Genomic DNA, 922746 nt, shown 5'->3' on the forward strand with positions numbered 1-922746 from the left:
ACAAATGCTTTCAACAGTTAAAAGTATAAAGGCTTTATTAAACCGTTCGATAATGATCATTGCCTCTATCTTAACCATTATCTTAGTTTGTTGTGCATTATGGCAGGTGTTTAGCAGATATATATTAGGTTCTCCCAGCATTATTACAGAAGAACTCTCTCGATTTCTTCTAATATGGGCAGCCATGTTGGGAGGGGCTTATGCATTTGGTTCAAAAGAACAATTAGCAATTGTTTTCTTGAAATCTAAATTAAAAGGTTTAAAGAAAAAGTCTATTGAAATTTTCATTGATATGGTAACTATCATTTTTGCAGGATCAGTTTTGGTTAAGGGTGGAGTCGATCTTGTTTCTTATACATTAAGTCAAACTTCCCCTATTCTTGGTCTTCCAATGGGGTATGTTTATATGATTCTTCCAATCACAGGGGTATTAATAATAATTTATCAGCTAATAAACATATTGGAAAGACGGGGACAGGATGCGTATTCTGAACAACAGGAAAATATTTCTGTTCCTCCTCAAAACAGTGAAGGGTAGGAGGTATATTTAAATGGATGTAGCAGTATTATCAACATTATTACTATTTGGGACATTTTTTTTACTTCTTATTATAGGTGTTCCAATTTCAATCAGTATTGGCTTATCATCTATTGTGTCAGTTACGGTAGTGATGCCAATAGATGTTCTGCTTTTTACAGGTGCGCAGCGTTTATTTTCTGGTATGAACAGCTTTGCGCTATTAGCAGTTGTCTTTTTTATTATGTCAGGAAGTATTATGAACAATGGAGGAATAGCATTACGGTTAATTAACTTAGCCAAGTTAATTGCTGGAAGATTGCCTGGTTCTTTAGCACATACAAATGTAGTTGGAAATATGCTTTTTGGTTCGATATCGGGATCTGCCGTAGCTTCAGCTGCGGCAATAGGGAGTGTTATGTCTCCTTTGCAAGAAAAAGAAGGTTATAACAAAGCTTTCTCAGCTGCAGTAAATATTGCTTCTTCACCTGTAGGTATTCTTATTCCACCCAGTGGCGTATTAATTCTATATTCATTGGTGAGCGGGGGGACTTCTGTCTCTGCATTATTCATGGCGGGCTATTTGCCGGGAATCCTGATGGGCTTTGCGGTAATGATAGTTGCTTACATTATTGCTAAAAGGAATAATTATACGATTGCAGAAAAAGTGAGTTTAAAAGAAGCAGTCAGAGTTATTTTACAAGCAATTCCCAGTCTGATGTTAATTGTTGTTGTTATTGGTGGAATTGTAGCTGGAATATTCACTGCGACAGAAGGAGCAGCAATCGCGATTCTGTATTCTTTAGTTCTTTCATTAATCTATCGTTCTTTAACATGGGCACATATTCCGAAAATTTTTAAGGAAACGATTGTAATGACCGGAATTGTATTATTTTTAGTTGCTACATCTTCTATCATGTCTTGGGCAATGGCGGTAACAGGTATGCCGGCAGCTATCAGTAACGGATTGCTAAGTATTTCGGAAAATCCAAACATTATTTTATTAATTATGATGTTAATTTTATTGATAATTGGTACTTTCATGGATCTTACACCAGCAGTACTTATTTTTACACCAATTTTCTTACCGATTGCCGGGCAGATGGGTATTGACCCGGTTCATTTTGGAATTATGCTTGTGTTTAATCTCGCAATAGGATCTATGACTCCGCCAGTAGGCAGTGTTTTATTTGTGGGTTGTAGTGTAGGAAAAGTTTCGATTGAAGAAGTGATAAAGCCATTAAGCTTTTTCTTTGTTGCTCTTATTGCTGCACTATTTTTAGTCGTATATATTCCATCCATTAGTCTGATTATACCTGAGCTTTTAGACCTGCTATAGAAAAAATAGATATGAGATATTTTAATTATAAGGAAGGAAGATATAATGAGCTTTCTTGCAGAAAATTTTCTTTTAAATAATAAGCACGCTCAAGAATTATATGATAAATATGCAAAAGAGATGCCAATTTTTGATTACCATTGTCATTTAAGCCCAAAAGAGATATGGGAAAATAAACCTTTTGAGAATATTACCCAAGCATGGCTGGGTGGTGATCATTATAAATGGCGAGCAATGAGGTTAAACGGAGTTAAGGAAGAATATATTACAGGAAATGCGTCAGATGAGGAAAAATTTCTTGCATGGGCTGAAACGGTTCCTAAATCAATCGGAAATCCTTTGTATCATTGGACACATATGGAATTGAAAAATTATTTCAATATCGATCAGCCCTTAGACGAGACAAGTGGAAAGGAGATTTGGGAAGCATGTAACCGGCAATTACAACAAGAAGAGTTTACGCCACGGCAACTCATTAAACGATCCAATGTAAAAGCTTTAGGTACTACTGACGATCCAACAGATAATTTAATCTACCACAAAAAGTTAAAGGAAGATGCGTCTTTCACAGTAAAAGTGATTCCTACTTTTCGACCTGACGGAGCTATAAAAATAGAAGAAGATTCGTTTACTGATTGGGTAGATAACCTGGCAAGTGTGACAAACGGAAAGATTTCTACATTTGATGATTTTCTGGAAACTCTTAAGAAAAGAGTAGAATATTTTCATGAGCATGGTTGTCGAGCTTCTGACCATGACATGACAGAAGTGCCTTATGAGGAAACAGATGTTGCTGAAGTCGAAACGATCTTTAATAAGAGATTAAATAATATAGAGTTATCTAATCTGGAAATATTGAAGTATAAAACGTATTTGATGACATGGCTGGGAGAAGAATATGCAAGATTAGGATGGGTTATGCAATTGCATATTGGTGTTATGAGAAGTAATAACACCCAAATGCTTCAAAAAATTGGACCTAATACAGGGTTTGATTCCATTGGAGATCAAAAAATCGCTTATACAACATCTAAATTATTGGATGGATTAGATAAAAAATCTGCTCTGCCTAAGACTGTTTTGTACAGTGTGAATCCGAATGATAATTATATTTTGGCTTCTATGATTGGTAATTTTACAGAGAGCGGTATAAGGGGCAAGGTCCAATTTGGTTCAGCATGGTGGTTTAATGATCATATTGACGGTATGAGAAAACAACTTATAGATTTAGCCAGCGTAGGCTTATTAAGTAACTCTATAGGGATGTTAACAGACTCGAGAAGCTTTTTATCTTATCCAAGACATGATTATTTCAGAAGGATTTTGTGTAATATTATAGGGACATGGATAAATGAGGGACAGCTTCCTGAAGATATGGAACGATGGGGACAGATCGTGCAGGATATCTGTTATAACAATGTTGTGGAATATTTTGGACTTGAGGGTGTTATTTGATTTTGAGTATTAAAATGCCTTGAAAGCTAGTAATTTTAAATTGAAAATAAGAATATTATTTTTTGTGAATAGACTTTATAATAATTGCATACAAGGTAAAGATTGAAGCACTTCAATTATTGTAAATTACTTTTAACACTAATACCTATTCAAATAATTATTAACTATAATAAAACATCTCTACTAATTGGGAGTTTCTATTGATAATGAAACTAAATCCAAAAGGTAGAGATGTTTTATTGTATAGATCCATCTTTAACGCTATTAGAATATCTTGAAAGGCGAAAGTGATTTATTTCCAGCAAACATAATTTTCAAAAACTATTGACAAATAAAAACGCTTACAATAATATATATAACTAAGATCTATCTGAGATCTATGTGTGATTTTTGAAAGATTTTAGATAGATTAATTGTAGAAAATGAAGAGGGTGTATGCAAAGTAAAGGGGAGTAATTCATAAAAGTATTGAAAATTTTTAATACTAAATAATTTAAAGGAGTGAATAATTTGAAAAAGCTTATATTATTGTTAATTTTATTGAGTGGACTTCTGGTAGTTACCGCGTGTGGAAGTAATGATGGAGATGAAGCTGCTGCTGATAATTATCCTGAACAAAATATTGAATTAATTGTAGGTGCAGGTCCAGGTGGTGGAACAGATAACTTCGCTCGAGCAACAGAAAATCAACTTGCAGATATTTTAGACACCAATATTCAAATAACTAATTTAGAACAGGCATCAGGAGCTGTGGCAAACCAGACGACAGCGACCAATCCAGCTGATGGACATACAATTAATTATGTTTCGTCAACATACATCATTAGTAATGCAGCCGGCCAAAATGAAACAGGCTTAGATCAATTAACTCCTGTTGCTAGAATGCAATCTGATATATTAGCACTTATTGTAAATCCAGATAAATTTGCAGATTTCGATGAATTTGTAGAGCACGTAGAACAAAACGGGGCATCCGTTGGAGGGACTCATGCGTTAAGTCCAGATGAAATGGGATTCTTAGAGCTAGTGAATGAATCTGGTATCGAAAATATGAATTATGTTCCTTATGATGGCACAGGACAAGTACAAGCAGCAGTAATGGGGGACAATTTAGACGCATATGTAGGTGTTCTAAGTGCGGTACAAGAATATGCCGATAGTGGAGACCTTGAACCTATTTTGATTTTTACAGAGGAACGACTTGAAGAATTCCCGGATACACCAGTTACTGTAGAAGATTATGGGTGGGACGTAACAAACGGAAATGAGCGTGGGGTTTTAGTTCATGCGGATACGCCTCCGGAGATAATTGAAAAATTGGAAAGCACGTTAAAAGAAATATTCGATTCAGAAGAATATAAGGAATATGAAGAAGCTAGTAATTTACAATATAGAGATGGTTGGATGGGCTCCGAAGACTATCTTGAGAAATTAGAAGAAGATCATGAAAATTATCAAGAGTTAATAAGCAACTTAAAGTAAACAAGCTTTGTATCGGTATCGTAGCGGGAAGTTCAATCTCTCGACTTCCCGTAAATGATAAGACTACGTTATAAAATGAGTCATTGTCTTACAAAAATCGTGAATTCATGGATAGAGTGTTCATTATTATATTTAATTACTATTTAATAAAAGGAAGAATTAAGAGAGCTGGGTGAAATGTAAATGAAAAAAATGGTGATATTTATTGTTGCTACCTACGCAATAAGTTTACTCTTTCTTATATTAAGTTTTGATTTGCCACGAACAAATGAAGTCTCTGCCTTTACAGGTCCAGCTCAATGGCCGGTGGCACTTATTATTTTTATCTTAGTATTAAATACATTATTACTATTTAATACCATAAAGTCCAATAAAAAGAAAGAGAATATATTGCTAGATAATGAAGAAGAATCACTCCCGGATCATGTAGAAGAAATCTTGCCAGATGATGTAAAGGAATTAACAGATTCAGAAGCGGAAACAGGTACAGAACAGGAAGACCTTAGTTGGGTTAATAAGAATAAGCATTATCTTTTTATAGGGTTATTAATAGTATATATAGTTCTGTTACAATATACAGGTTTTATTATTGCTACAATCATCTTTTTCCCTATATGTAGTATTTTAATGGGAGCACGTAATAAAATATTGCTGGCTGTATCTTCGGTTCTTGCTACTTTTTTAGTTTATGGGATGTTTGAGTTATTACTTAATGTACCTCTGCCATAAACCTCATTCAATAATAGGTTAAATATATTTTTCAAACAATAGATTTAAAGTTAAAGGATGGGGATGGAATGTTAAATAATTTAATGGAAGGATTAGTAACAATTATAGACCCCTCAAACCTTCTTATATTGTTATTAGCTGTGGTGATAGGGTTTTTAGGTGGGGCTATACCAGGCATCAGTGGATTAATGCTTGTAGTTGTTCTGCTTCCAGTTACATATGGGATGGAAACAACTAGTGCATTTATGCTACTTACAGCCATTTATGCTGCAGCAGTTTTTTCTGGAATGATTACAGCAATATTATACCGAGCACCGGGAACACCAGAATCCGTTACTACTGTATATGATGGATATCCGATGACTCGACGAGGAGAGGCTGGAAAGGCACTTGGGATCGGAATTTTAAGTTCTACCATAGGTGGGATTATAGGTACGATTTTCTTGATTGCCCTTACACCAACGTTGGCTCAAATTGCGCTTCAATTTGCTTCTCCGGAGTATTTTGCTTTAGCAGTTGTAGCTCTAACGGTTGTAGCAGCATTAAGTGACGGGAAATTAGTATTAGGTTTTATTGGTGTAGCTTTTGGGCTGCTTTTAGCTACTGTGGGAATTGATGCGATGACAGGTGCATATAGATTTACATTTGGTTTTCCAGAGTTAGCAAGTGGGATAGATCTAGTTCCTGTGGTTATCGGACTCTTTGCCATATCTGAAACGATCAACCGCATGACGCAAAAAGAAGATGGAAACCTAGGTAAAACACAAAAATTTAAGATTAAAATCTTTGATTCTAAAATTTTTAAGAAAATCACTGGTACCTTATCAAGATCATCTTTGCTAGGTGTAGGGATTGGAATTTTACCTGGTATCGGACCAACTACTGCTGCTATTTTGGCATACAGTGAGAGTGTGAGATGGTCTAAAACACCTGAACAATTTGGGAAAGGTGCTCCTGAAGGAATAGCTGCACCAGAGTCTGCAAACAATGCTGCTGCAATGGGAGCATTAGTACCTTTATTTGCTCTTGGTATTCCGGGAAGTGCAACTGCTGCAGTTATGTTAGGAGCGTTTATCATGCACGGGCTCCAACCAGGACCGAACTTGATGTCCACAAATGGCCCTATGGTTTATGCTATTTTCGCGGGGTTATTAATTGTTAATATAGTAGTTTTAATTTTTTCAAAACCGTTTATTGTGATGTTTTCTAAGCTATTAACGATTCCTTATTCCATTATTGGACCTTTAATCGTTATATTTTGTACAGTAGGAACATTTGCTATAAGAAATTCTATGTTCGATGTCATTGTCATGCTTATATTTGGAATACTAGGCTTCCTTTTTGAAAAAATTCGATTCCCATTAATAACGATTGTCCTAGGGGTCGTATTAGGTTCATTAGCGGAGAGTGAATTCCGTCGATCATTGGAGTTATCAGGTGGAGATTTATCTATTTTTGCTACACGTCCAATTAGTGCTGTTTTATTAGGAATAGCAATATTGATGGTTATTTTTCCAATTACTAAACAGATTATTAACAAAAGGAAGAAAACAACAACCAATTAATTAGGGGGATTTAATATGATTTATCATCATTTATTTAGACAAGCTAATAAAAGTGAAGTAGTAGCTGCCGTGATTGGAACGGGGCACTTTGGGAAAGCAGTAGTTACCCAGCAGAAGTTTAATCAATTTGTGAATGTTCGAGTAGTCATGGATAAAGATATTGATTCTGCAAAGGATGCTTTAATAACTGCAGGAATTGATGAAGAACTTATTGAATATACAGAAGACTCGAAGGAAGCAATCAGGTTATTCGCTAGTGGGAAATATATTTATACTGACAATTTAGATGTCATTCTAGCTATTGATGAAATTGGGGTTGTATGTGAAGGCACAGGGGTTCCTGAAGCTGGAGCTGTTCATGCGCAAAAAGCAATCGAAAAAGGAAAGCATGTAGCCATGATTAACAAAGAAACAGATTCTGCTGTTGGTCCGATTTTGAAGCATCTAGCAAAAGAAGCTGGTGTTATTTATACGCCGGTTGATGGGGATCAGCATGGTTTATTAATGTCTATGTATGAATGGGCAAACGAAATTGGATTAACCGTTATTTCTGGTGGTAAAGCCCGGGATGGCGAATTCATTTTAGATGAAGATAAGCAGACGGTTTCTATTGAGGCTGATGGTATCACAGTTCATGAATCAAAAGAGATCTTGATTTCAGATGAGGATATAAAATATTTAAAAATGATACCTGAAGGAAAATCAGAAGAATATGTTCATAGAAGAGCAGAGATTTTAAGTGAATTACCTGGAGCAGGTGCATTTGATTTATGTGAATTAACGATTATGGCAAACTCTACAAAATTGAATCCTGCAAGTGAACGTTTACAGAAAGCTTCTTTAAGAATAACAGAATTGCCTGTGGCTTATTGCCATCATGATAATGGCGGGGGATTTACAGAAGAAAGTACAATTGACTTGATCACGTGCTTAAGAAGACAAGATGAATCTGGAATGGGTGGAGGTGTATATATCGTAGTACGTTGCGATAATGCATACTCAAACTATATTTTAACCACGAAAGGTCAGATTCCAAATTACGATAAATCAACGGCAGTAATTTATAGACCATATCATTTATGTGGAGTGGAAACCTCTACGTCGATTGCTAGTGCTGGCCTCTTAAACTTAGATACAGGTTCATTAGAATACAAGCCTCGTTATGATTTAGTTAAATATGCTGCAAGGGATATAAAAGCGGGAGAAACATTAGGTAATGATCATGATTTGTCTCTTGAAGCAGATATTGCACCTGCTAAAACAATGGAATCTAATCATGCTATTCCAGGACATTTAATTACAGGGAATAAAGCAAAAGTGGATATTAAAGCAGGAGAGCTGATTACCTACGATAAAATCGTGAGACCAGATCATTCTGCGCTTTGGGAGCTAAGAGAAAAACAAGATATAGAATTTTTGTCTAAATAAATAATAAATGGCGATTAAGGTAATTAACAAATTCGTTTTATTGGAGGCATAGTCATGAAAGAAAGATTACTCTTAGCGTTTTATGGAGATGATTTCACAGGCTCAACGGATGCGATGGAGGCCTTAACATTATATGGGTTGAATACGGTTTTATTTTTAGAGGTGCCTGATAAAGAAGTATTAACTGAGTTTGAAAATGTACAGTGCATCGGAGTAGCGGGGACCTCTAGAGCGAAATCTCCAGAGGGTATGCATAAAGAGTTGCAGCCAATATTTGAAAAAATAGCGGAAATCAATCCGCAGTTTTTTCATTATAAAGTGTGTTCTACGTTTGATTCATCTCCTGAAACAGGAAGTATTGGATATGCAGCAGATTTAGCAAGAAACTACTTTAAAAATCAACAGTATCATCTTTTGGTTGGAGTTCCGCAATTGGGGAGATATACTGTATTTGGAAACCATTTTGCAAAAAAAGACGATTCAATCTATCGATTGGATCGTCACCCAGTAGTTGCGAATCATCCTGTCACTCCAATGAATGAAGCTGATTTGAAAATGCATATGAGCCAACAGACAGATCAAAAGGTGGGTTTAATTGACATTTTAGAGGTGCAAGGTGGTCAAGAACGCATTAGAAAAAAGAATGAAGAATTAATGGACTGCGATATTCTATTATACGATGCCTTGGAGGAAAATCATTTAGATGCGGTTGCTAATCATATTCTTAGTGAGGATAATCCAAAGACTCAATTTCTGATAGGTTCTTCCGGAGTGGAGTATGCATTAGGAAACGCCTGGGGGAGTTTTAGCGCTGATCACGTCCGGGAAGAGAATAATAGTTTGAATGATGATAGAGTATTGGTCGTTTCTGGAAGTGTTTCCGCAATTACCAGCGAGCAAATGGCTTATGCTAAGAAGGAAGGATTTTATCTGGAACAAATACCGAGTCATTACTTTGGAGTGAATGAAATTCCGCATGAATTTCTAAAAAAAGTTGGTAAACTTATCGAAGCGCATCGTAAAGTCATTCTATATACTGCGGATGGGCCCCGTGATCCAGCTATTGCCGAAATGAAAGAACATCTGGCAAAACAAGGTAAAGAGCAGGAGGAATTTGGTAGTATTATCGGTCATAATCTTGGATTATGGACAAAAGAAATCTTGGAAGAAAATACGGTTGATAAACTTATCATTGCGGGTGGAGATACATCTGGATTTGTCATGAAGGAATTAGGGATTTATGCTTTAAAGGTTTTAAGTAGTATTTCTCCAGGAGCTCCACTCTGCACGGTTTATTCCAGAAATAACGTATTTCATAAAATGAAAGTAGCGTTAAAAGGAGGGCAATTAGGAGGTAAGGATTTTTATAATCGTATTGTTCACCATTAAAGGAGACGATTCATTTGGGAACGAAACCTGAATTATTATTAAAAGATATTGCGTATAAGCAGATAAAAAAAGGAATCTTGGAAGAAGCTCATCAACCAGGTACGATCCTGTCAGAAAAGCAACTGGTAGAAAGTCTAAGTATGAGTAAAACACCTATAAAATCAGCAGTTGAACGTCTGGAAGCGGAGGGGTTTGTTGTTGTCTCTTCCAAAAGAGGTATTATTATTCAAGATATTTCAATTGATCGAATCAATGATATATATAACCTTCGCATTGCTCTCGAAACATTTAATTGTGAACAGATCTATAATAAAATTTCAGAAGCCGAGATTAAATATCTGGATGATAACTTAAAAGCTGCAGAGGGTTATATTAAGGAATTGAATGTCAACAAGTTTGCTGAGCTTGATCATGAATTCCATCTTATTATTTGTGAAATTGCTGGAAATAAGGAAATTAAAAATATATTGCTGAACTACAATGAACATTTATACCGTATTACTTTAAAACATTTGAATAAAGAGCCTGAAAGAATGTATAAGTTTCATGATGACCATGTGAAGCTTTTAAATCAACTAAGAAATCATGATAGAGAATGTGTGACCAGTATGAAAATACACTTAGAAGATTCTAAGAAGATTCTATTTCAATGATTTTTCAGCAACAAGGAGTGGGTGAATGAAGGCAGTATATGTTGAACAAACGCATCGTTTATCGATAAGAAATCAAACAATTTCACAATTAGGAGAAAATGACGTATTAATTAAAGTAGCTATGGCAGGGATTTGCGGTTCTGACATTCATGTATATAACGGTAGACATCCTTTTAGAACCCCGCCGGTATCCATTGGTCACGAATTATCTGGCTATGTTGAAGAAGTTGGTTCAAATGTTAAAAATATACCAATAGGATCAAAAGTAACAGTAAATCCACAAGTAGGTTGTGGGGAATGCGCATATTGCAGGAGTAATCAGATCAACCTGTGTGAAAATAGACAGGCTCCCGGTGTTGGAAATTGGCTCGGGGCGATGTCTGAGTATTTTATCGCCTCCGCTAATACTGTATTTGTTCTTCCTAATGAATTAGATAACAGAGCTGCTGTATTAGTAGAGCCTTTTGCAGTTGCATTTCATGCTTTAGAAAAAGCTAATTTGACAAGTGGCCATAAACTGGCGATTTTAGGTGCAGGTCCAATTGGATTGATGATTTTGCTTGCCGCTATCTCTAAAGGAGTATCTCAGAATCTGATAACAGATATTCGTAATTATCCATTGGAAATTGGAGAAAAATTAGGAGCGGGACAGGTATTAAACATTGCCAGGCATGAAGATTGGCAAGCGCATGCAGAGGAATTGAATGGTGGAAAATTTGATCGGGTGATTGTATGTACAGACTCCCCAAATATTATTAAACAGGCACTTCAGATAACAAAAAAAGGCGGTAAAATTATTACAGTTGCAATGTTTGATGATGAACACTCTATTAACATGAGAGACTTCCAAGGATCGGAAAAAGAAATGATAGGTTGCATGACGTATAATGAGAATAACTTTGAAGAGGCAATCCAATTTTTAAATGAAACCAACAATTTAGAAGAAATCATAAGTAATTTAATTTCACATATTCTACCTTTTAATGAAGCCCAAAAAGGTTTTCAAATGGTTGCGAACAGCCAGGAAAAGGTGATTAAAGTTCTTCTTGAGTTTTAGATGTACAGAATAAATTGTAAAGGAGAGCCCCATTCATGACAAATGAAACAATTATTTCAGATTTGCAAAAAACGGGAAAAAAGTTAATGGATTTAAATCTAGCATGGGGAACAGCGGGGAATATTAGTGCTAGAAAAGATGAAGACCACTTTTTTATTACAGCAAGTGGTACCAACTTAGGAGAGCTAAATGATGATGATTTCGTTTTAGTACCTAATCATCACGAAACGAATAAAAAACCTTCCAAAGAATTTCCGATGCATCGAGCAATTTATGAAAATAGGCCGGAAATTAACGCTGTTCTTCATAGTGCTCCATTCTATAGCACACTGTTAGCCTGCAGTTCTTTAAATTTGCCCTCCAATTATTTTGTGGAGGCAATGTATTATCTTGAAAAAGTAGTACATATCCCATATAAGCACCCGGGAAGTAATGATTTAGCGAAAGCGGTAGAGGAAAAGGTAACGGAATCCAATGTATTTATATTAAAGAATCACGGCATCTTAGTATGTGATGTAAGCATAAAAGAAGCATTCATGGCATTAGAGACGTTAGAATTTGCATCAAAAATGCTTATTACATCGATTGAAAAAGGAATAAAAATAGAAGGATTACCGCAGGAGCAAGTGGACGACTTTTTGAATAATGCGGGATATAAGCCTAGGAGAAAGTGGTAGGCTGGTGGAAGTTAAAAGTAGAGACCCTTTAAAAATATGATAATTGCTATATTTAAGGGCTGTATTCTTGTGCCAGTGTATTAAGGAATTCTAGAATTATTATAAACGATAGTATTATATTGAAATAATCTAATAAAATAAAAGCCCGAGAATTTACAGTGAGATAAAACACTTACGGTAGATTCAGGGCTTTTTTATGATTTCACTGTTATCAATAATTAGGTAGTATTCTGTGATAATCAATCCTTATTACAAAAAAGAACAATAAATGTATTTACTCAATATACTGTTTGTTGATATATCATCAGCTAATTAGCTTTAAATAAGACAATCAGAAAGTTATATTACAATAAATGAAAGTTTATTATCATTTTTTAAGTTTATATTGACAACATAAAATCATAGTGATATAGTTTCATTTAATGAAAGCGCATTAATTTGAAATTGATACTAAACGAAGCTAAATAAGGTAGTTATTTTACTAGCTAGTAAGGAGATCAGAATGGATACATTGGAAAAAATAAATAAAAAGTTGATTGTTTCCTGTCAAGCGTTAGAAGATGAACCTTTGTACGATCCTTATATCATGGGAAGAATGGCTTTCGCGGCCAGTGTAGGTGGAGCTTCAGGTATTCGTGCAAATACAGTGAAGGATATAAAAGCAATAAAAAAAGAAGTAGATTTACCGATTATTGGTATTATAAAGAACAATTATCCTAATAGTAATGTGTTTATCACACCAACTATAAAGGAGGTTGATGCTCTTTATCAGGAAGGTGTTAATATTATTGCATTTGATGGGACATTACAAGAACGACCTGATGGAAAAAGATTTCAAGATTTTTTTTCTGATATCAAGTTAGCTTATCCGGATCAATTATTTATGGCGGATGTTTCTACGGTAGAGGAAGGAGTACAAGCGGAAAAGGCTGGTGTAGATATTGTTGCACCGACACTGGTAGGGTATACTTCTTATTCTAAAGACTCGATTCCTTTGGAAGTAGCGGCAGGGCTAGTGAAAAATACATCAATTCCAGTTATTGCTGAAGGAAACTTTGATACTCCTGAAAAAGCACAAAAAGCATTACAATTTGGTGTGCATGCTGTAGTTGTAGGAAGTGCAATTACTCGGCCGCAGCATATTACGAGAAAATTTGTTCAAGCGATCCAAAAGGTATAAAGACAAATTGAATAGGTTTTGGGATTGGAGATACTTTTTGATTAATTGAAATATAGAAAGAAGGTTGGATCTCATAGAAAAGAAAGAGAATTGCTTGAAAACATAATAAAAATATTTTTTATAAAAAAGATATTAGCTAAAAGTAGTTAATATAAGAAAGGATAAGTAAAAATGACGGAACATTTAGACAAATTTAAAGGGGTATTCCCTGCATTTTATGCTTGCTATGATGATAATCAAAAAATTTCTCAAGAAAGAAACGGTCAGTTGGTACAATTTTTAACGCAAAAAAATGTAGATGGTCTCTATGTAGGTGGAAGCTCAGGAGAATGTATTTATCAAAGTTTAGAAGAAAGAAAGCTGACTTTAAAATATGTTAAAGAATTTGCCAAAGACAATCTAACATTAATAGCTCATGTAGGTGCACCTTCTACGAAAGATAGTGTGGAATTAGCTCAATATGCTTCTAATTTAGGATATGATGCTTTATCATCTATTCCTCCTATATATTATGGGCTTCCTGAAAGTTCTATTTATAAATATTGGATGTCAATAATTAAGTCTACCAACTTACCGTTTATTATATACAACATTCCGCAGACGACTGGCTATAGCCTTTCAATGGAGTTGTTTTCTGAGCTTGTTATAAATAGACAAGTTATCGGAATAAAAAATTCTTCACTGCCATCCATAGATATAGAAAGATTTAAGGCCGCAGGAGGAAGTGATTTTATTGTTTTTAACGGACCTGATGAGCAATATATTTCTGGTAGATTAATGGGTGCCGATAGTGGTATAGGTGGAACATATGGTGTTATGCCCGAGTTATATGTGAAAGCAGAACAATATATTTCTGAAGAGAATATGGAAAAAGCGAAGAAGATTCAAACGGATATAAATGATATTATTATTAATTTAAACTCATTAAGCGGAAACATGTATGCAATTATTAAAGAAGTTTTAAGACGGAGAGGAGTAAACATTGGTGGCGTAAGAGAGCCATTGGAAAATATATCAGATTCAGATGTAGAAAGTACTCAAGAAATCAAAAATCAAATTGATAGAACCATTAAGAAATATAAATAAGAAAAGGACGAAATGTGTTATCAGGAAAAATTTAAGTGAAATGAGATTAATAGGAGGGCACATTTAATGAAAAGAATATTCTTTTATTTTATGTTAATTGCTTTAATGTTCTTCATGGTAGCTTGTTCAGGCGGAACTGAATCAGAAACAAATTCTTCGATAAATGAAGACGGAGAGTTAGAAGGGGATATTGTTTTCTGGCATTCATTTACTCAAGGGCCACGCTATGACTATATGCAGGATGCTGCAGATGCATTTATGGAAGAGCATCCAGGAGTGACGATAGAAATAGAATCATTTGCATGGCCAGAGTTTTATACAAAATGGACAACAGGTTTAACATCAGGGCAAGTACCAGATGTAAGTACTGCGTTACCTAGTCATGTTGTAGAAATGATTGATGTTGATGCAATTACTCCTTTAAATGATGTGATTGATGATATAGGTAGAGATCGCTTCAATGAAGCTTCTCTATTAGAAGGAACAGAGGATGGTAATAATTATTCTATTCCAATTTATTCTCATGCGCAGGTTATGTGGTATAGAAAGGATCTGTTGGATGAAGTGAACTTAGATGTGCCTGAAACCTGGGATGAATTATATGAGGCTGCAGTGAAAATTTCTGAATCTACAGACGCATATGGTTTATCGGTTCCAATGGGAGCTGGTGATATGGCAGCGACAAGATTCCTGAATTTTTATGTGCGATCTGCTGGAGAAACATTGATAACAGAAGACGGGAAAGCTAATTTAACTAGTCCGACAGCGATTGAGGGAATTAACTATTGGGTTAAGATGTATGAAGCTACGTCACCATCAAGTTCTGTAAACTATGATGTTTTAGATCAGGCAAATCTATTCTATCAAGGTGATACAGCTTTTGATTTTAATAGTGGTTTCCATATCGGTGGGGTAGAGACAAATAGTCCGGATCTGCTAGATGAGATTGATGCTGCACCGATACCTAAAATAAATGCCAATGATGAAAGCAATGGAATTGAAACCTCTAATATTCCATTAGTAGTTTGGGAAAATAGCGATCATCCTGACATAGCTAAGGCTTTTATTGAGAGTCTTTATGAAACGGAAGGATATATTGACTTTTTACATTCTGTTCCTGTAGGGATGCTTCCTGCTTTAACGGATATTTCTGAAGAAGAAGCTTATTTAGATAATGAAACAATAATGAAATTTAGTGATGCACTTGATGTAATAAGTGAAGAGGCTGAAGAAGGAACAGCCATTGGTATGGAAAATGGGCCAACAATTGAAGCTGGATTAATTACTAGTCAAGGGATAATAGAAAATATGTTTCAAGAGATAGTGGTTTCAGGAGTATCTGTGGAAGAAGCAGCAAAAAATGCAGAGGAAGAACTGAACAGAATTTTTGACTTATACTAAAAAAGAAAATGTGTAATAAGAATCTATTCTTGTTATGCATTTTCATGACAAGAGAGGAATCCAAATGTATTTATTACATCGATTTAAAAAAATGAAAAATAACGGCATCTTTTTTCTCCTTCCTGCACTTGTAATTGTGGTGGCATTGCTTGTTTATCCAGTATTATCGAGTATTTTTTATAGCTTAACATCCAAAAACTTAATTCGTTTGCAATTTGACATCGTTTGGCTAGATAATTTTATATTTGTTTTAACGAGTAAAGAATTTTATCAAGCTTTTCTTAACTCTTTTAAATGGACGATATTTTCAATTGGTGGTCAACTACTAGTAGGTCTTACAGCAGCCTTGGCGATCAACCGTTTACCTAAATTAAGTGGTATATATAAAACCATGCTAATAATACCCTGGGCTTTCCCTGCAATTCTAATTGGATTGGGATGGAAATGGATACTGGATGATGTAAATGGGTTTTTACCAAATTTTTTGATGGGAATTGGTCTCACAGAGAATGCAATTAGTTTTTTATCAGATCCGAATTTTGTATTTGCAACGGTGGTTCTTATAAATATTTGGTTTGGTGCACCGTTATTTATGGTCAATATTCTTTCCGCCTTAAAAACAATTCCATTAGAGCAGTATGAAGCAGCTCAAATAGATGGTGCGAATGTATTTCAATCATTTTGGAATATCACGTTAAGGCATATTCGGATAGTGATTGGTTCATTATTAATAGTGCGAACAATTTGGGTCTTTAATAACTTTGAAATTCTATTTCTGTTAACAGGTGGTGGACCTGCAAATATGACCACAACACTACCGATATTTGCATATCAAACAGGCTGGGGTTTGCAGCAATTAGGAATAGCCTCTGCAATAACTGTGATATTGCTTTTATTCTTGATAGTAATTTGCTTCTTGTTCTTTAAATTGCTTGATAGATGGGAAAGGGAGGATCATTAATGAAAAAAGTTGTAGGTAAACGTTTATCTTGGTCCGTGCTTATATCCTATATATATGTATCTATCTTGGCTATAGTTAGTGTTTTTCCTTTGCTATGGATGTTTATTACATCGATTAAAAGCCCAGGAGAGACTTCACGAAATCCAATCGCTTTTTTTCCAGAAACAATTACTTTTGATAACTATGTCAGAGTATTTACTGAATTAGGTTTTGGCACAAATTTGCTGAATAGTTTATTTATATCACTTTCGGCAACGGCAATAACGATCGTAGTTTCTTCTTTGGCTGCATATGGTATTGTCCGTTTCTTTCCAAAGTCAGGGAAAAGAATGACTAGAGTATTATTAATGACATATATGTTCCCACCGATTTTATTAGCAGTGCCATATACAATTATCATCTCTCAATTAGGCTTGGTTAATACTTGGACAGGGTTAATAATCGCTTATCTTTCATTCTCCATTCCATTTGCTACATGGATGTTAGTTGGCTTTTTCAGAACAGTACCATTAGAAATCGAGGAGTCGGCCAGTGTTGACGGTGCAGGGAAATTAAGAGTATTTATCCAAATAGTGATACCAATTGTAATGCCTGGTATTGTTGCAACTGCTATCTATACTTTCATTAATACATGGAATGAATTTTTATTTGCGCTTTTATTTATTAACAGTTCGGAAAAAATGCCTATTTCAGTAGCACTCTATTCTTTAACAGGAACAGAAATCTTAGATTGGGGAGCAATTATGGCAGCTTCCGTCATTGTAATATTACCAACAGTAATTTTCTTTACACTTATTCAAAACCATATTGCGGGTGGTTTATCTGAGGGATCAATCAAATAATTTATAAATATCTGAGGAGGTAATTTAGTTGAGTTTAATAAGGTATGGAATAGTGGGGACAGGTTATTTTGGAGCAGAATTAGGACGAATTCTTAATAATTTAGATCACGCAAAAGTTACTTCGGTTTATGATCCTTCTAATTCAGAGGATATTGCAGATGAGCTGGGCTGTGAAAGTTCATCAACTATTGAAGAACTTTGTAGTAGGGAGGATGTTGATACCGTTATTGTGGCTTCTCCCAATTCAACACATAAGGAACCAGTATTACTTGCTGCTAAATATGGCAAAAATGTATTCTGCGAAAAGCCAATTGCTTTAAACTTTCAAGACTGTGAAGAGATGATACAAAGGACAAAGGAAGAGAATGTAGTATTTATGGCAGGGCATATCATGAACTTTATGAATGGTGTCCGAAGAGCTAAACAAATAATAAATGAAGGGGTTATAGGTGATATCCTATTTTGTCATGCTGAGAGAAATGGGTGGGAGGAAGTTCAAGAAACAGTAAGCTGGAAAAAGCTAAGGGATATATCTGGGGGTCATTTATATCATCATATCCATGAGTTAGATTTTATTCAATTCTTGATGGGAGTTCCAGAAAGAGTAAGTATGTCAGGAGGAAACGTTGTGCATACGGGAGAACAATTTGGAGATGAAGATGACATGCTGTTTATTACCTTAGAGTTCTCTGGAAAAAGGTTTGCAACACTTCAATACGGATCAGCGTTTAGATGGAGTGATCACTTTGTAAAGATTCAAGGTACTTTAGGAGCAATATTAATTGATATGCAGAATGCAAAGATGATATTAAAAACAACAAATGAAGAAGAGTATATACTTCATGAAACGAAAGAGGAAGATGAAGATCGAGCTCAATTAAATAAAAACTCAGAAATGGATAGTGCAATTATGTATGGAAGACCAAATCAACGTCCACCGCAGTGGCTTCAGTCTATGATGATCAATGAAATGCGTTATTTACATTCTGTTCTTCAAGGAAAAGAGATTGAAGATGAATTTAAACCTTTACTAGATGGAACAGCTGCAAGAGATTCTATTGCTACAGCAGACGCCTTAACCCTTTCGTTACAAGAAGATAGAAAAGTAAGTGTAGTAGAAGTAATGAAATAGAATCATTAGCTATAAAGCGAATTGATTGAAAACTACTTCGTTCTTAATTTAATCGTTTTTTTAGTTTTTAATCTCTTTTGTATTATTATACGGGTAGGGTGAATTTTAAATTGTATCTGTTATCTATATTAATTTTGTGTTCTTGAATAATTAATAGAATGATAAAGAGGAATTCGTATTAAGTTTTTCTCTTTTAAGAAGGTGAAAGAAAAAATGCAAGTAGGAGCTATCGATATAGGAGGAACAGCAATAAAGTATGCTATAGTTAATATTAACGGAGATATTGTGTATGATGGTACAATTGCGACAAAAGCAAATTTAGGTGGTTTAGCTGTTGTAGAACAAGTACTAATGATTTGTAAGGAGTTAATGAGCTGTTTTGAAATAGAAGGCATATCTATTAGTTCTGCAGGTCAAATTGACAATGTAAATGGCCGGGTTTGCTATGCTACTGATAACATTCCTGGCTATACTGGGTTACCAATTGCTGAAATAATTCATAATAAGATCGATTTACCAGTTACTGTAGAAAACGATGTGAACTGTACAGCACTTGGTGAATATTGGAAGGGTGCTGCTAGAGGAGTTGATGATTTTCTCTGTGTCACTCTAGGTACAGGGATCGGTGGTTCTTTGTTTTTAAATGGCGAGCTGTATACCGGGGCGAATTTTTCAGCAGGGGAATTTGGTCATATGACACTTTATCCAGGTGGCTTACAGTGTACATGTGGCAGTTATGGATGTTATGAAAAATATGCATCAAGCTCTTCGTTAGAAAACCTTGTTTTAGATGCTTATGGTTATCCAATAGATCTAAGAGATTTTTTTATTATGACAAAACAACGAGATCTTAGATGCTTAAAAATATTTGATCGATGGCTAGATGATCTAACAACGGGATTAAAAACGATCGTGCATATATTTAATCCTAGCTTAATTATAATTGGTGGAGGCATATCTGCACAAGGTGAATATTTACGACAAGCAATAAAAACCTCACTAATGAAAAAAGTATTACCAAATCATCAACGGATATTGGATATAAAAATGGCGGAAAATAATAATAAAGCTAATCTGATAGGAGCAGCTAAACATTATTTTATGACGAAGCAAAAAGGTTAAAGACAAATTTTATGTAAAAATATTCACCAAAGTATTTTATTATCTAGTATATGAAGGGAGGAGTATCATGTTGGAAATCCAGGGGAAGGGAATTAGAACATCTATCCTTATGGAACAAAACAAACCGAATTTTACGAAGTCTGAGCATAAGATCTATAATTATATTGTATCTAATACAGATCAAGTACTATATCATTCTTTAACGGAATTATCAGAGTTAAGTGGAGTAGCAGAGGCCACCGTCTTACGTTTTTTTAGGAAATTAGGATTTAAAGGATTTCAAGATTTTAAATTTTCCCTTGCTCAAGAAGTTTCTGTTAACCCTACTAATGATGAGTCAGATGAAACATATATTAAAAAAATTAAAAATAATATGGTGCAAGCAATAGAAAGCTCTTATGAAATTCTTGAACTAAAATCATTACAGGCAGCCATTGATATAATTGATCATTCATATGATGTTGTTATCTTTGGGGTAGGTTCTTCAGGAATTGCAGGACAGGATATGGAGAATCGCTTAATGCGCATTGGTAAACATGCAAATGTTATTACGGATCCTCATGCACAGGTAATGCGTGCTACTACTATGAGTAAAGGGACTGTTGTTATTGCCATTAGTTTAACAGGAAGCACGAAAGATATAGTAGATTCAGTCAAGATAGCAAAGAAAAATAATGCAACCATCATCGCTTTAACAAATTATATTAAATCCCCATTAACAAAGTATTCAGATCATGTTTTACTTTCAGCAGCAAAAGAAAGTCCTCTAGACAGCGGATCATTAGTGTCTAAAATAACTCAATTATTTTTAATTGATTTAATCTGTACGGGTCTTACTCTGAAAAATTATAAGGATGCAGAAACAATAAAAATGAAAATATCAGAAAATACTGCTGGGAAGTTATATTAACGGGGGTATAGGTTATAGCAAACTATTTTTTGTGAATTATAGAGAATCTTTTAGAATGTTGGGGGTCCATCTTAAGCCAACATTCTAAAAGAGTAACCGATCTTTACTACGATCAATATGCTTCTTTTCTTCTTAAATCTCTCCCTTTTTCAGCTGCTCTATAGCATAACACTTAAATAAAAGTAATGGGTTTTAGACGCATGGTGTAGTACGTTTGGATTCTAGTGTATTCTATATACCAATTGATTCTAGCCCTCTGGAAAGCACTTTATTTACCTATCCACCATAATTTACAAAATACCAAAATAAGTTAAACCAATCGTAAGGACCATCATAATCACTATAATCATGGCAGCATGAGAGCCGTTTGTTTTCTTATATTGTTTCTACTAATTGAATGTGCACTCCTACTGATTGAAATAGCTATAAATAAATCATTCGGTTTTGTTATACTTGTTTGCATAAGCATTCATAAAGGATCGGAAAAACTTTTAGCAGATAAGCCCCTTCTTGTCGAACGAATACTAAAAAGATCAGCCTTAACAACAGAGCTGCTGATACTTATTATGTTAATATTTTGAACCTGTTTTATTAAGTATAAGAATTCTTTAATTTTGTTTACCTCAATTAATCATTGTGTATTTTTAATGATGTTTTGATATTATAAAAAGATTTCAATTAAGCAAACTATTAACCATTCAACCAAGAAAATACGGGTTTTGGTAAGCGGATATGTATCAGGTGTATACTTATTCTCAAAAATATAAAGTTTCGAAACATTGTTGCTTTATCTAGCAAATGAAGCTATGAAAGATATCGAATTTTGTTTTGATTTGTCTATAATGAGTAGTTGGGAACGAAAGTATAATAATTCTTAGTGGGAGTTCGTTATAATGAAGAGATCTTTAGCAGGTTGAGAGAAAACTAGGTCAAGAAAATAGAAAATGAGATATTGGTATGGGATATAAATTTAGGAGGGATTTTAGTGGATATTAATGTTGCAATTAATTTTGTTATTGACAAAGTAGAGAATCCTGCATTGAAACATCCGAACTTAGAAGATAATTATAAACATAAAGTAAAACATTCTAAGACTATCATTCAAAAAATGAAGAAGATAGGGGATTTACATCGTTATCTAAAAAGATTTGAGGATGTAGCTCCTATAGGTGATCCTAAAAGAAAGCTTTATGATCGCTTTAAAGAACTTGGTCTTAAAACATCTGAGGATATCTATCCAGAGTTTTTAGAAAAATTTAAGCAATATGTTGATGATGTAACAGTGCTTGAGGATTTCGTTATAGGAAAAGAGTATAGCTCCTGGGATATTTCTGTATTCGCACAAACTTATGATACACGAACAGGTATTTATTTGATTGGTGATAAGCCAAATTATCAAGCTATTTTTCTAAAGGCTACTTTTGAAGAAGGAAAGTACCCTAATGAGTGGATAGAGCCGGATCAGATACTAAAATATTATATGTATAGTTTGAAAAGTACTTTTAAAAAAGAATATAAATTTAATGCAGTTATATTAAATTCAAATCAAACCAATACACCTATTTACGTTTTTTAAAAAGAGGGAACAAGACTATTTTTGAAAGGAATATTTCAATACAAAAGTGACCATAATGACCCAAAAGATGGATCTAGATGGTTCATTCTTCAAAAGGTTAATACACTGGCTACGAATAGGGTTATGACAGAGAATGAATATAATAAAGAACTTCAAAAACAAGTAGATCGTGCAAAAAAGGATTCAGCCAAGAGTAGAGAAAAACGATTAAATAAAGCTGAGAAAAAACCTGATAAATTAATAGTAAATTCCACACAGTACAAAAGAAATCCAGATGTTATTACAGAAGTTTTAGAAAGAGCGGATGGTGTTTGTGAAAAATGCAAGAAGCCAGCTCCATTTATAAGGGCATATGACTTAACACCATATTTAGAAGTACATCATAAAAAGCCATTGGCTGAAGGAGGAGAGGATACTGTAGAGAATGCTATAGCATTATGCCCTAACTGTCATCGAGAGGATCATCATGCGGTAAAAGTAACTACGATAACAGTTGGGATAATTGTTGAAGAAGATAAAGTTTTAATTGTACAGAGAAAAGGAAATAACTCTTTACCTGGAAAGTGGTGTTTTCCAGGTGGAAAAGCGAGAAAAGGGGAAACGTTAGAAAGAGGGCTACGTAGGGAATTATACGAAAAATTTGGTATCTCAATAAGAATTGATAGTTATTTTGGGGAGAGTATTTATCGCACCAATTCAGGAATTATTCGTCTTATGTCTTACCTAGTAAAAAGGACTCCAGAAGACTTTAAAATAAATGTTCATAAAGGGATAGATTTTGTTAAGATCAAAGATTTACATAAATATGACTTCTTATCAGCAGAGAATTCGATTGTTGAAAAGTTAAAGGAGTATAGACATTCATCATTGAAAAACCAGGAGGAATCTCTATGAAAAACTATGGCTGGAAAGGAACATTTACCGAGTTTATCCATGCTGATAAAGACGACATAGTTCATAATCTATGTCTACAAATTTACGGGCAAACATTGCAGGAAGCACGCCATACACCAATAGAGCAAAGCGTCCATCCTCAGCTGAAATCTTGGTATGATTGCATCGAATATTTAATGGAGGAAGTACCGCATTTTCAACAGTTACCTGGCTTTTTAATCTTTGAATACGAACTCCCACGCAGCGGCAGAAAGCGACCGGATATCCTTTTATTTTTACCAGGAGAGGTATTAGTGTTGGAATTTAAGAGATATTCCGATGTGAAGGAACCAGAATATATACAAACATCCTATTACATACGAGATTTACAAAGTTATCATTCTGCCGTTCAAGCATTTGGTTTAAAAGTACGTGGTGCGCTTGTCTTGACTAGTGAAGATACATTATTAAACTCAATGTCTGCATACCAAATTTATGTATTGGGAAGAGAAAGTTTGCGAAAACTTGTGAAGGGGATCGAGAACAAGTCAAAAAAGACACAAATCATTTCAGATCAGGATTTCTTAAATGGAGCTTTTCAACCATTGCCGTCTATCATCGAATCAGCTAAGTCGATCATGAGAGATGAGCCTCTACCTCAAATTAAAACGCTGAAAAGTAGCAATTACGATCATGTGGTAGCAGAAGTGAAGTCCATCGTAGAGGCTGCCAAGCATCATCAAACGCATCATTTAGTATTAGTCTCTGGGGTACCAGGGGCTGGGAAAACCTTTGTGGGATTAACGCTTGCACACGAACTTGAAAAAGCTATTTATCTGTCTGGAAATGGGCCGCTGGTTGATGTGTTACAGGATAGTTTGCAAAATAAAACCTTTGTTCAACCATTGTTTGGTTATAAATCAGATTATATAGATCATGGAAGAATTCCAGAGGAACATGTCATGATATTTGACGAGGCCCAAAGAGCATGGGATGAGAAAAAGATGAAGATCAATAAAAGTGAACCAGATATCTTTATCGAAATGGCGCAACATAAGGAGTGGTCTGTCGTTATTGGATTGATTGGAGAAGGGCAGGAAATCCATACAGGAGAAGAGAGCGGTATAGGTCTTTGGAATAAGGCTATTCAAAACAAAGGCTTTATGGTACATGCTAGGCACCACCAGAGTATTTTTCCGAATGCGCTTCAATATCATGAAAATCCAGAGTTGCATTTGAAAACTTCTTTACGGACGCACAATGCGTTAATGTATTTTGAATGGGTAGAATCCATTATATCAGGAGATTTTAAACGAGCTGAAGAATTGCAGGAAAATCTAAAAAAGGAGCGATATACGGTAAAATGGGTGAATGATTTAGATTCTGCTAAAGACTTTGTTCGTAAGGTTTATGAAGGAACGGATCAAACATATGGGATTGTCATGTCATCTGGAGCGAAACCTCCAATAGGTGTGAAAACCATTCCGAAGAGTGGCAGATACGCTAATCCTAAAAACCATGTCGCTTATTTTAATTATCCGGAATCCCCTTATTACTGTAGGAATTTGGAATATGCGGCGACAGAATTTCAAATACAAGGTTTAGAGTTAGATATGGCTATTGTCTATTGGGGCAAAGACTTACAATGGACAAATAGTGGTTGGAAAATAAGTAACCGAAGAGCGGGAGCAAAAGACCCTGATAAAATGAAGTTAAATATATATAGGGTTTTATTAACCCGGGGAAGAGACGGTGTCATTATTTGTAGCGAGTAGTGAAGTGATGTGAGCTAATGATGAAGCATATTGTAGTTAAAAAAGATATGGTTTCTAGATAATGCTAGAGAACCATATCTTTTTAATAACTATAATATCCCTTATCAGATTCCAAACAACCGTATTGGTTCCCTAAAAATGATATAGTGGTTATAGTTACATTTGGAGGTGGCTATGTTGGATTTTAAACAATTAACCTATTTTAAAGAAGTGGCAAAACATAAAAGTGTTACGAAGGCTGCAGAAGAAATCCATATTTCCCAGCCGGCCCTTAGTAAGTCCATCAAATCCTTGGAAGAGGAATTGGGAACGCCTTTGATTATCCGGTCCAACAAGACAACGGACTTAACAGATGCCGGGAAAACAGTGCTGGAATATACCCGGGAAATAACCAACTTAGTGGATGAAATGAAATTGACAGTAAGTGATTTGACGAATTTATCGGTAGGACAGCTGAATATTGGTCTTCCTCCTTTTATAGGAAGCTTATTTTTCCCGGAAGTGATGAAGAAATTTCATCATAACTATCCCAATATCAAATTAGACATCACGGAATATGGGGGCGCCAGGGTTGTCAAAAGTGTTGAAGAGGGAGAGTTTGAGCTTGGTGTGGCAGTGCTTCCCTTAGATGAACGAGTTTTCAATGTTTACCCCATCGTGAAAGAGAAAATGAAATTGGTTGTTCACAAGAACCATCCGCTAGCTTCCCAGAACGAAGTCCATGTAAAGGATTTAAGAGATGAAGAATTTATTTTTTATCATGAGGATTTTGCCTTAAATCAAATTATACGAAATCATTTTTTTCATGTAGCTGGTTTTGAACCCAAAATTTTATTTAAGAGCATGCAATGGGATTTGATGTCTGAGCTGGTTGCTGCAAATTTAGGAGTAACCATATTACCGGAGTCTATCTGTAATCGTCTGTTTACGAAGGATATTAAAATCATCGATCTGGAGCCGACGATTATGTGGAAGCTTGCGGTCATTACAAAAAAAGGGAAGTATATTTCCAATGCGGGAAGAAAGTTTATTGATTTTATTTTAACGGATTCATTATAACTTTTAGTTATGAAAATAATAATTAATATGTATTTTACGAATGGTATGAAGGGGCGTAATATAGATAGCAGTTAATTCTATATTATGTATAAAAGAAGGGAAAGCCAGTGAAAGTCATCAAGGTTATTTTACAAATCTGTTTTTTACATGTATTTCTGCTCTTGGGAGCAGTGTTAAAATATTTCATTCCATTGCCAATTCCAGCTTCTATGTTTGGGTTGTTTTTATTGTTCGCGGCATTATGCTGCCGCCTCATCAAGTTAGAGTGGGTAGATCAGGGTGCGAAATGGTTAATGGCAGAGCTGTTGCTTTTCTTTATCCCTTCCGCAGTTGGAATAATTAATTATGAAGAGATTTTTAGTATACAGGGATTAGCAATTGTCGGCCTGATTGTGATTAGTACGATGATTGTAATGGGGCTGACTGCTTGGACGGCAGAAAGAGTATCGGTGAAGAAGGAGGGAGAATCACATTGATTATAGTGTTGTTTACGGCAATAACGTATTTGATTTATATTCTTTCTAAACGAATTTATAACAAGATAAACTTTGCTCTTTTTCACCCGCTGTTATTAGCGCCGATCCTATTAATTGCGATTATTTCTATGATGCATGTGTCGGCCAATGATTATATGCAGAGCTCCAAATTCTTATCACATATGCTGGCACCGGCTACGGTTGCTTTTGCGGTACCTATTTATAAGAACTTATCTGTTATAAAGAAATATATGAAAACGATTATTGTCAGTATTACTGCAGGAACGCTTATCGCAATGTTTTCAACCTTTGTATTATCTAAATTAATCCATCTCAGTGATGATTTTATCGTTTCTATTCTCCCTAGATCCATTACCACGCCAATTGCGATGGAAGTATCCAAAGAAATTGGAGGTCTGCCGACATTGACAACGGTTTTCGTCATTATCACAGGGATTGTCGGTGGAATCGTTGGACCAAACGTGCTGAAATGGCTCTCTATTAAAACACCGATTGCAAAAGGATTAGCTTTAGGAATGGGAGCACATGGTGTTGGTACGAATAAAGCATTAGAGTACGGCAAACAAGAATCTGTTTTTTCTTCCTTAGCAATGATTTTTGCAGCCCTGTTCACATTAGTTTGGGGTACGTTGATAACGACTTTTATTTAAAGAGGATGTTCAAAAGGCCCTCAAAAAGTAAGAAGAGAATCGTTACGTTGACATGTTTTTTAATTACTATTATTAAAAGCTATCAAGCCACTTATATATAAATCCATAGCCTGAGATAGTAGATTAGAGCTATTTCAAGCTATGGATTTTTTTAATATATAAAACTAAAACAAAGGTAATTTTTCCAAAAAGATAATATCCGTTCTTTCAGCAGCACTGCCTTCCGCTAAAAGTGCAGCCTTTGCTAATACGTTGGCACCTGTTTCTTCTAATAATTCCTCCAACGCGCGAATGGATTCGCCTGTACTAATGACATCGTCAATAATAGCAACACTTTTCCCTTTAAGTAATGCAGCATCTGTTCCATCAAGGCATAAAGTCTGCTCTTTTTGCGTTGTGATGGAGGTTACCTTTTTAACTAAGGGGTTCTGCATATAAGGTTTTATACTTTTGCGTGCGACAATGTATTTATCCATGTTTAAAACCTTTGACAGCTCATGGATAAGTGGTATTCCCTTTGCTTCAGCTGTGACAATGTAATCAATTTCTGGCAGCTTTTCTGCTAATAATGGTGCAAGATAAGTGACTAGTTCGGTATCTCCTAAAATATCAAAGCTGGCAATTTTTAAATTCTCCGCTACCTTAACGATCGGCAATACTCTTTTCAACCCTTTTATATCAATCTCAAATGTTTTCATTCTGTTCACCTCATTTTAAAATCCAAATAAATTAATAAAGAATTGCATGACAACGCCTGCTACCATCCCGATAAAGGGGTCAGTGATAGAGGTTACGACAATGGTTGTTGCTCCAACGACGCCACCGGAACTATCGGTTGTTAAAGATTCAATAGCATTTCCTGGCAATGTAACAATCGCTCCCAAAACAAATAAGAATCCTGCTATGGATGCGGTTGGAATATATTTTCCTATTTTCGGCAGAATACCGAAGAATAGAATAACGGCCATGATAACCATCATTAAAACACCTGACCAAACGGCATGCGGTGCACTCGCTGTCGCAGAAATAACAACCTCAACGGGGCCGCCGCCGAATAAAGCAGACGCCATAGAAGCCAGCCCGCTAATAACAGTCAAAACATCCAGATTGAGAGCTTTTTCAGCAATGGCACCATTTATATTACCAAAGGCAATATTAGCACCAATATTTAAGCAAGCTAGTGCTAATGCGCCGCGAATAACAGATGGATTAACGACAAATGGCTGCAACGCTATTTTTTCTTTCGGCAGAGGTTTAGCCGCGTCTGCTGCATCGTTTTTATGAACAAAATAATAAATGAAGCTGGAAAGAATCACAGAAACGGCAATGGTGTAAACCAGATCCTGCGTTGCAATATACGTAACTAAGGCAGCAGCAAAGGATATGATGCCAGCCAGCTTGTCTTTCTTAGCCATATCCCAGGCTACTTTGGTCAGCATGAGACCGACACCTGCCATCATCCCGGTTGTCACAACAGGTCCAATCCATTCCACGATGCGCTCCAGCAAACCGAAAGCACCAATGATAACCATCAAACAAGCTCCGAAGAAAAGCATCGACAATCTTTCCTTCATATTTTTTCCTAATGTACCGGCAACCGTAATAGATTCAGCTTGAAAGGAGATGACTGCTACGGTTCCAGTAAAGGCATTTCCAACAGCCCCGACAATAAATGCAAACGCGGTAGGGACAGAAGCAAAGCCGAACGCGATTGCCAGTAAACCTTGAGGCAAGCCATTTAGTACACCACTTAATGCTGCCAGAATATCTTTCAAAATATCCATGTATTTCCTCCATTTGCACCCGCATATCTGTATTCATTGAAATAGAGGTTAGTTAGATGAATGATTACAATAGAATCTGTTCTAGGCAAAGTAAAAGTTAGAAAATCAAAAAAGCCGCCTATATAGATAGACGACTAGATAACTGGAATCTGCAGCAAAAACAAGTACATTCTACGGGGTACATACTTTTAGCCTGTGGATTCTATTATAATTAACCGTCCATAGTAGAGTAATTATCGGTTACTCTGTAGAGACTCCCGGACCATATTACCAGGAATATACGGGGTGCTATTTATTTTTTTGATTATGAAAAAGAATTTAACACAATAAAGAGACAAAGGCAATAAGATTTCAGAATTATATCATCATCAGCTATTCTCTTTTTTAAGAAATGGGAGTATTTTTTCTTCTGAACCAAGCAATAATCGCTGCAATAATCAAAGCAAAGCCTAAATACCCCATTGTAGAATATACCTTGTCAACAAGCGTTGTAAATCCAGCAAAGCTTGCTACAAATCCAAGTAAACCGATGACTATTACGGAAGGTTTATAGGCTTTACTATCAGGTGCAATAAATCGTACGGTAAATGAATAAAACATACCAACCGCTGTATTATACATCATACCAAGCAGTGCAATAGCCATCAAAGTGCCAACAACAGGGTGAAGCTGTTCAGCTAGGGCGAGTGTTGGCATGTCCATTCCTGCAACAACATCCAGTTTCATGAACATTCCGATATGAATAAGGATAATCAGCCCGCCGAGCATTACTCCTCCTAAAATACCTCCAAGACCGGCAACTTTCCGATCTTTTTCACCGCCGCTCATGACGATGAGCAGCGCTGCTCCTGCTGCCAGATTATAAGATACATAGAGGAGAGCACCTAACAGCCAGTTTGGTGCTGCGGAAGCCTGCTCTTTCGCTAATACATCCGCTTCCGAAATGGATAAATCTGTTGTGAAAATGGAATAGATTAAAATGATAAAGATAATGGCAATCAGATAAGGGGTAACGGCAGCAATAATCCCAATAATCTTTTGTGTATTTAACAGCAGGGTCAAGATAGTCAGCGTGACCATGATGATGCTTCCTGTCATCGTACTGATGCCAAACATCTGCTCAAAAGTGGAACCGGAACCTGCAAACATAACAACGGCTACACCGAATAAGAAAAAGGTGATTAATATGTCTAATATAGCTCCGACATAGCGCCCGCCGATATGATAAATAACGCCTTTATGAGAAGCACCTTGTAAGTCTGTTCCAAGTTGGGCAAAGGTATAACCTAAAAAGATAAAAAGGAGGGTGGCGACGATCCCGCCAACTGTGCCCCAAATACCAAAGCTGGTGAAATATTGCATCACTTCCTGACCAGAAGCAAATCCAGCTCCGACAATCAGGCCAACAAAAGCACTCCCTATTTGAAAACTCTTTTTCATGGGACGATCCTCCTTATCTATAAACTTTCTTCGCGTAGGTATAAGCTTCAACAGCTTCCCGATCTACTTCATAACCGATTCCAGCTTTTGTTGGGACGGTGATATAACCATTTTCTGCAACAACTTCTGGGGTGATAATATCTTTTTCCCAATAGCGGCTGGATCCAGCAGTGTCACCAGGTAAAACAAAGTTGGATAAGGTTGTTAAAGCAATATTATGAGAGCGGCCGATACCCGACTCGAGCATGCCACCGCACCATACTGGGATATCATTTTCTACACAGTAATCATGAATTTTCTTCGCTTCAGTTAAGCCGCCGACACGTCCAATTTTGATATTAATAATTTTTGTGCTTCCAAGCTCAACTGCTTTTCGTGCATCTTCCAGGGAATGGATACTTTCATCTAAACAGATTGGTGTTTTGAGTTCTTTTTGCAATTGAGCATGATCAATAATATCGTCAGATGCCAAAGGCTGTTCAATCATAGTCAGGCCATATTCATCTAATTGTTTTAATAGCTCGATATCTTCTAAACGATAGGCGGAGTTAGCGTCTGCCATGATTGCTGTATCCGGGAATTTTTCGCGTAATGTACGTATTACATTGATGTCCCAGCCAGGCTTGATTTTTACTTTCATACGTTTATAGCCTTCTTCAATGTAACCCTCTACTAAAGCGGTGAGCTCAGCAATGGATTTTTGGATGCCAATACTGATGCCGACTTCAATCTTTTCTTTTTCACCGCCCAGTGCTTCTGCCAAAGACTGGTTGGTTTGTTGTGCGTAAATATCCCAAACAGCTCCTTCGAGTGTCGATTTTGCCATATTATTTTTTCGAATAGCAGCAAAGATTTCGTTTACTTCATCCGGATGTTTTAATTCTGTATTTAAGATAAGCGGGATTAAAAAATCCTCCAGTATATGCCAGTTGGTTTGCAATGTTTCTTCGTTATACCATGGGGCGTGGAATGCAACAGATTCTCCCCAGCCGACTGTACCATCTGCATCCTTGGCTTCCAGTAATAAAAAATCTCGGTTTGTAAAGGTCCCGAAGCTGGTTGTGAAAGGTGATTTTAACTTCATTTGCATATGACGGATGGTGACTTCTGTAATTTTCATGATTGTTTTCCTCCAAGGTCTAAGTTATCTTTTTTGACAAAAATATATTCGCCATCACTTTCATGAGGCTTTAACCGCACAGCTACGTAATCTGCTTCAAAGAGTTTTTGGAACAGTTCCCGTGTTTTCATTCTCCAATCCATAGCCAGTTCTTGACTTGCTGCTTTTAATCCCTGGAAATCCTTTGGCACATGGATAGAATAGGAATATTCAGTCAATTTGCGGAGTTCTTTCGCTTTTGTGAAAACGGGCAAACCTTCCTGGTTAAAGGTTAGTGTGTTTAGAGCTGTTGGGTTCTCTGTATTTACGGGTTGTTGCTCCACAACGTATGGACTTTTCAAATGCCAATGGATTTCAAAGCGGTCTGAAGGGAGCCCTTTATTAAAACCATCCTGCATGTTTCCGTAACAATTCTCGATATAGGTGTTACAAATGCCGTTTAGTTTTGTTAAATTAAGATAGGCGTTACGCGTTTCCAAAGGGTCATATGTCCATTTCATCATGTCATAGCCTTTACGGATGGCGATTTCCCGCTGCTTTTGTTTCAGCTTTTTTCCAATGCCCTGAGAACGATAAGCCTGTTCAATGCCAAGCATATGCGAGCAAAGATAACTTTTGCCGTTATCGAAGCCTGCAAACCCATAGCTGAAACCGACTAATTGATCGTCCACGTAAGCACCAACCATGATGCCACCGTTTTTTACGGCCGTAAGAGTCTGATGGGTGGGGATGGTAGTCATTCCCCAAATCCTTCCCTCCAGTTCCTGCATTTGTTCCATCTCGGCCATTGTTTTTAGTTCTTTACATTGAATCATTTTGTATCGCTTCTTTCTGTTTGTTGTAGTGCCAGGACAAGTGCCTTCGTGATAATTTCTGCACCGGTTGGCAGGTATGTTTGATTGAATGTCATTTCTGGATGATGCAGCCCGGGTGTGACGCCGCATCCAAGGCCAAGCATCGTTGTTTGCAGCTGAGGCTTGGAATACGTATAAAAATGAAAATCCTCCCCGCCTGGTGTGATCACTTCCGGTGCGCAATTTTCTTCTCCAGCCACTTGGATAATGGCCTGCTTTAAAATGGATTTTGCTGTATCATCTACTTGGGCTGCGGCAATATGAGCATCTACATTGTAATCAATGGAAACATCGTATAATGTGCTTACCGCATCTACTGTTTTTTTAAAGCCAGCTGTCAAAGCATCCATTGTTTCATTCGTTTGTGCACGGGCATCAATGCTAAATGAGGCATTGCCCGGAATGATATTTGTTGACGTACCGCCTGCCTGTATTTGTGTCATTTTAATCGAAGCTGATTCGGCGGGGCTGATCCAAATACGCTTGAGTCCATCAATCAGCGCTGCTGCTGCTTCAATTGCATTCGCCCCCTGCTCTGGTCGTGCTCCGTGTGCTTCTACACCATGAATTTCTCCCGTGAAAAGCTTCGCAGCTCCATGATGTAGTGCCGGTGCGTAGGTGCCTTCCTCTAATTCCATCAGTGGGCGGACATGTGCTCCAAATAGAAATTGAAGCGAGTCGACCACGCCTTGTTCTACAAACGCTTTTGCTCCCTGGGCTTTTTCCTCTGCCGGTTGAAAAAGGATACGGATCGCTCCCGGTAATGTTGGCTCCAGCTCTTTTAATAAGAGAATGACTCCAAGTGCTACGGTCATATGGCCATCATGTCCGCATGAATGGTTCGCTTGGAATGTGCCATCAATCTTTTGCCATAGTGCATCCATATCCGTTCTGAATCCAGCTGTAGGGGTGCCTTTTCCGATATCTACGTATAATCCAGTCATATCATTAAATGTTTGCGGCTCTAACCCTGCCTGACGTAGAAAATCAACAAGATATGCTGTTGTTTCTACTTCATTCCAGCTTATCTCAGGATTCTTATGCAAATGTTCAAAGATTGGCTGTAATTGTTCTGCTAGTTGCTGATTTGTCAATTTTCTCAACTCCATTTATCAGAAATAAAAGTCTTATTAAAGTCATCATAATTCACACGCTGCTTATCATAATAATCCGGGTCAAATGTCATCATTCCGGTTACTACTAAGTTAAGGAAGGAAATAAGAGACGGCATCAAATCAATGGTTGACTTTTCCGTTTGCTCTAAGACAAAAGCATGCGAGCAATGTTCTTGGATCGGTGCCAGCTTGGAATCGGTTATTGCAAGCACCGTTATTGCCCGTTTATGAAGAGCTTCTGCAATATGAATTGGTTCTTTAAAGTAACGGTGTAAGGAGATAGCGATGACGACATCATCTTCATCGATTTCCTGCATCGTGCGAATAAGCTCTGGTGTTTCTGTATGAATAATCGATACATTTGGTCGCAAAATATTTAATGTAAAATGTAGCCACTGTGCGGGAAACTGTGATGCACCAGCCCCGATAATATAGATGTTTTTTGCTTCATGTAATTGATGTGTTGCTTTATAAAATAATTCCTTATCCATTTGTTTAGCAATTCTGTCAATTTGGGCGATGTCTTTTTCCATTGCCTTTTCAATAAGATGCTGGTCATTAAAAAGCTTCTTTTTTGCAGAAAAATAATTTCCAAGTGTACTGACAGTGTTTTGATCAAAAACGTATAAAGTTATTTTCTTTTGCAACTCGGCATAGCCTTCGAGTCCAAGTGTATAACAGAAGCGGATAACGGTTGTTTCGCTTGTTTCGGCTTTGTTTCCAACTTCAGCTGCAGAATGTGTTCCAACAAAGGTTGGATTATTTAATACGAAGTTTGCTACCTTCTGTTGCTTCTTTGATAAAGCATTAAAATGGGTTTCAATCAAATCTTTAATTGGTTGGATTTCTTTCAAAAAGAAGTCCCTCCTTCATTTTTAAATGAAAAGAAGTTTAAACTTTTTAAAACCTTATCATAAATGTGGAAAGATAACAAGTAATTTTCAGAAAAAATAATATAGAGACATTATTTTGAATGTATACGTGACTAGTAAAGAAGTTTCGTTTTGGCAGGGAAGTGTTTAAACATGTCACTTTTCGGCTAAAAGAACATAGACATTTCTAAAATTGAGGTGAGTAAAATTTGAGTGAAACAACAAGTTACATCGGTCTAATTACTGCACCGGGCTATCCAAATGAAATAGGAGCCAGGCTAAATGAGGAGCTGCCTTCACTGCTGAGCTATTATGTAAAAGAAGAAATAGAATGGAAAATTGATTATATAGAAGATCCTTTACTTGGTGGTGCCGCAAATTCTAAAGAAGTACTGAAGGCCACGAAGAAAAAGAAAGAAGAAAAGGGTTGGGATTATGCTATTTGTATGACCGATATTCCTTTGTTTATCGAAAAACGTATGATTGTTGCAGAGGCAAACGAGGATGAAAATATAGCGCTGATCAGTATGCCTAGTTTCGGTTCGACCTTTATGATTAAACGTTTGCGAGAGTCCATCATGCAGCTGGTGAATGAAATGTATTATGGAAGTTCGGATGCAGCTCGGGAGAAGTCTGCAGAACGTATTGAGTCAAAGCGTAGTAAACACAAGGATATTGATATAAATGATTCCAAAAATTTGATGACGAGCAAATTTCTTGGTTGGCTGTCTCCATTGAAGCGTGAAGCACCAGCTGATGAGGAAGAGGAATATATGGATGTCCGTTTTACAGTGGGGCGTCGGGGAAGTATTTCTATTCGTTTGCTAGGGGGAATGATACGGGCAAATCGTCCGTGGAATATGTTTCCTGCATTTTTAAAAATTCTAACTATTGCTTTTGCGACAGGGTCCTATGCCCTTGTTTTCCCTACATTATGGCTATTAAGTGAGCATTATACTATTTTTAGAATGTGTTTACTTACCATTTTTTCGGTAATAGCAATGACATTGTGGATTATTTTAATTCACCGGTTATGGGAGAGAAAACGGGATCAGCATAATAATTACACGAGGAAGCTTTATAACGCAACGACGTTTTTAACTTTGTTGATTACCGTCTGTATTTACTATATCATGCTATTCTGTTTATTCCTGGTCGGCGTGTTTGTATTTATTCCGATGGGGATGCTTGAGGACCAGCTTTCGAGTGATCCAGGTTTAATTAATTATTTCTATATTGCCTGGATTGCTGCCAGTGTATCTACAGTAATAGGGGCGCTAGGTACGGCATTAGAGGATGAAGATGTTGTACTGAATGCTACTTATGGTTATCGTCAAAGACAGCGACATGAGAGGTTAAAAAAGAAAAGAGAAAACGAAGAGGATGAAAATAAAGAGGATTCATTTACGAAATAATAAGGAGAAAAAGGGCTGGCTTCAGTTTTGGGGTTGGTCTTTTTTTACGCGATAGCTTTTTCAATGGATAGCTACATAAATAATTTTCATGTTTATATAAAAACCTAATTACAGAACTATGAACATCCAATTTAAATCATTTAGGAGTAATTTTCAAAATTAATTTGCTATTAAAATTATTCTCATATACACTAAAGTATATAAATTTTACTAACATAAGGGGGAAAGAAATGATCTCATCGAAAAGGATTTTTAATATTTTATTTTTAATCGTAGTGAGTATACTTATTACAGCCTGTGCAAGTGAACCTGAAAATACCAGTGAAGGTAATGCGGAGGGCGACACTACAGGCGAAGAAGGAGGGGACTTGGTTATTGCAAAGGTCTCTGATGCAGTATCACTAGATCCTAATGGTTCTAACGATATTCCTTCTTATGACGTTCAAAGAAATATCTTTGAAACTTTAGTAAAGCAAGATGAAGAAATGGAGCTTGTTCCAGGTCTTGCGACAGAATGGGAAAATGTAGAAGATAACGTATGGGAGTTCAAACTGCGTGAAGGGATAACCTTCCATGACGGGTCTCCATTTAATGCAGAGGTAGCAAAAGCAAATATTGAACGTATTATCGACCCGGACGTTGGATCATCCCAAAGTGCGATGTTTGAAATGATTACGAACATTGAAGTAGTCGATGAATATACAATAGCTATTGAAACGGAGTATCCGTTTGCTCCACTGCCTGCTCATTTGGCTCACCCAGTCAGTGGAATGGTTTCTTTAGAGGTGGTTGAAGAAGACTATGAAGCAATGGAAAATGGTGAAGCACCCGGAAGTGTTATCAATTCCAATCCAATAGGAACAGGATATTTTTTATTTGACGAATGGAAGACTGGCGAATATGTACGTTTAGTGAAAAATGAAGACTATTGGGATGGAACCGCTTTACTAGATTCCGTGACATTCAAAGTCGTTTCTGAAGATTTGACGCGCATTGCTGAATTAAACACGGGAGATAGTCATATCTCCACGCCGCTTAGCCCTTCAGATGTTGCCCAGGTGGAGTCCACTGATGGCGTATCTGTAAATCAACAAAGCAGTGTGAGTTATGCCTATATTGGATTTAATATGGAAAAGGAACCATTTGATGACCAGCGCGTACGTCAGGCAGTTTCAATGGCGGTGGAAAAAGAGCAGATTATTGATGGCATTTATGATGGTTATGGAGCGTTGGCCAATGGACCAATCCCTCCAGATTTACAAGGGCATGATGAGAACGTCAAGGACTTGGAATATGATGTAGAAAAAGCGAAAGAATTATTAGCAGAAGCCGGATATGAAGATGGTTTTTCTACAACGATCTGGACAAATGATGATCGGGAGAGGGTAGATACCGCTACGAACGTTCAAGCACAACTGGCCGAAATAGGTGTTGATGCGGAAGTGGAGGTGTTGGAATGGGGAGCGTATCTTGAGAAAACAGCAAATGGAGAACATGATATGTTTGTACTTGGCTGGGTAACTGGTACAGGTGATGCCGATTATTCTGTATACCCGCTATTTCATTCCGATAGCGTTGGTTCTCCAGGGAATCGAACCTTTACAGAAGACGATGAATTGGACAACTTAATTGTGGAAGCCCGTCAAATGACAGACGAAAATAAACGAATGGACCTTTACAGTCAAATACAGGAAAAGTTAGTTGATATAGCTCCAACTATTAATATTAATTTTCAGGAATACTTAATGGCTGTCCGTGATGAAGTGAAAGGACTGTCACAGCTTCCTACCCAATATCTGCAATTGAAAGATGTGTATATAGAATAAATAAAAAGGACAACTTCTAAAAGCATCCCACTGTTGTAGTGGGATGCTTTGTAACATGGCGGGAAAGTATACAAAAATGATGGATTTAAAGGAACTTTCACCTGATTCCCTGCATCATGCGGAAACGGTGAAGTCAAACTGTATTTTTGCTGACAAAGAGCAAGCGGATACCAGTTTTTCTAACATAAATTGAATAATTCTACATAAGGGCATGGTGATAGCGTGAAAGATTTAAGAGACATGTGGGAAATCGGCGGTCTTATTGAAGATCAGAATAAAGATAAGGTAGCTGACCGGGTAAATATATGGTGTGATTTAAATGGGGAGATATATCCGGAGGGCTTCATCGACTTTTGTGCCAGACTTGGCTTTGAAACTGCCAGTCTTTCTTTTGATTTCCTACAGAAAAACAATCGTTATTCTAATCAATTATCTTTTGTAAAAGACGACGAGGATACTTCTGTGGAGTGGAATAGGAACCATTTGCTGGTTCATTATCAAAATGAAGAGGAGGTATCGACATTATTACGATTTTTGGCTGGGAGCTGGCATCGGAATTTTATAACTGGTGATACTCCGGTCCCAAAAATAAAGTTGAATGAAAATAAAATCATTATAGAATTGCAAGACGGCGGCATTCAAGTTGCTCCCGTTGAACCTGTGAACACTGCTGTTTCTGAAAAAACATATGGGGTAGGCAGTTTAACAGAAATCTGGAATGAGCTTGGATTCATGCATGACGGGAAAGCAAGTCCAACGAACAGCCATAACATTATATTTTTAACCGGGGATAGTCTGGAACATCATTCTTGGATTGAAATTTACTACGGGGCTTCCCGAATAGGGATGGAATCGACGGCATTGAGATTTCCAATTACCGGGATAGAGTTATCAAACGCATTGAAGTTCCATTTTCAACCCGACGAATCTAAAAATGCAAGCATACAATTGGACGGAAATGTTATTCAATTTACAGGAGAAAGTAAATCATTAACAAATGCCATTTCTTATTTTTTCCGGGAAAAGCATTGGGCGTTTGGTGGTCATTTTGGGTGCTGGGAAAGGCAATTTAAAAAGTCGGACAATCAGGATGAATCTCTTTTTCAGGTTACCTGGGAAGATGAAGGAGAGAGACAAGAGCTTTATAATAAAATTGCAGAATGGAACAGCAGTATGAAAGATAAAAAAGATCTGGATTTGAATATATTTATTTCAGAATCCAGTGTGATACGAAAAGGTATTAAAAAGGATATTGTAAATACATTTCCACAGGCAAGGGTATCGGTTCGTTCTGCATTTAAGCCGGGCTATTTCTGGTTGACGGAAGAAGTATTGCCAAATCTGTTGGAGATCCGGAAACAGATTGGATCAGTTACCATCAATTGCCTGAAAGAAGAGAGGGAAGATGGACTGGAATTGCCGATTCGATGGATTCAGGAGCTTTATCCAGTGGACGAAGTGATGGCGCAGGAGCTGCAAATCGATTCATCCTTCATCGATTTTAAACTGTGTGAAACCTTAGATTTAGATGCTACATATGAAGTGATTGTAAAAGACCTCCATGGTCATCCGCTTTATAAAGATCACATCGTTATCCCGGTATCTAAAGTACCGTATGTGGAGGAAGGAAAATATAGTTATCCTGTAACGGCCTCTCTGTCTGTTTATGAAGGCGGGAGCCAAACTTTCCAGCACTTTTTTCTGACAGACCGGGAACGATTCTATACATTTTATACAGAGGATATTTTATCGAAACTATGGGAAAAGGCAGATCGTTCTTCTGAAAACAGTGGATTCTTAAGACCTTTATTTGACCGGATTGAGATAAATGTTGAAATGAGTGAAGAAGAGTTAAAATTGCCAGTAAAGGAGGAAAGAATATCTTCACTGGAAGCATTACATGAAGATCTATATTTTAACACGTTGGATTATTTCCTTATCAAAGGAGAGCAAACTGTTGGAAAAGGATATACAGCGCCTGGGGGCATCTACCCTTTTATCAGAGTAAAAGAGGGCGTCAAACCGAAAGCTGAAATAACTGCGTATAAATGGTTAGATACAACCAGAGAACCCATTTTAACTGAGCAATTGCTTTTTACTAACGAGCAGAGAACACCTGCTGAAGTGAAATACCGGGTTGGGAAAGAGCGAGGTTTGATAAAGGAAGAAGTCTCCGGGCATGTGCATATGGAAGAAATACCAGAGGATCTTCCCCGTCCAATGAAAGCGAATTTTCACACATGGATTGCTGATTATTCGTATCGACATAAGCCAATCTATGTATATGAAATTTTTGCGAATACAAAGGAGAGTTATTATTCAGCTATTAAACTAACTGCTAATAAACCAACTGTACTGATAGAAACCGGACATCATGCTAATGAAGTATCCAGTATGCCTGCAGTTGCCGAATTAATGGATGAAATCACAGAACAATATTCCTCTATCTTAAAAAATGTAAACTTGGTAATCATTCCTCGTGCTAATCCTGACGGAACCGAATTACATAACCGGATGATTGCTGATAATCCGGAGTGGAAGCATCATGCTGCAAGGTATAATGCGGTGGGGCTTGAATATTCCGATGTTAGATATAAGGACACTATTTTTGGTGAGGGAAATGTGGTACCGAAAATTATGAATCGCTGGGCACCTGATGTAGTCATTGATAATCATGGGGTACCGAGTCACGAGTGGACGCAGCCGTTTGCGGGGTACCATATACCACCAAGGTTTCATATGTCGTATTGGATTCCCAACTCGATGATTTACGGGATCGCCCGTATGTTAAATGAAAAAAGGTATCCTGGACATGCTGTTGTGTTAGACAGGATTACACACGGTATTCAGCAAAAGGTTAAACAATCTTCTAATATACAGGATATGAATCACTATTGGAGGGAACGGTATAAAAAGTATGGAAATCAATTTATGCCAAAGCTATTTCCAATTGAATTGATGGAGGAGCTTATCTTCTATAAATGGACGACAGAAACAGATGCTTCAAGTACCAGTGCGATCAGCAGATTTCCAGAATGGGTAAGTGCGGATCTTATCTCAGAAGCGGCGGATGAAACAGTTTATGGTAATGCTTTAGAAATCTGCAAAGAAGGACAAAAACGGTTTAATCTGGGGGCGATAGAATGGATTAATAATGATCTGCAAGAAGTTCATCGAAACTATGATGCAGAGGGTATCCGCGTGGAGCGGTCAAGACCGTTAAAGGCTGCCGTTGATTCGAATTAATTTTCTTCATCTGTTTTTCATTATGAGCACGATGAGCCTGAACCTTATGCTGCCGGGGCGTTTGATGTTGAAATAACATTTGATAAGCTGAATGAACTTTGACGAAGAAATTGCGTGCGTTTTATTAACAAATGATCGTGCGCTGTTAACTCCGTTGTACCATTGCAATCTCTGCGTTTTTTAAAGCAGACGTATCTAGTTATAGATAAAATAGAAAAGGATTTTGTCTCGTCCAATGGATGATACAGAATCCTTTTTTTTAAATACAAAAATCAAAAATAGACCTATTTTGTCATTTTATACACCTGATAAATGGAAGGTAATACTAGTTATAATGAATTAATTATAGAAATAATTCATTCATTCATTGAGATTATAGTATAATAGTAGGAGGAAATTTGTTGTGATTTATTGTAGTTTAATTGGAAGTAAGATCTGCGTTATGAAGTCTCAATTTATCGTCTAAAGTAAACAATTCCCCCTTATGCTTTTAGAGGGAGAAAGGAGAGAAAATGGAGAGTGGACCATTGTTTTTGCTGGCAGCAGGATTAATTGTATTTATTCTTTATTTGTTAATAGTTGTTACGAGATTATTTTTTATAAAAAAACAGACGATTACATTTGGCACGGCAAGCTTATTATTCATTAGTTTTATTTTAGTAGCCAGCAGTTTTTATATTGTTTTAACAGAGAAAAACGGGATGGCTGCACTTAAACATATCATGCCTTCTAAAACAGAGCAGTTGGATGCTAAAGGAGAAATGATGCAAGAGCCTGAAGAGAGTATGGATGAAATGAAAGCGGATTCTAATGAGGTGTGCCAACAGAATGAAGATGGATATTTTGTTATTGGAGAATCGGGTTTCCAACTAATAGATGTTTCCCTGTTAGAAGAGGAATGGAACGACCGGGATGAAAAAATGAATGTAGCAGCCAGGTTTTCTTTGAGGGATACTGATTTTATTGTAGTAGAAAATGAGGTGGGCGAAAGTTCTGAAGTGTCTTCTGCAGCACAGTCTAAATTAGAGCTATTAGACAGGAATGCTCTTAAATCGTGTTTATCCAAGTTTGATGAAAGCGGAGAGTAATAGTAAAAGTTGTTTTTACTCTCAATAAAATAATGAATCACATAGTAGAATGAGTAGCCCATTCACCCTAGTATGTGATTCTAGCCTCCTTTTCGCAGAAACTACCCTTCAGAAACCAGCAGCTCCGTCCCTATCTCGTCAAACTGCTGTATGACCCCTTTAGTCACCTTTTTATCCGTCACAATATAATCAATTTCATCCAATCCTGCGATATTTACTGTCACATTCTTTCCAAATTTTGAACTGTCTGCAGCAATATATACCTCCTGAGAAAGGCCAATAATTTTTTTGCGAGCGAGAGCTTCTTCCACATTATAATCTGAAATTCCTTTTTCCATTGTAATTCCGCTTGCACAGATAAATGCTTTTTGTATATTCAATTGATTGAAGTTAAATAAGTAATCATAGGTTACGACAGACCGTTCATTTTTTCTGACTTTCCCACCGATAACGATAAGTTCAATATCACTGTTCATTAATTCAAGTATCACGGGGACGGAATTTGTGATAACGGTTAGGTTTCTTTTTTCCTTAATATATTTTGCAATTTGATAAGTAGTAGAGCCACTATCTAAATAAATACAGTCGCCATCTTCAATAGATGCATTACACTTTTTTGCAATAGCAGCTTTTTCATCTAAGTGACTGGTCATCCGTTCTTCCATGGACGCTTCACCAAACTTTAGCTCTACCAATTTAACACCGCCGTAGATCTTTTTTATTTTTCCTTCTTCAGCAAGGATATTTATATCTCTTCGCAGTGTATCTATAGAAATTCCCATCTCTTCTCGAAGCTCAGGCATTTTCATCACTTTCTTCATCATTAATAAATCAATTATTTTCTTTTGTCTCTCAACTGGAAGCATTTTATCCTCCTTATGTAACGTTTAGATTAGACGATTCTTTAAATATAGTTTACTGACAATTTGCGGGATAATCAATCTGTTTTTACAAAGCCCATCATAAAACATGCATAATATTAGAGTATATAGTTATGATTTATGCATGAATTATGCTAAATATATTCATAATTTACATATTCTTAACAAAACAACTGATTTATCTTAATACTCTTTTTATATGATGGGGGTAACTCAGAGGAGGTGGTCAGTTTGTTAGAGTTAAAAAATATTAGCAAACAATTCGACCAGAAAGTCGTTTTAGAAAATATTGATCTTAAAATCAATAGTGGTGAGATTGTATCATTGCTTGGACCTAGTGGAAGTGGAAAAACAACATTATTGAATATTATCTTGGGATTGACCAAGATCGATCAAGGAAACGTTATTTTTAATGAAGAAGATGTAAGTCATGTAGCGATGAAAAAACGTGGTTTTAATATTGTATTCCAGGACTATGCGCTTTTTCCACATTTAAACGCATATGAAAATATTGTATATGGTTTGCGGAATAAAAAAGATCAGGTATCGGTAGACGAAATCAAGGAATATATTGATTTCTTAGAGCTGACGCCACATCTAAAAAAGCGAATTGGTGAATTATCAGGTGGACAAAAACAACGAGTTGCATTAGCAAGAACGCTTGTTACAAAGCCAAGGCTTCTACTTTTGGACGAGCCGCTAAGTGCATTAGATGGTGTGATTAAGGAATCGATTAAAGAAAGAATTAAATCAATTGCCAAAGAATTTAATCTGACAACAATTATTGTAACGCATGATCCAGAGGAAGCTTTAACAATATCAGATAAGATTTTGATTATTAATCAAGGGAATATTTCGCAGTTTGGAACGCCGTTTGAAATTATTAATCAACCGAAAAATGATTTTGTAAAAGAATTTATTTTGAGACAACTACAAATTAAGCGACAAAATATATATAACTTATTTGGTGAAAAGTATGCATAATGCAAAACCAGAAATGCGAATAATTTTTATCATTATCTTATTACTATTCTTTGCTTTTCTGCTAGCTCCATTGATTATCTTATTTTTTCGATCCTTTATAACAGATGAGGGTGTAGGCTTTTCAAATTATGTTGCTTCTTTATCAAATAACACCTTAATTCATGCGATAGGTAATAGTATCAAAGTTTCAGGTGTTACAGCCATCATTACGACTATACTAGCATTTGCTTTAGCTTATGCAGTGAACTGTACAAAGATCTATCAGCCTTTAAAAGGTGCTGTGAAAGTTGGTATTCTCATTCCGATGTTAATCCCAACAATTACGTATGGATTTGCCCTGATGTATACCTTTGGAAATCAAGGATTATTAACAAAGCTTTTTGGCAGAAATTTATTTGAAATCTACGGTTTTAATGGGTTGCTGATTGGATATGTCATTTATACGTTACCAGCAGCTTTTCTGTTAATCCATAATTCCTTCAAGTATATTGATAAGAAGTTTATCATCGTGTCCAAGCTGATGGGAGATAGAACATTAAGGAGTTTTTTGAATACAGTTATCCGCCCATTACTTGGAGCTTTAGGTGGAGCATTTGTTTTATCTTTTATCCTTAGCTTCACAGACTTTGGGATACCTGCATCTGTTGGTGGGACATATGATGTTGTTGCAACACAGCTTTATCAAGCGATGCTTGGATCTATTCCTGACTTTAGCCAAGGAGCTGTGATTGCCGTACTGATGTTATTTCCAGCAGTAGTAGGTGTTATTCTACTGAACTATTTGGAGAGATTTAATTTTCATTATGATAAATTCAGTGAAACCGAATTAACAGCTAGTAAATTCAGAGACAGTTTTTTTGGCTCTGTATCCACTGTTATTTTACTGGCGATGCTTTCTGTATTCGCAGTAATGTTTATAGCGCCATTTGTAACTGCTTTTCCATACGATTTAAGCTTTACATGGGACCATATTACAGGTGTGTTTCAGTCGAATGATTTGGTTTCGGTTTACAGAAATTCTCTTATTGTTGCAGCATTAACAGCTCTTTTAGGAACTATTATTGCTTATGGAGCAGCGCTTCTTAATGCACGTACATCGTTAAAAGGAAAACAGACCGTAGATATTTTTTCAATGATTACAAATACTGTGCCTGGTATGGTTCTAGGTTTATCTTATCTATTACTTTTTAATGATAGTAGTTTAAAAGGAACCTTTATTATTATTGTTTTATGTAACATCATGCATTACTTTACTACGCCGTATTTAATGGCGAAGAATGCATTAACAAAGATGAACCCAGGTTGGGAAACATCAGGAGAATTGCTCGGTGATAATTGGATTAAAACAATATATCGTGTTATCTTGCCAAACTCTGTAGCTACTGTTTTAGAGATGTTTAGCTATTATTTTATCAATGCAATGGTCACCATCAGTGGTGTTATCTTCCTTGTATCCGCTCAGACAACCGTTGTAGCAAGTAAAATTAATGAACTGCAGCATTTTGCCCAGTTCAATGAAATATTTGTTTTATCTGTACTTATCTTTTTGACCAACTTAGTGGTTAGAGGTCTTTGTGAAGCTTTTCAAAAAAGAGCAGCAATCTATAAAAAGTGAGGGGAAAACATGTTGAAAACAATGAAGAAATCTATTGCTGGGGCAGGAATTGGTTTAGCGTTTATATTGGCAGGATGTGGTGCACAGGGTAATGATGATGTTGTCATTTATACAAATGCAGATGAGGAAGCAACATCAGCTATGGAATCAGCTTTGGACGCTGCAGGATATGAAGGAGAATATATTTTGCAATCGCAAGGAACATCTGAGTTGGGAGGTAAGCTACTAGCGGAAGGAGATCAAATAGAAGCCGATATTGTAACCATGAGCTCTTATTTTTTAGATAGTGCACAGGAACAGAATGAAATGTTTGCAGATTTAACATTTGAAACAGAAACATTAGAGGAGCATGCCGATTTTTATACCCCTATTTTAGGGAATACAGGAGCTATTTTTGTAAACACCGAAGTACTGAAACAGCATGGCCTAGAAGCTCCAGAAAGTATTGCCGATTTAGCAAAACCTGAATATGAGGGGCTGGTTTCCATTCCAAATATTGATGATTCGTCAACTGCGTGGTTAATGGTACAGGCCGTGATTAGTGAGTATGGGGAAGAAGAAGGAAAGGCTATTCTCGAAGCTCTCATTACAAATGTTGGGCCGCATTTAGAAAGCTCTGGTTCCGGACCAATTAGTAAGGTACAGGCAGGGGAAGTTGCTGCTGGATTTGGGCTGAGACATCAGGCAGTTGTAGCAAAAGAATCCGGAGCACCAATTGATTTTGTTGATCCGTTGGAAGGGAATTTCTCGCTTACAGAGGCAGTAGCTGTTGTGAATAAGGATGACGATGAAAAATCCCAGAAGGCAATGGAAATGGCAGAAGTTATCTCAACAGATGCTAGAGAAGAGCTGTTAACTTACTATCCTGTAGCGCTTTATGAAGGTGAAACAGTTGATGAGGCACATAAACCAACGCATTCAATGACATTCGATCAACCATTAAATGTAGAGTTATTGGAACAGCATCAAGAATTCTTTAATTCTGCTAAGTAGAAAGCTGAATATGGCTATTCCACAATTACGGGGGCTTTCTTATTTGGTAAACAAGGAGAGATCTATTTTGGAACAATATAAATTACTAACACCGGGTCCATTAACAACAACAAATACAGTGAAGGAAGAAATGCTGTTTGACCGTTGCACATGGGATCAGGATTACAAGAGTATTACTCAAAAAATACGCATGCAGCTGCTTGATCTTGCGAAGGCTTCAGCAGATGATTATACTACTGTACTGATGCAAGGAAGTGGGACATTTACAGTGGAATCTGTGATGACAACAGCAATGAAGCAGCAGGATAAAGCGTTAATTATAACGAATGGTACGTATGGGGAACGAATCGTGAAAATGGTTGATTATATTGGTTTACATTATCATCATTATAACGTTGCCTACAATGCGTATCCGAATGAGCAGGAATTAAAGTATATTTTAGAAAATGACCCTTCTATTACTCACTTAGTAATGGTACACTGTGAAACAACAACTGGAATATTGAATCCGATAGAAAAGGTTTCTGAACTTGCAAAAATGTATAATAAGACATTTATTGTTGACGCGATGAGCAGTTTTGGCGGTGTAGAAATGGATATTCCAGAGCTAGGGATAGACTTCTTAATCAGCAGTGCAAATAAATGTATTCAAGGCGTACCTGGGTTCGGATTTGTGATAGCGAAACGAGATGAATTGCAGGCTTGTGAAGGAAATGCAAACAGCTTATCCTTGGATTTATATGATCAGTGGAAGGAAATGGATAAGGAGGGGAAATGGCGTTATACCTCCCCAACGCATGCGGTAGCAGCATTTTCGAAGGCAATCGATGAATTGATTGCAGAGGGAGGTATTTCTGCAAGGTTTGAACGTTATCAGCATAATAATCGGCTGCTGCGAGATAGACTAGAAAAACTAGGGTTCCGGGCTTATATAACAGATAATCGGCAGTCACCAATTATTACGACATTCTTATTTCCCAATGATACATTTGAATTTACTGAATTTTATCATCATGTGAAGGAAAAAGGTTTTGTGCTTTACCCAGGAAAATTGACAGAAATCAATACATTCCGGATCGGCAACATTGGAGAAGTGTATGAAGCAGATATAGAAAGATTATGTAACGTTATTCAAGAATATATGGGAGTAGTGATAAAATGAAAAAAGTAGAAGGTGTTATTTTTGATTGGGCAGGAACAACGGTTGATTTTGGATGCTTTGCCCCAGTACACGCATTTGTCAATGTCTTTAAAAATGCTGGGATTGAAGTCACGATAGAAGAAGCAAGAGAACCAATGGGGCTGACAAAGATTGATCATATCCGGACGATGTTGTCTATGCCAAGAATTTCCGAGCTGTGGAGCAAGAAGTACGGACAAGCGTTCACGGAACAAGATGTTGAGAACTTATATGTTGGCTTTGAAGCTGCTCTCTTAGAAACGTTAGCAATGTATACAGATCCGAAGCCAGAAGTATTAACAACGATAGAACAGTTAAGAAATCAAGGTTTGAAAATTGGTTCAACCTCAGGCTACACGCAAAAGATGATGGATATAGTTGTTCCAGAAGCAGAGAAGAAAGGGTATCGACCTGATTTTTATATTACAGCTGATGGAACAAGTGACGTGGGAAGACCATATCCATATATGATTTATCGAAATATGGAAGCTTTAAAATTATCCGCAGCGTGCCATGTAGTTAAAGTAGGAGATACGATTCCGGATATTGATGAAGCTTTAAACGCAGGTGTTTGGTCTGTTGCTGTCATTATCGGCAGCTCTGAAATGGGATTAAGTGAAGAGGAATTTCATGCGTTATCAGAAATGGAGCAGGAGGATTTGATTGCTCGAGTAGAAAAGACATTTAAAGACCGTGGTGCTGATTTTACGATTCGATCTATGGGAGAGCTTCCTGGAATTATTGAGGAAATAAATCAGCTGCTTGTGAAATAAGGATGTTTTGTATTTTGCCAAACAGGGTATAGAGATTTAATGATAAAAATAGCTGTGTTCGTACTCCCCTCAAAGTATGAAACACGGCTATTTTTATTTTTTGCTAAATCAATGAAAAAGAGAAACATGGTAAAATAAAAGATATTATTATACGATTCAAAGGAGATTATTTGATGGGGACAGTAGAAGGAATTATTAACGCTATTGGCAGTGAGGTTTTTTCCGCTCTTGTTGGAGCTATTGTAGGGCTGGTGATTAGTGTTATATTTGATGATAGCTTACGAGCGCTAAAGAAAAAAATTAAAAGAAAATATAAGCGTATGTTTAGTGTGAAAAATGAACCTAAATCAGATTATTTTTCATTTGGAAATACGAAACTCAATTTCTTTGTTGTGGAAGGAGATGGACAATCAGAATTCAGTCCCGATAATGTAGAATGTAAGGTCACTAATGAAACATTTGCATTGCCGGAAGAACTCGCGGTACTAAAACAGGAAATTGAAGAAGACGAAGACAAGAAAAAAGCAAATGGACTACCGTCTAAATGGAATGGACCCTTATATGGAGTGGCTAGATATAGGCAAACGAGAACAGAGGATATGGAAGAAATGGGAGTTGTATTCAGCTTCTATCAAACGGATTATTTTACTTTTGCTGCGACCAATCTGCAGCTAGATAGAAAGTTAGATTCAGGACAGACCATAGGTGAAAAGTATATCCCACATGAGAGCTTAGAAGATGTACAACCGTTTCTAGCAAATGGCTTTGGAATCGTATTAGTTGTTATTACAGCAGATGAAAATATTATTTTAACGCAACGCATAAAGAGTAGTGGGGCAAGAGGCGGTGAAATGGATGTGAGTTTAGTAGAAGGGGTACATCCATCAATGGATAAACAAAAGAGTGGCAACAAAGGACCCAACTTGTATGAAACAGCAAGCCGGGGTGCGGAGGAAGAATTAGGTTTTTCTATTGATAAAAGTGACATCCACTTTTTAGGTTATGGTATTGATTTAGACTTCTACCAATGGAATATGATTGGTTATGCTCGTGTTCCTGAAACGGCCCAACAGATTAAAGATATTCGGAGCCGTGGAGCTTCTGGAAAATGGGAGAATTCTTCCCTTCTATTTAAGAATTTCAATGTAGAAAATATGACAGAACTAATTATGAACGAAGAGATGTGGTCCACAGCCAAAGTAGCGCTGTACTGGACAGCAATAGGAGAGTTTGGTAAGAAATTTGACAAAAAGTTAAGTCAGTTATCGCGAAAATAAATTTTTCGCAGTGTAACTGGCTGGGGCTGCGATTACTCGCCCCACCGAAGGAAGTTTCACTTTATACATATAGATAGCTGCAGTCAGTACTTTTTAGAATGGAAGTGCTGGCTTTTTTGTTTGGGTTTTGAACATTATAATTGTTTAAATACAAAAAATTCATCACAAAAGAAAATTCCTTTAAAAATAAGTTGTGATGAATGGACACGTATGCCGGTATATTCTGTCCTATAATAAAATTGTGCACAGATGGGAGGTGGCGGAATGAAGAAATCAGAGAAACAAATCATTAGTGATTTGTTGAAGGAACAGCATCTCAGCATTCAGAAAATATTAACTTCTTATGGCTTAACCAATGAAAAATTAGAGCAACTAAAAAATGAAGTAAATGAACGGTTCCATCAAGATATTATTTTCAGCAATGATGAAATTATCTATATTCCCCACAAATATAGTAAACGTATTGCTAGTCATTATCATATTCCCATTGATGAAATGACTCCAATATTTAAACCAGAGGTAAGGAGAGATGTAGCATTTTTAAAGATTGCACTGGATAACAGTGACTATTTATCTTTATTAGAGCTTTCAGACCACTGCCTAGCTAGCAAAAATACACTGACCAATGACATTAAAGTAGTTAATAATGAGATAAAAGATGATGGAATCTCTATTGAATACACGAGGAAAAACGGTTTTCATTTAGCAGGAGATGAAGTCCGAATAAGAGCTGAAATAATCAATATCGTAGACAGATTGTTTTTATATCCAAATGGTAGAAATTTATTAGAAGATAAAGTGATTAATACCAAGGAAGAACATTTTCTTCTTACAGAAAGAATTAGAAAGCTCGAACGAAAGATAAATATTACCTTTAGTGATGAATATCTTTCAAAGCTTCCCTATATTATTCTAATTATGATTAAACGGGCCAGCGTGATGAAAGATGAATGGACCCTACCTATTAAGTATCAAGAATTAAATCAGACTAGTGAATTTAAACAAATTCAAGAATTATTTTGGGAATATCCCGATTTATCAGTGCAGGATTTGGCCTATTTATCTTTAATTTTTCTGGGAGCTAATCGGATTGATTTGGATTCCAACTTAGCAAGCGAAAAGGAAGTAGAAGAATTTGTTTTATTTATTATTGAAAGGTTAGAAGATAAACTAGCATTCAATTTTGGAGATAATCAATTTAAGAAAAAATTAATACAACATTTAAGCCCTGCTTTAATCCGAAAAAGATTGGGATTGACACTTGAAAATCCAATACAAAGAGACTTTATAAATCGGTATTATCCTGTTTATGAAGTTATTAAAGAAATTGTAGATGAATATAAAAGAATAACTCTCAGTGAGGCAGAGGTTGTTTACCTTTCTATGATTGTACTTGGGCATATGTATCAAGTTAGCAATGATGCTTATCAAAATAATAAAGATGTTACGGCTATTGTCGTATGCCAGAGCGGCAACTCGATATCAGAATTAATGAATGTGCAGCTGAAGGACATGTTCCCTAATATTAATTTTCTAGGAACCTACAGCGAGCGGCAGTTTTATTACGAAGCGATCGATGTCGACATTGTTTTTACGACTGCCCCACTAGAGACGGATAAGAAAACGTTTGTTATGGTCAACCTTTTCGATGAAAAAAAACGAAAAGAATTTATTAAAAGGGTCGAAAATCACATTGTTGCCAATCCTAGTATTAAAACAAAACAGTTAATGAATTTTTTGCGCGATGTTATTCCTGAAGAAAAGTTTGAGGATATTAAGGAGAAAGCACATCGGTTCTTTCAGGATGACAAAGAAAGTACAGACATTACTGATTCAATTTTAAAAATCAATCAGATCAATTTTGTTCATACCAATAATATATTCGAAATGGCACAAATTGGATTGAATAAAATGTTGGAGCGAGAATCTATTACATCGGCGTATTCAGAAGAAGCTTTGAATATATTCAAAGAAAAATACGAATCAATGTTAATCGGCCCGGAAGTCTATTTACCTCATGCACATTATAACGATGGGGCATATTATGAGGACTTTCAGCTTGTTATCAGTCCCATAATAAAAACATGTGTTTTATGTTTATCTCCTAGTAAGGGTAATTCTCATGTGAAAAAATTATTGCAGTTTAATAGTCTTTTTATGGATGCTGAGTTTATGGATGAGTTATACAGCTCTGGCCAAGAAGACGTATTTAAGCTCGTTGAAAGGAGATATAAAGATGGAATTCAAGAGCTTATTTAACTCCCAATTAATGAAATTAAATCATTCTTCTCAAAACCAGGAAGAGCTCTTTGAAGAAGTTGCTCGAGAATTAGTATCACTTGAATATGTAAATGAATCTTATCAGGAAGCCCTTGTTCAAAGAGAGCAAAGTTTTCCTACAGGATTAAAAACAAATTATTGTAATATTGCTATTCCACATACAGATGCGGAGCATGTAAGAAAGCCTTTTATTTATCTAGTTCAACTTCAAGACGAAGTTGAATTCCATAATATGGGGGATTCTAGTGAGGAAATAAGCGTTAAATTGGTACTTTTCTTAGGGATTACAGACCCGAAAAATCAAACGATACTACTATCTACCTTAATGGAGCATTTTCAAACAGAAGAATTCTCAAAAACAATGTTCGAAGAGATCGATACTAAGCAGCTTGAGAAAAAGCTAAATATTTTTTTAACAGGAGGAAAATAAAATGAAAAATGTAATTGTAGCCTGCGGAAGTGGTGTAGCAACAAGTCAGACAGTGGCTTCAAAAGTAAAACGAATTTTAGATGAGAATAAAATCAAAGCGAATGTAGAAGCGGTGGATATTAAATCTTTAGATAGCTATATTAAATCTGCTGATGTTTATATTTCTATTACAAAGGGCGGTAAAGAATATGATATTCCAATGTTAAATGGGATTGCTTTTCTTACTGGTATGGGATTACAAGAAGAAACAGATAAGTTGATTCGAATCCTTAAAAATTAATTAGAAAACTTGGCTTATTGATAAGCTTTAGTTGAGGATGGGACTTTAATTACCCTTCTCAACAGAGACATTTGCGATTACTCGCCCCATTAAAAACTTTGTGCTTATACAGTAGAAAAGTTTTATGCTTTTTTATCTGCAGAGTAAAGAAAGGAGAAGACAAATGGATTTTTTGCAAAATATTGTTGAGTATATTTTAGACATGGGCGCTCCTGTATTTGTCCCTTTAATTATGTTAGTTATTGGGCTTATAGCCCGAATGAAATTTAAAGATGCACTAAGTGCAGCAATTATATTTGGGGTAGCCTTTTCCGGTATGTCATTGGTTGTTGATTTTATGCTAGCTTCCATCAGTCCGGCTGCACAATCATTTGCTGAAAATACGGGTATTAATTTAAATGCTGTTGATGGTGGGTGGACTACAGCTGCTGCAATTACATGGTCTTGGCCTTTAGCGTTTCTTATGTTCCCAATTACAGTCGGGATTAATGTTGTTATGCTGGCCTTCAAATGGACCAAAACACTGAATGTAGACATGTGGAATGTGTGGGGGAAAATATTTACTGCCATTTTGGTTATATTTCTTTCCGGTAGTGTAGTTTTAGGCTTCATTGTTGCTAGTATCCAGGTTGTTATTGAGCTGAAGATTGGTGACATTTGGGGAAAAGAAGTAGAAGATCTAACAGGAATACCCGGGGTTACTGTACCACACCATATGACAATTATCGCTTCATTGCTTTATCCGATTGATAAATTAATGGATAGAGTCCCTTTCTTAAATAAAAAGATGGATGCGGAGGCATTAAGAGATAAACTTGGTGTATTTGCAGAAAATCATATTATGGGTGGTCTTATTGGATTTTTATTAGGGCTAGCAGCAAACTATGGTTTACAAGATTCACTTGTTTTAGGGATTCAAGCAGCCACAGCTTTAACTTTATTTCCGATGGTATCTAAATTATTCATGCAAGCGCTTTCACCTATTTCTGATGCCATCTCTGAATTTATGAAAAAACGTTTTGGTGACAGAGAGATATTTATAGGTTTAGATTGGCCGATTCTAGCAGGTAGAAATGAAATTTGGGTATCTGCGATCGTTATTATTCCTGTATTACTATTGTTCTCCGTCGTACTACCAGGGAATGCAGTATTACCATTTGGAGGAATTGTCAACCTATCTGTTTGTGTCGCAGTAGTCTTACTAACGAGAGGAAATCTTGTACGATCCATTATATATGGTGTTATTACCGCACCTGTTTTCTTATATATATCCACATATTTTGCTCCTTATATAACAAGGCTGGCAAATGAAACAGGAGCAGTAAATGTAGAAGCTGGCAGTATGCTTACATGGAGCACGATTGAAAATGGTGAATTTAAATTAGTGTTTGCAAATGCCATGGCAGGAGAATGGTGGGGAATCTTAGGTGCTATCGTATGGATTGGATTGTTCATTCTATTCTACTTTGGAAGGAAGAAAGATAATGCAAAGTATTTTAGTGAAGTAGAAAAATAATATAAACATGAAAGAGTGAGATCATTGAACTTTATTTTAAAATCGAAGCTATTTTGGTCCTTTATGGTTGTATTAGCGTTTTTGCTAATGGTAATTGGCTTTTTCACAAAAGATTTAAGTATGTGGTTCATGGCTTTTATTATTAGTATTCTAGTTAAATTTTATGCAGAGGATGTTTTATTTTCTGCATATAAAAGCAGATTTGGAAAGATGAGAGAAAGATTATCAGAGAAGGAGGGATAATTCGTTGATTTACACGATTACACCCAATCCTGCGATAGACATAATTGTTTATCTTGAAGGTGATTTAACCCATGAAAAAAATAATATAACAAGGGAAAAATACGTTGATCTCGGAGGGAAACCAACGCATGTATCGGCTATTTTAGAACAACTTGGTGATACGGCTAATAAAGCAACTGGGTTTTCAGGAGAGTTAAATAAAGCAGAGTTAGTAGCCATCTTTGATAGATATCAGATGAATCATGAATTTATCGATATAGCTGAGCAACGGACACGAGAAAGTATTATTGTGGTTAATAATAGTGGTGGCAGTTATATGATAACGGAAAGAGGATTAAAAGTTTCAGATAATGATAAAGAAAAAATGTATGCATATGTCAAAGAAAACATTTGCCCAGACGATATTGCTGTTGTTGGAAAACCAGCACAAGGATTTTCCGTTGGAGATTTTAGATATCTTATTCGTCTATTGAAGGAACAAAAGGCTTATGTTGCATGTGATGTGGCAAGCGAATATTTAAATGTAGCTATCGAAGAAAATATAGATTTTGTGAAACCAAATAAGCATGAGATTAATGATTTATTTCCAGGAGATGAGCCTGTTCATCAAAAATTAAATCGTATTTGTGACAAAGTGCCAAACGCGGTATGCAGTTTAGGTTCTGAAGGCGCGCTATATAAGGTAGAGAACACGTTTTATCAAGCCATTCCTCCTAAAGTAGAAGTGAAGAGTGATACAGGAGCAGGAGATGCGTTTGTAACCGGTTATATTTATGGCGTTGCAAATGGATATGATGTATCCGATAGGGTCAAGTGGGGAGTTCTCTGTTCCGCGAGTAAAGTACAACATTACAGTAGCTGCCAAATAAATAAGGATAATTTTGAGTTTATTGAAAATAATTTAAAAATATATGAGGTGAGATAATGCTATATTCAGAAGAAAGAAAAACAATGTGTGAAATCGTAAAGTCAATGTTTGATAGATTTCAAACGAATGCAGCGGGAGGAAATCTTAGTCTAAAAGTTAGTGATGAGCATTTTATTATGACACCTACTTTAATGTCTCAAAACTATCGTTGTGATTTGAGTCCGTTTCAAATTTTGGTGGTCGATAAAGAGTTGAATATTATCGAGGGTGAAGGAAGGTTAACAAGAGAAATCAACATGCATATGGCTTGTTATGAAGAGAACCCGGCTATTAACTGTGTTATTCATGCACATGCCAAAGAATCTATGATTTGGGCAAGTATGGGAAAAGATATGCCAAATATTACGGAAGCTACTCAGAAAGTTGGTAATATCCCATGTCTAGATTATCGTCCAGCAACTACTCCAGAATTAGCAGCATTAGTAAGAGAAACCATTGTAGAACGTGATCCAGATAAAATACCTGCTGGATTATTATTAGAAAGACATGGTCTGTTAGTAGCGGATAAGTCACTTGAAAAAGCATATGATATGGTTGAGAGAATTGAATACAATGCTTATGTTGCTTACAAAATGTACCTTCTTTCAAAAGTTGGTGAGGATATCAATTTTCAGAAAGACTATAATTACAATTTAGATGAATAGAAGATGCTGTATTAGCTTATGTTTCTTCATAATTAGAGTAAAATCAGGTGATCTACCTGCTGGACTCTTTATTTTCCGTGGGAGGAGAGTAAATACCAATGTTGTCAGGTTAATAAATTTTTTAAATATTATATTGGTTACAGATAGATGGCAAAAAAACTATCTAGCGGAGGAAAAACACGTAGACTCCTGTGGGAAAGCGCAGTGGGAAGACCCCGGAGAAAAAAGTGAACTTCTTTTTTCGAGGAGGCTGAGCTCAAGCCCACGGAAAGCGTAGTGTTTTTCCGTAGCGGTCGATTAACCTGACAACATTGGAGTAAATACTCCCGCGGAGGGTATCTTTAATCTATAAATAATCATGTGTAAGGTGGGATAGCAGAGATGAAAAATTTTACATTTGAAAATAGGTAACGTTTCTATTTATCGTGAAGTTTTCAAAAAGCTAGCAAGATAAAAGAATTCTCTAGCTGTTGTACCAATCAAAAGATAACTCGTTTTAGAGATATTAATTAGAAGTCGTACATGATAGAAATGTCGTGAATAGTTTAAATAAAAACGAAGGAAGTGAGAGATAATGTCTATTCAAAGAGAAGTCGTAAAAATAGCAAAACAGTGTTATGAAACTGGACTAGTGGTAGGAACAGCAGGAAATGTAAGTGTCAGAGAAGGCAATATAATGTATATTACACCATCTGCGCTTCCTTATAATGAAATGACTGAAGAAGATGTGTTGGAAGTAGATCTTACAACAGGAGAAATTGTAAAGGGGCATCGTAAGCCGTCCTCGGAAACACCGATGCATACAAATATCTATTTACAAAAAGAAGAAATAAAAGCGATAGTCCACACGCACTCTACCTATGCTACCATGTTTGCTTGTGCTCATAAGCCTATTCCCCCTGTACATTATGTCATTGCAGATATTGGAAGAGAAGTTTCAGTTGCTCCGTATGCTAGATATGGATCTGAATCGCTTGCAAAATATGCTGTAGCAACACTCGGAGACGCAAATGGTGTATTATTAGCTAATCATGGAGTTGTAGCTGTTGGAGATACATTAGCTGATGCTTATAGAAGAGCTGAAGCAATTGAAGAAGTAGCTTTACTGGCTTATGGAAGTCATGCATTAAATAGTGTAAATCCATTGACCGAGGAAAATCTTGACGAAGCTTTAGAAGGTTTTAAAACGTACACAAGTAACTAGAAGAAAATATTGAATGCTTATCAAAGAAGAGAACATTAACCAGCAACCATTTTTATAATGATTTACTTTGTTAAAAATGGTTGCTTATTACATATATATAGAAATTTGACCTAAATCATTCTGAATCCTTTTCCTAAAAATATAATTTCCTTTTATTAAGAGATAAAATATTTAAAATAAGCTATGTAACTATTTCTGTTAAAGTAGAAAGTACATATATTTTAATGCCAACTAAAGCAATCTATATAGAACTATGTAAAAATTTTGATTTTTTCAATTCTATTCACGATTTATAAGTATTAAGATACACTGTGAAAGACATGTGATTTTTCTGTTTTTTCAAAAATTGGATAAAAAACGCTTATTTCGTATCAAAAGGTGACTTATGGATGACTATATCCATACTAATATATGAGTTCAAAATGATGTTTCGGAGCTAAAAGAATGTATTATTTATTATTGCGTTGATTAGTCTTATCGTGACGTATTGTTTTTAGTGTTACCTGGGATGGAAACTGCCGATTCTTTTGATATAAATGGAGACGCTATTAGATCAGGGACCTATCGTTGTCGATTTAAATGGTTCTCACACTGTCTATGCGGATGGTATTGAGAGCTTATTTTGACTCCGGAAGATACACATATTTCGAATGAATTAACGGCAGGTATTTCAGAAGTTGGAAAAGGTATAGAACCTGGAAGTTATTCAATTGCCCTTGAAGAAGGAGATGCAGCGGGGTATTTGGAAATTTTTGAAGAAGGGGAATCGCCAAAGGTTTTTGAAGTTCTGGTTAATCCGCTGGAGCCCGATATCGATGTTACATTGAGGGAAGGGCAAAAGATCAGGATTTCCGGGGTGTATCATGTTTTGTTTGAACCACAGTCATAGGGAAGCAGGAACTTTTTGATATGCAAATGGAATGAAATGGGGAATTCAGGTACTAAGGTCAAGTTCTGTGGTAAGAATTTGAGCGTATTTGGATTTCTTTTTTGATGTTTATAGGAAAATAAAAAAGAAGCTATTTTAATCCTTGTAGTAAAACAAGAAAAATCATGCAAAAAGTGCTTGATTTTTCTTGTTTTATATTATATTATATAAAAAATAATTATTTTCAATTATTTTAGCGCAAAAACATGCAAGTGAATTTTTTGAATAGAAGGGATGAGTTAAATGAGTAAGAAATGGATTAATCTTGAAAAGAAAGTAATTATAGTTACCGGTGGAAGTTCTGGAATTGGCGAGAGAATGGTAGAAAATTTATGTGATAATGGCGCACAAGTTGTTATAGCAGATTTACATGAAAACGATAAGTTTAAATTTAATAAAGATATTCTTTTCGTAGAATGTAATGTTGCTCAAAAAGAAAGCGTTAACAGAATGGTGCAAACAGTTGTTGATAAATATGGAAAAATAGATGGATTGGTAAATAATGCAGGAGTTAGCAGGCCTCGTTTACTTGTAGATTACCATGGAACAGAAGATGGATATGAACTTACAGAAGAAGATTTTGATTTTATGGTAAACGTCAATCAAAAAGGAGTATTCCTTTGCAGCCAAGCTGTTGCTAAACAAATGGCAACTCAAAATTCAGGAGTTATCGTTAACATGTCTTCAGAAGCTGGGATTGAAGGATCAAAAGGACAGAGCGTTTATTCTGCTACAAAGGCTGCAGTTCATGCGTTTACATTATCTTGGGCAAAAGAGCTTGGTCATTTAGGTATTCGAGTGGTGGGAGTTGCTCCAGGAATTAATGAACGAACGCCAATGAATAATGACGAGAATTTTAAAGCTTTAGCTTATGCAAGAGGTACGAAAGTTGAGGAGACCGTTTCCGATTATACAAAAATTATTCCTCTTGGAAGACCTGGAAAACTGGAGGAAGTAGCGGATCTTATTTCATACCTGGTCTCAGATCATTCCTCCTACATTACGGGAACAACAATTAATATTACTGGCGGGAAGTCTAGGGGATAAAAGTTTTCTTAAATCCTGCATTACTAAATAAGGTATATATGGTTTTAAATGAACTATGTACATTTTACCTGGCAGTCACGATAGAGTGAATATTTAAAAATGTTCTATGACTTCTTTTTGAGTGAAGCTGTTTCCTTTAATGTATGTAGATCAGAGTGGTATATCTCATTCAATAATGCAAGTTGAAATATATTTTTTAATCACTTTATCAAGAAGAATAGGTAGCCAAGTTTGAAAGATAAAAAGCGATATACCACCCTATTCCATGTAGTTCTTTGATTTAGCTTTGCATATAAACTTTAAGGAAGTTCATATCTGAAGTAACTAATCATACAAAAAACGAATTATGATTTCCTTATAAAATAAAAGGAGGCTTCAATGTGGCACAGGGAAAAGCAGTTAAAAACTCAAAAATATTAGAGAAAATCAGAAAATTTGGCGGGTATTTAAGTAATATGGTAATGCCTAACCTGGGAGCGTTTGTAGGTTGGGGTATTCTTGCAGCATTATTCATTCCGAATGGGTGGTTTCCAAATGAAAATCTAAGCCAAATGGTTGAACCTATACTTATATATTTATTACCTTTATTAGTTGGTTATACAGCTGGTTATAATATTCATGGTCAGCGTGGTGGAGTTATAGGGGCATTGTCGACGATGGGTGTTATTGTTGGAGCCGATGTTACGATGTTTATTGGGGCCATGATCATAGCTCCATTAGCTGCTTGGATATTGAAAAAAGTAGACGGTTTATTTGCTGGAAAAATTAAGCCTGGCTTTGAGATGCTAGTTGACAATTTCTCCTTAGGATTAATAGGAGCAGGTATCGCTTTGTTTGGTTTTATTTCCGTTGGCCCAGCGATGGGTGGCTTATTAAGTGTTATGGCTTCAGGAATTAACTGGATTGTGGAACAGAACGTATTTCCTTTGTTATCTATATTTATGGCACCTGCACAGGTCTTGTTTTTAAATAATGCAGTCAACCATGGGATTTTGGCACCTCTTGGATTTCAAGAAGCTGCAGAGCTTGGCAAATCGCTTATGTTTCTCGTGGACACAAACAACGGTCCATTATTAGGAACACTTTTAGCTATTGCTATTTTTGGGAAAGGGAAAGCAAAAAAGATGGCTCCAATGGCTATGTTAATTGCAGGAATTGGAGGAATTGGTGAAGTATACTTTCCGTTTGTATTAGCAAATCCAATATTATTGTTTGCTACCATGGGAGGACTTGGTGTTTCATTATTTATTTTAGAAATCCTAGGCGGAGGGCTGGTAGGTGTTGCATCTCCAGGAAGTTTAATTATGATAGGACTGATGACGCCGCCTGATGCTGTTGTTGCAAATATAGTTGGTATTGGTATCGGTTTCTTGGTGGCATTTGCCATAGGTGCGGGATTACTAAAAACATTTGGTTCTCCAAAAGAAGATATGACAGAAGAGGTCACTGTGAAAAAGAAAAGCAAAAAAGGATCTAATGATGTGGAGAGTGTAGATAGCATTGGTGCAGACGCTTATGCGCAGTCTAATTCTCCTATCCGTAAGATCATTGTAGCCTGTGATTCGGGAATGGGATCGAGTGCGATGGGAGCAGCGGTTTTAAGAAAAAGAGTAATAAAAGAAGGTTTTAAGGATATTGAGGTAGTTAACTCTTCTTTAAACAAGTTGACCTCAGATGCTGATATTATAGTTACTTTAGAATCGTTGCTTGAAAGAGCTAAATTAAGTGTAGATAATGCAAATATCGATTTCTTAACAGTAAATAATTTTCTAAAAGATACAGAGTATGACGATGTAATGGATGTTATTTATGCTAGAAAAAATGATAAAGTCTCATCAGAATAATTGAGGGATACGATGAAATGAATCCGAGTTAGGAAAAGGAGCTAATAGAATGGTTGAAATAGAAAGCATATTGAAAGAAGAAAATATTTTATTAAATACGGAACTGAAAACGAGAAACGATGCCATTGAATTAAGTGGGAAAATATTAGTAGAAAATGGTTACGTCACGGAGAAGTATATTGAATATATGAAAGCTAGAGAAGAATTGGTGACGACTTATATTGGTAATAATGTTGCAATTCCTCATGGAGTAGAGGATTCAGCAGATGAGATCTTAAAGCCAGGGATTTCATTAATCCAAGTGCCAGAGGGTGTACCATTTGGAGAAGAAATAGCCTACGTTATTATTGGTATTGCGGGTAAAGATGGAGAGCATTTAGAGATGTTAAGCCAAATTGCAATCTTATGCAGTGATGAGGCTAACGTGGAAAAGATACGCCACGCTAAAACCAAACTAGAAATACTAGAGATGTTAGGGGGTATCGCTTAAAATACTCCTCCAGATATAATATTATTTAAAGGTATTTAAACCAGGAGGGAATTTTATGAAAGTGGACCGACAAGAGGTCATTTTACAAATTTTAAATGAAGAGCAAAAGGTGATTGCTAGCGAATTAAGCACACGTTTAAATGTTTCAGAAGATACAATTCGGAGAGATTTGCGAGAGCTTAATCAAAAAGGGTTTCTGAAACGTGTTCATAGTGGAGCAGTGAAGATAGGTCCCCCTGTAACAGATTTTAATCAACGTATTGATGCCAACTTAGCAGAAAAAATTGCTTTAGCTAAACGAGGCGTTCAACTTATTAAACCTGGGACAGTATTACTTATTGATGGTGGTACAACAAATTATGAATTGGTTAAGCAAATACCTAAGGAACTTGATTGTACGATTATTACTAATAATGTTCCTTTACTAACGCTTCTTAAAGACTACCCCAAAATTAAAGTGATTGCGTTAGGTGGAGAGCTTTATAAGCCATCTCTAGTGATGATTGGGGCAAAAACGAATAATGAATTAAATGTATATCGCCCAGATCTTTACTTTATGGGTGTAGCAAATTTTGATGATGAAATAGGAATTAGTACAGCAATTGCTGACGAATGTACTACTAAGCAAAAAATGTTACATGTCTCAGCAGAGACTGTTTGCTTAGTTACGCAAGAAAAGTTGGGTACACACAGTAGTTATGTTGTTGCAGAAAAAGAGAAAGTAACAGCAATAATTACAAAAGATACAGATATGACTGATCTGAAAGTAAATTAATAGAATAGGTGATGATAAAATGAGTCAGGTTTTGATAGTAGGAGCGGGAAGATTAGGGAAAGGATTTTTGGGTGAAACCTTCTTTAACGCAGGATGGAAAATCGGTTTTTTAGATAATGATCCAAGAGTTACAGAAGAGTTACAGCGAACCGGTACTTTCACAGTAAAAGTACATAGCGCAGATGATATTATTAATAATACGATATCAGGCTACAATGTTTTTGACTGTGATGATAATCATTCTTGCATGGATTTCTTTTTAAATACGGATGTGGTATGTCTTCCTCTCTACCCAAGCGATTTTGAAGAAGCAGCTTCTTATTTAGCACCTTGTTTTGAAGAGCAAATGAAGAAAGATCCAACAAAAAAGATGACGCTTATTTGTTTAACTAATAAAAATCATATTATAGAAAAGATTAAAGGATATTTTCTAAATAATTTAAGTTCGGAGGCTGCAAAAGCATGGTTTAAAGAGAATGTAGCTTTTCGTGATTCTATTGTTCGTCGTTCTACAGATGCACCGACAAATTATTCAACAGATTTAGTAACTACTGCTGTAGCTTCTTTACTTATCCAGTCTCCTGTATATAACCCTATCGATGATGTGCAGTGGCTTGAATTACGAGATAATATAGAAATGTTGAAAGATATCAAAGTGTTTACGATTAATGGACCACATGCTGCAACAGCTTATATGGGTTATTTAAGAGGAATGAAAACTATTCCAGAAGCATCTGCAGATCCAATAGTAGGAAATAAAGTGAACGAGATTCATGATCTTATTGTTAAAGCAGTTATGGAGGAATATCCAATTACGAGAGAAGAATTAAAGGATTTGGAGTACCTTCCAAAAGCTAAAAATGAAATTCCTGATTCTATTCGTCGTGTTGCCTATGACCCTATCCGTAAACTTGGTAAACAAGATAGATTAATTGGGACAGCGCTTCTTTGCCAAAAACATGGGATTGATTTTGAGCCTCTCGCTTATGCAATTGCCTGTGCGTTTTCTTACGATGATCCAAGTGATCTAAATGCAGTAAAATTACAAAAAGAAATTCAAGAAAATGGATTAGCGTCGACCGTAACAAAGGTTACTGGTCTTCCACAAGATCACCCGATTGCTGCAACTATTCTTCGTTTTAGTAATAATTTGAAGCAAGAATTAAATGTCTGAAATGATGAAGAAATGCAAGCAATGAAAGAAATCACCAGATAATGAAGTAAGGAGGGTAGCTAGAATGGTCAAAGCAATTATCTTTGATATGGATGGAGTTCTAATTGATAGTGAACCTGTTCAACTGAAGCGATACGATGAATTTTTAAGATACAAAGGAGTATCCCTTCCCAGAAAGGAACTTAATAAAATTGTTGGAGCAAGCTCAAAATTAACATGGAAAATGCTTGAAGATAGATTTGAAGGCATTTTAACAAGAGATGCTTTTCATCAAGAGCTTACCGATTATCATAATGGAAATGATATGGACTTTAGTACATTGTTAAATGAAGGGGCTACAGAGATCTTGTCTTGGTTAAATAGTCAAAATTATTCTGTAGCATTAGCTTCATCTGCTAATATTAATAAAATCAATCAGGTAATAAACCAATGCGGTTTAGATGATTTTTTTGAAGTTGTACTAAGTGGAGATATGTTTAATGAATCAAAACCCAACCCGGAAATCTATTTAACAGCTGCTGAAAAGTTAAATATGGCTCCAGAGGAATGTCTTGTTATAGAAGACTCTGTTTATGGAATAACAGCAGCGAAAGCAGCAGGAATGTATACAGTTGCGAAAGAAGAATTACGTTTTGATTTCGATCAATCAAAAGCAGATCGGGTAGTCATTGATTTATTTGAAATTAAGCAGGTCGTTGAAAGTATCAAGTAAAATTGATGAGGATTGGGAAAAGAAGGATCGTGTGATGCATAGAAAAAATCAGAATGAGTTTAGGACGCATATTGAATTACATGTAAAAAGGATTTATATAGAAGATACCAGCATATAGTTCATCACAATTTGAAAAAGGGAGTAAAATCAGATGATTCTACTCCCTTTATTCTAAGATTTAGCTTTCTTTTGAATAACTTCTTCTATAAGTTCGTCAATAATAGGATCTTGGAGGTAGCTGTTTAACGATATAATTCGTGTATTTGGATGTGCCTGTTTTGTTCTTCCTACTAAGTCTTTATGAACAACAATTACTTCGCTGTCCTGAGGAGCATCTTCAATACGATAGTGTTTAACTTCTACATCAGTGATTCCGGCTTTTTGCAATTTACGCCTGAATGTTGTTGCTCCCATAGCACTGCTGCCCATACCAGCATCGCATGCAAACGATATTTTCTTGAATGGTAAATTGTTGTTTGCGTTTTCATTGTCAGATGCCAAAGAATCCTCTTTTTGAGTGGAAAGGTTTTTTCCTTCTGTTTTCATTGCTTTCGATTTCTCAATAGATGTTTGTAAATCATCATCGTCGTTATTTGCTTTGCCTGATTTTAAGATGAAAGAGGTTACTAAGAAAGATACAATGGTAGCAACCACTACACCGGCGATTACTCCGATGAAATTCCCCCTTGGCGTCAATGCCATGTAAGAAATAATGGAACCAGGACTTGGCCCTGCAACTAAACCGGCATCAAATAGTTGGAAAGTAATAATACCGGATACACCACCTAAAATCATTGCAATAATCGTTAATGGTCTCATAAGTACGTATGGAAAGTACATTTCATGAATACCACCTATAAAGTGAATGATGATTGCTCCAGGAGCAGTACGTCTCGCTGTTTTTGCACCGAATAATGTAAAAGCTAATAGCAAACCAAGACCAGGTCCAGGATTGGAAGCTACCATGAAGTAAATAGATTTACCAACTTCTAAACTTTGCTGCATTCCTAAAGGATAGTAGATACCTTGATCAATCACATTATTTAAGAATAAGACTTTTGCCGGTTCATTAATGATCGACAGTAATGGTAATAAGCCAGTAGATACTAAGGCTTCAACAGATACTGTTACTAGGTTATTCAGTACTTGAATAACTGGACCAATGAATAGATAACCTAGAATCATTAAAATGAAACCAACAATGCCAATGGAGAAATTATTAATCACCATTTCAAATCCTGCAGGCATTCTATTTTCAAGAAGCTTATCTATTTTCTTCATGAGCCAGCCACCTAAAGGACCAATTACCATAGCCCCTAAAAACATGGCGATATCTGAACCAATAATAACGCCCATTGTACCAATTGCACCTAATACACCGCCACGATGTCCGCCAATCATACGTCCACCGGTATAAGCTAATAGTAGTGGCAGCAAGTAAGTAATGGTTGGATCTACTAATTCATTTAAATTTTCATTGGGTAACCAGCCTGTTGGAATGAACAGTGCTGTAGCGAGTCCCCAAGCAATAAAAGCTCCAATATTAGGTAACACCATGTTTGTTAAAAAACCACCAAATGCTTGCACTTTAGCTCTTAGTGAAACTTTATTTTTGCTCTCTGTATTCTCCATATCAGCCATCCTCCTTAAATAGCATCCAAAATATTCAATACTTCTGAAGCAGTTTTTGCCTGCTTCAGTTCTTCTACTTTATCAGGGTCGCTTAACACTTCACCTAATTCTGCTAGAATATCTAAATGTCCATCGCTTGTTTCTGAAGCTAAGGCGAAAAATAGATAGACAGGGCTTTCTTCTGGAAATTGCACAGGTTCTTCTAATTTAAGGAAACTGATACCTGTTTTCATAGCTCCGTATTCATGTCTAGCATGAGGAATAGCCACTTCCGGAATAATAATGATGTAGTTCCCGTTGTCGATCACATTTTGGATCATTGCATCTACATATCTAGGCTCTACTGTCCCGTTTTCTAGTAAAGGCTGTGCAGATTCTCTAATGCCTTGTTTCCAATCGGAAACATTAGGTAAAAAATGAATATTATTTTCTAGATATTCTTTTAACATGTTATATCTCCTCCAAAAAAATATTTTCTCGATTATGATGGATAGCGTAATAAATCTCAGATAGTTCTTGAGCTTGAGCATCGGAAACTTGTGATACTTTTTTCACTGTATCGATAATTCCTTGTTCAGAAATCATGTTTTGAATTTCAATAGCTTCCTTGTCATTTTTGTCTTGGTAGCAGTAAGCGGCTGCGGCAATACGTTTTCCTTTATCATTTTCAAGGTTTAATTCATCTAACTTTTTAATAGGAAAAATCAGACGATCAAAAGGACCTAGCTTACGTTTAGGAGATCTTCCTACACGGTGTACATCATCAGATAAAGCTGTGTTACCTTGACGTGCAATCGTTTCATCTACAAAACTTTTTAGCTCACATTCATTCATCTGATATTCTGTAACAAAGTAAGCGATATTCTGATCTAAAAATTGCCTAACTAGACGGTTTATTCTTTGGTCCTTAACCGATTCTTGTACAGTATGATAATGAAAAAAAGATCCGAGATACGCAAAAGCTGCATGACAAGCGTTTACCAAAAATAGTTTTCTCTCAATATAGGGCTTCATATTAGAAACCATCTTTACATTTTTCAAAGAATAGTTTGCATTGGGATCAAGTTTGTTTTTCTCAATGATCCATTCGTAATAGGGCTCTACAATAGCGATTTGCTTCCCATTGGTTTCTTTAGAAAGAGCCTGCCGATCAATGGAAGTGTTTGCAAAATATGCAGTTTCCTCAATTACGTCCCATTCTAATGGATCACATATCTTTTTGATTTCTTCTCTAAGTAAATCACTGGCGTTAATCATATTTTCATTGGCTAAAATATTTATTGTTTTTTTCTTGCCTGCTCTTTTTATTAACCCTTTTTTGATAATTGGAGAAATATGAACGAGGTTATGTGCTCCGACAGAAGTAGTAATAATGTCTCCTTCATCAATTAATTCAATGACTTTGTCAGCCTCTTTTAAGCTATGCAAAGCAGATACATTGTCTATATAAATTTGTGTTTGATTACTATCTAATAACTCAATGTTATATCCTTTATCTTGATTTAATTGATCAATAATTGTGTTATTTGTATCAATAAATATCAGTTCAAAGTTATTGTCATGTAATACTTGTCCGATGAAACCTCTACCGATATTTCCTGCTCCAAAATGAATTGCTTTCATTATTTTTCACCTACTCTAAATTGGCATGATATTCCCATAGTTGACTCATGTCTATATCTTCATTTTCAATCAGTATTAACGCGATGGTATCTCCCAAAAGTAATAAACATTGTTCAAATAAGCTCGTCATCGGCTGAATAGAAGCGATTTCATTTGAGAAATTCAGTTTTGTCTGAACTGGTATACGAATAAAATAATCCGTTACTTCTTTCATAGAGCTGTTCGGATTAGAACCGATATGGGCAACTTTTGCATGGAAAGCTTTTGCTTTTTTTGCAATTGCAAGTGGGAAAGCACTTTCGCCGCTGCCGGAGCCAACAATTAATAAATCATTTTCTGTGATTGCCGGCTCTGTTATTTCTCCCACAACTACTGTGTCAATACCAAGGTGGGCTAATCGTTTCGCAATGGACTGGAGAGATAATAGCACGCGCCCTACACCTACAAAGAAAACTCTGTCTGCTTTTTTAATCTGCTCTATTAGTACCTCTGTTTCATCTGTTGATATAGAATCTAATGTCCTACTAATTTCATTGATTATTTTTTGTTCGGTTACCGTGAAATTCATGGTATTTTTTCCTCCTTATTTATGCCTGACCTTTTTTTATTGCATCTAACACAGACTGTTGATTTTGTTCTATAGAATTTCCTTTGATAAATAAACTGGTGCTGCCTAAGACTAGATCATCTGCTCCTGCTTTTACTAATTCAGGAATGGTCGTTAATGAAACACGGCCATCAACTTGAATAGATGTATGAAGGGATCGACCTGCAATCGTTTCTTTTAAATCCTTAATTTTTTTCATGGCGTAAGGCACTTGTTTTTCCCCTTTATTTGTAGCGAATCCAGGATTAATCAGCATTAAACAAACCATATCTAAAGATTCTAAAGTGTAATCTAGTACAGAAATAGACGTGGCGGGGTTTAATGCAACTGCTGCTTTTGCTCCAGACTCTTTAATTAAATTAATATAGCGGTCTGTATGAAGGCTGGTTTCGTAATGAAAAGTGATGCCTTGTACGCCAATGTTAATCATTTCTTCAATGAAATATTCATTGTTGGTCGACATAATATGAACGTCGAAATCCATATCCGTGACCTCTCTCATTCTTTTAATAGTTTCAATACCTAATGGCATACTCGGACTGAATTTTCCATCTATTACATCAATATGTACTTTTTCTAGCCCGTTTTGTTCTAATTCTTTTATACTTTGCTCTAAATTAACTAAATCGGCACACATAATAGACGGAGATAGAGTAATTTTTTTCATATATGCATCAAACTCCTTTCATCTTTAGCCCAATTTTATACGCTTGTTATTCGATAGTCAACACAAACATGCAAAAATAAATATATAATATGCAGTTTTATGCGTTTATATGTCGTTTTATTTATATATCGTCACTGATTTGTCAAAAAACTGCAGGAATGCTACTATCTTGATAGGAGGAGATAAATGATGTTGAAAGAAGAAAGAAAGCAAAGGATTTTAGATATATTAAGTGTAGAACAAAAGGTGATCGCAAGTGATTTAAGTCAGTTATTTAATGTATCTGAAGACACGGTAAGGCGTGATTTAAAAGAACTGGATACGCAGGGGCTTTTAAAAAGGGTGCATCGCGGAGCTTTACGAATTGGCCCGCCAGTTACCGACTTCACTTACCGGCAAACTGTTGAAAAAGATGCAAAGTCAGCTATTGCAGATAAAGCATTACCTTTTCTTAAAGAAGAATCAGTAATTATCATTGATGGAAGTACAACAAATTTAACTTTAGTAGAAATGATTCCTCAGGATTTTAGAGCAACAATTATTACAAACAGTCCCCCGATAGCAGTTGCCTTATCGCAACACCGGAATATTGAGGTAATTAATTTAGGAGGGATTTTTTATAAACGCTCAATGATTAATGTTGGTGTGGAAACATATCAATCGTTAAGTAAAATGCGAGCAGACCTATATATAATGGGAATTTATAATATCGATATTGAATCAGGCATAAGTGTGCCAACTATGCAGGAGGCAGAAATAAAAAACCGTATGATTGATGTTTCTACGGAAGTGTTATCGATGTTAACGAAAGATAAGTTTGGTACAGTCAGTAAGCATATTGTAAGCTCCATTGAAAATATTAGTTATCTTATCTCAGATCAGATTACAGAACAAATCCGTCGGGATTATAGTAAGGAAAAGGTGTTGTTAATTGATTGAACATGAATATTTTTAAGTATCGAAATGTGAGTCACCTTTTTCTATTTGAATTTAATTCTGTAGTGAAACAAAAAATTCTTGAAATAGCTTCTATCTTTTTAAAAGATTAGGGGGCTATTTTTTTATGGATTTGCTTAATACACTTCTATGAATAGTCTATGGTAGCTGATATTCAAGTATTTAATGAATTTCAATACAGTACAAGATTATTTATTCGAATGTGTCAAAAAAATAAAGAATCAAAAAATTAAATGAAAGGGTTTACAAAACTAAATGTAATACTTATAATAAATATACGTACATAGACGTACATAAAAGTACAAGGAGGTATACAAATTGGATGATCTGTTAAAAATGAGGTCAATAACAAAGTCTTTTGGACCAGTTGAAGTGTTAAAAGATGTTGATTTAACGTTAATGCGAGGCAGTGTTCATGCTTTATTAGGCTCCAATGGTGCTGGAAAATCCACTTTAATGAAAATTTTATCAGGTAATCATATGAGTGATTCTGGTGAAGTTTATCTGAAAGGTAAGAAAATAAGTATAGTTGACCCTAAATCTTCCAAAGAAAATGGAATAAGTATCATTCACCAAGAATTTAACTTGATACCAGACTTAACGGTATATGAGAATGTTTTTTTAGGAAAAGAAATTCGAAAAGGATTTTTGAATTTTATCAATTCAAAAAAAGAATCGTTAAAGCATACACAAAAATTGATAGATAAATATGGATTAGACATTGATGCAGAAAAGCCAATTAGAGAATTAAGTGTCGGGGAACAACAAGTAGTAGAAATACTAAAGGCAATTTCTGAGGATTCTTCTATATTAATAATGGATGAACCTACTGCGGCCTTGTCTATTAAAGAATCAGAAAGATTATTTGAAGTAGTAGAGTCCATAAAAGCTCAAGGTATAGGAATAATTTATATATCTCATAGGTTAGATGAAATTCAGAGAATTTGTGATTATGTGACAGTAATGAGAGACGGTAAAAATATAAAAGAAGGAGGTATAAGTGAATTTAGTAATGAAAAAATTATAGAATATATGGTTGGAACAAAAATGGAGAATATGTTTCCGGAAAAAAATAATATTATTGGGGAAGATCTATTGGCGCTTAATCATTTATCAAATGAATTTATAAATAATATTAATATTTCAGTCAAAAAAGGCGAAATATTAGGATTATTTGGTCTAATAGGTTCTGGGCATACAAAAGTATTAGATGCATTGTTTGGTGTAAACAAAATTATGGAAGGTGTTATTTTAATTAATGGAAAAGAAGAAAAAATATCATCTCCGAACGATGCAAAAAAACTGGGAATTGCTTATGTTACAGAAAACAGAAAAGAAGAGGGGCTAGTATTAGATTTGGGTGTTACCGATAACATCATTATCCCATCAATGAAATTGTATTCTTCTTACGGTGTGAAAAATCAAAAAAAGATAATGAATGCAGGAAAATATTATAAAGAAAAATTAAGTATAAAATTAAACCATTTATCAGATCCAGTTGTAAATTTAAGTGGAGGGAACCAGCAAAAAGTAGTTTTGTCTAAATGGTTAGCAACACAACCAGAAGTAATACTGCTTAGTGAACCAACAAGAGGAATTGATGTTGGAGCAAGATCGGAAATTTATAGAATATTAACAAATTTAACAACTGAAGAAGAAAAGGCGGTTTTAATGGCGTCTAGTGATTCTGAAGAGGTTTTGGGGTTAAGTGATAGAATACTAATATTTTTTGAAGGAGAAATAGTGGCAGAAATTAAAGCTGAAGAGGCTACTCCAGAAATTCTAATGGAATACGCTTCAGGTGCAAGGAATGCAGAGGGGGTGAAGATCGGTGGATGAAATGACAAAGAAAAAATTATTAAGCCTAAGTGCAATCCAAAAGTATGGAATGATGCTTATTTTGGTCTTAATCATCATCATATTTTCTGTTTTGTCACCTAATTTCTTCACATACTCTAATTTCATGAGTATGTTAAGGCAAATCTCGGTAATTGGTATTATTGCGGCAGGACAAACACTAGTCATTATTAAAGGTGGTATTGATCTATCTGTAGGGAGCATTGTTGCTTTTGCAGGAGTTGTATCAGCTTTAACGTTAGCTAGTACAGGGAATACAACTTTAGCAATCATTGCTGGATTATTGGTTGGTGCATTAGTTGGGTGCTTGAACGGAGTTTTAATATCTAAATTAAAATTATCGCCTTTAATAGTTACTCTAGCGTCAATGACATTGTATGGAGGGGTTGCTTTAGTCCTTTCAGACGGTAATCCTATTATTGTTTCAGAATCGGGTTTTAATTTTCTTGGACAAGGTTATGTTGGTCCTATTCCATTTCCTGTATTTTTATTAATAGCAGTTTATCTTGTTTTATTTTTTATTCTTAGAAAAACGATTCATGGTCAATATATCTATTCCATAGGAGGAAATGAAAAAGCTACAAAATTATCAGGAGTAAAAGTAGACATTCATAAAATTATTGTGTATACAACTTCTGGATTGTTAGCAGGGTTAGCAGCGGTTATTTTAACGGCTAGGTTATCATCTGCTAGTCCAGTGGCAGGCACAGGATATGAGTTAGATGCCATTGCTGCAGTTATTCTTGGTGGAACCAGTTTGTTTGGAGGCAGGGGAAGTGTTTTTGGGACACTAATAGGTGTAGCAATTCTTGGATTTTTAACAAGTGGCATGAATTTAATTAATGTTTCTCCTTTTTATCAAGATATTGCAAAGGGTCTTATCATATTATTTGCAGTTATTATTGACCGTTTTATTAATAGAGATAAGTAGTGTTTCAATAAATTCGTTATAAAATTTTTATTTTATAAAATATATTTCAAGGAGGAAAAACAATTGAAAAAGGCAGCTTTGTTATTCATGTTCTTAATTTCCGGTTTTATTCTTGCTGCATGTGGATCAAATGGTGCTGAGGGTCAAAATAATGAAGGGGGGGATGAAGGTTCCGAAGACATAACTATTGGGTACGCGATAAATACTTTGAATAATCCATTTTTTGTTGAAGTTAAGGAATCGGCAGAGGCAGCAGCAGAGGAGTTAGGGGTTAATATATCAGTTGTAAATGCAAATGGGGACTTATCGGAACAAATAAGCGGGGTCGAAGATTTAGTCCAGCAACAAGTAGATGTTTTGATTGTTGATCCAGTTGATAGTGAAGGGTCATTAACAGCAATTAATGGAGCAGTTGAAGCTGGTATCCCAGTGATAACTACTGGAAGAAGTATAGAGGGAGCAGATGTAGTAACGCACATGGGGTATGATGAGGTGAAAAACGGAGAGATAGCAGGGGAATTTTTGGCAGAACAGTTAGAAGGTCAAGGTAAAGTTATCGAATTACAAGGTACTCTAGGTACAGATGTTGCCAATAATCGAAGTGAAGGTTTCAATAATGCATTAAGCAATTATCCTGATATAGAGATTGTCTCATCACAATCAGCGGATTTTGATAGAACAGAAGGTATGAATGTAACCGAGAATATTCTACAATCTCACTCTGAAATTGATGGGTTATATGCGGCAAACGATGAGATGGGGTTAGGAGCATTACAAGCTTTAAATTCTAATAATTTGAGCGATGTTGCCGTTGTTTCAAATGATGGAACAGGAGAGGCTCTAAATTCAGTGAAAGATGAAGAATTGACGGGAACTATGGCTGTTTCACCTAAAGCATATGGTGAGGAAGCAGTGGTAGTTGCTATTGATGTTGTGAATGGAGAAGAACAGCCAGAATATATCGAATTACCTTCTGAATTTGTTTCTCTTGAGAATGTGGAAGAATTTTTAGCTGAGCAATAACAGGTTTAAATTTTAGAATAAAGCTATAAGGAGGAGTTTTACATGAAAAAAAGAGGGATTCTAAATAAGGAGTTGAATGATGTTATTGCTTCTATGGGACACACTGATCGTATTATTATCTCTGATGTAGGTTTTCCTATTCCCGAAGGTGTAAGAAGAGTGGACTTAGCATTAACAGATGAAATTCCAGATACAGAAACCGTATTAAAGTTAATTGAGAAAGAATTTATAGCTGAAGAAATATATGTGGCAGAAGATGTATTTGTTAATAATAAGCCTTTATATGAATCTATTCAGTCTATTTTTGAAGGTGTAAATATAAACGGCATTCCTCATGAAGATATATTGACAAAGGAAGCACACAAAGCAAAGGCAGTTATAAGAACAGGTTCATATAATCCTTGGGGTAATATTGTATTACAGTCTGGGGTGGATGTTAAAAAGTTTTTTAATAGATCAGGAGTTGTGACACCTGATTACTATAAAGATAAAATGTAGAAATTCAAAGTAATTATAGATATAATGGAGGAGAAAACAATGACAACATTTACTAAAGAAGAAATTGCCAAAAAAATTCAACATACAAATGTAAATCCAGATTTAAACAGGGAAGGGATTATCTCTCTTTGCAACGATTGCATTGAGTATAATTTTGATGGAGTTATGTTACAGCCTTGTTGGATTGAAGAAGCAAAAAAAATGTTTAATAATACTGATATTAAAGTGTGTACAGCACTTGGATTTCCAATGGGCGGCGCAACAACAGCTTCTAAAGTGAAAGAAACTGAAAATGTATTCAAATTAGGAGCAGACCAACTGGATTTTATGGCTAATGTTGGTTTCTTGAAAAGTAAAATGTATGATGAATATAAAAATGAAATAAAAGAGATTGTTCACGCTGCAAGCGGTAAAGTTACGAAGATTATGTTAGAATTCGGAATGTTGACACAAGATGAAAAAGAAATTGCTGCCGAACTAGCTCTTGAAGCAGGAGTAACTTATTTAAAAAATTCTAGTGGCTGGGGACGTGGAGGTAAAGCAACAGTTGACGATATTCTACTTTTGAAAAAAATAGCAGGAGATAAAGCATTAGTGAAGGCATCTGGTGGAATTAGATCTTATGAAGATTGTATTGAAATATTAAATGCCGGGGCAAGTTTAATAGGAACTAGTGCAGGTGTGAAAATTTTAACTGGTACAGGAGAACAGGTAAGTGATTATTAGAACATTATTCAACCGTTTTAGATAACTGGTGTTCATGGGAAGGAGTTGTAAATGTATGTTAAATTTAAATACTAAAATAGATAAAAAGTCTCCTTCCCCTTTATATACGCAAATTGCAGATATTATTCGAGATAAAGTTGTGGGAAATGAGTGGAGTGAGGGGTATAAATTACCTTCTGAAGAAATATTATGTGGAGTTTTCGAAGTAAGTAGAGGAACTATTCGTAAATCTATTTCTCTCCTTATTCAAGAGGGCGTTCTTATCCAAATACATGGGAAAGGAACATTTGTAAAAGAGAATAAAAGTGGTCATAGATTTGGCCAAGAACTTATTTCTTTTGCAGAATCTATGAATAGAAAGAATTTAGAATTTACTACGAAAGTAATAGATAAATATATGATAAAAGACGAGAATATAATTCAAACATCTGAATTTATTAAGAAAAACAACAACCCTGAGTTAATGTATTTAAAAAGGCTGCGTTACATCGAGGAAAAGCCTATTATATTGTTAGAAAATATAGTAGACACATCTTTATGTCCAGATATATTGAATGTAGATTTCGAGGAAGAAACTTTATTTAACAGTATTGAAAATCAGAGCGGAAAAAAAATCAATTATGGTACAAGAGAATTCAAGGCTATTAGACTTAATAGATCAGAAGCGTATTTATTAAACGAAACGGAAGGAGAGCCTATTCTTTTTATAAAACAAGTTTCTTACCTAGAGAATATGGAGCCTGTAGAGTCTTCTAACATCTATTTAAAGTCAGATCAATATCCAATTTCCTCTTATCTATATCGTAATTGAATTAAAGAGGTGAGCAAGTTGGGAAACAAAAAAATTTTGGTTATAGGAAGTTATAATGTTGGACTTGCGTGTAGAACGGAGCGAATTCCTGTATGGGGAGAAACATTATTGGCAAAAAATTTTTCGGAGAGTAATGGAGGAAAAGGTGCTAACCAAGCGGTAGCAGCTTCAAAGTTAGGAGGTGATGTTTCTTTTGTAGGATGTTTGGGGAATGATAAGTTTGGTAATGATGGTCTTAATATGTTAAAGGAGCAAAATGTTGATATTAGCACCATTTTTAGGTCGGATAAACATACAGGTGTAGGATTTATACTATTAAACAACGAAGGTGAAAATTGTATTCTAGTAGATAGTGGAGCGAATAATGATTTAGTATCTGAAGAAGTAGTAAATACTGGAAAAATTGAAAATTCGGATATTGTTGTTTTTCAATTGGAGAATAATTTAGCTTTAATAGAAGATTTAATGAAGCACGCTTATTATTTAGGAAAAGCAATAATATTAAATCCTGCTCCAGCTAATAAGGATGCAAAAAGATTATTGAAATATGCCAATATAGTTAATCCAAATGAAACAGAATTGTTGTTGTTGAATAATGAGGATCTTTATACAAAACTAGATGATAAAATGTGTGAAGAATTAGCAAGAAACCTATTAAAACAGGGTCCAGAATATATAATTATTACCCGAGGTGCTAAAGGAGCAATGATAGTAAGTTCAAATAAATGTGTAGAAATAAAAGGTATTAATGTCAGCCCAATAGATACAACTGGAGCAGGGGATTCTTTTACTGGAGGACTGGCTGTAGCTCTGTCAGAAGGAAAAACAGTAGAAGACTCAGTTAATTTTGCCAATTATGTTGGAGCCTATAGTGTTACAAAAAGAGATGTTATACCTTCTTTACCTACTAGAAATGAAGTAAATAACTTTAAATATAAAGTAAGCGTAAATAGTTAATAAGAAAAATATTTCGAATATTTAATAAAATTTCAATTTTATTAAATATCAAACAATGTTAGTATACAAGTTTAAAGAGTGTAAGTGAGAAACTTTAAAGTAAATCTGTAAGAGTTTCTCACTTACGCAGTATAGTTTACATTTTTTAGAAGTATTTGTAGTTTCAGAATATATGCTTATTAAATAAATATTTTGTAGATCAATTTCTATTTATTCACAATATCTTCTTGTTCATCAGGAAGCATAATCTCTTTCCCCTTCGTCTCCACAAACGTACCAATAATCAAAATAAGAAGCGTAATCGGTAATCCTAACAAAATTGGATCCACTGCCCAAACAAACACAACAGAACCTTCTTCTGCTCCAGCTTGGCTGCCGATAATAATAGCCGTTACTGTAGCTAAAGCCCCTGCTACCATTGCCCAAATTGTGCTGTGATATGCTCTTCTTGCTCTTGCCCAGAATACCAAGGCGATAAGAACAGGAGCTAGGGAAGCTGCCATAATTCTTCCTCCTGTTAATAGCAGTTCCAATATAAAAGGTAAAGAACGGGCAATTAAAGAGCCGATAATCGCAACTGCAACGACAGAGATTCTAGAGACAAGAACAACGCTTTTTTCATCAGCATCTGGCTTTATCCACTGTTTGTATATATCATTAGAGATATTAGAAGCAGTGGTTAGAATAGTAGAGCTTAATGTTGAAATACAGGATGATACAACAATAACTGCGAATAATATACTTCCTACACTGCCGAAGAGTGTACTTAGCCTTAAAAAGGCATCATCAGGTGTAATATCCGGGAAAATTACCAATGCCAGGATTCCAATTAAGAAAGGGACCATATACCAGACGACAGCAATACTTCCGGCATACAAAAAGGAATTTTTAGCCGTTTTATCTGAATTCGCTGACAATCCTCTTTGAATAAGTGTTTGATAGGCAACACATGTTAATGCCCCGGATATAATCCATCCAAAGGTTTGTATACCTCCAGCATTCCACATATCTGTATGTGTTTCTGGAATGAGGTTTAAAAGGGTATCCCAGCCGCCGATATACATAATAGCTAATGGAATCATAATGGTACTGCCAATAACTAAGAAGGCTGCCTGAATGGTATCGGTAAACATAACAGCCCACATACCGCCGGTTACAGTGAAGAAAAGTGTAATAAATAAAGTGATAATCAATGCTATATCAAAAGAAAGATCAAAAACAGAGCTTAATACTACGGCCATACCTACAGAAGCTCCAGCAGTAACCCCCATATCGCGGCACATAACTAAAATAACAGCCACGACTTTATGCTTCCAGCCAAACATTTTCGAAAACAACTCAGGTAGTGTCACAATATTCGTTTTACGAAGCCTTGGAATAAAGGTATAGCCCATCCACATTAAGATAGCAACAAAGCCTAAGCTGGCGAAATAAGCGGATATCCCTAAAGAATAACCACTTCCGCCATATCCTAGCAAAGTAGCAGAATTAATGAGCGTTGCTATAATTCCTCCAGTTACCAACCAAGTAGGAACAGATCGTCCGGCTAAAATATAATCACTGGAATCTTTTTTCTTCATCTTTTTTGCGGCAATTGGCCCAACAATTAAAAGGAAACCAAAATATATGATAAATATGGTTAAAGCCATTATATGCATCCCTCCTTTTTAAAAAGCTGTTAAAATAAGTTCCCAAATATATACATATAGAAAAACTACGCCGTGCAATAAAACTAACAATCCAAAATTTTTAAATGGTGGTGATTTTACTTGTTCCATCTCATCAAATGTCTCTCTTTCCTGCTTTTTAGACATCGAATCCCTCCCATTTGTTATGCATTTCTTAAATGAACTGTCTCTTCTTCGTTAACTGTAAAGTCCTTATTGATTACTACTTTGTAGTCTTTTTTTGCTTGTTCTGTACTGATAAACCCTAAAATGATGTCTTGAAGAACACTTTCTGCTTCTCTTTCCTCAGGTTTTCCGTATCCGCCTCCACCAGCTGTACGCAATGTCACCGTATCATTTTTCTCGATTTCTCTGGTCACTTTAGAAGAAAAATGAATGACTTCTCCATTCTCTTTTTGTAAAGTACAGCTGGAAGTTTTTCCTCCCAGACCACCAAATAGTCCCCATGGGCTATTTATTGCTCTATCTGCCATTAATGTCATGGTAAATCCATCTGTTAAAAGTTTTATCTCTCTTTGCAGACCAACTCCACCTCGATGTTTACCTGCACCGGCGCTACCATCCACATAACAGTAGTTATTTACTTGGAAAGGAAATGTTTGCTCAATGACCTCTACTGGTGTATTCAATGTGTTCGTCATATTGGTGTGCACACCATCCATGCCATCCATATCACTTAATGCACCTTGTCCACCTCCATATGTTTCAATATAGGATAAATATTTTCTATTGATGTGATCGAACCCGCCAATGGAGAAGCCTGTCATTGTACCCGAGCAAGCTGCCATGGACCGCTCAGGAAGTAAATCTGCTAAAGCTCCAAATATCGTATCTGTAATTCTTTGCGATGTATTTGCATTCGCATTAGAAACGGGAGCAGGGAAATTTGGATTTACAATGGTTCCTTTTGGTGCTATAAGATCAATACATTTATATGTCCCGGCATTTGGCGGTACATCGGGATCTAATAAGGATTTTAGAGCATAAAATACACATGCACTTGTCACCCCGTGTGTGGAGTTAACAGGACCTCTACTTTGTTTGTCAGAGCCATGAAAATCAACGGAAATCGAGTCATCCATGATTTCTATTTTTGTTTTGATTAAGATGTTATCTTCTGTGATCCCATCGCCTTCTAAATAATCTTCAAACGTATAGACACCATTTTTAATTTCTTTTATTGCTGAACGCATGCGTCTGTCAGAGTAATCGATCAGCTCATGCATGCTTTCCCAAACATGTTCGATTGAGTATTTTTCAATTAAGTCAATGATTCTTTTTTCGGCAACGGTATTTGCTGCAAGCTGTGCATAGATATCACCTAGCACTTCTTCACCTGTCCGTACATTTTTCTCCAAAAGCCTGATGACTTCTTCATCTAATTTGCCGTTTTTTCTTACACGAATAGCTGGCAGCCTCAGCCCTTCATGAAATATTTCTGTTGCTTTTACAGACATACTTCCCGGAGCCATGCCGCCGACGTCTACGTGGTGTGCAATATTGGAAGCTAAGGCGACGAGCTGACTTTTATAAAAGATAGGGCTAATCATAAAAATGTCTGGTAAATGAGAGCCGCTAATATAAGGATCGTTAATTAAAATTGCATCGCCGGGTGATAGTTTGTCCTCAGGGTACATTTTAAGAATTTCTTTCACAACGGAAGGCATTAACCCTAAATGCAAGGGAACATGCTCTGCTTGGGCAACGAGTTCTCCTTCTTTTGTGTAAATAGCGGTTGAACAATCAACACGGTCTTTAATATTCGTGGATAATGCCGTTTTGATTAAAGTAACTCCCATTTCTTCCGCGATTGTGTAAAAAGAGTTTTTCATAACTTCCAATGTGATGCCGTCAATCTTACTCATTGTATAACCTCCCAAAGTTAAGCTTTTTGAACATCCTCTTAAAGATTTTCGATAATCAGATTTTTAAATTCATCCGTAGATGCTTTTTGATTTGGATGTATGACGATGGTAGAGTCCAATTGTTCAATGATCGCTGGACCAACTAATTCGTTATTTTGTAAAAGGCTGTCTCTGTCTACAATTTTGGTATCCATATATTGTCCATCAAAATATACTTTTCTAGATTTAAAAGTTATATCGTATTGAGAAGAATCGGACGAATTTGACTTATTTTCAGGTTTATCAATGATGCCGAAAGAAGTAACTCTAGCATTAACCGTTTCTAACGGTTGATCTTCTCTATTAAATCCATAAATTTTTTCGTGTGTATGATGAAAATTTTTCATTGCTTGTTCAATTGTTTCTTGGTCAATGGCATTTCCGTTTAAAGAAATATTTAAGTCATAAGCTTGATTTTTATATTTCAAATCTAAGCTTAGGCGGAGTTGAATCTTTTCATCTGTAAAACCTTGTTTCTTGAGGTTTGCTTGTGCATTTTTTTGCAGTTTTTCAAAAACAGCATGAAGTTCAGCGACATTTAGTTGATCTGTACTGGAAATAAAGGACTGTACATCATCATGTCTAACATCCGCAATGAGCATACCTGATGCACAAGTAATACCTGGATTTGGCGGGATAATAATATTTTTACTGCCTAATTCTTTCGCAATATCACTGGCATGTAAAGGTCCTGCACCACCAAATGCAAGCAGGGAAAAATCTCTTGTATCGTGTCCTTTTTCCACCGAAATAACTCGAATTCCCCTTACCATATTCGCGTTTACAACTTTTAAAATACCTTCTGCCGCTTTTTCTACACTAATAGAGAGCGGATCTGCAATTTTTTCTTTCATAATTTTACGTGCGTTTTCAATGTCCATTTCCATGCGTCCGCCTAAAATAGCATCCGGATTAATCCGTCCTAAAATGGCGTTAGCATCACTGACAGTAGGTTCTGTCCCACCTTTCCCATAACATACAGGTCCTGGAACTGCACCAGCGCTGTGTGGGCCAACACGTAATGCGCCTCCGCTGTCAATCCAGGCAATACTTCCTCCTCCTGAACCAATGGTATGCATTTCCACCATAGGAACATTGATAGGGAAATCGTCAATTTTACTATTTGTCGTGTATTGCGGAATCCCGTTTTCGATTAATGCTGTATCTAAGCTGGTACCACCCATATCGATGGTGATTAAGTTTTGTAATCCAGTTTGTTTCGCTATATCGGTGCCGGCAATAACGCCTCCAGCAGGACCGGATAGTACGGTTCTTACAGGCATCTCAACTGCTGTATCTGTTGTGATAACACCACCATTGGATTGCATAATGTATAAATCACTGGAAATGTCTAACTCGGTCAGTGCATTTTCCAAGTCCCTTAAATATAATTTCATCTTAGGCATGACATAGCCGTTAACGGTTGCTGTACTTGTTCTTTCGTACTCTTTTATTTCTGGCAGTATATCTGATGATAAGGTAATTGCAAGATTTGGATACGCTTGTAAAATGCGTTCCTTTACTTTTTTCTCATTCTCCGCATTTAAAAAAGAATTGATAAAACAAATAACTAAGGAGTCAACTTGGTTATCTGTAATTTGTTGTAAGATGGATTGAATATCATTGTCTGTCACCTCTTTAACAATTTCTCCACTTGCATTTATTCTTTCATCAATCTCCCATCTTAAATTTCGTTGTATTAAAGGCTTTGATCTTCTCGCTCTAAATTCATACAGCTTGGGCCGAGTCTGTCTGCCTATTTCAATAACATCTTTAAATCCTTTGGTTGTGATAAGTGCTGTTTTTGCTCCTTTTTTCTCTAATAGGGTGTTTGTAGCAACAGTAGACCCATGAATAAAAAACGAAAGATCTTTACTATTAATTTTATTTTCAGAAATAATTTGCTTCACACCATTCATCACACCAATAGAACTATTATCTGGAGTTGAAGGAACTTTAGTTATAAAAGTTTCCCCAGTCTGTTCAGATACTAATGCGACATCTGTAAAAGTGCCTCCTGTATCAACACCAAGTCTATATTGCATAAAATACCCTCCCAATTATTGTAAACGTCATCAATTTTGAAAAAAGATAGCGTTTTCATATTTAAAAGAAAGTATAGCATTCATTTTGGATAAATCAAACCTTTTTTATTTAATTTTGGTATTAAAATTCCTAATCGAGCAAAAAGAATGGCATGAACATTGGTACATGCCATTAAAATTAATATAAAAAAGTTTTTAATAATTACGTTTTTGTTATATTTTGTTGAGCTAATAGTTGTCCAATTTCATCCAGTTTTGCAGCACTATCCTCGTTTATAGTTATTCCTAATAAAACCGTTATGGTCTCAACCAAGGAAATAGCGGGAACTAGTGTATAATGGTCTTCCGATCGGAATAGAAATACCGTTACACTTGCATAAGGAATCATTGAATTTTCCTCACTATCCGTAATCAATACAATTTTCATCTTTTTTTCGGCACAGTATTTTGCAACATCATACGTCAGTTGCGTATACGGAGATAATGCTACCAAAACAACGATCTCATCGTCGTTAAAATGATGCATTCGGTCAAAAATATAATGAGGTTCATAGCTTAGTTGATTGCATTTTGGATAAAATTGATTAATTGAGTTTTCTAGATATAATGCAACCGACCGGGCAGATCTTAACCCAAATATATTGATTCTAGATGCATTTATCATGAGATCCACTGTAGCTAAAACACTTTGTACAAAATCATCATTCATTGTATAGCTTTGTAAAAAATTAATTTTATCCCAAGTTGTTTTTATAATTTCACTGCTTGATTTTTTATTTTTTTTACTATCATTAAAATCCCACCACTTGGGTGTTTTTGAATCAATCACTGCTTTGTGTAAGTCTTTTTTGAAATCATTCAGCGTTTTATAGCCTAAGTTATTGATGGTTCGTAAAATAGTCGTCGTGCCGACATCTGCTTTAGAAGATAATTCGCCGATGGAGTCTAAACCAATCGTTCTGTAATGCTCAAGAACAAATTCACAAAACTTTTTCTGCTTTTTGGGCAGACTTTCTTTTTGGTTTATAATTTTTTTTAAAACACTTTGTTTATCCATTTAGAAGCCTCCTATGTAGTAATTGGTTTTTTTAAAAAAGGAATTATAGTTCCTTTTTAAATAAATAAAGGTTTACTTAAACCTTTTTGAGTGATATATTATTACCTAATATTACAAGTAAAAGTTATTTATTTTTATTGAAAGCGTTTTCTGTTTTGGTGTTGTAAGTTTATAAGGTTTATTATAACAAATATTGGGAGGGAATCTATATGTCTAGCAAGGTTGAATTATTATATCTTACAGAAGAAGAGATGATTGATGCGGGCGTACTGGATATGAAGGAATGTATTAACACCATTGAAAAGATGTTTAAGCTGATGGGAAAAGGAGACTATCTCTTAGGTGGTCCAAACCGGAATGATCATGGATTAATGCTGTGGTTTAACAAGGAAGAACCTTTTGAAAATATGCCTAAAGCAGGGCCTGATAGGCGTTTTATGTCATTGATTTCTTATTTAGGCGGGGAGTTTGATGTGGTAGGGAACAAGTGGTACGGTTCAAACATAGAAAATCTAAACAAAGGCCTACCTAGATCTATTCATACGTTTACCCTAAATGATAAAGATACAGGAGCACCTCTTTCTATAATGGCAGGTAATTTAGTAAGTTCTACCAGAACAGGCGCAGTCCCGGCAGTATTCAGTAAATATCTGGCACGAAAGGAAGCTAAAGTGCTTGGTGCTGTAGGCGGCGGGGCTATTAACCAATCCTGCATTACTGCTATTGCAACAACCATTGATTCCATTGATAAAATTGTTTTATATGATATCAATGTGGAAAAGGGAGAGCAAATTGCAAATCGTTTAAGTGAACAACTGCATGTAGATGTAGAAGTCGTAGATGATATAAATGCCTGCACAAATCAAGCGGATATTTTGACTGTTGCTACTTCCGGAAAAACAAAACCATTTATCAAAGAAGAACATATTAAAGAGGGAGCTCTCATTTTACTAACCGGTGCTGCTGAATTTGAAGAATCTACTTTAAGAAAGCATCGGATTGTATCGGATTTATGGTCGATGCATGAAAAATGGTTAGAGGATGGGTTAAGCCATCCAGAAGGCATATCCAGCATACTTGATTGGACCATGTCAGGTCAGCTGTTAAATCTTATTCATACCAAGCAATATGATAATAAAATAGATGATATTGGTGACATTATCATTGATAAGGAGAATGGTAGAACATCTGAAGACGAAACCATTATTTGTATGATGGGAGGGCTCCCGACCGAAGATCTAGCTTGGGGCTATCAAGTTTATCAGAACGCGCTTCAACGTAATATTGGAACGAAACTTCCTTTATGGAATGAATCTTATTTGACTCGTGAGAGCTAGGTTGTTTTATTATGAATTACTCTATTCAACTATAGTTGCAGAAATAAAAATGTATCAATACGTAAAAAAAAGTAAGTGATGACAATCTTCAAGCTGTCACCACTTACTTTTTTATAACCTGATTATATTTATTTTCAGCTAATGCTTAATGGTTCATATATAAATATACATTGACTTCAGGAATGAGATATTATATAATTCTGTCAACTAACTGGATAATCCAGTTTACCAAAAGGGGGTTGGATTGAAATTGGGGATTTCTATATGGGCACTGTTGGTTTACATTTTAATCATTATAGCTTGGGTAGTAATTGTTAAAAGAAACATAGGGGAAGCAATGATCTTAGGATATTTTGTTACCGCTTTATTTGGTGGAACAGACGCTTTCAAGTTATTATGGGATGGTTTTATTTTTGGAGCGACTCATGAAGTACTCTTTGCGGCGATGTTTTTTGTATTAATGGCCTATCTAATTGAAAAAACAAAGCTAATTAATAAGCTAATTAATATTTTAAATGCTATGGTGGGGAGGCTTCCGGGAGGGCCAGCTTATGTTGATACGATTGCATCAGCTATTTTCGGCATGATATCTGGTTCAGGGTCTGGTAATACAGCAACTGTAGGAGCTATTACAATACCTTGGATGAATAAAACTGGATGGAAGAAAGAAACATCAGCAACAATAGCAGCAGGAAATGCTGGGATGGGAATATCTTTTCCTCCAAATAGTTCCATGTTCATCTTACTTGGGGCTGCACCTGTTAGCGCCTTAGTTACGGAAGGGAATTTGTATGTCGCTTTGTTTGTAGCAGGTATTTACACGTTAATATATCGACTTATCATTGTTTGGTGGTTTACGAAACGAGACAAGGTAAAAGCAATTCCGAGTGAAAATTTGGATAGTTTTGTAATCGCATTCAAAAAAGGATGGCAGTCATTATTGATATTTATAGGGATTATCGTCCCAGTTCTTATTACAATTGGTCCACTTTCGGAATCTTTAGCACAACTAAATCGAATTGGTGAGGATGCTATTGGTTCTATTTCTATTATAATTTGGGTGCCGGTTTTAATCAGTATCATAACTATTCTTGTTAGCTGGGACACGATTCCCAAAACATTTGGAGAATGGTTTTCATTTCTTGAAGGATCTACCAAGAGTTTTAGTGTGATTGGGGTTATCTTGCTTTTTTCATTTTCTGCAAGCGAAATTTTAAAGCAGCTTCAATTACCAGAAGAACTAGGCGTTTTAATGAGTTCAATGGATTTAGGACCTTGGGTTGTGGCACTACTTGTAGGGATTTTAATCATTATTGTGGCGACTCCACTTACGGCTACTGCAACGGTGACAGCTATAGGTACAGTGGCATTTAGTACACTTGTAGCAGCCGGTATTGATCCAGTAGTTGCTGCGGTAGCAATTTTAATATTCTCTTCTACAGAAGGAGCGTCTCCGCCAGGGGGAGCACCTATTTTCATTGCGAGTGGAATAGCACGTGCAGATCCGATAAAAACGTTCGTTCCATTGATTTGCTATTATGTAATCCCGATAGGTTTACTGGGGTGGTTAGTTGCTACAGGATTGCTACCAATAATGCTATTTTAGGAGGAATATAATGCAGAGAATCATAAAAAAATTGTTTATACTTAGTATCATTGGGTTTGCTATAGTTGGTTTTTTATTAGTACTTGGACAAATAGCAGGTCTTGTTATTATGAATGGTACGATGATTATTAAAAGTAGTGAATACTTATCTACGATTGCTTATCTGTTAAGTGCAGTTGCAGCAATTTTAGGATTCATATTACATTATATGAAAGTTAAGGAAGAGTAACAAGTTCTTCTATAGTTTTGCTATAATTAAAGTATCTGATGCTTAGGGGGATACTTTAATTATGAAAATTGAATATAAAAGACTATATGAACAAGTTATTATGATCATAAAAAATAAAATAGATAATGGCGATTTTAACATTGGAGAAAAATTACCTTCTGAAAGAGAACTGGTAAAGGATCTGGGTGTATCTAGAGGAACCCTGCGAGATGCCTTTCGAGTGTTAGAATCACAAGGCATCATAGAGACAAAGCCAGGAGGGGGTAGAATTTTAAAGGAGCCTATTGAACAGCAATTAATTGTTGGTCAAAAGCTTGTCGACGAAATGAAAAGAGCTGCTATTCTTGAGTTAATTGAAGCTAGAGAAATTGTAGAAAAAGGAATCATTGATTTAGTTTGTAAAAATGCGAAAGATAGTGATCTAGAAGAATTGCAACAATTACTTGAAAAGTCGAAAGAAAATACTGTAGAAGCTGAACAAAATAATGATTTTATCTTCCATTATTCTTTAGCTAAATATAGTAATAATCAAGTGTTGATCCAATTTATGGAGTTAAATTTAAATATAATTAATGATGCTCGTGATTATAATTTTTCCAAGGATAATCATATTAAAGCTGCTCATCAGGAGCATATAGCTATCTTAACTGCTTTATTAAATCGGGATGCAGAAGGAGCAAAAAAAGCGATGGAGGACCATTTTATAAACATAAAGAAACGAATGGGTGATAATTAAAACATGAGTAATGAAAATATGATCGTACGTTCCAGGTTAGTAATTCCTATCAATGTGAATAAGTTTGTTCAGAAAGCGGATAAGAGAAATGCAGATGTCATTGTTTTAGATTTAGAAGATAGTATTCCATATGAAGAGAAAGAATATGCACGTACGTTAATTCCTGACGCAGTACAAACAATATCTTCATCAATCACACCAATTTATATACGTGTTAATTCCGAAGAGGACTTTCTTTATAAAGATATAGAGAAATCTGTTCGAGAAGGAGTAAGTGGCATTGTAGTTCCTAAAGTAGAATCTGGACATGAGATTGAAAAGATAGATCAATGGATTACAGAGCTTGAAAAAAAAGCAAATTTAGCAGTTGGACAATTTAAAATAAGCATTTTAATAGAAACAGCTAAAGGATTTTTAGATGTAGTTGATATTCTCAAAGCTTCGAAAAGAATAGATACGGTTTCAATTGGTATGGAAGACTTAGCATCTGATTTGGGTATTATATTGAACCAGCAAACGGTGGCTTCTTTAAATTATTTTAGGTTAAAATTAATTACAGTTGCAAGGGCCTACCATGTTATACCTCTAGGGTTAATGGGAAGTTTAGCAAATTACACAGATTTAGATAGCTATAGAAAATATGCAAGAGAGGCATTTGAATTAGGATTCCGAGGCTCAAGCTGCATACATCCTAGCCAAGTAGAAATATTAAATAAGTCATTTAAATACAATGAAGAAGAAATCAATCAGGCTAGAAAAATTGTAAATGTATTTAATAATGCATTGGATCAAGGCAGGGCTTCAGCTTCATATGATGGAAAAATGATTGATTACCCGCATTATAAGAAGTATCAGCAGATAATAGATGAGTATGAAAGAGTCGAAAAATATGAACGCTTAAAGGGAAATGAAGGAAGGTGTTAATGAAATGAATAATTCGCCATTAAAAGGAATTAGAGTTTTGGATATATCTACAATGTTGGCGGCTCCTTGGGCTGCTACCCACCTTGCTGATTTTGGAGCAGAGGTGATAAAAGTAGAGCATCCTATATATGGAGATCATGCTAGAAGATACGGAAAACAAAAGGGCAATGTTCCATTACTATGGAAATCATTAAGCAGAAATAAAAAAAGTATTACGCTAAATTTAAGTAATGAGATGGGACAGAAAATCATTAAAGATCAAATTAAACATTTTGATGTTATTATTGAGAATTTTCGACCTGGAACACTAGAAAGATGGGGAATTGATTATGATACGTTATCTGAAATTAATCCGAAGGTAATCATGTTGCGAACTTCTGGCTTTGGTCAAGATGGTCCTTATGCGAATCGAAGAGGGTTTGGTACGGTAGCAGAAGGGATGAGTGGATTTACATCAGTAAATGGTGACGAAACTGGTCCACCCACTTTACCAGGTATGCCTTTAGCTGATGGAGTAAGTGGTGTGTTTGGAGCGCTATCTATTATGATTGCACTTTATGAGCGCTCTCAAAACGAATCATTTCAAGGGCAATGTATTGATATATCGCTGTATGAACCATTGATGAGGTTTTTGGAACCGCAATTAATTGCATATGATCAATTAGGCGAAGTTGCTGAAAGAATGGGCAATGGTAGTTTACAGACTGCCCCTAGAAATGCATATGAAACAAAAGATAAAAAGTGGATAGCTCTTTCGGCAAGTGCCCAATCTATTGCTGAAAACCTTTTTAATGCAATTGGAAGACCAGATTTAATAAAAGATGCACGTTTTGCAACAAACAAGGATCGTCTAAAAAATGTAGATGAACTAGATCAAATTATTGGCGAATGGATTCGTGAAAGAAATATGGATGACGCGGTCAATACGCTTAATGAGAGTGGAGCAGTAGTTGGACCAATGTACGATGTAAAGCAAATATATGAAGACCCGCATTATATCGAACGTGAGTCGTTTGTTAATATTGTTGATGAAGATCTTGGAAATATGAAGCTTCCTAATGTTTTTGCAAAATTTTCGAGAACTCCTGGAGAGGTGAAGACTACAGGGCCACAAAAAGGTGAGCATAATGAGGAAATTTTCCAAAATCTATTTGGTTTTTCTGCTGAGGAACTGGCAGAGTTAAAAAAGAAAGAAATTATTTAATCATAGGATGGCATAAAAAATATAAATACTTTGAAAGTGTATATGTATCACATTAGCCCTATCTCGAATGATGAGTAGGGCAATTTTTGTGTTTCTTCTTTGCCATGAAGATCTACGTTTTTAATGTATTATAATACCTGACATCGATAAGATTTGTTATAATAAAAATAAGTGTTTAAATTCGCAACAGGTGGTGATGAAATGAAAGTTGTAGCAATAGCTCCGTATAATGGATTAAAAGAAGTCATTCAGTCTGTGAAAAATAAAGTAAATCATATAGATATGGATATAGAAATTGGAGATTTAGAAGAAGGTGTAAAACGGGCTAAAGAAGCAGAAGCGAAGGGAGCAGATATTATCATCAGTCGTGGTGGAACTGCTCGATTGATACAAAAAAATGTAAAGATACCTGTCATTGAAATAGAAGTGTCTGCTTATGATTTGCTACGCGTTTTCACATTAATCAAAGATAGTGCGGAAAAAAAGGCAATTGTAGGTTTTGGAAATGTTATTGAAAGTGCAAAAACCATATCCAATTTAATTGATATGGAAATCTCTGCTTATACAATTGAACAGGAAAAAGATGTTGTGCCTAAATTAAAGGAATTACAAAGAAATGGGTATCAAATTATTGTAGGAGATACCATTACAGTGCATTATGCGGAAGCTCTGGGGTTAAACGGACTGCTTCTGACATCTGGAAGAGAGAGTGTACATAAGGCGCTGGAAGATGCTGTTAAATTTGAAAAGATATATGTCCCTAAAAAAAATAAGCAACTTCTTCCTAAAGCGCTGCTGGACCAGCATAAGAAGGCTTTTCTTATAATAGATAGGGATAGAGAGGTCATTTACCGAAATAAACAAGCTCAACATATTAAAGATGCGATAAATGACAGTGATTTGAAAAGATGGATACATGAATTGACAACACATAAAGAGCTCAAGACGTTACTGGAATATAATGACGAGGTATTAGGATTAGAAGGTTATTTTCTATCTTTTGATCATTCGGAATTAATCTGTTTAGAAATTACAATAGAAGATAAGCAGGCATTCCCTCCAATAAATGGATTAAAGATCATCAACACAGCCAGCGATAACCCTTTACAAACGCTGAATTGGTTTACTGCTAATAATAATATAATGAAAGATGTTATCGCTAAAGCTAAGACCTTTACATTAAAAGATGAGAATGTCTTAATCCATGGAGAAGTTGGAACAGGAAAAGAGAGACTTGCCAGTTTAATGCATATCGGGAGTAATCGATCTTCTTATCCTTTACTTGTAGTAGACTGTGAAGTTATAGAATCCGATGGCTGGAATCAAATATTTGGTGATTCAGGAATTATTTTTAATCATTTAAGTGGAACCGTTTATCTGAAGAAAATAGATAAATTATCACCTGATAATCAAAAGCAGTTATTAGTATTTATGGAAAGAGATATCCCTAAGCCCCGCTTTATTTCTTCGTCAACCGAAACCATGGAACAACAAATTGAGACCGAAAAGTTTTTGTATGAATTGTATTTAGTATTAAGTCCATTAAAGATTCAAATTCCGCCGTTACGGGATAGGGAAGAGGATTTTGAGACATTGGTTAAGCTTTTTATTAATAAATTTAATTATGAATATGGAAGAGAAATAGCGGGAATTCGCCCTGCAGCATTGGAATTATTACAGAAGAAAGCATGGCTTCAGAATATAGACGAGCTGATACAATTTATGAAAGAAGTGATTTTAATTGCGAAAGGGCCGTTTATTAATGTGGAGGATGTTCAGAATATAGAAGAAAAACATGCGTTAAAGTTCCCTGTTATAACGGATTTCCCTATGGATAAATCTTTGAAAGAGATCGAATTAGCGATTATAAAAAAAGTTTTTAAAGAAGAAAATGAGAATCATTCACAAACCGCGAAAAGACTGGGTATTAATCGATCAACGTTATGGCGTAAATTGAAAGATAAATAGCTTCTTAAAAAGCATAAATGGACACAAAATAAATACTTTGAATGAAATGAGTATGGTGACGAGGAGAATCATGCTCATTTTTTGTGCTTGCAAAGGATAGAATCTCCTGTACAAGAATGCGAAACTTCGTGTAATAGAATCTCATCTTTATTATTTATGTTTAAAATTAAAACAATAAAATATTCGGTTGCAATTTAAAACTTATTATAATATAATCTCAATAAGAAAACGCTTTAACAATAAAATATGTTGCAAAAGTAAACAAAGGAGGTATTCGATGTTTTCAGGAGTAATACCAGCAATGGTAACGCCGTTAAACCATAAACAACAAGTAAATGAGGCTGTGATCCCGGCTTTAGTAGATAATTTAATTGCCGCAGGTGTAGATGGATTATTTATTTTAGGAACAAATGGTGAATTTCATTTACTTAGCCAGGATGAAAAAGTAAATGTTACTAAAAAAGTAGTTAGTGAAGTCAATCAAAGAGTCCCTGTCATTGTAGGGGTTGGAGGAAATAGTACAAAAGAAGTGATAGAACTTTCTAAAGAGGTAGAAAGTGTCGGAGCCGATGCGTTATCCGTAATTACGCCATTTTTTGTTATTCCTGATCAGGACGAGATGATTGACCATTATAGGTCGATTGCCCAAAATACAAATCTTCCGGTTATGTTATACAATATTCCGTCTAAAACAGGAGTTAATTTAGATAAAAAAGTTGTTACAGAGCTGGCAAAGGTAAAGAACATTGTTGGTATCAAGGACAGCAGTGGAGATTTGGAGAATATAAAAGGTTACATAGAGGCTTCAAAAAATGAGGAATTTCATGTTATTTGCGGTACAGATTCTCTTATTTTAGATGCTTTGGAAGCTGGAGCAACTGGAGCAGTAGCAGCAACAGCGAATGTGGTTCCGAAAATAGTGAATGCTATCTATGAAAATTGGAAAAATGGAAAAATAAATGAAGCAAGCGAACAACAAAACAGATTAAGTGAGCTAAGAGAATCGTTTCAATACGGAACGCTGCCATCCGTGTTAAAAAAGTTAGTAGAACTGTCAGGTGCACCGGTAGGACCACCAAGGTTGCCTGTAAAAGAAGTGTCCAGTGAAGTGGAAAACAAGCTTAAAAAAATAGTAGCTTCTTATAAGTAACTAGGAAAGGAGAGAAAAAACAAATAATGGGTAGTTTATATCAATTTCAAACCGCAAATCATATTATTTCTGGAAAAGATTCTATAAAACAAATAAGTGACCATTTAAACATACTAAATATTGAAATCAGAAATATTTTGATGATAGCTCAACCATCTATGATCAAGCATGGATTTGTTGATCATATACAACAACAATTAGAAAAAGAAAACATTAAAGCAGATATTAATACGGATATTCTTCCTGAACCGACTGCAAACAATATTAATGAGGTGTTCCAAAGTATCTCAGCGAATGAATACGATGCCCTTATAGGAATCGGTGGTGGGAGTGTCTTAGATGCTACAAAAATCTTATCGATTATGTTCACAAACGCAGGGTCGATAGAAGATAAACTGGGAACGGATTTGGTTAAGAATAAAGGTATTCCGACCGTGTTAATACCTTCCACCGCTGGAACAGGTTCTGAAGTAACTCCTAATGCTATCGTTACCTTGCCGGATGAAGAATTGAAAATTGGCATGGTAAGCAAATACTTACTGCCGAATCTTGTGATTTTAGATCCTGTATTAACGCTTAGTTTGCCTAAACATATTACAGCTGCCACAGGAATGGATGCATTTACACATGCTTTCGAATCTTTTATTTCCAATAAGGCAAATTTGATTAGTGATATGTTTGCGTTAGAATCCATCAGGTTGATTTCTGACAGTATTGTAGAAGCGTATGAAAATGGGTCGAATATCGAAGCGAGAGAAAAAATGCTTGTTGGATCTATGTATGGAGGAATGGCATTAACAAGTGCTGGTACAGCAGCTGTACATGCATTGGCATACCCTTTAGGCGGCAAATTTAATATTTCTCATGGTGTTGCCAATTCGATGTTACTTCCACATGTGACAGAATTTAATTTGGATTCAATAAGAAATAAAATGCATGCTGTAGCGGATGCAATGAAGATGGATACTGCTAATTTAAGTGAAGACGAAGTAGCTAGAGCTGTAATCGATAAAATCCGTGAATGGACAGAAGTATTAGAGATTCCTCAAAATTTAAAATCATATGGTGTTTCAGAGTCTCATTTAAAAGAAATATCAATTGCTGCTTCTAAAGTGACACGCCTGTTAAATAACAATCCTAAAGAAATGAGTTTACGTGATATCGAAGAAGTTTACAGAAAGTTATTAGAGGAGTAGAGATGGTCATTTGATGAAAATTGCCATTATAGCAGATGACTTAACAGGAGCATGTGACACAGGAGTTCAATTAGTGAACTTTGATTTAGAAGTAGCCGTTGCCATTCAAAGTAAGAAAAAATTACAAGCAGACGCCATTATTTATAATACAGATAGCAGATCTATGGAAAAGCAAGAAGCATATTTAAAAGTGAAAGAAATATCCCAAGAAATCAAAAAAGAATCATTTGATATCATCTATAAAAAAATAGATTCGACCATGCGGGGGAATATAGGCAGTGAATTAAATGCTTTATACGATGAATTTATGCCTGATTTTATATTTATCACTCCAGCTCATCCAGGCAATGGAAGAATTGTACAGGACGGGGTGCATTATCTGCACGGAAAAGAATTAAGTAAAACAGAAGCAGCTAAAGATCCTAAAACTCCTGTAAATGAGTCGAATATCGCTAATATTATTCAGCGTGATGCGGAAAAAACAGTAAAGCATTTAAATTATAAAGATTTAAGAAAAGGATATAAATCTCTTTTGAAATTATTAGAGGATTGGAAAAAACAAGGGATTCATTATATTACAATGGATGCCATTTTAGAAGAAGATTTTAAAACTATTATACAACTTTTTCAATCAGAATTTTCCGTTATATTATGTGGTTCTGCAGGGTTGATGAACTATATACCTGATAATTTGGGATACAAACTTAAAAAAAGAAAAAATGAACTATCCTATGATGATTCCCCGGCTTTATTCGTTGTAGGCAGTATAAGTGAAATGGGGAGAAAACAGTTAAATCATTTGATAGAGAATACAAATGTCCTAAAAGTTGAACTAGACGCAGTGGAAGTTATTAAAGGAGGCATAAAAAAGGATATTGAAATTGAAAAAATGTCTGCTGATATAAAAACAGCTGTCAAAGAAGGTAAAAGTGTTGTATGTTATTCATCTGATAATGTAGAGGAGACCAAAGCAATAGGAGAAGAGCAGGGCATTTCAGCCATTGATATTAGTAATATCATTTCAGAAGAGTTGGGAAATCTTTCTGTCTCAGCAATAAAGGAGAATAATATTAAAAATTTGTTTTTAACTGGTGGTGATACAGCACAACAGGTTTTCGCCAAATTAGGTGTGCAAAGCTATCAATTACTTGGTGAGTTAGAATTAGGAGTGCCTATAGGGAAAATAGATGATGTTTGTATGTTGAACACCATTACCAAAGCAGGAAATTTTGGCACAGTAGAGGTAATGACGAAAGCATTTCAACTTTTCCAAAGAGAGGAAAAGAAAGCAGAAAACAGGTAGAAAGGTGATGTGATGTGATGCTTCCATCTATTGGAATTACCATGGGAGATGCTACAGGAGTAGGTCCGGAAATTATTGTAAAGGCATTAGCAGATTCTGATTTATATAATATTTGTCGTCCGATGGTTATAGGTGATGCAAAGATCTTAGAAAGAGCAGTGAAAGTTACAGGTTCTGATGTAAAAGTGAATGCTGTGAAAGACGTGGATGAAGCGATATATGTACATGGTACAATTGATTGCTTAGATTTAGATTTATTGTCAAAAGATATCCCCTTTGGTGAAATTTCACCATCTGCTGGGAACGCAGCATTTCAATTTATTAAGAAAGCGGTCGACTTGGCAAAAGAAAATAAAATACAAGCTATCTGTACAGCTCCGTTGAATAAGGAAGCACTTGCTAAAGGAGGGCATTCTTATCCTGGACATACGGAGATATTAGCGGAATTAACGGAAACGCGTGATTACTCAATGATGCTGAGTGCGCCAAATTTAAAAGTGATGCATTTAACAACGCATGTTGGTTTAAAAGAAGCCATTAATACGATCACATCCGAGCGAACAAAGACCATTATTCACCTGGCGGATCAAACGTTAAAGCGGGCAGGATATAAAGAACCAAGAATCGCAGTTTGTGGTATTAACCCTCACGCAGGAGAAAATGGGATATTCGGTGAAGGGGAAGAGGAAGAAAAATTAGTCCCTGCTATTCAAAAAGCGCAGTTAGAAGAAATCAATGTGACAGGTCCCTATCCAGCTGATACCTTGTTTTTCCGCGCTTATCGAGGAGACTTTGATCTTGTAATCGCATGTTATCACGATCAGGGGCATATTCCGATTAAACTATTAGGGATCGACGAAGGAGTAAATATAACGGTAGGTTTAAATTATGGAGTTATTCGTACTTCGGTAGATCATGGTACAGCTTTTGATATAGCAGGAAAGAATTTGGCGGATAGCAGAAGTATGGTTGCAGCCTTAAAATCTGCAGTTGAACTGGCTCCAAAATAATACAAAAGGAGAAGGTATAAATGACGAAATTGAAAGCGTTTGATTTTGAAGCAGATATTCCAACCTTGCATCCTCATAATCATGCATCAAATCTGCATCAACTAGATAATGGAGATTTGCTATGTGTGTGGTTTAGCGGATCCAGGGAAGGGAAGCCAGATATTTCGATTGTATGTTCCAGACTGAAAAAAGGAGAACAAAATTGGAGTGTACCTGTTGTTTTATCTGATGATGCAGAACGATCGGAGCAGAATCCCATTCTCTTTAAAAATACCAATGGAGAATTGTGGTTAATCTATACTGCCCAAAACAATGTACATCAAGAATCATCGGTTGTTCGTTATAGAGTATCTAAGAATGAAGGGCATACATGGAGTGACATTAAAACATTATTTGACAAACCAGGGACATTTGTAAGAAATCAGCCCGTTATTTTAGAAGATAATGTGATCGTACTACCTGCTTATTATAGCTTAAAGTCCAGTAAAGGTTTTTTAGGAAATGATTTTAGTGTTGTGAAAATATCGAAGGACCATGGGAGAACATGGGAGGAATATGAAGTACAAGACAGTAAAGGTTTAGTTCATATGTCCATCGTTCAGGGTACGGACGGAAATTTAATAGGCTTTTTTAGAAGTAGAAAATCTGATTATATTTACAGGACAACATCTGCAGATGGCGGGAAAAGCTGGTCAACACCTGAGCCGACGGAGCTGATGAATAATAATGCTTCTGTTCAAGCTACGAAGTTACGTAATGGAAACCTGGCCATCGTGTTTGATGATGTAAACGCTGAGATTGCTCCTCCGGCTGAGAACAGGCCACCATGGTTTGATAAGAGTGATATGGATAAAGTAGGTGTTGATAAAAATATTGTAAAGCAGGAGTCTATCTGGGGAGTGGAAAGAAACCCATTATCTATCGCTATTTCTGAGGATGATGGACAAACATGGAAATATAAAAAGGACATCATGGTTCAAGAAGATGTGTCAGAGGAGAAACCGGAATTTTCTTATCCGTCTATTAAGCAGTTAAGTAACGGAGAAATTCATATTACATTTACCTTTTTAAGACAGAATATAAAGCATGTTGTGATTACAGAAGAAGCAGTTAAAAATTAATTTTTTAGGAGGAGAACATATGACTTTTCGGAAAAAAAGCATAGGTTTCATTTTTGGTTTATTCATTTTGTTAATAGTAACAACTGCTTGTGGAAACGGCAATGATTCAGAAGCAAATGGTGAAGGAGACACTGTAGAGTTAGTAGCAGCTACAATTAATCCCAGTGACTCCTTATTGGGAGAAGCGCTGATTGCATTTGCAGAAGAAATAGAAAATCAAAGTGATGGTGAAATAGAAGTAACCGTGCATACAGATGGGACTTTAGGAAATGCTTCTAGTTTATATCAATCTGTTATTTCAGGAGATATTGATTTTATTTACTCTGACAAAGGATGGTTTGCTGAGCATCAACCAGTGTTTAATGCATTAGATGGTTATTATTTATTTGAGGATCAAGAACAGTTTGAGTCGATTGTAAATTCTGAAGATGACTTAGCTTATTTTGAAGATTTATTAATAGAAAGTCCTGGACTAAAGAACTTAATGTATATTGGAGGGATAGAAAGAAATATCATGAGTACATTCCCGATTGAAACAGTTGAAGATTTACAAGGGAGAGAAATGCGAAGTGGAACAGGGGCTACAGAATTAGCATGGTGGGAACAATTAGGAGCTAGTCCAGTAAGTGTTGATTTAGACGAAGTGTACTCAGCATTACAAACAGGTGTTGCAGAAGGAACGCAAAATAGCTTGGATTCAATGATTCATAATCGGTTTGCAGAAGTTGGAGACTATGTTGCAAGAACACAACATGATTTAACACTGGGTTTCGTGGTAATGAATAATGATCGTTATGAGCAATTAAGTGACGAACATAAAGAAGCAATCGCAGATGCTGCTGACATTGTACAACCAGAATATATCGAAAAGGCATTTGAACAAGCTGAAGAGGATATGCGAGTGTTAGAAGAAGACTTTGGAATTACATTTACAGATGTAGAGGTGGATGAATTTATCGAATTATCCAGAGAACAACTTTTAGATTTAGCAAAGGAATATGATGCTGAGGAAGTTTTTGAAGATATTTTTGACTTATAAATAAAAATATACTTTTGAAGTTAGCAAATCTTTATGGTGTCACGAAACACTATTTTGCTGAAATCATAACTGAATTTCAGCAAAATAGTGTTTCAAATATAGAGATAAACGCTATCCATGTACTTGGTTTAGTTCCTAAGATTTAACACAAGATAACTCAGCTCGGATAAGGAAGAAGATTAGTGGAGGTGAATAGCGTGTTTTTGAAAAAAGTAATACAGGGCATGACACGTGCAGCAACTATTTTTAGTGTAATCATGATGATTTTATTAGCCCTTACGCTCTTTATTGGGGTATTAACAAGATACGTATTTTCTATTTCTATTCCAGAATTAGAAGTTATCAGAAATTTTTCTTTGATTTGGATGATTTTTATAGGATCTGCATTAGCAGTTAAAGAGAAAATGCATTTGGATATAGATATTTTTTCTGAATATATCAGTGAAAAGTTAAATAGATGGAGGATAAGACTGGTATATTTACTATCTTTATTTGGAATAGGAGTACTTATTTTTATAGGCATGGAAGCTTTTGAAGCTGGATTGAATAGAGTTGAGTTAGTTCCAGTTAGATTCTTATCTGAACAGCCATCCCTCATCTATTATTACTCATCTTTCTTGGTAGGTTCTGTATTCATGCTGTTGTTCCATTTGGTTAATGTAAAAGATTTGTTTGGTAGAAATGAGGGAGATAAAAAATGATTCTTTTTTGGATTCTACTCATATTTTTATTGTGCTTATTTATTGGGGTTCCAGTAGCTTTTAGTATTATTATAGCATCTGTGATACCTTTACTTTTTGAACCTTTAATTAGTTTGACACAAGCCAGCTCTATTATGATTGAATCATTTTCCAGTTTTACTTTATTAGCGATTCCACTTTTTATTCTTTGTGGTGGTTTACTGAATTTAACAAAAGTAACAGATGATTTGATTTATATATCTAAAGCTTTAGTAGGTAAACTAAAGGGTAGTTTAGCACATATGAATATTGTAACTAGTGTATTTTTCGGTGCTATTTCAGGGTCATCTGTTGCAGATGTAGCTTCTTTGGGAAGGATTTTAATTCCTGCCATGATTAAAGCTGGATATAGTAAAGAGTTTGCAGCTACTGTAACAGCAGCATCATCTACCATTGGATCTATTATTCCACCTAGTATTCTTTTGATTGTATATGGAGCTTTAGCACAAACATCAGTAGCATCATTATTTATTGCTGGAATTATTCCAGGAATTCTAATTGGTATAACACAAATGGTGTATGCTTATTACTATGCCAAAAAACATAATGTAGGGGATATTGAAAATGAATTAATTGGTTTGCCTAAGGACCAAAAACTATCCAAGGCAGTAGCGTTAAAGAAAAGTATCTTTCCAATTAGTTTATTTTTAATCGTCATTGTAGGGATCATGTCCGGGGTATTTACTGCGACGGAAGCAGCCGCTATTGCAGTTGCATATGTCTTTGTCGTAGCATTTTTTATTAAAAAGCAAAGAAGTTTCAAAGAGTATATACCAGTTATAAGAAGGGCCGTGATTGATTCAGCCTCTATCTATATTCTTATTGCAGCTGCTGCGCTTATGTCTTGGGTACTTTCTTATTATAGAGCATTGGACCCAGCGGTGAACTTTTTGATAGAAAATGATTTTAGCCCAATTATGTTTTTACTATTAATCATGGTTTTATATGTAATTTTAGGTACATTTATGGAGCCAAATTCTGCAATGTTAATTTTTGTACCTTTATCTGTACCTGTTATTCATGGTTTAGGCATTGATCCAGTTGTAGCAGGGATTGTTACTGTAATGTCTATTCGTCTGGGTACTGTGACACCGCCGTATGGCTTATCGGCATTATTGGCTTCTAAAATTGCTGGAACAAATATGTTGAAAATGATGAAGCAAATTACCATTTTTGTATTAATTTATATGGTATCTATTTTAATGATTATATTTATTCCTCAAATCGTAACATTTTTACCTAACCTTTTAATGAATTAATGTTTACGATAAAAAAGAATTTGTACAAATGGATATTAATGATGAGGTGGATGTATGCTATTACAAAACAAAGTAGCTATTATTTCTGGAGCCAGCCGGGGGATCGGCAGAAGTGCTGCATTAACTTTAGCCGAACATGGAGCTTCCGTTGTTATTATTGGGACGAAAGTAGATTTATTAGAAGAAGTAGCTAACGAAATAAAACAAATGAATAAAGAATGCGTAATCTATACTGGAGATGTTACGGATCAATCAACAGCGGAAGAGGTTGTCGCGAAAACAATCAATCGTTTTGGGAAAATTGATATTCTAGTTAACAATGCTGGAATAAACATGCGCTCCTCTACTTTGGATATGGAAATAGATGATTGGAAACGGGTATTGGATATTAATTTGAATGGGAATTTATTTTTTTCAAAAGCAGTCCTTCCAGTAATGATAAAACAAAAGTCAGGAAAGATTGTTAATGTGAGCTCCTCTACTGCTAAATCAGGTCATAGAAATGCGACACCGGCATATGGAGCTTCCAAGGCCGGAGTGGATTATTTGACGAAGCATTTAGCACTGGAAATGGCGAAACATCATATTTATGTGAATGGTGTCTCTCCTGGGCCAATCGAAACAGACATGATTCAGCAATGGTCTAGCGAGTACCATGAGAAAGTGCTTTCAAATATTCCATTAAAAAAATTGGGAACGCCAAGAAATATAGCGGATGTTATATTGTTTTTAAGCTCTTCAATGTCGGATTTTATTACAGGTGAAACAATTAATGTTAATGGAGGTACATATATAAATTGATAAATAAAATAATAAGAAGCTCATTGTCCGTGGACAATGAGCTTCTTATAAAATTTTTTCATCTCTTTCCTCCTTGTGACCGATCTTATAAATTATATGGAATCCGGTTTGGAATATGAAGTCACAGAAGAAACTCCCTCTTTCTCTATCCATTCATCCAAAGACCAAACCCGCTGATATGCATCCTTATATTGAATATGCGATGCATTGATAGCCGTCGGTGTCGTAACCCCGGCAGCAGCAGAAATACGGAACAGGCTTTCACGAAGGGTGACGAGATAATTCAAAGCGCGGTAAGCTTTTTCATCCACGACCAGTGCTTTTTGCAGCTTCGGATCAGTTGTTGCTACACCTACAGGACAACGGTTAGTATGACAAATTTGTGCCATAATGCAGCCGACTGTAATCATGAATGCACGGGCAATTTGAACAAGATCTGCTCCCATACCAAGAATGACAGCGATTCGATCTGCTGTAAAAAGCTTTCCTGAGGCAATCAGTTTGACGCGGTCGCGGACACCGTATTTTTTTAATGTCTGATCTGCGATGGTGACCGCAGACTTTATCGGGAGTCCAACGCTATCTGCAAGTTCTTGAAAAGTTGCCCCTGTACCTCCTTCTGAACCATCTACAGTAATAAAATCAGGTCCTGATTGCGTTTCCTTCATATAACTCGCAATTTCGTCCAATGCAGAAGTGCTGCCAATAACTAATTTAATCCCAACCGGAAGCCCTGTGTGATTTCGAATTTTTTCTATAAAGGTGAACATCGAAGGAACATCATCAAATTCGTGAAAACGGTTCGGGCTGTCAATTTCCTGATAAGGAGCTACATGACGAATCGCGGCGATTCTCTCCGTTACTTTTTCAGCATCGACGTGTCCTCCGCGTATTTTTGCTCCTTGTGCAAGTTTTAATTCAAAAGCTTTGACCTGTGGGATTTCGCTCTTTTCTTTTAATAAATCCCAATTAAAAGAACCTGATGCTGTACGAACGCCAAAAAGTCCAGGTCCAATTTGGGCAATGATATCTGTATCGCCGGCTAAATGATAGTCGGATAGCCCTCCTTCGCCAGTGTTCATCCAGGAACCGCCTGCCATGCCAATTCCTTTAGACAGGGCGGTAATCGCATTTTCTCCCAATGCCCCGTAACTCATTGCGGACATGCCGATTAATCCTTTCGCGTAGAAAGGCTCTCTGCAGGAAGGTCCGATAACAACTGCATTTTCATCGCTTAGAAGCCATGGTTGTATTTGTTTGTCCTCTACATTTTCTTTGCGGCTCAGTAAATTATCTTCTTTTACTTTATAGATTTTGGAATCAATTTGGCCTGTGTTATCAACCTCTAGCTCTCCCTGCTGCTTGGGAAACATCGCATTTTTTACATAAAAGTCTGCCTTCTCAAAATCACGGCGGGAGCCAAATCCAATCATATTTTTTTGATATTTAGCCGGCATGATAATGTCCCGGTAATCATCACGGGAGAATGGTTTTCCGGCAGTATCAGCATTAAATAAATATTGTCTGAGCTCCGGACCAGCCTTTTCCAGGATATATCGTATTTTGCCAAGCAGTGGGTAGTTACGTAAAATAGCATGCTGTGGCTGGCGCTGGTCTTTCCAGTATATGTAGCTAAACAATGCGATTGGGGTAATAATAATTGCTACTACTAGGATACTTAATGCAAATAAAATAAAGTTCAGTGCAGAAAATTCCATTTTTAGATGTCCCCTTTCCGGATAAAAAATAAAACGATGTATCCCATTTTTTAATGCATTACTTATAGAATATAAATACCCGTTTTGAAAAGGATTACACTTTAAGGGGAAATATCTTTATACGGAAAATATAGAATATGGATGCAATTTGGAGAGTAATTAGCGGTTCTTTATATTATCTTTTGAGTTGACTGGTATTGATTGGAGTAGGGCAGGCAGATGGAATAAGTAAGTTTTAAAAGAAAATAGGGAAACATAGAGCCGCCCTTTAACCACACTTCATTCAATCTCTGCTAAAATATACCTAAATAGATCCAAACAAACCAAGAGGTGTATGAAATGCGTATAAATAAAATAACAACTGCAATGGAAAGAATAGAAGAAGTGGATTTTCGTCTCGTTAATCAACTGCAGATTCTATTTGTTGTAAAAGGGTACTTAGAAATGATGCATAATGGTTCAAGTGTTTTCATTCGAACAGGGGAGATCTTTTTATTAAATAAAGGTGATATTATACACCTTGTTGGCAGTCGGGAAAATGCTACACTCATATTAAAGTTTGAAGAGAATACATATCAGGAAGAACTGCCTCTATTCCAATTAAGTCGACCGTTATCTCCAGTGTATCGAAAGGATGCTTATGAGCAAATTAAAAATTGTTTCGTCTCTTTATATATTGAAGCCAACTATCCCGCTGAAGGCTCAGAGTACATGATTGAAGGAAATATGAACCGGCTGATTGGATTGTTTTATCGTAATTTGAAGAAGAAAGTAGAGCTCGAATCGCATGTGATTTCCGATAAGGTAAAAGAAATGGTGTCCTATATTAATCATTATTATGAACAGGAATTGAGTCTGGATAAGCTTGCAGCGCATTTTTTTAGCAGTAAGTATTACTTAGCGCACGAGTTCAAAAATCAATTAGGGATTTCTATTGGGCAATATATTAAAGAAGTCAGGCTGTTTCATAGTGTTCGTATGCTGGTTAATAGTAATGAAAAGATTGTGACTATTGCTTTAGCTAATGGTTTTCCAAATGTTCGTTCTTTTAGTGAGGAATTTAAGAAAAGATATCATGTTACGCCTAAAAAATATAGGGAATTACAGCAGGAGGGAAAAGGTCATCATATGGATGATGATACGTTGTCTGAGGATGTTGTTTCGTTACTCTCTCCGTATATGTCTGTAGAGGAATTTTCTGGTGCAGGTCCGATTCAACCAACATCCTATGAAGTAGAGGTAGATGTAAATAAAGAAATTTATCGTCGAAATACGCTCCACTCTTTATTGAAGATTAAACCAGAGCATATGGGAAGACATTTGTCTGAGATACACCACCGGATAGGCATAGAATGGGTTGCTGTGACTAGTATAATAAAAAAGTTGGCTATAAAGCAGTCGGGGGGAGAATTACATGTCTTTTTTGATGAGCTGGATCGGGTCTTAAGGCAAATCTTATCGGCAGGGATGATTCCTTATATCCAGCTGCAAACAATTGATTTTGATGATTGGCAGCAAATAGAAGGTGTTTCTGTAAACGGTTTCCCAGAAGTACTGGTAAAGCTGAAATATCATCTGCAGCAAAATTATTTAAGTCATGACCGCTGGGGTTATGAGTTCCGTTGTTTTTATGAGTTTAAAAATCGTGGAGAGCTTTGCAGCCCATTGGTAAAAGTAATTTCTATCTTTCAAGACTACCCCAATTTAGTTATTCATTTTCCTAAGCATCCTGAAAGTGCAGCGCAGCCAAAGGAAAAAGATAATTTAAAAGTTTATTGTATCGACGATTTAACATCTATTAAGAAAATCTCATTCGATGAGGCATTGATTCATTTAACAGATTTAACGCATATTGAAACAATTAGTGGCAATAAGAATATCAAAGGACAACATTTTATTTTGGAGAATATGCTTGATTTTGAGAAGGATGATTATCTACAGAAATATGCTGATTTAGCACAAGCTAACGCTGGAGTTCTACAGTATATGAGACAAGCCAAGCAAGCGGAAAAAGAAGTGTTTTATTTTTCTCCCGTGTCTGCAGATGGAGAAAAACTGTTTGAGTATTTTCCCGAGGAATTAGCAAATAAGATTTCCCTATGTACTGCGGATGGAAGATATAAAGATAATTGGTATGCGAATGAATTTATGAAAAGCTTATTTGAAAATGTAGTCTTTCAAAATGAAGCATGTATTGTAACCAGGCAGCAGGAGAATTATCGAATTTTGGCTGCTTATCCAGAGGAAGAATATCAGATGTTTATGAATTGGGTTAATAAAGAATGGCAGCATACAAAATTAAAAAAGACCAAGAGCCCATCCATTTATATTAAATTGGATTTACTACCGATACAAGGGAAATACCGCTTGGTTAAGCAAGAATTAACGACAGATTTGATAGATCAACGAGTGGAACTGGAAGAATTAAAGAATAGTGAAAAGTTGTCATTTGAAGATATTCGCTACTGGAATGGAATAAATCGTCCGCGTCGTCATGTGGAAACTGTATCTATCAAGGGAAAGCATTCGTTGGAGGTAGAGGTTTCATTCTTAGGGATTGTGATGGTTAACTTAGAAAAAATACAAGATTAATGCAAAATATTGCTTTTTCATATCCTGCATATATATGAAAGAGAGCAATATTTTGCTTTTTTATTGGCAAGAAATCGGTAGTTTGTAATGAAAACGTTATCTTAAAATAAAGGTATAACACAACTTTTTTACCGAACATCATAGATTGTCAGAGGACAAATTAAGGGGGGGATTTACATGTTTGAAAGATGGAAAAACAGACGGTTAAGGAAGAGAGAAATTTCTCAAAAAGTTAGAGAGGATAAATTAGAACACAGAAGGAAGCAGGAAGAATTCTCCCGTATGCATGAATCAGAAAGACAGTCAGCGGAGAAACAGGAAAAGCAGGATCGTAAAGAAGCGAAATTAAAGCATAAAAAAGCAATCCAAACTTACAGCAAAGTTGAGAGGAAAGCTGCGAAAAAGGAAGCAAGAATGTATAAAAAGATTTGGAATCGTCCTCGACGTCTTGCTGGATGGTCAATTGTTGCCTTACTTCTTTTGATAGTTATTGCTCAAGTCGGTCCAACAGTTAAAAATATAGCTGATGCATTGAGTGGGAAGTATATTACGGCAGAAACAGATTCACCTGAAGCTGTGGAAGCAAGAGAATATGGAGATCAGTTATCAGAAGAAATCGCTAATGAAGGGATGGTTCTCTTAAAAAATGAGAATGATCACTTACCGTTGGGGGACAAAAAAGTGAATGTCTTCGGTGTGAGCGCTTTAGATATGCGCTATGGCGGTGGCGGATCTGGCGGGGCTGATACTTCCCGGGCAGTAGATTTATTTACTGGTTTAGAGAATGCGGGTATAGAGTATAACAGTGAGCTCCATGGCTTTTACCAGGAGGTTGGAGAAGAAGCGGGCATAAGCAGTGGAAGTGATACAGGGATGATTCAAGTTGTTCAAGGCATGCTTGGATCGAATGAAACAGATGAGCCAGAGATAAATTATTTAACAGATGATGTATTAGATCAGGCAAAGAGCTACTCTGATAATGCCTTGATAGTCATAACAAGTGAAGGTACAGAAGCAAGTGATATGAATCCAGAACATTTACGGCTGACAGAAAATAAACAAGCCTTGATTGAAAAGGTTACGGATAACTTTGATCATGTTACGGTTGTTATCAATGCTGGGAACGCTTATGAATTAGGATTCTTAGAGGAGTATGACGAAATTGAATCTGCGATATGGATTGGTACACCAGGTCCTTACGGGGCAAATGCATTAGGGAATATTTTAGCAGGAGAAACAAACCCGTCCGGACGTCTGACAGATACGTATGTGTATGATAATATGTCTGCACCTGCCAGTGAGAACTTTGGAGATTATTCCTATGATAATTTAGATTATTCATTTATCAATTATCAAGAAGGGATTTATGTAGGGTACCGCTTCTATGAAACATACTTTGCAGATGATGAAGAAGCTTATCAAGACACGGTATTGTATCCTTATGGTTATGGACTGAGCTATACAGACTTTGAATGGGATGTCGTTGGACAGAATTTTACAGATGACATCATTGAAGTAGAGGTGGAAGTAACTAACACTGGAAATATTGCCGGGAAAGAAGTTGTACAGCTGTATTATTCCGCACCATATATAGAGGACAGTGTAGAAAAGTCCGCGATTGAAATGGGAGCATTTCAGAAGACGGATTTGCTGGAACCAAATGAATCAGAATTGGTTACACTTACGTTTGAAACAGATCAAATGGCTTCTTATGATATGCACGATGAAGAAGCATATATTTTAGACCCGGGCACATATGAAATAAAAGTTGCCCACAACGTGCACGATATTGTTGAAAGCTTCGATTATACGATAGATGAAAAGATCGTATTACAAGAAGATAAAGATACAAATACACCTTATCAAAACCGATTTGGATTAGCAGAAGGAGAATTGAATTATTTATCCCGAACTGATTGGGAAGGAACATATCCGTCAGATGAAAATATAACGCATGAAGCACCAGATTATGTAGTAGATGCTTTTTCGGAAGAGACAGAGGACTCTAATTTAGAGATGCCAACGTTTGAAGCGGATAACGGAATTGTTTTGGAAGATTTGAAAGGATTAGATTTTGATGATCCGCTATGGGAAGATTATTTAGATCAATTTACATTGGAAGAAATGATGGATTTTGTTTCCTACGGTGCGTATCGAACCATGGAAATTGAAAGATTAGGTGTACCGCAATCATTGTTAATGGACGGCCCGGCTGGGTTTAGTTATTTCTTCAAACCCATTGAAGCAGCAGCTTACCCTTCAGAAGTTGTGCTCGCATCGACATGGAACCGAGATTTAGCATATGGGATGGGAGAAGCAGTTGGACAGGAAGCACGCGCTTATGGAATTCAAGGCTGGTATGCACCAGGAATGAATATCCACCGTACAGCATTAGGTGGTAGAAACTTTGAATATTTCTCAGAGGATCCTATTTTATCTGGAGAGATCGCTACTGCTTTAACAAGAGGAGCTCAAGATCAAGGGATTATCGTATTTATGAAACATTTTGCCTTGAATGATCAAGAAACCAACGCCCGTTCAGGAAATCTTGTTTGGGCCAATGAACAGGCAATTCGTGAGATTTATTTAAAACCTTTTGAAATGACTGTGAAAGAAGGAGAAGTGCTTGGTGCCATGTCCAGTTTTTCCATTATTGGAATGAAATGGGCAGGAGCGAATCCTGTATTGTTAAATGATGTGTTACGTGATGAGTGGGGATTTGAAGGCTTCGTATCTAGTGATGCCGTATTTGGATTTATGGAAGCACCAGATGCCGTTATTGCTGGGAATGATCTAATGTTAGATGTGATGACACCACACAAACAGGTAGACATGCTGGAGAAAGCTTATGAACAGGACCCTTCTGGAATTGCTAATGGTGTACGTACAAGCACCCACCATGTATTGTATACCATTCTACAGACGCATTTATTTGAAGATGAATGAAAATCAATGAAGCAAGGAATGAATAAAGATGAAATATAAAGCAATCATAGAGCAGATGTCTTTAGAAGAAAAGGCATCGCTCATGTCTGGAGAAAACTTTTGGAATACAAAAGCAATTGAACGCCTGGGTATCCCTGCTATTATGCTAACTGATGGACCACATGGATTGCGCAAACAAGGAGGGAAGGCGGACCACCTTGGATTGAATAAAAGTTTGCCTGCAACTTGTTTCCCCACTGCAGCCACGTTGGCAAATAGCTGGGATAAGAGTCTGATCTATCTGGTAGGAGAGCTTATTGGGAAAGAGGCAGCGAGCGAAAAGGTGAGTGTATTATTAGGGCCTGGACTAAATATAAAAAGAAATCCATTATGTGGAAGGAATTTTGAGTATTTCTCAGAAGACCCTTATTTAACGGGCGAATTAGCCAGTGAGATGGTCAAAGGGATTCAATCCAATGGTATTTCTGCCAGCCCTAAGCATTTTGCGGTAAATAGTCAAGAGCATATGCGTATGACTATTGATGAAATTGTAGATGAGCGTTCTCTGAGAGAAGTGTATTTAGAAGGATTTAGAAGAGTAGTAGAAAAAAGTAACCCCAAAACAATCATGACTTCTTACAATCAAGTCAATGGAATTTTTGCCAATGAGCATCCACATTTACTTCAAGACATTTTGTATGGTGAATGGGGATTTGATGGTGTCGTTGTTACAGATTGGGGAGGAAATAACGATCGGATAAAAGGATTGAAAGCTGGTAATCAATTAGAGATGCCAGCTACAAATGGAATTACCGATCAGGAAATTATCGAAGCTGTGAAGCAAAATGAATTAGGAGAGCATGTATTAGATACTGCTGTAGATCAGTTATTGCAGATTGTTTTCACAACTCATTTTGATCATAAGAATACGCCGCAGGTTGATTATGAGGGACATCATAAAGCTGCTGTGGAAACTGCGGCACAATCAATGGTATTACTGAAAAATGAACAATGTATTCTGCCATTAGATACAAACAAGAAAATCGGTGTGATTGGTGACTTTGCAAAAAATCCGCGATACCAAGGCGCTGGAAGCTCTCTCATTAATCCAACGAAGTTATCGAATGCTTTGGAGGAGTTAGAAAAAACAGAATTGGATATTGTTGGGTATGCGCAAGGCTTTAAACGGATGGGTAGCAAAAGCACCCGTCTATCCAGAGAAGCTGTAACGCTCGCGCAGCAAGTAGATACAGTTCTTTTATTTGTTGGTCTGGATGAAGGAAGTGAAGCGGAAGGTGTGGACCGAAAGCATCTTCGCTTGCAGGGTAACCAGCTGGAGCTGCTGGATAAAATAAAAGAAGCCAATAAAAATATTGTGTTGGTTATATCTGGAGGCGGGCCGATTGAGATGCCGTTTATCCATGATGTAAAAGCTATTGTGCATACGTATTTAGCTGGACAAGGAAGTGCAGAAGCGATAACGGGTATTTTAAATGGAATTTATAATCCAAGTGGCAAACTTAGCGAAACCTATCCAATAAAATATGAAGATGTACCTTCTGCGCCGTATTATCCCGGTGAAGAAGCTACAGCGGAGCATCGGGAAGGGATATTTATCGGCTATCGCTATTTTGATACAGTAGACTCAGAGGTATTATTCCCTTTTGGTTATGGCTTGTCCTATACGACGTTTGCTTATTCCAATTTAAAAGTTAATGAGAATAAAGTTACGTTTACATTGACAAATACAGGGGAGACCGCTGGAAAAGAAGTTGCACAGCTCTATATAGAGAAAAAGGATTCTGCCATTTTTCGAGCAAGACGAGAATTAAAAGGTTTTGAAAAAGTTTCATTACAGCCTGGAGAAACGAAGACAGTTGTAATAGAGCTCGATGAACATGATTTTATGTATTACGATGTAAAAATCGGGGATTGGGTCATGGAGCAAGGAGTGTATGAAATCCAAATTGGCAGCTCTATTCAGGAGATTCATTTAAAAGAAGAAATAATCAAGACAAACAATACAGCCTTAACAGCATATAATAAAGACATATTCCCCCATTATTTCGAGGGAGAAGTACATCAAGTAACAGATGAAGAGTTTCGGCAATTATTAGGATATGATCCGCCAGCTCCAAAATGGGACAGGCAGAAAGACTTAGGTTTAAATGATACGATTGCCCAAGCGAGGCATAAAAATTGGTTAGGAAAATCAATTTATGGACTCATCTACTTTGTTCATGTTGTTTTGAAGACAGCGAACAAGCCGTTATTAGCAAATAATGTATATTTTGTCATAAATATGCCGTTCCGACAAATAGACCGATTTACAGGTGGAAAGATAAGCCGTAAAAAAGTTTTAAGTGTATTGAGATGGATAAACCGGTAAGCTCTTTTATTTTAATAACAATCACCTAAAAAAATCTCCAGCTATTTTATAAGAAATAGCTGGAGATTTTTAGATGATTACCGGTCTTTATACAAGCATCCAATGCTCCGGACTCACTTCCTCGAGCCGGTTTTTTTCAAAATGGTAGTTTTCTGTCTTAATGTTATGCTCCCGAATCTTTTCGGCCTCGATGCTTGGGTCTGGAATAGGCACCGCATCCAGTAGAGACCTGGTGTATGGGTGAAGCGGGTTTTCGTAGAGTTCCTCGCTTTCTGCCACTTCAATTATTTTTCCAGAATACATCACAGCGATCCGGTCACATATATGTTTTACCATGGCGAGGTCATGAGCAATAAATAAGTAGGTGAGTCCTAATTTTTCCTGAAGCTCCTCTAATAAATCAACAATTTGCGATTGAATGGAAACATCGAGCGCAGATAGAGGCTCATCGCAAACGATGAATTTTGGTTTTACAGCTAACGCCCGGGCAATACCAATCCGTTGCTGCTGTCCTCCAGAAAATTCATGTGGATACCGGTTAGCGTGCTCTTTATGAAGTCCGACCAGCTCTAATAATTCCTCAACCCGAGCGCGTCTTTCTGCTTTTGTTTTGCATAATTTATGAATATCTAAAGGCTGACCAATAATATCAAGCACTTTCATCCTGGGATTTAAAGATGCTTGTGGATCTTGAAATATGATTTGAATATCTCGACGGAGCTTTTTGAGTTCTTTTCGCTTAAATTCATTGATTCCCATTCCTCCGAAAAGAATCTCTCCTTCTGTTGCTTGCTGTAATTGTAAAATCAGACGTCCTGTTGTTGATTTTCCAGACCCTGATTCTCCTACTAAACCTAAGGTCTCTCCAGGTTTGATATAAAAATCAATGTCATCCACTGCATGCACAAGTCCTCCTAATTTTAAAGGGAAGATCTTTTTCAAATCGCGTACATTGATCAGAGATTCTGTATCTTGGAATGACTTCGTATATTTGTTTACCTTTTTTTGATCAATTCGTGGTAAAGCACTAAGTAATCGCTGGGTATAAGGGTGCTCAGGCTTTGTGAAAATAGAAGCTGTATCATTTTGTTCGACGATTTGTCCGTCCTTCATGACGACAATCCGGTCGCACATGCCTGCAACAACGCCAAAATCATGTGTAATTAAGATGATGCTCATATCAAATTTTTCCTGCAAGCTTTTCATAAGTTGCAGAATTTGCGCCTGAATTCGTACATCCAGGGCGGTCGTTGGTTCATCCGCAATTAATAATTTTGGCCGGCAAATCAAAGCCATGGCAATCATTGCGCGTTGCAGCATACCTCCAGAAAATTCATGCGGGTATTGATGGTATCGCTCTTCCGGTGAAGTGATTCCTACCAGCTTCAGCATTTCAATGGTATCTGCCTTGGCTTTATGTGCAGAAAGTTTGCGATGTTTGATAACTACTTCGTCAATTTGTTTACCAATTTTCATTGTCGGGTTAAAGGAGCTCATTGGATCCTGGAATATCATACTGATCTCTTGCCCGCGAATTTTTTGCATATCGTGATCAGAATAGCTTACGAGATTATTCCCTTCATAATCAATTGTATCTGCTTGGATATGTGCGGACTGGCTGGGCAGTAATTGCATAATTGCTTTAGCGGTAACACTTTTTCCAGATCCGGACTCCCCAACAATTCCTAATGTTTCTCCTTTTTTGACGGAAAAGGAAATCTGATTTACAGATTGGACCTCCTGCTCCGTCGTTTGAAAATGAACAGATAAATTTTTAACGCTAAGTAAGTCTTTCATGATCATATCTCCATTTATTTTAAATTTGGCTTGTTATGTATGGTGTGCAATCAGGGTAGTAGAGCATTTAGAAAAAAGCCATGTAATTAGATGAAAATTCCTTTTTTATCGCAGTGTAACTGGCTGGGACTGGGGCTGCGGTTACTCGCCCCATCGGAAACCGTTGTCACAACGTCTGCACTAACACATCTTGTGCGTCGAAAAACCTCCACTGAAGGAAGTTTCACTTTATACAACCGTCCAATCTGTAAACTGCGATTATTCGTCCCATCAAATACTATTGTGATGGCCGGAACCGTTCAAAACGCTTGCAGGAACACCATAAGGTAAGGAAGGACAGTTGAATATGCGTTTTCTAATACACATATATATTCCAGTGTATAAAAAATGCGTGCAGGATTGTTTTAAAAGGAATAAACATTTGCTGAATATTTACATATATATAACTGCAAGTGTGATGTTATTCTGATTAATTTTATAGGATTTAAATAATGTAAACTCTAAAACTTTGAGATTCTTACAATAGCGCATCTCAAAGTCTATAAAATTAATTTGACAATTACATCATTCCTTTCTATAATTCCTAATATAAACATTCTATACTAAGAAGGTAGGAATTATCAAGATTTTAATGAAGGGAGTAAGGAACCTATTGTCAAATTCACCACGTGAAAATGTGTTTTCCCGAGGTTTTATGATTGTTCATCGGCAGTTTTTTCTAAGATGGATTCAATATTTAATCGGGTTTCCAATGCATATAATTGCTCTCTGTATCTATTTCAGTAAAAGAAAGTCTAATACATACGATGCTTTGTTTAAGGAAAAAATGCATACATTTATGCAATCAGAAGCATATGCAAAATTAAAAAAAGATTATGAAAAACAATATGATAACAAGCAGGCATATTTTCAGCGGCCAATAGATGAAGCAGAAAAAGAAAAATTTGTGCAACGGAAGCTGAAGAAGCGTTCGGAAACAATGATCGAAGAAGAACTGGGGTTAGAGGCAAGAAAACCAATGGATTATATGGAAGTTCTTCACCAACTTTTGCTGGATAAACGGTTTATCATCGTATCGTTTATTCCAGGGATTTTAGCTTATGGTATGTATTTTATTTACCATGGTGCCTTTAAGCGCTTTGTATTTGAACGGATTATTATGACCTTCTTTGTGATCATTTCCGTCATTGTGATTGTATTTACTATTCTTTATATTTCGCCATCCGATGCGGCGGCAAATATATTAGGTGAGGCGGCAACAGAAGCACAACGGGATGCATTTAATGCACAATACGGATTGGATCAGTCTTATTTTGTGCAGTTATGGCATGCGTTAAGCGGGATTTTAACGTTTGATTTAGGTCAATCCTATACGGGCAATGAAGTGATTATGAATAGTATTTCGAATCGATTTCCAGTTACCCTGCTTTTAGCCATTTCATCTCTTATTCTAGCAATTGCTATCGCTGTTCCGGTTGGAATGATTTCAGCAGCTCGTGTCAATTCATTCTGGGATTATACATTTATGTTTATTGCGTTAATTGGTTTGTCGATCCCAAGCTTTTGGCAAGGTCTCATTTTTATTCTTACCTTTTCCATTCAGGGAGATCTCTTGCCATCCAGTTATTCACCAGGGAACTTTTTATCATTGATTATGCCAGTTATTGTTCTCGGGACAGGATTAGCTGCAGCGATTGCCAGAATGACACGTTCTTCCATGTTAGAGGTCTTGAATGAGGATTATATGATTACGGCAAAAGCAAAAGGGCTGACAGGACGGGAAACGTTTGTTGGCCATGCGCTGAGAAATGCATGGATTCCGATTTTAACCGTTATCGGACTGCAATTTGGCGGGATGCTTGGCGGAGCTGCAGTAACGGAAAAAGTCTTTAATATTAGCGGTTTAGGAAGCTACATTGTGGATAAACAATTCATTCCTGACACACCAGCGATTCTGGCCGGGGTTGTCTATATTGCAATTACCATTTCCATTGTTAATTTAATTGTAGATCTGGTTTATGCAATGTTAAACCCGCGTATCCGTTCGCAAATGAAGAATAGTTAGGGGGTGGAATGATTACATGAATCATACTAATCTACAGTCATTAAAGCGATCTGATCTGTATAAACACGGTCACTTTGCATTTGTTATATCTTTAGGGCTAACATTCATTTTTTTATTTAATAGTTATGATTTTGGAAGTAATACATTTCACACCGTTTTTAGCATAGTTACAGTTATCTTTTTAATAAATAGCCTTTATCAACTTTTTATTGTGCTCTTATTACGTAAAGATTTATTGCAAACAGGAGAAATTCAAAATCGTACACGCAAGCTGGCTGCAGTACAGGTTCTATCGTTAGTTTGCGGAAATGTTTTTACAGCAACATTTGCTTTTCGGGTTTTAAAGAAGCGTTCATCCATTGAATATACATTCGCATACTATATGCTCATAACGGATTATTTTATTATTGCGGTGACTTTTTTAAATTTATTTAAGCCGTATGTATCCAATTATTTTATGTTATCCATGTCTATCTTGCTGGCGTTACTCCTTATTGATATTGCGTTGGTGATATTCTTCCACCGGCAGGATGATGCATCATTAGCCGGTAAAAAATCATTACGTATAGTTGCAATATTTTTATTTATTACTACTTTAACAGGAAATATATTCCGGTTTATTCTGGCTTATAGTATTCTATTAAAAACATCGAAAAAGGATCAATCCGTTATTGATAAATGGCAGTTCTTTTGGATAAAGCTAAGCAAGAGTTTTACGGCAATGATTGGTTTACTATTTGTTATTTTTACGTTTTCCATATCAATTACGAGCTTTGGTACGTTTGTCACGAGCTTTGCAACAGCCAATGATTACGGTTCTTTATTGGAAAGCCCGAGTCTCGTACATCCATTTGGAACGGATAACTTCGGCCGTGATGTATTTTCCAGGATCATTTTTGGAGCAAGAATTTCATTAGTGATCGGGCTGCTGACTACGATTATTCCAATGATTATTGGCGGGCTTTTAGGAGCGTTAGCTGGTTATTATTATAAAACAACGGATCAGGTGATTATGCGTGTTCTTGACGCGTTGTATGCCATTCCAGGAATTTTATTAGCAATTGCAATTATAGCTGCGTTTGGTTCAAGTACCGTCAATTTAATTATTGCTCTGAGTATCGGGTCAATTCCGATTTATGCAAGGACGATGCGTGCCAATATTTTAATGGTATCCAACCTGGAATATATTGAAGCAGCCAAGGCGCTGGGAGAGTCGGATTGGAAAATCCTGACGAAGCATGCGGTGCCGAATGCGTTTGCTCCAATGATTGTGAAAGCTACATTAACCATTGGCGGAGCGGTTATCGCAACAAGCAGTTTGAGCTTTTTAGGACTTGGTGTAGAACCACATGTTCCAGAATGGGGAAATGTTCTTCGCATTGGAAGTGCTTATTTAGAAACAGAACCATATTTAGCAGTCTTTCCGGGGATAGCAATTATTTTACTTGTACTATCCTTTAACTTTTTAGGAGATGGGCTGCGTGATGCGTTAGATCCAAAAATAAATTAATAAAATAAACTTACTTAAAGGGAGGCAACACACCAAATGAAGAAATTAGGCTTTGTTTTTCTAACGATATTCGCTTTACTGTTAGCTGGATGTGTAAGTACAGAATCCGATGTTGAGCAAGAGGATTCAGGTGGCGGCGAAGATACAGATCAACCGACGATTGAGATATTAGCAACAAGTACACAGGAAAATGATGTGAATATTCTGCGTGATCAACTAACAAATACAGGTTTTAACGTAGAATTAAATATTCAACCAGATTATGGTAGTTTTACAACCCAGCGTGATGCAGGGAATTATGATATTGCGCTTAACAGCTGGACAACAGTTACTGGAAACCCAGATTATTCTGTCCGGTCTCTTTTTACTTCTGATGGGGATAATACCTTGTTTGCAGATGAAAGAGCGGATGAGCTTGTTGATGAAGCGAGTACCGAATTGCCGGGAGAATACGAAGAAACCTATAGAGAATTAGAAGAACATATCGTTTTTGACCAGGCATATCTTGCGCCACTTTATATTTCATTAAAAGCGCAAGGTGTGAATCACGATATTATTGATGAAGAAACTGTCCGTCTGCCGAAATCACGTGCGGCCGTGTGGGAAAATGTAGATTATAATGACACATCTTTACGCGATAGTGAGCCTTTACTCGTTCACCAGGCGATTGGTGATTTAACTTCATTAGATCCAATTAAAGGAAATGATGGTTCTATCAATACACTGAATACAAACATGTATGTTCGTTTAGTGAATTTAACGGACGATGATGAGGTTGTTTCCGATGGTTCTCTTTCTTTAAACCATGTTATAGCTGATGGAAGTCAAGATTTTTATTTCTTACTTCGCGATGATATTAATTTTGCAGAAGTAGACGGAGATACAGCTGCTGATACAGGTGAACGTGTTGGCGCAGAGGATGTTCAATTTAGCTTAGAACGTGCGAAAGACCCAAATTCTGTTCCTGATCACCGTACGTATAGCTTACATGAAAGTATGGAATCCATTGAAATTGTGGATGACCTGTCTGAATTAGAAGATACTTCTTCTGTAGATGGCAACACCATTAAACAGGCGTTAGAAGATGGGATTGATACGGAGATTGACTCATTAACTACGGATAAAACAGAAGTAGATAATGATGAAGGAACCTATCAGGTTGTGAAAATTACTACAGAAGATCCGTTTCCACAAGTATTAAACTATCTTGCGCACCAGTCAGCTGGCATTGTATCCAAAGATCAAGTGGAAAGCATCAATACGTTTGACGTAGAAGACTACGATGTTAATGAAGATGTTGCCTATGGTGACCAGCGGACAGTGCTGGAAGATAGTAATGAAGAAAATACACTTTACGCAAGTGGACCTTATATTATGGTTTCAAAAAATGATTATGAAGCAGATTTTGTGAAGAATCCTGGATACATGACTGGATCGGAATATGAGCCCAATATCAATGAAGTAGTTGTGAAATTTATTCAAGATCCAGAAAGTGCACTATCTGCATTACGTAATGAGGAGATTCATATCTTAAACGGTGTCGCTGAAAATCGTTATGACACAGTGGAAGAGGATGAGAACCTAACTTTACAGCAAAATGAGAGTAATGGTGTTTCTTACCTAAGCTTTAATTTAGAAGATAGTATTCTTGCGGATAATGTTGCATTGCGTCAGGCTGTACTATACTCTATTAATCAAGAGGAGTTTATTTCCTTCTATGAAGGTAATAAATTACCAGCTGTTTCCACCCTCAGCTCATTAGTTGATACAGGACTGGAGTTAGAAGCGGATCCAGAGCAGGCGCAGAGCTTGCTACAAGAAGGTTTAACAGAGTAATGAACAACGAGGCACATTCGGATGAAGAAGTCCGAACCGTGTCTCGTTTTGATGTACGATTATTTAAAAAATCTTAGTGATTTTTATTTAAGAATTACCAGGAGGTTTCAAATTGTTATAATGGTTAGTAAAAGCATCTTAATAAATATCAAAAAGGATGGGGAAGACAGATGGGGAAAACCATAGAAAAAAGTGTGTTAGAAACTTTTCAACATTTACATACACACGCGGAAATTAGTTGGGAAGAAGTCGAGACTACGAAATATATCAAAGAAAAATTAGAAGAAGCGGGGTGTGAAACAATCACATTTCCAGACCACACTGGTGTGATAGGAAAGTTTGGTAACTTTGATAAAGGTCTGCCGGTAGTAGGGATACGTGCGGATATGGATGCGTTATGGCAAGAGGTGGACGGCAAATTTCAACCAAACCATTCTTGTGGCCATGATGCGCATATGTCGATGGTATTAGGTGTGCTATGGACAATACAACAAATGCCTGAAATCCAAGATAAGGTAGCAATCAAGTTTATTTATCAGCCTGCAGAGGAAGAAGGCGGCGGTGCATTGAAAATGGTAGAAGAAAATGTGGTAGAAGATGTTGATTACTTGTTTGGCGTTCACCTTAGACCAAAACAAGAAGTTGCTGCAGGGCAAGCTGCTCCTGTAATTGTCCACGGCGCAACCCAAACGTATGAAGCGGTTATTAAAGGGGAGGACGCACATGGCGCACGCCCGCATTTGAACGATAATGCAATCGAAATCGGCATGCAAATCGTTAATATGCTGGGTCAAATTCATATGGACCCGCGAGTCCCGCACTCAGCGAAAATGACAAAGTTCCAAGCAGGAGCAAAAAGTTCCAATATTATCCCAGGGAATGCTTCGTTCAGTTTAGATTTACGTGCACAATCAAATGAAGTCATGGATTTGCTAGTGAATAAAGTAGATGGTATTCTTGATTCTGTACGAAATCTTTATGATGTAGACATTGATGTGATCGGCTATCATGGTGTTCCGGCCGCAGAAACCAATGAGGAAGCTACAAACTTCATGCGTGCAGCAGTGGCAGAGGTGCTTGGGGAAGAAAATATTGTAGAACCTCTTCTTACACCAGGTGGAGATGATTTTCATTTTTATACGGTGAAGAAGCCGAATCTAAAAGCAACCATGCTGGGGTTAGGCTGTGATTTAGGGCCAGGATTACATCATCCTCATATGACTTTTGATAAAGATGCGCTTAGCACGGGAGTCAATATTTTAACGAAAGCTATACTGAATGTGTATCGGGATGTGTGATTGAAAGGTGAATGATTAGTTTTAGATACCAGCCTTTACTGTATTTGCAGCAAAGGCTTTTTAGATTGCACATTAATTAAGGTATAAAGTGAATAGGAGCTTAAATATACATTCAAATTATAGATGTAGTTCATATTTGTACGTACAAGAGGCAAGTTTATAATAATGCTTCTTATACTACTTATATACATTTTTGTCTTGTTTTTCGTCATTTTATATTAATGCATATTTATATAATCATTGTCATTAGGGTTTCAATGTTCATTGTCTTCAGGCAACATATTTTTTAATTTCGCAATAATTTCTTCAATAAATATAAAAAAAATAGTTCTCGTTTTTTCAAATGGATATAAATTATCATCTTGTTTAAATTTTGATAAATAAAGAATATAATCTGCTTTAGAAAAACGAGTGTCAGCATATTCTTCTAGTAGTAGCATTATATTTGCATTTTTCTTTTTGATTTCATGAAAAAGATTCTCAAAAGAAGCAAATTTTCCTGTAACTGATAATACAATAAGCAAAGTGTCTTCATCCGCGATAAGTGCTGCGTGATCTTCATGTTGTGTAACAGTAATATTATTATTAGTGACTGTAGCTAACTTATATCCGAAATATTCTGCACTTATAAAGGAAGGGCCTAATCCATATATAATAATTTTGTTGAATTTATTAAATACAGAAACAAAGTCATCAACTAATTTAGTATCAAAGTTTTCTAAATATATTTTTAGTCGTTCTATTTCATTTGAATTTTTTTGAGATGATAATTCTATAGGCCTCCCACTGAAATACAGCTTGTATTGTTTAAAATTATCAAAACCTAATTTACGTGCAAGTTTCGAAATTTTAGAAGGAGATACTTCACAAATCTCGGCAGCTTCAATTATTTTAAGGTTTTCACCTTCATCCATTTTTTTTGAGAGGATAGTATGTATTTTTTTTTCTAGTTGCGTAAGATGATTCGTATCTAATTTTAGCATTTTATATCTTCCTTCAGCATTAGATTTACAGAATTTAATAAAACAGAAGTGTTATGAAATGTTAGAGGATTAAAATAGACTATTATTTATGAATAAACATATATTATATCTCTTAAAAGATAACATAAACGAGGTTGAAATTCGAATGAAACTTATTTGCTATTGTCTTAATAAAAGCTAAAAAGACAATCCACTTCAGCTTAAGAAATGGATTGTCTTAGCCATAAACTAGGGTTAGCTAGAAGTATTATTATTTTGAATGTTATTTCTCTTTTTAACGTCCGTGTTAAAAATGAAGGTAACCACAATAGCTATGACACCAGCTATGGCACTAAAAATAAAGTATACATTATAGCCAGCTGCTTCTCCAAATGATGTCATCATCCAGCTAACCAAAATCGGCAATAGGATATCAGGTAAGTAACCAATAAATGATACTAATCCAATAGATAAACCAAGTTCGTTTTCTTTAATATCACAGTCGCCAAGTAATGACCAATAAAGTCCTCGTATAGAATAAGCAGCCAATCCAATTAAAATAACTAATATATTAAAATAGATGTATGGTATTCCAGACGGAAGTAGTGCCATAAAGATTAGTACGACGGTACCTATAAATAGAGATATAATTAATATATAACTTTTTCCAAATTTATCTCCTAAGTAACCTCCAAGAATACCGCCAATTGGCCGCATCCATAACATTATTACAGTAATAGTACCAACAGCGGAGGCGCTGACACCGACATTTGTCTGTAAAAATCCACCTACATAATAAATTGTCCAAGCAACTATATAAGCCGTAAAAATAATTACACCTAATAATAAAACAGATTTATTGGTTAGTACTTTCTTTACAGAATCTAGCCCTACTTTTTTACTTGCTGTATTATTCTGGCCGTTTTCGTCGGATGCTGTTTGTTGTTGAGAAACTTTATCTTCGTCTTTGACAAATATCATAATTAATATTGCGACGATGATTACTATAATAGAATACATATATACAACAGTTACAAGTGCAGCTTCTTGATTCTCTATAGCTGTACTTGTGCCTAATACAGCAGAAAATATAGAGATTGCAATACTTGCTAAAACAGCCTCTACGACCCCTTTACCACCATCTAATATTCCAAAGAAACGTCCCTCTTCTTCTTTTTTTGAAATCAGCTTAACTATTTTTAAATGGGCTGACCAGAAAGTTAATACAGTGAATATTCCCCAAATAACAAAGATAGTAATAATGAATGGGTAACTAGGTACTTGTGCAAACCATATACCAGCTGCCCCAACTCCTAAAAGTGAAATAGTAAGTAATTTTTTTGCTGAAAATCTATCAGCTATCCATCCACTTGGAAAATAACCAATAACGTACGCAATACCTAACGCTGATAGTATAGTATTAAGCTCTGATAGACTTAATCCATAGACTTGTAGAATTGTTTCTTGGTAGTTGGTTCTTAAGTAAAGTAAAGGAAATATAGCCCCACCAGCGAGAACAATTAAAGAAAATTGAAAATATCTTTTTAGGTTACTTGTTTGCACAAATATACCTCCTTTATCTAACCAAATATAGGAAAACTTAACTTTAAAATTTCATCTGTGTGTTGTCTGACTTTTTTTACAACATTATTGTTTAAATCATGATAAAAATTATGATTATCATCGTTTGGAATGAATGTCTTTTCTGTTTTCACGGTTTGATTTATCGCATCAGAAAAACTATTATAAACACCTAGAAATTTATAGACACTGATAGCGGCTCCTTTACTTGCGCTACTATTTCCGGTACGTCGATGGACAGGGAGATTGAACGTATCAGCTAATATTTGCAGCATTAAATCGCTTTTAGATCCTCCACCAATGGCTACAATTTCGTTAATATCTTCGTTGATCTCCTCCAACATATCTTCAATGTTATTTTTAATATTCAATGAAATCGCTTCCAGTATTGATCGATAAATGTGAAATTTTGTGTGTCTATTATCAAAGCCAATCATGATCCCTTTCCTGTATGGCTTATCAGGGTAGGGTAACCAGTCTAGAATGGTAATTAAACCGTCACTTCCAATAGGTACCTCTTGAGCTTTTTGATTTAAATACTCTTCTTCAGATACTCCCATTTCTGAAGCATTGGAAGTTAAATCTTCTCCAATCAGATTTTTGAACCAACTTACTGTCCACATGCCACGTCTGATAGCATTGGATTCATAAACATATTGAAAAGGTATCGCAGCTAAAGTAGGGAAGAAATTAACTGCATTTTCATAGTCTTTGTTTCTTAATATCATGGAGGAGATTAAGGTTCCCAAAGAAATCATGATTGTATTATGATCTTTTATACCAGAACCTAGTACTTCTACAGCTTTATCATTAGCTGTTGCAACTACTGGTATGCCTTCTTTTAATTCAAATTCTTGGGCGAGCTGGCTGCGAATATCTCCGAGCTTTTCACCAGGTTTCACCAGGTTGAAGAGCATATTTCTTTTTAATCCATGTTCAGCTATAATGTCATCATCTTCTACCCAATCTAAAGTTTGTCGATCTATAGGCCAGGAAACTTCACAATTACCTGCTGTATCATTGAATTCCCCTGTTAATCGAAATCCAAGATATCCAGACGTAGTTGTTACATACTTTACTTTGTCATCTTCATGGATATAAGGTTCAGAGAGACGGCGGTCCATCCAGCTTAAAACTGGATGAGCCAAAGAACCATCACCTTTTAATAGAGCTCTGCAACTTCGAATAGTACATAGCCCGATACCAACAATATTCATTCGATTCCCTTGGAAATTATTTAAACATTTTTTTAATGCATGATATACGCTATCCCATAAATCATCATTAGGATGAACTGCTTCGCCTGTTTTTTGACTTACTAATTCTGCTAACTTATGTGATCCATATGCAACATCATTACCTTCCATATCATAAATAATTACTTTCGTACTCTGTGAACCATTATCTATACCAATAACGAAATTTTCGCTCATCATCCTGCCTCCCTTAATCGCGGATGTATTTCTTAATTTCATTTTCTTTTGGAAAAATTGTTCCGTAGTTCATAATTTCATTAGGGTCAAAGGCTTCCTTTAACTTTTCTAACATGAAATATGCTGAACCATGCTCATCTTTTGTCCATTCGGAACGATATTTACCTATGCCGTGATGATGACACATAGAGCCACCTAATTTTAAGGTTTCTTCAATGATGATTTCATGAATAGGATGGTGATATATAAGCATTTCATCTTCAGGTTCACAATTTATTGTGTAATTATAAACAAAATACATATTTGTCCCGTTGAGATAACTATGGGAAGAATGTCCTCCCAGCATTGTTAATTCATCTGCTCTATCAAACTCATTTCTGATACGATGAATAACGTTATTATAAATTTTAATAATATTTTCCCAATCTGCAGATACTTCCGTAGTAAATCCATCATGAGAATTATGTTCTACCATTTCTTGTATTTCTTCATCGATTCTGCTTTGTTCCCAATTCAAGTTATTGAACCAGTTTTCTATTATGCTATTATCAACTTTTTCAATCACGCCTGATCGGAACTTCTCGATGGCTTGATTAATTCCTTCATTTGTAGCTTCCACAATTCCCTTAGGTCCTTCTGTCATAAATATCAAAACACATTTTTCTTTATAGAAATGGTTAAAATGTTGTTTTGCGTCTTCTTCTGAGTAGACACGAGCTACGGAAGGCTTAAATCCATTAACCATTACTTCTCTTAAAATACTAATGCCAGTTTCCATATCCTCTAATAAATAACCATGAAAGGTATTGTTTTCAGGGATATATTTGAAAATTTTTATAGTAACTTCGGTAATATAGCAGAGTGATCCTTCATTTCCAATTGCTATATGTCTTATATCTGGACCGCCAGAACGTCTCGGAACATTTTTAATTTTAGATACATGTCCTTCTGGAAAAACACATTCTAAACCTACAACCATATCTTCAATCGCTCCGTATAAAGTGGAGAACTGACCAATGCTTCGTGTGGATACTAGTCCACCCATTTGCGCCACTGGTTTTGATTGTGGAGAGTGTCCTGTGGTGTACCCTGATTTACGCAGTTCATCCTCTAATGTTTGAAGCTTCACCCCTGATTGTACGGTGGCTTGCATGTTATAGGTATCAATGTTTATTATTTGATTCATCTGTGAACCATCAATGACAACTGTAGATTCTTTCCAATTTTCCAGGCCACCTTCTGTAGCAGTTTTCCCGCTTCGTGGAATGACATTAATCCCGTTCTTATTGCAAAAAGTTAATAGAGTTTTTACTTCTTTCGTTGTGTGAGGATAAACAATGGCAATAGGTGCTGGTACATCTAATACACGTTTTGCCTTTGCGTATTTTTTATAACGATCAGCTGATGCATCATATAATTCCTCATCATTAGTAACAATTTGATCTTCTGAAATAATTGCTTGCAAATCTTTTAATAATTGTTTATTCATAAATTATTCTCCTTTATTTTTTGTTATCTAACTAGATAACCTCCATCTACAGTTACTAGGGTACCGTTTACATAATTTGAAGCTTCAGAGGATAAAAATACCATCGTCCCCATTAAATCAAGAATGTTTCCCCATCTATTAGCTGGAATATGACTTAATACTTTTTGATTTGTTTCTGGATTTTCTCTAGTAGCTTTAGTGACATCCGTCTTAAAATAACCGGGAGCAATTCCGTTAACTTGAATATTGAATTGCGCTAGTTCATCACAATATGCTTTAGTGAAGCCGGCTAAACCATGTTTTGTAGCTGCATAGGCTGGTGACCATTGTCCACCTAAAAAAGAGAATAGAGAACAAGTATTAATTATTTTCCCGCTATTTTGTTTAATCATATGTTTTGCGACTTCGCTAGCTAATTCAAATGGAGCAGTCAAATTTACAGAAACCATTTTGTCCCACTGTAGACGGGTGAATTTTGTTACGTCTGGTTCATTGATATTGATCCCGGCATTATTTAAGAGAATATCTATTTTACCGAATGTTTCTATACATTTATCAGCAACTTTTTTACACTCGCCATCTTGAGTGATATCAGCAATCATTAAATGATACTTTACTCCTTCATTTTCAATTAGCTTTTTTGTTTCATCATTGTCCTCGGCCATACTGACTGCAAATATATCTGCTCCTGCTTTGGCTAGAGCAAGGGCAAAGCCTTGTCCTAAACCGGAGTTTCCTCCGGTTACAACTGCAGTTTTCCCTTTTAAGCTAAAAAAGTTCATATTAAAGTCTGTAATTCTACTTTTTTCATGTGTCACTATTTATTCCACCTTTTCTGTAAATTTTGTTAATGAGTACATTCTAATATAAAAGCAAATGAAATGGAAGTATTTTTAAGAGAAATTTTTCTTTTTTAATAAATTATATCGATATAAAGGAAAATTTTCCTTTATATCGATCGTGAATTAAAAGTGAACTTCATTTAATAGATAAGTGATTTTGACGATAAAAATCTTAAGTGAATTTATGAATCATCATAAGTATTTGTAAAGAAATTAAGTGTAAAAGTATTTTGTATTAAAATAATTAACTCCAAATTGATTTGAAAGATGAGGAATCTAATTTCAAAATCTAAACATTATAACGTTATATTGACTAAATAAAAAATTAATGTTAATCTATTTCACACAGAGTTAAACAAGCACAAATATAATGAAATGTTTATCCTGTTATAATTTAAACAACGAAGGCTGACTAAAGGGATGATGGAAATGGCAGACAATGTAGTTCTGCGGAATCTAAAAATGTTAGATGGAACTTCTGTGGATATTGTTGTAGAGAATAGAAGAATTATTGACATAGCTTCATCAGGAACAGCAACTGGTGAGCATATAATTGATTATAAAAATAAAGTGTATGTTTCTAGCGGTTGGATTGATATGCATGTGCATGCCTTTCCAGAATTCGATCCGTATGGAGACGATATTGATGAGATTGGCTATAAAACAGGAGTAACAACAATTGTTGATGCGGGAAGTACTGGAGCTGACCGGATTCATGATTTAGCTGGAAATTCCAAAAAGTCTAAGACGAATGTATTCGCTTTCCTGAATATTTCACGTATTGGTTTGAAAAGAGTAGATGAATTATCGGACTTGTCACTGCTGAATAAAGAGGAATTAAAGCGCGCTGCTAAAGAGAACAATGATTTTATTGTTGGATTAAAAGCACGGATTAGCAACAGTGTAGTGGGAGGTAATGATATAGAGCCTTTAAAAATAGCACGTGAATTTTCCAAGGAGACAAATTTACCGCTAATGGTCCACATTGGATCAGGACCTCCAGATATTAACGATGTATTGGACTTACTAGAGAAGAAGGATGTTATTACACATTTCTTAAATGGAAAATCTAATAATTTATTTGATGAGGAAGGAAAACCGCTTCCTAAATTCTTAAAAGCAATGGAACGTGGTGTTCATTTAGATGTTGGTCATGGTAATGCCAGCTTTTCTTTTAAGACTGCTGAGCAAGCGAAGAAACACGGAATCCACTTTAACACGATCAGCACAGACATTTATCGGAAAAACCGATTGTATGGGCCGGTCTACAATATGGCAAGTGTGTTAAATAAGTTTCTATGTTTAGGATATTCCTTAAAAGAAGTCATTGATGCTGTCACTGTTCATGCTGCAGCATGGTTGAATAAACCAGAGCTGGGCCGTATTTCTAAAGGAGATATTGCAAATCTTACCCTATTTTCTATAGAAGAAGATGAAACAATCGATTTGGTGGATTCAGAAGGGGAGCACAGGAAAACAGACCAAAGAGTGGAAGTTAAAGGAGTGGTAATTAATGGCGAATACAATGAATGCTAAGTACGGTTTGAAGCGAGTGATTAATGCAAGTGGAAGAATGAGTATTTTGGGTGTTTCTGCTCCGACAGACTCCGTAATGGAAGCGATGAAATCCGGTGGACAGAATTATGTTGAGATTGCAGATCTAGTGGATAAAGCGGGAGCACATATTGCTGGGCTGCTTCAATCAGAAGCTGCTGTTGTTGTTAATTCTGCTTCTAGTGGGATCGCTCTTTCTGTTGCAGCGATGGTAACGGAAGGAAATCGCCGAAAGAGTGAGAAGCTACATCAGGAAGATATTCTCAAAAATGAAATTGTCATGTTAAAAGGACATAATGTGCAATATGGTGCACCGGTAGAAACCATGGTTGCGCTTGGTGGCGGAAAGCTTGTAGAAACAGGCTATGCGAATGAAGGAAGAAGAGAGCATATTGCAGATGCTATCAATAATTATACAGCGGCTGTTTTATTTGTAAAATCTCATCATGCTGTCCAAAAAAATATGATCTCAGTGGAAGAAGCCTGGGAAGTTGCACAGGAAAATAATGTACCGCTAATCGTTGATGCAGCAGCAGAGGAAGATTTGAAAAAATATGTACAGATTGCAGATTTAGCGATTTATAGTGGATCGAAAGCTATTGAAGGTCCAACATCTGGTATTGTAGCTGGAAAGAAAGACTATGTGGAGTGGGTAAAAACACAGCTGCATTATATTGGAAGAAGTATGAAGGTTGGGAAGGAAACGACATTTGGATTGTTACAGGCATTAGATGAGTATTTTGTGAAAAAAGATCATAGTGACGCTGAAAAGAGAAGCTTAGAAGTATTGCAATCACTAAATACCATTGATGGTGTAACCGTGACAGTTGTACAGGATGAAGCAGGACGCGCTATTTTCAGAGCACGGATTCAAATTGATTCCACTGTGACAGGAACTACTGCGAAAGAGGTAAATGACAAGCTTCGTCATGGGGATATAGCGATCTATACGCGTGATTATGGAATTCGTCAAGGCTTCTTTGATATTGATCCCCGTCCATTACAAGGGGATGACATTCACGTAATTGAATCGGAATTAAAATCTATTTTAGGAGGAAATAAATAATGCATATAAACGATCGCTTTTATAAAAATAGAGTCGCATTAAACGTGTTAGCCAATAGTATTGAAAATGCAAAGGAAGTCTTTGACGCAGCGGAGGGGCATGTACTGGTAGGTGTACTTTCTAAGGATTATCCAACAGTGGACGCAGCTGTTACTGCAATGAAGGAATACGGAGAAGCGATTGAGGATGCTGTTTCTATTGGCTTAGGTGCTGGTGATAACAGACAAGCAGCGGTTGTTGCTGATATTACCAAGGATTACGCGGGTTCTCATATTAATCAGGTCTTCCCTGCTGTAGGGGCAACCCGAGCTAATTTAGGAGAAAAGGATAGCTGGATTAACGCACTTGTATCGCCGACAGGTAAGGTGGGGTATGTAAATATTTCTACTGGCCCAGTTAGCGCAGAAGCTGATGAGACTGCTATTGTACCAGTTAAATCCGCTATTGCACTTGTCCGTGATATGGGCGGAAATGCATTGAAATACTTTCCAATGAAAGGATTGCAAACGGAAGAAGAATTTCGTGCAGTTGCTGCCGCTTGCGGCGAAGAAGGATTTGCATTAGAGCCAACAGGCGGTATTGATTTGGATAACTTCGCCCAAATTTTAGAGATTGCATTAGAAGCAAAAGTGCCTAAAGTAATTCCTCATGTTTATTCTTCTATTATTAACAAAGAAACCGGAAAAACCAATGTGGAAGATGTTAGAAAGCTTTTAGCTATCAGTAAAGAATTGGTTGATAAATATGTCTAAGAATATTGTTTCATTTGGCGAAGTAATGATGCGTTTGCAAGTACCTGGATACGAATTACTCACGCAGGCAAACAATTTACAGTATTCCTTTTCGGGCACAGGGGTAAATGTTGCTTCTGCTATGACAAAGCTTGGACACCGTGGATATCTTGTTACAAAATTGCCGGATAATCCTTTGGGAGATGCAGCAATATCCTTCCTGCAGCGCTTAGGAATAGAGCGTGATTTTATTGCAAGAAACGGCAAATATATTGGAATGTACTTTTTGGAAAATGGTTTTGGGCAGCGATCCAGCCGTGTCACCTATACTAATCGATTAGAGAGCACATTTAATACAGCGGATATTTCTGATTATGATCTCGATTCGATTGCAGCCAATACGGACGTTATCCATTTTTGTGGAATTAGCCTGGCAATGACAGATAAAGTTCGTACAAGTATGAAGACCTTGGCTAAATTGGTAAAAGAAAAAGGCGGAAAAGTTTGCTTTGACTGTAATTATCGTCCTTCTTTATGGGATGGGGGTTATGAGGAAGCAAAACCGCATTATGAGGATATGCTTTCCTTAGCGGATATCGTGATGATGAATGAAAAAGATGCAATGTATATATTAGGGATGGAAACGGAAAAGACAGAAAGAGAAGAGCAGCTGCAGGAATTAATTCCGAAAGTAGCAGAAAAGTATCATATTCAAACGATTGCAGGTACACACCGGGGAATTAATACCGATAATACACATTCCTTAAAAGGCTATATGTATACAGCAGAAGAATTTGTGTTTTCTAGAAATATTACCTTTTCTGTATATGATCGTATTGGCGCTGGGGATGCGTATACAAGTGGAATCCTGCATGGGGAATTATCTGATTATACACCAGAAAAAACAGTCGAATTTGCAGCAGCTGCAGGCATGCTTGCATGTACGATTGTCGGAGATACGCCAATGTCAACAGAAGCGGAGATATTAGCTGCTATGTCCGGAACAGTAGGAGACGTAAAACGTTAAGTGAAGGAGAGGGGAGGGAATGAATGTTATGAAGAGAAACGGACCGCTATATTTACAAATCAAAGAAATATTAAAGGACCGGATATTACATGGTGAATATGCTATTCATACCATTATTCCCTCGGAACCTCAATTAGAAAAAGAGTTTCGTGTAAGTAAGATTACGATAAGAAATGCGATCAAAGAGCTGGTTCAAGAAGGGTATCTTGAAAAAAGAAGTGGTGTCGGGACAAAAGTGATTGCAAATGTTGCAAATGCCAAACTTTCTAAAGGGAAGCGTTTTACAGAAATATTGGTGGAAGAAGGCTATCACATTACTAAAAAGATTATCAGCATAGATAGCATCAACTTGTCTTCTGAAATGCCATTATATTCCTATTTTGGAGAAAAATGCTTGAAAGTAGATCGCATTTATTTATTAAATCATGAGCCGTATATTTACTTTACCCATTATATTTTATTGGATCTTGCCGTGGATACAGTGGATATTCAAATTAATTCTTTATATCGCTTTTTAGAGGAAAATAATATTCGCTTGGAATCGTTTCGTGATGAATTCACGATATCTGCTGCGCCAGAACATGTCAGTGAAATATTGAATCTGGAAAAGGACGCCATGGTATTAAAAAGAATGCGGAAATCCAGTGATGCTAAGGGGAAGGTATTGGAATACAGTGAAGGATACTATCATACTTCCAAGCATAATTATACGGTTACTTATAATGATTTCAATCAATAAATGACGCGCTTCATACACTGGTAAGAGACGGGTGAATTCGCCTTTAAAAAAAGTTTTATTTTAGAGGTGTAGTTGTAAGCGATTGCTTAGGAGGAAAAAGAATGGAGTTATATTTATTAGGGATAACGGTTGTCTCTATCATTATAGTTATTTTAGGAGTGTCATGGTGGAAATGGCATGCATTTATTAGTTTAACAGTAGCCGGTCTGTTTCTGGCAATATTTTCAGGGCTGCAAATGGGAGAGATCGTCGACGCATATGAAGCAGGTGTAGGGGATGTGCTGGGACACCTCATTGGGATATTAGCTTTGGGAACGATTCTGGGAAAAATGATGTCTGACTCTGGCGCCGGGATGCAGGTAGCCGACTTCTTTACGAAAAGATTTGGTTCAAATAAGCTCCCGTGGGCTATGTTATTATCCGGTTTTATCATCGGGATTCCAGTATTTTTTGAAGTTGGTCTGGTTATTTTACTTCCATTGGCCATCTCAATACGTAAATCAACGAAACAGAACATTTTGTTAATTGGAATTCCGATTCTTGCAGGTTTATCCATTGTGCATGGTCTTGTTCCTCCTCACCCGGGAGCAATGACAGCGATTGGAATTTATGGAGCAGACATGGGACAGGTATTACTTTATTCCTTGCTGATCGCTTTTCCAACAGCCGTTATTGGCGGACCTGTTTTTGCAAAATGGATTCACAAACGTGTGGTTCCTGTTGGTGAACCGGAATTAATCCGTGTAGAAACAAAAACAAATAATGAACTGCCAAGCACTGGTATTTCCTTCTTTATTATTTTATTACCAGTTATACTGATGGGTTTAACTGTATTTGCACCATACCTGCCAATGACAGGATTGATAGAGCAGTTCTTCTTATTTATCGGCAGTCCCGTAATTGCATTGTTAATTTCTGTTTTCGCAGCATATTATTTCTTGGGATACCGCCAGGGAATGAATCGAAATCTGCTTAAAAAGTTAACAGACGAATGCCTGCTGCCGCTGGCTTCTATTATTCTTATTATCGGTGCTGGAGGCGGATTTAAGCAAATCCTCATTGATAGCGGTGTCGGCGAAGCAATTGCTTCCATGGCTGAACAGATTTCCTTATCGCCACTTGTCCTTGCCTTTTTGGTTGCAGGGTTAATCAGAGTAGCAACAGGTTCAGCGACGGTTGCTTTAACGACGTCAGCCGGAATTGTATCTCCTGTCGTTGCGAATATGACCGGAGTAAATCTGGAATTACTTGTTATTGTAACTGGCGCAGGTTCTTTAATGCTGTCACATGTAAATGATGCTGGATTCTGGCTCGTTAAAGAGTACATGGGATTAACGGTAAAGGAAACATTTAAAACATGGACAGTGATGGAAACCATCCTTGCCTTCGTTGCTTTTGGATTTGCGATGATATTAAATGTATTTATTTGATAAAGTCAAGTACTATATATATTTGATTAAGTAAAAGAGAAGCAGGGTTTCTGTATCAATTCCAAGATATAGATACCCTGTTTTTTTATTGCAAGCACAAAAAGAGAATTCTTAGCCTTATTTTTAAGAGATGAGAAAATGCAATGCTAAAAAAGAATAAAGTAACCAATATAAAACGGATATGGCGCTTATGCTGCTTAATCCGTTTTAATTTTATTTAAAAGAAGATTAATAATTGTTTACAATACCTTTATCTCTTATTAATAATTGAACGTTACAATCAGTAGTGAAAATGAAATAAACAATCTTTGCAGCCAGTTGTGTAGCCTAAAAACATATAGATAGAGTTATTAATAGTGTACATATAATACATTTTGATTCGTTTTTAATGGCTAAGTGTTAATTAAATGGCGGGCAAATGGAGGGGATTTCTTATTAATCTTTGTTAAAAATATGGTGCTTTAAGTCATATAAGAACTTATCTCTTTTGGAAGGAATACAAAACAAAATGAATGGAGGAAAATAAATGAAACGGTGGTTGCAAATAGCTATATTTATCATTCTTATATCTTTCCTTACTGCATGTAATAGTGAAGCTGCAGGAAATGAAAGTAACGAAGATGGAAAAACAGTTATTGAGTATTGGCATGTTAACGCGGAAACACAAGGAGGACAAACTGTTACAGAGCTTGTGGAAGAATTTAATGCCCAAAGTGATACCGTAGAGGTTGTCGCTAAATATAATCCGGATATGTATAAAGGCCTGATGCAGAATATGCAAGCTGAAGCTGCTGCGGGTAATTCGCCGGCTGTTGTACAAATCGGGTGGGCTTTTATGGATTATTTCTCTGAAAATTTTGAGTATACTCCTCCGCAACATGTAATTGATGAACATTTTCCAGATGATGCAACATTTTTGGAAGATCATTTCCTGCCAAATGTAATGGATCTTGCGAAGAATGCAGATGGAGAACAGGTAGGTATTCCTTATTCTCTCAGTACACCCGTTTTATATATTAATAAAGATATGTTAAGGGAAGCAGGACTGGATGAAGATGGACCACAGACATGGGAAGAGGTAAAGGAATTTTCTAAGGTGATTAAGGAGGAAACAGGAAATTACGGACTTTATTTTCAAGAACCTGCTGATAACTGGGCAACACAAGCTTTGCTTGAAAGTAATGGGGCATCGTTTATTGAAGATGGACAAGCAGCATTTGCATCCGAAGAAGGAATTGAAGCATATCAGTTCCTTACAGATATGATTGTAGAAGATGAGACGGCATTGCATATAGGCTGGGATCAAGGTGTGCAGAGCTTTATCGATGGGAGTGTAGCAATGACTTATACAACGATTGCGCAGCGCTCCAATATTCAGGATAATGCACAGTTTGATGTCGCAGCAGTAGAATCACCTGCATGGGAAGGAAAGGAAGTAAGGCTTCCTGCTGGAGGAGCGATGCTTGCTATTACTGCTCAAGAGGAAGAGGAACAAAAAGCTGCGTGGGAGTTTATGAGTTATCTATATAGCGTAGAAGCAATGGCTGAATGGACGAAAGGGACAGGCTATGTACCGCCACGCCATGATGTAGCGGAAGCAGAAAATGGGTTAAAAACTTATTTAGAAGAAAATGAAATGATGACTCCTGCAATCAATCAGATGGATGGGGTGGTTCCTTGGGCTTCTTTCCCTGGTAATGCTGGATTGCAAGCAGAGCAAATGTTGCTTGACTTACGGGAACAGCTATTAGAAGGGAGCATTTCTCCAGAAGAAGGATTGAAAACAACACAAGATGAAATCAATGCTTTACTGCCATAACTATGTAAAAAGGCTTCGGAAGAGGGACAACCTTCTTCCGATTTCTTTAAAAACTGAAGTAAGTGGAGGAACGATAAAATGAGTTCGTTAACTGCGGCAAAGGGAAAACTGCATATTAACAGAGAGAATGCGTTTGGTTACTTGTTGCTCATCCCTTCAATTATTATTTTTGCTGTTTTTACCTTTTGGCCATTTATCTACACCATATATTTAAGTTTTTTTGAATGGAATATGATTAGTCCCACTAAAGAGTTTGTTGGGTTAAAAAACTATACGGAAGTTCTTAGCGATCCAAGGACCTATCGTATCTTAGGAAATACGTTCCTCTATATTGTATTACTGTTAATCATTAATTGCGTCATTCCATATATTTTTGCATTTGTGATTGATCTTGTACTGCGTAAATATAAAAACTTTTATAAAGGAGCTTTGTTTTTACCAGCATTTATTTCGCTTGTAGTAGGCTCTATTTTATTCACTTGGATATTAAATCCGGTTTCAGGTCCTGTAGCTATTTTATTTAACTGGTTTGGCTTGGAAATTCCTAATTGGACAAAGGCAGAAGGCTGGATCATTGTTGTGTTGAGTTTGATTACATCCTGGAAGGTTTTTGGATACAATTTCATCCTTTTATATGCATCCATTAATGGGATATCCAGAGAAATCATTGAAGCAGCAAGGATGGATAACGTTTCGCTCGTACGTATATTCTTCCAAATTATTTTGCCGATGAGTAGTGCAACAGGGATATATGTATTTATTATCACCATTGTTCAGAGCTTGCAATATGTGTTTACCCCCGTAAAAGTTATTTCACAAGGCGGTCCGGATTACGCGAGTTCTAATTTGATTTATCATGCTTACCATGAAGCTTTTGTTGTTTATCGTACTGGACATTCAGCAGCTATATCCATTATTACCATGGCGTTATTTTTATTACTGCTGTTTCTTGAATTTAGATATGTAGAGCGGGGGGTTTATTATGAAAATTAATCGGCGTGTAGAAAATGTTTGGCATATTATTTTCATAATAACGATCCTGATTATGATTTTACCAGTTATCTATGCGATTGGGATGTCCTTTAAACCATTACAGGATGCGTATAATAACGTTCTAAATATCATTCCAATCCATGCCACTTTGGAAAATTATATAACGTTATTTGATACGTTGCCGATTTTTCAAATTACATGGAATACATTTGTAGTTGCTACAGTTGCTACCATTTTTAAATTAGTTACCGCCTTTTTAGCAGCGTATGCTTTTGTTTATTTTTCGTTTAGAGGAAAAGACATTCTGTATTTTCTACTAATTGGTACTATTTTTATACCTTTTACGGTAACGATGATACCAAACTATCTAATCATTTCAAATTTAGGAATGCTTGATAATGTTTGGGGGGTTATTCTTCCACAGTTGGCAGATGCCGTGGGGATTTTCCTGATTCGCCAATCGATGAAAAATATTCCCCTTTCTCTGATTGAAGTAGCGAGGCTGGATAATATGAGCCATGGAAGAATTATGAAAGATATTGTATTGCCGCTCGTGCGGCCAGCAGTCACTTCTGTTGGTATTTGGTTCTTTATTAGTACATGGAATGAGTTTGTATGGCCTGTGCTTATTTTAAAGACAACAGAGAATTTTACGTTACCTTTAGCATTGCAAATGTTCATTAGCTCTGAAGGTGGAACTAATTTCACCGTCGCAATGGCCGTATCCGTGATTACAATGATTATTCCACTTATTTTATATTTGTCATTCCAAAAGTATATTATTGGAACGTTTACGTCATCTGGTATTAAGTAATGGAGGGGAATGTAGTGAAGGAAATAAAATTTGAGAATGTAAGGAAGGTATATGGTGACACAGAAGTAGTAAAGGATTTGACTTTTACGGTGAGAGAAGGAGAACGATTAATCTTGCTCGGTCCTTCTGGATGCGGGAAGTCAACTATATTAAGAATGATTGCTGGGCTGGAAGAAATAACGTCAGGAAATTTATATATGAATGGACAAAGGGTAAACGATACGCCAAGTGGAAAACGAAATGTTTCAATGGTATTCCAAAATTACGCTTTATATCCGCATATGACCGTGAAACAGAATATTATGTATGCCTTGAAAGTCAAAAAGGTTGAAAAGAAAGAAATAAAACGGCGGCTTGATTTTGTACTGGAAATGCTCCAGCTGAAAGGGTATGAAAATCGTTTGCCAAAACAGCTTTCAGGTGGGCAACGACAACGGGTAGCGCTGGCTCGTGCAACGGTGAATAGAAGTGATTTTTTCCTTCTGGATGAACCATTATCTAATTTAGATGCGCAGCTTCGGGTTTCTGCACGTAAGGAGCTAATGAAAATTCATGAAATGTTTGGCCAGACCATTGTTTATGTAACACATGATCAGATAGAAGCAACCACATTTGCTGATCGGATTGTGCTGATGTACAACGGGGAATTACAAATGATCGATACACCTGATAATGTATATCATCGGCCTGCTAATGTATTTACTGCTAAATTTATTGGTTCTCCACCAGCAAATATTTTGAATATAGAATATGACCATGGCGCAGTCAATATAGGGAGTCAATCTTTCTTACTAAATGAGATGTGGAAACAGTATGTGAACCAGAAAGGAACGAATCAGCTACTATTCGGTATTCGACCAGAACATATTGAATTATCACCTGTATCTTCTCAAAAAGGAGTTCGGGGCCAAGTGAAATATATTGAAAATCAGGGGAATAACTATGGTGTATATATAAATGTGGAAGGACAGGAAATTATCGCAATGAGTGAGAGTAAGAATTGGACACATGGCCAGGATGTATATGTTTGTCCTGTTATGGAGAAAATTCATTTCTTTGATAAAGACACGGAAAGAAATATTGGTTATCCCCAAGGGTTAGAAATGGAAGATGATAACACATATTCTAATGAGAGAAAGGTGAATGTATAATGAATAATCAAATCACATATTCCGATTTAATTTTATTGAATGAGGATATTCTAACAAATACTCATCAATTGATTGATTGTGGGGCAGATAAGATTGAATTGATGATGGATGGACAAGCTTGGAATGATATGGAAGATATTTTTGAAGTACTGGCAGAAGAATTAAGAAAACTTCCTGTCGATTTTAGTGTTCATCCTCCAGCTTGGGATATTAATTTAACAAGTGAAAATAAAGCTGTTAGAAAGACGGCATTTGATGAATATAAAAAAGCAATTGAATTTGCCGGAATGATTGGTGCGAAACATGTAGTGATTCATCCAGGGTTTTGCTTTTCTCCAGTTTTTGATAAAAAGCAGGCACAACAACGATCTGCTGCATATATCAAACAATTATGCGATATTGCTAAACCTTTAGGTGTACAACTTGCTGTTGAAAATGTCGGTTACCAAGGGAGTGCTCTTTTTAGTGAAGAGGAATTTGTTCATTTTCTAGATGAGATAGATGAAACAGCTGGTTATTTAATTGATATTGGGCATGCGCAGTTAGATAACTGGAATATACCTAATGTTATCCATGCTGTAAAAGGTAGATTATTCGGGCTTCATATTCATGATAATTTTGGGGAAGCAGATGAACATCTCCCAATTGGAAAGGGAAAAATCAATTGGGATGACATTTTAGATGCTTTAAATGATATTCATCCGGACTGTGAATTGATTTTAGAATATGCGCCGGGAACCCCTTTGGAATATCTCCGTGACGGGAAAGCATTTTTGAAACAAAAACATATTGTAGGTTAAGAGGAAAAAAGCATAGAAGAATAATTAGAGCGAATAAAAACATGGATATTATGATAGAGTGAGAAGTAACTTGTTTTCGGAATGAACAAAATAACTCTAATCAGGTGATAGCCATGTATAAAGAACTTTCTCCACTGTTTGAAGAAATCCAGACCGTACGAGATAACTATTTTGATACGGAAATTTTCAACTCCTCAATTCATACCCGAGCAGTTCCGGACAAATGGAGTGTTGCAGAGTCGATTTATCATTGTTATTTACTATTGAAGCTCACACGGGTTACCACAGCTTATTACGTACCGGTAGCTCGTGTTTATATGAGGCTCCGCCGACCAAAGATAAAACGGTATATTGATGAGATGCCAAATATATACCGTGGGAAGACGATGAAAGCACCTTTTATTTTAAAGCCGAAGATGAAGCGGGATTATACGCTTATAGAACTTCGGGAGTTGCTGGAAGAAGAGACGGAAAAGATGAAGCATTCTGTAGACCACCTGACACAAAAAGAATGCTACTGGATAAAGTATCCAGATCCTGTTCCAAAGTACCCGAATATTGTGCAGGTGGTGAAGCTTTTGAGAATTCATGAAGAGCATCATTATATGGTGGTGATGGAGAGAGAGGGAAGGAATAGGAGGTAGAGAGAAATTAGTTATTTGGAGGGCTTTAAATAGTTTTCAGTGTTTTGATCTTATTTATCACGGAGAACTGCCCGTAAAACTCCCGCCTCAAAATAAAGAGCAAAAATAAATTTATTTAGGCGGGAGAGCATTTAAAGTTCATATGAGATTATACAGTACCTTTTTTAAAAAGAAATTATATATCGTTTGGGCCTTTTCAATCGAAAAGGCTCTTTTTATTGAAATAAAATAAAGGTATTTATCTTACTCACTGGTTATTCATTGGGTTTCCGTGAATTAAAAATAATTTGACAAATCTGCATACTTAATTTAATCTAATTAATAACATCACTGGAGAAAATAATTAGTTTTTTTGCTTAATTTTTTGGAAATTAATAAAATATGGTAATTATTAGGATTAATTAATACTATGATGTGAATAAGGTGTGTTATATGGAAATAAAAAATCAAGATTTTTTAAAAAAAGAAAACCTAAGACTCGTGCTTAAAATGATATCTGATGATGGACCGATATCTCGTGCAGAAATTGCTAAGAAAATGAAAATGAGCCCGACCTCTGCTTCGCGTATTGTAGCTTTATTAAACAGAATAAATTTAATTGAGGAGGTGTCTATTAATCAGCGTAATGTTGGCAGAAAAGCAAACTATTTTGCTTTAAACAAAAATGGTATCTATTTTATTGGAATAGAATTAGATGGCTCATACTTTAGATTAGGCTTAATGAATTTTAATGAAGAGCTTATTTATAAGAAAACCATAGACTTACAAAACTCACATCCTGATATCGTAGTCCAAAAAATAAAAGAAGAAGTAGACGAGTTAAAGCAGAAGTTTCATTTAACAAATAATCATATCTTAGGACTATGTGTAGGTATGCCAGGAATTATTGAACCAAACCAAGGAATTGTTAACTTTTCAGTCCAGTTACAATGGAAGGATTATCCACTGAAAGATGTACTTCAAGAACAACTGAATATAGCAATTCAAGTAGATAATGAATTAAAGATGAAAGCCCTTTCGGAATACAAGTTCTGTGAAGATAGTGTCAATCATTTAATCATACTAGGTTTTGGGAGCGGTGTTGGTTCAGCATTAATTAGTCATGGTGAAATTAGTAGAGGTACATCAAACTTCGCTGGTGAAATTGGACATACGATTGTAGACCCCAATGGTACATATTGTCCTTGTGGTAATTTTGGATGTTTACAGACATATATTGCGGAACCATTTCTATTGAATGAAGCAGCTAAAATAAAAAAGATAGATAGTGTGAAAGAATTGATTCGAGAAATGGAAAATGGAGCTGTTTGGGCGAAAGATCTTATTTCTAGAGCTATTAAATATGCATCTATAGCAATTAATAATACAGTATGCTCTTTTAATCCAGATATGGTTATTCTATCAGGAACACTTATAGAGAATTATCCTTACATTCAAGAAGAGTTGTTTAAAGAATATTCATCTGAAATTTGGGGCCCTGCGAAAGATTCTTTTGAAGTTAAAATCACAGAAACAAAAGATGAGGGTGTCATTTTGGGATCTGCAATACAAATGAAACGATATTTTATGGAAAATATGGAATTTTTAGAAGGTGAAAAAATATGAGTGAAATTATTGCTGAAGAATACAGGGGAGGGAGTTTGGAAAATAAGCATGAAGGCTATATTTGTATTTTGAATAAAGATAAAGAAATTATTTATTCAAAGGGAGAGGTCGAACAAACTCCAATATTCTATCGTTCTGCTATGAAACCGATTCAAGCAATACCTGTATTTGATACAGATATTCAAGAAAAATATCAAATTAGCAGTGCTGAAATGGCGTTATTCTGTGCATCACAACGAGGAGAAAACTATCATCAAGAAAGTTTGGAATCATTAATAAATAAAATGAAGTTTGAGGAAAAATCATTAATTTGTGGTGAAAGCTATCCATTAAATGAGAACCCCAAAATCAAATATATTTGTGAAGGTAAAAAGAAAAGAAGATTGATGCACAATTGTGCAGGTAAACATCTTGGATTCTTAGCTTATGCAAGAGAAAAGGGATTAAGTACAGAAGGATATGGCGATTTTGAGCATCCGCTTCAAGAGCGCATAAGAGAAGAATTGGAGATTTTAAGCGAGTATCCAAAAGAAAAAATGAGCCAGGGGAAAGATGGTTGCGGCGTACCGGTATACGGTGTTCCATTAAGAAATATGGCACTATCTTATCTGAAATTTGTAAGCCCGGAAATGGCTTTAAGTAAGGAAAAAGAGACTATTTTAAAACGTATTTTTAACACAATGCAGGCGAATCCGGAGATAATTGCATCTCATGATTTTGTATGCACTGTATTGTTAAAAGATAAAAATATCATTGCGAAAGGAGGGGCACAAGGAGTTTATTGCTTAGCTTTAAAAGAGGAAAAGATCAGTATTGCTTTAAAAGTAGCAAGTGGTACGGAATTACTTTGGCCTTTAATTATTGCTGAAATTCTTAAAAAAATAAATTATCAAAATAAAAAAACAATTAGTGATCTATATGATTTACGTTCTACTGAAATACTTAGTGATGCTGGAGAGACAGTAGGAGAGACTAAAATTATCTTATAGGGGGATTTACATTGAAGAAGATGAAATGGATATTGGGAATGTTAATGCTATCTATCGTATTAGTTGCGTGTAGTTCAGATGATAACGAATCTGAGGGAAGTAGTTCAGGTAACAGTGCAGATCCTGAAAATATTAATATAGCTATTGAACAGGATTTTATTTCTCTTGATCCTCACGATGTAGGAGATACGGTTTCCATTTTTGGAACTAGATCCATGTATGAAGGCTTACTGGGATTTAATGAAAATATGGAATTGGAACCTGTTCTTGCAGAAGACTATGAAGTGAATGAAGATTCTACTGAATTTATATTCCAGTTACGTGAAGATGTTACTTTTCACGATGGAGAACCATTTAATGCCGAAGCAGTAGAAGCAAACTTTGATCGAATCATGGATGAAGAATTAAGAGCGAGCAATAATGCTAGATATGTTGATGAAATTGAGATCTTAGGTGAGTATGAAATTAAATTTATATTATCAGAGCCATATAGCCCAATGTTAAATAAATTCGCGATGATTCTCATGGGAAGCCCTGCAGCATTTGAGGAAGATTCAGAGGGATTTGCCTCAAACCCTGTTGGGACAGGAGCATTTCAATTTGAAGAATGGAATCAAGGAAATTCCATGGTGGTTAGTAAGTATGAGGATTACTGGGGAGATTTAGATACAAATGTAGAGCAAGTTACTTTCAGGCCAGTACCAGAAAATGGTTCACGTGTAGCTATGTTGCAGACAGGAGAAGCTGATTTCATTTATCCAGTCCCTCACAATAATATGGAAGAATTAGAGAATGAGGATAGTATTATAATTGAAGAAACACCGTCTACTATTGCAAGATATGTTTCCATTAATACGCAAAAAGAACCGTTTGATGATGTTAGAGTACGTCAAGCAATGAACCATGCAATTGATCAAGAAGCTTTTTTAACAGTTGTTAGAAATGGCTATGGTGATCCTTTAAGTTCAGTTATGTCTTCTCAAACACAATATTATGCTGAACAAGATTTACATGCGACCGATCTTGAAGAAGCTCAAGCTTTGATGGCAGAAGCGGGCTATGAAGATGGCTTTTCTGCAGAAATATGGGGCAATACAGCTTCTGAAACAAGTACGGGAATGCAATTTATTGAACAACAATTAGCTCAAATTGGGATTGATTTAGAAGTTCGCTCTATGGAAGAAGCTACTTTAAATGATGCCATTTATACTCCAGAGACACCAGAGGAAACGGATTTACAAATGTGGTATGTAAGCTGGTCTCCTTCTTCAGGAGATGCTGATGGGGCGTTGCGTTCATTATTCCATAACGAATTCCAACCGCCAGCAGGTGCAAACACAGCATATTATGACAATCAGGAAGTATCCGATTGGATTGATGAAGCGGTTCAAACAAGTGATGCAGATCGTCAAGAAGAAATATATGCAGACATTCAAGAAACCGTTTATGAAGATGTCCCATGGATTTTTCTAGGAAGCGATACAATTTTATCAGGACATGTTTCTTCACTTGAAGGAGTATATGTGTTACCTGATGGTTCTGTAAGTATTCGAGATGCAAATGTACAATAAAAAATTGTGAGGCTGGAAACAGCCTCACCCTTTTATAGGTAGGTGCTTACCATGCTGCAATTCACAATTAAAAGGTTATTAACATTAATACCTTTATTATTAGTTATTTCTTTTTTTGTTTTCATGTTTATTCATTTTATTCCTGGAGATCCAGCCAGACTAATGGCGGGGCAAGATGCCAGTTTAGAAGAAATTGAACGGGCACGGGATGTATTAGGTTTAAATGATCCTATCATCACACAATATTTTACATATTTAACGTCTTTATTACAGTTGGATTTAGGAGAATCTTACCGTTCAGGGGTACCAGTAATTGATTTGATTTCAGATAGAATTGGTCCAACTCTTATTCTTACTTTTTTAAGTATTTTATGGGCATTAGTTATTGGAATACTACTCGGTATTATATCGGCTGTCTTTAGAGATCGCTTGCCAGATCGTTTAGGAATGTTAACAGCTGTTTCAGGAATATCATTACCTAACTTTTGGTTAGGACTTGTCTGTATTCAACTGTTTGCTGTTCAATTAGGATGGTTTCCAACAGGTGGTATAAATGATGGTTGGAAAAGCTATATTTTACCTTCGTTTGCACTTGGAGCCGGGATTATGGCGATGATTGCCAGATTTACTCGTTCTTCACTTGTTCATACATTGAAGCAGGATTATATCAGAACCGGACGTTCAAAAGGTTTAAGTAGTCAAAGTATTATATACGGTCATGCCCTAAAAAATTCATTGATTCCTGTTATTACCGTAGCAGGTTTACAATTTGGGTTCTTGTTGGGAGGATCTGTCGTAGTGGAAACGGTATTTAGTTTTCCAGGTCTGGGTCAACTGTTGATTGATTCGATAAGCTATAGAGATTATCCAGTGGTTCAATCGTTAATTTTATTTTTCTCTGTTCAGTTTATATTAGTCAACCTGTTGGTAGATATACTTTATAGCTTTTTTAATCCGAAAATTCGATATGAATAACTTGATGTGCGAGGGAGGTGTCTCAAATGGAAAGTAAACACTCTGAGATGCAGATGAATGATTTAGTTGACGTAAAAAAGTCTGATAACCGTTTTCGGGAGTTTTGGAAATTACTTAGAAGAAAAAAGCCAGCCCTATATTCTTTTTACTTTGTCATCTTACTTTTTATTTTGGTGGCAGTAGGACCGTATATTACTCCTTTTGATTACGCGGAGCCGGATTACGGTAATCTTTTAAATTCTCCGTCCTGGCCACATGTATTTGGTACGGATGAATATGGGAGAGATATTTTATCCAGAGTAATAGCAGGTACTCGTATTGCACTAACTGTTAGTGTCTCTGCGGTATTAATCGGAGCGGTGGTAGGAACAGTATTAGGTCTTGCAAGTGGTTTTTTTGGGAAATGGGTAGATAAGATAATAATGCGATTCTGTGATATTCTATTTGCTTTTCCGGATTTGATTCTAGCAATTGGGATTGTTGCTATTTTAGGTCCTGGTCTGCAAAATGTGATAATAGCAATTGCGTTTTTCAGTGTTCCCTCATTTGCTAGAATTGTACGAAGCTCGACACTTGAAGTAAAAGAAATGTTATTTGTTGAGTCGGCAAAATCGATGGGGTCCAGTAAAAGCAGAATTATTTTTAAACATATATTTCCAGAAACAATACCAGTTATTATTGTTTATTTTACAATGACTGTTGGAACAGCCATTCTTTCTGCTGCTAGTTTAAGTTTTCTTGGTCTTGGAGCGGAACTGGCATCACCAGATTGGGGAGCAATGCTAAGTATGGGACGAGATTATATAGGGAGTTCTTTTCATATTGTTTTCTTCCCTGGACTAATGATTTTCTTAACTGTTCTTGCCTTTAATATTCTGGGAGATGGCCTTCGAGATATATTAGATCCAAAAACAAGAGATTAGAAAGAAGGGATCATTATGGAGAAGCTTTTACAAGTTTCTAATTTACAAACAGGTTTTAGTAAGGAAGGAAAGGTTCAAAAAATCCTTCACGGAATTGACTTGGAGGTTAACGAAGGAGAAATAGTTGGTTTAGTTGGAGAATCAGGAAGTGGTAAAAGTGTCACTTCATTATCTATTATGCAGCTTTTACATGGCACACATGGGGAAGTAGTGGCTGGAGAAGTTAATTATAAAGGGACTGATCTTCTCTCACTAAAAGAAGGAGCAATGCGTAAATATCGTGGGAAAGAATTATCTATGATATTTCAGGAACCGATGACTTCCTTGAATCCAGTGGTTAAGATTGGAAAACAAATGGTAGAAATTATCATGCTGCATCTGAAATATTCGAAGAGTAAAGCAGAACAACATGCTATATCTATGTTAGAGTCTGTTGGGATTCCTCGAGCGGAAGACATCATGAAAGGATATCCACATGAACTATCAGGAGGGATGCTTCAGCGGGTTATGATAGCCATGCAAATTTCATGTCACCCTTCTCTATTGATTGCTGATGAACCAACGACAGCTTTAGACGTAACGATTCAAGCACAAATTCTAGACTTACTTAAAGATATTCAAAGATCATCAAACATGGGAATTTTGTTTATAACGCATGATCTAGGAGTAGTTTCCGAAATATGTGATCGAGTGATCGTCATGTATGCGGGAAGAATCGTTGAAGAACTTCCTGTAGAAAAACTTTTTGAAGAAGCATCCCATCCTTATACAAAAGGATTAGTTAAATCTATTCCTAAAATAGGAGCTAATAGGAAAAAATTATTTTCTATTTCTGGCACAGTGCCGAATCCTAGTAATATGCCTAAAGGTTGTAAATTCGCTCCGAGATGTGAATTTGCTATGGATATATGTTGGGAAAAAGAGCCGGACCTTCTTGAGACAACTAATGGGAAATCACGTTGCTGGTTGGAAGTTGAGAGGAAGGAGGAAGCTTATGAATAAGGGTTCTCTTATAGAAGTTAAGTCATTAACAAAACAATTTCCATTAGGGAAGCAATGGTTTAAAGAGAAAAAAGTGGTTCGAGCAGTAGATGATTTAAATTTCTCCATTCAAAAAGGAGAGACTTTTGGACTTGTAGGAGAGTCTGGTTGTGGAAAGTCTACAACAGGAAGATTAATAAATGGTTTGATCAAAGCGAATGAAGGAGAAATTATTTTTGATGGGGAGAATTTAGCAGATATCCCTGATAGAAAATGGAAAGATTATCGTAAAAGAATGCAGATGATTTTCCAAGATCCTTTCGCTTCATTGAGCCCAAGAATGAAAATAAAAGATATTGTGATGGAACCATTAGAAGTACACTACCCTAATATGTCTAAATCAGAAAAGCAAGAAAAAGCAAAGAAATTATTGGAAATATGCGGTATCAGCCATTATCACTGGAATAAGTACCCTCATGAATTTAGTGGGGGCCAACGACAGCGAATAAGTATTGCAAGATCTTTGATATTAAATCCGGAATTGATTATAGCTGATGAAGCAGTGTCAGCATTAGATGTTTCTATTCAATCACAAGTATTAAATCTTCTAGTAGATTTACAGGAAGAATTTAATCTAACTTATTTATTCATATCTCATGATTTAAGTGTCGTAGAACATATTAGTGACCGGATTGGGGTGATGTATCTCGGGAACCTAGTAGAAATAGCTACGAAAGAGCAATTGTTTAAAGATCCAAAGCATCCTTATACACAGTCGTTACTCTCTGCTGTACCTCAATTAGGTGAATCAAAAAAAGAAAGAATTACCCTTAAAGGGGAAATTCCAAGTGCATCAAATCCGCCAAAGGGATGTAAATTTCATACACGTTGCCCGTTTGCAATGGACATTTGTAAGCAAAAGGTTCCAGAGAATCGAAATATAGAAGAAGAGCATACGGTTGCTTGTCATTTATATGAATAAGTAGGAGGTAGGCATGAAAGCAAAATTAATATTCTATAAACATCAAAAAGAACTACCAATTCAACTGCAGAATCGAAGCATATGTAAGTTTGGCGAGATATTTCAAGATTATGCTGAACATATTGATTCCATTTATGTTTGTTACGCACAACCAGATGAATTGCAGGATGAACGGGAATGGGAAAAGCTTGGAAGCATGTGCTATACGTTCGTTGAGAAGAATCATATAGCTCATGTAGAAATCGACGGGAATAACTGTGAAAAAATAAATATGCCGGCTTTTTTGGAAGGTTTTTATAAAGCAGGTTACCATTTTGACCGTTATCTTTCTAGTAAGGATAGAAAAGAAGTGTCTTTAAAGCTGCCAAAACCATTTGAAAATATTTCGATAAATGCACAGAAAGCCGCAGCAGCTGTGCATGTTGCACGTGATATATGTAATGAACCGGCTAATAAGTTATATCCAACACGTTTTGCTGATTATTTAACGCAATTATTTGATCCAACCGATGTCGAAGTGGAAATTATTCAAAGCAAAGATTTAAAAGAAAAAGAATTTTATGCTATTGAAACAGTAGGAAAAGGGAGCGAATACGCCCCATGTGTAGCTATATTAACCCTAAAGAATTCTGGTGAGGATCCTGTTGCCTTAATTGGTAAAGGAATTACCTTCGATTCAGGAGGGGTAAATGTAAAGACGGGGAGCGTGATCGCAGAAATGAAAATGGATCTTGGCGGCGCTGCAGCGGTCATTGGAGCGATGAAGCTATTGGCAGATAGGAATACCGCATGTCATGTTAAAGCAATTTTACCGATGGCAGTCAATGTTAGTGGAGCCAACGCTTACTTGCCTTCTGATGTGATTCAATATAGAGATGGCACGACGGTAGAAGTAGGAAATACAGATGCGGAAGGCAGGCTGGTAATCGCTGATGCGATTTTGTATGCCCAGCAACTTGGAATAGATCGAATGATAGATATTGCGACGTTAACAGGTAATGTGGGACAAGCCTTAGGGCTGAAGACTGCAGCTATATATAGTAATGATATCAAGCTATCTACAAAATTATATAAGTATGGACAAAAAAGTGGAGATAGTGTTTGGCCAATGCCGCTGGAAAAAGATTATAAGCGTTATTTAAATAGTGAGGTTGCTGATATCTCGAATATGAGTAATCATCCATTTGCAGGTTCCATTACGGCAGCATTATTTATTGAGCATTTTGTAAAAGAAGGCACAAAATGGATTCATATTGATATGGCCAATACGTCAAAAATTTTCCCATCTACGAAGCTGGAGGCTTCTGGATTTGGGACGAAATTGCTTTATGAATTAATTGTTCAACGAGAGGAGCTTTGGGATGATTGAATGTATTGTTCAAAATGCAGGAGATGCAAAGGATGCTGAAAAACATGGGGTGACACGATTAGAATTGGTTTCAGCCATTCAATTAGGCGGTCTGACCCCTACGTATGGAACGGTTAAAACGGTGATCGACAGTGTTCAAATCCCTGTACAAGTAATGATTAGACCGCATAGTTATGGATTTGTTTATCGTTCAGAAGATAAAGAGGTAATGAAGAAGGATATTTCTTTATTAAATGAAATGGGACATCATCGAATTGTGATCGGAGCATTGAAGGAAAATAAAACAATCGATACGGATTTTCTGGATGAGTTATTTGAAGAATTTCCTTCATTAGATATTACTTTTCATCGCGCGTTTGATGAGGTGAGAGATCAAACAGAGGCCTATGAGGCTTTAACAGCTTATTCAAAGAATATAAAAAGAATCTTAACTTCAGGCGGTGCCAATACTTGTCTGGAAGGAAAGGAGTCTCTCGATAGACTCGTCCAGTTGCAGCATAAATTGCAAGGTCCTCGTATTTTACCTGGAAGCGGGTTAAAACCGGATAATATACAAACTTTACATGCAGCAGTTCAAGCAGGTGAATATCATTTTGGCAGTGGAGTTAGAAAGAACGAATCTTTTGAGGAAAGAATTGAAAAAAACAAAGTGGATGATATAAGAAATATCTTAATATAAAGGTGAATCAGGAGAAGAGAGGTAAGTAAAGTGGCGGTATTGGGTGTTGATCTGGGAGGAACAAGTATAAAGATCGGTGTATTTGAGCAAGCCGGAATAATCAAAGAGAAATTTGTCTTCCCAACAAAAGAGCCTGTTTATGAAAGCTTAGAAGCTGCAATTGAAACGGTAATGAGCAAGCATTCAGGGGTGAAAGCAATTGGGATAGGCACTCCAGGATTTGTGGACAGAGAAAAGGGAAGAATCATATTCGCTAGTGAAAATCTTCCTGGATGGAGCGGTACCGAGGTGAAAAAGCAATTAGAAAGTAAATTTCATTTATCCGTTATTGTTGAAAATGATGCAAACGTTGCTACCTTGGCAGAAGTTAATCATGGATCTGCAAAAAATTACAAGAGTGCGCTCATGCTGACGCTTGGAACTGGTGTAGGCGGCGGAGTTGTGATAGATAATAAAATTTTGTATGGCCCTCATGGTGCGGTTGGTGAATTTGGACATATGATTTTATATCCGGAAGGGCATGAATGTAATTGCGGCAGAAGAGGCTGTCAGGAGCAATATGTATCTGGTCATTCTATTGAAAGAAGAATACGGGAAGCTGGTTTAAGTGTTACTCCACTGGAACTGATGCAAATGAAAGAACAGAGTATGGCGGCACAAGAAATTATTAATGATTTTACATATGATTTAGCATTAAGCATCAGTTCTTTGCAAGCTGCTTTTGATATGGAAGTGCTTATACTAGGTGGCGGAGTTTCTCATTCTGCAGGATATTGGATGGATGACCTTAACAAGCATTTAAAAGATTTGTTGTTTCATCCTTTAGAAGTCGCCATTGCCGAATTGAAAAATGATGCAGGGATTGTGGGAGCGGCAGCTTTGGTTTTTATAGATGAGAGAAAAGAAACCGTCACCTTTAATAGATGAAGGAAAAAGCGCACCTGTGCAGGCTGCGCTTTTTTACATTCCCAATATTAAGCTGCTTAGCATATCAATGAAACATCATTTTTATTCGATAATTATTTCCATATAAATAGTAATGATATTTATGCTAATAAAAATAAGCTTAAGTAAGAATAACTATTAATAGTATTTTAAATGTATTCTTTTTCTAATACAATATTATTTAATTAAAAAGGTGCTTAAGAATGGGAAAAAAATGATTAAGGCGAAAATAATAAGATATGCAATGAAAAAAGGCAGCTGACCTTTAATAATTGATCCCATCTTTAATTTAGTTAAACTTGATGCTGAGAAAATATTAATTGCAACAGGTGGAGTCATTGTACCTAAAACAATGGAAATAGAAACGACAATTCCAAAATGAATAACGTCTACTCCTAGACTTTGAGCCATTGGCCATAATAAAGGTAATAGTAAAACGGCGACTCCAATGCCTTCGATAAACATACCAAAAAGTAGGAATATGATAGCTGTGAGTAAAATAAACATCGTAGCACTTAAATCCATACCTGAAATAAAATTGACGAGCTGTTGTGATACACCTGTATAAGAGATAATCCAAGAAAATAGGGTGGAAGCTGCTACAATAAAGAGAATCATAGCTGTACTTTTTCCAGATTCGATAATAATAGGAACTAAATCACGTAATTTTATTTTTTTATAAATAAATACACTTGCAATTACTCCCCAAACTACGGCCATTGCTGAAGATTCGGTAGGCGTCATGATTCCGAGATAAATTCCTCCTAAAATAATAATAGGAAGCATTAATGCTGGTATTGCTTTGATAAATACTTTGGGAAAGTTTTTAATGGGGACAGTAACTTTCGCTTTTGGCCAATTTTCTTTTTTCGCATATATAAATACGGTCACCATTAAAATTAAAACCATTAAGATACCTATGGCTATACCGGAAATAAATAAATCCCCAATAGATGCTCCTGTTAACGTCCCAATTACAACCATAATAATACTTGGTGGTATAATTGGTCCTAAACCTCCTGCTACGGACAGAAGCCCGGCTACTCTTTTAGGGGGATAACCATCTGCAACCATATCTTTATATAAGGTTGATCCGATAGCTAGTACGGTAGCAGGACCTGATCCTGAGAGAGACGCGAATAAAGCCGATGAAATAACAAGTGTTTGCGCTATACCACCACGAATTTTACCTACTACGGCATTAGCAAGTTCAACCAGGGACTTTGAAATTCCTCCCTGCGTCATAATATTTCCTGCTAAGACAAAGAAGGGAATTGCCATGATAGATGTTTGAGATAGACCACTAAAAAGTCTTTGTATAACAATGGAAAAAGAAACGGTAACTTCCGGACTTAAAATGATGGCTAAGACGGATGCCAAAGCTAAAGAAAATCCAATCGGAACACTAAGAATCAAAAGTATGATAAAACTACTTATGAGAATCAGAAGTGTCATATTCACTCACTCCTTTCAGCTGTAATTGTGGTTATTAAAGTTTATAATCATTTTAAATAGACTTGTTGTTTGAACAATGATAATAATCGCAAAACTAATGGCAAAAGCCGAGTAAGGAATTAACATCGGAAGATTCAATGCAGCAGATGTTTGCAACGTTTGAATTTGCATTCCTAATATATTGATAGAAGCGAAAAAAGTTAAGATTGCAAAGAAAACAACAAATAACTTTACAATAATATTAATTACGCTTTTTGCTTTATCTGAAAGCTTGTCTAAGATTAAGGTCATTCTAACTTGGGTGTCATCTCTTAAACCTAGTTCTGTTCCTAATAGAACCATGTAAACCATACAGTAGACAGCTAATTCTTCTAGCCATGAGAGTGGTAGGTACAGCCAGTTACGGTTAATGACCTGAATGAATATGGCGATAACCATTGTGATGAAAACAATAACTAATGTCCCTTTTTCTACTTTATCTAAAGTAGAAATAATCTTATTTTTCATAGCTTTTCCTCCTTACTCTATTCTGTTGAGTTTGTACTTCCAATGACTTCATCAACTGCTTCTTGCCATTTTGGATCAAATTCGAATCCTTTTTCAGCTTCTATACTTTGATATCTATCACGTAGTTCACTTTGATCTATTTCGTGAAAGGTTACACCTAAGTTTTCTAATTCTTCAACAGCTTCCTGATTCGCTTCAAGTAAATATTGCCTTTGTGCTTCATACCCTTTTTTCACACCTTCCAAAAAGGGTTCTTGAAGATGTTCTGGAATTTGTTCCCAAGATTCTTCGGACATGGTAACTAATATAAAAACGTAAGCATAATCAATAGTAGTGATGTCTTTAGCAATTTCGTAATAACCGCCAGCCAGTGCATTGGAAACAGCGTTTTCTAATGCATCTACAGTCCCTTGTTGGAGTGCTGTAAATTGTTCACTCGCTGCCAGTGATAAAGGAATTGCACCGAACGATTCAAAAGCAGCCATATGATATTGATTTTGCATTGTTCTAATTTTTAACCCTTGAAAATCTTCTACAGAGGTGATGGGTCGGTTAGCGAATATATTACGATATCCAGACTCCATATATCCTACGACTTTGAGGCCAATATTTTCCGCTTCCTCTTCAATCAAATCACCAACAGGCCCATCAACTGCTGTATGAGCTTGTTCCGCATTATCAAAAAGAAAAGCTCTGTCCAGGATGTTCATTTCTGGAATGAAATTGGAGAGAACGGAGTTGCTGACCATAGCCATATCTAAATCCCCCATTAGGGTTTGTTCCACGGTGTCTCTTTCTCCTCCTAAAGTACCTCCTGCATGGATATTGATCTGAATTTGATTATCTGTTGCCAGAGCTACCTCTTCCGCCATTTTTTTAGCTCCTTGATAATAGTTCGTGTTTTCCGCGTTTTCTAATGCAAGATTAAATTCAATGACGTCACTTTCGCTAGAATTATTATCTGAAATGGATGAGCAACCAGTTAAAATAATTAAAACCATGATGATGAGGGTAAATAACTTTCTCATTTTTAATCCTCCGTTCACGTGTAAAGGAATCGTTTTAATAGTATTTTCTTGAACATTTTCTATCTTCCTAACCAGCCTCCATCAACTGCAAGTAAATGACCATGAACATAATTTGCTGCATCAGAGGCGAGAAATACAGCTGCTCCTTTAAAATCCTCAGGTGTTCCCCAATATCCTGCGGGTATCCTTTCAAGAATTTGTCTGCTTCTTTCAGGGTCATCTATAATGGCTTCGTTCATATCAGTACTAATATATCCTGGTACGATAGCGTTTACATTTATGTGGTGTTGGGACCATTCATTGGCTAGCGACTTTGTTAACTGTCCGATTGCACCTTTGGAAGCTGCGTAAGCCGGTACATATAATCCTCCTTGATAAGTAGCTACGGAAGCAATATTAATAATCTTTCCACTTTTCTTAGGAATCATATGTTTCCCTGCTTGCTGACAAAGCAACCATACGGACTTTAAATTTACTTGAATGACATCATCCCAATCTTCTTCTAGGAAATCTACGGCTGGTGATCGACGTTGAATACCTCCACTGTTAACTAGAATATCGAGGGAACCCATCCGCTCAATTGTTAAAGGAATGGCTTCTTTCACTTGCTCTAACTGCATTAAGTCACAAGGAATGATTTCGCATGTAACACCAAGGCTCTCTATGATTTCTTTTGTTTCTGTATTTTTTGTGGAACGTTGAAGTAACGCAATATTTGCACCCTGCTCTGCTAAACCGATAGCTATTGATTGACCAATTCCTCTGGTTCCGCCTGTTACAGCAGCAACCTTATCTTGTAGGTTAAATAATTGACTCATAGAATAATAATCTCCTTTTTATTGTTTTAAATGTCAGCAATAGTTGATTCTCTTTTTTTGAAAAGAAATTCAATTTCACCCCCTAAAACCCCTATATTCCACCACGGGAACTTAAGAATTATCATTGTAGTATTTAAGGTTTGACCGCTGTCCCATCTGGAGTTCTAGCTAATGTCCAAGAAGGAATCCCTCCTCTTACTGGATATTTTTTAGCTTCTTCTTCATTAATGGTTATGCCTAACCCAGGTTTATCATTGAGATATGCAAATCCTTCTTCCACTGTTGGGGCACCAGGAAATACTTCTTTTAATGCATCATTCATTAAAGTCCATTCTTGAATTCCAAAATTAGGTGAACTTGTATCTAAATGAAGATTAGCAGCAACGCCTACAGGAGAAATATCACCAGGACCATGCCAAGCAGTTCTCACTCCGTAAAGTTCGCTGAAAACAGCTATTTTTTTTGCTGGTGTAATGCCACCAACGGTACTAACATGGCACCGAATGAAGTCAATTTGTTGGTTTGCAATGATGGGCTTCCACTCATTAATATTTGTAAATAATTCACCAACAGCAATGGGAGTCGTGACTTGTTCTCTGAACATTTTTAACCATTCAAGGTTTTCAGGAGCTACTGGGTCTTCCAGATAAAACAAGTGATACGGCTCAAGCTTCTTAGCCAGTCTCACAGCTTCAATGGGTGAAATACGCTCATGGACATCATGGATTAACTCAATATTTGGACCGAGCTTGTTACGTAAATGATCAAATAATCCTTCAATACTTTTGGCGTAAGCTTCCGGATCGAAGTATTGCCCCGGTTGCGTATTTTTTGGTGAACGTTTTGATGTTATTCGTTTTGATTTTTCATAGACCGTATTAATTAATCTAGTGTCTGTCGTTCCGCTGCCTCCATACATACCCATTTGGCAGCGCGCATATTGGTATCCTTCTTCCATTAATGCTAGTACACTTTCTTCAACAGCCAGTTCATCGGGACCATCAGCATGTCGATAAAGTGGGATGCCGTCTCTGCACTTCCCGCCTAATAGTTCATAGACTGGTAGATTGGCTAATTTTCCTTTGATATCCCAAAGTGCCATATCTATACCTGATAAGGCATTATTCATAATTGGACCATTTCTCCAATATCCACTAACGTTAGCGGATTGCCAAATGTCTTCAATCCGGCGGGGATCTTTTCCAATTAGAAACGGTTTCAAATAATCATCAATGGCACTTTTTACGGCATGTATTCTTTGGGTAAAGGTAGCACAGCCTAATCCATAGAGGTCAGGTTCGCTTGTTTCCACTTTTACGACTACTAAATCGATTCCAGATGGAGCTGTTAAGATAACTTTAATATCACGGATTATAAGTTCATTCATAAATAAGATCTCCTTAAAATGTATTCAACTTGTCAGTTGTCAAACAAGTTAGTGTAATAAATTAAGTCCTAATCTAAATAAGGACTTAATTTTCCCATGTACCTTCGTTGTTCAAAATATTAATATTGGTTTGCATTGCTTTAGATAATATTTGTTTTGCTGCATTTGCATCTTTATTTTCTAATGCTTGAAACAATTCAATATGTGCATCTACACTTTTAGGTGTGATCCCAATTACCCTGTTTAATTCTTCTAGATAGTAATAATAAAAATCCTTAATGGATTGGAAAACATCATAAAAAACTTTATTTTTTGAGGCTTTTGCAATAGCAAGATGAAATTGAAAATCTGCTGTTGTATATTCTTTATAATTATCTTTGTGCCTTATCATTTCATCTAACGCTTGTTTAATCTCTTGAATATCTTGTTCATTTGCATTTTCAGCAGCTAGTTCTATACATTTAAATTCAATTGTTTCACGAAAAACTAACATATCGAGAAATTCTTGTTTACTTAAATGCATATTCAAACCGAAATCATTGAGACTAAATTTACCGATATTTTCCGCTACAAATGAACCTTTACCTTGATAAGTTACGATTGCACCAATATCTCTTAATCTTTGGAGTGCACTTCTTATACTTACTCTGCTTACATTAAACATATCTTTGAGTTGAGGTTCGGAAGGGATCTTTGAGCCAGGTTCCCAATTGCCGTTCAATATTTGTTCTTTTAATTGATTGAATACATTGGTAACAATATCTTCTCTGTCAATTGAATTAAAATGCACTTTACTTCCCCTTCCAGTAACATGTCCTACAAGTTATGTTTTATAATAGCAAATAAAAATAATGTTGTAAACGCTTTTTTGAAGATTTAAAGAACATAGTTATCTATCATACTTAGTGTGGATATTGTAAAAATGAATAACATCCCTATGTGGCAGTAGGGGATTAGAAAGTAGTAGAATGGAATGATGTTTATATTGAAATTGGGTTATAAAATAAATATAACTAAATACTTTGAAAACAAAATCCTTTCATCATACATTCTAAAAAATGGATTGAAAATTTAAAATTAATATTGTAATATAAATATAAGCGCTTACATTAGATCGATCTAATTATGATTTTTTATTATAAAAGTCTATTAGAAGAGTAAGTGTTTCGAGCCTAATGGATAGTATATTGTATGGTGTAGCTTTGTTACATTCCAATAAACGTACAAAAATTAAACTATTTTATTAGATCGATCTAATAAAACGATCTTAAGATAAGCATAATAAATTTTTTCTAAAGGCTTTACTTTAATTGATCTATATGATTACAAGGAGGTATAGATGTGGAACAACAATTCTCATTAGCTTATTTATCAGTAATCAATACGCCGCCGCCAGAAATGACTTACATGGCAGCCAGAGCAGGTTATGATTTTGTAAGTCTCCGGCCGATAAATATGGGTTTGCCAAATGAGCCAGATTTTTCATTAGCATCTAATAAAACATTGCTGCGTGATACGAAAAGAGCGTTGCGGGAAACAGGTTTAGAGGTATTGGATATTGAACTTGCCCGGGTTGCTGATGGAATAGATCCAATGACATATGAACCTGAATTTGAAATAGCTGCAGAGCTGGGTGTCCGTCATGTGTTAAGCAGTATATGGTCAGATGACCGTTCTTATTCCATTGAACAGTTTGCAAAGATCTGCGATTTAGCGAAGCAGTATAATTTGACTGTTGAACTAGAGTATGTGCCTATTGCAAGTATATCCAATTTGGCGGATACACTAGATATATTAGACGCTGCACAGAAGGATAATGCTGGTCTAATGATTGATATTCACCACTTTCATCGGGCACAGGATACGATAGCAGATTTAAGCAAGGTTCCGAAAGAACTCTTTCGCTTTGTTCATCTTTGCGATGCGCCCGGGGAGATTCCGACAGATCATGATGAGTTAGTACGGATTATTCGTGAAGGCCGCTCTTATGTAGGGGAGGGCGGAATAGACGTAGCAGGGGTTATTAATAGTATTCCCACAGTTCCATATTCGATTGAGCTGCCAAATAAGGAACAGGCTGATTTATTAGGGTATGAAGAATTTGCCCGCCGTTGTTTAGTGAAAGCGAAGGAGTACTTTAAGAAAAATCCCCGTTCTAATCAGGAAATAAATATGAGATAGATGTGAAAATATCACTTTATAAAAACCAAGAAATGGAGTGAATAAACATGACAATAAAAAGCTTTGAAGGTAAAAAAGCGCCTTATATATGTACACCTTTGACTGGAAAAACAAAAGAGGATGTTCTTAAACAGGTGGAGAATGTTGTCCAGCAATCTCCGGATTTAATTGAATGGCGTGCGGACTTTTTTACGGATCTAGGTAGTACAGATGCTGTTGTAGAACTAATAGAAGAAATAAAACACAAAACAGATATCCCTCTTTTATTCACGATACGTTCTGTCAACGAAGGCGGAGAGGCTATTTCTTTAAATGAAGAAGCAAAAGTACAGCTCATCCAAGAGATTTGTAGAAAAACAACGGTAGAATTGGTTGATTATGAGACAGCGAATGAAGCGGTCTATGTAAAAGAAGTATGCAAGGCTGCTAAAGACAATAAGAAACAGATAATCCTGTCCTACCATAATTTTAGTAGGACCCCAGATAACGCAGAAATAGAAGAACGTGCAAAGAAGGCAGAAGCGTTGGGAGCAGATATTGTAAAGTTTGCTGTGATGCCTGAAGAAAAAGCAGACGTTCTTCGTTTGTTAGAAGTAACTAAAAAAATAGATAATGCTTTACAGGCGCCGGTTGTATCTATGTCCATGGGAGATATAGGCGGGCTAAGCAGAATTATTGGATGGGCGTATGGTTCTATTATTACGTTCGGTGTAGGAGTAGAATCGTCTGCGCCGGGACAGATCCCTGCTGGAAAGCTGCGGCAGGCGATTAAGCAAACACAGGAACTAATTCCAAGCTGGGAATAGAAAGTGATGAACTTTATTTTAGATTTAAAAGTAGTATTAAAGCGAGTACAAAAAACTTTATAACTAAAAAAACCGGGACAATGTATTTATCAAAAACACGTTGTCCCGGTTTGTCATTTTTAAAAAGCATCGCGTTTAATTAATTCTGGTTCTATAATGATGCGCTGCCTTTGTTCTTCTGGATGCTGCATCCGATTATGAAGCAGATTTGCTGCAGCAGTTCCTGTTTTTTGAGCAAAAGAGGACACGGTTGTAAGCGGGGGATAAGAGATTTCAGCTTCAGGAATATTATCAAACCCGACGATATCAATATCCTTTCCTGGTGTAATTCCCATTTTACGCAGACCAATAATGACCCCAAAAGCAATTAAATCACTGAAACAAAAAATAGCTTTAGGTAACCTATCCTGTTGGATCAGTTTTTGAATGGCTTCCATTCCACCTTCTCTAGTAGGGGCACTATCGAGAATTAATGAATAATCAATGGACAAACCTGCATCTTCGTGAGCGGCACGGTATCCTTCCATTCTTTCTGTCCAGGTTGTGGAATCAGAAATTCCTCCGATAAAGGCAATTTGTTGGTGTCCCTTTTGAATGAGATGATTTACAGCTAAATAAGCACCCGCTTGATAATTTAAGCCAACAAAATCACATGTAAGTTCATTTAATTCACGAATACCGACAACAACTGGAATATCAAGTGCTTTTAAGCGATCGACCGTTTCTGTTGAGCTGGTAGAGACAGGGCATAATAAAATCCCGCCGACTCTATTTTCAAGCATGGTGGAAATAAGACGTTCCTGATTTTTTAAAGAATCGAAAGTTGTTCCCAACAAAACGGTATATCCGTATTTTTCCAGTTCGTGATGCACACCAAGTAAAAACTGGGAGAAGAAAGTATTTCCAACATCCGTAATAATCGTTCCAATTGTTGAGGACTTTTGTGAACGTAGGTTAGCTGCCACACGATCATAAACATATCCTAGCTCATCGATACTTTTTAATACTTTTTCTCTCGTTTTCGCAGCAACTTTTGGACTGTTGCGAACGATCAATGATGCCGTAGCTCGAGAAACACCAGCGTGTTTTGCGACATCTTGTAAAGTTACACGCCGTGCCGGTTTCCTTGTCATAAATGTTCCCCCCGATTTTACTTGAAAAGTATGTTATTTATCACTTGTTCTATTCGATATTATTTATTATAAAGTTTTTTGACTAGACAAACAAACGAACTTATCATTTCTCATCTCATGTGAGATTAAGAGAATAAATGGAAAAGAATATGCAATAGATAGCCTGCCAGAATGGAAAGGAATATTAATAATAGAGAAAAAGGAATATTCCACAGGCTGAGTTTATATGAATTTTGTTTCAGCTCATTGGATAACACAGAGACCGATACATTAAAAGGGCTGTACATAATGGTACTTAAACTGGTTGTCACTAATACAAATGCTAAAGGAATTCCTGCGATATTTGGAAGTATTGGCTGTAAGATTTCTCCTAAAAGTGTTATCGATACAAGTGGATGAAAGCCAATAAAAGACGAAACAAAAAAATAGAGTCCAATCAAAATAAATAGAATAAATAATTGCTGAGAAAAGTGCATATACACTCTTTGTAAAATGGCAAGAATGTCCGTTTCTGCAAGCATATTTACGAAAAAACCTGCTGATAAGAACATGCAGAAAAAATTCGCCTGTCCCTTTGTTTTCATTTTCCAATGAGGTATCACATAGTGAAAATAGCGCTTCAGCTTATGTATTTTTCCTGCCCAAAGCAGCGATATAGGAAGAATTAACAGCACTAGGGAGAAAAGATACCCTTTTCCTAATATATAGTTAAGAATGGTTACGGACAGGACAAGCAGTAACAAGAATGTAAATAGTTCTTTAATTTTTTTAAGAACTGGTCTGATCGAAACAGCTTTTCGTGTTTGCTGAACCGCTAGCTCTGCGTATTTGAATTTTCCTAGTAAAGTATCCAAAAAGATCATAGAAATAGAAAATATAATTAAAAATGGAAAGATGAACAGGTAGTTTCCTCCAGTCATTTCCAGCGACTGAATAACCATGATTTCCATAGGGCTCCACATGAGACAGAGTGCATATGCCCGTAGTAAATTCTGCGTGTAAAACGTATCTCTTTTCGCTTTGGAAAAAGTTTTTAATGATTTATGTAGTGAGTTTAAAACGAGCGGTATGGTTGCAATATTAAGAAATAGCCCAAGGATATGTGTAACAAGACTGCTTCTTTTATATAAATCTCCGGCATTTTGAACCTTGTATTGAAGGAGAGAGCTTAAATGCTGATCGTATCTGCCGACAATAATAAGCGAATTAAGAAATGGCAGCATCATAAATAAAGATAGAATACCAAGCATGGATTGGAATTGAAAAAAGAAACTATTCCATGGAAGCCCGTTTGTGATAAAGATACTGCATCCAAGAAGATAAAATAAAATTCCTGAATACAAGTAAAGGCCACGTGCGTAAAAAAAAGAAATAAAGATAGCCAGATTAGCAACTATGCCGGTTACTTGTATTAAAACGGTATTTTCCCATAGCATAGTTATTATATGTAAGATGATTAAAGCAGAATAAATGAGTAAGCGAAACATAGAAATATCCCCCGAACAATCAGTGATTAATAGAAAGCAAAGATAATTGATGTAATATATAGTCGAAACAAAACTTTCAAAAAATTCGTTTGAAATTTTAGTAATCCTGTTGTATGATTGTGATAACGGTTACATTAGATCGATCTAATTTTTGTGTATACACTCATTATATCACTTTAGGTATATAGAAAATCAACAAAAAATTAGATCGATACAATTTAAAACAGAGGTGATGAAACAGTGATTTCAATTGCAAGTTCTTTTATAGAAGAAGCGTGGCTGGAAGCGGATCGAAGTCAGACGGATATTATGAACCCTTATAATGGAGAAAAAATTGGTGTGCAGTATACGGCAACACAGGCAGATGTTGAGCGGGCGCTGGAAGCATCCTATCAAAGTAAAAAAGAGATAAAGAAAATAACTTCCTATGAAAGAGCAAAAATATTAAAAAATGCAGCTGCTATTCTGGAAGAGAGAAAAGAAGCATTTGCCAAACTTATTTCCAGTGAGTTAGGAAAACCTTTGAAAAATACAATGGATGAAGTAGATCGATCTATTGAGACATTAGAACTTTCTGCAGAAGAAGCGAAACGCCTGCATGGTGAAACGATCCCTGGAGATGCATCTTCCCGGGGAATGAATGCGATGGCCTCAACCTATCGTGTACCCATTGGTGTGGTAGCTGCAATTACCCCGTTTAATGCACCGTTGAACTTAGTTTGTCACAAAATAGGACCGGCATTTGCGGGAGGGAATGTAACGATTTTAAAGCCGGCACCGCAGACAACTTTAATTGCAACTGCGTTATTGCAGCTGTTATTTGATGCAGGTATGCCTAAAAATGCAATTAATATGGTATTAGGTGGAGTAGAAGCTGGACAACAAATTGTCAGTGATCACAGAGTGAATGTTATTTCATTTACCGGAGGCATTGTTGCCAGTAAAAATATCGCCAGCCTGGCCGGAATAAAAAAACAATTATACGAACTGGGTGGAAATGCGGCAACGATCGTACATGAAGATGCAGATTTGGTACGTGCAGCAACACAGTGTGCCAAAACAGGCTATAGTAACTCCGGACAAAGCTGTATTTCTGTTCAGCGCATTTATGTACATGAAAAAGTAATTGATGCCTTCACTCATAAATTAGTAGAGGAAGTAGGGAAGCTTCAGGTTGGCAATCCTTTAGATCCCGCAACAGATGTTGGGACATTAGTTGATGAGCAGGCTGCAGATAGAGTGATGCTATGGATTGATGAAGCTGTGAAGCTGGGAGCAGAAGTTTTACACGGAGCAGAAAAAAATGGCGCATCGGTTGTACCGACTGTCCTAAAGAATCCTCCTCAAAAAGCAAAGGTTGTTTGTGAGGAAGTTTTTGGTCCGATTGTCAGCGTTATTCCTTATTCGGAATTAGATGAGGCGATAGAGGCAGCGGATAATTCCGAATTCGGACTGCAGGTTGGAATATTTACGAACCAGATTAATCTGGCTTATCAGCTTGCGCAAGAGATGGAAATTGGAGGCGTAATTATTAATGGAACATCTAATTTCCGTCTTGACCATTGGCCATACGGAGGCGTGAAAAATAGCGGCATTGGGAGAGAGGGTCCTCGTTACGCTGTCGAAGAACTAACTGAATCGAAAATGATTGTTTTACGGATGGATGGGTAATCTCGATTGTTTTTTAATTCAGGAAAAGAGCTAATCGTTGTTTTGAATGGAAGACCGGAGATTTAATTGTTCCACTTTCTTCTTAGTGATTTGAAAGGGAAGTTTAGCGCCCTTCATTTAAAAAGATATGGTGTCTGGTTAATCGATTTTATAAAACAAGGGAGGAAGAGAATGGTCAATGGACTACTTTTAAAAAAACCTGGTGAATTAACGTGGGGTACTGTACCTGCTCCAGAAGGTTTAAAAGAGGATGAAATAAAAATTCGAGTAATCTATGGAGGGATCTGTGGTTCAGATGTTGCTGTATACAAAGGAAAATTAACACACGCACATTATCCTGTTGTGGCCGGACATGAGATATTAGGAGAAGTTATCGAAACCGGTAATCAAGAAGTCATTCAAATTGGGAAGAGAGTAGTTATTCAGCCGAATTCCTATTGTGGAGAATGTGAACAGTGCCTTTCTGGAAAAACAAATATATGTAACGATAAAAAGTCATTAGGGATTAATAATCAGGGAGGCTTTTCGGAAGAATTTATTATCTCTTCTAAATATGTAATAGAAGTTCCAGATGAAGTAACGGACGAACGGGCTGTTTTTATTGAACCATTGGCAGTTATTGTACATGGATTTAAGAAAGTCCCCATAACAAAGAATACAAGGGTAGGAATTGTAGGCTGCGGAACAGAAGGGATGTTAGCAGTTGCAACAGCAAGTTATTATGGAGCAAAAGTGACAGCGATTGATGTTAATTCGGAAAAATTAAGTAAAGCGAAAGAGCATTATTCTGATATTGAAATTTGTCTTCCAGATGAAGTAGAAGAAAATCAATTTGATATTGTTTTTGAAGTGGCGGGGGTGAAATCTGCTTTTGAAAAAAGTATCGATATTGTAAAACCAGGGGGAGCGATCGTTGCCATTGGTCTTGCACCAATGGCAGAAATACCAGTCGTTAAGTTAGTGCGGAAAGAAATTTCTATTTATGGATCGATTATTTATAATGTACCGGATGATTTTCATAAAAGTATAGAGTTTTTATCAGACAAAGCTTTTCAAATTGAACCTATTATTTCAGATATTCTGCCTGTGCAACAGTTTGCGGAAGCATATGAAAAAGCAATTTCCGGGAAATGTCGAAAAATTCTCTTAGATTTCACAAGATGAAAGTGTACTACCAGTAACTTATAAAATTATTTATAAGCATTGGCAGACTTTAGTTAGGAAGTGCTTCTCACTAATCAGAAGCAGTTGAAATAGAAAAGTATTTCAGATTTTTCGAACATGTAAATTACAAGGAGGAAATGAAATGTCTAAAAATTTAGTTTCTAATTTACTGATTGATTATTTAGAAGATCGAGGAGTAGAGCATATCTTTGGACTTTGTGGACATACGAATATTGCTTTTCTTTCCCAAGTGGAGGAGAGCTCTATTAACTTTGTAAATGTAAGGCATGAACAAATTTCTGCACATATGGCGGATGGGTATGCCCGTGTGACGAAAAAGGCGTCCGTGCTTTTAAGCCATTTGGGTCCTGGTCTGACGAATGCTGCAACAGGAGTAGCCAACGCAGCACTCGATTCGATTCCAATGGTAGTTATTGCTGGGGATATTCCAAGCCATTATTACGGGAAGCATCCACATCAGGAAGTGAATTTGCATAGTGATGCAGCACAGTTTGAAATCTATCGTCCTTTTGTAAAGCGAGCATGGCGTGTAGACCGTCCGGATTTAATGCCGGAGATTATTGAAAAAGCCTTCCAGCTTGCAGAAACAGGAAGACCAGGCCCTGTTTTAATTTCTGTACCGATGGACATTTTTTCAAAAGAAATTGATCCGGCATTATTTAATCGTGTAAAACAGCATACACGCTCCATTACGAAGCCTTCTATGAGCGAAGAAAAGGCTAAAGAAATTATTGAAAAGCTAGTTAACTCCAATAATCCTGTTATCTATGCAGGCGGAGGTGTTATGCTGGCTGATGCGGCAGAGGAATTACGGGAATTTAATGAGCATTTTGATATTCCTGTGGCACACTCTCTTATGGGCAAAGGTGTTGTCTCAGATGATAGTGATTTGACACTTGGTATGACCGGATTTTGGGGGACAAAATTTATTAATGAAAAAACCCGTACAGCGGATACAATTTTTGCTTTGGGAACACAGTTTGCAGAAGCAGATAGCAGCTCGTGGGAATCAGAATACACCTTTGATATTCCGAATACAAAGCTTATTCATATTGATATTAATGCAGAGGAGATCGGACGAAATTATCCGGCAGAAATTGGAGTGATAGCCGATTTAAAAGAAGCCCTGACAGTATTGAACCGGGTAGCTAAAGAATTGTATCCAATGGGAATTTCAAATGAGCGTATTAAGAAAGAAATTGCGGAAAATCGGAAAGCTTTTCGATCAAGCAATGAAGAATTACGAAAAGATAATAGCTTTCCATTAATGCCACAACGGATTTTAGCTGATGTAGAAGTTGTTATTCCAAAAGATGCTTATATTACAACGGATGTAGGATGGAATAAAAATGGTGTTGGACAGCAGTTTCCAGTGTATCAGGCTGGCAGAATCCTGACACCTGGAGGGTTTGCAACGATGGGATTTGGCGCTCCTGCGGCAATGGGAGCAAAGATTGCTAGTCCGGACAGTGTTGTTGTTTCATTAGTAGGAGATGGTGGTTTTGGGCAAAACCCTGCGTTATTGGCAACAGCAGCAGAGGAAAATATTCCAGTCATTTGGATTATCATGAATAATTCAGCCTTTGGAACGATTTCCGGTTTACAAAAAGCGCATTTTGATACGACATATGGAACCGTATTTGAAAAATCTGCGGACTTCGCAGCAATTGCTCAAGCTTATGGGGTTGAAGGAATTAAAGTAAATGCTGCAGATGAATTTAAACCAGCTTTGGAAAAAGCAATCCGTCTAAATAAGCCGGTTGTGATTGATGTACCAATGATTAATAATCCTGTCCCTACAGACGGGCACTGGAACATTATGGATATATATTCACCAGGAAAAGAAGTTCATCATGTCAGTGTGAATTAGTATGATAAAGGAATGAGAGGAGGAAGATTTCATACGAATAAAAAGTAACGTATTTTTTTCTTCTCTAATCTTTTCAGCATAAGTAGATGATTCTAACAAAAGATATTCAAATCGAAAGCAGATTTGAATATCTTTTGTTTATTTCATTGCATTTCATGGGAGATGGTGATTTATCGTGCTTTAAGTGTGTGGAAGCAGAACGGGTGATTGTAATCTTCCACTAGTCTTTATACTTCGCTTGTGTTGTGAATTGCTTTCCTTTCCTGTTTTAAAGGAAGCTTAGTGTCCAGTTCTGATAGGAGCAGGTGTGGTTTGTTGTTTCTGGGAGTCCCCGGTTCCCATTAAAATAAATGAACTTCTATCAACTAATAATGGTTACTTTTTGTGATCAATATTGTTTCCAGGCTAGCTAGTCCAATCTACTTTTTTCTTTGGATTTTATATACATACTCTCGCAAATGAAAAAAGAAGGGGTTCGTATGAAATAATGTACGAAAACCCTTCTTTTAAACATCTTTTTTATAGCTTTATACATTTAACTGTTTATCTTTAACATTTACAATTCTTTTTTCCGCTGCCGAACGCTTTATTGCTAATACAACCTTTAGTGTTTCTAACGCATCTTCTCCCGTTACGAGAGGAGGAGTATCCTTTTGAATCATATCGATAAAATGACGCAGCTCCGAAGTCATTGGATCATTTTCTTCAACAGAAAATTCCTTCTTTTGTAAATTGTGGTCCCATCCATACTGTGATTCTTTATATGTATACATTGTCATACTTGGGAAAGAAATACTTCCCTTTGTACCGAAAAAGAAGTAACAGTCATTTGCATTCTGTGGATACTTAGGATTTTCTCCTGCTGTAAGTTCGTATGACCACGGAGAAGGAACGCCATCAGAAACAAAGTAAGTCATTGTTGGCCCTTCTACAGTCTCAAGAAGAATGGATGCAGCGTCCTCTACTTCATGCTGTCGAATGTGATTTTTGCTAGAAGCGTATACTTGATCAATTGTTAGGCCAGTCATATATCTTATATTATCAATATCATGCGCGGCATTAATGAGCAATGGGCCGCCACCCTCCTTAATCCTCCATGCTTCATGGAAGTATGCAGGATCCTTTGCTAAAGCAAACATCATATGAACAGAAACCAGGTCACCAATGAGTCCGGATTCAATAATTTCCTTCATTTTATTTACTTTAGCAGAAAAACGGCGATGATGCCCGACTAGTAAACGAATATTCGCTGCTTGAGCGTGATTTATCATTTCTTGTCCTTCTGAAATAGTTGATGCAATTGGTTTCTCAATAAGTACATCCAATCCTTTTGCTGCACAAAGCTGCACTGCTTCGGCGTGTAAATGATTAGGGAGCGTTATAATCACACCATCTAGATCACATTGCTCAATTAAATCTTTATAGTCTGTAAATAAAGGAACTTGCAGCTCTTTTGCACGCTCCCTCGCTAATGTGTCGCTGCCAGCTACTGCCACAAGAACTGCTTCGTCCATTTTTAATAAATCCTTGGCAAACTTATAACCGTGATTTAGCCCAATAACCGCAATTTTCATAGCTATGATGAATCCCCTTCCTAATAGTACGTGTGAACATCCTCTAAATAAGCAATTAACTTTTTTTCAATTTTGTTTTAATAGTAGCAAAGAGATTGGTTTGACCGAGCACAGTAAAAATAAATAAAATAGTCAAAATCAATGTAATAGGTGTATTAATAAACCCGTATAAAAAGCCTCCAAATCCTTCTGATCCCATGTATGCTCTACGGAAAGACGTATCAATTAAAGGCCCGAGTACAATTCCGAGTACCAGAGGAGCGACAGGAATTTTATTAATTTTCATGATAAAACCAACAATTCCGAAGCCAAGCATCCAATATACATCGGTCATACTATTGTTAATAGAATAAGAACCAATAACCGTAATAACCGCAATGATTGGTAATAAAATTTGTTTTGGTACTGTAACTATCCTCATGAAAAGACTTACAACGAGTAAACCAAAAATCAGTATAAAAATATTTGCTAAAAGGGATGAGCCAACCATTACCCAAAATAGATCTCCACTTTGTTCCATTAATAATGGTCCGGGTTGTAATCCGTGAATAAATAGTGCACCAATGAAAATCGCAGTAACTGCATCCCCGGGAATTCCTAAGGTTAATAACGGAATGAGTGCTCCGCCGACGGCTGCGCTATTTGCTGCTTCCGGGGCAATCACTCCCTCATGTGCCCCTTTACCGAATTCACGGTTTGGTTTCTTCACTGTCTGTTTTGCATGGTCATATGCCAGCAAAGCAGCAATTTCTCCACCGGCTCCAGGAAGTGCACCGACAAAAACCCCAATAACGGACACTCGTAAGGACATTGGTAAAAATTTCAGTATAAAACGGAGAGGAGGGAAGACAGCTTTTTTCAGAAAGGCTGCTGCTCCTTTTTGATTCAATTCTCTCATTTGAAATAAAATTTCTGACATACCGAATAGACCAAGTAAAGCTATGATGAAGTTCACACCACTCATTAACTCCAAAGAACCAAAGGTAAACCGGGTGCCTCCTCCAATCGTATCCATACCGATGAGGCCGACAAGAATACCGGCGCCGGCAGCAAAAATTCCTTTCGCTGTGGCCCCCTTACTAAGACTTCCTACCAATAACAAGCCAAGCAAAGCTAATAATAAATAATCTCGTTGGCTAAAATTTATCGCAAAGGATGCAACTAAAGGAGCAAGTGTCCCTAATACTATTACGCCAACGATTCCGCCAACAAAAGAGTAAATGGTTGAGAGCGTTAATGCCATTCGTGCCTCGCCTTTTTGTGCTAATGGATAGCCATCAAAGGATGTGGCAACATTGGAAGGACCTCCAGGCATATTGATTAAAATCGAAGCACGGGAGCCGCCGAATACTCCCCCGAAATAAACGCCGAGCATAAGCGCTAATGCATCCATTAACTCCCATGAGTAGGTAAGTGAAAGAATTAATGCTACAGTTAATGTTACAGAAAGACCTGGAATCGCACCGAGGATGATTCCACCGAAAGTTCCAGCTGCAACTAAAAATAATAAATTCATATTTAATAAAGGTGTAAGAATTTGCTGAATAGTTTCCATGAAAAACGCCCCTTACGGAAAAATAATATGGAATAATTTTGTGAAAACTAAGTAGATAATAACTACACTTCCTATAGAGACGAGAATATTTTTCTTCCAGGATATTCCTCTAAGGTAAAATATACTTATTGATAAAAAAAGAAAAGTTGATACATTAAAAGGTAAAAAGGATATGGATAGCACATACAATATAATTAGAAGGAAGTAGGTAAATACTAATGTATATTGTTTTAATGTCATTTGAATATCCTCTGTTCCCGTAGGATTTTGACCATCCTCTTCATCTGTGGTTTGATCTAACTTTGTTTCCATGGTAGATTTTTCATTTTTCTTTTTAGAGAGATCTTGGATGATAACGATGATTCCCGTTATTATCATGACAATTATAATTAAAGTTGGTAAAAAGCTTCCTCCTGCAGGATCAAGCAGTGAGGCTTTTTCCATGACAAACGTTTGACTTAAAAATATAAGACTAACGATAATCATTATGAAGCCCGGAGCTACTTTTTTGATTGTCTGCACGTTAACTACTCCTTTCAAGTGAAAAATCATAGATCAGGTTACATAGCAACATAGTTATACTAAGTAACCTGAATGATTTATTCGGTTAGTTGTTTCTAAGAACAACTTTCATTATTCAGGCCTTGGAATACCTAACTCTTCTGGTGAAACAGTTGTCTCTCCAGATTCATAAAGCATCCATGCAGATGTAGAACGATTTTGCTCAACATAGTCGATCGCTTCTTGACCGTTAATATTTAAGTATTCCATACCTAAATTTTCTAATGTTTCTTGAAATTCGTCAGTTTGAATCGCTACTTCAAAAGATTCCGTCAAATCATCCAAGACTTCTTCCGGTGTATCTTTATGAGCAAAAACAGCTTGAAAAGGTCCCCAAGGTAAATACTTTTCCATTTCTGGATAGGAGTCTGTGATAGCCGGAACGTCTGGAAGTGCTTCGATTGTTTCATCATGGACGACAGTTAACATCCGAAAATCGCCGGACTCTAAATAATCCTGAGCAGCAGAAACAGTTACCGTAGTTGCGTCTACTTCGCCACTTAATAGGGCGGTAGTAACCGGACCTTCACCGTCATACGGGACGGTTTTAAATTCTGTATTCAATTCATTTTGAAGCATAGCTAGTACAACACTTGGAAGACCGCCTTCCCCAGTTGTGCCGAAAATAATATCATTTGGATTTGCAACTGCATCATCAACAAGATCTTCCAATGTCTGATAAGGTGAATCTGCTTTTACAATAACTCCTGCAAACGAGTTGGCAATAACAGATACAGGAACAAAATCTTCTTGATAGCTGCGATCAGAGATATCTAATACCTGGTATAAATTCGGATTTTCAGCGCCGAATAATAAAGTGTATCCATCAGCTGGACTATCATAGACAAATTGGGTAGCAATGGCACCGGCAGCTCCTGCTCTATTCTGCATAACCAGTGAGGTACCAATTTCATCTTCTACAAGTGGCGATAAAGTTCTGGCAATAATATCTGTTGCTCCACCTTCTCCCCACATAATAATGCCATCAATATTTTTCTCAGGATATGCATTGTTTGCACCATCTGCTCCATTATCCGAACCACATCCAGCTAATAATAAAATAATGATTGAAAAAAATAGAGTGACGGTATATTTTATGTTTTTTCTCATGTCATTTCCTCCGCTATATTATTCTCCTACTTTAGGGATACCTAACTCTTCTGGTGAGATACTTGTTTCTCCTGCTTCATAAAGCATCCAAGCAGAAGTTGATTGATTTGCTTCAACGAATTCACTTGCTTCTTCTCCATGTAGATTTAAAGGATCGACACCCAGGTCAGTAAGCTGGTTAATGAATTCTTCATCATTCTGTGCTTCTTCAAACCCATCACTTAATTTTTGAACAATTTCTTCCGGTGTATCCTTATGAGCAAAAATTCCTTGGAAAGGTCCCCATGGCAGATAAACTTCAAACTCTGGGTAAATATCTGTAATTGGTGGAACATCCGGAATGGAATCTAATGAACTATCATTAAGTACTGCTAACATCTTAAAATCTCCTGAGTCAACATATTCTTGAGCAGCAGAGACAGCAAGTACCGTAACATCAATTTCATCACCAAGTAAGGCAACTGCTAATGGGCCGTCACCATCATAAGGGATTTGATTAAATTCAATACCTAATTCGTTCTTTAACATGGCACTCGCAACATGTGGTAAGCCGCCTTCACCTGACGTTCCCATCAATAAACCTTCTGAACTTTCCTCCGCATAGGCAACCAAATCTTCCAAAGTATCAAACTCAGAATCTGCATTGACGACAATTCCAGCGTAGCTTTGTCCAATAATAGATACAGGAACAAAATCATTCATATAATCTCTTTCTGAAATATCTAAGACTTGATAGAGATTAGGGTTTTCAGCGCCAAATAATAAGTTATAGCCGTCAGCTGCCTGATCGTAAACATACTGCGTTGCGATAGCACCTGAAGCTCCGGTTCGGTTCTCCATAACAAGAGAAGTGCCAATTTCATCTTCAGCCACAGAGGCTAGTGTTCTTGAAATAATATCTGTTGCCCCTCCTTCGCCCCACTGGATGATTCCATTAATATCATTTTGAGGGAAGTCCTCTGCACTATCAGCACTTCCAGAGCCTGTACCATTACCACAAGCAGAGAGGATTAAAGATAGTAGAGTAACCAATGCGATAAAGAACAGTCTATTATTTAATAATTTATTCATTTTAATCAACCTTTCTTTTAGTATTTATGAAATGAAAAATTTTCTACTAAATCCCTCCTCGATCAATAATTTTGTAAGCGTTTACCTTTTTGACAACGATTGAATTCCACCAGGAGAAACTTTGTTTCCTGAAATGGAATTTGATAATAAACGTATTCTATCATATATTTTTTTGAATGTCATTACCAATTGAATTAAATTTTCTTTTTTTTCTAAATTGATAAATATAGATGAATGAATTTTTAAATCTGCGTAGCCTGGATCTATGTTGTATGCATGCTACATAAGCTTTAAAATTATAATCAAAAGATAGAATAAGATTTTCTATAAAACGAGTAATGTTCTTTCGTTTAAGAGTAAAGAAAAGGAATTCATATATCTAAAAATTTAAAATTTTGATTTGTTTAAATGGATAAAAGGATTGAAAAACAAATACAAGTATTATAAACTAAAAATATAATTCTGTTCTATAGAAACTAGTTCCATTATACAGAAATGATAAAGGAGGGGTTTAATAGATGGAAAATAATCCACAAGTAATTCGTTCCGTTCAAAGAGCTATTGATATTCTTAAATGTTTTGATGAAAAGAATGATGAGCTGACACTGACTGAAATCGCAGATCAAACTGAACTGGCTAAATCGACAGCAACAAGATTACTCGGTACGTTGGAAGAAAATAATTTTGTTGAAAGAGAGGTTACTTCTGGAAAATACCGATTAGGCAAAGAGTTGTATTTCTTAGGGTATACTGCTGGACGTTCGATGGAAATAAAAGAAGTTGCTAAAGCAACCATGCTGCGTTTACGGGAACAGTTAAAAGAAACGATCAACCTTTATGTATTAGAAGGAGAGAATAGAGTTTGTATTCAGCAGTTTGAAAGTTTGCAATCTGTAAAACATATCGTTCAAATTGGGCAGAAGCTTCCATTAACAGTTGGCGCAAGCGGAAAAGTGTTACTTGCCTATCAACCTAAAGAATTTATCGAGGAAGTTATGTCGAAACAAGTTATGGTTAAGAGCAAACAGGATTTACTTACTGAGCTATACCGAATTGTAGAAGAAAGATATGTTGAAAGTATTGAAGAAAGAGAAGTTGGTACTTCAGCGGCGGCTGCACCAATATTCGATATTCACGGTAATATGGTTGCTGCCTTATCGGTATCGGGTCCTGCGCATCGGTTTAATCCAAGTAAAAAGGCAGATTTGAAAACAATCCTGATTGCTGCAGCGCTTGAGATATCTTCTAATATGGGGTACTCTCTGTAAACAAAAAATGAAAGGGTTTACAATTTTAGGGGGAAGTTATTTTGATATTGTGATAATGAATAGAAGGTCAGAATGGCTTATTCTTTGCTAGCATTTTTCATGATAGTTATTGATAATATTTTGGAGGGAACAAACATGGAGACCAAAAGTTTCGGACCATTAACTGGTATAAAAATTCTGGATATATCCACGATGATTGCAGCTCCATTCGGTGCAACATTACTTGCTGATTTTGGAGCAGAAGTTATTAAAATTGAATTACCAAATAAAGGAGATACACTGCGGACTGTCGGACCATGGAAGGATGGAGAAGCACTGCGCTGGCCGGGTCTGGCACGTAATAAGAAATCATTAACTTTAGATATTCGTACGACGGAAGGGAAAAAAATCTTTAAAAAGCTCATTGCATCCTCTGATATCCTTATAGAAAATTTTCGGCCGGGAACGTTAGAAAAATGGGATCTGGGTTATGAAACATTAAAAGAAGAGAATCCTGAACTGGTCATGGTTCGTGTTTCTGGTTATGGGCAAACAGGCCCTTACCGCAAGAAAGCAGGGTTCGGAACACCGGGTACTGCATTCAGCGGACATACTTCCATTCAGGGGTATCCTGACCGCCCTCCTGTAAGCCCGTCTTACTCTTTGCTAGATTATATTACCGGAATATATGTTGCTTTTGCAGCGGTAGCAGCTTTATACCACCGGGATACAGGTGAAAATAAAGAAGGACAAGTCGTGGAAATGGGCTTATATGAATCGATCTTTAGAATGCTGGAATTTTTGGTTGCGGAATATGACCAAAATAAAGTGGTGCGTGAAAGAAGCCCCGGGTTATCAGGCCACTCTAGTCCTGCCGGTACATATGAGACAAAGGATGGAAAATTTGTTGTGCTTGTATGCAGTACCGATTCGACTTTTGATCGATTGGCAAAGACGATGAACCGGGAAGATATGCTGAAAGATGAACGTTATTATACAAATGCAGTTCGTTTAAAAAATGATGCTGAAGTACAAGAGATTGTCTCCACCTGGATTAAGAAACATACGCAAAAAGAATTAACCGAGATTTTGGACGCAGAAGGAGTTCCGGTGAGTCCAATTTATACCATTGAAGATATTTTTAATGATCCGCAATTTAAGGAACGGGAAAATATCGTCGAGGTAGAGCATCCCCGATTAGGAAAGGTGAAAGTTCCAGGAATTGTTCCAAAGTTTTCTAAAACACCAGGAGCAATCCGTCACCGTGCGCCAGAGCTGGGTGAGCATAATAGTGAAATTCTAGAAGAGATGCTTGGTCTGTCAGAAGAGGAAATCAATGCTTTAGAAGAGCAAGGTATCATCTGAAGAAAACAGAAAAGAAAATGATATGACAAGTATGGAGGGATGGATGAAATGAAAAAGATAGTACTTCCAGAAAAAGTAACGGTTTGTGAAGTTGCTCCACGAGACGGTTTACAGACGATTCCTGAATGGATTGAGACCAAGGATAAAATTAAAATGGTGAAAAATTTAGTAGCAACAGGGATACCTTCCCTGGAAATTACTTCTTTTGTTCATCCAAAGGCTATCCCGCAGTTAAAGGATGCGGAAGAAGTCGTTACAGCAGTGATCGATGAGTTAGAGGATGTTGAGGTGCGTGCATTGGTTCCAAATTTACGTGGCGCACAGCGAGCGGCAGATGCGGGCGTCAGGAAGCTGAAAACCATGCTTTCGGCTACGGATTCACATAGTTTATCGAATGCAAATGACACTGTAGTAAATGCACAGGAAAAACTGATGCCTATCTTTGAATATGCAGATGAACGGAATATCAAAGTGATGGGGTCTATATCGGTTGCATTTGGATGTCCGTTTGAAGGTATTGTACCAGTCGAGAATTTAATAGAAATTATTGAGCGTTATGTTAAAGTGGGAGTTCGTGAAATTTCGCTGGCAGATTCTACTGGAATGGCTCAGCCAATACAAGTTTATGAAACGTTAGGTGTATTAAAAGAGGCATTTCCGGAACTTGCTTATTCCATGCATTTTCATAACACGCGTGGAGCCGCGCTTGCGAACACTTTTGCTGCACTTCAACAAGGCGTAACATTATATGATAGTTCGATTGGCGGCTTGGGAGGTTGTCCATACTTACCAAATGCGACGGGTAATGTTGCAACCGAAGATCTTGTTCATATGTTTGAAGAAATGGGAATTGATACAGGTATCAACTTGGAAAAAGTGATTGATGTTGCAAACGATACGCTTGATTTGCTGCATGCACAGGGTGATAGCTATATGCTGATGGCAGGGCCATCCTCTAAACTGCACGACAAGCCTAGTGGACAAACGAAATTGAACAGTTAAACAAAAAAGCACCTCGATGAAAGAAAAATCCGAATCGCAGTTCGGATTTTTTCTTTGCTTAAAATAACTGATACGACATTCCCTTTTAACTTCCCCATGCCAGACTGCCCAGCATATAAACAGAAGAAATAATGGTAATAATAGCGATAAAAATCTTCAGTTGTGCAACGGGAACTTTATTGGCAACTCGAGAACCGGTTAAAATACCAATAGTCGTACCAATCAAGCTAAAGAGAATAAATAAATGCATGTCGTCGATGCTCGCATATGTGAAATAACCAAAGATAGACGGAAGCGCAATGACAACAGAGTTTAACAGCCCAACACCGACTGCAGTGCGGATATTCACGCCAAGACTTGCAAGTAACGGCACAACTAAAATCGGACCGCCTGCCCCTGTTAAAGCGCAAATCGCTGCGGTCAGGATACCCAGTAATATAATCCATGCCGGCTGTTTTAATATAAATGATTTGTTATTTTCTGTTTCACTATCAGATCGTGCATTATTTTTCTTGAGTATAATCGAAAGTCCTGCAAACAGGACAAATAAGTAAAGCAGCAGTTTTGCCAGGGTTTCTGAAATAAGGACGTTAATTTGTACACCGAGAAAAGCCCCGGGCAGACTGCCGATGCTTAAATAAAGTGCTAATTTAAAATCCATATACTTCAGCTTCCAATAGGAGTACGCACCAATGATACCGGCAACGAGAAATGCTAAGAAGCTGAGAGCCAGGGAGTCATGAACAGGGAGCCCCAGAAAACCGACATAAATAATTGGCAACAGGAAACCGGAAACGCCGGATAATCCTACCAATATACCAATAATTAAATTTGCTATAAATACGATAAAAAACGTTAACATCTAACTGACCTCAACTCTCTAATTACTTTTCACAAGGAGAAGAGCGCTTCAACATGGTGTTAAACCGCTCCATATACATTATCTAAATTTTAGCACGAACGATGAGGTCGTCCATAGCTTTTTTACTTTCGTACTTAATTCTTTCTTCATCCAGTGTTAAAACTTCTCGATTTTTCATCAAAATACGTCCATTTACAATAACATCAGCAACATCATTACTATTTGCTGATTCAATTAATGTATTTGTCAGCTGATGAGTCGGCCCAATATGTGGCTGATCTATATTTATTAATATCATATCTGCTTTTTTGCCGACTTCAAGGCTTCCCAATTGTTTATCCTGCAGCATTGCCTTTGCACCGCCGAGTGTTGCCATCTCCAGGATGTTTTTCGAAGGCATCACAACCGGATCAAAAATGGGAACACCCCAGAAAGCGCGCATCAGGGATTTAAAAACCTTCATTTGATCAAATAAACTTAAGCCGGAGTGGGCAGAACCATCTGTTCCTAAACCAATGCTAACACCCTTTTGCATTAAACTAGGCGATTTTGTAACCCCTTTTCCAGCGTTGCTAATCGGACAGTGAACCACCTTGCTATCATATTTCTGAATAAGGTCCATTTCATTTTCAGATAAAAGAATACTGTGAGCCCCTAAGAAATTTTTATCCAGCACACCTAAGGACTCTAAATATTCGTACGGGCGCATTTGGAAGTTTTCCAGGCAATAGCTGATTTCATTCGTATACTCATTCATGTGGGTCTGCATACCTGTCCCCGATGCTATTGCTATTTCATAGACTTTCTGAATTAATTCAGGTGTACAAGTAATCAGTGATCGTAAGGAATACCACACATGGATCCGCCCATCTGCTTTCTCATGATAAGCGTCAAACAGGTCTTTATTTCTTTGAATATTATGTTCCATTGTTGTTTTCATCGATTCGGGGATGGCCGCGCCAGTATCCATTGTAGAACAAGTAAGCACACCCCGTAATCCGGAAGTTTCCACGGCTTCTGCTACTTTGTGCATATAGCTTCCACCAGCATCAATAAAACCAATTGTTCCAGCTTTTAGCATCTCTAAACAGCTTAATTCTGCACTAATCGCTACATCCTCTTCCCGGAGGTTACTTTCAAATGGGACCATAATACGTGTCCAAATCATTGGGTATTCATCTGAAATTCTTCCACGTAAGAGCTGCTGATTTGTATGTGTATGTGCATCAATTAAACCTGGCATGACCAGTTTGCCTTTTCCATCTAAGGTTTCTTTTGCAACATATATTTGCGTAAGTTCTTTTTCGATAGCTACGATCTTATGGTCTTTGATAACGATATTTTGCCCGTGATTTATTTCAAAATCAGAGGTTAATATAGAGCAGTTTTTAATCAGTAAATCTGCATTCATTTTATTTCTCCTTTAAAACACGTTGAAAAAGACTGCGTTATCAGTCTTTTTCAATATTGTTTTTTATTCCATTATAATTGAAGTGCTGCATAATTTGCTAAGTTTTTCTAAGGATTAAAAAGCATTTGTAACCGTTAAAAATACTTGTGCAAATACCGCTTGAAGCAAGAATGTCCCGGTAAATACAAATACGGCGATAATAACCATTTTCCAGCTTTGGCTCATAAATGCTTTGAAATCAAGTCCAATTCCTGCCAATGTTCCAACGACAGTAATTGGCGCAGTAAAAGAAATTAAAGAGGTATAGTAAATAATTGGATCCGAGATTGGTGAAATCGGACTGGCTAATAGTAAACCAGTTAAAGCCACATACACAACAGCAGGTATTTTTAAAGGGAGCAGTTTCGCAATGAATATCCCGATAAATGCAATACTGGATAAAATTAATACACCAGGAATGGACTCTAAAATCGAAATATCATTTTGAAAAAAGTTTGCAATGATTGTTGTTAGGACAGATGTAAATAAAAGAGAGATTGTCCAATCTTTCATGCTCATATTCATTGTGACATCCTGCTTTCTGCTGTTGTTTTAGGGCTGTGATTTTTATTTCTTCGTCTGAATTTAGGTTCTAACCAGCCATACATTTTATTGACAAGCGGTAACGAAATGAATAGTGTAAAGTAAATTCCAGTAATTGCTGATAACATATCACTCATCCCGGCCAGCATTACGATTTGATCTGCATAGGCTGGATAAATGGTTGCCAGCGTACTGGAGGCGGCTGCCATCATCACACCACTGCCGACGCCGCTCGCCATTGCCAGTGCTAATGGATGAAAGAAATCAAATGAGGCAACAATGCTTGCTAACAAACCAAGATACGTTGTTCCAATCAGAAACCCGATAATATAAATAGAAAGGGAACCGCGAGCTTCAGGAGAGTTTGCACCGTATTTGCTGCAAATCAAACCATAATCTTTATCGCGGTTGGTAGAGCTTGTTGCGCCGATGGATTCTCTTTTAAGACCAAGAAACAACGCAATAGGCAGAGCAAATAACATCGTTCCAATGGTTCCAAATTCCTGAAAAACAAGTGCCGGACCGACATTCACAAGTTCTGGAAGATTAGACCCTGCCATGACACCGATTTTTGCCATAAATGGGGAGATGGCAACAAGAACGAGCTGCGATGCTTTTTTTGATTCTTTCTTTTTAAGGAATTTGAGTACATCTTTTCCAAATATGATACTGATAACAATGGCGAATAACATTGGGTAAAGCACGATTAATGCAGAACCGACATTAAATTGAATTGTCCCGATAAGTTCGGCGATAAGGACAATACCAAATGCAATTGCATAGAGCCGGTAGTTTTCCTTGAGATGTCCAATAATAGTGGTTTTTTGAGGTGCTTTTTCCATAGTGTGTTTTTCCTCCTTAGATATAATGCCAAATCAATGCCGTTGCAAATAAAAAAACGCTAGTAAGTTTTTTCTACTGGCGTTTCAGTTTGGCATATGAAAAACACAAAAAAGACCAACGTAAACAGGTTATTAGGCGCACTTCAGCAGTTTTCCTTAGAAAGGAGCACACCATGAGCTGAAAATAAATGAAAAACATACATTGTTTTAACAGCAATAGGATACCTGTAAGATGAAAAAGGGAAATCTTATCCGATTGATCGTTTGTGATTTTCTATAGTCAAACCATTTACGGTAGTTTGGTAGAAACTTTTGGACCATATTTCCAACTTTATATAGATAATCAAAATACGAATATTAAATTGTTTTATTTGTTTAACGTTCGTGTATTAGTAACTTACAATAATTTAAGAAGAATGTCAAAGGTTTTTTAATGGGAATTATATAAAATTCCTTACACTTTACGAAAAAATATATAATAAGGTTAGCCATAGATAGTGAAGAAAAAATAAAAGATATTAAATAAGAGGAATTGGGAAAGCTTTGTGGTAGTATTTGAATATATTTCTTTTATTCTCAACTATCGCACCTAAGAATAAGCAAATATTTCTTGCTGTTTCAGGATTATCAAGTTCTTTTTTATTGTGCTTGCTTTTTAGTTAAATCAGCTTTTTTTGAATGAATAATAGTGTATAGCTTCCGCTCCGTCCAACCACTCCGCTTTCCGACGTACAGGACGTGCAAGTGCAGGCGTTGTGACAGGGCGAGTAATCGCAGTCCCAGGAGTCACGGGTTTAGCCTGCAAACCACTTAGGAGGAGTCTGCGGGGTTGGACTCCGCTTAATTAGGATTCTACAGCGAATGAATGAAATAACATCCTGTTGGAGTGGACGAAATAGTATCTCTATCGCTTGATGACACGATCATTCCGTTATTTCAAATGGATGGTTTAGCAGTTCGACTCAAAAAAGCATGGATAATTAACATGAGGAATAGCTTTCTTGCACAGAAAGAAATTATTGCTGAATATTTTTACCATGTACTAAGAAAAATCTCCTTTGCCTGATCTACTTTTATTTGTTCAGCTATTCCACATATAGAACACCTTACTAGCGGAGGCGGACCGTTTTGACTCCTGTGGGATCAGCACCATCTGAAGATCCACTTTTGCCAAGCGATCTTCTTGGCAAAAGTTAGCTGAAGAGCGTGCCCCTAGGAAAGCAAAACGGTCCGCCGCAGCGGTGATTTTACACCTCACCTTCTATTCTTTCTTTGTCAAGGAAGTTAACAAAAGAACAATCACTCCTGTTTCTATGGAAAGGAAGTTTCTTTTTAAGGTGCGAAAGTTGAGTTTTATTCATTATCATCGATGATAAAATGCTTCCATTTATCTGTCGTTTTCGAAAGAACAAACAGGTGTGGACAGAAAACGAACGTTTAAACAGACGGGATAATTAATATGGAGTGATAAGTCTTGCTTTTACTGCAGTATAATTAATGTAGAAGTAAAAAAAATCAAATGCCCATATCTTTTTGCAGTACGTAACCGTTTATATTATAGAGAAGCGTAAAGGAGTGAGTGACATGTGCGCTAGGCCTAGCACAAATCGAAATGAAGAAGATACGTTCTTTCACACGATGTATCGTCAACTTTCCCATTACTGCTTTTTCCTGTCTCAGAACAAATGGGATGGCGAAGAATTAGTACAGGAAACGTTAAAGAAAGCGCTGATAAGCTATGGAAATCCGGATTCTTGGAATGTTACTTTACTGAAAAAAATTGCTTATCATGCATGGATTGATAAAAATCGAAGAAAAACAGCTGAAACAGAGTATTTCGTGGAAGAGGAATCAGAACACAAAAATAATTATGAGGAAATAGAAGCATTGGTGACGAAGTTGCTTTCTTTCATGACGATGAAACAATGTATCGTGTTTCTGATGAAGGATGTATTCCGATATCAGATCAATGAAATTGCAGATAACTGTGGGATGTCTGATACAGCAGTGAAAGCAATGTTAAACAGGGCAAGAAAACATATACAAAACATGAAAGAAGAGGAAGCTTTGGTTCAAGATGATGAAATTCCTTATGAAAACAATGCGGAAAGTGTTGTTTCAGTTGTTGTCCAGGTAGTTAAAGCGAATGATCCAGCTAAATTGATTCAGCTGATTCCAGAAATCTTTATGACGAATCATCTGGAACTGAGATTGATTCATTCAACACATCGTCCTTCTTCTTACGCTCTCTCGCTGGCAGCATAAGCTGTCAGAATCATGCGAGTTACAAGGAGGATTTAGATGAATACGGTTCCTTATGTCATTGAACAGTCCGGTCGCGGAGAAAGGTCTTATGATATTTTTTCGCGGTTATTAAAAGATCGAATTATTATGGTCAGTGATGAAGTCAATGACCAGATGGCGAATAGTATTGTTGCACAGCTGTTATTTTTAGCTGCAGAGGATGCTGAAAAGGATATTTCTGTTTATATTAACAGTCCCGGGGGCTCCACTTCGGCGGGTTTTGCCATTTTTGATACAATGCAATTTATTAAACCTGATGTTCGTACCATATGCACGGGCTTGGCAGCTTCGATGGGAGCGTTGCTATTACTGTCTGGGGCAGAAGGGAAACGCTTTGCTCTTCCAAACAGCGAAATTATGCTTCATCAGCCTTTGGGAGGGGCGCGTGGTCAAGCAACAGAAATCGATATTTCAGCAAAACGAATTATTAAGCTTCGGGAAAAAATAAACCATATTATTGCAGAACATTCCGGACAGCCTATGGAGAAGGTAGCGGCTGATACAGAAAGAGATTATTTTTTAAGTGCAGAAGAAGCGAAAGAATATGGTTTAATTGATAAAATTATTTAATTTGAGAGCGGGCTGTCATAAGAGATTATGGCAGCCTGATATTGCTTTACTAGCGTGAAGCAATATGTTAGACATGGTGTTGCGAACCAGACGGTGCTGTGCTAGGATGAATGTAATTATAAGGAGGAGGGATTCTTTTGATCGATAACCAATCTTTGCGTTAATGCAGACGTTTCAGACACGATATGTGCCCAGATGAAGGATTGGTCTATCTTTTTTAAATCCCTATACGGTAACAAGCAGGAGTAGGGAGCGAAGTCTATTTGTCCCTGCTTTTTTAGCTTTAAGAGTATCCTTTGCTGGCTGCACGTATAAAAGCAGAATAAATAAAGAAGGATGTGGCAGATTTGGATAAACAAACTGTGTCAGGATTAGCTTCCAAATATGGATTAGATTTGAAAGAAAACTCTATCCGTTTTAATGAATCCGGATTGGATTTTCTCGTTGCTTATGCGGAGGATACAAATGGGATGGAATGGGTATTAAGAATACCGAGACGTGACGATGTGATGGAAAGGACAGTGGACGAACAGAAAGTGTTGGAGGTTGTCCATCAGCATGTGTCTTTTCAAGTTCCTCTCTGGTCGATTTATGAAAATGATTTAATTGCATACAAAAAGCTGAAGGGCGTTCCTGCCGGTACCATTGATCCATCGATTCAAAATTATGTCTGGGAAATGGATATTGAAAACATCCCCGAACAATTTCACCAGAGCCAAGGCAAGGTGTTAGCATCTTTGCATAATGTACCGAAAAAAGAAGCAGAAAAAGCGGGTATCCCTTCGCATTCAGCAAAAGAAGCACGAGCATTAATGAAAGAACGGATGGAGAAGGTAAAGGAACGTTTTGGCGTTTCGGATGAGCTTTGGAATCGTTGGCAGAACTGGTTGAATAATGAAGAGCTGTGGCCCAAAGAAACTGGTATGATGCATGGTGATCTGCATGCCGGTCATATGATGATTGATGGCGAGACAAGGGTGACTGGTTTAATCGATTGGACAGAAGCGAAAGTAACGGATGTTTCGAATGATTTTGTTTTCCAATATAAAGCTTTTGGTGAAGAAGCGCTTGAAAAACTCCTTCATTATTATAAAGAAGCTGGAGGGATTTTCTGGCCTAAAATGAAGGAGCATATTATAGAGTTGGATGCTGCTTATGCTGTAGCAATTGCCGAGTTTGCGATGATTTCTGGCATGGAGGAATATGAGCAAATGGCTAGGGGTGCATTGGGAGTTGGGGAATAATTACGAGAATAGATTTATAGTAAATGATTGGAATAAGAGTAGCCACCCTTAAGCGATAGGGGTGGCTATTTAAATGGGGAATATTTCATTACTTAGGTGTATTTTATTATATATCTAACTGCAATGTTTCTGTAGTTTTTGCAATAAATTGAATTTTAGGGCAGGATAAAATGAATTACTCATCTTTCATGCGCTCTTTTAATTCTTCTTTTGCCTTTTCAACAATTTCAGGGTTTTGAAAGAATTCCATAGAAGTTCTGGCCATTGCTTTACTGCTTACTTGTATACAACGTTTTCCTGCTGGTGAATTCGCTAAATCTCTGAATTGTTCTGTATGATTGGATATTTTATAATCTGGAAAAATCGTCACATAAGGGTTACAAATTGGGATGACCCTTGAGACATTTCCAAGGTCTTCGCCGCCGTAATCAAAAGGCATGCCTTCCATTACAGGTTCATCAATGTCTATAAGTTCTTTTCTACAAACTTCGGACAAGGTTTCATTTGGAACTCTGCCTAAATAACCAGGTTTAATGTTAAAATTTACCTCACACCCTGTAGCAAGTGCTGCTCCCTCAGCGCAATGACGGACTTTTTCTGTATAATCTTCTAAATCTTTTGCTTTAAAGCAACTTAATGATACTTTAATAGAAACAAAATCGGGAATTTGACCGGTACTTTTTCCGCCATTTTCAATGATACCAGATAAGCGGAGATCAGATTTACAATGTTGTCTCATTAATCCAGTTGCAACAAAATATAGATTGGCAGCATTTAAAGCATTGATACCTTTAGCAGGGTGGGAAGAAGCATGAGCTGACTTACCTTTAAACTCAATTCTTATAGAATTAGACGACATGCATTCTCCAGCTAGTCTGGTTGTATCACTAGTAGGGTGCATGAATACAATTGCATCAATTCCATCAAAGGCATTTTGCTCTAACAATTTTATTTTACCTCCGCCAGATTCTTCGGCAGGTGTACCCATAACGATAAATGTACCAGCAATTTCATTGTCTTCCATGAATTTTTTAGTTTCTAAAGCGGTACCTAAAGCAGAAGTACAAATTAAATTATGCCCACATGCATGTCCAATCTCTGGTAAGGCATCATATTCCGAAACAACAGCTAAGGTTAAATTGCCAGGTTTACATTGAAAAGTTGCTTTATATGCTGTTTCCAGACCACCCAGATTTCTTTCTACTTCAAAACCATTCTCCTCCAAAAATTCACATTGCACACGACAAGCTTCTTTTTCCTCAAATGCAAGCTCTGGGCGAGCATGTATATATTGAGCCATATCCCAAAGCTCTTCTAATCTGGAATCTAAATAATCGTCATACCTTGTTTTATTGATATCCATGTAAAAACTCCTTTAGATAATTATTTAGTATAGTTTAATTGGCAGTAGGATCCCTATTTTCAAGATCCACAAGATAATAGAAATTGAAAGTATGGACCTACTAATAATATAAGCTTGAGCTATACAACTAGCAGTAGCTCCAACGAGATAATTAATCTTAAACTCCGCTCTTTCTGTGGAAATAAGAACTTAAAGAGAATCAAGTTTCACTTTATGAACTTGATAATATTCCGAAGAACCCAGTAACCAATGAAATAAGAATCAGCATAATAATTAATTTATTGTAATTCTGTCCTTTGTACTTAAAGTAGAAGTAAATGGAGAATACAGCGCATAATGGCAATATTCCTACTAGAATTTGATCTAATATCTCCTGAAGTACAATGGGATCAGAGTCCATGATGGAAAATTGGATAGGGGTGGAAACATTTATATATGTTGATGATAATGCTCCCATCATAAATAGTCCCAGAATACTTGCGCTCGTAATAATATTGTTAATGAGACCTGTCTGCATCAGCTTCATTACAGATTCTTTACCTAGGTGGTAACCTGACTTCAGCATTCCAAATCCGATAAGAACAATAGCTAGTGGGAAAAGGAAAGGAATGACTGCTCCAACAAAAACGCCATTTAAAGCAAGTGAGCAAGCTAATGCTAGAATAATAGGCCTTAGTGTGCCCCAAATCAAAGTGTCTCCAATACCTGCAATTGGCCCCATCAATCCAGTCTTAAAACCTGTAACAACCTCTTCTGTAATTTCATTTCCTTTTGCTTTTTCTTCTTCCATGGATAGGGTAACACCGTGAATCATAGAACCAAAAGTTCCTTCCGAATTATAAAATTGAATATGTCTTTTTAAAGCTTCTCGATACCCCTCATCATCTCCTTTGTACAATTTTCGAAGACTTCCAGATAAAGCAAAGCAAAATGATAAAGCTTGTAATCGTTCATAAGAATTACTTACTTCAACACACGAATACCAGCGTGCAAAAGTTTTAAATAAATCTTTATTAGATAAAGCTCTTTTTTCGGCTTCCTCAATTGGGTCTGTAGGTTTTGAACTCATTCTAGCTCAACTCCTTTTTTTTATTTATTGAGTTAAAGAGAACAATAGCTGCGACACAAGCGCCGAATACAGCTGCTGCCATTGTATTTATTTCCAAATAAGCTACCGCAAAAAAACCAATAAAAAAGTAAGGCATAAGTTCTCTTTTTCCAATAATCAGAAGGATAATGGCGAAACCAAGTGCTGGCAAAATACCGCCTGCTACACTAAAGCCATCAATAATTCCTTGTGGCATAGCATCCATGATAAAGGTGACAGTGTCTGCACCTAATAATGTAATGAAAAAAACCGGTGTAAAAGTTATAACAAACAGCAAAATGGTTGGATAAGTAATCGCACAGTTGAAAATTCCTCTCTGATTTAAATTTTCCGCATGCTTTTCAGCTTTGGAAATCCAATAAGAGTTTGAAATTCTTCTTAATTGGTCTAAAAATACACCTAGCACTCCAAATGGAACAGCGAGCCCGACTGCAAGCTCGGTGGATAAATCAGTTTGTAATGCAATTGGAATCGCTATAATCCCTGCAAGTGACTGGTCAGCAGGCATATTCCCTCCTGTATTGATAATACCGATATAAATCAGCTGTATGGTAGCTCCGATAATTAATCCTTCTGTTAACTTTCCGTATACCAAGCCAAGAATTAAACCATAAAAAAGTGGGGATCCTGTTGCAGCGGATAGACCATATCCAATTCGACTAGTACCGAGAAAGTATAAAAAACCACATAATATAGAAATCAATAAATTCATTTGGATAGCTCCTTTCCTATAAGATTTCTATTTTTTCATGGATTGAAATTTTTCTAATGCTTTTTTTATTTCCATCTTTGGTTCATCAGGTACTTGATGTAAGTAAATGTTGCACCCATCCTCATCTAACTCTTTTAACATACTGGAGTCCTCTTCGTTTAATGTAATGGGTCCAAAAACTGTCACCCTGCCCGGTCCTGCTCCTAATCCTCCAATTTGAATATCTTTTATAGGTAGCCCTTTCTTGATAGATCGATAGACTGTTTCAACATCTTTAAATAGAATAAATAATTTACCACTTCCTAATTGATCCTTGTTCCAAGAATCAATTGCAGTATCCACAGAAAAGACATCTACATCAACACTTGGTGGGGCTGCCATTACATAAATATTTTTCATAAAATCATCTGCCGCTAAAACATCGTTGATAATTACAATTCGATTTGCAGAAGTTTGCCTAATCCATTTTGTAATTACTTGTCCATGAATTAACCTAAAATCAACACGTACCATTTGTATGTCTGCCATTTCTAATTCCCCCTAAATAATATTTTTCAATTGGTAATAAGTAAGTTATAACTTAAAAAATCATTTCGGTAAGCGTTTGCAAAAAAAGAGTACATCATTTAATTTTTAATTTCTGGAAGTTGCAAGTGTTGACAACTTAATAAAGCAGCTTCTCTTATTTGAGCTACACTTTCTTTTGTAAAAGGTTTATTTTGACGCATAACAGCTTCCATTAACATCATGGAGTTTAAACCGGATAAAATATTTATTTGGTAATCTTTACTAAATGTTAATGCGATATTAGAAGTAGTACCTCCAGCAATATCAGTGAGAATAAGTGAATTATCCGGCATTTTTGTTATTCTTTCTTTCACCTTTTGAAGAAACGTTTCTGTAGTATCAGAGGGCTCTAAAGCTATTTCACTAACACCATGTATTTCTCCGATAATCATGGTTAATTTTTCCTTTAGTGTCAGCCCCCATCCGCCGTGTGTTAATAATAAAATCTCATATTTGTTTGGCTTTTCTACCATTCATTTCACCTCCTTGTCTATTTACAAGCAAAAAATGTGCCAATAATCTGTCGTGTTTTAAATACCATGAAAAACGCTGCCAAACAAAAGTTGGCAGCGTTGATTTTACAGGACTAATAGAATAGAACTTCATAGATATATTTGATTTCTATAGAAGGAAATTTAATATCATATGACAATTCAATTGGTCTAAGTGACAGTTGAATGACACTAAGTTCTTTTTGGTTCTCAAAAGGAGTCATCTCAAAGTTATTTGTTTTATAATCTATATGATTATCTGAGACAAGCCTTTCTACTGTACAACAGCAATGAATTAAGAAGCGCAGCATAATGAGTATAGAAGGGTTGATATCCAACTGCCTGCAAATATGTTCGTACACAGATTTCATTTCTATTAGCAATTTTTGCGGATTGAGCACGTGGATATAGTTAACAATAGCTTCTAAAGATACATTTTGAATATAATTTGATGAAATTTCTTCTTTAATCGTTTTACTTGATTTACTATTCATATTATATCCAAGTACAATCATTAGATTTTCAATACCTTTTTCCGAAAAAAGAATATCTAATGGAATAAAAGGAACATCAATCAGCTCTGTTTTGAAAGTACCAATCATTGCCAGCGGGTACTCATGTTCTTCTAAATAGCTAGATAGTTTATCAATACTCTTCGTTTCTTCATAACTTAGTGTCAGTAATCGCAGGTTTGATGGTAAGTAATCTCCAAAGGTATCTTTTAATAAATTTTTAATTTTTATAGCCGCTCCAATTCCTGTCGCACAAGTTATGATAATTACGTGCCTGTCATAAGATAATTCCTTTTGATAGAGGACGACTTTTAAATCTCTTTTATGCATAGCGGAAAGAAGATAATTGAAATCAGTTGATTCATACATAATGACGTTCATCAATTCAATGATGGATAATAGGTTAATATCCTTAATCATTAATACATCGATTTGAAATTCTTTAGAGACGATGTTACCAAAATACATTGGAGAACCAACATCTACGAGAAGCACTAGCTTTTTAATATTTTGTTTATCGACTAACAGCTTGAGTAAATTTAGTGTTTCATTTACAGGCTGTTCAAATGGAATATCGATAGCTTGAATCGTATTTTTTTGGAAGAGCTTATTCGTATATCCAGCTAAACTGGATGCTGTTGATTCCCCATGGGCAATGATAACAACATCACAATTACAATTCTTTTTGTTGATATCATCCTCGTGTAACAACCTTTGTAAAAATAAAGACATAAATGACAATTCTACAAGGGGACAGGTTATTTGAAAAGTGTCCTCGACTTGTGTACAAATATTTTTTACTTCCTCAAAGTAGTCTAATTTATTAATAACTAATCCTTTATCAAATAGAAATAAATGATCTGCTGAATTATTTTTTATAAGCAATATCAGAGAATAAATATGGTTGATCAATATATTTTTCTTTTGCTTTGTAAGAGACAGCTGCATAGTTGTTTCAAGATAGAAAACAATACTTTCAATTTTATGATTGGTTTGCTTGTTATCTGGAATAATTTTAGATACATTTTTTTGTTCAAACGTATAGTCAAAATAAGATTGAATTTTTTCTCGTAAAAACGCTAAAATATCTTGATGAGATAGATTATTGTTTTGCAACTCTTTATATTCTTTGAGCAATAGTGAGTAGAATGGATCTAATTGTTTGATTGATTTTGGCAACTGTAATAGTGATTCGGCTGAAATGGATGGATCACCAGGTATAAAAAAGACATCTTCTGATTGTTTGGCAGGGTCTGCTAATATAGAGAGAAGTTTTTTATCTTCTATTAAATTATAGTCAATAGTAATCGCATTTAAATTTTGTGTCATACTTTGTAAGTAGCCCTCTGCGCACAGTAATTGAATATCACTTCTCATCTGTCCAACATTGCCTGGATAATTCTGATTAGCAATAGATTTTAAAATATTTTCAGAAACCTTCAATGATTTTTTTATTTGATTACTTTCCTGCTGGAAGAAAAATAATGCTAATTCTAATCGCTCTTTTTCGGTACGTTCATTAAGAGAAGGAATCTGTGCAACTACTTGAATTCTACGTAAGAAAGTTTGCAGTAGGGCAGATTGGATATCTTCTGTTGTTGCGCAAATGATTCGTACATTAACTGGATGATAGTGTGATTCCCCCATTCGTGAATAACTTCTACGATCTAAAACGGTAAATAATTTTTCCTGACCTTCAGATGTTAAACGATGTACTTCGTCTAAAAAGAGAAATCCATTATTTGCTTTTTCGATTAACCCTGTTTTATCGAAATCAGCTCCTGTAAAAGCTCCCTTAACGTGACCAAATAAATGAGAAGTAAGTAGCTCTGGATTGCTATGGTATTCTGAACAATTAAAATAGATGAAAGGAATAGACTGCTGTTGATAGTTTTCCATATATTTATGCACGGTTTCTGCTACTTTGTTTTTTCCTACACCAGCCTCACCAGTAAGTAATACATTTAACCCAAATGGAGGGTAGAGCATTGCTGCTTTTAATTTAGCAATTATCTTCTCCATACTTTCGTTGCTACCAATAATTTCATTGAAAATTTGATCACTATCATCACCTTGGGTAAATTTAATTGGTCCAGATTGATTTTCTGATGATGCAAAGTAATCTTTTATATGCGAATGTTGATCAGAAGGAATATCGATTTTCTTCCCGGATCGATATTCTAATATTTGAAGATCAAAAAAATAAACAGGACGACTCTTTATTTTGATGGCTCTACCTTTTTTGACCAACTCATTTAAATCTTCACTGACGGAATTCCTGGCAATCTGTAAGCGTTCGCTAAGGTGGTTCGCTGTGAACCCTAAAAAGGAGCCTTCTATCAATTCAGTTTTTGATATACTTTTTGATATTTTCTTAAGCTCTCTGGCTACTTTATCTATTCGATGCATATGCGATGACCATCCTCCTCAAGAGTTATTTTCTTTTTTCAAGAACGCTAAGAAATATTTATTCATAAGAAAGCGCTACTATTTAAACTTTAATTTATATAGTATCTAAAATACTTTGATTTTGATAGTGTTCTTATCAGAAATATAAAGGAAGCTTTAAAAATAGCTTTGTAGAGGGGATTCTAAGGAATATATTGTGTGAATGATTTAGTGTGCTTATGATGATTAAAAAAATAAAAAGAGCGATAAATTCATTTTTGCATCAAAAATTTGGATTTACCGCTCTTTTGTAAAATGGATATAATATTTATTCAACAGTTATAACTTCCACACCATTATCTTCTAAAATGTTTCTAAAACTTTTTGGCGTTTTACTGTCTGTAATGACTGTTTCGATATCTGAGAGGTTAGCATATTTAGCAATTGCTATAACATTCACTTTGGAATAGTCTAATAATGCATAACTGATATTAGAATGATGAATCATTAGCTTTCTAATTTCTGCTTCATCAACATAATAATCCGTATAACCTGCTTTTTCAGACACACCTCCTATTCCAATAAAGCTTTTATCAACGTAATAGTTTTCTAATATTTTTCTGGCAATATGTCCAGACAGGGATTTTTCAGAATTACGCATTTCTCCGCCACTGCATATTACTCTTATATTCTTATATTGGCTTAGATGGTAAGCAAAGTTAATGGAGTTGGTTATGATAGTTAAATTAGAAAATTTATTTAGATGTGGAATCATTTCCCCCACTGTAGTACCAATATCTAAATAAATCGTATCGCCATCTTCTATCATTTGTGCAGCTTGAGCAGCAATTGCTTTTTTCTCAGTAAGATTATTATTACTTCTTGTTTCAAAAGATGGTTCTATTGATTTTTTTTCTAAAATTGCCCCGCCGTGGACCTTCTTTAATTTTCCGATAGAATCTAGATACTCTAAATCATTGCGTATGGTTTGACGAGAAACATTTAATAAATTACAAATATCAATGGTCTTTATCGATTGTTCTTTTAAAATTTTTTCCATAATCATTTCATGTCTTTCTGTCTGCAGCATAAAATACTCCCCATTTCCATACTTTCAATACCTTTATATTATCATACACAAAACGATAAAAAGAAAGATACTAAAAATTCAATTGACTTTTACATTTTACTACATTATACTTTACATTAAAATTATTTGAAAGCGTTTTAATTAATTATGCAAAATAAATGAAAAATATGTAAAAGGGGAAATAATATGAATTATGATGTGGTTGTAATAGGTGGAGGGATTGTAGGCAGTGCTATTATTCATAAGCTGTCTATTTATGACATGAAGATTGCATTGCTTGAGAAAGAACCAGATTTATGCGAAGGCATTAGTAAAGCAAATAGTGCTATTATTCATACGGGATTTGATGCACCAGCAGGTTCACTGGAAGCAAAAGTTATAAGGCGTGCAAATGAATTATGGCCAAGTATTATCAAACATCATAAATTGGCTTTTGAAAAAAGAGGAGCTGTGATGGTTGCGACAAATGAAGAAGAAAAGAAAAAAATTCTTAATAAGTACCTTACAAATGCGAAGGAAAATAATGTAGATGTTAGATGGGTTAGCAAAGAAGAGATCTTAAAAGATAATCCTGCCGTTACTCAGGAAACAATTGGCGGACTATTTATTGAAGGTGAAAGTATTATTGATCCTTGGGACGCAGTATACAAATTTGCGGAAATTGCAGAACAGAATGGTGCCGATATTTTATTGAATAAGGAAGTAAAGCATATCACATCTACTGCAGAGAATTTTACATTAATGATGGAAAATGGCGAGGAAATTAAAACGAAATATGTTATTAACGCTGCTGGGCTTTATTCAGATGCAATTGCTTCTATGATTGGAGATGATAGTTTCAGCATTACACCAAGAAAAGGCCAATTTATTGTTACAAAGGATAAAGTAGATATAAAAAATATTATTTTGCCGGTACCTTCTGAGAAATCGAAAGGGAAGTTGATTACACCAGCAGTATTTAAAGGACATTTACTTGGCCCAACTGCTGAAGATATCCATGATAAGACTGATTGTTCTACAACGGAAGAAGGGTTTAAGGAAATAAGGGAAGAATGTGGAAAGCTGATTCCTGTTTCAAAAAATTATACTTCCGTGAAGCAATATGCTGGCCTACGGGCAGTTTGTAGCGAGAGCGATTATATTATCCGGAAATCAGTGGTTAACCCTAGGATGATACACGCAGCTGGTATTCGATCCACTGGTTTATCTGCTTCTCCTGGAATTGCTGAATATGTAGCTGATATTTTAATCGCAGATAATGTAAACATCAAGAAAAAAGAGCAGTGGAAACCGGGGGTAACTCGGCGCATACGCTCACAAGCTGATGATAATGAAATCATATGTCTGACAAGAAATATCACAAAAGGAGATGTCAGAAAAGTCATGCAAATGGCGGTGCGGCCCAATAATTTAGATGGCATTAAAAGACGCACAACTGCTTTATTAGGAGAATGTCAGGGAAGTTGTTGTATTCCTAAAATTTTAGATATTATGGAAGAATTTCATTTAGAAGGGGAACTAATGAAATCGGAACAGCACTCGTTTATTGGTTATAAAATTTAAGTGGGCAGGAGCGGTTAGATGAAGTTGAAAACAGTTATTATAGGTGCTGGTTATTATGGATTGAAGAAAGCCTATGAAAATATAAAACAAGGTGAGAATGATTTGCTTGTTATTGAATTTGATCAAATTGCTGGGGGTGAGCCATGGCAGCCAAATAGAAAATCTGCAGAATACCCATTTGAGATATGGTTTAAATCTACTGTAATCGATATGAGTCAGGATAATGAAGGGGGGTATATTCTAAAGGTCCAGCATAAAGATGGCATAACTGAGATAAGCACGCAATTTGTCATTATTACAACAGGGGCAGTTGAAAAACCTCGAAGTTTGAATATGATTCCTGGAGATCGGCCAGGCGGAGAAATGACACCTAAACTTGCATTGTCGTTGTTAGCAAAAAAATATATACCTGGCTATAAACCACTTGTTTTTATAGAGAATGAGGCTTCGCAAGAAATAACGAACCAATTAACTAAGATACAAGAATGTCATGTTAGAACACTCCCGCAGAATAAAGTAGATATTTTGAGTGTCCATGGCTCGCCGAGAGTGAATCAAGTACTTGTAAAATATAAAGAAACAAATGAAACAGAGGCTATTGAATGTGATGCATTTATATATAGTCATGGTATTGTTCCAAACACAAAATTTATACAGGAATTAAATCTGGAATTAACAGATGAAAGCTTTATATTGACGAATGCAGAAGGGGCAACCAATTTAAATGGGATATACGCATTCGGAGATTGTTCAGTAAGAAAAAAATAATTTTCATCAAAGGGGGGATGAAGATGACTAAAAAATATATTTTAGCCATTGATCAGGGAACAACAGGGACGAAAGTTTTGTTAGTAAATGAAAAAACACAAATTATAGACAGCGCATACCGGACGCATAAGCAATACTATCCGGAACCAAGCTGGATAGAGCATCATCCAGAAGAAATTTGGACGGCTTTATTAGAAGCAGTTCAAGAAGTAATGTCTAAAAATAATGTTCAATCAACTGAAATAAAAAGTGTAGGGATTGCTAACCAAGGGGAGACATGTTTAGCATGGCAAAACGATACAGGAGAGCCGCTTTACCCGGCGATTGTATGGTCTTGTCTGCGGACAGAAGATATTGTCAATGAATGGGAAAAGGAAGGTGCATGGAAGCAGCAGATTTATGAAAAGACAGGATTGCATATCGATTCCTATTTTTCTGCAACGAAATTTAAATGGCTGATAGATAATGTGAAAGATGTAAATGAACAGCTGGAAAAAGGAAATGCAACCCTTGCAACCCTTGACTCATGGTTAATCAATAAAATGACAGGTGGAAAATCATATGTGACAGATGCTTCCACGGCATCAAGAACATTGCTATATAACATTCATGATGAAAAGTGGGATAAGGAAATACTTGATTATTTGAATATAAAAGACGCTTATCTCCCTGAAATTTTAAATACAATCGATGATTTTGGGAGAACGGATCCAACTGTATTTTGTGGAATTGATGCACCCATCCAAGTCAGCCTAGTTGATCAACCTGCAGCATTATATGGTCATCTATGTTTGGAAAAGGGAGAGATAAAGACAACCTATGGCACGGGCTGCTTTGTTTACCTTAACGCAGGACAATCTCCGACATTAAATAAAGATTCCAGCTTACTGTCATCCGTGACATGGAAAAAAGATGGAGAAAGTACGTTTTCTCTAGATGGTTCCATTTATTCTGCAGGTGCTGCTGTTGAATGGGGGAAAAATAGTCTAGGTTTTTATGAATCTATTGATGAACTTCAAAAGTGGTCTATGGAATGGTTTGAACAAGAGGCATTTCATTCTGATGTGAAGTTTATACCTGCACTATCAGGTATTGGTACACCCTATTGGAATTCAGACGCTAGAGGGTTGTTTATAGGGATGAATACAAAAACAAATAAAAAAGACATGACAAAATCGATATTAGAGGGTATAGCACATAGGGTAGCAGATGTAATTGAAGAATTGCAAAAAGAGTCAGGGGAAAATGTCAAATTTATAAAAGTTGATGGAAAATTAACAGTGAATCCATATCTCATGCAATTTCAGGCTAATGTATTAAATATACCAGTAAAAGTAAGCCAAACTGTAGAAACAACGGGATTGGGAGTAGCTTATTTAGCCGGAGAGCGTTTAGGATGGTGGACACCGGAAGAGCTGGTGAATCTAAATAATACACAAGAGACAGTGTATAAGCCCAAGATAACATTGGAAGAAAAAGATCAAATAAGAAATGAATGGAAGAAAATTATTGCTACTATAGATCATTTATACAATTGAACGTATTAATTCATATAAAGGGGTATTTGAATATGACATTTGACGAAATAATCATATTTATTATGGCAATCGGAATTCTAATTGGAGCTTTTGACAGGATTATTGGTAATAAGTTTGGATTGGGAGATAAATTTGAAGAAGGATTTCATGCCATGGGTCCATTGGCATTGGGAATGGTAGGGATAGTTACTTTGGCGCCTGTCATAGCTTCGGTGCTTGGACCAGTCCTTATTCCAATTTTTGGTTTAATTGGGGCTGACCCTTCCGTGTTTGCATCTTTGTTGGCAATTGATATGGGCGGATATCAATTAGCAATGGAATTAACGACAAATGAAGAAGCAGCAAAGTTATCAGGTATTATCGTAGCATCGATGTTGGGATGTACGGTCGTATTTTCAATCCCTGTTGGTCTTGGACTTATTAATTATGCAGATAGACCTTTCTTTGCAAAGGGACTGCTAGGAGGATTAACAACTATTCCTATAGGTGGCCTTATTGGAGGAATTGTTGGAGGATTTAATATGATGGAGGTAATTATGAATTTAATACCTGTATTAATATTTTCTGTCATATTAATTATTGGATTAATTTTTTTCTCCAATATTATGATACAAATTTCCTTAATATTCGCAAGATTGTTAGTTATTGTTATTACCATTGGTCTTGCGGCATCTGCGTTTGAATTTTTGACAGGGATTGTAATTATTCCAGGCATGGCTCCAATTATGGAAGGAATAGAAATTGTTGGATCGATTGGAATTATTCTTTTAGGAGCATTTCCAATCGTGCATATCGTTGTCAGGATGTTTAAAAAACCATTGGTAGCTGTTGGGAAAAAAATTGGCATAAACGCATCCTCTTCTGCAGGAATTATTATTACGATTGCTAACAGTATTCCAGTATATAAAATGATTAAAGATATGGATAACCGCGGCAAAATTATAAATATAGCATTTTTAGTTCCTGCAACTGCAGCGTTAGGAGATCATTTAGGATTCGTGGGCGGAGTTAGCCCAGATATGATTACGCCATTAATTATCAGTAAAATCGTCGCTGGTATTTTAGCAATTATGGTTGCCTTCTTAATTAGTAGAGACATTTCTGATTTAGAAGCACAGAGTGAACAAATGGGGAGAAAGAAATTGAATGTAGCTAACAATGAATAAAGATTTGAAGTTAACATACAACAAAATAGATACTCGTTTAATACAGTTTATGAAGTTATGTATGTTCATAGAATGACTACAATAAACTGGCTTTCATTAAGTAAATTGGATAGTAGAAAAACAACCATTCATCTGCCTGTAACCGGAGATGGGTGGTTGTTTTTTTATGGAGAGAGAAATAGCTGAAATATACAGACAGTTTCAATAAAATCATAAAATATACAAGATTATAACATACCATAATATTTACAATAAGTAAATATTATGGAGCAATTCTTTACACTATCTTCATTTTCCTTTTACGTTCATTTGTTACGATTATTACTATAGAAAGCAGTTTTATAGGAGGAAGATGATGGATATTCGTTTAGAGCAATTAAGTATGCGGTTTGATAATATAACGGCTGTCGATAATATTACCACTACTATTAAGAATGGAGAGCTAGTCTCCTTGCTTGGGCCAAGCGGTTGTGGAAAAAGTACAACATTAATGCTTCTATCCGGTCTGTACAAGCCTACTGGCGGAGAAATTTATTTTGAAGACAAAAGAGTGACACAACTTGATGCTGAAAAACGTGGAATCGGAATGGTTTTTCAAAGTTACGCCCTGTATCCCCATTTATCCGTATTAAAAAATATTATGTTTCCGTTAAAAATGCAAAAGATTGCTAAAGCAGAGGCTAAGTCTCGAGCGATGGAAATGGCTAAACTTGTGAAGATTGATCATCTTGCTGACCGAAAGCCTGCACAGCTTTCAGGAGGTCAGCAGCAGCGTGTTGCCATTGCACGTGCCCTCGTGAAAAATCCAAAGCTATTACTCTTAGATGAACCTTTGTCAAATTTGGATGCAAGGTTACGTTTAAAAATGCGTGAAGAGATTAGAAGAATACAGCAAGAGATTGGAATAACAGCTGTATTTGTTACGCATGATCAAGAAGAAGCGTTAAGTATATCTGATCGTGTCATGCTGATGAGTCAGGGGAAATTGCAACAAGATAGTACTCCGCAAGATATGTATCGCTTGCCGGGGAATGTATTTGCTGCAAGCTTCTTAGGAAATCCGCCAATTAACTTCTTGGATTTAACAAAAGAAAAAGCAGGAACTTATACCGTTAAAGGAACGAATCAGCAAGTTAAGTTCGGTGAAGAAAATATAAAATCTTATGATGCACTTAAAATCGGATTACGGCCGGAACATTTAGAAGCTGTGGAAGAAAAAGCATTTATTGGGGGAGAAGTAATCCATATTGAAACAATTGGAAGGGACACGCTCATTCGAGTGCAGCAAGGAGATGTGACAGTGCGCGCTTTAATAGATCCAAAAATTGATTTACAAGTAGGTGACACTTGCAACCTGGCTATCGAAGAAAAGCAGATTCATTTCTTTGACCCTGCTACAAATGAACGAATTGGAGGTGGGGCGCCGTATGATGGAAAAGTCAACCTGGAAGAGTACATTTAAGGCTTTCTTGTATCTTATACCGGCATTGGTTATTTTAATCGTTTTTAATATTTATCCAATTATCAAGTCATTTTTAATGAGTTTTTATACGGATTATGATTATTTCAATAATGTCGTACATGCCCGGGGGATAGAGAATTTTATACTGCTTTTACAAGACCCTAATTTTATGAAAGCAATTCAAAATACTTTCATTTTTGTAATAGGGGTTGTGCCGATTTCTATCGCCTTAGCTTTAGCGATTGCTTTACTTCTTAATAGTAAGATTGCATTTTTAGGTATCTTTCGAACGGTTTATTTTCTGCCTTTTGTTACCTCCGTTGTTGCTGTGGCAATTGTCTGGAGCTGGATTTTTCATTCTGATTATGGTTTGTTGAATTATTTTCTTGGCTGGTTCGGAATAGATCCAATTGATTGGTTGACGCATCCAACGTACGCGATGCCGGCGTTAATTATTTTGAGCATATGGAAAGGACTGGGGTTTAATATCATTATTTTCCTGGCAGGATTGCAAAATATTAATCAACAGTATTATTTAGCTGCTCGTGTAGATGGAGCTTCAGCGTGGAGGCGTTTTACTGGTGTGACCTTGCCTTTATTATCACCTACTATGTTTTTTATTTCTATTATTTCCATTATTAATGGCTTTAAAGTATTTGATGAAATTTTTGCATTATTTAATGGAAAGCCAGGGCCGGCAAATAGTGCTCTGACTGTTGTGTACTATGTATATCAGAAATTTTATGAAGAATATGAATTCAGTTTGGCAGCTGCAGCAGCTTTTGTGCTGTTTATCATCGTTTTTATATTTACATTAGTTCAGTTGGTTATTGGGAAAAAATTTGTGCATTACGATTAAGGAGGATTTGATGATTAAATCAGCATTAACCAGGACAACCATATATATTTTACTTTCTATTGGCGCTATTTTAATGCTGTTGCCATTTGTTTGGATGATTAGTACATCCTTAAAGACACCGAATGAAGTAATGACTATGCCTCCAGTTTGGATTCCTTCTGAACTCAATTGGAGTAATTTCACTGATGCTTTAAGTGTTGCTCCTTTTGATAGGTATTTTGTAAATAGCTTGGTTGTTACAGTTTTAAGTACCATTGGCGAATTAATTACAACGATTTTAGCAGCTTACGCATTTGCGAGAATTAACTTTTACGGGAAGGAAATTGTATTTGCTGTTTTATTAGGAACCATGATGGTGCCGGGGGAAGTTCTTTTAATACCTAACTTTGTTACATTATCTAATTTAGGGTGGATCGATACATATCAAGCGTTGATTATTCCATGGATTGCTAGTGTGTTCGCAATTTTCTTATTAAGACAATTCTTTTTAGGAATACCGAAAGAGCTTTCCTATGCTGCTAAGGTTGATGGCTGTAGTGAATTTCGCTTTTTATGGTATGTCATGGTACCACTGGCAAAACCGGCACTTATCACAGTAGCTTTGTTAAAGGTGATCAACAGTTGGAATGCATTTTTATGGCCGTTAATTGTTACTAATTCACAAGAGTTACGTACCTTACCGGTTGGATTATCAGCATTTACCACGGAGGCAGGAGTTAAATATGAGCTTTTAATGGCTGCATCATCCATGGTAGTAATTCCGATGATCATCTTATTTTTCATCATGCAAAAATACATTATCGCTGGTGTTGCCAGAACAGGGTTAAAAGGGTAAGAGAGAGATTCAAGATTACTATTAGGAGGTGATCGGTTCGCGTATGTCATTTATGAAAGAGGAAACAAGCTTTACGGCTATATTCATTAATTATTAGGAGGAAATATATCATGAAAAAAGGGTTATTGCTTTCTTTATTAGGTGTGTGCTTTATATTGTTACTTGCTGCATGTGGAGGGGGTAATTCAGAAAACGGAGAAAATGCTTCAGCTGAAGGAGAAGCAGATGGACCGGTAGAAGTTGAATTCTGGCATGCTATGAGTGGTCCGCATGAAGAAGTAATCAATAGATTTGTAGAACAATTTAATAGTGAATATGAAAATATTACAGTGAAGCCAGTTAACCAAGGCAGCTATGATGATTTAGAGCAAAAAATAATGGCAGCTGCAAGAGCTGGTAATCTGCCTACACTCTCCCAAGCAGTAACAAATGTTATACCGGAATATATTAGTAATGATTTTATTACACCTTTAAATGATTTTATTGATGATAGTGAGATTGGTTTATCTGATGAAGAATTAAATGATTATGTAGAGGTATTTAGAGAATCTAGCCAGTGGGATGGCACATACTATAGCATGCCATTCAGCAAGAGCACAAGAGTTCTTTTCTACAACCAGGGATTACTGGATGAACACGGATTGAATGCTCCGGAAACTTGGGAAGACGTGCGGAACATTGCCGAAAACGTTACTGATGGGAATGTAGTGGGAATGGGTTTTGAAAATTCATATGAATCAGAATTTCAATCTATTTTGAAGCAAATGGGAGGAACATTTATTGATGAAGAGACGAATGAATCCCAATTTGCATCTGAAGAAGGAATAGAAGCGATGTCGCTTATTATGGATATGATGAATGAAGGAATCGCACGTACAGCTGGAGAAGATGATTATATGTCCAACCCATTTGGACGAGGTGACGTGGCAATGTATATCGGATCTTCTGCAGGTATTCCACACGTAGGAGCTGCTGCTGAAGGAAATATCGAGTGGGGCACAGCACCAATGCCGACATCAGATGGTAAGGCAGCAACTATATTTGCTGGTAACGATATGGTTATGTTTAATCAATCGGAAGCAGCGGAACAAGAGGCTGCTTGGGAGTTTATGAAATTTTTAACAAGTCCTGAAATAACAGCTGAATGGTCAATGGAATCTGGTTATCTGCCAGTACGCTATTCTGCACAAGAGTTGGGTGAATACCAGTCCTTTGTTGAAGAGAATCAAGTATATGAAGCAGGAACGCAACAATTTGATGCAGGTTTCTTCGATGCTCGTGTCCAGGGCAGTAACGCGGTACGAAATATTCTTTTAGAGGAATTTGATAATATTCAACTCGGAAATAAAACAATAGAAGAAGGTTTAACTGATGCAGAGAATCGCGCAAATGAAACATTACAATAACAGATAAAGAAAAAGACAGGACAACATACTGTCCTGCTTTTTCTAATAGACTAACGATTAAAACAGGAGGAAGGATACTATGCAGCAAACAACGATTACATTTTGGGGCGGTTTAAATACTATTGGAGGAAATATTGCAGAAGTCGCTTATGGAGATGCGCGCGTTATATTTGATTTTGGGTTAGTTTACGATCCAGGGACCTCTTTTATTCAAAACCGTCAGCGCAGGAAGAATGCATATGTTAGCGATTTGCTCAAGCTGGGATCGATACCGCCAATAGATGGGATTTACGCCTATTCTGATATTCATACAGATTATGATTATGCTAAACAGCCTTTACCTTATGAAGAAAGTGACAAGCAAACTGCTGTATGGATATCACACCTTCATTTAGATCATATGGGAGCGATGGATGCGATTGCGAGTGACATACCTATTTATATGTCTAAGCAAAGTAAGGAGCTGTTTGAACATTTACAGGAGATCGGGGAAGGCTTGAACAGGTCGCGCGAAATGGAAGGAATCGAATATCAAACTCCCGTTCAGGTTGGTGAAATAACAGTAATCCCCTATCAGACAGACCATGATGCTTACGGCTCTATGGCAATGCTTATTAAAACTCCTGATTTAACTATCTTATACTCCGGTGATATTCGTATGCATGGTCAACATCCTGAGTATAATCAAAAACTTATTCAATCTATGCAGGATATCCCCATCGATATTTTATTAATGGAAGGTACTGCTTTCCGTCCAGTTCAAACAGAAGAAGATGATGATAAGAGTCAAGCACCTGTCGAGTCGGAACAAGAGATTGCTGCATATATTAGTGAAAAACTTGGAAACCATACAGGTTTAGGTATATTTAATATTTATCACCGTAATATTGACCGTATTAACAATATGATTGAAGCGGGACAGAAGGCGAACCGCCAAGTAATCTTAGAGACGGCGACAGCATATATTGCAGATGGTCTGGCATCTCATCGCACATTTTCTATTTTGTTGCCAAAGAATAAAGAATTACATGCTTGGGAAAAAGAGTTGATGAAAAATTATTCGACAGTAACATCAGCTGAAATCAATCAGAATCCATCTTCGTATTTTATACAAAATAGTTTTGATAATTTAGTTGATTTATTAGATTTACGGGTTCAAAATGCGCTTTATTTTCACGCAAATGGAATGCCGTTAGGGACATTTGACCCGAAATTTCACTCTTTATTAAAATACCTGGAATTTTTTCATATTCATTATCAGCCTATAAATGTATCAGGACATGCTACGAAGGAGGATATCTTATCTATGATTGATGCGCTAAATCCGGCATTATTAATTCCATGGCATAGTCACTATCCAGAGCTTGTAAAGCCAAATGATCCGAACCAAGCTGTATTTCTCCCCAAAAAAACAAGCTATAAGTTGGAAAATGGCATGCTGCAAGAAATATACACAGGATAGTAAGATACGAGTAACTTATCCATCTGTAAAAACATGATGTGTTGGCTGCCCCGTAGTTCAGTCATAAAAACGTATTCTGGAAAATATAGATGCTCCATCGATAAAGCTGTTAAAGAAGAATTGCAACTGCGTGAAAAAGAATTTGCTGCGCCAAAACAGAAGATGCAGTTGAATACCATTTCGTCTTTAGACTTCTTAAAAATAAATGATTAAATTATTCACAATACACATTAGAAAAACCTTGCGAAAAGCTCTGCCAGTTGGTAGAGCTTTTTTCCATGTTAACCCTATTTTACTCTTGTTTATAAATGCCTGAAAAATGATGACTATAAGTGGAAGATTATTCAATTACTATGGAGAGAGACTTACTTCAAATGAAGGATTTATATGAAAGGTGAAACAGAGTTTTGAGCTGATTATGTGAAACTATCCAAGCATTTAGTTATAAAAAATAATTTTGTAATTACTTACCAGGTTTGTTTCTTGAAAAGGAATGTACCTTTTTAATAGATATGAAAATAAAAGTAAATCTGTCATAGTATTTCTTTCTACGGCATGCTTGTGTGTCTCGTTAATAAAACGGATAAATTTATACCTTGCATTACGATGTACATCGTATTACAATGTGGATAGAGGTGATACAACATGGACCGAGAAATCATGAAGGGCAGTATTGATATTTTATTGCTTAATTTACTATCTGGAAAAGATATGTATGGTTATGAAATGGTAAAGGTGCTGAAAGAAAAAAGTGATCAATTGTACAACATGGGGGAAGGAACGCTTTATCCTGCCCTAAAGCGAATGGAAAAAAAGCAGTGGCTTCAATCCTATTGGTCGGAAACACAACAAGGCAGAAGGAAGTACTACCAGATAACGAATGAAGGTAACGCCGTTTTAGAAAAGAAACTGGAAGAATGGAATAATATCCATCATTTAATAACGAAAACGTCTGGAGATTTATCATGAACCGGATTGAAAAGCATGTTGAAGATGTACTTAAACAAATGCAAAGTTCAGGAGATGAACGTGAAGAAATAAGGGAGGAACTGCTCAGTCATTTAAACGAAGCGAAAAGCAATTATATCAGCGAGGGTTTCTCTGAAAAACAAGCAGAGAAAAAAGTAATAGCCGCATTTGGGAATTCGCATCGGATTGGGCTGGATTTACAGGAATCGATGTATCCGTTTCAACGGGAGTTATTGTATCTAATTGGTATCATCACGCTCTTATTCGGCGTTATTTTTTATGTGAATCTTGCCTTCGTTATTCGTGAGCCTGAACCTGTCTGGCTGATCATTCAGCTACTGTTAGGCAGCATTGTTATGTTGGCAGCGATTAATATTTCCTTCGTCGGACGTTACTTTTATTTGCTGAATGTGCTGCTCATGTTCAATATTATTTGGAATGGCATTAATGTTGTGCTGATGCAAGGCTTGTCACAGTGGCAGGCTATATTTTTCAGTGGTTATTTGCTTATTTTGATCGGGTTAGGCCTTTTGTTTGTTTTTCGAAATTCCTATTATTATACCAATCAAATTGGCCGTAAACATCAGAAACAAGGATTCGTAAAATTTAGCTATATGATGAATCTGCTGTATGGAATTATTATTATCATATTGTGTTTGTTCTTCTTGTGGACGTTCATTGTATTTACGGGGCCAAGTATAGCTGTCTTTATTACGCTGCTTCCAATTCTTATTTGGATGATTTTTTATAAATATCAAATGAAATTCATTGCCAGAAAACCGGCGTTATCACTTGCGACAGGATTAGGGGTTTCTACATTAGCTGTCGTGATATCTTTTGTTATTCTCAGGTTTTCTTTTGGAGGGTAAAAAATGTCATTAAAATGGAAAAATATTAGCTTGATCACCGGAATAATTCTGTTATTCTTCCTTCTGTGGGGAGCTGGCTATTTAGCTGGAGGTTCTGAAGGTTACACCGGTTTTGGTGAGTCTACGGATATTTCACCGGATGATGAGGAAATGACCTTCATTTATGAACGTGAAGGCAAATCTGCCGTTTATACAGCGCCTGTTAACGGGGGAAATGCGGAATTGATAGCAGAAGCCGCTGAAGGGAATTCTCTCCTTAATCCGACATTCTCTCTTGATGGTGAAAAAATTGCCTATGTTGAACAATGGGAAGACGAGGAGGAACAGCCGCTTGGAAAGCTTATGCTTGTCGATCTTGCGAGTGGAGAGAAAAAAGAAATGACAGATGAGGAAGGTTTAGTGACGGAGGGTACCTTTTCGCCAGATAGTCAATCCTTATATTATCTGGAAGCTGGCGTATATACGAATTATTCTCCAATTGCATCAGAGCAGCCTCATGGTTTCGATATTTACCGGGTTGATTTGGATACTGGGGAAACGGATCAGATAACGGCTCAGGAGGCTTATGATATGTCTGACTTAGATGTGACCCCTGATGGAGAAGCATTGATGTATAGAAGTTTTGATGAAGGAGACCAATTAATGTTTCATGAACTGGAAGATGGAAGTGAAACAACGGTTATCCCTAAAGGAAATTTCGCTGCCGATGCACCAATCATATCTTCACCTGCATTGTCATCGGATGGAAAGCATATTGCTTTCGCTGATGTAGCTAGAATAGGAGATGACGGCAATTATATTTACGAAGGATTCCGAATGGATGTTGAAACGAAACAGGCGGAGCAGATAACATCATTTGGTGAACATGTTGCCAAACCAGTCTTCTTTAATCATCAAGATAAATTAATTGTTACGGTGGATAAAGCATTTGCCACCTCTGAATCGGACTACAGTTATTGGGTGGTTCATGCGAATGATGAAGGCCGGGAACGTATTCAGATAGAAATTCCTTAAACAAAGGTTTTATTAGATGGTTATATGCAAATGCTCCAGATTATCGTTTGCCTACATTGTAACAAGGGAATAATAAAGTGAAATAATCGTGAAAAGAGGTGCTGTGTAATGGTTCAATTAGGAAAAAAAGACTTATTTCCAATTGGTATGGGAACCTGGCATATGGGAGATTATCCGGAAAAACGAAATCAAGAAATTGAAGCACTAAGATACGGGTTGGAAAATGGCATCGAAGTGATTGATACTGCCGAAATGTATGGAGAAGGTAATTCAGAAAACCTTATTGGCGAGGCAATCCAAGATGTAAAAAGAGAAGATATTTATCTGATTTCTAAATTCTACCCGTTTCATGCACAGGAGCCGGACTTGGAGCGTTCACTTGAGAATTCTCTAAAACGGTTAGGAACGGATTACTTGGATCTCTATTTACTGCATTGGAAAAGCAGTACACCACTGGAGAAAACAATCGAATCACTTGAAAAGTATGTGAAGGACGGACGCATTGGTGCTTGGGGTGTTTCAAACTTTGATGCTAAAGATGTAGAAGGTATGTGGAAAATAGATGGCGGGGAGCGCTGTACTGCGAATCAGGTTTTATATAATATAGCCAGCAGGGGCATTGAATATGATTTATTACCTCTACAGAGGGAAAAATCTCTGCCAACTATTGCCTATTCTCCTACTGCTCAAGGAGACACAAGAGGAGATAAAATAACGACGAATAAAGTACTGCAAGAGATAGCAAATAAGCATCATGCGACAGTTTTTCAAGTAATGCTGGCGTGGACGATTCGCCATAATGATGTATTAGCAATCCCACAGTCAAGTAATAAAAAGCATATACAGGAAAATATTGATGCGGCATCGATTAACCTTTCGGAAGAGGATCTGCAGCTGATTGACAAAGAATTTCCTGCTCCGAAGCGGAAGATGCCACTAGATATTATTTAAGATTTTGAAATAAATCTATTTAGGTGGAAGAGCAAGTGAGTTAATGGGATAAGCAAAGTACTAGAAACAAACATCATGGACAAGATCGGTACGATAAACTTTTGTTCACAAACAGTTTTCTAGTATTTTGATCTTTTGAACTAAGATGTAAACGGTAATATAGGAGGATAAAGAAGTCTAACAGTTTCAGAGGATGAAAATCATGAAACCTACGATAAAATCGCTAAAAAAGTATATAATAAGAACTATTATAATTTTTACAGTCTTAACAATAGTATACTTTATTAATTATCAAAGTAATAATTCCTCAATATTCGCTATTGAAAATGTTACTCTAGTTATCGGAATTACTGTATTGGTTGTTTTAACAATTGCATATATTGCAGTAAAAATATACGAAAAAAACGTAGTGAAAATAAAGTAATAAAAAAAGCGAGCAAAATCGACTATTAATCACTGATTAGTCGGTTTCGTTCGCTTTTTGATATTTAATTTTTATATTCTAATTTACATGTTTGGTATCATAATTACCTGAATCCTTCAATTTAAATTTAGAAGCAAGTGAAAAATTTCTACTAAATGTAGTTTGGTTTTATGTGAGCCGGGAAAATAATTAATGTAACATTTTTAAGGAGGTAATAAGATATGACATTCGTAAAATCTTATACAAACGATGAAATGTTAGAAAGAGATGTTAGCAAATTAAAAGATAATAACATTAGCTCAAACGATATTTTCGTCCTCTCTCATGATGATGATCGAACTGCGCGTATTGTAAATAATACAGAAGTAGAAGGTATTGATTATAATAAGCAGGACATTGGAGGAGATTTTGAAAAACCAGGCGATGAGCTAAGAGAAAAACTCCGTGAACTGGGAATTGATAATGAAGATGCCCATGAATATGAAGAAGATATGGATGAAGGAAAAGTATTTCTGATTGTGAAAGATAATGCAGCAAAAAGTGTATTAGGCTAATACGATTGCAAATGGCGATAAGAAAATAGTGATATAAGACAAGCCGAACTCCCTTACTTTCTTAATTGAAAGGAGGGAGTTCGGCTTTTGTAGTTGATTACCTGGATTTCTGAGTTTAAAAATTTATCACGGAGAACCGTCCGTAAAACTCCCACTGAGTGAAGTTTCGTTTTATTCCATCTGATTGGAAAAGATTAATTAATTATTTTCCCTTTTTCATAAAACTGCACAAAACTACAAATTAATTTTGAAAGCGGTTAGAACTATAATGGAAATAGCAGAAAAATAAAGGAGACATCTTTATGACAAATAATTGGTTGGATATAGAAAATAAAGTAGTCATTGTAACAGGCGGCTCATCTGGTATTGGCAGACAAATTGTTCAGAATCTTTTAGATAACAAAGCAGTTGTATATAATGCAGATTTACGTGACAGTCGAATAAATCATCCGCATTATCATTTTAAAGAAACAAATGTGGCGGATGAAGCGGCTGTTCGCAGCACAGTTGCTTCTATCCTGGAAGAGCAGTCTCAAGTTGATGTATTGGTGAATAATGCAGGTATCAATTTGCCAAGATTATTAGTAGATGCAAAAGGAGAGAAGCCGGAATATGAAATGAATATGAAAGATCTTGATTTAATGTTTGGTGTTAACCTAAAAGGGCCCGTTCTATTTAGTCAAGAGGTGTCCCGTTATTTTATTAAAGCCAAAAAAGGTGTTATTATCAATGTCTCTAGTGAGGCTGGGCAGGAAGGCTCTGAGGGACAAAGTATTTATTCCGCTACTAAAGCAGCTCTTATCGGTTTTACAAGAAGCTGGGCAAAGGAACTGGGGAAGCACAATATTCGTGTGGTGGCGATTGCACCGGGGATTTTGGAAGAAACAGGATTACGCACGAAAGAGTATGAAGAAGCACTTGCTTATACAAGGAACACCACAGTGGACCAATTAAATGGTGATTATTCTAAATCTATTCCTATTCGCCGTGTTGGCCAGTTAACAGAAGTTGCTGATTTGGTATGTTACTTAAGCTCTGACAAGTCCAGCTATATCACTGGAACAACAATCAATATCTCTGGGGGTAAATCAAGAGGTTAAACACTAGCCGGCATAACTTGAGAAAAATACAGATAGTCCGAAGTTATGGTTCATTTAAAAGCGCTCTTCCAATGGTGAAAGAGCATCCTATTCGATCATTGATTTAATTGAAAAAGACATGGAGGAGGAATTTAGTATGTTGTATTTAGACACTGCAAATTTGGAACAAATAAAAAAAGCATCTCAGGTAGGTATTATTCAAGGAGTTACAACAAACCCTACCATTCTTTTGAAAGAAAACGTGCAACGTGAAACTATTGTGAAAGAAATTCTGAAGTTAACGGATGGAACAGTGTTTGTTCAGACAGAAGGAGAGACTGTCCAAGAGTTAATAACAGATGCGGAAGAGATTCTTTCTGCATTTAAAGACCCGCGTATTGCGTTGAAAATCCCTGCTCATTTAGAAGGGATAGAAGCTATGAAACAAATAAAAACACAAAAAGCAGAAGCGGTTATTCTGGCAACTGCCATTTATTCCACGGAGCAGAATGTATTGGCTGCTTTGGCAGGAGCTGATTTTGTTGCACCTTATATAAATAGAATGCAAAACAACCGAATTGATGCTTATAAGGTAATAAAAGAAACGAGAAAAATATATGATGATCAGCAGTTGAAAACGAAAATATTGGCAGCCAGCTTTAAAAATACGGGGCAGATTATTGAAACCTTATGTGCGGGTTCACACACTGTAACCATTCCATTTGATCTGTTTCAGAATATGGCAGACAAAGATTTAGCAATAGGAGCTATTAAACAATTTAACGGAGATGCTTCGACGTTAAAAGAAAATGGTAATAGTCATGTATGAGTGAACTGCTTCGGTTCCACACACTGACTAGCTGCATTTAAATAAGGAATGCAATCAGCTGGAAGAAGCGGAATAAAGAGAAGCAGTGGTATATGCACAAAATATAGAGAACGATTCATTAAATAGGGAATATCTGAAAGCCGTCCCAAATCGTTGCGGCAGTCCATTTAAGGAAGGTGTTAACTTCGTGTGTTACCTAGGCTCTGAGAAATCAAATTATATTGCTGGAAATACGTTTAATATCTCTGGAGGGAACAAATCGAGAGATGGAACCTCCTTAGAATAGGAGAGGGGTTATGGAGCTTAATAAAAAGCATTTGAAAATGGTAGAAGTGCTTATGTCGGAAAATATGTCAGCTGAAAAACTTTCCCATTTCATGGAGATATCACAAAGAACATTATCCAATTATGTAGCACAAATCAATGATTATTTTGAAGGCGCTTCTAAAATCATGAAGGACTATCAAATTTTGTCTATCCTTATCTATGATGAAGAACAATTTTTAGATAGATTAGAAATTTTACGACAAGAAATGAATAGTAACGAGGAAGCTTTGAATGATCGGATCGATGCCGTCTTTCATCATCTATTGGAACGAAAGCAGCTCACGATTGATGATATTGCAGAAGCACTCTTTTTAAGCAAAAGTGTTGTAAATAATGTTGTAGCGGATTTGAAGGACCGATTACAGCCTTACCCATTGAAAATTAAAGGGACACAAAATGTAGGCTTGCGTTTGGAAGGAAATGAATTCACTATTCGCAAAGCGCTGATTGAGCAGTTTCCTACACGTTATCAGGAAATAGCTATTCCAGAGCCAATTGAACAGCATTTATTACATTTAAGAAAGAAGTTTACTTTAGATGAGTCTTCTTTTTCAAGGCTTAAATTAGCTGTTCAAGTAAGCCTTTCCAGGTTAAATGATGGAAATCTCATAGAGGAAAAATTGGATATTGAAAGCCAAGTATTTGAATCAGAGGATTTTAAAAGTTTTCAACCGTTGAAGGAAGAAATAGCGCATATGTATTCTCTTGAAAATCCAAATCAGGAAATCTTTCTCATTGTTCTTCAGTTACTTGGCCGAAGAGCGTCTATAATCGATGAAATATTAAATGAACGTGAGCATTCTATGTTGGAACGGATTATTAAACAAACCATTGAGGACATCAATTACTATTATACGATTAAGATTGATGAGGCAATGTTTAGTAAAGATATCCAGTTGCATATCAAATATTTAATTAATCGGTTGCTCTTTGACGTCAAAGTAAATAATAACTTGATTGATAATGTACAGCAACGTTTTCCATTCGCTTATGAGTTATCTAATGTATTGGCAGAAAATATAAAAAAAGAAATTAATATGGACGTTCCGATCAGTGAGTTAGGTTTTCTATCATTATATTTCAGTGTTTATTTGGAGCAGTTAGAACAGCAAATACAAGAAATTCATTCAGTAGCGATTATTACTAATGAAGGATTAAGTACATCAAAGATACTAAAGATTAATTTACAGAAAATTTTCGGCAGCCATATTGAGATTGTTTTTTTAAATGAAGATGCGTTTGAGAATGAGGAAGTGAAGACATTTGATTTAATTGTCTCTACCATTTGGACAAATAGATTATTTAATAAGGTAGTCTATATTGAGGATATCTTGGATACACAATTGTTGAAATTAAAAATTGAGCAATTCTTGGTTTATAAAGATGTCAGGAATAAGAAATTATTCAATCAAAGTGTCATTGTTGATTTTATTGAGGAAAAAGATTTCTATCATATAAACCAGATAGATGATTATCAGGGAGTCATTCGCTTTCTTTCGGAAGAATTGGTTCGTGAGGAAAAAGTAGATCAGGCATTTACAGAAAGAATTATTACCCGGGAACAAACGAAATCGACTGTGACCGGAAGTTTAGGATTTCCGCATGTGACTCACAATCAACATGGCATATTTGTCAAGGTTGCTTTAATTGATATTCCATTACGGGATTATCCAGATGTTGATATCGTTGTCTTATTAGCTACACCTGATGAGGCAGGGAATGAAGCAGTCTTAATCAGGCTCTATGAAGAAGTGTTAGCGATTACGGCGAATAGTTATATTCTTAATAAAATAACCAAGGAAACGAGTTATACAGCTTTTGCACATATTTTAAATCAAGAAATGAGGAAATAGCTTATGTTTTTTATTATGCTGATTATTATTTTGGCAGTTGGGTTTGTTGTCCAATATTTGTTTGGTTTTATACAAATTAAACATTTCACAAAGCATTATACAGAGCTTAGGGAAAATGGAAAGGTAGCGATTGGAAGACGTACTGCAATTATTCGATCAGGGACACTTGTTTTATTTCAATTAAATAATAAGAATGTCATTGAAGAAGCACGCTATATGCAAGGAGTGACGGTGTTCACCAAGTTTAAGAATTTTCATGGGCTGGAAGGAAAGAAGATAAACAAGATTCAAAAAGAAGATTTGGCAAACTACAATAAATTGCTGAAAAGAGCAATTATTGATGCACAGCATACGTTTAATGTTGTACAAGCAGGAGGAGAGATTGAAAAAATCCCTTCTCCCATGATGAAAGCAGTGAAGAAAGTAAATCATATGTTCACAAAGAAAGGAGTTAAAAAACATGGACTTCATAGTTAAATTTGCAGAAGGATTTATTAACCTATTTCAAACAGGTGCAGATACATTTATTGATTGGATGGGGTCGATTGTTCCATTGGTTTTGATGCTACTTATCGCGATGAATACGATCATTCAATTAATCGGAGAAAATCGAATTAATAAGATTGCTCAAAAATCTGCAGGGAACCCATTGCTAAGATATTTGGTCCTGCCATTCTTAGGCAGCTTTATGCTGGCGAACCCGATGGTGTTTTCGCTAGGCAGATTTTTACCAGAAAAGTACAAACCTAGTTTTTTTGCATCAGCAGCACAATTTTGTCATACAAGTAACGGTATTTTCCCACATATTAATCCAGCGGAATTATTTATTTTCCTAGGTATTGCTAATGGTGTTCAACAGCTTGGGTTACCTATGACGGACTTAGCTATCCGTTATTTACTGGTAGGATTAGTATTGAACTTTATCGGTGGCTGGATAACAGACCTTACAACAAGCTACGTGGAAAAACAACAAAAAGTAAAATTAAGTAAAAAAGTGCATATAGAAGGGTAGGTGTACACCGTGAGTAAAAAAGTGAAAATAGTAAAAGGTCCTGGCGGATATGGCGGACCATTAGAAATTGGCGTAAATGGTAAAAAGGATAAAGTAATGTATGTAACAGGTGGTCATAAGCCGGCTATTGTAGATAAAATTGCTGAAATTACAGGTGCTACTCCGGTAAATGGGTTTGAAACGTCTGTACCCGAAGATGAAATTATGGCTGCAATTATTGATTGCGGAGGTACATTGCGCTGTGGCATCTATCCTCAAAAAAGAATTCCAACAATTAATATCATGTCTACAGGTAAAAGTGGTCCATTAAGACAATATATTACAGAAGATATCTATGTATCAGCGGTAGATGTGGACCAAGTAAGTGAAGCGGGCGACGTTGAGGAATCAGAAGAGGCTTCTAATACTGTTCAGCAAGCTTCTACCGAGGAAAACGAGAAAAAAGAAGATACAGTAGAAAAAGAAGAACAAGGACCAACGTATTCCAAAGATAAAAAGATTATGGAAACGAAAGCAGAACAAGGAAACAAAAGCTTACTTACTAAAATTGGCTTAGGAGCTGGGAAAGTTATTAACACTTTCTATCAGGCTGCCCGTGATGCAGTAGAAACCATGCTGCAAACGATTATTCCATTTATGGGATTTGTAGCCTTATTAATTGGTATTATCCAAGGCTCTGGTATTGGTGATTTATTTGCAGATATTATGTCCCCGCTGGCAGGTAACATTTGGGGTCTGATGGCTATAGGATTTATTTGTTCCTTGCCGTTTTTAAGTCCATTGCTTGGACCTGGAGCGGTTATCGGACAAATACTGGGGACGTTAATCGGTGTTGAAATCAGTAGAGGAAATATCCCGCCAAACTTAGCGTTGCCTGCATTATTTGCAATTAATACACAAAACGCTGCTGATTTTATCCCTGTTGGTTTAGGGTTATCAGAAGCAGAACCAAAAACGATTGAAATTGGTGTGCCATCTGTCTTGTATTCCAGATTTTTGAATGGTGTACCAAGGGTGTTTGTCGCCTGGCTGGCAAGCTTTGGCCTATATAAATAATAAAATAAAAATAGGAAATTAATAGATTTAGGAGTGTTCCATCATGTATCAAACAACTATCAAAAGTATTGGAAATGACGCAAAAGCATTTGAAGCAGAAAAAATGATGATTTTATTCGGGGATAATGCGCCCAGTGAATTAGCAGATTTCTGCTATGTGATTGATTTAGTATCTGTTGAGGAAGAGATTGCCGCAGGAGATACGTTAAAGTTGGATGATGTTTCTTATCAGATTACTAGTGTTGGCGAGGCAGTAAGGAAAAACTTAAATGATTTAGGACATATCACATTAAAATTTGATGGTAGTACGGAGCCAGGGCAGTCTGGATCACTTTATTTAGAAGATAAAGAGATTGTAGATGTGAAGCCTGGAAGTACGATTGTGATTGAGAAGCAATAGTTAATTGAAAAAGTAATCATCAAATAATGAATTTTAACATACCCGTAAAGTCTTCTTTATAAAGACTTTACGGGTATTGTATATTAAAATAACTGTACATTTCCACCTTGTACTTGTACAACTTTAGAAGCGGCATTATTGCCCCACATACATGCCGTTTCAATCGATTGTTCATCGAGTAAAGCTGCGATAAAAGCACCAGTATGCGTATCGCCAGCCCCTATCGTATCTACTAAGGGAACTTCTTGCCCGTGACATATTTTAATTTTATTATCTTCTACAAACAAAGTTCCTTCACTGCCAAGCGTGACAGCCACGGGACGCTGTGTTTTTTGATGGATTATTTTTGCTCCAGCTTCAATATCTGTTTGTTCACTAAGGGATAAAAGTTCATCTCGATTACAATGTATTATTGTATTCATTTTTAATAACTTTTTTAAATCTTCCTGGTTCATTTCGCTAACACGTGGTGAAGGATCAAAAATAATCGTTGTTTCTTTCTTTTTATTCTGCAACTGTTTGAGTAATACTTTAGCAGAGTTTCCTTCAAAAGAATAACCAGATAAGTAAATATAATCATAATGATGAAGATTTATTTTATCAAACCACTCTTCTTGCCAATCGTTTTCAACTCCAGGAACTGTAAGGAATGTACGCTCTCCACTAGGTTCTACCATAGATAAGCACCAACCATTGTCTCCATCTAGATCCTTTAAAACTTGAGAATGTCCATCTGCATTCATTTGTTTATTAATTTGAGCAGCATTAGGGCCGTTTCCGATTGGAATCATTAAATCATAGGATGCGTTTAACTGTTGTAAAACATTTCCAACATTATATGCGCAACCTCCAACAATGATTTCTTGAGCGCTAGAGAATACATCTTCTCCGCTCACAGGTAATTTTGGAATCGTAACAATAACATCAACGACAGCGCTTCCAATAACTAGAGCTTTTTTATTACTTCTTATTTTTTTATAGTTTGTTTCTTGTTTATTCATAGTCCAATCCTCCTGAAGTTATTGCTTTTTGTTAAGAACATTGGTAATAAAGTATAATCCTCCACTGATAATAAAGGTTACTAACATATCAAAACTAGTATCTGTATAGATGGTGAACAGGAGACCAACCACAACCCCTGCAATCCAACTTATTACTCCACCAATGTTAACAGAATTATATTGAGCATCTTCTAATAATTTAGCATCATAACCTTGTTTACGACGAAGGAAAACATAATCAACAATAAAAATAGAAACCCAAGCAGCTAAACCAATACCTAAAATTCCTAGAAACGCCTCAAAGTAACCAAGAAAATCTCGGGAAACAATCAGCACATACAGTGGAATTAAAGTAATGATGACAGCATGTACTGTAATCGCAGTTGATTCTTTCATTGCTATATTAAATGTACTCATAATCAGTCTGGAAGATTTTAAACCTATAAAACACATTGGAGTAAGACCCCCGAGCGCAGCAAAGAGATAAATAATTGTCATCCATCCAGGTAATATTTCGCTTATAAGTAAAATAGGATTTTCAGCATGAGCTAGTTCTGGCGCTGCTGTTGCAAGCAAAATCCCTGTACTAATAATGACAAATAGAGGAATAAAAGCACCCAGTGTGACGCTACCGATAATTGCTGAAGATTTATTACTTCTTTTTTGGAAACGACTATAATCCGCTGAAGCATTTGTCCAAGTTAAGCCAGTACCAACAATAACAAATGCCAGAGCAGGAAAGAATCCTGTTAACCAGGGACCGGAACTCATGGAAAAAAGCGCATTCCAATCTGTTTCAGGTATTAACATAAGAATAACCAGTAAAGTTAGTGCACCAAATACATAAGTGAAGAAGGTTTGAATAGCTACAAGTGTGTCATGAGAAAAGAAGCTTGAAGTTATAATCAACCCTGCAAAAATCACTAAACTGATTAATATGAGTAAATTATTCGTACTGATTCCAAATGCACTAAATAAAGCCAGCAAAGTCAATGTTCCGGTAGAAACATTGACAGATAGCCAGCCAACTTGTCCAGCCCAGCCAATGAGGGCAGGGATATGATTCCCTTTAAAACCATATGCAGCTCTAGATAGTATAAAAGTTATGGCGCCAGTATCCCTTCCAGCGAGACTAGCATAGCCAACTAGGAGGAAAGATAATGGACCGAGTATAGCTATTAAGATGGATTGTGTGAAACTCAATCCATACCCAATAATAAGTGCCCCATAAACAATGCCTAAAATGCCCATATTTGCTGCAAACCAGATGAAAAACAAATCTTTGGGTTTACCAGTTTTCTCTTCTTCACTTAGAAAAATCTTCTCTTTATTCTTCATATGTATCCCCCTTATCGATTAATGCTCTACCTTTTACTAGTTTGCCAGCATAAATTGATAATTGCGTATCATTATTTTGATCGATGATATCCGTCCATGTACGATGAAGTGCATTATATCCGGATTTTGCCCCACATATTGCGGTAGCCATCGCCCCAATTGTATCGGTATCTCCCCCGATATTTGCACAAAATAAAGCGCATTGATGCGGATCTTTACAATAATAAGCAATAGCTAATGCGGCAGGTACAGACTCGCTGGTTGCCGTTCCACAGCCAATAACATCATAGATTCGCTGAGCAAACATTTCTTCATCGTCCTGATATTTTTCCGCAAACTCCAGACCTAACTTTAATCGTTCTGAAATCGAAGCGGAAAAGGTTTCTTCCCCTTCTTGCATAGCCAGCTCATATAAATTAATCGTTTCATTCATAATTTCATTCCAGCTTTTATCTTCAATTGCTAGACTAACTGCATAAGCAATCATACTAGCTCCTGCAATTGCGATGTCGCTGGCATGTGTCGGCTGGCTGACTTTGCGAACGTATTTAATTAAACTGTTTTTTTGTGTGCTAGTAAAAAGCGTGCCTATCGGAGCGATCCTCATAGCAGCTCCATTTGTCAACGCTTTCTTTGTGTATATAGAAGGATCTTCTCCAGCTTTAATCGCATTTAAAGCTGCTTTAGAACTTGGCCCCAATATATTATTTTCAAATGCATTTGTTTCATTAGCCCAGTTAATTAATTCTTCTGCAATTCGTTTATTTGAAGGCACAAAATCGTTTTTATTTAACGCATCAATGATAAGTAAAGCTTGGGATGTATCGTCTGTAAATTGTCCTTTTGTAAAATTACAAGCTACATCATTTTCTGCCGGACCATCCAGAAAAGTAGTGATGTTGCCAAAAAATTCTTTTACTTTTCGCCGGCTCCATAATTCAGAAGGCATACCTAGAGCGTCTCCAATAGCTAAACCATACAAAGTTCCTAAAATTTTATCATCCATTTGACCATCTCCTTAACTTGTTCACTCATACGTATGAGTTGGGTATATTATAAAATGCGCTTTCATGATTGTCAAATAAAGAATTTAGAGAAAATGTTCCATTTAATTTAAGATGTCTTAAAAAATGACATAGAAAAAACCGAACTGTTCATTCTTGTACTAGAATTTAAAACAGTTCGGAAGTTATGTTTTATATAATTGTTTCGGAAACTATGATGTCATTTAAACAAGCAAGCTTATTGGGCTCTAGTTCTATTTTAAATTAAAACTAGGGAGGCGTAACTATATTACCTTCAAAAGCTTTTCTGAACAAAGAGGGTAGTTAATAATTGATATATTGCGAGAATTTGAATTTAAAATGTGGACTGTATATAATCTCGAGATGTTCAATTTCAATATTACTTTCTGTTGAAACCACCCCAAAACTTCTTAATAAAGGTTTTTTTTCTTCAAGTTCTAATCGATCATACATAAGTGGTGTGCCTAAAATAGGCTCTATGTTTAAGTTAGCATGGTGCGGATAAGTATTATAAGTCTCTCGCAATAGCTTATAAAGAGAGGTATTGGAAAAGTCATAAGTATCTAAGTCAGGGAATCGGTTCAAAGGTAAATGAGAAGTATCAATTGTCATCCAAGTAGTTATATTATCTGATTGTAGCCCTCTTAAACGAACTAGTTTTAAAAAGGACGAACCATCTTTTTGATATATTTCTTTTTCTAAAACTTTTGTTATAGGCTTTTGATTCTGTAAGTGAGCTAAATCAGAGAAGCCCTGAAAATTCCAAACAGTATCCTTTGTTTCACGTAATCTAACATACGTTCCCTTTCCATGAACTTGTTGAACGAGCCCTTCTTGTTTAAGTTCAGCTATTGCCTTTCGGATGGTTGTCCGTGTAATTTGATATTGCTTCATTAATTGTGTTTCTGAAGGAAGAAGATCCATCTCTTTGAATTCTCCATTTAAAATTTGGGAACGAAGTAAACGTTTGAGTTGAACATATAATGGGATAACATCATCTTTATTTAACATTTTTATCTCCTATAAGTTAGTTTAGTAAAGGTATGTAGTCAGATTTCTAAATAAGAAATCGTTGCTTCATACGTATATGTTACATCTATTATTCTATATGCTCAAGTGAATCTGTATTACACAGAGTATATGAAGGACGTTTTGTGCTGAGAATAATTGATAAAAGTATATCATCAAGACAATATGTATTGGTATAATCTACACACGTATCTACAATATCTTCCTGCATTTTTGGTGATGTATAATTATTTTCGTATTGCCATACTGCCTGCTCCGTTATATCTAACATATCAGAGAGCTGTTTGCGTGAATATCCATGCATCATGCGTAAATTGGTTAGATTTTCACCCTGAAATATCTGTTGCCCTCCTTATCGTAAAATTATTCTTGATCCTCTTCTAAGATGCCAATATCAAATGCTGTTGGGTCGATTATATCATTATCTTGTTCTGGAACAACATGTCTCTTTTTTTATCGGTTAATTCAGAACTAAATATATTTAGAAAGATCTTCAATTAGATAAGCTCTGTTATTATTAAGACAAGGGTTTGTTTATCTCAATGTTCTTGTGAGGGCGTGAGGATCTTAGTCCATGTTTGTTTAAATCGATCTTTTTCTGACCTGACCCATTTCTATCGCATAAAAATACTATTAGACTATTTAAAAGCCCCTTATTTAATACTATATTAACCTCCCGCATCCCCTACCCTATTTGTTTTTTCACTTCAAATCATCTAAAATAATAACCTGGAATCAACATTTCTAAAACCAAACTCAACAGAAATAACAAGAAGTTTAGATAATAAAGGAGTAATTATAGATGAGCCAGTTAAAAAATAGAGGCTATGCGCGGTATGATTTGATGCAGCAATTAGACTATGAAGGAATAGAGGAAGATTACCAAGCTTTGTTGGATTATTTTGAGGACCTTCCAATCGATGAATATGCTAAAGGGTTAAATCGTTATAGAAGGTATTCACGTGCACTCGTGTTGCCAACTTCTGGTCAGGTTGAATGGCTGCCAACGCTAACAAAAGATGGAGAGGAATATTCTGCGTATTTCCAAGGAAAATTTAATCCAGAGTATCCAGGATCTTATCGTGAATTTCCTTGCATAGATGAAGCAATACAGAATAATAAGCTATTGGAAAAAATTATTCTGTTTGATTATCAACAAACATTTTGGAAGGAAGAAGACCGGATTATGCCAATTCATGCTGGTGTGCACTTTGTAAAACTGTATGTAGAAAATGATTCAGACAAAGCTGTTTCTTCACCAAACTGTTTTCATCAGGATGGAGAGCCATTTACTTTTGCCCATTTAATTAAAAGAGAAAATGTTAAAGGTGGTACGAATGCCATTGGTATTCCTAAAGCGGCTGGAGAAACGTTTGATACAGTCAATCAGGATGATGTGATAGAGGTTTTTGAGATTACAAAACCTTTGGAATCATATGGTGTAGAGGACTCAACAGTATCTCATTATGTCAGTCCAATTGAAAAAGGAGATGCGGAAGAAGCTGGAGTACGTTCTGTTATCTTAATTGATTATCAGCAAACCGTGGTGGCTGATGTAGACGAATAATGATTGGAGAAAATGAAGGGTAGCCTATTTGAGGATGTCAGATAGGCTACCCTTTTTAATGTGTTTCAAATGCTATTCAATCAATATGATTATGTAGTTAATATTACATTTGAAACCATTTAGGTAGTAAAACTACAAAGAAATCGGTTTATTTTCATAAAAATGCTTGTTTTCATCTGATTTATGTAGTAATATTACTAACAGATTCGATGAGGGGGGAGGAAATGAAAAGTTTTAATCAACGAATTCAGGAGAAAAAGAAAACGTTAACAGATACAGAATTAAAAATTATAGATCAGTTAGAGGTTCATGAAAAGCCATTTTTATTATCAATGAATGAGCTTGCCGGGTTAAGTGCGGTTAGTGAGCCAAGTGTAGTCCGCCTTTACCGGAAGCTGGGTTATAACAGCTATCAGGAATTAAAAGTAGCTTTAGCACAGGAGCAAGCGGATTATCAGCAAGCAAGCCCAGAACAGGTGAATATTTTACCTGAAGATGAAATCGGTACCATGTTTGAAAAGATTGGGCAGCAGTATTTTCAGGCAATTAAACTGACAAAAGCGAAAATGATGGAAGAAAAGCTTCATGAATCCATTGAAAAATTGATTTCTGCAAACCAAATCTATTTCATTGGACAAGGCTTATCCGGAACAGTTGCAGAGGATGGGGCTCATAAATTTATGCGGCTTGGCGGAAAAACAGTTGCAGTCAAAGATCCACATTATCAGGCGATCTACGCTAGTCATATGTCAGAGGGCGATGTGGTAGTAGCTATTTCGCATTCGGGAGAAACCATTGATACCATTCATGTTAGTGAAATGGCTAAAAATAATGGCGCATTTTTAATCGTTATCACTTCGAATGAAAACGTTTCATTAGCGAGGATGGCAGACTGTTTGCTGCTAACACAGGCAAGTGAAACGAATAGGCAATCTGATGCGATGGTGTCCAGGCTCATTCAGTTAACGATGATGGATACGCTGTATACAAAGATGGCTGCAGAGCTTGGAGAAGAAGGAAAAAGACAAATTAACTTATCTCGTCTGGCAGTGACGCGGATGAAGAAATAAGAGATAAACAACGGGGGAAGTAAGATATGTTAACGGGGAATGGATTAATTATTGGTTTTATCGTTGCTTTAGCTATTCTTTTTGTACTTATTATTCGTTTTAAATGGGATGCTTTTATTGCGTTATTAGTTGTAGCGATTGGTCTTGGTTTAGTTTCAGCTATTCCAGCGCATGAGGTACCAGAAGTTATTGCGACGGGTTTTGGTGACACATTAGCAGGAGTGGGGATTCTAATTGGTCTGGGAATTATTTTTGGACAATTTTTAGCTGCTTCGGGCGGAATCGAAAAAATTGCAAGTTCTATGTTAAAGGCATTTGGAGTAAAAAATTCACCTTATGCAATGGCTGCTACATCAACAACAGTAGCTATTCCCGTATTTTTTGATGCGGCTTTTATCATTTTACATAAATTGATTTACAGCTTATCGATACGGACGAAAATTTCTTTAGCAACATTTGTAGCTATTTTAGCGATCGGGTTGATTGTTTCGCACAGCTTGATTATTCCAACACCAGGTCCGCTGGTTGTTGCAGATCAAATGGGAGTAGATATTGGAGTATTCTTTATATACGGATTAATCGTAGCTATTCCTGCGACACTTGTTGGAGGCGTGCTTTATGGAAAGTTAATTGGTAAACGTGTGACGAACGGAACACGCTTAGATGATGTAAAAGAAGAGATAGAAGCCAATGAACAAGTGGAAAATGACCCGAATCAAAAAAGAATTCCGACATGGCTGGCGTATGCAATGCTTGCATTGCCAATCGTGTTAATTCTATCAAATACAGTTGTTAATAACCTTATATTTCAGGATAATCCTGAGGCAATGCTAGGAAAGGTTTTTGCTGTCATCGGGGATAAAAATAGTGCACTGCTTATTAGTGTTATCGTTGCTACATTTGTATTAACACCGTATATTAAAGAAAAAACGAGTACCGTTATGAAAGAAGCCTTTGATTCTTCGGGAATGGTTCTATTAATTACGGGTGCTGGTGGAGCCTTTGGACAAGTTGTGCAACAGACTGGTTTAGGGGAATTACTTGTAGATTTGATGACAGGCTTTAATATGCCAGCATTGATTTTAGGATTTGTTTTTGCGCAAATTTTAAGAGCATCTTTGGGAAGTGCAACCGTAGCATTAGTTACAACTTCTACAATTTTAGGACCGCTGGCAGTAGATTTAGGAGTATCGCCTGTTTTATTAGGACTTGCCATTGCTGCAGGTGGTATTGGACTGTCCTTGCCAAATGATTCCGGTTTTTGGGTTGTCAATAAATTCGGGCGTCTGTCTGTTACGGAAACAATTCGTGTTTGGAGCTTAGGTGGTTTTGTAGCAGGTGTAACAGCATTAGTGATGGTTCATCTGTTGAGTGCTATGTCTGGTTTCCTACCGGGACTTTAATAATAAAAAAAGGGGAAGGTTGTTGATACGGTGCTTTCAATAACCCCCTTACATATTTTAAATACATGATAAAGGTGGAGAAATAAAATGAAACAAAGTGTTGGATTTATTGGATTAGGAATTATGGGGATGCCAATGACAAGAAATCTATTAAAAGCTGGTTTCCGCGTGATGGCTTTTGATTTGAATCCGGAAGCTGTAAAAGCAATTACCGCAGAAGGCGCCACACCGGCAGCATCTGGAAAAGAAGTAGCAGAAAATAGTGACATTGTTATTACGATGCTGCCAAAAGGTGTCCATGTCCGCGCAGCTATTTTTGGTCCGAATGGTGTTATCGAAGGTGCTCATCAAGATACGGTTATCGTGGATATGAGCTCTGTCTTACCAACAGAGTCCAAGCAGCTGGCTCTTGATGCAAAAGAACAAGGTGTGTCCTTCTTAGATGCTCCAGTAAGTGGCGGGGAGCCGGGAGCAATTGATGGTACACTCGCTATTATGGTTGGCGGTAATTCTGTTGATTTTGAAAATGTAAAATCTGTTCTAAACGCAATGGGAAATAATGTCGTTTTAGTTGGCGATTCCGGTTGTGGATCTACAGCGAAATTATCTAACCAGATCATTGTTAATCTAAATATTGCTGCTGTTTCGGAGGCAGTTACGTTAGCGGCAAAAGCGGGTATTGATATAGAGAAAATGTATCAGGCGATCCGCGGTGGTTTGGCTGGAAGTAATGTACTCGATGCCAAAGTTCCAATGATGCTTGATCGTAATTTTGTAGCCGGCGGACGGGTAGATATTAATCTGAAGGATATTACAAATGTGATGGACACAGCACATGATTTGCATGTACCGCTACCACTATCCAGCCAGCTGTTAGAGACGTTTCATGCTTTAGCAAGTGATGGAAAAGAAGCATTAGATCATGCAAGTATTGTGCAGCATTATGAAAAATTAGCAAATGTAACGGTGAAAAGAGAAGGAGTGGAGTAAAATGGCAGAAACGCTAAATGCAAAAGAGACGTTGGATAACATCAAAGCAGTTGACAGGCAGCAAACACTATCCGCTCTGCAAGCAGAATTAGCGGATTCTCCTTATAAAATTGTTGTTCTTGATGACGATCCAACAGGAATCCAGACGGTACATGGTGTATCGGTGTATACAAATTGGGATAAAGCATCGATTGACGCCGGTTTTGAAGAAGAAGAAAGTATGTTTTTTATTTTGACGAATTCGCGCGGGTTTACAGAACAGGAAACGATTCGTTGTCATACTGACATTGCCGAACGTGTGCAGGCCGTGTCGGAAGAGAAAAACATACCTTTTATTTTAATCAGCCGTTCTGATTCTACTATGCGCGGACATTATCCATTAGAAACAGAGGTTTTAAAGGAAACGATAGAAGAAAAAGGTGTAGCTTCTTTTGATGGGGAAGTGATCATTCCATTCTTTAAAGAAGGTGGCCGATTCACTATCCATAATATTCACTATGTACAAGATGGGGACGTTTTAGTTCCAGCTGGGCAAACAGAATTTGCAAAGGATAGAACTTTTGGTTTTTCTGCTTCGGACCTTGGGGAATGGGTAGAGGAAAAAACAAATGGACGCTATACGAAGGAAAATACGATCTCGATTTCCTTAGAAGATTTACGCAACCAGGAAGTAGATAAAATACAAAAGCAGCTGCTTGCAGCAAAGGATTTTCAAAAGATTGTTGTCAATGCAGTTGGCTATGAGGATGTAGAAGTTTTTGCTACGGCGTTTATTAAAGCGGTTCGTACGGGTAAACATTTTATTTGCCGAAGTGCTGCCGCCTTAACGAAAGTGCTTGGCGGAGTGAGTGATAAACCTTTATTAACGAGAGAAGAAATGCTTATCTCGAAAAGCAGAGAAAACGGTGGTTTAGTAGCGGTTGGTTCGCATGTGAAAAAGACAACGGAACAATTACAGCATTTATTAGATAGTGGTTTAGTAAAGGGAATTAAATTTGATGTACATCTTGTTCAAGATGAAGAGAAATTTAAAAAAGAAACAGAGCGAGTTCGGCTTGCTTGTGAGGAAGCCATTAAAAGCGGGCAATCTGTTGTTTACTATACACGCAGAGAGCGCCTCGATCTAGGCGAAGGTAAAAAGGAAGAAGAATTGAAGCAATCTGTTAAAATCTCTGATGCGGTAACAAGTATTGTGAAGGATCTGGAGGTACAGCCAAGCTATATTGTTGCCAAAGGCGGGATTACCTCAAGCAGTATTGGTACGGAAGGTTTATCTGTAAAAAGAGCAGAAGTTGCTGGACAGATAAAACCGGGGATTCCAGTCTGGAAAACGGGACCAGAGAGTAAGTTTCCAAATTCTGCGTATATTATTTTTCCTGGAAATGTCGGGCAGCCGGAAACATTAAAAGATGTTGTTGCTGTTTTAGAAGGGAAAGAATAAGTAAAAAAGCGTAATGGGACGCAGAGAAATCTGCTTTCCATTACGTTTTTTTATATGAATTATAAGCGCTCTATAGCAGGTTCATAAATTGATTTTAATGTTTCAACACTGTGAGCAAATTTTTCTTGTTCCTCTTCATTCATTGGCACTTCAATAATCTCACGGATTCCAGAACGGTTAATAATAGACGGAACCCCAATACATACGTCTTCTGCCCCATATTGTCCTTGCAAATAACTGCTTGTTGTTAAAACGACATTTTCATTTTTTAGAATGGCTTCTGTAATTCGTGCTAAACTCATTGCAATACCATAGAAGGTTGCGCCTTTTTTCTCAATAATGTGATAAGCTGCATCCCGGACATCGGCAAAGATTTGGTCAAGGTCCTCTGCTTTATAGTTTTCATGATTTTCCAAATAAGTTTGAAGGGGTACTGGGCCAATGGTTGCTCTACTCCATAGAGGGAGCTCTGTATCTCCATGTTCACCAACGATATAAGCATGTACAGCCTTTGGAGAAATTTGAAAGTACTCTCCAAGTTTATAACGAAGACGGGCAGAGTCTAAAGTTGTCCCGCTTCCGATAACACGGTTGGCAGGAAGACCGCTAAATTGAATAACTGCCTGTGTTAAGACATCTACAGGATTTGTTGCAATAAGGAAGATACCATCAAAGCCACTGTCCATGACATCATTAACAATCCCTTTAAATATTTTCATATTCTTTTCAACGAGATCTAAACGGGTTTCACCTGGTTTTTGATTTGCACCTGCACAGATACAAACAATATCTGCATCTTTACAATCCTGATATTCTCCCAGCCAAACATTGGTTGGAGAAGGGGCAAAGGCTTTTCCATGATTTAGATCCCACACATCGCCAAGTGCTTTATCAGCGGATAAATCAATAATAGCCAGCTCTTCTGTAATACCTTGGTTTATAAGTGAAAAGGCATAGCTAACGCCTACAGATCCGGCGCCGATTAATACGACACGGTTTACTTTTTCATAGTTTGTTTTCATTCTACAACACATCCTTAAAGAATATTATACGATTCATTCATAATTATATTGTGATTTATTTCACAAAATAAGTCAACTGTTTTATAAATTTTTTGAAATGATAATTCAGGTATTTAAAAATTAAATGAAATTTTATTTAAATTATCTATTTTATTAATTGTTTTATTTCGATTATGATAAAAGCAAGTTAAAAAATGAAAAGGAGAGAAAAATATGACGGAATATACACTTGGTGTTTTAAAAGGGGACGGCATTGGCCCGGAAATCGTTAATGCCACAATAAGTGTAATAGAAGCTGCCGCAAGAGAAGTGGATTTAAATCTAAAATTGAAAGAGCTTTCAATTGGATGGGAAGCTATTGAAAAATATGAAGATCCTATTCCTCAAGTAACAAAAGATAGCTTGGAAGAAACACATGGATGGATATTAGGGCCACATGATTCTGCAGCATACCCAGATAGATTTAAGCAAAAAAGAAATCCCAGCGGGGAATTAAGACATTATTTTGACCTTTACGCAAATATCCGCCCGGCTAAAACAATGCCAGCTACGAAGAGTGTCGTCGGGGAAGCAGATTTAGTGATTTACCGTGAAAATACAGAAGGATTTTATACAGACAGAAATATGTACGCTGGTATCGGAGAATTTCAAATTACATCAGATGTAGCTGTGTCAACAGGAGTGTTTACCAGAAAAGCAATTGAAAGAATTGCTCACGCTGCTTTTCAAGGAGCTTTAGAGAGAAAAAAGAAAGTGACTATCGTGCATAAAGCAAATGTTATCAAACTCGGTACAGGACTATTTTTGAATACATGCTTAGAAGTAGCGAAGCAATACCCTGATGTAGAGGTGGATGATTATCATATTGATGCTATGACAGCGCACTTGGTAAGAAGAGCAGGAGATTTTGATGTGATTGTAACAGAAAATATGTTTGGTGATATCCTATCCGATTTAACAGGAGAATTAGTAGGGAGCTTAGGTATTGCTCCATCTATTAATTCTAATGATACACAAGCAATGGCTCAGGCAGCTCATGGATCTGCTCCAGATATTGCCGGGAAAAATATTGCTAATCCGGTCGGCATTCTTGATTCTACTATTATGCTGTTCAAATGGCTGTATACACAGCACGAAGATGTGAAATGGAAAGATGCCAGTCAGTTGATGGAAAAGGCACTAATAGAAACATTAGCTGCGGGTATATCAACACGAGACTTAGGAGGCCAATCCTCTACAGAAGAATTTGCTCAAGCAGTAAAAGAAAGAATCGTTAAATCGGAGAAATAGGTGAGGTTTTATGTTAAATACAATTGGTGTTGTAGCTGATGATACAACCGGTGCAAATGATATGGGAATTATGTTTAAGAAAAGCGGTTACTCTGTCAAAGTACTTAGTCTAAAGGAAAATGATGCTATTAATATAGATACAAATGTTGTGGTTGTGGATACAGATAGCCGGCTTGATACTCCTGAGGAGAGCTATAAAAAGGTGTATATGGCCACGAAGCAGCTGCAAGAGGCTGGATGTAAAATGTACTACAATAAAACATGTTCTGTTTTTAGAGGGAATATTGGTGCAGAGTTTGATGCGATGTTAGACGCATTACAGCAAAATTTTGCTGTAATCGTTCTTGGTTTTCCTAAGAATGGTAGAGTAACGAAAAATGGTATTCATATGGTTAATGGTGAAAAATTAGAAAATTCTCCATTTTATAATGACCCTGTTCATCCAATGAAGGATTCTAACTTAAAAAGAATTTTGGAAGGTCAAACGAATCGGTTAGTCACATCAATCAGTTTAGATGAGGTTAGAAAAGGTGCAGGAATACTAAAAGAAAAAATTCAAGATGTAAAAGAAAACGGATTTCATTATTGTATTATCGATACGGAAACCCAAGAAGATTTATCAATTATTGCAGAAGCTGCTATTCAAATGCCGGTACTATGCGGAAGTTCTGCGATAGGGGAAGAACTTCCTAAGTTCTTTAATGAAAATCCAATAAAACAAGAAACACATCGGACATATAGTAATGAAAATCAAGGTGTTTTAGTAGTGTCGGGAAGCTTAACACCACAAACGAAAGAGCAAACGGCTTTTTTAAAAGAAAAAGGAATAATAGCTTTAGAAATAGATACAAGTAATATCTTTGAAGAAGAAACATTTGCAAAAGAAAAAGCAAAGTTGATAGAAGTAGCGGGTTCTAGAATTAGTGAAGGAAATGATTTATTACTGATGGCTCACGATAATAAAAGCATTGTAGAAAAAACAAAAGAGATCGGAAGGACCCAAGGTTTAACAGAATTAGAAACAAGTAAAAGAGTATCTTCAGTTTTGGCACAGATAACTCGTAAAATCGCTGATAATGTAAACCTGCAACGTTTAATTGTAGCTGGCGGAGATACTTCAGGTACAGTTTGCAAGGAGCTGGGGATAGAGGGCAATTATATCTTGGATGAAGTAGCGGTAGGTGTTCCATCTGGATTTACAATTGGAAGAGAGTTATTAATTATACTGAAGTCAGGAAGTTTTGGTGATGAGAAATTCCTGTTTGACGCTATTCATCATCTCAAAGAGGTATCTTAGTTTAATAAGAAGAGGAACGCTTAAAAAGTTCCTCTTAACTGTTTTGAATCAACAAACTTAATAAAGGAATCAACGAAAGAAAGGTGAGTCAGTTCTTCTTTATAGAGCAGCCATGTTTTCCATAATAAAGGGGAGTTATCTTTATAGAATAAATTTTTTGAATATAAATGGTCATTTTTTAAAATGATATTTGGAACAATAGCATAGCCCAAACCTTGTTCAACCATATTTTTTGCTATTTCCATATTGGCGACATCCATAAAGACATTAGGAGGTCTTTTATAAGCCTCCCGCCACCAGGAATCGATCATCATATTTAGTGCAGGGTCAGTATGGTATGAAATTCTATTCAATTTAGGGAGATCCGATAAATTAATTGGCTGCAAGGAAATAACACTTATTTTCTCACTAAAGAGTTCTATTTTCTTTTCGGACCAGTGATGTTCTCCGCGAACAATGCCGATATGATAATCATCTTTGTATACAGACTGAATAACATCCAGGTTTAGACCAGTGTGGATCGAGTAAGTTATTTTAGGATATCGTTCATGAAACTCTTTAAGTAAGAAAGGAATGGTATGTAAAGCAATTGCTTTGGCAGCACCAATTCTTAGTTTACCTTGAGGCTGATTATCTGAGTTCCAAAGGGTTTCTTGTAAAATGCGAAATTCATTGACCATTATTTCGGCATACTCAATAACCTTTAAACCTTGCTCGGTAAATTCAACGCCTCTTCTTCCACGGTAAAGAATATCAGCTTGAAGTTCTTTTTCGATTTGTTTTAACCGGTAAGTAACGGTTGGTTGTGACATGAATAGGTTTGCTGCAGCTCGTGTGATATTTTTTTCTTTATAAACAGCTAAAAGGATATTCCAATCTTTTAATTCCATAGCTTTCTCCTTTTTACAAAATGTAAAAAAATTTAAGATGCGGTAAGTATAACTAAGAATATTATATTTAATATTATCAAAAATAGTAGAATAATTCTATTAAATTAACAGTTAATAGCTTAATAAATGAAAACGCTTTAATAGGAGGTTCCCATGAAAATTGTAATTGGATCGTTTGTAACAATGTGTTTACTCGGAGTTTTTTCAATGTTTTATGAAGGCGATGGAAATAATCAATATGAAAATTATCCAGAACGTTCTGTTACCACTATCGTTCCTTCAGGGACCGGGGGAGGAATTGATACGAGTGCAAGAGTAATATCAAGTTTATTAGCAGATAAAGAGAACTTCCCTGTATCTATGCTGGTAGAGAATCGTCCTGGAGGTGGACAGGCTGTAGGATTATCCGATTTTGTTACAAGATATAGTAATGATGATTATAGGTTATTTTTACCAGCTTTACCGTTAATTATTAATAATCTGAAAGAAGACGGCAATAGTCCATTTGGTTTTAGGGATTTAACCCCTCTAGCCCAAATCAATTCGGATTTTAGTGTATTAGCTGTCCATAAAGATTCAGAGTTTGATGATCTGCAGGATCTTCTGGATGTCATGCACGAAGATCCAAGTTCTGTAACATTTGGAGGTGGGTCTGCCCCTGGTTCCCAGGATCACCTTAATATTATGCTGGTAATGTTGGAGGCCGGAATCGATCCTGAAGAAGTAAGCTATGTTTCTTATGATGGCGGTGGTGAAGCAGTTACAAGTTTATTGGGTCAGAATATTGATGTTTTGTCTTCTCACTTGTCTGGTGCTAGTGAATATTATCGCTCAGGAGATATAAAAATTCTTGGATATTCAGGGAAAGTTCCGATAGAAGGTGAGTTCTCTGAGCTCGTTTCATATTATGACCAGGGTGTGGATGTTGAGTTTAACCAGTGGAGGGGTGTTTTCGGCCCTAAAGATATGGATGATGAACTTATTGAATATTGGGACAATGTATTTGAAGATCTTATCCTCTCAGAAGAATGGGAATCCCAATTAGATATAAATGGCTGGCAGCCGGGATATAAAAATTCGGAAGATTTCGAGTTTTTTCTGGAAGAACAAGAAAAAGAAATTTATGAAGTGTTAAAGGTATTAGAAATGAATGCTGAATAAATTTGGAGGTGATATAAATGAAGTTTGACCGTTATGCAGGTGTCGTATTTTTAGCAATAGGGGTTTTGTTTATATATGAAAGTTTTAAAATAGACAGTTCCGCATATGGGAGTGCAATAGGTCCCAATGTGTTTCCTTTCATATTAGGAGTTTTGTTAATCGTATCCAGTGTTACACTGATCATTCAAACATCGCTCCATATGAAAAACATGTCTAAAGAAGAGCAACTCGAAGAAGAAGCACTCAAGAAAGGTAAATATCGTAAGTTTTTAATTATACTAGCTGCTCTAATACTATATGCGTTCTTTTTAGAGCCGCTGGGATTTGTAATTACAACCTTTCTATTCTTAATTATCGGATTTCAAACGCTTGAAAAAGGTAAGATTACAAATTCAATCATTATCTCTCTTGCTTTTTCAATCGGTGTCTATTGGGTCTATGTAGGTGTGTTAAATGGAGCTTTACCTGGATTTCCTGAATGGACAGGACTTTAGTATTTGAATAAATCCAAGTAAAAAGAAACAGCTTTAGAGATGAAAAGATAACCATCGTATTTTACTGCATGCAGACAGAAGAATATTTGGTAAAGCATTCTTATTTAAACAAAGCTGTCTAAGCATAAATACAATTTTTATATCAAAATCATTGAAGAGGAGATGAACAAGTGGAATCGTTACAATTACTAATGGATGGATTTGGAACTGCTATTCAATGGCATAATCTATTCTTTGCTTTTATTGGCGTACTAATTGGAACAATAGTTGGAACGCTTCCGGGAATCGGCCCGATGAGCGGTGTGGCTCTGTTAATTCCTGTTAGTGCATCATTAACACAATCGATGAGTCCGGAGCAGGCTGCAATAAGTGCCATTATTTTGCTTGCTGGAGTATATTATGGCGCAATGTATGGAAGTTCGACAACATCTATTTTGTTAAATACCCCTGGGGATTCTGCATCTGTAGCAACAACTTTTGATGGATACCCAATGGCGAAACAGGGAAGAGCAGGTATAGCACTTGCACTTACAGCTATTGCATCATTTGGTGGAGGGATCATTTCTCTCATTGCGTTGATTCTTTTAGTGGAGCCTTTAACAAATGTTGCTATTGGGTTTGGGCCAACCGAATACTTTGCCATGATGTTTTTAGGACTTACAGCGGTTACTGGTTTAACAGGTAAATCTATTTCTAAAGCAGCCATAATGACGGTATTAGGCTTAGCGGTTGCGACAATTGGAATTGATAGTGTTTCAGGAGTAAATCGTATGACTTACGGTATACCGGAATTATATCAAGGAGTTGAATTCTTAACGATTGCTGTTGGTTTATTTGCTTTTGGAGAAGTCTTTAAAATGGTTATAGGAAGTGAATCAGGCGGTGGTTTTAAAGCAAAAATCACACGGATTTTACCAACTAAGAAAGATTTGAAAGAAAGTGCAGCTCCTATAGGAAGAGGGTCCGTATTAGGATTTATTATTGGTGTATTACCCGGCGCAGGATCTACTATAGCATCTTTCTTTGCGTATACATTGGAGAAAAAAGTTAGTAAGAACAGAAAGAAACTGGGAACAGGTGCTGTAGAGGGAGTAACAGCCCCTGAAGCTTCAAATAGTGCTTCAACTGGAGGAGGAATGATTCCTTTATTAGCACTAGGTATACCTGGTTCTGGAACCATTGCAGTTTTATTAGGTGCAATGATTATGTATAATGTCCAGCCAGGTCCACTTTTATTTGAGGAAAGTCCAGAGATAGCCTGGGGATTAATTGCAAGTATGTTTATTGGAAACTTAATGCTGCTTATCTTAAATTTACCGTTAATAAAAGTGTTTGCCAAGATTGTAGATACACCTACTAAATATCTGTTGCCATTAATTATTATGTTTGGTGTATTTGGTGTATATGCAGTTCAATTATCAACGTTTAATTTATTTCTATTGATTGCATGTGGCGTTCTTGGTTACTTTTTAACAAAACATGACTTTCCTTTAGCGCCATTTGTATTAGGGATGATCCTCGGGCCAATGATTGAGAATAATCTGAGAAGAGCATTAACAATATCAAATGGGGATTATATGGTGTTTTTAACAACACCGATCTCAGCTGTATTATTGTTCTTATCAATAATTATGTTAGCAGCTCCGCTGATCAGTAAGTCTATCTTAAAAAATATTAATAAACAAAATATATAATCAACCTTTTTTTATATTTGTTTCGAGGAGGTACTAATATGGGGTCCTTAACGGAATTAGGAAAATATCTAAAAAATGCAGAGCTGGCTTGGGGCACGTCGGGAAATTTAAGTAAACGATTAAGTAGAGAAGAAATGATTATTACAGCTTCGGGTACATTAATGGATCATTTAAAAGAAGATGATTTTGTTATTACGAATATCTTTACTGGTGACTCTAAGGGCGCGAAAAAGGCTTCCAAAGAAACTCCAATGCACAGTGGTATATATCAGCAAAGAGAAGATGCTAATGTAGTAATACATTCTTCTCCATTTTATACAACCCTTCTAGCCTGCAGTGATTTAAAGTTATATTCGAGCCTATTTATTGAAACGATGTATTATTTAGAGAATATTACTTATATCGACTATTATCATCCAGGAACCATTGAATTAGGCGAGGCTATCAAGAAAAAATCAAAGGATGCGAATATTATTATCATGAAAAATCATGGTGTGGTGGTTTTTGATGAATCAATACAAGAAGCGAGGATGCGTTTAGAAACTTTAGAGATGGCTTGTAGAATGATTGTGAAATCACAGGAAGCAGGCATTACATTAAATTATTTGCCATCAGATATTGTAAAAAGCTTTTTAGAAGAATCACGCTACAAACCAAGGAAGGGAAGCTGATTAAATTGAAAATAGGCATTATCCATGCAACTAAAAATTCAAAAGAACCATTGGATCATGCTGTTCAGTTATACGCAAATAACGTGACTGCAACTCATTTTATAGACGAAACATTGATGGAGGATATCAGAAGAGACAGACATGTAAAGGAAGAACACGTACAGCGAATAGTTGACTTGCTTGAAAAAGCAAGAACTTCTTCTGTAGATGGAATTGCTTTAGCCTGTTCATCTTTTACACCTTATGTGGACCATTTTCAGCAAATGTTTGATTTTCCTATTGTAAGTATCGATTTAGGAATGCTTAAAAAAGCAGTTCAAATTGGGGGACAGATAGGAATAATAGCAACTTTAGAGGCAGCAAAAGATACTACAACTCATATATTAAATGATATTGCTGATGATATGAATAAAGAAATTAGAGTATATCCTATGCTTTCTAAGCAAGCTGCTGAAACAATTAATTCGGGTAATACAGAAGCATTCAAGAATATTATCCAAAAAGAAGTCAAAGATTTAAGTGAAAAAGTAGATGTCATTGTAATCGCACAAATGTCTATTACAGCAGGGCTTGATTTAACGTTTGAGTATAAAGCTCCTGTTTTAACAGGTGGAGAGTATTGTTTAAAAGAGTTGACAGATATTTTAACCAATCAAAAGATATAAGAAAATAATTGATACACTAAAAGTTGGGTAAAAAAGCTTTTTTCTAAACATTATTATCTTAAATAACTCGTTTAAATCTATTAAACTATATAGAGGAGTCTGTATTTTTTGAATAAACAATTATGTGATGGTGTTATGATGTTCAACCTGATTTATGTTTTGAGGTGATTAAAATAACGAAAGAAACCCTATCGATAAAAAAAGAAGTGAAAAAAGAGCTGACAGCTAATGGAGAGAAATATATTTACTATTCATTAGAACGTTTAACAACACTAGGTTATATAAATGTTAAAAAGCTTCCGTTTTCATTGAAGATTTGGCTGGAATCTATATTACGTAATGCTGAATCTGGAGAGGACGGGAAGAAACAATTAGAAGCGCTGGCTAATTGGCCTTCTGAAAGAGATAGTAGTCAGGAATTACCGTTTTATCCCGGCAGAGTACTACTGCATGACACAACAGGTCTCCCGGCATTAGTAGATTTAGCTGCGATGAGAGATGCTTTGAAGACCAGGGATAAAAATCCTTTACACTTAAATCCTAAACTTCCAGTAGATTTAGTCATTGATCATTCACTAATTGTTGAGTCCTTTGGAAATAAAGATGCTTTAAATAAAAATGAGCAAAGAGAGTTCCGGAAAAATTATGAAAGATATCAATTTTTAAAATGGGCAAAGAACTCCTTTCAGAATCTTACCATTGTGCCTCCTTCATCAGGGATTATGCATCAAATTAATATGGAGTATTTATCTACTCTAGTGATTAAGAAAAAGAAAGGAGATGTTAACTTACTCTATCCTGATACATTAGTAGGTACAGACTCGCATACGACGATGGTGAATGGGATGGGAATAGTTGCCTGGGGTGTTGGAGGCATTGAAGGGGAAGCTGCTATATTAGAAAAACCTGTATTTATGAATATTCCTAAAGTACTTGGAGTGAAGTTAACAAATAAACTTCCAGCGGGCACAACTTCAACAGATCTTGCTCTTACGCTTACCAATGTATTAAGAAAGTATGATGTTGTTGGGAAAATAGTAGAATTTTTTGGGCCTGGAGTTCAACATTTAAGTGTTCCTGATAGAGCAACCATTTCGAATATGGTTCCTGAATACGGAGCGACCATGGGATATTTTCCAGTAGATAAAGAAACATTAGCATACATGGATTTAATTGGACATCGAGAAGAAGAAATTAAATTAATGGAGGAGTATTACCGTCTTCAGGGAATGTATAGAGAGAATAGTATGATGGAACCCAGCTATGAAGAAATACTTGAATTTAATCTGGAAGAGGTTGTGCCTTCCCTTGCAGGACCAAAACGTCCGCAGGATAAAGTGAATTTAAATCAATGTAAGGAAGAGTTTAACCATATCTTAACAGAGCCAATAAATAATGGAGGCTATGGACTTTCTTCTCAAGAGTTAAAAACAGAAAGTGTCACCTCAATGGGAACCTTGAAACATGGAAGTGTCGTTTTAGCCGCAATCACCAGCTGTACAAATACATCCAATCCAGATGTGATGATTGCAGCAGGTCTGGTAGCTAAAAAGGCAGTGGATTTAGGAGTGAAAAAGAAAGAATTCGTAAAAAGCTCGATAACACCTGGAAGTAGAGTGGTAGCTGATTATTTAGAAAATGCAGGTCTAAATAATTATCTGGAAAAACTGGGGTTCTATGTATCCGGTTATGGATGTGCAACTTGTATCGGTAATTCCGGTTCTCTGCCCCCGGAAATAGAGAAAGCAATAAAAGAAAATCAGTTAGTTGTTTCGGGAGTACTGTCAGGAAACAGAAATTTCGAAGGACGGGTGCACCCACTTATTAAAGCTAACTATCTTGGCTCTCCTCCAATTGTAGTGATGTATGCTTTGGCCGGTACAATGAATATAAATTTAATGGTAGATCCAATAGCTTATAGCTCAGAAAAAGCACCCATTTATTTTCATGATTTATGGCCATCAGCGGAGGAAGTAGAAGCAATAAAAAATACTTTTTTGACACAAGATTTATTTAAAGCAAGGTATAAAGATATACTAACCCATAACAAAGAATGGAATCTTATTGAAAGTGAAGATAGCCATCTTTTTAAATGGGATTCAAAGTCAACGTATATTCAAAAACCACCATTTGTGAATCAACGGCCCCAAGCTGATTCGTATGTGTTTCATAAAGGTAGAGCTTTATTATTTCTGGGAGATAGTGTAACGACAGATCATGTTTCACCATCGGGAGCGATTGGAATGTCAACACCAGCAGGGGAGTTCTTACTAGAAAGAGGGGTCTCGCCTGGAAATTTTAATTCATATCCATCCAGACGCGGTAACCATGAAGTAATGGTAAGAGGTGGTTTTGCTAATGTTCGTTTGAGGAATAAACTAGTACCGGAGAAAACAGGCGGCTATACGATTTTCTTTCCTACTAATGAAGTAATGAGCGTTTACGCTGCTGCAATGCAATACCAGGAAAAAAATACAGACTTAATTGTCATAGCTGGAAAAGAGTATGGGACAGGAAGTTCAAGAGATTGGGGAGCTAAAGCACCGAAACTATTAGGAGTTAAGGCTATTATTGCAGAGAGTTATGAAAGAATTCACCGCAGTAATCTAATCGGAATGGGAATACTGCCTTTGCAATTTTTAGAGAGTGACTCAGCTGCTGGATTGGGGTTAAATGGAAGTGAAATATTTACGTTGAAAGAATCGATGCAGGATATTCAAGCAAACAGCCAAGTTGAAGTAAGGGTGGAAGGAAATAAAATAAATTCTTTCACTGTAAAAGTAAGACTGGATAATAAAATTGAACTCGATTATTTTAAAGCCGGTGGTATTATGAATAAAGTATTAGAAGAAATAGAGGAAAGAGTGTGACTAGTATGGATTTTAATGGAATGATTGATATGCATATTCATTCAGCTCCTGATTTACGAGAAAGAAAACATACAGATAAAGAATTAATGCTTCAAGCTGAGAAGCTGGGGATGAGAGCAATTGTTATCAAATCACATTGTTTTCCAACAACAGATCGAGCTTGGCATTTAAATCAGGGTAACAAGAAAGTTCAAGCTGTTGGAAGTGTTACTTGTAATGCCCCCATTGGAGGACTTAATCGTATAGCAGTAGAAAATGCAATTAAATTAGGCGCCAAAATCATATGGCTTCCAACAAATGATGCTAAAAACCATCGAACAAAGATGAAGCAAGCTGGTGGCATAGAATTACTACATGGCAGCCAGCTTTCTGACGAGGCAGTAGAAGTAATTGAATTAGCATCGGAGTATAATGTGGTTTTGGGGACAGGGCATATTTCAAAGGAAGAAATTTATAAGGTTGCAGAAAAAGCAAAATCTCTAAATTTCCGTAAACTGGTTATTACACATCCAGAGTTTCATATAGTAGACCTTTCTATAGGTGAGCAAATCAACCTTTTAAAAGAGTTTGATCTAAAATTTGAACGGACGTATGCACAACCTATTGGTGGAGGTATGTATAAAAGTAATTTAGAAATTAATTTAGAAGCAATAAAAAGAGTAGGATATGAATCAACCATTGTTTCTACAGATAGCGGACAAATAGAGAACCCGCCTTGGAATATTTCATTTCCTTCCTATATAGAGTATTTATTAGAAAATGGAATCAGTGAGAAAGAATTAATCCACATGACAAAAACACTTCCTTTATTGTTATTGGGTTTATGAAAAACAGGTGATATTTCTTCAATTTTTTAATATGAGATTCAAAATTTGAGTAGAAAAAGGATGATTGAAATGACAAAAAATAGATTCTTAGGAATACCAACAACTTCAATTACAGATGCATTGGGCAGTAAAAATTATATGGACATCAGTATTAAACCTCTAAAACAAGAATGGCAACTAGCGGGGAAGGCGTTCACTGTTGATATTTCAGCTGGTGAAAATATTTCGGTATTAGAAGCAATATCTAAAGCAGAGGCTGGAGATGTTTTAGTGATTGATGGAAAATCAGGAACAAGCAATGCTTTTGCTGGAGATTTTATTATAGGATTAGCAAAAACAAAGGGATTAAATGGCGTTGTTTCTAATGGTGTGATTAGAGATATAAAGGGGACAAAGGATTTAGATTTCCCTGTTTTTTGTAAAGGCACAACAACGGCTGCCAGTAAAAAAAATCTGATTGGCAAATTAAATGTTCCCGTGAATGTCGGAGAGGTTGAGGTGAATCCTGGTGATATTATTGTAGCTGATGCTGATGGTGTAGCAGTTATACCTAAAAACAATGAAGAGGAAGTTTATCAAAAAACAATTGAAAGGGTAAAAAAAGATGAAGAGCGAGAAAGTCGGGTAGGAGAAGATCTAGAAGCTGTGCAGGACTATCTTGAAAAATTCCTGGCCGAGCATAAGCAGGGATAAAAGTTTAATTTTAAAGTTACTTTTTTACAGTGGTTTAATATTAGAAAGAGACAGACAGCATAACGTTCTTCTGTGATATAAGAAACCCCGTCCTTAAAGTTTAGATATATTTGGGTCGGGGCTTTTTGTGCATCACAGTAGAATATTATAAGAAAATTGCGAATTTACAGTGTTTTAAATGTCAAGGGGAGATTTGATGAGAGGAATTTGAGAGAAGTGAAAAATATCTTTGATTATTAAGTTTTGCTTTAAATACTATGATATAAAAGAAAGTGAAAAAAGTTTTGCCAACATAAAATATAAAATTCTATATTTTTTTAAAAATAGAGTTTACAAAATTAAAAATAAATATTATAATTCATTCATGGAAACGTTTCCTTTTGTGAGGAGTGATTGAAAATAACTAGAAAAGTTACTATCAAGGATGTTTCTCAGCATTCGGGTTTTGGGATAGGCACGGTGTCAAGAGCAATTAATCAATCTGAAGGTATAAGTGAAAAAACGAAAAAGAAGATTCAAGCAAGTATTGAACAGCTGGGTTACACGCCAAATTATGTTGCGCAAAGTATGCGATCGCAAAAATATAAAAATATCGCTTTCTTTGCTGATATTTCCAACCCAGTTTTTGCTCAAATTGCTAAGAGTGTACAAATAGAACTGGATAGTTACGGGTTTACCTTGTCCCTATGCAGTATTGGAGAAAAAAATGTTGAAGAAAAGATTTCTTCGTTTTTAAATGGCAGAAGTTTCGATGGCATTATTTTATCAATTCCTACTGAAAAAGATTGGAAATTAAATAAGGTTTTAACGAAAATAGATATTCCGGTTGTTCCAATCAATAGAGATGTTCCAACATTGCCGCCGGGGGTTTTAACAGATTATTATAGTTCGGTGAAAAAAGCAATAAATTATCTTATCTCATTGGGGCATGAAAATATAGCGATGATTACAGGAAACAAAGAAATCAGACCGACAAGAGAAGGTATAAGAGCATATAAAGATTGCTTTGATTTTCAGAGGAAAAAGTTTAATGAACAACTAATCCTAAGCGGAAAATTGAATAGTAAATCAGGAGAAGAATTACTATTAGAAGTAGCCCCTAAAATACATAAAGGGGAAGTCACTGCTGTCTTGTCCTTAAATAATCAAATGTTTTATGGTATTTTACGTGCAATGAGAAAAGAAAATCTAAGATATCCTGATGATATTTCTATCATTACATTTGAAGATAATGAACTGACGCAATTATTAGATCCCCCGGTCACTGCTATCCACAGACCGATTGATGACATGGGAAAACAGATAGCACAAGTTTTATTAAAGTATATTCAAGATCCTGAATCATATGGTGAGGAAGAACCAATTGTAATTCCTACTGAATTTCTTATAAGAGATTCTTGTAAACCAATTAGTTAAATTGATTTACAAGAATTAATTATCCAATGAAATGGAAACGTTTCCGAATAGATTAAAAGGAGCTAAGTAAAATGATTGATGAAAAAAAGAATACGACAAAACAAATAAATACACTAACATCTAAAATTATAAAGGTAGAAGTTATTCCGATAAAAATGCCTTTGAAACAGGTTTTTAAAGGGAGTAATTACTTTATGTCCCATCGAGTAACGGTCATTACAAGAATAACAACAGAGGATGGAATTGTTGGAGAAATATATAATGGCGACGAGCTGGATGACTTACAAGCTATTGTAAATATGATTAAAAATGAAATGGCACCACTTATTATTGGAGAAAATATATTTGATGTTAAACATATTTGGCAAAAATTATATCCTATAACATTTAATATTTTAGCAGATAGAAAAATCTCTTTGAATGCACTATCTTGTGTGGACAGTGCTATCTATGATGCAATCGGTAAGACATTGGGAATGCCATTAGTACAGCTATGGGGCGGATCAAAAACGAAATTACCAGTCATGCTAATTGGAGGTTATTATTCAGAAAGAAGCGATGTAGATGAAGTGAAAATTAAAAATGATATTGAGACATATAAAGAAATGGGAGTAGCAGCTTGTAAGTTTAAGGTTGGAGGCAAATCCCCTGAAATTGATATTGAAAGAGTGAGAATTGCAAGGGAAGCTGCAGGAGATGAGTTTGTACTTACGGTAGATGCCAACCAAGGTTGGGATAGAAAAGATGCATTGACCTTTGCACAAGGGATAAGAGATTTTGATATTAGGTGGTTTGAAGAACCTTGTCGATGGAGTTACGCCAAAGACGCTATGAAAGATATACGTTTAATGTCTGGTATCCCTGTAGCAGCTGGTCAAAGTGAAGATTCGCCTGCAGAATGTATTGAGATGATGAAAGGTGGAGCAATAGATGTTTGTAATTTTGATGCAAGCTGGAGTGGAGGGCCAACAGCTTGGAAACAAGCGGCTAGTACGGCAGAAGCGTTAGGTTTTGATATGGCTCATCATGAAGAACCACAAATTTCGGCACATTTACTTGGGTCTACTATGTCAGGAACATTTTTAGAAGTATTCCATCCTGATCGAGATCCAATGTTCTATGAAATTATTGAAAATAGAAATGAATTTAAGAATGGTTATTATAAAATTCCTGAAGGTCCTGGGTTTGGTATTCAGCTAGATAAGCGTGTTATTGAATCATATCGTCTGGATAAATAACGATTAGAGAGGAGTAAGATTAGATGGTTGTATTAACGGAACAAAACATGAATGAATTGGAACAAGGAGCAGCAAAAGCGAGAGAGGTTATTATTAATACAGTATATAAAGTAGGGGCCGGTCATTTAGGTGGACCTCTTTCTGCTACAGATATTCTTACTGCTTTATATAACCAAGTTTTAAATATAGACCCTAAGAATCCTGACTGGGAACAGCGAGATAGATTTGTTCTATCGAAAGGTCATTCTGCGATTGCTTTATATACAGTACTTGCTTTGCGAGGCTATTTTCCAGTGGAGGAAATGGAAACCTTTGATGGAATGCAGTCAAGACTTCAAGCACATCCGGATAAGGATTTGTTACCTGGTTTAGATATGTCTACGGGATCTTTGGGACAAGGTATTTCGACTGCTGTAGGAATGGCGTTAGGAGCAAAGCTAAAGGGAGATTCGTTTATGACCTATTGCATGATTGGAGATGGGGAAAGCCAAGAAGGTCAAATGTGGGAAGCTGCTGATGTTGCAGCAAAATATAAGCTGGATAATCTGATTGTTATTATGGATTATAATAAGTTGCAACAATATGGCTGGGCAGGAGAGGAAGAAGCGAGATTAAACCCAATTCAAAATCCAGAAATAAAATGGAAAGCTTTTGAATGGGACGTAACCACCATAAATGGTCATTCCATGAAAGAAATTATTGATGCTTGTCAAAAAGCAAAGAAAACAGTTGGCAAACCTACTATTATTATTGCGAATACCGTAAAAGGTAAAGGCGTTCATTTTATGGAAAACAATTATCTATGGCATTCTAAAGTTCCAACAGAAGAAGAATATGCCGTATCTATAAAAGAGATTTCTAAAGGTGGGTTAAATCATGACAGTTAAAAAAGAATTCAAATCAATGAGAAATAAATTTGGTGATGTCATTTTGGAAATCTCTAAGGAGGATCCAAGAGTTTATGGATTAGATGGAGATTTAGCTAATTCTACTAAATTAAATATTTTAGCAGATAAAAATCCAGATAAATTTTTGCAAATGGGAATAGCAGAGCAAAATATGATGGGTGTTGGAGCAGGCCTGGCAGCAGTTGGATTACAGCCATGGGCAGTTACTTTTGCAGCATTTATAACCAAAAGAAGCCTTGATCAGATTCAAGTATCTATAGCTCAAACCAACTCAGATGTGAAAATGGTTGGGGCTTATGCTGGTCTTTTAAATGGTAGAGCTGGAAAAACACATCAAGCACTGGAGGATCTAGCGATCATGAGATCTTTATCCAAAATGGTTGTTTTAGCACCAGCTGATGCTTATGAAGTTGAGCAAGTCATGAGATTTGCAAACAAATATCAGGGGCCAGTCTATATTCGCCTAGCAAGAGATAATGTAGAATCTATATTTTCAGATAGTTGCGAATATAGGTTCGAATTAGGAAAAGCAGTTGTTTTAAAAGAAGGCGCTGATGCAACGATTATTTCAACAGGTACACAAACAGCAAGAGCGTTAGAGGCTGCCAATCTATTACATGAAGAAGGAATAAATGCTTCTGTTGTTCATATGCCCTCTATAAAACCATTAGATAATGAAGCTATTATAGAAGCTGCTAAGAGCACAAGGGCAATTGTAACAACTGAAGAACATACGATTTATGGAGGATTAGGAAGCGCGGTAGCAGAAGTGTTAGTGGAGAATGTGCCAGTACCCATGTTGCGTGTTGGGGTCCGTGATAAAAATACGCAGTCGGGATCGAATGAGGAATTATTGGATCATTATGAAATCTCAAGTAAGCATGTTGCTGAAAAAGTGTTACAAGTGATTCAAATGAAAAAATAGTTAGATGTTGTTCCCACAATATTTATGTTAAAAACTAAAAATAGAAAGGTATGGTATATAAGAATGAAAGCAATCATGAAAGTAGCACCAGGACCGGGGAATGTAGAATTAAGAGATATTCCAGATGTAGAGTGCAAGGATAACGAAGTAAAAATTAACGTGAAATATAGCGGGATATGTGGTACCGATCTCCATATTTTACATGATACTTTTAAGAATTTTCCTCCAGTAGTTCTTGGACATGAATTTGCAGGAATTGTTATAGAGACAGGTAAGGAAGTAAATAGTTTTAATGTTGGTGATAGAGTAACTGTGCTTCCATCTACAGCAATTACATGTGGTACATGTGAATACTGCAAACAAGGACAATATGTTTTTTGTGAAACGAGAAGAGGAATGGGCTATGGTGTCAATGGAAGTTTTACAAAAAATGTTGTGGTAAGAGAAGACATGGCATATAAAATACCCGATTATATTTCTTTGGAAGCAGCAGCTTTGGCAGAACCTTTAGCTTGTGTTGTACAAGCACTGGAAGAATTAGAGACACCTAACGCAGGAGATACTGTCTTGCTTTCAGGTCCTGGGCCATTAGGGTTAGTATCCCTTTCATTATTAATAAGTAGGGGGGTTAATGTCATTGTGGCAGGGACTGATGTAGATGATATTCGTCTAGAACTATCGCAAAAAATGGGAGCTTCCAAAGTAGTTAATGTAAGTAAAGAGAATTTAAGTGATATTGTTAAAGATCTAACCAATGAAAAAGGTGTAGATTTTGCTGTAGAATGTGCTGGTCATCCTAGCTCTATTAATGCTTGTCTACAACAATTAAAGAACAAAGGTAAATTGGTACAATTGGGAATTGTAGGTTCAGAAGTAACCCTGGATTATGACTTAGTTATTTATAAGCAAATTACACTTCAAGGTTCTGTAGCCCATTCTATGTCAACATGGGAAAAAGTAATGAAATTATTTGAACAGAACACGTTAGATTTAAACAGTTTAATTACGCATAAATTTCCCCTGGAACGCTGGAAAGAAGCATTTGAAATGAGTGAAAATAAACAAGCTGGTAAAGTACTTCTTTATCACGAATAAGGGGTTATAAATTATATGGAAAATAAAGTAAGAAAAACGCGAGCAGCTGTACTGCACAAGCCGTTTGTAGTGAAAATGGAAGAAAGGGAGTTAGATTCCTTACACTCAAATGAAGTACTAATAAAAGTGATGTCAGTTGGTGTATGTGGTTCAGATGTCCATTATTATGAGAAAGGGAAAATAGGAAGTAAAAAAGTAGAAAAACCACTAATTCAAGGACATGAATGTGCAGGAATAGTTGTTGAGATAGGATCAGAAGTAACTACTTTAAAAATTGGAGATCGAGTTGTAATTGAACCAGGTATTTCATGTGGTACTTGTACAGATTGTAAAGAAGGAAATTATAATCTATGTAGCCATGTAGCTTTCCTATCTTCCCCGCCAATAGATGGGGCATTTTCAGAGTATATAATCCATCCAGAAAATTTTCTTTTTAAAATACCTGATAATGTAACTTTTGAAGAAGCAACATTAATAGAGCCATTATCTGTCGGTTTACATGGTTTGTCCAGATCCGGTATGAAAGCGGATTCAAGTGTGTTGATATCTGGAATGGGCCCAATTGGATTGACAGCAATTATTGCAGCAAAATCTTTTGGGGCTCTGAACATTATTGCAACAGATATTGAACCTTTAAGATTAAAAATAGCAAAAGAGTTAGGTGCTACACATGTTATTGATGTTTCCAAACAAAATTTAGTAGAGAGCGTGCAAGAATTAACAAATGATCGTGGTGTAGATGTAGTCGTTGAAACATCAGGACAGGAACAAGCAATAAAAGCAAGTGTGGATATCGTAAAAAAAGGTGGAAATATATCTGTTATTGGATTTTCAAGATTGAATAATATTGGTATTAATTTTTATAAGCTATTACAAAAAGAGGTTAGCATACATGGTGTATATAGATACACCAATACGTACCAGCATGGAGTTGATATATTAGGTTCTAAAAAATTCAAGACAGATTTACTTTTAACTGATTTTTATCCGTTAGAAAAAGTACAGGAAGCATTAGAGCATGCCAGAGTGAATAAAAGTTCAAGTATTAAAGTAATTGTTAAGCCTAATGATTGAATAGTTAACAGCTTTAGGAGGTATTGATCAGATGCAAATGACAAATAAAGTTCAGGAGTATGGGAATACAGTCGGGGGAGCAGAAATTTTTGAAGGAGAAAAAATTCCAGTTTATAACAAATATACAAATGAATTAATTGGTGAGGTATATAAAGCAGACCAAGGTATTGTAAACGATGCAGTAAGCAGTGCTGTAAATACATTTACAAAGATAAAATTACCGGCAGTAGATAGAAGTGAAATCCTATTACAAACTGCCAAACTATTAGGAGAGAATAGAGAAGACCTCGTACAAACTTTAGTACAGGAGGTTGGAAGAACCATAAATGATTGCAATATCGAAGTTGATCGAGCGATTAACACTTTTACCATTTCAGCTGAAGAAGCAAAACGAATTTCGGGTCATGGAGTGCCAATTGAGGGACAAAAAGGAAATGAGAATCGACTTTCCTTTACTGTTCGAACACCAGTTGGAGTTGTGGGCGCCATAACACCTTTTAACATGCCACTTAATTTAACAGCTCATAAGATTGGTCCTGCAATTGCTGCGGGAAACACAGTTGTACTAAAACCATCAGAAATAGCGCCTATTACGGTGTTAAAACTAGTGAAAATAATGAAAGAAGCTGGCCTTCCAGATGGGTATTTAAATGTAGTAAATGGTTTTGGCAGCGAAACTGGTCAATATTTAATTGAAGATGAACGAATAAATATGTTTACTTTTACAGGAAGCGCAAGAGTAGGGAAATTGATCAAAAATACCACAGGAATTAAGAAAGTATCTTTAGAATTAGGAAATAATTCTCCTACAATTATTCATAAAGATGCAGTAGAAATTAGTGATATTGCTAAACTTGCAGCTCAAAGAGGATTTGTAACTGCTAATGGACAAGCATGTATTGCTGTTCAAAGGTTGTATGTTCATAAGGAAATTTATGATGAATTTTTATCAGAGTTTATTCAATCTGCAAAAGATTTAAAAGTTGGTAATCCCGCAGATTCTCAAACAGATATTGGAGTAATGATTTCTGAAAAAGAAGTTGCCCGAGTAGAAAAGTGGGTGAGGGAAGCGATCGCAAACGGAGCAAAGCTGGAATGTGGAGGTAAAAGAGAAGGCACGGCTTACCATCCTACTGTACTAACCAATGTCAATCAGGATATGAAAGTAGTTTGCGAGGAAGTGTTTGGACCAGTTGTTAGTGTTATCCCATATGAGTCAATTGATGCAGTATTACAGGAAGTAAATCATTCAGATTATGGGCTACAAGCAGGGATATTTACGGCAAATTTCAACTTTGCTATGCGAGCAGTTCGGGAATTGGAATTTGGAGGCGTTATCATTAATGATGTATCGACATTTAGAACAGATGCTATGCCATATGGTGGGATTAAAAATAGTGGATTAGGCAAAGAAGGTCCTAAATATACCATAGAAGAAATGACAAATGAAAAAGTTGTTGTTATGAATTTATAAGAGAATCTGGAAACGGGGGTATTATCTATGAAAAAGTATTTTTTAGCGACATTCATTCTTTTCACTATTATTTTAGCTGCCTGTGGTAATTCTTCAAATTCATCGGAAGGGGAAGCAAGCGGGTCTTCAACAACGACATTAAAATTGAATTTTGTTGGATCGAATTCCGACCCAACCTACCCTTTATGGGAAGAATTTGCTGAAGAACTTGAAGAAAGATCTGAAGGAACGTTGGAAGTTGAGATTTATCCTTCTGAAAGTCTTGGTAATACAACGGACATGATTGAAAGTATTTCAAAAGGAGCTACTGTTTTGCAAGATAGCGATCCAAGTCATTTATCGGATTATGTAGATGATTTTTCTATATTTATGCATCCTTATCTTTTTCAAGAGCCTGAAGATATTGAAACAGCATGGAAATCAGATGTAGGGCAAAGAATGTCTGATGAACTGGAAGAGAAAGGAATTAAAATTGTAACGGCAGTCTATTTTGGAAAGAGACATCTTTTATCAGATGTAGAAGTAGTTACACAGGATGATACGCAAGGCATGAAAATAAGAAATGCACCCACAACAATGTGGAACGAGGTATCAAAAACGCTTGGTGGAAATCCAACGAATACAGCTTGGTCTGAAACATATAGTGCATTATCTCAAGGGGTAGCAGATGCTGCAGAATCCCCACTCTCTTTACTTTATTCTTCTAAATTATATGAAACAAAAGACAGAATATCTTTAACAGGACATCTAGTAGCAACGACAACGATTGTTATGTCCACGGATGTATATGATTCTTTACCACCCGAAGCGCAAAAAGCTATAGATGAAGTAGGACAAGAACTCCCGGAGAAGAGAGTTGAAGATATCGAAGAAATTGAAGTGGAATATCGTCAGAAGCTGGAGGATGAAGGAATCGAATTTAATGAAATTGAGCCAGAAAGCTTTATAGAAGCTTCTGAACATGTAAGTGATGCTTTTCCTGAATGGACAGATGGATTGTATGAAGATATGAAGAAAGCAATTGAATAAAAAATATATAAATCATGTACAATCTAAAAATTTTTAGATTGTACATGACTTCATAAACTTTTAGCAAGGGGATGGTTAAAATTAAAAAGGTATTTAATCATTTTGAAACCTTCATTGCTTCAATAGCATTTTTAATAATGTTGTTAGTAGTTATTGTGAATGTACTTTCAAGACTCTTTTTTAGTCGTTCGTTTGGTTTTACAGAAGAAATTGCTTTTATATGCTTTACATACAGTGTTTTTTTCGGGACTGTATTACTTTTTAAAACACATGCGTTAATAGCGATCGATTTTGTTGTAGAGAAACTTCCTCCAAAAGTTCATAAATTAGCAAATATATTAAACTTTTCTATATTGATCTGTGCAAATGCCTATTTTTTATATTTAAGCTTTACGTTAACAATGGATGGATGGACGAGGCCGACATCATTTCTAGGAATCCCATATTCATTTATTTACTTAGCAGCATTAATTGCTTTTGCATTAATGCTAGCTTATTCAATAGGATTTTTAGTACGTATAATCCGAGGCAAGGATGTTGTAACGTCCGTATCACCTGAAAATCAATTTTGAAAGAATGGATAAAGTTTTGTTCATTCTTTTACAAGGGGGTTAATAAATGGATATCGTATCCTTTATTCCTATTATCATATTGTTTATTCTTTTTTTTCTAAGAATTCCAGTTGCATATAGTCTACTGATTGCAACCGTAGTTTATTTTATATTTATTAATAATACAATGCCTGTTCAATTTACTATTCAGAGTGTAGTGGCGTCACAAGAGTCTTTCACGTATTTAGCAATTCCCTTTTTTGCATGTGCGGGAGTAATATTTAATTATGCGGGGATTACCGAAAAATTGTTACGGTTGGCAGACATGCTATTAGGACATGTGAAGGGCGGTATGGGTCAGGTTAATGTTTTACTTAGTGCTATGATGGGAGGTCTTTCTGGATCAGCTAATGCAGATACAGCAATGACAGCAAAGACAGTAATTCCTGAAATGACAAAATTAGGATACGATAAAGGATTTTCCACAGCAGTAACTGCTGCTTCAGCGGTAATTACGCCAATCATACCCCCAGGGATTATATTAATACTGTATGCAATTGTAGCAAATGTTTCTATCGCAGACATGTTTTTTGCAGGCTATTTACCAGGACTTTTAATTGCAGTTGTGTTATTAATAACTGTATCAATTATTTCACGTAAACGAGGATATGTTCCATCACGAGATAGCAGAGCAAGTTTAAAAGAAATATTTGTACAAATAATAGAATCAATTTGGGCATTATTTTTACCATTAGGTATTTTAATGGGGCTTCGTTTAGGATGGTTTACACCAACCGAAGCAGGAGCTATGTGTGTATTGTATGCAGCATTAATTGGATTTTTTGTTTACCGTCAATTGAAGCTAAAAGATATCCCGGCTATCATATTTGAATCAACTGTCGCAACTGCTGGGATCATGTTTATTATAGGAGCGGCAAATGCGTTTGGAGATTATCTTACGTGGGAACGTATCCCAGTTTTATTAACAGATTTTCTAACGAATAGTATAAACAATCCATATGTACTTCTGGTTGTTATTACGATACTACTCCTACTAATAGGATGTTTCTTTGAAGGGGGCGCTGCTATGATTTTATTAGCTCCTCTATTAGTTCCAGTTGTTGATGCTATGGGAATTGATTTGGTATTTTTCGGTATATTAATGAGTATAAACTTAACAATTGCAGGTATAACACCACCTTTTGGGACAATGATGTTTGTAGCAACATCGATAACCGGAGTAAAGATAGAAGATTATACGAGGAATATATTACCTTTTGTTGGAGTACTTCTACTATTGTTATTTGTATTAATTTTTATTCCAGATTTTGTTATGTTTATACCTAATCTATTATCTCCTTAATGATAAAGAAGTATGTTTGTTTGAGAGTAACATAAACTAGCAGTTAATCATAAGAAAAAAATGTTTGTACAGGTACCAGCACTAGACAACGTTGGGAGTTTTTCTCTTAACTTTTTAGTACTGGTACCTGTTAACTTTTACGGAGAATGTAATAATGATCTTTTTCTATGACTAGAGACAAAAAACTTTCTTGTTCAAATTAAAAAAATAATTTTAAATTTTTTAATTTGAAGTAAAAGGAATTATTAAGCTGGTTCAGTGTATGATTATTTGATCTTTTCTTATTTTGTGAAAGGTTCAAGCCTGCTTAATGTCATTCTTCTACTTCTTTTTTCAAAAATGCGAGAATGGAATCAGGTAAAGGAATCCCTTCCTTCTCTCTTTTTTGAGCAGTAAGCATCTCAATCTCACCAGGAATATAAACCCTGTCTGTATTTGGACCAGGAGCAGTTGCTCTTAATTCTTGGATCATTTGATCGAGTCGGGATGTAAATGAATCAATGGAAACAAATTTTGCTGGATCAATGGCCATAAAAAAGTGGCCTAATTCCCTGTTTTTATTATAATCTCCATACATTTTAGAAACATGAGGCCCAAAAGCTGCTCCAGTAAGCATTGCTGTAAATATTTCAACAACCATTGCTAATCCATATCCTTTTGGTCCCCCAAAAGGTGATAATGCAACTACTTTATTTGGATCATGCGTAGCTTCTCCACTTTCGTCTACTCCCCAGCCATGAGGAATATTTTCTCCCTTTTCTTTTGCATTTAATATTTTTCCTAACGCTACAGTACTTGTAGCAAAATCTAATATGATTGTCTCCTCCTTTTTTGTGGGGAAACCAAAAGCAATTGGATTCGTACCGAAGAAGGGTTCTGATCCACCGAAAGGAACAACGATTTTATCCGTATGGGTCATTGCAATACCTATTAAATTGTTCTGTGCAGCTTGTTCGACAAAGTAAGAAAGTGCGCCACAATGGCTACTATTTTTGACTGCTACTGCACCCGTTCCTGCTTCTTTCGCTTGTTCGATAGCGATGTCCATCGCTGTTTTAGAGATATAGTGTCCAAATCCATTATCTCCATCTAAGATACTGGTAGAAGGAGATGTTTTTGTTACTTGCGGTTGGGCAGTGGGATTAATACCGCCGGATTGGATTCGCTTAATATAGTGTTCTACTCTTAAGACACCGTGAGAATCTACACCTCTAAGATTGGCGTGAACAAGGACCTCTGCAATTGCTTCAGCAGCTTCTTCCGTGACACTCTGCTTTAAAAATATTTGTTTTACGGTATCTTGTAATTGTTCTTTTAAAATCATAAAAATTTCTCCTTTCTATTCTGCAAACGCTTAAATTTATACTAGCATACTTGTATGGTAGTATGGTAGAATGAATTTCAGAAAGGGGCTAAAAAATGTTAAATCGTACTTCATTTAGACATTCTACAAGAGATTTTGTTTATGACACATTGAGAGAATCCATTATAGATTTAGAGTTACCACCGGGTACAGCGATTTCTGAGAAAGAAATTTCTGAAGAACTGGAGGTCAGCCGAACGCCAGTTAGAGAAGCTTTCTTGAGATTGAAAGAAGATGAACTTCTAACTGTGCTTCCACAAAGAGGATCATTTGTGGCTTTGATTGATTTGGACCATGTCGAAGAAGCACGTTTTTTACGAGAGCAGGCCGAGGCAGGAATTATTCGGTTAGCATGTGAAAATTTCTCTAATGAGCATCTGCATAAATTAGAAATGAATTTAGTAGAACAGAAGAAAGCTAGAGATGATGAGGACGAAAATGCTTTATACACTTTAGATAAAGCATTTCATCAATTGTTTGCAGAGGGGACTGACAAACTGCGTATATGGAGAACAATTCAAAAAATGGATACGCATTCAATGCGACTTCGGAAATTAAGTATCGCATTAAAATTAAATTGGAAAGAGTTAGTTGAACAGCATGAGGCGATGGTAGATGCTATCAAAGAAAAAAATCAAAAAAGGGCAGAAGAATTGATTAGATCACATCTAGCATTGCTTAAATATGATCAAAAAGCATTAAAAGAACAGTATCCGGACTATTTTAGTTAAATAAAAATGATATAAAGGGGTTAGACATCATGTTAAAAAGGTTGTTTGTATTCAGCTTGCTGACTATCCTAATTCTAAGCGGCTGCTCATCAACAAATGAGAGTTCTGCACAGGAAGATGATGTTACACATTGGAAGATGACACATATTTCTGATGAAAGTCATCTTTGGCACCGTACAGCTGTTGAATTTGCTGAATTGGTAGAAGAAAAAACAGATGGGAAAGTAATGATTGAGATTTTTCCAAATAGTCAACTGGGGAGTGAAGTTGATAATATTAATTCAATTCGCTATGGAGCAACAGATATAACGATCACAGGTGAAACATTAGAAGTATGGACACCTAGTGCTGTGATGCTGGCAGTTCCATATGCTTTTGAAAATGAGGAACATATGCGGGATGTTATCGAAGGTGAAATAGGAAGGAAAATTGAACAGGACATTGAAAGAGATGCAGGGCTAAAACCATTATTTTATATGGAAAGAGCTCCGAGGAATTTAACTTCCAATTATCCTATTTCTACACCAGAGGATTTACGGGGATTCAGTATGCGTGTGCCTAATGTACCATTATTTTTAGATTCCTGGTCCTCAGCTGGAGCGCAGCCTCAGGTGATCAGTTTAAATGAAGTCTTCACTGGTTTACAGCAGAGTGTTATTGACGGTCAGGAAAATCCTAATGATCTAATTGAAAGTAATGGTTTCTATGAAGTTCAAAATTATTTAAATACTACAGAGCATGTACGTTCTTGGATTTATGTAGTTGTTGGTGCAGAACAAATGGAAGCGTTACCTGAAGATCAGCAGCAAGCAGTAGAAGAGGCTGCTGCAGAAGCTGAACAATACGCACAGGAGTTAGTAGAAGAAGAGAATGAAGCAGTACTTCAAAGACTGCTTGATAATGGAATGGAGATCAATGAAGATGTGGACCAGGATGCTTTTCGTGAAGCAATGTTGCCTGCATTAGAAGAATATTTTGATGAAGAGCAGCTCGAAATGTATTTCGATATACTAGATGCTGCGGATAGTAACGGAGGTGCTGAGGAATGAATCTGATGAAGAAAGTTGATAAGGTCCTTGGAATAATAACAATGCTGTTATTTTCAGCTTTATTATTTATCGTTATTATTCAGATTTTAAGTCGTTACTTTCCTTTTGATTTTATATGGACAGAGGAGCTTTCACGCTATCTATTTGTGTATTCGATTGTAACAGCTGCACCATTGGCTTTGAGAAAACAAGAGTTTATCCGGGTAGACTTATTGATTGAGAATTTGTCCCCTCGTGTTCGCAAAATATATGAAAGCGTTATTTCCGTAATGATCTTTTTATTCTCAGTAGTGTTGTTTATTTATGGGATCCAACTGGTCAGTTTAGGTGCTGATTTTTATGCGCCGACATTAGGCTTTCCAATGTCTTATACCTATGCAGCTGTTCCATTATTAGCTATTTTATTAATGGTATACTCCGTGGTATCTATTATTGATCAATTTACGGGGGAAAATGAGAAAAGGGAGGAGGAGCAAATATGATGGCACTATTGCTTTTTGGGCTATTTTTGTTATTAATTGCTTTTGGTGTGCCGATTGCATTTGGTCTAAGTATCGCATCGCTTGTTTACTTGCTCGTTGTCGGGGTTCCATTTACAGTTATTCCACAAACCATGTTTGCCGGTTTAGATTCGTTTGTAATGTTAGCGATCCCAGCCTTTATTCTTGCTGGTAATCTGATGAATGCTGGAGGAATTACCAATCGGATTATTGATTTTGCAAATGCCGTTGTTGGCCACATACGAGGTGGATTAGGTTTGACAAACGTAGCTTCCTCTTTAGGTTTTGCGGGAATCTCTGGTACCGCTTTATCGGATACAGCAAGTATAGGGTCTGTTATGATTCCGGCAATGAAAAAACAGGGATATGGCGCCGGATTTTCGGCAGCGGTAACGTCCATTTCGTCTACTGTCGGGCCAATGCTCCCTCCTTCTTTACCAATGATTATTATTGGTACATTGGCAGGTATATCGATTGGTGACTTATTTTTAGCAGGAGCAGTTCCTGGTGTTCTTTTGGCTATTGGGTTTTTGCTTGTTACTTATGCTATTTCTGTAAAGCGGCAATATCCAAAAGGAGAAAAGCAGTCAATTCCTGTAATTGGAAAGACATTCCTGGGCGCTTTTTGGGCTCTTCTGATGGTCGTTATTATTTTGTGGGGGATCCTAGGTGGTTATTTCACACCAACGGAAGCAGCTGTTGTTTGTGTCGTATATGCTTTTGTTGTCGGGAAATTTGTTTATAAAGAATTGAAATTAAAAGAAATCCCTGCCATTTTACTAACCACTTTACGTTCTACGGCTTCTATCCTTCTGCTTGTAGGATTTGCCAATACATTTGGGTGGATTTTAGTTAGTGAAGGTGTGCCACTTCAAATTGCAAACGGGATTTTATCTATTTCTGAAAATCCAATTATTGTTACATTATTAATTATTATGTTACTTCTTCTCGTAGGAATGTTTATGGAGACTATTGCTGCGTTAGTTATTTTATTCCCGGTTCTATTACCAGTTGCAGAAAGCATTGGAATGGATCCAATTCACTTTGGTGTGGTCATGGTACTTTCATTAATGGTTGGATTATCTACCCCTCCGGTGGGAGTTTGTCTATTTGTTGCATCGACGTTCGCTAAGGTTCCAATTACCAAGACAGTGAAAGAGTTGATTCCATTCTTTGGTATAGCAATTTTTGTATTAATTATTGTTGCATTTGTACCTTCTCTATCATTGTTCTTACCAAGCTTATTTGAATAAAGGATGTGTTGAAATATGAAAGCAATACAAGTTGAAAAACCTGGACAATTAAATATTGTAGAAATAAATAAACCAGTATTAGAAGACGCACATGACGTGTTAGTCAAAGTGAAAAATGTTGGTATATGTGGATCGGATGTCCATATTTATCATGGCAGCAATCCATTTACAGTATATCCACGAATTATTGGTCATGAAGTTTCTGGTGTTGTTGAAGAAGTTGGTGAAGCGGTAACTACATTAGAAATTGGCGATTTGGTAGCTTTAGAACCAATACTTTATTGTGGAGAATGCTATGCTTGTCGAAAAGGGCAGCCCAATGTTTGTGAATCGCTGGAGGTTTTTGGTGTTCATAGAGACGGAGGAATGAGTGAATGGCTTAAGACGCAGGAAAAGAATTGGCATAAGGTATCGAGCCGGATTTCAGAAGAGGCAGCAGCACTTATTGAGCCATTAACTATTGGTGCTCAAGCTACATTTAGAGGAGAGGTAAAGGAAGGGGAAACTGTATTTATTATCGGTGCAGGTCCAACTGGTATTGCCTGTCTTCTGTTAGCTAAAGAACGAGGTGCGAAAGTGTTCATCTCGGATTTTAACCAGACACGATTAGATTATGCAGCTTCCATTGGTGCGGACGTTATTATTCAACCGCAAGATGTTGATGTAGCAAAAGAAATTGATAGATTAACAGATGGAGAGCTGGCAAATGTTGTGATTGATGCTGTCGGTCTGCCACAAACTTTTCAACAGGCAGTAGAACTTGCTTCTATAGCTGGAACAGTTGTTACATTAGGATTTAATGAAGAGCCATCTTCTATTCCGTCGCTGTTATTGACTAAAAAAGAGTTGAAGGTAGTAGGATCAAGGCTGCAGACACACCAATTTGAGGGTGTTATTGAGAAAGTGAATGAAGGAAAATTAGACCCGGATAAGATTATTTCGCATCGTTATCCAATGAAGCAAATTAAAGATGCATTTGAATTATTAGAGAATAATCCTGGAGAAGTAAGAAAAATAGTGTTGACATTTTAGTTGTAGGAGTTGAAAGCAATGCGAATGACGTTTAGGTGGTACGGCGAGAATAACGACTCTGTTTCCCTTGCGCAGATTAAACAAATCCCTGGTGTAGAAGGACTTGTTTGGGCTTTGCATCACCGAGCAGCAGGAGAAGTTTGGCCGGAAGAAGAAATAATGGAAATAAAAAGGCAAGCGGATACTTACGGATTTCATTTAGATGTTGTAGAAAGTATAAATGTCCACGAGGATATTAAATTGGGGAGACAGACAAGAGATAAATATATTGAGAACTATAAAGCTAGTTTGAGGAATGTTGCTAAAGTTGGAGCAAAAGTAGTCTGCTTTAATTTTATGCCTGTATTTGATTGGACACGTACCGACTTATATAAAGAATTAGAAGATGGTTCCACTGCCTTGTTTTATGAAAAATCAAAAGTAGATAATATGCATCCTAATGATTTAATTGAACAAATAACAAATTCAGACTACACAATGCCTGGCTGGGAGCCGGAACGTTTAAAAACAATAAAAGAATCGTTGCAGGCATATGAAGATATAGATGAGGAGCAGTTATGGGGAAATTTAGAATACTTCCTGCAGGAGGTTCTTCCAGTTGCTGAAGAAGAAGACATTAAACTGGCTATCCACCCGGATGATCCGCCTTGGCCTGTATTTAATCTTCCTCGAATTATTACAAGTGAGCAGGCTATAGAAAGATATTTATCGATTTCAGATAACCCGTCGCATTGCTTGACACTATGCAGCGGATCATTAGGTGCGAATCCGGATAATGATATTCCGGGCATCATCCGAAGGTTCCATGATCGTATTGCTTTTGCACATATTCGCAATGTACGTATTTATGATAATGGTAATTTTATTGAAACGTCACACCGGACACAGGATGGATCGATTCCTATGGATGATATTGTGAAAGCTTATCATGAGACAGGCTTCCAAGGATATGCACGTCCCGATCACGGCAGGCACTTGTGGAATGAGGAGTGCCGTCCAGGATATGGACTGTATGACCGGGCTTTAGGGATTATGCATTTATGGGGATTATGGGATGCCTACGAGCTGGTGAAGAAAAAAGGGGAGAGTGAATAATCTTGTTACCGACATATGAAGGGTTAACCGGAAAAACAGCTGTTGTAACAGGCGGAAGCGGTGTTCTTTGTCAGGCAATGGCAAAGGAACTGGCACGTCAGGGGATGGGAGTCGCTATTTTGAACCGGAATGCAGCGAATGGTCAAAAGATAGCGGACGAAATTAAAGAGCAGGGCGGTACGGCTATTGCAGTCTCCTGTGATGTACTGAATGAAGAGAGTGTGAAGGAAGCATATGAAGTCGTAAAACAAGAATTAGGCGAGTGTGACCTACTTATTAATGGGGCTGGGGGCAATCATCCTGATGCGATCACAGATAAGGAAACATTTGAAGCAGGTGATATAGAAGACGCCACGCTGAAATCTTTTTTTGATTTACAATTGAACGGATTTGATTTTGTATTTCGTCTGAACCTTGTTGGCTCACTTATACCAACCCAGGTGTTTGCGAAAAATATGACGGAACGGGGCGGGAATGTGATTAATATCTCTTCCATGTCAGCTCCGGCACCGATGACCAAGGTTCCCGCTTATAGTGCTGCAAAAGCAGGGATTGATAATCTTACAAAGTGGTTATCTGTTCATTTTGCAGATGCTGGTATTCGTATTAATGCGATTGCACCAGGATTCTTTTTAACAGAACAGAACCGGGGACTTTTACTCAATGAGGATGGTTCTTTATCGACGCGTGCAGAGAAAATTATTAGCCATACACCGCAACGTCGTTTTGGAAAGCCAGAAGATTTATTAGGAACATTATTATGGCTGGCAGATGATAATACATCTGGCTTTGTAACTGGAATTACCGTACCTGTGGATGGTGGATTTATGGCTTACTCAGGTGTTTAGATTATTGTAAAGAACTTAAAAGCTTGTCATAAATAATTAAGCCAGCATATAAACCTTCTACGAAAAGAAACAACAGTTTTTTCGCAGAAGGTTTATTTTGATTCAATTAATAGGGTAGCAACCACTATCAAATAAATAAAGAGTGAAGGAGTTTTTGTGCGATCTTTTCGTTATCCTTAATAACAATGTTATAATTAATCCAACATAAAAAACGTGGTGGTTATTGTGTCAGGAATAAAGAAAGTGAAACGATTTAATCAGATAGAAATACATTCTTCTTTAATCGAGAAACTGGAGACAGTAAAAGCAAGGCTTCAATCGGATAAATACCATGAATTATTCATTGCCGAGAAGGATGGAAAAGCAATTGCATTGGTATTCAGCTGGCTGAATCCTTTTCATCCTTCCACGAAATATATTCAGTTCTTTGTCAGTAAGGAACTAGAAAAAAAGTATATATGGATAAGCTTTTTGATTCAATCTTAAAAAACACATCTTCTCAAGATAAATGGATATATTCCTGTTATTCCAATGAAAAAGTTAATATTGATTTTATTGAGGAAAAAGAATTTCAGCTATTTCGAAAGACGTTTGAAGAAATCTTTGAAGTAGAATGGATGCTTCAGCATTTAGATAGCAAACCTTTAGGTATTACAGTAGATACTTTAAAAAAAGTGATGTCAAATAAAGATAAGAAGCATCTGTTTTTAGCAAAAATGAAGGCAGATTATGAGCTGACACATATGAATAATCCAGTAGAGAAATTTACGCTAAAAGACTGGGAAGGTATATTAAAAAACGATTTTCCTGATGAACGCTTGAGTTCTGTTTTATTTATAAATGGGGAAGTAGCAGCGTATATCATGCTGCATCGAAGCAATAAAACCTCTCATTATGAAATTAGCTGGGTAGGTTTAGATGAAACGTATCAAGATATTCATCTATTAAAACAGCTATTATTTTATCAACTACGGGGTCTTCAAAAGAATGGGGTGCAGACGGTTGGAATAGAAGTCGATTCTACTAACCCTGTTGCGATGGATTTATTTGATTTTCTAGATTTAAACGACAAGAGATCATGGGATTCCTATATTCGAGTAAATGATAATAACTAAAATATCATGTATGAAATCCTGTATAAGCATGCTTATACAGGAATCTTATGCTAGCTCATCTATTAATGCTTGAACAGCTGGCATATCAGCAGGGGCCCAATGCAAAGAGGGGAGATTCTCTCTTTGTAACCAGAGAAGCTGAGCGTGTTCGCTTTTTTGTGGAACACCTTGGACTAATTTTGCTTTAATGACGATAAGCTGGATAATAAACGTATCGTATTCATGTACGTTCTCGTGAAAAACTTCCTGTGCTTGAATCCTGCAGGACATTTCTTCATATAATTCACGTTCTAATGCAATAAATAGATTTTCTCCTTCTTTCACTTTACCGCCAGGGAATTCCCACAAATTTGGAAGAGACATATGCTGAGACCGTAATGCGCATAAAATCTCATTATGCTCATTCTCAATAACCGCTGCAACAACTTGAACTGTTTTCTTCAACCCGAAACCCTCCTGCCCTTAATAAATACTCTCTCAAAATATAGGATAGCATGTTTATCAGTTTTCTGGAATCGTTATAGGGGAGCAAGCTAGTTTTGTTCTTCCTCGAAAAGAGAGTGGAAATATGCATAAACAGCATTTTCCTTATCTAAAACTTTATATAACTTTCCATTTTGTTCTGGAGGAACAATTCGGATGTATTCATTAGTGAGATATAAATATAGGCTATCTCCATCGGATAAACTCATTTCTGCTGTATATTCAGGGCTATCACTTGTTATTCGTCCACCATGGTAAATGCGCACATCATCAATAAGTATTCTGGTGATGTCGTTCGATTGATCTAGTACAATTTCTTCTTCATTTTCGGATTGTACAGGCTCATCATGATTCAAATGATTTGAATCAGACTGTGTAATGGTGATCGATTCAACATGTCTCCGTTCTCCGTTGACGGTTAATTCTTCAGCTAAGACAATTGGCAAATTTGTTGGCAGGGAGGTAAAGGATATTTTAAAGAAGTAAATAAGTATAAGTAAAACAATGATAATAAAAGCGAGGATACTGCCGCTAATGATGTGTTTTTTAGACATGGATTTCTCTCCTTATAAATATCGTTCCATGATTATCATGTAACAAAATGAATCATAACATACTATGAATAAGAAGTAGAAAGGATATGATAAAGAAAACTTGGCATTCGTTAAGGGAGACTTAAAAGCGTATTTTGCTTTCTTAAAGTGCAAAAAAGCCCAGGAATAAACCTGAGCTTTTTACGCTTTATTCGGAAATGGATGTTGCTGTTTCTTGAACCACTTTATCTAACGCTTGAATATTTTTAACACCTTCTGTCTGTAACCATTTCACAGCAGCTTCTCGGTCCACATTTTTGAATTCGGAGGTTGCACCGCTCCAAGTTGCTCTTCCACATAGAACGCCATTAAATGTAGATGCAGCATCTTTGGCAAAACGCAAAGTTTCTTGGAATAGTTCCGGTGTAACACCAGCGCTTAAGAAGATAAACGGTAAGTTTGTTGCTTCAGCCTGTTCTTTGAACACAGCTTTTGCTTCTGCTTGACTGTAAGCTGTTTTCCCTTCCGTATAGCCTTCTACAAAGTTCATATTGACAGGAACCTCTACTTTTAGCACATCCACATTAAATCTTGGTTCACTGTATCGTTTCATTGCTTCGATTACTTTTTTCGGTTTGATTTTGGCAAATTCTAACCCTTTTTCATTTCCGATCGAATCATCATAGGTGAGAATTTCTAAGAACAATGGAATATCTTCTGCGACACATTCACTGCCGACGCGCTCTACAAATGCTTCTTTAACATCATTAATTTCGCTGCTCTCGTCTACGTCTACATAGATTAACAATTTGATTGCATCAGCGCCCTCTGCTTTAAGGTTTTTCACAGAGCAATTTGGAATTAAATCTGGAAAGCGACCAGGTGCTTGTTTATCATAACCAGTTTGTTCATAAGCTAATATTAATCCACAGTTGTTATCTCTATTGTTCGCTGCTGCTAATCCATATTCTGGATCAAGCAGGATAGAGGAAGCATAAGGAGTAAGCTCTTCCGATACAAGTTGTTTGAAAGAGGAGATTTGCTCGTCGGAAATATCATCCCCCATCATTCTTCTTAGTGCACCGCGCTGATCAATAGCAAGTGCAGAAATAATTCCCTGGTCATTCATTAGTTTTTGTAAATTTTTCATTTTTCGACGCCTCCTAGTAATAATTCTTTTATCTCAGCTTCTGATTTAGAAGCTTTTAATTGGTCAATAAATTCTTGGTTCATCAGTTTTCTGGAAAGCGCAGATAAGATATCTAAATGCTCATTGCTGCTGCCATCTGGAACTAGAATACTGATCACAAAGTCCGTTGGTTTTCCGTCCATTGCAGGCCAATCAATGCCTTCTGCTAATTGAACAACCATTAATTTTGCTTGTTGAATGGCCTCACTCTTCACATGAGGGATAGCAATGCCATTTTCCATACCTGTTGAGCCTTCTGACTCTCTTTTTTGCAATCCATTAACTACTTTATCAGCATCTGTAGCAATATTTAATGCTGCAGCTTTTTCTGCAATAAACGCTAGAACGTCTTCTTTTGAGTGAAGTTTTTCTTGTAAATAAATTTGGTTTGTTTCTAAAATATTACCTTGTTCTTTTGGAGCAGCCTGTTCTTCTTGTACAGGTGCAGATGCTGTTTCAGCATTATTTTTCCGTTGATGTCTTTTTTGTTCTAATGCCATTAAGAATCCAGAAATAACAGCACCGATTACAATTGCCAGTACCCATAAGAATGCATGTGTGACAACAGGCAGGACGATAAATCCTCCGTGCGGCGCTGGTACTTCTACTTTAAACGTATACGTCAGCATGGCAGCGATAGAAGAACCCACCATGATAATCGGGATAATGGTAAAAGGCCGTTTTGCTGCAAAAGGAATGGCACCTTCTGTAATGTGTGTAGAACCTAATAGGAAGTTAACATAGCCGGCACTTGCTTCTGCCTGATTATAGCTGCGTCTCGCAAATAATACAGAGAACCCAGTTGCAAGTGGCGGGACGATACACGCAGCAGAAACACCTGCCATAAATAAGAAATTACCTTGTGCCAAGAGTGCTGTACCAGTTACATAAGCTGCTTTGTTGACAGGGCCGCCCATATCAAAAGCACTCATAATACCTACAATCAATCCTAATAGAAGCGGGTTAGAATCTTGGAAACTGCTTAGGAAGTTCATCATTCCTTGGTTAATTGCTTCCATTGGAACGGATAGATACCACATGGCAAATCCACCGATAAAGATACCGAGAACGGGAATTAAAAATATCGCTTTTAAACCATCAAGTGATTTTGGCAGGTTCTTTAATGCTTTCATGAGGAGTAAAACAAGACCTCCAGCTAAGAAACCACCAACAATTCCGCCTAAAAATCCTGTGCCGTTCGTATCGGCGATCATACCGACTATAAAACCAATGATAAGACCAGGTCGATTACCAATGGATTGTGCAATATAAGCACTTAATACTGGAACCATTAATCCCATAGCTAATCCACCGATCGTATTCATTTGTTCGGCAATGACATTATATTGGGATGAGTCAGGATCGGCTGAATAAATACCGAACATAAAGGAAACAGCAGTCATCACCCCGCCGGCAACAATTAAAGGAAGCATATGACTGACACCATTCATCAAATGTACATAAAGCTTATGCCAAATACTTGCAGATTCTTGTTGGCTATCATCATTTGACGGTGTTGCTTCTCCGGATCCTTTATAGACAGCAACATCTCCAGATATTGCTCTATCTATCAATTCATCAGGGTTTTTAATTCCCTTTGAAACGGAAACGTTAATTACTTTTTTACCATGAAATCGGTCAATGTCTACGTTTTTATCAGCAGCAATAATAATGACTTCTGCATCTTTAATTTCTTGATCTGTAAACTGGTTTTCTGTGCCTCTTTGTCCATGTGTTTCAACTTTTATGGAAACACCTTTTTCTTCGGCTGATTTCTCAAGTGCTTCTGCGGCCATAAATGTATGTGCAATACCTGTAGGACAGCCAGTAACGCCTAAAAAACGGTATTTCATGATCTTCACCCTTTCAATTATATGGTTAATGTTTGTACTTCTAAGTTTTTCATTAATTGATCAACATCTTCAAAATCCGTTAACCCAGAACGGAAAGCAGTGGAAGAGCCGGAAGCAACAGCTTTCTTTAGTGCCTCTTCAGGCGTATGAGTCTGTAAAGTACTGTAAAAAGTAGCTAATGTTGTATCCCCAGCACAAGCTGTATTCACTACTTCCCCTTTTGGTGCCGGGCAGTAGAATGCTGTTTCCTTATTGACAAGGTAAGCACCTTGACCTCCCATAGAGACTAAAATATGTTGACAACCTTTATCTATTAATTTATTGGCTGCATGAATAATTGCCTTTTCTGAGTCTAGGTTGTCCCCTGGGAATAAGTTTTGGAGTTCTTCTTCATTCGGCTTGATTAAATAAGGTTGATAGTGAACTAATTCACTTAAAATTGGATGACTGATATCTAAAATTAATCGAAACCCAATATCAGAAGCTTGCTTTGCGATAGAAACCAGAATCGATGGATCTACACCCTTTGGCAAGCTACCTGATACAAATAAAACATCATTTTTTGTAAAGCCAGCAATTTTATTTAATAATTCATCTATTTTTATATCTGTTATTTCCGGACCACTATTGACGATTTTGTACTCACCCTGATTTGATTTTACAAATGCATTAATTCTTGTAACACCATCTACTTCAGTGAAATCCGTTTCGATCCCCATTTGTTTTAGTTCATCCTGAATATAGTGCCCACTGAATCCGGCTATATAACCTAGAGCTGTCGAAGGGGTCCCAAGCTTATTTAAAATAATGGATATATTAACTCCTTTGCCATTCGGCTGGAATTCATCATATATGCTTCGGTTCACCTTATCCGGAAGAAAATCATCCATTTCGATGAACATATCAATTGCGGTATTTAACGTGCAGGTATAAATCATGGCATTCATCCTTTCTTACTTAAATTATGGCACAGTGCGGGATGAAAATGTTTGCATTATATGTGGTATAGTTAGAAAATAGATGAAAAAGATTTCACAAGGACGTTTAGAATGGGCGGGTGTTTAGCATGAATTTCCAACAGCGAATTCAACATTACTATAATGAATTAAGCAGTAGTGACAAGCATTTATTGAATTATATTGAATCACATGATGCGGCAATCGGGGATATTTCGATCACGCAGCTTAGCGAGGAAGCAAATGTTTCCACATCCACGATTGTCCGATGCATGAAAAAACTTCATTATCGTGGATTTACAGATTTTAAATTTCAATTTGTCTCTGAAAAGTCACAGCAATTTCCCGAAGCATTGGAGAAAATAAAAAATATTGATTCCAAAATTCAATCTGCTATTTTCAAGAATCAGGAAGAAGTGATAAATACATTGAATTATCTCGATTCCTCGCTGATTGAAGATGCTTTAGTCGGCGTAAAATATAGTAAAAAAATTACGATATTCGCCAGAGGTTTTTCGGAGCATATTTCCAATGAAATGGCAGTGAAGCTACAGCTGCTTGATAAGCATTGTGAAGAACATACAGATCCAAATATTATCCGGATCAAAGCGAAAAAATTTACAAGGGATGATTTAGTCATCTTTGTATCGTTAAACGGGGAAACGGAAGAATTGGTGGAAGCAGCACAATTTTGCAAGCAGAATAATGTAAAAACGATTCTGTTGACGACGAATAAGGAGAGCAGGCTGTTTCAGCTTTGTGATATTAATCTGTTGGGATATAAGTCGAAGCAGAGCTTTTTCCCGGATTATGAGGTGCGCTCCCGTCTGCCGCTGCAGGTGCTAGCCCGGATATTTCTGGATGCTTATGTGATTCGGTTTAAGTAGTTTTGGGTAGAGGCTGATGTTCAGTTGTAATAGTAATAATCCAGTATAAGTTGGATATTTTTAAACACTCGTGAATCAGATTAGTTGATGCTTTATATAAATAAAAATCGTGGGGGCAGATAAGAAATTTCTGCATGTTAATGATTAGAATCGGAATATATGACATAACACCTTCATAAAAATGTAGAAACACTCGTCATCTAGAGTGGGGCTACATTTTTTTGTTAAATGGAAACAAGTTTTGATATTTTATGTAGTATTTATTTGAATTTAGCGGCGGCCGCTTCAGGTGATAAGCTTTAAACGGATTTCTTTGGCTTATTTAAATGAAAAGACAAAAGGTATTTTTAACTTATTTGAACAAGCAAACGATATATTAGGCTGGCTTGTTATGTTAGTTATGCGATTTGCTCCATATGGTGCTTTTTGCGCTCATTGCATCGGCAATCGGTGGTGGACTGGATGCGGTTGGTTCCATGTTAAGTTATATGTTAACAGTTATTGCAGGGCTGCTTCTGCATGCGTTGCTTATTTACTCTCTGACTATCTGGTTCTTGGGACGCAGGAACCCAATTACATTTTATAAAGGTTTCTTCCCTGCGATGACAGTAGCATTTAGTACAGCCAGTTCCAATGCAACGCTACCTGTATCGATGAAAGCTGCACAAGAAAGCCTTGGTGTAAGGAAAGAGATCAACAGCTTCGTCCAGCCGCTGGGAGCAACGATTAATATGGATGGTACAGCTGGTGTGCCAAGAGTTGGATTGATTATGCTGGCTATGGTGCTGAACCAGGTTGATCTTCCTGTTGAGGGTATCGCATTAATTATCGGTATCGACCGAATTCTTGATATGCTGAGAACATCTCTTAATATTTCTGGTGATGCAGCATGTGCTTATATTTTATCTGAGCGGGAGAAGTGGATAGAGAACAAGCAAGTGAAGGGCTAGGGATATAGAATAAAACTTTCCCCATTAACTGTATCTTCTCAGGAGTTGTTTTAAGGAGAAATATAAAGGAAAAGCAGCGTACTCCCAGTAGAGAGTATGCTGCTTTTCCTTTATAAAATCGATGGCTTATTTTACATGAAAAAAGATAGTATAAACCTGCATATATAAAAAACAATGGGAAGGATCGCAATAAGGACGCCAACTCTCTTTATTTTAAATAAATAGTATAAAATTGCTCCCAAACCCCATACAGCAATGAGTAAAAAGAAATTCAGGCCAAAATAATCATTATCGCCCTCAGCAATGGCTCTTCCCATGAAAAAGAAAGATAAAATGGTGGTGATAAATCCTGTTATGATGAAATAAATCACAGACGATCGAGTATTATTTTCTCTAAATTTATTTTCAGAAGTAGACTTCACGAGAAATCCTCTCCTATCTAAGTAATTAATTAAAACTTTGTGCAGGAAGTTAAATGTTTCCCTATATTCATTGTATACCTTATAAATATGTTTTGTAAATTTATCACATTATAATTGGTTGGGACTGGGACTGCGGTTACTCGCCCAATCGTAAAGAGTTGTGCGTCGAAAACTCCCACTGAATGAAGTTTCGTTTTATGGATAGGTGCCGGGATTCAACGGCTTTTTTGTTTGATAATAGTGTATCAAGAGAATTGATTTCTAAACATTTTAAACAAAGATTTCTACAAAGAAGGTTTTGACAATCCGAGGTGACCTATGAAAAAGAAAACTCCTTTAATCGGTTATACTCTCATCTTTCTCGGGACAGCTTTTCTTGTAGCTGATGCAGATGCTCTATTTAATATGTATTACCTTCATTATGCCTCCATCATTGTTGGTATAGTCATTCTTTTGATTTATTATTTAACAACTAGAAGTGAAAAGAATTTACTTTGCAGAATCGGATTCCATAAATTTGAACATGTCGGCTGGGATGATGAGGTTACATTTCGTCTCATTTATCGTTGTCAACGATGCGGGTACGAGAAAAAAGTAATAAGAAGTTCTGGCGGAGGAGTGTAGTGTGTGAAAAGTAAATTACACTTTCAATCATATAATTGGAGTGTGATACTTATCAAAAAATATCTGTTTACATTCTCAAAATATTTGTGAGTTGCCATTCCAGGAGGGATTGTATTCTTATCCCTGATTAGATTGATTACCGGAGAATGGAAAGCAATTGCTGGTACCATTTCGATTACTTTAATCCTGATTCATCCGACGGGAATGAGTGATTGTTTTTAGAATAGATTCTCTTTTGTATTCGGTTTCGCATTATAAAACAAGTGGTATAAGTAAAATAAGAAAATATGGAGGGGTTCATTATCATAAAAGATAATTGGCAAGACTTTTATCAGTTGAAGCCAAGAAGTGAACGTAAATCTGTATTTAAAATTTTAGAAGCAATTGTTGGAATAGTTGCTGCATCTTTTATTATCTATACAGCAATAGTCGATAATCCACAGCCAATTGTACTTCCAATATTTCTCTTTCTTATTCCGGCTTTCTTTTTCATCTCATTTGTAGAGGCTTTAATCGATGGAAGGAAAAGAAATGCTGTGATAACAGGAATATCCGGCTTTATTACTCTAATTGGAGCCATATTTGTTGCAATAGCTCCTTTTCTATAAGAGAGGGTGGTGAAAATGAAATACGTTAACCTTATAAAATTTGCCGCAGTTGGAGTTGCTTTGTTGATTATTGGCTTTTTTGTTTTAGATTATTTCATGGAAGGAACGATAACGTATAGGCCCATTGCTTTATCGATAACTGGTATGTTTATGGTGAGAATATTTGTCTGGCTGGAAAATCGGAAAATGACATATGACTGGTTAGAAGAGCAAAAGATGACGCAAAATCGGATATTGGAGAAGGGAGGGCGTGTATGATGCCTTATTTTTTCGTTTTCCAAAATACTCTTTGTGTATGCCCTGCCTTTTATTCTCCTTTTTATGCTAATCAAGGGATGCATTTTGTAGATTGGAACGGATGGATGAGAAGAGTTTGATTATAGGAATAAGTGTAACTCTGCTGATGACTTTAGAAAACGAATGAAGAAAAAAGGATATTACCAACAATGATTTGCTTTGCAGAATCAGCCTTTGAAAATTTGCTGTTTTCAAAGGCGCAGTTATAAGAAAGAAACAGCCAGCTTACCAGGTGGGAGGCGGAACAAAGAGATGAAGTATATAAAAGTCATACTTGGAGGTATTATTGGAACGGTTATTGGGATAATCTATCAACATCTTCGGTTTGGAGTAAATTGGGAACTTATCTCTATTATATGGATAATTGGTTTGATACTGATGTTGGCACACTATCTTTTTATTGAAAGAAAAAAGAATGAAAGGAGTTAACGGATTTTGATTACTGCCTATCGTTACTCTTTTTACCTGTCGTTTATCTTCATATGGTGCGATAGCTGTCCCTTTTCACAAAAAAAACGATTCTCATCACCTTTATAAAAAGTGTAAGATTCTATCTTTATTTTAGTAGCGTGTTATGTTGTTTTGTAATCAATCATAGTCCACTGTTATTAAACTGAAAATCTGCTCCTGGTTCCCATTCCACATCCAGGTTATTTATATATTCTCTTAGCCCGTCTAAAGAACCGTCTGTGACACCATAAACTTCATTATGCCAGACGATAAACTCATCTAAATCCTCGTTAAATGCCAGTTGAAAACCGCTTAATTCTCCATCAATTTGCGGCCCGTAGATAGTGATATTGTAATTTGTATCGCCATCTATAATTTCCCAGTCTCCGCTGACTCTGTCATTTGTGTTTCCTAAATACTCTACTTCCAGATTTTTAATTTCATCATAGATATCCGTCATGATTTCTGCGTCATCTGGCGGATATAGTTATCTTTATACCTTTTCCCACTATATACCTCCTTTTATATAAAAGTACCCTGCACCTTTCCTTTTTCAAACATGAAAAAAGACTGAGGAATCCCCCCAGTCAAAAAGAAAAAATAGTTCCCTTTTCCATAAAACTTAAAAAGGCTTGGTAATCATCAAAGCAATAATAATTAAAAACAGCGTATTGATAAGATGCTCATAGAAAAATAGCCGTTTAGACAACGTGACGTATTCTGCCGGAATGTCTTCCCCTTTATGTTCCTTCAACAATGCTTTAATCGGCTTAGAGCTGGAAACGAGTACTGTAGGACCGGATGCCAGCGCAAGCAAAAAAAGAACGAGACTGGTCCAAAACCAACCTTGCTGGAAGAGATATGTATTTAAAAAACCCATCCATAATCCGGTGACAAGTAATAAGGTACCGCCAATCATGACGAATTGATGCAATTTGTTACGGATAGCATATGCATGCCGCAGCTCCGTCATGTTGGAAGCTTTTTTAGCAATTGGCGTCATCACAAAACCTGGTCCCATCCCTAAGATAGCAGAAAAAATATGTATAAATACGAGAATTTCATAAAATGTCATATTGCGTGTTCCCTCCAAATACAAACAGCATGCAATCAATTATGGCAGTGGTTAAGCCATTTCTAGAAAGCATGCTTTTGAAGTGTTTTTTGTTTCAGAATAAAGCCTGTAATGTATGCTCCAATCAGTGCAAGCAGGATTTTCACAGCAACGAGCGGAATGACAAAAAAGATGGTGAAGGACAAGGATAACCATAGAACTGATACAGCAGTAATTTTTGCTTTTAATGGAATCCCTTTTCCTGCTCGGTAATTTTTGATATAAGAGCCAAAATATTTATTTTCAAGCAGCCAATGATATAATTTTTCTGAGCTTTTCGCGTAGCATGCTGCCGTTAATAATAAAAATGGTGTCGTAGGTAATAGCGGTAAAATAATACCAATAATACCCAGACCCAGCGATACGGATCCACAGCTGATAAAAAATGCTTTTTTCATCGTCACACCTACTTTAGCTTTAAATGAAATCCTGCCTGGAGGAACAGCCGATACGTTTTTTATAAGAGATTACTTCTATTTTACTATATAAATGCTGCCTGTGAAGGGAAATAAAATGACTAATTTGTGTAGATTATAAACGGCTTGGGGAGTATTTACAAAAGGGCTTTACCAGTCAGCAAAGCCCTTCCAATCAGTAATTATAAAACTGCCTGATTTTCTTTCTCCTGAATCAATTCCACAATTTCATTTTTCTCATTCATTACAGCAACTTTTGGTGTATGTGTGTTTACCTCAGCTTGATCTAATTGCACGTAAGAGATAATAATAATCACGTCATCAATTTGTACCAGACGAGCAGCGGCACCATTCAAACAGATTTTACCACTCCCGCGCTCACCAGCGATGACATAGGTTTCTAATCGTGCACCATTATTATTGTTCACAATAGCGACTTTCTCATTCGGCAGGATATCGACGGCATCTAAAATATCGGCATCAATGGTGATACTGCCGACATAATTTAAATTAGCTTCGGTCACACGTGCGCGGTGAATCTTGCCATTCATCATTGTTCTAATCATGGTGGTCTCCTTTTAAAATAATGTTATCAATCAATCTAGCCTTAGAAAATTTCACAGCTAAAGATATAAAAATCTGACCGGTGATTTGCGGCTGTTCTACTAATTCCGGATAGCTGTAAACAGCAATATCCTCTACGTTTCCGGAAGTGTTTTTGGTAAGGTGCTCATTGATTGTATTAATCAAAACAGCACTGTTTCTTTCCCCGGCGTCATACAGTTCCTGTGCTTTGATTAAGCTTTGATATAAATGAACTGCCTCTTCCCGCTCCTGTTTGGTTAAATAGACATTGCGGGAACTTTTGGCAAGGCCGTCCGCTTCCCGTATTGTATCCACACCAATAATTTCCATAGGATGATTAAATTCTGCAACCATCTTTTCAATAATTGCAAGCTGCTGCGCATCCTTCTTTCCGAAATAAGCGAAATCGGGACGGATGATATTGAATAGTTTATTTACCACCATCACAACGCCGTCAAAATGTCCAGGGCGATTCGCACCTTCCAGCACTTCAGCCATGCGGTTTACTTTTAAGGAAATGGCTAATGGATTTGGATACATTTCCTCCACGCTTGGGAAAAATACATAGTCAACACCAAGCGGCTCTAATTTTGCCTGATCGCTGTCGATATCTCTTGGATAAGCATCGAAATCTTCATTTGGACCAAATTGCAGCGGATTTACAAATACACTGACAACCGTAATGTTATTGTGTCTTAAAGAAGCTTTGACCATGGTTAAATGGCCATCATGTAAAGCACCCATCGTAGGAACCAGGCCGATTTGTTTTTGTTCTTTTTTTAACATTCGTATAACGTTATTCATTTCTTGTATGGTTGTGATTCGTTGCGTCATGCGTCTACCTCATCCATAATTTGTTTCTTATACGTAAATTCAGGTGATGGGAATGATCCTGCTTTTACTTCTTCGTGGTAGGCTTTTAATGCATCTACCCCTGTTGTAAAGTCTCCGTAACGCTTCACAAATTTTGGTTTACGGTCGACACCATAGTTCAACACATCATGATAAACAAGAACTTGCCCGTCTGTATCTGCTCCGGCACCAATACCAATAACTGGAATAGATAAGGTTTTTGTGATAGTCGCTGCCAAGTCACTTGGAATAGCTTCTAACACCAACATTACAGCCCCACTTTGTTCCATCAGCTTAGCATCTTCAATTAACGCTTCAGCAGCTTCTTTAGACGCTGCCTGAAGCTTATAGCCGGTAATACCAAAACTTTGCGGTGTCAGCCCGAGGTGAGCTACAACAGGAATGCCGCTTTGCGTACACCTGCTAATTAATGGAGCGGTATGAGCGCCTTCGATTTTTAGGGCGTTGGCATTTGTTTCCTGATATAATTCCACTGCATTTCGCATATCTGTTTTATCATCTACGCCAACGGTTCCAAATGGCATATCAACAACCATAAATGTATCTTTTGCTCCCCGGCGTACGGCTTTTGCATGATGTTTCATATCCTGTATTGTTACCTGGACCGTACTTTCATAGCCAAGAACGGTCATGCCGAGGGAATCTCCGACAAGAATGATCTCTATACCAGCCTGCTCTGCCTGCTTCGCGCTTGGATAATCATACGCTGTAAGCATTGTCATTTTCTCTCCGTTACTTTTCATGTTCATGAAATCATGAAGGAAATTCACTTCTAAATCACCTACTATTTTTATTGTTCTTCTTATTATAAAATTATCTGTATAGATTCACAATGGCAAGTTATTAGCTTGAGGAAAAAGGTGGGGAACAAAAAATGGCTATATTTGGAGTTATTGGGCCTGGTGCAGTAGGTTCTGTTATCGGCGAATCATTGCATAACAGCGGGTATCAAGTGACTTTTCTGGGCAGAAGAGCGGGGAAAGTTTGTATAGAAAGAGCGGGCATGCAGGAAACTGTTGCTTTTCCTGTAGAAGCTATTTCGGAAGTGAAGACAGTTTTTGATTATTTATTTATCACAGTGAAAGGAACACAATTAGAAGGGATCATGCCTTATTTGGATAAGCTGACGCATGAAAACACCGTTTGTATTCTTTGTCAAAATGGCTATGGGCAGCTCGAAAAATTTCACATTCCAAATGCGTACCAAGCGGTTGTCTATATTAGCGGACAGAAGAAAGAGAATGTGGTTACACATTTTCGTGATCGAATCTTGATTCTTCCTGAGAATACCGTAACGAAAAAGTTAAAAGAAATCATTGCAGCAAGCAATCTTGAAATTCGATTAAGCCCTGATTATCGTTTTGAGGTTTGGTATAAATTAATCGTAAATGTAGCAATTAACTCCGTAACCGCTCTCAGCAGAAATACAGCACTTATTTTGCAGGAAAAAACGGTACAGAATCTGTGTGAAAGATTAATACAGGAAGGGGTGGGGATTGCTGCAGCAGAGGGAATTTATTTTCAGGGAAATATCGCCGATGAGATTATGAATATTTATGCTGGATATCCTCCTCACATGGGGACAAGTATGTATTACGACAGGGTAGACGGAAAAACGATGGAGACAGCTTATATACAAGGTTATTTATATGAAAAAAGCAAAAAGCACGGATTAGATACGCCTTGTTTAGATACCGTATACAGCTTATTGTTGGCGAGTGAGATGAAGGGATAAAAGAATTTATCGGTTTAACCAAAATGTGGAAATTTGTTTTTTTTATCATTCCTAGGTTTTGGAATTTTTCTTCTGTGGTATTACATAGACGTAAAAAGCAAATACCATCTAAATATCAATATTTCTAATCAGGTCGTAAAAGAGAGGAGAAATTGAAATGGATGTGCCGAAACGTCAGAAGAAAAAAAGCTTCGTGGAGAAGAAAATAGTCATCCCTTCTATTGTCATTATAGCCATTATCAGTATCCTGTTTGCAACGTATACGAGCGAATCGATGGAACTATTGGATAGTATTTTTAATACACTAGTAGATACTTTTAAATGGGGATATTTATGGTATGCATTTCTAATCGTGATTGCTGCATTATTTTTTTCATTTTCCAAGTACGGAAAAGTAGTTTTAGGCGATCCGACCCAGAAACCAAGATACAACTTATTTGAATATGCGTCTATTTTAATCGCCATGGGTCTCGGTTCAACCGTCATGCGGACAGGTTTAACACAATGGAGTGAAGTTGCGAATGATCCACCGTTTGGTCTGGATGCAGGATCGATGGAAGCGATTCTTGCTGGGAATTCTTACAGTATGTTTTTATGGACTTTCCAGACCTTTGCCGTTTTTGTTATGGTAGCGCCGGCAATGGGATATCTTTTGTATGTCCGGAAGAAACCAAGAATGCGTATTTCAGAAGCGTGTCGCGTTATATTCGGTGACAAATTTACAGATGGGATTGGCGGAATCATTCTTGATATCCTTTTCTTAGTCAGTATTTTAGCTGGAGCTGCAGTGACATTAGGTCTTGGCACACCGATTGTTACGTATAATCTAGCGGAATTATTGAATATTGAGGTCACCTTTCCTTTTACTCTCATTGTTACATTAGTATGGGTTTTAGGCTTCTCCATCAGCGCTTATGTAGGGATTGATAAAGGAATCAAACGATTAAGCACATTGAATATGTATCTTGCAGGAGCTTTTGCTGTCTTGATTCTTTTCATTGGACCTGGAATCTTTATTATGAATTTCTTTTCTGATTCCTTACGATATTTATTTTCTAATTATATTAATTTTTCACTGTATACCAATTCGCTTGATTTAGAAGGTGGTACACATATTGAAAGTCATACCGTTTTTTGGTTTGCTTACAATGCCACTTGGGCCATGCTTCATGGTGTATTTGCGGCAATTGTATCTAAAGGCAGAACCATTAAAGAAATGATTTTAACCTACCTGATGGCGCCAATGCTGTTATCCTGGGTTGCGACAGGTGTTCTTGGAGGATTAAGTGTTCACAGGCAAGTAACGGATACCGTTTCCGTTCTGGATATTGTTCAAAATCAAGGAATTGAAGCATCTATCCCGGCTATTTTGAGTTCTCTGCCGATGTCTGCTGTCATCCTTATCCTGTTTACAGTTATTGCAACGATATTCTTAATTACTACATTGGATTCAACAACCTATACCGTGGCAACCTATATGTCAAATCAGGATATGTCCAAATCGAATCCGTATAAATCCTTACGCATCTTAGTCGCAGCATTGATTACGGTTCTTGCTTTAACACTGATGAGTGTAGGCGGCTTATCTCCGCTGGAAGTACTCTCGGGATTGATGGGCATACCGATTATAATTATTCAGATTTTGACGGTCTTTGCCGCGAAGAAAATGATGGATGAGGACCGGGCTTGGGTAAAAAATGTCCGGAAAGCAAGGTATTCTACTACCACTCAAAAAGATTAATTGGAAATAAGACGTAGCACTCCGCTGCTTCTCAAAAAAGTATAATCTTTTGTTTTATCCGTGGTATGCTAGGATGTATACAGCTTGAGTAAATTCATTACTTTTGAAACGTTTGTTGAAGGGGAGTTTTACCGTGTAAAAGCGGGATGGAATGCTTTCTTTGACTATATTACAGCATTAACGAGACAGGAGAAATAAAATGAGAAAAGTGATTATTGATACCGATACAGCCGGGGACGACACGATTGCACTTTTGACAGCCATGCATCATTTTAAAGTCGAAGGGGTAACAATTACCGGCGGAAATGTGGACTTTGATCAAGAGGTGGAAAATGCACTGTATACGATTCAAGTTGCTAACCCGCAAGAGAGAGTCCCTGTCTATAAAGGATTAGAGCGGCCGCTGCTTGCAACAGAACAGGAAAAACACCGGACCGTAGAAGATGTTCACGGTGATGATGGCATGGGCGGTGCGCATTTTCCAAAGGCGGTACAGCGTCCGGAAAAAGGACATGCTGTTGATTTTATCATTGAGAAAGTGAAGGAATATCCAGGAGAAGTAAGCTTATTGGCAATTGCGCCATTGACGAATATTGCGATGGCAATCAAAAAAGACCCTTCGATTATTAAAGATATTCCGCATATTTATATCATGGGCGGGACGAATAATACCTTAGGAAATATTACACCGGCAGCGGAGTATAATTTTTATGTTGATCCGGAAGCTGCGAGGCTTGTACTACATTCAGGTATTTCGATTACCATGGTTGGCTGGGATATGTGTATTGATTATTCCATAATGGACGACAATGACCATGCGGAAATTGCTGATCTGGAAACAGCAGGCTCCCAATTTTTTATCGATATTAATAAAGTAGTGATGCAATTTAATAAGTCTGTACATCGTCTGAATGGGACGACACATCCGGATACGTTATTAGTTGCTATTGCTGCAGATGAACGTATTATGACAAAATCGCATGATTATTTTGTGGATGTGGAGACAAAAGGTGAGCTTACCAGAGGATATAGTCTGGTGGACATCAATAACCGTCTGGAGAAAAAACCGAATGTGCGTGTTTGTGAAGCGGTGAATCGTGACCGGTTTAAGAAGAACCTGTTAGATGTTTTAGAGGCAATTAAGTAAATAGGCAATGAAAAAGCCAGGTCTTTTATGAGAGAGACCTGACTTTTTCATTACAGTAAAAACGATTTGGAAGGGAGGTTAATTAAAAATTAAAAAATAAATGAGCGCTCCCAGTAAAAAACCGAAAACAAATCGGATACCTCTTTTCATTATCATTCTCCTCGCTCTGATGTATGGTCTTACTGTTATTGTACTAGAGAAAGGCGATGATGCAAGGATGGTAACGGTTGGGCAGGAGTCATCCTATCAAAATAGCAAAAGCACTATATACAAGCAATAACCCCATCACCATATTAAATACCTTCTGATAACGGGCCAGGAAGTTTTGAAGCACTGAACCGAATAGACTCCAAGTAACCGAGCTACATATACCGACGAGGCCGAGGAAAAGGCAGAACAGGATATAGCTTATATACGAATGATAATAGGGTAAAAGAAATGTAGCCACAACTGTAATTCCGTAAAGAATCGCTTTTGGATTGATAAATTGCATTAACGTACCGATTACAAATAAGTTTTTCTGCGCTTTTTCGGAAGATGCTTCTCCACTTCCTGAACTGGTAAATGTTTTATAAGCTAAATAAAGCATATAAAAAACACCTGCGAATTTTAACGGCGTTTCAATAATAGGCATAATTTCAATAAGGGCCCGGTTGAAAAAGCTGCAAAGTAAAGCGATGAGAAAGAAGCCTGCTCCTACGCCTGCACAAAATGATAGTGTATTTCTAAAGCCATAACGGTTAGCGAAAGAAATGGCCATAAAATTATTTGGACCAGGCGTAAAACTGCTGACAATAACAAATGTAAGAAAAGGGAAAATAGGCATGGATGTCAAGCTCCTTAAAAAATGATTCAGAATAAAACTTATTATACATAAGTAACATTAAAAGTTACAGGTTTTTCTTTACATATTTTGTGAAGAATCCTGTATTCGTTATTTCTTGAATAAACGTAATCAGATCACGGTTTTTCTTTTAAAATGATAAACATAAGCACAATGTTTTTCTGTTTTCCAACCATTCCTTTTTGAACGATATAATAATGCATGGTAAAACATACAATTGCATAAAAATACATTTGTGATAGAATTAATTTTCAGTCTTAGAAGGTTTGCCAGAAAACATCATTATAGAAAAAACTATGAAGCTATCCTAGAGGAGCTGATTCAAATCAGTAATCAATTTTAAGAGAATCAAGAACTGGGAGATCAAGAATTTGAATCGATAAAGTTACTGGTTAATTATTTAACGTCTTATGATTTTGAAGTAGAAACAGACGTTGTTAACCACCTAACTGTTTTTTGAGCTGAGTATACAAGCAGTAAGCCGAGGCCGGCCATTATTTACTTGGCAGAGTATGAGTGCTGCCTGGCATTGGACATGGCTGCGGTTATGACCTTCCAATTGTGTAATGGTATATCCAATTCCATTACACCTACACCCTGGTTCCGCTGGGTGAGTCCATGTGTTCTTTTGTCTTACCTTGTTGGTAGGTTATTCTTACAATCGCGCATATGTTTATTTGGACGGTTTAATAAAAAGGTTATGAGCAGAAAGCATAATATGCCTGCTCATAACCTGATTGTTTTATTTATTAAGAAATAGAAGCCTCATAAATAGAATCAACTGCTTTTTTCAGAGCTGCGTCAAATTCTTCTTGAGATTGATTAGCGTTTAGATCCTGACTTAGTGCTCTGGAGAAGCTGGCGATCAATCCTTTATTGTCTTTTAGTTTCGCATTTGCGTCTTCTGTAGAGTAGCCGCCAGATAAGGCAACCACGCGAACAACATTCGGGTGATCAATTAATTCTCTATATAAATTATTTTGCGTTGGGATGGATAACTTCAGCATAACCAATTGATCCGCATTAAGCTGTTTTAAATGCTCTAAAATTTCTGCTTTCAAAATTTCTTCACTATCTTCTTTTGAGGGACTATGAATATCTACTTCCGGTTCGATAATAGGTACCAGTCCGGCAGCAATAATCTGTTTTCCAATTTCAAATTGCTGATCCACTACTTTTTTAATACCTTCCCGGTTGTCTTCTTTAATAACCGAGCGCATCTTTGTACCAAAAATATGGCGTTCATTTGCGCGATCTAATGTTTCTTGTAAATTATCAATTGGCTTCATGAGCTGAACGCCGTCTGCTTCTTCAGCAAGTCCTTTGTCCACTTTTAAAAATGGAACGATACCTTTATCCTCAGCAAGGTAATCTCCTGTATACTTGCCTTCAATTTCACGATCCATGGTTTGTTCGAAAAGAATGGCGCCAATAATTTGATCGGAATTAAAGGAAGGCGATGTGATGATTCTTGTCCGCATTTCATGGACTAAATCAAACATTTCTTCTTCGCTCTGATAGGTATGTTCCGGGATTCCATAAGCAGCCAAAGCCTTTGGTGTACTTCCTCCACTTTGATCCAGTGCTGCGATAAATCCTTTGTCATTTTTCATTTTTTCTAATTGATTTTGCTGCATCACTTTCACTCCTTTTTTTATTGAGCCTTTAATCGGCTTTAAAACAGTTTGAAGCAACCTTCCCTTCCTATTGTAGCACTAATTAATGCTGGATTATAGTAATTCGAAAGGTTGGTTGATAGAAGTCTGAAAATAGACAATTTTAATCGAGTCTTATAAGATGAGAATAGAGCGTTCAGCTGAGTCAGTAATAGGTAAATAAAATAGATAGGGGCGATTTATTTGCATTCCATTACGAAAAAAAGATTCAAGGCTTACCTTATTGATCTGGCTGTATCAACAACAGTTACTTTAATAACAGAAAGTCTTCTAGAAAAGAAATTTAAGAGCGATGTATACTATAATCTGGTTCATCCAACACTGATTCTTTGGTCATTAGAATATGCACAATTGAAATGTGGCGGGCAAACGCTTGGCTATAGACAAGCTGGTTTGAAGCTGGACAGTAGTAATGGGGCTAATTTATCAAATAATCAAATTATAAAACGAATGGCATATCGTGATACTGTCGGAGGGTTTATTTATTTGCAAAATCGCGCACAGTTTGAAGGAGCGGATGGAAGTAGATTTCCATATGACCATTCTGCCGGGGTAAGAGTAAAGGAAGTTTAATTATTTAAACGAATTGAAAAAAGAATAGAAGTAAAAAAACAACAATATCTGTTTTACGAGTTATTGTTGTTTTTTTACTGGAAACAGACGTAGATTATCAGCTCTGATAAGCAAATCTTTACTTCTTTTCTCGCATAATATACAATTTATAGTAGATAAAAGATCAAATTTAAACAATTTTTACATATTTTAAATATCTCTCTATCCTTTTGACAACAGGAGCAATGCTTTTAAAATAGCATGTACCTTAAAAATGGAAGGTGAATCTATGAACATTACCTATCTCCTATTTTTTCTCTGCATTGTTGTTTGTACCTTAATCATTACTTATTGGGCAGCAAGACAAAGTAAAACAACCAATCAATTTTATATTGCTGCAGGAAGTTTAACAGGTACGCAAAATGGAATGGCTATTGCAGGAGATTATATTAGCGCTGCTTCCTTTCTGGGGATCGTCGGCACCATCGCAATTAATGGCTTTGACGGTTTTTTATATGCGATTGGTTTTTTAGTTTCCTATTTAATTGTTCTGTTTTTTATTGCTGAACCGGTACATCGTTTAGGGAAATATTCATTAGGTGATGTGATTTGCGCACGTTTTCCAAGCTATAAAATGCGCGGAATAATGGCTGTCGGGGCATTAATCATCTCTGTTTTTTATATGATTCCACAATTAGTTGCAGCTGGTCTATTAATTCGGTTATTGCTGGATATTAATTATTCTGCTTCTGTTTTGATTATAGGTATATTAATGACCATTTATGTGGTATTTGGCGGAATGTTTGCTACTTCCTGGGTACAAATTGTTAAAACAGTGCTGCTTTTATCCGGTACGTTTTTGCTTGCGCTGATTGTCTTGTCGCGATTTAACTGGAGCATCCCAAATCTGTTGGAGCAGGTAACCCTTGGTTCTCCTTTAGGCAATCAATTTTCCTTGCCGGGTCATTTATTTAACAATCCTTTGGAAACGCTTTCCTTGCATCTTGCTTTGATATTGGGTACGGCAGGGCTGCCGCATATTTTAATTCGTTTATTTACAGTACGCAATACGGTAGAAGTCCGTAAGTCGCTTTTAACGGCAAGCTGGATTATAGGTGCGTTTTATTTGATTGCGCTTGTGTTAGGTTTAGGAGCAGTTGCCTTAGTAGGGTTTGAAGAATTGGTGATGCTGGATCCATTTGGGAATTTAGCTGCACCTTTATTAGCGGAAAGCTTGGGCGGTGATTTTTTAATGGCATTTATCGCAGCAATCGCGTTTACTACGATTGTTGCCGTGGTAGCCGGTTTGGTCATCTCTGCAACGACAGCTTTCTCGCATGATATTTATTTCCACATCATTAAAAAAGGAAATACGTCAGAAAAGAAGCGTTTACGTGCTGCGCGCTGGACGGCATTTTTTATTGGGCTGTTATCCACCTTACTTGCACTGGGATTGCGGAATATGAATGTTACGTTCCTGGTTTCTCTAACATTTATTGTGGCAGCATCTAGTAATCTACCCGTACTTTTATTCACGATCTACTGGCGGCGTTTTAATCAGACTGGAGCAATCACGGGGATGATCTCTGGTTTGACGGTATCTTTGCTGCTTTTATTTTTAGGACCACATGTGATGAATCTGGATGGGGGATGGATTTCCATCGAGGCGGTGATCCCTCTTTACAATCCAGGAATTATTGCCATTCCAGCGGGGTTCTTAGGAGCCTATCTGGGAGCAATACTGTCACAGAATAAGGAAGATGCTGCATCATTTTCATCATTCTATCTCCAGGCGCAGACAGGGATAGATGCAAGGAGAGATCGTTCGGGATGAATTTGACAATTGTTTTATTCGAACGTTTAGGTTTATTGTTGGTTATTGCCTTTGTTCTTACACGAAGCCCGGGTTTCAGGTCGTTGCTTTATCGTGAATTCAGCTTTAAAATGGCAGGAATTCACGCGTGTGTATTTGGGCTGTTTGGAATTGCAGGAACATTAACAGGAGTTGTTATCGGAAGTGACTTTACTGTAGTGAATACATTTGTCTGGAATGTTGAAGATGATCAAATGGTCGTCAGCTCCAGTCTGGTTGCCATCGTGATTGCAGGACTATTAGGCGGACCGGCAGTAGGATTGGGAGCAGGAATCATTGCTGGTACGCATTTGTTTTTTCTTGGAGGGATCGGCTTTCTTGCTAACAGTCTTGTGAACCCGTTGACAGGACTGCTTGCTGGATTTACAGCACGCTTTTTTTCGCAGGAGCGTGTTATATCCCCGATAAAAGCGTTATTCATCGGGATATTTCCACCTATTTTATTAATGCATTTATTGCTGATTTTTGATGCACAGGACAGAACAATGATTGAGCTGATTAATACGATTGGATTGCCGGTAGTGTTATCTAATAGTCTGGCTATCGCTATTTTTACGGCAATGGTTGCCATTGTCCTCAGAGAGCAAGAAAATGAAGCAGCATTTGCAACGAAGCAAGCATTAACGATTGCTGAGGAAGCGTTGCCTTTTTTAAAGGAAGAGTCATTTCAAAAGAAGGCAGAAGGGATCGCCGATTTACTGTATGCGCGTTTAAAGTTAGCGGCTGTTACGGTGACAAACGAAAATGAAGTGATGGCACATAAAGGACTGGGGGGAGATCATCATCAGATTGGCAACCGGTTAACAACACAAATTTCACAGCAGGCTTTAGCGTCAAAAGACATCCTGGTAGCGTATTCGAAGGCAGAAATTCAATGTGCACATAAAAATTGTCCATTAGAAGCCGTGATCATTATTCCTATTTTGGAAGCAAAACAAACGATTGGGCTGATTAAATTGTATTTTCAAAAATCCCAGCATATTCGTCCGGTGGAGCTGAAATTGGCGGAGGGGCTGAATCAATTAATTGCCAATCAATTAAAAACGATTAAAGCAGAACGTCTTGAATTGCATACGCGTGATGCAGAGCTGAGTAATTTACAAGCGCAGATTAATCCACACTTTTTATTTAATACATTGCATATGATTGCCGCATTATTTCGGAAAGATCCTGAAAAAGCAAGACATATTACAATTCAATTAGCGCAATTTATGCGGTTTAATCTAAAACTTGTATCGACACAGCTTGTCCCATTGGAAAAGGAGACCGAGCATGTAAAAGCGTATATTGAGATTATCCAGACCCGATTTACGAGCAGGATGCAAATTGATTTTAAACAGCCAACTGGCATTTCCCATCTTTTAATCCCGCCGTCATCGATTCAGCCGCTTGTTGAAAATAGTGTTAGACATGGATTGGAACATGTTTCTGCGGGAGGAAGAGTGGATGTGAAGATGGAGCAGATTGGAGAGCGGGTAAAAATAAGTGTCCGTGATAATGGCCAGGGATTTCCTGATTCTATTCTGCTGCAGGCGGGAGAGGAAGTGCTGACTGGGAAACAGCATGGCGGAACAGGCTTATATAATGTTAACCAGCGTTTAATTAATCTGCTTGGTGAAGAGGCGCGGTTACATGTAAGGAATTTATCTGCAGGCGGGTGCGAGGTCTATTTTACCATTCCATATCGTGAACAATAGAAAGGAAGATTTTTCATGATGAAAATCCATACGATGATTGCAGAAGATGAACAACTGGCACGGGAAGAGCTAATTTATTTATTGGAAAAAGAAAAAGATGTAAAGCTTCTGCCCAGCGCAGAGACCGGAGAGCAGCTGATCGAGCTATATAAAGAAAACGAGCCGGATGTTATCTTTCTGGATGTGCATATGCCGGGGATACGTGGAGTAGCTGCAGCAAAGAAAATAATAGAGCTTGCTTATTTAAAAGCACCGTTATTTGTTTTTACTACTGCTTATGATGAATATGCTGTAGAGGCATTTGAGATAGAAGCAGTTGACTACATGCTGAAGCCATATGATACAGACCGGTTTCAAACAGCGATGAATCGTATTCGCAAACGGATGCAGCAATTGGAAAGCAAAGAAGAACAGGTATCCAATCAAGGGGGTACTTCATCAACAAAGCTTTTGATTGATAATGATGACCGGACAATTGTTTTGTCGCCTGATGCTATTTATTATGCTGTTCCACATAAGCGCGTGTTAGAGATTCATACAGAGGATAACGTGATTCATAGTAAAATGACATTACAAGAGCTGGAAAAGAAACTGCAAGGCCATGCTTTTTTCAGAACGCATCGCAGTTATCTGGTGAATCTGAACCATATACAAGAGATTACACCATGGTTTAACGGAGCAAGCAATATCACCTTACGAGATAAAAAACAAACGTCGATTCCCGTCAGCCGGACAGCAAGAAAACATCTTTTTGATTTATTCGGCAGCTAGGAAAAGATAGTATTTTTTACTGCGTAAGTGTAACCAGGATGATTGCCTGAAAGCCTGGTGACATTTAAGATTTTTGACATGATAGGGAAATATAAGAAAACAAACCATTCATCTCAAAATTTCAACCGTTCAACCACCCATTTTAACCGTTGAAACCAATCTCCATACGTAAGCTGTCATCTTCCTTTATAATTTAGTAAGCGTTTACAAAAAGGATTAATAAGAGGATGAAGGAGGGATGCTGACCCAAATGAAAAGAGCAGCTGCTAAGAAAGAAAAGTAATCATTGAATGATAAAAAGAGAAATCGGTTAACGACTTCAAGGAGATGAAAGGTTTTTAGCGGAGAGGTAATGGTCTAAGAACCTTTTATTCCGATTTTCAGAGGAGGATGCAGATGGGGGCAGAAAAAGAATATAAGCAGAGGTCTGCAAATGAAATCGACTATGTGCAAGTAACGGAAAGCAAGTCATTCAAAAAGCTGATGCACGATCGAAAAAAGTTTATTATACCATTAACCATCTTTTTCTTGGTATTTTATTTCTTACTTCCAATTTTAACTTCCTATACAACATTTTTAAACACGCCGGCGATTGGCGATATTTCCTGGGTATGGCTATTTGCGTTAGCCCAGTTTATCATGACATGGGTGCTATGCACAGTTTATGTAAAAAAAGCTGCAGTCTTTGATAAGCAGGCAGATGAAATTATAAAAGAAATGGAAGAAGGAGGGGATGAACAATGAGTGCTACGGTAGTTATCCTCTTTCTTGCTATTGTTATACTAACACTCGTTATTACATTTTTTGCTGCAAGGAAGACGCAGACGGCAGGAGATTTTTATACTGCCGGCGGAGGACTTACAGGAATGCAAAACGGTCTGGCGATTGCAGGTGATTATTTATCAGCAGCGTCTTTTCTTGGGATTGCAGGTGCGATTGCATTATACGGGTTTGATGGATTTTTTTACAGCATTGGATTTTTGATTGCCTATTTAGTGGTTCTCTTTCTTGTAGCTGAACCGCTTCGTAACCTCGGTAAATTCACACTGGCTGATATGATCAATTCCCGTTTTGACGCTAGTAAGGTCCGGGGAGCAGCGGCGCTGAATACGATAACAATCAGCACTTTTTATATGATTGCCCAGCTTGTAGGAGCTGGAGCTTTGATTCAGTTATTATTTGGTATTCCATATTGGGCGGCAGTTCTGATTGTTGGTGTGATGATGACGATTTACGTGTTATTCGGCGGGATGATTGCAACAAGCTGGGTGCAAATCGTGAAAGCTGTTCTTCTGATGGCTGGGATGGTCATTATGGCATTTCTCGTCTTATTGAAATTTAATTTTAATATTGGACAAATGTTTACGGATGTTAAGTCCGTGACGGCACATGGGGAAGCATATTTAATGCCGGGATTACAATATACAGAACCACTTAGTACGATATCGCTTATGCTGGCGTTGGTACTTGGAACAGCGGGGCTGCCTCATATTTTAATGCGATTCTTTACTGTCCGGGATGCACCGACGGCAAGAAGCTCCGTTGTTATCGCAACATGGGTCATCGGCATCTTCTATGTATTGACGTTATTCTTAGGCTTCGGAGCGGCAGCATTTGTTGGATATGAAAACATATTAGCTGCAAATCCAGGAGGAAATATGGCTGCTCCATTACTTGCTCAAGTGATTGGAGGGGACATTCTGTTTGCCTTTATCTCAGCGGTTGCATTCGCAACGATTTTAGCGGTAGTAGCAGGGCTGGTGCTTTCTGGAGCTTCTGCATTTGCCCATGATTTATATGGTCAAATTATTAAAAAAGGAAAAGCGACAGAAAGAGAACAGGTGAAAGCAGCCCGCTATGCATCCCTGGCTGTATCTGTTCTGTCCATTGTCTTAGCCTTATTTGCGCAATATTTAAATGTAGCTTTTCTTGTCTCGCTGGCCTTTTGTATTGCAGCAAGTGCCAATCTGCCGGTTATTCTTTACACAATCTATTGGAAAAGGTTCAATACGGCAGGAGCAGTGACGGCCATGCTGACTGGATTATTCTCTGCGTTGATCTTGGTGTCGATCAGTCCGAGTGTTTTTTCACCGGTGGAAGGAGCGGCATTATTTGTAGGAGAGCCTATCTTCCCGCTCACGAATCCGGCACTTGTTTCGGTTCCGCTTGGATTTCTCGGTGGATATTTAGGAACAATTCTATCGAAGGAAACAGATATGAGAAGATATGCAGAGGTAAAGGTGAAGGCGAATACGGGGTATAAAAGCAGTGGTGCAAGTCATTAAAAAGTAAAGAAATGAATGCCTGTAGAAAAAATTCTGCAGGTATTTTTTTATGTTTTTATCACGGAGAAGCGCCCGTAAAACTCCCACTGAATGAAGTTTCGTTTTATACATCATGAAGTTTCCCATTAGTTGATTTTCACCTTCAATAGTTAACAATAACTCCATTGAATAGCCTTATGATAACACATACAATGAAAGAGAAAGGAGCGTTTCTATGAGAATGAACATTGGCCCTATCATTACAGAAAAAAGAAAAGAAAAAAAGATTACGCAGCAAGAGCTGGCAGATTTTATCGGCGTTTCCAAAGCTTCTATTTCCAAATGGGAGACGGGACAAACGTATCCAGATATTACCTCTCTCCCGTTACTTGCTGCGTATTTTAATGTAAGCATTGATTCCTTGCTGGGATATGAATCCCAGCTGAATCCAAAAGAGATTCAACATATTTATGCTTCCCTAAAGCAGTCCTTTGAAACAAAACCGGCAGAGGATGTTTTAGTTTCTATCCGGAGCTTTATTCGCAGATATTATTCTTGTTATCCATTTATCTTGCAAATGGGACTGCTCATTATGAATCATGTTGATCGGCTTCCAGGAAAGAGTGACGAAGAGAAAATACAACGCTATATGAATGAGGTGAAGGATTTATTTGTCCATGTCCGGACGCAAGCAAAAGATCCCGAGCTGATTACAAAAGCCCTTAAGCTGGAGGCATATTCATTACTTACGTTAAAAGAAGCGGATCAGGTCTTAGAAATTCTTGGTGAATATCCTCCCGGGATTTTCCCGGTGGAAAGCTTGATATCTGGAGCTTTCCAAATGAAAGGGGAAACAGATCGGGCTATTAGTACGCTTCAAAGTGCCTTATTACAGTATATTATTGTCGTAATGAGTGGATTTACAAATTATTTGCAGGTATTAATCCATGCTCCTGAAAAATTCAACGAGACAGTTCAGAAAGGAAAAGCGCTGGCAGAAACGTTTGACCTTGCTCCGTTACATCCGGTGGCTTTGATGAACTTTCAATTATCAGCTGCTTTCGGTTATACGCAAATGAAGGAGGAACATGCTGCACTCTCTATGCTGGAGGAATTTACAGCGGTCTTAAAAGAAATTAGTTTTCCGCTAGTTCTTCACGGGGACGATTATTTTGATCAGGTGGATGATTGGTTTAACAATCTGGATATAGGTAATCAGATACCAAGCAACGCTAAGTTATTAAAAGAAAATTTTATAAATGCGGTTGTAGATAATCCCTTATTTTTAAATTTACAGGAAGAAGAAAGATTTCAGCAGATCACTCTGCAGCTGAAGCAGCTCTTGGAAAAGGAGGAAGAAAAATGAATGGTATTTCATTTTTAATGGATCATTTACCGTTATTGATACCGTTGATCATCCTGCAATTTACGCTGATGGTCACCGCATTGTTCCATGTGATCAAACATCCCAATTACCGTTTTGGCAATAAAGGCATGTGGATTATTATCGTTGTACTTCTCCAAATCATTGGTCCTGTGTTTTATTTCGTATTTGGGAAAGGAGAAAATGAATGAATATCTTAGAGGTAAATAATGTATCGAAAAGCTTTGGCTCCAAGAAGGTTCTGGATGGACTGGATTTAAGTGTGCCTACAGGGTCCATTTTTGGCTTTGTAGGGGGAAACGGGGCAGGTAAAACAACAACCATGAAGCTGATTTTAGGACTTGAAGAAACTTCCAAAGGAGATATATTTGTCAGCGGAAAAAAAGTAACTTTCGGTAATACAAAAACGAATCGAATCACAGGTTATTTATCGGATGTTCCGGAATTTTACCATTACATGTCTGCAGAAGAATATTTATCGTTTTGCGGTGAAATTACTGGATTGACAAAGGAAAACCGAAAACAAAAAATAAAGGAAACATTGGCACTGGTAGGGTTAGAAGGAAATAAAAAAAGAATCAAAGGGTTTTCCAGAGGCATGAAACAGCGGTTGGGAATTGCACAGGCGATGTTAAATGATCCGGAGTTACTTATTTGTGATGAGCCGACTTCTGCATTAGACCCTGAAGGAAGAAATGAATTCTTGGAACTTTTAGCCTCTTTAAAAGGAAAAATGACGATTTTATTTTCCACACATATTTTAGGCGATGTCGAGCGCATTTGCGATTATGTAGGAATTTTACACGAAGGAAAGCTGAAGGTAAGCTCTTCCATAAAAGAGTTGAAGCAAACCTACGCGAAACCGCAAATAGAATTGGCTTTTGATGAGGCGGCTGATTTTACTGCTCTTGCTGCAGAGCTTCATGCTTTAAAAAAACAAGAAATCATCACAGAAGTTGAGAGCGTAAAGGGACGGAATCAGGTTATTATTACTTATAATAAAGATTATGCAGAGACAGCCGGATTACTTTTAGAAAGTTTCAAAGCTAACAAAATGATGCCGGTCTCTTTAAAAAAAATGAATCCTTCCCTGGAGTCTATCTTTTTGGAGGTGATTCAATGAGAAATATTTATTACTTTTCCAAAAAAGAATTTTTGGAAAGCTGGCGTACCTCCAAACTGTTTATATTAATCGTTATTTTTCTTATTTTGGGCATCATGAACCCGTTGATAGCGATTATAACACCGGATATTATCCAGATGAGCTTTGGGGATACACTACCAATAGATATTCCGGAACCCACCTCTCTGGATTCCTGGGGACAGTTTTACAGCAATATGACACAGATGGGATTGATCGTGATTGCGCTGCTATTCAGCGGAACAATAAGCGGGGAAGTAAGCAAAGGGACATTGGTTAACCTTGTTACAAAAGGGTTGAAGCGTTCCGCTGTTGTGATTAGTAAAAGTATTCATTTAATTCTCCAATGGACTTTTAGTATGTTCTTGGCATTTTTTGTGACCTGGGGCTACACGCTTTATTATTTCACAGATGATCATAGCCCGCATATTTTTCTGGCAGTTCTTCCATTATGGATTTTTGGAATATTGTTAGTAACAACAATAATCTTAACCTCAACCATCTCCAGAAACAGCTATGAAGGCTTATTGCTTACAGGAGGATTTGTAGTTCTGTTATTTGTCGTGAATATCTTTGACAGGTTCGAGCGTTATAATCCGATTACACTTATTGCTGAAAACATGAACTTTTTGCAGGGTGCTTCCAGTTTAGGAAATTACATGCCTGCCATGCTTATGTCTCTTTTCTTATCTTTGCTATTTATCTGCCTATCCATTGTTATTTTAAATAAAAAGAAGTTATAACAGCAGTTCTTGCATTGATGATAAGGTTTACTGACGCCATTTCTTTGTAGCATTTTTATCAAATAAATTTTGTTAGCTGAGCATAATAATGCCATCTGCCTTGACGCATTGAAATAAGTTTTAGAATCTTGATACGGATTTCAGGAAAGCTATGGTAAAATTAGAAAGCATACGGCAGACAACCTGCCGTATGTGCAAAAACCTCCACGAAAGGAGGTGTGCTCTCAAGTGAACAGAAAGAAGCGTAAGCAAGAAAAACTACGCGAGAACCGGCGTAGGAGAAAGGATATAATTGAAGGCCTAATCAACCTTTGCAAAATTATATCCTATATCAAAAACTGGTTTTCCTAGTTTTTTTCCGCCATGTATAATTACAAATTACATGGCGGTTTTTTTTTGCACGATAGGAAAGTATAAGAAAAACTATGTATTCACTTAAAGACAAGTGAATACGAACTTTTCTAAAAAACGAAAAAAAGAGCTGATAATCAGTCAGCTCTTTTTCGTACTCTCAAGTGAATCGCGTAAGTTTTCTTTACACCTTTATTTTAATCCAAACTGAGATCCCTGTCAACAGAGTGATATCTCTCGTGTGATTATAATAAAGGTTCTATTATACTATTCCCGTTATCCAATTATTTATGCCTTTATTTTTTAATTTGTGTCAGTGTATATGCTTCAAAAGACAACAGAAGCTCCAAAAACAGTTTCAAACATTAATCTATACGAATCTTAAACATCGTTCCTTTCCCAACTTCACTCTCCATTTCCACTTTGCCGCCGTGCGCCTGAATAATATCTCTTGAAATAGCCAAGCCTAAGCCGGTTCCGCGTGAAGTCGTATTCGTTCCCCGGTAATAACGATCAAAAATTTGTGCCTGTTCTTCTTTTTTGATCCCTTTCCCATCATCACGAATAATAATGCCGTCTTCCTGTACTTCTACAGTTACCTTTACATTCTCATCATTATGGATCATGGCATTGAAAATAAAGTTCAATATCGCTCTTTTCATTAAATGCTGATCGATATTCCAGGTTAGTTCGGGTGCATGGCTGCTAAAGTCAATTTCACGTGTTTGGAATTGCGGGTCATTTAGTAAATCAATAATCATTTTTTTGACAAAGCCTTCTACCCGGATTTCCTGCAGGTTCAAGGTCATCTCCCGGTTTCTGAGCCGCATCGTTAAATTAAAATCATCCAGAAGCTCTTTCATATAAAGCGATTGCCGTTCAATGACTTCAGCATATTCTAAGCGTTCTTCTGCAGAGATATCCTCATTGCTTAATAGCTCGGCATAACCCCGGATGGATGCGAGCGGTGTTTTAATATCATGCGAAACATTGCTGATCCATTCATTGCGCATCTTCTCCAGCTTTTGCCGTTCATTTTCATGGGCCTGCAAGGTTTCAGACACGTCGTTTAAGTTAGAGAAAACGCGTTTAAATACCCCTGGCCGCTTCATTTTTTTCGGTTCAAACTTTCTTTCCTTCAGCTCACTGATGCGTTCTATAATACGTGAGACAGGTTTGGTCAGCACGGTGCTGAATAGGAATCCGACAATAAAAGCGATAATTAAATCGACTACAATAATGGCACCAAGAAATTGGGAAGCATACGTCAGGAACTGTTGCGGATCAGCCATAATAATGGTCCGCTGTTGCTGGGAATCTGGAACGCCAATGATATAGCTGAAGCCCTCATATTCTCCGATAAAGTAGGTATTCAAATCATCATCCATATATTTATATTTATGCACTAAATCAATCGGTGTATAGTGTGTAGCAGCATTATCTGGTGCAAATTCATCGGATAACACATTTCCATTTTCATCTAATATTTGCAGCCATGCTCCAAATCGGGTCAGTGCATCCTTTCCTTCTTCGGATACAACAGGTTCGCCATCTTCCATTGACAAATAGTAGAAGAAGGAACGGGTAAAGTTTTCTCCTGTATCATGAATGATATCTTCTGGATCCTCATTGTGCTGAGACAATATCAACGCAAGCAGGATAACGGTATTCACGATGCTCACGATAAAAACAATACTGAGGATGGAAATAAGGTAGCGGATGGTGAGTTTCCATTTCATGGTGCACTTTCTCCTTTATAAAATAAAAATCTTTTCATGATGTAAACAATAGAAGTGTCTTATGGATTAAAACGATACCCCAGCCCTTTTACCGTAACAATATAGGCGGGTTCTGAAGGATTTTCTTCAATTTTCTCCCGCAGTCTGCGGATATGCACCATCAACGTATTATCTGCTCCGTAAAAGTCTTCGCCCCATACAGTTTCAAATAAGGTTTCTTTACTTAAAATATGCTTTGGATTACGCATAAAGCAAGCCATTAAACCAACTTCTTTCGCCGTCAGTTCTAAAACTTTGCCATCCTTACTTATCTCCGTTTCATCTCCATTGATTGTAAATTCGCCAATATTTTTATCCGCTTGTGCTGGAGCATGCGAGCTGGCAGCTTCCATGGAATAGATACCTGCCCGGCGCAGCTGTGCTTTCACGCGATAAGCCATTTCTTTGGGAGAGAATGGCTTCGTAATATAATCATCTCCGCCAATAGCAAGTCCAAGTATTTTATCGATTTCATCGGATTTAGCGGATAAAAATAGGATTGGAATACGAGATACGTCGCGGATTTTTCGGCATAAATCATAGCCTTCCCCGTCAGGAAGCATCACATCCAATATCGCCAAATCGGGCTCAAATTTAACAAATTGCTGCCAGCCTTCTTTGATAGAGCCAGCTGTTGCAATTTCGGTTATCCCCTCTTTTTGCAGAGCTGTTTTCATTAACTGACATAAGTCCTGTTCATCATCCACAATTAAAATTTTGGGCTTTTCCATGCTGTGTTCCCGCCTTTCTTGTTTGTATATGAAGTGAAGTTTCCTTTTATCATTTACTAAAAAGTTGAATTATTACTATCTTAACAGGAATTCGTCAACTATGAGCGAGATTTAAACATTTTGTAAGGTTACATTGATGGCTGTTTAAGGATGGAGGTCTATAGTAAAGATATAGCAAGTTCACAAGAAATGTAAAAGAGGTGCAAAAATAATGGAGCATTTATTAAAAGTAAATGGTGTTGAAAAAATATATGGAAAAGGCGCAAATACCTTTCAAGCGCTGAAAGACATTTCATTTACCATCGATCATGGTGAATTTGTCGGCGTGATGGGACCGTCTGGAGCAGGGAAGTCAACGCTTCTTAATGTACTGGCTACGATTGATACACCGACAAAAGGGGATATTTATGTAGAGGAAGACAATATTGCTAAGATGAAGGAGGATAAATTGGCAGATTTTCGCCGCGATCATTTAGGTTTTATTTTTCAGGATTATAATTTATTAGATTCCTTAACGGTGAAAGAAAATATTTTGCTGCCATTAGCGGTTGCCAAAAAGCCGGCAAAGGAAATTGAAGAAAAAGTAACTGCCATTTCCCGTTCGTTTGGCATCGAGGGTTTATTGGATAAATATCCATACCAAATTTCTGGAGGACAAAAGCAGCGTACTGCTTCCTGCCGTGCGCTCGTATCTAATCCAAAGCTTATTTTTGCGGATGAACCGACCGGAGCACTTGATTCCAAGTCAGCTACGGATTTGCTGGAGAGCTTAAGTAATCTGAATGAAGCGCATGAAACAACGGTGATGATGGTAACACATGATGCTTATGCAGCAAGCTTTTGCAGACGCATTCTGTTTATAAGAGATGGAGGCCTGTCGCAGGAGCTTGTTCGCGGCACGCATACGCGAAAGGAATTCTTCCAGATGATATTAGATGAATTGGCAGAAGCAGGCGGTGACGGGAATGACCTTGTTTGATTTAGCATTAAAAAATATTCGCAGAAATATAAAAAGCTATGGATTATATATTGGTTCCACGATTTTCTCGATTATTATTTATTTTACCTTTGCTATGCTGAAGCATAGTGACGATATCAGCGGATTGGCAGAGACTTCGAAACAAATGCAGGCGGTGATGAGCGCTTCCGCATTTGTACTGATGATTTTTGTGGCTATATTTATTCTGTATTCAAATTCCTTTTTTATGAAAAAAAGGAAAAAAGAAGTTGCTCTGTATTCCTTATTAGGAGTACGTAAACGATCGATTGGTTTTTTACTATTCTTTGAAAATATCGTGATTGGACTGATTGCATTAGTTATCGGGGTGAGCCTAGGCTTCTTATTGTCGCAAGCCTTACTAGCTCTTTTATTAAAATTAATGGGATTATCATTATCTGTCGGTTTTGCATTTTCCATGCAGGCAGTGATTGAGACAGTAGTTGTCTTCTTTCTTATCTTTTTAGTTACTTCTTTAATGGGTTATCGGGTGATTTATAAATTTAAGCTGATCGATTTATTCCATGCCGAGAAAAAAGGAGAAGCACAGCCGAAAGCACGTATCTTCTCTGCGTTAATTGGAGTACTTGCCTTAGCGGGAGCTTATTGGTTGGCACTGCAGGATTTAATGACTTCTTCAGCCTGGCGGGTTTTAGGATTAGCAATGCCGCTTGTAATTATCGGATTAACGGTTTTAGGATCGTATCTTTTATTTAGTAGTGTCCTTGTCTATATTTTAAATCTATTGAAAAAGAGTAAGAACTGGGCTTGGAAAGGGCTTAATTTAATGACATCTTCCCAGCTCCTTTACCGGATCCGCGGGAATGCAAAAACATTAACGATTATTGCGACGCTGAGTGCGACAACGATTACAGCAGGCGGAGCCATATTTGGCACGTATTATAATACAGAAAAAAATGTAGAAGAATTGGTCCCTTTCTCCTTTATGTGGGAAGGAGAAGAACAAGATATTGATCCCGGATTAATAGAAGATAAGCTCAGCTTCGAGGCAAAAGAAGTCATCGTCGAAGGAGAAATCTACGATGAGGCATATTCTGTGATCGATAAAAATGCTTTTCAGAATCTGGCGGAGGCACTTGACTGGGATATCGATAATATGGAACTGGAGCAAGATGAAGCTATTGTTGTTGAGCCTTATTTTGATGAACGGTGGCAAGAGCAGCCTGAAACAATAGATTTAACGGATGATGTGAAAAAAGTAGAAGCATTTTATGATAAGCCGTTATTTAATATCCCTACATTACCGGGGACAACCGTTGTTGTAAATGATACAGCTTTTGAAGAGATAGATGGAGAGAAGGCCACTTATCAAGCAGTGCAGATAGAGGACTATAAGAGCCATTTAGATCTCTCTAAAGAATTGGAAGCAAAAACAGAGAATTTCTCCAGCGCTGTACAAAATTATCAGGCTTCCATAGAATCCTCTGGAGCGATGTTATTTGTAGGTGGATTTCTTGGATTAGTATTTTTAGTGGCTACAGGCAGTATTATCTTCTTTAAAATGATGACAGAAGCGGAAGAAGATAAGGATAAATATACCGTTTTATATAAAATCGGTGTTTCTAAAAAAGAAATGAAAAAAACCGTACGTTACCAGGTTGGACTCATTTTCTTGGCCCCGCTCGTATTGGGATTAATGCATGGAACGGTTGCGTTGATGGCATTTTCCAATTTGTTGGAAATGAATTTATGGGAGCCAGTCACTATTTGGATGGCGGCCTATACGATGATTTATATTTTATATTACGTGGTAACAGTACGGGGCTTTAATAAAAACATTACTCAAGCTGTTACACAGGAGGGTTAACATGAAGAAAATAATAGCTTTGGTGATAAGCGTTGTTGTTTTATTTGTTGCTGCGGTTGTGGTGTTGATGACAGTAGACTTTAACCGGGCAGGGAAGGATAATGTTTACGTTCAAATCGACGAATCCGCATATACGGAAGAAGAAAAGCTGGATAATGGCGAAGTAATGAAGACGTATTGGTATGAACAGCCGGCTTATACAGAGGATGGAGAAGAAATTCATGTTGAATTTTCTGCACAAAAGGAATTGCGGCAGGGAGCATATCTTATGCTTTACGTGAATAAGGATAATGAAGTTTCTTCGTATGATGAAGTAAGTGAAGCGGAATTGCCGGATGCGGTGGAGGAAGCATTGTAGTCTGGGAGATAGCAGCCTGATAAGATATAAAGCATTTATATCTTATCAGGCTGCTTTTATGCAATTCAATACCTATTCTTTACGTTACGAGAGAAAGACTATATGATTAAGAATATATGTAAAAAATGAAAGCGGGTTTAAAGGAGAAGATTTTATATGAAACCTAAAATCGAGGACGTCGCGAAGGTTGCTGGGGTCTCTCCAACAACAGTGTCTCGTGTACTGAATGATAGAGGATACATCAGCAGCAAAACGAAAGAAAAAGTGTTTGCAGCGATGAAGGAAATTAACTATGTGCCCAACGACCTTGCGCGTTCTCTATATAATAAACGTACCTATTTGATTGGTGTCATCGTGCCTTCTACCAATCATCCTTTTTTTGGTGAGCTGGTAGACAGTATTGAGAAGATGTGTAATGACAGAGGATATAAAGTTTTGCTATGCAACAGTTTGCAAGAGGCAGAAAAAGAAAAAAAATATTGGGATATGCTTCGACGAAATCAAGTGGACGGTGTCATTGTTGTAACCTATAATCGCGGATTGATTGATAAAAATCAGCAATTTCCGGCTGTAGCGATTGATCATTATCTATCAGAAAATATTCATGTTGTCAGTTCAGATAACTTTCAGGGGGGCGAACTTGCCAGTAAAGAACTACTGGACGTTGGATGTAAAAATATTATTCATATTAATGGAGATGTGAATTTGGAAACACCAGCAAATGAAAGACAATATGCTTATGAAAAAGTGATGCATGATGCAGGAAGAAAGCCATTAACATATCATGTACCGAATGTTGCTTATTTAGAAAGTAATATTGATGTGATAAAACAGCTTTTTCAGGAAAATCCAGATGTGGATGGTATATTTGCCAGTGATGATTTATTAGCTATTCGTACCTTACAGCATGCTAAAAGTTTGGGTTATCGAATACCGGAGGATTTAAAAATTATTGGTTATGACGGAACAGGTTTAATTCGTTCGATTTATCCTGAATTATCAACGATTGTCCAGCCAACATATCAAATTGCAGAAAATGCAGTCGAGACATTAATTGATGAGATTGATGGAAGATCGCAGGAGATAAAAGAAAAAACATTGTCTGTTTCGCTGTGGAAAGGAAAAACGACGCGAGCTTCTTTGTAGAGTAATGCTTTTTGTCTATATTTATATAAAATAAATAATATCTTAACGAAAAAATCTGCTATAATAACCAAACATATAGGTGAGATAAGGAGTGTTATCAAAGATGATAGGAGCAATTGAAGCAGGGGGAACAAAGTTTGTGTGTGCAGTTGGGAATCCAGATGGAACGATTCTGGAACGTACTTCATTTCCGACAACATCGCCAGAAGAAACTTTAGCAAAGGTGGAAGAGTTCTTTGCACAGCACCCAATTGAAAAAATGGGAGTAGGAGCTTTCGGGCCAATTAATTTACGTGCTGACAGTGAAAATTATGGTGCGGTTGAAAATACACCAAAAATTCCTTGGCGTAATTATCCGCTTTTGGAAGAATTAAAAAAACGTTTTAATATTCCAGTAGCAATTAATACGGATGTTATTGCTGCATGTCTCGGAGAATATGAATATGGTATTGGAAAAGATGTTTCCAGTTGTCTTTATATAACAGTAGGTACAGGTATAGGAGCGGGACTTGTTCAGGATGGAGAACCATTTCAGGGCAGAAACCATTCTGAAATGGGGCATGTTTTATTACAAAAGCACCCGGAAGATACTTTTGAAGGAACATGTCCGAACCATGGTACCTGCTTAGAAGGGCTGGCCTCAGGGCCTGCAATTGAAGCGCGTCATGGCCGGAAAGGTGCTGAATTAGCTGATGAGGACCAAGTTTGGGAGATTGAAGCGCATTACCTTGCACAGGCAATATTAGATTTCTTTGTTGTTCTTTCTCCAGAAAAAATAATTCTTGGAGGAGGAGTAATGAAACAGGAAAAACTCTACCCAATGGTTCGTGAAAAATTTATGGAACGGTTGAATGGGTACATTGAAGTAGCGGACGTAAATGAACTAATCGTAGCTCCAGGCTTAAATGATGAACAGGGAGTAAAAGGGTGTATTGCATTAGCAATAAAAGAATAGCATGGAGGGATGAACGAAAGGTTGAATAAACAGACCTTGTTCATCCTTTTTTTAGGAAGAACGAAACTTTTCTTGTATTTATATAAAGTACAAAATTTTATGTCAACCGGTTGACATATTTCTGAAAATATAAGATGATAGTACGTAAGAAATTACTGACACCGTTTTCAATGTTTTTCATAAACATAAATTTAATTTTAAAGAGAGGGATAGTTATATGTTATATCAAGAAAAACATCGTCCGCAGCTTCATTTCACACCAAAGGAAAACTGGATTAATGATCCGAATGGTCTTGTTTACTATGAAGGAGAGTATCATTTATTTTATCAGCGTAATCCGCATGCTAATGATCATGCTGATATGCACTGGGGGCATGCAACAAGTACAGATTTATATCATTGGGAAGAGCACGGGATTGCGTTAGCTCCGGATGAATTAGGAACCATCTTCTCTGGATCCGCAGTGGTAGATAAATATAACACCAGCGGCCTTTTTGAAAGCGATACCGGTGGACTGGTTGCTATTTTTACACATGATGGAGAAAGCCAGGAGCAAAGTATTGCCTACAGTGAAGACAAAGGAAGAACATGGATAAAGTATGAAGGAAACCCGGTGATACCAAACACAAAAATAAAAGATTTTCGTGATCCAAAGGTTTCCTGGCATGAAGAAAGCCAGCAATGGGTTATGGTATTGGCTTGTGGGGACCACATCCAGTTTTATGGTTCACCAAATTTAATTGATTGGACCTATTTATCCTCATTTGGAAAAGAATATCCTTCCTATATTGGTGTCTGGGAATGTCCGGACCTGCTTTATTTACCAGTAGAGGACAGTTCTAAAAAAGAGTGGGTGCTTATTGTAAGTATCAATGCAGACGGTCCTAATGGCGGTTCCGCAGTTTATTATTTTACTGGAAGTTTTGATGGGAAAGAATTTCATCCGAATGAAACACCGAAAGATGAATTGAAGTGGGCAGATGCAGGAAAAGATTTTTATGCAGCTGTCAGCTGGGATAATACAAAGGATACTTATTGGATCGGCTGGATGAATAATTGGCAGTATGCGGGAGTTGTCCCGGTCTCGCCATGGCGCAGTGCAATGAGTCTGGCGCGGAAGCTTTCCTTATTTGAAAAAGATGGAAGTCTCTTATTAAAACAAGAGGCCATCATCGCAGACAATAGCAAAGAAGAGGTTTCTTATAAGGATGTAACCATTCAGCCTGATGAGACAGAAAGCTACGAAATTAGTAATACTGCTCAGGTAGATTTACAGATTTCAAAAACGTCAAATAGTACAAAGTGGGGCGTGCAATTTGTTACAGATCAGGATGAAGCTTTCCGATTGGTAATAGATAAGCAGTCAGATGCGTATACATTCTATCGGAATGAGGGGATCATTGATTTCTCTGAAGATTTTCCAGAAGAAGTGAAGGGAAGTCTGAATGGGCTGGACGTTCAAGCGCTTAAAGCAATCGTTGACAAATCTTCGGTTGAGCTCTTTTTAAATGATGGATTAACTGTTTCAACAAACCTGATTTATCCTAAAGGCGCAGTGACAAAACTAGAGATATTTGCAGTAAATGAAGCACTAAAAGTAGATAATGTATCATGGACAAACTTGTATTCTATTTGGAAATAATAATGGCTGCGTGGAGGAGTAATCAAACTCCTCCCCACCTTATAAGGAAAGGATCTAATAAATATGGATTTTTTAAAGAATAGTAAATATTGGTTCTCATCCGGATATCTATTTTTCTTCTTTATCACATGGTCAATCTGGTGGTCTTTCTACGCAATTTGGTTGAACAACAGTCTTGGATTAACAGGAGCACAAGTCGGAACAATTTACTCGTTTAACTCTTTCTTTTCTTTGTTTTTCATGATCCTTTATGGATATATGCAGGATAAGCTCGGGACGAAGAAAAACCTCGTCTGGATACAGAGTGTGGTACTTGTTCTTATTGCACCGTTTGTTATTTATGTATATGAACCGTTACTGCTAAATAATTTTTACTTAGGGGCAGCCCTCGGGGCCATTTATTTAGGAGCCGGTTTTATAGCAGGAGCCGGATTTTTGGAATCCTTTACAGAAAAACTGAGCCGTAAATATGACTTTGAATTTGGGAAGGCACGTATGTGGGGATCATTAGGTTATGCTGTTTCTGCCATTGGTGCAGGAGCATTAATGAGCATTAACCCACATATTAATTTCTGGATTGCATCTGGAACAGGGATTATCTTTCTTTTGATTAATGTATTCTTTAAAGTGGAAGTTACCAAAACTGAAGAAAAAAGTGTTTCCAATATATCGATGAAAGATATTCGCTTTCTCTTTTCAAATAAAATATTCTGGTTTTTAATTATTTATCTGTTTGGAACCGTATGTATCTACACGGTATATGATCAACAACTGTTTCCAGTCTACTTTGTAAGCCTATTCTCTGACGGTGGTGCTGATGGGAATACCGTTTACGGAATTCTGAACTCTATACAAGTGTTTGTTGAAGCAATTTTCTTATTCTTAGCACCATTTATCGTTAACAAAGTCGGGATTAAGCGTTCACTTGTATTAGCAGGAAGTATCATGGCTTTCCGTATCATTGGTTCCGCAATGGTAACAGGTGGATTTGGCATTTCCTTTATGAAAATGCTTCACGCAGTCGAATTACCGATTTTATTAATTGCGGTATTTAAATATATTGCTGCAAACTTTGACGTTCGACTTTCTGCAACTGTCTACCTTATCGGTTTTAAGGTTTCCAGTGAAATTGGTGTCATTATTTTCTCTGCATTGGTCGGTTGGATTTATGATCAGACAAACTATGAGACAACCTTTTATATCTTAGGTTCTATTGTTGTACTATTCGTTATTTTTTCAATTTTTGCATTGAATAATAATGATAAAGAACAAAAATTAGATGAGCATGAATTTGCGATGGCGAAGGACTAGATAAAAAGCAATGAGCTGTTTAAGCAGTTCATTGCTTTTTAATTGAATAATTAAGTTGATTGCCTTTGGTATGGTTTAAAGGCTTTTGTCATTGATAAAGTTCTAGTGATGATCGAAATATTAAAATAATATTGACAAATTAAAAATTAATGAATTATACTGTTATCTATCAACTGTTAACAGATAACATTTAAATAAGGAGAGTTATTTAATGAAGTTAAATGTAAGCGTTTTATTCATGGGGTTGTTTCTTTTAGCTGCACTTATCGGCTGTGAACAATCAGAAGCTACAGGTTCTTCTGAACAAGAGCAATTTACGTTTAAACTTGCTCACACAAGTGCTCCGAATCATCATTATCAAACGATTAGTGAAGAATTTGCTGAGTTAGTTCATGAAAGGACAGATGGAAATGTTACCATTGATATTTTTCCTTCTGATCAGTTGGGAGACCAAAATATTGCTGTAGAGGGTGCTTTAATTGGCACACAAGACATTGTATTAACATCAGGTACTTTGCTTTCTAATTGGATTCCTGAAGTAGGAGTATTGAATCTGCCATTTTTATTTGAAGATTCTAATCATGTTAGGCACGTTTTAGATGGTGAAATTGGAGATGAATTATCAGCGAAAGTAGAGGAACAAGGGGCTCTTGTTTTGGCGTGGTGGGAAAATGGTTTTCGTAGTATTACTAATTCAAGACAAGAAATTAATGAGCCGGAGGACTTGGCAGGACTAAAAATTAGAACGCCTGATGGAGAAGTATTTCTAGACACATTTACAACATTAGGAACGCTTCCGACTCCAATTTCTTTCGGGGAGTTGTATTCAGCTCTACAACTTGGAACAGTTGATGCGCAGGAAAATCCGCCGGCTCATATTATTACACAGAGATATTATGAAGTGCAGGATTATGTATCTAGGACAAATCATATTCATATTGCTACACCAGTATTAATGAACAAAGAATTATTTGAAAGTATGCCCATAGAATACCAAGATATAGTAAAAGACACTGCTGTAGAGCTTGCGCAGGTTCATACAGATATGGTCAATGACTTGGAAGAAGAACAATGGGAAGAAATTGAAGCAAACGGAATGCAAATTACAGATGTAGATCCAGAACCTTTTAGAGAAGCAACAGAATCAGTTTATGAAAAGTATGAAGATATTTTCGGAGCAGATATTATTGAACGAATTCAAGATGCTCAAAATGAATTGTAAAGGAGGGAACACATGAAGCTCTTAGAATGGATAAATAAAATACTTGAAATAATTACATCACTTAGTGTTGGAGTTATTACTGTACTGGTACTAGTGCAGGTGCTTTTTAGATATGTTTTACAAACACCATTAACAAGTTCAGAAGAATTAACAAGATATTGCTTAATATGGTTAGTTTTATTAGGTTTTTCTATTCTTGTCCGTAAAAATAAAAACATTTCGGTTACTTACTTTCAAGAGTTATTTTCAAAGCGAATACAAAAAGTTTTTCGAATTGTAGTGCATTTTATAGTGGCTTTTTTCTGTATTGTTTTGATATATTTTGGTTTTGATTTATCTATGAAAGCGATGATTCAAGTAACCCCTGCAACGGGTTTCCGAATGGGTTATGTTGATTTAGTTATACCAATTAGCGGGGCTATCAGCTTATTATTTACGTTAGAAAATATAGTGAATGAAATAAAAGTAAAGCCGGAAGAAAGTAGGTGACTTTAGTGATTTTAGTAATGTTTATTGCGTTTTTTATCTTACTATTTATTGGTGTACCAATTGCTGTGTCGTTAGGCTTATCCGGTATTGCCGCTATACTTATAACTGGAGCAGATACATCTTTATTAATGGTGCCTCAAAAAATTATTGGTGGCTTAAATAGTTTTACATTGCTTGCAATTCCTTTGTTTTTATTAGCTGGAAATATAATGGCAAAGGCTAAAATATCCGACAAATTAATAGACCTGGCAGCATTAATTGTAGGGAAACTACCAGGTGGTTTGGCTCATGTATCTGTTGGTTCATCAGCTATGTTTGGTGCTATATCCGGGTCAGCTCCCGCAACAACTGCAGCAATCGGATCTATTATGATACCGAATATGGAAAATAGAGGATATAATAAAGTCTATTCAGCTTCGGTTATATCATCAGCTGGTGTATTAGGTCTTATTATTCCACCAAGTATTACGATGGTACTTTATGGTGTAACGGCAGGTGTATCAATTGGAGACCTGTTTATATCAGGGATTGTTCCGGGTATTCTCTTAGCAATCGGATTAATGGTTTTAAATTACTTTCTTTTAAAGAAAGATAAAACAACAGTTACCAAAAGTATGGAAATGGGAAGTTCTGTAAAAGTAATATTGAATAGTTTTTGGGCGCTGTTATTACCAGTTATTATTATAGGAGGAATATACTCAGGAATTTTCACACCAACTGAATCAGCAGCAGTGGCTTGTCTATATGGGATTATCATTGGATTTTTTGTATATCGGACATTAAATTTTAAAAATTTATATATTGCATTAAAAGATACAGCGCAAAGCACTGCAATGATAATGATTCTAATTGGATCTGCACATATTTTCAGTGCAATAATTGCATCAGAAAGAGTGCCGGAGAAGGTAGCTGGCGTCATGTTGTCTTTCACGGATAATCAAGTTATAATTATGTTATTACTACTTCTATTATTGTTAATAGTCGGAACATTCTTGGAAAACGTTGCATCTATTGTATTGGTCGTTCCTACTGTAGTTGGAATTTTAGAACATGCTCAAATTGATCTCGTATATTTTGGAGTCTTTATGGTAATTGCTTTGGCTGTGGGACAAATAACTCCACCAGTCGGTTTGAATTTATTTGTTGCATCAGAGATTGCCGGGATAAGATTTGAGTCTATGGTGAGACAAATTATTCCATATCTGGTGTTCTATATCATTGCACTGATTATATTTATATTCTTTCCGGGATTATTAACAATGCTTATTTAGAAATAGAGGTAAAGCATAGGAAGTAACAAAAGGGATGATTAACTTGAAAATAGTAAAAGCAAAACCTTTATACATGCAAGTTCACGGTGCATTACGTCAAGAAATAATAAATGGAAAATTAAATTATGGTGAACGAATTAATGAAGTAAAAATCTCTCAAACATTGGAAGTTAGTAGAGGACCTGTAAGAGAATCTATTAGCAAGCTTGAGCAAGAGGGATTATTAGTAAGAGACGAAAAAAATGTATTACGTGTATATACTCCAAATGCGGATGATTTGAAAAATATATATGAATGCAGAAGAGCGCTTGAATCTTTAGCTGCAGAGAAAGCAGCTGAAAGTATTTCAGATCAAGGTCTGGCTGATTTGGAGCAATTGATGGTTAAATCAAGTAAGGTACTGGATGAAAAAGATGATTTAGAAAAATCAACAACGCAGTTTCTAGAATTAAATAGCGAATTTCATCATATTATTATTCAAGCTGGTGAGAATAAAAGACTTTTGGATCAAGTAGCACAATTAAAAAGTTTAACAAGATTATATCGTAAGTTTAACATCCATAACCATGAACGAAGAGCTGTTGCACATTCGCAACATTATAATATTTTTTTAGCTTTAAAAGATAGAGATAGCAAAAAGGCAAAAGAGTTAATGGATGAACATATTCAATATGATATGGAAAGTCTATTAAATTTATTTTTAAGAATAAAGTAATAAAGTAGCTTATTTTTTCGTTTTTAATGTTAACAGTTAACAAAATTTATTTTTAGAATTGTTGAGGTGGTTTTTATGTTTGATGAAAAATCAAAGGAATTATTAAAAGGATTACGCGTTTTAGAGATGGGAACATTAATTGCAGGTCCGTTTGCAGGGCGATTATTTGCAGATTTTGGAGCAGAAGTTATTAAGGTTGAAACGCCAGGAGCAGGGGACCCAATTCGTAAATGGCGTAAAATGCATGGAGATACATCACTGTGGTGGTATGTTCAAGCAAGAAATAAGAAGTCTATTACACTTAACTTAAAGTCAGAAGAAGGTCAAGAAATTATTAAAGAACTTATACAGAATACAGATATTATTATTGAAAACTTTCGACCCAGAAAGCTGGAAGAGTGGGGCTTGGGCTACGAAGATTTGAAAGCGATTAACCCTAAAATTATTATGGTGCGAATTTCAGGTTATGGTCAAGATGGACCTTATAGTAGTAAACCCGGCTTTGGTAGTGTAGGTGAATCGATAGGAGGAATTCGCTATTTAACAGGCTATTCGGATCGACCTCCTGTAAGGGTTGGAGTTAGTCTGGGAGATTCTATTTCATCCCTATATGCTGTGATTAGTTCAATGATGGCAGTTTATAACCGGGATATTGTTGGCACAGGAAAAGGGCAATATATTGATGTTGCTTTATATGAAGCTGTTTTTAGCTTAATGGAGAGTATGGTACCTGAATTTGATTATTATGAACATATTCGAGAAAGAACAGGGAGTTCCTTGCCGGGGATTGTTCCATCAAACACATATCGATGTAAAGAAGATAAATATATCGTTATAGGTGGCAATGGGGACAGTATATTCAAGCGTTTGATGAAGGCAATTGGGCGTGAGGATATAGAGAAAGATCCCAAATATGCATCTAATGATTTACGGGCAAGACAAGCGGAGTTCCTAGATGCTGCTATTACGGAGTGGACACAAAAGCACACTTTGAAGGAAGCACAAGAAATTCTTGATAAATATGATGTTCCTAATGGTCCAATATACAGTATTTCAGATATTTTTGAAGACGTACATTACCAAGCAAGAGAAATGATTAAAGAAGTTGAAGTAGAGGAACTCGGAAAATTAAAAATGCCTGGTATAATGCCGAAGTTTTCGGAAACACCTGGAGAAATAAAATGGGCCGGACCTAAACTGGGAGAGCATAATCAAGAAGTATATAAAGAAATTCTCGGATTTACAGATGAAAGAATAATAGAAATGAAGGAAAATAACACAATATAAAAAAGGAGGAGAGCGGATATGGATGTGAAAATTCAAGAGGTAATTTCAAGAGATGGTTTTCAGATGGAAAAGGAATTTGTGCCAACGGAAAAAAAGGTACAATTGATTAATGAACTAAGTGAAACTGGAGTTCATAAAATAGAAGTAACGTCGTTTGTGTCTCCAAAAGCAGTACCACAGCTTAAAGATGCAAGTGAAGTTGCAACTAGAATTAATCGGACCCCAGATGTAACTTATGTTGCTCTAATAGCTAATTTACGTGGAGCAGAACGCGCATTAGATGCAGGAATGGATGAAGTCAATTTAGTGATGTCGGCAAGTACGACACACAATAAAAAAAACGTGAATAAAACACATGAAGAGTCGTTGTTTGAGTTCCAAAAAATAATGGATACAGTAAAAAGTACAAAAATGAAGGTGAATGGTACGGTGGCAACTGCTTTTGGATGTCCATTTGAGGGAGATATTTCTGAAGATGCAGTTCAACAGTATGTCAATACCTATTTGAAAATGGGGATGAATAGTATTACTTTAGCAGATACAACTGGCATGGCAAACCCTGTTCAAGTGAAACAGCTAGTTTCTAAAGTAAAAGAACAAATTGGGGATATACCACTTACATTGCATTTTCATAATACGAGAGGCATGGGGCTGGTTAATGTAATTGCAGCAATGGAAGCAGGTGCAAATCAATTTGATGCATCTTTAGGAGGTATTGGTGGATGTCCATTTGCTCCTGGAGCTACTGGGAATATTTGTACAGAAGATCTAGTCCATATGCTTGATGAGATAAAAGTGAAACATAATACTGATTTAGATAAACTTATTTCATTATCGAGCGGGTTGACAGAAGTAATTGGAAGAGACGATTATCCAGGGCAAGTAGTTAAGGCTGGTAAAGTTAGTGATTTGCATACAGTATAAAGAATAATGTAATTGCTAGTATGGCGTTGGGGTAACATACTAGTTGTAATATATTTATAGAAGGGGCTGTTGCACAATTAGGTAACTGATCGTGCAACAGCTTTTCTTATGCTTCTATCGTGCAAAAAACAGACCATAAGGTGTCTGCTCTGATCTATAATTAATTATGAAAAGTAAACCAATCATACAGCGACCTCAGTACATTTAAAATGTAGCAATTTATCACCGATAGATGTTGAAGAGATGGTCCCTAAAAATGATTTATTCCTTCTGTTATAACCTTAATAAAATATATCCGAAAATCCAATCTGATCGCCTAAATTACTGTTTTCATCCTTTAGAGGCTGCCAAAAAAGGGAAGTTTATTTAAGTGCGTCAAAAAATCAATTGTTTCTCCTGTTATTACCAAGAAGGAGAATGGTCAATCCTAAAATAAATAATCCAACATAAAAAAAGAGGCTTTCATCAAAGGCAAACCATGCATTTTACAACAGTTCCTTTTATGTAGTCCGTTTAATTTTGAAAGTTCTTAAGGAAGAAACGATAACATAAATGACGTAATATAATGTGATGATAAATGAATATTCCTGCCACTTCATTCTAAAGAAATTGGAAGTGTGGGTTTCTGAGGTGTCGACTTTCAAGATGTCAATGAACCGTTAGCGGAGTTGGCACATCGGTGTGCTAAAAACATCCAACCACACTATCCCATTGGCCCTGCCTCCTGAGAGTTCTTTTCAGTCTATATGAGATTCATACGTTTGTTCCAGTCCCAGAATATACTAGTACAGATGTTGCAACAAATGTTTTTTGGTGGGGTAATCGCAGTCCCAACCCCAGGACGTTGCGATGTTAGCCTGACTTAAAAGTGGGAGTCCTCTTTTCTAATCAAGATAGAAAGAAGTATACAAATTATTAAGAATATTCATGGATAAGCATATCGCTTTCTAACAATTGCAGGATGAAAAACGTAAGAAGAATTTTGCTGAAAAAGAAGGAGTTTACAATAAAAAGGCGAATTTAACATTATGAAAGGGTTTTCAATTTATTAGTTTATGTAGCTCTCATTTAAAAGAGCTTTTTATAAACTAATACATTATAACGTTATGTTTTTTAGGGTGTAGCATATATATTATGAAGGGGTGATGGTAAATGGAAATTATATTTAAGGGTGACGTAGAAAATTTACGTTCAGGGATCGCAGAGTTACAGGAAGCTTATACATTTAGTGTAGCGAATAAAGGTGGTATTGTGCTAACGGGTATTCAAGATGAGCGTGCCAAAGGGTTAATTGTGGAATTTGATGGAGAAACCGGGACAATTACCTATCAGCAGCCATGTCATTTTTTTAGAGCACTTGGTTTGATTTTAGAACAGTTAAAGAAAGGAGTTAAGCAGAGTCATATCCAAGAAACGATGCAGTTTTCCAGCGTAGGGCCGATGTTTGATTTATCCCGTAATATGACAATGAAGCTGTCTACGTTAAAGGATTTTATCCGCAAATTAGCGGTGATGGGGCATAATACGGCAATGCTGTATATGGAAGATACGTATGAAGTAGACGGAGAGCCTTATTTTGGTTATATGCGTGGGCGTTATAATGAAAAAGAATTGCGGGAGCTGGATGATTATGCGAGTCAATTTGGGATAGAGCTAATTCCTTGTATTCAAACATTAGCTCATTTAGAGGAATTTCTGAAATGGGATGCTGCTTATAAATATAAAGATACCAGGGGAGCCCTATTATTAGAGAGTGAAGATACGTATGATTTGCTGGAGCGGATGATTGCTTCTGTGACGAAGCCTTTTCGAAGCAACCGTGTCCATATCGGTATGGATGAAGCAGAAGAGGTAGGGCGCGGCAGATATTTAAATATGCATGGTTTCAAGGACCGATTTGATTTAATGAAGGCACATCTCGATAGAGTTATTGCCATAACAAATAAATATCATCTGCGTGCTGTAATGTGGAGCGATATGTTTTTAAAATTGGCTTCTGAAACAGGGGATAGCTACGACAAAACAACAGATTTACCAGATTATATTGTGAATCAGCTTCCTGATAATGTGCAGTATATGTATTGGCAGTACGCTCAATCTGATAAGGAGCACTATGAGCGGATGCTGAAACAATTAAAACGGTTTGGTACTACACCGGCATTTGCTGGGGGAATGTGGGTATGGAATACGTTTGCACCTAACTATCAAATATCCCTTACGGCTAGTGAACCAGCGCTTACTGTTTGCAAGCAAGAAGGTATTGAAGATGTTTTTGTAACACTGTGGGGAGATGATGGTTATGAAAATAATGTATATCATGCACTTTATGGATTACAGTTCTATGCCGAACACGCTTACCACATGGAAGTCAATACAAACCGGTTGAAAGAACGTGCACTGTTTTGTACAGGCATTAATCCAGATGCACTCTTGGCATTAAATAAAATGGATCAGCCACCCGGTGTAGATGAAGGAAATACATTGCAGACAAACCCCTCTAAATTTTTGTTATGGCAGGATGTATTGCTGGGATTATTTGATAAGCATGTCGAAAAAAAGAATGTAGGGACGTTTTATGAAAACCTGGCAGAGGAAATCGGGCAGTATAATCAACAAACGTCAGATCACTTTTTTGATGTGCCGGAAAAGTTGTGTCGTGTCCTTGCGAAAAAAGGGGATTTAGGTGTGGAATTAAAAGCAGCGTATGACGCATCAGATCAAGAAAAGCTTAAAGAAATTGCCCAGCACATAATACCAGAAGTAATAAAGCGTGTGAAAGAATTGCAGAGTGCTCACCGGAAACAATGGCTTTCCTTGAATAAACCTTTTGGATGGGAAGTCATTGATATTCGCTATGGAGGGTTATTACAGCGTTTAGATACCGCTTGCCAGCGGGTTGAGGAGTATGTAAAGGGAGACTTGGAGCAAATAGAAGAGCTGGAGCAAGAGCGATTGTATTTTTCTCCAAATGTAGAGGAGTCTAGCGGCTTGGGCTGGTGCAGCTATTATTATCGGATGGCTTCTCCTAATGTATTCTTTCATGTATTGCCGATTTATTGAGGGGGGAAATCCATTGGATAATCAAACGATGGAAGTACTTATTGGAAGCTATGGAGAGGAAAATTCGGCATGTATTCAGTGGTTGCAAATACATGCCGAATCAGGTGAAGTTCAATGGTTAGGTGAACAAGATGGAATCGCTAATCCATCCTTTTTAGCAAAGCACCCAACCCAAAAGCGAGTATATGCTGTCAGTGAAGTACCAGAGGGAGAGGTAGTTTGTTATGAATTACACGATGAAACGCATTGTCTGAAAGAACGACAGCGTTTGCCGACACATGGCGGACCATGTTACGTAGAGGTGAGTGCCTGTGGCGGTTATTTGTTTGTAAGCAATTATTCGAATGCCGGCGTTGTTGTTTATGCTCTTGATGAAAAGGGAGATTTACAAGAAGAAATAGAATATCTGGATTTCACTTCTACAAATAATGGCGCTTCTCATATTCATACGGTTCGGCAAATTCCAGGGAGCTCCCGTATCCTGATGACGGATATTGGTAAAAGTAAAATCTATATATATGAGTGGGATGAAGAAAAAGGACGTTTGCTTCCCTTTCAAAATTTGATGATACCAGAGAAAACAGGACCGAGGCACGTTGCTTTTCATCCGGAGAAGTCAATCGTATATGTGATCAATGAATATCAATCAACGGTATTAGTGTATCAGTATACAGACCAATCAGCTTTTTTACAGTGCATTCAAGAGATAGAAACGGTAAGTGAGCAGAAGAATTATGGCGCAGAGATTCAATACGTTGATGGGAAAATCATTACCTCTAATAGGGGTGCAGACTCGTTGACTTTTTTTCATGTGGCTGAAGATGGTTTGCTTGAAAAAGAAACCTCCATTCTTACAGGTGGAAAATGGCCAAGACATTTTTGTACTAACCAATTATTGAATAATCAATTATTTATTTGTCATCAAAACAGTAATAATATAACGATTTTTAAACAAATAAATAATACATATTTAATAAAAAATAATACAATCTTGGTACAATCACCTGTTTGTATCATTAAAATATAGCGTCCATATAAGCTTTTAAATAAGGTAATAAATAAAAATAGGTTCTTCGACAAAAGGAGACAAAAAAACATATTAATCATTATAATGTTATGTTGACGCATTCAAATAATAGTGGTACTATTTTGAATAAGCAAAAAAGTCTGTATTGCATCTTAGATGATTATGGTATTGAAAAGGAGGAGTTTAGACTAAAAGACCAATAAAAACAACGCGTCGGAAAAGGATCTTCTGCTAAAATTGCCGACGTTATGCGGGTAACGTAGAAGTCATCACATCATGTGGAAGCTCGTTTTACATTTTTTCCTACTTAAAAGGGGGGTCATTATGTTGAAGAAATTGTTTTTCTTACTAGTAACACTCATTTTTGTAAGCGCTTTATATGCATGTAGTAATGGAGGCGATGCTGATAGTAAGGAAGGGGAGGCAGCGGGTGAAGAAGATGTCAATGCAGAGGGGTTTCCAATTGTGGAGGAGGAGTTAGAGCTCACCTTCTTTGCGAACAAGCCTGCTCAAAATGAAGGCAATGACTGGAATGATATTTTAATTTGGAATGAGTACAGAGATTTAACAAACATTAATGTGAATTGGAATTCCGTAAGTCCGGATGCGCTGGAGGAAAATAGGAATCTGGCGCTGGGAAGTGGTGACTTACCGGACGCGTTTTTCCTTGCAGAGCTGTCAAATACGGATTTATTACGATACGGTTCCCAAGGGTCGTTCCTGCCATTAAATGATTTGATTGATGAATATGCACCAAATTTAAAAGCATTGATGGAAAATGACCCGACGATTGAAAAAGCGATTACTTTCCCTGATGGCAATATTTACTCGATGCCATCGCTCATTGAAGATGATTTTCTCTCTTTACGGCTCAGTGCAAGACCTTGGGTGAATGAAGATTGGTTGAATGAGCTGAATATGGATATTCCGGAAACAACAGGAGAATTTTATGAGTATTTGCAGGCTGTTAAAGAGCTTGACCCAGTAGGGAATGGAGATACGATTCCTTATGGAGGTACAGACATTGCTGAACTTGTTCAATGGCTGTCTGGATCATTCGGCGTAATGAATCATGGTGCCTCTAACACAAACTTGGATTTAGACCCGAATGATGATTCTAAGGTACGGTACTATGCAACCTCTGATGAATATAGAGATATGCTGGAATACATCCATATGCTGTATGAAGAAGGACTGATCGACCAAAGCATTTTCACGATTGAATGGGGGCAGTTCCTTGCCAATGCATCGGATAATCTATATGGAAGTATGATTTTCTATGATCCAATTGAATTATTCGGTGAAGAGATTGGTTCGCAATATAATAGTTTAGCAGCTTTAGAAGGTCCAGACGGGTATCAGTCTTATAATAAACTCTCATCTTCTGTATGGACTCCAGATAACCTGGTGATTACCAGTGAAAACCCGAATCCGGCTGCAACTGTCCGTTGGATGGACCATTTCTACGGAGATGAAGGTGCAGAGCTTTACTACATGGGTGTAGAAGGAGAAACATTTGAAATGGAAGATGGAGAAGCAGTTTATAGTGACCATATTTTGAACCCAGAGGGTGATATGACATTTGAACAGGCAATTGCCCAAGATTTAACATGGCTTGGTTCTATCAGCGGAATTATTAAAGCAGATTATTTCCAAGGGGGAGAAACTGCGCCGCAATCAATGGAAGCAGCTGAAAAAATCGAACCGCAAGTTATCGATGAGGTATGGCCGAGATTTACTTTTACAGAAGAAGAGAACCGCATCCTACAATCAACTGGTGAAGACATTAACAAGTATGTGGAGGAAATGCGCGATAAGTTTATTACAGGTGATGAAGATTTAGATAACTGGGATAGCTATATCCAAACGATTGAGCAGATGGGAATGGAAGAATTGCAGGAGGTTTACCAAGCCGCATATGATCGTTATCAATCTAATTAAAGCAGATGTTTAAAAAGATTCATTCACATCGAGAGGGCAGTATATCTCACGCCCTCTCTTTTATTTTAGAGGTGATACATCATGATGCTGCTTACATAAGACACTTTCACTGCTGCTGTGCTTCATTTAGCAGAACGATTCCATTTGAAGAAGGAGGTTAACGGAAAGATGGCAAAAAATCAATCCATCCAAAAGGGTAGAGGAGCCGTAATCAAAAAGAATTTTCTGCGTAATTGGCAGTTATACCTTTTCATGATGCCCGTCTTTTTATACTTTTTTATATTTCATTATATACCGATGTACGGCGTTCAGATTGCTTTTAAGGATTATTTTGCAACACTCGGTATTTGGGGAAGCGAATGGGTCGGTTTTGAGCATTTTGAACGTTTTTTCAGCTCCTATTATTTTTGGAGACTGCTCAAAAATACCATTATTTTAAATCTGTATATGCTAGTTTTATTTCCATTGCCAATTATTTTAGCATTAGCATTTAATGAACTCCGGAATGGTGCATTTAAAAAATGGACACAGACGCTGACTTACGCACCACATTTTATTTCTGTTGTCGTTGTTGTCGGGATGCTGGTAGCTTTTCTGGACCCGAATACAGGCTTGATAAACCACTTATTACGGGCACTTGGAATGGACACGATTCCGTTTTTAACGAGTCCAGACTGGTTCCGCCACATTTTTGTATGGTCTGGTCAATGGCAGACGTTAGGATGGAGCACGATTATTTATCTTGCTGCACTGGCAGGAGTAAATCCGGAGTTACATGAGGCGGCTAAAGTAGATGGAGCTACACGGATGCAGCGGATTACACGGATTAATATTCCAAGTATTATGCCAACGATTGTGATTCTTTTTATCTTAAATATCGGAAATTTCATGCAAATTGGTTTTGAAAAAGTGCTTCTTATGCAGAATACGCTGAACTCAGAAACTTCAGATGTAATTCAAACCTTTGTATACGAGACAGGTATATTAGAGGGGCAGTATAGTTTTGCTGCCGCTGTCGGGTTATTTGAATCAGCTATTAATATTGTGCTTTTAATTACCGTGAACCAAATTGCACGAAAGGTTAGCGAGAACAGCCTATGGTAAGGAGGGAGATGCATCATGTCAAAGTTTAGCTTATCGGATAAAGCCTTTGACCGGCTCAATTTTCTATTTGTCTTGCTTATAACGTTAATCATTATTTATCCATTAATATTTGTGATTAGTGCATCGATTAGTGATCCTCATGCCGTAAATACAGGGAAGATGTGGCTCTGGCCGGTAGATGTGACATTCGAGGGCTTTCAGCGTGTATTTCAGAATGATGCGATTTGGACAGGATACAAAAATACGATCCTTTATACGGCAATTGGTGTTGTGATTCACTTATTTGTACTTTTGCCGGCTTCCTATGCTTTATCACGAAAAGAATTAATGGGTAAGAAATTCTGGCTTTGGTTTATCTTATTTACAATGTTGTTTAATGGTGGGTTAATTCCTACTTATTTAGTTGTCCGGAATTTACAGATGTTGGACACCATGTGGGCAATTGTCATTCCTGGAGTAGTCGGTGCTTGGTCTATCCTGGTTGCGCGTACTTTCTTCCAACAGACGATACCTGATCAGCTTGTGGAAGCAGCTAAAATCGATGGAGCAAGTGATATCTATTTATTTTTTAAAGTCGTCTTACCATTATCTATGCCAATTATTGCCGTTATGGCGTTATTCCACGGTGTTGCCTTATGGAATCAATATTTTAATGCTTTGATTTATTTGCGGAGTGAAGATAAATTTCCGCTTCAGCTGATATTACGGCAAATCCTTATTTTAAATGAAGTCAGTGCAGATAGTGCATCCAGTGCTGCAGGAAGCGCTCAATCTTTTGCAGACCAAATAAAGACAGCATCTCTTGTGAAGTATGCCGTTATTATTGTATCAGCATTACCGTTGCTTATTGTCTATCCATTCTTGCAACGCTTCTTTGTAAAAGGCGTATTGATAGGATCTGTGAAGGAATAAGATTATATAAAGAATAGGAGAGGATTCTTATGGCAGAAGTAGCTCGTGGATATTATATATTTGCAATTTGGATAACACGTTTTGCTTATCTGAATCTATTATGGATGCTATTTACCATGGCAGGTCTTCTTTTCTTTGGGATCATGCCTGCAACCGTCGCGATGTTTGCCATTGTCCGTAAGTGGCAGAGAGGGGAAGATGAAGTTCGGGTTTTCACAACGTTTTGGGTGATATATAAACAGGAGTTTTGGAAAGCCAATTGCATTGGCCTTACCTTGTTTGCGCTTGGTTACTTGTTTTCGATTCAATTTCAAATTCTTGGCGCGCAAAGTGCATTAATTTATCAAATGGCTCAATTTTCTATTGTAATTATCTTTGCTTTACTTGTTATCTTACTTGTTTATTTATTTCCAGTATATGTTCATTTTGAGTTGAAAATAATTGGGTACTTGAAATGGCCATTGATAATTGCTATTGTGCATCCGATACTCACTATCTTTTTAGTGGCTTGTATGGGCTTAGCTGGTTATTTCATCTTTCACGTATTCCCGGCTCTACTTTTCTTTTTCGGAGGCAGTCTCTCTGCTTATTTTATTACCTGGGGTGCGTCAAAAACATTTGCTAAATATGAAGTAGTAACAGAGTAAGGATACAAATTAGACAAAGGAAACAGCGCAAATAGAGGGGGAATAGCCGATGGTACAAGTGATTAAAAATGCATTGCTTACAAATGGGCAAAATGTAGATATTTTAATAGAAAATGGTCGAATCAAAGATGTAGTTAGACATGCAGACAGCTTCTATCCAGTTCTGTTCGATGCAGAGGAGATGTATATTTCACCTGGATGGATTGATTTACATACACATGCTTTCCCGAAATACCCGCCTTATTGCGCAGTTCCTGATAAAATCGGCTATCAAACGGGGGTAACGACCGTAGTTGATGCCGGGAGTAGTGGTGCAGACACCATAGAAGAATTTTACCAAGTGACCAAACAGGCAAGAACAAGGGTGCTTGCTTTTTTAAATATTTCAAGGATTGGTTTAAAACGGTTCGATGAATTAGCAAATATAGATAATATTTCTTGGCAAGCGGTACAACATGCTGCAGCCAATTATCCTTCGTTTATTGTTGGGTTAAAAGCGAGAATGAGTGCCAGTGTTGTGGGTGATAACAAGCTTGAACCGTTGCGGCTGGCAGTAAAGTACAGCAAAGCTTTAAAGAAACCGCTGATGGTTCATGTAGGCAGTGCACCACCTATGCTGGATGAGATTTTACCTTTGTTAAACAAAGGGGATATCCTTACACATTGTTATCATGAGAAAAGTTCCAATCATATTTTTCAGCCTCAAGGAGGGGTGAAAAAGGCTTTGAAAGAAGCTGTCCAAAGAGGGATTTTTCTTGATGTAGGACATGGAAAATCCAGCTTTTCCTTTTCTGTTGCCAAGAAAGCAAAGGAGACCGGTATACATTTCGATACGATCGGTACAGATATTTATGAGGATAATCAGGTAAATGGACCAGTGTATAGTATGGCCACGACGCTGACTAAATTTTTAGCACTGGGCTATTCGTTAGAAACCATTATCCAGGCAGTGACGGAAACACCAGCACATATTTTAAAGCAGCCAAAGCTGGGTAATTTTAATTATGGATCTTATGCAGAATTTACTTTTTTCACCATTGAAAACCAAACCAAGACGCTGATTGATTCGATAGGAAATCAAATCGTCACGAACCAAGTAATTAAGCCGCAAGCGGTATACCTTGGCAATGAGTATATTAAATTGGAGCCGTGTTATTCCTATAGATGATAGGAGGAAAGGTATAGCTTCAGGTTTGACGAAAAAGTTTAGTATAAGCATGATTGCTGATACAATAAAAGGATAGAAAAAGATATAATAAAAATAGGTGAATAGAACGCCAGCTTTGAGATCGACATTATAAAACCAGCTTTAGAGAATCAAGAGATGACTTGACCGTTTTCCCCAGTAAATAGGAAAAGCGTTTATAAATAATAAGGGAATTTATTTACAATGCGTGTTCAAAAGTGCGATAAATAGGACCAAGAAGTTCAAGGCGGCGCAGCTTTGAGGAACGGACTTTCACAGGATGTGATGACTTCTGTGTTGTCCACAGGACGTGGACGGTCTTAACAGAAGTTCCTCTATGTTTTTAGATACGTGAGTACCGGAAAAGCAAGCCAACGCACTTCCGCAGAATGCGGTGACTTCTACGTTGCCCACAGGACGTGGGCGATCTTAGTAGAAGTTCCTTTTTCCGCCGTGTCATTTTTATTGTACTTTTTGAACATCCTCTTACAATAATATGGTAATAATTGGATATGGATATAGAAGGGTGGAGATTGACAATGAAGTTAAATTTAAGGCAGGGATCTTTATATTTACAGGTGAAAGATATATTGAAAGAAAGAATTATTAATGGCCAATACCCCAAAAATAGTTTGATTCCTTCAGAGCCGGAGCTGGAAAAAGAATTTGAAGTAAGTAAAATTACAATTCGCAGAGCTGTGGAGCAGTTAGCGCAAGAAGGTTATGTAGAGAAGAGAAGCGGTATCGGAACGACTGTGTTAGCAAATCAGGCCGTTTCCAGATTGTCAAAAGGACAGCGCTTTACGGAATATCTTATTGGCGAAGGGCATCAATTGGGTAAAAAGCTGATTGAAGTAACAAAAGTAGAGGATATCCTGCCCTCTATCAGTGATTTAGCTGGAGATGGTGCTTATTGTGTGGAGCGCCTCTATACATTAAATGAGGAACCGTATATCCACTTTAGACATTATATTCCATCATCGATTTCACTGCCCAATGATCCGAATGTATTTGTTAATTCATTATACGATATGCTCTATCAGGAAGGTATTCGTTTTTTTCGGTTTAAGGATGAATTTAGTGTAGCCGTTCCAGAACCTGCTATTGCGGAGATGCTGGAAATTGAGCTGCAACCGTTATTACAGCGTGAGCGATTCTCGTATGATGAACGTGATAAGTTGGTAGAATATTCTGTTGCTTATTATCGTACGGATATCCATAAGTATATTGTTAATTTTAATGTGTAGAGAAAAGCGTACCTTGTTTGTTGTTCAGGTACGCTTTTACTAATATATAGAATTATTTAGGCAGTTCGCTTTCCAGTACCTCCTTTAATACAAGCGCATGATTATGCTCTTTATCTTTAGCAGCATACAATAAAATAAGCTGCTGCTGTTTTTGCAGTTCAGCTAATTTCTTTAATTTTTCATCATCGTTTAGCAGTTCTTTTTTATACGCTGACTTAAAATCTGCAAATTTTTCAGGGTCATGGTTAAACCATTTCCGTAATTCAGGCGTAGGTGTTACCTCTTTTGCCCAATCATCGAGTTCTGCATCTTTTTTGGAAATTCCTCGTGGCCAGACCAAATCAACTAAAACACGGTAGCCAGACTCATCTGATTTTTCATAAATACGTTGCAGTTTGATAGACATGGATCTTCCGCCTTTCCACAAGTTTTTTTCTCTTTCAGTTTATCATTTATCCGATTGTGATTCTATGAATTATGGGGTTCGGTCGGGGTAATAGACTTGGTATGTTTTCGTATTCGTGGCAAGATGCTGCTAATTACAATAAATTAAAGATTTTAAATAGCTTTTTCTGTCTCATTCGAAGCTGTATCAGGAAGCTTTGTCTTCTACAGGAGCTTCCTTATCCTTTTTATAATGATAGCAGCAGTTTATGATTGGATTATATTTCCAGTACTTATCATTGTATGAGTATCTACTATTTCCCCGGAAATAATTAAATAGGCAAGACGCCCTTTGTTAGTTGTAAATATTCAGCTGGACACTGGCAATCATCAACTATCTATAAAATACATAGAAATGATTGATTTACGACTTACCTAGGAAACGTTTACAAAATATAAAAGCTGTGTCACTATATTGGTATACAAGTATTCATTGATAAATAAAGGAGATAGTAAACGTGGAGACATTTTACCCGAAGAAACAGTTAAGTAAGGAATCGAAAGGAGAGCAAGTCCTGGCAGAACTTAGAATGAGAATTATCTCCCGCCAAGTAAAAGCAGGAACAGTGCTTTCCGAAAACCAATTGGGAGCTTTATTTGAGGTCAGCCGTTCTCCGGTCCGTGAAGCGCTGCGCGTCTTGGCCAGTGAAAATCTTGTCCGCCCGGAACGGATGGGGGCAGTTGTTGTCGGTATCTCTGAAAAGAATATTGAAGAAATTTATGATGTTCGTTTAATGGTAGAGTCCTTTACTTTTGAACGCCTTTTAAAGATGCAGACAGATACATTAGTCCGAGAACTGAAAAAGATGCTCGAGATGATGGAAATTGCGATTAAATATAAAGATGTGGATCAATTTTCCTTCTTAGATCTTGAATTTCATGAAACCATTATTCAATCTATTGATCATCATCATATTATGATGCTTTGGAATAACTTAAAGCCAGTGTTAGAATGCCTAATTATTTTATCGATGCGTTACCGAATGATGACCAATGAAAAAGATTTTGAACGTATTCTTTATAATCATGAGCTAATCGTAGAAGCCATTGATAAAAAGGAAAAGAAATTGGTGGATTTAGCTTTTGAGAGAAATTTTCACGATGTGCATAATCAGGTAGAACCGATCTGGACAGATGAAGAGATGATGAAGGTAGTAAGAGAGTATAGTATAAAGGAATAAGCTATTTTTGCACCAAAATAGCTTATTCCTACTGACTTCAAGTGATTTTATCCTAAACCATTTTTCCATCCCGCATTTCAACGACATGATCTGCAAATTGGAGCATATCCGTATCATGGGTGACCATTAAAACCGTAATATTGCGTTCCTTCGAGAGCTTCTGAATCAATTGCATCACTTCCTCGGAACGTTTCGAATCAAGACTGGCAGTTGGTTCATCGGCAAAAAGCACCTTAGGGTTATGAATAATCGCCCTTGCTACAGCGACACGCTGCTTTTCTCCCCCAGATAAGGAAGCCGGATAGGCGTCTTTTCGTTTCCACATATCGACAAGCTCTAAAACCTGTTTGATTTCTTTTTTCTGTACTTGCTTGGAAAGCGGAGATTCAGCAGTCTCCAGCATCAAGTCTAACTGTTCCTGCACGGTTAAAAAAGGAACCAGATGCGCAAATTGAAAAATAAAACCAAACTGTTTTGCCCGAATTTGACGTAGCTCTTCATTGCGCATGGAAGTCAGCTCCTGCTGCTCGAAGGAAATCTGGCTACCGGAAGCTGTCTGCAGTCCGGCAGCAATGGTCAGCAATGTACTCTTGCCAGAGCCGGAAGCACCGGTTAAAGCAGTAATTTTTCCTTCAGGCAATGTGATATCAATGCCTTTTAATATCTGTTCTTCCACTTCTCCATGAGCAAATGTTTTTTGAACGTTTTTCATTGTAAATAAACTCATTTTACATCTCTCCTTGCTGTATAGCCTGCATTGGTTCAACTCGTTTGATTTGGATACCAGACAATGTTGCGCCGATAAAGCCGATGACGATAAAAACGAGCGAGAGTAATCCTGTTACCGGCCAGGTTAAATGAAAAGGCATCCCGCTTGGCGCCAGCAATTGGAAAGATTGGCTGATGATAATAGATAATATGAGGGAGATCACAGAGATAATCAACATCTGTGCCCACATCATTTGAAACAACTTGCCTGTTTTGACACCAATTGCCTTTAAAATTCCGTAAATGCCAAGCTTTTGCACATTAATCATATAGAAAAAGATGGCAAATAACATCCCGCTGATAACGAGCAGGAAGATAACAATCATATTCAATGACATCTGTTCCGCACTATAGCTTGGAATTGTATTTAAAAAATCGCTATTTGAAAAAGCTTGCAGCTCTTCAAAGGCTGGTGCTTCATTTGTGCCTTGTATATCGGAATCCGCGATAAAAGCCATTTGCATCGTATCCGTATGGAAAAAGGTACTAAAATCATTCGGGTTAATAAATGCCGCAGCTGAGTGGCTGAATTTTTCATGATCGACAAATCCAGCTACAGTCAATGGCTGCTCCCATTGTTCATTGGTTATTTCATCACCAATTGCCACTCCTTCTTCTTCAAGTGAAGCATCTAAAATTACTTCACCAGTGTCGACCTCCGGGAAGTCCATATTGTCTGTTGATGCTACATAAGCAACACTGCGCTGTTTATCAGATGTGTCGATAAAATTCCCCATTTGAATCGAGAAGAAAGCTGCTTCTGACTGTGCATCTGTGATTTCTTGCTGCTGTTCTTCCGACAGACTGGAGAAGTTATATGTTTCATCTGCTTCTTCTTCCATATAAAACGTCCCATTTGGCAAATTTTTAATCAGGGAGGCATTATCCTGTGAAAGTCCGTTTGCCAGTCCGGATATAATAAAGGTTAATAAGCTGATCAGAAAAATAATCGAGCCCAGGATGGTGTAACGTAATTTATTTTTCTTCATTTCTTTCCATGCCATATTCATTTTGTTTCCCTCCTGCATCTTTCTTATATCCAGAAGTATACCGGGGGAATATGAACGCAGTATGAACAGAACATATTATTAGGAGATGTTTATTATAATTCATTAAAAAAGCATCTAACCAAATAGGTTAAATGCTTAATCAATACAAGTTATTTTAACGGTAATGTCACAGTAAAAATCGTTCCATCAGCTTCTTGATTCGAGCGGACAGAAATAGTACCTTCGTGCAATTGGACAATCGTAGCCGCAATGGATAAGCCTAATCCTGTTCCTTTAACACTTCTGGTCCGTGAGATATCTGCCCGATAAAAACGGTCAAAAATACGTTCTGCTTCCTCATCGGATAGGCCAATTCCGGTATCTGTAAAAGTAATGGAACAGACTTCCTTTGTATAGGTAAGCTGGATATCAATACTGCCGCCTTGCTGGTTATACTTTAGTGCATTAGACAGAAGGTTATCCCATACTGTATTTAATAAAGAGGGATCAGCGTAAATTTCTAAGTCAAGAAGTGTATAGCTCACCATAATTTCTTTCTCCTGGATTAGCCATTGATAGCTTTTTAACAGACTTTGAAGCTGATTGTTGATAGAAAAGTGTTTCTTTTTTAAAATATGCTGGTTCTGATCAAGTGAAGTGAGAAGCAGAAGTTGTTCTGTCATCGTGGACAGCCTGCTGATTTCTTCGTTAATAATGGTTTTATACTGTTGTTTATCTTCTTCTGATGTTTCCTTGTCACCGAGTAAATTCGTATATCCCTTAATGTTGGATAAAGGAGATTGGATATCATGGGAAATATTTGATATAAATTCCTTGCGCATCTGGTCATTTTCCACAATCTGTTGTGCCATCTGTGCAAAACTTGTGGATAACTCTCCCAATTCATCTTTCCGCTTTGTGTTTAACGTATTCGCTTGGAAGTCGCCTTTAGCCAGCTGTTTCGTAGCACGGCTAAGACGGGATATAGGCTTGACCAGATAATTGGTGCTGAAAAGAACAAATAAAATACTTAAGACAATGGTCAGGCCAAATAGTACGCCTAGTAATAAATGAATTTCATTAAACAGCAGCTTGATATCGGGACGGATGAACAGCGCATAAGAATTATCCTGATAAGTTACAGGGACGCCAATCGCATTTTTTAACTCATTTGCAAAGAATCCTGTTACAAAGGTCTGTCTTGGGAAGTTAGCCATTCCGTGAAAGACTTCTCCGTCCAGAACTTGCTGTATATCGCTGTTGGTTAGATTATTTTCCCGGAAATCAGCTCCGAAAAATTGATCTTGCCCATTGTTATCCACAAGGTACAGTTGATAACCGACATCGGTCATATTCGATAAGTAGTCATTCATGCTGATTTCCGGGTTGTTTTCAATAAAAGCAGCCATTTCTAAAGCAATTTCCGTATTCTTTTCATCATTTTGAGGCTTCAAGGAATGTTGATAATAGGTGTTTGATACGAGAAAGGCAATCACACCACTAAGAAGCATAATACCAATCGTGACAGCAGCAAATTTAACATAAAGGGATCGCATCATTCCGCTGTCTCCAAACGATATCCGACGCCACGGACTGTTTTAATAGAAAAAGCAGCAGTCTGGGAAGAAAAACGTTTCCGCAGCCGTTTAATATGCACATCTACGGTCCGTTCCTCGCCTTCATAATCCATTCCCCAGATTTTCTCAATCAGCTGCGCACGTGTGAATACATGCTGTGGATAAGTTGCTAATAGTGCTAATAATTCGAACTCCTTTAGAGGAAGTAAAAGGGTTTTATCCCTAAGCTTTACTTCATAACTGTCCAAATTGATCTCCGTGTTTCCTAATCGTATGATGTGTGTATCCGTCTCCTGCTGATAGCGGCGCAACAGTGCATGAATACGAAAGCTGAGTTCGCGGGGCTCAAACGGTTTTACTAAATAATCATCTGTTCCTGCCAGAAAGCCTTCTTCCTTATCCTCAATTTGTCCCTTGGCTGTGAGTAAAATGATTGGAATATCATATTGTTTTCGAATTTCTTTTGTCAGCTGAAAACCATCCATGAATGGCATCATCACATCAACAATGGCTAAATCACAAGCTGTCTTTTTTAATATGGTTAAAGCCTCGGTGCCGTCCTTTGCTTCTGAAACGTGGAAGCCTTCCTTTTCCAGTTGAATACGAACCAGCTGCAGGATATGGGTATCATCATCAACAATTAATATGTTTTGCATGTGGGTAATCTCCATTCACAATAAATATTACTTAGGTTAAGCTTACAGCAGATGATAGAAAGCTGCCAATTATTCTGCTGAAGCTGCCTTATGAACCGGTACAAAACGAATATGCCAATAAATCAGTCCTATTCCCAGAAGAACACTGCCAACAGAAAAGATCAGCATTCCTAAAAGTCCCAATTTCAAGTACCCAAAAAGAAGTCCAATAACCAACAGAATAGGGGAACTCAAACGCAGTACGCTTGTTTCCAAGGATTTTCGCAGCATCGATTCCTTCCAGGGGAACAGTTCGATAAAGGAATTGAACCGGAAGCCGAGCCAGCCTGTTTTGGTAATATCCACAATGATGTAAATGGAAGCAAGCCAAAATAAGTACCCAGTCCAGTGCGGTGCAGATACGATCAGTACCGCAATTAAGAGCGATGTGAGCTGGACAAGCGGCATCAGTACGGGTAAATTACGAAAGAAAGATTTGAAGTACGCATCAGTAAATATCATCTTATTGCTTTGCTTTTGGAACATAACCTGTGAGTTTTTCCAGAGCCGTACAGGTTTTGCGGAAGGCAGCTTGTATCCTTGTTGTCTGGCGTTAGCCAGCAATAGATTGGCCCATTTTCCTCTAGCCTGTTCATCCATCTCAGCGATTTTTAAAAAATGCATTCCGTTGTAAGCTAGATGCTTCGTTATAACAGCAATAACAATAATATTAATGATTATCCACAATATCCACAAAAAATAATGCGTTAAGATAATCCATGACAAACTTATCCACAGAACAAGAAGAATCATGGACGATAGTGTTCGTAATATAAAAGAAGGAATATAAATGTTTGCATATTTTCTCCACATGGTCACCAAACCAACACCGGTGAGATAGTAAATCCACAGGTATCCTAATGATAATAAAGATAGAGAGAATAACTTACTTAAAAAGGGTGCAGCTAAGACAAATAACAGTGTTGCGGTAAATAACATAATACTAATGGAATAAAGGATGCCATATTGGGAGATACGTCGCAATAAAGGAATATTTCTGCTAAGGAAAAGCTGATCTGCCAGATAGGTGAATAACTTTATATGATAAAATAAAAAGCTGATTGCCAATAAAATCATCCAGCCATACCAGCCGATGAATCTTAAAATAACGGGAATATCCTGCAGCCATTCCATATAGAAAAATACTCCAATGGCAATTCCGGGAATCAATAGGTAGATAAATAATGTCCAATCCAATACGAGTTTACTGGCTTCCCACACATTTTTATAATCAGATTGGAGTCGTTTGAAGAAGAGTGTACGTGCAGTTCCATTCATAACGTATCCTCCTCCAGTAATGCATAAAAACAATCTAATAAAGAAGTGCCAGCAGGTTGATTTGTTTCTTCCTGTAACGCCTGTAAGGCTCCTTGGAATATAGCGTTCCCTTCGTTTAAAAGAATAAAACGGTCACAGAGTTTCTCTGCAGAATCAAGGACATGCGTAGACATTAACAAAGCTGCTCCACGCTTTTTCTCCTGATACAGCAGGTTGATCAGATGTTTGGTTGCGATAGGGTCTAAACCGATAAAAGGTTCATCAATGATATAAATATCCGCTTCTGTCATAAAGCTGAGACAAATCAATGTTTTTTGCCGCATTCCTTTGGAAAAATGAATAGGAAGCTCATGTTCTTTACCGGAAAGGGAGAATTTTTTAAGAAGTTCCTTTGCCCGTGGCTCCCAGACGGTTGCGGGCATTTCATATGACGTCGCTGCAAGCCGCAGATGCTCCCAAAGTGTAAGGCGATCATAGAGAATCGGTTCCTCGGGGATATATGCCAGCTGTTTGCCTTCTTCTAATGCAATGCTTCCATGGAAATGTTCGATGGTGCCAATGATGGATTTAATGGTCGTACTTTTCCCGGCGCCGTTTGCTCCAATTAGACCGACGATTTCGCCGGGATTGATGGTAAAATCAATATCTTTTAGGTAATGTTCTTTTTGCTGATATCCTGCTGAATCAATAAGTACCTGTAGCATGGAAACCGCCTCCGTGACTTAGATAACTTATATACGATTAATGAGATAAAAAGTTTCGGCAGGGAAGGGGAGATTAGAAATAATAACTGACTTATGGGTAACTAAAAATAAAACCGGATTCCTATCTTTATAAATGCTTATCCCATCATCGCATGGACTTGACGCTGCTTATTTCATTCGATCACATTATCTTTTTTATATTTTCGAAGCTGCTTAGCACATTCAAATCGAAGAACGCCTCGATTGATAATGATTAGCAGAAAACCAAGCATGCAATAGACAAAAGTGAACCCTGCTATAACGAAGCTTACATTTATATAACTGCCAACCCCATCAGGAATAGGATTGTTTGGATTTAGAAAGAAATAAGGATAGAATCCATCATACGCTCCTCTTAGTAATGATACGGCACCATAAATGATAGGAAAAGCTAACCAAAAAGCGATTGATTTGTAACTGTACCACTTTTTCTCTTCAAATATCATCCAGTTTAGTAAAATAAGAATTGGCGTGAAGTAGTGTAACGTGAAATTTGTAATAATCCGCATTCCACTATACTCTCCGCCGCTGGAAAGGATAAAGTGGTAAGTTGTTAAAACGATAATCATATAAATAAGCGCTGCATTTTTACATAAATCCAGTACATTGTTTTCTTGTTTCTTTGTTAAAAGAAAAAAAGTACTGACGATAAATACAATGGCAGCAATAATGTTAGAATGAATGGTGAATTTTGTAACCGATACACTTGGATCCGGAGAAAAAAGAATATGTAATGGCACACTGATTATTCCTGTGACAGCGATGATAAGATGAAGCAAGAATTTTGCATGTAAATATCTTCCTTGCGATAATATTTTTGTCATGATTCACCTCAAAGTTAAAATGTATAATATGTTGCATTATAATAAATCCTGCTCTTTTTCAAGTATTTTTAGTTAATACTCCTTGGAAAAGGATGCCGGCAAGAGAATGTCCCAAGTACGCAGGTGAATAGTCTTCATCTATTCCGTAGCGTATAGCAATACGTTCAATAGATGCCACTAATAATTCTGCAAAAACCTCTGTATTAATTCCAGGCTTCAAAATTCCTAGCGATTGGTTTTGTGTCATATTTGTATGAATCTGATTAACTATTCTCCGGCGTAATTTCTCTCCCTGCTCCCCTTCATTAAATACAATCTTAATCACGTTTTTATTAGCACCGAACAATTGAAATAAACCTATATAAGTTTGGGTTAAATGCTTTTCCACTTCAGAAAAATTATGCTGGTTAAGCTGCTGTCCTGTTTCTACAAACTGATCTAGTTGTCTTTCAAAGTTAAGAAATATTTCATCCAGTATTTCTTCTTTGCTTTTAAAATATAGATAGAAAGCAGCTTGTGTCAGACCGGCTTCACGGACAATTTGACTAACGGTTGTTCCATGGTAACCATTCACAGCAAACAAGTATTCAGCAGAAGAAAGTATTTTTTCTCTGCTAATTTCTCCTTTTCGTTTCGACATGATCATTCTCCTTTCAGTTATATAACTAATTAGTTAGTTATATTTTATTGTGAAGACCTTTTGATGTCAACCTGCGTTATTGCTAATAAAACGAAACTTCGCTCAGTGGAAGTTTTACGGACGGTTTTCCGTGATAAATGATGTCTAAATGAATATGACTGGTTAGATTGGCCGAGTTTGGTGTGAAATATAGAAATAAACCTTTTGTTATCGAGAGCTATATGTTTCCTCTTCTAGTTATCAGTTGCCTTTAAGGATGCATTTCTACTAAGATAGATACAAAAGAAAAAATTTGAAAATTGGTACATAAGGAGGTTGATGGAATGGCAACATTTGAAGAATTTATGGAGATTGATTTACGTGTAGGTACCGTATTACATGCGGAACCACTAGAAAAAGCGCGTGTACCGGCTATTAAATTGCGGATAGATTTTGGAGAAGAGATTGGTGAAAAACAATCTTCTGCGCAAATTACGAAACGCTATACACCTGAAGAAGTGATCGGACGCCAGGTTGTGGCGGTTGTTAACTTTCCACCGCGCAGGATTGCCGGTTTTAAATCAGAGGTGCTTGTGGTTGGTGGCGTGGAAGAAAAGGGCGATGTGGTTTTGCTGCGACCGGATGAAAAAGTGACGAATGGAACAAGAATTTCGTAAAATAAGTCAGACTGGCTCAAGGGTTTGGCAGCGCAAAAGGAGGAGATGTTGTGTTCACCAGAAAACAGCTTATCCTTTATTTCAGTCTAATAGCAGTTGCTGTTATTTTAAATGCAACAGTAGGATTTTCCCGTTTCATGGATACAGCTGTTTTAGGACTCTTCGTTATCTTAGCAAGTTGGTTTTGGTATGACAACCACCGGAAAAAAGAAACGGAAAAAATAAAAAACGTGAATAAATCAAATTAAAATAAAAAGAACGGTCCAAACAGCTTAAAACGGTTTTGTAACGATTCTTCATCTCACAATCGTTTTTCTAAAGATGAATGGACTGTTCTTTTCTATCTTACTCATTCACTGGCTGCTCTACACTCCCCATAAATAAAATAATATCTTCTTCTGTATTGGTGATTGTGAATAAAAACGGTCGATTGATTTCCATCGTAAACGTTTCTTCCAACGGAGCTGAAACCACTTCTATCTCTGTAGAAGTAGCGCCGGCAGCTTCTGTTCCTTCTTCATTAACATCGATAAACGTTTTATGAAAAATTTTGCTGATATAAGCGTCCAGGTCTTCTGTTTCCTCAAACATCTTAGATAAATCAGCTTGATTTGAATCGAAAGCCTGCTCCATGCCAAGATCTATGAAAAGTTCATTTAATTCCGACTCATATTCCAGCGTGAAAGATGGAAGAAACACCGTTCCTGTTTGATGCTCCAATGCATCTGTCCATTCCAGCCATTTTGCTAAAGAAAAATCTTCTTGAAACTCGGAAAAGCTTGTGTCTTCATTAGGCAAGAAAATTTGCATTTGTATCGTTTCTTCCTCTTCATAAGGCAAGGAAACAACCTGAACATGATCATCTTCCCAATAATTTAAATCTTCCTCATGCAATACCATCGTAGGAATTTCTATGGAAGAGCCGTCAGCTAAATGAAATTCCTGTTCTTCTGTTAAATTTTCATCAAAAGGATGTGTCCAATCTCCTTGAAAGTAAACGGCATTAAGCAAGAATAAAAGTAAGTCCGGGGAAATGTCATCTACCATCGTATCAATTTTGTCATTTGTCTGTTCAGCAACCCAGTCATTGATTGCATCAGCTGTTGTCAAAGGCTCAATCTGCGCCAGATAATATGTCTTCAGCGCTTCTTGATAAGCATCATTCATAGCTATGTCTTCCCGGAACCAGACGGCATTTGCGAGGTATAGTTCTAGTCCCTCATCATCTGCTGCTTGTTCCATTAACAGAGCATGATTGGCAGAAAATAAGGCATCAGTGTCCATATTTTCTAGCCCGAGCACTTTTTCCATCTCTGCTTTTGTTTCTCCATCCGCACCATGATATGTCATGTTCAATGCTGTCCAAATACTGATTGGAGAGATGAATAAGTTGCCATCTTCGTTTTTGTCTAATCGGGAAAGCGTTTCAAATCCAAGCTGATTCAATCCGGATCGGACAGTTTCTTTGGAAGCATCATCCGGCTGCCCCACATTATCAGCAGGATTTTCTTCCCCGGAATTAGAGGGATTGCAAGCGGTTAAAAAAATGACTATGCAAATACAAAATATTTTTTTCATCATTTTTATCAACATCCCGTCAAGTGACTTTTGATAAATATATCATAAAGCGGGAAATTGATACAACTCTTGGTATAATAGTAATTCCATTGATTTGTAAGTGATTTTCTTTTTCATCCCTGCTTTGAAATCTTTTTGTTACCATACTAAAGAAGAAATGGAGGTTTCTGTACCGTTAATATTTTTAAACGAAACGTTTACATATGAACGGTTGAGAAATGGGGATAGGAGTGTAATCTGTCATGCTCTATATGATGTTTAGTTTATTTGAATTATGCAGCAGGAGGAATTTTATGTTTTTGAAACAAATAGGGGATAAAAATATGGAAACAAATAACGAAATAGTTATGGAGAAAATTGTAGAAGATTTGTTAATGGTTTCGATCAAATTGGATAAGCAGAATACCAAAGATTACTATAATTATTGGAGATTAACAAAAGCAAAAGGAGTTCCACCATTAGAAATAGGAATAGACAGCAGCGATGGCAGTATTCAAACAATCGTATTTTATATTGAATCTACTTTTTTCGTCAATTTCCAGAAATGGAGAACGAATCAAGAAAATAAAGGGATCATATTAACGGATATATCTATTTTTAAAAAGGAAAATGATTATATTGATAATGATAAACCGTATTATCTGTTTTTTAAAGATAAGGATTTGATATGTAGTTTTAAAAGAGATTTTCAACCTGAAGAATGCTATAAAAATAATCGAATAAAAGTATATATAAGTGCTAATCAACTAATTGGATTTGCCGTGTCTGGTTTAAGCGATAGAGAATTTGAGAAAATAAAATCAGTTTAAAGTGAAACTTCCTTCAGTGGGGGGGGGCGACGCACAACTCTTTACGATGGGACGAGTAATCGCAGCAATGTTGTCAGGTTAATCAACCGCTCCAGGATGTGCTAATACAGCGGTCAGTCATTAATAATTGGAAAGAGAAAATGAAGGAGTGCTGAAATGGTAAGAATAAAATCTAATAATCCCAAACTTACTTTGAAAGAATTGGTGACTTTTGAAAGTAAAAACAATGTCAATTTTCCCAATGATTATAAGGAGTTTTTACTGGAACATAATGGAGGTTATCCTGATAAGTCTATTGTTAAAATTAGGGGAAATGAGGAGCAGTATGAGAGTATACGAAACGTTTTTATGGTGTAGGGGATATGTATGATAATCTCCAAAAAATATTGATTTTTTCCGATGAATTGCTTGATGTTGGCTTTGTTCCAATAGCTGATGATCCAGGAGGGAATCAAATATGTATCGGGGTATCCAAAGAAAACTTTGGGGATTAATATTTTTGGGAACATGAATTAGGTAATGAAAATGAGTTAGATAATTTATTCTTTATATCAAGTAGTTTCCAACTTTTCTTACATGCTTTATATGATTAATTTTTAACATAAATTCCATGGACTTTAAGGCATTAAATAATGTATGGGCCGCCTTTTTAATATCTAACCCAAATTGAAGGGGGGTTAAGACAATGGATAACAGTTGTATTGAAAAAACAATGCATAGGTATAATTGCAGGCAAATAAGCAAAATACAAGATTTTATGCTATCTGAAATGGATGAAGATAATTTACAGGAGACATTGGATTTTATTAAAAGTAATGATATGGAAAAGAAAAAGAAACATAAAGATATATTGTATCAAGGTAATGACTATAGAGGTTTGTTTGTAGAAGGGAACCAGTATTTAATTTCAAGTACAGAAGACACAGTTTTCATAATCGATAAAATCAGCGAAGAAAACGGTGTCAGAAAAGAACAAACCAGGATTCTTATTCCAATCATGGATTTTGTTTATTTAATAAGCAATAAAGAAAAGGTCATGAAATGGATAGAAAATAATCAGAGTGAAATGTAACGAAAGGCTGATGGTAAAAAATGACTGATTTAGAGGGTGTTTTTAAGGTTCTAAAACAATTAAATAAAAAATATGATAATAAGTTAATTTCATCAGGAGAACTTAAGGAGGAAACAGCTAATATTAAAGAACTACCTCAGATAAAGGAAAAGTTAATAAAAACATTGGATAACTTAAGCCAGCTAGACGACAGAAAAGAGATAAAATCAGAATTAATACAATTACATTTAATTGTAGGAGAAATGGAATGGCAAATAGATCAGCTGCATGAGATAATTAGAAATACTATTGAAGAAATTTAATTATATTTTTTAAATAATAAACAGAAATAGCGGTATCAATAGTTCTAATATCAAGCATTTGAGGGGATTGTTATGGAAAAATGGATACCATATGAAAAAATCAATATAGAACATGGATATGTCATAGAGGAAGTAAAATTTACACATGGAGAACTATCCATTTCTTTAGAGAAAGATTCATTAAGAAAGGAAATCCTTTTTTCGGATATTTATGGATATAAATATACAAATGAAAGCGGGATAATTGATAGATTAAGCAAAATACCTGCTGAAATATTGCGAAAGAATAAGATTTTCCTTGTAGAAGAATCAGCGTATAAAAATGAATATGAATACCAGTCTTCAGGTACAAGACCAGTGCACAATGTTCAACATTTTATTTTGTTAGATAATATAGATAATATAGTAGAAATATTAACTGTTTCAGTGCCTCTGATAAAACAAAATAAATCGTAATTCTAAAGCGAAAGGATCAACAGTCAATAGCTTTGATAGTTAAACGTGTAAGCTATTGACTTTTATTAGTTATCTGGATAATTGTTGAATACGAAAAACAGAAACCTGTTAATAATAATAGCATTTGCAGACTTTTGCATCTGGATGATGCCAAGACCATATTTGACGGAGCTCCTCCCATTACAGAGAGACTAACTTATAAATAACCTTCCAAACGGGTTGAAACTGCTTGATACTTTGAATGGAGGCAACAAATACCTTAAAAGTCCTCTAAATCAGAAATTTCATTTAAAATTAGAAGGAATTTTATATGATAAAATGGTTTTTTTCATGCCTTAACTCCCCGCCAAAACACCTTCCACATCGACTCTCCATGACTTTCAATAATATCCATATTATAATAGCTTGTTTCATAAGATAAACCGTCTAATAACCCATAAAAAGCACGTGCAGCTTCTTCTGGAGAAACGTCTTCCGTAATATCCCCATCTGCTTGCGCTTTTGTTATCTCTTCTTTAAAAACAGCCCTTGCTTGTTCTTCGCTCTCACGCAATATTTTTAAAACCCGGTCCTCAAAGCCTTTTGGAGGGTAGGAGGAGAAACGGTTATAAAATTCAATACTGCTGTCATGGTTGGCCAAGTCTTTTACGTGTGCTTGAAAAGAAAAGTACAATTTCTCTTGAGTGGTTTGTCCATTATTCTCAAAGGTCGACTTCACAAACTCTACGTAATCTCCAGCAATTTTTGTTGTCACATCGAAAAATAATGCTTCTTTACTGTTGTAATGTGTGTAAAGAGAAGATTTCTGCAGGCCAACACGATCAGCGATTTTTGTCATGGAAGCGCCATGATAACCAAGCGTTGCAAAAAGCTCCATTCCTTCGAGTAAAATTTTTTCTTTTGTGTGCATGATGATTCTCCTTTGACAAAGTAATTATTGTAAGGTAAAATTTTTCTGGAAACGAACGGTCGGTAGGATGTGTTATTTCTTATTATAAAGCATATATCTCTGCGTGTCATGTGAAAATAAAGATAATGCTTTGTTTATTAATAAAAAAAGTCGGAGGAAAGATAGTTATGGGAGCACAACCTTTATTTAAAAATCGTACATTTGTGTTGCTATTTGTTGCTGGTATTTTTGGCGTTGTCAGCTTCAGTATGTTTTTGACAACAACAACTTGGTTTGTTGTCAGTGACAGCGGATCAGCCAGCTCTTTAGGGATTGTATTAATTGCTGCTACTGTGCCGAGAATTGCGATGATGGTTTTCGGCGGTGTTGTAGCAGACCGTTATAAAAAAACAACGATTATGTTTTTAGCAAATTTTGTGCAAGCAGTTCTTTTGCTTGTTTTATTTATCCTTATGCAGAATGAGGCATTATCACTTACCTTACTGTTATTAATTGCAGCTGGTTTCGGTATGCTGGATGCTTTTTTTGGCCCGGCAAGCTCCTCTATGATTCCTAAAATTGTAGAGAAAAGCCAGCTTCAGCGAGCAAATGCTTTATTCCAGGGTGTTGACCAGATTTCATTTGTAGCTGGTCCGATTCTCGCAGGGATACTAATGGAAACTGTAGGTGTGAGTGGCAGTTATTTTATAGCGATGATTTTAGCATTGCTTTCTGCAATAATTATTTATCCGCGCTTCATTAATGAAGGTCCAGTTGCTTTGCAGGAGAAGCAGAAGCCGGTCAAGGAAATTAAAGAAGGTCTGGCGTATATTCGTAACTCAGGCTTTCTTTTGACAGGGTTAGTCGTGTTAATTACATTGAACTTCTTTGTATTTGGAACCTTGCATATTGCGATTCCATTTTTAGTGGAAAGCTATGGAGGCTCCCCGCTTAATTTAAGTTATATGGAAGCCAGTCTGGGTATCGGCTTGGTGGCCGGTACAGGCGTTTTAAGCACCGTGTTAGTGAAGAAGAAAGGAAAGACCTCGTTATTCGGATTATTAGGGGCACTTATTGCATACATTATCTTTGCGATTGTTCCTAATCTGACGTTATTAACAATCGTTGTATTCTTTATTGGATTTTCGATGTCCTTTGTATTTATTCCTTTCTTTACAGGTGCTCAAGAGCAAGCAGAAGACTATATTATGGGAAGAGTTATGAGTATTATCTTCTTAGCCATGAATGGATTCGATCCAATTGCTTATGCACTTGTGTCCGGATTATCTGCAGCTAACATCCCGATTCAAGCTATTCTTTTAAGCTTTGCAGCGATTGGTCTGATAATAACAACCTTCTTATTTAAAAAAGCAAAAACCTACCAAAGCATGTAAAATGGTGGACTAAAAAACCTCTTATGCAATTTGCCGCATAAGAGGTTTTTCCATCATACAGTCATTTCTAATTGGTTTCTACGCCATTTTCCAATAAAAAGAACAGACAGGGTAAGAATATTAAGAAAGAGAAGTTGTCCATATTTTAAAGAGGCGACAAGCTGTTGCACGAATGCTTCTTCTAACAGCATTTTCCCGGCTGTCCATGCAAGCAGCCCGGCCCCGATATAAATAATGATGGGAAACCGCTCGATTAATTTTAAAATTAATTCGCTCGCTGTTAAAATGATCGGGATACTTAAAATAATACCGGCAATGATTAATAATAAATCACTATCAGCGATGGCAGCGATGGCTAGTACATTATCTAAGCTCATGATCACATCAGCAAAAATAATAATCGTAATTGCCTCCCGTAAGGAATTACCGCTTTTCATCTGGCTGTGGTCTTGTTTATCAACCAATAATTTATACGCTACATATAACAGGAGGCATCCGCCTATTAACTGGATAAAAGGCAGTTGCAATAGATAAATCATGATAAAGACGAAAAGGATTCGAAGTGCGATTGCTCCAAATGTTCCCCAGCGAATGGCCCGTCCTTGAAGATGTTCAGGAAGGTTTCGGCTTGCCATTGCAATCACAATGGCATTATCTCCACTTAATAAAATATTGATAAGGAGAATTTGTCCGACGATCTGTATAAACTCCAACATATCTCTCCTTTCCTCATCAAGTTATTGGTTAAGTATATGAGCTTGTACGAGGAATCAGAACAGGAGAATGGGAATAATGGACAACGGATAAAGGGAATAATCCACTTATTAAACAATAAAAATCCCTTGTTCTTTATTGAAAAGAAAACAAGGGATTTGAACTATATGTACATACATGCCTAGAAGCCTTTCAACAATACATGAAGAAAAGCTTATCAAGATACAATAATTAAAAATAAATGCTTTTGTTAGATAGAGGTCACAGTACCCTATTTTAAATTTCTAAATCCGTTGAAGATATGTAAAGAAGCTTAAAAAAGAAAAAATGATCAAAGCTTTGTTAATCATTAACTATCCGAACGAAGACGTGCATAAATGCCGTTTCGTCTGTCTAAATCCAACTTTAAACCTGCATATGGGTCAGCGTGAAGATTTTCTTTGATCCATTTTCGTAATGCAGTAATAATTTGTTTAGTAATTAATTCCTGTTTACCGGATGACGTAACGACTTCTGCTGAAAATCCAGTATAATCATCATAAAATAGTTCTACCTGAACGTCATCTGCTTTCGTGTTCTGTTCCTCAGCAATGTACATACATATAGCAAGCACAATATCCTCTTCAGGAATAATAAGTTTTGCCATACCTTAAAATCCTCCTGCATATGGTTGCAAGGCTAATTTAATGTCAGCCTTAGCGCGTTGGTGCTGATTCTATCTTACTATAAACGACCTATTTATATGAAGTGGGAAGTGCTTATCATGAATAATTTAAAATAGGAAGTTCTGCATAATTATTATATCACGGTCTCATTTATTGCACTAATAAGAGAGACGTTAATCATATAAGCATAGAGATCATGCTGTTATAAAGTGAAACTTCATTCAGTGGGGGTTTTTCGACGCACAACTCTTTACGATGGGACAAGTAATCACAGTCCAGTCCCAGCCAGTTACACTGCGATAAAAACAGCTGCACTTAGTTGGTAACAGCTGCTTCTATAATGGAAAAGGATGCTTGATTACAATCGATTTGAGCTAATCTTCCATAGGGAATGGGAGTCTTCGGTTCGGTATGCCCAATGGAAACATTATATAGAACAGGGAGGTCTGTACGCCCATTCTCTGCTAAAACAGACAAAATAACTTCCTTGTATGCTTCATAATGGACATCTCCATGTGGTTTAGCAAAAATAATTCCGTTTGTTTGCTGGAGTATGCCTTGGGCAGCATAGTTCCGCAGCCATCTTTTTATTAAGTCCGGGTCGGTCTGTTCTTCTGATGTTTCAAAAAAGAGAATACTGTTTTCCCATGCTTCCTTCTGTGGCCAGATGGCTGTCCCTTTAGCAAACTCAAGGACTTCGATACAGCCGCCAATAAGGTTTCCTTTAACGATGCCGTTTCCTTGCAGCAGTTCATAACCTTGATTAGGAAGCATTTTCCTGGCAGTGTTTTTATTAGAAATATCCCACTCCAGGAATTCACTTGTCCATTTTTCCGGTGCAGGAATATCACCAGCTGCTTCCGCTTGAAAAAGCAAGTTGTGAATGGCTTTCACCGTATAATCATCCATTGCAACATTTTCTGCAAAATCGGTCATGATTGCTGGTCCGTAAAAGGAGGATAGACCGGCATAGAAGCAGAATAAATGGGAAATTGTCGTATCAGAAAAACCCATAAAAATCTTTGGGTTTTGACGAATAACCTCAAAGTCCATATAAGGAAGCAGTCGAATACTGTCATCACCGCCAATATTAGAGATAATCGCTTTGATTTCAGGATCTCTGAATGCTGTCATTAAATCTTCTGCCCGGGCTTCGGGGTGTTCAGCTATATAAGTCTCTCCTTTTAAGCTGTTAGGCATGGGGACAACTTCAAGCCCGAAGACAGTTTCTAAGCGTTCTACACCCTGCTGGTAACGCCACTTTAAGGCAGGTTCACCAGCTCCTCCCCAGGAAAGGCTGACAGTCGCTACTTTATCTTCGGGAGATAATTTTGCTGGCTGAATAAGCATAGGGAATACTCCTCTCTGAAAATAGTATATCTTATGTATTCGCTATTTATTGGAGAAATCCTTTTTCTGTTTCTTATAAAAAGAGCCCGTTTTCTTCTTTCTTCGCCTTAAAACAGCTGCATAGATCAATAAAGCTGTAACGATGAGGACGCAGCTATAAATAATAAAGCTGGATCCGATAAAATCCCGGAATTTCGTCCCTGCTATGTGCGCTTTATAAGGTTGCCCCTCAGGATAACGAACAGGAATGGAAAAGTGATTTTGAGAATATATACGAGAAGAGACTTCTTTAGAAATAAAAATTTCTTCATCCCCATCTTCTGCATAAAAAGATAAATGTAAATAATACGAATCTCGACTAAAGCGTCCGGTATTACGTTCGTGTGCTGTGTCGGAAATATAGGCTTCAACTTCAATTTGATCACCACTATAGGATTGAACAACACTAATAATAGACTTTCCCATAAATACATATGTCATTAAAAATACCAAGCATAAGATTCCTGACACAATAAATATAAAAAATGTAGCACCCTTCTCTCTCCATTTCTTAAAGAAAGGGATATGACTAATATTATAAACAAGAAAACCTAAAGGGTAGATACTAAAGACGATGATAACAATAAGATGCTCTGTTATTTGTGATTTCTGATCCTCATCTGTTATACCAGAATCATTCTTCGTGATCGTTTCTCCGGCATCCAACTGTTCAAATTCCTGTTTAGTTAATAAAGAAATTTCTTGATCAGATGAATGACGAGTGAGCTGAAGAAGCGCTTCGTCTTCTAACACAGCATAATATTTCAAGCTGCCAAATAAATCACTGGATACGGTTTTACCAACAGCCGTCACTTCTTTTTCTTCTCCATCTTTTCCCTCGAATAATTGATATAGATTCTTTGATTCATCTGCTATCACCGTAATACAGACAATGAAAATAAGAATACCAATTGCATATGCGCCAATTCTTTTTAGTAAATCCATGTGTCCCATCCTTATCTGCAAGAGTTTCAAAAAATATTGTAACATTTCAAGAAAAGATGTATGTGTTATAGGATTATTTTTCCTGCTCAAAAACTTACAAATGAAAATGAGAAGGTATTTATCATTTAGATTTATAACTTAACTTTCGGACCTAAGAATAAGCATATATATCTTGCTAATTCAGGATTATCATGTTCTTGATTATTTTTGATTAAATCAGCTTTTTTTGAACGAACGATAGTGCATAGCTTCCGCTCCGTCCAACCACTCCGCTTTCCATGTGGACGGCTTCAGCTAACTTGAAAAGAAACCCGCTTTTCAAGTGGATCTTCAGCTCGCCCTGTTCCCATAGGAGTCTGCGTGGTTGGACTCCGCTTAATTAGGATTCTACAGCGAATATAAGAAATAACATCCTGTTGGGGTGGACGAAATAGTATCTCTATCGCTTGATGACACGATCATTCCGTTATTTCAAATGGATGGTTTAGCAGTTCGAATCATGACAGCATGAATAATTAACATCAGGAATAGCTTTCATGCACAGAAAGTAATCTTGGCGGAACTTTTACCATGCAGCATAAAAAATATGTTCTGCATGACCTACTTTTATTTGTTCAGCTATTCCACGTATAGAACATCTAACTAGCGGAGGCGGGCCTTTTGACTCCTGAGGGATCAGCACCATCTGAAGATCCACTTTTGCCAAGCGCTCTTCTTGGCAAAAGTTAGCTGAAGAGCGTGCCCCTAGGAAAGCAAAACGGTCCGCCGCAGCGGTGCTTTACACCTCATCTTCTATTCTTGGTCAAGGAAGTTATCAAAAGAACAATCAACTCCTATCTCTATGGAAAGGAAGTGTCTTTTTAAGGTGGGAAAGTTGAGTTTATAATAAATTGAATGGTATTTTAAAATTATTACGGCTGTTTGTATGATAAAATTTGAATAGCCTTTAAAATAAAGATGGATAATGATTTCAATGTGAGAACTAGCAAAATGAGGAAGGAAATACCATGAATAAAATGCTTACAACCAATCAAGGATTATTCCTATTTAAAACGGAATTTGAACAAGAAAGTCTCAAAAGATCCGATAATTGCTACAAATTAATTTATTCGCTTGGCGGAAAAACGACATATCAGCTTTCACGTCAGGATATAACATTTCATGCTGATCAAATGCTGCTTTTAAATCCATATGATGCTCACCGGCAACTAGAGGTAGCGCATCATAAATTTTTAATTGAATTAGATCCGCAAATGGTAAATAACGCAGCTAAAACGTTGATGGACCATTCGGAAAATATTCAATTTGCACAAATGCCGCAGCAAACTCCGCAAATAACAAAGTGGGTGGCATTTATCTTGGATTATCTCCAAGGAAGGGAGGAAGACTTAGATAAAAGTATGGAAGTATTTCTGGATAATAGTTTTATACAGCTAGCTATTCTTCTAATGAGAGGAAGTGTGAATAATCAATATCATGATATCAACGAAGAAGTTTATCGTTCAGTGAATTTTCCGATTCGTCAGGTGATGGAAGCGATGAAGGAAAGCTATAATTCTAACTGGACATTAGATGATATGGCTGCAATTGCCCAGTTAGATAAATATCGTTTTTCGCATGTATTTAAAGAAAAAGTAGGCGTTTCCCCATTTTCATGGCTGCAAATCTACCGTATTCAACGCAGTTTGGATAAACTTCAATTTACCAATGCTACGATTCTGCAAATTGCCATGGAAACTGGTTTCTCTTCCGTTTCGATGTATAATCGTCTATTCAAGAAACTGTATGGAATGACGCCGAGCTATTTTCGTAATTCAAGAAATACATAGATTCCAGAAATAATAACCATACAAGCTCCGCATAAGATGAAAATAGTACTTACTGGCATCAAATAAGATAAAATTCCAAAGAAGCCTAAAGATATAAGATTAGAAAAATAAAGCAGGAAGGCATTGAAGCTGAACCCTCTTCCCAGCTTATCTGACGGAATATATTTTTGCAGCAGATAAATCCTGGATAATCCGGAAAGCGGTACACCAACTGCTATCCAGATAATCCCTAAAAAGATTAGTGGGATTTCAGACAACCAACCTAAAAAAAGGATGCCTATTCCCCAGATAAATGAGCTAATAATATAGGTTCTTAGCGAAAATTGTTTGAAGATATAGGGAATAATTAAATTCACGATAATCACGATAATTCCAAAGCACCCAGTTATCAGGCTGTACCATGCTTCTGCATTTTTGGTCGTTTCTTGCAGCATTAATAGCAGCCCGACTTGCCAAACCCAGGTGTTAAAGAAAACAATAAAAGCTGTCAGCTCAAATAAGGAACGGATGGTTTGATGAGAACGGAGCCATACGGCGAATTCCCGGACAGCTGGGAATATATGAAATTGCTTTTTACCTTTTTGCTCTTCCTTTAAGGGAATAAAGGATAGAAAAAGAGCGCTTAATACATAACTGATTGCATCCAGGGTGAAAAAGTGGATCACACCAATTGTATTCATAAAGATAATACTGAAAACAGGCCCTAAAACAGTCATTCCTCTTGTCACTGTATCTACTAAACTATTTATTGCCGCTCTTTCCGTTTCTTTCGTGATAAGTGGAATAATTGCTCTGTGTGCCGGGTTATATAAGCATCCACATAAATGAATTAATACGCTTACGATAATTAAATGATAATAAGCAAGCTGATTTGTAAAATCTAATAAAACTAACCCGATTAAGAGTGGAGAACGAACTAAATCGATACGAATCAACCATTTTATTTTCGTAATCCAGTCAGCAAGAACCCCTCCGAATAATCCAAAGAGTAAGTATGGCACAACCTGTGCAATGGCGATTCCCGTGGTATGCGCATTAGATGCCGTTAAATCATAAGCAAGAAATAAAAGTGCCATGCCAGTCATTACATTCCCTAAATTAGAGCTGGCAGTGGCAAGTAAGTAGTTTCGGACATGTTTATTATTTTTTACGATAGATAAGTACATTTGATATAACCTCCTATGTAGAAAGGTTATACCGTATTTTGAATTTCATCTGTACCAATGTTGCATAATAAAGCAGCAATATCGATTGTATTTCTTCCATTTTCCTGCTCTATCGTGCAAAAAAGTAGAAAGGTTGGATAGACAATAAATTGATTCATGGTAAAATAAAGAAAACGGATACGGAAGATGGGTGAAGCAGATGGCGCGCTGGTGGAGAAAAATAGCAGTTGTATTTATAACAATTTTAACGTTGGGTATTTATACACCGACGAATCTTTTAGAAGTCGATGCAGATAAGCGGGCTAACAGCAGTGTATCTTCTTCATCAGACATCGATGCAGCATCTGCTGCCGGGGATACCACCCAATTATACATTATAGAAGATCCAAGAGAAGCTTTTCTGGAGAATCTTCATGAAGAGGCGAAAACATTGAGTATAGCAAAGTTTGGACCAAGAATTGCAAATAAGCTGGAGGACGAATTTACGGTTATGATTTTACCGCAAATGGAAAAAGTGTTGGCTGATCTTGTCGAGCAGTCTGCGATGTATAAAGACGTAGCTATCACGGAAAAACCATCAGAAGGATACGGAGAACGCATTTTTAATGTTTCCAATAATAACACGAATGAAACCTTAGCCAAATTTCATGTTCGCCGTGAAAACAGACCTATGGAAGGATATTATTTTAATTTCCATTACCACTTAAGCGAAGATGGTTTCCAAAAGCATTATCATATGGGCGATATTTATTGGAATAAGAATACACCACCGAAATGGATGGCATGAGGCCAAAAACATGGGACTGGGACTGCGGTTACTCGCCCCTCCAAAAAAATATTTATAGCTATATTTATTTTAATACATGAAGAAAGGCAAGGAAGCGTACAGCATCTCCTTGCCTTTTATCTATTTTATCACGGAGAAGCGCCCGTAAAACTCCCACCTCTAAATAAAGAGGGAGAATAAATTTATTCAGGCGGGAGATAACGGGCGCTAACTCCCTGAATGAAGTTTCGTTTTATAATAATTTATTCGTTTCTTCTAAATAAGCTCCAATCTTCCGGTCAAAAACAACCAGATCTGCATAATGATCTAATGGTGTTTTTTCCTGGTTCACAATGACCAGCTTGGCGCCATTTTGTTTAGCGATTTCCGGGAATTGATTGGCTGGTGTTACGGATAGGGAGGAGCCTAAAACAATAAATAGATCAGCTTTCTTTGCATGTTCAAAAGCAGCAGAAAAGGCTTCCTCAGGGAGCATTTCCCCAAATAATACGATAGAAGGTCTGAGTATTCCACCGCACGAACAGTGATAGTCTTCATTTATATAAGCAGAGCTATCATATATTTTTCCGCAGCTTTGGCAATGTAGTTCTTGCAAGGTTCCATGGAGTTCATGAACATGCTTGCTGCCTGCAGCTTGATGAAAACCATCTACATTTTGTGTAATAATGGACTGAATCAGCCCATTGTTCTCCCAATCGGCAAGAATTTGATGGCCTTTATGTGGACCGACTTCTTTTACACCCAGCACACGATCTCGATAAAAATTGATAAAATCTTCAACGTGATGATTTAAAGCATCTACGCTTGCAATCTTGCTCGGGTCCTTTTTTCTCCAAATTCCTCGATTTGTTGAGCGAAAATCAGGCAGCCCACTCTCTGTGGACATTCCTGCACCAGTGAAAACAACAGTGTGTTTGGAATCTTTTAACCATTCATGAAGCATCGAGACCCCTCCTCTTCTATATGTTTTCTATTATACATGTTGTTAGAGCTATATGCGACTAATATTGACAGTTAAAATAGAATATGGTATTACATGTATAGAGGTTAGCACTCTTTGAGCGAGAGTGCTAAAAACAGAAAAAGGAGAGGAAATGTCATGGCAAAGCGCAAGTTTAAAGCGGAATCACAGAAGTTATTAGATATGGTAATTAATTCAATCTATTCCCAGCGGGAGGTTTTCTTACGCGAATTAATCTCAAACGCGAGTGATGCAATTGACAAAATTTATTATAAAGCATTAACAGATGATTCTCTAACATTTGACCAAAGCAACTATTATATTAAACTTATCCCGAATAAAGATAAGCGTACATTAACGGTTGTTGATACGGGTATCGGAATGACAAAAGAAGAGCTGGAAAATAACCTTGGTGTCATTGCGAAAAGTGGTTCACACACCTTTAAATCTGAAAATGAAATTAAAGATGGCCATGATATTATCGGTCAATTTGGTGTTGGTTTTTATGCAGCATTTATGGTAGCGGATAAAGTAACTGTACTTACAAAGTCAATTGACAGTGAAGAAGGATATAAATGGGTTTCTCAAGGATCAGATGGTTATACAATTACCCCAATTGATCGTAAAGAAGTAGGAACAGAGATTATCCTTGAAATAAAAGAAAACGAAGAAGAAGATAATTATGATGCATTTTTAGAAGAATCTACCCTGAAACAAATTGTGAAGAAGTATTCTGATTTTATTCGCTATCCAATTAAGATGGATGTTACGGAAAGCAAATTGAAAGAAGGAACAGAAAATGAGTATGAGGATATTATTGAAGAACAAATACTCAATACAATGGTTCCGATTTGGAAGAAAAATAAGAGTGAATTAACAGACGAGGATTACAAGAACTTCTATCAGGAGAAACGTTATGGATTTGATCAGCCGTTACGTCATATTCATATCAATGTGGACGGAACAGTTCGTTACAATGCTATTTTATTTATTCCGGAACAGGCTCCGTTTAATTATTACTCCAGAGAATATGAAAAAGGACTGGAGCTTTATTCTAATGGCGTATTAATTATGGAAAAATGTGCAGACTTATTACCTGACTACTTCAGCTTTGTGAAAGGAATGGTGGATTCAGAAGATTTATCCTTAAATATTTCCAGGGAAATGCTTCAGCATGATCGCCAATTGAAAATTATTGCGAAAAATATTCAGAAGAAAATAAAACAACAGCTTCTTAGCCTGCTTCGTGATGAACGAGAAAAATATGAAACATTCTTTAAAGCATTCGGACAACAAATTAAATTTGGTGTTTATAGCGATTTTGGTCAACATAAAGAAGAACTGCAAGACTTGCTTCTATTCTATTCTTCCAAAGAGAAAAATCTGGTAACACTAGAGGAATATGTAGCACGTATGCCGGAAGATCAAAAATATATTTATTATGCTTCTGGAGATTCCAACGAACGCATTGAAAAATTACCGCAAACAGAAATTGTGGCAGATAAAGGCTATGAAATTCTTTATTTCACAGATGAAGTGGATGAATTTGCGATTAAAATGCTGATGCAATATCAAGATAAGGAGTTCCGTTCAGTTTCTAGTGGGGATCTTGGTATTGAAGCAGATGAGAAGGAAGAAGAGAAAGAAGAAACAGAAAGTCATAAAGAGCTATTTAAAGCAATGAAAGAAGTACTTGGCGACAAAGTAAAAGATGTACGAGCTTCTAAGCGCCTAAAATCACATCCTGTTGTTCTTGCTGCAGATGGTGAAATTTCTTTGGAAATGGAGAAAATCATTAATTCCATGCCGGATAATCAGCAGATTCAGGCAGATAAAGTGCTGGAAATCAATGTGGATCACAGTATTTTTAAAGCATTGGAAGCAGCGCAAGGGAATGACCAAGATAAATTAGCATTATATACAAACCTGCTTTACAATCAGGCATTATTGATTGAAGGCTTGCCAATTGAAGATCCAGTGGCGTTTACGAATGATATGAGTAAGATTATGGTTTGATGGAGAAAACATCGTATGGAAGGGGAGTGGACCTTTCATACGATGTTTTTTGTACAATACAACAAGAGAGCACGAAGAATACAAAGTCTCAGGCGATAAAAGAATAACGGCGAAGTCAAAGGAACTTCGATGAAATCCTTCACATCCTTATACAAGTAAAGAATGATCAAATACAAGTTTTCTTCATTTTTAAGGTTATGAAATAGTATGAATGGGGAATATGAATATTAAGTCGGGGTTACATTAATGGAAGCATAAATTCATCACTTCCTTTTTATCACGGAGAAGCGCCTGTAAAACTTCTGCCTCCAAATAAAGAGGGAGAATACACTTATTTAGGCGGGAGATCAGGTGAGCTAACTCCCTGAATCACTTAGGCTAATTCAGTGGAAGAAAAGAAAAACTCCGACTGAATGAAGTTTCGTTTCATAAAATTGATGAAAAAAGCTTAAAGCCTGCTCGTCATAGAATGGTCACATTTCACAAAAAAAGTGACACGATGTCATAAAAATAATTGACTTATGACATCGTGTCACTTAATATAGAATTACAGGACATGACAATGTGTCACATTTGGTTTTGGAGGAGCAGGGATATGCCTACATCAACATTTTTTAATCTAAACGACTCAAAACGGGCTAAACTGTTGCAAGCAATAGAACAAGAATTTGCGAGAGCTCCGTTATCGCAAGCCTCCATTGCGAATATTGTAAAGCTTGCTGGTATTTCAAGAGGAAGCTTCTACCAATATTTTGATGGTAAAGAAGATGCTTTCTTTTATTTACTAAAGCTTCATACAGATAAGCGCCGTGCCTATTTTTTAAATCTTTTGCAAGAAACAGATGGGGATCTGATGGCCTCTATGGATCAGGTTTTCCGGATAACGCTGGCAGAGCTGTCTGAAGAGAAGCATTTACAGTTTTTAAAGAATGCCGTACTGAATGTTACACATGAAGTGGAAGATTCGTTTACGGAGCTGTTCCTGGGAAAACATGATGAAGTAGATGCAATGAATCAAGTAAAAGATTTGGTTGATTTTAAAAAATTGAATGTTGACGATAAACAGGAATTTTTTCATGTCATGCAAATTTTAACGTCTGTCACATTTCGAAATATTGTGGATCAGCTATCCAGAAATCTTTCTCAAGAAGAAGCTCTGGAGAATTTCCGTATTGAAATGGATCTGTTGAGCAAAGGCTTATCAAAGGCAAATAAGGAAGTATAAAACGATGCTATTTGCACGAATGACGATGTCCTGGGATAAACACCCGAAAAGTTCTCTGATGATAGGAAGAAAGAAACTATATATAAATGGGGTATGATTAATGACAGTTACAATTTATGGTGCAGCATGTTCATCAACAAGAAAGGCAAAACAATGGTTTACGAAAAACGGAATCGAATATACAGAACGTAATGTAATTAGGGAGCCGTTGACAGTAAATGAACTGCAAAATATTCTTCGCATGACCGTGGAAGGAACAGATGAGATTATTTCGACCCGCTCTAAAATCTATAAAGATTTAGACCTGGATATCGAAGCATTGCCATTACAGGAACTGTTAGAAATTATTCAAGAATATCCACGTCTTCTGCGCAGCCCAATTATGGTAGATGCAAAACGATTGCAGGTTGGATACCACGAAGAAGATATCCGTCAGTTTTTACCACGTCAAACAAGAGAAAACCAATGGCTGCAATGGAGAAAGAATCATTTACGAGTTGCAGAAAGTTAATGAATAAAACAATGGTTTGAAAGCGCATTTTATGGCTCTTTTGAACACATACTTTAAGAATGATGAACTAACGGAGGGGACAATGCAATTTATTGCCAAACAACCGTATGTAAAAGTAGTCCGTCAAGTAAATGCATTAGAGCAAAAGGATACAGAAGAACAACGTTATATGTATCTTTATGAAGACAAAATTGTCACAAGGTACAGGGAATTTCCGATTGAGAATGTAATGGATATTTCGTATCGCCTTACTGGAAATAAGACAAAAGGAATGCTTTATCTACACACGCTTAAAGGAGTTTACGCCTACATTATAAAATCTTCACCCGAACAGTTTATCGATGCATTTAAAGCTCGAACACATAGTACCACCCATCGGGATTAAAGAAATTTAAAAAACAGCTCGAAGTTTTGAAATATCCTTCCTTCGGGCAAGTTTTACTGCTCTCAAAGCCTTAGCTCATCCCCAGAGCCAAATGGCTTTATCCATATGTATATGTAAGAAAGAAAGCTTGAGCAAATGAGATATTGCTTAAGCTTTTTCCTATGTGCGCCAGGCATGGCGACTATCTAGGTGGTGGAAATCCACTGTGGAGGTACACATCAACCAACCACTAGAGAAGCGCAAAGCATTTATCGTGAGGTAAAGGCTGAAGGAAGCGTGTATCAAAATCTTGGCTCGACGAACAGAAATCTGATACGAAGGCTCTGTAGGCGGATAAGGCTCCATAACAAGTCAAAATCCAAAAGATGTGCGTAACCCTGCAGAGTAAATTAGGCGAGTAAAAGAGGAAAGATAGTTGTCTTACCCTGGGAGGTCTCACGGACAGCTGAGGAGACCCCTAAAAAGAAAGCTGGTCGAAAAAGGTTTATCGTGAGAAGTCAGCCGATGCCGTAGTAGTGATGAAAATCATGAAGGGCTGAACAATTTATAGTGTTTCTACGCCATGAATGCACGAAGAATAAACTTCTGAATGTGTTAATGATGAAAGTATGAGCGTATCTCAGAGGATAGTCAAAAATAGAAGTGTTCTCCGTCACGTGAAAGGAAAGGAAGAAACGAGTGTGGAAATTTTAGAAAAGATTTTAAGCGATCAAAATATGAACGAAGCCTATCTTCGAGTGTACCGAAACAAAGGTGCAGGTGGGGTAGACGGCGTAACAGTAAATGAACTGAAAGCATACCTAAGGAAACACAAAGAGGAATTGCGAACGCAAATCCAGAAAAGAAAATACAAACCAATGCCAGCACTGCGCGTAGAAATTCCGAAAGAAAATGGAAAGATGCGCAAATTGGGTATTCCAACAGTGGTTGACAGAGTTGTCCAACAGGCAATTAGCCAAGTGCTCAGCCCGATATTTGAAAAACAATTCAGTGACTACAGTTATGGCTTCAGACCAAGAAGAAGTTGCGAAATGGCAATCACGCAAGTATTGGAATATATCAATGACGGATACCAGTGGTTGGTGGATATTGACCTGGAACGATTTTTCGATACTGTCCATCATGATAAGTTAATGCGAATAATCTCGCACACAATCAAAGATGGTGATGTCATTTCTCTGATACGAAAATACCTCGTAAGTGGTGTGATGGTCGATGGGAAATATGAAGATACAACTATAGGAACCCCACAGGGAGGCAACCTTAGTCCACTTCTAAGTAACATTATGTTGAATGAGTTTGATAAGGAACTGGAGGCAAGAGGTCTGCGTTTCGTAAGATACGCAGACGATAGCCTTATCTTTGTCAAAAGTGAAAAGGCGGCAAATAGAGTTCTTACTTCCATTACAACATTTATCGAAAAGAAACTGGGGCTAAAGGTAAATATGGAGAAAAGTAAAATCTCACGCCCTACGAAAACAACATTTCTAGGCTTTGGTTTTTACTATGACTCAAATAAGAGGAAATTTCAACCGAGACCCAGTAAAACGTCGGTTCAAAAATTCCAAAGGAAACTGCGCCGATTAACCAAGCGAAATTGGAGTATTTCCTTAAACGACAGAATCATCAAGTTAAAACAGGTCATGTATGGTTGGGTCAACTATTTTAGGGTAGCTAATATGAAGAGCGTTTTAGAGTCTATAGATGCGAAGTTGCGCTCCAGAATAAGAGTAATTATCTGGAAACAATGGAAGAACAACAAAAAGAGAATTAAATCTCTCATACAACTTGGTATACCAAAGGAAGAAGCCAAGGGGCTAACCTATTGTAGGAAAGGTTTCCGATTTACTGGGTTGTCGAAAGTTGTTCAGAGAGCATTGTCTAATAAAAGACTAAAGCAAAGAGGTATCCCCTTTGCCTTAGACCGTTATCTAAAAGTACACACTGAAATATAAATTGAACCGCCGTATACGGAACCGTATGTACTGGTGGTGTGAGAGGGGCGAAAAGTTATTTAGCTTTTCCCTCTACTCGATTATCCATTTAAAAAATTCGAATATAGGCAAATAACCAAAATTCGTCCTATTTTTTTGTTTGTGCATAAGCTGATTTTAGAGGTGATTGAAATGGTATATCTAAATCGGCAGGAGCGTATTTATACAGATGATATAAAAGGTGCTTCATCTAATCAGGAAATGTTTGTTTATGCACATGCCAGTGAGAGAGAACAGAAACAGCTGGAAATGCAAAGAGAGTCTGCAGAAGTATTACAGCAGCTTCAGCGGGATACCTTTGCAAAAAATCAGCAATTGGAGCGTATCGCGAAAAGATTAAAGGAAATGGATAAAAATAAAAAGCATCAGCAGGAAGTACAGGAGAAGGTATTAAAACGTTTAAATTTGCTTGATGAAAATGCAAATAGTGAGAGGAAACAGCTGGATCAAATTCTTGCTATTCAAGAAAGAACAAAGGCAGAGCGAGATGAGATGAAAGCTAACCAAGCATCGATTCTGGTTAAGCTTGAAAAAATAGATGAGGTAAATGAAACAATGACAAAAAAAGTGGAAGAACAAGGGAATAAACTGGATGATATTTATAATCAAAAGGGAGAAGAACTCACCGTACTTCATGAGAGACTTGATAAACAGGAGGCATGGCTTGAAAAAGTAATGCGGCAAGTACATGATTTGCGGGGGATTATTTATGAAAGAGCAGATGAAGTTATCAAGAAGCTTGAAAAAAGTATCCAGTTATTCGGGGGCAAGTGGAATGTTATCCAAAAAGACGATACGAAGTCTTCCAAAGAAACATTAAAGAAGTGAGCTGTCTGATAAATAGCAGCTCACTTCTTTCTTCATTGCATAGGAAATTATAGAATTATTGCCTTGTGGATAACTATTTATAGTAAAACAGCCACGTCCAGCTCCGAGCGCCAAAAACTAGGAGATTTCACGTCGCGCCCTACGATAAGTCAACATTGGTTCGTCACCTCACCGTGTTTCCTTTATCTCAAGAATAAAGGAAGTTCGACTAAAGTCGAACCACCCCCAAAAACCGGGGGCGCAATCTCTACGTTTTTAAACAGGCGCTCTGCGCTTTTGTTCTACATTATTCGTCTGTTTTATCCGGTAAAATTTGATCGTTTTCAGTAATGATGCTTTCTTCTTCAAACCCGGTAAAGGCAGCTTCATCTTCTGTCGTCGGCGCAAAGAAAGTGCCGCCAGATACGTCTTTCACATTGTGTACCACGATAAATGAACTGGAATCAATTTCCCGGATAATTCGTTTCAGCGTTATGAGGCGGTAACTTGGGACAATGATATAAAGTATATAATGCTGACGGTCTGTATAGGATCCGGATCCATTGATAAAGGTAGCACTGGACGACATGACTGTATTAATTTGACGAGCGATTTCTTTAAATTCAGGAGAAATAATCGTCACAGCTTTTTTAGAGTCAAATCCGCCAATGACATAGTCGCTGGCTACTTTGCCAATAAATAAAGCAATAATGGTATAAAGTGTGTAAAGAGGTCCAATGATAAAAATTCCAACCAATACGATAACGGCATCCATAACAAAGGTGGTAAGCACGACATTCCATTCATAACGCTGTGCGAGCAGCCGGGCTATTGTCGAAGTACCTCCAATGGAGCTCCCTGATTGGATGATTAAACCAAACCCGATCCCCATGATCAGCCCTGCAAAAACGGCAGCTACTAAAGGATCACCCAGAGGTTGAGTGACTAAATTTTCAGTTAAAAATATAAACAGAGATAGAAGTGGTACATTAATCATTGTTTTTATGACAATACTCTTGGGAAGAAATTTAAAACTGACTAGCTGTAATATAATAAAGGAAACCATTGTAACAATACCAGGTGACCATCCAAGAGAATAAAAGAGTAAAAGTGCAATTCCTAGGATACCGCCGTCTGCAATCTGGTTCGGCATGGCGAATATCGTAGTTGCCAGGGCACAAAAAATGGTGCCGATTAGTGCAAGAATGATTTGCTTCATTTCCTCAACCTCCAGTGATAAAATAGTTTTTCCTACCAATAGGAATCATACTATAATTATTCTGTGTGTAAAGCAATAAAGATAAATTACAAATACTGCAAGACGCAGCTGTTGAGAAAAACATTATATTAAGTACATATATCCCGGTATTTGCGATCCATTTACCCCAAATTTTTTCATACATATACTCTCATCGTCTATATACTAGGCTGTGGGTATATCTATCCAATCAAGAGTGAAAGTGATAAAATGAGAATAGTATATTATTGTAAAATAAAAGGTATGGTAAACATAAAAGCGATGATGATAAACAAGGTGGGAATAATATGATAACAACGAGTTTTCGTGATACGTGGGCAGAAGTATCTTTACAAGCTTTGGCGTATAATGTGAAGCAGTTTAAACAGCATATTCGTGAAGGATCCCGGTTTATGGCAGTGGTGAAGGCAGATGGATATGGTCATGGGGCGGTACCCATTGCCGAAGAAGCGTTGGCGAATGGAGCTGATTATATTGGTGTTGCATTCTTAGATGAAGCGCTTTCCCTAAGAGAAGCAGGGATTACTGCGCCAGTATTATTATTGGGCTATACGCCTGCCCATGCTGTTCATAAAGCCGTAGAACAAGATATCACCCTGACAGTCTATTCGGAAGAGACCATAGACGCGATTTGTCAGGCAGCAAAAACTTTACAAAAAAAAGCGAAAGTCCATATCAAAATAGATACGGGCATGACTCGAATTGGTGTGCGTACAGCAGAAGAGACGATCCATTTATGTCAGTCATTGGATCAGGAAGAAATAGAGCTGGAAGGAATCTTTACACATTTTGCAGAAGCGGATAATGGAGAATCGAGTGATTATACGTATCAGCAATTTGAAAACTTTCAGCATGTTTATCAGGCAGTAGAAGCAAAAGGGTACCCAATTCCAATTAAGCATTGCTGTAATAGTGCTGGGACCATTGCATATCCAGATATGCATCTGGATATGGTACGTGTCGGTGTTAGCTTATATGGTCTTTATCCGGAACCGCATTTAAAGGAAATCCTACCCCTGAAACAGGTGATGACCTTAAAAACAAAGCCTGTATTTATTAAAAATGTTCCAGCCGGACAATCCATCAGCTATGGCAGAACTTATACAACAACGAAGGAAACAAAGATTGCCACTTTGCCGATTGGATATGCAGATGGCTTTTCACGTCTTTTATCCAATCAGGGACACGTGACGGTTCGTGGAAAGGAGTGTCTGATTGTCGGGCGTATTTGCATGGATCAGACTATGGTGGATGTCTCTGATGTAGATGATGTTAATGAAAATGATATTGTCACCATTTTTGGCGAGCCGAGTGAGGGCTATATTTCTTTAGATGTTGTCGCAGAGCAAATGCAAACCATTCATTATGAAACGGTTTGTTTAATCGGTAAACGAGTACCAAGAAAATATGTGAAATAACATGATTGGATAGGGAGGATAAAGGATGACCCCTTTTACGGAAGAAGTTATCAAAATAATACGGAAGATACCCCCTGGAAAAGTCATGACTTATGGACAGGTAGCCAGAGAAGCAGGTAATCCAAGAGCGGCAAGGCAGGTTGTCCGGGTACTCCACTCTATGAGTAAAAAACATCAATTGCCTTGGCATCGTGTAATCAATGCGAAAGGCCAACTAGCCATCCCAAAAGAAGAGGCTAGTTGGGAGCAGCGTACTCGTTTGGAAGAAGAGGGTGTCCAAGTAAACGCCAGCGGGTACGTGGATTTAAACCAATACCAATGGTTTATCACGGAGAAGCGCCTGTAAAACTCCCGCCTCTAAATAAAGAGGGAGAATAAATTTATTCAGGCGGGAGATAACGGGCGCTAACTCCCTGAATCACTCAACTAATCATTCAGGGGGAGAAAAGAAAAAACTCCCCCTGAATGAAGTTTCGTTTTATGAGTTGAAGCGTTTTATTGTTTTCAGTTAGATGCCCATAAGCATCTAACTGTATTTCAATTTGTTAACTAGGTATAATATAGATAAATCATTGTTTTTGAGAAACGTTCTCATTCTAGTATTCGCTGTTAAAAAGTAAAATATGTCATCAACCGGCCTTTTAACGAATACTGCGTTTTCGAACATATATAGGCAAATGGAGTAAATATGTATTCAAGTGTCTGAATAGACTGATTGAGAATCGGATAAGGATTTTTAGATAGAGAACAAATTCATAACATAGGGGGATGCTCCGTGAAAATAGTTGGTATATCTGGTTCGACAGTGGGCTCGAAAACAAGAGTTACTGTGGAACATGTATTGAATTATATGGAAAAAGAGCATACAGGGGTGGAAGCAGAGCTGTTAGATTTGAAGGATTATGATGTGGTATTTAGTGATGGCCGTCCATATAAAGATTATACGGGCGATACAAAAGCCTTATTGGAAAAGATAATGCAAGCTGATGGAATCCTGATCGGTATGCCAGTTTTTCAAGCATCTATCCCGGGAACATTAAAAAATATTTTTGACCTTTTACCAGTTGATGCATTTCGGAATAAAATGGTCGCGATTGTTGCAACAGCAGGAACAACCAAGCATTATTTAGTTCCAGAGCAGCATTTGAAGCCAATTCTTCACTATATGCATGCATGGGTGATTCCTAAATACGTTTTTGTTGAAGAAAAAGATTATACAAATTACGTGATTACGAATCAAAATGTGATTGATCGCTTAAATAAATTATCAAATGATCTAATTCATTATGTAGATATTTTACAGAAACACCCGGAGATAACACCATTTTTATAAACATATAAAAAACCTTTTATGAAGTATTGTTCATAAGAGGTTTTTTTCATCCTTGGGAAGTGCTGAATCGCTCTTGATATTTACCAGGAAATACCTTTACGTTTCGAATCAATAGTAAATAGACTATGGGCAATCAGAAATTGAGCACCATAATAAGTGATCATAATCATTTCACTTGCACCTGTAAAGCTGGATATAAACATATTCCAAGCTAGAACACTGTCAGAAACGATGAATAATATACTTCCCAGAGTTGCCCAGCGATTTCCGGTCATGATTGCTGTAAAGGCCATCAAGATAATGATTCCAATATAAGCGGCAACAGGAATAATAAAAGCTGTTTCTCCATTTGCTTGAAGCTGGCTGATAAGCTGGTATCCAATCCAGACAGCAAAAAGAATAAGCGGTATGGCAGAGAGACTTTTTGGTAAAGAAAAACGCCATACTTTTAAAAATCCAATGGTATAGAATACGTGACCAACAAAAAAGGCAGTCAGACCGATTAAGAACCAATGTAGTGTTGCATCACCGATTAAGGAAAATGTGATTCCGCCAATAATCCAATAATGCACTGCTTTTCGTGTTGGCAGAGATTGTTCAAAAGCATAGATCAGGATCAGCACCATTGGAATAACCTTAAAGAAAATGCTAAATGCTAAAGGCTCAGATGGAGAGATAAATATATAGACAATGCCTGTAGTCAGAATTAAGATGGGTAAGCGGTAGAGCATCAAAATAGATACATCCCTTCATTGAACAGAATAAAAATTTTCAGAAACCTTTAGTTTCATCATAGTAAAAAAATGCTTATATAACAAATTCTAGATATATCAAAGAAAATCTTTTTTAGAATTTCTTAACACGGTAGGAAAGGAAAAACGATGGACTTTATGAAGCTTCGACTAAATTTCCCGCATTCTTGTTCAAGTAAAGGCCGAACAAATGCTAATCATGGAAGGGAAGAAATTTAACCTGGGGAGAGTATGAAAAAAATCCCCTTGTCAAATTAAAATATAAGACAAGGAGAGATATTTTTATTATTCAATAGAAACTTCTTTTAAATTTAATAGCTGTGTTGGAGATTGAGTCAGCCCTTTTACGCTATCATCAACTCCTAATAAATATTCCTGATGATGAATATAAACCATTGGTGTGATTTCAGCGAGCAATTCTTGCGTTTGGCGATAAAGCTCTAATCGCTCATCTGGGTCACTTTCTTGACGACCCTGGTCTAATAATTCATCAAGCTCTTCATTGTCTGTGAACGTCCGATTTCCTGGTTCACCTAAATTATCAGAATGGAATAAAGGATATAAGCCGTTATCTGCGTCCCCGGTAACCGTTGTCCAGCCAAAGACAAACATATCATGTTCCCCATTAGCTGTTTGTTCAAGCATTGCTCCCCATTCCATGGTTCTTACTTCTGCATTAATACCAATTTCTTTTAGTTGTGCCTGAATATTTGTAGCTGTATCGATACGTTGACGATCATCATTTGTCCAAATCGTTGTAGAAAAACCATTTTCATAGCCCGCTTCAGCAAGCAAATCCTTTGCTTCTTCTACATTATATTCTTGATCTCTTACATCTTCATTATAACCAAACACACTTGGTGCGACGGGAGTATGTGCCGGAATTCCAATATCATCATAGATACCGGAAAGGATGTCTTCTTTATTGATGGCTTTGGCGATTGCCTGACGAACACGTTCGTCGTCAAACGGTTCTTTCTCCATATTAAATCCTAAATAGGAAAGTGCCAGGCTCTCTTGAGACTGTACAGATAAGTGGTCGGTGCCTTCAATTTGATCTATGTCTGATGGGCTGAGTGAATTAGCGATATGAGAATCACCTGTCTGTAATTCTGCAATACGGGTCAAATCTTCTGTAACTACTTTAAATGTTACAGAATCGAGCAATGCAGGTTCACCCCAGTAATCTTCATTATTTACTAATTGAATCTGTTGACCAGGCTGCCAATCTTCATATTTGAAAGGGCCTGTGCCTTGCGGGTTCTCACTAATCACAGAGCCGGCTTCTTCTCCATTTTCCATCGCAGCATAATCTTCTTCAATCTGATCCTTTGAAATCATAACGCCGCCTGGGTGAGCAAGGTGGGCTGGTAATGCAGCAAAAGGATACTCTGTTTTAAAATGAACGGTGTAATCATCAATCACTTCTACTTCGGAAATCATATTATACATAATTGCCCGCGGTGAGCCAACCTCCGGATCAAGGGTACGATCAATATTTGCTTTTACAACATCGGCATTAAATTCAGAGCCATCATGAAATGTGACATCCTGACGAAGCTTGAATTCCCATGTTGTATCATCAATTTGTTCCCATTCTTCTGCAAGTAATGGCTGATTTTCCATATTTTCATCTTGAGCAACAAGTGTCTCAAAGATATTTCTTTGTACATCACTGGATGGTGTATCATTAGAAGCTGCCGGATCAAGCGATACAGCATCGGCCGGTGTCGTAATGATTAAATCGCCGCCCTGCGTTCCTTCCCCAACCGTATTGCTGTCAGATGTATTATCATCTGGTTCACTAGCGCAAGCAGTTAGAACGAAGCTCAGCAGAGCAATAAATAGAAATACATATATTTTTTTGTTTATTCTCATGATGCTATTTCTCCTTTTGCATAGTTAACTAAATGACTCTTTAATAAATGAAAGTAATTCTAATTGGAAGCCTGATTATAGAGCAACATAATCAGGCTTTAGAATACTTGTTAATATAAATTTACCAACCTGGAACAACAGAACCTTCAAAGTTTTCTTCAATAAATTCTTTTACTTCGTCTGTATGATAAATATCAATAAATTGCTGAACTACCTCATCATCTTGGTTTTCTGCACGTGTGGCAATTAAGTTAACGAATGTAGAATCTTGCTCGATAAAGATGGAATCATCGTTAGGAGAAAGTCCAGCTTCAATTGCAAAGTTTGAATTAATAGCTGCTGCATCTACTTCGCCAAGCTGTCTAGGGATTTGCGCAGAATCTAATTCAAGTAATTCAAGATCTTTCGGATTCTCAACAACATCATTTAATGTAGCATTTACTCCTAAGCCTTCTTCTAATTTGATTAGACCAGCTTGTTCAAATAATAATAAAGCACGGCCGCTATTAGAAGGATCTCCAGGAAGCCCTAATGTTGCACCATCTGGAATATCTTCAAGAGAATCAACCGATTCGGAATAAACACCCATTGGAAAAGTAACGGTGTCTGCTACCTTAACAATATCTAAGCCTCTTTCTTCCACCATACTATCCATGAAAGGTTCTGTTTGGAAGCTACTAATGTCAATGTCCCCTTCATCTAGTGAAACGTTAGGCATCACGTAATCAGTAAAAACTACTGTGTCAATTTCTAAACCGTCTTCTGCTGCAATTTCAGCTATTTTTTCTACAATTTCTTCGTGTGGTCCGGCTGTTACACCTACTGTTAATACGCCGTCTTCAAGCAAATCTGAGCCACTGTCTTCATCATCTCCGCCACAAGCAGTGAGGAAAATGAATAATAAAACTGTAATACTAAGTAAATATTTCTTTTTCATGATTGTTCCTACCTTCTTTTTTTATTTTGAAAAATTCTCAAGTTGTAAAAATGCGTCAATAACTGTATCTGCATGGATTACTTCTTTCATCAAATGGATAGATTCTTCTTCTCTTGTTACTTTGTTTGCAATGATTTCCAGCAACTCTTGATCATCCGTCTTTATGGAGAAATCTGCTAAGCTGGTTGGGAAATTCCATGTATCATAATAAGCTAATAACTTATTAAGTTCCTCTGTATCTTGCTCGATTGCAAGTTGAATTAAAATACCATAGGAGACAATCTCCCCGTGAAGGGAATTCGCAATTTGTGGTGCAGCTGTCAAACCGTTATGAATAGAGTGCGCACCGGCAATACGTCCGGCTTTCCCACCAAAACCGCCAACCATACCGCCTGTTGCGATAATTGCTTCGATAACGCGAATAAGGGCGTCGGTTACTTGGTTGTTTTCACAAGCTTCAAGTGCCGCTTGACTGTCAGCCAACAAAATATCCTTGCAAGCACGTGCTGCAAATTGAGAAATGTGCAGCCAAACTGGAAGTGTGCCTGTTGGATAGAAGGCTTCAACTAAAGAGCGAGCTTCATAGAATTTTGCTAATGTATCCCCGATGCCTGCTTTTAAGTATTTTACAGGAGCTTCCGCAATAATTGCTGGTTCTACGACTACTAGCGTATTGGATTCAGGGTACTCTGTATAATGGGAATGAGCTCCGTTTTCCAGATAAAAAACACTTAACGGCGTCCAAGCTGCACAGGTTGCGGCAATGGTAGGAATTAAGATGCTTTTTATTTGTGCATTCGTAGCCGCTGCTTTCGCAATATCTAAAGCTGTTCCCCCGCCGATGCCAATCACTGCGTCGACTTGCTGCTCTTGATAAAACTCTGCAAGCCTGTTGGTCCGTTCCACCGTGCAATGTCCGTCAGCAAAGTGTATGTCTTTTTCTTCTACTTTGTCTACCAATGCGGAAGGAAGATAAGGCTTTGCTTGTTGCCATGCAGTCCGCCCGGCAACAACTGCAATTTGTTCTACATGCAGGTCGTTCAAATTTTCGACAAGGTGTTTCAGAGCGCCTTCACCAATTTGATAATGGCTGGGTGCGCCCTTTACAGTAACTGTTTGCATGGTAAGATATCCCCTTTATAGTGTGTTCAAATTTTCGAAAATGGTACATAATAAAAAACCTCTCTATTTCGTTCTAGAGAGGTTGAAAAAGTTCATTTACGAAACGTCCTCTCTTATTTTCCAAAGCACATGATACGCTTTGCAGGATTTAGCACCTTTTTTAGAACAATTTCTTTTCTAGAAAGGTTGCCGGGCTTCATCGGGCCAGTCCCTCCGCCACTCTCAATAAGAGTTCTTATGTAACTGTTGATATATTTTAATATGAAATATGAGAAAAGTCAATGACATTAAATGATAGATCCTTGCTAGTGAGATATAATAAAAGAAACCCAAATGTATCCATGCGGAATCAGCATTCAGGTTTCTTGATAACTTGATTATACTTTTTTAATCTATTCTTTATCCTCCAATACAGCCTCTTTCTTTTTCTTCTTCAAATAATACGCACTCATCAAAGAAGCAATCGGAATAACCAGGGCAATGCCAAGACCCGAAATAAGAATTCCAAGCATTTCATCATTAAATACTTTGGCATTTATAATATCGCCAAGAGAGTAGTCTAAATCCTTAAACCAGATCAGGAGTCCCATATACCCTCCAAAAAAGGCGAAAAATAGCGTGTTTGTGCTTGTACCCAGAATATCCCGTCCAATCCGAATACCAGCTAAGAATAGATGCTTTCTGGAAATATCCGGGTTCTGGTCATGAATTTCACGCATCGGCGAAGTGATAGAAATAGCTGTATCTACAATTGCTCCAATCGTACTCATAATGATAACAGCTGTAGCAATTTGGATGAAATTCAATCCAATATGCACATTGAAAGCCGTTATTTCTCCAGCTTCTTCTTCTCCAAGTCCATAAATCATCGACTGTTCGGTTAAGATAATGATGAAAAAGATTAAAATAACCATCGTCGCAATCGTTGATAAAAAAGCGAGCATCGTTTTATTGTTTACCCGATTAATGAAGAACAAGCTGACCGCACTAATAAAACCACATGCAATGAGTGTAATAATAATGGGGTTTCCAGACGGGTCATTCATGACAAAAACAGCCATCAGTACAATGATAAAATTGATAAAGAGGGCAATGAAAGACCGTACGCCCTTCATGCCGCCTACCCAAGCCATTAATGCAAATAATATGATTGCCAGTAATACAAGAACATTCATAATTTCGCCTGCTTTCTCCGGATAAAGAAAATGGAAATATAGATTGCGATCGGAATCGTCAGTACAATACCGATCCCGCCGACTAAAGCACGTGTTAATTCAAGGGAAAGGTTCATCGATATGGTGAAGCCGAATGGTGCTGCATTTTTAAAATAAATTAACAGCATTGGCAGTGACCCGCTGACATATGCAAAAAATAAAATATTGGTCATGGTGCCCATAATATCTTTCCCGACTTCGTAACCTGCTTTTTTTAATGTTTTTATATCGATCCGGTTATTTTTCTCAAACATCTCAAACATGGAAGCTGATAACGTGATCGCAACATCCATTACAGCTCCTAAAGAACCAATCAGTAATCCTGCCATAAATATGGTTTCGGGATTTCTGGTTAAAAAGGCCATTTCTTCATAGCGTAGTCCTTGCTCGTCTGTGAAATGAAGTGCTGCATAAGCAATCACCAAGGAAATAACTGTGCCAATCAATGTAGCAAGAATAGCAGTATAGGTTTTTTCGTTAAATCCTGTCGCCATCAATAGTGAAAGTACAGTAAAAATAATAATACTCAAAGCAGTAATAACGGAAAGGCTGATACTCGGATTCTGTATATAAATATCTAATGCAAACGACAAAATTGCTGCATTGACAAATAAACTTAGCGCGGATAAAGCACCCCTGGACTTTCCGACTGCTAATAAAACAAATAGGAATATCCATGCGACAAATACGAAATATTTATCCCGTTTGATATCCCCTGTTGCCTCACCATCCTGCGCTAGAAAAATTTCATCTCCTGCAGATAATTCGTAGTCTAAAGCCAAGGATTGAACATATTCATTATCAAATTCGGTTATTTCTCCTTTCTCTGAACCATTTTTTACTTCTCCAATGATATGCTGTGTGACTTTTTCGTCTTGATTGCCATGCTCATCTGGCTGATCTTCTCTATTTATTTCTTGCACATCGGTTATGTGAACGATTGTTTTATCATATAATGCATAATTATTATTGATAAAAATCATGGACGCGATAAATCCGATTAGTAATAGACAGACGGTAGTATATTCGGTTTTTGTCCGATTTTTTAACCATGCCTTCAAAGTAATCACTCCCAAAATAGGGTAGTCCTATTCATATTTCCGAAAACATATACTATGATAACACTTTTAATGAAAAGGGGACACGCAGAGTAACAAAAATTTTTATGAACAAGATGATTTCTATCTATGTTTGGATCGCAAAAAATACGTTTGTGGTCGATACAGGAAAGAATTATTGGTCTTATCCCTTAGTATGTATAAAAAGAGCATTCGTATTTCATCATGTCTTAAACTTTGGACATTTTTCTTTGATCAATGCTATAATTTGTCCAATACTTTTGACAAAAAGGGGGCTTGAATGCGTGAAAAATGTTATAAAAAAAATAAGAAAGCAATCAAATATGACACAAGAGAAATTGTCTAAACTTTGCGGTGTGGCCAGACAAACGATTAATAGTGTCGAAAATGATAAATATGATCCGACGTTAGAACTAGCTTTTAAAATTTCCAGAGCGCTTGATAAAAATGTAGAAGAGGTGTTTATTTATGACGAAATTTCATAAAGGGTATCGTATTACCATGAAAGATATCAAAAAAGAAGGAGCTCCTATTTTAAGGAAGCAGCTTGACCCTGTAAGCTTGCCTGTTTCTAAGGAAACGAAAATAGAGCTGGAGTGTATGCTGATGTATTTAAAAAACAGCCAAGATCCTGATATCGCAAAGAAATATAAATTAAGACCAGGCTCCGGGCTTTCGGCGAACCAGGTTGGTATCAATAAAAGCATGTTTGCAGCTTTATACCAGACAGAAAACGGGGAAACAACCGAATTAAAACTGATTAATCCCAAACTAATCAGCCATGCTGCAAATACGATATATCTGCCGGAAGGAGAAGGCTGTCTGTCTGTTAATAGAGAAGTACATGGACATGTACCACGTTATGAAAGAATAAAGGTGCAGGCTTATGATATCGAAGGAGAGAAGCATACCTATATCTTTAAAGGATATAGTGCCATTCTAGTGCAGCATGAAATGGACCATCTGAATGGAATTATGTTTTTTGACCGTATTAATGAGAAGCAGCCCTTTTTGAATTTGCAGTAGGGTTAAAGCTTCTTCAGGAAAGGGGTTATCGTAATGAATAAATTTACTGCAATCTTACAAACAGAATATGATGTCCATCCAATTCACATCCAACCCAAACAGGGAGGATGGGCATCACTTGCCTTTGAAGTAAAAGAGAATGGTACTATCTACTTTTTAAAAGCTTATGAAAAGAGCCGGGCTTCCACTCCAAAATTAACAGCAATGATAGACCAATACGTTCCTATTGTTGCATGGTTAGAACATAACAGTTGTTTGAAAGGAAAGGTCCCTGTCCCGTTAAAGACTAGGGAAGGGAATTACAAATGTGAAGATGAGGAAAATATTTATCTATTGTATCCTTTTATTCAAGGGCAAACAATTGGTGAAAAAGATTTAACAGAGCAGCAGGTGGAAGCATTTGCACATATGATTGCCACACTCCATTTATTCGGTGAGGAAATCCCTTTTCCAACGGAGGCTCTGACAGAGAATTTTGAGGTATCCTTTGTAAGGGAATTGGAAGAGATCATGCATGACAAAACAGAGCAGATTTCGGCAGAATGGTATTCTTTTATGCATAAAAATCGGGAAAAGATAGGGACGTGGATTAATGCTATAAAAGAGCTGTCAGAAAAACTGCATACTGCTTCATTAGATAAGGTGCTATGTCATACAGATCTTCATCATTGGAATTTGATGCAGGCAGATAACTTGTTGTTAATTGATTGGGAAGGATTGAAATTGGCTCCTGCTGAAGCAGATATTATGTTTCTGACAGATAAGCCTTACTTGAAGCATTTTATCAAAGTGTATCAGCAGTATCATAAGAATTATCATATTAATGAAGATGCTTTGGTTTTTTATCAGTTAAGAAGAAGACTGGAGGATATTTGGGAGTTTGCCGGGCAGTTGTTATATGAAGAGCTTGATATACAAGAAAAAGATAGCATTATTGGTTATTTAAAAGATTTAACAGACGATGAAAATGATCCTTTGGAGATTGCAGGGTTAAACATGCTCTGAAAAGGGAACAGACAATAGTATTTGTAATGAAGACAGAGGGAAGTGAAGGCATGTTTTTAGCTTGGAATGAAATTAAGAATAACAAGCTGCGTTTTACATTGGTGATTGGTGTATTGGTACTTATTTCTTACCTTGTTTTCTTCTTATCGGGGCTGGCAAATGGGTTGGAGCAATTAAACCGGGAAGCTGTTGATAAGTGGGAAGCGGATGGAATTATTTTGACAGAAGAATCCGATTTACGCTTGCAGCAGTCCGTCTTATCGGAGGATGATTTTGACGGAACCGGGGCGGATGAATATACGGCTTTGTCTCAGTTAAGTGCGATTGCGAGTAACGGCGATAAAAAAGAAAACGTATTTATCTTTGCTGTAGATAAAGATTCCTTTATCATGCCGAATGTTACAGAAGGGCAGGCTTTTGCAGATGAGGGTCAGGTAATAGCGGATGACACCTTACAAGAAGAAGGCTTTGAAATCGGTGATGAAGTTTCTCTATCTTCCACAGATGAAACGTTAGAAATCGCAGGATTTACGGATAATGCCCGATTTAATGCAGCGCCCGTCCTGTTTACTGATCAGGATACGCTGGAGACGATCCAATATGGGGAAACGGCGGAAAGTACGGAGAATGCAGTAAATGCCTTTGTTATTCGTACAGATCATCTGGAAAGCGTGGAAGCAGATGAAGCGTTACAGGTCGTTGATACAGAAACATTTATTGAGAATTTACCGGGCTATACGGAACAGAATTTAACGTTAACCTTAATGATATATTTTCTATTTATTATATCTGCAGTAGTACTGGCAATTTTTCTTTATGTACTTACCATTCAAAAGATAAGTATTTTCGGAGTAATGAAGGCTCAAGGAGTCTCCTCCAGATATTTGGCCGGCTCTGTTGTCGTGCAAACATTTTTACTTGCTTTAGCAGGTGTGATCATTGGGTTGGTTCTAGCTGTTCTAACAGGATTCTTTTTACCGGCAGCTGTACCAGTAGCCTTTCATTATATGGAAATGCTGATGTATGGACTCATCCTGATTGCTGTCTCGATCATTGGTGCGTTTATCTCTGTACAGACGATTGTACGAATTGATCCGCTAAAAGCGATAGGAGGGTAAAGAAATATGGCTATTTTAGAATTGAAAAAAGTACAGAAAACCTTTGGGTCGGGCAGAACAAAAGTAGAAGCAATGAAAGAAACGGATTTTGAAGCGGAAAAAGGAGAATTGATTGCTGTTATTGGTCCCTCTGGCTCTGGGAAAAGTACATTTTTAACCCTTGCCGGTGGGCTGCAGACTCCGACAGAAGGAGAAGTCAGGCTTAATGGAACAGCTTTGACAGATGTGAAGGAGAAACATCGTGCTACATTAAGACTGAAAGAAGTAGGTTTTGTTTTGCAGGCATCCAATCTTGTCCCTTATTTAAATGTTGGGCAGCAAATGCAGTTGTTGGATAAGGTGAAGAAAGGAAATATGCAAAAAGAGGAAGCAGAAGAACTTTATCAGTCACTAGGGATTGATCATTTAATCCGTAATTTTCCGAAAGATTTATCCGGTGGAGAAAAACAGCGGGTTGCTATTGCCAAAGCACTTTATACAAACCCAAGTATTATCTTAGCCGATGAACCAACTGCATCACTGGATTCTGACCGTGCGTTTGAAGTGATGCATATGCTGAAAAGAATCACAAAAGAAAGGCAGACAGCAACGATTGTGGTGACGCATGATACGCGATTGATTGATGATTGCGATAAAGTATATCAAATGACAGATGGTACTATGGAATTGCAGGAAAGTGCGCATCATACGTTATAGTGATGACAATGCAGTGAATAATATCCGGAAAAAAGTGAGGTGACTTTTAATTCTCTAAAAATCACCTCACTTTTTCTGGTTCAACACCAACATCTATGGTTGCTATTATCAAAAAATAGCCATTTGTCACCCATGGATTTTGGTAAAGAGCTTTTTTTAATTAATTCGTTTTCAGTACTTTTCGGATAATAATTTGCCAATGAGGCCCTGTCTCTACATGATACGCATTGGCAAATGATCCCTGGTTGATAGCAACTCCTAAATTATCTAATGAATTCACATACAATAAAGGTTCGCCCAGCCGAATTTCCGCAAAGGAATGCCTGTATGTCATGATATTTTTATATACCTGCTGCCGATTATTGGCGATCGTAACTTCAAATGCATCTCCATGAGCAACATTCATTTCTTGAAACAGTTCTCTGCTGATATTGGTCCATAGATTCCCAAAGCGAATATCTAAAATATCGATATTACCGTAGACGGTATTATTTTCTATAGAGGCTTCCGGTTTGGTAAGTTCCACAATATCGTCTATATCAACGGCCTTCCCAACTTCTTCAAAGGTGATCGTCCCCGAAGCCAGCCTTGCTCCGGTATATGCATAAATATCCCGGCCGTGGAAAGTATAAGATTCACCGGATCTGGGCAGGCGGTTTGTTTTCTCATCAATGATTCTCGCTTCCTTAATTCCAATATCTTTTTTTATATGCGTCAGTGTCCCGTTATCTGGTGTCACGATATATTGATTATTCACCGTTTTCACAACGACACTTAGCCTGGCAGTTCCTACTCCGGGATCAACTACAGAGATAAAAACAGTCTCTTCAGGCCAATACGGTAACGTTTGATAAAGACGATAAGAACCTTCCCAAATATTATATTGCGGAATATCATGTGTCAGGTCAAATACCCGAAGATTTGGATCTACAGAAAGAGCCACACCATACATTGCGCTGACTGCTCCGTCGCTAAGACCAAAATCTGTTTGAATGACTAAATTTCTTCCCATTTCAACATTCCTCCTTATTGTCTGGTGCTTGTATTTTCCACGATGAGCAATTGGTATTAAGAAACTAAAAAACCACGCCCGTATCGAATAAACGATAAGGACGTGGTTGGAATTTACGTGGTACCACCTTATTTTACTGTATGCTCACACATACAGCCTCATCAAGTACGAAAGCCCGAAGCTTTAATACTGTGGTATTGATAACGAGTACCAAATCTCGTCGGAACCTACTCATATTGATGGATATTTTCAGTACGAAGCTCAGAGGCCATTGTTCAGATCCTTATTCTTACTTCTTTTCAGCTACCGAAGCTCTCTGTGAAAAAATAGTTGAATCTTACTTTTCCTCTTCAACGCTTTTAATAAATAACAAAAGATTTAATCAATTGTTAGATGCGAATTAAAGTCATTATAAGTAATAAAAATATAAAAAGCAAGTTTTTTAAAAAAAATAATAAAGGTCTAAATAACTGGTTTTTAAGGTTATTTTTGCATTTCTTAAATTCCAATGCTAAATGAAATATCTTTGCATAGGATAATAAGAGAAGTAACTATTTCTATTGATAGTGAAATAGGACAAGCATAAAAGAAAATGCAGTAATGGTAGATGAGTCTTTTCTGTTTGTTCAAGTTGGATCTAATTTTTCAAACACAATCACCCTCTTAAAATAAAACGTAATTTACATATTCTTTACATTAACAGCAAACTATATTAATAATTCTTCTTTATACTTCAAAGTAAGGACAGAGGAGAAATGTCCAGTAAATAATGAGGATAAATTTAAGGGGGCACTTTGATGAGCTTTAAACGGTTTACTTTATTCTTTTTTGTTGCTGCTTTACTTTTCTTAGCAGCATGCGGTTCAGGAAATGCAGATGGTGCAGGAGATTCTGAATCTGATAATAACGAAGAGTTGTCAGGTAACATTGCAATTGATGGTTCAGGTACGGTATATCCATTAATGGCACGTTTAGCTGAAGATTATATGATAAATGAACAGCAAGGTGTATCAGTAGAAGTAAGTCGTGCCGGGACAAGCGCAGGCTTTAAAAAGTTTCTGGATGAAAATGGTACAGACTTTAACGATGCGTCACGGGAAATAAAAGAAGAAGAACAAGCAACAGCAGATGAGTTAGGTATAGAAGTTCAAGAGTTAAAGGTTGCTTTAGATGGTTTAACGATTGTGACACATCCAGATAATGACTGGGCAACAGAGTTAACTCCAGAGCAAGTACAAGGAATTTTTCTTGGAGACTATACAAAGTGGTCGGATATAGATGACTCTTGGCCAAACGAAGATATAAAAACGTATGGTCCAAATGAAAATCATGGAACATATGAATTCTTTTACGAAGAGATTTTAGAAGAACAGGATTTAATAGAAGGGATTGATCTTCAACAAGACTATTCTACGTTAGTGACATTGATTTCAGAAGATAAGAACGCCATTGGATTCTTCGGTTTTGGATACTATCAAAGCAATCAAGACACAATTAATGCTGTATCCATTGATTTTGGAGAAGGAGCGGTTGATCCTTCTCTCGATACAATTGCAGAGGATGGACCTTACGCAGATTATACACGACCAGTATTTACTTACTTGAATGTAAATCATGCGCAGGAAAAACCGGAAGTTCTTGATTACGCAAAATATGTCTTAGAAAATACAAATAATGTTGCTGGGGAGACAGGGTTTGCACCAATTCCTGATGAGGAAGTCCAATCTCAGATGGAAGTTTTAGAAGGAATCGAATAAGTTAAGAAGACAGATGAGCGGTGTGGGAAATCACTTCTCATCTTCCTCTTATTTTACACGACGTGGCCGATCTCAGTCGTTGAATGAAAAATGATAGATTTAAAGGAACGTTGGTTAAGATCCTCACAACCTGGGACTGGAGTTGGGGCTGTGATTACTCGTCCCCTCAAAAATATTTGTGGAAACATCGAAGTTAACACATTCTATGCTAGTAAAGAATGAACGAGTACATGCGTTTTTCTAAGAGAAGGAAAGGTGGCTTTAACATCATGGCTACAAATAATAAGAACCGTGCGTCGGTTAGTAAAATGATTGAACAACAAAAACAGAAACGGAAATTCTTTAATCAGCTGGAAAAATTTATACCAGCTCTATTATTGATTATTGCTTCCATATCGGTTCTTACAACAGTTGGGATTGTTTATACTTTATTCGCTGAATCGGTTGCGTTTTTCCGAAATGTGCCGATTCTGGATTTCCTTACAGGAACAGTATTAAGACCGTTAAGCCAAAATCCTGAATTTGGTTTATTACCTTTATTAAATGGAACGATCATTTCAACCGTTATTGCCATGCTGGTAGCCGGACCAATCGGAATGATGTCAGCAATCTATTTGAGTGAGTATGCTCCTGACAATGTACGGAGAGTACTAAAGCCATTACTGGAGATTTTAGCTGGCGTTCCAACAATTGTTTACGGGTTCTTTGCGTTTACATTTGTGACACCTTTACTGAGAATGGTTTTTCCTTCCATTGAAGCAACAAATATTCTTAGTCCAGGAATTATTATGGGGGTAATGATTATTCCAATGATTGCTTCCCTGTCAGAAGATGCCATGTCATCTGTTCCGAATTCTATTCGAGAAGGAGCTTTAGCGCTTGGATCAACAAAGTTTGAGACAACATTTAAAGTAGTTATACCAGCAGCGTTATCTGGAATTATTGCTTCCTTTGTGCTTGGTATTTCCCGGGCAATAGGTGAAACGATGATTGTAGCTATTGCAAGCGGAAGCTCCAAGAATTTCTCGTTTGATATTACTGGGTCTATGCAGACAATGACTGCTTATATCGTAGAAGTAGCAGGCGGGGAAGCAGCAGCAGGAACGACTATTTATTATAGTCTGTATGCTGTGGCGTTAACACTATTTGTTTTTACACTCATTATGAATCTATTAGCAAAATATATTTCACGGAAGTTTAGGGAGGAATACTGAGATGGCAACGAAATATATGGATGCCGTGCTTGTTGAGAAGCGTATGTCGTCCCGTGTGCGAAAAAATACAGGCTTTAAAGGTCTCTTTTTTGCCTCCACATTATTTGGTCTGGTTGTGCTGGCAGTATTGCTTGTCCGTATTTTTACCCAGGGAATAGAATATATCAATATGGATTTTCTGACGAATCACCTATCGACTGATGCGAGCAGAGCAGGAATTATGGGAGCTATTTTAGGCACTGCATGGCTGATGGTGGTCGTTATTCCAGTAACTATGGTTATTGGTGTGGGAACAGCCATCTACATGGAATTGTATGCAAAGAAAGGAAAAGTTCAATCCTTTATTGCAACAAATATTTCCAATCTGGCAGGTGTTCCGTCCATTGTGTATGGATTACTAGGTTTGACGTTATTTGTCCGTGCTTTAGAGTTTGGCAATGTTATCTTAGCTGGTGGCTTAACCTTAGCTTTACTTGTTCTTCCCATCGTTATTGTTGCAGCACAAGAAGCGTTGCGGGCAGTACCGGGCAGCTTAAGTGAAGCATCTTACGGGATGGGGGCTACAAAATGGCAAACGATTAGACGTATTATTTTGCCAGCAGCACTACCAGGTATTTTAACAGGAGCGATTTTAGCATTATCCCGTGCGATTGGAGAAACAGCTCCATTAACCGTTCTTGGCATACCGGCTTTATTAATTCCATTCCCATCCGGTATTTTTGATACATTTACGGCATTGCCGATGCAAGTTTATTATTGGACGATTGACTCTTCCCTTGTAGCAGAATATGCGAATTTAGCGGCTGCAACGATTATTGTATTATTGGTTTTGCTGTTTTTGTTAAACTCCATCGCTATTTTGATTCGGAATAAGTTTCAGCAGCGCTACTAAATGAATGAGACAGAATTTAATAAGCTGAAATAGGAGAGGAGAATATTCTATGAGTACTGTAATGACGAAACAAATTAATTTAAAGCTTGTAAGAAACCCAAATGAAAAAAACGAACCGGAAGCGCCTAAAGAGGTCGTTTATGATACAAAAGGATTAAACTTATGGTACGGGGAAACACATGCTTTAAAAAATATTAATATGGGTATCAACGAAAAAGAAGTAACGGCGATTATCGGACCTTCTGGTTGTGGAAAGTCCACGTATTTGAAGACATTGAATCGGATGGTTGAATTAGTTCCAACCGTAAAGACATCTGGTCAGATTACGTATAAAGGCAAAAATATTTTAGATAAGTCCTTTCGAGTAGAAGATTTACGCACGCAAGTTGGGATGGTTTTTCAAAAAGCAAATCCATTTCCAAAATCAATCTATGAAAATATTGCTTATGGCCCTAAAATCCATGGTATAAAAAACAAGAAGATTCTTGATGAAATTGTTGAAAACAGCTTGCGTGGTGCTTTTATCTGGGATGAGGTAAAAGACCGCCTTGGGGATAATGCCTACGGTTTATCAGGTGGTCAGCAGCAACGTCTATGTATTGCTCGTTGTCTGGCAGTGGAACCGAATGTTATTTTAATGGATGAACCAACATCAGCATTAGACCCAAAATCAACCTTACGCATTGAAGAGCTTGTACAGGAGTTGAAGAAGGATTATGCGATTGTTATTGTAACGCATAATATGCAGCAGGCAGCTCGTATTTCTGACAAGACAGCATTCTTCTTAAATGGGGAGATTATTGAATATGATAAGACGGATCATATTTTCAATAATCCAGCAGATGATCGGACAGGAGATTATATTTCTGGACGATTTGGTTAATGAAATAAGACTTCTATGAGAATGGCTTTTCAGGTCATTCTTTTTTATTCGTCTGCCGCGTATTGAAAAATAGTAGAGGGTGGTCTCAAGTTTAAAAAATGAGACGTAAGAGAAGAAGGTTTTCTGAATTTGTCCACAGCCTGTGGATACCACAAGGTTATGACAGTATGTGCAAATGCGTTCGTCTGTTTCTACGTTCTCTGAAAAAACCTTTTCCATTATCTAAGTATTATTTACGCTGGGATCGTATACTATCTTTGCCAATGTCTTGATGAGGGGAGGAGCACGGCCTTGTGAAAGTAATCTGGCATAAAAAAATTACATAACAACGTTCACGAAATTATTTTATAAATAATATGAAACGCTGCCGGAACAAGAATAACTAAGACGATAAATAAATGGACGTATTTTCTGGATGCGAAGCTTGTATAAGTCCATAATAATAAAACAATAAAAGCTAGCATAGCGAATAATTCTATGAAAGCCATCCAAATTGTTGGATAGAATCTATACAAAATGGAGATGAAAAAATATATAATGCCACTCAGTATAAAAGCTTTCTTAGCTAAAGCCATAGTTCCCCCGCCTTCTGCTAAACTTTTAATAACATAAATATATAGTCATTTTCCCCTTCATACAAAAGGTAAACATGCTTTATTAAATTTTGAAAGCGTTATTTTATGAATGGTTTGATCCGTACGGTATAATAAATTTAATTTGAATAGAAGAAGGTGAGTAGCATGCAATTTACATATAAAGAAATGAAAAAGCTGGATAAGCAGTGTTTAGAGGAGTTGTATATAGATGTTGGCTGGTCTGCCTATACAAAAGATACAGATATGCTGCAGCAGTCTGTTGAGAACTCTCTGTATGTTTTAACAGCCTGGCATGAAGGTGAGTTAATCGGATTGATTAGAGTAGTAGGTGATGGCTTGTCTATCGTCTATATTCAAGATTTACTTGTGAGAAATGCATATCAAAACCAAAAAATTGGTTCTGTATTAATGCAAAGCGTATTAAAAAAATATGCGGATGTGCGTCAAAAAGTCTTATTAACGGAAGAAGCTCCTCATACAAGATACTTTTACGAAAAGAATGGGTTTAAATCATGTGATCAGGGAGTTGCGGTTGCTTTTGCGCAACTAAAGGCTTAACAGATCTAAATATCTGTCTTAACTAAGTTTGGATATTTTCTGGAAGGGAACATAATAAAATAGAAGAATGATATAAAGGAGTTGTCAGATATGAATGTAGTTGTTATTGGAGCAAACGGACAAATTGGAAAACATCTTGTGAATCAGCTGCATGCACATGAACAACATGAGGTTACGGCGATGGTTCGTAAAGAAGGACAGAAAAAAGAATTAGAAGATAGAGGAATCCAAGCTGTTTTAGTGGATTTAGAGGGAAGTATTTCTGAGTTGGAAAGTGCGATAAGAGATGCTGATGCAGTGGTGTTTACAGCAGGATCCGGCGGACATACCGGTCCAGATAAGACATTGCTCATTGACTTGGATGGAGCAGTAAAATCGATTGAGGCTGCAAAAAATGCCAACGTCAATCGCTTTGTGATGGTGAGTGCATTTCAGGCACATAACCGGGATAGTTGGGCAGACAGTCCAATTAAGCCGTACATGGTAGCTAAACACTTTGCAGATGAAACACTGATGCAAAGCGGCCTTGACTATACCATTGTCCGTCCAGGCGGATTACAGAATGAGCCTGGAACCGGAAAAGTTCTGGCCGGTGAAAATCTGGAGAGAGGCAGCATTCCTCGTGAAGATGTAGCAGCAACCATTGTTGAAGCACTCGAAGCCCCGAATACGTATCAAAAAGGCTTTGATTTAATTACGGGGGTAGACACTATAAGTGATGCTATCGAAAAAATTTAAATAATTATGAGGGCGCTCTTTTAGGAGCGTCTTTTTAGTGTACTAATTATAATTGAAATGAACAAGATATATTTTTAATCATTAGACAAAAGTCAAAGGGGGAGTTCGAAATGATAGAAAACATAAAAATGGATTATTTTTACCAAGATGATTCTGATATAGAAAAAATCGCAGAATTGTATTGTATGACTTTTTTAACAGCTGATTACTCCCATGAGGATAAAGGAAATGCTGTGAAAAATTTACGAAAGCATGCCGGATATGAAGGTTTTGTTGGGATAAAATCTAGAGACGAAGCAGGAAATGTCATTGGTTTTGCATATGGTTATACAAGCTTGCCAAACCAATTTTACAGAGAAAAAATTGCTGATCAATTACCAGAAGATCAAATAGATAGTTGGCTCTATGACTGTTTTGAATTTGTTGAGCTGGCAGTGCATCACTCTTATAAACGCCTTGGTGTTGCAAGTAAACTACATGATGCGTTATTAGCAAATACGAATTGTAAAACTGCTGTATTAACAACGGGTGTTAAAAATAAGCCTGCAGTGAATCTGTATAGAAAGAAAGGCTGGGAACTTATTAAAAACGATGCTCCTGTTATTTCAGAGGCCAATCTTCAAGTAATCATGGGGAAAATATTAAACGAAATGAAATCCTGATTTTCCAAGTAATATCCCTATACAACTTAAACATTACTTATGAAGAAAAATATACATAATTCATTGCTTTCGAGTAGGTGTTTTTTCTGATAAATGTTCACATATGTCATTATATATGTTTCTGTAAATAAAGAAAAAAAGCTTGAAACTACACGTCATGACAGGGTAAAAGCTGAATTCCGCAAAAAAATAAAAAAATTTTAAAATACCCCTTGCATTATTATACATAATGATGCATAATAATTCGATAACAGCACATTTACGAGAGGGGATTTTTTAAGTGGCAAAAGACAAGATCGTTTTAGCTTATTCTGGAGGATTAGATACATCTGTAGCGGTGAAATGGTTACAGGATAAATATAATTATGACGTGATTGCAGTAGCATTGGATGTAGGGGAAGGGAAAGATTTAGAATTTGTGAAACAAAAAGCATTGGATGTCGGTGCTATTAAATCATATGTGATTGATGCGAAAAAACTTTATTCTGATGAATATGTATTGCCAGCATTGCAGGCTAACCTGCTTTATGAAGGGAAATATCCGTTAATTTCCGCATTATCCCGCCCATTGATCGCCAAAATATTGGTGGATATTGCAGAGGAAGAAGGAGCAGTAGCTGTAGCGCACGGCTGTACAGGAAAAGGAAATGACCAAGTTCGTTTTGATGTTGCATTTACAGCACTAAATCCGGAATTGAAGATCGTTGCTCCGGTTCGTGAATGGGCGATGTCCAGAGAAGAAGAAATTGAATATGCGAAAGAACATGGTATTCCGATCCCAATTAAAAAAGACAGCCCATACAGTATTGATCAGAACCTATGGGGAAGAAGTAATGAATGTGGCATTCTAGAGGACCCATGGGCAGAAGCTCCAAAAGATGCATATGATTTAACGCAAGATCCTGTAGATGCACCAGATGAAGCGCAAACTGTACAAATTACATTTGAACAAGGGAAGCCAGTTTCATTAGATGGGAAAAAATTAGATTTAGACGAATTGATTCTTACGTTAAATGAGATTGCTGGAAAACATGGTGTTGGAAGAATTGACCATGTAGAAAATCGCTTGGTTGGAATTAAATCAAGAGAAATTTATGAGGCTCCAGCTGCAATGACATTAATCAACGCCCATCAAGAACTGGAAGCATTGACGTTGCCTCGTGAAGTAGCGGAATTTAAACCAATTGTGGAGCAGAAACTATCTCAGGCTGTTTATTACGGTTTATGGTATTCTCCATTAACAGAAGCACTACAGGCTTTTATTGAGAAGACACAAGAACATGTTTCTGGTACAGTAAAAGTGAAATTGTATAAAGGTCATGCACATGTTGTTGGAAGAGAGTCTGCAAACTCCTTGTATGACTTTGATTTAGCAACTTATAATAAAGATGATGCATTTGACCATGATGCAGCATTAGGATTTATTAAACTCTGGGGACTGCCGACACAAGTACATGCTTCAGTAAATGGTCCTCAGGGAAACAAATCAATTGAGAAAGTAAAACTAGAGGTAAAGGAAGCTGTTAATCCGTGAAATTATGGGGTGGAAGGTTTACAAAACCAACGAATGAATTAGTCGACGAGTATACCTCGTCGATTCGTTTTGATCAGAAGTTAGCGAAATATGATGTTAAAGGCAGCCTGGCTCATGTTGAGATGCTGAAGAAATGCGATATTATATCTGGAGAAGATGCTGATCAGATTACAGAAGGGCTGAAAAAAGTTCTGGCCAAAATTGAAGCCGGGGAAGCTGAATTGTCAGAAGCGGATGAAGACATCCATATGAATGTGGAAAGATTGCTGATTGAAGAAATTGGTCCGGTAGGAGGCAAGCTTCATACTGGACGTAGCAGAAATGATCAAGTGGCTTTGGATATGCGTCTGTATGCAAGAGAGGCAATCTCCGAACTGATTGTGCTCTTAAAATCAGTTCAGCAAGCACTTATCGGGCAGGCAAAGGCAAACATCGATGTCATTATGCCGGGATATACACATTTGCAGCGTGCACAGCCTGTTTTATTCGCGCATCATATGATGGCATATGTATTTATGTTTCAGCGTGATGTAGAGCGTATGGAGGACAGTTTGAAGCGTGTGAATAAATCACCGCTAGGCGCAGGAGCTTTGGCTGGGACAACTTTTCCGATTGATCGCGCTTTTGTAGCTGAACAGCTTGATTTTGATGGAATTTGTGAAAATAGTCTAGATGCAGTAAGCGATCGTGATTTTGTCGTGGAATTCCTCTCCAATAGTTCGTTAATTGGTACACATTTATCACGTCTTTGTGAAGAGCTTGTGCAGTGGTCGAGCGCGGAATTTAATTTTGTCGAGCTGGATGACTCTTATACAACAGGAAGCAGTATGATGCCGCAAAAGAAAAATCCGGATGTAGCAGAGCTGGTTCGTGGAAAAACAGGTCGTCTCTATGGTAATTTGCTTGGGATGTTAACCACATTAAAGGGCTTGCCGCTTGCCTATAATAAAGATATGCAAGAAGATAAAGAAGGCATGTTTGATTCGCATGAGACGATGAGAGGCGCGCTGCAGCTCTTTGCTGGAATGATCGAATCGATGGAGGTAAACAAAGAAAGTATGTACCAGGCTGTTTCGAATGACTATTCGAATGCTACGGATTTAGCAGATTATCTGGTAAATAAAGGACTTACTTTCCGTGAAGCGCATGCTGTTGTCGGGCAGGTTGTTTTAAACTGTATTCAGACCGGTAAGTATCTGCTGAATGTGAGTTTAGATGAATTTAAACAATATTCAGATGTTGTCGAAGAAGATATTTTTGAAGCACTGAAGCCAGAAACTGTTGTTAACGCAAGAGCAGCTGCTGGCGGTACAGCAAAACAAAGTGTTTTAGATCAAATTGACAAAGCAGAGCAATTACTGGAATTGTCTGATCCAGATAAGGTATAGTAAATAAGAGAAGAAAATGAATGGAGCCCATATTAGTGGGTTCCTTTATTTTGTTTTTTACACAATAAGAAAATAAATTGAGGGTGTAAAAAAGCTGGAAATGGGAATATAAAAAGGTAGTATAGAAAGTGATTGGGTATCTGCTTGTTTCTTTTTCATAAAGTGGCAGGACCTGTTATCTTTTTTACAGCTTTATTTTATAGAAAAGGCGGTAAGGTATAATGAAATTAATTGCATCAGATATGGATGGAACGTTACTTAATGAAAACGGTGAAATAAGTGAGGCAAATGCACAAGCAGTGAAAAAAGCAATCAATCAAGGGATTGAATTTATTGTAGCAACTGGAAGGTCTTATCAGGCTGCAAATATTCCACTTCAAGCTGCAGGAATTACCTGTCCAGTGATCAGTTTAAATGGGGCAGTAACCTATCAAGAGAATGCAAAAATAATAAATAGTATTCCAATGGACAAGCAGGTTGCTTCCCGTATCGCTGATGAATGCAGCAAACTTGGGATGTATGTGGAGTTATTTACAAATAAAGGTGTCTTTTCTGAAAGTCGAGATCACTTTTTAGACGTGCTTGTAGATATAATGCGTGCATCTAACCCGGAAATATCCGACCATGAAATGCGTGATATCGTTGAGCAGCGGTTTCAATTAGAAGAAGTTTCTTTTGTAGAGCATCTGCAGACAGCGTTGCAAGATGAAGATATAGAAATCTATAAAATTCTTACCTTTGCTTTTGAAGAAAGTCAATTGGAAGACGCGAAGAAAAAACTTCGTGATGAAACAGGAGCCGTGATTACATCGTCTGGAGAAACAAATCTGGAATTTAATCATCCCAAAGCGCAAAAAGGCTTAGCGATTCAAAAATATATTGAGAACGAAGGCTGGTCTATGGAAGAGGTTATGACGATGGGCGATAACTGGAATGATGCGAGCATGCTGGAAATGGCAGGACGCGGTGTAGCAATGGGAAATGCCGCAGATCAAATTAAGAATCTGTGTCAGTATGAAACGACCACGAATGATCAAAATGGTGTAGCAAAAGCAATTGAAGAAATGCTTGATGAATTAGATAAATAAATAAAATCCCCGGACGGAGCAGTTCGGGGATTTTATTTATTAATTCAATATGAAAACGTATATTATATTTAATGGCGTTTGCTTAACCATAATACGCCTGATTTTGCGAGTCTTGGTAGTAATCCTGTCATTGGCTTTTTAGCCATATTTCCAAAACCATCTGATTTTCCTAGAGAGCCCAAGGTTCCTTTTAATTTTAAAGGTTTTGGCTGCTTCGGCTGTTTATCATTTAAGACAGAGAGCAGAATGTCTGCAATTTGTTCGCCTTGCAGTCCGGCAAGCTGTGCACTTGGTGAATATTCACTGGATGCACAATCTCCTAAAACATATACTGATGAATCTTCAGGTACCTGGTAAAAATCATTAACAACTATTTTACCGTGGTTATCTTTGTTGTATGGAAGTGCACGCACCAGCCAATTAGGCTGTACACCCGCTGTCCAGATCGTTACATCATTTAAATAGCATACGCCGTTATTGCATACCCCATCCTGTTCTACATATTCTACCGTTGAATTATGTACCACATCTACATTATTTTCTATTAACCATTTTGCTACATAATCTTGGATTTTGCTATCGAGCGTTCTTAGTACAGTGTTGCCCCGGTCCAGTAAGCGGATATTTAAATCGGGTCTGCTTTCACGAATTTCAGAAGCAACCTCAACACCACTTAATCCAGCGCCAATAACAGATACTTTTCCATAAGCTTTTAAATTGCCTACTGCGACGCCTGCTTTTCGGGCTTTTGCAAAGGTTTGAACGCTTTCAGTGTATTCTTCAGCCCCTGGAATTCCATGATAATTATCCTCACAGCCTAATCCAATAACTAAATAATCATAAGGAACAATGGAATCTTCATCTTGAATAATAATTTGTTTGTTTTCTACATCAATTTTTGTGATTTCCCGAAAAATATATTTCACACGGGAATCTTCAGGAAAATCAACACGAACATCATGATCAGCTGAAGTTCCAGCTGCAATCGCATAGAACTCCGTTTTTAAGGAACGAAAAGGATTACGATCAATAACTGTTATATGTATATCATTGGATAATGTTTGACTGAGAAGGCCAAGTAGCGTCTTTATACCGCCGTATCCACCTCCAACAAGGACAACTCTCTTCATTGTTTACAACCCCTTATTTGATTAATGAAGTAAATATAAAATGAAACTTTATTCAGTGGAAGTTTCCGACGCACAACGTTTTACGATGGGTCGAGTAACCAAAGCCCCAATACCAGCCCAGGCCCTAGAGCGTCGCATACTTAGTCTGCTGCTTTTCTGCCACTGAATTAGCCTGAGTAATTCAAGGAGTTAGCTCACCTAACCTCCTGCCTAAATAAATTTATTCTCTCTCTTTATTTGGAGGCGGGAGTTTTTACGGGAGATTCTCCATAATAAATTTTAGCATGCATTCATTTTTATTCAGAAATAAACATGTTTAATTTTGGGCGCCAAGCTTTGAAGCTAATAGAAGGGCAGTGGTGAATGTCAATATCGGCTCAAGGTAAAAGAAAGACAGGATACACCTTCGTTAAAAGCTAATATTACCTTCTTAAAAGGAGGTGCTCCCTTTAGTTTAGTAACAATGAGCAGAACTTACCTGTTTTCGATAGACAACCCCTTCACGATAATGGCGCTATTCATATTTGTTTCTTTGAGATATTCTCTCTACCAGATACTAGCGTAACAAATTATGAAGGCGATGTCATCAAGATTGAGACAGTAGTTTGCAAAATGATAAATGGATAATTTATTCAAAAAAATCAATTTATTTATCATGGTGTAACTGGCTGGGACTGGGACTGCGATTACTCGTCCCATCGTAAAGAGTTGTGCGTCGAAAAACTCCCACTGAGTGAAGTTTCGTTTTATAAGACTCCACTTCAAGAAAGGAAGTTTTATTTTAGAACGAGAATATTTTAAGTAATACTTTGTAAACAGAATTGCTTTAATCTAAGAGAAATAAGTCCGTTTTATTTTTTGATAGTTGATAAAAATTTGAAATTTTGGGTTTATTTTCAATTTATTGTAAGCAAGGTGTATACTGATTAAGTTCAACTCAGAGAGTAAGAAGTATAAGAAGGAGGAAATTATTTTGTTAAAGATGTTTAAGTCGGCTCCTGCAAAAGAGAGGCTGCCTGAAGATCAAATTGATTCTCATTACAAAAGACTTCGTTTTCAAGTTTTTATGGGAATATTTATAGGTTACGCAGCATATTATTTGCTTCGTAAGAACTTTTCCTTAGCAATGCCTGGTTTAATTGAAGAGGGGTATTCAAAAGGGGAACTCGGGGTTGCATTATCTGCTGTATCTCTAGCGTATGGAATTAGTAAGTTTATTATGGGAACGGTTTCAGATAGGAGTAATCCACGTATCTTTTTAACCAGTGGTCTGGTATTGTCTGCTGTTGTCAGTTTATTAATGGGGTTTGTTCCATTCTTTACATCTTCAATTGCTATTATGTTTGTTATGATGTTTCTGTTAGGGTGGTTTCAAGGTATGGGATGGCCTCCGTTCGGACGTACACTCGTTCATTGGTTTAGTGTAAGTGAGCGCGGTACCAAGATATCTATATGGAATGTTGCGCATAATGTCGGCGGAGGATTAATGGCTCCCATTGCAACCTTAGGGATGACTATTTTGCCGGAAGCTACTTTGTAGGCTATGAAGGCGTATTTATTCTTCCTGGACTTGTTGCGTTGGCTCTTGCTGTGGTTGCGTATATGTTAATACGTGATACGCCGCAATCAGAGGGACTTCCACCAATTGAAGAATACCGTAATGATTTTCCAAGCAATAATAAGAAAACTCTGGAAACCGAATTGACTACAAAGGAAATTTAATTCAAATATGTTTTAAATAACAAATGGGTATGGACCATTGCATTTGCTAATATATTTGTTTATTTTGTTCGTTATGGAGTGCTTGATTGGGCGCCGACATATTTAAATGAATCGAAAGGTTTTGAAATGAATCAGTCAAGTGTCGCTTATTTCTTATATGAATGGGCTGGAATCCCTGGTACATTACTATGTGGTTGGATTTCCGATAAATTATTTAAAGGTCGTCGTGGACCGGCTGGTGTTGTCTTTATGTTTGGGGTATTAATTGCTCTGGTCGTTTACTGGTTAAACCCGGCTGGAAATCCAATGATCGATAATGCAGCATTAATTGCTATCGGATTTTTAATCTATGGTCCAGTGATGTTAATTGGTTTACAAGCACTTGACTTAGTGCCTAAAAAAGCAGCTGGAACTGCAGCAGGTTTAACAGGATTATTTGGATACCTCGGCGGTGCAGTAACAGCTAATATTATTATGGGTTATGTTATTGATCACTTTGGCTGGGGAGGAAGCTTTATATTACTAATTTCTTCCTGCGTCTTGGCAATGTTTGTTTTTGCATTAACTTGGAATGTACGCGGGCAAGAGGTTGTAAAGCATTAAAAATTAGAAAATTATTTTGATAGGTTAATATGTAGTAATTGTTTTAATAGGACGAGACAATGCGCTTTCTTGTGGGAGAAAAAGGAAGACGTCCTTTCCATTGTTGAAAGCTTCACTTTATAGAAAAGGTGGCAATATCTTGATTAGTTTTTGAGATGTTGTTGCCTTTTTATACGTTGAAAAGCATGAAATTTTAGTGCAGAAGGGCTTCAATGTAGTAACAATGTTTAGGTGCCAAGTATCAGAAAATACTTAAAAAATGAATAGGTTGCGAGAGTTTTAGAAATAATGGTACGATTAAGAGTGCTTTTTATACAATAAGTTCAACAAATCGTGTTTTAATAGATGTATGATAGAAAAAGGAGTTGTCTATGACAGGAATGAAATCAATCCCATTTACTGTAGCAAAAAATGAGCATTTTTTTGATCGCTTAGGAGATTATATCGGCGATGTTTTTTATGATATTTTACCGGAACAGGGCTTTGAGATGCGCGATGAACAAATTTATATGGCGTTTCAGCTGGAACAGGCTTTTAAAAATAAAAAAACAATATTTGCAGAAGCAGGTGTCGGAACGGGAAAAACGATTGTTTATCTCTTATATGCTATTTGTTATGCCCGTTATCAGAGAAAACCTGTTATTATTTCTTGTGCGGATGAAACATTAATTGAACAGCTGGTCAAAGAGGGTGGAGATATTGATAAGCTTGAAAAAGCACTTGGCTTAGAGGTGGATGTTCGTTTGGCAAAAGCACGTGAAAACTACCTGTGTATGAAGAAATTAGACCCGTTGTCTGAATATACAGAGGATGAGGAAATTCTGGATGTATATGATTCTGTTCCAGATTTTGTGTTTGACCAGGGTATCTCAATGCAGTCTTTTTATCCTTATGGGGACCGGAAAGACTATCCATGGCTTTCGGATAAGCAATGGGAACAAATTGGCTGGGATCCACTGAAGCAATGTGCGACATGTGATTTCAGGCATCGCAGTGCCCAGACGTTACATCGTGATTACTATCGTCATGCAAAAGATTTGATCATCTGTTCCCATGATTTTTATATGGAGCATGTCTGGACGAAGGAATCACGAATAAGAGAAGGTCAGCTGCCATTGCTCCCGGAAGCAAGTGCTGTTGTTTTTGATGAAGGACATTTATTAGAGTTTTCGGCCCAAAAAGGGTTGACCTACCGCTTCAACTATCAGAATATCACCAATGTCTTAACAGGTTATCAGGGGCAGGATGTGCGGGAAGAATCGCTGCAGTTAGCCGAAGATATTATGGCGCTCCATGATGACTGGTTTGATTATATTTCAGAAATAGCTGTGCGTGTAGAAGGATCCAATCGGCTTGAAATTCCGGCAGATACGAAAATGAGGAAAATGGCAGTACAGTTAGAGAAAATGGTCCAAGAGCTGTTAGAACAGCTTGTTTTTGATGTGGAGCTATTTACCATGGATGCATACCATACAAAAATCATTGAAGAGTACCTGGAATTTTTCACCTATGGATTATCGATTTTCTTAAAGAATGATGAAGGAGTTTACTGGTTAGAGGAAGACGGGGATGAAAGCAGTCTGGTCATCATGCCGAGGCTGGTTGAGGATGTGCTTCGGGAAGAGGTATTTCAAAAAAATATTCCATTTATTTTCTCGTCGGCAACCCTCTCGCAAGATGGAGATTTTTCTTATATTGCAAAGAGTTTGGGCGTAGATGCGTATGACTCTTTTTCTGTTGAATCGCCATTTGATTATGAAGAAGTTCGTACAATAAAAGAATATGGGTACACGGATGAAACAGAAAAATACCAGGGGATTGCCAGACAACTCGAGGATAATGAAGGGCACAGTCTGATTTTATTCCGCTCTGAGGAAGAAATGCAGGGATTCCGACAATGGATAGAAGGACAAAAATGGTCTTTTGATTTCTTATTTGAAGGGGATAAAGAAATCAGTGAAATTGTACGTGCATTTCAGTTTAATAAGTCCTCTGTACTTTGTGCGTATCATTTATGGGAAGGGTTGGATGTACCTGGAGAGGCACTGACGCAAGTCATCATCGCTTCTCTCCCTTATCCTCCAGACGACCCTGTTTTTAAAGCGAAACGTAAACATGCAACAAACGCATATGATGACGTTGATCTGCCTTATATGCAGCTTCGTTTAAAACAGGGTATCGGCCGTTTGATCCGTACAGAGCATGATAAAGGAACCGTTCATATTTGGAAAAAAGCTTAAGGTTAAAAGCTCTATTCAGCGATTTATAGCTGAATAGAGCTTTTTTTATTGCATAGGAAATTATAGAATTATTGCCTTGTGGATAACTATTTATAGTAAAACAGCCACGTCCAGCTCCGAGCGCCAAAAACTAGGAGATTTCACGTCGCGCCCTACGATAAGTCAACATCGGTTCGTCACCTCACCGTGTTTCCTTTATCTCAGTTGCGCCGCTCCAATCTCTACGTTTTTAAACAGGCGCTCTGCGCTTTTGTTCCATGACAGGAAAAAAAGCAAAGAAACTTTGACTAAGCTTCCCTCGTCCTTGTGAAGAACGTCAAAACCAATAAAATAACGTTTCTTTTCCAATGGAAATACCCCGCCAAAAACCATGATCTGCTTTTGCACATGTGCTTTAAAAGGGCTTTTCATAAGCTGCTCTCGTGTTAATGGTCCTTTTTAGTATCAATCAAGCTAATAAAGTGAGTCAGAATCTTCGCAGTTAGTCCCCAAATGGTTTTATTATCATATTGATAAAAAAGCTCCTCCATCGTTCTAATATGCCATTCATAGTCTTCCCCTCCGACAATCAGATGGTAAGGGAAATTATCTTCAGGCTTTATTTCGAGATGCACTTTATATTTTTTGGGGGTATTTTCTAAAAAGAAAGAAAGCGGGACAGTAAAAATATGATCCACTTCGTCAGGATTGGGCTTAATACTTTCTACAGTCTTGAGTTTTCCGATGAAAGGGTAAATAATTCTTCCTAAGTCGTTCACTATATAATCTAGTGGAATAATTTCAGAAACATCCTCCTCTGAAATTCCAAGCTCTTCAGTAGTTTCCCGGATTGCTGTATCGGTAGGGTGCTTATCTTTTTGATCTACACGACCGCCGGGGAAACAAACATCTCCAGGTTGAGTTCGTAAATTTTTGGAACGGACCTCGAAAAGTATATGTGACTCGCCAGCTACTTCAATTAAAGGAATTAAAACAGAAGATCGTTTAAAGTGTTTATGCCCCATTAATGCTGGAGTACGATCCTTTAATTCGTTTAGAATGTTTTCTATCTGCATACCGTGTCCTCCCTCTCAATGATTCTTCCTAAATTCCATTCTAGTATGCTTTTGGTTTAATGTCATGTATATCGGCTAGGGGCTATCATGAATAGACCTCTGTCAAACTTCCACTGAGGAAAAGCCTGTTTTAGATTATGTGTTAGGGTTGACACTTATTCTAATAGATAAGATGATAATGTAAAAGGTATGGCTATTGATAGAATAAGAGTAAACAAGAGAAGGGGGCGCAGGAAATGAAACATGCTATTTACCAAATGGATATCATTCCTGGTGATCCAGAAAACAATCGTAAACGCGTTAAAGAATGGCTGGAAAAACAAGTTAAGGAGGAAAAACCTGATATTGTTGTTCTCCCGGAAATGTGGACGACAGCATACACATTAGATCAATTAGATGAAATTGCTGATTCAAACGGAGAGCCTACAAGAAGCTTTTTGAAAGAATTGGCAAAAACGCATCAGGTGCATATTATTGGTGGTTCATTTGCTAATAAAGCAGGTGATGGAATCTATAATACAGCACTCGTTGTTAATAACAAGGGAGAAGAGATTTATACGTATGATAAAATTCATCTGGTCCCTATGTTAAATGAGCCGAAATATTTAACGGGAGGGGAAAAGCACGCGCATGTATTTGAATTAGATGGTATTAAAATGGGGCTGCTTATTTGTTATGATCTTCGTTTTCCTGAATTAGCCAGAGAATTAGCTCTTGCTGGAGCAGAAGTAATTTATATTGTAGCAGAATGGCCATCAGCGCGTAAGGATCATTGGAAGGCGCTTCAGCTAGCACGAGCAATTGAAAATCAATGTTATGTCATATCCAGTAACCGGATAGGTTCTTATGATGGAGTTAAATTTTGTGGTGCTTCATTAGTTGTTGATCCATGGGGGACAATCATTAAAGAGGGATCAGAAGAGCAAGAAGAAACATTGATAGAGGCAGTTGACATTTCAAATGTCGAACGCATACGCAAAGAAGTCCCTGTATTTAAAAGCAGGGTGCCGGAAATGTATCAGGGTTGGAAATAAAGAAATAAAACATAAAAAGACTCCATTGCTCGTGTTACGTTTTGAAATTCAGCTTTTCAATGCTGAATTTCAAGGAGGTAGACACTTTCGCAAGGAGTCTTTTTAACGATAAGAAGTATAGGAAAGACTATAGAGTTAAAGGAACTTCGTCTTAATTTCCCTCGACCTTGTGAGACTTGTGAGAACGTCGAAGTCAGCATACCCTTTTGTTAGAAAAAGACGGGCGAATCAATAGACTTTCTAATGAAGTGATTTCGTTATGTTTGGCGGCTCTTTTAATTCGCCAGTACAAACATTTTCTGTAATATGAACTTGAGATGTTTTTCCTTTGTGGTTAATAAATTTAAAAACACCATTATTAAAATCCGTTCCAATTTCCTTGTAGAAAATCCCCTCATATAAGTTATGCTTGGAACGAGTGAATTTCAACCGATATTGTCCAGGGACTTCGCTGTCTTCTTGGATAAATGCACGTACGCCTTTTTCGTAAATGGTATCATCCGTGCTTTTCAGTGTACGATCCACCGAAACGATGTGAAGGTCGATAAATGAAATCTCCCGAAGCAGCACGTTAACAAAAGACCCTTTTGTAATCTCTTCCCAGCGATTTTGTGCACTCTGGCCAATAATAATCTGTGTAATATTGTACGTATGTGCTACGTCTTTAATTGCTTTTACAGAGCGTTTCTCCTTATCACGTATAATAAACTCTTCAACATCTAACTCCTCGCACAGTTCCTTCCAATGCTCTACAAAACCTGATTTATCTGCATCAAATTCATCATAAGGAAGGGCATCTACTGTTAAAACATATAACGGGCAATCCATCATTTGTGCTAATTTATGACCGCGGCGGATAAGGCGTTCACCATTAGGACCATAATAAACACATACTAAAATACTTTCATCCATACGACCTCTAATTTTTTTCATCGTTTCTACGCACCTTTCTCTTATAGTCATTTACTTTTTATTTGGTTTTAAAACATCTATATTTATCCGAATGCTAACCGAATTGTTTTATTTTTAATTTAACCTGTTGTATGAAGGATTAACCCTTATCATAATTGGTTTTTAAAGATAGTCATATCCTTTAAACCGTATCATTTTAACATGTATTTCTAGTTTCGTATAGTACTAGACGAAAATTATTTATTTGATAAAGATTTTTTGCTGTAAAGTCCTTTATACAAGTATTTCTTAGAACTTGCAAGTAAATATCATTATATAATTCTCACTTGCTAAGAAGAATTAAAAATCTTAGCTTTTTTCAACACCTATTATTATCAGACTAGATCTAATTTGACGCAGAAAACCGCTGCAACAATTTTTGCTAAGGCTGCGCTTCATCATTCTACTGAAGAACATTGCTTTAGGTGTTATTCTATACTTCGAAATGAAATTTTATAAAACTATTGCAACCGTCATACATGCAAACAAAGATAAATTCTTGTATAATATTCATGTGTGATTATGAAAACTTCATGTTTTAGTGTGTGTTCCAATAAGATTTATAAAATACTCAGTAGACAAGCGATACAGTTTCGTGTTGTTTTGTCAGACTTTTTGAACAACCTTTTAACACCTCATAATGCCTTTATTTTTTTACTACCAGAAAGGCTTATTATTTTACCACGTTTTATCACAGTATTAGGCGTCCATCATCTCCTCTTATTCAAACGAGGGGGTAATAGTTGTATGGAAGGGAAAACGGACGCTGAATATCCTGATTAACTCAGCTACGATTCAAAGAGGCGAAGAAAAATCCTCTAATATAGATGTTTCTTTTTATCAAATTGGGTTTATCTTTTTTAAATTATATTGGTTCAACCACTTTACTGCCTTTTATTCCATTCAGTAACGCTATATGTGAAGGCCATCTTTGTACATACGTTGTTGTGATGAAGAGATTGTTATTTTAACTTCCTCTTATATATGCTTTTGTAAATAATATGTTTTCCAGTATTTATTATTAGATTAGCATTTAATGGACAAAATAACCATTGTATTTGTAATGTTTGTTTCTTCATTTGTCATAATGGGTATGGGTAGTTAGTAAATAACATACTTACCTGAATAAAATATGTGCGAATTTTTTAGCATAATCACTTCATAGAGCATATTCAAAAAATCCAATGAAATGACGCGGTAGGAAAAGGGCCTCTTGCTCAGGATGGTCACGCCGTGCGGGCAACATAGAAGTCCTCACAACTTGTGAGAATTGAGTTGCCGGGATTTTTGGTGGAACGGCGCAGTCCCAAGGCGCTGCATTCCTGGCCGGCCAATCCCTGTTTATCGGACTTTTTGAATACAAACGCATAAGAAAACAATGAAATGATAGGAGGTTCTCGTTTGTCCACTTTAGTACTGGCTATTTTTATCCCATTTTTAGCTGCTGCAATTATCCCCATTTTATATAAATATTTGAAAAACATTCATGTTGGATGGTTTGTTATCTTGGTACCAACAAGTTTATTTATTTATCTTGCTTCGCTTATTCCGACTATTTCCAGTGGTGAAGCTATTGTGCAGACAATGAGTTGGATTCCAAGCTACGGAATAGATATAACAGCTTATTTGGATGGACTTAGTCTGACATTTGCTTTGTTAATTTCTGGGGTGGGAGCACTTGTTATTCTTTATTCCATTTACTATCTTTCATCCAAGGAACCAATAGGTACGTTCTATACATACCTGATGCTTTTTATGGGAGCAATGTTAGGTGTTGTTATGTCAGACAACATGCTTGTTTTATATGTTTTCTGGGAATTAACAAGTATTTCTTCCTTCTTGTTAATCGCATTCTGGTATCAGAGAAAACGTTCCAGAGAGGGTGCTAAGAAGTCGTTAATTATTACGGTTTCTGGCGGTATCTCTATGCTGGTTGGTTTTATCATGATCGGTGCGATGGCAGATACATGGAGTATACGTGAAGTAATTGATAATGTGAGTATGATTAGCGGGCATGCTTTATTTATACCAGCCATGCTGCTTGTATTACTTGGAGCTTTTACAAAATCAGCACAGTTTCCATTTCATATCTGGCTTCCAGACGCAATGGAAGCACCAACGCCGGTTAGTGCTTATCTGCACTCAGCAACGATGGTAAAGGCAGGTATTTACCTGGTAGCCCGGTTTACACCTGTCTTTGGAGGAGAAGCAGTCTGGTTCTGGGCCGTCACTGGCGTCGGGATATTTACGCTTTTCTGGGGTTCCTTTAATGCTGTCCGTCAAACTGATCTGAAAGCGTTGCTGGCTTATTCTACCATTAGCCAGCTTGGAATGATTATGAGTATGTTTGGAATGGGATCTGCAGCCCTTCATCTGGGGTTCCCAAGTGAATCGATGGTATACACAGGGGCAACCTTTGCAGCCTTATTCCATTTAGTGAACCACTCTACGTTTAAAGGTGCTTTGTTTATGATTGTCGGTGTTGTGGACCATAGTGTAGGTACTCGGGATATTCGCCGCTTAGGCGGACTAATTACACTGATGCCAGTGACCTTCACTATTGCAACAATCGGCAGTATGTCTATGGCAGGATTACCACCATTTAATGGCTTTCTAAGTAAAGAGATGTTCTTTATATCTACTTTAGATATTACAGAAGCAAGTTTCTTTGGTTTAGGAACGTGGGGAATTGCTATTCCGGTTATTGCTTGGATAGCAAGTGTTTTCACATTTGTTTATTCAACAATATTTGTTGTAAAAACATTCCTTGGCCCATATAAAGAAGAAAAATTGGAGCATCCGGCACATGAACCAAAACCGGGCATGCTTATTTCACCGATTATATTAGGTTTGCTTGTTATTACATTGTTCTTCATACCAAATGTAGTCGGCGATTATTTAATTACGCCTGCTATGAGCGGGATTTTCCCTTCTTTTGCTGCGGAAGGTGCGGATCTTAGCACCCACATTCAGGCCTGGCATGGCTTTGAGCCAGAGTTATTTATGACCATTGGTGTCGTTTTATTTGGTGTTTTATTATTTTTCACAAGAAAATACTGGTCAGGTATCTATAACCTGTTTCCGGAAAAAAGGTCGATTAATGTATTTTATGGCTTTATATTAGACCAGATTGAAGATAAATCAACGGTTATTACAAATAAATATATGACACGCTATCTGCATGATTATATGGTGTATATTTTTGCTTTCTTTATTTTGGCTGTCGGCGGCATTTTTATTTTCACAGAAGCGTACCAGGTTACACTGCCTGAAAACGCAACGATTTCCGGTTTTGAATGGCTTATTGTACTGGCTATGATTGCAACCGGGATCACAATTTTATTTGCACAGTCCAGGCTGACAGCAATTGTGTTGAATAGTATTTTAGGCTTCGGTATCGCAATTTTGTTTGTCTTGTTACGAGCTCCGGATCTGGCATTAACACAAACGGTGATTGAAGCAGTAACTACTGTTTTATTCCTGGTAGCTTATTATTTCCTGCCTGAGTTAGAAAAAGAAAATACATCCAGGAAAACAAAAAGCATTAACTTGTTTATTTCTATAGGTGTAGGTGTTGTATTCACTGTGGTAGCTTTAAGTGTTCAAGGGAGCAAGGCGTTTGATACGGTCTCTGGGTTTTTCGAGAATTCTTACGAACTTGCAGGAGGTAACAATATAGTAAATGCCATCTTAGGCGATTTCCGTGCCTTGGATACGATGTTAGAGGTAGTCGTCCTCTTAATTGCAGGGATTGGTATATACACCATGATTCGGGTGAAGGCCAAGAAGGAGAGTGATCAGATTGAAGATAAATAATGTCATCCTCCGTACAGTGGCCAAGCTGGTTTTCTTTATCATTTTGACACTTGCAATATATTTGTTTTTCGCCGGCCATAATAGCCCGGGCGGCGGATTCAGCGGCGGATTGGTTCTTGCATCTGCTCTCGTATTACTATTTATTGTTTATGATATTGAAACCATCCAAAAAGGTCTGCCCATTGATTTTAAATTGGTAGCTGCTTTTGGAGCATTTTTATCTGTGGGTACTGGATTTGGAGCGTTAGTATTTGGGGCGAACTTTTTAACACAAGCCTTTGATTATTTTGATATACCCTTTTTTGGGGAAATAGAACTGACAACGGTGACGGTTTTTGAAGCGGGCGTTGCTCTCGCCGTTGTAGGTGTTGTCGTAACAATCTTATTAAGTATTAGTGAGGATGAGTAATTATGGAAACGTTAGTAACCATCCTGGCAGGTGTATTAGTTACAGTAGCAACGTATCTCTTGCTGTCTAAAAGTTTAATTCGCGTTATTATTGGGACTGCGATCTTAACTCACGCAGCCCATTTGGTTATTATGGTACTCGCAGAACTAAAGACTGGAACAGTACCTATTGTGGGTGAAGGGAATCCGGTCGATCCGCTTCCGCAGGCATTAATTTTAACTTCTATCGTTATCGGTTTTGCGGTAACTGCGGTCTCTCTCGTTCTTGCTTATCGAACATATCAAGAGATTGGAACTGATAAATTAGATGAGTTAAGGGGGAACCCGGATGAGTAATTTAATTGTTATGCCTATGGCGCTGCCCGTCTTAATGGGGATTATCTTAATATTTTTAAGTTCATATGTGAAAGTGCAGAGAGTGCTTTCCTTACTTGTGTTCGTTGCGAACATTGGCATTAGTATATATGTGCTGCACTTGATCCAGGAAAATGGCATCTTACGGCTGGATTTTGGTGGATGGGAGCCTCCGTTTGGAATTTTATTTGTTGCGGATAGCTTTTCTATGCTGCTTGTATTGACAGCAAATATTGTTGCTGCCGTGTGTGTCATCTATTCTTTTTCTTCCGTGGAACCGTCTTTTGAAAAGAACTTTTATTATACCTTTGTGCTGCTCCTGATTGCAGGGGTAAATGGGTCTTTCCTGACAGGAGATATCTTTAACCTGTTTGTCTGCTTTGAAATCATGCTTCTTTCCTCTTACGTGTTAATCGTCCTTGGCGGGAAGAAACGACAACTTCGCGAGTCGATAAAATATGTGATTGTTAATGTTGTCTCTTCTTGGATTTTCCTTGTAGCTATTGCCTACCTGTATGGATCTGTCGGGACATTAAACTTGGCGCATATTGCAGAACGTGTTGCTGCAAATGGACAAACATCGACATTAACGGTTGTCAGTGTCGTTTTCTTAACGGTATTTGCATTAAAAGCAGGTCTGTTTTTATACTTCTGGCTGCCGGGGTCGTATTCCGTTCCAATCACTCCTGTTGCAGCTATGTTTGGAGCGTTGCTGACGAAAGTTGGAATTTACGCGATGTTCCGTATGTTTACCTTGGTTTTCTATCATGAACCACAGATTACGCATACGTTAATTGGAATTTTAGCAGGATTGACTTTAATTGGTGGCAGTATTGGAGCAGTCGCTTATAAAGATCTCAGATTAGTCGCTTCTTACAATGTAGTCATTGCAGTCGGTTTTATTTTAGTCGGTTTAGCTGTAGCAACACCATCCGCTATAGAAGGATCTATTTATTACTTGATTCATGATATTATTATAAAAGCATTATTGTTTCTACTTGTAGGTACAATGATTGCAGTAACTGGACAAACAAAAATGGATGAAATTAGCGGACTGATTAAGAACCATCCGCTGTTAGGCTGGCTATTCTTTCTGACAACATTGTCTTTAGCTGGAATACCGCCACTAAGCGGTTTTATTGGTAAAGTACTCATAGGTGAGGGAGCTGTAGAAGGTGGAGCGTATATTTTATTAGCTCTTGCATTTATTTCAAGTATTTTTGTTCTATACTCCTTGATGCGTATTTTCCTTACCAGCTTTTGGGGGGAAACAATTATTAGTAAAGACGAAGAAGCACCAGTAAAGAAAGGCTGGGTTGTTGCAACTTGTATATTAGCTCTGGGGACGATAGCTTTAGGGATAGGAGCAGAACCGATGTCTGTTTATATTCAAGATGCAGCAGAAACCTTATTAAACCCGCAAATCTATATTGATGCAGTGCTTGGAGACAACTAACCCACAATGATGCATGAATATAATAAAATTGCAATTACCGAATAAGCTTCAGAGAACCAATGTGTATCTCTGAGACAGGTTTTCTAATAAACAAGGTGGTGAAGGCACAATGCCAGCACAGTTTTTATTAAATGTTTTTATTGCTGTATTATGGACGCTGATTAATGATGAATCAGAACTTCGATTTACAACATTCGTTGCAGGTTATCTCGTTGGGGTAGGAATAGTATTTTTAATGCATCGATTTTTTGGAGAACGATTTTATCTATCACGCTTTTTTGCGTTAATAAAACTTATATTTATCTTTACAAGAGAGCTTATTATGTCTTCCAAGCTCGTTCTTGGACAAATTTTAAAACCAAAGCTTTCCATTAAGCCGGGGCTGTTTAAATATGAAACAGTCTTGCAGGGAGATTGGGAAATCACGACTTTAGCATTATTATTAACACTGACTCCCGGCTCTGTTGTTATTGAAGTGACAGATGATGGAGATGCGTTTTACATTCATGCAATGGATGTGGAAGAATCAAAAGATATTTTGTTAAAGTCAATTGATACCTTTGAAAGGGCAATTATGGAGGTGACACGCTGATGATTCAAGGAATGCTGACAGTTGCTCTGACGCTTTATGGAATATCCATTTGTATCAGTGTTTTTCGGATTATTATTGGCCCCAGTTTACCTGATCGGATTGTTGCTTTAGATATGGTTGGTGTGACACTCGTGTCTTCCATAGCTATTATATCTGTTATGCTGACGACAACAGCATTTTTAGAAGTTATTTTGATTTTAGCTATCTTGGCATTTATCAGTACGATTGCCTTCTCGAAATATATTGAGAGGGGGGTCATTATTGAATATCGACGCGACGATTGAATTTATTGCTGCTTTATTTATGCTGGCCGGATCAATTATGGCATTAATCAGTGCGATTGGAATCATTCGTCTGCCGGATGTTTTCACACGATCCCATGCAGGTACGAAAAGTTCTACGCTTGCTGTTTTATTAACCCTTGTCGGAGCATTCATTTACTTTGCGGCTAATCAGGGCTTTTATAGTGTCAGACTGCTGCTTGGAATTGCCTTTGTATTCCTCACTGCTCCGGTGGCCGGACATTTGATTGCACGTGCGGCTTATCGGGCAAATGTAAAAATGGCAGATACGACAATAGAGGATGAATTGAAAGGCGTGATGGACCAGGTAAGGGAAGAAGCAGAAAAAGAGCGTAGTGAATCGGGCGAGGTAATTATAGAAGAAGAGAAAGGGTCGGACAAAGAGCATTCGAATTAGGGTGCTCTTTGTTTATATATTTAAGAATACGGTAAAGCTAAAGACAGGTTTTTAAGAAGGCTTTACAGGGTACTTTAAAAGAGTACATAGGGGGTTAAAAAATGGTGAAACCAATCGTACAAGATAAAGGAATGGACCATACAATAGACTTTTTGAGAGAAGGTTATTTTTATTTCTCAAAACGAATGAATGCATACGATGAAGATGTTATTCAATCCCGGATATTTGGGCGGAAATTAATCATGACACGTGGCAAGGAAGCGCTGGAATTAATAAAGAACAGCACCATGCTGGAGCCTGAAAAAAGTATAACAGAGCTTTCCCCAAATTTGTTAACCGAAGAAAATGGAATATGTTATTTAGCTGATATTGATTATTATTATGAAAAAGAATGGTTTCCGCAAGTTTTGACGGCCGAACAGCGTAAAGAATTGGAGTCGATTATCAGGCAGCGTTGGGAAGAAAGAATCGAGGCATGGAAAATTAATCCGTCTATTCACTTCGTTGCAGAAATGGAAGAAATGTGGGTCATTGCTGTTTGTAACTGGCTGGGAATTCCTATTCGTGCAAATAATCTTAAGCAGCGTACTACAGATATTCAAGAGTTTGTTCAATTATTTTCAAAGTATGGATTAAATCGTTGGAAACGGCACCAGGCAAAAAAACGTATCGAGAAGTGGCTCATATTTCTCGTTCGTCAGTTGAGAGCTGGCAGGATCCATATTGATGAAGAGAAAATCCTGTATAAGCTATCTTGGTATGAAGATAAATCAGGTCACATTTTATCGAATAAAGAAGTCGTTCATGAATTATTAACACTTATCCGTTCGTTTGTCGCTTCAAGCAGATGGGTTGTTTTCAGTCAGTTAGCACTTATTGAGAATCCGGAACTAAAAGAAAGACTTCAAGATGATCAGGAATATGTTCATTGCTTTATTCATGAGGTTATTCGTTATTATTCGATCATTTCTTTTGTGGCAGCAAAGACAAAACAGCAATTTTTCTGGAGAGATATGTTTTTTCCGAAGAATCAGCTTGTTTTATTTGATATACGTGGAACGAATTATCACCCTGACGTATGGTCTGAACCTGAAGTGTTCCGGCCGGATCGATTTTTAGGCAAGCTATCTCATATAGGAACAGAGCTATCTAACGAATCTGATTCAGACAAAGATAGTGTAACGGTACAGTTAATGAAGTTAAGCTTATCGTATCTTTTAAGGACGGATTGGATCGTACCTGATCAGGCATTAAATTGCCATGGCAGTGAAGTCCCTGCAAGGCCCCAAAACGATATTCGCTTAGAATTTTATCACGAGGATTTTGTAAAGGATATTTAAAGAAAGGAGAACAATTTATTGGAAGGAATTAACATAGAGGATACTTCTGTAAATATATGAACCTCATGAAAAAGAAATAAAATCTTTTTCATGAGGTCTGAGTAAATTGTTTATTCATTCATTAATTCGCCCACAATAGAGTAGGAGTAAAGGCGTGCCTTAACATCATAAATTTGTGATGTGATCATAATTTCATCCGCATCCGTTTCTTTACGAAATGCTTCTAACCCTTTACGGACTGTTTCTTTATTACCGATAATGGTTGTTTTTGGACTTAAAGACTCTTGGACTGCTGCTTTTTCTGCTGGAGACCAGATTGTATCCATGTTCTCAACAGGTGGCTGCAGTTTAGACTCTTTTCCTCTTCGCAGATTTAGAAATTGCATCTGATGGGAGGTCGCCAAGTAAGCAGCTTCTTCATCTGTATCTGCTGCAATAACATTGACAGCAACCATTGCATACGGTTTATCGAGTGCTTCAGATGGCTGGAAACGGTCACGATAAAGATTGAGTGCAGGTACTGTATATGCAGGTGCAAAATGGCTGGCAAAAGAAAATGGTAAACCTTTTTCAGCTGCTAATCGAGCGCTGAAGTCACTGGAACCAAGTAACCAAATCGGGATATCCAAGCCTTGTCCAGGTACTGCTTTTACACGAGAAACAGGATTAGATGAAAAATAATCTTGTAATTCATTGACTTGCATTGGAAATTCTTCCGGTCCGGCATGCAGTGTGCGACGCAAAGCAAAGGCTGTCGCTTGATCGCTTCCTGGTGCACGACCTAAACCTAAGTCTATACGACCTGGATAAAGAGACTCCAATGTACCAAATTGTTCTGCAATGACTAAGCTGGCATGATTTGGCAACATGATCCCGCCTGAACCAACACGCATAGAATTGGTATGTCCAGCAATATGACCGATTAATAAAGAGGTAGCTGAGCTGGAGATTCCTTTCATATTATGATGTTCTGCAAACCAATAGCGATAGAATCCCAGTTTTTCAACGTGCTGAGCTAAACGGACACTTTCTTGGAATGCTTGGGTAGCGTCTCCTTCTTCAATAATTGGTGCAAGATCAAGAACAGATAAAGGTATATTTTGAAATTTTTTATATGAATGAGTATCCATTAAATCCCTCCTTACTTAATGCAAATGATAAAGGTTTCTTGCAGCAGCGTCCAATGTTTTAACTTGTGACTTCAAAAGAGTGTTTTATTTTGCACGATCGGAGCCATCATGAATCACTTGAAGTAGAGCCGTCATCTCTTGTGAAAACTATTTGCTAACCTGGCCGGAATCGAGTAATATAGGGAAAGTAGAAAAAATGGAAATGAGGGTATTTTGATGAGCAATTCATCTATCTACGGATTAACATATGAACAACTACAGTCGTGGTTAATGGAACATGGTGAAAAACGTTTTCGTGCTGAACAAGTATGGAATTGGTTATATAAAAAGCGGATTAATCGCTTTGAAGATATGAATAATGTCAATCAGACAACGATAGATCTTTTGAAGGAAAACTTTGTTCTCCATACAATGGGGGAGGAAATTCGCCAAGAATCAAAAGACGGTACAATCAAATTTTTATTTAAACTGGCAGATGGCAATGTTATTGAGACCGTTCTGATGCGTTTTAATTATGGATTATCTGTCTGTGTTACAACGCAGGTAGGATGTAATATTGGATGTTCTTTTTGTGCAAGTGGACTACTCCGTAAAAGCCGTGATCTAAGTAGTGGAGAAATTGTCGAGCAAATTATGAATGTACAAAAACATTTAGATGACCGTGGGGAAGAAGACCGTGTCAGTCATATTGTTGTGATGGGAATTGGAGAGCCTTTAGATAACTATAAAAACCTAATGGATTTCTTATACATTGTTAATGATGATGGCGGTTTAAACATCGGTGCCCGTCATATCACTGTTTCAACAAGCGGATTAGCGCATAAAATGTATGAATTTGCGGATGATCCAATCCAAGTGAATCTGGCTATTTCTTTACATGCTCCAAATAATGAATTACGTACACAAATTATGAAAATTAACCGTGCCTTCCCGATTGAAAAACTAATGAAGGCAGTAGATTATTATTTAGAGAAAAAGAATCGTCGCATTACGTATGAATATATCATGCTGCATGATGTCAATGATCACAAGAAGGAAGCAGTTGAACTGGCTAATTTAATTCGGAATCACCGGCATTTAGCTTATGTGAATTTGATCCCTTATAATACAGTAGACGAGCATATTGCGTATCAGCGCAGCAGCTCAGAAAATATCCAGGCTTTTTATGAAACATTAAAGGCAGAAGGCATTCAATGCGGCGTGCGCTGGGAAAATGGTGCAGATATTGACGCTGCTTGCGGGCAATTACGCAGTAAGCAAATTAAAAAGACAAAAGCGGTTTAAGATATTAAGAGAAGAGGCTTACTCAAAATTGGGTTGGCTTTTTTCTTTATATCTTTTTATATTAGAGAAAAACGGCAGATTTAATAAAATTTTGTCTGAGTTCCTCAGGTACTCAGACATAAGATTATGATATAGGGTAACAGGGGAGGAGGGAATGGCTTGAATAAACCTGTTGTAATTAGAGAAATTGAAGCAAAAGATGATAAAGCAATAGAAGCTATTATCAAGCGTTCTTTAGAAAACCATCATTTAGACCATGAGGGGACGGCCTATACAGATCCACAACTTGCAGCGCTTAGTTCCTATTATCATGATCGGCCAAAGGATAAATATTGGGTGATGGAGCTGGATGGAGAAGTAGTTGGCGGTATTGGAATAGGCATATATAATGAGAAGGAGTCTATTTGTGAGCTACAGAAGCTCTATTTAGCTTCTAGAGTTCAAGGTAAGGGTTTATCCAGGGAATTAATGAAAACAGCTCTAAACTATGCTTCTGCGCATTTTAAGCAATGTTATTTAGAAACAAGACATGAATTGGAAGCAGCAAGTTATTTGTATGAGAAATATGGATTTCAATTACTGGAAAAACCATTAAAAGGAAGCGAACATACCGCTATGGATCGTTGGTATATCAAAGATTTGTAGTAAATTAGAAAAGAATAAACACCGGCTGCTATGCGGATACAATAAAAAACTGCGAATGTAAACACTTTAGTGTAAATCCGCAGTTTTTTATTGAAGTTTGTATCTCAACTTCCTTACCTTAAAAGAGTAACTTTACTCCTGTAGAAAGAGAAATTGATTGCTCCTTTGATAACTCCTTTGACAAAGAAGAGAAGGTGAAGTGTAAAATACCGCTGCGGCGGACCGTTTTGCTTTCCTAGGGGCACGCTCTTCAGCTAACTTTTGCCAAGAAGAGCGCTTGGCAAAAGTGGATCTTCAGATGGTGCTGATCCCTCAGGAGTCAAAACGGTCCACCTCCGCTAGTTAGGTGCTCTATATGTAGAATAGCTGAACAAAAAAAAGATCAGACAGAAGAGATTTTTTGTAGTGCATGGTAAAAATGTTCAGCAATGATTTCTTTTTGTGCATAAAAGCTATTCCCGATGTTAACTATCCATGTTGTCACGATTGGTTGTTCAGGCGAAAGCTGCTTTTTCGTCAAACACATCAAAATGTTATTTCTTTTATTCGCTGTAGGATCCTGCCACAGCGGAATGGTTGGCCGGAGCGGAGCTATACACAATTACTAATTCCAAAATGGCCGGATATGTACCCAAAAGCAAGTATAGTAATGAAGAACATGACAATCCTGAAATAGCAAGATATATATACTTTTTCTTAGGTGCGAAAGTTGAGTTAGTATAAAACCGAAATGATTAGCCATTTTTATTTAGTGTGCTGTTGAATGCAATAATTTTGTTTTTACCACTATGTTTTGCTTGCAGTAACAATTCATCAGCTTGTATATACGCATTTTTCAGATCCCCTCGGTAGTCGTTGTGGGTATAATACATTCCAAATGAAGCTGTATAAGGGATGCTTACCTCTTTAGCACGGAATTCAGTGAGGACTGGAGTATCCAAAATAATCTCTTTTAAGTTATTCAAAAAAAACAAGCATTCTTCATATGTTTTATTTCTAAGAATCATCGTAAATTCCTCTCCGCCGGTACGGAATACATAATCACAAGGGGCAATGTTATCTTGTAAGAGTTTAGCAAATTGTTGAAGTACACTATCCCCAATAACATGATTAAACGTATCATTAATCGATTTAAATGAATCGATATCACCGATAATTAATGCAAGCTCTTCTTCCTTCTCATTTAACTCCTGAATCACTTTATTCATATAGGTTCGATTATGAATGTTTGTTAGAAAATCCGTATAAGCCATTTTTTTAAAGCGTTCACTCTCTTGTTTCTGCAGAAGTAATTTTGTGTGAAAAATGCCTGCCCGCCCCACAATATAACTTAGTAAAAAGATAGCAATGACAGCTTCCCATTCACCGGTAGATATAAAAGTAAAAAGAAGACCGTTAGTAAGTGTAGTTTTAAGCAAATCGAGTATACTCCGCCCGGTTATAAATTCGAATGCTTCTTTCTTAGAATGAATATTTTTAGTGATCAGCATAATGAATAATAAAAAACAAGAAGAAATAATATCCATGAAAATAATCAGGAAGAAAACCAATAACCAGAATGCAAACGGTAATTCTAAAACCATAGGATATATAAATTGAAAACAAAAGAATCCTATTGAATGGAAGAGGGTAGGGGCGCCGATATTATAAAATGTATGTAATAACTCATCCTCATCCGCTGTATTAGTGATTTTCCGATGAAAGAAAACATAAAAGCGATTAACTATTTCAAATAGAAATAGACCTAATGGTCCTGTTAGCAATACAAAGGAAAAGCTGTAAGAAATACTGTAATCGATATTCATTGTTCCGGTCTTAACGAGTGTTCTTAAATGAACAAACAGGATAGAAAAGAGTACGTACATTAATAAGATAACAATATAGTCTTTTACATCAATAAGTAGTGTACCGTAATGGATGGCTAACGCTGCAGCTATGATAAAAATCGATAGGATTACGAAGCGCAGATATAATCGGATCATAGGAAAAAACTCCTCCATGTCGAGAAATAGGAACTTGATTCTTATCGTGTAAATAATTTAGGTAAATAAGACTTAGCTTATTATACCTAATAATATGATAAACAACTACATAGCTGAGCGTTCTTATGGATGTAAAGGGATATAAATACATTTATTCTATTTTTAATAAGAAACAGTATACAAATATTAGCAAATTATAAGTCATTAATATTTATATGTTTAAAACATATTTTATAGAATATTATAATTTTTAACAACCTTTTATTTTGTACTTTTAATAGAAATAAGTGAAAAAGATTATGTCGAAAAAAGAAAAAAAATACTTTTATCACGGAGAACCGTCCGTAAAACTCTTGCCTCAAAATAAAGCGTGAAAATAAATTTATTTAGGCGGGAGATCAGGTGAGCTAACTCCCACTGTGTGAAGTTTCGTTTTATGTACACAAGTAAACTTTATTGTGTACGTTGATTACAAATTTGTTTACTTGTGTACATAAAAGTGTAAAAACTGTTTTGACAACGTTTTTGAAAGTATACAAAAACACAAACATGTAAACATTTTGCTGAAACACTTGAGAAAATACACAGATATGTTTATGCTAGAGTTATAGTTTATCGAAAAAGATAGCTATTATTAAATGGAAACGTTGATAGATTGTTATCCATTTTTTGTTTTATTATATAGAAGAAATGTAAATTCGAAGGGAGAATGAAAATGACAAAATCTAGAATTGCAGCAATTGATGTTGGAAATGACGCCTTAAAAGGAAATTTTGGGAAATTGGAAAATGAATACTACATACCGAATGTGGTAGCACCTGATTTAGAAGATAGACCAGTAATTGGAATTGAAGAATTAGATACGAAGGAAGTACTCGATAATATTCATATACGTATTCACTCTCCAGCTTTATCTGAAAATAACGTTGTATATAGAGTAGGAAACTTGGCTACAAAAACAACAAACTCCACAGAGTTAGATCCGGGAAGCAGTAAGTCAGAGGAAGATCAGACATTAGTGATGCTATTTGCTTCTTTAGCATTAGATGCTGTATCCAGTGAAGTTTTTAAAGAAAAGAATGGTGTCTACGATGCTCTTTATACACTTGGTACTGGATTACCGCTTAGAGAAGTTAAAGAAGGTAAAGATGTCGGTTATCGTTCCCGTTTGTTAGGATCTGTACACCAAGTAGAATTTTTAGTCACTCCAAAGCACCAGGGAAAGAAAATAAATATTAAATTTGATGAAGTAAAAGTATACCCGGAAGGTTTTGCTGCATATGTCAATTTAATTATGGATAATGACTTAAAAGTTATCAACAAGGAATTAATTGACAAGCAAATTTTAATTCAAGATATCGGCGGGTTATCCACAGATATTGCTGTTATTCGTAATAGAAATGTGGATGACGATAAAGCCCAAGGGTTTAATATCGGTGTTTCTGAATCGTTGGAACAAATTCGTGAAGAAATTAGGTCGAAACACGGTGTAGAGCTGGATAGTAGAAGAGATGTTGTAGATATTATTACGAGAAAAAATGATCGTAATCATATTATGGTAAAAGGAAGTCGTACGAATGTTCATGATATAACGGATCATATTCTATTGGAGCTTGCCAAGAAAGAATATCGCTATCTGCGGAATGTATGGAGTAAAAATTCACAAACAGAGATTTGCTATTTTGTCGGTGGCGGCTCAGCAGTTTTAAAAGATTACATTAAAGCGATAAACAATAAATTGGATGGCTATAATATTGAATTCTTTGAAGATGAGAGTGAAAGCATCTGGATGATGGCGAATGCGTATTATAAGCTAGTTACTGATTTTGTACAGAAGAATGAAAAGGTTGAGAAGGAAGAGAAGACTACGAAAGCGAAGTAAGGTGAGATCCTATGGGAAAGAATATCGAAAGAGGACAAACAATCACATTTCGAATTCCTTCAGATACTCCTGAATACCTCCTAAGACAACTGCAGCAATTGAAGGAAACGGAACGGAGAAATTTCTCCAGCAAAATTGCAAGCTTCGTTTTGAAGGGTGTAAATGAAATGAGTGTAATGGAGAGGGAGACGGTTACCATCCCTCTTCCAAGACAACTGACAAAGGAACAAAAAAGTTGGTTAAAGCATGAACACTCAGAAGCCTTGATTGGAACAATTCTGTATCAATTACTATCAGACCCAATGCGGGCAACGGCGTTATTAACATCTATGAACGGTAATTCGGATAGTATATTTAAAGATATAGAAGAACAAAGCGATAATAGCTCAGAACAAAAGCAAGAAAGCCCTTCAGAAAATTGGAATATGGATGATTTAAATGCAGATGATTTAATCATTCATACTTCTGAAGAAGACGATGAGGACGAAGAAGAATTAGATCCATTAGGTGACTTCTTTTCAAGTATGAATAAATAAAAAACAAAGCAGTTTCCATCTGGGGCTGCTTTGTTTTATTATAAAATAATTATTTCAACTTATATATCTTTGGGGATAATTCTGTGGAAATGTATTGAATAACTTTTTAGTTATCCACTAGCTATCCACAAGGTGGATTGTGGATAAAAAAACACCCTAAAAAATCGTTACTAAATACTTTTATTTCTATTAAATTAAGCTATAATGAGAACTTGAGTTTAATAAAAAATAACGTTAATGATTCAGTTATTTATCTTTATTATATAAGTTGATAAAGCAGAAATTCGGTTATTTCCAGGATGAAAATAGCTTCTAGTTAAAACAGACTATCTTGAATTAAAATCTTGCGTAGTTGAATAAACTATGATAGTGTTTAATACAAGATATAGCCAAAAAGGAAAATGTTTAACACTACATATTGTGTCTTGACGAGATAAATTCCTAATTGCTGAAATGGTGAAACCTACTGTGAACCTAGTGTGTTCCACCAACAGATTGTATTTAAAATGGAGTAATCTACTATATATAGTATGGATAATAGATTGCTTTTAATAATATCATTCAACAGCAAATTTACTTCGCAAGACGCTTATTATTTTGGGTAAATAAGCAGCAAAATTATTTGATGGTATGTATTTGTTAATAATATGTATAAATAATTGATTTTAATAAGATAGATAAATTGAAGTAAGAAATTACACTTTTGTTTTCTTATAAAAATGAAGAAATGATAATTGAAAACAGTAACTAGTGGAAGAAAAACACGGAAACTCCTGTGGAAAAGCGCGGAGAGAAGACCCCGCAGAAAAAAACGAATTTCTTTTTTTCGAGGAGACTGAGCTTAAGCCCACGGAAAGCGTAGTGTTTTTCTGTAGCGGTAGCTATTAATATTAATTTCAATTTAGATAGATATATTTGATTACAGGAGGCTTAAAAATGACCATTATTATTAATCCAACATCTATTCAAGAGAAAATTAATAATGCATCAGAAGGCTTAAAAGTAGATGCTGATGCTTGGTTTCAAAAGGCAGAAAAGCAAACAGAGGGTGTTACTTCCGGCAAGAAGGTAAATGATACAATTATTCAAACCGCTCTCGAAAATATAGATGAAGCAAACCCTGATTGGACGTATGCAGCTGCACGCATTTACGTGGGGAATTTATATAAAGAAGCTGCTGCGAACCGTGGCTACGAGGAAAGTGAAAAATATGGTTCTTTCTATCATTTAATTAAAGTGTTAACAGATGAAGGAATCTATACAACATCATTCTTGGAAAAGTATACAAAAGAAGAAATTGATCAAATCGGTAGCTTAATTGTATCGGAAAGAGATTTGTTATTTAACTATTTAGGCATTTATACGATTGCAACGCGTTATTTAGCAACAGATCACCAGAAGCGTGTATATGAGCTGCCTCAGGAGCGCTGGTTAATTATCGCGATGCACTTAATGCAAGATGAACCCAAAAACAAACGGTTGGAATATATTCAAGAAGCATATTGGGCTCTAAGCAATTTATATATGACTGTAGCAACACCAACCTTAACCAATGCCGGAAAAACACATGGCCAGCTTTCCAGTTGTTTTATTGATACAGTAGATGACAGCCTGCAGGCAATTTACGACAGCAATACCGATATTGCCAAGCTTTCTAAAAATGGTGGCGGAATCGGTGTTTATATGGGGAAAATTCGTGCAAGAGGAAGCTCGATTAAAGGATTCCAGGGAATGTCCAGCGGTGTTGTGCCATGGATTAAACAGTTAAACAATACAGCGGTCAGCGTGGATCAGCTGGGCACACGCAAAGGTGCAATTGCGATTTATTTAGATGTTTGGCATCGTGATATTGAATCATTCCTTGATCTAAAACTGAATAATGGGGATGACCGCATGCGTGCTCATGACATCTTTACAGGTGTATGCTTGCCGGACTACTTTATGGAACAGGTTGAAAACCGCGGCGATTGGTATTTATTTGATCCGCATGAAGTACGTCAGGTAATGGGCTATTCTCTAGAGGACTTTTATGATGAAGAAAAAGGAAATGGTTCATGGCGTCAAAAATACGAAGAATGTGTCGCAAATGAAGATTTATCAAAAGAAAAAGTACCGGCGATTGAAATTATGAAGCGTTTGATGCGTTCTCAGTTAGAATCTGGCACGCCTTTCATGTTCTACCGTGATGAAGTAAACCGTCAAAATGCAAATTCACATGAAGGTTTGATTTATTGCTCGAACCTGTGTACAGAAATCACACAAAATCAGTCACCGACTGAATTTGTTGAAGAGTTTTTAGAAAGCGAAAATACCATTGTAAGAAAATATCAGGCTGGAGACTATGTGGTTTGTAATTTGAGTTCGGTCAATCTTGGAAGAGCTGTTTCTAATGATGTATTAGAGCGTCTGATTCCAATTCAAGTAAGAATGCTGGATAATGTGATTGATATTAATACGCTGCCGATTATGCAAGCAACCATTACAAATCAAAAATACCGTGCTATTGGTCTTGGAACGTTTGGATGGCATCACCTTCTTGCGCTAAAAGGCATCGGCTGGGAGACAGAAGAAGCTGTTCAATATGCGGATGAACTTTACGAAAATATCGCTTATTTAACGATTAAAAGCAGTATGGAGTTAAGTAAAGAAAAAGGTGCTTATTCTGTTTATGAAGGAAGTAAATGGAGCACAGGTGCTTATTTTGACCAAAAAGGCTATACAGACTCTAAATGGACTGCATTAAAAGAAGAAGTCAAAGAGAATGGTATCCGTAATGGTTATTTAATGGCTGTTGCACCGAACTCTACAACTGCGATGATTGCAGGTTCGACAGCAAGTATCGATCCAATTTTCCAAGTGTTCTATCATGAAGAAAAGAAGGATTTTAAAATACCTGTCACAGCGCCGGCTTTAGATCATAACACGTATAATATTTATCGTCGTTCTGCATATATTGTCGACCAGCGTTATTCTGTCAGTCAGAATGCAAAACGCCAGCGTCATATTGATCAAAGCTTATCATTTAATATTTATGTACCAAATACAATTCGCGCATCTGTATTACTCGACTTACACTTACAGGCATGGAATGAAGGATTGAAAACGACGTATTATGTCCGTTCTACATCCAACGATGTCGAAGAGTGTGAGTGGTGTCAAAGTTGAGGATTCTCATTGCGTATTTAAGCTACAGCGGTAATACAGAAGAAGTTGCTGCGTATATTGGGGATTATTTAAATAAAGAAGGGATAACTGTTGAGTGGCATCGAATCGGCATCGATGCGCTCAACGATCCTGCTGATTATGACCTTGTATTTTTGGGTACCTTCACTTGGGAAAGAGGAGCTACACCAGATGAGGTAAAGGATTTTGTTTTAGAAGTAGGATATAAACCTGGAAATATGGTTATTTTCGGAACTGGTGATACACAATTTGGCGGGGATGATTTGTTTTGCAAAGCTGCAGATAAATTAGCACATTTTTATGGAAGCCGTTATCCGGCTCTAAAAATCGAACAATCGCCGCGTGGATCACAGGAGAATAAGATTGAACAGTGGTTAGAAGGAGTGCTGAATCATGCAAAAAGTTACGCTTGAACGTGCTAAAACGTTAGAACCGCGTTTTCCAAATAAGTCAACGGGCGTATTTGGAGGCCAATCAAGTGGCATTCTAAATTGGAATGATATTGCTTACCCACATTGGTATAAAATATATAAACGACTTGTCGGTAATTATTGGCAGGCCGATGAAATAAATATGTCTAGTGATGTAAAGCAGTTTCCCACCCTGTCAGAAGAAGAGCAGGATGCGTATTTGAAAATAATTGGGCTGTTATCCACATTAGATGCACCGCAAACAAGAACAGCATTGTTAATTTCACTCTATGCAACAGATGCTTCTGTCCAATCGATTATGGCAGTTATCGCGCAACAGGAAGCAGTGCATAATGAAAGTTATTCTTATGTACTATCCTCTGTCGTTTCCTGGAATGAACAGAATGAATCATTCCAATTAGGAAGAACAGATGAATTATTGATGAAACGGAATGAACTGTTAACAGAGCAATATAACACGTTTGTGGAAAACCCGACCATAGAAAATATCCTTAAAACATTAGTATATACTTCTCTGTTAGAAGGAATGTTTTTCTATTCTGGATTTGCTTTTTTCTATAATTTGGCGAGACAGAACAAAATGGTAGGGACCTCCACGATGATCAGCTATATCAACCGTGATGAATTGGAGCACGGCCGCTTTATTACAGAATTGTTCCGTGCAACATTAGCTGAGAATCCGGAGTATAATAATAAAGAATTCATTCAATGGATTTATGACCATTTCCATCAGTCTGTTGAATTGGAATTAGAATGGTCACATTATGCACTTGCGGGTGTGGAAGGAATTGATATGGATGAGCTTGACGGCTATATCAAATACCGTGCCAATAAAATGCTGCGTATGATGGGATTAGAAGAACTTTATCCAGAACATGTGGATAATCCTATGAAATGGATTCGTGCATATGTGGATAATGTGGATGGGACAAAAACGGATTTCTTTGAACAGAAATCACGTCAATATACAAAAACTAGTGATTTAAATGGTTTTGATGACTTGTAAAAAAAGCGCTTTTGGCGCTTTTTTTATTGCATAGGAAATTATAGAATTATTGCCTTGTGGATAACTATTTATAGTAAAACAGCCACGTCCAGCTCCGAGCGCCAAAAACTAGGAGATTTCACGTCGCGCCCTACGATAAGTCAACATCGGTTCGTCACCTCACCGTGTTTCCTTTATCTCAGTTGCACCGCTCCAATCTCTACGTTTTTAAACAGGCGCTCTGCGCTTTTGTTCTTGCATTACAAATTGTGAAATCTTCTCTTCGTGAATAATTGATAGAGAAAATAGGCGGTATTAGCCCTAAAAATAAAAGTTAATGGGTTGGAAATAACCGTTATTGACTAAATAAAAACAAAAACATATAATCAATTAGGAAAGCGCTTTCTATAATTAGTAGCTAACTAAATCACCCATTTTTTGTGGAGAGCAAAAATATTTATAAAACGAAACTTCATTCAGTGGGAGTTTTTCGACGCACAACTCTTTACGGTGGGACGAGTAATCGCAAAAGCTCTTCGGTGAGGCGAGTAATCGCAATGGTTTTCGATGGGACGAGTAATCGCAGTTCCAGCCCCAGTCCCAGGACGTTGCGAACTTAGTCTGCTTTCTTCATTCTTTCACTGAATTAGCCTTAGTGATTCAGGGAGTTAGCGCCCGTTATCTCCCGCCTAAATAAATTTATTTTCGCTCTTTATTTTGAGGCGGGAGTTTTACGGGCGTTCTCCGTGATAAAACTTAAAATAGGAGTAGAGGAGTATGTCTAAAATGGTTAAGCTAACGAATTGGATTTTTGAAATACTCAGCTTGCATATGTTCTGGTTGATATATATATTCAAAGGTTTTATTATACTCGGAATCTTCCCATCTACAGCAGCAGTATTTGCCGTGATCAGAAACTGGCTCCTAAATGGAGAATCGAAATCGATTCCTATGTTGTTTAAACAATATTACAAGGAAAACTTTAAAATATCTAATATACTAGGCTGGTTTTTGACTATCTTGACTTTCACAGTTATTGTGAATTTTATTTATACGCCTTATTATCTTGAGCAAATTCAGATAATAATGTATACTGCTATCATATTAATGTCTATTCTATTATTTATTAGCTGGGGTTATTTGTTTCCAGCTATTGTTCATTATAGGTTAGCTGTCTATGAATTATTTTTGGTCGTTTTAAAGGCTGGTTTTTCATCTTTAAAAGGCATGGTGATCCAAGTAATATCCGTTTTAATACTTTTTTTGCTGATATTAAAACTACCTGGTTTATTGCTTGTTTTTGGGGTTGTTCCCTTAGCATTTATGCAGATGGTGATCAGTATGAAAGTGTTTTATGAACTTGATTAGCCAAGATCAACTAACTCAATATGTCTATTGACTCTCCTCTTCCATCTTATTACTGAAACATGATGTGTTCCTAAATTTGTGAGAATAAGTAAATAATAGAAACCGGTTTCCGTTGTTTTTGAGTATATTTAAAAAAATTAGTTGTATTTTTGGTTATTAACGAATATAATAATTTTGAAACCGCTTTCTATTAATGTGTTTTCGAAACCGGTTTCCATCATCAATCTGTTTAGACACATAAAGTATATAAAACATCTAAAGGGGGCAATAGTTACTAGGCAGTTCCAAAGGTTTGTTCTAAAGAAAATAAATAATAAATATGGAGGTAGAAAAATGAAACGAGTCCTATCTTTGTCCGTTATTCTAGGTCTAGTATTTTTCCTTGCTGCTTGTAGTAGTAACAATGCAAAGTCAGGTTCTGATGATGGTTCGGTTACATTAAATTTTTGGACGTTTGGCGCTACAGGTTATGATGAATTGATAAAAGAATATGAAGAAGAAAATCCGAATGTGGACATTAAATTGAAAACATCGGAAAATGCGGATCATCACGATGCACTATTTACAGCAATATCGGCAGGAACTGGAGCGCCAGATATTGCTATGATCGAAGTGGATCAGTTAGATCGTTTTAAGCAAGCTCAAGATCGTTTTGTTAATTTATTTGATCATGATGCAGAAGGAGTTCAAGACCAGTATCAAGATTGGGCTTGGAACACGGGGCTAAATGTAGAAGGAGATTTTATGTTTGGATTACCTACGGATATAGGTCCGAAAGCTTTGTATTATCGGACGGATGTATTCGAGGACGCTGGGTTACCAACGGAGCCGGAAGAAGTAGCTAGTTTGATTGATTCTCCAGAAGCATTGAAGGAAGCTGCTATAACTGTAAAAGAAGAAACAGATAAACCATTTTTAGATAGTATGGAAATGGCATATAGGGCTTATTTAGATGTAGCACCAGAAACCCATTTGAATCCAGAAGGTGAATTAATTGTTAACCAAGAAGGAAGTCAGGTAAAAAAAGCATATGATTATGCAGTTGAGTTAAATGAAGAAGGGCTGGTTGGCAATTTCGAAATGTGGAGTCCGGAATGGGCAAATGCAGTAAATAACGGTGATTTTGCTGCTGAATTAGGCCCTGGTTGGTTGAAAGGCTGGATGGAAGGAAATGCACCAGATGCTTCTGGATTATTTCAAGTTACCCTTTTACCAACGGAATTTTCTGCGAACTGGGGTGGGTCATTTCTTACAATTCCTGCAGAAACGGAACATGCAGATGAGGCATACCAATTTATCGAGTGGTTGACCTCTGCTGAAAATCAATTGGAATCATTCAAGAGTCATGGACTATTTCCATCAGCACCGGAAGTATATGAAATGGAAGACTTTAAAACCAATGAAGATGAATTTTTCGATGGGCAAGTCACATCTGTTGTATTTGGTGAAGCAGCGAATGATATTACGGAGGCAGTTTATAAAGGAGAAAATTATGTCTCTGTAAACAATGAAATTTTAACAGCATTAATAAATGTACAAGAAGGTGCAGATCCAGAGGAAGAGTGGGAAGCAGCAATCCAACGAGCTGAGGATCTAGTTAGCCGTTAAATGAAGAAGAACATAATTAGCATGGATATGGTACTTCATACCATATCCATGTGTTGATAAGAAATGGGGTGAAAGCGTGGGCTCTTATAAAAAGAAAATAAATAAAAGATATCTATCGGAAGAAAAAAAAGATATGATCTCAGGATATCTATACGTGTCACCATTTTTTATTATTTTCTTTTTAGTTGGTTTATTTCCCATACTGTTTAGTCTTTATTTAGCTTTTCAGCAATGGAATGGATTTTCACCGATGGAATTTGTAGGATTAAATAACTTTAAAATTGTTTTGACAGATTCTCTATTTTGGAAATCTGTCTACAATACAATCGTTATGGGACTATTAGGTACAGCTCCTCAATTGGTTGTTGGGATACTTTTAGCATTTTTGCTAAATCAAGTGTTTTTACGGTTTAAACAATTTTATCGCGTAACGATTTTTATGCCTTATATTACATCAATGGTAGCTGTTGCCCTTGTATTTAGCGTTTTATTCAGTAATCAAGATTCGTCAATGGCGAATTATCTATTGGGATTATTTGGATTTGATCCAATAAACTGGGGTACCTCTGAATGGGGGACGAAAATTGCCATCTCTTTAATGGTTTTTTGGAGATGGATTGGCTACAATACAATTATTTATCTTGCAGGCTTACAAAGTATCCCTGGGGATTTGTATGAAGCAGCCAGAATAGACGGGGCAAGTAAATTTCAACAATTAAGGTATATTACGATGCCACTGTTAAAACCATTTATCCTTTTAACCGTCTTTTTCTCTACGGTAGGAGCGTTACAATTATTTTCGGAGCCTACCGTGTTTTTGGGACAGAATGCTTTTACAAGAAGTGAAGCGATGACAATTGTCATGTATTTATATCGAGATGCATTTAGATTACAGTCTTTTGGAACAGCGTCTGCAACAGCGGTTATCTTAGTTATTTTTATTGCCGTTCTAGCAGCAATAAATTTATATCTGACATCAGGAATCGGAAGAAAAAAGAAAAGAGGTGTAGGTAAATGAAGGAAGTAGGTTCCAAGAAATTCTCATTTGGGAAGATTTTAATGTATGGTTTCTTGTCTCTTGCATCTCTTTTATCCATTTTTCCGTTTTATTGGATGTTTGTGATGGCTACCCGTCCTAGTGCGGCTTATAATTCTATTCCTCCTACACTTACCCCTGGAAACATGTTAGTCGAAAATTTCCAGAAGGTATTGCAGCAAATTGATTTTTTTGGAGCAATGTGGAATTCATTTGTTCTGTGTGTCGTTGTTACGATCGTAGTACTATTAATCAGTTCGTTAGCAGGTTTTGCATTCGCGAAATTTAAATTCCCAGGGAAAAATATACTTTTCATTGCGATTTTATTAACGATGATTATACCGCCCCAGCTAGGATTAATTCCTCAATATTTTTTAATCGCAAAGGCAGGATTGTTAGATACCTTGCAAGGGGTTATGATTCTATCTTTTCTTAATCCATTAGGAATATTTTTAATGAGACAATATATTAGTGGATCGATTACAGATGAATTGATTGAAGCAGCGAAATTAGATGGAGCCTCTAATTTTAAGATTTATTGGAAAATCGTGCTACCGATTATACTTCCAGCTTTTGCAACGTTGGGTATTATTGTATTTACATCAGTGTGGGGAGAGTTTTTATGGCAGTTTACCGTATTGCGTGATCCGGAAATGTATACGATACAAGTGGCCTTAGCTTCGTTGAATAATACATTTAAAGTGGATTATGGTATGTTAATGTCAGGTGTATTTTGGGCTACGATTCCATTGGTTATTATTTTCCTCTTATTTAACAAATTATTTATAGCGAGCATTACAGAGGGAGCTGTAAAATCTTAAAAATAACCGAGGATAAACTTTTATAGAATATTGAGGAGATTCCATGAAACTTACAATAAAAAATATAGCTGAGATAGCTGGTGTCTCACCAGCAACGGTTTCGAAAGTAATGAATAATTATAGTGGGGTTAGTGAAGAAACCAAAAAGAGAGTATTGGACGCAATTAAGGAAAATAAATATCAACCTACTTATACAGCTAGAACACTTTCAACGAAGAAATCGAAGCTAATTGCTTTAATATATGCGGGTAAAATTAATGTTGATTTTAATCACCCATTTTTTAGTGAAGTAGTTAGTTCTTTTAAAAAAGCGATCGGTATGATGGGTTATGATATTATCATGTTTTCAGATGAAAGCTTTGGACATGATAATGGAAGTTATCTTGCTAGGTGCAGATATTATCATGTGGAGGGCTGTGTGATTATTGCCGGAGATGAAATTGAAGAAAGTATCCAAGAATTAGTTGAAAGTGGAATACCATGTGTGGGGATCGATATTGAATTAAGTGGACCTAGAGTTAGTTATGTGATGACGGATAATATACAACTTTCTACCAATGTTGTGCATCAATTGTATTTGGATGGGGTAAGAGATATCGGATATATTGGGGGATTGCGTAATTCTACAGTAGCTAGAAACAGGAAAACAGGCTTTGAGAATGCAATGAAGCAACTAGGAATGGAAATAGAGCCTAATTGGATGCAATATGGAGATTATTATGAAGAAAGTGGTTATCTTGCGATGAGAAAGATTTTAGATCAACCAACGCACCCTAAAGCTGTTTTTGCTATTTCTGATTTGATGGCTTTTGGTGCGTTAAAGGCAATAGAAGAAGTGGGGCTTCAGGTTCCTCATGATATGAGAATAATTGGCTGTGATGATATTAATGCCTGTCGATATAGTAGTCCTAAACTTTCAACGGTAAAACAATATAAAGGTAGATTAGGGAAGCTGGCTGCAAATATTTTGCATGATTTAATAGCGAGTGATAAAAAAATAGCGCCTGTTTTAATTGATTCTGAGTTAATCATAAGAGAGTCTTAACATGATAAGGTGAGAAGCTTATAAATGGTTTGGAGCATGAGTGTGTTAAAAAGGTGGTGTTCTAATGTATAGATTAATGGATAATAATGCATTTGTTATGGAAGGTTTTCAAAGATTTCATCCTTTTTCAAGTTTTCTGCCAGGTATTGCTGGGAAGAGCGGAATACCACTTTGGGCCTTTTACGTAAATCGTGGCCAGGCTATGGCAGGGTTTGGTATACGAGATAAAAATTCTATGATCACGGAATTTTTTCCGGCAGATAAAGCCTATCAAATGGTTCCGATCCAGGGGTTTCGAACATTTATTAAGTTACGTACAAAAGAAGGAGATGCTGTTTTTGAGCCATTTTCGTTTCGTCGTGATAATGAAACCGTAAGCGAAGAGCTAACGATAAACGAGAATCATTTACAACTTAAATATGATAATAAAAATCGTGGGCTCGTTTTAACTGTGGAATATTTTACGCTGCCCCAAGCTCCTCTCGCAGGGCTTGTGAGAGAAGTTACCTTAGAAAATATAGATCACGAGGAAAAGGAACTGGAAATCGTTGATGGATTGGCAACAGTTTTGCCTAGTGGCTTATCGAATTCTACTTATAAAGAAATAAGTAATACGTTGAAAAGCTGGTTTGATGTAGAAACGATTGATAATCAGTTTAATTTTTATCATTTACGTGGGAGTACGGAAGATAATGCAAATGTTTCGAAAACCTATGATGGAAATTTTTATAGTAGCTTAGCTATTTTAAATGGGAAAGAAAAAATCGTAAAACCTTTCTATGACCGTGCTTTAATTTTTGGAAAGGATCTTACGCTACAATATCCGGATGCTTTTCATATGGAAGCGGTATCTTCACTAACAGAGCATAAACAAGTGCCTACAAATAAAGTATCAGGAGGATTTACCCTCTTACCTGCCAAGCTTGCATCAGGGGATAAACTTCGTATTGTTTCTTTAATCGGTTATGGTGAGAATCGCGAAACAATAAAGCAATTTATTCATGAAAATTTTCGATACGAGAAAGTCTTTGAATATAAAAATATAGCTAAAACAATAACGGATAATCTCACCAGTGTAGTAACAACGAAAACTGCTGAACCTTTATTTGATGCTTATGTGAACCAAAACTATTTAGATAATGGCCTACGTGGTGGTTTTCCGATGGTTTTTCAAAATAAAAAAAAGAATCACATATTTTATCTTTATTCTCGAAAACATGGTGACTTAGAGCGGGATTATAATTTTTTCTCCATAAGCCCGAGTTTTTATTCTCAAGGTAATGGAAACTATCGTGATATCAATCAAAATCGTCGTTTGGATGTCATCTTTAACCCGAAACTCAAAGATTATAATATCAAGCATTTTGTTAACTTACTTCAACTGGATGGCTATAATCCACTTTTTATTAAAGAAGTACAGTATAAGTTAAATAATAATATGGATTTTAGTAAGTATGGTTTATCTAAAGCTCAGAACAAGAAATTATCTGAGCTATTTCGTGAGTCATTTGCTCCGGGAGACATTTTAAAGTTTGTACAGGATCATTCTATCTCACTGGCTATCTCTTTTGAAACATTTTTAACGGAGATACTGTCAAACAGTGAAGAATCATTAGAAGCAGAACACGGAGAAGGATTTTGGATTGATCATTGGACATATAACTTAGACCTTCTAGATAGCTATTTAGCAATTTATCCAGATAAAACAAAAAACGTATTTTTTGATATGTGCTATCGATTTTTTGACAGTCCAGCATATGTCCAACCAAGAGCAAAAAAATATATACAAAAAGAAGGGAAGCTACGTCAATCCAATGCTGTCCACATTGATGAGGGAAAACAACAAGAAGAAAGGGAAGGTCAATGGGTTCGAAGTAATTTTGGTGAAGGAAACGTTTATGAAACAAACTTATTTTCTAAACTGTTTTTACTAGCTGCCATTAAAACTTCTACCATTGCACCGTTAGGATTAGGGATAGAAATGGAAGCTGGAAAACCAGGATGGAATGATGCTTTAAATGGATTACCGGGTATGTTCGGTGCGAGTACATCAGAACTTTATGAATTAAAGCGGCTTTTAAAACAGCTACAGCATCTTTCTACATTACCTGAAGAAAAAGTCAAACTTCCTGAAGAAGTATATCCATTGATAGCAGGTTTGGAAACACAAATTCGTCAATCAGATAAAAAAAGTAAACAAGGACAATTAAAATACTGGAATGAAGTTAGTCGATTAAGAGAAACATATCGATCTTCCATAAAAGATGGTATTAGCGGATATAATCTAGAATTATCAATGGAAACTGTCATGAAGATGTTAGCAGCGTATCAACAGCAAGTAGATGATGGAATAGAGCGTGTAGAAATGTATCAGGACCAAGAATTGATACCAACATACTTTTATTTTGAAATAAAAACAGATAGTGACAATCTAGGTCAGATAAATGAATGTAAGCCATATGCCGTAACGCCATTTTTAGAGGGAATCGTTAAAAAATTAAAATTAAGTGATCGATTAGAGGAAGCTAAAAGTATTTATGATGCTGTTCGACGATCCCCTATTTTCGATGAAAAACTGGGAATGTATAAAACGAGTATGCCCATTTCTGAAGAAACCGTTGAACTTGGAAGAGCTAAATTTTTCACACCAGGCTGGTTAGAGAATGAATCTGTATTTATGCATATGGAATATAAATATTTGTTGGAATTATTAAATAAAGGATTATTCAACGCATTTTTTAATGATATCAGGTCCGCCCTCGTACCGTTTATGGATCCTGAGAAGTATGGTCGAAGTATTTTAGAGAATGTATCATTTATAGCCAGTAGTGCAAATCCGGATGCTTCTATCCATGGAAAGGGTTATGTAGCTCGGCTAAGTGGTTCAACGATAGAATTTTTAAATATGTGGGTTTTAATGTTTATTGGGAAACAACCTTTTATGTATGATAAAGAGAATGATTTGCTCCATTTTCGGTTAGAACCTGTACTACCAAGTTGGCTTTTTAGGGAGGATGGTACTGTTTCATTTATGCTTTTTGGTTGTATAGAAGTAACTTATCATAACGATAGGCGTTGTGACAGCTTTGGAGAAGACGGAGTTGTGCCCGTTGGTTATATCATTATTTATAAAGATGGTAAGAAATATGAAGTTTCCGAGGCGGAAGTTATCGGTCCATTAGCACGTGACATTCGAAATCTTACTGTTGCGAAAATAATCGTGAAATTGAAGTAACAACGTAAATAAAGATCGAATAATAAATACTTTATTTTTTAAATAGATGACTTTTACCAGATTAACTGTTTTTAATCGTAGTATCGTTTAAATCATGTTAACATTCCTCTTTCTTAAGCAATCGAGCATTACTTTAATAATTTTAAAAAAAATTTTAACTTTTCTAGGAAGGAAGAGATATTCATGAATAAGTACATTGCTTTTGATATAGGGGGTACAGAAGTAAAACACGCTGTTTTACTGGAAGATGGAACGTTCATAGAAAAGGGGAAATATCGTACAAGAAGGTCCAATTTAAATCAATTTTTGACGGATATTATTTTAACGATAAAAGCTTATCAAACGAATGACCATATATCAGGGATTGCGATTAGTATGCCTGGGTTTGTTAATATCAAAACAGGTTATACGGAAGATGCTGGTGCTATCACGATATTAAATGGAAAAAACTTAAAAACACTTTTGGAAACTCAAATTTCATGTCGGGTAGAAATAGAGAATGATGGAAACTGTGTAGCATTAGCTGAAAAATTTAACGGCAATGCCATAGATTGTAAGGATTTCGTTTGTATCACAATAGGGACTGGAATAGGTGGCGGTATATTTTTAAACGATCGGATATTTCATGGTCACCAGTTTAAAGCTGGAGAAATAGGTTATATGCTCACACCAGGAAGTCGTACTAAAGATGAAATATGGAGCGATAATGGATCTACTTCCAGTTTAATTAAAAGTTATAAGCAGTATAAAGGGCTAGATAAAAAAGAGGCTATAGAGGGGGAAGAAATTTTTCAAGAGGCAGGAAGCAATGCAGAAGTCCAGCTACTTGTAGAAAAATGGCTGGAAAGAATTAGTTTTGGTATTTTTAACATTGCAGGGACACTTAATCCAGAAAAAATTTTAATAGGTGGAGGAGTTAGTGCCCGTGAAGGGTTTGCAAAAAGAATCGAAAATCATTTAAAACAGCAAGAGGAATGGAATTTTATAAAAGTTCCAATCGAAACTTGTAAGCATAAAAATGATGCAGGCATGTTAGGGGCATTAAAACATTTCTTGACGCAAAAAGAGTGTGTAACGTGAAGAAACAGGTTACCCCGCATAATATATTTCTGTGGCAATAGTGTAGCCTTTCTTTCATTTCACACTTAATAGAAAAGATGGTTGGAGGTTCTGTTTTCAAATTTAAGTCTTAGAATAATACGATTATCCATTTTAATACTAAAATATTATAAAAGGAGACATATGGTATGTTACATGAGAAGCTTACATCTTTTCCTAAGAATTTTCTATGGGGAGCTGCATCGGCTGCATATCAGGTAGAAGGTGCTTGGAACGAGGATGGGAAAGGCATTTCGAATTGGGATACATTTGTGCGTATCCCTGGGAAAACATTTAAAGGAACCAATGGTGATGTAGCTGTAGATCATTATAACCGTTATAAAGAAGATATACAGCTCATGGCGGAGATGGGAATAAAAACGTATCGCTTTTCTGTAGCTTGGGCACGTATCTTTCCAAATGGAAAAGGAGAAATCAATCAGGAAGGTCTTGATTTTTATCATCATTTAATTGATGAATTAATAGATCATGGAATAGAGCCGATTCTAACGATCTATCATTGGGATTTACCACAAGCATTACAGGACGCGTATGGTGGTTGGGAATCAAGACAAGTTATAGAAGATTTTACAAATTATTGTGTTGCTTTATATAAAGCATTTGGGGACCGAGTAAAATATTGGGTCTCTTTAAATGAACAAAATGTTTTTACGCGATTAGGCTATCAATCTGCAATGCATCCTCCAGGTGTGAAAGATGATAAGTTATTTTATCAAGTGAATCATCATGCAAGCCTGGCAAACGCCGCAGCAATGAGGGAATTTCGAAACTACGTACCCAATGGGAAAATAGGTCCAAGCTTTGCTTATTCACCAGCATATGCTGCGACATCAAAGCCTGAAGACGTGCTCGCTGCTGAAAATGCAGAAGAGTTTACAAGTCATTGGTGGATGGATGTTTATGTTTGGGGAACATATCCGAAAGCTGCATGGGATTACTTAGAAAGAAAAGGGATTGCTCCACATGTGGAAGTGGGGGATTTTGAACTATTAAGGGAAAATAAACCTGATTTTATGGGAGTAAACTATTATCAAACAACCACATTTGAAAAAAATACACTAGATGGCGTTACTTCAGAAGGGAACTTTAATACTTCAGGAGAAAAAGGAACAACAGAGGATACAGGTATTCCGGGTTTATATAAAACGGTGCATAATAAAAATTTAAATAGAACAAACTGGGATTGGAATATTGATCCACAAGGTTTACGTATCGGTCTAAGAAGAATTACGAACCGTTATAAACTTCCCGTTTTAATAAGTGAAAATGGTCTAGGAGAATACGATCAAGTAGAAGCGGACGGCTCGATAAATGATGATTATCGGATAGAATATCTTACATCACATGTAAAAGCTATTCAGGAGGCATTAACAGATGGAGTAGAAGTCATTGGTTATTGTGTTTGGTCTTTTACAGATCTTTTAAGTTGGTTGAATGGATATCAGAAACGCTATGGTTTTGTTTACGTTAATCAACAGGAAGAGGGAGAACATGATCTGCGTCGTATAAAAAAGAAAAGCTTTTATTGGTATAAAGATACGATAGAAAATAATGGAGAAAACCTGAGATAATTCATATATTATTTGAAAACCACAACGCCAAAGAATGTTGTGGTTTTTCTATTCTCAAAGGCAGAATAAGCATTTTTTACACAATAAGTATAAGAAAAACGATGGGTTAAGGAACTTCGACTAAGGTCTCCATGTTCCTGCGGGGACATCAAAGTCGGCATACCCTTGTGCAAGTAAAAGACAAGCGAATATAAGTTTTTCTCAAATAATTTCTAGTGTAGAATTTATTTGAGAAAAGGCTGAGACAATGTGTGTTTAATTGAGACATGTGGATAAAACTAATCGTTATCCACATGTCTTTTTGTTTAATGTGAATTAAAATATTGTTTATGTACAAGGTTAACTATCTAATATGGATAAGTCTCCTGTGATCGCATCAATAGCATAAGCACCACTTGTTACCTTTCCACATAATTGATACATTTTAGTTTGCTGATCATAAACATATACAGGCTCTACTTCCATATACTCATATAAACGCTCAGCAGCTGTTTCTACATTTATTTTCACCGCTTCCGCTTCTTCAAAGAAGTCAAAGGCTTCTAGAAGGGAGGAGGGATCCATATAATTTTCAACTTTTAATGTCTCTGGATGAATCCACAGCATTAAGGATGGATAAATAACCTTTGGTGTAGCTTCCGCAGGATCTAATCGTGCTAATATATAACCCCGTTCACGTTTTACAGAGGTTAAACGCCAAAGACCACTATCGTCCGGGAACTCCATCCGCAGCATGTTTGTAATTTCTGGCAGGATTTCCTCCACTGCCTCATCCGAAATAGGCAGGTTATTATCTTGGAGTGCTCTTTTTTGAAAAACTTCTTCTTCTGTAAATGAATATTTTAAATCAATTTCTTTTTCCTCAAATTTCTCAATAGAAGGCTCCTGCCAAGTTAAAATCGTATGGAGAGGTTTATAAGAAAGATTATTCTCTATCTTATCAAAATAGATGACAGCATCAGAACTCTGATTCGGAACAAGGAAGCTGGATATAACGTATAGGGGCTTCCAAGCCGCACTTGATTCGTCAGGGACTTCTATAAGCTTACAATGCTGTTTTGCTAAAGGTTGTATAACCTCATCTACTAAATTAAAAGGTTCCCATTGGATTTGTGACTCATCGGCAAACATTCCCTGTATGTAAAAGCTGGATAATAGTCCGTCTTCATTAAAGGAAATATCAATGGTTCCTCCAGGAAAGAGTCTGATATTATCCACAGCTGCATGAAAAGCGATTCTTTCTTTTGTTTCATTTACAAGCTTGAATTGTCTGCCATATTCTAATTGAGTCAGGTCTTCAACCCATTCAATCATAGCTTCCATGTTATCCACCTGTGGAAACACTTCAGCAGGTAATAAGTTTTTTTCATTCACAAATACAATATGAATCCATTTTTGTGTTTCAATATCCACATCTATTACAATGGCTCCGTCTGGATTTAAATCATCATTTTTTATGACGCCGTTTGGTAACCATGTCATGCTTAAATCTATTTTGTCCTCCTCATGTAGAAGGAAATCATAACTCTCTAAATAAAAATCATTTAATTGAAATTGTTCACGTGTTTTTTCAATTAATTCTTCTGTAACAGGATACATATCAATACCTCGCTTTTGACTTTTAGAATGATTAAAGTATAACATGCTAGATAGCCTTTCTAAAGAAAGGCAAAATAAAAACGGCTTCGAATCGTGTCCGACGCCGTTTTTATTATCATACCAATTAATTATTCAAATGATTAATAAGTCCGTTAGTAATTGCACGAGCTACACTAGATTGATAGTCACCTGTCTGTACGACGGTTAAATCATGTGGATTTGTAATATATCCAAGCTCAATCAACACAGACGGAGCGTTTGTTTCTTGAAGCACTTTATATCCTGCTTGCTGTGTCCCTCTGGATGGTAAGGAAACAGTAGACGATAGCGTGCTGTTAAGTGAGCTGGCCAATGCAGCGTCTGAATCGGAATTATAATAAGTAGTTACGCCACTAACTGGTACAGCAGAGAAACTGTCATAATGTAAACTGATAAAAGCATCGGTATTATAGCTATTACTAGTTTGTACTCTTTCGTCTAATGAAATAAAATAATCACCGCTTCTTGTCGTGATCACATTTGCTCCAGCTTCTTCAAGCTGTTGAACGACATAATCTGCTGTTGATGTGACAACATCTTTTTCATAAATATTGTTTAACCCGATCGCGCCAGGGTCTTTTCCTCCATGGCCAGGATCAATCACAATGTTATACCCGGATAGAGATCCAGAACTGCTAGATTGTGTTTGAGCTGCCTCTACAGTTGGAGCAGAATCTTGGGATGTTTCTTCTTCACTTACATTACCATCTGTAGTCAACCAAGATGCGATCCATCCTGTTTCTCCATCACCTAAGGAAACTTCAAGCCAATCTCCTGAAGTAGAGGCGACATCATAGACATCTCCTTGATAAGCATAGGAAATAATTGTATCAGATGTACTTGGACCGGAACGAACATAAATGCTGTCGGCAGAAACAGTCACTGCTCCAGAGCTACTGTCAGCTGTTTCTTCTGTTGTTTGTTCATCTGAAGTTACTTCTTCTGCTGGTGCTTCTTCCTGGTTAGAGTTTCCAGTTGGAATAAGATGATGTTTTGCAATCCAAACAGGTTCCCCGCCGTAATAAGTCTGTACCCAACCATGTTGTTCGTCAAAAGCGTTTATTTGGTCTCCCTTTGTAAACTGACCAACAAGAGAAGCGTTATTAGATGGCTCGCTTCGAATGTTTAAAACAGGTGAGCTTACTTCATAACTATCACTGTTTGCGAAGCTTATACTTGGTAAGAAAAAACTAATTATAAATAAAATTGCTATCAATAGATAAACTCTTTTTGTTTTCTTTTCCATTGAATCCTCCTCTAGTTGTAAAATTAATTACATGATTGGATACTAATAGAATAGCCTAAACAAAGAAGAGTTTAAACCTCCAATCGTAAAAATAATCAAAAAAGACTAGCATTTTGATATTCTTTTAGGATTAATTAGTTATTTTGGGAACTATATAAGTTGAAATAAAAATTGTATCCTCTAGCATTCGCTTCGGAAAAACACTACGCTTTCCAGGGGCTTGCCAATCAGCGCAGACAGAAGCATAGTCGCACTTATGTCTGTGGTAGAAAAAGAAGACCACTTTTTCTGCGGGGTCTTCACACTGGGGCTGGGGCTGCGATTACTCGCCCCATCGAAGAACTTTTGCGATTACTCGTCCCATCAAAACCGTCGCTGGTTACAGTGCTTAACCACATAATAAATGATTGATTATGTTAGAGAAAAAGATAGATTTAATAATTCAACCTATATAGAAAGCACAAAACTTTCTTATTTGTGCGTCGTGGAGGATGCAAGATTTTAGCAATCCTGCCTGTCATAAGTATTTTTAAATCAGGATTTCAGCGATTTTAATGCTATGTGTATTTTAACGAAGCCGTTATTCAGCTAAAAATTTACATTTATTTCATAGTAAAAGGGCTTTAAGAAAGCTTATTTTGCTTTCTTAAAAACCCATTTAACTTTCTAATCATCTGCAAAAGAAAGTAATGTTGAAGCAGCTTTAAAAGCTTTTTTATCGTTTAATATATCACCTGGTTTACGTGCTTTTCCAATAACATAGCCTGCAAAATGCATTTTATAAAAATCACATATATATTGAAATTGCTGAATAAGCGGCAGTCCTTTTATAAATGGATTATCACCGCCTACGATAATAAGATATACTTTTTTTTGTGATAGTTTCTCTCTGAAATCAGGATAGTCCGAATCTCTTAATATTTGCGACCACCGATCAATAAATAGCTTCATAAGTGCAGACATACTATACCAATAAATAGGCGTAGCAAAAACAATGGTATCATGCTCTAAAAGGAGATCAATCAGTTTTGTATGATCATCATTTACTGGTGTAAAACCACCCGCCTCATGTCTTTGATCAATAATTGGATAAATCGTATAGTCTCGTAAATAAACATGGGTGCCTTGGGTTTTAGGTACGGCTTCATAGGTGAGTAGTTCAGTGTTACTGTTCTTACGTGTCGATCCATGGAAAACAATAATGCTCATAAACATCCTCCTTCTATTATTGGAGAAACGGGGAGAGGAAATAAAGATAGCAGCTTATCTTAAATGATATTAACTTATCTGAATTATGCTCTTATTTAAAAGAAGTTTTTGCCTTCTTTACTTAAAAAGCAATATGATAAAGGATATGTATGCTTCTCTCTGTGTATGCATGAAGATAAAAAATGGAGATAGCAGCAAGCCTTGCTGCTATCTCCATTTTTTTAATCAGGTACGAATCCATTTCCAAATTTCTTTCGGGGTTGCATTTTTTCCATATAAAAGAATGCCTACTTTGAAAATCTTTCCGGCAATCTTCATGAAAATAAAGATACTTAAAACAATGACTGCAAGTGAAATTATAATCTCTATCCATGGCCAATTATCTAACATGGTCAACCGCATAAGCAAAACAGAAGGAGCAGTGAATGGGATATAAGTGCTTACTGTAGCAATGATGCCGTCTGGATTACTAATTACCGGTGCAATAATGATAAATGGAACGAACGGAAGCATCATCACAAATCCCTGTAAATTACCGGCACTAGAAACGTCAGACATGGTTGCTCCGACACCTACGAAAATGGCAGCAAACATCAGATAGCTCAAGAGAGCGATAAATACAAATAAAATCGTTCTTGGTACCAGGAGATATTCTAAAATTGGAATATCTGTCTGCCAAATAATAAATGGCAGCAAGACAATAATATAGACGGAAACTTGAATAAGGCCTAATATAAAATAACCAAAAATTTTTCCTTGCATTAGTTCTGACGGGGTTAAAGAAGATAAAATAATTTCTGCAATTTTATCTTTCTTCTCTTGAGAAGCACTTTGGAAAATAGCCATTCCGGTAAATGTAATAGAAAGCATGATCACACCGGCAAAAACGCCTGGCAAAATACTTCCCCAAGGGTCTTCTAAAGCAGCAACTGTATTTTCTTCTCCTGCATTTGCTTCTTCCTGGTTTGTACCTTCAACAAAAACAACAGGCTCAAGCAGTTGATTTATTTCCCGTTCACTAAGTCCGGAATCCTCCGCTTTTATTGCCTGGAGAGGAACAGTTAAAGCCTGTAATTGCCCAGGAAATAATGGATCAGATTCATCACTTGTAAAGGTGGCAATTCGATTCTCTTCTAAGGACTGTTCGTTGATAAACAGGTAAGCAGTGTATGGTTCTTCAACCTCTGTTACTTCTGTTTTTAGCGTGTCGGTGGGATGGAGCTCCCAGCCGAAGCCGTGTTCCATGTTAATTGCTTCGATTTCTTCAAATATCCCTAAATCTTCATTCACATAGACAGTCATATTTTCAGTGTCTTCTGAATCTGAAGAAAACAGAGAGCTTAGAAAGAAAAATAAAATAAATAAAACTGGAGTAATAAATAAACCGATCACAAATGTTTTATTTTTTAAATTCCGTTTGATTTCCCATTTTGCTACTTTTAAGGAATTTTGCATCCTATGAACCTCCTTCCTGCGAAATAAGATGCTTATCCGTGGCAATATCAATGAAAATTTCGTGAAGAGAGATCCGATTAATATGTAGCTCCTGTATATCTAAGTCAACAGGCAATTGCTTTAACCAATGATGCGGAACAACACCTTTTTGTAAGTGGAGAATGGTGCGGGTGCCCTGATATTCAATTCGATCGATTTCCGGAATTTTTTCTAACAAGGCGGGCGGATTTTCCCCATGTAATATACACTTAAAATTGGCATATTGTTTTTTCACTTCATCTAATGTTCCATAAATTACTTTCTGGCCATGCTGTATCATAAAGAGACGGTCACACATTTGTTCAACAAGGTTCATTTGGTGCGAGGAAAGTAGTATTGCTGTTCCGTTCGCGGCTAATGAAGAAATTTCTTCTTTGAAAACTTCTTGGCTGACAGGATCCAGACCGGAAAAAGGTTCATCCAGAATTAACAGGTCCGGTTCATGAAGGATAGAACCGATAAATTGCACTTTTTGACTCATTCCTTTGGAGAGCTCTTCAACAGAAGTATTTTCTTTTCCTTCTAAATCAAATTTCTTTAAATACTTCAGTACCCGTTCCTTCGCTTTGCTTATAGGGTAATCCTTCAAATCAGCGAGGTATAAGAGGATATCCATTACTTTTACATCTTTATAGAGGCCTCTTTCTTCGGGGAGATAACCAATTTTTGATTTGGGAATGCCTTCTCCTGTCTGCTGATGAAAGTGAATTTCACCGCTGTCTGGATACATAATTCCCATAATATTGCGGATGGTAGTAGATTTTCCTGCTCCGTTCGGGCCCAGTATAGCCATGATTTCCCCACGGTGAACTTCAAAGGAAATTCCTTTTAGAGCTTCTTTATCCTTAAAGGATTTTTTAAGGTTCTGAACACTTAATAAGGTATCCACATAAAACAACTCCTTTTTAATCACATGATAAAACAAAATGTTCATTTTTTAGCCGCAAAATGTTTCTGATCCGTGACTGGCCGCCCCAGCAGAAACATTTGTGATTATCTGCCTAAATATACTCACTTAGCTCTTAAATAAAGGACAATATTCAGTGGCCGTTCTTTTACATCGGTCAATAAATATTAGCCCCTGCTTAGGCTGGAAAAGAATACGAACGTATAACCATAATAGAAACGAAAATTCTTCTTACTTTATTGTACGAAGCTGTTATTTATATGGTTTCAAAAAGTTTGATTTTTTCTGGAATTTATTCCCTGAATCAAGATAGTTTGTCAGGGGTAATATATATTTCAATGTTTATTCTAATCGCTTCTTCACTTGCTATGATAGAGGGACATAGCTCCCCGAATAGCAGCTGGAAGTGCAATTCCTCCAATAATCATAGCTGCCAGAAAGCGAATTGCAAAACCTGCATCCCCAACGATGAACATAATAAGTATAATAGTGGAAAAACAGAGCAGGGGAGGTATCATCTTCGCGAGATTGGCCAGCCGGTATTTTCCTTCTGTTTTCCACTTGGTGGAGTACGTTACAACTGTAGTCCAGAAAGCTGGAACGGCAATTCCACTGAAAATAACAGCTGCTACTAAAAGTATAGATTGCAGAATGCCAGAGCTCATGATTGCTCCAATCCAGACCAGGGCAGTTATGAAAACTAATGGAATTGTCAATTTAGTCATGAAATCACTGGAGTTTTTATATTTTTCTACAGTAGTATCGGAGTCACTATAAATTGGTTTTGTCCCTGGATCTGCCCGAAATAAATGGATATCTGCACTTGAAGCAACGTGGGACCATCCGGAAGACGTGAAAAAGTCAAAGTATTCCGCTTCTTCTTCCTCTCCTAATAAACGATAATCAATGCTGTAGATATAATCCGAGCTCTCTCCTTTTTCAAGTGTGTACCCCATGAATTTGAAGTCATTAACATGCCAGCCCTTCAAAGATAATTGACGTAATTTTTTCATGTCCTTCTCTTCAGAAAAAGCTAATCCGCCAGACATCATATATTTTGTTTGTCTCATTCTTCATCCTCCTTCAGTCCGGTTTCTGCTAATTGAATCATTTGTTTTCTCAGCTTTAAATCCTCTTCTAATACTTTTCTGCCATTTTCGGTAAGTAGATATGTTTTCCGTCTTGAATCTGATCCGTCATGTAAATAAATCCATTCTTGTTTTAACAGTTTTTTTATAATCGTGTACATGGAAGCAGGTCCTATCGTAATAGACCCATGTGTTGTTTCTTCAATGAGACTCATAATGGCATAGCCATGTCTTGGTTTTGTTAAAGCAGCCATAATATAAAACATGGAATCTGTTAATTGCTCCGTATTTTTCAACTAATTACCTCCTATATCACTTGAAGATATATCATAATGTGATATAGTTGTCTACAGTTATATCATATTTTGATATATTAATAACTCAACTTTCTTACCTTAAACAGTAACTTCATTTCCAGAGACACAGGAGTTGATTGTTTCTTTGATAACTTCCTAGGCAAAGAAGAGAAGGTGTAGTGTAGAATACCGCTGCGGCGGACCGTTTTGCTTTCCGACGTACAACGGTTTTGATGGGGAGAGTAACCGCAAAAGCTCTTCGGTGGGGTGAGTAATCGCGGCCCCAACCCCAGGACGTTGCGACTTTAGTCTGCCTAGGGGCACGCTCTTCAGCTAACTTTTGCCAAGAAGAGCGCTTGGCAAAAGTTAGCTGAAGCCGTCCCCATGGAAAGCGGAGTGGTTGCCCGGAGCGGAGTCATGCACAATCACCAATTCCAAAATGGCCGGATATGTAACCAAAAAGCAAATACAATAATGAAGAACACGATAATCCTGGAATAGCAAGATATATATGCTTATTTTAAGCTGCGAAAGTTGAGTAAATAATATTTTCATTTGATAAAAAGTATGGATAACTTTTGAACAACTTTATCAAACTGATTTAAAATCTGTTATGTCTAAAATCAATAGTGAATGATTTCCTTTGTGCAAAAGGCGATAGAGAGGCAATGAAAAGGACATCTTTCTTTATAATTATGAATATCCATTTATTCCCTTCAAATTTCGTTCATAATTTGTGAAATAATTCACAAAAACTATTTACGTATGATCACCTGCATGGTATTATAAAAGTGTAATAAAGGATATCCTCTATAAATAAATGTGAAATATTGAACAAAAGTTAAAGAAATCATTTTATTAAATAAAGGGAGAGATTAACATGATGAACTTTTTAAGGACGAACAAATACATTGCGGGTCTTTGGGTAGTTATTCGACTTTATTTAGGATTTAGATGGTTAACATCTGGTTGGGGCAAGATTGTAGGCGGAGAATTTGATGCAGGTGGCTATTTGCAAGGTGCTATAGGAAACCCTGATGTACAGGGGTGGTGGCAAGCATTTCTTGAAGCAGTAGCAATTCCGAATGCTGGACTATTTTCAATTGTTGTTATGTGGGGAGAAGTACTTGTTGGACTTGGACTTATTTTAGGCGTTTTCACAAACCTTGCTGCACTGATGGGTGTTGTAATGAACTTCTCTTTCTTACTAAGTGGAACGTTCTCTACAAATCCACAAATGGCTATTTTAGGAATCTTCATTGCTATCGCTGGTGCGAATGCAGGAAGATATGGTCTGGACCGTTGGGTAATGCCTTACCTTAAAGAAACTTGGAACCAGCGTGTGAGAAAAGGAAAACAGTCTGAAACCTACGTTGCATAACCAGGCTGATAAAAATAGATATAAACAACACAGGAGAGCGGAATAAAATCCGCTCTCCTGTGTTATTTAACACGGCAAAATATCCTTGAAACCCTGATGAAAGGGAGTTTTGTCTGATGAAGGCAGTGTTGTTTATGCTCTCTTCAAAATTGTTTTCATGTTATTTGCTATGAAACTCCTGTATAATAGCATAGGAATGACAAAATGAAAGAAGGATGTTTATTATGTCACCCTTAGCACAAACAACCTCGCAGGAAGATAAGATTTTTTCGCGAGATTTTCTATATATTTGGATAGCAAACTTCTTTATTTTCTTAGGTTTTCAAATGACTATCCCTACAATACCGCTATTTGTAAAAGACCTTGGTGGCAGTGATCAAATGGTAGGAATCATTGTAGGAATTTTTACGTTTTCAGCTTTGCTGATACGTCCATATGCTGGCCATGCATTAGAAAGTAAAGGAAGAGGGTTTGTTTACTTAATCGGATTAGGTATATTTGTCTTTTCAGTAGGAGCATTTGCATTTACAGCGAGCATTTTATTTTTGATTATTATACGGGTTATTCAAGGCGTTGGTTGGGGATTTTCAACCACAGCTGGAGGGACAGTAGCTACAGACTTAATTCCACCTAAAAGAAGAGGGGAAGGAATGGGCTATTTTGGCTTATCTGGAAATATTGCTTTATCTTTTGGGCCAAGTTTGGGGTTAACCTTAGCTGTGCTTATTTCTTATCAACAACTTTTCTTATTATGCGCATTTTGTGGCGTGCTTGCATTTCTTTTTGCGATGCGCATACGTTATAAAAAAGTGGATCCAGCTCATCAAACAAAAGTAGCACGCTTTGATGTATTGGAAAAAAGTGCATTACAGCCATCGATTTTACTATTTTTTATTACATTTGCTTTTGGCGGAATTGCTACATTTCTGCCATTGCATGCAATAGAAAGAGGGGTAGAGGGAATTCAGCTCTATTTCTTTATTTTCGCTATATTTATTATGGTTTCCCGGCTGTTTTCGGGCAGACTATATGATAGAAAAGGCCATAAATTGATTTTCTTGCCTGCTGTCTCGCTTATATTAATATCTATGCTCCTCTTAGCATGGTTGCCAAATACGACTGTTTTGTTAACAGCAGCAGCTTTGTTTGGTCTCGGGTTTGGAGCTGTTCAGCCAGCATTACAAGCTTGGGCAGTTAATCGTGCTCCTGCTGACCGGAAAGGGATGGCAAATGCTACCTTCTTTTCATGTTTTGATTTAGGAGTAGGGATTGGAGCCATTTTATTCGGACAAATTGCAGCAGCACTTAACTATACATCTATTTATTTAACAGCAGCAGGTTCTATCGTTATTTCAATACTGATTTATGTATTTACTGTCCTAGGAAAATCATCTGACAACATAAAGGTGGGTTAACAGGTTTGAAACAAATTAAGGATATGAATATAAAAAATGCGTTTCCTGATAATTTTTATCGTCGTGGTTTAACTTATTTTAAAAATAATAAAGTACATGATCTTATGTATGATTATAATAATGTAACGTGGTCGGCAACGGTACAGGGGACAGAAGATTACTTAGTAGAAGTAAATACAAATGACCTGCAACAAGGTTCTATTGATATGCAATGTGATTGTCCTGCATTTGAAGTATATGGTTATTGTAAGCACATTGTAGCAACCTTGCTGGCGATTCAAAGTTACGAAAAAAATGATGTTCAGCCTAAAGTGAATCATTATCGTTTGAACCGGTTTGTGGAAGCAATCCGGGGAACGAGAAATGTAACGGAAAATCCTTCTTATCAGCAAAGTGTAGAGGTAGAATATATTTTGAGCTGGTCTTATCTGAAGCACTTACAAATTGAACTGAAAATTGGGGAGAAGCATCGTTATGTTGTAAAAAACGTAACGGAATTCTTAGAAAATTATTTTAGAAAAAGAGACAATTATTTCTCTAAAAAATTTACGTTTCAAGCAGAGAAGCATGTCCTAGACGAAGCAGATCAGGAAATCTTTGAGCTGTTGTATCAGGTAAGTAAAAGTGCGGAACTGTATGATTCACATTATTATGCCAGACAAAAAAATGAAAGGTATCTGCTTATACCGCCAGTACTTGCAAAAAATTTATTATATAAATTAATGGAACGGGATACCTCTGTTAAAACAAATCGGGAAGAGTATAATCAGGTACAAATTATTGATGGAGAATTGCCTTTTCAATTTGACGTGATGAAAAATGAGCAACATATCTCGCTTAACCTGCAGCATGGGAATGCAATGACATTTTTTCCAAACTATGATTTGTTATTTTTAGATGGTGTTTTTTACTTTCCTGGAAGAGAACAAATTCCTATTTTAAAGGAATTAGAAATGTTTCGTTTAGAGAATATTTACTTTGATGTTCCTGCAGAGCAGACAGATACTTTTCTCTCTGAGATTATGCCTGCGCTGGAGACAGTAGGAGAAGTTCAACTAGACGAACGGATTGCCGAGGAGGTCATTAAGGAGCCATTAAGAGCAAGGTGCTATCTGGAATTAAGAGAAGATTTAATTGTTGGTCGTCTGGAATATCATTATGGGACGCATGTGATTGATCCATTTCAAGGCAAAAAGGATTCTGATGTGATGTTGATTCGAGATGTAGATAAGGAACGTCTGATTATGCAGCATATCGAAGAAGCAGATTTCAGATATAATGGCAGAGAGCTGTATATGTCCGTGGATGAGGAAGATTTATATTATTTCCTCTATAAGATTTTACCGTCCCTGGATAAAGATGTGGAATTGTTCTTATCGAGTGAATTTAAAAATCTGTTTTTTGATTATCATCCACAGCCAAGTACTAGTGTACGAATGGAGGGGCAAAATAATTTATTAGAAATTGGCTTTTCTATCGACGGGGTAGATGATCATGAAATTAACCGTGTCCTTCAGGCAGTGATTGAAAAGAAACGTTATTTCCGCTTGAATTCCGGACAAATGATGGATTTAGATACAGAAGAATTTGCTTCCATCCAAAGATTTTTTGATGGATTGGGAATGGATAAAGAAGCTGTTCAAGATGGGCAGGTACAAATGCCGGTGTATCGTGGTGCGCAGTTGGATGAACTACTCGATACAAAAAAACAGTATGATTCGAATTTCAGGGACTTATTAAGTCATTTGAAATCACCAGAGGAACAAGTATATGAGCTGCCAGAAGAGCTTCAAGCGTCCCTGCGTACGTATCAGAAGGTGGGATATCAATGGTTTAAATCATTAAGTCAGTATCAGCTTGGAGGAATTTTAGCAGATGATATGGGACTGGGGAAAACATTACAAGCAATAGCGTATATTACATCTGAATCAGCAGGTAATCCAGTTGGTCCCCATCTGATTATCGTCCCGTCTTCTGTAGTGTATAACTGGAAAAGCGAACTGGAGAAATTTGCGCCTCATTTAACTTCCGTTATTTTAACAGGTCAACCGGCAGAGAGACATGAGCGTATGAAAGACTCTATGGAGAAAGACGTCTGGATTACTTCTTATTCGACATTACGTCAGGATGTTGAATACTATCAGGACATTACTTTTCAAACATTATTGTTGGATGAGGCACAATATATAAAAAATTACCAAACGAAAACGTCTAAAGCGATCCGTACAATAAATGCTACACGTCGGTTTGCATTAAGCGGGACGCCAATTGAAAATTCCATTGACGAACTATGGTCTATTTTTCAGGTTATCTTGCCTGGGCTGATGCCAGATCAGAAGACATTTAAACAACTTGATTCCAGTAAAGTTTCTACGATTACAAAACCATTTATTTTACGGCGCCTGAAACGGGATGTATTAAAAGAGCTTCCGGATAAAATTGAATCTGTTCATATTTCCGAATTAACAAGTGATCAGAAGGATCTGTATGTTGGTTATTTAAGAAATTTACAGCAGGAAGCTGCAATGTCCATGAGAGAGGATGCATTTCAGCAAAATAGGATGAAAATTTTAGCTGGCCTAACAAGATTACGCCAGATTTGTTGTCACCCATCAACGTTTGTGGAGAATTATGAAGGGAAATCGGGTAAACTGGAACAATTGATGGAAACGGTGGAAACAGCCATCAATAATGGGAAGAGGTTACTTATTTTCTCCCAGTTTACCAGCATGTTAGAAATTATTCGCGGGCGACTAGAGTCGGTTGGTTATGATTACTTTTACTTGCATGGCGAAACACCTTCTAAAAATCGTGTCGAAATGAGCCAGAAGTTTAATAATGGAGAAAAAGGAATATTTCTTATTTCTTTGAAAGCCGGCGGTACTGGCTTGAATCTGACTGGCGCAGATACGGTCATTTTATATGATTTATGGTGGAATCCGGCTGTAGAAGATCAGGCTACTGGAAGGGCACATCGATTTGGCCAAAAAAATGTTGTGCAGGTGATCCGTCTGGTGACAGAAGGTACGATTGAAGAAAAAATATATGAGATGCAGCAGAAGAAAAGAGAATTAATTGATCAGGTTATCCAGCCAGGAGAGACCATGCTTTCTTCATTAAGTGAAGATGACATTAAAGAGCTTTTAAGTTTGTAGGCTTCAAAAGAGCGTATTATTATGCTATCAGAAAAAAAGGAGGTGCTGCTCCGTCTTTTTCTGATAGCATTTTTCATGTTTTAGAGAATTTCAGGCATTTCCTGCCCTTTACCAGGCACATCGGAAAAATCACATCAACGCACTTTCCGCCTGTTGCAGTCACTTCCAGGCTGCCTGCAAGGTGTGAGTGTTCTTAATAGAAGCTCCATTGGTGCATTCTTTTTGAACACGCACTTATACTTTCTGATCATGTAAAACAAATAGCTTTCTCGGCCTGCCTTTAGAATAAGGGCTCTCTTTACCGGAAATTTTAATAATATCACCAGAAAGTAATTTTTTTACAGTCCGTTCTGCACTGCGCTTGCTGACCCGGTAAAAAGCTGCAATGTCATTCGATGAAAAAGGCTCATTATTTCGTTCCACGATAAATTGAATAAAAAGATAGGACAGTTCATTATTTAACCGAGCCTGATGAACGAGTGAATGAAGTAATTTATTCGTATCAATATTTTTACGCTTTCCGATCGGACCGATTTTTTCTCCGCATTCATTAACCAAATAACTAAGGCTGAACGGTTCACTTTGACAAGCTTCTAAGGCTGAATAAGCGTTTTTTTGCGAAGAAAGAGGATTCAGACCAAGACCGAAACCCAAGTCAACAGGACATCCGGCGAGTTTTTCTACATCGATTAGGAGCGGAAAGTCACGATAGCTGCCTTTAATAGCTTGAATTAGCTTATTTGTTCCAATGATAAAATAATGGTTATCCTTATTTGGTAAAAGAATCGCATCGTTTTTTTGACAAAAATCACTTAAATATTTTTTGACTTCTGTATGTATTTGATGATGTGAATGGATTGGAACCGACTCTTTTAAAAATAAAATACCTGTGATGACAAGATTGATTGAATAACGCTTTGTCTCGAGTGTTTGTACGACTTTTTCTAATGCTTGGACAATACATTTATCTGCCATTATAATACAATGAATTGGCAACCCTTCCCGGGAAAGCTTGTTATACACGTCGCTTCGGGAAGTTAGAATCAAATCGATTTTTTTCTGAAAAAATAATTCCTTATGAAAATCAATGATTTTTTGTACATTTAAATGATCCTCTTTGCTAAAGCTATTTGAAATTAACGTATATTCCGTTACTGCTAAGTCATTCGTGAAATCAATTTGCTTGATATTTTCGGGATAATCAATAGACAAGCATTTTGTCTTAGAAAACTTTCCAATACGTAAAATAGATGACAGAATACTATATTCATCGCAATCAATATAAAACATGATTTGTTTGCGCTTTTGTTTTAAAGCTTCCATATAAAAACAATAATCAGTGTAAAGGAGTGCATCACATAGAATAGTAGTCTCTGTTTGAATGTTAATATTGTATGGTTCAGATAATATAAAAGGAAGAATGTCGATAGCTGGAAATTGTTTTCCGATTTCTTGAACGCGTTGAACGCTCTTTTTTTCTCCTAAAACGCCTAGTTTTATATTCATTTATTTCCCCCTTACATCGATCAGACTTATATTTTTTAGAGAAAAAGAGGGGCATGGTTGCTTAACTTTTCAAATAACGGTAGATATGTGCTCCAGCAGACTGGTGGAACTGCTGTCCTTCTCCATTATTCGCCCAACCTTCTGTCAGCATGACAGCTTTTAACTGTATTTCAGATGTTTGAAAAATAGCTGCATCGTGCTCAGCTCCAGTCAGTTCCCCTGTTTTATGATACGTTTTGATGGTGGAATCGTAGGAAGAAAAGGCAGTTAGTTTACTGTTGAACTGCTGATTTTCTAAGATAGCAAGAATTTGCTCCTGGCAATGCTTTGGTAAAATATGATTTTGTTCCGTAAACAAATCAAGCAGTAGCATTACATCATAGCAGGTTGTTTTATTTTCTAAGGCTGCTTTTATGGCATCTTGATCCATCAGCTTTCTCTCTAATTTCGTATGTTTACATGGAATGCTTTGAATAAATGCATGTATGTTATCTAATCCTATGAAATCGATAAGTGCATTTGTCGCTGTATTATCAGATACAATAATCATTAATTCAAGCAATTGCTGATATGTGTACGTCTGTTCGCCTGATAAATAGGGGATAACTCCTGCGCCTCCCACTATCTCGGAAGGGGGAATACACACCTGCTCCGATAAGCTGAGGTTTCCTTTTTCCTGTTCATAAAAAGCGGTAGCAAGAATAAAAAGTTTAATAATGCTGGCTGAACGAAGCTGTTCTTTTTCGTTAAAAGCAATTTGTTCTTCTCCGGAACGAATCAGATAGCAAATTTTTACTGGCGGTAATGGTTTGACGGAATAGATAGCATGTTTTAACAGGTTTAATGACAGCATTTTAATACCTCCGTTTAAAGTAGGCTACATTAATATTATGGAAAATTCAAAAAATAGTCAAGAAATACTTTCAAAGCGTATTGTGAAAAGAACATACAGCATGTTTTCAATAAGGACTGCATAGAATTAAAAAGTTATCTTTAAAATGGTGTGACAGCAAAATCTATGGTTGGAATCATTCAATAAGTATAGTATTAAAACTAGTTAACGCAGTATTTCTTTTATCTCATTTTTCATATATAGATTTTGGTCAGGGTCCCTTAAAATATTTTTAATATTATAAATGTAATCGTTTCCTGTATTTAGAATAATTTGACGTTTCTATCATAAATAATGTAAACTTAAATTTAAGAACTATACTTTTTTGTAAAAGGGGGACTTTTAGATGAAAAAAAGATGGTTAAGCCCACTAGCACTAATTTTTGCACTATTTTTATTATTGGCAGCCTGTGGAGGCGATGATAACGGTGGTGAAAATGGTGAGGGAGGAGATGTTGGAGATCCCAGCACGGATCCAGAGATGATTCAGCTTGCTACTGGCGGAACGAGTGGAACTTACTATCCACTTGGGGGCGAGATGGCAGATATTATTTCGAATAATACAGATGTATCAGCAGACGCAATTTCTTCTAATGCTTCAGCAGAAAACGTGATGTCGATTGAAAATGGTGATTTAGATCTTGCCTTTGTACAAACAGATGTAGTAGCACATGCTGTAGAAGGAATCAATGCTTTTGACGAACCGGTAGAGCATGTGTTAGCAATGGGGTCATTATACCCTGAGACCATTCAAATCGTAACGACAGAGGAGTCTGGAATTGAATCTATCGAAGACTTGGCAGGAAAAACCGTTTCCGTTGGTGCTCCTGGGTCAGGAACATTCATCAATGCAGAACAAATTCTAGAAGTCCATGACATGACAATCGATGATATTGATGCCCAAAATTTAGACTTTGGTGAATCTACTGGTGGAATTCAAGATGGCAATATTGATGCTGCGTTTATTACATCAGGAACGCCTACAGGTGCTGTAGAAGGTTTGGCTGCTTCTGTGGATATTGCTATTGTACCGATTGCTCAAGATAAAATTGATGAGCTGGTCGAGGCATATCCTTACTATGCTGCAGATACGATTGAAGAGGGTACTTACAATCTAAGCGAAGATGTGGAAACGGTTGCTGTATTAGCAGCATTAGCAGTTAGCGATTCCTTATCGGAGGACCTTGTCTATGAAATGACCAAAGCAATCTATGAAAATGCAGAAGGAATGGCGCATGATAAAGCATCCTTCATCACAATAGATACGGCGTTAGACGGAATTGACATTGACGTACACCCGGGTGCGCAGAAGTACTTTGATGAAGAAGGTGTTGAATAATAAATGGAATAAGCCGGCTCCACCCAGAACGTGCAGGGATAGGCTGCCGGCTTTTTTACACGATAGTTAATGTATTAGAAAGTGATGGTTTTAAAGAAACTTCGACTAAGGTTGTTATTACGTCGTTATAAGTATGTCGAAGTCGGCACAACCTTATATTTGTAAAGAATGATTAAATGCAAGTTATTCTAACGAAGTACAGTTTGTATAATTAGGTGATGTAAAAATGCGAAGAAAGCGGGTAAAGCTTCTTCTGGTAGTCCTCCTGATTGGGGGAGGAGTTGGGTTTGGCGTGAATTATCCGATTCAAACAGCGTTAGTTTTTAATGACGGTGAATCCGGAGAATTGACGGCTTTTTTACCTTTAACTGAAAATGAACATTTTTCAATTACATTTACCCACTCGATCCATTTAACAGATGTCGTGGAAAAATATAGAGTGACAGATGATTTAATGATTGAGCAATATGAAATTATTTATGAAGAATTTGGGATAGGTATGCCAAATAATGCGGGTGAGGGTGAGGAATTTGTTTATGAGGATGGGAAATATCATATAAGAAATATGAAGAATCAATTTGAATCGTTAAATATTCGTAATGGTGAAGTTGTTTCTAATCATCGTTTAACCTGGACGGATAAAAAACAAGTCAAGGAATGTTGTGAAGTCCCTTTTAACGATTATTTTGTACCTGGGGATTGGTATAAAGTGAAGATAGATAAGATAACATTGCTTGATTATTGGAAAGGAGAGAAGATCAGTGAGTGACAAAAATAATGATCAACTTTCAGAAAAAGAGCAGCAGGAATTGTTGGAGAAATATGATGCAGAATCGAAGACAAGAAATTTAAAGGGCAAGATGGCTCATGTTATCTTTCTCGGTTTAATCGCATTTTCTGTATTTCAATTATATACAGGCGTTTTTGGTCAACTTACTGCTTATATTCAACGGACCATTCATTTAGGGTTTGCATTGTCACTTATTTTTCTATTATTTCCGGCTGTCCGTGGAATGAAAAAGGATAAAATTCCTTGGTATGATTATGTATTAATGTTGTTATCTATTCTGGTTTGTGGGTATTGGCCGGTGTTTTATGATACCTTAGTACAGCAATTTGGCGGGATTTCCGTAGTACAAATGTTTGTAGGTGGACTAGCGATTTTGCTCGTATTAGAAGCAGCCAGACGTGCAGTAGGTTTGCCGATTACCATTATTGCACTCATCTTTCTTGGTTATGCGCTTCTTGGGCCGAACATACCAGGGATGTTTGCACACCGGGGTTTGTCATTGGAACAGTTGATTCAGTCGATGTTCTTTACGACAGAAGGAATTTTGGGTACGCCATTGCAGGTATCGTCTACATATATATTCTTATTCCTTTTATTTGGAGCTTTTTTAGTACAGACAGGAGTAGGGAATTATTTTAATGATTTGGCCATATCGATAGCTGGAAAGAGGGTAGGAGGACCTGCAAAGGTAGCCATTTTCTCCAGTGCTTTAAATGGAACCATATCTGGAAGCTCTGTTGCGAATACCGTAACGACGGGCTCTTATACGATTCCAATGATGAAAAAGCTCGGGTATCGAAAAAACTTTGCAGGTGCGGTGGAAGCAGCAGCATCTACCGGTGGACAAATTATGCCGCCGATTATGGGGGCAGCCGCCTTTTTAATGATTGAATTCGCAGGAGAAAGCTATTGGAATATCGCAAAAGCAGCTATTATTCCAGCGATTTTATACTTTGCAGGAATTTGGATTATGACGCACTTTGAAGCAAAGCGAACTGGTTTAACTGGTTTACCGGACGAAGAGATACCGAGTAAAATAACGGTTTTAAAAAAGATTCATCTTTTAATGCCCATCTTAGCCATTGTTTATTTCTTATTTATTGGAATGAGTGTAGAAAGAGCAGCTATTTATGGTATTTTAGCTACGGTTATTGTAAGCCTGTTCCGAAAAGATACGAGGATTACACCAGCTAAATTTATCGTTGCCTTGGAACAAGGGGCGAGAACTGCTTTAGGTGTTGCAGCAGCAACGGCATGTGCCGGAATTATTGTCGGGGTCGTTACAAAAACAGGGCTTGGGCTAAAGCTTGGGAATAGCTTAGTTTCCATTGCTGGTACGATTGCCACTTCACCAGAGATTCAACTGATGCTGACATTGATATTTACTATGATTACATCCATTATCTTGGGGATGGGATCGCCAACAACGGCGAACTATATTATTACGTCTACAATTGCATTACCGGCTATTGTCGCATTAAATGATAATTTAGATGTAGCGATTCCAATTTTGGCTGCACATATGTTTGTATTCTACTTTGGAATTGTGGCAGATATTACACCGCCAGTTGCTCTTGCCGCCTTTGCAGCCAGCGGGATATCTGGAGGAGAGCCGATACGTACAGGAGCAAATGCGGCAAGACTAGCTATCGCTGCATTTATTATTCCATATATGTTTGTGTTGAATCCAACACTTTTAATGATTGATTCCACTGTCTTGGAGATAATATTTGCATTGTTTACGGCGATTCTTGGTATGATTGCAATTGGCGCCGGAATGATTGGATACTGGTATCGAAGGATTAAATGGTTTGAACGGATTTTAGCAATTGTAACCGGATTACTTTTAATTTATCCAGAAGGGTATTCAGACACCATTGGTTTTGTATTATTTGCTATTCAGCTTGTGATTCAATTTATATCAAGAGATAAATCAATACAGCGGAGGAAAACTGCTAGTTAGTACCGTCATTTTAGAGGGAAGTTCTTATTAATAAGGGCTTCTTTTTTCTGAGGAGTTTTCCCACTGGGACTGCGATTACTCGTCCCATCAAAGACATTTGCGCTTTCCCGTAGCGGACATCTCTTCGCCAAGAACACTAGTGTTTTAAAGACCAAGTGGTTTTCTTGTTTTTTCATTAACATTAAAAGTGTAAGAGCAAATACAAGTTTTTCTAATGTTTTCCCTTTATAATAGAGGCAAAGTAAAAGGTTGGAAAATCAGGAGTGCAAATAAATGGCTAAGAAATATGATTTTACAAAAGGAAGTATCGGGAAAAGTCTTTTTTATTTTTCAGGACCAATTCTCTTAGCAAACCTGCTACAAACATCTTATCAATTTGTAGACAGTCTGTGGGTCGGGAATTTGCTTGGTGCGAATGCTTTAGGTGCGGTTGCCATTTCCGGGAGCATTATATTTGTGGTGCTCTCGTTAATTATTGGTTTAAATAATGCTGCTTTAACTATTTTGTCACAGCAGCAAGGAAAACAGAATGAAGAGGGACTAAAGCGTTATTTGAATGCGTTTGTTGTCCTGATGACATCTATTGCACTGTTACTCGGTATATCAGGATATATCTTTGCAGAGGTGCTGCTAGGTTTACTGGGAACTCCTGAGGCTATGTTAGCTGATGCAGCAACTTATTTGCGGATTAATTTTATGGGAATTCTCTTATTATTCGGTTACAACTTTATAAGTACAGTTCTGCGTTCGATAGGAGATAGTAAAACACCACTTTATTTTGTGACTGCTGCAGTCATATTAAATGCAGTGTTAGATCCATTATTTATTGATGTGTTTGGATGGGGTATTACCGGTGCAGGATATGCTACAGTAGTTTCACAAGGTTTTTCCTTTTTAATTGGTTTCTTTTATATACTGAAGAAAAATTTAGCTCCATTTACAAAGCCGAATCTGCCAAAATGGAAAGAAATCAAATTAATTCTGCATATAGGCATCCCTTCTAGTCTGCAAATGGCAGTTATTTCTGCTGGAGCAGCAGCGATTATTGGTGTTGTAGCTACACAAGGAGAAGCGGTTGTTTCAGGGTATAGTGCAGCACAGCGTCTGGACAGTTTATTGATGCTGCCTGCACATGCTTTAAGTATTGCGATTTCCAGTATGGCCGGGCAGAATATCGGGGCGCAAAATTGGGAAAGAGTAAGAAATGTGGCGAAGTATGGTGTGATTTATAATTTTATTATTATGCTTTTAATCGGTATTATTGTCGCCATTTTTGCTGAATATGGTGTAAGATTATTTATCCAGGACGAGGCTTCGGTTCAATTTGGAACGGTATATCTGCAGATTGTTGCATTATGCTATCCATTTTTAGGGATTAATTTTATCTTAAACGGTGTTGTCCGTGCAGCCGGGGCAATGTATCCGATCCTTATACTAAATATTATTTCTTTCTGGATTCTGCGTTATCCACTGGCTGCATTGTGTTCCCGTCTGTTTGGTGAAATTGGCATTGCTGTCGGTGTAGGGGCAAGCTTTATCCTGAGCAGTGTGGTTGCTATTTTATATTATCGCTTTGGAAAATGGAGAGAGAAGAAGCTATTTGCAGATGCTTAAATGGGGAGGATAATAGATGATTTGGATCGTCGGTATTGTATCTGGTTTTGTACTTGGCGGCTTTTTATATATTTTCCAGCAATGGACAGCGATTCCTGTTTACACCCTGCTGATGAATGTAGATTATTTTCCTGTACTTGGCGGATTGGATTTGCCCAATTGGCTAGAGTTTTCTTTCCATTTGGTTGTTTCAGTGGCTATTGTCTGGATACTCTATCTTGTATTAAAAAAGAAAAATCTGGAGCAGAAGCTGAGGCCGTATATATTTTGTAATGCTGTAATTGGCCTGCTTATTTTCCCGACAACGATGCTGTCTGATCGGACACCGGAAATAGACAGTACAGGGGCATGGATTATCTGGCTGACCGGACATATGGTATATGGTATTTCTGTATGGGGGATGCTGAGGATAGGTAAATGGTTAAAGGAGAAAAGATATGAATCGTAGGAAAAAGCGTCAGCTGACAGATCTGTTAAAATATGTGGTGGTTATTGGGCTTGTATTTTTCTTTGGCTTATTTTTCCTTTCTTTATTAGTCAATTACGTTGCGGATCCATCTGGTCCGGAATGGGAGGAGACAGACCCCGTTCCGGCTTTAAATCAGCAAATTTGGGAGTATAAACCGATTGTTGAAAAATACGCGGAGGAACATGGGATTGAGGATCAGACGAATACCATTCTTGCTATGATGATGCAGGAATCTGGCGGAAGCGGTACAGATCCGATGCAATCTTCTGAAAGCTTATGCGGTGAAAGGGGCTGTATTGATGATCCAGAGCATTCGATTGAGCAAGGAGTATCCTTCTTTGCTCAGGCTTATGAACAGGCAGAAGGCGATACAGCATTAGCTGTACAAGCTTATAATTTTGGTCCCGGCTTTATTGACTATGTACAGGAATCGGAAGAAAGTTATTCAGAAGACGCTGCCATTGCCTATTCGCAATATATGTATGAAGAAGCGGGAAGCGAGGATTCCATTTATGCCTGCCGGAGAGAAGAGGCAGAAGAATTAGATGCATGCTATGGAGATATTTATTATGTTTCTTCTGTCATGTCTTATAAGGAAGCAATAGAAATGGAACTGGAAAACTGATATGATAACAGTATGTGAATATCTCTTTATTAAGAGTGATTTCTACATAAAAGAAATGTTGTCATATCTTTTTTATGAAAGAGATGGGTTTTTGCACCAACTCTGGTTTTTAAGTAATTAACTGATGATTATGACAACATGATTTAATAAAAAAATAAGGTGGAGGATGATTTTTATGAAAGCTATTCAGACAAATAATGCGCCAGCAGCAATTGGACCGTATTCTCAAGCCATTGAAGCAGGGGATTTTCTTTATATTTCCGGACAAATTCCGATTGACCCGGCAACAGGGGAAGTCGTAGAAGGAATTGAAGCACAGACGAAACAAGTATTAGCAAATTTGCAGGCTATTTTAGATGAAGCAGGTTTGAATTTTTCGAACGCAGTAAAATTTACTATTTTCTTAAATTCCATGGAGGATTTTGCGACAGTGAATGAAATTTATGGAGCCGCGTTGTCCGAGCCATATCCGGCACGTGCCTGTGTGGAAGTAAGCCGTCTTCCGAAAGATGTTCTTGTAGAAATGGATATTGTCGCATACCGTAAAGCATAAGGAGGGATCATATGGAGAATTTTATCTATCACAATCCAACGAAGCTCATCTTTGGACAAGGACAAATAGAAAAGCTATCAGGTGAAATTCAGCCTTATGGAAGCCGTATTCTGATCGTATACGGCGGGGGAAGTATTAAACGGAATGGTATCTATGACCGTGTATTGGAAGAATTGAAAAAAATCAATGCGAAGGTTTTTGAGCTTTCTGGAGTAGAGCCTAACCCACGTATTTCTACAGTACGGGAAGGTGTCCGTATTTGCCGGGAGCAGAAAATTGATTTTATCTTGGCTATTGGCGGAGGCAGCACGATTGACTGTACAAAAGCAATCGCTGTTGGTGCTGTAACGGATGCAGATATGTGGGATGTTGTGACGAAAAAGGAAAAACCGGCTGGTGCACTGCCGTTTGGAACGATTCTTACCTTAGCAGCGACAGGCTCTGAGATGAATTCAGGTTCCGTTATTACGAATTGGGAAACCAATGAAAAGCACGGGTGGGGTTCTCCTTACACCTATCCCAAATTTTCTATTTTAGATCCTGTGCATACGTTCTCTGTACCGCGTGATCAAACAATTTATGGACTAGTAGATATGATGTCACATGTGCTAGAGCATTATTTTCACCATGAAGACAATACACCCATTCAAGATAGATGGTGCGAGGGTATTTTACTAACATTAATCGATGTAGGACCGAAGCTTTTAGCAGACCCTGAAAATTATGCCTACCGGTCTACAGTAATGCTTGGCGGAACACTTGCTTTAAATAATATGTTGAATTTAGGCTATCGCGGCGATTGGGCAACACATAATTTAGAGCATGCCGTATCGGCTGTTCATGATATCCCACATGGCGGCGGTTTAGCCATCCTATTCCCTAATTGGATGAGGCATGTGCTGGATGAGAGCAATGTGCATCGCTTTAAACAGCTTGCTGTCCGGGTATTTGATGTAGATACAAGAGGGAAATCAGACAAGGTAGTTGCCTTGGAAGGAATTGACCGTCTGCGTGAATTTTGGAATGAGCTTGGAGCTCCGTCCCGTTTGGCAGATTATGATATAGACGCGTCCACGCTGGAGGAAATGGCTGAGAAAACCGTGATAGCGAACCCAACGTTCGGTAACTATCGCGCTTTAACGAAGAAAGATTCTTTGGAGATTTTTCAAGAAAGTTTGTGATTTCCCGGGAAATCATGTCGATCCTAACGTACAAATAAAAGAAGAGCTTGCAGTTACTCATAAACTGCAAGCTCTTCTTTTATTTGCAAGCGTATTTTATCAAGACATTCTTCCGGTGTCTTTCCAAAAACGCGTTTATTATTGACTAAGGCATATGGACGAACAGCACATAAACCGCAAAATGATAAACATTCATTTGTAAGAACCGCAACCTCAGGGAATTCTTTCTCTAAGATGGATTCAATATCTATCGTAGTGATGGCATTTCCGTCACATATTTCTACGACAACGATACCCATTGCTATCACTTACTTCCTTTAAGAGGATGTTCAAAAAGTCCTCAAATGATAAGCGGCGAATCTCTGCGTTGACGTTGGTTTTCCGATACTCACGTATTTGAAAGCATACGCTCCGTTCGGAACCCCAACGTCGCCTTGACCTTCTTGCTTCTAATTTGACTACTTTTTGAACTCATATTGTAATAATTAACCTTGCTTTGTTATTTTTAGCATAATTATAGAAACAAATCAATATTTTTATCTGGACAAGGAAGTATGTGAATGGGAACGTTTGGTATCTGGTTCATGTTCATATCGATACCAAGCGATCAACATGATAAAACCGCAAAGGATAAGCAGCAGACCTGTTGTTAAAAAGACAGAGGAGAATCCCCAGGTAGCTGCAATTGTACCACCAAGCATCGGGCCGACAATATTACCGAAAAAGCGTAAACTTGTATCATAGCCAAGCACTTCACCTTGTGTAGATAGAGGTGCTTCTTGACGGATATAGGCGACGCGGATTGGGATAACCCCGCCAAGGAATAAACCAAGTAAGAATCGCATTATAACTAATTGCCAAATATTTGTAATAAACATACCTGGTAAATAGACCAAACCGGAAACAAACAGCATAATAATTAATATTTTAGTATAGCCGTGCTTATCTCCAATCATACCCCAGCGTCTGGTCATCATGAGATTACCTACTCCTGTTGCTGAAAAAGCAATCCCTGCAAAGAATGCCAGATTAACTGGTCCATGAATTTCTTCGACGAATAGTGATAAAATTGGCTGGACACTAAAGTGTGCAATTTGTACAAGAGCAGACATCAATAGAACAATCAATAAAATCGGTTTATGCAGAATATAATGCAGTACTTCCTTTCTTGAGTAGTTCTTTGTATCTTCCTCTTTTGAAAAGGTAACCTGCATTTCTTTAACCCCGAATATGACAAGCAATCCGGATATAAAGATAGTTACCGCTACCCATTTAAAGGTACTGGAATAACCAAATGCATCTGCCAGCGCTCCGCCTAATAATGGTCCCATCAAAGAGCCGGTAATCGTCCCGGTCTGTAATGTGCCGAGCACTTTTCCTGCTACTTCTTTCGGTGTTTGGGTTGCAATAAAAGCTTGAGACATTGGAATAAATCCAGTTACAATTCCCATTAAAAAACGTAAAATAAATAATTGCCATACGGTCGTAGCGAAGCCCATTAAAAATACGGAAATGCCAATTCCTAATGCTGACATCACCATCAGCCGTTTTCTTCCAAAACGATCGCCGACTCTTCCCCAAATTGGTGCAAAAATAAATGCACTGATGAAAGTAACAGCAAAGGTTAATCCTGACCATGTTTGTACATAGGCCTCTGAAAAGTTCCCCATTGACTGAATGTACAAGGAAATAAAAGGTACAACCATTGTCATGCTTCCGCTAATAAAGAAATTAGCCAGCCACATAATCACCAAGTTCCGTTTTACTCCTAAGTGTGTATTAATAACGTTCAAACCTTCTTTCTAGCTTTTTGCTATAGAACTGCAGATTCGTGTACATTTATTTAGAATGGTATAAGCGTTCTTTAGTACATATGAAAAAGGCATAAGTGTCCATGACCCATACCTTCTCTAAAACAACCTGCAGCCGTCCGTTTAAAGTTCATAAATTCTTCACGCTATTACCATCTATAAAATTTCCGCTATTGTTAAGCGGAGGGATATAAAATTATTATTTTTATTTCGCTACTCCAAATATACACAAACACGAACTAAATGAAAAGTTATTTGCTCAAGATATAAAATTTATCGTAAAGCGAAACTTCCTTCAGTGGGGGTTTTTTGAGGCACAACTTTTTACGATGGGACGAGTAAGCGCCGCCCCGCCGCCCCATTCAGTTACATTGCAATAAATCAAATAATAATATGTGTTTTACTCTAAATTATATAGGGAATGAATACTGGTAAAATGTGAAAAAACGGTTGTAGTAGACCTATAAAATAGTTTACTTCTTTATTTAACAAGTTAAATTAATTGTTTAAAAAAATGTAATCATTTTTTCTACGGGTTATAATAGGTAACGATAGTTGCTCACCACAAATATCAAAAGTAAGAGTAGAAAGCTCTTACGAAGAAAAGGAGTAAACAAAATGAATAAAAAATCAATATTCGTGCTGAAATACGTTGCCTTAAGCTGCATTTTATTTTTTAGTATCTTATTGCCGGTTTCAGCTGCCTCAAATACAACGATTATTTATGGAGAGAAGCTTAGTGACAGTCAACGTGAAGAAGTTAGAGAGGCTCTGGATATTTCAGATGACGACACATATGAAGAACATGATGTTACAGGGCAAGACTATGCTGATTTTATAGACGGAAATCCAGATGCAAATATGTATTCTTCTGTAGGAATTACGCTGGAATCAAGTGGATCCGGGCTGGATGTAAATATTTTAACGCCTGATAATATCACGGAAGTAACAAGAGAAATGTATATGAATGCTCTATTAACAGCAGGGGCGGAAAATGCAACCGTAGATGTTGTTTCTCCTGTTAGAGTATCTGGTCATTCTGCATTGACAGGAATTTATAAAGCCTATGATGTAGAAGGAATAGAATTAGACCCAGAACGGATGGAACTAGCAAATGATGAATTAGAAGTAGCAACAGATTTAGCGGATAACGAAGATATCAGTGACGAAGATGTAAGTACGCTTTTAACAGAAATTAAAAAGATGATAGCGGAACAGAATCCAGTTACCAGAGAAGAAGTGGAGCAAATTGTTAATGAGCAGCTAGATAATCTGGAAATTCAGCTAAATGATGCTGATCGGCAAATGCTGATTGATTTAGTAAATCGAATGAGGGATTTAAACATTGATTTTGGATCCATGAGAGAGCAATTAGAGGATATTACAAACGACCTTGTCGAAAGAGCAGAAGATTTAGGTTTAGACAGGGGATTTTGGGAGAGAGTAGCGAATTTCTTTAGTGATATCTTCCGTTCCATTGCAAACTTTTTTAGTAGCTAATCGCATACTGGCAAGCATTTGACGAGGGGTTCTCTAATGATAGAGAGCTCTTTTTTTATATTACAAGGGTCGCTTGATGACGTGGGTTTGTCATATAACTTAGGTATTCTTGTCCTTCTATAACAAAAGTGTTACAAATGTAATAGTAACCGATTGATATGTAATTATTGTCATTGACACTTAACCCTTCTGTAACTGTATTCTCTTGAATCCTGTGATAGGATAGTCATTGTGAAAAAACATAAGGAGGTTATCAGATGAGAAAACTCGTAGCAGCGTTATCCGCTGGATTTCTTATTACCAGCGCAGCTGCAACAACAGTTTCCGCTGACGCAAATGAACACAAGGTCGAATCAGGAGAAAGCTTATGGAAGATTGCGGATCAATATGATACAAGCGTACAAAAATTACTTGATATAAATAATCTTAAAACAGAGGTAATTCACCCGAAAGATGTTATTAAGGTAAGTGAATCCGCTGGCGAAGATGGAGAAGAAACAGTATACACAGTAGAAAAAGGGGACACCCTTTCAGCAATTGCGAAAGAATTTAATGTATCTGTTAGCGATATTAAAGAATGGAATAGCCTTTCATCTGATATTATCGTTATCGGTAATGAGTTATCAATAAATGGAGCAGCTGAAGAAGCTGTAGCTGAGGAACCAGCAACAGAAGAAGCTGCGGAAGAACCTGCTGAGGAACCAGCAGAAGAAGAAACTACAGAAGAACCGGCAGAAGAGCCAGCTGAAGAAAGTGTTCCTGCTGAAGAAGAAAGTGAACCTGCACAAGAAGAAGCAACTGTAGAGCAAACTTCAAATTCAGAAGCATCTGCTTCTGAATCAGAAGAACAATCTTCAGACAATGGTTCTCCACAAGGTGAAACAATTTCTGTAGAAGCAACTGCATACACAGCAGACTGTAATGGATGCTCTGGAGTTACTGCAACTGGTGTAGATCTAAATCAAGATCCTAATGCTAAAGTAATTGCAGTAGATCCAAGCGTAATTCCACTTGGAAGCGAAGTTTATGTAGAAGGTTATGGCTATGCAACTGCTGCTGATACTGGCGGTGCAATCAACGGAAATAAAATCGACCTTCATGTACCATCTCAAGAAGAAGCAGTAAGCTTTGGAAGACAACAAGTTAACGTAACAATTGTTGAATAAAATTTTAAAAAATAGCTTAGGAGTTTATGAAACTCTTAAGCTATTTTTTTGTCTTTTTTAAAGAGAAAACGAGTATAATAAAAAAGGCATCATACTTTTTTAGCAAATAAGTATGAGACCCCGTGAAGTTATGGTATTTAGCTGTCCGTATATTGTAGTGATGACGCAAAGAGGTTTTTACATCTATGCGTTCAATCTATCATCAACGATCATCTGATTTTTTCTTTACATTTTTTTAAAGACGAATACACATTTGCAGATATATTTTTACACTCCGGGAAAACCGGCAGTATTTTCTTTATCAAATCTTTGGAATATCCTCTTTAATTCTGAAATTCGGTAGAAGTGGAAGCCGGGCTTTGTTCAATTTCTTCATTACTATCGTTATGAGCACTTGAATAGCCTAAAGCTCCTACTGCAGCAATGACAAAAATGAACAAAGTAAGTAGAACTTTTCGCATGTTTCTTTTCAACCCTCCATCATATGTTTAAAGTGTGTTCAAAAAGTTCATTTTATCGAACTACCAAGTTATCATAGACTTTTTGAACATTTTTTTAAATAATATTCAACTCTCTAAGTATAGGACAATATAAGCATCTTGGCTAGCAGGAAAAACATTAATTTTCATATATATTCGCTAATTCTGTGAATGGCAGAGTTAGGTTATTTATATGTTATACTTGTAAGGGATTACATTTTAAGATTACATTAGGGAGGGCGATAGGCATGACAAGCCGGAATTTAGATCAATTTTTAGAATCTAATATTGCTGATTTAAAGGAAAACGGTCTGTATAACGAAATTGATACAGTGGAAGGTGCAAATGGTCCGGAAATTAAGATTAAAGGAAACACATTAATCAATCTTTCTTCCAATAATTATTTGGGCCTGGCAACACATGCAGAGTTAAAAAGTGTAGCGAAACAAGCGATTGAATCTCATGGTGTCGGAGCTGGAGCTGTCCGTACGATTAATGGAACGCTTGATTTGCATGTAGAGTTGGAAAAGAGAATTGCTGCATTTAAAGGAACGGAAGCAGCCATCGCTTATCAATCTGGATTTAATTGTAACATGGCAGCTATTTCGGCGGTAATGGATAAAAATGATGCTATTTTATCAGATTCTTTAAATCATGCTTCCATTATTGACGGCTGTCGCTTATCAAAAGCGAAAATTATCCGATTTGAGCATTCTGATATGGAAGATTTACGTGCAAAAGCAAGGGATGCAGTAGAATCAGGTGAATATAATAAAATTATGGTCATTACAGATGGCGTCTTCTCCATGGATGGAGACATTGCAAAGCTTCCTGAGATTGTGGAAATTGCCGAGGATTTTGATCTAATAACCTATGTAGATGATGCTCACGGTTCGGGGGTAACTGGTGACGGTGCAGGAACAGTAAAGCATTTTGGCTTGCAGGATAAAGTAGATTTTCAAATGGGTACGCTATCAAAAGCAATTGGTGTCATCGGTGGATATGTTGCAGGAAAACAATCCCTGATTGATTGGCTTAAAGTTCGTTCCCGTCCATTCTTATTTTCCACAGCAGTTTCACCAGCGGATGCGGTGGCAAGCACAAAAGCGATCGAAATGTTGATGGAAAGTACAGAGCTGAATGAGAAGCTTTGGGAGAACGGAAATTACTTGAAAAAGGGCTTGAAAGAGCTGGGCTTTGATATTGGAGAAAGCGAAACACCGATTACACCTTGTATTATTGGAGATGAAAAGCAAGCACAGACATTTAGTAAGAGACTTTATGAAGAAGGTGTGTATGCCAAAGCAATTGTATTCCCAACTGTTCCAAGAGGTACTGGACGTGTGCGGAATATGCCAACAGCTGCGCATACAAAAGAAATGCTAGATCGTGCTATTCGTATCTATGAAAAAATTGGTAAAGAAATGAATCTAATTTAAAAAAAGAGTGTATGTTCAAAAAGGCTGATAGAAATACAAAGTATTATTTTTGCCGGGCTTTTTGAACCACCTCTAAGAGGAGTTTTCCGAGATGAAAAAAATTTTAGTGACCGGTGCATTAGGACAGATCGGGTCAGAATTAACGGAGAATCTTCGTAGTACATACGGTGAAGATAATATCATTGCTTCTGATATCCGAAGACCTGAGCAGCCAGCAGGAATATTTGAAGAGATTGATGTAACTAAAGAAAAGGAAATTTACGAGATTGCTAAAAAGTATAATGTAGATACCATTATTCACTTAGCAGCACTTTTATCTGCAAAGGCAGAGGCTTTTCCAAAAGTAGCTTGGGAAATTAATATGGGTGGGTTGGTAAATGCTTTAGAAGCAGCCAAGGAATTAAATTTAAAATTCTTTACACCTAGCTCCATTGGTGCATTTGGACCAAGTACGCCAAAAGATAATACACCACAGGATACATTGCAGCGCCCCACAACGATGTATGGAGTGAATAAAGTAGCTGGAGAGCTTCTATGTGATTACTATTATTCTAGATTTGGAGTGGATACGAGGGGCGTTCGTTTTCCTGGTTTAATTTCTCATGTGACTGCTCCAGGTGGGGGTACTACAGATTATGCCGTGGAAGTATATTATGAGGCAATACGAAAAAAGACATATACTTCCTATATTGCAGAAGGTACACGTATGGATATGATGTATATGCCTGATGCTTTACATGCGATTGTTCAGTTGATGGAGGCAAATCCTGACCGATTAAAGCACCGTAATGCATTTAATATTACAGCAATGTCTGCTGCACCGGAGCATTTTGCTGAAGCGATTCAGAAACATATTCCTGACTTTAAAATCGATTATCAAGTAGATCCTGTTAGACAAGGAATTGCAGAGAGTTGGCCAGATGCTATCAATGCGAGTGCTGCGAAAGAAGAATGGGGTTTTGAAGCAGCTTACGATATTGATGATATGACAGCAGATATGCTGGATAAAGTTCGTGAAAAAATAAAAAGGAATAGTGCGTAAGGGAATAAAAGCTTAAAATAATTTAAATGAAATCATTCATACTATATTAGGAGATTAAAAACACTTTTTCATATTTGGAGAAGTGTTTTTTATATGTGCGCCAGGCATGGCGACTATCTAGGTGGTGGAAATCCACTGTGGAGGTACACATCAACCAACCACTAGAGAAGCGCAAAGCATTTATCGTGAGGTAAAGGCTGAAGGAAGCGTGTATCAAAATCTTGGCTCGACGAACAGAAATCTGATACGAAGGCTCTGTAGGCGGATAAGGCTCCATAACAAGTCAAAATCCAAAAGATGTGCGTAACCCTGCAGAGTAAATTAGGCGAGTAAAAGAGGAAAGATAGTTGTCTTACCCTGGGAGGTCTCACGGACAGCTGAGGAGACCCCTAAAAAGAAAGCTGGTCGAAAAAGGTTTATCGTGAGAAGTCAGCCGATGCCGTAGTAGTGATGAAAATCATGAAGGGCTGAACAATTTATAGTGTTTCTACGCCATGAATGCACGAAGAATAAACTTCTGAATGTGTTAATGATGAAAGTATGAGCGTATCTCAGAGGATAGTCAAAAATAGAAGTGTTCTCCGTCACGTGAAAGGAAAGGAAGAAACGAGTGTGGAAATTTTAGAAAAGATTTTAAGCGATCAAAATATGAACGAAGCCTATCTTCGAGTGTACCGAAACAAAGGTGCAGGTGGGGTAGACGGCGTAACAGTAAATGAACTGAAAGCATACCTAAGGAAACACAAAGAGGAATTGCGAACGCAAATCCAGAAAAGAAAATACAAACCAATGCCAGCACTGCGCGTAGAAATTCCGAAAGAAAATGGAAAGATGCGCAAATTGGGTATTCCAACAGTGGTTGACAGAGTTGTCCAACAGGCAATTAGCCAAGTGCTCAGCCCGATATTTGAAAAACAATTCAGTGACTACAGTTATGGCTTCAGACCAAGAAGAAGTTGCGAAATGGCAATCACGCAAGTATTGGAATATATCAATGACGGATACCAGTGGTTGGTGGATATTGACCTGGAACGATTTTTCGATACTGTCCATCATGATAAGTTAATGCGAATAATCTCGCACACAATCAAAGATGGTGATGTCATTTCTCTGATACGAAAATACCTCGTAAGTGGTGTGATGGTCGATGGGAAATATGAAGATACAACTATAGGAACCCCACAGGGAGGCAACCTTAGTCCACTTCTAAGTAACATTATGTTGAATGAGTTTGATAAGGAACTGGAGGCAAGAGGTCTGCGTTTCGTAAGATACGCAGACGATAGCCTTATCTTTGTCAAAAGTGAAAAGGCGGCAAATAGAGTTCTTACTTCCATTACAACATTTATCGAAAAGAAACTGGGGCTAAAGGTAAATATGGAGAAAAGTAAAATCTCACGCCCTACGAAAACAACATTTCTAGGCTTTGGTTTTTACTATGACTCAAATAAGAGGAAATTTCAACCGAGACCCAGTAAAACGTCGGTTCAAAAATTCCAAAGGAAACTGCGCCGATTAACCAAGCGAAATTGGAGTATTTCCTTAAACGACAGAATCATCAAGTTAAAACAGGTCATGTATGGTTGGGTCAACTATTTTAGGGTAGCTAATATGAAGAGCGTTTTAGAGTCTATAGATGCGAAGTTGCGCTCCAGAATAAGAGTAATTATCTGGAAACAATGGAAGAACAACAAAAAGAGAATTAAATCTCTCATACAACTTGGTATACCAAAGGAAGAAGCCAAGGGGCTAACCTATTGTAGGAAAGGTTTCCGATTTACTGGGTTGTCGAAAGTTGTTCAGAGAGCATTGTCTAATAAAAGACTAAAGCAAAGAGGTATCCCCTTTGCCTTAGACCGTTATCTAAAAGTACACACTGAAATATAAATTGAACCGCCGTATACGGAACCGTATGTACTGGTGGTGTGAGAGGGGCGAAAAGTTATTTAGCTTTTCCCTCTACTCGATTTTAGGACTACAAATTACCACAGTGTAACTGACTGTAAGGACCCTGCCTAAAGAAGAGAGAAAACCTATGAAATGGAGTTGATGCTATTAGTATAATTATACATATTCCATAATATAACAATTGCTTTAATAGTAAGTTTTGTAATGATTTCTATAAGAAACAATATGTGCTTAATAAAAAATATACTTGAAAATGTATATTTAATCAATTATAATCTAACCTAACAATCATTAGGTGGTGAATTTTTTGACTAAAGAAAAGATTTTAAAAGCTGCTATCAATCAATATTCGATACACAATTATCATGGAGCAACCATGAAAAAAATAGCAGATGAAGTAAATATTAAACCTGCATCTATTTATTTTTTTTATAAAAATAAAGAAGAACTTTTCTTAGCAGCTTTTAAATGGATACTGGAATCGCATTTTAATTATATTCGCAATATTGTGGATCAAGTGTCTAATCAATCGATTTTGACTATTTATCAAACGATTATTCAAAAGACGATTGCTTATCATAGAGAGAGACAGAATGAAACAAACGCTTATATTTCACTGGTTAATTCCCCTCCTGTAGGGATCAAGCCATTCTTGCATGATCATATGCAGCGTTTTGATACATGGATGGAACAAACATTAATAGGGAAAATGCAAACAGAATATCCTGACATTTCTAAAGAGAAAGCAATGCGATTAACGAAGCAATTTCTAATTATAATGGATGGGCTTTTCTGGGAGATAAACCTTTATGAAAAAGAAGAATTGGACAAGCAAATGGAATATGCAATAAGCATGATGGCATGTTTATTGAGGGAGGAACTAAAATGAACAATGATTTCGCGAGAGAGCCCGTACCACAACAAGAGAGAAAACATTGGTTTACGATTTCGTTAGTATGGATTGCAGTAGGAATTGATTTATCCGCTGTTATTTTCGGGGTCGAATTAGGGAGTGGAATGGCATTTGGAGATGCGCTGATTTCTGTTTTAATTGGTTCTGGTATCCTTGGATTCTTAGCAGCATTTTGTGCTTATGTAGGGACAGCAACGGGGTTTTCTACTTCGATGATTTCAAGATTTACCTTTGGGATATCCGGTGCAAAATTTGTTTCTTTTTTTATGGCAGTTGCTTTATTAGGCTGGTTTGGCGTACAAACTGGATTTTTCGCTGAGAATGCATCAGCAATATTTCAACATTCATTCCATGTGGATGTTCCTTTGCCGCTGCTGGCTGCATTCGGAGGAATTTTAATGACCTCGACAGCTATTTACGGGTATAAAGCCATTGAAAAGCTGAGTGCATGGGCAGTGCCATTGCTATTAATTCTCATCTTTTTAACCATTGGGTTAGCCATTAATCAGTATGGGACAGAGGCATTGAGTGCGCCAGTTGATAATGTTTTTACAATGGGAATGGCGATTTCCTTAGCAATTAGTGTATTTATTACTGGAGCAGTTATCTCACCAGATATATCACGGTGGGCAAAGACGAAGAAAGATGCGATTTTAGCTTCTTTTACTGGTTTCTTTGTTGGAAATAGCTTTATGATTATTGTTGCAATGATTCTTTCAAGAATTATGAATGAAAGCAGTCTGACCACCATTATGATTATGGTAGGGTTAGGAGTCCCAGGAATTCTTGTATTAATCTTGGCGCAATGGACAACCAATACAAGTAATGCGTATTCATCAGGATTAAGTTTTGCAGTTATTTTCACTAAAGTGAATAAAGGGCTTTTAACATTAATTGCAGGAGGTTTAGGGTCTTTACTGGCAGTGCTTGGCATCTATGATAATTTTATTGATTTCTTAACCATTATGTCGATGTTTATCACGCCGATCGCAGGAGTTTATACAGCATCCTATTATTTTGGAAAGCAAAAATATTTTACTGTAGCTGTAGGGCAGGATAAGAATTTCAAACTGCTTCCCTTGCTTGCATGGTTTTTAGGAGCGGTTGTAAATTGGTTGACTTCACCTGGACCAGTTGGACTGGAGTTATTCGAATTTACAACGATACCAGCATTAGATAGTTTTATTATTGCCTTTATTGCACAATTAATATTTATTTTAATCATCAAAGTTAACGAACAGAAAGGAAGATAAACGGCATGAAATGGTTAAATGAAGAAGATATTCAACATATCGCAATAGGAGCTGCTGTGTTAGGGACAGGCGGTGGCGGAGATCCTTATATCGGAAAATTATTAGCCTTATCAGCCATAAAAAAATATGGTCCGGTAAAAGTGATAAGTATAGAAGAACTGGAAGAAAATCATTTTATTCTACCTGTTTCTGGAATGGGCTCGCCAAGTGTGTTAGTTGAAAAAATACCTTCTTTCGATCAGCTAAAAGCTCCGTTAGAAGCATATGAAGAAGCGGTCGGTAAGAAAGTTGATGTAGTGATGCCGATTGAAATTGGCGGAGTTAATTCGTTGATTCCCGTTGCTGTTGCAGCAATGAAAGGTATTCCTATTTTAGACGGCGATGCAATGGGAAGAGCTTTTCCGGAAGCACAGATGGTCACTTTTCACCTAGACGGATTAAAACCGGAACTAGTAACATTAGGAGACGAAAAATCAAATGTAGTTTCGATTAAGCCGGTAGACGGGATGTGGAGTGAAAAACTATCCAGACAAATTACAATTGTGATGGGAGGATCTTCCATTGTTTGTGATTATGGAATTAGCGGCAAGCAAGCGAAAGAAAGTGTTATCCCGGCTACCTTAACCTTAGCACAGCAAATTGGTTCCTTACTGACTAATGAACGAACCGCAAAAGTCCATCCCATTGTACAAATGCTGGGAAAATTGAGTGGATATAAACTATTTAAAGGAAAAGCAATACAAATTGAGCGGAAGATTCAAGGCGGATTTACTCGTGGAAAAGCAATATTCGAAGGTTCCGATGAAGATAAAGAAAGTACCTGTCAATTATTTTTCCAAAACGAACACTTGCTGGCAGAAGTGAATGAGCAGCCTGTAGCCATCACACCGGACTTAATCGCAGTCCTTGATGAAGAGACAGGAATGCCAATTACGACGGAAGGCTTAAAATATGGAGCTCGTGTTGTTGTTGTTGCTTTTCCAGCCCACAAAAAATGGAGAACAGAAATTGGAATTGAAACAGCTGGTCCTGAATATTTCCATTATGACTATGATTATATCCCGCTGGAAAAGCTGGTAAAGGAGGCCGACCAATGATTAGATTAGGAATCGACGTAGGTGGAACGAATACAGATGGTGCCATTCTTGATGCAAATAATGAGATTTTAGCAAGCACCAAATCGACTACCACCAAAGATATATTTTCTGGTATTAAACAAACATTAAATAAACTAATGGAAGAATCCCAATTAGATGCTAAAGCAATTGACGTTGCAACACTTGGGACGACACACTGTACCAATGCCATTGTTGAAAGAAAAGGATTAAACCGTGTCGGTATTATACGGATTTGTCTTCCATCGGGCTCAGCCGTTACACCATTACTGGATTGGCCAGAGGATTTAGTGAATCAGTTAGACCCGATTACGCTCCTGATTCATGGCGGGTATGAATACAATGGCGATCCTATTGCTCCTTTAGAAGACGGTGAATTGCAAAATGCAGTAGAGAAACTAAAAGGGGAAGTGGATTCGATTGCGATTACAAGTGTCTTCTCTCCGGTTCAAAATGAACAAGAAAAGTATGTTGCTGATTATTTAAGTAAAGCAATGCCTGAAGTTCCGGTTTCGATTTCAAGTGAAATTGGTTCAGTTGGTTTAGTAGAACGGGAAAATGCTACCATTTTAAACGCTGCATTAATGCGTACTATCCGTCGTGTATCAGAAGGCTTCCAGCAAGCCCTGGAACAAGAAGGGATACAGGCGAAAATTTTTCTTGGGCAAAATGACGGAACATTGATGACAAACGAATATGCGCAGAGATATCCTATTTATACGATTGCTTGCGGTCCTACCAATTCTATTCGGGGGGCAGCACATTTAACCAATGAACCGAATGCAATTGTTGTCGATATTGGAGGTACGACAACAGATATTGGTGTTCTGGCTCAGAGTTTTCCACGTCAAACTTCCTTAGCAGTTGAAGTAGGCGGTGTACGTACCAATTATCGGATGCCGGATATTTATTCCGTTGGATTTGGTGGAGGAACAAGAATTCATCAAAACGATAAAGGATGGAAAGTTGGCCCGGATAGTGTAGGTTATCGTTTAATGGAAGAAGCGAAAGTGTTTGGAGGAGAAACATTGACCGCAACGGATATTGCCATTGCCAAAGGTCAACTTTATTTTGATGAGGCGGATATTACTTCCGTTAAGAATCTTCCTGTTGCTGAAATTTATGAAACCATGAGACATGTTGTGGAAGAGGCAATTGACCGTATGAAAACGAGCAGTGAAGATGCAACGGTGATTTTAGTTGGTGGAGGAGCAGCACTTATTCCAGGAGAACTAAAAGGGGCAAGTAATGTCATTCGACCAGCACATGCAGGTGTGGCGAACGCTATTGGAGCAGCTCTTGGTGACATTAGTGGTACCGTAGAGAGAATTTATTTATTAGAAAACGAAAGCTACGAAGTCATCATAGAAAAAGCAAAAGAAGAAGCGGTTAAAAATGCCGTGGCAGCTGATGCCGATCCGGATCGGATTCAAATTATACAACTGGAAGATTTTCCATTAGCTTATTTACCCGGCCAGGCATTGCTGGTTAAAGTCAAGGCAGCAGGACCGTTAAAAATGTAATGCAGGAGAAGGATGCAGAAGAATAGTTAATGAAGTTTATTAATAGATTCTATCCGTAAATGCTGTCTGCTATTTTCTTATTCTGTTATCAGAAAGTATTTTTATTAAACTCAAACATTGTTTACAAAAAATAAAGCGAAACTTCGTGCAGTGGGAGATGGAAAATCCCCCACTGACTAAAGTTTCACTTTACGCTGTCGTATACATTTCGTTCACTTGCTTTTGCAGTTTTTTATCCTGTACATATTCATCATAAGACATTTCTTTATCCATAATACCATTTGGAGTGATTTCCATAATACGATTTGCAATACTATTGATAAATTCATGGTCATGTGACGTAAAGACCATCGATCCTTTGAATTTAACAAGACCATTATTTAGTGCTTGAATGGATTCAAGGTCAAGGTGATTGGTAGGCTCATCCATAATAAGCACATTCGCTCCGGAAAGCATCATTTTAGAAAGCATACAGCGAACCTTTTCTCCCCCGGACAGCACATTTGCTTTTTTCTTCGCTTCTTCTCCGGAAAATAGCATTCTCCCTAAGAAACCGCGCAGAAATGTTTCTGTTTCGTCCTCAGGAGAGTATTGACGCAACCAGTCCACTAAGGATAGGTTTACACCGTCAAAGAACTCGGAATTATCTTTCGGGAAATAGGATTGGGAAGTTGTTATTCCCCATTTGTAAGAACCTTCATCCGGCTCTAATTCTCCAGCAATAATTTGCAATAACGTAGTATTGGCGATATCATCCTTGCCTACCAGTGCTACTTTATCATTTGGATTTAGTGTAAAGTTAACTTTATCCAACACTTTCACACCGTTAACGGTTTTAGATAAGTCTTTTACTTGTAATAAATCATTTCCAATTTCACGTTCTGGTGTAAAGGCAATATACGGATATTTTCTGGAAGATGGTTTAATATCGTCCAGCGTAATATTATCAAGCATTTTTTTCCGTGATGTTGCCTGTTTAGATTTTGAAGCATTCGCACTAAAACGGGCAATAAATTCTTTTAACTCTTTAATTTTTTCTTCTTTTTTCTTGTTGGACTCTTGTGCCATACGAGAAGCAAGCTGACTGGACTCATACCAGAAATCATAATTTCCGACATAGAGCTGAATTTTTCCATAATCGACATCTGCAATTTGCGTACATACTTTATTTAAAAAGTGACGGTCGTGGGAAACGACAATAACGGTATTTTCAAATTGAATTAAAAATTCTTCCAGCCATTGGATTGCTTGAATATCCAATCCGTTTGTAGGCTCATCAAGAAGAAGAATATCTGGATTACCGAACAAGGCTTGCGCAAGTAATACTTTAACTTTTTGTTCTTCAGGGATTTCCGCCATTTTTAAATCATGAAGAGATTCGTCTACGCCAAGTCCTTTAAGAAGCACGGCGGCATCAGACTCTGCTTCCCAACCGTTCATTTCTGCAAATTCACCTTCCAGCTCTGCAGCGCGGATGCCATCCTCTTCGCTGAAGTCTGCTTTCATATAAATTGCATCTTTTTCTTGCTTGACGTTGTATAAACGTTCATGGCCCATAAGTACAGTCTCTAAAATAGCATAGTCTTCATAAGCATAGTGATCCTGTTTTAAAACAGCCAGACGTTGTCCTGGTGTTAGAGACACATTACCGGATTGCGGTTCGATTTCACCAGAAAGAATTTTTAGGAAAGTAGATTTCCCGGCACCATTTGCTCCAATCACACCATAACAATTTCCAGGTGTGAATTTTAAATTAACATCTTCAAAAAGCTTCTTATCACCATATCGTAAACTAACATTAGTTACAGTTAACATAGTATATATTTCCTCCAAAAAAACATTATCAAGGTAAGCTTACGTTATTTGAAGCAACAATGCAAGATAAGACGGTTAAATATCTTAAGTTAAAAATGAATAATTATATAGATCGGAAGGCGTAGTTGAAAATATGGCTCCAGGTTATTACAGGATAATCAGAAAACAGGTAATATAAAGACAAGTGAAGAGGAGGTTTCATGAAAAAAATATACACAACCCTATTTTCGTTATTATCTTCTCCATTTAGCTGAGAAAAGGAGGGGGATGTCAGGTGACCCCTTTATAAAATTGGCGGATACAAATTTGAATTTTTCTCATATACTAAATAAATAAAAACAGACGCAACAAGCAGTATAATCCGGGGCAGTATTATAAAGAAAAAGAAGCAATGAAAGCATTAATGGATATACAAATGAAGCTTAAAACAGCATATCAGCAAATAAGCGTAAGACACTTAGAATATGTAGTGACTTGTTTGATAAAAATGAGGGAAGCGGATCAAGAAAAATATTATTTTGCGATGAAAAAGTACAAGGCGTATCGAAACAGATGAAGAAAATGTAGACCGTAGATAGAAAGTCAATGAAAAGCAATACAAAGAAGTCTAAATAATAAAATGAATCATGTGAAAACTGACAATTTTAAACAAAGAATGAAACCTTTTGTAATGGAATACGTAAATAAATGGTATAAGAATTTACAATAATTTAATTGTTTACAGCAGGAATATTTGCGATTTTCTCTATTGAATATGGAAGAAATATGTTAATTTTGGTGAGGGAAACAGCCACTGAATTTCCTGACTGATTCAGTAGCAAAAAAATCCCGCACTGCCAAGCATCTTTTGATAGTTTATCCAATTTTTTTCATCAGCTGTTGTATATTAAAAAACTTTTGTATATATTAATAAAAAGGGGTATGTCCAAAGAGGGGGAACAAGTAGATGAAAAGCAAGACGGTTTATTTGCTGTTTACTGATACAGGTAGTTATCTGTCACGATTGATTCATCTGTATACCCGTGAGCCTTTAAACCATGTTTCTATTGCTTTAGATAGAGAATTAACAGAAGTTTATAGCTTTGGGAGAAAACAGCCTAATAATCCATTTATCGGTGGCTTTGTGAAAGAAGATATTTTCTCGCCTTTTTTAAATCAGTCCAGGTGCGAAATTTATGAGCTGGAAGTTACCGGAAAAGAATATGAATCTATTAAAACTTTTATTAAAAATATAGAAATAGATAAAGATAAGTACCGTTATAATTTTATTGGGCTATTTGGAATCATGATGAAAATAAAAATCACACGGCAAACAGCATTTTTCTGCTCACAGTTTGTGGCTACTATATTACAAAATGTAACGAGCCTTTCATTAACAAAGGATCCATATTTTACAACACCGGAAGATATTCGAAGTGCTCCCAATTTAAAACTTGTTTATGAAGGAGTACTGCTATCCTATAAGGATACAATGAACATAGACCCTTTATCACCAACAGAACAGCCATCATTATCTTATATTTCCAATTTTTAGATTGTTGAGTGATAAAAAAGCACAGAGCTTCGAGTGAGGCTCTGTGCTTTTTGTACTTGCATAGGAAATTATAGAATTATTGCCTTGTGGATAACTATTTATAGTAAAACAGCCACGTCCAGCTCCGAGCGCCAAAAACTAGGAGATTTCACGTCGCGCCCTACGATAAGTCAACATCGGTTCGTCACCTCACCGTGTTTCCTTTATCTCAGTTGCACCGCTCCAATCTCTACGTTTTTAAACAGGCGCTCTGCGCTTTTGTACTTAGGAAATATGAATAAAACGATGGATTTTTTCCGGAACTCCAGCGAAGTTCCCGGCGTTCTTGCGGCGGATGCACTATCCTGACAACATTGAAGTCAGCACTCCCATATACAAGTGAAATGCGGTAAATAAGTATTTTTCTTAGTTTTATTGAAATAGGTCCTGCATTGCTTCCATACTGACATTTTGAATGCCCAGCGTTTCATAAGGAACCACAAGCTTCATCGTAATATTATTTGCTTCTAAATCCATATGCTGTACAGCAACAGCAAAATTACCCTGTAAATCCATGTCTGTAACAGCTACATAAATCTCTTGACTGTCTGGATCGATGGTTACCCATTCAGGCATTGGCAAAAATCGATCCATATATTCCATGATTTTTTTGTTTGGCAATTCTAAAAGTCCAACAGAAATAGATTTTTGCTGTAAGATAAGATCGCCATTTGCCTGTTCAATCGGTTCAAAACGGACGGAGAGAGGCACTGTGGAGGAGAAGACAGGCAGTTCTCCCATCAAATGCACATCATCTTCCAGCAAAATACGGTAATGGTGATCTGTTCCTTCAAGTAATTTTTCAATATATGCATTGACTAAATTATTTAAATTTTGTTTGGTGGTCTGAATATAAAACTCAGAACTTGCCTGCTCGTCTAACGCAGATTTTGGAGGGAACTCATTATTAGAAACTGGCCAAAAAATAAGTGCAAGTAGAAGAAGTAAGATCACCCCATTAAAAATAAGAAGACCAAGGAAACCAGCTTTCCATTTATTATTTATTTTTATTCGTCTGTTCGTTACTCTCATTGTATTTTTCATCCCAACTTAATTAAAATATTCCAAAATACGTTCGGCCATTAAATAATATCCGTCATAATTAGGATGGAAATTATCGTCCGCGAATAAATCCGTGCGCTCGTCATCAAATAAATCATCAATTGGTACAAATGTGCTGTTTTCATTTTGACTGACAATTTCTCTTCCAATGTCATTCCAGTTAAGGATAATTTGATCTAATTCTGGAATGTCTTCAAAATAATTTTTAAAAGGGTTGAATACACCTAATAGATAAATAGAAGTATCCCCATTTATAGAACGGATTTCATCAAATATATCGTTTAATCTTTCTTCATATAATGTTTGTTCTTCATTGAAATAGGCAATATCTAAATCCATAATATTTTCCTTTAACACCTGCATAATATCATTTGCACCAATAGTCATGATAATAATATCTGCTTCTTCGATGGCATGAATGATTTCCTGCTCTTCTTCTAAGCGGCTAAGTAGCTGATCGGAGCGGTTTCCACGTTTTCCAAAATTATTAAAATGGATATTCGCATCAAGGGTCTGAAGGGTTCTGTCTAATATCCCAACATAGCCTCCCTGCTCTGTATCGTCTCCTACGCCTTGTGTTAATGAATCACCAAGTGTCACGATATTTATATCTTCTCCAGCAGCAAATGGAAATGTATTTTCTAACTCTTCATCGACAGCTATGGAGTTATTTTCTTGTTCGTCCACGTCGCCCATGACATCTTCACTTTCCTCTTCTGTTTCTTCCTCATTTTCTGTTTCTTCTGGAGTAATTTGTTCTCTCAATGCTTCCTCTCTTTCTCGTTGCTCAGAGCTTAATTGAAAATAGGGCAGCTGTAAAATTGCAATAACCGCAATAGTAATAATCAGAATGGAACTAATAAGAATAAGCCATTTCTTTTTTGTCATCTTTATCATCACACCTACGTGTTCTTTTTCTTCTAGTTTATGCTAAAACAAATAAAATTACCTAAGGATACAAAAGGAAATTATAGTTGCAACATGTATATTTGTAAATTGATCTGGTGAAGTTTCATAGAATAAATGTTTTTGTTTATAATCTTATTTTAATCAAGGATGTTAAATAATAAACAAATTAAATGAAAAACGCCTTCTAATTTTTAAGCTAGAAGACGTAATTAATCTATATTATAACATAAATGTACCCGTCTTTCTTAATAATAAAACATGAATTGTTCTATAGAAAAAAGACGGGTATCCCTTTATTATATTGTAACTGGGTGAAAGCTTCCTGCCTCAAGGAATGAAGGAAACATGTTATTTCTAAGCAGGAGATCAGGCCGCCAGTGACGGCCGTCCCCAATCATTCTGGCCTGCAGAAAGCTTCAGTTTATTTTACAACGAATGCCCAGAACTACGTAATTGAAGAGCATACTGTGCTGGATGGATATTGGAAAGGATAAATACTTCTGATGTTACCTCAGGGCTTGTCTCTGTGAATAAAATCGTTCCCTGATAAGCTGCATTTTCTTCCGGTGTCGGCTTTCCTTCCTGTAGCCAAATCGCATCAGCTCCTGTTAAAATTTCTGTCGTTATTTCATCTATATTTGTTGCTGGAATAACCTCATAACCTAATTTATATAAAGGCACAATATCTTCATCAGCAATGCCGACAGTAACAATCCGTTTTTTACGGACACCTTCACTACGGTCAAATGGAGATTGAAGTAAATTTTGTACAGCTATTTCTTCGCTGGATTTTTGATTAGCCTGTGATTTTCCTGTTGCTTTATCAATAGCTTGATCCAAATCAGCTACAATATCATCGAATGCTTCTAAACCGACAGATAACCGCACCAATTCTTCTGAAGTACCACTTTTTGCTAAGTCCTCATCGGTTAATTGTTGATGGGTTGTCGAAGCAGGGTGAATAATAAGTGATTTTGCGTCTCCAACATTAGCAACATGAGACCAGAGTTTTACATTATCAATTAGCGTACGTCCTGCTTCACGTCCACCTTGAATACCAAACGTAATGACAGAGCCAAAACTATCTTTTAAGTATTTTTTTGCAAGCTGGTGGGATGGATGTGATGTTAATCCAGGATAGTTAATCCATTCTACAGCAGGATGATTTTCCAGATAAGCAGCCAGTTTTTCAGCATTTTCACTATGTTGTTTGATACGTAAATGTAAGGTTTCTAATCCTTGCAGTAATAAAAAGGCACTTTGTGGACTTAAAGCAGGACCAATATCACGTAGTAATTGGACGCGCAGTTTTGTAATAAAGGCAGCTGGGCCTAAGTCAGCATACTTTAAGCCATTATAGCTCTCATCCGGTTCGATAAAATCAGGGAATTTATCGTTGTTCCAGTCAAACCTGCCACTGTCAACAACGATACCGCCAATCGTAGTACCATGTCCGCCAATCCATTTCGTAGCAGAATGAATCACAATATCTGCGCCCCAAGTTAACGGTTTGGCAACATAAGGTGCAAACGTATTATCAATAATTAAAGGAATTCTATGATTGTGAGCAATGTCAGCAACTGTTTCTACATCAAAGACATATAGACTTGGGTTTGTGATGATTTCGCCAAAGATTGCTTTGGTTTTATCTGTAATTGCAGATTCAATCGCTTTTGGATCCGTGCCGTCTACAAATTTTACGTCAATTCCATATCGGGGGAGCGTGTTGGCGAATAAGTTATACGTACCACCATATAAATTACTATCTGCGATAATTTCATCACCAGCGCGTGTAATATTTAAAATAGCCATAGTAATGGCCGCCATCCCAGATGAAACACCTAATGCCCCGACTCCATCTTCCAGTTGTGCAATCCGCTGCTCCAGCGTATCGACAGTTGGATTCATAATTCGTGTATAAATGTTTCCTGGTTCTGCTAAACCAAATAAGTTCTGCGCATGTTCTGTGTCCCGAAAAACATAAGAGGTAGTTTGATAGATAGGAACCGCCCGTGCTCCTGTTGCCGGATCCGGAACCTGGCCTCCGTGTAATAAAATCGTCTCATCTTGCTGTGCTGGATAACTTGACATTTTATTTCCTCCCTTTTTTTAAAACGCTTTTCCCAAAAAAAAGCCCACTTCTTAAAAGAAGAGAGCTCTTATGACTGACTTTAGAACTCTCTCTTATCTTTCAGACAATGTTGCTGTAGGATGTAGCACCTGATTTTTCAGGTTGCCGGGTTTCGCAGGGCCTATTCCCTCCACCACTCTTAATAAGAGATTCTGCTAAATATTTTGAAATTACTTGAGAGTATATAGTTATAGAGATTAAAAGTCAAGTGTTTTACTATGGATTATACTGTTATATGTCTGCGTTTTCCTTTTTTCTCCCCCGCGGTGCATCTCTATATATACTAGCCATATAAATAATAAGAGCTAACCAAATCAAAGCGAATGTAATCATATGGTGTATTGTAAAAGCCTCATTATATAAAAATACGCCTAAGAAGAACATAATTGTTGGTGCAATATATTGTAAGAACCCAACCATTGCTAGAGGAATGCGTTTGGCTCCTGCAGCAAATAACAGCAGGGGAACGGCAGTAACAATACCAGCGCCGATAAGTAAAAGATTATCCGCTCCGAATAACGGAGAAAAAGTAAAAGATCCTTCCGATGGGATAACTATTAAATATAATAGAGCAACGGGTGCAATTACGAGAGTTTCAATGGTAAGTCCATACATTGCATGCAGGTTCACTGTTTTTTTAATAAGTCCATAAAAGCCAAAGCTAAGCGCTAATAAAAGAGAAATCCAAGGAAATACACCATAACTTAACGTTAAATAAAGTACACCAATACCTGCAAGGATAAAAGATAAAACCTGTCCTTTCGTTGTCTTTTCTTTCAATACAAAGACTGCTAATAAAATGCTGATTAACGGATTAATATAGTACCCTAAACTGGCCTGCAAGACATGTCCATGCTGTACTGAAAAAATAAATAAAAACCAGTTGATCGTTATAACAATAGAAGCGGTAATGATAGCGATTGTTTTCTTTCTATCTTTTTTCAGTATATGAACTGTTTCCATGAAATGCCGCCAATTTCCTGTAACCAGCACTAAAAAAATCATAAATACTAAGCTCCAGACAATGCGGTGAGCAAGGACCTCCCCAGCTGGAACATGTTCAAGGAGCTTCCAATATATAGGGAAAATCCCCCATAATAAATAAGCAACAAAGGTAATAACAGCCCCTTGTTGTAAAGATTTATTTTCCATCTTGTATTCCTACTTTCTAAAAAAATCAAACTAAAATTAATATTAAAACTTTATGAAGTAGGAAGCAATAGCTTTTGGAATAAAGTATCCCAACATTTAAGACAAATTTCTTAACCGGAAACATTTCCAACAGCACAGGAATACTTTATCATAAAGGGAGAGACTCAACAGAATTTTTCATTTTATCAAAAAAGAAGTGTCTGTAATTTTCCTGATTGGGTATAGAGGAATATACTAATAGGGGTGGGGAATAGACGTTACCTTTTCTGGTTAACGAAGGCTAAAGTTCACTTTACACGATTGGAAAACATAAGAAAAACTACCGATTCGTTTAAGGGTGAGCGAATGCAAGTTATTCAAATCGAGATAGGGGAGAATATAAATGAGCAAAAAGTTTAAACATATGGAGACAGCAATGATTCATGAAGGGTATGATTCCAAGGAGCTGCTCGGCAGTTTAACACCACCGCTCTTTCAAACATCTACATTTACCTTTGATACAGCTGAGCAGGGAGCGGCTCGTTTTGCGGGGGAGGAGGAAGGGCATGTCTATTCCCGGGTCAGCAACCCTACCGTGCAAATTTTAGAGAAAAAGCTTGCAGCATTGGAAAAGGGAGAAAAAGGACTGGCATTTGCTTCGGGAATGGCTGCAATATCGGCAGTGTTAATTGCACTCACCAAAGCAAATGATCATATTATTTGCTCGTCTGGATTATATGGCTGTACCTTTGGATTATTGTCTATGATGGATGAAAAATATAATATCCAAACAGACTATGTAGCTATGACGGAAGCTAAAAAAATAGAAGAAAAAATCAGACCCGAAACAAAGGTATTTTATATTGAAACCCCAATTAACCCAACCATGGAAGTCATTGATTTGGAGTTGGTTATTAGCATTGCTAAGAAGCATGATATTTTAGTTGTAGTGGATAATACATTTTCAACACCGTATTTACAACGTCCTCTGGAACTGGGAGCAGATGTTGTGGTGCATAGTGCTACAAAATATTTAAGCGGGCATGGCGATGTGATTGCAGGTCTCGCAGTGGGGAAAAAAGAATTGATGGAGCAAATCGCAGTAACCACGCAGAAAGATATAGGTGGAGTTCTATCTCCATTCGATGCCTGGCTGGTTATTCGTGGATTGAAGACATTACCACTCCGAATGGATAGACATTCGGAAAATGCATTACAGATTACAGAAAAACTAAAACAACATCCAAAGGTTAAGCATGTTTTTTATCCGGGCGATCCAGATGCGGAAGGATATTCGATTACGAAAAAACAAATGAAATCCGGAGGAGGGACGCTATCTTTTGAGATAGATGGTGGAAAAGAAGAAGTGCAGGCTTTTCTTAATAAACTGCAGTTTATTAAGATTGCTGTCAGTCTTGGGGATACAGAAACGTTGATTCAGCATCCAGCTACAATGACGCATTCCGTGATCCCTGTTGAACAACGCCAGAAAATGGGAATAACAGATGCTTTGATACGGTTATCTGTTGGAATAGAGGCATGGCAGGATCTTTGGGAGGATTTGGATCAGGCTTTAACGCATTTTAACTAATTTATTATTTATCGCAAAGTAACTGGCCGTGCTTGGGGGTGGGACTGCGATTACTCGCCTCATCGTAAAGAGTTGTGCGTCGAAAAACTCCCACTGAGTGAAGTTTCGTTTTATGGAATAGTAACAGAAGGCTATTCCAACCGTGCGTTTTCCCATTATGCTCCCGCCAGAACAGAACAAGAAGACGAATGATTCTGTTCAGGTGGGAGGCGACGGATAATAACATCTTTATTTGGTTGAGCTGACCCTGTGGGTGAGTGAGGAATGTGTCTTGGGCTCTAGTCCAATGAAGCAGAAGAAAAGCAGTGGTCTTCACTGAATGAAGTTCCATTATATGCTATGATGAAAGCAGAACCCTTATTTGCACATTAGAAAGCATAAGAAAAACGATCGATTTAAGAAACTTCGATTAAGTTCTCCTGTCCTGTGGGAACGTTGAAGACAGCATATCCTTATGCCAGAAAAGGACGAGCAGAGCCCTGCGTTTTTCTAATTTAGAGAAGAAGTGATAGGAGTAGGATATATGGGCGTTTACTCAATAGTTATCGGATTAATTTTTGTTATAAATATTGCATTGGCTATATCCATTATTTTTTTGGAGAGGAAGGATCCAACCTCTTCATGGGCATGGGTAATGGTCTTATTGTTTATACCCGTTCTAGGATTTATTCTTTATTTAATTTTTGGACGCCCTATCAGTAATCGCCGTATATTCAAATGGGATCAGCGGAGCAGGATGGATGTGAAGACGACGGTACAAAAACAGATTCACGCCATAGAGGAGGATACGTTCCAATTAAATCATGAGGAATTAAAAAAACATCAGGATCTGGTCTATCTCCATCTCCGTAATGATGATGCGATATTTACAGATAATAATGGAGTAGATATTTATACAGATGGCCATGAGAAATTTGAGGCGCTTTTAGAAGATATAAGCCGGGCGAAGCATCATATTCATGTGCAGTATTATATTATGCGGAGCGATGGGTTAGGAACCAGACTTGCAAATGCGTTAATAAGAAAAGCGAAAGAAGGCGTATGTGTCAGGCTCTTATATGATGATATGGGGTCCAGATCTTTGAAGAGAAGTTACATAAAAAAGCTAAAGGAAGCAGGGGTGCTTGTAGAAGCATTTTTTCCATCAAAATTTATCATTAATTTTAAAATCAATTACCGAAACCATCGAAAGTTAACCATTATTGATGGAGAAATCGGCTACATTGGCGGTTTTAATGTAGGTGATGAATACTTAGGAATGAAAAGTAAATTTGGTTATTGGCGTGATACGCACCTGAGGGTAATCGGGAATGCTGTGCAAAGTATGCAAACACGCTTTGTACTAGATTGGAATCAAGCTTCTAAGATGAAGATTCCCTATGAAGAGGAACATTTTCAAACCATCGCTGGAGGGAATATAGGGATGCAAATTGTATCCAGCGGTCCAGATTCGGAGTATGAGCAAATCAAAAATGGATATATTAAAATGATTATGGAAGCAGAAGAGTATATCTATATTCAGACACCCTATTTTATACCAGATGAAAGCTTGCGTGATGCATTACGTATTGCCGTATTATCCGGAGTAGACGTAAAAATTATGATACCCAATAAGCCCGATCATCCTTTTGTTTATTGGGCGACCATGTATTATTGTGGAGATCTGCTTGGTGCTGGGGCAGAGATTTTTATTTACCAGAATGGATTTTTACACGCCAAAACAATTGTTGTTGACGGAAGAATAGCTTCTGTCGGCACGGCAAATATTGATGTAAGAAGCTTCCGCCTTAACTTTGAGGTCAATGCGTTCTTATATGATATAGATGTTGTTAAACGATTAATCAAAGAATTTGACAATGATTTAGTACATTCAACACAAATGACGAAGAAGTTGTACGATAAACGTTCTATCGGAATTCGTTTAAAGGAATCCGTCTCACGTTTAATTTCACCGGTTTTATAGATTAACATTCTAAATGTAATTAAAACATAGCCAGGAGGATTAGAAATGAATGCAAAACCTTGTTCCGCATCACTAGCTTTAAAAACAACACATGTACTCCCGCCAGATACCAATCATTATGGAACCTTATTCGGTGGAAAATTAATGGCGCATTTGGATGATATTGCCGCGATTGCTGCAGTGAAGCATGCAAAGAACCCAGTGGTTACAGCATCTACAGACTCCGTAGATTTTTTAGCTCCAGTAAAAGGGGGGCAATATATTTCATTAGAGGCCTTTGTGACTTGGACCCATCATACGTCGATGGAAGTATTCATCCGAGCAATTACGGAAGATATCCAAACAGGGACAAGAACCCCTTGTACCACAGCATTTATGACGTTTGTGGCGATCGATGAAAATGGGAAACCAGTGGAAGTACCTCCTGTTTATCCGGAAACAGACGACGAAAAAATGCTGCATGAAAGTGCACCGCTTCGTGCCAATCGCCGTGCGGAACGGAGAAAGCAGTCTAAGCAGCTTGCGGAAACCTTTGGAACCGTTTATCGGACCGAAAAATAAAGTGAAACTTCCTTCAGTGGGGTTTTTTTGACGCACAGCTCTTTACGATGGGACGGGTAATCGCAATGGCTTGCGATGGGGCGAGTAATCGCAGCCCCAGTCCCAGCCAGTTACACTGCGATAAAGGTAGCTAGTTTGAAAAACGGTTAAAAACGACTGCATCGTTTTTAACCGTTTTTCAGCTCATGTATTGGAAGATGAAGAATCCTCTCGATAGGAGTACCAATCGGCAATGACATAACTATCCGCTGTATCCAGCTCTTTGATTACAAAATGACGTCCAGTACTCTTATTTAAAATAGCCATATCCAACGTAGCAAGAGACTGCTTTCGATGAAGCAAATGCTGCTTTTGTTTTAATGCTTGGAGCCTGCGATGCTGGATAAATGCGGTATCTTTGCTAAGCATTCTTGCCTGAACAGTTATCTGCTGATCATCAATCGCATAGCAGGCTGATTTGAACGCGGCAAAGCCTAAAATTCCAATCACAAACATGATAATAACAGGTATCCAAATATAGGATGAAAAGAAGATCCCTGCAATAATAACAGCTAGTAATGGAATATTCATGGAACGCCATAAGTAATAAGGCAATGCTTTTTTTGGTGGATGAATCAGATTCTCTGTACTGTAGTGATATTCTGGTAAAAATTCACTCAAAAAAGATGCAAATTCTTTTTTTCGCAGCAGTGGGAAAATAATCGTATTTACTTCCTGACTGTTATTTGTGGTTCCACTAGCAATCTCTACATAAGGCCTTGCAAAACCGAATAACTGATGGATAGGAGACTCTTTTATTCCGACCGCTTGTATTCTTTCCAATGGAATCGTTGTTTGTTTTTTCTCCAATAAACCTCTTGTAATAAACAATTCTTTTTCATAACGTGTAATGGTGAAATTCCAATCTTTCACCACAGTATATAGAATACTTAATAACCATAAAAATAAAACGACAATGATTGCAAAAATAATCATAATCTGCATGCCAAGTGACAAAGCCCAGCGTGTAACATCATTATAAAACTGATCAGGAATTAATGATTCCACCTGAGAGAAAGCAGCACCAAAAAGTCCGATTAAAATTCCAAAGCTTGCTGAAGTGGAACCGGTAATGAACAACGCTTTGAGTGTAATGGTTCTCTTCGGAAGATTGGATTCATCCGGTTCTGTCTGTTCGGTGTTTGTTTCTTTTTCTGCTTCCAGAGCTTCTGTTTCTGATACATGTTTTTTATACTTTAATTCATCATGGAGCATCCTGCCGTCTTCCATACGGACAGCAGATAATGCAGCATCTGTAGAGGAGTCATTTCCAGCTGTTTCAATGGCGACTTTAGTTAAACCGAAAATCCGGTGAATAACATTTTGTGATAAATCGATCGACTGAATGCGATGCTTGGATATCGTACGTTTTTTACGAATGATAATGCCCCGCTCAATGCGTAATTGATCTTCCTCCAGCTGATAGGTGAAACGGACCCATGATAAAACGCTGGATAAAATAATTAACCCAATGATAACGGCGATGCCGATCATCAGATAAAACGAAGCGCCATTACTGATGATAACAATAGCGATCGGTAAAATACCAAGAATGGATTGTTTCAGAGATTGGATAATATCAAATAGAATAGCAGCGGGATGCAGGCGTTTCGGATTAGACATCATCTTGTTCCACCCTCGCTAATTCAGAGATTTGATCCCGTAAATCGGATGCTTCCTCTTCTAATAAAGCAGGTATCTGGTGGGTAGTTGCTGCAGTTGATATTTCCAGGGTGGCCAGCTTATATTTTTTTAAGATCGGACCTTGCTGTGTATCCACATGCTGAACACGAATCATCGGTACGATGGTCCGCGTTACGATAAGTATCCCATGCTGTATGTAAATCTCTTGATCATAAACTTGATAACGCCATCTGCGCCATCTTAATTTGGGAATAATGAATACGGTAATAATCCATTCCACTATCGTAAGCCCGGCCAGGGTGAAAACAATCCAGATTGGTAGAAAATCAAAAATATTATAAACAACAATAGCTCCAATCGTAATCAATAAAAAGATAAAGGCATAGATATGAGCTGTGAGCTGCCATGCTTTGATAGCATCCGTGGCAATTTTTACATTAGGTTGTTCCCGCATGTGTTTCACTCCTTGCTTTCAGACTAGTTCTATCATACAACAAACAGTGGAAGGATAAAAAGATTTAAGAAAATCCAAATATATCCGTAAACAAAAATATATCCATAGCTCATTTTTCTTTTATAGGATATATAACGGTTTACCATACATTTGGATTTTTAATAATATCAGAGGTATTTGTTTTTAAATGAAAAAGGATTTACTCCACCTCTTTATCAGTTATATGGTCTGCTGTGACATAATCTTCTGCCCAGCGCTGGATATCTTTAATTACCGGCTCAAGTGCTTTTCCTTTTTCTGATAATGTATATTCAATACGAACTGGAAATTCCGAATAGATATTTCGCTCTACAATGCCTTCTTTTTCCAACAATTTTAAACGATCCGAAAGTAAGCGACCGCTAATAGGTAGATCTGCCTCCATTTCTGAAAAACGTTTTGCTCCTTTTAGGAGTTCAAATAAAATAAGACCGACCCAGCGTGTACTTAATAAACCCATTGCTTTTTCAAAACGTGGACATAATTGATTCATTGTTCCACCTCCATAGAACCATCCTGTATCTAAAATGCGTGATATAAACACTAGTTACGAAAAGTAATCTAATTATAGGATATCATAAATAAGAAGTGTAGTAAATGAAAGCGGGAATGGTGCTGGATAGCTAGAAAATATTTTTGGAAATATGCAAGGAGTATGAAATAATAATAGGGTATGATAAAAAAGAAAATAAATTTGTGAATATGGAGGTATATATTTATGGTTCAAGCGAAATTACAGGAAAAATATGCAGAATTAACATTGAAAACAGGGGTTAACTTACAAAAAGGGCAGGCAGTTATGATTAATGCACCAATCGAAGGGGCAGAATTTACACGGATTGTAGCCCGTAAAGCATATGAAATGGGCGCAAAGGATGTTCATATTAATTGGGTGGACGATGAGCTTACCTTGTTAAAGTACGAGAATGCACCAGATGAGGTGATTGCACATTATCCAGAATGGAAAGTAAAATTACATGATACCTTTGCAGAGGACGGAGCAGCAGTAGTAAATATTCGTTCCACAAACCCGGATTTATTAAAAGATATTGACCCATCCCGTGTTGCAAAAGCGAATAAAGCGGCTGCAGAAGCAATGGTGAATTTCCGTAAATATACGATGAATGATCGTATTCCTTGGACCATTATTTCCATTCCTTCAAAGGATTGGGCGAAGAAAATCTTTCCGGATCAGTCAGCAGAAGACGCTGTTGCCAGCCTATGGGAGGAGATTTTGAAAATTGTCCGAGTTGATCAGGATGATCCAGTTGCAGCATGGGATGAACATAATGAAACATTGAGAACAGCCAGAAAGGTTTTAAATAAGAAAAGCTATCAAAAGTTGATTTTTAAAGCTCCGGGTACAGACTTAGAAATGGAATTACCAGAAGGACATATTTGGAAAGGCGGTTCGGCAAAAGCGGAAACAGGTGTTACCTTTAATCCGAATATGCCGACAGAAGAGGTTTTTTCCGTGCCGCATAAATACGGTATTAATGGTACCGTATCCAGTACAAAACCATTAAACTATGGCGGAAGTTTAATCGATAACTTCTCCTTAACTTTTAAGGATGGAAAAGTAGTTGATTTTCAGGCGGAGCAGGGAGAAGAAGTATTAAAGCATTTACTCGATTCCGATGAAGGTGCCCGCCGTCTTGGAGAAATTGCGCTGGTACCGGATGAATCTCCAATTTCGCAGTCCGGACTAATTTTCTACAACACATTATTTGATGAAAATGCATCCTGCCATATTGCACTGGGGAAAGCTTATCCAACGAATCTGGAAGGCGGAGCAGCGATGGATTTAGAGGAATTAGACAAGCATGGTGTGAACGATAGCCTGGTCCATGTTGATTTTATGATTGGATCAGACAAAATGGATATTGACGGGATTACTGCAGATGGCAAATCAGAGCCTGTTTTCCGTAACGGGACATGGGCGCTGGATATGAAGTAAGGAAAGATCATATGCAAAAACGGCAACAAGATCAACTGCTTCTTGTTGCCGTTTGAATATTTAGAGCAAGTACCTATCTTTAAATTAATATGCTGATGATCCCTCTTTAACCGCAAATTTTTCATTCTTTACAAGTACAGCTTTAATTTTCCGATACGTGTAATCTTCCGGCAAAGCCTCTTTCAGCTCCCTCAATCCAGTTGGATCGATTTCTTCGTGCTTGGATAAAATTTCGCCCTCTTCTTCGGTATTAAAGAATAAGTTCCAATTCAGTGTATACCCTTTTTGAAAAGCTTGAAAAATATGTGATTCGATGGTCTGTTCTTTCAAATCCCGGATAGACGCAATTTCCCGGATGGTTTTTCCTTTTTGCAGGAGGTCATACGATATTTGATAAGATGGCCGGTCATCCGCATCTTTCCCTTTTGCCGATTTTTGATAATGAATTGCTGTAGGTGCTTTGTAATCGGGATTTTCTGCTTTCCAATTCGCGATAGCTTCCAGAAAAGCCTCTCCGTATAGGTCATATTTCTTTTGTCCTACCCCTTTTAACCGTAAGAATTCGTCTTTATCTTCCGGCAGATAACGAGCCATTTCTTTTAGTGTCATATCTGAAAATAGCACATAAGGCGGCAAATCCAGCTCTTGAGACATGGTTCTTCTTAATTGACGCAGTGTTTCAAACAGATCTGTACTATAATCTGTTTCTTCCACACGAGGGACATCCTGAATAAACATCGTTACGTTTTCTTTTCCAGTCAGAATGTCCATTGATTTTCGGTTTAATTTTAAGGTAGGGAATTGTCCTTCCTCTGCGGATAAACATTCTTCAGCAAGGAGAAAATGAATTCGCTCTGTAATTTCTTTCTCCGTATATTTGGATAAAATACCGTAAGTAGATAGTTTTGATAAGCCAAACTGAATCAGCTTTTTATCCTTCGAGCCTTTTAATACTTTCGCGGTCATAGACGTGCCAAAGCGTTCACGCATGCGCTTCACACAGGATAAAATCATTTGCGCTTCTTCCGTAATATCCTCTAATTCTCCCTGCTTCAGGCAATTGCTGCAGCGTCCGCAGGAAACAGAAGCGGAAACAGAACCCATCTGAAAGTAGTTTAAAATATAACTGTTTAAGCAGTTCTGTGTACGGCAATAGTTCACCATTTTATTCAACTTTTGATATTCCCGCTGCATTCCCTCTTCATCCAAATCTGATTTCTCAATTAGAAATTTTTGAGTATGAATATCTTGAGGAGAAAATAGCAACACACAATTGCTCGACTCGCCATCACGTCCAGCTCTTCCAGCTTCCTGATAATACGATTCCATGTTCATCGGGATAGCATAGTGGATAATAAAGCGGACATTGGATTTATCAATTCCCATTCCGAATGCCGTAGTGGCCACCATTAACTCTGTCTGGTCAAAAATAAATGCCGTTTGTGCAGTTTGCCGTTCTTGTTCAGATAATCCGCCATGGTATTTGGAAACAGCATAACCTTTCTCTTTTAGGACATCATAGACATGTTCGACCTGTTTTCTCGTAGCTGCATAAATAATGCCAACTTCTCCCTGATGTTTTTTTAAATAAGAAAAAATGTAGTCTATTTTATTTACTCCTTTTTCGATAAAAAAGGAAAGATTTTTCCTCTCAAAGCCAGTATGCACCGTGTTTTCAGGAGCAATATGTAAAAGAGTTTGAATATCTTCAATCACTTCAGGTGTAGCGGTAGCCGTAAGTCCCATAATAATTGGATTGCCGCCAATCTCCTGAAGAATAGGGACGATGGAACGGTAGCTTGGACGAAAATCATGTCCCCATTGAGAAATACAATGTGCTTCGTCAAAGGCAATCAGGGAAATATTCGTATTTTGCAGGGCATGAATAAATGATCCAGATTCAAAACGCTCTGGAGCAACATAAACAAATTGATATCGATTTTGCTGCATTGCCATTAAACGCTGATGCTGTTCACCAGCAGAAATAGAGCTGTTAATATAGGTTGCTGCTGCGCCCAAAGCATGTAGACCGTCGACTTGGTCCTTCATCAGCGAAATGAGTGGAGAAATGATAATTGCCGTCCCATTCATCGCAAGCCCTGGTACCTGGTAACAGAGTGATTTTCCGCCGCCCGTCGGCATCACAGCAAGCACGTTGTTACCTTGGTCAATCGTATCAATAACTTCAGCTTGTCCAGGCCGGAAACTGGAGTAACCAAAGTAATTCTGTAAAATATTTAAATGCTTTTCCATAGATAAATCTCCCTTATTGAGGTTGGTTGAGGAGGCGAATATACGCTCCATCATACCGCTGGGGCTGGGACTGGGGCTGCCATTGCTCGCCCCACCGAAAACCATTGCGATTACTCGCCCCATTAAAACTGCTGTAGCATGAATTGCTGATATATAAAAGAATAGCTTGAGTGAATTATTTTGAATATATATACGCAGAATGATGACATTATTATTATACCTTCTATCCTAGAACGTTTCATCCGGAAAGTAAAGTAAGGAAAAAGGGGAAACCATAGCTGTAAATGCTGTCAAAGAGCAAATATACCATAGAGGAATGTTAAATTTTCACTGGACAACGTCATATGAATTTACATTTCCCTGTTACATCTTTAAAATATGCTATATCTTTTTTGAAAAGGAGGAGGATATATGGTTCCTTCTTTACTATTTGAATTAATGTTGATTGGCTTATTAGGTGTCGCTTCCCAATGGGTTGCCTGGCGCTTTCGTATGCCGGCTATCGTTGTGATGGCGGCTACTGGACTAATTATTGGTCCTGTTTTCGGATTAATTAACCCAGAACAGGATTTTGGGGACTTGTATAGTCCACTTATCTCTGTTGCTGTAGCAATTATATTATTTGAAGGAAGTTTAAACTTAAGCTTTAAAGAACTGCGTGGAATTGGAAAGCCTGTCTTCCGTATTTCTACAGTAGGTGCATTTATTGCCTGGATTTTAGGATCATTAACCGCTCATTATATTGCTGGATTATCCTGGGCAGTCGCCTTTGTGATTGGCGGTTTATTTGTAGTGACCGGCCCGACAGTGATTATGCCGCTTTTACGTCAGGCGAAGTTAAAAGCACGTCCAGCAAAGGTTTTGAAATGGGAAGGCATTATTGTTGATCCAATAGGAGCATTACTTGCTGTTTTTGCTTTTGAAATCATTACATTTATTACCGCATCTAATCCAGAAGCAAGTCAGATTCTATTATTCTTTGCAGGCTCCCTATTTGCTGTCTTTTTAGGCTGGATATTAGGGCGCGGACTTGGCTGGATGTTCGAAATGGGGCATGTGCCTGAATTCCTGAAATCTCCGACAGTTGTTGTGGTTGTCTTATTCTGTTTTACAATTGCAGATGTCATTATGCACGAGACAGGTCTTTTATCTGTAACAGCGATGGGGATTACCTTGGCAAATATGGGGATTAGTTCTGTATCGGATATGCGTCACTTCAAGGAAAATATTTCAGTATTGTTGATTTCCACTATTTTTATTATGCTGACAGCTTCCCTTGATGTGGCAACGATAATGCAGATTTTCAATCCTCATATTATTGGGTACGTTTTATTGATGATGTTTGCTGTCCGTCCATTATCCATTTTCTTATCAACGATTGGAACAGGACTTAGTCTCAATGAAAAAGTGCTGATTGGCTGGATTGCACCGCGAGGAATTGTAGCATTAACAGTTTCTGGTTATTTTGCCGGGGTGTTAACAGAAGCAGGCTATGAGGATGCCTCTATTTTAACGGCATTAACGTTTGCGCTGGTTATTTTTACCGTTATTGCACATGGATTTTCTATTGGTTGGCTATCTAAAAAACTGAACCTGTCTAATAAAGGAAATCCAGGAGCACTTATCGTCGGTAGTAATCCATTTACCATTCAATTAGCAAAAACATTAAAAGAGGCGAATTACCCGTCTATTCTTGTCGACTCTTCGTGGGAAAATCTCTCATTGGCAAGAAAAGAAGGGTTGGAATTTTATCATGGAAGTATGCTGTCGGAACAGACGGAGCATCATCTTGATACGATCCCATATGAGTATTTATTAACGCTGACGCATGATAAGTCCTATAACTCATTACTCTGTACAACATTTCTTCCTGAATACGGAAGAACTAACGTATTTAAAGTTAGTCCATATACCACATTTAAGGATAATGGATATTCAACAGGTATCGTTTCACAGGTAGGTGGCCGTATTTTATTTAATAAAAAGTTCTCCTTAGAGGATCTGATTGAGAAAGTGGAGAATGGCTTTACGGTCAGGCAGACAACACTCACGGATAAATTTACCTTTAAAAACTATAAAGAATCAAAGGACCCGGAAACAGTGTATTTATTTTTAATTAAGCCTTCCGGACAGCTGAAGTTTTTCTCTGAAGAAATGCGTACAGTACCCGCATCTGGAGATAAAATTGTTAGTTTAACGAAAGGTAAAGAAGCAGAGGAAGGGAATTCTGGACAATAGTATAATTATAAAAAACTGGCTCAGCATCATCAAATGCGAGCCAGTTTTTATGATTAATTATATTGTTCCAGTTCTTTTCTTACCTCGGCAATTTCTCTTTCTAAACGGATCAACTGCTCTTCAGCAGAGGAGACACGCCCTTTAACGAACTCGAGTTTGTCTAAATCTCCTTGAATACGGGTGTAATCAGACTTTAATTCATCTAATTTCTGTTCCAGTTCTGTTTTTGTTGCCAAGAATATTCCTCCTCTAAATTAATGCGTCATCTTTATTTTTTCTCGATTCCACAAAGGTTTGGTAAAAGTGAATAGCGATCGTCCGGATTACTGCATACACAGGGATAGCAAATAAAATTCCTAAAAACCCAGCAATACTTCCTGCAGCGAGAATAACCGTAATAACGGTCAGTGGATGCAGATTAAGTGCTTGCCCCATCACATTTGGAGAAATAAAGACGCTTTCTAGCTGTTGTGCAACAAACATAATAATGGCTATCCATATGATATTCATTGGATCCTGGAACCCGGCAACCAATATAGCAGGAATAACAGCGATATAAGGTCCCAAGAACGGGATCACATTCATCATCATACCGAATAAAGCTAGTACGACAGCATATTCTAAACCGATAGCAAAATAACCGATCAATAATAAAATACCGACAGCAAAACTTACTAATAACTGTCCTTGGATAAACGAGGACAATACGTTATCAATTTTACTTAACAGACCATGTAAATTATCTGCTTTTTTCTTGCTGAAAAATTGCAGAACAAAAGGTACAAGCCTCTCTCCATCCTTCAACATAAAGAAAAGAAAGAATGGAACCAGGATTATGCCGGCAATAATACTTACTAGTTGTCCAATAAAGCTTCCTAAGAATCCAAAAACATTATTCAACACACTCTCAATGTGGCCGGGGATATCATTGGCAAAATTATTTATAGCATCAATTACCTGGTCAGGTACTAAAGCAATATTCTCCTGCCAATACCCAATCCAGCCCTCGACCGTATTAACCATTCCAGGAATACTGTCCATTAAATTATCAAACTGATCACGGGCGATCGGCCAAATAAATACAATAAATAGCGTAGCAACACCGATGATAACCAAAAATACGATAATAATGGATAAAATTCGCGGCACTTTATATTTTAGCAGCAAATTCATCAACGGTCTGGTTAAATAATAAAGAATACCCGCACCGATAATTGGAAGAGCTACAGCACCAATTAATTGCAAAACAGGTGTAAAGATAAAATGCGTTATAGAGATGAGAAAAATTAATGTAAACAAACAGATGAAAAAGATAAAAAATTGAAACCAACGTTTCTGCGTCATTGAATCACACTACTTTCTTTCCAAGTTATGCTATATATTATTTTACATTAACCGAATTAAGAAAGCTATAAACATCTGCGGTGGAGTTAAGAAGATTTTCAAGCGATAAATATGAAGTTATTGTAAAAGATATTGACAAAGGTCATAAAAAAGGTTTTAATAAAGTATACTTAATAAATGGTTAATAAAGGACATACGTAAAATTTTTTTGATGTCTGGAAGTGCCATATTTAAAAATTCAGTGAACATTTATTTCCTAAAGGGGAGTAGCTGTACACGTAAAGTCGTCATTACGAGATAGTAATTATCTCCGGCTTTAGGTGGCAACCAGAAAAAGTTGTTAGCGAGACCTTTACCGATTGCAGGTAAAGGTCTATTTTTATGGCCTTTTCTGCAAAACACATGTAGAAGAGGAGAATACATCATGGGAACAGAACTACTACTGGAATATTTATGGGTCTTGCTTGTATTAGTTGCGTTAGAAGGCTTATTAGCAGCTGATAATGCACTTGTACTGGCGATTATGGTAAGGCACCTTCCTGAAAAACAAAGGAAGAGAGCTTTATTTTATGGATTAGCAGGGGCATTTGTTATGCGCTTTGCATCTTTATTTGTTATTTCGTTTCTAGTTGATTTCTGGATTGTACAGGCATTAGGAGCCGTATATCTTTTATTTATTTCAGGAAAGAATTTGTATGACAGGTTTAAAAAGAAAGAACCAGAGAAGTCAGATGCATTGGCAGAAAAGGACCAAAATGCTGGTGCATCAGAAAATCAAGAGCCTGAACAAGCATCTAAAAAGCAATTTTGGATGACAGTGGTGAAGGTAGAGTTTGCAGATTTAGCATTTGCTGTCGATTCGATTTTAGCAGCTGTTGCCTTAGCAGTAGCATTGCCTCCAACTGGCCTTGGCCATGTTGGGAGCTTGGATACCGGGCAATTTGCTGTAGTATTTGCCGGTGGTATGATTGGTTTGATTATTATGCGATTCGCTGCCAATATATTTGTAGGCCTCTTGCATAAACGGCCAACATTGGAAATTGCTGCATTTCTTATTGTAGGTTGGGTTGGAGTAAAACTGGCTGTTATGGTATTAGCAAATCCAGATTTAGGAGTGTTGCCAGAGCATTTTCCACACTCCACATTATGGAAAGCTTCTTTCTATATCATACTTGTAGGAATTGCACTAGTTGGCTGGTTCGCATCTAGTCCGAATTTAAAAAGAAATAAAGAACATTCTAGATAAAGTGAACAGGATTTGGCAGGAAGAAATTCCCTTTACAGTGTAGATAAGTAATTTAGGAATAAAGTAATCAAAACCTCCATTTTTGTAACTTTGATATAAGCAGAATTATGGACACTCTTACTATGGTAAGAACAACGCGCATTCGCTTGTTGTTCTTATATTTTCCTATAGTTTAACGAAAGTCGTGCTGATCTTCCCCATGGTTAAGCACGACTTTTCTAATTTTAAAATACGATTTTTGTAAAAAGTTTTCCCGTCCGTCATAATAAGGAGAGAAGAAAAAAGCAAGGAGTGATTTGCATGACATTACACCACTTTCATTTAAAAGGAGAATGGCAAGGCGGGCGTAACAGTGAAGGTTATATAGATGCTGGGGAGTTACAAACGAAAATATCTATTCCACCCGAAATGGATGGACCTGGTGTCGGTACAAATCCAGATGAAATGCTACTGGGAGCAGCTGCAACATGCTATATTATTTCGTTGGCGGCTATGTTGGAACGTGCAGAAATTCCAGTTGATACAACGAGTATAACTTCCGAGGGAATGGTAGATGTTACAAACGGTATTTTCACGTACGAAAAAATCATCCATCGTCCCAATATAACCTTGAAAAAAGAGGTAACAGAGCAGCAAACGCGCTTAACCAATAAACTTATTGAAAAAGCGGAGAAAACATGTATGATTTCAAGAGCAATTAAAGGAAATGTGCAATTAGAACTGAAGCCAATTGTACAAATAAAAGAATAAGGATGAATAGCAGTTATATAAACAAGGGGAGCCATGCTCAAATTGACGTCATATGACTTTTTAATGGCGAATTATTTAATTATGTTACATTTTTTCGACTCACTAACAAATTGATTACAAAACGATAAAAATTAGTCTTTTTGGGAGATTTTTTAAATAGAAGTGGGTAAAGTAGTATATGCAGCATAAAAATAAAGCTTGATTTAGTGCGTTTGATTTCACGTCACTCATTCAAGCCAATGTTAATTAGGAGATGTAGAATTCATTTTCCTACACACATAACTAACGTTTTTATATACAGAAGGAAAATGACAGACATTCATGCTGCGAAAAAATGTATACAGATAAGAGGGATGAGTTATGGAGCGGAATGCATTTTTTGATAATGCGAAAGTAATTTTAATTTTCCTTGTTGTTTTTGGCCATATGATTCAGCCTTTTATCGGCGATTCAAAGTCAACAGAAGCAATTTATATATGGATATATACCTTTCATATGCCGGCATTTATTTTATTAGCTGGTTTCTTTGCAAAAGGATCGGGTAACAAAAAATATATATGGAATCTCATGAAGAAGTTAATCATTCCATATTTTATTTTTCAAACATTATATACGATTTATTATTTCTTTATCGGCAAGGCAGATTGGCAAACAGGGGTTTTCTATCCTCAGTGGTCATTATGGTTTCTGTTTAGCCTGTTTAGTTGGCATATTTTGCTTGTGCTCTTCAAAAAATTACCAGCAGGATGGAGTATTTCTTTATCAATATTTATAGGTGTCTTTGTAGGCTATTTTGGAGAAATTGGGCATTCCTTTAGCTTATCGAGAACATTTGTGTTTTTCCCATTCTTTTTAATAGGCTATTGGCTAACCGTAGACCAAATCATGTGGGTGAAGAACCGTCATGTTAAAACAGCTTCTATTGCTGTGATGTTAAGTCTGTTTGCGTTAATTTATATATTCCCCGTTATTGACACAGGGTGGTTACTAGCATCACAATCTTATAGCAGTTTAGGGGTAGAAAGCTTTGGTGGATTGATCCGATTATTTGTTTATATGATTGCGGCAGTAATGACAATCAGTATATTAGCCTGGATTCCTAAAAGGAACTTAGGCTGGGTAACGAAACTTGGAACAAGAACATTATATGTTTATTTATTGCATGGTTTCATTGTTCAGTTCCTGCGTGAATTTGATTTATTAACTGTAAATCACTGGTTCGATGTTATCGGAATTGCAGGTCTAGCCGCGTTGATTGTGATTTTATTATCCAGCAAGCCTATACTAACCGTCTCGCAACCATTAATTGAAGGACGCTTAGCAAAAGTCCCATCTTTATTCAATCATCAGCATAAAGAAACATCTTCTTAAAAGATGTCTGTGAAACAAAAAATGCGAAGTTCCCGGGAAGGAACTCCGCATTTTTTATTGAGTTCATTTTACACTAAAAAAGTATAAGCGCAGGGGTGATGGGGCGAATAATCGCAGCAATGTTGTCAGGTTAATAAATTTTATAAAAATTATATTCAATACAAGTAGACTGTAGTAAGCCTAACTAGCGGAGGAAAAACACGGAGACTCCTGTGGGAAAGCGCAGTGGGAAGACCCCGCAGAAAAAAAGCGAACTTCTTTTTTTCGAGGAGGCTGAGCTCAAGCCCACGGAAAGCGTAGTGTTTTTCCGTAGCGGTCGTATTAACCTGACAACATTGGTAATCGTAGTCCCAACTAAGGCATTCACCGAAAGGATTGCACTCAAGAGTATAAGGGATACTAAGAAAGAAAAATACGTTTTTAAGTCTCCCTTTAACAAATGCCGAGTTTTCTTTAAAATAACAGATGAGCGATAATCGTAATGATCGGCAGCGTGATCACTGTACGCATTAAAAAGATGATAGCTAAGTGACGGAAGGATACTGGAATTTTAGTACCCAGAATCAGTCCACCGACTTCAGACATGAAAATCAATTGTGTTACAGATAATGCTGCAATAATAAATCGTGTGATTTCTGCTTCTACACCAGTAATTAAAATGGCTGGTAGAAACATATCTGCAAAACCAATCAACACGGTTTCAGAAGCTTCCTGGGCAAACGGGATCTGCATCAGTTCTAAAACAGGTACAAATGGCATCCCAAGCCACTGGAATACGGGTGTGTATTCTGCGATAATAACGGCAATTGTCCCAAATGCCATTACAACAGGTGTTACAGCAAACCACATATCAAAAATATTTTTTCCGCCATCTACAAAAAAGGTACGGAAGCTTGTTTCTTTCTCTGCACGTTTTACAGCATTTTTAAATCCGTAAGTAAATACATTATCGGATGCAGGAATTTTTTCATCATCCGTTCTTTCTTTACCGTTAATATAGGTATTTGACATTCTGGAAAGCGGCGGAATTCGCGGCATAATGAACGCAGCAACGCCCCCTGCGATAAGGATAGTCAGATAAAAAGGTAAAAACATATGCTCTAATTGAACCTGTTGCAGAATAACCAGAGTGAACGTAATCGATACAACAGAGAAAGTTGTACTGATAATAGCTGCTTCCCGTTTTGTATAATACCCTTCTTCATACTGTTTATTTGTCAGTAGTACGCCAATCGTAGCATCCCCAACCCAGGAAGCTAAGCTGTCGACAGATGCTCTGCCGGGCAGGCGGAATAAAGGACGCATGATATTTCTCATGATGCCGCCAAAAAACTCCAGCAACCCAAAATTGGTTAAGAAAGGTAAGAAGAGTCCGGCAAACAGGAACGTGACAAACAGGGTATGGAGTAAACTGTCCAATAACATTCCACCGGTATCTGCACTATAAACAAATTCCGGTCCAATTTGAAAATAAACCATGATTGCAAATACAGCTGCTAACAGTCGTGTAATCGTCCAGAACCAGGAAGTATAAAATAATTGATGCAGGAAAGGGGATTTCCTAAAAGTTGATTCACCTGCCAATTTGGCAAAAGTAGTGAATACAGCAGTTAACATAATAACAATCATCATAATAAGAGAGAGATTGTTTTCAAGTGTATCTTGAAGCAGGCCCGCCAAAAAGGCAATAGGTATCGTAAAGCCTTCCTCAGTTGGTAATGGATATAAGAATAGGAACAAACCTAACAAAGATGGGATAATAAATTTAATAATATTGCTAAAGGAATAGGGTTGCATTTACTTTCCTCCTAAAAAATATGAACTAAAAAATGTAACTGTATGATTATACAACCAAACGTAATTTTATTCAATAGTTTATCGTTAGATAATGGTTAATAATAGTATGGAACGGGAATAAAAAAATATAGGCATTAAATTTGGCGACAAAATCATTTACGTGACAGTTAACTATTTTATATAATAGTATTATAAGAAAGTTTATTTTATTCTCTGTACCCAAATAGTGTATAGAATAATCCTGTTTCACGTATTGTAAGGATGACAGGTTAAAAGGATCAGGTTCATCCGGTTTTAAGCGAACCATCATAAACGCATACTATAGGAGGTTTAAATGATGAGTGAATATTTACGTAAAGGATTTTTACTGGGGCTGGGCGCTGCAGTAAGCGGCAAAGAGAAATTTGAACAAAAGGTGAAAGAATTAGTAGAAAAAAATGAGTTAACTCAAGAACAGGCAAGAACTGTTTTAGATAATTTTATTGAAAAAGGCAGCAGTAAAAAAGACGAGTGGGATGAAAAAAGCAAAGAGAAAAAGAAAGACTTAGCTAGAGAGACAGGACTTGCAACGACAGATGAAATAGATGAGCTGCGCGCTAGAGTTAATGTACTTGAAGAAAAACTTGGCGTCACCCTGGAAGAAGCAGAAGAGGAAGTTGTAGAAGAAGAGCAGGATTAATATTTAAGAGCAAGATGCTTTCGATCCAATGAAAGTATATTGCTCTTTTTTATGGGAGGAGTGGATAGAATGACAACCATTTATGGGGCGATTGTGGATGATCAAACAAGGTGCAAACATTACCATACAACAAAAGACATTATTGCTATTAAATTTAACTGCTGCCAGAAATATTATCCGTGCTATCAATGTCATGAAGCGTGTGAAGATCATCCCATCTCCGTATGGGGAAAAGATGAATTTGATGAATTAGCTATTATATGCGGTGTTTGTAAAACAGAGCATACCATTAATCAATATATGGATACGAATAAGTGTTTACATTGTGAATCACCATTTAACGAAGGTTGTCAAAAACATTATCATTTATATTTTGACTACACACCTGAGTGTAAAAGGTAACAGCATATGAAATAATAAAAAGTTTTCATGATTTATTTCTCTTAAATATCTTGTAATTTGAGAACGTTTCTATTAGTATCTTATATAAGCACCAGGTACTAAAAATAGAAAAAGGAAGAGAAGCATGTATTATTTAGCCGCATATCTACTAAAAGTAATTTTGAGTTTATTTGGACGAATAAAAGTATTTCAGAAAGAAAAACTTCCGCAAACGGATGGGTATATTATTGCATGTACACATACAGGCTGGGTGGATATTTTATGGTTAGGCGTGAGTTTATTGCCTATAAAAGTCCACTATATGGCGAAGAAGGAATTATTTCAATCAGGTCCATTAAAATGGCTCATGGAAAAATTAAATGCATTTCCAGTGGATAGGGATAATCCTGGCCCCAGCACGATTAAAGTCCCCCGTAAGCTTTTAAAAGATGGAAAAGTAATTGGGATTTTTCCCAGTGGGACGAGAACGACGAATCAAGTTCCTTTAAAAAGAGGAGCGGTTACCATTGCCGCGTATAGTAAGGCTCCTATTGTTCCAGCAGCTTATACAGGACCAAATAATTTTAAAGAGCTCTTCAAGTTTAAAAAACCGAAAATTATCTTTGGTGATCCGATCTATTTATCAGAGGATATTCCTCGAAAAGAGGCGATGGATGAGATGATGAAAGTAATGAATGAGGAGCTATACGCACTACAATCAACAATCGAAGAAAAATAAAGTATTTTTCTATTATAAAAAGATTTCCTCTGGCACATCCAACTTATTAATGAGGAGAGGTGTCAGGAGATTCTTAACATATTTTAGAGTATAAAAAATTGTTTCAAGGAACTTCGATTATGCTGCCTGTAAAAGCGTTATTCACTAAAAGCTTGCACGTTAAAATAAAAAGGGCTTTATGAAAGTAAAATACATAGTAATACCGCTTTTGCAAATCCTGAAATTTCCAATATTGTGATAAATAAGTAAAGAGATTTCTTTATTAATACAAAATCTTGAAATATTCTCCTATTGAAGATAAAAAAAGACAATGCTATAATATTTTTATATTTTACTTCATCAGTGTAGGGGGAGTTTTCAAGAATGAAGAACTTTTTTCACCTATATCATCAAACTTCAACACAATTAGGAAGAGAATTGGAAAAATCTGAGGTTACGTTTTTGAAATGGATGTATGAGCGCTATACGGTGGAGGAAATATCAAGAAGAAAGCTAAGCGAAAAACGTATATTACGTTAAAGAGCAGAAAGACGAATACCGTCTGAGGCTCTTTTTTTATGCTTTTAAGGAGATTTTTGAATTTCATCATTTCAGTCAAGAGAGAACCTTTTACAAAACTGAATGGAAATTTTAAGTGAGAGCTGAATTGGCGCAAGTATTCATGCTATAATTCTAAAAGGGCATTATAGTTACATAAAGGAGGGGTTCCATGGCTATAAGCAATGAAATAATAATTAATAAAATGATCCGTGAGTTGGAGGAAGCCAAAAGAATAGCTCACCAGCAGGATCAAGTGAAAAAACATATGGAGAATATTCATTTACTAAGCGAGTTATTTATCTCAGCAAGTCCTGAATCAAATATCGTAAATCAAATGCAAGTGAATATAGAAGATACAGAGGAACAGATCTCAGAAGCAGAAATGAAAGCAATGCTTGGGAAGCAGTCTACTGGAAAAGTAGTCACACCAGAAAAAAATAAGTTAAATGAAAATGATGCTAATGGCGAATCTATATTTGATTTTTAAGAGTATACAGAGTGAGTAAGAGCGGATCTTTTTTTAATAAAGGATGTAATCAATGATTGGAGATGAAGAAGATGAAATTATTTTTAATAATTGGAGCGATCCTTGGCTTTTTAGCAGTAGCTCTGGGAGCATTTGGAGCACATGGATTAGAAGGAAGGTTATCCGAAAGAGCCTTAACAAATTGGGGGAAAGCTGTAGATTATCAAATGTTTCATACAATGGCCATTGTTGCTGTAGCTATTTTATTAGGGAAATTTGAAGGTAGTAATCTTTTTGCATCAAGTGGGTGGTTATTTTTAGCAGGTATTGTTTTATTTTCAGGTAGCTTGTATATCTATTCTTTGACGGGTGTTAAGACACTTGCAATGATTACACCGTTTGGAGGACTGTCCTTTTTGGTGGGATGGGTTCTGTTAGGTATCGGCGCGATGAAATTGTTATAAATAGGGCCTTCAGTAGTTGGATTTTATATAATAGGTAAATCATAAGAGAAACGATTGATTACGGAGACTTTGGTTAAGTTCCCCGCGTCTTTATTGGAATGTCAGAGTCTGGACATCTCTGTGTAAGAAAGGGGCAAGCGAATATAAGCTTTTCTAAACGTTAACATGTTTTATAGATAAAAATAAATCGAAGTGATAAACAGAAAAAGCAATACTGCACGAATTGCTTGTTTAATGGCATCAGAGCCTCTACGTGTATGCAGCAGAATCAAAGCATTACTAAACATGCTAAATACAAAAAGATAACAGGCAAAGAATAAAAAGAACAGCCATCCTGTTATCCAGGCAAAAATGCCAAAAAATAGACCAGCCATGATCGCAATCACTTCCATACGTATGAACTTTTCCAGAGGATGTCTCATTTTAATCTCCTCACAGTATAAAAATAATGGATTGAAGTAAGGAAAAGCGTAGACATTATTTTTGTCTACGCTTTTCCTTACTGCTTAAAGTACTTTATCCAGGGTTGTAGTTGGGATTTTGACCTTAGTTCCCGTATGGATAAGCATAATCAATTGCTTCGTCAAATAGGACATAATCTAAATATACCATTAATAATAAGAAACGGCGGTTAGAGTCTTCTTCCCGGATCAAAATATGATCCCGCCCGGCTTCTTCGATGTAGCCGCGGAATGATGTTGGCTGCTGTCCTTCAAAGGTCAGATAAAAAGTGCCTAACTTTCCCCGGTTCAAGCGTAAAATGTTCTCAATATAAGATTGTTGATTCATTAACTGACCGGCGCCATTCCCGTTTCCATTTCCATTGCTTGGCTGTGCGTATTGCCGGACTGGATAAGCTGGATAAAAACTTCCAGCTGTCTGAGGGTAATAATAGTATGGATTAGGATAGTAAGCCTGATTATTATTCAATGGCTGGTTTGGATTCGTTTGATCACTCATGAACTTCACTCTCCTTCATAATGAAAATAATGCTATACATGTATGCAGTAAAAAAGTTATATATCACTGCCTCTACCGATATACATCAGGACATTCCCTTTCAGATGGTGCATAAAAGCAATGTGCTTTATATCTCCCTGTGTTCCATTGGCCATACCATTGATCAGGACAAGGTTCTCTAGGCATAAAGAACCAAAGTGAATTAGAAGCGGGATGCTGCATTTCCCCTTAAAGCACTCTTCTGGCAAGGCGTTTATCTGATTCCCTGGCCCGTTGATAAAAATAGCCTTTCTGCGTTGCTTCAAATTCCTCCGGGATTCTGATAAAGCCTATTCGATATCGTCCGGATATCTGTGAAATCTAAACAGTCCGCCAGAACACGGTTGACTCCTGTGTTACCGGCCATTAACATACCAAGATCGCCGTTCCCTCTGTTTCAGCACGCATGAGGAAGGCGAGTAAATCAACATCTGCTTCATTATGAGCAATTATTGCCATAGATCAACCTCATTTCTCGTTTTTCATAGTAAAAAAGATTTTTGCATGAAAGAATTCTTTTCCAAGAATTACTGCGTCTAGCTCCGAGCGCCAAAAACTAGGAGATTTCACGGCGCGCCCTACGATAAGGAATCATCGATTCGCTGAAGCTCATCGTGATTCCTTTATCTCAGTTGCACCGCTCCAATCTCTACGTTTTTAAAAGGGCGCTCTCCGCTTTAAATTTAAAATCTTCAGTGCAAGCTCATTAATGATATGTATGTAGAAGCGTGTACTTTCATGATAATTTTTTCATAAAAAAAGAGGCTTTATTCAGCCTCTTTTAATAAATAGGATTATAATGCTAGATAATCAGCAAGTTTATCTGTTGCTAAATAATTACCCATGATAAAATCGCCAAACTCTGCATATTTTGTTGTTACTTCATCAAAACGCATTTCATAAACGATCTTTTTGAATTGCAATGGATCGTGGGCAAATAACGTTACGCCCCATTCCCATTCATCCAGACCAATTGATCCAGTGATGATTTCTTTCACTTTACCGGCATATTTACGTCCAGTCATGCCATGTTCGTAAAGTAATCTGGTGCGTTCTTCTTTATCGATAGTAAACCAGTTTGCCTCTGGCTCACGGCGTCTTGCCATTGGATAAAAACAAGCATGCTCCCATTTCGGCATCGTTGGTTTTAAGCGTTCTTTAACATAAGGAGAAAGCTCACGATCATCGCCGGCTTTCATTGGATCATGCATTGTCATTTCAATGATAGATACATAAGAGTAAGCAGGAATTAAGAAATCACCTAATACCGTTTTATTAATAGCTGTTTTAATTTCTTCCAGCTCATCCATTGTTTCACGTAAGAAAATAAACATAAGATCGGCTTTATTTCCGACAACTTTGAATATACTATGACTGCCTTCTTTATTTTCTTCTACCGTTTCCCATTGTTTGATCAGTTCTTCAAACTCTTTAATTGCTTTATTTCGTTCGTCTTCAGAGATTGATTTCCAAGATGTCCAATCAAAATGACGAGTATCATGTAATGCGGACCAGCCATCTACAGTTACTACTGCTTCTGCCATCGTTCATACACTCCTTCATATAAATTAAATACTGATTCAATATTAACTATAGCATAACCAAAGGGGATGAATCATATAAAAAAAGTACAAAATAATGTCATTTCCTGTATTGTCAAGGGTTTGTCAAAATTAAGAAACCATGAAATGCTGTTTTATTAAAATATAAAGTTGAGCATATCTATGAAAAAAATGGAGAAAATATGTTGTAAATAAAGAGAACCATATGTAATCCTTTACATTGATTTTTCAAGGTTCAAGGCTTTATTTGTACCGTTAAATGGTATATCATGAAAGAGAATTTAAAGGTAAAATGAAACGGTTTTTCCAATTGAGAAATCCCGTAATGATCATTTTAATGTGTTAATTATCTTAGGAGGTTTCATCATGGGTTTATTTGAACAATTAACAGATAAAGTAAAAGGAAACGGCAAACGTATCGTATTCCCGGAAGGATTAGATGAGCGTGTATTAACAGCAGCTGGCCGTTTAGCTGAAGACAGCGTGCTTACACCAGTTGTCATTGGAAATAAGCAAGAGGTTGAAAGAAAAGCAGCAGAATTTCAGGTACAGACTGCCGGACTTGAAATTGTTGACCCTGCAAGCTATGAAGGCTTCGGGGAAATGGTGGATGCTTTTGTAGAAAGAAGAAAAGGGAAAGCAACGGAAGAAGATGCGAAGAAAATTCTTTTAGATGAAAACTATTTCGGTACCATGCTCGTTTATTTAAATAAAGCAGACGGTCTAGTAAGTGGTGCTGCCCATTCCACAGCGGATACAGTGCGCCCAGCATTACAAATTATTAAAACCAAAGAAGGCGTGCAGAAAACTTCTGGTGTGTTCATTATGGTAAAAGGGGAAGAAAAATATGTATTTGCTGATTGCGCGATCAATATAACTCCAGATAGCAATGATTTAGCAGAAATTGCTGTAGAAAGCGCAAAAACAGGTGCATTATTTGATGTGGATCCGCGCGTTGCGATGCTTAGCTTCTCTACTGCTGGTTCTGCAAAATCTCCAGAGACAGAAAAAGTGACAGATGCGTTAAGTCTTGCAAAAGAAAAGGACCCTTCTCTTGTTATCGATGGAGAGTTCCAATTTGATGCTGCGTTTGTTCCAAGTGTTGCAGAGAAAAAAGCACCAAATTCTGTGATCAAAGGGGATGCCAATGTGTTTGTATTCCCTAGTTTAGAGGCTGGTAATATTGGCTATAAAATTGCACAGCGCTTAGGTGGATTTGAAGCAGTAGGTCCAATCCTGCAAGGACTGAATAAACCAGTAAACGATCTATCTAGAGGCTGTAGTTCTGAAGATGTGTACAACCTTGCACTAATTACAGCAGCTCAAGCATAAAAAGAATAATCAATAAGACAGCCTGATCACATGAATGCGGTCAGGCTGTTTCTTATATCCTTTTAGATAGTTTCATTCCGTTTTATCATTTGTTGATAACGTTTATCAAAATTTTCCTGTTCTGTCTTCTGAACCGGGATGGTAACAATTTCTTCTGTCAAATCCTTTAAAGTAGTTATTACCCGCTGTTTGACTTCTTCAACAGTTAAAGGTATCCCCAATAAATCAGAGAGGGAAGCCATAACCTCAGGGTTCACCTCCGGATAAGTGAATGCTGTATCTTCATCTTGTTTTGCAATACGATAAAACTCACGAATAAAGGAAGCACGTTCTTTGCTGTTTCCCTCGATATCTAAATAAATTTGTACAGAAATACCTTTTTTTACACGGCGTTGTGAAATACCTGCAAACTTTTTTCCGTCAATACTTAAATCATAATCTCCAGGACAGTAGGAACCCACAATTTCATATGCTTCAATAGCATCCGTCAAATCCGTAAACATTGCTTGAACAAAACGAACCATTGCTTCATAACAATCGTAAATGGATAAGTTTTGGGCTCCGGGGATAATAAGAGAAATATTGAGTACCCCTTCATCCAGAGCAACAGCAAGTCCTCCTGAATTACGGACAATACCTTGGTAATTATTTTCTTCAAGAAATGCCATCCCTTCTTCAATATGAGGGAGGCGGGAATCAGGAATACCTAAAACAATGGTATTGGAGTGTACCCATAATCGGATAACCGGCGGAGAAGCTTCTTCGCTGACAGAAATAGCCAGTGTATCATCAATTGCAAAGGAAGCCAAGGCAGTGTTTGGTTTACCTGCAACCGTGTTTACTGTGGAGTGGTCCATATATCGAAATGTGTTGTGGCGAATAATTTCTTTCCAATTTTTCATCGTGTTTATCCTAAACCTTTCATCAATCTTAATACCTATATTATAATACACGAATTTATAAATCCAAGATATAACAGAGTGGCAGCAATTATTTATAAAAATATAAAAGTTATGATAGCATTATAGTTGAGTTTCATGATAGGATTAATTAACATAATTCATTAAAGCTATTTCAAAACTTATTATATGTAAATTGGTTAACCCCTATTAAAGGTCATCTGAAGGGTTAGTACAATTAATGAGTTTAAATAATACTGTTACTTAAAATCGGAGGGAATAAGATGAAGAAACTATCCGTTTTACAGGCAATTACACTGTTTTTAATCGCAGCTGTTATCCTTTTTAGCGGGCTAATAATTATTAAAGCTTCAACGATAGTAGTACTTATTTTTGCAGGTATGGCAGCGATTATTATATCTATTATTTGGGGAATTGCATGGAAAGAGATAGAGAAGAAAGTTTTAGAAACAGCAACCAGACTTTTAATTCCATCCTTTTTGTTACTCTCCGTAGGCATACTGATTGGCAGTTGGATGCTTTCAGGGACGATTCCGTTAATTATGTATTATGGGTTAACATTCCTTAACCCAACGATATTTCTTTTTGTGGCATGTATTATTTGTGCTTTGATGTCAATACTTACTGGAACATCTTGGGGGACTATTGGTACGATTGGTGTTGCGATAATGGGGGTTGCTTTAGGTTTCGGGATTCCTATGCATTATGCAGCAGCTGCAGTAGTTGTAGGTGCTTTATTTGGTGATAAGATGTCACCTCTATCTGATACAACCATTGCTGTATCAGCTTTTACAAATGTAAATATTATTGAACATATTAGATACATGCTGTATACCACCATTCCCGGGCTGATCATCTCTTTGATCCTTTATTTAATATTAGGCTTTCAATCACATGGACAAGCAAATACGATGGAGATAGATGTAATTATTTCAACACTTAATTCCAATTTTAATTTAAATCCAATTCTTTTATTACCGCCTATTATTGTACTAGTTTTAATCTTTATGAGGAAGCCGGCATTACCTGTATTTGGAATTGGAATATTACTTGGTTCTATTCTGGCAATGGTATTTCAAGGAAGTAATTTGTTAGATATAGCCAACACTTGGAACGAAGGTTACGTTGGAACTACAGGCGTGGAAGTTGTTGATGAAATGCTGACTCAAGGTGGATTAACCAGTATGTATGGAACGGTTGGGATATTTCTTGCTGCAGCTCTTTTTGGCGGAACAATGATTGCCTCTGGAGCATTTGATATCCTCTTACAGAAAATCATTGAAATAGCAAATACCGGAAAGAAAATGATGCTTTCCTGTCTATCATTACATACACTTTTCCATTTCATGGTAGGCAGCAATCATACATCTAGTGCTGTTTTAGGGCCTATGCTCTCACCATTATATAATAAATTTGGACTGCACCGAAAAAATTTATCAAGGGCAATTGAAGATACTGGAGCTGTTTTTCAACCGTTGATTCCATGGTCAACTACGAGTGTATTTATCTTAAGTACACTTAATATCTCGACATCTGAGTTTGTTCTGTATGGACCGTTAATATATTTAGGAGTTGTTTTTGCAATTATCTATATTTTAACAGGCTTTAGAATTGCTAAGGCAAATCCAGAAAAAGAATAATACGTTATCTTTACGAAATGTAATGACTCTAAATAAGATAGTCAAAATGCATTATAATATTAATCCTTTGAGTATGCGTTATTGACTTTTAAGATACATACAAAGTGAAACTTCCTCCAGTGGAAGTTTTCTTTTATCTCCACTTAGAATTTTCATGTTTTTTCTATTCTTGAAGCGGGTCTTTTACAGTCAGTTACACTGCGATAAACTATTGATACAACAAGATTAAGTACACATTTTGTTCATGTTCGCCTTTATGATTTTGTACAACTATATTATAATGTACAAAAAGCATATATATATAAATTACCATCACTTCATTTGATCAGAAATTGTTTGGTTTCTAGGGTTTCGACTTTCTGAACGACGATTAATCGCAAAAGCTCTTTAACGAGGATTAACTTTTGTCCATAGGACGTTGCGACGTTAGTTTGCCTTAAGGTTGGGAGTCTTCTCGTCTAATGATGATGGAAAAGAAACAGAGTACTTTCATTAATTATAGAAATGTTAATAGATTAAATTTGTTGAAAAAGTACATGAAAAAATTTAGGAAAGTACGGATGGAGATAAAGAAATGGCATATAAAGATGAACAATTAATAGAAGAAAAGGTGTTTAAGGATCCCGTCCATCGGTATATTCATGTCCGGGATCGGGTTATCTGGGATTTGATCGCTACGCCGGAATTTCAGCGGTTGCGCCGGGTAAAGCAGCTAGGTACCACGAATCTGACTTTTCATGGTGCAGAGCATAGTCGTTTCAACCATTCCTTAGGTGTTTATGAAATTGTCAGAAGGATCACGAATAATTTTGCAGATCGTGAAAGATGGGATAGGGAGCAGCGGCTGCTATGTCTTTGTGCTGCTTTGTTGCATGATTTAGGCCACGGGCCGTTCTCGCATTCATTTGAAAAGGTGTTTAAGCTAGATCATGAACAGTTTACACAACAGATTATTTTAGAGAATACAAAGGTAAATGAGATTTTGAAAAAAGTATCTGCTGATTTTCCTGAGAAGGTGGCAGATGTAATCGCCAAAACGTATTCCGATAAACTCGTGGTAAGTTTGATTTCCAGCCAAATTGATGCCGATCGAATGGATTATCTACAGCGTGACGCTTATTTTACAGGGGTAAGCTATGGCCATTTTGATATGGAGCGTATTTTGCGTGTCATGCGGCCGATGGATGATCAGGTGGTTATTAAATCCACGGGGATGCATGCGGTCGAGGACTATATTATGAGCCGCTATCAAATGTACTGGCAGGTTTATTTTCACCCAGTAACGAGAAGTGCAGAGGTTATCTTGTCAAAAATCTTTCAGCGGGCAAAGATATTATATGAAGATGATACCTATCAATTCCAGCTGGAGCCGACACACTTTATTTCCTTTTTTGAAGAAAAGGTGAAGCTGTCAGACTATTTAAAGCTGGATGATATGATTGTATACTATTATTTTCAGCAATGGCAGGAAGAAAAGGACGAGATATTAGCTGATTTAAGCTATCGGTTTATCAACCGTCATTTATTTAAATATGTGGAATATAATCCTGATCCGCAAATTAATGCCGGAATGGAGCTATATCAATTGTTTAAAAAAGCAGGCATTAATCCAGACTATTATTTAGTAGTGGACTCATCATCTGACTTGCCGTATGATTTCTACCGTCCAGGTGAAGAGGAAGAACGTCTGCCGATACATCTTTTGATGCCGGATGGCGGTTTGAAGGAATTATCCCGTCATTCGGATATTGTTGAGGCGATATCAGGTAAAAAAAGAACAGACCATAAGCTGTATTTTCCTAAGGATCGTATTCAGCAAATAGAAGACACGGATTTGAAGAAACGAATTTTAGATATATTGTACGGGAAGGAATGACCATTTGTGTTAGACAACCATGCGAAACTGCTCTATTTTTTCTCTAAAGCCAAACAAGTGACAGGAAGAAAGAAATTACAAAAAATGATCTATATTTTGCAGCAAAGCCATGTTCCTTTTGAAGAAAAGTATCAATTCCATTTTTATGGACCATACTCCGAGGAATTAACATTGCGTGTGGAGGAGCTTTGTAACTTACACTTTTTAAATGAGGAAAAGGAAGAGAAAAGTAACTATCACCAATACCACTACTCCATCACAGAGCATGGACAAACTTTTTTAAACCAATTTGAAGTGAACATGCCGAATATAGAGGATGGAATTAATCTTTTACAAGATTGCAGTGCCCGATTTTTAGAGCTTGTTTCTACGGTGTTATATTTTTCCTATTTATCAAGAGAAGAAATCATTGATAAGGTACATACCGTGAAACCAAAGCTAAAATATACCGATGAGGAGATGGATGAAGCATTCCGATTTGTGGATGTGTTACGGAATAAGTCTTCTCACTAAAAAAGCCTTTTAGAACGTGATAGAATGAAACAAAGGTCAGAATGAAAGCTAGGAGGGGAAACACATTGACTGATGGAAATAAAAAGAAGAATACATTTACAATTATAAAAGACGATTCGACAGATGGACATGGCGGTTATGGCGCTGGAACGGTTAGCCTTGAAAACATGTCATCCATTATCGTCGATCCGAATGAAGATAAGGCATATGTGGATATGGATGCGATGCATGCAAGAAGTTCAGTAGAGCGTCGTGTGAAATGGATAAGAGATCGTGAAGAAGTTCAGGGTGGAAAGCTTTATTGGATTGTCTGGGTAACAGTGGAAAAAGGAGAAAATGGCCCTTACTATGCGGGAGTTGCCGGCAGTGAAATCCGCGTGAACCGGGAAATCAAACGAGCTTATAAATCCATGGCGGAGCATGTGAAGCATATGGAGAAATCATTAAAAGGCCAAATTATCGTGGAGCACATGGATGAGCGTTCTAAAAAATTATTAGGTGATTTCTTAAAAGAATTCAAACCGGAACTGTGGGAGAATTCGACACAAGAGCTGAAAGAGCAATTAGATATTTAAATAATTTTGATTGTAAATATTATTGGAAAGCCCTTAGCTTTGATATATCAAGGCTTTGGGCTATTTTATTTTTAGCACGGAGAACCGCCCGTAAAACTCCCGCCTGAAAATAAAGAGCGAAAATAAATTTATTTAGGCGAGAGATAACGGGCGCTAACTCCCACTGAATGAGGTTTCGTTTTATGAATGATTTACTTTTTTACTGCGTGTAAAGAAGAATACTACAACTCCACCTGTTGCAAGGAATAGCGCTCCCTAGTCATGCTTGCGAGAGATGACATATCCGTTATTTGGGGGATATATCATTATTAAAACCTTTTCTAACCTTTTAGTTATTGTTCTCAAATTCAAAACCTAATAAATAAGCATTCCTATCTTAGGTTTCTCAGCTTAAATTGTGAATGAATTATGAACATATTTAGAAATTCTTGTACTTTTCTCAAATCCTTTGTAAACTATGAGTACATGGGCTAACTCATGTTTACTAGGACAAAAAAGCGGTTCGTATCGAAATAGTCGATACGAACCGCTTTTTTGCACTTTATGAAACGGATTAATATCTGCCTAGAAAAGTAAATCAAACCATTTCTCAAGAATGCCTGTATCATCTATTTCATCGTCCAGCTGATCTACATCGCCATTCTTGCAGTATCCAAGCGGTTCTGTCCCTTTTTCATAAAACATAATTCTGCTTTTTTCACAATTGGTGTCCGCTCTTAATCCACTGGCAGGGTCAATTGGAAGCCCAACTACTCCTGAAGGCATGGGAAAAACATTTTTTCCATCTTCGTCAATTTTCTCCATATAATTTGCCCATATCTCTTTCGAAAAAGCTGTTTCGGCTACATTCGTCATTTCTCGATGATCATCATATCCGACCCATATGCCGGTAGAAATATCTGGACTGTACCCAATCATCCAGCTGTCAAAATCAGTCGTTCCAGACTTGCCGGCATAAATATCGGTAAGCTGATTTTGCAGGCTTGCCCCAGTTACACTTGTATAGCTATTTAATGTTTCGTCAAACATTCCAGTAAGAAGCTGTGTTAGAATAAAAGCTTTTTTTTCATCCAGAACGGATTCCTCTTCTTGCGGCTTATGCGAATAAATTGTTTTTCCATCCGCATCGGTAATTTCTTCAATAAGATACGGGGTAATTGCTTTGCCGCCATTGGCAAGACGGGCATACGCATTTGTCAGCTCAATGACGGAAACGGAAGAAGTACCGAGCGCGAGAGAAGGAACGTCATTTAAATTACTTTCAATCCCAAATTTTTCTGCTGTATCGATAAAACGTTCTCCGCCAACATAAAGAGCTGTTTTCACTGCATAAATGTTGTCTGATAAAGCGATTGCTTCTGCGAGTGTAATGGGCGCATCTGCATAATATCCATTGAAATTACTTGGCTGGTAAGCAGAACCATCTGCAAGCTCAAAAGTGGTTGCTTCACTGGTTAATGTCGTACTGGCCGTATAACCATTTTCTAATGCAGCATAATATAAAATAGGCTTAAAGGTGGATCCAGGCATCCGTTTGGCATCGATCGCCCGGTTGTAGCTGCTTTCTTTATAATTGGTTCCGCCAATCATGGCAGCTATTTCACCCGTTTGCGGAACTATGGAAATGCCCGCAGTCTCTAAGTCGCTTTCTTCATCAATAGATTGTGCAGCTGCTTCCTCCATTTCTTGCTGATAATCGCTATTCAGCGTCGTGTGCAGGTGATAACCTCCAAGCTTTATTTCTTCCACATCGTTCTCTAAAATCCGTGCAGCCTCTTTTAATGCTTCATCTTTAAAAAAGGATGCTTCCTCCTCTGCTTGAGCTTGCTGTTGATACGATAAATCTTCATTTACTGCTTCTCTATATTCCTTCCCCGTGATCATTTCATTGTCAAGCATTCGTTGAAGGATAAGCTGTTGTCTGTCCGTTGCATTTTCTAAATTATTGAGCGGCGAATAATACGTTGGACCTTTTGGGATTCCTGCAAGCATACTCGCTTCGGCTAAGGTTAATTGATGAGCAGGCTTCCCGAAAAAATAATTGCTTGCCGATTCAATCCCATGGGCTCCATGACCGTAATAAATGGTATTCATATACCCTTCTAAAATCTCTTCTTTAGAATAAAACATTTCTAAACGAATCGCATAAAAGGCTTCTTGAAGCTTACGCGACCAGGTTTTCTCTGCTGATAAATAGAGATTTCTGGCATATTGCTGTGTAATCGTGCTGGCTCCTTCTTTTAACGAGCCGGAAACAAAATTATTCCACAGGGATTTTACAATACGAAAAAAGTCCAGTCCGTTATGATCAAAGAAACGATTGTCTTCAATAACCATTGTTGCTTGGACCGCAGAAGTATTTATATTTTCTAAAGAAACCCATTCATAAGAATCTCCAAATGTATCTTCAATTATTTCTCCTTCCCGGTCATAAAAAACGGTAGGGGTTTGGTCGCTGAGGCTAGGTGGCCCCAGTAGATAGGCTAATAAATAGATAGCTAATATGCCAGTAATGATCAGCAGCGCGATACCGCCAATTATTTTGTAGATTAAATGCAGCTCTTTTAATGATTTCATTCTTTATCGTCTCCAAAATAAATATGTCATTTCTAAAATGGTGATACTGGAGTTTTCATATCCTATATCATTTATTATGGAAAAAGAACAACTTTTATAAACGTAAAAAGTTTTAAGACAGCAAGAGTATTGCTTATCATGGTGTTTTAAAGATATAATAAGTACACTATTAAAATAAATTTGTAAAAAGATTGAAGGAGTACGTATGCAACAAAATTCCGAACATGTTAATATTACGCTGAAGACAGTGATTTATGATGTAGATTCCGGTGAGCAGGAGACGCAGGAACAGTCCTTCACGGGAGAATGGACGAAGAAAGGCAGCATCGATGTACTTAAATATAAGGAAGTAAATGAAGAAGTCGGAACGATTCAAAATATGATTATGATTCGTCCAGAGCGTGTCTCCATTAAGCGCACAGGTGTTATCCAAATGAACCAGCAATTTCAATTAGGTCAAAAAACAGAAAATATTTATCAGCATATGCATGGCAATATGCATATGGAAACTTTTACAGAATCAATTTCATTTAAAGAGGATACCATGCCGCGGGCGCTTGATATGAATTATACAATGAAGCTGAATGAACAACTCGAACGGAAGCATCAGCTTAAGCTTCAATTTTCAACAAAATAAACAAGGATTCTCCCGCCTTTAAGAAGTGCAAAGCGAGTGAGCGGGGGAGGTAATTGCTAAAAGTAAAGCTATGACAGGAGGGGCGTAGCGTTAGTGGTATCCCTTTCTGGCATAAGAGTAATCCGCCTGTATGTCGTGTTCCTTAAACTGCCTGCGTGGATTGAAAGAAACAAGGAGGAAATAAGAAATGAACGTATTAGCACAAACAGAAGAAACTTTAAAGGAGCAAATTCATACAGCTGTCATTGCTGCTGGACTTGCCACAGAGGATGCGATCCCGGATATTATTTTAGAAAAACCAAAAGATAAAGCACATGGCGATTTTGCCACGAATATTGCGATGCAGCTGGCACGGATTGCGAAAAAAGCACCGAGTCAAATTGCAGATGATATTGTAACACAATTAGATAAGCAGAAAGCATCTGTTGAAAAAGTGGATATTGCCGGACCCGGATTTATCAATTTCTATATGAAGCAGGATTTCTTAGGGGAAGTCATTGAAACCGTACTTGGGGCAGGAGATGCTTACGGCACTTCAAAAGACGGAAACGGGGAAAAGGTGCAGGTTGAATTTGTTTCTGTTAACCCGACAGGCGATCTTCATTTAGGGCATGCACGAAATGCTGCATTTGGAGATGTTTTATGTAACCTTTTTGCAGCGGCAGGCTATGAAGTAGAAAGAGAATATTATATTAATGATGCAGGAAACCAGATAAATAATCTCGGTTTATCGGTAGAAGCACGCTATTTACAAGAATTAGGACAGTCTGTAGATATGCCGGAAGACGGCTATCACGGTCAGGCAATCATTGATATTGCGAAAACCCTTGTGAAAGAAGAAGGAAATGTCTGGGCGGATAAAACCCATGAAAAACGGTTGGATTATTTTAAAGAATATGGCTTAAAAGCATCCTTACGTAATATTGAAAGTGACTTGAAGGATTTCCGGGTGGAATTCGACAGCTGGTTCTCGGAGCGTTCTCTTTTTGAAAATGATCAGATCGACGATGCTTTACAAGTGCTGGAAGAAGGCGGATATACGTATGACAAAGACGGTGCATTATGGTTTAAGACGACCGCTTTTGATGATGATAAAGACCGTGTACTTATCAAGCAGGATGGAGCTTATACGTATTTAACACCAGATATTGCTTATCACAAAAATAAATTAGACCGCGGCTTTGACCAGATTATTAACGTCTGGGGTGCAGATCACCATGGTTATATTCCAAGAATGGGTGCAGCTCTGCAGGCTTTAGGCTATCCAGTCGATAAATTCTCCGTGAAAATTATTCAAATGGTGAATCTATTTGAAGGCGGCGAAAAGGTGAAAATGAGTAAACGTACGGGGAAAGCTGTCTCCTTAAGAGAGTTGATGGACGAGGTAGGGATCGATGCGGTCCGTTATTATTTCGTAGCCCGTTCTAATGATTCCCAGTTAGATTTTGATATGGACCTTGCTAAATCACAATCCAACGATAATCCGGTTTACTATGTTCAATATGCTCATGCACGTATTTGCACGATGCTTGAACAAGCGAAGAACAAAGGCTTTGCAACAGACGATGCTTTTGACGCTTCTTTATTAACCGCAGAAAAAGAACTTGATTTGCTTAAAAAGGTAGGAGAGCTGCCGCAAGTGATTGCCGAAGCGGCGGATAAGCAAATGCCGCATAAAGTAACACAATATGTATTTGATCTGGCGTCCACACTGCACAGCTTCTATAATGCAGAAAAAGTATTGGATGCAGATAATCCGGAGCGTACCAGTGCACGGATTGCTTTAATGAAAGCAGTGCGTCAAACATTGGCAAACGGCTTGGGTATCTTAGGTGTGGATGCACCGGAGAAAATGTAAAATAGAAAATGATAGGAAAATCCTGCAGAGAAATGGTTTCTTTGCGGGATTTTTTTAAAATATTATATGTTGCATCTGCAAGGGTATAGGTATATTACGAGTGTTTTTAAAGTGTATTTTTTTATCCTCATTTTACATTTTTCAAATTATAATGTATATTATAGTTAGAAACTCGTATGTTATTAAAAGATCGTTCCATGCAAGCTGCATGGAACGATCATCAATAAACCGAACCTCATTAAGAGGGGTAGGTAACTAGAGAAAAATAATTCCTCAGTCTCCTGCTAAAGATCATGAGGGGTTATTTTTTTGGTTTTTATCAGCCATAATGAACGCTATCAACATCCCAAAGGATATCATTAACGTCAAAGAGCTTTCAAAATCCATCGGCAGCACTCCTCCCCCTGGAAGTCTCCAACGAAAGACCAGCGACAGATTACAGTGCTACCTAACCCCTCATAAGAAGCCGATTTATTGTGTTTTCATTATAGCATAATTATCGACCTAATCATCCTTCCACTCAAAGTTTATCAAGAAAGAATAAAAATTATCAATATTTTTTCCAAATAGGTTGACTGAATGTTCATTCATGTTTTAAAGTAGAAATAGAATTATTTTTTATATAAATATGAAAACGCTGTCAATTTATATTATAATGTGAAAGAGGGGGAAGTCATCTTGGATACATTTCTGATCATTAATTGGATCGCATTTATAGCCGTAACAGGCTATGCACTATTCTTATTTGCCAAAGTCATCGCAACCAGAGTCGCTTATATCAGGCTCGGGAAAAAATCAGAGTTTGATGGCGAGATAAAGCTGCGCATCCAGCGTATTATCAAAAACGTATTTGGACAATCCAAGCTGTTAAAAGATAAAAAATCCGGTACGATTCACGTGATGATGTTTTATGGCTTTATTCTGGTTCAATTTGGAGCCATTGATATGTTTATCAAAGGGCTGTCACCCGGGAACCATTTACCGTTTGGCATATTCTACCCGGGATTTGTCTTTTTCCAGGAACTCGTGACACTCATGATTCTGGTAGCTGTGGTATGGGCTTTTTACCGCCGTTATATGGAAAAACTCGTCCGTTTGAAAAGAGGATTAAAAGCAGGGCTTGTTCTTATTTTTATCGGAACATTGATGATTTCTGTACTGTTCGGAAATGGAATGGCTCTTGTTTGGCAGGGACATGAACTAACTTGGACAGAGCCGGTTGCCAGTATTTTTGGCGGATTATTCGGCTGGGCATCTGCAAATACAGCAATGGTTTTATTCTATATCGCCTGGTGGGTACATACGATAACCTTGCTTACTTTCTTAGTGTATGTGCCGCAGTCCAAACACGCGCACTTAATTGCTGCACCGATCAATGTCTTTTTGACGAAAAAAGTGCCTGGTAAATTAGAAAAAATTGATTTTGATTTAGAAGAGATGGACGAAGAAAGTGAAGAAGAAATCGCTTTTGGTGTCGGCAAGGTAGAAGACTTTAAGCAACATCAAATGGTTGATTTTTATGCATGTGTGGAATGTGGCCGCTGTACAGATGTTTGTCCGGCGTCCGGAACAGGAAAAATGCTTTCGCCGATGGATATTATGATCAAGGTACGGGATCATTTAACCGAAAAAGGCGCAGCGGTTACTGGGAAATCTGCATGGGTTCCTTCCTATGCTTTTTCAGGGACTGCCGGCAATCAGGCTTCTGCGGACAACGAAGCAGCTGCAACCGTCCAAAGTATGAGTTTAATCGGTGATGTGATTACGGAAGAAGAGCTGGCTGGATGTACTACTTGCCGCAATTGTGAAGATGCTTGCCCTGTCAATAATGAACATGTTGGTACGATTATTGATATGCGCCGATATTTAGTCATGACAGAGGGAAAAATGGATTCTGAAATCCAGCGTGCTGTTATGAATATCGAACGTCAAGGCAATCCGTGGGGGTTATCGAAGAAAGATCGGATTAAATGGCGTGAAGAAGATGAATCCGCTTATATCCCGACAGTGAAAGAGCTGAAAAAAGAAGACAAGGACTTTGAATATTTATTCTGGGTCAGCTCCATGGGTTCTTTTGACAGCCGCAGTCAGAAAATTGCACTCAGTTTTGCAAAATTAATGAATCAGGCAGGCATCCGCTTTGCGATTTTAGGAAATACAGAAGCAAATTCCGGCGACACAGCCAGACGGATTGGAAATGAATTTTTATTCCAGGAAATTGCCGAGAAAAATATCAAACAATTTACAAAGAATGACGTCACAAAAATTGTCACGATCGACCCGCACGCGTACAATATATTTAAGAATGAATATCCTGACTTTGGCTTTGAAGCAGAGGTATATCATCATACGCAGCTGCTTTATGACCTTGTCATGTCAGGGAAGCTGAAACCGCAGAAGCCGATCAATGAACGGTTGACCTATCACGATTCCTGTTATCTGGGAAGGTATAACGGTGTTTACGATCCGCCAAGAGAAATTTTAAAGGCTATTCCAGGTTTAGAGCTTGTGGAAATGGATCGCAGCCGTGAGAATGGGATGTGTTGCGGTGCAGGCGGCGGCTTAATGTGGACGGAAGAAACGACTGGAAACCGGATCAATGTCGCACGTACAGAACAGGCAATGCAAGTGCAGCCATCAATGATCTCCAGTGCATGTCCATACTGCTTAACCATGCTGAGCGATGGCACAAAAGCAAAAGAAGTGGAAGAAGATATTGGTACAATGGATGTTGCTGAAATTTTGGCGCTATCTGTTTTAGAAAAAAATGAAGAAAAAACCGCATAAGAGTATAGAGAGGGGGCATTTCCTCTCTATGCTTTCTGCCGTTCATTGAACGAGCGTTCGGTCAAAGTATAGAGGAGGCTATTATATGAGAAAATCTGTTATTGTGTCCGGGGCACGTACCCCTTTTGGGAAATTTGGAGGAGCTCTAACCCCATTAACCGCAGTCAATCTGGGAGCTAAAGCAATGAAAGCAGCGTTAGAACGGGCGGAGCTTTCTGGAGCAGATGTGGATGAAGTGATTATGGGAACTGTTTTACAAGGCGGCCAGGGTCAAATCCCATCCAGGCAGGCTGCTGTAGAAGCAGGCATTCCTTGGGAGGTTAAAACAGAAACGATTAATAAGGTCTGTGCCTCCGGGTTGCGCAGTGTGACGCTAGCTGATCAATTGATTCGCTTAGGGGAAGAAGATATTATCGTTGCCGGCGGAATGGAAAGCATGAGTAACGCGCCATATTTCCTGCCTGATGCCAGATGGGGAAATCGCATGGGCGATAAAACGGTAAAGGATTTAATGATTCATGATGGTCTTACCTGTACGTTTACAGGAAATCACATGGGAAGCTATGGAAATGATACCGCTGCTTCCTTTGAAGTAACACGGGAACGTCAAGATGAGTGGGCAGCCAGGAGTCAGCAGCTGGCGGTAGATGCGATCGAATCAGGTAAGTTTGCGGATGAAATAGTTCCTGTAGAAATTCCGGTACGTAAAGGGGATCCGATTGTTGTCAGCGAGGATGAAACACCAAGAAAAGGAACGACAGTGGAGAAATTGGCTGCGCTCAGACCTGCTTTTGATAAGGATGGTACCATTACAGCAGGGAACGCACCAGGTGTGAACGATGGAGCAAGTGCAGTTGTAGTCATGTCTGATGAAAGAGCGAAAGAATTAAATAAAACACCATTGGCAACGATTTTGGGCCATGCGGAAGTAGCGGTGGAAGCAAAAGATTTTCCACAGACGCCGGGTCTGGTGATTAATCGTCTGTTAGAAAAAACAGGTGTGTCCAAGGATGAAATCGATCTTTATGAAATCAATGAAGCATTTGCAGTAGTAGCACTGGCAAGCGGACAAATTGCAGATATTGATGAGGAAAAAATAAATGTCAATGGAGGCGCAGTGGCACTAGGACATCCAATCGGTGCAAGCGGTAACCGGATTATCTTAACATTAATTCATGAATTAAAACGCCGGGGCGGAGGCAAAGGTATTGCAGCGATTTGCAGCGGCGGTGGTCAAGGAGACGCTGTTTTGATTGAAGTACCTGCAAACGAAGCATAAGTTAATATATCCTCAAAAAGGAGCGTATGATTATGACTGTAAAAGAAATAATGGTAATTGGAGCGGGACAAATGGGTGCAGGTATTGCACTCGTTTTTGCCCGTTCCGGCTATGAAGTAAAATTGTATGACGCGGATATTGAAGCGTTAAGAAGAGGGAAACAGTATATTGAGAAGGTGTTCGAGAAAGATATTGCAAAAGGAAAAATGGAAGCGGATACAAAGGAAAAAGCATTAAATCGCCTGCAGCTTGTCGTTGATCTGGAAGCTGATCCGATCACAGCAGATTTTATCATTGAAGCCGTAGTGGAGAAGCTGGAAGTGAAAAAGGAAGTATTTCGCAAATTGGATGAGCTTGCACCAGCGCATACTATTTTTGCAACAAATACATCGTCTTTGCCAATTACAGAAACTGCAGCTGTTACGGGCAGAGCGGAACAATTTATCGGTATGCATTTTATGAATCCTGTTCCTGTTATGAAGCTGGTGGAAATTATTCGGGGTTTGGAAACAAGTGAAGATACCTGTCAAACTGTGCAGGAACTTACAGAAGCATTGGGCAAACAGGATGTCGAAGTAAAAGATTTTCCGGGATTTGTTTCCAACCGGATATTAATGCCGATGATTAACGAAGCAGTTTATACCGTCTTTGAAGGAATTGCGAGTATAGAAGATGTAGACCAGGTGATGAAGCTGGGGATGAATCATCCGATGGGTCCGCTTCAGCTTGCTGATTTTATTGGTCTCGACACGTGTTTATCGATTATGGAAATTCTTCATGAAGGCTTCGGAGACAGTAAATATCGTCCATGTCCGCTCCTAAGACAGTATGTGCAGGCAGGAAGATTGGGGAAGAAGGCAGGAAGAGGTTTTTACACGTATAGTGACTAAAAGAGGAAACGTGGAAAGGGGTATGCATATTGATTGTTACACAAACAGAAGAGCAAAAAATGTTAGTGAAAATGGTTCAGGATTTTGCTCAAGATGAAATTGCAAAAGAAATAGAACGAATGGAAGAACAAGACCGTTTTCCCAAAGAAATTATCAAGAAAATGGGGGAGCTCGGTTTAATGGGAATTCCCATACCAGAGGAATACGGGGGAGCCGGGATGGACTTTAGCTCTTACATTCGGGTCATTCATGAATTGTCAAAGGTCAGTGCAACTATCGGAGTTATTTTATCGGTACACACCTCTGTCGGTACGAATCCCATTCTTTATTTTGGCACGGAGGAACAAAAAAAGAAGTATGTTCCGAAGCTTGCTTCTGGAGAATATTTAGGTGCGTTTGCTTTAACAGAAGCGAATTCAGGTTCTGATGCAAGCGGCTTAAAAACAACTGCCAAGCAGATTGATGATATGTATGTACTGAATGGATCAAAAGTATTTATTACCAATGGAGAATATGCAGATACCTTTATTACATTTGCCAGAACAAGTGAAGATAAAGATGGAATTAGCGCATTTATTGTTGAAAAAGATAGTCCGGGTTTGGTGATTGGAAAAAATGAAAAGAAGATGGGGTTAAAGGGATCGAGCACGGTAGAAATCACCTTTGAACAATGCCGGATTCCCAAGGAAAACCTGCTTGGTGAAGAAGGGCAAGGCTTTAAAATTGCGATGGCTAACTTAAATATTGGCAGAATTGGGATTGCTGCTCAAGGGTTGGGGATTGCAGAAGCAGCCTTAGACTATGCGGTTGCTTATGCGAAAGAAAGAGAACAATTCGGCAAGCTGATTGCAGTAAATCAGGGGGTCTCTTTTAAGCTTGCGGAAATGGCAACGAATGTAGAGGCAGCAAAACTATTAACCTATCAGGCAGCGAAACGGATTGAAATGAATCAATCTTGTATCAAGGAAACGTCGATGGCAAAGCTGACAGCGACCAAAACAGCGATGCAAAACGCGATTGAGGCAGTCCAGATCTATGGCGGTTATGGCTATACCGAGGACTATCCTGTAGAAAGGCTGTTTCGTGATGCAAAGGTGACGGAAATCTATGAAGGAACGAATGAGATACAGCATATCGTGATATCTAAAGAGCTTTTGAAGGAGAGATAGAAATGGATTTTCAATTAACGGAAGAACAAGAAATGCTGCGGAAAATGGTCCGGGATTTTGCAGAAAATGAAGTAGAGCCGACAGCAGCAGAAAGAGATGAAGAAGAACGCTTTGATCGATCTATTTTTGACCAGATGGCAGAGCTGGGATTAACAGGTATTCCATGGCCGGAAGAGTATGGCGGGATAGGCTCGGATTATGTGAGCTATTGTATAGCAGTAGAGGAATTATCACGTGTTTGTGCCTCCACAGGAGTTACCCTTTCTGCACATCTATCATTGGCAAGCTGGCCGATTTTTAAATATGGAAATGAAGCGCAAAAACAAAACTTTCTGCAGCGTCTTGCAACGGGAGAAGCATTAGGAGCTTATGCCTTATCTGAGCCGGGTGCAGGCAGTGATGTTGTTTCTATGAAAACAACTGCTAAAAAAGATGGCGCGGATTATATATTGAATGGCAGCAAAGTGTGGATTACCAATGGCGGTGTGGCTGATATTTATATCGTATTTGCGAAAACAGATGCAGACCAAAAGCATAAAGGCATCACTGCATTTATCGTTGAAAAAGGGACAGATGGGTTCACATTTGGCAAAAAAGAAAAGAAGCTTGGTATTCGTTCTTCTCCAACGACAGAATTAATCTTTGAAAATTGTAGAATTCCAGCTGAAAATGTGCTGGGGGAAGAAGGGGACGGCTTCAAAATTGCCATGACAACCCTGGACGGAGGCAGGAATGGAATTGCCGCCCAGGCTTTAGGGATCGCGCAGGGCGCACTGGATGCTGCAGCAGCTTATGCCAAGGAAAGAGAACAGTTTGGCAAGCCGATCGCAGCGAATCAGGGCATCTCTTTTAAACTGGCGGACATGGCAACAGAGATTGAGGCTGCCCGTCTATTAACCTATCAGGCAGCATGGCTGGAATCAGTGGGAAAACCGTATGGAAAAGCATCCGCGATGTCCAAATTATTCGCAGGTGACGCAGCAATGCGCATTACCGTAGAAGCTGTTCAAATCTTTGGCGGCTATGGATATACAAAAGACTATCCGGTAGAACGCTATATGCGGGATGCGAAAATCACGCAAATTTACGAGGGTACGAATGAAATCCAGCGGCTTGTAATCGGCCGGATGGTAACGAAATAAGCGTTAAATAATAAAATTTTTGTACTTTCCTATTCTTGTGAAAAAAAGGAGGTTGAAGGATGAATGAAGATAAGATTCACTCTTCTGTAAAAGATCAAGAGCTAGTGATGCGACGGAGGAAACAAATTATTGAAGGCGCCATGAGACTGTTTAAGGAGAAAGGCTTTCACCGTACAACAACAAGAGAAATCGCGAAAGAATCCGGATTCAGTATTGGCACATTATATGAATATATCCGAACGAAAGAGGATGTGCTTTTTCTTGTTTGCGAGTTTGTGCATGATCAAGTGCGTGATCAGTTAGCAGAAACGATTGCGGTAGATAACCCGACGGCGGAAAGTTTGCGTCAGGCAATAAGACAATACCTTTATTTTATGGATACGATCCAGCATGAAATTTTAATGCTATATCAAGAAACAAAATCATTAAATAAAGAAAAACGTAAATTTGTTTTGGAGCAGGAACATAAGATTGTCGGGATGATGGAGGAGTTATTGAGCGTTTGTTTAAAAGAAAGGCTAAGTGCAAAAGAAATTTATTTCCTGGCAAATAATATCGTTGTTAGCGGGCATATGTGGTGCTTCCGCCGCTGGCTGATTCAAAAAGAATTTACGATTGATGAGTATGTAGAACTGCAAATGAAACAAGTGGATTGTTGGCTGTAATATGTGGAAAATCAATGATTGTGTTCATTGGAAGGTTAATTAAAAGGAGGATGAAAAATGGCAGAAGATCGTTATTCGCCAAAGTATCCTATTCGTTTTGTAACTGCATCCAGCCTGTTTGACGGGCATGATGCTTCTATAAATATTATGCGGCGTATTCTGCAGGCGAGTGGTGCGGAGGTAATTCACCTCGGACATAACCGTTCCGTGGAAGAAGTGGTTTATGCTGCCATTCAAGAGGATGCGCAGGGAATTGCTATCTCATCTTACCAGGGAGGGCATGTCGAATATTTTAAATATATGATCGACCTGTTAAAAGAACTGGACGCAGCACATATTCAAGTATTGGGTGGGGGAGGAGGCACGATTCTTCCTCGTGAAATTAAAGAACTCCATGACTATGGAGTAGCTTGGTTGTTTTCTCCGGAAGATGGCCGGAAGTACGGTTTGCAAGGGATGATCGACCGTATGCTGGAAAAATGTGATTTTCTTCCACCGATAGACATAGAAAAAGATTTGGCGCGATTAAGAGAAGGAAACCGGTTAGCAATCGGTAAATTCATCACGCTAATGGAGAATGGAGATAAAGATACAAAAAAACAGGTTTTAGATAAGCTTTCCGAACAACAAAAACAAAAACAAAAAACGCCAGTCCTTGGAATTACAGGAACAGGCGGGGCAGGGAAAAGTTCGTTGACCGATGAACTCATTCGCCGGTTTTTAAATGAAATTCCGGAGCGGAAAGTGGCCATACTATCTATCGATCCATCCAAACGCAAAACAGGAGGGGCTCTACTTGGAGATCGTATTCGTATGAATGCTATTTTTTCTGAGCGGGTGTATATGCGTTCCCTTGCTACCAGAAATTCGGGAACAGAGCTTTCTGACTCTATTCAGGATGCCATCGAAGTCGTGCGTGCATCGGACTATGATCTGATTATTATCGAGACAAGCGGAATCGGGCAGGGAGATGCGGCAATTACAGATATAACAGACTTATCGATGTATGTCATGACGGCTGAGTTCGGGGCACCGACGCAATTAGAGAAAATAGATATGATAGATTTTGCAGATTTTATTGTTATTAATAAATTTGAACAAAAAGGGTCAGATGATGCACTGAATCAAGTCCGGAAACAATATGAACGTAGCCATATGCTGTTCCATGAAGATAAAAGCAAATTTCCTGTCTTCGGTACGATAGCGAGCCAATTCAATGATGAAGGAACGAACGCTTTATTTGCTTCGCTGATTGACCGGATAAATGCAGATTTTCAATGGGAAGCAGAGATTCCGTTTAAACGCCATGTTATTTCAGAAAAGAAAAATCAAATCATTACAAATGAGCGCAGACATTATTTGCGGGAGATTGCTTCCTATGTTCGGAATTATGATAAGCGTGCTGGAAAGCAGCGGGAAGTTGCTTCGAAGCTCTATCAGTTAAAAGGAGCAAAGGAGGAAGTAGGTGAAGAGGCTGCAGATTCGTTGGAGCAGGTGATTACAACCTATGAACAACAGCTGGACGGGTACGCCAGATCGTTATTGGATAACTGGGAGCAGCTTAAAGAAAGCTATCTTGGTGACACATTTACGTTTAAAGTAAGAGACAAAGAGATTACGATGGATTTAACGACAGAATCTCTATCCGGTTTAAAGATTCCTAAAGTAGTATTGCCGAAGTATCATGATTGGGGAGATCGTCTCTATTGGTTAATGCGGGAAAATGTCCCAGGCTCTTTCCCTTATACAGCCGGTGTGTTCCCGTTCAAACGAAAAGGAGAAGATCCGACCAGACAATTTGCCGGAGAAGGCACGCCGGAGCGGACTAACCGCCGCTTTCATTATCTATCAAAAGGAGAAGAAGCAAAACGACTTTCTACAGCGTTTGATTCAGTAACTTTATATGGAGAAGATCCTGCTGAACGTCCGGATATTTATGGGAAAGTAGGAAATAGCGGTGTAAACATTTGTACACTGGATGATATGAAAAAGCTGTATAGTGGTTTTGATTTAATCAATCCGTTAACATCGGTTTCTATGACGATTAATGGACCAGCTCCAATTATTTTAGCGATGTATTTTAATACCGCTATTGACCAGCAGGCAGATCGATTCGCAGAAGAAAATGGACGACTGCCGACAAGTGAAGAATTCAGTCAGATTCAGGCAGATACGATAACTGTCATTAGGGGGACCGTGCAGGCGGATATTTTAAAAGAAGACCAGGGCCAAAATACCTGTATTTTTTCTACCGAATTTGCCCTGCGGATGATGGGAGATATTCAAGCATATTTTATAGATAATAATGTACGTAATTATTATTCTGTATCGATATCTGGTTATCATATTGCGGAAGCAGGAGCGAACCCGATTACACAGCTTGCATTCACCTTAGCAAATGGGTTTACTTATGTGGAATATTATTTGAGCCGCGGAATGGATATTGATAAATTTGCACCAAACCTGTCCTTCTTCTTCTCAAATGGGTTAGATCCGGAATATACCGTGATCGGCCGGGTGGCGAGAAGAATATGGGCCATTACGATGAAGGAAAAGTACGGTGGTAATGAACGCAGTCAAAAGCTGAAGTACCATGTGCAAACGTCTGGACGATCCTTGCACGCACAGGAGATTGATTTCAATGATATACGTACCACATTGCAGGCGTTATTGGCAATCCAGGACAATACCAATTCATTGCACACAAATGCTTATGATGAAGCAATTACGACACCGACAGAAGAATCTGTCCGCCGGGCAATGGCAATTCAAATGATTATTAATAAAGAGTTTGGATTAACCAAAAATGAAAATTCCTTGCAAGGGGCTTTTATTATTGAAGAATTAACAGACCTCGTACAGGAAGCGGTTCTACAGGAATTTGAACAGATGAATGATCGCGGCGGTGTGCTTGGAGCGATGGAGCGTCAATACCAGCGCGGAAAAATACAAGAGGAATCTCTTTATTATGAAGGTAAAAAGCATTCTGGTGATTTGCCAATTGTTGGTGTGAACACGTATTTAAACCCCAATCCGCCATCCGAGGATGACATTGATTCCATGGAGTTAGCACGGGCAACAGAAGAGGAGAAAATGCATCAAATCCACGAACTGCGCCGTTTTCAATCGGAACATAAAGAGGGTGTAGACGAAGCGCTAAAACGATTAAAACAAACAGCAGTAACAGATGGAAATATTTTCGCAGAACTATTACACACTGTCCGTTACGCAAGCCTCGGAGAAATCACCAAAGCACTCTATGAAGTTGGCGGACAATACAGACGGAATATGTAATAACTCAACTTACGCACCTAATAATAAGCACAAATACCTTGCTATTTCAGGTGAACATGTTCTTCATTACCATGCTTACTTTTTAGTTAAATATCTGACCATTTTTGAATTGATAATTGTGCATAATTCCGCTCCGGCCAACCACTCCGCTTTCCATGGGGACGGCTTCAGCTAACTTGAAAAGAAAACCGCTTTTCAAGTGGATCTTCAGCTCGCCCTGTTCCCATAGGAGTCTCCGTGGTTGGCCTCCGCTCTGATGGGATTTTACAGCGGATGAAAGAAATAACATCCTGTTTGGTTGAACGAAATAGTGGCTCTTTCGTTTGATAACACGATTATTCCAGTATTTTAAATGGTTGGTTTAGCAGTTCGAACCATGACAGTATGGATAGTTAACATCAGGAATAGCTTTTATACACCGAAAGTAATCTTGGTGGAACATTTTACCATGAATCATGATAGCTATGTTCCATCTGATCTACCTTTTATTTGCTCAGCTATTCCACGTATAGAACACCTTACTAGCGGAGGCGGACCGTTTTGACTCCTGAGGGATCAGCACCATCTGAAGATCCACTTTTGCCAAGCGATCTTCTTGGCAAAAGTTAGCTGAAGAGCGTGCCCCTAGGAAAGCAAAACGGTCCGCCGCAGCGGAGTCATACACTCCATCTGCTATTCTTTGTCCTGGGAATTATCAAAGGAACAATCTACTCCTGTTTCTATGAAAATGAAGTTTCTATTTAAGGCCCAAAAGTGGAGTAATAACTAATAAATAATGAAATTCATGCTCACATTCCTTTAAAGGTATAATAAGGCACAATGTAAGCGAAAAAAGCAGATTTTCAGCATGGTTGTATTCAGCTTCTCTAAAATTTTAAATCATACACGTTCATCCAGCTTATATACTACAAACTTTTAGTGGATAATTGCATTCAAATATGTTTATAATGTAAAATAGGTTTATTGTGACGCAATAATATATATAATAATCACTTGTAGTATAGATAGGTATGATTATATTTTTAAAAGGAGTGCATGAACGTGAGCTTGAAAGAAATGACCCAAGAGCAAATCGATGATTTATCCATGATTGAATTAGGTTCCATCATTCTAAAGGAAGAAAATAAAGCAATTTCTTTCCAGGATTTGTTTTCAAAAATAGCAGATTTAAAGAATTTCTCAGAAGAAAAGAAAGAAAATTTGATTGCGCAATTTTACACAGATATGAATGTTGATGGACGCTATTTAACATTAGGCTCGGGCATGTGGGGATTAAAGAGCTGGTATCCGGTAGAACAAGCGGAAGAAGAAATTACAGATGAACCGAAAAAACGTAAGAAAAAGAAGAAAGCAGCCGTTGTGGAAGAAACAGAAGATATCAATGAGGATTTAGATGTAACAGATGAAGAAATTGATGATATGCTGGATGACTTCGAGGATGTAGAAGATACAGACTTAGAAGAAATTGAAGATGAAGTAGACGATGTGATCGGTAAAGATGATCTGGACGAATTAGATTATGATGAAGAGGACGATCGCTAATTAATTGCATATACAGCGAATGAAGCTGCAGCAAAATCTGTAAACTTAAAAAGCTGGAACAAGGAAAGAAATCTCAACTTGTTCCAGCTTTTTTTCACAAAAGGAAAGGATAAGATTCAACGAAATTCGTTGCTGAAAATAGATTGATGAAAAAAGCTTCCTATTTGTGACAAAATTATTAATGATGCTTATGCTCTAATGTCGTAAAATGAACTTTTTTTTAACTCTAAGTTGTTCTTATAGTCTTTCAGGATAAAACGTTGTAAAATAGAATTAGAAACAATTACATAAAATAAAAATAGGTGATTTCTTAAAATCATAAAGGGAAGTTGGTGTAAATCCAACGCGGTCCCGCCACTGTAATTGCGAGCGAGCAGAGCTAGCCACTGTACAAACATGTATGGGAAGGATCTGTAAGTGATGACCATGAGCCAGGATACCTGCCTATTTTTATCTCAAGCCAATCTACGAGGATAGTAAGGTGAAGCAGTATTTCTGAATCTTTCTGACATCTTCATTTGCCGTGGAGATGTTTTTTAATAGTTTTTTAGCTTGCAGGACCAGGTATGTGTCATGGAAAAACTGCCTGTTAAAACTATTTGATTTCCGGGAAATTCAGTAACGTACGCGTATTAAATGAAAACCATTTCACTTGTGCGTCCTCTATGATATGCATTGGCTGGGCATGTAAAACCTATTAAAATCAAGGGGGAAAACAAAGTGAAAAAATTATTACACGTACTATTATTAGCACTGTTAGCAGGCTTTTTAATTGGATGCAGTGATAGTAATGACAATGCAGATGATGATGCATCAAACGATGAGACAGCAAATGAAGAATCAGCTTCAGAGGAAGAAAATGGAGATGATTCCGCCTATCCGTTAACCATAACAGACGCAACAGATAATGAAGTTACGCTAGAGGAGGAACCGGAGCGCATTGTTTCATTAATGCCGAGCAACACAGAAATTACATTTGCTTTAGATCAAGGAGATAAGGTTGTTGGTGTTACCGATAATGATACCTATCCGGAAGAAGTTTCCGATATCGATTCGGTTGGCGGCATGGAATTTAATGTAGAAGCAATTATTGGCTTGGATCCGGATGTTGTGTTAGCACATGAATCCCTGGTTGCTTCAGCACAGGAAGCATTTGAGCAATTAGCAGATGCAGATGTGGATGTATTTACCGTTGCGGATGCAACAAACGTGGATACAACGTATGAAACAATTGAAGATATTGGACAAGTTGTAGGCGCAGAAGATGAAGCAGAACAATTAGTTTCAGACATGCAGGCTGACTTTGCGGAATTAGAAGAAATGACTTCAGAGGTAGCAGAAGAAGATCGTCAATCCGTCTTCTTTGAGATCTCTCCGTCACCAGAGATCTTTACGGCTGGTCAGAATACATTCCTTGATGAGTTATTGCAGATCATAAACGCAGATAATGCAGCTGGGGATCAAGAAGGATGGGTGGAGATGGATGTTGAAGCTATTATAGAATTGAATCCGGAAGTTATTATTTCAACCTATGGTTCTTATGTAGATGATCCGATTGGTGAAGTGACTTCAAGAGATGGATTTGCGGATGTAGATGCGGTTGCAAATGAGAGAATTTATGATGTAGATTCGGATACTGTATCCCGCCCGGGGCCACGCCTTATTGATGGTGCTGAAGAAATTGCAGAAGCAGTCTATCCGGAGCTTTTTGATGAAGAGTAACTTATTGAAATATGCGCTTTCGATAGCGTTTTTAATCAGTGCAATGCTGATTGCAATCTCGGTTGGCAGTGTAGCTGTCCCGATACCTGAAATCATTAAAATTATCGGATCAGAAGTGTTTCATTTGCCTATCGGGGATAAAGTTGATTCGATGTACATCAGTATTGTATATGATATTCGCCTGCCGCGCGTTATTCTGGCAGGTCTTGTGGGGGCCTCTCTTGCGATTGCTGGAGCGGCCTTCCAAGGTTTATTGCGAAACCCTTTAGCGGATCCGTATATTCTCGGTGTATCCTCGGGTGCATCTGTCGGTGCAGTATCCACTTTATTTTTTAATATCTCTATCCCTTTTTTAGGAATGTATACGTTGCCATTTATAAGTATTCTTGCAGCCTTAGCGACGATTATGATTGTTCTCTTTTTTGCAAAAAAGATTGATAAAACAATGCGTGTGGAGTCTATTATTCTTACAGGAATTATTTTCAGCGCCTTTTTGGGGTCAATCATTTCTTTAATTATTGCTTTAACCGGCGAAGAATTACAGCAAATTATGGGCTGGCTCTTAGGGAGTGTATCCATGCGCGGCTGGAGATATGTTGGCATCATTTTACCATTTTTGCTGTTAGGTGGTTTATTATTGCTAATAAATACACGAGAATTAAATGCGATGTCACTTGGAGAAGATCGTGCACAGCATTTAGGAGTAGACGTAGGGAAACGGAAAATGCTTATCTTGGCTTCAGGATCGATTTTAACAGGGGCAGCAGTAGCTGTTTCCGGTACGATTGGTTTTGTCGGCCTAGTTATCCCCCATTTAACGAGAAAACTTTGGGGACCGGATCATATACACCTTCTGCCATTGTCCATGATTACGGGAGCAGGCTTCCTTATCCTGACAGATTTATTATCCCGCACCATTATCTCCCCGCAGGTTCTGCCTGTAGGAGTGATTACAGCACTGGTGGGCGCTCCTGTGTTTGCGATGATTTTAATTAAACAGAGAAAAGGAAGGTAAAAAGATGCTTAACGTAGAAAACGTATCTGGCGGTTATGACGGCGAGAAAATCGTTAAAAACATTCATTTTACTGTTGGAAAAGGGGAATTCTTCGGGATTCTGGGACCCAATGGCAGTGGGAAAACCACATTGCTGAAGATGATGAGCGGTTTATTGGAATTGCAGCAGGGTGAAGTAAAGATTGGCGAGACGAATATTTCCGCTTTAACGAAAAAGGAGCTGGCGAAGAAGGTTGCCGTTTTGCCTCAATTATCACCGCAAGTTTTTCCGTACACCGTGAAAGAAACGGTTTCACTTGGTAGATATGCACATCATCGCGGTTTTTTTCAAACGTGGACGGACGAAGATGAAAACATTGTACAAGAGGTTATGAAACAAACCAATATTAGTCATTTTCAAGATAACTCTGTGATGGAACATTCCGGTGGAGAACAACAGAGAATTTTTTTAGCACAGGCGCTCGTACAGCAGCCGGAAATTCTGTTGCTTGATGAACCGACCAATCATTTAGATTTAGCGTATCAAAAGGAGTTGCTTGATTTAATGAGAAAACGCGCCAATGAAGAAGGGTTAACCGTTGTTGCAATTTTACATGATTTAAATCTTGCAAGTCTTTATTGTGACAGACTTCTGTTAATGGATAAAGGAGAAGCAAGTGCGATTGCGAATCCGAATGATGTACTTTCAGAAGATTTGATTAATCATGTCTATCATACGGAGGTCATTAAACAGCCGCATTCCAAAATTGCAAAACCGCAGCTTCATTTAATGCCGGGGAAGAAAAGTGAGAGAGAGGGAGAGCAAGTGAGAATGGATGAATCCTTATTGTCTATTAGTCCAGAGCGCATTGTATTGCAGTCCGAGCAGCCGATGAAAACAGTATCTTCCGGTGTGGTGGGAGCAGGGATCGGCTGGTACAGTAATTTTGTGAACAGACATGTTGATGCAAATTATAATTGTACGGACCATCGGGAGGAAATGCGGACGTATTTAACACATCATGGATTTCACGTTTCCCAAACGGTTGGAATGATGACAGCTGTTGCGTTGGAGGATAACAGTCACCGTGTGTATGAAGGAGATGGTTTCTCTGTAATGATTGTTGTAACGGCAGGCGTGGGGAATGCTGTAGACAGTACGCGCATGAACTCACCGGCAGCTGGTCCGGTCAAGCCGGGCACCATTAATACATGGATTTTTGTTAATGGAAAATTAACCGATGAAGCCTATATTCAGGCGATGATTACCGCGACAGAAGCTAAAGCGCAAGTACTGCGTGATTGTCATATTATTGATACAGTTACCAAAAAGCAGGCTACGGGAACATCAACAGACAGTATATTAGTTGCGGCAACACAACAGGGAAGAGAACTCGATTATGCAGGGACAGCAACGGAACTTGGACATATAATCGGGAAAGGCGTTTATCAAGAAATGAAGCAGTCGATAGAGCGTTATTTGAAGAGGAAAGAAAAACATGATCATTTATCATTTAATTAGTATCACACTAGCAGTAATGGTGGATCGTATCATTGGTGATCCACCACATTGGCCGCATCCAGTACGTTGGATGGGAAGTTTTATTGTGATGCTGGAAAAGCGTTTGAATCATGGAAAGCATCAAAAATGGAAAGGGATTGCCCTTCTGTTTGTAGTAGCGCTAACCGTTCTTGCGATTAGTCTCCTGATAAGCTGGGGAGCGTATCAGCTTCATCCTGCTGCTGGAATTTTGGTAGAAGCATGTCTGATTGCAACGACAATAGCACAAAAGGATTTAGGAACGGCGGCACGGCGCGTATACGAACCATTAGCATCAGGAGATATCGAGCAAGCCCGTTATCAGGTCTCGATGATTGTGGGCAGAGATACAGAAGCGCTTGAAGAAGAAGAGATAACCCGCGCCACGGTGGAAACCGTTGCTGAAAGTATTGGGGACGGAATTACTTCTCCGCTTTTTTGGGCGCTTATTGGAGGAGCTCCGCTGGCAATTTTGTACCGGGCAGTGAACACCTGTGATTCGATGGTTGGACATAAAAATGAAAGATATCAACATTTTGGCTGGGCATCAGCAAAGTTCGATGATGTATTAAATTGGGTTCCCAGCAGAATCACAAGTTTTTTGATGATGTTCACCAACCGTATACCATATCTAAAAAGAAAAGAAGCTTTAAAACGTTGGCGGGAAGATGCCAAGAAACATCCGAGTCCGAATAGCGGGTTTTTTGAGGCTGCTGTTGCTTTATTTCTCGGAGTACAGCTTGGCGGAATTAATTATTATCAAGGGATTAAATCCGAGAGGGCGCATATGGGAATAAGAAAACGCTTATTAGAAAAGGATGATATTTTACATACAATAAAAATCATGCAGCGCGCCGTTCTTACGTTCGTTATTATCTTATGGATTGGAGGTGGCTTCCTTGCAGCTGCCGGCACATGGTTCTAACACAAAATATGTATATGACTCATTAGGAATGAAACAACCGGAACAAATCATTGATTTCAGTGTAAATATTAATCCGTTAGGTGCACCAGAAATGTTACGGGAAAAATGGGATGAATGGTTTGACGTGATTAATGATTATCCTGATCCATATGCGAACGATCTTATGGAACAGCTTGCCGTACAAGAAAATATACCAGTTACACATCTGCTTGCAGGAAATGGGGCTGCGGAGATCATCACGTTGATTGCCAGATATTTAACAGGAAGCAGAGTAGCTGTTATTCATCCAGCTTTTTCAGAATATGCAACCGCCTGTGAAAATGAAAACTGTGAAGTAATTCCGATTGTGCTCTCTGAGCCGGATTGGAATTTAGATGCTGCTGCATTAGAAAATCAGCTTCAGGAAGTAAAAGCTGTATTTCTGTGCAATCCCAATAATCCAACAGGAATGCATTATCAGCGGAAAACGGTAGAAGCATTCATGGAAATTTGTAAAAAAACCAATACACTTTGTATTATGGATGAAGCTTTTTATGATTTTTTACCCGAACCAGTGACGTATATAAAAACAGTACTGTATCAAGAGCATGTGTTAATTATCCGCTCCCTGACAAAAATGTACAGCATTGCCGGATTGCGTCTCGGTTTTCTTGCGGGAAACCCTGCATTGCTGCAAAAGATTAGTAAATCAAAGCCGCATTGGAGTGTAAATGCTTTGGCGATGAAAGCAGGTATCGCCTGTTTACAGGACAGGACCCATGTTACGGAAACAAGAAAGTTTATCGAAGCTGAACGAACTGCCGTCTTTCAAAAACTGGAGGAACTTGGCTTTGAATATAGCTTATCCCGGTTGAATTTTTATTTATTAAGAGATCCTGCATTACCGGAGCAGAAAAGACTATTTCAATACCTGCTGAAACAGGGCCTTGTGCTGCGCCACACAGAAAACTTTCCAGGGATTGAAGGCAAATGGCTCCGTGTAGCGGTTAAGCAGCCGGAAGCAAATAAAAAACTGCTGGAGGCGTTAACTGTATGGAAACAGGAGAATTGATTTTTATTACAGGAGGCGTCCGCAGTGGAAAAAGTGCTTTTGCAGAGCAATTAGCAATCAGGCGTGCCCAGAAAACAGACAGCAATCTTCATTACGTTGCATGCGGCATTCCATCTGATAAAGAAATGCAGGAACGTATTCAACGCCATCAACAAGACCGGAAACAATCTGGATTTTCATGGAAAACCTGGGAACAGCCCGTTTATTTATCACATATCGCTAATCAGTTTACAACGCAGGACGTGATTTTATTAGATTGTATGACGACACTTTTAAATAACTATCTATTTCAAGAAAAAATGTATCATGAAAATACCGTGTTCGAACAGGTGAGAGAGGATATAGCAGCACTTTGCGATTATGCGGGTAAGGTAATTATTGTTTCCAATGAAGTATTGCAGGATATGCCTTATGAGGAAGAGCTTACATGGCATTACCAAAGGATATTAGGAAATGTACATCAGCAGATCGTAAAGAGAGCAGATCTAGCTATTTTATTCGAAAGCGGGATACCGGTTGTGAGGAAAGGGAGATTGGAATGAAAGGAATCATGCTTCAAGGAACTGCTTCCCATGTCGGGAAAAGTATAATCACGACAGCTATTTGTCGAATGCTTGCAAGACAAGGGTTTCAGATTTCTCCCTTTAAAGCACAAAATATGACGAGTCACCATGTAATGCTTGACACGGGTCAGGAGTTGGCTATTTCGCAATATGAACAAGCCCAAGCAGCAAAACGAAAAGCAGAGCCTTGGATGAATCCTGTCCTGTTGAAACCGTTGGAAAACATGCAGACAGAAGTATTTTTTGATGGGGAGTCACAAGGAATTATAACGGGTGCGAGATTTAAAGATATGTATTATCAAAAAGCGCTTCAAAAGATTAAACAAGGATTAATCCAGGCGGCAAATAACAGTGATTTTATAATTATCGAAGGTGCCGGAAGTCCTGTGGAGATGAATTTAAAAGAACGTGATTTATCCAATATGGCAATTGCGGAGTTAGCTGATGTTTCGGTTCTTTTAGTAGCTGATATTGAAAGAGGCGGTGTTTTTGCCAGTATTGTCGGTACACTTGCTTTACTTACAGAAAAGGAACGTTCATGTGTGAAAGGAATCATTATTAATAAATTTACAGGTCATTCCTCTCTTTTTGTGGAAGGTGTAGAATGGCTGGAAAATAATACGGGTATTCCGGTAGTGGGGGTTCTTCCATTTATTGAACACCAGCTAAATGAAGAGGATAGTTTTGATGGAAGGGATCAGCCTTTTCAACCCAATTTGACAAGTAAAGAAGCAGATTTTGAAAAGCTTGCAGACCATGTTGAAGCAAATATTGATCGTGAAAAACTGTTGGAAATAATGAGGGGAACAGACTAATGTTACACAGCATCCGTTTGTTTTTTACAGGAATCCTTGTCAATCTGCAGTTTTTTACGAGTATCCCGATTAAAAAACAATTTTCTCTCAATCAGCATCAGCTAACTTATGCACTTCAAACATTTCCGCTATTAGGTTTGCTTCAGGGAAGCATCTATGCTGCTTTTTTATATGTTTTACAAAGTTTCACACCCTTTACCGATTTGATCATAACATTATTTCTTTGGCTTTTACTGATTATGCTTTCAGGTGGTATCCATCTGGACGGCTGGATAGATACAAGTGACGCTTATTTCTCCTATAAGTCTCCGGAAAAGAGACTGGAAATTATGAAAGACCCGAGGATAGGAGCCTTTGGGGTATTATCGGTCATTGTTTTCTTGTTTACCAGATTTATCGTTCTTTATGAACTTATTCAAGCTAGAGAAACGACAATCCTTCTTTTTATAGTACTTATTCCGTTTTTTGGGAAAATGCTGCTTGGTGTATTTCTGCAAATGCTTCCTCCAGCTCGGAAAGACGGGATGGCGAGTTTCTTTCAACAAGGTAAAAATAATCTTCTTTACCTGATGTATCTGATCTACCTTGTGGTGATCGGTATCTTCATTTTCTGGATGCAGTTGGATTTACTGCCTGTTTATTTTCTATTTATTACAGTGACACTGATTACAAGTATATTTATTGCAAAATGGATTATAAAAAATTTCAATGGCATAACAGGGGATACATTAGGTGCAAGCTCTGAGGGGATGGAATTGATACTATGGCTGACATTATTACTATTACACTTCTGCGCCATGGTGTAACAAAGGCGAATCAGGAAAAAAGATATCTTGGCTGGACGGATGTGCCGCTTCTGTCCGAAGAAATAGAAAGGTTAAAAGCAGCTCAAGACTTTGGTAAGCAATTTGACCTTTGTGTAGCCAGTGATTTATTACGTTCTAAGCAAACAGCTGCCCTGCTTTGTCCAAAGCAGGAAAAAATAGAAATAAAGAATTTTAGAGAAATGCATTTTGGTGCATGGGAAATGAAAACCTATGAAGATTTGAAAAATGATCGACGTTATCGGGCATGGATTGACGATCCAGAAAGCACTGCACCCCCAACCGGAGAAAGTTTTCAGGAAATGAAGCAGCGAATCGATGCGGGCTTTCAGCAATTAAGGCATCAGATTAATAAAAAACAAAGTAAAAATACATTACTTGTAGCACATGGTGGAGTCATCCGCCATTTATTAATAAAATGGACGAGAGAGCAGAAGTCATTTTTTGAATGGAAAGTACCGCATAAAAAAGGAATCCGCTTAACATGGACAATAGATGATTGGAAGGATGAGCAAAAATGCATTTCGTTACAGGAGGTGCCTTTAACGGGAAAAGAAAATGGGTGAAGCAGCATTATCCTGCTAATACAACATGGTTTTCAGCAATGGAATATGACAGGTGGCCGGTTCCAGATGAAAATGTACATTCAATTGTTATTTTAGAAGGACTGGAAGCATGGATAAGCAAAGAAATAAATACAGGAGAACCCGCGGATCGACTGTTAGACCGAAATATTAAAAAGGTAAAGAAATGGTTGGAATGGGAACAAAACGAGGAAAATCACAGGCTTGTATTGGTTGGAACAGATATTTCAAAAGGAATTGTACCAATGGAAAAAGACAAACGTTTGCAGCGTGACGTTACCGGCTGGTTCTATCAAAAGTTAGTGGAGCAGGCAGAGCGCGTGGATCTAATTTGGTATGGTATTTCCGAAACAATTAAAAAATAAGGGAGAGATTAGAATGAGACTTTACACACGAACAGGGGACAAAGGACAAACAGCGTTAATTGGCGGGAAAGCAAGCAAAGATGACGTGCGTGTAGAAGCATATGGTTCAATCGATGAAATCAATTCCTTTGTAGGATGGGCGATTTCTTGCCTGAATCAAGAAGGGTTTGAAGATATTGTTGACGACCTGGTGAAAATTCAGCATGAGTTATTTGATTGCGGAACAGAGCTTTCAAATGTTTCTAAGAAGGAACGCCCTCATCAGCTGACAGAGGAGATAATTACCTACCTGGAAGAGCGGATGGATCAATTAATTGATGAAGCACCAGAACTTGAACGTTTTATTTTACCGGGCGGTTCCATGGCAGCATCTGCACTTCACGTTGCAAGAACAGTGACAAGAAGAGCAGAAAGACAAATGGTGACCCTTTACCATGAAGCGGAAGAAATAAACCCCATTCCATTAAAATATATTAATCGTCTCTCTGATTACTTTTTTGCAGCTGCACGTGTTGTGAATGCACGTCTTGAAGTGGCAGATGTGGAATATGAGCGGAGTGCGAGAGTATTTCGCGGCAGTCACAAGAAAAAAGAGAAGTAAACATCAATGACAAATGCTGTTATTTTACCGTTTGAGGCAAATAGAGAATTGGTGATTACTACAGATAATAGTGGAGCGATTGGGGAAAAAGAAGCTGATATAGTGAAAACATCTAATCAAATTGTTGGGAAATTTGCTTGCCGTGTCGTGCTGATGGAATGCTTGGCGGAATATGCGGAACCTATTGCGGTGATTATGCAAAATTTTACAGAGCATACAGCTTGGCAGGATTATGAATTAGGCGTACGTGAAGAGCTTGCAGAAGCCGGATTTGCGGAACTGCCAATTACCGGTAGCACGGAAAGTAACTTTCCAACCTTGCAATCTGGCCTTGGATTAACAGTAATTGGAAAAAGGGAAAAGAGAGGCAGGTATCAATGGTCAGGTGAGGAAAGTTTTGCGGTGATAGGCACTCCTTATGTTGGTAAGGATGTTCTTGAACATAAGGAGCATATACCAAGCGTTTCTCTTTTAAAAAAATATGTTCAGACAACAGGTATCAAAGCTGTTATACCCGTCGGTTCCAAAGGTATCGCAAAAACATTCCGGCAATGGACAGGCAGGGATGCAGAGCTTGAATCAACCATGGATTTACAAACATCTGCAGGTCCTGCAACATGTTTTATAATTGCTTATAGCCAAGAGAACACAATGGAGGCGGAACAGTTTGCAGGCAGTCTTTTTCATCCATTAATTGTATCCAATCGCTGAAAAGACAGCATGTTCAATTCTGTGCTTGACATTTACAAGGACTAACAGTAGAATCTTTATTGGGCTCTTTGAATATAATTACAAAGCGTTTCCCCTGAGAGATGAGAGGGGAAACGCTTTTCTTGTTAGATAGAGAAAATAAAAGTAAAACAGTGCTGACATGATAACTTTTACAATACAGGTAAAAGATAATGATCAGGACAACCATTCCAAAGAACGACCAGCTATATCAATCAATACACAACATAAAATACAGAAAGAAGGATGAGGATAAGTGACAAAGTATATTTTTGTAACTGGTGGCGTAGTATCATCGCTTGGAAAAGGGATTACAGCAGCATCATTAGGGCGTTTATTAAAAAATCGTGGATTAAAAGTAACCATTCAAAAATTTGATCCTTATATCAACGTAGATCCGGGAACAATGAGTCCTTATCAGCACGGCGAAGTGTTCGTTACAGAAGATGGTGCCGAAACAGATTTGGACCTTGGGCACTATGAGCGATTCATTGATATTAACTTGAATAAATACAGTAATATTACGACTGGGAAAGTATATTCCAGTGTTATCCGCAAAGAACGTCATGGGGATTATCTGGGAGGAACCGTACAGGTCATTCCGCATATTACAAATGAAATTAAAGATCAGGTCTTCCGCGCAGGAGAAGCTACTGGTGCAGATGTTGTAATTACAGAAATCGGCGGAACTGTTGGCGATATTGAATCATTGCCGTTCCTGGAAGCGATTCGTCAAATTAAAAGTGATGTAGGGCGAGATAGCGTCATGTATATTCATTGTACACTTGTTCCTTACATTAAAGCTGCAGGAGAAGTAAAAACCAAGCCAACACAGCATAGTGTCAAAGAATTACGTTCTCTTGGGATTCAGCCGGACGTGATTGTTTTACGTACCGAAATGGCCATTACGAGAGAAATGAAAGAAAAGATTGCTCTATTCTGTGATATTAATGAAAAATCCGTTATTGAAATGATGGATGCAGATACGCTATATCAAGTTCCAATTGCTTTACAGGAACAAAATATGGATCAGATTGTATGCAACCATTTTGGCCTGGATTGCGAAGATGCTGATATGGATGATTGGAAAGAGCTGATTAACAGGGTCCGTAACTTATCGAAGAAAGTTGAAATTGGCTTAGTCGGTAAATACGTAGAGCTTCCAGATGCTTATCTTTCTGTTGTCGAATCACTTAAACACGCCGGCTACGATTTTGATGCAAATGTAAATGTTCATTGGATAAACTCGGAAGCATTATCCGAGTCAGAAATCGAAGCGGAATTATCTCAAGTAGATGGTGTCATTGTTCCTGGCGGATTCGGTGATCGTGGTATTGATGGAAAAATTCATGCAATCCGCTACGCACGTGAGAATAAAATACCATTCTTTGGAATTTGCTTAGGGATGCAATTAGCTACGGTTGAGTTTGCAAGAAATGTCGTAGGATTAGAAGGTGCGCACTCTGCGGAGATTAATCCAGGAACACCATATCCAATTATCGATCTATTGCCAGAGCAAAAGGATATTGAAGATTTAGGCGGTACATTGCGCCTTGGATTATATCCATGCCATTTAACAGCAGGCACGAAAACAAAAGAAGCTTATGACGGCGCTGATGTAGTGGAAGAAAGACATCGGCACCGCTATGAATTTAATAATGTGTATCGTGAACAGATGGCTGACAACGGACTTATTTTCTCTGGAACAAGCCCGGATGGACGTCTTGTTGAAACGATCGAAATTAAAGATCATCCATGGTTTATTGCATGTCAATTCCATCCGGAGTTCACCTCTCGTCCAACAAGGTCGCAAGGTTTGTTTAAAGGATTTATTGGGGCGGCTGTGGAAAATAAAAAATAAATCGTAACAATAAAAAGGAGATATTCATCTATCACAGGTGGGTATCTTTTTTTTATTGTCATCATAATGTTAAACCTAAACTGCATAAAATAATATGAATTTACAGAAATCAAATATTGACTTAACATTCTATCAATTAAATATTGTTAGAATTTTAATTAATTGCCATTATTATCAAGCATACGAGGAGGCTTTTAATATGCAGAAATTAAGAGTAGGGATAGCTGGCGCTTCAACACGAGGACAGCATCTCTGCCATGATTTCAGTAAATTGGATAACATTGAAATAGTAGCTGTTATGGATACGAATCAGGAGGCGTTGAAGGCATTTCAGCGGAATTATTCTATTCAATATCTGTTTTCCGATTATGAGGAAATGTTGAATTTAAATTTAGATATTATTGTTATTGCTTCACCTGTGCAGTTCCATGCTGAACAAGCGATAAAAGCACTGGATAATGATATCCATGTTTTGTCTGAAGTTACTGCTGCAACAAATTTGGAAGATTGTCAACGATTACTCCATGCAACCAGAAAGAGTAAAGCTCAGTACATGCTGGCGGAGAATTATTGTTATATCAGGGAAAATATAGTTATACGTAATATGGTGAGAAATGGTTTATTTGGGGATATATATTTTGCTGAAGGAGAATACATTCACAATGTAAATTATCTTAACTTTGACAAAGACGGTTATCCAACGTGGCGTAGCGAAGAAACTTCTGGAAAACGTGGAATCACCTACGGGTCACATAGCCTTGGACCAATTTTGGAATGGTTTGACTGTAATGTTCAGTACGTGAATTGTCTTGGTACAGGATCTATTACTTCTCCTTTATTGAAAAATGATGATACAACGGTTATGCTCTGCCGAACAAAGAATGAATCACTAATAAAGATAAGAGTTGATTTAGTCTCTAACCGGCCACATAACATGAGATATTATTCGCTTCAAGGAACAAAAGCCTGCTATGAAGGACCCAAATTCTCAGGTGATGGACATCGAGTATGGCTGAATGATTACAGTGGAGATGCTAATCAATGGCAATTATTATCTGGATTTTATAAAGAATTCCTTCCAGAAGAGTTATTACATATTTCAGATGAAGTATCTACTTCGCATCATTGGGGTGCAGATTATTTCATGGTCAAAGATTTTGTTAAAAGTATAACGGAAAACAGCCCTGTTCGAATAGGTATTGACAAAGCATTGGCGTTTACGATCCCAGGAATTTTATCAGAAGTATCCATAAATAATGGTGGTATTCCAGTAGAGGTACCAGACATTCAAACCTGGTGAGAAATCAAAGGGGGGATTAGAGTATGAAGAAAACGAATATATTGTATGAGGCTAAATTAATGGGAACAGGTGGATTATATCTATTACCGACCTTCCTTATATTAGGTGTGTTTTTGTTTTACCCAATGATAACAACCGTTTTGTTCAGCTTTTCAGATGTGGAAAATGGAGGGAATATAGTTGGTTTCATTGGATTAGACCACTATATAAAAATATTTACCGACCCTTCATTTTTAAACAGTTTAAAAGTTACATTTACATTTATGCTATATACAGTACCGCTTGAAATTATAATCGCTCTTTTCCTTGCAATTATTGCTAATGAAAAGTTAAAGGGGATAAAGTTTTTTCAAATGATATTTTCTTCCCAGTTAGGTATTTCTGGGGCAGCAAGTTCTGCAATACTGCTTTTTTATTTCCATCCTACGTTAGGGACATTTAACAGCATTTTAGAGTTCTTTGGTATACCACCAATTGAATGGCTTACTTCACCTGACTGGGCATTGCTATCTGTTTCGTTAGCTACTATATGGATGGGGCTTAGTTTGAATTTTTTACTGCTATTGGCAGGATTACAGAATATTTCAAAGGATATTTATGAAAGTGCCGAAATGGATGGAGCAGGATACTGGACTAAGTTATTTAAAATAACATTGCCATTGTTAAGTCCTACCTTATTTTTTGTCATTATGATTAATATGATCAGTTCAATGCAATCATTTGGTCAGATAGATATTTTGACAGAGGGAGGACCAACAGAGGCAACCAATCTTTTAGTTTATTCCATTTATAGAGAATCATCTATTTATGGGAATTTTGATATTGCCAGCGCACAAGCTGTTGTATTATTCGTTATCACCTTCGTCTTTACAATGCTTCAATTTAAAGTGGCAGAAAAGCGGGTGCATTACCAATGATCAAGAAAATTATCTTATACTTGTTACTTATTATTAGTGCGTTTATTATGTTTGCTCCAATTATCTATGCAGTATCTGTTAGCTTTATGACAAATATGGATGTTAACAATGCCACATTAATACCTTCAGAACCTACTTTTGAAGCGTATAAAAGTGCAGCAGAAAGAATCCCGCTTTTTTCTTTTCTTATTAATAGTTTAGTAATTGCGATTATTATAATGGTTGGAGAAATTTTTTTAGCGAGCTTAGCAGCATTTGCTTTGGTATTTATTCCGTTTAAAGGAAGGAATGTTCTGTTCATACTTTTATTATCAACCATGATGGTTCCTTTTGAAGCAACAATTGTATCTAATGTTTTAACCATTGTGAACCTGGAGTGGATGAATACTTATCAAGGAATAATTGTACCTTCCTTGGTCACTATATTTGGAATATTTTTGTTTCGTCAACATTTCTTAACGTTACCTAAGGAATTATGGGAAGCTGCCCAAATGGATGGGTGTTCTTATTTTCGCTATTATTTCAAATTTGCATTACCACTTTCCAAAACGGTAATAGGAACACTTGCAATCTTTTCATTTATCTCGTCTTGGAATAGTTATCTGTGGCCATTATTGATAACAAATGATGATAGTGTCCGTACCATACAAATTGGATTAAAAATGCTTGTAAGTTCTCAAGCGTCGACCAATTGGCCTATCGTAATGGCAGGTTCTATTATTGCTTTGCTCCCTACCATGCTTATTTTATTTTTCGGATTAAAATACATTCGGAAAGGCCTGCTTTCTGGGTCTCTTAAAGGATGAATGACAGCTATTATTTTTATTTTGTTATGGATGGAGGTGATTTAGTAATTTACATGATAAATAGTTACTTGAACCTGTCAGCAATAAGATATACCAAACTTCATAATTAGAGGGAGTGTAAGGATGAAAAAGCTAATTCCAATAATGACAATCTGTATTTTTATACTTTGGGGATGTAGTAATGATTCTAGTTCAGGACAAGGGGAAGAAACGGAACAAAGTAATACTGTAGAAATCACTTTCTGGCACAATCTAGACGGTGATAATGCAGTTACGCTGGAAGGAATCATCGATACATTCAATGAAGAAAATGAATCTATTCAAGTAAACGCTTCTTTTCAGGATAATATCCAACAGCAAATGAGAACTATTGGTGAAACAGATGAAGCGCCTACTGTTTTTCAGGCCGGTAGCAACGAATTTTTTAGTGAGAGTAACTTAATCATACCAGTTCAAGATATGATTAATCAGGATGATGATTTTGATATAGAATCAATGAATGAAGCTGTTATAGAAAATCATAGGCTAGACGGGACATTAAATGCTATGCCTTTTAATGTGTTCGTAACATTACTTTACTATAATGTAGATTTATTTGAAGAGGCTGGCCTAGATCCGGATGATCCACCGCAAACCTTTAGTGAAATTCAAGAGGCTGCAGAGATATTAACAGATGAAGATTCTGGTACAGTAGGTTTTTCGATCCCTGTTAATACATCTTTTATTTATAATCTATTCGCTGTACAAGATGAGCTTGTATTTAATAATGAAAATGGAAGAAAAGGGGAAGCACCGACAGAAACTAATCTAAATTCAAATGAAGGAAAAGAGATATATAATTGGATAAGCGATATGTATAAGAGTGGGAACTTTGGAAACTATGGAAGAACATGGTCTAATACACAGATGGCTTTTTCTTCTGGTGAACTTGCTATGTATCTGGATTCATCTGCAGTTTCAGGTATCTGGCTGGAAGACTTGGGTTTTGAATTTAAAACTGCTCCTTATCCAGTACCTGATGGAGAGGAATGGGCTGGTGTAAACCAGGGGGGATCACAACTCTGGCTCTCTAATCAGTCGTCTGAAGAAGAACAAGAAGCAGGATGGGAATTCATCAAATATATGGTCAGCCCAGAAGTTCAATCTGAATGGGCAGCAGAAACTGGCTATGTTCCAGTAACGCCAGAGGCAGCAGAGATAGAACCTCTAAGTGAAGTTTACAGTGAATATGAACAATTCGAAAATGCGTATCATGCGTTAAACAACACAAAACCATCAGCATCAACTGCAGGCCCATCTATTGAACAATTGGAGATTTCTGAAATTGTCGCACAGTCATTTGAAAGACTATTACAAGGAGAAAATCCAGAAGAAGTTTTACAACAAACTGAAGAAGAAATTAATAGGATGTTACAAGAATAATTTGTAACGATGGACATTTATCAATGAGATAATATGATTTACACAATAAAAGTATGAAAAGTACTCAGATAACCTTTCGACTATTCTGAATTAATTAAGTGCAGATAACATTAAAAAACTCGATATAATCTGTATAGAAGACTTAAATATGAAAGACATGTTGTGTAATCATAAATTAGCTTAACGTATTTCAGATTAAATAATAGGCAATGAAAATAAAATAACTTAAAAATAGCTCCGGACATTGAATTTGAATAATCGGAGCTATTTTTTATTTTTAGCGGTAAAAGTTATATAAATTAAGTTACTGTGTCTACATTAACAGTGGTTATTCACCCCACTAAAAATGGTTGAAGTTGAATCCGGCAGACTGATATTTGCTGTATGACCCCTTATGCTTCCTGATTGTTGAATTGGGAATGTATATTGTAATAAACCATGTATTTTATAATTAAAAACAGTAACTAGCGTTGTGTATTTCCACAGCGAATACTGGAAGGTAAAATCTTTATTTCGGCTTATATAGATGAGACAGGATAATATTTATAGTGATTTCTATAAGAAACGAGGAAGTTGAAACAGTATGTGGATGAATGAACGAGTGAAGAAAACGTGTTAAAATTTATGAATGATGAATTATTCGTACACGCGGGACATCATAAAGATCTAAACTTTCATTCAGTATAGATAGTAAGTAGCGTGTGAGGTAAAACGATATAAGAATTTAGTCTATCTTTCCCGAAAGATAATTCTATATGATAAAAAATAAGGATTCCTCATTTACAAGCAGGAGTTTAAATGAATACTATCGAAATTTAAACTTTAGATAAAAAATTAAATATTATGATATCGGAGGGTAGATTATGACTCAATCAATCCTAATTGTAGATGATCAAATAGGAATACGGATGTTGCTTCAAGAAGTTTTTCAAACGGCCGGTTACTGTACTTCGATTGCGCAGGACGGAAAAGAAGCAGTTGAACATTTATCAGAATCTCCTTACGATTTAGTAGTTCTGGATTATCACATTCCTATCTATAACGGTAATATAGTTATGCAAAAGATGAAGCAAATGAGAATAAACACAAAAGCTATCATTATTACTGGATTGCCAGAGGTTGCAAAAAAAGAGCTAGGGGAAAACTTGCCTGAGGAAATAATTTCCAAACCTTTTAATGTTGCAAAACTATGTCATACTGTGGAGAAAATTTTAAAGAAAACAGAATGAATCATTACTACTTTGTTGCGATAAAGTCACGAAATTGGTATTCTTATATTGTAATGAATATTGTCAGAGATTCATGCGGATAAATTGAAGGAGGAACTTGGTATGCCTTTAGTATCAATGAAAGAAATGCTCGAAAAAGGGAAAGAAAATGGATATGCAGTAGGTCAGTTTAATATTAACAACCTTGAATATATCCAAGGTATTCTTCAAGCAGCTCAAGAAGAAAATTCACCAGTCATTCTTGGTGTTTCTGAGGGTGCTGGAAAATATATGGGCGGCTACAACGTAGTAGTTGCTATGGTAAAATCTTTAATGGATTCTTATGGAACAACAGTGCCTGTTGCCATTCATTTAGATCATGGATCCAGCTTTAAAAACTGTGCAGAAGCAATCCATGCAGGGTTTACTTCTGTAATGATTGATGGATCTCATTCACCAATCGAAGAAAATATTGCTGTAACTGAGAAAGTGGTTGAGCTTGCTCATATCCATGGTGTATCGGTTGAAGCCGAAGTTGGTACTGTAGGCGGAGAAGAAGACGGCGTTATCGGTGGAATCAGCTATGCTGATAAAGTAGAATGTGAACGTCTTGTCAAAGAAGCGGGAGTAGATTGTCTGGCTCCGGCACTCGGTTCTGTTCATGGACCTTATCAAGGAGAACCAAACTTAGGGTTCACAGAAATGAAAGAAATCTTAGATTTAGTAAATGTGCCATTAGTACTTCACGGTGGTACTGGTATTCCTACAAATGATATTCAAAAAGCAATTTCTTTAGGAACTGCTAAAATCAACGTAAATACAGAGAATCAAATCTCTCAAACAAAAGCAATTCGTGAAACATTAGCTCAAAAACCTGATTTATATGATCCACGTAAATATTTAGGACCAGGAACTGCAGCTATTAAAGAAACTGTAGTTGGTAAAATGCGTGAATTTGGTTCTTCCAATAAAGCATAATTGATTTCATTAAATATATGTGTTACAAAGGTTTAATAAAGAGAATCTACAATTGTTTGTAGACACTTTTTATATAGCTTTTTAACATCATTTATAAAGATATATTTGTAAAAGCTGTACCAATGGTGCAGCTTTTACTACAAAAATCACAGGGAGGTAATCATAATGAAATTTTTCATTGATACAGCAAATATTGAAGACATTAAAGAGGCAAATAAACTTGGAATTCTAGCTGGTGTTACAACAAATCCAAGCCTTGTAGCAAAAGAAGGAGTTTCTTTTCATGACCGTTTACGTGAAATTACAGCGGAAGTTTCTGGATCCGTCAGTGCAGAGGTTATTTCTGAAGACGCTGAAGGTATGATTGAAGAAGGAAAAGAGCTTGCAGCGATTGCACCAAATATTACTGTAAAAGTTCCTATGACACTTGAAGGTCTGAAAGCGGTTAAAGCATTTAGTGATCTAAACATCAAAACAAATGTGACATTAATCTTTAATGCGAACCAGGCATTGTTGGCAGCCAGAGCAGGCGCAACGTATGTATCTCCATTCTTAGGAAGATTAGATGATATTGGACAAGACGGCATGGAATTAGTAGCCAATGTTGCAGCAATTTTCGATCGTCATGATATTCAAACAGAAATTATCGCTGCATCTATCCGTCACCCAGTCCATGTAACAGATGCTGCATTAAACGGTGCGCACATTGCAACGATTCCATTTAATGTTCTATCATCGTTAGTAAAGCATCCATTAACAGATCAAGGAATTGAAAAATTCTTAGCAGATTGGGATAAACAAAAATAATTGCATAGAGTTGGAAAAAATACAGACAATAAGAAAAGCGTTGAAGCAGCAGGCAGCGGCCCGATTTGTTCAACCAAACATTCAGCAGGGGGTGAAAAAGCAGACTAAGTTCGCAACGTCTGCACCAGCACCGTTTTTTACAACGGGATTGCGCTTATCAATACTGTCAGGTTAGTGGATTTTCTTAAATTTAATATGGATAGCTAAAAACTATCAAGCGGAGGAAAAACACGGAGACTCCTACGGGAAAGCGCAAATGTCTTCGGTGGGGCGAGTAATCGCAGTCCCAGTGGGAAGACCCCGCAGGGAAAAAGTGGTTTTCTTTTTACCAAGGAGGCTGAGCTCAAGCCCGTGGAAAGCGTAGTGTTTTTCCGGAGCGGTCGCACTAATCTGACAATATTGTTGCGCTTACTCCTTTCATCGTAAACAACGGTGCGCCGGGATCGCCGGTGAATGAAGTTTCACTTTATAAACAACTTGTGGAGTGTTATCCTACTTCTATAGGAACGAGGTTTTTACATGCAAAAGTTATTAATTGAGGGTGGGCATGAACTATCTGGAGAAGTTCACATCAGTGGTGCAAAAAATAGTGCGGTTGCACTATTGCCAGCAGCTATTCTTGCAGATTCGACAGTGACAATTGAAGGATTGCCGGACATTTCGGATGTAGACACATTAGGTGAGCTATTAGAAGAAATTGGTGGAACGGTATCTCGGGATGGTCAAGACATGACGATTCATCCAGAGAAGATGATTGCCATGCCATTACCAAACGGAAGAGTCAAAAAATTACGTGCATCCTATTACTTCATGGGTGCTATGCTTGGAAAATTTAATAAAGCAGTCATTGGTTTACCTGGAGGATGTTACTTAGGTCCACGTCCAATCGACCAGCATATTAAAGGTTTTGAAGCGCTTGGGGCAGAAGTAACGAATGAGCAAGGTGCTATCTATTTACGTGCAAATGAGCTCCGTGGGGCACGTATTTATCTGGATGTCGTCAGTGTTGGGGCTACGATCAATATTATGCTTGCAGCAGTGAAGGCAAAAGGACAAACAATCATTGAAAATGCTGCAAAAGAACCCGAAATTATTGATGTTGCAACGTTATTAACCAATATGGGTGCCAAGATTAAAGGTGTTGGAACAGACGTGATTCGTATCGATGGTGTTCCTTCGTTGCATGGCTGTACGCATACCATCATTCCTGACCGTATTGAAGCAGGGACTTATGCCATTGCAGCCGCTGCGATGGGGAAAGAAGTTGTCATTGACAATGTTATCCCACAACACATGGAATCTTTAATTGCGAAGCTGCGAGAAATGAATGTTAATATTGAATCGCATAATGATCAATTGTACATTGCTAGAGCAAATTCTTTGAGTAGTGTGGATATTAAGACATTAGTTTATCCCGGGTTCCCTACAGACCTGCAACAACCATTTACAACATTGTTGACACAAGCAGGCCATTCGGGTGTGATTATTGACACCATTTATACTGCGCGTTTAAAGCACATTGATGAGCTCCGCCGGATGAACGCTGAAATAAAAGTAGAAGGTGGCTCGGTAATTGTTTCTGGCCCTGTTCAATTAGAAGGCGCTAAAGTAAAAGCTAGCGATCTTCGTGCTGGAGCGTCACTAGTGATAGCCGGTTTGCTTGCGAATGGAGTAACCGAAATTACTGGTTTGGATCATATTGACCGTGGCTATGAGAATTTAACGGACAAGCTTAGTTCTCTTGGGGCAACTATTTGGAGAGAAGAGATGACGGAATCCGAAATTTATCAAGATCAGAATACGTAAAAAGCACATTAGCAAAACAAATAAAATTGATACTGCATTTCTGATACGTTATTGTCTTCGGTGGAACCAATAGCCGTTCCGGTTTATGTCTGCTTTTAAGCATCCTCTTAGAGGAAGAGGTATATCATAAAAGAGAAGACTTTTCCTTCTCTTTTATGATATAGCTTTTTTGTACTTTAGAAAGTATAAAATTTAAAGAATAAAGTACAACGGGCGCTATAGTGCCCACATGGTTTGACGGCTCTTGGCAGAAAAAAACAGCGTATTTAATAGCTTGAGTAAGTGCAGCAAGGCTGTCGGGTTTGTAAAATATAAAACCGGGTAATAATGAAAATGGACTGGCGAAAGAAAAACACAGAAATTCCTGACGGAAAGTTCGATCCCTGGTCTCTTACAAATATAGTTTTTTCGAGAACGCATTCAGACTTGCGTTCGAAGCTTTTTTATATAGATGTATCATTTTCCTGACTCTTCTTAAACCTCTTAATAAAATAAGGCACATCTTATCAATCCTCAAATAACTTCGATAAGTCTGGAAAGCCAGCGTAATTGATACATTTTCTTTTAACTTCAGATGGTATTCGAAAACCATTTACAATATGATCTAAAATTCCTCTATTTTTGACAAAAAAGTCTATTGAATCTTTATTGGTAAAAGAGTATGATAATAGATGTTTAATAAAGTAAATTAAGACTGACAGCCAAATAGAAAAGAAGTCTTCATTGTGAACGTCTGTAATTATCTAAGACACCTGTAACATGTTAAAAGCTTCTAATTGCCTCTGTTAAACAGAGCAAGTCTTCTTAGTATTCCTTCCATATATAGGACAATCCGTTTTAAATACCGTGATTAGGATGGTACTTTTAAAATGAGATTTAATACAATCTGAAAAAGAAGTTAACGAGACTTTATACAATATCTGATATATCATTTCTAAAATAAAACAAAAGATATCTGCTAAAATAATAAATTACATTTTTAAAAATATATTTTGAAAATACCTTTTAGAGAACAGTACTTTAATGAAGCGGATACAAGACAAGAAGATAGAGGCAGAATGAGGATAATAAAGTGACGTATAAACAACCTATATGTTATTCAAAAAGGTAGAGGTTTCTTCTCCATCAAATCGTTTTTCTAAAATGTAGTAACTGTATGAATAGATGGGATAGAGATTATTCATTCCATCAGAAATATATAAAAGAACCTAGAACAGGCGTGGTGATTTAATGGCAACACTGACAATCTCTAGTTTAGAGACAATGACATTAAAAGAAATTTATGCACTAGCAAAAGATTATAAAATTTCGTATTATGCGAAGTTGACAAAGAAAGAGTTAATTTTTGCAATATTAAAAGCGCAGGCAGAAAAAGATGGCTTTTTATTTATGGATGGAATCTTAGAAATTATTCCTTCTGAGGGATTTGGATTTCTGCGTCCAATTAATTATTCTCCAAGTGCAGAGGATATCTACATCTCTGCTTCCCAAATCCGCCGTTTTGATTTAAGGAATGGAGATAAAGTATCCGGGAAGGTACGGCCGCCAAAGGAAAATGAACGCTATTATGGTTTGTTGCATGTAGATGCTGTCAATGATGAAGATCCAGATTCTTCAAAGGAACGCGTGCATTTTCCAGCTTTAACGGCACTTTATCCAAACCGGCCAATTCAATTAGAAACAGAAACAAAGCAATTATCAACACGTATTATGGATTTAATGACACCAGTTGGTTTTGGGCAGCGTGGTTTAATTGTTGCGCCTCCTAAAGCTGGTAAGACGATGCTGATTAAAGAAATTGCAAACAGCATTTCGCACAACCATCCGCACGCCAAGTTGATTATTCTGTTAGTGGATGAGCGACCAGAGGAAGTAACGGACATTGAACGCTCTGTAGGGCCTGATGTCGATGTGGTTTCTTCTACATTTGATGAAGTTCCGGAGAGCCATATTAAAGTGTCTGAATTAGTTTTAGAACGTGCGATGCGCCTTGTGGAACATAAGCGTGATGTAATTGTTTTAATGGATAGTATTACACGCTTAGCACGAGCGTATAACTTAGTTATTCCTCCAAGCGGACGAACGTTATCTGGCGGGATTGATCCAGCAGCTTTCCACCGTCCAAAACGTTTCTTTGGAGCAGCGAGAAATATTGAAGAAGGCGGCAGCTTTACCATCTTAGCTACAGCATTAGTAGATACGGGTTCACGAATGGACGATGTCATTTATGAAGAATTTAAAGGTACAGGAAATATGGAGCTGCACTTAAATCGGCATCTTGCGGACCGCCGGATTTTCCCTGCTATCGATATTTTACGTTCAGGAACCCGGAAAGAAGAGCTCTTAGTAGATAAAGCACATTTGGATAAAATGTGGCTGTTACGCAAAACAATGCAGGATTCTAATGAATTCTTAGACCGCTTCTTAAAACGTATGAAAAATTCTAAGAACAACGAAGAATTCCTGCAAATGATGGATGAAGAAATGAAACGAAAAGGAATGAATGCTAATAAAAAGGAAAGTTAATAACTTCTATTGCATTTCATGCCATACACTGTTATAATTTTTCTGTGTGAGTTTAGGTAGGGTGCTTTGCATCACGAACGACTCTTCGAATAACTCTGTTTCCAAGGGACTCAGGGCAAAAAGGAGTAGAAGAACATGAAAAATGATATTCATCCAGAGTACAGAAAAGTAGTTTTTCTAGATACTAGTACGAATTACAAGTTCTTAAGCGGATCTACGAAAGAATCAGATGAAACAATTGAGTGGGAAGATGGCAACACATACCCGCTATTAAAAGTTGAAATCAGCTCTGATTCACATCCATTCTACACTGGTAAGCAAAAAGCTGACAAAGTTGGCGGCCGTGTGGATCGCTTTAAGAAAAAATATAACCTTAACTAATGATCTGATTTACCGGAAATATGCCGGATAAAAAGGATATTTGTAAGGAATTGAATTCGAAAGGACAGGCAAAATGTCTCATTTTGCCTGTTTTTTTACTTTTTATGAGATAAAGTATGAAAAATAAGTTATTTTGATTTATCATATAATAATAGAAGAACAAGCTTTTTTAGAGGATAGACGAGAATGCTTCTTGCGTTTTTCATCAAAAAGAGCTTTAACATAAGATACTTAAGTTATACTATTCGCGAGAGGAGTTTCTCCAAATGCATATTATGAAGCGAAATGGCTGGGTCGAATTAATTTGCGGGAGTATGTTTTCCGGGAAATCAGAAGAATTAATCCGTCGTGTCAGAAGAGCGACATATGCACATATAGACGTGTGTGTATTTAAACCAGCTATAGATAACCGTTATGATGAAACGGCAGTTGTTTCCCATGACGGCAGAACAACGATTGCGAAATCGATTGGGAATGCGGTAGAAATTTTAGATGAAATAAAACCGGATGTAGAAATTGTAGCAATTGATGAAGTACAATTTTTTAATAACGATGTCATTGATGTCATTGAAGAACTTGTCCGCCGGGATATCCGGGTGATTGTTGCAGGCTTGGATATGGATTTTCGGGGAGTTCCTTTTGAGCCGGTACCTCAGTTGATGGCCTTATCTGAATCTGTCACGAAATTAAATGCCATCTGCCCGATTTGCGGATCACCAGCAAGCAGAACACAGCGTTTGATTGACGGCAAGCCGGCATCCTATGATGACCCTGTTATTTTAGTTGGAGCTTCCGAATCCTATGAGCCGCGCTGTCGTCATCATCATGAAGTGCCGAATAAGCCTGCGGTAAATATAGTGCAGCGTGTTGTAAAACAAGGAAATAATTAATAGGAAAACTGCCGATTTTTTTATGTTCGGCAGTTTTTTTGTACACTAACAATGCCTGTAGATTGGTCATGTATAAAACATGCCGAGCCTATAGTTTTTTATTTATCACGGAGAACTGTCCGTAAAACTCCCACTGAGTGAGGTTTCATTTTATCAGCACATATAATTTCTTTGCATCAGAGGTGTAATTGACCCGGATGCTCCCTTATAATATAATAAGACTGTTATGGAGAAAGAGGTGTATTCTTGTGTTAGATCGTTTGCAAGCACTGGAAGATCGGTATAATAAATTAAATGAAATGTTAAGTGATCCAGAAGTAATTGGTGATACACAAAAACTGCGTGAATATTCGAAGGAACAAGCTGGCTTAGAGGATGTTGTTCAAGCTTACCGCGAGTATAAAGAAGTGACATCACAATTAGCAGATGCGAAAGAAATGCTGGAAGATGAATCAGATAACGAAATGCTGGAAATGGCTAAAACGGAAGTATCTGAACTATCCTCCAAAAAAGAAGAGCTGGAGGAGCGGCTGAAGATTCTTCTGCTTCCCAAAGACCCGAATGACGATAAAAACGTCTTTATGGAGATTCGTGGTGCTGCCGGTGGAGATGAAGCGGCTTTATTTGCGGGCGATTTATACCGGATGTATTCGCGTTATGCAGAAGCACAGGGCTGGAAAATTGACGTGATGGAAGCCAGTTCCACAGGTGTGGGCGGATATAAAGAGATTATCTTTATGATCGATGGCGCAGACGTTTACTCGAAATTGAAGTATGAAAATGGCGCACATCGTGTACAACGTGTTCCGGAAACGGAATCAGGCGGCCGTATTCATACCTCTACTGCAACGGTTGCTGTACTCCCGGAAGCAGAAGAAGTAGAGATAGACGTGCATGAGAAGGATATCCGTGTAGATACTTTTGCTTCCAGCGGACCGGGAGGACAAAGTGTTAATACAACGATGTCAGCAGTGCGTTTAACACATGAGCCTACTGGAATCGTTGTATCTATTCAGGATGAAAAATCACAGATTAAGAATAAAGAAAAAGCAATGAAGGTATTGCGTGCCCGTATTTATGATAAATTTCAGCAGGAAGCTCAAGCAGAGTATGATGAAAGCCGTAAATCGGCGGTTGGGACAGGAGACCGTTCGGAACGTATTCGTACGTACAACTATCCGCAAAACCGGGTGACAGATCATCGTATCGGCTTAACCATTCAAAAACTGGATCAGATTATGCAGGGTAAGTTGGATGAATTTATCGATGCACTTGTGATGGAAGAGCAAGCAAAAAAATTAGAGCAGATTGGTGAATAATTCATGACGGAAACAAAAATTTACGAAGTCCTTAATTGGGCTTCTCTTTTTTTAGAAAAAGCAAATAGAGAACCAAAAGTTGCTGAGATTTTAATACAGCATCATTTAGGCTTATCTAAGCAGGAATGGCTGCTTTCTTTACGTAATCCAATATCAGAAGAAAAACATATGCAGATAAAAGCAGATATCAAAAAACATGCAGAAACAGGAATCCCTGTTCAACATTTGACCGGTTATGAAGCATTTTACGGCCGTTCCTTCGAGGTGAACAAGAATGTGTTAATTCCGCGGCCAGAAACGGAAGAACTTGTCCTCGCAATAAAGGAATACATTGGCTCGGAAACAGATCCTGTACGAATTGTTGATATCGGTACAGGCAGTGGAATTATTGCCATTACACTGGCGTTAGAATTCGGAACTGCAGAGGTGTTTGCTACAGATATTTCTTCTGAAGCACTCCAAGTTGCCAAGCGTAATGCTGATCAATTAAAAGCGGATGTTTCATTCATGAAAGGCGATTTTTTATCTCCGCTGATGAACGAAACAATCCCGTTTGATGTAATTGTTTCCAACCCACCTTATATTGCAAAATCAGAAGCAGTGGAACTTAGTGACACCGTCCGTAATTTTGATCCAGAACTAGCTCTTTTCGCGGAAGAGGATGGTTTGGCTGCATACTACATGATTATGGCACAAGTGAAAGAGATGCCTTTAAAACAGGGTACACTGCTGGCTTTTGAAATTGGTCATACACAAGGTAAACGTGTAAAAGAACGCATACAGCACATTTTTCCTGACAGTCATGTGGAAATTAAAAAGGATATAAATGGAAAGGACCGAATCATATTGGCAAGTCATTTAAGCTGATTTTAAATGCCCAAAATAGCGAAAAAATATACGTTGAATTCAAATATATATTTCTATGAAACTTGTATAAGTAAAAATCTCCTTGTCGACACTATCTCATAGATAGATGGAAGGGAGATTTTTTTAATGAAAAAATTTTGGATGGCAATAGGACTTTTATTTTTATTATTATCAATTATTCCCGTGATTAGTGTAGCAAAAGAAATGCAACATAAAGAGCTTGACTATCAGGTTATTCCGGATGAAGCAATTAGACTGCGCATTTTGGCAAATAGTGATAGTGAGAAAGATCAAGAATTAAAACATAAAGTCCGTGATGAAGTGAACGAGGTAATTACGGAATGGGTGAAAGATATTGATGATATTGAAGAAGCACGAAAGCTGATTCAGGAAAATCTTCCAGAATTGGAAGAGGTAATTAGGGACACACTAGAAAAAGAAAACAGCGATGAAGATTTTGAACTGGAATATGGGGAGAATGTATCTTTTCCAGCAAAATTATACGGAAACTATCTTTATCCAGCAGGTGAATACGAAGCGATTTTAGTAACAATTGGAGAAGGCTCCGGTGCTAACTGGTGGTGTGTTCTATTCCCGCCATTATGCTTTTTAGATTTCTTCAACGGCACTTCTGTAGCGAGTGATGAGGTAGAAGAAATAGAAGAGGAAGAAGAGGTTGAAGTAGAGTTCTTTCTATTTAAATGGTTGGGACTGTCATAGTTTTGTTTAAAGTGACATACACTTGTATTAAAGCGAAACTTTATTTGCGAATAGATCTTGCGTCAATCAGGAAATGGGCAGTCCGTTTTTCTTATACTTGCCTATTATGCAAAAACAGAAAATGACGGACATGCAAAGTGGGATTAACCATCAATATGTAAAGAATGGAGGATAAAAAATGCAAATCTACCAAGTCAAAGAAGCGAAGGTAGCGTTAATGGAGGAATTTATTCATAAGAATGAAAAGCTTTTCGGTAAAAATTTAACAAAGGAAAGTTATGTTGTAGAAATAAACGGAAGCATTGAGGGCTGTTTTAACTTGGATATGGTAGATGAATCGACTTATTGGCTGAAGCAATTGTATTTAACCAAGGAGCATGTTCAAAAATTATTTGTTGTTTTTGAATCTGTGCTGGTAATTTCTCGAGAAAATAACGTAAAATGTGTATATGTGCATAACCAGAGTCCAGTTGTGGATATCCTTTTGGAGTCTTTACAATTCAAAAGAGAAAACGATGTCACTTTTAAAAATATAAATTCAGAAAAAACAGGTAATTGGTGGGCTTATCAAGTTTCTTAGTTCGCTAAAAAAGAGAAATAGTTGCTATAACTAGACTCAATTTACTTTCTATTTGTCAAGAGGAAATTATGCACACTATTCACAAAGGGGTGTGTATAATTAGGGGATATGTGTGAGCAATCATCTTTTTGTGGATAAAAACTGTGAATAATGTGCATAAGTATGTCGAAATTCTCCTTTTTTGCGTTTCTTCTGTGTATCGACTAAAATAGATACGTAGAAAAGAGGGAACGTTATGCACACGAAGGTATGGAAAATGAATTTAACAAATATATTGGATCAAGATATACAAGAAGCAGCTGATATGCTAAAAGCAGGAGAAGTTGTTGCTTTTCCTACAGAAACAGTTTACGGACTCGGCGCAGATGCTACCAATGCAGCAGCAGTACGTAAAATATTTGCAGCAAAAGGCCGTCCACAGGATAATCCGTTGATTGCTCATGTTGCGTCTACAGAGCAATTAAAGGAGCTTGTCACATTTATTCCAAACTATGTGTATAAATTAATCGAGGCCTTTTCGCCCGGACCTTTAACATATATTTTACCAGCAAATGATTATTGCGCGGAGAATGTAAAAGCTGGTTTATCCACAATTGGCGTACGAATCCCTAGCCACCCCATTGCACTTGCATTAATTCAAGGAGCAGGGAGACCTGTTGCGGCTCCGAGTGCAAATGTATCTGGAAAACCCAGCCCAACTGCTGCAGGACATGTGTATGAGGATTTGAATGGACGAATTAGTGGATTGATAGATGGCGGGCAGACAGGTGTCGGCTTAGAATCAACAGTTATTGATTGCACAGGGGAAATTCCAGTTATTTTACGACCTGGCGGAATTACAAAAGAGCAATTAGAGCTGGAGGCAGGTACTGTTATGATGGACCCGGGCCTTGTAACGTCTGAAGACCGTCCCAAAGCGCCTGGCATGAAATATAAACATTATGCACCAGAAGTTCCACTATATTTATTTACGGGCTCTATTTCAGCTTTCCAGGATTTTGTGGATAAAGAAATACAAGCAGGAAGCAGGATTGGTGTTTTAGTATCGGATCAAACAGCTGGAATTTTCCCAGAGAACACGCATATGCACAAGCTTGGAGAAACAATAGAAGAAATTGCTTCCTCCTTATATGATGGATTACGTTTTTTTAAGCAAGCAAATGTGGATAAAATTATTTGCGAAACATTTTCAGAAGAAGGAATTGGCCAAGCTGTGATGAATCGTCTGCGAAAAGCAGCAGTTAGCGTGATTGAAAGATAAAACGGCTTATTCAATATAAAGAAAATTCATGAAAAGAAGTTATATAAATTGAATTAATAAACCTATTTTTTACGCTTGAAAAGTTTTGGGTATAAGCACAGTAACTAGCGACGGTTTTGATGGGAAGAGTAATCGCAGTCCCAAAGGAAAAGCACGGAGACTCCTATGGGAACAGGTCGAGCTGAAGATCCACTTGAAAAGTGACCTTCTTTTCAAGTTAGCTGAAGCCGTCCCCATGGAAAGCGTAGTGTTTTTCCGTAGCGAATGCCAGAAGGTAAAATATTAATTTCAAGTTATATAGAAGATAGATTTTTTAAAAACATTCATATTCTCCTTTTTTGAAGCATAAAGTGTACAAGCATGCTTCAAAGGGGATGTTATGGATGTTTTTTTCTACCGAATTAATTTCATTGGCCTTACTCGCAGTTGGTTTAAGCATGGACGCATTCTCCATCAGCTTAGGCTTAGGAATGAATAGAATGCGATTAAAACGGATTGCTATGATTGGGCTGGTGATTGGTGGCTTCCATATGCTTTTCCCAATGGCAGGCATGCTTCTCGGACATGCTTTATCAGAACAGGTTGGACAATGGACTGCATTAGCTTCAGGAATACTGTTGTTTTTTATTGGTGCGCATATGTTTTTTTCCGCTTTTCGCATCCCGGACGAATACAGGTGGCAGCCAGTTGGACTTGGGCTATGGATGTTAGCATTCAGTGTCAGTCTGGATAGTTTTACAGTAGGATTTAGCTTAGGAATTTCCGGAGTAACCATTATTTTTACGCTCGTTATATTCGGAATCGTAAGCTGTATATTCACATGGATAGGTTTGTTGTTAGGCAGACGGCTGCAGGGATTCTTTGGGACCTATAGTGAATTGTTTGGAGGAATCATTCTTTCATGCTTTGGGATTTATTTGATATTTAGTTGAGTGTAAAAAAATAAGCAGGATAAAAGGACAAAACCTTGATTATGAGATTTTACTCTTTTATCCAGCTTGCTTATGGATTTTTGAAATAAAATTACAAAATACAAGATGATAAGTTATTCAACATTTTCCCGTGGAAGCGCCCAAACAGATACACTGCCCCCATTAACTGGAAAAGTGGCAAATCCATCTTCTTCAATGGGAATATGATCGGTTCTGTTTCCCGTCAGATCAACCCAAATTTCCCCTGCACGATCTTTTCCTGCGTTCATTCTTTTTTCGCCGTCATCTCCATTAGAAATAACGACTGCACAGCCTGAACGCTCTATTTCCGGTAAGCCGTAACGGACCCAGCCAATGGTATTGGGATGATCGAAATAATCTTCTTGCTTTCCGTATGCTTTATGATAACGAGTGTAGAGAAGGGGATCAATCGCTTCTTTTTTGCCTTCGATGGGATCTTCTCCGCCAATGCCAAAATAATCTCCGTAAAAGATACATGGGAGCCCATCTTTGCGTAGTAATATAAGGGCATAAGCGATCTGTTTAAACCAATCCTCCACCCACGATTCAAGTGCTTCATCCGGTTGGGTATCATGGTTGTCCACAAAGGTTACCGCATGAAGCGGATGTGATTGAACCAATGTATGATCAAAAATCGTGGTGAGGTCAAAATTATTCCCGGATGTGGATGCGGTATATAAATTATCATGCAAAGCTACGTCAAATAAATCGATACGGTAATCGATCTGATCCAAAAAGTGTTGACATGCTTCCAGATCGTGTTTCCAGAACTCTCCTACAAAATAAAAATCATCTCCACAGTATTGGGAAATCTGTTCTACAAACATTTTTATAAAATCATGGTTAATGTGTTTTATTGCATCTAAACGGAAACCATTGCATTTTACTGTATCAGCAAACCATTTTCCCCATCGAACCATTTCCTCCTGTACATCCGGATGATTATAATCGATATTCGCAAACATCAAATAATCATAATTACCAAACTCATCGTCTACTTCTTCACTCCAAGATTTATAATCCCCTACAATTTGGAATACTCCGGTTCTATCCTCCATTGCATCATAGTCTGTCCCGTTAAAATGTTCAAATCCCCATTTGAACGAAGAGTAGCGATCATTTCGGTTTGGAAATGTGAATTTTGTCCAGCCTTCAATATCAAAGGGCTCTGAAACTTCTTCTGTCCGGTTATTTGGATCCACCTCGATAACCTGAAATACCTCAGTTTCATCTGCCCCGGCTTTATGGTTCAGCACGACATCCACATAAACGTGGATATCGTGTTCATGACAAGCTGCAACTGCATCATGCAATGCCTGTTTATTCCCGTATTTTGTACTGACCGTTCCTTTTTGATTAAATTCACCTAAGTCGTATAAATCATAGGGGGCATAACCCGTATCTTCTAGAGAAATCCCCTTTGTTACAGGGGGAATCCAAACGGAATCTATCCCTTTCTTTTTCAGTTCCGGAGCAAGCTCTTTCAGGCGATCCCAATGCAATCCATCAGCCTCTACATGCCATTCAAAGAATTGGATTATCGTATGATTTCGTTCCATATTATTTCTCCTTTCCCTCTCTGTTGATAAAGCATGTACGTATGCATATTACATTGTGAGTAGTCATAACTATAACAGCCCTTCTTCCGTTTATTTTAATCATTAAGTTTTACATTCACTTTTTTAATAAAAACGAAACCTGATATGATGGAAGAAGGTACAAAAGATTCCGAAACGGTATATGATACTTTATTTGGATATTATTCATTGATATGATAAAGAAAATCTTATTTCTTGATTTATCACGGAGAACCGCCCGTAAAACTCCCGCCACAATATAAAGAGCGAAAATAAATTTATTTAGGTGGAAGATAACGGGCGCTACCTCACTGAATCACTAAGGCTAATTCAGTGGGAGAATGAAGGAAGCAGACTAAGTTCGCGACGTCCTGGGGTTGGGGCTGCGATTACTCGCCCCATCGAAGAGCTTTTGCGATTACTCACCCCATCGAAAACCGTTGTTGCAACGTCTGCACTAGCACATCCTGGGACTGGGACTGCGATTACTCGTCCCATCGTAAAGAGTTGTGCGTCGAAAAACTCCCACTGAATGAAGTTTCGTTTTATAGGTAGAAAAAATAAACAGATCAATAATTGAATTTTCAAATCGTCATAATAAAAATAGGAGGATTCACCGAATGAATGTACTATTTGTATGCACAGGAAATACATGCCGCAGTCCGATGGCAGAAGCATTATTAAGAAATCGCGCCCAAGAAGATATTCAAGTTAGGTCTTGCGGAATAAGCGCAATGCCGGGAGCATCTGCAAGTATCCAGACAACAGAAGTGTTAGAGCGGGATGGGATTGAATTAAACCATCAAGCCACTCCAATTAGTGAAGAATTAGTGCAATGGGCAGACTTAATCCTCACAATGACCACGTCACATAAAGAAATAGTCTGGTCTAATTATCCCAAAGAAAGAAAAAAGACATATACACTTAAAGAATTTGCACTATATGCCGATATACAAATATGGAATCAATTAGAAAAAGCCTATGCAGATTTGGAAGAAAAAAGAAGTCGCTGTTTAGAGCAGCACGATTCTCACATGGATCCATTAAAACAAAGTGAGCTTTTGTATGAAGCCTGTCGTGAAGAAATTGAGGTCATTCATGATTTAAAAAGACAGCTGACAAATTCTGATATTGCGGATCCGTTTGGCGGACCGACATCGTATTACATGAAGACAAAAGAAGAAATTGAATCGTGCCTGGATCAATGGTTATCTCCTTAACCTTTTAAAGGTGAAAGAGGTATTGCAGCCTATAAAACTTCTTGAAGATATAAACAACAGATAAAGGATAAGAGAGAGATATTTCCTTTGCAAGCGCTTATTCTGTTTTTGTGCACGTCAGGTATAAGAAAAAAGAAGAACACGTTTTTCTTATAAGGCTTTGCTGACGTTATAACCAGGTTTCCACTGCTTAGGGCTGAAGCTTTATAATACCCGTATAAAGTGAAACTTCATTGAGTGGGGTTTTTCTTTATCCCCCGCTGAATGTTAGTTGAACGGATCGGGCCGTTACTGGCTGTTGGATCTCCCACTTAGAATTTTCGAGTTTCCTCTATTCTAGAAGTGGGAGTCTTACAAATCCTTTCGATGGGGCGAGTAATCGCAGCCCCAGCCAGTTACACTGCGATAAAAATGAACTAAAGGGAGTGGAAGGTTTCATGGGGAATCATTATCGATTTAGTCTTAGATTAAAGCTTGTTGTGTTTACGACCTTTTTAGCGCTTATTACCTATTCAACAAGTGCTTTTTTTATTTACATTTTATTTGATTATATACAACCTTGGATCAATATTTCGCAACAGAGCTTTGTTATTTTTACATTATTGGCTGGTGTGATATGGTCTGGAATTCTTGCTTTCTTTGCAGCAAGATGGATTACGAAACCTTTGCAAAAATTAGAACAAATCACAGGTGAAGCTGCAAAAGGAAATTTAGAAGTACGGGTAGAAATTCCGAAATCGGATGATGAGATTAAATCTTTATCGGTTGCTGTCAACAGTATGCTCCAAAGTTTAAATAGAATGGTAACAAATATTGATCAGCATTTTGAAGAAACCAATGCTACTGTTCATCAGTTAAAAGAGGCATCGAATACGGCATCAAAACATTCTGCGGCGATTGGCGAATCGATTAACGAGATTTCTGATGGTGCGGAGAATTCATCACGGGCTACACAGGAAACAGTTGGATCTATTGAAATAGCCACCGAATTAGCCAACGAGGTCCAGCATAAAGCAGAGACATCAAAAAAACAATCCCACGCTATGATTCATAGGCTGGAAGAAGGACAAAATGTAGTCAAACAATTAGTTGATGGCATTCAGCGTATCGCCGTTGAACAAGAGGTCTCTTTAGAAGACGTAAATCATTTACGCCAAAGTACGATGGAAGTGGAAGGAATTATCACTTTGGTCGGAGAGATTGCCGACCAAACCAACTTATTAGCGTTAAATGCCTCTATTGAAGCTGCCCGTGCAGGAGAACATGGGAAAGGTTTTGCTGTTGTTGCGGAAGAAGTACGAAAGCTCGCTGATCAGAGCGGAAAAGCAGTAAATGATATTTCTGAGCTGTTGCTTTCTATTCAGGAAGACGTAAAGCAGCTGGCAGTAAAAATTAATAAGAACGCAAAATCAGCACGTGAGGAAGTGAACCGTGGAGAAAATACCAATCACACTATTAGGGAGATGGGGACAACGGTAACGGAAACAGCTACGCAGGTTGATACAATTTATGAACTGGTGGAGCAGCAATTGAAATCGATTCAAAATACAGCAAATCAGTCACAGGAAGTAGCAGCTATTGCAGAAGAAACCTCTGCAGGTACGCAAGAAGTTAACGCCGCTATTCAAGAGCAAATTGTAACCATGGAACAGGTTGACGAATTAGCAAGGCAAATGGAAGAGCATGCAGGAAGCTTAAGAGAGCAGATTAAACAATTTAGCGTGAAACAAGTGTCTGAATCTACCAGTGTTACGCCAATAAACTCCTTACATCAGGAGGAGGGACCTTTAAAAGAAAACAGGCATCAAGATGTATCGTAATTTTAAAAAAATCATGATATGCTTATAGATGATTCTATTATTTGCTGTTTCAAACGAATGAACAAAAGGAATAACAAGATATACATGCAAAATAGTTGATAAAGTAAAACCTTTATTTCAACGGATATAGTTAAACTGCAATAATTTAGTAGAGGTGAGTCATAATGATAGCAGAAGACTTAGAACAAGTTATTAATCAATGGCTGGAGACGAGTATTCTGCAAAAAGATGAGATTGTTGTTATTGGGTGTTCCACAAGTGAAGTAGCTGGAAAGCCAATTGGAACAAACGGAAGTATGGAAATCGCCGAAAGTCTTTATGAGCAGATGACGAACCTTCAAAAGCAAACAGGTATTCATCTTGCTTTTCAATGCTGCGAGCATTTGAACCGTTCCCTTGTCGTTGATAGGCAGACAATGATGCAATACAATCTGGAGGAAGTTGCTGTGGTTCCTGTTCCACAAGCGGGAGGATCGATGGCGACATATGCTTATAAGTGTATGCAAGATCCTGTGGTTGTTGAAAATATAAGTGCCCATGCCGGGATAGACATTGGAGAAACAATGATTGGTATGCACTTAAAAGCCGTTGCAGTGCCGCTAAAACTGAAACAACGTACGGTTGGTCACGCCAGAATTCGAGTAGCCCGGACGCGCCCGAAATTAATTGGTGGCCATCGGGCATCTTATGGAGAGAATCCATCTAACTAATAGATTGGATTCTTTATTCCTTTCATTTTAGTTTGAACAACAAATAATAATAAATTTTACCTTATATTAGGAGGCTGTGCAGTAATGATGGAATATGTAAAACAAGCAGATAATGAAGTTTTTCAGGCAATGTTGCAAGAGAAGGAACGTCAGCATAATAAGATTGAGCTGATCGCTTCAGAAAATTTTGTATCCAAGGCAGTGATGGATGCGATGGGTTCCATACTTACCAATAAATATGCGGAAGGCTATCCCGATAAACGCTATTACGGCGGCTGTGAGTATGTAGATATAGTGGAGAACCTTGCTAGAGAACGTGCGAAAGAAATATTTGGAGCGGATCATGCCAATGTACAGCCTCACTCCGGTTCCCAAGCGAATATGGCAATATATTTTACCTTTCTGGAGCCTGGAGACACGGTATTAGGTATGAATTTAAATCACGGTGGACATTTAACGCATGGAAGCCCGGTTAACTTTAGTGGCGGTTTATACAACTTTGTGGACTATGGTGTAGATAAAGAGACCGAACAGCTGGATTATGATGCTGTACTTGAAAAAGCAAAAGAAGTAAAACCGAAATTAATCGTTGCAGGTGCAAGTGCGTATTCCCGGGGCATAGATTTTAAGAAGTTTAGAGAGATTGCGGATGCGGTTGGTGCTTATTTAATGGTTGACATGGCACATATTGCCGGTTTAGTCGCTACAGGACACCATGAAAATCCGGTTCCATATTCTGATTTTGTCACAACTACAACGCATAAAACACTTCGCGGACCACGCGGAGGAATGATTCTTTGTAAAGAAGAATATGCGAAGAAAATTGATAAAGCTATCTTCCCGGGGATTCAAGGCGGACCTTTAATGCATATTATTGCGGCTAAGGCAGTTTCCTTTAAAGAAGTATTATCCGATGATTTTAAAGCATACTCTGGGAAAATTATTGAGAATGCCAAAGCACTTGGAGAAGCTTTACAAGATGAAGGTATCCGTATCGTTTCAGGCGGAACAGACAATCATTTATTATTATTAGATGTTACACCATTAAATCTTACTGGAAAAGTAGCGGAAAAAGCGTTAGATGATGTTGGTGTAACCACAAACAAAAATACTATTCCTTTTGATACAGAAAGCCCGTTTGTCACTAGCGGTGTCCGTATTGGAACAGCAGCAGTAACAACGCGTGGATTTGGTATCAAAGAAATGAAAGAAATCGCTGCAATCATCTCTCTTACTTTAAAAAATAATGAAGACGAAGCAAAATTAAACGAAGCGAAAGAACGTGTACAAGCATTAACAGAAAAATTCCCGCTTTATAAATAAAATATCCCCAATGTGGATAACAGTTATACTATGAAAGCAGGATAATAAAAATCCGCAGAGTACCTGACTCTGCGGATTTTTATTTCTGTATAGACTGAATTATTAAATCAATCTTTTTCTCTAACATCATCAATCATTTATTATGTGGTTAAGCACTGTAACCAGCGACGGTTTTGATGTGACGAGTAATCGCAGTTCCAATCCCAGGAGTTACGGGTTTAGCCTGCAAACCACTCAGTCTCCGTGGTTGCCCTGCGCTCTGATAGGATTATACAGCAAATGAAAGAAATAACATTTTGATGAGTTGGATGAAATAGCTCGTATGAACAATCAATCATTGCTGAACATTTTTACCATACAGCAAAAAATATGTTCTACCTGATCTACCTTTTATTTGTTCAGCTATTCCACGTATAGAACATCTAACTAGCGGAGGCGGACCGTTTTGACTCCTGAGGGATCAGCACTATCTGAAGATCCACTTTTGCCAAGTGCACTTCTTGGCAAAAGTTAGCTGAAGAGCGTGCCCCTAGGAAAGCAAAACGGTCCGCCGCAGCGGTGCTATACATCTCACCTTCTATTCTTGGTCAAGGATTATCAAAAGAACGAACCACTCCTGTTTCTATATAAATGAAGTTACTTTTTATGTGCGAAAGTTGAGTATTTAATTTTTCCACAGTTACAACCAAGAAGCCTTTCTTACTCTAAAGTAAATCTATCTTTAAATTGATAGTAAAACCAGCTTGATTTCTCCTTAAATCAACGAGATAATAGAAAAAATTATAATTTTTGCAATAAACTATTATTCATTCAACAAAGTAAATTAACTTGAAAGCACATATGATTTTCAGTACAATTTGAACGATATATAAATTTAAGGAGTGATCACGTGAGTAATGTATTTGTATTTGATCATCCGTTAATTCAACATAAATTAACGTACATTCGCGATAAAAATACGGGAACAAAAGAATTTCGTGAACTTGTAGATGAAGTAGCGATGTTAATGGCTTTTGAAATTACAAGAGATTTACCAACATCTGATGTAGAAGTGGAGACACCAGTAACGACATCCAAATCAAAAGTATTAGCTGGTAAAAAACTTGGACTGGTACCGATCCTTCGTGCAGGCTTAGGAATGGTAGATGGTGTACGTAAGCTGATTCCAGCTGCAAAAGTTGGACATGTTGGTTTATATCGTGATCCAGAAACATTAAAACCTGTGGAATACTATGTTAAATTGCCGAATGATATTGAAGAGCGTGAACTGATTGTTATTGATCCAATGCTGGCAACAGGCGGTTCAGCGATTGATGCCATTGGAGCTTTAAAACAACGCGGTGCAAAAAATATTCGTTTAATGTGTCTTGTAGCTGCACCAGAAGGCGTAAAAGCAGTGCAAGAAACGCACCCGGATGTGGATATTTACTTAGCAGCATTAGACGATAGTCTTGATGACCATGGTTATATTGTTCCTGGCCTTGGGGATGCAGGAGACCGTCTATTTGGAACAAAATAAGAGAATGAAAAGCAGGCTGGAGATGGATTCTGGTCTGTTTTTTTTGTGTCCAAAAGGATTCCTTTCCACGATTGGAATGAATAACCAATATCCGTATCGTCAAAATATAAGATGAAGCAAGTTAAAAATTGTATAAAATTGCACCCAGCCACGAAAACTACTTTACAAAGGTGGAGATGTTATGTGGAAAAAGGTGCTATGTGCTCTAGCGATTTGTGTGCTGTTTATGCAAATACAATCCGTAAATATGTATGATGCAGAGACGCTTAAACAAACACTTATTATAGAAGTAGAAGGTGACCCTCATAAAGTAAAAGAAGAAATAGAAGCTTACCATCCATTTGTTAATGTCGTGGCTGTTTATGATATTGTTTTTGAAGGACTTGCTGTAGAAGGGAAGGTAGAACAATTAGCTGAGCTTGGTTCAATCGAGCAGGTGAAGACGTTTCATCAGGTGCAAACGTATCAAACATTGCCCCAAGACACAGCAAACGCCGATGTAGCTGAAAAAATGGACCCTGCTGAGCCCATACCATATGACTTGAATTCGACCGATTTTACAGGGAAAAACGTGAAAGTAGGTGTGATAGATACAGGAATTGATTATAATCATCCAGATTTACAAGATAATTATCAAGGCGGTTATGATCTGGTTGATTTTGATGAGGACCCAATGGAAACAACGCCGGAGGAAGGACATCCCACCGCGCATGGAACCCATGTAGCAGGAATTATAGCTGGTAATGGAGAGATCAACGGCGTAGCTCCTGATGCCGACATTTATTCCTATCGTGCTTTGGGACCGGGTGGATCAGGCTCATCTGTTCAAGTATTAGCAGCTATCGAAAAGGCAATAGAAGATGAGATGGACATTATTAATCTGTCCTTGGGAAACGAAGTAAATGTTCCTGACTATCCGACAAGTATGGCAGTTAACCGTGCCAGCGAACTTGGTATTATTGTTGTGATTGCAAATGGAAATAGCGGACCGGATGCATGGACAGTCGGATCACCAGCAACAGCAGATCAATCTGTATCTGTCGGAGCGTCTACAACCCCGCAGAAAGAGCCGGTGCTCGCAGATACGTTTGAAGAAACGGAAATTCCTTTAATCGAAACAGCGGGTGCTCCGCCGTGGGAGCTGGATCAATCCTATCAACTGGTAGACATGGATAATATGGAGCAAGGACAATCCTTACATGGAAAAATTGCGCTTACCAGACGAAAAGAAATTCCTTTTTTTGAATTAGCCCTACAAGCGGAAAATATGGGAGCGGAAGGCTTAATCATTTATAATTCAGAACCTGGACCGCTGCAGGCATCTGTAGAAAATAACCGGCAGCCTGTTAATATCCCGGTTGCTTCAATCCAAAAAGAGGAGGGGGAATGGTTGCAGTCGCAAATAAACCAAGGACCTTATTTTATAGATTCCGTGCAAAAAGACGCTTTATTAACCATTGCGCCCTTTAGTTCACGGGGGCCGGTTGCTGTTCAGTGGGCGATTAAGCCGGATATCTCCGCGCCGGGATCTGCTATTTGGAGTACAGTTCCGGGAGGGTATCAGGCAATGGATGGAACGAGTATGGCTTCTCCCCATGTAGCAGGAGCATTTGCTGTTTTAAAGGAAGCACATCCAGATTGGACAAATAAGCAGCTGATTGGTGCATTAAAAACAACTGCGCAGCCCTTTGAAGAAAAAGATACACGCTTAAACGGTACCACGCAGGGAATGGGATTAATGCAGTTAGACGAAGCAGTAGATCCTTCTGCCATTATTTACGATCCCCAGCTGGAATTTGGAAAACTCAATCACTATCAGGAAGAGTTTACAGAAACGGTAACCATCGAAAATAGAACAGACAAGACACAAACGTATCATTTTGAAACACCGGAGCGAAAGGATGGGCTGGTCTGGAGCTTGCCACAAACCTTCACTATTCAGCCGAAAGAGAAAAAAGAAATAACAATCAAATTATCCATGAACCGAGACCGGCTGGAAGAGGGGGTTCATGAGGACTGGCTGACGCTGCAAGCAGAAGAAGAAAATTATACTTTGCCATATATTATTGTCAATCAAGAGGCGGATCAGCCTAAAACAGCTGGTTTTGAATTCTACTTAGAGCCTTTTGAAGATGCCGAATATAAGTATCAATTTTATTTAACAGAATTCGTAAAAAGCATCGATGTCAGTTTGTATCATCCAGAAACGTTGTTATTTGAAAGAAAGTTACTGGAGGAAACGGAGCTGGAAGAAGGAGAACATGAAGGAGTCCTTACCAGAGAAGAAGCAGGGGCGCCTGGATATTACCTGGCGTTAATTACAGTAGAACTCGAAGGTGGGGAGTTTGAGCAGGTGGAAACAATGATTTTCATTGAATGAAAATATTCCCGATTATGCCTTTTTCATATATAGTCAAAAAGTCGTGTTCACAAAACTGTCATATAGAATTGGAAGCATTTGTGAATCCTTTTTCGGGAAAACGGGTTTACAAATGCTTATTTCTTAAGAATAAGCTTGATTTGGAGCGTTTTATTACGGTTACAGAAATACCTTGTATATTGCTTGGTACACGTTGACAACTCTTACAGGCGTATTGTAAACTTACTTAGTGTGGAGAAAAAGAGGAAGTAGTCAGAGCCCATAGAAAATAGATACTTTCTGAAAAGTATGTAAAACATATTTCTCTGCCTTCAATACATAGGTGCAAATAGTAAGTAACACCTCCGCATCTAAGACTACAAGTAGTATTACCCAGCAAGAAGTTCCCCAACTTGATTGAAAACGGATGCAAATCTATGTTTCTAACACGAGTTTAAGTTGACGGGCATTAGGAGTGAAATAGCATTGATGTCTAATTATGAAAGTATGATAATCCGTCAACGAAAATGGATGCTTTACTGGTTAGCAATCTTAGTACTTTGCGCTGGATTTCTACCCTATACCCGAATTTTTCTAGGTTTAATCTTAGGTAGTAGTGTTAGTCTTTATAACTTGTGGTTACTGCAATACAAGTCAAATAAACTTGGGGAAACTGTTGCAGCAGGCAGAAAGAGCAGAACTGGGCTGGGCACATTTACAAGAATGGCTGCCGCTGTCCTAGCAGTCCTCATAGCGATGCGTTTTGATGAGTATTTTCATCTTTATGCTGTAATCATAGGGATTGTTTCTTCTTATGTGGTGATGATGTTAGATTATTTCATCTACTATTTTATCTTGCGTAACGGCAAAGAAGACTAATCCTTCCAGTATTCCATTTTTACTTACAAATAGTTTTAGTAAAGGGGTGATAATTTTGGATCACGAAAATCCGATAGTACATGATGTCTTTGGGATACCAGGTGCGAATTTAAACCTTGCCAATCTTTTAATGACTGTAATTGTATCACTCATTGTGTTTGTTTTTTGTGTGTGGGGAAGCAAAAAACTGCAAATGAAACCTACAGGGATGCAGAACTTTATGGAATGGGCAGTAGAGTTTGTCAAAGGCATCATAAAAGACAACATGGATTGGAAAACAGGAAGATTATTTCTTCCGCTTGGATTGACACTTATTTTTTATATCTTAGTAAGTAACCTTGTAGGTGTAGCTACTGTCGGGGTAGTTGGACATGATTTATGGTGGAAATCCCCGACTGCAGATCCAGTGATGACATTGACACTATCTGTAATGGTTATTCTATTAACGCATTACTATGGCATAAAAATCCGGGGGACCAAATCATACTTAAAAACATTCGTAAGTCCCGTACCGCTCATGTTGCCGTTTAAAATTGTTGAAGAATTCACAAACACCTTAACATTAGGTCTTCGTTTATTCGGTAATATTTATGCAGGTGAAATTCTATTAGGTCTACTGATTGGACTGGCAACATCATCTGTATTCGGATTTTTCGGAGCAGCACTTCCAACACTCGCTTGGATGGGCTTCAAGCTCTTCATCGGTACTATTCAGGTTTATGTATTTGTTATGTTAACAATGGTGTATATGTCTCATAAAGTGAGCGAAGACCATTAAATAAAACTATTATATTTTTTTACACATAAAAAGGAGGAAATTATTCATGGGAGCTTTAGCAGCAGCAATCGCAATTGGACTAGCAGCATTAGGTGCAGGTCTTGGTAACGGTATGATCGTAAGTAAAACAGTAGAGGGGATCGCCCGTCAGCCGGAATTAAGAGGTCCGCTTCAAGGAACAATGTTTATCGGGGTAGCATTAGTTGAGGCGATTCCGATTATCGCAGCAGTTATCGCGTTTATGGTAATTGGCGGTTAATTTTTCAGAAATATAATGGCGAAGTTTATCTCAGGGAGAATCTTCGCCATTCCTTTATGCAGGAATAGCAGTTCAGAAAAATAATGCGATATTTTCATGCTTTATAAATGAAATAGAGAAGGAAGCTTCTCTATTATAGCGATAACGTCTTAGCGAAAGGAGTGGAATTCGTGCATTCATATACTGATTTATTGATACTTGGAGCTGAAATCGGCGGACTGCAATGGGTAGACATGCTCGTTCAGCTGTTCTTCTTCATTGTACTCCTTGCATTACTGAAAAAATTCGCCTGGGGTCCATTGATGAATATGATGGAAAAACGTGAGCAGTACGTGGCGAATGAAATCGAAGAAGCAGAAAAAAGCAGAGCTGATGCAGAAAAAGCTTCTCAGGATGCAGCTGAACAGCTCAATCAGGTAAGAGCAGAAGCTCAAAAAATGATTGAAGATGCAAAAGCAGCTGGTGCAAAGCAAGAGGAGCAAATTATTGAATCTGCGAAGAAAGAAGCAGAACGCATTAAAGAGGCTGCACAGGCAGATATTCAAAATGAGAAAGAAAGAGCTATCGAAGCGTTACAAGATAAAGTCGCATCTCTATCTGTATTAATTGCAAGTAAAGTCATTGAAAAAGAACTAAGTGAGCAGGATCAAGAGAAACTGATCAACGAATACATTAAAGAGGTAGGAGAAGAGCGATGAGTGATGTAGTAGTTGCTAAACGATACGCAGATGCTCTTTTCAGACTTGGAGTAGAACAACAAAAATTAGAACAGCTTGTTGCAGATTTTAGAATCGTGCAGCCTGTTTTTCAGAATGATAAGAAATTAGCTAAATTCCTGACGCATCCAAAGATTGATAATGCAAAAAAGAAACAGCTTGTAGTTGAAGCATTCCAAGGGAGCGACCCGATCGTTTTGAATACACTTCAATTACTGGTAGATCGCCATAGAACATCGATCATTCCAACCATTATCGACGAATTTATTTCTTTAGTAAATGATGCAAAAGGAATGGCAGATGCTACTGTTTATTCGACAAGAAATTTATCGGATGAGGAAAAAAGTCATTTAGAGCGTTCCTTAGCTGTCCGATTAGGAAAAACCGCAGTTCAACTTACTAACATCGTCGATCCGTCAATTCTTGGCGGCGTGAAAATCAGAATCGGAAATACGATTTATGACGGTACGGTAAAAGGGAAGCTTAATCGAATTTCCCGTAGTATTGTGTCTGCTAATAAATGATGATAGGGGTGAAATGGTATGAGCATTAATGCTGAAGAAATTAGTACGCTGATAAAAAAGCAAATTGAAAATTTTGATTCAGACATAGAAGTTACTGATGTTGGAACAGTTATTGAAGTCGGGGACGGGATTGCACGTGCACACGGACTTGATAATGCAATGGCTGGAGAGTTACTTGAGTTTTCTAATGGAGTAATGGGCTTGGCCCAGAACTTAGAGGAAAGTAATGTAGGTATCGTTATTCTTGGACCTTTTGAAGGAATTAAAGAAGGTGACGAAGTTCGTCGCACAGGCCGCATCATGCAAGTACCGGCTGGAGAGGAACTTTTGGGGCGCGTGGTAAACCCATTAGGTCAGCCAATTGATGGACAAGGTGCAATTGAAACTTCAAAAACACGTCCAATTGAAGCACAGGCACCGGGCGTAATGGATCGTAAATCAGTTGATGAACCATTACAAACAGGCCTTAAAGCGATTGACGCACTTGTACCAATTGGACGCGGACAGCGTGAGTTAATCATCGGAGACCGTCAAACAGGTAAAACAACGGTAGCTGTTGATACCATCTTGAACCAAGGCGACCAGGATATGATTTGTATTTACGTCGCAATCGGTCAAAAAGAATCAACTGTCCGTGCTACAGTAGAAACATTCCGTAAGCATGGCGCATTAGATTATACAATTGTAGTATCTGCAGGCGCATCTGATCCGGCTCCATTACTATACTTAGCACCGTATGCGGGCGTAGCGATGGGTGAAGAGTTCATGTACAACGGCAAGCATGTGCTTGTTGTTTATGATGATTTATCAAAACAAGCGGTTGCTTACCGTGAACTTTCCCTATTACTTCGTCGTCCGCCAGGCCGTGAAGCATTCCCGGGAGATGTATTCTATCTGCATTCACGTTTATTAGAGCGTGCAGCTAAGTTAAGTGACGCTAAAGGCGGCGGTTCTTTAACAGCCTTGCCGTTTGTTGAAACACAGGCTGGGGATATCTCAGCTTATATCCCAACCAACGTTATTTCCATTACAGATGGTCAGATTTTCTTACAATCCGACTTATTCTTCTCAGGGGTACGCCCTGCGATCAACCCGGGTCTATCTGTATCACGTGTAGGTGGTTCTGCACAGATTAAAGCGATGAAAAAAGTTGCTGGTACACTTCGTCTTGATTTGGCATCATTCCGTGAGCTGGAAGCATTCTCACAATTTGGTTCCGATCTTGACAAAGCAACACAAGCGAAACTTAATCGCGGACAGCGCACGGTTGAAATGTTGAAGCAAGGACTTCATAAACCAATGGTCGTTGAAAAACAGGTTGCTATTATCTATGCGCTGACAAGAGGGTTCTTAGATGATATTCCTGTAGAAGATATTCTGCGTTTTGAAGAAGAAATGAATATCTGGATAGAACATAATAAAAATGATATTTTCACAACGATTCGAGAAACAGGTAACCTTCCAGATGAAAAAGAATTTAATGAAGCAATTGAAAGCTTTAAGAATACATTCTTACCGTCTAATCAATAAGATGTCTGGGATATTAAAGTATAAGAACAGTCTTTAAGATGTATGTTCAAAAAGTATACAGAAATTCGTAGTGTCATTCTGTAGAACTTTTTGAACATCCTCTTAGAAGACGGACCGGAGCATATCCGGTCCACATTCCTTATAGGAAAGTGTGGTGAAAAGTTTGGCATCACTTAGAGAATTAAAAGGAAGAATTGACTCTACAAAGAAAACAAAACAAATCACGGGAGCCATGGAGCTTGTATCTGCATCGAAAATGTCGAAAGCAGAACAAAATGCCCGGGGGTTTGTACCTTACGCAGAAAAGCTGCAGGAAGTAGTGGGAAGTATTGCTAATTCCAATACAGATGTGCAGCATCCCATGCTTGTAAAACGTGAAGTGAAGAAAACAGGATACCTGATTATCACTTCAGACCGTGGCTTAGTAGGAGCTTATAATAGTCATATTTTAAGAAACCTTGTAAGTAAAATTGAAGAGAAGCACGCTTCAAAGGATGAATACACCATCATTGTTATTGGAAGAAAAGGGTATGACTTTTGCCGCAAACGTGGTCTTCCGGTTGCTCAAAGTATATTGGGAGTAGCGGATCACCCTACATTTGCCGATGTAAAAAGCCTTGCTTCTGAAACAGTACAAATGTATGCAGACCAAGAAATTGATGAACTTCACATTATATATAATCATTATGTAAGTGCCATTTCTCAAGTAGTCACAGATAAACAGCTATTACCTATTGAACATATAGAGGATCAGGATGCTTCTACATCTGATTATGAATTTGATCCGAATCAGGAAGAAATTCTGGAGGTACTTCTGCCTCAATATGCAGAAAGCTTGATTTTCGGTGCATTACTTGATGGAAAAGCAAGTGAGCACGCTGCAAGTATGACTGCAATGCGTAGTGCAACAGATAATGCAAATGAATTAATTGGTGATTTAGAACTTTCATATAACCGTGCACGTCAAGCAGCTATTACCCAGGAGATTACCGAGATTGTCGGCGGTGTAGCAGCACTTGAATAGTCACACAGGTAAGTTAAGTTAGGAGGGAAACAGATGACAAAAGGACGCGTAACACAGCTGATGGGACCGGTCGTTGACGTACGTTTTGAAGATGGTCAGCTCCCTGCTGTAAACAATGCATTAGTAGTACGCAGTGAACAGCCGGGTGAAGATTTAACATTGGAAGTAGCACTTCATCTTGGTGATCACAGTGTTCGTACCATTGCGATGTCCTCTACAGATGGTTTCCAGCGTGGAGCAGAGGTTGAAGATTTAGGTCGGCCTATTTCTGTACCTGTTGGAGACATTACATTAGGACGAGTATTTAATGTTTTAGGTGAAAAAATTGATTTAGATGAGCCATTGCCGGAAGGTACCCGTTTAGACCCGATTCACCGCGGATCACCAGCTTTTGAAAATCTGTCTACAGAAACAGAAATTCTGGAAACAGGAATCAAGGTCGTTGATTTGCTTGCCCCATATACCAAGGGTGGTAAAATCGGTCTCTTTGGTGGAGCCGGCGTAGGGAAGACAGTATTAATTCAGGAATTAATCAATAATATCGCACAGGAACATGGTGGTATTTCAGTTTTCGCGGGTGTTGGAGAGCGTACCCGTGAAGGAAATGACCTTTACTATGAAATGAGCGACTCCGGCGTAATCTCGAAAACGGCGATGGTGTTCGGTCAAATGAACGAACCGCCTGGTGCACGTATGCGTGTTGCACTGACTGGACTTACCATGGCGGAATATTTCCGTGATGAACAAGGTCAGGACGTACTACTGTTTATCGACAATATTTTCCGTTTTACACAGGCAGGTACGGAGGTATCCGCACTTCTTGGACGTATGCCGTCAGCCGTTGGTTATCAGCCGACACTTGCAACGGAAATGGGTCAATTACAGGAACGTATTACAACAACAGATAAAGGTTCTGTAACATCTATCCAAGCTATTTATGTTCCTGCAGATGATTATACCGATCCGGCACCGGCAACTGCTTTTGCCCACTTGGATGCAACGACAAACTTAGATCGTAAGCTTTCTGAGCAAGGTATCTACCCTGCCGTGGATCCATTAGCATCTACTTCCCGTGCGCTTGATCCGGAAGTAGTAGGAGAAGAACATTATCAAGTTGCAACAGGTGTGCAGCAAACTCTTCAAAAATACCGTGAATTGCAAGATATTATTGCAATCCTGGGTATGGATGAGCTGAGTGATGAGGACAAGCTGGTCGTTTCTCGTGCACGCCGTATCCAATTCTTCTTATCGCAAAACTTCCACGTTGCTGAGCAATTCACCGGGCAGCCTGGTTCATATGTTCCAGTAAACGAAACGGTTCAAGGCTTTAAACAAATTCTTGAAGGAAAGTACGATGACCTTCCAGAGGATGCCTTCCGCCTTGTTGGACGTATTGAAGAAGTAGTCGAAAAAGCAAAAGCTTCGGAATAATAGACAGCTGAGGATGATTCATGAATAATGCTTTTTTAAAAGGTACGGTATGCAATTTACGAAACTTTTTAAATCTCATTTAATAATGCATCATCCTTCCGGCTATTAGCCAGCTGTAGGAGGGGTAAACATTGAGTACATTAGAAGTAAGTGTCGTCACTCCTGAAGGTCCGATTCTGGAAGATAGCTTTGATATGGTTGTCTGTAAAGCGGAAACCGGGGAAATCGGTATCATGCCCAAACATATCCCGCTTGTCACTCCGCTGCAGATCAGCATTGCCCGTTTGAAAAAAGCAGGTGATACAAAGCAGGTTGCCATCAGCGGAGGTTTTATGGAAGTACAGCCTGATAAAGTTACGATCCTGGCACAATCTGCTGAAACAGCTGATCATATCGACGTTCTTCGTGCAAAGGAAGCAAAGGAACGTGCAGAGAGACGTCTTCAGGAAAAAAGCGATACAATAGATAAAGTTCGTGCTGAATATGCATTAAGACGGGCGATTAATCGTCTGGAAATCACAAATTCATAAAACGAAACTTCACTCAGTGGGAACTTTGTTCTTTTCCCACATTATTATCATTAGCCTGAGTCGATCAGGAAATTAGTACTTGTTATCTCCCGTTTAAATAGTTTAAATTTAAGATGGGAGTTATACGGACAGCTATTTGTGATAAGAAAAGTTTCAATAAACTCCCTGCCAAATAAATGGATAGGGGGTTTATTTTTGACCTCCGAGTTGATTTCCACGATAGGAAAGTTTAAAAAATGATCAAATGAAGAGGCTGGCATAAAAAGAAGTGTTTTATCTTAACCTCAATAATAAATCAACATAAAATGACACGAATACTTATCCAAAAGTGGTTTACAGTAAGAAAATAAAAAGAAATATGTTATAATTTCCCGGGAAATGATTTAACGGAAATTGTATTCTGCAATATTAGACAAATTTATTCTGAAAGGAGACTTTTATGTTTTCAGCAAGTCAATTAGCTTTAATCAGTATCTTCTCACACATCATGTTTATTTATTTGACATGGAAAGTTGTTACTGCAATTCGTATCGAGACAATATTCAAAAAAGGAAGATCTGCAGAAGCTAGAGTTTTTCTTCTATTTATCACGATTATGATTGGGACAGGTGTAAGCAGGTTCTTTCTTGATATATTACAGTGGTCTGGAGATTTAATATATCTTTTTTCTTCTATACACGTATTGATATAAAAACTTCTGTCAAAACTAAGATTAATAGATTTGATAGGAGGTTTTTTTATGTTTCATAGAATTCTTTTCAGCTCTAAATACCCTATTATACAAGCGACGAAAACCCTTCATATGATCAATACCCCTGTTCAACGGAGAAATCAGGCTTTTTGTTTATTACTTGTTATTTGCTTTGTTGTCAACCAAGCTTTTAGTCAATCTTACCAGACTGATGAAATGCAAGATTTAGGTGCATTTGCAGAAGAGAACGATTTTGCCATTGATTTTTGGGAAGTTACAATGAAAGAGCAAATGGGAAGAGAACGTGCAGAAAGTCTCGTTGAGAATTTGGAAACAATGTATACACAACATGAGGATAAGAATGGAGACCGAGTAAAATATACGTTTTATAATGGTCACAATAACGAGCCTTTTTACGTATTATATAATGTGATTTTACCACTAGATAAAAAAGAACCAGCAGAAGTAATTATTGTCTTACATGGAAAGGACTGGGATAGTCAAATAAGTCAAAAGTATGAAAAAGAAAAAGCTGCTATACAAAAAAAATATTTAACAAAAGAGTCACAATTATATACTTGTCTATCTATACAAGATAGTGATATAATTAACCACGATGAATTTTTAAATAAAGCAAAAAAATATTTCAATATAAAGCATATATCGACTAATTATGACAATATAGAAAATTCTAGGATTGAACAAAGTACATACGGGTATATAAAAACATGGGAGCATTTTTATTTCATGGAAAATGACCCAAAAAATGTGCACATTGCCGCTGTTACAGGTCATCATGGGGAAAAGAGTTTTATGATAGGAACACCTATCCTAATAAATGAATATTAATAATAGGGAAATTAGATTCTGAAGGGGATTTATGACATGGAAAAAATCATCGTTGGTGGCGGACGAAAGTTAAAAGGCACTGTACGTGTTGAAGGTGCTAAAAACGCAGTCCTGCCTGTACTTGCTGCTAGCTTAATTGCTAGTGAAGGAAAAAGTGTTATTAAAGAAGTACCAGTATTAGCAGACGTATACACAATTAATGAAGTGCTTCGCAACTTAAATGCCAATGTGGAATTTGATTCAACAGAAAAAGCAGTAATGATTGATGCTTCTGATAAGTTAGAAACAGAAGCCCCATTTGAATATGTGAGAAAAATGCGTGCATCCGTGCTTGTGCTGGGACCGTTATTAGCCCGCTATGGACACGCAAAGGTTGCTATGCCTGGAGGATGTGCAATAGGTTCACGTCCAATTGATTTGCACTTAAAAGGCTTTGAAGCAATGGGAGCGGAGATTCACGTAGGTAACGGTTTTGTGGAAGCAAAATCAAATGGCCGCTTGCATGGTGCAAAAATTTATTTAGATATGCCGAGTGTAGGAGCTACAGAAAATATTATGATGGCTGCCGCATTGGCAGAAGGAAAAACCATTATTGAAAATGCTGCTAAAGAACCTGAAATTGTTGATTTAGCTAACTATTTAAATAAAATGGGTGCAAGAATTGTAGGAGCTGGTACAGAAACAATCCGTATTAATGGTGTTGAAAAACTCCACGGAACGGAGCATGTAATGATTCCAGATCGCATTGAAGCAGGAACATTTATGGTTGCAGCAGCAATTACAAATGGAAACATACTAGTAGAAAATGCTGTACGTGAACATTTAAGCTCTGTTGTTTCAAAATTAGAGGAAATGAACGTGCAAGTTATTGATGAAGATGGTGGTTTACGGGTTATTGGTTCCGATGCTATCCAATCTACTGACATAAAAACATTACCGCATCCTGGCTTCCCAACGGATATGCAATCACAGATGATGGCATTAATGTTATGTGCTAACGGAACCAGTGTTATTACAGAAACGGTATTTGAAAACCGTTTTATGCATGTAGAAGAATTTCGCCGTATGAATGCAAATATTAAAATTGAAGGTCGCAGTGTTATTATCGAAGGTCTTTCTGAATTACAAGGTGCAGAAGTAGCAGCTACAGATTTACGAGCGGCAGCAGCACTTATTTTAGCAGGTCTTGTAAGTGAAGGTCATACTCGAGTTACAGAATTGAAGCATTTAGACCGTGGATATGTAGATATTGTATCTAAATTGGCAAACCTTGGTGCAGACATTAAACGCGTCGATGAAAATGGTGTCGTAATTCAGCCATTAGGAATGGCAGAAAATGTCGAATTAAATGAATATATCACTGAATAATTTCATATTCTATTATAAAAAAGATGTACCATATCGCAGGTGCATCTTTTTCTTTTATGTTTTTTAATGGGATTCGAAATGATGATATGAATCAATAATATCCAGCAATCGAACTTATTGCAGGGGAGTGACTGGGACTGCGATTACCAATGTTGTCAGGTTAATACGACCGCTGCGACGGGTTATGGTGGGGTGAGTAATCGCAACCCCAGAAAAACACTACGCTTTCCGTGGGCTTGAGCTCAGCCTCCTCAAAAAAAGAAGTTCGCTTTTTTTCTGCGGGGTCTTCCCTCCGCGCTTTCCCAAAGGAGTCTCCGTGTTTTTCCTCCGCTAGTTAGCCTTATTGCTATCTACCAGTATCAAACATAATCTTAATGAAATTCACTAACCTGACAACATTGAGACCTGCGATTACTCGGTCTATTAAAACCGTTGCTGCGATTACTCGCCCCACCGGAAACATTCGTGCGTCGAAAACTCCCACTGAATGAAGTTTCGTTTTATATATCTGAAAAAAAGCTGCTGTAGTGAAACTGTGATAAATATTTAAATCGTACATATATATAGGTATAAAGAATTATTTTTGAAATTCATATTAAATAGATAGGGTTAGTAAAATGCCATGCTTGAACAGCATTCTATCCGTTTTTCGAAATAAAATGTGAAAAAAATAAATGAATGATAATTCATTTATTTACAATATTTCTCTTCTCACTTAGCGTAAAACATGCTATATTTAGAGAAAATTACTAATATTTCGATTGGATGATGACCATGAAACTTTATATGTCTGTGGATATGGAAGGGATTACAGGACTTCCGGATGCTACATTTGTAGATTGGAAGAAACATAATTATGAAAGATCTCGAAAAATAATGACTGATGAAGCAAATTACGTTATTCAAGCTGCTTTTGATTATGGTGCTGAAGAAGTCTTAGTAAATGACAGTCATTCCAAAATGAATAATTTACTTATTGATGAGATTCATTCCGATGCATTGTTAATAACGGGAGAGGTCAAACCCTTTTCTATGATGCAAGGGCTGGACAATACATATAGCGGTGCTTTCTTTGTTGGTTATCATGCAAGGGCAGGCCAACGTGGAGTCATGTCGCACTCCATGATACACGCTATTCGTAATTTCTATATTAATGATCATTGTATCGGGGAGATGGGGATGAACGCATACCTTGCTGGGTATTTCGAAGTGCCTATCTTACTTGTTGCAGGAGATGATCAAGCAGCGGCAGAAGCAGAAAAATTAATACCTCATGTAACCACTGCTGTAGTAAAGGAGACGATATCGAGATCATCTGTAAAAAGTTTAACGCCTAAAAAAGCGGGTCTTCTCCTTAAAGAAAAAGTAAAGCTTGCTCTGGATAATCGTAAACATGTGTCCCCTTTAATTCCTCCAGAAAAACCAGAGCTGACGATTGAATTTAATAATAGCGGCCAAGCAGAATGGGCAAGTTTAATGCCGGGCACCATGTGGATTCCCGGTACCACCAAAGTACGGTTTCAAGCGAAAGATATAAAAGAAGCTTATCAAGCGATGCTCGTTATGACAGAATTAGCAATGCAAACAACATTTTCCTAAAGTAAGTGAACATCCTCTTACAGGTTCATTTTTATAACAGATGAATAAAAAGTGTCATTCGTACAGTATATGACCAAAGCAGTCCCTATCAAGCTTACACATATGATATTCCATGCAACTTATGTAGTAAAAAACTTTAGGTAGCGGGGTGAAACAGATGCTGAAATACGTTTTAAAGCGCTTATTAATTATGATTATCACGCTATGGGTAATCATTACCCTTACTTTTGTATTGATGGTAAATATACCTGGCTCTCCTTTTAACACCGATCAGTCCTCAAATGAGACAGTACAGGCTAACCTGGAGGCTCATTATAACTTAGACCAACCTTATTACATACAATATTTACTTTACATTAAATCGATCGCTACGTTTGAATTCGGGCCTTCGATTAAACAACCTAATCAGACGGTAAATGACCTTTTATCACGCGGATTTCCGATCTCATTTGAATTGGGTATTATTACGATTGCCTTAGCGGTTGTTTCAGGCGTGTTAGTTGGAATTATTGCTGCACTCAGACATAACGGCTTTCTGGATTATTTAACAATGGGAGTCGCTGTTTTAGGTATCTCGATCCCTAACTTTATTCTTGCAACAATCCTTATTCAACAATTGGCAGTAAACTTAGAAATATTTCCAACGGCAACCTGGAGGAGCCCGGCGCACATGGTACTTCCAGTGCTGGCTTTAGCAACCGGTCCAATGGCGATTATCGCCCGACTTACACGTTCTACGATGCTGGAGGTGCTGACACAAGATTATATTAAAATGGCGAAAGCAAAAGGTCTTTCCCCATGGAAGGTTGTTTTCAAGCATGCGCTAAGAAATGCTCTAATGCCTGTTGTAACCATTATGGGAACACTTTTCGCCGGAATTTTAACAGGAACCTTTGTAATTGAACAAATTTTTGCGATACCGGGAATGGGAAGATACTTTGTAGAAAGCATTAATCAGCGTGATTACCCGGTTATTATGGGAACCACTGTTTTCTACAGCTCCTTTTTAATTATTATGCTATTCCTCGTGGATATTGTTTATGGCATACTCGATCCACGAATTAAAATGCATCAGAAAGGGGGCAGATAAAGATGAAGCCAGAGAAAGAAATGGAGCATCTTGAAACACCCTCTCATATACCCGATGAATGGTTTTCTTGGAAAGAACGGGATCAAGAGAAGATGGAACAAGTATCCCGGCCGTCCTTATCCTATTGGCAAGATGCATGGCGTCGCTTAATTAAAAATAAGATGGCCATGCTTGGACTTATTTTTTTAGTCCTGTTGACCGTCATGGCAATTATAGGGCCTGTGCTTTCTCCTTATGAGGTGAATAGACAGAGCCTTCCAGATCAGTATCAGCCACCATCGATGGAACATTGGTTTGGAACAGATAACGCAGGAAGAGATGTGTTCACACGTACATGGTACGGAGCCCGTATTTCCTTGTTTGTCGGTTTGGTCGCTGCTTTGATTGATGTAACGATTGGTATTATCTGGGGAGGCATTTCCGGATATAAAGGCGGCCGTACAGATAATATCATGATGCGAATGATTGAAGTGTTATACGGATTACCTTATTTATTGGTTGTTATTTTACTTTTAGTTGTGCTCGGGCCAAGTCTTGGAACCATTATTCTGGCATTAACCATTACAGGTTGGGTAGGGATGGCCCGAATTGTGCGGGGACAGGTATTGCAAATTAAAAACTATGAATTTGTCCTCGCCTCGAAGTCGTTTGGCACAAAAACATCCCGGATTATCCGGAAAAATCTATTACCTAACACGATGGGACCAATTATCGTTCAAATGACATTAACGATTCCATCGGCGATATTTGCCGAAGCATTCTTGAGCTTTATCGGTCTTGGTATCCAAGCCCCGTTTGCCAGTTGGGGAGTGATGGCCAATGATTCGTTAGGAGCTATTTTATCCGGAAACTGGTGGACATTGTTTTTCCCTGCATTCTTTATTTCTTTTACGATGTTTGCCTTCAACGTCTTGGGAGACGGTCTGCAGGATGCACTAGATCCGAAATTAAGGAAGTAGGTGGATAACTTGGAAAGAATACTCGAAGTAAACGACTTACATGTAACATTTTCAACCTATGGAGGGACAGTCCAAGCTGTCCGGGGAGTCAATTTTCACTTGGATAAAGGAGAGACTTTGGCGATTGTTGGGGAATCCGGATGTGGGAAAAGTGTCACCTCCAATGCAATTATGCGGCTGATTCCAGACCCGCCGGGAAAAATTGCAGCTGGCTCCATTTTTTTTAAAGGAGAGGATTTAGCAACTTATTCAGAGAAAAAGATGCGATCCATTCGTGGTGTAGATATTTCCATGATTTTTCAAGATCCAATGACAGCGCTTAATCCAACCTTAACCATTGGTACGCAGTTGATGGAAGGGTTAAAAGAACATAAGAAAATTACCGGGCAAAAAGCAAAAGAAAAAGCAATAGAGATGATGAACCTGGTTGGTATCCCAAACCCGGAGGAGCGTTTAAAACAATATCCGCATCAGTTTAGTGGAGGGATGCGTCAACGAATAGTAATTGCGATTGCCCTTATCTGTGATCCGGATTTGCTGATAGCAGATGAGCCGACAACGGCACTCGATGTAACGATTCAGGCACAAATATTAGAGCTGTTCTCAACGATCCAGGAGCGAACAGGCGTATCCATTATTTTGATTACCCATGATCTAGGGGTTGTTGCAAAGATAGCAGACCGTATTGTGGTCATGTATGCGGGGAAAATTATTGAATCTGGAAGTAAACGAGAAATATTCTATGAATCTAGGCATCCTTATACACAAGGACTGCTCAACTCCGTTCCTAGATTAGATGCAAAAGGCGAATTAAAACCGATTGCTGGTACACCACCTGATTTATTCTCACCTCCAAAGGGATGTCCATTTACAGCGCGATGTCCATTTGCGATGGAGGTGTGTGATAAAGTTTATCCTGCTCCGGAAAAAATCAGTGACACACATCATGTGGATTGCTGGTTGCAAGATGAGCGGGCCAAGCGGCTTTTAGCTGCTAAAAGCTTACAAACTTAAAAAGGGGGCAAAACAATGAGTAGAAAAAAGCTTTTATGGATTCTTATGGCACTGCTAACGGCGTTTGTTCTTGTCGCATGTACGGCGGGGGAAGATGCCGGAGAAGCACCAGATGACACAGACACAGCAGAAGATGATGGCGAAGATGGTGGAAGCGATGAAGCGGTAGAAGAAACGCCAGAGCTAGATGGAAAGACATTATATATTAATAACGGTCAGGAGCCGACATCATTTGATCCGTCAGTTGGATTTGATCAGGTATCCTGGGATCCGTTGAATAACCTGATGGAAGGTTTAACGCGTTTGGATGAAAATTCTGAAGCAGCAGAAGGTGTGGCAGAAAGCTGGGATATTTCAGACGATGGCTTGACCTATACATTCCATTTACGTGAAGATGCCAACTGGTCTAATGGAGATCCCATAGTAGCAGAAGACTTTGTCTTTGCCTGGAAGCATATGTTAGACCCTGATACAGCATCGGCAGCAGCATTTCTAGCCTACTACATTGAAGGTGGAGAAGAATATAATAGTGGAGAAGGGTCAGCAGATGATGTCAATGTAACAGCTATTGATGATAAGACATTGGAAGTTGTCTTAATACAGCCGACTGGATTTTTCTTAGACTTACTTACGAATCCGGCATTTTTCCCAATTAATCACCAAGTTGCAGAGGAAACACCAGATTGGCATGCAGAAGCAGATACGTTTGTAGCAAATGGTCCATTTATGTTAGATTCCTGGGAGCATGACAGTGAATTAATTTTTGCAAAGAATCCTGAATATTGGGATGCAGATGCAGTTAATTTAGATTATGTTCATTTCTCTATGGTAAATAATTCGAATACACAATATCAAATGTTCCAAACGGGAGAATTAGATACAGCGAGTATTCCTCCAGAGATGTCAGATGAATTAATTGATGGGGACGATGTGTTTATTGGGGAATATGGTGGACTGGAATTCTATCGTTTTAATATTACCGAAGAGCCTTTCCAAAATAAGAAAATCAGACAGGCGTTTTCTTACGCAATTAATCGTGAAGATATTGCAGAATATGTAATCAAACAAGGAGTAGAGCCGGCATTCGGCTTTGTGTCACCTGGCTTTATAGCGCCGGATGGAAGAGACTTCCGTGAAGAAAATGGAGATATTGTTGAATTTGATCCAGAAGCAGCACAGCAGCTCCTGGAAGAAGGAATGGAAGAAGAAGGCTATGATGAGCTTCCTCCAATCGTTTTAACATACAGTACGAGTGATGAAAACCAAGCTGTTGCAGAAGCGATGCAGAATATGTACAGCGAGCATTTAGGAGTGGATATCTCGTTAGAGAACCAAGAATGGAATGTGTTTGCGGAAGCGCAGCAAAATCTGGAATTACAGTTCTCCAGAAGTTCATTTATCAATGATTACAGTGACCCTGTAAACTTTTTAGAAAGCTTTACAAGTGAATCTTATATGAACCGTACTGGGTTTGAAAGTGAAGAATATGATGAGCTTATCCAAAACGGTAAAAGCGAAACAGATGAAGAACAGCGTTATGAATACCTGTATGAAGCAGAAAGAATGTTAGCAGATGAAATGATTGCTGCACCAGTTCGTTACTACAATGTTGTTGTTCTAGAAGCGGACGGTGTAGAGGGTATCCTCCGACATCCAGTAGGCTACTTTGATCTGAAATACGCAGATAAGGCGGAGTGAGAATAAAGAACAAGATAGGCTCATATACAAGAATGAGCCTATCTCTGTTTTTAGAAAAACGCAGCAAAGCTTTCCCTTTAGCAACTCGATCGTTATTCTTATATTTCATTACCGAGTTAAAAAAAGGAGGTCGCATGTATGCTTCCTAATCGTTTAAAACCTGGGGACACTATTGGAATTACCGCTCCAGCCGGCCCTGTAGAAAAAGAAAAATTAGAGCAATCATTTGCTTTCTTTGAAAATCTGGGTCTGAAAATAAAACTTGGAGAACATGTATATGATCAATACGGTTATTTAGCAGGAAAAGATACCAATCGGCTGGCAGACTTTCATCAAATGGTTGCTGACAGGAATATCAAAGCCATTATTTTTGCAAGAGGCGGTTATGGAACAGGGCGTCTGGTTGATAAAATAGATATGGAATTAATTAAAAAGTATCCCAAAATTATTTGGGGGTACAGTGATATTACATTTTTACATACAGCGATTCGCCAAGCGACAGGTTTAGTAACCTTTCATGGGCCTATGCCAGCTTCGGATATGATTAAAAAAGACTTTGATACACTTTCCGCCCAATTGTTTAAGCAGTTATTTGGACCGACAAATCTCATCTATTCCGAAAGCGTATCTCCACTTACGATTTATCGGGAAGGAGAAGCTACTGGAAAAATCGTTGGAGGAAACCTGTCTCTCCTAGTGCAAACCCTTGGCACTCCTTATGAAATTTGTACAAAAAATAAATTACTATTCATAGAGGATATTGGAGAGGAGCCTTACCGCGTGGATGGGATGATGAATCAGCTGCGTTTAGCTGGAAAGCTGAAAGACGCTACTGGAATAGTCATTGGGGACTTTGCTGAAGCAGAACCTAACGTCCGTCCAAGTCTGAGTTTGGAAGAGGTTTGGAAACATTATTTTCGAAATTATAAAAAGCCAGTGCTTGCTGGTTTTCGAATCGGTCATTGCTTTCCACATTTTTCGGTTCCTTTAGGAGTAAAAGTAACCTTATCCAGCAGAACGAAGACATTACAGCTGTCACCAGGTGTCTATTAATGGAATAAGAGGAATTTCCTCTTATCAGTGCGAGTTCAAAAAGTCCGATAAATAGGACCAAGTCGGCTAAGTTCACGACGTCCTGGGGTTGGGGCTGCGATTACTCGCCCCATCGAAGAGCTTTTGCGATTACTCACCCCACCGGAAAAGCAAGCCAACGCAGAAATTCGCCGTGTCATTTTTATTGGGATTTTTGAACAACTTCTATTTAGAAAGGGCTGTTCAATATGAAAATCTTGGATATGGAACTTTATCATAGCTCGATCCCTTTACATACTCCTTTTAAAACCGCATTACGAACTGTGACTGTTGCGGAAAGCATTTTTGTGAAAATAAGTTGTGATAATGGCGTCATTGGCTGGGGAGAGGCGCCGCCAACACATGTAATCACAGGAGATAGTCTGGCAAGCATTCATTATGCTATAGACAAAGTGATCCGTCCTATTTTAATCGGTGCCAATTTATCTTCCTATGCGGGGGTGTTTGAGCAATTAGAGAATATCATTGTTCGCAATACAAGTGCCAAGGCGGCGGTAGATATGGCGTTATACGATTGCTTGGCTCAAACAGCAAAACAGCCTTTATATCATTATTTGGGAGGTTACCGTTCCCGTATCGAAAATGATTATACAGTCAGCGTGAATGACATTGCCCAAATGGAGAAGGATGCCAAATTATACAAGGAAAATGGATTCCGTATTTTAAAAGTAAAAGTGGGCAAAGACAGCGCGGAAAAAGATATAGAACGGATAGCTGCTGTCAGAAAAGCGGCAGGTGATGATGTCCTGATTCGATTAGACGCAAATCAGGGCTGGACAGCAAAAGAAGCGGTTAAGGCCATTACCCGCATGGAAGAAATGGGGTTAAATATTGAATTGGTAGAACAGCCGGTTCCAGCTGACGACATCATTGGACTTAAATATATTACAGAACGGACGGCAACACCTATTATGGCTGATGAAGCAGTGTTTTCAATAGATGATGCACGGCGTGTTTTGAAAACAGGTGCATCAGACCTCATCAATATTAAATTAATGAAAGCTGGAGGGATTCATCAAGCGATTAAAATTGCTAATCTTGCGCAAGCCTTCCATGTTTCTTGTATGGTGGGAAGTATGATAGAGACAAAGCTCGGCATTACGGCAGCCGCCCATTTTGCCGCCAGTCATCCGGCAGTGACACGTTTTGATTTTGACGCACCGCTTATGCTGGCTGATGATATTTTAGAAGGCGGTATTCATTATGAAGGAAAAGGAAATCAAATCACATTTTTGAATCAACCAGGGCTCGGAATACAATCTGTAAAGGAATCTTATCTCGAACCAATTAAAAAGGGAAGGAGTTGGTAACATGCAGGAAATGTTTGAGAAGCTCCCGGAGAATTTTCATGTAACAAATGTACAGGTCGCAACCATTTGGACGGACCCGCAGTCAGCCAGAGAAGTTGATGAACCCGGACTCACAAGCCCGACAGATATTTTAAAATGGGTGAATCATTTAACCTATGAGGAAAGCTTAGCATTATGTAATGAAAATCGGGTCCAGTCGCAGACACTGTATGGAGAGCCTGTTATAGTTTTGGGAGAAGAAGGAGATTGGGCGCATGTTATTGCCCCGTTCCAAGCGTCCAAAAAAGATACAAGAGGCTATCCGGGCTATATTCCAATCAAACAATTGACAGCCGTTAACAAAGAAGCATGGCTGCAGGATAAACATAGCGTCGTGCTTACCAAGGATGCTTGGCTGGAAAATCCAACAGAAGAAAAAAGCATTCAACTGAGTTATTTAACCATTCTTCCTTATCTAGGAGAAAATGAAACACATGCATATGTACAGACACCAACTGGAAAGCAGCAAATTGCGAAAGAAAAAGTAGTGACCGTTTCCAAAGCAGATGATCTTGGGCCTGGAAGTGGAGCTGATATTGTAGCTGCTGGTCTTCCCTTTATTGGATTAGATTATTTCTGGGGCGGGATGAGTGCCTTTGGGTACGATTGTTCTGGATTAGCGTATGCAGCACATAAAGCAAATGGCTATTGGATTGCCCGTGATGCGGGGGATCAAGCTGATGCAGGTAAGGAGATCGCTATGGATGCGATAGAGCCAGGAGATCTACTCTTCTTTGCTTATCAAGAGGGGAAAGGAGCAATCCATCATGTTGGTATTTATAAAGGGGATGGAGAAATGCTGCATTCCCCACAGACTGGGAAAGGGATTGAAATCACGTCTTTAAAAGGAACCAAGTATGAAAGGGAGTTATGTGCAGCTAGAAGGTACTGGAGGTGAGAGAATGGAAGATAAAATATTGGAAGTGAAGAATCTTGTTAAATATTTTGATGTGGAAAAAGCGGGATTTTTAAAGGCGGTTAACGATGTATCTTTTCATATTTTTAAAGGAGAAACATATGGATTAGTAGGAGAGTCAGGCTGCGGAAAATCTACCATTGGTCGTACCATTCTTGGATTATATGATAAAACAGGAGGCGATGTCTGGTTTAACTTTGAAAATGTTCACGAATTAAGTGATAAAGAACAATTTGCGCTTTACCGGAAGATGCAGATGATTTTTCAAGACCCCTATGCTTCGTTAAACCCGCGTTCAACGATCAGAGAAATTATTTCGGAGCCTTTAGAGGTACATGGCATATTTAAAAAGAAAAAAGACCAGATGAACCGTGTGTATGAACTGTTAGAAGAGGTTGGACTGAGCAGGGATCATGTGAATCGTTATCCGCATGAATTTAGTGGCGGTCAGCGCCAACGAATCGGTATTGCCAGAGCGCTGGCATTAAATCCAGATTTTATCATTGCAGATGAACCTATTTCGGCATTGGATGTTTCCGTACAGGCGCAGGTCGTCAATTTGATGAAGCGGCTACAAGCGGAAAAAGGTTTAACATTCTTATTCATTGCCCATGATTTATCAATGGTAAAGCAATTTTCAGACCGGATCGGGGTTATGTATTTAGGTAATTTGGTAGAGGAGACGAGTGGAGAAGCACTCTATGAAAATCCGCTGCATCCGTATACAAAAGCGCTTCTATCAGCCATTCCCATTCCAGATCCGGATATAGAAGAAAAGCGGGAGCGGATTATCTTAGAAGGGGAATTGCCAAGTCCAATTAACCCGCCCTCAGGCTGTGTATTCCGGACGAGATGTCCGATGGCAATGGATATTTGCAAGGACGTAAAGCCTGTGTGGCAAGAGATTGACCCCGGACATCGAGTTGCCTGTCACCTATATGATACAAATTATAAAGATAGTCCAAGAACCGGGCCGCAGCGGACGAAGGATGTTGTCGAAGAAGAAATCCAATTATAAGAAACAGAAGGGTAAAACTCCTGAATGATGTAAGAAAATCAAATGATTCTTTTAAAATGCCCTATAACGAATATTGATTTTTTTGAATGTTTCTTATTTTTAAGTAGAAGAAGAGCAACGATGTTCACGGAATGGAACTTCTCCTTATACGTAAAGCTGTAAAACGAAAGCCATAGAATGTTCTCTGGAAACTAAGGAGATCTTTCTATGGTTTTTAAATTTTTTCTTAAGATAAGGTCTATTTTGCCAAGGAAATGTATAGATTTAATAGTAGGCAAGATAGATAAACAGCTTATAAGTTTTAAGAAAAGGAGGAGAAATGTGCAAAATAAAAACTATAAACGGAAAAACCAAGCAATTTATAAAAAAATGAAGCAACTAAAACAGAAAAACAAATCACCAAAACAGCCATTGCCGAAAATCGTACCTTTTTCTAATCGAAAATCATTCTATTCTAAACAAAAGCGCCCATCTCCTTGGAAGCAGGTGGTCATTGGTGTTTTTATGACCATGATTATTTTTATTCTTGCTGTCCCAACATTCGTTGTACAAATTTCAAAGGCAGATAATCAAATTAGCGCTGGTACGGAGATAGTAGATAATGATACAGGAAGTCAAGCTGAAGGAAATGAGACGGAAGACATTGCTGAAGAGGCAGTGTCTGACGGAGAAGCAGTTGAAGTAGGAGCTTCTCCATTTAATGTTTCTGTAATGCGCGTGAGCAATGAAGAGGTGGAAAATATTCCAGTAGAGCAATATGTAGCAGGTGTGGTTTCCTCGGAGATGCCTTCAGAATTTGAAATGGAAGCACTAAAAGCTCAAGCAGTTGCTGCCAGGACATTTACGGTTAACTTTTTATTAAACGGGGAGACAAGTGATAATTATGATGTAACAGATACGACGCAGCATCAAGTATATAAAAGTGAACAAGAGTTGCAGGAACAGTGGGGAGCAGAATATCATGAAAAAATGAACAAAATCAATCAGGCTGTCAAAGAAACAGAAGGGCAGATTATTACCTATAATAGTGCACCAATTACCGCCTCTTTCTTCTCCACAAGTAATGGCTATACAGAAAACTCAGAGGATTATTGGGAAGGTGAGGTTGCTTACTTACGCAGTGTAGAGAGCCCATGGGATGAAGCCTCGCCAGAATTTTCCCAACAAACAACACTGACAGTAGCAGAAGTATCCGAGGCTTTAGAAATTCCGCTCCAAGATGATAAGGCAATCCCGATGGAAGTTAGTCATACGGACAGTGGAAGGGTAGCAGAAATAACAGTAGCCGGAAATACCTTCACTGGACCAGATTTTCGCGATAAATTAGGTTTAAGATCCAGTGATTTTACTATTGAACAAAGTGACAGTCATCTGATTTTTACAACCCAAGGTTATGGACACGGCGTCGGCATGAGTCAATACGGAGCTAACGGGATGGCAGCAGAAGGAAAAAATTATGAGGATATTATTCACCATTACTATACAGATGTGGAAATCAGCCAAATAGGTGAAATAGCACCGACCCTCGTTTCTAATTAAGCGAGGGTTTTTGGATTGATCGGAAAATCATATAAAATCGTTACTTTTGTTCCATATCTTTACGTGCGCTGTTACATATATGGCAGGCAGGAGTGGAAATATAGTAATTATACCAATTAGCAGATCAAAAAATAGGGGCATACAGGACATATTTACATACAGAGGTATGCTTATATTCGTTGTGAGAATCACTGAACGACCGCTATTCTACTTTCTTTTTGTCATTGATTACGTTCATAATAAAAGTACGATAGCACATCTATTAAAACCTCTTTCAAAACTACTTGTTATGAAAATCAAAAAATTTTTTTCATAGTCATGTATATAATTCTCTTTTTCTGCTCACAATGGTTGCAGAGGTGATGAAAATGAAAGAGGAATTCAAAGGCCCAAAAAATAAATGGAGCCAAATTTTCCGCAAGAAATGGTTTTTCCCAGCATTGTATTTAAGTATAGCAGCTGTTTTATTAGCGGCAGTCGTTTGGTATCAAAATGCAGGATCTGATGTTTCAGAACCGGCCGATCAAAGGAATGGAGAAGAGGATTATCTTCCAGTAATGAATGAAGAAGATTCCGTTCCAGTAGTTGATCAGCAGGAATTGGTAGGAATGCCAATTGAAAACACAGATGAAGCAGAAATCGTAACTAAATTTTTTGATTACAACGCAGACCAGGAAGACAGAGAAAATGCACTTGTACTTTACAACAATCGTTACTATCAAAGTACAGGAGTAGATATTGCAGCAGCTGACGCAGAAACATTTGATGTTTTGGCTTCCATCAGTGGAACCGTAGAAGAAGTGAAGGAAGATCCGTTACTAGGCAACGTGGTTGTTTTATCTCACAATGATGATTTAAAAACGTATTATGCTAGTCTTGAAGATGTAGCTGTCTCTGTAAGTGATCAGATCGCACAAGGAGACAAGCTTGGAACAGCTGGTAAAAACTTGTTTGGGAAAGATAATGGAACACACTTACATTTCGAAATCCGTAAAGACGGAAAAGAAGTAAATCCTGAAAGCTATTTTGAGCAGCCGGTCTCCAGCATTGCTGTAGAAGAAAGTGCTGAGCAGGATGAAGCAGTTAGTGATGAACCAAGCGATGAACCAACTTCAGGAGAAGATGTTGTAGAGCCTGAAGAAGACGCAGAAGATACAGAAGAAGATGTGGAAGAAGATGCAGAACAAGAAGAAACACCAAGCGAAGATGAAGAAATTGACGTAGAATTAGACGAGTCAGAAGAATAATAGACAACAGCTTGGGAAAACCAAAAAAATCCGGTGATGGTCATACATTGCCGGATTTTTTTAAATTTTTAATGGAGGTATTATTTACCCGGAGTTTAGTAAATGATATGCTTTCTAAAAAAATACACCTTGTCCCCCTGATTATTTGTACAAATCTAAGCATAAAGGAACACTTTTTTTAATATGATGATATTACAAACCATGCAATCGAACTGTCTGAGGTGAAAAGACATGTAATTTAGAAGTATCCTTCATCAAAAGTGGACCCTTTTTTCTTTTATAGACCAGTGACTACATAAAAAATAGTCAACCGCTTATTTATAAGTCCTATCCCAAAACATACACCCTGTCCAAGCGACACCTCGGAATTACAACTTAGGGGGGCGAACGGTGTGCATGATTACATCAAAGAAAGGACAATCAAAATAGGGAGGCATGTAGTAGAAACAAGAAAAACAGTGCGAACCATTGCAAAAGAGTTTGGCGTATCAAAAAGTACAGTTCATAAAGATCTGACAGAACGTCTGCCAGAAATAAATCCCAAATTGGCATTAGAAGTAAAAGAAATACTGGAGTATCATAAAGCAATCCGGCATTTGCGCGGGGGAGAAGCTACACGAAAAAAATATAAAACACCAAAAGAGGAAGAACGATTAAAAGAATCAAAAATCACGCAACAATTCTTATCTTCATCGAATAGACCAAAAACACAAGGAAGTTAAAAAAATAGTCAAGCAGTCTTTATTTGTAAATAAAATTGACTCAATTTTTCACCTAAGAATAAGCATATATGACTTGCTATCTCAGGATGAACATGTTCTCCAGTACCATGCTTGTTTTTGGTTAAATATCCGACCATTATGGAATTGGTGATTGTGCATAGCTCCGCTCCGGCCAACCACTCCGCTTTCCGACGTACAAATGTTTTCGATGGGGCGAGTAATCGCAGTCCCAGGAGTCACGGGTTTAGCCTGCAAACCACTTAAGAGGAGTCTGCGTGGTTGGCCTCCGCTCAGTTAGGATTCTACAGCGAATATAAGAAATAACATTTTGATGAGTTGGACGAAATAGCAGCTTTCCCCTGAACAATCATTCATGACAGCATGGATATGAAAATACAGGGAATAGTTTTTATGCACAGAAAGTAATCTTAGCGAAACATTTTATCATGCAGCATGAAAAATATGTTCTATCTGATCAAACATCTATTAGGTAAGTTGTTTTCCTACGTATAGAACATCGAACTAGCGGAGGCGGACCGTTTTGACTCCTGAGGGATCAGCACCATCTGAAGATCCACTTTTGCCAAGTGCTCTTCTTGGCAAAAGTTAGCTGAAGAGCGTGCCCCTAGGAAAGCAAAACGGTCCGCCGCAGCGGTGTCTTACTCTTTACCTTCTCACCTTTGTCAACTGATGTAGGGGAGAAACGATTAACTCCTGTTTCTATGGAGATGAAGTTTCTTTTTAAGGTGCGAAAGTTGAAAAATTGATAAATACGTTCAAGAGCAGTAGAACAATCGTTAAAAGCGTTTTACTGCTTTTTAATGTGGCAAAAACAGATTTGATTAAATTGCCTGACTAAAAAACTTCATCCATATAATTGGAATTTTTGTAATAGCTCCAATCAAAAAAAATCAAAAAAAACTTATTTTCATACAGTTAATTACTGTGTTTTGTGGTAAAATAGTATACTAGTAGCATTTTGTCTTAGGACGGTGCAAGATAGTAACGCTAGGAGGATTTAGATTCATGTTTTCCAGAGATATAGGGATTGATCTTGGTACCGCAAATGTATTGATACATGTAAAGGGAAAAGGAATAGTTTTAAATGAACCATCCGTCGTTGCCATGGATCGTAATACGAACCGTGTGCTTGAAGTTGGAGAAGAAGCCCGCCGTATGGTTGGACGTACACCGGGTAATATAGAAGCGCTACGTCCATTAAAGGACGGCGTTATTGCTGATTTTGATGTAACAGAAGCCATGTTAAGATATTTTATAAATAAAATTAACGTTAAAGGTGTTTTATCAAAGCCAAGAATGCTTATTTGCTGCCCGACAAACATTACAAAAGTGGAGCAAAAAGCAATTAAAGAAGCAGCAGAAAAGTCTGGTGGTAAACGCATATACTTAGAAGAAGAACCTAAAGTAGCTGCGGTTGGTGCTGGAATGGATATTTATCAACCGAGCGGAAATATGGTCGTTGATATTGGTGGCGGTACAACGGATGTGGCTGTATTGTCTATGGGCGGCATTGTAACCTCCCAATCCATAAAAATGGCCGGAGATAAGTTTGATTGGGATATTCTTAACTACATTAAAAAACAATATAAACTGCTTATCGGGGAACGTACTGCAGAAGATATTAAAATTAATGTAGCTACTGTATTCCCTGGTTCGCGTAAAGAGTCAATGGATATCAGAGGACGTGATATGGTATCCGGACTGCCAAGAACAATAACGATTGAATCTGAGGAAATTCAGCAAGCATTAATGGAATCAGTCGCACTGATTGTTCAAGCTGCCAAACAAGTGCTTGAGCACACCCCGCCGGAATTATCAGCAGATATTATTGATCGAGGCGTCATTCTAACAGGTGGTGGTGCACTACTGCACGGAATTGACCAACTATTAGCAGAAGAGCTGAAGGTTCCTATCTTTATTGCAGAGGATCCAATGGATTGTGTAGCTAAAGGAACAGGAATTATGCTTGAAAACATTGATAAACTTGAAAAAAGAAGTGTGAACTAAAGATTAGAGGCTGGCAGAATAGCTTCTTTTATACTGCCAGCCTTAAAATTTTCGGAGGAGGAAGCTTTGTGTTAAGAGGTTTATATGGAGCAGCAAGTGGTATGATAACGCAACAGCGACAACAAGAAGCATTGTCTAATAATATTGCCAATGCCAATACTCCAGGATATAAAGCTGACCAAACAGCAATTCGTGCTTTTCCAGAATTATTAATTCAGCAAAGCGGCGGAGGGAACACCATTCCAACCACACAAGGAGGATTTAATATTCCATTATCCCGTCAATTAGGCGGTATGAATACAGGAGTATATGTCCAGGAAACAATCCCTCACTTTGCACAAGGGGATCTCGTTGAATCGGGATTGCCGACGGATGTTGCCATTCAACAGAGAGAAGTTCCTGATGAAACTGGTGCCATCTTTTTCTCCGTTCAAAATGAGGATGGAGATGTCCGCTATACTCGAAATGGAAATTTTACCATTGATGCAGAGGGATACCTTGTGACGAATCAAGGATATTATGTTTTAGATGAAGACGGCAATAACATCCAGACAGATGGAACAGTGGATACTATTACCCCGGAAGGAGTCATACCGACAGAAGGTGGAGATGTGACACTTGGTACACAGTATGTCGCCGATGTAAACACATTGACGAAAGAAGGAAATGATCTTTTTCAGGGTGATGGAGAGGCAGTACCCGCTGATGCAGATTATGTATTACAGCAGGGCACATTAGAACAATCGAATGTAAATACAGAGCAAGCAATGACCGATATGATGAATGCGTACCGATTATTTGAAAGTAATCAGCGCGTATTGCGGGTATATGATGAGAGTCTTGGAAAAGCAGTTACAGAAGTTGGCCGATTAGGTTAAGGAGGAATCTGACATGTCACGTATGATGAATCAAGCAGCAGTAACTATGAATCAAATCCAGAACAAGCTCGATGTTATTGGGAATAATATCGCTAATAACAATACAACTGGATATAAAAACAGACAAGTTGAATTCTCTTCCTTACTAAGCCAACAAATTAATAATCTAAATACTCCGGAAAATGCGGAAGGCAGGCTGACCCCTGATGGAATTCGTGTTGGAGCAGGAGCCGGATTAGGTGCAATTCATTTAAATCAGCTGCAAGGAAGTCTTATCGAAACAGACCGTACGCTGGATGCCGCGTTAACGGAAGAAAATACATTTTTTCAAGTGAACCGCGTAGAGAATGGACAAGAAGAAACAGTCTACACAAGAGATGGTTCCTTTTTCCTTTCCCCTCAAGAAGGAGGCGTACTTGCCTTGACAACTTCTGATGGACATCCTGTTATCGGCCAAGGCGGGCCCATTGAAATTCAAGATGGGTTTGATGCGGTTGAATTCAATGATCAGGGTCAATTGATCGTAACTAGAGGCGATGAGCAAGCGGCAGAAGCTGAATTGGCTATTGTGGAAGCGGTACGGCCCAGCGCTTTGGAAGCAGAAGGAGATAATTTCTTCTCGGTAACAGCAGAAGCTGATATCGAGGAAATCATGCAAGTATATAATGGAGAAGGTTCTGTGATACATGCACAAGCTTTGGAACAATCGAATGTGGATTTATCACAGGCGATGACGGATATGACTGCTGCTCAGCGGCTTTATCAATTTAATTCACGCTCTATTTCCATGGGAGATCAAATGCTTGGATTAGTGAATACGATTCGTTCTTAAACTTCACTCCACACCGTGCTTTATCAGTAGAGTGAACAAGGCTATATACTGTTAATGTTCAAAAAGGATATATTAGTTATAGTGAGCTTTTTGGACATCTATTTGTAAGGAGTTAAAGAAATGACCCAAAATCCATCTTCACAAAATACCTCACCTAAGGCGAAGCAAGAAACAGCTGCGGCTAGTGAGGAACAAGAAATACAACAAGAAACTTCCAGAAAAAAGGAAAGAAAAGGAAAAAAGCAGCGTAAACGTAGACAGAAGCTTAGTAAGCCACGATTACGTATTTTTCCAATTTGGTTACGAATTATCGTCATTCTGATATTTGCTGTAACAGTTTTTGTTATCGGGTTAATGATTGGTTTCGCTGTTCTTGGTGACGGTTCGCCACTAGAAGTTCTGCGCTTAGAGACCTGGCAGCACATCATTGACATTGTAAATAAAACAGATTAAAACATATTCGATGATGGACGGATATGTTTTGCTGCATTTTTATACGGCGAAAAAGGCAAGAGGATGATTGAATAAAAGTAATTCTGCAGCCAGTACATTTCTGGTAATAATTCATACATACATAAAAAAGGAGCTGAAAAAATAATGGATATTCAACAAATTAAAGAAGTTCTTCCACATCGTTATCCGTTTTTATTAGTAGATCAAGTGAAAGAAATAGAAGAGGGAAAGAAAGTAACAGCTATCAAAAATGTAACAGCGAACGAGCCATTTTTCCCTGGCCATTTCCCTGACTATCCAGTCATGCCTGGTGTCCTTATTTTAGAAGCCCTTGCACAAACAGGTGCAATAGCTGTTTTAGGCATCGAAGAAAACAAAGGGAAAATTGGCTTTTTAGCGGGAGTAGATAAATGCCGCTTCAAACGTCAAGTAAAGCCGGGAGATCAACTGGAACTAGTAGTTGAAATTATTCGCATGAAAGGTCCAATTGGCAAAGGAAAGGGCGTCGCAACTGTAAATGGAGAAGTTGCATGTGAAGCAGAAATTACATTTGCAATTAAATAAAATATTTTTCCGAAATAAAAATAAAATGTAATAAATTTCCTGAATGAATATGTATAAGAAATGTATGATTCCTCTTTTCTGGGTTAACCTAATTTCGAGCAATAGGTTATTTTAGAAAGGAGGAAATTTTTATGAAAAAGGTGTTATTAAAAGTTGGTGCTTCTGCCTTAGCTCTTACATTGATGACTGGATGTGGTACATCAAATGATAATGAGCCGGCAGATGAGAACCCGACCATTGATCATGAAGAAAGAGAAGATGAATTTAACGGAAACAACAATGATAACAATGACAATGATCCAATGGATGAAAATAACTTCGATGAACGAGAAGAAGAAATGCCACGTAACAATGAATAATAACCTCTAAACCAAAAAGAAGAAGGCAATGACTTCCATCATCCATTACCTTCTTCTTTTTCACTTTTAAATGATATTTCTATGGGGCTGTTTAATATACATATTCTTCACTTTCACTCACATCATCTGAAGTAAGCCCGGATAATACGTGAACACGTAAAATATAACCGACAAGTTTTTGATTTTCATTCACAACAGCTAAAGGAAAGCTGGATTCTAGTGCTTTTGGAATTAAATCATTGATATATTCTTCCTCTTCCACTACAGTAATATCTTCTCGGATCAGATCGCTTAGTGATTGATTATCTTTAATTCCTTGAATCGCATCATCAATGGTAACAATCCCTTGAAGACGTCTGGAGCGGTCAACGACAAATACACTGGAAATCCCATTCTCACGCATTTCTTTTACTGCGACATTCAAACCATCTTTAATAGACACAAGTGCATTTGGCTTAGTCATAATGTGGCTTGCTTGAAATACTTTGGAACGGTCAATATCTTTAATAAACTCAGAGATATAATCGTTGGCAGGACTTGCGATAATTTCTTCAGGCGTCCCAACCTGTTCCACATGACCATCCTTCATCACGGCAACACGATCACCAATACGAAAAGCTTCATTCACATCATGCGTAATAAAAATAATCGTTTTTTGCAGGCGCTCTTGGATATCTAATAACTCAAGCTGCATTTCCCGGCGAATTAATGGATCTAGTGCACTAAAAGGTTCGTCCATGAGTAAAATGTCCGGATCATTGGTAAGTGCTCTGGCTAAGCCAACGCGCTGCTGCATCCCACCGGATAATTCATCTGGATATTTATCTTCATAACCGCTTAATCCTACCGTTTCAATATTTTGCATAGCAATTTCCTGGCGTTTTTCTTTTGGGACATTACGAATTTCTAAGCCATATTCTACATTTGCTAAAATAGTTCGATGACTAAACAGACCAAAATGCTGGAAAACCATAGCGATTTTTTCTTGACGAACTTTTTTCAAATCTTCCCGGCTGCATTTTGTAATATCCTGTCCCTCTAAAATAATGGAACCGTCTGTTGGTTTGTTCAGTAGATTAAAGCAGCGGATTAGAGTTGACTTCCCGCTTCCTGAAAGCCCCATAATAACGAAGACTTCCCCCTTTTGAATATCAAAAGTAGCGTCATAAACACCAACCGTATGATTGGTGTTTTTTAAAATTTCTTCCTTCGATAGGCCTTCTTTAATCATAGGAATAGCAGATTTTGGTTTTGAACCAAATATTTTAGATACATTTTTTACTTGAATTTGTACAGACATTATTTATTACCTCCGTGACGTTGTACTTTTTCAGCGATACCATTGGTAATACGGTCAATAATAATCGCTAGAAATACAATACTGATACCAGCTTCGAAACCAAGAGCGATGTCGATTCGGTTAATTGAAACAAGCACTTGCTCTCCAAGGCCGGAAGCACCAACCATGGATGCAATAACAACCATTGCTAATGCCATCATCGTCGTCTGGTTGACTCCAGCCATAATTGTTGGCAATGCTTGTGGCAATTGAACTTTTGATAATGTTTGCCATCTGGAAGAACCAAATGAATGGGCTGACTCAACCACTTCCTTATCGACACCACGAATAGCTAAGTCTGTTAAACGGATAACGGGTGGCAAGGAATAAATCAATGTTGCGAAAATCGCAGAGACATTACCTAATCCAAAGAAGAAAATAGCAGGGATTAAATAAACAAAGCTTGGCATGGTCTGCATCGCATCAAGAATCGGGCGTAATATCGTAGAAACCCATTTATTAAACGCCATCGCTACACCGAGCGGAATTCCGATGATTAAACAAATAATTACAGCGGTTAAAATGATGGCAATGGTAATCATCATTTCTTCCCAAAGACCGAACGAACCGATGAGAAATATAAATATACCATATAAAACACCGGAGAAAATAGATTTAAAATACCATCCAAGTAAGAAGATAATGATAATAAATAACCACCATGGAATAAACATAAGAAAATCAGTCAATCCACTGATAGATCTCGATGTGATAAAAAAGATAAAATCAAATAAAACTTCTAAATTATCGGCTAGGAAGCTGACAAGATCATCAACGTATTTCCCGGCTTCAAACGTAATATCTGGAAAACTAATCATAAGCATTATAACTGCTAAAGAGCAGTATTTACCTCTCCTTCTTTAACGTATTGTTTATATGTTTACTGAATGAAGAAAAAGTAGCTAGCCTGAGGGCAAGCTACTCCATATTTTGATTGCATATTCAATTATTCAAGGGAAGCGAGCACATCCTCAGCAATATCTTCCGGAATCCATTCTGTCCAAACATCTTCATGCTCCTGCATCCACCAGATAGCTGCCTCTTGGGTAGAAGCACCGCTATCTTCCATATACTCGAGAGCATCTTCTGTCAGTGCACTACTGGTTTCGTATTGCTCTAAGAATTCCACAACCTCTGGTGCTTGTTCAGGGAAATCTTTATGCACAGAAATAACAACATCATTAGGAGGGAATTCTGTACCTTTTGTTTCTTCCCAAACTTCTTCGTCATAGGGTTCCTCTTCTAATAGAATTAAATCATATTTTGCTGTGATAGCAGTAGGGGACCAGTAATAGCCAACCCATCCTTCTCCTGCTTCATAGGCACGGGCTAAATCTGTAATAATTGCTGAATCAGAACCCGGGCTAAAGTTGTTAAATTCCTCTTCTAACTCATAGAAATCAAATTTTTCATTGATTGCCTCTTCTACTGCCCATCCGCTGGGCGCATTAATAATACGTCCTTTTTCTGGATCTTCTGGATCTTCAAAAACTTCTGGATAATTTTTTAAGTCTTCTACGGTTTTCAAATCTGGGGCAAGGGGGTCAATTCCTCTTTCCGGATCTCCTTCGACAACATATGCTGGTACATATAATCCCTGGTCATTATCATCAAAGTTAACAGACAATGTTTCAATATCTCCTGCTTCTGTTAATTCCTCATAAATATCCCGAATATTATCTGTCCAAACTTCCATATAAACATTAATATCTCCATCACCTAACCCCTGCACCGTTGCAGCTGTAGAGCCGGAAGTTATATCGGTATCATAGCCATATCCTTCTTCTAATATTTGTGCTGCAATATAATTGTGTACATTAATACTGTCCCAACCGGCATCAGCAAAAACAATCGTATCAATTTCCTCACTTGATGAATCACCACAAGCAGATAAAACAAAAACGGATACGGTCATCAAAGTGAATAATAATTTTTTCATTTTTTCGTCTCCTTTTTATTTTGACAATTTTCAGGTATATATTTGTATAGTTTGGTGAAACAAAATAGTATTCTAACGTAAAGATTTTGCAGTAGAAAAATAATTTCATTTCGTTCATTTTGAGCTGGAAGAGGATATGTGCAGCCAGGAAGAAGATATTCGCGATTCGATTCTTTATTATACCTTATAAGGTTAAAAATAAACAAAGCGCTTAAAACTTTATAAATGTGCATATTTCTATGTATAGAGAGAATAGGGCAGGTTTAGGTGTGGATATCTCTATAATTGTCGAGAATACTCTAAAATACGTATAAATCGTCGGAAAATATAACTAATTTAAATAGGGATATTTTCATAATATCCCTTTGCCAATGTCTTGTAGAGTGTAAGAAAAGGTCCTGAAAGTCTCGGGATCTTTTCTTACATCACAGGGAGGGCTAAGGAAAACAATTTTATCACGTAGAAGCGCCCGTAAAACTCCGACTGAATTTTATTCTAAAGAATCTAATACTTCTTCTGCAATGTCTTCAGGAACCCAGTTTGTCCAGATATCTTTATGTTCCTCCATCCACCAATTAGCAGTCTCTTCTGCGGAAGCCTCATTTTCATCCATATATTTGAGAGCTTCTTCGGTGAGTTCGCTGCTTGTCTGATAATTTTCTAAAAAGGATGTAACTTCAGGAACTAATTCTGGAAAATCTGCATTTACTGCTATTACCACGTCATTTGGTGGAAAAGCAGTACCTCTTGTTTCTTCCCAAATTTCCTCTTCATAAGGGGCCTCCTCTAAAAGAGTCAAATCATATTTAGCAGAAACAGTAGTTGGAGACCAATAATAGCCGACCCAAGGCTCTCCAGCTTCATAAGCTCTGGCTATGTCTGCAATAATCGCTGCGTCAGAACCTGGTTTGAAAAAATTAAAGGTTTCCTCTAAATCATAAAAATCAATTTTGTCACTCATCTGTTCTTCTACTTGCCATCCAGTGGGAGCGCTAAGAATTCGCCCTTTATTTGGGTTTTCAGGGTCTGCAAATACATCCGGATAATTTTTTAAATCCTCTACCGTTTTTAAATCAGGTGCAAAAGGTTCAATTCCTCTTTCTACATCCCCTTCTATCACGTATGTAGGTACGTAAATGCCCGTCTCATTATCATTAAAATTGATCGATAATGTTTCTATTAATCCCAATTCTGTTGATTCTTCGTATAATTCTTTAATATTATCCGTCCACATCTCCATATTTATATGAATATCGCCATCGCGAAGTCCCTGATGTGTGACAGCGGTTGACCCGGATTGAATATCGGTTTGATACCCATATCCTTCCTCGATAATACGCGCAGCGATGTGGTTATGAATTTTAATGCTGTCCCAGCCTGCATCTGAGAATACAATGGTGTCAATTTCGTTCTCGCTGGCAGAACTGCTGCAGGCTGTTAAAATTGCAAATGGAAGCACAAGTAGTAATAATAAATTCTTCATTCTTCTCTTTATCTCCTTTGATTTCAATCTTAGAATATTAATATTAGCAATTAATTCAGAAAATAATAAATGTCGAAAAATACCAAAAATAATCATATTTCTTGAAATATAAGGGTAATATACTGTTTTTTAAACAATTTCTTAGGAAAGGATAAAAATTCACTGGATAGCTTCATATTTCTTTTTACGAGTTTAGGGATTGTAATATTTTTGTCGATGTTTTGAGGAAAAAGGAAAGAAAATGTCATGATGGGATTTGTCTGGGGCGGATGAAGAAAAATGAACAAATGTGAACCTTTTTCAAATACATGATAGATACTCTGCGAATAGGCACAGACCAAGTTTGCGAGGGTATTTTGAAACAGATATACTAAAATGGAGATAATTTGAAACAAATGAAGCGTCACTTTCGTACTAGGTAAAGAATAAATAATCATTAAAAAAAGAGCAGACAGTCTCTATATAAATGATGGAAGGGGAAAGTACATAACCATGAAAAAGAGTATTGGAGCAATTGGGTTATTTTTTATGCTGTTTGTTTTAGCGGCATGTACAGAAGAAGATAATGAATCCGCTGAAGAAAACGAGGAGGAAGTAATTACTTCTGTCCAAACGGAAGAAGTGGAAGAAGGAAATTTAACGCGGGAAAGGACATTTAATGCCCGGATGGAGCCTTCCCAAACGACCCCAATTATGATCGAACAGCCTTTAGAAGTAGACACCCTGGAAGTGAGTGTTGGAGATACAGTAGAAGAAAATGATACCATTGCCGAATTAACCCTTGATGGCAATACACAGTCTGTTGATGCACCTGAAGCTGGAGAAATCATTCAAATCCAGGCTGAAGAGGGCGAAAACATAGATCCGGAAGAGCCATTTATAATGATAGCAGATACAGAGGAATGGAAAGCTGCAGGCAGTGCTTCAGAAGGCATACTTGAACTTTTGGATATCGATGATGAAGTGACTGTAGAAGCAAGTGGAGAAGAAAAGACAGCGACCATTACAAATATGGACCGGATTCCGGACGATACTGGATTATATCCGGTTACCGCAACATTTGAGGCTGGAGATGCATCGTTTGTCTCTGGAGCTGTTGCTAAAATAGTGGTAGACGAAACGGTGGAATCGGATGCTCTCATCGTACCTACAGAAGCTGTTGTAGAAAACGAAGGGGAATCCTTTGTGTTTGTTGTAACAGATGATGAAACGGTAGAACAACGTGAGGTTTCTGTGATTAGTATGCAATCGCAGCAAACGGCAATCGAAGGAGATATCGAAGCAGAAGAAGAAATCGTAATAACAGGTCAATCCGGATTAGAAGATGGCGATCCTGTTGAAGTCGTGAAAGGGGAATAGATTTTGAAACAGCTTATAAAAACTTCCGTAAAACGACCAATTGGCGTCATTATGATTGTATTAGCTGTTCTTGCTTTAGGATTCATGTCTCTGCGTAATCTTGCGGTTGATCTGTTCCCTGAAATAGATTTGCCGGTAGCTGTTGTAGCCACCAATTATCAAGATGCAGCACCAGAAGATGTACAGAATTCAATCAGTAGACCATTGGAATCAGCAGTAAGTGCAGTAGAAGGAATAGATACCGTTCAATCCCAATCCCAATCTGGATCATCCATGGTGATGATGATGTTTCAAAATGGAACGGATTTAGACCAGGCATTATTGGATGTGAGAGAACAAGTCGATCAAGTACAAGGAATGTTACCTGAAGGAGCAGGAGACCCGAATATTCTTCGCTTCAGTCCAGATTCGCTTCCGGTCATGTATTTAGGCTTAACAGGTGAGGATTTGGCCGAGTTAACCGAAATAGCAGACCAGCAAATCGTTCCTTTCTTTGAAAGACAAGAAGGAGTTGCCTCTGTCACCATTGAAGGCGGCTTAGAAAGAGAGATTCAAATTGAATTAGATGAAGCAAGCTTAGAACAATATGGCATATCACCTCAAAGTGTGATGGATACCCTGGGAAGTGAAAACAGCTCTTCTTCCGTTGGTACGGTAGAGCAGGGGAACCAAGATTTGCAGATTCGTGTCATTGGTGAATTTGACAACATAGAAGAGATTGAAAATACACAAATTCAGTCAGAAGCAGGTGGGGTTGTCCGTATTTCGGATATCGCAACCGTGCAGGATGATTTTAAAGATGCTTCTTCTGAAACAATGGTAAATGGCGAACATGCACTTGTCTTATCAGTGATGAAGCAGACAGATGCGAATACTGTGGAGGTAGCATCCAATATTACAGATGCAATGCCGGGAATTATGGACGATTTACCAGAAGGTCTGAATTTACAAACCATCATTGATACCTCTGAATTTATCGAGATGTCCATTGATTCGGTTATGAATAATATTCTAATAGGCGGAGCAATCGCCTTCCTTATCTTGCTCCTATTCTTAAAGAGCATCCGGGCAACTATTGTGATTGGATTATCGATTCCAATAGCGATTATCGCAACCTTTGTATTAATGTACTTTACAGGACAGACATTAAATGTTCTATCCCTGGGAGGATTAGCTTTAGGAATTGGAATGATGCTGGATAGTTCGATTATCATTTTAGAAAATATTTATTCCTACCGGCGCAGAGGCTACAGCTTGTTTGAAGCGGCAACTAAAGGGTCGATTGAACTCGCACCGGCGGTTATTGCTTCGACGACAACGACCTTAGTCGTATTTTTACCAATTGTTTTTGTAGAAGGAATGTCATCTGACTTATTTACACCGTTGGCATTGACAGTATCTTTCTCATTAGTAGCGTCTTTAGTCGTTGCGATTACCTTAGTTCCAATGCTTTCTTCCAAGTTATTGGCAAATGTTATGGAAGGATCGGGAAAAAGATACTGGTTTGACAGATTTTTAAACTGGATGAAAACACGTTATGGAAAAGGGCTGGAGAAAGTACTGAGGTTTAGAAAAACAACCGTCCTGGTAACGATTTTAGCGATTATCGGCAGTCTCTTCCTGATTCCGCGGATTGGAATGGAATTTATGCCTTCCGCAGACCAGGGCCAAGCTCAAATTACGGTAGAAACACCGCCAGGGAGCAGCTTAGACTATACAATTAGTATGACAGAACAAGTAGATGATATTTTAGCGGATTACGAGGAATACATGGAGGTCAGCTATGTAACCATCGGATCTGCCGACTTTACAGGAAGCATGAATGAATCGACGTATACGCTGCAATTAATACCGGCATCTGAACGCGACCGGTCGACAGAACAGATTATGGTAGAAATTGATGAACGTGTGCAGCATATTGCAGGTGCAGATATCGCAGCCTCTGCGATGGATGGCGGCATGGAAATGGGAGATCCGATTACGATTCAATTAAACGGACCAGAAAATGATACACTGATTGATTTATCAGAACAGGTCCTTGCGGAGATGGAAGAGATTGAAGGAGTAACCAATACCTCCTCCACAGCAGAAGATGGTATCCCGCAAATGGAAATTCGGGTAGATGAGGATGCGGCATCCAGTTATGGACTTTCCGGATCGCAAATTACCAGTCAGCTAGAAATGAAATTCTCCGGGCAGGTAGTTGGCCAGTATCGGGAAGAAGGGCAGGAAATCGATATTAGTCTTTCTTATCCGGAAGATACACGTACAAGTATCGAAGACCTGTTAGACAGCAGTATACAATCACCATCCGGAGCAACGGTTCCATTGGATGAACTTGTCGAGATCGAACAGGCAGAGGGACCTCAGACGCTCCTGAGAGAAAATCAACAAGCACAAATGAATGTCAGTTCAGGAGTAGTTGGCCGTGATTTAGGAAGCGTCGTAGCAGATATTGAAACAAAGCTTGGTCAAATGGACTTCCCTGAAGGCTATAACTATAGTATTGGCGGTCAGGCAGAAGATATGGAAGAAGCCTTTATAGAGCTTGGAATAGCACTGATTTTTTCCATTTTCTTAGTGTATATCGTGCTTGCTGTACAATTTGAAAATCTCCTGCAGCCATTTATTATTATGTTTGCTTTACCAACAACCATTATCGGGGTTATTGGCGGATTATTTATAACAAATATATCTCTTAGTGTCGCCGGCTTTATCGGCATTATCATGCTCGCAGGGATTGTTGTAAATAACTCCATTGTACTTGTCGACTATATTAATATACTGCGCAGACGGGGCATGGACCGGCTGGAAGCTATTATTGAAGCGGGACGCTCGAGATTGCGCCCGATTCTGATGACATCGCTCACGACCATTCTGGCGATGATTCCATTAGGACTCGGTATTGGTGAAGGAGCAGAACTGCAGCAGCCGTTAGCCGTTACAATTATTTTTGGACTTACAGTTTCCAGTATCTTCACCTTATTCTTTGTTCCAGTAATTTATCTCATCTTTGATAATATGACGAAGAAAGTAACGGGAAGAAGAAAACGGAGGAAAGCAGCCAAAAGTTAATGTGAAGGAATAAGAAAAGGGGCAGCTCTTGGTGGCGTTGAGGTGAAACCTCTTTGTCATGAAAGAGCTGCCCTTTTTATCACAGAGAACCGTCCGTAAAACTCCCGCCTCCAAATAAAGCGTAAAAATAAATTTATTTAGGCGGGAGATAACAGACGCTAACTCCCACTGAGTGAAGTATCGTTTTATGTTAAAATAGCCCATTACAGCATAAGAACCGGCTGTTCCCTGATGGAGAATGGCCGGAATTCATTTCATATCGAAAATCGGGTATGATAAAGACAAAGGACAGGGAAAGAAGGTAGATAAAATGGCAATATCCCAAGTGATGCAATTAATAACGGGTATATTTGAGGGGTTATTAGGAATCCCGCTCTTTGGTGGCATATATATTATGGGATCCGGTTATACACCATTATTTGTCATGCTGGTTCTTCATATTATTACATTACTTCTTGCCAGCCGTGATAGAAGGTGGATTGCCGGGAGTGTTTTAGGAATTATTACAAGCATTATTGGATTCATCCCGCTTGTTGGCATGGTGCTGCACTGGCTGACAAGTATTGTGTTGATTATTTCTGTATTTCAACCGAAAAGATATTAAAAAGAAGCCTTTTGCTCTCAATCAGCAAAAGGCTTCTTCATGTAGATAAAACTTATTCAGGCCACCAATGGAAGCCGTCCTTTTCAAGTAATTCATCGGCAGCTTTCGGTCCCATAGATCCAGATTCATAATTTGGAAAATCTGGTTTTTTATTAGACCAGCTTGCCAAAATACGATCAACAAATTCCCATGACAATGCTACCTCGTCCCAATGTGTAAAGTTGGTTGCGTCGCCGAGCATACTGTCATAGAGCAGCTTTTCATATGCTTCCGGTGTATTGATGCCGGAATCAGCATCTTGATGATAAGCAAGCTGAATAGGCTCTGTTAAATTGCCATTTCCTGTTTTCTTCGCGTTCAAATGAAGGGTAATCCCTTCGTTTGGCTGAATGTTAATAACCAGTAAATTCGGATTACGTAAATCATCTTTTTTATGATACAAGTTCATTGGAATATCTTTAAATTCCACAACAATTTTGGTAGATTTTTCTTTCATCCGTTTTCCTGTCCGGATATAGAAAGGAACGCCAGCCCAGCGATAATTATCGATAACCAGCTTCCCGGCAACAAAAGTCTCTGTTGCAGAATCTTTTAAATCATCTGCTTCATCCTGATAACCAATAACTTTTTCTCCGCCTATGTTTCCAGCACCATATTGTCCACGGACAAAATACTTGCTGACTTTATCTTCTTTAATGGTACGTAAAGCACGCAATACCTTGATTTTTTCCGAACGGATTTCTTCGGTGCTGAGATTGATCGGCGGCTCCATCGCAAGCAAGGCAACCATTTGCAGCATATGGTTTTGAATCATATCTCTTGTTGCACCGGATGTATCATAATAATGTGCGCGCTCTTCTACACCAAGTGTCTCACTGCTGGTTACTTGGATATTGTTGATGAATTGGTTATTCCATAAGTGTTCAAAGATTCCATTCGCAAAACGGATAACTTCAATATTTTGTACCATTTCTTTTCCTAAATAGTGATCGATACGGTAGATTTGATTTTCCTCAAAAGCAGCCTGAAGCTCTTTATTTAACTTTTTAGCAGACGCTAAATCGTGTCCAAATGGTTTTTCAATCACTAACCGCGTCCAGCCGGATGTTTCTTTTAAACCGTGGTCCTTCAGCTGATTAGCAATGGTTCCAAAAAAGTCAGGAGCCATCGCTAAATAGAACAGACGGTTACCGCCTGTATGGTATTCTCGTTCAAGAGACTCTACCATAAATTTTAAATCGGTATATGACTCAGTAGATGTTACATCAAATGATTTATAGTAAAAGTGGGAAGTAAATTCAGATATGTCTTCTCCTTCTGAAATTAATCCTTGAATCGATTGCTCTACCTTTTCACGTATGATTTCATTATTCCATCCACGGCGGGCAAGCCCGATCACAGCGAAATTCTCATCTAATTTACCACTCTTATAAAGGCGATAAATGGAAGGGTATAGTTTACGGTTTGCCAAATCTCCTGTTGCTCCAAAAATCACAATTGTTGCTTTTGGTTGTATAGTTTCACTCATGATTAGATTCCTCAATTCTTTAGTTTCTGTAAAGATGTTTAAAAGGACTTACTCAAAAACGGAGAAAAGACCTTGTAAGCTGGCCTCTTAAATATATTAGCTGCTCCATATCATATTAAAAATTGATACATCATTTTGATGAAGCTTTTGAATACCTTTGAAAACATTAAAAATTCCCTAAAGATAGAAGGGGATTAATCATTTACTTTACAGAATGAGCAGTAGCTTTGTCAATATATTTACCTCTAAAAAAGAGTTAATAAATTAATTTTTCAGAAATTAAATGGAGCATATTGTAAATAGTGGAATTATTATTAAATAACTCAACTATCGTACCTAAGAATAAGCATATATATCTTGCTATTTCAGTATGAACATATTCTCCATTACCATGCTTGCTTTTTAGTTAAATCAGCTTTTTTTGAACTAATGATAGTGCATAGCTCCGCTCCGGCCAACCACTCCGCTTTCCGACGTACAAATGTTTTCGATGGGGCGAGTAATCGCAGTCCCAGGACGTACTAGTGCAGACGTTGCAACAACGGGTTTTGATGGGGTGAGTAATCGCAACCCCAGGAGTCACGGGTTTAGCCTGCAAACTACTTAAGAGGAGTCTACGTGGTTGGCCTGCGCTCTGATAGGATTCTACAGCGAATGAAAGAAATAACATTTTGATAAGCTTGATGAAATAGCAGCTTTCCCCTGAACAATCAATCATGACAGCATGAATATCTAACATCAAGAGTAGCTTTCATGCACAGAAAGTAATCTTGGCGGAACATTTTACCATGCAGCATAAAAAATATATTTTAACTGATCGAACATAAATTTGGCGAGCTATTTTCCACGTATAGAACACCTAACTAGCGGAGGCGGACCGTTTTGACTCCTGAGGGATCAGCACCATCTGAAGATCCACTTTTGCCAAGTGCTCTTCTTGGCAAAAGTTAGCTGAAGAGCGTGCCCCTAGGAAAGCAAAACGGTCCGCCGCAGCGGTGCTTTACACTCCACCTTCTATCCTTTATCTAGGGAGTTATCAAAGGAACAATCAACTTCTGTTTCTATGGAAATGTAATGGGCGGAAGTTGAGTAAATAAAATAAGATTAGCTTTATTATAAAATAATTGTTAAAATAAAGATAATTCAAAGAAAGGAAGTGTTCTATTGTTTACAGCACCAGTTATACTTGAAGAAAAAGCAGACTACATGAAGCATGATCGGCTGATGAAAAAGCTGATCAAAGAGTTTTTTGAAGAATTCATCGAAGGATTTTTCCCCGGTCTGTACTCCTACATTGATTTCTCCAACGTCACTTTCCTCGAGCAGGAAGTTTACCTGGACTATTTCGAAGGCCCCAAGAAGGAAATCGATATTCTCGCCGCAGTAAAGCTGCATCATGAGGACAAAATCCTGCATATTCACACCGAAGCCCAATCCACCCACGAAGCGGATTTCCCTGAAAGAATGTTTCTTTATTTCAGTTACCTCTACGCCAAACACCGCAAACCGATTCAACCCATCGCTGTTTTGAGTTATAATAGGGAACAAGAAGAACCAACTCAATTCAAAATGAACACACCTCCCCAGGAAGTACTTCAATTTAATTATCTGAAATTACAATTAAGAAAGAAAAACTGGAGAGAATATATTAAATCAGACAACCCCGCCGCAGCCGCATTACTCAGTCAGATGGGCTATGAAGAACATGAGCGCGTCCAGGTGAAATTAGAATTTCTGCGTATGATTACCCGGATGAAAATTAACCCGGCGCAAATGGAATTCTTATACGGTTATTTCGAGACTTATTTAAAACTAAACAAAGAGGAGGAAGCACAAATGATGGAGAAAATGGAAAACTTGCCAGAAGAGGAAAAAGAAGTGGTTTTGCAGCTGCCGAATTCGTATTTTGAGAGAGGAAAGCAGGAAGGGATAGAAGAAGGAATAGAGAAGGGGAAACAGGAAGTAGTATTGAAATTGTTAGCAAAAGGGATGCCCATTAGTGAAATAGCAGAAATCACTGAATATAGCGAAGCAGCAATTGAAAAGCTTGCGGGTAAGGAAACAGAATAGGTTATTCGTTTGTATGCACTATGTAAAAAAGGGAGCCGTCATATAAATGAGCTCCCTTTTTACATAGAAATGAAAAAATGCAATTAGTGAAAGTGTCCTCTCTTTTATCAATATAAAAAACGCCAAAGCAAATTATAGCTTCGCCTTTTGCAGCTTCATCATGATTTGATTAATAACCTGGGAAAACATTAAACCGATCGCAATGCCTCCAGCCAGCAACATCACTTGGGCAGAGAGCTGAATCGCTGTATTATAATCATTTTCAACGAAATTCCGCATCGCATTATAGGCGACTCCGCCAGGAACCAGCGGGATAATACCGGATACAGTGAAGATAATGATGGGCCGTTTTAGAATGCGTGAACAAAGCTGACTGAGAATGGAGACAAGAATTGCCGCAAATGTGGTTGCAGCAACGATGTCGATATGAAATTCCCTCAGGGTGTAAAAGAAAATCCAGCCAAACATCCCGACAAGACCACATGGAATCAATGACTTTTTAGGAGCATTAAATAATACCCCGAAGCCTGCAGACGCAATAAAACTGGCAGCAAGTTGAACAATAATTTCTAACATCTTATTCTACCCTCCAATCAAACTTTTACAGAATGTGTCGGCATTCGCGTATGCCAAGCCTTGTAAAGCCGGTCTTTTCAGCAGAAGTTCCTTTGTCGTTACAGCAATCAGACTGGAAAGAAGCCATAAACCATCGCGATTCCAGCACCAATTGCCACCGCAGTAAGCAATGACTCAATTCCTTTCGAAACGCCGGAAACCAGGTGACCAGCCATTAAATCACGAATTGCATTGGTAATGGGGAGGCCAGGGACAAGCGGCATTACAGCGCCGATAATGATCATTTCCAAACTTCCGCCAAAGCCAAGCAGAAAACAAGATGCAGCCGTTAAACCAATAAAGGATGCTCCTATAAACTCTGCCAGGAAGCGGATTTCAATGATTTTATCAAAAAGAATCATCGTAGAATAGCCAATACTTCCAGCAAGACAAGCTGGTAAGAAGTCAGGCCACGTACCGCCGAACATTAAGGAGAAGCATCCGCTGACCAGCGTTGCTGCAAGCACTTGGAAACTGAAAGAAAAAGTCGGCACATTTTTTTCTAGAGCCTTCAACTTGTGATAAGCTGTTTCCAGAGGCATCTGATGTGCTACAATTTCCCGTGAAAGCTGATTCACATCATCAATTTTATGTAGATCTGTAGCTCGCTTCGTAATCCGTAAGAAATAGCTGCTTTCTGTATAATCAAGAGAAAAGTGTAACCCGGTTAGTGTAGCATAGCTTTGAGGGTTTTCTATACCATAAGACTGTGCAATCCGGTCCATTGTATCCTCTACCCGATACGTTTCCGCTCCAGAAGCAAGCATGATTTTTCCAGCCAATAAACAAATTTTTTCTACTGTAACAGATTGCTTACTCAAAACATAACCTCCACTTCCGATTCAAAACGATAACTTTCTATCATTATAGGGTAAACCAAGCTGCGAAATAAAGCGATAAACCCAAATTTCGAACAAACTTATACTTATTAGCCAAAGAGTAAAAAGAAAACCCTGATGCAAGAAAAACACATCAGGATGAATTAATCGAAGTAAAGATAAAAACAATAGCAACAATAGGGATCGCATTAGCTAAAGCCATTGTTATAAAAATAAATGATTGAATACGCTGCTTGAGTTCGTTTTCAACATTTCCAGCGGGAGAACGTTGTAAAAAGATGTAAAAAATATTAAAAATCATTAAAATAGCAATAATCACAATTGGAATAATAGCGTCTGTCATGCTTAACGGTTCATTGGATGAAAAAACATAGCCTAATATAACCATGCCAATCGGCAAAATTTCAACCATGGAAACCTTGACGAAAAAATTGCTTAACAGCGCTTGGAATTTTTCAGGCTCTGTCAGCATGTTATCTAATGTCGTACGAAATATACCAATCATTCCTAACACAGCAATAGCAGCTGCTAATACATAAATATACAAAATCACGTCAAACACCTCCTATAAAAACTTATTTACTAATGAATGTACCACAAACCTTATCCTGAATAAAAGATATACATGACCTATTTCCATCTGAATAAAATCCCTGTCATGAAAGTTCCCTAAAGAATAATTGGATAAATCATTGCGCAATCTAGTAAGAGTCCTATATAATTTAAAGAAGTCGGCAGGAAATAATGTCGAAATTAGGAAGAAATAAAGGAAATATCATGGATTTTGGATAGAGATATACCTCTATTTCTTTTATTCCTTCTGACTGAACCAGGAGTATACGAATTGTAAGGTTTAGGAGAATACTATGCTGAACTATGTAGATTTAACAATAGCCTTTTTAATTTCTGCGATAACGGCTTTACTGATTACGTTTCCAGTAAAAAAGTTAGCAGTGAAAATAGGAGCAATGGATAAACCAAATCATCGAAAAATACATCAACAGGTTACCCCCAGGTTAGGTGGATTAGCTATTTTTGTTGGGGCATTATTTGGTATGCTTTATTTGCAGCCAAGACATGTCTTTATTGATGAAATTTTGATCGGCTCACTTATTATTTTGATTACCGGGGCACTCGATGATAAATACACGATACGCCCTCTCATTAAATTATCGGGACAAATCGTCGCTGCAAGTTTACTTATTTATGCTGGTCTGATCATTGAGCGTATTACGATCCCACTTCTAGGTGTCGTTGAGCTTGGCTTTTTAGGACCAGTCCTTACTTTCTTTTGGATTATTGGTATTACCAATGCCATTAACTTAATTGATGGATTAGACGGTCTGGCCACAGGTGTGACAACGATTGCGATGATTAGTATCTTTGCCATGGCGATCGTAGACACACAAGTACTGGTTGCTTACTTATGTATTACTTTTATTGGAGCAAATATTGGCTTTTTATATCATAATTTTTATCCCGCCAAGATATATATGGGGGACACTGGCTCGAATCTGCTGGGGTATATCATTGCCATAATTTCCATCTTAGGTTTGTTTAAAAACATTACCTTCTTTAGTTTCATCATCCCGATTGTAATACTCGCAGTGCCGATTTTTGATACACTGGTTGCCATGATTCGCCGCTTATATAATAAGGAAAGCATCATGACAGCAGATCGACGCCATATTCATTATCAATTAATTGATGCTGGTTATAGTCATCCCAAAACGGTAGTCATCATTTATTTATTCAGTGCATTGTTCGGGGTGATTGGGATTCTGTTTTCTGAAGCGGATCTAGCAATTTCGCTTGTCTTTACAGCTGTAATGATATTTTTACTACATATTTTTGCGGAACTGGCCGGGCTTGTTATGGGAGGAAGAAGACCTGTTGTAACGATGCTTCGACGTATCAAAACATTTCTATTTAAACCGTTTAAGAAAAGAAAGAAATCAAGAAAAAGCAGTGACTGATCGCATGTCACTGCTTTTTGGATATTCGGAAAGCGTTTTGCTCCTTATAAGCTCCAGTATTTAAAACCTTCAGCTTCCAGAGCATCTCTGCCGTAAGCTCCTTTAATATCAATAAATACTTTCTCTTCTGCTCTATACATTGGATGGAAGTCACTTACCTGATATTCCTGATATTCTTGATGTGGTACAGCTAAAACAACGGCATCCAGATTGGTTAATCCACTATCTGAAACTAATTCAAATCCGAAAACTTCTTTCACTTCCTCAGGATCTGCTTTTGGGTCATGAACCAGCACATCGACACCATATTCCGTCAATTCATCGACAATATCATTGACCTTTGTATTACGTACATCTGCAACATTCTCTTTAAACGTCAGCCCCAGAATAGCTACACGCGCTCCATCCACTTGGAGTTTCGACTTGATCATTTTTTTGATGATGCTGCTTGCAATATATCTGCCCATATCATCATTGATTTTTCTCCCAGCTAAAATAATTTGCGAATGATAGCCAAGTTGTTCTGCTTTATAAGTGAAATAATAAGGGTCTACGCCAATGCAGTGCCCGCCAACAAGACCAGGGGTGAACTTCAAAAAGTTCCATTTCGTTCCGGCTGCTTCGAGGACATCCTTGGTATCAATATCCATCTTATTAAAGACCATGGAAAGCTCATTCATAAAAGCGATATTAATATCACGCTGTGAATTCTCAATGACCTTTGCAGCTTCTGCAACTTTAATGGATTTTGCTTCAAAGATGCCAGCTTGGATGATCGAACCATATAAAGCAGAAATTTCTTTTAATGCTTCTTCATCAGAGCCAGATACAATTTTTTGAATGGTAACAAGTGTGTTTACTTTATCACCAGGATTAATTCGTTCTGGTGAGTAACCTACTTTAAAATCCTTGCCGAATTCTAGATGGGATTTTTCCTCTAAAATAGGAATACAAACTTCTTCCGTTGTACCAGGATATACGGTTGATTCATAAACTACAATAGAATCTTTAGAAAGGTGTTGTCCCACCGTTTCACTTGCTGAAATAACAGGTTTTAAGTTCGGTGTTTTATCGGAATTAATCGGTGTAGGTACAGCGACAATATGAAATTTACAATCATTAAGATCACTTGGAGCACTTGTGAATTCCAAGGTAGTTTCTTTTAAAGCATCCGTGCCAACCTCTCCTGTTACATCGACACCTTTTCGATATTGCGCTATTTTTGCTTCATTAAGGTCAAAACCGACCACATCATATTTTTTTGCTAATTCTACTGCCAGGGGCAGCCCTACATAACCCAGACCAATGACGGAAATCTTTGCTTTTCTATCTTGAATTTGTTGAAATAGATTCATTTATTTAGCCTGCCTTTTTAAAATGTAAATTCATGTAACATCTACTTGTTCCATATTATACAATTATCTAAATTAGATGTATAGTAAATGGTAGTTAGACTTATTCTGTATGCTATTCATATCAATAAAATAAACGGGAGGGATGCTGTATGGCAATTAAAAAAGCAATTATCCCCGCAGCAGGTTTTGGAACAAGATTTTTACCTGCAACGAAGGCGCAACCTAAGGAAATGCTTCCAATTGTTGATAAACCAACGATTCAATATATTATTGAGGAAGCAGCAGCCTCTGGAATAGAGGATATCATTATTATTTCTGGAAGAGGCAAGCGTGCGATTGAAGATCATTTTGATAAATCCTATGAATTGGAAGAAAAATTAGAGGAGAAGCAAGAGCTGGAAATATTAGAAGAGGTTAGAAGCATCTCGAAACTGGCAAACATTCACTATATTCGTCAAAAAGAACCGCTTGGTTTAGGGCATGCAATTGGTTGTGCGAGTGCATTTATTGGAAATGATCCATTTGCTGTTTTGCTTGGTGATGATATTGTTGTATCGGAAAAACCATGCTTAAAACAGCTGATTGATGTTTATGAGGAGCATCACACGACTGTGATTGGAGCTCATTCTGTTCCGTGGGAAAATGTATCAAAGTATGGCATCATTGATTCGGAAAACAAGGAAGAGTTAACAGGCAGAACGAGTTTTGTGCATGATTTTGTGGAAAAACCAGCAGCAGAAGAAGCACCGTCTAACCTGGCTATTATGGGAAGATATATCTTAACACCGGAGATTTTTCCTATTTTAAAGACGCTCGCGCCAGGGAAGGATAATGAAATCCAACTGACAGATGCCTTAAAAGAGCTTAATCAGAAGCAAGAGGTGGTTGCTTATAATTTTGAGGGCAAACGGTATGATGTAGGAAATAAATTTGGTTTTATAGAAGCAACGATTGACTTTGCGCTTGCAAGACCGGATTTAAAAGCGGATGTGTTGAAATATATGAAAGCGAAAATAGAGGAAGAAGAATAAGTATGAGGAGAATGCAGGCTGGATTGGGGTCTGCATTTTTTGTGAAATAAAAAGATATAAACACTTAACAATAGAACGTACGTTTGGTATACTGTATATAGACCCTCATCATTGTAAGTCTTCCACTAAAATTAAAGGATGATGAAAATGAATTCCCCGCAAAAAACATTACAGTTAACTTCTCAACATGTATTTGAAGACCAAGAGAAGTATGGGAATGATAGCAGAAGAAAAATTAGAACAAATAAACTGCTTCGTCAAATTGATGAACATCAGCTGATGGATTTAAAAATTGATTATGCCTTTAAACAACTCTTCGGCAACGAGCGCAATAAAGATATTACAGTTGTCTTTCTTAACGCTTTTCTTATTCAAGCTGGAAGAGATCCAATTCAAAAACTCTATTTTAGAAATATTGAAATAGGAGGAGAATATATTGATGATAAAAAAGGTCGTTTAGACGTACTCGTTCAAACAGAATCGAAAGAATGGATTAATGTAGAAATCCAATTTAATAATCAGTATAATATAGAAAAAAGATCTTTATTTTATTGGTCCCGTATCTATAATTGGCAACTGGAAGCGGGCCAAGAATACGATGAATTGAATCCGGTTATTACCATTAATATTATGAATTTTGAAATGTTTCAAGAGACAGATGCATTTCATACCATGTTTCATTTATATGATATTGCTGAAAAAATTCGATTAACAACGATGCAAGAATATCATTTTGTTGAAATACCAAAGCTTATAAGAGCTTGGAAACAAGATAAACTAAATCCTTGGGATGACCTTTTAACACGGTGGCTGTTATTACTAGGGGTTGTTGATAAAAAGAGAAATTATTTTTATGAAGATATTTTTCGTGAACTGGAGGAGATTGCAGTGGGTGATAAATCTTTAGATGTTGCCATGAGAGTCTGGGAAGATTTGAGCCGCACACAGGAAGAACGTTTAGAATATGAGGCTCGTCTAAAACAAATCTTAGATGAGCAATCGCGATTAAGAAGCAGGGAGAGAGCGGAACAGAGAAGGAAAGAAGCGGAGCAACAAAAAGAAGTAGCAGAACAACAAAGAGAAGAGGCGGAGCAACAAAAAGAAGTAGCAGAACAACAAAGAGAAGAGGCGGAGCAACAAAGAAAAGAAGCAGTACAACAAAAAGAAATAGCAGAACAAAATTATGAACAGCAGAAAGTAAGATTTGCGGAAGAAAAGCAAAAGCGGCTGGAACTTGAAGAAAGAACAGCACTTGCTGGCCATAATGCTGTAAAAGCAGTCGCCCGTCAATTTTTAGAAAACGGAATTTCTTTTGAAGTAGTCATCCAAAATACAGGATTAACGGAAGCGGAAGTCAAAACAATTCTAGAAGATATAAGTAAAGATAAGAATTAGCTTCTTTTTGTATATCATATACCAATAAAAAGTTCATAACGCATCACTACTAATGAAACAAAGCCCTTCATCCCTTTGTTTCATTTTTCATGTTTCAACAAGCAGCATCAAGCCTTTTTTCACAAAATAGTTACCGTCGAAAATTTATTTATTTTTACCCCTATGTTATAATGCTTCTGGGTTAAATATCGACAAATTACTTTGCAGGGGAATGAAAAAAATGGGGGAAAAGAAAAAAATATTTTTCTTTATATATCAGTTAGGGTCCGGCGGAGCGGCGAGAACGATGCTAAATCTATTAAATAACATGGATTTAGATCAGTTTGAGCCGACATTGATTACCTTGAATTATGAAGGAGATTATGAAAAATACTTGAAAGAAGAAATCGCCATTATAAAACTGCCGACCAGAAGACTGCGTTCGGGAATTATCCCTTTTTCCAAAATCATTAAAAAGGAAAAACCTGATATTGTTTTCAGTACCATCCCTAACTATAACCTCATTGCTATTGCAGCAAGACTGTTATCCGGTCATAAAGCAAAAAATATTGTCCGGGAAGCAGCATTATTAGGAACAGAAGGAAAATTTAATGCGAACCTGAAGTTATATGGATTGGCCTATCGATTTTCGAAAAAAGTCGTTGCCCTTTCAGAAGGGGTAAGGCAGAATATCATTCAAAACTACAAAGTAAACCCTAAAAAGGTAGAGGTTATCTATAACCCTGTCGATGTGGAAAATATAGAAACGTTGATGAAGCAAGGCAAGATTGCTGAGGAATATCAAACGATATTTAATAACCCAAACGAAAAAGTGATTATTACAGCAGGGCGTCTGGTAGATGATAAAGACCAAGCGACACTAATTAATGCTTTTGCAACATTGCGCAAGAACATCCAAGCGAACCTTGTTATTCTTGGTGAGGGGGAGCTGGAAGAGAAGCTGAAAAAGCAAGTCAACGCATTGAATCTAGAAGATGCTGTATTTTTTGCAGGCTTTCAGGGAAATCCATATGTTTATTTTAATCAGGCGGATATTTTCGTATTATCTTCCAAAAGAGAAGGCTTTGGGCATGTGCTGACAGAGGCGCTTGCTGCCAGGATTCCGATCATCTCCACAGAGGCCAAACCAGGCGCAGCAGAAGTGCTGGATAATGGGGAATATGGTGTAATAACTCCGGTTGGAGATGCAGATGCACTTGCTGCACAAATGGAAGAAGTTTTAAATTGGAAGGCTGAAAAAAGAAGCCAAGTCACGGAAAAAGGATGGGAAAGAGCAGCATCCTTTCGTGCAGAAAAGATTGTCAAAGCATACGAGAAGCTCTTTAATCAAACGATTGATCAATAGAGGATGTTCAAAAAGTCCAATAAAAATGACACGGCGAATTTCTGCGTTGACGAGATTTTTTCGATACTCACGTATTATAAAGCATACGCTCCGTTCGAAAAAATCTCGTCGCCTTGAACTTTCGACGCACACGACGTGCTAGTGTCGGCGTTGCGACAGGACGTCGCGAACTAAGCCGACTTGGTCCTATTTATCGCCCTTTTTGAACACACATCAATAACGATGAATAACAAATAGAGAGGACAGCTCCAATGAATGAAAAAAAACGTGTTGTTCATTTAACAACAGTACATCATCCTCATGATCCGAGAATTTATCATAAGGAATGTAAATCATTAAAAAAAGCTGGATTCGACGTATACTTAATTGCAAAAGAAACCGAAGCAGGTGTGGATAAGGAGAGTGGCATCAAGCATATTCCCATCAAAGATTATACGAGCAGATGGGAGCGTATGACCAAAGGAGCTTGGACGCTTTATAAACAGGCGAAAAAATTAGATGCCGATGTGTACCACTTTCATGACCCGGAACTTTTGCCGGTAGCATGGCTGCTCAAAAATAACCGGAATCATGTGATTTATGATATTCATGAAGACTATATCACGAGTATGCTGCAAAAAGAGTATTTACCAAAACCTGTTCGAAAATTTGCTGCGAAGATATATAAAAAAATGGAGCAATTTTTCACGAAAAAGATGGAGCTCATCCTTGCCGAGAAATATTATAAGGATATTTATCCGGATGGCGATTGTGTGTTAAATTATCCAATGGTAAATACCGCGTTTTTAAAGCATCAGCGTGAAGGTGAAGCGGAAGATAAATTGATTTATACAGGTAACGTAACAGATGTGCGTGGCGCATTTCTGCACGCAAAGCTGCCTTTAATAGATGAAAAAATAACAATGAATTATATTGGAAAATGTTCCATCGAATTCGCAGAGGAAATTTATCGCATTGCTAAAGACCAAGCGAACCGGATTTATATCACAGGTGTGAATCAATATATTCCGAAAGAAAAAATTGAACAAGCCTACCTGAATCATAATTGGTTAGCAGGGGTTGCGATTTTTCCGGAAACCGAGCATTATATGAAGAAAGAGTTAACAAAGTTTTTCGAGTATATGAATGCAGGAATTCCAATTATTTGTTCGAACTTTCCTGTTTGGAAGAACTTTATTGATACGTATCAATGTGGCATTACCGTTGATCCGCATAATGAACAGGAAATAAAGGATGCGCTGGATTATTTAAGAAACCATCCAGATGAGGCGAAACAAATGGGCGAAAACGGTAAAAAAGCTGTCCAGGAACAATTGAATTGGGGCAAGGAAGAAGAAAAACTAATTAACATATACCAGCATTTATTGCACAAGTAAAGTAGGTGAATAACTTGGGAGAGAAAAAACCAATCATCTCTGTCATCACGCCAACCTATAACTCTGAACGGTTTATTGCAGAAACGATTGAATCCGTGCAGGCTCAAAGCTTTTCGGAGTGGGAAATGATTATTGTCGATGATTGCTCGACAGACCAGACAGCAGAAATCGTGAAAAGCTATGCCGAAAAGGATGACCGTATTCATTTAACCGTATTGGATGAAAATCAAGGCTCAGCAATTACGCGTAACACAGCTATGGATAAGTCCCAAGGGCGTTATCTTGCTTTTTTAGACAGCGATGATTTATGGCTGCCTGAAAAGCTGGAAAAGCAACTTGTATTTATGCAAGATAATGGAGTTGCTTTTTCATTCACACAATATGTACGTATGAATGAAGATGGTACGGATACCGGCGCGGTCAGTACAGCACCGGCAACCGTTACGTATGAAGATTTAATGAAGCGCTGTGTTATCGGATGCTTGACCGTGATGCTGGATCGGGAGAGAATTGGCGAACGGCGCATGGTAAATATCCGTACGAGACAAGACTATGCTTTTTGGCTGGAAATCACCAGAAGCGGTCACTTTGCTTATGGGCTTCTAGAAGTCCTGGCAAGGTATCGCCTGGTCGGGAATTCCATCTCCAGCAATAAATGGAAAGCAGCAAAAAGAAATTGGTATGTATTTAGGGAAGTAGAGAAACAACCTCTTCCTCAAACCATTTATTACTTCTCCCATTACGTAGCCCGTTCTCTCAGGGATTTGCTAAAATGGAATGCAAAGAAGTAGGATTTATTATTTTAGTGTATAATAGCAACTAAGCTCAGGAAACCTTTTAATAAGGAAACACCTGACAATGATAGGATTGAAAAAGCCACTTTTCATAAAGGACAACTACAGTATGTCTACAGGTGAAGAGTGTTGTAATAATTAGGCGGTGTCAAATTATAATGAAAAACTATATACAAGAGATTTTACGGAGAAAGGATTTACTATTCTATCTCGTAAAGTCCGGACTGAAGGCGGAGCACCGAAACAGCTATCTCGGTTATTTCTGGTGGCTACTTGATCCGCTATTAAACGTACTCGTATTTTATTTTTTAGTCGTTATTATCTTAGATCGCGGCACAGACAATTTTGGATTATTTCTGGTTATAGGTTTAGTCGTCTGGAGATGGGTATCAACCAGCATGAATTCCGCGTCTAAATCGATTTTAAGGTACAGTTCGATTATTAATCAGGTCTATTTACCGAAATCAATATTTCCCATATCCTTTACCATGACACAGTTATTTAACTTTGGATTTGGATTAATTGTGATGGCAGGATTTTTAATAGGATATGGATTTTTCCCGGATTGGCACATTATCTTTTTACCAATGCTTATTATAATCCAGCTAACATTCCACTTAATGCTGGGACTTGTATTAGGCTATATCACGGTATTTGTCCGGGATATTGACAATTTGCTCAGTTACGTGACGAGACTCTTTTTCTACGCGTCACCAATTATCTGGGAAGGCGGGCGTCTGCCGCCTGAATATAGTTTCTTTGTCGATGTTAATCCGATAGCGATTATGGTAACATCCTACCGTGATATTTTAATGTATCACCAGATGCCGGACTTTCTGGGCTTAGGTATTATTTTCGTTGCCAGCTTAGCGATTAGTGTCTATATGATTAATTATTACAGTAAAAACGAACATAAGATTATTAAAGCATTGTAAGTCTATGATGCACTCTCAGCATCATGGAATGAATCAAGCACGTAGTACAAGTTACACCCCTCTCTCTTCCAGGAGAGGGTTTTATGGAATACTGCACCATGTCCCATGGTTCAGACAATCAACTATCGTGCGATAAAAAGAGGTTTTATTATGTCAACTCATGATAATGAAAAAATCGATAAGCAGTCGAAGGAAGAAGTTGTTATTTCAAAAAACATTTCCGTATCCTTTCATGATAACCGGCATGCCGACGATTTGAAATCTACCCTGACTGATCTTTTTAAAAAGAAAAAAGACAAGAAGAAAAAAGAATTGGTATGGCCGCTAAAAGATATTACGTTTACTGGCTATCAAGGAGAGATTTTAGGAATTATCGGCTCAAATGGTGCCGGAAAAACAACGTTGAGCAAGATTATTACCGGCATTCTAACGCAGGATGAGGGAATCATGAACGTGGACGGCAATGTCACAGCACTTTTCTCCTTTGGCATGGGCTTTAATAAAGAACTGACAGGGAGAGAAAATGTCTATTTAAATGGAATGATGCTTGGCATTAACAAGCAGCTTATTCATGATTATATAGAAGACATTCATGAATTCTCCGAGATTGGGGAGTTTTTTGACCAGCCGATGAAATATTATTCCAGCGGGATGAAGGCACGTCTTGGTTTCAGTGTTGCGTCCCATCTTCAGCCGGAAATTCTTATTTTAGATGAAGCGTTAAATACAGGAGATGTGAAATTTGGGCGTAAAGCATCTGAGAAGCTGAAGCAGTTAGTAGCAAATGCCAAAATAGTGATTATTGTTACCCACAGTTTGCGCTATGCTCAAAAAAACTGTGACCGGTTAATCTGGCTGGACAATGGCTATGTCAAAGAAATTGGGGATCCCAAGACAGTCATTGAACATTATAAAGAAACGGTTCCGCCTGTTGCGCGTCAAAAAAGGCAAAAGCGCAGTTTGAATGTCACGAAGACAGAAACATCGGTCGGGAAGGAATCTGTTGTAAAGGCAGAGAATGTTGGTATCTCGTTCAAGCTTCAAAATAAAAAAGAAGACTACTGGGCGTTAAGAAATGTCAGCTTTGATATTAAAGAAGGAGAAGTTGTCGGGATTATCGGCCATAATGGAGCGGGTAAAAGTACCCTTTGTAAAACCATTACAAATATTTTGAAGCCCGATGAAGGAACCATGACGGTAAACGGACAGACATCTTCCCTGCTTGGCTATGGTACAGGATTTAATGCGCAATTAACAGGAACAGATAATATCTATCTAAATGCAATGTTATTAGGAATTCCGAAAGAACGTGTCGATGAAAAATATGATGAGATTATTGAATTCTCCGGGATCCGAAAAGCAATCGATAAGCCGGTAAAGCATTATTCGGCAGGAATGAAATCACGGCTTGGCTTCAGTATTGCAGCCATTTTAAAGCCGGATGTATTTATTGTCGATGAGGCCTTATCAACAGGGGACCTTGCCTTTCAGGAAAAAGCCAGTGTCCGTATTCAGGAAATGATGGATCATGCCAAAGCAGTGATTATCGTTTCGCATAGCATGGGATTTGTTGAAAAAGTATGTACAAGAGGAATCTGGATGGAACAAGGCCAAGTGAAATTTGATGGCAGTGCAGAAGAAGCTGTCGCAAAATATCGTGAAGCCATGGGCGTCCAGAAAAAACCAATAAAGAAAGACGCAAGAACCGTTAATGTAAAAGAGCCTGTTAGAGCGAATGCTGCAAAAACAAAAAGTGTAGAACAGAAATAAAGGATTAGTGGAAAAATGGTGGTGTCATAATGGCAGGAGTTATCAAAAAAATAGTGGCAGAACCGGTAGATTGGTTTATCTACTCGGTTTTAGGAGAGAAGCAGCGTAAATATCTTCTAAATATATTAAGCAACCAGCAAAAAGATACGATTAAGCGTGTTTTGCTTGGGAAAAAAGAGGCAGAGAGACAGCGTCTGAAACAAATAAAGTATCATTTATATAATTTGGGCTTTATCGACAAGGGCTTGGAGGATTTAGAAGCCTATATCCAGGAGACAAATGACCCGGCCTTGAAAAGAATCGCTGCCTGGGAAAAGGTCCTTTGGCATGCGAATCAGTATAATGCAGAGGATGCTGCGATTGCATTAGAATATATTCCTTTGGCAGAAGAAGGGGAAGTACAGCCGGATCAAAAGCGCCGGATTGCTATTATTAAAGCAGAGCTGCTTGATGAAGTTGGTGAGCGGGAAGCAGCGTGCCAAGTCTTATCAGACGCTTTAACAGCAGCAGAGCATGCAGATATTTACCTTGCCTTAGCGAACTTAGAGGCGGATATAAAGGACCGGTTTACCTATATCAATAAAGCATTCTCTCTCTATGACCTGGATACCATTGCCACTGATGACACAGGTCAATATGACGGGCTCCATACCATCAAAACACATGAAGATATCAAGGACGGACCGCTTATTTCTGTCATTATCCCTTCTTATAATGCCGGAGATGGAATCAGAGTAGCGATTGAATCGATTCTGGAACAGACCTGGCAAAACATCGAATTGATTATTGTGGATGACCATAGTCCAGATAATACATTAGAAATTGTGCAGGAATATGCAGCGAAAGACAGCCGGATAAAAGTATTGCAAACTCCGCAAAACAGCGGTCCTTACATTGCACGGAATATTGCACTGGAAGCAGCAGCCGGCGAATTCGTGACAGTCAATGATTCAGATGACTGGTCGCATGCTTCCAAACTGGAGATCCAAGCAAAGCATCTCTTAGCAAATAAAGATGTGATTGCCAATACGTCGGAACATGCGAGGATCACCGAAGAGATGACGCTCTATCGCCGGGGGACGCCGGGGAAATATATCTTCCCAAATATGTCTTCGATTATGTTTCGCAGACAGCCTGTTATCGAGAAAGTCGGCTTCTGGGATAGCGTGCGATTTGCCGCAGACGGTGAGTTTAAACGCCGTTTGTTAAAAACCTTTGGTACACGGGCTTATGTTGATTTAGCCTCTGGGCCGCTATCTCTCCCGCGTCAAGCTGTCACCTCCTTAACAGGGAGCTCTGCATTTGGCTATAATGGCTTCTTTATGGGTGTCCGTAAAGAGTATGTTGAATCATTGGAAGATCATCACCAAAGGGCAGAGGATGTCCGCTACGCCTATCCAATGACTGAACGTCCTTATCCCGTGCCCGAACCAATGTGGCCGGTCAAGGAAGAAAAAACAGATGGCGTCCGGAAGTTTGATTTAGTCATTGCTGGTGATTTTCGTGCGTTGAACGAAGCGGATTGGCGCGTATTTAATGATTGTTTACAAACTCAAGCCGATCGAATTGGACTAGTGCAAATCAGCGCCTATGATTTCACTATGCCGAAAAAAATAGAAGAAACGATTCGTCAAAAACTCGATGGCGATCGCCTGCAGATGCTTGTCTACGGGGAAAAGATTGATGCGAAAAAGACAGTATGCATCAAGCCGACCATTTATCAGTATCACCAAAAGTACTTACCCACTCTGACGACGCAGCAGTTGGAGGTTGTTCTGACAGAAACACCGGACAGCCAGGCAGATCTAAACAACGCGGCAAAGCATATTGAAAGTTATTTTGGTCAGTTGGGAGTATGGATTCCTGCCAATGAACAAATACAGAAGGAAATCCAAAATACGACTTTGGCATCAGGTATTGAACAAGCATATGCCAACCGATTATGGGGAAAAGAGTTGTCTTGAACATGAAACAACCAATCGATAAAACGGAGCTTCACACACGTCTTCAGGGTGTGGAAGAAGAGCTCACTGCCAAAAGAAAAGAAGAAGCAACATTAAAGGAGACTTATAGACGCTATAAGTCTGCCTTTTTGTATGCTGAAGCATTAAAGCAAAAAGCAGCTGGCTGGAAGAGAAGCAGTGTGTCATTGGCAAAAGCAGTCCCTTCCTATGCATTAGGACGGAGAAATATAAAAAAATTGTATAGTACGTCTTATAAACAAAAAGATGCAAGTAACCAGTTAAAGCAAATCAAAAATTATTTGTATGACTTAGGGTTTGAAGAGCGTGCCCTTCATGATTTACAGGATATTTTATATCATTCTAATAATAAATATCTTACCAAAGCGGCAGCATGGGAGCTGGGCTATTGGTTTGCCAATAAACTAACTGCAAACAGTGCAGAACAAGCAATGGTTTATTTGGAAATGGCGCTTACAGGGGAAAACAATACAGATGTGCGCCGTCGCATTATTATTCTCCTTGCCGAAGCTTATAAAATACTGGGTTATCATTCAGAAGGTATCCAGCTGATCAAAGAAGCACTAAAACAAGCGCAGCATCCAGACTTATTATTGGCACTTGCTAACCTGTGCTCAGAACAGACAGATCGTTTGTTTTGGATCAATGCCGTACTGCAGACATATCAGCTCGAACCCCTTTATATAAATGAGGAAATAACTGGTGCATATCTCTATGATAAATTAGACACGAACCCGATTCAGATAAAAGAGAAGCTGAATGAGCAGCCGAAGATCACGGTTATCATTCCTGCATACAATTCGGAATCGGGCATTTCTGTTGCGCTAAGATCACTCACGAAGCAGACCTGGACAAACCTGGAGATCATCGTGGTAGATGATTGCAGTCCAGATAATACAGCTGCAGTTGTGAAAGAATGGATGCAGCAGGATCAACGAATTAAGCTGTTAAAAACAGAAATCAATTCTGGTCCCTATGTAGCTCGAAATATTGCACTCCATCAAGCAACAGGAGAATTTGTAACCATTAATGATGCAGATGATTGGTCGCATCCACAAAAAATAGAAATCCAGGCGCGTCATCTGTTGGAAAATCCATCTATGATTGCCAATACATCCGAGCATGCCAGACTGACAGAAGATTTATATTTATACCGTAGAGGAATGCCGGGAAAATATATTTTTTCCAATATGTCATCGATTATGTTTCGAAGACTCCCAGTTTTAGAGAAAGTCGGCTATTGGGACAAGGTACGTTTTGCCGCAGACAGTGAATTTAAAAAGCGGTTAGCGCTCACCTTTGGAGCAGAAAAGGTAACCGATTTGCCAACAGGCCCCCTTTCCTTCCCGATGCAATCGTCAGGTTCTTTAACGGGCAATTCCTCCTTTGGCTACAATGGATTTCTGATGGGGGCACGAAAGGAATATGCTGAGGCACATAACCGGATGCATCAGCAGGCAAGTGATTTGTATTTTCCATATCAATTAAAAGAACGTCGATTTCCTGTGCCAAAGCCGATGTTAGAAAAGGGATCTTTGCATCAGATTGATGTAGCTTATATAGCGGATTTTCGCCACTTTGACAGGGAGATATGGAAAGAGATTAGACTGTTACAAGAAAAAGGCCTCACGATCAGTTTAATTCAACGTGGCATATATGATTTAAAACAGTCCAAATTTATCCACGAGAAAGTAAGAGATCAGGTGGATGGCAAGCACGTAAAAATGCTTGTCTACGGAGAAAAAGCAGAAGCACAGCTTACCATTATCAAAAATCCGCTTATTTTTCAGGATAAGCAGCGCTATCTGCCAGAACTAAATACAACAGTAGCTAAGGTGATTATCAATAACGTACCAAAGAAAAAGAATCCGGCCTACAACATGCGTCATTGTGCAATGAGTTTGCATCGTTATCTGGGAACTAGTGCAACGTGGTATCCGGCGAATTCAGAAATCAGAGAACAGCTAATCGAGGAACAAAGTCATACGATCCGCTATTATCGCGTGGCAGCATCCAATTGGATCAATGAGGAGCAGCCATTTATAAAAATGTTAGAAGATAGTTTTGTGATCCAAAATAAACCGGAAGAAGGAGGACATGAAGATGCTGGAGAATAAATCCTATGAAGAAATGATTGATCAGCTTATCGAAAAAGAAGCACAGCTGGATGAAACCAAAGCAAGGATTGCTAAAACGGATAAGCAGATAAAAAAAATCATGCAAAGCAATACGTATCAAAAGACAGCTTCTGTTCGCAAGCTCCTTCCTTTCGGGAAAGAAAAAGATAATTATATTGCTTATTTGGAAGAACAGCTTCTTCATTATCAATCAGAAACTGTACTGTTGAAGGAACAGTTATTTGAAGCAGAGAAAGCGCTGGAGCAATTTGATTATGATACGCTTTGGAGACATATCAAAGCAAAGAAAGACAAAGGAAAAATCATTGCCGAATTAGATAAACGCATCGAACAAAAGAAAGCGACGGATCAGAATTTCCGTAATTTACTGGAAGCAGCTGCACGCCAGTTTCAACAGGAAGAAACAGCGTTTAAAGAGCGTATTTTTACCAAAGTATTAGAAGGCGCCAAAGCGAATGCTTCTGAATTTATGGCTCGTGCAGGACTTATAGAAGATGCCGTCAGTTTAGCAGATGTTGCTTCTTATCGTGCCTGTATGAACATGCGTGTCAGACAATATCAGCTTTTAGGAACCCTTCCAGAATACGAATTAGACGATAAGCAAAGAGCCTATCGATTTATGGAAAAGCAAGCGATACGAACGCCACATAGTCCAGAGGAAATATATACAATTGAGACGTTACCAGAGAAAGAAAATATCGTCATCAAGCCTGCCGATGGAGCTGGTGGACGTGGAGTTTACATTGTATATGCATCTAGTGATATAATAAGTGTAAAGACAGGAGAGAAATTAACGAACTGGTCTTTACTAAAGCACCGGATGGAAAAGGATTTAGCAGAAAATAAAGTGGCGCAGGACGCTTGGCGTATCGAAGAATTAGTATTAGAAGATACGGTCAATAAAGTATCTGGACGTGATGTGAAATTCTATTGCTTTTATGGCGAGGTTGGCGTGATCTTAGAAATCATCCGGACGCCGGAGATCAAATATTGCTGGTGGAATGGACAAGGAGAACGCATTCAAACCGGAAAATATGATGATAAATCCTTCCAAGGCCAAGGCGTCTCGAAGGAAGAAATCGAAATGGCGAAGCGAATCAGCAGTATGATTCCCAGTCCATTTATGCGAATTGATTTCTTAAGAGCTGAGGATGGACTCGTTTTTGGAGAATTTACACCCAAACCAGGCAATTATGATGAATTCAATGATAAAATAGATACGTATTTAGGAAATTTATTTATCGAAGCACAGGGGAAACTGGACAAGGACTTGCTTCAAGGGAAAGCATTTGAGATCTTTAAAGAAGAGTTAAAATAGAACAAGGAACTAAAATGGTTAAATCAGGAGGATCAGGGCATGAGTGAGAATAATGCCGAATGGCTATCGCATTTATCATCAGAGGTTATTTCTGATGTGCACGGAAGTTTATTAGATGCATATGTAATTGCACTGGAAGGCTGGCGCAGAGGCCTGAAATTAAGATGGCACGTCGAAAATTCAGAGAAATTCAGTGACATGGTTACATGGTTTACAGACAGACCTGGACAGTTATTTTCATTAAGTTCAGAGAGCAGAACGCATTATTTCTTCCGTTCCAGAGGAGATAAGGTAACCAATGAAGCTGTCTATATTGGAAAAGATAAAGGAAACTCCAAACAGCATTTAAGCGAACATAATGTAGCTGTGCCAAATGGAAATATTTTTACCAGTGACCATACAAAAGAAGAAGTCATAGAGTACGGGAGAAAACTTGGATTTCCAGTCGTGTTAAAACCAAAGGATGGCAGCTTTGGCCGCGGTGTTTTTGTAAATATTACAAGTGCAGAGGAATTAGAAGCATGCTATGACTATACCAAAGAGCTGGGAACCACAGAAGAAATCATTGTGGAGCAATATATCGCTGGAAAAGATTATCGCTTATATGTCGTTGGCGATGAAGTTGTCGGAGCCATGCATCGTGAACCGCCGAATGTGGTCGGAGACGGGGTACATACGATCGAACAGTTGATTGAATTAAAAAATGCAGAGAGAGAAAAAAATCCGCGTTTAGTAAGCTGCCCCATTATCGTAAGTGATGAATTAACAGACTTTATTGCAAGAAAAGGGTATACGCTCGCGTCCATTCCTGAAAAAGATGAGCTTGTCTATTTAAACTTTAAAGGCAATATCTCACTTGGCGGCGATCCGATTGATGTATTAGATGACTTATCCGAAGAAGTTAAAGATACGGCAGTAAACGCACTTCGATCTGTAGCAGGACTGACCCACGGGGCAGTTGATATTATCATTAATGAAGCGGACAATAAAGCCTATGTAATAGAGCTGAATCCTACAGCGCAACTGGGCGGATTATTGTATCCGATCAAAGGAAAATCAAGGGATATTCCAAGAGCCATTATTGATTTTTATTTTCCGGAAACCAAAGGAAACAATGTTGCGCAGATTAATACATTCTTTGATTTTCATGATGTATTAGACCCTCTTCAAAATAGGGATGCAACAGTGACAACAGTCACACCTTGCCCACAGCAGAAGGTTTATATGAAGAAATATATTGTCGTTGGAGATGTATTGGATATTGGTTACCATCGCGGCCTTCGCAAGCAGGCATTTGAACGGGAATTGCATGGATATATCATGACGAAGGAAATCGGTGATATTGAAATTGTTGTTGCCGGGACAGATCCGGAAATGGTCGAGGACTTCAAGCATGGGATCTGGGAAGATGAAGAAAGAGCAACCGTTATGGAAGTCTTGGAAGAAGATGTGGACGAAGCAGTTAAAGTAGGCTTTGAAATAAAAACAGATTTAAAAACACAAATTGAAGAGTTGAAATGGTACAAGCGTGAATTAGAAGAGACCGAGCTGGCATTGAAAAAAGCGGAAGTAACACGGAGAAAGCATTATGAAAGCCTTTCTTGGAAGGCGACGTCGCCAATCCGGGCGGTTGGTTCTATTTTCAAAAAGTTTAAAGGTTAATGATGAAAGAAGTTAACAGGAGGAAATAAACATGAAAGACAATCAGTTAGGGATAAGTCTTCCACATCTGAATAATGAAATGGTAAGGAATGCGAGAAAGACACGTCTCGATGCATTTTCCGTTGCGTTAGAAGGATGGAGAAGAGGTCTAAAACTAAAATGGTACACAAAGGATTCCGAGCACTTTGAGAATATGATTATTTTTGGAGTAAATCCACCTGGACGTTTATTTTCATTAACCTCAGAGAAGCAGACGCATTACTTCTTTCGGACAAGAGGAGACTTGGTTTCCAATGAAGCAGTGGAAATTGGATCAGAGAAAGACGATACCAAAATCTATCTCGGCAACGCAGGCGTCCCTGTACCAAAAGGAAAAGGCTTTGAAGCAGATGCAACCAATGAAGAAATTATTGAATTTGCAAATACAGTCGGTTTCCCGTTAGTTCTAAAACCAACCAATGCCAGCTTGGGAAATGGTGTGGTAACCAATATTAAAAACCATGAGCAGCTATTAAAGGCAATCCACTATGTCAGGAGAGAATTAGAGTATGAAGAGGTCGTGCTGGAGCAATATGTAAGCGGAAAGGAATACCGTGTTTATGTTGTTGGCGATGAAGTTATTGCTGCATACAATCGTGTTCCTGCCAATATTACGGGCGATGGGGAACATACGATTGAGCAATTGATCGATATCAAGAACGCCATCCGCAGGAAAAATGCACGCCTCAACAGCTGTCTAATTCATATGGATGTAGAAATTCTTGAATTTATTCAGGAAGCTGGCTACACATTGGAGAGTATCCCGGAAAAGGGCAAGGTTATTTACTTAAGAGAAAAAACAAACGTCTCCTCCGGGGGAGATCCAGTTGATGTAACAGATACCCTGCCAGAAGAGTATAAGAAGATTGCTATCAATGCATTAAAAGCAATCGATAATTTCCCACAAGGCGGCGTAGATATTATTGTCAACGATCGCAGTGATGTAAAAGGGGAAGCAGTTGTTATTGAATTAAACCCGACAGCACAAATTGGCGGAGCTCTATTCCCAATTGAGGGGAAATCCAGAGACATACCGAAAGCAATTATTGATTATTATTTTCCAGAAACAAAAGGAAGAGTTGATACGACCAAATCGAGAGTGTCCTTTGATTTAATTAATGTGTTGGAGCCGCTTGAAAATAGAGCGGCATTGGAAGTAGAAGTTGCGCCAGCACCGATTGGAGAACTCCATATCCAAAAATATATTGTGAATGGAAATGTACAGCGGTATAATTTCCATAAATGGCTGAAGCGGCAGGCACTTGCCAAAAACCTTCACGGTTATGTAAAGAGTATTGTATTTGATGAAATTGAAGTGGTCGTTGCTGGAACAGATCGAAAAGCAGTGGAAGGTTTTAGAGAAGTGATTAAAGGCTACCCGCAAGGATCGGAAGTCACCCGGATCAAGACAGAGGAATATGAGGATTTTGTAACGGTAGGTTTTGAAATCTCTGAGAAATATAATACAAATAATATAAAATCCGTACAGCATGCTTTAAGACGAATGGATAAGGATTTACAAGCTATGAGAAAGAAAAAAGATCGGGCTGAGAAGGATATTAAACATATTTTGAATAGTACTTCTTGGAAGGTTACGGAATCTATCCGTAAAATAAAGGCGAAGAATAAAAAATAAGCATTTATCTAGTCTCAAGTATCGATGAGATAAGATGATAAATAACTGTGGAGGAATGTTCATGTCACAAATTAAATTAACAGCTACTGGTGACGTGCTGTTACACTCTAGGGTGTACGATATCAGCAAAAAAGACGGGAAATATGATTTTAGAGATAAAATGGCCCCTGCGAAAAAGTTACTGCAAGATGGAGATATCTCTGTTGTTAATTTAGAATCGATTGTAGCCGGAGAAGAATTAGGTCTTATCTCTTTCCCGGAATTTAATAACCCGGTAGAATTAGCGGAGAACTTAAAGGAATTCGGCACAGACATTGTCACAAATGCGAATAACCACAGTCTCGATTTAGGCGAAGAAGGCGTGCTTAAATCAATTGAAAACCTTGAAAGAATAGGGCTGCCTTATGTTGGTTCACATAAGTCTAAAGAAGATCAGCAAAAATTTCGTATTATTGAGAAGGAAGGAATCAAGGTAGCGATTCTATCTTATACGGCGGTAACATTAGGCAAGAATCCGCCTAAAAATAAACCTTATCTTTTAAACCGTATCGTTGCAGGTTCTACGAAGGAAGTAAGACGTGATATCGAACGCTTGAAAAAAGAAGAAAGCCCGGATGTAGTCATTGTTGCAGCACACTTTGGAAGAGAGTATGCTCTTAATCCGCCAGCTTCTCAGGTAGATATTGCTACTTCTTTATCAGATGCCGGGGCAGATATTGTTTTAGGACATCACCCGCACGTCCTGCAGCCTGCGCAGTGGATATTGAATTCCAGAGGGAAAAAGACCTTTGTTATCTATTCTCTAGGAAACTTTTACAGCGGTCAAAAAGGATTGTATAGACAAATAGGCGGCGTATTATCTCTGAATATCAGCAAGGATGAAAATGGTAAAGTGACGATTAACCAGCCAGAAATGGACCTGACCTTTGTAGATGCTAATCGTAAAAACAATTATCAAATGCACTTATTAAGTGATTATATAGCAAAAAATCCTTACATTGAGACGGATCATGATAAATTCGACAGTCTGGAAGTATACAGCGAATTAACAGAGCGTTTAACGCAGTGGATGCCAGAGTTTAAATTAAAATAATAGATGAATAAAGTTAAGCCATAAGCAGTCAGAAATACTAAATCCGATTACTTATGGCTTTATTTTGTTATTTTTTCAGTTTTTCCGTAAACACCCGAATGGGTTTCGTCATTTTCCAAGAATTACTTTCTTCCATTTGCTGCAGGCGTTTCTTTAATTGTTTGTTTTGACGCTGCGTTAGTTCCAGCGTCCGCTCATCCCGCTCATATTTTGCTAAGCGGTTCACTGCATTTTGATAGTCTGATTTTAATTTCGCATAGTCTTTGATATATTTATTCAAAGCAGCCTTCTCTTCCGCATTACTACCTTCGCTGCCGCCAGCTTTTTCATTCGGTGATTCAATATGAAACCCATGCATAATAGGGCTTGAACGTTTCTTTTCTGTCATTGTTGCTGACTTGCTGACCCGGTTTGTATATCGCTCCAGTCTCTTTTGGAAATCATTGATTCTTTTTTGACTTGAACCAACAATAATAGAGATATCTCCATTATTTAGGGGTTTTATATAACCATGGACTTTAGCATGATATGCCAAACGACGCACACGTCCGGAAAAAGCTTTTGTATATTCACAGCCGCTGACTACATAACGAGTAAGCTTTAATGCTCTCGTAGGCAATACAGGAATACCAACTTCTGTTGCATTTCCATTCATACAAGCATCGAAAATAAAATCAAAATCTAAGAAGAATTTTTGTGCATTTGTCCGGTCGTAATCAGCAGTCTCAGGAAAATAAAAATCAATTAATTTCGATGGGACATCCTTTGCTTTCCCTTTCATCGGAAACAGGTGCTGAGTAATATGCGCTCGTGTATTCAACTCAATAATAGCCGCTGTATCATTTTCTTCATCCACCATCATATCTACTCCGCATTGAGGTAAATCGTCAAAAGCATTTACTGCATCAACGGCAATTTGTTTGATGTTATCCGATAGATTATCTGTAACCTCGATGGAATCGCCGCCGGCAGATACATTATTTTTTGATTTGATATAGACTAATTCCCCATCTGGGATAACAGAGTTCAGATCATAGCCTTCTCGGCGTAACATATTTCTCAGCTCATCATCGATTTTTATTTTTCGATTTGTAAGCGATGGAAGTTTAGCGCGTTCTTCATTCTTTTGATCAATTAATTGCCTGACTGTACTTTTACCGTCACCAATAACGTTTGCCTTTATTCGTTTTAAAGCTCCGATTACTTTGCCGTCTAGAACATAAACACGATAATCTTCTCCACCAAAATATTTTTCTAAAATAATATGAGGAGATTTTAATTTCACTCGAACATAATTTAGTGCTTCAATCAATTCTTCCTCATTTTGAATACCAGCGATAACACCTGTTCCTCCAGTTCCTGCTAAAGGCTTTACCACAACAGGATATTGCATCTCAGTAGCATATTTTATTATTTCTGAATCACTGGTATCAGCACTAAAGTCTTTTCCTCCTGGCGTAGATACATTATTCTTTTCTAGTATTTCTTTAGTTGTAACTTTGTTTTTGGTTAACTCTTTTGTACGTTTAGAAACTAAATCACCACGAGTGGCGCTAAAATGATGGCTTCTATTGCCATCTGTAATAATATAAGAAGGTTCAAATTTACCTGTACCTTCTTTTACAATACTAAAGGAAATAGTTAATCCTCTTCTCCAAGCTTCTAATATAATACTATAGGTACTCAGCATATAATTGTTTGCTTTTGCCGGTATAGGGTGGTCTAAACTTTTTAGAAAACGATTTTCTGTCATAATCAATTCTCCTAACATAATTTCGCTTAAATAGTTAATTATTATTATAACATATTTCCTCAGCCGGCTTCTCAATAAACATTCATCAAATTCACTTATGAGCAGCGGAATTACTTTCAAGCCGATTTTGAATCAAAACAAATGATATTTTCCATATTTCTTGAAGCGGAAGACTTACAGCCAGTCCCCTTGCGACAAAATTTTTAATATTAACTATCTATTTTCGACATTAATTTATATAATAATAATCTGAAAAACAATGGTTATAAAATGAATGCAAGCTTCGAATTTCTTAGAATAAGCTGCGCTGCTTTCGATTTGCATGAGGAAAAATTTTTAGGATGTGTTCTCATGCCGCTAAATGGTTAAAAGTTAAAAATCGGGTAAAATTAAGTAAAAAGATTGAAATAAAAGGATGTTCATAAAGGATATATTTTGTCGGGGTTTTGGATAATCACTAGAGAAATAACAACAGCAGAAAACAAGGTGATTGGAAAAGAAATATTCGTTCCTTACCAATCGGTCATTAAACAAAAAGGAGGAGAATGGTTATGAAATCTCAAGAAGCAGAACTTTTACCTGCACTGAGTAAAAAAGTAGTGGAAGGGATAACTGGCTTCCAATTATGTTCTTATTTAGTAGCGCTGGAAGGCTGGAGAAGAGGACTGGAATTAAAATGGTATCGAGACGAAACAAGTCTTTGTAAATTAGACAGAATGAACAGCAGTACACATGGAAAATTCTTTTCACTAAGTAATGGAGATAACCTGCATTATTTCTTTCGCTCCAGAGGAGACAAAGTAGCGAATAAGGCAGTAAGAATTTGTCAGAATAAAGAAGAAACAAAAGCGCTTCTTGAACAGAGTAATGTGCCTATTCCTATAGGAAAAACATTGGAAACAGATGCAGATATGATTGCTTACGCGAATGAAATTGGCTATCCTGTAATTATAAAACCCTTAAATGGAAGTATGGGTAAAGGTGTCTATACAAATATATCCAATGAAAATGAGTTAGCAGGAATTATTAAAGAATTAAGGTCGAAATATGCTTATCGTCAGTATATTGTGGAAAAGCATTATGATGGCAATGAATATCGAATTTATGTGGTTGGCGATAAAGTTATTGGCGCGACGAACCGGATTCCAGCCAATGTGGTTGGTGATGGAATAAACACGATAGAAAAATTGATTGAAATCAAGAACGAGGAAAGAAAACAGAATCCATATTTAGCACCGAAACCGATAAAAGTGGATTATGAAGTAACCTACATGCTGGAACGAGCCGGTTACACGCTGGATAATATTCCTGAAAAAGGGGAGCAGGTTTTCCTGAGAGAAAAAAGTAATCTGTCCTCTGGCGGGGATCCTATCGAAGCTACCGACGAACTTTCAGAAGAAGTGAAGCAGATTGCTGTAAATGGATTAAAGGCGCTGCCTTCTCTCCCTCATGCCGGAATAGATATTATTGTCAATCCGCGTGACAATCGAAAGGGAGTAGTGCTGGAGATAAATGGAACTGCAGAGATTGGTTTTCACTTATACCCATTAGCAGGGAAAGCAAAGGATGTTCCCGGAGCAATCATCGATCATTACTTTCCGGAAACAATAGGGGAAAATAAAACCCAATTTTACTTCGATTATCTCAGCTTATTAGGACCGTTAAAGCAATGCGCAGCAGATGAAATAAAAGTTGCCAAAACGCCATTGAAGGAAATGTTTGCTAAAAAATATACCGTCAGCGGGAAAGTGAACCGGGTAGGATATATGAATTATATAAAAAGGCAGGCGCTAAGAAGTAACCTTATTGGCTATGCGAAGAAAATAGATAACAATACGATTGAAGTCTATCTTATCAGTGAGAAAAAAGATGGGCTGGATATATTCAAGAAGTTTGTCAGCAAAGGGTCTAAAAAATCCATTGTTGAACAAATCGAGGAACGAAATCTGGAGTATTCAAACAGACCCAGAAAAATAGGTTTTCAAATAATAACTTAGTAAGAGAGAAGGATTGGACATGCAAGAAATCGGGATGTTGACCAATTTTAATAAGCCGACGGAATTAGCGAAAATGACTTCTCTAGTAGCAAAAGCATACGGCATGGAGCTAATCTATATACGGCCGAAGGATATTAATATAGAAGAGAAAAAGGTGTATGGAAAAATTCTAGTGAATAATAAATGGGTGGATAAAACAACAGATATCCCCCCTTTCATTGATGCTGCTCCATATTGTTTTATGAGAAAAAATAAAGAGAAAATGGATTTTTTAAGAAAAACAACCTTTTTATCAGATAATCGAAGGAACGTGGTAACAAAGGAGATGTTACAAAATACCTTAAGCAAGGATGAGCAATTTTCTCATTTGATGATACCAACGCATAAAATCAAGTCTTTCCAGGATATGGACAGCTATCTGCATGATTATCAGAAGATTGTATTGAAGCCGGGGAAAGGGCTGCGAGGCAAAGGCATCTATATTATTGAAAAGAAGGATAACGATTTATTTACAATCGGCTTTAATAAAGAAAAATGGGATGCTGATGTAAATGCACTGGAGGAATTTTTTGATAACACGGTAAGAGGAAAGAATTATATCCTCCAGAAATACGTTACGTCCAGAACCCCGCAAGGAGATCCGTTTGACTGCCGGGTCCATGTAGAAAAAGACGGAACAGGCAAGTGGGCTGTCGCTAAAATTTATGTGCGGATCGGTATTGGTCAGTCCGTTATATCTAATGTGAACCAGGGCGGAGGAATTAGTGATCCAAAAGAATTTCTCAAGGCAAACTTTAATGGGCAGCATGAGGAAATCTATCAAAATTTATTAAAACTCGGAACACAGATACCAAAAAAAATGGAGCAGCTGAGAGGAACACATATTATGTCCCTGGGGCTGGATATTGGAATAGATACGAACGGCAAATTATATCTATTTGAGGTAAATGATGGACCAAGTACCAAGGCAGTAATATCCGAAGTGGCATTTTTAAGAAGTAACTACTATTTGTATGTCTTAGAGAATCGATTAAACAGAAAAGTAAAAGTAAAAGATTCCACGGATGAATTGGAAAATAACCAGAAGGAAATCCGTGAATTAAAAGAAATAATTGCAGAAAAAGAGAAGCAATTAAACAGCATATTGAATAGTAAATCCTGGAAGCTGACAGGTGTTATGAGAAAAGTGAGAAGGAAGATGACCAAGAAGAAGTAGCAGCGAATCGTGACGGTTTCTAACCTTCTATCATAAAAAGATAAGGACTTACGTATTTTAGCTGAAATGCCAGCTGGAATCGCAGGCAATAGAAATAAGAAAATGCCGTAAAGCGGCCGTTTTCCTGAATTTTATAGGGGAAGGCCGCTTATTTAATGGCGTTTTTTCTTCACGCTGATTCTAATTTGTAAGCAGCCGTAAAAAAGATGTGAGAATAAAATTAGATTTATGATAAGATGTGTATAGAAAGCATGGAAAAAAGTAGAATCATATGTAGAGCAGATAACAAATAATACGAGTACATATAGCAGCCAAAGATTTAAATATTCCTGTTCACATGTATGATGGAAACAAGTGAATACAAAGATGAAGGAGAATGGTTATGAAATCTCAAGAAGCAGAACTTCTTCCCGACCTGTCAAAAAAAGTAGTGAAAGATATAACAGGCTTTCAATTAGATGCTTATGCGGTAGCTTTGGAGGGCTGGAGAAGAGGCTTAGAATTAAAATGGTATAGTGATGAAACAAGTGTATGTAAATTGCATCGAATAAACAGCACCACACACGGGAAATTTTTCTCTCTGAGTGATGGAGAGAGAACGCATTATTTTCTGCGCTCCAGAGGCGATAAAGTAGCCAATAAAACGATTGGTATTTGCCAAAACAAAGAAAAAACCAAATCCTATATGCGAAAACATGATGTGCCGGTGCCGCTTGGGGCAGCTTTGGAAAGCGATGAAGAGATTATCAATTATGCGAATGAGATCGGCTACCCTGTCATTATTAAGCCGTTAAGCGGAAGCATGGGAGTAGGCGTATATACCAATATCTCTGATGAACAAACATTGGTAACTATTCTGAAGGAAGTAAGAAAAAAATATTCCTACCGCCGATATTTAGTGGAAAAACATTATGAGGGCAATGAATACCGTATTTATGTCGTCGGAGATAAAGTGATTGGCGCCACAAACAGAGTCCCTGCAAACGTCACAGGGAATGGGGAAGACACGATTGAAAAATTAATTGAAATCAAGAATGAAGAAAGAAAAAAGAACCCGTATTTGGCGCCGAAGCCGATTAAAGTAGATTATGAAGTGACTTATATGCTGGAAAGAGCAGGATATACCGTAACCAGTGTTCCAAAAGAAGGCGAGCAAATCTTTCTGCGGGAAAAAAGTAATCTTTCTTCTGGCGGTGACCCGATTGAGGCAACCGATGAACTATCAGATGGGGTAAAACAAATTGCAGTCGACTCGTTAAAAGCACTTCCCTCCATCCCGCATGCCGGAGTAGATATTATTGTAGAATCGAAGGATAATACAAAAGGGGTCGTATTAGAAGTGAATGCAACCGCTGAAATTGCCTTCCATCTATTTCCGCTGGTCGGGAAAGCAAAGGACATTCCTGGAGCGCTAATCGATTACTATTTCCCGGAAACAGCAGGCGCTGAAAGAACACATTTTTATTTTGATTACCTGAGCATCTTAGAACCGATAAAAATGGGAGCGATCGAGGAGATAAAGGTCGCTGAAACGCCGTTGAATAAAAAATATGCAAAGAAATATACGGCAACCGGAAAACTCAACAGAGTTGGATATATGACGAAAATAAAACGATTTGCATTGGAAAGAAATCTATATGGCTATGCGAAAAAAATAGATGACAACACTGTCGACATATTCCTTATCGGAGAATCTAAAGAAGAGTTAGATGCATTTAAAGAATACGTGAAAAAAGGATCGAAAAAATCCGTCGTCAAAAATATTAGAGAAAAAGATCTTGAACTCTCTAGTAAACCTAGAAAAACAGGATTTAAAATTATAACGTCATCCTGATGGAACAGGGGAAGTATCCCTGTAAGACTTAATTAAAGGGATGTTATTATAAAATGAACTATTTGGAGTATATATACGCTGAATAGTTCATTTTTCTTTTGAAAATAACAGGCAGAGTGAGTTTAAAATAATCTGTTTTTAACCAATATTTTCCTCGTGATTATACAAAATGCCGTTCGGGTTAAATCAATGCTAAGTAAAAAGGGACATCCAATCAGCCAATAAAAATTTTTGAAAAATACATAAAATCATGTAAAAAAGTGTCTTTTTTGGTACAGTATATTTACATATAACAATGTGGAAGCACAGATTCATAGAAGGTTTAAATAACGGATGGCGGAGGTATAAGTATGTCACAGATGAAATTAGTTGCTACAGGAGATGTCCTGTTACATGACAGGGTATATGATAAATGTATAAAAAACGGGAAATATGACTTCCGGGATAAGATGGCTCCTGTAAAGAAATTATTACAAGCAGGAGATTTGTCGATTGTTAATTTAGAATCCATCGTAGCTGGGGAAGAATTTGGGCTTGCGACGTACCCAAGATTTAATAACCCGATTGAGATTGCAGAAAACTTAAAGGAATTTGGCACAGACATCGTCACCAATGCCAATAATCACAGCTTTGATTTTGGAGAAGAAGGGGTACAGAAATCCATCGAGAATCTTGAAAAGATAGGGCTGCCCTATGTAGGTTCCCATAAGTCCAAAGCAGATAAGGACACGTTCCGGATATTTGAGCGAAATGGCATTAAAGTAGCCGTGCTGGCGTATTCAACGGTTTCCAATAATAAGGATTTTCCTAAAGGAAAAAGATATTTATTAAACCGAATTATCGGCGGATCGACCATCCCTGTCAGAAAAACAATTGAGCGCTTAAAGGAAGAAGAGAAGGTGGATGTGGTCGTTGCTGCCGTGCATTTTGGACCGGAATATGCACTAAATCCATCATCTTTTCAAGTGAATCTAGCAACATCTCTATCAGATGCAGGCGCAGATATTATCCTTGGGCATCATCCGCATGTTTTACAGCCAGCGCAGTGGATACTGAATTCCCGGGCAAACAAATCGTTGGCAATCTATTCTCTGGGAAATTTGTATACTGGTCAATTTGGGGTCTATCGGCAAATTGGAGGGGTGCTTTCTCTGGATATAAGCAAGAACGAGGACGGACAAGTTACAATCGGACAGCCTGAAATGGATTTAACCTTCGTCGATGATGAGAACAATACCAATTTTCAAATGCATTTATTCCGGGACTATATCGAAGAAAATCGCCATATCAAAACAGACTTTGGCACATTTGATAGCTTAGAGATATATACGGAGCTGAAAAACAGATTAACACAATGGGTTCCAGACTGTAAACTTAGATAATCGGAACCTGATTACCCCTTTAATAATTCGGATTTTTCTGTTTCGGATGGGAATTCATGTATGTAAATAGTATCTATAATCATAAATGCACTCGATTTTATCAAACAACAGGAAGAAGGATTGTAGATGATAATTGGCTATATGCGCAATTTAAAAAAACCGGATTCGCTGGCAAGAACAACGTCACTCATTGCCAAGTCATATGGAATAGAATTGCTCTATATGAACCCGGCAGATGTCGATATAAAAAAGAAAAAAGTATATGGAAGATTACTGATTAACAATAAGTGGGTGGATAAAGAGACGGGTATTCCCTCGTTTATCGATGTCGTCCCGTATTGCTTTAAAAAGGAAACGAAAGAAGTCATGGATTTCTTAAAAGAAACGACGTTATTATCCGAGGATCGGCGAAATGTCATCACGAAAGAATATTTACAAGAGGTATTGAGTAAGGATGAGGCATTTTCCCACTTAATGATACCAACGCATCCGATGGAGACGTTTGAAGATTTGCATCATTACTTGAATGCGTATCAAAAAGTTGTGCTGAAGCCGGAAAGCGGACTGCGCGGTAAAAATATCTACTTTATAGAAAAGGTAGAAGCGGATGTATTCCATATTGGTTTTAATACAGAAAAATGGAAGGTTCCTTTAAATGAACTGAAATCATTTTTCGAAACTACGTTAAAAGGGAAAAATTATTTCCTTCAAAAATACGTTGTATCAAGAACGCCTCAGGGTGACCCGTTTGACTGCCGGGTGCATGTAGAGAAAAATGGCAGAGGCCGGTGGGCAATTGCTAAGATTTATGTGCGGATCGGCATCGGACAGTCTGTTATTTCCAATGTGAACCAAGGCGGAGGCGTCAGCGATACCAGAGAATTTTTAAAAGCGAACTACGGGGACAAGTGGCAGGAAATCTATCAATATTTAAAAAAGCTTGGAAAAATAGTTCCGGAGAAAATGGAAGAGCTGCGAGGGAAGGATATTATGACACTAGGGCTGGATATCGGAATCGATCAAAGCGGTGAACAATTCTATTTGTTTGAAGTGAATGACAGCCCCAGCTCCAAAGCATTGAAATCCGATGTAGCTTATTTTAGAAGCAATTACTACTTATATGTGTTAAAAGAAAAATTAAATATTCATGTGAAGGATGCAAAGGAAGAGGCAGAAGCCCTTTCGGACAGAATCGCTCAATTGCAAAAAGAACTAGGAGAAAAAGACAAGGCACTCACTGGCATGGAGAAGCAAATGGTTCAAAAAGAGAAAGAACTCACCAGCAAAGAAAAACGGCTGAATAGTACCTCCTGGAAAATGACAGGCATTTTGAGAAAAACTAAAAAAATATTTGTAAAGAAGTAGCCATATGCGTGTCACAATATAAAGAAAACTTAATAGAATTGAAATCATTCAAAGCGTAGGATATGTCCCTAAAACCCGGACAAGCAGCGAATTGTATTCTATTACATGCATTTTAAAATAAAACAAAAAATAGAATAAGGGGACTGTTTTATGAAAACACAACAAGTAGAACTCCTTCCGACACTGACAAAGGAAGCTGTAAATGATGTTACTGGCTATCAGCTATGCGGTTATTTAATTGCTTTAGAAGGATGGAGAAGAGGATTAGAATTAAAATGGTACAGAGACGAATCCAGTCTTTGCAAATTGCATCGTATGTTCAGCAGCACGCATGGGAAATTCTATTCTTTAAGCAACGGAGATACGCTCCATTACTTCTATCGCTCCAGAGGGGATAAAGTAGCGAATAAATCAGTCACGACATGTCTGGATAAAGAAAAAACAAAAGCTTTTCTTGAGCAGGGGAATGTACCTGTCCCTAAAGGAAAGACATTAGAAACAGATGAAGCGATCATTGATTACGCGAATGAAATTGGTTATCCGGTTATTATCAAACCATTAAAAGGCAGCATGGGAAAAGGCGTCTACACCAATATTGATAATGAAGCGGAACTGACGGCTGTTTTAAAAGAATTAAGAAACAGCTATTCCTACCGCCAATATATCGTAGAAAAACACTACGATGGCAAGGAGTACCGTGTATATGTTGTCGGCGATAAGGTTATTGGCGCGACGAACCGGATTCCTGCCAATGTGGTTGGGGATGGGATAAACACCATTGAAAAATTGATCGAACTAAAAAATAACGAGAGAAAAAAGAATCCGTATTTAGCAACCAAGCCGGTAGAAGTCGATTACGAAGTCAATTCCATGCTGAAAAGAGCCGGCTATACAGTAGAAAGTATTCCGGCAAAAGACGAGCAGGTCTTCTTAAGGGAAAAAAGCAATCTGTCTACTGGCGGAGACCCAATCGAGGCAACGGATGAATTGACAGACGAAGTGAAGCAGATTGCTGTAGACGCGTTAAAGGCACTGCCATCTCTTCCACATGCCGGGTTAGACATTATTGTCAATCCAGAGGATAATCGAAAAGGCGTGGTGCTAGAAATCAACGGAACAGCAGAAATTGGTTTTCACCTGTTCCCCTTAGAAGGAAAGGCAAAAGATGTACCTGGTGCTATCATGGATTATTACTTCCCGGAAACAATCGGGAAAGAAAAATCCAACTTTTATTTCGACTATCTCTGTATGTTAGAACCATTAAAAAAATATGCTGTGGATGAAATGAAAGTGATCCGGACACCGGCAATTAACATGTACGCCAAAAAATATACGGTAACCGGAAAAGTGAATCAGGTAGGATATCTGGGTTTTATCAAAAGACAAGCGCTGAAGAACGATCTCTTTGGCCATGCGAAAAAAATAAATAAAAATACGGTGGAAGTCTACCTGATTGGCGAGGAAAAAGAAGTCCTGGATACATTTAAAAAGACAGTAGCGAAAGGAAATAAAAAGTCCTCTGTCGAGAAGGTAGAAGAACAGGACCTAGTCTATACAAATGAACCAAGAAAGACCGGATTCCAGGTCATCACAAAAACAAACCGCCGCTGAAACCGTCAAAGAATAAAGAAGTAGTTAAATAGCCTGCCAGAGAATGGGCGAAAAAGAATGGGAATAAAACCAATCTGGCCTTCTCTGGCAGATACATAAGGTGGGAGATTATGAGGGCAAAGGATTTAACGGGAAGAATATTAAATCGATCGAATCGAATGATTGTCTTGGAAGCACATAAAAGAGGGGTAGAGATCACCCCACTGTCAAATAAAAGGTTTAAAATGGCGTACAATGGCAAGTCGTATCTTATTAGAAGAGGAATGATTGTAAACAGCTATAATACCTCGCTGGCCATTGAAGTGACGAACCGAAAAGAAATCACGAGCAGGATGCTGAGAGGGAAGGGCTTTCCGGCTCCGGAGAACATCGTGTTTTCCAATACAGATGTCGAACGGGCATGGGCGTGGGCGCAGCCAATTTTACCAGTCGTAATAAAGCCGTATAACGATGCAAAAGGTACAGATGTATACGTGAAACTTACGGACTATGATGAATTTGTGCATTGCTTTCATAAGGTCGGCGAAAAGCATAAAGAAGTGCTTATCGAGGAATACATCAGCGGGAAAGAATATCGTTTTACCTATGTAAAAAATGAAATTGTAGGCGTTGCACACCGAATTCCAGCTAATGTGACTGGAGACGGTGTTTCGACCATTGCTGAATTAGTAGAGACGAAAAACAAAGAACGGGAGCAAAGAAAAAATCCCATTCATATCAAAATAAAACTAGATGAGGAAATTGAACGGGTATTATCTAAATTGAATTATACATTTCAGACTATCCCGGCCGACGGTGAGATGGTATACTTAAGGTCGAATTCCAATGTGTCAACAGGCGGAGACGCCATTGATGTAACGGATGAGATCAGTTTTGAAATCAAAGAAACCGTCAGAAAAGCGGTTCGGGCTATCCCGGGAGCAAGAATATGCGGCGTGGATGTTTTAATCAATGGAGAGGATATTCATATTTTGGAAATGAATGTCGGTCCTCTGGGTCCTATGCTTACCATGCATCATTTTCCGTGGGTTGGAAAAAAGAGGGATGTCATTGGGAAAGTAGTCGATGCATTATTCCCGGACACAGCAGAAGTAAAAGTAGAATAGCGATGAAGAATATAGCAATTAGCATGTTAAAAGAATGAAAAGGTGGGAATATCCATGTACGAAGTAGGTATTATGACTAATTTTAAAAAACCTACAAAACTGGCAACAATGACAGCATTAATAGCGAAATCATACGGAATTGAAATTATTTATATGTCACCGAAAGATGTTAGTATAGAAGAAAGAAAGATTTATGGGAAAGTAATGGTTAATAATAAATGGGTTGATAAAAAAACCGATATTCCACCTTTTATTGATGCAGCTATATATTGCTTTAAAAAAGATAATAAAGAAGTCATGGACTTTTTAAGAGAGACGACATTTCTTTCGGATACGAGAGAAAACTTGATAAATAAAGAGAAATTACAAGGAATATTAAAGGAAGATCCGAAATTCGCTCATTTAATTATTCCTACGCATAATGTAAAGACATTTGATGATGTCTATCCCAACTTAATGAAATATAATAAAGTCGTGATAAAGCCTGGAAATGGAATAAAGGGCAAGGACATCTATTCTATTGAAAAAATCGGAGAAGATCTCTTTACAATAGGCTATCAGCGAAATGAGTGGGATGTTCCATTAAATGATCTGCGAGAATTTTTTGATGAGGTTTTGCAGCACAGGAATTATATTCTTCAAAAATACGTTGCGTCCAAAACACCGCAGGGTGATCCCTTTGATATTCGGGTACATGTGGAAAGAGACCGCTCCGGCAAATGGTCGATTGCAAAAATCTATGTACGGATCGGAATCGGGCAGTCTGTTGTCTCGAATGTGAGCCAAGGAGGCGGCGTCAGTGAACCTGTTGCCTTTTTAAAAGCATTCTATGGAGATAAATGGGAGACGATTTACAGTAATTTGGTGACGATAGGAAAGACACTGCCGAAGAAAATGGAGAAGTTAAGAAAAACACACATCATGTACCTGGGAATAGATATTGGCATCGAATCGAATGGCGATTTGTATTTATTTGAGACAAATGATGGGCCAGGCACCAAAAATGTTATTTCCGAGGCAGCCTTCCATCGAAGCAATTACTATGCCTATGTCATGAAAGAAAAATTAAATTATCCAGTAAAGCAGCTCGTCGATGTAATCGAGGATGACCAGCATAAGATTGCTCAATTGGAAATAGCGAATTCCCAATTAGAAACAGCCGTAAGCAAGGAAACGAAGAAAACAGCGAAAAAAGAAAAACAGATCCAGGATATGATAAACAGCACCTCATGGAAGGTGACCGGGTTCCTCAGAAAAGCGAAGAAGCTGGTGAAGAAAAGTTAATCAATGGAACGAAAAAAAGGAACGATGCATGGCACTGTGAAGTCATGCTTCGTTCCTTTTGATGGGTCTGGATTTGATAATAGCTCCAAATGGTTTATTCAGTTGTTTCTACAATACGTTCGAAACTAATATCTTCCTCATCAAATAACATAAATTCATACAATCTAACTGGCTCGCCTGGATACTCAAGAGTATATCCAATAACTGCATCTACTGTAGCGCCTGGTTTTACGTCCGTATCCCCCATCTCTACTAGCTCAGGTTTATAGTCCTCAGGGAATTGCCCGTTTGCTCCCATTAAAGTTTCTACTGTTGTATCCGTTTCTTGCTCTGCGCCAATACCTTGTGAAAACCAAGGGCTTGTTGCCTCATCGCTATTATTAGTAAATGTCAATTCAATTGCAATAATTTGTGTTCCGTCACCAAATTGGCCTTCCATCTGTTCGATTTCTTTTATTTCATATATATAATCACCAGTATCTAAATATGAGTCGCTAACTTCATCCGTTTGTTCTTCTTCCTCATCGTTAGCTTCTTCGCCAGTATCTGAATCTTCTTGTTCGGTTTCTTCTGCAGACGCTTCTTCTGTTTTGTCTGTTGAAGTGTCAGCTGATGTATCACTATTAGATGAATCATCGCCACATGCAGCTAAAAATAGTACCATACCTACTAATAAAAATAATAATTTCTTCAAAATAATATCCCCCTTTAAGCTACTGCTTTTTCTTTCGTTTTATCTTTTTTCATAACACCCATTAGTCCAGCGATACCAATTAAAATAGCAGAAACTAAGTAGAACATAGAAATGCTTATAATTCCACCAACTGCAGAGATTAATAATAAAATTCCACCTAATTTTGCTTTTGATTTAACTACCACAGAACCTACAATAGCTAATGCTGAGAATAAAAATGCAGCCCAGCCTAATCCAGTAACTGTACTAGTTCCAGTTTCGCTGAATGCTGCATCAATACCGCCTATCATTAAAGCAAGTATGGCAGCGCCAAAACCAATAATACCTCCAATTAAGCCTAATACAAATTCTGTAGTTCTCATACATAATCAACCCCTCAATTAATTTTATATCTATATCAAAGCCAACCTATTTGTTGACTATTAAACTTTTTTCCTCCAGTGGAAAGGTTTAAATCTAGTAATTGCTTTTAGCATAGGGAATATGTAGTTAAGTTAGTACATCATTTTTACATTACTCGCACATAATAAATCTTGGTATTAGCTTAATTTTTAATCAATTTTGCTAGGCAAGCCACATCGTGTTTAATTTTGTTTTGACTAGTATTTTTGCTTCTACATGATGATTTGTTAGCCATTATATAGCTTCAACTAATTTAATGCATGAATAGGAATATTATACCGTATTGCAGTAATGAATAATAGATGAAATTTGCATTTTATAAAAAATTTTCTTATTTATATAGACATCTTCTTTATTAAAACGGGGATGGGGATTCAAAATAAGTTATTTTTGCTTAACTGCAGTTATTCTATTAAAAAATCGGGGAAGATACCTTTACGATAGGATATCAGCGAAATGGATGGGATGTTCCATTAAATGATCTGCGAGATTTTTTTGGTGAGGTGCTGCAACAAAGGAATTACATCCTTCAAAAATATGTTGCATCGAAAACACCGCAGGGAGACCCTTTTGATATACAGATTCAGGATATGATAAACAGCACCTCATGGAAGGTAACCGGGTTTCTTAGAAAAGCGAAGAAGCTGGTGAAGAAAAATTAAACAATGGAACAAAAAAAGGAACGAAGCATGGCACTGAGAAGTCATGCTTCGTTCCTTTTGATTATTCATCTGCTGCTTGCTGTTGAAGATAATGATAATAATCGGCTTTCAGGTTAATAATTTCTGCTTCCCCGAACTCTACGCCGGGAGCAGCATTGACCTCAAATATATAGATTTTTCCATCCGTATCGATCCCTATATCGATCCCAAGGCAGGAGGTTTGTTTTTGATAGAGAGCTTCCAATTTCGGAGGAAGATATTCTGCGACATAGTCAAACTCCGCTTTAATAACCTTCCAATCCTCTGGATAATGAAATTTAATAAATGGAAGCAGTTTTTGTACGCCGCCGCCTTGGGCCACATTCGAAACAACTTTATTATTGGAGCCGATGCGAATCAGAGGAATGGCCACAGCCCATTTTCCCTCTCCATTTTTTTCTAGCCGTATCCGGCAGTCAAAAGGACTGCCCTCTGTGGTAAGGGATTGAATATATTGTTGTGCTAAATATACCTTGTCATCTATTAATTCTTCGATATAAGCTTTGAGTTCTTCCGCAGACAGCATCTTTTCCGAATTATTGACGTACAGCTGATAGGAATCTTCACCGATCTGATGGACCAAATAGACCCCGATACCTTTGTGACCGACTTTGGGCTTAAGAATAGCCCGCTGATGCTTTTGGATAAATTGCATAAAAGAGTCGAAGTCCGTAATTTGAACCGTATCCGGAACATATTTTGCAAACGTTCCATCCTCAATCAAAGTATTGTAGAGCTTCAGTTTACTGCCAAATCCCTTCAGATTTAACAGCGTGCTTTTCTTTTTTAGGAAAGCAGCCACATTTTTATATTTATAGCAATAACTGTTCAAATCAATAAATGCAGGAACAGGGATTTCTATCTCACGCCATTTGTTATTATGCAGCGTAAACCCGTTAATCACCTCTTTATCTACATCCACATTTTTGGGATGACTGTAGATAATCTCAATTTGATAGTACTTCGCGGCTTTTGCTAATAATTTTACATATTCGGGTGGTTTGGTAAAATTCCTCATATAACATATATACATGTCGCGCCTCCTGTAATCTTGGTGTTAAATAGGACGATGTGTAGCGTTGCCTCATCATGCTGCTTAGTTAAAGAAAATAGCATAAGCCCATGCATAAGTAAAATTTGACTTCCAAAAAATGTTGTTAAAAATCAAATTTTCTGTTAGTCTTGTCTGTGATTCACATTTTTTACATAAGTCTGTCTTTTTTTGAATGAAAAAATTGACAAAATATAATAGCAGTTTCAGACGTGGAATCATTTTTAAACAATACATATAATTAAAATTTAGGTATATAGACTTATTTTTAGATTGTTCAATCCGCTGTGAATCAGTTCTTTTGGCAGAAATGCTTTTATTTTCGTGAAATTTTTACTAAATAAATAGTAGTTTTCTGCCGATAAAGAGAAGGAAAGTAAAATTAAATAGGAGGTGCGGCAGTTTGAGGAAAAAATGGATTCCTCTTCTAGTCATTGCTTTATTGATTATTTCACCATTTTCCACTGCGGGTGAAGTGTACGCGATGAGTAATAATCAATCGAAGGAAAGTCAGCAGAGCGATGAGCACATAGAAGAGGAAGACAACAACAGAATAGACGCGGAACAGGACGCTTCGGACAATGAAGCAGAGTTAGAAGAAGTGCGATTTCAGCTGGGTGATGAAGAGGAAGCAATTCAAGAACTGAAAGAAGATTTAACAGAGCTTGGATTTGCTGCATTAGAGGACCCGACGGAATATTTCGGCTTACATACAGAAGAATCTGTAAAGGTATTTCAAGCTTTTCATGACATAGAAGAGACAGGAATTGCGGACGAAGACACACTGCAAATGATAGAAGACTTGCTATCGGAAGATTCCTTTGATCGTGAAGCGCATCTGGAGTTCAGTAAGCCAGAAGAATTTGAGACAGAAGCGGAAGAAGTCGAGCAAAATGCTGAGGCAGAAGAAGGCGTAGAATCGGAAGAAGGCACAGAATCCGAGGAAGGCCAGGAATCTGAAACAGAAGAAGGCACAGAATCCGAAGAAGGCCAAGAATCTGAAACAGAAGAAGGCGCAGAATCGGAAGAAGGCCAAGAATCTGATGTAGAGGAAGGCGCAGAATCGGAAGAAGAGCAAGAATCTGAAGTAGAAGAAGGCGCAGAATCGGAAGAAGAGCAAGAATCTGAAGTAGAAGAAGGCGCAGAATCGGAAGAAGGCCAAGAATCTGATGTAGAGGAAGGCGCAGAATCGGAGGAAGAGCAAGAGTCTGAAGTAGAGGAAGGCACAGAATCGGAGGAAGAGCAAGAATCTGAAACAGGGGAAAGCGCGGAATCCGAGGAAGAAGACCAAGAAATTGGTGAGCAACGTTTGGACGAAGTAGAAACGTTTGCTGCCCAAAGTACGTATCAGCAGGGAGATAGACACTCAGAAATCGCTAAGTTTAAGAAAAAATTAAACGCAATCGGTTTTAGTTATATCACAGAAACAACGCTCTTTGGCAGTTTCATGGAAACGCAGGTAACGCGATTCCAAGAATACTATGGTCTTCCTGCTAATGGAAAGATGGACCGGGCAACGAAAGAAAAGCTCGACAGTGTCTATAACAGTCCGTTCCAACAAGGGAAACGTCATGATGATATCCCGGATATCAAACAGAAGCTCAATAATCTTGGATATGGGTATATCAGTGTCACGACGCTTTTTGGAACCTTTATGGAACAAAAAGTAGAGCAATTTCAAAGAGATCATGGACTTCGTGTCAGCGGGATTGCGGATGAAGTAACTTTGGCTAAGTTGAATGAGCTGGCTCCGCAGGATACGTACCAGCGTGGAGACAGACATGAGGACATGATTCAATTCAAGCAGCAATTGAACGCGGTTGGTTTTGGCTATATCACAGAGACGACACTCTTTGGAAGTTTCATGGAAACACAGGTTAAAAGATTCCAAGAATACTATGGACTTTCCGTTAACGGTCAAATCGACGAAGCAACGAAGGAAAAGCTGGACAGTGTTTATAACAGCCCATTCCAGCAAGGAGAACGTCATGATGATATTCCGGATATGAAGCGGGATTTAAATAATCTTGGCTACGGATATATCAGTATCACGACACTCTTTGGCAGCTTTATGGAGCAAAAAGTAGAGGAGTTCCAAAGCGACCAAGGTTTACGAGTGAATGGAATCATAGATGAAGTAACCTTAGATAAAATGAATGAGCTGGCTCCATTAGATACGTACCAGCGCGGAGACAGACACGCGGATATTGTGACGTATAAGGAGCAATTGAACGCTGTAGGCTTCGGGTATATCACAGAGACGAATCTATTTGGAAGTTTCATGGAAACACAGGTAAAGAGATTCCAAGAATACTATGGACTTTCTGTTAATGGGCAAGTCGACGAAGCAACGAAAGAAAAGCTCGACAGTGTCTATAACAGTCCATTCCAGCAAGGGAAACGTCACGATGATATTCCGGATATCAAACGGGATTTAAATAATCTTGGTTACGGGTATATAAGTATCACGACGCTCTTTGGCAGTTTTATGGAGCAAAAAGTAGAAGAGTTTCAAAGAGATAATGGTTTACGAGTGAACGGAATCATAGATGAGGTAACGTTAGCGAAATTAAATGAGGAAGCGCCACAGGATACGTACCAGCGCGGAGACAGACATGCAGATATTGTGACGTATAAGGAGCAATTGAACGCAGTTGGCTTTGGCTATATTACAGAGACGACACTCTTTGGAAGTTTCATGGAGACGCAAGTGAAAAGATTCCAGGAATACTATGGACTTGATGTCAATGGAATAATCGATAATGCTACAAAAATAAAACTGAACAGTGTCTATAACAGCCCATTCCAGCAAGGGAAGCGTCATAATGATATCCCGGATATCAAACAAAAATTAAATAGTCTGGGCTATGGTTATATTAGTATTACCACGTTATTTGGCAGCTTTATGGAACAAAAGGTAGAACAGTTCCAAAGAGACAACGGCTTACGAGTAAATGGAATAATTGATGAAGTTACATTGAGCCGAATCAATCAAGCGTTTGATCAGCAATCGAATGTAAAAATCTTTCTTGATCCAGGCCATGGAGCGCATGACCCAGGCGGTCAAGGCTACGGATTAAATGAGAAAGACGTTGTATTAGACATTGCGCTGGAAACAGAGCGAATACTTACGAGTAAGTATCAAGGTGTTGAAGTAGAAATGTCAAGAAGATCAGACGTGTTTGTTGAATTAACAGAACGGGCAAACCATGCAAATAGATGGGGTGCTGATTATTTTGTAAGTTTTCATAACAACGCCTTTAATGGGTCTACAGGCGGATTTGAATCGTATATCTACAATGGGGGCGTTTCTCAGGAAACAAGAAATAGACAAAATGACGTTCATTCGTATATTTCTTCCCGTTTAAATGTTTCCGATAGAGGACAAAAGTCAGCGAACTTTAATGTTCTGCGGAACACAGATATGCCGGCGATTCTTATTGAATACCTGTTTATCGATAATTTCACAGAAAACGCATTGCTGAGAAGTGACAGCTATAAAAAACAGCTGGCAAAGTATACAGCGGATGCCATTGCGCAATCTTATAATCTGCAAAGAAGATAAGAAACAGCATTTATTCAAGATTAATAGAAAAGAGGATTTTCCGACAACATAATAACGGGGAAAATCCTCTTTTTTAGTGTGTTTGTTTAGAAATAGAAATCGAGTAGATGGAGACTCAATTAACTGATTCAATTTTCCTGTTGCGGTGCAATAAATAAAATGTCACCGCAACAGGAAAACCAAAATCCACTAAAAGAGAAACCCATGCTTCTATAGGGATTTACCACTTTTGATTTAATAAACAAATTTGAAAAGAACAAGCTTTAATCAATTGTATAAAAGACGATGCCATGAGGAGAGGTTCCTCATGGACAAAGTCCTATTCAAAAGAAGAATTATAATTCAATGTCTTCCACAATACGTTCGACGATGCGGGCGCTGTGTATCTCAGTCAGTTCGCCGCCTGTCGAGTAAAGTGCATTTTCCTGAAGGATCGTGTCCATTGCTTCCTGAATGGTTTCAAGGTCGACTGGTTCTACCGGATGATCCAACGTATAAGTTACAATACGGTTTTCTTCATTTAGAAATTTTAATTCCAGTTTTCGCATGTTTTTTCACCTCCTTTCTTCTCTGGTTTCAACGATTAGGCTTCTTCTTCATAAATGTCTGAAGCATCCCGGCGCGTGATCGCGTAAAGCGTATGCTGCTGAACAGACGCAAATGCGTGCGCTGTCTGCAAAAGCTGTTCAGCAGTAGCTTCAGGTTTAACATTGCTGAATCGTTTTTGCTTAAAGACAAACTCTCCGGTCATTGGATCGATGCCTTCATTTAGCGTTAGCTGCAAAACGGATTCCGTTAATTCTGCGACTACCATGGTTTATCACCTCCTCTCATCCTTATAGTCGTTTTTGATCTCCAAAAAGGGGCGTGTTAAAAAAATAATTTATTTTGTTATCCGGGAAGTAACACGAAAAAGAAGAGAACATAGCTATTTATATATGTATTTTCTATCTATGTTTAAGGTTGTTATGTAGTTCAAAAGACATGTGTCTTTTATTCGATAATATGAAACTAGTAAAATAATGAATCTTTCATGAACTTTTTCTATATTAAAGCGATTTCACCTTTAAAAAAATTACTTAATAAATGATTGGGTATTGCCGATATATAAATAGAAAGCTAGAATAAAATATAGGAGGTGGAAAGATTTGAGAAGAAAGTGGTTTCCTTCCTTGTTGGTCATTTTATTGGTAACTTCTCCATTTGCTTCCGTAAGTGAAGTATATGCGATGAACAATCAATCAAAGGAAAACGAGCAAAATGATGACCAAGAAGATAGGAATAAAGAATCAGTTGATGAACAGGATTCTCCCACGGATGAAGCAGTGTCAGAAGAAATAAAACTCGAACTAGGTGATGATGCTGAAGAAATTCAAGAGCTAAAAGAAGATTTAACAGAGCTTGGATTTGCTGCATTAGAAAAGCCTACAACTTATTACGGGCTACATACAGAAGAAGCTGTAAAAGCATTTCAAGAGTTTTATGACATAGAAGACACAGGAATTGCAGATGAAGATACACTACTAACAATAGAATACATTTTATCAGACGATTCATTCGACCGTGAAGAGCATCTGGAGTTCAGTAAACCTGAAGAATTTGTGACGGAAGAGGAAGAAGTCGAGGAATTACCGGAAACAGAGGAAGAGTCAGAAGAAGGCTCTTCATCAGAAACAGAGGAAGGTACTGAAGAAGAATCGGAAGAAAGCTCTGAATCTGAGAAAGAGGAAGGTACTGAAGAAGAGACAGAAGAAAACTCTGAATCTGAGAAAGAGGAAGGTACTGAAGAAGAGACAGAAGAAAGCTCTGAATCTGAGAAAGAGGAAGGTACTGAAGAAGAGACAGAAGAAAGCTCTGAATCTGAGAAAGAGGAAGGTACTGAAGAAGAGACAGAAGAAAGCTCTTCATCAGAAACAGAGGAAGGTACTGAAGAAGAATCGGAAGCAAGCTCTGAATCTGAGAAAGAGGAAGGTACTGAAGAAGAGACAGAAGAAAGCTCTTCATCAGAAACAGAGGAAGGTACTGAAGAAGAATCGGAAGAAAGTTCTGAATCTGAAAAAGAAGAAGGTACTGAAGAAGAAACAGAAGAAAGCTCTGAATCTGAGAAAGAAGAAGGTACTGAAGAAGAAACAGAAGAAAATGCTGAAGTAGAAGAAGATCAGCAAATTAACATACAAAATTTTGCTATAGCATCAGTATTTTCTGCAAATAATACTTACAAACAGGGCGACAGACACAAAGATATTGTTACATTTAAGAAGCGGTTAAACGCAATTGGTTTTGGCTATATCACCGAGACAAACTTATTTGGGAGCTTTATGGAAACGCAAGTAAGGAGATTCCAATCATACTATGGACTAGCAGCTAATGGTCAAATGAACCAAGCAACAAAAAATAAATTAAATAGTGTGTATAATAGTCCATATCAAAGAGGAAAGACCCATAATGATATAAAAGAGATAAAGAAGAAACTAAACAGTTTGGGTTATGGCAAGATAACTGAAACAAATTATTATGGAAGCTATATGGAAAGTCAGGTAGAAAAATTCCAAAGGGATCAAGGTCTACGAGTAAGTGGAATAGTAGATGAGGTAACGTTAGCAAAACTAGATCAAATAGCACCAAAAAATACGTATCAACATGGAGACCGACATGCGGAAATAGTTAAGTTTAAACAACAATTAAACGCAGTAGGTTTTGGCTATATCACGGAGACAAACTTATTTGGGAGCTTTATGGAAACGCAAGTAAGAAGTTTCCAATCATACTATGGACTAGCAGTTAATGGTCAAATGAACCAAGCGACAAAAAATAAATTAAATAGTGTGTATAATAGTCCATATCAAAGAGGAAAGACCCATAATGATATAAAAGAGATAAAGAAGAAACTAAACAGTTTGGGTTATGGCAAGATAACTGAAACAAATTATTATGGAAGCTATATGGAAAGTCAGGTAGAAAAATTCCAAAGGGATCAAGGTCTACGAGTAAGTGGAATAGTAGATGAGGTAACGTTAGCAAAACTAGATCAAATAGCACCAAAAAATACGTATCAACATGGAGACCGACATGCGGAAATAGTTAAGTTTAAACAACAATTAAACGCAGTAGGTTTTGGCTATATCACGGAGACAAATTTATATGGAAGTTTCATGGAAACACAAGTAAAGAGATTCCAATCATACTATGGATTAAATGTAACTGGTAAAATGAATAAGGCAACAAAAGACAAGCTAAACAATGTATACAACAGTCCACTTCAAAGAGGAAAACGTCACAATGATATTCCTAATATTAAGCGACAATTAAATAATTTAGGATATGGTCATATAAGTGTTACCTCTTTTTTTGGAGATTTTATGGAGCAGAAAATAAAAGAATTTCAAACAGATCATGGCCTGCGTGTAAGTGGAATAGCCGATGAAGTAACTGTGGCGAAGTTAAAAGAACTTGCACCTAAGGACACATATCAACGTGGAGACAGACATGCGGAAATAATTAAGTTTAAACAACAATTAAACGCAGTAGGTTTTGGCTATATTACGGAGACAAATTTATATGGAAGCTTCATGGAAACACAAGTAAAGAGATTCCAATCATACTACGGGCTAAGCGCAACTGGTAAGATGAATAAAGCAACAAAAGATAAGTTAAACAGTGTTTATAGCAGTCCACTTCAAAGAGGAAAACGTCATAATGATATTCCGGAAATTAAGCGGCAATTAAACACTTTAGGTTATGGCTATATAACAGTTACCACACTTTTTGGAAGTTATATGGAAAGTCAAGTAAAACAATTCCAAAGAGATAATAATTTAAGAGTGAATGGGATAGTAGATGAAAGAACACTAGCAGCTCTTGATGAAGCTATCAGTAATCGTTGGGTTGTTAATCATGAATCTTTTAACGTAACTCTAAACCAGGCATTAAACACACAAATGAATCAATTGCAACAGACTGATATGTATCGAAATAATTCTGCTTATGTGCATAAGAATTATGTGAATGGTTCAAACATAACAACTGCAAATGTAAACGTACGCTCATCGGCAAGCAATTCGAGTCACATTTACGGACAGATAAGCAGAGGGACAAGGGTTACTATTCTCGGTTCTACTGGTAATTGGTACAGAATCAGTTACAGTGCTTGGAGAAATCCAACAAGAAGTGATGTAAGAAATTATCTGAATCCAGATAATAATGATATCTTCCAGCATTTAGACTTAACCAGCAGTGTTGGTGTCACAGCTTCCTCATTGAACAGAGATGTTTTAAGCGGGAAAGGCATACTTGCTGGTAGAGGACAAGCCTTTATAACAGCAGGAAGTCAACATAATGTTAACGAAATTTATTTGATTTCTCATGCTTTATTAGAAACTGGTAATGGAAATTCAGCTTTAGCAAGAGGGATTGAAGTAGGATTAAATAGCAGTGGTAATCCTGTTGTTGTTACTTCATCTAATCGAAGTAGTCTTCGAAATATAAGAACAACATATAACATGTATGGTATTGGTGCTGTAGATGGTAATGCTCATAATGGTGGAGCGATCAGAGCTTACAACGAAGGTTGGTTTTCACCAGAGCAAGCTATCATTGGTGGTGCTCGATTTATAGGAAGCAGCTACATTCACAATCAATATAATCAAAATACGTTATACAAAATGAGATGGAATCCAGCAAATCCAGGCTATCCACAATATGCGACAGATATTGGCTGGGCAGTGAAACAAGTTCCTAGTATCAAAAGATTATATGATATGTTGAATAATCCAGTATTCAAATTTAATGTTCCACAATATCGTTAACCTTTTTAAACACTTGATTCTTTTCTCCGGAAAGGAATTCAAGTGTTTTTTGCTTTTTTCGATCACAGTATTCGTCGAATTATGGTATGATAAACGAAAGAAAGGGTAATAGAATATTAAGGTAATCATTTACTAGAATACTAGAAGTAGGTGAAAAACTATGTGGAGTGCAGCTGAATTGCTGATCGCGTTTGCTATCGCACTTTTAACAGCAATTATCACGACACCGATTATCATAAGCGTTTCGAAAAAATTAAATCTAGTAGATCAACCTGATCAAAGAAAGCAACATCAAAAGGCTGTATCAAGCATTGGCGGTCTGGCTATTTTCTTCGGTATCGCTGCAGGTTTCCTTTATTTACAACCAGAACATCCACAAATGACGGCGATCGTTGTTGGTGCATTGATTATGCTCTTGACAGGGTTTTTGGATGATATTTTTGACCTTCGTCCCGGCACAAAGTTATTAGGTCAAGTATTTGCTGCTTCTGTGGTAGCTTATTCGGGATTAGTGATTGAGAAATTAACATTACCTTTCATGGGGACCGTTTTCTTGGGGGAATATGTTGGAATAGCCCTCACTATTTTCTGGATTGTTGCTGCTGCCAACGCAATTAATTTAATTGATGGACTGGACGGACTGGCTGGAGGAGTATCAACCATTGCATTTATCAGTATCTTGATTATGGCGATCATGGATTATCGTGTCATTGTCATTGGGCTATGTGTCTTGTTAATTGGTGCTACACTCGGGTTTTTAGCATTCAATTTTCATCCTGCTAAAATCTTTATGGGAGACACAGGAGCATTATTTTTAGGGTATTCGATTGCAATTATATCCATGCTCGGACTATTCAAAAATGTAGCCTTTTTCAGCTTTGTTATCCCAATCATCGTGATTGCACTTCCGGTATTTGATACATTACTTGCGATTATTAGACGAATTAATAATAGACAAGGTATTTCTGTAGCTGATCGAAATCATATTCACTATCTATTACTAAAAAATGGCTATTCTCATAGACAATCTGTATGGATTATTTATGCATTCAGCATGTTCTTTGGTGCAATGGGGATTGTGGTTAACAATGCGCAGCTGATGACATCCTTAGCTATTTTTTGCTTCGTTATTCTGGGTATACACTTATTCTCTATTATATGTGGTATTAGAACGAGCAGAGGCTTTGTCTTTTTCGCTAATAGAAAAGATGGGATGGATAAGAGACGGTTAAAATAAAAATAGGATTCAAAACCCTCTTTATTCCTCGTTTTTTGTAGGAATAAAGAGGGTTTAAATTATTTGAGACAATCAAATTTTAACTGATCGCTATTAAGTTATCCTACCACAAGTTTACCCTTTGCTTAGAGTTCCTGGAAACATACCGTCTATCACTTTTGAAACAACTTCACGCTTTTCACCTTCCCAAGGGAAATGATGCATGGTCAGCATAGCATGTGCGTTTATTTCTAAGATATGATAATCGTCCCCGTTTATTAGTACATCTACGCCGCATACTCGTAACCCTGGTATAGCAAGGATAGCTTTTCGAATAGTTTCTTTCAATTCGGGTTGTATATCATCTGTTACATCTATAGCATCGCCGCCTGTAGAAACATTTGAATTATTTCTAAGGTAAATAGTTTCTCCTTTTTTAGGTATAACGTTAAAAGATAATCCCTGTTTTTTTAAGACACGTTCACTTTCTTCTCCCATATCCAATTTTTTATGCAAGGGATTTTTCCGCTGCGAACGTTGTTTATTCTTAGAAGTAATCAACTGCTCAATATTTTTCAAATCATCACCGACAATATTGGCAGGTACTCTTTTTACCACTGCTACAATGTCATTTTTTACAAAAGTAAATCGATATTCTGCTCCTTCGATAAACTTTTCAATTAAAATTTCATCGCGTACTTCAGCAATTTTCTCAAAGCATGCTTTAAATTCATCATAAGTGTCTATTTTTACAAATACAAGTTTTCCCATAATACCATCATTTGGTTTCACCACGACTGGAAGAATATCTTCAGCCCATTTCCAGGCTCTATTAACTTCGTACGTTAAAAAGACAGCATTTTCCAGGGAAGAATATCCCATTCCTCTGAGGAAATTACCAGTCGCATTTTTATATTTCGTAAGCTTTCCTGCCAATCTGGTATTATAAGCAGATGATATTTTTCCTCCTCGGATGATATAGCTTTTTTTATCATAACTCATTTTAAATTGTTTATTAGGTAACGCTTCAAATGTAACACCGCGGTTATATGCTTCTTCAGCTAGTATTCTGTTAGATGTGCTCAAAGATCGGCCGGTAATTTCTTTTATATTCATGTACTTACACCTCTTTAAACAGACTTTTTCTTATTATACCATTTGAAAAAGGAAGGGTAGAATTTTAATTATAAAACATATAAGGAATTCCATAAAAAAACTCTTTCCCAATCAAGCTGGGAAAGAGTTTCATAGCTAATACGGATTCCCGTATTCGTCTGTTTCTTCATTCGTTTCTTCTTGATAAGGGTCCTCTTGGTAAGGATCCTCCTCTTCTTGGTAAGGTTCACCCTGTTCTTCCTGGTAAGGGTCGCCTTGCTCTTCGTAAGAACCTTCTTCTTCGTATGTTCCTTCTTCAACAGGTTCTTCTGCATTAGGATCTTCGTAAGTTTCTTCTTCTTCCGGAGATCCTTCTGCACCATTTGTTGTTCCATCATCTTCCTCATCAGCATAGGAACTGGAGAGTTCTAAGTGATCCTTCAGCATCATTTTCGTTTCTTCTAATGCAGGTTCATCAAGTAACCAATAATAAGCGGATCCAGGCTGATAGTCACTACCTTCTAACGTGTGATCCTCAATATTAAGGCCGCCAGTAGCAAACGTAATAAATGTCATCATCTCATTGAAAGTCATATTCGTGTTCATATTGTTGCCAACAGCTGCAATCAAGTCATCAAACCTAAACACTGATCCGAGTGATGTTGCTTTATCGGCTACACCATTAACGACTTCCATTTGTCGTTTTCCACGCTCAATATCATTATCTAACTTCCGGGTTCGTGCAAACGCTAATGCTTCTTCCCCATCAACTGTTTGTTCTCCAGGATAGAGGTGGATAGCGTCTCGTTTATCCATGGAATCGGACTCTTGAAATTCATATGGTACGTCTACATCAATACCACCGATAGCATCAACAACATCTACAAATGCGTGGAAATTAACACGTACATAATAGTCCACTGGAATATCTAATAAATTTTCGACAGTCTCAATTGTTGCTTTTGGCCCGCCAAGGGCATGAGCATGTGTGATTTTATCCTCTGTACCCGATTCTGGGATATAGGTATACGTATCACGAGGGATACTTACTAATTTTACACTTTTATCATCTTTATTAAAGGTTGCTAACATTAATGTATCGGAGCGGGAACTTTCTGCGTTTCCCCGATGCTCATTCTCATCGACGCCAATGATCAAGATAGAAACATTGTCGATATTAGGGTCAACCTCAAAATCCCTTAGATCTGATTTATCACGGCCGTCATCTTCATAAGAACCAGTGACAGCATTATTTGCTTTAACATATAAATAACTTCCATAACCTACTACTGTCAGTAAGGCCAGGCCTACAAAAATTAAGGTAAATAAAACACCTTTTCGGAGTTTACGCTTTTTTCGCGTGACTCTGCGGCCTCGCATATTTTTTTGTTTTACCATTACAAATCTCCTTTTTTTACAAGAAATATCGACTGATTTCTTTGTAAAGCCCATTTAATTTTACTATGGAATGAATAATTAGTAAATTTACAATTGCATTACATCTTTTTTATTATGAAAAGGGAAATACTAGCTTTTATATTGCATAAGTACTGCGAAAACGTCCAATTGGGGCACGGTGAATGTAAAGTGATTGAAACAATATGTTTTCGTTGCTTAGGTGTCACCTCTTAAATTATCCTTAATAATAGTGGAAGAAATGCCATCTGTCCGTGGGAGGTATACAACTTCACAAAAAGAGCACAGTTCATCAAACTTTCCTTTCCAATCATTCCCCATCACGAAGGTGTCGACTTGATATGTCAAAATATCATCTTTTTTTTGCTCCCAGATCCTCTCTGGAATTACTTTATCAACATAACGTACCGATTCAAGAATGACTTTCCGATCTTGATAGGAATAAAAAGACTGCTTATGCTTTAGTATATTAAAATCATCGGTGGATAATCCTACAATAAGATAATCACCCATTTCTTTTGCGCGTTTTAATAAATTCACATGACCAACATGTAATAAATCAAAGGTTCCATAAGTGATAACAGTACGTATCATTTCCACCTCCTAAAAGCTTATTAAAGTAATAGTAACATAAGAAAAGAAGGAAGAATAAACGAGAGTAACAAAAAAATGTGTTTTCTTTAATGAAAGTGGGAATACAGGTTAAATGAGGAATAATTATAGACTGTCATGAAGTAGTGAGAATAATATAAGGGTTTGTTGTAGAATAATCTCGAAAATAGTCAGCCGGGAATTTAACAATAGCATAGAAGTGAAACGAAATTCCCGGCATAACAACTAACAAAGCGGTTTAAACGAATTCTTTTGGAGCACGTTCCGCATTTTGTGCTACTAAATAAGCATAATAATCGGTGCGTAATGCAGCTACTTCTTCTTGCAGTAAAGAAGCATCCGGCGCACTGTTTGCTTCGAAGAGAAAGAGATGCTTATCTTTGTCTATTCCGATATCAAGACCAAGCGTCGCTAACTCTTTTTTTCGTGTTTGCTCTATTTTTTTGGCGAGGCTTAATGCTGCAGCATCGAGGTGGTCATCAACGGATGGAGCTTCTTCTATAAATTTTAGTTTTAAAAACATGCTGGCATCAAATGTAACTCCGGCTTGCTGATTATTAGGAGAAACAATTTGATCTGTTCCTACACGGATATATTTTTTCACAATGACCCACTTGCCTTCTTTATTCTTTTCTAAATGAATCCGGCAGTTAAATGGTTCATCCTGTTCAGTTCTAGAAGGAATATATTTTTGGACAATATATTTTCGTTTGGAAATAATTTGTTGAAAATATACAAAGGTCTCTTTCAATGTCATTTTGGTTTTTGCATTCTGGTGACTAACTATAAATTCATCTTTATCCAGTTGTTCGATTTTGTATATATTTTCTCCAGCTGGATTATAGACTGGTTTGACGACAACTTCACCATATTTCAATAGGAAGCCTTTAATAATAGAGAATGTCTTACATCGGGAAGTTGGAATCGCATATTTTTGCAATTTCGAATCCTCTTCAAGGACCTTCTGTATACTTTCTTTGGAGAGTTTATTTCTCCCGTCTTCTGTTAAGTAGGCATATTCTTCCAGGTATTTGATGGTTTCTTTGGATTTTAAGCAAAAGGAAGAAACATCAATAATTTCAGGTATATTTCCTTCTGTTGCTTCCCAAGTATTTCCATTTAGAATCATTCCTGATGTGGAGTTGTTTTCTTCGTTAACATCGCTTGGTGTCATATACAGGATATCGATTCCCTTTGATTTTGCTTCGATAGATATATGTTTAGCTAGATCGGTTGGTTCTTTGAAAGGCTGCATTAATCCTACTAACATGGAATCTTTTCTCCTCCTATTTATTCGTTATTCTAATTATCTACCAGTCATTTTACCATAATCTATTGTGATTTGGAGAGGCTTTTTAGAAAAATAATAAAAATGAAACATTTGTCAAGCAGGAAGACAGGGAATTTTGTACGATACAACTTACATAGGGTTTCTAAAAATAAGTTGAGCATTGTAAATAAATAGCATTTTTTGTTGTCGAAACAATATTTTTCATGTAAAGTAAACCATTATTAAAAAAATTTCTAAAAATTAACAGAGGGAAAAGGAGTTCATGTATGAAGGAAAACAGAGAAACACTACATAAAACACTCAAACCTCATTGGGTATGGGCGCTTGCGTTAGGATCAGCGATTGGCTGGGGTGCTTTTGTGCAGCCGACCACTTGGATGGAATCAGCAGGTCCATTAGGAGTTATTATCGGCTTCTTTATCGGTGCTTTATTAATGTTATTAATTGCTGTGAGCTTTGGATTCCTCATTAAAAGCTTTCCGGTATCCGGCGGTGGCTTTGCATACGCCTATATTAGCCTAGGTAGGACACATGCCTTTATTTCTGGATGGTTTCTTACTTTAGGATATATTTGTATAGTTGCGTTAAATGCATCGGCATTTGCACTGATGATTAAATTTGTTTTTCCGCGTGTCATTGAAAATATCCCTTTGTACCAAATTGCCGGCTGGGACGTCTATTTAACAGAGATAATTGTTGCTACATTACTTCTTGTTCTATTTGGTATTGCCAATTTTCGAGGATCTAGTTTGTCAGGAAGTATCCAATTCATATTTTGTGTGATTATGATTGGCGCTATTTTTGTTTTACTACTGTTTGTTGGAATACAGCCAAGTGCCGGGTTACAAAATATCGCAACGCTGTTTCCGAGTGATACGACACCAGTTGCCGCCATTATATCCATTGTTGCGATTGCGCCGTGGGCGTATGTTGGATTTGATAATGTTCCGCAAACAGCAGAGGAGTTTAATTTCCCTGCAAAAAAAGCATTCAGCCTGATTGTTTTTGCGATTTTGGCAGCAGCTACTTTATATAGCATCATGATTATTGTGACATCCATGGTTCGGCCATGGGAAGGTGTGGTTGAAGAAGGGCATATCTGGGGAACAGGCTATATTATTCAAGAGCTGCTTGGTCCGTTAGGAATGGCGATTCTAGCCGTAGCTTTAGCGATGGGAATATTTACTGGTTTAAATGGTTTTATTATCTCTTCCAGTCGTTTAATGCTTTCCATGGCCCGGGCGAACATCCTGCCTAGTAGTTTTGGAAGGCTTCACCCCAAATACAACACGCCTTACGTAGGCATTATATTTGCGGTAGTTGTCTCCATGGTAGCGCCGTGGTTTGGCAGAGAAGCTTTATTATGGGTAGTAGATATGTCATCGATCGGTGTCACAATTGCTTATTTATATACATGCTATGCAGGTTTTTCCTTATTTAGGATGAAGAAAGACCACACATTTAATGAAAAAAGACATATAGTAGCTCCAGGTAAAAAAGTATTAGCATTTTTAGGAATGGTGGCAAGTATCATATTTTTAGCACTCTTGTTAATTCCTGGCTCCCCAGCGTTTTTAGGGTTGGAATCCAGAATTTCGTTAGCGGTATGGATCGTATTAGGGCTTATCTTTTATCTGATCAAAAGAAAAGATTTAAACAGCTTATCTGATAAAGAGATGAATTACCGGATATTAGGAAAAGAAGAAATTGAAATTGAAAAAGAGAGAGAATAAGATATGAAAAAAACGAGTGCATTGCCTTACGAATGCACTCGTTTTTTCGATGATAAATATAGAATTAATAGAAACGCTTAAAGCTATCGAAATGAGAGCTCCAGTAAGAGTTATCTAGTGATGTGATCGTAACACCAGTAGAAGATCCTGCATGAAGGAACTGATTATTACCAAGATAGATTCCCATATGAGAAGGACCAGATTTATAAGTTCCAGAGAAGAATACTAAATCTCCTGCTTGTGGATTGCTGATTGTCTGTGCTCTATCATAATATCCTGCAACGCTAGTGCGAGGAATATTTTTACCTGCTTGATTATAAACATAATGGATGAATCCACTGCAATCAAAACCGCCAGGAGAACTGCCGCCCCATACGTAAGGGTCTCCCTGCTGCTCTTTTCCAACGGAGATAAGTGTATCTACATTATAACCTGCACTAGATGATGAGCTATTGGAAGAGCTATTTGATGAACCAGAACTACTGTTTGAATTGCTACTATTAGAAGAGCTAGAACTACTAGAACCATTTACTTTTAATGTCTGTCCAACAATGATTAAATCTGATGATAGATTATTGATAGATTTTAAGTTAGATACTGTTGTACCATGCTGGCTAGCGATTTTAGAAAGGCTGTCGCCAGATTTTACCTTGTACGTGCTGGAAGATGAATTGCTTGAGCTGGAAGAACTAGATCCAGAATTGGAATTCGAGCTTGAACTAGAGCTGCCAGAGCTAGAACTGCTAGAACCACTGTTGCTGACCTTTAGTGTGTTTCCAGGATAAATTAATGTTGTCGATAAATTATTCCACTTCATTAAGTTGTTTAGTGAAATACCATGCTGAGAGGCAATACCACTTAATGTATCACCAGATTTCACAGTGTATGTACTTCCGCTGGAACTGCTTGAGCTGGAATTAGAGCTTGAACTAGAATTTGAACTAGAAGAGCTTGAATTCGAGCTTGAAGATCCAGACGTTGTTAAAACCTGATTCGGGAAAATCATATCCGAAGAAAGATTGTTAAGAGATTTTAATTTGGATACGGTCGTTCCTTGACTTTGGGCAATCTTCCATAGGTTATCGCCACTTTTTACTTTGTAGGATGCTGCATCAGCGCTGTCTGTTGCTACCAAAGCAGATGCAATCGCTGCAGATGCAGTAACAGAAAAAATGATTTTTTTGTTTGCCATTTGTACGTTTTCCTCCTTAGTATGTAATGTTGGGGTGTGTAGATGTGTTTGAATATGATTTGTAAGGAGACCAAAGAGGGACCATAAAGAAAATAACTATATTCATTGTTATTTTCTAAAGCCTTGTCCGTACATATTATAATGAAGAAAAAAGTCCTGAATAGGTACGTAACAATCCTGGTACAAGCACAAATCTCATATTCCTTAAACAAAGATGTATTTTACTCTCAGAAGTTTATCCATTGTTAATTTTAGAGTATCATTTGATAGTTTTAAAATGAGGTATTACTAGATTCGTTTAATTACAACATAATACGAAAGTAATCTTGTAAATTTGTCGTTAGAAAAATAATCCAATAAATACATCTTTATAGAATTATATCGTTTTATAGATAATAATGGTAGGTTATATGGAGATTTGTAACATGTTTGTAATGTTTTAAAAATTAAGGTCTATAGAACTGCTTTTGAAAACATGTTTATTCGAAAATAAGTAATGAGTTGGATTTTTTGTATCCCTATCAAGAATATAATATAAATAAAAAGGACTAAAAAAAGGAATTGATTGGATTGTAAACCTTTGCAGGCGATATAAAAGATTATGAGACATTCTTTTAGTTGCAAGATAGAAAAGTAAAAGAAAACTATATATGCTATAAAACAATAGAATCTAAGCTCTTCCAATAAACTTTGAATAAATAACATTCGATAAAATATGTTATTTCCCGGGAAATAACAACAAAATATACATTTATTTAGAAGATAGCGTTATAATAAGGATAATATATATTATAAAGATAAACGGAGGAATACATTGTGGGACAAGAAGCGTTACTTATTAAAAACATTCAGGAAGCTTATCTACCAGAGGAAGTTTTGAAAAACGTATCTATCTTGGTAGAGGATGGGAGAATAGCAAATATCCTAACTCAAGAAGAAACAGCTAATTTATCATTTGCTGGAGAAGTTATTGATGTGAAAAATAACTTAAAATTACTTCCAGGATTTATAGATGCACATATCCATGGAGGATATGGTGTCGATATTATGGATGCTACGCCAGAAACCTTGCAGACACTTGCTGAAAACCTACCATCAGAAGGAACAACTAGTTACCTTGCAACTACCATCACACAATCTGATGAAGAAATTTCGAATGCTTTAAAAAATATTGCTGCATGGACAACTGACGGTCAAAAGCATGGTGCTGATTTAGCTGGTGTTCATTTAGAAGGCCCATTTGTGGAAGTGTCTAAAGCAGGAGCGCAGCCTAAACAATATATTACTGAACCGGATTTAGCTAAATTTCTAACATGGCAGGATGATGCAAGTGGACAAATACGGACAATCACAATGGCTCCTGAACATGATAAAACTGGTGAATTTATAAAAACACTAGCTAAATCTGGAGTAAATATCTCTGCAGGGCATACCGATGCTTCATTCCAGCAAATCAAAGATGCTACTAAATTAGGGGTTAGACAGCTGACGCATTTATGTAATGCTATGAACGGTATTCATCATCGTGATATAGGAGCGGTAGGAGCTTCCTTTCAATTAAAAGATCTACGGGCGGAACTGATTTCAGATGGTATTCATGTTGTACCGGAGATGCTTCAGCTTATTTTTGATAATGTGGGATCAGATCGGATCATTATGATTACTGATGCTATGCGAGCAAAAGGGCTAGAAGATGGAGAGTATGAGCTTGGCGGTCAACCTGTTATTGTGAAAAATGGGCAGGCTAATTTAAAGAGCGGCTCTTTAGCAGGGAGCGTCCTGACAATGATTGATGCGGTGAAAAATATGCTGCAATTAGATGGCGTTTCTTTACAAGATATTGTGAAAATGGCAGCAGTTAATCCAGCCCAGCAAGTTGGTATTTTTGATAGGAAGGGCAGTGTTGAGGTTGGGAAGGATGCGGATTTTGTTTTATTAAATGATGAGGTGGATATTGCTTATACGGTTTGTAGAGGTGAAGTGGTGTATCAAGAAAGGGAGTAAGGAAGGATTTTATATTAGAAAAACTAGCATTTGCTATAAAGAAAAGTGAATGCTAGTCTTTCTAAAAAATGTTTTACATATTTAGTTGGAAGCTTTTAAGATAATGTCTACTTAATTAGAGTATTCCTTTTTATGGATTTAAAGTTATTAACTTGCAGAATTTCTTCATTATTAATTGGTAACTAATTTAAATGGAGTTTCTACTTATTATCAAGCGTTGTTTCGCTTATTATCCTAAATATATTGTCAGTAAAAGATATTGTAACTAAATTGTAAAAAAAGAGTTTAAACTTGACATGGAAACGAGGGCAAACGCTTTCTTTATCAACAGGAAAAAACTTAACAAAAAGTATATGGTAAAATATATTGTATATGATATAATTCAACTTATGGCAAAAAACGACTATTAATTTAGTAGGTTAACAATTTAATATGAGTAAATTACTAGAGGAATTTCATATTACAAATTCTATTAATGCAACATATTGGATAACTTATTAGCGGTAATTATCCAAATAATTTTAAAGTAATAAGACTTCAAAAAATGATTTTAATTAGGTAATGGAGGTAAGGAAATGGAAGAAACGATATCTTTAAAGGAGATAGCCGAAGTTATTAAGAAACGGTTGGCGTTTATACTGACATTTATTTTAGGTGCGGCTTTTATTGCTGCAATACTTAGTTATTTTGTGTTAACACCTGAATACCAAAGTAGTTCGCAGTTTATTGTTAACCAGACGCAACAAGAGGAAGATCAGTTCACGCAATCAGATTTAAGAACAAATGTTGAAATTATAAATACATATAATGTGATTATTAGCAGTCCTGCTATCTTAACCCCGGTTATCGATGAACTAGGATTAGATTTAACAACAAATCAACTAGCAGATAAAATTAATGTCAGCAGTGAAGAAGATTCTCAAGTTGTAACAGTAACTGCAACCGATGAGGATCCAGTACAGGCTGTGAATATTGCTAATACAACGGTAGAAATATTTCAAGAAGAGATTCCGTCAATTATGAATGTTGATAACGTGGCAGTCTTAACACAGGCTGAGTTGTCAGAGAATCCATCACCTGTAGCACCGAATCCAATATTAAATATTGCGATTGGAATAGTACTTGGAGCTATGTTTGGAGTAGGAATTGCATTTTTACTTGAGTACTTAGACAATACCATCAAAACTGAACAAGATGTTTCTAAGGAATTAAACGTGCCAGTGCTTGGAGTTATTTCTCATGTTGATGAAGATGATATTAGAGGACTGCAACAAGGTAATACCGAACAAACTGAAACAACGGGAAGGAGGGGTTTAAATGGCGCGAAAAAAACAGTTTAATGTAGGAAGTAAAATGCGACATTTAATTACAAATATCAATCCCCGTTCTCCTATTTCTGAACAATATCGTACTGTGAGAACCAATTTGCAATTTGCATCTGTAGATAATGAAGTAAGAAGCATGTTGCTTACTTCTGCCGGTCCAGCAGAAGGAAAGTCAATGACAACGGCTAATTTAGCTGTTGTGTATGCACAACAGGGAAAGAAAGTATTACTTGTGGATGCTGATTTACGTAAACCTACCATTCACTATACTTTCCGTTTAGATAACTTACGTGGATTAAGTAATATTTTAGTAGGCGAAACAACCTTGGAAGAAACGGTTGGAACCTCTGATATTACAAATTTAGATGTAATTTCCTGCGGACCGATACCACCTAATCCATCTGAATTATTAGGTTCAAGAAGAATGCAGGCATTTATTGAAACTGTAAAAGAAAAATATGATATGGTGATTTTTGATATGCCGCCAGTGCTTGCTGTGACAGATGCGAAAATTTTAGCTAATTATGTCGACGGAGCAATTTTAGTTGTACGCAGTAAAAAAACGGAAAATGAGGCAGCGAAACAAGCTTTAGAAGCATTAGAATCTGTTCACGCGAATGTTCTAGGTGTGGTCCTAAATGATAGAGATAAAAAAGAAGCAAATTATTATTACTACTATGGTAGTTGAAATGTAAAAAGAGCTCTTAATATAAGTGCTCTTTTTATTGAAACCCAATAGGTATTTGCAATAGTTAAACATTTAAGGAATATTGCGAAAACTCCGTTGAGGTTAACTAGTGAATAAGCTATACTATTAATAAATAGAATAGGACTTCCGATAGTATAATATTTCTTTTTTTCGATGTTGGGAGGAGAAAATAATGATTGATATACATACACATATTTTACCAGGTGTAGATGATGGAGCAAAATCAGAAGAAGATAGTATTGCGATGGCTAAGCAGGCTGTTGAACAAGGTATCCGTACAATCATTGCGACGCCGCATCATTATAATGGCTCCTATTTTAATGATAAAGCGTCTATTCTTCGTAATGTATCAATATTAAATGAATTATTCAAGAATGAGGGTATTCCTTTGGACGTATTGCCCGGGCAAGAAACGAGAATTTATGGTGAAATTCTGCAAGGTATAGAAAATGATGAGATTCTTTCCTTAAATGATACAAAATTTCTTTTTATTGAATTCCCTTCTGCAAGTGTACCGCAGTATGCCAAGCAGATGCTTTTTGACATTCAAATGAAGGGGCTCACACCTATTATTGTTCATCCAGAAAGAAATATAGAGTTATTAGAAAACCCTAATCTACTATATGATTTTGTAAAAAATGGTGCATTAAGCCAAGTTACTGCAGGTAGTCTAGTCGGTAAATTTGGAAAGGATATAAAAAAGTATACAGAACAGCTGATTGAATGCAATCAAACGCATTTTATTGCATCGGATGCTCATAATATCAAATCGAGAAAATTTGTCATGGATGAAGCTTTTGAGGCAGTTAAAAAAACATATGGAACTGATTTTGTCTATTTATTTCAAGAAAATAGTCAACTGCTGGTAAACAATAAAAATGTAAACCGTATGGAACCTAGTTTACCAAAGAAAAAGAAATTTTTAGGTATATTCTAATTAAACACTTCTAGTCGGTTTCTATACAAAAATGATTTTGAGAGGAAGGGAGATTCTCCCATGACATACAAAAAAAGATTAGCACTTTTAATACTTTTAGACTCACTTATTGTTACGTCATCAGTATTTATTGCTTTCTGGATGGTTTATCCATCCTACCCAGATAGTTTATTAGTAGATGAGCTTTGGATCAGCGCTATTGCATTTTTGATTTTTCATCATATTTTTGCCTTTATTTTTAAGTTATATAATAAAGTCTGGTCTTATGCAAGTATAAGAGAGTTGATCGCGATTGTTAAAGCTGTAACACTAACAATTATTTCCGTAGGTGTTGTACAGTATTTTATTAATGATCAAATTTTCCGCCGTGCTTTAGTAATAACATGGCTTTTACATATTGTCTTAATTGGAGGATCCCGTTTTGTATGGCGATTAACAAGAGACCATTATATAAACAAAAAGGGAGAAAATCAAAAGCGTACGTTAATAATTGGCGCTGGGGCTGCAGGTGTAATGATTGCCCGTCAGCTGCAAAATGAAAGTGAAAAAGCTGAGTTATATCCTATTGGCTTTATTGATGATGATTTAACGAAACAAAAGATGGAAATACTTAGTTTACCAGTTATTGGTATGTCTAAAGATATACCGGAAATGGTAGAAAAAATGCAGGTTGAACATATTGTTATTGCCATCCCCTCATTACATAACGGTGTATTAAAAAAGTTAATTAATCAATGTAATGAAACAGGGGTTTCTGTACAATTGCTTCCAAGAATTGAAGATTTAATGACGGGGAAGATTTCTGTTAGTAATTTAAAGAATGTCGAAGTTGAGGACTTATTGGGAAGATCTCCTGTTAAATTAGATATTGGCGCTATCTCTGAGTATGTGACAGGAACAACAGTGATGGTCACAGGAGCAGGAGGCTCAATTGGTTCAGAAATTAGTCGTCAGCTAATGCGTTTCTCACCAAAAAAACTATTACTGGTTGGGCATGGTGAATTTAGTATTTATAATATTGATATGGAATTAAAAACTACTTTAGAACAAATTGATACAGAAATCATTCCTATTATAGGTGATATCCAAGATAGAGAACGTATTTTTAATATTGTTCAAGAGCATCAGCCTTCGATTATTTATCATGCAGCAGCACATAAGCATGTCCCATTAATGGAATATAATCCGCATGAGGCTGTGAAAAATAATATTATTGGCACAAAAAATGTTGCAGAGGCTGCAGATACATTTGGTGTGTCAAAATTTGTGATGGTATCGACTGATAAAGCGGTAAACCCAACTAATGTGATGGGAGCAAGCAAACGAATTGCGGAAATGATAGTACAAGGGCTGGCGCAACAAAGTAGCACGAAATTTGTAGCCGTTCGATTTGGAAATGTACTTGGCAGCCGAGGCAGCGTTATTCCGTTATTTAAAAAACAAATTGCTAATGGAGGCCCCGTTACCGTAACTCATGAAGAAATGACAAGGTATTTTATGACCATACCGGAAGCATCCCGTCTGGTGATTCAAGCTGGAACTCTTGCCAAAGGTGGCGAAATCTTTGTATTAGATATGGGGGAACCTGTCAAAATTTCTGATTTAGCGAAGAATTTAATCAAATTGTCTGGGTTTACAGAGGCCGAAATCCCGATTAAATACTCTGGCTTACGGCCAGGTGAGAAAATGTATGAAGAACTTCTTAATGAGGATGAAGTGTTTCCTGATCAAGTCTATGAAAAAATTTATGTTGGACGTACGGTAGAAGTCGATAGACAATTGATTATAGATTTACTAGATCAGTACGAGGATTATCATAATGTCGAACTGAAAGAAGAAATGATGAAAATTGTTTTTGCGGAACGTCGAGTACTTGAAGCCATGAAAGCTTAATTTCATCATCAATCTAGGAGCGTGTGAAATGAAAACTATCAGAAAAGCTATTATTCCGGCAGCTGGCTTGGGAACGAGGTTTTTACCGGCAACAAAAGCAATGCCAAAGGAAATGCTGCCAATTGTGGATAAGCCAACGATCCAGTATATTATTGAAGAAGCGATTGAATCAGGTATTGAGGATATTATTATTGTTACTGGAAAAGGGAAGCGTGCGATTGAGGATCATTTTGATCATAATTTTGAATTAGAAGATACATTAGTAAAAAAAGAGAAATTTGATATATTAGAGAAAGTAAATTATGCTTCTAATGTTGATTTACACTATATTCGTCAAAAAGAGCCTAAAGGATTAGGTCATGCGGTGTGGAGTGCTCGTAAATTTATTGGAAATGATCCATTTGCTGTTTTGCTTGGCGATGATATTGTACAAGCCGAAACGCCAGGATTACGTCAGTTAATTGACCAATATGAAGAGACACAAAGTTCCATTGTCGGTGTACAGCAGGTTCCAGAGGAAGATACATCACGTTATGGTATTGTGGACCCGAAAACTGCAGAAGGACGTCGTTATATGGTGAATCATTTTGTCGAAAAGCCGGCTCCGGGAACAGCACCTTCTAATTTAGCAATTATGGGAAGGTATGTTTTTAATCCAGAAATTTTTCGGTTCCTTGATAAGCAACAAATAGGAGCGGGCGGAGAGATTCAATTAACGGATGCGATTCAAATGTTGAACGAAATTCAGCCTGTTTATGCTTATGATTTTGAAGGACGTCGATATGATGTTGGGGAGAAATTAGGGTTTGTAAAAACAACAATTGAACTGGCATTAGAAAATGATGAAATTAAAGATGAGTTATATCAATTTTTAATAGATATTGTAAAGAACGTGAAAGTGAAGTAATTACATGAAGGAATAACACCTCGAGGAAGGAAGTTTTAACCATGTCTGAACGTATTTTTCTTTCTTCACCTCATATGAGTGAAGAAGGGTATGAACAACAATATGTCCAAGAAGCATTTGATACAAATTGGATTGCACCATTAGGAACCAATGTAAATGAATTTGAAAATGAATTAGCAGAAAAAGTAGGAATTAAATCCGCAGCAGCTTTGTCATCTGGAACAGCGGCGATACACCTTGCTTTAAAAGCTGCTGGTGTTGAAGAAGGAGATATCGTATTCTGTTCTACATTAACATTTTCTGCTACTGCTAATCCTATTATGTATCAGCATGCTACTCCTGTTTTTATAGATAGTGATGAAAAAACATGGAATATGGATCCGGTAGCATTAGAAGAGGCCTTTGAAAAATATCCGGAAGTGAAAGCAGTTATTGTTGTTCACCTGTATGGCTTATCTGCTGATATGGATAGAATTGTGGATATTTGTAAGAAGCATGATGTAGCATTAATAGAAGATGCTGCAGAATCATTAGGCGGCTATTACAAAGATAAGCATACGGGTACGTTTGGAGATTACGGGATTTTTTCATTCAATGGAAATAAAATAATTACAACTTCTGGCGGTGGAATGCTAGTTTCGAACAATGAAGAAAAGGTTGCCAAAGCTCGTTTTTGGGCTACACAATCAAGAGATCAAGCTCGTCATTATCAGCATAGTGAAATAGGTTATAACTATAGAATGAGTAATGTGACAGCTGGAATAGGCAGAGGACAACTTAAGGTTTTAGACCAGCGAGTAGAAAAGAAAAAGTACATATATGATTTTTATAAGCGTGAGTTGGGAGATCTAGAAGGTATTGAATTTATGCCAGTAAATGAATGGGACAGGCCTAATTACTGGTTGAGCTCTATTCAATTAACTGGAAAAGTGAGACCAATTGATATTTTTGAAGCTTTAGAAAAAGAGAATATTGAATCTCGACCAGTGTGGAAACCAATGCACATGCAGCCGTTTTTTGAGCAATATGATTTTGTTGGGCAGGGAGTGTCTGAGAAATTATTTGAGAATGGGGTTTGTTTGCCTAGTGATACGAAGCTAAAAGATGAAGAGATGAATAAGGTTGTTAGTATTATAAAAGGGGTGTGGGAATAGAAATGAAAAAAACTAGAGCAGGGATTTATCAAAGTTATATAAAAAGACCTCTTGATTTTATATTATCCCTACTAGCAATTATTATATTAAGTCCTATATTTATAATTGTAAGTTTTCTAGTTAGGATAAAACTTGGAAGTCCTATTTTATTCAAACAAGAGCGCCCAGGTTTAAATGAACAAATATTTACCATGTGTAAATTTCGTACTATGACAGACGAAAAGGATGAAAATGGAGAGTTACTCCTTGATGAAGTTAGACTAACTAAATTTGGTAAATTTTTACGATCTACTTCATTAGATGAGCTCCCAGGCTTATTTAATATACTAAAAGGAGATATGTCAATAATTGGACCACGTCCACTTTTAATAGAGTATCTTTCGTTATATAATGATCGGCAAAAAAGAAGACATGAAGTTAGACCAGGCCTTTCGGGTTTGGCTCAAGTAAATGGAAGAAACGCAATAACTTGGGAAGAAAAATTTAACTTGGATGTCAAATATATTGATAATATTTCTTTTATAGGTGACTGTAAGATTGTGTTATTAACTATTAAAAAAGCGTTTGTCAGAGAAGGTATTAATTTCGAAAACGGAACTACAAGTAATAAATTTGAAGGTTCTAATAAAAATTCAAATTAGAAAATATAAATGAGGATTCATATGAAAAAATTAGTTATTATTGGCAGTGGTGGCTTTAGTAAGCAGGTTATTGAAATAGTCGAAAAGATAAATGATCAGTGCAAAACATATGATTTAATTGGTCTAATTGATGATAATAAAAGTTTTATTGGTGAAAAAATTTTAAATTATGAAGTGATAGGGACAACTGAGTATTTGTATGAATACTCACAAAACAATGAAGTATATGGTGTTATTGCGATAGCAAATGCAGAAGTTAAGAAACAATTAAGTAATAAGTTGAGTCTTGTGAAATGGGTAAACTTAATCCATCCAGATGCAATTATTACAAATTATATAAATATGGGAATTGGAAATATTATTTGTGGTGGTGTAATAATAAATCCAGATTGCACTATTCATAACCATTGTCATATAAATATTGGTTCTACCTTTGGACATGATGTTACTTTAATGGATTTCATTACAGTAATGCCTGGATGTAAAATATCTGGGAATGTAACCTTGGAAAATAGTAGCATGATAGGTACTGGTTCAACTATTATTCAAGGAATAACTATTAAAGAAAAATCGGTATTAGGTGCCGGTGCGGTAGTGATTAATCATATTGATAAGCAGAGTCTATATGTTGGAGTTCCGGCGAAGAAAGTGAAGGAATTATAGAAGATTTATGTAGCAGAAGGTTATGGATTTAAATACAGGAGGATTCATGATGTTAGATTTTATTAAAAGGAATGCTTTTTGGACACTAGATTTTTTTAGAGGTAGTAAGGTTAGAAAAGCATATAAGAATTTAAATAAATATTATCACTTAGATAGCAATTCTTCAAAATTAGAGAAGTATCAAAAAAAAACATTGAATTCTCTTTTAGACCAAGCTGTCAACAATACAATATATTACAAAAAATTTAAAAACAAAAAAGACTTGTCATCATTTCCAGTAGTTAATAAAAAAAAAATTAATGATAAGCAAGAAGAGTTTTTATCTAAAAAGTACACACGAGAAAACCTTATTCAGATGTCTACGAGTGGGTCAACAGGCACGCCATTCGTATCTTATCAAAATATTAATAAAAAAAGATGTGTGAATGCGGAAACTATTTTTTTTAATGGGAAAGCTGGATATAATGTAGGTTCAAAATTAGTTTATCTACGGTCTTTGAATCTTAAAAATAATAAAACAAAATTGAAGCAAAAGATTCAAAATGAAAAATTGATTGATATTGCTGAATTAGATGATACTAATATTGAATATTTATTTGAGCAAATTGAGAGATTTACAAATAAACAGAGTGCAACAATGCTTTCGTATGCATCAACTTATGATACATTAAGTAATTATTTTAAGAAATATGGGTTTGATAAGGCAAAAAAATGTAATATACATGGAATACTTAGTACTTCTGAAATTTTATTTGACGAGACCAGAAGGTACATGTCTGAAGCATTTAACTGCAATTGTTATTCCAGATATGCAAATATGGAAAATGGAATGTTAGGACAAGATACCCCGAAGCATCCTAATACGTTCATTTTAAATGAAGCAAATTATTATATAGAAATCTTAAGAATGGATTCAGATATTCCAGCAGATTTCGGTGAAACAGGTAGGATAGTAGTAACTGACTTATACAACTATGCAATGCCGATGATTAGATATGATACGGGTGATGTTGGAACATTTACCTACGTCGATTTAAAAGGAAAAAAGAAAAAAGCCATTACAAACTTTGGTGGAAGAAAAATAGATATGATAACTGATGTAAAAGGAAATACTATCTCACCTCATAAAATTTCTGTTACTTTTTGGAATTTCCCAGAACTGAAACAATTTCAATTTATTCAAGAAGACAATAAGACGTATAGTATATTATTAATGTTAAAAACAGATTTTGATAGAGGAAACGAATTAATAGATAAGTTAAAAGCTATTTTAGGTGAAAAAGCTGTTATTAATATTAAAGTTGTAGAATCAATACCTGTGCTGGATTCAGGTAAAAGGAAATATATAATTAATAAAAATTTATAGAACTGAGGATTGGTTAATGTCTAAAGTTAAATATATAAACGAAAGATTAAATAAAATTAAAATGATGATGAACAATTTTATTGAAGAAGATTTAAATGTGTTTCAAAAAACAAGAATATTAGCGGATTTAGGATTATCTATATTTGTTTATGGTTCTGGGATTAATGATTATTTTCAATATCAATTTTATAAACGCAAACATATTGATAGAAAGAATTTTGTAGTCCATAGGAAAAGAATGAGAATAGTAAACACATTCAATAATAAAGAAGATAGAAAAATATTGGATTCAAAGAATTTTTTTAACAAGAAATATAATGAGTATGTACAAAGAGAATGGTTGGATGTGTCTAATTCGACATTTGAAGAATTTAATAATTTTACAATTCATAATAAGAAATTTATAGTTAAACCTATTGATGGCAGTCATGGCAAAGGAATCCGCATAGTAAATATTGATGAAGCATGGGATTTACATTCTTTGTATGAGGAACTGATAAAAGAAAAACCAATTATAGAAGAATTGATTGTACAAAATGAAGAAATTGCCGAGTTTAATCCTACATCTGTAAATACATTAAGAGTTGTAAGTCTTGTATGCCCTGATGGAGAAGTCAGGATAATGACAGCAAATTTTAGAGTTGGTAATGGGGAACGTTTCGCAGATAACTTCCATCACAATGGAATAGCAGCATTATTAAATGTTGATACAGGTATAGTTGTTACTTCAGGAATTGATATGAATTTTAATCGGTATTTAATACATCCAGAATCAAAGAAACAAATACTAGGATTTCGAGTCCCTTATTGGAATGAAGTTATTAAAACAGTAAAAAAAGCAGCTAGAGTCACTCCAACGGTTGGTTATATTGGCTGGGATGTGGCAATTGGAAAAAACGGGGAAATTATTATTCTTGAAGGAAATGCTGCAGCTGATCCAGATATTTCACAAATGCCTGATCAGATAGGAAAGTGGCCGTTATATGAGCAGTATGTACTTGAAAAACAAAAGTAATAAGTCATTACATCAATATAAATCTCTATGATTTTGAAAGGGTAATAATTATGAATAAAATTGATACTGATATTAAGGTTAGTTTTATAGGGGATATTATGTGTGAGAAACCTTTATTGAAAGCTGCCCAACAGGAAAATGATACCTTTAATTTTGATGATGTGTTTGTGAATATGAAGAATATATTTAAAGAGTCGGATTATATAGTAGGAAACTTAGAAACAGTATGTGCAGGGAAAGAAAAAAAATATACTAACCATATATATAATTTTAACACCCCAGATTCCTTTATAGAATCGATTGCAAAATCAGGTATTGATATGGTAACAACTGCAAATAATCACTGTCTCGATAGAGGAATATATGGTTTGAAACGAACTATCTCAATTTTAGACCAAAATAATGTAGAACATATTGGAACGTATAAATCTCCTAGTGAACAAGAAGAAGTTTTTACTAAAAGTGTAAATGGAATTAAAATTTCGTTTTTAAATTATACATATGGAACCAATTTGTTAGTGAATAAAATTATTTTGGATAACAATGAGAAGCATCATGTGAATTTGCTTAAGTCACAAAAAGATGAGATTGAATTGTTAAAAAAGAAGGAGGCAAATAAAAGTGTTAAATCTAGACTATTTAAAATCTTGTTTAAGATTATTAGTGTAGAAAAGTGGATAAAAATCAAGAAAAAATTAGGGATGACTCATAATAAAGCTTATAAAGATGATGAAGTTTATTTAGATAATGAATATCTTGAAAAAATAAAAAAAGATATACAAAAAGCGAAGGAATCTTCCGATCATGTCATTGTCTGTATGCATAGTGGAGGACAATTTAATGAAGCCCCAGGTAAGTTTACTGAGTATATGATGGACTTTATGAAAAAGAATGGAGTAGACACCGTTATTGGAACTCATCCACATGTAGTTCAAAAACATGAGATGAAAGATGATATGTTGGCAATTTATTCATTAGGTAATTTTAATATCTCTCCCAGTAGTGTTTACTTGATTGATGATGACTTGCCTGACTATGGGATTATGTTTCATTTATATCTAAAAAAAGACAATAATCAAGTCAAAGTAAGTAAAACCAGTTTCAGTATTTTAAAAATGCATGAAGATGCAAATGGATATGTAAAAACTTATCCTGTCGATGAACTTATACACCATTTAAATAATAAGGAAGAAAAAGAAAAATTAAAAGACAATGTAAAGAGAATATATAATAAATTTGCAGTTAATGAAAAAGAAAAAATAAGCATCCAAAGAGAATATGAGTTAGTAAATTAATTTATAATTATAAGCTAATTAATATTGGAAATCATGAGAGGAATTCTATAATGCAGGATATTAAAGTTAGTATTATTGTACCGGTTTATAATGCGGAACGTTATGTTAGTAATTGTATTGAAAGTATGTTGAAGCAAACTTATGAAAATATAGAAATTATTTTAGTTAATGATGGGTCTGTTGACTCTTCAGCAGAAATTATTGATAAATATGCAGCAGAGGATAATAGAATAAAATCCATACATATAGAAAATTCTGGAGTCTCAACAGCTAGAAACATAGCTTTAGATAATGCTGAAGGTGAATGGATTACATTTGTAGATAGTGATGATTGGATTGAACCAGAAATGATAGCTTTTGCAATTAATAAAGCAAAAGAAACTAACGCAGATATTGTTATGTGGACTTATTTTAAGAATTATGCAAATAAAGAAATGCCTCTGTCTCTTTTACCGGGAGGAAATCAAGTTATTACGGAAGATAAAAGCTTTTTTCATCTAAAAGCAATTTATTCAATGTATGGCGAAGATGAAGTAACTGAAAGTGTATCGTCAGGGACTGTATGGTGCAAATTATATAAAAAAACTATAATTGATGAAAATAATTTACAATTCAAAGTAGGATTAACTAGGGCGCAGGATACTGTATTTTCTATAAATGCAGTTATGAAAGCTAGTAAAATAGTTTACTATGAGAAACACTTATATCATTATAGAATAACAAATACATCAACTACTTCGGGTACAAAATTCATACAAAATACTGAGGAACCTTTTAATTTGTTATTAGATGAATTTTATTCTACTATTGAAAATTATAATGAAGAAAAATATTTCTCAGCTTTTTATGCAAGGACAATTCAAGTTCTAATGTGGCATCTAAAACATAATTATTTCCACCCTAATTTTAGGGGAGGGATATTTAAAAGAAGAAAAGAAATTATTAATCTGATAAAAAAAGATCCCTATAGTAAAGCTTTAAAGAAAATAGATTATAACTTATTACCAAAAAAAGAGAAGATAATGGCAATTTTATTGAGATATAAACTTGTAATAATGTTTTATAGTATATACCTTACACATGCGAAAATTGAAAATGCAAAAAATCAAAGATATGCATAAAATTCAAAAGAAGAGGAGGGTTCTGGCATGGAAGGAACTGTTAATGGAATGAAGCACGAACAATTGAGAAAAATAAATAGCTGGATGATAGCAATTCTTTTAACTGCAAGCTTTACAGCTAAGATGCTTGCCTCGTTAAATATTATTAACGAGGGCGCAATACCTATTTTCTTTATAGCTGCTTTATTAGTATCTTATTTTTCGGCTATTTTATTAGGCTTTAAATCTTTTAAAATAAACAAATATAGTGTCATATTAATTTATATTGTATTATTTAATTTCTTAATCAGTGTTTTCTTCTATGGTTCTTCTTCTTATGCTGTTAACTATTTTATAGAGTTTCTTGCGTTTGGAATGATTATCTATCTATTAACGTTAATTCCTTATGATGGAGATAAAATTATTTATAATGTAATGTTGATAGGTAATCTAATATTATTAAATCCAATTGGGTATGTGGAATTTATAACTTTAGAGAATCTGACTAGTAGGGTTAACATGGGTGCATCTTATGCAATGCTCATACCTGTAGCTGCAACAATAATATTTTTCTTCTTTAAAAGAAAAAAGAGAAAAAGTTTGCTCAATTTAATTAGTTATTTATCAAATGCTTATTTATTTATTCTTGTATTTATCGAAGGTACTCGTGGAGCTGTAATTGCTATATTATTATTGATTTTTTTAATTTGTTATATCAAGTTAAAAGTTAAAATAAGTAAGGGTATCTTATATATTTATCCTTTATTTTTAACACTTATTGGGATAGTGAGTTATATAATTTTTATTAATATAGAAAAGATTTTATTATGGATTGACCATACATTAAATAATATGGGTATTGAAATAGCTACAGTTACTAAGACAGTTCACATGATTGAAAATCAAGGATTAACAGGTGTTTTAAATGGACGTGATATAGTATACGAGAAATCTTGGAATTTAATTGAAACTTCACCTATATGGGGAAATGGCATTGGTAGTTATGCAAATTATAATAATGGTACTTATCCACATAATATATTTATACAGCTTTTAGTAGAAGGAGGGTTATTTCTAATAATACCATTTATTATATTGTTTTTAATAAGTATATGGTTATTGTTGAGAAATGGTGATAATAATAAAATGATAGAAGGTTTAGAGTCTAATTATTTTATTTTATTTTTATTTATCATTTGTATGCCCAAATTAATGTTATCTTCTTATTTATGGAGGGAACCAGCTTTCTGGTTATTATCTTTTGTACTTATTTCTATTTGCACAAAAATTTTTAATGCAAATAGTAAGGAATTAATAAAATTAAAGAAAGTTTAAGTTGTGTTAGATGAAGTTTGTCGAGTAGTTTATTAGTTAGAGAGGTATATTAAAATGAGAAATTTACCTAAACAAGAAGAAATAATGAGTTCTTGGAATGACAATATAGAAAATATTAAGGTGAGTATTTGTTGTACAGTTTATAATCATCAATCGTATATTGAAGATGCAATAACAGGTTTCCTAACACAGAAAACTAATTTTCCATTTGAAATATTAATACATGACGATGCTTCTATAGATAATTCTGCAATAATAATTGAAAAATATGCATCTATGTATCCACTAATTATTAAACCGATTATTCAGAAGAAGAACCAATATTCACAAGGGGTAAGAGTTAATTTTACATATAATTATTTAAGAGCAGATGGAAAATACATTGCACTATGTGAAGGAGATGATTATTGGACAGATATAAACAAATTGCAAAGCCAAGTAGATATAATGGAAAAAAACAAAGAAATTAAATTATGTATCCATGCAACAGGTGTATCCAAAGTAGTAGGAGATAAAATAGAGTCTTCTAAGATTAAATTAGATGATGAAGATAAAATTATAAGCCCTAATGAGATTATTTTAGGCGGTGGTGAGTATGGACATACATCGTCTTTCTTGTTTGAAAGAGAGATGATTATTGATCCACCACACTGGTATACTGCTTATCCTTCTGGAGATACACCAATGAGACTTTTGGCTGCTAGTAAAGGAAGTATATATTATTTAGATAAAGAAATGTCTGTATATAGACAGGGAGTAAGTGGATCATGGACAACCCGGATGAAAGATAATAACAATTTTATTAATCATTGGCAAAAAGCAATCAATATGTTTAATGAATACGATGAATTTACTGAGTTTAAATATTCTACAGCAATTCGAAAAAGAATAAGTGTGATAGCTTATACTATTTTAGATAGGATAAGTGATTCAAATCATAATCAGAAAGAAATAAAAATGTATTCTTCTTTATTAATTGGTAGTCAAAAAGTGAAGTATATGATTAAAATGAAATTTCCATACCTATTTAATATCTTGAAAGCTATTAAATAGGAGAATTTAACATTATTTATTAAGTGCAAAAGAAGGTTTATACATGTCAAATAATAAACAATTAAAGAAGAAGACATTGACTGGATTAATATGGAGTTTTGTTGATCTTATGGCAAATCAAGGAATTCAGTTTATTATCATGATTATACTGGCTAGATTGCTTGTTCCTGAACATTTTGGTCTTCTAGGAATGATTATGATTTTTGTTGCATTATCTCAAACTTTGGTTGATAGTGGTTTTAGTCAATCATTAATTAGAGAAAAGACAGTTAGTAAATTAGACTATTCGACAGTATTTATCTTTAATATTATTTTCTCTATAGTAATATTTTTACTAATTTATTTTATAGCTCCACTAGTAAGTAATTTTTATAATGAACCGCAAATAACTTCAATACTTAGAGTTATTGGGCTGGTGGTTTTTTTCCAAGCCATTTCTATCGTTCCAAAGACAATTCTTACTCGTAAAGTTGATTTTAAAGCACAAGCAAAGGCAAGTGTTATATCAAGTATTTCTTCAGGAGTTATTGCTATAGTCATGGCTTATGCTGGTTTTGGTGTATGGAGTCTGGTATTTCGAATAATTATTCAAAAAATGATCGAATCATTTATGCTTATATATATTAATAGATGGATTCCGACATTTAAGTTTAGTATGAGTTCCTTCAAGAGATTTTTTGGATTTGGGTGGAAACTTTTAGTTTCAAGTTTAATCGATACTTTCTATATGAATATATACTATGTGATTATAGGTAAGATGTATACAACTAGAGATTTAGGATTATACACAAATTCACGACAGCTTAAAGACGCTATTAACAATGGTATTACTCAATCTATTCAAAGAGTAACCTACCCTGTTTTAAGCAGTATTCAATCAAAAGAGGCGGAATTAAAACAAGGCTTTAAGAAGTTAATAAAGTTAACATCTTATGTTTTTTTCCCTGTTATGTTAGGAATAGCAGCTATAGCAAATTCATTTTTGATTTTATTATTAGGACAAAAATGGGAAGGTGCAGTTTTTTATTTTCAACTTTTATGTATTTCCTCTATATTGTTTCCTTTACAGGCTATTAACTTAAATATATTAAAAGTAAAAGGAAGATCTGATTTATTTCTAAGGTTGGAAATTATTAAGAAAGTACTAGTTACTATAGCTTTGTTAGTTACTATTTTACTTAATTTAGGAGTAGCAAGTTTTATAGTAACTGCGATTATAACAGCGCATATAAGTCTTTTAATAAATACGTATTATTCAGGTAAAGAGATTGGATATGGTACGAAAGAACAGATAAAAGATATCTTTCCCGCATATTTAACATCATTCTTAATGGCTATTGTGGTATATAGTTTAGGTTTAGTTTTAAATACGTCTTTGCTATTGACTGTTCTTATACAGGTAACTACAGGTGTTTTCATCTATATCATATTGAGTAAAATATCTAATAAGTCAGCACTTGATGATATGATAAATATATTACGACCTTTATTATTGAAAGTTATTAAAAAAAAATAAAATTAATATAGTTATAATTAGTTTGATTTAAATAGTTTACTATTTTGTGTGAATTGATAAATCTAACATTAAATTATAGTTCAATAAATATTTTAATATAAATTTGAATAGTGAATTAAGGAAGTGTCCTTGTGAAAAAAATATTACTTTTAGGTGGTTCAAAGCAACAAATCCAAGCAATAGAATATGCAAAAAATAAGGGGTATTACACTATATTATGTGATTTCTTATCAGATAACCCTGGCCAAAATTATGCAGATAAATTTTATTGTGTAAGCACGACTGATAAAGAAGCTGTCTTAAAAGTAGCACAGGAAAATAATATAGATGGTGTTTTAGCATACGCTTCTGACCCTGCTGCTCCAACAGCTGCATATGTTGCCGAAAAAATGAAATTACCTACTAATCCATATAAATCAGTTGAATTATTAAGTAATAAAGATAAATTTAGATCTTTTTTGGCGAAACATAATTTTAATACACCTAAGGCAAAAGCGTATAATTCAATTAAAGATGCAAAAGGTGACATAAAAAATTTTGGGTTGCCAGTAATCATTAAACCAGTGGATTCTTCAGGTAGCAAAGGAGTCAATAAATTAATAGACAGTGAAAACTTATCTATTCAAATGGAACATGCTCTTAGTTTTTCTAGAACAAAAAAAGTAATTATTGAGGAATATGTTGAAATGGATGGTTATCAAGTAGCAGGGGATGGTTTTTCAATAGATGGAGAATTAGTATTTAGATGTTTTGCTAATGATCATTTTAATCAAAAAGGACTTAATTCGTTTGTTCCTATATCTGCTAGTTTCCCTTATGAAAAGTCTGAAAGAATTCATCAGAAAATACATGATGAGATTCAAAGGTTGTTTGATTTGTTAGATATGAAAACGGGCGCATATAATTTTGATATTCGAGTGGATAAAAATGAAAATGTATATTTAATGGAAGTCGGGCCAAGAAGCGGAGGCAATTATATTCCGCAAGTAATTAAATATGCAACTGGGATAGATATGTTAGATTTAGCAATTCAAGCTTCTATGGGTGAAGATTGTAGCAATATCAAAATGGTTTGCCCAAAGGGATATTGGAGTTATTTCGCTGTACATAGTAGTGAATCAGGAGTTCTTAAAAATATTAGAATAAATGGAAGTGTAAAGCGAAATAACATTGTTGAAAGCCATATGAATTATGAGATTGGTGACAATATACCTGCATTCACAGGATCGAATAGTAGTTTAGGAATTCTAATTATGAAATTTAAATCTATGAATGAAATGTTAAATATGATGAATTTCCCTGACGAATGGATAGAAGTAATTGTAGATTAAACAATTAATAAAAGGAGTGAATAGCTCATGAAAAAAGTACTTGTATTTGGAGCTACAGGACATTTAGGTGCTTATACTGTTGATTATTTGAAGGATAATCTTTACTTGGATGAATTTGAATTAATTGCTGTAGGAAGGAAACAAACAGATTTTTTTAAAGAGCAGGAGATTAAATACTGTCAAGTTGATGTGACAGATAAAAGTACTTTTGAACGGCTTCCTCAAGAAGATGTATATGCAGTAGTTTGCTTTGTCGGAATTATGCCAGCAGCTATGGAAGGTTACAATCCTTATAATTATGTAGATGTCAATATTACTGGGATGCTAAATATTTTAGAGTATTGTAGAATTAAACAAGTTGATAGAATTTTATTCACGCAAACAGAGGCTGATTTATCTGGTCATTGGAAAGAGAACGCAGTTATTAAACCAGATATGCCAAGAAAGTTTAACTATAAAGGGAATTATTCATTATATATTATAACAAAGTGTGCTGCTGTTGATTTAATTGAAAGCTATCATAGTAATTATGGATTAAAAAGGTTTATTTTTAGATTACCGACAATTTACCATTATAGACCTGATCCTTACTTTTATAAAGATGGTAACCGAAAAAAGCTAGGTTATCGTCAATTAATGGAATTAGCTGAAGAAGGAAAACCTATTGAAATATGGGGGAATCCATTACTTGCAAAAGACATTGTCTATGTTAAAGACTTTACTCAAATGATTTTCAAAGCCATTCTTGCTGATGTTGATGGTGGTACTTATAATGTAGGAACTGGACAAGCGGTAACATTGGAAGAACAAATTAAAGGAATTGTGGAAGTATTCTCTCCCAAGGAGAAAAAATCAGAAATTATACCTCGACCAGATAAACCTGATAGCAGATCGTTTGTAATGGATATTGAGAACGCTAAAGAGGATTTGGGGTATAACCCAAAGTATAATTATATTGATTATCTTAAAGATTTTAAGAAGGAAATGGAATTAAATCGATTCGCTAAACTTTGGTCTAAATAAATTTAATGGTGGTGAAAGAATGAAAGAATTAATCCAAGTAACAAAATCTTCAATGCCAAGTTTTGAGGAATTTACCAATGAAATTCAAGATTTATGGGAAAGCGGCTGGTTAACGAATATGGGAGCCAAGCACAAACAGCTGGAAATGGCATTAGAACGTTATCTCCAAGTGGATAATGTAAATTTATTTACGAATGGCCATTTAGCATTAGAAAATGCTATCGCATCCTTAAATTTATCTGGAGAAGTCATAACCACACCTTTTACTTTTGTGTCTACCACACATGCGATTGTACGAAATAGATTAACTCCTGTTTTTTGTGATATTAATCCGGACGACTATACAATAGATACAACCAAAATTGAAAGCTTAATTACTGATAAAACTTCTGCAATTATGCCTGTACATGTATATGGAAATATTTGCGATGTTGATGAAATTGAAAGAATAGCTAAGAAACACAACTTAAGAGTAATTTATGATGCTGCTCATGCATTTGGTGTTACGAAAGATGATAAGGGCATAGGAAGTTTTGGTGACATTTCTATGTTCAGTTTCCATGCAACCAAAGTGTTTAATACAATTGAAGGTGGAGCATTAACTTTTAACGATGATTCTTTACATAGTATTTTAAATGAGCAAAAAAATTTTGGTATAACTGGGCCAGAAGATATTATATATGTCGGCGGTAATGCCAAAATGAATGAATTTCAAGCTGCTATGGGACTTTGCAATTTAAATAGTATTGATGATGATATTCAAAGAAGAAAAGAATTAGTAGATAGATACAACCAGCATTTTAATGATATTGAAGGAATTAAAATTGTAGATAGTCAACAGGGCGTAGAAAGTAATTATGCATATTACCCTGTTGTTTTTGATGGTTTCAAATATACAAGAGATGAAGTTTTTGAGAATTTAAAGAGTGAGAATATACATGTACGTAAGTATTTCTTTCCTCTAACCAATGATATTGAATGCTATGAAGGTAGGTTTGATGTTAATGAAACTCCTGTAGCTAAGTACATATCTGATAGAGTTCTTACCTTACCACTTTATCCTGATTTAAAACTGTCTGATGTGGATCGTATTTGTAAAGTGATATTAAACTAGGGAGATGTATGAAATGAAAGGGATTATTTTAGCTGGTGGATCAGGGACTAGATTATATCCGTTAACTCAGTCTGTTTCCAAACAAATTTTACCTGTATATGATAAACCAATGATTTATTATCCGCTATCTGTTTTAATGTTGGCAGGTATAAAAGAGATCTTAATCATATCAACACCAAGGGATTTACCATGTTTTCAAGAATTGTTTGGTGATGGAAGCAAATTAGGTATTCAAATAGAGTACACTGTTCAAGAAAAACCTAAAGGTCTGGCTGATGCTTTTGTAGTTGGAGAAGAATTTATCGGTGATTCTCCGGTTGCATTAGTATTAGGGGATAATATTTTCTATGGAACACAATTTGGAAAAAGAGTAGAAAAAGCAGCTTCCCTAGAAGAAGGAGCTCAAATATTTGGTTGTTATGTTGCAGATCCTACTGCATATGGTGTAGTAGAAGTAGATGAAAATAGAAATGCAATATCTATTGAAGAAAAACCAGAAAAACCCAAATCTTCACTAGCTGTTCCAGGACTATACTTTTTTGATAATAATGTTGTTGAAATTGCGAAAAAAGTTGAACCATCTGCACGGGGAGAAAAAGAAATTACTTCAATCATTGAAAACTATATGGAACAAAAAAAATTAAAAGTAAATATTGCTGGACGAGGATTGGCGTGGCTTGATACGGGTACTCATGAATCATTGTTAGAGGCTTCTAACTTTGTGGAAGCTGTTCAGAAGAGACAAGGGTTGTTTATTTCATGTATAGAAGAAATAGCATATAGAAAAGGTTACATTAATCAAGAGCAATTAAAAGAATTAGCTGAACCATTGATTAAGACGGACTATGGGAAATATCTTATGGAAATAGTAAAACATGAAGAATATGGATGGTGAAGATAGTGACAAGAAGGAAATTATTAATAACTGGTGGAGCAGGTTTTATAGGTGGTAATTTTGTACGCTATATGGTTGATAAATATCCCGATTACGATATTTATAATTTAGATTTATTAACTTATGCTGGCGATTTGTCTAAACATCAAAATATAGAAAAAAAGACTAATTATCATTTCATCCAATGTGATATTGCCAATAGAGAAGGGATATTTAATCGCTTTAAAAATGAAAAGTTTGATTTTATAGTTCATTTTGCTGCAGAAAGTCATGTGGACAGATCTATTACAGATCCTGAAATCTTTATTAAAACAAATGTAATGGGAACGCAAATACTTCTTGATGCTGCCAAAGAGTATAACGTTTCTAAGTTTTTGCATGTTTCGACAGATGAAGTTTATGGGGAGTTAGATTTCAATCCAAGTACTTTTTTTACAGAGGAAACGCCATTACAGCCTAACAGCCCTTATAGTGCAAGTAAAGCATCGTCTGATTTATTAGTTCGTGCTTATCATGAGACATATGGATTGCCTGTGAATATTACTCGTTGTTCCAATAATTATGGACCATATCACTTTCCTGAAAAATTAATTCCACTAACCATATCTAGAGTTTTAAATGATCAAACCGTACCTGTATATGGTAATGGAGCTAATATTAGAGACTGGTTACATGTCTTCGATCATTGTACTGCATTGGATTTAGTACTCCATGAGGGAAAAGATGGAGAAGTTTACAATGTTGGTGGACATAATGAAAGAACTAATTTAGAGGTAGTAAAAACAATTATCAAAGCATTAGATAAATCTAATGACTTAATAGAATTTGTTGAAGATCGTCTAGGGCATGATAAGAGATATGCGATTGATCCAACAAAGTTAGAAGCATTGGGATGGGACCCCACTTATAACTTTGATACGGGTATAGAACAGACAATTGAATGGTATTTGTCTAATAAGGAATGGTGGGAAAGTATTATCTCTGGTGAATATCGGGAGTATTTTAAGAAACAATACTCAGTTAAATAAAGTATAATAGGACATGTTGGAAATGCTTTGTGTTTTGAATATTCATGTTATAAATACAAAGCTTTAAATATTAGAAGCATTTAGTTGTTATCGTATTAACACTTTATTAAAATTAAACTATGTATCGATACAAACTTAAGGTATAAAGGGAGATAATATTAAATGAAAAACCTAGCAGTAGCCGGTACAGGCTACGTCGGCCTCGTAACCGGCGTATGCATGGCAGAAAACGGACATAATGTAACATGTGTTGATATAGATGAACAAAAAGTTCAAACAATGCGGAAAGGAATCTCTCCAATTTATGAAGCTGGATTGGAAGAATTAATGCATAAAAATATTGAAGCCGGCAGATTGCATTTTACAACAGATTATCAAGCTGCGTACAAAGAAGCAGATGCCGTCTTTATTGGTGTTGGTACTCCAGAAAAAGAGGATGGTTCAGCGAACTTGCAATATGTAGAAACAGTAGCAAAACAAATTGCTGAGTCTGTTGCAAAAAATTGTTTGGTTGTAGTCAAATCAACGGTACCAATTGGCACGAATGATAAAATAGAGGAGCTTATCAAAAATTCGCTTGTTAATGATGTTAGAGTTGAAGTAGCGTCTAACCCTGAATTCCTTGCACAAGGCTCTGCGGTAAAAGATACATTAGAGGCAGCTCGTATCGTTATTGGTACAGAGAGTGAATGGGCAGAAAACCTCTTAACAGAAATTTATACACCATTTAACCTTCCAAATGTATCTGTTAATCGTCGTTCTGCTGAAATGATTAAATATGCTTCTAATGATTTCCTTGCTTTAAAAATCTCTTACATGAATGATATTGCAAACTTATGTGAACTGGTTGGAGCAGATATTCAGGATGTTGCTGAAGGAATGAGCTATGATGATCGTATTGGCAACAAATTTTTAAATGCTGGTATTGGTTACGGAGGATCTTGTTTCCCGAAAGATACAAGTGCTTTAGAGTATCTGGCAAGGCAATATGGATATGACTTGCGAACAATGCAAGCAACAATTAAGATAAATTCTGAGCAAAAACTGAAATTGTATGAAAAGGCGAAACAGCGATTAGAAACATTTGACGGTATCAAAGTAGCAGTACTTGGCTTAACGTTTAAACCAGGCACTGATGATCTTCGTGAAGCTCCGTCACTTGCAAATGTCCCTTTGCTTTTAGAACAAGGAGCGGACATTTATGCATATGACCCAATCGGAATTAATAACTTTAAGCAGTTTTATTCAGAGGGAAGTCATGGGAGAGGAAACATTACGTATGTAAACCATCCAGAAGCTGCTCTAGAAGAAGCAGCTGTATGTTTAATCTTTACAGAATGGGGAGAGATTAAAGCAGTTACTCCAAACCAGTATAAAGATTTAATGCAATCACCATTAGTGTTTGATGGAAGAAATATTTATGATTTGCAGGAAATGGCTGATAGCGGAGTGGAATATCATTCTATTGGCAGACCATCAGTTAGGAACGAATAAAGGTATTAGAATTTATGTAATATTGCTGTCGAATTTCATTGTAATTCCATACAATGAAATTCGACAGTTTTTTCTTTATGAATGTTACAAAGGTCTGAAAACATGGTATGATAACTTTAAGTTTTAAAAGGTTTGGATTTGCTAGATACTAGATAATACGAGAGATTCTTTATAGTAGCATGAAAAGCTATGATATACATAAATGTTCAAAGGATAGATAGCATGAAAATAAAAAAAATGAGAATGACAATCGATTTCTATAAATATTTATTTTTCTTAAATTATGGACAAGGCATCAAATTGATCATTAACGTTGCTATCTTTGCGATTTCTTTTATTTCCTTTTTATATAACAACCTTTTCTCGGTCGTGAGAGATGGTAGTGGCAGTTGGCTTTTTATCATATTGATGATTTATTCTATATTTAATATTTCGTGGAGTTTATATGAGAAATACGAGGAGATTAGTGATTTTAAAGGGAAAAATAAAGATATCATCATGAAATCGAAGTCAATATTGGTAAAAGACGATAAAGCCGTGCAGCTCAATGATATTCATGCGGAAAGTCGGGGAAATATCCAATTTGAAAATCTGAAATTAAATGGGCCGCGAGACGAACAGCAAGAACCGGTTATTTATTCGGAGGACATTAATCATTACATATGGGATAATGATTTCACTATCGAAAGGGATCTCATCAAAGAGAGGAAAATCAAAAAGTTTATAAAGAAGAATCGAGAAATCATTACTCCATTTTTCCAGTATAAATATTATGATTCCAAAAAGAATAATCAGCTCTTCTTTAACGAGTCAAAGCTTTCTATGTCCAGTGAAATTAATCCGAAGAATAAACATGTTCTTTTTAATAAGAGTAACTATTATCATTCTTATTTAACGAATGAAATATCCACGTCAACACTTCAGAGAGTAGAAGATGCCACAATTATTTATGATGCATCCAATTTTTATCCCTGCGAACACAAAAAGTTGGATAAGGAAAATGATATAACTTATTTGCAGCCAATGGATAAATGCGAGATGAGTAATCATATCGGAATTTCAACATTAGCCGTAACTAAAGACAATTACCTTGTCATTAGAAAGCAGGGAATAAATACACAACAAAATATAAATAAATATGTACCTACTGGCAGTGGCTCTGCTGATTGGTCTGACATACAGAACTATTCACTGCATGACACCTTGAAATTCGCTATGGATAGAGAACTCTGGGAAGAGAACGGAGGAAAATGCTTAAAAATTCCGATGAACAAATTTGGAGATACCAAAGTATTGGGCTATTTTAGATGGCTGCGTCGAGGCGGCAAGCCTGAATTTGTTGGAATTACAAAGCTGCATGTTTCATTGAGTCAATTAACCCCTGATAACTCGGAGTTTATTAATACAACAAATAAAGCGGATAGGGATACTTTTTACTTGGATGGTATTGATGATGTGCCTAAAGTAATTCAAGAGATACAGAAGAAAGATAATCTCTCTATTCCTTTGCAGATGTGTTTGATTTTTCTGTTGGATTATTATGAAGAACGTAGAGAGGATTTGGAAGGAATGTTGGGGTTATAGTGGTTTTAAAAGAAGCAGAGTGATTACGGACATTGGATTATACCTTACCATGTTATTTATCATTAATCCATACAATAAACTGCAATTAAAAATACAGAATGGTCTTGTCTGCTGCACCAGCAACTGAACAGGTGATCATGTAAGTTCAGGGAAGTTTTAATATTGATAGTAAAATCAGTAAAGCAGAAGGTAGATCATATGGTTGCTCAGTATGAAACCACGGATAAAATTTTGAATATATCGAGATGCCGGCTATGTCCCCGGTGAAAAGCTTTTACCCTTATCAGAAATGGTTTTTTTCAATTATTTGATGCAGTCCATGTCTGTCATAGTTACTTACCAGATATGGGATGGTAAGTTATTTAGATTTTTCTATGAATAATTCAGGGTTAAGGACAATCAAAACGCATCAATACATTTTCATTTGATAATCGATTTGCTATCATATAGAATAATCGTTAAATTGACTAAAAATTTAATGATTACTGATTAATCTTACTGTTTCATAAATAATTAACAAAGGAGTCCTTATCGTGAAAAAAGTAATTATCATTGGGGGAGGCGTTATTGGTCTTACCAGTGCTTATTTTTTAAGAAAAGCAGGTGCGGAAGTAACGGTTATTGAAAAAGAAGAATTTGGCATGGCCTGCTCCAAGGGGAATCAAGGATGGGTCTGTCCTGCGATTCATGAGCCAGTACCGACACCTGGGTTGGTAGCGGAATCCTTACAAATGTTAATGAAAAAAGACAGCCCGCTTTATATCAAACCTTCTGCAATGCCACAACTTTCTGGATGGCTGACGCAATTCATGAAATATTGTAATGAAACTGATTTTAAAAAAGGGGAAAAGGCTCTATTAACGACCAGTAAACACACCCTATCGCTATTTGATGATATTCAAAAAGATGGTGTTGATTTCGAACTACATAAAAAAGGAATGTTATTTGTATTTCTCTATGAAGCGAACCTTAAGAAGAAGCTGGAACGTCTGGAATCTGTTTCACAGCAGTACGGGCATCAAAAACCGGAGTATAAAAGCAAGGAGGAGGTTAAAGCGTTGGAACCAGCTCTTTCCGATAATGTAAAGGGTGGAATCTTTTTAGAAAATCAATATCACATTCGTCCAGAATCCTTTTCAAAAGGGATGGTTGAAAAATTAAAAGAAATGGGAGTCAAGCTGTATTCGAATACAGAGGTTATCGATATTGAAAAGCAGGACAATCACATTACTTCCATAAAAACAAAAGATGAAACTTTTGAAGCGAATGCATTCTTATTAGCAGCCGGAGCATGGTCTGATGATTTAGGAAAAAAGATAAATTATAAGCTGCCGCTGACTGCAGGAAAAGGCTATAGCATTACGATCACAAATCCAAAAACAGAACTGGATCATCCGCTTTATCTAGGCGATTTAAAAGGAGGGGTCACTCCATTTCATCATGCTGTCCGCATCGGAGGAACAATGGAGCTTTCCGGGAAAAATCTAAGATTGGATAAGAAGCGTGTTCAGGGCATCCGTTATGCAGTATCTCAATATTTAGAGGAAGAAATTCAAGGAGATAATGAAGAAGAATGGGGAGGAATGAGACCAATGACTCCCGATGGAATGCCCGCCATTGGAGGTATACCTCATCTGGATAATATGTATATTTGCACCGGACATGCGATGGTAGGTTTAGCAATGGCTCCCGTTAGCGGAAAAATGATTTCTGAAATTATTCTATCAGGGAAAACAGATTTTGACATGGAAGCTTTCTCACCAGCACGATTTGAAAAATCTTAAAATGAGGGGGAAGATATATGCCAGTAAGCACTTTTGATGTGATTATCGTATTATTTTATTTAGCACTCGTCTTATATATTGGTTATTATTCCATGAGAAGAATATCCAGTTTTAAAGATTATACCGTTGCAGGCCGTTCCATGCCAATGGGTCTAATTTTTGCGACGCTTGCAGCAACATTAGCTGGCGGAGGAGCAACGATAGGCAGGGTAGCGTTCGTTTATGAGACAGGAGTGGTTATCTTTCTGGCTGTTTTTGGTGTCGTTTTCAGTCAAATTCTAATTGGTCAGTTTGTTGCTCCGCGTGTTAGAAGCCTGGGAAATGTCTACACTGTAGGAGATGTTTTTGGATATTTTTATGGACGCTCAGGAAAACTGGTCTCCGGCATCTTTTCTTTCTTGTACAGTGTAGGAATGTTTGGTGTACAGGTTTTGGCAATGGGAAGAATACTGGAGACCTTGACGGGATTCGATTATATTTCAATGACTATTTTAGGATCTGTCATTACGGTGCTCTATACGTGGGGAGGAGGAATGCTTGCTGTTATTTATACGGACGCCATTCAATTTATTATTTTAACTGTCGGCATTGCAACCATGTTGACATTGTCGCTAAATAATATCGGCGGCGTACCAGGAATCGTTGAACAAGTAAGTGCGATCGATGCCAGTATTTTAGATTTTACCGGCGGCTGGACAATTGCAGCCATGATTGCTTTTTTCTTAACTTTCTTACTTGGCGAGGCACTGGCTCCTTTTTATATACAGCGGTATGCTTCATCGAGAAATGCGCTGGACAGTAAACGATCTGTTACATACCTGGGTATATTTTACTTTTTCATGACAACAGTTGTCATTTTTATCGGATTGGCTGGAGTGATTCTTCTTCCAGGTACAGATCCGGATCTCGTATTTACCTCTTTGATCATAGAACATATGCCAACAGGAGCTATCGGCTTGTTTTTTGGAGGACTTATAGCAGCTGTCATGTCTACCGGAGATTCTATTTTAAATACATCTTCCACTATTTTCACAAGGGACATCTATCAGGAATTTATTAATCCTAAAGCAACGGATAAGCAAATGCTTCATCTTGCTAGATGGTCTACACTTATCGTAGGCGTTGGTGGAATTGTCGTTGCACTTTTAATCCCGAACGTTTTTGACTTAATGGTATTTATTTTTGACCTCTGGGCACCAACCATTGTTCCGGTCATTATTATTGCATTAGTATGGGGAAAAGCAAGGGAGCGGAAAGTTTCGCCATATACTGCGATACCAGCAATACTGGCAGGGATTGTTTCTTCTCTCCTTTGGGAGTACGGTTTCAACGAGCCATTTGAAATACCTGCATTAATAGTCGGTATCTGTGCAAATTTACTTACATTCTTTATTGTGCATCTATTTACGAAGAATAAACAGCCAACCCGGGCATTTATGCAAGAAGATCTCGATCCGGAAGGGTAAAGAGAGAGGAGAATAACAAATGATATTTTGGGAGATTTTAGCTTATTTATCTATCGGTATTTGTTATTTTGGAGTAATTGCGGTGATTTATGGATGGATAAAATTTGGTGTGGAACAGAAGAGAAGAAGAAGCGGGGGTGTTGATGAATAGGCTTGGCAGAAGGTACAGATTGAAGTTAAAAGATTGATGAATAGAAATTCCCTTGGGTTCAATGCGATAGAACTCAAGGGAATTTTTATTTGATTGGAGATTTAGATTTCTTTATTTATCATTTGTTAAACCAAAAAACACCCCCCCAAAAGCAAACTCACCTATACACCGACTGCAAAGCAGGATGTAATTTCTTAAAAGTTTCATATTGCCTTGCATAAACTCCTACTCTTTCTTGATTCGGCGTATAGTTCTTACTCGGAATGTTTCTCACAAAACTATTCACAAACTGCCGATAAGATTCACACCATCCCAGCTCGATAAAAGCAGTAGACGCGACCCCAATAGAAGGTAGATACTCACTATTTAATGGAACTCGAATTGGGTGGTTCATAATATCTGTCATCATTTGACACCAATTATTGCTTTTTGATACACCGCCAATTAATGTAATCGTACGCTGGTCCTTTAAATCATACATTTCTAATGTTTGTTTTAAGGAGAAAGTTACACCTTCCAGGGCTGCTCGTGCTAGATCTTTTCGCTCTGTATGTGGAGTGATTCCCCAATACGCGCCTCTTGCTTGTGGATCAATCATTGGGTTCCGTTCCCCGTTTAAATAAGGCAAAAATAATACACCGCCGCTGCCTGGCTCCGTTTGTTCGATTAACGTTTCAAATGTTTCATATTTATGTGCAACATGTTGGTCAATATACAATTGAGCTGCCCATTGGTGGACATTTCCCACATTAAGTAATGGCGCAACCGATATACGATGTGATTTTTCTACAAAAGCCAGATTAAAATGACTTTCTGATAAGGAGTCTAACTGTCCTTTATTCCTTTCTACGATTGCCAGCCAGCCGGTTGTACCCATATAAAAATAACAATCATTTTCATGAACTGCACCAGCCCCGAGGGTGGTTGCTCCTGCATCACCAGTTCCATTGATGACAATAGTCGAGGTCGAAAATCCGGTGAGTTTACTGGCTTCTTCTGTGATTGTTCCTATTACACTATCTGCTTCTAGTAATGCAGGCAATTTTTCTTCATCCATCCTGCAAGTTTGATAGATTGTCTCGTTCCAGGCACGATTTTTAAGATCCATCATTCCAGTAGTGGCTGCGGTTATTGGATCAGTGACTGCTTCTTGAGTCAATTTATAAATAACATAGTCCTTTGAACTAAATACAAATTGCTTTGTATTTTTATACTGGCTAGGGGAATGCTTTTCCAACCATTTTATTTTTGCCAGTGGTGTTGAGGCGCTTACATTATTCCCCGTATGACTGCGAATTTCCGAATACTGCTTATTTACCCATTCCGCTTCTTTTCCAGCTCTCGTATCAGAATATAAAATAGCGCGATACGCAACCACTTCACTAATTGAAATGACATCTTCCATTTGTCCTGAAAAGGTTATTGCCCGAACAGATTCAGGAGAAATGCCGTTTTTCCACCAGAGCGATGCAATATGGATTACCGCTTCCCACCAATCCTCAGGCTGCTGTTCAACCATACCTTCTTCAGATACAAAGGTTGTTAATTCAACCGAATGTTCTTTCATAAGCTGCACTTCTTTATCAACCAAAATTCCTTTTACTGCTGTTGTTCCGATATCAAAAACAGCTACATATGTCATATTACCCCCACTTTTTCTACGATTGTTTTTATTCACCAATATATTGATATCATGCGACTTTCTCTTATAAAGCTGCAAGCCGGATGAATTCACTGCCTGCAGTAATGCCATCGTAACCTCTTGTATAATAAAGCTGCATGTAAATAAGTATGATACTATTATACATGATTTTTCAGGTTTAATTGGCAGAAGACTCTGAATAACTGGGAGGATTCAGACAAAGAACAATTCATTCTTAAATATTGCAATATGTATTTATACTTTGAACAGCGGACGTCTTTTTGTTTTTATCATACAGGTCAACTCTTACTGAAAAAATGTATTATCTACTATTAGCTTTGTCCAATCTCCTTTTCTAGAATTACGTATATTGAATACGAAAGGAGTGATAAAGTTATGTGTTATTCTTACGATCCATGTAAAAAGAAGCATGACAATCATTGTAAATGCCGCTGTCACAAGAAGAAAGAGCGTCATCATGATTGGTGTTGGGGAAATGATTACTATGGTAATCAAGACCACGATAAATGCCGGAAAGATAATCGTTATGATGACCGAGACTATGATAGATACCAAGAAAGTAACTATCGTAGCAAACGATGTAAGAAAAAATATTGTCATTGCTGTAACAGGTATTATTAAAGACAAACAGTTGTGTCCCCTCTAAAAGTTATCATTTTAATTAGGCTGGTAATTGGCTGTATTATGTTCGGATTGGACTCCCCTTAATACAGCCAATTTTCTACCTATAACGTTTCAATTACAATAAAGCGGTTTAAGAAATACCTTGAAATAAAGCTGCGAAATTCTATCCCTTTGGATTCTTTCTTGTCCAAAGGGACTTATTATGGTTAAAATAAGGTAGCTGACCAATAATTTGGCTATATTACTGAAAATGAAATCATCCTTAGGAGATGAAATAGGTTGCTAAAATAAATTTAGTGAAATAAGAAATAAGGAAGAGCACCGTAGGGTATAATGACAAAGAGAAATATTAATTTGAAGGAGAGTTGATTTTGTTATGGATACGCAAGTAACTACAAAACTTAAAATACATAAGCCAGCTAATGAGGTGTTTGAAGCAATCGTAGATCCTTTGGAGATTGGAAATTACTGGTTCTCCTCGAGTTCCGAGAGATGGGAAGAAGGCAAGTCCATTACTTTGAGGTATGATGAATATGGAGCAGAAGGAAAAATAAATATATTAAAAATCGAGGAAAACAAGAAAATCGAATTTTCATGGGGTGAAGAATCTAATGAAGAAACAGTTGTTACCATTACACTTAAAGAGTTTGATCATACAAGTACAGTTATAGAAGTGAACGAATCAGGCCTTAATGAACATGATCCTGAAGTAGTAAACAAAATGCTGGGACAAAAAGAAGGCTGGGTATATACGTTAACTTGTTTAAAGGGCTATTTGGAACATGGAATTCGTGATTTGAGAGCATCCTTAGTTCATTAGTCAGGAACATTTTAAATAAGCCCAATTATCTATCCTTATTGAACGAATTGATGAGATAGCTTAATGTCATGATACAAATTTAAGAATTATACGCTTATGCTGCGTGTGGATGGTTATTTTAGGTATCGTAAAATAAAAAAACTAGCCAAAAAACACGGAGGCAAGGTCAGTAGCATAATAATCCCTTACTGTTCTGAAATGTACAGAAGGGATTATTTTTTGTTGGATTTTAAAAATAGGTATGAATTTCATAATTGCTCTTCCAAAAATACAAAGACGCATTCTTATTAATCGCATGATAGATACGATTTAAATTAATTACTTCATATTTTTGGGGAGGTTCTATATTTGGATGCCAGATAGATTTAGTTGTCGTGTAATGGTTATAAGAAGTACTTCTCCAGTCTTTTTATAGTTATCTAGTCAACTACCATTATATAAGGTTTGGATAAGTACTTCTTTTTTCGTGTCCTGAATTCGTTGGGAAGTAAGGCTTAAGAATTATGAGATTCATTCAGTTTGCTGAATATATCTTTACAAATTGGCGTTTTTTGTATTGAGAAACACATGCATTTATTCCGATTGTTTTTTCATTTATCTTCAATTACTTTTCACTCCTTTTCGAAAATGTCTTATCCATTCTTTTCAAGGTGACATCTGTTACAAAAACCTTGATATTAATACGGAATTTAGCGAAAGAATTAGATATAGAACCTCCGTATGAGTGGGAACTCCCGACAAAATAGCCCGTTCCGTATAGATGCACCTCGGCTTTATTCCTACACTAACCCCCTATCCTTCCCAAATGCTACACGATATAGCATTAATCAAAGGTAAAATGCTAATTATTGCGTATTTTCGAGATATTCTAAAATAAATGTAGATATATCGCAATAAAGTAAAAATTCTATGAGCTAAACAGGAAATATCAAGCATACGGTCATTTTATACAGTTTTAAATTAATGATACATTTAGATATTAGATCCATAAGTAAAATATTTTTTTCTAGGAGGTGCTAGTTTTGGAAAACTCAAGAAAATACTTAGAGGGATAGCCATCTTTGTTTCGTGTCAATTTTAATGTTGATTTCCATTCAGCATTTAGAATTACCACTAACATTAAAAAAGATCGCAGAAGCTAAATATTTAAGGAGGATGATATGATTTACAATCCATTTTTTTAATAGGATATTAATAAAAAGGAGTGTATCGTTTGAAAAAAAAGTATATTGAAACGAAAGTACTATGGCCTGTTCTAATAATTTTACTGTTAGGGTTGGTTCCTGTTGGGGTAAATCCTTCGGCTGCGGAAGAGATTGTAGGCACTATATTAAGTTTCATTACGGGGAATTTTGGATGGGTTTTCGTCATATTTCCATTTATGATACTTATCTTTTTCGCGTGGCTTGTTTTTGGTAAATATGGTCGTATTAAATTGGGGGATCCCAAAGATAAACCACAATTTTCAAATTTTAGTTGGTTTTCCATGATTTTTACGACGGGGATTGGTGCAGAAATCATGTATCAATCGGTAATTGAACCAATTACTTATACGACTGGCCCTCCATTTGGATTAGAAGCAGGAACATTAAGTGCAGCGGAGTGGGCACTGCCCTATGGTTTATTCCACTGGGGAATACTCGCGTGGGCTATCTATGCGCTGCCCAGTATTCCGATGGCATATGCCCTATATGTTAAAAAAATACCTCATTTTAGACTCAGTGCTGCGTGCAAACCAATTCTAGGTAAACATGCTGACGGTTTACCGGGGAAAATCGTTGATGTAGCAATGATGCTTGGTTTAATTGGAGTAGTGGGAACAAGTATAGGCTTGGTTGCTCCTATGATAGCTGAGCTTTTGAGTGAAATGTTTCATATTCCTGTGACTTTGGGGTTATTGGTATTTGTTATTGCACTTTGGGTGATTATTTTTGGCGGAAGTGTATTCTTGGGTCTTGAAAGAGGGATTAAACGCTTATCAAACTTTAATATCATTATTGTGGCAGTAATCACTATTTTTGTGTTTCTTGTTGGTCCAACAATATTTATGATGAGTAATACGATTGAAGCTTTAGGTAAAATGTTTAACAATTTTTTTGAAATGGGCTTAACGCTTGGATCCATCAATGGAGAAAGTTTTCCGCAGGATTGGACCGTTTTTTATTGGGCATGGTGGATTGGTTATGCGTCATTAATTGGTTTGTTTACTGCCAGAATTTCCAGAGGGCGTACAATAAAACAAGTGATCATTACCCAATGCTTAATAGGACCAGTGGGCTGCTGGATATTTTTTAGTGTTTTTGGAAATTACGCATTGAACATTCAATTATCTAATTTGATTCCAGTTGATTCGATCATGGCTGAAGGCGGGCAAACGGGAGTCATCATGGCAGTTATTAACACGTTACCTCTTAGCGCAGTCATCATACCACTATTGGTAATAGCCTACTTAATATTCTCTGCAACAACGTTTGACACTGCTTCGTTGATCTTATCATCCGTTGCAAGTAAGAAACTGGATAGAACTGGACAACCACCTCGTCTTTACAGGTTATTTTGGGCGTTGATTCTTGGTGGAGTAGGCATAATCATATTAGCTATAGGCGGCTTGGAAGCTGTTCAATTATCATCGGTTATTGTAGGCGTTCCCATGATTTTGGTTTTTGTGTTGATGACTATCTCTTTTATAAAATCTGTCAAAGAAGATTTTGGTGAGGGGAAAGCGACTTTAGTAAAAAATTCTAAATTACCAATCTCCGAATCTAATAATGATCAGGAATCGAAAGAAAATCAAGTGAAAAAGAGTAATTGATAAACATGAGATACATTTATTCATCTAGCATCAAAATCACTAATACAACAGGATTATTCAATAAATAAAATTTTCATATAAGATAATTTTTTCGGAAAATTAATTTTTTAGTGTTGACAACAAACCGTCCAGACGGTTAACCTGATTATAGAAAACGCTTTAAAAAAGGGGACGAGATCGTATGTAATGGATCCATGTTCTTCTTGAAGCAAGTTTAACCAGAGAGAAAAACAATGAAGGAGGAGTTGTGCAATGAAACAGACATCACCACTTGTGCTCGGTATCGATGCTGGTGGCACGATGACCGACACGATTCTCGTGGACGAAGAAGGAAACTTCGCCGTCGGTAAGGCACCGACTACGCCTAATTACGAATCGGAAGGTTTTATTGAATCAACACGGGACGCCACCGATATCTGGAATTTAGATATCAACAAAACATTTGAAGAATTGGCGGTAGTCCTATACTCAGGTACAGGTATGCTGAATACATTGTTGTCCAGAACAGGAAAGCGCATTGGCCTTATCGTGACACGAGGTATGGAAGACGCCGTACTCATGGGGAGGGGGCTTCAATCATGGTCCGGTTATTCCTATGAAGACCGCTTGCATGCTGTCACCCACGCTCATCCTGACCCGCTTGTCCCACTCAGCCGGGTACGCGGTGTGACGGAACGTATTGATCAATTTGGCCAAGTTGTTATCCCTGCTTACCAACATGAAGCAGTCAGCGGCGTGAAGGAGCTCTTGGAACAGGATATCGAAGCATTATGCATCTGTTGTATGTATTCACATGTGAATCCTGAACACGAGTTAAAAATTGGAGAAGCTGCTCAAAAGGTATTGGAGGAGCATGGTGTCGATATTCCGATTTACTTTAGCCATCAGGTTCGTCCAATTATTCGCGAACAGTCTCGGTTGAACAGCACACTTATTGAGGCATATGCGACTGCCAGAGGGCGTGAGCAGTTACTGGGTGTTGAAGCAGCAGCTAAGCAGCATGGCTTTCCGCACAGTATGCAAACGATGCTTTCCTATGGCGGACTTGCTGACGTACGTTATCCTCGTCTTCATGAAACAATGATTTCCGGTCCGGTTGGCGGACTTTTGGGAGCCAGACATGTTGGTGAATTAATTGGTACGGATTCCGTTATTGTCAGCGATATGGGAGGTACAAGCTTTGATATTGGCGCCATTACTCGCGGCAAGGTTCCGATTGAAGATGAACCCACGTTAGCACGCTTTAAACTGAATTTACCGACGTTAGCGATGGATACGATTGGTGCTGGCGGAGGTACCATTGTTAAGGTGGATCCATACACGCACAAAGTTAGTCTAGGACCTGAAAGCGCTGGATCGGTGCCTGGCCCGGTAGCAATGGATATGGGAGGCACAGAGCCGACAATTGCTGACTGTGATGCGATCATGGGTCGCTTGAATCCCGATAACTTTCTTGGAGGTAAAGTCAAACTCAATGTGGAGAAGGCAAAACAAGTCTTGAAAGAGAAAGTTGCCGATCCTTTAGGAGTTGATGTATATGAAGCAGCGGAAGGAATGGTAAATATGCTTGAGATGGAAGCAAAGTCTTCCATTGAATCTATTATTTCTACACGTGGCGTCGATCCAAATGAGTACCACTTAATGGCTTATGGTGGATCTGGTCCGCTCCATATGGCTGAGTACAGTCGAGGATTAGGTTTTAAAGGGATTATGACATTCCCGTTTGCGGCCGCTTTTTCCGCTTTTGGCTGTACCACAGCAGATTATTTGCATCGGCATAGCCGATCTGTCCATATCATGATTGGAGCTGATGACTCAGATAAGGATCAAGACGAGATACGCCGACAGATTAATGATATATGGAGTGAACTTGATGCCAAAGCCCGCAAGGAATTGGTCTCTGAAGGCCATGACGGGGATGCTGTTGTTTGTGAACCGTTTGCCATGATGCGTTATACGGGTCAACTGGAAGATGTGGAGGTTGCGGCACCAGCGATAAAGTTAGAATCTGCTGAAGACGTAGATGCACTTACACAGGCGTTTGAAACACTGTATGAATCGATTAACCGTAGTGTGTCTGGTTTTGGAACAGCTGGATTTACCATTATGGAACTCGGTTTAAATGCCCGTGTGGAAAAAGTGAAACCAAAGCTGACACGTCGTCCGTTGGGATCTCGGGAGCCTGACGCTGAAGCTAATAAAGGAAAGCGATCCATGTATTATAATCGCACTTGGCATGAGGCGCAGCTTTGGGAGATGGACATGCTGAAGCCTGGAAACGTGCTTGACGGGCCAGCTATTGTAGAGCATCCGGCGACAACTTTGGTTATTCCAGCCGGAGATCGGGTTCGTGTGGATGAATGGACGATTCTGCACTATGAACACGGAGATCAAAAGCAAAAATCGGAAAGTTACGTACTGTAGATCAAGGTTTAATTTAATACAAGGAGGATCCGTATGAATGAAGCAGTTGAAAACAAATCGATGACATTCAAAGAACAGTTGCTTGAGAACGATCGTAAATTTCGAGAAACAGGCTGTTATGCCGGTATAACAGAGTTAACATGTCGTGAAGATGACCCGCTGCGCTATGAAAGCTTGCATACCAAGCTTCGTTCGATGTCCATAGCAGCACGGGAAATGGCTCGCAGTATTTCGGCCTCACCCGGTGTACGAGAAGTAGGGGAAATGGTCGTAGCATTATACACACCTGAGGGGGATGCCATTAGTCTTTCCACCGGAATTATGGTTCATGTACACACGATGAGCCGGTTTATCAAATGGATGATTCAAAATGGGTATGAAGATTCCCCTGGTATTTGTCCCGGTGATGTTTTCGCAAACAATGACGCTTTCATCGGCACGGTACAAGTACCGGACGTGATGGTCGTTGTACCGATCTTCCATGATGATGAGCTGATCGGTTGGGCAGGTACGGTTGCTCACGAATTAGAAGTTGGTGGTATTACACCTGGTGGTGATGTATACCTAGCTCAAGAGCGTTTTACAGAAGGCTTGTTTGTTTGCGCTGAAAAAGTGGGTGAAAACGATGAATTCCGCCGAGATTATATGATTCGGCTGGAACGAAATCTCCGTATGCCTATCTATTGGATGTTTGACGACAAAGCGAAGTTAGCAGCTAATCTCGAATTAAGGGATCAAGTAAAAGAGCTGATTGAGGAAGTAGGTTTAGACTACTATAAGCGAGCAACACGGGAATTCATTGAAGAAGGTCGCCGTTCGCAGCTTTCACGGGTGAAGCAGCTTATGGTGCCCGGCCGCTACAGGGGACACACGTTTTATGGCCACCTTACAGAAGGCAAGCCAGGAATTTTGCCTTTAGGTGATGAGAATTTGTTATATTCCATTCCGCTCGAACTAGATGTAGGCGGGGATGGTCACATGCACTTGGATTTTGAAGGCACCGGTTCTTGGGGTTATCACTCGATGAACTGTACACCAGCCGGTATGGATGGTGGATTGTTTGTTACGTTAACCCAGTCGATGAACTATGAAGGGAAAGTGAATGATGGAGCTTGGCTGGCTACGGATATGAATTTGCCATCGGGAACCTGGACGAACCCAGACCGTCATACCGTAGCAACGGCCACGTCTTGGGCATTGCTTCTTCCTGCATTCGGTATTTTTCAACGGTTGCTCAGTCGAGGTTTTGTAAGCCGTGGATTCAAAGAGGAAGTGTTTGTAGGTCAAGTAAATAGTCCAATGGTGGAAATGGGTGGACAAAGCCAGTATGGAAGTCAATTTGGTATGGCTATGTTTGAGTGTTCGGCAGCTGGAAGTGGAGCCCTTGGTATTAAAGACGGGATTGATAACGGATATGTTGGTTGGAATCCTGAATCCGATATGGGCAATATGGAAGTATGGGAGCAAGGCATACCAATGCTTTACATGGGCCGAAGCATCACAGCAGATTCAGGCGGAGTGGGACGCTACCGTGGTGGTACAGCCTTCACGTCGCTGTGGCTCGTGCATAATACAGATGAAGTGACGATCGCTACATCTGAACATTCCAGTCGTGTATTTGATAATGCAGGTATGTGTGGCGGTTATCCAGCACCGACAGCACATCGGCACTACTCTGTACGAAATAGCAATATGAAGCAGTTGATTGAGGAACAAAAACCTTTGCCTCACTCATTAGGTACCGATCCATATATGACCGATTTGGAGCGGTTTGTAGAGGGTGAGCTGAAAGAGGTAGAAGGTCCGCATATAGACAAGCCGTTGCAATCCGGCGACTTATTTGCTCATTCATATAATGGCGGCGGCGGTTATGGTGACCCTATTGAACGTGATCCATTGGAAATAGTTCGAGATGTGGAAAATGGATATGTGACGGCAGAAATTGCCCAAAGAGCTCATGCTGTTGTGCTGGATTATGATGAGAAGCGTAAGACGTGGAGTGTTAATACAAAAGCAACTGAAGAGAGACGGGAGGAAGTCAGGAAAAACCGATTACGTAAGGCGGTGCCTGTTGAAGATTGGATAGAATCCGAACGGAAACGTGTGGTGGAAGGAGACTTTGTTACCGAAGTCCGTAAGATGTATCAGGACACCATGAACATTTCCAATCGTTTTGCTAAGGAGTTTCGTGAATTCTGGAATTTACCCGAAGATTTTACAATGTGAGGAGTGAATAATGATGGCAAGCTATGATCACGAGGTCATTCGCGACTTAATAGACGGTCAGCTGCCCTGGCAGTCGACGAAAGCAATAATGAGCCAGTATAAAGATGATGATCGGTTTTTTAAGTACATTGATATTCTTCAGGAAAGGGTGGCATTTAAAGACCCGATTCTGTTACCGATCGGCGAACATTTGCATATTGTTTCCAAGAAAAAAGAGCCACAAGGCGAGCGTGTAGTGAAATGCAGTTGTGGTTATGAGTTTGGTCACTATACGGAAAATTGGAAGTTGAAGGCTGTGATCAATGTCCGTAATGATGAAGAAGCGATTGCTGAAATTTATCCTGGACGCCATAGCTATGATCCGGAATGGATGGAAATTCGCGAGTTTATATGCCCGAGTTGTGCCAGGTTATTGGAAGTAGAAGCAGCGGCACCGGGGTATCCAATTGTTTTTGATTTCTTGCCGTACTTAGAGACCTTTTATCGCGATTGGCTCGGGAAAGAGTTACCAGCTGAGCCAAAAAGGGATTGACAGTACGTATAATGATATATGAATAGAATTCATGTTTCCTGCTGGCAGATAGACTTTGGGCTCAAAGCAAGATGTGATCTCAACCAAATAAACAACGAAAATAAATAAGTGGTAAACGGCCTTGGCTCTGTAAGTAAGAGCCAAGGCTGTTTAGGCATTATTGATAAAAGACTAGATTGGATCCATCATTTCTTCGACTGCATGCAGCAGGAAAAGGTGCCCTATTTCCAGTCCTCCTTTGTTAACTGGAGAAGTCTTTCTAAAACAAGCTGACGGGTATCATCTTCTAATGGAGCTAAATCAAAAATTTCGGAAAACCAAAGGCCATCGACAGCAAGTCTTAAAATAGTAGCATTAATGGGATCGAGACCATCGTTGTCAATATGATCCTGCCAATGTGCATAAGCATCTTGAACAGGCTTTAATAAGTCGCGATTGATGGTTGCTGCTGCCATTAACCCAGCGTCCATATCTTTATCCGGATTCCTCTTGCCGAATGTTCCTTTGATGAACGAACGTGTCCATCTTCCTCTCGGATCCTCTAGTGTATCCTGATCCACATTCCTCTCGATATTATCTATATAACTTTGCATGGGATCTTGTACCATACCGGCGACTAAGGCATCTTTGGATGGGAAATGATATAATAGCCCCCCCTTACTTACACCAGCTTTCTCTGCTGTAGCTTCGAGTGTTAAATTCAATATACCTTCTGTTTGTACGATATAGGCTGCCGCTTTGAGAATTTTAGAACGTGTGTCATTTTTAGACATAAACATATTCCTTTCAATAACCTGAGTAACTTTTTACTCTTATTATACCGTCCAGACTGAGCGGTCGTCTATGGATAAATATTAACTATTGTGAATTTTATCTATAAACAGCTCCGAGAAAATAATTTCTCAAGTAAATTTCATATAAATATATCCTAATGTGTTTAAAAGGGGATTCATTTGGTAACACGAAAAGACAAAACATGTACAGATCGCAATTTTTTGAACATATTCTATAAGTGTTACGCCGTATTTGTATGAAAAAATAAGCAATACACCGTCCTTCATTGGGGATGGTGTATTGCTTATGGATAGCTTCAAAAATAAATTACTTTATTGCGATTACCGTATATGAAATACCCTTTATTGTTTTCATCCCATCCATTCACTGCAATATCTTCCATAAACCGGTACATAATAAAAAATAGAATGATGAATAAAATAATTCCATTTTATCCACTTGCAAATGACGTTGCGTAATGTGATTTAATATTAACTAGGAGGTGTATTCATGGAAGAAAAAAGGAAGTTTTCAATTGGCGAAATTTCCAAATTAACTGGTGTCACCGTCCGGACGTTACAATATTACGATAATATTCAATTAGTGCCATTACAAAAAAGCGAAACAAGCAGACGGAGATATTACACAGAATCAGACTTAACCCGGCTGCAACAGGTTCTGTTCTATAAATCATTAGGATTAAAAATCAAAGATATCACGAAGCTGTTAGAAAAAACCACAACTGCCGAGCAGCTTCGTCATGTATTAGAAAAACAACGGGACATTTTCTACTATAGGCTGCATGATGTCAAAAGCAATATTGCGATGATTGAAGCAAGCTTGGCTGGAATTGAAAAAAATGATTCCCTTCCGCTAGGAAATCTGGTGCAATTAATTATCTCTTTAAATAAGGACACGGTTTATCAATATAAAGATGTTTCCTTTGATAAAAAATCAGAAGATACTTTTATAGAGCATTATCAGAACCAGGAAGCGGTTTTAGAAGTGTATTGGGACTGGAAAGCACTGATATTAGAAGCGGTCGCTCACATACTGAATGATGTTCAGCCGGAAAGTGAGCAGGGGCAGGACTTTGCGAAAAGATGGATCGAGATGGTGGTAAATATTTCAGACGGGAGCAAGGAGTTACTCGATGTTTATAAAGATTCTTACAAAAATCGGGATCAATGGCCACAGGAGGATCGTCAGTTGATTGACTTTACCAATACTTTTATCGATAAGACAGTAGACCATTATTTATCCGCTGGCAAGCCTGACGAGTGGAGGAGCAAAAATGATTGAAATGAAAAATTTAACAAAAACCTTTAAAGATAACATCTCCGTCAATCAATTATCACTGGTCATTCAACCAGGTGTTGTGACAGGCTTTTTAGGTCCAAACGGCGCAGGGAAATCCACCACAATGAAAATGATTTTAGGATTAATGAATCCGAGCGAGGGCAGTGTAACAATTGATGGACAGACCTATAAAGATTTGAAGCTTCCTATTTCTAAAGTAGGAGCTTTAATTAACGGAGACGCCGTAAATCCAAAGGTAACTGCCAAGCAGCATTTAGAAATCATCGCTTTAGCTAGCGGTATTTCTAAAAAGCAAATAGAAAAAATGCTGAAGGAAACGGGATTGGAAAATGTAAAAGACAAACCAATAGGTACGTTTTCTTTAGGAATGAAACAACGTTTAGGGATTGCAACTGCTCTTCTGGGAGATCCGGAAACAGTAATCTTAGATGAACCTTTTAACGGATTGGACGTAGACGGCATTCATTGGTTGCGTGGGTTAGCAAAGAAGCTGGCACGGGAAGGAAAAGCAGTATTGGTGTCGAGCCATCTCATGAGTGAAATGCAAATGATCGCGGATCGAATGATTATCCTGGCTCAAGGAAAATTAATTACAGATATGACCATCGATGAATTAGCAGAAAGCAGCCTCGGTTCTTTTGTGAAAGTAAGCTGTGAAGATAATCATAAATTACAGCGTTTATTAGCTGCAAAAGGGGCAGAGGTGAAACAGGTGAAAAAAGATGAGCTGCAAGTTTATCAATTAGGTATAAAACAAATTGGATTAACAGCGAAGGAAGGACAGCTGGCTTTATACGAATTAACGAAAGTACAGCCATCCTTAGAACAATTATTTGTAGAATTAACGGAAGGAAAAGCAGATTATGTTTCAACGGATAACCTTATGACGGAAGGAAGGAAAACCTAATGAAAAATATCATTCAAGCGGAATATAAAAAGATTTTCTTTCTTACCTTTTCCAAAGTCTTTTTGACTTTTACGATTGGAATCAGTTTATTAATAGGAATTATCTTTGCTGTAACAACCAATGTTACACAGGGTACAGCAATTACAGATTTATCCGTCATGGAGGTCGTATCAGCAAATATGTTAGGCGTGGATTTAGCCAGTATTTTATTGATCATTTTTACTGCGTTAACCATATCGAGGGAATTCACTGCAGAAACTATCTACACTTCTTTAGCAGCCGTTCCGAATCGAAAAAAACTGTTTCTGGGAAAGTATATAACCTTTTTTCTTCTATCCATTGTTGTGAGCATACTGATCGTAGCACTCACTTATCTGTCCAGCCAACTCATTCTTGTGGCAAATAACATGTCACTTGCCAGCTTAGCAGATTCGGATATCCGGCAATTTGTTTTTGGAGTCTTGCTGATGCCAGTATTTTATTGCCTGCTTACCGTTGCGGCAACCATTATTTTCAAAAACAGCGGTGGAGGAATTGCTTTTTCTATCATCGTTTTGGCCGTCCCGGCATTAATTAATATGTTTCCTGATTCGCTCCAAAAAGTATTTCTTCCTCTTTTGCCTCAATCGGCAATACACAGTTTATCTGGTACAGCTGGAGCAGAATCGTTTGAAGCAACAGGTGCGTTTACCAGCATAGGTATATTGATTATCTGGTTAGTCATAACATCTGTCATAGCTATCTTTTCATTTCAAAAAAGAGATTTTTAATCTATTCTAGTAATAGGAAGAAATAATTTTTCATATAGATTATCATTTATAAAACTTATTTAACATGGAGAGAACAATGAATATAAAGAAGATATATCAACTTTTATTAAACTTGCTGCTTGTATTCTTTTTGATATTTTTGCTTTCTGTAGAGCAATTAAACTTATATGCAGTCATCTATGCTGTGGTGGCGGTGCTTCTGATTGGCCATCTTTGGTTATCGCAGAATAAAAAAACAACAAAGATCGTTTTTACGATTATATATTTACTCATCATGTCTACGCAACAGGTGTTTAATACCTTATTTGTATTTTCCGGGATAGATACAGGCATGGTATTTCTAATGAAGAAAATGGTTGCAGTTATTTTTATGCTGGTCCCTTTTTTTGTTTTGTATTTTAATTATCTGTATACGATACAAAACGTCTTTTCCCAATCCGTAAAGGATGCTACGGCAATCAGCTTTAACATGATGAAAGAAATGCAAAAAAGTACCGTCAGTTTGGGGAATAAATTAAAGAAAGGCAGAAATTCCTTATCCCGGGAAAACCTAAATGAAATCATGGAGGATATTCCGAGGCACAGCTATACAACATATGTAAACAAAAATACCTTAACGGATGCCTTCTTTGCGGAGTGTCGGCGAAATTTAGCTGATGAACATTTGTATATTGTCATTTCAAGTACTGGAAGTCCTGCAAGTGAACTGATCTCTGTTTTCACACAAAAAGTTTATAATCATGTTTCACTCAGCTTTGACAGAGACTTAAAAACGATTGTGAGCTATAACGGCGGAGAAAAAGTTTCCCCGCCCGGATTAAACCAAGAGCAGTTAGCGCAATTTCACAAAAAGGATGATGCGGAAATATTAGTCTACAGCCTGGAGATTTCAAAGGAACAAAAAGAAATGATTATGGATAAAGTAAAGGAAATTAATGAAACAGGCAGTGCGTATAATTTTGTCGGGCTAGTTACAAAGTTCTCCGTTCGTCCCAATATTATGTTTTGTTCCCAGTTTGTCTATAATATGTTGAAAATAGTCGGCTTGGAATATTTCCAGAGCCCTGCCACTAAAATAAAACCGACTGACTTCGTGGAAAAAGACTATTATAGAAAATTGGCATTTTGTTATCAAATCAAATTTAATGCGTTATAAAAATATTTGCTGGTTTGTTGAATAACAGCTTAGAAGGAAAAATTGTATAATTATATGTATTGCAGGTTAAAAGGGATATGAACTGCTGTACGTGGAGAAAATCATAAGGTCTGGCTACCTTTTGAAAGTGGAGCGCTACCTCTTTCTAGTTCAATTATAGCATATACAAAAAAGTAAATATAGACTGTTTATTCCCAGTTACTACTGCTAAAATCAATAGAACCATAGCGAATAGGAGAGATGTAGAATGCGTTCTTTGGTTATCGGTTTTCAGGAAATGGACAAAACACAGTTTATGAACGTTGGAGGCAAGGGGCTAAATTTAGGAGAATTATCAAAAATTCCGGGGATAAAGGTGCCGGAAGGATTTTGTATCACGACAGCTGGATATCAAAAAGCCATCCAAAAAAATGGTCGATTTAAAGAATTGCTGCACCAGTTAGCAAGATTAAATGCAGCGGATCGAGACCAAATTGGTGAACTCTGCAAAAAGATACGGCAAGCCATAATAGAAACGGAAATCCCTTCTGATATGGTGAAAGAGGTTACCAGCAAACTCTCTAAATTTGGCGATAGACATGCTTATGCTGTTCGTTCCAGTGCCACTGCTGAGGATTTGCCTTATGCTTCCTTTGCCGGTCAGCAAGACACTTATTTGAATATTATCGGAAAAGAAGCTATCTTACAGCATATCCGAAAATGTTGGGCTTCCTTATTTACGGATCGTGCGGTGATCTACCGGATACAAAATGGATTTGATCACAGCCAAGTTTATTTATCTGTTATCATTCAAAGAATGGTGTTCCCACAGGCTTCAGGTATTTTATTTACGGCAGATCCCATCTCCTCCAACCGAAAACTGCTATCGATTGATGCTGGTTTTGGGCTAGGAGAAGCGCTGGTTTCCGGCTTGACATCAGCTGATTGCTATAAAGTAGAAGAAGGGAAAATTATAGATAAGATGATAGCCGATAAAAAGTTAGCTATCTACGGACGAAAAGATGGAGGGACAAAAACACATCAACTAAATCCTGAACAACAAAAGATGCAAACTCTTACAGATCAGCAAATTTTACAGCTGGCCAGTATTGGTCGAAAAATTGAAGCTTTCTTTGGATTGCCGCAAGATGTGGAATGGTGTTTGGTTGATGATACATTTTATATTGTCCAGAGTCGTCCTATTACGACGTTATACCCCGTCCCTGAAGTGAATGATACAGAAAAACATGTTTATGTATCTGTTGGGCATCAACAAATGATGACGGATCCTATGAAACCATTAGGAATTTCTTTCTGGCTGTCAACAACCCCAGCACCCATGCACCAAGCCGGCGGGAGATTATTTGTTGATGTTACACCACGACTAGCTTCACCTGATAACAGACAAACGCTGATAGAAACCCTTGGAGAGTCTGATCCGCTCATAAAAGATGCTTTGATAAGTCTCATTGAGCGGGGAGATTTTATAACCCCTTTACCAAATGACGATAATGAACCAGCATCCACTAACAATGATAATGATATGGGTTCTTTCGGTTTTCAGTCACAAATTGAAAATGATCCCATGATTGTCTCTGATTTGATCAAAAGTAATCAAGCATCCGTAGATGAATTAAAACAGACTATTCAAGTCTATTCAGGAGCGAATTTGTTTGATTTTATCCTGGAAGACCTTCAGCAGCTAAAGAAAATCTTATTTGATCCGCAAAGTTCGAAAGTAATCATGACAGCTTTAAAGGCTCCTGTATGGATTAATAAAAAAATGGATAAATGGCTGGGAGAAAAGAACGTAGCAGATATACTTTCGCAATCTGTACCAAACAATATTACTTCAGAGATGGGATTGGAATTATTAGATGTGGCAGATGTCATTCGCCCTTACCCGGAGGTAATTGCGTATTTACAAGGTGTTCAGGAGGATGATTTTCTAGATAAATTGCCAGAATTTGAGGGTGGCCAAGAGGCTCAACATGCTATCCATGCTTATCTGAACAAATATGGTATGCGTTGTGCCGGGGAAATCGATATTACAAAAACACGTTGGAGTGAAAAACCGACTATACTCGTCCCAATGATTCTCAATAATATTCAAAACTTTGAAGCTGGTGCCAGTAAAACAAAATTTGAGCAAGGGCGACAAAATGCTTTAAAAAAAGAACAAGAACTACTTGAACGCTTGGAGCAATTACCTGATGGAAGGCGAAAAGCGAAAGAAGTGAAGCGGGTAATTCATTTAATGCGGAATGTTATTGGTTATCGGGAATATCCAAAATATGGATTTGTCAGTCGTTATTTCATTTATAAACAAGCTCTTCTAAAAGAAGCTGAACGGCTCGTACAGGCGGATATTATTGATGAAAAAGAAGATATATATTACCTCACTTTTGAAGAACTTCATGAAGCTGTACGAACAAACAACTTGGATTATCAGACTATCAGTGAACGAAAAAAAGCGTATAAATCATACGAAAAACTGACTCCGCCACGTGTTATGACATCAGATGGAGAAATCATTACAGGTGATTATAAAAGAAAAAATCTCCCTGACGAAGCGATAGCAGGTTTGTCCGTTTCTTCTGGAGTTGTAGAGGGAAGAGCACGTGTTATTTTAAATATGGAAGAAGCAAACTTGGAAGAAGGAGATATTTTAGTTACTGCTTTTACTGATCCCAGCTGGACACCATTGTTTGTATCCATTAAAGGACTCGTCACAGAAGTTGGCGGACTGATGACCCATGGAGCCGTTATTGCAAGAGAATATGGACTTCCAGGAGTGGTTGGCGTAGAAAATGCAACGAAGCTGATTAAGGATGGGCAACGAATTCGTGTGCATGGAACAGAAGGGTATATTGAAATATTATAGTTGTTGAAGAACTTCTAGTAAGAAAGATGTTTTAAGGATATTTGTTGAACTTAACGTTTTAGGGTGGTTGGAGACTGTTTGACAAAGACGAGAATATTTTATGCAACGCTACTGAGGCAAAAGCATAAAAGCGTGAAAAGGCAGGCAGGTAGTTATTCGAAAAGACGTTTATCACGGAGAACCGCCCGTAAAACTCCCGCCACAAAATAGAGAGCGAAAATAAATTAATTTAGGCGGGAGATAACGGGCGCTAACTCCCTGAATCACTAAGGCTAATTCAGTGGGAGAATGAAGGAAGCAGACTAAGTTCGCGACGTCCTGTCGCAACGTCTGCACTAGCACATCCTGTGCGTCGAAAAACTCCCACTGAATGAAGTTTCGTTTTATAAGTGCCTTTTCTGTACAATACGAAGGACGTAATTCCTTAATAAGGCATAACTTATGTTTATTCTGTTAATTGGCAGTTTATTGAAAATCACTATCAAACCTATATAATAATAAAGTTTAGAATGAGGGAGCTGTCATCAAATGTCAACTATGCATTTTGCGATAGCTCCATTTAAAAATAAGTATATTGGTTATCAGGAGAAAATGGGTTAATTGAACAAGTTAAAATTCCAGTATTAAGTATCTGGGGAGAACAAGATTGTATTATTAAATTCAGTGCTGTAAACGAAACAGTTCATTCTCTTTAAAGCATCACTCAGGATACTAAAAGAGTGTGGGCATTTCTTGATCATCGACGATTCAGATGTGATAATTAAAGGTATTGAAGAGAAGTTTACTTGAAGTATTTATTGAATTTGAAAGCTTCATTGAAGATAATAAAGAAAAGTGCGATTAGTATTAAATGAAGAGTCTATAAGATGTAATGTATCTTTATATAGATTCTTTTTTTGTGTGTTTTCAGTTATGTATGATCACCATGCTGACATTTATAAACACCGAATTAAAATAGAAATAAATATTACAATTCTTTTACTTTTGTTTATTAAATAGGTAAAAAGAGGGGGATAGCGCCTTCCATTTCTATCTAATAATTGATTATAATACGGAAGTTTCTTAATTATTCTTAAATATTAAAGAACTAAAAATTAGGAAAAAGTACATGAAACAATTAGATGGTAAGTTTATTTGAACTAGGACTAGTGATATTCGACCTATTGAAAAGTGATTTATAAATACATAATATTATGAAATAACGAGAAAGCTTGTTATTTGAAAATTTCATAAGAAAGGAGGCGTACATATGAAAAAACGGTTATTCCTATGTTTGGTTTTACTAATAAGTATTACGCTGGCTGCCTGCAATTCAGATGAAGGGAACGATGCTGAAAATGCTGAAGGCACAACAGAGAATGCAGAGAAAGCCGAAACGGACAGTGAGAGGGGAACGGAGAATTTGACAGAGAAAGAAAGCTCCGAATCTACTTGCCCTGCTTCTACAGTTGAAGCAAATAATTATGAGACTCCAGTGGAGGGTTCAACTAGTGTGGTGCCTACTGCCTACTGGACACCCGAAGGAGCTGAACAAATCGTGTCTGATAGTAATGGTGGAACTTCACCATGGGATGCTAGTAATGCTGATCCAGGAAAAATATTGATTTCGACTGCTGGTGGAACAGGTAGTATAGAACATCATTTAGAAGTTGAGTCTGATTTTATTCAATCTGTAGATGTATATGTTGAAAATGGTGATAACAACTGTGAACAAATCGCCGAAGATCTTGAACCGACAGATCCTGTTGTAGCAGATAATAGAACGACATGGGTTGTCGATATTGGGACAGACCAATACCAAGAGGATGATTTAGTTTTAGCGTTTACTGGCGGACCAGAAGGTGATGAGGTCGTTACGGAAAGTGTTAATCTTTCCAGCAGTTTCGATCCGGAAGAATATTGGGATGAGGAAGTACAAATGTTAGGTGAGATTATTTATCATCGTGCCAATGATGAAACTAATAAATAATATTAAATCGAAGTGAAAATAGCACCTAGCTAATATTAATTTGGTCTATGTGCTTTGAAAATAATTTGTTCCTTACTTGTTATTAAAATGAGTTTACATTATTTAACCCTGAATAATGTAAAAATTTTATGTCTTTTTGGCATTTAAGTTAGAATTCGATAGAGTAAGTCTATTAAATTTAAATTATGGATAGGAGAGAAACATCATGAAACGGACAACTTTTAGAATCACTGGACTGCTATTTTTGCTCCTAGCATTAGTTGGGCTAATTGCTTGTAACTCGGAAGAAACGGTGACACTTCAAGGTGAACAGAATGGAGTAGTTTTAGAAATTACATATGTAGCTGAGGGAGACGAAGTTGTAGAACAATCTACTGAAAGTGAAATACCATATTCTTCTTTAATGGTAACAACAAAAGAAGAGGCTCAAGCTATTCTCGATCCAATTGTTGCTGAAATTCAAGGAACAGAAGGACTTGAACACAATATTGACTATCAAGAAGATAAAGCCATCGAAACAATGACAATTGATTATACTACTGCTGATCTTTCTGAAATTTCAGCACTGCCAGGTTCTAATTTTGAAGGTTCGGAAGACGCTGATATGGTCAGTTTAGAACAATCTGTAGAAATGATGGAAAGTCAAGGTTTTGAAGTCGTAGAATAAAATAAATTAATAGAGGAGACCGTGCCTGCGTTATATGATGGTACGGTCGTTCTGTCTACATTACCAGAACATACCATTCATTCCAGACTAGCATGATAAATGAATGAAGTTCTTTCATTCATTTGAAACGCAGCAGTAATACCATCTATATTCTATAATTAACGAAAATATTGAAAGGAGCCTCTACATGTATTGTCCAAACTGTGGTATAAAACAGTCACCAAATGGTTCATTTTGCAGTAACTGCGGCCAAGCAATGGCGGCAGCACATCCGCTAAGCCGGAACAGCTCGATGAAAGAGACGACAGCTTCGTAAAAGCCGTTCGTCCTCCGTAAAAAAGGGAAATTGTTAAATATACTCATTATCCTGTTTGGAAGCATTCCTATTATTCCACTCCTTTTGTTTCTAGCTACTTTAGGTATTGGTTCCGATATCATAACCATCGTTCGTTTAGCTGTGTCCGGATTAGGTTTTATCATGGCAATTATTAGTGTTATTTTCAATGCTATTTATTATTTATCGACACTTATTTATTATAGTAATTGGAAACCTATTATTCTTTTATTAAACTTTTTCATTTCATGGACTATTCTGGGATGGTTTTTATTACTATTAATCGCTCATATGAGTAATAAAAGTTATGCAGAAAGAGAGAAGCTCCGACACGATATGAATCAAACCGCATAAATTGCAAACGAATCGTAGTAACAAAATTTGATGAAATATTTTGATTGAACAAACTAGAAGCTTTCAAATGAACATCCTATCAAAAATAAAATAATAAACAAAGGAGAACTCTATAATGACCAACATGATCGCCTATCTTTTCGGCAGACTTCTAGGAGCATTTTTACTTTCTTTCATACTTACCGGAATTTGGAGCCTTATCTACCGTATTATCAAGAAGAATTCTATGCCGAAATTTTGGTTGAAGCTATTTATCATTGCTGTCATTCTTACTATCATTTCAATGGTAGGAGCAATGAATCAACAGAATATGTAAGGTATAGATACTCGGTATATTGACTTATTTCTGAACAGGAATCTTTTTTCATTTTTAAAATGATTTCATTCACTAAAAAATAACTGGCACGATATGTCGCACCAGTTATTTAAGTTATGTGGGTTAATTAATTTTCTATCTATTGATTAGGATTAGGTAATTCGAAATGTGTTTCTTCATCTGACATCATTTCAAATTTTAATAAAAAGGTGTCGGCATAATCCACCCTTTCTACGTATACTAACGGCCCTGTTATTTCTTCTCCCGGAGCTAATTCTTCATCTGCTTCTGGAAAAAATTCATTATAAGATATTTCCCCACCATCTTCATCTATTGCTGACAAGTTGGCAGAATACATATCATGAGGCACATAAGCTTCATCGCTTATATTTTTGAATGTAACGTCTGCCACTGCCAGTTTAAAATCATCATCAGAAGTAGACATGACATCTTCCATTGGCTTCCCATTTGCTTCTTCAGCAAAGTAAAAATCGTTCACAGTTACCTCGTAATCAAATTCGTATAAATCGCTGGTAATCACTGCTGTATCACCGATGCTGTATACCTCTTTTTCTTCTTCTCCTGAAGTGTCAGAAGTATCTTTTTCACTCTCTGTTGTTTCGTTGTTTTCTTCTTCAGCAGTTTCTCCAGTTTCACTGTTACTGCTGCATGCTGCCAATAATAAGCTTGCAAATAATACTACCAGTAATATTTTTTTCAACGTGTTGTTCCTCCCAAATTATTTTTTATAAAATTAATCTTAGCAAATTGATGTTCTATATTCCATCGTTATTTTTCATATTTAGTCACTTCTCATAGTAAGAAGTCTATGTCGTCTCCTTATTATTAAATAAAATAGATAAATGAAACAGAGAGGGGCATCTCTAAAATATTTCTATTTTATCCTCGAATGACTTTGCTTTTTAATTTAAAAGAAATACCGCTGTGGCATGTTAATTTAATTTGATACAGTCTGGGATTTTTTTCAATCGCAATAGCCGCAACTCTCCCTAAATTTGTTGCCTGCTATTATCTTTATCGGATATTTTATTAAATTCAAAAAATATTTCCCGACAATATAGGCTAATTTATTGTCGAAATAAAAATAAAAGGGTCGATTTAACTGTTTTTTTAAGTTTAGAAACTCGAAGCTTTTAAGAGTTTTTATCTAGAGTGAAAAGGAGTTCTCTAAATATAATTAAAAATACGATTGCATTAACCCTTTAAATACAAGGTTTAGCAAGACAAGATAATTTAGAAGATGATTGTCGCCTGGTTAGCAATATTGTCATTTATTTAAGAAAATTTAAAAATTAGGTTAAGGAAATTCGAATTAATTTAAATGAGTCTAAAATAATTATTGAGTCTAAAAACTTATTTTAAAGCAAATTTCAAATAGTTATTAAGGAACAATTAACTATTAAAAAATATTTATAAATATTGAATATTTATTTAAAATACTGATGTAATAGATAAAAAGATAATTTAGGAATAAATTTTCTTCAATAAATAAAAAAGGAATATAAATTCAGGTGAAAAGTCAAGGGTTCACATGATTAAGTTATTTAGATAGAATTATTTTAATTAGCGGAAAGTTTAGATTTATTTTCTGCTACATAGATTTTCGTTTGATAGATTGGAGTTTATTAAATTATTATAGTTTTTATTAAAAGATTAGAATAAACTCTACGTTTTTAGGACTAATTTAATTAAAATATTTAGTTTTTTTGTCGAAATATTTTTATCTATCAACGAAAATGTTCTGAAATTTTTAATTTTAGCTAATATACATAAATAATCGTTTGATTGATTCAGTCACCTTTAGAAATTAGCTAAATGACAAGGGGGGAGTTTGATTAGATAAAGTACGTATTAATCTTTTATTGTTTCGTCAAGTTAATGTTTATTAGATAAAACAGAATGGAAGGATGAGACTTTGAGTAAAAAGAATTTTGATTATAAACGTAAGATGCAAGCAAAAAAAGTAAGTCGATCGAGTAAGATGAGAAAGGTCTTTGCTTCTTCAGCGGCAGCTTCTTTATTAGCTTTTAATACCTTACCTGCTGTGGCAAGTGCATCAACACCCGGGGAAGCTTTGACAAATCCTAAAATCGCTAATTCTGCTGCTATTTTTAATGTTGCTCCATTTGCTAGTTTAGCAGAGGTACGTTTACTGGAAAATCTAGATGTTACAGCGGATTTAACAGAACCAACACCTGGTGAGGATTATAATCTAAATCTTAATTTAACTGGTACAGGCGTTGCTAATGTAGAGGCACTTAACCCAGACAGAGTTGTTGCATTCAGCATTCCGGAATTGGCCGGTCAAATGTATCAGACGGGTACAGCTGATGTAAGTGTAGATCTTACAGCAATTACAATGGATGATATTCCTGCAGTAGGTGGGCTTGTAACTACCTTAACGGGGGAATTAACTAATGCTGTATCTGATGTATTAGATATTGTGAATGAATTGCAAAGCAGTCTTATTCCAAGTGACCTGCTTACTATCAATGGAGTAGATGAGTTAAGTGGTGCACTTGATGCACTAAATAATTTGGATAGTGCTTTAGCGGATTTATTGCAGTACAATGATCAAGTTGATTATACAATAAATCCAGATGGTACAATCGTTGTAGAGTTTACAGATGGGCTTGGCCAACACCTTGAAACAGCTGTAGAAGATGTTATTGTTGAAACACTTCAAAACGTTGTTGATGCTGCAAATGCTTTAGAAATTCAAATCTTGCCTGCAGCCGAAGATATTCCAGGTCTTGGTTCGGTTGTTAGAGGATTGAACGAAACTATTAGCGGGGTTCTAAGTGGAGTAACTGACGTATCAGGTGAAGCAACTGAACTTATTAACCAAATTACTAATGGTACAATTGATTTATCCAATGACCTTGCCAGTGTACAAGCAATTGGTTCAATGTCCGTTAACTTGAACTTAGGTGTAGAAAACCCTGCTGGTGTATCAGGTGAAGTTCCTGTACGTGGTGCTGGTATTACTACTACTGCTATTGATGTAGACTTATTGAATGACTCAGAAGGTCAAGATACGATTGTCTTTGATGAAGAAGACGATTCAGATAGTGATTCCGATAGCGACTCCGACTCAGACAGCGACTCTGATTCCGATAGTGACTCCGACTCAGACAGCGACTCTGATTCCGATAGTGACTCCGACTCAGACAGTGACTCTGATTCCGATAGTGACTCCGACTCAGACAGCGACTCTGATTCCGATAGTGACTCCGACTCAGACAGCGACTCTGATTCCGATAGTGACTCTGACTCAGATGAAGACTCTGACTCAGATGAAGACTCTGACTCAGATGAAGACTCTGACTCAGATGAAGACTCTGACTCAGATGAAGACTCTGACTCAGATGAAGACTCTGACTCAGATGAAGACTCTGACTCAGATGAAGACTCTGACTCAGATGAAGACTCTGACTCAGATGAAGACTCTGACTCAGATGAAGACTCTGACTCAGATGAAGACTCTGACTCAGATGAAGACTCTGACTCAGATGAAGACTCTGACTCAGATGAAGACTCTGACTCAGATGAAGACTCTGACTCAGATGAAGACTCTGACTCAGATGAAGACTCTGATTCAGATGAAGACTCTGATTCAGATGAAGACTCTGATTCAGATGAAGACTCTGATTCAGATGAAGACTCTGATTCAGATGAAGACTCTGATTCAGATGAAGACTCTGATTCCGATAGTGACTCCGATTCGGACGAAGTAATTGTTTCAATCGATACGCCATTTGCAGAAAACATCTATGAAGATGAAGACATTATCACAGGTGAAGCAATTGCTGATGCAACAGTTATTGCTTATGCAGATGGAGAAGAAATTGGAAGAACAATTGCAGACCCTGTAGTAGGTGTGTTAAGTATATTAGAAGTTGTAGAAAATAACAGCACATTCACATTAGAACTAGATGAGCTATTAGAGGCTGGGACAACTATTACATTAGTCCAAGTGGTTGATGAAAATGTAAGTAGTGCATACGATATTGAAGTATTGCCACTTGAAGACTCTGATTCCGATAGCGACTCCGACTCAGACAGTGACTCTGATTCAGACAGCGATTCTGATTCCGATAGTGACTCTGATTCCGATAGTGACTCCGACTCAGACAGCGATTCTGATTCCGATAGTGACTCCGATTCGGACAGTGACTCTGATTCCGATAGTGACTCCGATTCGGACAGTGATTCTGATTCCGATAGCGACTCCGACTCAGACAGCGATTCTGATTCCGATAGCGACTCCGACTCAGACAGCGATTCTGATTCCGATAGCGACTCCGACTCAGACAGCGACTCTGATTCCGATAGTGACTCCGATTCAGACAGCGACTCTGATTCAGATACGGATGCACCAGAACTTAGCGATGTAGCAATTAGCGGAAATAGTGAAGATGGCTATGAAATTTCGTTCGTATCCGATGAAGAATTAGCTGATATAAGACTAATTGATGAAAATGGAAATGAAGTTGAAATTGAAGAAGTCATTTATGATGAAGTAACCGGAGAATATACTCTTGCTATTGCGGGAGATGAGGTTAATCAAGGAGATGTTCTGACATTAGTTGTTGCAGATGAAGCAGGCAACGTTAATGATGAACATGAAGTAACCGTCCCTGCAGACGGTGGTTCTGGTTCAGGCGGAAATGATGGAGAGGGTGCAACTGCGACTCCTGGGAATGGATCAGGATCTGGTTCTGGCTCTAACGGGACGCAAGGGCACTCTGGCCAAGGCTATGAAATAGAAAGTAGTCAAAACCAGCAAGAAGGTCAGGAGCTCCCAAGCACCGCAACATCCATGTGGACAATTGGACTAGTTGGATTAGTTGCTGTAGCTGCTGGAGTAGGAGTAACGTTATTCTCCAGAAGAAATAAAACGAATGAATAAATAATTCATAAATAAGTAGTACCAAAACAAAAGCAAACGTCAAAAGATGTTTGCTTTTGTCTACATAAAATAATGCTGCTTTTTAAAGTGTAGGAGGATATGATGATTACAGAGGAGAAAGTACCTTATCAACATTTTAAAGAACGTCTTGAACAATTGAAAAATAATATAATAGAAGATACAAAGACCTTTCAGCAAATCAATGATCAGGCCTCTCTAACTATCTTTTTATCAATTGGATTTGCGGAAAAACGTGCTACTGTATTAACTGCAAATGGGAAAAATTTTTATCAGGCGTGGGAGAATATGGAAAATCAAGGTAATTCCTATTTAAAAAAAGCAAAGGAATTGTTTACTTCTTTAAAGATTGATATTGTTACCAACGTCATTCCTGTAACTATTCCTGAATTTATCAATCGAATTACACAAACCAAGAGAAATTATTTTCGTCAAGGTGTCAGCTTTAGCAAGGATTTCAAACATGCATTTTTAGAACAAGAGTTAAATGGAAATGCTGTGATTCAAATTGATCGAGAAACGAACCGTGGCTTTATTCATGAACAAAATTTACAAAAGTATATTCAAAAACATAGACCAAATATAAAACCAGTTGATTTTAAAAAAGTAGAAAAAGTATATATTTTTGAGACACAAGGTTATTTTTATGAAAAAGGGAACTGTTATAAATTACACCATGGCGAACGTGATAATGGACGAAGAGATACCCTTTTAAATGCGGAAGAAGTCGAAATGTTAATCAATAGCGGACAAAAATATTTAACCAGTTTAAGTAAACCAAATGGTAGGTTTGTATATGGTTTTTTCTCTTACTTTGATAAAGAAATAAAACATTATAATAGTCTTCGGCACAGTAGTACCATTTATTCCATGATTGAAGCTTATGAATTTCAGCCCACAGAAGAAGCTGCAGATGTAATTGAAAGAGGAATTCATTATCTTATTCGTGAAAAATTATACGTCGATGAAGAACTAGGCATAGCTTATATCATTGACGGGGAACAAGCAGATAGTATGGAAGTTAAACTAGGTGCAATTGCTGCAGCAATATTAGCCATAACGAAATATACAGAAGTTTTCGAGGACGTCAAGTATATTCCGACTGCTCAGAAATTAGCACGAGGTATTCTACAATTACAGCAGGAAAATGGTAAATTTGTTCATATACTAGATTATCCATCCCTAGCGTTAAAAGAGGAGTTTCGTATTGTTTATTATGATGGAGAAGCTTGCTTTGCGTTAATGCGTCTCTATAAAATCGATCGTGATGAACAGTGGTTACAAGCGGTTGAAAAAGCATTTGACTATTTTATTGCAAGTAATCATTGGAAACATCACGATCATTGGCTAAGCTATTGTACCAATGAGGTAACGCTCTATAAACCGGAACGTAAATATTATAAATTTGGTTTACAGAATGTACAAAATAGACTAGATTATATTTACAAACGAATCACAACATATCCGACCTTCCTTGAGCTAATGATGGCAGCTTATCAGATGGTTAATCGTATGAAAGCAGACGGATATGGTGACTTAATTAATGAATTAGATTTTGATGAGTCAAAATTAGAAGCAACGATTCATCGAAGGGCAGAGTATCAGCGTAATGGTTTTTTCTATCCGGAGCTAGCTATGTATTTTAAAAACCCAAAAAGAATCATCGGCAGTTTCTTCATTCGACATCACTCCTTCCGTACACGAATTGATGATGTAGAGCATTATTTATCTGGATATTGTGCGTACTATAATTTATTTTTGAAACATAAGGAACAGTAAAAATTTACAATCTAAGCAAAGCTCTGTTTTCGTTCCTCTAATATGTCCAAAGGAGCTTTGCTGACGTTGTTATGGATAGGGGAAGGGGATCATCATTGGAGAAGAAAAAAGTTTATTTTTTACATTCAAATATAGGGCAGCATCTTACTGGTATTGAAAAATCAGCAATGAAACGTGGTAATATGTTTGTGAGATATTTAGATGTTGAACCCGTATTTGTTACAGTGAATAAAAACGTAAATATACATACAAATTGGGAACGCTATGTTGAAAATGGAATCGTTGATCAGGATATTTCCATGGTTAATTTATTCGAGTATTTTCAACGCAGTGAAAAAGGAAAGGACCTTCCGCCGTATCAAATAAAAAAAGAACCAACATATGGTTATGAAGACGGAGAATCAGCAGAAAAACGGTATATTCGTATTTTTGATGCCAACAATAAACTCGTAAAGTATGTAGTTTTTAGATCAAATAAGCTTTTAGATTATATAAATTATTTTCATAATGGTAAGAAGATAGTCCGTGATCGATTTAATCGGTTTGGCCAATTATCCCACACAGAATATTTACATGATGATAACACGGTGTACATGACAGAATACTTCGATGTTTATGGCAAACGGGTTATTATAAAATACGAAGATGGCCCTTATCTTATCAGTGATGGGAATGCAGTTTTTCAGACCGTGCTGCCAGATGAGCAGGCCCTTATTCTTTATTTTTTGAAAGAAATAATCGGACAAAAAGAATCTATTGTTATTATTGATCGCAATAAAAGATACAACTCGATTTTTACGGGACAAAACCAATTAAATGTGAAAACAATTTCTATGATCCATTCCACTTATTTTTCAAACATAGCATTTCGCTCCAAAATAAATAAAAATTATCTAGAAGTTTTTAATAGTCCGTATAGCTTCGATCATATTGTTGTATTAACAAATAATCAGAAACAAGATATTGAAAAACGATTTGGCATTAATAATCTGGCTGCTATTTCACATCCTTGTAAGGTAACTGATAAATTAGATCAAAAGAAACCAGAAACTAATAAGTTAGTTTCTGTCGGACGTTTAGCACCCGAAAAAAACATCGATCACTTATTGGAAGTTCTTTCTTTAGTGAAAAAACATATCCCAGAAGTATTATTAGAAATTTACGGAAGTGGAAAAGAACAGCAGAATCTAAAGAAATTAGTTCAGAAGCTTGATTTAAAAAATAATGTAAAATTTAAAGGATATGTAGACAATGTAGAGGATGTCTATGCCTCCAGCGATTTATTTCTATTTGCTGGACAAGCTGAAGGATTCACAATGAGTGTTTTAGAAAGTTTAGCATGTGGTTGTCCTGTTGGCAGCTACAATGTCCGCTACGGTGTTGATGAAATGATCTACGAAGAAAAAAATGGTTTTCTTGTTGATTTTGGAGATAAGGAAAGTTTTGCTGAAAAGATTGTTGCGTATTTAAATCAAACAGACGAAGAAAAGCATCATTATCGGCAGGAAGCAATACGTACAGCTGCTGATTATACGGAAGAAAAAGTAGCTGATAAATGGCAACAATTGATCAGCGGTCTAAGTTAGTTTTTATTTATAAAGTAATGAAATGTGTTGTTAAACGTGGTTTATAATAAGAAAATTTCTTATGTCGTTTCCCATAATGAAAATGATTAAGTTTATATGAAGAAGGGAGCATTACAATGAAGCGTATAGGGATCCTCTTTATTATCATTGGCGTCGTCTGTATAGGCGTATTCGGTTATCAAATTATAGGCCATGAACAATCGCAAAAACAGTCTTTGGTTCAGGCGGAGGAAAGGATAGAGGAAGGAATCAGTCAGCAGGATGACCCCGACGAAGATATAGAAAAAATAATAGAGGAGTTTGACATAGAGTCAGACGAAGCGTTTGCTACATTAGAAATCCCTAAATTGGGAAAAACATTGCCTATTGTAGAAGGAACTGACCCTGATTCATTGGAACAAGGTGTTGGACATCTATCCAATTCGGTGTTACCAGGACAAGAGGAACAAATTCTATTGTCAGGTCATCGGGACACTGTATTTCGTGATTTTGGAGAATTGGATATAGGAGATACTTTTGTCGTACAGATGCCTTATGGTGAGTATACGTACGAAATAAGAGAAACAGAAATTGTTCCTGAGGATGATACTTCAGTTATCCGGGAGATGGGAGAAGAGGTATTAGTTGTAACGACCTGTTATCCATTCCACTTTATAGGTAGTGCGCCTGATCGGTTTGTTGCCTATGCTTATCCGGTTTCGGAGTAGATAGGAAAGAGATTTAAATAAAATAATCAGTTCTGTTGGTGGAGAATAAAAGTAATATATCATATGAGCAAGAGGCTGTAGCATAATTAAGTACTTAATTATGCTACAGCCTTTTTGTAATAAAAAGAAAAAATCAACAAATCCACAAATAATTACAAAAATAAACACTAAACCATTGACAAAAATATCCTTCTCTAACAATATAGAATTATAAGTTAACTAATAAAAGACATATGAAATAGTGATTTATACCTTTTTGGAGGAGGTGTCTCATGAGGGATTATGTATTAATACCCAATTTTATTGATGATGTGCATGAAATTCATAGTCATTATTTAAATGATTTTTTCCAATCTGTGGTGGTGGAAGGGAATAAATTTTCCTTGGCCACACTGAGACAGCTTTATATGGAAGACAGAGATAGATTTATAACTGTGACGGATGAATTGGCTTTAAGAGGATTTACCTTTTTTACAGAGAAGCCCAATAATATTCTGCCTTCTTTTTCATGTGATTTTTCCCATTTCATTGATGTTACATCCAATAAAGACGTTTATAAACAATTTAATTTTCAACGACATGGACTAACTGGTTTTCAGCATAGATTTCAAGTGGAAAGCGATTTATTTTTTCATAAAATACCTATTGGATGTTTCAAGTATATCAATGCATCGGTTCATGAAAGGGAATTGGAAAATGAATTTCGGTCAGCTGGATTCAACATTATTTCATTAAATGATGCACAGAATCAAGCTGCTGATGAACATCTGTATGAAACAGTAAATACCCATGCCATCAAAGAACATGCAGAAACCTATTTTGTGAAGGATGTTTTTCAGGAAAATAAATATAACACGTTCCGCCTGTTTTGCAGGAAAAAGAATATCGATAGCCTGGACCAAATTTCTGCGTCTGTTTTGGAAGAATTTAAAAATTCCAAAGGGGTTGGCGCGCATCGTTTTGAAATCGTGCGCGATCAACTGATAGCGTATGGATTTACTGATGTACAAAGTCAGGAAGAACACACGGATGACACATTTATTATTGCAGATGAAAATTACCTTGCTTCCACCATGAAGGTGAAAGATATTTTTTATGAAAATACATATAACAAGTTTTTGGAGTTCTGCGAGGAAAATAATATCGACAACATTAGTGAGATTACGCATCAGCATATAAAGCAATTTGCCGGTTTACCCAAAATAGGAAAGAAAAAAGTAGAAGGTGTGAAAGAAAAATTACATTCTATTTCGGAAGAATTAAATGATGAGAACAATCATTTGTTTACAACAGGAGATCTGTATCCTTATTTAAAAGATATGGAGCTTCATGATCTACTGAATATATTTGAAATGGAAATGGAACTTCACGCTGACATGGCAATCGATGAATTAGAAGGTCGTGACCTGAAGGAATTAGAACACCTTGGAAACCTTAGACAATTATATCAATTATCACACAAGCTTCAAAAATTGTCTGATCCCGCAAAGGTTTTAAAGGAACTGAAGAGGCAATTAAATGAAAGGGAATTGGTTATATTGAGCATGCGGTTCTCTGAAGGAAATACACTTGAGGGAACAGGGCAGCAGCTGGGATTAACCCGTGAAAGGGTACGTCAGCTGGAGAAAAAGATCGTGGGCAAAATAGAACGATTTCTTGAAATAAACCAGTTTACATTTATTTTATCACTCGTTATCAACTTTAAACCGTATATTTCCGATGAAGCATTACGTACCATTATTGGTGACGATCATGCTGATATCCTTGATTTATTTAAAGAGAAGGAGATTGTCCTTTATTATGCGGAAGAATTAGAACAATTTTTCTTAGATGAAAATCAGAAGCAGCAATTTATTGAGAAATTAAATGATATTGTAGAAGAATTACCGGAAACATTTAACTTAAAGGATTACGATAATTTGCTCGAAGATATTCTGCAGACAGATCATGATATGAATATCGAATTAATTTTGCAGAATTATGGATATAACCGGTATGGAAGGCTGTATTCACTTAATCGATTAGGTATTCTTCAGGTGCTGGAGCTTATTTTTCAAAACTATATTCATGAGCCAGTCAGATTGGATGATGCTTCAGCTGACATGATAAGAGACCTTGCTGCGGAGCATTTTGATTATCAGCTAGGAGAGTCCCTGCGATCTATTGAAGGAAGACTTCGAGATTCTGAAAATATTATTCTTGTAGATAAAAATACATTCCAATGGTTTGAACCGGAACAGGTTGATCCGGACCTGATCGAGGATATTAAAAATTACCTTACAAAGGTGTTTGAAACGAGAGCAGTCATCAACGCGCAGGAAGTTTATGAGACGTTTGAGGACAGGCTGACAGCATATCAGGTCTTTAATAAATTACATCTGTACTCTGTCATTAAATTTTTCCTGGATGAAGAATTTGATATCGGCAAAGGAAATACGCTCAACATTTACCGGGACAGTGAGGATAAATTAAATGCAGAGGATCGATTGATAGCTACTATCAAAAGTCTGGGCGGAGTCTGCTCCAGAGATGAATTGGAAAAAGTATTGAAATGGCCACGGTATAAAATCGATTTGACCATTTCTTCTTCGGATCAAATGATTACCTGGGAGAAAAATAAGGTCAGGCTCTTTGATACACTCTTAACCCAAGAAGAAAAGGAAGCATTGATAGAGGTAGTAAACAACAATATGGAAAAAGGCTATACGACCTCCAGTCTGATATTGGAACAAATCATGTTTGATAAGGTATTAGCACCGTTGATACACAAAAAAGATATTAATAGTTCCACCAAAATGGCGTCTATTATTAAAAATCTCATGCCTTCCGTGAAAGGACATTCTAATTTCTTATATGTAGAAACGGGTTCCTATACGACGTTTGAAGATGTGATTTTGGATCACTTCAGGGAGGAAACTACCCGGAAGGAAATTCAATCTTTTATCTTGGAGCACGGATTTAAAGATTTAATGGCCTTAAACTACTTGAATAAGATTATCGATCATGGTTACTTCACGGAAATTGATATGGGGATGTACTATCCTTCTGATAAGCTGCATATTCCAGACGAAGCAGTGAAAGCTTTAAAGCAGTTTATTACAGAAAAAATGGGCAGCCAGGCGTATATTTCGTTAAGCGCGATCGAAGGATACCGGAGCGCGTTACCAGCGATAGATTTTCAATGGAACCCTGTTTTAATGAAAAGTATCCTTATAAACAATGGGTATCGTCAAATCGAAAGGACATACAAAGATCACCGCTTTGATATGATCATTTTAGTGCCGGAATCAAGTACGGTAAGAACATTGGAAGAATTAGTGTATGGTATTTTAAAAGACCAATATACCGAAAACATGCATGAAAGTCTGGTCTATGATTTTCTGGCGGATAAAGGAATTTTACGAAAGAAAGATTATGGGAAAACACTTCCTCATGAAATTAGAAAATCATCCGATCGTATTCAAATTGATGAAATTGGAATTGTCGAGCTTAAGTAGGTGAAGAAATGTCTTTTCAAACATTAGATTTACAATATAAATATCGTTCTTCCCACCATAAAATTCATGAAGACTTTTACCAAAAATGCTTACAGGAAGCAGTGAAATACGATCGGGCTGTAGGTTATTTTACAAGCAACAGTTTAAGTCTTTTAGCAGAGGGACTGGAGATGTTCCTGGAAAAATCCGGTGTGATCAGAATTATTGCGAATCCGCATTTAACGAAAGAAGATGTGGAAGCAATCGAATTTGGCTATAAGGCAAAATATGATATTGTCATGGAATCGATGCTGAGAGAACTGGAATTGAGTAGGAAGACCATTGAAGAGGATGCTTTGAACACCCTTGCCTGGTTAATCTATAAAGGACAGTTGGAAATTAAAATTGCTTTTACAAAGAACAACAGTATTTACCATGAAAAATTCGGGATTTTCTATGACCTCGAAGGTAATAGAGTCGCCTTCTCCGGTTCCGCCAATGAAACAGCCGGCGGAATCCGAGATAATTTTGAAAAGATTGATGTTTTCTTTAAGCAACATGACATGGAACGGATTAATGATATGGAGCAAGACTTTGAAGATCTTTGGAATGATTCTACTCCGAATCTTTCTGTCATTGAGATACCCGCTATTATTAAAGAGAAATTATTAACTTATAGAAAAGGGTCTAAACCAATGTCATCCAAACCAGAACAAATGAAGCCGAGGCCTTACCAGGAAGAGGCTATTCAGGCTGTGAAGAACAACCATTGGCATGGAATATTAGAAATGGCTACGGGTACAGGAAAAACCATTACAAGTCTGCTGATATCCAAAGCATTTTTAAAGGAAAAAGGCCGGATGTTTTTAGTAATCATTGTTCCTTTTACACATTTAATCGAACAATGGATTGAAAACTGTGAAATGATGGGCTTTACACATATTACGAAATGTTATGGATCTAAAAAGAAGTGGTCCAGTCAGTTACAGACGGATGTTCGAGATTTTAATGTAGGGGTCATGGACCAGCATGTCGCCATCACCACATACCGCTCGGCTGCTTCTGCTGAATTTAATGATCTTATCGCGAAACTCAGAAAAGATTCCTTTTTAATCTCTGATGAGTGCCATTATTTTGGAGTGAAGAGCCTTCGCAAGAATAAATTAGGCAATATGGAAGCCAAAGTCGGTCTTTCGGCAACCCCTCAACGCTGGTGGGATGATGTCGGCACGGAATACATTGAATCCTTTTTCGGTCCGCCTGTGTATCAATATGATATGAAAACAGCGATTCAAAATGGCGCGCTTACCGAATACAGTTATCACCCGATCCAGACTGAGTTTAATGAGGATGAGCTGCAACGTTATGAACAGCTTACCAAACGGCTGATTCATTTATATAGTGATGAAAAAGCAAATAAAGAAGAAATCAGTGAAGTTAATCGGAAACGGAGCCTGATTATTAGTAAAGCAGAAAATAAGAAGGAAGTCCTCTTTTCCATATTTGATAAGAAAGAGCGGGAGAGTGTGTCCCATACGCTGGTGTACTGTGCACCGGGTGAAATAGAAATAATAACCAAAAGCCTTGCTGAACTTGGGTACCGGGTACACCGGTTCGATTCTGAAATTCAGCTGAATGAACGGATGAAAATATTAGAGGCCTTTGACCGGGGCACGATTCAAATTTTAGTTGCGATTAAGTGTTTAGATGAAGGGGTCGATGTCCCAAGCACAAAAGTAGCGTACTTTCTTGCAAGTACATCGAATCCAAGGGAATTTGTACAGCGGAGAGGAAGAATTCTTAGATCCCATGCAGATAAAAATATAGCAAGCATTTATGACTTTATCGTTTTGCCGAGCCTGGCCAATGATCAAATGTATAAATCGATCGCTTCGAAAGAGTTGCCGCGTTTCTCGGAGTTTTCCCGGTTTGCGATTAATAATTATAATGCAAGGCAGGAAATCGGCAAATATTTAGTGCCATTTCATCTGGAATATTTAATGGATAAACTGCCTTGGGAAGTGTACAATGAATTTCAACAAATGGAGGGTAATGATGAAAACAACGAAGGAATTAGACCAAAAAATCAATGAATTTCCGGAGCATCTGTCAGCATTAGCAAAATATCTGATGAAAGATATAGATGGAGGAAATTTATCCAATACACAAATGGAAGAGCGTATTCGAAAGGAAATTAGAGAAACGGTGTTGGAGGACATAAATAAATGAAATTATTAAAAATCTCAATGGAGAATTTCAGACAATTTTATGGAAAGCAACAAGATATTGAATTTGCGGCTGGAGATCAAAATATTACCATTATTTTTGGTGAGAACGGGAAAGGGAAGACAGGAATATTCCGGGCGCTGATGTTTGGATTATATGGCAGTGTTTATATTGAACAGGATAATCCCAAAGAGGAGCTGCACCTGGTGAATTTTCTTGCTTTAGAAGAAGCTGGGAATATGCCTGTGGAAGCTAAAGTTTGTCTTCAATTTGAGTCAAAAGGAAAAACCTATGAATTGCATCGAAGTGTGATGGGCGTAATGACTGGAAAGGGTATTAAAGAACAGCTCGGCGATGTAGAACTGTTTATTACGGATGAAATCGGTAATTTCAGCCCGGAGTCGATCAAAGATGAAACGGAAGTACAACGGATTATTAATGACATTCTCGATGAGAGTATTAAAGATTTCTTCCTGTTTGATGCAGAAAAAATAGAGACGTTAGCAAAAACAGATAAGAACGTCAAAGAAGAAGTAAAAAATGGCATTGTGAAATTATTGCATATCGATAAGATTGAAGCGGCTATTCATTTATTAAATAAGCTGTACACCTCTGAAAAACGCAGACTGACGCAGGACTCCCAAAACCTGGGGTTACGGCAGAAGGAAAATGAAATAGAAGAATTAACGAATGAAATTAAGGATTTAGAAGAGAAAATCGCATTGAAGGATTCGAACATTCAAGCATGTACCCAGGAAATTGATGAAATTGAGACGAAGCTTTCGGAAAATGAAGACGTGAAAAAAATTCAAGAAAAATATAATGAAACGAAAGAAAAGAAAACGTATGAGCAGCGGTTGCTCAAAGCAAAAAAAGATGAGATGAAAAACATCTTATTAGCTGATGGATCCAATCTTATTTTGAAGGATACATATTATTCTGTGAAAAATTATTTGGATCAGGTCCTTGTGGATCAGCAAGATTTGATTCCCATCGAAGTGATTGAGAAATCATTGAATGAGATGATCTGTGCCTGCTGTGGAACCGATCTTCGGGAAAATCCGGACCATTTAAGCAACGTGGAAGTATTAAAGAACAGCTTCAAACGTTCGAATTTAACTCCGCTCATTTCTTTAATCCATTCCATGGTACATGATTTTCAGATTAATGAAGAAGATACGATGCATACCATTGATACGAGTTTGAAAGAATTCAGGGAAATTAAAAATAACATTACTGCAGTCGACCGGCAATTGGAAGCTTTCCAGGCAGACATTTCCAATAAGGCGCAAGAACAGGAAAATCTCAGTAATTTGGAAACTACTTTAAAACAGAAGAAACAAGACTTAGAAAATTTTAAAGTAGATTTTGTAAAGATGAAGGATCAAATGACGGAAAAAGAAAATAAAAAGAAAGCGAAAGAAAAAGAGTTCAGCCATTTACTCAGCCAAAACGAGAGCTTAAAAGTGGATGCGAAAGTTCTTCAATATATTGAGGAATTAAAGAATGAATTTGAAAAAGTCTTTGTCGAGTACAGTGATCATATGAGGCATCGTTTAATGGAAGAAGCTACCTCCATTTTCAAATTTTTAATCGATCGTAAAGATAAAGACCTTATCAGTAAAATTGATATTAATGAGAAATATGAGATTGAAATTTTGGGCTGGGACCAAGTAAATATTACGCAGGATATCTCTCAAGGACAGCGCCAAGTCGTTTCTTTATCATTTATCACTGCTTTGGCAAAGGTAGCTACTGGAGATGATGTAGATATTTCCTTCCCGCTGTTTATGGATACGCCATTCGGCAGGGTCAGCGGAAACAACAGGGACCAGTTAATTGAAAATATCCCGCTGTTATCCTCTCAGTGGATTCTGTTATTAACGGATACCGAATTATCCAAAACAGAAGAAATGAAATTTAAAGCGACAGGGAAATTAGGGAAATGGTATAAATTAGATCAAATTAAAAATGGACATTCTGATATTGTGGAACTCGACCTTCAGGATGCTCTAGCGACCAGGGGGTAAAACAGAGAAATGGACTTTCTATTAGATCAAATTCTTTTCTACACCAGTGAAAAACATCAAGACATCTACATTCATCTAAACACGAAATTTGATATGAAGTATCAGGATTTATTTATGATTTGTGCAAGTCTCGGATTTAAGCATAATAAAAGAGCACCACGCGAGAATCAAGGCAGGGAATTCCGGTCGAACTACCTGAATACGAATCAAAGAGCCACTGCTTATTCGATTATTCTAAGTGATCCGGAGATAGGAAAAAATATCGAACAATTTGAAGACCCTGAATTCAAAAGAAAAGCTAGAAAACATTTGGAAGAATATGCAGAAGGCGGCATCGAAATTCTGATTGATGAAGTATTTGGCAGCCGTTGGGATGGAAATAAGTTAGACCCCAATTATTCAGAATATGAAATAGATATTTTGAGTTATATTTATTCTGATGTGAAGGCAGTTCCGTTTTAGGTTTTGGGGGATGGATATAGAGTGATGCTGTAACTGATAGCCTTTAATAGAGTAATCATTTTTACGAATGATGCTCTGTTAGGGCTATTAAGTTTGTTTAGTATTGTAAATTCGTGTGTTTCTTTAGCTAAGTATTACAGTGATTTAGTTGAAAGTTTATGATAGATGTTTTTTTAACCTCTCTTTTGCGAAAATGTACCACTAATTATGGAGGGTTTTGACACTTATAAAGAAAGGAGCTATGGCAGTTGAACCATCTCCCCATAGCATGATTTGGTTGATTAATTTTTGATATACAACAATTCCACCATCAATGAGCTTGTTTGTAACCATGTGAATATTTAAACAAATGTTAAAAACAAATGTTACGGCTCTATCCCAACAAAAGCGTATGTAGAACGGATAATTCATTCAAAGCTCTGCTGGAAATGAACGTTCCATCCTGGTATTCAATGAGGATCAGTACGGCGATAAAGGACAAACAATTAAGGGTGCGGCTGACATATGCTAATTCTTCAGTGTAAAAGTGTAAAGCCTTCCTTAAAAGATAGTAATCCTTGCTACGTTTGGTGGTAAAAAGATTGAAATGCTGATACATATTGAATACCACATCCCCCGGTATAATTGATAAAAGTGGCAAATGCTTGCCGATCACTGGTATATTCCAGTGATCGTATTTAAACCATGAATTAAGGAGTGAAGTTAAAGAAGTTATCAAGAGTTATAAGCATTCTTAACTAAAATACATTCTCACTCCAACAATACATAACACGATAGATAACATTTTTAAAATTGTTTGTCCTGAAAGCTTTTTGGCAATAAAAACACCCAATTGGGCTCCAATAATAACTCCTAAACCGCCCCAGAACACAATAGACCAATTAACATTGTTGTAAAAAATATGTGTTGATACACCGACTAAAGAATAAATACATAAAGAAAAAATAGATGTCGCTGCAGCTTGATGTACAGACAGCCCGAATAAATATATAAGAATAGGTACTAATAGCCACCCGCCTCCGATGCCAAGAAAACTTGAAATAATACCCATTAATAAACCTAAAAGAATAAGCCGATAAGTTTTTATCTGCAAGGTAATATCTATATTACTCTTTTTCTTATTTAAACTAAAATTAGAATTTTTATATAATAATACTATTCCAAAGATCAATAATATACTTGCAAACGACCAATAAAATACTTTAGAGTTTGCATCGATAAATTGCAAAAGCCATGCTCCCAGTACCGAACTGGGTATAGCGCCGATAATAATAGAACCCCCTATCCGGTAGTTGATGTTTTTTTGTTTTGCGTATCCAATTATTGCTGAGAAGGTATTAATAAATACAATTACTAACCCTGAGGCTGCAGCAGCCACAGGGTCAATATTAAGCAATATTAAAAGTGCAGGTACAAAAATGAAGCCACCGCCTGCGCCAACAATTGTTCCATACCCTCCTGCTATAATTCCTATGATAAGGATAAATATGGCTGTAGTCACTTCCATGATATCTTTCCCCCATAAACTTTGTATACTATCTAAATTAACAAAGAGTAAAAGTGTTGCATACTAAATATTAGTGATGGGGTATAACTAAAAGGTATAAATTGTATTTAGTTCTTTTTTAATAAACTCATAAAATCTTCAACGCTTTTTTTATTAAAACGGCTTTTTTTCTTAACTAACCACAAATTTCTTTTAAAAGATGTATTATTTATTTTTATCTCACGGAATACACCCTGTTTCAGTTCTTTTTGCACAGCGTATTTTGAAACAATACTGATTCCTAAACCAGCTTCTACAGCACTTTTAATAGCTTGTGTGCTTCCTAATTCCATGTAGTTTTCTATTTTTTCTAAAACCCCTTGTCTATTTAATAAATTTTCTATAATAAGTCTTGTTCCTGATGTCGGTTCCCTCCAAATCATTTTTTCTTTTGCAAGGTCGTCTATACTTATTTCATCCATGTTTGACCAACTATGCTCTATAGGGTGAATAAGAATTAACTCATCTTTTTCAAAGGGTTCAACACTAAAATCATTGTTGTTATCCATGGCACCTTCTACTAAAGCGAGATCAATAACATCATTAGATAGAGACTCTAATACCTTTGGAGTGTTGTCAACAATAAGAGTTATTTTCACTTTTGGATATTCTTTTTTGAATACTCCTAATACTTTTGGTAAGAAATATTCCCCTAAAGTATAACTGGCCCCTACCTTTAAACTAGATTTTGTTTTTTTGATATTATCTAAAATTGTTTCTTTAGAACGTTTGTAATCGGAAACAATAGATTTCGCTATGGGGTATAGAATTTTTCCGTTATCATTTAAAGATAATCTGCCTTCTTTTCTATTAAACAATGTTGTACCATAGGTATCTTCAAGCTGACGCATTTGCTTTGTTACAGCTGGTTGGGATACATAAGAAAGTTTTGCTGCTTGGCTTATACTACCTAGGTCAACTACAAGGCAAAACATTTTTAGAGTTTCTATATTCATTTTATCTAACACCTCTCTTTACTATTTGATGCAAACTTATTAACTCTATCCTACACTATTTTACATTAAACTATCCCAAGAATAACTTTTGGTTATACCCTATAATTTATGTTTACTTTAATTTTATAATATCTAGTGTTATTCTCAAAATGCAAGATAATATAAAATAATTAATTTTGTATGCCTTTTCATAAAGGTTTTATCATCGAACGGAGTGAGGATATGGTTGTATCTAATGCAGTAACAGTACAATCAGTTGACCGGGCTATTCAAATAATTAAGAAGCTTAAAGAAAACCCGGATGGAATTGGTGTAACTGATCTATCTATAATACTTGGCGTTTCCAAAAGTACTGTACATAGATTATTGATGTCTCTTTATCAAGGTGGTTTTGTCAGGCAGGATTCTATAACAGACAAGTATAAGTTAGGCTTTCACTTTTTAGAAATAGCCGATGTTGTTCGTGAAAATTTGGATGTTAGAAATATAGCAGCACCACTTCTTAATGAACTTTCGTCAATAACAGGGGAAACAGTGCATCTAGTAATCAGGGATCAGGATGAAGTGGTGTATATTGATAAAGTAGAAAGTCCGGAAACGATAAGGATGTATTCAAGAGTAGGGAAAAGAGCACCGATGCACTGTACAGGTGTTGGAAAAGTTTTTTTAGCTTATTTATCTATGGATGAAGTTAAAGAAATTATAAAAGAAAAGCCATTAAAAAGATTTACCAGTAATACGATATGTTCGCAAGAAGACCTAATTAAAGAATTAAATTTAATCCGGAAAAATGGTTACGCAATCGATGATGAAGAACACGAACTAGGAGTAAAATGTGCAGCAGCACCTATCTTGAATTTTAAAGGTAATATTACAGCAGCATTAAGTGTGGCTGCACCAATAATGCGGATAGATTCTGAGAAGTTTAGTTTAATGACCAAACAAGTGATAAAATATTCTAATGAACTTTCTGAATTGATAGGAAGTTACAAATAACAAAGACATCATAAAAAAATAGAATTTAAATAAATTGAGCTTATAACGCTATCTCATAATTAAAGAAGAAAGATGAAGAAGAGCATCTTTATATTTATTTAGAATTTGAAGATGATTCAAACACAAACTATATTTTAATTTTTACCCTCAATAAGGAACACCGTTCCTTATTGAGGAACAAAATAAAAATTCTTTGAAGGTGGTGATTATCCTAATAAAGAGTGTGAAGTATAAATATTGTAGTATGACTATGGTTAAATTTATTAATAAATGGGGGTATCAAAAATGAATAAAAAACTTTTGATAGGTTTACTTGCTCTAATAGTTTCACTTTTAGGTTGCAGTTCTGAAAATTCTGGTGACGGAAGTAGTGCGGATAATTCTGAAGTAGATTATCCATCAAAAAATATTGAGATAGTTGTCCCTTGGTCTGCTGGAGGCAGTAGTGACCAAACAGCTAGAGCTTTAGCTGAAGCAATGGGGGAATTAGTTGATCAAAACGTAACTGTTGTTAATAGAGAAGGGGCTGGCGGAACAGTAGCGACTACTGAATTTGCTACTCAACAACCAGATGCCCACCAAGTGATTTTTAACGCTGTGGGTGTTTTCACTACTCAACCTCACTTACAGGAAGTTCAATATTCCATTGATGATTTTAAAGCGGTTTCAGGTTTAACTTATGAACCTATTGTTCTTGTTGTTAATGCTGATTCCGAATGGGAAACCTTGGATGATTTAATTGAAAATACTGATCAAAGAATTTCATATGCTCATTCGGGTGCTGGAGGTTTACCAGATTTAGCACAAGCGTCGTTTTTTGACCAGGCAGGTATTGAAGCGGAAAGTGTAGCCTATGAAGGACAAAATCCTGCAATCACAGCTTTACTAGGTGGTCACGTTGATATAGCAGCTGGTCATCCAGGAAGTCTTATGCAACATGTAGAATCAGGGGATTTACGTATATTAGGAGTTTTCTCACCTGAAAGGTTTGAAGATCTACCAGATGTACCTACATTTGAAGAAAAAGGTTTTGACATTGATATGAGTGTTTGGAAATTTTTACTTGTGTCCCAGGAAGCTTCAGATGAGGAAGTTGAAGAACTGACGAATATTGTTGAAGAAGCAATGGAAAGTGAAGAATATCAGGATTTCTTAGATACTGCTAACTTGACACAGGAAGAAATTACCGGGGAAGAAATAATAGAACAGTTAAACGAACAAAATATTGAGCATGGAGAAATTATTGAGGAAATGGGACTCTCAAATTAATAAAAACATCTTGGGAGACTGAGGATATATGATTAATAGACAGGGGTTAACAGTAGGAAAAATATAATATTTACCACTATTTAGAAATTATAAATTATTCTTAGTCTCTCATTATCCTTAAAAGTAGGTGATCAAAAATTGGTTACTAAGAAGCAAAGAGAAAGGTATATTTGGCTGGTATTTTTAATTGGCAGTATTTTGTTATGGAAAGTTATTATTCCCGGCCAAATTCAGACAGATCCAAACGCGGGAGTTGCTGGACCTGTTTTTTTACCAACTATATTAGCGGTGACTATTTTAATAATAAGTGGTTTATCTTTTATTAGTACTTTTATAAACATTGGCGGGGGACAAGCAGATAAAGAAGAAAGTAAAAACCCAGATGATAAAGGAAAACCTTTAGTTGGTATTATAGTTTTTGCTATCACATTGGGTTACACGTTTTTAATGGAATATATTCATTTTACATTTGCTTCTATTATTTGTATGTTCTTGATTATGTGGGTATTGTCAGTTCGTAAATGGTATTTATATTTGGTTATGGTAGCTTTAATTTTCCTGCTTAAATTTATCTTTGAAGACATAATGTACATTAATTTACCTTAATAGAAGAATTAAAAGAAAAGAGGTGAGACAACATGGGAGATATAATTTTTAATAGCCTATTATCTATATTTGAATGGCATAATCTATTATTTATTATGCTTGGAGTAATAGCTGGGTTTATATTTGGCTCTTTGCCTGGTCTTACTGCAACGATGGGAGTAGCTCTTATGTTACCTTTAACATATGGGTTGGAGCCTACAACAGCAATGTTGTTCTTGCTCGGAATATATTGTGCAGGTACTTATGGCGGTTCAGCTGCTGCAATTTTAATTAATACTCCAGGAACTCCTGCTTCCGCCGCTACAGTTGTAGATGGTTATGCTTTAGCAGAACAAGGAAAAGCTGCTCTGGCATTAAGAATAGCGTTACTTGCTTCAGTATTTGGAGGGGTTTTCAGTGCTTTAGCACTTTTATTAATTGCTCCACAACTATCAAAGTTTGCTTTAAATTTTGGACCGCCAGAATTTTTTGCTTTAGCTGTATTCGGCCTTACCATGATTATAAGTGTAAGTGCAAATAATTTAAGAAAAGGAATTATTATGGGGATATTAGGAATTCTTATTTCTACCATTGGTTTAGATCCAATCAACGGTACCCCACGTTTTTCCTTTGATAACCAATATTTAATAGCAGGAATAGATCTTATACCAGCACTAATAGGTTTATTTGCAATATCAGAAATTATTAAAAAGTCACAGACTGCGCATATTACAAAACCAAATGAGATGAGTAATATTGATAAAGTAGTAACTTCATTTAAGAGTTTACTGAGAAAGTTTAAGAAAACGATGCTTAAATCAAGTGCAATTGGTACTTTTATTGGGGCAATCCCCGGCACTGGTCCTGCAATAGCTTCATTTCTAAGTTATAACGAAGCTAGAAGATCATCCAAAAATAAAGAGGAATTTGGTAAAGGATCTTTAGACGGAATTGCAGCTTCTGAGGCAGGTAACAACGGAGTTACAGGTGCTACACTTATTCCCTTGCTTACTTTAGGAATTCCCGGAGACACTGTAACTGCTGTTATGTTAGGAGCACTGATGATGCAAGGTTTAGCGCCTGGACCCCAGTTATTTGTGGATTACGCTGACGTTATGTACACTATAATGTTTGGGCTTATTTTGGTGAATATTTTCATGTTAATTCAAGGGTTATTTGCTACCAGGGTGTTTGCAAAAATTAAAGATGTACCTATAAATCTACTTATACCTATTTTGTTAATGCTGTGTTTTCTCGGAAGCTTTGGTGTAAATAATACCATGTTTGATGTGAAAGTGATGTTAGTATTTGGTTTGTTAGGTTATATTTTACCGAAGTTAGGATTTCCTATAGTTCCTATGTTACTAGGAATCGTTTTAGGGCCGATTGCTGAAACTGCATTTAGACAATCTTTGGCAGTATCTGATGGAAGCATGATGATTTTTGTTACTAAACCAATTGCTTTAATATTCCTTTTATTTGCTGTTGTTTCGGTAACAGTGCCAGCGATCAAGCCATATATTACTAAATTGAAAAAAGCAAAGTAAATTGGAGGGAAGATATATGAAAATATCAAATATTACAACCCATATACTATCTAAACCATTAGATGAACCATTCTCATTTTCACAAGGGTGGGTTACTAAAAGAAGTACGGTGATTATTGAAATAGAAACAAATGAGGGGATTACTGGTTGGGGTGAATCACTTTGTCATGGATTGCAGCCTCCAGAAATAGCGGCATCTTTTGTAAATAATTGTTTCAAACCATTATTGTTAGGAAGAGACCCCTTCGACGTAGAAGTGCTTTGGGAGGAAATGTATAATACCACAAGGCCATTTGGGGGAGGAGCTGCGGTTAATGCAATAAGTGGAGTAGATATCGCATTATGGGATGTAATAGGAAGAGTTTTAAATAAACCGGTAAGTAAATTAATTGGCGGTACATTTCGTAATGAAATAAAGCCATATGCTACTGGCTTTTATAGAAAAGAAGGCAGATCTTATCCAAAAGCAGGTGTAGAAGAAGCAAAAGAACATTTATCTAAAGGGTTTGATGCATTTAAATTGAAAACTGGTTTTGGGGTAGATGACGATATTGAGTATGTTACAGCAATTAGAGAAGCTGTCGGTAAAAAACCAAAAATTATGCTTGATGCAAATTGTGCATATAATTCTTCCCAAGCAAGAAGGTTGTTACTTGAACTTGAAAGTGCGGATATTTTCTTTTTTGAAGAGCCTTTGGCACCTGAAGATATGGAAGGCTATAAGGAAATTAAAAATTTAACAAAAACCTATGTTGCTGCAGGGGAAAACTTATTTGGAAAGATTGGCTACCGTCATTGGATTTCACGAAAGGCACTTGATATTATCCAGCCAGATCTTTGTTCGTCCGGAGGATTTACGGAATGTAAAAAGATAGCTGCTTTAGCCCAGGCCTGGAATATGTCAGTAGTTCCGCATGTTTGGGGATCTGGAATTGGTTTGGCGGCTTCGATGCAATATATAGCAAGCTTGCCTAGCGCACCTTTATCTTTAAATGCTGGTGAAATTTATCTAGAGTATGATCAATCAGATCATCCTTTCCGCGAAGATCTAATTTTTAATGCCATCCAGATGGAGAATGGAAAAGTAAACATATCCCAAAACCCAGGTATCGGTGTAGAAGTTAACAGGGATATTATTGAAGAATATAAAGTAGATGTATTTAAATGAATGGAGGGCACAAATAATGAAAGAACAAAAAGTTATCATGTTTGGAGTTGATGGATTAATACCTGAGCTGATTTTTAAGTTTTCCAGGGAAGGATACCTACCAAACATTACTCAATTGATGCAAGAAGGATCAACGACAGAGTTACTTCCGTATATATCAACTTGGGGAGACGTGAATTGGGTATCATTTTTGACGGGTCTAGCGCCAGGGAATGCTTGGAAAGGTCAGTCGCTTCCTAAAGGTAATGATAACACCCTTCTAGGATTAGCAAATTCAGAAGATAAAAAGTGTGCACTTGTTCACTTTCCACAAACTATCAGTACAAATGATACTAAACACTTCAGTTTTGCTCCGTTTTATGGTGGAAAGGAAGATCCTCCATTTGAATTAGCAACACCCAGAGTATTTAGTACTTGCTTAAATAAATGGCCAAAAAAAGAAATAAGGGAATCGTTAGGGTGGCCAAGAACGTCTTCTTTGGCACACCATGAAAAGAATAATCGTTCACCGATCATTAATGAACAAGGAAAACTATCTTTTCATATGCAATTTACAAATAATATTGAAAAAGAAGTTATTATTTTTTTGATTAATGAAGATAAGATCCGATTAGAATTTGATAATGCAATATCTGTGGAAATAAATAAAAATAATTGGTCAAATTGGGTTTGGCTGAACCTATCTAATAATGTGGGAGGATGGATACGGTTCAAGCTAGCTGGATATAATCTGGAAAAACAAGAATTAGATATAATTCAATCTCAATTATTACAAACAGATAATATATCTAACCAACAGGAACTAGGAGAATATTTATTAAAAAAAAATGGTCCTTTTATTCAATCATGGACAATAAAAGCATCTCCGGATGAATTTTATCACGATAGTGGTTTTGAAGAAGCAGAGTACCAAGCTGCTTGGCTGGCGGATAGTGCAATTGAATTAATAAATAACAAGGGATTTGACATGTTTGCAACTGTATTCAGACTAAACGATGAGACACATCACACCAGTTTGGGACAATATGACCCGTTTTCACCATTTTATAAAGAGGAACTGGCGCCAATATATGAAGAGAATATACGAAAGAGCTATATTATTCTTGATGAAACTATTGGTAAATTACTGAGGAATAAGGATGAGGATACCACAGTGATTTTAGCTTCCGATCACGGGGATGTGCCTAATAAATATTTCTGTGATATCTACCTGAGATTGGCTGAGTTTGGATTGTGTACAATAGATGAAGAAGGAAATCCCGTTCTGGATAAATCAAAAGCTATTCTTAAAGATGAAAGAGGCGGGTTGGAGATATTCGTAAATTTAAAAGGAAGAGAAGCGAACGGAATTGTCCCGGAAGAGGATTATGAATTTGTTCAAGATTCTATTTATAAAGCTCTGTCAACGTGGGTATACAAAGAGAAACAAGTAAGTGCTTTAACTTTAAAAAAACAAGATGCCTCTATAATAGGTTACTGGGGATCAGATATGGGCGATGTAATATTTGCATATAATCTTGGTTTTGTTTGGGGAACTAATAAAAAGGACATTATCGCTGAAGTGTCAGTACCTGGAGCAAATCACGGTCCACAAATACCTAGTTCAAAAACAGAGCATTCATCTAATTTGGGAGTATTCATTGCTTCTGGTAAAACGAGCAACAAAGGATATAAGAGGAATATAGTAGAGAATGGTCCATATTTAATGGATGATGCAGGAAAGACGATAGCTGATTTATTAGGTATAAAAGATACCTCAACACTCGATGGTCGTTTTATGACTGATTTATTTAGTAAATAATTATATGCAGAGGAACGAGGGTTATTTATGGATGTAGTAACGTTAGGGGAAAGTATGGTTTTGTTATCACCAGATTTATACGGGTCTCTTAGATATGTAAATTGTTTTACTAAAAGGGTAGGCGGAGCAGAATCAAATTTTGCAGTGGCTCTATCGAGATTAGGACATAAGGTAGGCTGGGTCAGCAAACTTGGAAATGATGAATTCGGTCTGTTTATCCGTAATGTAATCCGTGGTGAAGGTGTTGACACTACGCAAGTGCTATTCGATGACAGGTATAATACAGGGATATTTTTTAAAGAAAGGACATTGGGAGAAGATCCTAATGTTTATTATTACAGAAAGAATTCAGCAGCAAGTACATTAAGTATTGAAGATCTAGATGCTGCTTACTTTAAACAAGCAAAGTATATTCATTTAACCGGGATAACCTTAGCTCTAAGTCCTGCAAGTAACAAAGTAGTCAAAGAAGTAATAAAAAAGGCAAAAGCAAATCATAAACAGACTATTGTATTTGATCCAAATATTCGTTTGAAATTATGGACGGAGAAAGAAGCGAGAAATGAAATAATTGATATAGCTAAAGACTGTGATATTTTTATGCCTGGTATAGATGAAGGTGAATTATTAACTGGCAAAGAAGAACCTGAAAGCATTGCCGATTATTTCTTGAAATTGGGAACTGGTTTAGTAATTGTAAAATTAGGATCAAAAGGAGCTTATTTTGCATCTAATGAAGGAAGTGCCTATGTACCTGGCTATAATGTTAAGAATGTGGTTGATACGGTAGGAGCAGGGGATGGATTCGCAGCCGGCGTTATCTCTGGGTTGCTCCGTGGATGGAGTTATTATGAATCAGTAAAACTGGGAAATAGAGTTGGAGCAAGTGCATTGGAAGTGGAGGGTGATTTCGAAGGTTACCCTTACTGGGATGAAATAGATCCGAATAATACGAAACTAACGGTAACGCGCTAATGTATAAATAGTTATAGGGAGGTTATAAATTGTCTGATAATATACTCGGTGAATTGATTGATTCTAGAATTGTAGCGGTGGTAAGAAGAGTGAATCCTGATAAAATTGACAGACTTGTTCATTCATTCATTGATTGCTGGTGGAGTAACAAATATAGAGATAACGTTAGATTCGGAAAGAGCATTAGAAAAAATTAATAATCTTAAAGAAATGTATGGTAATCAAGTTGTTATTGGAGCAGGAACTGTATTAAATGAAAAACAAGCAAAAGAAGCTATTATTGCAGGAGTTGACTTTATTTTTGCTCCAATATTAGATAGAAAAACGATAGAAGTTACAAAAGAAAAAGGAAAAATAATGATTCCTGGTGCATTTACACCAACAGAAATCTATCAAGGATATAGTTGGGGGGCAGATATTATCAAAGTTTTCCCTGCAAATATATTAGGCTCACAATTTATTAAAGATATTAAATCTCCACTCGGCGAAATACCTGTTATGCCTACAGGTGGAATCTCTCTAAATAATATAAAAAGCTTTTTTGAAGCAGGTTCTGCAGCGGCTGGAGTAGGAGGATCATTAGTTAAGAAAGACCTTATTGAACAAGAAAAGTGGGAAGAAATAATTAAACTAGCTGGGGATTTTCAAGAAATCAGTAAGCCAGTAATTTAAAATACTATGTGTCGAAAGAGTTTAGTAAGTTATTAAAATAATTACGACCACTAACTATTCTTCTATCTCCATGTTATTTAATGGTTTTAATTAATTTTCTACGTAATGTTATTATCTTTAACAATTAATAAAAATGCCCTGCAGTTTATGATTATATAAATTTGTAGGGCTTACTATTTGTAAGCTGTAAGTAATCAATAAGCAAGTGTATTGAAAAATAACGTAAGAGGAAAAAATAGATTAAGGTCTATTTTTTATTGAATCAAACATGTGTATATGTTCATATTTTAAAGTATACTAAGATAAGTAAAGAATGAAAAAGTGTGAGTATTTCAAGACATTATAGTCTACCTATACCAATAAGGAGCTAATTAGTGTTTTAATTTAAAGTGGAACCCAAACTTGTAAATCCCATTACTGCAGGTGGATTTAACTGCTTAAAAGGAAAATTACCTTGGGTAGATTTATCAAGAATGTTGACTACCTTATAAAGAGGTTATTGAGCAGCTTTTTAACTTATATGTGGAATTCTTAAATGATGAGCATAAGACTAATTTCCATTTTGGACTAACTAATAATATAGAAAGCTGCGAAATATTTGAAGAAAAGCGCCTGAAATGTTTAATGACTACTTTCAGCGATTCTAAGGATGATTAGCTCACTAATCAGGGATCGAACTATATTTGGCAGCACTATACTAGTGTTGTGTCCTGTATTCATGAAATTGAATTTTATAACGGAAAGAAAAACTCAAAACTTTTACAGCTCTATCGGTTTTTATTACGTATCATAGTTCAATTTAAGTGGTGCGATTAATGTTGAGCATGTACTGGGAGCACTAATAGATGATTACTTAGAAATAATAATTGAAATAGTATAGTATCATTAATAGAAATATCGGTAGTAAAGCTCAATAAGTCATTTTAATGGTTAGATTATATGACTTTATAGTACCTTAAAGAGTGCATAACATAATGAGATAGAGGTAGTCGCGATGAAAAAATATAGCTTTATTACTGTGGGACTGGGACTGGCTGTGATTATTGTCATACTGCTGGCCACTGGGTCTAAGGTAAATGATACGTACGAAAATTTTGAAGATCTCCGTCAACATGAGCGTCAAGACGAGGATTATCGTATTCGTTCAGAAAAAGGTAACCCTGATGTTCTATTTATAACAATTCATGGTGGAGGAATAGAACCTGGCACGACAGAACTGGCTGAACAGTCAGCTTTAGCCGGTGAATATTCCTTCTGTTCTTTTCAAGGGATAAAATTAACAAATAATACGGAGCTGCATATTACTTCCACCAATTTCGATGAAGCAGAAGCGTTAGCTCTTGTGTCAGATAGTTTATATACGATATCTTTCCATGGGTACGGAGATGAAGAGGAAAAACACACGTATATAGGAGGCCTCGATGAAACGTTATCCCAATCCATTGAGGACGAGCTTAAAAATGCGGGGTTTTCCGTAAGTGACGCGCCAAAAGAAATTGACGGAAGAGAAAAGGATAATATTGTTAATAAAAATAAACGGGAAAAAGGAGTTCAGTTAGAAATAAGCACTGCCCAAAGAAAAGCTTTTTTTGAGGATGATAATTTCTTGGCTGAAAACCGGGAAAATCGGACAGAAGAGTTTGAGCGTTATATAGAGGTTGTTCGGAAGGGGTTGGATGGTGTTTAGGGGTGGTTTGATAAATAGGCGTATACATATATTCTATCTGTACTTCATGATTAATTTTACTTTTTGTATAGTAGTTTTCTAACGTCTAAAAACTTGAGTGCGTTATAATAAGTTAATCTTAATTTTTTCTCATGTGTGTGAGGAGATTTTATATATGATAAAAGAGAGAAGGAATTAATGATATGCTCGTTCTCTCTTAAAATTTATAAAAGCATTTAAATATTTTATTTGATAAAGGAATAAATAAGCAGCAAAACCCCAATGGTTTTCGCTGCTTATTTTAATTGCGTTTCCTTCCCACAATGAACTTTTTGAAAGACTTGTCCATTTAATACGAAAATTCAATTAGTACACTTTTTGCAGATACATAGTGAAAATGAATGTATTAATTCAAACGTTTATTTACTTTATAGTGGACTTATATCTTGAAAGTGCTTTCAATATATAAGTTGATTGGAGGAAAGGAAATGAGTAATTCATGGTTAGAGTTAGAAGATAAAGTTGCTATTGTAACAGGAGGAGCTTCCGGTATTGGTTCGCAAATTTCAGCAAGTTTGGTGAAGAATGGAGCAAAAGTTATTGTCTCGGATTTAAACGTTAAAACAGGCGAGCAAACAGATGGAACGTATTATATTCAGTGTGATGTAACAAATAAAGAAAGCGTTAACAGTATGGTTGAAAAAGTAGTAGATTTGTTCGGGAAAGTAGATATTTTGATTAATAATGCTGGAGTGAATCTACCAAGACTTTTAGTTGATGCTCAAGGAGAACAACCAGAATATGAGTTAGACGAAAAAGATTTTGACTTTATGGTTAATGTAAATCAAAAAGGACCATTTCTATGTGCGCAAGCAGCTACTAGGGAAATGATTAAAAGGAAGCAGGGCGTGATTATTAATATTACTTCCGAAGCAGGAATTGAAGGATCATTAGGGCAGAGTTGTTACTCAGCTACTAAAGGAGCTGTAAATGGTTTTACACGATCTTGGGCAAAAGAGCTTGGAAAGTTTAATATTCGCGTAGTAGGTGTAGCACCGGGAATCAATGAAAAAACGGAGATGACAACAAAGGAATACAATGAAGCTTTAGCTTATACAAGGGGTACAACTGTAGAAGGTCTAAACACAGACTATAGTAAAACAATACCTTTAGGAAGAGTCGGGGAATTAAATGAAATCAGTGATTTAGTTACTTATTTGGCTTCTGAACGTTCTAGTTATATAACTGGTACAACAGTAAATATCTCTGGCGGTAAATCTAGAGGATAAAACTATTCACTATGATAGTTAATCTCTTTTATAAGTTTGAATAAGATTATCGTTTGAAGATATTTACTTTAAAGTAACGATGAGGATGACTTCATTAACGATTACTTAGTATAACTTATAAGAGGAGATGTATTATAGATGGCAATGTTATTTGATAATGATAAAGCGGTCCAAATTTTACATGAATGCATGAAAAGAAAGTATATATCTCTTGAAGATTTAGCAACCAAGCTAAGTGTAAGTACCCGAACAATAAGAAATTATATCAAACAGCTAAATAGCGATTTAAACAGTGTTGCTTATATAGAGAATATACGGGGTAAAGGTTATCGTTTGTTTGTTGATGATAAAAAATACTTTCAAAATATAATAAACCAGATCCATGAAGAAAGGAAGAACCATGATTCTTTCCAAAAAAGAATAGCTATTATCATTGGCAATCTAATGAATGAAAATAAAAAGAATACATTAGATGAATTAGCCTTTGAGATGAACATTGGACGAACCACTCTTGTTAATGATTTAAAAAAGGCTGCTGTGGTATTGGATACTTATCAATTAAAAATCATAGGGAAACAGAATAATGGGATGTATTTAGTTGGGGAAGAGCAATCTATTCGTTTTTTTATTCTGGAGCATATTTACGAATTCTTATATGGTAGATATTCTCTTGATCCAGATATTGAAGAAGCTATATTATCTATTGCTTATAATCATGATTTTGATAAGGAATCAACTGAACTTTTAATGAAATCGGTAACAATTTTACTTGATAGAGTGATAAATAATTATTTGATTGAAAATATTGATGAAAAATTTACAAAGCTTATGCATACCAATGATTTTCAGATAGCAAGTAAGATTAAACAAGTTATTGAAAAATTGTTACCAATTGAAATTCCATCAAAAGAGATTCTGTTTATTACCATTCCAATAGCTACCCGACGGACACCAACGCGGACAAGTTCCATGATTGATATTCAAATAACGCCTAAAGTACAAAAGATATTAGACATTATAATGGAAAAAATGTCATATGAACTTAATATTGTCTTGGATAATGAAGAATTTCTACATGATTTCACTTATCATATGACATTGATGCTAAATCGTATCATATTTGGCATTCATATCAAAAATCCAATAATCAATGAAGTAAAACAGAAATATCCATTGTCTTATAAAATGGCTGAAATCACGGGAAAAGCAATTGAGGAAGAATTTGATGTAACAGTTTCTGAAGATGAACTCGGTTATCTTTCTTTTCATTATGGTGTATATCTAGATGAACATGATGTACAAATTAGGAATTTAAATAAAGTTGCTATTGTATGTGAGACGGGAAGAGGTACAGCTAAACTAATTTCTATTCAGCTAAAAAGAATCCTTAGTTCGAAAACAAAAGTAGATTTATATTCTCATTTAGATGCATCAGCAATTAATTTATCAAAGTATGGTGTCGTTTTTACTACCATGCCTCTTCCCTTCGCATTACAGATACCTGTAATTGAAATTAGTGAAATTTTTGATGAAAGCAGAGTAAGAAAACAAATAGAAGAAGCTATTTATTTAAATGGAGCAAGAGCAAAAGAGGACGAAAATTTAAAATTAAATTGTTCTTTACTAGGCACATTACTTCACAAAGATAAACTTTTTTATCTATCTAGTAAAAAAGGATACATGGAAAATATGAATGACATGGCAAATTATTTAATAAACGAAGAATTTGTTGATGAAGGCTTTGTTGATCGTCTAAATGAAAGAGAAAAGAAGTCTACGATGGTATTTGATCGTTTAATTGCTTTTCCTCATACGGTTCATTATCAATCAAATAAAGTTGTGCTTTCCCTTGGTGTAATAGATGCACCGGTTAAGACACGAACAGGAAAAAAAGTTCAATTAATTTTTATGTTAGGTTTACCAGAAATGAAAGCGTATGACGCCTCATTACTCGTACCTATTTACGACGAAATGTTAAAGATATCAAGCAATGAACAAGAAGTATTAAAAATTGCTAAGACCAAATCTTATGAAGATCTACTTGCCGTTTTAGATAATTCATCGTTTTCATGAATTTATAATTGATGCATAGCTTTGTACGTATTTTAAATGAAGAAATGAGGAAATAGCTTATGTTTTTCATTATTTTAATCATTATTTTGGCAGTAGGCTTTGTCATCCAATATTTATTTGGATTTGTACAAATCAAACATTTTACAAAGCACTATACCGAGCTTAGGGAAAAAGGCAGAGTAGCAATTGGTAGACGCCCCGCAATTATCCGGTCGGGCACGCTCGTTTTATTTCAATTAAATAATAAAAATGAAATTGAAGAAGCACGATATCTGCAAGGAGTCACAGTATTTTCACGTTTTAAAAGTTTAAAAGGGTTGGAAGGAAAGAAAATCAATAAGCTTCGTAAAGAAGACTTTATGGCCTACAATAAATTACTAAAAAGAGCAATTATCGATGCGCAACATACGTTTAATATTGTTCAAGCAGGAGGAGAAGTGGAACGAATTCCGTCTCCGATGATGAAAGTAGTGAAGAGGGTAAATCAAATGTTTACAAAGAAAGGGGTAAAGAAACATGGATTTTATAGTTAAAGTAGCAGAAGGATTTATTAACTTGTTTCAAACTGGAGCAGATACATTTATTGACTGGATGGGTTCGATTGTCCCCTTAGTACTTATGCTGCTCATTGCAATGAATACGATTATTCAATTAATTGGAGAAGATCGTATTAATAAAATTGCTCAAAAATCATCAGGAAATCCATTACTAAGATATATGATTCTCCCGTTTCTAGGATCTTTTATGTTAGCAAATCCAATGGTGCACTCTCTTGGCAGATTTTTACCTGAAAAATATAAGCCAAGCTACTATGCTGCTGCTGGACAGTTTGCTCATACAAGTAATGGAATTTTTCCACATATTAACCCGGCAGAGCTATTTATTTTCTTAGGGATTGCAAATGGGATTCAACAATTAGGATTACCGATGACAGATTTGGCAGTCCGTTATTTACTAGTAGGTCTAGTAATGAACTTTGTCGGTGGTTGGATTACGGACTTTACAACAAGCTATGTAGAAAAGCAGCAAAAAGTAAAATTAAGCAAAAAAGTTCATATAGAAGGGTAGGTGTAGACGATGAGTAAAAAAGTAAAAGTTGTTAAGGGCCCTGGTGGATTTGGAGGTCCACTTGTACTTGGTGTCAATGGAAAGAAAGACAAATTAGTGTATGTAACAGCTGCATATAAACCTGCCATTGTAGATAAGCTATGTGAAATTACTGGAGCTTCACCAGTAAATGGATTTGAAACATCAGTACCAGAAGATGAAATTATGGTAGCCATTGTTGATTGTGGAGGTACTTTACGCTGCGGTATTTATCCACAAAAAAGAATTCCAACAATTAATATTATGGCTACAGGAAAAAGTGGCCCTTTAAGGCAATATATTACGGAAGATATTTATGTATCTAATGTAGATGTTGATCAAATAAGTGTTGCTGAAGAAGATGAAGAGAAGAATGTAGTAGATGAAGAAGCTTTCAGTCGCCCTTCTAACGAATCAGAAGAGGAAGAAGAGAAGCAGTCAACCTATTCTAAAGACAAAAAAATTATGGAGACAAAAGCAGAGCAAGATAAACAGAGCCTGCTTACAAAGATTGGACTAGGAGCAGGGAAAGTAATTAATACATTCTATCAAGCAGCTCGAGATGCAGTAGAAACCATGCTGCATACGATCCTTCCTTTCATGGGATTTGTAGCTTTGCTAATTGGTATTATACAAGGATCTGGAATTGGCGATTTATTTGCAGATATCATGTCTCCTTTAGCAGGTAATATCTGGGGATTGATGGTTATTGGTTTTATTTGTTCCCTCCCTTTTCTAAGCCCATTGCTTGGACCTGGTGCGGTAATTGGACAAGTATTAGGAACCTTAATTGGCGTTGAGATTAGTAGAGGGAATGTTCCACCTAATTTAGCTTTACCTGCATTATTTGCAATAAATACACAAAATGGCTGTGATTTTATTCCGGTTGGTTTAGGGTTAGCGGAAGCAGAAACAAAAACCATTGAGGTAGGCGTACCATCTGTCTTATATTCCAGGTTTTTAAATGGTGTACCAAGGGTATTTGTTGCCTGGCTAGCAAGCTTTGGATTATATCAATCATAATTAGTTAAGTAAAGGATACGAAATAATTTATTTAAACAACTCAGATCAAGGGAATATAAAAGTATTTAGTGATATAAATATATCATTCCCTACGCATACTTTGTTGGATGGAGGTGGAAGACATAGTTTAAAAATCTATGTCGTTAATATGGAAGTGATCTATCAAACTGTTATTAAAGACACAGGAACAAACGCAAATGAGTTTTTAGAAGAAAAGATGGTGATTCTTTTTGGTGAGGAAGCACCAGATGATTTAAAAGACTTTTGTTATATTGTTAATGTTTCACCTGTAAAAGGAGAAATTAAAGCAGGACAATCTATTTACATTAATGAGGAGAAGTTTAACATTACATCCGTAGGCACTATTGTTAAACAAAATTTAGAAAGTCTTGGACATATTACAATAAGATTTGATGGTTCTGAAGTACCTGAATTATCGGGAACTTTATATTTAGAATCAAAAAATATTCCATCCCTGGGTACCGGTACACAAATTAAGATTATTGCTGACTAATCAAGTTATCCATAACCATATATTTATATTGCAAATATGAGTAATCATAGAATATTAAGGAGATATATATGACAAAATTACAATTAGCCTTAGATGATATTTCGATAGAACATGCAGTAGAGTTACTTGAAAAGGTGGAGGGATACATAGATATTGTAGAAGTAGGCACCCCATTTTTGATGCAATATGGTCTTCAGACTGTAAGAGAGATTAAATCTAAATTTTTCAAATTAGAGGTTTTGTGCGATGCAAAAATCATGGATGCTGGGGGTTATGAAGCAGAAATAGTATATGAGGCTGGAGCAGATTATGTAACGGTATTAGGAGTTACTGATGATTTAACGATTAAAGAATGTATTGTAAAAGCACGGGAATACAATAAAAAGGTAATGGTCGACATGATTTGTGTCCCAGATTTAAAGTTACGATTACAGACACTTGAATCTTTAAATGTGGATGCTATTGCTATTCACACAGGAGTAGATCAACAAGCTATAGGTAGAACACCATTGGATGATTTAAAAGAAATAAGTGAATATGTAAAAGAAACCCCCATTGCAGTTGCTGGTGGTATTAATCCCAAAACGATCAATGCGTATATGCACTATCAACCAGAAATTGTTATTGTTGGTGGTGGAATAGTGAATGCAGAAGACCCAGCCACAGCAGCTAAAGAAATTTCTCGATCGATAAAAGGAGAATAAATAATGAGTATAAAAGAAAACACAAAAATTATTATTAAAGAATTATTGCATAATACACAATATCAAAATGATGAGGAATTAAATGAATTAATGACTGCTGTTAAAGAAGCTAATCATATTTTTCTGGCTGGATCTGGAAGATCAGGAATTGCGATTAGGGGTTTTGCAAACCGGTTATTACATCTTGGGTTTTCAGTCAGTGTAGTCGGAGATGTAACAAATCCTCATACACAAGCAGGAGATTTATTAATGATTGGTTCTGGTTCAGGAGAGACAGATAGTTTAGTATCTATGTCAAAAAAAGCAAAGGAAAATGGTGTGAAAATTGCACTGATTACTATGGATAGTAAATCGACCATTTCACAATTAGCCGATGTGACAGTTATTCTTCCTGGTGTTTCTCCAAAATTAAAGAATGCAGGGATTGATATATCTTCCATACAGCCGGGAGGAAGCGCTTTTGAGCAGATTTCTTTTCTAACCTACGATGCCATTATTCTAGAATTGATGAAAGAGTATAAGGAAACGACAGGTTCTATGTTTGAAAGACATGCTGATTTAGAATAGTATGGGCAAATTCATTATGGTATAGCAAAAAAATAATTGTTTTCTTAAAATAAGAATAAAGTTAATATATGAAATGTAGAAGCGTGGTATCTTCATCAATTCATGATAAAGATACCACGCTTTTTTATATTTTTGAGCCTTCTGTTATGCGAAAGCGAAAAACTTTCACTGTGAGATAAAAAAGCTCCTTCAATGGCAAGATAAAATTGTTTTCTTGACCACAACATAGTAAAAAAATCTATGGTACTATACATGCAAGTAACGTGTTATGTTAGATGGCTGCTGCACAATCGCTTATTGAATTATACAACAGCCCGGTTTGAAGTTCTTAAAAATCATCTAATCATTTACAAAAAGTTTTAATTTTGCAATAAAATTATAATAAAGGGCGACCTAATATAGTATCTAATGTTTCAGTGTATTCCATGCTTTTTTTATCAATATTATATTCTTCTTGGTCGTCATCATTATCTATGGTATTGAAAAAATCCTTGGCTACGTCAAAAACCTGAGAATCAAAATCAGAGAAATCTAAATCATCCTCATCAATATAATTATTAAAAAAAGAAAATCTTAATTCTTTAAACAAATGCTCCTGATAATTTTCAACTATTTCCTCAGTAACAGATTCGACTTCATCTTCAATGCTTATTGAATCCACTAAATCTAAAAAGCTATCTGCGTCTTCAAAGCTGTCTATTTTACTTTGTAACTGTTCTTTTTTATAGTTTGAAATTTGTGCAAATAAATTTAATCCGGTTTTTTCTTCAGAGAAATTAATGAGTTCATTTTGAGACAGTCCTTCATTATAAAAGTCTAATAATAATAGGTCTAAATTTTTCGCTATATTATCTATATCAACGTCTTGGAATATGTTGTTTATTAATAACCTATTTGAAGAAGAAAATAATAACTCATTTAAAAAGATGGATTGTGCAGTTTTATTATTAGAATCGTAAAGGGATTCAATTAAACTATCCCAGTGGGATGATAAGAACAGAGGTGGGGCATCATTATGATATTCACCTTTAAATATATATAATAGATCTCTATATTCTTTCTCACTGATAAACATGTTATTTTCTTTAAAAATTAAATTCAATTTCTCACCGGAATAAGAATATTTGTCATAGTAATAATCGAAATTATTTTTAATTCTCCGATACAAGCCTACTCCACCTTCTATTTTTAAAATTTGCGCCAAATATTTTGTTTCATTAGCTATTTTATTGAACGCAGGTTTTAATCCAGATTTTTTTGTTGATAAGTAATCTATAATTGAAGGATTGGCAAAATTTATAGTTTCATTTTCAAATGTTTCATCATTTCTAATAACAATCCAGGAATCTTCTAAATCTTCTTCAATTTGCTTCAGGTCATATGCTTTATCCATTTTCAAAAGATTAAAAGCGTCTTCTAACTGGCTCAATTTTACTGGATAATTTTCAAAACAATATAAACTCAATAAAAAGTATTGAGCTCCATTCGATAACTTTCTAAAAAGTTCATCATAAATTCTAGAGGGGTTATGTAAAGAATTAATACAGTACTCATAGTAATTACCTGAACTTTCTACAGATTTGCTTGCTATTAGACTAATTAATCTAGGATTGAAATTCTGATGTTTTATAATTTTGAGATAGTTTTCATTTTCAATGATATCTTTATATTTTTCATTCATTATTATTTTTTCATCGAGATTTTTAGTACTAAATACTTTTTCTATATTTTTTCGAAAAATGTAAGCTTTTTCTATATCGGTATAATTAGACATGTTTATAGTTATTTTTTCTTCTTTTTTTCCATCTAGGAACTCTCTAAATTCTAAGTTGTCACCTTTTGCTGTATTTATAATTTGAGTACGTGAATTCAATATTACATATAAATTTTCAGAGTAACGTAAAATAGAGTATAGATTTCGCAACTTTTTTATTTGTTGTTCAGAGGCATCGAGAGTATTTCTGCCCAAAAAATCATCAAATATTACAAGTAATTTTTTTGATTTTTCATCTCTATAAATCTTATTGAATAAATCTATAACTTCTTGTACTTCAGCAATACTTCTCTCGAGAATTAAATATTTACTATCTTTTCTACTTGTAAAAAGATTACCTAGCATTTTACAAGTTGTTGTCTTTCCAACACCTGGGTTTCCAGTAAGAATAACTAACCGATATTTATCTATAGTTTCATATGCATTATACAAAACTGCAGTTTCTGTATAATATTGTGCGTCAAAGTCTAAAAAATAGTTCTTAGACTCTCTTTCAATATATTCTTTGTTACAATTTTCTAGCTGTTCAATCAGTTTTTTTCTTTTAGATTATATAAAACAAAAGTTTCATGAAACTTTTGTTTATCAGCTAAATCCTGTAACAATACTCCATCAATAATATTCTTATCTGAAGGAATGAGGGACCCCGCATAATCGCGAATTTCTTTTCTTGCCAGAGGGTTTAGATCCATGCTTGTTACAATCACATATTCATAGTTATTATTCCATTCATACTTTTTAGCTGTATTTCTAATTTTATCAATTTCTCTTTTTACTATTTTTTTAAAACTATTAAGTGGAGTTCTTGATTGATATCTTTTAGCCTGTACTACTATAGTAGGTGAATTAATATCATCTAATCCATCAATTCCATCATCTTTACCTTCCCCAAACCCAATGATTTCTTTCCCCAAAATAATAGAAACTATTCTTCTGGCAAATGCTTCAAAGTCCGTAGGTGTTAAAAATTCTGTAGGTAATCTCATATCTATCTCCCTCAAATTTTATATACCTAAACAATAGATGATATAGTCAAAAAATTCAAGAAAATATATTCAGGTTGTATTATTAATAAATAGAAGCACTGGTTTTATTAAGATTAATTGATTCCAAATAACTTTATAATATGAAAAAATCAATTCTGAAAATTTAAATTTATAAAAGCGTTTACATTTATATTTATGAATGATATTATAACTTTAAATAATTAGTCATAGTGAAGGACTAATTAAAATAAAAAGAGGGGTTGAGTCTAATATGCAGGGGATGGATTGGCTTGTCATTGCGTTGTTTTTTATATTGATGGTTTTGATAGGCGTTTGGTCTTATCGTAGAATCAGAGGTTCAGGAGATTTTTACACTGCTGGAGGGAAATTACCATGGTGGTTATCTGGTATTTCACATCATGTGTCCGGATACAGTGGAGCAGTTTTTACTGGATATGCTGCAATCGCTTACACGAATGGATTTACCATTTATGTATGGTGGGCATTAGTTATTGCTGTGGCTGTCATCATTGGTGCTCATTTGATTGCTCCCAAATGGGCAAATTTAAGAATTAATTATAATGTGGAATCGCCAACGGAGTATTTATCAATTAGATATAATCTTTTTACACAACAGTTAATGGCTTGGTCAGGAGTTATTCTAAAATTATTTGATGTTGGTGCTAAATGGGCTGCTATTGGGATTCTACTTAATATATTTACAGGTTTACCGTTAATATATGGGGTGTTAATATCTGGTGTTGTCAGTCTTATTTATATAACTATTGGTGGATTATGGGCGGATGTATGGACAGATTTTGCTCAATTCCTAATTCAAGTTGTTGCTGCTGTGATCATGTTTTTGGTTGTAATGAATATGATGGGGGGCGTAAGTTCTTTAGCTGGAATTTGGAGCGAGTTACCTGCCACACACAGTCAATGGTTTAGTGAGCCTTATACGCTAACTTACGTACTTGTTTATTTCTTTGTAGTGTTCTTAAGTTATAATGGTGGAACTTGGAATCTAGCTGCAAGATATATCTCATCACCTTCTAGTAGGGCGGCAAAAAAAGGTGCTTATTTATCTGGAATATTATATTTAATATTTCCTTTAATCATGTTTTTCCCAATGTGGGCTGCACCACTTATTATACCTGGAATAGAAGATCCTTCCCAATCTTACGGTTTATTAGCAATGGAATTACTACCTGCAGGGTTAGTTGGTCTCGTTTTGGCTGGTTTGTTTGCAGCAACTATGTCGATGACTTCATCTGATGCTAATACCATCTCTGCAGTTATTACAAGAGATATTCTACCGAATTTGTCTGATAAATTTAAAAATCTTACGCAAAAACAAGGACTACGTATCGGAAGAATAACCACTTTTATATTTACATTTTTAACATTATTAATTGGTATTCAGAATGAACGATTTGGTGGCGTTATTGGATTAATTATCGAATGGTTTGGGGCATTAATTGGCCCAATATCTGTTCCAATGATTTTAGGCTTATTACCTGCATTTAAACACTCAAATGAGAAAGCAGCAATTTCTTCCGTTTTTGCTGGTTTACTCACTTTCGTAATTACAAAAATAATCACCGTACCTTTATCTATTTCAGTCGGAGCGCCTGTGATTGTGTCTCTCATTGTCTTTATCGGATTAGGGTTTGTTAACAGACATAAAGCAATACGTTCTGAAGTAGAAGAATTAGTCAAACAAGTTAATAAAAAGGATTAAAAAGGAAGAAAGTATTTGTAGTTAGATAACACTACAAATACTTTCTGCTAACAAATTTATACTAAATAGCTAAGGATGGTAGCATGGATAATGAATTGTTAAAACATAAATATATAGAGGACTTAGAAAGAAATTTTCTTCCTTTTTGGGAAAAGTCTGTAGATGATACATTTGGTGGTGTCTATACATGTTATACAAATTCAGGTGACGATCTTATTAGTGACAGGAAATATATCTGGTCTCAAGGCAGATTTCTGTGGTTAGGGTGTAAACTCTTGCAGTTGAAGGAACAAGGAATCATTCAACTATCGGAGAAGTGGAGCCATATAACGGATGACACATACTCGTTTTTAAAAAATCATGCATTAATGCGTAATCATCACGTTGTTTTTGCTGTAGAAAGAAATGGAGAAAAAATCAAAGACCAGATGGATACAAGCATCTTTGCAGATTGTTTTTACGTATTAGGTTGCAATGCATATGCCAATTTAAACAACAAAGTCGAGACATTTGAACATGTGATGTTAATCTATCACACAATCAAGGAACGCATATCTAAAAATGAATTTCAATCAGATCCTTATCCAATTCCTGATGGGTATCTTTCACATTCAATTCCAATGATGCTAATCAATGTTGCTCAGGAACTATATGAGACAGCTAAAAAACTAAATGCAAAAGAACAGTTCACTTTATTATCAGACATAGACACTTTTTTTCATGATATTTTATATTTACAAAATAGTAATAGAATCATAGAGATGTACTCAGGAGATTCGAGCACATTGCTCGAAAGACATATGAATCCTGGACATACAGTTGAGTGTGCATGGTTTATTCTTCACAGTCTTTTGTATATTGAACTAGAGAACAAAGAAAAACATATAAAAAATGTAGAAAGAATTGTTAAAAACGCAATAACGGTAGGTTGGGATGAAAAGAATGGTGGAATATTTAGATTCGTTGATAAAGAAGGAGGAAGACCACAAGGAAAACTTATAGGAACTCCTTTTGAAGAATTAATTTTGGAATCATGGGATACAAAATTATGGTGGCCACATTCAGAAGCTCTCTATTCAACATTACTGTTATATTCACTGACAAACGAACAAACATGGATAGAAAAATATAAAAAGGTAGAGACGTATGTTTTTAATACCTTTCCGAATGAAAACGAAGAAATTGGAGAATGGATACAAATAAGAGATAGAACAGGACGCCCAATTAACCAAATCGTTGCTTTGCCAGTAAAAGATCCATTTCATATCATCAGGGCATATATAAAAATCATTGAATTATTGGAAGGAAGTGAGAATTTTGCAACTCGGATCACATAAGCAAGATATTACTCCACCTCATCCAATTACATTAGCCGGATTCGCTCACCGAAAAGGTAAAGCAAATAAAACCTTTGAAAGTCTTTATTTAAGATCCTTTTTGTTAAAAAATAATAATAGTTCATTTCTATTTATCGTTGCTGATCTAATTTGGTGGGATACTAGATTCGTAAAAAAAATGAAATCTAAAATTGAAAAAGAATTTGAAATTTCTGGGAAACAAATAGTTATTCATGCAACTCATAATCACTCAGGGCCCCAAACAAGTTCAAGCTTTAGTAAGCAGTTAGGGGAATTAGATACCTCCTATTTGTCTTTTTTAGAAGAAAAATTAATGTTCTCTATTAAAAAACTATTTCTAGATTTACAAGAAGTAAAAATGTTTGTACATAGCGGAACATCTCAGGTAGGAATAAATAGGAGAAAAAAATTAGATAATATAATTAAAATGGCTCCCAATACAGATGGTGAAGTAGATGACGAATTAAAAATATATTCTTTTCTCAATGATTCAGGACAAAAGAAAGCAATGTGGCTGCATTATACCTGCCATCCTACTTCTACTGATGAGAATGTTATTTCAAGTGAATTTACAGGAGTATGCTGCAAAAAATTAGAAGAAACCTTCCCTGGTTGCAATGTAGCTTATCTACAGGGATATTGTGGGGATATTCGCCCTAAACTAATCAGTAATGAAGAATTTTATCGTGGAGATATAAAAGATATGGTTCATTTAGGTAATGAATTATTCAATGATGTTATGAGATTGTTTAAGAATAGCACTGCAAAAGCTTGCAGGTTTGTTCCTTTTGTTTTTAGAGAAAAGGAAATTCCATTAACCTTTGGTAATGAAAATATAACGGAAATTATACCAGGTAAACTAAAAGAAGAATGGCCCAAATTAGTCGATAATAATCGAAATAGAAGCTATACGTTGATTTTTCAATATGTGAAGATAAGTGATTTATTTGAAATGGTGGCTTGTAATGCGGAATTAGTAAATTTTTATGGATCGTATATTAAGGACCATAACAAAAATGTTATTCCTTTAGGATATTCTAATGGAATGGTAGGGTATATACCCACTGCAAAACAATTAGATGAGGGTGGATATGAAGCAGAAGAATCCATTTTTTATTTTGGATATCCAAACAAAGTTAACCGTGAAATGGAAAATCAAATAAAAGATGAAATGAAAAAATTAATTAGAGGAGATGTTTAAAATGTCAGAAATGATTCAACAAGGTTCAAAAGATCGTCTTAATTATTATGTTTGTAAAGATAGGAAGAATATGGGGAAGGTCTCCGCAAATTTAGCAATTGACGAAATAAAAAAAATATTAAATAAGAAAGAAGAAGTTCGAATTGTTTTTGCTGCAGCTCCTTCTCAAAATGAGGTTCTTTATTACCTAACTGAAAGTAAAGAAATTGATTGGTCCAAAATTGTTGGATTTCATATGGATGAATATTTAAATTTACCGCTTGATTCAGACCAATGGTTTAAAAATTATTTACAAAAACATGTTGCAAATAAGGTTAACATGAAAGCTTTTCATTTTATGAATGGAATGGCAGATCCTGAAGAGGAGATTAAGAGATATACGCATTTGTTATTGGAGAAGCCGATTGATTTAGTTTGTTTAGGGATAGGTGAGAATGGCCATATCGCCTTTAATGACCCACATGTTGCAGATTTTGAAGATCCAGATCCAATAAAAGTTATAGCCCTTGACCAGGCAAGTAGAAATCAACAAGTAAATGATGGCGCTTTTAAGACTATATCAGAAGTTCCCACGCATGCGATGACATTAACCATTCCCCCATTAATATCAGCTGGATGTTTAGTTTGTACGGTGCCTGGTGAAACAAAAAAAGAGGCAGTTTCAAAAGTGTTTAATCAACCCATAGATACATCTTGTCCAGCTACCATTCTTAGAAAACATGACAATGCACATCTTATTTTAGACAGTGAATCTTTTGGAGGGTAAAAATTAATGGGAAATTCTGAAGTAGCTATTGAAGGAATACATTATGAAACAAAAAAACCGTCGAGAATTATTATGAAAGAAGGGTATATTAAAGAAATTAAAGAAATAAATGAGTTAGTAAATGAAGGATATATAATTACTCCAGGTTTGATTGACTTACAAGTTAATGGATTTAAGGGAATTGATTTTAATCAAAAACCTCTTGATAAAGAAGAATGGAAAAAAGTTATTCAACATTTATCTCAAGTTGGCGTAACAACATTTTATCCTACAATCATAACAAATTCGACTAAAAAATTAGCATCTATTTTTGAAGAAAATGTTAAACAACTTTTTACGGGTTTTAAACATACTGATGTAGTAGGAGGATTTCATTTAGAAGGGCCATACATTTCAATGGAAGATGGTCCAAAAGGGGCTCATTTCGAGGAATTTGTGAAACGTCCAGATTGGGATGAATTTTGTTACTTTCAAGAAAAAGCTCGAGGTATGATTAAGATTGTTACATTGTCCCCTGAGTGGGAGAATTCTCTATATTTCATAAAAAAGGCTACGAATAATGATGTAAAAGTCGCTATAGGACATACCGCTGCATCAAGTAATCAAATACGTTCTGCTGTGAAAGAAGGTGCAATATTATCTACGCATTTAGGTAATGGTGCTCATTTGTTATTGCCAAGACATCCCAATTATATATGGGATCAACTTGCTGAAGATCACTTATGGTCAAGTGTCATTTCAGACGGGAATCACTTACCAGCAAACGTTCTGAAGGTAATTAATCAAGTTAAAAATGAAAAAATGATTTTAATTAGTGACAGTGTTGCATTAGCTGGAATGAAACAAGGAGATTATAAACAAGCGGTTGGTGGGGAGGTGACATTAACAGAGAGCGGAAGATTGCATTTAAAAGGTAAACCTGATTTATTAGCTGGTTCTGCTCAATGTCTTTTACAAGGTGTACAAAACTTAGAAAAAAACAATATCACTAGTTTTGAAGAAGCCATCAAAAAAGCTTCTATTTACCCAGCGAAATTAATGGGGTTACCACAGCATAGGGGGTTGAAAGAAGGAGCCCCCGCAGATATTCTTTTATTGAAGAAAAATCAAACAGACTATGAAGTTATGGAAACCTATAAGAGTGGAGAATGCCTATACAGAAAGGGAAGTGAATAACATGAGCTTAATACAAAATTATTATAATGAAATCAATACCTATCTTTTAAATATTATGAACACAGAACAAGAAAAAATTCAAAAAGCAGCAAACATGATTTCAGAACAAGTTAAACAAGATAAATTATTTTATGTATATGGACCGGGAGGACACTCTAATCTTGCATCTCAGGAAGTATTTTTTCGTGCAGGTGGTTTAATGCATGCCAGCGCTATCCTAGATGAAGGAACTTTATTAAGCAGCGGCGCCCTCCGATCAATGAAAATAGAACGTACTCCCGGTTACGGGCGAATAGTTATTGATGATTATAATCTGCAAAAAGATGATTTACTAATTGTTATCAATGCATATGGAATAAATGCTGCTACAATTGACTCCGTATTGGAAGCAAAAGAGAGAGGTGTAACTACAGTTGGAGTAAGTTCTGTAAAACATGCAGAAGAAACCCCTGCTAATCATCCAGCAAGACACCCTTCCAAGCATAATCTTCATGATATTGTAGATGTGAATATTGATTCTAAAATTGATGTAGGAGATGCTGTTATCGATATCGAAGGACAAGAACAAAAAGTAGGAGCTATTTCTACTTTTGTTAATGCATTTATACTAAATTCAATTATTATAGAAACTACTGCATTATTAGCAAACCAAAACATTCATCCTCCAATATGGAAAAGTGGTAATGCTTTAGGAGGCGATGAATGGAATAATCAATTCATTGATCGATTTAAAGGAAGAATCAAGTTGTTGTAATGGACAATATAAAAAAGGTATAAAATGAATCCCCACTAATATATTTTGGTGGGGATTTAAAGTGCAAAGATCGTTGAAAATATGTAAGGGTTTTCTGTGTTTCGAGCTTTATCAATATGTAGTATTATAATGAAAGAGAAAGAGATAAATTGAATGGAGTGAAATCTCATTGAAAGGGACAAAAGGGACAGGAGTTTTGAGAGAAAAGAATAAAAGAGAGATTCTATCAATAATACGTCATGTTAAAAAAACAACACGCCAGGATTTAGTAAAAAAAATGAAAGTTAGTAAGAATACTGTTTCATTAATTGTCGATGAACTTATTAGTAACAATTTTATAAAAGAAGTTGGAATAAAAACGCCTCGAGAAAAAGGCCGGCCAAAACAAATAATTGAATTGAATCGAGATGGATATAGATCTATTGGTATAGCAATTGATAAAGATTATATTGAATATGTTGTCATCAATTATTATGGTGAAATAATTGAAAAGGAAACTTATGATTTTAATTGCCAGGATCCAATAAAGACAAAAACAGAAATGATTTCTTTATTAAATAGGCTAAAAAGAAAATATGATCATATTTTAGGTGTGGGAATCGCAATACCAGGTATTGTAAATAATGAAGAAAAAATTGTATATAAATCTGTTCGTCTAGGCTGGGAAAACTTTTCAATTGGTGAATTAGATGATCAGAATATTCCTGTATTTATACAAAATAATGTCAATATGAGCGCGTTAAGTGCGGTTGAAAAAGAAGAAGATTTTCAAACAGGCGGAAGTTTCTATTACGTTCATATTAGTAATGGTGTTGGCGGTGCATATATTACGAATAAGCAAGTTATGAATGGAGTAAGTTGGACTGCTGGAGAGATCGGGCATATTTCTGTAGATCCTCAAGGGGAGTTATGTATATGTGGGCAAAAAGGTTGCCTTGAACAATTAATAAGTATATCTAGTTTCAAAAGGGTATTAACTAAAGAGGGATATTTACCTGCATCCGTTAATGCTATCTTAGACTCAGAAGACTATTTGCACTCACAAAAAGTAAAAGAAATAATCCATGAGTTTGGTGAATATTTAGGAAGAGCGCTTGTGCCAGTTATTCATTTACTAAATCCTAACCAAATTATTATAGATAATCCTTATGCTGTCTTTGATGAATTTGAAAAAGGCTGTATGTCATATATCCAACAAAATGCATTAGAAATTCCATTTAAAAAAACAAAAGTCACTTTTGGAAGAAGCAGTTATAGAAAAAGTCACGGTGCAGGTTTATGTGCAATTATAAATTATGAAAGGTTTGTGTGAGTATAGAAAGTAAGGACAAGTGTGTGGGTAATAAGAATTTCTTTACATTGAACCAGGACTATTTTTGTTCCACGATAAAAAAGTATAAGAAAAACTATGGGTTTAAGGAACTTTAATTAAGTTCCAAACGTCCTTTGAGAACGCCGAAGTAGCACATCCTTGTGTAAGTAAAGGACGAGCGAATGCGAGCTTTTCTAACAATTAAAGCATAAGGATTTTTTTCAAGGAAAAGTGGGTTTCATATCAATCTTCTATAAAATCAAATAGTTGTAATTAACAGATGGCATTTATTATAGTACCAAATAGAAGACGCACCAAAATGAAATCGAGGTAGTAATAGTGAAAAAAAAGAATAACTTTATCATTGTAGGATTAGGACTTGCCGTGGTAATAATAGCAATACTGCTAGCCACTGGAACGAGCGAAAATGATACGTACGAAAATTTTAAAGAGCTCAGTGAACATGAGCATCAAGACGAGGGTTATCGTATTAGTTCAGGAAAAGGTAACCCCGATGTGATGTTAATAGCAATTCATGGTGGAGGAATAGAACCCGGCACAACAGAACTGGCTGAACAGTCAGCTTTAGCCGGTGGATATTCCTTCTATTCTTTTCAAGGGATAAAATTAACAAACAATACGGAGCTGCATATTACTTCCACCAATTTCGATGAGCCGGAAGCTTTAGACCTTGTGTCAGATAGTTTATATACCGTTTCTTTCCATGGATATGAGGACGAAGTGGAGAAACACACCTATGTCGGAGGGCTGGATAAAAGGTTATCGCAATCAATAGAAAAAGAGCTTAAAAATGCTGGTTTCTCGGTAAGTGATGCACCTAAAGAATTTGACGGAAAAGATAAGAATAATATCGTTAATAAAAATAAGCAGGAAAAAGGAGTTCAGCTAGAAATAAGCACAGCTCAAAGAAAAGCATTTTTTGAGGATAATGATTTCTTATCTAAAAACCGAGAAAATCAAACAGAAGAATTTGATAATTATATAGAAGCTATTCAAAACGGATTGGAAGGTGTTTAGATGATATGATGTGTAGCATAACAGAATATTAGAAAAATATGGATGTAAGATATCTTTGTTGATTATTTTTAAGTATATTTGGCTGTGTTTGAAATTATATTATAGGTATTTTCCTAATTAGACACTTATGAATTAAGATAAAGCGCCCTGTAAGTAGATAAGTAGTTTTAACCCTTATCTACTTACAGGGTCTATTTTATTTTAAGCAAATATTATTTTTTAGTTTTGATTATTTGATAATAAAATAAAACCAAAGTGATTCTTGAACACTTATTTCTCACTTTTATAGCGGAGTAATTAGGAATTTTGTAGTTTGATTCAGAAACAGAGTATGGGCTTAAACAAATATTTAAATAAACTTGTCAGTGATGGACTGTAATTATTCTAAAAAGGTTTTGTTTCTTGTATTTGTTCTGGTTTTGCATCTAATTCATTGGTTAAACGTACATTGGCTGAACGTAAATGTCCAATCAATCCTTCGCGATAAGATTGTCTCACGCAATGGGGAGCGAGTGTTTTGACACCTTCTTCATGGATGTGTTGGTAGGTGACAACTTTTAGGAATGTTCCTACCCAAACGCCACCTGTAAATTTGGCTGCTTCTTTGGTAGGAAGAATATGATTTGTTCCTACCAATTTATCAGCATAGACGACAGAGGATTTCTCACCTAGAAATAACGAACCATAATTAGTAAGGTGATCTAAATACTGATAAGCTTCTTTTAAATGAACGTGCAAGTGCTCCGCTGCAAGGTCATTTGTTAAAACAATTGCTTCATCAATTGTTTCTGTTACAAATACACGTCCCATTCGATTCCAAGATTCGCGTGCTGTATCACTAGTAGGAAGTGATTTTAACTGATTTTCGATTTCTACTAAGACTTTTTCCGCCAGCTCTTGACTTGTAGATACAAGAGTGCCTTGAGCATGAACATCATGCTCTGATTGAGCTAATAGGTCGCTTGCGACGTATGTAGGATTGGAATGTTTATCAGCTAAAACGAGTACTTCACTTGGCCCGGCCAATAAATCAATACCTACTTCTCCATGAACTTGTCGTTTTGCTTCTGTAACAAAACGGTTCCCAGGACCCGTTATTTTATTTACCGGTTTTATCGACTCGGTACCATAAGTTAAGGCAGCTATAGCTTGAGCGCCTCCGCTGGCAAATATTTCGTCAGCTCCTGAAAGATGAGCAGCATAAAGAACTGCAGGATGTATTATGCCATCTTTCGTAGGTGGTGTACAAACTCGAATGTTTTTCACACCTGCTACTTTAGCTGGTATGATAGCCATTTGTGCAGAAGATAATAATGGATATCGCCCACCAGGTACATAAGCCCCTATGGATTCAATAGGAATAACCTTTTGCCCAAGAATGATACCTGGAAGCATTTCTTTTTCAAATTCTGTTAATGTTTCTCGCTGCGCTTTAGCAAAGGCGGAGATCCTCTCAATAGAGAATTGCATATCCTCTAATAAAGTTTGAGGTAACTGCTTTTTAGCATTTATAATTTCGTCTTCACTAACTTTAATATTATTTATTTCAACTTGGTCAAGTTTCTTTAAATAATTTTTTAAAGCTTGATCTCCATTAAGTTTAACTTCTTCAATAATGGTGGACACGATTTCTTTTAAAGAATCTGTTGTTTCAGTAGTTATTTCTTCTTGTTCTTTTACACGATAAATCATTAGACTCACCTCTTATTTTGTATTTGTATTATTTACAGCAATAAATATGCCAATGCTTTATGAGTTAAAGATACAGTTAGAAAAATATGTTTACATAGATGTACTATAATAGTAGAAAGAAAGATAGTAATTTATTAATAATAGTAATTCTTCAAGCGGTGACCCAAATGTAAGTCGATGACCTTTATTTGGGTCGTTTTAAGGGAGGTTCATATGAAAAGGGAATTATAAAGACTGGAGAAAATAGTTGGCTAAAAAATACAATACACCAATTATGTTTAAAGTTTATTTTAAAATGAATAATTATAAAATTCTTAAATTTGGCATGAATATTGCATATTGAAATAAAAGGAGTATTTAATTTTATAGAGGGAGTGATATGATGCGTATTCTGATTGCACAAGTAAAACAAGAAACAAATACTTTTTGTGAGGTTCCAACTACGTTAAGAACATTTTCCTCCAGTTATCTCTACTTTAAAGAAGAAATTGAAGAAAATCTAAAAGCGACACGTACAGAAATAGGTGGGTTTTTACAGGAGATACATAACCAAGGAGGAAGTTTTATACCAACTGTTGCTGCGTCAGCAATTTCTGGAGGAAGCGTTGTGGAAGAAGATTATCAAATCCTGAAACAATCTATTTTAGAACCTCTGAAACAAGAAATAAATGTTGATGGAGTACTATTATCTCTTCATGGAGCAATGGTTACAGACCTTCATGAAGATCCAGAAGGAGACATTATTGAATCTGTTCGATTCGCCATTGGAGCTGATATTCCTATCGCAGTTAGTATTGATCCTCATGCATATGTATCTAAAAAAATGCTCAGATATGCAGATATTATAGTTGCTTATAAAACATTTCCTCATATTGATCAATATGAAACTGGACTACATACAGCGAAATTGTTATTTGAAACATTAAGTGGAAAGATTAAACCAGTAATGAGAGCTGTACATCTTCCTATGTTAATTAGTCCCGAAGCACAGGTCGATTCAGCATATCCAATGAAAGATGTACTAGGATATGGAAGGGAATTTGAGAAGAATGATAGCGTATTATCCACAAGCATTTGTCCCGTACAGCCTTGGTTGGATCTGCCAAATATTCATTCAACTATTATCACAATTTGTGATGAAAATGATCCTCAAGCTATTGATATCTCTAAGAAAATTGCTGCGTTTCTTTGGGAGAAGAGGGATGCATTTATGCCTGAACGTTACTCTCCAGAGGAAGCTGTACGCACAGCTATTCACTGTAAAGGGGACAAGCCAGTAGCGTTAGTAGAGCCTTTTGATTCAACGCTTGCTGGTGCTCCAGGGAATAGTGTGACTTTGTTGAAAGCGCTATTAGAACAGGGAACATCCGTAGTAAGTTATATTACGATTATTGATCCTATAACGGTAGAGCAGGCATTTCAATTCGAAGAAGGTTCTGAAGTAGATCTATCCGTTGGTGTTGATCAAGAGAGTCTTTTAGAAGATACTTCCCTAAGTATTAGAGGAACCTTATATAAACTGAAGGAAGATGCAAGTTTTTATTTACAAGCGACAGGTGTTATGGAAGGAATGGGGAACACCGCCATTATTAAAATAGATCATATTTATCTTGTTATCTGCTCTAATGCGTTTGCTCATCAAGATCCCAATAGTTATAGATCTCTGGACTTAGATATATCAAAAGCAAAAATAATAGGTATAAAATCTACATTACATTTTAGAGCATTCTATTCTGAACATGTTCAAGATATTTTGTTCATTGAAGGGAAAGGTGTAAGTAGCGGAAACTTTTTCGATTTTAATTGGAAGAAGATTAATAGACCTATTTGGCCACTTGATGAGGAGAATGCAATTAGTACTTTTGAAATTATATAAGGGGGAAATGACATGAGTATCACTGCATATATCATCCCAATGTTTATTATCTATTTTGCATTTATCATTATATTGGGATTCTATCATTCAAAAGGAATAAAAAATTCAGATGATTTTCTTGTGGATGGAAGAAAGACAGGTTTTTGGGTGCTAGTAGGAACGATTGTTGGAACAAATGTCGGTGGCGGTACAATGATTGGAATGACAGGTGAAGCTTATCAGATGGGAGTATCTGCTTTATGGCCAATATTACCGATGATTGTATTTGTCCTAATTTGGACTTTCTTATTTGTAAAATATATTAACCGAATTAGACAAGTAACCTTGCCAGATTTCTTAGTTCTTCGTTTTGGAGAAAGTGTTCGTATTCCCTCTGCATTGTTAACAATGTTACGATCTATCGTAATGACTGGCATGCAAATTTTAGCGATGGCCTCGATTATTTCTGCAACATTGGGATGGGATACGTCAGCTTCACTGGCATTCTCGTTTATTGTTACCGTAGTTTATTGTATATTAGGCGGAATGCATACTGTAATGGTAACAGATGCAATACAAACAGTTATTCAAACTATTGGTCCCCTCCTAATTCTAGGAATATTATTATATTCTCTAACCGTTTCTGGGTCTGTATCCCAAGTAACATCAGAAATAGATCCGAGCTTTTGGAATCTTTGGGAGCCAGGATGGGTTGTTATATTTGGTTTTATAGCAGCTAGTGGCCCTTACTATTTAGTGTATCAACCTATGTGGCAACGAGTTTATTCTGCAAAAGATGAAAGTACAGCTTTTAAAAGTATGTTGTGGGGAACGATTTTTTCTTTTATAACCTGTCTATTACCTGTAGCGATTGGTATTCTCGCTAATGCAGTTGCACCTAGTGGAATTGCTCCAGATAGCGTTTTACCATGGATGTATTTAGAGTATTTTCCTCCACTTATCGGCTCCTTTTTTGCTGTTTCTTTAATTGCAGCTATTATGAGTGTATTGGACTCCATGGTTTTGGACGGTTCTGCTAACTTAGTAAGAGATGTGTATCAAAAACGCATCAACCCTGATGCAACAAATAAACAATTAGTATTTATGGGAAGGATAGCCGTAGTGATCATCTCTACCATTGGTTTATTATTAGCAATCGCACTTCCAAATTTAATTGTGCTTTGGGTATTTGCGAATACGTTGGCGGCAGGCGGTATTGTTATCCCAGCATTGGCTGCTTGGTTTTTCAAAAAGGCTACTGCGAAAGGAGCTTTTTGGTCTATCGTATTAGGAGGTACAGGCACGCTAGGATGGGGGCTAATTAATTGGTGGGCAACAGGAAGTCCAGATACACCCTATTTTGGTATTCACCCTGTATATGTTGGATTTGTATTAAGCTTGCTTGCTCTTATTCTATTTAGTATGAATAGCCCTCATTCTCCTGAGGAAAATCCAGAGGCAACTTTGTATAAAAAGGATGATCTTGTACTTGCAGATAACAAGCAAGTCAATAAAATAAAAATTAATCAGACCTATGCAACATTTATAAATACTCCTAATAAGACAGATATGGAAAGGGAAATTATAAATGAGCATTAACCAAAAATATAATATTATTTCTTTACAGTATTCCTTGCAAGAGGTTTTAGATAAATACGTTAAAAAAGGACAAGTAATAAAATATTCAATGATATACAGTCCTATCTTTTTAATTAAGGTAAATATCACTACCAGATTTTTCATGAAAAAAGTAAATAAAACAGGTACATGGGTTTTTGATGCTGTCAATCAGAGTGTAAATATTTGTCCAGAAGCTCTCCAAACAGAAGTTAGTGAATTGAATGATGATATTATCCTTGAATCGAGTGTAACTGTAGAAGAAGCAGAATTATTAGCAAAGAATGCAACTTTAGCTAATAAATTTAAATACCTTCAAAATCCGGAATTTAATGATATCGATGTGATTGAAGAAATGTATCAGCCTTATTATATGATCTTATGGAAGCATAAGAAAAAAGAGAAAATATATCTTATTGATGCAGTTACTGGAGAAGAGAATCTTTTGATGAGGGAAAGAATGAATATTCCTATTCACCTTAAATAATCAAGTATTAATAGAAACAGACTTTGTATGGGGAAGTCTGTTTCTATTAGTATTAAATGTTATACTCTATAAATTTTCTGCTGATGGTACTTTGGGTAGAGTCCAGCTCTTTGGCTACTTGTCGGGTAGTACGGTGTTTTTGCTTCATTTCTAGTAGTATTTCTCTTTCCAAAAGGCATATTCTTTCTTTTAAAGAAAGTGACTCATTGGTATCCATTGCTCTTCGTACATTCTCACTTATATTTTCTTCCATGACCGTTTCGTTATTCATTACGATATCCGAATTTACGGTATCTATGAGGGAATCCGAACTTGTTATAAAAAGACGCTCCACTGTATTTTTTATTTGCCGAATATTTCCTTCCCATGGTAATTGTGATAAGTAGTGTATGACTCCATCGCTAAATACCTTATTTTGATCATATTTTTTATTCAATCTTTTTAGGAATGAATTTAGTAATATTGGAATTTCTAGTTGTCTTTCTCTTAAAGGTGGGATCTCAATAGGAAAGATAGCAATTCTATAATATAAGTCTTCTCTAAATAAGCCTTGGACTACCATTTTTTGCAAGTCTTTATTTGTTGCAGTAATAATTCGCACGTCTGAATGTAATAATTTATTTGATCCTACTGGTCGGTAGCTCTTACTCTGAATAAACTGCAGTAATTTAGCTTGTAGCTCAAGATTAAGTTCCCCTATTTCATCTAAGAATAGTGTTCCTTGATCAGCTTCTTTTAAAATACCATCTCTTCCTTTTACTGCTGCTCCAGAAAACGCTCCGCCGACATAACCAAATAATTCAGACTCAAAAAGAGAAGGGGAGATGGTTGTACAATTTAGTTCTATAAATTTATTATGTTTTCTTGCACTTTTAGAATGAATCCACTTTGCTATTTCTGTTTTACCGACCCCTGATTCACCTTGTAACTGAACAGAGGTGTCAAAATTGGCTACCATCTGTAATGATTCGTAAATTGCTTTCATCTTTGGACTATAAAATATTAGTCCACCTTCTTCAATACCTGTATCTTCCCCGATTTCTACGCTTACTAATTTATCGTTATAGTATTCCATTAAAGACCTTAATTCTTGAAATTGCTCACGTAATGATAATAATTCCGTAATATCAGAAGTATTTGATATTACTCTGGTGAGATTGCCATCTTCATCAAAGAAAGGTGTAGCGATGACGTGCAGTCTTTTTCCTGTTTTAGTTGTTTGGATTAGACTGGTTGGCTGTCTTTTTTCTATTACTTTTAAAGTGGCGGAAGGATAAAAAATTCCTTCTTTTAAAAAGAAATCTATATGTCTTCCTTTTAAATTGGTATCCTCTGGGAGACCAGCGTTTTCGATGAATGAAGGATTATATAGCAAACAGTAACCGTCGCCATCCGTAACAAAAATTTCATCCTTAGATAAGTTGAATATTAATTCTAAATCTGAGCAATACGTATTCATAACAAAATTCCTCCTGTGCGTTTAGTCATGACTGACTGATAAAATGAAATAAAATATTATGTTACGAGTATGGATTATCTTAAATATTCAATTAAATAATTTGAAAAAGAGGGTATCGCTATCATCATAAAAGTGAATCTTATCAATGGGGCGAGATACTTATAATTCAATATACCACACTGACATTTTTAAAAAAATCTTTTATTTCTACCAAGGAGATAGCGAGGAATTCCGTAGATAGTGCCAATGTCACGTACAGGTATTTGGATTTTACAGGTAAACTGAAAAAATATTTAAAGGCTTAAGTCAATGATACTTTAATGGAAGAGCTTAAGTGAAAGAAAATCAGTCTTTTTCAAAAATGAATGCTTGTATTTTTCTGCAAAGATCCAAGTTTGCAAGGTGTTTTGCAAGCTGCAACGGAATCATTTTAATATTTTTCTATCACTGTTTACAGTTCCGTTGAAGAGATCGAAAATGTTTTACTTGATGTGTGATTTAGCAATATAAAAGAAATTTCACCCTCAAACTACTGTTATAATAATTATGAATGGATACGGAATTTTGATTGTGAGGTGATTTAAATGTTATTTAAAGACTAAAATGCTCTTTATACAGTCAACGCAGGATGGCAAGCAGCACGCCAGGGGGACGTTTTTATAACATTTCGCCTCTTTTTTATTGGCGTATTCTTGCAAAAAACGAACAGCCTGAGGGAATCAAGCAAAAATGGAAAGTAAGTTATCAACCTTTTACTGGGACTTAAAACTTTATTATTAAATGAAAAGAGGTTAACCAAATGACAAATCATACCGCTGATGGTTTTATGCAGGAATTGAAGCAGCATCAAAATGAAGCAGAAATAGAAAAAATGAAAAAGTTTTTTAAAGATTCGGATGAAAACACGGAATGTTTAGGTCTGAAAATGCGTACAGTCTTCCAAACTGCAAAAAAATTTATAGATATGCCTTTGACAGAAATTGAACGGCTTCTAGAAAGTAATTATTATGAGGTGAGAATGGGAGCAGTAAGTATTATGGATTTTCAGGCCAAAGCCAAGAAACTCCCAGAGGAAAACAGGCAAGCTTTGTACGAGCTGTATATACGGAGACATGATCGAATCAACAACTGGGATTTCGTTGATCGTGCCGCTCCTTCTGTAATCGGGACTTATTTGCTGGATAAACCGAAGAATAAACTGTACGAAATGGCACACTCCTCTAATATTTGGGAACGAAGAACAGCTATGGTAAGTACGTATAGCTTTATCAAAACCGGCAACACGAAGGACACATTTTCTATCGCTGAGATACTAATAAACGATCCGGAGGAATTGATCAATAAGGCCGTTGGCAGTTTCATTCGTGAAGCAGGTAAAAAAGACGAAGACAAGCTGAAATCTTTCCTGAATAAGTACGCTAACACCATGCCTAGAGTCACATTAAGATACGCTATCGAGAAGTTTGATAAAAGTACAAAGGACTACTACTTAAATTTAAAAAAGAGTTAGCACTATGATAAAATCGATCATTAGAGGAAGGGAGGTCGCTAATTATGAAACCTTTATCAGGAAAAGTGGCTTTGGTAGCTGGAGGAACCCGGGGCGCAGGCAGGGGCATTGCCATTGAATTAGGGGCAGCAGGTGCAACCGTCTACGTCACCGGACGTACAACACGGACGAGGCGCTCTGAATACAACCGGCCGGAAACGATTGAAGAAACCGCTGAACTGGTTGAACAGGCAGGCGGCACCGGAATTGCGGTGCAAGTCGATCACCTCGATCCTGTTCAAGTTCAAGCTTTAATTGCACGAATTGAACGCGAGCAAGGTCAACTAGACGTTTTGGTCAACGATATCTGGGGTGGTGAATATATGGTGGAGTGGAATGTCCCGGTGTGGGGACATTCGTTGGAAAACGGGTTGCGCATGCTACATCTGGCCATAGACACCCATATCATTACAAGCCACTACGCGCTGCCGCTGCTAATCCGTAAACCCAATGGACTCGTTGTGGAAGTCACGGACGGCACGAAAGCCTATAATGAAACAAACTACAGGTTGTCGTTATTCTACGATTTGGCTAAGAACTCTGTCATACGAATGGCTAAGTCTTTGGCACATGAACTCGCCCCCTACTAAGGAACTGCCCTATCCGTATCGCCAGGCTGGCTACGCTCCGAAATCATGCTGGAGGAATACGGCGTAACTGAAACAAACTGGAGAGATGCGCTCGTCCGCGAACCACATTTCATCATTTCCGAAACACCTCGCTTTATTGGTCGAGGGATTGTAGCATTGGCTAATGATCCTGACGTCGCGCACTGGAGCGGACAATCCACCTCAAGCGGTGAACTTGCCAACGAATACGGAATAACGGATCTCGACGGATCTCGACCAGATGCATGGCGCTACATCGTCGAAGTTCAGGATGTGGGCAAGCCTGCAGATGCTAAAGGGTACCGGTAAATCTCAACCTTGAATACATTGAACAGTCTAAAATATACTATAAAAAAATAATGACATCAGATCGATGAAGAGAATCCAACTCGGAGGCATTTTCGTCAAGGGAAGTCGTTCCTCCTAAGTTAATTGGACCCGCCCGTTACTGCGGAACTAAGGGGTATTGGACAATATCATGATTGAACGCTTTTGGAGAAGCCTTAAATACGAAGAAGTATACTTAAAGGACTAAGTATCACCAAAAGCAACCAGAAGCAATATAAGGGATTATATGAACCTTTATAATCATGAACGGCCTCACCAATCATTGGATTATAAAACACCGGAATGCATTTATTTTCAATAGATCATTGTCCTACCCACCTTATTTTTATAAAATTTGTGTCTTGACAATGGGGTCCACCATAAATTATGAATAATCATGATTATAAAAAGAAGGGATGCAGCAAGTGAACTGGAGAATATTATATATTTTTTTGCTCCTAGCATTCGGAGAAATATGGCAAAACTTTTACTATCATTACTTAAGCGAAAGTGAACGACTCAAAGCAAAAGTCTTTTGGATTTCCATTGGTATTGTCAGCTCGTTATCTGCAAAAATGGAAAAACGATATGGTATAATTTTTTTAGCGTTGTTTCTATGAGCTTCAAAAAGAAATTTAAATGATAAAATCAAAACAAAACAAAAGGATTTTCAAACCGTGTTTTCACAATTCGAAAATCCTTATAAACTTCCAGCCAGTTATTCCTGCTCCTTCTCAATCTCCACCTCTTCCTTCCCAAGAATATAATAATTCAATTCTTTCTCTGGAATATTCTTAATATCCTTCCGTTTGATCACATAAAAGATCAGCCCTAAAACAATCCATGCAACTAATGCAATTCTGGACTCTAACCCCAAGAATGCGGGAGAACCAGGGATAAGCAACAGTCCAAGGAAGATAACGCTGGCAATCATTCCTAGAATCGCAACAATTTTCTTACGAGGATCTTCAATATGCTTCTTTTCATTAAAGGTATGATCTTTTTTCATTTTAAATAAGGTAAAAGCTGCGTAACAGGTATAAAAATAAGCAATAGTCACACCAATCGATGACATATCTACGACCCACATCAAGGCTTCTCTACCAAACCATGGGGATAACATCGCGATTATTACTGCGAAAATAATGCCCCAAGATGGTGTGTTATATTTCGGATGAAGCTTGGAAAATCCTTTTGGAATAAACTTTGCTCGGGACATGGCGAACAAGAGACGGCTGGATGAAATAATAAATCCATTTAATCCAGTAAAAATTCCCATAGTTAATGCGACTGCAAGGATAGCCAGTCCTAAAGGTCCGAGCAAGCTTTCAATAATATATCCGGTTCCCCAGATGTGATTTTCCTCTACAACCCCTTCCCATGGACGAACCATAGCAGTGACAATAATCATTAAGCTGTACAATGTTGCTGCTGCTAAAATGGCAAAGACAATCAATTTGAAGGCTTTGCTGGACGGAAAGTCAAATTCTTCTGCAGCTTGTGGAACGTTATCGAAGCCGACATAAGCCCATGGTGCAATAGCGACGATGGAAATAATCGCAGCAATCGCCGTAGTCTCTGGTGGGAACATAGGTGTAATATTAGAAAACCCTGCACTTGGCTGGATACCAACTAGAAGCAGCAGAACAAAGATAGCTGCAATCATAATCAAACAGAAAATAAACTGCATGCTTCCTGATAACGTTGTTCCTCTAATATTAAAAAATCCAAATGCAATCAGTACAACTGCTGCGACAAAAACTTCTGTTAAATAGACATCCCAGCCGGCAATCTGATAAAGCGGGATGTTTTCAATCACTCTTGGGAAGATAAATTTAATCATCAGCGCGAATGCAGAGGCATTCAATGCCACGATACAAATATATCCCAGAGTTAAAAACCATCCGGAAATAAAAGCGTGCGTCCTGCCCAGACTGACATAGGCGTAAGCAAATTCACCACCAGAAACGGGGAAGCTCTTAATTAAAAAACCGTAACTGACAGCTATTAGAATCATCAGTAATGCACCAATAAAGAAACCGATAATAACGCCAATTGGCCCTGCTGTAGCCATCCAGTTGATTGGCTGGACAAAAGCTCCCCAACCAATCGCTGATCCTAAAGCAATTGCCCAGACCCAATGCGGCTTGAGTGTTTTTGTCAGTGTTTCGCGCTTGTTTGCGCCTCTCATAAGCTTAAGCTCCTTTGGCTATAGTATGGTATTTTTTTCTATCTGATAAATTGTTTCGCCTTCCTTGATCGTTTCTAAAACTGCAATATCTTTGATTGCCATCTTATTTGTTTTCAATGGGTTTTTATCCAATATAACCAGGTCTGCTACTTTTCCTTCTTCCAAGCTACCCTTACGATCCTCTTCAAAATATTGATAAGCGGCATTAATCGTAACAGCCTTTAATGCTTCATATACACTAACGCATTCCTCTGGTCCGATACTTACACCATTTCTAGTTTGCCTATTCGCTGCGCACCAAATCGTATGCAGCATATCTGGTTTAACAACGGGTGCATCCTGGTGGAAATTCACACATAGACCGCGGTCATATGCTGATCGTGCTGGACTGATACGACATCCACGTTCCTCGCCAAGATTTTTCAAATGCACATCACCCCAATAATACGTATGGGCTAAAAAGATAGAAGGGATCATGGACAATTCGGCCATCTTGTCCAGCTGATCATTTCTTACAGTCTGGCAGTGGATCATCACAGGTCTTAACTGATCCTTATTTGGATTATCCGATTCTTTTATAGAAGCTTCATAATGACGTAAAAGCTGATCAGAAGCAGCGTCCCCATTGCAATGCGTTAATAGTTGCACATTATCGTTGACGGCAGCATTCGTAAATTGCTTCACCTGTTCATCCTTGTACCAAGGATAGCCGCGGTAACTTTCTTCGCCCTCATATGGCTCGGTCAGCCAAGCGGTTTTACCTTGGGGCGAGCCGTCAAGAAACATCTTATAGCCGCCGATTTTAAAACGATTCGTATATTTTTCTGCATAGGCCTGATTTTCTTCCATTAATTTTTTCGGTTCTGCATCAAAGACAGGATAGGCCACTACATCTATTTTCAGCTTCTGTTGCTGAGCTAATGTCTTAAATAATTCAATAATCTCTTTGGATGAAGCACCATCTTGAACAGTTGTAATGCCATATTTGATATACGTATCCTGTGCAAGATCGGTTAGTTGTAAGTTGTCTTGTTTCATATTTTTAAAAAGGCTTTTTTGTAATCCCATCATTGCATTTTCTTCTAAATAACCATTGGGCTCTTTGCTGCCTTCTACTCGGCCAATCGTGCCGCCTTCCGGATCGGCAGTATGCTCGTCTATTCCAGCTAATTGTAATCCTAAATCATTGGTACAACCCAAGTGAGCCGATGCATGTAAAATAAAGATGGGGTGCTCGGTAGATATTTGATTTAGAATATCTTTGGTTGGATGCTTATTTCCCTCAAGAAAATTGTGATCATACCCGAAGCCGACTACCATATCGCCTTTGTTCAATTTGTTCTCATTGATATAATTTTTAAGTGTTTGGATGATATCGTTAAAATTGTTGCATTCGCTTAAATCAGCCATCAGTGAAAATTGGCCGACCATTGAAACATGTCCATGTGGATCAATAAAGGTAGGCATCAATGTTTTTCCCTGTAAATCTATTTTTTTTGCATCATGCTCAGCAGCCTGTTTCACATCTTCCAGACTACCTTGTTTCTTAATAAGACCATCTTCTATTAAAATAGCCTCTGCATCGTCCTGTTCTCCCGCCATGGTAATGATATCGCCACCATAATATAGTTTTTGCATCGTCTATTCACTCCTTCTTTTCCTCTTACATTATGCATAAGATTTTTTCTTGGCTTTCAATGTTTCTGTATCTTCCTTAAAATCATAGGTTTTTTTACCCCATACTTTAAATACTTTTAATAGAATCAAATAAATCGGAACAGGCGCTAACAGCCATAGAATACCAGCTGTAACGGACAGTGTCCCAGCCATGATCATCATAATTGTCGCCACCGTTACATAAGAGAACATCATCGGGATATTCATCATGCCTAATTCAATGGCTGTGGTGGAGCGCAATGAAGGCTCGATAATTCTTACTAACGCAATCCCGCTCGGCACTGTACCTAGTGACGTTCCCAGCAAACCAAGTGTCCGCGAAAAGTCATTATCGCCGCCCACGCGTTTTCCAAAATATAAAACAACAGCGACCGTTAAGATAATGATAACAATCGATTCGATAATAATCGGGACAATCCACTGGCCGATGATACTGAATTGAACTGCCATAAAGGAACAGACAACTAAATAATCTGTGGACCAACCGGTAATTTTTGTTTGAAATGTATTATCCAGCAAATGATCCATCCGGAGCTTTTTCAATATCATTTTTACCAGGTAGCCTGCCAGCATCCCGTAAATAAATAGCATACCGCCAAGCGTTGGGCCAGCTCCAGGAATCAATGAGACAAGATGTGCCATTCCCAAAGCCAGCACATAACAGATCCCGATCATCGTAAAGTGAAAGGTCATCGTATCCATATTTCCGCTAAAGACGGTTTCCTGACCGATAGATTCTCTTTTATCCTCCTTTGTATAGTAGCCACGTTTGATATAATCTTTAATTTTGGATTCCCCATATTTCTTGGCTAATCCACGTTTTAAGCCATATTTCGCAATTGGTACGCCAACTAAGAAGCAGGCAATAAAACCAATCGCCGCAAAAGTAAGACCAACCATCGCTGCATTTTCGATACCATACTGCTGTTCAAAAATAGAGCCAAATGTAGCTGCCTGCCCAGGTCCTTGTGTGAAAGCAAAGGGGATAAGCAGTCCATATAATGCATCCATCCCAAAGTGACTGCCGACTAGCAGGACTACGATAACGCCAACAACAGGCGTCAAAGCATATAATAGATTCCAAAGCATACCCATTCCTACAGCGCCCTTGACAATTTGTTTGCCAACAGCATTATCTTTATTCGTTTTGTTATTGCTTGTTAAACCAATGGAAATGAACGTAATCGTAAATAGCTGCGTAACGATCATCGTAAACATTTCAGCATTCGTAGCTTGGATAAGATTTGTATTCATCACAATCATGCCTAGAATACCAGCGATTACACTTGCAGGTACCAGCATATTTTTAATAAAAGAAACTTTTGATCGGATAATCATACCAACACAAAGTAGAATACTTGCGATCCCAAAAGCAATCATAAAACTCATATTGATGACCTCCTTAAGAAGACTGTCGATTTTTGCATAATTAGAGTATTCTTCATTTTATGCTATGAATAAATGTATTCTCAAGGAGGTAAGAATGTTCGTACCAGTTAAGAAATAATAGATAATAGATTTTCTTACATTCATCTACTATTTCTCGACAATGTTATCTTAAATGAGTACATATCGGCCCGGTAATAAGCCCTCTCAAATTCAACAAAATCACCATTCATATCGGTGATTTTTCTTTCTGCAATAATGATGCTCGAACCTTCAGGAATATTTAATAGATGGGAATCATTTACCGTAGAAACCCCAGCTGTAATTTCCTGTTCTGCTTGAAAAGTCTTTACTTTTAATTCCCGTCCCAATAGTTCATAAAATGCTTCTTGATCTAAATTAAATCGAGAAAGCTTATTCCCTAACTCAACAGGGTAGTAATGCCTTTCAATTCCGATTGGAATATTATTCGCATATCTTATTCTCTTAAAGTGATGTGCTTTTACTAAACCAGTGATGTCTTTCACCAAATAGTTCAATTTCTTTAGAGATAACTAACTTCCCTCCCGGTGACATCCCAATTTTTTCGATATTCTCTGAAGTACTGCTGAGATTGCCAAGCCAGTCGTTAATAGTCTTTACTGCAATAAAGGTTCCTTTCCCCGGCTTTCTTACTAATATGCCTTCGCGCACAAGCTGATTGATGCTTTGTCTAACCGTGCTTCTACTCACATAGTATTCATCCATTAATTCCCGTTCGCTGGGAATTTTATCTGTATAGTGCCCGTTATATATTTTCTGTTCGATCTTTTGCTTTAATTGAACATGTAGAGGAATGGAATTTGTATAGTCTAAGCTCATTGGTGTTCCCCTCCGTTGGATTGGTTTTTGGGTTGAGTTTATTTTTTAATGATTTAGATTATTTTAGCATGGATTGGGGGGAGGGGGTTAGTGGGGAGAACTGTGCTACATTATGGGATTGGTAACTTCCAGTATTTTATTAATATAATATTAATATTATATTTAAAAACACCTAAAGAATTTTAGTTTTTGGTCGATATTAATAATGAATATTTTAATTTGTGATTCAAACTTGAGTTGTTACATAATAAAAACTATAGGAGGTTGCGCATAAATTAATGTTATAAATAATATAGTAGAAATCAAATTTCCAAGGAGACACTGAGATTGAAACAATTCATTGATTTGAGAGTTTAACTGCAAAAAATTGGATGAAGAGAGTTATTTAAATTTCATTACATTATATGAATTGATAAGTAATTGGAAGTCGACATTTGTTTTTAAAGATGGTGAAATGCTGGATAGAAAGGTACTAGGCCAAATAACTTATTGTTACGGAGACAAGATTAGAACTGGTAGCGGTTCCTTTTGTTATGAAGCTTCTATTTTTTTTTTTTTTTTTTTTTTTTTTTGAAAATTCTTTCGGATGTCATAGATTGATGATTCATTCCGGCCAAAGACCATGGTATGAATGGAAAAGAGGATAAGATGATAAATATGTATACATAGATAAAGAATCTATACGAAACCAAATTGATGAATGAGCAAAAATATATCATCATTGTCCCGCTTTTGTCTATAACAAAATAATGACTGTATTGAATGATTTACCTAGCAAAATTGATAAAAATTCGAGGTATTACAAATCGTTATAAGAAATAAATTAAAGTCATAATACTACCATAAAAATTGACACTGAAGAAAAATCATCTGTAGAAACTAATATAAAAGAAGCAAAGAAAAAGTCAGGGTTCTTTCGGCAGCATTATTATTAATTTCTGTAACTGGAATCATTTTAAGATCAATTTATTATCTTTTTTAAAATAATCTATAAAGAGAAAAGTAGGTGGTAATAATGAAGTTCAAAAAACCAAGGTCCTCAATTTCTAAAGCGAAATCAAGCGTGAAAAGGAAAGTGAAAAAATCTGTAACCCCTGGTTACGGTAAAGGTGGGGCGACTGCTATTAGTAATCCAAAAAAATATGTTAAGAAAAAAGCACTAGGACAACCACTTTCAAAAAAGAAGAAAAGAGGACTTTTTTCTTTATTTAAATAAAACATCAATATCAATAATAGAAAAGAGGCTTGCCTCACTATAGGATAATTTGTAATGTGTACTGGTGTATTCGACATTGTTAGTATAGGAAGAAAGGCCCTTCCAAAACGTATAAAACCACCATAATAGCCCTAATGGATCTACTTTATCAAATAATTTACTCCTGTAAGGGCTTTTTGTCATGGCGTCATATTTTTCTCCGTTTATGTTCTTGTTACTTCAAACTAAATATGAAATAAACATGTTCAAGGTCGTGGGCTATTATTATCTTTTTATGTGTAAAATAATAACCACTGGAATTAAGTAGAAAAATTCTTAGCAAAAAACGGTAAAAGCGACTGCTCAAATGAAAAAATACTCTCCACATCCATCTGAACTAAACAACTATGTTTTCAACCCATCCACAATCACAACAAAAAATTTCTCACTAACCTCTTGCAAATCATAAGAGCCGGTATTCATACACCAGTGATAAATTGCTCCCATAAGACCTTGCACAACTATAAATTTTAGCTCCTCTACAGATGAGGTTGTTTTAATTTCCCCTTTTTGTTGCCCCTCTTCAATAATACTCTCAATAATAGTAAAAAGTGGTCTGTCTTGATCAATGAAATACTTGTTTTGCCCGGGCATTAGCGCGTTACTATAGATTACTCTCATCAGGTCTAGACCAAGTTCACTCTGTATATAAGACATTTGCTTATTAACAAATAATATGATTTTTTCAGGTGCAGATAAATCTTTAGGAAAGGCATTGTAATACTCCGAATAGTAATGATCAATTTCTTTAAACTTTTCCAGAATAATATTATGTTTTGATTCAAAATGAAAATAGAAGGATCCCTTTGAAGAATTGCTTTCTTTAACAATTTCATCAACAGTTACATGATCATAACCTTTTTCGCTAAATAACTTTAATGCTGTATTTAAAATTTGCTTTTTAGTTCGTTCCCCTCTAACTTGCTTAGATCGTTTCATCCTTTTCCCACCTTTATCTATTTGCAGCTATATTTTACCCGTTTTCATATTAAAATGAAAGATTATTCATTCTTTTTAAAGGAATTCCGTTATTAGATTAATAATAAGAATGTTATAAAAATTTTATTGACAGAATAATAATGATAATATAATATCTAAAACAGACTACAGTCTATTTATTAGAATATTAGGCCTTTGATCTAAATTCTTTTATGAAAACTATTGTAAGCGCTTTATTTATGGTGGTACTTTTTATAAGGAGGAATTTATGATGCTTGAAACAAACTTAGTTGATTTGTTTGATAAAGCAGTTAGTCAATATGCCGAAAGGGTAGCTTTTAAAGATAAAACGCGTTCTATCACATATAAAGAGCTAAATGAAGAAGTTAATCGAATGGCAAATGTTTTAAAAAAACAGGGAATTAATCATTTGGATCGAGTAGCTGTTTGGTTAAAAAATGGAATTGATTTCATTATTACAGATTTTGCATTAATAAAAGTTGGTGCTACAAGAGTGTGCTTAAATACTTTTCTAAGTACAGAAGAAGTTACGTATCGAATAAACGATTCAGGAGCAAAATTGCTTATATGCGAAGAGGAATATAAAAATAATATTTTATCCGTTCGTGATGATATTGCTTCTGAAATTCAGATTTTAACGAATGGTGGCTCTAATTCTACAAATTTTAAAACATTACTTACTGAAGCAAGCACTAACCCAATCCATGTTCCAGTGGAAGAGTCGGATCTAACATTGATCATGTATACAGGCGGGACTACTGGTCGTTCTAAAGGAGTGAAACATACGCATAAATCCGTCATTGCGATTGTCTATAGTGAGATTGTTGAGCTAGAAATTAGTAGGGGAGTGCACATGTTGCATGTAGCACCGTTACCACACGCGGCAGGCTTCCTCATATTCCCTGGTCTTATTCGTGGGGGAAAGCAAGTAATTTATGAGGGATTTGACCCAGTAACCTATTGTGAGGCAGTAGAGAAGGAAAAAATAACATTCTCCTTTTTAGTACCAACAATGATCTATATGATATTAGATTTACCTAATAGCAATGATTACGATCTTTCTAGTTTAAAAACGATTATCTATGGGGCCGCCCCGATGGCACCAAGTAGAATTCGAGAGGCTATTCAATTGTTTGGAAATGTTTTGATTCAAATATATTCTCAAGCGGAAGTTGCTAATCAAACCACTGTTTTAACAGCAGATGACCATCTATATGCGTTAGAGAATGATGAATCCATTTTGTCTTCTTGCGGCCGCAGTATTATTATGTCTCAAGTAAAAATTGTTGATGATAAAGGGGAGGTTTGTCCACCCAAAAAAGTTGGTGAAATTATTACAAAAGGGCCTCACTTAATGGAAGGTTATTGGAAAATGGAAGAAGAGACTAACCATACAATACGTGATGGGTGGCTTTATACTGGGGACATTGGTTATGTAGATGAAAGAGGATATATGTATTTAGTAGACCGAAAAAAAGATGTAATTATTAGTGGAGGATTTAATGTTTATACAACGGTCACGGAAAAGGTATTATTTGAACATCCAAGTGTATTACAAGCTACAGTCATAGGTGTACCAGATAAATTGTGGGGAGAAGCAGTGAAAGCGTTTATAGTACCACGCGAAGACTCATTAGATGAGGAGTCTTTACTTCAATATTGTAAAATCAAATTATCCAATTATGAAGTACCAAAATCAATTGAAATTGTAAGCGAGTTGCCATTAACGCCATATGGAAAAATTGATAAGAAAAAATTACGTGAGCCATATTGGAGTAATATTGAAAGGCAAGTAAATTAATACATTACCATCTGTCCCAAGTATATGTGTAATTCGAATGGAGGCGGTGACGTGGATAAAGCTGTTGTATTAGGAGTTGGTATGACTAAATTTGGAAAGTACTTAAACCAAAGTTTCAAACAATTAAGTAACAGCGTAATTGATGAAGCACTTCAAGATGCTGAGATTGATAAGTTAGATATTCAAGCTGCGTTTGTAAGCAATGTAATGGCAGGATCCATTTGGGGCCAAGATTCTATCCGTGGTCAAGTGTTTTTATCTGAATCTGGATTGCAAGGAATTCCAGTTCATAATGTTGAAAATGCTTGTGCAAGTGGCTCTTCCGCAATTCAATTGGCAAAGATGGCTGTTGAATCGGGAATGCATGATGTTGTCTTAGTATTAGGTGTAGAAAAAATGATACATCCTAATAAATCAAAATCTTTTGACGCCTTTCAAGGTGCGACGGATGTTGAGAACTTTCCGAAAGAGTTAGAAGGAGAGGGGGAGAGCAAAAAGCAGAGTATGTTTATGAATTTATATGCTGAGGAAGCACAGAGGTATATGGATAAATATGGATTAACGATTGAAACTTTGTCAAAGGTTGCAGTGAAGAATAGTTACAATGGAAGTTTGAATCCTAATGCGCATTATCAAAAGGCGAATAGTTTGGAAGCTATTATGACATCAAGGTTGATTAGTACTCCTCTTCGATTGTTGATGTGCTCACCACTAAGTGATGGAGCGGCTGCCACTATAATATGTAGCGAAAAATATGCTAAAAAACATGTAAGAGAAATGATTTATATTAAAAGCTCCGTTGTTTTATCGGGGCAAAAAGCAATGGACAATGAAGTAAATAGCGTAACAAAAGCTGCAACGATAGCTTACGATCAAGCAGGGTTAGGTCCTAAAGATTTAGGAGTCGTAGAAGTTCATGATGCAGCAGTATCAGGGGAACTATGGGCTTATGAACAGTTACAGCTCTGTGAGGAAGGAGAAGCAGGAAGTATGATTGAAGAAGGAACGACCGAGATTTCTGGAAAAATTCCTGTGAACACAAGTGGTGGTTTAATATCGAGAGGTCATCCAATTGGGGCAACAGGAATCGCCCAGCTAGCAGAAGTTTATTGGCAATTAAAAGGGGAAGCAGGGGATCGGCAAATAAAAAACAAGCCGAAAGTTGGTTTAACACAAAATGTTGGAGGATTTTTATACGGGTATAATGGAGCAGTCTCCGTTCATATTTTTGAACGTTAATCGATAACTTAGAATTTACCTTTATTGTTTTTCAAAAGCATATGATAAAGGAGGAATTTGGATGGGAATCATGTTTTGGCTTTGGATAGGTTTTTGGGCTCTTGGCTGGGTGATATTGATAAACATTCATTTTGTACAAAAATCAAGAAATAAAAATAACAAGCAAATTTGAAAATAAATGAACCATTAATATTCTAATATTGAAGATAAAAATGAAGCTAAAAGCCAAATAAGAGACGGGAAGGGGCAGATTATGAGTTTAACTGTTTGGAGTTGGTTATATTTTGGTATATTCTTCATCTTTATGGTTTTTTTAGCTCTTCGTGGCTTGAAAAAAACAACTCGTGCTGTTGACTTTTCAACAGCACCCCGAGCTTATGGTCCTTTTACTATAGGTATTGCACTTACAGCAACCACTGGTAGTGCTGCAGCTATATTGGGAAATCCTGGAATGGTCTATGCACAAGGCTGGCCTGCGTTATGGTATGCCATGGGCGGATATTCAGCAATCGCCCTTGCCTGGGCTTCATCAGCATTTGTATTATCAAGAATTGGAAAAAATGCACAAGCAAAATCAATGGCTGATTTTATGGCGATTCGATTTCAAAGTCCGTTATTAAGAGTATTAACAGCACTAGCAGCAATTTTTAGTATTTTTTATATTGCTGGTCAATTTGCTGGATTAGGATTAGTTTTTGTGGAAGCAACAGGGATTGATTATTTATCAGGTGTTATCATTGGAAGTATTTTAATGGCAGCTTATATTTCCATTGGCGGTTCACACGCTGATATTTTAACAAGTTTTATTCAAGGTCTTATTATGGTTTTATTAGGTGTTATGATTACGGTTGTAGTGTTAATTAATGTAGGTGGTATTGGAACAATTGATAGGGAACTAACACAAATAGATCCGGCTTTAAGTTCCAGTGTAGTTTTCAATGACCCTATGTTTGGTCCTTTTACGGGAATTGCTATTTTCATTTCCTTAGGCTTATTCGGACTAAGTCCACAGCTTTCCAAAATGTGGTTGGCACTTGATGATGAGAAAAATGTGTCCAAAGCATTATTGTGGGGATTTTTTGGGATAAGTGTATTAGCGTTAATTATGTGGCTAGGTGGACTTGGCAGCAGAGTAATGTTTCCAGATGTTGCGCCTGATACAGCCATTTTATATTTACTTATCGAATCATTACCAGATTGGCTTACAGGCTTAGCTATGGTCGGTATTTTATCAGCAATTTTATCCACTACAGCAGGTTTGTTCTTAGTTGTATCTGTTGCTATGGCGGTTGATATTTATAGAGATTCTATTGTACCACTGCGCAAAAAGAAAATATCTGAAGCTGTACTGGATAAAAAAGTGCTGATGTTGCAAAGGATTTTTATTCCTATACTTGTTATTGGAGGGATATTAATTGCACAAAATGAACCAGCTTACATTACACAATTGATGTGGCTAGGAATTGGTTTATTTACAGGTAGTGTCATACCAGCGATGGTGATAGGAAGTCTTTGGAAAGGTGTTACTCGTAAAGCTGCAGAAATAGGGAGTATAGCTGGATTTTTAACATTTATATTTTTAACATTTATTGTTGGTCTGGGGATGCAAAATGAATTCTTTTTAGTTCCTTGGGCAGCAGCAGGGATATCAACGATTGTTGCAACTGTATTCATTGTAGTGATTAGCTTTTTTACAAAACCACTAGATAAAGCATATATTGATAAATTGTTTGCGAAATAATGGGAAGTGGAAAATAATATGACACATGTCCAAATAGCCCTAAAAGGAGTCAACTTTTTATAAATAAGCTCCGTCAGGGCTATTAAACTCTTTTTACACCTTTTGGAATAAATTTCATTTTAGCCTAAATATAAGAATACCATGAAAATAGTTTTTCCATTTCCGGAAGTTAAGAGTTATTAAGTGTTCCGCAAATAAAACAGTTGGAAGGTCAAATATCAATCTCAATTTTAATTATTTGGATTACACTATATGAGTCTGATACAAAATTACTCATTAAAAAGGCCCTAAATTAATTGCTATCGCTACAAACAATGCTACTGTCCCAATAAGAATCCAAATACATAGTAATGGTAGCATAAATCGTAACCATTTCACCCAGGATACTCCACCTACAGCTATACTGGCCATTAGAATTCCAGAAGTAGGCGCTATTGTATTGGTGAAGCCATCTCCCATATTGTAAGCTAATACAGCAACTTGTCTTGTCGTACCAATGATATCTGCTAATGGAGCCATTATCGGTATAACAATTGCTGCTTGTCCACTTCCTGAAGTGACGATTAAATTGAATAATAAATTAAAAATATACATTCCAAATGCACCGATTGCTGCAGGAAGCGGTTCAATCACAGAGGCAATTCCTTGGACAATGGTATCTAAGATTGCTCCATTTTCTAAGATGACAACGATGGATCTGGCTAAACCGACAATAAGTGCAGGATATATCATTCCTTGGGCACCTTTTACAAATTGCTTAACGAAATTATTTGGGTTAATTCTTGCTATAATTGCTGTACCAATTCCGATAACTAGAAAGATTGCTGCCATTTCGTTTAATCCCCAGTCGGATCGAAATACACCAACAGTATAGATGGTTAAACAAGTAACAAAATACAATAATATGACTTTTCTTAATCCGGTAAAAGGAAGATTGTCCTCTATTTCTTGATGTTCCGTATTGAAACGCTTATTCCCCATAATACTTCGATCAGGGTTATTTTCTATTTTACGAATATAATAGAAAATATAGATAATAGAAGAAACTAAAATAAATAAATAGATAATAAATCTATACCATAGCCCGCTAAATACCGGTAGCCCTGCAATTTGTTGACCAAATCCTGTCGTAACAGGGTCTAGTCCCGCTATTGTATAACCAGAGTAGGCTCCTAAATAAACTAAGGCTACTCCAACAATCGCATCAAGTTTGAATGCACGAGCGATAATTATCCCCACTGGAATGAAAGCAATCACAGCTGTATGAAGGATTCCTAAAAATCCAGCAATAGAAAAAACGGTACATACTGAAATTACTAATAGTATTTTTTTATCTCTTGTTTTATTGATTAATTGCATAATTCCCGCATTGATTGCACTGGTTGATTCAATAATTGCAAATGAACCACCAATGATTAACACGAGGAAAATAATATCAGCAGCTTCGATCATTCCAGTTTGTATGGATAAGAAAAAATCCATAAAGCCAATAGGCTCTCCTTGAATTTGTGTATAACTATCTGGAATAACTGTTGGTACTAGATTACCTTCATCTCTCTCAAATGCTCCTGATGGAATAATGTAGGTAGCAATGGTAGCTAAGATTAGTAGAATAAATAAAATAATATAAGAATCTGGCATTGAAAAAGCTTTTTTCTTCTTATTATTTTCTAAAACTTTCTCCTCTTTTTTTCGCAGATTCAACTTTTTCCCTCCCTAAACTACTTGTTTGAAGTTACCCGATAATCAATGATTCTAATTCTCTAGGATAATAAGTGATTTTTTCCATTCCTTCGTTGGTAATAACGATTGTATCCGAATGGCGGAATGCACCTAGCCCATCAACATATAAGCCAGGTTCTACTGAGAAGACCATTCCAGGTTCAAGAACAGTATGATCTCCTAAGTCAAAAAACGGAGCTTCATGACTTAACAATCCCATATTATGACCAGTATGGTGTTTAGTATATTTTTGTAGATCATTTTCTTGATAATATCGTTGTACTTCTTCTTCTACTTTGGAGGCAGGTATTCCAGGTTTAATATTTTTAAATGCTATTTCTTGCGCTTCAATCATATGGTTAAAAAAGGTTTCCTGCTGCTGATTTGTTTCCAGAATAAACATTGTCCGTTCCAACTCACTTTTATATCCCCAAACATCTGATGCAGCTTGGGAAACAACATTGTAACCGCTAACAATAATGGCGTTTTGATTTTGAGAATGTGGAAAAGCTGAGTGTGGACCAATTTGACCTCTATAAAATGCATGAGCAGGAGAACCATAAGGTTTATAACCATTTCCTAGTGTTTCAAACATTGCTCTAGTTGCTTCGTAAGTAGCTCTTCCTTCAATTTCAATTTCTCTTTTCCCTGTTTTTGTATACTTCACGAGTAAGTTGTGAGCAAGGTTTCCCCAACGAGCTGATTCTTTAATTAGCTCTATTTCATTTTGGGACTTAATATAACGTAGTTTTTCTACAACGCTTTTGATTGAAATGATATTATTTACGTCTAATAAATCTGTTATATCTGGACCTTGGTAACCTTTTGCAGAGCTATACCCTTTTGCATCAACACCAATTATTTTGTTTTTTAAATTATTAAATTGAAGTAAATCTTTAAGGTATTCCATTGGATGGGTTAAACCAGGGTATTCAGGATAACAATGAACTTGGTCAATTACTGCATACTCTTCTGCATGTTCTTTTTCCATTTTTGGAACAAAAAGATGCGTGTTCTGTTCTAAATCTGTATAGAAAGCAATGGGTCTTTCAGATGGTCTAAAATGAAACCCTGTTAAATAAAAAATATCCGTAGTGCTAAAAAGAATACTTATATCTACGTTTTTTTCCTCTAACTTTTGAAAGTATTTTTTCTGCCTGTTTTTAATCTCTTTATTTCCTATTTCAAGTATCAAATCGACAGCTCCTTTGTGTGAAAATTATTTAAAATAAATATTATCAAACAATTAAATATATGTATAATATATAATAAATTTATAATGATACCTTTTAGGAATAATAGAGAGGGAGGTTTATATGGAATTACGTCATTTGCGATATTTTACTGTTGTAGCAAAGCATCTCCATTTTAGTGAAGCGGCTAATGAATTGAATATTTCACAGCCACCATTGAGCAAACAAATTAAACAGTTGGAAGAAGAACTTGGGATTACGCTATTAAAAAGAAATAACCGTAAAGTAGAGCTAACTGAAGCAGGGAAGTACTTTTACAAATCAGCGATCAGAATTTTAAATGTAATAGAAAAGGATATTGAAATAGCGAGAAACATTGATTATGGAGAGATTGGTTCATTAACCATTGGATTTGGCGGAACGGTTGTGTATGATTTACTTCCTAAAATAATTAAACAAGTAAAAGTAAATTATCCCAATATTAAATTAGAAGTAAGACAATTAACTACGAGCGATCAAATTAAATCTTTACTAGAAGGTGAGATAGACGTGGGGATTTTAGTGCCACCAGTAGAGGAGGAAAATATTTCAACGTTATCTATCCGTGAAGAATTATTTGTAGCATGTGTCCCTGGTAATCATCGTCTAGCAAATAACGATTCTCCCGTGGATATTAAGGAATTTAAACACGATCCAATAATTATGACACCCGAAAAATCTGGAAAAGGGTACTATCACTCCGTAATCAATTTATGCCGTAATGCCGGATTTTATCCAAATATTGAACAAACTGCACAAGAACAACAAACGATTGTATCCTTAGTAGCTTCTGAATTAGGGGTAGCGTTTGTACCTCAATCTACTAAACGAGTTGTTCATGAGAATGTGAAGTATTTACCGCTTTTGCAAGAGCATAAGAAGGTTACCGCTTTGGCATGGCATAAGGGGAATTATATTCCTGCTGTGAATTTATTTATTGATTTAATTAAGGAGCATTTTGTGGAGGTGTGAATTTCTAGTAGGGGAGATATTGCGTTAGCTTCCTTTAAAGGGATAAAATAAAGTCAATGGTAGAGGAGGACTTCCAGTTAAAACAAAAAATATAGGCTGGGAAATGGATTGATTTGTTATATAATGATCTTTATGAAGTAAATTATTGCATAGCTCCATGAAAATATTGAGTGTAATAAATTAACTGCCTTTACTCTGAACCATATTCTTATGATTTTAAATACCTTGTTCGTTTAAAATATTGAAAATAAATTGAGATAATTAAACTGTAAAAAGCAACTATGAAATGAAGAGTTTTAATTTAATCAGTTTCACATATAAATTGTAAAATACATTCCCGGTAAAACACCATCCTCTATACCCAAAATAATCCTTCCATAGCCCAACTATGGAAGGATCAAAAGTACATACTAACAAATAACTATTTTTATTTTATTAAACAAACCTCAAAAAACATTTTCTCAATCTAAATGTGGAAGGTACTCCACATCTCCAATTTCCACTAGCTCTCCATTAAAATATACTTTTTCCACATTTTCTATTTCATTTATATCCTCTATAGGATTATTTTCTAAAACAATAAAATTAGCAATTTTTCCTTCTTCTAAACTTCCGTATTTTTCATCAACACCAGCTATCTTTGCGGAATTAATCGTTCCGACAGATAAAACATCAATTTCCTTTAATCCGAGCTCTACCATAGAGATAAATTCTCTATAAGTACCGTAATGCGGATTATAAGGAGTTCCAGCATCTGTTCCTAAACCTATCATCACACCAGCATCCCAAGACTTTAAAAAACCTTCTATCTGAGCTTCTTGAGCTCTCTTCGCTTTGTCTATTGCATACTGAGGTACATCTTTTCCGTGTTTAAATAAAAAGTAGTCTACAGAAAGGGTAGGGACTAATGCTGTATTGTTTTTAACCATTAAATCGATACCTTCATCATCTAAATAACTTCCATGTTCAATAGAATCAATGCCCGCCCGGATAGCATTTTTAATCCCGTTTGCACCGTGTGCATGAGCAGCTGTCTTTTTTCCTACCTTATGAGCTTCTGCAATAGCAGCAGCCATCTCGTCTTCATCCAATTGTGTTTCGTGAGCATTATTTCCGGGTGACATAACACCACCCGTAGCAATAAGTTTTATAAAATCTACTCCACGTTTAAGTTGTTCTCTAGCAGCTTTTCTACAGTCATCAGGTCCGTCACATTCTCTGCCTGTATTACTGCCATGGCCACCAGTCATGGTTAAAGCTTGTCCACAAATATAATACTCAGGTCCTGGAACAATTTTGTCTCTAATGGCTTCTCTTAATCCAGTTTCAGCTTTTTTTCTTCCATTCATATCTCTTACAAAAGTTACGCCTGATTTTAAATATTGTTGTAAATGCACAGATCCACGAATCGCAAACTTGGATTGGTCTTCTATATTCAAAATCGGTGGTCTGGCGATAGGTGTTGCTAAAGCATGTATATGCAAATTAAATAGGCCAGGCATTACGGTTTTACCTTTTAAGTCTGTTCCTTTTTTTAAATATTCTTCAGGTAATTCTTTTTGATCTCCTATTTGCTTGATGTAATTTCCTTCTATAATCATATAACTATCTTTCATATATTGTTTGTTAATAACATCGATTAATCCAAAATTATAAAATAAACTCATACTATCCCTCCAAATTTTATTTTCTTTTGACACTGTTGTACATGTGATTCGTTGAATTCACTGCATCTTCTTGCCAATGAAAGCCAGTATACTCAGGGTTGTAAACTCTTGGAATATAATATTCTACAACATTGTACAAGGGAATATCCTCAGCGATAATTTCTTGAATTTCATAATAATATTCTGCTCGTTCTTCTTCTGTACTTACTTCTTCCCCCTTATCGAATAATTCATCAATCTCCGGATTTTCATACAGCATTTTATTTGTTGCACTTCCTGTTTTTAAAAAGCTTGCAAAAAATAATGGATCTGGTCCCCGGCTTCCGCCGCCAGCAGCTAAGTCCCAATCTCTTCTGTTATCTAGCATTTCCGTACGAAGTGCCCATTCATAACTTTCATAATCCACATTAATTCCAATCTCGCCTAATTGCTGTTCAACGAAAGTTGGTATACTCGTTGTCCCGTAAATAGAAGTTTCAAATGCACGATATGTCAGTGTGAAACGATATCCATCATCCTGAATCTCGTAGCCTGCATCGTCTAATAATTCATTTGCACGATCGATATCTGTTTCAGGCTGTCTGACAGATTTGTTATCTGCCCATTCAATGGTAGATAAATACCAACTTTCTGAAGGCTTAACAAGATCCATATAGAGTTTTTCAGCGATTTCTTCATTATCCAGAGCTGTAGCAATGGCTTCTCTTACGATTGGATCAGAAATATGCTCTCTCGTACCATCCATATTAAAAGATATCCACTGAACAATATCTTGTGGATCAGCATCTAATGCTACTGTATCTAACTCTTCTAAACGAGGGACCTCAGCAAATGCAGGGGAGGCAGTCATTAAATCAGCATCTCCAGCTTCAATGGCAGTAAGAGCTGTTTCTTCAGAAGGAATGAATTGAAAAATAACTTCATCCACGTAGGGGCCATCCCCATAATAATCCGGATTTGCTACAAGTTTAACGTGACTTCCTGAACTGTGTTCTTCAAACATAAAAGGTCCTGTGCCAATAGGTTCTGTATTATACGGGTTATCTTCAATATCTGTATCTTCGTAGAGGTGTTTGGGTAAGATATCAAACCCTTGATAATCAGCTAATTTTTGTACAAATACACCTGATTCCTCTTCTAAATGAATGACAACTGTGTAATCATCAGGTGTTTCCACTTCAGCAATATTATCTACCACGGGATATCCGTTTGCTGCTTCACCTGTTTCTATGATGCTGTCAATTGTCCATTTGACATCTGCTGATGTAAATGGTTCTCCATCATGCCAAGTCACATTTTCTCGTAAGTTAAAGGTATATGTTTTCAAGTCATCAGATTCTTCCCAATCTTCTGCTAAATCGCCAAATACTTCTCCATTTGAATCGTTATAAGCAACGAGTTTTGAAAAAATATTTCTGTTAATATAAGGGATTGCACCATCCCAAGTATAATTAATCACGTAACTGCTGGGTTCTAATTTAGCTGCAACAATTAAGGTATCAGTCTCTTCAGCGTTTTCAGTCGTATCTGAATCAGAACAAGCAGCTAAAACAATAAACAAGAATAATAATGTGCTTCCAATAACGAATTGCTTTTTCACACTCACCATCCCCTTATTTGATTATTTCGAAGCAATTGCTTCTTTCCTTTCATTTGCCCCTAAAACGCGCATTAAATTTAAACCTAAAATTTTATGGATAGCGTCATCTGATAAATCTAATTGGATAAGTCCTCTGACTATGTTTTTGTATTGATCCACTCTTTTTAAGTCTCTGTTAAAAACAGTTTCAAAGTACCAGGGGCTGTCATAGAGCAGCTTTGTTTTAGTTTCCCAATAAAATTTAGTGTAATATTCATATATATCCGTTCCTATGGAAATATGGTCTGGACCAACCAAATCTAGTAAATACTTAAAATGTTCCATGTAGTCGCTAAGAGTCGGTTGAATGCCTTCCGTATGATGAGATAAGAATGCATGAGAGCTTAGCCCAACGACGCCATCTTTCTTTACGATACTAGTAATCATTTCATCTGTTATATTTCTTTTCGTTGTAGGTGTTACCTTTCTTGCATTTGAATGGCTAAATATACATGGATTTTTACTTAATTCAATTGCTTCTAAACTAGTTTGTTCTCCGACGTGAGAGAGGTCTATTACAATCCCTTGCCGATTCATTTCTCGAACTGCCTGTTTCCCATAGAAAGATAATCCGTTATCCTTTTCAGCCATACACCCTGATCCAAAGATATTTGGTTCATTATAGGTGAGTTGACAAATTCGCAATCCCAACTTACTTAAAATGCTCCATTTGTGAAAATCACTACCGATGGCGGCGGCATTTTGCAAATTAAAAATAATCCCAATCTTATTTTCCTTTTTTGCTATTTCTATATCTTTGATAGAGTTAATTTGCATTACCTTGTCAGGGTAGTAATTAAAGAGATTATAATAACTATATATTTCTTTTAAAATAGCATCAAAGCTTGCTGCTGGTGATGCTATCGTAATACTTTGAACGGTGATGCCGGATTCGAGGAGACGATCTAGATACGTTTTCCCATCCCGGACAGGAGGCTCGGGATTAATTATATTTCCACATAGCCCATCAATAAATATAGATTCATTCGTTATCTTGTCTACTCTTTCTTCTTCTGATTTACTTAATTGTAATTTAACCAATATTTTTCCTCCTCATTTAAATTTTTTCCTTCTTTAATTTGCTCGGCTTTCCAGCATGCGACCATATGGTCTTCTTGGTAAGACTTTAAGATTTGATCTTCTTCTGTACACTTGTTCTCGGCAAACGGACACCTCGGAGCAAATCTGCAACCTTTTGGTGGAACCACTGCATTTGTAGCTTCTCCTTTTAGTTTTAGTCTGTTTTTCTTTGGTTCAAATAAATCTGGTACAGAGGACAGTAATAATTTAGAATATGGATGTAAATTGTTATCAATTAGTTCTTTGGCTGGCAGTATCTCTTTTACTTCACCTAAATACATAACTGTTATTCGGTCACATAAAAATCGAGCAGTTGCTAAATCATGTGTTATAAATAGAATACTAACGCCTCTTTCTTTGTTAATTTTCTTCAGTAAGTTTAGTATTCCTGCTCTTATAGAAACATCTAACATGGAGACAGGTTCGTCCGCTACAATAAAGTCTGGATCAACGATTAAAGCTCTTGCAATTGCAACACGTTGACGTTGACCTCCAGAAAGTCTATGAGGGTGTCTAGCTAAATATTTTTCAGCTGGCGATAAATTAACTAGTTGTAAAATATCTAATACTTTTCTTTTCATTTCTTTTTCGTTTTTTGATAAATTTAAACTTCGGAGTGGTTCAGAAACAATATCATATATTGTCATTTTAGGATTTAAGGAATCAAACGGATCCTGAAAGATCATTTGTACGTTTTTACGAAATTTCTTTCGATTTTTCTTTTCTAGAGTAGAGATATTTTCATTATTTATTAAAATATCTCCTTCCGTAATGCTTTCAATTTTCATTAGCATCTTTCCTAAAGTTGTTTTACCACAGCCGGATTCTCCTACCAACCCTATGATTTCTCCCTGTTTTATACGGAAGGATACGTTATTGACGGCACTAACAACATTTTTCTGTCCTGCGATTTGTTTGAAAAAGCTTGTTTTTAAAACGTAATTTTTCGTCACTTTATTAAATACTACTTCACTAATAATGAATCACCTCCTTTATTAAAATCTAATTCCTCTGCAAAATGACATTTTACTAACTTATTTTCTCTTACTTCACGCATAGCTGGTTTTTCTGAAAAGCAAATTTCCTTAGCATAGGAACATCTTGGTGCAAAAGGACAACCTTTAGGCAGGTCTTCCAGACTTGGAGGGTAGCCTGGAATTTGTTCTAATTCTGCTACTTCATGGTATAAAGAAGGAAATGAGTTGATTAATAATTTGGTGTAAGGATGATTGCTTTGCTTAAAAACATCATCCGTTGTTCCCATTTCCATAATTTCTCCGCCATACATCACTGCGACGTTTTCACAAGCTTCCGCTACTACTGAAATATCGTGTGATATCATAATTAATGTCAAATCAAATTCTTCTTGAAGTTGTAATAATAGTTCTAGAACCTGCCTTTGAGCAACCACATCTAGTGCAGTTGTTGGCTCATCTGCGATTAATATATTTGGATAACATATCAATGCTAAAGCGATTACTGCTCGTTGTTTCATTCCTCCCGAAAATTCATGAGGATACTCCATTAATCTTGATGGAGAGATACCGACTTTATTAAAAATATCTTTTGCTCTTTCAATCGCTTGTTTTTTAGACACTTTTTCATGTTCCATCAATGCATTAATGATTTGAATACCTATTTTTTCAACCGGATTTAAGGCTGTCATCGCATTTTGAAATATGATTGAAATTTCCTTCCATCTCGTTGAACGAATTTCTTTATCAGTAGAATGAACCAAATCTTTATTGTTAATGATTATTTTGCCATCACGAATACGACCATTTTTTTCTAATAGATTCAATAATGCGTATGCAAGTGTGCTTTTACCACAGCCGGATTCTCCTACAAATCCTAAACTCTCTTTTTTATTTAAGGAGAAGTTAACATCATGCACTGCTTTTAAATATTTTTTTCCTATTTTATATTCGACTGATAAGTTTTTTACATCGATAATCATTTTTACACCTCGCAGTTCCGTTTTGTTAAGATCTAATCGTGTATTTGTTGTTTGACATCAAAGTTTCTTTCCAAAGCTGTACTAAGTAAGTTAAATGATAGAAGCATGGCAGCAATGACAAATCCAGGGATCAAAACTAACCACGGTGCGGATGAAATATGACCTTGGCCAGATTGAAGTATTTTCCCCCACGAAGCGACAGAAGGGTCTCCTAGTCCGAGAAAAGATAGACTTGCTTCTATTAAAACAGCTTGAGCCATTTGTAACATGGAATTGGTCAAAACTGGTCCCATACCATTGGGAACAATATGTTTAAATAATATTTTTAATTTACCACTGCCTGAAACATCTGCAGCTTGTACAAAAGTTCTGTTTTTAAGGGTCAGTACTTGTGCTCTCATTATTCTGGCATTCGTTGGCCATATTGTTAGGCCGACTACAGCAATCATTAAAGAAACATTAGAACCAAATATAGCGACCATCAGTATAATTAAAAATGTAACTGGAACAACATAAAATATTTCAAACGTACGAGATAATAAATCATCAAAAAGGCCACCGATATATCCTGATAATGCACCAAGTATCACGCCAACGATTAAAGATAACCCGGCAGCACCAAAGGCAAATTGCATGGATACTCTACTTCCCCAAATAATCATATCCCATACGTCTCTTCCCATTTCATCTGTTCCAAAAAAATGATCACTAGAAGGTTTTTGAATAGGGGATCCTATAGAATGAAGTGGATCACCAGGACTAATAATAGGAGCAAAAATAGCAACTATAAATAATAAAATAAGAACGGAAGCTCCTATAATCGCAAATTTATCTTTAAATAACTGTTTTAATCTTTTCATGAATTCACCACCCTAGGGTCTAAATACGTATAAATTAAATCAGTTATTAAAGTTCCTATAATTACTAGAAATGTTGTAACAATAAATCCTCCCATAATTAAGGGGTAATCTCTAGCTGATATTGCATCGAATATCATTCTACCCATGCCTGGCCAGGAAAAAACAGTTTCTGTAAGTAAGGAACCTGTAAATAATGTGCTTAACGACAAACCAGCGATAGTAACTGTTGGCAATAAAGCATTTCTTAATGCGAATTTTCTGTAAACAGTGCTTTCACTATATCCAATTGCTCTTGCAGTTTTAATAAAATCTTCTTGAGCTACTTCTATAACAGAAGAACGTGTAACTTTAATATATATTGGTAATTGAACTAAAAATAGAGTAGTTGCAGGTAAAATAAGATGCCTTAATAAATCTACAAAGCCTGTATATTCTCCCCCAAAACTATACATCCCTGAGCTAGGAAGTAACTGTAAATGTACAGCGAAAATTAAAATTAGAATCATTCCTAACCAGAATGCAGGTAAGCAATATAAGATCATGGCTAGATTTGAAATAGAGCTGTCTAATAATTTCCCACGATATCTTGCTGCAATAGCTCCTAACGTGGTGCCTACAATAATGGTAATTGTTTCACTTAGTACAACAAGCATTAATGTAACTTTTAACTTTTCCAATATCACTTCAGATACAGGAGCATTATATGTATAAGATACTCCTAAATCACCTTGTATTAAATTTGCAAAATATATGATAAATCTAGTGTGAAGTGGTTCGTTTAATCCAAATGATTCTCGAAGCTCGTCCATATATTCTTGTGTAGCATTTTCTCCTGCTAACACAACGACAGGGTCACCTGGAGCAAAATTAATGATAAGAAAATTAAATATGACAACGAAAATCATTACTGGTATCATTTGCAAAATTCTTCTGAATAAATATTTTCCAAACCCCATTATGTCGCACCTCTTTTTTTGTTTAGTTATTAATAAAATAAAAAAATTCTGAAAACACTACTTAATAGTTAATAGAGTACTCCTTAATGATTGAAATGTACAATACTTATTATATTGTGTTACTATATTTATTAAATATAGTGAAAATTTAAAAAGGTGGCAATGATTAAAAAATGGAAATAAGACATTTAAAGTACTTTATAGCTGTTGCAGAAGAATTAAGCTTTTCTAAAGCAGCAAAAAGGCTTAATATGAGTCAGCCTCCGTTAAGTAAACAAATCAAAGATTTAGAAAATGATTTAGATCAAAAATTATTTATTAGAGATAATAAAAAAGTGGAACTGACCGAAGCGGGAGTAAGTTTTTTATTCAAATCATATAAAATAATCAAAGAAATAGAGGATACCAAACAATATTTAAGAACATTAAATAAAAACGAAAAAAAAGAAATATCAATTGGATTCTCTGAGACTGCTCTTACAGATTTAGTGTCAATCGTTAAATTATTTAAAAAACAGTTTACTGATATTAGTATTAAATTACATAGGCTTAGCTCACCAAAACAACTATCTTCAATAGAAGATGGATTTATAGATATAGGTTTTATATGTACACCGATCCTTAAAGGAAGATACAATACATTGGTGCTAAATAAACATTCTTATAATATGGTCTTACCTAAAGAGCATTATTTGTCAAATTATAATTCTCCTATATCCATTGACGAATTGGAAAATGAAACATTTATTATTACACCAAGAAAGGTTAGTCCAGCGTATTATGATGCTTTTTTTTCCATCTTTAACAATAATAATTTTTATCCTACTAATACCATTACCGCTTACAGTTCAACAGCTATCATTGCTTTAATCACTGCCGGACTAGGTATAGCATTAGTACCATCGTCTATTAAACATTTATTCGCAAACAATAAAGATATATCTTTTAAAGAAATTAAAAGAACATCTAAGATAGAAACATCCATTATTTGGGACCCATATAATACATCTCCCGAAATTGAAAAATTGATTCATCTAGCTAGAGAATTTCAACAGGAAAATTTAAAAATTGAATAACATTGGAGATAATATTTGTGGGTAAGAGGATACTTTTCTGCGACAGTAGGTAAAGTAGGGGGACGATTAGAAACTATATAACGAATCAATTTTACGTTAAATAATCATGTTATCCGAAGTAGCCAAAAAACACTAATATCAATCTATACCACAACTCCAACAGTCATGGTATAGATTGTTTATTAAATTCAATGTTTAAACAAGGAAAATTAAACAAAAAGCTTGGTGGATTGGTGTGATTAAAAACATTTCTTTTCCAGAAAAATAATCTTTAGAAAAAAATTATTTTTAGAGTATACATCGACACGATCCTACTGTTTAAAATATAAAACTTTAGAGTGATATTTTCACATCTAGTATTCAAGGGGATATGGAGCACCATAATGTAGGAACTATAATTGCAAATTTAGCTGTATGCTATATTATTTATGCTGTAAAAGTTAAACATTTAGTATAAAAATTCCACTTCATCTTCTTCGTTTCCTAACCACAACTTTGCCTGTAATGGATTATTTTCCGCAATTATATTTCCTTGTCGGATTGAATATAAAATTGGTGATTGTCTTCTGAGTGCATCATAATCATTCTTTGCTTGTAAAATGATAAAATTAGCAGGTTTACCTACTTCTATTCCATATTCTTGTTCAACTTGAACTGTTTTTGCACTATTTGTGGTAATTAGATCCAGAGATTTATTCATTTGATCATATCCTGTTAGGTGACAAACATGGATACCCATGAATAAAACTTGTAACATATTTGCAGTGCCGAGAGGATAAATAGAATCGAGCAAATCATCATGGCCAAAACAAACATTAATACCAGTTTCTAATAACTCCTTCACTCTTGTCAGTCCTCGACGAACAGGGTAACTATCATAACGTCCTTGAAGATTAATATTAACAAGAGGGTTTGCGATAAAATTAATATTTGACTTTACAGCATTCTCTAAGATTTTATAAGCATAAGCATTATTATAAGAACCAAAAGCAGTTGTATGACTTGCCGATACTAAGTGACCAATACCCATATGATAAGCTTCTGCAATCACTACTTCCAATGCCCTAGAATGATCATCATCCGTTTCATCACAATGGATATCTATCATACAATTATATTTTTGGCTTAATTCAAAAATTTTTTTAACAGATTGTACGCTATATTCCCTTGTAAATTCAAAATGCGGAGCTCCGCCTACTACATCTGCTCCTTCTTTTAGTGCAGCTTCCAATTGAGCTACCATCTTACTATCTGTATAAATACCTTGTTGTGGAAATGCTACAATTTGTAATTCTAGCATATGAGCAAATTCTTCTTGTAATTCTAACATGGCGTGTAATCCAATTAATTGTGAATCTGAGATATTTGTATGTGTGCGTATAACTTGAACTCCATTAGCAATATACCATTTTATTGCTTTCCGCGCTCTTGTTTTAATTTCTTGTTTCGATAAATCTCCTCTTTTTCTTTGAATATTCAGCCCCTCAGATAAGGTTCCAGTCATATTCCAGCTCGGATTTCCTGCTGTTAAAGCATAATCTAAATGAGTGTGAGGTTCGATAAATGGTGATGTAACCAAATTTTCTCTTGCATCTATGACCTTATCCTGATCTTTTAGCGGATAATCTTTAGTAATATCAACAATATTCTCTTTATCAATAACAATATCCCATAAACCTTCTCGATCTCTTAATTGGGCGTGTTTGATTATCATTGTCATCCACCTTTCATTTTAATTGATCAATTTTAAACGCATATATAGGCCATCGATAAGATGACCTATATTTTAGAAATTAGAAGTTAACCAGAATTCCCTGTTTTCTTAGGGTACGTTTTACGGCTGTGGATCAGGTTACATTTCACTTGATACATGGCTGTCATTAATGCAGCTGCATTTGGTTCTATCACTGGTACTTGCAGTTTGTTTTCAAGTTTTTCTTTTACTCCTACGCCCATTTCTGTGCAACCCATGATTAATACATGAGCTTTATCTTCGGTAATTGCCTTTTTTCCTACTTCTACAAATTTATCAATAACTATTTCTTTATTTCCAGCCATTTCCGAAATAGAGAGGTTAAGAGCTCTGACTGGTGTAGCAATGGAATAATCACACCCTGAAGTTCTTATTACATTATCAATTAATGGGATAATACCTTCAAGGATCGTAATCATGGAAAAATTCATTCCCATTGAAGCTGCGAATAGTATAGAAGCTTGACCAGTTCCCACAACTGGAATGTCAACTGCTTCACGACAAGCATCGATAGCCGGATCACTCATACAAAGCAAAAGAACTGCAGCGTATCCACCTTGTTCTGCTTTAACAACTTCAGACAGAATACTAGGGCCAGATATGCATTGATCATAATAAGATTCTAAATAATCAGCACCGTATTCAATTGGTTTCACATCGACTATGAATTCTGGAGATGCCAATTGATTTAAATATTCTTCTCTTTCCTTACGTAGATATTCAGGAAAAATAACGTCCGCACCTAGTGCTAAAATTTTCTTTGAACTCATTAGAGGAACACCATCCCTACATTTTAAAATGTTTGAACTTTCGAATCCGATTCATTAGGAAAAGCCTTCGTTTCTTCATGGATGATAATGGGAAATTTCTTTCCAAATACTTTGGCAGTAGGATAATACAAAACGATCGCTAATGCTGTAGAAATAAAGAAACTAACATCTAGGAAAAAGAAGAAACCAATGAGTGTAGCGATGATATAAACTATTAATGCTGCAGGGTTAAACCCTTTATAATAGTTATACTTTCCTTTTGATTTAAACAAATCATCTAAGCTTAACTGCCGTTTTCTAAATAAATAATAATCAACTGCAATAATCGCCATTGCTGGGCCAGCTGTAGTACTAAATAATGAAACGATTAAATCAAGCCTGTCTAAATAATTCCAAGGTTGAAGCGCACATGCTAGAATGGCGACGGTTATAGTAGCAACTTTAAAGTTGAGCCTTTTCGGTATTAAACTGCAAGCAATATACGCCGACGGTAATAAATTGGCAGCAGTATTTGTAGATAGTTGTGCGGTAACGATAAATAATTGGACTAATACAGCTAGAATAATAGATCTTTCCTGAATAAGCTCAGAAATAACTACAAGAACATCGATTCTTCCTGAAAGGACCACTGTAATATTACCTAAAATACAGAAGAACACTAGAGCTGGAACAATACCGATTAAACTAGCAATAAAATATCTTCGATTTGTTTTCAACCATCCTTTTTCAGTGTTTTTAACCTTACCATTTTTAGTAATATCATTCATGCCCATCACAACACTTGAAAAAAGACCAACTATTACTGCAAATCCAAATATCCAAGATCTATTTATATCCCCTGTTTTTCCCATGTTAAGAATTTCATTAAAAGGTATATTGTAACTAGCTAAAACTATATAGAGCATGTAGATACCTACCACGAGCAGTAATGGAACTATAATTGTTGTAAACCGTTCGATCCCTTTAACTCCTTTTATAGTAACAAATACAAGAGCAGCAATATTGATTGCTAGACTAATATAAATATTATCGAAGCTGAAAATGATTTTAAAAACCTCATTAATTGCCTGCGCACCGATATAACCATTTACAGCAAACCAAATCAAACTTGGGACAACTCTGATAACGCTTACAATTTTTCCGCCCTTATAACCGAAAGAGGCAACAATTGAGGTGGCAAAACTAATTCCATATTTTAAACCAATATCTTGAGCAACAAGAGTGAGAAATGCTAATAGAATGGAACCAATTGTGTAAATCATTAATAATTCGCCAATGGTAAAATAATTCGTCATTTGTGCCAATGCAGCTAATACTGTAATTTGAACTGCCATACCAAACCAAATTATTCCTAGTCCTGATACTGAGACATTTCTATCTTTTGCTTCAATAGGAGCCAGGTCAGGACTTAACAAATCATAATCAGAAGAACTATTAGAGCTTGTCATTTGAATCACACCCTCTCTTTAAAATAAGTTTCCTCCTTGTAAAGCAAAAGAAATTATGCTAATAAAATGGTAGACATATTCAATTATTTTATATTTCTGCTCCAAAAGAAGTAGTGTATTTGCTAAGCTAAATTATTTAAAACTAGATTAAATTAAAATTCTGTTTCAATCATTTCAACGTAGTTCTTTACCAAATTCTCTATAATAATTTTTCCGCTTGCAGCAGTTCCATGAATTGGATCAGCTAGCACACCAGAATTAGGAACTATTCCTTCCGGTTGAGGGAAAATTTCATATCGTGGTAAGTTATCTGCTTGTTCCGAAATAATTTTCTCTTTGTGAACTAGATTAGGATAAAAATGACACATCATTGCTGTTTCAATAAGGGCAGCATGTTCTAAATCATAGCCTGGGAAACCATTAGGGAATAGCTTAGTAACAACCTCTTCATCAAGCATATCTGTAAAGCAGCATTTAACGACCTTAATATCATCTCTATTTGCCTCTTTTAAAACCAAATCAATAGCTTCAGCTAAGAACATTTTATTTTCATAATGTCCATCCATCACGGCAAATTTAGTTGCTCCATGTCTGATAAATTCTAATAAGATATCTTTTACTAATAAAATTAGTGTCTGGGCACTCAAGCTGGTGGTGCCAGGGAAAATTTGTCCACCACCACTGTGTGGCTGTGATTTGTATCCATATTGAATCGTTGGAGCAACAATCCCATTGACATTCTCCGCCACTAGTTCGGATAGTTTTTCTATTTGGTAAAAGTCCACACCTAGAGGTAAATGATAGCCGTGTTGTTCTGTAGCTCCTACTGGTAAAAAAATAACGGAATCCTTCACTTTCTTTTCATACTCATCCCAAGTCATTTCAGACATTAATACAGTCATATTAGTATCCTCCTATTATTTTTTGAGGCCACATGATAACAATGTGATGCATACATGGAGTTACATGTTAGCCTCTTTATACCCAAAAAATTATTTATTAATGAATTGTTCATTAACCGATTTGCTTTGACTAATTAATTGTCCTTTCTTTTCCCTTTCCTTTGTAATAAACATAATAAAATCCATGATCGTTCTTGCTGCTGTTATACAAGTGACACCTGTTGGATCATAAGGAGGAGAAACCTCCACTAAATCAAAAGCGATTACATCTCCGCGTTTAGCAATACCTTCAAGAATTTCGTTAATTTCATCATAGAAAAGTCCTCCTGGTGAAGGTGTACCAGTTCCATGAGAAATTGATGGATCTAAACCATCAATATCAATAGTGACAAAAAAGCGTTCTCCTTCAGGAAGTTGATTTATTACTTCTTTTAAACCCATCTCTCTCATGTTTTTAGGTGATATAATTACATTTCCATAATTTCTTGCATCTTCAAAATCCTCTCTACGACTGCTGCCTACTCCACGAATTCCTAACGAAGTAATCCCTTTTACATGACTCATTTCTGACATCCTACGAATAGGACTCCCTTGTCCTAATCTTTGTCCTGAACGATGATCTGCCCAGTCTAAATGCGCATCGATTTGAATCACATGAAAAGGTCCTAGCGATTCTAAGCCACGTGCAAATGGTATCGTGATAGAGTGATCTCCTCCCAATAGAACTGGCATAGCGCCTCCAGAAACAATTTTTCTTACAGAGTTCTCTATATTATCGAAACATTGTTCTAAATCACCATGCACCATGTCTACATCTCCACAGTCATTAATACGAATTTGTGGTGTCAAATACATATCATCTCGTTCAGGATCATAAGCACCTTTTAAGCCAAAACTGAAGAGTGTAGATGCTTCTCGAATCCCTCTTGGTCCCATTTTAGTACCCGAACGCCATTGAGTTCCCATATCATAAGGAATTCCTAATATCGCAACATCTGCCTGTAATTGATCCAAATTTTCACAAATTGGATATTTACCAAAAGAGCTAATTCCAACAAACGGTAAATTAAGTGTTTCCTTTTCGTTTTCTTTGACCATCTTTCATTCCTCCTTTTCCTTATATGCATGCAATTTTTGTGCCAAATTGAAGTGGAAGATGATGCAATTTAGCATCTATTCTTGTTCTAGTAATTTAATAAAAAGCATTGTATAATTCTAAATATATTAAAAATTTAAATATTTAGGGGTGGGAAAATTGAATCCAGAATTCATTATCTCTTTACCTATTTTTAAAAAGGAAGAGAAAATACGTAATTTATCAGAGTTTATTTATGATAGGTTTGATAATTTTGATTACCTTATTCTTGTCGATAAAGAAGATAAGGTTTCTGGTTGTGTCAAACTTAATTACTTACTAAAGGTAATGAATTTGGGGACGCAATTAGGATGGTCTTTGGAATCTATTATGGAAGAAAACATTATCATTATTAAAGAAAGGGAGAGCAACATAGCCGTATCTTTAAAGGAAGATGTTCCTATCATTATCGTGGATGATCATAATAAGCCATTAGGTATATTAAATAAATTCACCTACTTGCAAAATAAACTTAAACAGACAATGCCCAATTTAATTAATCTAAATGAATGGCTAATGGAAATGGCCGATTTTGGCTTTCTTCTTGTTAGCTCCAATAGAATTATTGTGAATCATAATAAATATGCCCAATCAATAATTAGCAATCAATTACTTGGGAAAAATATAGATAGTTTTTATCCAGGGAATTTTGCACAAGATATAAAAAAAGAAAAAGCAAATAATTGGGTGAATGATAAGTTTCTAGAATGGAATTTTTATCCGTTAGGATCAGATGCAAATAACAAAAGTAGGGCTATCTATATTTTGGATCGCACAGAAACAGAAAAGCTTACTAGAGAAATAAAGAAAATGAAAAACAACATAAAAGATTTGTATGACATCATTGAACATTCTCATGATGAAATTTTTGTCACTGATGATAAAGGTGTTTGTACCTTCGTGAATAAAGCCTCGCATCGATTTTATGGTTTACCAAAAGAAGAAATGATTGGGAAGACTGCTCAACAATTAGAAGATGAAGGGATAGTCTCATCAAATATAAGTCATAAAGTCATCTCACAAAAAAGAAGAATTACTACAATTCAATCGACAGCTACTGGCCGCAAAATTATTGTAACAGCTACTCCAATATTTAATAATGAAAATAAAGTGAGCAAAGTTATTATAAATGCACGTGAATTAACAGAATTAAGTAATATTATGGGGAAATTTGAAAATTCACAATCGCCTATTATAAGTAATTCAGAATTAAATCAATTAACAAAAATAAAATTAATGTCTGAAGGGATTATAATTGAATCTCCTAGTATGCGTTACGTGATAAGCACTGCACAAACCGTTTCTCAAGTAAATTCAAATGTGTTAATTTTAGGGGAATCTGGGGTTGGGAAAGGAATAATTGCCAAGCTCATTCATGAATTAAGCCCTAGAAGTAAAGAGAGGTTTATTAAAGTAAACTGTGGAGCCATTCCTGAAACACTTATTGAATCAGAACTTTTTGGTTATGAGAAGGGAGCATTTACTGGAGCAGTTAAAGAAGGAAAAAAAGGACTGTTTGAATTAGCTCATGAGGGCACTATTTTTTTAGATGAGATTGGTGAAATTCCATTACACATACAAACAAAGCTATTACAAGCCATACAAGATAAAGAAATCATGCGTGTTGGCGGTACAAAAAGTATTTACGTGAACTGCCGGATTATTGCTGCTACAAATAAGAATTTAAATGAAATGGTTAGAGAAGGAAAATTTAGAGAGGATTTATATTATCGTTTAAATGTGATTCCTATACAGATTCCTTCACTTAAAGACCGTAAAGAAGAAATTCCTTCCTTAGTACAAAACTTCATACACAAATTCAATCAACAATTTCAAAAAGAGAAAACAATAGATAAGAAAGCGGTTGATATATTAGTGAGTTATCCTTGGCCAGGGAATATAAGAGAACTTGAAAATTCTATAGAACGGGCAATTGTTACTTCTCCATGTGATAGTATATCAACATCTGATTTAGCGTTTTTAGAACAGCCAAAGAATTTAAATCATAAAAATTCTATATCTGTGTCTTCATTAGAAAATATTGATTCATTAAAAAAGGCTGTGGAAAAGTTTGAAAAGGAAATTATTGAAACCGCACTTGAAAAATACAAAACAACTTATGAGGTAGCTAAAATACTAAAAGTTAACCAATCCACGATTGTCCGAAAAATCGATAAATATAGGATTGTTTGATGCGTTTTTGCATTATTAATGGCATTTTGCATTATTTGTAATAGTGAATTATTATATTTTACTCGGAAAACAACTGATAAAAAGCACGGTAAGACTTTTATAAAAGGATTCCTTCATATTTCTAATTAAAGAAATCAATGATAGGAGAAGGTAAAGATTACATACTAAAATGCTCCTAAATAATTAATGAGAAGTAACGAAGTTGTACTCATTAATCAGGGGTATTTTTTATTTGATTGAATAGGCATGTAGCTTAAAAGTAATTTTTTGCAACACTGGAAAGCGATTTGCCAATGGAACACAGGAGAAGAGTAGTAGATGATATGATAGATAAGCTTAAAATTAGTAAAGGGATACTAGTTAAAAATAAATAGAAAAACTATTATATTAAAGGTGAGATCTTAGTTTATGAAGGTGGTCGATGTTATATTAAAAACTGTATCTGTTTTTTGAATACTAGATGGTTTGATCGATCGAGAAAAGGAAAAGTATCAGTTTCTACATTTTTGTCATTGTATAAATTTTTATTGCTGAATTTATTTATTAATTATTCTACTTTCGCATACAAAAATAGGTGTGGAATGAAAGTTAATGGATAACAAAAAAAGCGCTTTCATCATACGTTAGAATGGAAAAGCGCTTATTTTTAATTCTTTATTTACTATTCTTAATAACTGTTTGCGTTACTTTTAAATTATCACGTAATTGATAGTCATTTATAATAATATCAGCAACATCGTCAGGATTCATCATATGGTTAATTTCATCAGAACGATAATATTTATCCCAAAAATTTGTTTTCATTCCACCCATGTATGCAGCATAAATTCGTATATTTGTTTCTTTTAATTCTACTTCTAAAGCTTCTGTAAAGCCTCTCAAACCAAATTTACTTGCACAGTAAACAGTTTCATTAACTTTACCTTCTAAACCTGCTGTCGATATAATATTGATTATCGTACCAGAGTCTCTATTTTTCATATTTTTTAAGACAGATTGAGTACAATAAATACTACCTTTTAAGTTGACATCAAGCATTTGCTCTATCCCATGTGACGGGAGCTGTTCTAATGTATCAAAAAAACCAATTCCTGCATTGTTGATCAGTGTATCGATAGGGCCAAATTCATTTGAAATGTAGTCAAAAGTACTCTTAACATTTTGTTCATCAGAAATATCTAAAGTATGAATAGAAAAATCTTGATTAAGTAATTCAGAAGTTTGAATTAATTTGTTTTTATTTCTCCCTATTAAGCATACATGATAGTTAAGCTTGTTAAACTTTATAGCTAATGATGTCCCAAGTCCGCTACCTGCTCCGGTTATAACTGCAATTTTTTTATTCATGTCTGTTCCCCCTATTAAAAATATATGTATTTAATTCTTATCATAAACGTTTGTTTCAAAATAAACAACTTTCTAAAATTTCGAAGTGAAAAATTTTATGAATTTTCTCATTTTAAAAACTTGTTTTAAAAATAGTATTGACAAAGTAACTTATAGTGTAATAATATTATGTAAACGTTATACTAAAACGTTTACATAATAGAATTTTCAGATAGAGGAGGGTTTTATGACTATCACAATCAAAGATATTGCGAAAGAAGCTAACGTTTCTATAGCTACAGTTTCAAGAGTTATTAACAACAAAGATGAATCTATAAGAAAAGATACAAAAGAAAGGATAAAAACAATAATAAGAAAACATAATTATCAACCTAACAGGATTGCGAGAAGCATGATTACTAAAAAAACGGCAACATTAGGTTTGATTATTCCAGATATTCAAAATCCATTTTTTCCTGAATTAGTTCGTGGAGTAGAAGATTTCGCTAATGAAAATGAATATAGTGTCATTCTTTGTAATACAGATGGGGACCTTAATCGTGAAAGAAAATATTTAGATTTAATGAAAGAAAAAAATGTTGATGGGATTATATATACCTATGCCTTTGCAGAATTGTCAAAACCGCTTAAAGGATTCTTAGAAGAAAATAATATACCAATGGTTTTATTAGATAGAGCAGAGCCTAACTCAAAAATGAGCGGCGTCTATGTAGACAATGAAAAAGCAGGATATATGGCAACAAAACATCTGATTAGTTTAAATCACAAAAAAATAGGGTGTATAACGGGGCCTGAGCATATTGAAAATTCAAAAGAAAGGTTTAGTGGATACTATCAAGCGCTAAAAGAAGCAAATATACCTTTAGATAAAGAAATTATTTTTACTGGAGACTATCAAATGAAAGGAGGTTATAAAGCGGCAAAGGGATTAATTAAAAAAGAAGTAACAGCTATTTTTACATTCAATGATTTAATGGCTTTTGGAGTATATCAGGCTGCAGCAGAGTTAGGTAGAAAAATCCCCGATGATTTATCTGTTATTGGTTTTGACAATATAAAATATAATCATTTACTTGTTCCCAAATTGACAACAATAGAACAGTCTAGCTATAAAATGGGAGAAAATGCAGTTGAATTATTATTAAAACAAATTAAAGGAACACCAGAGCAAGAGAAAGAAACCATTATTATTGAACCATTATTGATGATTAATGAAAGTACATCCCAAAATAAACTATAAAATGGAGGATAATAAGATGAAAAAAGGTATTAAAAATGATTTTTCGCTCTTGGCTATTTTACTTATTCCAATTGGTGTGGCTATTAATGTTGTATGTGGAGAATTAGTATCTCTTTTGAAGCTACCACTTTTCTTAAATTCAATAGGTACAATTATTGTTGGTTTAGTTGCCGGACCTTGGGTTGGACTGGTAGGCGGAGGAGTTACTAATTTAATACAAGGATTTTTCAATCCTGTCAGCTTTGCTTTTGCCCCTGTAAATATGGCTATTGGATTTGCTGCAGGGTGGCTCTCTTCAAGAGGGATGGTTAAGAATTTTAAAAGGGCAATTATTTCTGGTTTAGTAATTACCATTGTTACTATTTTAGTTGCAACACCAATTCAAGTAATGGTTTTTGGAGGTATTTCAGGTACTGGATCTGATGCAATTACTGCAGTTTTTCTAGCTTCAGGACAAGAAATGTGGACAGCTGTCTTTTCACAGAAAATATTCATTGAAAGTGCAGATAAAATAATATCCGTCCTTATTGCATTTTGGATTGTTAAAAAGATGTCCGATCGCTACTTATCTAAACAGAATTATGGTGTACAGTATATAAAAAAAGTAAGTTAAAGAGGTGATATCATGAAAATAGTGCGAGAGTATATTTTAGATTTGTATCCAACAACCACTTTCTTTTTTGTCCTTTTTGTCATCGCATCTGTTTTTATTATGGAAGGGTACGTTTATCCTTTTTCATTAGTTGCAGTCTGTTTAGTGATTGCTTGTTTAGCAGGGAAGGGGAAAACGCTTAGTAATATTGTAATAAAAGCATTAATACCAATTGTTGTATTGATTTTCGTTTTACAAAGCTTATTCTACCCAGGTGAAACTATTTTGTGGAGTTGGTGGATTTTTTCAGTGAAATTAGAGGGAATAGAATTTAGTCTGATGCTAAGTTCAAGAATACTTGCAATTGGAAGCGCTTTTATTTTATATTTTTCTATTACACCTATTAAGAATTTTACGTATGCATTAGAGAAAATGGGTCTGTCTACAAAAGCAACATACGTTATATTATCTACTATGAATATAATCCCTGAAATGCGTAAAATGTCGAAAACAATTATGGATGCGCAAAGATCCAGGGGAGTAGAAACAGAAGGTAATTTAATGGTTAGGGCCAAAGCATTTCTTCCCACATTAAGTCCTATGATTTTAGGGTCTATTGCCAGCACTGAAGAAAGGGTAATTACATTAGAAGCAAGAGCATTTACTGTTCACGGAACAAAAACGACTTTACAACATATTGAGAAATCAAAGAAAGATAATATCGTCAGGATTTTATTTGTATTATTAATCTTAGTAGTAATTGGGTGGAGATTTTTATGATGAGTTATATATCTGTGAGAAATTTATCGTACCAGTATCCTATAGGAAATGAAAATGTTTTGAAAAATATTAATTTAGATCTGGAACAAGGTAAATTATATGCCTTAATAGGCAGCAATGGTAGTGGGAAAACAACACTTTGTAATGTTCTAAGAGGATACATTCCTCACTTCTATAAAGGAGAATTACAAGGTCATGTCAATATTAAGGAAAAAGACATCAGAGAATGGGAAATGGGAGAAATTGCAAAGCATATAGGCTATGTTTTTCAAAATCCATTTACACAAATTAGTGGTGTGAAAGATACAGTATTTGAAGAAATTGCTTATGGGTTAGAAAATTTAGGTATAGAAGTTGATGCTATTAAGAAAAGTGTTGAAAATGTAATCCAAATGCTGGATATTGATTATTTACGAGATAAGAATCCGAATGATCTATCTGGTGGACAAAAGCAACGGGTAGCTTTTGCTTCTATCATTGTAATGAACCCTGACATTTTAATTATTGATGAACCCACTTCTCAACTAGATCCAGATGGCACTGAGGAAATATTTAGAATAATTGATTTGATGAAGAGGCAAGGAAAAACAATTATTTTGGTAGAACATAAAATGGAACTTATCGCAAAATATGCTGATGAAGTAATTCTTATGCAAAATGGGGAAGTAAAGATGAAGGGTAAAAAAGAAGATATTCTCTCTGATAAAGAAGTACTTCAATTTGACAGTACGCTTCCTCAATATGCATTGCTAGGATTAGAATTACGAAAAAAGGGTGTATATTTAGATAGTTTACCAATTACTGAAGAGGATGCATTAGAAATTATAACGAAATTATTGGAAAGAAAAGAGGTATGTATATGAGCTATTTGAAGCTTGAAAAGGTTACTTTTGCATATCCTAATGGTTTCACAGCTATTGAAAATGTGTCTTTGGATATCGAAAAAGGAGAATCTATAGCGGTCATTGGGCAAAATGGAGCTGGAAAAACTACTGCTATGAAGCTGTTGAATGGTCTCTATAAGCCGACTGATGGAAATATATTTGTAGATGACTGGAATACCAAAGATTATACTACTGCACAAATTTCAAGAAAAGTAGGTTATGTTTTTCAGAACCCAGATGAACAAATATTTCATGATGATGTTTATAGTGAAATAAAATTCGGCCCTAAGAATCTAGGTTTTGATGAAAAAAAAGTAGAAGAAAACGTAAAAAATGCTGCTGAAATGATGGGGATTACGGATCTTTTGGAAGAACATCCTTATAATTTGCCTTTTTCGTTAAGAAAGTTTGTTACGATTGCTTCTGTTATTGCAATGGATTCCAGTGTTATTATTCTGGATGAACCAACAGCTGGTCAAGATGCTCTTGCAATGGAAAGGCTTGGTTCTGTTATTGCTACATTAAATCAAGAAGGAAGAACAGTTATAACAATTAGTCATGATATGGAATTTGTTGTTAAAAATTTTGACAGAGTAGTTGTTATGGCAAATAAAAGGAAAATTTCGGATACAACAAAGAGAAAAGTTTTTTGGAATTTAGATGTTTTAAAAGAAGGAAGACTTAAACAACCGTATATTAGTAGTTTAAGTAATAAATTAGGAATTAAAAATAATATTTTAGATATCGACGAAATGGTAGAAAGCATAGTAAATAAAGCACATTAATTTGAAGCTAAAAAGGTGAATTCAATGAAAAAAATAGTTGTTATTGGAAGTCTAAATATTGATCTAGTATCACAGGTAAGAGAGCTTCCTGAACGGGGTGAGACAATAATAAGTAAGGATTTTCACGTGACGCCTGGCGGAAAAGGAGCGAATCAAGCGGTAGCTGCAGCTCGATTAAATGCAGATGTAAAGATGGTTGGAAAGATAGGAAATGACAGTCACGGTTCTATTTTAATGAATAACTTGGAAAATGCAAATGTTGACACCTCTTCGATTACTGTTGGGAAGACAACTGGAAGTGCATTTATCACTGTGAATGAAAGTGGAGATAATCATATTGTATTAGTACCGGGGGCAAATAATGAATTCACTAAAAATGATATTGATCAGGTAGTTCCTGATATAAAAGACAGTGATTTGATTATAATGCAATTAGAAATACCTTTAGAAATTATTGAATACACTTTGCAGATAGCAAATCAACACAATAAAAAAGTTATCTTAAACCCTGCACCAGCACAAAATCTATCTAAGGAAATCTATCCATATATCCATACGCTTATACCGAATGAAACAGAATTAAAACAGTTGACGAAAATGCCCGTAACTACAGATGAAGAAATCATTTTGGCTGCAAAATACTTGAAATCAAGGGGAGTAGAACAAGTAATCGTTACTTTAGGAGAAAAAGGATCATACTTGGTTAACAGCAAGGGTGTAGAATATATTGAGCCGTATCCTGTTAAGGCATTGGATACAACTGCTGCCGGAGACGCTTTTATTGCTGCATTCTGTGTAGGATTAAATGAAGGGCATACAGATTTATCTGCAGCTAGATTTGCAAGTAAAGTTGCAGCCTTGACAGTCACAAAAGTTGGTGCTCAAAGTTCTTTACCATTAAGAGATGAAGTAGAAAATAATAATGAGGAAAAAGCTGTGATAAATTAGGAGGATGGCATATGAAAAGAATTATTTTAGACGTTGATACAGGAATAGATGATGCTTTATCTATCGTATATGCAATTAAATCAAAAGAGATAAAACTTGAAGGGATTACAACAGGGTTCGGTAATGTTAGTGCTGAACAAGCTACTTTAAATACATTACAAGTAATTGAAGCTGCTCAACCGGATGAAGAAATTCCAGTAGCGATGGGAGCAAAAAAACCACTCTATCGTTCTAAACCTTCGCCAGTAGTACATGTTCACGGGAGTAATGGAATTGGAGATTATAAATTTCCATACCCAAAGCAAGAAGTAGAAGAAGAAAATGCATCTGACTTTATCATCCGATTATTAAACGAGAATCCACATGAAATAACACTTGTATTTGTTGGGCGATTAACTAATTTAGCCATAGCTTTAAAGAAAGATCCAACTATTATTAAAAAAGTTAAAGAGTTAGTTTTAATGGGGGGAGCTTTAAAAAGGCCTGGCAATGTCACACCTTGGGCTGAAGCAAATATATACGGGGACCCAGAAGCGGCTAAAGAAGTATTTGGTTCAGGGATACCTATTACAATGGTAGGGTTAGATGCTACAACTAAAGCAGATTTTAGAGAAGAAAATTTAAAGGAGTTATTAGAAAAAATGCCTGAAGGGAATTCTAAGGAAAAACAATTAAAGCATTTCTTAACACATATTATTCAATTTGGTTTTGATTCAAGTATAAAAATGGGTGAAGGTAAACAAAGACTATTACATGATCCTTTAGCAATTGGTGTAGTAATCAATGATAATTTTGTGAAAACAGAAGAGTTTCAAGTGTGTATTGAAACAGAGGGGACATATACTGTAGGAGCTACACTTACAGATTTACGCAGACCACAAACGGAAGTTAATACAAAAGTGTGTTTAGATGTAAATAGGAAAGATTTCTTTAAGCATTTTATAGATACATTGTCTAATCAACACGCCCTAATGAGCTAAAACGAGAGTTTCCCTACTATTAAATGCTCGTAGGGAGGCTTTTTTTAGTATGTATAGAAGAAAGCAGGCTAATTAATGATAAATTTAAAGCATAGTATAAATGTATTTATAGGGGGATGTAGTTTTGGTATATTGTCTACTTTCGTAAAGTTGGCATATAGTAATGGGTACTCACCTAGTGAAGTAATTGGTTCTCAATATTTTGTTGGTGCTATTTTGTTTTGGACTGTTTTATTCTTTTCTCATAAATCAAAAGTATCGATATCTATGGGGTTAAAATTACTCGTAGCAGGAATGCCTATGGCTTTAACGGGAATATTTTATTATATTTCATTACAGTATTTAGATGCTTCCATTGCTATTGTATTGCTTTTTCAGTTTACTTGGATGGGAATGATGTTTGAGTGGATTATTGAAAAAAACAGGCCAACTAAAAAAAGTATAGGATCGGTATTATTATTATTTTTAGGCTCTATTTTTTCTGTAAATTTATTTGGGACAAGTTTACAGGATGTATCTATGACAGGGGTTATTTGGGGCCTCCTTGCAGCAATAAGTTTTACAACTTTCATTTATGTAAGTGCAAGAGTAGGAAAAGAAGTACCTCCAATGTTAAAAAGTTCGTTAATGGCTACAGGAGCATTTCTCATTACATTTATAATTTTTCCGCCTGTTTTTCTAGTGGAAGGTACTTTTATTAATGGGTTGTGGATATGGGGGTTGCTTCTTGGTTTCTTTGGAGTTGTTCTCCCTCCTTTATTATTTAGTATTTCTATGCCTAAAATAGGAAGTGGATTAGGCACGATTTTAAGTGCTTCTGAACTACCAATGGCTATTCTTATGTCAATAATTGTGCTGCATGAGGTGGTCAATTTTATTCAATGGATAGGGGTATTTATTGTTCTCTTTGGAATCGTATATCCGTATCTGAAAGTATCTACTACAAGGAAAAAGGTAGCGTGATTATTATCAATTGTACGTAAAGATAGACCAACCTTTTATATTAAAAAATTATAATTATTACAATAAAATGATATATATGAAGAGCCTTTATCAGATAAAGGCTCTTGTTTAGTAAGTATAGGTAATTTTGTTCTGAAGTATAACAAATATATTTTATAGTCTCCAATACTATAAAATAACTATCAACTTTTCTTGAACAATCAGTTTTTGTATATTCGTAATAACTTTACTCTGTTAGATAGATCAATTGAAAGAAAGCTTATTAATCAAAGCTCATGATTGTGATAATAAAATAGTCTCCCACGCACTCATATAGAGTGCGAACAACTTTGATTTATTCTCATGTCACTGAAACAAGATTTCAATCCACGCACTCATATAGAGTGCGAAAGAAGGCGTGTTTGCTGATGTCGATAATATTGATATTTCAATCCACGCACTCATATAGAGTGCGAAATAATCCGATAGATTTGTGCAATCTTGGTCACTATTTCAATCCACGCACTCATATAGAGTGCGAAAGATTCAGACAGGGAAAGAGTTGACAGTCATCAAATTTCAATCCACGCACTCATATAGAGTGCGAAAACATGATTGGATTTTTAAAGGGTGCGATGGAAAATTTCAATCCACGCACTCATATAGAGTGCGAACCGTTGGTGTATGTCTCTGGTGGTCTTTAAATCAATTTCAATCCACGCACTCATATAGAGTGCGAAGCAATATCTTTAATTTTGTTTCCAATACCATTTATTTCAATCCACGCACTCATATAGAGTGCGAACTATCAATCTGGTAATGGAGATAATATCGTCTCTATTTCAATCTACGCACTCATATAGAGTGCGAAGATATCGTCTTTCCTGCGCATGGAACAATCATAATTTCAATCCACGCACTCATATAGAGTGCGAATAAAGGATACGACCTTTATCAAGCAATAGCCTCGATTTCAATCCACGCACTCATATAGAGTGCGAAAATGGAATCAGAATTTCAGATGCATTTGAAGAGATTTCAATCCACGCACTCATATAGAGTGCGAAAACTGATGGGTTACGACGTTCTGCCTTTTACCGAAATTTCAATCCACGCACTCATATAGAGTGCGAAGAAAACGAGGAAGACAGCGACTATAAATTAGAGGTATTTCAATCCACGCACTCATATAGAGTGCGAAGGAAAGGCAAGCAACAAAAAGAAGTATTGCAAAAATTTCAATCCACGCACTCATATAGAGTGCGAACCAAAATAGAAATTAATGAATTTAAATATAGTAAAATTTCAATCCACGCACTCATATAGAGTGCGAAGGCTATGAGGGCATCAGCGGACGTTCCAACTTAGATTTCAATCCACGCACTCATATAGAGTGCGAAAAATCGATAACGATATCTTCTTCGTTATAACTATTTCAATCCACGCACTCATATAGAGTGCGAAGTATCTGAATTAATTAGCCATGCTAAGGACGGAGAATTTCAATCCACGCACTCATATAGAGTGCGAAAGTAGTTTAGGAGGACATTATGCCGGAACAGGCATATTTCAATCCACGCACTCATATAGAGTGCGAAAGCGCACAGTGTACGCACGTATCCAATAAGGGTTTATAGTTACAAAAGTGCTAACCTAAAATTTAATACTTATAAGTTGGCAAAATTTTAGACTGAATTGGTATAATCCCTTTAAAAACAATAAGTGCTAACCTCCCTAGTAATTTATGTTCGCTTTAGGTTAGCACCTGCTCAAATAATGTATTTAGAAGATCAAAGGGCCTTCTAAATCTAAAGATTCTTTAACACCGAAATGTTCTACTTTAGAATGATGATTATCACTTAAACGATAAAATCTTATACTATCCTTCTCAGTATCCATTATACTAAGTATTTCATTTTTTAAAATAGTATATTGTGTTGTATTAACAATACACTCAAATACAGAATTTTGCACACGTTGTCCATGATTTTGACAAATTTTTGCAACTTTTCGAAGCCGTTTTTGCCCACCAGAACTAGAAGTGCTTACGTCATAAGTAACTATAATTAACATGCCTCACCTACTTCCATAAAAAAGGAGGGTACTCATCTAGGTCTCCACGTAAAAATCTTGCTAGAAGTAACGCTTGAGCATATGGAACAAGCCCCCATGAAATGGTTTCTCCTAGAAAAGGGTGCTTAAGAGTATCTTGTTTTCTTTGTTGCCATTTTTGTAAAAAATTTTTTCTGGCATCATCTGTTAAAATAACACTACCATTTTCTTTTTCAATGAAGTCTTTCGCAGATACTTCTTTTCGATTAATCGTTGAGATAACAAACCTGTCAGCCACAATTCCCCGCAATTCTTCCATAATATCTAATGCCAATGAAACTCTTCCTGGCCTATCCTGATGCATAAAGCCAACATATGCGTCAAGACCAACTGTTTCTAACGCTGCAGCAGTATCATTAGCAAGTAAAGTATAAGCAAAAGATAATAATGCATTTATTTTATCTTTTGGCGGTCTTCGAGATCTTGAATAAAAATAAAACTCTTCCTGCTGCTGTAAAATCATTAAATTGAAACCTTGATTATAATAAGTTGCTGCTTGTCCTTCCAAGCCTCTTAGTCTTTCCAGATCACTGCAACGATGTACTTCTTTTATTTTTCTGGAAAGTTTAGCAGAGATATCATTGATTTTATCTTCATCAATACGAAGAGGATAGTTTCTTTTTGCTCTTTCCAACATCCACTTTTGATTGAATAACTTACCAATAATAAAATTTCGGGAGATTAGAGCAGAAGATTCTATGTCATTAGAAATATGGTATTGTCTTTTTCGTAAATGTACATTTCCTCTGCTCATTCCAGTAACTCTAGCTAAAAATCTTCCGTTCATTGTAAGAAAAGTCAGGCTAATGTTATTGTCTGCGCAATATCCCATTAATGCAGGACTTGCACCTGTATATCCAAAAGTCACGATACTTTCTAAATTATGCAGAGGTACTCTGCCAAGTTTTTCTTGTTCCTGGTTTAAGACGATATTATCACCATCTAATGATAAGTAGATCTTTGGTTGTGTCACAAACAAAGTATTTAATAATTTTCTCATCCATACAAATTCCTTTCCAGGTACTGTTGGACAGTTATTTTATTCATTAAACTGGGCAGGCAAATATTTTTCAAAGAACAGCTTCTGCAGTGCGGTCCAGTCTTTACTTTTGGTGTATGCTTTTTCTGATAGTAGTGATGCATCTCATCCGTTAATTCTTTAACATATTTCTTTAAATCTTCGGTAATGCTAACTTCCACTCTTTTTCTGATTTCGTGGTAGAAAAAATAACCCTTATCAATGTTAATCAAATGCATTTCTTCCAGACAAATAGCTTGTGCAACTAACTGAACAATATCTTCTTTCCCTTTTTTAGGTTTCCCTCTCTTATATTCGATGGGAAATGCTTTATATTTACCAGAGTGCCCAACAATATCTACACCATTTTCATCTTCTATAAATTCAACAACATCACAGACACCAGTGATTTTTAATTCATGAGAATGTATTGGCATGGCACGTACAATAATCTTATTTCCACGCTTTTCTTTTATAGAAGGGGTATCTGCTTTTTTATGCAGATAATGCCCCTCCACTGTTTTTACGTTTTCCTCCCATTGCTGTTCAATATGAATTAGAGCCCATTGTCTCTTACAAAATTGGAAGTGCTGCAGTCCAGATAAAAGAAGGTAGTCTTCCATATTATTTATTGCCCTGTAATGATTTCCGGTTCAAGACCGTTCAGATTATTTAATGCAATGGTGTAGTCATCAAAAGATTTAGGGTCGTTTGCATTCGCTTCAATAGATAAGGAGCGATGTACTTTAGCAGAAGAATATTGACCTAATTTCGAACTGTGCTCCCACCAATATACCGTATTTACTTCCATACTGCCGTCTGGCCTTGCAGAAGAACTGTCATTTTCAAAAAGAGTGACCAATGCCTGTTTGACTTTTTCGGCATCATCAAAAGTGAACCCTGTTTTCTCCGCCAGTTGTGTATTAATACTTCCTTTAAAAAGGAACAAGCCATGATTAATACGGTGCTTCATTCCCATTGTATCGGAGCTGCGTTTGTCTCCGGTAACAGAATTGACACTCTTAGTGATCTGTGTACTTACGATATCGATTGGGCTGATCGTAGTGGCAGTGTGAATGGAGACTGGTCCTCGCACGCCGACAGAGAGGGTAGACCCCTTGAATGCAAAAACTTGACCAAAACTACGAACATCTATCCATTTTTCACAAGCAATTTGTGCAAATTCCTCTTCTGAAGCTGTTTTAGACTTTAACATCTTTTTCAATGCTTCATCCGAATCTGCTCTATCTTTTAAACTCTTAAAACCATCGTTATTTCGATCGTTTGATTGAACAAAAATAGATTCCCCGGCATCTTGTAATCTATTTCTGATTTTCCGTTTCAATGCGACATCAGAAATTTCCCCATGACCGTCATAGTTCTGGCGTGGTCTATTTCCATTTAATGGATCACCATTTGGGTTAGCATTTGTTACAGATACGACTACTGCAAAATCAATCTTCTTGTTCAGTACTGTCATGATTTCCATCTCCTTCTTTTTCCTTTTTTGTATATAGTGATTTTCTTTGACTGTATAAGCCTAAAAGATATTTCTCCGTTAATGGAACGTTAGTAAAGTCTTCTTCCTTAAATTTATCCGCTATTTCATCTATTAATTTTGTATAGTAAGTAGCTTTCACACCTAATTTTGCTTGATAAGGCTGTAAACTGCTTTGTAAGGTCAACCATGTTCTTGCAGGTTGCTTTGAAAATGAATTCATATAACGTATCGCATTGGTTGCTCTTTTTTCTTCTCTATCTAGTGCACTTCTTTCTAAAACATCTGCAACAGCTAATAGTCTTCCAAATAAATAACTTCTATCCGTACTTTCTTCATTTAAGGCCATATTCCATTCCTCCTTTTTCTCTGATAATGATTTACGAGCTAGAGCACAGGTAATGCTTAATGTCTTTTCCCACTCCCAATTTTCCATGGAAACAGGGTTGGAGCTGCGTTGTACTGCATTCTTTAAAATATCGCGGGGGATATGCCGGTTATCAATAATACAAGGAATAATACGTTCCATCAGACCTTTAACTATTTTCTCGTTGGCTCTTGATCCATAAGCAGCAAAGGCAATGTCCTTTGTTGCCGGTGCACCGTAGAAGGAAACACGCTCATCATTTAATTTTTTATAACGATGTTCCCAGGAGCATTTATTATGCCAATCCTCTATACGTTTTAAATAGAGTTCTTTGTTTAAATGACGATAGTAAAGAACTGCGAGTCTCCCTGTCGTTGCAGAGTCTAGCACAATGACATTGATATTATCGTCTGAAGAAAGGTCATGCCTGTACCCGTCGATAGCCTTTTTAAACTGTTGAGCAAATGAGTGTTCTGTATCCGGAACAAAAGGTTCTTCATCAACGGAATCTGTAAAGAAATGTAAAGAATCTTCAGTTGGATCTGGTGCATCTAAATGAGCTGAATTGGCAGTAGATTTAGTTTCTTCAGAAAAACTCCATACCAAGAATACACGATTATCAACCGTTTTGCCCTGTCGATGGATCAGCCATTTAAGGGCATTATGGGCTTTTTGAGAAACTTCATAACTAACAGCTGCTGCTTCCTGACTGGTTTTAAAACGTCCCCGATATGTAAAACCACTGGAGTCGTTTGATGATATTAATTTTGCCTTATCAGCGGCATGCCGGATTTTATTCGCATGCCGTTCTGTTGTCAGCGCAGCTTCTCCGGTTACAAAGCAAGTATCGAGTTCTTTTTCTTCTTCCATTTGGCTCTTATAGTAATTGGAGAAGGAGTCAAATACCTCTTTATCTTTCCAGATAGGGACCCCATCTGCAGAATAAGTTGTAAAACGAACAAATACACTGAATTGATCCGTTGCCCCGCTGGAGAATATATCCGGTTTTTCCCCGAGTTCTTCTTCATATTCTTTGTTCCATTTCCGGATAAGGATATTGTTTTTATCTGTTACTAATTTTCCATCTTCAACGAGATCTTCAATGAGTGTACCTTCTTTCAAATATTCATAGATTAAACGGATACGATCATTACCATAAGGAGAATGTGCCCAATCCTTAAGGTTACTGATATATGCTTGAAAGGAAGTATTTTCTTGATTTTTTACTTCTCCACCATATTTTCCATAGTCACCAGCAACGTAAGCTAATTTATCGTGAAGAGGGTAGGGAGCAACTTTTGAACCGGAACGGCTGGCTGAATCATCTGTTGTTGGAATAAGTGTATTGGCTTTATCTAATACCTCAGCAGATAAATAATTGCCGTCTTCGTCAATGACAACTTCAATATGAGCATTCTGCGTTGTATGCGCAATCGGGAGAAGGGTAAACTCCCGGTTTTCGTATTTTTTTTCAGTAGTACCGACAGCTTGCTCATTTACTTGATAGGTTTTATAAAGTTGTAATAGCCAACTCAATATGAATCACCTCCTAATTGTTGCAGTAATTCTTCAGCAGCTTGTGTATTATGTTCATTAAATTCTTTTGGTTTCATCCCTTTTATTTCTCGTACAATCGAACAGTCTTCCGGTCTCGGGAACCGTATAATTCCTTCTTCCATAACAGGTCGAAATAGCCGGACAGAAAGTTCATCTTTTCCTGTTTCGTCTGGATAATTAAATCCATGTACCATGGTTCCTAAGTGATATTCAGGCGTTTTATGATAGTGACTCACACCGCTTCCAAATTCACAAGGCTCTACATAACCTTGGCATTCCCTTGTTCCTAAGAAAATATCTCTTCTTCCCCCTGCATTTAGAGAGCGCTTTAAAATGCTGTAATGCTTTCCATCAACACGATCATGTGCTAGGTCTGGCCGGTGCTCGTTATATTCAAAATGAGCACGTACTTGATAATGAACATCTTTCAGGTAGGTGTAATTAGCAAGAGTGTTGCCGCCTCCATATTCAATAGGGCGTATCCCTTTTGATTCCATTTGAATTGGTTTCATCACACGAATTTCATCGATATAAAATAAGATAGTTGGTTTCCAATAAATGGATTCTGTTATACCTTTCATTGCTTGGTAGGTAGGTACGTGATATGAAAGCTTTTCCCCACCTAATTTGGTAAGCGGATCTGTAAATAGAGCATAGTCTCCAAATACTTCAAATTCGATTTGATTTTTCATTATGTTGTGATTGATATGTGGATGAGCATATCAATGGCTCCTCCTTTCTAGGTTAAATTGCTTTATATGAAAAAAGAATAGGCACTGACTAGATAGAATATAATCCGACCTAGTCAGTATCCTTTTAATACATTAACTTTCTTTTTTTATAAGTATCTTTAGTTGTTCTACGTGAATTTCAAATTTTTTTCTTTTTGTGCTGGTCTTTCCAGTTTTTTTCTTACGTAGATTCATTAGATATAACACCTCCAATATAAATGAAATTCTATAAAAAACTTCTTGTATTTATGATAGCGTTTTCTTTAGTGGGAATCAAGTATTTCTGTTCAAATTATAGTTTTATTGAAATTTGATATAAATAATATTATTATTGAAATAGAAATTTGCTTTAATAAATATAAAGCATGTAATATATAAAGAGAATAGATTATTATTTGCTTTTTTTTATTCGTACTATTTTAAGGTACGTGGATTGAAAAAATAATACTATGATTTGTAATATTACTTGGCTGGCTCCTTATAAAAGAAGCTAGCCATCAGTATTTAAAAAAACAAATCAACCAATTGGCTGTTCCCTTGTAAATCCAATCCATACTCCTCATCATAAAATCCATCCTTCAATTCATAAATCATTCCATCAAAGTGAGAAACAAGCGCCTGTTCCTTCACTAATTCCTGAAATACTTGCGGGTATACCTGGATAGAATAGTGCTGTGCTGATTTTAGCAAGACAGATAATTCATCTATTTGCTGGTTACTGTTTAATTCGGCGATAATATTCTTTCCTTTGTCATAAGGGACAATCAAAGATGTTGTGTTATCGTCAATGACTTGAAAATACTTCGCTGTTGTATCTAAACCACTCTTCAGGAGTAAAGGGTAAGAAGCAGATGTTTTCGATTTATAAGACTTCACTTCATCTGGTCTCTGCTCTAGCAAAATCTTGAAAAGGTGTCTTTCAATTTTCGAAACAAAAAAGTTTAAATCAGCTTCATTCTTCTGATAAAAGTTTATAAAGTATTCTTTCATTGCTTTTTGAGATAATAAACTGTGATTATATTTCTCCGGTTTTTTTCTATACATAGCAAGCAGGGGAGTGGATGCCTCTTTTCCTACTTTGATTTCTTTTAAGCGAGATAATTTTTCCTGTGCATGCTGAATGACATACACGGGTTTCGTTTCGTATTTGCCATGACGATTACATCTTCCGGCTGCTTGAGCAATCGAATCCAATCCTGCCATAGAACGGATAACGCAATCGAAACTCACATCCACTCCGGCTTCAATCAGTTGTGTGGTAACACAAACAAAGGGCTCCTGTTCATTTAATCTCGCCCGAATTGTTTCTAAACTTTCTTTTCTGTGTGCTGCACACATGGACGTACTTAGATGGTAAACAGGAATATTGGTTTCTTTAAGTAACTCATATAATGCTTTTACAACTGATTTCGTATTTAAAATAACTAAAATAGAACCCAGCTGATCCATATCTTCTGAAATCCAATCTGCTATATCCTGATTGGTCATCGGCTTTTCTGATTTATCTATAACATCGACGCGCTTAAAGGCTTCAGTTACCTCATCAAGATTTTGAATAATTTCCTCTTTCTTACTTATAGAATGATGAACTTTCTCTAGTGCGGGTTGTGTCGCAGTACAAAGAACCACACTGGAATGCGCTTCTTTTTTCAAAAAATTTACAGCTTCATTAAATAAAGAAATACATTTCGTAGGCACTTTTTGAACTTCATCAAAAATAATCACAGCATTTGTCAGGTTGTGCAATCGCCTTGTATTTCGATTTCCTTTCGCATAAAAAACATTTAGAAATTGTACCAGAGTAGTGAAGATAACAGGTCTGTCCCAATTGTCTTTTGCCAGCTGCAATTTCTGTTTTTTATCAATGTACCCATCGTCTAAAGCATCGTATTCATTTTCAGTTTCCTCGATGACATTAGAGTGATGCTCTAAAATATGTTCATCATCATCCAGAATATTTCTGATTTCATTGGCATTCTGCTCGATAATCGTAGTATATGGAACGATATAAATAATTCTTTGTTTTTGGTATTCCAGGCTGTGCTTCAAAGCGTAACGAAAGCTTGCCAATGTTTTTCCGCCACCGGTGGGGATTGACAACGTATAAATATCAGAAGGTTTGGAAGCAAAATCTTCACATTCCTGAGACATTTTTTCACGTAATCTATTAATTGGTGTTTGTTTTCCGCTCTTCTTTAAGTTATTCAGATAGTTCATTAAGGAACCGTAGTAATCATGAAAAAGCTTGGAATGTTTTACTCTTTTCATATCCGCTTTTCCATTTTCAAAATCTCTTGTATTTGTTCGGTCAGCGTCAATCAGACAGCTGAATATGTATTTTGTTATAAACACAAATGTTTTATAGTTGGGGACTATCGAATTTATCTCTTCGACTGCTTTCTGAACATAGGCATGAAATGCAGATGATGAGATAACATCTTCAAAAAAGGTTTCTTTAATCATTTCGTAATTAGGGATTTCTTTTTCCTTTACTCTTGAAAGGAAAGGTGACTTTATCTCTGTTGAAAGGTAATCTTTGAGGTTGCTGTGATGAGAGATAATAGCATTGCTTACTATTTCAGCTAATATTTTTTCATGAGGTGTATTTTTCTCTTGATGCAGGATTTCAAAAATGAGCTTTCCGCCAGCTGTGGAATGATCTATTTCCCCACGTTTATAGGTCGTAGTATCTGGATGAAATATAGCTTCGTATATGTATTGTTGGAAATCAGGGCTGTACTTTCCAATATCATGTAAGAGACCGCATAATCCGGCAACATGTTTTAAACCCAATTTTTCACCCAAACGTTCAGCTATTTGTTGTGATTCCAATAAATGTGTTTTTAAGATTTGTATTTCTTTATCTGATGCTCTTATATGAGCAATATAAACCAATCAAATCCCTCCTTTTTATATAGATTATAGTTTAATTTTACCATAATATTTAATGACGTACACTATTTTTTGAAAATTGTTTTATTAGAAAAATTAGATTTGATAGTTGTTAGTTAGCGTAAATTTAAAGTAAAAACAATTTTACGAAGAAATCTACTAAAAAGTATTTAAAATGAAGCATACATAGGGGTGCGAATAGATATTGATCTCATCCGCACCCCAAAAAATATAAACCATGTAATCGCTAGTTATAAGTCATATGTACTTTTAAAGAATATAAATAGATGCGTATCATTTATAGCGATTTTACAAAATCAATTAACTTTCTCCGTGCTTCTGGATTTAAATCTCTAATAGCTTTCATAAGTTGAATGAGATCCTCAGGTATTAAAGGATCATCAGACTGATACTCTGCTCCTTTCTCTAATGCAACTTCTGCCAGCAGATCTTTCAAGATGTCGTTATCATTCGAATGATATTCCTCACCACGAATCAAATAATCCAATGAAACGCCAAATATATCTGCCAGTTTAATGATCGTTTCCAATGAAGGTCTTCTCTTTTCTCTCTCGTAAGAACCATATACATTTTGGGAAAAACCAAGTTTATAACTAATTTCAACCCGGGAATAACCATGTTTTTCTCTTAAGTTTTCCAAGCGTAGTCCAAATCCTTTCATACTAGCACCTCTATCTCATTTTGCTGAAAACGTAACACAAAGTGATGGTGTATTTAGTTGAATAACACAAAAAGTGTTGACATTTGAATATTCAGTCATTATTATTAGTTAATAACACACGAATTGTGTGTTTGTAGAGTGAAGTAGGCGCTGTAATATTATTTTTGTAAATTGTTTAAAAGAGGAGGGAGGGAACTAAAAACACTTCCTTAAAAGCGAATAGACACTAGGGGAGAAACGTACAAAAATCATATTTACTCTCGCGCACTTTGTGTGGTTTTCTAGAGAAATAAATACTGCAATTTTATGATTCTATAGCTTGAAGAAATGTATTTCATCTATTACAAAGAAAAATTTAACATAGGGAGGGTCGTTATCATTGAAAATTTATAAATAATAGGAAGGGAAAAACAGTGTCTTTTAAACTGAGACAAAGTCGGTAGGTAATAATTCGGTCTGATGCAGTATGCCTGCAAAAACCGTAACAGTTAAGGAGAAGAGAGAAGGTGAAATGATATGGTCTGCATGAGATATTTATCTATCACTTAGAATAATAGCCGTTAATTCTCAATAAAATGTAATCGCTTTCTAAAGGGGAGTTAACTGTTTTAAGTAAAGTAACACTCCATGTTTTATTTTAGAAAGATGATTTCATGGTTGGTTAGGAAATACATTTAAAAAAGTATTAACTTGAAAACTGGAAGGTGCATTATCATTTATCCAACTTAAAAATTAAGAATATTCCAATCATTAGAACGCGATTTAGACATATTTCAAGAGATGAATTGCCAGCAATTTGCGGATGGTATTTTGAAGCCATTCATGTTGTATTACATATTGTTTTACTAGTAATACAGACTAAAAGAGAGGGGAATCAAATATTGCTACGTACTTGGCATGTCTCATGAGATATCTAAGTCGGTGAGCAATACTTCAATAAACTCTAGTTAGATAATTAGAATGAATAGGACAAATGTGAGCTCTAAACTTACAAGGAGGAGGATATTCATGAAAAAAATAAAGTTTCATGGTTTGCTGATTCTGTTTATTATCTTGTCATTAGTTATGGCTGGATGCAGCTCGGATGATGAAAGTGAGGCTGGGGAAAACGGAACCATTACCTATTTTTCACCAGAAACGCTGGGAATGCTTGAAGATTTAGCAGTAGCTTATGAAGAGGAATATGAAGGTGCAAATATAAATGTGGAGTATGGCGGAGCGAATGATATTATCAATCAGCTCATCGCGGAAAGCGGAAATCCATCAGGGGATTTATGGTATGGAGCTGGAGGATTTATCCCTTTTGAAACAGCAAAAGATAGAGATCTTTTAGAGCCTTATACACCTGAAAGAGCTGAAGATTGGGAAGTTGATGAAGGCGGCATCAAAATGAGAGACGAAGATTGGCACTGGGTTGCTATGAATTTCCGTGTCTTGGGATTTGCCTACAATACAGACTTGGTATCAGAAGAAGAAGCACCAAAAACCTGGGACGACTTGCTTGATCCACGCTGGGAAGGAAAGATGCAAATGGCTAATCCTTCCGCTTCTGGAACGTCAACTTTAATTGTCCTCAGTCAATTATTACGTTTAGGTGAAGAAGAAGGTTGGGAGTATTTAGATCAATTAGTAGGGCAAATGAGCACGATGCCTGATGCTGGGGTAGCACCTGCTACAGCAGTTTCCAGTGGAGAGGCGGAAATTGCTATTGTATTCGATTATCATGCATACACTCAACAGGGAGAGGGAGAAAGTATTGATTTTATCGTCCCTGATGAAACTCCTGTTTTGGCCAATCCTGCGGCGGTAATTAAAGATGCGCCAAACGAGGTAGGAGGCGGAGAATTCATGAATTTCCTTCTTTCTGATAAAGCGCAGCAAATATTTGCAGATAATTATATGCTTACCATTAGTGACAATGTTGAGACTAGTACACCATTGACATTAGAAAATGTGATGCCTCACGCACAAGACATGGATATTGACTGGATTCTTGATAACTATGACGAAGCTCGAAGCGAATGGCAGAATAGATACTGATGGGAGGATTATAATGAGTTTTGTAACAATAGAAAATCTATATAAAAAATATAATCAAGTTACCGCGTTAGAGGATGTTAACCTGCAAATAAAAGAGGGTGAATTTTTTGCCCTTCTTGGGCCTTCTGGATGTGGGAAAACGACCACGATGCGATGTGTAGCAGGGTTTGAGGATATAACATCAGGGAACATTTTTATTGATAATCAAGATGTCAGTAAAGTACCAGTAAACAAGCGGAATTGCGGTATGGTTTTTCAAAGTTATGCTCTTTTTCCTCATATGACCGTTTTTGAAAATGTTTCTTATAGTCTGCAAGTGGAACGATTTAATCAAGGTGGGTTTGGGCGGAAAATGTCAGTGATGGCACGCGTGTTAAACCGAAGATTAGGTAAAGTTCCTGATTCCGTTACTAAAAAAGTGATGGGTATGCTGAAGTTTGTAGAGCTTGAAGATTTTGCAGATCGTTTAACCGGACAGCTTTCAGGGGGACAACAACAGCGGGTTGCTTTGGCAAGGTCTCTTGTTATGGAGCCATCTGTCTTATTGATGGATGAGCCTTTATCTAATCTTGATAAGAAGCTGAGAAATACAATGAGGGATACGATTCGTGAAATCCAACAAAAAGTTGGTATAACAACGATATTTGTAACACATGATCAAGAAGAGGCGATGAGTATGGCAGATCGGGTAGCAGTGATGTCTGATGGAAAGGTCGTCCAAATTGATAGTCCTACTAATCTGTATACGTATCCAAAATCAGAAATGGTTGCAAACTTTGTAGGGTCTTCCAATATTTTCGATGCAGAGTTACAAGAGGAAGAAGAACAACAAATCGATGGAAAATCATTAGTTACGTTAAAAATAAGTGAAAGTGAATATTTGAATACGGTTCATCCGGTAAAGCAGAAAAATACGAAAATAATGGTTCGGCCGGAAAGTATTGAATTAAAAAATCAGGAAGAAGGGTCTAAAGAAAAGAATGTGTTGACAGGAAAAGTTTTGTGGTCCACTTACTTGGGCTCTATGGTTACTTACGATGTACAAGTTGGATCATTAACCCTGAAAGTAGAGACTATTTTTAAAGATCATACGACATTGCTGGAAGAAGGATCTAATATTGAATTAATGATAGATCCGGAGAGGGTGATTCCTATTGGGTAAATGGAAGCTGGATGGGTTCACCGTTATTAAATGGCTTATTTTCTTATTTTTCCTTATTTTCTTAGTGGTTCCGCTTATAACGATATTTATTGTTAGTTTTATTGGAGAACCCATCAATCTGTTGGGAAGTCTAACGAATATCGAAGTTTTCAAAAATACAATGAGTCAATTATCACAAATTTCGTTAGAACCATATCTGGAATTTTTTCAAACACCAAGGTATTTTTCTTCTTTAGTGAACAGCTTAGGACTTTCTTTGTTTGTTACACTTCTAACGACGCTTATGTGTATACCGATGGCTTATGCTTTTGCTAAAACGAACATGAAATTTAAAAAGCTATTTGGTATTTTAGTTACTATTCCTTTAATCATGCCTACATTTGTTTTTGCTAATGGCTTTATTACGATGTTTGGAAGAACAGGTTGGGTAACGAATATTTGGGATAGTATGACTGGTAATCCACTGCTTTTTGATGTTCACTCTATGTTAGGAATAATCATTGTACAAATTTTCTCTTTTTTTCCATATGCATTTTGGCCAATGGTGGCTTCATTTAAAGTCAGCGATATGACGTTGGAAGAAGCTGCACACAACATGGGTGCCAGAACATGGTATACATTTTCGAGTGTCACCTTTCCTCTTGCGATAGCTGGTATTGCATCTAGTATGCTGCTTGTTTTTACAGTGAGTTTTTCAGACTTTGGAACACCAATTGTTCTTGCACCAAATAATCTGAACTTAATCGTAGTAGAAGCGTATCGCGAGATGTCCGGATTTTCAAATTGGTCCGGTTCTTCTGTGTTAACCGTGGTTATGATCATCGTAGCAGGGCTATTCTTTTGGTTACAGCGTTGGGTTACTAAAAAGAAAGAGTATGGTACGATTTCTGGAAAACCTAAAAATCAGAAATTAAATGAAAATAAAGTATTGAATTCTATATTGTCTGGGTACACTTTTCTTGTGCTATTATTTCCTATCTTGATATTGGCTTCTATCTTTTTAGCTTCTATCGCAACCAACTGGGGACATAATATATTGCCAAATGGATATACCATGAATAATTATTTCTCTGTTTTTAACGCATCCAAAGATAGTATCTTTAACAGTTTATTCCTAGCAGGTGGTGCACTTCTTTTAAGCGTGATTATTGCTACTTTTATTTCTTATTATGTCGTTCGTCGTGGTTCTGCCGGGTTAGACTTGATGTCAACGATTCCTTTGGTAATTCCGGGGATTGGTTTGGGGATTGCTTTGATTCAGACATTTAATACTGCTCCGTTACAATTAACAGGAACGGCAATCATATTAATTATTGCTTATACCATTCGTAGGTTGCCATATATGATACGTTCCACCATGGGAACCATGATGTCTATTCGGAGGGATATAGAAGAAGCTGCTGAAAATTTAGGTGCTTCCAAATTATTCACGTTAGTGACCATCATTGGTCCATTATTGATGCCTGGAATCGCAGCAGGAGCCATTCTAGTGTTTGTTACCGTCATTAAAGAAACAAGTATTACCATTTTGCTTGCAAATTCCCAATGGGCGCCAATGAGTCTGGTTGTATTTCAGCATATCATGAAAGGGGAGCATTACCATGCTTCTGCCATGTCTATTCTGATCATTATTCTTGTTATTGTACTACAATATATAGCTAATAAGTTAGCGTCTAAAGATTCCTCAGGAGCTTAAAACAGAAGCACTGAGTTGGAATATATAATAGAATATCTTTGTTGAAAATGGTAAGCTTTCCAAAATAGTTGATATTACAAATGATTGTGATTCTAAATAATTGTGTTTGTAGACTAGTATGCTGTTATGGAATTAACATTCTTAGATATTTCTTAAATGGGGCAAGTGTTTATTTTAGCACTTGCCTTTATACGTTGTCTGCTGCACTAATTTTAGTAAATTTTAATGAAAGAGAAATAGGCCTCTTAATAGAATTCCAAATGGATTGTTTTCTTTTGTACAAGGTTATGAAAGGGGTTACAATAAAGACAAGGAGGAGATCAAAAATGAAAAGTGAACAAGCAAAGCAAACTGTATATGTGAACACGTTTACGGATGGAGTTTTAGATCCAGAAAAACCTATGCTTGGACCGGTGAAGGATGGAGGGTATATTGTTGCTAATACAGCACCAGGATGTTGGGGACCAATGATTACGCCATCCCTTCGAGGGGGACATGAAGTGACACAACCGGTTTATGTAGAAGGAGCAGAGGTTGGGGATGCGGTTGCTATTCATATTTCTTCCATTCAAGTAACTTCGATGGTAACGTCATCCGGTAATGACCGTACTGTAGAAGGTCATTTTAATTCAGATCCATTTGTTGATGGGAAATGCCCTGAATGTGGCATCGTGAATCCGGATACAACGATAGCAGATGTCGGGGCGGAAGCAGTTCGCTGTTCAAATTGTGGAGCGGTAGTGACTCCTTTCGCGTTTACCAATGGATATACCATTGCTTTTGATGATAATAAAACAATTGGAGTTACCTTACCAAAAGAAGCAGCAGAAGAGGTTGGTAAAGAGGGTCGTGAAAATATGTGTACCCCTGAGCATTCTGTGCAAAATCCAATCGTATCTGTTGCTCCCCATGATATTGTTGGCATGGTTGCTAGAGTCCGTCCTTTTTTAGGACAACTTGGAACCACGCCGGGGAGAGCAATGCCGGATTCGCATAATGCTGGAGACTTCGGTCAGTTTTTATTAGACGCTCCCCATGATTATGGAATAACGAAAGAGCAGCTGGAAGAACGTACAGATGGGCACATGGATATTAATCGAGTCCGGGAAGGAGCAGTTTTAATTTGCCCTGTAAAAGCAGAAGGCGGCGGTATTTATCTTGGAGATATGCATGCGATGCAAGGTAATGGAGAAATTGCCGGGCATACAACGGATGTTTCCGGAATTGCTACGTTAAAAGTAGATGTGCTAAAAGGGGTCAAAATAGATGGTCCAGTTTTGCTCCCAGTTGAAGAGGATCTTCCATTTAATGCAAAGCCATTATCTGAGCTTGAAAAATCGGAAGCTTTAAAAGTTGCTAAAGCACATGGTTTTGAGAAAATTGAAGAGACTGTACCTGTTTCGTTTATCGGAACTGGTGCAAATTTAAATGAAGCAACGGATAATGGTTTACAACGTGCAGCCGACTTGCTTGGCATGAGTGTCCCAGAAGTTATGAACCGTGCAACTGTGACTGGATCGGTTGATATTGGGCGTAATCCAGGAGTTGTGACAGTTACATTTTTAGCACCTCGGTCGACACTAGAAGATGCGGGATTGGGTGGAATTGTTAGGAAGCATTATCGGTTATAGATTGGTTTCTGTCTATTTTTATATTTGGTTGCATCTTTTGTTCTCTATGAATCGTAAAATATGAGTTCAAAAAACATTCCATTTATAAAATTTTAAGGGGGTTGAAAGAGAGAGAAATATAAAAAGAGCTTTCATCAAATATGTACCCATAACATGTATTTGATGAAAGCTCCATTTGAGTTAGATCTAAATTTTTATCGCGCTTTACTCTGATTTAAACTTTCATCATCTTCTTTATTTCTGGTACGGTTGCGTAATATTATAAAACCTATAAGAAATACAATAAAGAAGAGAATAGCGCCATAAATATCTGTGGATTGTGAAGGGTAAATTAATAAAACAAATGATATTAGTAACAACAAGGATTGCCATAAGTAAATTTTATTTCCAAAGAATGTAACGCCTTGGAAAGCCATTGCAACTGCTATAATTCCTAGAATAGCCGTGGATAAGCCTAGTATAATCTGATCCACAGGCCCATCGAGTAACAGTGCTGGGCTGATGATGAAGAAAAAAGGAACTGTAAAAGCACCGATTCCAATACGAACTGCTTGAAATCCAGTCTCCATAGTGCCCGCTTTTGCTATACTAGCTGCCGTATAAAAAGCGGCTCCTATCGGAGGAGTGATTGCTGAAACAACAGCAAAATAGAAAACAAATAAATGTGCAGATAAAGGTGGTATGTCTAAGGTTGTAAGTGCTGGTACTGCGACGGCCATGCTAATGATATAGGCTGCTGTAGTAGGCAGTCCCATGCCAAGAATGATTGCCATAACAGCTGTTAAAATAGCTACAAGAAAAAGATTATCTCCTGCTAGATTAACGACAGCCGAGCTAAATTGGTTCCCAAAACCCGTCATAGATACAGTGCCGATAACTATACCGGCAGTAGCGCATAATACTCCAATTCCAATGGCGTCATTCGTACCTTTAATCGTAGACTCTGAAATCCGTTTAATTCCCATTCGATGATCTTTAGTAAACCAAGAAATGATAATACATGCTAATATAGCATAGACTCCTGATCTAGCTACAGAAAAATTAGCTATCAATAAGGAGTAAATTAACACAACTATTGGTAATCCTAAATAAAAATGTTTAAGTACTTTTGTTAACTTAGGAATTTCCGTTAAACCTTTTAAATCATTTTTTACAGCCTCTAAATCAACGATCAAAAATATGGCTATGAAATATAATAAGGCTGGCACAATAGCTGCAACTACTACTGTTTGATAATCAATAGATAAAAATTCAGCCATTATAAAGGCCCCAGCTCCCATGATAGGAGGTAGAATCTGACCTCCTGTGGAAGCTGCTGCCTCTACTCCGCCGGCAAATGCAGGTTTATATCCTGTTCTTTTCATTAAAGGTATTGTTATTGCACCGGTTGTTGCCACATTAGCAACCGAATTTCCATTGATACTACCTAAAACTGCGCTTGCTACAACTGCAACCTTTGCTGGTCCACCACGAAATTTTCCTGCAATTGCAAACGATAAATCAACTAAAAATTGACCTACACCTGTCTTTTGAAGAAAAGTCCCAAACAACATAAAAATAAATATAATGCTTATAAACGTTTTGAAAACGATACCAAAAATACCTGCTGGACTATATAAAAAACTTATTATTCTGCCGTAAGAAAATCCAGAATGCCCGAAATATCCAGACGGAAGGTAATGGCCAAACAATGAATAAAGTAGAAAAAATGCTGCAATGGATGGAAGTGGCCAACCGAATTTTCGTCTTGTTAGGTCAAGAAGAGCTATAATAAGTAAAGTCCCAAAAATAATATCTGCATTATTCCAAACAGATCCATAAAACCACTCTAATCGAGGAATCTCAAAAAATAAATATATGCAAGATGAAATTCCACTTAAGTATATCAAGAAACTTACTAGTGAATAGACGAGTTTCTTTTCGTTTAACTCTTTTCGGATATAACCTTCATAACCTAGAGTCAAAATAATCATAACTGCAAATGTTTCAAAATGCCAAGCTTCTGGAGGGATTATTCCAAACATGTATGATATTAACCCTATTACGAAAATAATAGGTATAACTTGTAAGCATTTATCTAGTACTCTTTCAGTTCTGGATGAATATGCTTTCAACTTTTTCACTCCTTTGACTAGCTATTTTCTACAAGCATTATTAAGCACGCTTATAGTGGAGGAGAAATGTTTATATCTCCTATCACTATTTGCGTGGCCTACCATGCCTTGGCAGTCTATCAACTAATCACTTAAGTTCTTCTGGAATTGCTACTCCTTCTTCTTCGTAATATCGCAAAGCTCCAGGGTGTATAGTACCGATTAATTTTGCGGTATCTTCTATAGTAACTTGCTCTGCTGCGGGTGTTAATTCTGCAATTTTATCCCAGTTTTCCCAAGTCGTCTTTGTTATTTCATATACAGTGTCCTCATCTATATCACTATTAACGATCACAGTTGGGTATGTTACAGGTGTCGTTACGTCTTCTTCTACAAAATCATAATGTTCAGATGTTACATTACCGATATCTGTATATGGTTCTACTTCTGCGATTTTGCTGATATCTTCTTCTGTAAATGAGATGAATTTTAAGTCAATTTGAGATTCGAGATCAAGAATTCCAGAATAAGGTGCACCTACATAATGCCAGAATGCATCTACCCGACCATCTTGTAACATATTTCTTATTTCATCAGGCTGAGCGTATACAAATTCAGCTTCTACTCCTAAAGCTTTTAATTGATCTTCTGTTGTTACCGTGCTTGCTGAACCTCTTCCAGGTACACCTAACCTTTTACCTTCTAAATCGTGAACGGTTTCTAGATTGCTATCTTTAGTGGTCACGACGTGGGCTCTCGAAACAGTCATAGGAAATAAAATCCTGAATTTTGAAAAATCCACATCTGTAAAAGGCTCTCTTTCTCCTTGTAATGCCATATATTCATTAGGAGCGAAACCGGCGCCTAAATCTATTTGATCTTCTTCGATCATTTCATAATGAACGCTTGAACCAGGAGTTGCTTGAATAACAAAGTCAAGTGCTTCATTTTCACTTTCAAGTGTTTCTGACCAAGAAGATAGAAAGCCGTATGCAAAGGTCGTGTTAGCTGCTCCGCCTACTCGTATTTGATCACTACTATCTGCATTTTCTTCTCCACCACAACCAGCTATTAATAGAACACTTGATAGAATTAATGTGAATAAAACCAACTGAATTCTCATGATTCCAATCCTCCTTTATATTCTATCTTGCATATTAAATATTCTAGCCCAATGATTTAGTTCTATTTTCAAATCCTCCTTAATTAAAATGCCGTTCTGCTCTATCCTTGCTTTATTAGATAAAGATCTTTCTCCAGGGAGACGAATGCTTCTATCTTTATTCTTAATAAATTCCTGTAATTGATCTACTCTTTCCTTATATGTTTCTTGATTTATAAATCCATCTTGTTTAATTGTAATTATTGTTTGAGTGTGAAGGTGTTCGCCAAATAATTCTTTCATTTTGCTCTTTTCTTCTATCGTAGTACCGCCATTTAAAACGGATGTTAATAGTTCCCCTAATATAGCCAGGCCGAAGCCTTTATGTTTGCCAATTGGAAGAGAACCTCCTCTTAGCGCTTCGGAAGGATTACTTGTATAATCCCCAAGCTCATTTACAGCAGTATACTTTGGAAGTTCTTTATTGCTTTCTTCAGCACTAAGTAGACCGCCAACTGAAAAATATGCCATAGAGATGTCCAGTATAATAGAACTTCTTTTTCCTGTTACTCCAAATCCCATTGGATTATTTCCAATTACTTTTTCTTTCGAATTTGGCCATCCCATAACTGGTTGTGTAGAAGAATAAATAATACTTAAATAACCATCTTCAGCGGATTCTTCCACATAAGGTTGGGCAGATAAAAAATGATTGCTATTAAAAACGGAACAAAGACTTATCCCGTATATATTTGCAAGCTCTTTAGATCGGTTCATAATAAAGTGTGCGCATAATTCACCTAAACCATTATCTCCATTATAATTTTCCATAGCCTGATAATTTTCAGTTCTTTCCATTTTGGGATTGGCTTTTACGGATTCTTCATGCAAAGCTTTTAGTCTTTTTGGCAAATCGTTAATATCATGATGACCTACGTCGCGTAAAGTCGCTCTTCGGTATACATTTGCAACATTAGTAGCATTGTTTTCATTTAAACCAGCTCCTATGAGTAGTCTATACATAAAAAATTCCAACCTATCAATATCGACTCTCAAACATTTCAACTCCTAAAATTAGAGATTCTTAAATGAAGACTTTATTGTTAACTGTATTTTCCTCTATTAAATAACTTTGGATTGCTTCTTCATCCCAAGTAATACCTAACCCGGCTTTATTTGGAGGTATTAAGGTACCGTTTGTAGATAATTTATAGGGGTTACTCATAATTAAATCAAAATTTGTTACATCGTTACCTACAAATTTTTCTACATAGACAACTTCTCTTAGAGCACATGCGAGTTGGACATGAATATCCCAAAAGTAATGAGGAGCTATAGTAACTCCTTGAGTACCAGCTAAAGTACTAATTTTTATAAATTCTGATACTCCTCCGCACTGGGTAGCATCTGGTTGTAGATAATTTAATGAACCACTACGAATTAATTCTTGGAACTCCCAACGTGTAGCACCAACTTCACCTGTGGCTAATGGTATAGGAGTTTGATTATTTAACCGATTAAATCCTTCGATCATATCCATTGGAAGAGGTTCTTCAAAAAACAAAATGTCATATTTTTCTATTCTGCGGCAAAGCTCTAGACATTCATTTACATCAAGGTAAGACTGATTTGCATCAATCATTAACTTTACATCAGGACCAATTAATTCTCTAGTAAGTTTCACTCGCTTTTCTTCTTCTATTGCATTTAATCTTCCTACCTTAATTTTTACAGCTTTATATCCTTGATCCATGTAACCCTGAATTTCTTCTTCTAACTTTGAAAATATTTCTTTCCCCTCATAGTAGTAACCGCCTGATGCATAACAAGGAACTTCATCTCTATAGGAACCTAATAATTTATATAATGGCATTTTTGCAAGCTTTGCCTGATGATCCCAAAGCGCAATATCAATTGCAGAAATTGCAACTAGAACGTTACCTCGACGTCCGGATCTAACTGTTTGAAAATACATCTTATCCCAAAGTTTAGAAATATCTCTTGGATCTTCGCCTATTATCATAGGTGCTAAAAGTTCATCTACAACAGATTTCACGGGTTTTGCACTGGTGTCTTGTAAACAAAAACCAACACCTTCAAATCCCTCATCCGATTGGATTCGAACAAGTAAGTATTCGCGATAGTTAAGTGTTTTAATTGAGAATCCGACTGGTTTTTTTAATGGGATTCTGACCCATTGTGTAATAACATTTGTAATTTTCATTTCCTTCATCTCCTCTGATTTTCGAATTTGTAGATTTAAATTTACTTGTTAAAAATGATTGTAGAAAATAAAATAAATTATTTCATTTATGTTGAAAGGGCTTACAATTTTGGGTGTGAATCACTCCTTTTCGTTCGGATTTGGTTAGATTGGATCCAATTTAAATTTTTGGTGCGATGTGATTTAAAGTAATTAAATAACATAAATATTAATATGTCAATGATAAATTATATTTTTGCACTTGTTAAAGATGATTGCAAGTGTTAGTATAATTGAATATAGGATCCAGTTTTGAATTTTTAAATTATTTTTAAATATAATTTACGAATTGTAGAACAATTGATATGATTATAAGAAATAAGATGAGAAATGGAATGAATAATATGATCAATAATAAATATAACAAGAAGCAGTCTATCCAAAATATTGTAACTAATAATCTACGAAAAGCTATTCTGACAGGGGAATATAAACAAGGAGATAAAATAGTGCAAGAAGAATTGGCTAAACGCTATGGAGTAAGCCGTATGCCGATAAGGGAAGCGATAAAAAAATTAGAATTCGAAGGTATTATTAAAAGTGAACCAAGAAGAGGCGCTTTTGCTTACCCCATAGGAATGGAAGATATAGAGGAAATTTACACCTTAAGACTGATACATGAAAGTCTTGCAGTTGAAAAGGCGCTTCCGTATATCACAGACGAAGATATTGAAGAGCTCGAAAAAATAATTATCAAAATGGAGAATCTTGACATGAATGATGAGACATTTGAATATTATTCAAGGTTAAATGAAGAGTTCCATAATAAGCTGATTGAAAAGTGTCCTTGGAAAAGGGTAGTCCAAAATGCTCGTATTTTCTGGGGCCACTATTTATCGATCGGAACAACTTTAATATTGACAGATCACCATGAGAAGGTAAAACAAGAACATCGGCAGATATTTGATGCTGTCACTAAAAAAGATACTATGTTATTAAAAAATACAATTGAGTATCATATTAGAAGAAATATGAATGAACTGATAGTGAATATTCAAAAATAAATAATTCTGAAAAAATATAAAAAAGATCGCAATATTAACTGGAGAGTGTATTAATTTCAAACTTAAAGTATATGCAAATAATACAATACAATTAGATATTAATAAGTTGGAGGAGTTAATCATATGAGATTAATAAACATACTTGAAAACGGTCAGGAACATGCGGGTGTAGTTTTCGGGGATAAAGTGTTAACGATTTCTTCTATAAATAAATACATAGGAGAGGAAACTTGGTCTAATACGGTGTTCGAATTAATATTAGATGGTGAAATAGAAGCTTTAAATAACTGGCTACAAGAGAATAGATATGAATATTTGTTGGAGCATGTAGATGGAGTAAAAGAACTATCGGAAATAAAAGCAGGTCCATTATACAGAAGACCTCGGAAAATTTGGGGGATAGGTCTGAATTATGTTGATCATGCATCAGACTTGAGTGAAAAAGTGCCAAGTACAGAACCGGCAAGTTTTATGAAGCCAGACACCACGATTATTGGACCTCATGATACGATTGAAATACCGCTTCAATCAGAACGAACTACCGGAGAGGCTGAACTAGGAATCATTATAGGGAAAGAATGTAAGAATGTTTCTGAAGAGGAAGCGCCAAGAGTTATAGCAGGTTTTACTACGATTATTGATATGACAGCTGAAGATATTTTACAAAAAAATCCTCGTTACTTAACACGCTCCAAGAGTTTTGATACGTTCTTTAGTATAGGATCTCAATTGGTGACGCCGGATGAAGTGAATGATGTTCATCATTTAAATGTTTCAACAATAATTAATGGGGAACTTCATCGCAAAAATGTGGTCTCAAACATGACATTTCTGCCATGGGAGCTTGTTTCATTTCATTCGAAGGTTATGACGTTGTTGCCAGGAGATATTATTTCAACAGGAACCCCAGGAGCTGTAGTTATTCGTGACGGTGATGTCATTGAATGCCATATTGATGGTTTTGAGCCACTTAGGAATACAGTTAAAGATTTAAAAGTTTGATAATTGGGACAAGGAACAAAAGATTTTTTGAAATTAGTAATTAATAGCTTAAGTCTTACTTTACACATTAAATCAAAATGGAAAGGGGCATAATATAGTGGATTTAGGACTGCAAGGAAAATCAATAATCGTTACAGCTGCGAGTAAAGGATTGGGAAAGGCGATTGCAAAACAATTTGCTGCAGAAGGTTCACATGTTTTAATTTCTAGCCGCAATCAAGAGGAATTAAAGAAAACCCAGGAAGAAATACGTTTAGAAACAGGAAATAATCATGTTGAACATACTGTTTGTGACATTACGAAACCACAATCAGTGAAAGAGCTGGTTTCGAAAGCAGTGGAGATAAATGGTACAGTTGATGTCCTGATAAACAATGCAGGAGGTCCGCCAGCGGGAACTTTTGATAACGTTAACGACGAAGATTGGCAAAATGCATTTGAATTAAACTTGCTCAGTTTTGTTCGAGCTATTCGTGAAGTACTACCTCATATGAGAAGCCAGAGGAGCGGGCGTATTATTAATATTGCTTCTTCCTCCATTAAACAGCCAATTGATAATTTGATTTTATCGAACACTTTTAGAGCTGGAATTGTAGGTTTTTCAAAAAGCTTATCTCAAGAATTGGCACAGGACAATATTTTAATTAACACGATTGGACCAGGAAGAATTGCAACGGAACGAGTAGCACATTTGGATAAAGTGAAAGCTGAAAAATTAAATAAAAGCTATGAGGAAGTCAAGTCTCAATCGGAAAAATCGATTCCTATAGGTCGTTACGGTGAACCTCAAGAATTTGCCAACATGGTTGTTTACTTTTGTTCGGGAGCAAATACTTATGTTACTGGCCAATCATTACTTGTTGATGGCGGTATGGTAAAAGCATTGTAAGGTTACTTTGCTTATAATTACTACGCTCGTATTTATGAAAATGATAAAAAAAGTGCCTATCTAAAGTATATAATTGGCTTTAAATAGGCGCTTTTCTAAAGAGTTTTTGATCTATGCTCTTTTTTTCAATCGACTTATGATTTCATTGGTTACTTCTTTAGTTGAACTTTTGCCACCAAGATCTGTGGTTAATATATGATCTCCTGTTACACTTTCAACAATATCTAATAGCAGTGTACCTAATTCTTCTTCATCGAAATAATCTAACATCATTTTTGCTGTCCATATTTGTCCAATTGGATTGGCGATTCCTTTACCGATGATATCTGGAGCTGAGCCGTGCACCGGTTCAAACATGGAAGGGTACTTTCCGTTCATATTGATATTTGCAGCAGGAGCAATTCCTACACTGCCCATGATCCCGGCGCCGATGTCGGTTAATACATCACCAAATAAATTACTGGCTACGATGACATCGAATCTTTCTGGTTGTGTAACAAAGAAGGCGGCTAGTGCGTCAATATGTTGTGAGTCAGCATTAATGTTAGGGTAATCTTTGGAAACTTCTTTAAATACTTCGTCCCAGAATGGCATAGAATAATAGATGCCATTTGATTTTGTGGCACTGGTTACATGCTTTTTCCTTTTCTCTGCTAATTCAAACGCATATCGCATTGCCCGTTCCGTTCCTTTTCTGGAGAAAATGCTATTCTGAATAGCGATTTCATCTTCTCCTTTGAACATTCTTCCTCCAACTGAACTATATTCTCCTTCACTATTTTCCCGGACGACCATTAAATCAAAATCATTCGGGTTCAAGAGGGTGGATTGAACCCCTTTTAAAACTTTGGCAGGACGAATATTTATGACTTGTTCAAATTCACGACGAAGCTTGATTAAAAGTCCCCATAAGGATATATGGTCTGGTACTAGTTTTATATTTCCTACTGCACCAAGAAAAATGGCATGAAAGTCTTTAAGTCTTTCAAGCCCATCTTCTGGTAACATTTCTCCATGTTCTAAGTAATACTCACAACTGTATGGGAAATTTGTGAATTCAAAGGATAACCCACCATGAATTTCTGCTACGGCATGTAAAACATCTTCTGCAGCAGGAACTACTTCTCTACCAATTCCGTCACCTGGAATAGAGGCAATTTTTAATTTTTTCATTGAGCAATACCTCCTATAATTTAACCGCTACCACAATAATTTTAATTGTTTCTCTTACTATACGAATATTTTGTAGTGGAAGCAAACATTGTTTTAAAATGCGAAAAGGAATATACTTTCATAATGCATAAAAGAGAGCTTGGAAGACATTCTCCTGATTGCTCTCTTTTATCACGGAGAAGCGTCCATAAAACTCCTGCCTCAAAATAAAGCGTGAAAATAAATTTATTTAGGCGGGAGATCAGATGAGCTAACTCCCTGAATCACTCAACTAACACGCAGTGGGAGAAGAACAAAAACTCCCACTGCGTGAAGTTTCGTTTTATGAAATAGACTAGAAAAATAATGGGATAATTAACCCTGCAAGTAACAATACTAGCGCTCCGCCAAGCCGTGATGATATTTGTGCAAATGGCATTAATTCCATACGTTTGGCTGCGGACAATACAGCTACATCGCCTGTTCCTCCCATATTTGCCATACATAGCCCAGCAGTAATTGCCGACTCAATTGGTTTAAATCCGACTAATTTACCGAGCAAACCAGCACCTACAATCGCACCGAGCACTACACCAAGTACTAATAGAATATATTCTAAAGACAAGGCTGCGAGGACTGTTTCTAAATCTGTATAAGCAACACCAATTCCAATTAATAAAGCTAATGTCCAATTTTTGGCTACGAATTGATACCATTGATTTGCGGATTCTTCAACAAATGTTGGCAGTAATTCGAAAATTTTCAATACAGCTACAAGAATAATCATAATTGCATATGGATGAATAGGAATAAATAAGCCAAGGATTTGTCCAGCAACATAGAAAACTAATGCAAAGATTACACCAATTCCCATTAATTTAATATCATAGGTAATCTTTTTATTACCAGCAACTTCAAAACCTTCCATCAGTTGACCATTCCCTGTTAATTTTGGTACCTTTTTACCGAGCATATCTAATAGGCCAGCAAATACAATCGCAAATACATTTCCTAGGGCTAATGCAGGGACCAAAATAGATATATAATAAGAAGGGTCATTTCCTAAAAGCTCTGAGTACACTTGAGACATAGGGACTGCACCTGCACCCATTCCACCACCCATGATCGGCATAGCAATTAATAATACAGCATCGCGAAATCCAAAACCAATGATAAGCCCAAAAATTCCTGCGAATAACATAGAGACAATTACAGCACCTAGTAAAGGGAGAGCAAACCTCGCTCCTGCTACTTTGAGCGTTTGGGGGTTCATTCCAAGAATACTACCAGTAATTAAAGCAGCAATATAAAAATTTAAAAATTCGCCGCTAGTCATAAACTCATCAATCATCGTTACTGTGTATCCGGGCATGATTCCCGAGTATACCAAGAAAGCGGCACCAAAAATTGCAACGATGGCTCCCCCACCAAGAAAAGTTTTTACAATAGGTGTATTATCTCCAATCCATCCAAATAATTCACCAAGTATCATCATAATTAATAGACTTCCAATTATACCACCTGGTAGAACTTCTGCGTACATAGCTCCAATTGCAATAATCGATAAGGTTAAAAACCATAATATCGGTATATTAAAAATTTTTATTCTCTGATACCATTTTTTATTTTGCTCTATACCTTCATTAACTTTTAAATTTTCTGCCCCCACGTTATTACCTCCCAGAATAATTGATTATTTCTTGGTAATCATTAAGTGTTCGCTGTGCTTTTTCAATAACTGGTTTATCAACCATTTTCCCGTCCAATTGAAATGTTCCAATATTTTCATCTTCATGGATATTATCAATAATTAATTTGGCTTCTTCTACTTCCTTTTCACTTGGTGAGAAAACTTCATTTGCTATATCTACCTGAGAAGGATGAATTAAAAGTTTCCCTCCAAATCCTAGTTTTTTTACATAACTACAATTAGAGTAAAAGCCTTCTGTATCTTTAAAATTTACATATACCGTATCAATTGGTTTATCGAGTCCGGCACTTCTCGAAGAAATGATAATTTCTGAACGTGCATAGAATAATTCATGCTCTTCTGCAGTAGACTGTGCGTCAATATCATTGACAAAATCTACGCCTCCAAAAGCAAGCTGTGTAACCCGATTATCTGCACCTGCAATTTCATAAGCATTCTTTACACCTAAAGCGCTTTCAATTAATGGGATAATCGATATTTTCTTATTGTGTTTTTTCTCTATGTCATGAAAATGATTAGCTACTTGCTCGATTGTATTTTTATTTAAAGCTTTAGGGAGCATGACCCCCTGAAAATGGTTAAATGCAGCAATTTCTGCAACAAGATTCATATCCAGGGGATGTTCATCAGTATCCAAGCTGTTAATCCTTAAAATTGTTGGCTTTTGGATGTTATGAAAATGTTCTTTAATTAACTGTCTTGCATATTGTTTATGATTCAATGAAATGGCATCTTCTAAATCTAAAATGATAATGTCAGCATTTATCGTATTAATCTTTAAAAGTATTTTTTCTTTATCAGCTGGAACAAACAATAATGATCTACTCAGCATTTTAATCACCTCAAGTTCTAAATAATATGGTTATTGCGCAATTGCTTAATTTGTTCTCCGTCCCATCCCAGTTCCTGGAGAATTGGTTCTGATTGTTCCCCTACTTCAGGTATAGGAGTTAAGTTCAATTCATCTTTTGTCTGTAATGTTGGAGGTAACAAAGATTTAATGGGACCAACTGGCGTCTCCATATCAAACCAACGATTTCTTTTCATTAATTGTGGATGTTCAAAAAATTGCTTCATTGTATTTAATTGAGCGTTTGCAATTTTGTTTTCTTCGAGAAGAGAAAGTAGTTCATCTGCTGATTTTTTTGTTAAGGCGTTTTCAATTATTGGTTGTAATTGTTCTTTATTATTCACTCGTCTGGAGTTCATGCTGAATCTTTCATCTGTAGCTAATTCTGGATCTTCCAAAATATGCTCACAAAAGTTTTTCCATTCTCTTTCGTTTTGTATAGCAAAAAAGACCATGTCATCATATTTTACGGGAAACGGTCCATAGGGATAAATGGTTGCATGTTCAGCACCAGTACGTTTGGGCTGCTTTTCACCATAAACTGAATAATACATTGGATACCCCATCCATTCTCCAAGTGCTTCAAGCATGGAAATATCTAATACGGTCCCTTTTTTTGTTTTAGAACGCTTAATTAGGCTACTCAAAACACCACTATATGCATACATTCCAGCAGCAATATCAGCAACGGAGATTCCTGTTTTAGAAGGAAAATCATCAGTACCAGTAATAGAAAGCAAACCGGAATCGGCTTGGATAATTAAATCATAGGCTTTCTTTTTAGCATAAGCACCTTCTGAACCATATCCTGATATATGGCAGATGATTAATTGATCATTAATTGCATGTAATTCCTCGTTATCAAATCCTAATCTTTCTACAGCTCCAGGTGCCAGATTTTGAATCAAAACATCGGCATCGCTGAGGAGCTCTTTAAAAATCTTTTTTCCATCATCCGATTTTATGTTGAGTGTTAAAGATTCTTTTGATCGATTCAGCCAAACGAAGTGACTGGACATACCGTTTACAGTCTCATCGTAATCCCTGGCAAAGTCACCGGACCCAGGACGCTCAATCTTTATAACTCTTGCGCCTAAGTCTGCTAATTGTCTAGAAGCGAAAGGTGCAGCTACAGCTTGTTCTAAAGATATAACTTTAATTCCTTCCAATGGCAACATATAACATCCTCCTTATTAAATTCTCTATGGATATTGTATTTTGGATTTTGTATCCAAAATGTTATGATAGTATTATATTTTAACAAGGTAAAATTGTCAAACTAGTTAACAAATTATATAATTATAATAAGTAATAGGGGGGCTTTGCATGGAAAAGATCAAACGTATTTCGGCAAAAGAACAGGTATTAGAAGCAATGAGAAAGGCTATTTTTGATGGGAGATTTAAGGAAAATGAAGAAATTACGCAAGCGGAAGTTGCTGATATGCTTGGTGTCTCAAGAATGCCGGTTAGAGAGGCTTTTCAAGTATTAGATCGAGAAGGGCTGATTCATATAGATAATAATCGTCGAGTAACGGTGAATGGATTCTCTCTTCATGATACCTATGACCATTATCAGATTCGTTCTTTATTAGAGGGACTAGCAGCTCAAAAAGCATGTGATCATCCGAAGTACTTTGATAAGCTACAAGAATTATATAAGCAATCTCTGCAAGCGGTAGAGAATGAGGATACAGCACTATATGTACAGTTAAATGATGATTTCCATCATACTATTTGGCAGGCAGCTGAAAGTAATCCATTAATTTCACAACTTTCCAACTTATGGGATGGTTTGCAACCCCAACTTCCACAATTAGTACCTAAACAGATGGAAAGGTCGGTTAAAGAACATGAAATGATTTTACAAGCGATCATTAACCAAGATAAGGAAAAAAGCAAACAACACATGGAAAATCATATTATGAGAAGCGCGGATCATTTTATCAAGCATTTTGAAAATAACTTGATTAATTGAACCAAAGTTATTTATTAAATACATGTACTACCTTGAAAAAGTAGAATGTGAAGACTATTTTAATACAGGAGACACTATCTTAGAGCGATTAGAAAAAACACCTGAGCAAGCAAAAGCTCTATTTTTGAAAATCATGGTATACCTGTTTTTGATGAGTGTAAAAATGCACATTTGAAATGATCATTCAGTTAAAAGCTTCGAATATACTGTTGCTGATATCAATTGATGAAATTTTGAAGATTTTTGGGAAATAGTTTCAACAGAACATCTAATAGATTCATATAAAAGCCATCCATTCCGCAGGATTCATGGCGGAATGGATGGCTTTTTTGTGTGAAAATGATGCAACGAAAAGATGCTGATCCCTGAAAGGTAAAGAGGAACCAAAGGATCCTTGATAGATAACTTTACATTAGAAATTAAAATTCTAAATGAAATAATTTCTTTATTTTTCTGATTTCATTTCTTGACTCTTAAGTAAATTTCACACTGATTTGGTCAACACTCTATTTGTTAATTTTCAGAAAAAATACATTTATACTATTGACACTTGTATCCGCTTACAATAGAATATTGATATATAATTAAAATGAACATTATGTTCGTAATACGAACGAAAAGAGTGGAGGGAAAAATTTGGACAATAAGAATAACGTTCAATCTGTAGAAAGAGCGGTAGATTTACTTTTCTGTTTTTCTATGGATGAATATGAATTATCTATTTCCGATTTTGTAGATAAAACAAAATTAAATCGAACTACAGTGTTTCGGATCTTACAAACTTTAAAAGTAAAAGGGATAATTATACAAAATGAACAAACAGGCCTTTATCGATTAGGGTATGAATTTATTAGGATGGCTCAAATCGTTAACGAAAATTTAGATATTCGACAGGATGCCTTACCTTATCTAAAAAAGCTTTCTAAAGAAACTAAGGAAACAGTTAGTTTAAATATCATTCGTGCGAAAAGAAGAATATGTATTGAGAAAGTAGATGGAACAGAAGATATTCGTCAATTTGTAGAGCTTGGCTACCCCTATTACTTAGTAAAAGGGGCATCAGGTAAAGTATTATTAGCTTTTCATTCTAAGGAATATGCTGAAGAAGCGTTAAAAGAGTGGGAGTCTGTGCATGGAACGGTGATAAATCGTGAGGAGTTTTATCAGGAATTAAAATCAATCAGAGAAAATAAAGTAGCAACAAGTGATAATGATAGAGTTTTTGGAGCATATTCTGTCTCTGCACCTATCATTGGTCCTGATGAAAAACCAATCGCTGGGATATCCATTTCAGGACTTTCTATTCGTTTAACTGAAGAGAAAAAAGCGGATTACGAAAAATTAATTAGAGATACTGCTATTGAAATTTCTAATTATTTTAATAAATAATTTATTGAAGAAAGGAGAAGAACAATGGGACAGACCATTATTGAAAAAATAATTTCTAATCATACTGATCATAAAGTTAAAGAAGGAGAAATTGCGTTAGTAAATGTTGATGGAACGATGGCAACTGATACAACTGCACCATTGGCAATACAGGCATTTAAAAAAATGGGAGGTGAAAAAGTATGGGACCCATCGAGGGTCTCTCTCGTAATTGATCATGCATCACCAGCTCCTAATCAGCTGATTGCGAATCTCCATACTATTATGAGAGAGTTTGCAAATAAACAAAACATTAAATTATATGATGTAGGTCAAGGAATTTGCCATCAGCTTATGGTTGAGAATAAGCATGTTCGACCTGGAGATCTTTTTTTAGGAGCAGATTCACATACATGTACCTATGGTGCTGTTGGTGCTTTTTCTACAGGAGTAGGATCAACAGATCTTGCAGGTGTGTGGTTAACAGGAAAAACATGGGTGAAAGTTCCAAGTACAATTCAAATTCGTTTGAATGGAACGTTTAACCCTGGAGTTTCTGCTAAGGACCTTGTTTTGTATTTAGTTGGAAAACTGGGTATAGAAGGTGCGACGTATGAGGCGATTGAATACACTGGTGACGCAATTTATGATTTATCATTATCCAGCAGAATGACTCTGGCAAATATGTCTATTGAAATGGGAGCCAAAGCTGGATTGGTTGATACCAAAGGGTTGAGTTTGAAAGAGGATTTTCAACATATAGAACCAGATAAAGATGTAAACTATAGCAACGTTCTAGAAATAGATGTTGCGGAAATTGAAAAACAGATATCGATCCCACATTCACCAGATAAAGTAAAGGCGATCAGTGAAGTAAAGGAAGTTGCAATTCAGCAAGCTTTTATTGGTAGTTGTACTAACGGTAGATTAGAAGATTTACATGCAGCAGCCAAGGTATTAAAAGGGAAGAAAGTACATGATAATGTCCGATTTATTATTGCACCTGCATCAAAAAAAGTATTAGATCAGGCGGTGGAAGATGGAACATTTCAGATATTAACTAAAGCTGGAGCTAATTTTATTACTTCGGGATGTGGTCCCTGTGTAGGAACACATTTAGGCGTTCCAGGGAAGGGAGAGACGGTAATATCCTCTTCAAATAGAAACTTTCCAGGTCGTATGGGGAATAGAGAATCTAGTATATATTTGAGTTCGCCGGATGTTGTTGCAGCATCAGCATTAAGAGGTAAAATTACTATTCCCAGCTATTCTAAAGGGGTGAAAAATTAATGCAATTACAAGGAAATACACATGTATATGGTAATAATATTGATACGGATAGGATTATACCTGGAAAGTATACAAAAACTTTAGATACTTCTCAGTTAGCTGCCCATGTTCTAGAAGATCTAGATCCGGAATTTAAAGAGAATGTTAAAGAAGGAGACATAATAGTAGCAGATAACAATTTTGGATGTGGTTCATCTCGTGAACAAGCTCCATTGGCATTAAAGTCTGCTGGTATTTCAATTGTCATTGCTCGTTCTTTTGCAAGAATTTTCTTTCGTAATGCTATTAATATCGGTTTACCAGTTATCGAAGTACCTGATCATCATATAGAAAAAGGAGATATTGTTGAAGTCGATCTTTCGGAAGGAATTGTTTTTAATTTAACAAGAAATGAAAAGTATTACGGTACAACTATGCCATTAGTGATGATTGATATACTCCAAGAAGGAGGGTTAATTTCTTATTTGAAGAAAAATAAAGATTATATTTTATAGAGCATTGAGGTACCTTTTCACAATGAAATGCTCTAAAGTTGACTAATTTTCCCTTAATACTTTAGTTAAAACTACGTTTGTATTAAGAATGAAGATGACAATGGAGTAAAAAACCTAAATAAAAGGAAAGGATTAATTTGAATAAGTAGAATGGAAAGATTTATATCAGAATATTCAGATCTGTGGAGGCTGTTTTAATTCTATTTTTTTCGTAAAAGGTGTTCATGCGCGCTCAGGAAATTAGAACATTTCAAAGAAGCTTCAATTATACAAGGAGGTTTATATAATGAAAGAAAAATTAATTTCACTAGGTACGCTCATTCTTTTAGTCTTATTATTAACTGCTTGTGGAAAATCTGCTGATAGTACAAGTATTGAAGATTGGCCAGATGAAGAAATAACCTTAGTTGTACCATATAGTGTCGGAGGTTCTGCAGATAGACAGGCCAGAGCGTTAGCGCCTTTGCTTGAAGAGCAGCTTGATACTACTGTTATTGTTGAGAATAGAGAAGGTGGTGGAGGTACATCTGGAACAAATTCACATAAAAATAGTGATCCAGATGATGGAACTTATTTAATTTATCAATCACATCCTCATTTTGAAGCGGGTATTGTACGAGATGCAGGGTATGAGTTTGAGGATTTTGATACGCTGGGAATTACTCATTCTTCTCCTATTACTATTTGGGTAGATAAAAACTCCGAGTATGAAACCATGGAAGATTTACTTCAGACAATTGAAGAACAACCCGGTCAGATAAGTTATGCCATGATATCAAGTTCTTGGTCTGATATTGCGGTGAAATTACTAATGGAAGAATTGAATTTAGATGTTCGAGCTGTTCCTTATGATGGTGGTGGACCAATGAGAACAGCACTTATGGGTGGAGAAGTAGACTTTATTGCTTCAGATGTTGAAGGAACCTTAGCGGGTGCAGGAGAAGATCTACGCCCACTAGCTATATATAGTGATGAGCCTTATGAACATGCGTCAGATATTCCATTAATTAATGATGTAATGAAAAATATGGGGATAGATTCTGAGATTCCGTCTGTTTCTAACCAGCGTTTTATACAAGTTAAAAGTGAGTTTAAAGAAACATATCCGGAACGTTTTGAAAAAGTAGAGAATGCATTTGAGGCAGCGGTAAATAGTGATGAATATATAGAGTGGGGAAAAAATCAAGATATGTATTTGTCCTGGGTTCCATCAGAAGAATCGACTAGCACTTTAGAGGAAGCAGTAGAAGTAATTTATGAATATCAAGATCTCTTTAATTAAATAGTAATATAAGCTATAGGTCTGTTTAATTATCGAATTGGAAATAGCACTTTAGTGAAGGAGATTCGATTAAAATGGCTCACGAAATAAAAAATATATTATTTCTAATCGTAATTGGAGTATTCTGTGGGTTTTATTATTTAGATATTCTATCCTTACCTCAACCAGAAGAAAAAAATTTAGTAATGTTTTTAATTGGAGGAATAACCATATTTTTAGTGCTGGAGCTGGGACGATCAATTTATCGTGGCTTGAAAAATAAGTATGACTATAAGAGTTCTTTTCTCCAAGATATCAAAACTTGGATTAAAAGTGGTCAGTTCATATTAGTAGTAAGTACTATTCTATATGTTATCTTCATGCCAATTATTGGATTTTTTGTAGCATCACTATTATTTACTGTCCTTTTAAACTATTCATTAAATAGTAGGAAGATTTGGGAACTTACTGTATTACCAGTAGGATTGCTAGTATTAATCTATTTTTTGTTCGTAATGCTTTTAGGAATCAATTTACCAACTGGTGTACTATTTTGATAGGAAGGCAGTGATTTTTTGTCTCTCATTAATTTTTCGACCGTATCAGAAGCGCTGAGTATGCTGTTTAGTCTTGAAATCTTCTTATACATTATTGGAGGATTGATAGTGGGTACCGTTTTAGGTGCAATTCCGGGGTTATCTGGAACATTAGGGATTGCTTTGATGTTACCTATCACTTATTATATGGAGCCGATTAGCGCAATTATGTTTTTATCAGCAATATTTACTGGAGGTGTCTATGGTGGCGGGGTAACTGCAATAATGCTTAATGTACCAGGAGCTCCTGGGGCAGTTGCAACTACGTTAGATGGTTATCCGATGACAAGGAAAGGGGAACATAATGAAGCGTTAGGAATCGGTTTAGTATCTTCTGTTATTGGTTGTTTAGTTGGTTATTTTTTAGTATTTGTATTCTTACAACCATTGGGCACTTTTGTATTAAAATTTCAAGCTCCAGAAATGATGATATTAACGTTATTTGCGTTATCCATTATTAGTACGATTCAAGGTGATATATTAAAAACGCTTATAGCAGGGTTTCTAGGACTTCTGTTAGGAACAATTGGTTCTACAACTTTTGGTAGACCAAGGGGAACATTTGGAATTAATGAATTATACGAGGGAATAGAGATTGTGCCTGCCTTAATGGGATTGCTAGCTATCTCTGAGTTATTTTTCCTAGTAAATCGAAAATTTATCGTAGATTCTAAAACAGATATTCCTAAAAAGAGCTTACAATCTATTTTTGCAGGTATGAAAATATCTGTGAAACAAAAAATTAATACGTTACGCTCATCCGTTATTGGTTTAATTATTGGCTTATTACCTGCAGCAGGAGCTACAGTCGCTTCTTTGGTTAGTTATTCACAGGCGCAAACATTTTCAAAGGATAAAAAATCTTTTGGAAAAGGCAATCCTAAAGGTCTGGTGGCAGCTGAAACTGCAAATAGTGCATCAGAAGGTGGATCATTAGGCACGATGATGACATTTGGAATTCCAGGGGGGAGTGCTGCAGCTGTTTTAATGGCAGCTTTTATGGTACATGGGTTAACACCTGGACCATTTTTTATTAGAGATCACCTAGATTTAACGTATGCCGTAATTATTGGGAATTTCTTTCAAGGTATTTTCCTATTAGGTATTGGGCTATTATTTATCTGGTATTTCAGTAGAGTTGTATTTATTCCTACCAGAATATTAATCCCTATTGTTACTATATTTTCATTACTAGGTGCTTTTTCAGTGAGGATGTTATATACAGATGTTATAATTACTATCCTATTTGCTATGCTTGCGCTAATCATGAGGAAGCTTGATTATCCAATTATCGCTATTTTATTAGGTTTAATTTTAGGGGCGAGCATTGATGGGGAACTTACAAGAACAATTTTGCTATACGAAGGAAGATATCTGGAATTATTCCAACGTCCGATATTCACAATAATGTTAATTATAACAGTAATTGTTTTCTTAATTCCTGTTTTTCAAAAATTATTTAATAAAAATAAAGCGGTTTCAAATGATTAACTGAAGAGGAGGCATCAATAAAATATTACAAATAATAATATATATCCTCATTGCGAGTTTCGGAGCTTTTATTGGACTAAAATTAAAGATTCCAATGGGGACCATTATTGGTGCCATGGTATTCATTGGATTAGGAAAATCATTTTCTATTATTCAGTTTGATACATCTAAGCCAGCATCATTTGTTATCCAAATCGCATTAGGAATAATGATTGGTTTAAGTTTTACTAGACTAACAAAACAACAATTTAAACAAATGCGAGACAGTCTTGTCTTTGTTGTAAGTAGTATCCTTGTGATGACAGTTATTACAGGATTTGTTGTAGGCATCTTTACTCCTATTTCTATGTCCGTATCATTTCTATCTTCTGCACCAGGGGGAATGGTGGAAATGGCGACGATGGCAAGTGCATTAAAACTTGATGCGCCATCTGTTATTTTTTTACATTTTTCAAGATTGTTAATAGTTATGCTAGTGTATCCATATATTATTAGCTATGCATCTCGAATGATTTCGAAAGATGAGCTAATTATGAAGAAGCCGTTAGAGAATAATGAAAAACGGCCACAGTTAAATAAAACCCAAAAATCATCTATAAAATATCTATTCATAATAATAGTAGGGTTATTAGGCGGATTAATAGGATTTTTAACTGGTTTTCCAATTGGAGCTTTAATTGGTTGTCTAATCTCTATTATAATTCTTCATTTTATTATAGACGATTTACCTAAGTTGCCAATAGTAGTAAAACGATGTATACAAACGTTTATTGGAGCAAATATAGGGTTATCTTTTACAAGTGAAACGTTTCTTCTACTACCAAAACTTATCATCCCAGGATTATTTATTACATTATTAACCATATTATTTTCACTAAGTTTGGCATATTTATTATCAAAGATTTTAAAAGTAGACACGTTAACTGCTGTGTGTAGCTTGGCTCCTGCAGGTATGAGTGAAATGGTAATGATTGCTGAACGTTACCATGTTAATATTCCTATCGTAATAACCATACATTTATTTAGAATTATAACAATTATTTCCTTAGTACCGATGATTGTATATCATCTTACTTAATTAAGAAAGGAGCAATTCATATGAACTCATTAAATAAAGGGCCATTAGATGGTGTTAGAATATTAGATGTTTCAACGATGATAGCTGCCCCTTATGGAGCTACATTATTAGGAGACTTAGGTGCAGAAGTCATTAAAATTGAAATGCCTGGTAGAGGGGATTCGCTCCGTGAAATGGGCCCATTCAAGGATAATGAGCCGTTACGTTGGCCTGGGCTTGCAAGAAATAAAAAGTCGTTAACTTTAGACTTTCATAAAGAGGAAGGACAAAAAATTTTTAAACAGCTTGTAGCAAAATCAGATGTAGTAATTGAAAATTTCCGTTCAGGTACATTAGAAAAATGGAATATCGGATATGAAGCATTGAAAGAAGTAAATAATGAGCTAATCATGATGAGAGTAACGGGTTATGGCCAAACAGGTCCTAATGCACATAAAGCCGGATTTGGTACACCTGCGACTGCATACAGTGGGTTCACTTACTTACATGGATTTAAAGATAGACCGCCAATAAGCCCTTCTTTCTCTCTGGCGGATTATATTACAGGAGTTTATGTGGCTTTCTCCGTATCTGCATCGTTATACTATCGTGAAAAAGATAAAGAGAATGGCGGGCAAGTAATTGATATGGGACTTTATGAGTCTGTTTTTAGGATGATGGAATTTCTAGTAGCAGACTTTGATCAAAATGGAATTATTAAGGAACGAACTCCTGGTCTTAGTGGACACTCTGCACCGGCAGGTACATTTAAAACAAAGGATGGTCACTGGGTAGTCCTAGTTACTAGTTCTGATTCTACGTTTAATCGATTGGCAAAAGCGATGAAGCAAGAAAATCTACTAGAAGATAAGCGATTTTATACGAATTCTGCTCGGTTACAACATTTTGACCATATTAATAGTATTGTCCAAAATTGGATTGAATATTATACTCGAAAAGAATTACAAATAATATTGGATGATCATGGAGTGCCCATTAGTTCCATTAATAGTATAAAAGATATTTTTGAAGACGAACATTACAAAGCTCGTGAAAATATCATTGAAGTAGATCACCCTCGTTTAGGAAAAATAAAAATGCCAGGAATTGTTCCTAAATTTTCTAATACACCAGGAAGTATTCAAAGAATTGCCCCAGATTTAGGAGAGCATAATGATGATGTACTTGGCGAACTCTTAGGATATAGTGCAGAAGATATTGAAGGTTTCAAAGAAGAAAAAATCATTTAGTGAGGAGTGAGACTATAATGAGTTTACCAACATTAGTAAATATCACTGAGGTTTGTCCAAGAGATGGTTTTCAAAGCCTTCCAGTTAATATATCAACTGATTCAAAGGTTGAAATCATTAATAGGTTGCAAAAATGTGGATTTTCTCAAATTGAAGTGACTTCATTTGTGCATCCAAAAGCTGTACCACAAATGAAAGATGCGGATGAAGTACTACAAAGAGTGACTAAAGAAGAAGGAGTGGTTTTTCGTGCATTAATTCCTAATGTGAAAGGTCTAGAGCGTGCTATAAAAGCAAATGTAGATAAGGTAAAATTAATGCTTTCAGCTACGGATTCACATAGTCTTTATAATGCAAATTCTAAAACAATGGAGGCAATAGAAAATTTTAAGCCGATTGTCCAAAGAGCGGAAGGAACAAATATAAAAGTATCTGGTTCTATTTCCGTTGTATTTGGTTGTCCATATGAAGGAGAAGTGTCTTTGGATCGTCTTCTAACCATTTGTGAAAGGTATGAGAAATTAGGAATTACCGATATCTCGCTAGCAGATACAACAGGAGTAGGCCACCCAGTCCAAGTAAAAAGAGTAATACGTGAACTACGTCAACACTATCCTAATTTTCATTTTTCGTTACATCTTCATAATACAAGAGGAATGGCGTTTGCAAATGCGATCTCTGGATTAGAAGAAGGCATCGTAGATTTTGATAGTTCGGTAGCAGGTCTAGGAGGGTGCCCATATGCTCCGAATGCCAGTGGAAATATAGCTTCAGAAGATATTGTTCACGGTTTTGAAGAAATGGGAATACGCACAAATACTGATTTGGACAGTATAATAGACGTTGGTCAACATCTTGCAGAAAAATTCCCAGAAGAATCTAATAGTTTTATACTTAAAGCTGGCAAAAGTAAAGATCTTGTAAAAGCACCCGGAAAACAAATTAAAATTGGAGAAGTGGAAAGGAAGCATTAAGTTTGAATATGATGACTTGGTTGGCATTGTAGTTCGTAGAAGATACCATTTTTAAATTGTTCAGCAAAAAATAGCGATTATTGAGGAAAGTACCCTTGAAATTTGGATGGATTAATCAGAGGGGAAGTAAGAAGGCAACTCTCTTGCTTCCTTTTATATTTGAATGCTAAACACTAATTCTAGTTATTTCACTACTTAGTAGTTGAAATGTTTAAACAGAATACTCTTCCATGCGAGGTTATCAAGAAAATAGCAATTATTGGAACAAATAGTCACCACTTCATATAATGCTAAACGAAGACGAAACGATGGGAAGATACAGTCACGGGAGTTAAAAAGAAAAATATAAAGTATTAAAAAAGAGGATGGTTATTATAATGATCCAACATAAACTTCTGAAAAACAGTTTAAAATACTATATTATTTTTTAAAGCAGATATGTAGTAATTATTCCTATATTACAGCTTTGATCAGTAGCCACCATTCTAGCAATTCCATAGATTACTAACGGTCATAATGATATAATAGTAATTGAATAGTAGACATTTACCAGGTTGTTGAAAAATAAGTAAATACAATAAAAGGTAGTTATTTTTCAGATTTTTTGTGTTTATAGGTTTTGGTGAAATATCCCTTTTCAACACTTATAACTAATTGTAAAATTTGTTCCCTGTTTATTAATCTGACGCAATGAATCAGTACAAACTACGAGTCAGATTTAATAATAGAAATTTAGTTTTTAATATTTCTAAAAGGTGGGATAGTAATGGGTTTACTAAATAACAAAGTAATTTTAGTTGCTGGTGTGGGTCGTGGTTTAGGAAAAGATGTCGTCAGAAATATACTGGATGAAGGCGGATCTGTGATTATGGGGGATCTAATGGACGATCAATTGATGGAAATCCAACATGATCTAGATCCATCAGGAAATCAAACATTTGCACAACATCTTAATTTAGCAGATAAGCAAAGTAACGCAAATTTGATTAAAGCTGGATATGAAAAATTTAACCGCCTTGATGGGGTCATCCAAGTTGCTGCCTATGATAATACAATGGGCGGATTATTGGATAACAATTTAGGTGATTGGGATAAAGTTTCGGAAATAAATATTAAAGGTACACTACAATTGATACAAGAAGCTGTACCTTACTTGGAAAAAGAGGATGGAGGAGCAGTAGTATTTATCGGTTCTACTTCTGCTGCTATCCCAAGTGAAGATTTTTTACAAATGAGTTATGGTATTGGAAAAGGGGCACTGCGCACAGCCACTCATTATTTATCGAAAGAGTTAGGTCCTTTAGGTATAAGGGTGAACAACATTGCACCAGGATTCAAATGGGGCCCTGTATTGGAATCAGCATTTCAGGGACAGGCAGATCAATATGGTCTCACATTAGAAGAAGTAACAAAACCAGTTAAAGATAAAATGGCTCTACGCCGATTCGCCACAGATGATGATGTAGCCAAATCATGTGTATTCTTTTGTTCTGATTATGCTAAAAATATTACAGGGCAGAATCTCTATGTGGATGCAGGCTATGTGTTGAATTGATGGAGTGAAAAATTGTCCTTTTAATAAGTATTCTCGATAAATAGAGGGTGATGTATTATGCGTCACCCTCTATTGTATTTTTGGAAATTATTAAAAGTTAGCATTTTTCTTTCTGCTGACAAGCAACATTTTATATATAGATTTTAATAGAGAGCTATTTTTTATAAAAATATATGAACCAATAATTGTGAATTGTTCCGTTAGACAAGTTGACTAACATATCAGCTTATTTATTAGTATCACGATAAAAGTTTTCTGGTGTCATATCTTCATATATGACACGGACGCTTTCTCTTGAAGCAAAGTCTAATCGATCAATTGTGTCAATAATTTCCTTTGTTAATTCTTCTTTTTGTTTAGGATCTTCCGTTTAAATAATCAATCTATTAAAAATTTATCTTGCATATTCAAATGAAAACGCTTATAATCAAATACAGAATACAGTATATTGATAAAGGGGGGTATATATGTGGGAAAGGCTTTATTCTAAAAATGGTCTGGCAGCAAAGAAAATAGCGGAGTTGCTAAATAAGATAGAAGTAGGAACTAAAGTGCCTAGAGTTGCTGATTATAGCGAAAGATTAAATATTGGCAGAGGAACAGTGCAGCAGGCTATTAAATTACTGGAAGAAATGAAGGCTATTCAGACAGAGGCTAAAGGGCATTTAGGAACATTTTTAGTTTGGAAAGATGATGATGTATTATTAGAAATAGCGGGGATTGCTCCTTTAATTGGATCGATGCCGTTGCCATATTCCAGAAAGTATGAAGGGTTGGCAAGCGGGATAGTTGAAGCTTTTGAATCAACAGGAAAAAGAGTTAATTTAATTTATATGCGTGGTGCAACCAATCGAATTGAGTCTTTAAGAAAGAAAAGATGTGATTACGCAGTTGTATCCAAGATGACTGCAGATATTACTTTGTCTGACTACCCTAATTTAAAAATACTAAGAAGCTTTGGAGAGAATACATATGTCTCTGCTCATAAAGTTTTCCTGGCAGACGAAGAAGAAATGGAAATCCGAGATGGAATGAAAGTTGGTGTAGATAAAGAATCTATGGACCAAACTCAACTAACGCAACTAGAATTTATGAACAATAATATTGAATTTGTAGATGTAAACTATATGCAGCTATTCGATAAATTATCCAATAAAGAAATTGATGCAACCATTTGGAATGCAGATGATAAAAGAATGACAAGGAATTTTAAATCCATTTCGTTTCAGTCTGTGGAGGCTCAAAAACTGGCAAAGGATACATCACAGGCAGTTATTATTATTGAAAGTGAACGGGAATCAGAAATGAATGAAAAATGGGAAGCTGTAACTGAAAAGAAGATACTCCAGGTGCAACAAAGTGTAGAGAAGGGTGAAGTAATACCAAGGTATTAATACCCTTTTCAACTATAAAATACAATATACTGTATATTGAGGTATGATAATATGAATAAATTGGAAATGAACAAAAAATTAACGATTTTATTGGATGGACAAATCATCACAAAGCAGGCTTATGATGTTACTAACCAAACATATGATTATTTAGCAGCTAAACTTAACAAAGAACCAATAGAAAATTCAGATATGTTTTGGACGCATCTGTGTATGGCTTTAACTAGAATTGAAAACGGAGAAGAATTAGAAGGTCCTTCTCAAGCCATAGTAGATGATATATATCAGACAGCTTATAAAGAAGAAATAAAAGAAGTCATTGAGTACGTAAAGCATAAGTTTCATCACGAATTACCAAGAGAAGAGCAGGATTACTTTTATCTCCATTTACACGGAGTAATGGAAAATAATAAATAGGGAGGTTTTAATTATGTTGAAAATTGTAATTGGTGGTCAATTAAATAAGCAGACAATTGAGAAACAGATTAAAGAGTTAGGCGGGAACGATATCGATGTTGTAATCAAGAGTGATTTGGATGCGGTGATGGCTGTAAAGGGTAAACAAGCTGATTATTATGTCGGGGCGTGTGAAACTGGATCTGGCGGTGCACTTGCAATGGCTTATGCGTTGTTAGGGCAGGATAATTGTGTGTCCTTAGCTTCCCCGAGTTCTGTTATGAGTAAAGAACAGATAGAAGAAGAAGTAAACAAAGGAAAGATCGCTTTTGGTTTTACTGCTCCTTCTTCAAAAAAAATGTTAGATATATTAATCCCTGCTTTATTAAACAAATAAGAATAGGTCAGGAGGTAGGAAAGAATGGAGTTTACAATCTTTCAGCTTATATCTATTGCTTTAGTTGGTGCAATAGGTTCTATGCTGGTTAATCGTGGGGTAGCAGTATTTAATGATGGGCTGCGTCCGATTATGCCAGAGTATTTAGAAGGCCGTATTACTAGAAAAGAATTGGCAGCAACCAGTTTTGCGTTAAGCTTTGGGTTAATCATTGGTTTTGGGATTCCATTGTCCATTGGTGCAGTAATTATTATAGCTCATAGTATTTTATTGGCATGTGACATCATTGGTATTTGGACTCCGGATAGTAGAAAAGGAATGATCATCTCTGGGATTGTTGGTGCTGTGTATAGTATTGGAGTATGTTTGGGACTTCAATTTATTGTTGATTTATTTAACCAGCTTTCAATCAATTTTTTAGATTCATTAAGTCTGGTAGGAACACCTATCATTATATCTTTTACGGTTTTTCCAGCAGTAGCAGTTGGATATCAGCATGGGATAAAGAAGGCGATGAGTACGGCACTGATTACTTTTATCGCTTATCTCTTATTTGCTAGATTTGGCTCATTTACTGTTGCCTCCTACGATATAACTTTAAGTCCAGAAGGGATGGCGCTCTTAGTCGGAATGCTCATGATGATTTATTATGCGGCAAAAGTGAAAGGCGAGGGGGGATCTACGAACGCTGATTTGGTTAATATATTTGCGGAACGTGTAAGTAAAATTAGGAAAAATCGATGGCTGCTTGCATTAATGGGCGGTTTGATTGCATTAGTATCTGCACAATTAATCCTTGCGGTAGACGCAATGCCTCAGGCTTTAATTAATGAAGGGAAGTATACAGAAGGTGCAATAGCAACATTTGCAAGAGCAATTGGGTTTATTCCTCTGGTATTCTCAACTGCAATTGTTACTGGAGTCTATGGTCTTGCGGGTACAACAATGGTTTTTGTTGTCGGACTTATTTTTAGAGATATTCCGATACTGGCGTTTGTGTTAGGTGCTGTAGTTATGTATGCCGAAGTAATGCTGCTATCTGTTGTTACAAAAAGTATGGATAAGCTTCCAGGAGTCCGGGACATGGGAGAGCATATCCGAACATCACTAGCAGATGTATTGGGAATGGCTATATTAATTGGAAGTGCGATGGCATCAGAAGAGATTGCTCCAGGAATTGGATTCTTCTGGGTGATGGGATTTTATTTGATCAATCGTATGGCCAAGAAACCACTTGTCGAATTAGCTGTAGGACCTGTAGCGGTAGTCGCTTTAGGAATCCTTGTAAATATTTTGAATTTAGTAGGTTTAATGTAAAAGATTTTCCTGGAAAATTCACACCGTCATCAAAAATAGCTTAAGATATAAAGCTGAAATGGACGAAAGGAACGGGATGGTTATGTTATTAAATGGGATAACTTATATGCATGAACATACGACAATAGATCTATCAGAGGTTAAAAATACAGAAGACTGCCAATTGGATGTGCTTTCCCAGACTGTTTCAGAATACAAGAAATTATATGAAAAAGGTGTCCGGAATATTGTTGATGTTACCAATTTTGGAATGGGAAGAAATATTCCATTTGTGGAAAAAACTGCAGAATTAAGCGGGATAAATATTATTCATTCTACCGGTTTTTATCAGGAAGAATTCTATCCAGTCCAAGTATGGAGAGAAAGTAAGGAACAGTTAGCTGAAAGAATGGTTAAGGAAATTAATGAGGGAATTAAAGGTACAAATATAAAAGCTGACATTATTGGAGAAATTGGAACAAGCTTTAACGAATGGACAGAAACAGAGAAGAAGGTTTTTGATGCTGTGGTCATAGCTCATAAAGAAACGAACAAACCTATAACAACTCATACTTCTATAGGAACACTTGGATGGGAACAGGTAGAATTTTTCAAATCCCAAAAAGTAGACTTGGATAAAGTGGTTATCGGGCATGTAGATCTTACTGGAGATGTTGACTATATATTAAATATGCTGAAACAAGGTGTATATGTTGAATTTGATACGGTAGGGAAGGAAAACTATATGCCAGACCGGACAAGGGCCGAAATGTTAAAGAAAATTCAAGACGCTGGATATATAGAACGGGTTTTTTTATCCATGGATATTACGAGGAAATCTCATCTGGAATATCAAGGAGGACTTGGGTACAGCTTTTTACTAGATTCATTTGTCCCTTTAATGCAGTCTTACGGTATTACAGATGAATCTATTAATAAAATGCTCGTAAAAAATCCTATTACTTTTATGAACAATTGATATAAAACGTATTCATAGACGGTTAAGTAATACTTATATGAAAGAATAGACCGAAAACACGAAAGAAGTCTAGACTAACATAAGATATTTTCCGGTCTATTCTAACTGCTATCTATGTCTTAGATACAAGGGGAAATAAATATGGCAAAAAGAGTGATCATTTTAATATTAGATAGTTTAGGTGTTGGTAATATGGATGATGTTGAAGAATATCATCCACAAGATATCGGTGCAAATACGTTTTATCATATTTTAGATAAAACATCTTTAAATATACCAAACCTTGAAAGGTTAGGTATAAATAAAATTCTTCATCATCCAAAACTAAAGAACGAGGGGAATTTGGCAAGCTATGGTGTATTAAATTTAATGCATCAGGGAGCTGATAGTTTCGAAGGCCACAATGAAATCATGGGGTCGAAACCTAAAAAGGCATATCTTGCTCCTTTTATTGAGAATATAGAAAAAGTAAGGCTAGCGTTAGAAAAAGCTGGATATAAAGTAATAATACCTAACCCAGAGATGCCATACCTGTTAGTTAATGATCTCGTTATTGTCGGTGATAATATTGAAACTGATTATGGACAAATATACAATGTGAGCGCGCCTTTAGACTATATTTCATTTGAAGAAGTTTTGGAAATTGGAAGTTGTGTTCGGGAAAATGTCAAAGTGAACAGAGTAATTGCACTTGGTGGGAAAAATGTTACCCCACAGCACTTGCAATCATCTGTAGAGAGACGTGAAGATGGGTTAATTGGTGTGAATTCTCCCAAATCAAATGTTTATAAACAAGGTTATGAAGTTCGACATCTGGGATATGGAATTTCTCCACTAAATCAATTGCCAACGATCGCTGTAAAAGCTGGTCTGAATGTATCTCTGGTAGGGAAAATGCAGGATGTTATCTATTGTGAAGGAGCAAGAAAGTTTCCTGGGGTAGAAACAAAACAGGTGATGGAAAATATTCTTCATGAGATGGATCATGTGAAATCAGGTCTAATTAGCGCTACAGTTCAAGAAACAGATCTTGCTGGTCATGCACAGGATCCGTATAGGTATGCAAATCGGATAGAATTAGTAGATACGTATTTGAAAGAAGTTTTTCATCGAATGACGGAAGACGATTTATTAATTATGAGCGCAGATCATGGTAATGATCCTACAATTGGACACAGTCAGCATACAAGAGAAAAAACATATTTACTTGCTTATCATAGAGGATGGAATCCAATAAATATTGGAGAAAGAGATACGTTGTCAGATATTAGCGCTACTGCAGCTGCTTATTTAGACCTTCACCCGACAGAAAATGGAGAACCATTTCTTTTGAATAAGTATTTGTGATTGGAGAGGAAAGTTTATGTTTTTGGAAATGACAAAAAAACGCAACCATAAGTTAATAGATATTTCTCTAAAGCTGCATCAGCAAGGCGTCATTGAGCCGAATACGTATGTCTTAGACTTGGATACGATTAAAGAAAATACATCTATATTAAAAAAAGAAGCTGAAAAATTAGGCATGGAATTATTTTTTATGACAAAACAAATTGGCAGAAATCCGATTGTAGCCAATGCTATCGCAGAAACAGGTATCAAAAAAGCTGTAGCGGTTGACCCATGGGAAGCCATCAAATTAAATGAAGCAGGTATTCAAATTGGACATGTAGGCCATCTTGTTCAAATACCTAAGAATATGATTCAAACAATTTTAAACCTTCACCCAGATTTTATTACTGTATTCAGTTATGAAAATGCTAAAAATATAAGTAATGTAGCAGATAAGTTGGGGAAAGTTCAAAAAATCTTTTTGCGTATTGCTGAGGATGATGATTATATCTATCACGGGCAAGAAGGAGGATTTACTTTATCTAAGCTGACTGAAGATATAGACAAGATTGAAGCATTAAAGGGTGTTGAAATTGCTGGCCTAACAAGTTTTCCTTGTCTACTGATTAAAGAAAATAAACCTTCTATTACACCAAATGTTGATTCAATCCAAAAGGCAAATGAATTTTTAAAGGAAAAAGGCTATAAGTGTCTGGAATTGAATATGCCAAGTGCTACTTCTTCAGAAACAATGCAGTTATTAAAAGACCATGGTGCTACTCAAGGAGAACCGGGACATGCAATAACGGGAACTACGCCTCTGCATACAGAGAATTTTCTTAAAGAGAGACCAGCGATGATATATGTATCAGAAGTCTCTCATGTATCTAATAAGAAAGCGTATGTATTCGGTGGGGGATTTTATCCAAGATCACATATGAAGCACGCCTTGGTTGGATCGGATAGTACGAAGTTGAAGCAAGTATCTGTTCTTCAAAATGAACTCGGCCATATTGATTATTACGGTGCTCTGGATACAGACTGTGTACATGTCGGTGATACGGCTATTTTTGCCTTTCGTACTCAAGTTTTTGTGACACATGCAAAAATTGCTGTTATAGAGGGATTGTCCAGTTCACCAAAATTGTTGGGAACTTATGATTCGGTCGGGAATTTGTTGAGTGACAGTTAGATGATAAACAATAAATACACATAGAACCAGCCTTTTAGATTCTTTTTGAGTATATATATTAATCAAAATAAAAAAGGGGTACGTATCATGAATTATAATGTTTCAAAGTTGAAGTATGCAGATGCTATACTTCCCGCTCTAACTGTACAAGAAGCACAGCAGTTACAATTTAAATTGGTGGAGAAGATAAGTGAACATTTTAGTGGAGCTCAGTTTTTAACAATGGGTGATTTAGGGGTGGCTTCGGAATTTAAAAAGCCAGAGTATACTGAAAAGGCGGAGCGTGTATTAGCTGCATTTTTTGATACAGAAAAAGCTGCGCTAGTCCGTGGTGCGGGTACGGGGGCTATTCGAATCATTTTAAGTGAATTAATGACTGCCGGGGAAACGATGATTATTCATGAAGCACCTGTTTATACAACGACAAAAGACACTATCCGCATGCTGGGAATTAATACGAAAGCTGTTGACTACAATGATAGAAAAGCTGTTGAAGAACTGGTGGTGGATGATAAAGAAAGTAAAGTGTTCTATATTCAGCATGCAAGACAACAAATTTCAGATACATATGAACTTCAGAAAATAATTGAGCTGGTGAAACATCGAAGACCAGATTTACCGATTGTAGTAGATGATAACTACTGTGTGATGAAAACAAATGGAATAGGTGTGGAGTACGGAGCAGATTTTTCTACTTTCTCTGGTTTTAAACTCCTTGGCCCAGAGGGCATCGGTGTTATTGTTGGTAAAGACCAGACTATTCAACAATTAAAAGAAAAAAATTATTCTGGCGGGGGACAGGTACAAGGATACGAGGCATTAGAATTATTGCGTATGATGACGTTCTCTCCAGTTTTATTGGCAACTCAAAATGAACAGGTAGAAGAGCTCTGTAGATTACTTAATGAAGGAGAGATTGATGGGATAGAACATGCATATATAGCAAATGCTCAGTCAAAGAATGTAATTGTTGAATTACAAGAACCTATTGCTGAACAGGTATTAAAACGGAGTAATGAACTGGGCGCAGCTCCTCATCCAGTAGGTGCTGAATCAAAATATGAAATTTTACCCTTAATTTATCGTGTATCTGGAAGTTTTATAGAAGCTGAACCTCGCTTGAAAAAATATGGCTTGCGTATCAATCCTATGAAAGCTGGAGCAAATATGATATTAAGTATATTAGATAGAGCAATAAATTCATAAAAAAATGTCAATATACAGGAGATTATTAGTTAGACTATGTTGATTTAAAAGAAGGCTTGTACGGAAGGGTTATTTACTTGGGAAAATAGGATTTAGCGCTAATGTTTTCATTTATAAATCTTGATGTAATAGGAACTTATGAATTTATCATTCCGCTTTCTTCTTACTTATTTATGATTTTGGACGGATTAAAATAGGTTGGTATGAAACAGTAATTCTTGCCCATGTGAAATCATATAGTATCTTAAAAGGAAGAACTCGAAAATGCGCTAAGATCTTGCCTAGAATTGAAAAGAGAAATTTTTGACAATACGGTTATAAGCAAGAGGGTAATTTTATTATAATTAAAAAAGGTATGATTCCTATCAGAAACTATGGGATCATACCTTTACTTTTTAGTGTCTTCCTATCTATATTTAAAACAATATATTGTTTTATGATTACTGATTAAGCCGATATTCGATAATTAATAAAAATAATTTCAAATGTATTTGACAGAAAGTTATAAATAAAATATAATAATTTTTAAATTGGGTGACCCAATTGACCAAAATTAATTGAAAGGATAATTTTAAGAGGGGAGGTTATTGTTGTGTCATTTAATAAAATTAAAGAAGTCCAATACCATCGTTTATATGAGAGTGTAATCAAACAACTTGAAGAAATTATTTTTGAAGGTGATTTAGAACCTGGTAGTGCATTGCCTACTGAAAGAAAGCTTGCAGCTGATTTGGGGGTAAGCAGATCTACATTAAGGGAAAGCTTTAGAATTCTTGAAAGAGAAGGATTAATTACTACCCGTCCAGGTGGAGGGAGATTTATTACTCAAGATTTAGATAGATTGAAAAGTAGAAATGAAATATCTAATAATATTGAAACTGCCACAATAAGGGACTTGATTGCAGCTCGGGAAGTATTTGAGGTTGGCATAGTGGAACTTGCAGCGAAACTTGCAACTAAAGAAGATATAGAGGAGATTGAAAAATCCTTAAACGCATGGGGAGAAATAAAATCGGATGAACCAGAGGCTTTTTTATCCCCGGATCAGTCATTTCATTTATCAATTGCAAAAGCAACCAAAAATTATGTGCTAGTAAGTTTAATGGATTATCAAATGGAGTTATTAAGAAAAACGAGAGAAAAAATAGGTAAAACATATACTAGAAAAAAAGAAATTCATGAAGAACATTTATTAATTTATCAAGCGATAAAAGAAAATAATCCAAAACTTGCAAGAGAATCATTACTTTACCATCTAGATCAAATAAAAAATAATTTAAACAACGAATAACATTATTAATACACAATTGAAGGAGATTAGTATGAAATTAGGATTTATAGGTTTTGGAGAAGCAGGATATTCAATAGCTGAAGGTTTAAAAAAAGAGGGGCTGAAAGATATAACAGCATATGATGTGGCATTAGAAAATGAACAATATAAGCCCCTTATTGAGAAAAGAGCTCAGGAATCAGGAGTAACTATAGTAAAAAAAATTGAGAGTATTTTTGAATCAGATATAATATTTTCTGCTTTACCGGCTGATGTGGCATTAACATCGCTTAAAAATATTAAGGAAGATATTAAAAAGAATCAACTTTATATAGATGTTTCAGCAGCTGATCCCAATGATAAACGATCTATGCAAGTTATTGTAAATAATAAGCATGCTTTATTCGTAGACGGAGCTATGACAGGGAGATTAGTGGTGGATAAACATAAGGTGCCCATTTTAGCTAGTGGCACTGGAGTGGATCAATTCATAGAAAAAATGAGTCGATATAATATGAATATTAAAAAGGTTAGTGATAACGCTGGAGATGCTACTTCGATTAAATTGATAAGAAGTATTTTTATGAAAGGATATGCAGTATTATGTATTGAAATGCTAGAAGCAGCTAAAAAATTGGAAGTAGATAATCTTGTTATTGAAGGAATAAGCCATACAATGAATGATCGGAATTTTGAAAATAGCATGAATAAATTGGTTACAGGTACGTCAATTCATTCAAGAAGAAGATCAGTAGAACTTGAGGGCACATTAGATTTATTAAAAGAATTAGGAGTAAATTCTATAATGAGTAACGCTGTTTCTGAAAAATTGAAGCTTATTACTTCTTATGGATTGAAAGAAGAATTTAAAGGACAACCACCTGAAGATTGGTCTCAAGTTATAAACTCTATAATTAATATTGAAAATTCAAAAAATAAAAGAGGTACTGGAGGAATATAGAATGAAAAATAAAGTTGCAATTATTTTATTATTAATTATGATAGCGCTTACGATGGCGGCGTGTAATGATGAATCAGAAGCTGGAGCTGGTGATACTAATTGGGAACCTGGCAATGCGGAAATTATTGTTCCAACTGAACCAGGAGGAGGATCTGATACAATATCACGAATGATGGCCTCCATTTTAACGGAAGAAAATATTGTAGAACATGAAATAAATGTTGACAATAGACCAGGTGGAAATGGGGGAGTAGGTATGTCTGAATTATACAGCCAAGATGGTTCGGGAGAGCATTTAATAGCTGTTAATTCAAGCTTTATTACTGCTCCATTACAAGGGGATTTAAATTTTACTTATGAAGATTTTACCCCTATCGCTAATATGGGCGATCAATCTTATGTTCTTGTAGTTTCTAAAGATAGTGGTATAGAAACTTTTGAAGAATACGTACAGGCGGTTGAAGAAGAAGATTTAACATTCGGTAGCTATGCAATTGGTAGTTCGGATCATATGGTGTCTTTATTATTTGATGAAGCTATTGGACATACTACACAATATGTTCCTTTTGATGGCATTTCGGAAGCGTTTACAGCATTGCTGGGTGGACATGTAGACGTTACGGCTCAGCAAATTGGGTCTACCTTGGAGTATATAGAAAATGGTGATGTAGTGCCGATAGCAGTTACTTCTCCAGAAAGAGTGGATGTGCTAGAAGATGTACCGACAATGAATGAATTAGGTTATGATTTAGAATGGTCCTTATACAGAGCAATATACGGTCCTCCAAATATGCCTGAGGAAGCTCAGGAATATTGGATTAATGCTTTTGAAGAGTTAAGTGAGAATCCTAGATGGGTGGAAGAATATCAAGAACCACAACTTTTAGAACCGAGGTTTATCTCAGGTCAAGAGTTAGAAGATTACTTTGATGAAGTATCGGAAATATTTGAAAATAATTTAAGAGAGCAAGGAATAATAGAATAATCTTATGAAATTGCGTCAGTATGTTTAATATGCTGACGCAAAAAGATAATATTATTAATGTTTTTATCTGAATAATTAATTTTATTGTTAAATATTCTCCTATTTTAAAGGATTACTGTATTTTGAAAGGAATGAATTTATGTGAAAAAAGCTGAGTTGTTATTCGGTTTATTTCTTTTAATCTTCACTATATTTATGCTTCTAGAAGGAATTCAATATTCTTATACATCTGACTTTGGTCCAGGACCTGGTTTTGCACCAGTATGGTTAAGTTCTTTAATGATTTTATGCATTGTGATTTTATTGCTAAAAAATATTAAGTTGAAAAATAAAGAGACTTTTTTCGTTTCAAGGATAGGAGTATCCAAGGCTATTACTTATATGGTTTTACTAGTTATTTCTACTTTGTTGGTTCCTATAACTGGCCTTATACTTTCGTTAACAGTTTTTAGTTTTGTAATTTTAAAATTTGTTGAAAAGTTTAGCTTCAAGTCTAGTATTTTGGTATCTTTAGGAACCATGTCTTTTATTTTAATAGTATTTAATTTTTGGTTAGAGATTAACCTTCCAACTGGTTATTTTATTTTTTAAGAGGAGAGATAATAAATGGATTTTATAGAGAATTTAGGACTAGGTTTTGAATATATATTGAGTCCTGAAGTACTTTTACTCGTTTTTCTAGGATCAATAGCTGGAACTCTATTGGGTATCTTACCTGGTATTGGCTCGTCAGCTAGCCTAGCATTATTATTTCCTGTAACAATTGGAATGCCTGTCACAAGTGCTTTAGCATTTTTATCTAGTGTTTATTTAGGAAGTATGTACGGTGGGCGAGTAACTTCGATTTTAGTAAATATTCCTGGAGATGCGGGTGCGATTGTTACTGCTTTTGATGGCTATCCAATGATGAAAAAAGGCCAAGGTGGTATTGCTCTTGGAATATCTGCAGTAGGCTCATTTATTGGTGGGTTATTCACCATTATATTACTAGCTGTTTTTGCCCCGATGTTGGCTAATTGGGCGTTATATTTCTCATCACCTGAATTTTTCGCATTAATTTTACTTGGGATAGCTTCTATTGCCTCCTTATCAGAAAAAAATTATTTAAAAGCAATTATTATGGCATTATTAGGATTCCTGCTTTCAGTAATAGGTTTAGACTTTATTACAGGTACTGCAAGGTATGTGTATAATACTCAATTAACTGAGGGTTTAGATTTTATTGCTGTTATTATAGGCCTGTATGCTGTTGGTGAAGTAATTTATAATATTGAAAAGGAATTCAAGCTGAATATTAAGAAAAGTGAAATTAAACTGGCTAATTTATTTCCTAAATGGGGAGATATTAAGAAAACAATGGGCTCTATTCTAAGAGGAACTGGTATTGGCGCAGCAATTGGAATGCTTCCTGGTGCTGGAGCATCCATGGCAACTTTTTTATCCTATTCAATAGAAAAAAACAGATCTAAGGAACCTGAAAAATTTGGAGAGGGCAAAATACAAGGTGTTTCAGGTCCAGAAGCAGCAAATAATGCTTCAGTTGGTGGATCATTAATACCAACTTTTGCTTTAGGTATACCTGGTAGTGCTACCACTGCAATACTGCTAGGAGTATTGATTATATATGGTTTGCAACCAGGGCCAAGAATTTTCGATAGTTCACCAGATATTGTCTGGACTGTAATAATAGGTTTGTTTATTGCAAATATAATGTTGCTATTAGCTAATATTTTCTTGATTCCAACATTTATTAGATTGATGTATTATGGGCAAAAATATTTGAATATAATTATTATATTTATATGTATAATTGGAGCATATACATTAGCTTATAGTATGTTCAATATTTGGATTGTCATTATTTTTGGGATTTTAGGATACTTTTTTAAAAAACTAAGTTATCCAACAGCTCCATTAATCATGGCATTGATCTTAGGTCCAATGGCAGAAGATTCATTTAGACAATCATTATTAATGTCTAGGGGAGATATGACTGTATTTTTCACAAGACCAATTTCGTTAATAATTATTCTTATAACAATAGGTTTTCTATTATATCCTATTATTAAACGAAGAATAACAGCTAAAAGAAACAATGTTTAAAAAAGAGGAGAATCAAAGATGAATTATAAAAAAAGACCAGAATTATTATCTAGTGAAATTATTGAGAGAGCAAAAAGGCTTAATTCAACACTGTTAGCAGATGCAACGAAAGGTACTGGTAGTATGGACATATCTATAAAGCCAGTAACTAAGGAAATGAAAGTAGTAGGTACAGCTACGACAGTTAGCATGAAACCAACAGATAATTTATACTTACATGAAGCAATATATTCAGAAGGGGCAGGTTATGTTTTAGTTGCAGATGGAAAAGGGCAAACTTCACATGCCTATTTAGGGGAGCTGATGGCATATGCAGCTAAAGCAATGGAGTTTTGCGGAATTGTAATTGATGGAGCAGTTCGTGATCGATTAGAATTGGAAAAAATAAAACTGCCTATCTTCTCAAAAGGCTTTGTTCCTAATGGACCATATAAAAATGGGCCTGGAAAAATAAATGATATAATTACTTGTGGAGGTGTAGCGGTATCTCCAGGAGATTTAATAGTTGGCGATGCAGATGGAGTAACGGTTGTAGCAAAAGATGATATTTTAGAAGTTTTAGAGCAGGCGGAGAAGAAACTGGAATATGAAAAAGATAGAATTAATAAAATTGAAGATTATATAAAGAAAAAAAACAATAATGAAGATACTGAATCTATTGCTCCAAGTTGGCTAAAGGGAAAAATATAACGGATGGAAGAAATAAATAATTATTAACTCCGGAATTATTTATACTATTCGAAGTTCAACACCAAAATCTATTGATTATATCAAAATAACATATATTTAATTATCAATAGATTTTGGTGAAGAATCTTGATTTAAAAGCTGAATGGGCATTTATTGATTCCCTGCTTTATACGAAAACAAGCTGAACTATCATATATAGTTGAAATTAAATTGTATCCGCGAAAAATAATTTTTTTGAACAGCATACGCCTTTATATTTCCGAAGTTTAAAAATTTCTGATGCTGAATGTTGCAGATTGCCATCTAATTATAAATAACTTATGTTAAATGGTGAAGGGGGAAAACTATAAAAATATATAAATATCTTAATAAATAGGATTATATTTTCACAGTTAAATCCCCCCCAATCACCTTGCATTTAAACTCAAATCCCTCATAATAAAAATAGAATTAAGAAAATGGAGAGTATATAAAAAGATATATACCTCAAATTTCTATAAGTTAAACAAAAAAATTTCGGAATTTCAATTTATAGGAGGGAATGTTGATGAATTTAGGATTAGATGAGAAAACAGCGATTGTTTTAGCATCGAGTAGGGGAATAGGAAAGGGGATTGCGAAAGGGTTAGCAGAAGAAGGAGCTAACGTGATTATAGCAAGCAGAGATGAAGAAGTTTTGCAGAAGGTCGCTGCTGAAATGAATAAAGAAACGAAAGGGTTGGTAAAATATAAAACGTGTGATATGGCTAATGCTGATTCTATAAAATCGTTAGTACAATTTACGATAAATGAATTTGGTAGCATCGATATTTTAGTTAATAATACCGGGGGGCCGCCTAAAGGTGTATTTACAGATTTCGATGATGAAGACTGGATGAAAGCACATGAATTAACTTTTTTAAGTTATGTCAGAGCAATCAGAGAAGTACTTCCTTATATGGAGAAAAACGGTGGTGGGAGGATTTTAAACAACACTTCTTCCTCTATTAAACAGGCGATTGATGGATTGCTTCTTTCCAATGTGTATAGGAATGCAATTATGGGGCTTACAAAAACCCTTGCAAATGAGTTGGCAGAGAAAAATATATTAATTAATACGATTGCGCCTGGCAAAATCAAAACAGATAGGCTTGAAAATACGTTATCTAAAATAGCAAAAGATAAAAATATGTCTATTGATGAAGCAGAACAAAGTACGATAAAGAACATTCCATTAGGCCGGCTCGGAACCCCTGAAGAGTTTGCGAAACTGGCTGTGTTTTTATGCTCAGAAGCAAATACCTATATAACCGGACAAGCTATGTTGGTTGATGGCGGTTTAGTGAAGAGTATTCATTAGGGAAAGTGATTAAAAAAACGAGTTCTTCCTTTTAGTGCATTTTGGAAGAACTCGTTAATAATTATATTAAATCAAAGTTATCAATAGGAATTATTTGCCATATTTTTATATGCCTCAAGCATATTATTAATATGCTTAAACATTACTTCCTCTGCAAGTTCCGCATTTTTTTGTGTTACGGCTTCAACAATAGCAATATGTTCGCTAAGAGATGAATCAATACGAATCGGCATCATAGATAAACGGAATTGATATCTTACGCTTTGAGCCCGTAAATTATTTAATAACCTTTTCAACGTTAATTGATGCGCACTCTCATATATTTGGTTATGCAATTGCTTATTAATCTTTGAGTAGAGTGTGTAATTTTGGTTTTCGTGTGCTTCTTTCATATCTTTCATAATGATTAGTAATTGTTCGATTTCTTTCTCATTAATATTTATAGCCGCTTTACGTGCTGCCAGAGGCTCCAAAGTCGATCTTACCTCCGTTATTTCAATGGCCTCTTCTAAAGAAATTGCCCTGACTCTTGCCCCTCTGTTCGGGACTTTTTCAATTAAACGCTCGTTCTCCAAGTCTGCTAGAGCAGTTCTGATGATTGTTCTGCTTACATTGTACTTTTTTGCTAAATCTGCTTCTACTAAGCGTTCATTCGGAGAAAGATGACTGTTTATGATTTCCTGTCTAATTAAATTGGACACAGTGTCTTTGGTTGCTTTCATAAAACAACTTCCCCTCCTTCCATTGTGAATACTAAAATAGCATAATCTTATCATTATAATACTGTAAAAGGGGATGCTTTACAAAATTAAATATTGTGATACTTATTAGTAAAAACGAGTGTAAACAATAAGTTATTTTAGAGAGAAGACTTCTTATTTTGATGAAACACTTTTACTATATGCGGATAGTAATCGGATAAGTCTTCCATTATTTCATTTTCTATACTGCTATGGTTAGCAATGTTATGCAAGATTTGCTTTGAAGCCTCTGTCATTAATGTTTGCTGCCCGACGGCTTCCTGGAGTTCAATAACTGCTTCCATTTCTTTTTCTCTTCTCGTGGCGTGTTGATGTGTTCCTTTTACCAAACGAGTAATAAGAGGTTCAAAGTCTTCGCCGATTGTCTCCACTAAACTATCCAACACTGCTTCCGTTACTTTATTTGTTTCTGATAATGCAATGGTTTCTAAAAGCAGCGCGGCTAATCCTTTCATAAAAGACGAACGGCTTAATTTTATCAATGCAGCGGAGCCTGGCAGTTCATCCACAATTTTTATTTCCTGATTAAGGTTTTCAAATTGTTTTTGAAATGAAGATGCTCCGGGGCCTGAGAGGCTCATTGGAACTTTTATGCCTTTACCCGGAACTGGTCCCATGACTGCTAGGTCAACAAATTTCGGATGTTGATGTATGGCTTCCCAAGCTTTTTGTTTTGTTTGAGGCGAAGCGCTATTACAGTCAATATAGAATTGATCATTCTTAATTGACTCAGCGCAAACCTCAGCGATTTTTACACAAACAGTGCTTGAAGTGAATACAAAAATAGCATCTGCTTTGACAACAAGTTCATGGATAGTCATAGCTACCAAAGCAGAAATGTTTCTCGCTTTCTCGTTAATAACGTCTGGCTGACTTTCTACAAGAACATCATAAATAATAATGTTATAACCGGCAAGATGAAAGCTTTTGGCAAATTCATATCCAGCCTCGCCGAAACCGATAATACCAATATTTAATTTCTCATTCATATTTATTCCCCATTTATTATTGGTAGTATAAAACGAAACTTCATTCAGTGGGAGTTTTCGATGTACAGCTCTTTACGATGGGACGAGTAATCGCAAAAGCTTTTCGGTGGGGCGAGTAATCGCAGCCCCAGCCCCAACCCCAGGACGTCGTAAACTTAGTCTGCTGCTTTTCTCCCACTGAATTAGCAGGGAGTTAGCTCACCTGCTCTCCCGCTTAAATAAATGTATTCTTCCTCCTTATTTTGAGACGGAAGTTTTACGGGCGGTTCCCCGTGATAAATCATTCTATTTAAATTGATTGATTGGATCTTCTTCTGAGAGATCAACAACGACGGTTTTTACTTCTGTATATTCATTAAGAGCTTCCAGCCCGTTTTCTCGTCCAAAACCGCTTATTTTAAATCCGCCATATGGTAACGTCCAATGAACGGGCCGATACGTATTAACGGTAATAAATCCAGCTTCAATGTTTGCCGATAATCTATGGGCGCGTTTGACATCTGATGTCCAGACTCCAGCAGCTAATCCGTAGTTCACATCATTTGCCATTTTTAGCACTTCTTCTTCGGTTTCGAATGGAATGACAGAGAGTACGGGACCGAATACTTCTTCTTGGGCAAGCCGGGATTTATTATCCACATCGATAAATACAGTAGGTTCTACAAAATAGCCTTTCTCAAAGTTTTTCGGCTGTTTTCCGCCTAATACAAGTTTTGCACCTTCATTTTTTCCGATATTGATATAGTTTAATGTTTTTTCTAATTGTTCTTTGGAAGTATGTGGTCCAATATGTGTATCGCGTTCAGCAGGCATACCGATTCTGATATTTTTAACTCTGGCAATCAGTTTTTCAATAAATTCATCATAGATGCTATTTTGAACAAAAAGACGGGAACCTAAGGAACAAGATTGCCCCGTTGATTTAAAAGCTGCATTTACTGCTACAGTAAGAGCTTTTTCTACATCTGCGTCTTCAAATATAATGTGCGGAGATTTCCCGCCACATTCAAACGATAGTTTTTTTAGATTGCTGGAAGCAGCTTTCATAATGCTTTGAGCAGTGAGATGTTCCCCGGTAAACGCTATTTTATTTACTAATGGATGTATGGATAAAGCGTGTCCGGCAGTTTGTCCATATCCAGGAATAATATTAACAACGCCAGGCGGGAATCCGGCATCTACGCATAATTGTCCAATTTCTAAGGCAGTGACAGATGTTAATTCGGATGGTTTGATTACAATTGTATTTCCTGCTGCCAAGGCTGGACCGAGTTTCCAGCTATACATACTTATTGGTGAATTCCAAGGTGTAATTGCACCTACCACCCCAAGCGGTTCTCGTCGTGTATAAGCTAATGCATCCGGCTTGAACGGAATGGTATCGCCTTGTATTTTATCTGCGGCTCCTCCATAATAATAAAACCATTCTGCTGATCTTTTTACTTCTGCCAGTGTATCATTAAAAGGCTTTCCGTTATCATTACTTTCTAAAATAGCAAGCTCTTCTGCGTTTTCTAAAAGCAGGTCTCCTAACTTTCTTAGCGCATGTCCACGTTGGGTAGCAGTCCACTGCTTCCAAGGACCATCAAATGCTTTTTTTGCTGCCTGAACGGCTAAATCGACATCTGTCTCATCTGCTTCAGCAACTTCTGCCCACACTTCTTCTGTAGCTGGATTAATTGATTGTATGATCCTTTCAGAGTGGGGAGAAACCCATTCTCCCCCAATAAATAATTGTTCATACTTTTTTATTCCATCCCACTGTAAATGATTTTCCCTTTTTTCCATTTGAAAATACCTCCTTTATCTTCACTTACCAGTTTGGAGTAAGGATCTGTACTGTTTATTATTTACTTACAGTCCAAATTGAATTGCATACTCTTCAACATTAACAGGGACATGAATAAGGGTTGGAACATTTTGACCTAAAGCGTTCTCGATTGCTTTAGCTAATTCTGAATTAGTAGATACAGCAACACCGTTTGCTCCATATGATTCTGCTAATTTGGTGAAATCAGGATTTGTAATCGTAGTACCAACTGGATCTAAGTTGGTAGCTTCTTGTTTTCGAAGAATCCGATCCAGCTTTCCATCTTTAAATACAATGACGATAATTGGGCAGTTTTGTTCCACCGCAGTTTTTAATTCTGAGCTGACCATGGCAAAACCTCCATCGCCGGTAAAGCATATAACCGGTTTTGCCGGGAAATTCATTTTTGCTGCAATCGCGCCTGGAATACCGAAGCCCATTGTTCCGATTCCATTTGAAACATAATAAGATTTTGGTGAATATGCACTCCAAAGCTGTCCAAGCAACATTTTATGCGATCCTGTATCTGTAACTACGATTGTATCTTCCGGCAGTGTTTCTCGTGCTGTTTGAACTACGCTGCTCGGTGAGAGACCAGCCCCATTTAAAGGTGGTGTCAGTTTTGAAACAAATTCATTTCTGAACTCCTTTACTTCTTTTTCAGACCATTTTTCTGCAGTGCCTGCTGCATCTGCTAAGGTATTTAATATTTTTGGTATATTTCCAATAATTTCAGTGTCTGCAAAGTACACATAGTCAGTGTTTGGAACGCTGTCAATATGTACAACAGGAACATTCACTTCCCACTTTCCGATTAATTCAACTGCATCAAAACCAACAGCAAGAATTAAATCTGTTTGACGAACAAATTCTTTCATTGTTTTCGCCCCAATCATATCTACGGAGCCGATAGAATACACATGACGTTCATCAATAATTCCTTTTGCTTTTGCAGTAGTAGCTACAGGTATTCCCCAATTTTCTGCAAGTTTTGTTAAAGCGTCACTGGAATGATGACGAATGGCAGATGGGCCTACAAGCAAAATTGGATGTTTGCTGTTTTCCAAACGTTTTATTAATGAAGTAGGGTCGCTTAAATCTCCATAAGTCACATTAATGGAGTTCGTTGGTTCGCCAAATTCACCTTCGCATTCTATCGTGCCCTGATCCTTAGGTAAGTCTAAATGTACAGGCCCTGGACGCTCCATCTTTGATACATGAAAAGCACGGCGGATATGTGATGCACCACTGGCGGCATGAAGTGTTGAAGCCCACTTTGTTACAGGTTCAAAAATACTTACTTGATTCAGCAATTGATGATTTGTATTCCCAGCTCCTGTACTAAGTCTTCCAGTAATCGCGATAAGTGGATTTCTATCTAAGTAGGCATGGGATACTCCATTTACAAGGTTAGTTGCACCCGGTCCTAATGTGGATAGCACAATTCCTGGGACACCGGTGATTTCCCCAGTAATAGAAGCCATATAGGCTGCTGACCATTCACTTCTGGGAAGAACAAATTTTATTCCTTCTTTATCAGCTGCTTCCATGATATCTAATGTAGCCCCGCCCGGGTACCCAAAAATATGTTTTACTCCTTCAGTTTTAAATGCTTTGGCCATATACTCGCTTAAGTTTGTCAATAGTTTCTCCTCCTAAAATCATTCAGAATTATATTATCTAGGCTTGTTAACGTTTCCTTATTGTTTGAAAATGATCAGCCTCCTTTTTCATTTTTAATATTTTTCAAAAAATTTGGTGTTGACAATAGGTTACAATATTGTATACAATGTTGTCAACAATATTTCAGATAGAAAATAAAATATTTTGGGACTATTTAAAATTTAAATTGGAAAGTAGATTTTTAAAAGTTTAAAAAAGTGATCTTTCATAGGAGTTATTATTCTATACTTATAAGTACCTCATCATTTGAATCAGTTGAACGTTGAATTATCATGATAAGCATCCCTGTAGCCAAAGAAAAATGATATTGGAAATAAAACAAACAGTTATCGGAATAACGGGTTCATTCCAATTTTAGAAGCATAAGATTTTTTAAATTTTAAGGTCAACTTCGAAAGATTTATATTAATCAAGCTTGGTTTACATATAGACATAGGATTTTTATTTTTGTCTATACGAGCTGAAAATAATAAATTGAAATTTATGTTAGGTGGTGAAAAGGATGAAATTTTAAACTAGTAAAGGGAGGCAGGAAATAGGGGGTTAAAAAATAGATCATTTTATCAAGCTATTTTATTTTCAGTTTTATTTGTAAGCGATTCCAAAAAAATTAGGAGGTTTAATGACTATGAAAAAACATGTGAGTATTTTGTTTATTTTATTGTTCGCGGTAATGACTTTGGTGGCTTGCTCAGACTCAGAATCATCTGCAGAAGGTGAAGTTGACGATTCAGGAGTAACACAAGTGAAAATTGCAACTGCGACAACTTCAGGAGCATATTACCCGATCGGGGGAGTGATGGCGTCAATCCTAAGCCAAGAAATGGATGGGTATAATTTCACCGCTGAAGCTACAGGAGGTTCACAGGAAAATGCCCGTTTACTTGATTCAGAACAAATCCAGTTTGGTTTTTTTGGAGCAGATTCATTTTATGCAGCAGCTAATGGCTTAGGTCACTTTGATGGAAATCCGGTTGAAGATTTAAGAACATTGGCACGTATCTATGGGAATCATGTTCACGTGGTAACGCTTGAAGGCACAGGTATTGAAACAGTGGAAGACCTGGAGGGGAAACGTGTAGCAATTGGAGCGCCGGGATCTGGGACAGCTAACAAAGCGGAGGAAGTGTTAACTGCTCATGGGTTTGATTTAGAAGAAGACATAGACGCGCAATATTTAGATTTTGCTGAGGGTTCTGATGGACTGGCAGATGGAATTGTAGATGCAGTAATTATATCGGTAGGTATTCCATCTGGTAATGTGCAGGAATTGGCAGCTACTCATCATATGAAGCTAGTGAAGTTTTCCGAAGAAGGCACTCAAGCAATATTAGATCAATATCCATATTATTCGGAGGGTGTTATTCCTCAAGATGCCTATGATGGAATGGAAGAAGATATCCCAACAGTTATTGCAGCAAATGAAATAGGAGTCAGTGCTCAATTAGATGAAGATTTTGTCTATGAAGTTACAAAATTATTATTTGAAGATCATCTGGATGAATTTAAAGCTTCTCATAATGCTATGGGCGAACTCGAATTAGAGATGCTTCCGGAGTCCCCTGTACCTTATCATCCTGGAGCTGAAAAGTTTTTTAAAGAAAAAGGATTAATCGAATAATAAAAGGATGGCATGTCCGATCTTTTATCAGGTCGGACATGCATAGATAAATAATGTGAAAAATTTGTTATGGAGGTGCTTTTATTTTGATAAGAAAGCTGACACTAATCGTAAGCTTAGCAATATCTATTTTCACTTTATATACAGCTATCTTCGGTCTGTTAACTCCTGTTTTACAGCGGGGTATTCACGTAGGATTAATTCTGGTGCTGGGATTACTTATTTTCCCTGTAAAAAAAGAAGCCAAAGCATTAAGAATCTTGGACTTTCTGGCTATTTTATTTGTAATCTCCTCAATTATATACCTTTATTTTTCATACGGTACTTTAATGCATAGAATTGGCTATGAGAATATTTGGGACAACCTTTTTGGCGGTCTATTTATCCTTTTGTTATTAGAAATGTGCCGCCGGATAGTAGGGTTGCCTTTAACTATTATCGCAGGAATCTTTTTGTTATATGGATTCTATGGAAATCTGGTACCCGGCTTTTTTGGGCATGAAGGATACGACCTGTCGCGGATGATAACAACCATGTTTTTAACAACAGAGGGGATATTTGGTTCCGCAGTTGGAGCTGCAGCAACGTTTGTAGCTATGTTTATCATTTTTGGTACTTTCCTTGAAAAAAGTGGCGCCAGTCAAGTATTCATTGATCTGGCAACTGTAGTTGGAGGAAAGAAAAGAGGAGGACCGGCTAAAATTGCTGTATTTGCTAGTGCTCTTACTGGAAGTGTAAATGGAAGTCCTGTAGCAAATGTCACTACAACCGGGGTATTTACCATCCCATTAATGCAAAAAGTAGGTTATAAAAAAAATGTAGCCGGAGCTGTAGAAGCAGTGGCATCTACCGGCGGGTCCATATTACCGCCGATTATGGGAGCAGGCGCATTTGTAATGGCGGAACTTACAGGTTTAACTTATACATCAATCGTAGTGGCTGCCATTATCCCTGCTATTTTATATTTTGCATCCATTTATTTTGTAGTGGATTTTGAAGCTGCTAAAAAAAATCTGCGTGGGCTTAAGGAAGAGGATTTGCCAAATTTTAAGGGAACGTTGAAAAAATCCTTTATCTTTGCTATCCCGTTACTTGTTTTGATTATTTCAATTGCCGTATTACAAGTTTCAATAACAAGGGCTGCATTATATTCGATGCTGGCCATTATTATTTTAAGCTTAGTTCGCAGGAAACTGAACTTTAAACTGTTTATTGAAATACTAGAGACTTCTGCGAAAAGAATGTTACTTGTATCAGTGGCATGTGCTACAGCTGGACTGGTTGTAGGGGTTATCACGCTTTCTGGTTTAGGGTTGAAATTAGCAGGGACATTAATGACAGTAGGACAAGATTCTTTGTTATTAACGTTAGTATTGACAGCGGTAGGTGCAATTATTATTGGAATGGGATTGCCGCCTACTCCTTCATACATTATTTTTTCAGTGTTGACAGCTCCTGCCTTAATTGAACTAGGGATTTCTGTCATGGCAGCTCATTTATTTGTGTTCTACTTTACGTGTTTAGCTCCAGTAACTCCGCCGGTAGCACTTGCTGCCTATACAGCTGCCGGGATATCAGATGGAAAACCGATTAACACTGCTTTTAACGCTGGATATTTTGCATTACCTGCATTTTTAGTTCCATTTATGTTTATCTATGGACCGGAATTATTAATGGACGGCAGCACAACGAATATTTTGATTAGTTTCAGTACTGCAGTAATTGGGGTGATTGCATTTGCAGGTGGAATTATTGGCTGGTTTACGAAACCTTTATCATGGTATTTGAGAGTATTGATGTTCGGAGCTGGTTTCGCACTTATTATTCCAAGTACTATTAGCGCTGTAATTGGAATTGCTTTATTGGCATCTGTGGTAATTCTAATTAAATATGTAATTAAAGAGAAAGCAACAGAGGAACATATTATGAATGCATAAGTTTTAGATGAAGTTAGCGTTTAGTATCTATTTATCGCAGTGTAACTAAATATTAAAAATAACATTAAGTAATATAAATGGGGATGGTTTGGAATGATGACAAAGCAAACTATTGCTTATGAAAGGTTAGAAAAGTTTGCAGAGGACGTTTTTCTGAAGGTTGGTCTTGGCGAAGCTGATGCATGGCAAATCGCTAATCATCTTGTTTCAGCAAATTTACGGGGCGTTGATTCCCATGGAGTTACACGTATTCCACTCTATGCAGAAAGACTATTAAATAAAAATATTTCTATGGGCTCAGAAGTAGAACTATTAAATGATGCCCCCTCTTATGCCTGGGTAGATGGAAAAAATAAACATGGAATTTTAGTAGCCCAGCAATCAATGGAACTCGCAGTGAAAAAAGCAAAAGAAAGTGGTATAGCAGTAGTAGGAGTTAAGAATTCTAACCATTTCGGAATGTTAGCCTATTATGGAAAACATGCTATTCAACATGATTGTATAGCTGTTATTACATCCAATGCATCTCCATCAATGCCGCCTTGGGGTGGAAAAGAACGTTTCTTTGGAACCAGTCCAATTTGTTACGCAATACCTGGTGGAGAAGAGATCAGCATTATTGGTGATATGGCTACAAGTGTCGTAGCCAGAGGGAAAATTCGGTTAGCAGCAGCAAATAACGAAAAGATTCCGTCAGGATGGGCAATTAATAAGGAAGGAAAATCAACAGTGAACCCTGATGAGGTACTGGATGGAGGCATGGTATTGCCAATGGCTGGTCCGAAAGGTTATTCACTTGTTGTCTTCATTGAAACTTTATCTTCTATCTTAACAGGGGCAGCATTTGGTCCTTATGTAGGAGGAATTACGGATCCTAAAGAACAAAATATTGGTCATTTTTTTCTTGTCATGCGAGCTGATATTTTTCAGTCTTTAAACAACTTCAAGGCAAGCATGGATCAAATGATTCGAGAGATTAAAAATGTGGAGAAAATGGAAGGGATAGAAGAAATCTTCCTGCCTGGAGAATTAGAAATGAAGATGGAAGAAAAGCGGAAGAAAGAAGGGGTCCCTTTGAGCGAAGAAGTGTATAATCATTTAATACAATTTGGAGAGAAAATCAAAGCAAATACGGAATTGATTCGTAAATAAGTTATCCAGCAAGAAAGTATCTAAATATATAAATAGTGATGGATAAGACGTATTAGAATGTGGAGGGGATGAGGAAGCAGATTAAGTTTAAGATATCTTGGGGCTGGGGCTGGGGCTGGGGCTGCGATTACTCGCCCCACCGAAAACCATTGCGATTACTCGCCCCATCGAAACGCGTTATCGCAACATCTACACAAGCAAATCCTATGCATCAAAAAAACCAACTGATTGAGGTTTCACTTGATATAATGACATGGACAGCAACCCCTTCTGTAGACATTTGACCACAGAAGGGGGTATTTAATTCAGGTCATAAACGTCTTTGATATAATCGATAAAACTGCATGCTACTTTCAAATGTGTCAAATCTTTTTTGTACAAGAGAATGGTTTTCCGAAATAATTTTTCTCCATTGCGGGTTAATGGAATGGTATGTAAATTTTCCTCAGGAGTAAGACATATACCCGGGAATAAACCATATCCGAGTCCCTTTTTTACAAGTTCTTTTGCAGTTTCCAGGCGATCGACTCTCATCGTTTTTTTGGGTGGAATTTTAAAGCACTCTTGCCACCACTGGTTAAAGGTATGGCTTAAGTCTGTTTCTGTTTGGTAATCTATCTGATTTAGTGCTGGTAAATCAGCTATTTCCATTTTGTGTTTGGAAGCTGCATAAAGCGTCTCTTCCCCTAATAACAATTGATCGTACGGCCATCGCCATCCTTGTTCACCTCTTACAATCGCAAGGTGTATTTCTTCTCTATATAGCAGATTCATAACTTCTGAACTCCATCCAGTAAGTAAATGAATCTCTACTTTAGGATGCTTTTTTAAAAATCCTTCCATTAAATCCGGCAGCTGATATCGCGCAAACGTACTTGAAACACCAATCCTCAATGTGCCTTTTATTTCATCATTCATATTAATAATATTGTCTTTTACTTTGCGGAATTCCATCATCATGGTTTTTGCATAATTTATCAGATGCTCTCCCTCCGTTGTGAAAATAATTCCCTTGCTTCCTCGCAAAATAATCGTTGTCTGAAATTCCTTTTCAAGTTGCTTGATCCGGTATGTTAAAGCAGGTTGAGATATATATAGTTTTTGAGCTGTTTTAGTAATCGAGCCCTCTTCCTGCAACATAATTAATAATTCCCAATCTTTTACATTCATCGATGATGTGTCCTTTCCGTTTATATTAGTATCTCAATCATATCAAATTTTTTTATGAGTCTGCATAAAAATATAGTATTTTATTTATGTCTGATAAAATATTAAAATTTAAATATATTAAGAAAATATTATAAATACAGGAGTGAGATAAATGGCAGAAAAAATAAAATATAATGTTGTAGTAGTTGGTGCGGGGAATGCTGCTTTATGTGCGGCGATTTCTGCAAAAGAAAAAGGAGCTGAGGTACTTGTTCTTGAAAAGGCTCCCAAGAAAAAAAGAGGAGGGAATTCTTATTTTACAGACGGAGCTATCCGATTTGCTTTTAATGGTTTAGAAGATTTACGTAAAGTTATTCCTCGTATAACAGACGAGGAAGCAGAAAAAATTGTAATGCCTCCTTATACTAAAGAAATGTATCATGACGATTTGATGGAAGCAACTAAAAAACAATCAGATTCTGCGTTAGCCAGCCATCTGGTCAATGAATCCTATGAAACCATTACATGGATGCACAGTCATAAAATAGATTTTGATTTAATTTATGATAATCAATCATTCGAAAGAAACGGGAAATTCCATTTTTGGGGTGGATTGCCTGTGAAAACTGGAGGAAAAGGAGTCGGATTAATTCAAAAGCTGATCGATCGTGCTGAAGAACTTGGTATTGCGATTTGGTATGATGCGCCTGCTGTTAAAATCCATAAGGATAATGAAGGGGCGATTCATTCGATTGAGGTTGATAAACAAGGGGAGCGAGTGAATGTAGAGACTAAAAGTATTATTTTAGCTTGTGGCAGTTTTGAAGCGAATAAAGAATTGCGGGCAAAGCATATGGGCGAGGAATGGAATTATGCTATTACAAGAGGGACTGAATATAATACCGGAGATGGTTTATCCATGGCCATGGAAGTCGGTGCTCAGCCTTACGGACAGTGGAGCATGGGACATTCGATTGGAACAGATGCGAATGCACCAACAGTAGGCGATTTTAGCAAACCAGGGGATATCTTTAAAAAACATTCCTATCCTCTAGGCATTCTGATGAATAAAGAAGGCAAGCGTTTCGTTGATGAGGGAGCGGACTTTCGTAATTATACCTATGCGAAATATGGTCGCGAAATACTAAAACAGCCAGGCAATATTGCTTATCAGGTTTTTGATGAGCAAGTTCGCGGATTACTTCGTGGAGAATATGACAGGGAGGAGGCTACTTATTATCAGGCAGATTCAATTGAAGAACTAGCAAACAAGCTTGATGTAGATCGGAATCAATTTGTGACAACGATCCAAGAATATAATCAGGCAGTCCAGGATGGAAGCTACGACCCTTCTGTGAAAGACGGAAAAGGAACAGCAGGAGTTACACCACCAAAAACAAACTGGGCGTTAAGAGTGGACAAGAAACCATATTATGCATTTCCGGTAACATGCGGGATTACATTTTGTTTTGGAGGTATCAAAACAAATGCAAAAACAGAAGTTCTTGATAGTAATAATGAACCTATAAAAGGTCTGTTTGCAGCTGGTGAAATGATAGGTGGTATTTTCTATGAAAACTACCCGGGGGGAAGCGGATTAATGTCAGGTGCGGTTTTTGGAAAAACAGCTGGAAAAGTAGCAGCTGAATATCTGCAGAAAACGCTGGTTTAACTATAGGAATGGTTCTCTTGTTAATAAAATACAGGAGAACCTCTCGCTGCTTTTAACTAAAAGGAGCTATATGGAAATGATAGATACAATGTTTGCTTATTGTGAAAGCCGTTGATGTGATTGGGAAAAAAGTAAAGGAACTACCGAATTCTAAGATTAGTACAATTCTTAAAGGAGATGAAACTTATACTTCTAAAGGGAATTTTACACTACAAAATATCAATATAACCTACGAACCTGTAATCTTTGAAGGAAATAGAATCGGTACGGTGGTGACAAGCAGAGAAGTAAGTAAAATCCAACAACTGGAAACAAAAATAAGAAGAGAACTACATACAAAAGGTCTTGTTGCCAAATACACTTTTAATGATATTATCTATCAAAGTCAAGCGCTGAATGATGCTATTCACCTTGCCAACGAATATGCGAATACAGATTCCACCGTATTGATCATTGGAGAAATCCCTCAGCATATTCAGACCCGGTTATTACGAATACTTTAGGAAAAAATAGTGATGAGAGTAGGGGGAGATTGAATAATCCCTGTAGATATACGAATTATTGCTGTTACTAACCGAAACCTTTGGAAGCTGGTAAAAGAGGGGAAATTCAGGCTGGATTTATATTTCAGATTAAGCGTCGTGCATCTGAATATTCCTCCGTTACGTAAAAGAAATGAAGATATTCCTGTATTAGCAGAGAGATAAATCTATTTATCTTTGTAAAATAAGAAAGCTAAAACCGAGGAGGTATTTTGATGGATGACACACAGGTTACACAAAAGCTGGCATACCTTGTATCTTCCGCAAAAGATATTCAATTGGATGAAGAGTTGATCAGCCAGGTTAAAAAGGTGTATCTCGACTATCTGGGTTCTGCTGTTGCTGGCTCTCATACAGACGTCAGTAAACTGGTTTATAATACAATCCTTCAAATGGAAGGGGAAAGTAACTATAACGTTTTTGGGTTTGAGAAGGGCCTATCTATCTCCGACGCAGCATTTGTCAATGGTACAAGCAGCCATAGTCTTGATATAGACGATGGTCATACGGGAGGTTCTATCCATCCTGCTACCGTTGTGTTATCAGCAACTATAGCAGTTGCACAGAAAGTAAGGCCGAATTTTGAAGAATTAACGAAAGCAACGATCATTGGATATGAAGTTTGTTTAAGGATTTCTTCTGCAATACATCCATCATCCAGAGAAAGAGGATTTCATAACACCCCTGTAGCTGGCATATTTGGAGCGGTTGCAGCGGTATGTGTGCTATATGACTTGAGCGAAGAAGAAGTTAAACATGCGATTGGGATTGCAGCTAGTTTTGCCAGCGGATTATTCGCATTTTTGGGAACAGGATCCGAGGTGAAACGGATACACCCAGGAAAGGCAGCTCGGGATGCAGTGCTCGCAGTTGAACTGACAAAAGCAGGATTATCTGGTCCTAAAGCAGTATTGGAAGCGGAAAATGGTGTTTTCCAAGCTTTTGCCGGTCGAGAGATTTTGTGGGAGCGATTAAATAAAAAGGATACAGAACCGTATGAAATCATGAATATATACTTTAAACCGTATCCTTGCTGCAGGCACCTTCATTCGTCTATTGATGCAATATATGAGTTGAAAAGAAAGTACTCTTTTGACGTCGAAGAAATTGCAGCAATTCGGACAGGAGTGAATGACATTACGTATTTACATCGTCATAAAAAATTTCATTCCATGTTAGATGCTCAAATGAGTTTGCCGTATGCAGCTGCTGCAGCTATTGTCTACCCAATCCTGGAAACAAATCATTTCAACTCTGAGTATGCAGATCAATCGGTACTTAGTCTCGCTCAAGTAGTTGAAGTGGAAACGGATGAAGAAGCAAATCATGTCTACCCAGGTGAACGACTTGCAAAAGTAGAAATTTCCTTAAAGGATGGCACGGTTTTGGCGGAAACAGTAAGAAATCCACTGGGCGAGCCAAATAATCCGTTATCCGATGAGAAGATGGCGCAAAAAGTGCTAGCTAATTGTACTCCTGTTATCGGGGAAGAAAAAACAAAGAATCTAATTCATCAAATTGGAGAAATGGAGAAAGGCATTGAATTTCTATATGAAATTTGAACCGTAATTGGTTTGATGCAAGGCTGGAGTTTGTTGCCCCGGTAAAGTGGTCTATATGGATGAACGTATTTTATTTTCTGCCAAGTAAAAAGAAGAAGCAACCTTATAGAAAACAAAGTTTGAAAATAAGGTTCGTTGAAGGGGGGAAGCAGAAAGAAGCGAAGTAAGGGAATAAACTAAAGGAGTCCTGGCATGTGCGATTAGTAATGTTTCTTGGAATTCATCTGTTAGTTACAATCGTATTGAATGGAACACGGCCGGTTGTGTCCTTATATGCGGATGCTGTGGGGGCATCTGTTGCAGAAATTGGCATGCTGGTCTCAGCATACGCTTTTTTGCCAATGCTTTTGGCAATTAAAATAGGAAAGATATTAGATAGGATTGGATCGAAAAAACTGACATTATACGGTGTTATTGGGATGATTATCTCGGTTAGTGCACCGATACTTTTCCCTTCTTACTATGCTTTACTATTTACTCAGTTAATAATGGGCTGCTCTGTCATCTGCTGTTTAATTTCCATGCAAAAAACGATAGGCAACCTAAATGGCAATCGCGATAAATTGATTGCATCTTTTACTTTATTTGGTTCCATTGGTGAATTAATAGGTCCGATAAAGTTCAGTTTTCTATATGAACATTTTGGGATCAGATATACATTTTGCTTCGGTATAATCTTACTATTAATTATAGTATGCATTTTAATGATTTTACCAAAATCATTTTGGGGGAAACCAGAGAAATCAAAACCATCTGAAACCACAAATACGCTATTATTACTAAAAAATAAAAATTTACTTAAAGCTATTATTGTTTCTGGCCTGGTCATCAGTTCAAAAGATTTATTCGTAGCTTATTTTCCCGTATACGGCACATCTGTTGGGTTAAGACCTAGTACAATTGGAATGATTTTATCTATTTGTGCTGCAGCAGCAGTATTAATAAGGTTGCTACAATTTCAATTAGTCCTTTATTTTGGAAGAGGAATATTAATCAGTGCAACCTTGCTCTTTAGCGCAGTCAGTTTTATCCTTATTCCGTTATTTTCTAACGTTTATGCTTTATTATTAATTAGTATACTGCTCGGTCTCGGTTTAGGATTAGGCCAGCCTCTCAGCTTAGTATATGCAATGAATGTCAGTGAGCCGCGCCGTCATGGAGAAGTTCTGGGCCTCAGATTAACATTTAATAGAGTCTCTCAATTTTTATCTCCTTTTCTCTTTGGAGGGTTCGGTTCTGCTTTAGGAATATCCTCTCTTTTTTTCTTTATTGGGATTTTTATGTTTACCGGCACATTTTTTACACGGCTGAAGGAGGATGAACCGTCAAGCGAGAAAAAGGATGAAAACAAAGTTGGGATGAGATAGGAAAGATAAAAATTTTAAAATCTAGTATTAAAAATCCGTTGCAATTAATATTTTTGCAGCGGATTTTTTATGTTAACCAATTAGAGATAACTGTTCCGAATGTAAAGTAGGTTAATGGAAGCTACTCTCTTTTTAGTTTAGAAAACTATTTTTCACATTGGATATTTGTAGCGATAAAAATTTATTTGATGTAATGATTATAATATTGATTTAACAATGTTTTATAGATGATAACGATATAATTCAATATGGTTATTAAGATGAAAAATATAAAAGTTTAATATATTTATAAAAAAATGTATTAACAAATTAATAAGATATTGCTATAATAAAATTTATCACGGAGAATCGCCCGTAAAACTCCCGCCTCCAAACAAAGAGTAAGAATGAATTTATTTAAGCGGGAGATAACGGGCGCTAACTCGCTGAATCACTCAGGCTAATTCAGTGGGAGAATGAAGGAAGCAGACTAAGTTCGCAACGTCCTGGGACTGCGGTTACTCGTCCCACCGGAAACATTTGGGACTGGGACTGCGATTACTCGTCCCATCGGAAAGAGTTGTGCGTCGAAAAAACTCCCACTGAATGAAGTTTCGTTTTATAAAATTTAGTTAGATTATGGTGAAGGGGACTCCCCTTTTAAAATTACATTATGATGAAAACGTTTAATTGTATAAGCCTAAATTAGGGTTATACATAGTTTTATCTTTCTATTCATAATGGGAGAAATAAAGGGGATGTAAATATCATTGTTTTCTAATTTATTGGGGGGAAAATCATGAAGGACAAGTTATTAGGTTTTGGTCAACAACTAGGTAAGGCAATTTTGTTACCGGTTGCAATTTTACCGGTTGCCGGTTTGCTGTTAGGTATTTCTGCAGCATTGTCAGGAGAGGCAGTTATTGAAACATATCCAATACTGGATAATACAATTCTTCAAGCAATTTTAGAAATTATGAATGCAGCTGGTTCCGGGGTGTTTGATGCATTACCATTAATCTTTGCTGTTGGAATTGCGACAGGTCTTTCCAAAGGTGATAAAGGGGCAGCTGCACTAGCAAGTGTTGTTGGTTATTTTGTGCTCATTATTACTGTTAATGCATTGTTATCAGTAACAGGCAATCTTGCTACGGGCGATGTAGATCCAAGAACTTTAGGGCAAGGTTCTCAATTTGGTGTGATGACATTACAGATGGGTGTATTTGGAGGTATTTTAACAGGGATTATTACTGGGATGGTACATAATCGTTTTTATAAAATTAAGCTGCCAGAATTCTTAGCTTTCTTTGGCGGTTCTCGATTCGTTCCGATTATGAATACTTTTGTATTTTTAATTGTTGGTACTGTTATGTACTTTGTCTGGCCGCTAATTGGTAATGCTATCGCAAGTTTTGGTGAATTAGCTGCTGGATTAGGTACGTTAGGTGCTTTCTTATATGGTTTACTTTTACGAACGTTATACTTATTTGGTTTACACCATGTCTTTTACTTGCCATTTTGGACCACAGCTGTTGGTGGTACAGCAGAAGTTGGCGGGCAAGTTTATGAAGGTTTCCAAACCATTTTTCTTGCGCAATTATCTGATCCTGAAACTACAAAGTTCTTTGGAAATATAGCTCTATTTAATAGTGGACGCTATTTTCATTTTATGTTCGGCATGGTTGCAGTTGTGTTTGCGATGTATAAAACAATTCCGAAAGGACCAAAACGTAAAGCAACTGCTGGGTTCCTGTTATCCATTGGTTTAACTTCCTTCATTACAGGGGTTACGGAACCAATTTCATTTGCATTACTTTTTGCTTCTCCAATCTTGTTCATAACTGAGGCGATATTATTTGCATTTTCATTTGTTGTGGCAAGCTTAGCGAATATAACAATTGGATCGACCTTCTCAGCAGGTTTTGTTGAATTCTTATTATTTGGAGTTTTTCAAGGAAATGATAAAACAAACTTTATCTGGGTTCTGATTTTAGGTATTCCAATTGCGATTTTGTATTATTTCGTCTTTAAAGCATTAATATTGAAATTAAATGCAAAAACTCCAGGCCGTGATGATGAAGAAATTACAGAAGAAGAGAAGCAGTTAAGTGCAAATTATGAAGGTGGACAATCAGCTGCTATTATTGAAGGTTTAGGTGGTTTAGATAACATTACAGATATTGATAATTGTGCAACACGACTAAGAGTCAGTGTGAATAAAGCAGATAAAATTAACACAGATATTCTTAAACAAACAGGCGCAATGAATACAGTAGTCCGAGGTAAGAATATTCAAGTTATCTATGGTCCTAAAGTAAACAATATAAGAACAGAGATTGATGAATATATAGAATCTATCAATAAATAAAAGCTTTTAGAAAACAACCAGGAAAAAGAAAGGCGAATAAAGCATGAACTTAACATAGGAAATAGTAAATATGAGTCGTTTCGTTGAGTCAGGTAGCGTATTGGCTTAACTACTTATGGTATTGAATGATCTATACCATCACTTTTTTCACTTTGCTTAAGGATTCGCTTGATTGATTCTTTTTTCTAAGTTATTTGATTTAACAATGAAGTCTAGGAGGAAATAATCTATGAAAAAAAACATCATTTATATCCATACACATGATAGTGGAAGAGTGTTAAGTCCCTATGGATATAATGTCCCAACACCAAGTCTTCTACATTTTGCGGAGGAAGCAACTCTATTTCGCCAAGCTCACTGTGTAGGTCCAACTTGTTCTCCGAGCCGTGCAGGTTTATTAACTGGAATGTACCCACATAGTAATGGGATGTATGGACTTTCTCAAAGAGGGTTTAAATTACATGATTATAATCAACATTTAGTAAATTTCTTAAAAAAAGAAGATTACCATACCGTTCTATGCGGTATTCAACATGAGGCTGGAAAATACACTGACCATGAAGAAGGATCACGCATTATTGGATATGACGAAGATATTTCTACAGAAAATACACAATTTACAGAAGAGGAATATGTAAAGTGGGATTATAATAATGCGCATCGTATACGTAAATGGTTGAAACAAACAGATAAGAAAAAGCCATTTTTCTTATCATACGGTCTATTTGCAACGCATCGTAAATTCCCCCAAGAAGGGTTTCATGATGAAAAATTTGATCAAAAGTTTGTTCTCCCGCCAGATCCACTTCCAGATACAAAAGAAGTGAGGGAGGATTACTCCGATTATTTGAAATCTGCTTCATGGTTTGATCATTCCTTCAAAGTGGTTATCGATGCTATTAAAGAAGAGGGCTTTTATGAAAATTCGATTATCATTTTCACTACGGACCATGGTGTTGCTTTTCCGTTTGGGAAATGTACCTTATATGACACAGGGACAGGAGTTTCTTTAATTATACGAGTTCCGGGTAGCAAGATGAATGGTCAAGAAGTTGATGGATTAGTATCTCAAATTGATATTTTTCCTACATTATGTGATTTGATTGACGTAGAAAAACCCGATTATTTACAAGGAGTTTCTTTTTCTGAAATGTTTCAAGGGGAAGATGTGATCCTTCGTGATGAGGTGTTCAGTGAGATTAATTTCCATACGTCATATGAACCAGCTAGAAGTATTCGTACAAAACGATATAAATATATTCGTTATTATGATGAAGATCATTTAAAAATTAATCGTACAAACATTGATAATTCACCAAGTAAAACATATTACCATGAAAATGAATTAGATCAGGTAACCAAACCAAAAGAAGCACTTTATGATTTACTTTATGATCCAGGTGAACGAAATAATATTGCTGGAAATGAAGAACATCAAACTATATTAATCAACATGCGGGAAAAATTAGCGGAGTATCAAGTAAATACAAATGATCCCATCTTAGAAGGCCATTTTATAGTGCAGCCTGAGTGGAAAGTAAATAAAGCTGAAACATATAATCCTAGTTCAAAGAACCCTGATGACTATTTATAAGAAGGTGTAACTATGTTTGCTAATTTGTTTGAGAAAAAGATTTCGTCTTTTGTAAGTCCTCTTGAGGGCAGGATAAAAAATTTAGACAAAGTAAAAGATGAGACGTTTTCTCAAAAAGTTATGGGAGACGGTTTTGCTATTGAACCGAAGACGTCAGAAATTTATTCTCCTGTTAACGGTACAGTTGAATTTGTTTTAGGAACGAACCATGCAATTGGACTAAAATCGGTTGATGGCGTAGAACTACTTATTCATGTCGGTGTCTATACGATTTCATTAAAAGGAAAGGGCTTCACTCCACACGTAGAAGTGAAGCAAGATGTTAAACAAGGAGATTTGCTATTAACCGTTGATTTTGATGTAATTAAGAACTTTGTTCCATCAACAGACGTTATTGTTATTTTTACAAGTGGAGAAAAATGTGAAATTTTAAAACCGAACGATATGGTCGGAAAAAGTGAAGAGCAGATTATTAAATATACAAAGTTTAATTCTTAGGAGGGGGTAATATGAGGGAACTAACAAATGCCCAACAAAAGATAATAGATACAATCAAAGACGGTTTGATTGTATCCTGTCAAGCAAAAAAGGATGATCCAATATATATGCCAGGAATTATTACGAAAATGGTAGAATCAGCTATTTGGGGAAAAGCTGTTGGTTTTAGAATAGATACTCCTGAAAATATTAAAGAAGTTCGACCTATCACCAATTTACCAATTATAGGGTTATGGAAGATGCATCGTAAGGATAGCCCTGTCTTCATTACTCCTACATTAGAGGCAGTACAGCAAGTTATTGAAGCAGGTGCAGATATTATTGCTGTAGATGCAACTGACCGTATTAAAAGCGATGGTAAAAAAGCTTATGAAATTATTCAAGATATAAAAGTAGCGTATCCAGAAATTTTAATACTGGCTGATGTTCGGAATGAAAAAGAAGCTGAACAAGCTTTGGAAGCAGGAGCACATATGGTTGCACCGACATTGTACCGATTTAATGAAAATCCGAAATCAATTGACAGTCCAGATTTTGAGATGTTAGCGAAAATAGTTAGAGCTAGCCAAGGCAAAGGTATTGTACTTATGGAAGGGAAAATAAATACTCCTGAAGAAGCAATTGAAAGCTTATACCTTGGTGCACATGCTGTAGTGGTAGGAAGTGCAATTACTCGTCCGCATTTAACAACATTACGATTTTCAAGAAAGATGAACAAATATGAAAGCACTATGCCCCTTTTCTATTAAAGGCTATCTTTCGTTCTAGTCAAGGGGAGATGGTTACAATTATAGCAATCTATTTACTTATCAGTTTATTGGCTTCCATATTAGGAGCGATGGCTGGATTAGGCGGGGGAATAATTATTAAACCCCTATTAGATTTTATCGGACAGGATGATTTAGCTACCCTAGGAATATTATCTGCTTCAACTGTCTTAGCAATGTCGTGCGTATCATTAATAAATTTTCGTAATGCTACCATTCAACTTAATCGAAAAAATAGTTTTTTAATTGCAGTCGGTTCTATTTTGGGAGGGTTTATTGGAAAAGGGATATTCAATTATCTAGTTATAAGTAATGACTGGAATGAAGGTGTAGGGATTTTCCAGTCTTGCTTATTAGCGATTATTTTAATTTTTATTTATATTTTTATTAAATGTAAACACCGTATAAGGACATTTCAAGTAAGTAGTAATATGATTATTATAATGGCTGGTATTATACTGGGAATTTTCTCGTCCTTTTTAGGAATTGGCGGAGGTCCTCTAAATGTTGCGGTACTTATTTTATTGTTTTCTATGGATGCCAAAAACGCCGGAGTTAATTCTATATTTATAATCTTTTTCTCACAAATAGCATCGTTGTTCTTAGTTGGCGTTTTAAATGGATTTGATGGTTTGGAGGCTCCTACCCTATTGTTCATGATTTTAGGTGGGGTTTTAGGTGGTTTCATTGGAAGTAATATTGCTCAAAAGCTTACAAATGAAAAAATTCAAGTGATTTTCAATGGCACAATTTTAGTCATTATATTCATAAATATTTACAATGCAGTGATGCAAATTTAGGAATCATATAGGTGATAAACATGGAAAATAATACATGGAGTTGTTGCGCTGCCACAAGAAGGAATCAACAGCCTTTACATTTAAGTAACCGTTTTGATGCGTTTTCTACGAACGAACGAAATATAAAGAATATGATTTTTCTTGAAGGCGGAGAATTTTTAATGGGGACCGAAGACACGGATGCTAACCCGAATGATATGGAAGGACCAATAAGAAAAGAGATTATAAAACCATTTTATATCGACCAATATGCTGTAACCAATCGACAATTTCAAGAATTTGTCAAGGATACCAAATATGAAACGGATGCAGAGAAATATGGTTGGTCATTTGTTTTTTATTCATTTTTATCGGAAGAAGTTGCCAATAATGTTACACAGGCTCCAGCAACAACGCCGTGGTGGAGAGTAGTAGAGGGAGCTTATTGGTTTCAGCCGGAAGGTCCGGGGAGCTCCATGGAAGATCGAATGGATCATCCTGTGATTCATGTTTCTTGGAATGATGCAAAAGCTTATTGTCGATGGGCGGGCAAACGACTTCTTACGGAAGAAGAATGGGAGTTTGCAGCTCGAGGTGGATTGGTTCAGAAGAGATACCCTTGGGGAGATGAATTATATTTGAATGGAGAGCATTGCTGCAATATTTGGCAAGGAAATTTTCCAGAAAATAATACAGAAGAAGATGGTTATTTTAGGACAGCTCCTGTTGACGCATATCAGCCAAATGGATATGGATTATATAATATGGTCGGAAATGTGTGGGAGTGGTGTGAAAATCTATTCCATCGTGGTAATATAGGAAAGGAGAGGAATACATTTAATGTAACACAATCTAGTAGAGCGATGCGTGGCGGCTCCTATTTATGTCATGACTCCTATTGTAATCGTTATCGAGTAGCAGCCAGAACCTCCAACACCATTGATAGTTCAACCGGTAATATCGGTTTTAGATGTGCATTAGATGTTGAATAATAGTTTGTGCTGGGGGATGAATAGAATTGACCCAAAAGCGAAAAAGAGTTGTAAAATATAAATTAATTGAAACAGATATTTTGCAAAAAATTAAAAGTGGAGAATATATGAAAGGGCAGCTGATTGAAACGGAACAAGAGCTGGCAAAACAGTATAATGTTAGTCGTGTTACTGTTCGTCAGGCAACGAATAACTTAGTTGCTAAAGGCTATCTCTCACGAAGCCAAGGTAGTGGTACATACGTTACTAGCCAGAATGTAGTTGGCAGAACAACGGTAGCAAAAAGTTTTACCGAAGAAATGCATGAGTTGGGAAAAAAAGTGACAACTGAAGTGTTAGATTTTAAGATTATTCCAGCTAGTGAAGAAATCAGTTATAAACTCCAAATTGAAAAAGAAATGCCCACCTATTATATTAGACGTCTTAGGAAAGCAGATGATGAACCAATACAGCTTGAGACAAGTTATATGAATGTGAAAGACTATCCGGATTTATCATATGAAAATATTAGCGAGTCTAAATATAAATATATTGAAGAAAATAAAAATCTAACTATAGACTTTTCGCATCACATTGTTGTACCAATTATGCCAACAGAAGAAATTGCTAATTATTTTGAATGTGATCTCTATTCTCCTTTGTTAAAGGTATTAAATACAACTTATTTAACAACTGGAGAAGTTATGGATTTCTCAGAACTTATATTAAATACGGATAAATATCAATACCAATCTTACCGTTCAAAGTGAAGAAGGAAGCATGGAGAAAGGTTCTCTTGTTTCCTTCTTAAGTGTGAAATAGGATCTTGTTGTAGGAACTATATCTAAAATAAAGCCATTATATTCTCAGAAAAGTCTCCTCATCATTACAAGATTGGTCTTAATTCTCCCTGAACTACTTGTCTTTGTGTATCCGTAATAATAGATGGATTAATCTTAGAGCGGATAAGGTTTTCAATAAAATCACTGTCCTCATGAACGACCAGTACAGCTTCAGTATTATGATTTTTATGTAATGACTGGTTTTCTTCAGAGAGAGGTATGATCTTTACGTCTTCCGGTAAGTCTTGGATTGTCCCTATATCCCAAATCGTACAATCAATCTCTCCAGAGACTAGTTTAGCGTATGCTTCCCCGTAAGAAATTTCTACAAACTCTACAGATTTCCCTGAACATGCGTCTAATGTCAGTTGGAAACTATCATGAGAAGAAGGATCTACTCCTACTTTCAAGCCATCTGTAATACCCTCAGCATTTTTATTAGCAAATAATAATACATGTTCACCTACATTAGAGTGTGGTCCCAAATTAAAAAGTAGTTTTAAATCTTCTTTTTCTTTCTCTTCCTCCCAGCTTAATCGGGAAATGATTGTAAAATCACAACGTCCCGTACGAAGAAAGTGTAGGCGGTTTTTAGCTCCACGAAGGAAGGTTACAATTAACGGAATTTCTGATTGATGAAAGGCTCGCACAAGTCCAGTTTCAAGCCCTTGATAAGTTAGGGAATAGGTTACAGGCATTGAGCCGATAACTGTATTTAAATTGACAATAGATAGCAGTTTTTTTTCATCTATTTCTGTTATAAATGTTCCCTTTTTACCAAAACTTTCTAATTTAATTGCTTTTTCATCCACGAGCATTTTTAATGCTGTTTGTATCGTTCCTAACCCTGTATTAAAATCAGAAGCCAATTGTCTAATTGGAGCCAGCCGGCTTCCTTTTTGTTGCAGCATGATCTTTTTTGCTAAATCTACTGCAGTTGAACCATATAAGTGTAGCAAGAAAAACAATCCTTTCTTTAAATACATTCATAATGTAATAATTAATATTTTACATGAAATCACATGATTTTAAAGTATCGATCGTTACAGAACGATTAGAAAAATATATTTATTGCGGGGAAAGACTTTACATCAAGCATTTATTGTAATAATCGAATAAATGAATGTTCGCAGATTTTTCAAAAAGAATCAAATAATAAATAGAATTATTTGAAAAAGGTTGCTTTATTAATTTATGTACAGTATACTGTACATAAATTAGAAGAGAGGGGTAAAAAACAATGAATGTAACCAAAGACATTGACATTTTATTAGAAGAGTTAAGTAATATTATTGATGGAAAGCAAATTATTACGCAATCTGGCAATCATTCAACAGACTCATGGCCACTTACAGCTTTGCAAAAAGTCTTAGGAAGTGAATTTGAAATCCCTGCTTGTGTAGTAAAGCCGAGGAATACGAATGAAGTATCTAAAGTGTTAGCTTATCTTAATGAGAAAAAAATAAAAATTGTTCCTTATGGTGCGGGATCAGGTGTAGCTGGCGGTGCAAAACCTACAAGCGATAGTGTTGTAGTCGATGTTAGTGCGATGAATAACATTTTAAATTTAGATGAAGAAAATTTAACAGTGACAGTTCAGCCTGGAGTGTATCATGGGGAATTGGAAGTGTGGTTAAATGAAAGGGGTTTCATATCTGGTCATTATCCTCAATCTATTCATCGGGCACAGATCGGTGGGTTAGTAGCTACGAGAAGCTCTGGTCAATTTAGTACAAAATATGGAAATATAGAAGATATACTTTTAGGTTTAGAAGCGGTATTGCCTTCTGGAAAAGTGATTAGATTAAAGAATATCATCAGAAGTTCTACTGGACCAGATCTTCGGCAAATATGGTTAGGATCTGAGGGTATCTTCGGAGTAATCACGGAAATAACCATTAAAATTATCCCTAAACCTGCAGAAAGATGGATGCATGCTTATGGTATCCAATCCATGCGTCAAGGATTAAAAATGATTCAACAGTTTATGCGTGATGGTTGGAAGCCGGCAGTGGTCAGACTTCATGATGCCGTGGAGGCTGTACAAAAATATCCTGATTTTGTACAAGAAGGGGAAGCTATTTTACTTCTGCTATCAGAAGGTCCTAAAGGATATGCTGAAGTTGAAGGAGAAGCTTTAGATATACTAATTCAAGATCAGGGCGGACGTCCATTAGGGACTGGGCCAATGGATCATTGGTTAGAGCATAAAAATGATGTTAGTAATATTGAAGGGCCGATTGAACAAGGCGTAATGATGGATACAACAGAAATATCAGCGAATTGGACCAATATTGCGGATATTTATGAAAAAGTAATCGAACGCTTACAGAAGGAAGTACCAGAATTAATTGTGGCTTCCGGACATTCTTCACATAGTTATGTGAATGGAACAAACCTATACTTTATTTTCGGTGCAAAAGCATCAAATGATCCTGAAGAATTAGAACGTATTTATCGTTCTATTTGGAATAGAATCATGGAAACAACATTAGAGAATGGTGGATCTATCGCACATCATCATGGAATTGGGAAATTAAGAGCTCCATGGATGGCACAAGAGTTAGGCAGTTCTTATGAATTATTAAAGGTAATCAAACAGAGCATTGATCCAAATGCGACGATGAATCCAGGAACTATTATTCCCGTAGAGAAGAAATAATGTTCTACTCATGCTATTATGTCTGCTATATTTCTCAAAATCAGTAGAAAAAGAAATCTAGCAGATATAATCTCTATTCAGTAAAGATCTTCTTTACTGAATAGAATTCCATATAAAGTAGGTATTTTATTAAAACAATAATGATAACGCTTACTTTCCGAGGGGTCAAATATTCCTTTTAGAAATCAGATAGTAAGGAGATGTTAATTATGAGTATACATCCATTTAGTAAACAAGGGCGGGAAAATGCGTTAGCGTATATAGGAAATAATAAAGTAGATTTATTAATTATTGGAGGTGGAATTACTGGATGCGGAATTGCTAGAGACGCAGCATTAAGAGGTTTGAAGGTTGCTTTAGTAGAAAAAGAGGATTTTGGGTATGGAACTTCTAGTCGTTCTTCTAAATTAGTACATGGTGGAGTTCGTTATTTAGCAAATGGAGATATACCAATGGTTAGAGAATCAGCTAGAGAGCGAAAAGTATTAAAAACAATTGCGCCTCATTTAGTTCACCGACTACCATTCATTTTTCCTCTCTATAAAGGAGAGGTAATGACAAAGTTTCGTGCTGGTTTCTTCTTGTTTGACAAATTGGCAGGAGTTTCAGAAGAAGAAAAGCATCGTATTCTAACAGAAAAAGAATTAAAGGCTGCTGTACCGGGGATAAGAGATGATGCAAAAGGTGGAGTGATTTTCGCTGAATATATTACAGATGATGCCAGGTTTACAGCGATGAATGCACTATCAGCAGCAGAGAATGGTGCGTATATTGCAAATCACACATCAATGATTCAATTATTAGAGGAAAACAATAAGGTCATTGGTGCAAAGATACGTGATGAATTAAATGAAAAAGAGTATATGGTATCTGCAACGGTAACGATTAATGCAACAGGTCCTTGGGCAACAGAGAACTTAATTAAAACACAGCACACACCACCAAAAGATTTGTTATTGAGCAAGGGAATCCATTTTGTTTTTTCTGCAGATAAAATTCCACTGGAATCAGCAGTTTCTTTAAAAGCTCCATCTGGTAAAGAAGGATTCGCTATTCGGAGATGGAATTATGTGTATATCGGTACGACAGATATACAACATAACAATAAAATTGATGAGCCTTCTGCAGATGAAGCAGCTATCGAAGAACTTTTGCAAATGGTTAAAGATTGCTTTCCTACTATTGATATAAACAGGTCAGATATTTTAGGAACTTGGGCTGGATTAAGGCCACTTATTTTAGAAAAAGAAAAAAATACACGAGAAATTTCCAGACACGATGAAATTTGGAAGATGAAAGAAGGTCTATATACGATTGCAGGAGGTAAATTAACTACTTATCGATGCATGGCGAATAGAGTGATGGAAACTATAGCAAAAGATTTAAATATTAGTGATAAAGAAAATATGAAGACAAGAGAAGTTGTTCTCCCGGGAGGTGATATTGGAGAAGATATTCAAACATTCAAACAAGAAACGACTGCGCAATTAATAGCAAATGGAGTAAGTACAGAAACTGCAGAACGCTTAATATGGTTATATGGATCACGTGTAATGCATTTTATTAATTATGGAGAAGAGAGTACAGTTTGGTTAGAGCCGTTAGCAGAAGGAATTCCTGCTATCAAAGCGGAGGTGCGATTGGCGGTAGAGCAGGAGATGGCTCATACGATTAATGATTTTATGGATCGACGGTCAGCACTCCTAATTTTTAGTCCTAACCATGGGCTTTCAGCGGTTGAAACTGTAGCAAATATTATGGGCGATTTACTCCAATGGACAGAATCCCAGAAAACAAATTATATAAGTAAGTATGTGAAGAGAGCATCAGAACACAATATTCCAAATATAAAAACGCAATAATTTTATTATCAGCATGACATGAGCATCTTCCATTTAGCTTTTACTTTAGAGTAAAAAGAATTGTATTAGTTCCTTAGATAAATACATTTATCTATTAAAAAAGGGAGGAATATGAATTGGCTAATCAATATATACTTTCGATTGATGCAGGAACGACGGGAATTAAGGTAAGCATATTTGATGATAGTGCTCTTGTAATTTCAAATGCTTCTGAGGAATTTACCCAATATACGCCATCATCAGAGAAAGTGGAACATGATGCAAATGAAATTTGGTATAAAACATTAACTCTGATGAAAAAAGCACTTCAACAAGAAGGTTTAAATGCAAGTAATATTGCATCTATTGGAATAACTAATCAGCGTACGACAATTGTTGTTTGGGATAAAAATACAGGTGAACCAATTCATCCTGCCATTGTATGGCAGGATCAAAGAACAGCAGATACAGCAGAATTTTATAAAGAAAAATGGGGAGAAAAGAATTATAAGACAACAGGTCTTGTATTTGGTGCAGTAAATTCTACTCTTTTTATAAAATGGATATTAGATCATGTACCAGGTGCAAAAGAAAAAGCAGCATCACATCAATTATTAGTTGGTACGATTGATACATGGCTAACCTGGAAGCTGACAAAAGGCAGAGTTCATGCAGTCAGTTATTCCAATGCCTCAGCTACAAGTGCATTTGATATAACAAACTTATGCTGGTATGAAGAGTGGTTAAATGAGTTAGGTATTCCAGTTGAATTATTCCCCGAGGTAAGAGACGATATGGGGGATTACGGTGTCACAGACATTTCTCTTTTTGGAGAAGAGATTCCTATCAATGCATTGATTGCTGATCAGCATGCGGCGATGTTTGCTCAAAATTGCCGAGAACCAGGGCATGTGAAATGTACTCATGGAACAGGCTCTTTTTTAGACGTAAATATAGGCGATACGCCTGTTTTTCCTGGAAATAGTATGAACACCATTTTAGGATGGAAAATTGGAGATGAAATCCGATATGCGATGGAAGGCTATGTTTCTGTGACAGGAGCAGCTGTTCAATGGTTAAGAGATGGAGCAAAATTAATTGAAAATGCAGAGCAGACAGAGGAACTTGCTTTATCTGTGGAAGATAATGGCGGCGTGTATTTTGTGCCTGCATTAACAGGGTTATCTGCCCCATATTGGGATAGTCATGCACGAGGAATGATTATTGGAATTCATCGAGGAACACAGCATGGTCATTTAATTCGTGCAACGTTAGAAGGGATTGTTTATTCTATAAAGGATTTTTTAGATACCATTTCTCGAGATGCCAATGTACAAATACAGAGTGTAAAAGTTGATGGCGGAGGATCCAAGAATAATTTTATGATGCAATTCCAAGCGGATATGCTACATTCAGAGGTAGTCCGTCCACTAAATACAGATGCAACAATTCTTGGAGCTGCGTTTATGGCTGGGTTAGCAACCGGTTATTGGAGAAATGTGGATGAATGCTATTCAACGCAGAACATTGATAGAGTATTCCAACCAACCATTGACAAAGAGGAAATTAATAAATACTATGAAAGATGGTCTAAAGCTGTATCTAAGACGCGTGACTGGATGCATGTTGGTTGAGTTAGTTTAATAGATTGTATAAGGAGATTATTACTCTAACTTATTTTAATGAGAGTAGTCCATACAGAGTATGGGCTGCTTTTGTGTCCTTGTAAGAAAATTTATACCTACTAATATTATTAATTTAAGCATATTGAAAGAACAGATGGGTTAGGTAATGGAAGACAATCCATTCTATTGCTTAATCTTTTTTATTTTAATAAATTTTCTGCACGCAAAAATAAGCTACGCCTAGTGAACATATATCGATACGAACTTGTTGATTTATTGACGCTTTTCTGTTTAGAAGGGCGGGTACACGTTGTTTCAGAAGCAGTCTATTTATTATAAAAGAAACATAGCCTATTATGATTTATTATATGATATTATCAAACCAATTAGAATATAGCTTTTACTTCCAAAAGCGACATAAATAAGGAGGGTCTCCAGATGGACGTATGGTATGTGAGCTACGGTTCCAATATTAGCGAAAATCGCTTTTCTTGTTATATCGAAGGCGGTATGCCTGAAGGGTCGGAAAAAGAGGAAAGGGGCTGTAAAAATACCACACCACCGAAGGAAATAAAAACAGTCATGCTTCCTTATCCGCTCTATATTTATGAAGGAGAAAAGTAAATGGGGGCAGGGAGGCGTTGCCTTTATTGACCACATACCAAATAAATACACAAAAACCTATGCAAGGAAATATCTGATCACAGATGAGCAATTTGGAGAAGTCGTAGAGCAGGAAAATAATGTGGATGCCTTAAATATCGATGTGCAGGATATCATGGATCAAGGCTATGTTGATTTAACGGAAGGATGGTACGGCAGAGTTATTTATTTGGGAGAAGAGGATGGAGCACCAATGTTTACATTTACAAATCCGGATGCCATAGGAACACATGAATTTACCATCCCGCCCTCTTCCTATTTATCGATGATTTCCCGTGGGTTAAAAGAAGTCGGCCTGACACAAGAAGAAGTGGTGGAATATTTTTTAACTAAACCTGGAATTGATGGAGAATTTACAAAGGATTCGCTGTTTCAGTATATTTTCCGCTGAAAAAATTGTTTTTAGTAATATAAAGGGGCATTGGAAATAATTTTATCACGGAGAACCGTCTGTAAAACTCCTGCCTCCACATAAAGCGTAAAAATAAATTTATTTAGACGGGAGATCAGGTGAGCTAACTCCCTGAATCACTTAGGGCTAACTCAGTGGGAGAAAAGCAAAAAATCCTACTGAATGAAGTTTCGTTTTATAGTATTTTAATTGAAAGTAGCCTGTACAAAAGTGTAGGCTGCTTTTTTAGGTAACTTTAAGAAAGTAAAAAAAGAGGGATAGGCTTTAATATAAAAACGCAAAGAGAAAAAGCAATTTGTTAAATCAGGATAGTGAGAAAAAATAGGATAATCATGAATATTTTTAAGAATAATTCCCTCTTGTCATTTATCTTGGGTTATACTGGAATTTGAAAAAGTCACAAATGTCTGGAGGATAGGTATGAGCAGTAAAGAAACATTATATTTTTACCCATCCATGTTGAAAAACGTATTTTTAATGTTGATGTGCTTGATTTTTATGGTATTCGGAATAACCGTAGCGGTTGCTGCATTTGATCTTGGGGATTATGGGATGAGTGCTTTAGGTTTAGGTTTGACATTGTTTTTTGGATTTTTTGTTTTTGTTTTATTGAAAATGATTTTTAACCAGAAGCCCTATATCATTTTGACGGAGGAGACGTTAACTATTGGTGCATCCTCTAAGAATGCCGTTCCGATACAATGGGAAGATATCGAGGGATATGATATCCGGCATGTTAGTTTTGATAAGGTAGTAGAAATCAAGTTGAATGATGAGGAAAAATACCGCGCCCGGATGTCCAATATAAGCAGACGTATGAATAAGATGAATGAGGTTATGAATTATAGATTGTTTGGAATTGCTTTATCACAGATTAAACGGAAGGAACGAAATAAATTTGTACATGAATTGGATCGGCTTGCATTTGAAGCGGATGGATCCTTACTGGAGCATTTTGGTTTTACAGATACCGATATAGAAGAGCAATCTCCATTTAACCCGGAACCAGTCCGGATTCAAGAACAAATGCATGTAGATAAAAAGATGGAGAAAATCCAGAGTCAAGTGGATGGCAACTATTTTTTGAAAGCATACGGTATCAGCTTGCTTTTAATGGGCGGCGCATTTCTCATGTTCCATTGGTCTGATCAAGGAAATTATACGAGTCTACTCATTGTTTCGTTTATATTATACCCTTATGCCAAAGTTATCTGGGATGTTTTGTTAGGTTTTCGACTGAGCTATAAAATGGATAAGGATGAGTCAAGTATATCCATGTTTTTTTATAGATTCATGGTCTTTGTACATATTTTTATGTTTCTATTCAGTATTGTTTTGGCGCCATTTGGTATTCTTTACGTCACAGTAAAAGGGATCAGGAGCAGAAGGAAAGAATCAGAATACGAAAAAGAGCAAGCTCCTGGGCAGGACACGGCTGTATCAGTCGGGAATGTTGCTTATAGCGACAACTTTATAGAGTCAAATGATAATGATATAGAGGATGAAAGCAGGAAAGGAACTGCACCATTTTACGTGCGTTTCAGCCTATTTTTGGTACATATTTGCATGATGCTTTTACTAATCTTTCTATTCACTACTATTGAGTTAACCGACTTCATTATACCGCCGGCAATTCTTTTTTATGGGGCAACGTTTTCTGTGTACGTAGCTTTATATCCCGGAAGACGAGGTTATTTTTTAAGTCTCCTTGCATACCTATGGCGAATAGCCATTTGCTTTTATGCCTTGCTTCTCATCACAGGGGCAATCACTGGAGAAACGCTTGATTTGCTTACTTCTCTTATGTTTGCATTTGCATTTTTTTTACTCCCAAGCTATCTTTTTTATAAGTGGGGAGCAGGTGCTTTACGAAGTACGTTGTATCATTTTGGAAATAAGTCAGTTATCTAGTACAAAGTAATATGAAAATAATTAAGGTCAAACAACCTGCTCTCGCAAACAAGGTTGTTTGACCTTAATTAAAAGTTCATTTATTTTACTTTCTAACCACAGGAATCCACATTTCCCCAAATACTTTACCATCTCGCTCTCCCATCTCGACAGATGTATTTGGTCCGCCGACATAGGCAACTTCCTGTGCTTCCGGCAAAGCTTGGCCAAAAGCCATGCCAGTTAGTGCTTCATGCAATGCTTCAGCAGTTTCTTCTTCTCCCTTAATGATCAGATATTCCCCTTTAGGAAATTGAATGACTCTTGTTGCATCAGGTAAGGTCTCTTTTGTCATTACCCCAGCATAATGCATCATCTTGTTATTTACTGCTTCATTCACAATAAAAATATATTCATTATCAGCAACAGATTTTAATGTATCAAGTGTTCCGTCTTCATTGACTTTCTTCCAGAAATCGGCCTTTTCCTTATTGATGCCCATATAATCTGTATAATCACTTTTCAATTCTGTTCCAAAACCTAACACTACAAAGCTGTCTTTTTCTTCTAAAGTATAATTTGCCATATTCAAAACCATCCTTTTTAGAATTTGTATCAAATGGGTTGTTTTTTCATTTGATATGTTTATACTAACCTTAAATCATGTCAAAAAATGATACTGTTTAGGGGGATAACATGAAAAAAGTGGAGCGGATCAATACAATTATGCGCTATATCAATAATCGTTCCCGTTTTACCATTTCAGAAATTATGCTGGAATTTAATGTTTCACGCTCTACAGCTATTAGAGATATTAAAGAAATTGAAGCTATGGGAATGCCCCTTGTTGCCGAAGTTGGAAGAGATGGAGGCTATTTTGTTATGAATAACTCTGTCTTACCAATGGTTCGCTTCACGGATAATGAGATAAAAGCGCTTTTTCTTGCCTTTATGGCCACGAGGAACCAACAGCTTCCTTATTTAAAAAGCCGTCAGTCCCTTTCTGAAAAATTACTTGGTCTTATATCTGAAAATCAGCAGGATGATCTTGTTGTATTAAACCAAATTCTGTTATTCGAAGGAACCAATCCCAACAACCCTGACCTGCTTGATTTGTCCGATTTGCCTCATCCTATGTTGGAACAGCTTATTCAAAACATTCTTTTGGATAGCTATTTATGGATTACCGTACAGGAAGGGGAGGAGAGTAAGTCTTATCCGATTTATCTTCTACATCTTTACCGGGAGAAAAGCTACTGGTTGATGGAAGGTTTCCATTTGGAAGAAGAAAAAACGCAAATTATTCCTGTAGATAAACTTACTAACGTTCGTCCCTATTCTGTTAAACACAGGATGAGTAGGAAAAAGGTTTTGAAAAAGCAACGCAGCCAGAAAAAAGATGTTAATTTTATTCTCGATCTGGGACCAAAGGCGATTGCCCAGTATAAGAAATATCATCCGTTGGCTATTTCTATTTCTTATACTAATCCTTACCAGACAAGTGCTCGTTTAAACACTTTTGTTGATGTTGGGAATGAGGAGGAGGTTCGTGAAATGGTTAATTGGCTGCTTTTTTTGGGGGAGGATGTTGAGGTTAGGGAGGTGCCGGGAGAGGTTTTGGATGAGGCACGAAGAAGGGGAGAAGCGTGGTAATTGTTATTTGTATAGAAGAGGAAAATAGATACTAATATATAAAAGGTTAGTAAGGGCTCAATAGCAGGTAATATTAGTTGAAATTAAAGAATATATGGATCTATACCTGATATTAATAAAAATGATCTTAACAAGACATTGTGAGTCAAAAAGATTTGTTATCATAATATATACAGAAAGTTAGATGTTTTTAATCACTTTCGATTGGTGAAACATGAATTTCAGAACTTGTCTGTATCAGCATATTATCTTCATTAATGTAAAAATGTGTACCTTCTTTTGCGCCTATATAAATCCCTTTTACTGGAGTGTTTCCGTTGATACTGATTTGATCATAACTTTCGTCTGAGAAACCCAAATTGTTTATTAGAGGTACCAGGCTTATAACTATTGAAAACGCAAGACTTACTAAACCAATTGAAACTACACTAGTAATTACCCCTTTTAATTTTAAAGAAAGGCTTTTAAATACCGAATTCGCTTCTTTATAAATGTCTTTCAAAGTCTTTACTCTTGGTTTTCCTATTAACCCGACTGTATATCTGAGAAGGATATACATAATGAAAAAACCAAGAAAAGGAATGGTAAGTATTTCTTGCAATATTTCTATGGAACTATATGTATGATTCAAATTAAATATAGTGATTACAACGACAAGGGTAAACCATATTACAAATGCCAATAAACTAAATTGATAATTTGTGAGAATATGTATGAATAAACCAATAATGATTACAATAATTGAAATATAAATACAAAATATGGCAGTATTTATAAGGTGATTGCCATTAGTAAAAACATAAACAATTCCATAATTTAAAAAAATGAATAAAACGATCATGGGTAATAAACGGGAATCACGGTTTTTCAACATAATAGATATAATAATGAGAACTGCTGCTAAGCCAATACAACCAATTAATAAAAAACTTCCGATAAATAATATATGTCCATATTTAATTGGAAGAGGGTTAATAATAATATCCAAAAATGTAAAATTATCTTCAAAAAAATAATTCATAATAAATAATTGTCCGCAAATATAAGCTGTAGTAGCAGTTAATAATGTTATAAGTGATATGAGGATAGTATTTGGAATCTCTTTATCTATATATTTCACCAGCCTTTGAAACAGCTTCATATTCATTATTACCTAACTCCCCTTTGAAAAGTTTCTTTTATTTATATGAAATGGATTATAGCCCAAATATTAGAAAAGTAATTTGTATTTGTGTGCGGTACTGAAGCTTTAATATTTAATTATTATAAAGATTTTTTTAAAAGTAAATGACAATAAATATTTATCCTATATGATAACATAAATCCAAGTTCATTCTTTTATGTGATTTTGAAAGGATGAACTTGGATTTAAAAGAAAATTTACCCACAAAACTCCCCAACAATCTGCTCTTTTATCTCCTCAATAGGAAACTGCTGCGGATAAGTTGATATCATCAACATGATCCCTTGAAGCGTAGAAGAGAAATACAACGATCGTTTCCGAGCGTTCGCAACACCCAGCTCTTCAAATATCTCACATTGAAACTCAAACTGTTTAGCATTTTCTTCAATGAGAAAACGACTGTATTTAATCAGCTCCTGATCTGCTTTAGGCTGTGTTTGCAGGTGAAGATAGAAACGGAATACTTTCGGATTTTGATAAACATTATCGATAGCCCCTACGATGATATGTTTGAGCTGCTCTGCTGGAGCCTTGAGGGATCGTGCTTGTTCCATCACGTCCACCATTTCTTTAACTCTCTTATTTACCATTGTCGCAAGGAGTTCTTCTTTTCCTTTAAAATAATTGTAAAGCAGACCTTTTGAAATGCCTGCATGTTTAGCAATACTGCTGATGGAAGTTGCATGATATCCTTGGGTAATAAATAATTCCATTGCTGCATTCATAATATTCTCTTTAGCTAACTGTCGAATACGTTCATTTTCCTTTGGTGTTCTTGGCATGGCAAACGTCAATCCTCCAAAAATTCTTTTATATGATAATACAACTCTTCTGGATGCGTTAAGGTGACCATGTGATCAGCTCCAGAAATTTCCACGGTTCGAGCATCTGAATGTTTTCGAAAGTAATCAGCAACTCGAAGGTTATCAGGCAATTCTTCCGTACCAATAATAAATAGGGTTTTAACAGTCAATTCACCGAGTCTTTCAGCCGCTGGAGGATGTGGCCAAATTAATTCAAAAGCAGACCATTGAAACATCCGTTTGATATGATGCCGAAACATTTCATCAGTAAGCTCTTTGTGGGGGCTGGCCTGTACAACACGATATGAAGGTGCACTTTGGGAGATTTCGATCATTTTTTCAATGTCAGGTGCAGCCGCAGTTACCTTATTCATATAGTCTACAAAATCCTGTGAATAATTAAACCCTGTCAAAGCTGGTGCGATGACAATCAATTCCGATACATATTCCGGATACTCTAATGAAAAATCTGTAGCAATCTGGCCACCCATCGAATGTCCAATCAACGTAGTTTTATGAATATTCAAGTGGTCCAGAAGCTTCTTCAAATCTTCCACATAACTCATATCTCCTGTGGGATCTGGTGATTTTCCGGCTCCACGTCCATCATAACTGACAACCATATGATGTTTGGCTAAAAGGGGAGTAACAAATGTCCAGTCCCGTAAATCAGCACCGCCACTGTGAACAAGTACGATCGGGGGTCCATTACCAACTATTTCATAATGCAAATCCATTGAGATCCTCCATACTTTTTGAGTATTTTTCTATATATTAATATTGAATGACTGGTTAGTCAATAGAAAATGTGATTAATTTATAAAACTATTTTATATTTAATCGGTGGTGATTGTAATAAAGCAATCATTGCTACAATCCATGAACTTCAATCCTTCCTTTAATGCGCCCTGTAATTGGAAAATCAAATTTTGATGCATATAACAGAGAAAATTAAATGGTTTAGCATGGATCCCTTCTGATGATATGCTATAATTTACTTGCTATTTAGTATAGAAATAAATTGTAGGAAACGAAGCAAGGAGGAATATTTTATGAATGATTTAAATGTAAACAAAAATCCCGGGCTTTTTACAAGACTGGAGGCTATCGAGCCAAAATTGAAAGGAGCAGAGAAAAAAGTAGTAAGGTTTATTGAGAAGAATCGAGAAGAAATTATTCATTTATCGATTACAGAGGTTGCTGAAAGAAGTCAAACGAGTGAGTCTTCTGTGGTTCGTTTATGTAAAAGACTTGGCTATAAAGGTTTTCAAGATATGAAAATTCATTTTGCGAAGGAAGTTATTTCCCCTGAAAAACAGATTCATGAAGTAATTGAAAAAGATGATGATGTTCTCATGGTAAAGAAGAAAATTTTTCAGTCCAATATTCAAGCATTGTATGATTCTTTAGAAGTATGTAATGATGAACAGCTAGTACATGCTGTAAATGCTATATCTAATGCAAATTTGATTGAATTTTATGGGACAGGCGGATCTGGTTCGGTAGCAATGGATGCACAACATAAACTTTTAAAATTAGGAATTAAATCTTTTGCTTATAATGATTCAACCTTACAATCCATGTCGGCCAGTGTACTGGATGAAAAAGACGTTGTTATCGGTATTTCTCATACAGGATCTAATAAGGAAGTATTGCATGCGATGAAATTGGCTAAAGAAACAGGTGCAACGTTAATTTGTATTACCAGCTCATCTAAATCTCCTATCACGCAAATTTCAGATATTACTTTGCAGACAGCATCCAACGAAACTTTATTCAGAACAGACGCGATTTCCTCGAGAATTGCTCAATTAACAATTATTGATATTTTAGTTGCTGCGTTAGCTATTCGTAACTATGATCAAAGTTACAGTGATTTACAGAAGACCAGAAATTCTACAACCAATAAAAAATTATAAATGTGAAAATTACATTTATTTTTTTTATTAAAATATTGAAGGAAATTACCACCGTATGTTAATATGAATTTACTGAAAAATTTCTTCGGTGAATTCATATTAAGTTGTTCTTTCTTTATAAATATTTCTTTTTCAATAAAGAAAGCGTTGTCATATGAATGAGTGATACGAATAGGGGGAGGAAAATAGTGAAGAAGATTATTGTTTCTTTATTTATTGTGGTGGCAGTACTTACCTTAGTTGGGTGCGGTAAAGGTAAAGTGGGAGAAGGGGCAGAGAAGGGAGATACAGTGACATTCAGGTTGGCAACACCGGATCCTGATTCGTCACAAATTACGAAGGCTGCTCAGGAGTTTGCAAAACTGGTTGAAGAGAAAAGTGATGGTTCTATCCAGATTAATGTTCATGCCAATGGATCGTTATACGGAGGAGACCCTGCTGCTGCAGTAAAGCAACTGGGAGATGGCAGCTTAGATATGCTTCTTTTATCAACCTCCTTATATACGAACTTTGAACCAAGGTTTAATGCAATTAGTATACCGTATTTATTTGATGATACGGACCAATTTGTTGATTTTTTAAATAGTGACCTTAGTGAAGAACTGCTTCATTCAGTAGAAGATATGGATATCAAGGGACTTGGCTATTGGACACGTGAGTTCAGACAGATTACTAATTCCGTCCAGCCTATCACGGATCCAGCAGATTTAGATGGAATCAAATTAAGGGTACCTAATAATTCGTTATGGGTAGAATTCTTTGCTGATGCAGGGACAGCAACAACCCCTATGGATTTTGGAGAGGTTTATAACGCTCTTCAGCTAGGAACGATTGATGGTCAGGAAAATCCGGTAGAAGTGGTAGAATCATCAAAAATGCAGGAGGTGCAAGAATACTTAACTATTTCAAACCATATGGCTGAAGCATGGCTGGTAGGAATGAACCAAGAGAAATTCAAAGAATTATCAGAAGAACAGCAGGGAATCCTTTTGGAAGCTTCTCAAGAAATACAATCTTGGAATGCAGAAGAAGAAAAAGCAGAGGCAGAAGAAATGATTAATTTATTAGAAGAAGAAGGAATGCAGGTTAATGAGTTAACGGATGAACAACAAGAAGTTTTTATTGAAAATTCAAAACAATTATATCCAGCTTTTAAAGAAATTATAGGAGATGAAGCTTTTTTTGATGAGGTACTTGAATTTGTTGGGAAGGAGGATGAATAAAATGGAAGATAATCAATCAAAAGCATATAACCTTTTCTTTACCATTTTAAACAAAGCTTCAAATTTTATAGCAGGTTTAATTGCTGTCACTCTTTTAATTATAGTAATTATGCAAATTATTGGAAGGTGGATAGGAAGCCCCTTACCGTGGACAGAAGAAATGACAAGGTATTTGTTTATCTGGATGATTTTTATAGGTGTTGGAATTGGTTTTCGAAAAGCAGAATCACCAAGGGTTACGGTGTTTTTAAATTGGATGCCTTCTTTTATGCAAAAAGCAGGAAGGTGGATATACACTATTGGTTCGATAAGCTTTCTCCTGTTTATGGTTGTTTATGGAATAAATTTAGTACTTCAACAGATAGCTTTAAATGAAACAAGTTCGGTTTTACTTATACCAGTATGGCTGGTTGGTATTAGTGTGCCTATTTCTGGTGTTCTTGGAATATTGAATATTATTCAATCTCTTATATACCATAAAAACTTAATTTAAGGAGGTGTCAAAGCTTGTCTATTTTTCTATTAATTTTATTCTTTATTCTATTGATTATTGGTATACCTATTGCTGCATCGTTAGGTATTTCGGTTATCTTTTCAATTCTCATATTTACAGATATACCGATCAGTTTAGTTATTCAGTCTATGTACAGTTCAATGAATAGTTTTATTATGGTTGCCGTCCCTTTATTTATTTTAGCAGGTATTATTATGGATGAAGGAGGAGTAGCGAATCGGTTATTTTCATTTGCTAATAGTGCTGTAGGCTGGATGAGAGGAGGGTTAGGACATGTTAACGTCGTAGTTAGTCTTTTATTTGCTGGTATGGCAGGATCTTCTATTGCCGATATTGCCAGTACTGGAAGAATGACGATTAATGCGATGACAAAAAATAATTATCCAATCATATATTCTACAGGGTTAACGTTAATAACGTCTGTTCTTGCTTCGGTGATACCGCCTAGTATCTTAATGGTAGTAGCTGCAGCAACGGCAGGTGTATCTGTTGGAGATGCATTAATTGGAGGTTTGGTTCCAGGAATTATCATGGCTATTATTTTCATGATTTGTAACCATATTTATAGTAAGAAACATCATATTGGAGAACCAATTCCATTTGATTTTAAGGTGTTAATGAGAGAATTTATGAAAGCCTTTCCTGCTTTGCTGATCCCTGTTATTTTACTTGGCGGTATCTTAAGTGGAATTTTTACTCCGACAGAAGCGGCAGCAGTAGCTGTATTGTATTCTCTGATCATTGCTATTTTTTTCTATAAGGTAATTTCTGTGAAACAGTTGCCGAATATGTTTTATAGAACCACCAACATGACAGGGACAATACTTTTTATTGCAGTCACTGCACAATCTGCAAGCTGGGTATTTGAATATGATGGGTTGCCGACCCGGGTTGCTTCTAGTATTACAAATGTCAGTGAAAATTCATTTGTTATATTGCTTGTCATGTTTGTGTTTTTAATTGTAGTAGGAATGTTTATGGATGCGACAGCTGCTATTTTTATTCTTGTTCCAATATTGATGCCTATTGTGACAGAGGTTGGTATTGATCCATTGTACTTTGTTATATTTTTGGTTTTAGCTTTATCGTTTGGCCTGGTTACTCCTCCGGTTGGTGTGGCATTATATGCCGCGAGTAATGTAACGGGTTTAAGTATTGAGAAAGTTTCAAAGGCTGTTCTACCATGGATATTTGTAACTATTTTTATTCTGTTGCTCTTTATTATTTTCCCTGTTCTGTTAACAGGACCGCTTGATTGGATTCAGCCTGATTAGAGCATCAACTCAATAATGAAGGATAAGTTGTGCAGATTTGTGAAAAATATATTCATATTTTTATAATTAATATTGAAGGAAATTTCCTTCTTTGTTATACTAACGCTAGATTTAATTTTTGTAGAGGGGTGTTTAAGTGAAAGCTGCTGTATTTTACGGACCAAATGATTTGAAATTAGAAGAAGTAAAAAAGCCGGAAATTACGGAAAAAGAAATATTGCTCAAAGTCAATATGAGTGCAGTATGTGGGACAGATGTACGGATATATTTAGGGAAAAAAACAAAAGGAGTCCGCACACCTTCTACGATTGGCCATGAGATTGTCGGAACCATTGTCGAGGTTGGGAGAGATGTTTCCGGCTATGAAACAGGAAATCGGGTAGGCGTTATGCCGGTTATTCCTTGTGGTAATTGTCATTATTGCCAAAATGGAATGGAGAATGTTTGCGCTAACCGTAAAGCAATTGGCTATGAGTTTGATGGAGGATTTGCAGAGTATGTCCGAATTCCATCTGCTGCCATCCATGCTGGAAATGTAGTCAAAATTCCGGATCATGTCAGCTTTCAGGAGGCTGTTATTACAGAACCTTTGGCTTGCTGTTTAAATGGTAATAAAAAAGCAAATGTGAAAATGAATGATACCGTTGTCGTGATTGGTGGCGGACCAATTGGGATGATGCATGTGCAGCTGGCTAAGATAGCAGGTGCGAAACAAGTTATTTTGAGTGAGCTGGTAGAACATAGGAGAGACAAAGCAAAAGTAGCTGGTGCTGATATAGTTGTTAATCCTGGAGAGGAATCCATCGAGGAGATTGTTTTAGACGCAACCAACCAGCTCGGAGCTGATGTTGTTATTATGGCAATAGGTATTCCTCAATTAGTCAATCAGGGAGCAACCTTGTTAAAGAAAGGAGGGACATTGAATTTATTTGCTGGTTTTACAAAAGGCGTTTTTTCCGAGATAGATCCAAACGTTATTCACTATAATGAGATCAATGTAAATGGAACTTCCTCCTTAACACGTTCCAATTATCAAGAATCTTTATCATTAATTGCAGATGGGAAAATCAATACGGAGGTTATTACAACACCGGGTTACTCTTTGGATGAGATTCAACAAGCTATTGAAGATGTCCGGGATGGGGTAGGAATGAAAACGCTAATTGAAAACACGTAAGTATGGAAAACTGGGTATCTATTAAAAATCTATTTACAGGAGTGTTATATATGTCATTATTAGGTAAAGAAATTCGTTTAAAGCGTTTATTGCATGAAGATGGCCGTTTATTAGGAGTAGCTGTGGATCAAGCAACTGCCAGAGGGGTTTTTGATGAATTGATGCCGATTGAAAGAAAAATCGATGAAATCGCTGCTGCACGTCCAGATGCGATGACAATGCATAAAGGGATTGCGGATACATGTTTTCATAAACATGCAGGGAAAACGAGTCTGATATTCAAAGCATCTACTTTTTCTCCATGGCAGCCCAATTCTGACGTACAGGTAGCAAATGTGGAAGAAGCGATACGTTTTGGAGCGGATGCCGTATCCATGGGATGTATTGTCGGCGGAGATGATCAGCCAGTGCAGCTGCAGAATCTGGCGACGATAGCTGGGGAAGCCCATAAAGCGGGATTACCTGTAATTGCTCATATATATCCACGAGGAAATCAAATTCCCAAAACGGAATTAAATGATTGGAGACATGCTGCTTATGCAGTACGTACAGGCGCCGAAGTTGGAGTGGATATTGTAAAAACAAAATATACCGGCGACCCGGAATCATTCCATAAAGTAGTTTCTTCTACACCTGCCAAAGTGGTTGTTGCCGGTGGAGATATCGGTAATAATATTGAAGATTATTTTCAAATGGTGCATGACGTGATAGATGCAGGGGGTACGGGAATCACGTTTGGACGTATTGTATGGAATCGTCCAAATCCAACAGCTGTTGTGAAAGCATTTAAGCATATCATTCATGATAATGGTACAGTAAAAGAAGCAATGGAACTTCATGAACAGCTTCTAAATGAAAATTAATAATTGAAAAAGGTGATTATATGTCGCATATCATTGGTGTGGATATTGGTACAAGCTCGATAAAAATAGGGAAGATGGACAAAAATTTCAACTTGGATACCATGAATAAACAAGCATATTCTTTGGTATATCCTAAAAATGGCTGGATGGAAATAGATGTCCATGAAGTATGGAATAAAACACAACAAATGATATATGAGGCTATTCACAATATAAGAATAAATGGTGGAGAAGTGGATGCAATTTCCCTCTCCACTTTTTGCAATTCTTCCGTGTTGATGGATATGCATGGGAATGCTTTATCAAATGGAATTATGTATTTGGATAGTCGTAGTAAAGAACAGGCGGAACGAATCTACCATATGATTGGTGAAGAATTACTTTATAAAATTACTCGAAATAGAGTAGAGCCGGGAATGTATACGGTTACGTCAATATTATGGAAGATGGAAAACCAATTGGATTTATTTCGTCAAACCTATAAATGGGGAAACTTATCAACATTTATCCATCATAAATTGACGGGGAACTTTGTTATGGATTGGACACAAGCTTCCTACACAGGGATATTTGATGTTTTGCAATATCAATGGTCTACAGACATCTGTGACAAGCTCGGTATAGACATGTCTATTTTACCGGATGTTGTCAGCCCGTTTGATGATATTGGTGAATTTGAAAAAATTCCTGTTATTGCTGGGGCAGCAGATACGGCAAGCTCCGGTTTAGCTCTGGATCTGAAACCGGATGAAATGTTTGAATCTGTTGGTACATCCAATGTCTTGACAGTATGTACAAATCAACCAGAACAATTGGATACCCGTTTTTTAAATCGATGTTTTGTTTGGCCGAATCAATGGCTTTCACATGGGGCCATGTCTACACCTGGAGCTTCTATTAAATGGTTCAGCCATACGTTCTTAGAAGAAAAAGAAAATGAGAAAACGGATATTCTTGAGTATCTGCCTGAGCAATCAGAAATCGGAGCAAACGGTGTTTTTTTCTTACCTTATATGCAAGGGGAAAGAAGTCCGATCTGGGATCATAATGCACGAGGGGTATTTGCTGGAATGCATTTACAAACATCAAAAGCAGATATGCTTCGAGCTATTTTAGAAGGATCTGCGTTTGGTTTAAGACAAATTTATGAAATTATCGAAAGCAGCTATTGTTTACATGCTCAACGTTTTAGATCAATCGGCGGAGGAGCCAATAATAAAGTGTGGGCGCAAATAAAGGCGAATATACTAAAAACAGAAATAGATATTCAACAAATCGCAGAGACAGGCGTTTATGGGAGTTGTTTAATTGCAGGAAAAACAATTGGCTATTTTACGAATATGCAGGATATTGCTCCATATATCCAAAATAAAACGATGTATACCGTTAAACCAGATATGAATACTTTTCAAACCTATGATCGGTATTATAAAAAGTTCATTACACTTTATCCAATGCTTAAAGATTTTTTTCAAGTTGTGGAATAAAAAGATAACACCCGTTTAAAGAAATTGGAGGGATCATAAATGAAACCAAATGTATATATTACAAGGAAACTCCCTGAATCTATTGTAAAGAAGATAGAGGAAGTATGCCGTGTGAGGATGTGGGAAGAGGAAGGTCAGCCTGTTCCTAGAGAGGTGCTGTTAAGGGAAGCGGAACAAGCAGACGGCCTCTTTTGTTTGTTGACAGAAGAAATAGATCAGGAGGTATTGAATGCCGCAAAAAAATTAAAAATCATTGCTAATATGGCTGTAGGCTATAATAATATTGACATAGAAGAAGCTACTAAAAAAGGCATTATCGTTACAAATACACCAGATGTATTAACAGAAACAACTGCTGATTTAACGTTTGCTCTATTAATGGCAACTGCCCGAAGAATATTGGAATCAAATACTTATTTAAAAGAAGGAAAATGGAAAACTTGGTCCCCAATGCAGTTGACCGGGCAGGATATATATGGAGCGAAATTAGGAATCATTGGAATGGGACGTATTGGAAAAGCCTTGATAGAGCGAGCAAAAGGATTTAATATGGATGTATCTTATTATAATCGTTCGCGCAAACTGGATGTTGAAAAAGAATTTGATATTACCTTCTTAGACAAAGAATCCCTTTTAAAAGAATCCGATTTTGTATGTATTCTTGTTCCTTATAGTCCGGAAGTACACCACTTCATCGGCGAGAAGGAACTTCAATTAATGAAGGACTCTGCTATTTTGATTAATACAGCAAGAGGAGGTATAGTAGATGAAGAGGCGCTGTTTCATGCCTTAAAAAATAAAGAGATTTGGGGAGCCGGGCTGGATGTATTTGAGGAGGAGCCTGTTTCATTAGAGAATCAGTTGCTATATCTTCCCAATGTTACTGCTTTACCGCATATTGGAAGCGCCAGTGAAGCGACCAGATTAGAAATGGCAAATTTAGCAGCGGATAACCTTATCCAAGTTTTAGCAGGAGAAAAAGCAATTACACCAGTGAACGGTTAAATTTTCCTCAGGAGGCAGAAAAATGAAATGTGGTCCGAAATTAAAGTTGTTTACATTGAATTCCCATTATTCTTTGGCTAAAGAGATATCCGATATTTTAAATGTCCCTTTAGGAGCGAGCTCCGTAAAACGCTTTAGTGATGGTGAAATTCAAATCAATATTGAAGAAAGTGTTAGAGGCTGTGAAGTATATCTTATCCAATCTACCTCTGAACCAGCAAATGAGCATTTAATGGAATTATTAATTATGATTGACGCAATGAAAAGAGCGTCGGCTGAAACCATTAATGTCATCATGCCGTACTATGGTTATGCGAGGCAGGATCGGAAGGCACGTGCCCGGGAACCGATTACGGCGAAATTAGTTGCTGATTTAATCGAAAGAGCTGGGGCTACCAGATTAATTACATTAGATCTTCATGCACGGCAAATACAAGGTTTCTTTGATATACCCGTGGACCAACTTATGGGGGTACCAGTATTAGCAGAGTATTTTAAAAAGAAATTACCAACGGAAGAGATTGTCGTTGTTGCGCCAGATAATGGCGGGGTAGGCCGTGCCAGAAAAATGGCAACCATATTGGACACACCTATTGCACTTATTGATAAACGACGGCCGGAACCAAATGTAGCGCAAGTTATGAATATTATTGGTGACGTATCCGGGAAAAAGGTTATTATTATCGATGATTTAATTGATACGGCTGGAACCCTTACATCGGCTGCGGAGGCATTGATCGACAGAGGAGCAGAAGAAATTTATGCTTGCTGTACGCACCCTGTCTTGTCAGGGAAGGCGATTGAAAGAATTGAATCCTCAGTCATTAAGGAACTCGTGATTACCAATTCGATTTACTTACCAGAGGAAAAGAAGATAAATAAAATTACATCTCTGACCATCGCACCATTATTAGCGGATACTGTTTTAAGAGTGCATAATAATGCCTCTGTTAGTGTGTTGTTTGATTAATATGTAAAGTGGTAAGAAGAGCTATGTTGCTTATGATAAAATCTGTCCGTGTGTTAGCGGGCAGATTTTTTTCATTCGGGTACTACTAATAATCCCCTGAAAAAACCAGAAAATGCCAGAATCATCTGTCCGGGACTTACTTCCGTCCCTCTTGTCCGATCATTTTTTCTTCTTCCATATGATTATGCTGTATCCCTTTTTCACAGTAATAAAATGAAGAAGGAAGGTTTATTTAAATAAAGATACTTTGTCAGATAGACAATGTATTAATAAGGTACATTTATGACAAAATAAACCCTGTCATAGAAAATGGTTTATTAGAGAAATCAAACGGGAATGCTGAATAAAAGAATGAGACACGTTTATGCATTAAACCGTTTTCATTGGATAGCTGTCCTTTTTATAGAGAACCAGTAAAACAGTCTATTTTAAATTACTTTCCAAAACGTTATAGAGCAATATCGTAAAAGATCTGTATCTGATCCAGGGAGGTTTATACCATGAAAAAAGAACTCACTCAAGAACAGTTGGCCTATTCAGGTCGAAATTTTTTATCTGGTTTTTTATTTGGGCTTGGGATGGTTGCTTTTATTGACGAGTTTGTTTTCCATCAATTGCTTCAATGGCACCACTTTTATGATCGTTCTACAACCCAAATTGGTTTGATTTCCGATGGTCTCTTTCATGCTTTTAGTTGGTTTGCTACTGTTGGGGCACTGTTTATGCTGGCAGATTTAAGACGTCGTAAGGCATGGTGGAAAAAGCGATGGTTAGGCGGCACAATGCTGGGGGCAGGTATATTTAATTTATATGACGGTCTTATTCAACACAAATTAATGCAACTTCATCAGATTCGCTATGGTGTTGACCTTCTTCCTTATGATTTAACGTGGAATATTCTGGCAGGGGGAATTGTGATTGCTGGAGGAATGGTCCTTTATCAAACGCAAAAACAAATCAAGCTTCAAAGGGGCGAGCTGGGATGACGGATCATGAAAATGCGCAGCATGCTGCTCATTCTATGGATTTTATTACACAATTCCTATTAAGCGTCCCTTTTTTAATTGGGATGCTACTCTATTTATTAGCTTTTCTCTTTTCAAAACAAAAGAATCGACCTTGGCCGAAGTATCGAACGGCTTTATGGATGACGGGAAGTGTCTTATGCCTTATTACTGTTGCGGGACCAATGGCATCTGCTGCTCATCAGAATTTTACAATCCATATGCTTGGTCACTTGTTATTAGGTATGCTCGGTCCGTTATTAATGGCGCTGGCTGCACCGGTGACGCTGCTTTTACAGTCACTGCCAACACGTTATGCTAAAAAAGTAACTATTATTTTAAGAAGTCCGTTTTTTCATTTCCTTTCCAATCCAGTTGTTCCTGCCGTATTAAATATAGGTGGACTTTGGGTGCTTTATACGACTGGTTTGTACAGTATGATGGAAACAGTGATTTTGGTTCATGTGCTTGTCCATTTACATGTTTTTTTAGCAGGATACTTTTTTGCGGCGACGCTGTTATATATCGATCCAATCCCTTATCGATCTAGTTACCTTTATCGTTCTTTGGTATTGATCACTGCTTTGGCAGGACATAAAATTCTTTCTAAAGTAATTTACGCCTTTCCTCCTGAAGGGGTCCCTAGAGCGGAAGCCGAAACCGGAGGCATGTTGATGTATTATGGCGGAGATGCAGTTGATATAATAATTATCATTATATTATGTTATCAATGGTATCAGTCATCTGGTCGGAAGGTTGATTCGAGAAGGTCTATGCCCACTTACTTATCGTTAATAACAAAGAGTATCATAATATTCAAGTTCTCTTTTCATTTATTTTATGTTTATATCTACCACTCAACGGTAAAACAATTAATATAAAGAAATATTTTAATTATATAGAGGGAGGTTGATCAACATGAGTGATGGATTTAAAGATAAAATGAAAGGTGCAAGTGACAAAGTAAAAGGTGAAGCAAAAGAGGCGCTTGGTAAAGTAACAGATGATAAGAAAAAACAAGCAGAGGGAAAAGCTGATAAAGCTAAAGGCGCAGCAAAAGACACAAAAGGTGATGTGAAGGATGCGCTAAATAACTCTGATGAACAAAGAGATAGATAGAATACACTTCGACTTTATTTACGATGCTCCCGCTATAATGGAAAGACCTATAAAAAAGCTCCCTCCATTACAGCGGGAGCTTTTATTATGTCTAAAAAAGCGAAAATATGGGCCAATTATTTTTTATAAAATGAAGAAGAAATGTTGAAACACCATGTCCAACTGCTTCGGAAGCGCACCTCACTACCTCCGCCCATTTTTACAAACTTCTATGTGGTTTATTTGGTCTTACCGTTATAATGGGTTCTTACTATAATAAAAATAGAGGCACATACTAATTCTAAGAGATAGATTGGAGGTGTCGAATAATGGATCAGCGTAGTATGGCCGTTTTAAATCAATTGTTAAAACAGGATAGATATATTTCTATTCAAGAACTTGCAGTGATGTTAAATGTTTCACGGCGCACGATTTATAGTGATCTTGTTAAAATCAATGAATGGTTAGGTGAAAATCATCTGGAAATGCTTAAGCAAGTGAGAGGACAAGGTTTGTATATAGAAAATGAAGTGAAAAAAGAAATTCTGGCTAATTATTCTATATCTGACGTAATGTATTATGACTTCTCTGCTGAAGAGAGGCGGGCATGGATTTATCTTCACCTTATTGGAGGAGATAGAGGATATTTTTTAGAGGATATTCGTGAACTTTTCCAAGTGAGTAGGAATACAGCGTTAGAGGATATAAAAAAATTAAAGAATAAACTAAAGGCCTATCAGCTAAATTTGTATTCGCAACGTTTGATTGGATATGTTATTGAAGGGGATGAAAACGATATTAGAAGGGGGCTGATTCATTATTTATCGATAGTTATACCAAAAGAGGGATGGTATAACTTTCTGGCTAATTTATCTAATGCTTCGATAAGCAATAGCAATCAGGCGTACCAGCCATACTCCATTTTCAGTCTTTCGAGGATGGATCTATTAAACCAGTTGTTACATGAATATGAAGACGAATTTATGGTTGAGCTTACTGATGATGTATTAGCGAATCTTGTTGTCTGGTTCCATTTTTTCCTGAAGCGAATGGATAGAGGTGCATTTGTTGAGGTAGATGTCATTGAGAAAGAGGTTATCCAAACAACAGATGAATACAGAGGAGTAAGTGCTTTATGTGATGAATTATCAGAAGCCTTAAAGATGAAAATCCCTTTAAATGAACGGTTTTATTTTTCGAAATACCTTCTCGGTGCCAAAGTGAATTACAATTTCAAACCAAAGATTCAAAGCGAAGAAATGAAGGTATTACTTCAAGTGGTAAAACGGATGGTTTATGATTTTCAGTTATATGCTGCAATTGAGTTTCGTGATTCTGAACAAATGATTCAAAATTTACTTCTACATGTGAAGCCTGCTTATTATCGCATGAAATATGGAATTGAAATTGAAAATTCCTTACGAGATTCCATTAGGCAGAATTATCCTGAAATTTTTCATTTGACGAAAAAAGTAGTGCATCACTTTGAAAATGTAATCGGGCAACCAATCAATGAAAATGAAATAGCTTTTATTGCAATGCACTTTGGAGGATGGCTACGCAAGGAAGGAGTTCGGTTGGAAAAAACACGGACGAAAATGCTGATTGTTTGTACGAATGGGCTGGGAACATCCAAGTTGCTGGAAAGTCAGCTTGAAGGATTGTTTTCTGATATTGAGATAACAGGTGTAGCATCTTTAAGAGAATATGAAAGAATCAATTTGGATGTTGATTTTATTGTTTCAACTATTGCTCTTCCTGACCGAGGCGTACCCGTCTTTGTAGTTAATCCTGTCTTAAACAATAAGGAAAAAGAGCAGCTATTAAAAAAAGTGAATGGATTGTTCAGATATTCACAGGTGAATCAGGTTTACTCTGTAGAGACGATTATGGATATTGTGCGAAAGTATGCCGTTATTGAACATAATGAATTACTTTCTGAAGAGATTCGAAGCTATCTTCATACACCACTTCATTTTAGAAATGAAACAGATAAACCTACTTTAAAGGAACTTTTACCTTTTGAACGAATTGTATTGGAAAAAAAGACAGATGGATGGAAAGAGGCAATAAAAATTGCTTCTCAACCATTACTAGAGGGAGGATACATCACAGAAAATTATCTATATAAAATGATTGAAAATGTGCATCAATCAGGTCCGTATATTGTGATATCTGATCAATTTGCGCTTCCTCATGCAAACCCTGACGACGGTGTAATTACAACAGGAATGAGTATGCTTCATTTAGAAGAACCAGTGGATATATTAGGGAAACCGGCAACAATTATCGTAATATTGGCTTCCGGAAATAATGAACAACATCTAAAAGCTTTATCACAGTTAACAAAATTATTTTCTAATAAAGAGGTAAAGAGAGAAATTATAGCAACTAGAGATAAGCAAGCTATCATGAAATGGATACAATTTTATTCAAAAGAAGCCAATTAGCAGTAAAGGGGCAGGTGATTGATAGATATGAGGTTTTTAGAAGAGAGTATCGTAAAGATTGGTGTAGAAGTTACGAATGCCTATGAAGCAATTGAAGCTGCAGGTAACCTCTTAGTAGAGGATGAGCTGATAGAAGAATCTTATATTGAAGCGATGAAAAATGCGTATAAAGAAAATGGGCCTTATTTTGTTTTGGCACCACATATTGCTATTCCACACGCGAGGCCAGAAGATGGTGTGAAAGAGCCATCTGTCTCTTTAGTTCAATTAAAGAACCCGGTTGAATTTGGCCACTCTGCGAATGATCCGGTCCGACTTGTGTTCGGTTTAGGAGCATCGTCGAGTGATGAGCATTTAACGTTACTTCGAAAGCTTACACTACTTCTTAATGATGCTGTGAATGTAGATAAATTAACGAGAGCAACAACGTATGAAGAAGTAAAAAAAATAGTAGAAATGGAGAGATGAATAATGATAAAAGTATTGGCAGTTTGCGGATTGGGACAGGGAACAAGTTTGATTTTAAAAATGAATGTAGAACAGGCATTGGCGGATAAAGGAATTAATGCTGATGTGGAACACACGGATGTTTCTTCTGCTACCAATATAGAGGCAGATTACATCATTACAGGTAATGAGTTAGCAGAAAGTCTAGCTGATCATAAAGCGGAGATTATTATCGTTAATAACTATTTTGATATGGAGGAAATCAATAAAGCGATTGATGAGAACCTCGCGAACTAACTAAAAAGAGGAGGGTACTACAATGGATGTGATTTTCTGGATTGCTACGAATATTTTTGGGCAGGCAGCTATTCTGTTGGGATTTATTGTTCTTTTAGGATTATTATTACAGAAAAAAAGTACAAGTCAGGTCATTAGCGGTACGTTTAAAGCAATTATTGGATTCTTGATTATCTCTGCAGGATCAGGTGTGATTACCGAAGCGTTGACTGTATTTGAACCATTGTGGAAGGAAGTATTTAATTTATCAGAAGAGCCGCTTGGAAGTTTTATGGGACAGGAAACATTTAATGCAAGGTATGGAAGTGCGGTTACATTGGCAATGACACTTGGCTTTGTTATTAATGTTTTGCTGGCTCGATTTACAAAGCTGAAATACATTTATTTAACTGGTCATATGATGTTTTGGACGACGACTATTTTTGCGGGTATTGTCATTCAGACAGCTGGGGATGTTTCTTTTGGTAGGTTAGTTATCTTCTTAGCAATCTTTATGGGGTTATATTGGACAATTCAGCCTGCTTTAACGCAGCCATTTATGCGAAAGATTATGGGCAACGATAATATTGCCCTTGGTCACACATCTGCTTCTGTTTCTTTATTAAGTGCCTTGGCAGGTAAATATCTTGGTAATAAAGAAAATGACTCTGAAAAAATAAAACTACCAAAGGGATTAGAGTTTTTAAGAGATTCAAATGTTATCACAGCATTGACCATGGGTCTGTTATTTTTAGTCGGGGCAATTATTATTTCCTTTAAGGATACACCTGGAGCGCAGGAACTAGTAGCTGCTGCAGGAGAACAGAATTTTATTGTCTATGCGATTATTCAATCATTTACCTTTGCAGCAGGAATTGCTGTTGTACTTTTAGGAGTACGTATGTTTATTGGGGAAATGGTTCCTGCCTTTAAAGGAATTGCGACGAAAATTGTGCCAGGAGCAAAGCCTGCACTGGACAGCCCAGTTGTGTTTCCATTTGCACCGAATGCCGTTATTTTAGGTTTCTTAGGAGCTTTTGTTGGGGCTTTAATCTGGTTAGTTGTTTTAGGAAACACGGTTAGCTATGTGTTCGTTCCGACGATGATCGTATTATTCTTCCACTCTGCAACAGCAGGAGTATTTGGAAATGCAACAGGTGGTGTTAGAGGAGCGATCATGGGTGGTTTTATTACAGCAACGGTTGTTGCGTGGGGCCAATTTATTATGGTTAAAATGCTTTTGCCAGGTACTGTTCCCGATACAGCAATGTGGGCAGCGGATTCAGATATGTTTATATTAGGACCTATCATCCGATTGTTAGCGCAGCTGTTCTTTTAAAATCGTAGAAAGTATTCTTTATAGCGTTAGAAAGTAGAGTTTTATAAGAAAAATAAATAACTGGGGTGATTCTAATGGGATTTATCAGAACATTACACGGTGATATCGACCCATCAACATTAGGCTTCACTTATTCGCATGAACATATCGTCTGTAGACCTCCATATTGGGTGGAGCAAAAACAAGATGATTTACTTCTAGATGATAGAGATAAATCAAAGCAGGATGTCCGAGATTTTAAAGAACTTGGGGGGCAAGCAATCGTGGATGCTACTGCTGTGGATTATGGACGTGATATTCGGGCCGTAAAAGAAATTGCAGAAGAGACGGGTATTACTATTATTGGTACAGCTGGATTTAATAAAAGCTTTCTATGGGATGCGCCGATACCAGAGCATGTGAAAAAAGTGACAGGGGACTATGCTACGTATGATCAATGGATTGATGCAAAATCCGTTAATGAACTAGCTGATTTTGTTATTCGTGAAATAGAAGAAGGGTTAGAAGGTACGAAAATACCAGGAGGACAAGTGAAATTTGGTACAGGCTATAATCGAATAACCCCTTTGGAAGAAAAAACATTACGTGCGGTAGCTATTGCGCATCATGAAACCAAAGCACCCATGCATTCCCATACAGAAGCTGGAACAATGGGGCTTGAACAAATTGCGCTATTGCAAAAGGAAGGTGTTAATTTAGAATATATGAGCTTCGGTCATATGGACCGCAATCCAGATCCTTATT

At 36.8% G+C, this 922746-nt stretch carries 799 protein-coding genes, 8 pseudogenes, 1 CRISPR repeat array, 5 riboswitches and 1 other annotated feature (2 of these 814 only partly in view); of the genes and pseudogenes, 591 read left to right on the top strand and 216 right to left on the bottom strand.

All coding sequences use genetic code 11. From position 1 onward, the window contains the following. The 25 genes from BN986_RS01095 to BN986_RS01210 all read left to right on the top strand — a co-directional run. On the top strand, positions 1–538 hold the 3' portion of the coding sequence (locus BN986_RS01095) for a TRAP transporter small permease (RefSeq protein WP_244444915.1). The gene continues 35 nt to the left of window position 1, outside the view; only the last 538 of its 573 coding nucleotides appear in the window; its start codon lies beyond the left edge, outside the window; the stop codon is at positions 536–538. A gap of 13 nt (positions 539–551) precedes the next feature. Then, positions 552–1856, top strand: coding sequence for a TRAP transporter large permease (locus BN986_RS01100; protein WP_040977810.1), 1305 nt, complete (start codon positions 552–554; stop codon positions 1854–1856). 42 nt (positions 1857–1898) lie between these two features. Next, positions 1899–3311 carry a glucuronate isomerase gene (gene uxaC, locus BN986_RS01105; protein ID WP_148417051.1) on the top strand — a complete coding sequence of 471 codons (1413 nt, stop codon included), beginning with the start codon at positions 1899–1901 and terminating at the stop codon, positions 3309–3311. A 510-nt stretch (positions 3312–3821) separates the two neighbouring features. Continuing rightward, positions 3822–4793 carry a Bug family tripartite tricarboxylate transporter substrate binding protein gene (locus BN986_RS01110; protein WP_052400566.1) on the top strand — a complete coding sequence of 324 codons (972 nt, stop codon included), beginning with the start codon at positions 3822–3824 and terminating at the stop codon, positions 4791–4793. A 183-nt stretch (positions 4794–4976) separates the two neighbouring features. After that, the gene (locus BN986_RS25610) at positions 4977–5522 is read left to right on the top strand and encodes a tripartite tricarboxylate transporter TctB family protein (RefSeq protein WP_052400567.1); all 546 of its coding nucleotides are present in this window, start codon (positions 4977–4979) and stop codon (positions 5520–5522) included. 68 nt (positions 5523–5590) lie between these two features. Next, complete coding sequence (locus tag BN986_RS01120; RefSeq protein WP_040977812.1) at positions 5591–7087, top strand: tripartite tricarboxylate transporter permease; 1497 nt, start codon at positions 5591–5593, stop codon at positions 7085–7087. 15 nt (positions 7088–7102) lie between these two features. Further along, positions 7103–8515, top strand: coding sequence for an SAF domain-containing protein (locus BN986_RS01125; RefSeq protein WP_040977813.1), 1413 nt, complete (start codon positions 7103–7105; stop codon positions 8513–8515). A 54-nt stretch (positions 8516–8569) separates the two neighbouring features. Next, positions 8570–9904, top strand: coding sequence for a four-carbon acid sugar kinase family protein (locus tag BN986_RS01130; protein WP_040977814.1), 1335 nt, complete (start codon positions 8570–8572; stop codon positions 9902–9904). A 14-nt stretch (positions 9905–9918) separates the two neighbouring features. After that, positions 9919–10557 (top strand): GntR family transcriptional regulator, encoded by a 639-nt coding sequence (locus tag BN986_RS01135; protein ID WP_040977815.1) that lies wholly within the window; start codon positions 9919–9921, stop codon positions 10555–10557. Between the two features lie 25 nt (positions 10558–10582). Then, a complete protein-coding gene (locus BN986_RS01140; RefSeq protein WP_040977816.1) occupies positions 10583–11614 on the top strand; it encodes a zinc-dependent alcohol dehydrogenase in 1032 nt (343 codons plus the stop codon). Positions 11615–11649: 35 nt separating this feature from the next. Beyond that, a complete protein-coding gene (locus BN986_RS01145; protein ID WP_040977817.1) occupies positions 11650–12291 on the top strand; it encodes a class II aldolase/adducin family protein in 642 nt (213 codons plus the stop codon). A gap of 502 nt (positions 12292–12793) precedes the next feature. Continuing rightward, positions 12794–13471: an N-acetylmannosamine-6-phosphate 2-epimerase gene (locus tag BN986_RS01150; protein WP_040977818.1), complete on the top strand. Its 678-nt coding sequence runs from the start codon at positions 12794–12796 to the stop codon at positions 13469–13471. A 171-nt stretch (positions 13472–13642) separates the two neighbouring features. Continuing rightward, on the top strand, positions 13643–14557 hold the full coding sequence (locus BN986_RS01155; protein WP_040977819.1) for a dihydrodipicolinate synthase family protein: 915 nt from the start codon (positions 13643–13645) through the stop codon (positions 14555–14557). A 66-nt stretch (positions 14558–14623) separates the two neighbouring features. Continuing rightward, complete coding sequence (locus BN986_RS01160) at positions 14624–15958, top strand: ABC transporter substrate-binding protein (RefSeq protein WP_040977820.1); 1335 nt, start codon at positions 14624–14626, stop codon at positions 15956–15958. Between the two features lie 64 nt (positions 15959–16022). Next, the gene (locus tag BN986_RS01165; RefSeq protein ID WP_040977821.1) at positions 16023–16919 is read left to right on the top strand and encodes a carbohydrate ABC transporter permease; all 897 of its coding nucleotides are present in this window, start codon (positions 16023–16025) and stop codon (positions 16917–16919) included. After that, positions 16919–17761, top strand: coding sequence for a carbohydrate ABC transporter permease (locus BN986_RS01170; RefSeq protein ID WP_198136774.1), 843 nt, complete (start codon positions 16919–16921; stop codon positions 17759–17761). The genes BN986_RS01165 and BN986_RS01170 overlap by 1 nt, the downstream gene beginning before the upstream one ends. 28 nt (positions 17762–17789) lie before the next feature. Beyond that, positions 17790–18893, top strand: a complete 1104-nt coding sequence (locus BN986_RS01175) for a Gfo/Idh/MocA family protein (RefSeq protein WP_040977823.1) — start codon at positions 17790–17792, stop codon at positions 18891–18893. Positions 18894–19094: 201 nt separating this feature from the next. Beyond that, positions 19095–20015: an ROK family protein gene (locus BN986_RS01180; RefSeq protein ID WP_244444916.1), complete on the top strand. Its 921-nt coding sequence runs from the start codon at positions 19095–19097 to the stop codon at positions 20013–20015. 67 nt (positions 20016–20082) lie between these two features. Beyond that, complete coding sequence (locus BN986_RS01185) at positions 20083–20925, top strand: MurR/RpiR family transcriptional regulator (protein ID WP_187378509.1); 843 nt, start codon at positions 20083–20085, stop codon at positions 20923–20925. A gap of 985 nt (positions 20926–21910) precedes the next feature. Continuing rightward, positions 21911–22501, top strand: coding sequence for a hypothetical protein (locus tag BN986_RS27585; protein ID WP_074435595.1), 591 nt, complete (start codon positions 21911–21913; stop codon positions 22499–22501). 123 nt (positions 22502–22624) lie between these two features. Continuing rightward, positions 22625–23395 carry an NUDIX domain-containing protein gene (locus tag BN986_RS27590; protein WP_244444917.1) on the top strand — a complete coding sequence of 257 codons (771 nt, stop codon included), beginning with the start codon at positions 22625–22627 and terminating at the stop codon, positions 23393–23395. Then, complete coding sequence (locus BN986_RS01195) at positions 23392–25149, top strand: DNA/RNA helicase domain-containing protein (RefSeq protein ID WP_052400568.1); 1758 nt, start codon at positions 23392–23394, stop codon at positions 25147–25149. Before BN986_RS27590 ends, BN986_RS01195 begins: the two co-directional genes overlap by 4 nt. A gap of 177 nt (positions 25150–25326) precedes the next feature. After that, complete coding sequence (locus BN986_RS01200; RefSeq protein ID WP_040979100.1) at positions 25327–26208, top strand: LysR family transcriptional regulator; 882 nt, start codon at positions 25327–25329, stop codon at positions 26206–26208. Between the two features lie 107 nt (positions 26209–26315). Further along, positions 26316–26684, top strand: coding sequence for a CidA/LrgA family protein (locus tag BN986_RS01205; RefSeq protein WP_040977825.1), 369 nt, complete (start codon positions 26316–26318; stop codon positions 26682–26684). A 5-nt stretch (positions 26685–26689) separates the two neighbouring features. Further along, on the top strand, positions 26690–27355 hold the full coding sequence (locus BN986_RS01210) for an LrgB family protein (protein ID WP_244444959.1): 666 nt from the start codon (positions 26690–26692) through the stop codon (positions 27353–27355). A gap of 164 nt (positions 27356–27519) precedes the next feature. Here BN986_RS01210 and BN986_RS01215 read toward each other — a convergent pair whose 3' ends face one another. The 7 genes from BN986_RS01215 to BN986_RS01245 form a co-directional block, all read right to left on the bottom strand. Then, positions 27520–28053 (bottom strand): phosphoribosyltransferase family protein, encoded by a 534-nt coding sequence (locus BN986_RS01215; RefSeq protein WP_040977827.1) that lies wholly within the window; start codon positions 28051–28053, stop codon positions 27520–27522. 15 nt (positions 28054–28068) lie between these two features. Continuing rightward, positions 28069–29139: a SulP family inorganic anion transporter gene (locus BN986_RS01220; protein ID WP_040977828.1), complete on the bottom strand. Its 1071-nt coding sequence runs from the start codon at positions 29137–29139 to the stop codon at positions 28069–28071. Between the two features lie 202 nt (positions 29140–29341). Continuing rightward, a riboswitch (purine riboswitch) is annotated at positions 29342–29443 on the bottom strand. Positions 29444–29523: 80 nt separating this feature from the next. Further along, positions 29524–30579, bottom strand: a complete 1056-nt coding sequence (locus BN986_RS01225; protein WP_040977829.1) for a YkvI family membrane protein — start codon at positions 30577–30579, stop codon at positions 29524–29526. 13 nt (positions 30580–30592) lie between these two features. Then, positions 30593–31699: an o-succinylbenzoate synthase gene (gene menC, locus BN986_RS01230; protein ID WP_040977830.1), complete on the bottom strand. Its 1107-nt coding sequence runs from the start codon at positions 31697–31699 to the stop codon at positions 30593–30595. Then, positions 31696–32514, bottom strand: coding sequence for a GNAT family N-acetyltransferase (locus BN986_RS01235; protein WP_040977831.1), 819 nt, complete (start codon positions 32512–32514; stop codon positions 31696–31698). The genes menC and BN986_RS01235 overlap by 4 nt, the downstream gene beginning before the upstream one ends. Continuing rightward, positions 32511–33662, bottom strand: coding sequence for an amidohydrolase (locus BN986_RS01240; protein ID WP_052400569.1), 1152 nt, complete (start codon positions 33660–33662; stop codon positions 32511–32513). The genes BN986_RS01235 and BN986_RS01240 overlap by 4 nt, the downstream gene beginning before the upstream one ends. After that, positions 33653–34522, bottom strand: coding sequence for a MurR/RpiR family transcriptional regulator (locus BN986_RS01245; protein ID WP_040977833.1), 870 nt, complete (start codon positions 34520–34522; stop codon positions 33653–33655). Before BN986_RS01245 ends, BN986_RS01240 begins: the two co-directional genes overlap by 10 nt. A gap of 227 nt (positions 34523–34749) precedes the next feature. Between BN986_RS01245 and BN986_RS01250 the strand changes: the two genes are divergently transcribed. The 5 genes from BN986_RS01250 (at position 34750) to BN986_RS01265 (ending at position 42115) form a co-directional block, all read left to right on the top strand. Further along, positions 34750–35955 carry a hypothetical protein gene (locus BN986_RS01250; RefSeq protein WP_040977834.1) on the top strand — a complete coding sequence of 402 codons (1206 nt, stop codon included), beginning with the start codon at positions 34750–34752 and terminating at the stop codon, positions 35953–35955. Between the two features lie 230 nt (positions 35956–36185). Then, a complete protein-coding gene (locus tag BN986_RS01255) occupies positions 36186–37781 on the top strand; it encodes a glutathione ABC transporter substrate-binding protein (RefSeq protein WP_040977835.1) in 1596 nt (531 codons plus the stop codon). Between the two features lie 55 nt (positions 37782–37836). Further along, complete coding sequence (locus BN986_RS26845; RefSeq protein ID WP_157037060.1) at positions 37837–37974, top strand: hypothetical protein; 138 nt, start codon at positions 37837–37839, stop codon at positions 37972–37974. 29 nt (positions 37975–38003) lie between these two features. Then, on the top strand, positions 38004–41027 hold the full coding sequence (locus tag BN986_RS01260; RefSeq protein ID WP_040977836.1) for a M14 family metallopeptidase: 3024 nt from the start codon (positions 38004–38006) through the stop codon (positions 41025–41027). 512 nt (positions 41028–41539) lie between these two features. After that, complete coding sequence (locus tag BN986_RS01265) at positions 41540–42115, top strand: hypothetical protein (RefSeq protein ID WP_040977837.1); 576 nt, start codon at positions 41540–41542, stop codon at positions 42113–42115. Between the two features lie 101 nt (positions 42116–42216). Here the strand turns inward: BN986_RS01265 and BN986_RS01270 are convergent, their stop codons facing one another. Continuing rightward, positions 42217–42981, bottom strand: coding sequence for a DeoR/GlpR family DNA-binding transcription regulator (locus BN986_RS01270; protein WP_040977838.1), 765 nt, complete (start codon positions 42979–42981; stop codon positions 42217–42219). Between the two features lie 246 nt (positions 42982–43227). Between BN986_RS01270 and BN986_RS01275 the strand changes: the two genes are divergently transcribed. The 20 genes from BN986_RS01275 to BN986_RS01375 all read left to right on the top strand — a co-directional run bounded on the left by BN986_RS01275 (position 43228) and on the right by BN986_RS01375 (position 64313). Next, positions 43228–43980: an ABC transporter ATP-binding protein gene (locus BN986_RS01275; RefSeq protein WP_040977839.1), complete on the top strand. Its 753-nt coding sequence runs from the start codon at positions 43228–43230 to the stop codon at positions 43978–43980. Next, the gene (locus BN986_RS01280; RefSeq protein WP_040977840.1) at positions 43973–45595 is read left to right on the top strand and encodes an ABC transporter permease subunit; all 1623 of its coding nucleotides are present in this window, start codon (positions 43973–43975) and stop codon (positions 45593–45595) included. Before BN986_RS01275 ends, BN986_RS01280 begins: the two co-directional genes overlap by 8 nt. A gap of 9 nt (positions 45596–45604) precedes the next feature. Then, positions 45605–46588, top strand: a complete 984-nt coding sequence (locus BN986_RS01285) for an extracellular solute-binding protein (protein ID WP_198136775.1) — start codon at positions 45605–45607, stop codon at positions 46586–46588. 67 nt (positions 46589–46655) lie between these two features. Then, positions 46656–47750, top strand: a complete 1095-nt coding sequence (gene phnW / locus BN986_RS01290) for a 2-aminoethylphosphonate--pyruvate transaminase (protein ID WP_040977841.1) — start codon at positions 46656–46658, stop codon at positions 47748–47750. Continuing rightward, positions 47747–48541 (top strand): phosphonoacetaldehyde hydrolase, encoded by a 795-nt coding sequence (gene phnX, locus BN986_RS01295; RefSeq protein ID WP_040977842.1) that lies wholly within the window; start codon positions 47747–47749, stop codon positions 48539–48541. Before phnW ends, phnX begins: the two co-directional genes overlap by 4 nt. Before the next feature lie 173 nt (positions 48542–48714). Next, positions 48715–49818 carry a hypothetical protein gene (locus BN986_RS01300; protein ID WP_040977843.1) on the top strand — a complete coding sequence of 368 codons (1104 nt, stop codon included), beginning with the start codon at positions 48715–48717 and terminating at the stop codon, positions 49816–49818. Positions 49819–50082: 264 nt separating this feature from the next. Then, positions 50083–52077 carry a BglG family transcription antiterminator gene (locus tag BN986_RS01305; RefSeq protein WP_040977844.1) on the top strand — a complete coding sequence of 665 codons (1995 nt, stop codon included), beginning with the start codon at positions 50083–50085 and terminating at the stop codon, positions 52075–52077. Then, positions 52055–52528: a PTS sugar transporter subunit IIA gene (locus BN986_RS01310; protein ID WP_040977845.1), complete on the top strand. Its 474-nt coding sequence runs from the start codon at positions 52055–52057 to the stop codon at positions 52526–52528. Before BN986_RS01305 ends, BN986_RS01310 begins: the two co-directional genes overlap by 23 nt. 1 nt (position 52529) lies before the next feature. Continuing rightward, on the top strand, positions 52530–52808 hold the full coding sequence (locus BN986_RS01315) for a PTS sugar transporter subunit IIB (RefSeq protein WP_040977846.1): 279 nt from the start codon (positions 52530–52532) through the stop codon (positions 52806–52808). A 163-nt stretch (positions 52809–52971) separates the two neighbouring features. Further along, entirely contained in the window at positions 52972–54324 is a 1353-nt protein-coding gene (locus BN986_RS01320; protein WP_040977847.1) for a PTS galactitol transporter subunit IIC, read from the top strand. A 247-nt stretch (positions 54325–54571) separates the two neighbouring features. Continuing rightward, the gene (locus BN986_RS01330) at positions 54572–55492 is read left to right on the top strand and encodes a 1-phosphofructokinase family hexose kinase (RefSeq protein WP_040977849.1); all 921 of its coding nucleotides are present in this window, start codon (positions 54572–54574) and stop codon (positions 55490–55492) included. Then, on the top strand, positions 55492–56139 hold the full coding sequence (locus tag BN986_RS01335; protein ID WP_040977850.1) for a class II aldolase/adducin family protein: 648 nt from the start codon (positions 55492–55494) through the stop codon (positions 56137–56139). The genes BN986_RS01330 and BN986_RS01335 overlap by 1 nt, the downstream gene beginning before the upstream one ends. Before the next feature lie 574 nt (positions 56140–56713). Further along, positions 56714–57343: a class II aldolase/adducin family protein gene (locus BN986_RS01340; RefSeq protein WP_040977851.1), complete on the top strand. Its 630-nt coding sequence runs from the start codon at positions 56714–56716 to the stop codon at positions 57341–57343. A 622-nt stretch (positions 57344–57965) separates the two neighbouring features. Then, positions 57966–58232, top strand: coding sequence for a hypothetical protein (locus BN986_RS01345; RefSeq protein ID WP_040977852.1), 267 nt, complete (start codon positions 57966–57968; stop codon positions 58230–58232). A gap of 282 nt (positions 58233–58514) precedes the next feature. Next, positions 58515–59318: an SDR family oxidoreductase gene (locus tag BN986_RS01350; RefSeq protein WP_040977853.1), complete on the top strand. Its 804-nt coding sequence runs from the start codon at positions 58515–58517 to the stop codon at positions 59316–59318. A gap of 380 nt (positions 59319–59698) precedes the next feature. Beyond that, entirely contained in the window at positions 59699–61162 is a 1464-nt protein-coding gene (locus BN986_RS01355) for a PTS transporter subunit EIIC (RefSeq protein WP_040977854.1), read from the top strand. Between the two features lie 49 nt (positions 61163–61211). Further along, positions 61212–61652 carry a PTS mannitol transporter subunit IIA gene (locus BN986_RS01360; RefSeq protein ID WP_040977855.1) on the top strand — a complete coding sequence of 147 codons (441 nt, stop codon included), beginning with the start codon at positions 61212–61214 and terminating at the stop codon, positions 61650–61652. A gap of 55 nt (positions 61653–61707) precedes the next feature. Continuing rightward, positions 61708–62427, top strand: coding sequence for a DeoR/GlpR family DNA-binding transcription regulator (locus BN986_RS01365; RefSeq protein ID WP_040977856.1), 720 nt, complete (start codon positions 61708–61710; stop codon positions 62425–62427). 19 nt (positions 62428–62446) lie between these two features. Further along, the gene (locus BN986_RS01370; RefSeq protein ID WP_040977857.1) at positions 62447–63601 is read left to right on the top strand and encodes a mannitol dehydrogenase family protein; all 1155 of its coding nucleotides are present in this window, start codon (positions 62447–62449) and stop codon (positions 63599–63601) included. 64 nt (positions 63602–63665) lie between these two features. Continuing rightward, on the top strand, positions 63666–64313 hold the full coding sequence (locus tag BN986_RS01375; protein WP_040977858.1) for an HAD family hydrolase: 648 nt from the start codon (positions 63666–63668) through the stop codon (positions 64311–64313). Between the two features lie 171 nt (positions 64314–64484). On the opposite strand, the gene BN986_RS01380 is transcribed toward BN986_RS01375, so the two are convergent. The 5 genes from BN986_RS01380 to BN986_RS01400 are packed head-to-tail and all read right to left on the bottom strand — an operon-like array spanning position 64485 to position 68842. Beyond that, the gene (locus BN986_RS01380; RefSeq protein ID WP_040977859.1) at positions 64485–65945 is read right to left on the bottom strand and encodes a PTS mannitol transporter subunit IIBC; all 1461 of its coding nucleotides are present in this window, start codon (positions 65943–65945) and stop codon (positions 64485–64487) included. 14 nt (positions 65946–65959) lie between these two features. Further along, positions 65960–66394 carry a PTS sugar transporter subunit IIA gene (locus tag BN986_RS01385; protein ID WP_040977860.1) on the bottom strand — a complete coding sequence of 145 codons (435 nt, stop codon included), beginning with the start codon at positions 66392–66394 and terminating at the stop codon, positions 65960–65962. Position 66395: 1 nt separating this feature from the next. Further along, positions 66396–67568: a mannitol-1-phosphate 5-dehydrogenase gene (locus BN986_RS01390; protein WP_040977861.1), complete on the bottom strand. Its 1173-nt coding sequence runs from the start codon at positions 67566–67568 to the stop codon at positions 66396–66398. Between the two features lie 10 nt (positions 67569–67578). Next, on the bottom strand, positions 67579–68136 hold the full coding sequence (hxlB, locus tag BN986_RS01395) for a 6-phospho-3-hexuloisomerase (RefSeq protein WP_040977862.1): 558 nt from the start codon (positions 68134–68136) through the stop codon (positions 67579–67581). A 19-nt stretch (positions 68137–68155) separates the two neighbouring features. Beyond that, positions 68156–68842, bottom strand: coding sequence for a ribulose-phosphate 3-epimerase (locus BN986_RS01400; RefSeq protein ID WP_040977863.1), 687 nt, complete (start codon positions 68840–68842; stop codon positions 68156–68158). A 186-nt stretch (positions 68843–69028) separates the two neighbouring features. Between BN986_RS01400 and BN986_RS01405 the strand changes: the two genes are divergently transcribed. From BN986_RS01405 to rbsK (BN986_RS01440), 8 genes are all read left to right on the top strand, one after another. Further along, positions 69029–69781 carry a DeoR/GlpR family DNA-binding transcription regulator gene (locus BN986_RS01405; RefSeq protein ID WP_244444920.1) on the top strand — a complete coding sequence of 251 codons (753 nt, stop codon included), beginning with the start codon at positions 69029–69031 and terminating at the stop codon, positions 69779–69781. A 336-nt stretch (positions 69782–70117) separates the two neighbouring features. Beyond that, complete coding sequence (locus BN986_RS01410; protein WP_052400570.1) at positions 70118–71638, top strand: sugar ABC transporter ATP-binding protein; 1521 nt, start codon at positions 70118–70120, stop codon at positions 71636–71638. Between the two features lies 1 nt (position 71639). Continuing rightward, a complete protein-coding gene (locus BN986_RS01415) occupies positions 71640–72587 on the top strand; it encodes an ABC transporter permease (RefSeq protein ID WP_040979104.1) in 948 nt (315 codons plus the stop codon). Positions 72588–72650: 63 nt separating this feature from the next. Beyond that, positions 72651–73610, top strand: coding sequence for a substrate-binding domain-containing protein (locus BN986_RS01420; protein ID WP_040977864.1), 960 nt, complete (start codon positions 72651–72653; stop codon positions 73608–73610). 42 nt (positions 73611–73652) lie between these two features. Beyond that, entirely contained in the window at positions 73653–74108 is a 456-nt protein-coding gene (gene rbsD / locus BN986_RS01425; protein ID WP_040977865.1) for a D-ribose pyranase, read from the top strand. 39 nt (positions 74109–74147) lie between these two features. Next, entirely contained in the window at positions 74148–74834 is a 687-nt protein-coding gene (gene deoC / locus BN986_RS01430; RefSeq protein WP_040977866.1) for a deoxyribose-phosphate aldolase, read from the top strand. A 55-nt stretch (positions 74835–74889) separates the two neighbouring features. Then, positions 74890–75645 (top strand): GntR family transcriptional regulator, encoded by a 756-nt coding sequence (locus tag BN986_RS01435; RefSeq protein ID WP_040977867.1) that lies wholly within the window; start codon positions 74890–74892, stop codon positions 75643–75645. An 18-nt stretch (positions 75646–75663) separates the two neighbouring features. Beyond that, entirely contained in the window at positions 75664–76602 is a 939-nt protein-coding gene (rbsK, locus tag BN986_RS01440) for a ribokinase (protein ID WP_040977868.1), read from the top strand. A 206-nt stretch (positions 76603–76808) separates the two neighbouring features. On the opposite strand, the gene BN986_RS01445 is transcribed toward rbsK (BN986_RS01440), so the two are convergent. From BN986_RS01445 to BN986_RS01460, 5 genes are all read right to left on the bottom strand, one after another. Then, a complete protein-coding gene (locus tag BN986_RS01445) occupies positions 76809–78251 on the bottom strand; it encodes a sodium:solute symporter family protein (protein WP_040977869.1) in 1443 nt (480 codons plus the stop codon). Positions 78252–78269: 18 nt separating this feature from the next. Next, positions 78270–78416, bottom strand: a complete 147-nt coding sequence (locus BN986_RS26850) for a hypothetical protein (protein WP_157037061.1) — start codon at positions 78414–78416, stop codon at positions 78270–78272. A 17-nt stretch (positions 78417–78433) separates the two neighbouring features. Next, complete coding sequence (locus tag BN986_RS01450) at positions 78434–80155, bottom strand: hydantoinase B/oxoprolinase family protein (RefSeq protein ID WP_040977870.1); 1722 nt, start codon at positions 80153–80155, stop codon at positions 78434–78436. Positions 80156–80193: 38 nt separating this feature from the next. After that, the gene (locus tag BN986_RS01455) at positions 80194–82239 is read right to left on the bottom strand and encodes a hydantoinase/oxoprolinase family protein (RefSeq protein ID WP_040977871.1); all 2046 of its coding nucleotides are present in this window, start codon (positions 82237–82239) and stop codon (positions 80194–80196) included. Between the two features lie 202 nt (positions 82240–82441). Then, positions 82442–83296 carry a MurR/RpiR family transcriptional regulator gene (locus tag BN986_RS01460; protein ID WP_040977872.1) on the bottom strand — a complete coding sequence of 285 codons (855 nt, stop codon included), beginning with the start codon at positions 83294–83296 and terminating at the stop codon, positions 82442–82444. Between the two features lie 209 nt (positions 83297–83505). On the opposite strand from BN986_RS01460, the gene BN986_RS01465 reads away from it, so the two are divergent. From BN986_RS01465 to BN986_RS01540, 16 genes are all read left to right on the top strand, one after another. Then, on the top strand, positions 83506–84633 hold the full coding sequence (locus tag BN986_RS01465; protein ID WP_040977873.1) for a tyramine oxidase subunit B: 1128 nt from the start codon (positions 83506–83508) through the stop codon (positions 84631–84633). 274 nt (positions 84634–84907) lie between these two features. After that, the gene (locus tag BN986_RS01470) at positions 84908–86239 is read left to right on the top strand and encodes a TRAP transporter large permease subunit (RefSeq protein WP_244444921.1); all 1332 of its coding nucleotides are present in this window, start codon (positions 84908–84910) and stop codon (positions 86237–86239) included. 10 nt (positions 86240–86249) lie between these two features. Beyond that, entirely contained in the window at positions 86250–86468 is a 219-nt protein-coding gene (locus BN986_RS01475; protein WP_040977875.1) for a hypothetical protein, read from the top strand. Positions 86469–86529: 61 nt separating this feature from the next. Continuing rightward, positions 86530–87204, top strand: coding sequence for a FadR/GntR family transcriptional regulator (locus BN986_RS01480; protein WP_040977876.1), 675 nt, complete (start codon positions 86530–86532; stop codon positions 87202–87204). 3 nt (positions 87205–87207) lie between these two features. Continuing rightward, entirely contained in the window at positions 87208–88128 is a 921-nt protein-coding gene (locus BN986_RS01485; RefSeq protein ID WP_040977877.1) for an HpcH/HpaI aldolase/citrate lyase family protein, read from the top strand. Beyond that, the gene (locus BN986_RS01490; RefSeq protein ID WP_040977878.1) at positions 88112–89332 is read left to right on the top strand and encodes a CaiB/BaiF CoA transferase family protein; all 1221 of its coding nucleotides are present in this window, start codon (positions 88112–88114) and stop codon (positions 89330–89332) included. The genes BN986_RS01485 and BN986_RS01490 overlap by 17 nt, the downstream gene beginning before the upstream one ends. Before the next feature lie 201 nt (positions 89333–89533). After that, positions 89534–91300, top strand: coding sequence for a sigma-54-dependent Fis family transcriptional regulator (locus tag BN986_RS01495; protein WP_040977879.1), 1767 nt, complete (start codon positions 89534–89536; stop codon positions 91298–91300). A gap of 277 nt (positions 91301–91577) precedes the next feature. Further along, positions 91578–92450: a 4-hydroxy-tetrahydrodipicolinate synthase gene (dapA, locus tag BN986_RS01500; RefSeq protein WP_040977880.1), complete on the top strand. Its 873-nt coding sequence runs from the start codon at positions 91578–91580 to the stop codon at positions 92448–92450. A 26-nt stretch (positions 92451–92476) separates the two neighbouring features. Further along, positions 92477–93646 (top strand): iron-containing alcohol dehydrogenase, encoded by a 1170-nt coding sequence (locus tag BN986_RS01505; RefSeq protein ID WP_040977881.1) that lies wholly within the window; start codon positions 92477–92479, stop codon positions 93644–93646. A gap of 13 nt (positions 93647–93659) precedes the next feature. Beyond that, positions 93660–94949, top strand: a complete 1290-nt coding sequence (locus BN986_RS01510) for a four-carbon acid sugar kinase family protein (protein WP_040977882.1) — start codon at positions 93660–93662, stop codon at positions 94947–94949. A gap of 17 nt (positions 94950–94966) precedes the next feature. Then, entirely contained in the window at positions 94967–95959 is a 993-nt protein-coding gene (pdxA, locus tag BN986_RS01515) for a 4-hydroxythreonine-4-phosphate dehydrogenase PdxA (protein WP_040977883.1), read from the top strand. A gap of 20 nt (positions 95960–95979) precedes the next feature. Next, the gene (locus BN986_RS01520) at positions 95980–97080 is read left to right on the top strand and encodes a sialidase family protein (protein WP_040977884.1); all 1101 of its coding nucleotides are present in this window, start codon (positions 95980–95982) and stop codon (positions 97078–97080) included. A gap of 19 nt (positions 97081–97099) precedes the next feature. After that, complete coding sequence (locus tag BN986_RS01525) at positions 97100–98119, top strand: TRAP transporter substrate-binding protein (protein ID WP_040977885.1); 1020 nt, start codon at positions 97100–97102, stop codon at positions 98117–98119. A 197-nt stretch (positions 98120–98316) separates the two neighbouring features. Continuing rightward, complete coding sequence (locus BN986_RS01530) at positions 98317–98820, top strand: TRAP transporter small permease (RefSeq protein ID WP_040977886.1); 504 nt, start codon at positions 98317–98319, stop codon at positions 98818–98820. After that, positions 98817–100118 (top strand): TRAP transporter large permease, encoded by a 1302-nt coding sequence (locus tag BN986_RS01535; RefSeq protein WP_040977887.1) that lies wholly within the window; start codon positions 98817–98819, stop codon positions 100116–100118. Before BN986_RS01530 ends, BN986_RS01535 begins: the two co-directional genes overlap by 4 nt. Positions 100119–100172: 54 nt before the next feature. After that, complete coding sequence (locus BN986_RS01540; protein WP_040977888.1) at positions 100173–100919, top strand: SDR family NAD(P)-dependent oxidoreductase; 747 nt, start codon at positions 100173–100175, stop codon at positions 100917–100919. Positions 100920–101011: 92 nt separating this feature from the next. Here the strand turns inward: BN986_RS01540 and BN986_RS01545 are convergent, their stop codons facing one another. Beyond that, positions 101012–102637 (bottom strand): FMN-binding glutamate synthase family protein, encoded by a 1626-nt coding sequence (locus BN986_RS01545; RefSeq protein WP_040977889.1) that lies wholly within the window; start codon positions 102635–102637, stop codon positions 101012–101014. Between the two features lie 339 nt (positions 102638–102976). Here BN986_RS01545 and BN986_RS25615 point away from each other — a divergent pair, with 339 nt between their 5' ends. The 3 genes from BN986_RS25615 (at position 102977) to BN986_RS01560 (ending at position 110543) form a co-directional block, all read left to right on the top strand. After that, positions 102977–105229 carry a helix-turn-helix transcriptional regulator gene (locus tag BN986_RS25615; RefSeq protein WP_052400571.1) on the top strand — a complete coding sequence of 751 codons (2253 nt, stop codon included), beginning with the start codon at positions 102977–102979 and terminating at the stop codon, positions 105227–105229. A gap of 177 nt (positions 105230–105406) precedes the next feature. Continuing rightward, on the top strand, positions 105407–108175 hold the full coding sequence (locus tag BN986_RS01555; protein WP_052400572.1) for a glycoside hydrolase family 3 protein: 2769 nt from the start codon (positions 105407–105409) through the stop codon (positions 108173–108175). Between the two features lie 28 nt (positions 108176–108203). After that, the gene (locus BN986_RS01560; RefSeq protein WP_040977890.1) at positions 108204–110543 is read left to right on the top strand and encodes a glycoside hydrolase family 3 C-terminal domain-containing protein; all 2340 of its coding nucleotides are present in this window, start codon (positions 108204–108206) and stop codon (positions 110541–110543) included. An 87-nt stretch (positions 110544–110630) separates the two neighbouring features. On the opposite strand, the gene BN986_RS01565 is transcribed toward BN986_RS01560, so the two are convergent. Then, positions 110631–112340, bottom strand: a complete 1710-nt coding sequence (locus BN986_RS01565; RefSeq protein ID WP_040977891.1) for an ABC transporter ATP-binding protein — start codon at positions 112338–112340, stop codon at positions 110631–110633. Between the two features lie 652 nt (positions 112341–112992). Here BN986_RS01565 and BN986_RS01570 point away from each other — a divergent pair. The 4 genes from BN986_RS01570 to BN986_RS01585 all read left to right on the top strand — a co-directional run bounded on the left by BN986_RS01570 (position 112993) and on the right by BN986_RS01585 (position 119049). Further along, positions 112993–114405, top strand: coding sequence for an ABC transporter permease (locus BN986_RS01570; protein ID WP_244444922.1), 1413 nt, complete (start codon positions 112993–112995; stop codon positions 114403–114405). A 16-nt stretch (positions 114406–114421) separates the two neighbouring features. After that, the gene (locus BN986_RS01575) at positions 114422–115915 is read left to right on the top strand and encodes an ABC transporter permease (protein WP_040977892.1); all 1494 of its coding nucleotides are present in this window, start codon (positions 114422–114424) and stop codon (positions 115913–115915) included. A 36-nt stretch (positions 115916–115951) separates the two neighbouring features. Beyond that, positions 115952–117751, top strand: coding sequence for an ABC transporter substrate-binding protein (locus BN986_RS01580; RefSeq protein WP_040977893.1), 1800 nt, complete (start codon positions 115952–115954; stop codon positions 117749–117751). Positions 117752–117921: 170 nt separating this feature from the next. After that, positions 117922–119049, top strand: a complete 1128-nt coding sequence (locus BN986_RS01585) for a M20 peptidase aminoacylase family protein (protein WP_040977894.1) — start codon at positions 117922–117924, stop codon at positions 119047–119049. Between the two features lie 254 nt (positions 119050–119303). Here BN986_RS01585 and BN986_RS01590 read toward each other — a convergent pair whose 3' ends face one another. The 5 genes from BN986_RS01590 to BN986_RS01610 all read right to left on the bottom strand — a co-directional run bounded on the left by BN986_RS01590 (position 119304) and on the right by BN986_RS01610 (position 125296). Next, complete coding sequence (locus BN986_RS01590) at positions 119304–120032, bottom strand: MurR/RpiR family transcriptional regulator (protein ID WP_040977895.1); 729 nt, start codon at positions 120030–120032, stop codon at positions 119304–119306. 234 nt (positions 120033–120266) lie between these two features. Further along, positions 120267–121574 carry an MFS transporter gene (locus tag BN986_RS01595; protein WP_040977896.1) on the bottom strand — a complete coding sequence of 436 codons (1308 nt, stop codon included), beginning with the start codon at positions 121572–121574 and terminating at the stop codon, positions 120267–120269. A gap of 17 nt (positions 121575–121591) precedes the next feature. Continuing rightward, complete coding sequence (locus BN986_RS01600) at positions 121592–123025, bottom strand: FGGY-family carbohydrate kinase (protein WP_040977897.1); 1434 nt, start codon at positions 123023–123025, stop codon at positions 121592–121594. 13 nt (positions 123026–123038) lie between these two features. After that, on the bottom strand, positions 123039–124514 hold the full coding sequence (locus BN986_RS01605; protein WP_040977898.1) for an FAD-binding oxidoreductase: 1476 nt from the start codon (positions 124512–124514) through the stop codon (positions 123039–123041). A gap of 23 nt (positions 124515–124537) precedes the next feature. After that, positions 124538–125296: an SDR family oxidoreductase gene (locus tag BN986_RS01610; protein ID WP_040979108.1), complete on the bottom strand. Its 759-nt coding sequence runs from the start codon at positions 125294–125296 to the stop codon at positions 124538–124540. Positions 125297–125785: 489 nt separating this feature from the next. On the opposite strand from BN986_RS01610, the gene BN986_RS01615 reads away from it, so the two are divergent. The 22 genes from BN986_RS01615 to BN986_RS01720 all read left to right on the top strand — a co-directional run bounded on the left by BN986_RS01615 (position 125786) and on the right by BN986_RS01720 (position 149125). Next, positions 125786–126892, top strand: coding sequence for an amidohydrolase/deacetylase family metallohydrolase (locus BN986_RS01615; RefSeq protein WP_040977899.1), 1107 nt, complete (start codon positions 125786–125788; stop codon positions 126890–126892). Further along, positions 126870–127976 carry a DgaE family pyridoxal phosphate-dependent ammonia lyase gene (locus tag BN986_RS01620; RefSeq protein WP_040977900.1) on the top strand — a complete coding sequence of 369 codons (1107 nt, stop codon included), beginning with the start codon at positions 126870–126872 and terminating at the stop codon, positions 127974–127976. Before BN986_RS01615 ends, BN986_RS01620 begins: the two co-directional genes overlap by 23 nt. Next, complete coding sequence (gene dagF, locus BN986_RS01625) at positions 127976–128728, top strand: 2-dehydro-3-deoxy-phosphogluconate aldolase (protein WP_392392222.1); 753 nt, start codon at positions 127976–127978, stop codon at positions 128726–128728. Before BN986_RS01620 ends, dagF begins: the two co-directional genes overlap by 1 nt. Then, complete coding sequence (locus tag BN986_RS01630) at positions 128721–129734, top strand: sugar kinase (RefSeq protein WP_040977902.1); 1014 nt, start codon at positions 128721–128723, stop codon at positions 129732–129734. The genes dagF and BN986_RS01630 overlap by 8 nt, the downstream gene beginning before the upstream one ends. A gap of 19 nt (positions 129735–129753) precedes the next feature. Continuing rightward, positions 129754–130473 carry a GntR family transcriptional regulator gene (locus BN986_RS01635; RefSeq protein WP_040977903.1) on the top strand — a complete coding sequence of 240 codons (720 nt, stop codon included), beginning with the start codon at positions 129754–129756 and terminating at the stop codon, positions 130471–130473. 101 nt (positions 130474–130574) lie between these two features. Further along, positions 130575–131903, top strand: coding sequence for a GntP family permease (locus BN986_RS01640; RefSeq protein ID WP_040977904.1), 1329 nt, complete (start codon positions 130575–130577; stop codon positions 131901–131903). Between the two features lie 526 nt (positions 131904–132429). Then, on the top strand, positions 132430–133722 hold the full coding sequence (locus tag BN986_RS01645; protein WP_040977905.1) for an ABC transporter substrate-binding protein: 1293 nt from the start codon (positions 132430–132432) through the stop codon (positions 133720–133722). 78 nt (positions 133723–133800) lie between these two features. After that, positions 133801–134715 carry a carbohydrate ABC transporter permease gene (locus tag BN986_RS01650; protein WP_052400573.1) on the top strand — a complete coding sequence of 305 codons (915 nt, stop codon included), beginning with the start codon at positions 133801–133803 and terminating at the stop codon, positions 134713–134715. After that, a complete protein-coding gene (locus tag BN986_RS01655) occupies positions 134705–135529 on the top strand; it encodes a carbohydrate ABC transporter permease (RefSeq protein WP_040977906.1) in 825 nt (274 codons plus the stop codon). The genes BN986_RS01650 and BN986_RS01655 overlap by 11 nt, the downstream gene beginning before the upstream one ends. Before the next feature lie 14 nt (positions 135530–135543). Then, positions 135544–136680, top strand: a complete 1137-nt coding sequence (locus tag BN986_RS01660; protein ID WP_040977907.1) for an ABC transporter ATP-binding protein — start codon at positions 135544–135546, stop codon at positions 136678–136680. Then, positions 136680–137480, top strand: a complete 801-nt coding sequence (locus BN986_RS01665) for a sugar phosphate isomerase/epimerase family protein (RefSeq protein WP_040977908.1) — start codon at positions 136680–136682, stop codon at positions 137478–137480. Before BN986_RS01660 ends, BN986_RS01665 begins: the two co-directional genes overlap by 1 nt. A 113-nt stretch (positions 137481–137593) precedes the next feature. Beyond that, the gene (locus BN986_RS01670) at positions 137594–138124 is read left to right on the top strand and encodes a hypothetical protein (protein WP_040977909.1); all 531 of its coding nucleotides are present in this window, start codon (positions 137594–137596) and stop codon (positions 138122–138124) included. A 432-nt stretch (positions 138125–138556) separates the two neighbouring features. Then, complete coding sequence (locus BN986_RS01675) at positions 138557–139729, top strand: ROK family transcriptional regulator (protein ID WP_052400574.1); 1173 nt, start codon at positions 138557–138559, stop codon at positions 139727–139729. Then, positions 139726–140718, top strand: a complete 993-nt coding sequence (locus BN986_RS01680; RefSeq protein WP_040977910.1) for an asparaginase — start codon at positions 139726–139728, stop codon at positions 140716–140718. The genes BN986_RS01675 and BN986_RS01680 overlap by 4 nt, the downstream gene beginning before the upstream one ends. A gap of 20 nt (positions 140719–140738) precedes the next feature. Beyond that, positions 140739–142289 carry a glutathione ABC transporter substrate-binding protein gene (locus BN986_RS01685; RefSeq protein ID WP_081922143.1) on the top strand — a complete coding sequence of 517 codons (1551 nt, stop codon included), beginning with the start codon at positions 140739–140741 and terminating at the stop codon, positions 142287–142289. 51 nt (positions 142290–142340) lie between these two features. Next, entirely contained in the window at positions 142341–143264 is a 924-nt protein-coding gene (gene nikB / locus BN986_RS01690; RefSeq protein WP_040977912.1) for a nickel ABC transporter permease, read from the top strand. A 26-nt stretch (positions 143265–143290) separates the two neighbouring features. After that, entirely contained in the window at positions 143291–144187 is an 897-nt protein-coding gene (locus BN986_RS01695) for an ABC transporter permease (RefSeq protein WP_040977913.1), read from the top strand. Positions 144188–144202: 15 nt separating this feature from the next. Further along, positions 144203–145189 carry an ABC transporter ATP-binding protein gene (locus BN986_RS01700; protein ID WP_040977914.1) on the top strand — a complete coding sequence of 329 codons (987 nt, stop codon included), beginning with the start codon at positions 144203–144205 and terminating at the stop codon, positions 145187–145189. Beyond that, on the top strand, positions 145182–146150 hold the full coding sequence (locus tag BN986_RS01705; RefSeq protein ID WP_040977915.1) for an ABC transporter ATP-binding protein: 969 nt from the start codon (positions 145182–145184) through the stop codon (positions 146148–146150). Before BN986_RS01700 ends, BN986_RS01705 begins: the two co-directional genes overlap by 8 nt. Positions 146151–146163: 13 nt before the next feature. Then, a complete protein-coding gene (locus BN986_RS25620) occupies positions 146164–147519 on the top strand; it encodes a M17 family metallopeptidase (RefSeq protein ID WP_052400575.1) in 1356 nt (451 codons plus the stop codon). After that, positions 147512–148198: a copper homeostasis protein CutC gene (locus tag BN986_RS01715; protein WP_040977916.1), complete on the top strand. Its 687-nt coding sequence runs from the start codon at positions 147512–147514 to the stop codon at positions 148196–148198. Before BN986_RS25620 ends, BN986_RS01715 begins: the two co-directional genes overlap by 8 nt. 30 nt (positions 148199–148228) lie before the next feature. Further along, positions 148229–149125: an ROK family protein gene (locus tag BN986_RS01720; protein WP_040977917.1), complete on the top strand. Its 897-nt coding sequence runs from the start codon at positions 148229–148231 to the stop codon at positions 149123–149125. 195 nt (positions 149126–149320) lie between these two features. On the opposite strand, the gene BN986_RS01725 is transcribed toward BN986_RS01720, so the two are convergent. From BN986_RS01725 to BN986_RS01750, 6 genes are all read right to left on the bottom strand, one after another. After that, the gene (locus BN986_RS01725; RefSeq protein ID WP_040977918.1) at positions 149321–150598 is read right to left on the bottom strand and encodes a TRAP transporter large permease; all 1278 of its coding nucleotides are present in this window, start codon (positions 150596–150598) and stop codon (positions 149321–149323) included. A gap of 15 nt (positions 150599–150613) precedes the next feature. Continuing rightward, positions 150614–151105, bottom strand: a complete 492-nt coding sequence (locus tag BN986_RS01730; protein ID WP_040977919.1) for a TRAP transporter small permease — start codon at positions 151103–151105, stop codon at positions 150614–150616. Between the two features lie 17 nt (positions 151106–151122). After that, on the bottom strand, positions 151123–152133 hold the full coding sequence (locus BN986_RS01735) for a TRAP transporter substrate-binding protein (protein ID WP_040977920.1): 1011 nt from the start codon (positions 152131–152133) through the stop codon (positions 151123–151125). A gap of 59 nt (positions 152134–152192) precedes the next feature. Beyond that, positions 152193–152951, bottom strand: a complete 759-nt coding sequence (locus BN986_RS01740) for a glucose 1-dehydrogenase (protein WP_040977921.1) — start codon at positions 152949–152951, stop codon at positions 152193–152195. A gap of 133 nt (positions 152952–153084) precedes the next feature. Beyond that, complete coding sequence (locus BN986_RS01745; RefSeq protein WP_040977922.1) at positions 153085–154338, bottom strand: enolase C-terminal domain-like protein; 1254 nt, start codon at positions 154336–154338, stop codon at positions 153085–153087. Between the two features lie 85 nt (positions 154339–154423). Further along, positions 154424–155128: a FadR/GntR family transcriptional regulator gene (locus tag BN986_RS01750; RefSeq protein ID WP_040977923.1), complete on the bottom strand. Its 705-nt coding sequence runs from the start codon at positions 155126–155128 to the stop codon at positions 154424–154426. Positions 155129–155679: 551 nt separating this feature from the next. Between BN986_RS01750 and BN986_RS01755 the strand changes: the two genes are divergently transcribed. Together BN986_RS01755 and aroD are read left to right on the top strand one after the other, a co-directional pair. Further along, complete coding sequence (locus BN986_RS01755; RefSeq protein ID WP_040977924.1) at positions 155680–156519, top strand: sugar phosphate isomerase/epimerase family protein; 840 nt, start codon at positions 155680–155682, stop codon at positions 156517–156519. A 47-nt stretch (positions 156520–156566) separates the two neighbouring features. Then, positions 156567–157325: a type I 3-dehydroquinate dehydratase gene (gene aroD / locus BN986_RS01760; RefSeq protein WP_040977925.1), complete on the top strand. Its 759-nt coding sequence runs from the start codon at positions 156567–156569 to the stop codon at positions 157323–157325. Positions 157326–157444: 119 nt separating this feature from the next. Here the strand turns inward: aroD and BN986_RS01765 are convergent, their stop codons facing one another. Both BN986_RS01765 and BN986_RS01770 read right to left on the bottom strand, forming a co-directional pair. Next, positions 157445–158458 (bottom strand): LacI family DNA-binding transcriptional regulator, encoded by a 1014-nt coding sequence (locus tag BN986_RS01765; RefSeq protein ID WP_040977926.1) that lies wholly within the window; start codon positions 158456–158458, stop codon positions 157445–157447. Between the two features lie 125 nt (positions 158459–158583). Beyond that, complete coding sequence (locus BN986_RS01770) at positions 158584–159945, bottom strand: hypothetical protein (RefSeq protein ID WP_040977927.1); 1362 nt, start codon at positions 159943–159945, stop codon at positions 158584–158586. Between the two features lie 249 nt (positions 159946–160194). Here BN986_RS01770 and BN986_RS01775 point away from each other — a divergent pair, with 249 nt between their 5' ends. The 3 genes from BN986_RS01775 (at position 160195) to BN986_RS01785 (ending at position 164671) form a co-directional block, all read left to right on the top strand. Continuing rightward, positions 160195–161616: an aldehyde dehydrogenase family protein gene (locus BN986_RS01775; RefSeq protein ID WP_244444960.1), complete on the top strand. Its 1422-nt coding sequence runs from the start codon at positions 160195–160197 to the stop codon at positions 161614–161616. Positions 161617–161787: 171 nt separating this feature from the next. After that, positions 161788–162780 carry a zinc-dependent alcohol dehydrogenase gene (locus BN986_RS01780; protein WP_040977929.1) on the top strand — a complete coding sequence of 331 codons (993 nt, stop codon included), beginning with the start codon at positions 161788–161790 and terminating at the stop codon, positions 162778–162780. Positions 162781–162922: 142 nt separating this feature from the next. Next, on the top strand, positions 162923–164671 hold the full coding sequence (locus BN986_RS01785; protein ID WP_040977930.1) for a thiamine pyrophosphate-binding protein: 1749 nt from the start codon (positions 162923–162925) through the stop codon (positions 164669–164671). Positions 164672–165198: 527 nt separating this feature from the next. Here BN986_RS01785 and BN986_RS01790 read toward each other — a convergent pair. The 5 genes from BN986_RS01790 to BN986_RS01810 form a co-directional block, all read right to left on the bottom strand. Next, positions 165199–166245 (bottom strand): Gfo/Idh/MocA family protein, encoded by a 1047-nt coding sequence (locus BN986_RS01790; protein WP_052400576.1) that lies wholly within the window; start codon positions 166243–166245, stop codon positions 165199–165201. A 55-nt stretch (positions 166246–166300) separates the two neighbouring features. After that, a complete protein-coding gene (locus BN986_RS01795; protein ID WP_040977931.1) occupies positions 166301–167800 on the bottom strand; it encodes a tripartite tricarboxylate transporter permease in 1500 nt (499 codons plus the stop codon). 12 nt (positions 167801–167812) lie between these two features. Beyond that, the gene (locus BN986_RS01800; protein WP_040977932.1) at positions 167813–168322 is read right to left on the bottom strand and encodes a tripartite tricarboxylate transporter TctB family protein; all 510 of its coding nucleotides are present in this window, start codon (positions 168320–168322) and stop codon (positions 167813–167815) included. Positions 168323–168433: 111 nt separating this feature from the next. After that, positions 168434–169471 carry a tripartite tricarboxylate transporter substrate binding protein gene (locus BN986_RS01805; RefSeq protein ID WP_052400577.1) on the bottom strand — a complete coding sequence of 346 codons (1038 nt, stop codon included), beginning with the start codon at positions 169469–169471 and terminating at the stop codon, positions 168434–168436. Positions 169472–169489: 18 nt separating this feature from the next. Next, positions 169490–170542, bottom strand: coding sequence for a Bug family tripartite tricarboxylate transporter substrate binding protein (locus tag BN986_RS01810; protein WP_052400578.1), 1053 nt, complete (start codon positions 170540–170542; stop codon positions 169490–169492). Between the two features lie 518 nt (positions 170543–171060). Here BN986_RS01810 and BN986_RS01815 point away from each other — a divergent pair. The 3 genes from BN986_RS01815 (at position 171061) to BN986_RS01825 (ending at position 174156) form a co-directional block, all read left to right on the top strand. Next, a complete protein-coding gene (locus tag BN986_RS01815) occupies positions 171061–171810 on the top strand; it encodes an IclR family transcriptional regulator (RefSeq protein WP_040977933.1) in 750 nt (249 codons plus the stop codon). A gap of 135 nt (positions 171811–171945) precedes the next feature. Then, complete coding sequence (locus BN986_RS01820) at positions 171946–173154, top strand: CaiB/BaiF CoA transferase family protein (RefSeq protein ID WP_040979115.1); 1209 nt, start codon at positions 171946–171948, stop codon at positions 173152–173154. 48 nt (positions 173155–173202) lie between these two features. Beyond that, positions 173203–174156, top strand: a complete 954-nt coding sequence (locus tag BN986_RS01825) for a hydroxymethylglutaryl-CoA lyase (RefSeq protein WP_316244913.1) — start codon at positions 173203–173205, stop codon at positions 174154–174156. A gap of 85 nt (positions 174157–174241) precedes the next feature. Here the strand turns inward: BN986_RS01825 and BN986_RS01830 are convergent, their stop codons facing one another. The 4 genes from BN986_RS01830 to BN986_RS01845 all read right to left on the bottom strand — a co-directional run bounded on the left by BN986_RS01830 (position 174242) and on the right by BN986_RS01845 (position 177853). Further along, complete coding sequence (locus BN986_RS01830) at positions 174242–175018, bottom strand: sulfite exporter TauE/SafE family protein (protein ID WP_040977935.1); 777 nt, start codon at positions 175016–175018, stop codon at positions 174242–174244. A gap of 82 nt (positions 175019–175100) precedes the next feature. After that, positions 175101–176429, bottom strand: a complete 1329-nt coding sequence (locus tag BN986_RS01835; RefSeq protein WP_040977936.1) for an amidohydrolase family protein — start codon at positions 176427–176429, stop codon at positions 175101–175103. Between the two features lie 114 nt (positions 176430–176543). Beyond that, on the bottom strand, positions 176544–176993 hold the full coding sequence (locus BN986_RS01840; RefSeq protein ID WP_052400579.1) for a hypothetical protein: 450 nt from the start codon (positions 176991–176993) through the stop codon (positions 176544–176546). Beyond that, entirely contained in the window at positions 176990–177853 is an 864-nt protein-coding gene (locus BN986_RS01845) for a DUF3100 domain-containing protein (RefSeq protein ID WP_052400580.1), read from the bottom strand. The genes BN986_RS01840 and BN986_RS01845 overlap by 4 nt, the downstream gene beginning before the upstream one ends. Positions 177854–178110: 257 nt before the next feature. Continuing rightward, a riboswitch (purine riboswitch) is annotated at positions 178111–178212 on the bottom strand. 1225 nt (positions 178213–179437) lie between these two features. Between BN986_RS01845 and BN986_RS01850 the strand changes: the two genes are divergently transcribed. The 3 genes from BN986_RS01850 to BN986_RS01860 all read left to right on the top strand — a co-directional run bounded on the left by BN986_RS01850 (position 179438) and on the right by BN986_RS01860 (position 181971). Then, a complete protein-coding gene (locus tag BN986_RS01850) occupies positions 179438–180118 on the top strand; it encodes a sigma factor-like helix-turn-helix DNA-binding protein (protein WP_040977937.1) in 681 nt (226 codons plus the stop codon). Positions 180119–180154: 36 nt separating this feature from the next. Then, on the top strand, positions 180155–180727 hold the full coding sequence (gene clpP / locus BN986_RS01855) for an ATP-dependent Clp endopeptidase proteolytic subunit ClpP (RefSeq protein WP_040977938.1): 573 nt from the start codon (positions 180155–180157) through the stop codon (positions 180725–180727). A gap of 347 nt (positions 180728–181074) precedes the next feature. Further along, positions 181075–181971: a macrolide 2'-phosphotransferase gene (locus BN986_RS01860; RefSeq protein ID WP_040977939.1), complete on the top strand. Its 897-nt coding sequence runs from the start codon at positions 181075–181077 to the stop codon at positions 181969–181971. Between the two features lie 175 nt (positions 181972–182146). On the opposite strand, the gene BN986_RS01865 is transcribed toward BN986_RS01860, so the two are convergent. From BN986_RS01865 to BN986_RS01895, 7 genes are all read right to left on the bottom strand, one after another. Then, on the bottom strand, positions 182147–183334 hold the full coding sequence (locus BN986_RS01865; RefSeq protein ID WP_040977940.1) for an amidohydrolase: 1188 nt from the start codon (positions 183332–183334) through the stop codon (positions 182147–182149). A gap of 211 nt (positions 183335–183545) precedes the next feature. After that, positions 183546–184403 carry a PTS system mannose/fructose/sorbose family transporter subunit IID gene (locus BN986_RS01870; RefSeq protein ID WP_040977941.1) on the bottom strand — a complete coding sequence of 286 codons (858 nt, stop codon included), beginning with the start codon at positions 184401–184403 and terminating at the stop codon, positions 183546–183548. 1 nt (position 184404) lies between these two features. Then, the gene (locus tag BN986_RS01875; RefSeq protein ID WP_040977942.1) at positions 184405–185154 is read right to left on the bottom strand and encodes a PTS mannose/fructose/sorbose/N-acetylgalactosamine transporter subunit IIC; all 750 of its coding nucleotides are present in this window, start codon (positions 185152–185154) and stop codon (positions 184405–184407) included. Positions 185155–185181: 27 nt separating this feature from the next. Continuing rightward, the gene (locus BN986_RS01880; RefSeq protein ID WP_040977943.1) at positions 185182–185682 is read right to left on the bottom strand and encodes a PTS sugar transporter subunit IIB; all 501 of its coding nucleotides are present in this window, start codon (positions 185680–185682) and stop codon (positions 185182–185184) included. 98 nt (positions 185683–185780) lie between these two features. Further along, entirely contained in the window at positions 185781–186194 is a 414-nt protein-coding gene (locus BN986_RS01885) for a PTS sugar transporter subunit IIA (protein ID WP_040977944.1), read from the bottom strand. 113 nt (positions 186195–186307) lie between these two features. Beyond that, positions 186308–189133, bottom strand: a complete 2826-nt coding sequence (locus tag BN986_RS01890) for a sigma 54-interacting transcriptional regulator (protein ID WP_040977945.1) — start codon at positions 189131–189133, stop codon at positions 186308–186310. Between the two features lie 307 nt (positions 189134–189440). Then, positions 189441–190202, bottom strand: coding sequence for a DeoR/GlpR family DNA-binding transcription regulator (locus BN986_RS01895; protein ID WP_040977946.1), 762 nt, complete (start codon positions 190200–190202; stop codon positions 189441–189443). Between the two features lie 186 nt (positions 190203–190388). Here BN986_RS01895 and BN986_RS01900 point away from each other — a divergent pair, with 186 nt between their 5' ends. From BN986_RS01900 to BN986_RS02005, 22 genes are all read left to right on the top strand, one after another. After that, on the top strand, positions 190389–191765 hold the full coding sequence (locus tag BN986_RS01900) for an NAD(P)/FAD-dependent oxidoreductase (RefSeq protein WP_040977947.1): 1377 nt from the start codon (positions 190389–190391) through the stop codon (positions 191763–191765). Between the two features lie 18 nt (positions 191766–191783). Next, entirely contained in the window at positions 191784–192533 is a 750-nt protein-coding gene (locus tag BN986_RS01905; RefSeq protein WP_040977948.1) for an NAD(P)/FAD-dependent oxidoreductase, read from the top strand. A gap of 23 nt (positions 192534–192556) precedes the next feature. Further along, entirely contained in the window at positions 192557–194071 is a 1515-nt protein-coding gene (locus BN986_RS01910; RefSeq protein ID WP_040977949.1) for an FGGY-family carbohydrate kinase, read from the top strand. A gap of 32 nt (positions 194072–194103) precedes the next feature. Continuing rightward, on the top strand, positions 194104–195237 hold the full coding sequence (locus tag BN986_RS01915; RefSeq protein WP_040977950.1) for an ethanolamine utilization protein EutH: 1134 nt from the start codon (positions 194104–194106) through the stop codon (positions 195235–195237). 355 nt (positions 195238–195592) lie between these two features. Continuing rightward, complete coding sequence (locus BN986_RS01920) at positions 195593–196699, top strand: ABC transporter ATP-binding protein (RefSeq protein ID WP_052400581.1); 1107 nt, start codon at positions 195593–195595, stop codon at positions 196697–196699. Continuing rightward, on the top strand, positions 196665–197558 hold the full coding sequence (locus BN986_RS01925; RefSeq protein WP_040977951.1) for a carbohydrate ABC transporter permease: 894 nt from the start codon (positions 196665–196667) through the stop codon (positions 197556–197558). Before BN986_RS01920 ends, BN986_RS01925 begins: the two co-directional genes overlap by 35 nt. Positions 197559–197568: 10 nt before the next feature. Beyond that, on the top strand, positions 197569–198393 hold the full coding sequence (locus BN986_RS01930; protein ID WP_040977952.1) for a carbohydrate ABC transporter permease: 825 nt from the start codon (positions 197569–197571) through the stop codon (positions 198391–198393). A gap of 110 nt (positions 198394–198503) precedes the next feature. Continuing rightward, on the top strand, positions 198504–199799 hold the full coding sequence (locus tag BN986_RS01935) for an ABC transporter substrate-binding protein (RefSeq protein WP_040977953.1): 1296 nt from the start codon (positions 198504–198506) through the stop codon (positions 199797–199799). 79 nt (positions 199800–199878) lie between these two features. Continuing rightward, the gene (locus tag BN986_RS01940; RefSeq protein WP_040977954.1) at positions 199879–201261 is read left to right on the top strand and encodes an MBL fold metallo-hydrolase; all 1383 of its coding nucleotides are present in this window, start codon (positions 199879–199881) and stop codon (positions 201259–201261) included. Between the two features lie 33 nt (positions 201262–201294). Continuing rightward, entirely contained in the window at positions 201295–201474 is a 180-nt protein-coding gene (locus BN986_RS27290; RefSeq protein WP_187378510.1) for a hypothetical protein, read from the top strand. A gap of 432 nt (positions 201475–201906) precedes the next feature. Further along, entirely contained in the window at positions 201907–202230 is a 324-nt protein-coding gene (locus BN986_RS01945) for a PadR family transcriptional regulator (RefSeq protein WP_040977955.1), read from the top strand. After that, positions 202227–203099: a permease prefix domain 1-containing protein gene (locus tag BN986_RS01950; protein WP_040977956.1), complete on the top strand. Its 873-nt coding sequence runs from the start codon at positions 202227–202229 to the stop codon at positions 203097–203099. Before BN986_RS01945 ends, BN986_RS01950 begins: the two co-directional genes overlap by 4 nt. A gap of 3 nt (positions 203100–203102) precedes the next feature. After that, positions 203103–204113 carry a TolB family protein gene (locus BN986_RS01955; RefSeq protein WP_040977957.1) on the top strand — a complete coding sequence of 337 codons (1011 nt, stop codon included), beginning with the start codon at positions 203103–203105 and terminating at the stop codon, positions 204111–204113. A 108-nt stretch (positions 204114–204221) separates the two neighbouring features. After that, positions 204222–205064, top strand: coding sequence for an aldo/keto reductase (locus BN986_RS01960; RefSeq protein ID WP_040977958.1), 843 nt, complete (start codon positions 204222–204224; stop codon positions 205062–205064). Between the two features lie 645 nt (positions 205065–205709). Next, positions 205710–206042: a YflT domain-containing protein gene (locus tag BN986_RS01970; protein ID WP_040977960.1), complete on the top strand. Its 333-nt coding sequence runs from the start codon at positions 205710–205712 to the stop codon at positions 206040–206042. 302 nt (positions 206043–206344) lie between these two features. Beyond that, the gene (locus BN986_RS01975; RefSeq protein WP_040977961.1) at positions 206345–207142 is read left to right on the top strand and encodes an SDR family oxidoreductase; all 798 of its coding nucleotides are present in this window, start codon (positions 206345–206347) and stop codon (positions 207140–207142) included. A gap of 136 nt (positions 207143–207278) precedes the next feature. Further along, a complete protein-coding gene (locus BN986_RS01980) occupies positions 207279–207950 on the top strand; it encodes a transaldolase family protein (RefSeq protein WP_244444923.1) in 672 nt (223 codons plus the stop codon). A gap of 296 nt (positions 207951–208246) precedes the next feature. Then, complete coding sequence (locus BN986_RS01985) at positions 208247–210130, top strand: BglG family transcription antiterminator (RefSeq protein ID WP_040977962.1); 1884 nt, start codon at positions 208247–208249, stop codon at positions 210128–210130. A 3-nt stretch (positions 210131–210133) separates the two neighbouring features. Further along, positions 210134–210607 (top strand): transcriptional regulator GutM, encoded by a 474-nt coding sequence (locus tag BN986_RS01990; RefSeq protein ID WP_040977964.1) that lies wholly within the window; start codon positions 210134–210136, stop codon positions 210605–210607. Next, on the top strand, positions 210591–211142 hold the full coding sequence (gene srlA / locus BN986_RS01995) for a PTS glucitol/sorbitol transporter subunit IIC (RefSeq protein WP_040977965.1): 552 nt from the start codon (positions 210591–210593) through the stop codon (positions 211140–211142). Before BN986_RS01990 ends, srlA (BN986_RS01995) begins: the two co-directional genes overlap by 17 nt. Before the next feature lie 9 nt (positions 211143–211151). Continuing rightward, positions 211152–212198: a PTS glucitol/sorbitol transporter subunit IIB gene (srlE, locus tag BN986_RS02000; protein ID WP_040977967.1), complete on the top strand. Its 1047-nt coding sequence runs from the start codon at positions 211152–211154 to the stop codon at positions 212196–212198. A gap of 43 nt (positions 212199–212241) precedes the next feature. Continuing rightward, complete coding sequence (locus BN986_RS02005; protein ID WP_040977968.1) at positions 212242–212598, top strand: PTS glucitol/sorbitol transporter subunit IIA; 357 nt, start codon at positions 212242–212244, stop codon at positions 212596–212598. 83 nt (positions 212599–212681) lie between these two features. Here BN986_RS02005 and BN986_RS02010 read toward each other — a convergent pair whose 3' ends face one another. The 5 genes and pseudogenes from BN986_RS02010 to BN986_RS26865 form a co-directional block, all read right to left on the bottom strand. Continuing rightward, on the bottom strand, positions 212682–213599 hold the full coding sequence (locus BN986_RS02010; RefSeq protein WP_040977970.1) for a PfkB family carbohydrate kinase: 918 nt from the start codon (positions 213597–213599) through the stop codon (positions 212682–212684). Between the two features lie 18 nt (positions 213600–213617). Beyond that, positions 213618–214937 (bottom strand): purine-cytosine permease family protein, encoded by a 1320-nt coding sequence (locus BN986_RS02015; RefSeq protein ID WP_040977971.1) that lies wholly within the window; start codon positions 214935–214937, stop codon positions 213618–213620. Continuing rightward, positions 214927–215943 (bottom strand): ADP-ribosylglycohydrolase family protein, encoded by a 1017-nt coding sequence (locus BN986_RS02020; RefSeq protein WP_040977972.1) that lies wholly within the window; start codon positions 215941–215943, stop codon positions 214927–214929. The genes BN986_RS02015 and BN986_RS02020 overlap by 11 nt, the downstream gene beginning before the upstream one ends. 322 nt (positions 215944–216265) lie before the next feature. Next, positions 216266–216973 (bottom strand): GntR family transcriptional regulator, encoded by a 708-nt coding sequence (locus tag BN986_RS02025; protein ID WP_040977974.1) that lies wholly within the window; start codon positions 216971–216973, stop codon positions 216266–216268. A gap of 223 nt (positions 216974–217196) precedes the next feature. Continuing rightward, positions 217197–217331, bottom strand: a pseudogene (locus BN986_RS26865) (helix-turn-helix domain-containing protein); the annotation flags it as partial. 462 nt (positions 217332–217793) lie between these two features. On the opposite strand from BN986_RS26865, the gene BN986_RS02035 reads away from it, so the two are divergent. From BN986_RS02035 to BN986_RS02055, 5 genes are all read left to right on the top strand, one after another. After that, a complete protein-coding gene (locus BN986_RS02035; RefSeq protein WP_040977976.1) occupies positions 217794–218558 on the top strand; it encodes a 2OG-Fe dioxygenase family protein in 765 nt (254 codons plus the stop codon). 224 nt (positions 218559–218782) lie between these two features. Further along, positions 218783–219628, top strand: coding sequence for a MurR/RpiR family transcriptional regulator (locus tag BN986_RS02040; RefSeq protein ID WP_040977977.1), 846 nt, complete (start codon positions 218783–218785; stop codon positions 219626–219628). A 26-nt stretch (positions 219629–219654) separates the two neighbouring features. Further along, positions 219655–221031 carry a GntP family permease gene (locus BN986_RS02045; RefSeq protein WP_040977978.1) on the top strand — a complete coding sequence of 459 codons (1377 nt, stop codon included), beginning with the start codon at positions 219655–219657 and terminating at the stop codon, positions 221029–221031. Between the two features lie 87 nt (positions 221032–221118). After that, positions 221119–222021, top strand: a complete 903-nt coding sequence (gene garR, locus BN986_RS02050) for a 2-hydroxy-3-oxopropionate reductase (RefSeq protein ID WP_040977979.1) — start codon at positions 221119–221121, stop codon at positions 222019–222021. 1 nt (position 222022) lies between these two features. Then, the gene (locus tag BN986_RS02055; protein WP_040977980.1) at positions 222023–223462 is read left to right on the top strand and encodes a four-carbon acid sugar kinase family protein; all 1440 of its coding nucleotides are present in this window, start codon (positions 222023–222025) and stop codon (positions 223460–223462) included. A gap of 59 nt (positions 223463–223521) precedes the next feature. Here the strand turns inward: BN986_RS02055 and BN986_RS02060 are convergent, their stop codons facing one another. Further along, positions 223522–224484, bottom strand: coding sequence for an L-lactate dehydrogenase (locus BN986_RS02060; RefSeq protein ID WP_040977981.1), 963 nt, complete (start codon positions 224482–224484; stop codon positions 223522–223524). A 213-nt stretch (positions 224485–224697) separates the two neighbouring features. On the opposite strand from BN986_RS02060, the gene BN986_RS02065 reads away from it, so the two are divergent. Both BN986_RS02065 and BN986_RS02070 read left to right on the top strand, forming a co-directional pair. Beyond that, positions 224698–225774, top strand: a complete 1077-nt coding sequence (locus BN986_RS02065; RefSeq protein ID WP_040977982.1) for an isocitrate/isopropylmalate dehydrogenase family protein — start codon at positions 224698–224700, stop codon at positions 225772–225774. A 10-nt stretch (positions 225775–225784) separates the two neighbouring features. Next, positions 225785–227071, top strand: coding sequence for a four-carbon acid sugar kinase family protein (locus BN986_RS02070; protein WP_040977983.1), 1287 nt, complete (start codon positions 225785–225787; stop codon positions 227069–227071). Positions 227072–227091: 20 nt separating this feature from the next. Here the strand turns inward: BN986_RS02070 and BN986_RS02075 are convergent, their stop codons facing one another. Then, positions 227092–227961 (bottom strand): LysR family transcriptional regulator, encoded by an 870-nt coding sequence (locus BN986_RS02075; protein ID WP_040977984.1) that lies wholly within the window; start codon positions 227959–227961, stop codon positions 227092–227094. Between the two features lie 153 nt (positions 227962–228114). Here BN986_RS02075 and BN986_RS02080 point away from each other — a divergent pair, with 153 nt between their 5' ends. From BN986_RS02080 to BN986_RS02165, 18 genes are all read left to right on the top strand, one after another. Further along, a complete protein-coding gene (locus BN986_RS02080; protein ID WP_040977985.1) occupies positions 228115–229122 on the top strand; it encodes a tripartite tricarboxylate transporter substrate binding protein in 1008 nt (335 codons plus the stop codon). Between the two features lie 17 nt (positions 229123–229139). Continuing rightward, positions 229140–229616, top strand: a complete 477-nt coding sequence (locus BN986_RS02085; RefSeq protein ID WP_040977986.1) for a tripartite tricarboxylate transporter TctB family protein — start codon at positions 229140–229142, stop codon at positions 229614–229616. Between the two features lie 191 nt (positions 229617–229807). After that, positions 229808–231310 carry a tripartite tricarboxylate transporter permease gene (locus tag BN986_RS02090; protein WP_392392252.1) on the top strand — a complete coding sequence of 501 codons (1503 nt, stop codon included), beginning with the start codon at positions 229808–229810 and terminating at the stop codon, positions 231308–231310. Between the two features lie 38 nt (positions 231311–231348). Beyond that, the gene (locus BN986_RS02095; RefSeq protein WP_040977988.1) at positions 231349–231981 is read left to right on the top strand and encodes a class II aldolase/adducin family protein; all 633 of its coding nucleotides are present in this window, start codon (positions 231349–231351) and stop codon (positions 231979–231981) included. A 5-nt stretch (positions 231982–231986) separates the two neighbouring features. Further along, positions 231987–232646, top strand: coding sequence for an aspartate/glutamate racemase family protein (locus BN986_RS02100; protein ID WP_052400582.1), 660 nt, complete (start codon positions 231987–231989; stop codon positions 232644–232646). Positions 232647–232810: 164 nt separating this feature from the next. Next, entirely contained in the window at positions 232811–235516 is a 2706-nt protein-coding gene (acnA, locus tag BN986_RS02105; protein WP_244444924.1) for an aconitate hydratase AcnA, read from the top strand. A gap of 5 nt (positions 235517–235521) precedes the next feature. Next, positions 235522–236343, top strand: coding sequence for a DUF6282 family protein (locus BN986_RS02110; RefSeq protein ID WP_052400583.1), 822 nt, complete (start codon positions 235522–235524; stop codon positions 236341–236343). Between the two features lie 60 nt (positions 236344–236403). After that, entirely contained in the window at positions 236404–237036 is a 633-nt protein-coding gene (locus BN986_RS02115; RefSeq protein WP_074435600.1) for an RraA family protein, read from the top strand. A 393-nt stretch (positions 237037–237429) separates the two neighbouring features. Further along, entirely contained in the window at positions 237430–238452 is a 1023-nt protein-coding gene (locus tag BN986_RS02120) for a LacI family DNA-binding transcriptional regulator (protein WP_040977991.1), read from the top strand. A gap of 71 nt (positions 238453–238523) precedes the next feature. Next, positions 238524–239690 carry a mandelate racemase/muconate lactonizing enzyme family protein gene (locus tag BN986_RS02125; protein ID WP_052400584.1) on the top strand — a complete coding sequence of 389 codons (1167 nt, stop codon included), beginning with the start codon at positions 238524–238526 and terminating at the stop codon, positions 239688–239690. 23 nt (positions 239691–239713) lie between these two features. Then, a complete protein-coding gene (locus tag BN986_RS02130) occupies positions 239714–240577 on the top strand; it encodes a transketolase (protein ID WP_040977992.1) in 864 nt (287 codons plus the stop codon). After that, positions 240567–241523: a transketolase family protein gene (locus BN986_RS02135; RefSeq protein WP_040977993.1), complete on the top strand. Its 957-nt coding sequence runs from the start codon at positions 240567–240569 to the stop codon at positions 241521–241523. The genes BN986_RS02130 and BN986_RS02135 overlap by 11 nt, the downstream gene beginning before the upstream one ends. Before the next feature lie 24 nt (positions 241524–241547). Next, positions 241548–242618 carry a zinc-dependent alcohol dehydrogenase gene (locus BN986_RS02140; RefSeq protein WP_244444925.1) on the top strand — a complete coding sequence of 357 codons (1071 nt, stop codon included), beginning with the start codon at positions 241548–241550 and terminating at the stop codon, positions 242616–242618. 15 nt (positions 242619–242633) lie between these two features. Then, positions 242634–243692, top strand: coding sequence for an NAD(P)-dependent alcohol dehydrogenase (locus BN986_RS02145; protein WP_040977995.1), 1059 nt, complete (start codon positions 242634–242636; stop codon positions 243690–243692). 31 nt (positions 243693–243723) lie between these two features. Further along, the gene (locus BN986_RS02150) at positions 243724–245166 is read left to right on the top strand and encodes an aldehyde dehydrogenase family protein (RefSeq protein WP_040977996.1); all 1443 of its coding nucleotides are present in this window, start codon (positions 243724–243726) and stop codon (positions 245164–245166) included. A gap of 27 nt (positions 245167–245193) precedes the next feature. After that, on the top strand, positions 245194–246195 hold the full coding sequence (locus BN986_RS02155) for a DctP family TRAP transporter solute-binding subunit (RefSeq protein WP_040977997.1): 1002 nt from the start codon (positions 245194–245196) through the stop codon (positions 246193–246195). 137 nt (positions 246196–246332) lie between these two features. Continuing rightward, complete coding sequence (locus BN986_RS02160; RefSeq protein ID WP_187378511.1) at positions 246333–246767, top strand: TRAP transporter small permease; 435 nt, start codon at positions 246333–246335, stop codon at positions 246765–246767. A gap of 46 nt (positions 246768–246813) precedes the next feature. Then, positions 246814–248109, top strand: coding sequence for a TRAP transporter large permease (locus BN986_RS02165; protein ID WP_198136776.1), 1296 nt, complete (start codon positions 246814–246816; stop codon positions 248107–248109). Between the two features lie 313 nt (positions 248110–248422). Here the strand turns inward: BN986_RS02165 and allD are convergent, their stop codons facing one another. Beyond that, positions 248423–249433: an ureidoglycolate dehydrogenase gene (gene allD, locus BN986_RS02170; RefSeq protein WP_040977999.1), complete on the bottom strand. Its 1011-nt coding sequence runs from the start codon at positions 249431–249433 to the stop codon at positions 248423–248425. Between the two features lie 95 nt (positions 249434–249528). On the opposite strand from allD, the gene BN986_RS02175 reads away from it, so the two are divergent. From BN986_RS02175 to BN986_RS02215, 9 genes are all read left to right on the top strand, one after another. After that, entirely contained in the window at positions 249529–250203 is a 675-nt protein-coding gene (locus BN986_RS02175) for a GntR family transcriptional regulator (protein ID WP_040978000.1), read from the top strand. 29 nt (positions 250204–250232) lie between these two features. Continuing rightward, positions 250233–251252 (top strand): TRAP transporter substrate-binding protein, encoded by a 1020-nt coding sequence (locus BN986_RS02180; protein ID WP_052400585.1) that lies wholly within the window; start codon positions 250233–250235, stop codon positions 251250–251252. Further along, positions 251249–251734, top strand: coding sequence for a TRAP transporter small permease (locus BN986_RS02185; RefSeq protein WP_040978001.1), 486 nt, complete (start codon positions 251249–251251; stop codon positions 251732–251734). The genes BN986_RS02180 and BN986_RS02185 overlap by 4 nt, the downstream gene beginning before the upstream one ends. Continuing rightward, positions 251731–253005: a TRAP transporter large permease gene (locus tag BN986_RS02190; RefSeq protein WP_040978002.1), complete on the top strand. Its 1275-nt coding sequence runs from the start codon at positions 251731–251733 to the stop codon at positions 253003–253005. Before BN986_RS02185 ends, BN986_RS02190 begins: the two co-directional genes overlap by 4 nt. A 15-nt stretch (positions 253006–253020) precedes the next feature. Further along, entirely contained in the window at positions 253021–254037 is a 1017-nt protein-coding gene (locus BN986_RS02195; protein WP_040978003.1) for a zinc-binding alcohol dehydrogenase family protein, read from the top strand. Between the two features lie 18 nt (positions 254038–254055). Continuing rightward, the gene (gene uxuA, locus BN986_RS02200) at positions 254056–255132 is read left to right on the top strand and encodes a mannonate dehydratase (RefSeq protein WP_040978004.1); all 1077 of its coding nucleotides are present in this window, start codon (positions 254056–254058) and stop codon (positions 255130–255132) included. Positions 255133–255134: 2 nt separating this feature from the next. Further along, positions 255135–255980: an SDR family oxidoreductase gene (locus BN986_RS02205; protein ID WP_040978005.1), complete on the top strand. Its 846-nt coding sequence runs from the start codon at positions 255135–255137 to the stop codon at positions 255978–255980. A 243-nt stretch (positions 255981–256223) separates the two neighbouring features. After that, positions 256224–256466 (top strand): hypothetical protein, encoded by a 243-nt coding sequence (locus BN986_RS02210; protein WP_187378512.1) that lies wholly within the window; start codon positions 256224–256226, stop codon positions 256464–256466. Next, positions 256439–257095: a GNAT family N-acetyltransferase gene (locus tag BN986_RS02215; protein WP_040978007.1), complete on the top strand. Its 657-nt coding sequence runs from the start codon at positions 256439–256441 to the stop codon at positions 257093–257095. Before BN986_RS02210 ends, BN986_RS02215 begins: the two co-directional genes overlap by 28 nt. 45 nt (positions 257096–257140) lie before the next feature. On the opposite strand, the gene BN986_RS02220 is transcribed toward BN986_RS02215, so the two are convergent. From BN986_RS02220 to pfkB, 5 genes are all read right to left on the bottom strand, one after another. Then, the gene (locus tag BN986_RS02220; RefSeq protein WP_040978008.1) at positions 257141–257539 is read right to left on the bottom strand and encodes a (deoxy)nucleoside triphosphate pyrophosphohydrolase; all 399 of its coding nucleotides are present in this window, start codon (positions 257537–257539) and stop codon (positions 257141–257143) included. Between the two features lie 89 nt (positions 257540–257628). Continuing rightward, positions 257629–258132: a hypothetical protein gene (locus BN986_RS02225; RefSeq protein WP_040978009.1), complete on the bottom strand. Its 504-nt coding sequence runs from the start codon at positions 258130–258132 to the stop codon at positions 257629–257631. A 187-nt stretch (positions 258133–258319) separates the two neighbouring features. Beyond that, the gene (gene lacD, locus BN986_RS02230) at positions 258320–259282 is read right to left on the bottom strand and encodes a tagatose-bisphosphate aldolase (RefSeq protein ID WP_074435601.1); all 963 of its coding nucleotides are present in this window, start codon (positions 259280–259282) and stop codon (positions 258320–258322) included. Then, on the bottom strand, positions 259258–261153 hold the full coding sequence (locus tag BN986_RS02235; protein ID WP_244444926.1) for a fructose-specific PTS transporter subunit EIIC: 1896 nt from the start codon (positions 261151–261153) through the stop codon (positions 259258–259260). Before BN986_RS02235 ends, lacD begins: the two co-directional genes overlap by 25 nt. A 17-nt stretch (positions 261154–261170) precedes the next feature. Beyond that, positions 261171–262091, bottom strand: coding sequence for a 1-phosphofructokinase (gene pfkB, locus BN986_RS02240; RefSeq protein WP_040978011.1), 921 nt, complete (start codon positions 262089–262091; stop codon positions 261171–261173). A 128-nt stretch (positions 262092–262219) separates the two neighbouring features. On the opposite strand from pfkB, the gene BN986_RS02245 reads away from it, so the two are divergent. After that, positions 262220–262996: a MurR/RpiR family transcriptional regulator gene (locus BN986_RS02245; RefSeq protein WP_052400586.1), complete on the top strand. Its 777-nt coding sequence runs from the start codon at positions 262220–262222 to the stop codon at positions 262994–262996. A gap of 283 nt (positions 262997–263279) precedes the next feature. Beyond that, positions 263280–263946, top strand: a pseudogene (locus BN986_RS02250) (dicarboxylate/amino acid:cation symporter); the annotation flags it as partial. 131 nt (positions 263947–264077) lie between these two features. Here the strand turns inward: BN986_RS02250 and BN986_RS02255 are convergent. After that, positions 264078–264368, bottom strand: a complete 291-nt coding sequence (locus BN986_RS02255) for a hypothetical protein (protein WP_040978012.1) — start codon at positions 264366–264368, stop codon at positions 264078–264080. A 318-nt stretch (positions 264369–264686) separates the two neighbouring features. Here BN986_RS02255 and BN986_RS02260 point away from each other — a divergent pair, with 318 nt between their 5' ends. The 4 genes from BN986_RS02260 to BN986_RS26870 all read left to right on the top strand — a co-directional run bounded on the left by BN986_RS02260 (position 264687) and on the right by BN986_RS26870 (position 266326). Next, positions 264687–264992, top strand: coding sequence for a hypothetical protein (locus tag BN986_RS02260; protein WP_040978013.1), 306 nt, complete (start codon positions 264687–264689; stop codon positions 264990–264992). 287 nt (positions 264993–265279) lie between these two features. After that, the gene (locus tag BN986_RS02265; RefSeq protein ID WP_040978014.1) at positions 265280–265600 is read left to right on the top strand and encodes a hypothetical protein; all 321 of its coding nucleotides are present in this window, start codon (positions 265280–265282) and stop codon (positions 265598–265600) included. Between the two features lie 15 nt (positions 265601–265615). After that, positions 265616–265858, top strand: coding sequence for a hypothetical protein (locus BN986_RS02270; protein WP_040978015.1), 243 nt, complete (start codon positions 265616–265618; stop codon positions 265856–265858). A gap of 291 nt (positions 265859–266149) precedes the next feature. Then, on the top strand, positions 266150–266326 hold the full coding sequence (locus tag BN986_RS26870; RefSeq protein WP_157037062.1) for a hypothetical protein: 177 nt from the start codon (positions 266150–266152) through the stop codon (positions 266324–266326). A gap of 163 nt (positions 266327–266489) precedes the next feature. On the opposite strand, the gene BN986_RS02275 is transcribed toward BN986_RS26870, so the two are convergent. The 6 genes from BN986_RS02275 to panB form a co-directional block, all read right to left on the bottom strand. Further along, positions 266490–266807 (bottom strand): hypothetical protein, encoded by a 318-nt coding sequence (locus BN986_RS02275; protein ID WP_040978016.1) that lies wholly within the window; start codon positions 266805–266807, stop codon positions 266490–266492. 162 nt (positions 266808–266969) lie between these two features. Beyond that, on the bottom strand, positions 266970–267422 hold the full coding sequence (locus tag BN986_RS02280) for a DUF2269 family protein (RefSeq protein ID WP_040978017.1): 453 nt from the start codon (positions 267420–267422) through the stop codon (positions 266970–266972). Positions 267423–267484: 62 nt separating this feature from the next. Further along, complete coding sequence (locus tag BN986_RS02285; RefSeq protein ID WP_040978018.1) at positions 267485–267859, bottom strand: YbaN family protein; 375 nt, start codon at positions 267857–267859, stop codon at positions 267485–267487. A gap of 200 nt (positions 267860–268059) precedes the next feature. Continuing rightward, positions 268060–268443 (bottom strand): aspartate 1-decarboxylase, encoded by a 384-nt coding sequence (gene panD / locus BN986_RS02290; RefSeq protein ID WP_040978019.1) that lies wholly within the window; start codon positions 268441–268443, stop codon positions 268060–268062. Continuing rightward, positions 268436–269296, bottom strand: coding sequence for a pantoate--beta-alanine ligase (panC, locus tag BN986_RS02295; protein WP_040978020.1), 861 nt, complete (start codon positions 269294–269296; stop codon positions 268436–268438). The genes panD and panC overlap by 8 nt, the downstream gene beginning before the upstream one ends. Further along, on the bottom strand, positions 269293–270105 hold the full coding sequence (gene panB, locus BN986_RS02300) for a 3-methyl-2-oxobutanoate hydroxymethyltransferase (RefSeq protein ID WP_148417055.1): 813 nt from the start codon (positions 270103–270105) through the stop codon (positions 269293–269295). The genes panC and panB overlap by 4 nt, the downstream gene beginning before the upstream one ends. 104 nt (positions 270106–270209) lie before the next feature. Between panB and BN986_RS02305 the strand changes: the two genes are divergently transcribed. The 3 genes from BN986_RS02305 to BN986_RS02315 all read left to right on the top strand — a co-directional run bounded on the left by BN986_RS02305 (position 270210) and on the right by BN986_RS02315 (position 273958). Further along, positions 270210–271070 (top strand): oxidoreductase, encoded by an 861-nt coding sequence (locus BN986_RS02305; protein WP_040978021.1) that lies wholly within the window; start codon positions 270210–270212, stop codon positions 271068–271070. Positions 271071–271227: 157 nt separating this feature from the next. Continuing rightward, positions 271228–272811 (top strand): BCCT family transporter, encoded by a 1584-nt coding sequence (locus tag BN986_RS02310; RefSeq protein ID WP_040978022.1) that lies wholly within the window; start codon positions 271228–271230, stop codon positions 272809–272811. Between the two features lie 199 nt (positions 272812–273010). After that, complete coding sequence (locus BN986_RS02315; RefSeq protein WP_040978023.1) at positions 273011–273958, top strand: nucleoside hydrolase; 948 nt, start codon at positions 273011–273013, stop codon at positions 273956–273958. A 238-nt stretch (positions 273959–274196) separates the two neighbouring features. Here BN986_RS02315 and BN986_RS02320 read toward each other — a convergent pair whose 3' ends face one another. Then, positions 274197–274784 (bottom strand): LysE family translocator, encoded by a 588-nt coding sequence (locus BN986_RS02320; protein WP_040978024.1) that lies wholly within the window; start codon positions 274782–274784, stop codon positions 274197–274199. A 767-nt stretch (positions 274785–275551) separates the two neighbouring features. After that, positions 275552–276439, bottom strand: a complete 888-nt coding sequence (locus tag BN986_RS02325; RefSeq protein WP_040979130.1) for a fructose bisphosphate aldolase — start codon at positions 276437–276439, stop codon at positions 275552–275554. Positions 276440–276661: 222 nt separating this feature from the next. On the opposite strand from BN986_RS02325, the gene BN986_RS02330 reads away from it, so the two are divergent. The 10 genes from BN986_RS02330 (at position 276662) to BN986_RS02375 (ending at position 286903) form a co-directional block, all read left to right on the top strand. Then, on the top strand, positions 276662–277051 hold the full coding sequence (locus BN986_RS02330; RefSeq protein WP_040978025.1) for an RDD family protein: 390 nt from the start codon (positions 276662–276664) through the stop codon (positions 277049–277051). A gap of 268 nt (positions 277052–277319) precedes the next feature. Next, the gene (locus BN986_RS02335) at positions 277320–278864 is read left to right on the top strand and encodes a solute symporter family protein (RefSeq protein WP_040979131.1); all 1545 of its coding nucleotides are present in this window, start codon (positions 277320–277322) and stop codon (positions 278862–278864) included. Further along, positions 278861–280600, top strand: a complete 1740-nt coding sequence (locus tag BN986_RS02340; protein ID WP_040978026.1) for a LytS/YhcK type 5TM receptor domain-containing protein — start codon at positions 278861–278863, stop codon at positions 280598–280600. The genes BN986_RS02335 and BN986_RS02340 overlap by 4 nt, the downstream gene beginning before the upstream one ends. A 15-nt stretch (positions 280601–280615) precedes the next feature. Next, entirely contained in the window at positions 280616–281371 is a 756-nt protein-coding gene (locus BN986_RS02345; protein ID WP_316244914.1) for a LytR/AlgR family response regulator transcription factor, read from the top strand. Positions 281372–281767: 396 nt separating this feature from the next. Then, on the top strand, positions 281768–282115 hold the full coding sequence (locus BN986_RS02350; protein ID WP_040978027.1) for a DUF485 domain-containing protein: 348 nt from the start codon (positions 281768–281770) through the stop codon (positions 282113–282115). After that, positions 282112–283656 (top strand): solute symporter family protein, encoded by a 1545-nt coding sequence (locus tag BN986_RS02355; RefSeq protein ID WP_040978028.1) that lies wholly within the window; start codon positions 282112–282114, stop codon positions 283654–283656. The genes BN986_RS02350 and BN986_RS02355 overlap by 4 nt, the downstream gene beginning before the upstream one ends. A 214-nt stretch (positions 283657–283870) precedes the next feature. Beyond that, a complete protein-coding gene (locus BN986_RS02360) occupies positions 283871–285001 on the top strand; it encodes a helix-turn-helix domain-containing protein (protein WP_040978029.1) in 1131 nt (376 codons plus the stop codon). Beyond that, positions 284998–285210 (top strand): PLDc N-terminal domain-containing protein, encoded by a 213-nt coding sequence (locus tag BN986_RS02365; RefSeq protein WP_040978030.1) that lies wholly within the window; start codon positions 284998–285000, stop codon positions 285208–285210. The genes BN986_RS02360 and BN986_RS02365 overlap by 4 nt, the downstream gene beginning before the upstream one ends. Beyond that, positions 285207–286142: an ABC transporter ATP-binding protein gene (locus BN986_RS02370; RefSeq protein WP_040978031.1), complete on the top strand. Its 936-nt coding sequence runs from the start codon at positions 285207–285209 to the stop codon at positions 286140–286142. Before BN986_RS02365 ends, BN986_RS02370 begins: the two co-directional genes overlap by 4 nt. Continuing rightward, positions 286139–286903 carry an ABC transporter permease gene (locus tag BN986_RS02375; RefSeq protein ID WP_040978032.1) on the top strand — a complete coding sequence of 255 codons (765 nt, stop codon included), beginning with the start codon at positions 286139–286141 and terminating at the stop codon, positions 286901–286903. The genes BN986_RS02370 and BN986_RS02375 overlap by 4 nt, the downstream gene beginning before the upstream one ends. A 716-nt stretch (positions 286904–287619) precedes the next feature. Here BN986_RS02375 and BN986_RS02380 read toward each other — a convergent pair. Both BN986_RS02380 and BN986_RS02385 read right to left on the bottom strand, forming a co-directional pair. After that, positions 287620–288993, bottom strand: coding sequence for a sensor histidine kinase (locus tag BN986_RS02380; RefSeq protein WP_040978033.1), 1374 nt, complete (start codon positions 288991–288993; stop codon positions 287620–287622). 59 nt (positions 288994–289052) lie between these two features. Next, the gene (locus BN986_RS02385) at positions 289053–289763 is read right to left on the bottom strand and encodes a response regulator transcription factor (protein ID WP_040978034.1); all 711 of its coding nucleotides are present in this window, start codon (positions 289761–289763) and stop codon (positions 289053–289055) included. Between the two features lie 211 nt (positions 289764–289974). Here BN986_RS02385 and BN986_RS02390 point away from each other — a divergent pair, with 211 nt between their 5' ends. The 21 genes from BN986_RS02390 (at position 289975) to BN986_RS02490 (ending at position 315032) form a co-directional block, all read left to right on the top strand. Further along, positions 289975–290742 (top strand): ABC transporter ATP-binding protein, encoded by a 768-nt coding sequence (locus BN986_RS02390; RefSeq protein WP_040978035.1) that lies wholly within the window; start codon positions 289975–289977, stop codon positions 290740–290742. Next, positions 290699–292588 carry an FtsX-like permease family protein gene (locus BN986_RS02395; RefSeq protein WP_244444927.1) on the top strand — a complete coding sequence of 630 codons (1890 nt, stop codon included), beginning with the start codon at positions 290699–290701 and terminating at the stop codon, positions 292586–292588. Before BN986_RS02390 ends, BN986_RS02395 begins: the two co-directional genes overlap by 44 nt. A gap of 1 nt (position 292589) precedes the next feature. Beyond that, positions 292590–292946, top strand: coding sequence for a YxeA family protein (locus BN986_RS02400; RefSeq protein ID WP_040978037.1), 357 nt, complete (start codon positions 292590–292592; stop codon positions 292944–292946). A 156-nt stretch (positions 292947–293102) separates the two neighbouring features. Then, entirely contained in the window at positions 293103–294092 is a 990-nt protein-coding gene (locus BN986_RS02405; RefSeq protein ID WP_040978038.1) for a LacI family DNA-binding transcriptional regulator, read from the top strand. A 103-nt stretch (positions 294093–294195) separates the two neighbouring features. Continuing rightward, positions 294196–295047 (top strand): ROK family protein, encoded by an 852-nt coding sequence (locus BN986_RS02410; RefSeq protein WP_040978039.1) that lies wholly within the window; start codon positions 294196–294198, stop codon positions 295045–295047. Positions 295048–295264: 217 nt separating this feature from the next. Beyond that, positions 295265–296689, top strand: a complete 1425-nt coding sequence (locus BN986_RS02415; RefSeq protein WP_040978040.1) for a glycoside hydrolase family 32 protein — start codon at positions 295265–295267, stop codon at positions 296687–296689. A gap of 63 nt (positions 296690–296752) precedes the next feature. Continuing rightward, complete coding sequence (locus BN986_RS02420) at positions 296753–298000, top strand: oligosaccharide MFS transporter (protein WP_040978041.1); 1248 nt, start codon at positions 296753–296755, stop codon at positions 297998–298000. Between the two features lie 211 nt (positions 298001–298211). Continuing rightward, positions 298212–299222, top strand: coding sequence for a TRAP transporter substrate-binding protein (locus tag BN986_RS02425; protein ID WP_040978042.1), 1011 nt, complete (start codon positions 298212–298214; stop codon positions 299220–299222). Between the two features lie 12 nt (positions 299223–299234). Further along, positions 299235–299711, top strand: a complete 477-nt coding sequence (locus BN986_RS02430; protein WP_040978043.1) for a TRAP transporter small permease — start codon at positions 299235–299237, stop codon at positions 299709–299711. Next, positions 299708–300982, top strand: coding sequence for a TRAP transporter large permease (locus BN986_RS02435; protein ID WP_052400588.1), 1275 nt, complete (start codon positions 299708–299710; stop codon positions 300980–300982). Before BN986_RS02430 ends, BN986_RS02435 begins: the two co-directional genes overlap by 4 nt. Before the next feature lie 43 nt (positions 300983–301025). Continuing rightward, entirely contained in the window at positions 301026–301697 is a 672-nt protein-coding gene (locus BN986_RS02440; RefSeq protein WP_187378513.1) for a GntR family transcriptional regulator, read from the top strand. A 75-nt stretch (positions 301698–301772) separates the two neighbouring features. After that, positions 301773–302984, top strand: a complete 1212-nt coding sequence (locus tag BN986_RS02445; protein ID WP_040978045.1) for a CaiB/BaiF CoA transferase family protein — start codon at positions 301773–301775, stop codon at positions 302982–302984. Between the two features lie 18 nt (positions 302985–303002). Beyond that, the gene (locus tag BN986_RS02450; protein WP_040978046.1) at positions 303003–303908 is read left to right on the top strand and encodes a hydroxymethylglutaryl-CoA lyase; all 906 of its coding nucleotides are present in this window, start codon (positions 303003–303005) and stop codon (positions 303906–303908) included. Between the two features lie 1152 nt (positions 303909–305060). Beyond that, positions 305061–306968: a beta-N-acetylhexosaminidase gene (locus BN986_RS02455; protein ID WP_040978047.1), complete on the top strand. Its 1908-nt coding sequence runs from the start codon at positions 305061–305063 to the stop codon at positions 306966–306968. Positions 306969–306981: 13 nt separating this feature from the next. Next, positions 306982–307995, top strand: a complete 1014-nt coding sequence (locus BN986_RS02460; protein ID WP_052400589.1) for a lactonase family protein — start codon at positions 306982–306984, stop codon at positions 307993–307995. A gap of 324 nt (positions 307996–308319) precedes the next feature. Then, positions 308320–309936: an extracellular solute-binding protein gene (locus tag BN986_RS02465; RefSeq protein WP_040978048.1), complete on the top strand. Its 1617-nt coding sequence runs from the start codon at positions 308320–308322 to the stop codon at positions 309934–309936. A gap of 168 nt (positions 309937–310104) precedes the next feature. After that, positions 310105–311040 carry an ABC transporter permease gene (locus BN986_RS02470; RefSeq protein ID WP_040978049.1) on the top strand — a complete coding sequence of 312 codons (936 nt, stop codon included), beginning with the start codon at positions 310105–310107 and terminating at the stop codon, positions 311038–311040. A gap of 15 nt (positions 311041–311055) precedes the next feature. Further along, positions 311056–311952 carry a carbohydrate ABC transporter permease gene (locus tag BN986_RS02475; RefSeq protein ID WP_040978050.1) on the top strand — a complete coding sequence of 299 codons (897 nt, stop codon included), beginning with the start codon at positions 311056–311058 and terminating at the stop codon, positions 311950–311952. A gap of 29 nt (positions 311953–311981) precedes the next feature. After that, positions 311982–312599: a YesL family protein gene (locus BN986_RS02480; RefSeq protein WP_040978051.1), complete on the top strand. Its 618-nt coding sequence runs from the start codon at positions 311982–311984 to the stop codon at positions 312597–312599. Between the two features lie 49 nt (positions 312600–312648). Then, the gene (locus tag BN986_RS02485; RefSeq protein ID WP_040978052.1) at positions 312649–313767 is read left to right on the top strand and encodes an amidohydrolase/deacetylase family metallohydrolase; all 1119 of its coding nucleotides are present in this window, start codon (positions 312649–312651) and stop codon (positions 313765–313767) included. A gap of 557 nt (positions 313768–314324) precedes the next feature. Next, entirely contained in the window at positions 314325–315032 is a 708-nt protein-coding gene (locus BN986_RS02490) for a GntR family transcriptional regulator (protein ID WP_040978053.1), read from the top strand. Between the two features lie 52 nt (positions 315033–315084). On the opposite strand, the gene BN986_RS02495 is transcribed toward BN986_RS02490, so the two are convergent. After that, positions 315085–315438: a DUF488 domain-containing protein gene (locus tag BN986_RS02495; RefSeq protein WP_040978054.1), complete on the bottom strand. Its 354-nt coding sequence runs from the start codon at positions 315436–315438 to the stop codon at positions 315085–315087. A gap of 487 nt (positions 315439–315925) precedes the next feature. On the opposite strand from BN986_RS02495, the gene BN986_RS02500 reads away from it, so the two are divergent. After that, positions 315926–316657 carry a GntR family transcriptional regulator gene (locus tag BN986_RS02500; RefSeq protein ID WP_040978055.1) on the top strand — a complete coding sequence of 244 codons (732 nt, stop codon included), beginning with the start codon at positions 315926–315928 and terminating at the stop codon, positions 316655–316657. Between the two features lie 52 nt (positions 316658–316709). Here the strand turns inward: BN986_RS02500 and BN986_RS02505 are convergent, their stop codons facing one another. From BN986_RS02505 to BN986_RS02540, 8 genes are all read right to left on the bottom strand, one after another. Continuing rightward, positions 316710–317384 (bottom strand): ABC transporter ATP-binding protein, encoded by a 675-nt coding sequence (locus BN986_RS02505; RefSeq protein WP_040978056.1) that lies wholly within the window; start codon positions 317382–317384, stop codon positions 316710–316712. A 1-nt stretch (position 317385) separates the two neighbouring features. Continuing rightward, positions 317386–318435 (bottom strand): FtsX-like permease family protein, encoded by a 1050-nt coding sequence (locus tag BN986_RS02510; RefSeq protein WP_040978058.1) that lies wholly within the window; start codon positions 318433–318435, stop codon positions 317386–317388. A 149-nt stretch (positions 318436–318584) separates the two neighbouring features. Beyond that, on the bottom strand, positions 318585–319973 hold the full coding sequence (locus tag BN986_RS02515) for a sensor histidine kinase (protein ID WP_316244915.1): 1389 nt from the start codon (positions 319971–319973) through the stop codon (positions 318585–318587). After that, entirely contained in the window at positions 319970–320647 is a 678-nt protein-coding gene (locus BN986_RS02520; RefSeq protein ID WP_040978059.1) for a response regulator transcription factor, read from the bottom strand. The genes BN986_RS02515 and BN986_RS02520 overlap by 4 nt, the downstream gene beginning before the upstream one ends. Before the next feature lie 69 nt (positions 320648–320716). Continuing rightward, positions 320717–321964: an ABC transporter permease gene (locus BN986_RS02525; RefSeq protein WP_052400590.1), complete on the bottom strand. Its 1248-nt coding sequence runs from the start codon at positions 321962–321964 to the stop codon at positions 320717–320719. Then, a complete protein-coding gene (locus BN986_RS02530; RefSeq protein WP_040978060.1) occupies positions 321961–322668 on the bottom strand; it encodes an ABC transporter ATP-binding protein in 708 nt (235 codons plus the stop codon). Before BN986_RS02530 ends, BN986_RS02525 begins: the two co-directional genes overlap by 4 nt. 173 nt (positions 322669–322841) lie before the next feature. Continuing rightward, positions 322842–323531 carry a Pr6Pr family membrane protein gene (locus BN986_RS25625; protein WP_052400591.1) on the bottom strand — a complete coding sequence of 230 codons (690 nt, stop codon included), beginning with the start codon at positions 323529–323531 and terminating at the stop codon, positions 322842–322844. Positions 323532–323589: 58 nt separating this feature from the next. After that, entirely contained in the window at positions 323590–324171 is a 582-nt protein-coding gene (locus tag BN986_RS02540) for a TetR/AcrR family transcriptional regulator (RefSeq protein ID WP_040978061.1), read from the bottom strand. A gap of 323 nt (positions 324172–324494) precedes the next feature. On the opposite strand from BN986_RS02540, the gene csaA reads away from it, so the two are divergent. Beyond that, a complete protein-coding gene (gene csaA, locus BN986_RS02545; protein ID WP_040978062.1) occupies positions 324495–324827 on the top strand; it encodes a chaperone CsaA in 333 nt (110 codons plus the stop codon). Between the two features lie 50 nt (positions 324828–324877). Continuing rightward, the gene (locus BN986_RS02550) at positions 324878–325075 is read left to right on the top strand and encodes a hypothetical protein (protein WP_040978063.1); all 198 of its coding nucleotides are present in this window, start codon (positions 324878–324880) and stop codon (positions 325073–325075) included. Positions 325076–325172: 97 nt separating this feature from the next. On the opposite strand, the gene BN986_RS02555 is transcribed toward BN986_RS02550, so the two are convergent. Beyond that, positions 325173–326408: a serpin family protein gene (locus BN986_RS02555; protein ID WP_052400592.1), complete on the bottom strand. Its 1236-nt coding sequence runs from the start codon at positions 326406–326408 to the stop codon at positions 325173–325175. Positions 326409–326698: 290 nt separating this feature from the next. Between BN986_RS02555 and BN986_RS02560 the strand changes: the two genes are divergently transcribed. The 6 genes from BN986_RS02560 to BN986_RS02580 all read left to right on the top strand — a co-directional run bounded on the left by BN986_RS02560 (position 326699) and on the right by BN986_RS02580 (position 329044). Then, entirely contained in the window at positions 326699–327214 is a 516-nt protein-coding gene (locus tag BN986_RS02560; protein ID WP_040978064.1) for a hypothetical protein, read from the top strand. A gap of 156 nt (positions 327215–327370) precedes the next feature. Beyond that, positions 327371–327571: an SMI1/KNR4 family protein gene (locus tag BN986_RS26605; RefSeq protein WP_052400593.1), complete on the top strand. Its 201-nt coding sequence runs from the start codon at positions 327371–327373 to the stop codon at positions 327569–327571. Between the two features lie 5 nt (positions 327572–327576). Continuing rightward, positions 327577–327708, top strand: a complete 132-nt coding sequence (locus BN986_RS27840) for a hypothetical protein (RefSeq protein ID WP_262362430.1) — start codon at positions 327577–327579, stop codon at positions 327706–327708. A gap of 191 nt (positions 327709–327899) precedes the next feature. After that, the gene (locus tag BN986_RS02570; RefSeq protein WP_040978065.1) at positions 327900–328286 is read left to right on the top strand and encodes a hypothetical protein; all 387 of its coding nucleotides are present in this window, start codon (positions 327900–327902) and stop codon (positions 328284–328286) included. Between the two features lie 20 nt (positions 328287–328306). Continuing rightward, entirely contained in the window at positions 328307–328588 is a 282-nt protein-coding gene (locus BN986_RS02575) for a hypothetical protein (RefSeq protein ID WP_040978066.1), read from the top strand. A 72-nt stretch (positions 328589–328660) separates the two neighbouring features. After that, complete coding sequence (locus tag BN986_RS02580; protein ID WP_040978067.1) at positions 328661–329044, top strand: hypothetical protein; 384 nt, start codon at positions 328661–328663, stop codon at positions 329042–329044. A gap of 328 nt (positions 329045–329372) precedes the next feature. On the opposite strand, the gene BN986_RS02585 is transcribed toward BN986_RS02580, so the two are convergent. After that, entirely contained in the window at positions 329373–329954 is a 582-nt protein-coding gene (locus BN986_RS02585; RefSeq protein WP_040978068.1) for a TetR/AcrR family transcriptional regulator, read from the bottom strand. Positions 329955–330121: 167 nt separating this feature from the next. On the opposite strand from BN986_RS02585, the gene BN986_RS02590 reads away from it, so the two are divergent. Further along, positions 330122–331327 (top strand): MFS transporter, encoded by a 1206-nt coding sequence (locus tag BN986_RS02590; RefSeq protein ID WP_040978070.1) that lies wholly within the window; start codon positions 330122–330124, stop codon positions 331325–331327. A 53-nt stretch (positions 331328–331380) separates the two neighbouring features. Here BN986_RS02590 and BN986_RS02595 read toward each other — a convergent pair whose 3' ends face one another. The 4 genes from BN986_RS02595 to BN986_RS02610 all read right to left on the bottom strand — a co-directional run bounded on the left by BN986_RS02595 (position 331381) and on the right by BN986_RS02610 (position 335040). Continuing rightward, the gene (locus tag BN986_RS02595; RefSeq protein WP_052400594.1) at positions 331381–332040 is read right to left on the bottom strand and encodes a TerC family protein; all 660 of its coding nucleotides are present in this window, start codon (positions 332038–332040) and stop codon (positions 331381–331383) included. Between the two features lie 350 nt (positions 332041–332390). Continuing rightward, positions 332391–332687 (bottom strand): DUF2653 family protein, encoded by a 297-nt coding sequence (locus BN986_RS02600; protein WP_040978072.1) that lies wholly within the window; start codon positions 332685–332687, stop codon positions 332391–332393. Between the two features lie 334 nt (positions 332688–333021). After that, complete coding sequence (locus BN986_RS02605) at positions 333022–334056, bottom strand: S66 family peptidase (protein WP_040978073.1); 1035 nt, start codon at positions 334054–334056, stop codon at positions 333022–333024. 42 nt (positions 334057–334098) lie between these two features. Further along, positions 334099–335040, bottom strand: coding sequence for a hypothetical protein (locus tag BN986_RS02610; protein ID WP_040978074.1), 942 nt, complete (start codon positions 335038–335040; stop codon positions 334099–334101). 1007 nt (positions 335041–336047) lie between these two features. On the opposite strand from BN986_RS02610, the gene BN986_RS26610 reads away from it, so the two are divergent. Continuing rightward, on the top strand, positions 336048–336869 hold the full coding sequence (locus tag BN986_RS26610; RefSeq protein ID WP_052400595.1) for a helix-turn-helix transcriptional regulator: 822 nt from the start codon (positions 336048–336050) through the stop codon (positions 336867–336869). Here the strand turns inward: BN986_RS26610 and BN986_RS02620 are convergent. Further along, complete coding sequence (locus BN986_RS02620) at positions 336842–338035, bottom strand: MFS transporter (RefSeq protein WP_040978075.1); 1194 nt, start codon at positions 338033–338035, stop codon at positions 336842–336844. The genes BN986_RS26610 and BN986_RS02620 overlap by 28 nt on opposite strands. A 26-nt stretch (positions 338036–338061) precedes the next feature. Continuing rightward, on the bottom strand, positions 338062–338193 hold the full coding sequence (locus BN986_RS27845) for a hypothetical protein (protein ID WP_262362431.1): 132 nt from the start codon (positions 338191–338193) through the stop codon (positions 338062–338064). Positions 338194–338234: 41 nt separating this feature from the next. On the opposite strand from BN986_RS27845, the gene BN986_RS02625 reads away from it, so the two are divergent. After that, positions 338235–338822: a YpjP family protein gene (locus BN986_RS02625; protein WP_040978076.1), complete on the top strand. Its 588-nt coding sequence runs from the start codon at positions 338235–338237 to the stop codon at positions 338820–338822. A gap of 232 nt (positions 338823–339054) precedes the next feature. Here the strand turns inward: BN986_RS02625 and BN986_RS02630 are convergent, their stop codons facing one another. Next, the gene (locus BN986_RS02630; protein WP_040978077.1) at positions 339055–339765 is read right to left on the bottom strand and encodes an NAD-dependent protein deacylase; all 711 of its coding nucleotides are present in this window, start codon (positions 339763–339765) and stop codon (positions 339055–339057) included. A 156-nt stretch (positions 339766–339921) separates the two neighbouring features. Between BN986_RS02630 and htpG the strand changes: the two genes are divergently transcribed. The 6 genes from htpG to BN986_RS02660 all read left to right on the top strand — a co-directional run bounded on the left by htpG (position 339922) and on the right by BN986_RS02660 (position 346742). Then, complete coding sequence (gene htpG / locus BN986_RS02635) at positions 339922–341799, top strand: molecular chaperone HtpG (RefSeq protein ID WP_040978078.1); 1878 nt, start codon at positions 339922–339924, stop codon at positions 341797–341799. 595 nt (positions 341800–342394) lie between these two features. Further along, entirely contained in the window at positions 342395–343024 is a 630-nt protein-coding gene (locus BN986_RS02640; protein WP_040978079.1) for a TetR/AcrR family transcriptional regulator, read from the top strand. A gap of 100 nt (positions 343025–343124) precedes the next feature. Beyond that, a complete protein-coding gene (locus BN986_RS02645) occupies positions 343125–343535 on the top strand; it encodes a Spx/MgsR family RNA polymerase-binding regulatory protein (protein ID WP_040978080.1) in 411 nt (136 codons plus the stop codon). An 82-nt stretch (positions 343536–343617) separates the two neighbouring features. Then, positions 343618–343920 carry a hypothetical protein gene (locus BN986_RS02650; protein WP_040978081.1) on the top strand — a complete coding sequence of 101 codons (303 nt, stop codon included), beginning with the start codon at positions 343618–343620 and terminating at the stop codon, positions 343918–343920. Between the two features lie 680 nt (positions 343921–344600). After that, positions 344601–345875: a group II intron reverse transcriptase/maturase gene (gene ltrA / locus BN986_RS02655; protein ID WP_040978082.1), complete on the top strand. Its 1275-nt coding sequence runs from the start codon at positions 344601–344603 to the stop codon at positions 345873–345875. A gap of 171 nt (positions 345876–346046) precedes the next feature. Further along, entirely contained in the window at positions 346047–346742 is a 696-nt protein-coding gene (locus BN986_RS02660) for a hypothetical protein (protein WP_040978083.1), read from the top strand. A gap of 286 nt (positions 346743–347028) precedes the next feature. Here BN986_RS02660 and BN986_RS02665 read toward each other — a convergent pair whose 3' ends face one another. Beyond that, complete coding sequence (locus BN986_RS02665; protein ID WP_052400596.1) at positions 347029–347940, bottom strand: YitT family protein; 912 nt, start codon at positions 347938–347940, stop codon at positions 347029–347031. 326 nt (positions 347941–348266) lie between these two features. On the opposite strand from BN986_RS02665, the gene alr reads away from it, so the two are divergent. From alr to BN986_RS02680, 3 genes are all read left to right on the top strand, one after another. After that, positions 348267–349397, top strand: a complete 1131-nt coding sequence (alr, locus tag BN986_RS02670; protein WP_040978084.1) for an alanine racemase — start codon at positions 348267–348269, stop codon at positions 349395–349397. Positions 349398–349422: 25 nt separating this feature from the next. After that, positions 349423–349743, top strand: a complete 321-nt coding sequence (locus BN986_RS02675; RefSeq protein ID WP_040978085.1) for an MGMT family protein — start codon at positions 349423–349425, stop codon at positions 349741–349743. Between the two features lie 429 nt (positions 349744–350172). Beyond that, complete coding sequence (locus BN986_RS02680) at positions 350173–350730, top strand: NADPH-dependent FMN reductase (RefSeq protein WP_040978086.1); 558 nt, start codon at positions 350173–350175, stop codon at positions 350728–350730. 80 nt (positions 350731–350810) lie between these two features. Here the strand turns inward: BN986_RS02680 and BN986_RS02685 are convergent, their stop codons facing one another. The 6 genes from BN986_RS02685 to BN986_RS02710 all read right to left on the bottom strand — a co-directional run bounded on the left by BN986_RS02685 (position 350811) and on the right by BN986_RS02710 (position 357703). Further along, positions 350811–351461 carry a lysoplasmalogenase gene (locus BN986_RS02685; protein WP_040979141.1) on the bottom strand — a complete coding sequence of 217 codons (651 nt, stop codon included), beginning with the start codon at positions 351459–351461 and terminating at the stop codon, positions 350811–350813. Positions 351462–351767: 306 nt separating this feature from the next. Then, on the bottom strand, positions 351768–353360 hold the full coding sequence (locus BN986_RS02690) for a glutathione ABC transporter substrate-binding protein (RefSeq protein ID WP_040978087.1): 1593 nt from the start codon (positions 353358–353360) through the stop codon (positions 351768–351770). A 121-nt stretch (positions 353361–353481) separates the two neighbouring features. Next, positions 353482–354297, bottom strand: coding sequence for a MetQ/NlpA family ABC transporter substrate-binding protein (locus BN986_RS02695; protein WP_040978088.1), 816 nt, complete (start codon positions 354295–354297; stop codon positions 353482–353484). A gap of 21 nt (positions 354298–354318) precedes the next feature. After that, positions 354319–355419 carry an iron-containing alcohol dehydrogenase family protein gene (locus tag BN986_RS02700; protein ID WP_040978089.1) on the bottom strand — a complete coding sequence of 367 codons (1101 nt, stop codon included), beginning with the start codon at positions 355417–355419 and terminating at the stop codon, positions 354319–354321. 110 nt (positions 355420–355529) lie between these two features. Continuing rightward, a riboswitch (SAM riboswitch) is annotated at positions 355530–355651 on the bottom strand. Positions 355652–355811: 160 nt separating this feature from the next. Next, on the bottom strand, positions 355812–356594 hold the full coding sequence (locus BN986_RS02705; protein WP_040978090.1) for a YibE/F family protein: 783 nt from the start codon (positions 356592–356594) through the stop codon (positions 355812–355814). Further along, positions 356591–357703, bottom strand: coding sequence for a YibE/F family protein (locus BN986_RS02710; protein WP_420836088.1), 1113 nt, complete (start codon positions 357701–357703; stop codon positions 356591–356593). Before BN986_RS02710 ends, BN986_RS02705 begins: the two co-directional genes overlap by 4 nt. A gap of 293 nt (positions 357704–357996) precedes the next feature. Between BN986_RS02710 and BN986_RS02715 the strand changes: the two genes are divergently transcribed. Genes BN986_RS02715 through BN986_RS02735 form a run of 5 tightly spaced genes read left to right on the top strand, consistent with a single transcriptional unit; the run spans position 357997 to position 361557 of the window. After that, positions 357997–358197 carry a helix-turn-helix transcriptional regulator gene (locus BN986_RS02715; protein ID WP_040978093.1) on the top strand — a complete coding sequence of 67 codons (201 nt, stop codon included), beginning with the start codon at positions 357997–357999 and terminating at the stop codon, positions 358195–358197. Beyond that, positions 358181–358738 (top strand): peptide deformylase, encoded by a 558-nt coding sequence (gene def / locus BN986_RS02720; protein ID WP_040978094.1) that lies wholly within the window; start codon positions 358181–358183, stop codon positions 358736–358738. The genes BN986_RS02715 and def overlap by 17 nt, the downstream gene beginning before the upstream one ends. Positions 358739–358771: 33 nt before the next feature. Beyond that, entirely contained in the window at positions 358772–359743 is a 972-nt protein-coding gene (locus tag BN986_RS02725; RefSeq protein WP_040978095.1) for an aminoglycoside phosphotransferase family protein, read from the top strand. 50 nt (positions 359744–359793) lie between these two features. Then, positions 359794–360861, top strand: coding sequence for an ABC transporter permease (locus BN986_RS02730; protein WP_040978096.1), 1068 nt, complete (start codon positions 359794–359796; stop codon positions 360859–360861). A gap of 6 nt (positions 360862–360867) precedes the next feature. After that, a complete protein-coding gene (locus BN986_RS02735; protein ID WP_040978097.1) occupies positions 360868–361557 on the top strand; it encodes an ABC transporter ATP-binding protein in 690 nt (229 codons plus the stop codon). A gap of 160 nt (positions 361558–361717) precedes the next feature. Here the strand turns inward: BN986_RS02735 and BN986_RS02740 are convergent, their stop codons facing one another. After that, positions 361718–362569, bottom strand: a complete 852-nt coding sequence (locus tag BN986_RS02740) for an SAM hydrolase/SAM-dependent halogenase family protein (RefSeq protein ID WP_040978098.1) — start codon at positions 362567–362569, stop codon at positions 361718–361720. A 93-nt stretch (positions 362570–362662) separates the two neighbouring features. Further along, positions 362663–362932 (bottom strand) — a binding site (T-box leader). Positions 362933–363366: 434 nt separating this feature from the next. Here BN986_RS02740 and BN986_RS02745 point away from each other — a divergent pair. The 10 genes from BN986_RS02745 to BN986_RS02795 all read left to right on the top strand — a co-directional run bounded on the left by BN986_RS02745 (position 363367) and on the right by BN986_RS02795 (position 373879). Then, positions 363367–364326: a PstS family phosphate ABC transporter substrate-binding protein gene (locus BN986_RS02745; protein ID WP_040978099.1), complete on the top strand. Its 960-nt coding sequence runs from the start codon at positions 363367–363369 to the stop codon at positions 364324–364326. Between the two features lie 269 nt (positions 364327–364595). After that, a complete protein-coding gene (gene pstC / locus BN986_RS02750; protein WP_040978100.1) occupies positions 364596–365540 on the top strand; it encodes a phosphate ABC transporter permease subunit PstC in 945 nt (314 codons plus the stop codon). A gap of 1 nt (position 365541) precedes the next feature. Beyond that, a complete protein-coding gene (gene pstA / locus BN986_RS02755; protein WP_040978101.1) occupies positions 365542–366432 on the top strand; it encodes a phosphate ABC transporter permease PstA in 891 nt (296 codons plus the stop codon). Between the two features lie 49 nt (positions 366433–366481). Then, on the top strand, positions 366482–367315 hold the full coding sequence (gene pstB / locus BN986_RS02760) for a phosphate ABC transporter ATP-binding protein PstB (RefSeq protein WP_040978102.1): 834 nt from the start codon (positions 366482–366484) through the stop codon (positions 367313–367315). Between the two features lie 740 nt (positions 367316–368055). Next, on the top strand, positions 368056–368469 hold the full coding sequence (locus BN986_RS02770) for a GNAT family N-acetyltransferase (RefSeq protein ID WP_040978104.1): 414 nt from the start codon (positions 368056–368058) through the stop codon (positions 368467–368469). Positions 368470–368541: 72 nt separating this feature from the next. Next, positions 368542–369207, top strand: coding sequence for an SDR family oxidoreductase (locus BN986_RS02775; protein ID WP_262362459.1), 666 nt, complete (start codon positions 368542–368544; stop codon positions 369205–369207). Positions 369208–369317: 110 nt separating this feature from the next. Then, complete coding sequence (locus BN986_RS02780; RefSeq protein WP_052400597.1) at positions 369318–369869, top strand: GNAT family N-acetyltransferase; 552 nt, start codon at positions 369318–369320, stop codon at positions 369867–369869. A 280-nt stretch (positions 369870–370149) separates the two neighbouring features. Further along, positions 370150–371403, top strand: coding sequence for an argininosuccinate synthase (locus BN986_RS02785; RefSeq protein ID WP_040978106.1), 1254 nt, complete (start codon positions 370150–370152; stop codon positions 371401–371403). Beyond that, entirely contained in the window at positions 371400–372791 is a 1392-nt protein-coding gene (gene argH, locus BN986_RS02790) for an argininosuccinate lyase (RefSeq protein WP_040978108.1), read from the top strand. Before BN986_RS02785 ends, argH begins: the two co-directional genes overlap by 4 nt. 221 nt (positions 372792–373012) lie before the next feature. Beyond that, positions 373013–373879 (top strand): Cof-type HAD-IIB family hydrolase, encoded by an 867-nt coding sequence (locus BN986_RS02795; RefSeq protein WP_040978109.1) that lies wholly within the window; start codon positions 373013–373015, stop codon positions 373877–373879. Between the two features lie 68 nt (positions 373880–373947). Here the strand turns inward: BN986_RS02795 and BN986_RS02800 are convergent, their stop codons facing one another. Continuing rightward, positions 373948–375009 carry an NAD(P)/FAD-dependent oxidoreductase gene (locus BN986_RS02800; protein ID WP_040978111.1) on the bottom strand — a complete coding sequence of 354 codons (1062 nt, stop codon included), beginning with the start codon at positions 375007–375009 and terminating at the stop codon, positions 373948–373950. A gap of 982 nt (positions 375010–375991) precedes the next feature. Between BN986_RS02800 and glpT the strand changes: the two are divergent. Both glpT and BN986_RS02810 read left to right on the top strand, forming a co-directional pair. After that, a pseudogene (glpT, locus tag BN986_RS02805) lies at positions 375992–377334 on the top strand (glycerol-3-phosphate transporter). Positions 377335–377705: 371 nt separating this feature from the next. Further along, positions 377706–379574 carry an ATP-dependent DNA helicase gene (locus BN986_RS02810; protein WP_052400598.1) on the top strand — a complete coding sequence of 623 codons (1869 nt, stop codon included), beginning with the start codon at positions 377706–377708 and terminating at the stop codon, positions 379572–379574. A gap of 195 nt (positions 379575–379769) precedes the next feature. Here the strand turns inward: BN986_RS02810 and BN986_RS02815 are convergent, their stop codons facing one another. Further along, on the bottom strand, positions 379770–379961 hold the full coding sequence (locus tag BN986_RS02815; RefSeq protein ID WP_148417058.1) for a hypothetical protein: 192 nt from the start codon (positions 379959–379961) through the stop codon (positions 379770–379772). Positions 379962–379999: 38 nt separating this feature from the next. Further along, on the bottom strand, positions 380000–380629 hold the full coding sequence (locus BN986_RS02820) for an NUDIX hydrolase (RefSeq protein WP_040978113.1): 630 nt from the start codon (positions 380627–380629) through the stop codon (positions 380000–380002). A gap of 236 nt (positions 380630–380865) precedes the next feature. Between BN986_RS02820 and BN986_RS02825 the strand changes: the two genes are divergently transcribed. Beyond that, positions 380866–381663, top strand: a complete 798-nt coding sequence (locus tag BN986_RS02825; protein WP_040978115.1) for a carbon-nitrogen family hydrolase — start codon at positions 380866–380868, stop codon at positions 381661–381663. 240 nt (positions 381664–381903) lie between these two features. On the opposite strand, the gene BN986_RS02830 is transcribed toward BN986_RS02825, so the two are convergent. Continuing rightward, on the bottom strand, positions 381904–382596 hold the full coding sequence (locus tag BN986_RS02830) for a universal stress protein (protein WP_040978116.1): 693 nt from the start codon (positions 382594–382596) through the stop codon (positions 381904–381906). Positions 382597–384015: 1419 nt separating this feature from the next. On the opposite strand from BN986_RS02830, the gene BN986_RS02835 reads away from it, so the two are divergent. The 8 genes from BN986_RS02835 (at position 384016) to BN986_RS02870 (ending at position 391279) form a co-directional block, all read left to right on the top strand. After that, on the top strand, positions 384016–386430 hold the full coding sequence (locus tag BN986_RS02835) for a Na+/H+ antiporter subunit A (RefSeq protein ID WP_040978117.1): 2415 nt from the start codon (positions 384016–384018) through the stop codon (positions 386428–386430). Continuing rightward, the gene (locus BN986_RS02840) at positions 386417–386839 is read left to right on the top strand and encodes a Na(+)/H(+) antiporter subunit B (RefSeq protein WP_040978118.1); all 423 of its coding nucleotides are present in this window, start codon (positions 386417–386419) and stop codon (positions 386837–386839) included. The genes BN986_RS02835 and BN986_RS02840 overlap by 14 nt, the downstream gene beginning before the upstream one ends. Before the next feature lie 2 nt (positions 386840–386841). Beyond that, entirely contained in the window at positions 386842–387174 is a 333-nt protein-coding gene (locus BN986_RS02845) for a Na(+)/H(+) antiporter subunit C (RefSeq protein ID WP_040978120.1), read from the top strand. Further along, positions 387167–388648 carry a Na+/H+ antiporter subunit D gene (locus tag BN986_RS02850; protein ID WP_040978121.1) on the top strand — a complete coding sequence of 494 codons (1482 nt, stop codon included), beginning with the start codon at positions 387167–387169 and terminating at the stop codon, positions 388646–388648. Before BN986_RS02845 ends, BN986_RS02850 begins: the two co-directional genes overlap by 8 nt. 109 nt (positions 388649–388757) lie before the next feature. Continuing rightward, positions 388758–389240: a Na+/H+ antiporter subunit E gene (locus BN986_RS02855; RefSeq protein ID WP_040978122.1), complete on the top strand. Its 483-nt coding sequence runs from the start codon at positions 388758–388760 to the stop codon at positions 389238–389240. Then, positions 389240–389524 (top strand): Na(+)/H(+) antiporter subunit F1, encoded by a 285-nt coding sequence (locus BN986_RS02860; RefSeq protein WP_040978124.1) that lies wholly within the window; start codon positions 389240–389242, stop codon positions 389522–389524. The genes BN986_RS02855 and BN986_RS02860 overlap by 1 nt, the downstream gene beginning before the upstream one ends. Then, positions 389502–389939, top strand: coding sequence for a Na+/H+ antiporter subunit G (locus BN986_RS02865; protein ID WP_040978125.1), 438 nt, complete (start codon positions 389502–389504; stop codon positions 389937–389939). The genes BN986_RS02860 and BN986_RS02865 overlap by 23 nt, the downstream gene beginning before the upstream one ends. A 101-nt stretch (positions 389940–390040) precedes the next feature. Beyond that, positions 390041–391279 (top strand): cytochrome P450, encoded by a 1239-nt coding sequence (locus BN986_RS02870; RefSeq protein ID WP_040978127.1) that lies wholly within the window; start codon positions 390041–390043, stop codon positions 391277–391279. A 110-nt stretch (positions 391280–391389) separates the two neighbouring features. Here BN986_RS02870 and BN986_RS02875 read toward each other — a convergent pair whose 3' ends face one another. Next, positions 391390–392409, bottom strand: coding sequence for an LLM class flavin-dependent oxidoreductase (locus tag BN986_RS02875; protein ID WP_040978128.1), 1020 nt, complete (start codon positions 392407–392409; stop codon positions 391390–391392). Positions 392410–392625: 216 nt separating this feature from the next. Here BN986_RS02875 and rlmN point away from each other — a divergent pair, with 216 nt between their 5' ends. Both rlmN and BN986_RS02885 read left to right on the top strand, forming a co-directional pair. Continuing rightward, complete coding sequence (rlmN, locus tag BN986_RS02880; RefSeq protein WP_040978130.1) at positions 392626–393693, top strand: dual-specificity RNA methyltransferase RlmN; 1068 nt, start codon at positions 392626–392628, stop codon at positions 393691–393693. Positions 393694–393852: 159 nt separating this feature from the next. Beyond that, positions 393853–394338, top strand: a complete 486-nt coding sequence (locus tag BN986_RS02885) for a GNAT family N-acetyltransferase (protein WP_040978131.1) — start codon at positions 393853–393855, stop codon at positions 394336–394338. 734 nt (positions 394339–395072) lie between these two features. On the opposite strand, the gene BN986_RS02895 is transcribed toward BN986_RS02885, so the two are convergent. Further along, positions 395073–396320, bottom strand: coding sequence for a GGDEF domain-containing protein (locus tag BN986_RS02895; protein ID WP_040978133.1), 1248 nt, complete (start codon positions 396318–396320; stop codon positions 395073–395075). Positions 396321–397035: 715 nt separating this feature from the next. Between BN986_RS02895 and BN986_RS02900 the strand changes: the two genes are divergently transcribed. From BN986_RS02900 to BN986_RS02960, 13 genes are all read left to right on the top strand, one after another. Beyond that, a complete protein-coding gene (locus BN986_RS02900; protein ID WP_040978134.1) occupies positions 397036–398202 on the top strand; it encodes a ParM/StbA family protein in 1167 nt (388 codons plus the stop codon). An 11-nt stretch (positions 398203–398213) separates the two neighbouring features. Beyond that, positions 398214–398738: a hypothetical protein gene (locus BN986_RS02905; RefSeq protein WP_040978135.1), complete on the top strand. Its 525-nt coding sequence runs from the start codon at positions 398214–398216 to the stop codon at positions 398736–398738. Between the two features lie 936 nt (positions 398739–399674). Then, positions 399675–401903: a ribonucleoside-diphosphate reductase subunit alpha gene (locus BN986_RS02910; RefSeq protein ID WP_040978136.1), complete on the top strand. Its 2229-nt coding sequence runs from the start codon at positions 399675–399677 to the stop codon at positions 401901–401903. Then, positions 401888–402334 (top strand): flavodoxin, encoded by a 447-nt coding sequence (locus tag BN986_RS02915; protein ID WP_040978137.1) that lies wholly within the window; start codon positions 401888–401890, stop codon positions 402332–402334. The genes BN986_RS02910 and BN986_RS02915 overlap by 16 nt, the downstream gene beginning before the upstream one ends. Beyond that, a complete protein-coding gene (locus BN986_RS02920; RefSeq protein WP_040978138.1) occupies positions 402315–403358 on the top strand; it encodes a ribonucleotide-diphosphate reductase subunit beta in 1044 nt (347 codons plus the stop codon). Before BN986_RS02915 ends, BN986_RS02920 begins: the two co-directional genes overlap by 20 nt. 756 nt (positions 403359–404114) lie before the next feature. Continuing rightward, positions 404115–404705 (top strand): YesL family protein, encoded by a 591-nt coding sequence (locus tag BN986_RS25640; RefSeq protein WP_052400600.1) that lies wholly within the window; start codon positions 404115–404117, stop codon positions 404703–404705. Positions 404706–405038: 333 nt separating this feature from the next. After that, on the top strand, positions 405039–406313 hold the full coding sequence (locus tag BN986_RS02930) for an ABC transporter substrate-binding protein (protein WP_040978139.1): 1275 nt from the start codon (positions 405039–405041) through the stop codon (positions 406311–406313). Between the two features lie 133 nt (positions 406314–406446). Continuing rightward, positions 406447–407331: a carbohydrate ABC transporter permease gene (locus BN986_RS02935; RefSeq protein ID WP_081922144.1), complete on the top strand. Its 885-nt coding sequence runs from the start codon at positions 406447–406449 to the stop codon at positions 407329–407331. Further along, a complete protein-coding gene (locus BN986_RS02940) occupies positions 407328–408170 on the top strand; it encodes a carbohydrate ABC transporter permease (RefSeq protein WP_040978141.1) in 843 nt (280 codons plus the stop codon). The genes BN986_RS02935 and BN986_RS02940 overlap by 4 nt, the downstream gene beginning before the upstream one ends. Positions 408171–408213: 43 nt before the next feature. Further along, on the top strand, positions 408214–409215 hold the full coding sequence (locus BN986_RS02945) for a LacI family DNA-binding transcriptional regulator (RefSeq protein ID WP_040978142.1): 1002 nt from the start codon (positions 408214–408216) through the stop codon (positions 409213–409215). Positions 409216–409279: 64 nt separating this feature from the next. Further along, complete coding sequence (locus tag BN986_RS02950; protein ID WP_040978143.1) at positions 409280–412450, top strand: hypothetical protein; 3171 nt, start codon at positions 409280–409282, stop codon at positions 412448–412450. Positions 412451–412633: 183 nt separating this feature from the next. Beyond that, complete coding sequence (locus BN986_RS02955) at positions 412634–413530, top strand: ROK family protein (RefSeq protein WP_040978144.1); 897 nt, start codon at positions 412634–412636, stop codon at positions 413528–413530. Positions 413531–413697: 167 nt separating this feature from the next. Then, entirely contained in the window at positions 413698–415140 is a 1443-nt protein-coding gene (locus BN986_RS02960) for a glycoside hydrolase family 1 protein (protein ID WP_040978145.1), read from the top strand. A gap of 339 nt (positions 415141–415479) precedes the next feature. Here the strand turns inward: BN986_RS02960 and BN986_RS25645 are convergent, their stop codons facing one another. The 7 genes from BN986_RS25645 to BN986_RS02995 form a co-directional block, all read right to left on the bottom strand. Then, positions 415480–416784: a hypothetical protein gene (locus BN986_RS25645; protein ID WP_148417059.1), complete on the bottom strand. Its 1305-nt coding sequence runs from the start codon at positions 416782–416784 to the stop codon at positions 415480–415482. A gap of 79 nt (positions 416785–416863) precedes the next feature. Then, positions 416864–418024 (bottom strand): N-acetylmuramoyl-L-alanine amidase family protein, encoded by a 1161-nt coding sequence (locus BN986_RS02970; protein WP_040978146.1) that lies wholly within the window; start codon positions 418022–418024, stop codon positions 416864–416866. Between the two features lie 666 nt (positions 418025–418690). After that, on the bottom strand, positions 418691–419233 hold the full coding sequence (locus BN986_RS02975; RefSeq protein ID WP_040978147.1) for a flavodoxin family protein: 543 nt from the start codon (positions 419231–419233) through the stop codon (positions 418691–418693). A 225-nt stretch (positions 419234–419458) separates the two neighbouring features. After that, on the bottom strand, positions 419459–420688 hold the full coding sequence (locus BN986_RS02980; protein WP_040978148.1) for an ABC transporter permease: 1230 nt from the start codon (positions 420686–420688) through the stop codon (positions 419459–419461). A 1-nt stretch (position 420689) separates the two neighbouring features. Continuing rightward, positions 420690–421616: an ABC transporter ATP-binding protein gene (locus BN986_RS02985; RefSeq protein ID WP_040978149.1), complete on the bottom strand. Its 927-nt coding sequence runs from the start codon at positions 421614–421616 to the stop codon at positions 420690–420692. 377 nt (positions 421617–421993) lie between these two features. After that, positions 421994–422704: a DUF2812 domain-containing protein gene (locus tag BN986_RS02990; protein WP_040978150.1), complete on the bottom strand. Its 711-nt coding sequence runs from the start codon at positions 422702–422704 to the stop codon at positions 421994–421996. Continuing rightward, the gene (locus tag BN986_RS02995; protein WP_040978151.1) at positions 422701–423018 is read right to left on the bottom strand and encodes a PadR family transcriptional regulator; all 318 of its coding nucleotides are present in this window, start codon (positions 423016–423018) and stop codon (positions 422701–422703) included. The genes BN986_RS02990 and BN986_RS02995 overlap by 4 nt, the downstream gene beginning before the upstream one ends. Positions 423019–423898: 880 nt before the next feature. Here BN986_RS02995 and BN986_RS03000 point away from each other — a divergent pair. The 3 genes from BN986_RS03000 (at position 423899) to BN986_RS03010 (ending at position 428969) form a co-directional block, all read left to right on the top strand. Next, complete coding sequence (locus BN986_RS03000; RefSeq protein WP_040978152.1) at positions 423899–424399, top strand: DoxX family protein; 501 nt, start codon at positions 423899–423901, stop codon at positions 424397–424399. 224 nt (positions 424400–424623) lie between these two features. Beyond that, entirely contained in the window at positions 424624–425814 is a 1191-nt protein-coding gene (locus tag BN986_RS03005) for an MFS transporter (RefSeq protein WP_040978153.1), read from the top strand. A 5-nt stretch (positions 425815–425819) separates the two neighbouring features. Further along, complete coding sequence (locus BN986_RS03010; RefSeq protein WP_040978154.1) at positions 425820–428969, top strand: DEAD/DEAH box helicase; 3150 nt, start codon at positions 425820–425822, stop codon at positions 428967–428969. A gap of 234 nt (positions 428970–429203) precedes the next feature. On the opposite strand, the gene BN986_RS03015 is transcribed toward BN986_RS03010, so the two are convergent. Next, complete coding sequence (locus tag BN986_RS03015) at positions 429204–430475, bottom strand: hypothetical protein (protein WP_040978155.1); 1272 nt, start codon at positions 430473–430475, stop codon at positions 429204–429206. Positions 430476–430536: 61 nt separating this feature from the next. Beyond that, positions 430537–431328 (bottom strand): serine hydrolase, encoded by a 792-nt coding sequence (locus BN986_RS03020; RefSeq protein WP_244444928.1) that lies wholly within the window; start codon positions 431326–431328, stop codon positions 430537–430539. A gap of 385 nt (positions 431329–431713) precedes the next feature. Here BN986_RS03020 and BN986_RS03025 point away from each other — a divergent pair, with 385 nt between their 5' ends. From BN986_RS03025 to BN986_RS03060, 8 genes are all read left to right on the top strand, one after another. Next, positions 431714–432706, top strand: a complete 993-nt coding sequence (locus tag BN986_RS03025; protein ID WP_040978156.1) for a TAXI family TRAP transporter solute-binding subunit — start codon at positions 431714–431716, stop codon at positions 432704–432706. A gap of 226 nt (positions 432707–432932) precedes the next feature. After that, the gene (locus tag BN986_RS03030; RefSeq protein WP_040978157.1) at positions 432933–433475 is read left to right on the top strand and encodes a DUF1850 domain-containing protein; all 543 of its coding nucleotides are present in this window, start codon (positions 432933–432935) and stop codon (positions 433473–433475) included. Continuing rightward, positions 433468–435459, top strand: a complete 1992-nt coding sequence (locus BN986_RS03035; RefSeq protein ID WP_040978158.1) for a TRAP transporter permease — start codon at positions 433468–433470, stop codon at positions 435457–435459. Before BN986_RS03030 ends, BN986_RS03035 begins: the two co-directional genes overlap by 8 nt. A 273-nt stretch (positions 435460–435732) precedes the next feature. Beyond that, a complete protein-coding gene (locus BN986_RS03040) occupies positions 435733–437073 on the top strand; it encodes an MATE family efflux transporter (protein WP_040978159.1) in 1341 nt (446 codons plus the stop codon). Between the two features lie 16 nt (positions 437074–437089). Next, the gene (locus BN986_RS03045) at positions 437090–437521 is read left to right on the top strand and encodes a hypothetical protein (protein WP_052400603.1); all 432 of its coding nucleotides are present in this window, start codon (positions 437090–437092) and stop codon (positions 437519–437521) included. Next, positions 437511–438167 (top strand): lysozyme family protein, encoded by a 657-nt coding sequence (locus BN986_RS03050; RefSeq protein WP_040978160.1) that lies wholly within the window; start codon positions 437511–437513, stop codon positions 438165–438167. The genes BN986_RS03045 and BN986_RS03050 overlap by 11 nt, the downstream gene beginning before the upstream one ends. A gap of 175 nt (positions 438168–438342) precedes the next feature. Continuing rightward, entirely contained in the window at positions 438343–438720 is a 378-nt protein-coding gene (locus BN986_RS03055) for a RidA family protein (RefSeq protein ID WP_040978161.1), read from the top strand. A gap of 11 nt (positions 438721–438731) precedes the next feature. Further along, positions 438732–439901: an iron-containing alcohol dehydrogenase gene (locus tag BN986_RS03060; RefSeq protein WP_040978162.1), complete on the top strand. Its 1170-nt coding sequence runs from the start codon at positions 438732–438734 to the stop codon at positions 439899–439901. A gap of 53 nt (positions 439902–439954) precedes the next feature. Here BN986_RS03060 and BN986_RS03065 read toward each other — a convergent pair whose 3' ends face one another. Together BN986_RS03065 and BN986_RS03070 are read right to left on the bottom strand one after the other, a co-directional pair. Then, positions 439955–440200, bottom strand: a complete 246-nt coding sequence (locus BN986_RS03065; RefSeq protein ID WP_040978163.1) for a YuzB family protein — start codon at positions 440198–440200, stop codon at positions 439955–439957. Between the two features lie 237 nt (positions 440201–440437). Continuing rightward, on the bottom strand, positions 440438–441646 hold the full coding sequence (locus tag BN986_RS03070) for an MFS transporter (RefSeq protein WP_040979148.1): 1209 nt from the start codon (positions 441644–441646) through the stop codon (positions 440438–440440). Between the two features lie 684 nt (positions 441647–442330). Here BN986_RS03070 and BN986_RS03075 point away from each other — a divergent pair. Next, a complete protein-coding gene (locus BN986_RS03075) occupies positions 442331–443212 on the top strand; it encodes a DUF1002 domain-containing protein (RefSeq protein WP_040978164.1) in 882 nt (293 codons plus the stop codon). Positions 443213–443469: 257 nt separating this feature from the next. Beyond that, on the top strand, positions 443470–444378 hold the full coding sequence (locus tag BN986_RS03080; protein WP_040978165.1) for a 3D domain-containing protein: 909 nt from the start codon (positions 443470–443472) through the stop codon (positions 444376–444378). A gap of 323 nt (positions 444379–444701) precedes the next feature. Here the strand turns inward: BN986_RS03080 and BN986_RS26875 are convergent, their stop codons facing one another. Next, positions 444702–444839, bottom strand: a complete 138-nt coding sequence (locus BN986_RS26875) for a hypothetical protein (protein WP_157037063.1) — start codon at positions 444837–444839, stop codon at positions 444702–444704. A 266-nt stretch (positions 444840–445105) separates the two neighbouring features. On the opposite strand from BN986_RS26875, the gene BN986_RS03085 reads away from it, so the two are divergent. The 7 genes from BN986_RS03085 (at position 445106) to BN986_RS03115 (ending at position 454050) form a co-directional block, all read left to right on the top strand. After that, positions 445106–446296, top strand: a complete 1191-nt coding sequence (locus BN986_RS03085; protein WP_040978166.1) for a glycine C-acetyltransferase — start codon at positions 445106–445108, stop codon at positions 446294–446296. Positions 446297–446387: 91 nt separating this feature from the next. Next, the gene (locus BN986_RS03090; RefSeq protein WP_040978167.1) at positions 446388–447338 is read left to right on the top strand and encodes an L-threonine 3-dehydrogenase; all 951 of its coding nucleotides are present in this window, start codon (positions 446388–446390) and stop codon (positions 447336–447338) included. 612 nt (positions 447339–447950) lie between these two features. After that, complete coding sequence (gene ltrA, locus BN986_RS03095; protein ID WP_040978082.1) at positions 447951–449225, top strand: group II intron reverse transcriptase/maturase; 1275 nt, start codon at positions 447951–447953, stop codon at positions 449223–449225. A gap of 328 nt (positions 449226–449553) precedes the next feature. Further along, the gene (locus BN986_RS03100) at positions 449554–450135 is read left to right on the top strand and encodes a TetR/AcrR family transcriptional regulator (RefSeq protein ID WP_040978168.1); all 582 of its coding nucleotides are present in this window, start codon (positions 449554–449556) and stop codon (positions 450133–450135) included. After that, on the top strand, positions 450132–451412 hold the full coding sequence (locus BN986_RS03105) for a cytosine permease (RefSeq protein ID WP_052400604.1): 1281 nt from the start codon (positions 450132–450134) through the stop codon (positions 451410–451412). Before BN986_RS03100 ends, BN986_RS03105 begins: the two co-directional genes overlap by 4 nt. 5 nt (positions 451413–451417) lie before the next feature. Beyond that, on the top strand, positions 451418–452509 hold the full coding sequence (locus BN986_RS03110) for a DUF917 domain-containing protein (RefSeq protein ID WP_040978170.1): 1092 nt from the start codon (positions 451418–451420) through the stop codon (positions 452507–452509). Beyond that, on the top strand, positions 452506–454050 hold the full coding sequence (locus BN986_RS03115) for an ROK family protein (protein ID WP_040978171.1): 1545 nt from the start codon (positions 452506–452508) through the stop codon (positions 454048–454050). The genes BN986_RS03110 and BN986_RS03115 overlap by 4 nt, the downstream gene beginning before the upstream one ends. 189 nt (positions 454051–454239) lie before the next feature. On the opposite strand, the gene BN986_RS03120 is transcribed toward BN986_RS03115, so the two are convergent. Next, the gene (locus tag BN986_RS03120; RefSeq protein WP_040978172.1) at positions 454240–455865 is read right to left on the bottom strand and encodes an ABC-F family ATP-binding cassette domain-containing protein; all 1626 of its coding nucleotides are present in this window, start codon (positions 455863–455865) and stop codon (positions 454240–454242) included. Positions 455866–456256: 391 nt separating this feature from the next. On the opposite strand from BN986_RS03120, the gene BN986_RS27295 reads away from it, so the two are divergent. Together BN986_RS27295 and BN986_RS03125 are read left to right on the top strand one after the other, a co-directional pair. Further along, entirely contained in the window at positions 456257–456421 is a 165-nt protein-coding gene (locus BN986_RS27295; protein ID WP_187378514.1) for a hypothetical protein, read from the top strand. Positions 456422–456811: 390 nt separating this feature from the next. Continuing rightward, entirely contained in the window at positions 456812–457399 is a 588-nt protein-coding gene (locus BN986_RS03125) for a hypothetical protein (protein WP_040978173.1), read from the top strand. Between the two features lie 411 nt (positions 457400–457810). Here the strand turns inward: BN986_RS03125 and BN986_RS03130 are convergent, their stop codons facing one another. The 4 genes from BN986_RS03130 to rarD all read right to left on the bottom strand — a co-directional run bounded on the left by BN986_RS03130 (position 457811) and on the right by rarD (position 462692). Next, entirely contained in the window at positions 457811–458470 is a 660-nt protein-coding gene (locus BN986_RS03130; protein ID WP_040978174.1) for a YpmS family protein, read from the bottom strand. An 18-nt stretch (positions 458471–458488) separates the two neighbouring features. Further along, positions 458489–459388 (bottom strand): SGNH/GDSL hydrolase family protein, encoded by a 900-nt coding sequence (locus BN986_RS03135; RefSeq protein WP_040978175.1) that lies wholly within the window; start codon positions 459386–459388, stop codon positions 458489–458491. A gap of 447 nt (positions 459389–459835) precedes the next feature. After that, on the bottom strand, positions 459836–461500 hold the full coding sequence (locus BN986_RS03140) for an O-acetylhomoserine aminocarboxypropyltransferase/cysteine synthase family protein (protein ID WP_040978176.1): 1665 nt from the start codon (positions 461498–461500) through the stop codon (positions 459836–459838). Between the two features lie 90 nt (positions 461501–461590). Continuing rightward, positions 461591–461689: riboswitch (SAM riboswitch) on the bottom strand. An 82-nt stretch (positions 461690–461771) separates the two neighbouring features. Continuing rightward, positions 461772–462692: an EamA family transporter RarD gene (gene rarD, locus BN986_RS03145; RefSeq protein WP_040978177.1), complete on the bottom strand. Its 921-nt coding sequence runs from the start codon at positions 462690–462692 to the stop codon at positions 461772–461774. A 382-nt stretch (positions 462693–463074) separates the two neighbouring features. On the opposite strand from rarD, the gene megL reads away from it, so the two are divergent. The 3 genes from megL to BN986_RS03160 all read left to right on the top strand — a co-directional run bounded on the left by megL (position 463075) and on the right by BN986_RS03160 (position 466786). Continuing rightward, positions 463075–464262: a methionine gamma-lyase gene (megL, locus tag BN986_RS03150; RefSeq protein WP_040978178.1), complete on the top strand. Its 1188-nt coding sequence runs from the start codon at positions 463075–463077 to the stop codon at positions 464260–464262. 523 nt (positions 464263–464785) lie between these two features. Next, entirely contained in the window at positions 464786–466225 is a 1440-nt protein-coding gene (gene cls, locus BN986_RS03155) for a cardiolipin synthase (protein WP_040978179.1), read from the top strand. A 45-nt stretch (positions 466226–466270) separates the two neighbouring features. Next, the gene (locus BN986_RS03160; RefSeq protein WP_040978180.1) at positions 466271–466786 is read left to right on the top strand and encodes an acyl-CoA thioesterase; all 516 of its coding nucleotides are present in this window, start codon (positions 466271–466273) and stop codon (positions 466784–466786) included. Positions 466787–466969: 183 nt separating this feature from the next. Here the strand turns inward: BN986_RS03160 and BN986_RS03165 are convergent, their stop codons facing one another. The 3 genes from BN986_RS03165 to BN986_RS03175 all read right to left on the bottom strand — a co-directional run bounded on the left by BN986_RS03165 (position 466970) and on the right by BN986_RS03175 (position 469455). Beyond that, entirely contained in the window at positions 466970–468448 is a 1479-nt protein-coding gene (locus BN986_RS03165) for a PH domain-containing protein (protein WP_040978181.1), read from the bottom strand. Further along, positions 468441–468923: a PH domain-containing protein gene (locus BN986_RS03170; protein WP_040978182.1), complete on the bottom strand. Its 483-nt coding sequence runs from the start codon at positions 468921–468923 to the stop codon at positions 468441–468443. Before BN986_RS03170 ends, BN986_RS03165 begins: the two co-directional genes overlap by 8 nt. Before the next feature lie 199 nt (positions 468924–469122). Then, complete coding sequence (locus BN986_RS03175) at positions 469123–469455, bottom strand: winged helix-turn-helix transcriptional regulator (protein ID WP_040978183.1); 333 nt, start codon at positions 469453–469455, stop codon at positions 469123–469125. A 225-nt stretch (positions 469456–469680) separates the two neighbouring features. Here BN986_RS03175 and BN986_RS03180 point away from each other — a divergent pair, with 225 nt between their 5' ends. Continuing rightward, entirely contained in the window at positions 469681–470919 is a 1239-nt protein-coding gene (locus tag BN986_RS03180; RefSeq protein ID WP_040978184.1) for an aminopeptidase, read from the top strand. Positions 470920–471003: 84 nt separating this feature from the next. On the opposite strand, the gene recQ is transcribed toward BN986_RS03180, so the two are convergent. Then, entirely contained in the window at positions 471004–473172 is a 2169-nt protein-coding gene (gene recQ / locus BN986_RS03185) for a DNA helicase RecQ (RefSeq protein ID WP_040978185.1), read from the bottom strand. 16 nt (positions 473173–473188) lie between these two features. Here recQ and BN986_RS27850 point away from each other — a divergent pair, with 16 nt between their 5' ends. Both BN986_RS27850 and BN986_RS03190 read left to right on the top strand, forming a co-directional pair. Next, on the top strand, positions 473189–473314 hold the full coding sequence (locus BN986_RS27850) for a hypothetical protein (RefSeq protein ID WP_262362439.1): 126 nt from the start codon (positions 473189–473191) through the stop codon (positions 473312–473314). Between the two features lie 269 nt (positions 473315–473583). After that, positions 473584–475410 carry a cation:proton antiporter gene (locus BN986_RS03190; protein ID WP_052400606.1) on the top strand — a complete coding sequence of 609 codons (1827 nt, stop codon included), beginning with the start codon at positions 473584–473586 and terminating at the stop codon, positions 475408–475410. Positions 475411–475463: 53 nt separating this feature from the next. On the opposite strand, the gene BN986_RS03195 is transcribed toward BN986_RS03190, so the two are convergent. Together BN986_RS03195 and BN986_RS03200 are read right to left on the bottom strand one after the other, a co-directional pair. Then, entirely contained in the window at positions 475464–475646 is a 183-nt protein-coding gene (locus BN986_RS03195; protein ID WP_040978186.1) for an SE1832 family protein, read from the bottom strand. A 13-nt stretch (positions 475647–475659) separates the two neighbouring features. Then, a complete protein-coding gene (locus tag BN986_RS03200; protein ID WP_040978187.1) occupies positions 475660–476754 on the bottom strand; it encodes an AI-2E family transporter in 1095 nt (364 codons plus the stop codon). A 424-nt stretch (positions 476755–477178) separates the two neighbouring features. On the opposite strand from BN986_RS03200, the gene BN986_RS03205 reads away from it, so the two are divergent. The 3 genes from BN986_RS03205 to BN986_RS03215 all read left to right on the top strand — a co-directional run bounded on the left by BN986_RS03205 (position 477179) and on the right by BN986_RS03215 (position 480121). After that, complete coding sequence (locus tag BN986_RS03205) at positions 477179–478000, top strand: TerC family protein (RefSeq protein ID WP_040978188.1); 822 nt, start codon at positions 477179–477181, stop codon at positions 477998–478000. Positions 478001–478300: 300 nt separating this feature from the next. Further along, positions 478301–478750, top strand: a complete 450-nt coding sequence (locus tag BN986_RS03210; protein WP_040978189.1) for an OsmC family protein — start codon at positions 478301–478303, stop codon at positions 478748–478750. 360 nt (positions 478751–479110) lie between these two features. Continuing rightward, the gene (locus BN986_RS03215) at positions 479111–480121 is read left to right on the top strand and encodes an acyltransferase family protein (protein WP_040978190.1); all 1011 of its coding nucleotides are present in this window, start codon (positions 479111–479113) and stop codon (positions 480119–480121) included. 453 nt (positions 480122–480574) lie between these two features. On the opposite strand, the gene BN986_RS03225 is transcribed toward BN986_RS03215, so the two are convergent. Continuing rightward, on the bottom strand, positions 480575–481918 hold the full coding sequence (locus BN986_RS03225; RefSeq protein ID WP_040978192.1) for a YjiH family protein: 1344 nt from the start codon (positions 481916–481918) through the stop codon (positions 480575–480577). Positions 481919–482255: 337 nt separating this feature from the next. Here BN986_RS03225 and BN986_RS03230 point away from each other — a divergent pair, with 337 nt between their 5' ends. The 6 genes from BN986_RS03230 to BN986_RS03245 all read left to right on the top strand — a co-directional run bounded on the left by BN986_RS03230 (position 482256) and on the right by BN986_RS03245 (position 485187). Continuing rightward, the gene (locus tag BN986_RS03230) at positions 482256–482597 is read left to right on the top strand and encodes a phasin family protein (protein WP_052400607.1); all 342 of its coding nucleotides are present in this window, start codon (positions 482256–482258) and stop codon (positions 482595–482597) included. 69 nt (positions 482598–482666) lie between these two features. Continuing rightward, on the top strand, positions 482667–482999 hold the full coding sequence (locus tag BN986_RS26060) for a CHY zinc finger protein (RefSeq protein WP_074435604.1): 333 nt from the start codon (positions 482667–482669) through the stop codon (positions 482997–482999). A gap of 124 nt (positions 483000–483123) precedes the next feature. Beyond that, a complete protein-coding gene (locus BN986_RS03235) occupies positions 483124–483717 on the top strand; it encodes a lysophospholipid acyltransferase family protein (RefSeq protein ID WP_040978193.1) in 594 nt (197 codons plus the stop codon). A 363-nt stretch (positions 483718–484080) separates the two neighbouring features. After that, positions 484081–484236, top strand: coding sequence for a hypothetical protein (locus BN986_RS27300; RefSeq protein ID WP_187378515.1), 156 nt, complete (start codon positions 484081–484083; stop codon positions 484234–484236). A gap of 190 nt (positions 484237–484426) precedes the next feature. After that, positions 484427–484744, top strand: a complete 318-nt coding sequence (locus BN986_RS03240; protein ID WP_040978194.1) for a YwdI family protein — start codon at positions 484427–484429, stop codon at positions 484742–484744. Between the two features lie 71 nt (positions 484745–484815). Then, positions 484816–485187: a DUF423 domain-containing protein gene (locus BN986_RS03245; RefSeq protein ID WP_040978195.1), complete on the top strand. Its 372-nt coding sequence runs from the start codon at positions 484816–484818 to the stop codon at positions 485185–485187. Positions 485188–485357: 170 nt separating this feature from the next. On the opposite strand, the gene BN986_RS03250 is transcribed toward BN986_RS03245, so the two are convergent. From BN986_RS03250 to hemQ, 4 genes and pseudogenes are all read right to left on the bottom strand, one after another. Continuing rightward, complete coding sequence (locus BN986_RS03250) at positions 485358–485609, bottom strand: hypothetical protein (protein WP_040978196.1); 252 nt, start codon at positions 485607–485609, stop codon at positions 485358–485360. A 124-nt stretch (positions 485610–485733) separates the two neighbouring features. After that, entirely contained in the window at positions 485734–486147 is a 414-nt protein-coding gene (gene gerQ, locus BN986_RS03255) for a spore coat protein GerQ (protein WP_040978197.1), read from the bottom strand. Positions 486148–486219: 72 nt separating this feature from the next. Continuing rightward, a pseudogene (locus tag BN986_RS03260) lies at positions 486220–486645 on the bottom strand (cell wall hydrolase). Between the two features lie 335 nt (positions 486646–486980). Continuing rightward, complete coding sequence (gene hemQ, locus BN986_RS03265) at positions 486981–487730, bottom strand: hydrogen peroxide-dependent heme synthase (RefSeq protein ID WP_040978199.1); 750 nt, start codon at positions 487728–487730, stop codon at positions 486981–486983. 384 nt (positions 487731–488114) lie between these two features. Between hemQ and pta the strand changes: the two genes are divergently transcribed. After that, complete coding sequence (gene pta / locus BN986_RS03270) at positions 488115–489080, top strand: phosphate acetyltransferase (protein WP_040978200.1); 966 nt, start codon at positions 488115–488117, stop codon at positions 489078–489080. 62 nt (positions 489081–489142) lie between these two features. Here the strand turns inward: pta and BN986_RS03275 are convergent, their stop codons facing one another. Beyond that, the gene (locus BN986_RS03275; protein ID WP_040978201.1) at positions 489143–489982 is read right to left on the bottom strand and encodes a lipoate--protein ligase family protein; all 840 of its coding nucleotides are present in this window, start codon (positions 489980–489982) and stop codon (positions 489143–489145) included. A 281-nt stretch (positions 489983–490263) separates the two neighbouring features. On the opposite strand from BN986_RS03275, the gene BN986_RS03280 reads away from it, so the two are divergent. The 4 genes from BN986_RS03280 to BN986_RS03295 all read left to right on the top strand — a co-directional run bounded on the left by BN986_RS03280 (position 490264) and on the right by BN986_RS03295 (position 494604). After that, entirely contained in the window at positions 490264–491640 is a 1377-nt protein-coding gene (locus tag BN986_RS03280; protein WP_040978202.1) for a Na+/H+ antiporter NhaC family protein, read from the top strand. 574 nt (positions 491641–492214) lie between these two features. Beyond that, entirely contained in the window at positions 492215–493516 is a 1302-nt protein-coding gene (locus BN986_RS03285) for an HD domain-containing protein (RefSeq protein WP_040978203.1), read from the top strand. Positions 493517–493522: 6 nt separating this feature from the next. Then, positions 493523–494029: a YwgA family protein gene (locus tag BN986_RS03290; protein ID WP_040978205.1), complete on the top strand. Its 507-nt coding sequence runs from the start codon at positions 493523–493525 to the stop codon at positions 494027–494029. A gap of 65 nt (positions 494030–494094) precedes the next feature. Further along, positions 494095–494604, top strand: a complete 510-nt coding sequence (locus tag BN986_RS03295) for a YwhD family protein (RefSeq protein WP_040978206.1) — start codon at positions 494095–494097, stop codon at positions 494602–494604. A 564-nt stretch (positions 494605–495168) separates the two neighbouring features. On the opposite strand, the gene BN986_RS03300 is transcribed toward BN986_RS03295, so the two are convergent. Beyond that, complete coding sequence (locus tag BN986_RS03300; RefSeq protein WP_040978207.1) at positions 495169–497181, bottom strand: transglycosylase domain-containing protein; 2013 nt, start codon at positions 497179–497181, stop codon at positions 495169–495171. Positions 497182–497386: 205 nt separating this feature from the next. On the opposite strand from BN986_RS03300, the gene BN986_RS03305 reads away from it, so the two are divergent. The 40 genes from BN986_RS03305 to BN986_RS03505 all read left to right on the top strand — a co-directional run bounded on the left by BN986_RS03305 (position 497387) and on the right by BN986_RS03505 (position 543738). Next, positions 497387–497818: a YwiB family protein gene (locus tag BN986_RS03305; protein ID WP_040978208.1), complete on the top strand. Its 432-nt coding sequence runs from the start codon at positions 497387–497389 to the stop codon at positions 497816–497818. A 187-nt stretch (positions 497819–498005) separates the two neighbouring features. Beyond that, entirely contained in the window at positions 498006–499676 is a 1671-nt protein-coding gene (argS, locus tag BN986_RS03310) for an arginine--tRNA ligase (RefSeq protein ID WP_040978210.1), read from the top strand. A 678-nt stretch (positions 499677–500354) separates the two neighbouring features. Further along, on the top strand, positions 500355–502463 hold the full coding sequence (locus BN986_RS03315) for a (Fe-S)-binding protein (RefSeq protein WP_040978211.1): 2109 nt from the start codon (positions 500355–500357) through the stop codon (positions 502461–502463). Positions 502464–502548: 85 nt separating this feature from the next. Further along, a complete protein-coding gene (locus tag BN986_RS03320; protein WP_040978213.1) occupies positions 502549–503742 on the top strand; it encodes an acetyl-CoA C-acetyltransferase in 1194 nt (397 codons plus the stop codon). A 32-nt stretch (positions 503743–503774) separates the two neighbouring features. Beyond that, positions 503775–504632: a 3-hydroxyacyl-CoA dehydrogenase family protein gene (locus BN986_RS03325; RefSeq protein WP_040978214.1), complete on the top strand. Its 858-nt coding sequence runs from the start codon at positions 503775–503777 to the stop codon at positions 504630–504632. A gap of 29 nt (positions 504633–504661) precedes the next feature. Next, on the top strand, positions 504662–505801 hold the full coding sequence (locus BN986_RS03330) for an acyl-CoA dehydrogenase (RefSeq protein WP_040978215.1): 1140 nt from the start codon (positions 504662–504664) through the stop codon (positions 505799–505801). Positions 505802–505803: 2 nt separating this feature from the next. Then, positions 505804–506943, top strand: a complete 1140-nt coding sequence (locus BN986_RS03335) for an acyl-CoA dehydrogenase (protein WP_040978216.1) — start codon at positions 505804–505806, stop codon at positions 506941–506943. A gap of 59 nt (positions 506944–507002) precedes the next feature. Continuing rightward, complete coding sequence (locus BN986_RS03340) at positions 507003–507608, top strand: TetR/AcrR family transcriptional regulator (protein WP_040978217.1); 606 nt, start codon at positions 507003–507005, stop codon at positions 507606–507608. 57 nt (positions 507609–507665) lie between these two features. Beyond that, on the top strand, positions 507666–510902 hold the full coding sequence (icmF, locus tag BN986_RS03345) for a fused isobutyryl-CoA mutase/GTPase IcmF (protein ID WP_040978218.1): 3237 nt from the start codon (positions 507666–507668) through the stop codon (positions 510900–510902). 1035 nt (positions 510903–511937) lie between these two features. Continuing rightward, positions 511938–512444 carry a DNA-directed RNA polymerase subunit delta gene (gene rpoE / locus BN986_RS03355; protein ID WP_316244916.1) on the top strand — a complete coding sequence of 169 codons (507 nt, stop codon included), beginning with the start codon at positions 511938–511940 and terminating at the stop codon, positions 512442–512444. A gap of 283 nt (positions 512445–512727) precedes the next feature. Beyond that, a riboswitch (cobalamin riboswitch) is annotated at positions 512728–512906 on the top strand. 258 nt (positions 512907–513164) lie between these two features. Further along, positions 513165–514166, top strand: a complete 1002-nt coding sequence (locus BN986_RS03360) for an ABC transporter substrate-binding protein (protein WP_040978221.1) — start codon at positions 513165–513167, stop codon at positions 514164–514166. After that, complete coding sequence (locus BN986_RS03365; RefSeq protein WP_244444929.1) at positions 514156–515181, top strand: FecCD family ABC transporter permease; 1026 nt, start codon at positions 514156–514158, stop codon at positions 515179–515181. The genes BN986_RS03360 and BN986_RS03365 overlap by 11 nt, the downstream gene beginning before the upstream one ends. A gap of 4 nt (positions 515182–515185) precedes the next feature. Beyond that, on the top strand, positions 515186–516682 hold the full coding sequence (locus BN986_RS03370; RefSeq protein ID WP_040978223.1) for an adenosylcobinamide amidohydrolase: 1497 nt from the start codon (positions 515186–515188) through the stop codon (positions 516680–516682). Continuing rightward, on the top strand, positions 516660–517625 hold the full coding sequence (cbiB, locus tag BN986_RS03375) for an adenosylcobinamide-phosphate synthase CbiB (RefSeq protein ID WP_040978224.1): 966 nt from the start codon (positions 516660–516662) through the stop codon (positions 517623–517625). Before BN986_RS03370 ends, cbiB begins: the two co-directional genes overlap by 23 nt. Continuing rightward, positions 517591–518676 carry a threonine-phosphate decarboxylase CobD gene (gene cobD / locus BN986_RS03380; protein ID WP_244444963.1) on the top strand — a complete coding sequence of 362 codons (1086 nt, stop codon included), beginning with the start codon at positions 517591–517593 and terminating at the stop codon, positions 518674–518676. Before cbiB ends, cobD begins: the two co-directional genes overlap by 35 nt. Next, complete coding sequence (locus tag BN986_RS03385) at positions 518658–519218, top strand: bifunctional adenosylcobinamide kinase/adenosylcobinamide-phosphate guanylyltransferase (RefSeq protein ID WP_040978226.1); 561 nt, start codon at positions 518658–518660, stop codon at positions 519216–519218. The genes cobD and BN986_RS03385 overlap by 19 nt, the downstream gene beginning before the upstream one ends. After that, complete coding sequence (locus BN986_RS03390) at positions 519215–520054, top strand: cobyric acid synthase (protein WP_052400609.1); 840 nt, start codon at positions 519215–519217, stop codon at positions 520052–520054. Before BN986_RS03385 ends, BN986_RS03390 begins: the two co-directional genes overlap by 4 nt. Further along, the gene (cobS, locus tag BN986_RS03395) at positions 520054–520860 is read left to right on the top strand and encodes an adenosylcobinamide-GDP ribazoletransferase (RefSeq protein WP_040978227.1); all 807 of its coding nucleotides are present in this window, start codon (positions 520054–520056) and stop codon (positions 520858–520860) included. The genes BN986_RS03390 and cobS overlap by 1 nt, the downstream gene beginning before the upstream one ends. Next, positions 520818–521444, top strand: a complete 627-nt coding sequence (locus tag BN986_RS03400; protein ID WP_040978228.1) for a histidine phosphatase family protein — start codon at positions 520818–520820, stop codon at positions 521442–521444. Before cobS ends, BN986_RS03400 begins: the two co-directional genes overlap by 43 nt. Beyond that, positions 521396–521827: a bifunctional adenosylcobinamide kinase/adenosylcobinamide-phosphate guanylyltransferase gene (locus BN986_RS03405; protein WP_040978229.1), complete on the top strand. Its 432-nt coding sequence runs from the start codon at positions 521396–521398 to the stop codon at positions 521825–521827. Before BN986_RS03400 ends, BN986_RS03405 begins: the two co-directional genes overlap by 49 nt. Positions 521828–521840: 13 nt before the next feature. Then, complete coding sequence (locus BN986_RS03410; RefSeq protein WP_040978230.1) at positions 521841–522428, top strand: cob(I)yrinic acid a,c-diamide adenosyltransferase; 588 nt, start codon at positions 521841–521843, stop codon at positions 522426–522428. Positions 522429–522434: 6 nt separating this feature from the next. Further along, positions 522435–523139 carry a hypothetical protein gene (locus BN986_RS03415; protein WP_040978231.1) on the top strand — a complete coding sequence of 235 codons (705 nt, stop codon included), beginning with the start codon at positions 522435–522437 and terminating at the stop codon, positions 523137–523139. A 274-nt stretch (positions 523140–523413) separates the two neighbouring features. Further along, entirely contained in the window at positions 523414–525018 is a 1605-nt protein-coding gene (locus tag BN986_RS03420; protein ID WP_040978232.1) for a CTP synthase, read from the top strand. A gap of 199 nt (positions 525019–525217) precedes the next feature. After that, entirely contained in the window at positions 525218–526318 is a 1101-nt protein-coding gene (locus BN986_RS03425) for a Gfo/Idh/MocA family protein (RefSeq protein WP_040978233.1), read from the top strand. A gap of 23 nt (positions 526319–526341) precedes the next feature. Continuing rightward, positions 526342–527235 carry a carbohydrate ABC transporter permease gene (locus BN986_RS03430; RefSeq protein ID WP_040978235.1) on the top strand — a complete coding sequence of 298 codons (894 nt, stop codon included), beginning with the start codon at positions 526342–526344 and terminating at the stop codon, positions 527233–527235. Continuing rightward, entirely contained in the window at positions 527232–528041 is an 810-nt protein-coding gene (locus BN986_RS03435) for a carbohydrate ABC transporter permease (protein WP_040978236.1), read from the top strand. Before BN986_RS03430 ends, BN986_RS03435 begins: the two co-directional genes overlap by 4 nt. A 123-nt stretch (positions 528042–528164) precedes the next feature. Continuing rightward, the gene (locus BN986_RS03440) at positions 528165–529463 is read left to right on the top strand and encodes an ABC transporter substrate-binding protein (RefSeq protein WP_040978237.1); all 1299 of its coding nucleotides are present in this window, start codon (positions 528165–528167) and stop codon (positions 529461–529463) included. 863 nt (positions 529464–530326) lie between these two features. Further along, entirely contained in the window at positions 530327–530692 is a 366-nt protein-coding gene (locus BN986_RS03445; protein ID WP_040978238.1) for a response regulator, read from the top strand. 102 nt (positions 530693–530794) lie between these two features. Further along, positions 530795–531649, top strand: a complete 855-nt coding sequence (gene fba, locus BN986_RS03450; RefSeq protein WP_040978239.1) for a class II fructose-1,6-bisphosphate aldolase — start codon at positions 530795–530797, stop codon at positions 531647–531649. Positions 531650–531814: 165 nt separating this feature from the next. After that, the gene (fsa, locus tag BN986_RS03455; RefSeq protein WP_040978240.1) at positions 531815–532456 is read left to right on the top strand and encodes a fructose-6-phosphate aldolase; all 642 of its coding nucleotides are present in this window, start codon (positions 531815–531817) and stop codon (positions 532454–532456) included. A 519-nt stretch (positions 532457–532975) separates the two neighbouring features. After that, on the top strand, positions 532976–534262 hold the full coding sequence (locus BN986_RS03460; RefSeq protein WP_040978242.1) for a UDP-N-acetylglucosamine 1-carboxyvinyltransferase: 1287 nt from the start codon (positions 532976–532978) through the stop codon (positions 534260–534262). Between the two features lie 1230 nt (positions 534263–535492). After that, a complete protein-coding gene (gene rho, locus BN986_RS03465; protein ID WP_040978244.1) occupies positions 535493–536788 on the top strand; it encodes a transcription termination factor Rho in 1296 nt (431 codons plus the stop codon). Positions 536789–536923: 135 nt separating this feature from the next. Continuing rightward, complete coding sequence (locus BN986_RS03470; protein ID WP_040978245.1) at positions 536924–537169, top strand: type B 50S ribosomal protein L31; 246 nt, start codon at positions 536924–536926, stop codon at positions 537167–537169. 266 nt (positions 537170–537435) lie between these two features. Further along, the gene (locus BN986_RS03475) at positions 537436–538059 is read left to right on the top strand and encodes a thymidine kinase (RefSeq protein WP_040978246.1); all 624 of its coding nucleotides are present in this window, start codon (positions 537436–537438) and stop codon (positions 538057–538059) included. Positions 538060–538307: 248 nt separating this feature from the next. Further along, on the top strand, positions 538308–539378 hold the full coding sequence (gene prfA / locus BN986_RS03480; protein WP_040978247.1) for a peptide chain release factor 1: 1071 nt from the start codon (positions 538308–538310) through the stop codon (positions 539376–539378). Positions 539379–539381: 3 nt separating this feature from the next. Beyond that, complete coding sequence (prmC, locus tag BN986_RS03485) at positions 539382–540245, top strand: peptide chain release factor N(5)-glutamine methyltransferase (protein ID WP_040978248.1); 864 nt, start codon at positions 539382–539384, stop codon at positions 540243–540245. Positions 540246–540371: 126 nt separating this feature from the next. Further along, a complete protein-coding gene (spoIIR, locus tag BN986_RS03490) occupies positions 540372–540965 on the top strand; it encodes a stage II sporulation protein R (RefSeq protein WP_040978249.1) in 594 nt (197 codons plus the stop codon). Positions 540966–541143: 178 nt separating this feature from the next. Continuing rightward, the gene (locus tag BN986_RS03495) at positions 541144–541545 is read left to right on the top strand and encodes a hypothetical protein (RefSeq protein ID WP_040978250.1); all 402 of its coding nucleotides are present in this window, start codon (positions 541144–541146) and stop codon (positions 541543–541545) included. Between the two features lie 235 nt (positions 541546–541780). Then, the gene (locus BN986_RS03500) at positions 541781–542806 is read left to right on the top strand and encodes an L-threonylcarbamoyladenylate synthase (protein ID WP_040978251.1); all 1026 of its coding nucleotides are present in this window, start codon (positions 541781–541783) and stop codon (positions 542804–542806) included. Between the two features lie 383 nt (positions 542807–543189). Beyond that, complete coding sequence (locus BN986_RS03505; RefSeq protein ID WP_040978252.1) at positions 543190–543738, top strand: manganese efflux pump MntP; 549 nt, start codon at positions 543190–543192, stop codon at positions 543736–543738. Positions 543739–543851: 113 nt separating this feature from the next. Here the strand turns inward: BN986_RS03505 and BN986_RS03510 are convergent, their stop codons facing one another. Then, on the bottom strand, positions 543852–545318 hold the full coding sequence (locus BN986_RS03510; RefSeq protein ID WP_040978253.1) for an alpha-amylase: 1467 nt from the start codon (positions 545316–545318) through the stop codon (positions 543852–543854). A 348-nt stretch (positions 545319–545666) separates the two neighbouring features. Continuing rightward, complete coding sequence (locus tag BN986_RS27305; protein ID WP_187378517.1) at positions 545667–545834, bottom strand: hypothetical protein; 168 nt, start codon at positions 545832–545834, stop codon at positions 545667–545669. A gap of 122 nt (positions 545835–545956) precedes the next feature. On the opposite strand from BN986_RS27305, the gene BN986_RS03515 reads away from it, so the two are divergent. From BN986_RS03515 to BN986_RS03690, 36 genes are all read left to right on the top strand, one after another. Further along, positions 545957–546556 carry a low molecular weight protein arginine phosphatase gene (locus tag BN986_RS03515; RefSeq protein WP_040978254.1) on the top strand — a complete coding sequence of 200 codons (600 nt, stop codon included), beginning with the start codon at positions 545957–545959 and terminating at the stop codon, positions 546554–546556. Between the two features lie 437 nt (positions 546557–546993). Further along, on the top strand, positions 546994–548376 hold the full coding sequence (locus BN986_RS03520) for a methyl-accepting chemotaxis protein (RefSeq protein WP_040978255.1): 1383 nt from the start codon (positions 546994–546996) through the stop codon (positions 548374–548376). A gap of 164 nt (positions 548377–548540) precedes the next feature. Next, a complete protein-coding gene (locus BN986_RS03525) occupies positions 548541–549086 on the top strand; it encodes a TIGR01440 family protein (protein ID WP_074435606.1) in 546 nt (181 codons plus the stop codon). 87 nt (positions 549087–549173) lie between these two features. Then, the gene (locus BN986_RS03530) at positions 549174–550409 is read left to right on the top strand and encodes a serine hydroxymethyltransferase (protein ID WP_040979152.1); all 1236 of its coding nucleotides are present in this window, start codon (positions 549174–549176) and stop codon (positions 550407–550409) included. Between the two features lie 889 nt (positions 550410–551298). Further along, complete coding sequence (gene upp, locus BN986_RS03535; protein WP_040978257.1) at positions 551299–551928, top strand: uracil phosphoribosyltransferase; 630 nt, start codon at positions 551299–551301, stop codon at positions 551926–551928. A gap of 226 nt (positions 551929–552154) precedes the next feature. Next, positions 552155–554308 carry a S8 family serine peptidase gene (locus BN986_RS03540; RefSeq protein ID WP_081922146.1) on the top strand — a complete coding sequence of 718 codons (2154 nt, stop codon included), beginning with the start codon at positions 552155–552157 and terminating at the stop codon, positions 554306–554308. A gap of 468 nt (positions 554309–554776) precedes the next feature. Then, positions 554777–555166 (top strand): ATP synthase subunit I, encoded by a 390-nt coding sequence (locus tag BN986_RS03545; RefSeq protein WP_040978259.1) that lies wholly within the window; start codon positions 554777–554779, stop codon positions 555164–555166. A gap of 55 nt (positions 555167–555221) precedes the next feature. Next, complete coding sequence (gene atpB / locus BN986_RS03550) at positions 555222–555944, top strand: F0F1 ATP synthase subunit A (RefSeq protein ID WP_040978260.1); 723 nt, start codon at positions 555222–555224, stop codon at positions 555942–555944. A gap of 46 nt (positions 555945–555990) precedes the next feature. Continuing rightward, a complete protein-coding gene (gene atpE / locus BN986_RS03555) occupies positions 555991–556203 on the top strand; it encodes a F0F1 ATP synthase subunit C (RefSeq protein ID WP_040978261.1) in 213 nt (70 codons plus the stop codon). Between the two features lie 170 nt (positions 556204–556373). Next, complete coding sequence (locus tag BN986_RS03560; protein WP_040978262.1) at positions 556374–556901, top strand: F0F1 ATP synthase subunit B; 528 nt, start codon at positions 556374–556376, stop codon at positions 556899–556901. Further along, positions 556898–557443 carry a F0F1 ATP synthase subunit delta gene (locus BN986_RS03565; protein ID WP_040978264.1) on the top strand — a complete coding sequence of 182 codons (546 nt, stop codon included), beginning with the start codon at positions 556898–556900 and terminating at the stop codon, positions 557441–557443. The genes BN986_RS03560 and BN986_RS03565 overlap by 4 nt, the downstream gene beginning before the upstream one ends. Before the next feature lie 18 nt (positions 557444–557461). Beyond that, positions 557462–558973: a F0F1 ATP synthase subunit alpha gene (gene atpA, locus BN986_RS03570; protein WP_040978265.1), complete on the top strand. Its 1512-nt coding sequence runs from the start codon at positions 557462–557464 to the stop codon at positions 558971–558973. A 163-nt stretch (positions 558974–559136) separates the two neighbouring features. Next, the gene (atpG, locus tag BN986_RS03575) at positions 559137–559997 is read left to right on the top strand and encodes an ATP synthase F1 subunit gamma (RefSeq protein ID WP_040979153.1); all 861 of its coding nucleotides are present in this window, start codon (positions 559137–559139) and stop codon (positions 559995–559997) included. Between the two features lie 33 nt (positions 559998–560030). Beyond that, positions 560031–561428: a F0F1 ATP synthase subunit beta gene (gene atpD, locus BN986_RS03580; protein WP_040978266.1), complete on the top strand. Its 1398-nt coding sequence runs from the start codon at positions 560031–560033 to the stop codon at positions 561426–561428. Between the two features lie 131 nt (positions 561429–561559). Continuing rightward, entirely contained in the window at positions 561560–561958 is a 399-nt protein-coding gene (locus tag BN986_RS03585) for a F0F1 ATP synthase subunit epsilon (RefSeq protein ID WP_040978267.1), read from the top strand. Between the two features lie 439 nt (positions 561959–562397). Next, the gene (locus BN986_RS03590) at positions 562398–562649 is read left to right on the top strand and encodes a DUF1146 family protein (RefSeq protein WP_040978269.1); all 252 of its coding nucleotides are present in this window, start codon (positions 562398–562400) and stop codon (positions 562647–562649) included. 48 nt (positions 562650–562697) lie between these two features. Beyond that, complete coding sequence (locus tag BN986_RS03595) at positions 562698–563498, top strand: YwmB family TATA-box binding protein (RefSeq protein WP_052400610.1); 801 nt, start codon at positions 562698–562700, stop codon at positions 563496–563498. Between the two features lie 36 nt (positions 563499–563534). Further along, the gene (gene murA / locus BN986_RS03600) at positions 563535–564866 is read left to right on the top strand and encodes a UDP-N-acetylglucosamine 1-carboxyvinyltransferase (RefSeq protein WP_040978270.1); all 1332 of its coding nucleotides are present in this window, start codon (positions 563535–563537) and stop codon (positions 564864–564866) included. 774 nt (positions 564867–565640) lie between these two features. Next, positions 565641–566465 carry a M55 family metallopeptidase gene (locus BN986_RS03605; protein ID WP_040978271.1) on the top strand — a complete coding sequence of 275 codons (825 nt, stop codon included), beginning with the start codon at positions 565641–565643 and terminating at the stop codon, positions 566463–566465. Positions 566466–566622: 157 nt separating this feature from the next. Further along, on the top strand, positions 566623–567555 hold the full coding sequence (locus BN986_RS03610; protein ID WP_040978272.1) for an ABC transporter permease: 933 nt from the start codon (positions 566623–566625) through the stop codon (positions 567553–567555). Positions 567556–567557: 2 nt separating this feature from the next. Beyond that, positions 567558–568514, top strand: coding sequence for an ABC transporter permease (locus BN986_RS03615; RefSeq protein WP_040978273.1), 957 nt, complete (start codon positions 567558–567560; stop codon positions 568512–568514). A gap of 9 nt (positions 568515–568523) precedes the next feature. After that, positions 568524–569528 (top strand): ABC transporter ATP-binding protein, encoded by a 1005-nt coding sequence (locus BN986_RS03620; protein WP_040978274.1) that lies wholly within the window; start codon positions 568524–568526, stop codon positions 569526–569528. 15 nt (positions 569529–569543) lie between these two features. Further along, entirely contained in the window at positions 569544–571226 is a 1683-nt protein-coding gene (locus BN986_RS03625; protein ID WP_040978276.1) for a peptide ABC transporter substrate-binding protein, read from the top strand. Positions 571227–571364: 138 nt separating this feature from the next. Then, positions 571365–572279 carry a S66 peptidase family protein gene (locus BN986_RS03630; RefSeq protein ID WP_040978277.1) on the top strand — a complete coding sequence of 305 codons (915 nt, stop codon included), beginning with the start codon at positions 571365–571367 and terminating at the stop codon, positions 572277–572279. 227 nt (positions 572280–572506) lie between these two features. Further along, entirely contained in the window at positions 572507–573628 is a 1122-nt protein-coding gene (locus BN986_RS03635; protein ID WP_040978278.1) for a dipeptide epimerase, read from the top strand. A gap of 1 nt (position 573629) precedes the next feature. Continuing rightward, complete coding sequence (locus BN986_RS03640) at positions 573630–574565, top strand: C40 family peptidase (RefSeq protein ID WP_052400611.1); 936 nt, start codon at positions 573630–573632, stop codon at positions 574563–574565. Positions 574566–574569: 4 nt separating this feature from the next. Beyond that, a complete protein-coding gene (locus BN986_RS03645) occupies positions 574570–575601 on the top strand; it encodes an ABC transporter ATP-binding protein (protein WP_040978279.1) in 1032 nt (343 codons plus the stop codon). Positions 575602–575922: 321 nt separating this feature from the next. Then, on the top strand, positions 575923–577140 hold the full coding sequence (gene spoIID / locus BN986_RS03650; RefSeq protein ID WP_040978281.1) for a stage II sporulation protein D: 1218 nt from the start codon (positions 575923–575925) through the stop codon (positions 577138–577140). A 368-nt stretch (positions 577141–577508) separates the two neighbouring features. Next, on the top strand, positions 577509–578387 hold the full coding sequence (locus tag BN986_RS03655; RefSeq protein ID WP_040978282.1) for a stage II sporulation protein SpoIIQ: 879 nt from the start codon (positions 577509–577511) through the stop codon (positions 578385–578387). Positions 578388–578779: 392 nt separating this feature from the next. Next, positions 578780–579109: a sporulation transcriptional regulator SpoIIID gene (gene spoIIID, locus BN986_RS03660; RefSeq protein ID WP_052400612.1), complete on the top strand. Its 330-nt coding sequence runs from the start codon at positions 578780–578782 to the stop codon at positions 579107–579109. 1026 nt (positions 579110–580135) lie between these two features. Further along, positions 580136–581137: a rod shape-determining protein gene (gene mreB, locus BN986_RS03665; protein WP_040978283.1), complete on the top strand. Its 1002-nt coding sequence runs from the start codon at positions 580136–580138 to the stop codon at positions 581135–581137. 68 nt (positions 581138–581205) lie between these two features. Continuing rightward, complete coding sequence (locus BN986_RS03670) at positions 581206–582015, top strand: flagellar hook-basal body protein (RefSeq protein ID WP_040978284.1); 810 nt, start codon at positions 581206–581208, stop codon at positions 582013–582015. Positions 582016–582028: 13 nt separating this feature from the next. After that, entirely contained in the window at positions 582029–582847 is an 819-nt protein-coding gene (locus BN986_RS03675; protein ID WP_040978286.1) for a flagellar hook-basal body protein, read from the top strand. 120 nt (positions 582848–582967) lie between these two features. Then, entirely contained in the window at positions 582968–583300 is a 333-nt protein-coding gene (locus tag BN986_RS03680; RefSeq protein WP_040978288.1) for a DNA-directed RNA polymerase subunit beta, read from the top strand. Between the two features lie 141 nt (positions 583301–583441). Continuing rightward, a complete protein-coding gene (gene fabZ, locus BN986_RS03685; protein ID WP_040978289.1) occupies positions 583442–583864 on the top strand; it encodes a 3-hydroxyacyl-ACP dehydratase FabZ in 423 nt (140 codons plus the stop codon). A 131-nt stretch (positions 583865–583995) separates the two neighbouring features. After that, positions 583996–584223: a hypothetical protein gene (locus tag BN986_RS03690; RefSeq protein ID WP_040978290.1), complete on the top strand. Its 228-nt coding sequence runs from the start codon at positions 583996–583998 to the stop codon at positions 584221–584223. Positions 584224–584314: 91 nt separating this feature from the next. Here the strand turns inward: BN986_RS03690 and BN986_RS03695 are convergent, their stop codons facing one another. From BN986_RS03695 to BN986_RS03710, 4 genes are all read right to left on the bottom strand, one after another. Beyond that, positions 584315–585523, bottom strand: coding sequence for a quaternary amine ABC transporter ATP-binding protein (locus BN986_RS03695; protein WP_040978292.1), 1209 nt, complete (start codon positions 585521–585523; stop codon positions 584315–584317). Then, positions 585523–586380: an ABC transporter permease gene (locus BN986_RS03700; RefSeq protein ID WP_040978293.1), complete on the bottom strand. Its 858-nt coding sequence runs from the start codon at positions 586378–586380 to the stop codon at positions 585523–585525. The genes BN986_RS03695 and BN986_RS03700 overlap by 1 nt, the downstream gene beginning before the upstream one ends. Positions 586381–586508: 128 nt before the next feature. Then, a complete protein-coding gene (locus tag BN986_RS03705; RefSeq protein WP_040978294.1) occupies positions 586509–587501 on the bottom strand; it encodes an ABC transporter substrate-binding protein in 993 nt (330 codons plus the stop codon). Between the two features lie 490 nt (positions 587502–587991). After that, positions 587992–588984, bottom strand: coding sequence for an ABC transporter substrate-binding protein (locus BN986_RS03710; protein WP_040978295.1), 993 nt, complete (start codon positions 588982–588984; stop codon positions 587992–587994). 492 nt (positions 588985–589476) lie between these two features. Between BN986_RS03710 and BN986_RS03715 the strand changes: the two genes are divergently transcribed. The 3 genes from BN986_RS03715 to BN986_RS03725 all read left to right on the top strand — a co-directional run bounded on the left by BN986_RS03715 (position 589477) and on the right by BN986_RS03725 (position 594022). Further along, positions 589477–590343 carry an efflux RND transporter periplasmic adaptor subunit gene (locus tag BN986_RS03715; RefSeq protein WP_040978296.1) on the top strand — a complete coding sequence of 289 codons (867 nt, stop codon included), beginning with the start codon at positions 589477–589479 and terminating at the stop codon, positions 590341–590343. Positions 590344–590346: 3 nt separating this feature from the next. Continuing rightward, positions 590347–593418 carry an efflux RND transporter permease subunit gene (locus tag BN986_RS03720; protein WP_040978297.1) on the top strand — a complete coding sequence of 1024 codons (3072 nt, stop codon included), beginning with the start codon at positions 590347–590349 and terminating at the stop codon, positions 593416–593418. A 310-nt stretch (positions 593419–593728) separates the two neighbouring features. Further along, positions 593729–594022, top strand: coding sequence for a hypothetical protein (locus BN986_RS03725; protein WP_040979157.1), 294 nt, complete (start codon positions 593729–593731; stop codon positions 594020–594022). A 52-nt stretch (positions 594023–594074) separates the two neighbouring features. On the opposite strand, the gene zwf is transcribed toward BN986_RS03725, so the two are convergent. After that, positions 594075–595550: a glucose-6-phosphate dehydrogenase gene (gene zwf / locus BN986_RS03730; RefSeq protein ID WP_040978298.1), complete on the bottom strand. Its 1476-nt coding sequence runs from the start codon at positions 595548–595550 to the stop codon at positions 594075–594077. A gap of 1206 nt (positions 595551–596756) precedes the next feature. On the opposite strand from zwf, the gene BN986_RS03735 reads away from it, so the two are divergent. Beyond that, positions 596757–597620, top strand: a complete 864-nt coding sequence (locus BN986_RS03735; RefSeq protein ID WP_040979158.1) for an Rpn family recombination-promoting nuclease/putative transposase — start codon at positions 596757–596759, stop codon at positions 597618–597620. A gap of 132 nt (positions 597621–597752) precedes the next feature. Here BN986_RS03735 and BN986_RS03740 read toward each other — a convergent pair whose 3' ends face one another. The 3 genes from BN986_RS03740 to BN986_RS03750 all read right to left on the bottom strand — a co-directional run bounded on the left by BN986_RS03740 (position 597753) and on the right by BN986_RS03750 (position 599627). Beyond that, positions 597753–598196: a threonine/serine exporter family protein gene (locus BN986_RS03740; RefSeq protein ID WP_040978299.1), complete on the bottom strand. Its 444-nt coding sequence runs from the start codon at positions 598194–598196 to the stop codon at positions 597753–597755. A gap of 107 nt (positions 598197–598303) precedes the next feature. Continuing rightward, positions 598304–599056, bottom strand: coding sequence for a threonine/serine exporter family protein (locus BN986_RS03745; protein ID WP_040978300.1), 753 nt, complete (start codon positions 599054–599056; stop codon positions 598304–598306). 151 nt (positions 599057–599207) lie between these two features. Beyond that, positions 599208–599627 carry a hypothetical protein gene (locus BN986_RS03750; protein WP_040978301.1) on the bottom strand — a complete coding sequence of 140 codons (420 nt, stop codon included), beginning with the start codon at positions 599625–599627 and terminating at the stop codon, positions 599208–599210. A gap of 313 nt (positions 599628–599940) precedes the next feature. Between BN986_RS03750 and BN986_RS03755 the strand changes: the two genes are divergently transcribed. Then, positions 599941–601050 carry a glycosyltransferase family 4 protein gene (locus BN986_RS03755; protein ID WP_040978302.1) on the top strand — a complete coding sequence of 370 codons (1110 nt, stop codon included), beginning with the start codon at positions 599941–599943 and terminating at the stop codon, positions 601048–601050. 44 nt (positions 601051–601094) lie between these two features. On the opposite strand, the gene BN986_RS03760 is transcribed toward BN986_RS03755, so the two are convergent. After that, positions 601095–602405: a nucleotide sugar dehydrogenase gene (locus BN986_RS03760; RefSeq protein WP_040978303.1), complete on the bottom strand. Its 1311-nt coding sequence runs from the start codon at positions 602403–602405 to the stop codon at positions 601095–601097. A 149-nt stretch (positions 602406–602554) separates the two neighbouring features. Between BN986_RS03760 and galU (BN986_RS03765) the strand changes: the two genes are divergently transcribed. From galU (BN986_RS03765) to BN986_RS03825, 13 genes are all read left to right on the top strand, one after another. Then, positions 602555–603436 (top strand): UTP--glucose-1-phosphate uridylyltransferase GalU, encoded by an 882-nt coding sequence (galU, locus tag BN986_RS03765; protein ID WP_040978304.1) that lies wholly within the window; start codon positions 602555–602557, stop codon positions 603434–603436. Between the two features lie 147 nt (positions 603437–603583). Continuing rightward, positions 603584–604831 carry an Rpn family recombination-promoting nuclease/putative transposase gene (locus BN986_RS03770; RefSeq protein WP_052400613.1) on the top strand — a complete coding sequence of 416 codons (1248 nt, stop codon included), beginning with the start codon at positions 603584–603586 and terminating at the stop codon, positions 604829–604831. Positions 604832–605051: 220 nt separating this feature from the next. Then, positions 605052–606176 carry a glycosyltransferase gene (locus BN986_RS03775; RefSeq protein ID WP_040978305.1) on the top strand — a complete coding sequence of 375 codons (1125 nt, stop codon included), beginning with the start codon at positions 605052–605054 and terminating at the stop codon, positions 606174–606176. Between the two features lie 251 nt (positions 606177–606427). Continuing rightward, entirely contained in the window at positions 606428–607552 is a 1125-nt protein-coding gene (locus BN986_RS03780; RefSeq protein WP_040978306.1) for a glycosyltransferase, read from the top strand. Between the two features lie 14 nt (positions 607553–607566). Then, on the top strand, positions 607567–608343 hold the full coding sequence (locus BN986_RS03785; RefSeq protein ID WP_040978307.1) for a glycosyltransferase family 2 protein: 777 nt from the start codon (positions 607567–607569) through the stop codon (positions 608341–608343). A gap of 161 nt (positions 608344–608504) precedes the next feature. Beyond that, positions 608505–609281 carry an ABC transporter permease gene (locus tag BN986_RS03790; protein ID WP_040978309.1) on the top strand — a complete coding sequence of 259 codons (777 nt, stop codon included), beginning with the start codon at positions 608505–608507 and terminating at the stop codon, positions 609279–609281. A 150-nt stretch (positions 609282–609431) separates the two neighbouring features. Continuing rightward, entirely contained in the window at positions 609432–611051 is a 1620-nt protein-coding gene (locus tag BN986_RS03795) for an ABC transporter ATP-binding protein (RefSeq protein WP_052400614.1), read from the top strand. 29 nt (positions 611052–611080) lie between these two features. Continuing rightward, entirely contained in the window at positions 611081–613015 is a 1935-nt protein-coding gene (locus BN986_RS03800; protein WP_074435608.1) for a glycosyltransferase family 2 protein, read from the top strand. Between the two features lie 2 nt (positions 613016–613017). After that, entirely contained in the window at positions 613018–615150 is a 2133-nt protein-coding gene (locus tag BN986_RS03805; protein ID WP_074435609.1) for a glycosyltransferase family A protein, read from the top strand. Continuing rightward, positions 615137–616489, top strand: a complete 1353-nt coding sequence (locus BN986_RS03810) for an ATP-grasp fold amidoligase family protein (RefSeq protein ID WP_244444930.1) — start codon at positions 615137–615139, stop codon at positions 616487–616489. Before BN986_RS03805 ends, BN986_RS03810 begins: the two co-directional genes overlap by 14 nt. 39 nt (positions 616490–616528) lie before the next feature. Continuing rightward, entirely contained in the window at positions 616529–618151 is a 1623-nt protein-coding gene (locus tag BN986_RS03815; RefSeq protein ID WP_040978311.1) for an acylphosphatase, read from the top strand. A gap of 31 nt (positions 618152–618182) precedes the next feature. Then, positions 618183–619826, top strand: a complete 1644-nt coding sequence (locus tag BN986_RS03820) for an acylphosphatase (RefSeq protein WP_040978313.1) — start codon at positions 618183–618185, stop codon at positions 619824–619826. A 61-nt stretch (positions 619827–619887) separates the two neighbouring features. Continuing rightward, on the top strand, positions 619888–620919 hold the full coding sequence (locus tag BN986_RS03825) for a CapA family protein (protein ID WP_040978314.1): 1032 nt from the start codon (positions 619888–619890) through the stop codon (positions 620917–620919). A 67-nt stretch (positions 620920–620986) separates the two neighbouring features. Here BN986_RS03825 and BN986_RS03830 read toward each other — a convergent pair whose 3' ends face one another. Further along, complete coding sequence (locus BN986_RS03830) at positions 620987–622672, bottom strand: ATP-binding protein (protein ID WP_040978315.1); 1686 nt, start codon at positions 622670–622672, stop codon at positions 620987–620989. A gap of 551 nt (positions 622673–623223) precedes the next feature. Between BN986_RS03830 and BN986_RS03835 the strand changes: the two genes are divergently transcribed. The 8 genes from BN986_RS03835 to BN986_RS03870 all read left to right on the top strand — a co-directional run bounded on the left by BN986_RS03835 (position 623224) and on the right by BN986_RS03870 (position 634467). Then, positions 623224–624669 carry an acylphosphatase gene (locus tag BN986_RS03835; RefSeq protein WP_040978316.1) on the top strand — a complete coding sequence of 482 codons (1446 nt, stop codon included), beginning with the start codon at positions 623224–623226 and terminating at the stop codon, positions 624667–624669. A 19-nt stretch (positions 624670–624688) separates the two neighbouring features. Continuing rightward, complete coding sequence (locus BN986_RS03840; protein ID WP_040978317.1) at positions 624689–625885, top strand: YheC/YheD family protein; 1197 nt, start codon at positions 624689–624691, stop codon at positions 625883–625885. A gap of 382 nt (positions 625886–626267) precedes the next feature. Then, entirely contained in the window at positions 626268–627719 is a 1452-nt protein-coding gene (locus BN986_RS03845; RefSeq protein WP_040978318.1) for an acylphosphatase, read from the top strand. 350 nt (positions 627720–628069) lie between these two features. After that, positions 628070–629101: a CapA family protein gene (locus BN986_RS03850; RefSeq protein WP_040978319.1), complete on the top strand. Its 1032-nt coding sequence runs from the start codon at positions 628070–628072 to the stop codon at positions 629099–629101. 126 nt (positions 629102–629227) lie between these two features. Next, positions 629228–630466 carry a YheC/YheD family protein gene (locus BN986_RS03855; protein WP_040978320.1) on the top strand — a complete coding sequence of 413 codons (1239 nt, stop codon included), beginning with the start codon at positions 629228–629230 and terminating at the stop codon, positions 630464–630466. Between the two features lie 150 nt (positions 630467–630616). Then, positions 630617–632077, top strand: coding sequence for an acylphosphatase (locus BN986_RS03860; RefSeq protein ID WP_040978321.1), 1461 nt, complete (start codon positions 630617–630619; stop codon positions 632075–632077). Positions 632078–632187: 110 nt separating this feature from the next. Next, positions 632188–633183, top strand: a complete 996-nt coding sequence (locus BN986_RS25650) for an ATP-grasp domain-containing protein (protein WP_052400615.1) — start codon at positions 632188–632190, stop codon at positions 633181–633183. 54 nt (positions 633184–633237) lie between these two features. Beyond that, positions 633238–634467: a YheC/YheD family protein gene (locus tag BN986_RS03870; RefSeq protein ID WP_040978322.1), complete on the top strand. Its 1230-nt coding sequence runs from the start codon at positions 633238–633240 to the stop codon at positions 634465–634467. Positions 634468–634561: 94 nt separating this feature from the next. On the opposite strand, the gene BN986_RS03875 is transcribed toward BN986_RS03870, so the two are convergent. The 3 genes from BN986_RS03875 to BN986_RS03885 all read right to left on the bottom strand — a co-directional run bounded on the left by BN986_RS03875 (position 634562) and on the right by BN986_RS03885 (position 637297). Beyond that, positions 634562–635161, bottom strand: a complete 600-nt coding sequence (locus BN986_RS03875) for a DUF5067 domain-containing protein (protein WP_040978323.1) — start codon at positions 635159–635161, stop codon at positions 634562–634564. Positions 635162–635175: 14 nt separating this feature from the next. Continuing rightward, positions 635176–635523, bottom strand: a complete 348-nt coding sequence (locus BN986_RS03880; protein WP_040978324.1) for a DUF4064 domain-containing protein — start codon at positions 635521–635523, stop codon at positions 635176–635178. A 763-nt stretch (positions 635524–636286) separates the two neighbouring features. Next, complete coding sequence (locus tag BN986_RS03885; protein WP_040978325.1) at positions 636287–637297, bottom strand: YheC/YheD family protein; 1011 nt, start codon at positions 637295–637297, stop codon at positions 636287–636289. A gap of 421 nt (positions 637298–637718) precedes the next feature. Between BN986_RS03885 and BN986_RS26880 the strand changes: the two genes are divergently transcribed. After that, positions 637719–640880 carry a peptidoglycan-binding protein gene (locus BN986_RS26880; protein WP_052400616.1) on the top strand — a complete coding sequence of 1054 codons (3162 nt, stop codon included), beginning with the start codon at positions 637719–637721 and terminating at the stop codon, positions 640878–640880. Positions 640881–640991: 111 nt separating this feature from the next. Here the strand turns inward: BN986_RS26880 and BN986_RS26885 are convergent. The 3 genes and pseudogenes from BN986_RS26885 to BN986_RS03905 all read right to left on the bottom strand — a co-directional run. Next, positions 640992–641094: pseudogene (locus tag BN986_RS26885) on the bottom strand (YvrJ family protein); the annotation flags it as partial. A gap of 121 nt (positions 641095–641215) precedes the next feature. Beyond that, entirely contained in the window at positions 641216–641428 is a 213-nt protein-coding gene (locus BN986_RS03900) for a DUF2922 domain-containing protein (RefSeq protein WP_040978326.1), read from the bottom strand. A 35-nt stretch (positions 641429–641463) separates the two neighbouring features. Beyond that, positions 641464–641694, bottom strand: a complete 231-nt coding sequence (locus BN986_RS03905) for a DUF1659 domain-containing protein (protein WP_040978327.1) — start codon at positions 641692–641694, stop codon at positions 641464–641466. 415 nt (positions 641695–642109) lie between these two features. Here BN986_RS03905 and BN986_RS28045 point away from each other — a divergent pair. From BN986_RS28045 to BN986_RS03915, 4 genes and pseudogenes are all read left to right on the top strand, one after another. After that, positions 642110–642391 (top strand): annotated as a pseudogene (locus BN986_RS28045) (peptidoglycan-binding domain-containing protein); the annotation flags it as partial. A 199-nt stretch (positions 642392–642590) separates the two neighbouring features. Continuing rightward, the gene (locus BN986_RS28050) at positions 642591–643031 is read left to right on the top strand and encodes a hypothetical protein (protein ID WP_392392253.1); all 441 of its coding nucleotides are present in this window, start codon (positions 642591–642593) and stop codon (positions 643029–643031) included. A 92-nt stretch (positions 643032–643123) separates the two neighbouring features. Beyond that, positions 643124–645685 (top strand): peptidoglycan-binding protein, encoded by a 2562-nt coding sequence (locus tag BN986_RS03910; protein ID WP_392392254.1) that lies wholly within the window; start codon positions 643124–643126, stop codon positions 645683–645685. A gap of 160 nt (positions 645686–645845) precedes the next feature. After that, positions 645846–646922, top strand: coding sequence for an MraY family glycosyltransferase (locus BN986_RS03915; RefSeq protein ID WP_040978328.1), 1077 nt, complete (start codon positions 645846–645848; stop codon positions 646920–646922). Positions 646923–647036: 114 nt separating this feature from the next. Here the strand turns inward: BN986_RS03915 and BN986_RS03920 are convergent, their stop codons facing one another. The 4 genes from BN986_RS03920 to BN986_RS03935 all read right to left on the bottom strand — a co-directional run bounded on the left by BN986_RS03920 (position 647037) and on the right by BN986_RS03935 (position 651294). Further along, entirely contained in the window at positions 647037–648017 is a 981-nt protein-coding gene (locus BN986_RS03920) for an ATP-grasp domain-containing protein (RefSeq protein WP_040978329.1), read from the bottom strand. 135 nt (positions 648018–648152) lie between these two features. Further along, positions 648153–649394: an LCP family protein gene (locus BN986_RS03925; RefSeq protein WP_081922101.1), complete on the bottom strand. Its 1242-nt coding sequence runs from the start codon at positions 649392–649394 to the stop codon at positions 648153–648155. 216 nt (positions 649395–649610) lie between these two features. Continuing rightward, the gene (tagD, locus tag BN986_RS03930) at positions 649611–650003 is read right to left on the bottom strand and encodes a glycerol-3-phosphate cytidylyltransferase (protein ID WP_040979168.1); all 393 of its coding nucleotides are present in this window, start codon (positions 650001–650003) and stop codon (positions 649611–649613) included. A 259-nt stretch (positions 650004–650262) separates the two neighbouring features. Further along, a complete protein-coding gene (locus BN986_RS03935; protein ID WP_040978331.1) occupies positions 650263–651294 on the bottom strand; it encodes a YheC/YheD family protein in 1032 nt (343 codons plus the stop codon). A gap of 287 nt (positions 651295–651581) precedes the next feature. On the opposite strand from BN986_RS03935, the gene BN986_RS03940 reads away from it, so the two are divergent. Beyond that, positions 651582–653048 carry an APC family permease gene (locus BN986_RS03940; protein WP_040978332.1) on the top strand — a complete coding sequence of 489 codons (1467 nt, stop codon included), beginning with the start codon at positions 651582–651584 and terminating at the stop codon, positions 653046–653048. Between the two features lie 64 nt (positions 653049–653112). On the opposite strand, the gene BN986_RS03945 is transcribed toward BN986_RS03940, so the two are convergent. After that, on the bottom strand, positions 653113–654240 hold the full coding sequence (locus BN986_RS03945) for a C40 family peptidase (RefSeq protein ID WP_040978333.1): 1128 nt from the start codon (positions 654238–654240) through the stop codon (positions 653113–653115). Positions 654241–655056: 816 nt separating this feature from the next. On the opposite strand from BN986_RS03945, the gene nagA reads away from it, so the two are divergent. From nagA to BN986_RS27855, 26 genes are all read left to right on the top strand, one after another. Then, positions 655057–656244, top strand: a complete 1188-nt coding sequence (gene nagA, locus BN986_RS03950) for an N-acetylglucosamine-6-phosphate deacetylase (RefSeq protein WP_040978334.1) — start codon at positions 655057–655059, stop codon at positions 656242–656244. Between the two features lie 575 nt (positions 656245–656819). Further along, positions 656820–657584, top strand: coding sequence for a YveK family protein (locus BN986_RS03955; protein WP_040978336.1), 765 nt, complete (start codon positions 656820–656822; stop codon positions 657582–657584). Beyond that, positions 657562–658257: a CpsD/CapB family tyrosine-protein kinase gene (locus tag BN986_RS03960; protein ID WP_040978337.1), complete on the top strand. Its 696-nt coding sequence runs from the start codon at positions 657562–657564 to the stop codon at positions 658255–658257. The genes BN986_RS03955 and BN986_RS03960 overlap by 23 nt, the downstream gene beginning before the upstream one ends. Before the next feature lie 193 nt (positions 658258–658450). Beyond that, positions 658451–659215 carry a tyrosine-protein phosphatase gene (locus tag BN986_RS03965; RefSeq protein WP_040978338.1) on the top strand — a complete coding sequence of 255 codons (765 nt, stop codon included), beginning with the start codon at positions 658451–658453 and terminating at the stop codon, positions 659213–659215. 60 nt (positions 659216–659275) lie between these two features. Next, positions 659276–661108 carry a polysaccharide biosynthesis protein gene (locus tag BN986_RS03970; protein WP_040978339.1) on the top strand — a complete coding sequence of 611 codons (1833 nt, stop codon included), beginning with the start codon at positions 659276–659278 and terminating at the stop codon, positions 661106–661108. Positions 661109–661136: 28 nt separating this feature from the next. Then, positions 661137–662015 (top strand): UTP--glucose-1-phosphate uridylyltransferase GalU, encoded by an 879-nt coding sequence (gene galU / locus BN986_RS03975; protein WP_040978340.1) that lies wholly within the window; start codon positions 661137–661139, stop codon positions 662013–662015. A gap of 41 nt (positions 662016–662056) precedes the next feature. Further along, positions 662057–663169: a DegT/DnrJ/EryC1/StrS family aminotransferase gene (locus tag BN986_RS03980; protein WP_040978341.1), complete on the top strand. Its 1113-nt coding sequence runs from the start codon at positions 662057–662059 to the stop codon at positions 663167–663169. Between the two features lie 2 nt (positions 663170–663171). Continuing rightward, positions 663172–663810, top strand: coding sequence for a sugar transferase (locus tag BN986_RS03985; RefSeq protein WP_040978342.1), 639 nt, complete (start codon positions 663172–663174; stop codon positions 663808–663810). 21 nt (positions 663811–663831) lie between these two features. Further along, positions 663832–664473, top strand: coding sequence for an acetyltransferase (locus tag BN986_RS03990; protein WP_040978343.1), 642 nt, complete (start codon positions 663832–663834; stop codon positions 664471–664473). Between the two features lie 49 nt (positions 664474–664522). Beyond that, positions 664523–665839, top strand: coding sequence for a phenylacetate--CoA ligase family protein (locus tag BN986_RS03995; RefSeq protein WP_040978344.1), 1317 nt, complete (start codon positions 664523–664525; stop codon positions 665837–665839). A 16-nt stretch (positions 665840–665855) separates the two neighbouring features. Next, a complete protein-coding gene (locus BN986_RS04000; protein ID WP_040978345.1) occupies positions 665856–666854 on the top strand; it encodes a sugar-transfer associated ATP-grasp domain-containing protein in 999 nt (332 codons plus the stop codon). 50 nt (positions 666855–666904) lie between these two features. Beyond that, the gene (locus tag BN986_RS04005) at positions 666905–668149 is read left to right on the top strand and encodes a CapA family protein (protein ID WP_040978346.1); all 1245 of its coding nucleotides are present in this window, start codon (positions 666905–666907) and stop codon (positions 668147–668149) included. A 50-nt stretch (positions 668150–668199) separates the two neighbouring features. Further along, positions 668200–669270 carry a glycosyltransferase family 2 protein gene (locus BN986_RS25660; RefSeq protein WP_052400618.1) on the top strand — a complete coding sequence of 357 codons (1071 nt, stop codon included), beginning with the start codon at positions 668200–668202 and terminating at the stop codon, positions 669268–669270. A gap of 27 nt (positions 669271–669297) precedes the next feature. Next, on the top strand, positions 669298–670584 hold the full coding sequence (locus BN986_RS04015; RefSeq protein ID WP_040978347.1) for an O-antigen ligase family protein: 1287 nt from the start codon (positions 669298–669300) through the stop codon (positions 670582–670584). 54 nt (positions 670585–670638) lie between these two features. After that, on the top strand, positions 670639–671637 hold the full coding sequence (locus BN986_RS04020; protein WP_052400619.1) for a glycosyltransferase: 999 nt from the start codon (positions 670639–670641) through the stop codon (positions 671635–671637). A 43-nt stretch (positions 671638–671680) separates the two neighbouring features. Continuing rightward, positions 671681–673153: a lipopolysaccharide biosynthesis protein gene (locus BN986_RS04025; RefSeq protein WP_040978348.1), complete on the top strand. Its 1473-nt coding sequence runs from the start codon at positions 671681–671683 to the stop codon at positions 673151–673153. Between the two features lie 131 nt (positions 673154–673284). Further along, positions 673285–674484 carry an ATP-grasp domain-containing protein gene (locus tag BN986_RS04030; protein ID WP_040978349.1) on the top strand — a complete coding sequence of 400 codons (1200 nt, stop codon included), beginning with the start codon at positions 673285–673287 and terminating at the stop codon, positions 674482–674484. Between the two features lie 27 nt (positions 674485–674511). Further along, the gene (locus BN986_RS04035) at positions 674512–675507 is read left to right on the top strand and encodes an NAD-dependent epimerase/dehydratase family protein (RefSeq protein WP_040978350.1); all 996 of its coding nucleotides are present in this window, start codon (positions 674512–674514) and stop codon (positions 675505–675507) included. 19 nt (positions 675508–675526) lie between these two features. After that, positions 675527–676621 carry a DegT/DnrJ/EryC1/StrS family aminotransferase gene (locus BN986_RS04040; protein ID WP_040978351.1) on the top strand — a complete coding sequence of 365 codons (1095 nt, stop codon included), beginning with the start codon at positions 675527–675529 and terminating at the stop codon, positions 676619–676621. Between the two features lie 13 nt (positions 676622–676634). After that, on the top strand, positions 676635–677516 hold the full coding sequence (gene rfbA, locus BN986_RS04045) for a glucose-1-phosphate thymidylyltransferase RfbA (RefSeq protein WP_040978352.1): 882 nt from the start codon (positions 676635–676637) through the stop codon (positions 677514–677516). A gap of 5 nt (positions 677517–677521) precedes the next feature. Further along, positions 677522–678544: a dTDP-glucose 4,6-dehydratase gene (gene rfbB / locus BN986_RS04050; protein WP_040979171.1), complete on the top strand. Its 1023-nt coding sequence runs from the start codon at positions 677522–677524 to the stop codon at positions 678542–678544. Positions 678545–678706: 162 nt separating this feature from the next. Beyond that, a complete protein-coding gene (locus tag BN986_RS04055) occupies positions 678707–680038 on the top strand; it encodes a UDP-glucose dehydrogenase family protein (RefSeq protein WP_040978354.1) in 1332 nt (443 codons plus the stop codon). 222 nt (positions 680039–680260) lie between these two features. Further along, a complete protein-coding gene (locus BN986_RS04060) occupies positions 680261–681622 on the top strand; it encodes a hypothetical protein (protein ID WP_040978355.1) in 1362 nt (453 codons plus the stop codon). A gap of 533 nt (positions 681623–682155) precedes the next feature. Further along, a complete protein-coding gene (locus tag BN986_RS04065) occupies positions 682156–683406 on the top strand; it encodes an NAD(P)/FAD-dependent oxidoreductase (protein WP_040978357.1) in 1251 nt (416 codons plus the stop codon). Positions 683407–683423: 17 nt separating this feature from the next. Continuing rightward, on the top strand, positions 683424–684872 hold the full coding sequence (locus tag BN986_RS04070) for a sodium:solute symporter family protein (RefSeq protein WP_040978358.1): 1449 nt from the start codon (positions 683424–683426) through the stop codon (positions 684870–684872). A 19-nt stretch (positions 684873–684891) separates the two neighbouring features. Continuing rightward, positions 684892–685023 carry a hypothetical protein gene (locus BN986_RS27855; RefSeq protein WP_262362444.1) on the top strand — a complete coding sequence of 44 codons (132 nt, stop codon included), beginning with the start codon at positions 684892–684894 and terminating at the stop codon, positions 685021–685023. A gap of 157 nt (positions 685024–685180) precedes the next feature. On the opposite strand, the gene BN986_RS04075 is transcribed toward BN986_RS27855, so the two are convergent. Next, positions 685181–686776 carry a xylulokinase gene (locus BN986_RS04075; protein WP_052400620.1) on the bottom strand — a complete coding sequence of 532 codons (1596 nt, stop codon included), beginning with the start codon at positions 686774–686776 and terminating at the stop codon, positions 685181–685183. 195 nt (positions 686777–686971) lie between these two features. Then, positions 686972–687313, bottom strand: a complete 342-nt coding sequence (locus tag BN986_RS26890; protein ID WP_148417062.1) for a hypothetical protein — start codon at positions 687311–687313, stop codon at positions 686972–686974. Positions 687314–687686: 373 nt separating this feature from the next. Here BN986_RS26890 and BN986_RS04085 point away from each other — a divergent pair, with 373 nt between their 5' ends. The 5 genes from BN986_RS04085 to BN986_RS04105 all read left to right on the top strand — a co-directional run bounded on the left by BN986_RS04085 (position 687687) and on the right by BN986_RS04105 (position 696124). Continuing rightward, positions 687687–688130 carry an SRPBCC family protein gene (locus BN986_RS04085; RefSeq protein WP_040978361.1) on the top strand — a complete coding sequence of 148 codons (444 nt, stop codon included), beginning with the start codon at positions 687687–687689 and terminating at the stop codon, positions 688128–688130. Positions 688131–689343: 1213 nt separating this feature from the next. Next, positions 689344–690942, top strand: a complete 1599-nt coding sequence (locus BN986_RS04090) for a BCCT family transporter (RefSeq protein WP_052400622.1) — start codon at positions 689344–689346, stop codon at positions 690940–690942. Positions 690943–691194: 252 nt separating this feature from the next. Next, entirely contained in the window at positions 691195–693366 is a 2172-nt protein-coding gene (locus BN986_RS04095) for a hydantoinase/oxoprolinase family protein (RefSeq protein WP_052400623.1), read from the top strand. Between the two features lie 60 nt (positions 693367–693426). Beyond that, positions 693427–695592 (top strand): hydantoinase B/oxoprolinase family protein, encoded by a 2166-nt coding sequence (locus BN986_RS04100; RefSeq protein WP_262362460.1) that lies wholly within the window; start codon positions 693427–693429, stop codon positions 695590–695592. 88 nt (positions 695593–695680) lie between these two features. Further along, positions 695681–696124: an acetone carboxylase subunit gamma gene (locus BN986_RS04105; protein WP_316244917.1), complete on the top strand. Its 444-nt coding sequence runs from the start codon at positions 695681–695683 to the stop codon at positions 696122–696124. Positions 696125–696345: 221 nt separating this feature from the next. Here the strand turns inward: BN986_RS04105 and BN986_RS04110 are convergent, their stop codons facing one another. Continuing rightward, positions 696346–696897, bottom strand: a complete 552-nt coding sequence (locus tag BN986_RS04110) for a TetR/AcrR family transcriptional regulator (protein WP_040978366.1) — start codon at positions 696895–696897, stop codon at positions 696346–696348. Between the two features lie 511 nt (positions 696898–697408). On the opposite strand from BN986_RS04110, the gene BN986_RS04115 reads away from it, so the two are divergent. The 10 genes from BN986_RS04115 (at position 697409) to BN986_RS04160 (ending at position 707554) form a co-directional block, all read left to right on the top strand. Continuing rightward, positions 697409–698200 (top strand): MerR family transcriptional regulator, encoded by a 792-nt coding sequence (locus BN986_RS04115; RefSeq protein ID WP_040978367.1) that lies wholly within the window; start codon positions 697409–697411, stop codon positions 698198–698200. Continuing rightward, entirely contained in the window at positions 698193–699125 is a 933-nt protein-coding gene (locus BN986_RS04120) for an ABC transporter ATP-binding protein (RefSeq protein WP_040978369.1), read from the top strand. The genes BN986_RS04115 and BN986_RS04120 overlap by 8 nt, the downstream gene beginning before the upstream one ends. Next, entirely contained in the window at positions 699125–699895 is a 771-nt protein-coding gene (locus tag BN986_RS04125; RefSeq protein ID WP_040978370.1) for an ABC-2 transporter permease, read from the top strand. The genes BN986_RS04120 and BN986_RS04125 overlap by 1 nt, the downstream gene beginning before the upstream one ends. A gap of 76 nt (positions 699896–699971) precedes the next feature. Further along, a complete protein-coding gene (locus BN986_RS04130) occupies positions 699972–701051 on the top strand; it encodes a hypothetical protein (RefSeq protein ID WP_040978372.1) in 1080 nt (359 codons plus the stop codon). Positions 701052–701298: 247 nt separating this feature from the next. Beyond that, complete coding sequence (gene ppsA / locus BN986_RS04135; protein WP_040978373.1) at positions 701299–703914, top strand: phosphoenolpyruvate synthase; 2616 nt, start codon at positions 701299–701301, stop codon at positions 703912–703914. 1249 nt (positions 703915–705163) lie between these two features. Then, the gene (locus tag BN986_RS04140) at positions 705164–705883 is read left to right on the top strand and encodes a hypothetical protein (protein ID WP_040978374.1); all 720 of its coding nucleotides are present in this window, start codon (positions 705164–705166) and stop codon (positions 705881–705883) included. 205 nt (positions 705884–706088) lie between these two features. Further along, positions 706089–706550: a YehR family lipoprotein gene (locus tag BN986_RS04145; RefSeq protein ID WP_040978376.1), complete on the top strand. Its 462-nt coding sequence runs from the start codon at positions 706089–706091 to the stop codon at positions 706548–706550. A 187-nt stretch (positions 706551–706737) separates the two neighbouring features. Then, positions 706738–706866, top strand: a complete 129-nt coding sequence (locus BN986_RS27860; RefSeq protein WP_262362445.1) for a hypothetical protein — start codon at positions 706738–706740, stop codon at positions 706864–706866. 30 nt (positions 706867–706896) lie between these two features. Continuing rightward, on the top strand, positions 706897–707238 hold the full coding sequence (locus tag BN986_RS04155; protein WP_040978379.1) for a hypothetical protein: 342 nt from the start codon (positions 706897–706899) through the stop codon (positions 707236–707238). A 115-nt stretch (positions 707239–707353) separates the two neighbouring features. Further along, positions 707354–707554 carry a hypothetical protein gene (locus BN986_RS04160; RefSeq protein ID WP_040978380.1) on the top strand — a complete coding sequence of 67 codons (201 nt, stop codon included), beginning with the start codon at positions 707354–707356 and terminating at the stop codon, positions 707552–707554. Between the two features lie 139 nt (positions 707555–707693). Here the strand turns inward: BN986_RS04160 and BN986_RS04165 are convergent, their stop codons facing one another. Continuing rightward, positions 707694–708275 (bottom strand): DUF4352 domain-containing protein, encoded by a 582-nt coding sequence (locus BN986_RS04165; RefSeq protein ID WP_040978381.1) that lies wholly within the window; start codon positions 708273–708275, stop codon positions 707694–707696. A gap of 1215 nt (positions 708276–709490) precedes the next feature. On the opposite strand from BN986_RS04165, the gene BN986_RS27310 reads away from it, so the two are divergent. The 9 genes from BN986_RS27310 to BN986_RS04205 all read left to right on the top strand — a co-directional run bounded on the left by BN986_RS27310 (position 709491) and on the right by BN986_RS04205 (position 724771). After that, on the top strand, positions 709491–712487 hold the full coding sequence (locus BN986_RS27310; protein ID WP_052400625.1) for an adhesive domain-containing protein: 2997 nt from the start codon (positions 709491–709493) through the stop codon (positions 712485–712487). A 99-nt stretch (positions 712488–712586) separates the two neighbouring features. Beyond that, complete coding sequence (locus tag BN986_RS04175; protein ID WP_052400626.1) at positions 712587–714284, top strand: hypothetical protein; 1698 nt, start codon at positions 712587–712589, stop codon at positions 714282–714284. Positions 714285–714379: 95 nt separating this feature from the next. Next, complete coding sequence (locus BN986_RS04180; protein ID WP_040978384.1) at positions 714380–715870, top strand: glycosyltransferase; 1491 nt, start codon at positions 714380–714382, stop codon at positions 715868–715870. Positions 715871–715986: 116 nt separating this feature from the next. Then, a complete protein-coding gene (locus BN986_RS04185; protein WP_040978385.1) occupies positions 715987–716577 on the top strand; it encodes a class D sortase in 591 nt (196 codons plus the stop codon). Positions 716578–716849: 272 nt separating this feature from the next. Continuing rightward, complete coding sequence (locus tag BN986_RS04190; protein WP_040978386.1) at positions 716850–720074, top strand: sigma factor-like helix-turn-helix DNA-binding protein; 3225 nt, start codon at positions 716850–716852, stop codon at positions 720072–720074. An 8-nt stretch (positions 720075–720082) separates the two neighbouring features. Next, positions 720083–722146, top strand: coding sequence for a DEAD/DEAH box helicase family protein (locus tag BN986_RS04195; protein ID WP_040978387.1), 2064 nt, complete (start codon positions 720083–720085; stop codon positions 722144–722146). Further along, positions 722109–722282 carry a hypothetical protein gene (locus BN986_RS26900; RefSeq protein WP_157037064.1) on the top strand — a complete coding sequence of 58 codons (174 nt, stop codon included), beginning with the start codon at positions 722109–722111 and terminating at the stop codon, positions 722280–722282. Before BN986_RS04195 ends, BN986_RS26900 begins: the two co-directional genes overlap by 38 nt. Beyond that, positions 722279–724309 (top strand): AAA family ATPase, encoded by a 2031-nt coding sequence (locus BN986_RS04200; RefSeq protein WP_040978388.1) that lies wholly within the window; start codon positions 722279–722281, stop codon positions 724307–724309. Before BN986_RS26900 ends, BN986_RS04200 begins: the two co-directional genes overlap by 4 nt. A 9-nt stretch (positions 724310–724318) precedes the next feature. Next, on the top strand, positions 724319–724771 hold the full coding sequence (locus BN986_RS04205) for a hypothetical protein (protein WP_040978389.1): 453 nt from the start codon (positions 724319–724321) through the stop codon (positions 724769–724771). A 201-nt stretch (positions 724772–724972) separates the two neighbouring features. On the opposite strand, the gene BN986_RS27865 is transcribed toward BN986_RS04205, so the two are convergent. The 3 genes from BN986_RS27865 to BN986_RS04220 all read right to left on the bottom strand — a co-directional run bounded on the left by BN986_RS27865 (position 724973) and on the right by BN986_RS04220 (position 727273). Beyond that, entirely contained in the window at positions 724973–725104 is a 132-nt protein-coding gene (locus BN986_RS27865; protein ID WP_262362446.1) for a hypothetical protein, read from the bottom strand. Between the two features lie 400 nt (positions 725105–725504). Then, the gene (locus BN986_RS04215) at positions 725505–726278 is read right to left on the bottom strand and encodes a sulfite exporter TauE/SafE family protein (protein ID WP_040978391.1); all 774 of its coding nucleotides are present in this window, start codon (positions 726276–726278) and stop codon (positions 725505–725507) included. A gap of 107 nt (positions 726279–726385) precedes the next feature. Further along, positions 726386–727273 (bottom strand): LysR family transcriptional regulator, encoded by an 888-nt coding sequence (locus BN986_RS04220; protein ID WP_040978392.1) that lies wholly within the window; start codon positions 727271–727273, stop codon positions 726386–726388. 222 nt (positions 727274–727495) lie between these two features. Here BN986_RS04220 and BN986_RS04225 point away from each other — a divergent pair, with 222 nt between their 5' ends. The 17 genes from BN986_RS04225 to hxlB (BN986_RS04305) all read left to right on the top strand — a co-directional run bounded on the left by BN986_RS04225 (position 727496) and on the right by hxlB (BN986_RS04305) (position 745208). Beyond that, positions 727496–728269 carry an IclR family transcriptional regulator gene (locus tag BN986_RS04225; RefSeq protein ID WP_040978393.1) on the top strand — a complete coding sequence of 258 codons (774 nt, stop codon included), beginning with the start codon at positions 727496–727498 and terminating at the stop codon, positions 728267–728269. A 285-nt stretch (positions 728270–728554) separates the two neighbouring features. After that, positions 728555–729538, top strand: a complete 984-nt coding sequence (locus BN986_RS04230) for a tripartite tricarboxylate transporter substrate binding protein (protein ID WP_040978394.1) — start codon at positions 728555–728557, stop codon at positions 729536–729538. A 138-nt stretch (positions 729539–729676) separates the two neighbouring features. Next, complete coding sequence (locus BN986_RS04235) at positions 729677–730144, top strand: tripartite tricarboxylate transporter TctB family protein (protein WP_040978396.1); 468 nt, start codon at positions 729677–729679, stop codon at positions 730142–730144. 32 nt (positions 730145–730176) lie between these two features. Then, positions 730177–731670 (top strand): tripartite tricarboxylate transporter permease, encoded by a 1494-nt coding sequence (locus tag BN986_RS04240; RefSeq protein WP_040978398.1) that lies wholly within the window; start codon positions 730177–730179, stop codon positions 731668–731670. A 16-nt stretch (positions 731671–731686) separates the two neighbouring features. Continuing rightward, the gene (locus BN986_RS04245; protein ID WP_040978399.1) at positions 731687–732838 is read left to right on the top strand and encodes a mandelate racemase/muconate lactonizing enzyme family protein; all 1152 of its coding nucleotides are present in this window, start codon (positions 731687–731689) and stop codon (positions 732836–732838) included. Positions 732839–732854: 16 nt separating this feature from the next. Then, positions 732855–734639 carry an alkaline phosphatase family protein gene (locus BN986_RS04250; RefSeq protein WP_040978400.1) on the top strand — a complete coding sequence of 595 codons (1785 nt, stop codon included), beginning with the start codon at positions 732855–732857 and terminating at the stop codon, positions 734637–734639. A gap of 27 nt (positions 734640–734666) precedes the next feature. Continuing rightward, entirely contained in the window at positions 734667–735614 is a 948-nt protein-coding gene (locus BN986_RS04255; protein WP_040978401.1) for a sugar kinase, read from the top strand. Positions 735615–735743: 129 nt separating this feature from the next. Continuing rightward, positions 735744–736286 carry a bifunctional 4-hydroxy-2-oxoglutarate aldolase/2-dehydro-3-deoxy-phosphogluconate aldolase gene (locus tag BN986_RS04260; protein ID WP_198136778.1) on the top strand — a complete coding sequence of 181 codons (543 nt, stop codon included), beginning with the start codon at positions 735744–735746 and terminating at the stop codon, positions 736284–736286. Positions 736287–737280: 994 nt separating this feature from the next. Continuing rightward, entirely contained in the window at positions 737281–737973 is a 693-nt protein-coding gene (locus BN986_RS04265) for a poly-gamma-glutamate hydrolase family protein (protein ID WP_040978402.1), read from the top strand. 467 nt (positions 737974–738440) lie between these two features. Further along, on the top strand, positions 738441–739241 hold the full coding sequence (locus tag BN986_RS04270; RefSeq protein ID WP_040978403.1) for an SDR family oxidoreductase: 801 nt from the start codon (positions 738441–738443) through the stop codon (positions 739239–739241). 138 nt (positions 739242–739379) lie between these two features. Continuing rightward, positions 739380–741314: a BglG family transcription antiterminator gene (locus BN986_RS04275; protein ID WP_040978404.1), complete on the top strand. Its 1935-nt coding sequence runs from the start codon at positions 739380–739382 to the stop codon at positions 741312–741314. A gap of 59 nt (positions 741315–741373) precedes the next feature. Continuing rightward, positions 741374–741847: a transcriptional regulator GutM gene (locus BN986_RS04280; RefSeq protein WP_040978406.1), complete on the top strand. Its 474-nt coding sequence runs from the start codon at positions 741374–741376 to the stop codon at positions 741845–741847. Further along, on the top strand, positions 741831–742382 hold the full coding sequence (gene srlA / locus BN986_RS04285; RefSeq protein WP_040978407.1) for a PTS glucitol/sorbitol transporter subunit IIC: 552 nt from the start codon (positions 741831–741833) through the stop codon (positions 742380–742382). The genes BN986_RS04280 and srlA (BN986_RS04285) overlap by 17 nt, the downstream gene beginning before the upstream one ends. A gap of 9 nt (positions 742383–742391) precedes the next feature. Next, positions 742392–743423 carry a PTS glucitol/sorbitol transporter subunit IIB gene (gene srlE / locus BN986_RS04290; RefSeq protein ID WP_040978409.1) on the top strand — a complete coding sequence of 344 codons (1032 nt, stop codon included), beginning with the start codon at positions 742392–742394 and terminating at the stop codon, positions 743421–743423. Between the two features lie 148 nt (positions 743424–743571). Beyond that, positions 743572–743937 (top strand): PTS glucitol/sorbitol transporter subunit IIA, encoded by a 366-nt coding sequence (locus BN986_RS04295; protein ID WP_040978411.1) that lies wholly within the window; start codon positions 743572–743574, stop codon positions 743935–743937. A 68-nt stretch (positions 743938–744005) separates the two neighbouring features. Further along, a complete protein-coding gene (hxlA, locus tag BN986_RS04300) occupies positions 744006–744641 on the top strand; it encodes a 3-hexulose-6-phosphate synthase (protein WP_040978412.1) in 636 nt (211 codons plus the stop codon). Between the two features lie 3 nt (positions 744642–744644). Beyond that, positions 744645–745208: a 6-phospho-3-hexuloisomerase gene (gene hxlB / locus BN986_RS04305; protein WP_040978413.1), complete on the top strand. Its 564-nt coding sequence runs from the start codon at positions 744645–744647 to the stop codon at positions 745206–745208. Between the two features lie 376 nt (positions 745209–745584). Here hxlB (BN986_RS04305) and BN986_RS04310 read toward each other — a convergent pair whose 3' ends face one another. Both BN986_RS04310 and BN986_RS04315 read right to left on the bottom strand, forming a co-directional pair. Next, entirely contained in the window at positions 745585–747516 is a 1932-nt protein-coding gene (locus BN986_RS04310; protein ID WP_148417063.1) for an nSTAND3 domain-containing NTPase, read from the bottom strand. Continuing rightward, the gene (locus BN986_RS04315; RefSeq protein ID WP_040978416.1) at positions 747513–747968 is read right to left on the bottom strand and encodes a restriction endonuclease; all 456 of its coding nucleotides are present in this window, start codon (positions 747966–747968) and stop codon (positions 747513–747515) included. The genes BN986_RS04310 and BN986_RS04315 overlap by 4 nt, the downstream gene beginning before the upstream one ends. Positions 747969–748239: 271 nt before the next feature. On the opposite strand from BN986_RS04315, the gene BN986_RS04320 reads away from it, so the two are divergent. From BN986_RS04320 to BN986_RS04355, 8 genes are all read left to right on the top strand, one after another. Continuing rightward, entirely contained in the window at positions 748240–749709 is a 1470-nt protein-coding gene (locus BN986_RS04320) for a sodium:solute symporter family protein (RefSeq protein ID WP_040978417.1), read from the top strand. An 83-nt stretch (positions 749710–749792) separates the two neighbouring features. Next, positions 749793–751046: an AGE family epimerase/isomerase gene (locus BN986_RS04325; RefSeq protein WP_040978418.1), complete on the top strand. Its 1254-nt coding sequence runs from the start codon at positions 749793–749795 to the stop codon at positions 751044–751046. Then, positions 751027–752268: a neutral/alkaline non-lysosomal ceramidase N-terminal domain-containing protein gene (locus BN986_RS04330; protein WP_040978419.1), complete on the top strand. Its 1242-nt coding sequence runs from the start codon at positions 751027–751029 to the stop codon at positions 752266–752268. Before BN986_RS04325 ends, BN986_RS04330 begins: the two co-directional genes overlap by 20 nt. Before the next feature lies 1 nt (position 752269). Further along, entirely contained in the window at positions 752270–753034 is a 765-nt protein-coding gene (locus BN986_RS04335) for a 6-phosphogluconolactonase (protein WP_040978420.1), read from the top strand. Positions 753035–753040: 6 nt separating this feature from the next. Beyond that, positions 753041–754210 (top strand): N-acetylglucosamine-6-phosphate deacetylase, encoded by a 1170-nt coding sequence (locus BN986_RS04340; protein ID WP_040978421.1) that lies wholly within the window; start codon positions 753041–753043, stop codon positions 754208–754210. Position 754211: 1 nt separating this feature from the next. Then, positions 754212–754964 carry a sugar isomerase domain-containing protein gene (locus BN986_RS04345; RefSeq protein WP_040978422.1) on the top strand — a complete coding sequence of 251 codons (753 nt, stop codon included), beginning with the start codon at positions 754212–754214 and terminating at the stop codon, positions 754962–754964. A 169-nt stretch (positions 754965–755133) separates the two neighbouring features. Further along, positions 755134–756276 carry an ROK family transcriptional regulator gene (locus tag BN986_RS04350; protein ID WP_040978423.1) on the top strand — a complete coding sequence of 381 codons (1143 nt, stop codon included), beginning with the start codon at positions 755134–755136 and terminating at the stop codon, positions 756274–756276. Between the two features lie 339 nt (positions 756277–756615). After that, positions 756616–757314, top strand: coding sequence for a poly-gamma-glutamate hydrolase family protein (locus BN986_RS04355; RefSeq protein WP_052400628.1), 699 nt, complete (start codon positions 756616–756618; stop codon positions 757312–757314). A gap of 384 nt (positions 757315–757698) precedes the next feature. On the opposite strand, the gene hisD is transcribed toward BN986_RS04355, so the two are convergent. Next, positions 757699–759006, bottom strand: coding sequence for a histidinol dehydrogenase (hisD, locus tag BN986_RS04360; protein WP_040978424.1), 1308 nt, complete (start codon positions 759004–759006; stop codon positions 757699–757701). A 382-nt stretch (positions 759007–759388) separates the two neighbouring features. Here hisD and BN986_RS04365 point away from each other — a divergent pair, with 382 nt between their 5' ends. The 3 genes from BN986_RS04365 to BN986_RS04375 are packed head-to-tail and all read left to right on the top strand — an operon-like array spanning position 759389 to position 762965. Next, on the top strand, positions 759389–760882 hold the full coding sequence (locus BN986_RS04365; RefSeq protein ID WP_040978425.1) for a M81 family metallopeptidase: 1494 nt from the start codon (positions 759389–759391) through the stop codon (positions 760880–760882). A 12-nt stretch (positions 760883–760894) separates the two neighbouring features. Beyond that, entirely contained in the window at positions 760895–762460 is a 1566-nt protein-coding gene (locus tag BN986_RS04370) for a sodium:solute symporter family protein (protein WP_040978426.1), read from the top strand. Next, a complete protein-coding gene (locus BN986_RS04375; protein WP_040978427.1) occupies positions 762450–762965 on the top strand; it encodes a hypothetical protein in 516 nt (171 codons plus the stop codon). Before BN986_RS04370 ends, BN986_RS04375 begins: the two co-directional genes overlap by 11 nt. 52 nt (positions 762966–763017) lie before the next feature. On the opposite strand, the gene BN986_RS04380 is transcribed toward BN986_RS04375, so the two are convergent. Then, entirely contained in the window at positions 763018–764424 is a 1407-nt protein-coding gene (locus BN986_RS04380) for a sigma-54 interaction domain-containing protein (RefSeq protein ID WP_040978428.1), read from the bottom strand. A 799-nt stretch (positions 764425–765223) separates the two neighbouring features. Here BN986_RS04380 and BN986_RS04385 point away from each other — a divergent pair. From BN986_RS04385 to BN986_RS28055, 3 genes and pseudogenes are all read left to right on the top strand, one after another. Further along, positions 765224–765934: a DNA alkylation repair protein gene (locus tag BN986_RS04385; RefSeq protein ID WP_040978430.1), complete on the top strand. Its 711-nt coding sequence runs from the start codon at positions 765224–765226 to the stop codon at positions 765932–765934. Positions 765935–765978: 44 nt separating this feature from the next. After that, positions 765979–766890: pseudogene (locus BN986_RS04390) on the top strand (SDR family oxidoreductase). A 250-nt stretch (positions 766891–767140) separates the two neighbouring features. Then, positions 767141–767230 (top strand): annotated as a pseudogene (locus BN986_RS28055) (integrase core domain-containing protein); the annotation flags it as partial. Positions 767231–767626: 396 nt separating this feature from the next. On the opposite strand, the gene BN986_RS04400 reads toward BN986_RS28055, so the two are convergent. From BN986_RS04400 to BN986_RS27600, 5 genes are all read right to left on the bottom strand, one after another. Continuing rightward, positions 767627–769099, bottom strand: coding sequence for an APC family permease (locus tag BN986_RS04400; protein ID WP_040978432.1), 1473 nt, complete (start codon positions 769097–769099; stop codon positions 767627–767629). Between the two features lie 18 nt (positions 769100–769117). Then, positions 769118–770737: an amidohydrolase gene (locus BN986_RS04405; protein WP_040978433.1), complete on the bottom strand. Its 1620-nt coding sequence runs from the start codon at positions 770735–770737 to the stop codon at positions 769118–769120. A gap of 30 nt (positions 770738–770767) precedes the next feature. Then, the gene (locus tag BN986_RS04410) at positions 770768–772165 is read right to left on the bottom strand and encodes a sodium/glutamate symporter (RefSeq protein ID WP_244444931.1); all 1398 of its coding nucleotides are present in this window, start codon (positions 772163–772165) and stop codon (positions 770768–770770) included. Between the two features lie 140 nt (positions 772166–772305). After that, complete coding sequence (locus BN986_RS27595; protein ID WP_244444965.1) at positions 772306–772689, bottom strand: GntR family transcriptional regulator; 384 nt, start codon at positions 772687–772689, stop codon at positions 772306–772308. Then, the gene (locus BN986_RS27600; protein WP_244444932.1) at positions 772649–773023 is read right to left on the bottom strand and encodes a GntR family transcriptional regulator; all 375 of its coding nucleotides are present in this window, start codon (positions 773021–773023) and stop codon (positions 772649–772651) included. Before BN986_RS27600 ends, BN986_RS27595 begins: the two co-directional genes overlap by 41 nt. A 1015-nt stretch (positions 773024–774038) precedes the next feature. Here BN986_RS27600 and BN986_RS04420 point away from each other — a divergent pair. After that, a complete protein-coding gene (locus BN986_RS04420) occupies positions 774039–774239 on the top strand; it encodes a hypothetical protein (RefSeq protein WP_040978434.1) in 201 nt (66 codons plus the stop codon). Between the two features lie 384 nt (positions 774240–774623). On the opposite strand, the gene BN986_RS04430 is transcribed toward BN986_RS04420, so the two are convergent. Further along, entirely contained in the window at positions 774624–775217 is a 594-nt protein-coding gene (locus BN986_RS04430; protein ID WP_040978437.1) for a TetR/AcrR family transcriptional regulator, read from the bottom strand. Positions 775218–775488: 271 nt separating this feature from the next. Between BN986_RS04430 and BN986_RS04435 the strand changes: the two genes are divergently transcribed. The 3 genes from BN986_RS04435 (at position 775489) to BN986_RS04445 (ending at position 780019) form a co-directional block, all read left to right on the top strand. Next, complete coding sequence (locus BN986_RS04435) at positions 775489–777039, top strand: class I adenylate-forming enzyme family protein (protein WP_040978438.1); 1551 nt, start codon at positions 775489–775491, stop codon at positions 777037–777039. Between the two features lie 51 nt (positions 777040–777090). Beyond that, the gene (locus tag BN986_RS04440; protein WP_040978439.1) at positions 777091–778278 is read left to right on the top strand and encodes a thiolase family protein; all 1188 of its coding nucleotides are present in this window, start codon (positions 777091–777093) and stop codon (positions 778276–778278) included. A 253-nt stretch (positions 778279–778531) separates the two neighbouring features. After that, entirely contained in the window at positions 778532–780019 is a 1488-nt protein-coding gene (locus BN986_RS04445; protein ID WP_040978441.1) for a sodium:solute symporter family protein, read from the top strand. 276 nt (positions 780020–780295) lie between these two features. Here the strand turns inward: BN986_RS04445 and BN986_RS04450 are convergent, their stop codons facing one another. Next, on the bottom strand, positions 780296–781723 hold the full coding sequence (locus tag BN986_RS04450; RefSeq protein ID WP_244444933.1) for a YfcC family protein: 1428 nt from the start codon (positions 781721–781723) through the stop codon (positions 780296–780298). 31 nt (positions 781724–781754) lie between these two features. Then, positions 781755–782936 (bottom strand): M24 family metallopeptidase, encoded by a 1182-nt coding sequence (locus BN986_RS04455; protein ID WP_040978442.1) that lies wholly within the window; start codon positions 782934–782936, stop codon positions 781755–781757. Between the two features lie 121 nt (positions 782937–783057). Here BN986_RS04455 and BN986_RS04460 point away from each other — a divergent pair, with 121 nt between their 5' ends. Then, complete coding sequence (locus BN986_RS04460; RefSeq protein WP_040978444.1) at positions 783058–783945, top strand: LysR family transcriptional regulator; 888 nt, start codon at positions 783058–783060, stop codon at positions 783943–783945. Positions 783946–784406: 461 nt separating this feature from the next. Here BN986_RS04460 and BN986_RS04465 read toward each other — a convergent pair whose 3' ends face one another. Genes BN986_RS04465 through BN986_RS04495 form a run of 7 tightly spaced genes read right to left on the bottom strand, consistent with a single transcriptional unit; the run spans position 784407 to position 792104 of the window. After that, on the bottom strand, positions 784407–785645 hold the full coding sequence (locus BN986_RS04465; RefSeq protein WP_148417064.1) for a metal-dependent hydrolase family protein: 1239 nt from the start codon (positions 785643–785645) through the stop codon (positions 784407–784409). Next, positions 785629–787212 carry an ABC transporter substrate-binding protein gene (locus BN986_RS04470; RefSeq protein ID WP_040978445.1) on the bottom strand — a complete coding sequence of 528 codons (1584 nt, stop codon included), beginning with the start codon at positions 787210–787212 and terminating at the stop codon, positions 785629–785631. The genes BN986_RS04465 and BN986_RS04470 overlap by 17 nt, the downstream gene beginning before the upstream one ends. 21 nt (positions 787213–787233) lie before the next feature. Beyond that, positions 787234–788292, bottom strand: coding sequence for a dipeptidase (locus BN986_RS04475; protein WP_040978447.1), 1059 nt, complete (start codon positions 788290–788292; stop codon positions 787234–787236). Continuing rightward, the gene (locus BN986_RS04480; RefSeq protein WP_198136779.1) at positions 788274–789284 is read right to left on the bottom strand and encodes an ABC transporter ATP-binding protein; all 1011 of its coding nucleotides are present in this window, start codon (positions 789282–789284) and stop codon (positions 788274–788276) included. The genes BN986_RS04475 and BN986_RS04480 overlap by 19 nt, the downstream gene beginning before the upstream one ends. Positions 789285–789295: 11 nt before the next feature. After that, on the bottom strand, positions 789296–790288 hold the full coding sequence (locus tag BN986_RS04485) for an ABC transporter ATP-binding protein (protein WP_040978448.1): 993 nt from the start codon (positions 790286–790288) through the stop codon (positions 789296–789298). Positions 790289–790320: 32 nt separating this feature from the next. Then, positions 790321–791148, bottom strand: a complete 828-nt coding sequence (locus BN986_RS04490; protein WP_040978450.1) for an ABC transporter permease — start codon at positions 791146–791148, stop codon at positions 790321–790323. Further along, the gene (locus BN986_RS04495) at positions 791145–792104 is read right to left on the bottom strand and encodes an ABC transporter permease (protein ID WP_040978451.1); all 960 of its coding nucleotides are present in this window, start codon (positions 792102–792104) and stop codon (positions 791145–791147) included. The genes BN986_RS04490 and BN986_RS04495 overlap by 4 nt, the downstream gene beginning before the upstream one ends. 173 nt (positions 792105–792277) lie before the next feature. Between BN986_RS04495 and BN986_RS04500 the strand changes: the two genes are divergently transcribed. Continuing rightward, complete coding sequence (locus BN986_RS04500) at positions 792278–793180, top strand: LysR family transcriptional regulator (protein ID WP_040978452.1); 903 nt, start codon at positions 792278–792280, stop codon at positions 793178–793180. A gap of 448 nt (positions 793181–793628) precedes the next feature. Here the strand turns inward: BN986_RS04500 and codA are convergent, their stop codons facing one another. The 5 genes from codA to speB form a co-directional block, all read right to left on the bottom strand. Continuing rightward, positions 793629–794894, bottom strand: a complete 1266-nt coding sequence (gene codA / locus BN986_RS04505) for a cytosine deaminase (RefSeq protein ID WP_040978453.1) — start codon at positions 794892–794894, stop codon at positions 793629–793631. Positions 794895–794980: 86 nt separating this feature from the next. After that, a complete protein-coding gene (locus BN986_RS04510) occupies positions 794981–795703 on the bottom strand; it encodes an aspartate/glutamate racemase family protein (RefSeq protein WP_040978454.1) in 723 nt (240 codons plus the stop codon). A 23-nt stretch (positions 795704–795726) separates the two neighbouring features. Next, positions 795727–797151, bottom strand: coding sequence for a cytosine permease (locus tag BN986_RS04515; protein ID WP_040978455.1), 1425 nt, complete (start codon positions 797149–797151; stop codon positions 795727–795729). A gap of 152 nt (positions 797152–797303) precedes the next feature. After that, positions 797304–798053, bottom strand: coding sequence for a creatininase (locus BN986_RS04520; protein WP_040978456.1), 750 nt, complete (start codon positions 798051–798053; stop codon positions 797304–797306). Positions 798054–798143: 90 nt separating this feature from the next. Continuing rightward, positions 798144–799151, bottom strand: a complete 1008-nt coding sequence (gene speB / locus BN986_RS04525) for an agmatinase (protein ID WP_040978457.1) — start codon at positions 799149–799151, stop codon at positions 798144–798146. 157 nt (positions 799152–799308) lie between these two features. Here speB and BN986_RS04530 point away from each other — a divergent pair, with 157 nt between their 5' ends. Further along, the gene (locus BN986_RS04530; protein ID WP_081922116.1) at positions 799309–801381 is read left to right on the top strand and encodes a sigma-54 interaction domain-containing protein; all 2073 of its coding nucleotides are present in this window, start codon (positions 799309–799311) and stop codon (positions 801379–801381) included. Between the two features lie 654 nt (positions 801382–802035). Here BN986_RS04530 and BN986_RS04535 read toward each other — a convergent pair. Further along, positions 802036–802728 (bottom strand): SDR family oxidoreductase, encoded by a 693-nt coding sequence (locus tag BN986_RS04535; RefSeq protein WP_040978459.1) that lies wholly within the window; start codon positions 802726–802728, stop codon positions 802036–802038. Between the two features lie 226 nt (positions 802729–802954). On the opposite strand from BN986_RS04535, the gene BN986_RS04540 reads away from it, so the two are divergent. The 8 genes from BN986_RS04540 (at position 802955) to BN986_RS04575 (ending at position 809900) form a co-directional block, all read left to right on the top strand. Further along, positions 802955–803968 carry a LacI family DNA-binding transcriptional regulator gene (locus BN986_RS04540; RefSeq protein WP_040978460.1) on the top strand — a complete coding sequence of 338 codons (1014 nt, stop codon included), beginning with the start codon at positions 802955–802957 and terminating at the stop codon, positions 803966–803968. Positions 803969–803984: 16 nt separating this feature from the next. Continuing rightward, entirely contained in the window at positions 803985–804581 is a 597-nt protein-coding gene (locus BN986_RS04545) for a histidine kinase (protein WP_040978461.1), read from the top strand. A gap of 12 nt (positions 804582–804593) precedes the next feature. Then, a complete protein-coding gene (locus tag BN986_RS04550) occupies positions 804594–805340 on the top strand; it encodes an energy-coupling factor transporter transmembrane component T (protein WP_040978462.1) in 747 nt (248 codons plus the stop codon). Beyond that, positions 805337–806203, top strand: coding sequence for an energy-coupling factor ABC transporter ATP-binding protein (locus BN986_RS04555; protein WP_244444936.1), 867 nt, complete (start codon positions 805337–805339; stop codon positions 806201–806203). The genes BN986_RS04550 and BN986_RS04555 overlap by 4 nt, the downstream gene beginning before the upstream one ends. Beyond that, a complete protein-coding gene (locus tag BN986_RS04560) occupies positions 806200–807009 on the top strand; it encodes an energy-coupling factor ABC transporter ATP-binding protein (RefSeq protein ID WP_040978463.1) in 810 nt (269 codons plus the stop codon). Before BN986_RS04555 ends, BN986_RS04560 begins: the two co-directional genes overlap by 4 nt. A gap of 24 nt (positions 807010–807033) precedes the next feature. Then, positions 807034–807957, top strand: coding sequence for a ribokinase (gene rbsK, locus BN986_RS04565; RefSeq protein WP_040978464.1), 924 nt, complete (start codon positions 807034–807036; stop codon positions 807955–807957). An 11-nt stretch (positions 807958–807968) separates the two neighbouring features. Continuing rightward, positions 807969–808937 (top strand): nucleoside hydrolase, encoded by a 969-nt coding sequence (locus tag BN986_RS04570; protein ID WP_040978466.1) that lies wholly within the window; start codon positions 807969–807971, stop codon positions 808935–808937. A gap of 75 nt (positions 808938–809012) precedes the next feature. Beyond that, entirely contained in the window at positions 809013–809900 is an 888-nt protein-coding gene (locus BN986_RS04575) for an EamA family transporter (protein ID WP_040978468.1), read from the top strand. Positions 809901–810192: 292 nt separating this feature from the next. Then, positions 810193–811477: direct repeats of the CRISPR family, unit length 32 nt; unit sequence ATTTCAATCCACGCACTCATATAGAGTGCGAA. A gap of 184 nt (positions 811478–811661) precedes the next feature. On the opposite strand, the gene cas2 is transcribed toward BN986_RS04575, so the two are convergent. From cas2 to BN986_RS25670, 8 genes are all read right to left on the bottom strand, one after another. Beyond that, the gene (gene cas2 / locus BN986_RS04580; RefSeq protein WP_040978469.1) at positions 811662–811952 is read right to left on the bottom strand and encodes a CRISPR-associated endonuclease Cas2; all 291 of its coding nucleotides are present in this window, start codon (positions 811950–811952) and stop codon (positions 811662–811664) included. A 7-nt stretch (positions 811953–811959) separates the two neighbouring features. Then, the gene (gene cas1c / locus BN986_RS04585) at positions 811960–812991 is read right to left on the bottom strand and encodes a type I-C CRISPR-associated endonuclease Cas1c (protein WP_040978470.1); all 1032 of its coding nucleotides are present in this window, start codon (positions 812989–812991) and stop codon (positions 811960–811962) included. Beyond that, the gene (gene cas4, locus BN986_RS04590; RefSeq protein WP_040978471.1) at positions 812988–813632 is read right to left on the bottom strand and encodes a CRISPR-associated protein Cas4; all 645 of its coding nucleotides are present in this window, start codon (positions 813630–813632) and stop codon (positions 812988–812990) included. The genes cas1c and cas4 overlap by 4 nt, the downstream gene beginning before the upstream one ends. 5 nt (positions 813633–813637) lie before the next feature. After that, positions 813638–814489, bottom strand: a complete 852-nt coding sequence (gene cas7c / locus BN986_RS04595; protein WP_040978472.1) for a type I-C CRISPR-associated protein Cas7/Csd2 — start codon at positions 814487–814489, stop codon at positions 813638–813640. Next, positions 814464–816410, bottom strand: coding sequence for a type I-C CRISPR-associated protein Cas8c/Csd1 (gene cas8c / locus BN986_RS04600; RefSeq protein WP_040978473.1), 1947 nt, complete (start codon positions 816408–816410; stop codon positions 814464–814466). The genes cas7c and cas8c overlap by 26 nt, the downstream gene beginning before the upstream one ends. Beyond that, positions 816407–817123, bottom strand: a complete 717-nt coding sequence (gene cas5c, locus BN986_RS04605) for a type I-C CRISPR-associated protein Cas5c (protein WP_040978474.1) — start codon at positions 817121–817123, stop codon at positions 816407–816409. The genes cas8c and cas5c overlap by 4 nt, the downstream gene beginning before the upstream one ends. 543 nt (positions 817124–817666) lie before the next feature. Continuing rightward, positions 817667–820057 carry a CRISPR-associated helicase/endonuclease Cas3 gene (locus BN986_RS04610; protein WP_040978475.1) on the bottom strand — a complete coding sequence of 797 codons (2391 nt, stop codon included), beginning with the start codon at positions 820055–820057 and terminating at the stop codon, positions 817667–817669. Between the two features lie 295 nt (positions 820058–820352). Further along, positions 820353–820736 (bottom strand): helix-turn-helix domain-containing protein, encoded by a 384-nt coding sequence (locus BN986_RS25670; RefSeq protein ID WP_052400631.1) that lies wholly within the window; start codon positions 820734–820736, stop codon positions 820353–820355. A 1008-nt stretch (positions 820737–821744) separates the two neighbouring features. Here BN986_RS25670 and BN986_RS04620 point away from each other — a divergent pair. The 4 genes from BN986_RS04620 (at position 821745) to BN986_RS04635 (ending at position 827265) form a co-directional block, all read left to right on the top strand. Then, positions 821745–822776, top strand: a complete 1032-nt coding sequence (locus BN986_RS04620) for an ABC transporter substrate-binding protein (protein ID WP_040978477.1) — start codon at positions 821745–821747, stop codon at positions 822774–822776. A gap of 13 nt (positions 822777–822789) precedes the next feature. Then, a complete protein-coding gene (locus tag BN986_RS04625; RefSeq protein ID WP_040978478.1) occupies positions 822790–823938 on the top strand; it encodes an ABC transporter ATP-binding protein in 1149 nt (382 codons plus the stop codon). Continuing rightward, entirely contained in the window at positions 823931–825634 is a 1704-nt protein-coding gene (locus BN986_RS04630; protein WP_040978480.1) for an ABC transporter permease, read from the top strand. The genes BN986_RS04625 and BN986_RS04630 overlap by 8 nt, the downstream gene beginning before the upstream one ends. A 326-nt stretch (positions 825635–825960) precedes the next feature. After that, positions 825961–827265 (top strand): acetamidase/formamidase family protein, encoded by a 1305-nt coding sequence (locus tag BN986_RS04635; protein ID WP_040978481.1) that lies wholly within the window; start codon positions 825961–825963, stop codon positions 827263–827265. Positions 827266–827459: 194 nt separating this feature from the next. Here BN986_RS04635 and BN986_RS04640 read toward each other — a convergent pair whose 3' ends face one another. From BN986_RS04640 to BN986_RS04660, 4 genes are all read right to left on the bottom strand, one after another. Further along, positions 827460–829379, bottom strand: a complete 1920-nt coding sequence (locus tag BN986_RS04640) for a TRAP transporter permease (protein ID WP_074435610.1) — start codon at positions 829377–829379, stop codon at positions 827460–827462. A 127-nt stretch (positions 829380–829506) separates the two neighbouring features. Next, positions 829507–830481 carry a TAXI family TRAP transporter solute-binding subunit gene (locus BN986_RS04650; protein ID WP_040978483.1) on the bottom strand — a complete coding sequence of 325 codons (975 nt, stop codon included), beginning with the start codon at positions 830479–830481 and terminating at the stop codon, positions 829507–829509. A 15-nt stretch (positions 830482–830496) separates the two neighbouring features. After that, positions 830497–831516 (bottom strand): Ldh family oxidoreductase, encoded by a 1020-nt coding sequence (locus tag BN986_RS04655; RefSeq protein ID WP_040978484.1) that lies wholly within the window; start codon positions 831514–831516, stop codon positions 830497–830499. A 28-nt stretch (positions 831517–831544) separates the two neighbouring features. Continuing rightward, positions 831545–832684, bottom strand: coding sequence for a mandelate racemase/muconate lactonizing enzyme family protein (locus tag BN986_RS04660; protein ID WP_040978486.1), 1140 nt, complete (start codon positions 832682–832684; stop codon positions 831545–831547). Between the two features lie 374 nt (positions 832685–833058). On the opposite strand from BN986_RS04660, the gene BN986_RS04665 reads away from it, so the two are divergent. The 3 genes from BN986_RS04665 (at position 833059) to BN986_RS04675 (ending at position 835618) form a co-directional block, all read left to right on the top strand. Then, positions 833059–833727, top strand: a complete 669-nt coding sequence (locus BN986_RS04665) for a GntR family transcriptional regulator (RefSeq protein WP_052400633.1) — start codon at positions 833059–833061, stop codon at positions 833725–833727. Between the two features lie 123 nt (positions 833728–833850). Next, positions 833851–834729 (top strand): fumarylacetoacetate hydrolase family protein, encoded by an 879-nt coding sequence (locus tag BN986_RS04670; RefSeq protein WP_040978487.1) that lies wholly within the window; start codon positions 833851–833853, stop codon positions 834727–834729. Positions 834730–834826: 97 nt separating this feature from the next. Then, a complete protein-coding gene (locus BN986_RS04675; protein WP_040978488.1) occupies positions 834827–835618 on the top strand; it encodes an SDR family oxidoreductase in 792 nt (263 codons plus the stop codon). Positions 835619–835729: 111 nt separating this feature from the next. Here BN986_RS04675 and BN986_RS04680 read toward each other — a convergent pair whose 3' ends face one another. The 4 genes from BN986_RS04680 to BN986_RS04695 form a co-directional block, all read right to left on the bottom strand. After that, complete coding sequence (locus tag BN986_RS04680) at positions 835730–836791, bottom strand: tartrate dehydrogenase (protein WP_040978489.1); 1062 nt, start codon at positions 836789–836791, stop codon at positions 835730–835732. A 334-nt stretch (positions 836792–837125) separates the two neighbouring features. Beyond that, complete coding sequence (locus BN986_RS04685) at positions 837126–838439, bottom strand: 2-hydroxycarboxylate transporter family protein (RefSeq protein ID WP_052400634.1); 1314 nt, start codon at positions 838437–838439, stop codon at positions 837126–837128. A 4-nt stretch (positions 838440–838443) separates the two neighbouring features. Continuing rightward, a complete protein-coding gene (locus BN986_RS04690) occupies positions 838444–839313 on the bottom strand; it encodes an HpcH/HpaI aldolase/citrate lyase family protein (protein WP_040978491.1) in 870 nt (289 codons plus the stop codon). Positions 839314–839330: 17 nt separating this feature from the next. After that, positions 839331–840509: a CaiB/BaiF CoA transferase family protein gene (locus tag BN986_RS04695; protein ID WP_040978493.1), complete on the bottom strand. Its 1179-nt coding sequence runs from the start codon at positions 840507–840509 to the stop codon at positions 839331–839333. A gap of 148 nt (positions 840510–840657) precedes the next feature. Here BN986_RS04695 and BN986_RS04700 point away from each other — a divergent pair, with 148 nt between their 5' ends. The 26 genes from BN986_RS04700 to BN986_RS04825 all read left to right on the top strand — a co-directional run bounded on the left by BN986_RS04700 (position 840658) and on the right by BN986_RS04825 (position 868181). Continuing rightward, positions 840658–841308 carry a GntR family transcriptional regulator gene (locus BN986_RS04700; protein ID WP_040978494.1) on the top strand — a complete coding sequence of 217 codons (651 nt, stop codon included), beginning with the start codon at positions 840658–840660 and terminating at the stop codon, positions 841306–841308. Positions 841309–841944: 636 nt separating this feature from the next. Further along, on the top strand, positions 841945–842697 hold the full coding sequence (locus BN986_RS04705) for an IclR family transcriptional regulator (RefSeq protein ID WP_040978495.1): 753 nt from the start codon (positions 841945–841947) through the stop codon (positions 842695–842697). 24 nt (positions 842698–842721) lie between these two features. Beyond that, positions 842722–843966 carry a 3-isopropylmalate dehydratase large subunit gene (locus BN986_RS04710; RefSeq protein WP_040978497.1) on the top strand — a complete coding sequence of 415 codons (1245 nt, stop codon included), beginning with the start codon at positions 842722–842724 and terminating at the stop codon, positions 843964–843966. Continuing rightward, a complete protein-coding gene (locus BN986_RS04715; protein ID WP_040978498.1) occupies positions 843966–844460 on the top strand; it encodes a 3-isopropylmalate dehydratase small subunit in 495 nt (164 codons plus the stop codon). The genes BN986_RS04710 and BN986_RS04715 overlap by 1 nt, the downstream gene beginning before the upstream one ends. A 286-nt stretch (positions 844461–844746) precedes the next feature. Next, on the top strand, positions 844747–845742 hold the full coding sequence (locus BN986_RS04720; RefSeq protein WP_040978500.1) for a Bug family tripartite tricarboxylate transporter substrate binding protein: 996 nt from the start codon (positions 844747–844749) through the stop codon (positions 845740–845742). A gap of 74 nt (positions 845743–845816) precedes the next feature. Then, a complete protein-coding gene (locus BN986_RS04725; RefSeq protein WP_040978501.1) occupies positions 845817–846278 on the top strand; it encodes a tripartite tricarboxylate transporter TctB family protein in 462 nt (153 codons plus the stop codon). A 60-nt stretch (positions 846279–846338) separates the two neighbouring features. Continuing rightward, a complete protein-coding gene (locus BN986_RS04730) occupies positions 846339–847808 on the top strand; it encodes a tripartite tricarboxylate transporter permease (RefSeq protein ID WP_074435611.1) in 1470 nt (489 codons plus the stop codon). A gap of 43 nt (positions 847809–847851) precedes the next feature. Then, entirely contained in the window at positions 847852–848886 is a 1035-nt protein-coding gene (locus BN986_RS04735; protein ID WP_262362461.1) for an AbrB family transcriptional regulator, read from the top strand. Positions 848887–848906: 20 nt separating this feature from the next. Then, entirely contained in the window at positions 848907–850115 is a 1209-nt protein-coding gene (locus tag BN986_RS04740; protein WP_040978504.1) for a CaiB/BaiF CoA transferase family protein, read from the top strand. Between the two features lie 17 nt (positions 850116–850132). Next, the gene (locus BN986_RS04745) at positions 850133–851089 is read left to right on the top strand and encodes a hydroxymethylglutaryl-CoA lyase (protein ID WP_040978506.1); all 957 of its coding nucleotides are present in this window, start codon (positions 850133–850135) and stop codon (positions 851087–851089) included. 766 nt (positions 851090–851855) lie between these two features. Further along, the gene (locus BN986_RS04750; protein WP_040978507.1) at positions 851856–852644 is read left to right on the top strand and encodes an SDR family oxidoreductase; all 789 of its coding nucleotides are present in this window, start codon (positions 851856–851858) and stop codon (positions 852642–852644) included. Positions 852645–853111: 467 nt separating this feature from the next. Beyond that, positions 853112–854038, top strand: a complete 927-nt coding sequence (gene yhfZ, locus BN986_RS04755; protein WP_040978508.1) for a GntR family transcriptional regulator YhfZ — start codon at positions 853112–853114, stop codon at positions 854036–854038. Positions 854039–854089: 51 nt separating this feature from the next. After that, positions 854090–854455, top strand: coding sequence for a PRD domain-containing protein (locus tag BN986_RS04760; protein WP_040978509.1), 366 nt, complete (start codon positions 854090–854092; stop codon positions 854453–854455). Between the two features lie 13 nt (positions 854456–854468). Further along, complete coding sequence (locus BN986_RS04765; RefSeq protein WP_040978511.1) at positions 854469–854831, top strand: DUF2620 domain-containing protein; 363 nt, start codon at positions 854469–854471, stop codon at positions 854829–854831. A 24-nt stretch (positions 854832–854855) separates the two neighbouring features. Beyond that, positions 854856–856148: a YhfT family protein gene (locus tag BN986_RS04770; RefSeq protein ID WP_040978512.1), complete on the top strand. Its 1293-nt coding sequence runs from the start codon at positions 854856–854858 to the stop codon at positions 856146–856148. A gap of 106 nt (positions 856149–856254) precedes the next feature. Continuing rightward, on the top strand, positions 856255–857106 hold the full coding sequence (locus tag BN986_RS04775; protein ID WP_244444938.1) for a phosphotriesterase family protein: 852 nt from the start codon (positions 856255–856257) through the stop codon (positions 857104–857106). A 141-nt stretch (positions 857107–857247) separates the two neighbouring features. Beyond that, entirely contained in the window at positions 857248–858453 is a 1206-nt protein-coding gene (locus BN986_RS04780) for a phosphopentomutase (protein ID WP_040978514.1), read from the top strand. Positions 858454–858481: 28 nt separating this feature from the next. After that, positions 858482–859627, top strand: coding sequence for a YhfX family PLP-dependent enzyme (locus tag BN986_RS04785; protein WP_244444939.1), 1146 nt, complete (start codon positions 858482–858484; stop codon positions 859625–859627). Between the two features lie 87 nt (positions 859628–859714). After that, positions 859715–860833 (top strand): aminotransferase class V-fold PLP-dependent enzyme, encoded by a 1119-nt coding sequence (locus BN986_RS04790; RefSeq protein WP_040978517.1) that lies wholly within the window; start codon positions 859715–859717, stop codon positions 860831–860833. Positions 860834–861425: 592 nt separating this feature from the next. Beyond that, complete coding sequence (locus tag BN986_RS04795) at positions 861426–862124, top strand: FadR/GntR family transcriptional regulator (RefSeq protein WP_244444940.1); 699 nt, start codon at positions 861426–861428, stop codon at positions 862122–862124. A gap of 31 nt (positions 862125–862155) precedes the next feature. Continuing rightward, positions 862156–863064 (top strand): NAD(P)-binding domain-containing protein, encoded by a 909-nt coding sequence (locus BN986_RS04800; RefSeq protein ID WP_052400636.1) that lies wholly within the window; start codon positions 862156–862158, stop codon positions 863062–863064. Between the two features lies 1 nt (position 863065). Continuing rightward, positions 863066–864049 (top strand): tripartite tricarboxylate transporter substrate binding protein, encoded by a 984-nt coding sequence (locus BN986_RS04805; protein WP_040978518.1) that lies wholly within the window; start codon positions 863066–863068, stop codon positions 864047–864049. Positions 864050–864190: 141 nt separating this feature from the next. Continuing rightward, positions 864191–864640 carry a tripartite tricarboxylate transporter TctB family protein gene (locus tag BN986_RS04810; RefSeq protein WP_040978519.1) on the top strand — a complete coding sequence of 150 codons (450 nt, stop codon included), beginning with the start codon at positions 864191–864193 and terminating at the stop codon, positions 864638–864640. Positions 864641–864655: 15 nt separating this feature from the next. Beyond that, positions 864656–866152: a tripartite tricarboxylate transporter permease gene (locus tag BN986_RS04815; protein ID WP_040978520.1), complete on the top strand. Its 1497-nt coding sequence runs from the start codon at positions 864656–864658 to the stop codon at positions 866150–866152. A gap of 18 nt (positions 866153–866170) precedes the next feature. Further along, positions 866171–866842, top strand: coding sequence for an RraA family protein (locus BN986_RS04820; RefSeq protein ID WP_040978522.1), 672 nt, complete (start codon positions 866171–866173; stop codon positions 866840–866842). 547 nt (positions 866843–867389) lie between these two features. Further along, a complete protein-coding gene (locus BN986_RS04825; protein WP_040978523.1) occupies positions 867390–868181 on the top strand; it encodes an SDR family oxidoreductase in 792 nt (263 codons plus the stop codon). 80 nt (positions 868182–868261) lie between these two features. Here BN986_RS04825 and BN986_RS04830 read toward each other — a convergent pair whose 3' ends face one another. From BN986_RS04830 to BN986_RS04845, 4 genes are all read right to left on the bottom strand, one after another. Further along, positions 868262–868903, bottom strand: a complete 642-nt coding sequence (locus BN986_RS04830) for a GntR family transcriptional regulator (RefSeq protein ID WP_040978525.1) — start codon at positions 868901–868903, stop codon at positions 868262–868264. Positions 868904–869040: 137 nt separating this feature from the next. Continuing rightward, positions 869041–869931 carry an NAD(P)-dependent oxidoreductase gene (locus BN986_RS04835; protein WP_040978526.1) on the bottom strand — a complete coding sequence of 297 codons (891 nt, stop codon included), beginning with the start codon at positions 869929–869931 and terminating at the stop codon, positions 869041–869043. Between the two features lie 285 nt (positions 869932–870216). Beyond that, positions 870217–871719, bottom strand: coding sequence for an aldehyde dehydrogenase (locus BN986_RS04840; protein WP_052400637.1), 1503 nt, complete (start codon positions 871717–871719; stop codon positions 870217–870219). 66 nt (positions 871720–871785) lie between these two features. Further along, positions 871786–873384, bottom strand: a complete 1599-nt coding sequence (locus BN986_RS04845) for a thiamine pyrophosphate-binding protein (protein WP_040978527.1) — start codon at positions 873382–873384, stop codon at positions 871786–871788. A 668-nt stretch (positions 873385–874052) separates the two neighbouring features. Between BN986_RS04845 and BN986_RS04850 the strand changes: the two genes are divergently transcribed. The 4 genes from BN986_RS04850 to BN986_RS04865 all read left to right on the top strand — a co-directional run bounded on the left by BN986_RS04850 (position 874053) and on the right by BN986_RS04865 (position 878418). After that, positions 874053–875045 (top strand): TAXI family TRAP transporter solute-binding subunit, encoded by a 993-nt coding sequence (locus tag BN986_RS04850; protein ID WP_040978528.1) that lies wholly within the window; start codon positions 874053–874055, stop codon positions 875043–875045. Positions 875046–875131: 86 nt separating this feature from the next. After that, positions 875132–876982 carry a TRAP transporter permease gene (locus BN986_RS04855; protein WP_052400638.1) on the top strand — a complete coding sequence of 617 codons (1851 nt, stop codon included), beginning with the start codon at positions 875132–875134 and terminating at the stop codon, positions 876980–876982. A 96-nt stretch (positions 876983–877078) separates the two neighbouring features. Continuing rightward, on the top strand, positions 877079–878134 hold the full coding sequence (locus tag BN986_RS04860) for an Ldh family oxidoreductase (RefSeq protein WP_187378519.1): 1056 nt from the start codon (positions 877079–877081) through the stop codon (positions 878132–878134). A 68-nt stretch (positions 878135–878202) separates the two neighbouring features. Continuing rightward, complete coding sequence (locus BN986_RS04865) at positions 878203–878418, top strand: hypothetical protein (protein WP_040978531.1); 216 nt, start codon at positions 878203–878205, stop codon at positions 878416–878418. 16 nt (positions 878419–878434) lie between these two features. Here the strand turns inward: BN986_RS04865 and BN986_RS04870 are convergent, their stop codons facing one another. Then, positions 878435–879304: a LysR family transcriptional regulator gene (locus tag BN986_RS04870; protein ID WP_040978532.1), complete on the bottom strand. Its 870-nt coding sequence runs from the start codon at positions 879302–879304 to the stop codon at positions 878435–878437. A 151-nt stretch (positions 879305–879455) separates the two neighbouring features. Here BN986_RS04870 and tcuA point away from each other — a divergent pair, with 151 nt between their 5' ends. The 12 genes from tcuA (at position 879456) to BN986_RS04925 (ending at position 892152) form a co-directional block, all read left to right on the top strand. Then, positions 879456–880955, top strand: a complete 1500-nt coding sequence (tcuA, locus tag BN986_RS04875; RefSeq protein ID WP_040978533.1) for an FAD-dependent tricarballylate dehydrogenase TcuA — start codon at positions 879456–879458, stop codon at positions 880953–880955. A 92-nt stretch (positions 880956–881047) separates the two neighbouring features. Then, positions 881048–881458: a transcriptional regulator gene (locus tag BN986_RS04880; protein ID WP_040978534.1), complete on the top strand. Its 411-nt coding sequence runs from the start codon at positions 881048–881050 to the stop codon at positions 881456–881458. Between the two features lie 48 nt (positions 881459–881506). Continuing rightward, a complete protein-coding gene (locus BN986_RS28060; RefSeq protein WP_392392255.1) occupies positions 881507–881662 on the top strand; it encodes a sigma 54-interacting transcriptional regulator in 156 nt (51 codons plus the stop codon). 50 nt (positions 881663–881712) lie between these two features. Next, positions 881713–883059 carry an MmgE/PrpD family protein gene (locus tag BN986_RS04885; RefSeq protein ID WP_052400639.1) on the top strand — a complete coding sequence of 449 codons (1347 nt, stop codon included), beginning with the start codon at positions 881713–881715 and terminating at the stop codon, positions 883057–883059. 194 nt (positions 883060–883253) lie between these two features. After that, positions 883254–884426 (top strand): MFS transporter, encoded by a 1173-nt coding sequence (locus tag BN986_RS04890; RefSeq protein ID WP_052400640.1) that lies wholly within the window; start codon positions 883254–883256, stop codon positions 884424–884426. Positions 884427–885204: 778 nt separating this feature from the next. Beyond that, the gene (locus tag BN986_RS04895) at positions 885205–886773 is read left to right on the top strand and encodes a PTS transporter subunit EIIC (protein WP_198136780.1); all 1569 of its coding nucleotides are present in this window, start codon (positions 885205–885207) and stop codon (positions 886771–886773) included. 229 nt (positions 886774–887002) lie between these two features. After that, the gene (locus BN986_RS04900; RefSeq protein WP_040978536.1) at positions 887003–888367 is read left to right on the top strand and encodes a sulfatase family protein; all 1365 of its coding nucleotides are present in this window, start codon (positions 887003–887005) and stop codon (positions 888365–888367) included. A 12-nt stretch (positions 888368–888379) separates the two neighbouring features. Continuing rightward, positions 888380–888865, top strand: a complete 486-nt coding sequence (locus tag BN986_RS04905) for a PTS sugar transporter subunit IIA (protein WP_074435613.1) — start codon at positions 888380–888382, stop codon at positions 888863–888865. Positions 888866–888876: 11 nt separating this feature from the next. Next, a complete protein-coding gene (locus tag BN986_RS04910; RefSeq protein ID WP_040978537.1) occupies positions 888877–889614 on the top strand; it encodes an N-acetylmannosamine-6-phosphate 2-epimerase in 738 nt (245 codons plus the stop codon). A 29-nt stretch (positions 889615–889643) separates the two neighbouring features. Further along, positions 889644–890432 carry a sulfite exporter TauE/SafE family protein gene (locus tag BN986_RS04915; protein ID WP_052400641.1) on the top strand — a complete coding sequence of 263 codons (789 nt, stop codon included), beginning with the start codon at positions 889644–889646 and terminating at the stop codon, positions 890430–890432. A 20-nt stretch (positions 890433–890452) separates the two neighbouring features. Then, the gene (locus tag BN986_RS04920; RefSeq protein WP_040978538.1) at positions 890453–891403 is read left to right on the top strand and encodes a formylglycine-generating enzyme family protein; all 951 of its coding nucleotides are present in this window, start codon (positions 890453–890455) and stop codon (positions 891401–891403) included. Positions 891404–891429: 26 nt separating this feature from the next. Then, positions 891430–892152 carry a GntR family transcriptional regulator gene (locus BN986_RS04925; protein ID WP_040978539.1) on the top strand — a complete coding sequence of 241 codons (723 nt, stop codon included), beginning with the start codon at positions 891430–891432 and terminating at the stop codon, positions 892150–892152. 116 nt (positions 892153–892268) lie between these two features. Here the strand turns inward: BN986_RS04925 and yhfZ (BN986_RS04930) are convergent, their stop codons facing one another. After that, positions 892269–893183, bottom strand: a complete 915-nt coding sequence (gene yhfZ, locus BN986_RS04930; RefSeq protein ID WP_040978540.1) for a GntR family transcriptional regulator YhfZ — start codon at positions 893181–893183, stop codon at positions 892269–892271. Between the two features lie 281 nt (positions 893184–893464). Between yhfZ (BN986_RS04930) and BN986_RS04935 the strand changes: the two genes are divergently transcribed. The 6 genes from BN986_RS04935 to BN986_RS04955 all read left to right on the top strand — a co-directional run bounded on the left by BN986_RS04935 (position 893465) and on the right by BN986_RS04955 (position 901338). Continuing rightward, entirely contained in the window at positions 893465–894886 is a 1422-nt protein-coding gene (locus BN986_RS04935) for an FAD-binding oxidoreductase (RefSeq protein ID WP_052400642.1), read from the top strand. Positions 894887–895095: 209 nt separating this feature from the next. Next, positions 895096–896748 (top strand): glycerol-3-phosphate dehydrogenase/oxidase, encoded by a 1653-nt coding sequence (locus BN986_RS04940; RefSeq protein ID WP_052400643.1) that lies wholly within the window; start codon positions 895096–895098, stop codon positions 896746–896748. A 116-nt stretch (positions 896749–896864) separates the two neighbouring features. Beyond that, entirely contained in the window at positions 896865–898361 is a 1497-nt protein-coding gene (locus tag BN986_RS04945) for an FGGY family carbohydrate kinase (RefSeq protein WP_040978542.1), read from the top strand. A 429-nt stretch (positions 898362–898790) separates the two neighbouring features. After that, positions 898791–898976 (top strand): hypothetical protein, encoded by a 186-nt coding sequence (locus tag BN986_RS27605; RefSeq protein WP_244444941.1) that lies wholly within the window; start codon positions 898791–898793, stop codon positions 898974–898976. Next, positions 898960–899406 (top strand): hypothetical protein, encoded by a 447-nt coding sequence (locus tag BN986_RS04950; RefSeq protein WP_244444942.1) that lies wholly within the window; start codon positions 898960–898962, stop codon positions 899404–899406. The genes BN986_RS27605 and BN986_RS04950 overlap by 17 nt, the downstream gene beginning before the upstream one ends. A gap of 441 nt (positions 899407–899847) precedes the next feature. Further along, a complete protein-coding gene (locus tag BN986_RS04955) occupies positions 899848–901338 on the top strand; it encodes an STM3941 family protein (protein WP_040978543.1) in 1491 nt (496 codons plus the stop codon). A gap of 85 nt (positions 901339–901423) precedes the next feature. Here the strand turns inward: BN986_RS04955 and BN986_RS04960 are convergent, their stop codons facing one another. Continuing rightward, complete coding sequence (locus BN986_RS04960; protein ID WP_040978545.1) at positions 901424–901903, bottom strand: GyrI-like domain-containing protein; 480 nt, start codon at positions 901901–901903, stop codon at positions 901424–901426. A 110-nt stretch (positions 901904–902013) separates the two neighbouring features. Here BN986_RS04960 and BN986_RS04965 point away from each other — a divergent pair, with 110 nt between their 5' ends. Continuing rightward, a complete protein-coding gene (locus BN986_RS04965; RefSeq protein ID WP_040978546.1) occupies positions 902014–902970 on the top strand; it encodes a helix-turn-helix transcriptional regulator in 957 nt (318 codons plus the stop codon). Between the two features lie 190 nt (positions 902971–903160). On the opposite strand, the gene BN986_RS04970 is transcribed toward BN986_RS04965, so the two are convergent. The 3 genes from BN986_RS04970 to BN986_RS04980 form a co-directional block, all read right to left on the bottom strand. Then, positions 903161–904117 carry a hypothetical protein gene (locus BN986_RS04970; RefSeq protein ID WP_040978548.1) on the bottom strand — a complete coding sequence of 319 codons (957 nt, stop codon included), beginning with the start codon at positions 904115–904117 and terminating at the stop codon, positions 903161–903163. Positions 904118–904350: 233 nt separating this feature from the next. After that, positions 904351–904935 (bottom strand): TetR/AcrR family transcriptional regulator, encoded by a 585-nt coding sequence (locus tag BN986_RS04975; protein WP_040978549.1) that lies wholly within the window; start codon positions 904933–904935, stop codon positions 904351–904353. An 8-nt stretch (positions 904936–904943) separates the two neighbouring features. After that, positions 904944–905693 carry an alpha/beta fold hydrolase gene (locus BN986_RS04980; RefSeq protein ID WP_040978550.1) on the bottom strand — a complete coding sequence of 250 codons (750 nt, stop codon included), beginning with the start codon at positions 905691–905693 and terminating at the stop codon, positions 904944–904946. Positions 905694–906008: 315 nt separating this feature from the next. Between BN986_RS04980 and BN986_RS04985 the strand changes: the two genes are divergently transcribed. From BN986_RS04985 to BN986_RS05065, 17 genes are all read left to right on the top strand, one after another. Then, complete coding sequence (locus BN986_RS04985; RefSeq protein WP_040978552.1) at positions 906009–906875, top strand: MurR/RpiR family transcriptional regulator; 867 nt, start codon at positions 906009–906011, stop codon at positions 906873–906875. 188 nt (positions 906876–907063) lie between these two features. Next, complete coding sequence (locus BN986_RS04990) at positions 907064–908098, top strand: DctP family TRAP transporter solute-binding subunit (RefSeq protein WP_244444943.1); 1035 nt, start codon at positions 907064–907066, stop codon at positions 908096–908098. A 1-nt stretch (position 908099) separates the two neighbouring features. Then, on the top strand, positions 908100–908591 hold the full coding sequence (locus tag BN986_RS04995) for a TRAP transporter small permease (RefSeq protein WP_052400644.1): 492 nt from the start codon (positions 908100–908102) through the stop codon (positions 908589–908591). 14 nt (positions 908592–908605) lie between these two features. Then, complete coding sequence (locus BN986_RS05000) at positions 908606–909886, top strand: TRAP transporter large permease (RefSeq protein ID WP_040978553.1); 1281 nt, start codon at positions 908606–908608, stop codon at positions 909884–909886. Positions 909887–910022: 136 nt separating this feature from the next. Continuing rightward, positions 910023–911063, top strand: coding sequence for a zinc-dependent dehydrogenase (locus tag BN986_RS05005; protein ID WP_040978555.1), 1041 nt, complete (start codon positions 910023–910025; stop codon positions 911061–911063). 50 nt (positions 911064–911113) lie between these two features. Further along, a complete protein-coding gene (locus BN986_RS05010; protein WP_040978556.1) occupies positions 911114–911926 on the top strand; it encodes a class I fructose-bisphosphate aldolase in 813 nt (270 codons plus the stop codon). A 20-nt stretch (positions 911927–911946) separates the two neighbouring features. Then, the gene (locus BN986_RS05015) at positions 911947–913413 is read left to right on the top strand and encodes a xylulokinase (protein WP_040978557.1); all 1467 of its coding nucleotides are present in this window, start codon (positions 911947–911949) and stop codon (positions 913411–913413) included. Between the two features lie 39 nt (positions 913414–913452). Next, positions 913453–914418 (top strand): 2-hydroxyacid dehydrogenase, encoded by a 966-nt coding sequence (locus tag BN986_RS05020; protein WP_040978558.1) that lies wholly within the window; start codon positions 913453–913455, stop codon positions 914416–914418. 22 nt (positions 914419–914440) lie between these two features. Continuing rightward, entirely contained in the window at positions 914441–915388 is a 948-nt protein-coding gene (locus tag BN986_RS05025; protein ID WP_040978559.1) for a ribose-phosphate diphosphokinase, read from the top strand. Positions 915389–915888: 500 nt separating this feature from the next. Then, on the top strand, positions 915889–916374 hold the full coding sequence (locus BN986_RS05030; RefSeq protein WP_040978560.1) for a DUF2243 domain-containing protein: 486 nt from the start codon (positions 915889–915891) through the stop codon (positions 916372–916374). Then, entirely contained in the window at positions 916371–917273 is a 903-nt protein-coding gene (locus BN986_RS05035; protein ID WP_074435614.1) for a cytochrome c oxidase assembly protein, read from the top strand. Before BN986_RS05030 ends, BN986_RS05035 begins: the two co-directional genes overlap by 4 nt. 37 nt (positions 917274–917310) lie before the next feature. Next, a complete protein-coding gene (locus BN986_RS05040; protein WP_040978561.1) occupies positions 917311–917511 on the top strand; it encodes a CsbD family protein in 201 nt (66 codons plus the stop codon). A 308-nt stretch (positions 917512–917819) separates the two neighbouring features. Then, positions 917820–919940, top strand: coding sequence for a BglG family transcription antiterminator (locus tag BN986_RS05045; RefSeq protein ID WP_040978562.1), 2121 nt, complete (start codon positions 917820–917822; stop codon positions 919938–919940). 27 nt (positions 919941–919967) lie between these two features. Beyond that, positions 919968–920408, top strand: coding sequence for a PTS sugar transporter subunit IIA (locus tag BN986_RS05050; protein WP_040978563.1), 441 nt, complete (start codon positions 919968–919970; stop codon positions 920406–920408). A 6-nt stretch (positions 920409–920414) separates the two neighbouring features. Next, complete coding sequence (locus BN986_RS05055; RefSeq protein WP_040979198.1) at positions 920415–920684, top strand: PTS sugar transporter subunit IIB; 270 nt, start codon at positions 920415–920417, stop codon at positions 920682–920684. Between the two features lie 22 nt (positions 920685–920706). After that, positions 920707–922002 carry a PTS ascorbate transporter subunit IIC gene (locus BN986_RS05060; RefSeq protein WP_040978564.1) on the top strand — a complete coding sequence of 432 codons (1296 nt, stop codon included), beginning with the start codon at positions 920707–920709 and terminating at the stop codon, positions 922000–922002. 74 nt (positions 922003–922076) lie between these two features. After that, positions 922077–922746, top strand: the 5' portion of a protein-coding gene (locus tag BN986_RS05065; RefSeq protein WP_040978565.1) for a phosphotriesterase family protein. The gene runs 323 nt beyond the window's last position; 670 of the gene's 993 nt are visible here — the first part of the coding sequence; the start codon lies at positions 922077–922079; the stop codon falls past the right edge of the window.

It is taken from the genome of Oceanobacillus jeddahensis (assembly GCF_000750635.1).
GTDB lineage: Bacteria > Bacillota > Bacilli > Bacillales > Amphibacillaceae > Oceanobacillus > Oceanobacillus jeddahense.

Excerpts from the sequence above, each read along its gene's own strand:
- BN986_RS01100 (WP_040977810.1), top strand. The coding sequence starts at position 552 with ATGGATGTAGCAGTATTATCAACATTATTACTATTTGGGACATTTTTT.
- BN986_RS25610 (WP_052400567.1), top strand. The coding sequence starts at position 4,977 with ATGAAAAAAATGGTGATATTTATTGTTGCTACCTACGCAATAAGTTTA.
- BN986_RS01120 (WP_040977812.1), top strand. The coding sequence starts at position 5,591 with ATGTTAAATAATTTAATGGAAGGATTAGTAACAATTATAGACCCCTCA.
- BN986_RS01125 (WP_040977813.1), top strand. The coding sequence starts at position 7,103 with ATGATTTATCATCATTTATTTAGACAAGCTAATAAAAGTGAAGTAGTA.
- BN986_RS01130 (WP_040977814.1), top strand. The coding sequence starts at position 8,570 with ATGAAAGAAAGATTACTCTTAGCGTTTTATGGAGATGATTTCACAGGC.
- BN986_RS01140 (WP_040977816.1), top strand. The coding sequence starts at position 10,583 with ATGAAGGCAGTATATGTTGAACAAACGCATCGTTTATCGATAAGAAAT.
- BN986_RS01145 (WP_040977817.1), top strand. The coding sequence starts at position 11,650 with ATGACAAATGAAACAATTATTTCAGATTTGCAAAAAACGGGAAAAAAG.
- BN986_RS01150 (WP_040977818.1), top strand. The coding sequence starts at position 12,794 with ATGGATACATTGGAAAAAATAAATAAAAAGTTGATTGTTTCCTGTCAA.
- BN986_RS01155 (WP_040977819.1), top strand. The coding sequence starts at position 13,643 with ATGACGGAACATTTAGACAAATTTAAAGGGGTATTCCCTGCATTTTAT.
- BN986_RS01160 (WP_040977820.1), top strand. The coding sequence starts at position 14,624 with ATGAAAAGAATATTCTTTTATTTTATGTTAATTGCTTTAATGTTCTTC.
- BN986_RS01165 (WP_040977821.1), top strand. The coding sequence starts at position 16,023 with ATGTATTTATTACATCGATTTAAAAAAATGAAAAATAACGGCATCTTT.
- BN986_RS01170 (WP_198136774.1), top strand. The coding sequence starts at position 16,919 with ATGAAAAAAGTTGTAGGTAAACGTTTATCTTGGTCCGTGCTTATATCC.
- BN986_RS01185 (WP_187378509.1), top strand. The coding sequence starts at position 20,083 with ATGTTGGAAATCCAGGGGAAGGGAATTAGAACATCTATCCTTATGGAA.
- BN986_RS27590 (WP_244444917.1), top strand. The coding sequence starts at position 22,625 with ATGACAGAGAATGAATATAATAAAGAACTTCAAAAACAAGTAGATCGT.
- BN986_RS01195 (WP_052400568.1), top strand. The coding sequence starts at position 23,392 with ATGAAAAACTATGGCTGGAAAGGAACATTTACCGAGTTTATCCATGCT.
- BN986_RS01215 (WP_040977827.1), bottom strand. The coding sequence starts at position 28,053 with ATGAAAACATTTGAGATTGATATAAAAGGGTTGAAAAGAGTATTGCCG.
- BN986_RS01220 (WP_040977828.1), bottom strand. The coding sequence starts at position 29,139 with ATGGATATTTTGAAAGATATTCTGGCAGCATTAAGTGGTGTACTAAAT.
- BN986_RS01225 (WP_040977829.1), bottom strand. The coding sequence starts at position 30,579 with ATGAAAAAGAGTTTTCAAATAGGGAGTGCTTTTGTTGGCCTGATTGTC.
- menC (WP_040977830.1), bottom strand. The coding sequence starts at position 31,699 with ATGAAAATTACAGAAGTCACCATCCGTCATATGCAAATGAAGTTAAAA.
- BN986_RS01235 (WP_040977831.1), bottom strand. The coding sequence starts at position 32,514 with ATGATTCAATGTAAAGAACTAAAAACAATGGCCGAGATGGAACAAATG.
- BN986_RS01240 (WP_052400569.1), bottom strand. The coding sequence starts at position 33,662 with ATGGAGTTGAGAAAATTGACAAATCAGCAACTAGCAGAACAATTACAG.
- BN986_RS01255 (WP_040977835.1), top strand. The coding sequence starts at position 36,186 with ATGATCTCATCGAAAAGGATTTTTAATATTTTATTTTTAATCGTAGTG.
- BN986_RS26845 (WP_157037060.1), top strand. The coding sequence starts at position 37,837 with ATGGCGGGAAAGTATACAAAAATGATGGATTTAAAGGAACTTTCACCT.
- BN986_RS01265 (WP_040977837.1), top strand. The coding sequence starts at position 41,540 with ATGGAGAGTGGACCATTGTTTTTGCTGGCAGCAGGATTAATTGTATTT.
- BN986_RS01270 (WP_040977838.1), bottom strand. The coding sequence starts at position 42,981 with ATGCTTCCAGTTGAGAGACAAAAGAAAATAATTGATTTATTAATGATG.
- BN986_RS01280 (WP_040977840.1), top strand. The coding sequence starts at position 43,973 with ATGCATAATGCAAAACCAGAAATGCGAATAATTTTTATCATTATCTTA.
- BN986_RS01285 (WP_198136775.1), top strand. The coding sequence starts at position 45,605 with ATGTTGAAAACAATGAAGAAATCTATTGCTGGGGCAGGAATTGGTTTA.
- phnX (WP_040977842.1), top strand. The coding sequence starts at position 47,747 with ATGAAAAAAGTAGAAGGTGTTATTTTTGATTGGGCAGGAACAACGGTT.
- BN986_RS01300 (WP_040977843.1), top strand. The coding sequence starts at position 48,715 with ATGGGGACAGTAGAAGGAATTATTAACGCTATTGGCAGTGAGGTTTTT.
- BN986_RS01305 (WP_040977844.1), top strand. The coding sequence starts at position 50,083 with ATGAAGAAATCAGAGAAACAAATCATTAGTGATTTGTTGAAGGAACAG.
- BN986_RS01310 (WP_040977845.1), top strand. The coding sequence starts at position 52,055 with ATGGAATTCAAGAGCTTATTTAACTCCCAATTAATGAAATTAAATCAT.
- BN986_RS01315 (WP_040977846.1), top strand. The coding sequence starts at position 52,530 with ATGAAAAATGTAATTGTAGCCTGCGGAAGTGGTGTAGCAACAAGTCAG.
- BN986_RS01320 (WP_040977847.1), top strand. The coding sequence starts at position 52,972 with ATGGATTTTTTGCAAAATATTGTTGAGTATATTTTAGACATGGGCGCT.
- BN986_RS01335 (WP_040977850.1), top strand. The coding sequence starts at position 55,492 with ATGCTATATTCAGAAGAAAGAAAAACAATGTGTGAAATCGTAAAGTCA.
- BN986_RS01340 (WP_040977851.1), top strand. The coding sequence starts at position 56,714 with ATGTCTATTCAAAGAGAAGTCGTAAAAATAGCAAAACAGTGTTATGAA.
- BN986_RS01350 (WP_040977853.1), top strand. The coding sequence starts at position 58,515 with ATGAGTAAGAAATGGATTAATCTTGAAAAGAAAGTAATTATAGTTACC.
- BN986_RS01360 (WP_040977855.1), top strand. The coding sequence starts at position 61,212 with ATGGTTGAAATAGAAAGCATATTGAAAGAAGAAAATATTTTATTAAAT.
- BN986_RS01365 (WP_040977856.1), top strand. The coding sequence starts at position 61,708 with ATGAAAGTGGACCGACAAGAGGTCATTTTACAAATTTTAAATGAAGAG.
- BN986_RS01370 (WP_040977857.1), top strand. The coding sequence starts at position 62,447 with ATGAGTCAGGTTTTGATAGTAGGAGCGGGAAGATTAGGGAAAGGATTT.
- BN986_RS01375 (WP_040977858.1), top strand. The coding sequence starts at position 63,666 with ATGGTCAAAGCAATTATCTTTGATATGGATGGAGTTCTAATTGATAGT.
- BN986_RS01380 (WP_040977859.1), bottom strand. The coding sequence starts at position 65,945 with ATGGAGAATACAGAGAGCAAAAATAAAGTTTCACTAAGAGCTAAAGTG.
- BN986_RS01385 (WP_040977860.1), bottom strand. The coding sequence starts at position 66,394 with ATGTTAAAAGAATATCTAGAAAATAATATTCATTTTTTACCTAATGTT.
- BN986_RS01390 (WP_040977861.1), bottom strand. The coding sequence starts at position 67,568 with ATGAAAGCAATTCATTTTGGAGCAGGAAATATCGGTAGAGGTTTCATC.
- hxlB (WP_040977862.1), bottom strand. The coding sequence starts at position 68,136 with ATGAATTTCACGGTAACCGAACAAAAAATAATCAATGAAATTAGTAGG.
- BN986_RS01400 (WP_040977863.1), bottom strand. The coding sequence starts at position 68,842 with ATGAAAAAAATTACTCTATCTCCGTCTATTATGTGTGCCGATTTAGTT.
- BN986_RS01405 (WP_244444920.1), top strand. The coding sequence starts at position 69,029 with ATGATGTTGAAAGAAGAAAGAAAGCAAAGGATTTTAGATATATTAAGT.
- BN986_RS01415 (WP_040979104.1), top strand. The coding sequence starts at position 71,640 with ATGACAAAGAAAAAATTATTAAGCCTAAGTGCAATCCAAAAGTATGGA.
- rbsD (WP_040977865.1), top strand. The coding sequence starts at position 73,653 with ATGAAAAAAAGAGGGATTCTAAATAAGGAGTTGAATGATGTTATTGCT.
- deoC (WP_040977866.1), top strand. The coding sequence starts at position 74,148 with ATGACAACATTTACTAAAGAAGAAATTGCCAAAAAAATTCAACATACA.
- BN986_RS01435 (WP_040977867.1), top strand. The coding sequence starts at position 74,890 with ATGTTAAATTTAAATACTAAAATAGATAAAAAGTCTCCTTCCCCTTTA.
- BN986_RS01445 (WP_040977869.1), bottom strand. The coding sequence starts at position 78,251 with ATGGCTTTAACCATATTTATCATATATTTTGGTTTCCTTTTAATTGTT.
- BN986_RS26850 (WP_157037061.1), bottom strand. The coding sequence starts at position 78,416 with ATGTCTAAAAAGCAGGAAAGAGAGACATTTGATGAGATGGAACAAGTA.
- BN986_RS01450 (WP_040977870.1), bottom strand. The coding sequence starts at position 80,155 with ATGAGTAAGATTGACGGCATCACATTGGAAGTTATGAAAAACTCTTTT.
- BN986_RS01455 (WP_040977871.1), bottom strand. The coding sequence starts at position 82,239 with ATGCAATATAGACTTGGTGTTGATACAGGAGGCACTTTTACAGATGTC.
- BN986_RS01460 (WP_040977872.1), bottom strand. The coding sequence starts at position 83,296 with ATGGATAAACAAAGTGTTTTAAAAAAAATTATAAACCAAAAAGAAAGT.
- BN986_RS01465 (WP_040977873.1), top strand. The coding sequence starts at position 83,506 with ATGTCTAGCAAGGTTGAATTATTATATCTTACAGAAGAAGAGATGATT.
- BN986_RS01475 (WP_040977875.1), top strand. The coding sequence starts at position 86,250 with ATGCAGAGAATCATAAAAAAATTGTTTATACTTAGTATCATTGGGTTT.
- BN986_RS01480 (WP_040977876.1), top strand. The coding sequence starts at position 86,530 with ATGAAAATTGAATATAAAAGACTATATGAACAAGTTATTATGATCATA.
- BN986_RS01485 (WP_040977877.1), top strand. The coding sequence starts at position 87,208 with ATGAGTAATGAAAATATGATCGTACGTTCCAGGTTAGTAATTCCTATC.
- BN986_RS01490 (WP_040977878.1), top strand. The coding sequence starts at position 88,112 with ATGAAGGAAGGTGTTAATGAAATGAATAATTCGCCATTAAAAGGAATT.
- BN986_RS01495 (WP_040977879.1), top strand. The coding sequence starts at position 89,534 with ATGAAAGTTGTAGCAATAGCTCCGTATAATGGATTAAAAGAAGTCATT.
- dapA (WP_040977880.1), top strand. The coding sequence starts at position 91,578 with ATGTTTTCAGGAGTAATACCAGCAATGGTAACGCCGTTAAACCATAAA.
- BN986_RS01505 (WP_040977881.1), top strand. The coding sequence starts at position 92,477 with ATGGGTAGTTTATATCAATTTCAAACCGCAAATCATATTATTTCTGGA.
- BN986_RS01510 (WP_040977882.1), top strand. The coding sequence starts at position 93,660 with ATGAAAATTGCCATTATAGCAGATGACTTAACAGGAGCATGTGACACA.
- pdxA (WP_040977883.1), top strand. The coding sequence starts at position 94,967 with ATGCTTCCATCTATTGGAATTACCATGGGAGATGCTACAGGAGTAGGT.
- BN986_RS01520 (WP_040977884.1), top strand. The coding sequence starts at position 95,980 with ATGACGAAATTGAAAGCGTTTGATTTTGAAGCAGATATTCCAACCTTG.
- BN986_RS01525 (WP_040977885.1), top strand. The coding sequence starts at position 97,100 with ATGACTTTTCGGAAAAAAAGCATAGGTTTCATTTTTGGTTTATTCATT.
- BN986_RS01535 (WP_040977887.1), top strand. The coding sequence starts at position 98,817 with ATGATTCTTTTTTGGATTCTACTCATATTTTTATTGTGCTTATTTATT.
- BN986_RS01540 (WP_040977888.1), top strand. The coding sequence starts at position 100,173 with ATGCTATTACAAAACAAAGTAGCTATTATTTCTGGAGCCAGCCGGGGG.
- BN986_RS01545 (WP_040977889.1), bottom strand. The coding sequence starts at position 102,637 with ATGGAATTTTCTGCACTGAACTTTATTTTATTTGCATTAAGTATCCTA.
- BN986_RS25615 (WP_052400571.1), top strand. The coding sequence starts at position 102,977 with ATGCGTATAAATAAAATAACAACTGCAATGGAAAGAATAGAAGAAGTG.
- BN986_RS01555 (WP_052400572.1), top strand. The coding sequence starts at position 105,407 with ATGTTTGAAAGATGGAAAAACAGACGGTTAAGGAAGAGAGAAATTTCT.
- BN986_RS01560 (WP_040977890.1), top strand. The coding sequence starts at position 108,204 with ATGAAATATAAAGCAATCATAGAGCAGATGTCTTTAGAAGAAAAGGCA.
- BN986_RS01565 (WP_040977891.1), bottom strand. The coding sequence starts at position 112,340 with ATGAAAGACTTACTTAGCGTTAAAAATTTATCTGTTCATTTTCAAACG.
- BN986_RS01575 (WP_040977892.1), top strand. The coding sequence starts at position 114,422 with ATGAATCATACTAATCTACAGTCATTAAAGCGATCTGATCTGTATAAA.
- BN986_RS01580 (WP_040977893.1), top strand. The coding sequence starts at position 115,952 with ATGAAGAAATTAGGCTTTGTTTTTCTAACGATATTCGCTTTACTGTTA.
- BN986_RS01585 (WP_040977894.1), top strand. The coding sequence starts at position 117,922 with ATGGGGAAAACCATAGAAAAAAGTGTGTTAGAAACTTTTCAACATTTA.
- BN986_RS01590 (WP_040977895.1), bottom strand. The coding sequence starts at position 120,032 with ATGCTAAAATTAGATACGAATCATCTTACGCAACTAGAAAAAAAAATA.
- BN986_RS01600 (WP_040977897.1), bottom strand. The coding sequence starts at position 123,025 with ATGAGCGAAAATTTCGTTATTGGTATAGATAATGGTTCACAGAGTACG.
- BN986_RS01605 (WP_040977898.1), bottom strand. The coding sequence starts at position 124,514 with ATGAATAAACAATTATTAAAAGATTTGCAAGCAATTATTTCAGAAGAT.
- BN986_RS01610 (WP_040979108.1), bottom strand. The coding sequence starts at position 125,296 with ATGAACTTTTTTAGCTTAAAAGGGAAAACTGCAGTTGTAACCGGAGGA.
- BN986_RS01615 (WP_040977899.1), top strand. The coding sequence starts at position 125,786 with ATGGCAGACAATGTAGTTCTGCGGAATCTAAAAATGTTAGATGGAACT.
- BN986_RS01620 (WP_040977900.1), top strand. The coding sequence starts at position 126,870 with ATGGCGAATACAATGAATGCTAAGTACGGTTTGAAGCGAGTGATTAAT.
- dagF (WP_392392222.1), top strand. The coding sequence starts at position 127,976 with ATGCATATAAACGATCGCTTTTATAAAAATAGAGTCGCATTAAACGTG.
- BN986_RS01630 (WP_040977902.1), top strand. The coding sequence starts at position 128,721 with ATGTCTAAGAATATTGTTTCATTTGGCGAAGTAATGATGCGTTTGCAA.
- BN986_RS01635 (WP_040977903.1), top strand. The coding sequence starts at position 129,754 with ATGAATGTTATGAAGAGAAACGGACCGCTATATTTACAAATCAAAGAA.
- BN986_RS01640 (WP_040977904.1), top strand. The coding sequence starts at position 130,575 with ATGGAGTTATATTTATTAGGGATAACGGTTGTCTCTATCATTATAGTT.
- BN986_RS01645 (WP_040977905.1), top strand. The coding sequence starts at position 132,430 with ATGAAACGGTGGTTGCAAATAGCTATATTTATCATTCTTATATCTTTC.
- BN986_RS01650 (WP_052400573.1), top strand. The coding sequence starts at position 133,801 with ATGAGTTCGTTAACTGCGGCAAAGGGAAAACTGCATATTAACAGAGAG.
- BN986_RS01655 (WP_040977906.1), top strand. The coding sequence starts at position 134,705 with ATGAAAATTAATCGGCGTGTAGAAAATGTTTGGCATATTATTTTCATA.
- BN986_RS01665 (WP_040977908.1), top strand. The coding sequence starts at position 136,680 with ATGAATAATCAAATCACATATTCCGATTTAATTTTATTGAATGAGGAT.
- BN986_RS01670 (WP_040977909.1), top strand. The coding sequence starts at position 137,594 with ATGTATAAAGAACTTTCTCCACTGTTTGAAGAAATCCAGACCGTACGA.
- BN986_RS01675 (WP_052400574.1), top strand. The coding sequence starts at position 138,557 with ATGGAAATAAAAAATCAAGATTTTTTAAAAAAAGAAAACCTAAGACTC.
- BN986_RS01680 (WP_040977910.1), top strand. The coding sequence starts at position 139,726 with ATGAGTGAAATTATTGCTGAAGAATACAGGGGAGGGAGTTTGGAAAAT.
- BN986_RS01685 (WP_081922143.1), top strand. The coding sequence starts at position 140,739 with ATGAAATGGATATTGGGAATGTTAATGCTATCTATCGTATTAGTTGCG.
- nikB (WP_040977912.1), top strand. The coding sequence starts at position 142,341 with ATGCTGCAATTCACAATTAAAAGGTTATTAACATTAATACCTTTATTA.
- BN986_RS01695 (WP_040977913.1), top strand. The coding sequence starts at position 143,291 with ATGGAAAGTAAACACTCTGAGATGCAGATGAATGATTTAGTTGACGTA.
- BN986_RS01700 (WP_040977914.1), top strand. The coding sequence starts at position 144,203 with ATGGAGAAGCTTTTACAAGTTTCTAATTTACAAACAGGTTTTAGTAAG.
- BN986_RS01705 (WP_040977915.1), top strand. The coding sequence starts at position 145,182 with ATGAATAAGGGTTCTCTTATAGAAGTTAAGTCATTAACAAAACAATTT.
- BN986_RS25620 (WP_052400575.1), top strand. The coding sequence starts at position 146,164 with ATGAAAGCAAAATTAATATTCTATAAACATCAAAAAGAACTACCAATT.
- BN986_RS01715 (WP_040977916.1), top strand. The coding sequence starts at position 147,512 with ATGATTGAATGTATTGTTCAAAATGCAGGAGATGCAAAGGATGCTGAA.
- BN986_RS01725 (WP_040977918.1), bottom strand. The coding sequence starts at position 150,598 with ATGACACTTCTGATTCTCATAAGTAGTTTTATCATACTTTTGATTCTT.
- BN986_RS01730 (WP_040977919.1), bottom strand. The coding sequence starts at position 151,105 with ATGAAAAATAAGATTATTTCTACTTTAGATAAAGTAGAAAAAGGGACA.
- BN986_RS01735 (WP_040977920.1), bottom strand. The coding sequence starts at position 152,133 with ATGAGAAAGTTATTTACCCTCATCATCATGGTTTTAATTATTTTAACT.
- BN986_RS01740 (WP_040977921.1), bottom strand. The coding sequence starts at position 152,951 with ATGAGTCAATTATTTAACCTACAAGATAAGGTTGCTGCTGTAACAGGC.
- BN986_RS01745 (WP_040977922.1), bottom strand. The coding sequence starts at position 154,338 with ATGAATGAACTTATAATCCGTGATATTAAAGTTATCTTAACAGCTCCA.
- aroD (WP_040977925.1), top strand. The coding sequence starts at position 156,567 with ATGACAATAAAAAGCTTTGAAGGTAAAAAAGCGCCTTATATATGTACA.
- BN986_RS01765 (WP_040977926.1), bottom strand. The coding sequence starts at position 158,458 with ATGACAAGGAAACCGGCACGGCGTGTAACTTTACAAGATGTCGCAAAA.
- BN986_RS01770 (WP_040977927.1), bottom strand. The coding sequence starts at position 159,945 with ATGTTTCGCTTACTCATTTATTCTGCTTTAATCATCTTACATATAATA.
- BN986_RS01780 (WP_040977929.1), top strand. The coding sequence starts at position 161,788 with ATGGTCAATGGACTACTTTTAAAAAAACCTGGTGAATTAACGTGGGGT.
- BN986_RS01785 (WP_040977930.1), top strand. The coding sequence starts at position 162,923 with ATGTCTAAAAATTTAGTTTCTAATTTACTGATTGATTATTTAGAAGAT.
- BN986_RS01790 (WP_052400576.1), bottom strand. The coding sequence starts at position 166,245 with ATGAAAATTGCGGTTATTGGGCTAAATCACGGTTATAAGTTTGCCAAG.
- BN986_RS01795 (WP_040977931.1), bottom strand. The coding sequence starts at position 167,800 with ATGGAAACTATTCAGCAAATTCTTACACCTTTATTAAATATGAATTTA.
- BN986_RS01805 (WP_052400577.1), bottom strand. The coding sequence starts at position 169,471 with ATGAGAAAAAACATAAAATATACCGTCACTCTATTTTTTTCAATCATT.
- BN986_RS01810 (WP_052400578.1), bottom strand. The coding sequence starts at position 170,542 with ATGAATAAATTATTAAATAATAGACTGTTCTTTATCGCATTGGTTACT.
- BN986_RS01815 (WP_040977933.1), top strand. The coding sequence starts at position 171,061 with ATGGAAAATAATCCACAAGTAATTCGTTCCGTTCAAAGAGCTATTGAT.
- BN986_RS01820 (WP_040979115.1), top strand. The coding sequence starts at position 171,946 with ATGGAGACCAAAAGTTTCGGACCATTAACTGGTATAAAAATTCTGGAT.
- BN986_RS01825 (WP_316244913.1), top strand. The coding sequence starts at position 173,203 with ATGAAAAAGATAGTACTTCCAGAAAAAGTAACGGTTTGTGAAGTTGCT.
- BN986_RS01830 (WP_040977935.1), bottom strand. The coding sequence starts at position 175,018 with ATGTTAACGTTTTTTATCGTATTTATAGCAAATTTAATTATTGGTATA.
- BN986_RS01835 (WP_040977936.1), bottom strand. The coding sequence starts at position 176,429 with ATGAATGCAGATTTACTGATTAAAAACTGCTCTATATTAACCTCTGAT.
- BN986_RS01840 (WP_052400579.1), bottom strand. The coding sequence starts at position 176,993 with ATGAATATGAGCATGAAAGATTGGACAATCTCTCTTTTATTTACATCT.
- BN986_RS01845 (WP_052400580.1), bottom strand. The coding sequence starts at position 177,853 with ATGGAAAAAGCACCTCAAAAAACCACTATTATTGGACATCTCAAGGAA.
- BN986_RS01850 (WP_040977937.1), top strand. The coding sequence starts at position 179,438 with ATGTGCGCTAGGCCTAGCACAAATCGAAATGAAGAAGATACGTTCTTT.
- clpP (WP_040977938.1), top strand. The coding sequence starts at position 180,155 with ATGAATACGGTTCCTTATGTCATTGAACAGTCCGGTCGCGGAGAAAGG.
- BN986_RS01865 (WP_040977940.1), bottom strand. The coding sequence starts at position 183,334 with ATGGATATCAATAAAACAAGGTATGACGATTATTTAGATTCCAGATTA.
- BN986_RS01870 (WP_040977941.1), bottom strand. The coding sequence starts at position 184,403 with ATGAGTTCAAAACCTACAGACCCAATTGAGGAAGCCGAAAAAAGAGCT.
- BN986_RS01875 (WP_040977942.1), bottom strand. The coding sequence starts at position 185,154 with ATGAATTTATTGATTTCTATATTATGTGGTTTTTTATACTTTCTCGGT.
- BN986_RS01880 (WP_040977943.1), bottom strand. The coding sequence starts at position 185,682 with ATGGCAGACATACAAATGGTACGTGTTGATTTTAGGTTAATTCATGGA.
- BN986_RS01885 (WP_040977944.1), bottom strand. The coding sequence starts at position 186,194 with ATGGTAGAAAAGCCAAACAAATATGAGATTTTATTATTAACACACGGC.
- BN986_RS01890 (WP_040977945.1), bottom strand. The coding sequence starts at position 189,133 with ATGCATCGAATAGATAAAGTAGCCAGAGAGCTTAAGAAAATATCAAAA.
- BN986_RS01895 (WP_040977946.1), bottom strand. The coding sequence starts at position 190,202 with ATGCTGCAGACAGAAAGACATGAAATGATTATGGAAAAAATTTTAAAA.
- BN986_RS01900 (WP_040977947.1), top strand. The coding sequence starts at position 190,389 with ATGAATTATGATGTGGTTGTAATAGGTGGAGGGATTGTAGGCAGTGCT.
- BN986_RS01905 (WP_040977948.1), top strand. The coding sequence starts at position 191,784 with ATGAAGTTGAAAACAGTTATTATAGGTGCTGGTTATTATGGATTGAAG.
- BN986_RS01910 (WP_040977949.1), top strand. The coding sequence starts at position 192,557 with ATGACTAAAAAATATATTTTAGCCATTGATCAGGGAACAACAGGGACG.
- BN986_RS01915 (WP_040977950.1), top strand. The coding sequence starts at position 194,104 with ATGACATTTGACGAAATAATCATATTTATTATGGCAATCGGAATTCTA.
- BN986_RS01920 (WP_052400581.1), top strand. The coding sequence starts at position 195,593 with ATGGATATTCGTTTAGAGCAATTAAGTATGCGGTTTGATAATATAACG.
- BN986_RS01925 (WP_040977951.1), top strand. The coding sequence starts at position 196,665 with ATGATGGAAAAGTCAACCTGGAAGAGTACATTTAAGGCTTTCTTGTAT.
- BN986_RS01930 (WP_040977952.1), top strand. The coding sequence starts at position 197,569 with ATGATTAAATCAGCATTAACCAGGACAACCATATATATTTTACTTTCT.
- BN986_RS01935 (WP_040977953.1), top strand. The coding sequence starts at position 198,504 with ATGAAAAAAGGGTTATTGCTTTCTTTATTAGGTGTGTGCTTTATATTG.
- BN986_RS01940 (WP_040977954.1), top strand. The coding sequence starts at position 199,879 with ATGCAGCAAACAACGATTACATTTTGGGGCGGTTTAAATACTATTGGA.
- BN986_RS27290 (WP_187378510.1), top strand. The coding sequence starts at position 201,295 with ATGATGTGTTGGCTGCCCCGTAGTTCAGTCATAAAAACGTATTCTGGA.
- BN986_RS01945 (WP_040977955.1), top strand. The coding sequence starts at position 201,907 with ATGGACCGAGAAATCATGAAGGGCAGTATTGATATTTTATTGCTTAAT.
- BN986_RS01950 (WP_040977956.1), top strand. The coding sequence starts at position 202,227 with ATGAACCGGATTGAAAAGCATGTTGAAGATGTACTTAAACAAATGCAA.
- BN986_RS01955 (WP_040977957.1), top strand. The coding sequence starts at position 203,103 with ATGTCATTAAAATGGAAAAATATTAGCTTGATCACCGGAATAATTCTG.
- BN986_RS01960 (WP_040977958.1), top strand. The coding sequence starts at position 204,222 with ATGGTTCAATTAGGAAAAAAAGACTTATTTCCAATTGGTATGGGAACC.
- BN986_RS01970 (WP_040977960.1), top strand. The coding sequence starts at position 205,710 with ATGACATTCGTAAAATCTTATACAAACGATGAAATGTTAGAAAGAGAT.
- BN986_RS01975 (WP_040977961.1), top strand. The coding sequence starts at position 206,345 with ATGACAAATAATTGGTTGGATATAGAAAATAAAGTAGTCATTGTAACA.
- BN986_RS01980 (WP_244444923.1), top strand. The coding sequence starts at position 207,279 with ATGTTGTATTTAGACACTGCAAATTTGGAACAAATAAAAAAAGCATCT.
- BN986_RS01985 (WP_040977962.1), top strand. The coding sequence starts at position 208,247 with ATGGAGCTTAATAAAAAGCATTTGAAAATGGTAGAAGTGCTTATGTCG.
- BN986_RS01990 (WP_040977964.1), top strand. The coding sequence starts at position 210,134 with ATGTTTTTTATTATGCTGATTATTATTTTGGCAGTTGGGTTTGTTGTC.
- srlA (WP_040977965.1), top strand. The coding sequence starts at position 210,591 with ATGGACTTCATAGTTAAATTTGCAGAAGGATTTATTAACCTATTTCAA.
- BN986_RS02005 (WP_040977968.1), top strand. The coding sequence starts at position 212,242 with ATGTATCAAACAACTATCAAAAGTATTGGAAATGACGCAAAAGCATTT.
- BN986_RS02010 (WP_040977970.1), bottom strand. The coding sequence starts at position 213,599 with ATGAATAAACAAGAAACAAACTATAAAAAAATAAGAAGTAATAAAAAA.
- BN986_RS02015 (WP_040977971.1), bottom strand. The coding sequence starts at position 214,937 with ATGAAGAATAAAGAGAAGATTTTTCTAAGTGAAGAAGAGAAAACTGGT.
- BN986_RS02020 (WP_040977972.1), bottom strand. The coding sequence starts at position 215,943 with ATGGATGATAAAATTTTAGGAACTTTGTATGGTTTAGCTATTGGAGAC.
- BN986_RS02025 (WP_040977974.1), bottom strand. The coding sequence starts at position 216,973 with ATGTTAAATAAAGATGATGTTATCCCATTATATGTTCAACTCAAACGT.
- BN986_RS02035 (WP_040977976.1), top strand. The coding sequence starts at position 217,794 with ATGAGCCAGTTAAAAAATAGAGGCTATGCGCGGTATGATTTGATGCAG.
- BN986_RS02040 (WP_040977977.1), top strand. The coding sequence starts at position 218,783 with ATGAAAAGTTTTAATCAACGAATTCAGGAGAAAAAGAAAACGTTAACA.
- BN986_RS02045 (WP_040977978.1), top strand. The coding sequence starts at position 219,655 with ATGTTAACGGGGAATGGATTAATTATTGGTTTTATCGTTGCTTTAGCT.
- garR (WP_040977979.1), top strand. The coding sequence starts at position 221,119 with ATGAAACAAAGTGTTGGATTTATTGGATTAGGAATTATGGGGATGCCA.
- BN986_RS02055 (WP_040977980.1), top strand. The coding sequence starts at position 222,023 with ATGGCAGAAACGCTAAATGCAAAAGAGACGTTGGATAACATCAAAGCA.
- BN986_RS02060 (WP_040977981.1), bottom strand. The coding sequence starts at position 224,484 with ATGAAAACAAACTATGAAAAAGTAAACCGTGTCGTATTAATCGGCGCC.
- BN986_RS02065 (WP_040977982.1), top strand. The coding sequence starts at position 224,698 with ATGACGGAATATACACTTGGTGTTTTAAAAGGGGACGGCATTGGCCCG.
- BN986_RS02070 (WP_040977983.1), top strand. The coding sequence starts at position 225,785 with ATGTTAAATACAATTGGTGTTGTAGCTGATGATACAACCGGTGCAAAT.
- BN986_RS02075 (WP_040977984.1), bottom strand. The coding sequence starts at position 227,961 with ATGGAATTAAAAGATTGGAATATCCTTTTAGCTGTTTATAAAGAAAAA.
- BN986_RS02080 (WP_040977985.1), top strand. The coding sequence starts at position 228,115 with ATGAAAATTGTAATTGGATCGTTTGTAACAATGTGTTTACTCGGAGTT.
- BN986_RS02085 (WP_040977986.1), top strand. The coding sequence starts at position 229,140 with ATGAAGTTTGACCGTTATGCAGGTGTCGTATTTTTAGCAATAGGGGTT.
- BN986_RS02090 (WP_392392252.1), top strand. The coding sequence starts at position 229,808 with ATGGATGGATTTGGAACTGCTATTCAATGGCATAATCTATTCTTTGCT.
- BN986_RS02095 (WP_040977988.1), top strand. The coding sequence starts at position 231,349 with ATGGGGTCCTTAACGGAATTAGGAAAATATCTAAAAAATGCAGAGCTG.
- BN986_RS02110 (WP_052400583.1), top strand. The coding sequence starts at position 235,522 with ATGGATTTTAATGGAATGATTGATATGCATATTCATTCAGCTCCTGAT.
- BN986_RS02115 (WP_074435600.1), top strand. The coding sequence starts at position 236,404 with ATGATTGAAATGACAAAAAATAGATTCTTAGGAATACCAACAACTTCA.
- BN986_RS02125 (WP_052400584.1), top strand. The coding sequence starts at position 238,524 with ATGATTGATGAAAAAAAGAATACGACAAAACAAATAAATACACTAACA.
- BN986_RS02130 (WP_040977992.1), top strand. The coding sequence starts at position 239,714 with ATGGTTGTATTAACGGAACAAAACATGAATGAATTGGAACAAGGAGCA.
- BN986_RS02135 (WP_040977993.1), top strand. The coding sequence starts at position 240,567 with ATGACAGTTAAAAAAGAATTCAAATCAATGAGAAATAAATTTGGTGAT.
- BN986_RS02140 (WP_244444925.1), top strand. The coding sequence starts at position 241,548 with ATGTTAAAAACTAAAAATAGAAAGGTATGGTATATAAGAATGAAAGCA.
- BN986_RS02145 (WP_040977995.1), top strand. The coding sequence starts at position 242,634 with ATGGAAAATAAAGTAAGAAAAACGCGAGCAGCTGTACTGCACAAGCCG.
- BN986_RS02150 (WP_040977996.1), top strand. The coding sequence starts at position 243,724 with ATGCAAATGACAAATAAAGTTCAGGAGTATGGGAATACAGTCGGGGGA.
- BN986_RS02155 (WP_040977997.1), top strand. The coding sequence starts at position 245,194 with ATGAAAAAGTATTTTTTAGCGACATTCATTCTTTTCACTATTATTTTA.
- BN986_RS02160 (WP_187378511.1), top strand. The coding sequence starts at position 246,333 with ATGTTGTTAGTAGTTATTGTGAATGTACTTTCAAGACTCTTTTTTAGT.
- BN986_RS02165 (WP_198136776.1), top strand. The coding sequence starts at position 246,814 with ATGGATATCGTATCCTTTATTCCTATTATCATATTGTTTATTCTTTTT.
- allD (WP_040977999.1), bottom strand. The coding sequence starts at position 249,433 with ATGATTTTAAAAGAACAATTACAAGATACCGTAAAACAAATATTTTTA.
- BN986_RS02175 (WP_040978000.1), top strand. The coding sequence starts at position 249,529 with ATGTTAAATCGTACTTCATTTAGACATTCTACAAGAGATTTTGTTTAT.
- BN986_RS02180 (WP_052400585.1), top strand. The coding sequence starts at position 250,233 with ATGTTAAAAAGGTTGTTTGTATTCAGCTTGCTGACTATCCTAATTCTA.
- BN986_RS02185 (WP_040978001.1), top strand. The coding sequence starts at position 251,249 with ATGAATCTGATGAAGAAAGTTGATAAGGTCCTTGGAATAATAACAATG.
- BN986_RS02190 (WP_040978002.1), top strand. The coding sequence starts at position 251,731 with ATGATGGCACTATTGCTTTTTGGGCTATTTTTGTTATTAATTGCTTTT.
- BN986_RS02195 (WP_040978003.1), top strand. The coding sequence starts at position 253,021 with ATGAAAGCAATACAAGTTGAAAAACCTGGACAATTAAATATTGTAGAA.
- uxuA (WP_040978004.1), top strand. The coding sequence starts at position 254,056 with ATGCGAATGACGTTTAGGTGGTACGGCGAGAATAACGACTCTGTTTCC.
- BN986_RS02215 (WP_040978007.1), top strand. The coding sequence starts at position 256,439 with ATGGATAAGCTTTTTGATTCAATCTTAAAAAACACATCTTCTCAAGAT.
- BN986_RS02225 (WP_040978009.1), bottom strand. The coding sequence starts at position 258,132 with ATGTCTAAAAAACACATCATTAGCGGCAGTATCCTCGCTTTTATTATC.
- BN986_RS02235 (WP_244444926.1), bottom strand. The coding sequence starts at position 261,153 with ATGAAATACCGTTTTTTAGGCGTTACTGGCTGTCCTACAGGTATTGCA.
- pfkB (WP_040978011.1), bottom strand. The coding sequence starts at position 262,091 with ATGATTTATACCTGCACGTTAAATACCGCAATTGATATGTTCATCGAA.
- BN986_RS02245 (WP_052400586.1), top strand. The coding sequence starts at position 262,220 with ATGAATTTCCAACAGCGAATTCAACATTACTATAATGAATTAAGCAGT.
- BN986_RS02260 (WP_040978013.1), top strand. The coding sequence starts at position 264,687 with ATGAAAAAGAAAACTCCTTTAATCGGTTATACTCTCATCTTTCTCGGG.
- BN986_RS02265 (WP_040978014.1), top strand. The coding sequence starts at position 265,280 with ATGGAGGGGTTCATTATCATAAAAGATAATTGGCAAGACTTTTATCAG.
- BN986_RS02270 (WP_040978015.1), top strand. The coding sequence starts at position 265,616 with ATGAAATACGTTAACCTTATAAAATTTGCCGCAGTTGGAGTTGCTTTG.
- BN986_RS26870 (WP_157037062.1), top strand. The coding sequence starts at position 266,150 with ATGAAGTATATAAAAGTCATACTTGGAGGTATTATTGGAACGGTTATT.
- BN986_RS02275 (WP_040978016.1), bottom strand. The coding sequence starts at position 266,807 with ATGACGGATATCTATGATGAAATTAAAAATCTGGAAGTAGAGTATTTA.
- BN986_RS02280 (WP_040978017.1), bottom strand. The coding sequence starts at position 267,422 with ATGACATTTTATGAAATTCTCGTATTTATACATATTTTTTCTGCTATC.
- BN986_RS02285 (WP_040978018.1), bottom strand. The coding sequence starts at position 267,859 with ATGAAAAAAGCATTTTTTATCAGCTGTGGATCCGTATCGCTGGGTCTG.
- panD (WP_040978019.1), bottom strand. The coding sequence starts at position 268,443 with ATGATTAGAACAATGATGAATGGCAAGATTCACCGCGCACGTGTGACC.
- panC (WP_040978020.1), bottom strand. The coding sequence starts at position 269,296 with ATGACGCAACGAATCACAACCATACAAGAAATGAATAACGTTATACGA.
- BN986_RS02305 (WP_040978021.1), top strand. The coding sequence starts at position 270,210 with ATGGCTATATTTGGAGTTATTGGGCCTGGTGCAGTAGGTTCTGTTATC.
- BN986_RS02310 (WP_040978022.1), top strand. The coding sequence starts at position 271,228 with ATGGATGTGCCGAAACGTCAGAAGAAAAAAAGCTTCGTGGAGAAGAAA.
- BN986_RS02315 (WP_040978023.1), top strand. The coding sequence starts at position 273,011 with ATGAGAAAAGTGATTATTGATACCGATACAGCCGGGGACGACACGATT.
- BN986_RS02320 (WP_040978024.1), bottom strand. The coding sequence starts at position 274,784 with ATGCCTATTTTCCCTTTTCTTACATTTGTTATTGTCAGCAGTTTTACG.
- BN986_RS02325 (WP_040979130.1), bottom strand. The coding sequence starts at position 276,439 with ATGCAGCAAAATCAATTAGAAAAAATGAAAAATGACAAAGGATTTATC.
- BN986_RS02335 (WP_040979131.1), top strand. The coding sequence starts at position 277,320 with ATGAACATTACCTATCTCCTATTTTTTCTCTGCATTGTTGTTTGTACC.
- BN986_RS02340 (WP_040978026.1), top strand. The coding sequence starts at position 278,861 with ATGAATTTGACAATTGTTTTATTCGAACGTTTAGGTTTATTGTTGGTT.
- BN986_RS02345 (WP_316244914.1), top strand. The coding sequence starts at position 280,616 with ATGATGAAAATCCATACGATGATTGCAGAAGATGAACAACTGGCACGG.
- BN986_RS02350 (WP_040978027.1), top strand. The coding sequence starts at position 281,768 with ATGGGGGCAGAAAAAGAATATAAGCAGAGGTCTGCAAATGAAATCGAC.
- BN986_RS02355 (WP_040978028.1), top strand. The coding sequence starts at position 282,112 with ATGAGTGCTACGGTAGTTATCCTCTTTCTTGCTATTGTTATACTAACA.
- BN986_RS02360 (WP_040978029.1), top strand. The coding sequence starts at position 283,871 with ATGAGAATGAACATTGGCCCTATCATTACAGAAAAAAGAAAAGAAAAA.
- BN986_RS02365 (WP_040978030.1), top strand. The coding sequence starts at position 284,998 with ATGAATGGTATTTCATTTTTAATGGATCATTTACCGTTATTGATACCG.
- BN986_RS02370 (WP_040978031.1), top strand. The coding sequence starts at position 285,207 with ATGAATATCTTAGAGGTAAATAATGTATCGAAAAGCTTTGGCTCCAAG.
- BN986_RS02375 (WP_040978032.1), top strand. The coding sequence starts at position 286,139 with ATGAGAAATATTTATTACTTTTCCAAAAAAGAATTTTTGGAAAGCTGG.
- BN986_RS02380 (WP_040978033.1), bottom strand. The coding sequence starts at position 288,993 with ATGAAATGGAAACTCACCATCCGCTACCTTATTTCCATCCTCAGTATT.
- BN986_RS02385 (WP_040978034.1), bottom strand. The coding sequence starts at position 289,763 with ATGGAAAAGCCCAAAATTTTAATTGTGGATGATGAACAGGACTTATGT.
- BN986_RS02390 (WP_040978035.1), top strand. The coding sequence starts at position 289,975 with ATGGAGCATTTATTAAAAGTAAATGGTGTTGAAAAAATATATGGAAAA.
- BN986_RS02395 (WP_244444927.1), top strand. The coding sequence starts at position 290,699 with ATGAATTGGCAGAAGCAGGCGGTGACGGGAATGACCTTGTTTGATTTA.
- BN986_RS02400 (WP_040978037.1), top strand. The coding sequence starts at position 292,590 with ATGAAGAAAATAATAGCTTTGGTGATAAGCGTTGTTGTTTTATTTGTT.
- BN986_RS02405 (WP_040978038.1), top strand. The coding sequence starts at position 293,103 with ATGAAACCTAAAATCGAGGACGTCGCGAAGGTTGCTGGGGTCTCTCCA.
- BN986_RS02410 (WP_040978039.1), top strand. The coding sequence starts at position 294,196 with ATGATAGGAGCAATTGAAGCAGGGGGAACAAAGTTTGTGTGTGCAGTT.
- BN986_RS02415 (WP_040978040.1), top strand. The coding sequence starts at position 295,265 with ATGTTATATCAAGAAAAACATCGTCCGCAGCTTCATTTCACACCAAAG.
- BN986_RS02420 (WP_040978041.1), top strand. The coding sequence starts at position 296,753 with ATGGATTTTTTAAAGAATAGTAAATATTGGTTCTCATCCGGATATCTA.
- BN986_RS02425 (WP_040978042.1), top strand. The coding sequence starts at position 298,212 with ATGAAGTTAAATGTAAGCGTTTTATTCATGGGGTTGTTTCTTTTAGCT.
- BN986_RS02430 (WP_040978043.1), top strand. The coding sequence starts at position 299,235 with ATGAAGCTCTTAGAATGGATAAATAAAATACTTGAAATAATTACATCA.
- BN986_RS02445 (WP_040978045.1), top strand. The coding sequence starts at position 301,773 with ATGTTTGATGAAAAATCAAAGGAATTATTAAAAGGATTACGCGTTTTA.
- BN986_RS02450 (WP_040978046.1), top strand. The coding sequence starts at position 303,003 with ATGGATGTGAAAATTCAAGAGGTAATTTCAAGAGATGGTTTTCAGATG.
- BN986_RS02455 (WP_040978047.1), top strand. The coding sequence starts at position 305,061 with ATGGAAATTATATTTAAGGGTGACGTAGAAAATTTACGTTCAGGGATC.
- BN986_RS02465 (WP_040978048.1), top strand. The coding sequence starts at position 308,320 with ATGTTGAAGAAATTGTTTTTCTTACTAGTAACACTCATTTTTGTAAGC.
- BN986_RS02470 (WP_040978049.1), top strand. The coding sequence starts at position 310,105 with ATGGCAAAAAATCAATCCATCCAAAAGGGTAGAGGAGCCGTAATCAAA.
- BN986_RS02475 (WP_040978050.1), top strand. The coding sequence starts at position 311,056 with ATGTCAAAGTTTAGCTTATCGGATAAAGCCTTTGACCGGCTCAATTTT.
- BN986_RS02480 (WP_040978051.1), top strand. The coding sequence starts at position 311,982 with ATGGCAGAAGTAGCTCGTGGATATTATATATTTGCAATTTGGATAACA.
- BN986_RS02485 (WP_040978052.1), top strand. The coding sequence starts at position 312,649 with ATGGTACAAGTGATTAAAAATGCATTGCTTACAAATGGGCAAAATGTA.
- BN986_RS02490 (WP_040978053.1), top strand. The coding sequence starts at position 314,325 with ATGAAGTTAAATTTAAGGCAGGGATCTTTATATTTACAGGTGAAAGAT.
- BN986_RS02495 (WP_040978054.1), bottom strand. The coding sequence starts at position 315,438 with ATGTCTATCAAACTGCAACGTATTTATGAAAAATCAGATGAGTCTGGC.
- BN986_RS02505 (WP_040978056.1), bottom strand. The coding sequence starts at position 317,384 with ATGAGTTTATTTACAATGAAAAACGTTCAAAAAACATTTGCTCATGGA.
- BN986_RS02510 (WP_040978058.1), bottom strand. The coding sequence starts at position 318,435 with ATGAATATGGCATGGAAAGAAATGAAGAAAAATAAATTACGTTACACC.
- BN986_RS02515 (WP_316244915.1), bottom strand. The coding sequence starts at position 319,973 with ATGATGCGATCCCTTTATGTTAAATTTGCTGCTGTCACGATTGGTATT.
- BN986_RS02520 (WP_040978059.1), bottom strand. The coding sequence starts at position 320,647 with ATGCAAAACATATTAATTGTTGATGATGATACCCATATCCTGCAGCTG.
- BN986_RS02525 (WP_052400590.1), bottom strand. The coding sequence starts at position 321,964 with ATGAATGGAACTGCACGTACACTCTTCTTCAAACGACTCCAATCTGAT.
- BN986_RS02530 (WP_040978060.1), bottom strand. The coding sequence starts at position 322,668 with ATGCTACAGGTACTTATTGATTCAGCAGGATATCAGCAAAAAGAACAT.
- BN986_RS25625 (WP_052400591.1), bottom strand. The coding sequence starts at position 323,531 with ATGACAAAAATATTATCGCAAGGAAGATATTTACATGCAAAATTCTTG.
- BN986_RS02540 (WP_040978061.1), bottom strand. The coding sequence starts at position 324,171 with ATGTCGAAACGAAAAGGAGAAATTAGCAGAGAAAAAATACTTTCTTCT.
- csaA (WP_040978062.1), top strand. The coding sequence starts at position 324,495 with ATGGCAACATTTGAAGAATTTATGGAGATTGATTTACGTGTAGGTACC.
- BN986_RS02555 (WP_052400592.1), bottom strand. The coding sequence starts at position 326,408 with ATGATGAAAAAAATATTTTGTATTTGCATAGTCATTTTTTTAACCGCT.
- BN986_RS02560 (WP_040978064.1), top strand. The coding sequence starts at position 326,699 with ATGTTTTTGAAACAAATAGGGGATAAAAATATGGAAACAAATAACGAA.
- BN986_RS26605 (WP_052400593.1), top strand. The coding sequence starts at position 327,371 with ATGGTAAGAATAAAATCTAATAATCCCAAACTTACTTTGAAAGAATTG.
- BN986_RS27840 (WP_262362430.1), top strand. The coding sequence starts at position 327,577 with ATGTATGATAATCTCCAAAAAATATTGATTTTTTCCGATGAATTGCTT.
- BN986_RS02570 (WP_040978065.1), top strand. The coding sequence starts at position 327,900 with ATGGATAACAGTTGTATTGAAAAAACAATGCATAGGTATAATTGCAGG.
- BN986_RS02575 (WP_040978066.1), top strand. The coding sequence starts at position 328,307 with ATGACTGATTTAGAGGGTGTTTTTAAGGTTCTAAAACAATTAAATAAA.
- BN986_RS02580 (WP_040978067.1), top strand. The coding sequence starts at position 328,661 with ATGGAAAAATGGATACCATATGAAAAAATCAATATAGAACATGGATAT.
- BN986_RS02585 (WP_040978068.1), bottom strand. The coding sequence starts at position 329,954 with ATGCACACAAAAGAAAAAATTTTACTCGAAGGAATGGAGCTTTTTGCA.
- BN986_RS02590 (WP_040978070.1), top strand. The coding sequence starts at position 330,122 with ATGGGAGCACAACCTTTATTTAAAAATCGTACATTTGTGTTGCTATTT.
- BN986_RS02600 (WP_040978072.1), bottom strand. The coding sequence starts at position 332,687 with ATGGCAAAACTTATTATTCCTGAAGAGGATATTGTGCTTGCTATATGT.
- BN986_RS02605 (WP_040978073.1), bottom strand. The coding sequence starts at position 334,056 with ATGCTTATTCAGCCAGCAAAATTATCTCCCGAAGATAAAGTAGCGACT.
- BN986_RS02610 (WP_040978074.1), bottom strand. The coding sequence starts at position 335,040 with ATGGATTTACTAAAAAGAATTGGCGCATATGCAATTGGTATTCTTATT.
- BN986_RS26610 (WP_052400595.1), top strand. The coding sequence starts at position 336,048 with ATGAATAAAATGCTTACAACCAATCAAGGATTATTCCTATTTAAAACG.
- BN986_RS02620 (WP_040978075.1), bottom strand. The coding sequence starts at position 338,035 with ATGTACTTATCTATCGTAAAAAATAATAAACATGTCCGAAACTACTTA.
- BN986_RS27845 (WP_262362431.1), bottom strand. The coding sequence starts at position 338,193 with ATGAATCAATTTATTGTCTATCCAACCTTTCTACTTTTTTGCACGATA.
- BN986_RS02625 (WP_040978076.1), top strand. The coding sequence starts at position 338,235 with ATGGCGCGCTGGTGGAGAAAAATAGCAGTTGTATTTATAACAATTTTA.
- BN986_RS02630 (WP_040978077.1), bottom strand. The coding sequence starts at position 339,765 with ATGCTTCATGAATGGTTAAAAGATTCCAAACACACTGTTGTTTTCACT.
- htpG (WP_040978078.1), top strand. The coding sequence starts at position 339,922 with ATGGCAAAGCGCAAGTTTAAAGCGGAATCACAGAAGTTATTAGATATG.
- BN986_RS02640 (WP_040978079.1), top strand. The coding sequence starts at position 342,395 with ATGCCTACATCAACATTTTTTAATCTAAACGACTCAAAACGGGCTAAA.
- BN986_RS02645 (WP_040978080.1), top strand. The coding sequence starts at position 343,125 with ATGACAGTTACAATTTATGGTGCAGCATGTTCATCAACAAGAAAGGCA.
- BN986_RS02650 (WP_040978081.1), top strand. The coding sequence starts at position 343,618 with ATGCAATTTATTGCCAAACAACCGTATGTAAAAGTAGTCCGTCAAGTA.
- BN986_RS02660 (WP_040978083.1), top strand. The coding sequence starts at position 346,047 with ATGGTATATCTAAATCGGCAGGAGCGTATTTATACAGATGATATAAAA.
- BN986_RS02665 (WP_052400596.1), bottom strand. The coding sequence starts at position 347,940 with ATGAAGCAAATCATTCTTGCACTAATCGGCACCATTTTTTGTGCCCTG.
- alr (WP_040978084.1), top strand. The coding sequence starts at position 348,267 with ATGATAACAACGAGTTTTCGTGATACGTGGGCAGAAGTATCTTTACAA.
- BN986_RS02675 (WP_040978085.1), top strand. The coding sequence starts at position 349,423 with ATGACCCCTTTTACGGAAGAAGTTATCAAAATAATACGGAAGATACCC.
- BN986_RS02685 (WP_040979141.1), bottom strand. The coding sequence starts at position 351,461 with ATGCTCTACCGCTTACCCATCTTAATTCTGACTACAGGCATTGTCTAT.
- BN986_RS02690 (WP_040978087.1), bottom strand. The coding sequence starts at position 353,360 with ATGAGAATAAACAAAAAAATATATGTATTTCTATTTATTGCTCTGCTG.
- BN986_RS02695 (WP_040978088.1), bottom strand. The coding sequence starts at position 354,297 with ATGAAAAAGAAATATTTACTTAGTATTACAGTTTTATTATTCATTTTC.
- BN986_RS02700 (WP_040978089.1), bottom strand. The coding sequence starts at position 355,419 with ATGCAAACAGTTACTGTAAAGGGCGCACCCAGCCATTATCAAATTGGT.
- BN986_RS02705 (WP_040978090.1), bottom strand. The coding sequence starts at position 356,594 with ATGAATGTTCTTGTATTACTGGCAATCATATTATTTGCATTAATGGCT.
- def (WP_040978094.1), top strand. The coding sequence starts at position 358,181 with ATGACGAAATTTCATAAAGGGTATCGTATTACCATGAAAGATATCAAA.
- BN986_RS02725 (WP_040978095.1), top strand. The coding sequence starts at position 358,772 with ATGAATAAATTTACTGCAATCTTACAAACAGAATATGATGTCCATCCA.
- BN986_RS02730 (WP_040978096.1), top strand. The coding sequence starts at position 359,794 with ATGTTTTTAGCTTGGAATGAAATTAAGAATAACAAGCTGCGTTTTACA.
- BN986_RS02735 (WP_040978097.1), top strand. The coding sequence starts at position 360,868 with ATGGCTATTTTAGAATTGAAAAAAGTACAGAAAACCTTTGGGTCGGGC.
- BN986_RS02740 (WP_040978098.1), bottom strand. The coding sequence starts at position 362,569 with ATGGGAAGAAATTTAGTCATTCAAACAGATTTTGGTCTTAGCGACGGA.
- BN986_RS02745 (WP_040978099.1), top strand. The coding sequence starts at position 363,367 with ATGAGCTTTAAACGGTTTACTTTATTCTTTTTTGTTGCTGCTTTACTT.
- pstC (WP_040978100.1), top strand. The coding sequence starts at position 364,596 with ATGGCTACAAATAATAAGAACCGTGCGTCGGTTAGTAAAATGATTGAA.
- pstA (WP_040978101.1), top strand. The coding sequence starts at position 365,542 with ATGGCAACGAAATATATGGATGCCGTGCTTGTTGAGAAGCGTATGTCG.
- pstB (WP_040978102.1), top strand. The coding sequence starts at position 366,482 with ATGAGTACTGTAATGACGAAACAAATTAATTTAAAGCTTGTAAGAAAC.
- BN986_RS02770 (WP_040978104.1), top strand. The coding sequence starts at position 368,056 with ATGCAATTTACATATAAAGAAATGAAAAAGCTGGATAAGCAGTGTTTA.
- BN986_RS02780 (WP_052400597.1), top strand. The coding sequence starts at position 369,318 with ATGATAGAAAACATAAAAATGGATTATTTTTACCAAGATGATTCTGAT.
- BN986_RS02795 (WP_040978109.1), top strand. The coding sequence starts at position 373,013 with ATGAAATTAATTGCATCAGATATGGATGGAACGTTACTTAATGAAAAC.
- BN986_RS02800 (WP_040978111.1), bottom strand. The coding sequence starts at position 375,009 with ATGAAGAGAGTTGTCCTTGTTGGAGGTGGATACGGCGGTATAAAGACG.
- BN986_RS02810 (WP_052400598.1), top strand. The coding sequence starts at position 377,706 with ATGACAGGAATGAAATCAATCCCATTTACTGTAGCAAAAAATGAGCAT.
- BN986_RS02820 (WP_040978113.1), bottom strand. The coding sequence starts at position 380,629 with ATGCAGATAGAAAACATTCTAAACGAATTAAAGGATCGTACTCCAGCA.
- BN986_RS02825 (WP_040978115.1), top strand. The coding sequence starts at position 380,866 with ATGAAACATGCTATTTACCAAATGGATATCATTCCTGGTGATCCAGAA.
- BN986_RS02830 (WP_040978116.1), bottom strand. The coding sequence starts at position 382,596 with ATGAAAAAAATTAGAGGTCGTATGGATGAAAGTATTTTAGTATGTGTT.
- BN986_RS02845 (WP_040978120.1), top strand. The coding sequence starts at position 386,842 with ATGGAAACGTTAGTAACCATCCTGGCAGGTGTATTAGTTACAGTAGCA.
- BN986_RS02850 (WP_040978121.1), top strand. The coding sequence starts at position 387,167 with ATGAGTAATTTAATTGTTATGCCTATGGCGCTGCCCGTCTTAATGGGG.
- BN986_RS02855 (WP_040978122.1), top strand. The coding sequence starts at position 388,758 with ATGCCAGCACAGTTTTTATTAAATGTTTTTATTGCTGTATTATGGACG.
- BN986_RS02860 (WP_040978124.1), top strand. The coding sequence starts at position 389,240 with ATGATTCAAGGAATGCTGACAGTTGCTCTGACGCTTTATGGAATATCC.
- BN986_RS02870 (WP_040978127.1), top strand. The coding sequence starts at position 390,041 with ATGGTGAAACCAATCGTACAAGATAAAGGAATGGACCATACAATAGAC.
- BN986_RS02875 (WP_040978128.1), bottom strand. The coding sequence starts at position 392,409 with ATGGATACTCATTCATATAAAAAATTTCAAAATATACCTTTATCTGTT.
- rlmN (WP_040978130.1), top strand. The coding sequence starts at position 392,626 with ATGAGCAATTCATCTATCTACGGATTAACATATGAACAACTACAGTCG.
- BN986_RS02895 (WP_040978133.1), bottom strand. The coding sequence starts at position 396,320 with ATGATCCGATTATATCTGCGCTTCGTAATCCTATCGATTTTTATCATA.
- BN986_RS02900 (WP_040978134.1), top strand. The coding sequence starts at position 397,036 with ATGACAAAATCTAGAATTGCAGCAATTGATGTTGGAAATGACGCCTTA.
- BN986_RS02905 (WP_040978135.1), top strand. The coding sequence starts at position 398,214 with ATGGGAAAGAATATCGAAAGAGGACAAACAATCACATTTCGAATTCCT.
- BN986_RS02910 (WP_040978136.1), top strand. The coding sequence starts at position 399,675 with ATGACCATTATTATTAATCCAACATCTATTCAAGAGAAAATTAATAAT.
- BN986_RS02920 (WP_040978138.1), top strand. The coding sequence starts at position 402,315 with ATGCAAAAAGTTACGCTTGAACGTGCTAAAACGTTAGAACCGCGTTTT.
- BN986_RS25640 (WP_052400600.1), top strand. The coding sequence starts at position 404,115 with ATGTCTAAAATGGTTAAGCTAACGAATTGGATTTTTGAAATACTCAGC.
- BN986_RS02930 (WP_040978139.1), top strand. The coding sequence starts at position 405,039 with ATGAAACGAGTCCTATCTTTGTCCGTTATTCTAGGTCTAGTATTTTTC.
- BN986_RS02935 (WP_081922144.1), top strand. The coding sequence starts at position 406,447 with ATGATCTCAGGATATCTATACGTGTCACCATTTTTTATTATTTTCTTT.
- BN986_RS02940 (WP_040978141.1), top strand. The coding sequence starts at position 407,328 with ATGAAGGAAGTAGGTTCCAAGAAATTCTCATTTGGGAAGATTTTAATG.
- BN986_RS02945 (WP_040978142.1), top strand. The coding sequence starts at position 408,214 with ATGAAACTTACAATAAAAAATATAGCTGAGATAGCTGGTGTCTCACCA.
- BN986_RS02950 (WP_040978143.1), top strand. The coding sequence starts at position 409,280 with ATGTATAGATTAATGGATAATAATGCATTTGTTATGGAAGGTTTTCAA.
- BN986_RS02955 (WP_040978144.1), top strand. The coding sequence starts at position 412,634 with ATGAATAAGTACATTGCTTTTGATATAGGGGGTACAGAAGTAAAACAC.
- BN986_RS02960 (WP_040978145.1), top strand. The coding sequence starts at position 413,698 with ATGTTACATGAGAAGCTTACATCTTTTCCTAAGAATTTTCTATGGGGA.
- BN986_RS25645 (WP_148417059.1), bottom strand. The coding sequence starts at position 416,784 with ATGTTATACTTTAATCATTCTAAAAGTCAAAAGCGAGGTATTGATATG.
- BN986_RS02970 (WP_040978146.1), bottom strand. The coding sequence starts at position 418,024 with ATGGAAAAGAAAACAAAAAGAGTTTATCTATTGATAGCAATTTTATTT.
- BN986_RS02975 (WP_040978147.1), bottom strand. The coding sequence starts at position 419,233 with ATGAGCATTATTGTTTTCCATGGATCGACACGTAAGAACAGTAACACT.
- BN986_RS02980 (WP_040978148.1), bottom strand. The coding sequence starts at position 420,688 with ATGCAAAATTCCTTAAAAGTAGCAAAATGGGAAATCAAACGGAATTTA.
- BN986_RS02990 (WP_040978150.1), bottom strand. The coding sequence starts at position 422,704 with ATGAGACAAACAAAATATATGATGTCTGGCGGATTAGCTTTTTCTGAA.
- BN986_RS03000 (WP_040978152.1), top strand. The coding sequence starts at position 423,899 with ATGATGAACTTTTTAAGGACGAACAAATACATTGCGGGTCTTTGGGTA.
- BN986_RS03005 (WP_040978153.1), top strand. The coding sequence starts at position 424,624 with ATGTCACCCTTAGCACAAACAACCTCGCAGGAAGATAAGATTTTTTCG.
- BN986_RS03015 (WP_040978155.1), bottom strand. The coding sequence starts at position 430,475 with ATGAATATAAAACTAGGCGTTTTAGGAGAAAAAAAGAGCGTTCAACGC.
- BN986_RS03020 (WP_244444928.1), bottom strand. The coding sequence starts at position 431,328 with ATGCTGTCATTAAACCTGTTAAAACATGCTATCTATTCCGTCAAACCA.
- BN986_RS03025 (WP_040978156.1), top strand. The coding sequence starts at position 431,714 with ATGAAAAAAAGATGGTTAAGCCCACTAGCACTAATTTTTGCACTATTT.
- BN986_RS03030 (WP_040978157.1), top strand. The coding sequence starts at position 432,933 with ATGCGAAGAAAGCGGGTAAAGCTTCTTCTGGTAGTCCTCCTGATTGGG.
- BN986_RS03040 (WP_040978159.1), top strand. The coding sequence starts at position 435,733 with ATGGCTAAGAAATATGATTTTACAAAAGGAAGTATCGGGAAAAGTCTT.
- BN986_RS03045 (WP_052400603.1), top strand. The coding sequence starts at position 437,090 with ATGATTTGGATCGTCGGTATTGTATCTGGTTTTGTACTTGGCGGCTTT.
- BN986_RS03050 (WP_040978160.1), top strand. The coding sequence starts at position 437,511 with ATGAATCGTAGGAAAAAGCGTCAGCTGACAGATCTGTTAAAATATGTG.
- BN986_RS03055 (WP_040978161.1), top strand. The coding sequence starts at position 438,343 with ATGAAAGCTATTCAGACAAATAATGCGCCAGCAGCAATTGGACCGTAT.
- BN986_RS03060 (WP_040978162.1), top strand. The coding sequence starts at position 438,732 with ATGGAGAATTTTATCTATCACAATCCAACGAAGCTCATCTTTGGACAA.
- BN986_RS03065 (WP_040978163.1), bottom strand. The coding sequence starts at position 440,200 with ATGGGTATCGTTGTCGTAGAAATATGTGACGGAAATGCCATCACTACG.
- BN986_RS03070 (WP_040979148.1), bottom strand. The coding sequence starts at position 441,646 with ATGTGGCTGGCTAATTTCTTTATTAGCGGAAGCATGACAATGGTTGTA.
- BN986_RS03075 (WP_040978164.1), top strand. The coding sequence starts at position 442,331 with ATGAATAAAAAATCAATATTCGTGCTGAAATACGTTGCCTTAAGCTGC.
- BN986_RS03080 (WP_040978165.1), top strand. The coding sequence starts at position 443,470 with ATGAGAAAACTCGTAGCAGCGTTATCCGCTGGATTTCTTATTACCAGC.
- BN986_RS26875 (WP_157037063.1), bottom strand. The coding sequence starts at position 444,839 with ATGCGAAAAGTTCTACTTACTTTGTTCATTTTTGTCATTGCTGCAGTA.
- BN986_RS03085 (WP_040978166.1), top strand. The coding sequence starts at position 445,106 with ATGACAAGCCGGAATTTAGATCAATTTTTAGAATCTAATATTGCTGAT.
- BN986_RS03090 (WP_040978167.1), top strand. The coding sequence starts at position 446,388 with ATGAAAAAAATTTTAGTGACCGGTGCATTAGGACAGATCGGGTCAGAA.
- BN986_RS03105 (WP_052400604.1), top strand. The coding sequence starts at position 450,132 with ATGAACAATGATTTCGCGAGAGAGCCCGTACCACAACAAGAGAGAAAA.
- BN986_RS03110 (WP_040978170.1), top strand. The coding sequence starts at position 451,418 with ATGAAATGGTTAAATGAAGAAGATATTCAACATATCGCAATAGGAGCT.
- BN986_RS03115 (WP_040978171.1), top strand. The coding sequence starts at position 452,506 with ATGATTAGATTAGGAATCGACGTAGGTGGAACGAATACAGATGGTGCC.
- BN986_RS03120 (WP_040978172.1), bottom strand. The coding sequence starts at position 455,865 with ATGTTAACTGTAACTAATGTTAGTTTACGATATGGTGATAAGAAGCTT.
- BN986_RS27295 (WP_187378514.1), top strand. The coding sequence starts at position 456,257 with ATGAAAGCATTAATGGATATACAAATGAAGCTTAAAACAGCATATCAG.
- BN986_RS03125 (WP_040978173.1), top strand. The coding sequence starts at position 456,812 with ATGAAAAGCAAGACGGTTTATTTGCTGTTTACTGATACAGGTAGTTAT.
- BN986_RS03130 (WP_040978174.1), bottom strand. The coding sequence starts at position 458,470 with ATGAGAGTAACGAACAGACGAATAAAAATAAATAATAAATGGAAAGCT.
- BN986_RS03135 (WP_040978175.1), bottom strand. The coding sequence starts at position 459,388 with ATGACAAAAAAGAAATGGCTTATTCTTATTAGTTCCATTCTGATTATT.
- BN986_RS03140 (WP_040978176.1), bottom strand. The coding sequence starts at position 461,500 with ATGTCAAGTTATCCAGCACAGCAAGATGAGACGATTTTATTACACGGA.
- rarD (WP_040978177.1), bottom strand. The coding sequence starts at position 462,692 with ATGGAAAATAAATCTTTACAACAAGGGGCTGTTATTACCTTTGTTGCT.
- megL (WP_040978178.1), top strand. The coding sequence starts at position 463,075 with ATGAGCAAAAAGTTTAAACATATGGAGACAGCAATGATTCATGAAGGG.
- cls (WP_040978179.1), top strand. The coding sequence starts at position 464,786 with ATGGGCGTTTACTCAATAGTTATCGGATTAATTTTTGTTATAAATATT.
- BN986_RS03160 (WP_040978180.1), top strand. The coding sequence starts at position 466,271 with ATGAATGCAAAACCTTGTTCCGCATCACTAGCTTTAAAAACAACACAT.
- BN986_RS03165 (WP_040978181.1), bottom strand. The coding sequence starts at position 468,448 with ATGTCTAATCCGAAACGCCTGCATCCCGCTGCTATTCTATTTGATATT.
- BN986_RS03170 (WP_040978182.1), bottom strand. The coding sequence starts at position 468,923 with ATGCGGGAACAACCTAATGTAAAAATTGCCACGGATGCTATCAAAGCA.
- BN986_RS03175 (WP_040978183.1), bottom strand. The coding sequence starts at position 469,455 with ATGAATCAATTATGTCCACGTTTTGAAAAAGCAATGGGTTTATTAAGT.
- BN986_RS03180 (WP_040978184.1), top strand. The coding sequence starts at position 469,681 with ATGGTTCAAGCGAAATTACAGGAAAAATATGCAGAATTAACATTGAAA.
- recQ (WP_040978185.1), bottom strand. The coding sequence starts at position 473,172 with ATGGAAAAGCATTTAAATATTTTACAGAATTACTTTGGTTACTCCAGT.
- BN986_RS03190 (WP_052400606.1), top strand. The coding sequence starts at position 473,584 with ATGGTTCCTTCTTTACTATTTGAATTAATGTTGATTGGCTTATTAGGT.
- BN986_RS03200 (WP_040978187.1), bottom strand. The coding sequence starts at position 476,754 with ATGACGCAGAAACGTTGGTTTCAATTTTTTATCTTTTTCATCTGTTTG.
- BN986_RS03205 (WP_040978188.1), top strand. The coding sequence starts at position 477,179 with ATGGGAACAGAACTACTACTGGAATATTTATGGGTCTTGCTTGTATTA.
- BN986_RS03210 (WP_040978189.1), top strand. The coding sequence starts at position 478,301 with ATGACATTACACCACTTTCATTTAAAAGGAGAATGGCAAGGCGGGCGT.
- BN986_RS03215 (WP_040978190.1), top strand. The coding sequence starts at position 479,111 with ATGGAGCGGAATGCATTTTTTGATAATGCGAAAGTAATTTTAATTTTC.
- BN986_RS03225 (WP_040978192.1), bottom strand. The coding sequence starts at position 481,918 with ATGCAACCCTATTCCTTTAGCAATATTATTAAATTTATTATCCCATCT.
- BN986_RS03230 (WP_052400607.1), top strand. The coding sequence starts at position 482,256 with ATGAGTGAATATTTACGTAAAGGATTTTTACTGGGGCTGGGCGCTGCA.
- BN986_RS26060 (WP_074435604.1), top strand. The coding sequence starts at position 482,667 with ATGACAACCATTTATGGGGCGATTGTGGATGATCAAACAAGGTGCAAA.
- BN986_RS03235 (WP_040978193.1), top strand. The coding sequence starts at position 483,124 with ATGTATTATTTAGCCGCATATCTACTAAAAGTAATTTTGAGTTTATTT.
- BN986_RS27300 (WP_187378515.1), top strand. The coding sequence starts at position 484,081 with ATGAAGAACTTTTTTCACCTATATCATCAAACTTCAACACAATTAGGA.
- BN986_RS03240 (WP_040978194.1), top strand. The coding sequence starts at position 484,427 with ATGGCTATAAGCAATGAAATAATAATTAATAAAATGATCCGTGAGTTG.
- BN986_RS03245 (WP_040978195.1), top strand. The coding sequence starts at position 484,816 with ATGAAATTATTTTTAATAATTGGAGCGATCCTTGGCTTTTTAGCAGTA.
- BN986_RS03250 (WP_040978196.1), bottom strand. The coding sequence starts at position 485,609 with ATGAGACATCCTCTGGAAAAGTTCATACGTATGGAAGTGATTGCGATC.
- gerQ (WP_040978197.1), bottom strand. The coding sequence starts at position 486,147 with ATGAGTGATCAAACGAATCCAAACCAGCCATTGAATAATAATCAGGCT.
- hemQ (WP_040978199.1), bottom strand. The coding sequence starts at position 487,730 with ATGGCAGAAGCAGTAGTAACTGTAGATGGCTGGTCCGCATTACATGAT.
- pta (WP_040978200.1), top strand. The coding sequence starts at position 488,115 with ATGGGTTTATTTGAACAATTAACAGATAAAGTAAAAGGAAACGGCAAA.
- BN986_RS03275 (WP_040978201.1), bottom strand. The coding sequence starts at position 489,982 with ATGAAAAATTGGAAAGAAATTATTCGCCACAACACATTTCGATATATG.
- BN986_RS03280 (WP_040978202.1), top strand. The coding sequence starts at position 490,264 with ATGAAGAAACTATCCGTTTTACAGGCAATTACACTGTTTTTAATCGCA.
- BN986_RS03285 (WP_040978203.1), top strand. The coding sequence starts at position 492,215 with ATGGCATATAAAGATGAACAATTAATAGAAGAAAAGGTGTTTAAGGAT.
- BN986_RS03300 (WP_040978207.1), bottom strand. The coding sequence starts at position 497,181 with ATGAAATCATTAAAAGAGCTGCATTTAATCTACAAAATAATTGGCGGT.
- BN986_RS03305 (WP_040978208.1), top strand. The coding sequence starts at position 497,387 with ATGCAACAAAATTCCGAACATGTTAATATTACGCTGAAGACAGTGATT.
- argS (WP_040978210.1), top strand. The coding sequence starts at position 498,006 with ATGAACGTATTAGCACAAACAGAAGAAACTTTAAAGGAGCAAATTCAT.
- BN986_RS03320 (WP_040978213.1), top strand. The coding sequence starts at position 502,549 with ATGAGAAAATCTGTTATTGTGTCCGGGGCACGTACCCCTTTTGGGAAA.
- BN986_RS03325 (WP_040978214.1), top strand. The coding sequence starts at position 503,775 with ATGACTGTAAAAGAAATAATGGTAATTGGAGCGGGACAAATGGGTGCA.
- BN986_RS03335 (WP_040978216.1), top strand. The coding sequence starts at position 505,804 with ATGGATTTTCAATTAACGGAAGAACAAGAAATGCTGCGGAAAATGGTC.
- BN986_RS03340 (WP_040978217.1), top strand. The coding sequence starts at position 507,003 with ATGAATGAAGATAAGATTCACTCTTCTGTAAAAGATCAAGAGCTAGTG.
- icmF (WP_040978218.1), top strand. The coding sequence starts at position 507,666 with ATGGCAGAAGATCGTTATTCGCCAAAGTATCCTATTCGTTTTGTAACT.
- rpoE (WP_316244916.1), top strand. The coding sequence starts at position 511,938 with ATGAACGTGAGCTTGAAAGAAATGACCCAAGAGCAAATCGATGATTTA.
- BN986_RS03365 (WP_244444929.1), top strand. The coding sequence starts at position 514,156 with ATGAAGAGTAACTTATTGAAATATGCGCTTTCGATAGCGTTTTTAATC.
- BN986_RS03370 (WP_040978223.1), top strand. The coding sequence starts at position 515,186 with ATGCTTAACGTAGAAAACGTATCTGGCGGTTATGACGGCGAGAAAATC.
- cbiB (WP_040978224.1), top strand. The coding sequence starts at position 516,660 with ATGATCATTTATCATTTAATTAGTATCACACTAGCAGTAATGGTGGAT.
- BN986_RS03385 (WP_040978226.1), top strand. The coding sequence starts at position 518,658 with ATGGAAACAGGAGAATTGATTTTTATTACAGGAGGCGTCCGCAGTGGA.
- BN986_RS03390 (WP_052400609.1), top strand. The coding sequence starts at position 519,215 with ATGAAAGGAATCATGCTTCAAGGAACTGCTTCCCATGTCGGGAAAAGT.
- cobS (WP_040978227.1), top strand. The coding sequence starts at position 520,054 with ATGTTACACAGCATCCGTTTGTTTTTTACAGGAATCCTTGTCAATCTG.
- BN986_RS03400 (WP_040978228.1), top strand. The coding sequence starts at position 520,818 with ATGGCTGACATTATTACTATTACACTTCTGCGCCATGGTGTAACAAAG.
- BN986_RS03405 (WP_040978229.1), top strand. The coding sequence starts at position 521,396 with ATGCATTTCGTTACAGGAGGTGCCTTTAACGGGAAAAGAAAATGGGTG.
- BN986_RS03410 (WP_040978230.1), top strand. The coding sequence starts at position 521,841 with ATGAGACTTTACACACGAACAGGGGACAAAGGACAAACAGCGTTAATT.
- BN986_RS03415 (WP_040978231.1), top strand. The coding sequence starts at position 522,435 with ATGACAAATGCTGTTATTTTACCGTTTGAGGCAAATAGAGAATTGGTG.
- BN986_RS03425 (WP_040978233.1), top strand. The coding sequence starts at position 525,218 with ATGCAGAAATTAAGAGTAGGGATAGCTGGCGCTTCAACACGAGGACAG.
- BN986_RS03430 (WP_040978235.1), top strand. The coding sequence starts at position 526,342 with ATGAAGAAAACGAATATATTGTATGAGGCTAAATTAATGGGAACAGGT.
- BN986_RS03435 (WP_040978236.1), top strand. The coding sequence starts at position 527,232 with ATGATCAAGAAAATTATCTTATACTTGTTACTTATTATTAGTGCGTTT.
- BN986_RS03440 (WP_040978237.1), top strand. The coding sequence starts at position 528,165 with ATGAAAAAGCTAATTCCAATAATGACAATCTGTATTTTTATACTTTGG.
- BN986_RS03445 (WP_040978238.1), top strand. The coding sequence starts at position 530,327 with ATGACTCAATCAATCCTAATTGTAGATGATCAAATAGGAATACGGATG.
- fba (WP_040978239.1), top strand. The coding sequence starts at position 530,795 with ATGCCTTTAGTATCAATGAAAGAAATGCTCGAAAAAGGGAAAGAAAAT.
- fsa (WP_040978240.1), top strand. The coding sequence starts at position 531,815 with ATGAAATTTTTCATTGATACAGCAAATATTGAAGACATTAAAGAGGCA.
- BN986_RS03460 (WP_040978242.1), top strand. The coding sequence starts at position 532,976 with ATGCAAAAGTTATTAATTGAGGGTGGGCATGAACTATCTGGAGAAGTT.
- rho (WP_040978244.1), top strand. The coding sequence starts at position 535,493 with ATGGCAACACTGACAATCTCTAGTTTAGAGACAATGACATTAAAAGAA.
- BN986_RS03470 (WP_040978245.1), top strand. The coding sequence starts at position 536,924 with ATGAAAAATGATATTCATCCAGAGTACAGAAAAGTAGTTTTTCTAGAT.
- BN986_RS03475 (WP_040978246.1), top strand. The coding sequence starts at position 537,436 with ATGCATATTATGAAGCGAAATGGCTGGGTCGAATTAATTTGCGGGAGT.
- prmC (WP_040978248.1), top strand. The coding sequence starts at position 539,382 with ATGACGGAAACAAAAATTTACGAAGTCCTTAATTGGGCTTCTCTTTTT.
- spoIIR (WP_040978249.1), top strand. The coding sequence starts at position 540,372 with ATGAAAAAATTTTGGATGGCAATAGGACTTTTATTTTTATTATTATCA.
- BN986_RS03495 (WP_040978250.1), top strand. The coding sequence starts at position 541,144 with ATGCAAATCTACCAAGTCAAAGAAGCGAAGGTAGCGTTAATGGAGGAA.
- BN986_RS03500 (WP_040978251.1), top strand. The coding sequence starts at position 541,781 with ATGCACACGAAGGTATGGAAAATGAATTTAACAAATATATTGGATCAA.
- BN986_RS03505 (WP_040978252.1), top strand. The coding sequence starts at position 543,190 with ATGTTTTTTTCTACCGAATTAATTTCATTGGCCTTACTCGCAGTTGGT.
- BN986_RS03510 (WP_040978253.1), bottom strand. The coding sequence starts at position 545,318 with ATGGAACGAAATCATACGATAATCCAATTCTTTGAATGGCATGTAGAG.
- BN986_RS27305 (WP_187378517.1), bottom strand. The coding sequence starts at position 545,834 with ATGGGACGAGTAATCGCAGTCCCAGTCCCAGGATGTGCTAGTGCAGAC.
- BN986_RS03515 (WP_040978254.1), top strand. The coding sequence starts at position 545,957 with ATGAATGTACTATTTGTATGCACAGGAAATACATGCCGCAGTCCGATG.
- BN986_RS03520 (WP_040978255.1), top strand. The coding sequence starts at position 546,994 with ATGGGGAATCATTATCGATTTAGTCTTAGATTAAAGCTTGTTGTGTTT.
- BN986_RS03525 (WP_074435606.1), top strand. The coding sequence starts at position 548,541 with ATGATAGCAGAAGACTTAGAACAAGTTATTAATCAATGGCTGGAGACG.
- BN986_RS03530 (WP_040979152.1), top strand. The coding sequence starts at position 549,174 with ATGGAATATGTAAAACAAGCAGATAATGAAGTTTTTCAGGCAATGTTG.
- BN986_RS03540 (WP_081922146.1), top strand. The coding sequence starts at position 552,155 with ATGCAAATACAATCCGTAAATATGTATGATGCAGAGACGCTTAAACAA.
- BN986_RS03545 (WP_040978259.1), top strand. The coding sequence starts at position 554,777 with ATGTCTAATTATGAAAGTATGATAATCCGTCAACGAAAATGGATGCTT.
- atpE (WP_040978261.1), top strand. The coding sequence starts at position 555,991 with ATGGGAGCTTTAGCAGCAGCAATCGCAATTGGACTAGCAGCATTAGGT.
- BN986_RS03565 (WP_040978264.1), top strand. The coding sequence starts at position 556,898 with ATGAGTGATGTAGTAGTTGCTAAACGATACGCAGATGCTCTTTTCAGA.
- atpA (WP_040978265.1), top strand. The coding sequence starts at position 557,462 with ATGAGCATTAATGCTGAAGAAATTAGTACGCTGATAAAAAAGCAAATT.
- atpD (WP_040978266.1), top strand. The coding sequence starts at position 560,031 with ATGACAAAAGGACGCGTAACACAGCTGATGGGACCGGTCGTTGACGTA.
- BN986_RS03590 (WP_040978269.1), top strand. The coding sequence starts at position 562,398 with ATGTTTTCAGCAAGTCAATTAGCTTTAATCAGTATCTTCTCACACATC.
- BN986_RS03595 (WP_052400610.1), top strand. The coding sequence starts at position 562,698 with ATGTTTCATAGAATTCTTTTCAGCTCTAAATACCCTATTATACAAGCG.
- murA (WP_040978270.1), top strand. The coding sequence starts at position 563,535 with ATGGAAAAAATCATCGTTGGTGGCGGACGAAAGTTAAAAGGCACTGTA.
- BN986_RS03605 (WP_040978271.1), top strand. The coding sequence starts at position 565,641 with ATGAAACTTTATATGTCTGTGGATATGGAAGGGATTACAGGACTTCCG.
- BN986_RS03610 (WP_040978272.1), top strand. The coding sequence starts at position 566,623 with ATGCTGAAATACGTTTTAAAGCGCTTATTAATTATGATTATCACGCTA.
- BN986_RS03615 (WP_040978273.1), top strand. The coding sequence starts at position 567,558 with ATGAAGCCAGAGAAAGAAATGGAGCATCTTGAAACACCCTCTCATATA.
- BN986_RS03625 (WP_040978276.1), top strand. The coding sequence starts at position 569,544 with ATGAGTAGAAAAAAGCTTTTATGGATTCTTATGGCACTGCTAACGGCG.
- BN986_RS03630 (WP_040978277.1), top strand. The coding sequence starts at position 571,365 with ATGCTTCCTAATCGTTTAAAACCTGGGGACACTATTGGAATTACCGCT.
- BN986_RS03635 (WP_040978278.1), top strand. The coding sequence starts at position 572,507 with ATGAAAATCTTGGATATGGAACTTTATCATAGCTCGATCCCTTTACAT.
- BN986_RS03640 (WP_052400611.1), top strand. The coding sequence starts at position 573,630 with ATGCAGGAAATGTTTGAGAAGCTCCCGGAGAATTTTCATGTAACAAAT.
- BN986_RS03645 (WP_040978279.1), top strand. The coding sequence starts at position 574,570 with ATGGAAGATAAAATATTGGAAGTGAAGAATCTTGTTAAATATTTTGAT.
- BN986_RS03655 (WP_040978282.1), top strand. The coding sequence starts at position 577,509 with ATGAAAGAGGAATTCAAAGGCCCAAAAAATAAATGGAGCCAAATTTTC.
- mreB (WP_040978283.1), top strand. The coding sequence starts at position 580,136 with ATGTTTTCCAGAGATATAGGGATTGATCTTGGTACCGCAAATGTATTG.
- BN986_RS03675 (WP_040978286.1), top strand. The coding sequence starts at position 582,029 with ATGTCACGTATGATGAATCAAGCAGCAGTAACTATGAATCAAATCCAG.
- BN986_RS03680 (WP_040978288.1), top strand. The coding sequence starts at position 582,968 with ATGACCCAAAATCCATCTTCACAAAATACCTCACCTAAGGCGAAGCAA.
- BN986_RS03690 (WP_040978290.1), top strand. The coding sequence starts at position 583,996 with ATGAAAAAGGTGTTATTAAAAGTTGGTGCTTCTGCCTTAGCTCTTACA.
- BN986_RS03695 (WP_040978292.1), bottom strand. The coding sequence starts at position 585,523 with ATGTCTGTACAAATTCAAGTAAAAAATGTATCTAAAATATTTGGTTCA.
- BN986_RS03700 (WP_040978293.1), bottom strand. The coding sequence starts at position 586,380 with ATGATTAGTTTTCCAGATATTACGTTTGAAGCCGGGAAATACGTTGAT.
- BN986_RS03705 (WP_040978294.1), bottom strand. The coding sequence starts at position 587,501 with ATGAAAAAATTATTATTCACTTTGATGACCGTATCCGTTTTTGTTTTA.
- BN986_RS03710 (WP_040978295.1), bottom strand. The coding sequence starts at position 588,984 with ATGAAGAATTTATTATTACTACTTGTGCTTCCATTTGCAATTTTAACA.
- BN986_RS03715 (WP_040978296.1), top strand. The coding sequence starts at position 589,477 with ATGAAAAAGAGTATTGGAGCAATTGGGTTATTTTTTATGCTGTTTGTT.
- BN986_RS03725 (WP_040979157.1), top strand. The coding sequence starts at position 593,729 with ATGGCAATATCCCAAGTGATGCAATTAATAACGGGTATATTTGAGGGG.
- zwf (WP_040978298.1), bottom strand. The coding sequence starts at position 595,550 with ATGAGTGAAACTATACAACCAAAAGCAACAATTGTGATTTTTGGAGCA.
- BN986_RS03735 (WP_040979158.1), top strand. The coding sequence starts at position 596,757 with ATGAAGCATGATCGGCTGATGAAAAAGCTGATCAAAGAGTTTTTTGAA.
- BN986_RS03740 (WP_040978299.1), bottom strand. The coding sequence starts at position 598,196 with ATGTTAGAAATTATTGTTCAACTTGCTGCCAGTTTTATTGCGTCTGCA.
- BN986_RS03755 (WP_040978302.1), top strand. The coding sequence starts at position 599,941 with ATGCTGAACTATGTAGATTTAACAATAGCCTTTTTAATTTCTGCGATA.
- BN986_RS03760 (WP_040978303.1), bottom strand. The coding sequence starts at position 602,405 with ATGAATCTATTTCAACAAATTCAAGATAGAAAAGCAAAGATTTCCGTC.
- galU (WP_040978304.1), top strand. The coding sequence starts at position 602,555 with ATGGCAATTAAAAAAGCAATTATCCCCGCAGCAGGTTTTGGAACAAGA.
- BN986_RS03770 (WP_052400613.1), top strand. The coding sequence starts at position 603,584 with ATGAATTCCCCGCAAAAAACATTACAGTTAACTTCTCAACATGTATTT.
- BN986_RS03775 (WP_040978305.1), top strand. The coding sequence starts at position 605,052 with ATGGGGGAAAAGAAAAAAATATTTTTCTTTATATATCAGTTAGGGTCC.
- BN986_RS03780 (WP_040978306.1), top strand. The coding sequence starts at position 606,428 with ATGAATGAAAAAAAACGTGTTGTTCATTTAACAACAGTACATCATCCT.
- BN986_RS03790 (WP_040978309.1), top strand. The coding sequence starts at position 608,505 with ATGAAAAACTATATACAAGAGATTTTACGGAGAAAGGATTTACTATTC.
- BN986_RS03795 (WP_052400614.1), top strand. The coding sequence starts at position 609,432 with ATGTCAACTCATGATAATGAAAAAATCGATAAGCAGTCGAAGGAAGAA.
- BN986_RS03800 (WP_074435608.1), top strand. The coding sequence starts at position 611,081 with ATGGCAGGAGTTATCAAAAAAATAGTGGCAGAACCGGTAGATTGGTTT.
- BN986_RS03805 (WP_074435609.1), top strand. The coding sequence starts at position 613,018 with ATGAAACAACCAATCGATAAAACGGAGCTTCACACACGTCTTCAGGGT.
- BN986_RS03810 (WP_244444930.1), top strand. The coding sequence starts at position 615,137 with ATGCTGGAGAATAAATCCTATGAAGAAATGATTGATCAGCTTATCGAA.
- BN986_RS03815 (WP_040978311.1), top strand. The coding sequence starts at position 616,529 with ATGAGTGAGAATAATGCCGAATGGCTATCGCATTTATCATCAGAGGTT.
- BN986_RS03820 (WP_040978313.1), top strand. The coding sequence starts at position 618,183 with ATGAAAGACAATCAGTTAGGGATAAGTCTTCCACATCTGAATAATGAA.
- BN986_RS03825 (WP_040978314.1), top strand. The coding sequence starts at position 619,888 with ATGTCACAAATTAAATTAACAGCTACTGGTGACGTGCTGTTACACTCT.
- BN986_RS03830 (WP_040978315.1), bottom strand. The coding sequence starts at position 622,672 with ATGACAGAAAATCGTTTTCTAAAAAGTTTAGACCACCCTATACCGGCA.
- BN986_RS03835 (WP_040978316.1), top strand. The coding sequence starts at position 623,224 with ATGAAATCTCAAGAAGCAGAACTTTTACCTGCACTGAGTAAAAAAGTA.
- BN986_RS03840 (WP_040978317.1), top strand. The coding sequence starts at position 624,689 with ATGCAAGAAATCGGGATGTTGACCAATTTTAATAAGCCGACGGAATTA.
- BN986_RS03845 (WP_040978318.1), top strand. The coding sequence starts at position 626,268 with ATGAAATCTCAAGAAGCAGAACTTCTTCCCGACCTGTCAAAAAAAGTA.
- BN986_RS03850 (WP_040978319.1), top strand. The coding sequence starts at position 628,070 with ATGTCACAGATGAAATTAGTTGCTACAGGAGATGTCCTGTTACATGAC.
- BN986_RS03855 (WP_040978320.1), top strand. The coding sequence starts at position 629,228 with ATGATAATTGGCTATATGCGCAATTTAAAAAAACCGGATTCGCTGGCA.
- BN986_RS03860 (WP_040978321.1), top strand. The coding sequence starts at position 630,617 with ATGAAAACACAACAAGTAGAACTCCTTCCGACACTGACAAAGGAAGCT.
- BN986_RS25650 (WP_052400615.1), top strand. The coding sequence starts at position 632,188 with ATGAGGGCAAAGGATTTAACGGGAAGAATATTAAATCGATCGAATCGA.
- BN986_RS03870 (WP_040978322.1), top strand. The coding sequence starts at position 633,238 with ATGTACGAAGTAGGTATTATGACTAATTTTAAAAAACCTACAAAACTG.
- BN986_RS03880 (WP_040978324.1), bottom strand. The coding sequence starts at position 635,523 with ATGAGAACTACAGAATTTGTATTAGGCTTAATTGGAGGTATTATTGGT.
- BN986_RS03885 (WP_040978325.1), bottom strand. The coding sequence starts at position 637,297 with ATGTATATATGTTATATGAGGAATTTTACCAAACCACCCGAATATGTA.
- BN986_RS03900 (WP_040978326.1), bottom strand. The coding sequence starts at position 641,428 with ATGCGAAAACTGGAATTAAAATTTCTAAATGAAGAAAACCGTATTGTA.
- BN986_RS03905 (WP_040978327.1), bottom strand. The coding sequence starts at position 641,694 with ATGGTAGTCGCAGAATTAACGGAATCCGTTTTGCAGCTAACGCTAAAT.
- BN986_RS03915 (WP_040978328.1), top strand. The coding sequence starts at position 645,846 with ATGTGGAGTGCAGCTGAATTGCTGATCGCGTTTGCTATCGCACTTTTA.
- BN986_RS03920 (WP_040978329.1), bottom strand. The coding sequence starts at position 648,017 with ATGAATATAAAAGAAATTACCGGCCGATCTTTGAGCACATCTAACAGA.
- BN986_RS03925 (WP_081922101.1), bottom strand. The coding sequence starts at position 649,394 with ATGGTAAAACAAAAAAATATGCGAGGCCGCAGAGTCACGCGAAAAAAG.
- BN986_RS03935 (WP_040978331.1), bottom strand. The coding sequence starts at position 651,294 with ATGTTAGTAGGATTAATGCAGCCTTTCAAAGAACCAACCGATCTAGCT.
- BN986_RS03940 (WP_040978332.1), top strand. The coding sequence starts at position 651,582 with ATGAAGGAAAACAGAGAAACACTACATAAAACACTCAAACCTCATTGG.
- BN986_RS03945 (WP_040978333.1), bottom strand. The coding sequence starts at position 654,240 with ATGGCAAACAAAAAAATCATTTTTTCTGTTACTGCATCTGCAGCGATT.
- BN986_RS03955 (WP_040978336.1), top strand. The coding sequence starts at position 656,820 with ATGGAAGAAACGATATCTTTAAAGGAGATAGCCGAAGTTATTAAGAAA.
- BN986_RS03960 (WP_040978337.1), top strand. The coding sequence starts at position 657,562 with ATGGCGCGAAAAAAACAGTTTAATGTAGGAAGTAAAATGCGACATTTA.
- BN986_RS03965 (WP_040978338.1), top strand. The coding sequence starts at position 658,451 with ATGATTGATATACATACACATATTTTACCAGGTGTAGATGATGGAGCA.
- BN986_RS03970 (WP_040978339.1), top strand. The coding sequence starts at position 659,276 with ATGACATACAAAAAAAGATTAGCACTTTTAATACTTTTAGACTCACTT.
- galU (WP_040978340.1), top strand. The coding sequence starts at position 661,137 with ATGAAAACTATCAGAAAAGCTATTATTCCGGCAGCTGGCTTGGGAACG.
- BN986_RS03980 (WP_040978341.1), top strand. The coding sequence starts at position 662,057 with ATGTCTGAACGTATTTTTCTTTCTTCACCTCATATGAGTGAAGAAGGG.
- BN986_RS03985 (WP_040978342.1), top strand. The coding sequence starts at position 663,172 with ATGAAAAAAACTAGAGCAGGGATTTATCAAAGTTATATAAAAAGACCT.
- BN986_RS03990 (WP_040978343.1), top strand. The coding sequence starts at position 663,832 with ATGAAAAAATTAGTTATTATTGGCAGTGGTGGCTTTAGTAAGCAGGTT.
- BN986_RS03995 (WP_040978344.1), top strand. The coding sequence starts at position 664,523 with ATGTTAGATTTTATTAAAAGGAATGCTTTTTGGACACTAGATTTTTTT.
- BN986_RS04000 (WP_040978345.1), top strand. The coding sequence starts at position 665,856 with ATGTCTAAAGTTAAATATATAAACGAAAGATTAAATAAAATTAAAATG.
- BN986_RS04005 (WP_040978346.1), top strand. The coding sequence starts at position 666,905 with ATGAATAAAATTGATACTGATATTAAGGTTAGTTTTATAGGGGATATT.
- BN986_RS25660 (WP_052400618.1), top strand. The coding sequence starts at position 668,200 with ATGCAGGATATTAAAGTTAGTATTATTGTACCGGTTTATAATGCGGAA.
- BN986_RS04015 (WP_040978347.1), top strand. The coding sequence starts at position 669,298 with ATGGAAGGAACTGTTAATGGAATGAAGCACGAACAATTGAGAAAAATA.
- BN986_RS04020 (WP_052400619.1), top strand. The coding sequence starts at position 670,639 with ATGAGAAATTTACCTAAACAAGAAGAAATAATGAGTTCTTGGAATGAC.
- BN986_RS04025 (WP_040978348.1), top strand. The coding sequence starts at position 671,681 with ATGTCAAATAATAAACAATTAAAGAAGAAGACATTGACTGGATTAATA.
- BN986_RS04035 (WP_040978350.1), top strand. The coding sequence starts at position 674,512 with ATGAAAAAAGTACTTGTATTTGGAGCTACAGGACATTTAGGTGCTTAT.
- BN986_RS04040 (WP_040978351.1), top strand. The coding sequence starts at position 675,527 with ATGAAAGAATTAATCCAAGTAACAAAATCTTCAATGCCAAGTTTTGAG.
- rfbA (WP_040978352.1), top strand. The coding sequence starts at position 676,635 with ATGAAAGGGATTATTTTAGCTGGTGGATCAGGGACTAGATTATATCCG.
- BN986_RS04055 (WP_040978354.1), top strand. The coding sequence starts at position 678,707 with ATGAAAAACCTAGCAGTAGCCGGTACAGGCTACGTCGGCCTCGTAACC.
- BN986_RS04060 (WP_040978355.1), top strand. The coding sequence starts at position 680,261 with ATGAAAATAAAAAAAATGAGAATGACAATCGATTTCTATAAATATTTA.
- BN986_RS04070 (WP_040978358.1), top strand. The coding sequence starts at position 683,424 with ATGCCAGTAAGCACTTTTGATGTGATTATCGTATTATTTTATTTAGCA.
- BN986_RS27855 (WP_262362444.1), top strand. The coding sequence starts at position 684,892 with ATGATATTTTGGGAGATTTTAGCTTATTTATCTATCGGTATTTGTTAT.
- BN986_RS04075 (WP_052400620.1), bottom strand. The coding sequence starts at position 686,776 with ATGGCATTACTGCAGGCAGTGAATTCATCCGGCTTGCAGCTTTATAAG.
- BN986_RS04085 (WP_040978361.1), top strand. The coding sequence starts at position 687,687 with ATGGATACGCAAGTAACTACAAAACTTAAAATACATAAGCCAGCTAAT.
- BN986_RS04095 (WP_052400623.1), top strand. The coding sequence starts at position 691,195 with ATGAAACAGACATCACCACTTGTGCTCGGTATCGATGCTGGTGGCACG.
- BN986_RS04100 (WP_262362460.1), top strand. The coding sequence starts at position 693,427 with ATGACATTCAAAGAACAGTTGCTTGAGAACGATCGTAAATTTCGAGAA.
- BN986_RS04105 (WP_316244917.1), top strand. The coding sequence starts at position 695,681 with ATGAGCCAGTATAAAGATGATGATCGGTTTTTTAAGTACATTGATATT.
- BN986_RS04110 (WP_040978366.1), bottom strand. The coding sequence starts at position 696,897 with ATGTCTAAAAATGACACACGTTCTAAAATTCTCAAAGCGGCAGCCTAT.
- BN986_RS04115 (WP_040978367.1), top strand. The coding sequence starts at position 697,409 with ATGGAAGAAAAAAGGAAGTTTTCAATTGGCGAAATTTCCAAATTAACT.
- BN986_RS04120 (WP_040978369.1), top strand. The coding sequence starts at position 698,193 with ATGATTGAAATGAAAAATTTAACAAAAACCTTTAAAGATAACATCTCC.
- BN986_RS04125 (WP_040978370.1), top strand. The coding sequence starts at position 699,125 with ATGAAAAATATCATTCAAGCGGAATATAAAAAGATTTTCTTTCTTACC.
- BN986_RS04130 (WP_040978372.1), top strand. The coding sequence starts at position 699,972 with ATGAATATAAAGAAGATATATCAACTTTTATTAAACTTGCTGCTTGTA.
- ppsA (WP_040978373.1), top strand. The coding sequence starts at position 701,299 with ATGCGTTCTTTGGTTATCGGTTTTCAGGAAATGGACAAAACACAGTTT.
- BN986_RS04140 (WP_040978374.1), top strand. The coding sequence starts at position 705,164 with ATGAAAAAACGGTTATTCCTATGTTTGGTTTTACTAATAAGTATTACG.
- BN986_RS04145 (WP_040978376.1), top strand. The coding sequence starts at position 706,089 with ATGAAACGGACAACTTTTAGAATCACTGGACTGCTATTTTTGCTCCTA.
- BN986_RS27860 (WP_262362445.1), top strand. The coding sequence starts at position 706,738 with ATGTATTGTCCAAACTGTGGTATAAAACAGTCACCAAATGGTTCATTT.
- BN986_RS04160 (WP_040978380.1), top strand. The coding sequence starts at position 707,354 with ATGACCAACATGATCGCCTATCTTTTCGGCAGACTTCTAGGAGCATTT.
- BN986_RS04175 (WP_052400626.1), top strand. The coding sequence starts at position 712,587 with ATGATGATTACAGAGGAGAAAGTACCTTATCAACATTTTAAAGAACGT.
- BN986_RS04185 (WP_040978385.1), top strand. The coding sequence starts at position 715,987 with ATGAAGCGTATAGGGATCCTCTTTATTATCATTGGCGTCGTCTGTATA.
- BN986_RS04190 (WP_040978386.1), top strand. The coding sequence starts at position 716,850 with ATGAGGGATTATGTATTAATACCCAATTTTATTGATGATGTGCATGAA.
- BN986_RS04195 (WP_040978387.1), top strand. The coding sequence starts at position 720,083 with ATGTCTTTTCAAACATTAGATTTACAATATAAATATCGTTCTTCCCAC.
- BN986_RS26900 (WP_157037064.1), top strand. The coding sequence starts at position 722,109 with ATGAAAACAACGAAGGAATTAGACCAAAAAATCAATGAATTTCCGGAG.
- BN986_RS04200 (WP_040978388.1), top strand. The coding sequence starts at position 722,279 with ATGAAATTATTAAAAATCTCAATGGAGAATTTCAGACAATTTTATGGA.
- BN986_RS04205 (WP_040978389.1), top strand. The coding sequence starts at position 724,319 with ATGGACTTTCTATTAGATCAAATTCTTTTCTACACCAGTGAAAAACAT.
- BN986_RS27865 (WP_262362446.1), bottom strand. The coding sequence starts at position 725,104 with ATGGTTACAAACAAGCTCATTGATGGTGGAATTGTTGTATATCAAAAA.
- BN986_RS04215 (WP_040978391.1), bottom strand. The coding sequence starts at position 726,278 with ATGGAAGTGACTACAGCCATATTTATCCTTATCATAGGAATTATAGCA.
- BN986_RS04220 (WP_040978392.1), bottom strand. The coding sequence starts at position 727,273 with ATGAATATAGAAACTCTAAAAATGTTTTGCCTTGTAGTTGACCTAGGT.
- BN986_RS04225 (WP_040978393.1), top strand. The coding sequence starts at position 727,496 with ATGGTTGTATCTAATGCAGTAACAGTACAATCAGTTGACCGGGCTATT.
- BN986_RS04230 (WP_040978394.1), top strand. The coding sequence starts at position 728,555 with ATGAATAAAAAACTTTTGATAGGTTTACTTGCTCTAATAGTTTCACTT.
- BN986_RS04240 (WP_040978398.1), top strand. The coding sequence starts at position 730,177 with ATGGGAGATATAATTTTTAATAGCCTATTATCTATATTTGAATGGCAT.
- BN986_RS04245 (WP_040978399.1), top strand. The coding sequence starts at position 731,687 with ATGAAAATATCAAATATTACAACCCATATACTATCTAAACCATTAGAT.
- BN986_RS04250 (WP_040978400.1), top strand. The coding sequence starts at position 732,855 with ATGAAAGAACAAAAAGTTATCATGTTTGGAGTTGATGGATTAATACCT.
- BN986_RS04255 (WP_040978401.1), top strand. The coding sequence starts at position 734,667 with ATGGATGTAGTAACGTTAGGGGAAAGTATGGTTTTGTTATCACCAGAT.
- BN986_RS04265 (WP_040978402.1), top strand. The coding sequence starts at position 737,281 with ATGAAAAAATATAGCTTTATTACTGTGGGACTGGGACTGGCTGTGATT.
- BN986_RS04270 (WP_040978403.1), top strand. The coding sequence starts at position 738,441 with ATGAGTAATTCATGGTTAGAGTTAGAAGATAAAGTTGCTATTGTAACA.
- BN986_RS04275 (WP_040978404.1), top strand. The coding sequence starts at position 739,380 with ATGGCAATGTTATTTGATAATGATAAAGCGGTCCAAATTTTACATGAA.
- BN986_RS04280 (WP_040978406.1), top strand. The coding sequence starts at position 741,374 with ATGTTTTTCATTATTTTAATCATTATTTTGGCAGTAGGCTTTGTCATC.
- srlA (WP_040978407.1), top strand. The coding sequence starts at position 741,831 with ATGGATTTTATAGTTAAAGTAGCAGAAGGATTTATTAACTTGTTTCAA.
- srlE (WP_040978409.1), top strand. The coding sequence starts at position 742,392 with ATGAGTAAAAAAGTAAAAGTTGTTAAGGGCCCTGGTGGATTTGGAGGT.
- BN986_RS04295 (WP_040978411.1), top strand. The coding sequence starts at position 743,572 with ATGGAAGTGATCTATCAAACTGTTATTAAAGACACAGGAACAAACGCA.
- hxlA (WP_040978412.1), top strand. The coding sequence starts at position 744,006 with ATGACAAAATTACAATTAGCCTTAGATGATATTTCGATAGAACATGCA.
- hxlB (WP_040978413.1), top strand. The coding sequence starts at position 744,645 with ATGAGTATAAAAGAAAACACAAAAATTATTATTAAAGAATTATTGCAT.
- BN986_RS04315 (WP_040978416.1), bottom strand. The coding sequence starts at position 747,968 with ATGAGATTACCTACAGAATTTTTAACACCTACGGACTTTGAAGCATTT.
- BN986_RS04320 (WP_040978417.1), top strand. The coding sequence starts at position 748,240 with ATGCAGGGGATGGATTGGCTTGTCATTGCGTTGTTTTTTATATTGATG.
- BN986_RS04325 (WP_040978418.1), top strand. The coding sequence starts at position 749,793 with ATGGATAATGAATTGTTAAAACATAAATATATAGAGGACTTAGAAAGA.
- BN986_RS04335 (WP_040978420.1), top strand. The coding sequence starts at position 752,270 with ATGTCAGAAATGATTCAACAAGGTTCAAAAGATCGTCTTAATTATTAT.
- BN986_RS04340 (WP_040978421.1), top strand. The coding sequence starts at position 753,041 with ATGGGAAATTCTGAAGTAGCTATTGAAGGAATACATTATGAAACAAAA.
- BN986_RS04345 (WP_040978422.1), top strand. The coding sequence starts at position 754,212 with ATGAGCTTAATACAAAATTATTATAATGAAATCAATACCTATCTTTTA.
- hisD (WP_040978424.1), bottom strand. The coding sequence starts at position 759,006 with ATGATTTATCGTGTAAAAGAACAAGAAGAAATAACTACTGAAACAACA.
- BN986_RS04365 (WP_040978425.1), top strand. The coding sequence starts at position 759,389 with ATGCGTATTCTGATTGCACAAGTAAAACAAGAAACAAATACTTTTTGT.
- BN986_RS04370 (WP_040978426.1), top strand. The coding sequence starts at position 760,895 with ATGAGTATCACTGCATATATCATCCCAATGTTTATTATCTATTTTGCA.
- BN986_RS04375 (WP_040978427.1), top strand. The coding sequence starts at position 762,450 with ATGAGCATTAACCAAAAATATAATATTATTTCTTTACAGTATTCCTTG.
- BN986_RS04380 (WP_040978428.1), bottom strand. The coding sequence starts at position 764,424 with ATGAATACGTATTGCTCAGATTTAGAATTAATATTCAACTTATCTAAG.
- BN986_RS04385 (WP_040978430.1), top strand. The coding sequence starts at position 765,224 with ATGACAAATCATACCGCTGATGGTTTTATGCAGGAATTGAAGCAGCAT.
- BN986_RS04400 (WP_040978432.1), bottom strand. The coding sequence starts at position 769,099 with ATGAGAGGCGCAAACAAGCGCGAAACACTGACAAAAACACTCAAGCCG.
- BN986_RS04405 (WP_040978433.1), bottom strand. The coding sequence starts at position 770,737 with ATGCAAAAACTATATTATGGTGGCGATATCATTACCATGGCGGGAGAA.
- BN986_RS04410 (WP_244444931.1), bottom strand. The coding sequence starts at position 772,165 with ATGAGTTTTATGATTGCTTTTGGGATCGCAAGTATTCTACTTTGTGTT.
- BN986_RS27600 (WP_244444932.1), bottom strand. The coding sequence starts at position 773,023 with ATGAGCTTAGACTATACAAATTCCATTCCTCTACATGTTCAATTAAAG.
- BN986_RS04420 (WP_040978434.1), top strand. The coding sequence starts at position 774,039 with ATGAAGTTCAAAAAACCAAGGTCCTCAATTTCTAAAGCGAAATCAAGC.
- BN986_RS04430 (WP_040978437.1), bottom strand. The coding sequence starts at position 775,217 with ATGAAACGATCTAAGCAAGTTAGAGGGGAACGAACTAAAAAGCAAATT.
- BN986_RS04435 (WP_040978438.1), top strand. The coding sequence starts at position 775,489 with ATGCTTGAAACAAACTTAGTTGATTTGTTTGATAAAGCAGTTAGTCAA.
- BN986_RS04445 (WP_040978441.1), top strand. The coding sequence starts at position 778,532 with ATGAGTTTAACTGTTTGGAGTTGGTTATATTTTGGTATATTCTTCATC.
- BN986_RS04460 (WP_040978444.1), top strand. The coding sequence starts at position 783,058 with ATGGAATTACGTCATTTGCGATATTTTACTGTTGTAGCAAAGCATCTC.
- BN986_RS04485 (WP_040978448.1), bottom strand. The coding sequence starts at position 790,288 with ATGATTATCGATGTAAAAAACTTATCAGTCGAATATAAAATAGGAAAA.
- BN986_RS04490 (WP_040978450.1), bottom strand. The coding sequence starts at position 791,148 with ATGAAAAGATTAAAACAGTTATTTAAAGATAAATTTGCGATTATAGGA.
- BN986_RS04495 (WP_040978451.1), bottom strand. The coding sequence starts at position 792,104 with ATGGGGTTTGGAAAATATTTATTCAGAAGAATTTTGCAAATGATACCA.
- BN986_RS04500 (WP_040978452.1), top strand. The coding sequence starts at position 792,278 with ATGGAAATAAGACATTTAAAGTACTTTATAGCTGTTGCAGAAGAATTA.
- codA (WP_040978453.1), bottom strand. The coding sequence starts at position 794,894 with ATGATAATCAAACACGCCCAATTAAGAGATCGAGAAGGTTTATGGGAT.
- BN986_RS04510 (WP_040978454.1), bottom strand. The coding sequence starts at position 795,703 with ATGAGTTCAAAGAAAATTTTAGCACTAGGTGCGGACGTTATTTTTCCT.
- BN986_RS04515 (WP_040978455.1), bottom strand. The coding sequence starts at position 797,151 with ATGACAAGCTCTAATAGTTCTTCTGATTATGATTTGTTAAGTCCTGAC.
- BN986_RS04520 (WP_040978456.1), bottom strand. The coding sequence starts at position 798,053 with ATGACTGTATTAATGTCTGAAATGACTTGGGATGAGTATGAAAAGAAA.
- speB (WP_040978457.1), bottom strand. The coding sequence starts at position 799,151 with ATGGTCAAAGAAAACGAAAAGGAAACACTTAATTTACCGTTTGTTGGA.
- BN986_RS04535 (WP_040978459.1), bottom strand. The coding sequence starts at position 802,728 with ATGAATAAAAAAATTGCAGTTATAACCGGAGCAGGTAGCGGACTTGGG.
- BN986_RS04540 (WP_040978460.1), top strand. The coding sequence starts at position 802,955 with ATGACTATCACAATCAAAGATATTGCGAAAGAAGCTAACGTTTCTATA.
- BN986_RS04545 (WP_040978461.1), top strand. The coding sequence starts at position 803,985 with ATGAAAAAAGGTATTAAAAATGATTTTTCGCTCTTGGCTATTTTACTT.
- BN986_RS04550 (WP_040978462.1), top strand. The coding sequence starts at position 804,594 with ATGAAAATAGTGCGAGAGTATATTTTAGATTTGTATCCAACAACCACT.
- BN986_RS04555 (WP_244444936.1), top strand. The coding sequence starts at position 805,337 with ATGATGAGTTATATATCTGTGAGAAATTTATCGTACCAGTATCCTATA.
- BN986_RS04560 (WP_040978463.1), top strand. The coding sequence starts at position 806,200 with ATGAGCTATTTGAAGCTTGAAAAGGTTACTTTTGCATATCCTAATGGT.
- rbsK (WP_040978464.1), top strand. The coding sequence starts at position 807,034 with ATGAAAAAAATAGTTGTTATTGGAAGTCTAAATATTGATCTAGTATCA.
- BN986_RS04570 (WP_040978466.1), top strand. The coding sequence starts at position 807,969 with ATGAAAAGAATTATTTTAGACGTTGATACAGGAATAGATGATGCTTTA.
- BN986_RS04575 (WP_040978468.1), top strand. The coding sequence starts at position 809,013 with ATGATAAATTTAAAGCATAGTATAAATGTATTTATAGGGGGATGTAGT.
- cas2 (WP_040978469.1), bottom strand. The coding sequence starts at position 811,952 with ATGTTAATTATAGTTACTTATGACGTAAGCACTTCTAGTTCTGGTGGG.
- cas1c (WP_040978470.1), bottom strand. The coding sequence starts at position 812,991 with ATGAGAAAATTATTAAATACTTTGTTTGTGACACAACCAAAGATCTAC.
- cas4 (WP_040978471.1), bottom strand. The coding sequence starts at position 813,632 with ATGGAAGACTACCTTCTTTTATCTGGACTGCAGCACTTCCAATTTTGT.
- cas7c (WP_040978472.1), bottom strand. The coding sequence starts at position 814,489 with ATGACAGTACTGAACAAGAAGATTGATTTTGCAGTAGTCGTATCTGTA.
- cas5c (WP_040978474.1), bottom strand. The coding sequence starts at position 817,123 with ATGAAAAATCAAATCGAATTTGAAGTATTTGGAGACTATGCTCTATTT.
- BN986_RS25670 (WP_052400631.1), bottom strand. The coding sequence starts at position 820,736 with ATGAAAGGATTTGGACTACGCTTGGAAAACTTAAGAGAAAAACATGGT.
- BN986_RS04620 (WP_040978477.1), top strand. The coding sequence starts at position 821,745 with ATGAAAAAAATAAAGTTTCATGGTTTGCTGATTCTGTTTATTATCTTG.
- BN986_RS04625 (WP_040978478.1), top strand. The coding sequence starts at position 822,790 with ATGAGTTTTGTAACAATAGAAAATCTATATAAAAAATATAATCAAGTT.
- BN986_RS04635 (WP_040978481.1), top strand. The coding sequence starts at position 825,961 with ATGAAAAGTGAACAAGCAAAGCAAACTGTATATGTGAACACGTTTACG.
- BN986_RS04650 (WP_040978483.1), bottom strand. The coding sequence starts at position 830,481 with ATGAGAATTCAGTTGGTTTTATTCACATTAATTCTATCAAGTGTTCTA.
- BN986_RS04660 (WP_040978486.1), bottom strand. The coding sequence starts at position 832,684 with ATGAAAATTACAAATGTTATTACACAATGGGTCAGAATCCCATTAAAA.
- BN986_RS04665 (WP_052400633.1), top strand. The coding sequence starts at position 833,059 with ATGAATAATATGATCAATAATAAATATAACAAGAAGCAGTCTATCCAA.
- BN986_RS04670 (WP_040978487.1), top strand. The coding sequence starts at position 833,851 with ATGAGATTAATAAACATACTTGAAAACGGTCAGGAACATGCGGGTGTA.
- BN986_RS04680 (WP_040978489.1), bottom strand. The coding sequence starts at position 836,791 with ATGAAAAAATTAAAAATTGCCTCTATTCCAGGTGACGGAATTGGTAGA.
- BN986_RS04690 (WP_040978491.1), bottom strand. The coding sequence starts at position 839,313 with ATGCTGAGTAGATCATTATTGTTTGTTCCAGCTGATAAAGAAAAAATA.
- BN986_RS04695 (WP_040978493.1), bottom strand. The coding sequence starts at position 840,509 with ATGTTGCCATTGGAAGGAATTAAAGTTATATCTTTAGAACAAGCTGTA.
- BN986_RS04700 (WP_040978494.1), top strand. The coding sequence starts at position 840,658 with ATGGAAAAGATCAAACGTATTTCGGCAAAAGAACAGGTATTAGAAGCA.
- BN986_RS04710 (WP_040978497.1), top strand. The coding sequence starts at position 842,722 with ATGGGACAGACCATTATTGAAAAAATAATTTCTAATCATACTGATCAT.
- BN986_RS04715 (WP_040978498.1), top strand. The coding sequence starts at position 843,966 with ATGCAATTACAAGGAAATACACATGTATATGGTAATAATATTGATACG.
- BN986_RS04720 (WP_040978500.1), top strand. The coding sequence starts at position 844,747 with ATGAAAGAAAAATTAATTTCACTAGGTACGCTCATTCTTTTAGTCTTA.
- BN986_RS04725 (WP_040978501.1), top strand. The coding sequence starts at position 845,817 with ATGGCTCACGAAATAAAAAATATATTATTTCTAATCGTAATTGGAGTA.
- BN986_RS04730 (WP_074435611.1), top strand. The coding sequence starts at position 846,339 with ATGCTGTTTAGTCTTGAAATCTTCTTATACATTATTGGAGGATTGATA.
- BN986_RS04740 (WP_040978504.1), top strand. The coding sequence starts at position 848,907 with ATGAACTCATTAAATAAAGGGCCATTAGATGGTGTTAGAATATTAGAT.
- BN986_RS04745 (WP_040978506.1), top strand. The coding sequence starts at position 850,133 with ATGAGTTTACCAACATTAGTAAATATCACTGAGGTTTGTCCAAGAGAT.
- BN986_RS04750 (WP_040978507.1), top strand. The coding sequence starts at position 851,856 with ATGGGTTTACTAAATAACAAAGTAATTTTAGTTGCTGGTGTGGGTCGT.
- yhfZ (WP_040978508.1), top strand. The coding sequence starts at position 853,112 with ATGTGGGAAAGGCTTTATTCTAAAAATGGTCTGGCAGCAAAGAAAATA.
- BN986_RS04760 (WP_040978509.1), top strand. The coding sequence starts at position 854,090 with ATGAATAAATTGGAAATGAACAAAAAATTAACGATTTTATTGGATGGA.
- BN986_RS04765 (WP_040978511.1), top strand. The coding sequence starts at position 854,469 with ATGTTGAAAATTGTAATTGGTGGTCAATTAAATAAGCAGACAATTGAG.
- BN986_RS04770 (WP_040978512.1), top strand. The coding sequence starts at position 854,856 with ATGGAGTTTACAATCTTTCAGCTTATATCTATTGCTTTAGTTGGTGCA.
- BN986_RS04775 (WP_244444938.1), top strand. The coding sequence starts at position 856,255 with ATGCATGAACATACGACAATAGATCTATCAGAGGTTAAAAATACAGAA.
- BN986_RS04780 (WP_040978514.1), top strand. The coding sequence starts at position 857,248 with ATGGCAAAAAGAGTGATCATTTTAATATTAGATAGTTTAGGTGTTGGT.
- BN986_RS04785 (WP_244444939.1), top strand. The coding sequence starts at position 858,482 with ATGACAAAAAAACGCAACCATAAGTTAATAGATATTTCTCTAAAGCTG.
- BN986_RS04790 (WP_040978517.1), top strand. The coding sequence starts at position 859,715 with ATGAATTATAATGTTTCAAAGTTGAAGTATGCAGATGCTATACTTCCC.
- BN986_RS04800 (WP_052400636.1), top strand. The coding sequence starts at position 862,156 with ATGAAATTAGGATTTATAGGTTTTGGAGAAGCAGGATATTCAATAGCT.
- BN986_RS04805 (WP_040978518.1), top strand. The coding sequence starts at position 863,066 with ATGAAAAATAAAGTTGCAATTATTTTATTATTAATTATGATAGCGCTT.
- BN986_RS04815 (WP_040978520.1), top strand. The coding sequence starts at position 864,656 with ATGGATTTTATAGAGAATTTAGGACTAGGTTTTGAATATATATTGAGT.
- BN986_RS04820 (WP_040978522.1), top strand. The coding sequence starts at position 866,171 with ATGAATTATAAAAAAAGACCAGAATTATTATCTAGTGAAATTATTGAG.
- BN986_RS04825 (WP_040978523.1), top strand. The coding sequence starts at position 867,390 with ATGAATTTAGGATTAGATGAGAAAACAGCGATTGTTTTAGCATCGAGT.
- BN986_RS04830 (WP_040978525.1), bottom strand. The coding sequence starts at position 868,903 with ATGAAAGCAACCAAAGACACTGTGTCCAATTTAATTAGACAGGAAATC.
- BN986_RS04835 (WP_040978526.1), bottom strand. The coding sequence starts at position 869,931 with ATGAATGAGAAATTAAATATTGGTATTATCGGTTTCGGCGAGGCTGGA.
- BN986_RS04840 (WP_052400637.1), bottom strand. The coding sequence starts at position 871,719 with ATGGAAAAAAGGGAAAATCATTTACAGTGGGATGGAATAAAAAAGTAT.
- BN986_RS04850 (WP_040978528.1), top strand. The coding sequence starts at position 874,053 with ATGAAAAAACATGTGAGTATTTTGTTTATTTTATTGTTCGCGGTAATG.
- BN986_RS04860 (WP_187378519.1), top strand. The coding sequence starts at position 877,079 with ATGACAAAGCAAACTATTGCTTATGAAAGGTTAGAAAAGTTTGCAGAG.
- BN986_RS04865 (WP_040978531.1), top strand. The coding sequence starts at position 878,203 with ATGAGGAAGCAGATTAAGTTTAAGATATCTTGGGGCTGGGGCTGGGGC.
- BN986_RS04870 (WP_040978532.1), bottom strand. The coding sequence starts at position 879,304 with ATGAATGTAAAAGATTGGGAATTATTAATTATGTTGCAGGAAGAGGGC.
- tcuA (WP_040978533.1), top strand. The coding sequence starts at position 879,456 with ATGGCAGAAAAAATAAAATATAATGTTGTAGTAGTTGGTGCGGGGAAT.
- BN986_RS04885 (WP_052400639.1), top strand. The coding sequence starts at position 881,713 with ATGGATGACACACAGGTTACACAAAAGCTGGCATACCTTGTATCTTCC.
- BN986_RS04895 (WP_198136780.1), top strand. The coding sequence starts at position 885,205 with ATGAAGGACAAGTTATTAGGTTTTGGTCAACAACTAGGTAAGGCAATT.
- BN986_RS04900 (WP_040978536.1), top strand. The coding sequence starts at position 887,003 with ATGAAAAAAAACATCATTTATATCCATACACATGATAGTGGAAGAGTG.
- BN986_RS04905 (WP_074435613.1), top strand. The coding sequence starts at position 888,380 with ATGTTTGCTAATTTGTTTGAGAAAAAGATTTCGTCTTTTGTAAGTCCT.
- BN986_RS04910 (WP_040978537.1), top strand. The coding sequence starts at position 888,877 with ATGAGGGAACTAACAAATGCCCAACAAAAGATAATAGATACAATCAAA.
- BN986_RS04915 (WP_052400641.1), top strand. The coding sequence starts at position 889,644 with ATGGTTACAATTATAGCAATCTATTTACTTATCAGTTTATTGGCTTCC.
- BN986_RS04920 (WP_040978538.1), top strand. The coding sequence starts at position 890,453 with ATGGAAAATAATACATGGAGTTGTTGCGCTGCCACAAGAAGGAATCAA.
- BN986_RS04935 (WP_052400642.1), top strand. The coding sequence starts at position 893,465 with ATGAATGTAACCAAAGACATTGACATTTTATTAGAAGAGTTAAGTAAT.
- BN986_RS04940 (WP_052400643.1), top strand. The coding sequence starts at position 895,096 with ATGAGTATACATCCATTTAGTAAACAAGGGCGGGAAAATGCGTTAGCG.
- BN986_RS27605 (WP_244444941.1), top strand. The coding sequence starts at position 898,791 with ATGGACGTATGGTATGTGAGCTACGGTTCCAATATTAGCGAAAATCGC.
- BN986_RS04950 (WP_244444942.1), top strand. The coding sequence starts at position 898,960 with ATGAAGGAGAAAAGTAAATGGGGGCAGGGAGGCGTTGCCTTTATTGAC.
- BN986_RS04955 (WP_040978543.1), top strand. The coding sequence starts at position 899,848 with ATGAGCAGTAAAGAAACATTATATTTTTACCCATCCATGTTGAAAAAC.
- BN986_RS04960 (WP_040978545.1), bottom strand. The coding sequence starts at position 901,903 with ATGGCAAATTATACTTTAGAAGAAAAAGACAGCTTTGTAGTGTTAGGT.
- BN986_RS04965 (WP_040978546.1), top strand. The coding sequence starts at position 902,014 with ATGAAAAAAGTGGAGCGGATCAATACAATTATGCGCTATATCAATAAT.
- BN986_RS04970 (WP_040978548.1), bottom strand. The coding sequence starts at position 904,117 with ATGAATATGAAGCTGTTTCAAAGGCTGGTGAAATATATAGATAAAGAG.
- BN986_RS04975 (WP_040978549.1), bottom strand. The coding sequence starts at position 904,935 with ATGCCAAGAACACCAAAGGAAAATGAACGTATTCGACAGTTAGCTAAA.
- BN986_RS04980 (WP_040978550.1), bottom strand. The coding sequence starts at position 905,693 with ATGGATTTGCATTATGAAATAGTTGGTAATGGACCCCCGATCGTACTT.
- BN986_RS04985 (WP_040978552.1), top strand. The coding sequence starts at position 906,009 with ATGAATGATTTAAATGTAAACAAAAATCCCGGGCTTTTTACAAGACTG.
- BN986_RS04995 (WP_052400644.1), top strand. The coding sequence starts at position 908,100 with ATGGAAGATAATCAATCAAAAGCATATAACCTTTTCTTTACCATTTTA.
- BN986_RS05010 (WP_040978556.1), top strand. The coding sequence starts at position 911,114 with ATGTCATTATTAGGTAAAGAAATTCGTTTAAAGCGTTTATTGCATGAA.
- BN986_RS05015 (WP_040978557.1), top strand. The coding sequence starts at position 911,947 with ATGTCGCATATCATTGGTGTGGATATTGGTACAAGCTCGATAAAAATA.
- BN986_RS05020 (WP_040978558.1), top strand. The coding sequence starts at position 913,453 with ATGAAACCAAATGTATATATTACAAGGAAACTCCCTGAATCTATTGTA.
- BN986_RS05025 (WP_040978559.1), top strand. The coding sequence starts at position 914,441 with ATGAAATGTGGTCCGAAATTAAAGTTGTTTACATTGAATTCCCATTAT.
- BN986_RS05030 (WP_040978560.1), top strand. The coding sequence starts at position 915,889 with ATGAAAAAAGAACTCACTCAAGAACAGTTGGCCTATTCAGGTCGAAAT.
- BN986_RS05035 (WP_074435614.1), top strand. The coding sequence starts at position 916,371 with ATGACGGATCATGAAAATGCGCAGCATGCTGCTCATTCTATGGATTTT.
- BN986_RS05040 (WP_040978561.1), top strand. The coding sequence starts at position 917,311 with ATGAGTGATGGATTTAAAGATAAAATGAAAGGTGCAAGTGACAAAGTA.
- BN986_RS05045 (WP_040978562.1), top strand. The coding sequence starts at position 917,820 with ATGGATCAGCGTAGTATGGCCGTTTTAAATCAATTGTTAAAACAGGAT.
- BN986_RS05050 (WP_040978563.1), top strand. The coding sequence starts at position 919,968 with ATGAGGTTTTTAGAAGAGAGTATCGTAAAGATTGGTGTAGAAGTTACG.
- BN986_RS05060 (WP_040978564.1), top strand. The coding sequence starts at position 920,707 with ATGGATGTGATTTTCTGGATTGCTACGAATATTTTTGGGCAGGCAGCT.